General features: G+C 43.3%; 952 protein-coding genes, 1 other RNA gene, 5 pseudogenes and 7 riboswitches (2 of these 965 only partly in view). Of the genes and pseudogenes, 485 read left to right on the top strand and 473 right to left on the bottom strand.

Features of this window, described 5'->3' with window-relative positions:
- The 11 genes from ACXACN_RS07820 to ACXACN_RS07770 all read left to right on the top strand — a co-directional run.
- A protein-coding gene (locus tag ACXACN_RS07820; RefSeq protein ID WP_474963583.1) for a GNAT family N-acetyltransferase crosses the window boundary here: on the top strand, positions 1–90 show its final stretch. It extends 387 nt beyond the left edge of the window; only the last 90 of its 477 coding nucleotides appear in the window; its start codon lies off the left edge, out of view; its stop codon occupies positions 88–90.
- Positions 91–101: 11 nt separating this feature from the next.
- Positions 102–737 (top strand): putative glycolipid-binding domain-containing protein, encoded by a 636-nt coding sequence (locus ACXACN_RS07815; protein WP_474963581.1) that lies wholly within the window; start codon positions 102–104, stop codon positions 735–737.
- A gap of 196 nt (positions 738–933) precedes the next feature.
- A complete protein-coding gene (locus tag ACXACN_RS07810; RefSeq protein WP_474963580.1) occupies positions 934–1398 on the top strand; it encodes a ferritin-like domain-containing protein in 465 nt (154 codons plus the stop codon).
- A gap of 363 nt (positions 1399–1761) precedes the next feature.
- On the top strand, positions 1762–2751 hold the full coding sequence (bioB, locus tag ACXACN_RS07805) for a biotin synthase BioB (RefSeq protein WP_474963578.1): 990 nt from the start codon (positions 1762–1764) through the stop codon (positions 2749–2751).
- Between the two features lie 151 nt (positions 2752–2902).
- Positions 2903–4477 carry a long-chain-fatty-acid--CoA ligase gene (locus ACXACN_RS07800; RefSeq protein ID WP_474963577.1) on the top strand — a complete coding sequence of 525 codons (1575 nt, stop codon included), beginning with the start codon at positions 2903–2905 and terminating at the stop codon, positions 4475–4477.
- 165 nt (positions 4478–4642) lie between these two features.
- Positions 4643–5026 carry a hypothetical protein gene (locus tag ACXACN_RS07795; RefSeq protein ID WP_474963576.1) on the top strand — a complete coding sequence of 128 codons (384 nt, stop codon included), beginning with the start codon at positions 4643–4645 and terminating at the stop codon, positions 5024–5026.
- A 222-nt stretch (positions 5027–5248) separates the two neighbouring features.
- A complete protein-coding gene (locus tag ACXACN_RS07790) occupies positions 5249–5542 on the top strand; it encodes a hypothetical protein (RefSeq protein ID WP_474963574.1) in 294 nt (97 codons plus the stop codon).
- Positions 5543–5659: 117 nt separating this feature from the next.
- A complete protein-coding gene (locus ACXACN_RS07785; protein WP_474963573.1) occupies positions 5660–6415 on the top strand; it encodes a polysaccharide deacetylase family protein in 756 nt (251 codons plus the stop codon).
- Positions 6416–6623: 208 nt separating this feature from the next.
- Positions 6624–7889, top strand: coding sequence for an ammonium transporter (locus ACXACN_RS07780; RefSeq protein ID WP_474963572.1), 1266 nt, complete (start codon positions 6624–6626; stop codon positions 7887–7889).
- Positions 7890–7915: 26 nt separating this feature from the next.
- A complete protein-coding gene (locus tag ACXACN_RS07775; RefSeq protein ID WP_474963570.1) occupies positions 7916–8881 on the top strand; it encodes a DUF294 nucleotidyltransferase-like domain-containing protein in 966 nt (321 codons plus the stop codon).
- Positions 8878–9600 (top strand): exonuclease domain-containing protein, encoded by a 723-nt coding sequence (locus ACXACN_RS07770; protein WP_474963569.1) that lies wholly within the window; start codon positions 8878–8880, stop codon positions 9598–9600. The genes ACXACN_RS07775 and ACXACN_RS07770 overlap by 4 nt, the downstream gene beginning before the upstream one ends.
- A gap of 144 nt (positions 9601–9744) precedes the next feature.
- On the opposite strand, the gene ACXACN_RS07765 is transcribed toward ACXACN_RS07770, so the two are convergent.
- Entirely contained in the window at positions 9745–9882 is a 138-nt protein-coding gene (locus tag ACXACN_RS07765) for a hypothetical protein (RefSeq protein ID WP_474963568.1), read from the bottom strand.
- Between the two features lie 122 nt (positions 9883–10004).
- Here ACXACN_RS07765 and ACXACN_RS07760 point away from each other — a divergent pair, with 122 nt between their 5' ends.
- Genes ACXACN_RS07760 through ACXACN_RS07740 form a run of 5 tightly spaced genes read left to right on the top strand, consistent with a single transcriptional unit; the run spans position 10005 to position 11588 of the window.
- A complete protein-coding gene (locus ACXACN_RS07760) occupies positions 10005–10199 on the top strand; it encodes a hypothetical protein (protein WP_474963566.1) in 195 nt (64 codons plus the stop codon).
- A gap of 21 nt (positions 10200–10220) precedes the next feature.
- The gene (locus ACXACN_RS07755; RefSeq protein ID WP_474963565.1) at positions 10221–10697 is read left to right on the top strand and encodes an HIT family protein; all 477 of its coding nucleotides are present in this window, start codon (positions 10221–10223) and stop codon (positions 10695–10697) included.
- A complete protein-coding gene (locus tag ACXACN_RS07750) occupies positions 10690–11148 on the top strand; it encodes a hypothetical protein (RefSeq protein WP_474963563.1) in 459 nt (152 codons plus the stop codon). Before ACXACN_RS07755 ends, ACXACN_RS07750 begins: the two co-directional genes overlap by 8 nt.
- A 10-nt stretch (positions 11149–11158) precedes the next feature.
- Positions 11159–11320, top strand: coding sequence for a hypothetical protein (locus ACXACN_RS07745; RefSeq protein WP_474963562.1), 162 nt, complete (start codon positions 11159–11161; stop codon positions 11318–11320).
- A gap of 22 nt (positions 11321–11342) precedes the next feature.
- The gene (locus ACXACN_RS07740; RefSeq protein ID WP_474963561.1) at positions 11343–11588 is read left to right on the top strand and encodes a hypothetical protein; all 246 of its coding nucleotides are present in this window, start codon (positions 11343–11345) and stop codon (positions 11586–11588) included.
- 50 nt (positions 11589–11638) lie between these two features.
- Here ACXACN_RS07740 and ACXACN_RS07735 read toward each other — a convergent pair whose 3' ends face one another.
- Positions 11639–12637, bottom strand: a complete 999-nt coding sequence (locus tag ACXACN_RS07735; RefSeq protein ID WP_474963559.1) for an LLM class flavin-dependent oxidoreductase — start codon at positions 12635–12637, stop codon at positions 11639–11641.
- Positions 12638–12829: 192 nt separating this feature from the next.
- Between ACXACN_RS07735 and ACXACN_RS07730 the strand changes: the two genes are divergently transcribed.
- The 6 genes from ACXACN_RS07730 to ACXACN_RS07705 all read left to right on the top strand — a co-directional run bounded on the left by ACXACN_RS07730 (position 12830) and on the right by ACXACN_RS07705 (position 16254).
- Positions 12830–12991 (top strand): hypothetical protein, encoded by a 162-nt coding sequence (locus tag ACXACN_RS07730; protein WP_474963558.1) that lies wholly within the window; start codon positions 12830–12832, stop codon positions 12989–12991.
- 115 nt (positions 12992–13106) lie between these two features.
- Entirely contained in the window at positions 13107–13799 is a 693-nt protein-coding gene (locus tag ACXACN_RS07725) for a DUF1538 domain-containing protein (protein WP_474963557.1), read from the top strand.
- Positions 13796–14566, top strand: a complete 771-nt coding sequence (locus tag ACXACN_RS07720; protein ID WP_474963555.1) for a DUF1538 domain-containing protein — start codon at positions 13796–13798, stop codon at positions 14564–14566. The genes ACXACN_RS07725 and ACXACN_RS07720 overlap by 4 nt, the downstream gene beginning before the upstream one ends.
- Positions 14520–15248 (top strand): P-II family nitrogen regulator, encoded by a 729-nt coding sequence (locus ACXACN_RS07715; protein WP_474963554.1) that lies wholly within the window; start codon positions 14520–14522, stop codon positions 15246–15248. The genes ACXACN_RS07720 and ACXACN_RS07715 overlap by 47 nt, the downstream gene beginning before the upstream one ends.
- Before the next feature lie 4 nt (positions 15249–15252).
- The gene (locus tag ACXACN_RS07710) at positions 15253–15777 is read left to right on the top strand and encodes a GNAT family N-acetyltransferase (RefSeq protein ID WP_474963552.1); all 525 of its coding nucleotides are present in this window, start codon (positions 15253–15255) and stop codon (positions 15775–15777) included.
- 78 nt (positions 15778–15855) lie between these two features.
- Positions 15856–16254 carry a hypothetical protein gene (locus ACXACN_RS07705; protein ID WP_474963550.1) on the top strand — a complete coding sequence of 133 codons (399 nt, stop codon included), beginning with the start codon at positions 15856–15858 and terminating at the stop codon, positions 16252–16254.
- Between the two features lie 35 nt (positions 16255–16289).
- Here ACXACN_RS07705 and ACXACN_RS07700 read toward each other — a convergent pair whose 3' ends face one another.
- Complete coding sequence (locus tag ACXACN_RS07700) at positions 16290–16475, bottom strand: hypothetical protein (protein ID WP_474963548.1); 186 nt, start codon at positions 16473–16475, stop codon at positions 16290–16292.
- Positions 16476–16798: 323 nt separating this feature from the next.
- On the opposite strand from ACXACN_RS07700, the gene ACXACN_RS07695 reads away from it, so the two are divergent.
- From ACXACN_RS07695 to ACXACN_RS07660, 8 genes are all read left to right on the top strand, one after another.
- A complete protein-coding gene (locus ACXACN_RS07695; protein ID WP_474963546.1) occupies positions 16799–18076 on the top strand; it encodes an ABC transporter substrate-binding protein in 1278 nt (425 codons plus the stop codon).
- Between the two features lie 111 nt (positions 18077–18187).
- Positions 18188–19096, top strand: coding sequence for a carbohydrate ABC transporter permease (locus tag ACXACN_RS07690; protein ID WP_474966829.1), 909 nt, complete (start codon positions 18188–18190; stop codon positions 19094–19096).
- A gap of 14 nt (positions 19097–19110) precedes the next feature.
- Positions 19111–19926, top strand: coding sequence for a carbohydrate ABC transporter permease (locus ACXACN_RS07685; protein WP_474966827.1), 816 nt, complete (start codon positions 19111–19113; stop codon positions 19924–19926).
- Positions 19927–20005: 79 nt separating this feature from the next.
- Positions 20006–21019, top strand: coding sequence for a LacI family DNA-binding transcriptional regulator (locus ACXACN_RS07680; RefSeq protein ID WP_474963544.1), 1014 nt, complete (start codon positions 20006–20008; stop codon positions 21017–21019).
- A 30-nt stretch (positions 21020–21049) separates the two neighbouring features.
- Positions 21050–22396 (top strand): GH1 family beta-glucosidase, encoded by a 1347-nt coding sequence (locus tag ACXACN_RS07675; RefSeq protein ID WP_474963542.1) that lies wholly within the window; start codon positions 21050–21052, stop codon positions 22394–22396.
- A gap of 187 nt (positions 22397–22583) precedes the next feature.
- Positions 22584–25541, top strand: coding sequence for a carbohydrate binding domain-containing protein (locus ACXACN_RS07670; RefSeq protein ID WP_474963540.1), 2958 nt, complete (start codon positions 22584–22586; stop codon positions 25539–25541).
- A gap of 100 nt (positions 25542–25641) precedes the next feature.
- Complete coding sequence (locus tag ACXACN_RS07665; protein ID WP_474963539.1) at positions 25642–25884, top strand: hypothetical protein; 243 nt, start codon at positions 25642–25644, stop codon at positions 25882–25884.
- A 98-nt stretch (positions 25885–25982) separates the two neighbouring features.
- Entirely contained in the window at positions 25983–26300 is a 318-nt protein-coding gene (locus ACXACN_RS07660) for a hypothetical protein (RefSeq protein WP_474963538.1), read from the top strand.
- 40 nt (positions 26301–26340) lie between these two features.
- Here the strand turns inward: ACXACN_RS07660 and ACXACN_RS07655 are convergent, their stop codons facing one another.
- Both ACXACN_RS07655 and ACXACN_RS07650 read right to left on the bottom strand, forming a co-directional pair.
- The gene (locus ACXACN_RS07655) at positions 26341–26847 is read right to left on the bottom strand and encodes a GNAT family N-acetyltransferase (protein WP_474963536.1); all 507 of its coding nucleotides are present in this window, start codon (positions 26845–26847) and stop codon (positions 26341–26343) included.
- Positions 26844–27833 carry a glutathione S-transferase family protein gene (locus ACXACN_RS07650; protein WP_474963534.1) on the bottom strand — a complete coding sequence of 330 codons (990 nt, stop codon included), beginning with the start codon at positions 27831–27833 and terminating at the stop codon, positions 26844–26846. The genes ACXACN_RS07655 and ACXACN_RS07650 overlap by 4 nt, the downstream gene beginning before the upstream one ends.
- Before the next feature lie 203 nt (positions 27834–28036).
- On the opposite strand from ACXACN_RS07650, the gene ACXACN_RS07645 reads away from it, so the two are divergent.
- From ACXACN_RS07645 to ACXACN_RS07635, 3 genes are all read left to right on the top strand, one after another.
- Positions 28037–28603, top strand: coding sequence for an RNA polymerase sigma factor (locus tag ACXACN_RS07645; RefSeq protein ID WP_474963533.1), 567 nt, complete (start codon positions 28037–28039; stop codon positions 28601–28603).
- Positions 28596–29396 carry an anti-sigma factor gene (locus tag ACXACN_RS07640; protein WP_474963532.1) on the top strand — a complete coding sequence of 267 codons (801 nt, stop codon included), beginning with the start codon at positions 28596–28598 and terminating at the stop codon, positions 29394–29396. The genes ACXACN_RS07645 and ACXACN_RS07640 overlap by 8 nt, the downstream gene beginning before the upstream one ends.
- Positions 29397–29634: 238 nt before the next feature.
- The gene (locus ACXACN_RS07635) at positions 29635–30093 is read left to right on the top strand and encodes a nucleoside deaminase (RefSeq protein WP_474963530.1); all 459 of its coding nucleotides are present in this window, start codon (positions 29635–29637) and stop codon (positions 30091–30093) included.
- Between the two features lie 471 nt (positions 30094–30564).
- Here the strand turns inward: ACXACN_RS07635 and ACXACN_RS07630 are convergent, their stop codons facing one another.
- Together ACXACN_RS07630 and ACXACN_RS07625 are read right to left on the bottom strand one after the other, a co-directional pair.
- Positions 30565–31569: a FecCD family ABC transporter permease gene (locus ACXACN_RS07630; RefSeq protein ID WP_474963529.1), complete on the bottom strand. Its 1005-nt coding sequence runs from the start codon at positions 31567–31569 to the stop codon at positions 30565–30567.
- Positions 31566–32600, bottom strand: coding sequence for a FecCD family ABC transporter permease (locus ACXACN_RS07625; protein ID WP_474963528.1), 1035 nt, complete (start codon positions 32598–32600; stop codon positions 31566–31568). The genes ACXACN_RS07630 and ACXACN_RS07625 overlap by 4 nt, the downstream gene beginning before the upstream one ends.
- A gap of 196 nt (positions 32601–32796) precedes the next feature.
- On the opposite strand from ACXACN_RS07625, the gene ACXACN_RS07620 reads away from it, so the two are divergent.
- From ACXACN_RS07620 to ACXACN_RS07595, 6 genes are all read left to right on the top strand, one after another.
- Entirely contained in the window at positions 32797–33786 is a 990-nt protein-coding gene (locus ACXACN_RS07620) for an ABC transporter substrate-binding protein (RefSeq protein WP_474963526.1), read from the top strand.
- Positions 33787–34509: 723 nt separating this feature from the next.
- Positions 34510–35334 (top strand): DUF4037 domain-containing protein, encoded by an 825-nt coding sequence (locus tag ACXACN_RS07615; protein ID WP_474963525.1) that lies wholly within the window; start codon positions 34510–34512, stop codon positions 35332–35334.
- Between the two features lie 125 nt (positions 35335–35459).
- On the top strand, positions 35460–35888 hold the full coding sequence (locus tag ACXACN_RS07610) for a hypothetical protein (protein ID WP_474963524.1): 429 nt from the start codon (positions 35460–35462) through the stop codon (positions 35886–35888).
- A 201-nt stretch (positions 35889–36089) separates the two neighbouring features.
- Positions 36090–37190 (top strand): NADH:flavin oxidoreductase, encoded by a 1101-nt coding sequence (locus ACXACN_RS07605; RefSeq protein WP_474963522.1) that lies wholly within the window; start codon positions 36090–36092, stop codon positions 37188–37190.
- 200 nt (positions 37191–37390) lie between these two features.
- Entirely contained in the window at positions 37391–37699 is a 309-nt protein-coding gene (locus ACXACN_RS07600; protein ID WP_474963521.1) for an ArsR/SmtB family transcription factor, read from the top strand.
- 73 nt (positions 37700–37772) lie between these two features.
- Positions 37773–38552: an SDR family NAD(P)-dependent oxidoreductase gene (locus ACXACN_RS07595; protein WP_474963520.1), complete on the top strand. Its 780-nt coding sequence runs from the start codon at positions 37773–37775 to the stop codon at positions 38550–38552.
- Positions 38553–38969: 417 nt separating this feature from the next.
- Here ACXACN_RS07595 and ACXACN_RS07590 read toward each other — a convergent pair whose 3' ends face one another.
- Genes ACXACN_RS07590 through ACXACN_RS07570 form a run of 5 tightly spaced genes read right to left on the bottom strand, consistent with a single transcriptional unit; the run spans position 38970 to position 42746 of the window.
- Positions 38970–39224: a hypothetical protein gene (locus tag ACXACN_RS07590; RefSeq protein ID WP_474963518.1), complete on the bottom strand. Its 255-nt coding sequence runs from the start codon at positions 39222–39224 to the stop codon at positions 38970–38972.
- 18 nt (positions 39225–39242) lie between these two features.
- Positions 39243–39815: an HMA2 domain-containing protein gene (locus ACXACN_RS07585; RefSeq protein ID WP_474963516.1), complete on the bottom strand. Its 573-nt coding sequence runs from the start codon at positions 39813–39815 to the stop codon at positions 39243–39245.
- 5 nt (positions 39816–39820) lie between these two features.
- Positions 39821–41890, bottom strand: a complete 2070-nt coding sequence (locus ACXACN_RS07580; RefSeq protein WP_474809367.1) for a heavy metal translocating P-type ATPase — start codon at positions 41888–41890, stop codon at positions 39821–39823.
- A complete protein-coding gene (locus tag ACXACN_RS07575; RefSeq protein WP_474809365.1) occupies positions 41887–42420 on the bottom strand; it encodes an HMA2 domain-containing protein in 534 nt (177 codons plus the stop codon). The genes ACXACN_RS07580 and ACXACN_RS07575 overlap by 4 nt, the downstream gene beginning before the upstream one ends.
- Positions 42417–42746: an HMA2 domain-containing protein gene (locus ACXACN_RS07570; protein ID WP_474809363.1), complete on the bottom strand. Its 330-nt coding sequence runs from the start codon at positions 42744–42746 to the stop codon at positions 42417–42419. The genes ACXACN_RS07575 and ACXACN_RS07570 overlap by 4 nt, the downstream gene beginning before the upstream one ends.
- A gap of 358 nt (positions 42747–43104) precedes the next feature.
- On the opposite strand from ACXACN_RS07570, the gene merR reads away from it, so the two are divergent.
- From merR to merA, 3 genes are read left to right on the top strand one after another with little or no spacing between them, the layout of a single operon-like run.
- A complete protein-coding gene (gene merR, locus ACXACN_RS07565; RefSeq protein ID WP_474963515.1) occupies positions 43105–43527 on the top strand; it encodes an Hg(II)-responsive transcriptional regulator in 423 nt (140 codons plus the stop codon).
- Entirely contained in the window at positions 43499–43741 is a 243-nt protein-coding gene (gene merF, locus ACXACN_RS07560) for a mercury resistance system transport protein MerF (protein ID WP_474963513.1), read from the top strand. Before merR ends, merF begins: the two co-directional genes overlap by 29 nt.
- Positions 43742–43758: 17 nt before the next feature.
- Complete coding sequence (merA, locus tag ACXACN_RS07555) at positions 43759–45402, top strand: mercury(II) reductase (protein ID WP_474963512.1); 1644 nt, start codon at positions 43759–43761, stop codon at positions 45400–45402.
- A gap of 261 nt (positions 45403–45663) precedes the next feature.
- On the opposite strand, the gene ACXACN_RS07550 is transcribed toward merA, so the two are convergent.
- The 3 genes from ACXACN_RS07550 to ACXACN_RS07540 form a co-directional block, all read right to left on the bottom strand.
- Complete coding sequence (locus ACXACN_RS07550) at positions 45664–45855, bottom strand: hypothetical protein (protein WP_474963510.1); 192 nt, start codon at positions 45853–45855, stop codon at positions 45664–45666.
- A gap of 327 nt (positions 45856–46182) precedes the next feature.
- Entirely contained in the window at positions 46183–47496 is a 1314-nt protein-coding gene (locus tag ACXACN_RS07545) for a voltage-gated chloride channel family protein (protein ID WP_474963509.1), read from the bottom strand.
- 425 nt (positions 47497–47921) lie between these two features.
- Positions 47922–49604, bottom strand: coding sequence for a M20/M25/M40 family metallo-hydrolase (locus tag ACXACN_RS07540; protein WP_474963507.1), 1683 nt, complete (start codon positions 49602–49604; stop codon positions 47922–47924).
- Between the two features lie 227 nt (positions 49605–49831).
- Between ACXACN_RS07540 and ACXACN_RS07535 the strand changes: the two genes are divergently transcribed.
- Together ACXACN_RS07535 and ACXACN_RS07530 are read left to right on the top strand one after the other, a co-directional pair.
- The gene (locus ACXACN_RS07535) at positions 49832–50509 is read left to right on the top strand and encodes a GntR family transcriptional regulator (protein ID WP_474963505.1); all 678 of its coding nucleotides are present in this window, start codon (positions 49832–49834) and stop codon (positions 50507–50509) included.
- A 159-nt stretch (positions 50510–50668) separates the two neighbouring features.
- The gene (locus tag ACXACN_RS07530; RefSeq protein WP_474963503.1) at positions 50669–50845 is read left to right on the top strand and encodes a hypothetical protein; all 177 of its coding nucleotides are present in this window, start codon (positions 50669–50671) and stop codon (positions 50843–50845) included.
- Between the two features lie 15 nt (positions 50846–50860).
- Here the strand turns inward: ACXACN_RS07530 and ACXACN_RS07525 are convergent, their stop codons facing one another.
- Complete coding sequence (locus ACXACN_RS07525; RefSeq protein WP_474963501.1) at positions 50861–52819, bottom strand: alkyl/aryl-sulfatase; 1959 nt, start codon at positions 52817–52819, stop codon at positions 50861–50863.
- Between the two features lie 239 nt (positions 52820–53058).
- Positions 53059–53235, bottom strand: coding sequence for a hypothetical protein (locus ACXACN_RS07520; protein WP_474963500.1), 177 nt, complete (start codon positions 53233–53235; stop codon positions 53059–53061).
- 211 nt (positions 53236–53446) lie between these two features.
- Here ACXACN_RS07520 and ACXACN_RS07515 point away from each other — a divergent pair, with 211 nt between their 5' ends.
- Positions 53447–54028, top strand: coding sequence for a Crp/Fnr family transcriptional regulator (locus tag ACXACN_RS07515; RefSeq protein WP_474963499.1), 582 nt, complete (start codon positions 53447–53449; stop codon positions 54026–54028).
- Here ACXACN_RS07515 and ACXACN_RS07510 read toward each other — a convergent pair.
- Positions 54011–54739 (bottom strand): DUF4386 domain-containing protein, encoded by a 729-nt coding sequence (locus ACXACN_RS07510; protein ID WP_474963497.1) that lies wholly within the window; start codon positions 54737–54739, stop codon positions 54011–54013. The two genes, ACXACN_RS07515 and ACXACN_RS07510, sit on opposite strands and share 18 nt — an antisense overlap.
- A gap of 252 nt (positions 54740–54991) precedes the next feature.
- Between ACXACN_RS07510 and ACXACN_RS07505 the strand changes: the two genes are divergently transcribed.
- From ACXACN_RS07505 to ACXACN_RS07420, 18 genes are all read left to right on the top strand, one after another.
- Positions 54992–55489: a GyrI-like domain-containing protein gene (locus ACXACN_RS07505; protein ID WP_474963496.1), complete on the top strand. Its 498-nt coding sequence runs from the start codon at positions 54992–54994 to the stop codon at positions 55487–55489.
- Between the two features lie 29 nt (positions 55490–55518).
- On the top strand, positions 55519–56061 hold the full coding sequence (locus ACXACN_RS07500) for a P-loop NTPase family protein (RefSeq protein ID WP_474963494.1): 543 nt from the start codon (positions 55519–55521) through the stop codon (positions 56059–56061).
- A 198-nt stretch (positions 56062–56259) separates the two neighbouring features.
- Positions 56260–57621: a copper amine oxidase gene (locus ACXACN_RS07495; protein WP_474966826.1), complete on the top strand. Its 1362-nt coding sequence runs from the start codon at positions 56260–56262 to the stop codon at positions 57619–57621.
- A 79-nt stretch (positions 57622–57700) separates the two neighbouring features.
- The gene (locus ACXACN_RS07490) at positions 57701–58363 is read left to right on the top strand and encodes a class F sortase (RefSeq protein ID WP_474963493.1); all 663 of its coding nucleotides are present in this window, start codon (positions 57701–57703) and stop codon (positions 58361–58363) included.
- A 237-nt stretch (positions 58364–58600) separates the two neighbouring features.
- Entirely contained in the window at positions 58601–59254 is a 654-nt protein-coding gene (locus ACXACN_RS07485; RefSeq protein ID WP_474963492.1) for a DUF429 domain-containing protein, read from the top strand.
- 186 nt (positions 59255–59440) lie between these two features.
- Positions 59441–61237, top strand: coding sequence for a glycoside hydrolase family 2 protein (locus tag ACXACN_RS07480; RefSeq protein WP_474963491.1), 1797 nt, complete (start codon positions 59441–59443; stop codon positions 61235–61237).
- 18 nt (positions 61238–61255) lie between these two features.
- The gene (locus ACXACN_RS07475) at positions 61256–62641 is read left to right on the top strand and encodes an MFS transporter (RefSeq protein ID WP_474963489.1); all 1386 of its coding nucleotides are present in this window, start codon (positions 61256–61258) and stop codon (positions 62639–62641) included.
- A gap of 106 nt (positions 62642–62747) precedes the next feature.
- On the top strand, positions 62748–63689 hold the full coding sequence (locus ACXACN_RS07470) for an ArsR/SmtB family transcription factor (protein ID WP_474963488.1): 942 nt from the start codon (positions 62748–62750) through the stop codon (positions 63687–63689).
- Positions 63686–64456 (top strand): putative hydro-lyase, encoded by a 771-nt coding sequence (locus ACXACN_RS07465; RefSeq protein WP_474963487.1) that lies wholly within the window; start codon positions 63686–63688, stop codon positions 64454–64456. The genes ACXACN_RS07470 and ACXACN_RS07465 overlap by 4 nt, the downstream gene beginning before the upstream one ends.
- 91 nt (positions 64457–64547) lie before the next feature.
- Positions 64548–65492, top strand: coding sequence for a ribose-phosphate diphosphokinase (locus ACXACN_RS07460; RefSeq protein WP_474963485.1), 945 nt, complete (start codon positions 64548–64550; stop codon positions 65490–65492).
- Between the two features lie 155 nt (positions 65493–65647).
- The gene (locus tag ACXACN_RS07455; protein WP_474963484.1) at positions 65648–65992 is read left to right on the top strand and encodes a PadR family transcriptional regulator; all 345 of its coding nucleotides are present in this window, start codon (positions 65648–65650) and stop codon (positions 65990–65992) included.
- Positions 65979–67013 carry an HAAS signaling domain-containing protein gene (locus tag ACXACN_RS07450; RefSeq protein WP_474963483.1) on the top strand — a complete coding sequence of 345 codons (1035 nt, stop codon included), beginning with the start codon at positions 65979–65981 and terminating at the stop codon, positions 67011–67013. The genes ACXACN_RS07455 and ACXACN_RS07450 overlap by 14 nt, the downstream gene beginning before the upstream one ends.
- Before the next feature lie 150 nt (positions 67014–67163).
- Positions 67164–67376, top strand: coding sequence for a hypothetical protein (locus ACXACN_RS07445; RefSeq protein WP_474963481.1), 213 nt, complete (start codon positions 67164–67166; stop codon positions 67374–67376).
- A gap of 339 nt (positions 67377–67715) precedes the next feature.
- On the top strand, positions 67716–69293 hold the full coding sequence (locus ACXACN_RS07440) for a BCCT family transporter (protein ID WP_474963480.1): 1578 nt from the start codon (positions 67716–67718) through the stop codon (positions 69291–69293).
- A 255-nt stretch (positions 69294–69548) separates the two neighbouring features.
- Positions 69549–69893 carry a hypothetical protein gene (locus tag ACXACN_RS07435; protein ID WP_474963479.1) on the top strand — a complete coding sequence of 115 codons (345 nt, stop codon included), beginning with the start codon at positions 69549–69551 and terminating at the stop codon, positions 69891–69893.
- A gap of 158 nt (positions 69894–70051) precedes the next feature.
- Positions 70052–70720, top strand: coding sequence for a type 1 glutamine amidotransferase domain-containing protein (locus ACXACN_RS07430; RefSeq protein ID WP_474963477.1), 669 nt, complete (start codon positions 70052–70054; stop codon positions 70718–70720).
- A gap of 68 nt (positions 70721–70788) precedes the next feature.
- Positions 70789–71070 (top strand): putative quinol monooxygenase, encoded by a 282-nt coding sequence (locus tag ACXACN_RS07425; protein ID WP_474963476.1) that lies wholly within the window; start codon positions 70789–70791, stop codon positions 71068–71070.
- Between the two features lie 12 nt (positions 71071–71082).
- On the top strand, positions 71083–71949 hold the full coding sequence (locus ACXACN_RS07420) for a LysR family transcriptional regulator (protein WP_474963474.1): 867 nt from the start codon (positions 71083–71085) through the stop codon (positions 71947–71949).
- 41 nt (positions 71950–71990) lie between these two features.
- On the opposite strand, the gene ACXACN_RS07415 is transcribed toward ACXACN_RS07420, so the two are convergent.
- Entirely contained in the window at positions 71991–72560 is a 570-nt protein-coding gene (locus tag ACXACN_RS07415) for a DJ-1/PfpI family protein (protein ID WP_474963473.1), read from the bottom strand.
- Between the two features lie 258 nt (positions 72561–72818).
- Between ACXACN_RS07415 and ACXACN_RS07410 the strand changes: the two genes are divergently transcribed.
- The 9 genes from ACXACN_RS07410 to ACXACN_RS07370 all read left to right on the top strand — a co-directional run bounded on the left by ACXACN_RS07410 (position 72819) and on the right by ACXACN_RS07370 (position 78678).
- Positions 72819–73679 carry an AraC family transcriptional regulator gene (locus ACXACN_RS07410; RefSeq protein WP_474963471.1) on the top strand — a complete coding sequence of 287 codons (861 nt, stop codon included), beginning with the start codon at positions 72819–72821 and terminating at the stop codon, positions 73677–73679.
- A 113-nt stretch (positions 73680–73792) separates the two neighbouring features.
- A complete protein-coding gene (locus ACXACN_RS07405) occupies positions 73793–74167 on the top strand; it encodes a YhfM domain-containing protein (RefSeq protein ID WP_474963470.1) in 375 nt (124 codons plus the stop codon).
- Positions 74168–74279: 112 nt separating this feature from the next.
- Positions 74280–74774, top strand: a complete 495-nt coding sequence (locus ACXACN_RS07400; protein WP_474966825.1) for an NUDIX hydrolase — start codon at positions 74280–74282, stop codon at positions 74772–74774.
- Entirely contained in the window at positions 74758–75267 is a 510-nt protein-coding gene (locus ACXACN_RS07395; RefSeq protein ID WP_474963468.1) for a GNAT family N-acetyltransferase, read from the top strand. The genes ACXACN_RS07400 and ACXACN_RS07395 overlap by 17 nt, the downstream gene beginning before the upstream one ends.
- On the top strand, positions 75260–75685 hold the full coding sequence (locus tag ACXACN_RS07390) for an NUDIX hydrolase (protein ID WP_474963466.1): 426 nt from the start codon (positions 75260–75262) through the stop codon (positions 75683–75685). Before ACXACN_RS07395 ends, ACXACN_RS07390 begins: the two co-directional genes overlap by 8 nt.
- Positions 75682–76686, top strand: a complete 1005-nt coding sequence (locus ACXACN_RS07385; protein WP_474963465.1) for an SDR family oxidoreductase — start codon at positions 75682–75684, stop codon at positions 76684–76686. The genes ACXACN_RS07390 and ACXACN_RS07385 overlap by 4 nt, the downstream gene beginning before the upstream one ends.
- A 102-nt stretch (positions 76687–76788) precedes the next feature.
- Positions 76789–77586, top strand: coding sequence for an SDR family oxidoreductase (locus tag ACXACN_RS07380; protein ID WP_474963463.1), 798 nt, complete (start codon positions 76789–76791; stop codon positions 77584–77586).
- 19 nt (positions 77587–77605) lie between these two features.
- Positions 77606–77959 (top strand): VOC family protein, encoded by a 354-nt coding sequence (locus ACXACN_RS07375; RefSeq protein ID WP_474963462.1) that lies wholly within the window; start codon positions 77606–77608, stop codon positions 77957–77959.
- An 11-nt stretch (positions 77960–77970) separates the two neighbouring features.
- Positions 77971–78678 carry an alpha/beta fold hydrolase gene (locus ACXACN_RS07370; protein ID WP_474963460.1) on the top strand — a complete coding sequence of 236 codons (708 nt, stop codon included), beginning with the start codon at positions 77971–77973 and terminating at the stop codon, positions 78676–78678.
- Between the two features lie 64 nt (positions 78679–78742).
- Here the strand turns inward: ACXACN_RS07370 and ACXACN_RS07365 are convergent, their stop codons facing one another.
- On the bottom strand, positions 78743–78934 hold the full coding sequence (locus tag ACXACN_RS07365) for a hypothetical protein (protein ID WP_474963459.1): 192 nt from the start codon (positions 78932–78934) through the stop codon (positions 78743–78745).
- A 112-nt stretch (positions 78935–79046) separates the two neighbouring features.
- Here ACXACN_RS07365 and ACXACN_RS07360 point away from each other — a divergent pair, with 112 nt between their 5' ends.
- Both ACXACN_RS07360 and ACXACN_RS07355 read left to right on the top strand, forming a co-directional pair.
- The gene (locus ACXACN_RS07360; RefSeq protein WP_474963457.1) at positions 79047–79841 is read left to right on the top strand and encodes a metallophosphoesterase family protein; all 795 of its coding nucleotides are present in this window, start codon (positions 79047–79049) and stop codon (positions 79839–79841) included.
- The gene (locus tag ACXACN_RS07355) at positions 79792–80199 is read left to right on the top strand and encodes an NUDIX hydrolase (RefSeq protein WP_474963456.1); all 408 of its coding nucleotides are present in this window, start codon (positions 79792–79794) and stop codon (positions 80197–80199) included. The genes ACXACN_RS07360 and ACXACN_RS07355 overlap by 50 nt, the downstream gene beginning before the upstream one ends.
- Before the next feature lie 43 nt (positions 80200–80242).
- Here the strand turns inward: ACXACN_RS07355 and ACXACN_RS07350 are convergent, their stop codons facing one another.
- From ACXACN_RS07350 to ACXACN_RS07340, 3 genes are all read right to left on the bottom strand, one after another.
- Positions 80243–80917, bottom strand: a complete 675-nt coding sequence (locus ACXACN_RS07350) for an NAD(P)H-dependent oxidoreductase (RefSeq protein ID WP_474963455.1) — start codon at positions 80915–80917, stop codon at positions 80243–80245.
- Between the two features lie 73 nt (positions 80918–80990).
- Positions 80991–81629 carry a YczE/YyaS/YitT family protein gene (locus ACXACN_RS07345; RefSeq protein ID WP_474963454.1) on the bottom strand — a complete coding sequence of 213 codons (639 nt, stop codon included), beginning with the start codon at positions 81627–81629 and terminating at the stop codon, positions 80991–80993.
- Positions 81630–81775: 146 nt separating this feature from the next.
- On the bottom strand, positions 81776–83332 hold the full coding sequence (locus tag ACXACN_RS07340; protein WP_474963452.1) for an ABC-F family ATP-binding cassette domain-containing protein: 1557 nt from the start codon (positions 83330–83332) through the stop codon (positions 81776–81778).
- Positions 83333–83442: 110 nt separating this feature from the next.
- Between ACXACN_RS07340 and ACXACN_RS07335 the strand changes: the two genes are divergently transcribed.
- The 5 genes from ACXACN_RS07335 to ACXACN_RS07315 all read left to right on the top strand — a co-directional run bounded on the left by ACXACN_RS07335 (position 83443) and on the right by ACXACN_RS07315 (position 88103).
- A complete protein-coding gene (locus tag ACXACN_RS07335) occupies positions 83443–84327 on the top strand; it encodes an NAD(P)/FAD-dependent oxidoreductase (protein ID WP_474963451.1) in 885 nt (294 codons plus the stop codon).
- Between the two features lie 172 nt (positions 84328–84499).
- Positions 84500–86014 carry a potassium/proton antiporter gene (locus ACXACN_RS07330; protein WP_474963450.1) on the top strand — a complete coding sequence of 505 codons (1515 nt, stop codon included), beginning with the start codon at positions 84500–84502 and terminating at the stop codon, positions 86012–86014.
- 458 nt (positions 86015–86472) lie between these two features.
- Entirely contained in the window at positions 86473–86898 is a 426-nt protein-coding gene (locus ACXACN_RS07325; RefSeq protein WP_474963448.1) for a DMT family transporter, read from the top strand.
- Between the two features lie 15 nt (positions 86899–86913).
- Positions 86914–87609: a Crp/Fnr family transcriptional regulator gene (locus ACXACN_RS07320; protein ID WP_474963447.1), complete on the top strand. Its 696-nt coding sequence runs from the start codon at positions 86914–86916 to the stop codon at positions 87607–87609.
- Between the two features lie 11 nt (positions 87610–87620).
- Complete coding sequence (locus ACXACN_RS07315) at positions 87621–88103, top strand: DMT family transporter (RefSeq protein WP_474963446.1); 483 nt, start codon at positions 87621–87623, stop codon at positions 88101–88103.
- A gap of 33 nt (positions 88104–88136) precedes the next feature.
- Here the strand turns inward: ACXACN_RS07315 and ACXACN_RS07310 are convergent, their stop codons facing one another.
- From ACXACN_RS07310 to ACXACN_RS07295, 4 genes are all read right to left on the bottom strand, one after another.
- The gene (locus ACXACN_RS07310; RefSeq protein ID WP_474963444.1) at positions 88137–89027 is read right to left on the bottom strand and encodes a manganese catalase family protein; all 891 of its coding nucleotides are present in this window, start codon (positions 89025–89027) and stop codon (positions 88137–88139) included.
- A 12-nt stretch (positions 89028–89039) separates the two neighbouring features.
- On the bottom strand, positions 89040–89267 hold the full coding sequence (locus tag ACXACN_RS07305; RefSeq protein ID WP_474963443.1) for a YuzF family protein: 228 nt from the start codon (positions 89265–89267) through the stop codon (positions 89040–89042).
- 157 nt (positions 89268–89424) lie between these two features.
- On the bottom strand, positions 89425–91266 hold the full coding sequence (locus ACXACN_RS07300) for a terpene cyclase/mutase family protein (RefSeq protein WP_474963441.1): 1842 nt from the start codon (positions 91264–91266) through the stop codon (positions 89425–89427).
- A gap of 115 nt (positions 91267–91381) precedes the next feature.
- Positions 91382–91882 (bottom strand): peroxiredoxin family protein, encoded by a 501-nt coding sequence (locus ACXACN_RS07295; RefSeq protein WP_474963439.1) that lies wholly within the window; start codon positions 91880–91882, stop codon positions 91382–91384.
- Positions 91883–92253: 371 nt separating this feature from the next.
- Here ACXACN_RS07295 and ACXACN_RS07290 point away from each other — a divergent pair, with 371 nt between their 5' ends.
- Genes ACXACN_RS07290 through ACXACN_RS07265 form a run of 6 tightly spaced genes read left to right on the top strand, consistent with a single transcriptional unit; the run spans position 92254 to position 94591 of the window.
- Positions 92254–92868, top strand: a complete 615-nt coding sequence (locus ACXACN_RS07290; protein ID WP_474963437.1) for a hypothetical protein — start codon at positions 92254–92256, stop codon at positions 92866–92868.
- A gap of 20 nt (positions 92869–92888) precedes the next feature.
- Entirely contained in the window at positions 92889–93314 is a 426-nt protein-coding gene (locus tag ACXACN_RS07285; protein ID WP_474963436.1) for a DUF4871 domain-containing protein, read from the top strand.
- Between the two features lie 12 nt (positions 93315–93326).
- Positions 93327–93506 carry a hypothetical protein gene (locus tag ACXACN_RS07280; protein ID WP_474963435.1) on the top strand — a complete coding sequence of 60 codons (180 nt, stop codon included), beginning with the start codon at positions 93327–93329 and terminating at the stop codon, positions 93504–93506.
- A 25-nt stretch (positions 93507–93531) separates the two neighbouring features.
- Positions 93532–93831 (top strand): hypothetical protein, encoded by a 300-nt coding sequence (locus tag ACXACN_RS07275; RefSeq protein ID WP_474963434.1) that lies wholly within the window; start codon positions 93532–93534, stop codon positions 93829–93831.
- 17 nt (positions 93832–93848) lie between these two features.
- Positions 93849–94298 carry a GNAT family N-acetyltransferase gene (locus ACXACN_RS07270; protein WP_474963432.1) on the top strand — a complete coding sequence of 150 codons (450 nt, stop codon included), beginning with the start codon at positions 93849–93851 and terminating at the stop codon, positions 94296–94298.
- Positions 94299–94351: 53 nt separating this feature from the next.
- Positions 94352–94591, top strand: coding sequence for a hypothetical protein (locus tag ACXACN_RS07265; protein ID WP_474963431.1), 240 nt, complete (start codon positions 94352–94354; stop codon positions 94589–94591).
- Positions 94592–94597: 6 nt separating this feature from the next.
- Here the strand turns inward: ACXACN_RS07265 and ACXACN_RS07260 are convergent, their stop codons facing one another.
- Entirely contained in the window at positions 94598–94960 is a 363-nt protein-coding gene (locus ACXACN_RS07260; protein WP_474963430.1) for a VOC family protein, read from the bottom strand.
- A gap of 58 nt (positions 94961–95018) precedes the next feature.
- Between ACXACN_RS07260 and ACXACN_RS07255 the strand changes: the two genes are divergently transcribed.
- The 11 genes from ACXACN_RS07255 to ACXACN_RS07205 all read left to right on the top strand — a co-directional run bounded on the left by ACXACN_RS07255 (position 95019) and on the right by ACXACN_RS07205 (position 104583).
- Positions 95019–95468, top strand: coding sequence for a GyrI-like domain-containing protein (locus ACXACN_RS07255; RefSeq protein ID WP_474963428.1), 450 nt, complete (start codon positions 95019–95021; stop codon positions 95466–95468).
- A 48-nt stretch (positions 95469–95516) separates the two neighbouring features.
- On the top strand, positions 95517–95861 hold the full coding sequence (locus ACXACN_RS07250; RefSeq protein WP_474963427.1) for a MerR family transcriptional regulator: 345 nt from the start codon (positions 95517–95519) through the stop codon (positions 95859–95861).
- Positions 95858–96316 (top strand): SRPBCC family protein, encoded by a 459-nt coding sequence (locus ACXACN_RS07245; protein ID WP_474963425.1) that lies wholly within the window; start codon positions 95858–95860, stop codon positions 96314–96316. The genes ACXACN_RS07250 and ACXACN_RS07245 overlap by 4 nt, the downstream gene beginning before the upstream one ends.
- A 112-nt stretch (positions 96317–96428) precedes the next feature.
- On the top strand, positions 96429–97292 hold the full coding sequence (locus tag ACXACN_RS07240; protein ID WP_474963424.1) for a cupin domain-containing protein: 864 nt from the start codon (positions 96429–96431) through the stop codon (positions 97290–97292).
- A 596-nt stretch (positions 97293–97888) separates the two neighbouring features.
- Positions 97889–98869 (top strand): CobW family GTP-binding protein, encoded by a 981-nt coding sequence (locus tag ACXACN_RS07235; RefSeq protein WP_474963423.1) that lies wholly within the window; start codon positions 97889–97891, stop codon positions 98867–98869.
- A gap of 90 nt (positions 98870–98959) precedes the next feature.
- On the top strand, positions 98960–99973 hold the full coding sequence (locus tag ACXACN_RS07230) for a permease (RefSeq protein WP_474963421.1): 1014 nt from the start codon (positions 98960–98962) through the stop codon (positions 99971–99973).
- Positions 99974–99980: 7 nt separating this feature from the next.
- Entirely contained in the window at positions 99981–100853 is an 873-nt protein-coding gene (locus ACXACN_RS07225; protein ID WP_474963419.1) for a TIGR03943 family putative permease subunit, read from the top strand.
- Positions 100854–101331: 478 nt separating this feature from the next.
- Positions 101332–101709, top strand: coding sequence for a hypothetical protein (locus ACXACN_RS07220; RefSeq protein ID WP_474963417.1), 378 nt, complete (start codon positions 101332–101334; stop codon positions 101707–101709).
- A gap of 244 nt (positions 101710–101953) precedes the next feature.
- Positions 101954–102223 (top strand): 30S ribosomal protein S14, encoded by a 270-nt coding sequence (gene rpsN, locus ACXACN_RS07215; RefSeq protein WP_474963415.1) that lies wholly within the window; start codon positions 101954–101956, stop codon positions 102221–102223.
- A gap of 21 nt (positions 102224–102244) precedes the next feature.
- Positions 102245–103393, top strand: coding sequence for an FAD/NAD(P)-binding protein (locus tag ACXACN_RS07210; protein WP_474963414.1), 1149 nt, complete (start codon positions 102245–102247; stop codon positions 103391–103393).
- An 11-nt stretch (positions 103394–103404) separates the two neighbouring features.
- Positions 103405–104583, top strand: a complete 1179-nt coding sequence (locus ACXACN_RS07205) for a GTP-binding protein (protein ID WP_474963413.1) — start codon at positions 103405–103407, stop codon at positions 104581–104583.
- Positions 104584–104628: 45 nt separating this feature from the next.
- Here the strand turns inward: ACXACN_RS07205 and ACXACN_RS07200 are convergent, their stop codons facing one another.
- Both ACXACN_RS07200 and ACXACN_RS07195 read right to left on the bottom strand, forming a co-directional pair.
- Positions 104629–105555, bottom strand: a complete 927-nt coding sequence (locus ACXACN_RS07200) for a TIGR03943 family putative permease subunit (RefSeq protein ID WP_474963412.1) — start codon at positions 105553–105555, stop codon at positions 104629–104631.
- A gap of 15 nt (positions 105556–105570) precedes the next feature.
- A complete protein-coding gene (locus tag ACXACN_RS07195) occupies positions 105571–106581 on the bottom strand; it encodes a permease (protein ID WP_474963410.1) in 1011 nt (336 codons plus the stop codon).
- Between the two features lie 170 nt (positions 106582–106751).
- On the opposite strand from ACXACN_RS07195, the gene ACXACN_RS07190 reads away from it, so the two are divergent.
- The 6 genes from ACXACN_RS07190 (at position 106752) to ACXACN_RS07165 (ending at position 111102) form a co-directional block, all read left to right on the top strand.
- A complete protein-coding gene (locus tag ACXACN_RS07190) occupies positions 106752–107525 on the top strand; it encodes a metal ABC transporter ATP-binding protein (protein WP_474963409.1) in 774 nt (257 codons plus the stop codon).
- Positions 107525–108382: a metal ABC transporter permease gene (locus ACXACN_RS07185; protein WP_474963408.1), complete on the top strand. Its 858-nt coding sequence runs from the start codon at positions 107525–107527 to the stop codon at positions 108380–108382. The genes ACXACN_RS07190 and ACXACN_RS07185 overlap by 1 nt, the downstream gene beginning before the upstream one ends.
- Positions 108379–108789, top strand: coding sequence for a Fur family transcriptional regulator (locus ACXACN_RS07180; protein ID WP_474963406.1), 411 nt, complete (start codon positions 108379–108381; stop codon positions 108787–108789). The genes ACXACN_RS07185 and ACXACN_RS07180 overlap by 4 nt, the downstream gene beginning before the upstream one ends.
- A gap of 109 nt (positions 108790–108898) precedes the next feature.
- Entirely contained in the window at positions 108899–110035 is a 1137-nt protein-coding gene (locus ACXACN_RS07175) for a metal ABC transporter solute-binding protein, Zn/Mn family (protein ID WP_474963404.1), read from the top strand.
- A gap of 133 nt (positions 110036–110168) precedes the next feature.
- Positions 110169–110468 (top strand): AbrB/MazE/SpoVT family DNA-binding domain-containing protein, encoded by a 300-nt coding sequence (locus ACXACN_RS07170; protein WP_474963403.1) that lies wholly within the window; start codon positions 110169–110171, stop codon positions 110466–110468.
- Between the two features lie 163 nt (positions 110469–110631).
- The gene (locus ACXACN_RS07165; RefSeq protein WP_474963402.1) at positions 110632–111102 is read left to right on the top strand and encodes a GyrI-like domain-containing protein; all 471 of its coding nucleotides are present in this window, start codon (positions 110632–110634) and stop codon (positions 111100–111102) included.
- A gap of 33 nt (positions 111103–111135) precedes the next feature.
- Here ACXACN_RS07165 and guaC read toward each other — a convergent pair whose 3' ends face one another.
- Positions 111136–112119 (bottom strand): GMP reductase, encoded by a 984-nt coding sequence (gene guaC / locus ACXACN_RS07160; protein ID WP_474963400.1) that lies wholly within the window; start codon positions 112117–112119, stop codon positions 111136–111138.
- A 129-nt stretch (positions 112120–112248) separates the two neighbouring features.
- Between guaC and ACXACN_RS07155 the strand changes: the two genes are divergently transcribed.
- Together ACXACN_RS07155 and ACXACN_RS07150 are read left to right on the top strand one after the other, a co-directional pair.
- Positions 112249–112791 carry a GNAT family N-acetyltransferase gene (locus ACXACN_RS07155; RefSeq protein WP_474963398.1) on the top strand — a complete coding sequence of 181 codons (543 nt, stop codon included), beginning with the start codon at positions 112249–112251 and terminating at the stop codon, positions 112789–112791.
- A 40-nt stretch (positions 112792–112831) separates the two neighbouring features.
- Positions 112832–114265 carry an MDR family MFS transporter gene (locus ACXACN_RS07150; protein ID WP_474963396.1) on the top strand — a complete coding sequence of 478 codons (1434 nt, stop codon included), beginning with the start codon at positions 112832–112834 and terminating at the stop codon, positions 114263–114265.
- A 44-nt stretch (positions 114266–114309) separates the two neighbouring features.
- On the opposite strand, the gene ACXACN_RS07145 is transcribed toward ACXACN_RS07150, so the two are convergent.
- On the bottom strand, positions 114310–114948 hold the full coding sequence (locus tag ACXACN_RS07145) for a FusB/FusC family EF-G-binding protein (RefSeq protein WP_474963395.1): 639 nt from the start codon (positions 114946–114948) through the stop codon (positions 114310–114312).
- A 403-nt stretch (positions 114949–115351) separates the two neighbouring features.
- Here ACXACN_RS07145 and ACXACN_RS07140 point away from each other — a divergent pair, with 403 nt between their 5' ends.
- The 7 genes from ACXACN_RS07140 to uvsE all read left to right on the top strand — a co-directional run bounded on the left by ACXACN_RS07140 (position 115352) and on the right by uvsE (position 120089).
- Positions 115352–115636 carry a hypothetical protein gene (locus ACXACN_RS07140; protein ID WP_474963394.1) on the top strand — a complete coding sequence of 95 codons (285 nt, stop codon included), beginning with the start codon at positions 115352–115354 and terminating at the stop codon, positions 115634–115636.
- A 121-nt stretch (positions 115637–115757) separates the two neighbouring features.
- Complete coding sequence (locus tag ACXACN_RS07135) at positions 115758–116021, top strand: hypothetical protein (protein ID WP_474963392.1); 264 nt, start codon at positions 115758–115760, stop codon at positions 116019–116021.
- 135 nt (positions 116022–116156) lie between these two features.
- Positions 116157–116840 (top strand): DUF421 domain-containing protein, encoded by a 684-nt coding sequence (locus tag ACXACN_RS07130; protein WP_474963391.1) that lies wholly within the window; start codon positions 116157–116159, stop codon positions 116838–116840.
- 249 nt (positions 116841–117089) lie between these two features.
- A complete protein-coding gene (locus ACXACN_RS07125) occupies positions 117090–117998 on the top strand; it encodes a DUF6612 family protein (protein WP_474963389.1) in 909 nt (302 codons plus the stop codon).
- 58 nt (positions 117999–118056) lie between these two features.
- On the top strand, positions 118057–118695 hold the full coding sequence (locus ACXACN_RS07120; protein ID WP_474963387.1) for a class D sortase: 639 nt from the start codon (positions 118057–118059) through the stop codon (positions 118693–118695).
- 132 nt (positions 118696–118827) lie between these two features.
- Entirely contained in the window at positions 118828–118992 is a 165-nt protein-coding gene (locus tag ACXACN_RS07115) for a hypothetical protein (RefSeq protein ID WP_474963385.1), read from the top strand.
- A 122-nt stretch (positions 118993–119114) separates the two neighbouring features.
- Positions 119115–120089, top strand: a complete 975-nt coding sequence (gene uvsE / locus ACXACN_RS07110) for a UV DNA damage repair endonuclease UvsE (protein ID WP_474963384.1) — start codon at positions 119115–119117, stop codon at positions 120087–120089.
- Positions 120090–120104: 15 nt separating this feature from the next.
- Here the strand turns inward: uvsE and ACXACN_RS07105 are convergent, their stop codons facing one another.
- Both ACXACN_RS07105 and ACXACN_RS07100 read right to left on the bottom strand, forming a co-directional pair.
- A complete protein-coding gene (locus tag ACXACN_RS07105) occupies positions 120105–120308 on the bottom strand; it encodes a hypothetical protein (protein ID WP_474963383.1) in 204 nt (67 codons plus the stop codon).
- 178 nt (positions 120309–120486) lie between these two features.
- Positions 120487–120834, bottom strand: a complete 348-nt coding sequence (locus tag ACXACN_RS07100; protein ID WP_474963381.1) for a hypothetical protein — start codon at positions 120832–120834, stop codon at positions 120487–120489.
- 266 nt (positions 120835–121100) lie between these two features.
- On the opposite strand from ACXACN_RS07100, the gene ACXACN_RS07095 reads away from it, so the two are divergent.
- Together ACXACN_RS07095 and ACXACN_RS07090 are read left to right on the top strand one after the other, a co-directional pair.
- Positions 121101–121700: an HNH endonuclease gene (locus ACXACN_RS07095; protein WP_474963379.1), complete on the top strand. Its 600-nt coding sequence runs from the start codon at positions 121101–121103 to the stop codon at positions 121698–121700.
- Positions 121701–121797: 97 nt separating this feature from the next.
- A complete protein-coding gene (locus ACXACN_RS07090) occupies positions 121798–122226 on the top strand; it encodes a hypothetical protein (protein ID WP_474963378.1) in 429 nt (142 codons plus the stop codon).
- A 95-nt stretch (positions 122227–122321) separates the two neighbouring features.
- Here the strand turns inward: ACXACN_RS07090 and ACXACN_RS07085 are convergent, their stop codons facing one another.
- Positions 122322–123509 (bottom strand): acyl-CoA dehydrogenase family protein, encoded by a 1188-nt coding sequence (locus ACXACN_RS07085; RefSeq protein ID WP_474963376.1) that lies wholly within the window; start codon positions 123507–123509, stop codon positions 122322–122324.
- Positions 123510–123521: 12 nt separating this feature from the next.
- The gene (locus ACXACN_RS07080; protein WP_474963374.1) at positions 123522–124709 is read right to left on the bottom strand and encodes a CaiB/BaiF CoA transferase family protein; all 1188 of its coding nucleotides are present in this window, start codon (positions 124707–124709) and stop codon (positions 123522–123524) included.
- 235 nt (positions 124710–124944) lie between these two features.
- On the opposite strand from ACXACN_RS07080, the gene ACXACN_RS07075 reads away from it, so the two are divergent.
- The 9 genes and pseudogenes from ACXACN_RS07075 to ACXACN_RS07035 all read left to right on the top strand — a co-directional run bounded on the left by ACXACN_RS07075 (position 124945) and on the right by ACXACN_RS07035 (position 135497).
- A complete protein-coding gene (locus ACXACN_RS07075; protein ID WP_474963373.1) occupies positions 124945–126114 on the top strand; it encodes an aminotransferase class I/II-fold pyridoxal phosphate-dependent enzyme in 1170 nt (389 codons plus the stop codon).
- Positions 126115–126119: 5 nt separating this feature from the next.
- Positions 126120–127766, top strand: a complete 1647-nt coding sequence (locus tag ACXACN_RS07070) for a thiamine pyrophosphate-dependent enzyme (protein ID WP_474963372.1) — start codon at positions 126120–126122, stop codon at positions 127764–127766.
- Positions 127763–129259 carry an aldehyde dehydrogenase family protein gene (locus tag ACXACN_RS07065; protein ID WP_474963370.1) on the top strand — a complete coding sequence of 499 codons (1497 nt, stop codon included), beginning with the start codon at positions 127763–127765 and terminating at the stop codon, positions 129257–129259. The genes ACXACN_RS07070 and ACXACN_RS07065 overlap by 4 nt, the downstream gene beginning before the upstream one ends.
- A gap of 18 nt (positions 129260–129277) precedes the next feature.
- Positions 129278–130432, top strand: a complete 1155-nt coding sequence (locus ACXACN_RS07060) for a saccharopine dehydrogenase family protein (RefSeq protein WP_474963368.1) — start codon at positions 129278–129280, stop codon at positions 130430–130432.
- 390 nt (positions 130433–130822) lie between these two features.
- On the top strand, positions 130823–131113 hold the full coding sequence (locus ACXACN_RS07055; RefSeq protein WP_474963366.1) for a hypothetical protein: 291 nt from the start codon (positions 130823–130825) through the stop codon (positions 131111–131113).
- A 742-nt stretch (positions 131114–131855) separates the two neighbouring features.
- Positions 131856–133052, top strand: coding sequence for a dicarboxylate/amino acid:cation symporter (locus ACXACN_RS07050; protein ID WP_474963364.1), 1197 nt, complete (start codon positions 131856–131858; stop codon positions 133050–133052).
- A 122-nt stretch (positions 133053–133174) separates the two neighbouring features.
- Positions 133175–133606: pseudogene (locus ACXACN_RS07045) on the top strand (hypothetical protein); the annotation flags it as partial.
- A 103-nt stretch (positions 133607–133709) separates the two neighbouring features.
- On the top strand, positions 133710–134054 hold the full coding sequence (locus ACXACN_RS07040; RefSeq protein WP_474963362.1) for a hypothetical protein: 345 nt from the start codon (positions 133710–133712) through the stop codon (positions 134052–134054).
- Between the two features lie 594 nt (positions 134055–134648).
- Complete coding sequence (locus ACXACN_RS07035; RefSeq protein WP_474963360.1) at positions 134649–135497, top strand: GNAT family N-acetyltransferase; 849 nt, start codon at positions 134649–134651, stop codon at positions 135495–135497.
- A gap of 145 nt (positions 135498–135642) precedes the next feature.
- Here the strand turns inward: ACXACN_RS07035 and ACXACN_RS07030 are convergent, their stop codons facing one another.
- Entirely contained in the window at positions 135643–136500 is an 858-nt protein-coding gene (locus tag ACXACN_RS07030) for an alpha/beta fold hydrolase (protein WP_474963358.1), read from the bottom strand.
- Between the two features lie 304 nt (positions 136501–136804).
- Between ACXACN_RS07030 and ACXACN_RS07025 the strand changes: the two genes are divergently transcribed.
- Positions 136805–137065 (top strand): hypothetical protein, encoded by a 261-nt coding sequence (locus ACXACN_RS07025; protein ID WP_474963357.1) that lies wholly within the window; start codon positions 136805–136807, stop codon positions 137063–137065.
- A gap of 158 nt (positions 137066–137223) precedes the next feature.
- On the opposite strand, the gene ACXACN_RS07020 is transcribed toward ACXACN_RS07025, so the two are convergent.
- Positions 137224–138597, bottom strand: a complete 1374-nt coding sequence (locus ACXACN_RS07020; protein WP_474963355.1) for an alkaline phosphatase — start codon at positions 138595–138597, stop codon at positions 137224–137226.
- Between the two features lie 382 nt (positions 138598–138979).
- Here ACXACN_RS07020 and ACXACN_RS07015 point away from each other — a divergent pair, with 382 nt between their 5' ends.
- From ACXACN_RS07015 to ACXACN_RS06970, 10 genes are all read left to right on the top strand, one after another.
- A complete protein-coding gene (locus ACXACN_RS07015; RefSeq protein WP_474963354.1) occupies positions 138980–139309 on the top strand; it encodes a hypothetical protein in 330 nt (109 codons plus the stop codon).
- Positions 139310–139392: 83 nt separating this feature from the next.
- Positions 139393–139653: a hypothetical protein gene (locus tag ACXACN_RS07010; protein ID WP_474963353.1), complete on the top strand. Its 261-nt coding sequence runs from the start codon at positions 139393–139395 to the stop codon at positions 139651–139653.
- A 148-nt stretch (positions 139654–139801) separates the two neighbouring features.
- Positions 139802–140110 carry a hypothetical protein gene (locus ACXACN_RS07005; RefSeq protein WP_474963351.1) on the top strand — a complete coding sequence of 103 codons (309 nt, stop codon included), beginning with the start codon at positions 139802–139804 and terminating at the stop codon, positions 140108–140110.
- Between the two features lie 74 nt (positions 140111–140184).
- Positions 140185–140508, top strand: coding sequence for a hypothetical protein (locus tag ACXACN_RS07000; RefSeq protein WP_474963350.1), 324 nt, complete (start codon positions 140185–140187; stop codon positions 140506–140508).
- Positions 140509–140745: 237 nt separating this feature from the next.
- Complete coding sequence (locus ACXACN_RS06995) at positions 140746–142554, top strand: M3 family oligoendopeptidase (protein WP_474963349.1); 1809 nt, start codon at positions 140746–140748, stop codon at positions 142552–142554.
- 124 nt (positions 142555–142678) lie between these two features.
- Positions 142679–143026, top strand: coding sequence for a nuclear transport factor 2 family protein (locus tag ACXACN_RS06990; RefSeq protein ID WP_474966823.1), 348 nt, complete (start codon positions 142679–142681; stop codon positions 143024–143026).
- 268 nt (positions 143027–143294) lie between these two features.
- Entirely contained in the window at positions 143295–143579 is a 285-nt protein-coding gene (locus ACXACN_RS06985) for a hypothetical protein (RefSeq protein ID WP_474963347.1), read from the top strand.
- Positions 143580–144034: 455 nt separating this feature from the next.
- Complete coding sequence (locus ACXACN_RS06980; protein ID WP_474963346.1) at positions 144035–144310, top strand: hypothetical protein; 276 nt, start codon at positions 144035–144037, stop codon at positions 144308–144310.
- 192 nt (positions 144311–144502) lie between these two features.
- Entirely contained in the window at positions 144503–144898 is a 396-nt protein-coding gene (locus ACXACN_RS06975) for an IolE/MocC family protein (protein ID WP_474963345.1), read from the top strand.
- A 229-nt stretch (positions 144899–145127) separates the two neighbouring features.
- Positions 145128–145685, top strand: coding sequence for a GNAT family N-acetyltransferase (locus tag ACXACN_RS06970; protein WP_474963343.1), 558 nt, complete (start codon positions 145128–145130; stop codon positions 145683–145685).
- 142 nt (positions 145686–145827) lie between these two features.
- Here ACXACN_RS06970 and ACXACN_RS06965 read toward each other — a convergent pair whose 3' ends face one another.
- Positions 145828–146040: a hypothetical protein gene (locus tag ACXACN_RS06965; protein WP_474963342.1), complete on the bottom strand. Its 213-nt coding sequence runs from the start codon at positions 146038–146040 to the stop codon at positions 145828–145830.
- Positions 146041–146319: 279 nt separating this feature from the next.
- Between ACXACN_RS06965 and ACXACN_RS06960 the strand changes: the two genes are divergently transcribed.
- From ACXACN_RS06960 to ACXACN_RS06920, 9 genes are all read left to right on the top strand, one after another.
- On the top strand, positions 146320–146823 hold the full coding sequence (locus ACXACN_RS06960; RefSeq protein WP_474963341.1) for a hypothetical protein: 504 nt from the start codon (positions 146320–146322) through the stop codon (positions 146821–146823).
- Positions 146824–147544: 721 nt separating this feature from the next.
- The gene (locus tag ACXACN_RS06955; RefSeq protein ID WP_474963339.1) at positions 147545–148381 is read left to right on the top strand and encodes a MerR family transcriptional regulator; all 837 of its coding nucleotides are present in this window, start codon (positions 147545–147547) and stop codon (positions 148379–148381) included.
- Positions 148382–148441: 60 nt separating this feature from the next.
- Positions 148442–149767: an MATE family efflux transporter gene (locus ACXACN_RS06950; RefSeq protein WP_474963338.1), complete on the top strand. Its 1326-nt coding sequence runs from the start codon at positions 148442–148444 to the stop codon at positions 149765–149767.
- A gap of 394 nt (positions 149768–150161) precedes the next feature.
- Positions 150162–150332, top strand: a complete 171-nt coding sequence (locus ACXACN_RS06945) for a PF20097 family protein (protein ID WP_474963336.1) — start codon at positions 150162–150164, stop codon at positions 150330–150332.
- Positions 150307–150741 (top strand): DUF4181 domain-containing protein, encoded by a 435-nt coding sequence (locus ACXACN_RS06940; RefSeq protein ID WP_474963335.1) that lies wholly within the window; start codon positions 150307–150309, stop codon positions 150739–150741. The genes ACXACN_RS06945 and ACXACN_RS06940 overlap by 26 nt, the downstream gene beginning before the upstream one ends.
- A gap of 378 nt (positions 150742–151119) precedes the next feature.
- The gene (locus ACXACN_RS06935) at positions 151120–151659 is read left to right on the top strand and encodes a TetR/AcrR family transcriptional regulator (RefSeq protein ID WP_474963334.1); all 540 of its coding nucleotides are present in this window, start codon (positions 151120–151122) and stop codon (positions 151657–151659) included.
- Complete coding sequence (locus ACXACN_RS06930) at positions 151656–152267, top strand: SAM-dependent methyltransferase (RefSeq protein WP_474963332.1); 612 nt, start codon at positions 151656–151658, stop codon at positions 152265–152267. Before ACXACN_RS06935 ends, ACXACN_RS06930 begins: the two co-directional genes overlap by 4 nt.
- A complete protein-coding gene (locus tag ACXACN_RS06925; protein ID WP_474963331.1) occupies positions 152254–153171 on the top strand; it encodes an NAD(P)/FAD-dependent oxidoreductase in 918 nt (305 codons plus the stop codon). Before ACXACN_RS06930 ends, ACXACN_RS06925 begins: the two co-directional genes overlap by 14 nt.
- On the top strand, positions 153168–153722 hold the full coding sequence (locus ACXACN_RS06920; protein ID WP_474963329.1) for a class I SAM-dependent methyltransferase: 555 nt from the start codon (positions 153168–153170) through the stop codon (positions 153720–153722). Before ACXACN_RS06925 ends, ACXACN_RS06920 begins: the two co-directional genes overlap by 4 nt.
- Positions 153723–153937: 215 nt before the next feature.
- Here the strand turns inward: ACXACN_RS06920 and ACXACN_RS06915 are convergent, their stop codons facing one another.
- On the bottom strand, positions 153938–154987 hold the full coding sequence (locus ACXACN_RS06915; protein WP_474963328.1) for a homocysteine S-methyltransferase family protein: 1050 nt from the start codon (positions 154985–154987) through the stop codon (positions 153938–153940).
- Positions 154988–155186: 199 nt separating this feature from the next.
- Positions 155187–155288: riboswitch (SAM riboswitch) on the bottom strand.
- Positions 155289–156073: 785 nt separating this feature from the next.
- Between ACXACN_RS06915 and ACXACN_RS06910 the strand changes: the two genes are divergently transcribed.
- Positions 156074–156625, top strand: coding sequence for an alpha/beta fold hydrolase (locus ACXACN_RS06910; protein WP_474963327.1), 552 nt, complete (start codon positions 156074–156076; stop codon positions 156623–156625).
- Between the two features lie 141 nt (positions 156626–156766).
- Here ACXACN_RS06910 and ACXACN_RS06905 read toward each other — a convergent pair whose 3' ends face one another.
- Both ACXACN_RS06905 and ACXACN_RS06900 read right to left on the bottom strand, forming a co-directional pair.
- Complete coding sequence (locus ACXACN_RS06905) at positions 156767–156937, bottom strand: aspartyl-phosphate phosphatase Spo0E family protein (protein ID WP_474963325.1); 171 nt, start codon at positions 156935–156937, stop codon at positions 156767–156769.
- A gap of 276 nt (positions 156938–157213) precedes the next feature.
- Positions 157214–158164: a nucleoside hydrolase gene (locus tag ACXACN_RS06900; protein WP_474963324.1), complete on the bottom strand. Its 951-nt coding sequence runs from the start codon at positions 158162–158164 to the stop codon at positions 157214–157216.
- A 365-nt stretch (positions 158165–158529) separates the two neighbouring features.
- On the opposite strand from ACXACN_RS06900, the gene ACXACN_RS06895 reads away from it, so the two are divergent.
- From ACXACN_RS06895 to ACXACN_RS06835, 13 genes are all read left to right on the top strand, one after another.
- A complete protein-coding gene (locus tag ACXACN_RS06895) occupies positions 158530–159471 on the top strand; it encodes a phosphotransferase family protein (RefSeq protein ID WP_474966822.1) in 942 nt (313 codons plus the stop codon).
- Between the two features lie 283 nt (positions 159472–159754).
- A complete protein-coding gene (locus tag ACXACN_RS06890) occupies positions 159755–160504 on the top strand; it encodes a LysE family translocator (RefSeq protein WP_474963323.1) in 750 nt (249 codons plus the stop codon).
- A gap of 304 nt (positions 160505–160808) precedes the next feature.
- Positions 160809–161894 (top strand): polysaccharide deacetylase family protein, encoded by a 1086-nt coding sequence (locus ACXACN_RS06885; RefSeq protein ID WP_474963321.1) that lies wholly within the window; start codon positions 160809–160811, stop codon positions 161892–161894.
- A 335-nt stretch (positions 161895–162229) separates the two neighbouring features.
- Positions 162230–163018, top strand: coding sequence for a hypothetical protein (locus tag ACXACN_RS06880; RefSeq protein WP_474963319.1), 789 nt, complete (start codon positions 162230–162232; stop codon positions 163016–163018).
- Positions 163019–163152: 134 nt separating this feature from the next.
- Complete coding sequence (locus ACXACN_RS06875; RefSeq protein WP_474963317.1) at positions 163153–164061, top strand: S66 peptidase family protein; 909 nt, start codon at positions 163153–163155, stop codon at positions 164059–164061.
- A gap of 828 nt (positions 164062–164889) precedes the next feature.
- The gene (locus ACXACN_RS06870) at positions 164890–165153 is read left to right on the top strand and encodes a hypothetical protein (RefSeq protein WP_474963316.1); all 264 of its coding nucleotides are present in this window, start codon (positions 164890–164892) and stop codon (positions 165151–165153) included.
- Positions 165154–165499: 346 nt separating this feature from the next.
- Entirely contained in the window at positions 165500–165694 is a 195-nt protein-coding gene (locus ACXACN_RS06865; RefSeq protein ID WP_474963315.1) for a hypothetical protein, read from the top strand.
- 341 nt (positions 165695–166035) lie between these two features.
- A complete protein-coding gene (locus tag ACXACN_RS06860; RefSeq protein ID WP_474963313.1) occupies positions 166036–166407 on the top strand; it encodes a SecDF P1 head subdomain-containing protein in 372 nt (123 codons plus the stop codon).
- Positions 166408–166553: 146 nt separating this feature from the next.
- Entirely contained in the window at positions 166554–166964 is a 411-nt protein-coding gene (locus ACXACN_RS06855; RefSeq protein ID WP_474963311.1) for an NUDIX hydrolase, read from the top strand.
- A 497-nt stretch (positions 166965–167461) separates the two neighbouring features.
- Entirely contained in the window at positions 167462–168292 is an 831-nt protein-coding gene (locus ACXACN_RS06850) for a GNAT family N-acetyltransferase (RefSeq protein ID WP_474963310.1), read from the top strand.
- Between the two features lie 85 nt (positions 168293–168377).
- Positions 168378–168812, top strand: coding sequence for an aminoglycoside 6'-N-acetyltransferase (gene aac(6') / locus ACXACN_RS06845; RefSeq protein ID WP_474963309.1), 435 nt, complete (start codon positions 168378–168380; stop codon positions 168810–168812).
- An 868-nt stretch (positions 168813–169680) separates the two neighbouring features.
- Positions 169681–169959 carry an AbrB/MazE/SpoVT family DNA-binding domain-containing protein gene (locus ACXACN_RS06840; protein ID WP_474963307.1) on the top strand — a complete coding sequence of 93 codons (279 nt, stop codon included), beginning with the start codon at positions 169681–169683 and terminating at the stop codon, positions 169957–169959.
- A gap of 565 nt (positions 169960–170524) precedes the next feature.
- The gene (locus ACXACN_RS06835) at positions 170525–171229 is read left to right on the top strand and encodes a DUF459 domain-containing protein (RefSeq protein WP_474963306.1); all 705 of its coding nucleotides are present in this window, start codon (positions 170525–170527) and stop codon (positions 171227–171229) included.
- Between the two features lie 53 nt (positions 171230–171282).
- On the opposite strand, the gene crcB (ACXACN_RS06830) is transcribed toward ACXACN_RS06835, so the two are convergent.
- Both crcB (ACXACN_RS06830) and crcB (ACXACN_RS06825) read right to left on the bottom strand, forming a co-directional pair.
- Complete coding sequence (gene crcB, locus ACXACN_RS06830; protein WP_474963304.1) at positions 171283–171645, bottom strand: fluoride efflux transporter CrcB; 363 nt, start codon at positions 171643–171645, stop codon at positions 171283–171285.
- Positions 171645–172019, bottom strand: a complete 375-nt coding sequence (gene crcB, locus ACXACN_RS06825) for a fluoride efflux transporter CrcB (RefSeq protein WP_474963303.1) — start codon at positions 172017–172019, stop codon at positions 171645–171647. The genes crcB (ACXACN_RS06830) and crcB (ACXACN_RS06825) overlap by 1 nt, the downstream gene beginning before the upstream one ends.
- A 128-nt stretch (positions 172020–172147) precedes the next feature.
- Between crcB (ACXACN_RS06825) and ACXACN_RS06820 the strand changes: the two genes are divergently transcribed.
- The 5 genes from ACXACN_RS06820 to ACXACN_RS06800 all read left to right on the top strand — a co-directional run bounded on the left by ACXACN_RS06820 (position 172148) and on the right by ACXACN_RS06800 (position 177973).
- Positions 172148–173287 (top strand): FtsW/RodA/SpoVE family cell cycle protein, encoded by a 1140-nt coding sequence (locus tag ACXACN_RS06820; protein WP_474963302.1) that lies wholly within the window; start codon positions 172148–172150, stop codon positions 173285–173287.
- Between the two features lie 156 nt (positions 173288–173443).
- A complete protein-coding gene (locus tag ACXACN_RS06815; RefSeq protein ID WP_474963300.1) occupies positions 173444–173737 on the top strand; it encodes a hypothetical protein in 294 nt (97 codons plus the stop codon).
- Between the two features lie 655 nt (positions 173738–174392).
- Entirely contained in the window at positions 174393–175829 is a 1437-nt protein-coding gene (locus tag ACXACN_RS06810) for a CDP-glycerol glycerophosphotransferase family protein (protein WP_474963299.1), read from the top strand.
- Positions 175830–175854: 25 nt separating this feature from the next.
- On the top strand, positions 175855–177258 hold the full coding sequence (locus tag ACXACN_RS06805) for a glycosyltransferase family protein (protein ID WP_474963298.1): 1404 nt from the start codon (positions 175855–175857) through the stop codon (positions 177256–177258).
- A gap of 124 nt (positions 177259–177382) precedes the next feature.
- Positions 177383–177973: a class I SAM-dependent methyltransferase gene (locus ACXACN_RS06800; RefSeq protein ID WP_474963296.1), complete on the top strand. Its 591-nt coding sequence runs from the start codon at positions 177383–177385 to the stop codon at positions 177971–177973.
- A gap of 518 nt (positions 177974–178491) precedes the next feature.
- Here ACXACN_RS06800 and ACXACN_RS06795 read toward each other — a convergent pair.
- On the bottom strand, positions 178492–178671 hold the full coding sequence (locus ACXACN_RS06795) for a hypothetical protein (protein ID WP_474963295.1): 180 nt from the start codon (positions 178669–178671) through the stop codon (positions 178492–178494).
- A 48-nt stretch (positions 178672–178719) separates the two neighbouring features.
- A complete protein-coding gene (locus ACXACN_RS06790; protein WP_474963293.1) occupies positions 178720–178887 on the bottom strand; it encodes a sporulation protein in 168 nt (55 codons plus the stop codon).
- 219 nt (positions 178888–179106) lie between these two features.
- On the opposite strand from ACXACN_RS06790, the gene ACXACN_RS06785 reads away from it, so the two are divergent.
- Both ACXACN_RS06785 and ACXACN_RS06780 read left to right on the top strand, forming a co-directional pair.
- Entirely contained in the window at positions 179107–179361 is a 255-nt protein-coding gene (locus tag ACXACN_RS06785) for a hypothetical protein (RefSeq protein WP_474963291.1), read from the top strand.
- An 11-nt stretch (positions 179362–179372) separates the two neighbouring features.
- A complete protein-coding gene (locus ACXACN_RS06780) occupies positions 179373–179627 on the top strand; it encodes a hypothetical protein (RefSeq protein WP_474963289.1) in 255 nt (84 codons plus the stop codon).
- Positions 179628–179658: 31 nt separating this feature from the next.
- Here ACXACN_RS06780 and ACXACN_RS06775 read toward each other — a convergent pair whose 3' ends face one another.
- On the bottom strand, positions 179659–180276 hold the full coding sequence (locus ACXACN_RS06775; RefSeq protein ID WP_474963287.1) for an acetate uptake transporter: 618 nt from the start codon (positions 180274–180276) through the stop codon (positions 179659–179661).
- A 120-nt stretch (positions 180277–180396) separates the two neighbouring features.
- Here ACXACN_RS06775 and ACXACN_RS06770 point away from each other — a divergent pair, with 120 nt between their 5' ends.
- The 8 genes from ACXACN_RS06770 to ACXACN_RS06735 all read left to right on the top strand — a co-directional run bounded on the left by ACXACN_RS06770 (position 180397) and on the right by ACXACN_RS06735 (position 184244).
- The gene (locus tag ACXACN_RS06770; protein ID WP_474963286.1) at positions 180397–181020 is read left to right on the top strand and encodes a pyridoxamine 5'-phosphate oxidase family protein; all 624 of its coding nucleotides are present in this window, start codon (positions 180397–180399) and stop codon (positions 181018–181020) included.
- 13 nt (positions 181021–181033) lie between these two features.
- The gene (locus ACXACN_RS06765) at positions 181034–181585 is read left to right on the top strand and encodes a GNAT family N-acetyltransferase (RefSeq protein ID WP_474963284.1); all 552 of its coding nucleotides are present in this window, start codon (positions 181034–181036) and stop codon (positions 181583–181585) included.
- A 107-nt stretch (positions 181586–181692) separates the two neighbouring features.
- Entirely contained in the window at positions 181693–182124 is a 432-nt protein-coding gene (locus ACXACN_RS06760) for a hypothetical protein (RefSeq protein WP_474963283.1), read from the top strand.
- Position 182125: 1 nt separating this feature from the next.
- Positions 182126–182362 (top strand): hypothetical protein, encoded by a 237-nt coding sequence (locus tag ACXACN_RS06755; protein ID WP_474963281.1) that lies wholly within the window; start codon positions 182126–182128, stop codon positions 182360–182362.
- A gap of 17 nt (positions 182363–182379) precedes the next feature.
- Positions 182380–182637 carry a hypothetical protein gene (locus tag ACXACN_RS06750; protein ID WP_474963280.1) on the top strand — a complete coding sequence of 86 codons (258 nt, stop codon included), beginning with the start codon at positions 182380–182382 and terminating at the stop codon, positions 182635–182637.
- Positions 182638–182844: 207 nt separating this feature from the next.
- Complete coding sequence (locus tag ACXACN_RS06745; protein WP_474963278.1) at positions 182845–183087, top strand: hypothetical protein; 243 nt, start codon at positions 182845–182847, stop codon at positions 183085–183087.
- A gap of 43 nt (positions 183088–183130) precedes the next feature.
- Complete coding sequence (locus tag ACXACN_RS06740) at positions 183131–183670, top strand: GNAT family N-acetyltransferase (RefSeq protein ID WP_474963276.1); 540 nt, start codon at positions 183131–183133, stop codon at positions 183668–183670.
- A 397-nt stretch (positions 183671–184067) separates the two neighbouring features.
- Positions 184068–184244, top strand: coding sequence for a hypothetical protein (locus ACXACN_RS06735; protein ID WP_474963274.1), 177 nt, complete (start codon positions 184068–184070; stop codon positions 184242–184244).
- Positions 184245–184435: 191 nt separating this feature from the next.
- Here the strand turns inward: ACXACN_RS06735 and ACXACN_RS06730 are convergent, their stop codons facing one another.
- From ACXACN_RS06730 to ACXACN_RS06715, 4 genes are all read right to left on the bottom strand, one after another.
- Positions 184436–185047 (bottom strand): class I SAM-dependent methyltransferase, encoded by a 612-nt coding sequence (locus tag ACXACN_RS06730; protein WP_474963272.1) that lies wholly within the window; start codon positions 185045–185047, stop codon positions 184436–184438.
- Positions 185048–185115: 68 nt separating this feature from the next.
- The gene (locus tag ACXACN_RS06725; protein ID WP_474963271.1) at positions 185116–185538 is read right to left on the bottom strand and encodes a universal stress protein; all 423 of its coding nucleotides are present in this window, start codon (positions 185536–185538) and stop codon (positions 185116–185118) included.
- 20 nt (positions 185539–185558) lie between these two features.
- Positions 185559–187013, bottom strand: coding sequence for a SulP family inorganic anion transporter (locus ACXACN_RS06720; protein ID WP_474963269.1), 1455 nt, complete (start codon positions 187011–187013; stop codon positions 185559–185561).
- Positions 187014–187149: 136 nt separating this feature from the next.
- Positions 187150–187662, bottom strand: a complete 513-nt coding sequence (locus ACXACN_RS06715; protein WP_474963268.1) for a peroxiredoxin family protein — start codon at positions 187660–187662, stop codon at positions 187150–187152.
- A gap of 215 nt (positions 187663–187877) precedes the next feature.
- On the opposite strand from ACXACN_RS06715, the gene ACXACN_RS06710 reads away from it, so the two are divergent.
- The 9 genes from ACXACN_RS06710 to ACXACN_RS06670 all read left to right on the top strand — a co-directional run bounded on the left by ACXACN_RS06710 (position 187878) and on the right by ACXACN_RS06670 (position 193346).
- On the top strand, positions 187878–188288 hold the full coding sequence (locus ACXACN_RS06710) for a cytidine deaminase (protein WP_474966821.1): 411 nt from the start codon (positions 187878–187880) through the stop codon (positions 188286–188288).
- Positions 188285–188800, top strand: coding sequence for a hypothetical protein (locus ACXACN_RS06705; RefSeq protein ID WP_474963266.1), 516 nt, complete (start codon positions 188285–188287; stop codon positions 188798–188800). The genes ACXACN_RS06710 and ACXACN_RS06705 overlap by 4 nt, the downstream gene beginning before the upstream one ends.
- Before the next feature lie 562 nt (positions 188801–189362).
- Positions 189363–189734, top strand: a complete 372-nt coding sequence (locus tag ACXACN_RS06700) for a hypothetical protein (RefSeq protein ID WP_474963265.1) — start codon at positions 189363–189365, stop codon at positions 189732–189734.
- A 31-nt stretch (positions 189735–189765) separates the two neighbouring features.
- Positions 189766–190173 (top strand): hypothetical protein, encoded by a 408-nt coding sequence (locus ACXACN_RS06695; protein WP_474963263.1) that lies wholly within the window; start codon positions 189766–189768, stop codon positions 190171–190173.
- A gap of 2 nt (positions 190174–190175) precedes the next feature.
- Positions 190176–190514 carry a hypothetical protein gene (locus tag ACXACN_RS06690; protein WP_474963261.1) on the top strand — a complete coding sequence of 113 codons (339 nt, stop codon included), beginning with the start codon at positions 190176–190178 and terminating at the stop codon, positions 190512–190514.
- A 14-nt stretch (positions 190515–190528) separates the two neighbouring features.
- On the top strand, positions 190529–191278 hold the full coding sequence (locus tag ACXACN_RS06685; protein WP_474963260.1) for an SDR family NAD(P)-dependent oxidoreductase: 750 nt from the start codon (positions 190529–190531) through the stop codon (positions 191276–191278).
- A gap of 17 nt (positions 191279–191295) precedes the next feature.
- On the top strand, positions 191296–192237 hold the full coding sequence (locus tag ACXACN_RS06680; protein ID WP_474963259.1) for a hypothetical protein: 942 nt from the start codon (positions 191296–191298) through the stop codon (positions 192235–192237).
- 43 nt (positions 192238–192280) lie between these two features.
- Positions 192281–192754 carry a GNAT family N-acetyltransferase gene (locus ACXACN_RS06675; RefSeq protein WP_474963258.1) on the top strand — a complete coding sequence of 158 codons (474 nt, stop codon included), beginning with the start codon at positions 192281–192283 and terminating at the stop codon, positions 192752–192754.
- Positions 192755–192854: 100 nt separating this feature from the next.
- The gene (locus tag ACXACN_RS06670; RefSeq protein ID WP_474966819.1) at positions 192855–193346 is read left to right on the top strand and encodes a GNAT family N-acetyltransferase; all 492 of its coding nucleotides are present in this window, start codon (positions 192855–192857) and stop codon (positions 193344–193346) included.
- A gap of 568 nt (positions 193347–193914) precedes the next feature.
- Here ACXACN_RS06670 and ACXACN_RS06665 read toward each other — a convergent pair.
- The gene (locus tag ACXACN_RS06665; RefSeq protein ID WP_474963256.1) at positions 193915–194454 is read right to left on the bottom strand and encodes a hypothetical protein; all 540 of its coding nucleotides are present in this window, start codon (positions 194452–194454) and stop codon (positions 193915–193917) included.
- A gap of 253 nt (positions 194455–194707) precedes the next feature.
- Here ACXACN_RS06665 and ACXACN_RS06660 point away from each other — a divergent pair, with 253 nt between their 5' ends.
- Complete coding sequence (locus tag ACXACN_RS06660; protein WP_474963254.1) at positions 194708–195064, top strand: ASCH domain-containing protein; 357 nt, start codon at positions 194708–194710, stop codon at positions 195062–195064.
- Positions 195065–195105: 41 nt separating this feature from the next.
- Here the strand turns inward: ACXACN_RS06660 and ACXACN_RS06655 are convergent, their stop codons facing one another.
- Positions 195106–196878: an ABC transporter substrate-binding protein gene (locus ACXACN_RS06655; protein WP_474963253.1), complete on the bottom strand. Its 1773-nt coding sequence runs from the start codon at positions 196876–196878 to the stop codon at positions 195106–195108.
- A 97-nt stretch (positions 196879–196975) separates the two neighbouring features.
- Between ACXACN_RS06655 and ACXACN_RS06650 the strand changes: the two genes are divergently transcribed.
- Positions 196976–198241: an MDR family MFS transporter gene (locus tag ACXACN_RS06650; RefSeq protein WP_474963251.1), complete on the top strand. Its 1266-nt coding sequence runs from the start codon at positions 196976–196978 to the stop codon at positions 198239–198241.
- A gap of 129 nt (positions 198242–198370) precedes the next feature.
- Positions 198371–198901 (top strand): hypothetical protein, encoded by a 531-nt coding sequence (locus ACXACN_RS06645; RefSeq protein ID WP_474963249.1) that lies wholly within the window; start codon positions 198371–198373, stop codon positions 198899–198901.
- A gap of 66 nt (positions 198902–198967) precedes the next feature.
- Here the strand turns inward: ACXACN_RS06645 and ACXACN_RS06640 are convergent, their stop codons facing one another.
- The 6 genes from ACXACN_RS06640 to ACXACN_RS06615 form a co-directional block, all read right to left on the bottom strand.
- Complete coding sequence (locus ACXACN_RS06640) at positions 198968–199747, bottom strand: energy-coupling factor transporter transmembrane component T family protein (RefSeq protein WP_474963247.1); 780 nt, start codon at positions 199745–199747, stop codon at positions 198968–198970.
- Entirely contained in the window at positions 199734–201359 is a 1626-nt protein-coding gene (locus ACXACN_RS06635) for an ABC transporter ATP-binding protein (protein ID WP_474963245.1), read from the bottom strand. Before ACXACN_RS06635 ends, ACXACN_RS06640 begins: the two co-directional genes overlap by 14 nt.
- Positions 201356–201934, bottom strand: a complete 579-nt coding sequence (locus ACXACN_RS06630) for an ECF transporter S component (protein ID WP_474963243.1) — start codon at positions 201932–201934, stop codon at positions 201356–201358. Before ACXACN_RS06630 ends, ACXACN_RS06635 begins: the two co-directional genes overlap by 4 nt.
- Positions 201931–202536: a YkoF family thiamine/hydroxymethylpyrimidine-binding protein gene (locus ACXACN_RS06625; protein WP_474963241.1), complete on the bottom strand. Its 606-nt coding sequence runs from the start codon at positions 202534–202536 to the stop codon at positions 201931–201933. The genes ACXACN_RS06630 and ACXACN_RS06625 overlap by 4 nt, the downstream gene beginning before the upstream one ends.
- A gap of 93 nt (positions 202537–202629) precedes the next feature.
- Positions 202630–202733, bottom strand: a riboswitch (TPP riboswitch).
- Between the two features lie 117 nt (positions 202734–202850).
- Positions 202851–203081, bottom strand: coding sequence for a hypothetical protein (locus ACXACN_RS06620; protein WP_474963240.1), 231 nt, complete (start codon positions 203079–203081; stop codon positions 202851–202853).
- A 190-nt stretch (positions 203082–203271) separates the two neighbouring features.
- Positions 203272–203793, bottom strand: a complete 522-nt coding sequence (locus ACXACN_RS06615; RefSeq protein ID WP_474963239.1) for a DUF420 domain-containing protein — start codon at positions 203791–203793, stop codon at positions 203272–203274.
- A 282-nt stretch (positions 203794–204075) separates the two neighbouring features.
- Between ACXACN_RS06615 and ACXACN_RS06610 the strand changes: the two genes are divergently transcribed.
- Entirely contained in the window at positions 204076–204501 is a 426-nt protein-coding gene (locus tag ACXACN_RS06610; protein WP_474963237.1) for an RDD family protein, read from the top strand.
- A gap of 6 nt (positions 204502–204507) precedes the next feature.
- On the opposite strand, the gene ACXACN_RS06605 is transcribed toward ACXACN_RS06610, so the two are convergent.
- Entirely contained in the window at positions 204508–204804 is a 297-nt protein-coding gene (locus ACXACN_RS06605; RefSeq protein WP_474963236.1) for a hypothetical protein, read from the bottom strand.
- A gap of 275 nt (positions 204805–205079) precedes the next feature.
- On the opposite strand from ACXACN_RS06605, the gene ACXACN_RS06600 reads away from it, so the two are divergent.
- Positions 205080–205739: a carboxymuconolactone decarboxylase family protein gene (locus tag ACXACN_RS06600; RefSeq protein ID WP_474963234.1), complete on the top strand. Its 660-nt coding sequence runs from the start codon at positions 205080–205082 to the stop codon at positions 205737–205739.
- Between the two features lie 228 nt (positions 205740–205967).
- The gene (locus ACXACN_RS06595) at positions 205968–207326 is read left to right on the top strand and encodes a glucoamylase family protein (protein ID WP_474963233.1); all 1359 of its coding nucleotides are present in this window, start codon (positions 205968–205970) and stop codon (positions 207324–207326) included.
- 42 nt (positions 207327–207368) lie between these two features.
- On the opposite strand, the gene ACXACN_RS06590 is transcribed toward ACXACN_RS06595, so the two are convergent.
- The 4 genes from ACXACN_RS06590 to ACXACN_RS06575 all read right to left on the bottom strand — a co-directional run bounded on the left by ACXACN_RS06590 (position 207369) and on the right by ACXACN_RS06575 (position 211464).
- Positions 207369–208358, bottom strand: a complete 990-nt coding sequence (locus ACXACN_RS06590) for a LacI family DNA-binding transcriptional regulator (protein ID WP_474963232.1) — start codon at positions 208356–208358, stop codon at positions 207369–207371.
- Positions 208359–208419: 61 nt separating this feature from the next.
- The gene (locus ACXACN_RS06585; RefSeq protein WP_474963230.1) at positions 208420–209250 is read right to left on the bottom strand and encodes a carbohydrate ABC transporter permease; all 831 of its coding nucleotides are present in this window, start codon (positions 209248–209250) and stop codon (positions 208420–208422) included.
- A gap of 21 nt (positions 209251–209271) precedes the next feature.
- Positions 209272–210153: a carbohydrate ABC transporter permease gene (locus ACXACN_RS06580; protein WP_474963229.1), complete on the bottom strand. Its 882-nt coding sequence runs from the start codon at positions 210151–210153 to the stop codon at positions 209272–209274.
- Positions 210154–210231: 78 nt separating this feature from the next.
- Positions 210232–211464, bottom strand: coding sequence for a sugar ABC transporter substrate-binding protein (locus tag ACXACN_RS06575; RefSeq protein ID WP_474963227.1), 1233 nt, complete (start codon positions 211462–211464; stop codon positions 210232–210234).
- Between the two features lie 226 nt (positions 211465–211690).
- Here ACXACN_RS06575 and ACXACN_RS06570 point away from each other — a divergent pair, with 226 nt between their 5' ends.
- A complete protein-coding gene (locus ACXACN_RS06570) occupies positions 211691–213856 on the top strand; it encodes a glycoside hydrolase family 3 N-terminal domain-containing protein (protein ID WP_474963225.1) in 2166 nt (721 codons plus the stop codon).
- Positions 213857–214302: 446 nt separating this feature from the next.
- Here the strand turns inward: ACXACN_RS06570 and ACXACN_RS06565 are convergent, their stop codons facing one another.
- From ACXACN_RS06565 to ACXACN_RS06555, 3 genes are read right to left on the bottom strand one after another with little or no spacing between them, the layout of a single operon-like run.
- Positions 214303–215118 (bottom strand): ABC transporter ATP-binding protein, encoded by an 816-nt coding sequence (locus tag ACXACN_RS06565; protein ID WP_474963223.1) that lies wholly within the window; start codon positions 215116–215118, stop codon positions 214303–214305.
- Between the two features lie 12 nt (positions 215119–215130).
- The gene (locus ACXACN_RS06560; protein ID WP_474966818.1) at positions 215131–216141 is read right to left on the bottom strand and encodes a FecCD family ABC transporter permease; all 1011 of its coding nucleotides are present in this window, start codon (positions 216139–216141) and stop codon (positions 215131–215133) included.
- A gap of 8 nt (positions 216142–216149) precedes the next feature.
- Positions 216150–217211 (bottom strand): FecCD family ABC transporter permease, encoded by a 1062-nt coding sequence (locus tag ACXACN_RS06555; protein ID WP_474963221.1) that lies wholly within the window; start codon positions 217209–217211, stop codon positions 216150–216152.
- Between the two features lie 127 nt (positions 217212–217338).
- Here ACXACN_RS06555 and ACXACN_RS06550 point away from each other — a divergent pair, with 127 nt between their 5' ends.
- Complete coding sequence (locus ACXACN_RS06550; protein ID WP_474963219.1) at positions 217339–218100, top strand: hypothetical protein; 762 nt, start codon at positions 217339–217341, stop codon at positions 218098–218100.
- Between the two features lie 30 nt (positions 218101–218130).
- On the opposite strand, the gene ACXACN_RS06545 is transcribed toward ACXACN_RS06550, so the two are convergent.
- Positions 218131–219117 (bottom strand): ABC transporter substrate-binding protein, encoded by a 987-nt coding sequence (locus tag ACXACN_RS06545; protein ID WP_474963217.1) that lies wholly within the window; start codon positions 219115–219117, stop codon positions 218131–218133.
- A gap of 411 nt (positions 219118–219528) precedes the next feature.
- Here ACXACN_RS06545 and ACXACN_RS06540 point away from each other — a divergent pair, with 411 nt between their 5' ends.
- The 23 genes and pseudogenes from ACXACN_RS06540 to ACXACN_RS06430 all read left to right on the top strand — a co-directional run bounded on the left by ACXACN_RS06540 (position 219529) and on the right by ACXACN_RS06430 (position 244639).
- Entirely contained in the window at positions 219529–219825 is a 297-nt protein-coding gene (locus tag ACXACN_RS06540; protein WP_474963215.1) for a hypothetical protein, read from the top strand.
- Positions 219826–220098: 273 nt separating this feature from the next.
- Complete coding sequence (locus ACXACN_RS06535) at positions 220099–220824, top strand: DnaD domain protein (protein ID WP_474963213.1); 726 nt, start codon at positions 220099–220101, stop codon at positions 220822–220824.
- A complete protein-coding gene (locus tag ACXACN_RS06530; RefSeq protein ID WP_474963212.1) occupies positions 220821–221153 on the top strand; it encodes a hypothetical protein in 333 nt (110 codons plus the stop codon). Before ACXACN_RS06535 ends, ACXACN_RS06530 begins: the two co-directional genes overlap by 4 nt.
- The gene (locus ACXACN_RS06525) at positions 221143–221541 is read left to right on the top strand and encodes a DnaB-like helicase N-terminal domain-containing protein (RefSeq protein ID WP_474963210.1); all 399 of its coding nucleotides are present in this window, start codon (positions 221143–221145) and stop codon (positions 221539–221541) included. Before ACXACN_RS06530 ends, ACXACN_RS06525 begins: the two co-directional genes overlap by 11 nt.
- Before the next feature lie 24 nt (positions 221542–221565).
- Positions 221566–222384 carry a replicative DNA helicase gene (locus ACXACN_RS06520; protein ID WP_474963209.1) on the top strand — a complete coding sequence of 273 codons (819 nt, stop codon included), beginning with the start codon at positions 221566–221568 and terminating at the stop codon, positions 222382–222384.
- A gap of 274 nt (positions 222385–222658) precedes the next feature.
- Positions 222659–222838 (top strand): hypothetical protein, encoded by a 180-nt coding sequence (locus ACXACN_RS06515; RefSeq protein WP_474963208.1) that lies wholly within the window; start codon positions 222659–222661, stop codon positions 222836–222838.
- Positions 222825–223115, top strand: a pseudogene (locus tag ACXACN_RS06510) (ArdC-like ssDNA-binding domain-containing protein); the annotation flags it as partial. The gene ACXACN_RS06515 and the pseudogene ACXACN_RS06510, both read left to right, overlap by 14 nt.
- A gap of 38 nt (positions 223116–223153) precedes the next feature.
- Complete coding sequence (locus ACXACN_RS06505) at positions 223154–223357, top strand: hypothetical protein (protein ID WP_474966931.1); 204 nt, start codon at positions 223154–223156, stop codon at positions 223355–223357.
- Positions 223358–223360: 3 nt separating this feature from the next.
- Positions 223361–223882, top strand: coding sequence for an ImmA/IrrE family metallo-endopeptidase (locus ACXACN_RS06500; RefSeq protein ID WP_474963206.1), 522 nt, complete (start codon positions 223361–223363; stop codon positions 223880–223882).
- Between the two features lie 437 nt (positions 223883–224319).
- Positions 224320–224463 carry a hypothetical protein gene (locus ACXACN_RS06495; RefSeq protein ID WP_474966817.1) on the top strand — a complete coding sequence of 48 codons (144 nt, stop codon included), beginning with the start codon at positions 224320–224322 and terminating at the stop codon, positions 224461–224463.
- Positions 224464–224889, top strand: a complete 426-nt coding sequence (locus ACXACN_RS06490) for a toprim domain-containing protein (RefSeq protein ID WP_474963205.1) — start codon at positions 224464–224466, stop codon at positions 224887–224889.
- A gap of 100 nt (positions 224890–224989) precedes the next feature.
- Complete coding sequence (locus ACXACN_RS06485; RefSeq protein WP_474963204.1) at positions 224990–225238, top strand: TIGR04540 family protein; 249 nt, start codon at positions 224990–224992, stop codon at positions 225236–225238.
- A gap of 18 nt (positions 225239–225256) precedes the next feature.
- Complete coding sequence (locus ACXACN_RS06480) at positions 225257–225868, top strand: DUF1819 family protein (RefSeq protein WP_474963202.1); 612 nt, start codon at positions 225257–225259, stop codon at positions 225866–225868.
- On the top strand, positions 225865–226431 hold the full coding sequence (locus ACXACN_RS06475) for a DUF1788 domain-containing protein (RefSeq protein WP_474963201.1): 567 nt from the start codon (positions 225865–225867) through the stop codon (positions 226429–226431). The genes ACXACN_RS06480 and ACXACN_RS06475 overlap by 4 nt, the downstream gene beginning before the upstream one ends.
- Positions 226432–226452: 21 nt before the next feature.
- On the top strand, positions 226453–230004 hold the full coding sequence (gene brxC / locus ACXACN_RS06470) for a BREX system P-loop protein BrxC (RefSeq protein ID WP_474963200.1): 3552 nt from the start codon (positions 226453–226455) through the stop codon (positions 230002–230004).
- Between the two features lie 17 nt (positions 230005–230021).
- Positions 230022–233504, top strand: coding sequence for a BREX-1 system adenine-specific DNA-methyltransferase PglX (pglX, locus tag ACXACN_RS06465; RefSeq protein ID WP_474963198.1), 3483 nt, complete (start codon positions 230022–230024; stop codon positions 233502–233504).
- 83 nt (positions 233505–233587) lie between these two features.
- A complete protein-coding gene (gene pglZ / locus ACXACN_RS06460) occupies positions 233588–236140 on the top strand; it encodes a BREX-1 system phosphatase PglZ type A (RefSeq protein WP_474963197.1) in 2553 nt (850 codons plus the stop codon).
- Positions 236141–236157: 17 nt separating this feature from the next.
- Entirely contained in the window at positions 236158–238212 is a 2055-nt protein-coding gene (brxL, locus tag ACXACN_RS06455) for a protease Lon-related BREX system protein BrxL (protein WP_474963196.1), read from the top strand.
- A gap of 106 nt (positions 238213–238318) precedes the next feature.
- Positions 238319–238963 (top strand): hypothetical protein, encoded by a 645-nt coding sequence (locus ACXACN_RS06450; protein ID WP_474963194.1) that lies wholly within the window; start codon positions 238319–238321, stop codon positions 238961–238963.
- A gap of 403 nt (positions 238964–239366) precedes the next feature.
- Positions 239367–240164 (top strand): hypothetical protein, encoded by a 798-nt coding sequence (locus ACXACN_RS06445; RefSeq protein WP_474963193.1) that lies wholly within the window; start codon positions 239367–239369, stop codon positions 240162–240164.
- 240 nt (positions 240165–240404) lie between these two features.
- Positions 240405–242336, top strand: a complete 1932-nt coding sequence (locus ACXACN_RS06440) for an AAA family ATPase (RefSeq protein WP_474963192.1) — start codon at positions 240405–240407, stop codon at positions 242334–242336.
- Positions 242329–243483 carry a hypothetical protein gene (locus ACXACN_RS06435; RefSeq protein WP_474963190.1) on the top strand — a complete coding sequence of 385 codons (1155 nt, stop codon included), beginning with the start codon at positions 242329–242331 and terminating at the stop codon, positions 243481–243483. Before ACXACN_RS06440 ends, ACXACN_RS06435 begins: the two co-directional genes overlap by 8 nt.
- Positions 243484–243613: 130 nt before the next feature.
- A complete protein-coding gene (locus ACXACN_RS06430) occupies positions 243614–244639 on the top strand; it encodes a restriction endonuclease (protein WP_474963189.1) in 1026 nt (341 codons plus the stop codon).
- Positions 244640–245427: 788 nt separating this feature from the next.
- Here the strand turns inward: ACXACN_RS06430 and ACXACN_RS06425 are convergent.
- Complete coding sequence (locus ACXACN_RS06425; protein ID WP_474966815.1) at positions 245428–245529, bottom strand: helix-turn-helix domain-containing protein; 102 nt, start codon at positions 245527–245529, stop codon at positions 245428–245430.
- A 150-nt stretch (positions 245530–245679) separates the two neighbouring features.
- On the opposite strand from ACXACN_RS06425, the gene istA reads away from it, so the two are divergent.
- Positions 245680–247233, top strand: coding sequence for an IS21 family transposase (gene istA / locus ACXACN_RS06420; RefSeq protein ID WP_474963187.1), 1554 nt, complete (start codon positions 245680–245682; stop codon positions 247231–247233).
- Position 247234: 1 nt separating this feature from the next.
- Entirely contained in the window at positions 247235–248002 is a 768-nt protein-coding gene (istB, locus tag ACXACN_RS06415) for an IS21-like element helper ATPase IstB (protein ID WP_474963185.1), read from the top strand.
- Positions 248003–248786: 784 nt separating this feature from the next.
- Here the strand turns inward: istB and ACXACN_RS06410 are convergent.
- Positions 248787–251282, bottom strand: a complete 2496-nt coding sequence (locus ACXACN_RS06410; RefSeq protein WP_474963184.1) for a DUF2357 domain-containing protein — start codon at positions 251280–251282, stop codon at positions 248787–248789.
- 13 nt (positions 251283–251295) lie between these two features.
- Positions 251296–253686: an McrB family protein gene (locus ACXACN_RS06405; RefSeq protein WP_474963183.1), complete on the bottom strand. Its 2391-nt coding sequence runs from the start codon at positions 253684–253686 to the stop codon at positions 251296–251298.
- Positions 253687–254101: 415 nt separating this feature from the next.
- Between ACXACN_RS06405 and ACXACN_RS06400 the strand changes: the two genes are divergently transcribed.
- The 4 genes and pseudogenes from ACXACN_RS06400 (at position 254102) to ACXACN_RS06385 (ending at position 258212) form a co-directional block, all read left to right on the top strand.
- Positions 254102–254734 (top strand): GIY-YIG nuclease family protein, encoded by a 633-nt coding sequence (locus ACXACN_RS06400; protein WP_474963181.1) that lies wholly within the window; start codon positions 254102–254104, stop codon positions 254732–254734.
- A gap of 149 nt (positions 254735–254883) precedes the next feature.
- The gene (locus ACXACN_RS06395) at positions 254884–255222 is read left to right on the top strand and encodes a hypothetical protein (RefSeq protein ID WP_474963180.1); all 339 of its coding nucleotides are present in this window, start codon (positions 254884–254886) and stop codon (positions 255220–255222) included.
- Between the two features lie 304 nt (positions 255223–255526).
- The gene (locus tag ACXACN_RS06390) at positions 255527–256594 is read left to right on the top strand and encodes a PQQ-dependent sugar dehydrogenase (RefSeq protein ID WP_474963178.1); all 1068 of its coding nucleotides are present in this window, start codon (positions 255527–255529) and stop codon (positions 256592–256594) included.
- A gap of 283 nt (positions 256595–256877) precedes the next feature.
- Positions 256878–258212 (top strand): annotated as a pseudogene (locus ACXACN_RS06385) (D-serine ammonia-lyase).
- 198 nt (positions 258213–258410) lie between these two features.
- Here ACXACN_RS06385 and ACXACN_RS06380 read toward each other — a convergent pair.
- Complete coding sequence (locus ACXACN_RS06380; RefSeq protein WP_474963177.1) at positions 258411–259262, bottom strand: hypothetical protein; 852 nt, start codon at positions 259260–259262, stop codon at positions 258411–258413.
- Positions 259263–259655: 393 nt separating this feature from the next.
- Between ACXACN_RS06380 and ACXACN_RS06375 the strand changes: the two genes are divergently transcribed.
- From ACXACN_RS06375 to ACXACN_RS06365, 3 genes are all read left to right on the top strand, one after another.
- Entirely contained in the window at positions 259656–261392 is a 1737-nt protein-coding gene (locus tag ACXACN_RS06375; protein ID WP_474963175.1) for a DUF262 domain-containing protein, read from the top strand.
- The gene (locus ACXACN_RS06370) at positions 261393–263513 is read left to right on the top strand and encodes a DUF262 domain-containing protein (protein WP_474963174.1); all 2121 of its coding nucleotides are present in this window, start codon (positions 261393–261395) and stop codon (positions 263511–263513) included. It begins immediately after the preceding gene.
- A 150-nt stretch (positions 263514–263663) separates the two neighbouring features.
- Positions 263664–265508 carry a hypothetical protein gene (locus ACXACN_RS06365; protein ID WP_474963173.1) on the top strand — a complete coding sequence of 615 codons (1845 nt, stop codon included), beginning with the start codon at positions 263664–263666 and terminating at the stop codon, positions 265506–265508.
- Positions 265509–265970: 462 nt separating this feature from the next.
- Here the strand turns inward: ACXACN_RS06365 and ACXACN_RS06360 are convergent, their stop codons facing one another.
- Both ACXACN_RS06360 and ACXACN_RS06355 read right to left on the bottom strand, forming a co-directional pair.
- Positions 265971–267098 carry a toxic anion resistance protein gene (locus ACXACN_RS06360; protein ID WP_474963171.1) on the bottom strand — a complete coding sequence of 376 codons (1128 nt, stop codon included), beginning with the start codon at positions 267096–267098 and terminating at the stop codon, positions 265971–265973.
- 53 nt (positions 267099–267151) lie between these two features.
- The gene (locus ACXACN_RS06355) at positions 267152–268006 is read right to left on the bottom strand and encodes a hypothetical protein (protein ID WP_474963170.1); all 855 of its coding nucleotides are present in this window, start codon (positions 268004–268006) and stop codon (positions 267152–267154) included.
- Between the two features lie 500 nt (positions 268007–268506).
- Here ACXACN_RS06355 and ACXACN_RS06350 point away from each other — a divergent pair, with 500 nt between their 5' ends.
- The 3 genes from ACXACN_RS06350 to ACXACN_RS06340 all read left to right on the top strand — a co-directional run bounded on the left by ACXACN_RS06350 (position 268507) and on the right by ACXACN_RS06340 (position 270100).
- A complete protein-coding gene (locus ACXACN_RS06350) occupies positions 268507–268854 on the top strand; it encodes a DUF4260 domain-containing protein (RefSeq protein ID WP_474963169.1) in 348 nt (115 codons plus the stop codon).
- Positions 268855–268866: 12 nt separating this feature from the next.
- Entirely contained in the window at positions 268867–269646 is a 780-nt protein-coding gene (locus ACXACN_RS06345) for an aminoglycoside adenylyltransferase domain-containing protein (RefSeq protein WP_474963167.1), read from the top strand.
- A 187-nt stretch (positions 269647–269833) separates the two neighbouring features.
- The gene (locus ACXACN_RS06340) at positions 269834–270100 is read left to right on the top strand and encodes a hypothetical protein (protein ID WP_474963166.1); all 267 of its coding nucleotides are present in this window, start codon (positions 269834–269836) and stop codon (positions 270098–270100) included.
- Between the two features lie 220 nt (positions 270101–270320).
- Here the strand turns inward: ACXACN_RS06340 and ACXACN_RS06335 are convergent, their stop codons facing one another.
- Positions 270321–271319 carry a tRNA dihydrouridine synthase gene (locus ACXACN_RS06335; protein ID WP_474963165.1) on the bottom strand — a complete coding sequence of 333 codons (999 nt, stop codon included), beginning with the start codon at positions 271317–271319 and terminating at the stop codon, positions 270321–270323.
- Positions 271320–271619: 300 nt separating this feature from the next.
- Complete coding sequence (locus ACXACN_RS06330) at positions 271620–273323, bottom strand: N-acetylmuramoyl-L-alanine amidase (RefSeq protein WP_474963163.1); 1704 nt, start codon at positions 273321–273323, stop codon at positions 271620–271622.
- A 213-nt stretch (positions 273324–273536) separates the two neighbouring features.
- Between ACXACN_RS06330 and ACXACN_RS06325 the strand changes: the two genes are divergently transcribed.
- The 8 genes from ACXACN_RS06325 (at position 273537) to ACXACN_RS06290 (ending at position 278315) form a co-directional block, all read left to right on the top strand.
- Positions 273537–274751: an EAL domain-containing protein gene (locus ACXACN_RS06325; RefSeq protein ID WP_474963162.1), complete on the top strand. Its 1215-nt coding sequence runs from the start codon at positions 273537–273539 to the stop codon at positions 274749–274751.
- A gap of 121 nt (positions 274752–274872) precedes the next feature.
- Entirely contained in the window at positions 274873–275136 is a 264-nt protein-coding gene (locus ACXACN_RS06320) for a hypothetical protein (RefSeq protein WP_474963161.1), read from the top strand.
- 15 nt (positions 275137–275151) lie between these two features.
- Positions 275152–275622, top strand: coding sequence for a GNAT family N-acetyltransferase (locus tag ACXACN_RS06315; protein WP_474963159.1), 471 nt, complete (start codon positions 275152–275154; stop codon positions 275620–275622).
- Between the two features lie 217 nt (positions 275623–275839).
- Positions 275840–276655, top strand: a complete 816-nt coding sequence (locus ACXACN_RS06310; protein ID WP_474963158.1) for a GGDEF domain-containing protein — start codon at positions 275840–275842, stop codon at positions 276653–276655.
- Between the two features lie 233 nt (positions 276656–276888).
- Entirely contained in the window at positions 276889–277275 is a 387-nt protein-coding gene (locus ACXACN_RS06305) for an ectoine synthase (RefSeq protein ID WP_474963156.1), read from the top strand.
- A gap of 91 nt (positions 277276–277366) precedes the next feature.
- Entirely contained in the window at positions 277367–277612 is a 246-nt protein-coding gene (locus ACXACN_RS06300) for a hypothetical protein (protein WP_474963154.1), read from the top strand.
- A 23-nt stretch (positions 277613–277635) separates the two neighbouring features.
- Positions 277636–278094, top strand: a complete 459-nt coding sequence (locus tag ACXACN_RS06295) for a hypothetical protein (protein ID WP_474963153.1) — start codon at positions 277636–277638, stop codon at positions 278092–278094.
- Positions 278091–278315 (top strand): hypothetical protein, encoded by a 225-nt coding sequence (locus ACXACN_RS06290; protein WP_474963152.1) that lies wholly within the window; start codon positions 278091–278093, stop codon positions 278313–278315. The genes ACXACN_RS06295 and ACXACN_RS06290 overlap by 4 nt, the downstream gene beginning before the upstream one ends.
- A 15-nt stretch (positions 278316–278330) precedes the next feature.
- Here ACXACN_RS06290 and ACXACN_RS06285 read toward each other — a convergent pair whose 3' ends face one another.
- Positions 278331–278906: a hypothetical protein gene (locus tag ACXACN_RS06285; RefSeq protein WP_474963150.1), complete on the bottom strand. Its 576-nt coding sequence runs from the start codon at positions 278904–278906 to the stop codon at positions 278331–278333.
- Positions 278907–279293: 387 nt separating this feature from the next.
- Between ACXACN_RS06285 and ACXACN_RS06280 the strand changes: the two genes are divergently transcribed.
- Complete coding sequence (locus ACXACN_RS06280; RefSeq protein ID WP_474963149.1) at positions 279294–280193, top strand: hypothetical protein; 900 nt, start codon at positions 279294–279296, stop codon at positions 280191–280193.
- Complete coding sequence (locus tag ACXACN_RS06275; protein ID WP_474963147.1) at positions 280190–280753, top strand: hypothetical protein; 564 nt, start codon at positions 280190–280192, stop codon at positions 280751–280753. Before ACXACN_RS06280 ends, ACXACN_RS06275 begins: the two co-directional genes overlap by 4 nt.
- Positions 280754–280783: 30 nt before the next feature.
- Here ACXACN_RS06275 and ACXACN_RS06270 read toward each other — a convergent pair whose 3' ends face one another.
- Positions 280784–281095 (bottom strand): hypothetical protein, encoded by a 312-nt coding sequence (locus tag ACXACN_RS06270; protein ID WP_474963146.1) that lies wholly within the window; start codon positions 281093–281095, stop codon positions 280784–280786.
- Positions 281096–281310: 215 nt separating this feature from the next.
- Here ACXACN_RS06270 and ACXACN_RS06265 point away from each other — a divergent pair, with 215 nt between their 5' ends.
- Entirely contained in the window at positions 281311–284034 is a 2724-nt protein-coding gene (locus ACXACN_RS06265; RefSeq protein ID WP_474966814.1) for a pullulanase, read from the top strand.
- Positions 284035–284249: 215 nt separating this feature from the next.
- Here the strand turns inward: ACXACN_RS06265 and ACXACN_RS06260 are convergent, their stop codons facing one another.
- Positions 284250–285158, bottom strand: coding sequence for a DMT family transporter (locus ACXACN_RS06260; protein ID WP_474963144.1), 909 nt, complete (start codon positions 285156–285158; stop codon positions 284250–284252).
- Positions 285159–285295: 137 nt separating this feature from the next.
- Here ACXACN_RS06260 and ACXACN_RS06255 point away from each other — a divergent pair, with 137 nt between their 5' ends.
- Together ACXACN_RS06255 and ACXACN_RS06250 are read left to right on the top strand one after the other, a co-directional pair.
- Positions 285296–285868: a GNAT family N-acetyltransferase gene (locus ACXACN_RS06255; protein WP_474963143.1), complete on the top strand. Its 573-nt coding sequence runs from the start codon at positions 285296–285298 to the stop codon at positions 285866–285868.
- A 4-nt stretch (positions 285869–285872) separates the two neighbouring features.
- A complete protein-coding gene (locus tag ACXACN_RS06250) occupies positions 285873–287204 on the top strand; it encodes an FAD-binding oxidoreductase/lyase (protein ID WP_474963142.1) in 1332 nt (443 codons plus the stop codon).
- A gap of 4 nt (positions 287205–287208) precedes the next feature.
- Here the strand turns inward: ACXACN_RS06250 and ACXACN_RS06245 are convergent, their stop codons facing one another.
- Positions 287209–288279: an iron-containing alcohol dehydrogenase family protein gene (locus ACXACN_RS06245; protein WP_474963140.1), complete on the bottom strand. Its 1071-nt coding sequence runs from the start codon at positions 288277–288279 to the stop codon at positions 287209–287211.
- Between the two features lie 144 nt (positions 288280–288423).
- Positions 288424–288528, top strand: a riboswitch (SAM riboswitch).
- Between the two features lie 93 nt (positions 288529–288621).
- Here ACXACN_RS06245 and ACXACN_RS06240 point away from each other — a divergent pair.
- Genes ACXACN_RS06240 through ACXACN_RS06230 form a run of 3 tightly spaced genes read left to right on the top strand, consistent with a single transcriptional unit; the run spans position 288622 to position 291132 of the window.
- A complete protein-coding gene (locus tag ACXACN_RS06240) occupies positions 288622–289665 on the top strand; it encodes a methionine ABC transporter ATP-binding protein (protein WP_474963138.1) in 1044 nt (347 codons plus the stop codon).
- Positions 289625–290287: a methionine ABC transporter permease gene (locus ACXACN_RS06235; RefSeq protein WP_474963136.1), complete on the top strand. Its 663-nt coding sequence runs from the start codon at positions 289625–289627 to the stop codon at positions 290285–290287. Before ACXACN_RS06240 ends, ACXACN_RS06235 begins: the two co-directional genes overlap by 41 nt.
- A gap of 20 nt (positions 290288–290307) precedes the next feature.
- The gene (locus tag ACXACN_RS06230) at positions 290308–291132 is read left to right on the top strand and encodes a MetQ/NlpA family ABC transporter substrate-binding protein (protein ID WP_474963134.1); all 825 of its coding nucleotides are present in this window, start codon (positions 290308–290310) and stop codon (positions 291130–291132) included.
- A 186-nt stretch (positions 291133–291318) separates the two neighbouring features.
- Here the strand turns inward: ACXACN_RS06230 and ACXACN_RS06225 are convergent, their stop codons facing one another.
- On the bottom strand, positions 291319–292041 hold the full coding sequence (locus tag ACXACN_RS06225) for a 3-ketoacyl-ACP reductase (protein ID WP_474963133.1): 723 nt from the start codon (positions 292039–292041) through the stop codon (positions 291319–291321).
- Positions 292042–292127: 86 nt separating this feature from the next.
- Between ACXACN_RS06225 and ACXACN_RS06220 the strand changes: the two are divergent.
- Together ACXACN_RS06220 and ACXACN_RS06215 are read left to right on the top strand one after the other, a co-directional pair.
- A pseudogene (locus tag ACXACN_RS06220) lies at positions 292128–292259 on the top strand (serine hydrolase); the annotation flags it as partial.
- Complete coding sequence (locus ACXACN_RS06215; RefSeq protein WP_474966813.1) at positions 292205–292678, top strand: serine hydrolase; 474 nt, start codon at positions 292205–292207, stop codon at positions 292676–292678. The pseudogene ACXACN_RS06220 and the gene ACXACN_RS06215, both read left to right, overlap by 55 nt.
- A gap of 24 nt (positions 292679–292702) precedes the next feature.
- On the opposite strand, the gene ACXACN_RS06210 is transcribed toward ACXACN_RS06215, so the two are convergent.
- From ACXACN_RS06210 to sppA, 5 genes are all read right to left on the bottom strand, one after another.
- Positions 292703–293851: a Ger(x)C family spore germination protein gene (locus ACXACN_RS06210; protein ID WP_474963131.1), complete on the bottom strand. Its 1149-nt coding sequence runs from the start codon at positions 293849–293851 to the stop codon at positions 292703–292705.
- Entirely contained in the window at positions 293841–294935 is a 1095-nt protein-coding gene (locus tag ACXACN_RS06205; protein WP_474963130.1) for a GerAB/ArcD/ProY family transporter, read from the bottom strand. The genes ACXACN_RS06210 and ACXACN_RS06205 overlap by 11 nt, the downstream gene beginning before the upstream one ends.
- Positions 294928–296307: a spore germination protein gene (locus ACXACN_RS06200; protein ID WP_474963128.1), complete on the bottom strand. Its 1380-nt coding sequence runs from the start codon at positions 296305–296307 to the stop codon at positions 294928–294930. Before ACXACN_RS06200 ends, ACXACN_RS06205 begins: the two co-directional genes overlap by 8 nt.
- 300 nt (positions 296308–296607) lie before the next feature.
- A complete protein-coding gene (locus ACXACN_RS06195; protein ID WP_474963127.1) occupies positions 296608–297147 on the bottom strand; it encodes an RDD family protein in 540 nt (179 codons plus the stop codon).
- 12 nt (positions 297148–297159) lie between these two features.
- Positions 297160–298158: a signal peptide peptidase SppA gene (gene sppA, locus ACXACN_RS06190; protein WP_474963125.1), complete on the bottom strand. Its 999-nt coding sequence runs from the start codon at positions 298156–298158 to the stop codon at positions 297160–297162.
- 255 nt (positions 298159–298413) lie between these two features.
- On the opposite strand from sppA, the gene ACXACN_RS06185 reads away from it, so the two are divergent.
- A complete protein-coding gene (locus ACXACN_RS06185; RefSeq protein WP_474963123.1) occupies positions 298414–298614 on the top strand; it encodes a hypothetical protein in 201 nt (66 codons plus the stop codon).
- Here the strand turns inward: ACXACN_RS06185 and ACXACN_RS06180 are convergent.
- Positions 298551–299000, bottom strand: a complete 450-nt coding sequence (locus ACXACN_RS06180; RefSeq protein WP_474963122.1) for an ASCH domain-containing protein — start codon at positions 298998–299000, stop codon at positions 298551–298553. The genes ACXACN_RS06185 and ACXACN_RS06180 overlap by 64 nt on opposite strands.
- 346 nt (positions 299001–299346) lie before the next feature.
- Here ACXACN_RS06180 and ACXACN_RS06175 point away from each other — a divergent pair, with 346 nt between their 5' ends.
- The 3 genes from ACXACN_RS06175 to ACXACN_RS06165 all read left to right on the top strand — a co-directional run bounded on the left by ACXACN_RS06175 (position 299347) and on the right by ACXACN_RS06165 (position 302512).
- The gene (locus ACXACN_RS06175; protein WP_474963120.1) at positions 299347–300816 is read left to right on the top strand and encodes a UDP-N-acetylmuramoyl-L-alanyl-D-glutamate--2,6-diaminopimelate ligase; all 1470 of its coding nucleotides are present in this window, start codon (positions 299347–299349) and stop codon (positions 300814–300816) included.
- 167 nt (positions 300817–300983) lie between these two features.
- Positions 300984–301733: an SDR family NAD(P)-dependent oxidoreductase gene (locus tag ACXACN_RS06170; RefSeq protein ID WP_474963118.1), complete on the top strand. Its 750-nt coding sequence runs from the start codon at positions 300984–300986 to the stop codon at positions 301731–301733.
- 236 nt (positions 301734–301969) lie between these two features.
- A complete protein-coding gene (locus ACXACN_RS06165) occupies positions 301970–302512 on the top strand; it encodes a cysteine hydrolase family protein (RefSeq protein WP_474963117.1) in 543 nt (180 codons plus the stop codon).
- Between the two features lie 97 nt (positions 302513–302609).
- Here the strand turns inward: ACXACN_RS06165 and ACXACN_RS06160 are convergent, their stop codons facing one another.
- Positions 302610–302798 (bottom strand): hypothetical protein, encoded by a 189-nt coding sequence (locus ACXACN_RS06160; protein ID WP_474963115.1) that lies wholly within the window; start codon positions 302796–302798, stop codon positions 302610–302612.
- A gap of 108 nt (positions 302799–302906) precedes the next feature.
- Here ACXACN_RS06160 and ACXACN_RS06155 point away from each other — a divergent pair, with 108 nt between their 5' ends.
- From ACXACN_RS06155 to ACXACN_RS06145, 3 genes are all read left to right on the top strand, one after another.
- Positions 302907–303392 carry a DinB family protein gene (locus ACXACN_RS06155; protein ID WP_474963114.1) on the top strand — a complete coding sequence of 162 codons (486 nt, stop codon included), beginning with the start codon at positions 302907–302909 and terminating at the stop codon, positions 303390–303392.
- 729 nt (positions 303393–304121) lie between these two features.
- Positions 304122–305444 (top strand): cytochrome P450, encoded by a 1323-nt coding sequence (locus ACXACN_RS06150; protein ID WP_474963112.1) that lies wholly within the window; start codon positions 304122–304124, stop codon positions 305442–305444.
- Positions 305445–305523: 79 nt separating this feature from the next.
- Positions 305524–306630: an NAD(P)/FAD-dependent oxidoreductase gene (locus tag ACXACN_RS06145; protein ID WP_474963111.1), complete on the top strand. Its 1107-nt coding sequence runs from the start codon at positions 305524–305526 to the stop codon at positions 306628–306630.
- Positions 306631–306723: 93 nt separating this feature from the next.
- On the opposite strand, the gene ACXACN_RS06140 is transcribed toward ACXACN_RS06145, so the two are convergent.
- The 3 genes from ACXACN_RS06140 to ACXACN_RS06130 all read right to left on the bottom strand — a co-directional run bounded on the left by ACXACN_RS06140 (position 306724) and on the right by ACXACN_RS06130 (position 310993).
- The gene (locus ACXACN_RS06140; RefSeq protein ID WP_474963109.1) at positions 306724–308172 is read right to left on the bottom strand and encodes a DHA2 family efflux MFS transporter permease subunit; all 1449 of its coding nucleotides are present in this window, start codon (positions 308170–308172) and stop codon (positions 306724–306726) included.
- Between the two features lie 310 nt (positions 308173–308482).
- Positions 308483–309832, bottom strand: a complete 1350-nt coding sequence (locus tag ACXACN_RS06135; protein WP_474963107.1) for a UDP-glucose dehydrogenase family protein — start codon at positions 309830–309832, stop codon at positions 308483–308485.
- Positions 309833–309850: 18 nt separating this feature from the next.
- Positions 309851–310993, bottom strand: a complete 1143-nt coding sequence (locus ACXACN_RS06130; protein WP_474963105.1) for a glycosyltransferase family 4 protein — start codon at positions 310991–310993, stop codon at positions 309851–309853.
- Between the two features lie 609 nt (positions 310994–311602).
- On the opposite strand from ACXACN_RS06130, the gene ACXACN_RS06125 reads away from it, so the two are divergent.
- Entirely contained in the window at positions 311603–312127 is a 525-nt protein-coding gene (locus ACXACN_RS06125; RefSeq protein WP_474963104.1) for a DinB family protein, read from the top strand.
- A gap of 239 nt (positions 312128–312366) precedes the next feature.
- Here ACXACN_RS06125 and ACXACN_RS06120 read toward each other — a convergent pair whose 3' ends face one another.
- A complete protein-coding gene (locus ACXACN_RS06120) occupies positions 312367–314148 on the bottom strand; it encodes a M3 family oligoendopeptidase (protein ID WP_474963102.1) in 1782 nt (593 codons plus the stop codon).
- Positions 314149–314909: 761 nt separating this feature from the next.
- On the opposite strand from ACXACN_RS06120, the gene ACXACN_RS06115 reads away from it, so the two are divergent.
- Entirely contained in the window at positions 314910–315965 is a 1056-nt protein-coding gene (locus tag ACXACN_RS06115; RefSeq protein ID WP_474963101.1) for a dipeptidase, read from the top strand.
- A 65-nt stretch (positions 315966–316030) separates the two neighbouring features.
- On the opposite strand, the gene ACXACN_RS06110 is transcribed toward ACXACN_RS06115, so the two are convergent.
- Positions 316031–316957, bottom strand: coding sequence for an aldo/keto reductase (locus ACXACN_RS06110; RefSeq protein WP_474963099.1), 927 nt, complete (start codon positions 316955–316957; stop codon positions 316031–316033).
- 778 nt (positions 316958–317735) lie between these two features.
- Between ACXACN_RS06110 and ACXACN_RS06105 the strand changes: the two genes are divergently transcribed.
- The 25 genes from ACXACN_RS06105 (at position 317736) to ACXACN_RS05985 (ending at position 337331) form a co-directional block, all read left to right on the top strand.
- The gene (locus tag ACXACN_RS06105; protein ID WP_474963098.1) at positions 317736–318281 is read left to right on the top strand and encodes an NUDIX hydrolase; all 546 of its coding nucleotides are present in this window, start codon (positions 317736–317738) and stop codon (positions 318279–318281) included.
- Positions 318278–319438 (top strand): endonuclease Q family protein, encoded by a 1161-nt coding sequence (locus tag ACXACN_RS06100; protein ID WP_474963096.1) that lies wholly within the window; start codon positions 318278–318280, stop codon positions 319436–319438. Before ACXACN_RS06105 ends, ACXACN_RS06100 begins: the two co-directional genes overlap by 4 nt.
- 81 nt (positions 319439–319519) lie before the next feature.
- Entirely contained in the window at positions 319520–320158 is a 639-nt protein-coding gene (spoIIM, locus tag ACXACN_RS06095) for a stage II sporulation protein M (protein ID WP_474963095.1), read from the top strand.
- A gap of 111 nt (positions 320159–320269) precedes the next feature.
- Positions 320270–320746 (top strand): ferric iron uptake transcriptional regulator, encoded by a 477-nt coding sequence (gene fur / locus ACXACN_RS06090; RefSeq protein ID WP_474963094.1) that lies wholly within the window; start codon positions 320270–320272, stop codon positions 320744–320746.
- Positions 320747–321037: 291 nt separating this feature from the next.
- Positions 321038–321256 carry a DUF4227 family protein gene (locus ACXACN_RS06085; RefSeq protein ID WP_474963092.1) on the top strand — a complete coding sequence of 73 codons (219 nt, stop codon included), beginning with the start codon at positions 321038–321040 and terminating at the stop codon, positions 321254–321256.
- A gap of 7 nt (positions 321257–321263) precedes the next feature.
- Positions 321264–322151, top strand: coding sequence for a site-specific tyrosine recombinase XerD (gene xerD, locus ACXACN_RS06080; protein WP_474963091.1), 888 nt, complete (start codon positions 321264–321266; stop codon positions 322149–322151).
- Positions 322152–322248: 97 nt separating this feature from the next.
- On the top strand, positions 322249–323427 hold the full coding sequence (gene deoB, locus ACXACN_RS06075; RefSeq protein ID WP_474963090.1) for a phosphopentomutase: 1179 nt from the start codon (positions 322249–322251) through the stop codon (positions 323425–323427).
- Between the two features lie 15 nt (positions 323428–323442).
- On the top strand, positions 323443–324264 hold the full coding sequence (locus ACXACN_RS06070) for a purine-nucleoside phosphorylase (RefSeq protein WP_474963088.1): 822 nt from the start codon (positions 323443–323445) through the stop codon (positions 324262–324264).
- Positions 324265–324326: 62 nt separating this feature from the next.
- Complete coding sequence (locus ACXACN_RS06065) at positions 324327–325628, top strand: pyrimidine-nucleoside phosphorylase (protein WP_474963087.1); 1302 nt, start codon at positions 324327–324329, stop codon at positions 325626–325628.
- A 147-nt stretch (positions 325629–325775) separates the two neighbouring features.
- Positions 325776–326012: a hypothetical protein gene (locus tag ACXACN_RS06060; RefSeq protein WP_474963085.1), complete on the top strand. Its 237-nt coding sequence runs from the start codon at positions 325776–325778 to the stop codon at positions 326010–326012.
- A 12-nt stretch (positions 326013–326024) separates the two neighbouring features.
- A complete protein-coding gene (locus tag ACXACN_RS06055; RefSeq protein WP_474963084.1) occupies positions 326025–326411 on the top strand; it encodes an HIT family protein in 387 nt (128 codons plus the stop codon).
- Positions 326412–327016: 605 nt separating this feature from the next.
- Positions 327017–328192, top strand: a complete 1176-nt coding sequence (locus ACXACN_RS06050) for a D-alanyl-D-alanine carboxypeptidase family protein (RefSeq protein WP_474963083.1) — start codon at positions 327017–327019, stop codon at positions 328190–328192.
- Positions 328193–328286: 94 nt separating this feature from the next.
- Positions 328287–328652 carry an anti-sigma F factor antagonist gene (gene spoIIAA / locus ACXACN_RS06045; RefSeq protein WP_474963081.1) on the top strand — a complete coding sequence of 122 codons (366 nt, stop codon included), beginning with the start codon at positions 328287–328289 and terminating at the stop codon, positions 328650–328652.
- Complete coding sequence (gene spoIIAB, locus ACXACN_RS06040; RefSeq protein ID WP_146817827.1) at positions 328637–329077, top strand: anti-sigma F factor; 441 nt, start codon at positions 328637–328639, stop codon at positions 329075–329077. The genes spoIIAA and spoIIAB overlap by 16 nt, the downstream gene beginning before the upstream one ends.
- 10 nt (positions 329078–329087) lie before the next feature.
- A complete protein-coding gene (sigF, locus tag ACXACN_RS06035) occupies positions 329088–329834 on the top strand; it encodes an RNA polymerase sporulation sigma factor SigF (protein ID WP_474963080.1) in 747 nt (248 codons plus the stop codon).
- Positions 329835–329994: 160 nt separating this feature from the next.
- Entirely contained in the window at positions 329995–330612 is a 618-nt protein-coding gene (locus tag ACXACN_RS06030) for a stage V sporulation protein AA (RefSeq protein WP_474963079.1), read from the top strand.
- Complete coding sequence (locus tag ACXACN_RS06025) at positions 330599–331009, top strand: stage V sporulation protein AB (RefSeq protein ID WP_474963077.1); 411 nt, start codon at positions 330599–330601, stop codon at positions 331007–331009. Before ACXACN_RS06030 ends, ACXACN_RS06025 begins: the two co-directional genes overlap by 14 nt.
- A gap of 41 nt (positions 331010–331050) precedes the next feature.
- Positions 331051–331494 carry a stage V sporulation protein AC gene (gene spoVAC / locus ACXACN_RS06020; RefSeq protein ID WP_474966811.1) on the top strand — a complete coding sequence of 148 codons (444 nt, stop codon included), beginning with the start codon at positions 331051–331053 and terminating at the stop codon, positions 331492–331494.
- A gap of 12 nt (positions 331495–331506) precedes the next feature.
- On the top strand, positions 331507–332523 hold the full coding sequence (spoVAD, locus tag ACXACN_RS06015) for a stage V sporulation protein AD (RefSeq protein WP_474963076.1): 1017 nt from the start codon (positions 331507–331509) through the stop codon (positions 332521–332523).
- A complete protein-coding gene (spoVAE, locus tag ACXACN_RS06010; protein WP_474963074.1) occupies positions 332520–332870 on the top strand; it encodes a stage V sporulation protein AE in 351 nt (116 codons plus the stop codon). Before spoVAD ends, spoVAE begins: the two co-directional genes overlap by 4 nt.
- A 24-nt stretch (positions 332871–332894) precedes the next feature.
- Complete coding sequence (locus ACXACN_RS06005) at positions 332895–334364, top strand: spore germination protein (RefSeq protein WP_474963073.1); 1470 nt, start codon at positions 332895–332897, stop codon at positions 334362–334364.
- Positions 334365–334478: 114 nt separating this feature from the next.
- Positions 334479–335774, top strand: coding sequence for a diaminopimelate decarboxylase (lysA, locus tag ACXACN_RS06000; protein ID WP_474963071.1), 1296 nt, complete (start codon positions 334479–334481; stop codon positions 335772–335774).
- Positions 335775–335788: 14 nt separating this feature from the next.
- Positions 335789–336223 (top strand): peptidylprolyl isomerase, encoded by a 435-nt coding sequence (locus ACXACN_RS05995; RefSeq protein WP_474963069.1) that lies wholly within the window; start codon positions 335789–335791, stop codon positions 336221–336223.
- Positions 336224–336241: 18 nt separating this feature from the next.
- Positions 336242–336706, top strand: coding sequence for a site-2 protease family protein (locus ACXACN_RS05990; protein ID WP_474963067.1), 465 nt, complete (start codon positions 336242–336244; stop codon positions 336704–336706).
- Between the two features lie 259 nt (positions 336707–336965).
- Positions 336966–337331 carry a GNAT family N-acetyltransferase gene (locus ACXACN_RS05985; protein WP_474963065.1) on the top strand — a complete coding sequence of 122 codons (366 nt, stop codon included), beginning with the start codon at positions 336966–336968 and terminating at the stop codon, positions 337329–337331.
- A gap of 53 nt (positions 337332–337384) precedes the next feature.
- On the opposite strand, the gene ACXACN_RS05980 is transcribed toward ACXACN_RS05985, so the two are convergent.
- A complete protein-coding gene (locus tag ACXACN_RS05980) occupies positions 337385–337858 on the bottom strand; it encodes a DUF309 domain-containing protein (protein ID WP_474963063.1) in 474 nt (157 codons plus the stop codon).
- A gap of 198 nt (positions 337859–338056) precedes the next feature.
- Between ACXACN_RS05980 and ACXACN_RS05975 the strand changes: the two genes are divergently transcribed.
- From ACXACN_RS05975 to ACXACN_RS05900, 16 genes are all read left to right on the top strand, one after another.
- On the top strand, positions 338057–338812 hold the full coding sequence (locus ACXACN_RS05975) for a segregation/condensation protein A (protein WP_474963061.1): 756 nt from the start codon (positions 338057–338059) through the stop codon (positions 338810–338812).
- Positions 338803–339396 carry an SMC-Scp complex subunit ScpB gene (gene scpB, locus ACXACN_RS05970; protein WP_474963059.1) on the top strand — a complete coding sequence of 198 codons (594 nt, stop codon included), beginning with the start codon at positions 338803–338805 and terminating at the stop codon, positions 339394–339396. Before ACXACN_RS05975 ends, scpB begins: the two co-directional genes overlap by 10 nt.
- Positions 339397–340034: 638 nt before the next feature.
- Positions 340035–341126, top strand: coding sequence for a D-alanyl-D-alanine carboxypeptidase family protein (locus ACXACN_RS05965; RefSeq protein WP_474963057.1), 1092 nt, complete (start codon positions 340035–340037; stop codon positions 341124–341126).
- Positions 341114–341704 (top strand): nucleoside recognition domain-containing protein, encoded by a 591-nt coding sequence (locus ACXACN_RS05960; protein ID WP_474963055.1) that lies wholly within the window; start codon positions 341114–341116, stop codon positions 341702–341704. Before ACXACN_RS05965 ends, ACXACN_RS05960 begins: the two co-directional genes overlap by 13 nt.
- Complete coding sequence (locus ACXACN_RS05955; RefSeq protein WP_474963053.1) at positions 341701–342216, top strand: spore maturation protein; 516 nt, start codon at positions 341701–341703, stop codon at positions 342214–342216. Before ACXACN_RS05960 ends, ACXACN_RS05955 begins: the two co-directional genes overlap by 4 nt.
- Positions 342217–342352: 136 nt before the next feature.
- Positions 342353–343081 carry a pseudouridine synthase gene (locus ACXACN_RS05950; protein WP_474966810.1) on the top strand — a complete coding sequence of 243 codons (729 nt, stop codon included), beginning with the start codon at positions 342353–342355 and terminating at the stop codon, positions 343079–343081.
- Positions 343082–343135: 54 nt separating this feature from the next.
- Positions 343136–343687: a thiol-disulfide oxidoreductase ResA gene (resA, locus tag ACXACN_RS05945; protein ID WP_474963051.1), complete on the top strand. Its 552-nt coding sequence runs from the start codon at positions 343136–343138 to the stop codon at positions 343685–343687.
- A 28-nt stretch (positions 343688–343715) separates the two neighbouring features.
- Positions 343716–345347 carry a cytochrome c biogenesis protein ResB gene (resB, locus tag ACXACN_RS05940; protein ID WP_474963049.1) on the top strand — a complete coding sequence of 544 codons (1632 nt, stop codon included), beginning with the start codon at positions 343716–343718 and terminating at the stop codon, positions 345345–345347.
- Between the two features lie 17 nt (positions 345348–345364).
- Positions 345365–346555 (top strand): c-type cytochrome biogenesis protein CcsB, encoded by a 1191-nt coding sequence (gene ccsB / locus ACXACN_RS05935; RefSeq protein WP_474963047.1) that lies wholly within the window; start codon positions 345365–345367, stop codon positions 346553–346555.
- Positions 346556–346652: 97 nt separating this feature from the next.
- On the top strand, positions 346653–347369 hold the full coding sequence (locus ACXACN_RS05930) for a response regulator transcription factor (RefSeq protein WP_474963046.1): 717 nt from the start codon (positions 346653–346655) through the stop codon (positions 347367–347369).
- Positions 347369–349153, top strand: a complete 1785-nt coding sequence (locus ACXACN_RS05925) for an ATP-binding protein (protein ID WP_474963044.1) — start codon at positions 347369–347371, stop codon at positions 349151–349153. The genes ACXACN_RS05930 and ACXACN_RS05925 overlap by 1 nt, the downstream gene beginning before the upstream one ends.
- Positions 349154–349198: 45 nt before the next feature.
- Positions 349199–349380, top strand: a riboswitch (cobalamin riboswitch).
- A 214-nt stretch (positions 349381–349594) separates the two neighbouring features.
- The gene (locus ACXACN_RS05920; protein ID WP_474963043.1) at positions 349595–349996 is read left to right on the top strand and encodes a DUF4430 domain-containing protein; all 402 of its coding nucleotides are present in this window, start codon (positions 349595–349597) and stop codon (positions 349994–349996) included.
- A 6-nt stretch (positions 349997–350002) separates the two neighbouring features.
- The gene (locus ACXACN_RS05915; protein ID WP_474963041.1) at positions 350003–350515 is read left to right on the top strand and encodes an ECF transporter S component; all 513 of its coding nucleotides are present in this window, start codon (positions 350003–350005) and stop codon (positions 350513–350515) included.
- 737 nt (positions 350516–351252) lie between these two features.
- Positions 351253–351795, top strand: coding sequence for an RNA polymerase sigma factor SigX (gene sigX / locus ACXACN_RS05910; RefSeq protein WP_474963039.1), 543 nt, complete (start codon positions 351253–351255; stop codon positions 351793–351795).
- Complete coding sequence (locus ACXACN_RS05905; protein WP_474963037.1) at positions 351782–353011, top strand: hypothetical protein; 1230 nt, start codon at positions 351782–351784, stop codon at positions 353009–353011. The genes sigX and ACXACN_RS05905 overlap by 14 nt, the downstream gene beginning before the upstream one ends.
- A 146-nt stretch (positions 353012–353157) precedes the next feature.
- On the top strand, positions 353158–353607 hold the full coding sequence (locus ACXACN_RS05900) for a helix-turn-helix transcriptional regulator (protein ID WP_474963035.1): 450 nt from the start codon (positions 353158–353160) through the stop codon (positions 353605–353607).
- 38 nt (positions 353608–353645) lie between these two features.
- On the opposite strand, the gene ACXACN_RS05895 is transcribed toward ACXACN_RS05900, so the two are convergent.
- The gene (locus ACXACN_RS05895) at positions 353646–353897 is read right to left on the bottom strand and encodes a ferredoxin (protein ID WP_474963033.1); all 252 of its coding nucleotides are present in this window, start codon (positions 353895–353897) and stop codon (positions 353646–353648) included.
- 134 nt (positions 353898–354031) lie between these two features.
- On the opposite strand from ACXACN_RS05895, the gene ACXACN_RS05890 reads away from it, so the two are divergent.
- Genes ACXACN_RS05890 through ACXACN_RS05875 form a run of 4 tightly spaced genes read left to right on the top strand, consistent with a single transcriptional unit; the run spans position 354032 to position 357500 of the window.
- A complete protein-coding gene (locus tag ACXACN_RS05890; RefSeq protein WP_474963032.1) occupies positions 354032–355102 on the top strand; it encodes a YpbB family protein in 1071 nt (356 codons plus the stop codon).
- On the top strand, positions 355092–356603 hold the full coding sequence (locus ACXACN_RS05885; protein WP_474963030.1) for a RecQ family ATP-dependent DNA helicase: 1512 nt from the start codon (positions 355092–355094) through the stop codon (positions 356601–356603). Before ACXACN_RS05890 ends, ACXACN_RS05885 begins: the two co-directional genes overlap by 11 nt.
- On the top strand, positions 356600–357196 hold the full coding sequence (locus ACXACN_RS05880; protein WP_474963029.1) for a lysostaphin resistance A-like protein: 597 nt from the start codon (positions 356600–356602) through the stop codon (positions 357194–357196). Before ACXACN_RS05885 ends, ACXACN_RS05880 begins: the two co-directional genes overlap by 4 nt.
- The gene (locus ACXACN_RS05875; protein ID WP_474963027.1) at positions 357189–357500 is read left to right on the top strand and encodes a hypothetical protein; all 312 of its coding nucleotides are present in this window, start codon (positions 357189–357191) and stop codon (positions 357498–357500) included. The genes ACXACN_RS05880 and ACXACN_RS05875 overlap by 8 nt, the downstream gene beginning before the upstream one ends.
- 2 nt (positions 357501–357502) lie before the next feature.
- Here ACXACN_RS05875 and ACXACN_RS05870 read toward each other — a convergent pair whose 3' ends face one another.
- From ACXACN_RS05870 to ACXACN_RS05860, 3 genes are read right to left on the bottom strand one after another with little or no spacing between them, the layout of a single operon-like run.
- Positions 357503–358072: a manganese catalase family protein gene (locus ACXACN_RS05870; RefSeq protein WP_474963025.1), complete on the bottom strand. Its 570-nt coding sequence runs from the start codon at positions 358070–358072 to the stop codon at positions 357503–357505.
- A gap of 33 nt (positions 358073–358105) precedes the next feature.
- Positions 358106–358375, bottom strand: coding sequence for a spore coat protein CotJB (locus ACXACN_RS05865; protein WP_474963023.1), 270 nt, complete (start codon positions 358373–358375; stop codon positions 358106–358108).
- Positions 358372–358593: a spore coat associated protein CotJA gene (locus ACXACN_RS05860; RefSeq protein ID WP_474963022.1), complete on the bottom strand. Its 222-nt coding sequence runs from the start codon at positions 358591–358593 to the stop codon at positions 358372–358374. Before ACXACN_RS05860 ends, ACXACN_RS05865 begins: the two co-directional genes overlap by 4 nt.
- Positions 358594–358717: 124 nt before the next feature.
- On the opposite strand from ACXACN_RS05860, the gene ACXACN_RS05855 reads away from it, so the two are divergent.
- The 7 genes from ACXACN_RS05855 (at position 358718) to ACXACN_RS05825 (ending at position 366509) form a co-directional block, all read left to right on the top strand.
- Positions 358718–359356 (top strand): CBS domain-containing protein, encoded by a 639-nt coding sequence (locus ACXACN_RS05855; protein WP_474963020.1) that lies wholly within the window; start codon positions 358718–358720, stop codon positions 359354–359356.
- Between the two features lie 246 nt (positions 359357–359602).
- Positions 359603–360373 carry a metallophosphoesterase gene (locus ACXACN_RS05850; RefSeq protein WP_474963019.1) on the top strand — a complete coding sequence of 257 codons (771 nt, stop codon included), beginning with the start codon at positions 359603–359605 and terminating at the stop codon, positions 360371–360373.
- A gap of 91 nt (positions 360374–360464) precedes the next feature.
- Positions 360465–361364 (top strand): MerR family transcriptional regulator, encoded by a 900-nt coding sequence (locus tag ACXACN_RS05845; RefSeq protein ID WP_474963017.1) that lies wholly within the window; start codon positions 360465–360467, stop codon positions 361362–361364.
- A gap of 252 nt (positions 361365–361616) precedes the next feature.
- Positions 361617–362198: a genetic competence negative regulator gene (locus tag ACXACN_RS05840; RefSeq protein WP_474963015.1), complete on the top strand. Its 582-nt coding sequence runs from the start codon at positions 361617–361619 to the stop codon at positions 362196–362198.
- 729 nt (positions 362199–362927) lie between these two features.
- The gene (locus ACXACN_RS05835) at positions 362928–363848 is read left to right on the top strand and encodes a D-alanine--D-alanine ligase (RefSeq protein ID WP_474963014.1); all 921 of its coding nucleotides are present in this window, start codon (positions 362928–362930) and stop codon (positions 363846–363848) included.
- Between the two features lie 149 nt (positions 363849–363997).
- A complete protein-coding gene (locus ACXACN_RS05830; RefSeq protein WP_474963012.1) occupies positions 363998–365278 on the top strand; it encodes a Glu/Leu/Phe/Val family dehydrogenase in 1281 nt (426 codons plus the stop codon).
- A 256-nt stretch (positions 365279–365534) separates the two neighbouring features.
- A complete protein-coding gene (locus tag ACXACN_RS05825) occupies positions 365535–366509 on the top strand; it encodes a YpdA family putative bacillithiol disulfide reductase (RefSeq protein ID WP_474963011.1) in 975 nt (324 codons plus the stop codon).
- A 55-nt stretch (positions 366510–366564) separates the two neighbouring features.
- Here the strand turns inward: ACXACN_RS05825 and ACXACN_RS05820 are convergent, their stop codons facing one another.
- Positions 366565–367533, bottom strand: coding sequence for an asparaginase (locus ACXACN_RS05820; protein WP_474963009.1), 969 nt, complete (start codon positions 367531–367533; stop codon positions 366565–366567).
- A gap of 91 nt (positions 367534–367624) precedes the next feature.
- Here ACXACN_RS05820 and prsW point away from each other — a divergent pair, with 91 nt between their 5' ends.
- From prsW to ACXACN_RS05620, 40 genes are all read left to right on the top strand, one after another.
- On the top strand, positions 367625–368284 hold the full coding sequence (prsW, locus tag ACXACN_RS05815; protein ID WP_474963007.1) for a glutamic-type intramembrane protease PrsW: 660 nt from the start codon (positions 367625–367627) through the stop codon (positions 368282–368284).
- Positions 368285–369302: 1018 nt separating this feature from the next.
- Positions 369303–370166: a spore cortex-lytic enzyme gene (sleB, locus tag ACXACN_RS05810; RefSeq protein WP_474963005.1), complete on the top strand. Its 864-nt coding sequence runs from the start codon at positions 369303–369305 to the stop codon at positions 370164–370166.
- Between the two features lie 11 nt (positions 370167–370177).
- A complete protein-coding gene (gene ypeB / locus ACXACN_RS05805) occupies positions 370178–371518 on the top strand; it encodes a germination protein YpeB (RefSeq protein ID WP_474963003.1) in 1341 nt (446 codons plus the stop codon).
- Between the two features lie 108 nt (positions 371519–371626).
- Positions 371627–372295, top strand: coding sequence for a flagellar brake protein (locus ACXACN_RS05800; RefSeq protein WP_474963001.1), 669 nt, complete (start codon positions 371627–371629; stop codon positions 372293–372295).
- Between the two features lie 121 nt (positions 372296–372416).
- A complete protein-coding gene (gene cmk, locus ACXACN_RS05795) occupies positions 372417–373097 on the top strand; it encodes a (d)CMP kinase (RefSeq protein WP_474962999.1) in 681 nt (226 codons plus the stop codon).
- Between the two features lie 2 nt (positions 373098–373099).
- A complete protein-coding gene (locus tag ACXACN_RS05790) occupies positions 373100–373681 on the top strand; it encodes a lysophospholipid acyltransferase family protein (protein ID WP_474962998.1) in 582 nt (193 codons plus the stop codon).
- A gap of 103 nt (positions 373682–373784) precedes the next feature.
- Positions 373785–374927 (top strand): 30S ribosomal protein S1, encoded by a 1143-nt coding sequence (gene rpsA, locus ACXACN_RS05785; protein WP_474962996.1) that lies wholly within the window; start codon positions 373785–373787, stop codon positions 374925–374927.
- A 71-nt stretch (positions 374928–374998) separates the two neighbouring features.
- Positions 374999–376021, top strand: a complete 1023-nt coding sequence (gene fni, locus ACXACN_RS05780; protein WP_474962994.1) for a type 2 isopentenyl-diphosphate Delta-isomerase — start codon at positions 374999–375001, stop codon at positions 376019–376021.
- A gap of 926 nt (positions 376022–376947) precedes the next feature.
- Positions 376948–377541 carry a YphA family membrane protein gene (locus ACXACN_RS05775; RefSeq protein ID WP_474962993.1) on the top strand — a complete coding sequence of 198 codons (594 nt, stop codon included), beginning with the start codon at positions 376948–376950 and terminating at the stop codon, positions 377539–377541.
- Positions 377538–378407 (top strand): YIEGIA family protein, encoded by an 870-nt coding sequence (locus ACXACN_RS05770; RefSeq protein ID WP_474962991.1) that lies wholly within the window; start codon positions 377538–377540, stop codon positions 378405–378407. The genes ACXACN_RS05775 and ACXACN_RS05770 overlap by 4 nt, the downstream gene beginning before the upstream one ends.
- 12 nt (positions 378408–378419) lie before the next feature.
- Positions 378420–378605, top strand: coding sequence for a capping complex subunit for YIEGIA (locus tag ACXACN_RS05765; RefSeq protein WP_474962989.1), 186 nt, complete (start codon positions 378420–378422; stop codon positions 378603–378605).
- Between the two features lie 177 nt (positions 378606–378782).
- Positions 378783–380093: a ribosome biogenesis GTPase Der gene (gene der, locus ACXACN_RS05760; protein WP_474962987.1), complete on the top strand. Its 1311-nt coding sequence runs from the start codon at positions 378783–378785 to the stop codon at positions 380091–380093.
- 25 nt (positions 380094–380118) lie between these two features.
- Entirely contained in the window at positions 380119–381159 is a 1041-nt protein-coding gene (locus ACXACN_RS05755) for an NAD(P)H-dependent glycerol-3-phosphate dehydrogenase (RefSeq protein WP_474962985.1), read from the top strand.
- 61 nt (positions 381160–381220) lie between these two features.
- Entirely contained in the window at positions 381221–381478 is a 258-nt protein-coding gene (locus ACXACN_RS05750; RefSeq protein WP_474962983.1) for a stage VI sporulation protein F, read from the top strand.
- Positions 381479–382741: 1263 nt separating this feature from the next.
- Positions 382742–382939 carry a DUF2768 domain-containing protein gene (locus ACXACN_RS05745; RefSeq protein ID WP_474962982.1) on the top strand — a complete coding sequence of 66 codons (198 nt, stop codon included), beginning with the start codon at positions 382742–382744 and terminating at the stop codon, positions 382937–382939.
- A gap of 16 nt (positions 382940–382955) precedes the next feature.
- On the top strand, positions 382956–383684 hold the full coding sequence (locus ACXACN_RS05740) for a hypothetical protein (RefSeq protein ID WP_474962980.1): 729 nt from the start codon (positions 382956–382958) through the stop codon (positions 383682–383684).
- Positions 383685–383928: 244 nt separating this feature from the next.
- Entirely contained in the window at positions 383929–385407 is a 1479-nt protein-coding gene (gene spoIVA / locus ACXACN_RS05735; protein ID WP_474962979.1) for a stage IV sporulation protein A, read from the top strand.
- A gap of 519 nt (positions 385408–385926) precedes the next feature.
- A complete protein-coding gene (locus ACXACN_RS05730; protein WP_008638574.1) occupies positions 385927–386199 on the top strand; it encodes an HU family DNA-binding protein in 273 nt (90 codons plus the stop codon).
- 184 nt (positions 386200–386383) lie between these two features.
- The gene (gene mtrB, locus ACXACN_RS05725) at positions 386384–386608 is read left to right on the top strand and encodes a trp RNA-binding attenuation protein MtrB (protein WP_474962977.1); all 225 of its coding nucleotides are present in this window, start codon (positions 386384–386386) and stop codon (positions 386606–386608) included.
- 92 nt (positions 386609–386700) lie between these two features.
- The gene (locus ACXACN_RS05720) at positions 386701–387504 is read left to right on the top strand and encodes a heptaprenyl diphosphate synthase component 1 (RefSeq protein ID WP_474962976.1); all 804 of its coding nucleotides are present in this window, start codon (positions 386701–386703) and stop codon (positions 387502–387504) included.
- A 3-nt stretch (positions 387505–387507) separates the two neighbouring features.
- Positions 387508–388215, top strand: coding sequence for a demethylmenaquinone methyltransferase (gene menG, locus ACXACN_RS05715; RefSeq protein WP_474962974.1), 708 nt, complete (start codon positions 387508–387510; stop codon positions 388213–388215).
- A 16-nt stretch (positions 388216–388231) separates the two neighbouring features.
- A complete protein-coding gene (gene hepT / locus ACXACN_RS05710; RefSeq protein WP_474962972.1) occupies positions 388232–389203 on the top strand; it encodes a heptaprenyl diphosphate synthase component II in 972 nt (323 codons plus the stop codon).
- 91 nt (positions 389204–389294) lie between these two features.
- Positions 389295–389741 (top strand): nucleoside-diphosphate kinase, encoded by a 447-nt coding sequence (ndk, locus tag ACXACN_RS05705; protein WP_474962970.1) that lies wholly within the window; start codon positions 389295–389297, stop codon positions 389739–389741.
- Positions 389742–390305: 564 nt separating this feature from the next.
- Entirely contained in the window at positions 390306–391085 is a 780-nt protein-coding gene (locus ACXACN_RS05700) for a CheR family methyltransferase (RefSeq protein ID WP_474962968.1), read from the top strand.
- Positions 391086–391224: 139 nt separating this feature from the next.
- Positions 391225–392394, top strand: coding sequence for a chorismate synthase (gene aroC / locus ACXACN_RS05695; protein ID WP_474962966.1), 1170 nt, complete (start codon positions 391225–391227; stop codon positions 392392–392394).
- Positions 392394–393473 carry a 3-dehydroquinate synthase gene (aroB, locus tag ACXACN_RS05690; RefSeq protein WP_474962964.1) on the top strand — a complete coding sequence of 360 codons (1080 nt, stop codon included), beginning with the start codon at positions 392394–392396 and terminating at the stop codon, positions 393471–393473. The genes aroC and aroB overlap by 1 nt, the downstream gene beginning before the upstream one ends.
- On the top strand, positions 393473–393835 hold the full coding sequence (gene aroH, locus ACXACN_RS05685; protein WP_474966808.1) for a chorismate mutase: 363 nt from the start codon (positions 393473–393475) through the stop codon (positions 393833–393835). The genes aroB and aroH overlap by 1 nt, the downstream gene beginning before the upstream one ends.
- A gap of 13 nt (positions 393836–393848) precedes the next feature.
- Complete coding sequence (hisC, locus tag ACXACN_RS05680) at positions 393849–394946, top strand: histidinol-phosphate transaminase (RefSeq protein WP_474962963.1); 1098 nt, start codon at positions 393849–393851, stop codon at positions 394944–394946.
- On the top strand, positions 394943–396043 hold the full coding sequence (locus tag ACXACN_RS05675) for a prephenate dehydrogenase (protein ID WP_474962961.1): 1101 nt from the start codon (positions 394943–394945) through the stop codon (positions 396041–396043). The genes hisC and ACXACN_RS05675 overlap by 4 nt, the downstream gene beginning before the upstream one ends.
- Positions 396044–396055: 12 nt before the next feature.
- Positions 396056–397345: a 3-phosphoshikimate 1-carboxyvinyltransferase gene (gene aroA / locus ACXACN_RS05670; protein WP_474962959.1), complete on the top strand. Its 1290-nt coding sequence runs from the start codon at positions 396056–396058 to the stop codon at positions 397343–397345.
- A 65-nt stretch (positions 397346–397410) separates the two neighbouring features.
- Positions 397411–398283, top strand: a complete 873-nt coding sequence (locus ACXACN_RS05665; RefSeq protein WP_474962957.1) for a hypothetical protein — start codon at positions 397411–397413, stop codon at positions 398281–398283.
- Between the two features lie 17 nt (positions 398284–398300).
- Positions 398301–399554, top strand: coding sequence for a tetratricopeptide repeat protein (locus tag ACXACN_RS05660; RefSeq protein ID WP_474962955.1), 1254 nt, complete (start codon positions 398301–398303; stop codon positions 399552–399554).
- Positions 399555–399586: 32 nt separating this feature from the next.
- On the top strand, positions 399587–400147 hold the full coding sequence (locus tag ACXACN_RS05655; RefSeq protein WP_474962953.1) for a ReoY family proteolytic degradation factor: 561 nt from the start codon (positions 399587–399589) through the stop codon (positions 400145–400147).
- A gap of 102 nt (positions 400148–400249) precedes the next feature.
- Positions 400250–400705, top strand: coding sequence for a YpiF family protein (locus ACXACN_RS05650; RefSeq protein WP_474962951.1), 456 nt, complete (start codon positions 400250–400252; stop codon positions 400703–400705).
- A 133-nt stretch (positions 400706–400838) separates the two neighbouring features.
- Positions 400839–401348 carry a QcrA and Rieske domain-containing protein gene (locus ACXACN_RS05645; RefSeq protein WP_474962949.1) on the top strand — a complete coding sequence of 170 codons (510 nt, stop codon included), beginning with the start codon at positions 400839–400841 and terminating at the stop codon, positions 401346–401348.
- 3 nt (positions 401349–401351) lie between these two features.
- On the top strand, positions 401352–402026 hold the full coding sequence (gene qcrB, locus ACXACN_RS05640) for a menaquinol-cytochrome c reductase cytochrome b subunit (RefSeq protein WP_474962948.1): 675 nt from the start codon (positions 401352–401354) through the stop codon (positions 402024–402026).
- A gap of 28 nt (positions 402027–402054) precedes the next feature.
- Complete coding sequence (locus ACXACN_RS05635) at positions 402055–403017, top strand: c-type cytochrome (protein ID WP_474962947.1); 963 nt, start codon at positions 402055–402057, stop codon at positions 403015–403017.
- An 81-nt stretch (positions 403018–403098) separates the two neighbouring features.
- Positions 403099–403674: a lipoprotein heptaprenylglyceryl N-acetyltransferase LhaT gene (gene lhaT / locus ACXACN_RS05630; protein ID WP_474966807.1), complete on the top strand. Its 576-nt coding sequence runs from the start codon at positions 403099–403101 to the stop codon at positions 403672–403674.
- Between the two features lie 54 nt (positions 403675–403728).
- The gene (locus ACXACN_RS05625) at positions 403729–404430 is read left to right on the top strand and encodes a hypothetical protein (RefSeq protein ID WP_474962945.1); all 702 of its coding nucleotides are present in this window, start codon (positions 403729–403731) and stop codon (positions 404428–404430) included.
- Positions 404431–404493: 63 nt separating this feature from the next.
- Positions 404494–405168, top strand: coding sequence for a zinc metallopeptidase (locus tag ACXACN_RS05620; RefSeq protein ID WP_474962944.1), 675 nt, complete (start codon positions 404494–404496; stop codon positions 405166–405168).
- A gap of 164 nt (positions 405169–405332) precedes the next feature.
- Here ACXACN_RS05620 and ACXACN_RS05615 read toward each other — a convergent pair whose 3' ends face one another.
- Positions 405333–406205: a YitT family protein gene (locus ACXACN_RS05615; RefSeq protein ID WP_474962942.1), complete on the bottom strand. Its 873-nt coding sequence runs from the start codon at positions 406203–406205 to the stop codon at positions 405333–405335.
- Positions 406206–406540: 335 nt separating this feature from the next.
- Here ACXACN_RS05615 and ACXACN_RS05610 point away from each other — a divergent pair, with 335 nt between their 5' ends.
- The 16 genes from ACXACN_RS05610 to nth all read left to right on the top strand — a co-directional run bounded on the left by ACXACN_RS05610 (position 406541) and on the right by nth (position 421092).
- Positions 406541–406882: a nucleotide pyrophosphohydrolase gene (locus ACXACN_RS05610; RefSeq protein ID WP_474962941.1), complete on the top strand. Its 342-nt coding sequence runs from the start codon at positions 406541–406543 to the stop codon at positions 406880–406882.
- Entirely contained in the window at positions 406875–407675 is an 801-nt protein-coding gene (gene dapB, locus ACXACN_RS05605) for a 4-hydroxy-tetrahydrodipicolinate reductase (RefSeq protein WP_474962940.1), read from the top strand. Before ACXACN_RS05610 ends, dapB begins: the two co-directional genes overlap by 8 nt.
- A 16-nt stretch (positions 407676–407691) precedes the next feature.
- The gene (mgsA, locus tag ACXACN_RS05600) at positions 407692–408096 is read left to right on the top strand and encodes a methylglyoxal synthase (protein ID WP_474962938.1); all 405 of its coding nucleotides are present in this window, start codon (positions 407692–407694) and stop codon (positions 408094–408096) included.
- Between the two features lie 12 nt (positions 408097–408108).
- Positions 408109–409239, top strand: a complete 1131-nt coding sequence (bshA, locus tag ACXACN_RS05595) for an N-acetyl-alpha-D-glucosaminyl L-malate synthase BshA (RefSeq protein WP_474966806.1) — start codon at positions 408109–408111, stop codon at positions 409237–409239.
- Positions 409232–410443, top strand: a complete 1212-nt coding sequence (locus ACXACN_RS05590) for a CCA tRNA nucleotidyltransferase (protein WP_474962937.1) — start codon at positions 409232–409234, stop codon at positions 410441–410443. Before bshA ends, ACXACN_RS05590 begins: the two co-directional genes overlap by 8 nt.
- The gene (locus tag ACXACN_RS05585; RefSeq protein ID WP_474962936.1) at positions 410416–411408 is read left to right on the top strand and encodes a biotin--[acetyl-CoA-carboxylase] ligase; all 993 of its coding nucleotides are present in this window, start codon (positions 410416–410418) and stop codon (positions 411406–411408) included. Before ACXACN_RS05590 ends, ACXACN_RS05585 begins: the two co-directional genes overlap by 28 nt.
- On the top strand, positions 411401–412222 hold the full coding sequence (panB, locus tag ACXACN_RS05580; protein ID WP_474962934.1) for a 3-methyl-2-oxobutanoate hydroxymethyltransferase: 822 nt from the start codon (positions 411401–411403) through the stop codon (positions 412220–412222). The genes ACXACN_RS05585 and panB overlap by 8 nt, the downstream gene beginning before the upstream one ends.
- A gap of 8 nt (positions 412223–412230) precedes the next feature.
- On the top strand, positions 412231–413097 hold the full coding sequence (panC, locus tag ACXACN_RS05575) for a pantoate--beta-alanine ligase (RefSeq protein ID WP_474962932.1): 867 nt from the start codon (positions 412231–412233) through the stop codon (positions 413095–413097).
- Positions 413098–413118: 21 nt separating this feature from the next.
- A complete protein-coding gene (panD, locus tag ACXACN_RS05570; RefSeq protein WP_474962930.1) occupies positions 413119–413508 on the top strand; it encodes an aspartate 1-decarboxylase in 390 nt (129 codons plus the stop codon).
- A gap of 83 nt (positions 413509–413591) precedes the next feature.
- Positions 413592–416393 (top strand): ATP-dependent DNA helicase DinG, encoded by a 2802-nt coding sequence (gene dinG, locus ACXACN_RS05565; protein WP_474962928.1) that lies wholly within the window; start codon positions 413592–413594, stop codon positions 416391–416393.
- 70 nt (positions 416394–416463) lie between these two features.
- Positions 416464–416634 carry a YpmA family protein gene (locus ACXACN_RS05560; protein WP_089652552.1) on the top strand — a complete coding sequence of 57 codons (171 nt, stop codon included), beginning with the start codon at positions 416464–416466 and terminating at the stop codon, positions 416632–416634.
- On the top strand, positions 416597–417124 hold the full coding sequence (locus ACXACN_RS05555) for a cell wall elongation regulator TseB-like domain-containing protein (RefSeq protein WP_474962926.1): 528 nt from the start codon (positions 416597–416599) through the stop codon (positions 417122–417124). Before ACXACN_RS05560 ends, ACXACN_RS05555 begins: the two co-directional genes overlap by 38 nt.
- Before the next feature lie 15 nt (positions 417125–417139).
- Entirely contained in the window at positions 417140–418324 is a 1185-nt protein-coding gene (locus ACXACN_RS05550; protein ID WP_474962924.1) for a pyridoxal phosphate-dependent aminotransferase, read from the top strand.
- A gap of 19 nt (positions 418325–418343) precedes the next feature.
- Complete coding sequence (gene asnS, locus ACXACN_RS05545; RefSeq protein WP_474962922.1) at positions 418344–419636, top strand: asparagine--tRNA ligase; 1293 nt, start codon at positions 418344–418346, stop codon at positions 419634–419636.
- Positions 419637–419728: 92 nt separating this feature from the next.
- Entirely contained in the window at positions 419729–420424 is a 696-nt protein-coding gene (locus ACXACN_RS05540) for a DnaD domain protein (protein WP_474962920.1), read from the top strand.
- Positions 420425–420432: 8 nt separating this feature from the next.
- Positions 420433–421092, top strand: a complete 660-nt coding sequence (nth, locus tag ACXACN_RS05535) for an endonuclease III (protein ID WP_474962919.1) — start codon at positions 420433–420435, stop codon at positions 421090–421092.
- Between the two features lie 39 nt (positions 421093–421131).
- On the opposite strand, the gene ACXACN_RS05530 is transcribed toward nth, so the two are convergent.
- Together ACXACN_RS05530 and recU are read right to left on the bottom strand one after the other, a co-directional pair.
- Positions 421132–423759, bottom strand: a complete 2628-nt coding sequence (locus ACXACN_RS05530; protein ID WP_474962918.1) for a PBP1A family penicillin-binding protein — start codon at positions 423757–423759, stop codon at positions 421132–421134.
- Positions 423760–423775: 16 nt separating this feature from the next.
- Positions 423776–424366, bottom strand: coding sequence for a Holliday junction resolvase RecU (recU, locus tag ACXACN_RS05525; RefSeq protein ID WP_474962916.1), 591 nt, complete (start codon positions 424364–424366; stop codon positions 423776–423778).
- Between the two features lie 550 nt (positions 424367–424916).
- Between recU and ACXACN_RS05520 the strand changes: the two genes are divergently transcribed.
- Both ACXACN_RS05520 and ACXACN_RS05515 read left to right on the top strand, forming a co-directional pair.
- Positions 424917–425183 (top strand): hypothetical protein, encoded by a 267-nt coding sequence (locus tag ACXACN_RS05520; protein WP_474962915.1) that lies wholly within the window; start codon positions 424917–424919, stop codon positions 425181–425183.
- Between the two features lie 56 nt (positions 425184–425239).
- Entirely contained in the window at positions 425240–425611 is a 372-nt protein-coding gene (locus ACXACN_RS05515) for a YppE family protein (RefSeq protein WP_474962914.1), read from the top strand.
- 226 nt (positions 425612–425837) lie between these two features.
- Here ACXACN_RS05515 and ACXACN_RS05510 read toward each other — a convergent pair whose 3' ends face one another.
- The gene (locus ACXACN_RS05510; protein ID WP_474962912.1) at positions 425838–428885 is read right to left on the bottom strand and encodes an efflux RND transporter permease subunit; all 3048 of its coding nucleotides are present in this window, start codon (positions 428883–428885) and stop codon (positions 425838–425840) included.
- Between the two features lie 172 nt (positions 428886–429057).
- On the opposite strand from ACXACN_RS05510, the gene ACXACN_RS05505 reads away from it, so the two are divergent.
- The 7 genes from ACXACN_RS05505 to ACXACN_RS05475 all read left to right on the top strand — a co-directional run bounded on the left by ACXACN_RS05505 (position 429058) and on the right by ACXACN_RS05475 (position 434692).
- On the top strand, positions 429058–429465 hold the full coding sequence (locus ACXACN_RS05505) for a cytidine deaminase (protein WP_474962910.1): 408 nt from the start codon (positions 429058–429060) through the stop codon (positions 429463–429465).
- Positions 429466–429718: 253 nt separating this feature from the next.
- On the top strand, positions 429719–430333 hold the full coding sequence (locus tag ACXACN_RS05500; protein WP_474962908.1) for a CotD family spore coat protein: 615 nt from the start codon (positions 429719–429721) through the stop codon (positions 430331–430333).
- Between the two features lie 84 nt (positions 430334–430417).
- Complete coding sequence (locus tag ACXACN_RS05495) at positions 430418–430981, top strand: SLOG family protein (protein WP_474962907.1); 564 nt, start codon at positions 430418–430420, stop codon at positions 430979–430981.
- Between the two features lie 81 nt (positions 430982–431062).
- Positions 431063–431371: a cell division regulator GpsB gene (gpsB, locus tag ACXACN_RS05490; protein ID WP_474962905.1), complete on the top strand. Its 309-nt coding sequence runs from the start codon at positions 431063–431065 to the stop codon at positions 431369–431371.
- A gap of 96 nt (positions 431372–431467) precedes the next feature.
- An RNA gene (rnpB, locus tag ACXACN_RS05485) (RNase P RNA component class B) lies at positions 431468–431842 on the top strand.
- A gap of 141 nt (positions 431843–431983) precedes the next feature.
- Positions 431984–433153, top strand: coding sequence for a THUMP domain-containing class I SAM-dependent RNA methyltransferase (locus tag ACXACN_RS05480; protein WP_474962904.1), 1170 nt, complete (start codon positions 431984–431986; stop codon positions 433151–433153).
- A gap of 72 nt (positions 433154–433225) precedes the next feature.
- Positions 433226–434692 (top strand): carboxypeptidase M32, encoded by a 1467-nt coding sequence (locus ACXACN_RS05475; RefSeq protein WP_474966804.1) that lies wholly within the window; start codon positions 433226–433228, stop codon positions 434690–434692.
- Positions 434693–434734: 42 nt separating this feature from the next.
- Here the strand turns inward: ACXACN_RS05475 and ACXACN_RS05470 are convergent, their stop codons facing one another.
- Positions 434735–435289, bottom strand: coding sequence for a hypothetical protein (locus tag ACXACN_RS05470; RefSeq protein ID WP_474962902.1), 555 nt, complete (start codon positions 435287–435289; stop codon positions 434735–434737).
- A gap of 123 nt (positions 435290–435412) precedes the next feature.
- Between ACXACN_RS05470 and ACXACN_RS05465 the strand changes: the two genes are divergently transcribed.
- On the top strand, positions 435413–436180 hold the full coding sequence (locus ACXACN_RS05465; RefSeq protein WP_474962901.1) for an SDR family NAD(P)-dependent oxidoreductase: 768 nt from the start codon (positions 435413–435415) through the stop codon (positions 436178–436180).
- A 55-nt stretch (positions 436181–436235) separates the two neighbouring features.
- On the opposite strand, the gene ACXACN_RS05460 is transcribed toward ACXACN_RS05465, so the two are convergent.
- Positions 436236–436703, bottom strand: coding sequence for a chemotaxis protein CheX (locus ACXACN_RS05460; protein WP_474962899.1), 468 nt, complete (start codon positions 436701–436703; stop codon positions 436236–436238).
- Positions 436704–436817: 114 nt separating this feature from the next.
- Here ACXACN_RS05460 and ACXACN_RS05455 point away from each other — a divergent pair, with 114 nt between their 5' ends.
- From ACXACN_RS05455 to ACXACN_RS05440, 4 genes are all read left to right on the top strand, one after another.
- Positions 436818–437900, top strand: coding sequence for a type III polyketide synthase (locus tag ACXACN_RS05455; protein WP_474962898.1), 1083 nt, complete (start codon positions 436818–436820; stop codon positions 437898–437900).
- Position 437901: 1 nt separating this feature from the next.
- Positions 437902–438411, top strand: a complete 510-nt coding sequence (locus ACXACN_RS05450; protein WP_474962897.1) for an isoprenylcysteine carboxyl methyltransferase family protein — start codon at positions 437902–437904, stop codon at positions 438409–438411.
- Between the two features lie 90 nt (positions 438412–438501).
- Positions 438502–438675: a hypothetical protein gene (locus ACXACN_RS05445; RefSeq protein ID WP_474962895.1), complete on the top strand. Its 174-nt coding sequence runs from the start codon at positions 438502–438504 to the stop codon at positions 438673–438675.
- Positions 438676–438824: 149 nt separating this feature from the next.
- Entirely contained in the window at positions 438825–439112 is a 288-nt protein-coding gene (locus ACXACN_RS05440; protein WP_474962893.1) for a DUF6123 family protein, read from the top strand.
- Between the two features lie 15 nt (positions 439113–439127).
- Here the strand turns inward: ACXACN_RS05440 and ACXACN_RS05435 are convergent, their stop codons facing one another.
- The 3 genes from ACXACN_RS05435 to ACXACN_RS05425 all read right to left on the bottom strand — a co-directional run bounded on the left by ACXACN_RS05435 (position 439128) and on the right by ACXACN_RS05425 (position 441193).
- Positions 439128–439532: a ribonuclease HI family protein gene (locus tag ACXACN_RS05435; RefSeq protein WP_474962892.1), complete on the bottom strand. Its 405-nt coding sequence runs from the start codon at positions 439530–439532 to the stop codon at positions 439128–439130.
- Between the two features lie 14 nt (positions 439533–439546).
- A complete protein-coding gene (locus ACXACN_RS05430) occupies positions 439547–440224 on the bottom strand; it encodes a queuosine precursor transporter (RefSeq protein ID WP_474962891.1) in 678 nt (225 codons plus the stop codon).
- Positions 440225–440992: 768 nt separating this feature from the next.
- On the bottom strand, positions 440993–441193 hold the full coding sequence (locus ACXACN_RS05425; RefSeq protein ID WP_474962889.1) for a cold-shock protein: 201 nt from the start codon (positions 441191–441193) through the stop codon (positions 440993–440995).
- Between the two features lie 302 nt (positions 441194–441495).
- Between ACXACN_RS05425 and ACXACN_RS05420 the strand changes: the two genes are divergently transcribed.
- The 23 genes from ACXACN_RS05420 (at position 441496) to ACXACN_RS05310 (ending at position 461934) form a co-directional block, all read left to right on the top strand.
- On the top strand, positions 441496–443166 hold the full coding sequence (locus tag ACXACN_RS05420) for a formate--tetrahydrofolate ligase (protein WP_474962887.1): 1671 nt from the start codon (positions 441496–441498) through the stop codon (positions 443164–443166).
- Between the two features lie 88 nt (positions 443167–443254).
- Positions 443255–444109, top strand: a complete 855-nt coding sequence (locus ACXACN_RS05415; RefSeq protein WP_474962886.1) for a DUF72 domain-containing protein — start codon at positions 443255–443257, stop codon at positions 444107–444109.
- Positions 444110–444118: 9 nt separating this feature from the next.
- Positions 444119–444736, top strand: coding sequence for an HD domain-containing protein (locus ACXACN_RS05410; protein WP_474962885.1), 618 nt, complete (start codon positions 444119–444121; stop codon positions 444734–444736).
- Entirely contained in the window at positions 444723–445682 is a 960-nt protein-coding gene (locus ACXACN_RS05405; RefSeq protein WP_474962883.1) for a thymidylate synthase, read from the top strand. Before ACXACN_RS05410 ends, ACXACN_RS05405 begins: the two co-directional genes overlap by 14 nt.
- Positions 445683–445777: 95 nt before the next feature.
- The gene (locus ACXACN_RS05400) at positions 445778–446272 is read left to right on the top strand and encodes a dihydrofolate reductase (protein ID WP_474962881.1); all 495 of its coding nucleotides are present in this window, start codon (positions 445778–445780) and stop codon (positions 446270–446272) included.
- The gene (gene mobA / locus ACXACN_RS05395) at positions 446272–446868 is read left to right on the top strand and encodes a molybdenum cofactor guanylyltransferase (RefSeq protein ID WP_474962880.1); all 597 of its coding nucleotides are present in this window, start codon (positions 446272–446274) and stop codon (positions 446866–446868) included. Before ACXACN_RS05400 ends, mobA begins: the two co-directional genes overlap by 1 nt.
- Positions 446869–447000: 132 nt before the next feature.
- The gene (locus tag ACXACN_RS05390) at positions 447001–447177 is read left to right on the top strand and encodes a twin-arginine translocase TatA/TatE family subunit (protein ID WP_089652603.1); all 177 of its coding nucleotides are present in this window, start codon (positions 447001–447003) and stop codon (positions 447175–447177) included.
- 48 nt (positions 447178–447225) lie between these two features.
- Positions 447226–447414 (top strand): twin-arginine translocase TatA/TatE family subunit, encoded by a 189-nt coding sequence (gene tatA / locus ACXACN_RS05385; protein WP_089652525.1) that lies wholly within the window; start codon positions 447226–447228, stop codon positions 447412–447414.
- Positions 447415–447525: 111 nt separating this feature from the next.
- Positions 447526–448248, top strand: a complete 723-nt coding sequence (gene tatC, locus ACXACN_RS05380; RefSeq protein ID WP_474966803.1) for a twin-arginine translocase subunit TatC — start codon at positions 447526–447528, stop codon at positions 448246–448248.
- 183 nt (positions 448249–448431) lie between these two features.
- Complete coding sequence (locus tag ACXACN_RS05375; protein ID WP_474962878.1) at positions 448432–448650, top strand: YozE family protein; 219 nt, start codon at positions 448432–448434, stop codon at positions 448648–448650.
- A gap of 15 nt (positions 448651–448665) precedes the next feature.
- A complete protein-coding gene (locus ACXACN_RS05370) occupies positions 448666–449820 on the top strand; it encodes an exonuclease SbcCD subunit D (RefSeq protein ID WP_474962877.1) in 1155 nt (384 codons plus the stop codon).
- A gap of 1 nt (position 449821) precedes the next feature.
- The gene (locus tag ACXACN_RS05365) at positions 449822–452935 is read left to right on the top strand and encodes an AAA family ATPase (RefSeq protein WP_474962875.1); all 3114 of its coding nucleotides are present in this window, start codon (positions 449822–449824) and stop codon (positions 452933–452935) included.
- 177 nt (positions 452936–453112) lie between these two features.
- Positions 453113–453790 (top strand): uracil-DNA glycosylase, encoded by a 678-nt coding sequence (locus ACXACN_RS05360; RefSeq protein ID WP_474962873.1) that lies wholly within the window; start codon positions 453113–453115, stop codon positions 453788–453790.
- Between the two features lie 70 nt (positions 453791–453860).
- Positions 453861–454412 (top strand): VrrA/YqfQ family protein, encoded by a 552-nt coding sequence (gene vrrA / locus ACXACN_RS05355; protein ID WP_474962872.1) that lies wholly within the window; start codon positions 453861–453863, stop codon positions 454410–454412.
- Positions 454413–454508: 96 nt separating this feature from the next.
- Positions 454509–455468, top strand: coding sequence for a peptide-methionine (R)-S-oxide reductase MsrB (msrB, locus tag ACXACN_RS05350; RefSeq protein ID WP_474962870.1), 960 nt, complete (start codon positions 454509–454511; stop codon positions 455466–455468).
- 65 nt (positions 455469–455533) lie between these two features.
- Positions 455534–456106 (top strand): TetR/AcrR family transcriptional regulator, encoded by a 573-nt coding sequence (locus ACXACN_RS05345; protein ID WP_474962868.1) that lies wholly within the window; start codon positions 455534–455536, stop codon positions 456104–456106.
- A gap of 80 nt (positions 456107–456186) precedes the next feature.
- Positions 456187–457215, top strand: a complete 1029-nt coding sequence (locus ACXACN_RS05340; RefSeq protein ID WP_474962866.1) for an AbrB family transcriptional regulator — start codon at positions 456187–456189, stop codon at positions 457213–457215.
- A 105-nt stretch (positions 457216–457320) separates the two neighbouring features.
- The gene (locus tag ACXACN_RS05335) at positions 457321–457920 is read left to right on the top strand and encodes an alpha/beta hydrolase (protein ID WP_474962865.1); all 600 of its coding nucleotides are present in this window, start codon (positions 457321–457323) and stop codon (positions 457918–457920) included.
- Between the two features lie 69 nt (positions 457921–457989).
- Positions 457990–458193, top strand: coding sequence for a DUF6501 family protein (locus ACXACN_RS05330; protein WP_474962864.1), 204 nt, complete (start codon positions 457990–457992; stop codon positions 458191–458193).
- A 167-nt stretch (positions 458194–458360) separates the two neighbouring features.
- On the top strand, positions 458361–459956 hold the full coding sequence (locus tag ACXACN_RS05325; RefSeq protein WP_474962862.1) for an amidohydrolase: 1596 nt from the start codon (positions 458361–458363) through the stop codon (positions 459954–459956).
- An 82-nt stretch (positions 459957–460038) separates the two neighbouring features.
- Positions 460039–460587 carry a histidine phosphatase family protein gene (locus ACXACN_RS05320; protein WP_474962860.1) on the top strand — a complete coding sequence of 183 codons (549 nt, stop codon included), beginning with the start codon at positions 460039–460041 and terminating at the stop codon, positions 460585–460587.
- Positions 460588–460758: 171 nt separating this feature from the next.
- Positions 460759–460998 carry an indolepyruvate ferredoxin oxidoreductase subunit alpha gene (locus ACXACN_RS05315; RefSeq protein WP_089652514.1) on the top strand — a complete coding sequence of 80 codons (240 nt, stop codon included), beginning with the start codon at positions 460759–460761 and terminating at the stop codon, positions 460996–460998.
- A 195-nt stretch (positions 460999–461193) separates the two neighbouring features.
- On the top strand, positions 461194–461934 hold the full coding sequence (locus ACXACN_RS05310; protein ID WP_474962859.1) for an SDR family oxidoreductase: 741 nt from the start codon (positions 461194–461196) through the stop codon (positions 461932–461934).
- A 34-nt stretch (positions 461935–461968) separates the two neighbouring features.
- Here ACXACN_RS05310 and ACXACN_RS05305 read toward each other — a convergent pair whose 3' ends face one another.
- On the bottom strand, positions 461969–462244 hold the full coding sequence (locus tag ACXACN_RS05305) for an acylphosphatase (protein ID WP_474962857.1): 276 nt from the start codon (positions 462242–462244) through the stop codon (positions 461969–461971).
- A 73-nt stretch (positions 462245–462317) separates the two neighbouring features.
- Here ACXACN_RS05305 and ACXACN_RS05300 point away from each other — a divergent pair, with 73 nt between their 5' ends.
- The 16 genes from ACXACN_RS05300 to ACXACN_RS05225 all read left to right on the top strand — a co-directional run bounded on the left by ACXACN_RS05300 (position 462318) and on the right by ACXACN_RS05225 (position 479782).
- A complete protein-coding gene (locus ACXACN_RS05300) occupies positions 462318–463292 on the top strand; it encodes a P1 family peptidase (protein WP_474962856.1) in 975 nt (324 codons plus the stop codon).
- Between the two features lies 1 nt (position 463293).
- Complete coding sequence (locus tag ACXACN_RS05295; RefSeq protein WP_474962854.1) at positions 463294–464175, top strand: gamma-glutamylcyclotransferase family protein; 882 nt, start codon at positions 463294–463296, stop codon at positions 464173–464175.
- Positions 464172–464996, top strand: coding sequence for an alpha/beta hydrolase (locus tag ACXACN_RS05290; protein WP_474962853.1), 825 nt, complete (start codon positions 464172–464174; stop codon positions 464994–464996). The genes ACXACN_RS05295 and ACXACN_RS05290 overlap by 4 nt, the downstream gene beginning before the upstream one ends.
- A complete protein-coding gene (locus ACXACN_RS05285; protein WP_474962851.1) occupies positions 464993–465874 on the top strand; it encodes a C45 family autoproteolytic acyltransferase/hydolase in 882 nt (293 codons plus the stop codon). Before ACXACN_RS05290 ends, ACXACN_RS05285 begins: the two co-directional genes overlap by 4 nt.
- Positions 465875–466109: 235 nt before the next feature.
- Positions 466110–469697, top strand: a complete 3588-nt coding sequence (locus ACXACN_RS05280) for a dynamin family protein (RefSeq protein WP_474962850.1) — start codon at positions 466110–466112, stop codon at positions 469695–469697.
- A 155-nt stretch (positions 469698–469852) separates the two neighbouring features.
- Positions 469853–470350, top strand: a complete 498-nt coding sequence (locus tag ACXACN_RS05275; RefSeq protein WP_474962849.1) for a superoxide dismutase family protein — start codon at positions 469853–469855, stop codon at positions 470348–470350.
- A 252-nt stretch (positions 470351–470602) separates the two neighbouring features.
- A complete protein-coding gene (locus ACXACN_RS05270) occupies positions 470603–470803 on the top strand; it encodes a cold-shock protein (RefSeq protein WP_027954344.1) in 201 nt (66 codons plus the stop codon).
- A gap of 76 nt (positions 470804–470879) precedes the next feature.
- Positions 470880–471092 (top strand): cold-shock protein, encoded by a 213-nt coding sequence (locus tag ACXACN_RS05265; protein ID WP_220583143.1) that lies wholly within the window; start codon positions 470880–470882, stop codon positions 471090–471092.
- A gap of 66 nt (positions 471093–471158) precedes the next feature.
- A complete protein-coding gene (locus ACXACN_RS05260) occupies positions 471159–472499 on the top strand; it encodes a DUF2252 domain-containing protein (protein WP_474962847.1) in 1341 nt (446 codons plus the stop codon).
- An 81-nt stretch (positions 472500–472580) separates the two neighbouring features.
- Positions 472581–474197: an ABC-F family ATP-binding cassette domain-containing protein gene (locus ACXACN_RS05255; protein WP_474962845.1), complete on the top strand. Its 1617-nt coding sequence runs from the start codon at positions 472581–472583 to the stop codon at positions 474195–474197.
- A gap of 329 nt (positions 474198–474526) precedes the next feature.
- Entirely contained in the window at positions 474527–475333 is an 807-nt protein-coding gene (locus tag ACXACN_RS05250; RefSeq protein ID WP_474962843.1) for a 3D domain-containing protein, read from the top strand.
- 123 nt (positions 475334–475456) lie between these two features.
- On the top strand, positions 475457–476449 hold the full coding sequence (locus ACXACN_RS05245) for a zinc-binding dehydrogenase (RefSeq protein ID WP_474962842.1): 993 nt from the start codon (positions 475457–475459) through the stop codon (positions 476447–476449).
- A gap of 139 nt (positions 476450–476588) precedes the next feature.
- Positions 476589–476975, top strand: a complete 387-nt coding sequence (locus ACXACN_RS05240; protein ID WP_474962840.1) for a hypothetical protein — start codon at positions 476589–476591, stop codon at positions 476973–476975.
- 17 nt (positions 476976–476992) lie between these two features.
- Entirely contained in the window at positions 476993–477985 is a 993-nt protein-coding gene (locus ACXACN_RS05235) for an LLM class flavin-dependent oxidoreductase (RefSeq protein WP_474962839.1), read from the top strand.
- A gap of 720 nt (positions 477986–478705) precedes the next feature.
- Entirely contained in the window at positions 478706–478792 is an 87-nt protein-coding gene (locus ACXACN_RS05230) for a YjcZ family sporulation protein (protein ID WP_008640034.1), read from the top strand.
- A 117-nt stretch (positions 478793–478909) separates the two neighbouring features.
- Positions 478910–479782, top strand: coding sequence for a CvfB family protein (locus ACXACN_RS05225; RefSeq protein WP_474962837.1), 873 nt, complete (start codon positions 478910–478912; stop codon positions 479780–479782).
- Positions 479783–479870: 88 nt separating this feature from the next.
- Here ACXACN_RS05225 and ACXACN_RS05220 read toward each other — a convergent pair whose 3' ends face one another.
- Positions 479871–480362, bottom strand: a complete 492-nt coding sequence (locus ACXACN_RS05220) for a YusW family protein (RefSeq protein ID WP_474962836.1) — start codon at positions 480360–480362, stop codon at positions 479871–479873.
- A 153-nt stretch (positions 480363–480515) separates the two neighbouring features.
- Here ACXACN_RS05220 and msrB (ACXACN_RS05215) point away from each other — a divergent pair, with 153 nt between their 5' ends.
- From msrB (ACXACN_RS05215) to ACXACN_RS05205, 3 genes are all read left to right on the top strand, one after another.
- The gene (msrB, locus tag ACXACN_RS05215) at positions 480516–481100 is read left to right on the top strand and encodes a peptide-methionine (R)-S-oxide reductase MsrB (RefSeq protein ID WP_474962835.1); all 585 of its coding nucleotides are present in this window, start codon (positions 480516–480518) and stop codon (positions 481098–481100) included.
- A 190-nt stretch (positions 481101–481290) separates the two neighbouring features.
- Complete coding sequence (locus ACXACN_RS05210) at positions 481291–481845, top strand: nitroreductase family protein (protein WP_474962833.1); 555 nt, start codon at positions 481291–481293, stop codon at positions 481843–481845.
- Positions 481846–482195: 350 nt separating this feature from the next.
- The gene (locus tag ACXACN_RS05205; protein ID WP_474962831.1) at positions 482196–483128 is read left to right on the top strand and encodes an exonuclease domain-containing protein; all 933 of its coding nucleotides are present in this window, start codon (positions 482196–482198) and stop codon (positions 483126–483128) included.
- A 16-nt stretch (positions 483129–483144) separates the two neighbouring features.
- Here the strand turns inward: ACXACN_RS05205 and ACXACN_RS05200 are convergent, their stop codons facing one another.
- The gene (locus ACXACN_RS05200; RefSeq protein WP_474962829.1) at positions 483145–483684 is read right to left on the bottom strand and encodes a hypothetical protein; all 540 of its coding nucleotides are present in this window, start codon (positions 483682–483684) and stop codon (positions 483145–483147) included.
- Between the two features lie 136 nt (positions 483685–483820).
- On the opposite strand from ACXACN_RS05200, the gene ACXACN_RS05195 reads away from it, so the two are divergent.
- The gene (locus ACXACN_RS05195) at positions 483821–484459 is read left to right on the top strand and encodes an LAGLIDADG family homing endonuclease (protein WP_474962827.1); all 639 of its coding nucleotides are present in this window, start codon (positions 483821–483823) and stop codon (positions 484457–484459) included.
- 989 nt (positions 484460–485448) lie between these two features.
- Here ACXACN_RS05195 and ACXACN_RS05190 read toward each other — a convergent pair.
- The 3 genes from ACXACN_RS05190 to ACXACN_RS05180 all read right to left on the bottom strand — a co-directional run bounded on the left by ACXACN_RS05190 (position 485449) and on the right by ACXACN_RS05180 (position 489563).
- Positions 485449–486612, bottom strand: coding sequence for a glycosyltransferase family 4 protein (locus tag ACXACN_RS05190; RefSeq protein WP_474962825.1), 1164 nt, complete (start codon positions 486610–486612; stop codon positions 485449–485451).
- A gap of 13 nt (positions 486613–486625) precedes the next feature.
- On the bottom strand, positions 486626–487774 hold the full coding sequence (locus tag ACXACN_RS05185; RefSeq protein WP_474962823.1) for an NAD-dependent epimerase/dehydratase family protein: 1149 nt from the start codon (positions 487772–487774) through the stop codon (positions 486626–486628).
- A 295-nt stretch (positions 487775–488069) separates the two neighbouring features.
- Positions 488070–489563: a flotillin family protein gene (locus ACXACN_RS05180; RefSeq protein WP_474962821.1), complete on the bottom strand. Its 1494-nt coding sequence runs from the start codon at positions 489561–489563 to the stop codon at positions 488070–488072.
- A 195-nt stretch (positions 489564–489758) separates the two neighbouring features.
- On the opposite strand from ACXACN_RS05180, the gene ACXACN_RS05175 reads away from it, so the two are divergent.
- The gene (locus ACXACN_RS05175; protein ID WP_474962819.1) at positions 489759–491714 is read left to right on the top strand and encodes an AMP-binding protein; all 1956 of its coding nucleotides are present in this window, start codon (positions 489759–489761) and stop codon (positions 491712–491714) included.
- A gap of 95 nt (positions 491715–491809) precedes the next feature.
- On the opposite strand, the gene ACXACN_RS05170 is transcribed toward ACXACN_RS05175, so the two are convergent.
- The 13 genes from ACXACN_RS05170 to ACXACN_RS05110 form a co-directional block, all read right to left on the bottom strand.
- Positions 491810–493339, bottom strand: coding sequence for an acyl-CoA carboxylase subunit beta (locus tag ACXACN_RS05170; protein ID WP_474962817.1), 1530 nt, complete (start codon positions 493337–493339; stop codon positions 491810–491812).
- Positions 493340–493354: 15 nt separating this feature from the next.
- Positions 493355–494137 (bottom strand): enoyl-CoA hydratase, encoded by a 783-nt coding sequence (locus tag ACXACN_RS05165; protein WP_474962815.1) that lies wholly within the window; start codon positions 494135–494137, stop codon positions 493355–493357.
- A gap of 3 nt (positions 494138–494140) precedes the next feature.
- Positions 494141–495049, bottom strand: a complete 909-nt coding sequence (locus ACXACN_RS05160; RefSeq protein ID WP_474962814.1) for a hydroxymethylglutaryl-CoA lyase — start codon at positions 495047–495049, stop codon at positions 494141–494143.
- A gap of 13 nt (positions 495050–495062) precedes the next feature.
- On the bottom strand, positions 495063–495275 hold the full coding sequence (locus ACXACN_RS05155) for an acetyl-CoA carboxylase biotin carboxyl carrier protein subunit (protein WP_474962813.1): 213 nt from the start codon (positions 495273–495275) through the stop codon (positions 495063–495065).
- 12 nt (positions 495276–495287) lie between these two features.
- Positions 495288–496643 (bottom strand): acetyl-CoA carboxylase biotin carboxylase subunit, encoded by a 1356-nt coding sequence (locus tag ACXACN_RS05150; RefSeq protein WP_474962811.1) that lies wholly within the window; start codon positions 496641–496643, stop codon positions 495288–495290.
- 17 nt (positions 496644–496660) lie between these two features.
- On the bottom strand, positions 496661–498301 hold the full coding sequence (locus ACXACN_RS05145) for an AMP-binding protein (protein WP_474962810.1): 1641 nt from the start codon (positions 498299–498301) through the stop codon (positions 496661–496663).
- A gap of 24 nt (positions 498302–498325) precedes the next feature.
- On the bottom strand, positions 498326–499468 hold the full coding sequence (locus ACXACN_RS05140) for an acyl-CoA dehydrogenase (RefSeq protein ID WP_474962808.1): 1143 nt from the start codon (positions 499466–499468) through the stop codon (positions 498326–498328).
- A gap of 70 nt (positions 499469–499538) precedes the next feature.
- Positions 499539–500171: a TetR/AcrR family transcriptional regulator gene (locus tag ACXACN_RS05135; protein ID WP_474962807.1), complete on the bottom strand. Its 633-nt coding sequence runs from the start codon at positions 500169–500171 to the stop codon at positions 499539–499541.
- Positions 500172–500440: 269 nt separating this feature from the next.
- Positions 500441–502894 (bottom strand): DNA topoisomerase IV subunit A, encoded by a 2454-nt coding sequence (parC, locus tag ACXACN_RS05130; RefSeq protein ID WP_474962805.1) that lies wholly within the window; start codon positions 502892–502894, stop codon positions 500441–500443.
- A gap of 15 nt (positions 502895–502909) precedes the next feature.
- The gene (gene parE / locus ACXACN_RS05125) at positions 502910–504892 is read right to left on the bottom strand and encodes a DNA topoisomerase IV subunit B (protein WP_474962803.1); all 1983 of its coding nucleotides are present in this window, start codon (positions 504890–504892) and stop codon (positions 502910–502912) included.
- 434 nt (positions 504893–505326) lie between these two features.
- On the bottom strand, positions 505327–505740 hold the full coding sequence (locus tag ACXACN_RS05120) for a CoA-binding protein (protein ID WP_474962802.1): 414 nt from the start codon (positions 505738–505740) through the stop codon (positions 505327–505329).
- 11 nt (positions 505741–505751) lie between these two features.
- Positions 505752–507278, bottom strand: coding sequence for an ABC transporter permease/substrate-binding protein (locus ACXACN_RS05115; RefSeq protein WP_474962800.1), 1527 nt, complete (start codon positions 507276–507278; stop codon positions 505752–505754).
- Positions 507275–508345, bottom strand: a complete 1071-nt coding sequence (locus ACXACN_RS05110) for an ABC transporter ATP-binding protein (protein WP_474962798.1) — start codon at positions 508343–508345, stop codon at positions 507275–507277. The genes ACXACN_RS05115 and ACXACN_RS05110 overlap by 4 nt, the downstream gene beginning before the upstream one ends.
- 261 nt (positions 508346–508606) lie before the next feature.
- Here ACXACN_RS05110 and plsY point away from each other — a divergent pair, with 261 nt between their 5' ends.
- The 4 genes from plsY to ACXACN_RS05090 all read left to right on the top strand — a co-directional run bounded on the left by plsY (position 508607) and on the right by ACXACN_RS05090 (position 510912).
- Positions 508607–509188: a glycerol-3-phosphate 1-O-acyltransferase PlsY gene (gene plsY / locus ACXACN_RS05105; RefSeq protein ID WP_474962796.1), complete on the top strand. Its 582-nt coding sequence runs from the start codon at positions 508607–508609 to the stop codon at positions 509186–509188.
- Between the two features lie 175 nt (positions 509189–509363).
- Positions 509364–510296 (top strand): GTP cyclohydrolase FolE2, encoded by a 933-nt coding sequence (folE2, locus tag ACXACN_RS05100; RefSeq protein ID WP_474962794.1) that lies wholly within the window; start codon positions 509364–509366, stop codon positions 510294–510296.
- An 8-nt stretch (positions 510297–510304) separates the two neighbouring features.
- Positions 510305–510559, top strand: a complete 255-nt coding sequence (yidD, locus tag ACXACN_RS05095; protein WP_474962792.1) for a membrane protein insertion efficiency factor YidD — start codon at positions 510305–510307, stop codon at positions 510557–510559.
- A 62-nt stretch (positions 510560–510621) separates the two neighbouring features.
- Positions 510622–510912, top strand: a complete 291-nt coding sequence (locus ACXACN_RS05090; RefSeq protein ID WP_474962791.1) for a HesB/YadR/YfhF family protein — start codon at positions 510622–510624, stop codon at positions 510910–510912.
- Positions 510913–510929: 17 nt separating this feature from the next.
- Here ACXACN_RS05090 and ACXACN_RS05085 read toward each other — a convergent pair whose 3' ends face one another.
- The 7 genes from ACXACN_RS05085 to acnA form a co-directional block, all read right to left on the bottom strand.
- Entirely contained in the window at positions 510930–511238 is a 309-nt protein-coding gene (locus ACXACN_RS05085) for a hypothetical protein (RefSeq protein WP_474962789.1), read from the bottom strand.
- Entirely contained in the window at positions 511238–511663 is a 426-nt protein-coding gene (locus tag ACXACN_RS05080; protein WP_474962788.1) for an acyl-CoA thioesterase, read from the bottom strand. The genes ACXACN_RS05085 and ACXACN_RS05080 overlap by 1 nt, the downstream gene beginning before the upstream one ends.
- A gap of 1 nt (position 511664) precedes the next feature.
- A complete protein-coding gene (locus ACXACN_RS05075) occupies positions 511665–513926 on the bottom strand; it encodes an AAA family ATPase (RefSeq protein WP_474962787.1) in 2262 nt (753 codons plus the stop codon).
- A 132-nt stretch (positions 513927–514058) separates the two neighbouring features.
- Positions 514059–514304: a small acid-soluble spore protein Tlp gene (tlp, locus tag ACXACN_RS05070; RefSeq protein WP_474962785.1), complete on the bottom strand. Its 246-nt coding sequence runs from the start codon at positions 514302–514304 to the stop codon at positions 514059–514061.
- A 144-nt stretch (positions 514305–514448) separates the two neighbouring features.
- A complete protein-coding gene (locus ACXACN_RS05065; RefSeq protein WP_160912244.1) occupies positions 514449–514592 on the bottom strand; it encodes an FbpB family small basic protein in 144 nt (47 codons plus the stop codon).
- A gap of 51 nt (positions 514593–514643) precedes the next feature.
- Positions 514644–515213: a TlpA family protein disulfide reductase gene (locus ACXACN_RS05060; RefSeq protein WP_474962783.1), complete on the bottom strand. Its 570-nt coding sequence runs from the start codon at positions 515211–515213 to the stop codon at positions 514644–514646.
- 279 nt (positions 515214–515492) lie between these two features.
- Positions 515493–518198 carry an aconitate hydratase AcnA gene (acnA, locus tag ACXACN_RS05055; RefSeq protein WP_474962782.1) on the bottom strand — a complete coding sequence of 902 codons (2706 nt, stop codon included), beginning with the start codon at positions 518196–518198 and terminating at the stop codon, positions 515493–515495.
- A 279-nt stretch (positions 518199–518477) separates the two neighbouring features.
- Between acnA and ACXACN_RS05050 the strand changes: the two genes are divergently transcribed.
- Complete coding sequence (locus ACXACN_RS05050) at positions 518478–518906, top strand: DUF2621 domain-containing protein (protein WP_474962781.1); 429 nt, start codon at positions 518478–518480, stop codon at positions 518904–518906.
- 12 nt (positions 518907–518918) lie between these two features.
- On the opposite strand, the gene ACXACN_RS05045 is transcribed toward ACXACN_RS05050, so the two are convergent.
- The 7 genes from ACXACN_RS05045 to ACXACN_RS05015 form a co-directional block, all read right to left on the bottom strand.
- Positions 518919–519401 (bottom strand): CcdC family protein, encoded by a 483-nt coding sequence (locus ACXACN_RS05045; protein ID WP_474962779.1) that lies wholly within the window; start codon positions 519399–519401, stop codon positions 518919–518921.
- Positions 519402–519683: 282 nt separating this feature from the next.
- On the bottom strand, positions 519684–520112 hold the full coding sequence (locus ACXACN_RS05040; protein WP_474962778.1) for a Na(+)/H(+) antiporter subunit B: 429 nt from the start codon (positions 520110–520112) through the stop codon (positions 519684–519686).
- 70 nt (positions 520113–520182) lie between these two features.
- Positions 520183–520884, bottom strand: coding sequence for a cytochrome c biogenesis CcdA family protein (locus tag ACXACN_RS05035; protein WP_474962777.1), 702 nt, complete (start codon positions 520882–520884; stop codon positions 520183–520185).
- A gap of 137 nt (positions 520885–521021) precedes the next feature.
- Positions 521022–521246 (bottom strand): YneF family protein, encoded by a 225-nt coding sequence (locus ACXACN_RS05030; protein WP_035505139.1) that lies wholly within the window; start codon positions 521244–521246, stop codon positions 521022–521024.
- Between the two features lie 337 nt (positions 521247–521583).
- A complete protein-coding gene (tkt, locus tag ACXACN_RS05025) occupies positions 521584–523587 on the bottom strand; it encodes a transketolase (protein WP_474962775.1) in 2004 nt (667 codons plus the stop codon).
- A 177-nt stretch (positions 523588–523764) separates the two neighbouring features.
- Complete coding sequence (locus ACXACN_RS05020) at positions 523765–523998, bottom strand: DUF896 domain-containing protein (protein ID WP_474962774.1); 234 nt, start codon at positions 523996–523998, stop codon at positions 523765–523767.
- Positions 523999–524079: 81 nt separating this feature from the next.
- Positions 524080–524739, bottom strand: a complete 660-nt coding sequence (locus ACXACN_RS05015; protein ID WP_474962772.1) for a YneB family resolvase-like protein — start codon at positions 524737–524739, stop codon at positions 524080–524082.
- Positions 524740–525039: 300 nt separating this feature from the next.
- On the opposite strand from ACXACN_RS05015, the gene lexA reads away from it, so the two are divergent.
- Entirely contained in the window at positions 525040–525663 is a 624-nt protein-coding gene (gene lexA, locus ACXACN_RS05010) for a transcriptional repressor LexA (RefSeq protein WP_146816304.1), read from the top strand.
- Between the two features lie 46 nt (positions 525664–525709).
- Here the strand turns inward: lexA and ACXACN_RS05005 are convergent, their stop codons facing one another.
- The 8 genes from ACXACN_RS05005 to miaA form a co-directional block, all read right to left on the bottom strand.
- Entirely contained in the window at positions 525710–525934 is a 225-nt protein-coding gene (locus ACXACN_RS05005) for a hypothetical protein (RefSeq protein ID WP_474962771.1), read from the bottom strand.
- A 161-nt stretch (positions 525935–526095) separates the two neighbouring features.
- Positions 526096–527427, bottom strand: coding sequence for a type I glutamate--ammonia ligase (gene glnA, locus ACXACN_RS05000; RefSeq protein WP_474962770.1), 1332 nt, complete (start codon positions 527425–527427; stop codon positions 526096–526098).
- Positions 527428–527451: 24 nt separating this feature from the next.
- On the bottom strand, positions 527452–527856 hold the full coding sequence (locus ACXACN_RS04995; RefSeq protein WP_474962768.1) for a MerR family transcriptional regulator: 405 nt from the start codon (positions 527854–527856) through the stop codon (positions 527452–527454).
- 126 nt (positions 527857–527982) lie between these two features.
- Positions 527983–529230: a methionine gamma-lyase family protein gene (locus ACXACN_RS04990; protein ID WP_474962767.1), complete on the bottom strand. Its 1248-nt coding sequence runs from the start codon at positions 529228–529230 to the stop codon at positions 527983–527985.
- 90 nt (positions 529231–529320) lie between these two features.
- A complete protein-coding gene (gene hflX, locus ACXACN_RS04985) occupies positions 529321–530553 on the bottom strand; it encodes a GTPase HflX (protein WP_474962765.1) in 1233 nt (410 codons plus the stop codon).
- Between the two features lie 80 nt (positions 530554–530633).
- Positions 530634–531578 (bottom strand): AAA family ATPase, encoded by a 945-nt coding sequence (locus ACXACN_RS04980; protein ID WP_474962764.1) that lies wholly within the window; start codon positions 531576–531578, stop codon positions 530634–530636.
- 157 nt (positions 531579–531735) lie between these two features.
- Complete coding sequence (gene hfq, locus ACXACN_RS04975; protein WP_089652336.1) at positions 531736–531960, bottom strand: RNA chaperone Hfq; 225 nt, start codon at positions 531958–531960, stop codon at positions 531736–531738.
- 45 nt (positions 531961–532005) lie between these two features.
- On the bottom strand, positions 532006–532935 hold the full coding sequence (miaA, locus tag ACXACN_RS04970; RefSeq protein ID WP_474962762.1) for a tRNA (adenosine(37)-N6)-dimethylallyltransferase MiaA: 930 nt from the start codon (positions 532933–532935) through the stop codon (positions 532006–532008).
- A 185-nt stretch (positions 532936–533120) separates the two neighbouring features.
- Between miaA and ACXACN_RS04965 the strand changes: the two genes are divergently transcribed.
- Entirely contained in the window at positions 533121–533480 is a 360-nt protein-coding gene (locus ACXACN_RS04965) for a helix-turn-helix domain-containing protein (RefSeq protein WP_474962761.1), read from the top strand.
- A 107-nt stretch (positions 533481–533587) separates the two neighbouring features.
- On the opposite strand, the gene mutL is transcribed toward ACXACN_RS04965, so the two are convergent.
- The 111 genes from mutL to smc all read right to left on the bottom strand — a co-directional run bounded on the left by mutL (position 533588) and on the right by smc (position 649739).
- On the bottom strand, positions 533588–535450 hold the full coding sequence (gene mutL, locus ACXACN_RS04960) for a DNA mismatch repair endonuclease MutL (RefSeq protein WP_474962759.1): 1863 nt from the start codon (positions 535448–535450) through the stop codon (positions 533588–533590).
- 13 nt (positions 535451–535463) lie between these two features.
- Positions 535464–538046, bottom strand: a complete 2583-nt coding sequence (mutS, locus tag ACXACN_RS04955; protein WP_474962758.1) for a DNA mismatch repair protein MutS — start codon at positions 538044–538046, stop codon at positions 535464–535466.
- 641 nt (positions 538047–538687) lie between these two features.
- On the bottom strand, positions 538688–539260 hold the full coding sequence (gene cotE, locus ACXACN_RS04950) for an outer spore coat protein CotE (RefSeq protein ID WP_474962756.1): 573 nt from the start codon (positions 539258–539260) through the stop codon (positions 538688–538690).
- A 169-nt stretch (positions 539261–539429) separates the two neighbouring features.
- Positions 539430–539855, bottom strand: coding sequence for a YlbF/YmcA family competence regulator (locus ACXACN_RS04945; protein WP_474962755.1), 426 nt, complete (start codon positions 539853–539855; stop codon positions 539430–539432).
- On the bottom strand, positions 539856–541427 hold the full coding sequence (miaB, locus tag ACXACN_RS04940) for a tRNA (N6-isopentenyl adenosine(37)-C2)-methylthiotransferase MiaB (RefSeq protein ID WP_474962753.1): 1572 nt from the start codon (positions 541425–541427) through the stop codon (positions 539856–539858).
- A 457-nt stretch (positions 541428–541884) separates the two neighbouring features.
- Positions 541885–543060, bottom strand: a complete 1176-nt coding sequence (locus ACXACN_RS04935) for a glycine C-acetyltransferase (protein WP_474962751.1) — start codon at positions 543058–543060, stop codon at positions 541885–541887.
- 18 nt (positions 543061–543078) lie between these two features.
- The gene (gene tdh, locus ACXACN_RS04930) at positions 543079–544119 is read right to left on the bottom strand and encodes an L-threonine 3-dehydrogenase (RefSeq protein WP_474962749.1); all 1041 of its coding nucleotides are present in this window, start codon (positions 544117–544119) and stop codon (positions 543079–543081) included.
- A 532-nt stretch (positions 544120–544651) separates the two neighbouring features.
- Positions 544652–544912 (bottom strand): stage V sporulation protein S, encoded by a 261-nt coding sequence (locus tag ACXACN_RS04925; protein WP_008640081.1) that lies wholly within the window; start codon positions 544910–544912, stop codon positions 544652–544654.
- A gap of 108 nt (positions 544913–545020) precedes the next feature.
- The gene (locus ACXACN_RS04920; protein ID WP_474962747.1) at positions 545021–545818 is read right to left on the bottom strand and encodes a TIGR00282 family metallophosphoesterase; all 798 of its coding nucleotides are present in this window, start codon (positions 545816–545818) and stop codon (positions 545021–545023) included.
- A gap of 87 nt (positions 545819–545905) precedes the next feature.
- Entirely contained in the window at positions 545906–547468 is a 1563-nt protein-coding gene (rny, locus tag ACXACN_RS04915) for a ribonuclease Y (RefSeq protein ID WP_474962746.1), read from the bottom strand.
- A 340-nt stretch (positions 547469–547808) separates the two neighbouring features.
- Positions 547809–548852 (bottom strand): recombinase RecA, encoded by a 1044-nt coding sequence (gene recA, locus ACXACN_RS04910; protein ID WP_220583194.1) that lies wholly within the window; start codon positions 548850–548852, stop codon positions 547809–547811.
- A 165-nt stretch (positions 548853–549017) separates the two neighbouring features.
- Complete coding sequence (locus ACXACN_RS04905) at positions 549018–550256, bottom strand: competence/damage-inducible protein A (RefSeq protein ID WP_474962745.1); 1239 nt, start codon at positions 550254–550256, stop codon at positions 549018–549020.
- Positions 550253–550831, bottom strand: a complete 579-nt coding sequence (gene pgsA / locus ACXACN_RS04900; RefSeq protein ID WP_474962743.1) for a CDP-diacylglycerol--glycerol-3-phosphate 3-phosphatidyltransferase — start codon at positions 550829–550831, stop codon at positions 550253–550255. The genes ACXACN_RS04905 and pgsA overlap by 4 nt, the downstream gene beginning before the upstream one ends.
- 117 nt (positions 550832–550948) lie before the next feature.
- Positions 550949–551860, bottom strand: a complete 912-nt coding sequence (locus tag ACXACN_RS04895; protein WP_474962742.1) for a helix-turn-helix domain-containing protein — start codon at positions 551858–551860, stop codon at positions 550949–550951.
- An 18-nt stretch (positions 551861–551878) separates the two neighbouring features.
- Positions 551879–552670 carry a DUF3388 domain-containing protein gene (locus ACXACN_RS04890; RefSeq protein ID WP_146816339.1) on the bottom strand — a complete coding sequence of 264 codons (792 nt, stop codon included), beginning with the start codon at positions 552668–552670 and terminating at the stop codon, positions 551879–551881.
- 193 nt (positions 552671–552863) lie between these two features.
- On the bottom strand, positions 552864–553124 hold the full coding sequence (locus ACXACN_RS04885) for a DUF3243 domain-containing protein (protein ID WP_115893179.1): 261 nt from the start codon (positions 553122–553124) through the stop codon (positions 552864–552866).
- A 67-nt stretch (positions 553125–553191) separates the two neighbouring features.
- A complete protein-coding gene (gene ymfI, locus ACXACN_RS04880) occupies positions 553192–553911 on the bottom strand; it encodes an elongation factor P 5-aminopentanone reductase (protein ID WP_474962740.1) in 720 nt (239 codons plus the stop codon).
- Positions 553904–555196: an EF-P 5-aminopentanol modification-associated protein YfmH gene (gene yfmH, locus ACXACN_RS04875; protein ID WP_474962739.1), complete on the bottom strand. Its 1293-nt coding sequence runs from the start codon at positions 555194–555196 to the stop codon at positions 553904–553906. The genes ymfI and yfmH overlap by 8 nt, the downstream gene beginning before the upstream one ends.
- Positions 555196–556482: an EF-P 5-aminopentanol modification-associated protein YfmF gene (gene yfmF / locus ACXACN_RS04870; protein WP_474962738.1), complete on the bottom strand. Its 1287-nt coding sequence runs from the start codon at positions 556480–556482 to the stop codon at positions 555196–555198. The genes yfmH and yfmF overlap by 1 nt, the downstream gene beginning before the upstream one ends.
- Before the next feature lie 140 nt (positions 556483–556622).
- Complete coding sequence (locus tag ACXACN_RS04865; protein WP_474962736.1) at positions 556623–557582, bottom strand: ABC transporter permease; 960 nt, start codon at positions 557580–557582, stop codon at positions 556623–556625.
- Positions 557583–558629 carry an ABC transporter permease gene (locus ACXACN_RS04860; RefSeq protein ID WP_474962735.1) on the bottom strand — a complete coding sequence of 349 codons (1047 nt, stop codon included), beginning with the start codon at positions 558627–558629 and terminating at the stop codon, positions 557583–557585.
- A complete protein-coding gene (locus ACXACN_RS04855) occupies positions 558629–560155 on the bottom strand; it encodes an ABC transporter ATP-binding protein (RefSeq protein WP_474962733.1) in 1527 nt (508 codons plus the stop codon). Before ACXACN_RS04855 ends, ACXACN_RS04860 begins: the two co-directional genes overlap by 1 nt.
- Before the next feature lie 142 nt (positions 560156–560297).
- Positions 560298–561419, bottom strand: a complete 1122-nt coding sequence (locus ACXACN_RS04850; protein WP_474962732.1) for a BMP family lipoprotein — start codon at positions 561417–561419, stop codon at positions 560298–560300.
- Positions 561420–561532: 113 nt separating this feature from the next.
- Complete coding sequence (locus ACXACN_RS04845) at positions 561533–562258, bottom strand: GntR family transcriptional regulator (RefSeq protein WP_474962731.1); 726 nt, start codon at positions 562256–562258, stop codon at positions 561533–561535.
- 835 nt (positions 562259–563093) lie between these two features.
- Positions 563094–565394: a DNA translocase FtsK gene (locus ACXACN_RS04840; RefSeq protein WP_474962730.1), complete on the bottom strand. Its 2301-nt coding sequence runs from the start codon at positions 565392–565394 to the stop codon at positions 563094–563096.
- Between the two features lie 129 nt (positions 565395–565523).
- A complete protein-coding gene (locus ACXACN_RS04835; protein WP_474962728.1) occupies positions 565524–565730 on the bottom strand; it encodes a YlzJ-like family protein in 207 nt (68 codons plus the stop codon).
- Positions 565727–566452: a ClpP family protease gene (locus ACXACN_RS04830; RefSeq protein ID WP_474962727.1), complete on the bottom strand. Its 726-nt coding sequence runs from the start codon at positions 566450–566452 to the stop codon at positions 565727–565729. The genes ACXACN_RS04835 and ACXACN_RS04830 overlap by 4 nt, the downstream gene beginning before the upstream one ends.
- A gap of 244 nt (positions 566453–566696) precedes the next feature.
- The gene (gene dapA, locus ACXACN_RS04825; RefSeq protein ID WP_474962725.1) at positions 566697–567569 is read right to left on the bottom strand and encodes a 4-hydroxy-tetrahydrodipicolinate synthase; all 873 of its coding nucleotides are present in this window, start codon (positions 567567–567569) and stop codon (positions 566697–566699) included.
- The gene (gene dapG, locus ACXACN_RS04820) at positions 567566–568807 is read right to left on the bottom strand and encodes an aspartate kinase (RefSeq protein WP_474962724.1); all 1242 of its coding nucleotides are present in this window, start codon (positions 568805–568807) and stop codon (positions 567566–567568) included. Before dapG ends, dapA begins: the two co-directional genes overlap by 4 nt.
- Positions 568808–568832: 25 nt before the next feature.
- A complete protein-coding gene (gene asd, locus ACXACN_RS04815) occupies positions 568833–569879 on the bottom strand; it encodes an aspartate-semialdehyde dehydrogenase (protein WP_474962722.1) in 1047 nt (348 codons plus the stop codon).
- A 103-nt stretch (positions 569880–569982) separates the two neighbouring features.
- Positions 569983–570579 carry a dipicolinate synthase subunit B gene (locus ACXACN_RS04810; RefSeq protein WP_474962721.1) on the bottom strand — a complete coding sequence of 199 codons (597 nt, stop codon included), beginning with the start codon at positions 570577–570579 and terminating at the stop codon, positions 569983–569985.
- Positions 570579–571472, bottom strand: coding sequence for a dipicolinic acid synthetase subunit A (gene dpaA, locus ACXACN_RS04805; RefSeq protein ID WP_474962720.1), 894 nt, complete (start codon positions 571470–571472; stop codon positions 570579–570581). Before dpaA ends, ACXACN_RS04810 begins: the two co-directional genes overlap by 1 nt.
- A 110-nt stretch (positions 571473–571582) precedes the next feature.
- Positions 571583–571810, bottom strand: a complete 228-nt coding sequence (locus tag ACXACN_RS04800) for a YlmC/YmxH family sporulation protein (RefSeq protein ID WP_474966801.1) — start codon at positions 571808–571810, stop codon at positions 571583–571585.
- Between the two features lie 26 nt (positions 571811–571836).
- Complete coding sequence (locus ACXACN_RS04795) at positions 571837–572757, bottom strand: polysaccharide deacetylase family protein (protein WP_474962718.1); 921 nt, start codon at positions 572755–572757, stop codon at positions 571837–571839.
- Between the two features lie 352 nt (positions 572758–573109).
- Entirely contained in the window at positions 573110–575236 is a 2127-nt protein-coding gene (gene pnp / locus ACXACN_RS04790; protein ID WP_474962717.1) for a polyribonucleotide nucleotidyltransferase, read from the bottom strand.
- Positions 575237–575358: 122 nt separating this feature from the next.
- Positions 575359–575628 (bottom strand): 30S ribosomal protein S15, encoded by a 270-nt coding sequence (gene rpsO, locus ACXACN_RS04785; protein ID WP_474962715.1) that lies wholly within the window; start codon positions 575626–575628, stop codon positions 575359–575361.
- 202 nt (positions 575629–575830) lie between these two features.
- On the bottom strand, positions 575831–576727 hold the full coding sequence (gene truB / locus ACXACN_RS04780) for a tRNA pseudouridine(55) synthase TruB (protein WP_474962714.1): 897 nt from the start codon (positions 576725–576727) through the stop codon (positions 575831–575833).
- A 66-nt stretch (positions 576728–576793) separates the two neighbouring features.
- Positions 576794–577144 (bottom strand): 30S ribosome-binding factor RbfA, encoded by a 351-nt coding sequence (gene rbfA, locus ACXACN_RS04775; protein ID WP_089652372.1) that lies wholly within the window; start codon positions 577142–577144, stop codon positions 576794–576796.
- A gap of 27 nt (positions 577145–577171) precedes the next feature.
- Positions 577172–577450: a DUF503 domain-containing protein gene (locus ACXACN_RS04770; RefSeq protein WP_474962713.1), complete on the bottom strand. Its 279-nt coding sequence runs from the start codon at positions 577448–577450 to the stop codon at positions 577172–577174.
- The gene (gene infB, locus ACXACN_RS04765) at positions 577447–579504 is read right to left on the bottom strand and encodes a translation initiation factor IF-2 (protein WP_474962711.1); all 2058 of its coding nucleotides are present in this window, start codon (positions 579502–579504) and stop codon (positions 577447–577449) included. Before infB ends, ACXACN_RS04770 begins: the two co-directional genes overlap by 4 nt.
- 7 nt (positions 579505–579511) lie before the next feature.
- Complete coding sequence (locus ACXACN_RS04760) at positions 579512–579826, bottom strand: YlxQ family RNA-binding protein (RefSeq protein ID WP_474962710.1); 315 nt, start codon at positions 579824–579826, stop codon at positions 579512–579514.
- Positions 579823–580098, bottom strand: a complete 276-nt coding sequence (gene rnpM, locus ACXACN_RS04755) for an RNase P modulator RnpM (protein ID WP_474962708.1) — start codon at positions 580096–580098, stop codon at positions 579823–579825. The genes ACXACN_RS04760 and rnpM overlap by 4 nt, the downstream gene beginning before the upstream one ends.
- Positions 580099–580113: 15 nt before the next feature.
- Positions 580114–581223, bottom strand: a complete 1110-nt coding sequence (nusA, locus tag ACXACN_RS04750) for a transcription termination factor NusA (RefSeq protein ID WP_474962706.1) — start codon at positions 581221–581223, stop codon at positions 580114–580116.
- 14 nt (positions 581224–581237) lie between these two features.
- The gene (rimP, locus tag ACXACN_RS04745; RefSeq protein ID WP_474962705.1) at positions 581238–581711 is read right to left on the bottom strand and encodes a ribosome maturation factor RimP; all 474 of its coding nucleotides are present in this window, start codon (positions 581709–581711) and stop codon (positions 581238–581240) included.
- A 636-nt stretch (positions 581712–582347) separates the two neighbouring features.
- Positions 582348–586640, bottom strand: coding sequence for a PolC-type DNA polymerase III (locus ACXACN_RS04740; protein WP_474962703.1), 4293 nt, complete (start codon positions 586638–586640; stop codon positions 582348–582350).
- 91 nt (positions 586641–586731) lie between these two features.
- Positions 586732–588435 (bottom strand): proline--tRNA ligase, encoded by a 1704-nt coding sequence (locus ACXACN_RS04735; RefSeq protein ID WP_474962701.1) that lies wholly within the window; start codon positions 588433–588435, stop codon positions 586732–586734.
- Between the two features lie 144 nt (positions 588436–588579).
- On the bottom strand, positions 588580–589836 hold the full coding sequence (gene rseP / locus ACXACN_RS04730; protein ID WP_474962699.1) for an RIP metalloprotease RseP: 1257 nt from the start codon (positions 589834–589836) through the stop codon (positions 588580–588582).
- Between the two features lie 111 nt (positions 589837–589947).
- Positions 589948–591093: a 1-deoxy-D-xylulose-5-phosphate reductoisomerase gene (gene dxr / locus ACXACN_RS04725; RefSeq protein WP_474962698.1), complete on the bottom strand. Its 1146-nt coding sequence runs from the start codon at positions 591091–591093 to the stop codon at positions 589948–589950.
- A 20-nt stretch (positions 591094–591113) separates the two neighbouring features.
- Positions 591114–591911, bottom strand: a complete 798-nt coding sequence (locus ACXACN_RS04720) for a phosphatidate cytidylyltransferase (protein ID WP_474962696.1) — start codon at positions 591909–591911, stop codon at positions 591114–591116.
- 17 nt (positions 591912–591928) lie between these two features.
- Entirely contained in the window at positions 591929–592696 is a 768-nt protein-coding gene (locus ACXACN_RS04715) for an isoprenyl transferase (protein ID WP_474962694.1), read from the bottom strand.
- 322 nt (positions 592697–593018) lie between these two features.
- Positions 593019–593576 (bottom strand): ribosome recycling factor, encoded by a 558-nt coding sequence (gene frr, locus ACXACN_RS04710; protein ID WP_089652385.1) that lies wholly within the window; start codon positions 593574–593576, stop codon positions 593019–593021.
- 2 nt (positions 593577–593578) lie between these two features.
- Complete coding sequence (gene pyrH, locus ACXACN_RS04705; protein WP_146816405.1) at positions 593579–594301, bottom strand: UMP kinase; 723 nt, start codon at positions 594299–594301, stop codon at positions 593579–593581.
- A 117-nt stretch (positions 594302–594418) separates the two neighbouring features.
- A complete protein-coding gene (tsf, locus tag ACXACN_RS04700) occupies positions 594419–595303 on the bottom strand; it encodes a translation elongation factor Ts (RefSeq protein ID WP_474962693.1) in 885 nt (294 codons plus the stop codon).
- Between the two features lie 121 nt (positions 595304–595424).
- Positions 595425–596162 carry a 30S ribosomal protein S2 gene (gene rpsB / locus ACXACN_RS04695; RefSeq protein WP_074734064.1) on the bottom strand — a complete coding sequence of 246 codons (738 nt, stop codon included), beginning with the start codon at positions 596160–596162 and terminating at the stop codon, positions 595425–595427.
- A 146-nt stretch (positions 596163–596308) separates the two neighbouring features.
- Entirely contained in the window at positions 596309–596797 is a 489-nt protein-coding gene (locus ACXACN_RS04690; RefSeq protein WP_474962691.1) for a hypothetical protein, read from the bottom strand.
- A gap of 107 nt (positions 596798–596904) precedes the next feature.
- Positions 596905–597681, bottom strand: coding sequence for a FliA/WhiG family RNA polymerase sigma factor (locus ACXACN_RS04685; protein WP_474962689.1), 777 nt, complete (start codon positions 597679–597681; stop codon positions 596905–596907).
- A 44-nt stretch (positions 597682–597725) separates the two neighbouring features.
- Positions 597726–598019 carry a hypothetical protein gene (locus tag ACXACN_RS04680; protein ID WP_474962688.1) on the bottom strand — a complete coding sequence of 98 codons (294 nt, stop codon included), beginning with the start codon at positions 598017–598019 and terminating at the stop codon, positions 597726–597728.
- Complete coding sequence (locus tag ACXACN_RS04675) at positions 598016–598513, bottom strand: chemotaxis protein CheD (RefSeq protein WP_474962687.1); 498 nt, start codon at positions 598511–598513, stop codon at positions 598016–598018. Before ACXACN_RS04675 ends, ACXACN_RS04680 begins: the two co-directional genes overlap by 4 nt.
- Positions 598506–599150 carry a chemotaxis protein CheC gene (locus ACXACN_RS04670; protein WP_474962685.1) on the bottom strand — a complete coding sequence of 215 codons (645 nt, stop codon included), beginning with the start codon at positions 599148–599150 and terminating at the stop codon, positions 598506–598508. Before ACXACN_RS04670 ends, ACXACN_RS04675 begins: the two co-directional genes overlap by 8 nt.
- Positions 599143–599610, bottom strand: a complete 468-nt coding sequence (locus tag ACXACN_RS04665) for a chemotaxis protein CheW (RefSeq protein ID WP_474962684.1) — start codon at positions 599608–599610, stop codon at positions 599143–599145. Before ACXACN_RS04665 ends, ACXACN_RS04670 begins: the two co-directional genes overlap by 8 nt.
- An 18-nt stretch (positions 599611–599628) precedes the next feature.
- Positions 599629–601629, bottom strand: a complete 2001-nt coding sequence (locus ACXACN_RS04660; RefSeq protein WP_474962682.1) for a chemotaxis protein CheW — start codon at positions 601627–601629, stop codon at positions 599629–599631.
- Between the two features lie 4 nt (positions 601630–601633).
- Positions 601634–602683: a protein-glutamate methylesterase/protein-glutamine glutaminase gene (locus ACXACN_RS04655; protein ID WP_474962680.1), complete on the bottom strand. Its 1050-nt coding sequence runs from the start codon at positions 602681–602683 to the stop codon at positions 601634–601636.
- Positions 602684–602687: 4 nt separating this feature from the next.
- Complete coding sequence (locus tag ACXACN_RS04650; RefSeq protein WP_474962678.1) at positions 602688–603545, bottom strand: MinD/ParA family protein; 858 nt, start codon at positions 603543–603545, stop codon at positions 602688–602690.
- Positions 603529–604644, bottom strand: coding sequence for a flagellar biosynthesis protein FlhF (gene flhF / locus ACXACN_RS04645; RefSeq protein WP_474962676.1), 1116 nt, complete (start codon positions 604642–604644; stop codon positions 603529–603531). Before flhF ends, ACXACN_RS04650 begins: the two co-directional genes overlap by 17 nt.
- A complete protein-coding gene (gene flhA, locus ACXACN_RS04640; protein WP_474962675.1) occupies positions 604641–606671 on the bottom strand; it encodes a flagellar biosynthesis protein FlhA in 2031 nt (676 codons plus the stop codon). Before flhA ends, flhF begins: the two co-directional genes overlap by 4 nt.
- Positions 606672–606688: 17 nt before the next feature.
- A complete protein-coding gene (gene flhB / locus ACXACN_RS04635) occupies positions 606689–607774 on the bottom strand; it encodes a flagellar biosynthesis protein FlhB (protein WP_474962674.1) in 1086 nt (361 codons plus the stop codon).
- A 5-nt stretch (positions 607775–607779) separates the two neighbouring features.
- A complete protein-coding gene (fliR, locus tag ACXACN_RS04630) occupies positions 607780–608556 on the bottom strand; it encodes a flagellar biosynthetic protein FliR (RefSeq protein WP_474962672.1) in 777 nt (258 codons plus the stop codon).
- Position 608557: 1 nt separating this feature from the next.
- Positions 608558–608827 carry a flagellar biosynthesis protein FliQ gene (fliQ, locus tag ACXACN_RS04625; protein ID WP_089652403.1) on the bottom strand — a complete coding sequence of 90 codons (270 nt, stop codon included), beginning with the start codon at positions 608825–608827 and terminating at the stop codon, positions 608558–608560.
- Positions 608828–608844: 17 nt separating this feature from the next.
- Positions 608845–609510: a flagellar type III secretion system pore protein FliP gene (gene fliP, locus ACXACN_RS04620; RefSeq protein ID WP_474962671.1), complete on the bottom strand. Its 666-nt coding sequence runs from the start codon at positions 609508–609510 to the stop codon at positions 608845–608847.
- A complete protein-coding gene (locus ACXACN_RS04615) occupies positions 609503–610159 on the bottom strand; it encodes a flagellar biosynthetic protein FliO (protein WP_474962670.1) in 657 nt (218 codons plus the stop codon). Before ACXACN_RS04615 ends, fliP begins: the two co-directional genes overlap by 8 nt.
- 13 nt (positions 610160–610172) lie before the next feature.
- Entirely contained in the window at positions 610173–610535 is a 363-nt protein-coding gene (locus ACXACN_RS04610) for a response regulator (protein ID WP_474962668.1), read from the bottom strand.
- 26 nt (positions 610536–610561) lie between these two features.
- Entirely contained in the window at positions 610562–611785 is a 1224-nt protein-coding gene (fliY, locus tag ACXACN_RS04605; protein WP_474966799.1) for a flagellar motor switch phosphatase FliY, read from the bottom strand.
- A complete protein-coding gene (gene fliM, locus ACXACN_RS04600; protein ID WP_474962667.1) occupies positions 611775–612776 on the bottom strand; it encodes a flagellar motor switch protein FliM in 1002 nt (333 codons plus the stop codon). The genes fliY and fliM overlap by 11 nt, the downstream gene beginning before the upstream one ends.
- 27 nt (positions 612777–612803) lie before the next feature.
- Positions 612804–613220 (bottom strand): flagellar basal body-associated protein FliL, encoded by a 417-nt coding sequence (gene fliL / locus ACXACN_RS04595; protein ID WP_474962665.1) that lies wholly within the window; start codon positions 613218–613220, stop codon positions 612804–612806.
- Positions 613217–613432 carry a flagellar FlbD family protein gene (locus tag ACXACN_RS04590; protein WP_474962664.1) on the bottom strand — a complete coding sequence of 72 codons (216 nt, stop codon included), beginning with the start codon at positions 613430–613432 and terminating at the stop codon, positions 613217–613219. The genes fliL and ACXACN_RS04590 overlap by 4 nt, the downstream gene beginning before the upstream one ends.
- Positions 613433–613475: 43 nt before the next feature.
- On the bottom strand, positions 613476–614417 hold the full coding sequence (flgG, locus tag ACXACN_RS04585; RefSeq protein ID WP_474962663.1) for a flagellar basal body rod protein FlgG: 942 nt from the start codon (positions 614415–614417) through the stop codon (positions 613476–613478).
- A gap of 83 nt (positions 614418–614500) precedes the next feature.
- The gene (locus tag ACXACN_RS04580; protein ID WP_474962661.1) at positions 614501–614866 is read right to left on the bottom strand and encodes a TIGR02530 family flagellar biosynthesis protein; all 366 of its coding nucleotides are present in this window, start codon (positions 614864–614866) and stop codon (positions 614501–614503) included.
- A 1-nt stretch (position 614867) separates the two neighbouring features.
- Positions 614868–615335, bottom strand: coding sequence for a flagellar hook assembly protein FlgD (gene flgD / locus ACXACN_RS04575; RefSeq protein ID WP_474962660.1), 468 nt, complete (start codon positions 615333–615335; stop codon positions 614868–614870).
- A gap of 8 nt (positions 615336–615343) precedes the next feature.
- Positions 615344–616783 carry a flagellar hook-length control protein FliK gene (locus tag ACXACN_RS04570; RefSeq protein ID WP_474962658.1) on the bottom strand — a complete coding sequence of 480 codons (1440 nt, stop codon included), beginning with the start codon at positions 616781–616783 and terminating at the stop codon, positions 615344–615346.
- A 25-nt stretch (positions 616784–616808) separates the two neighbouring features.
- Entirely contained in the window at positions 616809–617387 is a 579-nt protein-coding gene (locus tag ACXACN_RS04565; RefSeq protein WP_474962657.1) for a MotE family protein, read from the bottom strand.
- A 4-nt stretch (positions 617388–617391) separates the two neighbouring features.
- The gene (gene fliJ, locus ACXACN_RS04560; protein WP_474962656.1) at positions 617392–617841 is read right to left on the bottom strand and encodes a flagellar export protein FliJ; all 450 of its coding nucleotides are present in this window, start codon (positions 617839–617841) and stop codon (positions 617392–617394) included.
- Between the two features lie 14 nt (positions 617842–617855).
- Positions 617856–619163: a flagellar protein export ATPase FliI gene (gene fliI / locus ACXACN_RS04555; RefSeq protein WP_474962654.1), complete on the bottom strand. Its 1308-nt coding sequence runs from the start codon at positions 619161–619163 to the stop codon at positions 617856–617858.
- Positions 619156–619908 carry a flagellar assembly protein FliH gene (fliH, locus tag ACXACN_RS04550; RefSeq protein ID WP_474962653.1) on the bottom strand — a complete coding sequence of 251 codons (753 nt, stop codon included), beginning with the start codon at positions 619906–619908 and terminating at the stop codon, positions 619156–619158. Before fliH ends, fliI begins: the two co-directional genes overlap by 8 nt.
- Positions 619901–620914, bottom strand: a complete 1014-nt coding sequence (gene fliG / locus ACXACN_RS04545) for a flagellar motor switch protein FliG (RefSeq protein ID WP_474962652.1) — start codon at positions 620912–620914, stop codon at positions 619901–619903. Before fliG ends, fliH begins: the two co-directional genes overlap by 8 nt.
- 12 nt (positions 620915–620926) lie before the next feature.
- Positions 620927–622531: a flagellar basal-body MS-ring/collar protein FliF gene (gene fliF, locus ACXACN_RS04540; RefSeq protein ID WP_474962650.1), complete on the bottom strand. Its 1605-nt coding sequence runs from the start codon at positions 622529–622531 to the stop codon at positions 620927–620929.
- A 62-nt stretch (positions 622532–622593) separates the two neighbouring features.
- Positions 622594–622899 (bottom strand): flagellar hook-basal body complex protein FliE, encoded by a 306-nt coding sequence (gene fliE, locus ACXACN_RS04535; protein WP_474962649.1) that lies wholly within the window; start codon positions 622897–622899, stop codon positions 622594–622596.
- 17 nt (positions 622900–622916) lie between these two features.
- Entirely contained in the window at positions 622917–623369 is a 453-nt protein-coding gene (gene flgC / locus ACXACN_RS04530) for a flagellar basal body rod protein FlgC (RefSeq protein WP_474962648.1), read from the bottom strand.
- A 3-nt stretch (positions 623370–623372) separates the two neighbouring features.
- Complete coding sequence (flgB, locus tag ACXACN_RS04525; RefSeq protein ID WP_474962646.1) at positions 623373–623765, bottom strand: flagellar basal body rod protein FlgB; 393 nt, start codon at positions 623763–623765, stop codon at positions 623373–623375.
- A 538-nt stretch (positions 623766–624303) separates the two neighbouring features.
- Positions 624304–625083, bottom strand: a complete 780-nt coding sequence (gene codY, locus ACXACN_RS04520) for a GTP-sensing pleiotropic transcriptional regulator CodY (RefSeq protein ID WP_160913181.1) — start codon at positions 625081–625083, stop codon at positions 624304–624306.
- A gap of 25 nt (positions 625084–625108) precedes the next feature.
- Positions 625109–626506, bottom strand: coding sequence for an HslU--HslV peptidase ATPase subunit (hslU, locus tag ACXACN_RS04515; protein ID WP_474962644.1), 1398 nt, complete (start codon positions 626504–626506; stop codon positions 625109–625111).
- Positions 626507–626518: 12 nt separating this feature from the next.
- Entirely contained in the window at positions 626519–627064 is a 546-nt protein-coding gene (gene hslV, locus ACXACN_RS04510) for an ATP-dependent protease subunit HslV (protein WP_474962643.1), read from the bottom strand.
- Between the two features lie 5 nt (positions 627065–627069).
- Positions 627070–627969 carry a tyrosine recombinase XerC gene (gene xerC, locus ACXACN_RS04505; RefSeq protein ID WP_474962641.1) on the bottom strand — a complete coding sequence of 300 codons (900 nt, stop codon included), beginning with the start codon at positions 627967–627969 and terminating at the stop codon, positions 627070–627072.
- 831 nt (positions 627970–628800) lie between these two features.
- Positions 628801–630876, bottom strand: a complete 2076-nt coding sequence (gene topA, locus ACXACN_RS04500; protein ID WP_474962640.1) for a type I DNA topoisomerase — start codon at positions 630874–630876, stop codon at positions 628801–628803.
- A 300-nt stretch (positions 630877–631176) separates the two neighbouring features.
- Positions 631177–631860 (bottom strand): DNA-processing protein DprA, encoded by a 684-nt coding sequence (dprA, locus tag ACXACN_RS04495; RefSeq protein ID WP_474962638.1) that lies wholly within the window; start codon positions 631858–631860, stop codon positions 631177–631179.
- A gap of 265 nt (positions 631861–632125) precedes the next feature.
- Complete coding sequence (sucD, locus tag ACXACN_RS04490) at positions 632126–633028, bottom strand: succinate--CoA ligase subunit alpha (protein WP_474962637.1); 903 nt, start codon at positions 633026–633028, stop codon at positions 632126–632128.
- 18 nt (positions 633029–633046) lie between these two features.
- Positions 633047–634207, bottom strand: coding sequence for an ADP-forming succinate--CoA ligase subunit beta (gene sucC, locus ACXACN_RS04485; RefSeq protein WP_474962635.1), 1161 nt, complete (start codon positions 634205–634207; stop codon positions 633047–633049).
- Positions 634208–634897: 690 nt separating this feature from the next.
- Complete coding sequence (locus ACXACN_RS04480; RefSeq protein WP_474962634.1) at positions 634898–635167, bottom strand: EscU/YscU/HrcU family type III secretion system export apparatus switch protein; 270 nt, start codon at positions 635165–635167, stop codon at positions 634898–634900.
- Positions 635164–637020 (bottom strand): hypothetical protein, encoded by a 1857-nt coding sequence (locus ACXACN_RS04475; protein WP_474962632.1) that lies wholly within the window; start codon positions 637018–637020, stop codon positions 635164–635166. Before ACXACN_RS04475 ends, ACXACN_RS04480 begins: the two co-directional genes overlap by 4 nt.
- Before the next feature lie 18 nt (positions 637021–637038).
- Positions 637039–637803, bottom strand: a complete 765-nt coding sequence (locus ACXACN_RS04470) for a ribonuclease HII (RefSeq protein ID WP_474962631.1) — start codon at positions 637801–637803, stop codon at positions 637039–637041.
- A gap of 233 nt (positions 637804–638036) precedes the next feature.
- On the bottom strand, positions 638037–638882 hold the full coding sequence (ylqF, locus tag ACXACN_RS04465) for a ribosome biogenesis GTPase YlqF (RefSeq protein WP_474962630.1): 846 nt from the start codon (positions 638880–638882) through the stop codon (positions 638037–638039).
- A 10-nt stretch (positions 638883–638892) separates the two neighbouring features.
- Positions 638893–639441: a signal peptidase I gene (lepB, locus tag ACXACN_RS04460; RefSeq protein ID WP_474962628.1), complete on the bottom strand. Its 549-nt coding sequence runs from the start codon at positions 639439–639441 to the stop codon at positions 638893–638895.
- Positions 639442–640294: 853 nt separating this feature from the next.
- Complete coding sequence (gene rplS / locus ACXACN_RS04455) at positions 640295–640639, bottom strand: 50S ribosomal protein L19 (protein ID WP_160912444.1); 345 nt, start codon at positions 640637–640639, stop codon at positions 640295–640297.
- A 127-nt stretch (positions 640640–640766) separates the two neighbouring features.
- On the bottom strand, positions 640767–641498 hold the full coding sequence (gene trmD / locus ACXACN_RS04450) for a tRNA (guanosine(37)-N1)-methyltransferase TrmD (protein ID WP_474962627.1): 732 nt from the start codon (positions 641496–641498) through the stop codon (positions 640767–640769).
- The gene (gene rimM / locus ACXACN_RS04445; protein ID WP_474962625.1) at positions 641498–642013 is read right to left on the bottom strand and encodes a ribosome maturation factor RimM; all 516 of its coding nucleotides are present in this window, start codon (positions 642011–642013) and stop codon (positions 641498–641500) included. The genes trmD and rimM overlap by 1 nt, the downstream gene beginning before the upstream one ends.
- An 8-nt stretch (positions 642014–642021) precedes the next feature.
- Positions 642022–642408, bottom strand: coding sequence for a YlqD family protein (locus ACXACN_RS04440; RefSeq protein WP_474962624.1), 387 nt, complete (start codon positions 642406–642408; stop codon positions 642022–642024).
- A gap of 93 nt (positions 642409–642501) precedes the next feature.
- Positions 642502–642729, bottom strand: a complete 228-nt coding sequence (locus ACXACN_RS04435) for a KH domain-containing protein (RefSeq protein ID WP_146816518.1) — start codon at positions 642727–642729, stop codon at positions 642502–642504.
- A gap of 22 nt (positions 642730–642751) precedes the next feature.
- Positions 642752–643021: a 30S ribosomal protein S16 gene (gene rpsP, locus ACXACN_RS04430; protein ID WP_474962622.1), complete on the bottom strand. Its 270-nt coding sequence runs from the start codon at positions 643019–643021 to the stop codon at positions 642752–642754.
- A gap of 89 nt (positions 643022–643110) precedes the next feature.
- Positions 643111–644451 (bottom strand): signal recognition particle protein, encoded by a 1341-nt coding sequence (ffh, locus tag ACXACN_RS04425; protein WP_160912454.1) that lies wholly within the window; start codon positions 644449–644451, stop codon positions 643111–643113.
- 13 nt (positions 644452–644464) lie between these two features.
- Positions 644465–644794, bottom strand: a complete 330-nt coding sequence (locus ACXACN_RS04420) for a putative DNA-binding protein (RefSeq protein WP_474962621.1) — start codon at positions 644792–644794, stop codon at positions 644465–644467.
- Positions 644795–644869: 75 nt separating this feature from the next.
- Entirely contained in the window at positions 644870–645880 is a 1011-nt protein-coding gene (gene ftsY, locus ACXACN_RS04415; RefSeq protein WP_474966798.1) for a signal recognition particle-docking protein FtsY, read from the bottom strand.
- Positions 645881–646178: 298 nt separating this feature from the next.
- Positions 646179–649739 (bottom strand): chromosome segregation protein SMC, encoded by a 3561-nt coding sequence (smc, locus tag ACXACN_RS04410; protein WP_474962619.1) that lies wholly within the window; start codon positions 649737–649739, stop codon positions 646179–646181.
- A gap of 771 nt (positions 649740–650510) precedes the next feature.
- Here smc and ACXACN_RS04405 point away from each other — a divergent pair.
- On the top strand, positions 650511–650732 hold the full coding sequence (locus ACXACN_RS04405) for a DUF1128 domain-containing protein (RefSeq protein ID WP_474962618.1): 222 nt from the start codon (positions 650511–650513) through the stop codon (positions 650730–650732).
- Between the two features lie 83 nt (positions 650733–650815).
- Here the strand turns inward: ACXACN_RS04405 and rnc are convergent, their stop codons facing one another.
- From rnc to sdaAB, 10 genes are all read right to left on the bottom strand, one after another.
- The gene (gene rnc, locus ACXACN_RS04400) at positions 650816–651508 is read right to left on the bottom strand and encodes a ribonuclease III (RefSeq protein WP_474962617.1); all 693 of its coding nucleotides are present in this window, start codon (positions 651506–651508) and stop codon (positions 650816–650818) included.
- Between the two features lie 75 nt (positions 651509–651583).
- Positions 651584–651817: an acyl carrier protein gene (acpP, locus tag ACXACN_RS04395; protein WP_474962615.1), complete on the bottom strand. Its 234-nt coding sequence runs from the start codon at positions 651815–651817 to the stop codon at positions 651584–651586.
- 133 nt (positions 651818–651950) lie between these two features.
- Positions 651951–652691, bottom strand: a complete 741-nt coding sequence (fabG, locus tag ACXACN_RS04390; protein ID WP_474962614.1) for a 3-oxoacyl-[acyl-carrier-protein] reductase — start codon at positions 652689–652691, stop codon at positions 651951–651953.
- Positions 652691–653632: an ACP S-malonyltransferase gene (gene fabD, locus ACXACN_RS04385; RefSeq protein WP_474962613.1), complete on the bottom strand. Its 942-nt coding sequence runs from the start codon at positions 653630–653632 to the stop codon at positions 652691–652693. Before fabD ends, fabG begins: the two co-directional genes overlap by 1 nt.
- Positions 653629–654633, bottom strand: coding sequence for a phosphate acyltransferase PlsX (gene plsX / locus ACXACN_RS04380; RefSeq protein ID WP_474962611.1), 1005 nt, complete (start codon positions 654631–654633; stop codon positions 653629–653631). Before plsX ends, fabD begins: the two co-directional genes overlap by 4 nt.
- Positions 654630–655211, bottom strand: coding sequence for a transcription factor FapR (fapR, locus tag ACXACN_RS04375; protein ID WP_474962610.1), 582 nt, complete (start codon positions 655209–655211; stop codon positions 654630–654632). Before fapR ends, plsX begins: the two co-directional genes overlap by 4 nt.
- A gap of 648 nt (positions 655212–655859) precedes the next feature.
- Positions 655860–657208, bottom strand: a protein-coding gene (locus tag ACXACN_RS04370) for an IS3 family transposase (RefSeq protein ID WP_474962608.1) whose coding sequence is annotated in 2 segments (ribosomal slippage) — positions 655860–656717 and positions 656720–657208 — 1347 coding nt in all. Because the reading frame shifts where the segments join, the coding sequence is not laid out codon by codon here.
- 242 nt (positions 657209–657450) lie between these two features.
- Positions 657451–659487: an ATP-dependent DNA helicase RecG gene (recG, locus tag ACXACN_RS04365; protein ID WP_474962607.1), complete on the bottom strand. Its 2037-nt coding sequence runs from the start codon at positions 659485–659487 to the stop codon at positions 657451–657453.
- Positions 659488–659492: 5 nt separating this feature from the next.
- Entirely contained in the window at positions 659493–660377 is an 885-nt protein-coding gene (gene sdaAA, locus ACXACN_RS04360) for an L-serine ammonia-lyase, iron-sulfur-dependent, subunit alpha (protein WP_474962605.1), read from the bottom strand.
- 20 nt (positions 660378–660397) lie between these two features.
- Complete coding sequence (gene sdaAB, locus ACXACN_RS04355) at positions 660398–661060, bottom strand: L-serine ammonia-lyase, iron-sulfur-dependent subunit beta (protein ID WP_474962604.1); 663 nt, start codon at positions 661058–661060, stop codon at positions 660398–660400.
- Positions 661061–661281: 221 nt separating this feature from the next.
- Here sdaAB and ACXACN_RS04350 point away from each other — a divergent pair, with 221 nt between their 5' ends.
- Positions 661282–662550: an NCS2 family permease gene (locus ACXACN_RS04350; RefSeq protein ID WP_474962603.1), complete on the top strand. Its 1269-nt coding sequence runs from the start codon at positions 661282–661284 to the stop codon at positions 662548–662550.
- 81 nt (positions 662551–662631) lie between these two features.
- Here the strand turns inward: ACXACN_RS04350 and ACXACN_RS04345 are convergent, their stop codons facing one another.
- The 11 genes from ACXACN_RS04345 to ACXACN_RS04295 all read right to left on the bottom strand — a co-directional run bounded on the left by ACXACN_RS04345 (position 662632) and on the right by ACXACN_RS04295 (position 673388).
- Positions 662632–663018, bottom strand: coding sequence for a YuzC family spore coat inner layer protein (locus ACXACN_RS04345; RefSeq protein ID WP_474962601.1), 387 nt, complete (start codon positions 663016–663018; stop codon positions 662632–662634).
- Between the two features lie 830 nt (positions 663019–663848).
- Entirely contained in the window at positions 663849–664298 is a 450-nt protein-coding gene (locus ACXACN_RS04340) for an Hsp20/alpha crystallin family protein (RefSeq protein WP_474962600.1), read from the bottom strand.
- 67 nt (positions 664299–664365) lie between these two features.
- Positions 664366–666078 (bottom strand): assimilatory sulfite reductase (NADPH) hemoprotein subunit, encoded by a 1713-nt coding sequence (gene cysI, locus ACXACN_RS04335; protein ID WP_474962599.1) that lies wholly within the window; start codon positions 666076–666078, stop codon positions 664366–664368.
- A gap of 21 nt (positions 666079–666099) precedes the next feature.
- Positions 666100–667896: an assimilatory sulfite reductase (NADPH) flavoprotein subunit gene (locus ACXACN_RS04330; protein ID WP_474962597.1), complete on the bottom strand. Its 1797-nt coding sequence runs from the start codon at positions 667894–667896 to the stop codon at positions 666100–666102.
- 23 nt (positions 667897–667919) lie between these two features.
- Positions 667920–668732, bottom strand: a complete 813-nt coding sequence (locus tag ACXACN_RS04325) for a uroporphyrinogen-III synthase (RefSeq protein WP_474962596.1) — start codon at positions 668730–668732, stop codon at positions 667920–667922.
- Complete coding sequence (locus tag ACXACN_RS04320) at positions 668692–669345, bottom strand: NAD(P)-binding protein (protein ID WP_474962595.1); 654 nt, start codon at positions 669343–669345, stop codon at positions 668692–668694. Before ACXACN_RS04320 ends, ACXACN_RS04325 begins: the two co-directional genes overlap by 41 nt.
- A complete protein-coding gene (locus tag ACXACN_RS04315) occupies positions 669342–670091 on the bottom strand; it encodes a sirohydrochlorin chelatase (RefSeq protein WP_474962593.1) in 750 nt (249 codons plus the stop codon). Before ACXACN_RS04315 ends, ACXACN_RS04320 begins: the two co-directional genes overlap by 4 nt.
- A 14-nt stretch (positions 670092–670105) precedes the next feature.
- Positions 670106–670882 carry a uroporphyrinogen-III C-methyltransferase gene (cobA, locus tag ACXACN_RS04310; protein ID WP_474962592.1) on the bottom strand — a complete coding sequence of 259 codons (777 nt, stop codon included), beginning with the start codon at positions 670880–670882 and terminating at the stop codon, positions 670106–670108.
- A 16-nt stretch (positions 670883–670898) separates the two neighbouring features.
- Positions 670899–671492: an adenylyl-sulfate kinase gene (gene cysC, locus ACXACN_RS04305; RefSeq protein ID WP_474962591.1), complete on the bottom strand. Its 594-nt coding sequence runs from the start codon at positions 671490–671492 to the stop codon at positions 670899–670901.
- Positions 671493–671497: 5 nt separating this feature from the next.
- The gene (sat, locus tag ACXACN_RS04300; protein ID WP_474962589.1) at positions 671498–672643 is read right to left on the bottom strand and encodes a sulfate adenylyltransferase; all 1146 of its coding nucleotides are present in this window, start codon (positions 672641–672643) and stop codon (positions 671498–671500) included.
- Between the two features lie 19 nt (positions 672644–672662).
- Positions 672663–673388 (bottom strand): phosphoadenylyl-sulfate reductase, encoded by a 726-nt coding sequence (locus ACXACN_RS04295; RefSeq protein WP_474962588.1) that lies wholly within the window; start codon positions 673386–673388, stop codon positions 672663–672665.
- An 82-nt stretch (positions 673389–673470) separates the two neighbouring features.
- A riboswitch (SAM riboswitch) is annotated at positions 673471–673585 on the bottom strand.
- 170 nt (positions 673586–673755) lie between these two features.
- Positions 673756–673853, top strand: a riboswitch (SAM riboswitch).
- A 128-nt stretch (positions 673854–673981) separates the two neighbouring features.
- On the opposite strand from ACXACN_RS04295, the gene ACXACN_RS04290 reads away from it, so the two are divergent.
- The gene (locus tag ACXACN_RS04290) at positions 673982–674869 is read left to right on the top strand and encodes a sulfite exporter TauE/SafE family protein (protein WP_474962587.1); all 888 of its coding nucleotides are present in this window, start codon (positions 673982–673984) and stop codon (positions 674867–674869) included.
- A 38-nt stretch (positions 674870–674907) separates the two neighbouring features.
- Here ACXACN_RS04290 and ACXACN_RS04285 read toward each other — a convergent pair whose 3' ends face one another.
- Entirely contained in the window at positions 674908–676575 is a 1668-nt protein-coding gene (locus ACXACN_RS04285) for a DAK2 domain-containing protein (RefSeq protein ID WP_474962585.1), read from the bottom strand.
- A gap of 31 nt (positions 676576–676606) precedes the next feature.
- Entirely contained in the window at positions 676607–676969 is a 363-nt protein-coding gene (locus tag ACXACN_RS04280; RefSeq protein WP_160913106.1) for an Asp23/Gls24 family envelope stress response protein, read from the bottom strand.
- A 242-nt stretch (positions 676970–677211) separates the two neighbouring features.
- Here ACXACN_RS04280 and rpmB point away from each other — a divergent pair, with 242 nt between their 5' ends.
- Complete coding sequence (gene rpmB / locus ACXACN_RS04275) at positions 677212–677400, top strand: 50S ribosomal protein L28 (protein ID WP_035505437.1); 189 nt, start codon at positions 677212–677214, stop codon at positions 677398–677400.
- A 141-nt stretch (positions 677401–677541) separates the two neighbouring features.
- On the opposite strand, the gene spoVM is transcribed toward rpmB, so the two are convergent.
- The 14 genes from spoVM to ACXACN_RS04205 all read right to left on the bottom strand — a co-directional run bounded on the left by spoVM (position 677542) and on the right by ACXACN_RS04205 (position 691783).
- Entirely contained in the window at positions 677542–677622 is an 81-nt protein-coding gene (spoVM, locus tag ACXACN_RS04270; RefSeq protein ID WP_035505439.1) for a stage V sporulation protein SpoVM, read from the bottom strand.
- Positions 677623–677670: 48 nt separating this feature from the next.
- Positions 677671–678324, bottom strand: coding sequence for a thiamine diphosphokinase (locus ACXACN_RS04265; protein ID WP_474962584.1), 654 nt, complete (start codon positions 678322–678324; stop codon positions 677671–677673).
- Between the two features lie 716 nt (positions 678325–679040).
- Positions 679041–679694, bottom strand: a complete 654-nt coding sequence (rpe, locus tag ACXACN_RS04260) for a ribulose-phosphate 3-epimerase (protein ID WP_474962583.1) — start codon at positions 679692–679694, stop codon at positions 679041–679043.
- Between the two features lie 2 nt (positions 679695–679696).
- Entirely contained in the window at positions 679697–680578 is an 882-nt protein-coding gene (rsgA, locus tag ACXACN_RS04255) for a ribosome small subunit-dependent GTPase A (protein ID WP_474962582.1), read from the bottom strand.
- 11 nt (positions 680579–680589) lie between these two features.
- Positions 680590–682644, bottom strand: coding sequence for a Stk1 family PASTA domain-containing Ser/Thr kinase (gene pknB / locus ACXACN_RS04250; RefSeq protein WP_474962580.1), 2055 nt, complete (start codon positions 682642–682644; stop codon positions 680590–680592).
- Positions 682644–683405 (bottom strand): Stp1/IreP family PP2C-type Ser/Thr phosphatase, encoded by a 762-nt coding sequence (locus tag ACXACN_RS04245; protein ID WP_474962579.1) that lies wholly within the window; start codon positions 683403–683405, stop codon positions 682644–682646. The genes pknB and ACXACN_RS04245 overlap by 1 nt, the downstream gene beginning before the upstream one ends.
- 154 nt (positions 683406–683559) lie before the next feature.
- Complete coding sequence (gene rsmB, locus ACXACN_RS04240; RefSeq protein ID WP_474962577.1) at positions 683560–684906, bottom strand: 16S rRNA (cytosine(967)-C(5))-methyltransferase RsmB; 1347 nt, start codon at positions 684904–684906, stop codon at positions 683560–683562.
- Positions 684899–685846, bottom strand: coding sequence for a methionyl-tRNA formyltransferase (gene fmt, locus ACXACN_RS04235; RefSeq protein ID WP_474962576.1), 948 nt, complete (start codon positions 685844–685846; stop codon positions 684899–684901). The genes rsmB and fmt overlap by 8 nt, the downstream gene beginning before the upstream one ends.
- 22 nt (positions 685847–685868) lie before the next feature.
- Positions 685869–688277 (bottom strand): primosomal protein N', encoded by a 2409-nt coding sequence (gene priA / locus ACXACN_RS04230; protein ID WP_474962574.1) that lies wholly within the window; start codon positions 688275–688277, stop codon positions 685869–685871.
- Positions 688274–689479 (bottom strand): bifunctional phosphopantothenoylcysteine decarboxylase/phosphopantothenate--cysteine ligase CoaBC, encoded by a 1206-nt coding sequence (coaBC, locus tag ACXACN_RS04225; protein ID WP_474962572.1) that lies wholly within the window; start codon positions 689477–689479, stop codon positions 688274–688276. Before coaBC ends, priA begins: the two co-directional genes overlap by 4 nt.
- Positions 689480–689582: 103 nt before the next feature.
- Positions 689583–689810 (bottom strand): DNA-directed RNA polymerase subunit omega, encoded by a 228-nt coding sequence (rpoZ, locus tag ACXACN_RS04220; RefSeq protein WP_474962571.1) that lies wholly within the window; start codon positions 689808–689810, stop codon positions 689583–689585.
- A 2-nt stretch (positions 689811–689812) separates the two neighbouring features.
- Positions 689813–690427: a guanylate kinase gene (gene gmk / locus ACXACN_RS04215; RefSeq protein ID WP_089654637.1), complete on the bottom strand. Its 615-nt coding sequence runs from the start codon at positions 690425–690427 to the stop codon at positions 689813–689815.
- A gap of 14 nt (positions 690428–690441) precedes the next feature.
- On the bottom strand, positions 690442–690705 hold the full coding sequence (gene remA / locus ACXACN_RS04210; protein WP_027954142.1) for an extracellular matrix/biofilm regulator RemA: 264 nt from the start codon (positions 690703–690705) through the stop codon (positions 690442–690444).
- Positions 690706–690784: 79 nt separating this feature from the next.
- Positions 690785–691783 (bottom strand): YicC/YloC family endoribonuclease, encoded by a 999-nt coding sequence (locus ACXACN_RS04205; protein WP_474962569.1) that lies wholly within the window; start codon positions 691781–691783, stop codon positions 690785–690787.
- 32 nt (positions 691784–691815) lie between these two features.
- Here ACXACN_RS04205 and ACXACN_RS04200 point away from each other — a divergent pair, with 32 nt between their 5' ends.
- Both ACXACN_RS04200 and ACXACN_RS04195 read left to right on the top strand, forming a co-directional pair.
- The gene (locus ACXACN_RS04200; protein ID WP_474962567.1) at positions 691816–693531 is read left to right on the top strand and encodes an Rqc2 family fibronectin-binding protein; all 1716 of its coding nucleotides are present in this window, start codon (positions 691816–691818) and stop codon (positions 693529–693531) included.
- A gap of 106 nt (positions 693532–693637) precedes the next feature.
- Complete coding sequence (locus ACXACN_RS04195) at positions 693638–693763, top strand: hypothetical protein (RefSeq protein WP_474962565.1); 126 nt, start codon at positions 693638–693640, stop codon at positions 693761–693763.
- 37 nt (positions 693764–693800) lie between these two features.
- On the opposite strand, the gene ACXACN_RS04190 is transcribed toward ACXACN_RS04195, so the two are convergent.
- The 42 genes from ACXACN_RS04190 to ACXACN_RS03985 form a co-directional block, all read right to left on the bottom strand.
- Entirely contained in the window at positions 693801–695975 is a 2175-nt protein-coding gene (locus ACXACN_RS04190) for an FUSC family protein (RefSeq protein WP_474962563.1), read from the bottom strand.
- Between the two features lie 1185 nt (positions 695976–697160).
- On the bottom strand, positions 697161–697787 hold the full coding sequence (gene pyrE / locus ACXACN_RS04185) for an orotate phosphoribosyltransferase (RefSeq protein ID WP_474962561.1): 627 nt from the start codon (positions 697785–697787) through the stop codon (positions 697161–697163).
- The gene (pyrF, locus tag ACXACN_RS04180) at positions 697762–698484 is read right to left on the bottom strand and encodes an orotidine-5'-phosphate decarboxylase (protein ID WP_474962559.1); all 723 of its coding nucleotides are present in this window, start codon (positions 698482–698484) and stop codon (positions 697762–697764) included. The genes pyrE and pyrF overlap by 26 nt, the downstream gene beginning before the upstream one ends.
- A complete protein-coding gene (locus ACXACN_RS04175) occupies positions 698450–699382 on the bottom strand; it encodes a dihydroorotate dehydrogenase (protein ID WP_474962557.1) in 933 nt (310 codons plus the stop codon). The genes pyrF and ACXACN_RS04175 overlap by 35 nt, the downstream gene beginning before the upstream one ends.
- Positions 699379–700137, bottom strand: a complete 759-nt coding sequence (locus ACXACN_RS04170; protein ID WP_474962555.1) for a dihydroorotate dehydrogenase electron transfer subunit — start codon at positions 700135–700137, stop codon at positions 699379–699381. The genes ACXACN_RS04175 and ACXACN_RS04170 overlap by 4 nt, the downstream gene beginning before the upstream one ends.
- The gene (gene carB / locus ACXACN_RS04165) at positions 700134–703337 is read right to left on the bottom strand and encodes a carbamoyl-phosphate synthase large subunit (protein ID WP_474962553.1); all 3204 of its coding nucleotides are present in this window, start codon (positions 703335–703337) and stop codon (positions 700134–700136) included. Before carB ends, ACXACN_RS04170 begins: the two co-directional genes overlap by 4 nt.
- Positions 703316–704425, bottom strand: coding sequence for a carbamoyl phosphate synthase small subunit (locus ACXACN_RS04160; protein ID WP_474962552.1), 1110 nt, complete (start codon positions 704423–704425; stop codon positions 703316–703318). Before ACXACN_RS04160 ends, carB begins: the two co-directional genes overlap by 22 nt.
- Positions 704406–705695, bottom strand: coding sequence for a dihydroorotase (locus ACXACN_RS04155; protein WP_474962550.1), 1290 nt, complete (start codon positions 705693–705695; stop codon positions 704406–704408). The genes ACXACN_RS04160 and ACXACN_RS04155 overlap by 20 nt, the downstream gene beginning before the upstream one ends.
- Positions 705696–706592, bottom strand: coding sequence for an aspartate carbamoyltransferase catalytic subunit (locus tag ACXACN_RS04150; protein ID WP_474962548.1), 897 nt, complete (start codon positions 706590–706592; stop codon positions 705696–705698).
- Positions 706593–706755: 163 nt separating this feature from the next.
- Positions 706756–708144, bottom strand: coding sequence for a solute carrier family 23 protein (locus ACXACN_RS04145; protein WP_474962546.1), 1389 nt, complete (start codon positions 708142–708144; stop codon positions 706756–706758).
- A 182-nt stretch (positions 708145–708326) separates the two neighbouring features.
- Positions 708327–708869 (bottom strand): bifunctional pyr operon transcriptional regulator/uracil phosphoribosyltransferase PyrR, encoded by a 543-nt coding sequence (gene pyrR, locus ACXACN_RS04140; RefSeq protein WP_474962544.1) that lies wholly within the window; start codon positions 708867–708869, stop codon positions 708327–708329.
- Between the two features lie 191 nt (positions 708870–709060).
- Positions 709061–709972 (bottom strand): RluA family pseudouridine synthase, encoded by a 912-nt coding sequence (locus ACXACN_RS04135; protein WP_474962542.1) that lies wholly within the window; start codon positions 709970–709972, stop codon positions 709061–709063.
- A complete protein-coding gene (gene lspA, locus ACXACN_RS04130; protein WP_474962540.1) occupies positions 709969–710442 on the bottom strand; it encodes a signal peptidase II in 474 nt (157 codons plus the stop codon). Before lspA ends, ACXACN_RS04135 begins: the two co-directional genes overlap by 4 nt.
- Before the next feature lie 717 nt (positions 710443–711159).
- Positions 711160–711684, bottom strand: coding sequence for a DivIVA domain-containing protein (locus ACXACN_RS04125; protein WP_160912555.1), 525 nt, complete (start codon positions 711682–711684; stop codon positions 711160–711162).
- 75 nt (positions 711685–711759) lie between these two features.
- Entirely contained in the window at positions 711760–712533 is a 774-nt protein-coding gene (locus ACXACN_RS04120; RefSeq protein ID WP_474962538.1) for a YlmH family RNA-binding protein, read from the bottom strand.
- Positions 712534–712604: 71 nt separating this feature from the next.
- Complete coding sequence (locus tag ACXACN_RS04115) at positions 712605–712874, bottom strand: YggT family protein (protein WP_089652828.1); 270 nt, start codon at positions 712872–712874, stop codon at positions 712605–712607.
- 3 nt (positions 712875–712877) lie between these two features.
- Complete coding sequence (locus tag ACXACN_RS04110) at positions 712878–713327, bottom strand: cell division protein SepF (RefSeq protein ID WP_474962536.1); 450 nt, start codon at positions 713325–713327, stop codon at positions 712878–712880.
- Positions 713328–713348: 21 nt separating this feature from the next.
- Positions 713349–714020 (bottom strand): YggS family pyridoxal phosphate-dependent enzyme, encoded by a 672-nt coding sequence (locus ACXACN_RS04105; protein WP_474962534.1) that lies wholly within the window; start codon positions 714018–714020, stop codon positions 713349–713351.
- A gap of 21 nt (positions 714021–714041) precedes the next feature.
- A complete protein-coding gene (gene pgeF, locus ACXACN_RS04100; RefSeq protein WP_474962532.1) occupies positions 714042–714839 on the bottom strand; it encodes a peptidoglycan editing factor PgeF in 798 nt (265 codons plus the stop codon).
- 57 nt (positions 714840–714896) lie between these two features.
- Positions 714897–715172: a YlmC/YmxH family sporulation protein gene (locus ACXACN_RS04095; RefSeq protein ID WP_474962530.1), complete on the bottom strand. Its 276-nt coding sequence runs from the start codon at positions 715170–715172 to the stop codon at positions 714897–714899.
- A gap of 779 nt (positions 715173–715951) precedes the next feature.
- Entirely contained in the window at positions 715952–716731 is a 780-nt protein-coding gene (gene sigG, locus ACXACN_RS04090; RefSeq protein ID WP_226589198.1) for an RNA polymerase sporulation sigma factor SigG, read from the bottom strand.
- 82 nt (positions 716732–716813) lie between these two features.
- Complete coding sequence (sigE, locus tag ACXACN_RS04085; RefSeq protein WP_474962529.1) at positions 716814–717533, bottom strand: RNA polymerase sporulation sigma factor SigE; 720 nt, start codon at positions 717531–717533, stop codon at positions 716814–716816.
- Between the two features lie 18 nt (positions 717534–717551).
- The gene (gene spoIIGA, locus ACXACN_RS04080) at positions 717552–718616 is read right to left on the bottom strand and encodes a sigma-E processing peptidase SpoIIGA (protein ID WP_474962527.1); all 1065 of its coding nucleotides are present in this window, start codon (positions 718614–718616) and stop codon (positions 717552–717554) included.
- 783 nt (positions 718617–719399) lie between these two features.
- Positions 719400–720554, bottom strand: coding sequence for a cell division protein FtsZ (gene ftsZ, locus ACXACN_RS04075; protein WP_474962526.1), 1155 nt, complete (start codon positions 720552–720554; stop codon positions 719400–719402).
- Positions 720555–720629: 75 nt separating this feature from the next.
- Positions 720630–721925 (bottom strand): cell division protein FtsA, encoded by a 1296-nt coding sequence (gene ftsA, locus ACXACN_RS04070; RefSeq protein WP_474962525.1) that lies wholly within the window; start codon positions 721923–721925, stop codon positions 720630–720632.
- A 193-nt stretch (positions 721926–722118) separates the two neighbouring features.
- Positions 722119–722475 (bottom strand): small basic family protein, encoded by a 357-nt coding sequence (locus ACXACN_RS04065; RefSeq protein ID WP_474966796.1) that lies wholly within the window; start codon positions 722473–722475, stop codon positions 722119–722121.
- Position 722476: 1 nt separating this feature from the next.
- Positions 722477–723181 carry a DUF881 domain-containing protein gene (locus ACXACN_RS04060; RefSeq protein ID WP_474962523.1) on the bottom strand — a complete coding sequence of 235 codons (705 nt, stop codon included), beginning with the start codon at positions 723179–723181 and terminating at the stop codon, positions 722477–722479.
- 5 nt (positions 723182–723186) lie between these two features.
- Positions 723187–723891: a DUF881 domain-containing protein gene (locus ACXACN_RS04055; protein ID WP_474962522.1), complete on the bottom strand. Its 705-nt coding sequence runs from the start codon at positions 723889–723891 to the stop codon at positions 723187–723189.
- Positions 723878–724693, bottom strand: a complete 816-nt coding sequence (locus ACXACN_RS04050; RefSeq protein ID WP_474962521.1) for a cell division protein FtsQ/DivIB — start codon at positions 724691–724693, stop codon at positions 723878–723880. The genes ACXACN_RS04055 and ACXACN_RS04050 overlap by 14 nt, the downstream gene beginning before the upstream one ends.
- A gap of 536 nt (positions 724694–725229) precedes the next feature.
- Positions 725230–726324 (bottom strand): stage V sporulation protein E, encoded by a 1095-nt coding sequence (spoVE, locus tag ACXACN_RS04045; RefSeq protein ID WP_474962519.1) that lies wholly within the window; start codon positions 726322–726324, stop codon positions 725230–725232.
- Between the two features lie 64 nt (positions 726325–726388).
- Entirely contained in the window at positions 726389–727732 is a 1344-nt protein-coding gene (gene murD / locus ACXACN_RS04040) for a UDP-N-acetylmuramoyl-L-alanine--D-glutamate ligase (RefSeq protein ID WP_474962518.1), read from the bottom strand.
- On the bottom strand, positions 727729–728715 hold the full coding sequence (gene mraY / locus ACXACN_RS04035) for a phospho-N-acetylmuramoyl-pentapeptide-transferase (RefSeq protein WP_474962517.1): 987 nt from the start codon (positions 728713–728715) through the stop codon (positions 727729–727731). Before mraY ends, murD begins: the two co-directional genes overlap by 4 nt.
- Before the next feature lie 39 nt (positions 728716–728754).
- Positions 728755–730113, bottom strand: a complete 1359-nt coding sequence (locus ACXACN_RS04030) for a UDP-N-acetylmuramoyl-tripeptide--D-alanyl-D-alanine ligase (RefSeq protein WP_474962515.1) — start codon at positions 730111–730113, stop codon at positions 728755–728757.
- A complete protein-coding gene (locus ACXACN_RS04025) occupies positions 730110–731585 on the bottom strand; it encodes a UDP-N-acetylmuramoyl-L-alanyl-D-glutamate--2,6-diaminopimelate ligase (RefSeq protein ID WP_474962514.1) in 1476 nt (491 codons plus the stop codon). The genes ACXACN_RS04030 and ACXACN_RS04025 overlap by 4 nt, the downstream gene beginning before the upstream one ends.
- 48 nt (positions 731586–731633) lie before the next feature.
- Positions 731634–733556: a stage V sporulation protein D gene (locus ACXACN_RS04020; RefSeq protein WP_474962512.1), complete on the bottom strand. Its 1923-nt coding sequence runs from the start codon at positions 733554–733556 to the stop codon at positions 731634–731636.
- Positions 733557–733643: 87 nt separating this feature from the next.
- A complete protein-coding gene (locus tag ACXACN_RS04015) occupies positions 733644–735782 on the bottom strand; it encodes a penicillin-binding protein (RefSeq protein WP_474962511.1) in 2139 nt (712 codons plus the stop codon).
- 17 nt (positions 735783–735799) lie between these two features.
- Positions 735800–736171 carry a cell division protein FtsL gene (ftsL, locus tag ACXACN_RS04010; RefSeq protein ID WP_474962509.1) on the bottom strand — a complete coding sequence of 124 codons (372 nt, stop codon included), beginning with the start codon at positions 736169–736171 and terminating at the stop codon, positions 735800–735802.
- Positions 736168–737148: a 16S rRNA (cytosine(1402)-N(4))-methyltransferase RsmH gene (rsmH, locus tag ACXACN_RS04005; RefSeq protein WP_474962507.1), complete on the bottom strand. Its 981-nt coding sequence runs from the start codon at positions 737146–737148 to the stop codon at positions 736168–736170. The genes ftsL and rsmH overlap by 4 nt, the downstream gene beginning before the upstream one ends.
- A 22-nt stretch (positions 737149–737170) precedes the next feature.
- Positions 737171–737602, bottom strand: coding sequence for a division/cell wall cluster transcriptional repressor MraZ (gene mraZ, locus ACXACN_RS04000; RefSeq protein WP_089652804.1), 432 nt, complete (start codon positions 737600–737602; stop codon positions 737171–737173).
- Positions 737603–737763: 161 nt separating this feature from the next.
- On the bottom strand, positions 737764–739389 hold the full coding sequence (gene bshC / locus ACXACN_RS03995; protein ID WP_474962505.1) for a bacillithiol biosynthesis cysteine-adding enzyme BshC: 1626 nt from the start codon (positions 739387–739389) through the stop codon (positions 737764–737766).
- Positions 739390–740345: 956 nt separating this feature from the next.
- Positions 740346–740729: a DUF3397 domain-containing protein gene (locus ACXACN_RS03990; protein WP_474962503.1), complete on the bottom strand. Its 384-nt coding sequence runs from the start codon at positions 740727–740729 to the stop codon at positions 740346–740348.
- Complete coding sequence (locus ACXACN_RS03985; RefSeq protein ID WP_474962502.1) at positions 740726–741607, bottom strand: 2-dehydropantoate 2-reductase; 882 nt, start codon at positions 741605–741607, stop codon at positions 740726–740728. Before ACXACN_RS03985 ends, ACXACN_RS03990 begins: the two co-directional genes overlap by 4 nt.
- A gap of 158 nt (positions 741608–741765) precedes the next feature.
- Here ACXACN_RS03985 and ACXACN_RS03980 point away from each other — a divergent pair, with 158 nt between their 5' ends.
- Entirely contained in the window at positions 741766–742251 is a 486-nt protein-coding gene (locus tag ACXACN_RS03980) for an N-acetyltransferase (RefSeq protein WP_474962500.1), read from the top strand.
- Between the two features lie 82 nt (positions 742252–742333).
- Here ACXACN_RS03980 and ACXACN_RS03975 read toward each other — a convergent pair whose 3' ends face one another.
- From ACXACN_RS03975 to ACXACN_RS03960, 4 genes are all read right to left on the bottom strand, one after another.
- Positions 742334–742816, bottom strand: a complete 483-nt coding sequence (locus ACXACN_RS03975) for an RsfA family transcriptional regulator (RefSeq protein ID WP_474962499.1) — start codon at positions 742814–742816, stop codon at positions 742334–742336.
- A gap of 64 nt (positions 742817–742880) precedes the next feature.
- A complete protein-coding gene (locus ACXACN_RS03970) occupies positions 742881–743636 on the bottom strand; it encodes an enoyl-CoA hydratase/isomerase family protein (protein ID WP_474962498.1) in 756 nt (251 codons plus the stop codon).
- A 787-nt stretch (positions 743637–744423) separates the two neighbouring features.
- Positions 744424–744597: a 50S ribosomal protein L32 gene (gene rpmF / locus ACXACN_RS03965; RefSeq protein ID WP_035505553.1), complete on the bottom strand. Its 174-nt coding sequence runs from the start codon at positions 744595–744597 to the stop codon at positions 744424–744426.
- Between the two features lie 47 nt (positions 744598–744644).
- Complete coding sequence (locus ACXACN_RS03960; RefSeq protein ID WP_474962496.1) at positions 744645–745166, bottom strand: YceD family protein; 522 nt, start codon at positions 745164–745166, stop codon at positions 744645–744647.
- A 205-nt stretch (positions 745167–745371) separates the two neighbouring features.
- On the opposite strand from ACXACN_RS03960, the gene ACXACN_RS03955 reads away from it, so the two are divergent.
- A complete protein-coding gene (locus ACXACN_RS03955) occupies positions 745372–746586 on the top strand; it encodes a nucleotidyltransferase (RefSeq protein WP_474962495.1) in 1215 nt (404 codons plus the stop codon).
- A gap of 61 nt (positions 746587–746647) precedes the next feature.
- On the opposite strand, the gene ACXACN_RS03950 is transcribed toward ACXACN_RS03955, so the two are convergent.
- Together ACXACN_RS03950 and ACXACN_RS03945 are read right to left on the bottom strand one after the other, a co-directional pair.
- Positions 746648–747679 (bottom strand): SepM family pheromone-processing serine protease, encoded by a 1032-nt coding sequence (locus tag ACXACN_RS03950; protein WP_474962494.1) that lies wholly within the window; start codon positions 747677–747679, stop codon positions 746648–746650.
- Positions 747676–748473 (bottom strand): patatin-like phospholipase family protein, encoded by a 798-nt coding sequence (locus ACXACN_RS03945; protein ID WP_474962493.1) that lies wholly within the window; start codon positions 748471–748473, stop codon positions 747676–747678. Before ACXACN_RS03945 ends, ACXACN_RS03950 begins: the two co-directional genes overlap by 4 nt.
- A gap of 149 nt (positions 748474–748622) precedes the next feature.
- On the opposite strand from ACXACN_RS03945, the gene ylbJ reads away from it, so the two are divergent.
- The gene (gene ylbJ, locus ACXACN_RS03940; protein WP_474962491.1) at positions 748623–749834 is read left to right on the top strand and encodes a sporulation integral membrane protein YlbJ; all 1212 of its coding nucleotides are present in this window, start codon (positions 748623–748625) and stop codon (positions 749832–749834) included.
- Between the two features lie 30 nt (positions 749835–749864).
- On the opposite strand, the gene coaD is transcribed toward ylbJ, so the two are convergent.
- The 3 genes from coaD to ACXACN_RS03925 form a co-directional block, all read right to left on the bottom strand.
- Positions 749865–750341 (bottom strand): pantetheine-phosphate adenylyltransferase, encoded by a 477-nt coding sequence (gene coaD, locus ACXACN_RS03935; RefSeq protein WP_474962490.1) that lies wholly within the window; start codon positions 750339–750341, stop codon positions 749865–749867.
- A 12-nt stretch (positions 750342–750353) separates the two neighbouring features.
- Positions 750354–750926 carry a 16S rRNA (guanine(966)-N(2))-methyltransferase RsmD gene (rsmD, locus tag ACXACN_RS03930; RefSeq protein ID WP_474962488.1) on the bottom strand — a complete coding sequence of 191 codons (573 nt, stop codon included), beginning with the start codon at positions 750924–750926 and terminating at the stop codon, positions 750354–750356.
- A gap of 471 nt (positions 750927–751397) precedes the next feature.
- On the bottom strand, positions 751398–752744 hold the full coding sequence (locus ACXACN_RS03925) for a hypothetical protein (protein WP_474962486.1): 1347 nt from the start codon (positions 752742–752744) through the stop codon (positions 751398–751400).
- 706 nt (positions 752745–753450) lie between these two features.
- On the opposite strand from ACXACN_RS03925, the gene ACXACN_RS03920 reads away from it, so the two are divergent.
- The gene (locus ACXACN_RS03920) at positions 753451–753840 is read left to right on the top strand and encodes a DUF7147 family protein (RefSeq protein WP_474962485.1); all 390 of its coding nucleotides are present in this window, start codon (positions 753451–753453) and stop codon (positions 753838–753840) included.
- 71 nt (positions 753841–753911) lie between these two features.
- On the opposite strand, the gene ACXACN_RS03915 is transcribed toward ACXACN_RS03920, so the two are convergent.
- Positions 753912–754190, bottom strand: coding sequence for a YlbG family protein (locus ACXACN_RS03915; RefSeq protein WP_474962483.1), 279 nt, complete (start codon positions 754188–754190; stop codon positions 753912–753914).
- A gap of 87 nt (positions 754191–754277) precedes the next feature.
- Here ACXACN_RS03915 and ACXACN_RS03910 point away from each other — a divergent pair, with 87 nt between their 5' ends.
- Entirely contained in the window at positions 754278–754607 is a 330-nt protein-coding gene (locus ACXACN_RS03910; protein WP_474962482.1) for a hypothetical protein, read from the top strand.
- Here ACXACN_RS03910 and ACXACN_RS03905 read toward each other — a convergent pair.
- The 4 genes from ACXACN_RS03905 to ACXACN_RS03890 form a co-directional block, all read right to left on the bottom strand.
- The gene (locus ACXACN_RS03905) at positions 754604–755047 is read right to left on the bottom strand and encodes a YlbF/YmcA family competence regulator (protein ID WP_474962480.1); all 444 of its coding nucleotides are present in this window, start codon (positions 755045–755047) and stop codon (positions 754604–754606) included. The two genes, ACXACN_RS03910 and ACXACN_RS03905, sit on opposite strands and share 4 nt — an antisense overlap.
- A 77-nt stretch (positions 755048–755124) precedes the next feature.
- Entirely contained in the window at positions 755125–755490 is a 366-nt protein-coding gene (gene ylbD / locus ACXACN_RS03900) for a spore coat protein YlbD (RefSeq protein ID WP_474962478.1), read from the bottom strand.
- A 59-nt stretch (positions 755491–755549) separates the two neighbouring features.
- On the bottom strand, positions 755550–756566 hold the full coding sequence (locus ACXACN_RS03895; protein WP_474962477.1) for a CAP domain-containing protein: 1017 nt from the start codon (positions 756564–756566) through the stop codon (positions 755550–755552).
- A 131-nt stretch (positions 756567–756697) separates the two neighbouring features.
- Positions 756698–757126, bottom strand: a complete 429-nt coding sequence (locus tag ACXACN_RS03890) for a CBS domain-containing protein (RefSeq protein WP_115824840.1) — start codon at positions 757124–757126, stop codon at positions 756698–756700.
- 208 nt (positions 757127–757334) lie between these two features.
- Between ACXACN_RS03890 and ACXACN_RS03885 the strand changes: the two genes are divergently transcribed.
- Together ACXACN_RS03885 and ytvI are read left to right on the top strand one after the other, a co-directional pair.
- The gene (locus ACXACN_RS03885; protein ID WP_474962475.1) at positions 757335–757814 is read left to right on the top strand and encodes a YugN family protein; all 480 of its coding nucleotides are present in this window, start codon (positions 757335–757337) and stop codon (positions 757812–757814) included.
- A gap of 121 nt (positions 757815–757935) precedes the next feature.
- Positions 757936–758994 carry a sporulation integral membrane protein YtvI gene (gene ytvI / locus ACXACN_RS03880; protein WP_474962474.1) on the top strand — a complete coding sequence of 353 codons (1059 nt, stop codon included), beginning with the start codon at positions 757936–757938 and terminating at the stop codon, positions 758992–758994.
- A gap of 35 nt (positions 758995–759029) precedes the next feature.
- On the opposite strand, the gene ACXACN_RS03875 is transcribed toward ytvI, so the two are convergent.
- The 11 genes from ACXACN_RS03875 to glsA all read right to left on the bottom strand — a co-directional run bounded on the left by ACXACN_RS03875 (position 759030) and on the right by glsA (position 771554).
- On the bottom strand, positions 759030–759569 hold the full coding sequence (locus ACXACN_RS03875; protein ID WP_474962472.1) for a GNAT family N-acetyltransferase: 540 nt from the start codon (positions 759567–759569) through the stop codon (positions 759030–759032).
- Between the two features lie 118 nt (positions 759570–759687).
- The gene (locus ACXACN_RS03870) at positions 759688–760143 is read right to left on the bottom strand and encodes a DUF420 domain-containing protein (protein ID WP_474962471.1); all 456 of its coding nucleotides are present in this window, start codon (positions 760141–760143) and stop codon (positions 759688–759690) included.
- 29 nt (positions 760144–760172) lie between these two features.
- Positions 760173–761072 carry a cytochrome c oxidase assembly factor CtaG gene (ctaG, locus tag ACXACN_RS03865; protein ID WP_474962469.1) on the bottom strand — a complete coding sequence of 300 codons (900 nt, stop codon included), beginning with the start codon at positions 761070–761072 and terminating at the stop codon, positions 760173–760175.
- A 172-nt stretch (positions 761073–761244) separates the two neighbouring features.
- The gene (gene ctaF, locus ACXACN_RS03860) at positions 761245–761571 is read right to left on the bottom strand and encodes a cytochrome c oxidase subunit IVB (RefSeq protein WP_474962468.1); all 327 of its coding nucleotides are present in this window, start codon (positions 761569–761571) and stop codon (positions 761245–761247) included.
- Between the two features lie 3 nt (positions 761572–761574).
- Positions 761575–762198 (bottom strand): cytochrome (ubi)quinol oxidase subunit III, encoded by a 624-nt coding sequence (locus tag ACXACN_RS03855; protein WP_474962467.1) that lies wholly within the window; start codon positions 762196–762198, stop codon positions 761575–761577.
- A complete protein-coding gene (gene ctaD, locus ACXACN_RS03850; protein WP_474962465.1) occupies positions 762198–764069 on the bottom strand; it encodes a cytochrome c oxidase subunit I in 1872 nt (623 codons plus the stop codon). Before ctaD ends, ACXACN_RS03855 begins: the two co-directional genes overlap by 1 nt.
- Before the next feature lie 37 nt (positions 764070–764106).
- Complete coding sequence (gene coxB / locus ACXACN_RS03845; protein ID WP_474962463.1) at positions 764107–765171, bottom strand: cytochrome c oxidase subunit II; 1065 nt, start codon at positions 765169–765171, stop codon at positions 764107–764109.
- A gap of 74 nt (positions 765172–765245) precedes the next feature.
- Positions 765246–766181, bottom strand: a complete 936-nt coding sequence (gene cyoE, locus ACXACN_RS03840) for a heme o synthase (protein ID WP_474962461.1) — start codon at positions 766179–766181, stop codon at positions 765246–765248.
- A gap of 443 nt (positions 766182–766624) precedes the next feature.
- Complete coding sequence (pyc, locus tag ACXACN_RS03835; RefSeq protein ID WP_474962459.1) at positions 766625–770068, bottom strand: pyruvate carboxylase; 3444 nt, start codon at positions 770066–770068, stop codon at positions 766625–766627.
- Between the two features lie 193 nt (positions 770069–770261).
- A complete protein-coding gene (locus ACXACN_RS03830) occupies positions 770262–770543 on the bottom strand; it encodes an Fpa/YlaN family protein (RefSeq protein WP_075036512.1) in 282 nt (93 codons plus the stop codon).
- 81 nt (positions 770544–770624) lie between these two features.
- Positions 770625–771554 (bottom strand): glutaminase A, encoded by a 930-nt coding sequence (glsA, locus tag ACXACN_RS03825; RefSeq protein WP_474962458.1) that lies wholly within the window; start codon positions 771552–771554, stop codon positions 770625–770627.
- Positions 771555–771644: 90 nt separating this feature from the next.
- Here glsA and ACXACN_RS03820 point away from each other — a divergent pair, with 90 nt between their 5' ends.
- Complete coding sequence (locus tag ACXACN_RS03820) at positions 771645–772139, top strand: hypothetical protein (protein ID WP_474962456.1); 495 nt, start codon at positions 771645–771647, stop codon at positions 772137–772139.
- 77 nt (positions 772140–772216) lie between these two features.
- A complete protein-coding gene (locus tag ACXACN_RS03815; protein WP_474962455.1) occupies positions 772217–772804 on the top strand; it encodes a YhcN/YlaJ family sporulation lipoprotein in 588 nt (195 codons plus the stop codon).
- A gap of 34 nt (positions 772805–772838) precedes the next feature.
- Here ACXACN_RS03815 and ACXACN_RS03810 read toward each other — a convergent pair whose 3' ends face one another.
- Positions 772839–773132: a hypothetical protein gene (locus ACXACN_RS03810; RefSeq protein WP_474966794.1), complete on the bottom strand. Its 294-nt coding sequence runs from the start codon at positions 773130–773132 to the stop codon at positions 772839–772841.
- A gap of 129 nt (positions 773133–773261) precedes the next feature.
- Here ACXACN_RS03810 and ACXACN_RS03805 point away from each other — a divergent pair, with 129 nt between their 5' ends.
- The gene (locus ACXACN_RS03805) at positions 773262–773465 is read left to right on the top strand and encodes a YlaI family protein (RefSeq protein ID WP_474962454.1); all 204 of its coding nucleotides are present in this window, start codon (positions 773262–773264) and stop codon (positions 773463–773465) included.
- 694 nt (positions 773466–774159) lie between these two features.
- On the opposite strand, the gene ACXACN_RS03800 is transcribed toward ACXACN_RS03805, so the two are convergent.
- Complete coding sequence (locus tag ACXACN_RS03800; RefSeq protein WP_474962453.1) at positions 774160–774540, bottom strand: YlaH-like family protein; 381 nt, start codon at positions 774538–774540, stop codon at positions 774160–774162.
- 121 nt (positions 774541–774661) lie between these two features.
- On the opposite strand from ACXACN_RS03800, the gene ACXACN_RS03795 reads away from it, so the two are divergent.
- Positions 774662–774850, top strand: coding sequence for a DUF5325 family protein (locus ACXACN_RS03795; RefSeq protein ID WP_474962451.1), 189 nt, complete (start codon positions 774662–774664; stop codon positions 774848–774850).
- A 38-nt stretch (positions 774851–774888) separates the two neighbouring features.
- Here the strand turns inward: ACXACN_RS03795 and ACXACN_RS03790 are convergent, their stop codons facing one another.
- Together ACXACN_RS03790 and ACXACN_RS03785 are read right to left on the bottom strand one after the other, a co-directional pair.
- Positions 774889–775698 (bottom strand): inositol monophosphatase family protein, encoded by an 810-nt coding sequence (locus ACXACN_RS03790; protein WP_474962450.1) that lies wholly within the window; start codon positions 775696–775698, stop codon positions 774889–774891.
- Positions 775699–776403: 705 nt separating this feature from the next.
- Positions 776404–776592, bottom strand: coding sequence for a hypothetical protein (locus tag ACXACN_RS03785; protein ID WP_160912958.1), 189 nt, complete (start codon positions 776590–776592; stop codon positions 776404–776406).
- A gap of 180 nt (positions 776593–776772) precedes the next feature.
- Here ACXACN_RS03785 and ACXACN_RS03780 point away from each other — a divergent pair, with 180 nt between their 5' ends.
- Entirely contained in the window at positions 776773–777411 is a 639-nt protein-coding gene (locus ACXACN_RS03780) for a YktB family protein (protein ID WP_474962448.1), read from the top strand.
- A gap of 36 nt (positions 777412–777447) precedes the next feature.
- Here the strand turns inward: ACXACN_RS03780 and ACXACN_RS03775 are convergent, their stop codons facing one another.
- Positions 777448–777720, bottom strand: a complete 273-nt coding sequence (locus ACXACN_RS03775) for a UPF0223 family protein (protein ID WP_474962446.1) — start codon at positions 777718–777720, stop codon at positions 777448–777450.
- A gap of 12 nt (positions 777721–777732) precedes the next feature.
- Positions 777733–778691, bottom strand: a pseudogene (locus ACXACN_RS03770) (NAD(P)H-dependent flavin oxidoreductase).
- A 124-nt stretch (positions 778692–778815) separates the two neighbouring features.
- Between ACXACN_RS03770 and ACXACN_RS03765 the strand changes: the two are divergent.
- Complete coding sequence (locus ACXACN_RS03765) at positions 778816–780285, top strand: aminotransferase class I/II-fold pyridoxal phosphate-dependent enzyme (RefSeq protein ID WP_474962444.1); 1470 nt, start codon at positions 778816–778818, stop codon at positions 780283–780285.
- Positions 780242–780781, top strand: coding sequence for a hypothetical protein (locus tag ACXACN_RS03760; RefSeq protein ID WP_474962442.1), 540 nt, complete (start codon positions 780242–780244; stop codon positions 780779–780781). The genes ACXACN_RS03765 and ACXACN_RS03760 overlap by 44 nt, the downstream gene beginning before the upstream one ends.
- A gap of 13 nt (positions 780782–780794) precedes the next feature.
- On the opposite strand, the gene ACXACN_RS03755 is transcribed toward ACXACN_RS03760, so the two are convergent.
- The gene (locus tag ACXACN_RS03755) at positions 780795–780908 is read right to left on the bottom strand and encodes a GapA-binding peptide SR1P (protein WP_089652758.1); all 114 of its coding nucleotides are present in this window, start codon (positions 780906–780908) and stop codon (positions 780795–780797) included.
- Between the two features lie 192 nt (positions 780909–781100).
- Positions 781101–781943, bottom strand: a complete 843-nt coding sequence (locus tag ACXACN_RS03750; protein WP_474962440.1) for a polysaccharide deacetylase family protein — start codon at positions 781941–781943, stop codon at positions 781101–781103.
- A gap of 138 nt (positions 781944–782081) precedes the next feature.
- On the opposite strand from ACXACN_RS03750, the gene ACXACN_RS03745 reads away from it, so the two are divergent.
- The 3 genes from ACXACN_RS03745 (at position 782082) to ACXACN_RS03735 (ending at position 785414) form a co-directional block, all read left to right on the top strand.
- Entirely contained in the window at positions 782082–783158 is a 1077-nt protein-coding gene (locus ACXACN_RS03745) for an FUSC family protein (protein ID WP_474962438.1), read from the top strand.
- A 38-nt stretch (positions 783159–783196) separates the two neighbouring features.
- Positions 783197–784732, top strand: a complete 1536-nt coding sequence (locus tag ACXACN_RS03740) for a glycine betaine uptake BCCT transporter (protein WP_474962436.1) — start codon at positions 783197–783199, stop codon at positions 784730–784732.
- Between the two features lie 307 nt (positions 784733–785039).
- The gene (locus ACXACN_RS03735; RefSeq protein ID WP_474962435.1) at positions 785040–785414 is read left to right on the top strand and encodes a hypothetical protein; all 375 of its coding nucleotides are present in this window, start codon (positions 785040–785042) and stop codon (positions 785412–785414) included.
- A 223-nt stretch (positions 785415–785637) separates the two neighbouring features.
- Here the strand turns inward: ACXACN_RS03735 and lpdA are convergent, their stop codons facing one another.
- From lpdA to ACXACN_RS03710, 5 genes are all read right to left on the bottom strand, one after another.
- Positions 785638–787047 (bottom strand): dihydrolipoyl dehydrogenase, encoded by a 1410-nt coding sequence (lpdA, locus tag ACXACN_RS03730; protein ID WP_474962433.1) that lies wholly within the window; start codon positions 787045–787047, stop codon positions 785638–785640.
- Between the two features lie 3 nt (positions 787048–787050).
- Positions 787051–788349, bottom strand: a complete 1299-nt coding sequence (locus ACXACN_RS03725) for a dihydrolipoamide acetyltransferase family protein (protein ID WP_474962432.1) — start codon at positions 788347–788349, stop codon at positions 787051–787053.
- A gap of 28 nt (positions 788350–788377) precedes the next feature.
- Positions 788378–789355: an alpha-ketoacid dehydrogenase subunit beta gene (locus tag ACXACN_RS03720; RefSeq protein ID WP_474962430.1), complete on the bottom strand. Its 978-nt coding sequence runs from the start codon at positions 789353–789355 to the stop codon at positions 788378–788380.
- A gap of 3 nt (positions 789356–789358) precedes the next feature.
- Complete coding sequence (pdhA, locus tag ACXACN_RS03715; RefSeq protein ID WP_474966792.1) at positions 789359–790441, bottom strand: pyruvate dehydrogenase (acetyl-transferring) E1 component subunit alpha; 1083 nt, start codon at positions 790439–790441, stop codon at positions 789359–789361.
- Positions 790442–791046: 605 nt separating this feature from the next.
- Positions 791047–791733 (bottom strand): YkyA family protein, encoded by a 687-nt coding sequence (locus ACXACN_RS03710; protein WP_474962429.1) that lies wholly within the window; start codon positions 791731–791733, stop codon positions 791047–791049.
- A 216-nt stretch (positions 791734–791949) separates the two neighbouring features.
- Here ACXACN_RS03710 and def point away from each other — a divergent pair, with 216 nt between their 5' ends.
- Complete coding sequence (gene def, locus ACXACN_RS03705) at positions 791950–792504, top strand: peptide deformylase (RefSeq protein ID WP_474962427.1); 555 nt, start codon at positions 791950–791952, stop codon at positions 792502–792504.
- Positions 792505–793220: 716 nt separating this feature from the next.
- Here def and ACXACN_RS03700 read toward each other — a convergent pair.
- Positions 793221–793997, bottom strand: coding sequence for a Cof-type HAD-IIB family hydrolase (locus ACXACN_RS03700; RefSeq protein WP_474962426.1), 777 nt, complete (start codon positions 793995–793997; stop codon positions 793221–793223).
- Positions 793998–794436: 439 nt separating this feature from the next.
- Between ACXACN_RS03700 and ACXACN_RS03695 the strand changes: the two genes are divergently transcribed.
- Together ACXACN_RS03695 and rnjA are read left to right on the top strand one after the other, a co-directional pair.
- Positions 794437–794646, top strand: coding sequence for a DNA-dependent RNA polymerase subunit epsilon (locus tag ACXACN_RS03695; RefSeq protein ID WP_474962425.1), 210 nt, complete (start codon positions 794437–794439; stop codon positions 794644–794646).
- Between the two features lie 3 nt (positions 794647–794649).
- Complete coding sequence (gene rnjA / locus ACXACN_RS03690) at positions 794650–796320, top strand: ribonuclease J1 (protein ID WP_474962424.1); 1671 nt, start codon at positions 794650–794652, stop codon at positions 796318–796320.
- A 39-nt stretch (positions 796321–796359) separates the two neighbouring features.
- On the opposite strand, the gene ACXACN_RS03685 is transcribed toward rnjA, so the two are convergent.
- The 5 genes from ACXACN_RS03685 to ACXACN_RS03665 form a co-directional block, all read right to left on the bottom strand.
- Positions 796360–798081 (bottom strand): pyruvate oxidase, encoded by a 1722-nt coding sequence (locus ACXACN_RS03685; protein ID WP_474962423.1) that lies wholly within the window; start codon positions 798079–798081, stop codon positions 796360–796362.
- Between the two features lie 217 nt (positions 798082–798298).
- Entirely contained in the window at positions 798299–799681 is a 1383-nt protein-coding gene (locus ACXACN_RS03680) for a hypothetical protein (protein ID WP_474962421.1), read from the bottom strand.
- Positions 799682–799709: 28 nt separating this feature from the next.
- Positions 799710–799982 (bottom strand): hypothetical protein, encoded by a 273-nt coding sequence (locus ACXACN_RS03675; protein WP_474962420.1) that lies wholly within the window; start codon positions 799980–799982, stop codon positions 799710–799712.
- Positions 799975–800532: a hypothetical protein gene (locus tag ACXACN_RS03670; protein ID WP_474962418.1), complete on the bottom strand. Its 558-nt coding sequence runs from the start codon at positions 800530–800532 to the stop codon at positions 799975–799977. The genes ACXACN_RS03675 and ACXACN_RS03670 overlap by 8 nt, the downstream gene beginning before the upstream one ends.
- A 121-nt stretch (positions 800533–800653) precedes the next feature.
- Positions 800654–801337 (bottom strand): BMQ_0737 family morphogenetic spore coat protein, encoded by a 684-nt coding sequence (locus tag ACXACN_RS03665; protein ID WP_474962417.1) that lies wholly within the window; start codon positions 801335–801337, stop codon positions 800654–800656.
- 310 nt (positions 801338–801647) lie between these two features.
- Here ACXACN_RS03665 and ACXACN_RS03660 point away from each other — a divergent pair, with 310 nt between their 5' ends.
- Entirely contained in the window at positions 801648–802676 is a 1029-nt protein-coding gene (locus tag ACXACN_RS03660) for a hypothetical protein (protein WP_474962415.1), read from the top strand.
- A gap of 1 nt (position 802677) precedes the next feature.
- Complete coding sequence (locus ACXACN_RS03655) at positions 802678–803073, top strand: M67 family metallopeptidase (RefSeq protein ID WP_474962413.1); 396 nt, start codon at positions 802678–802680, stop codon at positions 803071–803073.
- Between the two features lie 396 nt (positions 803074–803469).
- Here ACXACN_RS03655 and ACXACN_RS03650 read toward each other — a convergent pair whose 3' ends face one another.
- The 5 genes from ACXACN_RS03650 to ACXACN_RS03630 form a co-directional block, all read right to left on the bottom strand.
- The gene (locus ACXACN_RS03650; RefSeq protein WP_474962411.1) at positions 803470–804135 is read right to left on the bottom strand and encodes a potassium channel family protein; all 666 of its coding nucleotides are present in this window, start codon (positions 804133–804135) and stop codon (positions 803470–803472) included.
- A 722-nt stretch (positions 804136–804857) separates the two neighbouring features.
- Positions 804858–805871, bottom strand: a complete 1014-nt coding sequence (locus ACXACN_RS03645; RefSeq protein WP_474962409.1) for a cytochrome d ubiquinol oxidase subunit II — start codon at positions 805869–805871, stop codon at positions 804858–804860.
- Positions 805868–807229 (bottom strand): cytochrome ubiquinol oxidase subunit I, encoded by a 1362-nt coding sequence (locus tag ACXACN_RS03640; protein ID WP_474962408.1) that lies wholly within the window; start codon positions 807227–807229, stop codon positions 805868–805870. Before ACXACN_RS03640 ends, ACXACN_RS03645 begins: the two co-directional genes overlap by 4 nt.
- Positions 807230–808141: 912 nt before the next feature.
- Positions 808142–809974, bottom strand: a complete 1833-nt coding sequence (locus ACXACN_RS03635; protein WP_474962406.1) for an ABC transporter ATP-binding protein — start codon at positions 809972–809974, stop codon at positions 808142–808144.
- A 13-nt stretch (positions 809975–809987) separates the two neighbouring features.
- Positions 809988–811745 carry an ABC transporter ATP-binding protein gene (locus ACXACN_RS03630; RefSeq protein WP_474962404.1) on the bottom strand — a complete coding sequence of 586 codons (1758 nt, stop codon included), beginning with the start codon at positions 811743–811745 and terminating at the stop codon, positions 809988–809990.
- A 423-nt stretch (positions 811746–812168) separates the two neighbouring features.
- Between ACXACN_RS03630 and ACXACN_RS03625 the strand changes: the two genes are divergently transcribed.
- Positions 812169–813008, top strand: coding sequence for a mechanosensitive ion channel family protein (locus ACXACN_RS03625; RefSeq protein WP_474962402.1), 840 nt, complete (start codon positions 812169–812171; stop codon positions 813006–813008).
- Between the two features lie 34 nt (positions 813009–813042).
- Here the strand turns inward: ACXACN_RS03625 and ACXACN_RS03620 are convergent, their stop codons facing one another.
- The 5 genes from ACXACN_RS03620 to cbpB form a co-directional block, all read right to left on the bottom strand.
- Positions 813043–814335: a hemolysin family protein gene (locus tag ACXACN_RS03620; RefSeq protein ID WP_474962400.1), complete on the bottom strand. Its 1293-nt coding sequence runs from the start codon at positions 814333–814335 to the stop codon at positions 813043–813045.
- Between the two features lie 92 nt (positions 814336–814427).
- Positions 814428–815543 carry an N-acetyldiaminopimelate deacetylase gene (locus ACXACN_RS03615; protein WP_474962398.1) on the bottom strand — a complete coding sequence of 372 codons (1116 nt, stop codon included), beginning with the start codon at positions 815541–815543 and terminating at the stop codon, positions 814428–814430.
- 83 nt (positions 815544–815626) lie between these two features.
- On the bottom strand, positions 815627–816346 hold the full coding sequence (dapD, locus tag ACXACN_RS03610; protein ID WP_474962396.1) for a 2,3,4,5-tetrahydropyridine-2,6-dicarboxylate N-acetyltransferase: 720 nt from the start codon (positions 816344–816346) through the stop codon (positions 815627–815629).
- A gap of 60 nt (positions 816347–816406) precedes the next feature.
- Positions 816407–817879, bottom strand: a complete 1473-nt coding sequence (locus ACXACN_RS03605) for an MDR family MFS transporter (RefSeq protein ID WP_474962395.1) — start codon at positions 817877–817879, stop codon at positions 816407–816409.
- Between the two features lie 66 nt (positions 817880–817945).
- Complete coding sequence (gene cbpB / locus ACXACN_RS03600) at positions 817946–818413, bottom strand: cyclic-di-AMP-binding protein CbpB (protein WP_474962393.1); 468 nt, start codon at positions 818411–818413, stop codon at positions 817946–817948.
- A 253-nt stretch (positions 818414–818666) separates the two neighbouring features.
- Here cbpB and trhA point away from each other — a divergent pair, with 253 nt between their 5' ends.
- Positions 818667–819305 (top strand): PAQR family membrane homeostasis protein TrhA, encoded by a 639-nt coding sequence (gene trhA / locus ACXACN_RS03595; RefSeq protein ID WP_474962391.1) that lies wholly within the window; start codon positions 818667–818669, stop codon positions 819303–819305.
- A 111-nt stretch (positions 819306–819416) separates the two neighbouring features.
- Here the strand turns inward: trhA and ACXACN_RS03590 are convergent, their stop codons facing one another.
- The 4 genes from ACXACN_RS03590 to ACXACN_RS03575 all read right to left on the bottom strand — a co-directional run bounded on the left by ACXACN_RS03590 (position 819417) and on the right by ACXACN_RS03575 (position 823390).
- Positions 819417–820361: a F510_1955 family glycosylhydrolase gene (locus ACXACN_RS03590; protein WP_474962390.1), complete on the bottom strand. Its 945-nt coding sequence runs from the start codon at positions 820359–820361 to the stop codon at positions 819417–819419.
- 61 nt (positions 820362–820422) lie between these two features.
- A complete protein-coding gene (gene copZ, locus ACXACN_RS03585; protein WP_474962388.1) occupies positions 820423–820623 on the bottom strand; it encodes a copper chaperone CopZ in 201 nt (66 codons plus the stop codon).
- Positions 820624–820657: 34 nt separating this feature from the next.
- Positions 820658–823060, bottom strand: coding sequence for a heavy metal translocating P-type ATPase (locus tag ACXACN_RS03580; protein WP_474962387.1), 2403 nt, complete (start codon positions 823058–823060; stop codon positions 820658–820660).
- Positions 823061–823072: 12 nt separating this feature from the next.
- Positions 823073–823390: a metal-sensing transcriptional repressor gene (locus tag ACXACN_RS03575; protein ID WP_474962386.1), complete on the bottom strand. Its 318-nt coding sequence runs from the start codon at positions 823388–823390 to the stop codon at positions 823073–823075.
- A 119-nt stretch (positions 823391–823509) separates the two neighbouring features.
- Here ACXACN_RS03575 and ACXACN_RS03570 point away from each other — a divergent pair, with 119 nt between their 5' ends.
- Complete coding sequence (locus ACXACN_RS03570; RefSeq protein WP_474962384.1) at positions 823510–824196, top strand: DUF4396 domain-containing protein; 687 nt, start codon at positions 823510–823512, stop codon at positions 824194–824196.
- A gap of 149 nt (positions 824197–824345) precedes the next feature.
- Here ACXACN_RS03570 and ACXACN_RS03565 read toward each other — a convergent pair whose 3' ends face one another.
- A complete protein-coding gene (locus tag ACXACN_RS03565) occupies positions 824346–824690 on the bottom strand; it encodes a hypothetical protein (protein WP_474962383.1) in 345 nt (114 codons plus the stop codon).
- A gap of 239 nt (positions 824691–824929) precedes the next feature.
- Here ACXACN_RS03565 and ACXACN_RS03560 point away from each other — a divergent pair, with 239 nt between their 5' ends.
- Positions 824930–826393 carry a flavin monoamine oxidase family protein gene (locus ACXACN_RS03560; RefSeq protein WP_474962382.1) on the top strand — a complete coding sequence of 488 codons (1464 nt, stop codon included), beginning with the start codon at positions 824930–824932 and terminating at the stop codon, positions 826391–826393.
- Positions 826394–826513: 120 nt separating this feature from the next.
- On the opposite strand, the gene ACXACN_RS03555 is transcribed toward ACXACN_RS03560, so the two are convergent.
- Both ACXACN_RS03555 and fadH read right to left on the bottom strand, forming a co-directional pair.
- A complete protein-coding gene (locus ACXACN_RS03555; protein WP_474962381.1) occupies positions 826514–826708 on the bottom strand; it encodes a DUF2197 domain-containing protein in 195 nt (64 codons plus the stop codon).
- A gap of 15 nt (positions 826709–826723) precedes the next feature.
- Positions 826724–827491 (bottom strand): 2,4-dienoyl-CoA reductase, encoded by a 768-nt coding sequence (gene fadH, locus ACXACN_RS03550; protein ID WP_474962379.1) that lies wholly within the window; start codon positions 827489–827491, stop codon positions 826724–826726.
- 149 nt (positions 827492–827640) lie between these two features.
- On the opposite strand from fadH, the gene ACXACN_RS03545 reads away from it, so the two are divergent.
- The 4 genes from ACXACN_RS03545 to ACXACN_RS03530 all read left to right on the top strand — a co-directional run bounded on the left by ACXACN_RS03545 (position 827641) and on the right by ACXACN_RS03530 (position 829956).
- Complete coding sequence (locus tag ACXACN_RS03545) at positions 827641–828498, top strand: metallophosphoesterase (RefSeq protein WP_474962378.1); 858 nt, start codon at positions 827641–827643, stop codon at positions 828496–828498.
- 92 nt (positions 828499–828590) lie between these two features.
- Positions 828591–829151: an SCO family protein gene (locus tag ACXACN_RS03540; protein WP_474962377.1), complete on the top strand. Its 561-nt coding sequence runs from the start codon at positions 828591–828593 to the stop codon at positions 829149–829151.
- A 62-nt stretch (positions 829152–829213) separates the two neighbouring features.
- Entirely contained in the window at positions 829214–829684 is a 471-nt protein-coding gene (locus ACXACN_RS03535; protein ID WP_474962375.1) for a YkyB family protein, read from the top strand.
- A gap of 62 nt (positions 829685–829746) precedes the next feature.
- On the top strand, positions 829747–829956 hold the full coding sequence (locus tag ACXACN_RS03530; protein ID WP_474962374.1) for a hypothetical protein: 210 nt from the start codon (positions 829747–829749) through the stop codon (positions 829954–829956).
- 502 nt (positions 829957–830458) lie between these two features.
- Here ACXACN_RS03530 and ACXACN_RS03525 read toward each other — a convergent pair.
- The 7 genes from ACXACN_RS03525 to ACXACN_RS03495 form a co-directional block, all read right to left on the bottom strand.
- Entirely contained in the window at positions 830459–831364 is a 906-nt protein-coding gene (locus tag ACXACN_RS03525) for a chemotaxis protein (RefSeq protein WP_474962373.1), read from the bottom strand.
- Positions 831365–831911: 547 nt separating this feature from the next.
- The gene (locus ACXACN_RS03520) at positions 831912–832112 is read right to left on the bottom strand and encodes a PLDc N-terminal domain-containing protein (protein WP_474962371.1); all 201 of its coding nucleotides are present in this window, start codon (positions 832110–832112) and stop codon (positions 831912–831914) included.
- 64 nt (positions 832113–832176) lie between these two features.
- Positions 832177–832584, bottom strand: coding sequence for a hypothetical protein (locus ACXACN_RS03515; protein ID WP_474962369.1), 408 nt, complete (start codon positions 832582–832584; stop codon positions 832177–832179).
- A gap of 59 nt (positions 832585–832643) precedes the next feature.
- On the bottom strand, positions 832644–833348 hold the full coding sequence (locus tag ACXACN_RS03510; protein ID WP_474962367.1) for a DNA alkylation repair protein: 705 nt from the start codon (positions 833346–833348) through the stop codon (positions 832644–832646).
- 153 nt (positions 833349–833501) lie between these two features.
- A complete protein-coding gene (locus ACXACN_RS03505) occupies positions 833502–833669 on the bottom strand; it encodes a hypothetical protein (RefSeq protein ID WP_474962366.1) in 168 nt (55 codons plus the stop codon).
- 2 nt (positions 833670–833671) lie between these two features.
- The gene (locus tag ACXACN_RS03500) at positions 833672–834532 is read right to left on the bottom strand and encodes a patatin-like phospholipase family protein (RefSeq protein ID WP_474962364.1); all 861 of its coding nucleotides are present in this window, start codon (positions 834530–834532) and stop codon (positions 833672–833674) included.
- A 115-nt stretch (positions 834533–834647) separates the two neighbouring features.
- Entirely contained in the window at positions 834648–834797 is a 150-nt protein-coding gene (locus ACXACN_RS03495) for an FbpB family small basic protein (protein ID WP_474962362.1), read from the bottom strand.
- A gap of 111 nt (positions 834798–834908) precedes the next feature.
- Between ACXACN_RS03495 and ACXACN_RS03490 the strand changes: the two genes are divergently transcribed.
- Positions 834909–836072, top strand: coding sequence for an aminotransferase A (locus ACXACN_RS03490; RefSeq protein ID WP_474962360.1), 1164 nt, complete (start codon positions 834909–834911; stop codon positions 836070–836072).
- A gap of 77 nt (positions 836073–836149) precedes the next feature.
- Here ACXACN_RS03490 and ACXACN_RS03485 read toward each other — a convergent pair whose 3' ends face one another.
- On the bottom strand, positions 836150–836308 hold the full coding sequence (locus tag ACXACN_RS03485) for an aspartyl-phosphate phosphatase Spo0E family protein (protein WP_474966790.1): 159 nt from the start codon (positions 836306–836308) through the stop codon (positions 836150–836152).
- A gap of 304 nt (positions 836309–836612) precedes the next feature.
- Here ACXACN_RS03485 and lepB (ACXACN_RS03480) point away from each other — a divergent pair, with 304 nt between their 5' ends.
- Positions 836613–837134, top strand: coding sequence for a signal peptidase I (gene lepB / locus ACXACN_RS03480; RefSeq protein WP_474962358.1), 522 nt, complete (start codon positions 836613–836615; stop codon positions 837132–837134).
- Positions 837135–837208: 74 nt separating this feature from the next.
- Here lepB (ACXACN_RS03480) and ACXACN_RS03475 read toward each other — a convergent pair whose 3' ends face one another.
- The 3 genes from ACXACN_RS03475 to ACXACN_RS03465 all read right to left on the bottom strand — a co-directional run bounded on the left by ACXACN_RS03475 (position 837209) and on the right by ACXACN_RS03465 (position 838541).
- The gene (locus tag ACXACN_RS03475; RefSeq protein ID WP_474966789.1) at positions 837209–837352 is read right to left on the bottom strand and encodes a YvrJ family protein; all 144 of its coding nucleotides are present in this window, start codon (positions 837350–837352) and stop codon (positions 837209–837211) included.
- A gap of 728 nt (positions 837353–838080) precedes the next feature.
- Entirely contained in the window at positions 838081–838293 is a 213-nt protein-coding gene (locus tag ACXACN_RS03470; RefSeq protein WP_474962356.1) for a DUF2922 domain-containing protein, read from the bottom strand.
- Positions 838294–838316: 23 nt separating this feature from the next.
- Positions 838317–838541, bottom strand: a complete 225-nt coding sequence (locus ACXACN_RS03465; protein ID WP_474962354.1) for a DUF1659 domain-containing protein — start codon at positions 838539–838541, stop codon at positions 838317–838319.
- A 1036-nt stretch (positions 838542–839577) separates the two neighbouring features.
- On the opposite strand from ACXACN_RS03465, the gene ACXACN_RS03460 reads away from it, so the two are divergent.
- The 6 genes from ACXACN_RS03460 (at position 839578) to ACXACN_RS03435 (ending at position 844426) form a co-directional block, all read left to right on the top strand.
- Complete coding sequence (locus ACXACN_RS03460; protein WP_474962352.1) at positions 839578–840087, top strand: DoxX family protein; 510 nt, start codon at positions 839578–839580, stop codon at positions 840085–840087.
- A 113-nt stretch (positions 840088–840200) separates the two neighbouring features.
- Positions 840201–840974 carry a carotenoid biosynthesis protein gene (locus tag ACXACN_RS03455; protein WP_474962350.1) on the top strand — a complete coding sequence of 258 codons (774 nt, stop codon included), beginning with the start codon at positions 840201–840203 and terminating at the stop codon, positions 840972–840974.
- Complete coding sequence (locus tag ACXACN_RS03450; protein ID WP_474962348.1) at positions 840955–841617, top strand: lysophospholipid acyltransferase family protein; 663 nt, start codon at positions 840955–840957, stop codon at positions 841615–841617. Before ACXACN_RS03455 ends, ACXACN_RS03450 begins: the two co-directional genes overlap by 20 nt.
- Before the next feature lie 18 nt (positions 841618–841635).
- Positions 841636–842745: a glycosyltransferase family 2 protein gene (locus ACXACN_RS03445; RefSeq protein ID WP_474962346.1), complete on the top strand. Its 1110-nt coding sequence runs from the start codon at positions 841636–841638 to the stop codon at positions 842743–842745.
- Complete coding sequence (locus tag ACXACN_RS03440; protein ID WP_474962344.1) at positions 842742–844214, top strand: phytoene desaturase family protein; 1473 nt, start codon at positions 842742–842744, stop codon at positions 844212–844214. The genes ACXACN_RS03445 and ACXACN_RS03440 overlap by 4 nt, the downstream gene beginning before the upstream one ends.
- A 53-nt stretch (positions 844215–844267) precedes the next feature.
- The gene (locus tag ACXACN_RS03435; RefSeq protein ID WP_474962342.1) at positions 844268–844426 is read left to right on the top strand and encodes a DUF4021 domain-containing protein; all 159 of its coding nucleotides are present in this window, start codon (positions 844268–844270) and stop codon (positions 844424–844426) included.
- 43 nt (positions 844427–844469) lie between these two features.
- Here the strand turns inward: ACXACN_RS03435 and ACXACN_RS03430 are convergent, their stop codons facing one another.
- The 6 genes from ACXACN_RS03430 to ACXACN_RS03405 all read right to left on the bottom strand — a co-directional run bounded on the left by ACXACN_RS03430 (position 844470) and on the right by ACXACN_RS03405 (position 851782).
- The gene (locus ACXACN_RS03430) at positions 844470–845699 is read right to left on the bottom strand and encodes an MFS transporter (protein WP_474962340.1); all 1230 of its coding nucleotides are present in this window, start codon (positions 845697–845699) and stop codon (positions 844470–844472) included.
- 117 nt (positions 845700–845816) lie between these two features.
- Positions 845817–847319, bottom strand: coding sequence for a UDP-N-acetylmuramoyl-L-alanyl-D-glutamate--2,6-diaminopimelate ligase (locus ACXACN_RS03425; protein WP_474962338.1), 1503 nt, complete (start codon positions 847317–847319; stop codon positions 845817–845819).
- 165 nt (positions 847320–847484) lie between these two features.
- The gene (locus ACXACN_RS03420) at positions 847485–847631 is read right to left on the bottom strand and encodes a hypothetical protein (protein WP_474962336.1); all 147 of its coding nucleotides are present in this window, start codon (positions 847629–847631) and stop codon (positions 847485–847487) included.
- A 355-nt stretch (positions 847632–847986) separates the two neighbouring features.
- Positions 847987–848823 (bottom strand): phytoene/squalene synthase family protein, encoded by an 837-nt coding sequence (locus tag ACXACN_RS03415; RefSeq protein WP_474962335.1) that lies wholly within the window; start codon positions 848821–848823, stop codon positions 847987–847989.
- A gap of 2 nt (positions 848824–848825) precedes the next feature.
- Entirely contained in the window at positions 848826–850301 is a 1476-nt protein-coding gene (locus ACXACN_RS03410) for a phytoene desaturase family protein (protein WP_474962333.1), read from the bottom strand.
- The gene (locus ACXACN_RS03405; RefSeq protein WP_474966787.1) at positions 850298–851782 is read right to left on the bottom strand and encodes a phytoene desaturase family protein; all 1485 of its coding nucleotides are present in this window, start codon (positions 851780–851782) and stop codon (positions 850298–850300) included. Before ACXACN_RS03405 ends, ACXACN_RS03410 begins: the two co-directional genes overlap by 4 nt.
- A 354-nt stretch (positions 851783–852136) precedes the next feature.
- Between ACXACN_RS03405 and ACXACN_RS03400 the strand changes: the two genes are divergently transcribed.
- Positions 852137–852340: a hypothetical protein gene (locus ACXACN_RS03400; RefSeq protein WP_474962331.1), complete on the top strand. Its 204-nt coding sequence runs from the start codon at positions 852137–852139 to the stop codon at positions 852338–852340.
- A gap of 75 nt (positions 852341–852415) precedes the next feature.
- Entirely contained in the window at positions 852416–852541 is a 126-nt protein-coding gene (locus tag ACXACN_RS03395; RefSeq protein WP_160912810.1) for a YjcZ family sporulation protein, read from the top strand.
- Between the two features lie 223 nt (positions 852542–852764).
- On the opposite strand, the gene ACXACN_RS03390 is transcribed toward ACXACN_RS03395, so the two are convergent.
- From ACXACN_RS03390 to ACXACN_RS03355, 8 genes are all read right to left on the bottom strand, one after another.
- The gene (locus ACXACN_RS03390) at positions 852765–854126 is read right to left on the bottom strand and encodes a TrkH family potassium uptake protein (protein ID WP_474962329.1); all 1362 of its coding nucleotides are present in this window, start codon (positions 854124–854126) and stop codon (positions 852765–852767) included.
- 164 nt (positions 854127–854290) lie between these two features.
- The gene (locus tag ACXACN_RS03385) at positions 854291–854716 is read right to left on the bottom strand and encodes a YwpF-like family protein (RefSeq protein WP_474962327.1); all 426 of its coding nucleotides are present in this window, start codon (positions 854714–854716) and stop codon (positions 854291–854293) included.
- A gap of 81 nt (positions 854717–854797) precedes the next feature.
- Positions 854798–855811 carry a GTP 3',8-cyclase MoaA gene (gene moaA / locus ACXACN_RS03380; protein ID WP_474966786.1) on the bottom strand — a complete coding sequence of 338 codons (1014 nt, stop codon included), beginning with the start codon at positions 855809–855811 and terminating at the stop codon, positions 854798–854800.
- Positions 855812–855815: 4 nt separating this feature from the next.
- Positions 855816–857087 (bottom strand): molybdopterin molybdotransferase MoeA, encoded by a 1272-nt coding sequence (locus ACXACN_RS03375; RefSeq protein ID WP_474962326.1) that lies wholly within the window; start codon positions 857085–857087, stop codon positions 855816–855818.
- 225 nt (positions 857088–857312) lie between these two features.
- Positions 857313–857441: a hypothetical protein gene (locus ACXACN_RS03370; RefSeq protein ID WP_474962324.1), complete on the bottom strand. Its 129-nt coding sequence runs from the start codon at positions 857439–857441 to the stop codon at positions 857313–857315.
- A gap of 87 nt (positions 857442–857528) precedes the next feature.
- The gene (locus ACXACN_RS03365; RefSeq protein ID WP_474962322.1) at positions 857529–857663 is read right to left on the bottom strand and encodes a hypothetical protein; all 135 of its coding nucleotides are present in this window, start codon (positions 857661–857663) and stop codon (positions 857529–857531) included.
- A 119-nt stretch (positions 857664–857782) separates the two neighbouring features.
- Complete coding sequence (locus tag ACXACN_RS03360) at positions 857783–857917, bottom strand: hypothetical protein (RefSeq protein ID WP_474962320.1); 135 nt, start codon at positions 857915–857917, stop codon at positions 857783–857785.
- A 433-nt stretch (positions 857918–858350) separates the two neighbouring features.
- Positions 858351–858884 (bottom strand): HD domain-containing protein, encoded by a 534-nt coding sequence (locus ACXACN_RS03355; RefSeq protein ID WP_474962319.1) that lies wholly within the window; start codon positions 858882–858884, stop codon positions 858351–858353.
- 182 nt (positions 858885–859066) lie between these two features.
- Here ACXACN_RS03355 and ACXACN_RS03350 point away from each other — a divergent pair, with 182 nt between their 5' ends.
- Together ACXACN_RS03350 and ACXACN_RS03345 are read left to right on the top strand one after the other, a co-directional pair.
- On the top strand, positions 859067–859792 hold the full coding sequence (locus ACXACN_RS03350) for an SDR family NAD(P)-dependent oxidoreductase (protein WP_474962317.1): 726 nt from the start codon (positions 859067–859069) through the stop codon (positions 859790–859792).
- A gap of 73 nt (positions 859793–859865) precedes the next feature.
- Complete coding sequence (locus ACXACN_RS03345) at positions 859866–860198, top strand: hypothetical protein (protein WP_474962315.1); 333 nt, start codon at positions 859866–859868, stop codon at positions 860196–860198.
- A 128-nt stretch (positions 860199–860326) separates the two neighbouring features.
- Here the strand turns inward: ACXACN_RS03345 and ACXACN_RS03340 are convergent, their stop codons facing one another.
- The gene (locus ACXACN_RS03340) at positions 860327–861712 is read right to left on the bottom strand and encodes an MFS transporter (RefSeq protein ID WP_474962314.1); all 1386 of its coding nucleotides are present in this window, start codon (positions 861710–861712) and stop codon (positions 860327–860329) included.
- Between the two features lie 983 nt (positions 861713–862695).
- Here ACXACN_RS03340 and ACXACN_RS03335 point away from each other — a divergent pair.
- A complete protein-coding gene (locus ACXACN_RS03335; protein WP_474962312.1) occupies positions 862696–863259 on the top strand; it encodes an FAD-dependent oxidoreductase in 564 nt (187 codons plus the stop codon).
- A gap of 54 nt (positions 863260–863313) precedes the next feature.
- Here ACXACN_RS03335 and ACXACN_RS03330 read toward each other — a convergent pair whose 3' ends face one another.
- The gene (locus tag ACXACN_RS03330) at positions 863314–864837 is read right to left on the bottom strand and encodes a glycine betaine uptake BCCT transporter (protein WP_474966785.1); all 1524 of its coding nucleotides are present in this window, start codon (positions 864835–864837) and stop codon (positions 863314–863316) included.
- Positions 864838–865038: 201 nt separating this feature from the next.
- Here ACXACN_RS03330 and ACXACN_RS03325 point away from each other — a divergent pair, with 201 nt between their 5' ends.
- On the top strand, positions 865039–865428 hold the full coding sequence (locus ACXACN_RS03325; RefSeq protein ID WP_160912837.1) for an SET domain-containing protein: 390 nt from the start codon (positions 865039–865041) through the stop codon (positions 865426–865428).
- Between the two features lie 476 nt (positions 865429–865904).
- Here the strand turns inward: ACXACN_RS03325 and corA are convergent, their stop codons facing one another.
- Complete coding sequence (corA, locus tag ACXACN_RS03320; protein ID WP_474962311.1) at positions 865905–866855, bottom strand: magnesium/cobalt transporter CorA; 951 nt, start codon at positions 866853–866855, stop codon at positions 865905–865907.
- 113 nt (positions 866856–866968) lie between these two features.
- Between corA and ACXACN_RS03315 the strand changes: the two genes are divergently transcribed.
- On the top strand, positions 866969–867550 hold the full coding sequence (locus ACXACN_RS03315) for a GNAT family N-acetyltransferase (RefSeq protein ID WP_474962309.1): 582 nt from the start codon (positions 866969–866971) through the stop codon (positions 867548–867550).
- Between the two features lie 69 nt (positions 867551–867619).
- On the opposite strand, the gene ACXACN_RS03310 is transcribed toward ACXACN_RS03315, so the two are convergent.
- The 3 genes from ACXACN_RS03310 to ACXACN_RS03300 all read right to left on the bottom strand — a co-directional run bounded on the left by ACXACN_RS03310 (position 867620) and on the right by ACXACN_RS03300 (position 870371).
- Positions 867620–868636: a DUF1835 domain-containing protein gene (locus ACXACN_RS03310; RefSeq protein WP_474962308.1), complete on the bottom strand. Its 1017-nt coding sequence runs from the start codon at positions 868634–868636 to the stop codon at positions 867620–867622.
- A 107-nt stretch (positions 868637–868743) separates the two neighbouring features.
- Positions 868744–869814, bottom strand: a complete 1071-nt coding sequence (locus ACXACN_RS03305) for a copper resistance D family protein (protein WP_474962306.1) — start codon at positions 869812–869814, stop codon at positions 868744–868746.
- Entirely contained in the window at positions 869811–870371 is a 561-nt protein-coding gene (locus tag ACXACN_RS03300) for a copper resistance CopC family protein (RefSeq protein ID WP_474962304.1), read from the bottom strand. Before ACXACN_RS03300 ends, ACXACN_RS03305 begins: the two co-directional genes overlap by 4 nt.
- Positions 870372–870657: 286 nt before the next feature.
- Here ACXACN_RS03300 and ACXACN_RS03295 point away from each other — a divergent pair, with 286 nt between their 5' ends.
- On the top strand, positions 870658–871188 hold the full coding sequence (locus ACXACN_RS03295; RefSeq protein ID WP_474962302.1) for a hypothetical protein: 531 nt from the start codon (positions 870658–870660) through the stop codon (positions 871186–871188).
- A gap of 696 nt (positions 871189–871884) precedes the next feature.
- On the opposite strand, the gene ACXACN_RS03290 is transcribed toward ACXACN_RS03295, so the two are convergent.
- Together ACXACN_RS03290 and ACXACN_RS03285 are read right to left on the bottom strand one after the other, a co-directional pair.
- Entirely contained in the window at positions 871885–872811 is a 927-nt protein-coding gene (locus tag ACXACN_RS03290) for a manganese-dependent inorganic pyrophosphatase (RefSeq protein WP_474962301.1), read from the bottom strand.
- A gap of 116 nt (positions 872812–872927) precedes the next feature.
- A complete protein-coding gene (locus ACXACN_RS03285) occupies positions 872928–873320 on the bottom strand; it encodes a hypothetical protein (protein WP_474962299.1) in 393 nt (130 codons plus the stop codon).
- Between the two features lie 223 nt (positions 873321–873543).
- Between ACXACN_RS03285 and ACXACN_RS03280 the strand changes: the two genes are divergently transcribed.
- Entirely contained in the window at positions 873544–874854 is a 1311-nt protein-coding gene (locus tag ACXACN_RS03280) for a glutamine synthetase family protein (RefSeq protein WP_474962298.1), read from the top strand.
- A gap of 181 nt (positions 874855–875035) precedes the next feature.
- Here the strand turns inward: ACXACN_RS03280 and ACXACN_RS03275 are convergent, their stop codons facing one another.
- The 5 genes from ACXACN_RS03275 to ACXACN_RS03255 form a co-directional block, all read right to left on the bottom strand.
- Positions 875036–876799 (bottom strand): beta/alpha barrel domain-containing protein, encoded by a 1764-nt coding sequence (locus ACXACN_RS03275; RefSeq protein WP_474962296.1) that lies wholly within the window; start codon positions 876797–876799, stop codon positions 875036–875038.
- Between the two features lie 45 nt (positions 876800–876844).
- Complete coding sequence (locus tag ACXACN_RS03270; RefSeq protein ID WP_474962295.1) at positions 876845–877363, bottom strand: RDD family protein; 519 nt, start codon at positions 877361–877363, stop codon at positions 876845–876847.
- A gap of 80 nt (positions 877364–877443) precedes the next feature.
- Positions 877444–878469, bottom strand: coding sequence for a ribosome small subunit-dependent GTPase A (rsgA, locus tag ACXACN_RS03265; RefSeq protein ID WP_474962293.1), 1026 nt, complete (start codon positions 878467–878469; stop codon positions 877444–877446).
- 155 nt (positions 878470–878624) lie between these two features.
- Positions 878625–879404, bottom strand: a complete 780-nt coding sequence (locus tag ACXACN_RS03260) for an ABC transporter permease (protein WP_474962292.1) — start codon at positions 879402–879404, stop codon at positions 878625–878627.
- Positions 879394–880368, bottom strand: a complete 975-nt coding sequence (locus tag ACXACN_RS03255) for an ATP-binding cassette domain-containing protein (protein ID WP_474962290.1) — start codon at positions 880366–880368, stop codon at positions 879394–879396. The genes ACXACN_RS03260 and ACXACN_RS03255 overlap by 11 nt, the downstream gene beginning before the upstream one ends.
- A gap of 425 nt (positions 880369–880793) precedes the next feature.
- On the opposite strand from ACXACN_RS03255, the gene ACXACN_RS03250 reads away from it, so the two are divergent.
- A complete protein-coding gene (locus ACXACN_RS03250) occupies positions 880794–881042 on the top strand; it encodes a hypothetical protein (protein WP_474962289.1) in 249 nt (82 codons plus the stop codon).
- 12 nt (positions 881043–881054) lie between these two features.
- Here the strand turns inward: ACXACN_RS03250 and ACXACN_RS03245 are convergent, their stop codons facing one another.
- A complete protein-coding gene (locus ACXACN_RS03245) occupies positions 881055–881399 on the bottom strand; it encodes a hypothetical protein (RefSeq protein WP_474962287.1) in 345 nt (114 codons plus the stop codon).
- Between the two features lie 160 nt (positions 881400–881559).
- Here ACXACN_RS03245 and ACXACN_RS03240 point away from each other — a divergent pair, with 160 nt between their 5' ends.
- Genes ACXACN_RS03240 through ACXACN_RS03230 form a run of 3 tightly spaced genes read left to right on the top strand, consistent with a single transcriptional unit; the run spans position 881560 to position 883728 of the window.
- A complete protein-coding gene (locus ACXACN_RS03240; protein WP_474962286.1) occupies positions 881560–882234 on the top strand; it encodes a hypothetical protein in 675 nt (224 codons plus the stop codon).
- A 12-nt stretch (positions 882235–882246) separates the two neighbouring features.
- Positions 882247–882987 carry an oxygen-insensitive NADPH nitroreductase gene (gene nfsA / locus ACXACN_RS03235; protein ID WP_474962284.1) on the top strand — a complete coding sequence of 247 codons (741 nt, stop codon included), beginning with the start codon at positions 882247–882249 and terminating at the stop codon, positions 882985–882987.
- 15 nt (positions 882988–883002) lie between these two features.
- A complete protein-coding gene (locus tag ACXACN_RS03230) occupies positions 883003–883728 on the top strand; it encodes an NAD-dependent protein deacylase (RefSeq protein ID WP_474962282.1) in 726 nt (241 codons plus the stop codon).
- A gap of 102 nt (positions 883729–883830) precedes the next feature.
- Here the strand turns inward: ACXACN_RS03230 and ACXACN_RS03225 are convergent, their stop codons facing one another.
- Both ACXACN_RS03225 and dacB read right to left on the bottom strand, forming a co-directional pair.
- On the bottom strand, positions 883831–885042 hold the full coding sequence (locus ACXACN_RS03225; protein ID WP_474962280.1) for a cation:proton antiporter: 1212 nt from the start codon (positions 885040–885042) through the stop codon (positions 883831–883833).
- A gap of 86 nt (positions 885043–885128) precedes the next feature.
- Positions 885129–886613: a D-alanyl-D-alanine carboxypeptidase/D-alanyl-D-alanine endopeptidase gene (gene dacB, locus ACXACN_RS03220; RefSeq protein ID WP_474962279.1), complete on the bottom strand. Its 1485-nt coding sequence runs from the start codon at positions 886611–886613 to the stop codon at positions 885129–885131.
- 515 nt (positions 886614–887128) lie between these two features.
- Here dacB and ACXACN_RS03215 point away from each other — a divergent pair.
- Positions 887129–887863 carry a poly-gamma-glutamate hydrolase family protein gene (locus ACXACN_RS03215; protein ID WP_474962277.1) on the top strand — a complete coding sequence of 245 codons (735 nt, stop codon included), beginning with the start codon at positions 887129–887131 and terminating at the stop codon, positions 887861–887863.
- A gap of 68 nt (positions 887864–887931) precedes the next feature.
- Here the strand turns inward: ACXACN_RS03215 and ACXACN_RS03210 are convergent, their stop codons facing one another.
- The 4 genes from ACXACN_RS03210 to ACXACN_RS03195 all read right to left on the bottom strand — a co-directional run bounded on the left by ACXACN_RS03210 (position 887932) and on the right by ACXACN_RS03195 (position 891257).
- Entirely contained in the window at positions 887932–888384 is a 453-nt protein-coding gene (locus ACXACN_RS03210; RefSeq protein ID WP_474962275.1) for a hypothetical protein, read from the bottom strand.
- A gap of 108 nt (positions 888385–888492) precedes the next feature.
- Positions 888493–889902 carry a HAMP domain-containing sensor histidine kinase gene (locus tag ACXACN_RS03205; RefSeq protein ID WP_474962273.1) on the bottom strand — a complete coding sequence of 470 codons (1410 nt, stop codon included), beginning with the start codon at positions 889900–889902 and terminating at the stop codon, positions 888493–888495.
- The gene (locus tag ACXACN_RS03200; protein ID WP_474962271.1) at positions 889880–890569 is read right to left on the bottom strand and encodes a response regulator transcription factor; all 690 of its coding nucleotides are present in this window, start codon (positions 890567–890569) and stop codon (positions 889880–889882) included. Before ACXACN_RS03200 ends, ACXACN_RS03205 begins: the two co-directional genes overlap by 23 nt.
- A gap of 103 nt (positions 890570–890672) precedes the next feature.
- Complete coding sequence (locus ACXACN_RS03195; protein WP_474962269.1) at positions 890673–891257, bottom strand: hypothetical protein; 585 nt, start codon at positions 891255–891257, stop codon at positions 890673–890675.
- A gap of 184 nt (positions 891258–891441) precedes the next feature.
- Here ACXACN_RS03195 and ACXACN_RS03190 point away from each other — a divergent pair, with 184 nt between their 5' ends.
- The gene (locus ACXACN_RS03190; protein WP_474962268.1) at positions 891442–892347 is read left to right on the top strand and encodes a VanW family protein; all 906 of its coding nucleotides are present in this window, start codon (positions 891442–891444) and stop codon (positions 892345–892347) included.
- Positions 892348–892422: 75 nt separating this feature from the next.
- Here ACXACN_RS03190 and ACXACN_RS03185 read toward each other — a convergent pair whose 3' ends face one another.
- The 12 genes from ACXACN_RS03185 to ACXACN_RS03130 form a co-directional block, all read right to left on the bottom strand.
- A complete protein-coding gene (locus tag ACXACN_RS03185) occupies positions 892423–892989 on the bottom strand; it encodes a DUF4256 domain-containing protein (RefSeq protein WP_474962266.1) in 567 nt (188 codons plus the stop codon).
- A complete protein-coding gene (locus tag ACXACN_RS03180) occupies positions 892989–893480 on the bottom strand; it encodes a hypothetical protein (protein ID WP_474962264.1) in 492 nt (163 codons plus the stop codon). The genes ACXACN_RS03185 and ACXACN_RS03180 overlap by 1 nt, the downstream gene beginning before the upstream one ends.
- Positions 893481–893727: 247 nt before the next feature.
- Positions 893728–895020 (bottom strand): NCS2 family permease, encoded by a 1293-nt coding sequence (locus ACXACN_RS03175; protein ID WP_474962262.1) that lies wholly within the window; start codon positions 895018–895020, stop codon positions 893728–893730.
- Positions 895021–895087: 67 nt separating this feature from the next.
- A riboswitch (purine riboswitch) is annotated at positions 895088–895188 on the bottom strand.
- Positions 895189–895463: 275 nt separating this feature from the next.
- The gene (locus ACXACN_RS03170) at positions 895464–895622 is read right to left on the bottom strand and encodes a hypothetical protein (protein ID WP_474962260.1); all 159 of its coding nucleotides are present in this window, start codon (positions 895620–895622) and stop codon (positions 895464–895466) included.
- 258 nt (positions 895623–895880) lie between these two features.
- Positions 895881–897434, bottom strand: a complete 1554-nt coding sequence (locus ACXACN_RS03165; RefSeq protein ID WP_474962259.1) for a SagB/ThcOx family dehydrogenase — start codon at positions 897432–897434, stop codon at positions 895881–895883.
- Between the two features lie 19 nt (positions 897435–897453).
- Entirely contained in the window at positions 897454–899400 is a 1947-nt protein-coding gene (locus ACXACN_RS03160) for a TOMM precursor leader peptide-binding protein (protein WP_474962257.1), read from the bottom strand.
- Positions 899397–901328, bottom strand: coding sequence for a bacteriocin maturation protein (locus ACXACN_RS03155; RefSeq protein WP_474962256.1), 1932 nt, complete (start codon positions 901326–901328; stop codon positions 899397–899399). Before ACXACN_RS03155 ends, ACXACN_RS03160 begins: the two co-directional genes overlap by 4 nt.
- 150 nt (positions 901329–901478) lie before the next feature.
- Positions 901479–901775 (bottom strand): hypothetical protein, encoded by a 297-nt coding sequence (locus ACXACN_RS03150; RefSeq protein ID WP_474962254.1) that lies wholly within the window; start codon positions 901773–901775, stop codon positions 901479–901481.
- Between the two features lie 807 nt (positions 901776–902582).
- Positions 902583–903620, bottom strand: a complete 1038-nt coding sequence (locus tag ACXACN_RS03145; RefSeq protein WP_474962252.1) for a DUF2332 domain-containing protein — start codon at positions 903618–903620, stop codon at positions 902583–902585.
- A gap of 39 nt (positions 903621–903659) precedes the next feature.
- Entirely contained in the window at positions 903660–904208 is a 549-nt protein-coding gene (locus tag ACXACN_RS03140; RefSeq protein WP_474962251.1) for a hypothetical protein, read from the bottom strand.
- A gap of 209 nt (positions 904209–904417) precedes the next feature.
- Positions 904418–905419 carry a DUF3231 family protein gene (locus tag ACXACN_RS03135; RefSeq protein WP_474962250.1) on the bottom strand — a complete coding sequence of 334 codons (1002 nt, stop codon included), beginning with the start codon at positions 905417–905419 and terminating at the stop codon, positions 904418–904420.
- Positions 905420–905433: 14 nt separating this feature from the next.
- Positions 905434–905649 (bottom strand): hypothetical protein, encoded by a 216-nt coding sequence (locus ACXACN_RS03130; protein WP_474962248.1) that lies wholly within the window; start codon positions 905647–905649, stop codon positions 905434–905436.
- A 494-nt stretch (positions 905650–906143) separates the two neighbouring features.
- On the opposite strand from ACXACN_RS03130, the gene ACXACN_RS03125 reads away from it, so the two are divergent.
- A complete protein-coding gene (locus ACXACN_RS03125) occupies positions 906144–906623 on the top strand; it encodes an SRPBCC family protein (RefSeq protein ID WP_474962247.1) in 480 nt (159 codons plus the stop codon).
- A 4-nt stretch (positions 906624–906627) separates the two neighbouring features.
- On the opposite strand, the gene ACXACN_RS03120 is transcribed toward ACXACN_RS03125, so the two are convergent.
- Positions 906628–908982 (bottom strand): penicillin acylase family protein, encoded by a 2355-nt coding sequence (locus tag ACXACN_RS03120; protein ID WP_474962246.1) that lies wholly within the window; start codon positions 908980–908982, stop codon positions 906628–906630.
- A gap of 110 nt (positions 908983–909092) precedes the next feature.
- Between ACXACN_RS03120 and ACXACN_RS03115 the strand changes: the two genes are divergently transcribed.
- Both ACXACN_RS03115 and ACXACN_RS03110 read left to right on the top strand, forming a co-directional pair.
- On the top strand, positions 909093–910097 hold the full coding sequence (locus tag ACXACN_RS03115) for an aldo/keto reductase (RefSeq protein WP_474962244.1): 1005 nt from the start codon (positions 909093–909095) through the stop codon (positions 910095–910097).
- A gap of 253 nt (positions 910098–910350) precedes the next feature.
- The gene (locus ACXACN_RS03110; protein WP_474962242.1) at positions 910351–910827 is read left to right on the top strand and encodes a DUF456 domain-containing protein; all 477 of its coding nucleotides are present in this window, start codon (positions 910351–910353) and stop codon (positions 910825–910827) included.
- A gap of 100 nt (positions 910828–910927) precedes the next feature.
- Here the strand turns inward: ACXACN_RS03110 and ACXACN_RS03105 are convergent, their stop codons facing one another.
- From ACXACN_RS03105 to ACXACN_RS03035, 15 genes are all read right to left on the bottom strand, one after another.
- Positions 910928–911368 carry an RDD family protein gene (locus ACXACN_RS03105; RefSeq protein ID WP_474962241.1) on the bottom strand — a complete coding sequence of 147 codons (441 nt, stop codon included), beginning with the start codon at positions 911366–911368 and terminating at the stop codon, positions 910928–910930.
- Between the two features lie 263 nt (positions 911369–911631).
- Positions 911632–912420 (bottom strand): TerC family protein, encoded by a 789-nt coding sequence (locus ACXACN_RS03100; protein ID WP_474962239.1) that lies wholly within the window; start codon positions 912418–912420, stop codon positions 911632–911634.
- A 27-nt stretch (positions 912421–912447) separates the two neighbouring features.
- The gene (locus tag ACXACN_RS03095) at positions 912448–912828 is read right to left on the bottom strand and encodes a sporulation protein (RefSeq protein ID WP_474962237.1); all 381 of its coding nucleotides are present in this window, start codon (positions 912826–912828) and stop codon (positions 912448–912450) included.
- Positions 912829–913477: 649 nt separating this feature from the next.
- On the bottom strand, positions 913478–914749 hold the full coding sequence (locus ACXACN_RS03090; RefSeq protein WP_474962235.1) for an L-lactate MFS transporter: 1272 nt from the start codon (positions 914747–914749) through the stop codon (positions 913478–913480).
- A 535-nt stretch (positions 914750–915284) separates the two neighbouring features.
- Positions 915285–915794: a GNAT family N-acetyltransferase gene (locus ACXACN_RS03085; RefSeq protein ID WP_474962233.1), complete on the bottom strand. Its 510-nt coding sequence runs from the start codon at positions 915792–915794 to the stop codon at positions 915285–915287.
- Between the two features lie 174 nt (positions 915795–915968).
- Positions 915969–916349, bottom strand: a complete 381-nt coding sequence (locus ACXACN_RS03080; protein WP_474962231.1) for a hypothetical protein — start codon at positions 916347–916349, stop codon at positions 915969–915971.
- Between the two features lie 134 nt (positions 916350–916483).
- Positions 916484–917119 (bottom strand): DJ-1/PfpI family protein, encoded by a 636-nt coding sequence (locus ACXACN_RS03075; protein ID WP_474962229.1) that lies wholly within the window; start codon positions 917117–917119, stop codon positions 916484–916486.
- Between the two features lie 374 nt (positions 917120–917493).
- Positions 917494–917904: a GNAT family N-acetyltransferase gene (locus ACXACN_RS03070; RefSeq protein ID WP_474962228.1), complete on the bottom strand. Its 411-nt coding sequence runs from the start codon at positions 917902–917904 to the stop codon at positions 917494–917496.
- A gap of 156 nt (positions 917905–918060) precedes the next feature.
- Positions 918061–918336 carry a hypothetical protein gene (locus tag ACXACN_RS03065; RefSeq protein ID WP_474962226.1) on the bottom strand — a complete coding sequence of 92 codons (276 nt, stop codon included), beginning with the start codon at positions 918334–918336 and terminating at the stop codon, positions 918061–918063.
- A 312-nt stretch (positions 918337–918648) separates the two neighbouring features.
- Positions 918649–919050, bottom strand: coding sequence for a hypothetical protein (locus ACXACN_RS03060; RefSeq protein ID WP_474962224.1), 402 nt, complete (start codon positions 919048–919050; stop codon positions 918649–918651).
- Positions 919051–919238: 188 nt separating this feature from the next.
- Positions 919239–919733: a GNAT family N-acetyltransferase gene (locus ACXACN_RS03055; RefSeq protein ID WP_474962222.1), complete on the bottom strand. Its 495-nt coding sequence runs from the start codon at positions 919731–919733 to the stop codon at positions 919239–919241.
- 155 nt (positions 919734–919888) lie between these two features.
- A complete protein-coding gene (locus tag ACXACN_RS03050) occupies positions 919889–920338 on the bottom strand; it encodes an NUDIX domain-containing protein (RefSeq protein WP_474962220.1) in 450 nt (149 codons plus the stop codon).
- Between the two features lie 165 nt (positions 920339–920503).
- Entirely contained in the window at positions 920504–920911 is a 408-nt protein-coding gene (locus ACXACN_RS03045) for an NUDIX hydrolase (protein WP_474962219.1), read from the bottom strand.
- A 24-nt stretch (positions 920912–920935) separates the two neighbouring features.
- Complete coding sequence (locus ACXACN_RS03040) at positions 920936–921937, bottom strand: serine hydrolase domain-containing protein (protein WP_474966783.1); 1002 nt, start codon at positions 921935–921937, stop codon at positions 920936–920938.
- Positions 921938–922156: 219 nt separating this feature from the next.
- Positions 922157–922746, bottom strand: the 3' portion of a protein-coding gene (locus ACXACN_RS03035) for a hypothetical protein (protein ID WP_474962217.1). The gene runs 16 nt beyond the window's last position; the window shows 590 of its 606 coding nt (coding positions 17–606); its start codon lies beyond the right edge, outside the window; the stop codon is at positions 922157–922159.

Genomic DNA, 922746 nt, shown 5'->3' with positions numbered 1-922746 from the left:
TTCTATGAAAAGGCAGGTATGAAGGCAATCGGTCCTGAACTTGATGGAAAAGTCATTCGGATGAAAGGGTCTGTCACAAAATCCATTTAGGAGGGAATTATATGGAACAACGTGTGATATGGGATCATTTGGAGTCAGCTGGGGCAGAACATGTAACCTTAAAAAAGTTAACCACCCATATGGATGTGCGTGGTACAGTATTGCTTGTGGATCGGGGAGTGCCCCATCATTTAACTTATGATATGAAGCTCGGCCTTGATTGGAAGACAAAAAAAGTGAAGATTTATCAAGAGCAGGAGACAGAGCCTTTTGTCGTCCAGGCGGAAAATCAGGACAAGTGGTGGATCAATGGAAAATACGATGAGAATCTCGATGGGGCTACAAATGTCGACTTGACGATTACTCCTTTTTCAAACACACTGCCGATCAATCGTGTGACCTGGCATATAGGAGAACGACGGACGTTCAAAATGGTGTATATTGATGTCTTGAAGAAGGAAGTCATTCCACTTCTTCAAGTGTACACGTATCTAGGCGATACTGACGGCCATAGGATTTTCCAATACCGCTGCAGAGATTACGAGACCGCTCTTGTCATTGATAAAGAAGGATGGGTGGTCGAATATCCAGGAGCCTTTTACAGGAGAGCTCTATTGACAACAGGAGACCAGTGGATAGAAAAGCAACCACAGCCTCTTCTAGCCAATGCTCCATCCTCATCCGAAAAGTTTTATTAAGGGGATGGACTCCTTACTAATCTAGAGTTGGAAAAGCGTGATGAAGAGAATGCCTTCATCACGCTTTTTTAATGGAAAGGTCCACGCTTATTTTTTGGTGTAATGGTAAAGAAGGCGCAAGAAATCCGACTTACGACACAAAACCGCCCAATTTTTCATACGATAGGTAAATGACCGTAAAAGGAGGTTGGATCTCATGTATCGGAATCAGTATGGATATACATTCAACCCTTATGGATATGATGGTTACTTCCGCATCCAAAATGACCAATCCCTTGTAAAAGATGTGGAAAAAGCAATCAACGGTGAGTACAGTGCGATTGCTTGCTACAACAAGTTGGCCGATTTAGCTCCGACCCAGCAGGCTAGGCAGCAAATTTATGAAATTCGTCAAGATGAAATCCGTCATTATGAGGCTTTTACAAACATCTATAAACAACTGACAGGAAAACAACCTTCTCCAAAAATCACGGAACCTTGCCCTGATCAATACAAGGATGGAATAGAAGCTGCCTTTGTAGATGAGCAGAAGACCACCGACTTCTATTATAAAATCGAGCGGAAAGCTCAGGATCTTTCCATCCAGGAAACGTTTCGTCAAGCGGCTGCTGACGAACAAAACCATGCCGTTTGGTTTCTTTATTTTCTTTCATTATCTTAGGAGGATTCTTAAGGTGAGGCAGTTGAATTATGAAGTGAGTGCTTTCCAGTTGATGTAGGAGGTCTGTCTTGAACCTTCGACCAGACACTCAAGTATAAAAAAGAGCAACGGAATGTAAAAGACTTGCCGCTGCTCTTTTTTTGCCCATCGTCTCCACAAAAGCGAATCTACCTTTCATGTAGAAGTGAAGGAAAAGGATTCCTGTACCCTGGCTATGAAGGATACTTTCAACCATAGAGAACTTAGGTGAGAGATTCGTTCAAAGGAAGAAGGTGATTTTTTTGAAAGGTTATGGTATTCTGATTCTAAATGTTAACCGTCATTTTAAATGGTTAACTAATAGCATCAGAAAGGGGAATCTGTATGTGGGGTCGTCTAGCGGAAAAGTCGTTGAATGGGGAAGGAATCACAGATCAGGAAGCTTTCGAAGTTTTGAATTGTCCTGAAGATGAACTTCTAAACTTATTACATCATGCCTTCCAAGTAAGGAAAGAGCACTATGGCAACAAAGTGAAATTGAATATGATCGTCAATACGAAGTCCGGATTTTGTCCGGAAAACTGTGGGTATTGTTCACAGTCGAGAGATTCCAGTGCGCCCATCCAAAAATACAGGATGATGGATAAGGATACGATCGTGAAAGGTGCCGAGAAGGCCTTTAAAATGGGATCCGGGACGTACTGTATCGTCGCAAGTGGTCGTGGTCCGTCGAAGCGGGAGCTTGATATCGTCACATCAGCAGTTAAAGAAATCAAGCAAGCGTATGATATGAGGGTTTGTGCGTGTCTTGGTTTACTGAAAGCGGAACAGGCGGAACAATTGAAAGAAGCAGGGGTAGATCGTTACAACCATAATATTAATACGTCGGAGAGTCATCATGATGAAATAACGACGAGTCATACATACCAGGACCGTGTGGGGACGGTTAATCATGCCAAAGAGGCTGGCATTTCTCCTTGTTCAGGCGTCATCGTAGGGATGAAAGAGACGAAGCAGGACGTCATTGATATGGCACGTGCTTTGAAATTGCTTGATGCAGACTCCATTCCCGTAAATTTCTTACATGCGATTGATGGAACGGCTTTAGAGGGGACGGATGAACTGACGCCATCCTATTGTTTGAAAGTGCTTTGCTTGTTTCGTTTCATCAATCCAACGAAAGAAATACGTGTGTCAGGTGGCCGTGAGGTGAATTTAAGAAGCCTTCAGCCTTTCAGTCTCTATCCCGCGAATTCTATATTCATCGGAGATTACTTAACAACGGATGGGCAGGAGAGTACGGAAGATCATCGGATGATCGAGGACCTGGGATTTGAAATCGACGTCGTAAATGCAGATAAGGTGATGATGTGAGAAAACTGCTGACCCGCAGTTTTCTTTTTTTTTAAGATCATTCACCTGTTCGTGTACACAATATCCATTCATCTGTTGATATAGAACAGCATTGCAATTAGAATAATATGTAAGCGCTTAATCATTTCAATGAAAAGGGAGAGGGTAGCCGATGCATGTTCCATTGATTTTGACAGAGTTTTTGGATAGAGCGGTACAGTTGTATGGAGAAAAACCGGCGATCATAGATGATAAGTGGACACTGACTTATCGGGAATTGAACGCAAGGGTCAACCAGCTGTCGAGAGGACTTGAATCTTTGGGTGTTAAAAAAGGGGACAAGGTAGCTTATCTTGCTCCCAATTCTACAGAAATGCTTGAGGGGTTCTATGGTGTCTTTCAACTGGGGGCGGTCATGACGCCGTTGAATACAAGACTGAAACCGGCGGATTACCAATTCATTTTAGAGCACAGTGAAAGTAAAGTCCTTCTCGTGGACCATACCCTTCTCCCGCTCGTACAGGAAGTTGTGCACGATGTTCCTTCCTTGGAAAAAATCATTGTCCATGGAGATCCTTCCGATGAGGGGTATGAGGCATGGTTATCGACATTTTCAATGGATCGGTTTGAACGGGAGCTTTTAGAGGAAACGGACATCGCTTCTTTACTTTATACGAGTGGAACGACAGGCAATCCCAAGGGGGTACTGCTGAGTCATCGGTCCAATTACCTCCACGCCTTATCATCTATGCATCACTTGAAGGTGTCAGATCAGGATACTCTCCTCCATGTTCTGCCCATGTTCCATGTGAACGGATGGGGATCTCCTTTTTATTACACGGCAAATGGTGCGACACAAGTGATGCTTCGGAAAACAGATCCACAATTGATTGTAGAGCGAGTAGAGAAACATAACGTATCCGTGCTACATATGGCGCCGACTGTATTGAACATGGTCATCGGAGCGTATGAAGAGAAGAGGCCATCCATTGACCAAGATGTAAGGGTGGTCATTGCTGGTTCAGCCCCTCCGCCGGCGTTCGTCCGGAAAGTGGAAGAAGATTTGAAATGGAAGTTCGTTCAGGTCTACGGCATGACAGAAATTTCGCCATTGATTACGACATCGGAACTTAGGTCTATGGATGTGGTACGACCAGCGGAAGAACGTTATCGTTTAAAAGCAAAAGCTGGCTATAGCATGATTGGGAGTCAGGTGAAGGTTGTAGATGAGTTGGGAGAAGAAGTTCCCAACGATGGAACTTCCATCGGGGAAATCGTAACGAAATCGAACAATGTCATGGAAGGGTATTATAAAAATGTAGAAGCGACCAATGAAGCCATTAGAGATGGGTGGCTTCATACAGGGGATATGGCCGTAGTGGATGATGATGGGAATATCGAAATCGTCGACCGTAAAAAAGATGTCATTATTAGCGGTGGAGAAAACATATCATCCATCGAAATAGAGGCGGCCTTATATGAACATCCGTCGATTCTTGAAGCGGCTGTCGTTGCCGTTCCGGATGACACGTGGGGAGAGGTACCCCATGCCGTAGTGGTAGTGAAAGAAGGAGAAACCCTCTCAGAAGAAGAAGTGATCCTGTTTTGCCGGGAGAAGCTGGCTCATTTCAAAGCGCCAAAAAGCGTTTCATTTATCGAAGAGCTACCGAAGACAGCTTCTGGAAAGATACAGAAAGTCGTCATACGGAAAAAGTTTTGGAAAGACCAAAGCCGGATGATTAATTGAATGTTTATAAACCAGAGCCTAAAGCACATGTGCTTTAGGCTTTTTTTCTGGAAAACTGTCTCGTTCTCTGCTTAAATATTCATTGGATAGAGAAAGCAAACGTGTTGACATATATACCTACAAGGGTATAAAATGTTTTTAGTTCAAGATAAAAGGAGGAACATCATGTCATTCGTGATCATCGTAACGATATTCTTGGGAACAGTGCTTTTTATTCTTCACCGATATTTCCCTGTCGCTCACGTGAAAAAGATGAATATGTCTGAGATCGCCGCAACAAATGATGGCATGGTCGTTCCTGTGGATACGAGGGATTATCAAACGTCATCCCAAGAAAAAGTCGAGCATGCTGTTTGCTTGCCGCTTGCTTATTTAGAAAGACATCATAAGGATATACCGAATCATCCAGTAGTCTTGATTAGTTCAGATGTCGTGGAGAAGAATTTGGCGGCGCGTCTGCTTAGAAGAAAAGGACATCAAGTCGTTGGGTATACCATTCCGGCAAGGGACCAGAAGTGCAGAGCTTTGCCTTGCATGTTAGAAAAATAGGAGAGGAATTCATGAAAATCTTCTCCGTGGAATCAATCGGATGACTATGTAAAGGAAGTATGTAGTAAAGTCTTAGAAAAATAAACCACCGATATAAAGCAATAACCGCAGGGCTTGTATGCCGCCCTTTTAGGAAAAAGATAAGTCGAATCTGGTCTTTTTTTATTTTCCTGAAACCTGTCCAGCATCCTGTACGTACTTCTAGTAAACAGGAGGGATACGATGATATGGGTGTATTTATTGACAGGAGCTGCGGGTATCGGCTTGTTCATTCTCTTTAATTGGCTGATGGGTTACCGTAAAGGGCATATACAAATTGATTTTGATGAACGATATATGGACCATCAGGAGTATGTTCAAGCGATTAAGAAAGAGTTGGTGGAAAGAGGACATAAAGTGGACTATAAAGGCGACCATGTATTCATCGTGGACGGGAAAACCTATCTCTTTTATGAGAGGAATGTTCCTATGGGAGGGGTTCCTTTACAGCGAACGATCTTAAAACCTCAAAAATAATGAGCCAGTTCCTGCAGAGGACTGGTTTTTTTGCGCGCAATTTTCCGTATTTTAGCTGGGATAAGAGAGGAAATGGAACCACAAACTATATGAAAAAGGAAAGGGGTGCCATGGGATTTGAAGAAAATGCTCCTCTATTTTTCACTTCTAATCATTGTTTTTCACGCGAATATTGTAAGCGTTTACTCCGCGAACCACCCTAGAGATTATTACGAGGAACAAGGGACGGCGATTTGGGATGTGCCGATCTCATCAAAGTATATTGCCCTGACCTTTGATGACGGTCCAAGTTCAGAATACACACCAGAAATTTTGGAGATTTTAGAGGAACATAACGCGAAAGCCACCTTTTTTGTTGTAGGATCAAGAGCCCAGGAGAATCCTTCGATTATCAAGTCGATGGTGAAAAGTGGTCATGAGATTGCCAACCACAGTTTTCATCACCCTGATTTTACAGGGATTACGAAAGAGGAATTGATCCATGAAATGGACAACACATCAGAAGTTCTTGAAAGTTTGACGGGAGCGCCGCCCCGATTGTTTCGGCCACCCGGAGGGGTATACAACGACATTATAGTCAATACAGCCAATGAGGAAGGGTACATGGTGGTCATGTGGTCCTGGCACCAGGATACAAGAGACTGGAAAAGTCCAGGAGTCGGAAAGATCGTTCGAACCGTTTTAGACAACACGAGAAATGGGGATATTGTTCTCTTTCACGATTTTGGAGGAGATCGTTCACAAACGATTGAGGCATTAAAACAGATTCTCCCGAAGTTGAAGGAGGAAGGGTATCAATTGATTACCGTCTCAGAATTGCTTCAGAAACATGCGAAATATAACCTCCTGCATGGAGTCAATGGCGTAGAATAATGGTACAATCCCAATCTTTTGGGATCTTTTTTTTGCTTTCATACTTAATGAAAAGCCTATTAGAATGGGGTTTTATGCAACTTAGAGAATTTCCATCATACCTTATGTTAAGAAACCTGACATTTATAGTTGTGTAAATATTGCGACTTTGATACAATGCTTAATAACATAAGATGTTATAAAATCTGACATAAGGGGAGTTAAGAGAATGGACGCTACTTTTTTAATGAACAATCTTTGGATCATCGTCTGTACGATCCTGGTTTTATTGATGCAAGGGGGATTTATCCTACTTGAAGCAGGGTCGACACGAATGAAGAATGCAGGCCATATTGCAGGGAAAACAGTATTTACAGTAGGAATTGTTTCTGTAGTATTTTGGGCTTTAGGGTATGGACTGATTTATGGTGAAGGTAATGGATTCATAGGATTTTCTAATTTCTTTTACGGCGATGCAACGACGATGGGGGAAGGTCTTGCGGGATCCACTGACTTTTTGTTTCAGTTGGCGTTTGCAGCCATCGCCATGACAATTGCTTTCGGTGGCTTTGCTGAGAGGGCTAAACTTGTCGCCTACGTCATTTTCGCAGTATTGTTCTCTATTCTCATTTACCCTGTGATTGCTCACTGGATCTGGGGTGGCGGCTGGTTAGGAGCGCATGGGAAGCAGGACTTTGCCGGCTCAACGGTCGTTCACCTTACAGGTGCTATGGCAGCATTAGCGGCAACGATCATTTTGAAACCCCGGATTGGAAAATACAACAAAGATGGTTCTTCCAATGAGATTGCGGGACACAACCAGGTGTTTACAGCATTAGGCGTCCTCCTTTTATGGGTGGGATGGTTCGGATTTAATGCAGGAAGTACGTTTGGGGTAGCGGATGCATTCTTTGGCTATGTAGCACTTAATACTCAATTGGCTGCAGGTGCGGGTGCCATCGGTGCGATGCTTATGGTTTGGATAGTCACAGGGAAAGCTGATGTGCCGACAACGTTGAATGGCGCCCTGGCTGGTCTTGTTGCCATTACAGCCTCCTGTGCTTTCGTTGAGCCTTGGGCTGCTGTCCTTATCGGATTGATCGGTGGAGGAATTGTATTCTTCAGTATGCGTTTCTTCGATAAAAGAAGAATCGATGATCCAATTTTCGCTCTCTCTGTACACGGTGTTGTGGGTGTGTGGGGAACTTTGTCCAATGGATTATTCGCAACCCAGGAACTCGCTACGGTAGGTCGTCCCGGTCTATTTTATGGTGGTGGATTCGAGCAGCTTTGGGTGCAGACCCTCGGAGTTGTAAGTAGCGGATTGTATGCATTCATCGTTTCTTTCATCATACTGAAGATCATGGATAAAGCGATGGGAGGTCTTCGTGTATCTGAAGAGGAAGAGATCATGGGTCTAGACTTGAGTGAACATGGCGGATATGGATACCCGGAGAATTTGACACCTCCTCAAAAAACAAAATCGGGAGCGTAAAGACATAATCATAAAGGATGGAATGAATGTTCAAGACATATGAAGAAATCAAGCGATGGCGAGAAGATATGATTGAATCTGTAAGGGATGATCATTTTCAGTTGAACGCTTTTCACGATCAATTGATTCACCATACTTTCCATCTGGCAAAAGAAAAGGTTGAAAGCGAGCAGGGGCCGACTCCTGCTCCTTTTGCATTTTTTTTGATGGGTAGTGCGGGAAGATACGAGCAATCATTATGGAGTGACCAAGATCACGGAATTCTATTTGATGGGGATGAGAAGGACCAGGGCTATTTTTTATCCTTGGGAAAAGAAATAGAAGATGGGATGGCTACTGTCGGTTATGAACGCTGTGAGGGGAAGGTGATGGCTTCCAACCCTTTGTGGTGTCAATCGTTGAATTTGTTCACACATCAAATAACAGACTGGCTGAAAGACGCGGAGTGGCAGTCGCTCCGTCACTTTCTTATTTTCTTCGACTCAAGAGTGTTGGTAGGCAACTCAGACCTGCTGCTCAACGTCAAAGAGGCTTCATTCACTGTTATAGATGAAAACCCAGCACTTATGACAAGGTTGATGGATAATGCCAACTATGTAAAAAAAGGTGTAGGCGTGTTCGGGCAGCTGCTGCCGGATTACAGTGGGGAGAAAAAAGGTCAATTTAATTTGAAACAGACGGTTTATTTCCCATACATTAATGCGTTGAGGATCCTGTCACTTTTTCAACAGGTGAAAGAATCTTCAACGTTGTCCAGGTTTGAAGCTCTACGTTCAACGTATCCTTCGCTAACTGAATATGAACATGGATTCCGTCAGTTTCTCAAGCAGCGATTGGAGTTGAAAAAAGACGCTGGAAATTATCAAGATGTCCATAAGATCAGGGTGGAACAGTTATCGAAAGAGGAAAAACAGCAGCTGAAAAAGCAGGTCAAGATCGCACAAAAACTGTACCAAACGGCCAAATCCATCATCAATGAGGAACGTTTATGAACCCTTTTGTGCAATTCGTCAAAGATTTGTCCGGAAAACTAGGCGGTGGAATTTCCTCATTGAATCAAAATAATCCATCCAATATGGCCTATCTGAGGAACTTAGAGAGAGAAATGAAAAATGAGAATACGCTTGAACTTCCTTTTGACGACTTGAATGTTACAGTTTTTGATTTGGAAACGACCGGTTTCTTTCCATACAATGGCGATCAGATTCTATCCATAGGGGCCGTAAAAGTGAAAGAGAATCGTATCGTGGATACCCAAACGTTTTACACGTTGGTAGAGACAGATGCGGTTCCTTCCCAGGAAGTCACGCAATTGACAGCCATCACTAGAGACATGATTGAAGTGGCGCCGCCTCTTCGAGATGCTTTGAAGAGTTTTTATGATTACGTGAAAGCGGATGTGCTTGTCGCTCATCATGCAAGTCATGAGAAGCAATTTATGAATCATGCCACATGGATCGCCTTGAAAAAAAGATTTCAGCATCGAATTGTAGATACAGCCTTTTTGACAAGGATTCTTCATGGACAGCAAGGGATGACAACTCTGGACGAATGTTGTGAGCACTATGGAATCGAGATAAAAAAGCGTCACCATGCACTTTATGATAGCCTGGCGACCGCGGAATTGTGGGTTGTCTGTATCGAAGCATTGAAAAAAGAAGGGTTTGCAAATTTGAGTGATATCTATGCCCAAATTGCAACAATGGATTAGAGGTCCAATAATCTTATGGTGATATGGGTGATTTAACGGCAAGGAATATGAGAGTACTGCTTTGTGGAGCAAGTGATTCATGCATAATAAAAAAATTTTCATGATAGAAAAATCCTGAGGGGGAAACCTCAGGATTTTGTTCGTTTAGGCATTTGCTCCTGGTCCTTGCTTAGGGCGATTCCGGTTGGTGCGGTGACCAACTTCTTCTTCAATCGGCAAACTTTCTTTCGGTGTTTTATTGTTCGTTTTTGCTGCGTTCATCTGTGATGTTCGTTTTCCCATCTTCATCAACCTCCTCTTAGGAGTAGTTTGTATAGAAGGAGAAAAGCTCAGACGAGGAAATTTTTTCTTCCATGAAACCTTCCATTAAAAAGAAACGTAGGAATAGATGGGAGGTGGGCAGAATGACACAATGGTTAAAAAGGAGGAAATCCGTATGGAAACGGCGTAGAAGAAAAGTTGACAAGCGCGGCGTTTTTGATTTTCTGCTCGAACTATTGTTTTGGATACCTGAGCTAATCATTTTCCCGATCCGGGTGGTTGCCTGGTTATTAAAAGAGATCTTCAAATGGATCGGTCTCATTTCCGATGTCACATAAAAACAAAAAAGGAGGGATGATATGCGTACAATCACATTTTCGAATGGAGAAACAGTGGATGTCGACTGTCTTAGTTGTGCATTGACCAGTGGCAAGATTGAACCGGAAGGGGGAGTCATTGCTGAAACTGAACATTTCCACGCTCACCAGGATGTCGCCTACCCAATTCGAGGGTTAGTCATTGTAGCATCCAAACGGCACATCAAAGGGCTTGATGAATTGACGGAAAAAGAACAACTGGATTACATTACGTTCATCACGAAAATCAGGAAAGCACAAAGAGATGTCTTAGGGATAGAAAGCGTGTACTATTTTTATAATGAAGACACGACCCATCACTTCCATTTATGGATGGTTCCCCGCTACGACTGGATGTATGAATTCGGACGTTCAGTGGAATCGGTTCGTCCTGTCTTACTTCATGCACGAAAAAACGTAGTGGATCATACACAAGTCAAGGAAGGAATTCATTTATTAACAGAGGCACTGAATGAGTAGAGTGATCCTCATCTTCGGTTTCTTGCTTCTTGTCCTAAGCATGACGGTTCACGCTTCTGAAACATTTGTGATCAGCGAGGGAGCAGCCGGCGGATATTATTATCAAGTGACCAAAGATGAAGGTACATACACCTGGTTGATTGAAGGAAAAGACCGGATGCAGACGGTCATAGAAACAGAAGGAAATGAAAAAGAATTAGAATCCTTCCGGTCCGCTGTACAAAATGCGGACAGTCATCTCACTACTCTCTGGATTGCAGGTATGTTCTTATTCATTGTTTCAACAGTCACTGTTCTTCTATTTAAGAATCAAAAGCACGTGGTTATAGAGTCTTCACCTGTCATCATCCTGACCCTGTGCGTATCGATCTACATAGTGTTTACGGCTTCCTTTGAACTCAATCAGACGTTACATGAAGCGGAGGATATCTTCCAATTACTGATCAAATAGGAGGGGTTGGATGTACACCATTTCTATGGTGCTTTTTACATTTTTGGTTTGTTTTGCGATCAGTTCCGCCCTTAATCTTTTATTAAAGACGACGAGAAAAATGGACTGGGCCGTTTCCGTATTGCTGAGTGCCGTCCTTGCTCTGTTTCTTGTAGGTTTTATGGGAGGCTGAAGTGAAAAAGGGGGTGAATACAGTGGCGCGTTTACGGACATTAACGATTGTACGATGGATTGTTGGTATGCTTGTATTAATCTTGAGCGGCTATGGATTATGGACAGATGATTATAGGGTTCTTCCTTTCATGCTATTGATGCTTGGGGTTTTGATGTTTGTGTTAGGGATGATAAAGATTGAAAAACACAAAGGTGCTCAATCGATTCTTCCTTTTCTCACGGCTACAGTTGTCTTTGTCTTTCTTTTTTACTCTTATGTCATTTAATCATAAAGCCCCCTGGGGTACAGAGGGCTCTAAGAGCAAGTCTTTCGTAATCAGCTATTGATCAGTTCTGCCACAATTTCGTAGGAGCGCAGACGAGCATTGTGGTCGTATATTTGTGAAATGACCATCATTTCGTCCGCTTGCGTCTCCTCCTGGAATTTCTCCAACTGTTCTCTTACCGTCTCTTTACTTCCGATAATAGAAGCACCAAGTTGCTGTCTGAGTGCAGCTTTTTCCTGTGCCGTCCATACTTCATCCATGTCATCTACAGGTGGCTGCAGCAGGTGGTTCGTGTTCCGGACGAGATTCAGAAATTGTTGCTGTAGAGACGTTGCCAGTCTTTCTGCTTCTTCATCTGTATCTGCAGCGATGACATTGACGCCTACCATGACGTAAGGTTCCTCAAGAATTTCAGATGGCTGGAAACTGGAACGATACAAATTCAAAGCTCCACGCGTGTTGTTCGGTGAGAAATGGCTGGCAAAAGAAAACGGCAGTCCAAGCTGCCCTGCGAGCTGGGCGCTGAATCCACTAGAGCCGAGAAGCCAAATTGGAACATCCAGCCCTTCACCTGGGATTGCCCGAATTTGGTGGTCGCCGGAGAAGTAACCTCGTAACTCATCCAACATGGCAGGAAACTCATTCGGATCAGAGTCCAGGTTTCTTCGTAACGCTCTTGCAGTCATACCATCTGTTCCTGGTGCACGTCCAAGTCCTAAGTCCACACGTCCCGGAAACAATGTTTCAAGTGTACCGAACTGTTCTGCAATGATGAGAGGAGCGTGATTCGGAAGCATCACACCACCAGACCCAACGCGGATCGAATCAGTGTGGTGCAACACATGACTGATGGCTAAGGATGTTGCGGAACTTGCGATAAAAGGCATATTGTGATGCTCAGCCATCCAATACCTTGTAAATCCCCATTTCTCTACATGCTGGGCAAGGTCCACCGTATTTTGGAACGCATCCGCTGGTGTGCCTCCCTCAATGACAGGGGCAAGGTCGAGGACCGAGAATTTTATATGTTCTAAACCTTTTACAGACATCGAATAACCTCTTTTCTATTACACTTTATGTTGAGCGGGTGCTAAACCCTTTACTACACTTAACATCACTTATCATATCAGCTGTATTTCGTGTCTCAAAATAATTTGTTTGAAACTTATTCCAGATACAAGCGTCTATTTTCAAAAGGATGTAGCTTGATGTTTGTCTAATGATGAGAAGGAGGGGGTCTTTTGTTTAAACGGTTGAAGTCCTTATTTTCACGAAAATCTTGTGCGATCTGTAAGAAAAAACCTGTGGATCCGAAGGGTTATGAAAATGACCAGGGGGAATCGGTTCTCGTCTGCAGACATTGTGTCCCTTATGCTGAACGGCGAGCCATGAGAAAAAGGTAAGTCACTGATCTCTATCATGATTGCCCGTTTTTGATGATATAATGGATACAGAAAAACTTTTAGAAACCCAACATCTATTTACAAGCTCCTCAACTTTTTAAGAAGGAGGCTTTAGATGGACAATATAAAAGAAACGTTTCTTGAAGTCGTCCTATCCATCCTTCCCATCACCATCGTTATAACCATTCTTCAATTCACCTTAGTCTGGCTTCCTTTGGACATGTTCTTCCAATTTCTCATCGGGGTCGTGATGGTCGGGGCAGGTCTTGTGCTGTTTTTGCTTGGTGTCCATATTGGATTGTTACCGATAGGAGAAATGATTGGTTCTGCCTTGTCTAAAACGAAAAGGGTGTGGCTGATCGTTTTTTTTGGTTTTCTCCTCGGGCTCGTGGTAACCATAGCAGAGCCTGATGTCCGGGTGCTTTCCTCTCAGGTGGATCAAGTATCAGGGGGCCAGATTCCTATGGATATCCTTATTCTTTCTGTTGCGATCGGAGTAGGTGTGTTTGTTGCTCTCGCGATGTTTCGAATCATCTTCAGTATCAACATCGTATATATGCTTGCCGGAGGATACGCGCTCGTTTTTCTATTGGCAGCCTTTACCCCGGCGGTCTTCGTCCCGATCTCCTTTGATGCTGGTGGTGTGACCACTGGACCATTGACAGTACCGTTTATCCTTTCGCTCGGTGTCGGCGTGGCTGCAGTCATGCGTGGGAAATCATCATCGGCGGATGGATTTGGACTAGTTGCCCTGGCATCGATCGGCCCGATTTTATCCGTCCTCCTATTAGGGGTGATTTATGGGTGAATATTAAAATCTTCGACGGGTTTTGGCATGTCCTGTTTGATGTTGCGACAGCGCTTATCCCTTTATTCTTCTTATTTCTTCTATTTCAATTCGCATTCCTTAAGCTCCCTTGGAAAAAATTGCAGGATATCTTGATCGGCTTCCTGTTGACGTATGTAGGTCTGGCTCTTTTTCTACAAGGGGTTCATATCGGTTTCCTCCCGGTTGGGGGCATGATGGGAGAAAAGCTGGGAGCCATGGAACACACTTGGCTGCTGGTGCCTATCGGTTTTGTCCTCGGCTTTGTGGCCATTTACGCAGAGCCTGCGGTCAGTGTACTGACCCACCAGGTTGAAAAAGTTTCTGGAGGATATATCCCGCAAAAATTGCTTCTTTATACACTTTCGTTTGGTGTCGGTCTATCCATCGCTCTTTCTATGGTGCGGATTATCATCGGGATCCCCATTTGGTATTTTGTGGTCCCTGGCTATTTGTTCGCGTTGATCATCGTTCGGTTTTCCAATAAAACATTCACATCGGTCGCCTTTGATTCTGGTGGAGTAGCAACAGGCCCGATGACGGCCACATTTATATTGAGTTTATTCGTAGGCATTGCCTCTGTCACAGAAGGGCGAGATCCTTTGTTGGACGGGTTCGGAATGGTTGCTCTCGTCGCTTTGGCCCCGATCATTTCTGTCCTTACTCTAGGTGTGATCTACAGAAGAAAGGAGCAGGAGCAGTATGAAAAAGACCAAATCCGCACAAAAGCTCATAGTAACGATCGTTAAAAAAGAAAAAGCTAAAAAAGTTGTCCATGCCTCTACGCTCGCAGGTGCCCAAGGGGGAACAACCTTCTTTGGCAAAGGATTCAGAATGGATGAAAAGAAGCGGTTTCTCGGCATACCTGTAGAAAGGGAACGAGAAGTCATCTTAACTCTTGTCTCTGATTCTATATATCCGTCGGTCATGGATGCCATTATTCAAGCAGCAAAATTGAACCGTCCACGCCACGGCATCGGATTTGTCATCGATACGAAAAATATCAGCGGCATCAATCATATGATCGGCCTGGGACTTGAACCGGAAGAATACGCAAGTGAGGATGTGAGGCAGGTGGAGAAGCAGAAAATGTCCTATGATCTGATTGTGACCATCGTCAACAAAGGGGATGCAGAAAAAGTCGTGGATGCTTCAAAAGAAGCCGGGGCAGAAGGTGGGACCATCATCACTGGACGAGGAACAGGGATCCATGAAAAGGCGAAGCTTTTCAACATTTTGATTGAACCTGAAAAAGAAGTGGTGCTGACATTAATTGTGAAAGAAAAGTGTGATGGTGTTCTACGTGCGATTGAGCGAGGAGCCAGACTGGATGAGCCGGGCAGGGGAATTGCCTTTGTGCTGGATGTCGAACGTACCGTAGGAATCAACCATCTATTAAACCAACAATGGAGTCAAGACATGAAGGAGTGAACGCATGCAAATCAGAGCAGAGAGAAAAGAAGACTTTCAAACCATCGAACAAGTCATTGTAAGAGCTTTTAAAAAAGAAGAAATGAGTGATCAAACCGAACATCAACTCGTAGGAAGGTTGAGGGATGCAGACGCCTATATCCCTGAACTTTCCCTCGTAGCTATAGAAAAAGGTGAAATTTTAGGTCACATCATGCTGACGAGAATAACGATAGGGGAAAGAGATTCTGTGAAATCTCTGGCCCTCGCCCCTGTTTCTGTACTTCCTTCCTATCAAAATCAAGGAATAGGAAGAGCGTTGATGAAGCACTCTCTAGAAAAAGCTAAGGAATTAGGGTTTGAATCTGTCATCGTCCTTGGGCATCCAGGGTACTATTCTACATTTGGTTTTCAACCAGCTTCCCACTACGGGATCAATGCGCCTTTCGAAGTTCCTGATGAAGCGTTTATGGCTTTAGAGTTGAAAAGAGGGGCGTTAGAAAAGGTATCAGGTCCTGTCCATTATTCACCGGAATTTTTACAAGCATAAAAAGCCGTCCTAAAAAATCAGGTGGCCTATGTCTGCGCGCGGGTCATCGATAGGATTAGGGGATAAGGGGGAAAGAAGTTGAGGAAGTTTCTCATTTCTATAATGGGGTTGTTTGTTCTCCTTACCGGATGCAGTTCAGAAAAAGAGAAACTGGTGAATGAAATAAAGTCCGAGGTAGAAGGGCGGTATAGTGTTCTCGCTTTCAAAAGTGAGGAGGATTCTGCAGAAGAGTTTCAGCAGGAGATCAACCAGATGTTTCATGATCCTGAAGTTTGGGAGAAGAGGCTCTATTCATTTAACATCCTCACAAGCATCCCCGATGAACCCTATGACTATAAGAAACTCTTAGAAATTGAAGAGTTGCCGCAATTTATCGTGTTGGATACAGAAGGAGTCATTTTTCGGACTCCATTCATAGAGGACTTGGAAATTTTCCTGTTAGGGGATGAACAACACTCCTCCCATGGGCATGAATAAGCGGAAGCTTGAGAGCTTCCGCTTTTGTTGTGCTTCTAAAAAGGTTTGGAATGTTTCGGGTCTGATGATTTTTTTGCAGCTCCATGGTCATAATACATTTCTTCATAGGTTTCTTTATTTTGATGCGCCATATTGACATGAGGCTGGCTTCTTCTCTTGCGCTCGAAATAAATGGAAAGACCAATCAACACGATCGGGATCAACAGCAAGAGCCATAACATATTTCGTTCCTCCTCAATGTTTTTGGCTTACAGTAACCCTATTCCCCTTTCGTAGAGTTTCATGCTCACTATGACAAGAAATGCGACGAACGGACTGCTTCTCGTAATAAATAAACCCTATAGATCCTGTATATGGAAATTAAGGAAACCGGTTTACTAAAAATCGCATTTATTTATGAAAAAATCTGAAAAAAGCATTGAAAACGGATTCATATGTCGTTATAATCAAGCTAACCTAATAAATCAATTGATTTTTTTTAAACATTAACGAAACCGGTTTCGTTAATGAGGGGGAAGTAAAATAACGGAGGAATTTGAAAGGAATGGTGAAAGTGAAAAAGCATGTATCCGTCGTTCTATTGTTGGTCTTATCGATGTTTCTTTATGCGTGTAGTAGCGATGAAGAATCTGCTTCAGGCGAAGGCAAAGTCACTCTTGATTTTTGGGTGTTTGGAGCGACCAACTATGAGGCATTAGCAGAAGAATACGAAAAAGAAAACCCAGATGTTACCATCAATATCAAAAACTCTGAGTTGGGTGATCACCACGATAGTTTGTTCACATCCATTTCAGCAGGTACGGGTGCACCGGATTTGACGATGATCGAGGTCGATCAGCTGGATCGTTACCGCGAAGCGCAAGATCGTTTTGTTAACTTGTACGATTTAGGCGCGGAAGAAGTACAAGATCAATACTTAGATTGGAAATGGAAAATGGCTGAAAATGGAGAAGGCGATTTCTTGTTCGGTTTACCTACAGACATAGGTCCAAAAGCAATGTACTTCCACACAGAAGTTTTCGAAGAAGCTGGACTACCGACAGATCCTGATCAAGTTAGTGAAATGATTTCCACTCCTGAACAATTCGCAGATGCTGCGACATCTGTATTGGATAAAACAGGCAAGCCAATGGTCGACAGTATGGAAATGGCCTTCCGTGCAAACATGGATGCTCTTCAAGTCAGCTATTTCAACCGTGATGGTGAACTATTGCTTGGTGAAGCAGACAATGGTGTGAAAGAAGCTTATGATTACGCTGTTGAACTCAATGAAAAAGGCGTTGTAGGATCATTCGAAATGTGGACACCAGAATGGGCGAATGCATTGAACCAAGGTGGATTTGCTGTAGAAATGGCGCCTGCATGGTTGAAAGGTTACATGACTGAAAATGCACCAGAAGGCGCAGGTAAGTGGAGAGTAACGACACTTCCAACAGACTTTGCCGGAAACTGGGGAGGTTCTTATGTAGCGATTCCTTCTGAAACGAAACATAGTGAAGAAGCGTACAAATTCGCTAAATGGATGCTATCTCCTGAGAACCAATTAGAGTCCTTCGTTGAAAGTGGATTGTTCCCATCTGCTCCAGAAGTGTACGAAATGGAAGAATTCGTAAACAACTCTGATGAGTACTTCGGTGGGCAAAACACTGCGGCATACTTTGCAGAAGCAGCACAAGAAATTCCTGAAGTGTACAAAGGACCGAAATACGTAACAGTGAACAATGAAGTGTTGACGGCTCTTAGAAATGTCCAAGAAGGCGCAGATCCTGAAGAAGAATGGGAAGCGGCTGTCAAACGAATTGAAGGTCTAGTAAGTCGTTAGAACGTTTTCGGGGCTGGATGGATACATCCGGCCCTCCTACATAAAGGAGGGAATCGAGTGGAGAGTGTACAAAAACGTCAGCATGCCTCAAAAGTGAAATCCACTACCCAAATGTCTGAAAAGAAAAAAGATATGCTGTCTGGATATTTATATATTGCACCCTTTTTCATCATTTTTGGAATCATTGGTCTTTATCCAGCTGTTTTCAGTATCGTATTGGCCTTCCAGGATTGGAATGGACTTGGAGAGATGGACTTCGTAGGATTAAGTAACTTTGCGATCGTCCTTCAGGATCCTTTGTTCTGGAAATCCTTATATAACACAGTCATTATCGGATTGATGGGGACAGCCCCGCAATTAATCGTCGGTATTATATTAGCTTACTTCCTGAACATGGCTGTCATTCGTTTCACGAACTTTTTCCGTGTGACGATTTTTATGCCATACATCACATCGATGGTAGCCGTTGCTTTGGTATTCGGGGTGTTTTTCAGTAGTAGTGAAACAGCTCTTGCAAACTATGTGATTGGTCTTTTCGGTGTTGATCCAGTCAGTTGGAAAACATCCGAATGGGGAGCGAAAATTGCTATCTCATTAATGGTTTTCTGGAGATGGGTCGGATATAACACCATCATCTACCTGGCAGGTCTGCAAAGTATTCCAAAAGACTTGTATGAAGCGGCAACTATTGATGGAGCTGGGAAAGTTCAACAATTCCTTCATATTACCATTCCAATGTTGAAACCATTCATTATCTTAACAGTGTTCATGTCTACGGTAGGTGCCTTGCAGTTGTTCGCAGAACCAGCAGTATTCTTAGGTTCATCCGCTTTCAACCGTGATGAAGCCATGACCGTCGTTATGTATCTGTATCGTGATGCGTTCAATCTAGGATCATTCGGAACAGCTTCAGCGACAGCGGTATTGCTATTGATCATCATTGTAAGTGCAGCAGCAATCAATACATGGTTGACTTCTGGAGTCGGTCGTAAGCAGAAAAGGAGGGCGTTTAAGAAGTGAGAAAAGCTAAAGGAATGAAAAAAGGGACGCTTCCCGTTTACATCATCTTATGGATCGCCTCCATTTTATCCATCTTCCCATTTTATTGGATGTTTGTCATGGCGACCAGGCCGAGTGCCGCTTACAACTCGATCCCTCCGACACTATTGCCGGGAGATCAACTGGTACAAAACTTCATGAAAGTCCTGGATACGATTCCATTCTTCCAGGCGATGTGGAATACGATTCTATTATGTACGACAGTAACCATTGCAGTGCTATTGATCAGCTCATTGGCAGGATTCGCTTTTGCGAAGTTCCAGTTCCCAGGTAAAAACTTTTTCTTCATCTTGATCCTGTTGACGATGGTTATTCCTCCTCAGCTGGGATTGATACCACAATTTTATCTCGTTTCCCAATTAGGATGGTTGGATACGTTACTTGGAGCAGGGGTGTTGTTCTTACTAAATCCATTAGGCATCTTCTTAATGCGTCAATACATCAGTGAGTCCGTACCGGACGAGTTGATGGAAGCAGCGAAACTTGATGGATGTTCGAACTTCAGGATTTTCCGGAGCATTGTCCTTCCGATTATCAAACCAGCCTTTGCGACCTTAGGCATCATCGTTTTTACGCTCGTATGGGGAGAGTTCTTATGGCAGTTCACCGTCTTGCGTGACCCGGCGTCTTACACCTTGCAGGTAGCCCTTGCTTCATTGAACAATGCGTTCCGTGTCGACTTTGGAATGCTGCTTTCAGGCGTATTCTGGGCTACGGTTCCATTGATCATCATCTTCTTGATCTTCAATCGCTGGTTCATTTCAAGCATCACTGAAGGGTCGATTAAGTAAATCTATGCCATCCCCTCTAAATTGTTGATACAATAGATGGTAACCACATAACGGCTAGCTTTGAAGGAGAGAACAAGATATGGACTTAACAATACGTGACATAGCTAAAATGGCCGGTGTGTCTCCAGCCACTGTTTCTAAAATCATCAACAATTATGGAGGCATCAGTGAATCGACCAGAAAGAAAGTCTATAAGATTATCGAAGATACAAAATATCAACCTACGTTTTCAGCCAAGTCTCTGGCTACGAAGAAATCAAACCTGATCGGGCTGATCTATGCCGGTAAGATCAATGTAGACTTTACCCACCCTTTTTTCAATGAAGTCGTCAATTCATTCAAAAGGGCGGTCGGGTCGTTAGGTTATGACCTGTTGCTATTTTCAAATGAAAAATTTTATAAAGGCGAAAGCAAATACCTGGAAAGGTGTAAGCATTTCCATGTCGATGGATGCCTTGTCATCGCCGGTGATGAAATTGAAGAGGCTGTTCATGATATTGCGAAAAGCGATATTCCTTGTATCGGGATTGATTTGAAGCTGGAAGGTCCGAGATCCAGCTACATTATGACAGACAATGCAAAAATCGGAGCGAAGGTCGTGGAGTATCTTTATTTAAACAAAGTCCGTAACATCGCCTACATTGGCGGGAAACAAAACTCCCTTGTATCAAGCATCCGGAACATCGGATTCATCGATTCTATGAACCAATTTGGACTGACGATTCATAAAGACTGGATCTATTATGGCGACTTTTTCGAAAACAGTGGATATGAAGGTATGAAACAGATTCTGAAGGGAGACCGTCTTCCAGAAGCTGTCTTCGCAGCTTCCGATATGATGGCTCTTGGAGCATTGAAGGCCATCAAGGAAGTGGGATTGTCTGTCCCTGAAGATATCCAACTGATCGGGTGTGACGACATTGAAGCCTGTCGATATAGTGATCCACCACTGACAACTGTGAAACAAGACAAACAAAAACTAGGAAAGCTAGCGGCGTACATGCTCGAAGATTTGATGAAAGACGAGCATGACATTCAGGATGTCAAAGTGGACCCGGAGCTGGTGCCACGAGCATCTACCATAGAACGCTAGACTCCTAAAGATTAACTGGAGGTAAAGGCAATGACAACGATACAATTTCCTGACCAATTAAAATGGGGAGCAGCGACTGCATCCTATCAAATTGAAGGAGCGGCGAATGAAGGAGGACGTACACCGTCAATTTGGGATGTGTTCTCCCACACCCCTGGAAATGTGAAAAACGGTGATCACGGGGATCACGCGTGCAACAGTTACCATATGTACAAAGAAGACGTGCAGCACTTGAAGGAGCTCGGAGTTGACTTGTATCGCTTCTCGATTTCCTGGTCCCGTGTCATTCCTGACGGGACAGGGGAATTGAACCCGGAGGGCGTCGCGTACTACCGCAACTTGATTCAGGAACTTTTAGATAACGGAATTGAGCCGATGATTACACTCTACCACTGGGATCTCCCTCAAGTATTGCAGGAAAAAGGCGGGTGGGAAAGCCGTGAGACGACAGATGCGTTCTTATCGTACGCCAATGCAATGTTCAAAGAGTTCGGCGGCCAAGTTAAAAAATGGTTGACGATCAATGAACCATGGTGCGCTTCTTTCCTATCTAACTATCTAGGCATCCACGCACCAGGGAAAACGAGTTTGCAAGCAGGTGTTGATGTCGCCCATCACCTATTGCTCGCCCACGGTAAAGCCGTCCAATCTTTCCGCACCCTCGTGCCGGATGGAGAAATCGGTTATGCCCCGAACGTAGGTTGGCTTGAGCCGTACAGCCCGAATCAAGAAGATGTTGATGCATGTAAACGCGGGATGATGTGGCAGAAAGAATGGTTCATGGATCCAGTGTTCAAAGGTACATACCCGGATACGTTAGTCAAACTCTTTGCTGAAAACGGCGCGACCTTAAACATGGAAGACGGAGACCTTGAAATCATCTCTCAACCGATTGATATGATGGGAATCAACTATTATACAGGCAGTCTTGGGCGTTACAAGGAAGACGGAGGATTGTTTCAAGTGGAAGAAATCGCTTTGGACGAACGCCGTACAGACATCGGCTGGCCGATCTATGGTGAAGGCTTCTACTACACATTGAAAGATCTTCATGAGACGTACGGAGATGTTCCGATTTACATCACGGAAAATGGAGCCTGCTATAACCATGGTGTAGAGGAAGATGGTAAGGTACATGACACAGAGCGTGTTGAGTATCTCAAGCAGCACTTGACTTCCCTAAACCGTGCTATGGAAACTGGCGTACCGATCGTCGGGTATATCGTCTGGTCACTCTTAGATAACTTTGAGTGGGCGGAAGGGTATGATAAGAGATTCGGCATCATCCATGTAAACTTTGAAACATACGAGCGTACAAGAAAAGACAGTTACTACTGGTACAAAGAGACAGTAGAAAATCACAAATTTGAAGTATAAATTTTTTTGACCTTGAGGGAAACCGGTTTCGTTCTATTTCAAATAGGAAGATGCTCGTTTCCCTTTTTTTTATCCCAACCATTCATAAAAATTTCTTCCATTTAATTTAAGGAGGAAATCATTTGATAGATGACCCAAACCTCTTAGATGGATGACACCCAGTTTATAAATTAAAGGAGGAAACAGATTGAAAAAAATCGTTTATGGTTTGATTGTGCTGTTTATGGTTTTAGGAAGTGTTACACCTGTTCATGCTAAAAAGTCAGAAGGGAAACAAGAAGATGGAATCGATTGGTATGACGAAGGACTATTTGATGGGTTGAACAACAAGAAAAATGAAAGCGCATCCATGAAACGCGGAGAGTATGCTGTTGTTCTTAGTCATCTGTTTGGTGTACAGAAGAAAGAAGTGGTTCAGAAGCTACAAGAAGCAACGGGTTCAAAAGGGAAGCTCCGGTCTGTAATTAAACAAGAAGAAGCAGTGAAAGTGTTAACAGAATTTCTACCCTACCCAGTTGAAGGCGCGCTTAATTCCTGGGATGATTCGAATAAACCAGTGAAGCGTAAGCATGTCTTCTCCTTCGTGGACCGTTACATCGATGCCTATTATAACGAGCAAGGAGAATACATAGGGCAAGACATCAAGGGGAATGGATGGATCAATGCTTCCGGTGTCACGCTACGTGATTCTACAATTCATGGCGACTTATTCATTGTTAGTGGGGAAGACATCCTTTTAGACAAGATCACGGTATCTGGAACGGTTTATATTCATGAAGACATTCAAAATGAAGTGGCTACTGTGAATGCTGAGCTTAACAAAGTTTTTGTATATGATGGGTCTGAAAAAGCTTCGGACTGGTCACTTGTCTGGAACGATGAATTTTTATCAGAAGAAATCGATACAGACAAATGGAGCTACGATATTGGGAACTGGCTCGTGGACGACCAAGGGTCACCTGTTGCTCCTGGTTGGGGGAACAATGAACTGGAATACTATACGGATTCCGGTGAGAATTCTTTTATTGAAGATGGAAATCTAGTTATCAAAGCTGAAAAAGAAGAAGAACCAATCACGGACGAATTTGGATCTTATGACTACACATCCGCCAAGTTGAAGACAAAAGGTCTCTTCAGTAAGAAATACGGAAAATTCGAAGCGAAAATGAAACTTCCAGAAGGTAAAGGGTACTGGCCGGCGTTTTGGATGATGCCGGAAGATGATTTGTATGGACCTTGGCCGACTTCAGGTGAAATTGACATTATGGAAGCAGCTGGAGACGATCCGAGCACAATCGGAGGTACAATTCACTATGGAGAAGAGTACCCGAACAATACGTACAAAGGAAAAGAGTACCATTTTTCTGAAGGGGAAGACTTTACAGGATATCATACGTACTCTGTCGAGTGGGAACCAGGGGAAATCCGCTGGTATGTAGACGGAAAACTATATCAAACATTGAATGACTGGTTCAGTAAAGGGAAAAACCAGGCGGATCAATATGCTTTCCCTGCACCTTTTGATCAGGAATTCTACTTGATTCTGAATCTCGCTGTCGGTGGCTGGTACGGAGGGAATCCAGATGCAACGACCGAATTCCCTGGTCAAATGGAAGTGGATTACGTACGTGTCTATGAATTAACAGGAAGAGAATATAAAGAACCGGTAGAGCCTGTCGTTGAAAAAGAAACGCTTCCTGAAGATGCGAAACAGCCTCTAGAAGATGGCAACTTCATTTACGATCAGAACTATGAAAAAGAGATCACGCTAGTCGATGAGCCTCAAGATGCGCCACATCCGACAGACTGGAATTTCTATAAGCTTCCAGATTTCGGTGGGGAAGGAACACTCACGATTGATGATGTAAACGGTCAACCGTTTGCTAAGACAGAAATCAGCAATCCCGGAAATGCTTTGTGGTCCCTGCAGCAAATCCAGCATCTGCCGGTTATAGAAGGGCAAACGTACAAAGTGACGTTTGATGCGAAATCCGACACTAACCGGAAATTAATGACGAAGGTTTCCGGAGGCGCTGAGAGAGGGTATGCGAATTATTCTGGTGAAAAAACGGTGGATTTGAGTGAAAGTGTTCAATCCTACGAGTATACCTTCACCATGAATCAAGACACGGACTTAGCTGCGCGTCTCGAATTCAATATGGGTGGCGGTACAGCACCAGTCTGGATTGGGAATGTGCGTGTAGCAGACATTACAGATGAAATCGCAGAGGATTCTTCAAAACCTGCCCTGGGCGATGGGAATCTCATTTACAATGGTACCTTTGACCAAGGGGATATGAGTCGCCTCAACTATTGGAATCTGAGTTTGCAAAATGGTGCTGAAGCTGATGACGTTGTTCCAGAAGCGACACGTGAAGCTGAAATCGTCACCGAGAATAAAGGGGGACAACCGGAAGACATTCTTTTCACGCAGGCAGGAATCCCTCTTGTTGGAGGACAGGAATATAAAGTGACATTCCAAGCAAAAGCCTCCCAAACACGAGACATTCAACTAGACGTTGTGAATGAAGACGGTTCTGTGGAGTATTTCAAAAAAGAAGCTGTTTCCCTGACCACAGATATGAAGGATCATACATTAACATTCCAGATGCCTGAGAATATTGCAGATGAAAATGGACAATTAAGATTTTTACTCGGTGGGGAAGCTGGAGATGTTTCCTTTGATCACGTCCGCATGATTCACATCAAACCTGTCGACCCTTCTCCTTTAAAAAATGGTGATTTCGCGAAAGGGTTGGACTCCTGGTCATCATACATCCACTTTGATGCTCAAGCTCAGGTTTCCATTATCAATGAATCTCTCTCTGTGGATATTGTAAATGGAGGAAATGAAGCATGGAGTGTTTTGGTGGAGCAGCCAGGTCTTTCCTTAAGTAAAGATGTCACGTACTCTTTATCTTTTGATGCCGCTTCCACTGTTGAGCGGGACATTGAAGTAACTTTAGAAAACGCGGGATATTACCGTTACCTAAGTGAAAAAGTTTCGTTAACGAAAGAGATGCAAAGCTATACATTCGAACTTGTCATGCCAGCGGATGACTCGACCTCTCTGAAGTTACTAATGGGGCAGGTTGCTGATGCTCATGAGATTACCTTTGACAATGTCGTCCTTAAAGTGAAATAAGTAGAAGCACGCTCCTTCCTCGAAGGGGCGTGTTTTTTGCCCATCCCTTTCCTAGATAGGCACATATGATAAATAGAACATTTGGAAAGGGGCGGTTGATTTGGATCGAGTCTATCATCACGGCCACGGCACGTATATCCCCGGATATGGGTACCATCATGGCCACGGCACGTACATCCCTGGATACGGCTATCATCATGGTCAAGGGACCTATGCACCAGGACATGGCTATGAGCACGGGCACAGCACCTATGTGCCGGGGTATGGATATCATCAAGGACATGGAAGTTATCAGCCATGGTACGGTGGGTATCACCATAGTCATGGGGGATTTTACGGATAAATGGATAGAAAAAAGGAACTTTCCATACGGGAAGGTTCCTTTTTTTAATGGCCGATGCATAAGATGCTTGTACATAGACTTATAGAAAGGGCGATAAGATGAAAAAAGTTTATCCCTTCTTACTGCTCGCTGCTGTTTTTGGTTTGGTGGGGTACATGGAGTCACCAAGAATGAATCCGGAAGATCATTTCCAATCCCCTGTAAGTACAGAAGAGAGTGAAAAAGAAGCTGTGGCTGATCAAGGGCCAGACGAACCATCAACAACGATGGAGTTGGAGCTCGTCCATGAGGGGACGAAAGTGGTGGAAGGAGCAAAAGTGGAGGCCTACCGTGAATATGAAATCTACAAAGATTCTGATGGGAACATTATTAAGAAGGTACCTACTGAACACTACAACTATTTAAGGTATGAATGATGAAAAGGGTCACTCTAATGCAGAGTGACCCTTTAATATCCTATATTGAGCGACGGAAAGCTTTCACGATGATCCCATCGTCTGCAGGCTCAAAATCGTGTTCCGGCAGCCGCTCGAATCCGTAGTGCTCATACAAGGCAATGGCGTCTTTCATAAAATCACCGGTGTGCAGACCGATCTCCGCATACCCTTTCGCTTTCGCTCTATGGATGCATTCTTCTATCAAAGCCGAAGCGATTCCTTTCCCGCGTGCTTGGGGGATGACAGCGAGTACTCGGATTTCAGGATAATCGAGTGCATCCACGAACCCTTCATACGCGTCTGTCTGGGCTGGAAAAAGAGCAACACTTCCTAGGATGTCTCCATTTACTTCCGCCACGATTAAATCGACGCCTGGCTGTTGATCAGCTTCAGAGGATATCGCTTTTTTCAGTGCCTTCCAATGTTCTTCCGGAATAGAACCGATATGGTCTTCGTAAGCAGCGATTCTCAGCTTCCGGATTTCAAGTATTTCTTCTTTCTTTGCATTCCGAATCATTATAGTCATGTCGTTCTCCTTTTTTCATAAAACTTTTGTTCCGACTTACTTAATTTCTCACGATGGTGAGGGGACTCCCACACATCGAGTTCCGGACCTTTCGGCAGAATCTTTTCCTCTGTGTGTTCAGGGTCGATGGTAATGGATAAATGATAATGCTGTTTGATCGCATGAAAATCAGTCGTTTCCCCAAATCCTTCAGTCTGGTAGAGATCCCGGGCATAGCCCCAAAGATTTGGGAATTCACGGATCAGGTTCCGATTTGTATTAAATCCGTTGTAATAGGCCACATCAAAACGAGCAAGGGTCGTATAAAGCCTCACGTCAGCATCTGTGATGAAGTCTCCCATCAGAAAACGGTTTTCAGACAAATGCTTTTCAACCTCATCGAGGCGGGTGAAGAGCCGATCATACGCTTGTTCATACGCCTCCTGGGACTGCGCGAAGCCACATTTATAGACTCCATTGTTGATGTCATGGAAAATGACGTCGCTCCATCGATCGATTTCTTTTCTGTGTTCTTCAGGGTAAAGATCAGGAGCCTCTTCTTTATGAAAAGGAGCCCAGGCCGTCTCGAAGTCTGTGGTCAAGTTGAAATAATCATTGTTCACGGCTTTTTTCTCATCAATATCAACCATCACGGGTACAGTTGGGCGACCTTTATAGTCTGGATCAGCATGAAAGTAGATTTCACTTACATATTGTATGCCAAGTTCAGGGTCTTTGCAGTTTTCATCCAGGGAGAATTCCCAATCGACACGGTCGATTTGCGGGCGAAGAGGACTTGCCGTTCCAAGACTGATCGCGGAGTCCAGTCCGAGAATTTTCCGGACAATGACGGCACGATGAGCCCAGGGACAAGCGGGAGACCAGAGGAGACGATATTTGCCAGATTGAACGGGGAGTTCTTCACCGAACGATGCCGTGAAGCGGTTTGTCTGGCGTTTGAAAGAACCGTCCTGATTAATTTCTGCAGGTTTATTTTTAGAACTCATAAAATATCCCTCACTTTCAAGATAATCGTTACTTTGTTTATCGCATGTTCTTAATCAAGGGTCAACAAAAAAGCATCGGTCGGAAGAAATTTTCACGAAAAATGATCCGACACTCGTTTTCTTTCGTATGCTTTGTGAAACGTGAAAAATCTCCTTTTAAAAGATATACTAGAGAGACTATGGCTGAAAAAAGGGGAATTGGAATGAGCAAAACGACGGACGATGAGCTATACGACCGAATACGCAATAAAGACAAAGCGGCTCTCGAAACCCTCTACAACCGGTATGAAAAATTATTGTATTCTTTTGCCTATCGAATGATGAAAGACCAGCAACAAGCAGAAGAAGTGATGCAGGATGTTTTCATCAAATTGTGGAGAGGCAAGGGAGCCGGTCAATACGTGAAAGAGCGCGGCAAGTTTTCAAGCTGGCTGTTGACGATAACGAGAAATGCCTCCATCGACTTGATCAGAAAAAAGAAAGTCCAGGAAGTGGAGTGGGATCAAAGGGATTCCTTGAATGAAGAAATGCCCGGTGTTGAAGAAATCGTCACAGATAGAGAAGAACGTGATCAATTAAGAAAAGCGATCGACACCTTACCTGATGAACAGCAACGGATGATTTGCCTTTTTTATTTCCAGGGATTATCTCAAAGAGAAATCGCTGAGAAATGTGACATTCCCCTTGGCACAATCAAAGGACGGGTCCGGCTCGCATTGAAAAAACTGCGCGAGCATTTGGATGAGAAAGGGGGGACCACCGATGAATAACAAACAATGCGAGAATGTCCTTGATTACTTGAATGACCAGCTGACAGATAAAGAAAAAGAAGCATTCGAACAGCACTTACGGGAGTGTCCGGACTGTCAAGAAGAAGTGCAGGAATTGGAAGATATCATGGGCGATTTCTCGTCTTATATCAAAGAATCCACACCTCCAGCTGGGATGAGGGAGCGCGTTCTTGATGGCGTCTTCAATAGTGAAGAAGAAGCACTTGAACCGACTCCATCACAAACGAACGTGACCCAACCGAAAAAAGCGAACCGCTGGAAAGTTTGGGCTGGGGCGCTTGCTGCGGGTCTCCTCTTATCCGTTGGTGGAAATATATTTGCGGGGTTACAGCTTCAACAGCTATCTTCGCAAAATGAAAACCTGGAGTCGAATCTCTCTGATCTTCAAGTCGCCCTATCGGAACTGGAAGATCGTGAAAGTGAGAATGATGATACGATGACCCCAACACAACGGACACAACTTGCCACAACAGGTGAAACCGGATCTGGAGTAGCTACTTTTGTGGATCGCAGCATAGGATCTGAGCTTCTTGTCCAAGTGGAGGAATTGAGTCAGCTTGAAGGAAACCAGGTTTATCAAGTATGGCTGATTGAAGGAGAAAAACCAGAACCTGCCGGCGCATTTACGACGGATGGTAAAGGAAACGGAGCGGTGACATTCCGAATCGTTGAAGATAATCAAAAGTCCTGGGATGCGATCGCCATCACGAAAGAACCACAGCCGAATAACCAGCTTCCTGAAGGAGACGTCGTTTTACAGGCAGAGCTTTAGAGTATTTATTGGAGGTCGACTTATCGAGTCGGCCTCTTATTATTAAGGGATGCAAATTTGATAGAAGGAAGGTTTTATCCTGCTTTCAATACGAGGTGAATCTTCCTTTCAAAAATTTAAAGGGATGTTCGTTTCAAAGATCGGGTATTCTATGGTCTGTAAGAGTAGGTAACCGGATAGCATGAGAACTGCTGATCCTATATAATGGAGGAGAATTCAACAGGAATGGAGTGCTTCTATGACGTACAACGACGAATATTTCATGAAAATAGCGATTGAACAAGCATCAAAATCGAGAGCAGAAGGAAATGAACCGTTTGGTGCCATCCTGGTTAAAGGCAATGAGATTGTAAAAATCGCTGAGAACAAAGTACATACTCACTCAGACCCTACCTACCACGCAGAAATAGGGCTGATCAGAGATTTTTGTTCAGAGAACCAGCTATTTGATTTGAAGGATTATACCCTTTACACCAGCTGTGAACCTTGTGTAATGTGTTCAGGTGCAATGGTATGGTCTAATCTTGGTAAAATGGTATATAGCGTTACCCATGATCAGTTAGCAGATATCGCAGGGGACAACATCATGATTCCTTGTAAAGAGGTTTTCGCGAAGAGCCCAATGAAGCCTACAGTAGTAGGAGAAGTATTGAATGACGAAGGCTTGAAAGTATTTGATGGATACACATTTGGATAAAAAAGTTGAATATGAAGATTACCCCAGATGAAATTTCTTTAGTCTGGGGTTTTTGGTGATTCACCAATTAAATGGTGTCTAGAATCCGCATAGATAAATGTATCTGTATTGGACATTACAAGCTGGTATTTTCTGAGAGAATGTCTCAAGTCTTAAATTACATAACAAGAATGGTTTTCGTAAAGTTAGACGAAGAGAACGTATAGGTGGAATGGCTGGCGTGAGGTTATTGTTATCTTGTTAGAAAAAGCGTAGTAATGAAGTAGGAGTTTAGTAGACGAATAGCGATGTAAAAGCATCGATTTCTTGTATTGAAATAAAGAAGTTAAGAAAGATTGTAGGAAATAACAGGATTTTAGTTTAGATCCGGTTTTTTATAAAGTGTAAATTATTGCAGTATGAGGTCCAGGATCAGTTACTTACAAATGAAAAAGCTGCCGGACCAACCGGCAGCTTCGGGGTAGTTATGGTTCATGATTTCAATAACAAGTAGATGAAGTAGGTCCCTCCGACGACGGAAACGACCAGCCCTACAGGTATTTCAGATGGAGCGAGCAGGTTTCTTCCGATGGTATCGGCAAGGAGTAGGAGCAGAGAGCCCATCAGCATCGTGATTGGCAGCAAAGCTCCATGCATAGGTCCGACCAATCTTCTTGCCAGGTGCGGAACGACGAGACCGATGAAGGCGATCCCTCCTCCTACGGAAACAGAAGCCCCGGCAAGGGCGACCGCAATGAACAAGAGGATGCGGCGTTCTTTTTCAACATTCGTTCCAAGACCAGCCGCCATGGAATCCCCTAAGTGGAGGGAATTCAACGTTCCCGCTTTCAACATGACGATTGGAAGGAGTATTACGAGCCAAGGTAGAAGAGCAAGCACATATGTCCAGTCCGTGCCTGAAATATTTCCTGACAGCCAAACGGTCGCACGCATGAAATCGTTCGGATCCATCTTTAATTGAAATACGATGATTAATGCTGAAAACGCACTATTTATCCCGATACCGACAAGAACCAGCCGCATTGGGGAGATCCCGTCACGCCATGAAATGGTATAAATCAAAATCGCGGCAACTGATGAACCGATCAAGGAAGCAAGCGGCATGAGAAAGACGGAAAAATCAGAGACTGCACCAGCGCTTCCCTGGAATAGGAAGATGTACAACACAATGGAGAACCCTGCTCCTGCATTGATTCCGATGATGCCAGGATCAGCGAGGTCATTTTGAGTGACACTCTGAAGGATCGCTCCTGAAACGGCCATTCCGGCTCCAATCAAAATGGCAATGACCATACGTGGCAGCCGGAAGGAAAATAGGACGAGTTCGTTTTGACCGTCTCCATTGCCGAGAAGGGTCCGGATGACCTCTCCGGGAGAAATATTCATAACACCTAAGTTCAAACTGATGAACAGCGTTGTGATGATGGCAAGCAGCAGAAAGCCGGCCAACATCCAGTTTTTTTTATCATTACTCATAGTCCACTCCTCCCATCATGTCGAGCTAGATAGAGGAAAAATGGCACACCGATCAAGGCTGTCACCGTTCCAACCGGTGTTTCAAAAGGTGGGTTAATCATGCGTGACGCGGTGTCGGCTACGACCAAGAGCAGGCCACCTAGAATAGCGGAACATGGGAGAATCGCCCGGTAATCAGATCCGACGAGAAAACGGGTGATATGGGGGATGACAAGTCCAATGAACCCGATGGTCCCGGCCACAGATACGGCTGCTCCTGTCAGAATAAGAACAACAAGCGTCCCGATTAGTTTTGTGATCCAGGTCTTCTGGCCAAGACCTGTCGCCACATCTTCTCCAAGGCTCAAGGTTGAAATTGACCGGCTCAGTAGCAAGGCAAGGATGATGCCAATGATGGTGACCGGAGCCAACAGTTGGACGTGCACCCATTGGATACTGGATAGCCCTCCGGCATACCAGAAACTAATATCTTTCGCGATATTGAAATGAATGGTGATGGCTGAAGAAACTGAAGTGAATAAAGCAGTCACCGCCGTTCCTGCAAGGGCGAGTTTGACAGGGGTGAGTCCGGTTTTAGAAATCGATCCGATGAAAAAGACGATCAACGTACCTAGTCCAGCTCCAGCGAAAGCCCACAGCATCATGATGACATTTGATGCAGAAGGCATAATGGCAAGCGCAATGGCCATTGTGAACATAGCGCCTGCTGTAACTCCCATAATGGAAGGAGAGGCGAGGGCGTTCCGTGTCATCCCTTGCATGATCGCTCCCGACATAGCAAGGCCTGCACCGATCAAGGCCGCTGCCAGAGCTCTGGGAATTCGAAGGTTCGCAATGATTTGATGGGACGAAATGGACCCGTCATATTCGGTTAAACTTTTCCAAATGGTATGTAGATCGATATCTGCTGCTCCATACATGATGGAAAGAATCATGGTCAAAATTAAAACGAGCAGACCGATGGTTAATATACCAACCGTCATAAAAGTCCGTCTATTCACTAGGGATGATTTCGTTGAACCGAGCGCCATTGCAGTCCCCTCCTTTATCTGTATATAGTAGAAAAATAGATTCATAGCTATAAATGAAAAACATTACCATTGTATTATACATCCGTCCATTGAGCAATAGAGTGGGCAATCGTCGTCACCTGGAATGAAAAAACAGTTGTCAACGATAATGATAATTGTTATCATTTAAAAGATAAAAGTACATAGGAGGAGTAGCATGAAAGGATACAAATGGTTTTACATAGCGATTGCTGTGTCAGCCCTGTTGTTTACAGCGGCATGCGGCAGTAGCGATGAAAATACAGATGCAGAAAAGGAAGATCAAACGGAAGAAACCAAGAGTGATAGTTCCAACGCAGAAAACGGCGAACGTACACTGACTGATGCTATGGGAAATGAAGTGACCATTCCAGAAAATCCAGAACGGGTCATCGCTTCTTATCTAGAAGACTATCTGGTCGCTCTAGATATTGAACCTGTCGCTCAGTGGTCTGTAAGTGATGGAGCATCCGTTCAAGGCTATCTGCAGGACTCTTTGAGAGACGTGCCGACGCTGCCTCATGATCTTCCACTTGAAACTGTCGCAAGTTTTGAGCCGGATTTATTATTGATGGACTCAGCCGGCATGGTTGAGGGGAACAAATACGAGCAATATTCTAAGATCGCACCGACGTATGTCGTTGGCGAAGCGGAAAACAATGACTGGAGAGAAGAGTTGAAGCGTGTAGGTGAAGTCTTTGGTAAAGAAGATGAAGCTGCCCAAGTGCTTGAAGATTATGAAGCCAAAGTAGAAGAAACAAAGGGACAAGTCCAGGAATCTATCGGTGACGATTCTGTAGCAGCGATCTGGCTGGTTGCGAATACTTTTTATGTAGTCAATGATCAACTGTCTGCAGGAGACGTCCTTTACAACGACTTGGAAGTTACAAAACCAAATGTTGTGAAGGAAATCGCTGATAAATCCACAGCCAACTGGTCTGAAATTTCTCTTGAAAAACTTGCAGAACTGGACGCTGACCACATCTTCCTCATCAACAGTGATGGAGAAGGCGCGGAGAAGCTTCAGGATGATATTTGGCAGAACATTCCTGCAGTCCAGGAAGGAAACATCTACGAATATAAGGCAGATGACACCAGCTGGTTGTACACAGGACCTATTGCAAACACGAAGATGATTGAAGATATTAATGAGCAGTTGGTGGAGTAACCCAACGGTTTGGATACTTCATTCATATAGTTCGGATGGATTGAGGTTCAGTACATTACCTTAAAGGAATGGCATAAGCCATTCCTTTATTTTCATCAAATTAAAAAATTGCGTTTCATCTGAATTTCGAAGAAACCTATCGTACAGCTCAAGACCTTAACGTTTTTTACCATCAATACTATAGATTAAGATTGAAAGAAGCCTGGGGCGTGTAGGTACACTCCAGGCTTCTTTTATTGATATTTTCATTTGGCTTCTCAGTTTTTCAGCTTGTGCCGCTGTTTCCTTAGGACGTTTGCGACTATGGAACATTGATGGTAAAGGATGAAAAAGGTTTACTGTCTTCGTTTTCAAAGGTTGGAAACGATTGGCCCCACTGCCGTAGAAAAGATAGTAAACGAATATCCTTTTGAAATTACAGAAATAACAGAGAGGCTGTTCAGTACACAGTTGGTACAAAGAAGAATGTCTTTAAAGAAATACTTGATCCTAGCTCGCTAGAATCGTTTGAAAAAATCAAATCATGTGACAAAAAGGTTTATTTCCATTACTTTTCAGATGGAGATGGTGCTAGAATTGTATGGTGGGATGGAGAGTTTAAAAGAAATCTTACCTATTTACAACCTCCTGAATACTAGACAGAGAAGAATCTAAAAGAATCCTAAGAAGATTGTATGAACAAATTGAAAAATGATAATCAAACGTTAATTTTGGAGGGCAAAAATGGATTTATTTCAACAATCAAAAGATATGGCGGCTGTGTACAAGCAAAACCCAAAAATCAAAGCTATTCTTCTTGCTGGTTCTGTATCTAAAAACCTTCAAGATGAACATTCAGACATTGAATTACATATTTTATGGTCGAGTACCCCAACGGATCAAGAGCGACAGGGTCCCATACAGCAAATCAATGGCACCATCCTTTCTTATCATCCTTACGAAGATGAAGAGTGGTCGGAGGCATATCTAACTCAGGATGGCGTTAAATTTGAGATCAGCAGCTTTTTAGTTGAAACCGTAGATCGGTTCATTTCCGATGTGGTTGAGAAACACAAAATAGATTATTACAAACAATGTATCTTGTCTTCTATTCATGATGGTGTCTCTTTGTTCGGGGAAGAGAAGGTGGCCGAATTGAAAAATAGGGTGGCTACCTACCCTTTAGAACTTTCTCATCACATGATTACTGAAAATCTTTGGTTGAGCAATCGTTGGAATAACCGTAAAGCACTATTAAAACGTCAGGATTGGTTGATGCTCTATGATGTCATTTGTGGAGTGCAAAAGAAATTGCTTGGAGTTTTATTTGGCATAAACCGTATGTACATCCATCACCCTGTATTTAAATGGATGCAGGATAGTATTGAACATATGGAGATTAAACCAGAAAATTTCCATCGTCGAATGAGTCATCTATTGCTTGGCGATCCGGAAAAAGGTGTCAAAGAGTTAGAGGGATTAATTGAAGAGATTATGAGGTTGGTTGAACAATACCACCCTGAAGTGGACATCACTGAACAGAAGAAAAATATAGGATATGTTAAATAACTGGGGACCAGGATAACCCTTTTGAAATCAAGTGGAAGCGATTGTTCGAGGAGGACAACGCTTTTTTGTTTGACTCGTAACGTTTACGCTTGTAAATACGACCCATTGAATAAAGGGGGAGGAAGATGAAGAAATATCTTTTTGTATTCCTCGTACTTTTAAGCGTTACGTTGATGAGTTGTTCACAAAATAAGATGCCTGGAGAAAAGCCTCCGAAAGTAAATATACTCACGGAATATGGAAATGATGAGGCCGTCCTGGGTACGTATTGTTGGAATGGGACTTGTGTGGACACAGCCGGTACGCTTGAACTTTTGAGTGGAACAGAACCGATCCGAGTGCACCCTGGTGAAAAAATATCTCTAGAGATGAATGAGGAACCAAAGCCGAATAAATTTCATCTCATCCAGGTTAGTGAAGGCCAGGAAAAGGAAGTCCTGCTCGAGAAAAACAGCTTTATTGCACCGACAGAAAAAGGCACCTATTATTATTCGTATGGTGTATGGTGGTTGGATGAAAAAGAGGAGAACATATCTCACGGAGATGCCTTTTAAGCTTTTGCTTTAGAAGTCATGTAGTCTTTTATTGCACTAACGCCAAAAGGGCATTAGTTAAAGGATATGTTCAAAAATATCCTGCATCCAAGTTTTAAACAAACACGGCGATGATTCAATGTGTTGGATCGAAACAGATTTCTTTCGTTTCCTTCTTTCATCTGTGATAATGACATACATCGTTGAAAAGGAGGCAGAACAATGACAAACCAAACAACAACGAAACCTTTATTTAAAACCTTTACTAGTGACAAATTAAATCTTCCGAACCGTACCGTCATGGCACCGATGACACGTGGGTTCTCACCTGGAAATATTCCGAATGAGGAAGTGGCGGCTTATTACCGTAGACGTGCTGAGAATGAAGTCGGGTTGATGATTACAGAAGGAACAGGGATTGATCATCCAGCTTCTGTATCTGGTGCGAATATTCCTGTGTTTCATGGAGAGAAGGCGTTGAATGGCTGGGCTAATGTCGTAAAAGAAGTCCACGAGGCCGGCGGTAAAATAGCCCCTCAGCTATGGCATGTAGGAATGACTCGCAGCAAAGGGGATCTTCCGAATGAAGAGGCAAGCCCAGTGGGCCCATCAGGCCTTAGCCTGGATGGGGAGAAAGTGAACGAACCATTATCTACAGAAGAAGTCGAGGCGTTGGTGGAATCCTATGCCAAAGCAGCAAGTGATGCGAAGCGGCTCGGCTTTGATGCGATTGAAATCCACGGAGCTCATGGCTACTTGATCGACCAGTTTTTCTGGGAAAACACGAATAAACGTACCGACCGTTATGGCGGCGATTTCGTTCAGCGTACACAGTTTGCTGTAGAGATCGTTGAAGCATGCCGTCGTGAAGTTGGGGAAGACTTTCCAATCATCTTCCGTTTCTCGCAATGGAAGATGAATGATTTCGAAGCGAAATTGGTCAACACTCCTGATGAGTTGGAACGCTTCATTCAGCCGCTTGTTGAAGCCGGCGTAGACCTTTTCCACTGCTCCACGCGCAGGTTCTGGGAGCCAGAGTTTGAGGGTTCTGAGTTAAACCTTGCTGGCTGGACGAAGAAGTTGTCTGGCAAGCCTGTAATTTCTGTTGGTTCTGTCGGTCTTGATGGGGTCTTTACGGACTTCTCTGGTGCCGGTACAACAAGTCTTGACGGTTTAGTGGAAAAATTGGATCAAGAAGAGTTCGACCTCGTTGCTATCGGCCGTTCGTTGTTAATGGATCCTGAATGGGTGAAGAAAGTCCATGAAGGTAGAGCGGATGACTTGTTAGCGTTTAATAAAGAAGCGCTGCAAAAATTGTATTAATAGTAATTTTCCAATACAGACGCCCTTCGATCAGGGCGTCTTTTTTGTCTTCCATTATAAAAACTTGCTAAAGGAAAGTATCGATCAGATGTGAATTCTTACTTTTCCTCTATCGCCACAATGAGTTGACAGGTATCCTTTGTTCGTTTATGATTCTGTTAGTTTAAACATTTAAACATAGTAGAAAGAAGGAAACGGTTATGGATAATACAAAGGCTCTAGCGTTACTAAATGAATGTACACCGCTTTTTTATGCGCTTGGCGATCAGGCTCGGCAAGAAATCATTATGACGTTAGCTCAAGAGGACCGACTAACCACGAACGAAATCAGTGACCGATCCCATCTTTCCAGACCTGCCATCTCTCATCATTTGAAAATATTAAGAGAGCAGCAGATCGTCACTTTTGAGAAGATTGGAACGAAACGCTATTATTCATTATCAATAAAAGATAGCATTGAACTGTTGAAAGCATTGACGAAAGAAGTAGAAAAAGTTTGCGATCTTTGAGGAGATCGTTTCTTTTATATTCAATATGTTTAAAAGTTTAAACTAATAAACCTATAATGTGAGGAAGATGGAAATGAAACAAACTGTTTTAATTACGGGAGCATCATCTGGTATTGGAAAAGAGTACGCATATGCCTATGCAGCGAAAGGGTACGATGTGATTTTAGTAGCTCGATCCTTAGATAAACTCCAGAAGATCCAGCATGAAATCAGGCATGACTACAAGGTTGAGGCGCATGTGTTCGGAAAGGATTTGAGTGAAGAATGGGCAGCTGAGGATGTGTACAGACAGATCAAATCCAATGGGCAGGAGGTGGATGTTCTCATTAACAACGCAGGAATGGGGACAACCGGGAGGCTGCATGAACAAACTAAGGAACGGAATCATCAACAGGTCATGCTGAATGTAAATGCTGTCGTTAATTTAACACAACTGGTTCTACAGGATATGGTTCAAAAAAATAAAGGAACGATTATCAATGTCGCTTCGATGGCGTCGTTTCAACCGATTCCGTACATGTCGATTTACGCAGCGTCTAAAGCGTTTTTACTTTCTTTCACAGAGGGGTTGCATGAAGAGTATAAGGATCTGGGAATTCACATCATGGCCGTCTGTCCAGGGAATACGCAAACGAGCTTTTTTGAAAATGCACCAGATTCGATCAAGGTAGGGAACATGCGAACGTCGAAGCAAGTCGTGTACACAAGCATGAAAGGGATCAAGAAGGGGAGAAGCTACGTTATTGACGGTACATCCAACATCATAACTTCGTTGCTGCCACGATTTCTTCCCCGTGGTTTAGTAGCCAAGATCAGTAAAAACCTAATGAAAAAGAGTATGTTTTCCAGTTAGGATTGCAGCATGTGAATATGGTACAGGGTTGAGATTGGGATTATAGGGTGGAAGGTACAAGGATAATTATTCTTGTACTGATCAAAGGATTTATAACAGATATCGTTTTTTTCGTTATAGTTTTGTTCATAAAGCTGCCCTTCATTTATCTCGATTAAAATTCTTCCTTTAAAGGGGGCGGTTCTCAAATAGAGGAATCGCTTTCTTTTTTATGTGTTGAGCAGGATTCAGGAAGGATTTGTTTCTAGAAAATACGACTATCATTTAGTGGAGATAAATGGACACATCATCTTTTGAGCCTGAGAGGTACAATCGTATGGGCATCTTTACAATAGGAAAAGCATCCATCACATAAAAAAAAGAGTATCAAATGAAAATGCAATTTGATACTCAACATGATCTAAGGATTACTTAGGGTTACATATTACCATTCACTTTTTTCTCAGCGATCAGGTCTTCCAGACGTTCTTTTTGTGCTATGAGGTCTTCTACTGTTAGGTCCTGTTTTGGTAGAGATTGTTGCAGAGATTGTAAACCATTAGCAACTGGCGCAACTGGGTTTTGTATTAACTGTGCTAGCTGCCCTTGATTTTGCTCATAGATGCGATAACCAACAGCACCAACAACTGTTCCTGAAACAAATCCATATAAGAAATCTCTGTTCATAACCATTTTCACTCCTCCAATTTTTTATAAAAGTGCTCTGCTTTTATTCGCGTCATTAATTAATTCCAGTATGTTTACAGCCCATGTTAACGTGGCTACATGTAGAATGTTTCCAGAGCCTAAAGAGAGCATACTGGCGATGCCAGTAATGACATCCGGGTGTCTGAGTTTGTTCTGACCGTGAGAAAGAACCGTATACGCAGTAGATATGACGACGGCATAATCAAGTAAACCTGGAACTTTTAATGATGATTTGCGTAAGTAAGCAGCTAATAAGAGAAAGCCAGTTACTAAAGAACGCAAGAAATTCTTTCTGAGATCAGGTGTGATGTTCATCATGATGTTATCCCATGGATCAAATGTCGTTTGCTTAAAAAACAAATTGATAAACCTAAGGATGTTCTTACGGTTTATGTGCTCTTGATCATAGTTTACAACCATGGATTGAATAAATGGTTCGATACGAACGGATTGAATTCCTTTAATCGATGTGAAAAGCTGTTTGATTTCTTGATAATCCTTCTTATCATATAGGGCGGGTATGATTAAGCGGAGTCGACCAGGGATTTCATGGGCGATGGAGAAGGTGGCTTCCATTGAACTCACTCCTCTTTTAAAAGTAGTTTCGTACTGTTTAACAACACGCCGATCGTAGCTGCATTGTGAATCGCTGCACCTGCAATGGGAGCAATCACCCCGAAGGCTCCAAGCAGAATCGCCAAGCTGTTCACGGCAATCGTAATAGAGAAATTTTGATGGATGGTTTTCATGGTATTTCTGGATAATTCAACGACTTCAGTAAGGATCATTGGGTTGTCGGATGTGATGACTAAATCGCTTGCTTCAACCGCAATATCCGTGCGTTTTCCTCCCATGGTTGCACCTAAGGCTGCATAAGCAAGTGCAGGGGCATCATTAATACCATCACCTACCATCATGACCGTGTTCCCGGCTGCTTTGTAATCTCTCACGTACTTTGCTTTCTCATGAGGGAGGACTTCAGCGTAATAGTTATCAAGTTGAAGCTTCTCATAAACCTCATGGGCTACTTGTTCTTTATCGCCTGTAATCATGACCACTTCATCAACCCCCAGTCTACGAAGCTGGTTGATGGTGTGCTTCATGCCTTCCCGAATCGCATCCTCAATCACAATAACTCCCGCCATTTGACCATCGATTGCGACGTAAACCACATTGCTTGTGTTTGGTAGCTGATCGATGCAATTCAGCCCTTCGGTTTCCACATTATGACTTAGTATCAGCTTCATGTTTCCAATCAATACATCTTTCGTTTCTATGGTCGCTTTAACACCATGACCAACGATTTGTTCAATTTTGTCATGATCGTGTTCAGGGAGCTGGAGGTTCCAATCATTTGCTAACGTCACCATAGCTTCAGCAATAGGGTGAGAGGAATGTTCTTCAGCAGAGGCTACATATCTGAGTAATTCGCTTTCTGAATATCCGTTGTAAGGAATGATTTGTTTTACAACGGGCTGCCCCTTTGTAATCGTGCCTGTCTTATCTAATATTACAGTATTAATCTTGGATAGTGTTTCGACGTACTCTCCGCCTTTAATGAGTGCACCTTTCTTTGCAGCACTCCCAATAGATGCAGAAATGGCAGTTGCTGTAGAAAGTTTAATGCCACATACGAAATCGATCACGAGCATGTTTAAGACGCGATCCCAGCTTCTGGTTGTCAAATAGATGAAAGCTGCAAGCACGAACGAAACGGGTACAAGACGTTCTGATAGTTGGTCTGCGTAAGACTGGATAGGTGCTTTTTTCTGCTGGGCATCTTCAATTAATCGAACGATACGTGAGACAGCTGTTTCATTGCCTACATGTTCGACTTTTATATGAAGATTCCCTGAATGAACAATTGATCCGGCAAACACATTTTGATGCCGGCCGAGGTCTTTTGGAATGTACTCACCAGTAATAGAAGATTCATCGACGCTTGCACAACCACTCATGACGGTTCCATCTGCACAAATTTTTTCACCTTCAAAGACAACAATTTGATCGCCTTTGTTGATATCATGAATGGATACTTTCTTCTCTACTCCCTGACGATCAACTTTCCAAACGTATGAGACATCCAAATTCATCATGTCTCGAACATAATTCTTCGTTCGATTCGCTGTCATTTCCGTAATCATTTCACTAAAGGTGGACATGAACAAAATGACAAGTGCTGATCGCGGATTTCCTTTGAGTAATGAAGCGAAAATGGCCGCTGTACTTAATGTATCAGCATTGGGCTTTCTAAATTCAAACAATGGTTTTGTGCCATTTGCAATAATATTTCTAGAAGCATACAAACTGAGCAGAGTCCCTGGCCGTAATAATAGATTCAGACCGCTGAAATACTTAGTGGGAAATAAAAAATCAACCAGGAAGGCTGTTAAACTAATCCCCAGCTCTCGTTTATAATTGACCTTCGCTTCATCCCTCTGTTTCATATCATGAAGCATACGAACGATGTCACGGGCGGAAATAGTTAATTCATGATGAATGAGGACAGTATTTATTTTTGGTGTACATACCGCAGAATACACGCCGGGAATGGAACGGATCATAGCTTCTAAGTAGCTTGATTTTTGTTCGTCGTCAAGATGAAGACGAGTTCTTCCAGGGGTGTTATGAAGAATTTGGATGTTGCTCACAACCTGTCATCGCCCTCCTTTGTCAAGATTGCATATGCCCAGTAAAGCAGGCTGCTAGCAAATGCTGGATTCGTTGTGAATGTGGTTGCCCCTTTAAAAACTAATCCGACAATCATCAACGATTCGAAATCAGCCTTCCCACCCGTTTGTTTTTTTATTAGATGATTAATGGAATTGACTCCCTTTCGCATCGATTTTTTCATTTTTGCATCTAAATAAGGGTACGTTTCCGTAGATGTTGTCACGGCTGATTGAACGATTTCATCAAATTGTTCAGAGGTAAGAGATTCAACAGTAAATTCAAGGAGTAAGCTCCCGGTTATGCCTGAGGCACTTACGTGGCGTACGATAGGATATTTGGAAAAATTCTCTTCAAGAGCTCTTGCGATTTGTTCTTCCTGCCAGTTCGGACTCCGTAGTCGTACTCTCCCAGGCATGGCGTGTACGACTTGTACCTGTTGATCCTTTAACTGCTTCATCAAACGAGGTGCAACAAGAGAAGCGCTTAAACCAATCATTGACTGAATCATAACTTTGTAACCTCTTTTGAAATGACATCATTATGAATTTGCTGAACCGTATGAAACCAATCTTCCATTTGTTCTTCCGTAACGTTTGGATCGCTATGATACTCGACTAAAAGTGTACCGGTTTCGGGTGTGTGCTTGACGGATTGAATGTGCACTTCCGTTTGCAGGATTGGCATTAACTGATTGATAATCTTCGAGTTTCCTGCCCAGTAGGGGGATGACAGCCTAACGCGACCTGGGATAAAATGGATGACTTTAATTTGATAACGAGACAACATTTTTTTAATGCGTCTTAGAAAGATGGCTTGTTTCACTTTTGACAGCATGGCAAACTCCTTTACATAAAACGGACATCCTCAACAATAGATGAAAATGCACCTCTATAAAAACACAGTCTATCCTAATTAACTACATTTTATTTGTAGAAAAATGGAAAACTTAAAGTGTTTATTCCATATATCACTTAATCAGTACATTGAAATCAAGTCTTTTTGTGGGACGGTCTCAAACAGAGGTATGGTTTCCTAATGTGTAGGGAAGGATTACCGGGAGTTTTTCGTCTGAATAATACGACCAATAATGAAGGGAGATGGATCTTGGGATCCTAAAAATAGATGACACCATTACTAATACTTGACCCTGTACCATGGTATAGGGTTTATAGTATGGATAGAGGTGATTCCCTTGGAGATAAAAATAAGCGAACTTGCTGAAATCTGTAACGTGAACAAAGAAACCATCCGCTACTATGAACGAAAATCATTAATGCCTAAACCAGATCGGAACAAATCAGGGTACCGCGTATATGGAGTGTCCACAGTAAAGCGCATCACTTTCATTAAGAAAATGCAGGATCTGGGCTTTTCATTAAGTGAAATCCACAAACTTTTAGGAGTCGTAGATAAGGATTCCGATCGATGTCAGGATATGTATCAATTTATTTCAGAAAAGCAGCAGGATGTAGAAAAGAAAATAAATGACTTGCAACACATACAAAAAGTTTTGAATGAATTAAAAACTTGCTGCCCCAATGAAAGAGATTTGTATTCTTGTCCAATTATAGAGAAGGTGCTTGAAGATGGAGGGGAGGAAAATCAGAAAAAATAAGTGGTTTATCGGGAGTGTTATTGGATTCTTCGTAACCCTCCTTTGCTGTACAACACCAATATTAGTTATCTTGTTAGGTTTGCTTGGGCTGGGAGCATGGGCAGGGTACTTGGATTACGTTTTAATTCCATTATTACTTGTATTTTTGATGCTTGCGTTAAGTACTTATAGGAAAAGAAAACGAACATCAACCGGTAAGGACTGCTGTTCTTAATGAAGGAGGAGATCTACATGAGAAAGATTCAGTTGAGTATTAAAGGAATGACATGTTCAAAATGTGAAGATCAAGTCCGACATATGCTAAAAAAAAGTGGTGCTGAGAACATTCATGCGAGTTACCAAAAAGGAAATGCTGTATTTCAAATACCGGAGGGTTATAAGGAAGGTCATATACAGGAAGCTCTGCAAAATACACCTTATCAACCAGGGGCACTGGTCCGGATACCTTCGGAAGATGAAGGAGAATCATTGGATGATGCCTATGATTACGACTTCTTAATTATCGGTTCCGGTGGAGCGGCCTTTTCTGCAGCCATCCAAGCATCTGGAAATGGATTACGAGTAGGGATGGTAGAAAAGGGGGAAGTCGGAGGCACCTGTGTAAATATTGGCTGTGTGCCCTCAAAAACTCTTCTTCAGGCTGGACACGTTCAATTTCAAACCGAGAATCAGCCATTCCAAGGTTTGAGGACTGCAGCAACTCAACCTAATATGGAGAAGCTGCAATATCAAAAAGAGAAGTTGGTCAATCAATTACGTAAAGAGAAGTATGAAGACCTGATTGAAGAATACGGACTTGATCTGATTCATGGAGAAGCTTACTTCCTTGATTCACACACGCTATCCATACAAGGAAGAAGGCTAACAGCCGCATCCTTTTTAATTGCAACTGGGGCTTCTCCTTACGTACCAGATATTCCTGGGCTGAAGGATGTACCCTACTTAACAAGTACATCTGCTCTAGAACTGAAGGAATTACCCAAACAGCTCGTTATTATTGGATCTGGATACATCGCTTTGGAATTAGGCCAAATGTATCGCCATCTTGGAGCTGAGGTTACGATTTTGCAACGGAGCTCAAGGTTATTGAAACGTTATGATCCAGAGATCTCTGAGGTTGTTGAAGACATGTTAAAAGAAGAAGGCATCACCGTAATGAAAGAGGTCCGATATCAAAGAATCGAAGAAAAAAACGGTCGGAAATTTGTTCATTTGGAAGTGGGAGGGAATAAAAAGATCATGGAAGGTGATCAGCTTCTAGTTGCAGCAGGACGGAAGCCGAATTCCGAAAAGCTCCAAGCAAAGAACATCGGTTTAACATTGGGGGATTATGGTGAAGTCCTCACCAATGAGTATTTGGAGACAAACCTCCCTCATATCTATGCAGCTGGTGATGTAACCCTCAGCCCACAATTCGTCTATGTGGCTGCTCACCAAGGGGGCATCGTAGGAAATAACGTATCTAAATCATTCAAAAAAACGCAAAACTTGGAACATGTTCCTTCGGTGACATTTACAACACCATCCATTGCTTCTATTGGATGGACAGAAGACGAAGCCAAGCAAGCCGGTTATGATGTGAAGACGTCTGTGCTTCCATTGGAATCGGTTCCGAGAGCATTCGTTAACCATCATACCCAAGGTGTGTTCAAACTGATCATGGACACAAAAAACAATCAAATCATTGGGGCTCATGTGGTCTCTGAAAATGCTGGCGATGTCATATACGCAGCGACGTTAGCTGTGAAATTCAAATTAACTGCTGAAGATCTTCAGGAAACTATGGCTCCTTACCTAACGATGGCGGAAGGGTTGAAATTAGCCAGTTTGACGTTTGATAAAGATGTCTCAAAATTGTCCTGTTGTGCTGGTTAGATCAATGTTCACCGGAGCTTACGATGAATACCATGGTAAAGAACGTGGTTGGATATTTAAAAGAAAGTGAAGTCCTGTATAAAGACCGTTAGAAGACCATTACTTTGGCGATGATTTACGATCGTCCAAAGGGGAGGAACTGGCGCTTAGCGAGGTTGTGACCCGGTAAAGTGTCACAGGAAGCTGGTATTAGGGAGGGTGGATTGTACGGCTCCCTATTTGTTTCAACTAGTTCATTGAGAATCATTTGATTATTGAAATTTATGTAGGGACAGGAGTGATTGAATAGTATTTTTCAACCTTCCATTTATACTCATCTTTTGGAATAATACTGTTCAGTTTTTCTGCCGTATTTTCAGCTTTATTTAAAGTTGTGAAGACCTTATCTCTTAGGTCAATACTATCTTTAAGAACTTCTGTTTTACCATTGATTTCCCTCGTTAATCTGTACATTTTATACCCCTTTCTATATTGGTTGTATAATTTTTGTATAATATATTTATAATATTATCCTACTCTTTTATCAATAGGGTTTTTTTGAGTGTTTTTGTCAGTTGTTCATAGCGAAGTGTGACGAAAATTCATCCTATAGGGGGGGGGAGAAAAGAGAGAATCTGAAATCTTGAGGTGCAATCCCCATCATGAAAGAACAACAACACAATAACCAGCTTTCTGATGAGAACGTTGTTCTATGATCGGAGCTTTAAAATAGTTAAAAGAGGTGGATTGTCAGAGTCCACCTCTTTCTCTACGTTCTAATGAATGGACATTACCATTCCTCTAACTCTTGGTTTTTTTTCTCTTTTTTTCAACCTGTTCAATGGTATTCCCGATAACGATAGTATATAAATGACTTTTAGGTTGATAAATTTTTTGAGAAGGCCATAATCCATGGTGACCCGAGAAAATATAACTCACAATACACGCAATAAATAAGTACTCTGCTCCTTTTCCGTCAAACATCTCCATAGCCAAAAGGAATGCTGCTATAGGAGTATTCGCACCAGCACTAAAAGCAGCAATCATTCCCAGGGCAGCGAGAAACGAAAGGGGTAAACCCATGAAGTCATGTAAAGAGTTGCCTAATGTTGCTCCCATGAAGAATAGAGGAATCGCTTCTCCACCTACAAAGCCAGTGCCAAGCGTAATAGCTGTAAAAATAAGCTTTGCAAGAAAGGCAAAGGGAGGGACATCTTCTTTAAAGGACTGTTCAAGCATTTCTAATCCTCGACCGTTGTAGTCTTGGGAACCTAGGATCAGGGTTAAAATGACAATGATTACTCCTCCAACAAAGGCTCTTTTCATATGGTTTTTCTTGAAAACTTTTTCAGATAAGGTTTGTATGCTGTGTCTTAATTGGCAATATAAAATACTTAACAGGCTGAAAAGAATAGCGGCTAGGATTACTTTCGCGAATGTAGCTGGAGAAGCCTTAGGGATCGTTTGAATGATGAAATCTACGTGTTCAGCTCCTAAAGCGGATGTTGTTGTGTAATAGCCGATGAAACTAGCAACGAGGCAAGGGACAAGCGCTTCAAATTTCATTTTTCCTAAAACGGCCATTTCCATTCCGAAGATCGCGCCTGTTATGGGTGCTCCGAAAGCTGCACCAAACCCTGCGCTTATTCCACTCATCAAAAGGATTTTAGTGTCTGATTTATTCATCTTGAAAAACTCGTTAATGGCTTGAGCTACGCTGCTGCCCATTTGGATAGCTGCACCTTCTCTTCCTGTAGATCCCCCAAAGAAGACGGTCAAAAAAGTTCCAAAATAGACGATGGGGCCCATTCGCAACAAAACTTTTTTCTTTCCATGAACGCCTTCAATGACTAAATCATCTAATTCAGCCGCGTCATGCAGGGTGTGATTTACATAGGCTTTTCCGTAATGCATGTATAGATACCCGAGAATAATTCCGCCCAAGGGAAGAAAGAGGATGAGCCATCCGTTTTCTTCTCTTATTTCGCCTAAAAAGTCGTTCGTTTCTAGTAGGAAAGCCGTGCAGGCACCTACCATAAGTCCAATCAGACTTCCGAAAAATATCCAACGACTAAGGATTATAAAGAAGTTTCTATTTTTTAAGTGTTTCACCATTTCGCATTCCTCATTTTACACTTCCCGGTGTTTTATCATGCGTATCCACCGAAAGTTTAGAAACTGAAATCCAGCTCCCCTAAAAAAACTCTTCCAAAACGCCATGTATTGAAAGGAAGGTTTCATTGGAAACTTGTTTTCGTATTCACTCTATTTAGCTTGTCGAAGATATATAAATCCATGCATAGTCACCCATGATGATTAGAAATGTAAAGAATGGAGGCCACTCAATGGCAAAGTTATGTCATTGAACGGCCTCCAGTTTTTTTGTATGATCCCCTAACTGGTATAATTTTGCTGTAACTGGGTTGTTAGGCACAGTAGCAAAATCTTCATTGTAGCTTGCAGGTAAGGGTGAAATAGATTATTTCTTTTGTGCCCTGAGGAAAGTCATCATCATTTTTCATTGATTGCTTCGTTCATATTTAATGCGCTACCTGACATTTCTTTTCGTAGAGACTAAGTAATTCCAAACTGGTCTGGCGGATGAGCATGGGCAGCGTATCGAATGAATAAGGCTTGTGAACGCGCTCCGTCCATTTATGACCATCTTTCCCGTAAACACCCATATTCACAGAAGGAATGTTCAAGTTGCGGATTTCCTTAATCGGCAGGGAGAATGTATTTTTATAATCCGGGAAATTTTTCAGCAACGTTGAAATCTCTTCATCAGATTCATGAAGGGATAAAAAGCTTCCATCACTCAAATAAGGAAAGAAGCGTTTCAAAGAAAATGATTCGTTGGTCTCTTCCTGACATTTGGATAAATTCCGTTGAATGACGTCCATAAGCATTTGATCTCTGGAACTTTCAGGCTGCAAGTAATTGTGTGGAAGATAGGGAGGAGCGAAAAACAGAATCACTCTTGGTTTCTTATCGGGATCAACAAGTTGTAATGATTCTACAATTTTAAAACACTTGATTCTCTCCTCTAAATGCTTGTGTTGCCTTTCAGCCTCGTGAATGACCGTATCCACATCGATCTCTTTTGATCTTAAGTATTCCGTGTACTCTTCAAGCGTTTGAACATCGATCTTCCAGGACTGATTCTTATTAGGAATGTCCGCACGATTGGTAAATGTGTCATAGGAGATGGCAAGCTTGTGCTCTACTTCTTCACAAGCTTCTTCGGTTATATTCTTCAACTGATCCATGACATCTTTTGCCGAGAGTTCATAAATAAAGTAATTAAAATATAGCCGGCTGCTCTTGGCTGTTTGAACATTGTAGTGCTCTTTTTCATCTTTCGCATACAAGCAGGAAGGAGGCAGGATGTGTTCCCCTCTAATGTCCTCGGTTAAGTCTAAATTATTGTTGATACGACGGTTAATTTCAGCAGAAACAAGCGTAGAATCTATGCCGGACAGTGTATCTCCTACGTGAGTCTCTCTTCCGTAAATGTAAAAGCAAGGGAGTAGTTTTCCAGCAGAGCCGGTGTAAATGTAACGGTTCGGATCTTGATCATATTGAGGGGAGATAAAATCTGTATTCACAGCCATCATGTATTCAAGGTCTTCTTCAGCCTTTATTCTATTTAATACAGGAATGGATGAGATCACACCACTATGCTGGCTTTCTTCATCAGGGTTAACCATTAGTAACAAGTTTCCGGGCAGTTCTTCTAAGTGTTCTGAAAAATAGAGGAGGTTAGCCATGTGAACAGCGATGCCGCTTTTCATATCCAATGCTCCTCTTCCAAATAGCCACTCTCCAGACTGAGCATCTTCTTTAACTGATGAATCAAAGGCATAGTTTTTAAAGAAATTTTCGAGTGAGGTAGGATCACAGGCACTTGGTTTTAAGGACCCATAATCATCTGTTCCTACTGTGTCCATATGAGCGTGGTACAAGATGGTTTGTTTGTGACGCTTCGGGCTTTTTATTAAAGCGAATACATTTTTTCTATTGTACTTATCATCGGGGACAGGGGCCTCGAATACATAGGCTGGATGTTTAGAGAAGTAAGGAAATGACAGCAATATATCTTTAATGATATTTGCGATGTTCGCTTCTCCACTTGAGCCATTTATGCTTTCAACTTCGATCAGTTTACGAGAAATGGTCTCTACTTGTTTAGCTAGAGGCAAATCCTTGATTTGATTGTACATCTGTTCTCCACCTTTCATTATTCGTCCATCGTAATATTGACGTTCTATATTGTGCTACAATTTTGTTCTTCAATAATGTCATTATAGTCTCATCTCTTTCGCTTGTGAACCCGAGAGGTGTATTTTTCATCCAGAACATTTCTCAGCTGCTCCAACGTTTTGTTTTTACTTAAAAAAACTTATACTATGGATAACGATTTTTATCTATAGATGGGGGAGTTCTTCCTGTGGGGACTAAAAAAACGGTGGAGCAAGTGATTATTGATAAACTAAAGCAAGCCATTTTGGAAAGGGAACTGGCTCCAGGAACACAGTTAAGGGAGTCAGTTATTGCTAAAAAGCTGAAAACAAGTCGTACGCCGATACGCAATGCTTATCGCAAGTTAGAAGAAGAGGGATATGTATCCATCAAGCCCAATCGTGGAGCCTACGTCATTCAACCAGACATCCATGATCTCCTTCAAGCATTTGAATTAAGAATCGAACTGGAGTGTGTAGCTGCTAAGTTTGGTTTGCATAAGGTGACACAAGAGGACATAACGTATTTGGAGAACCTGGTAAAGGACGAGATTAAGGCCTATAAAGCCAAGGACCTTGCTCAATATATTGAGTTAAACAAGAGGTTCCATCTTCTTCTTGCTGAAAAAAGCGAAAATAAATTTACTATTGAATTCTTAGATAAAGTGATCGATCAAATTGATATCTATTTGAGGATCTATGATGTCATTGATTATAAGAGTGAAGAGGACAACCAAAGCTTGCGGGAGCACGAGGAAATCATCCATGCGATTGAGCAAAAAGACCTTTCTGTTGTTCACGAAGTATTAACGAAACACTTACGGAACACGTTAACCACTTTGAAAGGAACAGCGGAAGGGTATAAGTCTCTGGAGGATCTGTTGTAGCTGTAAAGATGCCATAGGTAGTACATAAGGTTTACATGAAACACCACTCCATGACTAATTGTTGCCAGGACGTACATTGGCACAACATCCCAAACATCCTTATTGAAGAAACAGAAAATCTTCGTTTATTTTTCTTAATTTTAATGGGGTGGGAAGTAAGTGCTTATGGAAGAAGGATCGAAGAAAGAAATAATGGCAAACGTAAAAGGAGTCACTGGATTCAGTGACTCCTTAATTGATGGGATACAGGCTGTTCATTACATTCGATTCCGTTATGTGTGTATCATTTCATTTAGAGATCTGTTAGAAGCAACATCTTTATGGGCCTTCTCATGATGCGCAAATTTTTTATTAGAAATCATGGTCTCTCTTTTTTTCCAAAGGTGTCATGATAGGGAAGTCGGTGTCGATTTGATCGAGCGCCCATAAAAATTGATGCCATTTTTGAAGATCTCCAATGACTTTGATAGCGGAAGGGGAAGGGCGGTTGTTGGTGGTGGCTAACTCGTATAAGGTGTCTTTGCTCATAATGACCTTCACTACATCCTTTTCTAATTCACTGGATAAGTAACGGAAGATGCCTCGTTTGACTTCCGTTAAGGCTTTTTCCTTCCGGTCCGGGATGATGAAGTTTATTTTGAAATCATACGCCCCAGCAATCAACCCGTTGATTCGGATACTTAACATGTTCAACACTTGTTCCAGTGTCATGATATCAAGAACATCTGTCGTGATGGTAGACTGTTGGATCGGAATAATGCCATACCGAAGCTCCTGTGCTCCCATTAAATATTCATTGCGCCAAGGGCCGGATTCTGCGATGTAGCCGAGCTGCTCCAGAGCGTCTGCACAAAGGTATTTGGCTTTCTTATTGGATGGGTTTGCGAAGATGACGTGTTTGGTGACTTCCGCGACCCATTGATAATCACCTTCCCGATAGCTTTCTTTGGCTTTCTTGATCACTTCTTCCTCTCCACCCATAAAATCCACATATTTTTTTGATGACTCTTCCGGGAGGAGCTTGTTTAAATCGACAGGGTTTCCGTTGTACCAGCCCATATACTTTTGATAAACCGCTTTAGAGTTATGGTTGACGGTGCCGTAAAAAGAACTGTTGAACCACTCGTCTTTTAAACTTTCAGGGAAGGTTACCATTCTTCCAACTTGATCGATGGTGTAGCCTTGATTGATCAACCTGAGTGTCTGGTCATTAATATATTGGTACAGATCCCGTTGTTTTTCCATATAATCGATGCAGTATTCCCTTCCATGCCTCGGCCAGTTATGCACTTCGAAAACAGAGGTCAATTCACAACCGAACAGATCAATCGCCTGTTGGATATATTTCGCCCACGCCACGGGGTCCCGTACTTCAGCTCCGCGTAATGTGTAGATATTATGAAGCGAAGCTGTACAGTTCTCTGCAATACAAAGGCTCTTTTCTTCAGGGACAAACATATTCATTTCAGCAGGAGCTTCAGTATCTGGTGTGATTTGAAATTTCATTCGGACCCCATCGATGACTTTCTCGACATAGGATTGATCACTGGATGGTGAAATTTCTTCCGCAGAATTGACTAAAGTCACCACACCAGTGGAGACGTATTTCCCTATCCCGCTGTCTACCTGACCCTTCTCACCACGGGGCAGCACTTCCCCATACATGTAAAATCCCCGCCTCGACATGGCGACACCTGCAGTCACATTCTCTTCCAGAGCGGCACTTAAAAATCCGCTTGGGGCATAAATTTTCACATCCTCTGTCGTACCACTATTCAGAACGCCTTCAACACCGCCATAATGATCGACGTGGGAATGGGAGAAGATGATGGCACTGACCGGAATTTTGCCAAAATAGCTGTCGATCAATTCAAATGCGGCTTCTGCCGTTTCTTTACTTGTGAGACAGTCGATAACAATCCAACCTGTCTTTCCGCGAATGATGCTCAAATTCGCAAGGTCGTATCCTCTGACCTGGTAAATGTTTTCGGTCACTTGAAACAGCCCGGCATTCAAATTCAGTTTTCCCTGATACCATAGTTTCGGGTTAACGGAAGATGGGAGTTTGTCTTGCAAGAGGAATTCATAGCGTTTTAAATTCCAGACAGGAAGGTGCGAATCATCGGGTTTGATCACGGGAAGGGGCACGCTTTTCAGCACATTTCGTGTTGCCCACTCCTGTTCAATCTTCAGTTTTGCAAAGGGCAGGTCCTTCTTTATAGATTCGTTGATTTTCTGGGTTTTCTTCGTGGCATCTTTCCGCAGAGGGGTGAATGCGGCCTCCATAATCTCCTTATCGTTTGGTTCCATGGGAAGTCACCTCCATGAACTATCGTATTCAGGTGAAAATCCCTTCATTCGAGGTAGAGTTCATAAATCATGAGCTGCAGGTGCATTTCCAAATACAAATTCAAACATTTTGGCTCGTGCTGCAGCCCAGATCGGTTAAAGGTTTTTCGTTCGATCCCAATTATCGATCGTCGACTTACAGGACCATTGCTCTCAGCAGCATAACCAGGGAGTTACAAATCCCTTAACGTTTAACGTCTTTATACATTTTGCTTTTCTTCAAGACCTTTTTCGTTGAGTTCTAATTTTCTCTTATCCAACTCCAGCTTTATTTCTTCCAGCACTATTTTTTTCTTTTTTAAGTCATAGTGGATGACAAAATATAAAAAAATGTATGTCAAACCTACGATGACTGATATAAATAAAAACAGGTCCATACTATATCCCCCTTCTTATTCCAATAGATTCACTACGTCAATCTTTCACCTTCCAACCGTTCTATATACGAAAATCATGTTCATCCCTGCACTACTCGTGGAATAAGAAAGAATGGTTGCGGTGCTTTAAAAAATGTTTCTTCCTAATGATGTCTAATCTTGCTATCTTTGTAGTAAGGACGTGACACAAATGAAGGAGAGGAAAGGTTTTATGAAACAGATCCTCATTAATTATATGAAAAAGTTTTCTGATCTCAGTGAAATGCAACTGAATAAAATTGCGTCTGATGTCCCCATCACCTCTTTCAGTAAAGGGACCGTGTTGTTGCAGCAAGGAGAAATTCCGAAACAATGTTATTTCATTTTAAAAGGATGTATCCGTAAATTTGCAGTAAACGAAGTGGGGAAAGAAACGACCGTCAATTTTTATACAGAGGAACAGAGTGTGACGATCTTCAATCAACATGCCGTCGATCAAGCATCCAAATATTCATTGGTTTGCGTAGAAGATTGTGTTTTGGTCGTTGGTGACTTATCTTTCGAACAGAAAGCGTACGAAACCACACCAGGTCTTGAAGCTATGGTTCTGAAAATGGTAGAAGGGGATTTGGGTCAAATGCATGATGATTACGCTGCATTCATATCCTCCACACCAGAAGAGCGGTACGCATCCCTACTTGAAAAAAGGCCAGATTTATTAAAAAGGGTCCCTCAACATCAGTTGGCCAGCTACCTGGGCATAACCCCTGAATCCTTGAGTAGAATCAAAAAGCGATTAGGAAGCCTCCAATGAAGATGACCTGCCGGGTTTACCTTTGATTCCTTTGACTAAAAGCCACATCCCGAATCCTAATTCACCCATCATCATGGGCAGGCTGAGAATGGTCTCGAGGGAGGTTGTCAGTGACTTATACTGAGGAAGCCCATTGTACATTGCGTGGACCAACAGATAGCTCACACCAGCGATCATCAACAAAAGACTCATCCACTTCGGAATGTAGGGAGCTTTGAACGCGACAAACCCCACCATGATTAAGTGACATCCAAATACAATTAATCCTAAAGACCAGATCGTTTCAAAACCAATAAGGTTTCCCATCACTTGTGATGCTGATTCTTCATTTGAAGCAGTGGTCTGTTGAATGATTTGGCTGGCCATCCATAAACGGAATACAGCTGCGGTAAGAATGATGGTATAGAGGAATCGAAGCCCACCAGCCCATAATGCATACGTGGGATGGACTGGTTTCAATACTTTGTAAAAAGCCCAGGATACTATGAGATCTGTTAAGATGATCACCGCCCAACCAGCTATTTCTAAATGAAATAAAGGAAGAGAGGACTCCAAGTGAAGGTAGGTTGCAGCTGTGTCTTCGTAGAACACCAGGGAGTTATGAGCGTATCCATAAGAGAATAATGCAGCAAAGGTCATGACAAGTAAACTCACTCCGGCAACCATGGCTGGTCGTCGTTGAAACTCATCATGTTTATTCAGATTTTTCATCATAAGCCTCCTCTTTTGTTTCTATGTAGTTTATCCTCTCTTTTGGAAGATCGCATTGATTTAAATCAATACTTTCAAAATTAGAGATGAAAAACAAAAAGTGATGAAGGTTGAAAGGCTGGTCCAAGAAGATTATAAAGAAGCGGGATTACCATACTGGGTGAAGAATGAGAGCATAAGAGGAAGTGGTTCTTGTGTCTTTCCCCATGTTTTCCTATAAAATAAAGAAAAGAACGTTAGGAAGGTGAAGAAATGGAGCCGAAAATCATAGCTTTAGAGGAAAAGAAGTTGATTGGTAAATCGATGAGGATGTCTTTGGAAGACGACTTTACCAAGGAACTTTGGAAAAGTTTTATGCCCCACCGTCATTCCATTCCATACCGTGTTGATGAGATGCTGTACAATCTCAAAATTTTTGACCAGGGTTTGAATTCTAGTGGATTTCAATCGTCTACCCCTTTTGTGAAGTGGGCGGGTGTGGAGGTTGAACGGAACGATGTTGAAGAAATGCAGGGGATGGAAACGCTCGAAATGAGTGGAGGGCTTTATGCGGTTTTCTTTCATCATGGTCCCGCAAGTGAATTCATCCAGACGTTACAATACATATTCAACGAGTGGCTGCCGTCGTCTTCTTATGTTCTGGATAACCGGGAGCACTTTGAACGATTTACGGAAGACTATCACCCAGGTGATCCTGAAGCTCTAGAGGAAGTATGGATACCAGTTCTATATAAAGGACCAGGAGAATGATAGGGTGATATAGGGTAAGGGGGAGTGTAGTGAGTGGTCCAAGGAAAATACATATCATTGGTTCGGTAGCTAGTGGGAAAACGACCCTCGCCAGGAAGCTGTCCCACGAATGGCACATCCCTTATTATGAGTTGGATAACGTCGTGTGGGAGAGACATAAAACTGGGGATATTCGACGAACAGAAGAGGAACGGGCGGAATACTTGAAACAGATTGTCGGGACGGAAGGCTGGATCGTTGAAGGGGTTCACAACGAGCCGTGGGTGGAAGAAAGCTTTCTTCGTGCGGACCTTATCATTTTCCTTGATACGAAATATTCTGTACGAACGTATCGCATCATCAAACGCTTCCTTTCACAAAAGCTCCGGATGGAAGAGTCCCATTACCAACCTACCTTTCGCATCTTTTTCAAAATGTTCAAGTGGAACAAATATTTTGAGCGGAACGGAAAGCCTCACTTTTTTCAAACATATAAGGAAATTCAAGATAAAGTGATGACGGTGCGAACAGGTAAAGAATTGAAACAGAAACTATCTGCCATGCCCAAAGATGCCCAAGCAGATTATATGTAAAGAATTGGTTCGAAATCACCTATGGAAAACCACTTTCCATAGGTGGTTTTCTTTTTTTTAGAAGAAATATAAGTTGATATAACAAGGTTTTTTGTGTTTTTTTGAACTTTTTCTGTTTTTTTGTGATCCAAAATGCATCTCCTCTCGTTAGCTTAGTGAAATCAAAAATAAGAGGAGTGGTTGGAAATGAAAAAACAAATCAATTGGAAAAAGTCTTTGATCGCTTTGCCGATGTCCGCAGCACTGATGCTGCCGACGGCCACGGTTACGTTTGCAGATGACCATGGGGATCATAGTGAAAAAATGTCAGATGTAACGGTTTCTACACCGGCTGCTGATTTACGAGCGACACTTGATCAGTCCCTTTCCGAGCACGCCTATCTTGCCGTTGTAACGATGCAAAAGGGGATCGAGGGTGCCGAGGATTTTGATGAAGCAGCGGCAGCCCTTGAAGGAAATACACAAGATCTAACCGCAGCGATTGCTTCCGTATACGGAGATGAAGCAGGAAAGCAATTCGAATCCATGTGGTCTGAACATATCGGATACTTCGTCGATTACGTGAAAGCGACAGCGGAAGAAGACGAAGCTGGTCGTGAAGAAGCCTTAGGCAATTTGGACAACTATCGTGAAGATTTCTCCGAGTTCCTGGAAACAGCTACAGATGAACGCTTGGAAGCTTCTGCGCTGGCTGAAGGTCTGCAAATGCACGTGAACCAGCTAGTCGGAGCTTTTGACAATTACGAAGAAGGCGACTTCGATGAAGCCTATCAAAAGCTTCGTACAAGTATCGATCACATGTACGGAGTCGGAAAAGGTCTATCTACTGCGATTACTGACCAATTCCCAGAGAAATTCGAAAACACGAACCCAGCGACACCAGCTGCTGACCTTCGTGCAGACTTGAACCATTTGCTATCTGAGCACGCAGCCCTTGCCGTCCTTGCGATGCAAAAAGGGGGCGATGGTGCGGAAGACTTTGAAAATGCCGCAGCTGCGCTCAGCAACAATACAGAAGATCTAACAGCAGCCATCACTTCTGTCTACGGTAAAGAAGCCGGCCAGCAGTTTGAGGACATGTGGTCTGAGCACATTGGTTACTTTGTCGATTATGTAGAAGCGACCGGTGCAGGAGATGAAGAAGCGAAAGAACAGGCACTGACCGCTTTAGACGGATACCGCGCGGACTTCTCCCAGTTCCTTGATACAGCAACAGAAGGTGGACTGGAAGCAGAAGCAACAGCGGAAGGTCTGCAAATGCACATCAACCAGCTGACAGGATCGTTCGACAGCTATGTCAATGGTGATTTTGATGCAGCTTATGACCAGCTTCGTGAAGCTTATGCTCACATGTATGGAGTAGGCGAGGGACTATCAGGTGCGATCGTAGCCCAAAACCCTGAGATGTTCGCATCCAACATGCCTTCTGAAATGCCAAAAACAGGACTCGGTGGTACAGCTGATGACGGAATGAATGCATGGATGATTGCGTTCGCCAGCATGGCAGCCGTCCTATTTGCAACAGCCATCGGCGTACGCAAAAGCAAAAATAATGCATAAGTAAATTCCCAAAAATTTCTACCCCTGGTCATACAGATATTTCCAGGGGTAGTTCATTATAGATGGTAGGTGAATGGATATGTTCAAATGGATTTCTTTGCTCTTTATAAGCTTCTTGTTTGCTTGTTCCAGTGCTCAGGATCCGGAAGCTAGTATGGAAGATGGGCAGCATGCAGTGGATTCTGCTCAGCAGGTGGAAGGGAAAGAAAGTAATTTAAGAGAAACGTATGATTCTCAAAGGATCAATGCATCCGCAACGGCTGACACGAGTGAGAAGACAGCGATCACACCACAGACAGTTTCTATACCCGCCATTGATGTGGAAGCGGATATCGAAAATGTCGGACGTTATGCCAATGGACAGATGGGTGAGCCGGAAAGTGTGGAAGGCGTAGCCTGGTACAAAGACGGTTATCAACCAGGAGCGAAGGGAAGTGCTGTCCTTGCTGGTCACGTCGACAGCCGTACAGGCCCTGCAGTATTCTATGATCTCGAAGATTTGCAGGAAGGCGATGAAATCATCGTCACAGATGAAGAAGGCACAGAACAAACTTTCATCGTCCAAAAATCAGAAGCGTATGACCGGAAAAATGCTCCATTGAACAAGATTTTCGGTTTCTCTTACCGTAGACAACTGAACCTCATTACATGCACAGGGGAATTCAATACAGAAGCGGGAACGCACGATGAACGGCTGGTCGTCTATGCCGTCCATGAAGATGATGTGAACGCTAATGGGTAAACAGGTATCTATTAAAATATAGATGCCTGTTTTTTTGTGTAGATGGATCATTTCGTTTAAAATGCTCATAACCTAAACGGTTGATCCATGCTGATCCTTTTCTAGGAATCATGGTACTATGGTCGAAATACGATTGAACTCAAGTCTGTCAATTGTAGACTATGTAAACATAGGACTTTCATTTGGCTGAAAACTAGTAAGCTGCCATGAAAAAAGGGGACAGAAGGAGGTACACAGATGCAATACATAGGGATCGATTTATCAGGCCCAAGCAACACTAAAGATACTGTGCTCGTTCATTTTCAAATGGAGGAGGACAAGCTTCGTTACATACAACATGAAACACCGATGAACGACCATGCTTTGATGACATATATCGAGTCGCTAGCGAATAAAGACGCCGTTACCATCGGTGTGGATGCCCCTCTTTCTTATGAAGATGAGGGAGGAGATCGGGAAAGTGACCGAGCCTTAAGATCATTTGTAACGGAGCTTGGGATGAAAGGTGCATCCATCATGCCTCCTACAATGATGCGCATGGTGTACTTAACATTGAGAGGCATTCGGATCACGAGGGAGATCGAACGTCTTCCCACGAGATACGACATCCACCTCGTTGAAGTCCATCCGGGTGGGGCTCTTGGAGCGAGGATGGAGTCCATTGAGGCTGTACTCCACTATAAACAAGACCTTTCCGTTCGCAAAAAAGTCCGAAAATGGTTTGAAACACAACAGTTATTCGGTATTCCGGAAACAATGGCCAAAGAGTCTCACACGATTGATGCTTGTGCCGCTGCACTTGCTGCCTGGTATTGGCAGGATCCTATACATGAGCCTGCCTGGTTGTACAAAGCATCTAGCCCTCTTCATCCTTATGATTTTTGTTGTTAAAAAAAATCCTCCGAACTCCTTCATTGGCAGGGCGGGGGATTTTTCTATGAAAAAATTTATTTTTTATTACAAAATAACTTGTAATAAAACCTATTTACATGTAATAATAGAACTCATAGATGAAAGCCTTTTCATATAGTCTTAAGAATCGTAGAACTACTTGTAATGAAAGAAGGGGACGCATGTATGGTGGATACAGAACTGCTTTTACCGAAAAAGAACAATCGTACTTCCGATTATCCAAGGCCTCAGTTTAAAAGGGACCATTGGTACGACTTGAATGGAAGGTGGGCTTTCCATTTCGATGATGAAAACAATGGAGAGCGGGAGCAATGGTTTCAAGGAGGGAAGCTGGAAGGATCGATTGAAGTACCCTACGCCTATCAATCGGAAAAATCCGGCATCCATTCGAATGAGCAACACTCTATTGTCTGGTATGAACGCACCTTTGATTGGGAGACGACGGATCAGCATGTGCTCCTACACTTTGAAGCGGTCGATTACCATACCAAAGTGTGGCTCAATGGAGAGTGGATCGGAGAGCACGAAGGAGGGCACACACCGTTCAGTTTTGAATTGTCTTCTGCACTAAAGGACGGAAGCAACACGTTGACCGTCCGTGTGGAGGACACCAACAGTGTTGAACAGCCGATTGGCAAGCAATCTTGGAAAGAAGAAAACTTCCTATGCTGGTACACACGGACGACAGGCATCTGGCAACCTGTTTGGCTGGAAGAAGTCCATCCTTATCATGTGGAACATGTGAAACTGACACCGAACGTGGAGGAAGCTTCGATTCAACTGGATGCCTCTTTAAACAAACATGAAGAACCCTTGTATCTCGAAGCCGATGTGTATTTTAAAGAGAAGTGGATCACGACAGCAGGAACCTGGGTGAAGCCAGGGAAACGAGCAGAAATGATGGTCGATGTGGAATCGGACTGCGCGGACTTTCGGATCCACTACTGGTCGCCGGATGATCCAAATCTATATGATGTTCGTTTTACCTTGAAAGATCATAACGGATTGTATGATGTCGTAGACAGCTATTTCGGCATGCGTCAAGTTGAAGTGCAGGAAGGAAGAGTATTGCTGAACAGGGAGACGTTTTATCAAAAGCTAATCCTGGATCAGGGATACTACCCGGAATCTCTCATGACTGCCGATACGGAAACGATGGAAGCGGATTTGAAAAAAGTGAAGGAAATGGGCTTTAACGGGGTGCGCCGCCATCAGACGATTGCTGACCGTCGTTATCTGTATTTGTGTGATCGACTTGGACTAGTCATGTGGGCAGAGATGCCGAGTTTCTTCCATTTCACCGATCGTTCCATGCAGCGCATGTTCACAGAAACAAGGGAAATGATTGAAAAACACTACAACCACCCATCGGTCATTGTATATACGCTGATGAATGAGTCCTGGGGCGTCAACGAGATCTTCCACCAAACTGCCCAGCAAAACTTTGTAAACGCTTTATACTACCAAACGAAGGCGTATGACCCTACGAGATTGGTAGTCGGAAATGACGGGTGGGAGCATACGCTGACTGATATTCTTACCATTCATGATTATACGAGCGACCCTTCACTGATGAAAAAGAATTACAAAGATCAGAAGGAGTTCGTGGACGGCAGTCCTTCCTCTACGAGTAGCAAGCAAAATTATGCCAGAGGCTACCGCTATCAGGGTGAACCGATCATGATCAGTGAATACGGAGGGATCGCTTATGGATCTAACAGCCAGGGGGACTGGGGATATGGGGCTAGACCTGATGACGCAGACGAAGTGATCCGACGTTTGGAAAGTTTGACTTCTGTCATCCTGGAGACCGGGTACATTCAAGGATTTTGTTATACGCAGTTGACAGATGTAGAACAAGAGGTGAACGGATTACTGGATGAGAACCATGAGTATAAGTTCGACCCAGGGAAGATCCGCTCCATTGTATCTAAAGAGACAAGCGGTTTTGTTTTTGAATAACCTTTAGGAGGAGAAGCGATGGAAACAGCGAAGCAATATCCTGTAGACGTAAAGGAAACCGAGAAAAAAGAGGAGATCAAAACGAAAGAGTTTGCTTCTTATTTCGGTTATGGTTTTGGACAATGCATCAGTTTTGGGCTGGTCGGGTCGTACATCTTGTTCTTTTATACGGACATTCTCGGAATATCTGCAGCAGCCGCCAGTTTGATTTTTGTTATCGCAAGAACGTGGGATGCAATCAATGATCCGTTGATGGCTTCATTCATGGATACGCTGCATTCTAAACACGGCAAGTTCCGTCCTTATTTGAAATACATGCCTTTCTTCATCGTGCTCATTACAGTTGTCTGTTTCTTACCACTAGATGGATTGAGTTATACGGCAAAAGTATTGTTCGCAGGTGGATCGTATATTCTTTGGGGAATGATCTATACGGTTTCAGACGTCCCATTTTGGTCGTTATCTACTGTCATGAGTCAGGATTCTCAACAGCGGACCAAGCTGATTACGTTTGCGAACATGGGGGTCTTCGCCGGCATCGGTTTGTCTCCAGTCGTTTTCATCCCTCTGGCTGAATGGATCGGAGGAGATGACCTAGGGAAAGGCTACTTCTTCGCCACACTCATTCTTATGCTCTTTGCATTGCCGATCATGTTGAATGGTTTCAAAAACACAAAAGAGAGAGTAAAACCTCCGAAGACCAAAGTGAAACTCTCTGACGCTTTCCGAGCGGTCAAGGCCAATAAACCAATGTTTGCTGTGTTAGTCGTCTTCTTCTGCAACATTTTCATGAACATCACCCAGGCGTTGAACGTGTTCTTTTTCACATACAATCTTGGAAACGCTTCCTTGATGTCCCTGTTCGGGATCATCAGCCTGGCGAGCTGTGTCGGATTTTTCATCATTCCATCCCTTGCCCGCAGGTTCAAGAAGAAGCACTTGTTGATGACAATTGTCGCAGCGGATATCGTCGTCCGGATCATCTGGTTCTCTGTCGGATATTCCAGTGTCGTCGTATCGTTTGTGTTCATCGCCATCACGATGCTGCTTTACACAGCGACTGGTCCATTGATTTCTTCCATGCTTGCGGAAACGATCGAATATACGGAATACAAGACGGGCAAACGGAATGAAGCCGTCACCTTTTCCGGGCAGACGTTTACAGGAAAGCTCTCGGTTGCTATCGCCGGTGGTTTGACGGGTGTGATTCTCACCTGGATCAATTATGCTCCGAATCAGGGTCAGACAGCAGCCACCATGGATGCCTTGTTCTTTGTCGTCGCATTGCTACCTGCCCTTGGTTCATTGATTCGTTTGATCGTCATGTACTTCTACTCCTATACAGAAGACGAATACTACGAGATTGTTGAAAAACTCGACCAAAGAAAAAGAGAAGCGGTTTAACTCTATTCCAACATCCCTCTGCCAATAGCAGGGGGATTCGTTTTGTTTCTTTCCTAACACGTGCACTCTGGTATAATCAGGGTAACAATACGTAGGTGGTGTCGGTTTGAAACGTTTACAACTATCCTTTGATGATATGCTCTCCACGAGCAAAGCACTTGCGAATCAGACGAGGATCCAGATTTTAAAAATACTTAGTGAAAAACCTCATAACGTGAACGAGTTGACCGAAAAGCTGGATGTGCCTTTTTCAACAGCGGCCTCTCATGTGAAAAAGTTGGAGGAGGTCGGTCTCATCGTAACAGAACTCGTCCCAGGCCGGGGGACGCAAAAGGTGAGTGCCATCAATTACGATCAAGTCGTCATCGATCTGTTTACAGAGGACCAGCAAGAAGATGCTGTCCTTCATTTTGATATGCCGATCGGAGACTATTTGGATTGCCATGTCGAACCGCACTGCGGGCTCGTAAGTGAAAACGGTTATATCGGACTGCAGGATGATCCACGCTCGTTCTATGAACCGGAACGCAAACATGCGCAGCTGCTGTTTTTCAGAGACGGCTATGTGGAGTACCGTTTCCCGAACCGAATTCCGGATGATCACATCGCGAAAGAAATCGAGTTCAGCGCAGAAGTTTGCTCAGAAGCGCCCAATTACAAGTTGGATTGGCCATCTGACCTTACCGCATGGCTGAATGGAAAAGACATTGGTACGTGGACTTCACCTAGTGATTTCGGAGGCGAACGAGGTCAGTTGACGCCTTCCTGGTGGCGGACGAATTTTACCCAGTACGGACTTTTAAAGCATTGGAAAGTGACGGAAGACGGTTGTTTCATTGACGGGGAAAAAGTGAATGGTGATCTTACGTTGGATCAATTTTCCTTATATGATCAACCATATATCTCCTTCCGTATAGGCGTTAAGGAAGATGCTGTCCATGCAGGCGGAATGAATTTGTTCGGTCCGAAGTTTGGAAACCATGAGCAAGGGATCCATATGCAAATTAAGTATGAACCACAATCTCAGGAAGGAGTGAGGGAACAATGAACCCGAAGGAAGCAAGACTGCAATACAGAAGCGAAGATAAGCATGGCACGACTTCCGGCCTTTGTGAAAAATATACCCAGACGAACCTTGTTACATTGCCGAAAGAATACGCCTTCGATTTCTTATTGTTCTGCATGAGGAATCCGAAGCCGTGCCCGCTCGTGGAAGTGTTGGAAGCAGGGCAGTACGTACCTAAAGTGGCTGATGCCGATATCCGGACAGACCTTCCCCGGTACAGGATTTACCGGAACGGGAAGTTCTCTGAAGAAGTCTTGAACATCCGGGAAGTGTGGCAGGAAGATTTCGTAACCTTCCTGATCGGATGCAGTTTTACGTTTGAAAAAGCGCTCCTGGATGGCGGAATTCCGTTGTTTCACCAGGAACAGAAAAAAGTGGTTCCGATGTTTGATACGACCATCCCTTTAGAACCTGCAGGAATCTTCAAAGGCAACATGGTCGTCAGTATGCGTGCGGTTCCCAACCATTTGGTTGATCAGGCCCTTGCCATATCGGACCGTTTTGAACAGTCCCACGGGAGTCCTGTCCACATCGGAGCACCGGAGGAAATCGGCATCAAGGATTTGCAGCATCCCGATTACGGGGAAGCGGTTGATTTTGATTCTGCCGAAGCAACGCCAGTGTTCTGGGCGTGTGGAGTGACGCCGCAGAATGCTGCTCTGAAAGCGAAGCCATCCATCATGATCACCCATGCCCCTGGTCACATGCTGATTACCGATCAGTTGGATTCCAATTACGAAAATGGGTAACTCTTACCAATAAAGGTTCCTAACTTGCAACAAAGCCCCTGGAGTGATAAGTTTTTCTTAACAAAACCTTTACAAAACAGGAGCGATACATATGGATACACAATCACAGATGAAGCTTTTTACATTAAACTCCAATGAACCATTGGCTGAGGAGATAGCAAAAATCCTTGAGGTCCCAATTGGGAAAAGCAAAGTCGTCCGTTTCAGCGATGGAGAAGTCCAAATCAACATCGAGGAAAGTGTCCGTGGCGATGATATTTATCTCGTCCAGTCCACTTCCCAGCCCGTCAATGAGCATGTGATGGAAATGTTGATCATGGTCGACGCCTTGAAGAGGGCTTCTGCCAAAACAATCAATGTCGTCATTCCATATTACGGGTATGCCCGTCAGGACCGGAAAGCCCGCTCACGTGAACCGATTACAGCGAAATTAATCGCCAATTTACTGGAAAAGGCAGGCGCGGACAGAGTCATTTCTCTGGACCTGCACGCACCTCAAATCCAAGGCTTCTTCAATATTCCCGTTGACCAGCTGCAAGGCATTCCAATCCTCGGAGAATATTTCAATACGAAAGACATTAAAGACCTTGTTGTTGTCGCTCCGAATACAAGCGGTTTGAATCGTGTTAGGAAAATGGCCAACATCCTCGATGCCCCTCTTGCGTTCATCGATAAGCGGAAAGCAGAGCCTGGGGAGCCGGAAATCCGTGACGTCGTAGGGGATGTGGAAGGTAAAAACGTCCTGATCGTGGACGATATGATGGATACAGCCAATACGGTAACCGTGGCAGCTGATATTCTCAATGAAAATGGAGTCAACGATATCTATGCTTGTGGAACACACGCGGTCCTTTCTGATCCGGCCGTCATCAAAATTGAGCAGTCGCCGATCAAAGAACTTGTCATCACAAATTCCATCTTCCAGCCGGAAGAGAAACAGATCAGTAAGATGACGATCCTTTCTGTCGCGCCTTTATTGGCGGATGCACTGCTGCGCGTACAGCACGAAGATTCTGTCAGTGTATTGTTTGATTAATCGCATCTAATTTGAAGCACCTCTTCGCGAAGAGGTGCTTTTTTTTGTGAAAAATATAGTTGGTTTTATGAAAATACAATTGCACATACAATAGTGTATGACATATACTATATGTAGATAGTGTTTGTCGTACAGTATGTAGAGGAGTGAAGATGTTGAGTCAATTAGTGAACTCATTGCTGACCGAACAGCGGAGGGGGAATTTGACGTTAGCGGTATTGAGTCAGCTGCGTACGCCTCAATACGGGTATTCGCTCGTGAAACGATTAGAAGATTCCGGCATCACCATCGACCAAAGCACTTTATACCCCTTGCTTCGCCGGTTGGAAAAGAAGGATTTGGTCACGAGCAGTTGGGATACGTCAGAGTCAAGACCCCGCAAGTATTATGTAGTCAGTGAGTATGGGGAAGAAGTTTTTCAAACGTTGAAGGAAGAATGGAAAAAAGCGACGAATGAATTGTTCCGCTTATTAGAGGAGGAGAACAATGAAATGGATTGATGTCTACTTACAAGAAGTAGAGCGACGACTTCCGGAAAAGAACCGGGAAGACATCTTACTTGAAATCCAATCCATCATCGAGGATATGCTACCTGAAGATCCAACGGAGGAAGAGATCAAAGAAGTTCTACAGGAATTGGGCGATCCAGCAAAACTTGCCCAGGGATACAGTGAAAAACCGATGCACCTGATTGGTCCACGTTACTACGATACCTACATCTCGCTCGTCAAAATGATCGTGCCGATTGCCATTACGATATCGTTAATCACGCTTGTCGCGGAGAATATCCTGGGTTCCGTCGAGGAAGGGAACTTGATTGCGATGATCCTTACCATCTTGGGTGAGGGTGTCTGGCGAGTGGTTTCTGTTGGTATGCAGGTCTTCTTCTGGATAACGATTATTTTCGCTATCATCGAACGAGTAGACACCGGCATCGATGAAGAAAACCTACCGCCTCAGCGGAAGAAGTGGGCACCGGAAGATTTGAAAAAAGTCGCCCATGTCTCTAAGAAACGTGCGATCTCTCAATGGGAAGTGTATGGTGCTTTTCTTTGGACAGCGATTTGGGGTACCGTCTATTTTCACGCCGACCAGTTGCTTGGAATCTATGAAAACCAGGGCGAAGGACTTACGTTCATCACCCCGGCTCTGAATCAGGATGTTCTACTCAGTTTTTGGCCTGGAGTCATCCTTGTTGTTGGACTGGAAATCGCCTTGGGGCTCTTTAAGTTATTGAGAAAAGAATGGACTAGAGGGATTGTTTGGTTCCATACGCTTCAGGAGGTCGTTGCGGTAGGTGTTTTCGTATGGATTATTACGGATGAACGGTTGTTTCAATCAGCGTTCATTCAATATGTTTCCAATTTGTTCGGGGTGAGTGCATCACAAGTTGAGAACGGCTTGGCTTGGAGGCTTGCCGTCATTTTTATCATCTTTGCTGCTTGGAGCATCATTGATGGATGGATCAAGTACAAAAAAGGCGTAAAGAAGACAAAATTAAGACATGAATGGGTTCAATAACATCGAGCTAAAAGATGATTCCTTACGTTGGGATCATCTTTTTTATATGTGGGTTAAAATAATTCCTTTTTTTGGTACAATAAGAAGGACTATAGTGAACGGAAAAAATATTCTAAGAGAAAGAATAATGATGGAAGGGAGTCAGTAGGCGTGAATAATAAAACCAAGTGGGTGGTAGCAATGCTATGTACGCTAACGCTTGTTATGGGGATCTTCTTATTCGCCACCCAATCCTATTTTAATATCAAAGAAATCGAGAATGCCAGTGATCAATGTTACGAGATTGGCGGAACTCCAGAAGTGGAAGCAGATTTCTTTGCCCTCCATTATACTTTTGATTGTGATATTGAAAAAAATAAATAAGCTCACCCAAACCAACAGCTCCTGTCTGACATGAGCTGTTTTTTTTGCCTGGAAAACAGCAAATGGATCAATGGATAGCAGTAACATTATAGATTTGTTGCTCTCAGGCAAATAGGAAACCTCAGCGATCAAATGCTTCAACATCCTATTCATCCTTCCCTCGCTTCCATTTGACGAGTTGTACGAACATCTCTATAATTAGCAACTATGTGTAAAAAACGTCTGAGAATAAGAGGAGTATCCGTCTTCTAAACGTCCAAAGAACAAAGCCATTGTAAATTCGTCATCGATATAAAAATATCTTAACTATCACAGGTTAAAAAACCTAGGAGGAAAATAATGAACGAAAAAACGAATAGGAGAACGAGAATTGACTGGATCACATTCAGCATCAGCGGAGGCTTTCTCGTCTTATTTTTACTCTTGTCTCTCTTGAAAAAAGACCTGATGGGAGAATGGATCTCAAGCTCGTTCGACTTTTCTGTTACATTCTTTGGAGCTTTTTGGCAATTGCTGCTGCTGGCAACATTCGTCGTCGGAGTTGTGCTTGCCTTATCGAAATATGGAAAAGTAAAATTAGGAAAAAAAGATCAACCGGAAAATAGTTGGTTCCGTTGGGTCTCTATGATTCTTTGTACTTTGCTAGCGAGTGGAGGGGTTTTCTGGGCCGCCGGAGAACCAATCTATCATTTCTTAACGACGCCACCGTTGTTTGCAGATGAAGGGATGACGAGTGCTGAAGCGGTTGTCCCAGGATTAGCGCAAAGCTTTTTCCACTGGGGATTCACCGGATGGGCGTGTTTAGGTACGGTCGCTACGATTGTACTCATGTATGCTCACTATCATAAAGGATATCCTTTAAAGCCACGGACCATTTTGTATCCGATGGTTGGAGAAAGAATCTTCAATAAAAAAAGTGTCATCGGAGCGACAGCAGATATCGTTTCTGTCATTGCTGTGGCCGCAGGAACGATCGGACCGATTGGCTTCCTAGGCTTACAAGTCGGTTATGCATTGAATTATTTATTCGGTATTCCGGATACCATTTTCACTCAGTCTCTCGTCATTATATTCTTAGTTACGATTGCTGCCGTGTCTGCGGCTTCTGGAGTAGATAAAGGAATTCAACTGCTCAGCCGTCTGAACGTAGGGTTTGCGATCATCTTGATGGTTGCGATGCTCATTTTAGGACCAACCATGTTCATCATCGATTCATTTATCGCTGCTGAAGCGTTTCAAATCCAGAACTTCCTACGCATGAGTCTCTATCGCGGGGATAGTGGCTGGCTCGGATATTGGACCGTGTTCTTCTGGGGCTGGTTCCTCGGATTTGGTCCTGCGATGGCGATGTTCATCAGCCGTATATCCCGAGGCCGTACCATTCGTGAGTTGATCCTTGCGGTTGCAATCATCGCTCCGATTGTAAGTAATTTCTGGTTTGCCGTAGTCGGAGGTTCTGGTTTGTTTTACGAACTCGAATCACCAGGAGCAATCTCGACAGCCTTGAATGAAACAGGCATGCCTGCCGCCGTTATGGCGATCATGGAACAAGTACCTTTTGGCATGGTCATGGCCGCTGGATTCCTGATCGTTACCATCATTTTCGTCGCAACCACAGCTGACTCGATGTCATACTCTGTGGCCGTCACTATCACAGGGGACACCCATCCGCCACGAGCTCTTCGTGTTTTTTGGGCGCTGCTGTTCGGAGGAATCGCTGCAACCCTTCTTGGTATCGGAGAGAGCAGTATTCAAACGCTGCAGAACTTTATCGTTGTGACCGCTGTTCCGGTTTCCTTATTGTTGCTGCCACCTGTCTGGTTAGCGCCGAAAGTGGCTAAGCTGATGGCTAAGGAACAAGGGATTATTAGTGAGAAGAAAGTTATGTCAGTTGAAGAAGAACGTAAAACATCATAAATGAAGTGAAGCCGCTATTCTATTTTTTCTTTCGATAGAATAGCGGCTTCTCTTATTATTCTAATTAGATGATTAATTTCATAAAACAAGTAAATTCATTCTGGAGATCACTCAGCTAATCGACTGATTCTCTGACAGTGATACTGACGTTTTAAATAAAGACGTTTATGTTTAGTAGAATATTATTTTTGTTGTTTCTACACAACTTTTTGAGGGAATGGGGTAGTTATATTTAGTTACCCAGGAGGAATCCCAATGTCTAACGAAACCAAGCAAACCTTCCACATCACTGACGCCAACGATTTCAACCGCGTCTGTGTAGAAAACGACGGATTAGCATTCCCTGAACTCAAAAAAATGATGGAAGACTACATATTAAGTCAACCCAGCATGGAGTTCAAAGAATGTTTAATCCAGGATGAACAGGTAGAAGAAGGAGAGGTCAGAACCGTCCAGGTCAACTTCCTTGATACGAACACGAACAACTTCATCCGTCTGTGGGGTTCGAAAAACAATGAAACAGATGAAGTGTTGAAAATGAAAGTGGATGCGATTGACTTGAATACGAAAGAGCTCGTTTATGAGCGTCAATTGGTATGACCAACAGAGAAGGCCGTGATTTAGGGTCTTCTCTATTTTTAGAATCTAGTTATAAATATATTTATACATAATCCCATATTTACTAATTTGTATTATACCAACTGCCGTTCTACAATAAGACTCGTAAACAAATTCACTTTCTCAGGAGGAATGAAATCATGAGTAAACATATATTAATGGTCGTTACGACGTCAGATAAAATGAATGAAGAGTTGGATACGGGTCTTTGGCTTTCTGAATTCGGGGAAGCTTATGTAGAATTTGCGAATAAAGGGTATGATATGACTGTTGCAAGCCCAAAAGGCGGGAAAGCACCGGTGGATGATCGTAGTCTGGAAGGTGGCGAAACGCCTCAGGAAATTCTGGATACGGCGAAGTATTTGGAAGACACCGTGAAAATCGACGACATTGAAGATCTTTCTAAGTTCGATGCCATCTTCTTACCAGGTGGGCATGGAACGATGTTCGACCTACCCGATAACAAGAAGCTTCAAGATGTGATCCGTGACCTTTATGAAGCGGACAAAGTGGTGGCAGCGGTTTGTCACGGTCCGGCTGGACTTGTCGGTGTCACACTTTCCGATGGTTCTCCGATTGTAAAAGGCAAAGCTGTTACCGCGTTCACAGATGAAGAGGAGCGTGCAACGACATTGGATGCGTACATGCCTTTCTTATTGGAAACGCGTCTGCGTGAGCTGGGAGCGGATTTCGTCGCTGCTGAGAATTGGGCGGATCACGTTCAGGTAGCGGATGGTTTGATAACCGGACAGAATCCTCAGTCTACCATTAGTGTTGCAAAAGAAGTCATCAGCAAGCTTGAAAAATAAAGGATTGGGGAGGAGCCTGTGAGAGGAAGTTCTTACAGGTTCTTTCCTTCTTTAAAGGAGGAATGATGATGGTTACGATAAATGCGATCATTACAGCAAAACAAGGGCAGGAAGAGGCTCTTTTTGAAGAATTGAAAAAAGTGGTGGAGCCCTCGAGATCCGAATCGGGTTGTGTGGAATATACCCTGCACCGATCGTCGGATGATGAAGGAACTTTCGTTTTTTATGAAACGTGGGAAGATGAAACAGCGTTGCAAGCACATGTTGAGTCGGACCATTACCAAGCTTATCGAGAAGCGACAGCTGACTTGACCGATTCCAGAACGGTTCACAAGCTTCAAAAAGTATAGAGGATTTAAATCATGATTGATTTTGAATGGTACCGTAGTTTTATCAGCATTTACAAGCATGGGTCGGTATCGGCTGCTGCCAAAGCGCGCTTCATGACACAACCGGCGATGAGCCAGCATTTGGCTGCCTTGGAGTCAGAGGTCGGTGAATCTTTGTTTCGACGGGCACCTAGGAAAATGGTTCCGACAGACAAGGGAAAGGAATTGTACACGAAGCTCGTACCTCTGATTGAAAAATTGGAAAGCACAACGCAGGAAATCAAACAGACGTCCAACCACCCCTCTGAAATGCCGCTCGTCAAACTCGGTTCCCCTGTAGAATTTTTCACAGGAAGGGTTCTGGATAACGTGCGTGCTCTGGATATCCGGTTTCTCGTCCAGTTCGGTACGGCTCCTGCGCTGTTGGAACAATTGATCAACGAAGAAGTTGACTTGATGATAACACCAAAGAAGCAGACGGTGACGGGGATTGAGTATAGGCTCTTGGAAAAGGAAACGTTCGTTGTTGTGGCCCCTGCACATATGAAGGTGGGGGATGTAGGGGAAGAGGTGGAAGCTTGGCTCAAGGAGCAAGCCTGGTTGAGTTATGGGCTCGACCTTCCGATTATCCGGAGGTATTGGCGTGAACATTTCAATAAACGCCCGGATGTGAAGGCGAAACATATCATTCCGAATCTGCAGTCAATATTGAAGGCGATTGAAAAAGGGATGGGCCTCAGTGTGCTGCCGTTGTATTTGATTGAAGAGGCTGTTGAAAGTGGGAAAGTCCAGGTCCTTTTTCCGGATCTGTCGGTTGAAAATGACCTCTTTGCTGCTTACCGGATCGACCAACGTGATGAGCCGAACATGAAAACCGTGATTCAACAGTGGAAAAAATGAGACCGTGCTCTCCCGAATTCAGGGAAGGCACGGTCTTATTTTTATGAGTGAACGGATGTACCTTTTACTTGCTTCACAAATTCTTTCATGATGGAAGGCAGGTCCGGCCAGGCGTGACCAGAAACGAGGTTACCATCGACGTAATTCATTTCATCCATGTACTCCGCACCAGTGCTCTCTACTTCAGGACGACACGCATGATAAGCGGTCATTTTGCGTCCTTTCACGACATCGGCGATCGTTGTCAAAACAAGGCTGCCGTGACACATGACGGCGATCGGTTTTTCTGCAATGAAGAAATGGCTGACGATCCCCGGCAGATCGTCGTGCATGCGAATATGTTCAGGGGCACGACCGCCCGGGATGATGAGGGCATCATAATCATTCGGGTCAACCTGTTCAAAAGTGATGTTGGCATCAATCATGTAGCCTTTTTTCTCCGTATAGGTTTCCCAGTCTTCAAAATCGTGGATGACTGTATTCAATTTCTTCTGATGAGGGGCGGCGATATCGACTTCAAAACCTTCTTCCAGACAGCGGAAATATGGATAATACACTTCCAAAGCCTCAACAGCATCTCCAGTCACGATCAACACTTTCTTTGCACTCATCTTTCACCCTCCTAAAGTAGAATTACATAGGGTGTAGTACCCTAATTCCCACTAAAGCTAACCACATTTTTATATTGTTTTTTAATGTATTGGAAAACCATAAAACGGTTCCTTTTAGTTATTACAGTTAAATACGGAAGATGGCAGTCGTCATGAGGAGCGTTCATTTTTTTGAGGAACAACATGACACCTTGTAGCATTTCCGGTCAGGTTTCCGTGATATGATAATGGTAGATTGAACGTACGGGAGGGGACGCCATGACTTGGATACAATCGATGCAGAAAGCGATCGACTTCATGGAACAACATTTGTTGGAAGACATCTCTATAGAAGAAATCGCGAAGGCTGCTCATACATCGCCTTTTCATTTTCAGCGCTTATTCAGTCTTCTTACGGATATGACAGTGGCGGGATATGTAAGGAGACGAAGATTGTCTCTCGCCGCGCAGGAATTGAGAAAAGGGGAGCAGAAAATCATCGATGTAGCCTACACCTATGGCTATGAAACTCCCGAGTCTTTTTCCCGGGCGTTCCGGAAGCAGCATGGCCTATCACCACGGGAAGCACGGAGTTACAGCGGGAAGATGACCGCCTATAACCGCCTGGTCATCCAGGTGAATCTAAAAGGAGCTGATCCGATGAAGTATGAAGTGGTGGAGAAGGAAGCGTTTCAAGCGGTGGGTATGAAAGAAGAGTTTTCCTATGTAGATGGCGAAAATTTTAAAGGGATTCCTCAAATGTGGGGGAAAGTGAATGGGGATGGCACCGATCAGAAATTGTTGAAAGAGAATAATGGTTCGGTGAAAGGTCTGTTAGGTATCTGCGTCGACAAGTCCGCTGAGAAAGAGAACCATATGGATTACTGGATCGCAGCTGCTCATGAGGGTGGAGAGGTTGAAGGATTGGAAACGCTTGAGGTTCCAAAAGCGAAGTGGGCCATCTTCGGTGTTCATGGCAGCATGCCTCATGCGATGCAGGAGACGTGGAAAAAGATATATTCCGAATGGTTTCCTTCAAGTGGTTATGAAAATGCCGGGGGTCCTGAACTCGAAGTCTATCACGAGGGAAATCCGAACAGCGAAGATTATTACTCTGAAATATGGATCCCAGTCAAGTAGGCAGAAAAAGCGCAGTCCTTTGTCGGACTGTGCTTTTTCTTATGGAATAAAGGATTTTATTGCCAAAATGTAGAAGGTAATGAGTACCAACGAACACCACCAGGAGGGAAGTCGTGCGATCGATCTTTCTGATTTTCACTGTTTTTCTAATTTCCTGCTCCCCTCTTACTCCACTCATCCCTGAGGGAGTGACGATCCAAGGGATGGAAAGCTTTGAAGAAGAGGAAGCAGAAGAAGCCATCATCCTAACAGATAAAAAGGAGATCCGAACCTTTCAAGCGGGAGTCTGGGGCGCAGACAGACAACCAGGAGTTGCTGACGTTGTAGATCCTGATTTTTCTTTCACGTTAGGACAAGCGTCTTATTTTTTATGGTGGGATGCTGAACTACTCATGAATCAAAAGAATACACATATCCTTTATACGTTGAAGAAGCGCGATCATGAAAACATGAAAAGGGTCATAGAGGAGAAGATGGAAAGACCGTGAACGCTTTTTTTAGTTGAAGGATTTTTAGAACCATCTTCTAGAACTGTATACGTCTGGTTTTTAGGTTGGAGAACGTTAATTTTCTATCGATGAGGAGGGGAGCGATTTGGATATGACCTATACCATCTGTTTCATCAAACGAGGCGAACAATTGCTGCTGTTGAATAGGAACTCTGCTCCGGTTCGCGGATTGTGGAACGGTGTCGGCGGAAAGATCGAGGGAGGGGAAGCACCGCTTGCCAGCGTGCAGCGTGAAGTAGCAGAAGAAACGCAACTTTTTCTCGATGAAGATCGATTCGAATATAAGGGAACAATCTCTTGGGTAGTTGATGGGAAAAAAACAGGTGGAATGGAAGCCTACTTGGTGAACGTAAACGATGAATCCCTGTACCCAACGCCTATGGAAACGGAGGAGGGCATTTTGACTTGGAAAGACGTGTCCTGGATTCTGGCTGAAGACAATGATGGAGTCAGTCCAATGATTCCTTATTACCTCCATACTTTATTGCATGAAAAGCAAGAAGTTCATCATCATTTTATTGTACATAACAGAAGAATTATACAATACGTCAAGGGAGAGGGGAAAAGTCATGTTGTTGTTCCGTGATCTGAAACAAGAAGACTGGAAGAAGATCCATACCTATGCTTCAAAATCGGAGGTCTCGAAATACCAGCCTTGGGGGCCGAACACTGAAAAGGAGACACAGGACTATGTCCAGCATTTGATCCATGAAATCAGACAGACTGAACCTCGGAAACACGCATGGGCCATTTTACGTGAACATGATGGGGACCTCATCGGTGTGGCGGAACTGACGATTTTGGACGCTTATCATCAGACGGGGGAAATGGCTTACATCTTACATCCGGATGAATGGGGACAGGGCTTGGGTACACATGTGGCTAAGAAATTGATCCGTGATGGTTTCAAGTCGTTCCAACTCAAGCGAATCCAGGCAACGTGCCACCCTGATAACAAAGGATCGATACGGGTGCTCGAGAAAAGTGGCATGGAGCTGGAAGGTCGATTGCGTGGTCATTTGAAGTTGAAAGAAGGTAGGCGGGATTCGCTTCTTTTCAGTGTACTGAACGATGGATAAGTGGCGGGGAGCAGCTGCCGTCTGCATCAATGAAAAGAATGAACTTCTTATGGTCCTTCAGGGGAAAACGGGCGAAATGAAGACGTGGTCCGTGCCTTCTGGAGGGATGTTAACAGGGGAAACCCTTGAACAATGCTGTGTGAGAGAAACGTTTGAAGAAACAGGATACATCATTCAAGTCGACGGGCGCTTGCATACAAAAAGGGAAAGGATAGGGAAAACGGATATCCATGTGGACTACTTTTCTTCTACCGTTACGGGTGGGTGTATGCAAATCCAAGACCCTGATCATTTGATCCATGAGGTTCGCTGGATTACACAACATGAACGGATGGACATGCACCTCTCTTTTCCAGAAGACCAATCTTTATTAATGGATCTATTGATAAAAAATAGAGAAGGAGTGAGTCGCACATGAAGCTGCTTGTTATTGGCGGAACGAAATTTGTTGGGCGGCACATCGTTGAATCAGCCTTGAGCGAGGGTCATGAGGTGACGTTGTTTCATAGAGGGAAGACGAATCCGGGTTTGTTTGAAAATGTAACCAATATTTACGGGGACAGGGAAAATCAAGAGGACTTGAAAAAGTTGTGCAGACATAACTGGGACGCAGTCATCGATACGTGTGGGTATAAACCGTCTACCGTATCTAAGAGTTTGAAGGCCCTGACCAACTGTACAAGAAAGTACGTGTTCATTTCCACCATATCCGTCTATCCAGATTTTACGGCTGTTCATAATCTGAAAGAAACGGCTGAGCCAGTGACACTCTCAGAGAATGAACTGGAACAGGCGGAAAGGAAAGAAGCCTTCGATCCATCTCTATACGGACCGTTGAAGGCTCACTGTGAGCAGGAAGTCCAAAAACATATGAACGATACTAGCATCATCATCCGCCCGGGGTTGATTGTAGGTCCTCATGACCCGACCGATCGTTTTACGTATTGGCCTTCAAGAATGGCCGAGGGAGGAGAAGTGCTAGCTCCGGGGAGGAAAGACCAACAAATACAGTTCATTGATGTCAGAGATTTAGCGGAGTGGATTGTCCGTTTGTCTGCTACAGAAGAAACGGGGGTCTTCAATGCCAATGGTCCTGAAGAGAAGCTGACGATGCAAACCTTTTTGGAAACGTGTGCATCGACGTTGAATAAAGAGGTGGCGTTGACGTGGGTAGACGCATCGTTTTTAGCAGAGGAAGGGGTCCAACCTTGGAAAGATCTCCCCGTATGGATTCCGACAGAGGAAGATTTCAGTCAGGATAACAGGAAAGCGATAGGGAGTGGATTGAACTTCCGTCCGTTAAAAGAAACCATTATGGACACATACGAATGGGACCAACAGAGAGAGAATGAAGAGAGACTTGCGGGGCTGACGAGGGAGCATGAAGCCGTCGTTTTGGAAAAGTGGCATAGGAAGTGAAAACTAAATTCGTGGATGCTCCGTGTACGTCTCCTATGATGCACGGGGACCATCCGGAAATGATCATCCGATACATCAGAAACCACTGGAGTTGAATTAGACATGACAGAAGCGAATCAAACGCAGTCATTAATAGGGAGAACCGCCATCGTCACAGGTGTCAGCCGTGAGAGTGGTATCGGTACAAGTATATGTAGAAAGCTCGCAGAAGCGGGGGCAAACATCTTTTTTACTCACTACCGGCCTTATGATCAAACAGAGGGTGAGGGAGTAGAAGAACATTGGCCAAGAACGCTCACCAAACAGTTGGAAGAGCATGGAGGGCAAGTTGCTCATATGGAAGCGGATTTGCGTGAAGACGATCTGTCGCAGCGCTTATTAGAGCGTGTCGTGAAAGACATAGGTGTGCCTTCCATCTTGGTCCATAACGCGACATTCAGTGTGAACTCAAACTATAAGGATTTGACTTCAGAACTTCTGGACAATCATTATTCGATCAATAACAGGGGACCGATTTTGTTAAGCCAGGCTTTCGCCAAGCTGTTTGAACAAACCTTTCATCCAGAAGAAGGAGGAAGTATCGTATTTCTTGTCTCTGGAGGCCCGGACCCGAACAACCTTGCCTATATTGCTACAAAAGGTGCGTTGAAGGCACTCACACCGCCTTTAGCCACAGGGCTTGCCCCCATAGGAATTAACGTAAATGCCGTCGATCCTGGACCGACGGATACAGGTTGGATGGATCAGGAGACGAAGGAGAGTCTTTTGCCCTTGTTTCCTAAAGGGCGGTTGGGAACGGCGGATGATGCAGCCAAATTGATCCGATTTCTTGTGAGCCCGGATGCCTCATGGGTGACCGGGCAGGTCATCCATTCAGATGGTGGATTTCTAGGTCGATAATAAAAAGGAGGACGATCCAATGAAAAGCCCGATTCAAAACGAAGTAGGAGCCATTTTTGTTCCTGTCAAAGACATTGAAAAAGCACGTGACTGGTATTGCGATTTACTTGGAGTTGAGTCCTATGATGATTTTCCGGGTGGCCATCTTTACGTTTTACCTATGAAACATACAAGGGTTGTGCTGGATAGTAAGATCTTTTCAGAAGAAGCTCTCTTCGGCGCACCGGCCTTTCATTTCAATACCGATGACATCGAGGGAGCTTACACATACATGAAAGAAAAAGGAATCGAGTTGGTCTCTGACATTCAGTTCGGTCACTTTTTCAATTTCAAGGACCCGGATGGGAATCTGTTGATGATCTGTCAATGCTAGGAGGAAAATAATTGATTTTACATACAGAAGTAGCAGGAGACGGCGAGCCCCTCGTATTCCTACACACCGGTCTACAAGTAGGGAAAACGGATTTTATTCAACAGCGGGAGTACTTCTCATCGAACTACAAGGTGATTGCGCCTGACCTAAGAGGTCATGGGAAATCTCCAGCTGATGATGTAGATGACTATTTCAATCAAGCGGCTGATGATCTCGCGGAGACACTGAAATCTCTGGACCTATCCTCGGCCCATATCGCTGGCTGTTCATTTGGAGCCATCACAGCGATTTTCTTTGCAAAAAGACACCCTGATTTCGTCCGTTCCATGACGATTTCTGGTGTGACACCTACCAAGCCTGAGCATTGGAAAACGATTAACGAAGAAGAATCAAAATTTCAGATGAACCTTTTAAACGATGAAGAAACGTGTGCGTACTTCGATTCTCTTCACGGAGAAGGATGGCAGAGATTCATTCGCATGGGGCAGGACGAAGGATGGTATCCATTTGAAACCACTGGCTCCTTAGAGTCATTGAAGATTCCTATCCTCTATTTGATCGGAGAGGGCCAGAAACATGAACTTGAAGGTGTGACGACTTACAAAGAACAATCTGATTCTATTCATGTTGCTGTACTTCCGTTTGCGTCTCACTTGGTTCATGAAGAACAACCCGATTTATACAATAAGACTATGGATATGTTCCTTTCAAAACAGTGAATGGTCGAGTTTCGAACGGCATAAAATGAAGAAAAACCGAACAGAGTTCGGTTTCAAAAAGGGTTTAGGTGATCTTGCGGATATTAATCGTACTAATATCCGTCATATGAGTGGACTGATCTTTATCATCCACCCACAACAGAAAATTGTTCGTAAGGTTCAGAGCGGCGTCATCGGAAGTGAACTGGATAAAGACGCCTGTGCCGATCGAATTTCCGGCAGAATACACTTCAATGCGGTCTCCCGTATGAAACATAGCAATCACCTCCTTCCATCATAGAGGGATAGTCTATTCTATGAAACTAGTAGAAGGATAGCTTGGACGCATATAATCACAAGAGAGTAAAAAAATGGAAGGGGGTCCCCGTATGAAACGGTTGGCTGTCATGACAGATGTGCATGGAAACATCTATGCTCTTCAAGAGGTCCTTCGTGATCTGAAGAACCAGCAGGTGGATCGCGTCTATTGTATGGGAGACTTGATAGGGATCGGTCCTTTTTCGAATCAAGTATGCGAGCGGTTATATTCTTTTGGTAGAATGGAAATCGTCAGAGGGAATCATGACGAGGCGGTGCTAGCGCTGATCAACGGCGAGGCTTATCCTGAAAGTCGATGGAATGTGAAGGAGCATCATCAATGGGTGGCCGATCGTTTGTATAAGAGATACATCAAGTGGATGGATCGTATGCCGCGCCAGCTCGATGCAGAGATTGAAGGGCACACCTTTCATTTTACGCATTACCCAATGGATCGCCAGTCGAGTCTCCTGCCCATTAGTGAAGATCCATTCGACCAGCTTGGCCCTCCAAATGGAGATAACTTTTCAAAGGTGGATGAATTAGATACGTCTGCGATTATCTGTTTCGGCCATGACCACGAGGAGCATCATTTTTCCATCAACGAAAGGGTATTTTACAATCCTGGCTCTTTGGGGTGTCATAACAAACCTTTTGCCCGTTACGGAATCATAGAAATAGAAGGGAAAAATGTTCAATTCATCACCCGTCGAGTTCCTTACCCCATGGATACATATTTAGAACATTTGGATCGTATTGACTTTCCTCGGAAGGAAGTCATCATGAAAATTTTTGATAAAAATAGGAGGAACCATCGTGACACCACCGAAACACATAGTATCAGCAGCAACCATTATCATGAATGAAGCAGAAGAAGTGTTATTGATCAAGGGACCGAAACGGGGGTGGGAGATGCCGGGAGGTCAGGTGGAAGAAGGCGAATCATTGAAAGAAGCCGCCATCAGAGAAACGAAAGAGGAATGCGGGTTGGATATTGAAGTCACGAGGTTTTGTGGAGTTTTTCAAAATGTTGATCGTTCGATTTGTAACACGTTGTTTCTAGGGAAAGTGGTCGGCGGTACGATGCAGACGACAGAGGAAGCGTTGGAGGTCGGCTTTTTCCCAATGAGTGAAGCGAGAAAAATGGTCACATGGGGAAATTTCAAGGAACGGATTGAGCTTTGTTTGGATGCAAGCAGGCAGCCGTTCTTAGTCGATTTTTAATAGAAAAAAAGGAGCTTTCTTGAGAGAAAGCTCCTTTTTTGTGTTACACCCACTTTACGACATCATCGAAAGAACGGCGGGATTTTTCCGGTTGTTCATTGGCGCGGTATCCGAATGCACACATCACCGATACACCGAAACTTCCGTTTTCGAGAAGACCTTCCTGTTCCAATAGGTCATTCATCTTCTGCCTGTTGAATCCTTCAATCGGGCACGAATCGATGCCGATTTCGGCGGCAGCTGTCATCATGTTCGCTAATGCGATGTACGTTTGTTTGGAAGCCCAGTCGTAAAGAGGGCGATCGCCTTCAAGAAGGTCAAAGTCTTCTTTTTGGAATTCTTCAATTCGGCTCAGGTACTTTTCCATAAAGTCTTCTGGCAGTTGTTTGACGTTCTTGAAGTGGTCTTGCAAGTATTCAGAATCATACTGAGTATCTTTCCTCGTCCTTGCGAGAAAAATGACGAAGTGACTTGCGTCAGGAAGCTTGCCGTAAGCACCCCACGCGGTGTCTTTAATTTTTTGTTGGAGTTCAGGGCTCTGAACGACGACAAACCGCCAAGGCTCGAATCCGAACGAGCTTGGAGATAATCGTCCGACTTCCAGAATGAAGTTGAAATCCTCTTCGGAAATCGTTTGATCTGGGTCGAATTGCTTTGTGGCATGCCTGAACTTGGCTGCTTCTAGTATTTCCTGCTTCTTCGTTTCTTTGTCACTCATCTTTTTCCCCTCCTGCGGTAAAATTACAAAAGTAATATACCACAGAAGATAGGGATGATTCATGAGTTATGCTCTAGTAAGCTTCCTGGTACGCGGCTTCTCCGCCAGGGTGGAAGCGGTAATAGAGCGGGTAGAACCGTGTATAGACAAACTGAATAACCGGACCAAGGAAAAGCATCGGTGCAAGGGTACCGAGTCCAACTGGTCCACCTATGGCAAGGGCAAGGCTTGTCATGATGACCGCAACCAACGTTTGACCCGTTTGGAGACTCAATTGGAACCTGGAACTTACCGCAAGGAACAGCTGGTCGACCGGAGCTCTAGGGAATTGAGGCAGAATATAGATCGCGACCCCCAATCCGATGAATCCGACGCCTGCAAGCAGGGTCATGATTTGTAAGGCGAAGGGCGCGGACGATAAGTTAACATGAACAAATACGACCTCCAGCCAAAAGTCCAAAATCAAGCTTTCTAAGAGTACAGGGACGACCGCCCTTGTTTCCGGGAGGGCGTTCATCAATTTGGCGTTGATGAAGATGATGATCAACTGAAAAGCTCCGTACCAAAAACCGACGGTATAACCGAAGTGATCGGACACCCCGATGAAGAATGAGGTCCAGAAACCAGCTCCGAGTGTCGCATTGATGAGCAGGGCTACACCGAAGAAATTGATGAACATGCCGACAAGGTAAACCGTGGCACGATAAAGCATGACAAATGCCTCCTTTCCATAAAAAAAGTGGTCACGAGTAGAGTTTTTCTCTAAATCGTGACCACATTTTATTAGCGATTGATTTATAGGTCAATCAAAAAATTTTGGAAAGGGAGTGGAATCCCGGAATGGAGGGTTTCACTCGCTTAAAAAACTTTTGTCGTCCAGTCTTCGCAGTTCCATACATCTGTTACAATATCCTGGTAAAATTCAGGTTCGTGTGAGATGAGCAGGACACTTCCTTTGTATTCTTTCAAAGCGCGCTTCAACTCAGCTTTTGCGTCCACATCCAGGTGGTTGGTGGGCTCATCAAGTACGAGAAGGTTGGTCTCTTTATTGATTAATTTACAAAGTCGGACCTTCGCTTTTTCGCCACCGCTCAACACTTGGACCTTACTCTCGATGTGTTTCCGAGTTAGTCCGCATTTCGCCAGAGCGGCACGCACCTCGTACTGGGTGAAGTGACGGAACTCTTCCCATACTTCTTCAATACATGTGTTGTCTCCGATTTCCTTCAACTCTTGTTCAAAGTAGCCGATGTGCAAATGCTCTCCAAGCTCGACGGAGCCTGAAACGGGCTGAATTTCACCGAGGATACTTTTCAGCAACGTCGTTTTTCCGATGCCGTTTGCCCCGGACAAGGCGATTTTTTGACCTCTCTCCATAGAAAGGTCGAGAGGACGGGACAGGGGCTCATCATAACCGATCACGAGATCTTTTGTTTCAAACAAGTATTTCCCAGGAGTACGAGCTTGCTTGAAGTTGAATTGCGGTTTCGGCTTTTCGGCATCGAGTTCGATAACGTCCATCTTATCAAGTTTTTTCTGCCGGCTCATCGCCATTTTACTTGTCGCTGCATTCGCTTTGTTCCGTGCGACGAAATCCTTCAAGTTGGCGATTTCTTTCTGCTGCTTTTTATAAGCGGCTTCCAATTGCTGCTTTTTCATATCATACACACGCAAAAATTCATCATAGTCGCCAGGGTAGCGGGTCAGCTCCTGGTTTTCCATATGATAGATCAAGTTGACCACACTGTTTAAGAACGGAATGTCGTGGGAAATGAGAATGAAGGCATTCTCATATTCCTGAAGATACGTCCTCAGCCATTCGATGTGCTCAACGTCCAAGTAGTTGGTCGGCTCGTCAAGAAGCAGAATTTCCGGTTTTTCCAGTAAAAGCTTCGCAAGCAGAACTTTCGTACGCTGACCACCACTGAGGTCATGCACATCCCGCTCAAGGCCGATTTCGTTCAGCCCGAGTCCATTGGCCACTTCCTCCACTTTGGCGTCGATGGTGTAAAAGTCATTGTTCGTCAGCATATCCTGAAGGACACCTGTCTCTTCCAGTAAATCCTGAAGTTCATCGGGATCTACTTCGCCCATTTTGCCAAAAAGGTCATTCATCTCCTGTTCCATATCGAACAAGTATTGAAAAGCCGTGCGCAAAACATCACGGATGGTCATGCCTTGTTTTAAATCGGCATGCTGATCGAGGTAGCCAATACGGATGCGCTTTGACCAGGTGATCTTGCCGGCATCCGGCTCAAGCTTTCCTGTAATGATATTCATAAATGTCGACTTGCCTTCACCATTCGCTCCGATCAAGCCGATGTGTTCTCCTTTTAACAAACGAAAAGACACGTCATCAAAGATCGCACGATCCCCGAAGCCGTGGCTCAAGTTTTTCACTGTGAGTAAGCTCATTGTCGTTAACACCTTTTCTATCGTAAGATTCGTCCTTCTATATTATAAAGGGGAATGACAGGAAACGATAGGGGAAAAGTAGGTAGAGTAGAGGAAAGGGGTCGTTAGGCATGTCTTATGATTGCATCATCATGGGTGGAGGCATAGCTGGTTTGCAGGCGGGAATCATGCTTGGAAGGTACCGACACCGGGTTTTGTTGATCGATAGCGGAAGAGGCCGCTCCAGTCTTTGTCACAGGTATAACAATATCATCGGTTTTCCTGATGGCGTAAGCGGTCAAGAACTGCGCCACCATGGGTTCAACCAAGCGGAATCTTTTGGAGTGGAAACGCTGAAAGATAAGGTCGTCGATGTTCGTGAAAACTTCCTGGTCGAAACACAAAGTGGGGAATCACATCAGACAAGGACGCTATTGTTTGCCACAGGGATTGAAGAAAAATTCCCACCGATTCCAGGCATCAAAGAATGCCTCGGCTTATCTGTGTATGTCTGCCCTGATTGTGATGGCTATGAAATCGTCGGTGAAAAGACGGCTGTTGTTGGGAGTGGAGAAAAGGGAGCACAGCTGGCGCTCATTTTACAAGACTGGAGCGAGGAAATCATTTTCTTCAATCATGGTGGGGAGGCGCTATCTCTTGACATGCAAGGAAAACTTCGTGAGCACCGGATTCTCGTCCAACAAGTGGAAGTGGATCAGTTCGAACATGATGGAGGTGTACTGAAAGCCATTCATACAAAAGGAGGTCATCGCTGGGATGTAGGAAAAGCTTTTCTGGCTTTTGGTGGGAACCAGGTTCAATCCGATTTAGCGATTAAACTTGGGGCTGAAGCAACGGAGAAAGGTCACCTCATTGTGGATCCCAGGACGAAAATGACCACTGTGGAAGGAGTATGGGCAGCAGGTGACATCGTGGATCATTCGCAATTCGTGACCACAGCGATGGGGGATGGAGCCCAGGCCAGCGTATGGATTCACAAATGGCTGAAAAGGTGATTTCTTTGATTTCAACCGATGGATATAGGATAATGGAAAATATATCATTTATTATCTCTGACACCAGACATCCTGCCTTGATTCATCAATCCACGCTCCATCTTCTTTTTACAAGTTACACACCTGAATCATTCAAATCAAATGGAGTGTATAAGGAGAATTAAAAACCTACATGTTTTTTGACGCTTTTGGGACGGATTCATTTTTATTACTTACCGCATTATTATTGTTCAGCGGCGTGCTGGTAGCGAAGTTCTCCAGCCGCTGGGGAATCCCGGCATTGATTTTGTTCATTATGGTAGGCATGGCTTTTGGAAGCGAAGGGCTTGGAATCGTTTATTTCAGTGATGCCGGCACGGCCCAGGTCATCGGTGTCTTTGCTCTCGTCATCATTCTGTTCGAAGGTGGTCTACATACGAAGTGGGGGACGGTCCGCTCTGTGGCTGTACCTTCCTTATCACTCGCTACGTTAGGCGTGTTGATCACCTCCCTCATTGTTGGACTTGCCGCTTATCTACTGTTTGAACTCAGCTGGTTGGAATCGTTCTTATTCGGTGCCATCGTCGGTTCGACCGATGCGGCAGCCGTTTTCGCCGCATTGAAAGAAAGAAACATCAAAGCTAAAATGGGGGCGACGCTTGAGGCAGAGTCTGGGACGAACGACCCGATGGCCGTCTTTCTGACATTGTCTCTGATTGAATTGATCACCTCAGAACAAGCATCGTTCTGGATGCTGATTCCGACTTTCTTTATTCAGATGGGACTCGGTCTCATCATAGGTCTAGCCTTAGGAAAGTTGGCATCAGCCTCGATCAACCGGATCAAACTGGATTCAAGCGCCTTGTATCCGATCTTTTCCGTAGCTTTTGCATTGGCCACCTACAGCATCACCGCGTTTAGCGGAGGAAGTGGTTTCTTAGGCGTTTATGTAGCTGCCCTTGTGATTGGCAATAGCGAACTGACCTATCGTTACTCCATCTTTCAGTTCAATGAAGGATTCGCATGGATGGCTCAGATTCTCATGTTCGTCATTCTCGGTCTTTATGTATTTCCGAGCGAGTTGTTCACTTCAACCATCATGTTGAATGGACTTTTGTTATCGATTGTTCTCATTTTGATTGCAAGGCCCGTTGCCGTTTTCTTGTCGATGATCAAGATGAACTACTCGACGAAAGAGAAATTGTTCATCTCATGGGCCGGCTTGCGCGGGGCTGTACCGATCGTCCTCGCCACATTTCCAATTGTGGAAGGATTGCAGAACAGCCAGAGCCTATTTAATCTCGTCTTCTTCGTCGTGCTGACCTCAGCACTCGTCCAAGGTTCGACCATTTCGCTCGTCGCGAAAAAAATGAACCTCGTCGGACCGAAAAAAGACATCCCGCACCACAGCATTGAATTGATTTCCATGGGTAAAGCCAAAGCGGAAATGATTCAATACCAAACCAATGCCGAATCAGCCGTCGTTGGGAAAAAGCTTCACGAAGTCAGCTTTCCGAACCGCGCCAACATCAGCGCCATTATTCGGAACAATGAAGTCATCACACCTTATGGTGAAACAGAGATCAAAGCCGGAGACTTCCTTTACATTCTCGTGGAAGATAAGTACAAGGAACAGCTGAAGAAGACTTTGGAACAACGTGTTCAAAGAAGTGAGCAGCTCATGAAAGAAAAAGACGCTTCCTCCTGAAGCGTCTTTTTCTTATGAATCCATCTTCCTCACTAAAACTCTCAATTTTTGAAAACACCGTTTCGAGATGATTGTGAGAGGATTTAGGGGCTCCTGGAAAAGGTTCGCTTTCCATGGGGTGCTCAAACGACTCACCTCAATGAAGTCGAACTTGACTTGTTTCCAGAAATGGTTTCGAGACACTGATAGGGCAAAGGGCGGAGGGGAATGGCGAGACTCCTGCGGGAAGAGAGTGCTTGGTGAGACCCCACAGGACGCAGTCCGAGGAGGCTCACCGCGCTCCCGCGGAAAGCGAGTCATTCCCCGCAGCCCCATCCACTTAAAAAACATCTCGAAACGAGCCTGCCACAATCATGCCAAATAACTGGAGATGTGATAAATTTAAGGCTTTAGGACATATGTCCTTTTCGAAATCATCGTTATCCTTTTTAATGGATTTCAGAATAGGAGGATGAACGATGAAAGGTGCTTTATTTTCACTACTAGGAGGCTTGTGCATCACGATGCAGGGCATCTTTAACGCGAGGATGAGTGATTCCATAGGCGGCTGGCATACCACTTCGATGGTCCACCTCGTCGCCTTCACGATATCCATTCTCGTTTATTTTTATGTCAGAGACGGAAAAGGGAAAAGCTTTAAACGAGTGCCGTTCCTTTATTTGATCGGAGGGACGTTCGGAGTTGTCGTCGTCTTTGCAGAATTGACCGCAATCAAGATGATCGGACCAGCGAGTGCGATCGCCATTTTACTCGTGGCCCAAATCGGCACGGCTTTTGTCATCGAATCGAAAGGCTGGTTCGGCGAGAATAAAATCCCTGTAACGAAAAGACAGGGAATTGGAATTGCTATGATGCTTGCCGGTGTCATTCTGTTTCAATTGTAAAAAGGAGTACGTTTTATGAAAGAAACGAAAACCATTCAACCAGGTCCGTTTATCGAGAAATATGCCTTAGAGCACATATTTCCTGAAGCATTCACTTCAAAAATTAAGGTGTGCACGTTTTCAAAAGGAGACGTTCTTTTCGCACCGGGGGAAAGATTGAATGAAATGTACCTCCTTGTAGAGGGGAAAATCAAGATTTTCACGCTCACACCGGAAGGGAAGTCTTTGATCAACCGGTTTAAAAGGCCGCTCGGAGTGATTGGCGATGTGGAATATGTAAAAGGAAGCACGGTCATCAATTCTGTAGAAGCTGTTTCCGATGGATTGATGCTTGCGGCATCTTTTGATGACTTGAAGGAACTTGAAAAGAATCATCCGCCTTTCATCCGTTTTTTACTGGAAACGGTAGCGCACAAGTTTTATACCGAGTCCCAAGCGACGAGTCTGCATATGCTTTATCCGGTCGAAGTGCGGCTCGCGAGCTACTTCTTGTCGATTTCTTCAGATGGAGAAGGGACGCTTTTTCATCAGGAGATGAGGACAGCAAATCTTACAGAGCTTGCCGAGTGGGTTGGAACAAGTTATCGTCATTTGAACCGGGTGTTGAAGAAAATGGTTTCTGATGAAATCATTGAGCGCACGAATGGCTCCATAAAAATCAAAAATCTCGAGAAACTCCGGGACCTTGCGAACGGAAACATCTATGAATAAGGAGGGATACCGTGATCGGAGTATTATTTTCAATCGTAGCGGGCATATTGATCAGCCTGCAAAATGTGTTCAATGCGCGTGTCAGTGAAAAGACAGGGGCATGGGCGACCACATCACTCGTGCTGGGATTAGGACTGGTTTGTTCTCTCCCTGTGTTCTTTGCCATGGAACAGAGGAGCTTGTTTGATTTCGGAGATGTGAACAAAATCTTTCTGTTCAGTGGCGTTTTCGGAGTAGGGATCGTGTTCTGTCTCATGCGCGGCGTGACACTGATCGGTCCTGCCTATGCGATTTCCATTGCCCTCATCTCACAAATTGTCATCGCTTTTGTCATCAATACGGGAGGATGGTTCGGCTTCGATGCTTCTCCACTTTCTGTCTCAAAGCTTGTAGGAATTGCATTGTTGATCGGCGGTGTGCTTGTGTACAAATTGGAAAAACCACCGGTGGAAGAAGAGGAAGAACAACAGGAACTAGAACAAATGAGAGCGTGACCTCAACGAGAGGGGCACGCTCTTTTTTGTGTTTTACATATTTTCCATCAGTTTTTTGGCAATTCGTTCGTAGTCATCCCGGTCGATCCCAGGTGCAAATTCTTCGGGCAGATCATCGAGATCTGGAATCGGGGCTCCTTTTGGTGTCCCTTGAATGACTTTCAGTGGCTGTCCGTTTTCAGGATTCGTCCCTTTCCATATTTTCTTGATATCCTGATAGTCCCCATCACTCCACGTGTATAAGATGTTATCCAATCCTTGGTCAATATAGGGACGCGCATAATCGAATTTTGAATTGTCGAGGTCAGGAACCGGAAGCATTTTTTTCACATCGACACCAGTTGCGATTTCCAGGGCTTTGGCATAGGCGAGTGCATGGGTTCCACCACGTACGAGTAAGTATCCGATCATTTCCCGTGCCGTCGGATGGTCTGTCATCTCATAAACACGCATCTTGTGAGTGCGTGCTCCAAGTTCGAGAAAAAAGTTGTGTAACAGATCAAGGACCAGATTTCCACTTGAAAAAACGTTGTCCCCCGTCCAGGCACGGCCCATCGAATCACCGGGAAGAGCTGTTTGAGCGGTGGCGATGAATTGATACGTATTCCTTTTGTTCAAGCCATTTTGAAGAGGGGTAAGGTTTGGATCCCCGGTAAACGTGATTCCGCGCGTGAGAAGGTTGATTGAATTGTTTACGAGTTCCACATGCCCGAATTCTTCAGCTGTAATGCTTGCGACTAGATCATAGAAGGGACGGTGTTTTTTCTTTTGGCGAAAAGCGAAGGACTGGAACATGTAGTTATTCAATGTAGACATTTCGCCGAACTTTCCACCTAAAAGCTCCTGAACGGCAGCCGCAGCATTCGCGTCGCCGTGTTCAGGAATGGTCAGAGCAATCTGCATCCGGTCGAGTCGTTTAAACATAGGATCCTCCTTCTACTTGTAGGGTTGATCAGGAAACACCCACACGATCTGCTGGGTCCGGACGAAAAAAGGGGTTCCACTCACTTCCACGACAATATGATCCGGCATAACCGTCTTCAACCCGCCTCGTACAGATCCTTGTGTCGTCTGTACGACTACGAGGCTGCCTTGGATCGACATCAGCGTCTGGTATACATAGGGGTCGATGGCAGAATTCATTGATACGTTTTGAGAATTCATTTGTTCTGCTCCCTTCACAGGTAGTCTCACTTAAAGATGTATATGTACAATCCTTCCATTTAGGCATCATGAGCTGGAAAAAAGGTGGTTTGCATAGAGAATGCGCATGCCTTTCCTCCAGCTTTGAGATTTATTAGCAACTTCTTAAAAAGACTGCCTACGCGCCGAGCGATAGGTATTTCTTTAACACAAGAAGAGGCCAAATATAGTTGTAGCTGTGATAGTAGATGTAAAAGTTGCCGGGAAGTCCTGCTCCCGTCGGGTATTCGAACGTCCAGTCGTTCGCTTCCAATTTTCTGAGCACACATGCAATTCCTTTTTCAATGATCGGTGTTCGTCTTTCGTAAACAGCCATCAAGGCATCCAATGCCCAGGAAGTTTGCGAAAGAGTACTATCGCCTAAGGGGATGTATTTCTTCTTTTGGTCACTTTCGCATGACTCTCCCCATCCACCGTCTTCGTTCTGGGTGTTTTCTAAAAATTGAACGCCTTTTTCGATGTACCGATCATCCCTGCCAACGCCTACGGCTCGCATGCCAGTTAGAGCGGCCCACGTTCCGTAAATGTACGTGACTCCCCAGCGTCCATACCAGGATCCGTCTTTTTCCTGATGAGAACGGAGCCAGTTCACAGCTTTTTGAATGCGAGGATCTGTCAGAGGGAAACGAGCATCTGTACCAAGAAATTCGAGTGTCCGGCCGGTCAAGTCCGCTGTGGAAGGGTCGGTGCCTGCTGCTTCGGCCCCGTCCATAGGAACATATTTCATAAGGGAATTTGTCTTGCCTTTCTCAAAGGCAGGCCACCCGCCGTCATCGTTTTGCATCGCGAGCACCCACGCTAAGCCTCTTGTGTAGTGGCTTTGGAGGGAAGGGTCTGTACGAATGGCCCGTAAAGCGGCTGTTGTATCATCGATATCTGGATGAATGGTGTTGCTTTTAGAAAATCCCCATCCCCCTGGTTCGGTATGGCTGGTCGTTACCATCCAGTCTCCGAATTTGGTGTGTTGGTGTTTCAAAAGAAATTGTTCTGCTTCATTTAAAGGGACATCGGATGCTGGATGCGCTTGTAGAGCATAGGTGAGCAGGGCTGTATCCCATATGTCCGAAGGTGAGTTCTGGATATGGAGGCCCCGTTCTGTTTTGTAGGCATGGTGAATCAGTCCCTGGATCGCTTTTTTGATGATCGGGTCATGCTTTTGATAACCACAACTCACCAAAGCAAAGATCATATAAAAAGTGGAAGAGAAGTAGCTGTATAGGGTCCCATCGGATTCGATGCGCTGCAGCATATAGGTGAGCAGGCGCTGCCTTGAGAGCAGATAGAGTTTATGAGGAAGCCCAGCCAGGGATTTGACCGCACCTTGGACATTTGTTAATAACGAACGGCTTTCCTCAGGAAGCATGTTTTCATCTTCTCTAAAAAGGCAGTCGCTCATATCGGGTATTTGTTTGTTTTTCAGTACAAAAGGTTGATCGGAAAGCAGGAGAATCGGTGCCATGTGCACACGAGCGTAACTGCTGAAATCGAAAAAAGAAATAGGAGAAGACGGGGGAAGTAAAATGACATGCACAGGCAAATGGAAGAGGTGCGGCCATGGATACTGCCCGTGGATCGCCAGTGTGATTTTGGTCATGGAATGAGCTCGATTGAGCCCGCCATGCTTTCGAATATAGGCTTTGGCTTTCTTGATCGGGAGGTCATCTTTTGAATAGTAACCTGCATAAAGAAGAGCGAAGACCGCTTCAATCGTTGCGGATAGGCTTCCTTCATCGTCAGCATAGAGTTTCCAGTAACCCTCTTCGGTTTGAAGGGAAGAGAGCCGCTCACATATGAGCTTAATGAGCTCTTTTTCTTTCGTGAACGATTGGAGTAAAAGAATCATATTGGCATCGGTCATCAAACTGTTTTCGAAACAGAAATGGAAATTCCCATCGCTTGTCTGCCTTGATTGAATACGATCTGCAAGCGCGTCAATCGCCTGATGGATTTGTTCTTCCACAGTCATTCACCCTCTTTTATTCAATCCTTCTTATTTGTATGAAGAGGGAGAGGGATTCAGAAGGAGCTCACTGCAACTAAAAAACGAGCTTCCTGGTTGGAAGCTCGTTTTCTCTTTATTTCATGTTTTTTCTGATGTACTTGATGATCTTTCTGATCTCATCCGGATGAGGACGACCGAATGGACTTGTCTGCCTCTGCTGATACAGCACGCGTCCTTGTTCATCTGTTAAAAAGTATGCCGGTTCCCCATGTGTTCCATGGTCTTCATATGGCGCATGTTCATCATGGTAATGAACATGGTAATGGGAAAGGAAATCAAGGTTTTCATCAATCAGGATTGGGAAAGTGAAGTCGTGCTCACTCACCATCTTTTCCAGACTATCCTTTCCTTCATGGGTAATGGCTGCGAATTTGATATTATGTTCTTCAAAATAACTCAACGTGTTTTGGAACTCATCCAGCTCACTCATGCAGACAGGGCACCATGATCCGCGGAAATACACGAATAAGTACCACTGATCATTTCCTTTTAAATCCTCGGAAAAATGGAATTCTTCTCCCTGGACTGAGGATAGTTTGAAGTCCGGGGCATGTTGATATAACTTGAAACTCATGGAATGACACTCCCTTTTCTAATTTATCTCTCACATAGACTCATACCCTTTTCTAGTGGAAAGTAATGATTCTTTTCGGTAAAAGAGAACATTCAAGGGCAGGTGCTCGTTCATTAAGCTAGTTACCATGTTCCAGAATGGTTTCGTCCTTCCTAAAGGATTTTAACGTGTGATATTGAATTCATAAGATAAGGGAGTTTTCCTAGGGTTCCTATCGAATTTCCTATTCGCTTCAGCCATCGGTGCGAATATCAAACACTCTTGAAAATGGTGGAATAGCTCAACTTATGAATCTCTTGATAGACCAGCCGTTCAAATGTAGAGAGAGATTACATATCCATATTTTGGTATAATGAGGTGGGGGTGAAGCAATGGTGAGAGTATTTCTTTGGGTAATTGGAAGTATAGGAGTGATCATCGTCGCTATGATTGTTCTTTTCATTTTTGAAATGACCCCGAATTCAAGGATGGAAACGAAGGCGGAAGACTTGGGAGAAGCGTATATCCTTAAGCATTTTGATGGGCGGGCGGAAGTCTATGATGTGCTCTATGACAATATGGGGAATTTTGAATTCGAATACGCAGCCAAAGCAACCCACAAGACAACAGGAGTTAACTTTTTAATCTATGAAGCTGCCGATTCTCAGAGTGTAAAGGATACGTACGCCGAAAGTTATTTTGAACATCAAATAGAGAAGGATCTTCGACCGTTTATAGACGGGATCCAAGGTGTGGTTACACATATGGTCCATATTTCTAATGTTCCTCTGAAGTATCAACGGGAGGTAGATCTCCCTGAGTATAAAGACGTGAGCCTTGATTTTAACGTCATCATAGATTTGGATCGTGGTGCGTTGGGGGATGATCGAGAAACGATGGAAGAACTTTTTGTCTATATGAAAGAGAATCTGCAGATGGAACATGGGGCTGGTCGTTTTGTATATGAACCATCTTCTGGGGATGAGATGCTCCAGATGAGCTACTGACTAAAAGGCAGGAGGATGTTATGAAGAAAATCGTATGGCTTGTCTTATTACTCGTGGTTGCTGGGTGTCAACAAACAGAAGAAGCAAAGTCCACGATAGCCGATGAGACCGAGGAGTTTGAAGTGGGGTCCTACACGATGAGAGGGATTCCTGATCAAATCGCGTTCATTGATGCCCCATGGATTGCAGGTGAACCACAAAAGTACATGTGGCATTTTTGGGGAAGTGAAGAAGAGCTGACAGGGCCGTTTAAAGTCAAAGGTACCCATACAGAAACTGGGGAAACCGTCACCGTTTTGGAAGCTTCAGAAATCTCGGGACCGTTAAATGGCGCAGATGCTTCTCTTCCTTCGAATATGTCTTTACCAAAGAGCGGAGCGTGGTCATTGGAAACGAGTATTGATGGTGAGGGGTTCGGGACAATCACTGTTCAGGTAAACGAATAAGGGGGGATCCCATTGGAAACAGCAGGCGTCTTGATCCTTTTAGCTCTCGCCATTCTTCTCGATTATTTCTGGTTCGATCATGATCGTAAGCGGTGGGGGTGGATGAAACATTGGACGCGGGTACAAAAGGGTTTATTTCTGACCAGTTTTTTAGCAGCGGCCTTATGCATCTACATCAGCATGAGTCTTTAATTTTTCTAAGGAAGGTTTTCATAGGATGAGAGTTTTATCAGAGTTGTTGCGGATCGTATTGCTATTCATTTTCGTCGGTGCGTTGGTTTGGTCCATTCTTGGTCCATCATATAACGCTTTCCCATTATCTGGAGAGTACCAATGGCTTGGAGTCCTCGGAGTATTTGGGGTGCTCTTTGTTTTATACAGGAATACATGGCAGTTTTCTGGATGGTACAAAGGAGAAGAAAGGAAGAATTTGCCTAGACTGATGACCTGGACGCTCACGTTTGGGTCGTTATTGCTCATCGTATCTCCATGGGTTATTGAAATCATCAATCATTGAGGAGGGGACCTTCTATAATGGAGAATCAAATTTTGGAATTGAAAACCGAAGAGGAATGGAAATCTGCGTTTCCGATCATGAAACAATTGAGGTCACATGTAAGTGAAGAAAGGTATGTAGAATTGGTGCAGGAGGCGATGGAGGTAGACCGGTACCACTTGTTCGGGTTATATGCGGGTGATGAATTGGTTGCTGTTACAGGGTTCAAAGAAATGACGACGCTGTATTACGGGCGTTTTCTTTGGGTTTGTGATCTAGTCACAGCCAAGAATCATCGTTCTCGAGGATACGGAGAAGCGTTGCTCACATTTGTTGAGGATTGGGCTAGAGAACATGGCCTGGAAAGCGTAGCTCTATCGTCTGGGGTCAGTCGTCTGATGGCTCATCGATTTTATGAAGAAAAAATGGACTATGATCGGGCCAGTTACGTTTTCAGGAAGTCCTTTTCTGAAAGTGGAGAGAGTTGAAGGGCAAGCCGTTTGATCGTAAATGGCGGTGGCAAAGAATAAGAGAAAATGGAATGTGGATATTTTTGTTGTGTGGTTTGATCATCAATTATCCGCTGTTATACAGCATTGGAAACTTATGGGAAATGAAGGTGCCGCTGGTGCTCATGGTACTGTGGCTGTTGTTGCTCTGTACACCTGTAGTCATCTTCATAAGAAGAGCCGCGAAGTACGGCCGGACGATCGTCGTTTTTTCCTTAGCTACATTCTTATTATCTTTGTTCTTCGGATCGCTTCAATATGTTTACGGATAAGTAGTTTTATCCTGTGCAAACCATTACGATATTCCCATCCGGGTCTTGAATGTTAAAAAAAGAAATGTCGTCGAACCTTTGAATATCACTCTTGATGGTGTATCCAAGCTGTTGGACGAAGCGGTAAGATGCATCGATATCATCCGTATGAAAATTGAAAAGCGGGTGAGGCGATGGTTCAACATGTTCTGCCCCTCCATCAAGGATGACACCTGTATGCGTCGTCATCGGAAGATTATATACCGAGGAATGGATATCCTCCTCCGTATAAGGTTCCCCGATCAATTCGCTGTACCATCGAACGGAGCGTTTGATGTCAGTGACTGGGATGAATGTCGTATTGAGCCGGTTGCTAATAGGACTTTTCAAATCGTTTCCTCCTTTTAAATCTTATATTTCTACCATAACATGAAAGGATGTAAATATTTTGAAAATAAATAACAATGTCCAAGAAAAAGAGGCTTTTACACTCGTAGGTTATCGAGTCGTTTGTGATGGAGAAGATTACATAGTAGAAATACCCAAAGCATCTAAAAAACTTCAGCAGCGCTTTCCAGAATCGAATGTTCAATTAGGAGCTTTCATCCCGGGGGAGTGTCCGGAAGAAAAGGAAGGGTACTGGATCGGCGTACCAATGAGTCGCGACACAACGATCACGGAAGATATGACCCATTTAACAATTGAGAAGCAAACGTATGTGGTTTCTACCTATAATGGTTCAAATAAAAATATTCGAAAAGCCTATCTCACCTTGCACGATTGGATGGATCAGGAGGGTTACTCTCGTGATATGGAGTCCTGGCATGTGGAAGTCTACCATTCATGGGAGGACAAGGAAAATCTCCACATGGAACTTTGGGAAACCGTATGGACTTGACTCTGTGGTGCACCCCACGGTTTACTATAGGTAGTGGGAGGACACCGTGTGTATAAAATCAGCGAATTTTCAAATCTGACCGGACTCAGTAAAGAGACGCTCCGGTACTATGCAGAGGTCGGGCTGCTTGAGCCTGCGTACATTCATCCAGATAACCACTACAGGTATTATGATGATGGCAGTTACTTTTTAGCACTTATGCTCGGGAAACTCCGAGCGCTTGGATTTTCCATTCAGGAAATGAAAAAAGTGATGGAGGATGAATCCTTTTTACAACTGGAAGAATTACTACTCGAAAAACGGAAAAAGATTCATGATGAGATGCAAGTCCTGAAAGAGAGGCTTGCGGATATCGATGCATTTTTAGAATCTGGCAGGGAGGAAGACGAATGATCCAATGGGAAAATGATCGAGTCATACAGGCACCAATTGATGAAGTGTGGGAACTTTTCAGAGACTACAACATCAAACGAATCATGCCCAAAGTAGAAGAGCATGAATTGATTGAGAAGACAGAGAAGGAAGTAGGGGCCAAGCACCGCCAAACGTACCGGGAGGGTAAGCGCCTGGAAACTTATACAGTGGAGACGCTTGCGTATGAAGAATCTCCTGGGCGGAAGCATAAAAAAATCGCGTTCGTCATCGGAAAAGCCTTCGAAGTAACCGCATCCTTTCTTTTGGAGAAAGTGGATGAGGACCATACAAGACTCACTTATTCCGGACAAAACAAAGGGGTAAACTTCGTAGGAAAAGCGATGATGAAACTGGCCAACAAAAAAGGGAATGATCGTGTGGTGGAAGAATTCCTCGATCGTGTTGAACAAGAAGCGACGCATACGAACGTATAAGAACCCGTCTTAGGCGGGTTCTTTTCTTTTCCAAGATGGGAGAGGTGTACACGTATGATTCTCTCTTGCTCTGCATAGAAATGTGGAGAGTTTGGAGAGGGGGATAAGTCGGATGAATTACAATCCATATGGGTATGGATACCCTGGTGCTGGGGCGTTCCGAAGTGCTGAACAAAACACCGAAGACATTTTAGAAGGGATCAAGAAAAAGGATGCTGCCGTTCAAATCTTCAGTCAATTGGTTGATGCAGCCCCAGACGAATTCTATAAAAATGAAATCCGTCAAGCCAGAGAAAATGAGCAGAGGCACTTAAACCATTTCAAGAAGGTATATACATCTCTCACTGGCGAGCAGCCGGAGTATGAAAGAGAAGAAGCGAGCTTCCAGACGTTTGAAGAAGGTTTGAGGGCCGGCTATGATCGAGGCATCGAAGAATTTGAAAATTATCAAAAAGCGTATGTAGAAAACCAGGGAAATCAGCTTGGTGATGTGTTCTACAGAGCCTGCCATGACAAAGTCGTTACGACCAACCGAATCGTTGCCCTCTCACGGGGGGAGGGGCGTATGGTGATTAAAGATTATGGAGGGAAGCCGTTCGCCTTAGATATCGAAGAAGCGACGACTCAAAACCGTACCTTCCGCACAGCTTTATGGACAGGGGATCATTTACAGGTCACTTTGATGAGCATCGCTGTCGGGGATGATATCGGTTTAGAAGTCCATCCAGACGTCGATCAGTTTCTAAGGATTGAAGAAGGGCAGGGAATCGTTCAAATGGGGGATTCCAAAAATCAATTGAATTTCCAACAACAAGTCTCCGACGACTATGCCATCATGGTCCCTGCGGGCAAATGGCATAACCTAACCAACACAGGGCAGCAGCCATTAAAGCTCTATTCGATTTACGCCCCGCCTGAGCATCCTTTTGGCACAGTCCATAAAACAAAAGCTGACGCGATGGCTGATGAAGAATAGAAAGGACACGTGCTAGTCCAGAAACATACGAAAGAGACCAAAGGTCATAGGATTTGGTCTCTTTCTTTTTTTATTGAGGTGCTTTATTTTTATGAGTATTCTATTTTTGACATTCGACTCTTTAATTAATAATAGAAGATTCTTTCTTGACGTCACTTAGCATCTTTTTTAAATCAAAGTGATCAAGATTTTCACCAATAAGCCATTTATTTTCTAAGTTTTGAGGGGAGGGGGTAAATCACGACATGCCATAAGCCACTTTCATTATGATAGACGACGTAAAGAATGTAGGCATTTCTGCTTAGTGAAGGTACACCAAGCAGAAATGCTTATTTTAGAGATAAGGAAGTTATAGACTGTAAAGAGAGCGAACCACTTTGTTGTGGTTCGCTCTTTTCGTTAAAAGAGTTCTATACGCTTCATCAAGCATAATTAAATGTTCAAGTGATTTGTATGAACCATTACGAATATGGAGGACTCCAATCGAATGATTTTTTGGGAAAACAACGGTCATCAGGTATATTTTTTCTTTTCAAATAGTAGAGTGAAGTAAATAGTATCGATTACTATTAAATGATAAGAGGAGGATGTTAAGGATGGCCATACCCACTTATACCATTAGTGGATTCTTAGGAAGTGGAAAAACTACGGTTCTATTGAAGATGATAGAGGATTGTGAAAAGAATAATCTTCGGGTGGGCGTGATTTTAAACGAACTGGGAGAAGTAAATATAGAAAAGCCTCTATTTAAGGGACAAAACGTGAAAGAACTATTAAATGGTTGCATATGCTGTACTATCAAAGAGGATTTAAAGACAACATTAGATGAATTGATTACGGAGATGCAATGGAATAGATTGGACCTGCTATTAATAGAAGGAACAGGCGTTTCCAACCCTTTGGAAGTGAAGAAAGTATTAGAAGATCCTATTTACGCTTCTCACTTCAATTTATACTCTATGATTAGCTTGATTGACTCGAGTACCTTTCTGGAGTATCAAAGTATTTTTTCAAGCACAGCCGACATGCGGAAACTGTTGGAAGAACAGATTACAAGTGCCACGATCATTCTGTTAAATAAACTGGACCTCACTAAAGGGAAAATGTTAAGTAAATCCATCAAGAAAATCAAAGGGCTACTTGGAGAATCCGTTCCCATCTTTCAGACGTCCTATGGAAATGTCCCACTGTCAGAGTTATTCAAGAGAAGAATCGATCATCTTCCTACTTCGATCCATTCAGAAATTATAGAAGAGACTCCACATTCTCATCATCATCATCATCATCATCATCACCATCCTGGGCTGCATGCATTGAAGATTGATCCGGTTCCAATTATGAAGAAACGAGATCTGGAAAATTGGTTGAGCGATTTACCTAAAGCGATAGTAAGAGGAAAAGGGGTCGTGAATCTTGATGGCCATGAAGGGTTTTATTCCTTTCAACTTTCCTCCAACACGGTTACGTTTGAAAAAATTCAACATCCGGCCGGGTTGCGTCCTGCGATCATCCTGATTGGTAATCAGCTTCAGAAAACTGAACTGTTGAATAGTTTCAATCGGTTAGTAAAGACATGAAATTTTTTTAAATAGCTTAATCTTATAGGATTCTTTATGAACCTTTGACGTTGTTGGGTACAGAGGGGAAGAACAGGATAGGAGGGAGCTATGACTTTTAGGCTTTACAACACATTGTTGGATGTTACAGCCGTTTTGGCTTTTGTCATTGTTGCTTACTTTGTTATGTATAGTCAACGGGTTGGAGAAAGTACGTTGATGATCCTTCCCGATTCTTTCAAACAGCTGAATACGATCTTTCTCAGTTTAATCATTGAGGCCATTCCTTTTGTACTTATTGGCGTCCTCATTGCAGGGTGTATCCAAATATTTGTTACGGAAGAACATGTGAAGCGATGGATCCCACATAATAAGTATCGGGCCATCATGATGGGGTGTCTCGTAGGAGCTGTCTTCCCTGCCTGTGAATGCGGAATTGTACCAATCGTCCGGCGATTAGTTGCAAAGGGAGTGCCGTTGCATGCGAGTATTGGGTTTCTTCTGACAGGACCATTAATTAACCCTATTGTTATTTTATCGACGTATATGGCATTTGGAAATGATATAAGAATGGCAGGTTTACGAATGGGGGTAGGGTTTGTTGCGGCGCTCTTGATCTCCCTCTTGATCAGCTCTTTTTTTAAATCAAACCAGCTCAAACACTCCGTTTCCGATTTGTATGGGTCTGAAAGGGTGCCACAAGTAGAGGTGCCCTTCATGCAAAAGCTTAAGGGTATGTGTGTCCATTCGATTGATGAATTCTTTGATATGGGGAAGTACTTAATTATTGGTGCTTTCGTTGCTGCCTTTGTTCAAACCTATGTACAAGCCCAGTCGCTCTTTTTGTTTGGGGAAGGGTTAATGGGGGCAACCGTTGTCATGATGGGAATGGCTTTCTTTTTATCCTTATGTTCGGAAGCAGACGCTTTTATCGGAGCTTCCTTTAGTAGTTTGTTTCCTTCCGGAGCTGTTTTAGCCTTTTTAATTTATGGACCTATGATTGATTTGAAAAATACCATCATGCTGTTGAGTGTGTTTAAATCCAGGTTTGTGTTGGCATTATTCTTGTCAATCACTGTCATTGTGTTCTTATGTACGATCACTATATCTCTGGTGGGCAGGTGAGTGGGTGGTGCGCTTTCACTTTTATCAATTTTTGAAGCTGATCCTGTTGGCCGCCTTTGCTTTTTATATTATACAATTGCATCACACCGGGGATATAGAGAAGTTAATCAACCCTAAATATGTCCTGATGAGTCAGGTAGCCGCTGGGGTTATCGTTCTCCTGTTTTTCGTCCAATTGGGTAGAGTATGGCGGGAGGATTCTGAAGAACATGCATTCTGCCCTCCCGGCTGTACGGAAGACCATGATAACAAGCAATCGTATGTAAAGAGGTCCGTGAGCTATTTGGTTCTTCTTCTCCCTTTACTTACAGGATTCGGGCTGAACCTCACATCTCTTGATGCAACAATCGCCAAAAATAAAGGCTCCCTTCTGCCTCAAGAAGAAAATTCTTATCAAGGGGATCAATCATCCAATCCACCGACTCTTGATGAGAACAAGCCGATTCCAAATACCAACTATTTAACAGATGAAGAATACGAACAAAGGATGGATCGTTTAAACAATGATGTGATTCAGATGAACGAGGATATTTACGCTTCTTATTATCAAGAAATACAGGCCAACCCCCATAAGTTCATCGGAAAAACGATTCAAATCAAAGGCTTTGTGTACAAGGAGGAAGGGTTGGAATCTAATCAGCTAGTAGTAGCAAGGTTTCTGATCACCCATTGTGTTGCCGATGCCAGTGTCATTGGATTGTTGAGTGAGACGAACCAGGCGAGCAATCTTAGTGAAAATACGTGGGTGGAAGTAACCGGAATGATCGATGTACAAACCTATAACGGTGTAGAAATGCCATTCATCCAGATAAAAGAAATCAATCAAATTCCTGAACCAACCAACCCCTACATCTTTCCTATATTAACGAAGGTCCTTTAAACAAAAGCACTTGCCCCACTCTGTAGCACGATTGCAAAAGAGGATCTGAGAGTGGGCAAAGGGTGTTTCTGCAAAAGGATCCTCTCTCAAGGAGGCAAAGATCCATCCACTTAATATAGAGAACAAAACCAGCTGCACATGAAAATACTTACGTGATTTGTAATCATTTTTTCTATTATGAAAAAATTGCAGATACTTCCGGAACTGAAATACAGAAGATCAAGAGCTGCCACGGTTTATTGAGGTGGATTTCCAGATGGTTTATGTGAATATCTTTTAAAGAATGGCTACCGTAGGGATTGCAAAGGAATAGAATATGTGGTTTAATATCACTACCCTTGATTAAAACGTAATGATTACTATTAGGTTTTTCTACATTCACTTTTTAAGAGGTGAATAGGGGGAGTGTGGTGTGAAGTGGTAAAATGGTAGTAATGATCTGTCTTACTGAAATGGCCCGGAATATAGAGGTGAAACCATGAGTGAATATCTACTTAAAATCCTAACAGATAACATTGTTCGTACGCTGCCCGAGCAACAGAAAGAAATCTATCATTATGTCATGAAGATGGAAGATGATCTAGCAGAGGAAGTTGGTTCTCAAGCAGAGTTTATGAATTATCTTAGAGATGTTTCGCCGCATAAGCATGCAGCCGAACACTTTAATATGACGTTGTTTGAACTTTTGCAAATGATGAAGCAGGTAGAGGAAGAGGTTAGTCGCCAGCTTATACAGATGATGGAAGCTGTTAAATGGAAAGATTGCACGGAATTCGTTCGTTCCAGGTCGCAATTAAAAGAAAATCAACGGGTATTTTTTGTATTCATTCCTGGTGTTGATCGTTTGCAGGAATAATTTTTTTGTTTAAAATAAAATCGTAATGATTACATTTTAAATGGGGGATTATCATTTATCTGATTCCGTTTACGGTTTTAAATAACAATCACTAATCATAGGAGTGGAATAATGTTACATAGTTTATAAAGGCAAATATCTGGTCAACCGAGTACAAAGGCGAGTGCCATCTATGAAGATAAAGAGAATCATTTTTTACATTTTTAAATCGTAATTATTACTTATAAAGAAAAGGTGACTACAAATGGCTAAAAAATCAAAAGTAGCAAAAGAAAAAAAGAGACAAGAAATGGTGGCGAAATACGCGGACCTGAGAAGAGAACTAAAAGCAAAAGGAGATTATGAAGCACTTAGAAAGCTCCCGCGCGACTCTTCTCCCACTCGTTTAACCGGGAGATGTGAAGTAACAGGGAGACCGCGTGGATATATGAGAAAGTTCAAAATGTCTCGGATTGCTTTTAGAGAATATGCCCATAAAGGCCAAATTCCAGGTGTAAAAAAATCTAGCTGGTAAGGAAAAAGGGGACCTGTATCTATGTATAAGTGGATCATCATTGGTGGTGGAATTCAAGGGTGCTGTGTAGCAAGAAGGCTTCTTGAAGAAAAAGTGGATGTAGAGGAGCTTTTGGTCATTGATCCCTATCCAGAACCTATGAAAATGTGGCGAACATTAACTGAAAAAATCGGTATGCCTTATTTAAGGTCTCCTTCCGTTCATCATCTGGATACGGATCCTTATAGTTTAAGGAAGTACTCAAAAATAAAGGACTACGCTCAGCCTTTTAAAGGCAGGTATGATCGGCCGCATTTGGAAATGTTTAATCAACATAGCTTAGACGCAATGGAACGTGCTGGAGTGGGCCAATGTTGGAGACAGGGGACTGTGAATGGGATAGGCAGAAGTCAAGGCGTTTGGAATCTATCCACCTCTGATGGTCGCAGGGTTCAAGGGGAAAGAGTAGTGCTAGCAATGGGTGTAAATCAAACACCACTCTACCCTGAATGGGCCAGCAAGGAGATCATCGGTATGAGTCATGTGTTTAATATGGAAGAACCTCTCCCTGTTGAAGGAAATGTGGTCATTGTAGGAGGAGGGATGACAGCTGCTCATCTGGCTAATACGCTGTCGAACACAAACTCCGTTGAATCAACGACCTTAGTGAAGCGTCATCCTTTTAGAATCGATGATTTTGACAGTGATCCTGGGTGGCTGGGTCCGAAATACTTAACGAGCTACGACCAGGTGGACGGTTATGAAAAACGACGTTCACTTATCAAACAGGCAAGGCATAAAGGATCAATAACGAGGGATCTCCATGTGAAATTAAACCAACAGGTGAGTGCAGGAAAACTAACGATCTATACAGACGATATCATTAAAGCTCAAAGTATAGAGGGATTAACTGAACTTCAAATGAAAAATGGATATACAGTTTCCGGGGAGTCTCTCGTGCTGGCGACAGGATCAGAATCAACCATGCCCGGAAGTGAATGGATTCAGCCCATGATTGATCAACTCGATCTACCTTGTGCCCCTTGCGGTTTCCCAATTGTTCAATCTTCCCTGGAATGGAAGGATGGGTTATTTGTCGCTGGGGCTCTCGCTGAATTAGAAATTGGGCCGGTAGCAAGAAACATTGCAGGAGCTAGAAAAGCTGCGGAACGAATTGTACAATCCGCTTAGGAGGAGTAATTTTGTCAGATAAGATACCAGTAACCGTTTTGAGCGGCTATTTAGGATCCGGAAAAACAACGTTATTAAATCACTTGTTACACAACAGAGAGGATCGTAAAATTGCTGTTATTGTAAACGATATGAGTGAAGTCAACATCGATGCAGACATGGTAAAGCAAGGCGGATTCAGCCGGACAGAAGAAAAATTGGTTGAATTACAGAATGGCTGTATTTGCTGTACTCTGAGAGAAGATTTAATTAAAGAGGTAGAAAAGCTCTCAGAACTGGACATCGATTATATCGTTATTGAGTCAACGGGGATCTCAGAACCCATCCCGGTTGCCCAGAGCTTCACTTATGAAGATGAAGAACTTGGAATCAATCTTGGAAATCACTGCCGATTGGACACGATGGTAACCGTAGTAGACACCAATCGTTTTTGGGATGATTATGGATCAGGAGAAAACCTGCTCGACCGTAATCAAGGGGCAGACGATAACGATGCTAGAGAAATTATTGATCTATTAATCGACCAGATTGAATTTGCGAACGTTATTCTTTTAAACAAGATCGATTTAGTGGAAGAAATCGATCGAGAGGAATTAAAGGGAGTCTTAAAACAATTAAATCCTGATGCTAAAGTGATCGATACGAGCTACAGTGAAGTGCCTCTCGATGAAGTTTTGAATACGGGTTTATTTAACTTTGAACAAGCAAGTCAGGGAGCTGGATGGATGAAAGAACTAAATGAAGAACATGTCCCGGAAAGTGAAGAATATGGGATCGGCTCTTTTGTTTATCGGAGAAAGAAGCCGTTCCATCCTGAGCGATGGATGAACTGGTTAGAGGATTGGCCGGCAGGGATTGTTCGAGCTAAAGGATTCTTTTGGCTGGCTTCGAGAAATGACATGTCTGGGTTATTATCCCAAGCTGGAACTTCTCTTGCGATCCAAGGAGTCGGAGAGTGGATCGCTACGTACCCGGAACAAGAACGGGAAGAGATTTTGAAAGAAGAACCAGAGTTAGCTGAGCGATGGGATGATACGCACGGTGATCGTATGACGGAATTGGTATTTATCGGTATAGAAATGAATAAAGAGGAAATCATAAAGGGGCTCGATCAGTGTTTGCTGACGTCTGAAGAGATGGAAACGGACTGGAATAAATTCCATGATCCATTGCCAGCCTTTTCGGAGTGAGACCATAAAAAAGTCATAGCCAATGGGAGGCTATGACTTTTTGCTTTACCCAGCGAATTCCAACTCTTCATACACATAGGGTTCTTCCGGTACTTCTATGGACTCTATTGATTGGGGTTCAATTAAGGGAAGCTCCCATCCATTATACTCTACTTTTTTTAGTGTTCCTGTCACTTCAATCCAGGTGTCATTCTTATATTGTCCTAGACTTTCTCCCTGCACGATGATTCCATATATGCCTGCATCGGCGACGCAGCAGCTGATCCCGAACCGCCCGACGACGATTTGATTGTTAGGAAGATTATCCTCCCGAAAAACAAATCCATGAGTTGTGATTTTTTTCCCGACATGGGCATCCATTTCATCTTCCATTAACGTTATGGTGCCAATATAGTTATCCTTATTCATGTATATTTCGTCCGTTTGCTGTAATTCTTCATATAACTCAGGGTGTCTTTTTTGTGGTGTTAGAATACCTGGATTCTCCATCTGTATATCATCAGTATTTGAGTCATCCAATGTTGTTTGACCCGCTAGTTCTAACTCTTCTTCATTGGTTTCTTTGCCAGGGGCAGGGGGATCGTTAATGTCCGACTGCGTAGAAGCCGAGCGCATTTCATATTTGAAACCTTTATTAGAAGCAGCAGAACTTCCAATGACATGGTCAGAAAACATCATTCCCGTCATGACGGGTACGATGAATAAGAGATAGATCAACACGGATCGTAACTTAGAACTGGAATAATCATGATCGTGCCCGCACCCACAATCATGGGAATCTTCCTCAAATCCGCTCCTGAAATATTGGATACCTCCAAGGATAACAAGGACAACCAGGGTGAAATACATGTAGGGCATCATCCTTGGAGCAATGAACTTTTGGATGTCTCCTGAAACAATAAGCTTGATCAGGAAGAGTACAAATCCGAATAAAATAATACTTCTAAGGAATTGGTGTGACGGTCGATTCAACTCTTCCATCCTCCTTTATAAATAGAATAGGTCGTACAAGAGGGTCACCGTGTAAACGACGATGGTTACAATGACGATAAACACTAAAACGAATCGTTTTCTGAAGTAAGCCATCATCAAAACGGTATTCTTTAAATCAGTCATCGGTCCATAGACGAGAAAAGCGAGAATGGAGCTTGAAGAAAACAGACCTTTAAATGAAGACGCAACGAAGGCATCAGCTTCTGAACATAAAGATAAGATGTAAGAAAGCCCCATCATGACTGCAGGTCCAGCTAATAATCCAGTGCCAATGTCCAGTAACGTTTCTCTGGGTACGTAGGTTTGTACAACACTAGCAAACAAAGCTCCTAATATGAGGAATTTCCCCATATCAAAAAATTCATCGCTGGCATGTTGAAAGGTTTCTGCAATCTTTCCTCCGCGGTCGTCGTCATGGTCATGGTTATGGTTGTGGGTCATGCCGTTCGTCGCTTTCTTATTTAATTGCCAGCTGTTACCAAAAAACAGATAAATGAAACCACCGATGATGAGTGAAACAACAAAAGCAAGTTCCATCCTCATCCATGCAATCGTAAGATCGGTTTGGAACGCGTAGAATGTCGACAAAAATACAATCGGATTAAGTACGGGTGCCGACACGAGGATGACTATACCCACGTGGAGGGGCATTCCTTTTTGAATTAATCTTCTAACAATCGGTACAATCGCACATTCACACACAGGAAAAATGGCACCGATCCCGACAGCAGGAAACAGGGCGAGGATAGGGTTTTGGGGTATGTACTTTTTTAATGTCTCTTCTTTCAAGAATGTTTGAATGACGGCTGAAATGAAAACGCCAAGCAGGACAAAAGGAATGGCTTCTAATACAATACTGATGAACATCGTGTTTAAATCTAAAAGAGAAGAAGGGATCGAAAGCATATTTTCAAAGGGAAGTGTATCTCCAAATATAAAAAGTGCCAAAAAAATGATCAATAAAAGGTAGCTCATTCTAGATGATGAATAATGTTCTTGATTCAATTGGAATCCTCCTTTACAATTAAGATGGAGTAAATCGTAATGACTTTGGATTTCTGACAATTTCTATTAACTAGGATTTACTAGTGGTTGTCAATAGAAAAATTGGAATTCAATATAAACTTGTGACGTAATGTTATTCGTAATGATTTTTATTTTGTGAGGGATATAGCATGAATGATGGAAAAATTATAGAAATGGAAAATGTCTCTTTTAGATATGATAAAGAGTGGGTCGTAGAAAATGTGAATTTTTCTATTCATAAGGGACAGTTTCTCGGATTAGTCGGACCGAATGGTTCGGGGAAATCGACGTTAATCAAATTGCTTCTCGGTCTCGTGAAGCCTAATAAGGGGAAGATCCACGTATTTAACCAGCCGATTAAACAGTTTAATAATTGGAAAGAAATCGGGTACGTTTCCCAAAAATCCAACAGCTTTAACTCGGGGTTTCCCGCGAATGTTTTAGAAGTAGTGAAGTCAGGGCTTGTTTCCAGATTGGGAGCCTTCCGGTTCTTCAAACGTGAACACACTCAAAAAGCTTTGGAAGCTTTAAAAGTTGTTGAAATGGAAGACTATGCAACTTCCAATATCGGAGAGTTGTCAGGCGGCCAGCAACAGCGTGTATTCATTGCCAGGGCTCTTGTTAGTGAACCATCGCTCCTTATCCTGGATGAGCCGACAGTCGGAGTTGATGCCAAGCATGTCACAGAGTTTTATGATCTTTTAGGGAAGCTAAATAAGGCAAATGGTATTACTTTGCTTATGATTTCTCATGATATAGGAACGATCACCGAGCATGCGACACATGTAGCTTGCATGAATAAAACCATTCATTTTCATGGTGATTCCGATGAATACGATCAGTTTAGTGACCAGGATTTAAATCGCCTGTATGGACATTCGGTCCAACAGCTGACCCATAACCATGGGGAGGTGACCTACTAATGTTCGAAAGCTTTTTTCAGTATGAATTTTTACAAAATGCAGCGATTACTGGTCTACTAATCGGCCTGGTTGCCCCATTACTTGGTGTCTTTATAGTTGTCCGCAGGCTTTCCTTAATTGCCGATGCACTTTCTCATATTACATTAACAGGGATTGCTGCAAGCCTGTTGTTAGAAAAAAGAGTATCCGGGATCAATGATTGGAACCCGGTTTATATGGGGATGGCCTTCTCTGTGATCGGGGCTGTATTAATTGAACGGTTAAGAAAAGTGTACAAGCATTATGAAGAGTTAGCGATTCCTATTATCCTCTCCGGTGGGATTGGACTAGGAGTGATCTTAATCTCTCTAGCAGATGGGTTTAATACAGACTTGTTCAGTTATCTATTCGGCAGCGTAACAGCCGTGAGTCGTTCAAATATGTGGACCGTTCTCATCATAACTACTATTGTCATCTTAATCGTCTTTCTGTTTTACAAAGAATTATTTGTTTTATCATTTGATGAGGAACACGCCTCTATTTCAGGGGTCAATGGGCGATGGATTCATTTATTGTTTATATTAATGGTAGCCCTGGTTATTGCTTCTTCGATGCAAGTAGTAGGAATCTTGCTCGTTTCAGCTTTGATGACATTACCTGTAGCTTCAGCTTTACGGATCTCAACGAGTTTTAAACAAACGATTGGACTATCGGTCTTGTTTGGTGAAACTTCTGTTATTATCGGTTTGTTCTCTGCTTATCACTTAAGCGTACCCCCGGGTGGAACGATTGTTATGACAGCGATTGTCATTCTGATCCTGACTATTGCTTATAAAAAGGTGAGCACACAATTCTGGATAAGGGGTGAAGCATTATGAATTTGAATACAGCTATCCAATTGTTAAAAGAAAAAGGATATAAACACACAAAGCAAAGAGAACGTATGCTGGAAATTTTCGTGAATCAGGATCAATATATTGCGGCAAAAGAAATTTTAAGAATGATTCAAGAGGATTTTCCAAGTGTGAGTTACGATACAATTTATCGAAACTTATATCTTTTAGCGGATGAAGAAATTTTAGAAGCGACCGTGCTTCATGGAGAAAAACACTTCAGGCTGGCATGCAATTCGAACGGCCATCACCACCATTTCATTTGTACCATTTGCGGAAGTACTAAAGCGGTGGAATTCTGTCCAATGAATACCATGGATGACAAACTGGAAGGTTATCAAATAGAAAATCATAAATTTGAAATATACGGAGCATGCCCTCAATGTCATTAAGCCGGTTTAAATAAACCGGCTTATCTCTTGAGAAGGGAGAGTAATGATTACTATTTACAATAAGTAATCATTACGATAGAATGGTTTATGGGAATAAGGAGGAATAGAAATGTTTAAAAAAATAGTAGGCGTTCTTAGTCTATTTGCTTTAATTTTTGTAGTAACAGCTTGTGGGGAAGAACAGTCAAGCAACAGTGAAGAAGGGAAAGAATCAGAGAGTTCCAAGGAAGAATTGAAAATCTATACAACGGTTTATCCTCTTCAGTTTTTTGCAAAACAGATTGCAGGAGATCACGCGACTGTAGAATCCATTCTGCCTCCAGGATCAGACCCTCACACATATGAACCCACTTCAAAAGAAATGGTAGAAATTGCAGAAGCTGATGCTTTCATCTATAACGGAGCTGGCTTAGAATCCTATGCCAAGCAAATCTCAGAATCTATTCAATCTGAAGATGTCAAAATACTAGAAGCATCAAAAGGGATCAATTTAAAAGAGCACGTCCATAATCATGAGGGAGAAGAAGGAACGCATGAAGATGAACATGCTCAAGAAGGAAAAGAAGGAACGCATGAGGATGAACATGCTCATGAGGGAGAAGAAGGAACGCATGAAGATGAACATGCTCATGAAGGAGAAGAAGGAACCCATGAGGATGAACATGCTCATGAGGGAGAAGAAGACTCACATGAAGATGGACATGCTGGACATGATCACGGTGACCAGGACCCACACGTCTGGCTGGACCCTATCCAGTCTATGCAGTTAGCTGAGAACGTTAAAGATACACTCATTGAGCTTAATCCTGAGCAAGAAAAAGCGTTTAATGAGAACTTCGAAGAATTAAAAGGTAAGCTTGAGAGTTTAGATCAGGAATTCCACGAACAATTGGAAAATGCACCAAAGAATAAATTCATTGTTTCTCATGCCGCTTATGGATACTGGGAACAAGCCTACGGGGTTGAACAAATTTCTGTTTCTGGATTAAGCCCTACCAATGAACCGTCACAAAAAGAATTGGAAACAATCATTGAGACGGCTGAACAGAATAATATAAATCATGTATTTTTCGAACAAAATGTTACTCCTAAAGTTGCTGATGTCGTCAGAAAAGAAATTGGGGCAGAAGCTCTACGCCTTCACAATTTATCGGTATTGACAGAAGAAGATCTTGAAAATGAAGAAGATTACTTCACTCTCATGCAGCACAATTTAGAAACATTGACTAAAGGTTTGACAGAGTAAGAGATGAAGCAACGGGTAGATCATCCGTTGCTTTTTTTTATAAGAGGAAGTATGAATCCTGAAATTATGGGGGATAAAAAAATGTTTCCGTCCTATGAAATTGGGATCCAACAAGGAAAAAAGAGGTGTAACCATGATACCAACCCAAAAAACAATTAATATCGAGCTCAAAAGTGATTTTACGATTCCAATGGAATGGAAAAGAAAGTTAAACATAAATGAAGGAATTACTGTGATACTTAAAGTGGAAGATCATAAAGTTTTCATTAAAAAATCATGGAGCCATACGCATGAGGTGGTTAGTACAGTTGGTAGAAAAGAAACCATTTATATTCCTAAAGAAATCCGGGATAATTTTAAGAGAAAAGAGATCAACCAGTTCCAAATCTATATTGATGAACGTGAGCAGGCGATTATCTTAATACCTTCTTAACTAGACAACTCTCCGTGAGTATTGTGCATCACTGCTAAGCCACAACTTCAACTTTTTTTCTTCTAAGCAGGTTTAATGGAGGTACCTTTATAAAGAATTCATCGCTTGTTTAGAGGGAAAACCTTCAATGATGGAGAACCATAGAGAAAAAGGAGGTGAGGTTATGGATGTAACCATTCTTACTCTACCCGCGTTCAAAGTAAGAGGTCGGAAATGGGCAGGAACGTATGAACAAGTACCTCAATTAAAAGAAATGATTCAAGAGGTGGAGAACGAACAAATGAAAATCAAAGCAGCAGACCCTGCGTACCAATGGGGGCTCTCTTTTCATTTGATAGAAAATGGGTTCGTGCATTACAGCGGTTTTGAAGTGGAAGATGAGAAGAACGGTGAGGAATACGAAGAAATCACCATTCCCAAACATACGTATATGAAAGTCCATCATCCGAGTGGAAAAGACATTGGTGAGACGTATACCTTCATTTATCGATGGTTTCAGGAAGGCAATGGAGAGCCTTACTTAGAAGAGGATACGGAATATTTCGATGGGCTGCCTTTGAAGTTCGAAAAGTATCCGCTGGACAGGGATTTTGATGATCCTCATTTGGATATCTACATTCCGATTAAAACATAGAATACAAAAAAGAGCCCTGGGAGGGGCTCTTTTTTAATAGACTTTATCTCCGTTAAAGATGGAGTTTTTCACAATGACATAGTCGACGTGACGGATACTATCGAGTTCGGTACCGCCTGCGTAACTGATGGCAGATTGCAGGTCCTGCTCCATTTCCGTCAACGTATCTTGAAGGGCACCTTTATGCTCCACGAACATTTTCTTGCCTTCGACGTTTTTCTTTTCGCCTTTTTGGAACTCTGACGCAGAACCAAAGTATTCTTTGTAGAGTTTGCCGTCTCTTTCAACCGTGTCACCAGGGGACTCTTCGTGACCGGCGAAAAGAGAGCCGATCATGACCATCGTCGCTCCAAAACGGATCGACTTGGCAATGTCGCCATGGGTGCGGATGCCTCCGTCTGCAATGACAGGTTTACTTGCGGCTTTGGCGCACCAACGTAACGCGGCTAACTGCCAGCCTCCTGTACCGAAGCCGGTTTTAATCTTCGTAATGCAAACTTTTCCTGGTCCGATTCCGACCTTCGTGGCATCGGCTCCTGCATTTTCAAGTTCACGAACCGCTTCGGGTGTTCCGACATTCCCGGCGATGACAAACGTTTCAGGCAGCTGTTGTTTGATGTGCTGGATCATTTCAATGACTGCCGTTGAGTGTCCGTGGGCGATATCGATCGTGATGTATTCAGGTGTGATTTCCTTTGCAGCGAGCATCTGGACAAACTCGTATTCCTCTGGCTTCACACCGACACTGATGGAAGCGATCAACCCTCTGGCCTGCATTTTTTCTACGAAAGACAAACGCGTTTCAGGCTCAAAACGGTGCATCACATAAAAGTAGCCTTCTTCTGCTAGTTTCGTAGCAATCGTTTCATCAATGATCGTCTGCATGTTGGCAGGTACGACAGGAAGTTTGAATGTATGGTTGCCGAGCTTGACGGATGGGTCACAAGCAGAGCGGCTATTTACGACGCATTTTGCGGGAATAAGCTGAACATCTTCATAATCAAATACATTTTCCATGGGTTACACTCCTAAAAACCGAATATTTTTATCATTAGTTTAATTAATTGTTCGTACATTTGTAATTTACCTTATCTTTGCTCTATTGTCAAAGGTTCATGGTAAAATGATGAAAAAGGGGGAGAAAGTATGTTTGTACATAAGATTGATCAAGAACTTTCACTGAAACTGGCAGGTGTCGAAGATGCGGAAGAGTTCTTTCATCTGACAGATAAATCTCGCATGTATTTACGAGAGTGGCTGCCTTGGCTGGATGCTACGAAGACCGTGGACGATACGAAATCATTTATAGAATCTGGAAGACGGAACTTTTCAGAAAACAAAAGCCTGACCACTATGGTACTCTTTAAAGGGGAAATTGCCGGGACCGCGGGCTTCAATGAGATCGACCACACCAATAAAATCGTTAAAATCGACTATTGGCTCGGTCAGGATTTCCAGGGGAAAGGGATCATGACACGAGTCACGGAAGCATTGACGGATTATGCCCTCATGGAATGGAACATGAACCGGGTGGAAATCCGTGTGGCTGATGGAAACGAAAAAAGCGCGGCAATCCCAGAACGTCTTGGATTCAAGGAGGAAGGCACAATCAGGTGTGCCGAATGGTTGTACGACCATTATGTCGATCACACCATTTATGGGATGTTAGCGGAGGAGTGGAAGAAATAGCACGTTCGAATTTTCATTAAAGAGAAGTAGAGGGATAGATATGGAAAAGCAATACAATAGAAAAATCATACTCGTTACATTTATGATCGGCGCCTTTTTCGCTGTTCTGAATGAAACGTTGCTTAACATAGCTCTGACCGAATTGATGGAGGTCTTCGGTTTGGATGCACCTACGGTTCAGTGGATGGCCACGGGATTCATGCTTGTCATGGGGGTCTTGATGCCGATTTCTGCCTTATTGATCCAATGGTTCACGACGAGACAGATGTTCATCGGTGTCATGACCGTTTTCTTAGCGGGAACGATCATTGCAGCCGCTGCCTTTAATTTTCCAATGTTATTGACAGGTCGGATGATCCAGGCGGTAGGAACGGGATTATTGATTCCTGTCATCATGAACGCCTTGCTGTTGCTCTATGAACCAGAGGTGCGTGGTCGGATCATGGGCACGTTCGGTCTTGTGATCATGTTTGCGCCAGCGATTGGGCCGACGCTCTCAGGCGTCATCGTAGATTTCCTCGGCTGGAGATGGCTGTTTATTACGGTGATTCCGTTTGCCGTGTTTTCGATCTTGTTTGCGGTCAAATATTTGGAAAATGTCGGAGAAGTGACACGTCCGAAAGCGGATATCCTTTCAATCGTATTGTCATCCATTGGCATTGGCGGCATCGTTTATGGGTTCAGCGCTGCAGGAGAAAGTGGAGTAGGGTTCGCTTCGATCCAGATTCTCATCATCTTAAGCGTCGCTTTTCTCAGCATTATTCTTTTTGTTCGGAGACAGTTGAAATTAGAAGAACCGTTACTCGATGTCCGTGTGTTCACGTATAAAAGCTATGCAAGAGGAATTACCATCTTCGTCGTCGTCATTATGGCGATGTTTGCATCAGAGATCGTCATGCCGATGTATCTTCAGGGACCCTTAGGGTTATCAGCGAAAACGGCCGGGTTGCTGCTGCTACCCGGAGCCCTGTTGAATGGCTTGATGTCTCCGGTGATGGGGACACTTTTTGATAAATTCGGACCAAGAAAACTGATCATTCCAGGCACACTCGTCCTCGTAGGCGTCATGGTTTTCTTCAGCATGATCGATCCATCGATTCCGATTTGGTCCTTTATTCTTGCCTATGTGTTCCTCATGTTAGCCGTCTCTGCGGTGCTTATGCCTTCTCAAACCAATGCGTTGAATGAGCTTCCGAAGCATTTGTACCCTCACGGAACAGCGATTGCCAACACATTGCAGCCGGTCGGCGGTGCGCTTGGGGTTTCCATATTCGTAAGCATCATGAGTCAGGGGGAGAGAAACTATTTGAACAATGAATCAGGCGAAGTTACAGGAGAGGTCATGGATCAAGCCATGACCGCAGGGGTCCATCAGGCGTATTGGTTCGCTTTGGGCCTTGCGATTATCACCTTTGTCATTGCCTTGTTTATACGAAAAGCCGTAGCACCGGATTACAAACCAGAACAAAAATAAAAAAAGCAGGACCTTTCCCAAGAGGAAAGGTCCTGCTTTTTTTGTTAGGCTTTCATCCGTCGAATGAAGGTCTCAAGGGGAGTGCGGGACTGGATGTTTTCATTGCACTTTTTGCTGTCATGGCATATATAGTTCCCTCGGCTGATCGTTTCTTCATCGGATTTGCCTTTGATGGTAGCGGTGAACATGCCTACTTTTTCATGTTCGTGGCAGATCGAGCAGATGCTCTTTTGCTGCAGCGGTTTGTAATGCCCATACAAACCGGTAAGCTCTCCATCCAGTGTGGTTATGATGTATTTTCTTTTGGCTGCGGGATCATTCCATCCAATATAAGAAAGCTCTGTCCATTCTTCATCAGGGATGGCAGGCACTCTCAGCTTCTTTACTTTTGGAAACAACTGTTGGATGTCGGCTTCTGATCGTTTAGGAAAAGGCACGACATACTGTTTCAGCCTGGAGAAGTAAAGAATGGCATCGGTTTCGTCTTTGACATCACTCGCCTGGGCAATCAATTGCTCCTGCTCGGGTGAAAGATCGGTAAACAATTCCAAAACCTTCTCATTCGTGATCGATTGAAGGGCCTGGGTGACCGAGGCATCGTTCGATGTCATATGACCATTCAGCAGGTTGTGAGCCTGGTTCTTTATATAATGATACTGATCGGAGCGGATAAATCGTTCCATAAAGTAACCCCCGTTCCATGGTTTTCTTCTTATTATTTCAGAGCATGTCTGTTCTATCAAACGTTTTGTCTTCCATGTGATGTGCTGAACAGGAAACCCGGCACCTCGGTGTCTTTTTTTGGTTCCAGGTACGTGATTTTCGTGTTTAGTTCCGGGTACGTGGCCATCGTTTTTGGGTACCAGGTACGTGATATTCATTTTCGGGTTCCAGGTATACTGTCCTCACCATGCTGTACCGGGTATGTCCACGTGAAAGTCGGAGTTCCATCAAAGCAATCACTACCCACATCTCGAAGAGGAGCAAAAGTTCAAACAAGTGATCAGGGGCTACTTTGACTAGCATAATCAGGAAGTGGTAAAGTTACTGATGATGACAGGGTTTTAATATGGAAGGAGTTTGCGGATGCAGCAGGATAAACAACAAAGAAGAAGTGACTTTACGAAGTTCAAAGAACTTTGGTTCCTTTTGTTCATGCTACTGTTCACCCTTTTTCATAACACGATGGTCATCCTCATCGGAGAGGGCTGGAGTTTTGTCGGTTATAGTCTCCTGTTCCTTGTCATGTATGCTTTATTCCGCTGGTTGCGGAAAGTCGTCGTGTTCATGAGAAAACCATTGTCCTGGGGATCGTTGATTGGCTTTTATATTGCCGGCGTCTTTGTACTTGGTGCGCTGTTAATCCCCTAATGGAAAAGGGAGAGGGGACATATGGGGATGTATACCTAAGTATGCAATACATAGATGTTTATGATCAGAATTTAGTGGTTTCATCTGGGATTAGAAAAAACATAAACAATGGGGAGATGTCATGCTGGAATTATTTCTACTCATCATTACTGTTCTTTTAGTAGCTTTTTATATTTATGTCGTGTATAAGAAAAGAAAGAATTTGAAGAAGAGGTATGGTTGGAAAAGTTATGTTACCCCGGGTGCTTTTGTTGTAGCCCCTGTAGTAGCTCTGCTTTTCTATATATTTGGGTTTACAGGCATATTCACCTGGTTCACGTTAGGGGTATGCTTTATCACCGGAGCTATTTTCACAAAATATATGCCTGCACCAGAACAAAGCTGATACATACAGAACAGTAACCAATCAAGGGTTACTGTTTTTTTATTTTCAAAAAGATTGAGGCAAGAACGAAGTTTTCCAGTTCAACATAAATATGACTGGATAAGAAACAATAAGGAGGGAGAAGGAGGGTATCTTATGGATCAGTGGCTGGAGTTTGTTGGGAGTGCCATCACCGTCTTTATTGTCTTATATGTATTAGCGAGAATTCTAAGCAAAAAGCTGATTTCCCAAATGACGCTTTTCGACTTTATTGCAGGGATTACGATGGGGTCGATGACAGCGACGACTGTTCTTTCCCCAAGTGTCCCGCTTTCTAAGGGAGCGCTTGGTTTATCTACATTTGCTCTGCTTGTCCTTCTCATTGACTTTCTCACAATGAAGAGTTTGACGGTCAGGAAACTTGTAAACAGTAAGCCCACCATTCTCATGGATAATGGGAAAATTATCGTGAAAAATATGAAGAAAGTGCGGTTCAATGTCGACGAACTCATCGCTGAACTTAGGAAAGCGGGTGTCTTCCAATTCAGTGATGTTCAGACAGCTATTTTAGAAACAGATGGAACGGTAAGCGTGTTGAGAAAGTCCGATGTTTCTCCAGTCACTCCTCATGGGATGAAACTTGAGATCAATCCGGTCACCTTTTCTCATGTCGTAATGGTTCAGGGAAAGGTCCTTCGCAGTCAATTGAATGATAGCGGCTATAGTGAAAGATGGTTGAAGGATCAATTGCATGCCCATGGAATATCCGACCATAGAGATGTTCTCGTTGCACAAGTCAATACGGATGGGACGTTATATGTTGAACTGATGGAATCATAGAAAACAAACATGGCATCCAAAGGAAAATGAAGCATAAGAAAGCAGAGAGTGTGTGGGGTTCTGCTTTTTTCGTATGGGAAAATAGTGAGGGATTTTCCATTCTTTTGATATCATTTGGAAAAATGTGTTTAATTTTGTGGGTGAAAGGATATAGAAGTTTAGGTGGAAAATAGTGGGATGTATAAGTCAGCCTCAGTCTCTACATAAACAAGCCTCTTTTTTTACCGAATAATTTTCGGGAGTGTTTGGATGTTGAAAAAGTGTTATCTTTTGTTTTTAAGTATTTTGGTGTTAGTTCTGTCTCCACTGCAAGTGTTCGCGGCGGATATGTCGGCAGAAGACGTATTGAAGAAATCCAATGAAGCGATGATGAATCTCGACAGCTATTCGATCAAGCAGGTATCTAAAGCTCAAATGCCGATGATGAATGAAGGCGAGGGAATGGAAACAAAGACAATGGCCGATGTTACTTTTGATCCTTTCGCTTTTTATTTGAAGACAGAGTTGGCGGGAGAGACGACAGAGTCTTATTTAACGAGTGAAGGCTATTATAGCGAGCTTCCTGGTCAAGGATGGGTACAGCTCGCAGATGATTCAAGCCAGGAAATGATGAAGTCCATGCTTGCAGAAGGGCAGTTGGCGCAAGCTCTTCCACTAGCAGAAGATATGAGTGTAGAAGAAAGCGAAGAGGCTTATGTCCTTCATTATGAGGGAGATGGAGAAAAACTACTGGAAGCATCCATGAACATGCTTCAGCAAGGTATGGGCTCTGGTGAAGGAGAAAACCCTTTTAAAGAATTAGGGGAAGAATTCCTTGAGAAAGTTACAATTAATGATGTGAAATATAAAGTAACCATAGACAAAGAGAATCATTACCTAACGTCCAGTTCCATCCATTTGGAAATGGAACTGGAAACAGAAGAAGGACAACCCCTACCTGTCACTCAAGAGACAGAAGTGACCCTTGAAAACTTTAATGGTGTGGGTGAAATCCAGATCCCTCAAGAGGTATTGGACAACGCTCAACCGATTGATGAAGCCGTCGGAGGCGAACTTCCTGATACAGCAAGTCCGAATCTGATGTACACCTTGTTTGGGGTGACACTGATGGTGCTCGCCGGAAGTGTTTTATTCGTACGAAAGAAATCTATGCAATGAAATAAGAGCTGGGCTTAGGCCTGGCTCTTTCCATCTTTGAAAGATGAGGGGGGCCATGATGCTGAACAAATTTTTACTCGTGCTAGTCGTTGTAGGGTTTTCGTGCACCGCTTACTTTTCTTTTCAATGGTGGGATTCAACAAAAGCGGTCGAAAAAGTGACTGAAACGGAAATCAATGAATGGCAATCCGAAGAACAGGTGAAGAAAACCGATCGAATCGTGGTGAGAAAGGATCCTGAACCTGAGGAACCTACGTATTCTGATGAACTTCAACAATACGAAAAAGGAGAAAAAGTGGGGCGGCTGATAATCCCACACTTGAATAAAGGCTATGCCACGTATTGGGGCACAGACGAACAATCGCTTCATCAGGGAGTAGGGATGTTTGTAAGTCAATGGACGACAACACCTGATGAGAAACGCCACACAGTCTTGAGCGGCCACCGGGAAACGGTTTTTACTGAACTGGGAGAAATTGAGGAAGGAGCTCCGCTTTATTATGAATATGAGGGGCAGCGTTATCAGTATGAAGTTGAAAAAACGTGGGTCACAGACGAAGATGACCGTTCAGTCATCGTTGATCATGAGGATCCGAGGCTTACTTTGACTACTTGTTATCCTTTCGATTTTATTGGGAGTGCTCCGGAAAGGTTTATTATCCAAGCGACATTAGTGGATGTACAGGAGATGGATTAACGGTTGAAATAAAGAAACTTGCATACTTTTTTGTGAATACTCATGGACCAGACTTCCCTTTGGAATTTTCCTTTTTGTGTGAGCTACATGGGTAGAAAACTTCACCAAAGGCTGGAGAAAGAGGGTTCTTCAATGTCTGTCATATTTCTTTTCATAGGGATCCTTGGGTTGATTATCTATGTTTATATCACTAAGGACACGTTCTTTTCTGATGAGCGGAATATGAAATTATGGGTCATGCTGTTTGTGTTTTTACCTTTATTTGTCATGGGGTTATGTATTTCCTTATCCTTTTAACGGATTTGTTATTTTTCCGGAAGAGATGAGGAACCTGATGCGATTTATGGAGAGGTGTATGAACTACATAAGAGCGATGTTTTTCGCACAAGCTAAGCGAAAACAGGGAGTAGGTGGAAACCATGACGTTATACAGGCTCGGTTATGTGGCAATGAGCGTACATTTGCAGAATGCATCTCCATCTCAAACGATGACCTACAAGCGATTTTCCGAGATTCGTGATACAGAGGCAGCGAAACGGAAACTTGAGCGGATTGCGAAGTCAAACCTTCATAACTGTCTCAGACTATTGAAGCATAACAAGGCCCATGACATCCATTTTTTTAGACTGAGTTCCCGCCTCGTTCCATTAGCGACGCATGAGGAGTTGCAAGGATGGGACTATTTGGGTCCAATTAAAGAGGACCTTAAGGAATTGGGAGCTTTCGCTATGGAAAACAAGATGCGGTTGGATTTTCACCCCGATCACTTCGTTGTCATCAATTCTCCGGATCAAGGAATTTTCAAAACCTCGATGGGCGTCCTCAAATATCATTACCTGCTTCTGCATCATATGGGAATCGACCCTACACACCGGTGTGTCTTTCACCTTGGAGGCAGGTATAAGGATAAAGAAAAGTCGCTGGAGCGGTTCATCGAAAATTGGGCACAGGTCCCGACAGGCATACAAAAGACCGTCATGATAGAAAATGATGATACTTCCTACTCGTTAGCGGATGGTCTTTATGTCTGTGAAAAATTGAACATCCCCCTCGTCTTTGATCTGCACCATCATTATGCGAACAACGATGGAGAAAAATGGGAGGAACATTGGCCGCGTGTCGTACAGACGTGGAGCCACTCCTCTCTGCCTGTGAAAATGCATATCTCCAGTCCAAAGAGTGAGAAGGATTTTAAAAGTCATGCCGATTTCGTCGATCTTGATATGTTCCTGGAGTTCGTCAGCAAAACGAACGGTTCTGCGGAACAAATCGATTGCATGATTGAAGCGAAACAAAAAGATGAAGCGCTTTTTCGTCTCGTAGAAGAATTGAAGCAGCATCCGGATGTAGACATGCAGGATGAGAGTTCATTCATTTGGACAGGGCAGGTGTGATGAATGGGAGGAGTCTCATTTTTGATAACCTTCCCTTTTCGCACGTTCCAACCCTTTTTTTATCAATTTCTTCAGACGACGTTTGATTCTTAGAAAAGGGATGAGCCTGTCTTCATTCATTAGTTCATATGTTAATTGAGCGAATTCCTCTCTTTCTTCAGGCGTCAGCACGATGACTTCTGCAGGCTCTCTTTTTGGAAAAGGAATCAAATCCCCCATACTCCTCGCCTCCTTCTTAAACGTTTATGCAGAAGGATGTATAAAATGCTTCAGGACAACGATTTGATTTTGCCATACTAAGCAAAGCCTATGAAACATAGAAGAAGGATTTCAATGAAAAAACACGTACAAAAGCTCAGAGCCGAATTGACTCTGAGCTTTTATTTGTGGAAAGGACTCAGGAAAGTTTCCAAGCCGGGATTAAAGAATGGAAATGAAAAAAATAGCTCATCGGTATATGGATCACAGTGTAGATGGTGAGGGTGAGCAGATAGGTCAAAAACCATAACAGGGTGGTTACACTTAGAAAGGAGTAAAGCAATAACATGCCTACGGGGAAAGGGACGAGCACGATCAACCACATCGGACTCCCGGAGGCTTCCGTAAGCGCCCCGAGGGAAACTACGGAAAAGCCAATGATCAGGGCCTGCCAAAAGGTTAAGCCGTGACTAAGAAACAAACTGGCGATATAGTAGGAAAAACCATTCAAAGATACAGCCAGCGTAAAATCGAACAAATATTTCATATCGATCCTTCCCACTTTTCCTATGTAAGATTCATAAGGTTTTTAATTATCTTAACATAAATTTCCTTTTTCATAGGTTGAAAGTTTGTAATGCACGTTTATCTTTAAATAGAGGAGAAGGGGTATAAGAAATCAGGGGGTTTTCATGCCTGCTCGTTTTCTATCGTTCCATCTCCTTGGTGAACGGGGGCCAGAGTGATATATTGGAAAGGATTGGTCTATTCCATTGGGTCGTAGTCAAAACAACGAATGGGAGAGAGGCTCACATGACGGAGTATACGTTGAGCATAGAGATCCGAAAGCCTTTCTATGCACAGAATAAGACAGTGAGGGATGCCATCCCGCGTTCTTTATGGAATTCCGTTCGGCATCAGGTCCTTGAAAAAAGTGAGTACAAATGCCAGATATGCGGCTTCTATGATGAAAAGAAACTCCACGCCCTCGAAGTGTGGGAATATGATGAAGAGAAGTTTCTTTTGATCCTTCGGGATATCCAGTCCTTGTGCAGATCCTGCCATGATTTAAAACATATCCATCACGTGGGGCATCGGATGAATGATGGGATCAAACGAAAGGCTGTCATGAAGCGATTGAAGGAACACTTCATCAAAGTCAATGAATGCACGGAAAAAGATTTTATCACTCATTATCAGAACCAAGTAGCAAGGAATGCTGCAGAACCTGTGAAGCGGTCGATGGAGGACTTGATCGAATCTAGAGAACGGCAGGAGCGGGAAGCGTTTCTCAACGAACAGACCTGGAAGTTTGTGATCGGAAAAGGGATTCCATTCACAAGCGAGATTGAGAGGGCGCTTCTTCATAAAGGTCTGCTATATGAAGGAGAAGATCCTGTTTCCTCATTTTAATCATTCACTCTTTAGGAAACCCTAACGAAGGAATGTTTACAGCGATCCTAAAGATATGAGAACCTTTATGAAGGCGTAAAAATGGAGGTTCTTTTGTTTGAAGAAGAAATATGTGATCTATGTAATCCTTGCGATTTTAATTGTAACTGTGACACTCTACGGTTCTTATTCTTATTACGAAAATAAATCGAAAGAAGAGGTCCTCTACAACTTAAGAATTCATCGTGAATCTGTAGAAGAGATACAGAGCCGTCTTCTACGGTTGGAAGAGGATGGACTTGTACCGGAAGAGAAAGAAGTTGTTTTTCTTGCGCATACATTGTTAGCCAAACAGTCCTATATGATTGGTACGAAGCTATTAAATGATCACGAGGATCATCACCAACGTTTCCAGGATTCTTTCGTTGAGTTTAACGAGCAGTTACATTCTTCCGTCTCAAATGGAGACACGGAAGAGGTGTATGCTCTGATCGCGGACTATAAAAGAGAGATCAATGAATTTCGAGAAGATATCAAATCTTCATGAAGCCAGCATCCAGGGTGCTGGTTTTTTTATGTTTTTGATAGGGGGGATGATAAAAGTGAAAAAGAACCGTGCGTAGGTGACCTACGCACGTTCGTTTACCCTTTCCAAGCGGGCAGCATATGGTTGAGCGGTTTATCTTTCCGGTACCCGAGCACATACTCTGCCTGCATGATCGTGTGGATTTCCCGTGTCCCTTCATAGATGACCGGAGCTTTGGAATTCCTTAAATACCTCTCTACCGGATATTCATTGGAATACCCGTACGCCCCATGAATCTGCACCGCATCATCTGCGGCCTGGTTGGCAAAATCACATGCCTGCCACTTGGCGAGCGAAGTTTCTCTCGTGTTTCTCACACCTTTGTTTTTCAGTTCCCCTGCACGGTAAACGAGGAGACGGCTCATATGCAGTCCTGCTTCCATTTTGGCAATCATCTGTTGGACGAGCTGATGCTTGCCGATTTCTTTCCCAAACGTTTCTCGCTCATGGCAATAGGTCACACTCGACTCAAGGCATGCCATGATTTGCCCGCATGCCCCAGCAGCAACGGTGAATCTGCCACTATCCAGTGCGGACATCGCAATCTTGAAGCCATCCCCTTCATTGCCGAGCAGGTTTTCTTTCGGCACCTTCATCTGTTCAAAAAATAATTCACCGGTGTTGCCCGCACGGATGCCTAGTTTTCCTTTGGTCGCTTTGGAAGAGAACCCTTCGAACGTCCGCTCCACGATAAAGCAGGAGATTCCGTGGTGTTTCTTGTTTTTATCGGTATAAGCGAACACTAAGAAATGATCGGCGACATCACATAAGGAGATCCAGGTTTTCTGTCCGTTCAGTACATAATGGTCTCCATCAAGGGTCGCAGTTGTCTGTAAGGCAGCGACGTCGGATCCTGCTGCGGGTTCGGTCAAACCGAAGGCTCCGATTTTTTCTCCTTTCGCCTGTGGGACGAGGTATTTCTGCTTTTGTAATTCGGTGGCCCACTGCAGGAGGGTCATGCTGTTCAAGCCGGTGTGGACGGACACGGCTGTGCGAAAAGCGGTGTCTCCACGCTCGAGTTCTTCACAAACAATCGCAAGCGAATTGTAATCCATCCCGCTTCCGCCATACGTTTCCGGAATGCAAACGCCCATCAGCCCAAGCTCGGCCAGCTTTTTTAGTGTTTGATGATCAAAATGTCCGTTTGCATCCCATTCCCCGATGTAGGGCATGATTTCCTGGTCGACGAAACTTCTGACCGCTTTCCTTAACATTACCTGTTCATCACTGAACTCGAAGTTCATATCGTTCACTCCTTACACCTTGTTGTCCTTTTTCCATTGAAGGATCGTGTTTCTGTCGTACCCGAGCTTTTCAAGGATTTCTTCTGTATGTTCACCCGCTTCCGGTGGGTGCTGCTTGTAATTCACCGGTGTGCGGGATAGTTTTAAAGGACTCCCGATCATCTCTACATCTCCTGCTTTTGGATGCTCACAAGTGAGGAACATCTCCCGGGCTTTAAGCTGCTCATCTCCCCGTACGTCTTCGAGCGATTGGATCGGGCCGAAAGGAATGTTTTTTTCCTGACACCGGCTTTTCCAGTAGGATGTATCTTCCTTTACGAAAAGATCCTGTAAAATCTTCGAAAGCTCCTCTCTGTTTTCCACTCTTTTTGCGTTCGTTGAGAACAAAGGATTACGAGCGAGAGAAGGTTGTCCGACGATGTTGCACAGTTGAAAGAATTGCCGGTCGTTACCGACAGCGATGACGAGTTCACCGTCTCTGGAGCGGAAGGTCTGGTACGGCACGATATTGGCGTGCTGGTTTCCGAGTCGCTGCGGGATCTTTCCAGTCATTAAAAAATTGCTCCCGATGTTGATGAGGGAACTGACGGCAGAATCGTAGAGGGATAGATCAATTTTCTGACCTCTCCCGGACTGTTGTCGTTCTAAGAGAGCGGTTTGGATGCCGATGCAGGCATACAAGCCAGTAAGAATGTCTGTGATCGCAACACCCAATTTCTGTGGTCCGGAATTTTCATCTCCCGTGATGCTCATCAGTCCGCTCATCGCCTGGATGATGAAGTCATACCCGGGAAGGTGCCGGTATGGGCCTGTCTCTCCGAACCCTGTAATCGAACAATAGATGATTTCCGGATTGATTTCTTTTACATGGTCATAGCCAAATCCGAGCCGGTCCATCGTTCCGGTCTTGAAGTTGTTTAGGATCACATCACTGTTTTTGATGAGTTTCTTCATCACTTCTTTTCCTACAGAGGATTTAAGATCAAGGGTCAAACTCTTTTTATTCCGGTTGGCACATAAGTAATAGGCACTCACCCCTTCTTTGAAGGGAGGTCCCCACGTTCGGGTTTCATCACTGCCTCCGGGCGCTTCGACTTTGATGATGTCAGCTCCGAGATCACCAAGGATCATCGAACAATAAGGCCCGGCGAGAACGCGGGTCAAATCAAGGACCCGCAGGCCTTCCAATGCGGCGGTCACCACTCATCACACCCTTTCACGATAGAAAAAGCCAGAAGAACCCATACGACGTATGAATCCAACTGGCTTGGGAAACACGGATCAATTCAGATAGGGGAGTTGTCCTTGACGGGCTATATCACACTATATGCAGGTATCTTTCAAACATGACCAGAAAACTTTGTTTCATAGAAGCTCAAGTCCATTAATAGGCTAGAACGATGGGACAACCAGAACGCTTGAAGGGGGTCTTTCTGTGATCCAAAGCTCGAAGCAGGTGCGAAGCCTGCCACCATATCTGTTTTCCATTTTTCATAAAAAGAAAGTCGCGCTGACCGCTCAAGGGGTCGATGTCATCGATCTTGGCATCGGGGCGCCGGATCTGCCGACACCACCGTTCATCATCGACCGTTTGACAGAAGAATCCCGGAAACCGAAAAATCACAAATATTCGCCGTATAGCGGCTGCCAGGAGTTCAGAGCAGCCGTAGCGGATTTCTATAGATCTCACTATGACGTGGATGTGGATCCGGAAACGGAAGTCTTAACCCTAATCGGCTCAAAAGAAGGCATCGCCCATTTGATTAGTGCTGTCCTTGACCCGGGCGATGGGGTTCTTGCTCCTGATCCGGGCTATCCAGTCTATCAATCCGCCATTCACCTCGCTCACGGAGTCACGGTCCCTTTTCCCCTGGATGAAGAAAAGAGCTATGCTCCGATGTTCGATCAGATCTCTTCTATAGATGTTTCCAGGTCGAAAATGATGCTGCTCAACTACCCGAATAATCCAACGGGCGGAACCGTCGACCTGGATGTATTCGAAGAAGCAGTCCGATTTGGGAAAGAACATCAGCTTTCTCTTATTCACGATGCAGCGTATGACCTTGTGACCTTCGGAGACTATAAAGCTCCGAGTCTCCTTCAAGTCCCTGGTGCGAAAGAGATCGGAGTTGAATTCGGTTCGCTGTCGAAATCGTTCAACATGTCCGGCTGGCGGCTTGGTTACATTGTCGGCAATAAGGATTTGATCCGATCTCTCAGTGTGTACAAGAGCAACATGGATACCAGCCAGTTTTTACCGATCCAATTAGCAGGTGTCACGGCGCTGCGCAGCGATTTTTCATCGGTGCGAGCGAATAACCGGACGTATGAACAGCGGCTCGATCTTATGATGAATGCTCTAAGCGGGATGAATATTCACGCTGCAAAACCGAAGGGTACCTTCTTTATTTGGGCAAGCGTGCCTGATGGCTATACATCGCAAGGATTCTCTGAAAAAATGCTCGACGAAGCAGGGATCATTCTGACGCCGGGGACAGCTTTCGGACAAAAAGGGGAGGGCTTTTTCCGGATGAGCCTTTCTGTTCCGATCGAACGGCTGCATGAAGCGTCGGTCCGCATGAAAAAAGCGATGAAAGGAGGATGAAGTCCATGGACGAACGCCGAATGACAAGCGCGGAAGCCATCGTCTCCTGTTTGCAGAGACAAGGCATTTCCAAAGTGTTCTGTGTACCCGGCGAGAGCTATCTTCCTGTGATGGATGCGATCTTGAAAAAGCCTGGCATCGACCTCATCTCCGCGAGACACGAAGGCGGGGCTGCTTTCATGGCGGAAGGCTATGCCAAAGCGAGTGGCATTCCTGGCGTTGTCATGGCGACTAGAGGCGTCGGTGCGAGCAACCTCGCTATCGGTGTTCATACCGCTTACCAGGACTCAACACCCATGGTCGTTCTCCTCGGTCAAGTGCATACGAACTTCAGTGGGCGAGAGGGATTTCAGGAAGTCGACCTTGAAGCTTTTTTTCGACCGATTGCGAAATGGGTGGCAGAAATCCGCGAACCGCCCCGGGTTCCGGAACTTATCCAGCGGGCTCTCCGGATCGCCATGACAGGCAGGCCTGGCCCTGTCGTTCTCTCCTTGCCGGAAGATGTCCTGAAAAAAGAAGCCCTCATGTCTTTCGGCCCTATCGTGAAAAAACCGATGCCAAAGCCATCGGATCATGAGGTCATCGAGGTCGTGGACCGCCTCCGATTTGCAGAACGTCCGGTGATTTTAGCGGGTGGGGGAGTAAAACTCGCAGGAGCAGAAATGGCTCTGAAGCGGCTCGCTTATAAATGGGGGGCTCCAATTGTGAGTGCCTTCAGACGTCACGATGTTTTTCCGAACGATGATGTCCACTATTGCGGTCACTTAGGGTTGGGAACCCACCCGAACATTCTCCAAACGATCACGGATGCGGATGTGGTGTTTGCTGTCGGGACAAGGCTCTCTGAAGTCACCACCCAGGACTATACGCTTCTGAAGGGGCAGACACTGATCCACTGTGATATTGACGAAAGCGTCCTTGGCAAAGTCTATTCCCCGGATGTAGGCATTGTCGCAGATGCTAAAGAAATGCTCGAAGCACTTGCTGCAGCCGCTTACGGAAGAGATTTGACTTCATGGACGAGCGAACGAAGAAAAGCCTATGAAGCGACTCTCGTGACATCAGGACGTAAAACGCTAAACGGGGAAGTGGTTGCCCTTCTTCAGGAGAACCTGCCGGAAGACAGCACCTTGACCAATGATGCCGGGAACTTCGCCGGCTGGCTGCACACCTATTTTCAATTTAAGCAGCACCGGTATATCGGACCGACCTCAGGTGCGATGGGGTATGGCATGCCAGCCGCCCTGGGAGCGAAACTTGCGACCCCTGATAAGACTGTCGTGTCACTCTCAGGTGATGGGGGATTCATGATGACGGTTCAAGAGCTGGAAACAGCCGTCCGATACGACATACCCGTCATCAGCATCGTTTTCAACAACCGGATGTACGGAACGATCCGCATGCATCAGGAAATGCATTTTCCAATGAAAGTCATAGGGACGGATTTAGGGGAGGTCAACTTTGCCAGAGTCGCAGAAAATGTAGGAGCTGCAGGCTTTCGTGTGAAAACGGCAGAAGAGTTCAGGCGTGCCCTGGATCAGGCTCTGGTACTGGACAAGCCTGTAGTGATCGAAGTGGAAACCGATCCCGAGCAAATTTCACTATCCAAAACGATCAGCCAATTAAGAAAAAAAGGGGGAGAATCAAAGTGACATTGATTCATGAGGAGCAGTTAAGGAATTTTATAGATGGAAGATGGATCGATCCTTCTTCTGGAAAGACGACAACCGTCATCAACCCGGCGACATCTGAAACGTTGGTCCACGTCCCGTTATCCGCCGCTTCTGATGTAGAGGGTGCGACAAGGGCTGCGAAGAAAGCACAGAAAAGCTGGGCGCTCGTTCCTGCACCTCAGCGAGCGGAAGTGTTGTACAGAGTCGGGTTAATTATGAAAGAAAGAAAAGAACGCCTTTCCCAACTGTTGACGATGGAAAACGGAAAAGTCATAGAAGAAGCGCGTGGAGAAGTCCAGGAAGGCATCGACATGGCCTTTTATATGGCAGGCGAAGGTCGCCGGCTGTTCGGGCAGACGACCCCTTCAGAGCTGAAGGATAAATTTGCGATGAGCGTCCGCGCACCCGTTGGTGTTGTCGGAATCATCACTCCGTGGAATTTTCCGATCGCAATTGCGACGTGGAAATCCTTCCCGGCAATCGTTGCCGGAAACGCCGTCGTTTGGAAGCCTGCTACTGAAACTCCGATCATGGCGTATGAGCTGGCGAAAATCTTTGAAGAAGCCGGTTTACCAAAAGGGGTCATCAACGTCGTGTTCGGCTCGGGATCGACGGTAGGAGAAGCGATGATCGACCAGGAAGATATCCGCGTCATTTCTTTTACAGGATCCAATGAAGTCGGCCGCGGCATCGCAGCGAAATGCGGCCAGCGCCTCAAAAAAGTTTCCCTCGAAATGGGCGGGAAAAACGGAGTCATCGTTATGGACGATGCCGATTTGTCTCTGGCCCTCGAGGGCATTCTCTGGAGTGCGTACGGAACTAGCGGCCAGCGTTGCACTGCCTGCAGCCGGGTGATGGTCCATGAAAAGGTTAAAGATGAATTGGAAGAGCGACTTCAGAGGGAAATCGCCAAGCTTTCGATTGGAAATGGTCTTGATGAATCAATCAAAGTCGGACCGATCATCAATCGTGCCGGTCTTGAAAAAGTGAAAAGCTACATCGGCATAGGAAAAGAAGAAGGAGCCAAACTGCTGACCGGCGGCTATATCATGGAAAACGGTGACCATAAAAAAGGGAACTACTTCGCACCGACTCTGTTCACAGATGTGAAACCTGATATGCGCATCGCCCAGGAAGAGATTTTCGGGCCGGTCGTCTCTTTGATTCCAGTGAAAACCTTTGAGGAAGCTGTTGAAATCAACAACAGTGTGGAATTCGGCTTGTCGAGTTCGATTTTCACACAAAATGTCAATCAAGTTTTCGCCGCCCAGCGGGATTTGGATACCGGCATCGTGTACGTGAATGCAGGAACGACTGGGGCTGAGATCCACCTTCCATTTGGAGGCACGAAGGGAACCGGGAATGGCCACAGAGATTCTGGAGTGGCCGCTCTCGATGTGTTCACTGAATGGAAAGCGGTGTACGTCGATTTCAGCGGGAAACTGCAGCGTGCCCAAATCGATGTCGAGTAATTTTATAGAGAAAAAGGAGTGCGGACTATGAAAGTAGCTGTTCTAGGGTCTGGTTTGATGGGAAAAGAAGCAGCGCGCGATCTTGTCCACAGTGCAGGGGTAGAGAAAGTCGGGCTCGCCGATATTGATATCGACCGTGCGCAGCGGGTTTCTGATTCATTGAATTCTTCTAAAATCCAAGGATTCAAAGTGGATGCCAGCAACCAGACCGAACTTGCTGAATTCATTCAACAATACGATGTGGTCATCAATGCACTTTTTTATTCGTTCAATGAAATCGTCGCCAAAACAGCGATTGAAGTCGGCGTTCATTCGGTCGATCTTGGAGGCCACATCGGTCACATCACTGATAAAGTGTTGGAGCTCGATGCACAGGCGAAAGCAGCGGGAGTGACGGTCATTCCGGATCTCGGAGTCGCCCCGGGGATGATCAACATTTTATCTGGGTACGGTGCAGGAAAACTGGATAAACTCGAATCGATTCGCCTGTTTGTCGGCGGCATTCCCGTAAGGCCAGATCCTCCACTAGAGTACAATCATGTGTTCTCAATGGAAGGGTTGCTTGATCATTACTCGGATCCTTCCATGATCATTAGAGATGGAAAGCAGCGCGAAGTCGAGTCGTTAACAGAGATCGAGAACATTTACTTTGAACGATTCGGTCCGCTGGAAGCTTTCCATACATCGGGAGGAACATCGACCCTGTTGAAATCCTATCCGGATATCGACAGTCTGGAATATAAAACGATCCGTTATCCCGGTCACGCAGAGAAAATGAAACTGCTTGTCGATCTCAACCTGACAGGTGCCAATCAAACGGTGACCATAGGGGGGATAGAAATCAAGACGAGGGACGTGCTGCTGAAGAGCATCGATCCGCTCCTTGAACTGAAGGACAAAGACGATGCCGTTCTGCTCCGCGTCATCGTCGGGGGAGAAAAAGAAGGAAAGCAGAAAACTTGTGAATACGAGATGGTCACATATAAAGACAGGGCAACGAACGTGACGGCGATGGCCCGCGCCACCGCAAACACGATCTCTGTCGTCGCACAAATGATCGGCAGAGGAGCGATCAAAAAACGTGGCGTATGTCCACCCGAAACGATTGTTCCCGGCGATGTCTATATCGATGAAATGATGCGGCGTGGGGTTGTGATAAAAGAGCAGATGTAGGGTTGGTGGGTTGTGGTGTCAGGCACAAATCGGAATACTTATGGTGTCAGACATTCCGTGAAGGTGATCACATGGAAAAGACCGGGCGTATGCTCGGTCTTTTTCATGTATTTTGATGGATGCTGATTTTGGGGTACCAGGTACAGAAGATAACTTTTCCGTACCTGGTACGAAAATACGAGAGTTTGGTGCCAGGTTTGATGCTCAAATGTTCACATATCAGAATAAATTTTTACATGGAGTTTAGGAATAAAGAAATGAAAACGGTTATTCTAGGTGTAGGATAGACGCTTTGTTAAACCTTTGTGAAGAAGTCAACAAACGACAGATAACGGGTTTAAAAAGACGTATGATTAGGTATGTATAATGAAAAACGGGGAGTGCGTAAATGTGCATATTAAAGGGATACAACATCTAAAGTTTCATAGTCAGTTGAGCTTGAAACAAGTAGAGGATCGTCTGATCATAACGGCAGACTTTCCGAAAGAATTACGAGTAGAGCTTGGCATGAGAGAACCGTTTTTATACGTCACTCTTTATGTAAGAGGTGGCGAACGAATTAAAATCATCGATGAAGACAATGCTTCGCTGCACATTCCATCCAAAAAAGATTTTGAACAGCAAACTTACAACAAAATTATCCAATTCGCTAAGGAACATGCCAAGCAATTTCGTTCTTAATTATCAAAAGCTCAGCGGAATAAGCAATTTTAAGCAGTGAAAGTAAAAAAAAGTTTTCCAATTAATATTTAAATATGAAACCAGTAATGTATCCCCCTTAAAGAAAAGAAAACATTACTGGTCATTTTTATTATCTCGAAATTGAGTCTTCCACTATCGTGCAGGTTAGTGGAAGACTCAATTTCGAGATGTTTTTGTGAAAAGGATACGTTGACCTTGTATATTTACTCTAAAGGAATCTAATCACGAACGCTTTCAACAGGAATTGACCTTCGTGCCAACCCAAATCAAAAAGTAATTGCTGTTGATATCTATGAGATTCGCTGTTTTTTGATCGATACGTAGAGCAGCTTTCTTTTGCGTTGTTTTATTATCAACTTCTGCAGCTAAGTAGAGGATTTGGTTGAGATATAGATTCAATTATTCCAATAATTAAATGCAAGGAATATAACAGTCTTTTAGTACCATGAACAATACATTTTCGGCTATCTTTCTGTACATATTGATTACATGAAAAATAGGAAATCAGACACCGTAAGCAACACCCTGAATTCCAATTAATGGTGAGAATGTATGGGGAAGTAGTAACACAAGACATTAGCTGTAATCCATAAATATCCACTATTTTTATCGTTTTTTTGTACTTCACAAACCATCAAAAAAAGGTTATTGTATAAACCATGAATTATTCTATAACACATTAACACGTTAAAATTTTACAACTAGAGAGAGGGAGAGGGAGATGAAAAGAATACCATTATTAGTAAGGATTGTTCTAGCGATTGCGCTGGGGATCGTTATAGGGCAATTTGCACCAGAATTCTTTATTGAAATTGCCGCAACATTTACAGGTTTATTCGGAAACTTCCTGAGCTTTATCATCCCGTTAATCATTCTTGGTTTTATTGCGCCAGGGATTGCGTCAATGGGAAGAGGAGCAGGAAAGATGCTGGGTCTAACGACTGGACTAGCCTATGCCTCTACGGTATTGGCAGGTACGGTGGCTTTCTTATTTGCTCAGAACCTGTACCCATCCTTTTTACAAGGGGAAAGTGGAGGGTCTTTTGCTAATCCGGAGGAATCCCTGGTGGAAGCACCTTTTTCAGTTGAAATGACTCCAATTTTGGGCGTAATGGCCGCACTTATATTATCATTCTTACTAGGAGTTGGAATCACTGCTGTTAAAGGCGATTCTTTATTAAATGTAATGAATGAATTTCGTTCGATTATCCAAAAAGTAATAGAGAATATTATTATCCCTCTATTACCGTTTCATATATTTGGAATCTTTGTGAATATGACGTATGCAGGACAAGTAGGTACGATCTTGAATGTATTCGCCAAAGTGTTCTTAATGATTATAGCGTTGCACATGCTTTACCTTGTAGTTATGTATGGTATTTCAGGCAGTTTGCAGGGCAAGAATCCATTTAGCTTATTGAAGAAAATGATGCCTGCCTACTTTACAGCACTTGGCACGCAGTCTTCTGCGGCTACGATTCCAGTTACATTAAAGCATGTGAAGAAAATTGGAGTGCGAGAACGTGTAGCAGACTTTGCTGTACCGTTACTTGCGAATGTCCATTTAGCAGGAAGTACGATCACGATTACCAGCTGTGCCATGGCGGTTATGTATATGCAAGGACAAGCAACAACATTTGCAGAGGTATTTCCATTCATTCTAATGGTAGGAATTACAATGATTGCAGCCCCAGGTGTACCTGGCGGAGCGGTTATGGCAGCGATTGGCCTTCTCGAATCCATGTTAGGATTTAATTCCACAATGGTTTCCTTAATAATTGCTCTCTACTTAGCTCAAGACAGCTTTGGTACAGCAACGAACGTTACTGGCGATGGAGCTATTACTATGATTGCTAATAAGCTTATGAAAAAAAATAAACAAGAGGATGTTCCAGGATCTGATCAGAAGGTTGGATAAGGAAGTTCGCTTATAGTGAAAGTCCGCTACTTAGTTAGCGGCTTTTTTTTCTACTTATCAATGAGACGTACCTTTTCTCTTCCTACGGCAACCTGAAGGACGGGAGGACTTTCTTTTTGGGATTGACAAAAGACCAGTTAGACAAAGCCATCGGGCATGAACATTCGAGTGAGAATGTGTTATGCACCGATGCTTGCCGACTTTTAAAACCTATGCGTTTGAAAACCGGATGGACACCTATCAGTTCAAATCAGACGGTGAAACCCGCACCAAGGGTTTTATCACATACAGAACGTCAATAACTACCACCGAAGGGTGAAAGGCTGGATACAGCACTTTGAGGGCGTAGTAACGAAGTATCTCAATCATTACCTGACCTGGTTTCAGGTCTTAGAAAGGATCCATCATCAACGGAATGAAGTGACGATAAATGATATAATGATTAAAGGGAATAACTTCCAATTCCCGAAACCTATGATACCCTTAGATTATCTACTTTCACGATGCAACCCTTGTATCTTGTTCCCGGGTGGGTATATTTATCCGGAAACTGAGTCTTCGTGTAAAGGGCAGAGATTGTGGAATAAATTAAACGGAAATTCTTTAAGTGTGATATTGAAATTACTCGTTGTTAAATGGGGAAGGCGGAACAACAGTATGGAACAACTATTTTTTATTCTTTTCTTGTGTGGTATTTTAATTGCTATCCTTGCTTGGTATCTAGGACGTGGGGTATTAAACAAACATTATACTTGGCTTAGTTATCTTTCTTTAGGGCTTTCAGTGCTATTAATCATAGTGATGTACATTATTCCTAAAGATTCAATATTAATATTTTCAATACCTATTGGTACTCCAATTGCATTTATATTAAGCTTATTTACATTATTTAAAAGAAACGAAAAAAATACCCTTGCTGTAATTGGTTTATTTCTTTCGTTAATATTGCTTGGAATAATGATAATTTCTGGGATATTTTTATTTACACCTCTTGAACCTTGATAAAAGTGTATTTATGCCATTAAAGAGAGCATTAGTTGAAGAAGGTAAATATAAAATAACTTCTATAAAATTGGAAGTTATTTTTGTTAGTAATATCAACACTAAACTCTAATAGAGTCAATTTAAACGAATATATCTCGATGTCAAGTCTTTAACTTACGGAAGCGATCGATCAATTAGACATGGGGAGGTAAAAGCAGTTGTTAAAGGCTGAGTTAACCATTAGAGTAATAGTGTCCAGTTGTTAGTCACCAAGAAGTCATATCAAATGCAAAATTTGAAGTTGAAGTACACACTTTACCTACATATGTGATCAATTGGACGAATGAGTCAATTATAGGAAACTTATACTCCACTTCCAACGGGGCAAAACGGTTCTTGGGCAGTAGAGTTGAGGAGTTTGAAAAAGAGGTCAAAGAAGTATTGAGGGGTTTTTCTGACTCTAATGAGCTTAAAGAAACATTAAATGTATCTGTGAAGCTCGGTATAAAGTAGTACGCTTTGATATTTATCTTGATTTCAAACCTTCATGTAATGGGAGCAATTCCAATAAAAAGCTAATTATATTTGTTCAATAAAGTGAGGGGATTAGAAATGAATAATTATCTGTTTACTAATAGAGTGGAGAGAATATTTAAAATAGCTAATCAAGCTAGTATAGATGGCGTTATTAACCCAACAGATTTGTTTATAGCAGCTTGTAAAGAAGCAACAGGTGTTTGTGGCGAACTCTATTTGTACTTATATAATAAACTGGGCAAAGATTTCGATGATGAAATACTAAGAAGTTGTAGAAATCACTCACATGGTCATTCCCGAAAATTCGGTCATTATAAAATTTCTAGTGATACAGGTATTATATTGAGTAAAGCAAATCAAATGAGAATAAGTTATGGCCAAACGCTTATAAATGAAGGACATATTATCCATAGCATTATTCAGACTGAAGGTAAATTACGTTCTATGCTAACTGAAGATGTTATAGGTGGGATTGTTAATATCGCATGTGTTCCAAGAGACTTATTTGTTAAATTAAATAATTACATAGAAAATGATATCCAGGATTCAAATAATTGTATCAGGAGAGCAACTAATTCAGAACTGAATAGGTTAAAATCATTTGTTACGAATGAATTTGGCAAGCGTTGGCTTAAACATATAGATTGTATTGAAGAAAAAGAAGAACTGCCAATTTTTATTGCTTATTATAATGATGAAATAATTGGATTTGCTTGTTATGATATAGTGCGAAATAAAAAAGGACTGTTTGGTCCTATGGGGACTTCACATAAGAAGCGATTAAATTCTGTTGGAAAAGAATTATTATATAAATGTTTAAATGAAATGGCTAAAAAAGGCTACGAATATGCTGTGATTGGTGAAGCAGGGCCAATTGAATTTTATGAAAAAGCTTGTGATGCTAAACTAATTCAATCATTTTAAATTTAGAATGGATTCATGTATCGGGGGCATTCTTAAGAGGAATTGTCTCAGTTTTTGATTTACATATCATAATAACAAGCAGCGTCTATGGGACGCTGCTTGTTTACTGTATCCTAGCTTTTCAATCACGATTTTCAATTCTGAACTATACGAATTTCTTAATCTCTGCGGCAAATTCTTTTGGAGTTTCCTCAGGAACCCAATGAGAGGCATTGTTAAACCTTATCAATGTGCTATTAGGCAAATCGTTTACCAGCCTCTCAGCGGTTTCGACGGGCTGCCAAGTATCTTTCGCTCCCCATAAAAGAAGCACCGGGTGTTGGATAGTGGAAAGCTTTGGAGTGAGAGTGGTGGTATCGTTTGTGTTCAACGCCGCAGCATTACGGACAAGACTTAATTTACCTTCTTCATGTAAATATGGTGCCATGATTCCATTTAAAAAGGTCTCTGTTAGCTGATCCTTTTGGGAGAACCCCTCTTTGTATGCTTTTGTTAGAAAAGCCTCTAATTCTTGAACAGAATCGTTCTTTTTCGAGGGGTGGCCCATCATTAGCATATCTTCGATTGGCCAGGAGTCGTAGGCGATGATATTAGAAAAAATCAGCTTATTTATTCGCTCTGGTTCATTAAGAGCAAGGATTAAACCAATCCCTCCAGCTATATCATGACCTACTAGATTTACTTGATCTAATCCTAGTTCGTCCATGAGTTTGACTACCATGCGGGCCTGTACATGAAGAGAGCGATCAAAACGATCACGTTGATCGGACCATCCGTAACCGAGAAGGTCAGGAGCAATGACCCGGTACTCTGCTTCTAACTCAGAAATGACGCTTTGATACAAATAGGACCATGTTGGGATCCCGTGCAATAGCATGATAGGCGGACCTGATCCTACGTCTGTATAGTTAATTTTTACTGGCTCTTCTATAACACCTTCCAACGTGATTGATTGTTGTCTCTGTTTAAAAGATTCGCCGTTGATCGTTGTATTATTTTTCATTTTTTACCTCCTCACGCAAATCTAACCATTAAATTAACAGTTAGTGGTTATAATGGTAAGTTATGATAAAATAAGTGTCAACTGATTCACATATAATCATACTAATTGGGTTTTGGGTGTTAATGGAGGGAATTTTATTTATAAATCCCTTTTTTAAGTAAAGCAGCATAGGGATTCAAGCCTTTCAACAACAATTTTGTGTAATTTTGGTATGATTTGAAACGGTTCTCTTTAATGAACGTATGCATAGATAAGATCAGTGAAGTTGTTAGTTATTTCTATATGTATTTAGGAGGGGTGAGAAATGAAAATAATTGAAGTGTTATTGCTAATAGTAGCAATGGCTGCAGTTTGTACATATCTATTTTATGAGGCCGACTATTTTATTTACATGGCTTTAGCTGGAGGGATTGGTTATTCGATATTACATGTAGTAAGAACATATGATAAAAGAAAGGGAGAAGTATTAGGTAACCCTGACGCTAAGTACTACAATACATTTAATACTTATCACGACGATTTTTCCAATGATGATAGTTTTACCAATGATAGCGATAATCAATAACCATCCTGGATAAAGAGTATGTTTAGATTACCTCAATTTCGTGTCTTACATAAACGGTGGCAATATTGGAGTAAAGAAAAAATCGAAAAAAACGGCAGCCATAAGACTGCCGTTTGTCCTGCTTATTAATCTTCTTCACCGAAACGGCTCTTTTTATTTTACTTATCCCCTAAATCTACTTTCATTGCTTTTGCCATAATTTTGGGAAGGTCAGTGTTATCAATCAGGCCACTGAAAGAATCCGATTGAGGGCCGTAGGAATAAACTGGAATGTCTACACCTGTATGTCCAGAGCTTGTCCATCCGACAAGAGCTTCATTACTGACATATTGGTTAATTGCAAGTTTTGGATCTTCAGCTTCCTGGATTTCTTGAATATCTTCTTCTGTCAGGTCAAATGGTGTATGACTCTCTACTACTTCTTCAACATTGGAACGGTTTTCGTTTAATTCTTCGGCCATAGCTGCACCCGTTGCTGTAACATCTTTTACAAGCTCAGGCTTTGTGTCATACTCGCCATTAGATCCAACGGTCATACCGCCAGTTTCATGGTCACCAGCTACAACTACAAGGGTGTTTCCATCTTCTTCAGCAAATTCAATGGCTTTTTCCACTGCTTGTTCAAAAGCTTCTGTATCCTTTAATGCCCATGTTGGATCATTATCGTGGCCTGCCCAGTCAATTTGACTGCCTTCGACCATTAAGAAGAATCCGTCTTTGTCCTGCTCAAGGACGTCTATAGAACGTTCGGTCATTTCTGAAAGACTTGGCTGTTCTGTATCTTCGCGCTCCATTTCAGGTTTTAATGGGCCATCTGCAAATAAACCAAGCAGTTTTTCCCCTTCTTCTACATCAATATCATCAGATTCCATTAAGTCATCACGCGTTTCCACATTTTTATATCCTGCTTCTTCAGCTTGCTCTATTAGATTCTCATCTTGTTGTTTCCCACCCTCAGACTCTGGTAGAAAGAAATCTTTACCTCCTCCAAGCAAAACATCGACCTCGTTATCTAGCATTTGCTTGGCAATTTCAGGCTGATTATCACGTGATTTCACATGGGAAGCAAATGCAGCAGGTGTAGCATGGGTAATCGTAGATGTGGCAACAAGCCCAGTAGATTTTCCTTTGGCTTTTGAGGCTTCTAGGATTGTTTCCACTTCACTTCCTTCGTCATCTAACCCTACCGTACCATTGTTCGTTTTAACACCAGATGCCATTGCTGTTCCGGCAGCTGCGGAGTCGGTTACTCTAGAATCCTCAGAATAAGTTTTGTGCAGCCCTTTTAAATGTTCGTCCCAAACTGCATCTTCTCCCTTATACCAGCGGTAGCTTGTAGCATAATCCGTATTGAAACCATCAGGAATCATATAGATCACGTTTTCAACTTTTTCTTGGGGAGAACCTGCATGGTCAGGCTTTCCTTTTCCAGCCGAATCCGTCTTTTCGGCCTCAGACTGTTGAACACATCCTGCTCCTGCGCCCAAAATCAAACCAGCACTTATTGTAATGACCCCTAATTTTTTTAACATATGTATTCTCCCTTCAATATTTTGGTTCATCGAGAGTGTACCAAGCACATAATTTGGTGATTTTAATGAAAAGTTAAGAATAGTTAAAGATTGTAAATATCAAACAGGTCTTGAAGAACGATAAAGCCACTTTTTTTATTGAAGAAAAGAAGCCATTAGTATGAAACGAGATAGTGCCTTCTTTCGTAGATCTATTAGAAATGAAATAAAATGTAGAAGCTATTGATAACGAGTATTCTTGTGAAAATTAGAGGTGATGTTGACATTATTGAGATCTCTTTTTTTTACTACATTTATTAAATGGCTATATGAGATGTCTTTTGAAGGATCAGAGGGTACTGAAAAAACTTAAATTGAGGTCATAACAGGAGATGGAAACAATATGAGATGTCTATGTAAACAAGAAATAAATGAGTTAAAAGTTGAGGGAGATGTGGGAGCGGATCCTATCTGGTGTAATCACTGTAATTGTAATCTAGACATAGAAGAGGTTCCCATTGAACTCCATTTGAAAATGGAATTAATGAAATGGATTGGAGAGTATGGTAATTGGATTGATTGGGATAACAATGGAATAGTTTCTAATGGATTTGAACTTGAAGAAGAGCATAATAAAAAAGGATTAAAGTTAACAGAACAATTAATGAAAGAACTTGAAGGGAAATATAAAGTCTTATTTTCACCTTCGACATTTGCGTATAAATTTAAATAGAGATACTTCAAAGCAAAACTTGGTAGCTTATCTGGTTCACATGAATGAAGCACGATGAACTTGCGGTGAAGGGGGAGGGCTCTATGAACAATGAAAAACTTTTTAAATTAATGGCTTTATCAAGTGTGATCATATGTATAACAGTTTGGATCCCTAACATAGTATTTCAAATCTCTAGCCCGTTATGGATGCTAACATTTATTATAGCTCCAGTTGGTATTGTGTTCGCGTGCTTAATTAAAAATGCTTGGCTCATAGTTTCTAATATTGCTATGCTTTTTAGTTTTTTTATCTTAATGTTTGCTGGGTATTTTATTAATTACATAACTGGTGGAAGACCATAAAGTCTGACATCGGTATTAAATTACGATAAATACTAGTCATACGGAAACCGGTGCTATTGGTTAAAAGGCTGCTCACCCGAATAGAGGTTATCATGGATGTAACTTTTAAATTGACAAAGCTAATAAAGTTTAACCAAGGAGGAATTTTTTGAAGAGGTTAGACTGGAAACATTTGAGTTGGAGTTTGCTCTTCTGCATTTTTATACCCTGTTTTATACCCAGTAATTATTCTAATGAAGGAATAGGAAACTACACTTTTGGATTCCCATTAAAGTATATAACGATACACCAAAAAGAACCTTACAGTGTCTGGTTTTTTGATAACTTCTTTAGTGGTAATGATGGTTGTGCAATTAATCCTGCAACTTTTATGTTTAATGTACTTATAATTTACTTAATAGTTAGATTCGCAGTAAATAAAATGAAAAAAAGAGACCTTGATTTGAAGGTTCAATAACAAATTATTTACATAAGGAAGGTTTTCTGGAAACGGTTATATGGAATGTTAGTCGATATGAAAGGGTTTTTTTATTGTTAAAAAAAGTATTATTCTTGGTTTGTATAGCGATGGTTGTGTTGGTTTTTGGAATGGTGGTAACTACACCATCCGAAGCAGCCTTTAACAGATTTGTATCAGAAAAACACAATATAAACTGTGAAGGAGATGGAATTTGTTTTAATGGGAAAAGCCAAATAAGGTTTAGTTCCTCTCATTATAAAAACGCAGGCCTATTTACTTCGCAGGAACAAAAATTTGAAGATCCTGATGGAGGGGAAACAATAGTTAGAACTTTAGGTGTATACGGTCAGCTAATTGAGATGGAGAACAGCAACCTATGGAAGGTACTCAATTAGGTTTTATCTAACTGATGTGGAAATTTATCTCGAATTTGAGTCTTTAAGTAATGGGGCGTTAGTTGAATAAGCCTAATATAAAAAAGAGGAACTTCCATGAAAATGGAAGCTCCTCTTTGTTGTTAGTAATACCATTATTAAACTTTAACAGAGCCAAAGTCTAAAATAACCTGGGACGAGAACGTATATTCTGTTATTCTGAATTATATGGAAATATTTATAAGCGGAGGAGATTGGATGGAGGAATTCAGGTATCCAGAAAGATGGGAAATTAACTCAATTTTTAACGTGTCTTCAGATTCAAATGTTATACATAATCATTTAAATGAAATAGATCAGGCAGTAACAAAGTTAGAGGCTCTTATTGTAAATCCAGAAGAATCTGAAAGTGGGTTTTATTCAGTTCAACTAATGAAAACTATCCAAATAGTTGAAAAAACAAAAGCTAATATATCACAACTTTCTTCTTTCTTAACTTGTCGAAGTGCAGAAAATACCCAAGATCAAAATGTCTTTGGCTGGAAAGAAAAGTTTTCTAAGATAAGTGTAAAGTTTAATTCTTTAGTCCGTAAAGTGCAAAAATGGATTGCTAATTTGAGTGATGATTCATGGAAAGAAATAGTGAAAAATGACGATTTAAAACAGTATCAATTTATTCTTAAAGAATGGCGCCGGCAAGAACAAACGGGATTAACTGAAAGTGAAGAAAAGACCATTGAATTATTGCTTGAGGATGGATACCACGCCTGGGGAGATTTGTACCAATCTTTAATAGCTGAAATAAGGCTTAAGATAAACGTGAATGGAAATAGCGAAAAACTATCTATTGCCCAAACCAGAAATTTACGTTCTCATCCTAAAGCAGAACTCCGTAAGGACTCATACTTTGAGCTTAAAAACGCCTGGAAAAACAATTCAACAGTTATTTCTACTATTATTAACCGAATTAATGGAGTTCGGACAACCATTGGTAATCTGAGAGGGGAAAGCGAATTAAATAAATCTCTAAGGGATAACAGAATAAAAAAGAAAACATTAGATGCTATGTGGAATGTAGTTACTCAGAATAAACAGCCTTTTGTTCGATACTTAAACCAAAAAGCAAAAATGCTAGGTAATAATTCTATGCAAGCCTATGATTTTTGGGCCCCAATAAATAAAGATGTTCAGTCAATCAATTATCAGGATGGTATAGAATTCATTTTAAATCATATTCGAACGCATAGTCCTGAATTTGAAAAGTTCTCTCGAAAAGCATTCCATCAAAATTGGATAGAAGCAGAAGATCGTTCAAATAAGGCTTCCTATGCTTTTTGTGCTGGTTTCCCATTGTCGGGAGAATCTAGGATTTTCATGACCTATGGTGGTCGTATTACTGATACGCTTACTTTAGCTCATGAGTTAGGGCATGCATTCCATAATCATGCCTTGGGAGCTGTTAACCAGTTGAACAGAGAATATCCTATGTGTTTAGCTGAGACAGCTTCGACTTATTCAGAAATGATTGTTTTAAACGCTGCATTAAAAGAATCAAAATTACAGGCTCAAAAGTTATTTTTGTTAGATGAAAAACTTAAGCGAAGTGTTATGAACTTTATGGAGATTCATTCAAGATTTTTATTTGAAAAAAATCTATACCAGGAGAAACAACACGGCTTTGTTCCTGTAGGTCAGTTAAATAAAATGATGGGAGAGTCTTTAGAGGAAGGTTATCGTGGATCCATGGATGACTTATCGGTATATTCCTGGGCATCCACCCCTCACTTTTATCTTACAAGAAATCCTTTTTATAATTTCCCTTACACATTCGGGTATTTGCTAGCTATGGCAATCTATGAAGAAGTTGAACAAGAAGGACCAGATTTTGAAACTAAGTACGTATCTCTTCTTAGAGATTCAGGACGAATGAATGTTGAAGACTTAATCATGAAGCATTTGGGTGAAGATATTACAAAAGAAGACTTCTGGGAGAAAGGTATGCAGCGATGTGTTCAGGATGTTGAAGATTTCATAAAACTAAGTGAACAATTGTTTACTCATTCATAAAATCTTATCTGTGACGTTATTTTGCAAGTGAGGTGTTTGATCAGCTTAATTAATTTTCTCGACTTCATGCCTTAAAAAAAGGGGGTCTTATGTGAGAAGAGTTATAAAAGAAAGGAGACAAAAAATGTCCAATGATTTAAAAGCACAATTAAGAGAGTTAGAAGAAACACATATAAATCTCCAGGTAAGGGCATCTTCAGAAGAACTTGATAAAATATTGGCTGATGATTTTTGGGAAATCGGTAGTTCAGGTGTTAAATACGAAAAAAAGGAATGCATTGAACTTGGTGTAGTATTATCAGAAATGACCATACATAATTACGAGATACAACCATTAGCTTCTGATGTCGTACTTGCCACTTACTTTATTGAAGATAAAACTAGGAAAAGAAATACGCTTAGAAGCTCTATATGGAAGTATATAGACAGTAGGTGGCAACTGTATTTTCATCAAGGAACAATTACTAAATGAGTGAGAAAGTATCATAATTCCATTAGATTATTAATTTACTTATCTCGACATCAAGTCTTCAAGTAAAGAAGACGATTGTTCCATAAGAATAGTCGCTTTTCTTTTGCATAGAATTATACGTCTTATTGAGTACATAACTTCTAGTAAACAGATTATCTGAAGGTTGACTATATGAGAGGGGTAAGTTGATTGTCATTAAGTTGCACTCTTTCCAGCAGCATTGCCTTATCAATATAATACAAACTAACATGGGATTGGAGATATAGTTATGTGGATAATTTTAGGGGTCATTGCTATAGTAGCAACTTTTATAAATCTTTATATGTATAAAGTAGGAAAGGATTATAGGCTTGCTATGGCGATGGGATTATCATTTACAGCATTAACGCTTTGTGGAGAATACAGCCTTGTCTCTGATTGGGTAGAAGTGGAAGATTGGGCTGCTTTAATGGATGTAGTACCTGGTATGGAAAAGGCATTATGGTTTTTGACAATCGTTTCTATCTTCCTAAATATGGGACCTATACTGTTAGAACAAAAAGGTAAGAAGTAATTACTTATTGAAACATGCGATTATTGTGTAGATATTTATTTTAGCCTAGTTATCTTAGAATCTGGTCTTACTTAAACGAGGACGAATGTTAAACAACACCATTTATTGGTGCTAGTTTAGATATATAAAGAGGGTATTTATGACCGTCTGGAGGTTTCATGTAGGAGGTGTTCTCATGGGATTTTGGGTATCTATATTTGTCGGTGTTGTTTCAATTATTGGTTGGATAAGTATTTCCTATTTCCAATTAAAAACTGAAGAATATGATAAGAAGTATACTAAAGATGGACAGTAAGGATTTTTTAAGTTAGATCCATCATCTTACTTCATCGAAGTTTGAAGGATGTATGGAGGGTAATTAACTGAGTCTTCCTGTTTCGGGACTGTTGGTTCATAAAGAATATCGTATTCACTTTTAGAACAGGAGAGAGATTTTGTTTGGAGGAAATTTTTCAATGAAAAGAATTGTCATTGGCGGATTTATAATGTTAGGTGGATTATTAATAACACTAACAATTATATTGTCAGGTACTATTTATGCAACTCAGATTACGTCATGGTCTGGTAAGTCAAAGTTATGGCATGCAATTTTTGGTGATAAACAATATGGTGATGAAGTTGTAGAATCATTATTCTTAGGGTTTCCATTCGTATTAGGAGTAATAATTACAGTCTTGGGTCTAGGTATCTTAGGTATAGAATATTACAAAACTATGGAAAAGCAAGATTAAGTGAATCTTATGTTCAACTCAAGCGTGAGTTAGTGTGAGATCTACTTCAAGATACCTAAATTTCACTTTTTCAACAATCGAGGGTGATTGCTGAATAGAGCGCTCGCCTCTATTACATTTGCTTAGACTTTGTCTCATGAACTGGATAAGTATTTTTTAAAAATCTGAAAGTGAGAATATCAGAAGTTGGTGATGCCTTATGAAAGAGTATTATTGTTGCATGCCTATTTTGTTGGTTTATTGCTTTTGACAGTTGCTTGTAATCAGCAGCCAGAAGGAGATATTTCTAAATCAATGGGAATGACAGAAGATTATTTTAGAGGATTAGACGAAATAACGACAACCGCAGCTTCATTAAGCGAAAGTGAGAATCAAGTGAAATTTAGGCTTATGGTTGAAAAGCATCCATCACAAGAAGAAGCATCTGCTATGTTTAACAACATATTAAATAAATTTGAACAAGTCTCCAACTCACCAGAGTTTTGGGGTCAATATAATGGTTTCTTTGATATTAAATCTCATGATAACGGTGTGATTTATGAAGCAACGAAAGCTAGAGGAGAAGATCTGAAAGTTACTCCCAAATAACATGATCTGGTGCATTAACATGTATGTACGTTGAAATTTGCAAACAAAATTTCTTGATTTAGAGTCTTCAAGAAGCGGGGGCGATTATTCAATTAGAGTAATCGTCCTCTTTTTTTGGACAGAAGGAGGGGGAATGATTAATCGGAAAGTATTGAAAATTTTGTAAAATAGCGATATGATGTCATAATATTTATTTAAGAAGTTAATGTGATGTATGGAGTGTGGTCGTATGGAAGTGGAAGACTATTTAAGAGACATGCCGGAGTTTAATACTGAAAGATTAACACTAAGAAAGCTGGCTTTTTCAGATTTAGAAGATGTGTTTAGTTTCTGTTCTAATCCTAACGTAGCACGGCCTATGACATGGGAAGTAAATGAGTCGAAAGATGTAACCGAAGAGTTTCTAGGTATGGTAATTAGAGGATACGAAAAAGGTGAAGCTGGTGAATGGGCAATTGAATGGAATGAAACAGGCGAAGTGATTGGTGTGGCAGCCTTTATTGATTGGAGTAATAAACATAAGTGTGTAGAATTGGGATATTTTTTATCAGAAGAGTATTGGGGAAGAGGGATTGCTCCAGAAGCACTTCAGGAGCTTGTTCGCTATGGTTTTAACGATCTAAAACTTAACAGAATTGAGGGTAGGTCCGATACAGATAATTACGGTTCTCAAAAGGTAATGAAAAAGTTAGGTATGAAATATGAAGGCACTTTAAGAAAGAATGAGCTTATAAAGGGAGAGTTTAGTGATACAGAGATTTATTCTATATTGGAAAGTGAGTATTGATCCTTTTAAGAGTTTATTATTTTCTTGGTTTCAAGTCTTTAACTAACGGTGCCCAATGCTTCACACAGTTCGAATCATGTCTTCCATAGAAGGGGCGATTGTTCAAAAAAGTAATTGCATCATTTATATAAGTTTCTGTGAATTAGCTTTTTTCACTAAGGTCGTTCATTTCTCTTTCAATGAGAAACACAGAAATTTCAAAGGCTTCTATCCGCCTTTTAGCTAGAGTGATTTGAGATTTATATCTATCAGGATTTTCTTTAGCTTCAAAAGTTTTTACTGTCTCTCTAAGTTTGTTTAATGTTGAGTCAATTTGACGTTTTGCTTCAACTAAATCAGAAATTTTAACATCCATTTAAGTACCTCCTCTTTTCTCGATTAATGATTACAAATTATTTTACTCCCGACAAACAGGTGATTAGTATATAGGATCTAAAAAAGACTGTCAAAAACTATTGTCTAGTTCTTGTGCTCTTAACATCGATTCTTCAACGATCTTCTTTTTTCGTAAGAGTAATCTTCTTCATTACTGCATGACTTTCTTTTTTGGCATATGTATTTCTAGTCTGGACTTTAAAAAAGAAACAGTTACTATGAAACGGATGACCATATTTTGAATGAAGTGGAGTGGTGTATGGTTATGAACAAAACTCTGAAATTATTGGCAGGATTGCTTTTCATTTTGGCACTGGCGGGATGTATTGGTGAAGATTATGATGTTGGAGTTCCAACTGCTCATTTACATATAGATGCTCACATACTTAGTCAATCAGTACAATTAACAGAAGCGAATATCAGTTGGTATTCATCAAGCGGGGAAGTAGAAGAAAAAATAGATGATATAGAAGAATATGGATTATCACAAGATGAAATAAAGGTTTTCCCACATCAGGATGCTTCTTTAGATTTTCAAGAGAATAAAGAAAATGGTGGAGATATTTGGACAGATCCAACGATCACAGCTGTTCTATGGAAAGATGGAGAAAAAATCGAACTCGATTTGAATAAGTATAGAGAGTTTCGGTTCCCGACTGAAGAAGGGAGTTATATTTTAGATGCTACATTTAAGGATGGGAGTAACGTGGCTCAATATGTAGGAAATATTGTTATTAACGATGATACACATACTTCTCGTTAAGCTAAAGAATTAAACTAGTAGAATGGTTAAGCGACAATTCATTTTTACAGTGGAGTAAAAGCTATACCGCATCAATAGTGATAATAAATAGAAATCCTTATAATTTTTGGAGAGGATGATTTAATGTTATTTGATAAACCTAAATGCACGTATTGCGAGAATGAAATAAAAGAAGATGATGTCGTTTTTGTGAAGATGCGTTACCCTAAGCAAAAAGGTTTTACAGAAATTAAGGCATATTTAAGAAATGAAGGTAAATTTATTTGTGAAGAATGCTTTAATAGTAAAGTCATGTAATGATATGAAATTACCGTGAGTGTTTAAGATAGACAAATAATAATCTCGGTACTGAGTCTTAAAGTATAGGGGGCGATTGTTCAATGAGAGCAATCGCTTATTTAATTTCTTTCAGCTTAGTTGAAGGATCTGTTTTGCTCATTTTTCTATTTTCAACCAAAAGTACTTATGGATAAGTCTATAAATCTAGTGACGCATTATCTCGAAGACCTTTTTGTTGAGAACAATTCTTGTCGCTTGTCTTTTGGGAAAGCATATGGCTTGAGATGGCTTGTTATTGGTGGATGGACAGGGCTATTCCGTTTGAAGAATAAAAAATAAGTGTTTTAATGATATAGAATAAAGTCGGTTACATATAGCCCTTTACCTGCGCATAAGAGTTTGTGTTATTTACAATTTTTAAAATGATAAAGGTGGAAATCAAATGAAAGAAAGGTTCCGTGTCGGAGAGGTGGCTAAATTATTTCAGATCTCCCCTTCGACCCTTCGTTACTATGATGAGATTGGGCTTTTTCAGCCAGAATATGTAGATGCTGATACAAGCTATCGTTACTATACCATGAAACAATTTGTCGTACTGGATACCATCATTTTCTTGAAGAAAAATGGATTCTCCATAAAAGATATTCAGCAGCAACTAGAGCATCGAACTCCTGAGAATACAAAAGCTCTACTCGAACGAAAGCTTGGAGAAGTGGAGGAAGAAATGGAGCGGTTGAAGAAGGTTTCTGAGAAAATAAACAATAAGATTAATACAATCGAGGAGGGGCTTTCTCTAAGGGAAACTCCATCATTGGTGTATCGCTCGTTTCCAAAACGGGCTATTTCTTATTTGTATAATGATGCGCCGATTGATTTGATGAAAGAATTAGATTCCTTATATTTAAAGGACTTGGAGGGGCTTTCTTCAGCTGGACATGGTTATGATGGATTTTTCACAGGTGATTTTGGAGCTGTTGTGGAAATAGAAAGTCTAAAAGAAGGGGCTGTGAAATATCGAGCTGTCTTTGAATTGCTTCACCAGGAGAAGGAAACTTTACAGACATCCTATTTGAAGCCAGGGTTGTACGCTTGTTATCCACATCGAGGACCATATGAAACGGTTCAATCCACTCTTTCCTTTGTTATAGAACGTCTTCAGGAAGATGGTTATCGAATGAACGGAGCCCCCGTTGAAATAGCGATGCTTGATGAGTCCGTTATTCAAGACAAGGAAGCCTATGTAACCTTGATTCAAATTCCGGTTGATAAAAAAGATTGACCTTCAAGCCACTTGAAGGTTTATACTTTCTCATGTAAGAAATTGCAGGAGGAATTATAAATGAATGGAACACATGAATTTTTAAAACACCAACCCGTTAAAAAAGTATTTTTACAATATTTTTTTCCATCATTATTAGGGATGATGCTGATGTCTGTGAACATCCTGATTGATGGGATTTTTGTTGGTAACGGTGTAGGATCGGAAGGGCTTGCTGGCGTGAATCTTGCTATGCCAGTGTTCTCTCTTATTTTCTCAATCGCATTATGGATTGGAATTGGTGGGGGCACGATCTATTCCATCCATATAGGGGAGGAAAATAGGGAGAAGGCGAGAAGTGTATTTTCACTAGCTGTTGCCAGTTCATCGGTTCTATTGCTCGCTATCGGAGTGGTCGGTTACATGAACGTAGAGGTGATTGCGAATGTGCTTGGAGCAAATGTCTCTACCCTTTCTCATACCATCGACTACTTAACGGTTCTATTTCTGTTTGGGTGGTTGATCGCAGTACAGCAGCTCCTCAGCATATTCGTGCGTAATGATGGCAGTCCGACTTTGGCGATGGTCGCTCTTGGCTTGACGGCCATTATAAATATTGGCTTGAACTATTATATGATTTTTATCTTAAAGCTGGGTGTTTTTGGCGCAGCGCTTGCCACTGTCCTCGCAAGTTTCTTCGGGGTACTCGTCCTTTTGCTTCACTTCTTTAAAAAGCATTCAAATTTGAGGAAGCTTTCCTTCCAGTGGTCATGGCATGCGCTTAAAACCATCTTCATCATTGGGTTCCCGAGCTTCCTTGCAGAAGCCGGAGCTCTTGTCTTTGTTGCAGGTTATAACCTGGCAATGGTCGGCTTACTGGGCACAGAAGGAGTCGCAGCTTTTTCTGTCGTGAATTATTTGCACGGCTTCATGTTTCTATCGTTCTTTGGGATTGAGGCAGCGCTGCAACCGATGATCAGCTACTATCACGGGGCAAAAGAAAAAGGCCGTATCAAAGAGAGTGTGAAGATTGGTGAGAAGTCAGCTTTCATGCTTGGGGCCATCCTCCTTATTACTGGTCTGCTTGCCGCACCATTGCTCGTTTCACTTTTTGGACTGGAATCAGAAGAAGTTCGTAAATTAGCTGTTCAAGGAATTCGGTTGTTTTTTATCGGTTATCTCTTTTTAGGTATAAATTTCGTTTACATGACTTATTTTCAGTCTATCGGTGAGATCCGTCCATCGATCATCATTATTCTGTTAAGAAGTTTTCTTTTCATTTTGGTCCTGCTGTGGGTGCTTCCAAAAATTATTGGCATCGCTGGTGTTTGGCTCGCCTTACCGCTTGCAGAAATGATGGTTGCTTTGCTGCTTTTCTTTTTCACAAGGAAACATGTGGTGCGATAAATGTAAATAGACATTTGCTTCGCACAGGATTCTTCTGCAGGGATTATCCTTTTCCTGTTCAAGGGGCGATTATTCAATAAGAATAGTCGCCTTTTGTGTAATTAAAAATAGGACAGGTTAGTGGAAGAGTCATTTTCGAGATAATAGCCAGTTATGAAACGATATCTGTACTCATTCGTATATGAATGAAAGTGTTTTTCAGGCGTGGTAGTTATTTTAGACCTTGTGATATTTGGTGTAGTTGCTGTTGGAGGTGAAATCATCACTTTCATTGAGTTTTTGTCATATTAGAGAGAAAAACTGCTGAACCCAATAAAGAAATAAAGCAAAATGTTGAGCCTTGAAAAGAAGTAAAAACTCAATAAGAAAAACGAAATAGAAGGAGGGGTAAAACATGGACGGTGTTGTCAGTTGCTCTGAATGTGGGAACGAGTTTAAGCGAGGATATATTTTCTCACCTCGAAGAATCTGCTGGTCAGATTCCCCTGATTCAATTTTTGCTGATTTTGGAAGTGAAACATTAATTAAGGAGGCACTGTATGTTAGGTTATGGTCTGGATTTTGATTTTTGGTTGGGGTTATTGCTTTTGTTAAGCATAGTAAGTGTATTGTTGATTTCTTTTAACACAATAACGAGAAGATGGTTAAAGGTGGAGAAAAAGAAGATACTTTCCTACAACCACGTTAATGAAAAACATAAAAGGATCGATTGGATCATAAGAATCATTGCAGCAATCAGTCTGTTTTTTGGATATAGCATTAACATGATGAGCTATCCAACTAATACATATTGGTTTTTACAACCGTGGTATTTAATTATTGCATTTCTTGTTGCATCTGAAATAGGAAGAGCTGTGATGGAACGAAAGTATGCACAAAATCCTAATGCGTATAAAGCAACCATTTTGGAGATAATCTTTATCCTTTTGATATACATATCGTTATTAAGCACTGATTTTTGGGGAATGGTATAAGTCACACCATAGAGGGGGATTTGTTCAAGTAATGAATGCTTCCTATAATACTAGAATAGAAAAAAGAATGCTTGGATTCAATCTCCGGGCGTTCTTTAGTTAATGGGTAACCGGATCCACTTGATCTTGGAAATTTCTGATTCACCTTTTAAAAACAATATCGCTTTTATTTCATAAGTCTAGGAGATATGAGAAAGGTATTAGGTAAGTCTAAAAGTGAATACCTATGTGCAATAGGATCTTGTAATCAAGATAGATCTTAGAAAATCCTTTCTATAAAAGCAGGCATTCTGAATGAATGGCTGCTTTTATATTGACGAAAATGTTACTTTGTTGTACATTATGTTACATAGTTGTAACGTTTAGGGGTGAGAGAAAATGAACAAAACACAAACCAATATTGTGAATGTCGCAATCGATGTACTCTCTAAAGACGAAAGCGCATCGATGGAGTCGATCGCTGAACAGGCGAGCGTCAGTCGGATGACGATTCACCGTTATTTTAAGAACCGCGAGCGGTTGTTTTCTACGATCCATGAAGTGCTGATTGAAAGGACGTTAGCTATCTTTAACGAATCGATGGACAGGTGTGAGGATCCGCTGGAACAGATGGAAATGATCATCAGGACGAATGCAGGTCAGCGTGGGTTTCATCTTTTATTCCGTGAGCATGGGCATCATGAGGAGCACGATCCGGAGACGTGCAAGTTTTCTAAGGTTAACAAGGAGCTTTATGCCTTGATCGGACGGTTGAGGGACGCTGGGCATATCAATTCTTCTATTCCGGATTCCTGGGTTTTCCATATGTATGACGGGGTGTTGTTAACGGCTTGGGAGACGTTGCAGAACGGGACGGTCGCTCCGAAAGAGATTCCGGAGCTTGCATGGAGAACGTTTGAGAAGGGGCTGTTGTCATGAGTTTTGACGAGGAGTATCAACAAAACCGTAAGCGTTGGACCAGACCGGATGAGCAGATTGTCGATTGGTTGAAGGCTGTGCCGGCAGGCCGTGCGCTTGATCTCGGTGCAGGGGAAGGTGGCAATAGTTTTTGGCTGGCCAAGCAGGGGTGGAACGTGACGAGTGTCGATTTTGTCCCTTCGGCTGTCCAGTTTATTAGAGAATATTCTAAGAAACGAGGATATCCTATCGAAGCAGAAGTAGCTGATGCACGTACGTACACGAGCGAAGCTCCATTTGATTTGATTCTTCTCTCGTTCGTCCATTTTTTGGAAAAAGAACGGGCGCTTCTTTTCGCCAGGTTAGAAAAGCAACTGGCGGAAGGCGGGCTGCTCGTTTACCTTGGATTGATCAAAACAGAGCATGAGCTTCCACCTGGTGGTCTGTTGGAGGAGTTTCCATCATCTGAGGAAGTGGCGCAGGAAATGAAGGCTGTACCTTCACTTACCATTCTAGATTATAAAGACCTGGTGAGAGAACTTCCGATTGGGGTTGCGGAAGGGATGTATCAAGCGAAAACAGCGCGTGTGAAGGCAAGAAAGGGGATCGTTATGAATGGAAAATTATGAAGTAATTGTAATCGGAGGTGGCGCTGCCGGGTTGAGTGCAGCACTTGTGTTGGGACGTTCGAAACGTAAGGTACTCGTACTCGATGCTAACGCCGCTCGGAACCGTGTAACGCAGGCATCACACGGCTATCTGACACGGGACGGGGTAAAGCCTGATGAGTTCAAGTCAATCGGGCTGCGAGAAATCATGTTTTATCCTACGGTCAGCTATGTTGAAACGAAGGTGACGGCACTCGAGAAGGAGGAGGGTGTTTTTACCGTTCAGACAGATAGCGGGGAAAGTTATACAAGTTACCGGGTCGTTGTGGCAGCAGGGATGAAAGAGGAGCTTCCTCCCATCAAAGGACTTCAGGATGTTTATGGCTCCACTGTTTTTCCTTGTCCGTATTGTGACGGCTGGGAACGGAGAGATGAGCCCTTGGCGATTTTCGGTAACGAACCGTGGCTTATGCATTACGTGAAATTGATTTATAACTGGAGCAAGGATCTGATCGTTTTTACAAACGGAGCGGCAGTGCTTTCGAATGAAAACGTAGAAGATTTACGAGAGCATGGTGTGGAGCTGGTGGAAGCCCCGATTGATGAGCTTGTTTCAACGGATGGTCAGCTTCAGCAGGTCGTGATGGCGTCTGGGGAGGCGTACCATAGATCAGGCGGATTTATCATGGACACCGGCGAATTCCAGGCGTTTTCTCTCGATCATTTTGGGATTGGCTATACGGACATGGGTGGAGTCAAGACGGAAGAAGGAGCGGAAACAGCTGTGAAGGGCTTATATGTCATCGGTGACACGAAGAATGGATTCTCCGGATTGCTGAAGGCTGCGAGCGAAGGGTATGAAGTTGCCGCTGAAATGAACCATGAGATGGCAATGGAAGATTGGGAAAACGGTGGAGCATCTTGAAAAAACCAGCCTACGATAAATATTACCAAGAACAGGCGTATTTCGGAAACCCCTACCCTGGACTCGTGGAATTCTTTGACGCGTATGAACCGAAAGCGCATGTCCTTGATTTAGGATGTGGACAAGGCAGAGATTCATTAAGCCTAGGAAGGTTGGGGTACAAGGTGACAGGCGTCGATATCTCTACTGTCGGGCTTGATCAAATGAACCAAACGTCCCGTGACGAGCAGTTGAACGTAACCGGGAAAGTAGGAGATATTTACACGTATCCGGTTGAAGAGGAACACGATATTGTTCTGTTGGATTCGATGCTGCATTTTTATAAAAAGGATATCAAGAACGAAACGAAGCTCGTCCAGCGTATTGCTTCAGAGTTGAAATACGGCGGGATGTTGGCTGTTTTTATGATGCAAGGGGAAAAGAGAGAGGCATACTTGAAGCGGGTGTTGGATGAGATGGAGGTCGAGTGGAAAGTACTTGCTGACCGCTATACAGACTACCCGGAATTCAACGCGCGCTATCATATGTATATCCTGAAAAAAGACAGTTGAGTATTCGTATTGTTACGATCATAAAAATATTTGGCCACGACTGAAGCTATTCAATAACCTGCTTACTCCAAGTGGTTTACAGAAGGTAGTAACCTTGAATTCGAGTTTTAAAGTATAGGGAAGCGAATCTTGACTAAGAAGATTCATAACCGTCCACAGACAAAAAGGTGAATGTTTGAAAACGCCTGTCTGAATTACAGGACAGGCGTTATTCCTTATGCTTTCGTCTTATAAGATGTGATGTGATCCTGCAGCGTGTCGTCACTGCCGAACAGGAAGTGTTTCTCCATATCCGGGGAATACGTGGAGTTGACGGCTGTACGGCCGACGGTTTCTGCTACTTCACGTAGCATAGCCGGAGATGCTCCACAGCAGAGTCCCAGGTAGTTCACACCAATGCTGTACGCTTCTTTGGCCCACTCAGCAAGCTCATATCGGTTCGTGTATAGCGGGTCCAGGGACGTTGGGAACGTTGTTTCCGTTGGAAGAGTACAGGCACAGCCACCGTCCGGCAGATTGAAGAAGGTCGGGTGTTCTTCCGTCGTGCGGTAAGGAATTGGAAGGGCACCTACATAACCGTCCACCGTGTTACGGATTTTCTCTACATACGGCTGCATCGTTGCTGGTCCTCGGAAGCAGTTCATCCCTACAACAAGTGCGCCTTTTTCTTCTAATAAGCGGCAGGCTTCTTCTACTTCGTAGCCGTCACGCAAAATGTTTTCTCCCATCAGACCGAAGGTGATCACCGCAGGGAGGTCTTGTTTTTGAATTTCTTCCAGTGCGATCAGCGCCTCTTCGTAATAATAGAAGGTTTCGCCGTTCACAAAATCTACCCCTTCATCCTTACACCAGCCGACCATCTCAGCAAACATGCTTCTTGTTTTTTCAACAGCTTCAGGGTCATCCGGGTTGAACAGGTTAGTGTTGGAAATGTTCCCGGCTACGAGTGCTTCTTCCTCAGGGTGCTCCTCTGCAACTTCTTTGGCTAGACGGATGGCCTGACGGTTAAGCGGCTCTAATAAATCCTCTTTGCCGATGATTCTCATTTTCTCCCGATGGCCGTTATAGGTGAAGGCTAGGACGACGTCGGAGCCAGCGAGCATATAGTCACGATACGTCTGTTTTAGTGCCTGTGGATTATCGAGGGCTACTTCAGGGACAAAGGATCCGGCCTGTAAATAACCGCGGCGCTCCAATTCAAATAAGTATCCTTCTCCACAAATCACCGGTCCATCCTGTAATCTTTGTTCTAATGTTCGTTTCATTTCATTCCACAACCTTTCATTTTGTAAGAATAGTTTATTAGAAAGCTCATGCCTTTTTTCAGGTACAAGCTGACTTTCTGAGACTTTCTGTCTGATAGGGGCATAACCGATTCAATCCTGTTCCCCTCCACATTGATCCAGTCCATTGAAATAAAAAAAGGACCTCCTTGGATAAGGGGTCCTTTATGTATCAAGAGTCTCCTTATCTTCAAGGTATCACTACCTTCTGGATTTAGCACCGTGCCTATGGCTGGTTGCTGAGGTATCAAAGGGCCAGTCCCTACACCTCTCTGGATAAGTTTTATTCTTATGTGGTTTTTGGAAAAACAGTTTAACACATTACGTAAGACGTTTAAATCAAGAATCAAAGCGAACATTTGATGTTAATTATTTCGCTTGCGATTTACAATACATGAAAATAAATGAAGAATCAATGGAATTTTCAGAAAAAGTTTTTGGTGGTATGGTTCTATTTGAAAATACCTGCACTACCTTATGATGTTCAGGCGATTTTAATATACATAACGATTCTTGGAGTGGATGGTTTGAGCTAATCTCAATCGCTTTGTTAAAGTTTGTTGTTCATATTTAACTCCTCGAAACGAAGCCTGCATGAGAAGGGCAGTTTCGTTGAATACTTGAATGCGAGATAAATACATATTGTAAGTGCCTCGCTTTTTTCTGGTAGTATTTGGAGTTATGATGTTAATAGCTAAAAGACTTACAGAATGTGGAGGTGTGGACTTTGTTGAAAAAATATTTAGGATCGATCTCTTTATTATTCATGATCATTTTTATACTTATATTTTTTGTTCCACAACTATTGAATCCGTTACCTGAGTCTTTATTAATAGGTTATTTATACCAATCACTATTGTTATTTCTTTTATTGAGTTCTTTTGTTACTGCACTCTTTAGTGCGAAAGGGCGTGTGAAAACAGTTGCTTTATCCATTTCTTCTCTTGGGATGTTAGGTTTGGTGATCCTATTGATATATATTATGGGAATGATAGGGTTCGGTAATTTCGGGACATAAAACTTATGGATAATATACATCTACACTAATGGGTACAAGGAGGGGATTTATTGAAGAAGCAAGTCCTATTTATTCACAGTGCAGGTCCACAGGAAGGAAAGCAAGGAAGCAGCCATCTAGTTTCTTATTTACAAAATTCATTAAGTGAGGATTACCATTTATCCTGTCCGGCCATGCCAAATCCTGAAAATCCGAGTTATGCTGCTTGGAAGGCTATCCTAAACGAGAAACTTTTGGAGATGGAGGGTCGAGTTGTTCTGATCGGCCATTCACTGGGTGGCTCAGTCCTTTTGAAATATCTCTCGGAAGAAGCTTGTGACTTAGCTATCTCCGGCGTATTTGTGATGGGATCACCATACTGGGGCCTGGATAAAGATTGGTTTAACCGAGAATTTGAACTCTCGAATAATTTTGCTTCAAGAGTTTCACAAATCTCAAAAATCTATCTTTATCATAGCCGAAATGATGAGGTCGTTCCTTTTCGTCATTTCGAGTACTACGCGTATAAGCTTCCACACGCGAAAACTAGGGTCTTTGAGAATTATGGACATGTATTTCAGGGTGACCTCCATGAACTTGTTCATGATATTGAGTCTGCATGATGAGGGTGTATCTTAGAAAAAGGTTCACATTAAAAAGAGGGGAGAACAGGGATAGTAATGTGTAAAATCGAGTCTTCGGTTTCGGGGGAGTTAGCTAAGATATGACACTGGATTTGATATAAAGAAAGCCCTAAGGATCACTCAGGGCACTTTACAGTTTCGATCATTTATTTTATCAAGTTGATTCAATAAGTTATCCAATTGTTGAGATATCTGTAATAATTCAGAGTAGTCAGCGGAGTTATTGTAAGCTTCATACATTTCTAATCTAACGGTTTCGATCTGCTTATGTAAACCATCTACAGTCTGCAAAAAATCTTCCTTTCATCAAAATTCAACCACTTTGTTTCATATTATAATTCCAAATCTTATATACCCAAAAAAGCAATTGTAAAAACCAGTGTGTTGAATAGTGGAAGATGCGACTGTCACAAACAGCATACATCATATCTTGTGTTCCATTAATGAATCGAATGAGGGTCAATGAAAATACTTCATGCAGGTCTGGGAGTGATTGGGATTCTTATCTTTAAATGAGCTCTTGGTTCCTCTGGTTCGAGTCACAGTAGTTGAATCAAAATTAAAAGGTCATAGATATCGAGTAGACATTACAGTAGTGAAATCTCTTACAAACGCATCGTATTTGAATGATATGGCGATATGATCAGTATTTTCTGTCACCTGCTCGCTTGATTTGGCTCTAAAGTCGGCTATGCTTTCTCCTTTAGTATCGTCAAAATTGATAGATACAGAAGCCTGACGATTGATATATTGAACTTGCTCTGGGTTTACTAAAGCAAATAAAGTGAATAGATCGTGTAAAGGACTACCTGCATGGGTAAGGTTAAGTTTTTTATAGGCTTTGTTGTAGTAATCAAAAATCGGTTTTATAAGATGGGTGAAAGCATTAAAACGATAAGAGGTAACTGCTTGAATGGTTTCAGGTGTGATGATTGCGTGGTTCGTTACGTTTAATGGAGTGATAAAGACATTTTTTAGTTTGTTCAAAACGAGGTTAGCAGCGATCGCATCACCATGAAAGTTAGCTTCTGCAACGGGAGTGACGTTTCCTGGAACTAGAAAAGCCCCTCCCATACAATAAACAGCCTCAACCTTCCGTAAATACTCTTCTCCGCCCAGTAAATAAGCGATGGCAAGGGAAGTGGATCTTCCCAAATCTACAATAACAAGGTCATTAGCGTAGGCATCCATAATTTTAAATATTTCATCGAAATTTACTACCTCACGCTGAAAATCCTCTGGAGGCCGTATTGGCCCTAAACCCTCTTCACCATGAATTTCTGGATAATAGATAGCTATTTCACCACTAAGTGGACTCTTTGCTCCAGAGATGATCGAAACATCATCCCTGCCTGATAGATGTAAGAGGTATGCTACATTCTGGGTTGCCTGTTGTTGGGGCACATTCCCATACCCTGTAACGATTCCGACCACATTGATTTTTGGATTTAGCAGTGCGTACATGAGTGCTAGAGAGTCGTCAATTCCTGGGTCGCAGAACAGTAAAACATTGTACATCGAACTCCCCCTATCTATGTAGACGAGTTATTTTATGAATGATATTCAAATTAAATAACAACTGTCTTTCAAAAGAATGCACGGAAGCGTGCATGTAATGAGTGGAACCAATCCCGAGGGGGAATTTTGAACTAACAAAGGGGATGATCCCTTGTTGGAAGAAGTGGATAAGAGTATCGTGTTCAATAGATAGAAAGTTGTGAGTAGGAATTATAACTTCATTGTTATTACTTGCTTCTTTTTGCAATCTTGAAAAAGTAAATAGAGTTTAAGATGAAAATACGAAGGGGAGACGGGATGATGAAAGCAGGGTGGGAAAGATCGAATACATGGATAACACCAAGTCTTGATACTATAAGAGATCTATTAAGTCCTTTTTAGAGGAGCAAAATGTCGCCGGTTATGAATTGTTAAGCGGGGGTTTGAATAATACAAACATCAAGATCACAACCAGTTCAACCCAACAATTTGTTCTCCGCATCTATAACAGCAATGATGAAAGGATGGAGATTGAAAGACAGATATTAAATCTCCTTAAAGACCAAGCTCAAGTACCTCATGTGCTATATTCCGGTTCTTCTCGCTCAGTTTTAGATCATCCCTTTTTACTTTTAAGTTGGGTTGAGGGAGAACAGCTATCAGAAAGGATCGTTAAAGATAATAGATCGGAATTAGAAAGTGTGGCCCGGGAAGTTGGCCGTTCATTAGCTGAAATTCATAAGATTGAATTCCCTGATTCGGGTTTCTTTGATCGCTCGCTCCATATTAAAGAGTCTATTATACTTAATGAAGACATGTTCTTGATGTTTATAGAGGAAAGTCTCATAAAAGGTTATGCCAGATTCCATTTAGAAGGAGATCTTTGCAAAAAAGTTTTAAGTTTTTCGCGGAAGCATGCATATCTAATCGACGATCTAAAAGATCAGAATTTTTTAGTTCATGGAGATTTCAACCCGTTGAATATACTCGTGGAAGAAAGAGAAAGTAAATTCTTTATTCATGCAATATTGGATTGGGAGTTTGCTTTCAGTGGCTCGTCGCTGTTTGATATTGGAAACATGATAAGGTATGAAAATTTTATAAACTCCAAGATATTTGATCCATTCATTTCCAATTACCAGGCACATGGGGGCCATTTGCCTGATCAGTGGTTACAAAAAGCGAAGTTATTAGATCTGATTGCTTTGTGTGATTTATTGAATAGAAAAGAATGCGGAGAAACAAGAGTGAAAGATATCAAACACTTGATTCAGAAAACAATGGAGGAATGGGATATGTTTGATACTATCCAATCTAATTTTAGATGAAAATTGCAGCTTAACTCTGTTTGGGATAGGAATATTTGCTCTTACCCATTTAAAGCAGCATAAAATAGTCTTCACAGTACTTGCAGTTTTTTTGTTTTTTGCATATACCTGTGAACTAGTCCAAGTTCCTCTGCCGTAGTTTAAGCATCAAAAGAAGACAAGTCATTCACTGATTCAAATCTCCAAGACACAGGTCGATGGAAAAAAAGTCCTATATTTATTTTTAGTACTAGGGAATGCAGCATTTCTTTGTATGTTTTCTTCATTTGGAAGAGGAGGAGGAGTGGTTTTTATTAAACGGGAACACGTCTACGCATCAATTTTCTTATTGCTGTCTGCATCATCACTAATGATTCTGAACCGTTTTGACATTGATTTTAACAACTTAGTTCTCGGGATTCGCTGGGCTTCTCTTATTCCTGCAGCATTTTTAATGGCTTCCGTGCCCGGTGCGAATCAGATCCTTTCCCTGAGGAATGGACTCAGAAAAGGAGCAAAAATAGCTATCATAGCGGTCACAGGAAGGTTCACAGCTTTTGCATTCATGATTATTGCCGTTTCTTTAGGACTGAATGCCATTCTCCAAGCGTCCACCTTTGTCTTTAATACTATTAAATGGGTTGGCGTCATTTACTTAGGGTGGTTAGGTGTAAAAACTATTCGCTCGAGTAGTAGAGCTTATGAAGATGAACATATAAAGGGGCATGAAGCAAAGGAAGATTCTTTAGCCGCCTGGCATTATGCGAAGCAGGAGTTTATGGTAGCGGCAGCTAATCCTAAGGCATTATTATTGTTTACGGTTTTTCTTCCTCAATTCATTTCCTCCAGTACAGGGGATGTTGGAGGACAAATCCTGGTTGTTGGCGCGGTATATATATTGATCGAATTCATTTGTGCTACTGTCTATGCGACCGTTGGAGGACAACTTAAAAATATTGGGTTGAGTGGTAGCGTGAAAAGGAATTTAGACCGAATAACCGGAGGAATCATGATTGTCTTGGCCGCTTGGTTAGCTACAGAAAAGAGCAAGTAAAGAAATGAACTTAGAGCAGCTTATGTGTTGTCTCTTGTCCTCTCAAATGCTGTGAAAACTAGAATGAAGAGTTGGGCTTAAAGAAGCTTGAAACTAAACCGGTAGGACACGTATGATTAACATTCTTTGTTTGGATCTTGAACGAATGTTTCTTCTTATTATAAATAGGATCTGATTAACTCTTGTATAGTTCTCTCTTTTTATTACCACTAATTAACTGTGTTTTTATTTAGTATTTACTGATAAACTTTACTTTGTAATATTTTTGTAATAATAGATAAAGAGAGAGGGTTATAAAGTCACAATGAACAAATTATATAAAATGGGGAAAAAGCTTTCATTTTTAACCATTATTTTAATGTCACTTATGATTACAGGGTTTGTTGGCGCAACGCCTGCAAAAGCTTCAACCGTTTCTAATGCTTATTTTTCTGTAGATGGTAAACTGATTAAGACGAGCTACTATATGCAAAATGGCCGTGTCATGGTACCCGATCTATTTTTCAAACACACCGGTGCCACTGTTGATAAGAATGCAAAATACAATTCGATTGCTGTTGAGAGAAATAATATTGTAGCCCTTCCTTTAGAAAAATCCTATATGGATTATTACGTGAAGGATAAAAACAAATGGATTCGTGAGTACCTGGCTACTACAACAACGGTCATCAATGATCGTCCCTATATTCCTTTATTGGTAACAGCGAAAAAATTAGGGATGGACGTTAGCTACAACGCTAAAATTAATCGGACGTATATTCAAACAAACACTCCAGAAGCAAGTAAACCAATGGCGTACAATAAGGCTGATATGACCGAAAAGAAGATCGCGTTGACTTTTGATGATGGTCCAGACAAATTGATTACACCTCAACTACTCGATATTCTTAAAGAGAAAGAGGTTCCTGCTACATTTTTTGTTGTTGGACAGCAAGTTTCCTATTTTCCGCAGTTGACTAAAAGAATGGTAGAGGAAGGGCATACCATTGCCAATCATACATGGGACCATCCTCAATTATCCAAACTCTATACGGATGATGTCGTCCAACAGTTAAGGACAACAAATGAAATCATTGAAGAAGTAACTGGAGTAAAGGCAACTTTATTTAGACCTCCTTATGGTGATTATACGCTAGCAGATTCTTTTACATTTGATAGGCATGGATTTAAAAACATTATGTGGTCCGTAGATACCGTCGATTGGAGCGGAAAATCAGCGGAGGAAATTCTCTCTATCGTACACAGAGATAAATCTCCAGGAGGCATTGTCCTTCAACACAATTTCCAAAGTTCCAAATTACAAGGTACCGTTGATGCGCTGCCACAGATGATTGATCAGTTAAGAGCAGAAGGCTATGAGTTTGTAACCATCGACGGATTATTAAAATAAGAAATTATGTATCTAAATAAGTAGTATGGTTCGTATCTTGAATGATACCAACTTAATAAATATGTGCATGATGAGTAAGAGCCCTCGTTAACTAAGTAGTTGCGAGGGTTATTTTATTACATAAGAGTTGTATTTCACTCTAATATCTGTCCAATCTTTCAAAAATTATGATACTCTGATGTTACCGTTTTCTTCCTAATTAAATGAATATAAACAACATACGTTTGTTACTTGGAAGGGACTATCGTGGCCATTATATTGAAAGATGGAAAAAAACAATTGTTCGAACTTATGAAAAGAATAATTTTATTGATTAATATTTTGAGGTGGAGTAGATGGAATATGCAGTTTCAGTTACAGATACGTCTTATGCATTAGAAATTGAAAGGAACGGACAACTCCTTTTAGAAAAACTTAACCAATTCTCACGTTCTCTAGAGTCTATCACTACGTTTAAATCCCCCAGGGGAATCATCTTTCATGATTTGAAATCGGCTACAGAGCTTTATTCAACGATACCCCTCCCAGCCTATACATCAAGAGAATTGATACATATCAACCCGCTGATCGACACATGGAAGGACATATTTTTATCAACGACAAAAGGTCTTATGAAGGCTGATCAGTACTACAAGAATCTTTCGATAGATGATATTGCTGTTATTGCTGCACATGAGTTAACTCACCATGCTGATTTCTTCCATTCCGAGTTTGAAGGATGGGATGAAGAAGAGAACATGTGGTTTGAAGAAGCAATGTGTTTTTACATACCCCGTAAAATGATTCTATCTAAGAACAAATTCAATGGGATTATGGATGTTGAGCTGCGTTTAATTGAGTTATATAAGGCTGACTTTGGAGAGTACACGATCGACCGCTTTGGTGAATCCGGATATCGGGGTGGAAATGACCTTGGTTATGCATCTGCTTTTTATGATTATTGGAGAAGTACTCATATCGTTCATAAATTGATTGAGAAGTATTGTAATGGTGAAATGAATACGTTAATTGAATCTTATGTGGATTGGGTAGATCATTCTTCTGAGATTAACATCCAAAGGTTCTTTATTGATAAGTTTCAACTATCTACGCATGAAGCAAAAGAATTATGGCTATCTGCTTGATTAGCTAAATGCTTTCAATTTATTTGAATTTAAGTCTACAAGTAAAAGGTAATTATTATTTCATAAAGTATATCACGCGGAAATCGTTCAATAATCAATACAACTATTAGAATTAAGGGAATTGAGGTAAACCTATGATTAAACCAAATGCTTTACAGCAGGGGGATCGGGTAGCAGTTATTGCCCCGGCTGGAGCACCAGATAGAGAACAATTGGTCCAAGGAAAACGTTTATTAGAAGGAATGGGCCTTGAGGTTGTCCTTGGACGCCATGTGTTCGATGAGGAGGAAGACCTTAAAGCTCTCAAACAAAAGCGAGTTACTGACATACATGAGGCTTTTTGCGATCCTGATATCCGAGGTGTTTTTTGCGCAACTGGAGGATTCGGTACAGCAAAAATTGCTCCTATGATCGATTATCAAAAGATACAAAGCAATCCTAAGATATTCTGGGGGTACAGTGACATTACATATCTACTTAATGCCATTCAAAAATGGGGTGACCTGGTTACTTTTCATGGTCCAATGGTGGCTTCCGATCTGAATGACGAGCAAAGAACAAAGGAGACAGAATCCTCGTTTTTATCTTTGTTCACTAAAGAAATGATGATCTATGATGATCACAAATCTGATCTAAACACGCTGATTCATGGTACAGGAGAAGGATATTTAGTGGGAGGGAATTTAACGCTACTAACTAGTGGATTGGGCACACCTTATCAAGTAGATACGAATGGAGCAATTCTGCTCATAGAGGAAGTTGGAGAACCTGCGTTTCTTATTGATTTGAAGCTTACACACCTAGAACAGGCAGGGGTGTTTGAAGAAGTTCAAGGTATCGTCTTAGGTAACTTTCAAGTGGAAGAAGACGAAGAGGTGAAACTAAGAAAAGTACTTGAAAGCTTCTTCGCAAGTGCTCCTTTTCCTGTTGTTGAAAATTTTCACTTTGGTCATTGCCAGCCCAATTATGGTGTGCCACTTGGAGTAAATGCGAAACTCACAACATCTCCTCCTCAATTGGTCGTTGATTCGGGGGTAATGTAACTCTTTTTTAGTTGAAGGGGGAGGTCTAATGAATAGAAAATTGCGGTCTACATATCTTTTTTGAACGGTGAATTTCAACTAACTTCAAATGAATGGCATTAGATGGGTTTTCAATTGGCTAAAGACATGAACCTTAAAGAACTATTCGGTTGGACGGAAGCATAGAAGGAAGGCCTGATCTAGAGTATTGAGCTGAAGAAAATAACTCCACAATACTTAGCAAAGTATTTTATGGTGGTCCACGACTTGCTGAATCAACTTGTGAAAGAAAGTAATTTTTTTAATGTGAAAACAGTATATGATTACATTAAAGTATGACTGATGTTAGTTAAATAAATGGAGTTTTTGTTCTAGTTACATCAATAAACACAGTGCCTAATTAATGAAGGAGGCAGATTTATAAATGGATAAATATGAATGGCGGAAACAAGCGAAGGAACTCTATTTACCGAAAAAAGAGCCAAGCATTCTGCTTAGAAAATAACCTGAAGCGGGCTGAAAAAACACACAAAGAAATATATATTTCAGATGCCAGAAGAACGCCGCCAGAAAAATTGAAGACTGTCTTGAGATTTAGAGTGAAAGAACATTAAGTAGGCCCTGACCCCGGTACATAGAAGTGTATCGGGGTCTGCCATTTCCAGGTTACCAATTGGTTCGTAAATCTTACCATGGCGTACTTCTTTTGATTGAAATACTAAATTTAGTGTTAACAAATCCTTTTTGAATACCGGCTCATGGGACTGGTCAGAAGGTTGAGTCCTTTCTGACCAAGCGTTTATAATGAAGCCTTTTGGAATAAACTATCGCTATAAAGGAGCTGGTAGCGTGGATGTTAATGGGAAAATCATACGAGGAAAGTTTGATCATAGCAACGACGAATTTGTTTTAAATCAAGTGAAGCACTTTACGACTCAATCCACTCTTAATAAAGACCAATTGGATATCATTTACGACTATTTGTACAACCATAAAGATGAAGGAGATGGTCAAATCCTTACTTTGAATGAACAGATGCTTGTTCGATTGAGTCAAGAAGAGTCGAGTCAGTTTATAGAAGACTTAAATCAGATTCGTGAACTATACGAATAAGTACGTCAAAGGGTTGTTTCTCCTGAAGAATTAATACATTAATCAGGCATTTTCTCCAGTAACTTGATGGAAAAGAATATGTCTATGAAAATATTTAAATTATATCTCGAACTTTAGACTTCAACAAACGGTGGCTTATCCTTAAAAGGATGAGCCTTTTAGGTGTGGATGGTTCGACCTTGGTATAAATTGAATTAGCTCTTGTAGTCCTAATTAAGTATATGGCTTATTTCATTAACGCTTCTTGTTCTGATCGATTTGTATCATTTTTTTCTACTACCTTGTTTAGCTGTTTTATCTATATTAGGTTATATAATGAATTTCAAGATAAGGAGGGACGAGACAAATGAAGAAAAAGATGATCACACTATTGTTAACAGGACTGTTTTTTGTAAGTGCAACCTCTACTGTCTCTGCAAATGATTTCAAGACAGGTAAGGCAGGTTATGATCTAGGCTGTACGATTTGGAATGAAACCCAGGATCATGAGATTTGTGTTGGAGACGACAAGTCTTGGTGGGAAAATTTATTTGGCATTTAAGCTATGACTTCGAGGGGGAGCATACATAACCTCTGATATCTTAGCCACTTAGGGTGAAACATTATCTAAGTACATAAAAGTAATCGCAGGTCAGACCTATTACGTTTAAAGATTAAGACAGGCCCATCTTTCCTACAGGTAGATGGGCCTGTCTTTTCTATAACTAAACCATAGTTTTTTTATGATGGAAATGAATAATCATATGCCCAAAGCAAAGGAGAGATTATGAAAAAACCAATCACTGCTTAAAGTGTATTGCAGAATATTTGAAACTTTCTCCATACTTGTTCGTAGAGACAACTACTATCCAAGAGCTATTCTAAAATGAAGGGAGGGTTAGAATGAGGTTAGTCGCGTCAACATTAGGAGCGCTTTTTATACTCATTGGGTGTCAGCAGGATATCAATCATGAGTATAGTGATGTTTCGATTAAAGATCAGGATGACAATGTCCTGGTGACGGCAGCGGATTTTGAGGATGCAAGTGTTCAAGAGGAACAAGGTCGTCTTCTAGTGACGGTCAACTTCAAAGACAGTGCTGAAATCACAGAAATTTCGGAGGAATATTTGAATGAAGAGGTTCATGTTTATTTAGGAGATGAGGAACTAGCTTCTCCATCAATTCGAACGGTCATCAATAGTGATTCCATACAAATGGATGGAGATTATACGAAAGCAGAAGCAGAAAGATTTGTAGATGCGATTAATCACTAGTCTCACTCTAGAAGAGATGGAAGGTCCTACATGTGACCTTCCATTTTCACATGGATATCAAATCTTTCGAAATAGGGACTTTCTTAATTTATATAATCATTTATTGGAAGGAAGCAAATGAAACCACTAAGTAGGAGTGATTTTAGTTGGATCGAGTTGATGTAGCTTACGCGTTTATCTTTAATGAAGCGGAAGAGAAAGTGTTGATGGTGAAGAATAAAGATAGTGGATGGTCTCTTCCTGGAGGAGCTGTTGAAGAAGGTGAAACTTTTGAGCAAGCAGCAGTGCGAGAATGTAAAGAAGAAACAAATGTATCGATAGCAATTGAACACATCGTTGCTGTCAATGAGGCATTTTTTGAAGATAAGGGTCATCATGCTCTGTTCATTACATACAAAGCTAAGATTGTAGAAGGGGCTATACAAATCTTACATGAAGAAGAGATTGTTGACGTGGACTGGGTAGATATTCATACCGCAAACAAACGAATGCCTTACCATGCTGATGGGGTAGGAAGATTACTGGAATCGTCTGCTCCCTATACCTTCCAAGGTTAAGAGTACTGACAGAGTCCCTTAAGTTAAGTATTGGAACAGAGATAGTATCTCGTTTTTTGAAGGGAATTTTTTAAATTGATGGATCCAATCTATTTAGTGTAAAAGATTTCATTCAATTTTATGAGAGGGTATGCTTCGTACGTGGGATGTCAACATGTGGTGCACAAGATATAAAAGACAACTTAGTTTAGAGTCTTAATAATGGGGTGACTTTTTGAAGGGAAAAGAGGCCATTTTGGAAAAAAGACTACAAATTTCACGATCCATTGATATCGTGATTCTTTCAGCAGGAGCTATTTACTTGTTAATGGTGGGGTTTACTGAGCTAACCCTTTCCACTAAGGTCCTTTTGACTATTTTCTTATTAAACGCCTTAATTAGAGGGATTGAATCGCAGTGGAACGGCAGAAAAATTGCTAGTTTATGCATTTATGGTTTCAGTCTATTTATCATAGTAGTCTTAATTATATGAGTGAACTTCCTATAGGAGGATTAAAATGATTCGAGAACTTAATAAATCTGATTTCTATAAATGTGAAAAGTTGATAAATGAAGGAGGTCATTTAGAAGTAAAAGCGGTAATAGAAGGGAATAACCCAGGTCGTATTTTTGTAGATTCATTCGATTCACCACATTCTGGGCTGATCTGGTTGGGGAATCATGATGGTTTTTTCTTTATTGGTGATGAAGAAAATGAGAGGTTTAACAACCAGATCAAAGGTTTTATTGATAAGGTTATTTTTCCTGAAGCCAAGAAGCTGAACTTAAATACCTTCATAGCTATTGGTAATCACTCAAAATGGGATAAAACCATAGAAAAGATCTTTAAGAATCATCACATGCAGAAATCGAATCAAAAGGTTTACACATTAGAAAAAGGACAGGATAAAGCTACTCATGAACCTTCCATTAATCAAGATTATAACGTATTGAAAATCAAAAAGGAGCTTTTTGAGGATAGGAACCATTCTCTTGAAAACATAGGCTTTTTACGATCGAAAATCGCAGAATTTTGGTCTTCTCCTGAGGAATTCTTTCAAAAAGGTATTGGCTACTGCATTGTCCACGAGAATAAGGTTGTAAGTTTATGTTTTTCAAGCTTAATAGCTCAAAATGTTCACGGTTTAGATATAGAAACAAAAGAGGATCATCAAGAGAAAAAATTAGGTCAGAAGGCAGCCCATTGTGTTGTGAAGGATAGTGCACGTAAGGATATGATTCCATACTGGGACTGTGAGGAGGCAAATAAGCCTTCTAATATAATAGCTGAAAAAATTGGTTTACAGCAATATTTCAATTATTCTGTGTACTTATTTCCAATCGGTTAAGGATAACATAAACAATGATTCAGCTGATAGAAGAAAGAACAATAGAAGCATTGCAACAAATTTTAAAAAATATCCGGAGGTTTTTATGCTGAAACAAGCGACCTTACAACAAACAGAAGAAGTTGCTCGCTTAGCTTTAGAACTTTGGCCAGGTTCTTCGTTAGAGGAATTTGTTCAAGAAATGTCACACCTTATAGAACAGCCTGATGCAACCATAATTTTAGCTTATCATGGAAACGAAGCCATTGGCTTTGCACAATGTCAACTCCGATATGATTATGTTGAAGGCACAAGTACACGGCCAGTGGGCTATTTGGAGGGGCTGTATGTAAAAAGTGACTTTCGTAAGCAGGGTTTTGCAAGGAAATTAGTAGATGCATGTGAGAAATGGGCAGTGGAACAAGGTTGTCAGGAATTTGCAAGTGATTGTGAATTAGAAAACGAGGATAGCTTACGCATGCACCTTCAATTGGGGTTTAAGGAAGTTAATCGGATCATTTGTTTTAGAAAAGATTTATAAGGAATGAACCCGTTTAATTAGGAATTCCAATGTTAACCTTCTTAAAACCTTATTTTTTTCTTGAAACGAAGTCTTCGAAGGGGAAACAAGATTTGCACTGAAAAATTCATATGTTACCGATAGCGGTAGAATCTTATCATTCTTTACCTAAAATAAACGATCCCCTTGATGCTCATCCATGATCTTTCCATAAAGAGTTTCCTTAACATAATCTCAGGATCCCCCGTGCCCTTTCATGACACCATCTTTTCCTATAGGTTAGGCGGTTTCCTTCATAGGTGTGCGGAAGTGGATTGTAAAACTCATTTTTCCAAAGTTCCAATGACTTATATGTTACATATAAATGCAAATATAGTAATTATTACCTGTAAGATATTACCTCACACATCCTTAAGACCTAGAACATACATTTAAAGTAATAAGTAGTAGGCCAATAACCTTACCATCCTTACTTTTACAAAACTGGATGTCTTCTTACTTGTAATCATTTTAAGAAGCAATGGTTTAAGAAACGGAAGACTGAAGGGAAACAGAAAATCTTTAAAAGAGTTTGAAAAACGGTACAAAAATGCGTCCTGCAGAGCACATATCTTTCACAAATCTTACTTCCATTTCCGTATCTGTAATCTTTGTTAGTGCCTGACTTGAATAACAACGTCATCAAAGGAAGTTGAGGTGGTTCCTTTTGTGTAGGGGATGATCGTTTGTTATGGCAACTTTACTGATTTTATGCTGACGCTTTTGCCATTACCCTTTTCGTACCAAAGTGCACCGAAGTTGGGTTAGGTATCCGATTGGCGATATTTTCACCTGGAGCTTTAGTGGCCAGTGGTAACACGATAAAATTATTGGAAAGGGAGCATGTGTGATGAAAAGTACCGGCATTGTGCGGAAAGTAGATGAATTGGGAAGAGTGGTCCTTCCTATGGAATTACGCAGGACTTTAAATATTGACAAACGAGATCCATTAGAGATATTCGTTCATAATAATCAAATCATCATGCAGAAATACACGGTAGACAAAAGTTGTTTTATCACGGGTGAAATAAGCGAAGATAATTTGGAATTGCCTGGTGGGCTATATCTAAGTTCAGAAGGTAAAGAAATTCTAATAAACTATTTATCTGATTTTGATGCTCAAGAATAAACATTCAAGCAGTGACTGGGTGTCAGGGCAGTTCATGTTCAATCAAGGGATGTGGCAGTTAGAATGCTTAACGAGATACCTGGACCCAAAATAAAAGACGATTATTCTTAAGAATAGTCGTTTTTATTTTGGAGTTAGTCGGTAGGTTTTCAGGAAAAATTGGAGGGATAAATCATTAAGATCAGATATTTCCTGGTTTTTATTATAGGGTTTTGTTTGAGTTACCTCATCCCGAGTGAGGGTCTCTTTGACCAAAGTAGTGTATTCTTAAATACTTTATTCAGGAGTGGCTGGGCGCTCTTCTTTACAGTTTCCATTTGGCTTATTCAACCTAAGAAAGCTGATGGTGATAAAAGACAGAAGTAAGTATACATAAACGGAGACGTTCGTGGCATATGCGATTTAGCTGGTGTATGTTGCTTTCATTAGCCTTGACTTGTAAATTGGGCATGATGTTCTCCCTACAACAAGTATGCCTATTCATCGTGCTTTCGTTCTATTTATCGTGACGATGTTTCGTCCTTACACCTTGAGGGAATTTAGGGCGTATTCGGAGGTGCAGCTTATGAAAAAACATCGGACATGGTGGATCGGACTGCTCGTAATCGTAGCGATTGGCCTCGGGGTTTTTGGTTTCCAATCCTCGATGTCCCATCAAGAAGAGGAAAGAATCGTCGCTCTCGGTGATTCATTGACCTACGGAGTGGGGGATGAGAGTGGGCATGGGTATGTCGAGAACCTTCAACAGTGGTTCGATCGAAATCACGAAGACCCCGTCACCGTTGATAATTATGCCATTCCCGGTCAGCAGAGTGATGGAATGCTCGGCCAAATGAATGAAGCCAACGTACGGAAGTCGATAGAACAGGCGGATTATATTTTATTTTTTATCGGAATGAACGATATCATCAAGAGTAATGGAGGAGACCTTTCTCCGCTATATAAGGAAAAAATCGCGCTTGGGAAAAAGGATTATGAGAAGAATGTGAAAAGGATTCTGAATGAGATTCGAAAGGAGAATCCGGAGGCACCGATTTTGTTTCTCGGGTTGTATAATCCTTTTCCGGACAAACCTGAGATTGGTCAGATCATCAATGACTGGAATTCGTCAAGTCAGTCCATGGTATCGTCTTATGAGAACGTCACGTTTATCGAAACGAATGATTTGTTTGAGGAAAAGTCATCACGCTATTTCAGTGATGCTCTCCATTTGAATGAACAAGGGTACGAGAAGCTGACGATGCGGATCATCCAGGCGTATGATTTCTAATGGTGTAGGGTGAAAAAAGACTTCCCTTTGAGGAAGTCTTTTTGGTTTCAGCCCTAAAATAAGCCTCCCAAGACGTAGCCGGCCCATGCTAAAGAGATGCCCAGCGTGTAGCTGAGAACTGTATAAAGGGCGAAGGGTTTCCATTTCTTTTTCAAGCGAAGCTGCACCGCCTCAAGTTTGAAGGTAGAAAAGGTGGTGAAAGCGCCGAGGATCCCTGTTCCCCAAAAAAGGACCCAGACCTTTGCGAGGTCAAATCCTGTGAGCAGGCCGAGGAGAAAAGAACCCAGGATGTTGACGAACAAGGTGGCGATGGGAAGGTCGGATGACGTCCGTTTGCTCATCCATTGGCTGACTCCATAGCGGAGAATCGCACCGATGAATCCACCCGCTCCAACGAGTAACAGGTTCGTGAGCATCAGGAATCCCTCCTTCTGCCCAGCATAAAACCGAGCATGGAAAACGCAAGCCCACCGAAGATGCTTATGGCTATGTAAAGGAGGCTGAGGAATAGATCTCCGCGTTCGTAGAGGGAAACGGCATCCATGCTCAGGGTGGAGAAAGTCGTGTACGACCCGACAAGACCTGTACCAAGAGCCGCTTTCCATTTTGCAGAGAGGGAGAACTTCTCGACGATCCCCATCGTGAACCAGGCCAGAGCGAAGCTTCCGGTCAAATTGACGGCCAAGGTGGAATAGGGGAACCACTGATCCGGGTTCTTCAGCCACTCGCCAATCAGGAACCGAAGGGATGCGCCGATCAGCCCACCAATTCCGACATAAAAATAAATCATTCCACAAACCTCCTACAAATCTAATCGTTATTATATAGACTTTCGAAGTAATTTGAAAGGAATGCTTTTTTTACAAGGCGAGAAGCCTTATAATTTACATAATAGTACCAAACGAAAGAGGGTTACGCATGATACGGAGAATATTGAAGAACGTAGATTTTACCATCCTATTCGCTGTATTGGCTTTGTCTGCATTCGGGACAGTGATGGTGTACAGTGCCAGTATGGTCAGTGGTGTCATGGTTTATGAAGTAACCCCGGATTACTTTTTCAAAAGGCAGCTGGTGTCATGGGGGCTGGGGCTCGCCGCCCTCTTCCTTGGGATCATCTTCCCTTACAAAAACTACCGGCGCTTATTCAAGCTGATCCTGCTTGGTACCGTCATCCTGCTTGCGATGGTTTTTGTATTCGGACATACGTCCAACAACGCCCAGTCGTGGCTGCCGGTTCCTGGTCTTGGCAAATTCCAGCCGGCTGAATTGGCGAAGATGTCTCTGATCATTTACATGGCGACGATTTTTACGAAAAAGAGCGGGTATATTGAAGACTTCACGAGAGCGTTACTGCCGCCAATCATTTTGATGATGCTCGTCGTTGCGATGATTTTGAAACAGCCGGATTTAGGGACAGCCCTTATTGCCCTTGCGGTATCCGGACTGATCATCATGTCGAGTGGATTAAGGAAAGTTCACCTGTTTTCTATGATTGGACTTGCCCTCGCGGGTGCTCTCGTCATGTACAATTTCGGTCTGAGTGAAGAACAGCTTTCCCGTTTTGACGGGGCCTATCAGCCTTTTGAATACGCAGACGATGCCGGGTACCAGCTGATCAACTCATACCTTGCGATCCACAATGGAGGATTGTTCGGTACAGGACTTGGCGCGGGTGTGCAGAAGCTTGGTTACTTACCTGAAGCGCATACTGACTTCATCATGGCCGTCATTGCTGAAGAATTGGGTGTGATCGGTGTCGGAGTGGTCTTGCTGCTGCTTGGGTTGATTGTTCTCCGCGGTTTCTATGTGAGTATGGAGAGCCATGACACGTTCGGCCGCCTGCTTGCGATCGGAGTATCCGGATTAATCGGCATTCAGGCCATCATCAACCTCGGTGGTTTGACAGGACTCCTGCCACTTACAGGTGTGCCACTCCCATTTGTCAGTTACGGAGGCACGTCGTTACTCATGATGATGTTCTCTGCCGGCATGCTGATCAACATTCATGCCATATCAAAAATTAAAAAAGGGCAGGAAGAACGAGCCGCCGCCTAAGCGAAAAACGTCACCGATATCAGGTGGCGTTTTTTTATTTTTTTACATTCATAACTCAAGAGCAACGCGCATAAGGGCAGAGTTAGAATAATTAGCGTGCAAGGCAAGTTACCCATGGGTCAAACATTAGTAAATCTAATAAAGGACGAGTTTACATTGACTGAAGGAAAGAATAATTATTCTCCAGAGTTTCGAAAATTTGTAGCCAAACAGGTAGTTTTGGATGGTCATAAAATTTGTGATACAACACGCAAAATTAATATCCCATACCACACACTTCGAAGTATAAAGATCATTATGGAAAAAGCTAAAGAGAAAGTAGAAATCAAAGAAGAGAATGGAGTTATAGAAAAGTCGATGAACACCTTCACGCAAGATCAAAGCAGAAATTTGAATTTATTCATTATCATAGAGATTAGCACACTATTACGAAGATGTGCGATGCTCTAGGTGTGTCGTCTTCTGGCTATTATACTTACGTGGAACGATTCATCCGTAAGAGACAGAAAGAGAAAAGTTGAATCGTAAAATAGATGAGTGTATTGTCTTTCATTATTAAGATGTTCAAATTAATGACGATATGGAAAAATGTTATTGCTTGTGGCGAGAGCCTTGTAGCTTCCTTGAAGAAAAGTTTATTGTTATATGCATGTGTTTCCAACAAAGGCTGAAGCAACCGCTAGGGGAGACTTCTAAACTAAAACTATATAATCAGAAACGGAAGTACTCATCGCTGGATTATGACATTTCTATAGAGATAAAAACTGATTAATAATGAAACCCAGGAGCACAAGGTCAGTAATAACCAAAAGACATCAGCGTAAAAGCAGATATCAATGATGGAATTAATGTGTCAAAAATGAGGTGTTCGATAATTTCATAGGAAAGAACTGAGTGAAAAAGTGAGTAACTTGCACACCAAAACCGTGACCACTTTATTGACATAACTCCACGTTTGCATTTATTTCTTGAGCATATAAAGACATATTAGACTTTCCTTTGGAGCGATGAATGGATGGCTAGGTGAAATCCTACACAAATGTAAAAGGTTAGTATATATATAGATATAGAGAATTTTATTATAAATAACAAAAGGAGAGATGTAATGAATATTTCCTCACGTAACTATTGGTCCCTTTATGTTGAATTTTTAGAAACTTTCAAACATTTAAAATATAAAGGTTTCTCTGTTCCTTATTTGTGTCACTTTCGAAGCTTACTTCATGATAATGCTTATGTATGGGAGAACCTACCCTCGGAGAAATTTGTAAATTCCTTGTCTCATAAAGTGAATGATAAGCAAGAATTGCAGAAAAAGTTCAGTTCGTATAAACAATACCATATTAATAAGAAAAGTAGTAAACTGTCCAAGAAAGCACATGGTAAAGGTAAAGTCGTCTTATATAATGCAGCAAATTTATTGCGATTTCCGAAGGAAATTATAGAAGAGCATTTTCCATCCACACAGACGGTCTTACTTCAAGACATCAAATCGAATAAAAAACCTAAGGTTATTAAAGGTATTCCAGTAGAAGGAGTTCCATCCCATTATTTAAGTCATTATAGGGCAAATGTCAGTTCAAATATTAATATTCTTAAAGGCATAGCTGATCAAATCATATCCAAACATACTAACCATCCTATGTTTAATGATCCATCCTTTAAACCTATTTTCTTTAAACAGCTGGAGGGAATCTTGAATCGTATTGAAGAAGCCAACAGGTATTTTAGCAAGAACCCAGTATCTTGCATCATATTAGCGTCCACACATTATTATCAGAGTCGAACCATCGCTATGGTTGCTGCAGAAGTGGGCATTCCTACTATTTGCATGCAGCACGGGATTATTGGAGACGAAATTGGCTATATGCCTCAAATTGCAGATGTAGATGCTGTTTATGGAAATTTTGAAGTAGACTGGTTCAAGCAAATAGGCATAACAAAACCAGGAGTAGAGGTAATTGGACATCCAAGATTTGATACTATTCGTAAGAACCCTTCTATCTCTAAAATTGAGATGGAAAAGCAATTAGGATTAAAGCCAGGTAAGAAAATGATCTTAATGATTGTCAGAGATGAAAAACAGCTTGAGAAATGGGAAAACCTTCTTAGCCACCTTAGTAATAATGGAAAATACAACATCGTTATAAAAGACTATCCTTTCCTTACTCCTCATCAATTAACAACTAAATCTCCAGATGCTTACTCTTCTAATAATTTCCATTTATATGACTTGATTCATCATAGTGATGTAGTATTGACTTATTTATCTACGGTAGGTTTGGAAGCAATGATCAGTAATAAACCAGTTTTCATACTCTCCACAACGTTCCCAACCTATACGGGGTATTTTGACTCTTATGGTGAATTCGTACAAACAGATCCTTTGATACTATCTAAAATGATTAAAGAGTATCTAGAGAATGGTAAAAATAAAAAACTAATGGAACTAAAGCGGAAAGAGTTTTTATCTTACGCTTACCCATCCGCAAAGCCTTCAGGACAAAGATTGTTTGACTTGATAAAAAGGCTGGAGAAATAAGTGGAATAAGGAAGGAGGAAAGTACATGAATAGTTTTGAACATCGTTATTGGGCTTCATATATGGATTTTCTTAATAACTTTAAGTCCCTCACCTATCTGGGTATACCTATTTCTCTTGTCATTCCTTATTATTATCTCATTATGGATCAAGCTATAAAAAAGTTGCATAATCCTTCTATTATGAAAGACATAAAAACGCAATTAACTCAGGAGAAAGATCTTCAACCCCTTTTTGAAAAACATCTCCATTTATATAAGAAAACGACGTTGAAACATCAAGGGAAAGTAGTCGTGTATGATTCAGTGACAAGAATTCCTTACCAGATGTTAAAGGAGAATTTTACACCAAGTGATACTTTAATTCTCATGCAAAAGAAGATTAACAAGAAAAATACCCCGGGTTTTCAAACGGTTACTTTTATTAATCTTCAAAATGTGACTGATCAAACAATCGTCGCTTTTCAAAAAAATGCACGTCAACACTTAGCTAAGTTTAAGTCCCATCCGATTTTTGGAGATAGCATATTTCAAGATAAATTTATTACTTTGATCCCTGGTATTATGAAACAGATTGCTGCAGCAAAAAAATTCTTCTCTACTACCGAAGTATCTTGCATGATTTTAGGTACGACTAATAGTAGCGATACAAGAATTTTAGCTCTAGAAGCATCTTCAAAAGGCATTCCAACTATTTGCCTGCAGCATGGGATACCCATGCTTGAGTTCGGGTATTTGCCTAAGGTCGCAACTTATCTAGCTGTCTATGGAAAGTCTGATGTTGAATGGTATGCAAAAAGAGGAATACCATTAAGTGCTTTAAAGATACTCGGACATCCTCGAATGGATGAAATAACTAGACGCAAGCCTATGCAAAAAAAATTGTTTTACAATCGTTTAAAATTGGATCCGAATAAGAAATCAGTACTCCTCATTTTGCATCATGAAGAGACTGAAATTCCTCAAGCTGTTATTCAGCATCTTAAAGGGCAGGGGAAGGTTAATATTGTAATAAAAAGGAGAAATGGAAAACAAACCACTTCTGCCAAAACTCTTTTCCTCCAGAAGCAGCACCCAGATCTTATCTTGGGGGATGATTTACATTTGTATGATCTTCTTCATAATACGGATGCAGTAGTGAGTTATGAATCAACTACAGTTTTGGAAGCTATACTAGCCAACAAGCCAGTTTTCATGTGGAAGTTAAACAGTCTACTACCTAGTACGACGGATTATTATAGTCTGCTAAATAACTATGTCTTTACCGACCATATCAAACTGGTAGAAAGCTTAATGAATACGTTAGAAGAAAAAAAAGTTAATAAGAAATGGACTAAGTTGAAGAATGCTTTTGTTGCTCATAAATACCCTGATCTTTCAGGGGTGTCTACAAAACTCTTAAGTGCATTTATTCAGTCAATTATAAAATAATCATATATGATGGTGATTTGATATGATATATATGATCTTAGAATTGGACTCAGGCATTTATCATTACAAATCATCTACCTATTGCATACTATATTGTATCTTTGTACAAATTAGGGGGCATACGATGACAGAGCCGAAAAAGCTGAAAGAAATTCATGATCATTGGATTAACAATAGTACTCCTGAGCTATATTTAAAAAGAGTTGAGAGAAGCTTGTTTTTAGGGGATTATGTGAGAAAGTATGTTAGTAAAAAAGGAAAAGTGCTTGAAATCGGTTGTAATGTGGGACGAAATTTAAATTATCTATACGAAAATGGATACAAAATGGTGACAGGGATAGAAATTAGTCAGAAAGCAGTAGAATCTCTACAGATTCATCATCCGTCACTAGTTAATAATGGACAAATTATTCATTCTCCCGTAGAAGACATCATAAAAAAGTTTCTACCAAATTCATTTCAACTAGTATTCTCTATGGCAGTACTCGAACATATCCATCCAGATAGTGAATGGATTTTTGAGGAGATAGCAAGAATATCTGGGGGATATATTATAACGGTCGAAGCAGAAAATGCGTCCCATTGGCACATTTATCCTAGAAACTATAAAGACATTTTTGAAAGTTATGGTTTTAAGCAGATAGAGGAAACGAATTGTAAAGCAGCTGGTCTGGAACAATATACGCTCCGGGTTTTGAAGAAAGTAAAAAAATAAAGATTATGCATAGTAATTTAACTCGATAGCTTAAAACTAAAACCTTTATTGTTGTCTAAATAATTCTTAAGAGGTTATGATGAAAATCATCATGTAAACTAACATTACCAGCTAAGGTCATCCCAGGATGACCTTAGCTGGTTTCAGTGAAGAAGACTTTTGTTCCATTCAGGCATGATGTAATCGATTTAAATATTAAGAACACATCTTAATAAAAGTGGAGTATGAATATATGAAAAAAGTAAACATATGCGCTTATGTTTACTTTATAGGGATCGCCGCCTAATCAAACTTTTACTAGAAATTTTTTTATTTTTATATAAGGCAAGTAGTTAGGAACACAAACGCGTTCTTCGCTAAACGTACCGAGGATTTTTTGCTGATGCTTGTTTGAAGTTATTCATAGCGTAGACTTAAATTCACCCATATTATTATTATGTAAACACAGACCTTTTATTAAAAACTAGGTTCATAGGTTACCAATAAAGAAGTGGTAGGTGACCCACTTCTTTATTGGTTTACCGATTAACAATATTAATTTCATCACTATCCGAAGTTTTCGCATCATTCTTCAATACCAATTTCGTTTGAAGGTGATAGGTCGTTTCCGGATCTTCCAAATCAAGCGTTTCTGCTTCGGGAAGCACGAAATGAAAGGGATATCCACTTTCTTCTTTAGGTTCCAGAACACGGTTCATTAAAACCGTCGTTACCGGCTGTAAAAGGCTTGTTTTTTCCCCTGCTCGTTATTTCATCAAGTCACATTCCAGTCGTTGGATGATCTGCTGGTTCAATCCGCCTATTAAATGGAAAGATCCGGTCACTTTTTCTCCGGGCGCGTATTCTGTTTTGGATAGAACCAAATCGACCTTAGGCATGCCCGGCCCTAACCAATTGAATAGCTTCGCTAACATCATCAAAGCCTCCTTCTCTCCATCATTCAAGTCACTGGATGGTCTACCTCCGTATTTCTAAACCCTGAACTCTATCATTTCAATTTATAGTTGTATCATATTCGAGCATGTACAACACGTCAATCATTTTTAGAAAATTCAGCACACGACCATACAATCGCTTTCAAAGAGGTTAATCTTGGAAGGAATGTATGGTAAATTGTTGTAAGGAGGAATCTTATGGATGCCATCGTTAATGTGATCCAATACATTTTTTCAAATAAAAAAGCACTCATTTATACGACATTTATACAAGAGGAGTATTACAGAATCGCCTCGAAATTGTCTGCAGGAGGTATAAAGTACAGGGTCGCTACGGTCAGCCATACGTCATCCGTAGGTGCACCCGCGTACAGGAGTGACTTCGGAGCAGAATATAAATTTTATGTGAGAAAAAGCGATCGTCACAAAGCAGAAGAGGCGATTCATCGTTAGGAGAAGATAGAATGGTGAAAAAAGACTGGGTGGGCATTTTGTTTTTTATCAGCGGCGTGATCCTTTACGGTTTTACTTTAGTCGGAGCGGTTTTATTCATGCCCCAGTTAGAAGGGTGGAACAACCCACCAGGGAAGTATTGGAGTGCGGTCCAACAGGGCTTCCTCTTAGTTCCGATGATTTTAAGCTGGGTGCTTATAGGAGTAGGATTTCTCTTAATTTTCTGGGATGAACTAAAGAACATGTACAAAAGGTGGAGCCATTAAAAAAGACCGGGAAAGAATCCCGGCCTTCATTTTATTTAAAAATGCCAAACGGTTTGCCGACGGGCAGGGTGACTTTTCCGAAATGGACATTCAATACGCTTGCAGCTGAACCATAAAAGCTCATAATCGCAATAAGTAATTCAGCTACGGCTGCGATCATGTGTGTCGTGTGCGGGGCAATTCCGAGTGTAGACAGGGAAAGTCCGATGAACAAGAAGTCGATCAAAACAAAAATGATGAACAAAACTTTGTGCGTCTCCATCGCACCTACTGTCATGAACACGGAAAAGATCAGATAACCGATGTAGGCAATTCCCAGTTGATGTGGATCCACCGCTTGTGCAGCTGCTTCTCCGAAGACACCAAAGTCAATCAGCCAGGAAGTCCCGACACCGAACCAGAAGAGACCGAAAGCGGCAAAGGCTGTCGTCCCGAATGTGTTGTTATGTTTCGCATCCTGAACGGCTGCGAATAGCTGGGCAAGGCCACCAAGGAAAATCGCCCATGGAAGAACGAATGAAACCCCGTCCGTCCATCCGAGTTTAGCTGAAGAAGCCACGAGTGTAACCATGGCGAGTCCGAATAGTCCAATTGCAGAAGGGTCTGCGGTTGCCATTTGTACCCTTTGCGTCGTCGTTGATTGATTCATAGATGATCCCTCCTAAAAACATACTTGTCTAATTTACATAAAAAATAGAGCCTATGCAATGAGTTTTTTCATGTAAGCGAAACTTTCATAGATTTTAAAAGGATGGAGGGGGAGTGGGAGATGTTCCAGCATGTCATCAAAGATGAAAAGGAGCTACGTTCATTCATTGGGGAGCCGAGTGAACTCGTAAACAACAAGGTGATCCACCATTTGGATGAAAACTGCCAACAGTTCATCAGACAATCGCCGTTTCTGACGCTTGCGACTTCCGATTCGAACGGGAAGTGTGACGTGTCTCCAAGAGGAGATGAGAAAGGATTTGTTCATATCCTGAATGATCACTGTCTCATTATTCCTGAAAGGCCTGGAAATAAGCGCGTCGATTCTATGAGAAATCTATTATCCAACCCCCATGCAGGCTTGATCTTCTTCATTCCAGGCCTTGGAGAGACCTTAAGGATCAATGGCAGGGCGAGCATCATGGCTGATGAGGACCTTCTTGAAAAAATGGCGCACAAGGGAAAAGTGCCAGCCCTCGGGATCGCGGTAGAAGTTCAGGAATGTTTCATCCATTGTGCCAAAGCATTCAAACGGTCAGGTTTATGGGACCCGGACACCTGGTTGGAAAAAGAAGAACGTCCATCCGCTGCTAAAATGCTCGCCGAGCACGCCAAGCTTCCCGACTTGGATGAGGAAGCGGTCAATAAGGATTTGAATGAAAGTTATATAAACCGACTTTACTGAGAGGGGCAGTCCCATGGATTTTCCAGAATTAGAAACCGAACGCTTGAAGCTGGTTGAAATGACAGATGACTATATTGAACGCTACTATGCCATCATGTCGAAGGATGAAGTCACCAAATATTATGGCATGCCTTCACTCACAGAACGGGAACAAGCGGAAAACATCATCCGCTCGTTCAGGGACAACTTCGCAGTGAAAAAAAGCATCCGCTGGGGAATCCTTTGGAAAGAGACGAATGCCTTTATCGGAACGGCTGGACTGAACAACTGGAGTCCGTATAGCCGAAAAGCCGAGGTGGGATACGAACTCGATCCCTCGTTCTGGCGGAAAGGTATCACCTCAGAAGCTGTCTCTGCTGTCATGAACTATGCATTTTATGAATTAAGTCTTTACAGATTAGGCGCAGTGACTTTCCCTGAGAATGATGCTTCCTCCGGGTTGTTGAGGAGCCTTGGATTCAAAGAAGAAGGCGTGTTGAGAGGGTATCTGTTCCAGGACGAGCAGAATCATGATGCGCTCATGTTTTCCCGTTTGCGTCACGAGTTTTTGACAGAAGAATCTTGAAGGAAATCATGCTAGTTACGACTATGACACTAATGATTGATACTGTTCTCTTCATTTAATGATGAAGGTCTGAGTTGACGGATTGGATTGAAAAAAGGGGGATTCCTATGTGGAAATTGATTTTTTGGCTTCTAGGCATCGGTGTCGTCTTCGGAGGTGGGTATCTCGTTGGTGTCATCACATCCGACGAACCTTCTTATAAGATCACGATTCAGCAAGAAGGAGAGAGTCAGCCGCCGAATGGCGTGGTAGTGACTGACGTTGACCATCCAGCAAAAATGGATTCGATGCTTGGCATTCTTTTAAATAAACAATTCGTGGAAGGGAATCCTGTGAATATTGATGAACCGGATGCATCCCTGAAGCTCCTGAGTCCGAAGCGTTCAATCGGACTGGAGAACCACAGGATTTGGTTCACAGAAGATGGGGGTTACTTGGCCGAAGAACGAAACGGCACATGGCAGGATGCTGCTTTTTTCAAGATTAGAAAAAGAGACGCAGCCTATATCCAATCCTTGTTGAACGGGGAGGAGGATTGAGGTGGAAATTGAAAAGCTGCGAGGCCCTCTTTATTTCCTAGGCCTCTGTATCCTGTTTGCAGGCTGTGCCGTTGCAAACGGAAATGAGGGTCCTTCCATTCAACAACAAGATTATTCTTATGAACTGGAAGGTATACAGCAGGAACTACAGATGCTGAGGCAGGAAGTCGAGGGATGGAACGAACAACAGTCGGATCTTGATTCTAGCGACCGGACGGGCACGAAGCGAAGCTATTAAAAATGGAGGGAATGGGTATGAAGGACGAATTCAAGCGTTATTTCTGGAAGCGGTTCTGGTTGATTTTTGTTCCTCTTTTTCTCGTGGCGGTTGGAAATGAAAGCTTCATTGTCGAGAACTCCCTTTCCGGAGTAGAGGATTATGGTTCATTTCTGTTTTTCCTCGCTTTTTATTTCATCGGTTATGGAGCCATCTCAGCTGGGATTGTTCACCTTCTGTGGCGAGCCGGCAAAGGAATGGGTGTCATCCAATATGAAAAGAAAGTTAGAGAGTAAATGAAAAGAATTGATGTCCTAGCAGAGGTCTTATTTACACCACTGTCTTTATTCAGTTTTTTTATTCTTGAATAGATTTTACTCCAATGGACATTTTACCGGTTTCTCAAGTGGAAAAGGATTGCCCATAAGAGAAAGACGGTACTCGAGGATTCTCATTATCTATGGTTCAGTCTACTGAAAAAGAGCAATTGAATCCTAATCACAATGGCTGCGGGGTTATGGCTGCTTCAAGGGGTTCTAATCTATTCATGGAACGGGTGGGCGGTGTTTTTACTTGTGTTTGCTGCGGGTGAGCAGATCAACGACTATCACATCTGCTTGCCTTACCAAACCCAGGCGGAATGGAAAGAGTGGAAAAGGCGAGGCTGGCAGCGTTCGGTCCTCGCTCGTGAATTGGATAATTACCAAAGGTCTGTCCAAGACAGCAAGTTGGAACAGCTGCCATAGACGAGAACCATACATAACGATGTGAAGAAAAGGAGGGGAAGGTTTGTATTTTCCGACGATAGAAACAGAGCGCCTACATCTGGTCAATGTAAGCCACAAACATACGAATTTCATTTTGAAACACTTCAGTGACACCCAGGTGAATCAATATCTATATGATGAAGAAGACCTTGAGAATTATGACCAGGCACAGGCTCTCGTAGACTGGTACGCAAACCCGGAAGAAAAAGGGTACAACCGCTGGATCCTTGAGAGCAAGGAAAGGGGAGGCGTCCCTGTTGGTACATGCGGGTTCCATTTGTGGGATCGCCGGAATCGGATGGCTGAAATCGGCTATGACCTGTTTCCGGAATACTGGGGGAAAGGGTTGATGAGAGAAGCGCTGGTGGCCTGTATCAACAGTGGTTTTCAACACATGCATTTGAACCGGATTCATGCCTTTGTAGCCGTTGAAAATGACCGTTCATTCCAATTGCTCGAGCGTCTAGGTTTTACACGTGAAGGGGTCTTCCGTGATAAACACTATTATCAAGGGAATTTTTATGATCACTATATGTATTCGTTGCTGCATAGGGAGTGGTAGGTTCGGTAACAAAAAGGGACTCCGATAAGAATTATGTCTTTCCGTTTTCGGGGAAAACATTGTCAATAGCATAAGAATGAGCATGTCTTTTAGCACAGTAATCCCCATGGTTGTTTTTTGGTTGGTATAACAACCTTTTATAAGATGTTAACAATAAAATAGCTTAGCAAATAGTATACAAAATAACGACTACACAATATCTAATGTGCAGTCGTTATTTTGTGTGCTATTTTACTTGTTATTTGAAAAGTGGTTTTAATCTGTTTAAGAAATTCAAGGACATAAACCATCATGTGGTAAAATTGTGGTGAAGAACTAAATAGATATTCAACTACGAATAAATAAGCGGGTATAAATAATATTCCATTGATAATTAACGAACGGGAGGGGGGAAGTCATGTTGGAATGGCTCTGGTTACCGTTAATTGTTGCATTTTCTCTAACTTATTATGCTCATAAGAATAAATTGAATCATGAACAAAAATTAAGAGAAATTGACTTGAAAGAGAAACAAATTGAGTTAGAAATGATGAAAGAAAGAAACGGCTCAAACACAGATGAAAAAAGTGATTAACTATACGTTTAGAGGGATTGAATAAGATCATCACATTCAAAGGCAGAAAGCTTGGGGTAACCCAAGCTTTTTGTGTGTTAATCGTATTGTTGTTAAGTAGTTTGTTATATATGCTACAAAAGCATATGGTATTTAATCTGCATTTTATAGTTTTCTCCACGTCATCGGAATACTTAGTTAAAATGGAGTCCCTACTTTTTACAAACCGCGACACCTAAAGGATAATAGACTCCTTTTCTTGGCGGTTCGATCGTGACGCCGCGCTGATTATAGATTTCTTTTTCAGAAAAGCCTTCGAACAAATCCTCGAATTCCTCCGGGGTCAACTGAAAGTAATGGAAAGGTTGCCCGGACGAGTAATCCCTTCCTTCGCCGAATGGAGTGGAGAGAATAAGGGTGCCGCCTGGCTTCAATAAATCGTACATCCGCTTGACGAACAAACGATCATCTTCCACATGCTCAATCGTTTCAAAACTGAGGATCGTATCAAATGTCCCGATCTCCTGGGGGAGTGTATCGTTCATGGCATCTCCTTGTTTGAAAGTGAGCAAAGGATGATAGTAGTTATGGACCGCATATTGTACCGTTTCCTCACAAATATCCATGCCGATGATTTCGTCGATGTTCTCTTTCGTGTCTTTCGCTATTTTTAGACTGCCATAGCCCGTGCCACAGGCAAGATCCAGTACCCTGCCGTTTACATAGGGCGTGGAAAACATGTAGCGTGCAATGTGCTCAAGAAGCATGTTGTTCATCGGGTCCATTTTTTTCGGTATGACCCGTTCGCCCGTGTCTTCTAACATATCCAGTTCACCGCTTTTGTCTGATTTTTCTTACTTCGATCAGTATAACACAGGTGGGAGGGGCGTACCTATTTGACGACCATGACCGGGACCTGCACATACTTTACGATCTTGTGGCTGACACTTCCTAAGATGAACGTTTGGAATTTATTGCGTCCCCGGCTTCCGATGATGACACAATCATAATCGTTTTCGTTGGCATAATCGGTGATTTTTTCAGCCGGTTCTCCATGGAGGATGATGACATCGGCTTGCACCCCTTTTTCCTCTATATAAGAGAGCGTATCCAAAAACTTCTCTTTCCGTTTGATCGTTGCTGTTTGAGGATCGCCGTATTTCAGCACATCTCCTTTGGATGCATTCCAATCAACAACATAAATCAAGTGAAGTGTCAGCTGGTCATTGTACGGTGCCGTCATTTTCAAGGCTTGATCGATCGCACGGGAAGAATGCTCGGATCCATCCGTTGCCAGTAAAATTTTTTTATACATGCCGTTCCCTCCTCAGACCTTTAATGTCCTGATTGATTCGTCATGCCACCGAGCCGCTGAAGAAGCCGGTTGCTTTCCCCGTTCAACCCTATGAACTTCACACTGGTCCCTTTAACTTTGAATTTGGTTTCAATATGATCGAGGGCGCCAATGGCCGAATCGTCCCACAAGTGCGATTCCGTCAAATCAATGATCACTTCTTCCAGGTCATCCGAAAAATCGATGCCCTCGAGAAATTCCGTTACAGAAGCGAAGAAGAGTTGTCCTTGAATGTAATAGATCTTCCTTGTTCCTTCATCCATGTACAGGCCGAGCACGCGTACTTTCGATATTTTCACGGCAAAAACAATCATGCTCAAAAGAACGCCGGTTAATACTCCGTATGCCAAGTTATGGGTGATGACGACGGTCAGGACCGTGACAATCATGATGGCCGCATCTGTGATCGGCACTTTGTGGATGTTCCATAGCGAATACCAGTTGAATGTACCGATCGAAACCATGATCATCACGCCTGCTAAAGCTGCCATCGGGATTTGGACGACCACTCCGCCAAGCACGATAATCAAAAACATGAGTACGACGCCTGCAGTGAGGGAAGAGAGCCGTCTCGATCCGCCTGATTTTACGTTGATCACCGATTGCCCGATCATCGCACATCCGGCCATCCCGCCGAAAAATCCGGTGACGACATTGGCGATTCCTTGTCCGCGGCTTTCTTTGTTTTTATCACTTTCGGTATCGGTCATATCATCGACAATCGATGCTGTAAGGAGAGACTCCAATAGGCCGACGATCGTCAAGGCGAGGGCATAGGGGAAAATAATCGTAAGAGTATCCAGATTCAATGGAATGTCAGGCAGTGCAAACACAGGGAGCGTTCTCGTTAGCTCCCCCATGTTACCGACATTGCGGACGTCGATATTCATTGAGATCGCGATGACCGACACAACGATAATGGCCACTAACGTCGAAGGGACGACTTTCGTCAGCAAAGGAAATAGATAAATGATGGCTAGCGTCAGTCCGGCTAATACGTAGATCATCGACGACTCGTTTTGAAAGTGTTCGAGTTGAGACATGAAAATCAGGATCGCCAGGGCGTTGACGAATCCGATCATCACAGACCGGGGGATGAATTTCATAAAGCGGGCCAGGCGGAAGATTCCGAACAGAATCTGCAACACCCCTGTCAGTAGGGTAGTCGCTAATAAGTACTGCAGACCATACTGGGCGACGAGTGTGGTCATGAGGAGCGCCATGGCCCCTGTAGCTCCTGAAATCATTCCCGGTCGTCCACCGACAAAAGCAATCACGACAGCGATACAAAAGGATGCATAGAGGCCTACCATAGGATCGACCCCTGCGATGATGGAAAAAGCGATCGCTTCAGGGATGAGAGCTAAGGCGACAACGATTCCGGACAAAACGTCCCCTTTGATATTTCCGAACCATTCCTCTTTCACAGTTTCCATGGTTGGGCTCCTTTCTTCGGTTTTGTCTCTATTGTCTGCCTAACCTTCAGAAAGCATGCAAAAAAGCGTGTCGCATGGGAATCGGCACGCTAGGAATTTAGCGATGTGTGGTGGCAGGTTGTCTACCCTATGATCGCTAGGAAGCACTGTTTCTGGTTTGTGGCTGGCCTTTGAGATGATGGACTGTCTGCATGAGATCATTCGCACAAGGTCTGCCGAAGGGGCCGGTCTGTTTTTGTTGATAAAGCAACCTTCCGGTGTGATCGATCAGGAAGTAGGCAGGTTCTCCGAAAGTGGTGAGGTTTTCACCGTATTCTGTAAAAACTCCAAAAGCTTCGACAATGGAGAGAAATTCATCCGCTAAGATAGGAAATGTGAGGTTCTCCTTCTGGGCCATCCACTTCAATTCCTTCGCGTTTTCTGCGGCAATCGCCATGACCGTCACGTTCTCGTTCGTAAACGTTGTGAGATGGTTTTCAATTTCTTTCAGGGCACGTAAGCATTCTGGTGACCAGGATCCTCGGAAGAAAACAATCAAGTGCCAGCACTCGTTATGATTCTCCTGATGAGTTTCTAATAGAAACGGTTCTCCGTCGACGCCGTGCAAAATAAAGTTCGGAACGTGCTCCCCAAGCCTCAACTCAGACATAGCTGTTCCTCCTTTCCTGAAGATTCTTCTTCAAGACCATCCATTTGATCAATGCTACCTTATGACTCCATTATACCTTTTTAGAGCAAAGAAGAACGGCCTTTTGCATTAGGTTAACCAAATTTTAAGATTATTATAATAATGGGGCGAATGCTGATGAAACTTTTTCCCATTCGCAGCCGTATAAAATGATAGACGGTCAAGGGAAGAGGAGGATCAACATGGAAAAACAACAATTATATGAAGAAGCAGTCAAGCTGATCCAACATCGGTATCCGAGTGGATGGGGCGGTGCGGCAGCGATGAGGTTAGAGGATGGGACGATCCTTACAAGTGTGGCTCCGGATGTCATCAATGACGCTGTGAATCTGTGCATGGAAACGGGGGCGATCCTGGAAGCTCATAAAAGGAACCAACGAGTCACTCATTCGCTTTGCATCGCTCGTGACGATGAGAACGCCCCGTTTCAAGTGTTATCGCCGTGCGGGGTCTGTCAGGAGCGTTTGTTTTTCTGGGGAGATGATGTGGAAGTCGCTGTGACACATGAAGGGGAAGAGTTGATGTTCAAGACTCTGGCTCAGGTTCAGCCGTATCACTGGTCTAGAGCTTATGAGGATATAGAGTGAAACACCAGATCGGTGAAAAAGAGTCGTGGATGTTAAAGAGATGGACAGGTGAATCTGTTATTGCGATGCAGTCCGACTTCTTCAACATGTATTTGCATGAGTTCAAGAATGGATGTTTTTCGACAAGTGAAACACTGGTATTGATGAGTACACCGGAACGTTACCTTGTATTCGAACTGGAAGCGGATCACGGACCTGATTTTGAGGACGTTTATGAAATTACGATCAATGAAAAGCAAACACCAAACACGCTATCCTACGAGGTTATGTCAGGAGGGGCACACGCTACTCGGTCTTCAGGTTTAACGCTGTTCAGTACAATTGAGAGTATTGAGATCTATCAAAAGTGTTTAGAATCTTTTAGTTTCGACTATGCTTTAGTTTTTACTATGGGGAATGGGGAACGGTTCTGCCTGTCAGGAGACGGCCATGGTTTTTGGGTTAGTTTTAATCAAGATCGTATCACTGAAAAGGTTGCTGATTGTTCCATCCGTTTAAAGTTCGAAGCTTGAACGTTTATTCCAAAGAGGTTAGCCGAATACATAGAGGTGGGGAATGCTGATGATTGTTGCTCTTATTTTCATAGGATTGCTGATCGGACTCAGTCTCAAATACGGAGTGTTGTCGGTTGGTCGGGCAAAAGGTGGATTCAAAGGGATGGTGTCCCCTGACTCCTCTGTAATCACCTGCCACCATTGTGGCCATAAGATGAAAAGGGGAAAAAATCACACGGTCTGCTCCAAGTGTTATCACCCCCTGTAATCCGGGGACTTTTGTCGTTCTTGTTATCCAGCTTCTCGTTGAATTGCAAAGTTTAACTAATGTCATAGCTCGTCCATTATATACCCAGGTTTTCAACATTTATTAGCTACTTTTGCCGTTTTATTAGTAACTTCGCTTTTTTTCATTGAGAAGGTTGATCAAGGAAATCCATGATCCTGAAATTATTAACAATATATGACTAAAATCCCATGTCAGTATTTTCAATTTATTCCAATCGTGGTACGCTTGAATTATCAAAGCAACGGAGAGCGCTGCTGTAGTGTGCTCGATTTGGCAGAAAGGTGAGACATCGTGAAGAAATTACTTGTCGTTCTTTTACTCTTAGTCGTGGGTTGCAGTGTTGCAGGGAAAGACGTCAATGCGTTCGAAGGACATGTGACAGCAGTCAAAGTCGGTGGTCTCGAAGTGGATTGCTCATCGGCTGTGAAAAATGGAGAAGATGATGCTGAAACGGAAGAAGGATGGCCTTGCCTCGTTCTCGTTCCGAACGATACTCCGGTCCGAACGTTTGAAGGAGAGGACTTGGAAATGGGCGTGTTCCGAGATCGGGCGAGCGAGGAAGAACTTCTCAAAATCAAAGTGACGCTGAGAGAGAGTACGGAAATCACGGAAGATCCAGAAAGCAGGAAAGTGACGGCGAAGGAAATCACAGTTCTTGAGTGACTTGCATACATAGTGTTGAGGTGTTCGTATGATGAGATTATGGTTTTATTTAGGTGTTGCGGTACTACTCATTGCCTCTATGATGGGGCTGATGAGTATTCGTGGGGGGCTTGCAGATCTAGCTGAAACGGAATACGAGCTCCTGCCCCTTATGATTTTTGATATGTCTTTCCCCATCCTTTTCGGCATGTTGTTCGCTCTTCCATTCCTTTGGCGTAGATATAGGGGAAATCGGCTGAAAGGTTTTGTGTGGCAGGAGTTCATTGGTATCGGTTTGCCTAGCCTATTCATATCGGTATCGCATTGGTTGGTCTATTCGAACTTCCTGATGAACCCGGTCACGAAATTTTTTGCCATGCATGCGGTCAATGGTCCGATTCTTTTCGGTTTCATTTTCGGTTTTACCTTGATTCATAGTATTAGAAAAAGGGAAGGGTAGGAATGAAGGGATCCATTGCAGGAGTGCTCGTTGTCCTTATTCTTCTTGGCTGCTCTCCAGGTGCAGGTGAAGGAGGACGTTTGAATCTTCGACAAGTGCTCAGCAAAAATCCTGAGGCCGATTTTGTAGAATTGGAAAACGGAAGTGTCTATACCCATGGCGCAGATTGGGTAAATGATAAAGACCTCACAAAGGGTGAAAAAATCGCAGTCGTGGAAAAGGGGATGGCCAGTGATCTTCCTGTTGGCAGCATCCTCTATGAAACGAAAGAGATGCCAGCGATTTTGATTGCCGTGTATAATGGCAAGAAGAAGCGTTATCATCTGGCTGTGGGGGAATAAGAGGAGGAGAAACAATGGCTATGGAAGAGAAAGTCGCCCTTGTGACAGGGGCATCCAAAGGACTGGGAAAGGGCATAGCCCAAAATCTTGCAGCCTCTGGTTTGACCGTAATCGTGAACTATCACCGGGACCAAGCCTCGGCAGATGAGGTTGTCGATTCGATTCGTGCCCAAGGTGGACAAGCCTTTGCCATTCAGGCTGATGTGACGAATGAGGAAGAAGTGGATCGCCTTGTGAGCGAAGCGGAAAACCAAGCCGGCCGTCCGGTCTCGGTTGTTGTCAACAATGCGACAGGTCCGCAACCGGAATTGTCCCTCGAAGACGTGAGCTGGGATGACTATCTCAATCAATTGTTGTTTACGACAAAAGCTCCATTGCTGCTGACGAAAGCCGTCATTCCTTCTATGAAAGAAGAAAAATGGGGCAGGATCATCAACATCGGCAGTGAAGTCGTCGAGCTCGGAAATGCTCATTTTTCCAATTATGTCACCGCGAAGTCAGCGGTAGTTGGCATGACACGCTCATGGGCCAACGAACTTGGGGAACATGGCATTACCGTAAATGCCGTCCATCCTGGGTTTATCCCGGTGGAACGTCATGGTGAGGTTACAGAAGAGACGAAAGAATCTTATCTGAAGGATGTTCCTGTGAAAAGAATGGGCGAGCCTGAGGATATTGCGAACACTGTCCGCTTCTTATGCAGTGAGGACGCAGGATTCATTACAGGTCAGAACATCAGCGTCAATGGAGGGAAAACATTTTAGAAGGGTGTGTGATTGGGATGAGGATGGGTAAAGAGACGATGACACGCACGAGTAAATGGATCAAAAGGAACGCACGACCATTGGAAGCGGCCCGTTGGCATGCTTTGATGGAGGGCGGTTTGAAAAGTGATGTCATCCATTACATAAGGGCCTTCCAGAACGAGGACGGAGGCTTCGGACATGGGATCGAACCGGACTTTTGGAATCCTGCCTCTTCGCCGATGGCAACATGGGCGGCCGGTCAGTATTTGATCGAATTGGATGTTGCTTCTAAAGAACGCGTCGTCCTCGATATGATGGCTTACCTCTTAAAGTCGTATGATCCAGAGACAGGGATGTGGCCATCGGTCCTTCCTGAAAACAACGATCACCCGCATGCTCCGTGGTGGCAATGGAAAGAGGGCATCCAACAAAATTGGATGTTCAATCCCGGTGCGGAACTCGCAGGTTTTCTCATTCACTGGTCGTATGAAGGCAGTGAAGCCGCAAACGTCGGCTGGGCCAGTGTAGAAAAAGCCGTCTCCTATTTGATGGAACTTGATTTGATGGACTTTCACGAAGTCAACTGTTTCCAGCATCTGATGGATGTTCTTTTCCGTCATAAGGACAAAGTTTCAACCCACACTCCTTACACATTCGAAGAAGTGAATGCGAAAACGGTCCTGCTTGCTGAAAGATGCATCGACAAAGACACGCAGAACTGGGGAAGCAGCTACAAGCCACTCCCGCTCGATCTCATCCACTCGCCGAAACATATCCTTGCAGAAAAGCACCCGCAGCTGCTGAAGGATAACCTTGATTTCTATTTGGAAACGATGGATGAAGATGGCGTATGGGATCTGACATGGGATTGGGGAGATGGATCCGAAGCCTTTGCCGTCAGTAAAAGACAGTGGCAGGGAATTTTGGCCGTGGATCGGTATCAGAAATTGAAAGCCTTTGACCGTCTGCCGGAATGACAGACGTTCAATCTTCAGAGGGGCTTTTTTAAGGAGAAAAGAAATGAAGATCATAGACTTGAACCACCTATCCACCGATAAAAAGGTGGATTTTTTTCATACGCATTGGGGTGGAACACAGATGGTCATCTCAAGCGGGGTGTACGACTGCCCGGAGCTTGAAGGCTATGCATGGCTTGAAGATGATGAGATCCAAGGGCTGATTACTTATATGAAAAAGGAGAGGGTATGTGAAATCATCTCTCTCGATAGTTTGATAGAAAACAAAGGCATCGGGAGCAGGCTCATTCAGGTGGTGGAAGAAGAAGCAGGAAAGCTTGGATGTCGTACACTGCATGTGATTACGACGAATGATAACTTAAGAGCCATCGCTTTTTACCAAAGAAGAGGGTTTCGCATTCATGAAATCTATCCTGATGCCGTCCAACGAGCTCGGGAGATCAAGCCGGAAATTCCGATGACCGGTAATCACGGTATCCCAATTGTAGATGAACTTTTATTGAAAAAGGAGATTTGATGGGAGGTTTATAAGAGGCTTTCCGTCATAGTCTTTCAACTTCGTAACGTTAGGAAGAGGAGGCGCTTGTGTGCATACATTGAAAATAGTTGAACCTACCATGGAATTAGAAGAATCCTACCTCCGCTTTTATGAGGAATGGAAAGGTAGTGGAGAACCACTGATCCCATGGGTGATTGGAAAAGATCCTTCCGACTTTCAAGCCATGGTCCAGTTTTTACATAACCACGCAAATGGAATCAACTTACCTGAAGGATTCGTACCAGACTCGACCTATTGGCTGATCGATCAAGAGAACGAGCTCATAGGTGCTGTCAATATCCGCCATGCCCTGACGGAACCGCTGCGAAATGCCGGCGGTCACATCGGCTATGGCATCCGCCCGTCAGAACGCAGGAAAGGGTATGCGACAGAATTGCTGCGTTTGTCACTGTTGAAATCCAGGGAGCTGAGCATTACGAATGCGCTTGTCGTCTGCGATGAAGTCAACATGGGATCGATGAAGACCATTTTGAACAATGGCGGTGTGGAAGACGAAGATTTCGTTGAGGAAGATGGGAATGTCGTCAAAAGGTATTGGATTGAGACGTGAAATCAGTCGGTAGTTAAGGGTGATTGATGTCGAAGGTTTGGAGAAGGAGAAGTTGACGAATTGATGTAATTGTAAATAAGGAAACACTTGATACCCTTATATTATCTAAATTCTCCATTAAAATGGGGAGATTTAGAGTTGAAACAAGAAGTTTTATACTTATATGGAGGACATAAGTATATGGAGAATAGATTTATTTTAATCGTTGTTTTATTTTTTGTTTTAGGTTCTGCAACGGTAAGTAGTATACATTCGCTTAGCCACACTTTTAAGTCATTTTTTTATGGTATAGCTTTGACTATTCTGATTGTAATAGGATTAGTAAGGTTATATAGACATTTAAAATAAGCTAACTCCTGATTGATTCTTTAACTATCATTAGTTCATTAAGGCAAAAAACAAAAAAGAACTTTTACTTATATGGAAGTACTTTTTCTCTGTACATTACAACATTAAACATCAACAGAGTCTCAATAATAAAGAGGTAAATGCCTAAAAAGGAACTCCCAGCATGCATGGGAGTTCCTTTTACAACTGTCTAAGAAAATGCCTATATGAGCTCCGAATGTTAACGAATGTATTCGACTGATTTTGATGGCAGGTAATCAAAATGATCTTCAGGATTTTCTCTCATTTCAGTAAAGTGAATCCAGTACTTCACTTCCACAGAATAGTCATCCGTCAGTTCCTGGGTCAGTTGAATAAGCTTGGCATGTTCTCCTAAAACTTTTACTCCTTTTACGTCCGGATCATCCTCGAGTACAACAGTCACAAAAGGAGCGTTCTCATCTTCGCCTGCATAACCGAAAGAGGCCGTATTTCCGATGGCTTGTTCACCCATCAACCACTGGATGGAATCAGGGGTATGCTTAAGAAGGGCTATGCTTAAGCCATTCAGTTGAGAATGCATGAAAACATAAAAATAATCCTCTTTTATCTCGTAATCTATGATATTTTCCGGAGGGAAGAAGTCATTTTGTTTCAACACGTCAATGATCTGATCTTCCAATGATTTGTTGTTTTCATCAGAAGTGGCATCTACATTTTCGTCATTCGAACAACCGGCAATAAAGAGCAATACGACAGCAGTCATGATAAATTTCTTCAACCTACATCCTCCCTTTTGAATGTGCAAAAAATGGAAATGGCATCCAATAGTCATTCCTTTCCCCTAAATGATTTAGGTCTAACCGCCCATTTGGGAATAGTGGATGATTAGCGTATAATCTCCTCACCTACAGGTGGAAGAAAGAAGGAATCATTTCTAGATAGGGAAACCGACGGATCAGGTGCAGTCCATGAAGTCTTGAAAACAATCATAGAATTCTTCGGTACGTACATAGGAAAAAGGAGTTGGGAAAATGAAAGGTTTAGTAGTGAAAGAACCATGGATCGATCTGATATTAAGTGGCGTAAAGACATGGGAAATCCGTGGGACGAACACGAAGCAGCGAGGAACCATCGCCTTGATTAAGAGTGGAAGTGGGCATGTCTTCGGAACAGTGGAAGTCTCGGATAGCATAGAATTGACCACAGATGAGTATGAGAAAAACACACATTTGCATGGCATCCCAGAAGAGGATTGTCAGCACATGCCATCCAAGCGTACCTATGCCTGGGTGCTTTCAAATCCAGTCCTTTATGAAAAACCAGTTCCCTATACTCATCCTCGTGGCGCGGTCATTTGGGTCGACTTGGATAAATCGATGTCTACATGACAATAAAGCTCATCTCTACCCAGGAGGGATGGGCTTTTCGATTATCTTGGAATCCATATTTTTGAAAAGTCGAAGTGGCCGAACGATTGAAACCGGACGTCCTGGATCATTGGGTGGAACGTGCGCACTTTGACAGGGTGGTATTGGAAAATCAACAAATGCTGTTTCCGTATGTACGTTTCGATCTCATCCATGACTCTTTCACGTCCTTCAGCCGTAGCCTCACGTTTGAAAACCTCCAGTCGATTATGGATCCACTGCAATCCCCAGTGCGGGAAAAACCGACGGAAGAATAAGTTCTTATTATAAAAGGCTCCTAAAAAAGAGAGGTGGGGATCGAGCGATGATACTTCCCCCATGAAGATCAAATCGACGTCTTTGTCCATCTCTTCTGTATAGAAGTTGGAGAAGTTGAAAGGGTGGCATTCGATTTGGAGGCCATATTCCGCTGCTTCTTTCTCCAGCCACTCCGCTTCTTTCACAGCACTTGGGAATTCAAGGTGAAACAGCTTTAAGGTTTCTCCTTTATAGCCGGACTTCTTCAAGAGCTCTGGGATCCTTTCGCTTTGTTTCTCCAAGTGGAAGGACCGTTTCGGAACGAAGCTGCTGGCTTCCACGTAGTGATCCGAACCAGGCGAATCGGCTATTTCCATATCGTCACCCAAACGGCGCCAACCGAACGAAGCGGCCATCTCTTGGATATCGAGAAGATGATAAATCGCTTCCCGGAAATGAGGGTCCTGTACGATGTTCTCTTTATGAAAATTGAAGGTAAGGAAACGGAATCCGGTTTCGACTTCATGTTTTTGTACAGGATTTGCGTCTTCTCCGTCTTCTACTGTGAAATTGATGATCTTAGCTGCTTCCTGGGAAACTTTGAAAAATTGCACCTCATCAAGGAGTGGACGTTCTTTGAAATAGCCATCGAAAGCGGCGAGTACGAGCTTGTGCTCTGTGCGCTCCTTCAAATAAAACGGACCTGTCCCGATCCACTCGTATTCATCGAAGGGCGTACCCGTTGGCAGGATACACAAGTTCGATGCTGCCATATACCTCGGGAAAAATGGATTCGGTTCGTCCAGTACGATGATGACTTTATAACGGCTCGGACACTGGATACTCCGGATCCCATCTGTCAGCCATGAAGTGGACGACTCTGTGTTCATCGCTCTTGTTAAGGTGGACTGGACATCTTCACTCGTCAGCTCTTCGTCATTATGGAAGCGGACCCCTTTTCGTAAATGGAAGGTCCAGGTCTGTGACGATTCGTCTGCGTCTACATGATGGGCAATGTGGGGGAGCACTTCATCAGTTTCGGCATCATACTTGAGCAGCGGATCCCCGAGCTGTTCGATCAAATGAGATTCGAACGTGATGGAAACTTCCAAAGGGTCGAGCGTCGTCAGCGGCCGAGCGATGAAAGAATGAAGGATGTCTTTCGGATTTCCCTGCTCTCTGTAGCTGAACATCTTGCGAATATCATAGGACACCTTGGCGATCCAGGACTTCGGGATGGGCAGGCGCAGGAGGTGGGCGGCTTCATCCAGCTCGTCCCGCTCTACACAAGCGGTGACGAAATCTTCCACTTCCTTTTGGAACGACTGCGGGAACCGGAGCGTGGACGGTTTGCCGCGCCCTCTGCCGGGTATGTAAGAAAGCTTTCCGCTGCTTTCCAAGTCTTTTAGTATTCGTTTTGCATTTTTTTGTGAGCAGTACCAAATGTTTTCAAGCTCCTGCAATTTGAAAACGATCGTTTGCGCTTCTTCCCGCTCATATAAATGGGCCCGCAATGTAAAGTAGCGTTCGACCTGCATGGGATGACCTCCTAAAAGGGGACAGATTTTTCTAAATTGTACCCTTTTTACCCCTTTTTGGAAAGACCATAATAGAGGGAACGAAGGAGGAGGTACCATGTTCAAAGAATTGCACCCGAACATCCGGATTCGTATTTATACATCTTTCCTAAGCCGGGTCGTAGGAGCGGCTGTGTTTCCTTTTATGGCCATCTATTTTACAAAAGAAATCAATGCGACGGTCGCAGGCATTCTCTTGCTGATCCAAGTCGGGGCCCAGTTCCTGACAGGCCTCTATGGCGGGTACTTGGCGGATATCATTGGCAGGAAACGCTTGATGGTAACAGGGGAAGTGCTGAAACTTGTGGCCTTCATCGGCATGTTCTTCGCAAACTCGCCTTGGTTCCAATCGGCGTGGGTGACGTTTTTCATGCTGCTGCTCGTCGGAATAGCTGGAGGACTGGTGAATCCGGCCGCTGAAGCGATGCTCATCGATGTCAGCACAAAAGACTCACGGGCGTTTATGTATGCGATCAACTACTGGGCGATCAACATGTCGATGATGATCGGACTCATGATCGGCGGCTGGTTTTTCGAGCGGAACCTCTTCGAGTTGATCGCCGTCCTCTTAGGCATCAGCTTGCTGACACTCTGGATGACGAGTACGAAAATCACGGATACATACGTAGTAAGTGAAGAAAAAGTGAGAGATGGGTACGGGCTTAAGCCAGTATTGAAAAATTACAGCCTCGTCATGAAAGACATCCCGTTTCTGGCTTTTACCATTGGCGGCATCGCCATCCTGGGCATCGAATTCCAGCGCAACAATTTCATCTCGGTTCGTTTGGAACAGGACATCGCTTCCAACATGATGGATCTCTTCGGTCTGATTTCTTTTGAACTGGACGGCATCCGGCTGCTCAGTCTGCTGACGGTCGCGAACACATTGTTCATCGTGCTGTTCACATCGCTTTTCTCTAAATGGATCAAAGGGAAGAGAGAAGAACCGATCATGTATGCCGGTTTCGCCTTATTCGGGCTCGGTTATGCGTTCCTTGCCTTCAGTAACCACATCCCGGGGCTGTTTATCGCTGTCATCGTCCTATCCATCGGAGAACTGATGTATGTCCCTACGAGGCAGTCGATCCTTGCTGAAATCGTCGATGATACAAGGCGGGGCGCTTACATGGCCTTCAACGGACTCGTTTTTCAGTTCGGGAAAATCCTCGGAGCCTTGGGTATCATTGTCGGCCATGTGATCGGTGGGTACGGAATGGCGGTATTATATGCCGGGCTAGTATTTGTAGGCATCCACTTTTCCCGGATGGCCATTATAAGAAGGAAACATCCAGAGGAAATGGTGTATGAGGTGAGTGGTTCTTGATGAAAGAAGACAGGAGAAGGTGAGTCTCTCCTGTCTTTTTTGGTACATGGGAATATTTTGAAACGGATGACCTGGCTCTTTCGTATGGAAGGATTAAGAAGAAGTGGCGAATGAGGAGGAAATTGACTCATGAAAAACTATTTGAAACCAGTTTTGTTGGTAGTTATTTTCTTAATAGTTGCAGGGTGCACAAATACAGAGGACACAGGGATCGAAGCAGAAGAATCTGAAAGTGAGCAAAACATTCAGACCGTTCTGCAACATATGTTCACAGGTCCCACCGAGGAGCAGGAGAAGGTCATCAACAGCTATGATGGAGGCATCCAAAAGTTAGCCAAGACGTTAAGTGATTATAACATGGAACATTTCGCACCCTATATGAGTGAACGTTTTTTCGAAGATTATATTGTAAATGCCAATATGGGGTTATGGTTCGTGCGTTTAGCGCACCCAGACTATAAAGTGAAAGTCGATGATATAGAGATAGAAGAAAAAGACAACTATTACACCTTCACTGTCAACTTGTCCTATACGAATAACCTAACCAAAGAAACGAACACGATGGTTGTAAAAGGGAACGCACAAACGAATGAGGACGATCACGTCACAAGTATCCAATACAGTAGTGATTTGGAAGATATACGTAGCGCCTTAGAATGAGAAAAAAAGCGTAGGAAAACCGCCCCTGATGGTAACGGGGGCGGTTTTCTATAGCATTTCCTCTTTTTAAAGCTGTCCATCATACCAGGAAAAATATCCGAGATAGATGGAGACGGCAATCGTCGCTCCGAGCATTCCGAACATCATCACGGGAAAAAGCCAGTCCTTCCGGTGCACTTTCATCGGCCGGTAAAACGTGCGCTCTTTCTCCCCAGTGAAGCCTTTCGATTCCATCGCAATCGCTGTCCGCTCCGCTTTCCGGATCGCACCAGCCAGGAGCGGAATGGCAAACCGTTGATACTGCAAGAGTCTTTCTTTCCACGAATCCGGTCGGTTGACGCCACGGATGCGATGCGCGGCACGGATTTGTTGGAACTCTGTCTTCAACATCGGCAAGAACCGGTAACCCGCCAACACCCCGTAAGCGATTTTCGGGGGAAGCTTCAACTGTTGGATCAAACTCAAGATGAAATGGACCATGTTTGTCGTGAACAGGAACAACAGCGACAGACTGGCGAACGCAAGGACCCTTAAGCCTAGAGATGCAGCGGTCCAAATGTCTTCGGAAGGGATATCCATCCCAAAGACCGTAAATGCATCGGCATCAACCGCCGGTTTGTCGGAAAAGACGATTGTCGTCCAAAACATCCCGAAGGCGAACAGCGTGAACGGCAGGAAGTAATACAGATAATACCTTTTCTTAAACGTTCCGAACACGAATGTGACAATGATCGTCCATACGATGTAGATCAAAGGCGTGACAGGATCGAACACGAAGGCCAACAGGAAGACCGCCCCGATGATCGTCAATGCCTTGACCGTTGGATTCAAGTCATGAAGAAACATAGTGACGCTCCTTCCGCTCGGCTAGGGCACGCTTCCACAGTTCTCTTGGAGGCAGCTCCAGGTGATGGTCAGACAAATCTGATCGTGACCAGAGTTTTTCCGGCTGACCGTCAAAGGTGATTTCGCCATCTTTCATGACAAGCACCCTTGTCGCATAGTTGTCCACGAGCTCCATATCATGCGTAATCATCACAACTGTCGTTCCATTTTCGTGCTTCTGTTTTAAGAGGGACATCAAGTCAGCGGTCGACTTTTCATCCTGTCCGAACGTCGGTTCATCGAGGAACAGTATTCGCTGGTCCTCGACGATCATCGTTGCAACACTCAACCGTCTTTTCTGTCCTTGACTTAGAAGGAAAGGATGCTGATTTGCGAGTCCTTCCAAACGGCAGAACGCTAACGTTTCTTCGACAATTTTGGTCCACTCATCTTCCTTCATCCCGGCATGACGGAGACTGAAGGCAACTTCGTCATAGACGCGATCGGTAATGAACTCGTGTTCCGGGTTTTGGAACACATAGCCGATCTCTGTTCGAAGGTCCTGTTCTTTCCATTTCTTCATGGGACGGCCATGCAGGGTAACGGTTCCTGTGCTCGATGACCCGATGCCTGCAAGGATTCTCGACAACGAAGACTTTCCACTCCCGTTTTCACCGACGATCGCAATCCATTCCCCTTCATGGATGGTGACATCGATGTTCCGCAAAATCGACTTCCAATGCACATCCTCTGCTTGCAACCATGCGTCACCCGTCTGTGCGGATGGGGCAGGGGCTTTGAATGTTTCTTTTGACGGCATTTCTTCGATGTGAAGCGGGTAGGGGGCAGGCCAGCCTTGTTCCAGAGCTGTCCTTGTCGCGTAAGGAAGCTGGATGCCCATCTCATGGATTTCACGAGCATACGTTTTCAAATGGTCGTGAAGCGGACCATCGTAGGCGAGCTTCCCATCTTCATCGATGACAAGAACTCGTTCCAACAAGTTCAACCAGCCGTCCAACTTATGCTCGATGACAAGCAGAGTGAATGAGAGTTCCTCTTTCAATGTTGTCAAAAGCTGAATGAATTCCTTCCTTGCGATCGGGTCCAGATTGGCTGTCGGTTCATCGAGGATCAAAACATCAGGCTCCATCGCGAGGATGCAGGCAAGGGCAACTTTCTGCTTCTGTCCCCCGGAGAGGGAGGAGATGTCCGCTGTTTTGTATTCTTCCATCCCGACCTGACGCAGGGCCTTGTCCACTTTTCCCACCATCGACGTATGAGGCGTATTCAAGTTTTCCAACCCGAAAGCCACTTCGTCTTCGACCGTGATCATGCAGAATTGCGTCTCAGGATCTTGGAAAACGACGCCGACGTTCTGCGCCATGGCCCCCGCACGGTAAGAATCTGTCCGTCTTCCTTTTACGAGAATCTCACCTTTCATGGAACCATCCAGTTCGCGTGGATAGAGTCCGTTCAAACTATGGGTGAGCGAGCTTTTCCCGGACCCACTCGGACCGAGGAGGAGGACGCTTTCTCCTTCTTCGATGGAAAAGTCGAGGCTTGACAGCACAGGTTCCTGTCTTTCCTCATAAAAGAGGGTGAGGCCTTCGACGCGTATCACTTCATGCTTCATGCGGCTCGCTTCCTTCGGTATTCTTTTCCTAACGCAAAGCTTGAAAGGACGCCGGTCTTCGCTAAGGCATCACTGAGCGCTTTTCCAGCGACACCTGAGATGAGCGCCCCACTGATGACGCGGGCGATGAACATGGCAACGACGTACCCTTTGCTGAGCGCTGCGAATCCTGAGAGGAAGTAGCCCCAGACGAAGCTGAACACGGCCGCCATCACACCGGCAAGCATGAGGGTGAACAGGTCATACCGCTTGTACCTCGTCATCGCGAAGGCGGATTCTGCCCCGAGCCCCTGGATCATCCCTGAAACAAGCAGCATCGGACCGACCGCATTGCCGAGCAGCACTTCGACCGCTGCGGCAATCGTTTCGGATAAAAACGCGGCGCCGGGTTTGCGGATGATATAGGCCGCAATGATCGAGACGATGAACCAGATGCCGAAGATGAGGTCATAGCCGATCGGTCCGAAGAAACCGACGAGGATTTTTCCGACCGGCAGGAACGCGAGATATACGACGGCGAAGACGACAGAAAGGACGGACATGACGACGATTTCTTTTAACTTCCAACTGTTCATGCGCGCTCATCCTTATGGGAAGGGCTGTTGGCCGAGACCGTCACGGTCATCACTGTATGAGAAGAACCGCTCGCTTCCGTCTCTCTGAATACATCCTCAAGTCCTGTGAAAATGTCGCGCGTATCTCCGTCCAGGCGGGTCGAGTAGTGAGCGGGCGTAACTTCGACGCCTTTTTCTTTCATCGCTTCGATCTGTCTGTAGATGGTGTCCATATAATCGCCGCCACCCATTGGGTAGAGGGAGAATTTTGCTGCGATCCGCTGTTCGATTTCTTTGGACTGCGGCTTGTTCAAGCGTTCCTCTGATTCATCCATAGGCACGTCCCCGGACGAATCTCCCGGACAGCCGATGGAAAAGGTGCCTTGGAATGCGACATGCACACCCGTTTTCGCGATATGTAAAAGAATCGCTTCCGTAACATCGAAGACATGCTCCATCCGGCCACGAACCGTCGTCGTAACGTCATCCGTCTTCATCCACACTTTTGAGCTGTCCACTTCTTTCAAACTGTCCTTGATGTACTCCACGAATTGGTCTGACATCGGGTGGACCGAGAAGGAGCACCCCGCGATTCTTGACGTTCCACAATTGTTGTTATCCATTTCTATTCCTCCTTTTTTTGAGCACAAAAAAACTGCATCCGCCGGGAATGCAGTCTACCCATTCTAGTAAGGAAATTCTGAAAAAGGTCCTTGTGAATGACGACCGCACTTCCCCACGCTAGTATTATCTAGTTCGGGTTCCAAGGGTCGGAATCCATTCCTCTCAGCCGCTTCGTGCAGCTCCCCTAGTGCCTGATGCGTATGCAGTTGTTGTCCTTTGAATCCATCCTAGCGGAGAGTCGTAGATTTGTAAACCACCATTTTCGTAAAAAAACAGAAAGCTCCGGTCAACCGCAGTCGACCGGAGCGTAGGATCATGCTTTGGATAAACGCAGCTTCAATACGTTGTGATCTATGAAACAATCGAAATAAGGGACACGTTCATAGGGGTAATACGAGACGGAGGTCGGCGTCGCTTCCATCAATCGATACAGGTCTTCCGTGGAGGTCACATCATCCAAAATCAATTGGACATCATCACCAGTCAACGAGGAGAACTTGGCAGCTGTGAAACCTTCATTTTTCATAAATTGGAGTAAGTCCATGATTGTCTCCTTAAATTTTGACCTAAATGGTATATTTTCCCCGGATAGGAAAAATGAAACGTGACGAGCAAAAAAATAAAGGAAAACCTTTTCAATGTCTATCTAACTATTATCTTACAATAATATCCTCCAATAAGAAAGGAAAGACTTTCGACAAAAAGACAGGCGCTTTGCCGCTTCTTGTCGTTCATCAATAATAAGGGGAGATCATCAAGTATACGATGACGCCCGTCAAACTGACATACAGCCAAAGCGGCATTGTCCATCTCGCAATCTTCCTGTGCTTATCCACCTTCATCGCAAGCCCGCGGAACAACGTGAGCAGGGCGAGGGGAACGATGAGCGCCGCCAGTACGATATGGGTGATCAAAATGAAATAATAGATCGTCGCAACGATTCCTTCACCGCCGAAGGACGTCGACTCCGCCATCGAATGGTACGTCAAGTACGAAATGAGGAAAAGAGCCGTCGATGTGAACGCCGCGAAAATGAAGCGCTTGTGCCACTTTACATTTTTCCTGATGATCATGAACAACGCAGCCAACAGGAACACAAACGTAAAGGAATTGAGGACCGCATTCAAGAGGGGCAGGAGCTTGATGTTGAATCCGAGATCCCCATCGATTTTCGGTAAGAACAATAAGGCCACAACGATCAGGTTGATAGCGATGGAAAGTCCCACGACCCATGGGACGTAATTGAATTTCTTCATGGTATCGATCCTTTCATAATAACTTTATAGAATCCTAATCCAGTATAAAGAAAGTGAGGGGAGAATGCTATGACAGAAAACGCACAATTTGTCGAAGGAGCACATTCCGATTGAAATTTAGTGTGAAACAGGACATAAAAAGGGCTTCGAAAGCTGAAAAAAGGATAGTCATTGAAAAAGAGATGGGGCAAAAGCTCCATCTCTTTTCCTTCGTTCTGGGTGAATGGGCAAACCGATGACTACAAAAACCCATAGAATACAACACAGAAAGGAGGGACACTTATGTCCGAAAGAAACTTGTTCCTCAGATTCATAGGCACAGGACTTGAACTCTTAGTATCCGGCTTCCTCGCGATCCTCTATACAGCAACACAGGACACAGGGCGCGGCTTCGATCCCAACCCCGTCTTTTGGAAAGCCTTCATCATCATCCATGTCGCACTGCTCCTTCTGATCCCGCTGCTTGCGAAAGGGAGGACAATCGGCATGCTCCTGACGAATCTCACCATCCACTCCAATTCAGGCAAGCCGCCGAACTTCCTCCAGACCTTCCTGCGTGCCGTCTTAGGATTCGGTCCGGTCATCCTTACCCAGGGCATGTGGTACTGGGTATCATTCATCAGCGGGTTGATGGACTCGAAGGGAAGAGGGTGGGGGGAACTCATCTCTTACACGACGGTAAAAAGAAAAGAGCCCCCACTGGAGTGAAGGGGCTCAGGCAACCGCTGCTTTCCGGTGCCGGAACAGGCTTGCACTTATAAAAATGAATGTGATCAACACGAGGATCCACATCGCATCCCTGTAAGTAGAAAAGGATAGGGGTTGGATCCAGTCATGATAAAGTTCGATCGCGAGCCAGCCGATGGGGAAGACCGGTGCGGCGCTTGCGTAAGAAGCATTCAGGGCAGCCTTTCCTTCCTCCGTTTTTCCTTTTTTGCCCCAAGTAAAGCGTAAAAGGTAAACGAGCGCTATTAAAAAGATCGGGGTTAAAATAAGTCCTACAAACATCATAGTTGTTCCACCTTCCTTGCATTTTAGTTAATGATTTGATCTAAGTACTCATCCTGAGGATCACTTTGTCCAACATTTTTTTCGTTTCCGATGAAGTAGCCCGCTAAGGCAAGTTATCTTCTCTATTCTATACGTTTAGGAAAGAATAAGGTTTCAGCGCTGAGCACTCTTTTTCATAAGAAGACAGAAAATTCCCTCTCTTCATTTACGAAGCAAACTTGAAATGGTAAAATTTATCATAATAATGAACGAATGAAAACAAAGGAGAGAGGACTATGGGAAACGATCTACTCTATGCAAAATCATATTTTGAGAGGCTGCCGGAACTTGGGGATTTGGCACCAGAAGCGTTCAAAGCTTTCGTAGCGTTCGATAAAAAAGCGCTCGCCCCAGGAAAGCTGAATGGAAAATTAAAAGAATTGATGGCTGTAGCTGTTGCTCATGTGACAGGATGCCCGTATTGTATCGATGTGCATGTGAAAAATGTGAAGAAACAGGAAGCAACAAAAGAAGAAGTTTCAGAAGCAATCCTTGTAGCAACAGCGCTAAAAGCTGGGTCATCAATCGCACACAGTGTGAATGCGTTGAATACATACGATGAAAAAGGCGACGATGCCTTATACAAAGCCTCTTACTTCAGCCGTCTTAAAGAACTCTCCAACCTTAGTGAAGGTGCGTTTCATACTTTTGTCGATTTTGATCAACAATCCATGAAAGAGGGAGCGATTTCCGCTAAAGATAAAGAGCTCATTGCCGTAGCGGTCGCCCATACGACAGGTTGTCCTTACTGCATCGATGTGCATACGAAAGGCGCGAAACAGCAGGGAGCTTCTAAAGAGGAAGTGGCCGAAGCGATTTTTGTTGCCACGGCATTAAAAGCAGGGTCGGCTATTGCTCACAGTGTGAATGCGCTAAATTCTTATGACGATGAATAAGAGAATGATGAATGAGTAAATAAACGTTTCCTGAGGCGATTCCTTGACTAAGGGATCGCCTTTTTTACATCTTAGCAAGTTTCCTGTTAGAAAAATTAACCATTACTTTATTCCTGGTAACTATCTGAAATTTACGACAATTAATACTATTATCGCATTTACCAATGGGTCATAGTTTTGTACACTTTAATCGAAACGTTTCACCAAACTTTGAAAGGAAGTGTTTTTTTGAAAAAGAAGGTGGCTCTTTTATTTTTGGCACTCATTCTGATCATGAGTGTAACCGTACCAACAACTTCTCTGGCTAAGCAGGCACCGAAAGGTAAAGAGGTTGCTTTATCCAAACAATTGGAAGCGATTTCAAAGAAAACGTACCGGTATTTTGAAGATTTTACAGTGGAAGAAACAGGACTCACTTATGATGCTGTCAGATATGATGAAAACGGGGAGATGACGGCGCAGAAACACACTTCACCAACCAACATTGGAATCTATATGATGAGCACGATTGCTGCAGAAGAAGCGGGGCACATTTCACGTGATTCAGCCGTTGATAATATCAAGACGACTCTAACAACACTTGAAGAAATGGAAAAATGGAATGGTCTGTTTTATAACTGGTACAATACATCAGATGGGTCTCTCTATACGGACTGGGGGGAGTTCATTTCAACGGTAGACAACGGCTGGTTGTCTGCGGGTTTGATCGTCGTCGGACAAGCGTACCCGGAGCTCTATGATCAGTCCAACGAAATCGTACAGGATATGGATTATTCCACGCTCTATACGCCTGAAGTAGGGCAGATGAGAGGCGGGTATGATGTCGCCGCAGAAAGCTACACGTCCCACCACTATGGAGCATTCTACACGGAACCTCGTGTGGCCAGCTACATCGCGATCGGTAAGGGGGATGTTCCAAAAGAACACTGGTGGAAGATGTACCGCACGATGCCTGACAGTTGGGATTGGCAAGCCCAGAAGCCTGAAGGATATATGACGACGTATGATGGTGTGGACGTGTTTGAAGGCCACTATTCTTACAACGGCAAAAAGTACGTACCAAGCTGGGGCGGAAGCATGTTTGAAGCTCTCATGCCACCTCTTGTATTAAAAGAAAAAGAACTAGGTAAAGATGCACTAGGACTGAACAATCAACGACATGCTGACATACAAATCGAATATGCCAAAGAGGAAGGATACGCAGCCTGGGGAATGTCTCCTGCCGCTACGCCTGAGGATTATTCTGAATTCGCCGCTACACCGCTTGGCATGGATGGGTATAAGTCAGATGGTACGGTAACCCCTCACGCTACATTCCTAGCACTTGAATATGCACCTATGGAAGTATTCGAAAACATCCAGCAATTGAAACGTTTCGATACTTATAGTAAGTATGGCTTCTTAGATTCCGTCAATGTAGAAACAGGGGAAGTAACCAACGCTTATCTCGCTCTCGACCAGGGCATGACGATGGTTTCAATCATCAATTATCTCAAGGATGGGGTAATCAGAGATTATTTCCATGAATCAGACATTGGTCACGGTCCTGAAGATCTATTGATCAAAGAAGAATTCTCCATTAAATAATAAATAACCCGGTGACTCTCAAGAGAGAATCACCGGGTTATTTTATTTGCTTTTTACAGAAGAGCGTTTTACAAACTCTGTGGAAAGATCAAACGACTGATCCACCTGCTCTCCTGCGAGCATTTGAAAAATGGTATGGACCGCTAAAGCTCCTGCTTCATACTTGGGTTGCTTGACGGTCGTCAAAGGCGGGTTTACATACTCAGATAACTGGATGTCATCAAACCCGACGACAGAAACGTCATCCGGGATCGCAATGCCTTTTTCTGAGAAAGCCTGAAGGCCACCGATGGCCATCTCATCATTGGCATAAAACACAGCATCTGGCAATTGCTGCTGGGCAATAAGCATCTTTGTCGCCCGGTAACCACCTTCACGAGTGAAATTGCCACTTATTTTAAAGCGAGATTGAAAAGGGATGTCATAGTCTTTCAAGGCATCTGAAAATCCTTTGAACCGTTCCTTGTTGTCGTGGGAATCGTTGGGACCACTGATGTACCCGATGGATCGATGTCCATTCTCAATCAAATGCTTTGTGGCTTGATAGGCTCCATGGCGGTTATCGACTTTCACATGGATAGCAAACGGGTTATTTACTTCACGATCCAACACAATGATCGGGAAGTCTTCACGTGCTGATTCCTCAATTAACTGGGTACTTATATTATTGGCGAGTATAATCGCTCCATCCACTCGCTTCTCCCGAAGGAATTTCGTGGCGGTTGATCGGTCGTCTCCTAAAGAGCTACAGGCGATCAAATCATATTGATGGCTTGCCGTTACTTCCTGAACCCCTTTAATCAATTCAGAATAGTATGGACCTGACATATCGCTTAAGATTAAGGCGATGGTATTTGTTCTGGTTCGCTTCAGATCGGAAGCGAACCCGTTTTTTTGATAATTCAACTCTCTAGCGGCTTTAAGCACTTTTTCGATTGTCGATGCACTCACTTTTTGATTGCCATTCAACGCATAGGAAGCTGTCGAAAGAGCTACCCCTGCTCGCTTAGCCACATCTTTTATTGTAGCCATATTAAGTCCTCCATCTGTCTATTCATATATTTTATTATAACAGTTATCTAAAACATCCTGTTTATTTGATACCTGACATGGTAAAACCTTCCACAATGTATTTCTGGAAAAACGAAAAGATAATGATTATTGGTACCACCATGAAAGCAGCCCCTGCCATTTGGAGGGCAAAATTATTCGCATACTGCCCCTGCAGTAAAGAGAGGCCGACGGATAAGGTGTAAAGACTTTCATCATTGGCGATGATCAACGGCCAGAGGAAGCTGTTCCACCCTGCGATAAAGGTTAAAATCCCCTGCACAGCGAAAATCGGTTTCGCAATAGGCATGACCAGCTTGAAAAAGATATAGAATTCCCCAGCGCCATCCAGCCTTGCCGCTTCAATCAAGTCATCGGGGATCGTCGTCATGAACTGCCGGAATAAAAAGATGCTGAAGGCGACAGCTAATCCCGGTAAGATAATACCTGTCATCGTGTTCGTTAGACCCATCGCATTCAACAAGAGATACACAGGGATCATGGTGACTTGACCAGGGATCATCATCGTTGCTAATACGATATAAAAAACCTTTTCCCGGCCTTTGAAATCATATTTAGCGAAGCCATAACCGGCCATCGCGTTGAACAATAACCCTAAGAAAGAGAAGAGTACAATAACCAGGGTATTTCTTAGATACACGGCAAAATTCATATTGGTGAACAGGTTGATGTAATTATCAAGTGTCGGGTTATCAGGGATGATGGTGGGAGGGATGGACAACACTTCACTTTCAGGTTTGAAAGAGCTTGAGATCATCCATATGAATGGAATTGAAACGAGTATTCCTCCCGTTACCATAATCAAGATGACAAGCGCTTGTTCCCACTTGTTTTTCTTAGTCGCTCGTGCCATAACTTCTGGAACTCCCTTCTATTAATAATCTGTATCCGATTTTCTGAACTTGAATTGGAGCATCGTTACAACGATAATCATGGCAAATAGAACAAAGGATGCAGCGGCTGCATAGCCGAATTCACTGAATTGGAATCCTTCTTTGTAAATGAAGAGAGCAATGGAAATTGTTCCATCCAAAGGTCCGCCATCTGTCATGACAAACGGTTCCTCGAAGAATTGCATCCAGCCGATAAGGGTGGTAACGGTAACGAAAAAAGTGGCATATCGCAACAATGGTAACGTCACATGAAAAAGTACCTGTAAACGGTTCGCACCATCCATTTCGGCTGCTTCATAATACGATTTTGGAATTCCTTGCAACGCCGCGAGGAAAATAATCATATTAATTCCGATTCCTTTCCAAACCGCTAAGATAATCAGTGAGATTTTAGCGATGGTCGGTTCCTGCAACCACGGAATGTTTTCAACCGTAAGTAATGAGAGTAAATAATTAAATAAGCCGTATTCCGTATTGTATAAATATCCCCAAATCACGGCGACAGCAATAATATTCGTGATTGAAGGCATATAGTACACGGCCCTGAACATCGTGAAAAGTTTGCTTGTTCCGTAGTTCAGCAGCAAAGCAATGGACAAAGAACAGATAATTACTAAAGGAACACCAATGACTACATAAAAGATGGTGTTGAAAATGGATTTGATAAATTTATCGTCAGCGAATAAGGATTGATAATTTTCAAAACCGATGAATGAGACCGAAGACCAATCAGCCAGACCTTTCAAGTTCATATCCGTGAAACTGATGAAAAAGGCAATAAGAATCGGGATCAAACTGAATAGGGATAACAATAGAACAGCCGGAGATATGAACATGAAAGGGTGTCTATTTTTAAAATTCATGAAAACCCACCTACCTTGTCGTGACATGGATAAAAGAAGATGGAATGGGGGTTCCATTCCATCCTTCCATGTTATGTTTTATTCCTCGATCAAGCTTTGAGCTTCCTGATTGAACTCCTCAAGCTCTTTTTCTACATCAGCTCCACCTACAGTAATGCGTTCGATATGAGCCAGTAGTTCCTGTGCAATCCTTTCAAACTTTTCTGTTTGCAAACCAGGTTTTGTATTTTCCATCTGTTCCCCAAATGTTGCATACAACGGATTCTCCTGCATTACAGGATCTTCCCAGGCTTCTGTGCGAGAAGGGAGGGTATTGGACTCTTCCAACCAGCTTAACTGTGTATCCACGTCCGTCATATAGGAAATGAACTTCAACGCGCCTTCGACATTGTCGGAGCTTTCAAAAATAGATAAGTTGGCCCCACCCATGCTAGAAGTGTTCGTTTCTTTTGTAGGCATGACGGCTGTGGCCCATTTCCCTTCAAGGTCCGGAGCTTGGTCATTGATGATATTGATCATCCAAGGACCGCTGAAGAACATCGGTTTAGAACCATCTTTGAATGCTTCCACGATGTCTTTTCCTTCTTGTTTCTGGCTGATTCCCTCTTCAAAATAACTCGTATAGTATTGGATTGCTTCTTTAAATTCCGGAGAATCAAAATTCAATTTTCCTTCTTCAAGGTTCGCTTCATAACCATTCTGCCACGCGAAAATGAACGGAGTGATCTGATCATTGCGATCAATGTCAAGACCGTAGGAATCTTCCCCGCGGTCAGCTAACTTCTGAGCAGCATCCTTAAGTTCATCCCACGTTTTAGGCGCTTCTTCGTACCCAGCTTCTTTTAAAATATCTTTCCGGTAGTAAATAACCCGTGTATCTGCATACCAAGGAATTCCTACGACTTGGTCCTCATGTTCCATCGTCGTTACAGAACCATCGAAGAAATTTTCTTTTGCGAAATTAGGATAATCCTCCATATATTCCGATAAGTCCAGTAGTGCTCCTGCTTCTGCAAATTCCGGAACCCAAGTGGTGCCTAGTTGAACAACATCCGGTCCATTCCCTGAGGCTACAGCTGTCAACAATTTGTCATGAGCTGTATCCCATGGAATAGCTTGGACATCAACCGTCAGATCTTCATTCTTTTCCTCGAAATCTTTACTGAACTCCTTAAGTTTCTTACCTTCTTCTCCCATCGCCCACACTGTTACCGTATTTTCATCCCCTTTTGAGGATGAACTATCCGAGCATCCTGCCAACATCAATGAAGTCATAACAACAGCGACCAACAACCATAGTTTCCCTTTCACTAAAAGCACCCCTTTAAAAGTTTTAAGTTTATTGAAACGTTTCGATGACTGTATTATAATTTACTTTGTATCCGCTTTCAACTACTTATTTAATTTTTCAAATAAAAATAACTGAAGTTTACTTAATAGCATTTTATGGAGGTTGACGGGTAGGGTTAGGCGGATTATACTGCAATTACATTTATTCGAAACGTTTCACTAATTACTCAATAGAGGGGGAACATTCATGGCGGAACATCAACTGAAAAACTTATTGCACCAAATGACAGTAGAAGAAAAAATAGGGCAGCTCGTCCAATTAGCCACACCATTCTTTAAAGGAGCTTCCGATCGAGGGGAAATTACAGGTCCGATGGTTCACATGAACATAGATGAAGAAGATATCAAACGTACAGGTTCAGTGCTAGGAGCTTCCGGAGCTAAAGAAACGATCAATATTCAAAAGGTTCATATGGAAGAGAACCGGTTAGGGATTCCTTTGTTATTCATGTCGGACATCGTTCACGGGTTCAAGACCATTTTCCCCGTACCCTTAGCGATCGGCTGCTCCTGGGATTTGGAGTTGGCTGAAAAGAGTGCTTCGATTGCAGCAAAGGAAGCGGCTGTAGCCGGCGTCCACGTCACTTTCGCTCCCATGGTGGATTTATCAAGGGAACCGAGGTGGGGGCGTGTCATGGAAAGTACAGGGGAGGATACCTTCCTCAATAGCCAATTTGCCCGTTCATTCGTAAGGGGTTTTCAAGGAGATTTGGAAAATGATCCTCATAAAGTAGCTTCTTGTGTCAAACACTTCGCTGCCTACGGGGCCCCGGAGGGCGGTCGTGATTACAATACCGTCGATATGTCCGAATGGCAGTTGCGTGAAAACTATCTTCCTGCCTACAAAGCTGCGTTAGATGAAGGTGCTCAGATGGTGATGACAGCCTTCAACATCTTAAATGGCATGCCATCGACAGGAAATGAACCGTTAATGAGAGGACTTCTCCGCGGTGAATGGAACTTTGATGGCGTGCTCATTTCTGATTGGGGAGCGGTGAAGGAATTGATCCCTCACGGAGTCGCTGAAAATGAAAAGCAGGCAGCAGAAAAAGCGATGAAAGCAGGCGTCGATGTTGAAATGATGACGTCCTGTTACGTCAATCATGTAGAAGAACTGATTGAGGAGGGGACATTGGAAGCAAGCATCCTCGATGAAGCCGTGCTGCGCATCCTGCAATTGAAACAGAAACTCGGACTGTTCGATAACCCTTACCGGGGAGCGAGTGAACAAGAGGAAGAAACCCATATCCTCTCCGCTGAAAACAGAAAAGTATCCCGTGAACTGGCCTCCAAATCGATGGTGCTCCTGAAAAACGAAGGGACCCTGCCACTTCAGCAGGATCAGAAAGTCGCACTGATCGGTCCGTTCGCCGACAATACCGATATACTCGGGCCGTGGTCATGGGGAGGTTCAGCTGATGATACCGTTACCGTAGCTTCCGGCCTCTCCCGATACTTAAATGAAAATCAGCTCCTAACATCAGCCGGAAGCGGCATTGAAACAGGAACGGACGAACAAATGGAAGTCGCATTGAAAAAAGCAGAACAGGCGGAATCCGTCGTTGTAGCACTTGGGGAGCATTCCGATATGAGCGGGGAGGCTGGCTGCCGGGCTGACATCCGCATTCCTGAGATCCAGTTAGAGCTTTTGAAAAAAATCAAATCATTAGGAAAACCTGTCACAGCCGTCCTTTTCAATGGTCGTCCCCTTGATCTACGCGAAGTCATTGAAAACGCCGATGCCGTCATTGAAGCCTGGTATCCAGGAACCGAAGGTGGGAACGCGCTGGCAGATATCCTATTCGGAGAAGTGAACCCATCAGCTAAACTGACCATGTCCATGCCTTACTCCGTTGGACAAGTGCCGATCTACTACAACCGTTACAATACAGGCCGTCCTAAAGGAGCGCCAGATGCGCAGGAGCGCTATGTATCTCAATATCTCGATATCCCGAACGAACCATTATTTCCATTCGGCTTCGGAATGAGCTACAGCCGATTTGAATATGACGAACTTACGATCTCCTCGAAGCGGATCCAACAAGATGAATTACTGGCTGTCTCTATTCAAGTGACTAACACAGGCGATTATTCCGGAGAAGAAATCGTTCAACTATATGTAAGAGATCTAGTTGGAGAAGTTGTCCGCCCGCTGAAGGAGCTGAAGGATTTTGAAAAGGTTTATCTACATCCTGGTGAAAAGAAAGTCGTCCATTTCACTCTTACAGAAGAGCAGCTTAGGTATTATCATGCGAACATGGAACATAAGAGTGATGCCGGGGAGTTTGAAGTTTTTGTAGGGCCGAACAGTCGGGATGTTAAGAGTGCGAGATTTGTGCTTGAACAGCAATAATATTGTTCTAAAGTCACAGGGGAATATTCCCTGTGACTTTTTTGCTTAAGTATAAAGACTGAAAGAACTCAAAGGAAAAGTGTTCATAAAAATAGGGGAAGGTTTTCACATGAAAAATATTGGAGACCAAAACTCTCAATCACAGTTCTTGTTTCATTATTTTAATAGAATTGATCGAATTTCAATAGATAAATTAAGGGATTTTGTAGGCTTTTGTAGAACGTCAAAAGGTAATATTTTGAAATAACAAACGACTCTATGTATAATTCCCTCTACAATTATCACTATGTAGCTAACATTCTTTAAGAGAAAAAAAGAGCCTGCCTCCACTTTACTTAAGAGAATTGTAGTGGGGCAGGTACTTTTTTTAGGTACTTTCAATACCATTACATGTAACCTACAAGGGCAGTTTCAAACTCTCTGCATTGCTCTTCCAGTGAAGCTCGTCAAACAGAAACATGTGGTCTGACTACAGCATCCTTTAGAAGGTTGTAAGTTAAAAGGGCCGGGCGTCCGGTTTGAGGGTCCTTAGCAATATGGGCATCAATTTGGAAAACCTCGGCTAATACTTTTTTCGTCATCACATCTTTAGAAGCGCCCTCTTGAACGACTTTGCCGTTTTTGATCGCTACCATATGATCAGCAAAGCGGGCGGCGTGATTTAAATCATGGAGCACCATGACGATGGTGCGATTTTCCTCTCGATTTAATCGATCAAGTAATTGTAAAACTTCAAGTTGGTGAGTCAGGTCCAAATAAGTAGTCGGCTCATCAAGAAGCAGCAAATCGGTCTCCTGCGCCAGTGCCATGGCAATCCAGACCTTCTGCCGCTGTCCGCCTGATAGGGAATCGATGGCACGTTCCGCAAAGTCCGATATTCCTGTGACCTCAAGCGCCCACTCAATAAGGTCCTGATCTTCATCTGTTAAGCGTCCGAATCCTCTTTGGTGAGGGAAGCGGCCATACGAAACCAATTCATAGACTGTCAGACCGCTTGGAGCTTCTGGTGTTTGAGGAAGGACGGCCATTTTTGTTGCGATTTCTCTTGTTGACGCTCTATGAATCTCTTTTCCATCTAAGTAGACGGATCCATTTTTGGGTTGGATCAGTCGTGACATCGTTTGTAGAATCGTAGATTTCCCACATCCATTCGGGCCGATAATCGTGGTTATTTTTCCTTCAGGTAAATGAAGGTTCAAATCATCTACGACAGTTACTTCTCCATATCCGATTCTCAACTGCTCCGTTGATAAAGAAGTCATATACGTTCCTCCTTAGTTTGTTTTCATTAGCAGGTAGATAAAGTAAGGGGCGCCGAGAGCTGAAACAACAATACCGACAGGAATCTCGGACGGGGCCAGTAAGTTGCGCCCGATCATATCGGCTACCAGCAGAAGCAGTGCGCCAATAAGTGCGGATGAGGGAATTAACAGCTCATGCCGGGGTCCGATCAGCCTTCTCGCCAAATGCGGAGCCACTAGCCCTAGGAAAGCGATGCTTCCGGCAACCGCTACGCTTACGCCTGCTAAGCCAACGGCCACGAGGAGCAGGATTCGTCGCTCCCATTCCACTCTTGTACCCAGTCCTGTTGCCAGCTTGTCACCCAGGGTTAAAACATTTAAGAACCTGGCTTTGAATAGAGCAAAAGGAATCAATAGCAAGATCCACGGTAAAATCGCTAGAACATACTTCCAATTCGTCCCCCATATACTTCCTGACAGCCAGATGGTCGCTTGCATGAAATCACGTGGATTCATTTTCAATTGGAAAATGATGAGTACTGCCCCAAAGGCAGCGTTTACGCCGATTCCAACCAGAATCAGTCGAACGGGTGTCACGCCTTTTTTCCAGGCTAATACATAAATAAGAAAAGCCGCTGCAGCTGCCCCGATCAATGCCATGAACGGCAGGATGAAAATAGATAAGGTCCCAAGCGAGGCGCTTGCCCCTTGGGTAAAATAAATATAAAGGACAACAGCAAAACCAGCGCCTGCATTAATCCCAAGAATACCCGGGTCTGCTAAACCATTTTGCGAAACGCTCTGTAAAATCGCTCCGGATACGGCCAGGCCTGCTCCTACTAAAATGGCAATGACGAGCCTTGGAAGCCTGAAGTCAAATAAGACAAGCTCCTGCCGCTCTGAACCTAATCCCAGCATGGTTCTGAACACATCTAAAGGGCCGATTTGAATGACGCCTGTATGCAGACTGACTAACAAGGTGATCACAATTAATCCAGCGAGCAGCCCCATCGTCAGTAAGGATTTCTTGTTTCTTCTTTTCATCCCATCCATTAAAAACCTCTCCCTTCACGTCGTGCTAAATAGAGGAAGAATGGAACGCCAACCATGGCCGTGATCGCCCCGATCGGCGTCTCATAGGGCGGATTCACCATACGTGCCCCAATATCAGCAAGGACGAGTAATAAACTTCCTAATACGGCTGAACAGGGTAGAATCCATTTATAATCAAGTCCTACAAGAAAACGGGTAATATGAGGAATAACCAATCCTACAAACCCCACATTTCCTGCCACGGACACGGCTGCTCCTGTCATGAGGAGAACGACAATGGTCCCAAGAACTTTCACCACGTTCGTCCTTTGGCCGAGTCCTTTCGCTACCCTTTCTCCAAGGCTCAATACGGTGACCGATCGTGCAATGAGGATCGCGATCAACCCACCAATGATGACAACCGGGAGAACAAATTGAACTTGGATCCACTGCGTCCCCGCGACTCCACCTGCGTACCAAAAGCTCATGTCCTGGGCGACTTCAAAATGAATAGCGATCCCTGAAGAATAGGCACTCAATAACGCTCCCACAGCCGTACCGGCAAGCGCCAATTTCACTGGAGAGAGGCCGCCTTTGGCGAACGAGCCAATAAGAAACACGACCCCCGCAGCAAGACCCGCTCCGATAAAAGAAAAAAACATGAGTCCAATAGGAGAAGTGCCGGGAAAGAATGCGAACGCGATCGCAATCATTAAAGCTGAGCCGTCTGTTACCCCCATAATAGAAGGGGAGGCGAGTGGGTTACGGGTCATTCCTTGCATAATCGCACCGGAGACCGCCAGAAAGGCACCAATAATGGCGGCTACGATTGCTCTTGGCATCCGCAGTTCCTGGATGATCTGGTGAGAAGTAAGGTCCGGATTGTAATGGAACACACCATTCCAGACGGTTGTTAAGCTGATATCTGCTGCTCCCAGCATGACAGAAAAACCGACACTTAAGATCATCAGCGCCGTTCCTACGATTAGAATGAGTGTAGCTATAAGAGGCCGGCTTTTATGTTTTTTTTTATTTCCTTTTTGTTTTGGAACGTTCGACCGATCTTCCTTAGATCTTTCCATGTTTCTCTCCACCTTTATTTCTTGCCACGTTTAGCGGAACCTTTATTTGTTTTTTTCGCTCCTCGCATTTATAATTGATAATGATTATCAGGATCATTAATTCATAAACGGAGTTCGGAGGTTTATTATGATTGCAGAAGACAGAAAACAACTTTACGATTTCTTAGCCCAGAAGGCATTTATACATATTGGTTCGGATTTTGACGATCACATCGATTTTAGGGTGAGTGACGTCATTCAAAGTGAGAGAAAAGCCAACGAATTTATTGAAAGGCAAAAAGCTCATCGAGGAACAGAAGTTTCGACGATTGTAGGGACACTGTTCGGAAAGCGATACTCCGTATTAGGTATGGGGATCTTCTCGCTTCTTATAAGAAGAGGAATCATGATTGATACAGCGCCACACCTTATCGGAATCAAGCTTGAAGAAGGAAAACCGAACCGGTACTTTATTGAAGAAAAAGCGGTGAAAGAAGTCTCTGATTTAACCACTGACGAGGTTCATCGACTTATTCGCACGTTCTTGAAAGGTCACTTAGAACCCCTTTTCCAAGCTGTAGCTAAGGCTTCCCGCTGCAAAGCAGAGCACCTTCATTCTCTTGTCGCTCATAACCTGTTTCAGCGCAGTCTATTAATGAAGCGTCAGGAGCAGGCGGATGAGCAGACGATTGATCTTTACTTGAATCTCTTCACAACAAATGAGTTATTTGGAGTGGGAGAAAGCAACCCATTAGCCTACACATTCCCATTGCATACCCCTGAGGAAGGCGAGCCTTTTTACATTCGTGAGCACTGCTGTCTTTCTTACTTATTACATGACCGGGACCTCTCTCATTGTTGTGGTACATGCCCGCACCTTTTCAAAGCGCCAACAAAAAGAGAAGGCTAAACTTAACGGAGAAGTTTAGCCTTTCTTTCTTTACTCGTTTACATACTCCATGGCTTCTTCAACCATTTGTGTCCGTCCAATGGCTCCCCATGCCTTGTAAATCCAGAAGTCCGTCTTCAATACGTTTTCATTTTCAACGGCTTCTAAGTCTTTCCACAAATTACTGTCTTGAATGGAAGAGTAGTTTTCAGGTCCTCCAGAAGAGTCCACTTGCAGGAAAATATGGTCGGCGCCAAGTTCTGGAATCACTTCCATCGATAGATCCCCGCGTTCTTTCTCATCTGTTAGATCAGCCGGTTCAAAGCCCAGGTCATGGTATAACATGGACACCATCGGGTGGGTGGTTTCCGGGTAGATTTGAATCACTTTTTCACGAATACGCAGGTAAGCCATTTTGTTATTTTCCATGTTTGTGATCGTTTCATTCGCTTTTGCTACTTTTTCTTCAAGCTCAGCGATTTTTTCTTTGGCCACCTCTTCTTTATCAAAGATTTTTGCGATTTTCATCAAGTCCTGCTGCCAAAAGTCCGGATCATTCCGTTCTTCATCAGAGGATGCCCCCAAAACGAGAGTGGGTGCGATTTTCTCTAAATCTTCATACACTTCAGATGCTGTATAGTCATCGACCAGAATAAGATCCGGGTCGAGTTCCAGGATTTTTTCCAAGTTGACTTCCGCAGCTGAACCTACAATTTCAGCACCTTCCAGCTGATCTGCAAGGTACGGGATATAGTCACCACCATATTGAGGTTGAGCTGTAACTCCCACAGGTTTAACCCCAATCGTTAACAGGTGGTCAAAATAACTAGGACGAAGAGCCACGACTCTCTCAACGTTTTCTGGTATTTCGGTTTCCCCTTTTAAATGCGAAATGGTTTTCGCTTCCGTTTCGGTCGTTTGTTCTGTCTTCTCTGTGTCTTCCTCTTGTGCGTCTGTGGACCCTTCAGTGTCCGAGCAGCCAACAAGCAGGAGAGCACTAATCAGCAATACGAACATCGTATATGTACGCAATTTCATTGTTCAATCTCCTCATTTCTCTATTTTATTTTAATGAAAATCATTATCATTAACCAACGATAATGATAACCATTTTCAATTAATAAATCAAGGAATATTAGGATATTAGTCTTTGTTTTTTGCATTTTCTTTCAGATGAGTGGCTGACCCATCTTCTATAGAGAATTGAAAGTGAAGGGACCAAACAGTGGAATAAGTATACAGCGATTCTGCGGCAGTGGAGAAGAGAGCTGAAATAAAACGTTTATATCTAATCAGAAGGAAAAGCTTAAAGCTATTTACAGCCTTAAGCTTTTTCTTGTGAACGTGCCTATCCTAATCACTCCAAAGGAATATACGACTTTTTCCATAACAGGAGCATTTTATCATGGCTTTTTGCAAATATTAGAGGTTGAAACAGGAGGTGAAGGAATGAACATAAAAGGACCGATTTTATTAGGCATATTCATTGCGGCTGTATTGAACGGCTGCGCTGGGAACGAACAAAATGAACCGGAAGATGTGAATTATCAACCCACACGCTATGACCAGGACGAGCAAAGAAATCGTTTGGACAATGACAATGGCGAGGATACGAGACCTGATGTTGATTACCCGATCATCGATCGAGAGGAACAGGAGATCGAGTTTGGTGACCGGGAAATTGATCTTGAACGACCTTTTGACAGAAGCAACAATCATGACAATAACCGGGAAATGGATGAATGACTGATACAAAGTGTACCTCTGAAAAGACCCTGGCCTGTGCCAGGGAAAATCTTGTTCTGTTCCATTTTATAGAAGTAAAATCCGTGTGGCTTCAAGTGAGGGCGTTCTTATAGAGCAAGTGCTTATTACAGATGCATCAGCAAGCGGAATCTTTTTTTAAAAAAACTTTTAAATTCATAGACACCTAACACACACTTCCATCGATTATAGAATTGAGGAAGTGTTTTTCTATTCACAAATCCTCCATCTTTCCATAAGAATAGGAGAATCCAAATGAACTATATCAAAGCAATCAACGCCTTCTACGATCACCAGGAATTCAACCCTCTAACTTCTGCCGCTATCAACCTTTGGCATAGCCTCATGCATGTGAATAACAAATCCCGTTGGAAAAAAGAATTTACGGCTTCAATGACTGTCCTTTGTCTGAAATCCAACTTGAGCGAAAGCAGCATTCGGAAAGCACGCAAGGAACTCGTGGAGAAAGGGTATGTGACGTTCACTTCGAGACCAGGCAACCAGGCTCCCATCTATCGGATCATCCCTTTATATGAAGAAATGGACAGCGAGAACGACAGTGTGGAGGAGAACAGTGTCGGCAAGTCGAACGGCAGTGATACCGGCAAGTCGAACACATTAAGTAAACAAAACGAAACGAAAGAAAAAGAAGCAGTAGTAGAAACGCCAGCTGAGAACCCCCACCATTTTTACGAAAACAACATCGGGACGTTGTCGCCGTTCATCGCAGAAAAAATTACTCAGTGGTGTGAAGAGTTGTCTGATGAGCTCGTCATCCAATCGATGAAGCTTGCGGTCGAGAGCAACAAGCCTTTCTTCAGCTATTGTGAAGGCATTCTGAAACAGTGGCAGCAAACGGGCGTCCGCACTCTGAGAGGGGCGGAACGAGCACAGCAGGATCACAAGAAAAAGAGGACCACTTCAAAGAATGACAAAAACAAATCCGTGTTCGATAAGTTGAGAGAGGAGGTGCAGGTATGAAGAGAGAAGAAGCCATCGAGGTGCTTGAGACGATCAGTGAATTGTATCCTCAGAAATTCGATATTACCGAACGTGTCGCGAATATGCTGATTCCGAAGCTTTTGGAAATGGATTATAGAGGGGTGATAGCCAAGCTTTCCGATTTTGCCGTCCGCAGTCCGTTCCCGCCGACCATCGGAGAAATCGCTGTCTATGAACCTGAAGAAAATCGTCACTTGGAGCAGATGAGAGTGTGGGAGGCGGAAGCAGCGGAAGTATCTGATGAAATCCGCCAGCGGTTCATGGACAAGCTCCGTTCGCTGGCAGAGGAGAAGTCCCATGAGTCATAATCTACAGACGGAACAGGCCGTGTTAGGTATCTTACTTGTAGAGGGGGAGAAAATCAAGCAGACGACGCTCTCCCCTGAGCATTTCTCCAGACACGACCATCGACGTATTTTCCTAGCAATGCAGCAGGTGGACAACAACGGAACGCCGGTGGATATGGTGACGGTAACCACGAGCCTCGGAGATGAGATCGCCCAGGTGGGAGGAGTGAGTTACTTGCTCGGGCTCACTGAATCCGTCCCGACGACTGAGAACTTCCACTTCTATGAAAAACTCCTCGTCGAATCCTACACGAACCAGCAAATGAGACAGTCGGCAATCAAGTACATCGAGAATCCGAGTGCTGATGCGCTGCTCGGCTTGAAGCAGCAGCTTCATCTGATGGATTAGGACACGGAAGCGGATGAGCAGACGGTGAAAGAGCAACTCAGTGACATTGCCATGGAGATGATCTCCTCACCCGTACAAACGGGTTTAGCTACAGGATTCGAAGACTATGACAAAATGACCGGAGGAGCGCAGCGTGGCGATTTGATTATAGTCGCTGCCAGGCCTTCGATGGGGAAGACCGCCTTCGCCTTGAATATCGCCATGAACCATTGCAAGAACGGAGGAGCCGTCGACCTGTTCAGTCTGGAAATGGGATCCAAACAGCTCCTGCAGCGGATGATTTCATCAGAAGCACGCATCGACGGTCAGAAGTGGCGCACGATGTGTTTCTCCGCCGAAGACTACAAACGTTCCTTCCACGCCATCGGGGAAATCGCCGAGTGGAACCTGTCCATCCATGAGCGTCAACAAACCGTCCAGGACATCACCTCAAAAATCAGATCCTCCGTAGCTGCAGGTCCCGATCATGATCACCTCATCATCATCGATTACTTGCAGCTGATGAACGTCAAAGGCCGCTATGAACGCCGCGATCTCGAAGTCGGCGCCATCACCCGCGAATTGAAACTCCTTGCCCGTGAACTCAACATCCCGATCATCCTCCTCTCACAACTCTCCCGAAGCGTCGAACAACGCCAAGACAAACGACCGATGATGTCGGACTTGAGGGAATCCGGAAACATCGAACAGGACGCTGATGTCATCAGCTTCTTATACCGCGATGATTACTATACGCAGGAAGGTAGTGATGTGGTGGAGGTGATTTTGAGAAAGCAGAGAAATGGTCCGGTGGGGACGGTGATGTTGCACTTCTGGAAGGAGTATGGGAGTTTTGGTGGTTAATACCCTTCCAAGTATATGTGACGACACTAATATTTGATAGTCAAGAGATGTAGGATGCGTAACAAGCGGTGGAGGAAAGGATCAGTCATCAGCGTCAAAAGAGAATAAGTGCCGGAGAGACACAAACAGCATCAAGCTAATGGTATCAATGAGTAATTATCCAACTAGGGAGTGGAAGGAATGCTTATGTTCAATAACAATTATAAAGTAGGTGTGTTTAAGTGAAAATAATGAGCTCGTGTTGGAGGTGGGACAGGAGGAATATACCTTAACGTTGAGTGATCAGGAAATGGTTGATCTTGAACAGTATTTAGTGAATCAAGAGAACTTACTCATTCCTTTTCATAAGAAAACAAAGAAACTGATATTAAATACAGAATCTAATTACGATGAGGAAGAAATGGAAGAACTCATGAACATTAGTGAGGGAGCTGAGGATCATGGTGAAGACTAAACAATCTTATAGAGAGAAATCACCAGAAAAGGTCAAAGAGGATATCAATCGACTGACAGAGGGAATGGAAAAGAGTATTACGAATCACTTTCATTCTCCAGAACAAATGAAAGAGTACCTAGACTTTATGGGGAAGTTCCATCGGTATTCTCCACGTAATACAGCACTCATTGTTTCCCAGTTTCCAGGAGCAGAAGCTGTAGGTTCCTACGCCTTCTGGAAAGACAAAGGGTTTTCCGTAAACAAGGGAGAGAAAAGTCTAAAGGTACTCGTACCTAACCGGCTAGGTCAACAGTTTCAAAATGAAGAAGGCGAATGGAAACCTTTAAATATGCGACGAAAACAGAAAAGCAACAAGTCAAAGCCGGCCAACTCGATAAAAGAGATGGCCGGCTTGTTTATTCTACCGGGAGTGTGTTTGATGTTTCTCAGACAACAGCCACTCAAAAAGACCTGCCTCAAATCTTTCCTAACAAATGGATCGATGGGGAGGTTCAAAATTACACTCAGCTTCGATAAGGGATGGAGGCTATAGCAGATAAAAACAACATACAAATTGTAGAGCCTTATGAAGAATTAGGAGCAGCTAAAGGTGTAAGTTACACCGGGCGAGATGAAGTCGCTCTTAATCCGCGTAACTCTGAGCGACAAGATACAAAAACTCTGTTACATGAACTGACTCATTCCAAGCTTCATACAAAAGAAAACATGAATGACTACACCAAACCGGAGAAAGAATTTCAGGAGGAAATGACAGCTTATACCGTTGCTTCTTATTTCAATATTGATACCAGTGATTATTCATTGGATTATCTGCATCACTGGACCAAGGAGCATGAATTTAAAGACCATAAAAAGCTATTACAAGAAGTTCAGTCAACAGCTAAAGAATTTATTACAACCATTGAAGAATCTATGGGCCAAGAAAAGGAAGGAGAGAAAGATATGAGTGTTAAAGAACAAAAGCATGAAATGGAAGAGGAGAAACAAGAAAGAGAGATATACCTTCAGAAAAGCTTCGGGAGATATACAGAAGCCAGGTGAGCAAGGCTGAGAAGGATAGCAGGCCGTTTGTTAAGGATGAAGAGGCCGAAGAGGAATATACTCATCAAGCCTTCAAAGATGCTTATGAAAAAGAGCTCATGAACTTTTATTAAACCAACTGTCGGAAAAGAATTAGATAAGGAAGAAAACAATGACCTGCAAGAACGTTTAAATGAGATGCGTGCTTTTCAGGAGACTCATAGTAAAGAAGAGTCTACCAGCTTAAGAAAGAATCTCTTCAAGAATTAAAAGAGCTGCCTTTAACGGATAGTTTTCCGGAGGCTGTTCTGGATCTAAATGCGCAAGGTTATAATGTGAAAGACAATGTCCAAGAGAAAATCCAAGAGAAAAAGCCTAAGGAACCTTATCAATATCCTTTTCGTTATGAAGTGAATGATAGGACAAAGGCTAAAGATTATCTTACGAATTAACGGAGGATTCATCCCAAGATTGTTACTTGGCTTGATGATAAAGATTTAATGGCGCAGGATAAGCTCCGGAATGTAGTGTTTAAGTGGAAGCAGCAGGGAGAGATTGTAGGAGCAGATCGCCAAGGAACTTCTCCAATGAAAGACGGGTGAATGTTCAAAGGCATTGCTAGGAACAGCCATGGTTCGGCAGGGTTTTCGGTGGGTATAGGTAAACCTAGTTCCATCCACCTTTTTGAAAGCCCGATCGATGCGCTGTCTTATTGGAGTATTAAGAAGGAAAAGTTGCAGAACACTCGACTAGTTTCCATGTCTGGGCTTAAGCGGCAGACCATGATTGATGAAATTAAACGGATGGGTAAGGAAGGTCATAAAGTAGATCAGATAACTTTTTGTACTGATAATGATAAGGCTGGACGAGAGTTTGCAAATAAATACTCAACCATGATAGATAGACGTCTTAGCAAAATAAATATACCTCCTGCTAAGGATTGGAATGAAGAGTTAAAGAGTGTTAAGAAAACTGAATCATCGAACCTAAAGCAGAATGCTAAAGTTTTTGGGAGAAGTTATGCCTAAGGTCTCTTTTCACCAAACCCTTATAACTTCATTGTTATAAGGGTTTCATAAGAGTATAATAATACTAGAGTAAAAAACGAATAAGTATGAGGTGAAACGGGTGGAAGTAAAACTCTTCTATAAAACTCAGCGAGAATTAGCGATAGCTATTAATACAATAATTGATGCTTACTGGAAAGAAGATATTAAAGAAGAAGAACTTATAAAAAAAATAAATGTTCTTTATATAAACAACCAAAATAAAATGATGAAAAACCAAAGTTATACAACTGTCATTAAACAGCAATGTGGGAAAAGAAGATTGGAGATTGTGGATCGAGTTATACATATGCAACAAGAGATGCAGTGAGTGAGAAGAGGTGTATGCATGAAAAAAGAGTTAGAATATAGTGCTAATCTGACAGGTGTTTCATTCTTGCTATACGAATTGAAGCAAGTGATAAAACTTGAAGCAGATGGCTTAAATATTTTCGAAATAAAAGAGGAAGTTATCCAGGAAAACATCTTTGAATATAAGTTCACTTCAAGCTTGAAGCGAATAGCACCTACCATTGTTAAAAGAATGGAGGTATTAGACGAGACATTAAAAGAAATGGTCTTGAAAGAACCTCTGGAGACAGGTAAAGCAATCAACTTATATGCAATTATGAAAACGGATAGGTTATTTTTCGAATTCATGGATGAAGTCATCAAAGAGAAGTTGGAAGTTAATGATTTCGTAATTGATAAAAAGGACATTAATATGTTTTTTTCATCAAAAGCAGAGCAAGAAACAAAGATAGCTGGATGGTCAGAAAACACTTATAACAAACTGAGACAAGTATATTTTAAATTATTGTTCGAATCTGGAATTTTGATTGATAAGAAACGCGGTAAGATAAGACAACTTCTTATAGATGAAAACTTGCGTGACCATTTGAGAAATATAGCTGACATCGCTTATTTAAAAGCGATGGGAGATGATGAGGTAATAATATGAGCAATATATACAAAAGGTTGGACAAAATCATACCGAAGATAAAAGAAGAGAAGTTCATAAAAGGAAGAGGATTGGGTAATGAGATAAGTTTTTATGTTTTTGATTACGATCCAGAACATGAATTGGTGGTACGAGATTACATTTTACATATCAAAAAAGAATTCAGCCATGAGAATTCAAACCGAAAAGTTATTGAATTTGATCTATACAGAATGATGGTTGAGATTGCACAAGAAAAGGGCATCTTTGAACGAGTCTTCCAAATGGAAGAGAAGCAGGGAAAGGATGCCCTGTTTAAGGCTATGAGAAACTTTACAAAGCCCGATATATTTTTAAGTAAGATTGATGAGCAAATAAAAGACCATAATGTTGTGCTGATCACAGGGGTAGGTAAAGTTTACCCATTTGTTCGTTCACATAATATTTTGAACAACCTTCAGGAAGTATTGGATAATACGCCAGTTATATTGTTCTTCCCAGGGAAGTATGACGGGGCTTCATTACAGTTATTCGGTAAGTTTAAAGATGATAATTATTACCGAGCATTTCGGTTAGTGGATTAATAAAAGGAGGAGGAATTTAAAATGCAAATACGTGAAATGTTTGAAAAGAATATAGAAAGACCATTGAAAGGTGTCATTAAAGTAGCTCAAACGGATGAAGATAATATCTATCAGGAATTAGAGGAGTATGTAGTAACAAAAGAGCTACAAAAACACTTCTCTAAATTCTACGACAAATATCAAGAAGGGATCGATGGTTATACAGATAAAATGGGGGCGTGGATCTCGGGTTTCTTTGGATCGGGTAAATCACATTATCTAAAGATACTCTCTTACCTTCTTGAAAACAAAGAAGTAAAAGGAAAAAGAGCGTTAGATTACTTCGAAAATAAGATTCAAGATCCCATGGTATTAGGAAATATGAAACGTACAGCTGATGTGGAAACAGAAGTAATTCTTTTTAACATTGATTCCAAGAGTTCACTTGATGGAAAGTCCAAAGAAGATGCCATATTGAAAGTATTCATGAAAGTGTTTTATGAACATAGAGGCTATTATGGAGACATTCCAGGCGTGGCTGAGATGGAGAAATACCTGGATCAAAAAGGTGTATACGAAGACTTCAAAGATGAATTTGAAGAGCTGGCAGGAGAAGAATGGGTGGATCGTCGAAATACCTTTTATTTCGATGCAGACTTTGTTATTGGAGCGTTGACAAAAGTAACGGATATGTCAGAGGAATCTGCTCGTAACTGGTTTGAGAACGGTGTGAATAACTATGAAATCAGTATTGAGAAGTTTGCCAAGGATGTAAAGGAATATACCGAACAAAAAGGTGACAACTTCCATTTGGTTTTCCTTGTGGATGAAATCGGTCAGTACATAGGTGATAGCCGTAAATTAATGTTGAACCTTCAGACAGTAACAGAGGACATAGGGACGTACTGTAATGGTAAGGTGTGGATTATTGTAACAGCACAAGAAAGTATTGATAGCTTGCTGAAAGTTAAGGGAGATGATTTTTCCCGTATCCAAGGCCGTTTTGATACAAGACTATCTTTATCTTCCATTTCAGTTGATGAAGTCATTAAAAAACGTATATTAGCTAAAAAAGAATTTGTAAATCAGAAGTTGAAACAAATCTATCTTGAAGATAATAACAATGCAAAACTGAAAAATTTAGTATCGTTTAAGGAAAGCACAGCTGATTTGAGAGGTTACGATGGTGCCAATGAATTTGCAGACGTGTACCCATTTGTCCCTTATCATTTCAAACTGCTTCAAAAAGTATTTGAACAAGTACGTAAACATGGATCCTCTGGAAAGCATTTATCAGAGGGAGAGCGTTCTATGCTTTCAGCTTTCCAAGAGTCAGCTCTACAATTTAAAAATCTTGAAGAAGGTACATTAATACCGCTATACGCTTTCTACGAGACAATTCGTGAATTTTTAACACCATCTGTAGCAAGAGTCATAGAAGGAGCCTATGAAAATCCAGCACTAAAAGATGTTGATTTTAACATGGATGTACTTAAAGTATTATTCATGATTAAGTATATCGATGATTTGCCTGCTAACTTGGATAACATTGCGACCTTAATGGTTACGAATATAGATGAAGATAAGCTGGAACTTAAAGAACGTATCAAGGTGTCACTACGAAAACTGATATCTCAAAACCTTATTCAAAAAAATGGAGATGTTTATATCTTTTTGACAGATGATGAACAGGATATAAACCGAGATATTAAATCAACCAAGGTTGAAGAGGAAATTGTGAAGCGTGAAACCGCCAACTATATCTACCAAGATCTATTCGATGATCGAAAGTTTAGATATAAAAATAAACATTCGTTTAGCTTCAATCGGAAAATGGACGAAAAAAATTACGGGAATCAAACAGCACCAATAGGTATTAACTTCATCTCTCCTTTGTCCGACTACTACCGATTATCCGATCAGGAGCTATTGATGCAAACCTCTGGAAATGATGAGCTTTGGATTCGCCTTCAAGGTAATGAAGGATATGTAGAAGAGATGGAAGAAGCTTTAAAAATTGAAGAATACCGTAAGCAGAAGAATATTCAGCAGTTGCCTGAAAATATGCAGAATATCCTAAATAATAAACGGTTAGAAGCGGCTCAACGAAAGAGAAGGGTAAAAGGATTGATTTCAGATGCGATTAAGTCAGCTCAATTCTTTATCAACGGGGAGCAAGTTGATGTAAAAGGGTCTACAGTAAAAGAAAAGATTGTTGGTGGTATGAATCAATTAGTAGAAAACGTCTATACAAAGCTGGAATATATCAAGGTGCATGTGGAAAACGACAATGAACTACTGGCACTTGCTCGAAGTGGTGATGAACAAATGGCATTAGATGTTGAAGTAAGGTCTAATGAACTTGCTCTTCAAGAGTTAAAAGATTTCATCAATTTACAACATGAATTCAGTAGACAAGTTCGTACTAAAATCTTGTTAGAGCATTTCAATGCAAAGCCTTATGGTTGGCGTGAATATGATGTTGCTGGATTGATTGCAACCTTACTGAAAAAACAATTTATACGTATTACGTATAATGGTGAATATGTAGAACCAGAAAGTAAAAATATTTTAAATGCTTTGATTAAATCTTCAGATGTAGATAGAGCAATTATTACAAAACGAGTCAGGGTTGATGATGGTTTACTGAGAAAAGCTCGAAACATTGCAAAGAATGTATTTAATAAAACAGACTTACCTGATGATGAAGATGGTTTGGTTCATGAAATCAAACATTTGATAGAAGATCAGAAGAAAAAGATCTGTTCCTATAAAGAACGTTACGAAGTTAGAAAGTATCCAGGGGAAAGTTTATTGGATAAAGGTTTGGAGTATTTCAATCAATTTACTAACCGAATGGATAATGCATCTTTCTTTATTAAATTAAATGAGATGGAAGACGAATTGTTAGATTGGGAAGAAGACGTTTCTTTAGTTCTCAGCTTCTTTGAAAATCAAAAGGAAATTTTTGATCAGGGTTTGGAAGCATTTTCAAAATATGAAGAAAACCAATCTTACCTTGAGGATGATAGTACCCAAGAAACAGTTCTTCAGTTGAAAAATATTGTGAATGATCCTATTCCTTACAAAAAAATCAAAGATATACCCGAGCTTGCACATAAGATTGACGAAGCAATACAAAATGTACTTACTAAGAAAAAAGTAATGGCAAAAGAAGAAGTACAACTTACCTATGATAATTTGATGCTTAAAACTAATACAGATGGTGTTACTGAGGAAACCACATTAAAAATAAAACGCACGTTTGATGACCTCTTAGATAGAATTGATGGATTTGTCAATATATATAAAGTGGATGCAGCCATCACTCAAAGTAACTCTTTGAAGAGTCGTTTCGAACGCATATTAGTTGAAGATATTAGGAAGAAAAGTGAGAAGGATAATGAAGATGATTCTGGTGGGGAGGGGACAATACCAGCACGTCATAAGCCATCTACCAAGCAGGTAAGAATTAAGGACTTGGTTAGTGTTACAAAACTAACTTCAGAGGCGGATGTAGATAGGTATTTGAATTCACTAACTAATGAATTAAAACAACTTATCAGAGAAAATCACATTGAGTTTATTGATTGATATACGGAGGCTATAAGATGAATAAAACTGCGTTACGCTCGTTTGCTACGAACGCTCGAAGAGAGCTTCTTGATAAAGTAAAAGCGAAGGCTATGAAAATTGGTATTACAGAAGAAAATGTGAAAAAAGCTGATATTGAAAGCTCAGATGCCGTATTTATTGAAGGTAGACAGCTTTCAAGTGAAGAAAAAAAGCAAAGAAAAAACTTAATTAAGAGAATAGAACAGAAAGACTTTAATCAAGTAATGGAAGAGGTAGCATACACATGGTTTAACAGGTTTACAGCTTTAAGGTTCATGGAAGTGAATGAATATTTACCATCAAATATACGTGTATTGTCTTCGTCAAGTCCAGGAGATCCAATTCCTGAAATTATCAAGGAAGCTATGTCATTAGATTTTGATATTGATAAAGAATGGGTTTATGAGCGAAAAGTCAAAAACGAAAACGATAAGCTCTTCCAATATTTGATAATAAAGCAATGTAATGATTTGTATGATTATATGCCATTTATGTTTGAAAAGATTGATGACTATACTGAGATTTTGTTTCCTGAGGGATTATTATCAAAAGATTCGTTTTTGAGAAATATGACGAATACAGAATCAATACCAGAGAGAGATTGGGAAAACGTCCAAATAATCGGATGGTTATATCAATTTTACATTGCTGAAGAAAAAAATCGAGTAATTCATGCGAAAAAGAAATATAAAACTGATGAGATTCCTTTTGCGACACAATTATTTACTCCTGACTGGATTGTGCGATATATGGTTCAAAATTCATTAGGCCGATATTGGGTTGAAAACCATCCCAAGGATCGGGATTTAATAGATAAATGGGATTATTACCTTGACAGTCCTAATACAGAACCAGAATTTGAAGAAAAAATAATTCCATATCTAAAAAGAGATTTGAAAGTTGAAGAGATAAAATGCTTTGATCCTGCTATGGGAAGTGGGCATATTCTTGTTTATTTGTTTGATGTTTTATATGAGTTATATAGCAAATGTGGGTATTTGGAAAGAGATATCCCAAGATTAATTATCGAAAACAATTTATTTGGATTGGATATTGACGATCGAGCATATCAATTAGCTTGTTTCTCTGTAGTGATGAAGGCTATGCAACGTAATATACGTTTTTTAAGAAGTATAAAGAGGCATGGATTGGTGCTTAATTTATACTCGATCCAAGAAACTAATACTTTAGATGAGGAAGATTTCACATTTATTGCAGGTGAGAATGACGGGGAGAACTATGAGAAGGTAAAAAAATTCTTAAAACAATTTTATAATGCTAAAATGCTTGGTTCAATAATTAAAGTTGATGAGTCTGATAAAAGTTTAATTGAAGACCAAATAAAAAACATTCAGGATAAGCCTGCAGAAAATATCTTTGAAGCAGAAATTAGGGAAAAGGTATTAGGTATATTACCTTCAGTACTAAAACAGGCAACTATTATGTCGCAAATGTTCGATATTGTGGTTACTAACCCGCCATATTTTGGTGGTAAATATATGGAGCATTCTTTGTCAGAATATGTGAGTCTTTATTATCCAGATTCTAAGTCAGATATGTTTGCTGTATTTGTGGATTTTTGTAGAAGTAAAGTAATAGCAGAAGGACATATTGGTATGTTAACACCTTTGGTATGGATGTTTATATCATCGTATGAGAAATTGAGGAAAAAAATTATTGATAATAATAGCATAACCACGCTGATTCAGTTGGAATACAATGCTTTTCCAGAGGCAACTGTGCCAGTTTGTACATTTACTTTAAGAGGTTCTAATACCAATGACCTTGGACAGTTTATAAGCCTTTCTAAGTTCACAGGACCAGAAAATCAACCAACCAAAACACTGGAAGCTATAGAAAACCCAGAAGTTCCATATAGATATAAATGTTTCCCTGATCAATTCAAAAAAATCAGTGGAAATCCAATAGTTTATTGGGCAAGTACTGGTGTATTTTCTGCATTTGAAAATAAAGATAAAGTGTCAGACTATGGCAAGCTATTTGAAGGTGTTAAAACAAGAGACAATAAAAGATTCCTTAGGTTATGGTTTGAAATAGATAATAAAAATAAATTTAATAAATGGAAACCTTATAGTAAAGGTGGAGGGTTTAAAAAGTGGTATGGGAACAATCTGTACGTTATAAATTGGGAGAATGAAGGCGAAGAAATTAGGAAATTTAGAAAATCAAGCGGAGCAAACTTTAAACATTTTTTTGAAGAGTCTTTGACTTGGTCGGCGATAAGTAGTTATAAGTTTTCTGTAAGGTATATTAATAACTCTCTTTTTGGGGGAGGTGGCTCCGCTGTTACGGATATTAAGGAGGACTATTTATATATATTACTTGGATTTTTAAATTCAAAGGTCTCCAATGAATTGATGAATATGTTAAGTTCCACTCTAAATTATGAGGTAGGAAATGTTTCTGACCTTCCTGTAATAATAAATGATGGTAATGTTGAAGAAATTAATCAGTTAGTTAGAGAGGCTATACAAATCTCTAAAGACGACTGGGACAGTTATGAAACTTCTACAGAATTCGAAACACATCCCTTAATAAAGCATAGGGATGATACCAACCTAATTGAAAATATTTTTAATAAATGGGAATTTGTATCTGATTCAAGATTCAATAGGTTGAAGATAATAGAGGAACGACTTAATGAAATCTTTATTCAGAGTTATAATGTAGATGATTATTTCATCTCCCCTAATGTTGAGGATCGGGATATAACGATTAATAAAGTAGAAAAAGAAGATACCATTAAGTCATTTATTTCTTATGCTGTAGGATGTATGTTAGGTAGATTCTCTCTTGATATACCAGGTGTTATTTGTACTAATCAAAGTTTTGATAAAGAAAAGTATAATTCCTTTAAAGCTGACGAGGATAATATCTTACCTATTTTATCTGGTTCTTATTTTAATGATGATATTGCCTCTCGTTTGGAAAAATTTATCGAAATTACTTTTGGTAAAGAAACATTAAAATTAAATTTAAATTATGTAGCAAATGTTCTTGGAAAGAAAAAGAACGAGACTGCTATAGAAACTATAAGAAGATACTTTACAAATTCATTCTATGAAGATCATATAGGCATTTACAGTGCAAGAGGAAGGAAAGCTCCGATTTATTGGATGTTTACTTCAGGTAAGCAAAAGGCTTTTAATTGCTTAATATATCTGCATCGTTATGATTCTACAACGTTAGGTAGAATACGCACTGATTACCTACATGAACTGCAATTACGTATGGATGCTGAAAAAGAGTCATTATTGAACATCATTGATGGAGATTCAACTTCAAGAGAAATCGCCCAAGCAAAAAAAGAATTAAAATCTTTGGAAAAGAAAATCGGAGAACTGAAAGACTATGATGAAGTGCTACACCATCTGGCAGATCAGCAAATTGAAATAGATTTAGACGATGGTGTAGAAATTAATTATAAGAAATTTATAAATCTGTTGGCTAAGAAGTAAAGGAATAAGAGCAGTAAGAAGGATATGCCATATTAACTTGGTATATCCTTGTACATAGCAAGACTATATAAGGTGGCATATCTATGGAAATAAATGAAATAATCCAAACACTTCATAAAACCTATTCAAAACCTCTTGGGGATCATCAATCCAGAAGAATAGTCTTTTGGATGGATAAAGATAAGGAATTTGCTGATGTGATAGATGACATAGAAATTTCTAATGTGAAAGTTCACAAATTAACTGATAATAACAGCTTTCAGACTAAATATTTGTTGGAAGAAGAAGACAAATTATCCCACTACTTGATTTATACGACAGATGACCTTTCTTCAGAAGATAATTGGTTAATCGATATGCACCTCTATTCACAGAGTTTCTATGCAGACAAAGTCTCCATTATCATGAAGGAAATTGGTATTGACACTTCTTTGAGAGCCTTAGTGAAAAAGTATAGAAAGTTCTTTAATAGCAGTAAAAGAGTAAATAAATTTAAAGCATTGGGTATCTCAAAATATACAGAAGAAACATTCGAAGTTACTCTTATGAGTGTACTATGCAATGTGAAATCTCCAACTTTTGAAGAAGTAATGAAAGCTGTATTGATGGATACATTGGAAGATGATGAGAATAGATTCATTATTGAAATGGAAAAATTCTTTGATGTAAATACCTTTTGGAAGTATGCCAAAAAGCATTATGGATTTGAACAACCCCATCCATCACTGAAAAAGCTGATGACACATCTTTCTGTAACAGCTATTAGTCAAACAGTTAATGAGGAATATTTGTTAAATGTGAAAGATTACATTGCTTCTAACAATAAAACAAACTCTCTTATATTTATTGATCGATGGATGCACCATGCAGAAGATTCAAAAATATATGATCAATATGTTCGGGAAATTGAAAGAGACATTAATATTGAATACATTGTCCAACCAATGAAAATTGATGAGTGTAAGAAGACAGACATCTTTCCTTACCTGGATCAAGCAATCATCCAATATATTTTCAAGGGGATTAAAGCTCAACTTGAAGATTATGAAGAATATAAAAGTCTTATTCGTGTACGTCGCGCCAAACATTTCTATCCAGAAAATAAGGCAATTTATGAGGCGTTGTTCAACACAGTCGAAATGTATGAGTTCAAAAAGCAATATCCAATGGGTATTCCAAAACAGTCGATGAAGGATATGCACAATTCTTATCTTGAGGATTATTTCCAAATGGATACCTATTATCGGAAATTCTACAATGCATTTGATGAAGCAGAAACAAGCGAATCCATGGAAGAACTACAGAGAATGGTCGAATATGTATATACGAATTGGTATATGAGTGGATTGAACAATAACTGGACAAGTTCCATTATGGAAGAGATAGAAGATGAGTGGGCAATAGATGGCATAATGAAACAGCAGAATTTCTATCAGCAATACGTGGCTCCTAAAGTGAAGAATGGAGACAGGGTCTTCGTTATCATATCTGATGCACTTCGATATGATATTGGGGTTGAAGTTGCAAAGTATCTAAATGCAGAAACCAGGGGTAGTAGTCAAATAGAATCCATGTTAAGCGTTCTTCCTTCTGTGACAAAATTAGGGATGGCATCTCTTTTACCACATCGTACTTTAGAGTTTGATTCAAACCAAAATGTAATGGTTGATGGCAAAGCATCACAAGGAACCACAGAACGTAAAAAGATCTTACAGGATACAGTTGAAGAAAGCACTGCTCTCAGTTTTAATGAATTAAATGCCATGAGCAAGAATGATAGGAGACAACAATTTAAAGGGAAGAAAGTAAATTACATTTATCATAACGCTATTGATGCTACAGGAGATCATGCATCAACCGAAAGAAGCACCTTTAATGCTGTAAAAAAAGCAATTGAGGAAATATACAAGATTGTAAAAATTATTCGTGATGAACTGAGCGGTACGAACATTTATATTACTGCCGATCATGGTTTCATCTATCAAAGAAATCCTCTCGAAGAAAGCGATAAAATTGAGAAGGTTAATTTTACTATTAATGAAATGAAACGTCGCTATATATTATCTGATGATAAAGAGAATGTTGATGGATTGTTACGAATCCCTCTTAAAGGAATCATAGCGAATGAACAAGAATGCTATGTTCCGAAGTCGACAATCCGTTTCAAGATGAAAGGACAAGGGGTTAATTTTGTTCATGGAGGAGCCAGTTTGCAAGAAGTAGTTGTTCCTCTCATCACGTTTAAAAATGCAAGAAAAGGTCAAGCTCGTAGTAGAGAAACGCAACAAGTGGACATCAAACTAACGAACACTGCACGAAAGCTTACAAATAGCATCTTTCAGCTTAATTTTTTCCAGACAGAAAAAGTGGTAGGGAAGATGACTCCAAGAACTGCTAATATTTTCATGGTCGATGAACAAGAGCAAAAAATATCTAATGAAGAAGTTGTCATTGCAGATAAAATGACAGATAAACCAGAAGAACGTATGTTTAAATTGCAATTTGTCCTTAAAACGAAGGATTATGATAAAAACAAGACATATTATTTAATTGTGAAAGACATGAATACAGGAGTAGTTTTAGAACGCATTCCATTTACTATTAGCTTAGGCATCAGCAATGAATTCGACTTTTAAGGGAGTGGAGTGAAGCAATGGAGAATCAGGGGTTGTCAGATGCAATATCGTTAGATAGAAAACTGAATGACGTTTTTGGAGGAAGAGTGGTCAGGAAGGATTTAACTAAGCTGATTAAAGAGGGAGCCAATGTTCCTGTTCATGTGTTGGAATATCTTCTTGGCATGTATGCGGCTACTGATGATGAAGAAAGTATTGATGAAGGAGTTAAGCGTGTTAAGAAGATCCTATCTGAAAACTTTGTTCGACCTGATGAAGCTGAAAAGATAAAGTCTAGAATACGTGAAGTAGGACAGTACTCAATTATTGATAAGATAACAGTGAAGTTGAATTCTAAAAAAGACTATTATGAGGCTGAATTTTCAAATCTTGGTTTAAAAGGTGTACCGATTTCTTCCAACTATATCAAAGAGTTCGATAAGCTCCTAGCAGGCGGAATTTGGTGTATGTTAAAGATGGACTATTTTTACGATGAAGAACAACGTGATATGAACCCATTCAGCATCAGTAACTTGAAGCCCATTCAGATGCCTAACATGGATGTAAATGAAATATTTGAAGGGCGTAAACACTTTACTAAAGAAGAATGGATAGATGTATTAATTCGTTCAACTGGTATGGAGCCGACCCAAATAGATGACCGAGTTAAGTGGCATTTGTTGCTTCGACTCGTACCATTGGTTGAAAACAACTATAACATGTGTGAATTAGGCCCAAGGGGAACAGGTAAGTCCCATGTTTATAAAGAAATTTCTCCTAACTCTGTCCTGGTTTCAGGCGGGCAAACTACAGTCGCTAATCTATTTTATAACATGTCTTCTCGACAGGTCGGTTTAGTGGGGATGTGGGATACTGTAGCATTTGACGAAGTGGCAGGTATTAAGTTTAAAGATAAAGATGGTATTCAGATCATGAAGGACTTTATGGCCTCTGGATCTTTCTCCAGAGGAAAAGAAGAAAAGACAGCCTCTGCATCCATGGTTTTTGTAGGTAATATCAATCAAAGTGTAGATTCTTTAATCAAAACGTCCCACCTCTTTGCTCCTTTCCCTGAAGAAATGGCGAATGACTCTGCTTTCTTTGATCGTATGCATTACTATCTTCCAGGATGGGAGATCCCTAAGATGAGACCTGACTTTTTTACTGACAAATATGGGTTCATTGTAGACTACATGGCAGAATATTTCAGGGAAATGCGAAAGAGATCTTTTGGTGATTCAATCGATCGATTCTTTAAGTTAGGAAATAATCTAAATCAACGTGATGTAATTGGGGTAAGAAAAACGGTATCAGGCTTAGTTAAACTATTATATCCAAATGATGAGTACACGAAAGAAGATATTGAAGAGATTTTACAATATGCTCTTGAAGGTCGCCGTAGAGTTAAAGAACAGCTTAAAAAGATTGGTGGCATGGAATTTTATGATGTGATGTTCTCTTATATACAAAAGGACACCTTGGAAGAAGAATATGTATCTGTGCCAGAACAAGGTGGAGGTAAGTTAATCCCTGAAGGTCTTGGAAAACCAGGGCATGTTTATACGGTTGGTTATGGCGAATCTGACATGATTGGTGTATTTAAGCTTGAAAACCAAGTCGTATCAGGATCGGGCAAGTTTGAAAAGTCTGGTGTTGGATCGAATAGAGATGTAAAAGAGAGCCTAGATACAGCTTTTCGTTACTTCACTTCAAATAGTAAAAGTATAAGTGGCACGATTAGTATAAAAACCAAAGATTATTTAATGCATGCCACTGATTTGCAAGGAATAGGTTTGACTAATCAATTAGCCATTGCGGAACTAATCGGACTATCTTCAGGAGCAATGGAGAAGCCTGTACAGGAGAGTTTAGTTGTATTAGGAAACATGACTGTCGGTGGAACAATTAGTAAAGTAGAGAATCTTGCCAACGTCCTTCAAGTATGTGTGGACTCTGGTGCAAAACGTGTCTTAATTCCTGCTGCTTCTGTTGCTGACTTGCAAACTGTTCCTTCTGATTTACTGATAAAAGTAACGCCTATGTTTTATTCAGATCCTATTGATGCTGTTTTTAAAGCTTTAGGTGTGGGATGACCAATAATTTTTATGAAGGTTAAGCTTATTAAATCAATAAAAAATAAACTTTTTAACTCTAGAACATAATTATAGATCAAACTTGATTATAAGAAAGAGGTACCATATGGATAGTAAATGGGGATGGGGAACAGTAATCATTTCTATTATGGCAATTTCTTTTGCAATTCTTCTTTTTGTTTTTCCTTGGAAATTCGGTGAGTTTAACAAGAATTTGCAAGAAGTAAATTATATCATCTCTTACACTAGTTTAATTTTTTCTGCAGGAGCTTTACTTGTTGCGAGTTTAGCTTTTAAAGCTTCTGTCACCGGTCCAAAATTAAAGTTGGAGATAGTTCCTTATGATTCTGAAAAAATGGGGCCAACCTTGAGACTAGACGCAGATGGTAAAATCGATCTGTCTCGCCCTTATAATGAATGGAACTTAAATTTGGTCAATATTGGAAAAGTTTCAGCGATTAACCCTTTAGTGAAGATAGAGTTTTTAAATATTTTTTTTGGAGAGAACGATTTAGAAGGGTGGATGCCAATAGATCATGCTCATGCAATGGGGTGGTATGCATTTCAGTGGATTCCAGGTCAAAGTCATAGTTCAATGATACATGTGGGATTTAAAACGAAGTTACCTACCTTTTTCTTTAACGGTCAATACGTAGGAAACCCAAAAGATCCAAAACTAAAAATTACGATTGCTGCAGACAAAATGAAAACCACATCATATACATTACCAATTAAAATAGTTTCTTTTTAATAAGGGATTTTAGAAACTAACTAGTTTGGGTTCAATTAAATGACTGGATTTTGACTGGATGATGTATATAAATAATGAGATAGTATTTATCATAAAAACTCTGCGAGCGACTTAAAAGTCAGAGCATTAAAGGTTTTTAAATCTTATTTGCTGAAATTTAAGGTATTAAGAGTATGGGCGGCATGATGTAAGCTGTCTTCAAACCCTTTGCTAGATAAGGATTAGAATCCCGATAAACGAAAATTGACTGGATTTTTAGGATTTACCTAAAATTTTAAGAACCTCTCATGAGTAATATGGACTCTTGAGGTTCTTTTTTAGAATTTGGAGAATACATCATGTAGACATCTAAATAAAATGAAGTTATTTTAAAATTTAATTTAATAGAATGAGGAGGATGGAGTTGGATCAAGAAAAAACACGGACATATTTAATTGGAAAACAAGAGTTTGTGGAACTTTCACAGTATAACAACGAATATAATATTTATAACAATAATATGAACAAATCTAAAGGTATATGGCGGTACATGGATTTTTCTAAGTTTGTAAATTTATTAGATAGCAGCTCTATTTTTTTTAGTAAGCCCACATCTTTTAAAGATCCTTATGAGGGAGCTTACTCAGAAGTTGATTTTAAGCGCATAATTGGTGAACCAGTTTCATACATACCAGATATTAAGTATGATTATGATGTTAGAAGGCAAGGTTTAATAGAAAAGTCAAAATTGCTATTAGATCAAGTAGGTGTATCCTGCTGGCATATAAATGATAATGAGTCAGCTGCAATGTGGGACTTATACTTACGGGCTGGTGATGGTATTGCTATAAAAAGCAATGTGAATAATATGATCAGTAGTATGGAAAGTGATGATATTTTTTATGGCCAGGTTCAATATATTGATTATGATAATGAAATGGCAAGTAACAATACTTATGAAAGTTTATTTTATAAAAGGCGTTCTTTTAGCCATGAAAATGAATTTAGATTATTATGTTTTGAGTCAGTGGATGACCCTTATTTCGAAAAATATGGGACAGCACTGAAATGTAATATAGATACATTAATCGATGAAGTTTATGTGTCACCTCTTGCTCCAAAGTGGTTTGCTGATACAGTTCAATCCATTACTCATAAGTACGATTTAAATAAGCCAGTTATCCAGTCATCATTATATAATGCACCTAGAACGTTTTTTTAATAACTGAATGAATAATGGTAGTGTCTAAAAATAACGAGCTACATAAGTTGTCTTCTTTTTTATATAGTTAGTAGGCGCTCGAATATATATTTTATTTCATCTTGTATATTCGGGCTATACACACCTTCTGATTTATTTTCAATAGAATACTATGTTCAAAAATAGGGGACGTTTTGGCGTTTTTAAAATAAGATAAAGTTGTTTTGATAGTTTAGTGTTTTTCGGAAGGGGTCTAAAGAAATGTTTCCTCAACTTTTGTATGTTTATATTAAAGACTTAAGAAAGTGTTTTACTCAACAGGAGTTTCATTTTACCAATGACTTTATTGTGAATTTTAACGGTAGTAAATTAATTATATCTAAGAAGTACAACCCTTTTGATGATTTATGGGGGGAGAAAATAAGTAATATTAACTTAATAGTGGGTAAGAATGGTTCTGGGAAAACCACCTTATTAGATCTTTTAGGATCTACAAAGGGTAGAAGATCAAATTTGATTACAAAGCCACCACAAAGTGAAAGAAATGGAAGGCACTTTGAAGAGTGGTTTGCTTTGTACCACATAGTTGATGATGTGTTTGTGATAGAAGGTAATAATTCAAATCTAATTCAAAATTTAGGTAATGTTCCAGCTGGCACAAGTGATGAATACAGTATCTGTATTAAATATAATTTTTTTGAACAAGCAGCCACTTACTTTGATTATATACAAGGTAAGGAATATTCGAGAGAGAATAACACTTATACATTAGATAGTAGTATGATCTCTCTTTACATGTCTAACAATAGAGAGAGAGACTGGTTTTTAGGTGATCAGATAATTGAAGAACAAGATTATTATGTGGGTTTTAAACGTCTCTATTTAAATAGGCCACAATATTCAAATATATATTCTTTTATGAGTGAAGAACATAAAGCGCTTGAGGAAAATTTCTCAGCAAAAAATGCCTTGTGTGAGATAGAAAGAGAGGAAGTTTTTAAAGAGGAACTAAATTCAGAGTCATTAGGGTTATTTTTATATCAAGGTAATGGCGATATATTACTTTTTAATAATGATTTTGACTTAGGTTTTTTAAGAGATGAAGAAGAAAAAACTGATCAGTGGACTGTTAAGGAAAAGTTTATTATTAAGTTTCTTGAGCACATGGTAATTGGATATTGGGACAAAAGGGGTGAAAAAGAGTTATCTGATGATGAAAAAGAAGATTGTATTAATGCCATCAATAATATAAATTTTAAGAAAGATAATTTTATAAACAGAGTTAAATACTTGCTACAAGTATTACATGAAGTATTTTTAGCTTTGAATAAAAAAACATTATTGTACTTTAATTTTGAAATAATTGAGAAATTTATTAGAGGTTTAATAGGAGTCCAGGATATCTATTTCATTTCTGATAGAGTATTGCGTGTTAGGTTAAGTGAAGAATTTAATGACAGCATTTATCATTTACTTTCTCTTTGCGATGAGTTAAACGTGAATCAAATATATTACCCCTTCGAAGTTAAGTTTAAAAATATGAGCTCCGGAGAATTAGAATTTATTAATGTGTTTTCAAATATGTACACTGCAGTTCAAGCAGCAATATCAAATAAAAATATAGGTAGTATATTACTACTCTTAGATGAACCCGATGCTTCATTTCATCCAGAATGGTCTAGAAGATTTATTAACAATTTATTTATTTTTTTAAACAATGTTAATTATCGCAAGGAAATAAAATTTCAAGTACTAATAACCACTCATTCACCTTTTATAGTTTCAGATGTTCCAAAAGAACATATCACCTGTATTGACATTATCGAAGACAGAGGTGAGGGTACTAAAAGAGTCGCAAAACAAGCCAATTTTGGATTAATGAGTAACTTTTATGACATAATTCAAAATGATTTCTTTATTACTTCTCCTATGGGAGAACATGCAATGAGTATCTTCAAAGACGTCGTTGAGAGGATTAATTCATTAGAGATGAACGAGGTTGAAGAAATTAAAAAGGTGAAAGCTATTATTTCGTCTATAGGCGATGAGGTGATTCGTATGAAACTAGAAGAACTATTTAATGATAAAAAAATAGATTTTTTACCGGAAAAAGAAAAGCTCAAAAGAATTAACGAAATTGAAAAAGAGCTCAGGGAATTAAAAGAAACATTGGGAGAAGAACAGAATGATTAAATTGAACCCTAAGCTTTTGCTTCGTATAAAAGATAAGTATTATAAACAAATGGTTAAGAAAATAGAAAATCGATACAACCATGAAAATAGTTCAAAGCCAATAATAGGAAATCCCTTTACCTGTAAACCTTATACCTCTTTATTTGAAGATGGGCTAACGGAAAGCTTGAACTTTCCGTTAGTTGAAGATTTGTTGACGAAACCATTTGATTACATTCGCGACAGATATGCTGATTTAAATAATTATTTTTTAACTTGTGAGTTAGTTCACTATAGTTCATTTCAAATAGACAAACAGTTAGAAAGATATAACATCAATATCACAAAAAAAGAACGACATGAATTTCGTGAAAAGTATGTATCATTATATATGAATGACTGGATTAATGAAGTGATTCTGTCTCATCCTTATTATTATAAGAATAACGAAAATTTTTCAGCCTTTATTTCTGATGTAGAAAGAAGATTGTATAAATTAAATAGTGCAATCAGTAGTATAGTAGACTATAGTATTTTGGATGCTGAACTGAGACATGAACTGTTAACAGGAATAGCTATTGAAGTTTGTCCATATTGTAATAGGCAATACATAACTAAATATCAAAAAGATTCAAAAGAGAGGTCTACTGCTGATCTGGATCACTTTTTACCTAAATCTGTTTTCCAATTATTATCATTATCATTATTTAATTTTGTTCCTTCATGTCAAATATGTAACTCAAGATTTAAAATGGCTAAAAGCGTTGAGATCTTATATCCCTATCATAAAGGATTTGATAATGAAGCTAAGTTTGAAGTCAAATTAAATCCTGAAAGTACTATAGATTCAATAATAGGAAACAATTTAAAGTTTGATTTAAATATAAACGTAAGTACTACAGATGACTGGGAAAAAATCGAAAACAGTATTAATCTTTTTCATCTTAGAGAAATTTATAAAAACCATAAAGATTACGTACGAGAGCTTTTATATAAAAAACATGCATATGCAAATACTTATAAGAGTCAACTTACTCAACTATTCTATGACTTAGATCTTGGTCCCACGGAAATCAATTTATTTTTATATGGAAGTAATTTAAAACCATCCTATTTTGGGAGAAGGCCATTATCAAAACTTGCATACGATATTATTTATCATAATTAGAATTAAGAAGGTTAAATAAAAACGCATTATTAAATGATTAGGGGGGACGCTTTTTAACCCCGCTTTGGACGAACGATGTATATTAAGCTGTGATAAAATGGGGGAAAACTATAAAAAAGGGGAGAAACAGATGAGTGTTTGGTTGTTTCGTGCTGGAAGGCAGGGGGAGTACGAGAATAAATTTTTGCAGGATAAGCGGGTGTATTTGACTTGGGATGATCTCAATACAGATTTATCCACGATCAACAAAAAGGAAGAGCTTTATAAGACACTCATTAAACTATATGATCTTGAAAAGGAAAAGACTGCGGTAAACTGGGCCTCACAGATCTGGCCGATTGCTCACAGGATGAAAATTGGAGACTGGGTCGTTCTTCCGTCGAAAATGAACAGAACGATACATATTGGAGAGATTATTAGTGAGTATCAATACGAAGAATCAAACGGGAGCCCTTATTACCATTATCGTGATGTAAAATGGTTCGCGACGGATATTCCACGGGATCGTTTTGACCAGGACTTGCTTTATTCATTGGGCGCTTTTATGACAGTTTGTAAGATTAGACGAAACGATGCGGAGAAAAGAATACGTGAGATGTATCGAAATAATTGGCATGCCAAAAAAGACAAAACGATCGAAGATCTGGTTTACGAAAATGAGGAACAGGTTACGTTTGATTTAGATGAGTACATATATGATCAAATCTCCAAGCGCATCATTCAGCGATTTAAAGGACACAACATGGAGACTTTAATCGAAGAATTGCTTAAGGCTAAGGGGTTTACCACTTATCGAAGCCCTGAAGGGGCAGACCACGGCGTTGATATCCTAGCTGCCTCTGATACGCTCGGATTCGGCCATCCAAGAATTTGTGTGCAGGTGAAATCGTCTGATACACCTCTTGACCGACCTACATTAGACCAGTTAATTGGTACGATGAGTAACTTCAGTGCTGATTTTGGTTTACTGGTTTCATGGAGTGGTTTTAAAAACTCTGTGATGAGAGAAGTTCCAAAGCAGTTTTTTAAAGTGCGTTTATGGGATTCGAAAATGGTAATCAAAGAAATCTTCAAAAATTATGAGAATTTAAGTGACGAAATTAAAAAGGAGATTCCAATCAAGAGAGTCTGGATGTTGGATGAGGGTGATGGCTAAAGAATTTAGGCATTGAAATATCAGCCTTTAATTGGGGTGACATACTTTTTGACATACTCCTACTCATTTGTGAATATATTCTTCTAGATATCCTAGTGGGCTAAGGCCTATAAAAAATAATCAAATTCCGATATTTTGGTGACTATTATCCAATATTTATATACATGAATACATGGGCGGCATTACGTGATAGCGCCCTCCCTCTTGATATATGATTAGGTTATATTACAAAAAGTTATTGATTACAGCTACTGGATCTTACCACCCTTGCCATCTACGCCACGGATTCTAATCATATTGATTTCCCAATCTTAATCATCATTTCTACACTCCAAGTCTTTATCTAGTATAGAAATGATTATCAGTTATTATTGGGGAATTTGAAAACGTTGATATTAGGGTTTTTAGCACCGTTGTTCACAGATAACAAAAGGTTTCGGACTTTATATACAAAGCGAGAGAGAAGGATTTCATTCCTTCTCTTTTTTGAGTGTGGAATACCACAGATGGTGGAGGGAATGCTCAGCTTCAGATGGAATAGTCTTCTTTTATGAAACTTAAGACTTCGTTTACTGCATAAGATTTGCAGGGAGACTCTGCTTTGTAGTTGATGGAATTGAAGTTGCACGTCGCTATATAAAGATCGGCTTTCATTATTTCAATAGTGACCTTATGTCCGCTCAGCGGAAAATATATGATTTCAATTTTACCGAGTAAGATACCTGTCCCCCCTTTGTAAGATTGTTTTGTTGGAGTAGAGTTATCCCGCGCCGGATTCTGCTTTGTCATCAGTCTCTGAAAAATGAATCCGTATTGACATCCAGCGCATCTGCGAGTGTTTCAATGGTGATTAACGAGGGGTTCTTTTGTCCCCGTTCAATTCTACTAATATACGTTCTGTCGAAGCTGGCTTGGAAATGTAACTGCTAGACTAAATTCAACAGTTTCCGCTTGATAGAATAGAACACTTTTTCATCAATTAAACAATCTAATCAGTTAAACTTATCGAGTACATAAGTTTCTGATTGGAGGTTCAAGGAGTGGAAAGGTTGGAAAAGCATGTTTACGTTCATCAGTTAAAAAGAGAAGGGTTCAGCATAGCGGCGATTGCCAGGAAATGCGACCTTTCGAGAAACACAGTTTATACGTACCTAGAGATGGATTTTCAAGAAGCAAACGTATGGGTTGGTGGATTAAGTACAAGGAAACGGAAGCTTGATACTTATCAATCTCAAATTTTGAATTGGCTTCAGGAACATCCAGATCTATCAGCCTCTCAAATATCAGATTGGCTGGCGGAACGCTGTTCCTTCACAGATGTTGGAGAAAGTACGGTTCGTACTTATGTAAGAGAACTTCGGGAGAAGTACCATATTCCCAAAGTGCTTCATACCAGAACTTACGAAGCTCTAAAAGAATTACCCATGGGCAAACAAATGCAAGTTGACTTTGGAGAATTGAAAGTGAAGAACTCTGAAGGAAAATTCATTAAGCTGTATGCTATCGCATTTGTTCTCTCCCACTCCCGGTTCAAATATATAGAATGGCAGATTCATCCTTTTACTACTAGAGATGTATTAAGGTGTCATGAAAAGGCTTTTGAATATTATGGTGGAATCACTGAAGAAATTGTCTATGACCAGGATAAGTTAATTGCGGTAAGTGAAAATGGAGGGGACGTTATATTCACGGAGGAGTTCCAAGCTTATAAAGCAAACCGTAACTTCCGCGTGTACCTATGTAAGAAAGCAGATCCTGAATCCAAAGGGAAGATCGAAAGCGTTGTGAAATTTACGAAACGAAACTTTGGAAAGAACAGGGTCTTTCACAACATTGAAACATGGAATGAACAATGCCTTGCCTGGTTAAAACGAAAAGGAAATTACCAGGTACATAACAATACAAAAAAGAGACCTGTCGAAGTGTTCGCCCTGGAAAAGCCACACTTACGAAAAGTCTCCTTACCGCTCTCTTTCGAGAGCAACCTTGATACAAGTATAGCAAGAATGGTTCATAAGGACAATGTCATTAAGTATAAGTCAAACCGATACTCCGTTCCGTTAGGAACCTACCAATCAGGAGAAAGCAACATCGTCTATGTCCAAGAAGAGAATGGAAAGCTGGTCATTAAGAAAACAAAAAATGGAACTCCTCTAGCTATTCATGCGATTAATCCTGGAAGAGGAAAGCTTATTAAGAAAACAGATCATTCAAGAGATCGTTCCAAAGGAATCATTGCATATTTGGAGACCATCAAGAAACCCTTTGAAAATGATGATAAGATTGACGCCTTTCTAAGTGAAATCCATCAGCGGTATCCAAGGTACATTAGAGATCAGCTCCAAATTCTACAACGTGCAGTAAAAAGTTATGAACCCTTTATCAATCAGGCTATAAACGTGTGTGTCCAAGAGAATTTATGGAGTGCCAATGACTTTCACGATGTAGCCAAGCACCTTTCAAGAATTGAGCGAAAAACTGATTCCATCTCGGAATATGAAGGTATTCCTTCCCAAGTTCCTACGGAACTAATAAAACAAAAAGCAGCTTTAAGAGAAATGGATGGATACCTTAAAATTCTAGGAGGTGCTTAATATGGGAGGATCAGTCGAACGGCTACAAGATCAATTTCATCAATTAAGAATGTCAGAGACATCTAAGGAGCTCCCTGCTTTCCTCAGGAAAGCAGAAGCTCACTCCTGGACTTACCAAGAGTTGCTTCATGAACTACTCACTTATGAAGAAAAACGTAGAGAAGAAAAGATGATTCAAAAACACTTGAAGTGGGCGAAGTTTCCTTATGAGAAAAGTTTGTCGGAGTTTAAGCATGATGAACAGCCTTCACTTAGCGAGCGTCAGCTTAGACAATTACAAGAACTTTCGTGGTTGGAACAGTTATTTAATTTGATATTTCTTGGGCCTCCCGGTGTAGGTAAAACTCATTTGGCCATTGGATTAGGGTTAGAGGCGATTCAACGAGGACATCGAGTTGCCTTCATATCTATGGGAGAGTTAGTCCCTTTATTAAAGACAGAAGAATACATCCGCAAAGCGCAGCTACGCCTCAAGCGTATAAGAGAATCCGATCTGGTCATTGTTGACGACCTGATGTATATGGCAATGGATCAGCATGAAGCCAATTTGTTTTTTCATTTAATCAATCACTTATATGAACGAAGTTCAATCATATTGACATCTAATAAAGGACCTGAGGAGTGGGGAGAGTTACTAGGTGACCAGGGAATTACTACAGCCATTTTGGATCGGTTATTGCATCGATCTCAGGTAATTCACCTAAATGGAGATAGCCATCGAATAAAACATCGGCAATCTCTATTTGAATCGAAAAGTGTTCAAAATTAATGAGCAAAAAGTGTTCAAAACAACTTGACGGTTACAGGAAAGCCAATTCCTCCTGGGACATTCCTTTTTCTAAACGAATATTCCTTAAACGCTGGCCGAATATCTGTTTGACTTCTTCTTCTCTTTTTTTGTCCATACTGAAATCATCGTATGAACATAATTGTTGCACCACGGACTGACATTCACTATTTTCCATTTTATTACAGATTATCGATGGATATAAGAAAACAATTATGAAAGTGACTGAAATTACTAAAAATGTTAATGCGACGGAGGAGGCAGTCATCGTCAAATGCCATTTCCTGAATGCCGTTGTGCAAGGCTTATAGCCGGCAGTTTATGATAAGAGGAAGGGGAAGCTGCATGGCAGTCATGGAGTCAAACCCACATTGGTGAGATCATTGGATTTTATGGAGCGATCGCTGTAAGAGTGCCTCCATTGACACATCCGGGCCAGAGTACAGCGTCAGACACCATGGATTGCGGGTTGTACGTGCATTCAGGTCCAACATATTTACTTGTTAACTCGGTGTGGTCTTTCCGTGAAAAGAGCGTTTGAAAGGAAGTGCCTGATCCCCACTTCGCTAAATTGTTAACGCGGCAGAGGTCAGGCACCATCATATCCTATATCTTAGTACCAAATTGAATCGTTCAATAATGGCTATTAAATGGGGAGTGGGTTGTTCAATAAGTTATTAGTGCCAGGACCTAGTCTAGTTTTAGTTAGAAAAGAAAAAGAGATACTTCTTCTAGGTCCCGACAAACTTCTGTAGATTATTAAGTCTTAGTTGCTTAACACCTTTTGGATTTTCTTATAAATAGGTACAGGAGTCCGTTTGAAATCTTTTAATGACTCCACAGTTTGGTTACCATGTGAGTCATGAATCACAAGACGGTTATGACTTTCATCCAATTTGATAACGTTATGACCAATACCAAAGGATTTTACCCCTGTAGAATTATCTAAATGCGTATGATCGAGTATGGTCTGTACCTTATTGAAATACCTGCGTAGGAACCGCCACAATTTCAGTTCGGTATTTGATTTCATAAATAACTCTGGTAGATCTTTTGCATGCTGCAACATTGTTAATGTCGTTAAAGTATAGACTTGTATCCCGTATCCAACAGGACGGATGGTCTTCGGTAAAGAGTCCCATTCTTTTACAGTGAATTTCACATAGAGTTCTTGAGACCGACTTGGAACCTCTTTCAGTTCGAAACGTTTTACTATATCTACATTTGTTATTTCCCCGTAATAGGTAATGCCGTTGGGTGACCCACTTTCTGCGGCCTTTTGTGTAATATAGAGAGCAATGTGTTTGGCTTCTTGCCACCCTTTTTTTAATTGCTTTAAGGGGATATGGTAGAAACGATGTTGCAAATGCGCCGTCAACCTCTTGTGGTCGTTAACTACTCCGACCAAAACTTTTTCATCGAGAGAGGACTCCCAGTATTCAAGCGATCCTTTTGGTAAGATGCCTTGGGTTTGTAAGTCTTCCGGACTGCTTTCAATTAAGTGTTCCAGAAACTCTTCAACTAACCGATTTGTATTTGGTAAAAATGGGAGGCCACCAATATTGACTTCATCAATGCTCTTATAAAATGGGTGGGATTCATAATTCTCTTCATCCATCCACGGAAATAGCACATAAGCACCGAAGGCATAGCGTTCGTAGGGGCCGTCATTTTTATAAACCCAGGCGTCACGGTATCGGTGCATCGTATTAATATCCTCTTCCATCGGACTAGGGGTAGACACCTCGTTTTCACTCTGGCCAAAATCGATCCGGTATTTCGCATCAAAAATATACTGGTAAGCATAAGGATGACCTTTCTTTTCTACGGTCAACATAATATCGGGTTTTTGTCGTACTGTAGGAGATGAAGGATGTCTTTCCTGAAAGCTAAGTATAATTTGTTCTTCTGTAAAAGGATGCTTGAACCTTCGTTTGGCGGATTTGCTTTGATCAAGGTCCACAAAAAGTCCGTTTCGTTTAATTTTTATTATGTCTTGGTCGATCGCTTCGTACTTTTTATGCAAGATTTGACCCATCTTTAAATACGTCCAATATTCATACAGGGTCGCAACATCCTTTACGGACATCTTGAAAACCTCACCTTGGAGGGAGAGACCTTGCGATAACACTAAGTAAATCATATAAGCATCACGATATCCTTGCTTCATTTGCATGACTAGTGTGAGTACGGATCGGTCTAGACGACTGATTTGTCGCCAAAAGGGGGACTTTTCAATAACATACAGTTTCCCTTGCATGAAGGTTAATGTATTCAATATAGAACGATCAGCAGAGGGGGAATTGTTCAGATAACGCTCCACCTGATAGCTTAAGGATTTTATTTTCTCCTGCAGTCGGATCATCATGAATTTCACAAAACGATTTTCTAACGTATCGAAAGAAAGAAACTTTTTAGCATTCAATCCACGTTCAGGCATCATTTGTTTTCCATTAATAGCAACTCCACGGCTAATTTCTTTGAATAGATAAGGCCTCTTCCGTAAATATTTTCGAGACTGACTGTCCGTTCGCCTTATTTGATCGCCTCTTACTTTGTGATATTCAGTGATCAATTGATGGTGTGGTTGCCTCTCAATGAGTTGAATAGCGTTTACAAATTGATCGAAATAATGATGAAGCAGTTTGTGAAATTCTGCTTGAGAAGGGGACTTTGAGGAAATCTTTGATGCCCCGATAAACGTCTTTTTCATAAAATGAAAAGCCAAATTATACACTTCTTCGCTTACTTCCTCTAATAGACGCTTATAATCCTCTTTGTAATCAAGTTTTGTTGGAAATAGTTCTATCGTTATATCAGCTAGCTGATCCTTACCATCTAGAATACTAAATTGCGTTAAGCCGACCTCATTCATAAATTGAAGTTGCCCCATTAAAAAGGTAATATCTCCGACTTTTTCATTACTTACAGATCTTCGAACTAAAGGATGTTCATGGTAGAAAGAAAGTTCTTTCCCAGTTTTAGAAACGACCACAAGCTGATACACTTCATTCTCAAAAAAGATAGGTGGAAATTGTCCATCGGATAGGTCTACCATTCTTTCTAGAACAGGATGGAAGACATGAACATCTGTCCCTTCTAACGCATGCACCTTTAATGACATTGCTTGTTCTTCTACATTGACCTTTTGCTTGTAGCTTTTTAAATTTTCAAAGCGACTGTTAAATGGCCTGCCCTTCAAATGCACGGAAAACTCTTCATGTTCAATGACCAGTAGATTCGTATCATTAGCGTGAGACATGTTTACTTACCTCCTAACCTAGCCAAAATGAAGTAAAGCCATGTTGTTCTTGATTCTTATACATAGTGGCTAACTTTTCAGCCGATTTTGGGAAGTGTGCATGTTCGATAGCTTGCTCATAGTGGGCCATATCAAGGGATTGACCCGTACAGTAAGTAAACAATTCCTCGATAATCTCAGCTGTAGAAAAATCACTTCCATTTATTTTAGGCAAGACTTTCTGTAATAATTGTCGGTCAAATGCTTCTTTAGGTGTCATTAATTGTCCTAGTTGGTTGTAAATCATATAGAAGCAAATTTCGTCACGAATACGATATCCGAAATGAGTTTTATTCTTTTTTAAGATAGTGTTGATTTCTATCAGGCGCTTAGTGGTGTGCTCAATGATTGACTGATGATCAGCTAATGCATCCTTTAATGTTAAATACTTTGTTTTAAGGACGTCGTTTGTCACAGGATAATCCTCAACTTCTTGATGATCCTGTAGAGTTGGAAAGAAGCTAAGGTCTACTTCATTAAATTCCATAGTATTCGCACGGTCTAACACTTTTGAGCTAAAAGGGTGTGTCGTCTCATCCATATTGACAGTTCCAATCATATAAACATTATCAGGAATAATTACGCGTTTATTAGAGCCTTCCGGCGTAGGTATCTGAGAGGTTACGATCCGATCTCCTAACCATTTCCGACTTTCCATTACACTTAATAAATCACTGAAGTAATATTCTACTCTGGCTAAATTCATTTCATCTAATAGAACAAAGTAAGGAAGCTCAGGGTTCTTTTCTGCTTCAAGCAGCACCTTAGTTAAAGGACCAGGTTTGAAATCTCCTTTAATATCTTCAAAACCAATCAATTCTGAACCATCACTCCAATCCGGACGCACAGGAATGAGGTGAAACTGTCCATTTTCTTCGGTTGCCCCGATACTATTGGCAAACTTTTCAACGATTTTTGTTTTTCCAGTCCCTGAGATACCTGAAAGGATCACAAACGGTTTAGTTCGTAAGGAGAGGTAAAGACTTTTCACTTCTTCTTCTTTATAGTAAAAGCCTTCATTCTTAATATAATTGTAGATATGATTGACCAATCTTTTCTCTGAGAGATTGGTTGCTTTGCGTGTTGACCCTTCAAGTTTGAAAGTTGCTGGAAAGCTGTCTTGAAACGAACTTAGGAGATATTCAGCAAATTCATTGGATACCGAATAAAAATAACCTTGCTTCACATTTCCGTTCACATCAAAAGGTCCAACTTCCTTTTTTCGTTTATCCTCTGGAATAGAAACCTTTTTTAACTTAGGTGATAGTGGGAAATATTGTACGCGGAGAAGGTTGCCATCTTCTTCCCACAGATCTGTAGCAAACGTAGAAGGCTTCTTACTAGTGACAGCACTCTCCGTGACTTCACAGATGGAATGGATAGCTCCTTGAGAATAAGCGAATACAACATCTCCCGAATTAGCTTTAAGAAGATCCGTATGATGGGTGAGAGGGGTGCCTTGTTTGTTTCTCTTAGGAGCCCATAGGAAACCGCCTTCTACTTCATCTTTTGCTGTTTGACCTTGGTTCACCCACCAGTAATTCCGGTTTTTATTTACCTTTTCAGACATCTCTATCACATTCCCATCTCCATCTATTAACTCCGCGTGCTTTAGCCAGTTGAAAATGTTTCTAATTCCTTTCTCAGCAACAGATTCTTTAATGGTTGTTTGATCTGTTGAACTTACAACAGTTAAGTAAGTTATTTCTTTCAATATTTCTAGCTTTTCCTTGTAGTGATACATGGACATAAACTTTAGTGATTCATAAACCATTTCTATAAATGGACTTTGAAGTATTCTTTTTCTAACTTCTTGTATGGAGTTATCTTTATTCTCTAATTTATAGTCTTTATTTAAGTACCCAAGTAATTGTAAGTTTTGACGAGCATGAGACTTAAGCCGTTTTATGTTGTCATTCTTAAATGTTTGGGTTATAGAATCTGCTGTATATTCGCCATCAATCAACTCTTGAAGCATTGTCATGGTTTGGTCAACAGTACTAAAAGGAATGTCTAGTGTGGTGAATGTTTTAAGCTGAACTTGGTTATTTTTATGTTTTTCTACGAAGGGAACGGAAGACAAAAAAGCGAGTATAAAAGAATGCCTTCTTCCTAAATCCACAAAATCCTGATCAATAACGGTTCTTTTATCTATTAAGATTCCTAACGCTTGTTCCAGCCAGTCGTTACGAATAAGTACGTAAGGGACTTCCTTTTTACCCTCATTAAATTTATTGCGTGAAGATTTGGTTTCTACATGGATACCTTTTTCACTAGATGAGACTATGTAATTGGGTGCATTTGTACTTAAGGTATAAACAACCTCTGATTGCTTAGCAAAATCTAAAATAAATCTATTAAGCATGGAAATCCTCCGGTCAGTGATATTTTCCTTTTATGGTATCACAAATGGAAGTGGCTTCTAATGTTTGTCTTTCTATACACCGATGGAATTAGGCGAAAAGGAGGGATATATATAATTGTGCAGCTAATGTAAAAAACAGGATACCTAGTTAAAGTTGGACTGGTTTATTTTTGTGAAGGTGCCTGATTCCAACTTCGCTAAAGTGTCCGTGTGACGTCATTTCGTCTGCTCGTATTCAAAACCTGAAAAATCTTATATGTTCTTGTGTCTATAATGCTCTTCAGTAAGTACCACAATCATTTGCTCCAAAGTATAGAGCGGGTGTTTTTAGTTCTATTGATGGGGTGAAAGCTCGACTAATTTGATAAATATTGGTAATATCAACCTAATATTACTGTTAGGTGGGGTTATATCATTGAGCGAAGAACTATTAGATAGAGGAATTTATGCAATTATAAACAAACCTAAAAAATTAGTTTACGTTGGCGAAACTCAAAGAAATTTTCTTATTCGATGGATTGAACACTTGAACAATATTAGTAACCATTATGGTAATGCAGATAGAACGAAATTATTTTTACATAAACACACTAAATTCATTGTACTCAAAACAATGAATGATGAAACATACATAAAACATGATTTCTTTAGATACGAACAAGAAGCTTATGAATTTTATAAAAAGAAGGGATGGGGGGTTGCTTCTACGCACAACTATAATATAGAAAGTAATTACAAGGATCATGACTCCGATGATAAGATATTGCTGGAAAGGAACAGGAAGGCTAATAACCAAATAGCATTAGTGTTATCAACAATAAATTCTAAACACACAAACGGCTCAATAATTTTAAAAAGTCTATATAAGCGATTGGAAAAGGAATTTGGAACAAACATAGATAAAATTGAAGGTAAGAGCGTTTTGAGTAGGCTCAACAAAGAGGAGTTGGAATTTATATTAGTGGATCTCTATCCGAGATTTTATATAAAAAAATTAGAATTGGTTCGTACTGAATACAAAAAGAGGGACCGACAATTAAGTTTCTAATTAGGTTAATTGTTAAAGAGAATGGAGGAGAGATGCTTGAAGTTAAAGAAACGCCTTAGCACTTTAGCGAAGCGCAGGTAAGACTGCTTTTGAAATTGTTATTTAGATATGCACTATGAATAACTAAGAATAGTTAGGAGTTATAATCAATGGAGCAGGAAATTTTGATGGTTAAGATACATAACGCAATTAAAGAAGGTAAAAGCCTTTATGAATCTACCAATGGAAACTGGAAGATAAATAGAAAAAAATTAAAGCATATCAAGTATGTACTTGGGATAAATAATGGTGAAGTTGTTTGTGGGTACCAGCCTTCAAAATGGTATCAGGTTGAAGAAGGAGCAGAATCCGGTCGAAGCTTTTTTGAAGGACCTCACATTGATGAAGGAATGTTTTCTAAAATTCAAGCATCTAATGAAATCTTTAAAAATAAATTCGGAACAGGTTCTGCTATCGGATATGCATATGTTTCAGAATTATATATTTAACCAAAAGTTTATTTGTCAGCAATTATATACTCCCTATGAAAAAGGCCTACTAAAAATTTAATGCATTAGATTAATGTGCTGATACTCCGTCCGTTAAAAACTTAATAGAAGCGGGGAACAGGTATCATAGCCTAACAAGCGCTGGGACGGTTCATGCGCTTCTATTCTCGATTTATGAACAAAGAAAATATAGCGTTTTTTCAAATAGAACACTCTCAATCATGTAGACGGGCGTGACTGAAATAAGGAAGCACTAAAACGGTGGTTCATTTAGAGGAGATAGAAGAGGGAGGAGTATATAAAGTTGAAAAAACTCTTAGCGTTATCAATTACTGTCTTCTTTTTAATAACAGGTTGCTCTGATAATTCGGGCGATAATAAACTGGAAGAATCGCCACTACCTGCTAAGGATTTAGAAGTTATTGCAGAAAATTTGGAGGTCCCGTGGTCCATCGAAAAAATGGAAGATACATTTTATTTAACAGAAAGAGCAGGAAACATTGTCAAAATAGAAGAGGGTGAAGTAGAACGACAGAGAATAGAGCTTGAAGAAGAGGTATCCACAGCTTCAGAAGCTGGAGGGCTTGGGTTTGTTCTTGCCTCTGACTTTTCCGAATCGAACCTTGCCTACGCTTATTACACGTATGAAGATGGGGAAGAACAATTCAATCGTATCGTAAGGCTTCGGTTGGAAGATCGTGTATGGAGAGAAGAGGGACTGCTTCTTGATCAAATCCCCAGCGGTACTTACCATCATGGAGGAAGACTTAAAATCGGTCCTGATGAAAAACTTTACGCAACGACAGGAGATGCTTCTGATCCTGACATAGCACAAGACCTAGATTCATTAGGTGGAAAAATTTTAAGAATGAACGTAGATGGATCAATACCGGATGATAATCCATTTGAGGATTCCTATGTTTATAGCCGTGGACATCGCAACCCTCAAGGGATGACTTGGTTATCAGATGGTACGATGTATGCAAGTGAACATGGAGATAATGCAAACGATGAGATTAATTTGATTGAAGCTGGTCAAAATTACGGGTGGCCGATTATAGAAGGTTCAGAGGAACAAGATGGAATGGTTTCACCTGGATTCACTTCTGGAGATAACTCCACTTGGGCACCATCTGGAATGGACAATTATGAAGATAAATTGTTTGTAGCAGCATTAAGAGGGTCTGCCGTTTTAGAATTTAATCCTGACTCTGGTGTAAGCCATGAAGTGATCACTGGTCTAGGTAGGGTTCGAGATGTACTGTTAGACGATAGTGATCTTTATTTCATTAGTAACAATACAGATGGACGTGGTGATCCACAAGAAAATGATGACAGGCTTTATAAAATTTCGCTTTCAGAACAGGATTAACTACTCGAGTGTAAACGGTCGTTCTTATATATGATTCATTCATATATAGTGTGAGCATCTTAACTGAATCATATAGGGTAACTCTATAGCATGGAGGGTTTCCTAAATTCTCGATCAAAATTCCAATCTCACCTGTAAACTACTATATGCTCCAATTTTAACGTGCCTGCCCCTCGCTGCGATAAGCGATGAAATGTTAAAGCGGAAGGGGCCAGGCACTTTATTAGTATCCGCCTCATTAAATTCATGTTACCTTATGTACAAAACACTTAAGGAGGATATGATGGTTTCTAAACGTTATCATAGCAGCGAGGAAGAATTGATTGAGCAGTTAAAAAACAAGAGAGAAACGTTTTGGTCTAATGAATCACTTGAACATTATCACACGCTTGAAAAAAATCTGCCTATTCCTACCGAAGACCTTCATGAAGCAGAAATGCTTCTCCACAGGTTTACTCCATATTTAGCTAAAGCATTTCCAGAAACCAAGAAAATGAACGGAATCATTGAATCTCCCATTCGCGGCATACCTTCTATGCAACAGGAATTGGAAAAGCGATATCAGCAATCCATTCCTGGCTATTTGTATGTAAAGTGTGATCATGAACTTCCGATCGCTGGGTCCATTAAAGCGCGAGGAGGTATTTATGAAGTATTAAAATACGCGGAAGGGCTGGCCATAAAACATGGAAAGCTTACAAAAGGTGACGATTACTCCAAATTAGCCAATCCCGAATTCAAGCAGTTCTTTTCCAACTTTTCGATAGCTGTAGGATCCACAGGTAATCTGGCTCTAAGTATAGGCATCATGAGTGCTGCTTTAGGTTTTCAGGTAACGGTTCATATGTCCGTGGACGCCAAAGAATGGAAGAAAGAGTTACTCAGGGATAAAGGTGTAGTGGTAGTAGAGCATGATAAGGATTTTTCTTTTGCCGTGAACGAAGGACGGAGACAATGTCAGGAGCAAGAGAACTGTTATTTCGTTGATGACGAAAATTCCAAGGATTTGTTTTTAGGTTATGCCGTAGCTGCTTTGCGACTTAAGGAGCAATTGAAACAGGAGAAGATCACGTTTGATGCGGAGCACCCTCTCGTGGTTTATTTACCTTGTGGCGTAGGTGGAGGACTTGCGGGGATCACTTATGGACTGAAGTATGTGTTTGGGGATCATGTGCACTGTTATTTTGCAGAGCCGACCAGCTCTCCGTGCATGATGCTTGGACTTGCCACAGGAAAACATGAGGACATTTCTGTTCAAGATATCGGGCTTGATAATAAGACGGAAGCTGATGGATTAGCTGTGGGGCGACCATCCGCTTTGGCTGGACGGCTGGTAGAAAATATGGTGAACGGCATTTATACGATCAACGACGAAAACTTGTACAAGCTATAAGCCCTCTTGCATGATTCAGAAGGTATTTCCCTCGAGCCATCGGCACTTGCAGGCATGTCCGGTCCTATTTCCGTTGACATTCAACAACAGTTAAACAGCATGTATGGCTCCCGATTAAGTCAAGCTACGCATTTAGTCTGGGCAACTGGAGGAAGTTTGGTGCCAAGAGACATTATGGAAGGTTTTGTTTCTAAAGGGACATCATTTCTTCGTGAAGAGAGATAGAGAAACTGGTAGGAAGAGCTGGGACGGCTCGTGCGCTTCCTTATTAAAAAAGCTCCAGCTGTCCCCAGTGCTTTAACACTTTTATCTCTGTGCCTGATCACTGCAGCGTAAAGTGTTAACTTGGTGGGCGCAGGCACTTTCACTGGATTGTTTTTAAAGTGATAAGCATGTAAACGACGAAGATTTACATCCATAACCTCAAAGCTTCTTCATGAGCATGACATCTTCGGAGATCTTTACAAAGCCTGCTTCTTTCCGCGCATTGTCTGGTAAGGAACTCTCATGTATGCCTACTACCTCTGCCCCTAGCTCTCGAAGTTTTGCCACTGTTGATTGGAGACAGGCGATGAAATCCTCTTCTTCATCTACAACAGAAGCGATTATTTCAGCGTATTTATTATCTTCACGGAATGTGACACCAAAATATCCCGATAGTTCTTCATCTTCATAACATGCCACGGAAAAATCAAAATCTACGGATTGATAATACTCCTGAAGCATAGCTAATTCTTCTTGTTGAAATGTTTGTTTTTTTACCGCTGCTTGTAAAAATGAGTCAAAATGAAATTCATTTTCCACTTTGACCTCTTTATGTAAGATTTGAAGTGTAAGCCGTTTCTTAACATCCAATCCATAAATGGAAGACCGCCCAGTGATTTCGAAACCTTTACCTACAAAGAAATCAATCTGATCCTTCCACTGCGAACGGAAGCGCTGGGCAAACATTTTACCCCCATATTCATTGCTGGCAAATGTATAAATTTTATCAAACATTTCATCTTGAATATCCCCTTGATACCCATCTAGCACCCATGGATATCCCAGGGAAATGAACTCCTCACTTCCTGAAAACCCCATATGGCCCACAAGCTCTTCTCCGTCAAATACGAAACATCTTGACCTTGGATCAAATGTCGGCTGCTCATGAAAAATCAGTGGTGACCTTGTCGGTTTCCATGCCCAAGGCAGATCTCTTGTCACCTTCCTCCAAAAATCGTACTGGAGTTTCATATCATCAGGTCCTTGGTAAAACCTCATCGTTAAATTCATATCCTTCCCCCTCCTCAAAAGAAAATCTACTTTATTAATTCTATCATGGTTTATACATACAATTCCCTTATCTGGAAAAAAGGGTGATTTTAAAAAGTACCTGACCCCCAATGCGCTAAAGTGTTAACGGGACGGGGATCAGGCTCCTTTAATATTATTTTTTAGTGTAATGGCAAGGAGTTAATAATTAGAGTTACATCTTCCTATTCAAAATGATCAACAAACAATTGGTAAATACTACAATTTTAAAGGGTTTTAGGCTTTTGTAACGAAACTATAAAAAATAGTGGATAGATTGATATGTTAATAGTATGTCATGTTGCTTATGAATTATTTACACACTTTAAGAAAAACAAACATGATGGAGCTGTATAAAAGGGAGGACTTTTAGTTTTGACAAAATTAGATTCAAAGAGTATTGGAGAGATTATGAATGAAGGTATTAATTTTTGGATTCCCGGTTATCAACGCGGTTATCGGTGGACATCCTTACAAATTAAAGAGCTGCTTGAGGATATCTTGGAGTTTCATAACATGGATCCGAAAAAAGATGATGTTTACTGGCTACAGCCAATCGTCGTTAAACAGCATGAAAAAGGAATAGAAGTGATAGATGGACAGCAGCGACTGACGACTGTATTATTGATTGTCAAATTTATTCAGTCAATTATTCCTTTTTATGAAGGTACTGGGTATAAATTGCGTTATGAGACACGGAACGACAGTGAAACATTTATTAACGATATTAAAAACGGAGAAGGTAGTAGGAATGATAATATTGATTTTTATCATATGTATGATGCCTATGAAACTATCAAAAAATGGTTCAAGCATCAATCAGATAAAAATGTTCCCATTCATATCTGGCAACGTTTAACTGATCAAGTGAAGGTACTTTGGTATGAACTGGATCATCAATATGATGGTATTGATATATTTACAAGAATTAATGTCGGGAAAATTCCTTTAACAAATGCCGAACTAATTAAAGCCTTATTTTTAAGTAAAAATAACCTGGGTCAGGATAAGGGGCAGCATGATTATCTCAAAATGAAACAGATTGAGCTGGCAACACAGTGGGATACGATGGAGACGAGATTACAGGATCCTGACTTTTGGTATTTCCTTCAGCCTGCAAGAGACAAATACGAAAATCATATTGAGTGGCTATTTGAATTAATAACTGCTAAATTTCCACATTATCTAGATATACACACTTCATATCGCACCTTCCACGCGTTTCACGAAGAAATTGAGCGTCAAACCGAGCTGGGAAAGCCTCGACATCAAGTAGTCGAGGATCTTTGGTCTGAAATTCATAAGCTATATTATCAGTTTAATGAATGGTTTGATAATCGGGAGCTTTATCATCTGATTGGTTACTTATTAGCAAGTGAACATCCTATCTCTGTGCAGTCTCTTCTTAAAAATGCTAGATCAATGAAGAAAGATGAATTTATTGAGTCATTATATATCAGCATCAGGAATCGTTTGCATGATTGGGATATTATGGAGCTTAGCTATGATTCTGATCGTAGACAGATTAAGGACGTTTTGCTTTTGTTTAATATTTTGACGTTGCAGCATGATAAGCATTCGAAACAACGCTTTGATTTTGATCAATATAAAAATGAGCGTTGGGATATAGAGCATATTCATGCTCTACAAAGCGAAGTTCTTACTAACCAGGATGAACAGCTTACCTTTGTGCAAGATGCTTTAGCCTATGTGGATAATCTAGATTTCTGTACCGAACTTGAGGAGAACAAAAAAGAAATTTTGTTTGAAGCTATGGAAGTGGAGCGATTTGAAATTATACAACAGAAAATTGTTGATTACTTCGGTCAAGGTTATTCAAACCATATATCCAATTGTACGTTACTTGATGCCAAAACGAATCGTGCGTATAAAAATGCTATTTTCCCAAAGAAACGGGAGGAGATTATTTCTCGAGATCAAACAGGTGTATATATTCCGATTGCCACAAAAAATGTCTTTTTAATGTATTACAGCAAAAAAACGAAGCAAATTCATCATTGGAATCAGGAAGATCGTGTAGCTTATATGCAAAATATTCTTGAGGTTCTGGATCCAGTCATCACTAATCAATTAAAAAGGGAGGTGGGGTAAATGGCGGAATCAAAAGTATTTAGTTTTTGGGAGCTACTGAAAAATTACCATATTACCATTCCGATAATTCAGCGAGATTATGCTCAAGGTAGGAAGGATAAAGACGTTCAGCATGTACGACATGAATTTTTGCGAGTGTTGTTTAAAGCCCTGCAAACTTGTGAGCCAATAGAATTAGATTTCATTTACGGCACGGTAAACGAAGCTAAGCACTTTGCTCCACTTGATGGACAACAACGATTAACGACGTTATTTTTAATGCACTGGTATTTCGCTGCGAAGGAAGGAGAGCTTCATGGTGATCAAGAAGCATTTCAGCATTTTTCCTATGAAACACGACCAAGTAGTAAACAGTTTTGTAAGCTTCTTATTCAGTTGACCAATCTAGATTTTAGTAAGGATTCTTTATCGGAGCAAATCTATAATGAGTCTGATTTTTACTATAGATGGGCTTATGATCCAACAGTTGCCTCTATGCTGACAATGTTAGATGAGATTCATACCTATTCGAATGAATACGATTTACCTGATCAATTATATGACATTCTCAAAGTGAGTGCACCTATTACTTTTCAGTTTATTGACTTAGATTCCTTTCAACTAGAGGATACGCTATATATTAAAATGAATGCCCGTGGAAAACCGTTGACACCGTTTGAGAACTTTAAGGCACGCTTTCAGCAATACTTGGAGGGTGTGGATAGGGTCGATGAAAAGGAAATTTTATTAAAGACAGATACTGTCTGGTCTGATTTTTTCTGGAAACACCAAAAAGAGAATTATGACGAATCATTTTTACAATTTTTCTATGCTTTACTTTACAATCAGCTAGCACGTCAACAGCAAAATCGTAATCAGCTGTTTGCTGCCATTAATCGTGGAGATGTGATTCGTTTTGATGACTTGGCAAACCTGCATATTAATAATGATCAGTGGGTCAAGGATATAGAAATAACTCTAGACTTGCTTTATGAGGGAAACCTAGATAGCCAACAATCTGTAATAAATCTAAAAAGAGTGTTTGATCAGGCGATGACCAAAGGTATCAATTATGAAGATCGTGTTCAGCTTTATGGGATAGTAGCTTATATTCGTCAATTTGATGATTTTTCAGCTTTTAGCCGTTGGATACGGTTAGTTCGTAATGTTACCGTAAATACAATTTACAACCGAATCGAGGATTATATTCAATCCATCCAAGCGTTGGATAGACTCGTTCCTCATGCTGAAAATCTTGATAAGTATCTAGCAGATCCAAATGTTAAGATGTCAGGCTTTTTTGGCTCCCAGCTATCCCAGGAAAAATTAAAAGCTAATCTAGTTTTAGCCGATAGCGACTGGGAAAAACATATTCATACGGCGGAGGACTATCGTTATTTTGAAGGAGAGATTGGCTTTTTGCTATCCTTTATCGGTGCTGATGGTTTCGAAAAGTGGACTGACTATGAGCATAAACAAAAACAAGCTTCCTTTATTTCATATTATGAGAAAGCTATTGCTATCTTCGGAAGAACGAAACTGAACGTATCTAATAATTTACTTTCAAGAGCACTACTAACATTTGGTGATTATTTAATTAATACTGGTCAAAATTATAGCTTCCTCATTGAAGGGTTTGATCGTGATATAAGCTGGAAGCGTTTCTTGCGTCATAATAATGCAAGATATTTAAAGAAACTTCTAGATAAAGTAACTCCAAATACAGTGGAGGAAAGTTTAAAGTGGATCATTAAAAACTCTAAAGTAACGGACTGGCGAAAATACTTTATTAAGTACCCGCTTATTTTACAGGAGCGGTGTGGAAGCAAACGCCTGATCCGTTTCCATGATGAGAACAATATTTTGTTGCTTGATACGACCATGACGAGCGGTTATTGTCAGGAATATTTTAGTTATGCCATTTATGCCGCACTGCAACAAAAAGGAATCGCTTGCACTTATAAGGATTCTGTGGGTGCGTCGAATGAAAAATATGTGGATCTTAGTCATGGAGGCTATACCCTTTACTTCGATGGAGAACTATTTACTGTCTACAATAAAGATAAAAACATCATTGCCCAACTAGAAAATTTTGAAGATACACAGACAAAAATGTATGAACTAGCAAGGGTTGATGTGTAATTATAAACTTAGCAGACTTAATGAACTAAAAGCATTTTTTTAAGATAAAGAATCAGAAAGATATATTGCTAATAACATATAAACAAATTCCATATAGATATGACTCCCTATTTTAAAATCAATGGGAGAAAATAAGTGAGGAGGATTTTTTTGAACTTTAAAATAACAGATGAAGTTTTAAAAATAGTAGAGTCCCACTGGACTAATGGAGAAATAGAGAAGGCTATTGATACTTTAAAACCAGGGTTAGAATATGGACTTCGTAAGTTAGGGAAGGACAATGAAAATAATGGACAACTATTTTTAGAATGGGTACAGGTTAAAAGTGATTATAATAAGTTTGATGCTCCTATAGAAGAAATGATGAATTTTATTTATCAACAAATAAAATTCGAAGAACACTCAAATATTGTGAACTTAATTGAAATAGTTAATTATGCCAATTTTATAGATAAGTCTTTCGCATTGAATTATTTTTTTAACAATACCATTACCGAAGTTCAGCAGAGGTTTACATATAAAGAAGTTCAAAGCCATATCAAAAGATTAATTGAGTATTACAATAAAGATTTATTGTCTTTTATTAAATTAATTTCACCAGATAATTCGTTTAAAGAGTTTGATGATTCTAAAGACCAGAATTTATCATTTGCTGTTGAATTAGTTATTCGTTGGGGTGGTTCAGATTTTAAATGGATTGGCTCACAATTATTTTATATTGTTGACAGTTTGATTAAAAGCAAAAAATTTAAGGAAGCTTATGAAATTATTGCAGGAAGGTTCGACTATCCGATTCCACATAAAATAGCTTTTCTAAGGATTATTGGTAAGAATTTAAATGTCAATGAAGCAGATGTATTGTGGGATTGTGCAGCTCGTTTAGAAGCTTTTAGAAATCAACTAGAAAATAGAGAAGAAACAATTAATATGATTAAGCCGAGAGTTAGTTTTCTTACTAAAGAATTGTTTGATGATCCATCTATAAACCAATATCTTAAGGATGGACTTATTAGAAAGGAACATAAAGGCAAAATTGAAAATTTGGATGCTATAGAATTAATTGGTTTCATTGACAAGTTATTAGATTTATTGAAAGAACAATTTAATGATAGTTATAGTGAAAAAATAAATCAGTTAGAAGAATTATATAAAACTTGTAAGGCATATGTTCCAGACTTACATTTTAGAAATGAAAATATATTTAATGTTTATAAATTATACCAGGATTCAGAAATCATAAAACAGAAGGCTTTAACAGGTTATCTAAGAGAGATTAGGAGTAATTACACTCAACAGTTGAAAAGTTCAAGTTTATCCGAAGTAGAAAAAGAAATTTTATATGAAGACATACTAACTGAAATGAACCAAATGCTGATAACGCGTAATGAATTGACAAACTATAGTCAGGAAAAAATAAAGAAAATTGAGGAGTGGTATAAAGAGGAACAACGGTTTGGTATGGATGGTTGGCAGAAATTAAACAATAAATCAAAAGAACTGTTAATAACTTCCGAGTTAGTCTTTAACTCAATCAAAGATTATAAGGATTATGTTGACTACTCGCCTGCGATATTACCATTAACCGTTGCTTTTGAAATAGAACTAAAAAAATATTTTTATGAGGGTATAATTAATTTTAATTCACCCGTACAAAGTGCCATGAAAAAACCTTTCACATTGGGGTCTGTTGACTGTTATTTATTAGATGATGATTATCATGAGATAGCTGAGGTTTATTTTCCAACAGTCTTTAAAACAATAAAACCATATAAGGTATTAAAACCAGAAAGAGTTCGATATGATAATAAAATTAAAAAAAGAGTTATGGTAAAACAACAATCAGGTTTTGGATGTAATGTTGAAAAGATACGAAAAAATTACAGAAATATCGCTGCACATGAAGGAGGAATTGATAAAGATAAAGCTACTGAGTGTAGGGATTTAATGTTGTTTGCTACACAAGTATTTGTGAAATATATTAGAGATATAAAATGAATAAAAATGTTACTCAATATATATAAATGAATTTTTTTAATAATCAATCGTATTATTTAATTAATTGTTCATGATTTTTGTAGTAACAATACAAATCTTTTCGCTTTCATAGTGAGCGTCGAATATGGAAACGCAAGTAAGCAGGGGGGTTTTAAAGCTTCGTCTAAGTCGCTCGATAACTCTTCCATTTCTAAGTTGAAGAAATCGTACAAAAGTGAGGTAGTTACTTACCACGCTTTATTCCAAAAAAACTCCTCCACAGTGAAGTACCTTTTACAAAGGCATAAACAGCGTTTGATAAACGTGAATAACTGTTGGTTTTTTCCTCCTAGAATTATTATTGATCTTTTGAAAGATGAAGGTACTAACATCTCTAGAAATCTAACAGGCTAAGTTCTAACCAATCAGGGTTGTAACACTAATATAAGAGTGTTGTATAAATTGAAACACACAAAGAGCGCTTTATTCACGAAGCGCTCTTTGTGTGTGTTTACCAGTCTGGGACAATCTCATCCGAACATTTTCATTCAAAGCATCCATCTCTTCAATAAACTGCTCACTCGAAGCAATAATCCGCTCCGATGACTGCTCCGTCGTTTTCAGCGCATCAAAAACATTATCAAAAGACTCCTGAAGAGCTTCCATACTGATCGCAGGATTCTCCATCATCTCAGTCGTCTCTTCCGCATTCTGCTTCAGTTTTCTGGAGTTCGAAAGCAGCATCTCCTCGGTCGCTTTATTGACGCCGTTCACCGTGTCGATCACTTTCCGCTGATTATTCAAAGCGAGCTGAATCGAAGCGGAGACGGTAATGATGTTTTTCGTCAGCGTCACTGCATTACGGATCGATTCTTTCAGCTTTTCATTGTTTTTCTTGATGATGTCCACGGAAGAAATGCTCTGGTGCAGGACACTCTTCATCTGTGTCATGTTTCTCGTACGCGTAATGATTTTCTCTTTTCCTTCGGTAAGCAGGGCCAGATCGTATTCGCCGGTCGCTTCTTTTTCTTTCAAAAGCTCGAACAGCTTCTTCCCGAGGTAGATCTGCTTGTCCAGGTCATAAATACGCTTTTGGGCATTTTCTTTGATGAGCTGTAATTCGACGCTGTCTTCTTCCAGGCGGTCTTTCCCGGCTAAGAGACTGCGGACGACCATATCAATCTTCGAGTCGACCGTTTCATATTTCTTCATATACCGGTCGATGGGCTGCTTTTTGCTTAGTTTATACAAGAACTTCTGCACGCCGTTGCCTTCGGTGCGTTTCGGATCAAGGTCCGAAACGATCGTTTCGAGTTCTCTCAGCGAATCGGGGATGTCGTTGTTGCCTTTGGTCATGAGGTCGTTGACCGGGCGTTTCAATGTTTCCATCGTCTCCCCGGCAACGCGCTGCTCTTTTTCTCCGAGGTCTCCGAGCTCTCTCATCACATCGGAAAGGGAATCGTCTCTGGATGAGTCGAACCTTCCTGCGTAGGCTTCGGCTTCTTCGTTCAGGCGGTCGATATCTTCCTTTTCAATAAGCGTCATCGCTTCTCTCAGGTCCTGTTGATTCATTTCCGCTTCTTTATCTTTATAGGGAGAATGTTTACTCATGTCCATACCTCCTGTATGTCATTCGTTGGTTTTAAGAAAAACAAAACGGCCGTTTACTTTCGCGAAAGGAAGTTTTCGTCTTCCTTATTATATTTGGAAGCAATGATTCCTTTGCTTCTCGCAAAGCTCTGTGTGTGGCTTTCTTCTTCTTTTCGCTCCAATGCTTCAATGAATTTCTGCAAATCATACATCGTCTCCACCAGTTCATGTTTACGGTTTTCCTTGTTTTCATCAGACAATCGCTGAAACGATGCGATGAATTCAGGGACGTCTTTGTCCATCATCGTTTCAAGGGTGTATTGTTCTTCGATGTCGAGTTCTGCCATCCGTCTGAACTGTTTCTCTGTCCGTTCTTTCAAAGACGTCCACTCCTGTTGAAGGTCGGGATGGTTATCAAGAAACGGGAAGTCCCAGTCTTCGAAGATCGGTTCCTCAGGATGTTCAAACGTTGTACTCTCCACGGATACTGCCATGTGCTCGACATAGGTGTTCACATGTTTGAACAATACCTCTGAAAAATCTCTCAGCGTGCCTCCGAGTCCTTTTTTTCTCGTGAATTCTTCTTTCAGAAAAGTAGGGAGGAAGGCGTTTTCTTCTTCGATCCATTCAAAGCGGCCCAGTAGCATTTTCGGCGGCTTGCCGTAAAACTCGAGGGTCCCCCTGAATGTGTTGGACTTCGGTATCACGACGGAGAATAAGACACCGTTCCAAAATCCATCCATAATATATCGCTTCTTCATCTCTACCAGTTCTTCTATTTCCAGATCGAAATAAACAGGGCGTTTCCCTTTGATCACCTGCTTCATATCTCTCATCGTTTGAAAATCGATGTAGCGCTGATATTCGGAGGTATGTGGCATGAATGCTCTTTCCAAATTCTCAAGCATAAAAGAGTTGAGGTTTTCCATGCTTCGTCAGCCCCTTTTCCGTCTTTCCTTTTTCCACGACTAAATGAATCTATGATACTTCAAGAATACCACAAAATGGGGTTTCAGACTAAGATAGGCCTACGTCACCTCCCATGAGAAGGAGGGAGAGGAGTCATCGTCTGTGGGAAAACTATCTTCCATTTACTATGAATATACGTACAAATGGGCTTCAATGTTTCACAATTTTACATAGTACTCTTCAAAGATACGAATGGGAGGTGGGGATGACTGTTTTTTCCTTCAAAGGGAATTAGAACGAATGTATGCTGGCACTAGCCATATAACAGACTACAAAGTATGGGAAGCGTGTAGTTAAACATCGTGTTTCTAGCCCGCCTGACGATCTACCTAAACATTTTGTTAAAGTTAATATAAATTTGAACTTTTATCCAATGAAAAATGATAGTCTATTCATACAAGTACTCAATAAAAAATGCAGATAGACGGTTGGATCGGTGTCGTAATCAGGAGGGGTTAAAGTGACGAGGGTTTTGCTTCATTTGGAAGGTGCGTTAGTATTCATCGCAAGTCTATTTTTCTACCAGCAGAATGATTTCAGCTGGCTCGCATTTGTGTTTCTTTTATTGATCTTCGACATTTCCATGCTCGGATACCTCGTTAACGTAAGAGTAGGGGCGGCTGTTTATAACCTTTCCCATAGTTATGTTCTACCGTTATTGTTCATAATGGCTGCTGTTGTTGCATCCTTGGATTGGCTCTTGATGATCAGTTTGATCTGGATGGCGCATAACGGGATGGACAGGATGTTCGGGTATGGGTTGAAATATCCGACCGGTTTCAAGGACACTCATCTTCAAAGAATCTAGGAGGGTAAATCAATGGTCGATTCTTTTCTCGTCGGGTGTACGGAGAAGTTCTATGAAATTTTCGGTGACAACTTAACAGGTGTTTATCTGCACGGTTCGCTCGTATTAGGCGGGTTTGTGCCTGAGAAAAGTGATGTCGATTTGATCGTCGTGACGGAACGCCCGCTGTCCAAGCTGGACGCCGTCAAGCTGACAGATTTCCTGCTCGAGCGGTCGGGGACTCCTTATCCGATTGAAATCTCTGTATTGAACCGTCGTCAGCTGGAAAAATGGCAGCATCCTTGCCCGTTCGACTACCACTATAGCGAGGACTGGAGAAATCGTTTCCTCGCGGGCGGATCTTCCTATTCAGAAGGGGAAACACGGAAAGACGTGGACTTGGCCGCTCATCTGACCATCATCCATCACAGTGGATGTGTGTTGTTTGGAAAGCCGGTCGAAGAAGTGTTTCCTCCCGTTCCGAAGAAGGACTACGTGGATTCGATTTTGAGCGACTATGAGGATTGTTTGAGAAATGTGGAGAAGGATCCGGTTTATGGTGTGTTAAACATCCTCAGGGTCTATTATTATTTGGAAGACGAACGCATCTACTCGAAGGATGAGGCTGGGCAGTGGGCATTGAAGTCTCCTTTTTCCAAAACGGTGGAGAAAGCATTGAAGCGGAGGCGGGGGGATGACGTTGCCTTTTCCAATGAAGAACTTGCATCGTTCAAACGGCATTATCAAGAAAAAATAGAGGCCTCTCTTCAAGAGAAGAAGGGGAGGGCAAAAATGACCTCCAAAAATACTTAATGGATGCTCTTTCGGTGTCAGCCTCTACAGGGATGGCACTTTTAGAGATGGCACATGAAGTCGTCTATGGATAACTTCCTATAATAGGTCAAAACCTACTATCTTCCTTCCTCTAAATCATGTATAGTAGGAAAGGCATGCTTTGGCTTCTTAAGCAAAAGATAAATTATTATTAGAGGTGAAACCTATGGACTACAATCAAATTAAACAAAAAATAGAAGACATTGGTGGAAACTATATAACGATCTCTTACTTGCAGGCGACCGAGGAAGATGACACGTTATATGACGTATTCGTAAATGTATGGCCGAATAAAAGTATGAAGAAAAACTTCGAAACGATTGTCGTTAAAACCGATACGTCGATGGAAAAAGCGGAGAGTATCTCTAGACGTCTACACACATCATTGGGGCGTGTTTTTGGAGATGTCCATTACACAGGGCTCGAAGCTTAATATTGTAGCAAAAAAGCATGGATTGAATCTATGCTTTTTTTTATAATCCTTACTCCAGTCATCTCTTTTGAGGGTCATTCGCTGTGTGAAAAACGAGTCATCAGCAACGGTTAAGGATGTGTGCTGTTCGCTGGAGGACGTGTCAACCTTTTACCAAAGCCAAATGAAAAAGAGAGAAAAGCACCGCTGGCTTTTCTCTCTAGAAATTGGTTGAAATATATTAAGAAATGGAAAAACTCTGTTCTTCCTTCACTCCTGAATTCTCCGTAAACTCATCAAGCAAAGCACGGACCTCGTCCGTCGATTCTGTGCTCATCAGCTGATTTCTAAGCTCACTCGCACCGCGGAATCCGCGTACATAAATCTTGAAGAAACGGCGGAGCGGTTTGAAGAGACGCGGCTCGAGCTCTGCTGAATACTTATCATGCAGATCGAGCTGTAAACGCAGGAGATCGAGCAGTTCTTCACTCGTATGCTCTTTCTTCTCTGTTTCAAAGCAGAACGGGTTGTGGAAGACTCCACGTCCGATCATGACTCCGTCTACGCCATACTTCTCAACAAGTTCCAGTCCTTTTTGACGATCTGGGATGTCTCCGTTGATCGTCAGAAGTGTGTGTGGAGCTACTTCGTCACGGAGTTTCTTGATCTCCGGGATCAGCTCCCAGTGCGCATCGACGTTACTCATTTCTTTTTTCGTACGGAGGTGGATCGATAGGTTGACGATATCCTGTTCAAGGAGATGCTTCAACCATGTGCGCCATTCGTCTACCTCTGTATAACCGAGGCGCGTCTTCACGCTGACAGGAAGTCCTCCGGCTTTCGATTCCTGAATGATCTCAGCAGCGACACCCGGACGACGGATCAGCCCGCAGCCTTTTCCTTTCGTCGCGACGTTCGGAGCCGGACACCCCATGTTGATATCGATTCCTTTGTAACCCATTTCGGCCATTCCGATACTCATTTCACGGAAGTATTCCGGTTTGTCTCCCCAAATGTGGGCGACGATCGGCTGTTCATCTTCTGTGAACGTGAGACGCCCGCGTACGCTGCTTTTTCCTTCCGGATGGCAGTAGCTTTCCGTATTCGTAAACTCTGTAAAAAACACGTCAGGTCTCGCCGCTTCACTGACGACATGACGGAACACGACGTCCGTCACGGCTTCCATCGGTGCCAGTACAAAAAACGGTTTCGGCAAGTCATGCCAGAAATTTTCTTTCATATCTATCTGAACCCTTTCTTTATAGAAAATATCTTTGTTGAATATATATTGCTTACTTTTTTATTAACCATAACCATTTTGGTTGGATTTGAACCATTATATACTTTAATAGTAACGGGCGAAAAGTGCAAGGGGAAGAGCCCTATTGTTTGGAGATGGGGCTTCCATGGTCGGCTCAACACTCAAATGAGATGTGGCTGGTGAAAAGAGGAGCTGTCATCCTTTTCTTCTATTATAAAGAGGTTTGGAATGGGACACAAAAAAGCCAGTGTTCCTTAAATAGGAAACTGGCTTCATTCATTAAATCTCTTTCAGCACGTCATTCAACTGCTTGCGCTGCTTTTCCATCTCTTTAAGCGCATGCGTGATGTTCTTCTCATGCAGTTCCAAAATCAGTTGGCCATACCTTTCTCCGGGAATGGCCCATCTGCCGTTCAAGCGGGTCCACGTAATTGCGATGCCGCGGGTGACGAGGTCGAAGCGAGGGTCGACCTTTTTTAATCCGGCAGGGATCGGTTTGGTGGACGCATAGGCATAAAGGTGCTGGATGTGGGCATGGACGCCTTCTTCTGGAGTGCCGAACGTGGCTCCTTGAACACCGCCACCTGTCGCGCCGATGCCTGCGTAGTTGTTCTGATGCGAGTGTACATCTCCAGTGAACCGGAAAAAGTTGGTTTCGTTGAGTGCTTGGGCATAAGCGACGTCTCCTCTGATGCCGTATAGCTCCCCGTACCGGAGGTAGAAGCGGCCGAGTGCTGGTGCGCCAGGGTTGACGGTTTTCGCGTAAGCGTCGAGCTGACTCGCAGTCAAATACATGGGGCCGAAAATGGAGTAGCCGCCATCATCGACCGGTGGTTCCGGCTCTGGCTCAGGTTCTGGCTCCGGCTCTGGGCTCGGCGGTGTTGCTCCGCCTCCGATGATGAAAGCACCTGTGATGCCGATCGCTTTGAGTCGTTCTACTTGGGCTTCAGCGTTTTCTTTATCGGTGTAGGCACCGGTCTGGACGCGGTAATAGGTCACACCGTCGATCTCAGTCGGGACGATGAAGCCGTCGATACCTGCTTTCGATAAGAATGCAATTCGCTCATCGGCGTTTTCACGGTTTCGGAAGGATCCTGCGACCACACGGTACAGGTCATCTTCGGGTTCTTCCGGTTCAGGCTGTGGCGGGGAAGGGGCATCTTCTCCGCGTACGATGAAGGCACTTGTAATGCCGATACGCTTTAGCCTCTCAACTTGCTCTTTCGCGTTTTCTTCATCAGCAAAAGCTCCGGTTTGAACGCGGTAATACGTTGTGCCTGAAATCGTGGTCGGTACAACAAAGCCAGAGAACCCTTGGCGGGAGAGCGTTTCGATCCGCTCTTCGGCATTCTCGCGGTTTCGGAACGATCCTGCGATCACCCGGTACAACGTGTCATCTCCAGGTGGGGTCGGTTTTGGGGCAGGCGGCGGTGTCATTTTCGGCAGGTTGAGGGCGTCTGCCACGCCTTCTGCGATTCCGCGGCTTGCATCGTTGATGAAGGCGGAATTCCTCAACAGGGCGAGGTCGCCGGGGTTGTCAACGAACAGCACTTCAACGAGCAGTGAGCTCATGTCTGTTTCCCGCGTTACAAAAAGGTTGGCCCGTTTTTTCCCACGGTCGCGAACATTGTACTTTCGGATTGCACGAAATGTGGAATCGTGGATGATGTTCTGATAGGTGCGCGTGTTCGAACTTACCGAGCCGTTATAAATAAACGTTTCGAATCCGCTCCCTCCGGCAGCATTGTTGTGGATGGACAGGAAAAAATCGGCTTTCACACGGTTGGCAAGGCTCGTGCGGGCGCCGAGGGATAACGTAACGTCTGTTGTTCGTGTCATAAGAATTCTCACTTTGTAATTTTGAGAAAGGATGCGTTGGACATTCATCGCGATCGACAAATTGAAGGTCTTCTCCTGATACCCTTGATAGGTTGCACCCGGATCCGACCCTCCGTGACCAGCATCTATGACAACTGTTTTCATAGTAGTCAGTCTCCTTTCTAGACTTCCCCGTATTATATGAATCTATCAGACAAACCGTATGGTCGGATATAAGTATTTCAGGAAAAATATGGTACGAATGGAATGTTGGTCCACGCTTGGATTGTCTTCTTTTCCCTGCGTGCCTATCATTTATTCATAGAAAGCGGAATCATGTATAATGGATACAGATAAAGAAAAGCAGGAGGGGGACATATGGATCCACTCGATATCTTAGGCAACTTACATAAAATCAAACCGGTCTTCCAGCCGATTGTCAGCGCGATCAATCAAGACGTCATCGGCCACGAAGTTCTGGCTCGCTACGAAGAGGATGGAAGGTGGCACAGCTTGGGCCCGTTTTTCCTTGATCCTGACGTTCCGGAAGAATTCAAAGTGGAAGTCGACCAGCATGTGTTGCGTCTTGCGGTCGAACAGATCTTGGAAAAAGGGACGAAAGGGCTGTTGTTCATCAACCGCAATGCGAAACAGCTGATGATCAACGATGGAGAAGACCTGTTGCAATCGCTGCTTGATTATGAACAAAAAGGACTGGATATGAAGCGGATTGTCATTGAAGTCACCGAGCATGATTTCGATGAAGAATTCGAGACGTTGAATCATCTGCTTCTCTATTATAAAACTTATGGCATCCAAATTGCCGTCGATCATGTCGGAGCGAAGAGCTCGAACATCGACCGCATCCGGCAGCTGGAGCCGAATATTTTGAAGATCGATTCGCGGATTATCCGCCAGCAGAACGGTGACACGTTCCATGACATCATGTTCTCGATGTCGATGCTTGCCCATAGGATCGGGGCGGCGCTTCTTTTTGAAAACATTGAAGACGACTATCAGCTCTATTTCGCATGGAAACACGGCAGCCGTTTTTATCAAGGCTTCTATCTCGGTTATCCAGCCTTCCAGCCGGTCGACCGGGAGTCGCTTGCCATCGATCTCGGGCAAAAGATGGCAGGTTATGTGCAGCGTGAGAAAAGCCTGCTGCAGCAGCGCCTCGATCTTATTAAAGCGTGGGAGAAGAAAGTGAAGCAACTGCTGCCCAAATGGGAAGGTCCCAAGAAGGCGGATGTTTTCATTGATGGGGTGACCCAGGAATTCAATGAGGAGAGCTTCCGGATGTTCGTCTGCCATATCGATGGGCAGCAAGTCTCCTCGAACTTCAGAAAAAAGACGGATGTATGGGAACTCGAACCGCACAAGCGCGGATCCAACTGGGCGTTTCGTCCGTACTTCCTCGAAAATGTCATGCAGATGAAAGCTCTCAATACCGGACTGCTGTCAGGCCTTTATTCAGATATCGAAACGAAGGAGATGGTGCGGACGTTCAGTTTTCCGCTGACGGATCAACACTTCCTTTTCATCGATTTGAGGTATGCGTATCTCTATGAACATGAGTGTCTGCTTGCTTGATGGATATTGGGGGGATGATCGTGAAGAGAGCCACGCCATTTGATACGTTCCTGTAGGGAGAGAGTTCCTTGAGCCTCCTTGCGGGATCGTGTCAAATCTCGAGGAACAGGACGTGGATTGCATGAAGAACAGAAGTGCGGATGATTATCGCCATCACAGGGAGCGCATCATACAGAAGCAATTGGACATCTTGCTGAACGTGAGGCATTACGGGGAAGGTGGGGGAACCCATCCATGGCTCGAAAACCCTGGGAAACTGGCGAAAGCGCACCGCAAAGGCGCGTATCGGTACGAAAAGAAACATAAAATCAAAAAAGCGCCTGAAAAGTCCCGGCTGCGCATGATGCATGCGGAGATGGAACAGTATAAAGAGGACGGGTGCTGAACGAGGGGGAGAAGGATGAATCTTTCTGTCCAAGCCATGACAGAAGCCTATGCCACGGAATCACTCCGGTGGACCTATGAGGCACCTTATGATTTTTACAACGTCGAACTGACGGAAGAGTCGCTATCCGAACGGATGGACGGGAGTTACCGGACAATCTTCAATGAAGAGGGATCATTCGTCGGCTTCTTTTGTACGGGAGCGAGTGCCAAAGTCCCTGCTGGTGAAAAAGCAGGCGTTTATGAAACAGACGCCGTCGATATGGGGCTCGGCATGAACCCCGCGCTTACCGGGCAGGGCCATGGCTCTCTGTTCGGGAAAAAGGTGTTATCCCAGATTGAGCAAGAACAGGGAGGGACGCCTGTCCGCCTCTCAGTCGCCACTTTCAACGAGCGTGCGATCCGCTTGTATGAAAACATGGGTTTTGTAGAGCAGGATACGTTTCATACGGATGCTTGTGAATTCATTACGATGTTGAAAAAGTGAATGGAACCCCGGGACTTCTGTTCCGGGGTTTTTTATGCATGCTGGATCCTTCTCTAGGTTTAATGAAAGAACGGGAGACTTGATACGCTATCATTTGAACATTGCCACGTTTCAAACGGACAGGGTGGGGTATTTCAAACATAGGGTACATTTATTCAGGTCGAAATGACCATGCAAGGGATGTTTCCTCATACCCTTTTGGAAAGGTCGTCATGTTATGAAATTGAATTACTTACAGTGGATGCTCGTCATCTATCTCCTGATCGGTGTCCTTATGGGAGTCGGTTTTTCCCTTGTGCTAAGCCAGATCATTCCGATTCCGGAACCGCTGTTTTTATTCTTCATCCTCGCTTCCGTCTTTGCGGGTTCCCTGTTAGGATTGATGAACTATATGGTCTTTTTTTCATTTACGAAAAGGTTTATCCATCATGTGAATCACGTTTTGGGTTCGGTCAGGAACGGGGACTTATCCGCGAGAACAGCGTTCCGTTCCGGCGGCATCGTTGGAGAATTGAACCAGAACATCAATAAGACGATCGCTAATCTCGAGCGTTCCCGTAACACCATCTTCCATGATGACTTGACCCGTATTCCGAATCGCTATGCGCTCGAGCAGTTCTTCTTGAACGAGGAAGAAGAGGGAGAGTACGCCCTGTTGTTCTTGGATGTGAATGAATTTAAAAAGATCAATGATACATATGGGCACATCACAGGGGATGTGGCTCTCACATCGATCGCGGAGATCTTGCGGGAAGCAGCGAAAGGCACAGCCCAGGTGTACCGGCTGAGTGGTGATGAATTTGTCATGCTGCAAAAACTCAACGATGATGAAAGCGTTGATGATTTATGTGCACGCATCCACCACGCGTTTGAAGTGCCGCTCCTTCTCGATAGCCATCACATCCATGTCAGTCTCAGCATCGGCGTGTGCGAGTTCGCATTCGGGAAGCAGGATTTCACAAGTGTTCTCGATGAAGCGGATCAGAAAATGTATGAAGCGAAAAATTCGCGTAAACTCAAACTGGGATTGTAAGGGTTTGTTTAGAAGTCTTGAATGGATCGATCGACGATAGAAATCATACAAAACAGCCGCTTGGATGGATCCCAAGCGGCTATCTTATTATTATAACGGGGGTTCCGTCTATTTTCAGTGGCTGCGGGTGTATTTCTTCATAAGTCTGCAGACGTATTTTTTACGAGGGATCGAATCGGTGGCGTTCTACTCTTTCGAATAGGGAATAGATTGGAAAAGAAGGAGGAGATGGGATGAAAGTCGTTGCTTTGAAAGATGTGATTGGGACGAGTCAGGATGTCGATGGAGGGACGTGGAACAGCCGTCGTCTCATCGTCAAAAAGGACGGAATGGGGTACTCGGTCCACGACACGATCATCCGCGCCGGGACAGAAACGCACATATGGTACAAGCATCACCTGGAATCGGTCTATTGTATTGAAGGGAAAGGAGAAGTGGTGACGCTCAAAGATCAAAAGGTATGGCCGATTGAAAATGGTGTCCTTTATGCGCTCGATGAACATGACGAACATGTGGTGCGGGCGAAAACGGATATGCGGATGATCTGTGTGTTCAATCCTCCCATCAGCGGGGATGAAGTCCATGATGAGGATGGGGTGTATCCGGTTGACGAATCATAGCCTTTCCTGGCCAGGGAAGGGTTATTTTTTTCCAAAAGAAAGGAAAATTCTGTTACAATGGGACCCGTGATCCATTGAATGGGGGTTACCTATGAGCAAAAAATGGAGTTGGCTTGGTCACATTCTATTGATTTGTGCCGTTCTCGCCCTAGTTCTGCCACTGTTCACCAACCTTCCTTTTCACTGGGAGTGGGGATGGGTTTTCTTAGCACCTTCGATCATCATCTTACGGGTAGAGGAAATCCTGGAAAGAGGGAAGAAAGTAGAACCTATTCTTACGATTACACTATGCCTGTTCATGTTTTGCCTATGTTTGTACGGCATATGGATGCATTGATCACTTGAGGCAGGGGGGTCCTTATGGAAGAAGCATTAGAAAAAGAAAGCGTCGATCAAGTGATGATCAGAAATAAAGCCCGCAAGTCTGTCTGGCACTTGTTCTTGATCATGGCTCTATGTATCGGGCTCGGGCAGATTTTGTTTGATTTTGTCCCTGGCTTGTTTTATTTAGGAGCCGTCGTTTTTTATGGATTTTTCCTTTATGAAACGTATATGAGCAGAAAGACGAATGAGGAGTTGTGGCAGATTTGGGATGCACGCTGGCGAGATCGGCGTACCCTTTTTCAACTGCGTTCTTCTGTCTCGAATAGCCTGGGCCATTTACTGCCGGCGATTCTTGGCGCTAATCTGTCATGGTTTTTTTTCTTCGTTCCTTTATCGTTTGCGCTCGTGACAGGGTTCAGAGATGGGAAGAAAAAATGGGAAGCGAAAGAGCATTATTATGAGGAATACATAGAGGAGAGGGGCATGGCCGCATGAAAGTGTTCAACATCCTTTACGGATGCTTTGCTCTTCTCTGGATGATTGCAAACGTCCTTCTGGAAGGGTTCGATCCTTCTCCCGAGATCAATGCTTTCATCATCGGAGGTCTCTTGCTTTCCTTAGGAATAGACGAATGGATGGATGATCGGAAAAAATTCGCCGCGTTATATCTTTTCCTTGGAGCTGTTTGGATCGTTCCCGTGATCATTGGGAAATAGAGCCTTAGTTAGGCTCTATTTTTGGTGATACGTGATATCAATCATCAACGCTGTACATAGCAAAAGTATCACTTCTTCCTCCGTCCATTCATGACCTCTCACATGGTAGAGGTCTCCAGAAAGCCAAGCCTCTTTGGTCGACGGAACTGGGATTGACCGCTTTTGTATGATAGCGATGGATCGATCTATCGTTTTCGCTTCAAAATCTGACGCCATATTTTTTCCTGTGATTTCAAAAAGCGTCTTTCCAGCAGAAGACTCGGCCAGGATTGTCTGTTTTACGGCTCCTTTGAAACGCAGGTAGAAAGTAGAGTCACCCGTTAGAATGGTAACATCGCTTGAGAGACCTTTTTTTCTATGAATATCGGCGATCACTTCGTTTGATGGTGACAAAAGCTTCATATGTAGCCCTGCCATTTGATCAAGGTTAAATGTTTTCAGTAGCTGGTTCCATCCATTACGGGAACTGGAAGAATCCTCTTCAAAAGAGGCGACTCTATCATTCTCGCTATTTGTGATGCTGTATTGCTTGCTTTGATGAGCCATGATGGTTTCGGTCTGCATTGTGTAAAAGGTAGAATGATGTAACATAATCGTCTCGCTTTCTGTAAGGGAATTCCTATACTATACGGTGGATTTGGTTTGTTGGTTTCATTTTCTATAAGTACGAGTCGCGCGCAAGAGTGGGACATCTCGCGTAATAGTCGGAGGAACGCGCGCAAGAGTCGTAGCATCGCGCGCAAGAGTCGTAGCATCGCGCACAAGAGTCGGATTATCGCGCACAAGAGTTGGAGTTCCGCGCACAAGAGTGGGCATCGCGCGTAAGAGTCGGATTATCGCGCACAAGAGTGGAGCATCGCGCACAAGAGTCGGAGCATCACGCACAAGAGTGGAGCATCGCGCGCAAGAGTCGAAGAAACGCACACAGAGTGCGAAACAACACGTGAAACAAAAAGAATTAGAGTTAGGAAGATACATATGAAAGGAAGAACATTGATTCTCTTCCTCCTGATCATCGCGATCAGTTGGGGAGGCAACCTATGGTTCAATCACTCCAAACAATTGGAGGATCCGATTTTTCTTAAGCATTTTCACAGCGGTGCCGGGATGTTTGAACTGTATTACTTAACGAACAGAACGGACCCGGCAACGGTTGTAAGTATCGAATTCAGTAATGGTGAGTTATTACATACGGAGCACAGCTTTCAGCGTCATCCAGATAGTGACCCTGCTTACGGTCCTCAGGTACGAAGCCGATCGACCCACTATTTGTTGAAAACATCGCGCTTTGATGACCAACGAATGCGTGAGTTGGACGTTGATCATGAAGGGGAAGCGACGATTCACTTGAGTGATGGAAAAACAATCATCGCGGACATCGGTAAAATTAACTTCACTGGTCAGAGGGATGTGAACTCTATTTTTCATTCTCAAATGAGCTCGAGCAGCAGCAATGGTCGATCCTTCCGTGCCTATACAGTCGAGACTGATATAGAAGTAGAGTCGATGACATCGCCATTTCCTAAGGCGCAGGAAGATTTCAAGATGAAGTTATACACACCTTCTATCGGCACCACGGGCACTCCGGATGGGGGAGGTCCGATGTCCAACTCCAAAGAAATGAATCAAACGTGGAGCAAGGTAGCAGGTGCTCCGTTGGAAGACGTCCAATTTCCTGTTGAAATGAAGCGGGGAGATCGAATCAGGCTCACGATTCAGGAAAGACTAGATACGGTCCACGCCTATACTTATGAGATGTTCTTGGAAGGAACGACGACTAGCGGCGAAGCGGTCACCGAGTCCTTTCTCATCTCGAATGATCCTAGATTCGATCCTGAGCAGATGGAACGCCTCATCGAACGGAGGGGAAGCCAATGAATCCATTTCAACGAATGTTCTCAGGTTTGCTTCTCGTCATGATCGACATCCATTTCGGTGTGATTGAAGTCCTGCCCGATTTTGTCGGGTTCTTACTCGTACTGAGTGCCTTGAATGGATTAGAGGGGAGTTTGAAAGGAATGAAGGGAGCGAGGGTGACGGCTTTGGTCATTAGTTTGGCTGCCATCCCCCAACTCTTTCTCGGACAGCCTGCAGGAACGGTACAAGGGGTGACTATGGCCTCCGACCCGGTTACGATCTACCACCAGTCGATCGGTTTGATCAAATTGGTGCTGTCCTTTTACCTTTTCCAAGTACTCATTAAATGGGCTGAGAAAAACGAAAAGGACGATTTAACAGCAAGAGCGAAGCGTCTTTTCCGTGTTTATCTAACGGCTCATCTCATCTACTATGCCATCATGCCATTTTCATTGAATATCCCTGAGAACTGGGTGATTCCGATCCTTGTCATCGGTTTGGTGGGTGTCATCATTCTCGAAATCGCCCTTCTTCTATTGTTGAGGGCTTTCCAAAAGGAACAAAGTAATATCTCACTCTAAAAAAAGGCGCCTCGGCAGGAGGCGCCTTTTCTATGCGGGTTGCTTTTCTACTTCTGGATCCGTTTCTGCAGCATCAATGAACAAAAAGATCGCGGTCAAAATGTGCATGACCATACCGACGAACGGTACCCAACCAATGCATGACGTAACGATTCCGAGGATGCTTCCTCTCGTCTCCCTTCCTTTTTTCTGGGCGAGCACAAGGGTGATGATATGAAGGATCAGCATAACGGCTAAAGGAGTCCATAATAAAGAGATGACAAACGTACCACCAAGAAAAGGGATCCCAAGACAAGCTTCCAGAGCAGCGGTGACCCACATGAGAATGCGAGCGGCTGACATACAAACACCTCCCGTTTTACCTTCTTCAATGTATTCCGGAAACGCAGCTTTAGAACTTGGGACTAATGAAACAGGCCAAAGGTTTCTTTTTCAATTATTTTCAGAATAATCACTATAGAAGTGGAAGAGTATGGTATATTCGTTTGTGGAAGCGGTTGCACTGAACGTCTTTTTATAGACGTAGAAAATAAGATGAGGAGGAAGAGAATTTGAGAATGAGATTCCCAGGTTTGAAAGTGTCTGTCAGCGTCATGCTTGTGTTTATGCTTGCGATTCCGACGTCTTTTGCTTGGTTGAGTAAAACAGAAACGTATGCGGAAACAAATGAAACCGTTACCATTCACTATAAACGGCTGGATGGAAATTATGAAGGGTGGGGGCTGCACCTTTGGAATAATGACGGTGCGAATCCAGCGATTGAACAAGAGACTGATTGGTCGGACCCTGTCACATTTACGAAAAAGACCGATTATGGAGTATCTGTCGAGATCCCGGTCATCGACATCAAGAACGGATTGAATTTCATCATACATAAGGGGGACATGAAAGATACCCTGAATGATCGTAGCTTTCCAGCTACAGGTGAAAAGGAATTCTGGCTTGTCCAAGGCAAGGAGGACGTCTATTTAGAAGAACCTGTCTTGACCACATACGTCGAGTCGGCGAAAATCAAGGACGACAAGCTTCTGACGGCGAAGATGAGCCAGGTCATTGACTCTGCGGATCGTTCTGAATTCGCTTTGAAGGGAGCGGATGGAGAGCTTGTCGCGATTGAGTCTGTGGCTGTAGACGGACAAGACGTACGCCTTCAGACAACCGAACCTTTGGATCTGACCCAGACCTACACGATTCAATACGAAGAAGAAGAAACGAATGTCATTGTAGACTGGAAGCTGATGGATGAGCGATTTGCTTATGACGGAGACGATCTCGGCGCGACGCTGCGCGAGGACGGCACCGCTGAACTGAAGCTCTGGTCTCCGATTGCGACAGAAGTTTCCGTGGTTCTATACGATGAAGACGATCAGTATGAAGTTGTGAAGGATCACATCCCGATGGAAAGAGGGGACAACGGCGTCTGGTCGGTGACGTTGGATGAGAGCAATACAGGACTTGATGAATTGGAGAACTATTATTACCAGTACCGGATCAAAGCCTATGGTGAAGAGAAGCTGGCTCTTGATCCTTACGCCAAATCCATGGCAGCATCAAACAATGATGATAACGATACTGTTGGAAAAGCAGCGATCGTCAATCCATCAGAGATCGGTCCAAAGCTTCATTTTGCCAAAATCAAAGGCTATGAAAAGCGTGAAGATGCGATCATTTGGGAAGCGCACGTGCGCGATTTCACATCTGATCCGAGCATCGATGATGAATTGGATTCCCAGTTTGGCACGTTCAATGCGTTTGTAGAAAAACTGGATTATGTAAAAGAACTTGGTGTGACTCACATCCAACTGTTGCCTGTGATGAAGTATTATTTCGGGGATGAATTCGACAGTAGCACACGTGAGCGTGAGTATTCCTCTTCAGGGAACAATTACAACTGGGGCTATGATCCTCACAGCTATTTCGCTCTTTCCGGCATGTATTCAGAGGACCCTGAAGACCCGGAAGAAAGAATTGAAGAGTTCAAGAATCTGATTGACGAGATTCACAAACGGAAGATGGGCGTCATATTGGATGTCGTGTATAACCACACAGCCAAAGTGAGCATCCTTGAAGACCTTGTCCCGAATTATTATCATTTCATGGATGAAGAAGGGAACTCAAAAGTCGGTTATGGCGGCGGAAAAGTGGGAACGACGCACGAAATGTCCCGCAAGCTCATGGTCGATTCAATCAAATACTGGGTCGATGAATTCAAAGTGGACGGCTTCCGTTTCGACTTGATGGGCGATCTTGATGCTGAGAGTGTCCAAGCGGCCTACGATGCAGCGGAAGCTTTGAACCCTGACATTCTCATGCTCGGTGAAGGATGGAGAACTTATGCCGGAGATAGTGGAGAATCCGATGTACAGCCGGCGGATCAGGATTGGATGAACGAAACCGATGGAGCCGCTGTCTTCTCGGATGAAATCAGGAATGAATTGAAATCAGGTTTCGGTAGTGAAGGAGAGCCCCGGTTCATTACTGGAGGCGCTCGTAACATCGATACGATTTTCAACAACATCAAAGGCAAGCCTGGAAATGTAAATGAAGATGATCCGGGTGATATCGTGCAGTACATCGCTGCCCATGATAACCTGCCGCTTCATGATGTCATCGCCCAGTCCATCAAGAAGGACCCGGCGAAGCACGAAAAAGAAATCCAAAAACGCATACGCCTTGGGAATTCGATGATTCTGACAAGTCAGGGCATTTCTTTCCTTCATGCCGGTCAGGAATACGGCCGTACGAAGCAGTGGAAAGGGGAAGATGAACCAGAAGCTAAGGGAACGGAAATGTTCGATGAAGACGGGAATCCGTTTGATTATCCTTTCTTCATTCACGATTCCTATGATTCTACTGATGTGATCAACCAGTTCGACTGGCAGGCGGTATCAGAGCCGAGCATCCAGCAGGAAACGATGGAATATACGAAAGGTTTGATTGAGCTGAGACGCTGGACAGATGCCTTCCGTCTTGGTTCAGAGGAACTCGTCAATGAGCACGTCACACTCATTGACGCACCAGAAATTCAGGAGACGGACTTGATGATTGCATACAAAGCCGTCGATCCTGGCAAGAAAGCGAAAGGAAACTACTACGTGTTCATTAACGCTGATGACAAAGCGCGTACGTTGACGATTGATGAGAACTTGAAAAAAGGGAAAGTACTGGTCGATGATGACGAAGCTGGACGTAAGAAAGTGAAAGATCCATCCGGATTTAAGCTAGGCAAAGGCGAAATTACCATCGATCCATTGACGACTGTTGTCATACGTACTAAATAATAAAAACCAGCTCCTTCTTTGGGGGCTGGTTTTTTGTAAGTGTTTGAAAGTGCCCTGACAGTGGGGCAAAGTGACTTAATGAAGATGGAAAGTGTCCTAACGCTAGACCAAAGTGACCTAATGAGGATCGAAAGTGACTTAACGAGGAAAAAGCGCCCCACTTAGTAAAAAGAGATGAAAAGCGAACCTGAAATTCCCTCTGCATAGGCTCATAGTCAGGAAGCTGATCTTCTTCTTCGGTGCAAGGGCTGCTTTTTCGATTCCTGCACAATGATGACAGATAAGAGTACAAGCAGTACTCCGGCATACTGGTAAATCGTCATCACTTCTGCGTAGACGAAATAACCGATGAGGGTCGCAACGACCGGTTCGATGGTGGCGACGATCGAAGCCCGGCTCGATTCCACGTGCTCTAGTCCTTTCGTGTAAAGCAGGAATGGTAAAACGGTCGAGATGAGGCCGAGCCCGATCATCAACAACCAGATGCGAAGATCAGTCAGAAAGGACAAATCCTTCCATAGGCTGCTGAAAGGAACGACCGCAAGCGATGCAAATAAAAACGTATAAAAGGTGACGGTCAGCGAGCGGTACTTTTTTAAGATCACCTTGCCGAAAATGCTGTACAAGGCATAAAACAACCCGGATCCTAGTCCGAACAGTAAGCCGGCAAGCGACAGAGAAGCCTCCAATTCCGGGAGGAGCCCGATGACGAACGTACAACCGATAAAGGTCGTAAAGAGAGCGGTCAGTTTTCTTCCTGTCCACGCTTCTTTGAAGAAAATTCTTGAAAAAATAGTCACGAAAACAGGTGCTGTGTAAAGGAGTACAAAGGCGATCGACATGGACGTCGTTTCTATTGCGCTGAACAGACACCAGTTGAACAGGGCGATGCTGATGACCCCTGTGCCGAAGAAATAGCCTGAGTCTGCAGGCTTTATTTTTAACAGCCGGATGTTTATAATCGCAAGGTAGCAAAACAAAAGCAGCATCGCTGATGTGACTCTTAACGCGACGACTTGAATGGGCGAAAATCCATATTCGTACAATTCGTTCACAAACAGCCCGATGATGCCCCATAGTGATGCACCTAGAAAAATCATCAAAAATGCGCGATTCCTCGTCATGAGATCCCTCCTTCATGAGACAATTTCCATCTATTATACAAAAATTTAGAAAGCTTTGAATATAGCTGTTGCAAAAAAATCGGAATTCTTGTTTGATAGAGAATAAGGATGAAATCGAAACACAAGGGGATGAAATGATGAATCCAGTTTTACGAGACGTCAAAACACACATAGAAACAGATAGGCTTCTATTGAAAATGCCGGAACCCGGCGACGGATCGGCCATCAATGCAGCTATCCAACGATCCGTGAATGAACTGAAACCATGGCTTGGATTCGTCCAGGAGACCCCGACAGTTGAAGATACAGAATCAAACACAAGGGAAGCGCATGCCAAGTTTCTGCTGCGTCAGAACTTACGGTATCTCATATACTTGAAAGAGGATCTGACGTTCATTGGTTCTACGGGTTTTCATCGAATGGACTGGGACGTGCCAAAGTTTGAAATTGGCTATTGGATGGATACCGCTCATAGTGGAAAGGGATATATGAGGGAAGCCGTAGACGGATTGACGACTTATGCCTTGGATGAATTAGGCGCTGCTCGTGTGGAAATCCGCTGCGAATCAGAGAATAAGAGAAGCCGTACGATACCCGAGTCACTCGGTTTCGACCTGGAAGGAATCCTCCGCAACGAAGACCTCTCTGTCGATGGAAAACGGTTGACCGATACATGTATTTACGCCAAAGTCCGTGAAAAAAATGAGTGATCGTATGTATGATGTGACGATCATCGGCGCAGGGGTCAGTGGCGTCTTTCTTGCTTACACGTTAGCAACCGAGCACCCGGGATGGGACATTCATGTGGTGGATAAAGGAAAGCCAATCGTTGAACGGACGTGTGGGTTAGATGGAGAGGGTTGCACGTGTGAGGGGCCGTGTGATCGCTACATAGGATTTGCAGGGTTAGGAAAATCAGAAGGGAAGTTCAATTATACGAATGACTTCGGAGGACAGCTGAATGGAAAAATCGGTGAAAAGGAAGCGCTGGAGCTCATGGAAGAAGTCGATGAACTCTTATGTTCTTATGGTGGAGACGTTGTAAAGAGATACAGTACAAAAAATGAGAAGCTCTCCATGAAAGCAGCACAACATTCCCTGCGTGTTTTCTCGACAGAGGTGCGCCATTTAGGGACGAAGCGCGCTCGGAAGATTTTTCAAAGCCTGTATGAAGAAATGTCTGAACAGATGACATTTACCTTCGAAGCGGATGTCACGAGCGTCACAAAAGATGACGGACTATTCTCTCTATCTACCAATCAGGGGTGCTTTCAAAGTAAGCAGGTCGTTTTCGCTACAGGCATGAGCGGGAGTGATTGGATGAAATCAAGGTTGGCAGAGTTAGGATTGAAGCCCGGACCAACCCGGTTGGATTTAGGTGTGCGCGTGGAGATGCGCGGAGATCAGCTCGATGCCATCCTTCAGGAAACCTTTGAAACGAAGCTTCATTACAAGAACGACCGATTTTCAGCCACGACCTATTGTATGAATCCCCGTGGCAGAGTCGTACGCAAATACCAGCATGACCTGGTGATGGCAGATGGGCAGAACCAAAATGAGGAGGGTCCGAGCAGGAATTTGAATTTCACCCTTTTCGTTCCGCGATTTTTTGAAAATCAGGAAGAAGCGATGAGAGAGGCTCGCGATACGATCGGGAAAATCAATCAAGGACGGGGGAGAATTGTATCCCAAAAGCTGGGCGATTTACGCGAAGGAAGAATTTCCGGAGATCTTTCTTCCGGTCCAATCGTTCCTTCGATAGAAGCAGAAGCAGGGGATCTCCGTCTGGAAGTTCCGCCTCTTTATATCGACGCCTTGCTGGAGTTTTTTGAGGCATTGGAAGGGCTCCTGGAAGAAGAAATCGATCGCGACACCATCCTTTATGGGATCGACAGCAAATTTTATGAACCCAAAATTTTCACAGATGCCCATTTTGAAACGGAAATCCCTGGCTTGTATTTGATCGGGGACTGTTCAGGAGATACGCACTCCCTTTCTCAAGCGGCGGCAAGCGGAATCTATTTGGCCCGCAAACTAAAAGCTTAGCCTTCTACCGGGAGGCTAAGCTTTCTTCCACTATATAGATGGCATCTTTCACATCTGATTGATCGTGGATCCTCATGAGGTGAATGGATTCGCCTTGCCGGGTGGAATAGTGAGAAATCGTTTCCACATCTTCTAGTGAAGACGCGTGAAGGTCACTCAATGATAAAGGCAGCTGCATGGATTGGTAAAAAGGAACGAGTTTCTTGATTTGTTCTATTTTCCCTTCGAGGGCCAGCTGGACAAGGATTCCATAGGCTACTTTCTCACCATGTAAAAACCTTTTCGTCGCTGGTACTTTTGTTAACCCGTTATGAATGGAATGGGCACCAGAGATCCTTCCGTAACCATCTCCAAAACCTCCCACCATACCACCAGCGAGGATGATCGTTTCTGTCACACGTGTAAAAGCCGTATTCGGTTCAAGATTTTCAAGAGCACGAACAGCCTCGGTCCCCTCCTCAAAAAGGACGTCCCGACACATCTTTGCTGCGTGAAGAGCGATCTCCAGAGGAAGTGGTTTTTTATCTATATGTCTCGTCAAAACGTCTGCTTCATACCATTTGGCAATCGTGTCACCGATCCCTGCACGAAGGTATTCTACGGGTGAATGGACGAGCATATCGGGGTCAACCACGACCATGTATGTACTTCTTTTGAAAATGGTGTATTCAAGGAAATTCCCATGTTCATCATAGAACACACTTAAAGGTGTCCAAGCGGCACAATTGGATACTAATGTGGGGATCAGGATGACCGGAAGATCAAGCGATTCTCCGCACGCCTTCGTGAGGTCAAGAATTTTTCCGCCTCCGACCCCAATGAGGACATCCGTGGAATTCATCTCTTTCCCGATTCTCTCTACTTCTTGATGCGTGCATTCTCCACCATACAAAATGGTGTCGACAGCAAATGGAAAGTCAGGCATGTACGATTCCGCCATCGCCCATGAATTTTCCCCGTGGATGATGGTTCCATGCTTGAATTTCTCTCCCTGAAGTAGTTCTGGTAATTGTTTCAAAATGCCCGGTTCACAGCGATAGATATTCGGTGCTCCCTGAACATTGATCGGCTCCATCGGAATCCCTCCTACACAGATATGCCCATCATTATCCATTTAATAAAATGAGATGTCAATGATAATATTCTATAATTTAAAAGATTGAGAAAATTATTTACAAACCCTCTCACATGCGTTAAAGTGTAAAACCATAAACAAAAAATCTTATCGAGAGTGATTGAGGGTATGGCCCGTAGACATCACAGCAACCTTCCGCAAGGAGTGGTGCTAATTCCTACAGAATGAATCGATTCTGGGAGATAAGAGTTTGGCTATTACACGCGAAACTCTCTCCCGCAAAGGGGGAGAGTTTTTTGTAGGTCAATCATTTATGGATACATAGGAAAAGGAGGGAAGCCCATGATTTCATTGGAACAACTGAGTAAAGTTTATCCTTCCAAAGAAGGGAACGTCATTGGCGTCGACAACGTTTCATTGGATATCGAACAAGGGGAGATCTTTGGTGTCGTCGGTTATAGTGGGGCAGGAAAAAGTACCCTGTTACGCTGCATGAACATCTTGGAACGCCCGACGAGTGGGAGAGTCCTTGTTGATGGAATCGATCTCATGACATTAAAAAACAAGGAGTTGAGAAAGGCGAGACAGTCGATCGGGATGATCTTTCAGGGATTTCACCTGGCCATGGCGAAAACGGTTTTAGACAACGTCGCTTTCGCTCTTAAAGCTTCAGGTGTGAATCGGAAGGAAAGAAAGAGGAAGGCGCACGAATTGCTGGACCTCGTCGGTTTGTCAGATAAAGCTGAAGCGTACCCTGCTCAATTGAGTGGCGGTCAAAAGCAACGCGTGAGCATCGCCCGAGCTCTCGCCAACGATCCGAAAGTGCTCCTGTGTGATGAAGCTACGTCAGCTCTCGATCCTAACACAACACAGTCCATTTTGAGCTTACTGAAAAAGATCAACCGCGAACTTGGACTGACCATTGTGTTGATCACCCATGAGATGGAGGTTGTAAAAGAAATCTGCCATCGCTGTGCGGTCATGGAAGATGGGAAGATCGTAGAGCAGGGGGCGACATACGACATCTTTGCAGCTCCTGAAAACGAACTCACCAAGCGTTTTATAAAAACGGTCATCGACTTTAAGATCCCCGAACACATCATTTCCAGAAGTAAAGGCACCATTGTACATATGAGGTTCAAGGGTGATTCTGCGAATGAATCGATCGTTTCAGATTTACTGAAAGGATCAAGCGTACGGGCGAACATCCTCCATGGAAAGATCGATTATATCCAGGAGCAAGCTCTAGGCACCTTTGTGATGGAATTAACAGGAGGGCAACCCGTCGTAAAGGAAGCCATTGAAGAACTGAAACAAAAGCTCGGAGAAGTGGAGGTGTTGCACAATGATGGAACAGCTGATCAACTTATGGCCAGAGCTGAATAAATCGTTTTTGGAAACATTGATCATGGTAGGGATCGGATTGGTGGTCGCTCTGATTGCAGGTCTTCCGCTTGGGTTGCTCCTGTTTGTGACCGACCGTGATTTGTTCCTGGAGAATAGAACCGTCAAAAGCATTGTTGGCGTTGTCGTGAACTTGATCCGGTCGGTTCCCTTCATTATCTTGCTTGTGTTCTTATTTCCTTTTACCAACTTTTTAATCGGAACAACGACGGGCCCTGTAGCAGCGTCTGTAGCTCTTTCTGTAGCTGCGATTCCGTTTTATGCAAGAATTGTGGAATCATCCGCCCGCGATATTGATCGAGGAGTGATCGAATCGGCCATCGCCTGTGGAGCCTCCCCATGGCTGATCATCAAGGATATCATTTTCCCAGAAATTAAACCGGGACTGATTAGTGGCTTGACGATCACTGCCATCAGTTTGATCGGGTATTCCGCAATGGCAGGGGCCATTGGAGGTGGAGGAATCGGAGACTTGGCGATTCGTTATGGGTATTACAGATACGATAACTTCGTCATGTTTACGACCGTCATCCTGCTGATCGTCCTCGTCCAAATCGTCCAATACGCAGGCGACTATATTGCTAAGACTGTGAAGAAGAACTAAAAAATAGGAGGAACTCTCTCATGAAAAAAACCATCTTGTTATGTGCCACGCTATTAACCATCGCGTTTCTCGCTGCTTGCGGAGAAGAGGAAGGAAGTGCAGATGCTTCTGGTAAAGATACCATCCGTTTTGGCGCGACTTCTGGGCCCTATAGCGATATGGTCACACAGGCGATTGCGCCGTTATTAGAAGAAAAAGGGTACGAAGTGACGAACAAAGAATTCACGGATTATGTACAACCGAACAAGGCGCTTGCAAATGGGGATTTGGACGCCAACCTTTTTCAGCATAAAATTTACTTAGAGTCATTCGCGAAGGAAAACGACTTGGACTTGTCTGAAGTCATCATCGTCCCTACAGCTCCTATGGGGATCTATTCCAATACATATGAAGATATTCAAAGTATTGAAGATGGAAGCACGATGGGGGTACCCAACGATCCGACCAACCTTGCACGCGCTCTCATTGTGCTGGAAGATGAAGGACTGGTGGAAGTGGACGACAATGTTGACCCGCTGCGCGCCTCTTTAAAAGATATTACGAACAATAAAAAAGACATTCAGTTTGTTGAAGTAGAAGCAGGACAATTGCCACGTCTTGTTGATAGCGAGGATTTGTCGATGGTTCCAGGAAATTATGCACTGGCTGCGGGGATGGACCTTCTGAATGCACTAGCATTGGAGGACATGCCTGATGATTACCGTAACCGTGTTGCCGTCAAGACGGAGGACCTCGATGCTCAGTTTGTGAAGGATATCAAAGAGGTTGTAGAGTCAGACGAATTTGAGAAAATTATCGATGAGGAATTCAAAGGTTTCGGTAAGCCACAATGGATGAAAGAATAAAGGAAAAGGCTGACGTGCTTGCGTCAGTCTTTTTTTATGTCTTCCTTTAACTAAGGGATTAAAAGGATAGGTTGATCGCTTCCTCGTGATATACATGCCTGAAGCACAGATTGAAACGCACGGGTAGGCTTGCGAGCACATGACGTAAAAAAGTGAACCTGAAGACAGGCTCACTTCGTTTGATGATTAAAAAGGATTTGTCGCCCACTGAAGCGACTGCTTGATGAAGATACGCGGATGCAACTTCAATTGCGCGACCATATATTCAGCGAGATCTTCCGGCTGCATGTACTTCTCTTTATCCTGACCTTCCATATCTTCACCTAACGCAAGTTCTGTAGCGACGAGGCTCGGATTCAAGGTGAAGACGCGGATGTTTTCCCTTCTCAATTCCTGCATGAGTGCTTCCATCATGCCTTGCAGGGCGAACTTGGAACCACTGTAAGCGGTGGACCCAGCTGTGCCTTTGAGGCCGCTGCTTGAAGAGATGTTGATGATGTCTGCGTTGTCCTTTTCCATCATCATCGGGAGGACCGCTCTTGTGACGTGGTATGTACCGAAAACATTCACTTCAAACGTTCGTTTCCACTCGTCAGGCTCAAGTTCAAGGAACTTTCCATGCACACCGATGCCTGCGTTGTTGATGAGGATATCTGCATCTCCAAGCTCTTCCTGCAGGTGTTGGATAGCCCTTTCAACTTGATCGAGTTCAGATATATCAGCAGTAGCGACAGAAGCCTTTACCCCAAAAGAACGTGCTTCCTCGGCCACTTCATGAAGACGGCTTTCAGTCCGGGCAATCAGTCCGACATGAACCCCTTCTTGCGCCAGTTGCAAAGCCGTAGCTCGGCCAATGCCTCGTCCAGCACCAGTTACATAAGCGATTTTTCCATTGATTTCTTGTGCCATGCTCCTCACTCCTTTACGTGTTTTCCATTTAAAGTTTACGGGTTTCCGTTTTTGAAAGCAAAAGTTAGCGTTTACCTCCCGGACTTTCCTTTTGGTACAATAATGCAGGGTTCATCGTTTTAGGATTGGTTGTGGAAGCAGTCACGGACCAAACCTTTACAGAATATGTGACAGAACACATCTTCAAGGCTGCAGGAATGGAGCATTCGGGTTACTAACGTCTGGACCAGCTGTCAGCCAACACCGCTATGGGTACATCGAAAAAGATGGTTCGTTTAAGACGAACGTGTATGCTGTTGCGGTCGTAGGAGGTGCTGATGGGGGAGCGTTTGTGACAGCGGAGGATATGATGATTTTCTGGGAGGCGTTATTGAATGGGAGACTGGTAGGGGAAGAACATACCAAACGGATGCTCACAAAACATGTCAACGTTAAAGAGGGCATTTCATACGGATACGGGCTTTGGTTGGATGATGTGAACGATCAGATCGTTTATCATGTCATGGGATATGATCCAGGGGTCCGATTCCATTCCTGCGTATACCCGGATGATCAGCTGATGGTGACGGTTGTTTCCAATCATGGTTCAGGAGCGTTTGAGATCGTCAGAGGTGTCGAAGAGCTTTTTATGTCATAAATAAAGTGGAGGGAGACCTCCACTTTATTCTGAATTGAAGTTTTGAGTGCCGAAGTCTGTGATTTCAATCGCTACTTCCACTTTGAAATTCACGTCAGGAAAGATTTCATTCCAGTCTTTTTCGTGTTTCTCCCAATACTTCGGTTCGTGTATGTTTACCCATTTCGATACATCGAGAAAATCAATTTGATATTCCTGCTGGGCGAGTTCTAGCATGCGCTCTACTTTTCCTTGGATGACTTTTTTTGCAGCCTCTTCAATCTCTTTTTTCCAACCGGTACTATAAACATCTCTTCCGGAACCCCAGTCTTCAGCTAGTACCGTGGATGTATCAATTTGAATTGTCATATCCAATTGATCTCCGCTCACCTTTGTCTTATATTTTGTATTTGACCCTTTAATTTCAAGGATGATTGGGCCGTCTTCAACAGCTTCCTCGTCTAAATATAAAAATCCGCCTTGGACTGTATTGTCCAAATACCGAGTGCCTTCGATATCTTCAACATTAATCCAGCCTACATATTTAGAACTCTCCGCTTCGATGATTCCTGCTCCTGATGATTTGATTTTTCCATCGTGTAATGTAATGCCTGGAATCAAGAAGCTTTTTTTCACTGAAATCGATTGGGAAAAGTCACCAATGGTCAGGCTTTGGGGAAAGGTATTGATTTTGTTGAAATTCTCACTGAGAGATTTAATTTGTATCGCTGGAAAAAGTTCCTTCGTTGGATTGGTACTGAGAACGTCAATGACAGGTTCTCTCGTAAGAAACACGGGTGTCGTTCTTCTGAATTCATGATCGCGGATGAATAGGTCAATGACTTTATCCGCCCGTTCTTTTTCAAATAACTTTGTAGATGTCAAAATGGTTTTTAAATGTGTGTAATTGGGAGGTCTGTTGCTTTCCAATGAGTTCTTCCTGATGATTTCAAAGAATGTCTTTCCTGATAAGGTAATGTTTTGATAAGGAACATTTTGTTGGGAGGTGCTTTGTTGTGTCGGGATTTTATCAGGGACGACATACTGATTGACCATTGTCAGTTCATCTTTTTCTTCATCGAAATCAAGACCTATTCCCGTAATGATTCCAACATCTTCGATTTCTTTAATGTCCCAACATCCAGTCAATAAAAAGAGCATCACTAAACCTACAACGGTGTTTTTAAGTGGCATGTGTACTCCTCCTGATTAAGGATACAATCAATAGAAGCGCAGGTAAGGCGACGATCGCCATGACCGAAATCAATTGGATGTGTGTCGAGTAGTGGAAGACTTCCGTAAGACCTTCAGGAAATAAGGTCAATGAATAAATCAGCAAACCCGCGATAAGTAGAAACCATGGACTTGGCGTAAACAAATTTTTCAATCCAAGAGTCAACGCATACATATAAGCTGTGAAGGAAGTGAAAGCGGTCGTCAGCCAGCCGAAAAGAAAGATCAATTCAAAACGTTCAAAAAAGAACCCCTGGAATTCGATGCTTTTCGCCATCTCAATCGTAGGGAATGTGATTTCTTTCAGTTCTTCCACTCCAAGCACTCCGATCGATATGATGTGGAAGACTACATAGATGAGTGCGGTGAATCCAATGCTCGTCCACATCGTAAATAGGAGTTGTTTGGCTTTCCTCTTTTTAATCAATTTGGCGAAGATTAACAAAAGCTCCATGCCTAAAAAAGAAAAGAACGTGATTTTAGCTGCACTGATCGTCGCCCATAGGTTGTTTTGCAGGACCGGGCGCACTTGGTTTAGGTCAAGGTTCTTGATACTCAATAAACAAAGGATGAGGAACATCGCCATCATAATCGGAAAGTAAAGTTGGAAAAATCGTACAATGTCACCCGCTCCGTTATAGATGAGGTACATACTTACAAGAATGAAAGAGCCGACCACTACATAGAGGGGCGTTGTGTCGAGCAGATAGTTTTTAATGATCCCACCGGTCACTCTTAATATATAGGCAGCAACGATGAGGCTGTAAATAGCAAATAAAAAGTTGAAGACGAACCCCACGAATTTCCCCATGATCTTAGAGCTCATTTCGAAAAAGGTGAGACCAGGATAACGGACTGCCAATGCTACATAAATACAGGAAATGACGGAAACAGCAATCGCTCCGAAAATGATGCTCAGCCACAGGTCCTGTGAATCTACAGCTTTAGCTAGGTCGCGCGGCATGAGGATGATCCCGATTCCAATCATCGACGATATGAATACGACGACGAGCTGAAGCATAGTCAGTTGTTTCAAATCACTCAATCCGTCCGCCTCCTTTTTTCAACTTGAATCGGATCAAGGAATCTTTCCAACGTTTCACGTAAAAAGGTGCAAAAGGTTCCAAATAGGGAACAGAGAAGCTCTTCAGGTGAACAAGGTGAATACTGACGATGAAGACCGCTAGAATCAACCCATATATCCCTAGAAATGTTGCAGCAAACAGCATGACGAAACTAATAGTTCTCAGCGCTAAACTTAAGGCGTAATCCGCAATCGTGAAGGAACAGATCGCCGCGAACGAAACGACGATGACCATCAGGGGACTAACGATACCAGCGGTAACAGCCGCTTCCCCGAGGACAATCGCTCCTACAATGCTGACGGCAGGTCCGATCGGTTTCGGTAATCGGATCCCCGCTTCCCTTAATGTTTCAATGGTTAGCTGCATAATGAGGGCTTCCATGAACGAGGGAATGGGTACCCCTTCACGCGTTTTTGCGATCGATATGGCCAGGTCCGTGGGGATTAAGCCATGGTGATACGAAATTAAAGAGATATAGATGGAAGGGAGCATGACAGATAAAAAAGCAGCCATGTATCGCATCAAACGTATGAGTGAAGCTGGAATCCACTTGAAGTTGTAGTCATCCGCTTGCTGAAATAAACTGTTCAATGTCGTCGGAGCAAGCAATACAGAAGGAGAACCCTCTACAAATATGGCGACCTTTCCTTCCACAAGCGCACTGGCTACTTTGGTCGGCCTTTCTGTTTCCTGAATCTCAGGAAAAAGCGAATAGTTGTTCCTTTCAATCAATTGGTCCATGACCCCACCATCCGGAATGTAATCGGCCTCTACGGCAAGAATCCGGGTCCGGACCTCCTTCAATAACTCCTCGTTGACGGCACGATCGAGGTAAGCCATGGACACATTCGTGAACGACCGCTTGCCGACGGTGAACTCTTCAAAAGTCAAATCCGTTGACCGTAAATGAACACGCAGCAAAGCGATATTTTGTTCGAGTGATTCGATAAATCCATCCCGTGATCCACGCAGCGTCATTTCTGAAACAGGTTCCTGAATGGACCGATACGCAAACTGGGCTGTTTCGATCGCATAAACCGTATTTTGTTCAATCAACAAAGTGAAACCATCCAGCAGGTATTGATCGACATCGTTTTTATTTTCCAGTTGCAAGAGAGGTTCCGCAGAAAAGGCGTGGGGAAGAGGACTCTCCTTATGATTCCACTCCTGAAGGGGAAGGAGAATCGCGTCTTGAATCTGCTTTGTATCTGTAATCACAGGTATGTAGAGGACGTGGACGGGGTGATCATCAAGTTCCAGTTTCTTGATGGTCACATGGTGGTTTTTCTGTTTTTCACGAAGGATCTGCTCTATATCCAAGGATTGATTCATACACTCACCCCGAATCCCATGTGTTTTCTCTTTAGTATGCTCACTTTCAAGGCAAATACACGGAAGGGATCAAGGTTCGTCTGGTCTCCTATTTCATTACATGGAATCTCCTTTATCTTCACAAAATAGGGGAGAAGGGAGGTCTTCAGATATGGGCAAGAAAGCAAAAAACAAAAGTAAAAAAGATTTGAACGCGCTACGTCGTGAAAAAGGGGAAACGAACGGTACGGGCAAACAAGATCCATACCGTTAAGGGCAAATAAAAACGCCTGCATCCAATGGGAGGCAGGCGTTCCTTGTTTATACCGTTTGTGGTTGTTCTATCGTGTCGTTCAGCTTCCTGAATTTATTTTTGATGACGGAGGTATCTGCAAAAAGATCATGAATCCCTTGATGTCGTTTCGTAAATGCGACGACAAGGTAAGGGAGTCCGAGGATCGCCATGCTGATGTAACGGCCGATGCATTCACGGAATATGATTTGACCGTTCGACAGCGTCTCTCCTTTTAATGAGACAACGGATAAGCCGAGCACCATTTTTCCTAATGTCGCACGGAAAAATTTCGTCATCAGTATGAAGTAAGCAAAAAAGATGATCGATGTCGTAATATTCGCTGCGCTGAACATAGGCACCCAAAGCTCTGCGTCTTCCAGGTTCACAAGCCGCAGCAAAGGCCGGGTGACAATGCTATTGACACTCCAAATGACGATCAAGTCGATGATGTAGGCAAGGAACCTTGAACCGAACCCTGCGTACAACAGTCTTTGGAGGTCGTTTTTCTGATGATGGATCAACGATGAGAGTTGACCATCGTTTTCGTTATGATTGGTGTAATCCATACCGTTCCCTCCTTAATCTGTGTACATATACATCATGCGTGGTCCTTGACGCTGGCTGATCAATTCTTCGATGTAGCGGATTTCACTGTTTGGCATCAAACTTTCAGCGAGCGGCAGGTTGAAAAAGGACCCCATTGTATTTTTGTATTGGAACACTTGTGGGTCGCCACCGATTTCTTCTTTCAGCGCCTTCAGCGTGTCTTCACGGAATCCGATATCGTCCACTAGTCCGTTTTCCACCGCTTGTTTTCCGGAGTAGATCCGGCCGTCTGCCAATTCTTTCACACGGCTTTCAGACATCTCCCGTCCCTCTACGATGACATCGACGAACTGCTGGTACGATTCATCGACAAGGGTTTGAAGGATCTCTCTGTCCGCTTCGGTCATTTCTTTCGTCGGGCTCATGATATCTTTGAATTCGCCACTTTTGATGGTGTTGAATTTCACGCCATATTCATTGGCAAGTTCTTGATAGTTGATGCTTTCCATGATGACTCCAAGAGATCCTGTGAAGGTATCGTTGCTCGCGAAGATGCGGTCAGCGGGAGCAGAAACGTAGTACCCTCCAGAAGCCGCCATGTTCCCCATGGATACATAAATCTTTTTGCCGGCTTCTTTTACTTCAAGCAGTTTGTCATGGATTTCGGCACTTTCATAGACGCCGCCACCTGGGGAGTTGACGTAAAGGTGAACCCCTTTGATCGAGGCATCTTCCTTGATCGCCTCTAATTTTTTCATGAAACGATCATGCTGATAGCCGCCGCCCCCGAAAGGGTTCGGATTCGTACTCGGGTTATCGATGATCGCTCCTTCCAAATTCAATTCTACAATCCGCTTGCTCCCTGAACCCCGTTCAACGACTTTTTCTTCTAATTTTTCACTGCCAGCGAACAATCCCATCGCTTCGTTCTCCGTTTCTTCGCCAGTGAAGACCGTTCCGATCAGCTGGAAGACAAGAGCTAGAATCAAGAGGGTAGCGGCAATGATGCTTGCAGTTATTCTTTTGCTCATATGTAAACTCCTTTCTATCTGTTGCTCAGAATTCAACCATACCATAAGGCGATGTCCAAATGATATGAAATGAAACTTGTCATGTTTCTGAACACCTTTACTACGATTGAAGATTTGGAAGGTTTCATATTTGGTTCATTTTTGTTTCGAATAATTTTTTGTTTTGCTTCTTGTCCTATATAAGAAGCGGATCTCTGTATTCTTAAGCATAGGAGCTATACTTAACGGGTAGAGGAGGGCAGGAGGGATGAGACGTTGAGTCAAAATAAATTAAGAATCCTAATTATTACCATCATCGTCGTATTTTTAATCGGTCTTGTCGGGCTGTCCATTCGAATGGCTCTTGAGCCGAAGTCTGCAAACGGAAAAAGGACGGAAGTGTTTTCCGTCCTTCAATCCGGGTTCACATGGACAAGTTGGAATCTCTCGCAAACGAGGTCCATGTCTTCACTGTAGTCATAACCGACTTCTTCTGCTTCCTTTTTGAAAAATTTCTTATGCACGTCTAACCAGTGTTTATAAGAAAGATCGCCTTCACCTTCTGCTCGTGCAAACGCTTCGGTGACTTCGTTAAAAGGGACGACTTCCACTTCGGTCGTACGGATGATCGCTGCAGGTTCGTCCTCGCCGTTAAGGATGATGTTATATTCTCCAACCTCAGGGAGCGGTTCGTTTTCAATCTCATACGCCTGCCGGGCCGAACAAGTAGCTGTTTTGAGCCCGTCCATTACAAGTCGTGCCATACGGTCAGGGGCGGTGCCGAAAGACCATGCTTTGACGTCATCAGGTTTTTCTTTGCCTTTCCAATAGGAATCCCAGTACTCTTTTGCCTGTTGGTTCATGAGTGAACACTCCTTTTTCAAACATGGGTGATTGATCCTTTACTCTCATTATGGGATGTAATCCTGAATTCCATGCGCTTTTTCCATTTTCAGGAGTGTGAATTTGTTGAAACGATGGAAGTGTTGTCTACACGTTGTCGTATAGAGATGAATGAATCGCAGATCTCATGCGTCTATTTTCTCCCTATTAGGAGGATGCTAAAAAGATTCCATCCTGAAGATATACATAATCGTGACGGATATATTAAGATTCATTTACATCTCATCGATCCCCCGACTACACACGTGTATTTTCCATTAGAATAGGGCATGGAACACGTAACATACACCAAAGGAGATACCGACGATGAACGTTGAACAACTGCTAGAACTACTCAACCAAAGCACGAAAAAGAATATAGATCTCAAACAGCGCATCACCGGTGTCACGGATGACTCTCGGAATGTTGAGGAAGGTTTTGTCTTCGTGGCCGTAAGAGGCTATCAGGTCGATGGCCATGACTTTATTGAAGAAGCCGTTCGAAGAGGAGCAACAGTCCTCATCACAGAAAAAAAGGTGCACCATACAGATGTCGTATGTCTGCAAACTGAAAACAGCAGGAAAGCGCTCGGTCAGATCGCATCTGCTTTTTATGGAAATCCATCCAAGGATAAGATCGTCATCGGGGTGACAGGTACGAACGGCAAAACGACGACCTCCCATATGATTAAACACTTGTGTGAGAAGCAGGGCTATTCATGCGGAATGTTCGGAACGATCGATTATGTGGTCAATGACAAAGTCGTTCCCGGCATACAGACAACCCCGAGCGCCCCTTTGCTGCAAAAGCTTCTATTTGAGAGCAAAGATGACGTTGTCGTGATGGAAGTGTCGTCTCATGGACTCGCTCAGCACCGACTGGAAGGGGTTCAATTCGATTACGCAGTTTTCACGAATTTATACAAAGACCATCTGGATTATCATGATACAATGGAATCTTATTTCGAAGCCAAATCAAAGCTCTTCCATCTGTTGAAACCAGAAGGGACGTCTGTCATTAATGTGGATGATCCATGGGGAGAGAAACTGGCGGATCTTTTAGAAGAAAAAGGAACGCCTGTCTGTAAGATCGGGCATCAACTGGAGAATGAAATCATTTTGAAGGATATCGATATCGAAGACTTTTCCGCACGTGTTCAATACAAAAGAGAAGACAGAAAAGTAACATCTCCTCTCAAAGGGACGCACAACGTATACAACACGACAGAGGCAATCGCCGTAGGTCTACAACTCGGCTTTTCCTTTTCTGAAATGGACAAGGCGCTGCAGTCTTTGCCTGGCATCCGTGGGCGTTTTGAACTTTACGAACTCGAAAACGGGCCGACCGTCGTCATCGATTATGCCCATACCGCAGACGGCGTTGAGCATGTGCTGGATACAGCGAGACAACAAGGAGCATCTTCACTCACGCATGTGTTCGGCTTCCGCGGGGATCGGGACGTAACAAAAAGAGGAGAAATGATCGGAGCTTCTGCAATCAGAGCCGATGCCTACATTCTCACGCTCGATGATTTGAATTCTTCTACCTATGATGAGATGACTGCCACATTGGAAGACCTTCAGAAGGAATACGGCGACTCCAAAGGCAGGATCATTCCAGACCGGACGCTTGCGATTGAAGAGGCAATCGTCAGTAGTGGAGAGAACGACTGGGTGGTCATCACGGGTAAAGGACATGAGAGCTATCAGCAGAACTATCATTATCCGGTGAGTTCAGATAAGGAAATGGTGGATGAAATGAAATCCAGATCGCTTAAGAAAGACATCTTGGCATGAACCTGCTTTTCTAGCAGGTTCTTTTTTTTGAGGTATTTTAAAACCATCGTACAAAGGATTTCTTCCCTGTAATGTGAGTGATGCTTCTACCTGGTTATGAAATTCGTTTTATTTTCGTTACCCGGGGAAAACTACAGATGAGAATGAGACTAGGAGGGGAACGATCCATGAGTAAAACAGCCATTATTACAGGGGGTGGCAGTGGTTTAGGAAAAGCCACTGCGCTTCGCTTAGCAGAAGAAAACATAAACATCTCTGTTGTGGATATTGACGAAGAGGGCGGAAATGAAACGGTCGACCTGGTGAAAAAAGCGGGAGCAGATGCGGTTTTTATAAAAGCTGATGTCTCAAAAGCCAATGAAGTGAAGAACTACGTAGATCAGACGCTTGATGCTTTTGGAACCATCGATTATTTCTTTAACAACGCTGGAATTTCCGGGAGCGGGGAATATTATCTGGATACGGAAATCAAAGAAATTGAGAAGATTGTAGGCATCAATTTATTGGGTGCCCTATACGGTGTTCGTTATGTAGCGGAAGTGATGTTGAAACAAGGCGGAGGTTCGATTGTCAATACGGCATCAAGTGCAGGTGTCATCGGGCAGGATTCCGTGGTCACCTATTCAGCTACCAAGCATGGGATCATCGGATTGACGAAAAGCATGGTCGCTGAGTACGGAAAAGATGGCCTTCGTGTGAATGCGATCGCTCCAGGACCGACAGAAACAAAAATGGTCAAAGAATTCTATGAGAACAATCCCAAAATGAAAGAAAACGCAGAAGCAGGCATCCCACAACGACGATTGGGCACTCCTGAAGAAGTTGCCGAACTCGTGGCCTTCCTTCTCACATCTAAAGCACAGTACATCAACGGTGATGTCATCCGCATTGATGGCGGATTCACGAATACGAAGTAAGAAGAAGAGGGGCAAACACATCTAAAATGTTTGCTCTTTTTTTATGTCTATTAGACAGCTGAGACCTAACTCCTTTCATTCTAAAGGCGTACAGAATCACTTGTGTACTTCTCGAGTGGGATTTAGTTGCGAAAGAAGGGGAGACCTTGCACCTTAACTGCACCTTACATTTCATGAAGGAACTCTGAACTCTTGTGGAGAAAGGTACAAGGGACAACGAATAAGGATGTGAGCGAATGGGGAAAGAAGTGTTGATTGTCATTGATGTTCAGAAGGCCGTCATGGAAAATGCGTATCAGTGTGTAGAGAAGATCACCAATATGAATCGAGCAATTCAGCGGGCGAGAGAAAAGCAGATTCCAGTGGTATACGTTCAACACGAATACCCTGAAGGACCGATGAAGCGGGGAGCGGAAGGATGGCAGCTTCATCCTGATCTTGAGAAGCCATTCGAACAAGATGCGCTGATTTTTAAATCCATTCCGAATGCTTTTGTGAATACATCCCTCCATGTAGTCCTTCAGAAAGTCGATGCGGAGCATCTCTTTATTTGCGGGGCACAGACGGATTATTGTGTAGATAGTACGGCTAGAGGCGCTTTTGATCGCGGCTACCATGTGACTTTGATTTCAGATGCTCATACCACCTGTTCGAACAATGTTTTATCAGCAGCTCAAATTATCGAACATACCCAACATACGTTAACGAACTTTTGGAGTGAATCGGCTGTGATTGATTTGAATACCTCTCGTGAACTTGATTGGGAAAAGGTAAAATAAGAACTAAAAAGACGGTCACCATTCACACGGTGACCGTCTTTCCTTTTATGTTTAGAATTGCATAGAAAACATACATTCGTTCAAGAGACTATAGCGTTCATTTATTTTCCCGCTTTTTCCACTTCCACCCGTTTGTTATCACCCCGACCAAGCCTGAGATCGTCAGTATGTATGCAACAAAAAGCGGTACGTCTGCAAGCTCCGCTGTAAATAACCGAAATAAACCAACCATGAGGATAAGGAAACTGCCAATCAATGCCATTCCTATCTTCATCTCCTGATTCATAGGATCTCCTCCTTTTCTTCCATTACTAGATTAACATAGATGATCTTCCTTCTTCATGCTATAGTAAATGTGATTGATTTTTCTGACTATACACAGGTGGTGATTCTAATGAAAGAAGAAAGTTTATTTCAACAAATGCGTTTTGTTAGGAAACGGAGCCTTGCAGCTCTTGATGCAACGACAGAAGAGGTAGCGGATACGAAACCGGAGGGTTTTCTGAATACGATCCGTTGGAACTTTGGCCATATCTTCGTTTCACAGGAAAATTTGTTAGCAAGGTTCGCCGGGGAAGAAGCTCAGATCCCAGAAGGGTATGTCCGTTTATTTGGCGGAGGAACTTCCCCAGACGAATGGCCGGAAGAAGTTCCAAGTTTGTCTGAACTTAGAGAAGAGCTGGAATCTCAAACCGAGCGCTTGATCCAAACGTATGAAGGACGCTTATCCGAAGAAGGAGAAAAGCCGTTTGAACTCGGCGGGGGCGTCGTTTTCCGTACGCTCGATGAAGTACTGAACTTCTCCATCTGGCACGAAGGACTTCATCAAGGAACCATAACCGCGTTGAAAAGAGCTCAAGGTGTCGAAAATTTATTCTAAGAGTCGATCAAGTACTTGAGAATTTAACCCGGACAGGAAATGGTGTCGTCCTGGGTGTATTCGTTGTTTCATTGTTTTCTAAAAAAGCATTTGAATTGTCCTTTGTTTTTTATTTTCTCATCGGCTATTTTATTATAGAAATCATCAGAATGCTTCCTGATGGGAAGGGTGAGGATTAATGAAACAAGCTGGATTCAGAGTCATTTATTTGCTTTGATTTCGGACGGACTTATCATAACTCTCTATGAATTTTATGTGGTCCATACATTTAGGAGAAGTATGGTTTAGGCAGTTCAAAAGCAGGCGGTCGTCTGTCTTCATACTTTAGATAAATATAACCTTAAAAGTCGGTGGATTTTTCCATCGACTTTTCTTATCCATTCAAATTCCCAACTAGAACCTTCAACTATTCCCAGATTAATGCAAAGCGGTTATTCTCACTGAATTTTGTAGTTTTTTAACTGAGATTTCGAGAACCAATTTTGGTAAAGGGGCAGAGGGGAACGGTGAGACTCCTATGGGGTGTGCGGGACAGCTGAGACCTCACAGGACGTAGTCCGAGGAGGCTCAACGCCAGCCCCATGGAAAGCGAACCTTTTCACGTAGCCCCTAATCTCTGTCAAACATCTCGGAATCAGTCTTCCATGAAAGTTAATATGTTTCATAAAGAAACGAATAAAAATAAGTGGACTCTAGTACTCTCTAATAGAAGGTGGAAGGGGGTACGTCATGCATAAATGGAAGAGTCGTTCACCACTTGGACAACTGCCAGCATTCAAGAAAGATCCACTCGCATTCCTCATGGAGATGGAAGAAACACAAAAGCCCGTGACAAAAATCAGGTTTGCCCATCGACCTGTTTTCATGTTGATGCATCCAGCATTGATCCAGGAAGTACTCGTAAGAAAGGCAGACGCTTTTTACAAGTCCAAACCTTTCCAGGAGTTGGAACCACTGCTCGGGAAAGGGCTGTTATTAAGTGAAGGACAGCTTCATAAACAGCAGCGCAAAAAAATACAACCGTTCTTCACTCCAAAGCATATCCAGCGCTATTGTGAAACGATGGGACGAGTGGTAAGGGAACATACATCTCTCTGGGAGGACGGAGAACGGTTGATCTCTGAGGATATCCGAAGTCTTACCCTGCAGGTGATTACGGAGACGATGTTTGGTACCGAGATGAAAACGGGGCATGACCATGTAGGTCAACAGCTGGATACCGCAATGGAGATCGCCACTCAAAGGATCCGCAGTGTGTTCAAATCGCCTCGTTCTTTGAAAACGGTTCGGAACCGGCTTTTCGATGAGGCCGTTGAAAAGTTGGACAGAGTGGTCTATTCCTTCATCGATGAGCCAGGTGAAGAGGGCGATCACCTCCTCAGTGTCATGAAGAAGGCGGAGGATTCCGAGGGGAACAAAATGGATGCTCAACTTCTGCGTGATGAAGTGATGACGGTTTTTCTCGCCGGCCATGAGACGACAGCGGCGGCCTTGACGTGGACGTTACAGTTACTGATGGAGCATCCCGATTGTTATCAAAAAGTAGAAGCTGAAATCGACCAGGTTCTGTCACATGACATTCCATCAATCGAGGAGACGGGGGACCTTTTGTACACGAAAAAAGTGATCTTAGAAAGTATGCGCTTGTACCCTCCAGCATGGATGTTTGGGCGGCGGGCTATAGAAGACGTGAACATTGGCTCGACGTTCATAAAAAAAGGGGCGACGGTCATGATCAGTCCTTACCTGATGCATCGCCACCGCAGGTATATCGATTACCCGGAGGAGTTCCTGCCTGAACGATTTGAAGATGGACGTCTTCAAGGGGTGTCTGATTATTTGTATCTGCCTTTTGGTGGCGGGCACCGGGTTTGTATTGGCCAACATTTCGCCATGCTTGAGATGCTTGTCCTTCTGTCCTCTCTTATGAAATCGTTCAAGTTTAAACCTTCTTCAGAGGCTTTCCCCGTCAAAGTGGAGCCTTTAGTGACGCTGAGGATGAAGCATGGCTTGAAACTTCAATTGTCCAAAAAACGTACAGAACTCGGGTGAATGAATCTTTTTTTGTACCCTGTCTCTTCATTCATGTACAATAGCAACAGACGATCGGACAGGGATGGAAGGTGTAAGGATGAAAACAATCATAATCGGTGCAGGGATTTTAGGGGCGTCAACCGCCTACCACCTTGCTAAAAAAGGGGAAGAAGTCGTCGTCATTGACCGGAATGACCCCCAACAGGCGACGCGGAATGCGGCGGGTATTGTATGCCCATGGCTTACGAACCGAAGCAATAAAGTGTGGTACCCTCTCGTCACCGGTGGAGCGAAGTATTACCCTCAATTGATGGAAGAGCTTGCAGAAGCCGGGGAAACACAGACGGGCTATAATCAGGTAGGGGCCATCAATATATTCGATACCGAAGAAAAATTGGAAAAGAAACGGAAGGTTGCTCTTGATAGGAAAGAGCAGGCGCCGGAAATGGGGGAGATCTCCTGCCTTTCTAAAGAAGAAACGAAAGCGATGTTCCCGCCTGTAGCGGAACACTACCAAGCGCTTCACATCTCAGGTGGAGCTCGAGTGAACGGTGCGGAAGTGACGGCTTCCTTATTAAGGGCGGCGAAGAGAAACGGAGCGACACTGATCCGTGGAGAAGCTTCATTTGTTCATGAAAATAAACGGATCCAAGGCGTTAGTGTGAATGGGGAAAAGGTTTTTTCAGACCGGATTGTGGTTGCGAACGGTGCCTGGTCGAAGCCGTTGTTCGAGCCGGTCGGGATGAAACCGAAAGTCACCTTTGAAAAAGCGCAAATCGTTCATGTAGATATGCCAGACTATGACACGGAGCATTGGCCCGTGATGCTTCCCCCGTTCAACCATTATATTCTCACGTTCGGTAAGGGACGAATCGTCATTGGAGCGACCAAAGAAAAAGCCACTGACTCCAGGGTCACAGCAGGTTCTGTGCATCAGCTGATGGATAAAGCGCTGCGTGTAGCCCCAGGACTTGCAGATGCCACTTATGTCAAAACGAACGTCGGGTTCCGTCCGTTCACTCCAGGATCGACGCCCGTTATAGGAAAAGTACCCGGGCATGAAAACGTCGTGGTGGCTAATGGTTTAGGAGCTTCTGGTTTGACGAGCGGTCCTTATATTGGTGCAGAGCTTTCGAAATACTTGTTAGAAGAACATACCGAGCTGGATTTTGCCAACTATAAAGCGGATCATTTATTTGAATAAACAAAGAAAAAGGTTCCCTCATAGAATGAGGGAACCTTTTTCTTTCATTAGCTTTCCTCAAGGGATGGAGGAAAGGTTTAGTACCATGGATGACTAGTAGTTTTCTGCCTCTTTATAGTTACTCGCTGCCTCTGGCTCCGTTGCTTTTTCTTCATCAGGAGGATAGGTCCGTCTGACGAAGAAGGCGAGTACCAATCCGGCAAGCGATAGAGCCGTGACGATAAAGAACGCGATATTCACGCCATAAATCGAAGGATGATCGATCGTCGGGTTGCTTTGTGCGGATTGAGCGGTTGTCGTCATAACCGTGACAAGAATCGCTGTTCCTACTGATGCGGCTACCATTCGCATCGTGTTGCTCATGGCGGCCCCGTGTGGAATCAGTTTCTTTGGCAATTGATTCAGGCCAGCCGTCGTTACAGGCATCATCACCATCGATAAACCGAACATCCGGATCGCGTATAAGACGGTAATCGTGGTGAATGTCGTTTCGATATTCAAGAATGAGAAGGCGAGAGAAGCCCCGGTGATGATCGTAAGACCAACAACGGCAAGCAGTCGGGCTCCGATTTTATCGAAAATCCGGCCGGTGATCGGTGACATGAATGCGGTGATGACTGCTCCTGGGAGCAGAGCTAGACCGGATTCAAATGCCGAAAACTCACGCATGTCCTGCATGTATAAAGGAATTAAGGTTTCTGCGCCGATCAAACCTAAGAAGGTGATCATAGCAATGACCGTTGTAATCGCAAAGACGGGGTACTTGAAGACACGAAATTCGAGCATCGGGTGGTGCATACGCAATTGTCTCAAGATAAATAAGGTCAATGTCACAGCACCGATGATCAGTACGGTAACGGTGTCGATGCTTGTCCATCCCTGGTTACCAGCCAGAGTAAACCCATATAATAGGCCTCCGAACCCTATGGAAGAAAGGATGATGGAGATCGGATCGACCTTCGGATAGGATAATTCCGTTACATTTTTTAAAATGAAATACGCGAGTACAATGATCAAGATCGCCAATGGTAAGATCATCCAGAATAAATATCTCCACGAATAGGCAGATGTAATGTAGCCGCTGAGCGCGGGTCCGATCGCAGGTGCAAACGAAATGACGAGTCCGATGTACCCCATGGCCGCCCCGCGTTTACTAACGGGAAAAATCATGAGAAAGACGGTCTGCATCAAAGGAAGCATCACACCCGCTCCAGCAGACTGGACGACCCTGCCTAACAGGAGGAGGGGGAAGTTTAGAGCCAATCCGCCAAGGACCGTACCGAACGCGAAGATACTCATGGCAGAGATGAACAGCTGCCGTGTTGTGAATCGTTCGATCAGGAAAGCACTGACAGGAATCATCACGCCGTTCACGAGCATGAAAACGGTGGTTAGCCATTGAGCTGAGTTCGCTGTCACATTCATTTCATCCATAATCGGTGGGATAGCTGTGATCATAAGCGTCTGGTTTAGTATCGTAATAAAGGAACCAGCCAGTAAAAGGGCTGCCATCAGCACTTTGTTGGTGCCTTTGGATGTCATAATGTCGTCCTCCTATGAATCAACTAACTACACATTATACGCCTCGCCAGGATCGGAGGACAACTCTTATCACTCAGTTTACTAGTTTATTATTATGTAAACTTAATAATAGTAATTATACTAGATTTCCTCAAAAGCAACGAGGGTAACGCTTTTTGGAGGAAGTGACTTACGATCTTGAAGAGCATTATGGAAAAAAGACCATCCAGGAGAGGATGCCTACCCTGGATGGTCTTTTTTCCTATGTTGTTGGCTTGATCGATCCTGCATGACTCACCGCACCCATTTCTTCGTATTCGTGGAGAATGATTCATCCCTGATTATTGTTTAAAATAGATTCGAGATTGTAAGAGAATGTCCGCATATGTGGACGGAGTCCTTCATAAGTTTTTCGTCCAACCGAATGGTATTCGATCCTATGTCCTTCTAAGTCCTCCCGTGCATAACAATTACGCCCATCAAAGATGACAGCTTCCTTCATTGTATTTTGATAAACGTGTAAAGGTAAGTCACTGATGGAAGACCACTCCGTGCAGATCATAGCCATGTCTGTACCCGATAAGACCTCATCAATGGAATGGCTGACAGGACAGGAAGGGAGGCTTTTAACGACAGGGTCGTAAGCGAGCGGTAAAGCTTCGAGCTCTTGGAGGCGTTCAACTAGCGACACAGCCGGAGATTCACGGATATCATCGGTATTCGGTTTAAAAGCGACTCCGAGGACAGCCACGCGCTTGCCTTTCAAGCTCCCATAACGTTTGAGAGCTTTATCGATCAACAGATTTTTCTGCCTTTCATTCACATCTATGACCGTTGATAGAAGGTTGAATGGATGGCCGCTTTCCTTCGCGACCTGGACCAAAGCTTTCGTATCTTTTGGAAAACATGATCCTCCAAACCCGATGCCAGCTCGCAGAAATTGTTCCCCGATGCGTCGGTCCATCCCCATTCCTTCGGCTACTTGATCGATATCTGCTCCGAGCTTCTCACAAACCGAAGAGATTTCATTGATGAAACTGATCTTCGTCGCCAAAAACGCATTGGAAGCATATTTGATCATTTCAGCACTCAGTGGATCTGTCTGCAATCGTGGAGTTTTGATCTTGCTGTAGATGTCTTCAAGGAACTGTCCTGCTTTTCGGTCTGTCGATCCAATGACAATGCGATCTCCATAATAGAAATCATGAAGAGCAGAGCCTTCTCGAAGAAACTCTGGATTGGACACCACATGGAACGTCTTTTCAGAACGGGATCGGATCCATGCATGGACCTTATGATTGGTTCCAGGGGGGACCGTGCTTTTGATGATCACGAGCGTCCCGTCATTCATATAGAGGGATAGGTGATTGACAGCATCTTGTAGATAAGTAAGGTTGGCTGATCCATCTTTGTTCTCTGGTGTTCCGACTGCAATGAAAATGGCTTCTGCATGGGGCACGGCCTCTTTCAGGCTTGTGGTAAAATGCAATCGTTTCTCAAGCAGACTGGACTGCATCAACGGGGCAAGACCTGGCTCATGAAGCGGGCACTGCCCCTCTTGAAGGGCGGATATTCTCTCTTCATTGATATCGACACAAGTGACGTCATGACCAAGGCTCGCAAGGCAGGTCCCCGTGACCAATCCGACGTATCCTGTACCGATGACTGCAATTTTTCTCATGTTCATCTTCTCCTGTCCCTAAGCGAAAGAGGCGAGAGTTACTCCGCCGATCGCATCTTTGTAATCGTTGAGCAGTCCTTCAAAAATTTCATCCCAGGATCTCTTGAGTGCCTCTTGCCGCGCTTGTTTCCTCATTAATTCCAGTTGTTCTGGTTGAGAGAGTAGATCTATGATTCCTTGCGTGAAAGAGAGGGGGGCATGCGGTTTACACAACACACCCGTCTTTCCATGGGTCACGATTTCTGTTACACCGCCTGCGTTTGCAGCAACGACGGGTGTTCCTGAGGATAAGGACTCGAGAACGACGTTACCGAACGTTTCAGTGGCAGAAGGAAAGACGAATAACGTTGACGATGCATAGATGCGAGCGAGCATTTCTCCGTCCTGGAAACCTGCGAACGTCATGTTCTGGGGGGCAACGGATTGTAGGTGATTCCTTAAGGGACCATCGCCTACGATGAGCCAGTGGATGTTTTTATTCACGTCATGGGGAAGGCTTTGGGCCACATGGAGCAGGGTGTCGAGTCCCTTTTCTGGTGCCAGTCGTCCGACATAGCTTAATAGAATAGGGGCGTCGATCTTAAAATGATTTCTCACCCTGTCATCCTTATGAACGGGGGAAAAGAGTTGATGGTCCACCCCTCTTTGCCAGAGTCCAAGGTTTCGGAGACCGTGCACCTCCAGTTCTCTTTTCGTATGAAGGGAAGGGACAAGCGTTTTCTTGAAGGGCTGATGAAACCAATGCATGTATTTCCAGACAAAGGGGGAGAGGAAAGATAATTTATAATAGTCTAAATATTGGTCGAAGTGCGTATGATAAGAACCCACGAGCGGAATCCCCATCTTCTTTCCAAAATGTAGACCCAGAAGTCCGAGATTAAAGGGAGTGGCAATGTGGATCAAATCGGGCTGGAAAACATCAAGGTCTTTCTTGATTTTGACCACATTCGGAAGGGCCAAACGACATTCTGGATATAACCAAAAGGGAATACTGCTACATCTATGGATAGCATCCATGTACTCTTCATTATTTTTCACATCAGGAGCATACACCCTGTATGGGATGCGTTTTCTATCAAGGTATCCAGTCCACCGTTTTAATGTACGAGCGACTCCGTTGACTTGTGGTACATACGTATCTGTGAAAATAGCCACTTTCATGTTCTCTTCCCCCTTTATTACCGAAGATGGTTGCATCCTTGTCCTTCGGTACTTATCTATTCGGTGGAAAAAAGGTTTATGCAGGAGAGGGAAGAATGGAACAGATCTTTACAAGAGATTCACAAAAGGGAGAGAACGACAAAAAAACCTGCCTATGCAGGTTTTGTCAGAAGATTATAGGGGCCGCTTTCAGGTTGGGATTGAAAGTATGGCGATAGTAAGAAGAGATTTTCGTGGAAGGCTGTGTATAATTACGCTGATTTTTTTGTAAGAGAGTGTTGGCTCACGGCTTTTAATAGGGTCATCTTGTCTTGGTTTGTCAACTTGTTCCATATGCCCACTTTAATGTTCATCTTTTGTATCCTCCTCAGCCTTTAATGGGGGTTGCATATTTTTGACGAACAGACATCACCGCTTTGTTCATACTTAGCATATACCGTCATTTTTGCATGTTTAAACAACAAAAATATCTACAAAATTCGAGGGTGTCGCCGTTTTAAAGAAGGTAAAGGCATGAACGTGTCGAATATGTTTAAAGAGCCTGTAACAAAACAAAGAATCCGGGCTCAAAACCTGAGAAATTGTAAAAAAGAATAGGAGGAAGTTTTCATGATTTCTTATCAAGTTCAATCAGAAAAAGGTTTTTCTGAGAAGATCGGCGAACTCGTATGCATGCTTGAACACGCACGTGCGGTGACGATCCAAGAAGTAGCGGACCTCACGCAGGCAGAACTTGATGAGTGCGAAACTGGTGGAAACTCCATTGGTATGCTTCTCTCCCATATGGCGGCGATTGAATTCGTCCATCAGGTCATCAGTTTTGAAGGTAGGGATTTGAGTACAGAAGAAAAGGAAGAGTGGGGAGCGGCTCTTGAATTAGGTTCCAACGCCCGTGAAAAATTCCGTTCATTTACGGTGGACGACTATTTGGATCTCCTTGAAACGACGAGAGATGCTACACTCGAACTCTTGAAAGAAAAGGACGATGACTGGCTCTTCGAGGAACGCTCGTGGCCGAATGGAGTGAAATACAATCCTTATTACCTCTGGTTTCACGTCATGGAAGATGAAATCAGCCACCGTGGGCAGATCCGTGCCATGATTCGTTCGAAGAAACACAAGATAACACTATGAAAATGATACAGTGAGATGATTAACATAATAAATGAAGAAGCGAACCGGGGACACTTTCACCCAGTTCGCTTCTTTTTCGTTTTGAGTAATGAGCGTGGATATCCTATCCGTTGGTTTTAAGCTTTTATCGGTAGGTTTCAGTATTTTATCGGCGACTTTCGGACGTTTATCGGTGGCTTTTGCACTTTTATCAGTGACTTTTATCATTTTATCAGTATCAGAGTAGTGGAACATCATTCTTATGATACGTAGCTTTCTGTTTTCGTGATGTATTCTTCAACAGCCTCCGTTAAGGGACGGAAAGAAGCATTCCAGAACGTCTGCTCGTTAAGGTCCTGACCAAGAAAATCTGCACAAAGCTCATCCATCGGAAGATCTCCCGAGTGACTTAATAGTCTATCGTACGTTTCAGGAAATGATGTCGGATTTTCTTTGTATTGAGAGTAAATCCCGTTACTGAATAGATAGCCAATCGTGTAGGGAAGGTTGTAAAAAGCTTTTTTGGTATCATAAAAATGAGGGATGCTCATCCAATGATAAGCATTCACATGCTCCAGATGGTCTCCGAACCAGTCACGTTCTTTTGTTTCCATTAAATCGACGATCTCTGATGAGGTGAGCTTTCCTTGTTTCCGATTCTCATAAAAACCTTTTTCAAATTCGAATTTTGCTGGAATAAACGTGGTGTATTTGAGGCCGTTGATGATTTTCATCTCCAGCAGGGATAAGGCATCTTCTTCTGTTTCTGCCAGATCAATGGCCGCGTCCAACACCAGATTCTCAGCAAACGTAGAGGCCGTTTCTGCAAGCCCTGTCCCTGCATGCTGAGCGAAACCAGGTTGTTCATGAAGCAACGTATTGTGATAGGCATGTCCAAGTTCGTGAGCCATGGTCACGACATCCTGATACGTTCCTTGGAAGGAGAGGAGGATCCGACTTTCTTTTGCGTTCGGAAAGGATGCACAAAAAGCGCCTTGACGCTTGTTTTCATGAGGTTCCGAATCTACCCATCCATCATGAAAGGCCTGTTTGGCAAAGTCTCCGAGCTTTTGACTATAGTGGGAGAACTGTTGGATGATAATGTCCGTGGCCTCTTCGTATGTAAGTGTTGTCTTACTCGTGAAGGAAGGTGCATATAAATCATACCAGTCCGGTTTTGAGATGTTATCCAGCTGGGCTTTTCTTTTCAAGAATCGATGCAAAAGGTTTTTATGTTCGTGTAATGCTTTCATCATGCTATTGACCGAGGATTCAGAGATTCTATTTTGTTCATACATTTCTTTTAGCGGATTCGACCATCCTCTAAGTTCATATAAATCATTCCTGAAACCGGAGAAATGATTGAAAATCGTGGCAAACCGGTCCTGGTTCTGTTTGCAAACCTCAATGATTGAAGTTGCAATAGAAGCGCGGACAGTACGATCCTCAGATAACAATGCCTTCATGAAAGCCATATTGAACGACCATTCTTTTAGCTCCCCATCTTCCTCCACAGGTACACGAAGTCGGGCGAATTCCTGTTCATAAAGGTCTTCCCATCCTTCAAATCCGTTCATGGACAATGTTTGGATGGCTTGTTCCAATTTAGGCGCTAACCGGTCTTTGATTTGTTTTCTACGCTCTGTTAAAGAGGCACGGATTCCATTCAGCTCTTCGGATTGAATCCATATGTGCCACGTTTGGTCGTCGATCTCTGCGACATAATGGCTGAATGCCATCAAGAGAGTTTCCATTTTCGTCTTTAACCTTTGACTCTGATCCATATAGTAGCGGCCCTGATCATCCTGGACATCCTGTGAGGATAGGCAGATGGCGTATTCATCGATGGCGAAAACATCAGAGTAGAGCTGCTGAACTTCTTCTACGACCGCTAGGAAATTTTTCAGGTTTTCAGGAGGTTTCGCGGTGTTGACCTGATCTTGGAGTGATTCGATTTGTTCTTTTTTTAATCGCAGTTCTTCTTCAAGATCGTTTGAACAGAGTCGGTCCAAATTCCAATGTTTTGTTTTCGTTTTCTTCAATATGATTCCTCCTAAGGTTTTGATAATATGAGTGTAATAGACTTTGGAAAATTCTTCATCATCCTAGAGGCGGACTCTTACTCCTATTCTCGCCGCATAGGAAGGTTTGTGGAAGAATAAATTTCGAGATGTTTGTTGAGGGATGGGGCTACGGGGAATGACTCGCTTTCCGCGGGAGCGCGGTGAGCCTCCTCGGACGTCGTCCTGTGGGGTCTCACTAAGCACTCTCTTCCTCTTAGATATCCGGTTCCGGCGCCAAGCGGCTAGTGAGACTTCCCTCGCTTCTGTACGATAAGTCAACATCGAATCACTACGTTCTTCGTGTTTCCTTTATCTCCGCCAGCTCAGTCCAGTCCATACGCCGCTGATCGAGGCGCCTCCACACTTAGGATAGGAGTCTCCCCATTCCCCTCCGCCCTTTGGCTAATAAGTTTCTCGAAACCACATCTGCAAGAAACCAGCCTGTATGAATGCGAGAAGTGGAGAATACCAACTTCTCCACTTCTCGCATTCAGAACCTCATAGATAAAGCAGCTTATCCAGGGAATAGTTTCGAAATCCTCTTATGGTCGAGGGGCGGAGGGAAACGGTGAGACTCCTATGGGACGTGTGGGACAGGTGAGACCCCGGAAGGCGTAGCCTGAGGAGGCTCACCGCCCGCCCCATGGAAAGCGAACTGTTTCCCGGAGCCCCCTAACCCACACAAAAAATCGAAACGAAGTATTCAAGATTAGAGAATGATACTTAAGGAGGAAGAGTAGATGAAAGTACCTTTTATAGATGGACATAATGACACGTTGATGAACTTTGAAGATGGAGTGGAACCGTTTTTTACAGGAACGAAAGCTGGTCATATCGATTGGCCGAGAGGAACCCGTTCTGGACTGGCAGGAGGATTCTATGCCGTCTTCTGCCCGAACCCGGCCACCGATCCAACACCTGTTGCCTACAAAACAGCAAAAGGTTACGAAAAGCCCCTTCCACGCCCGTTAGCCTATGGTTACGCTTGTACGTACACCAATAAGATGGTCGCACGGTTCTTGAAAATGGAAGAAGAATCGAACGGGAAATTCAAAATGGCACGTACGGTTGAAGATTTAGAACGCGCCATCCATGGAGATTACATGGCAGGAATTTTACATATCGAAGGAGCTGAAGGCATCGATGAGGATTTGCATGCCCTGCCTGTTTTATATGAAGCAGGGTTACGTTCTGTAGGTCCTGTGTGGAGCAGAGCAAACGCCTTCGGGGAGGGCGTGCCGTATCGGTTTCCTTCTTCTCCGGATACGGGACCAGGTCTTACAGAAAATGGTAAAAAACTTGTGCGTGAGTGCAATCGTCTAGGAATCATGATTGACCTTTCTCATTTGAATGAAAAAGGGTTTTGGGACGTCGCCTCCATTAGTGACGCTCCGCTTGTAGCGACTCATTCCAACGCCCACCAGATTTGCCCGGTAACAAGGAATCTGACAGACAAGCAGATCGATGCGATCGGGAAATCGCACGGGTTGATTGGGGTCACATACAGCATTAATCCCAATATGGTGACGGAGGACGGTGAGAATAATGAAGGGGCGGCTTTATCAGACATTACGAAGCATATCCAATACATCATCAATCGCATCGGGGTCGACCATGTCGCTTTAGGTTCAGATTTTGATGGAACGCGGGTACCAACCGCTTTGAAAGATGTAACAGGTGTACCGAAATTGTTTGATCTATTGAAAAGAGAAGGCTTGAGCAGGGGGGATATTGAAAAGATCGCCTATAAAAATTGGCTTCGTGTCCTTAGAGAGACATGGAAGGACGATACATGAGAAGCGCTCTAAAAAAAGAGGATGGCCCGTGAAAGGCCATCCTCTTTTTTCTATTTTATAGAATCTTATTTGGTTCGGTGTTTCTGGTAAGTGATGGCTTTTGTCAATGCCTGCAGCTCACTGTACACTTGGCCGGTCAATCGAGGTGCCTCTAGGTAACGGAGGTTGTCGTTCAGCTGTTCGACGGAGCTTGCTCCGAAAACAGCGGTCGCTACCGTAGGGTTTTGGAGAACGTATTGAAGCGCAAGTGTTTCCGCCGTCCGTTCGTCCGTTGTGTACCCCTGCCATTTCTCAGCGATTTCTATCACTTCTTCTTGGCTGTACTCTAAAAATCCATTGGCTGCTTTGTCCTGAGCTTTCTCTTGTCCTTTGGAAGATAACATACCTTTTGCTAATGGACCTCTCGCTAAGACGCTGATCTCGTTGTCAGCGAGCAGGTTGAGGATTTCTTCTTCAGGCCTCCGATCGAGGGCATTGTACTGCATCATGACACTTACGATGTTGGATTTTTCGACATATTCTTTGATAACATTCGGCCGAATGGAAGATATGCCGTATTCGCGGATCAATCCCTCTTGTTTGAGATCCTCAAAAGCTTCGATGCTTTCTTCGATCGGATCATCGATGGTACCGCCGTGCAGCTGGTAAAGGTCGATATAATCGATTCCGAGTCGTTTCAGGCTGTCCTTTACACCTTCTTTGATGTGCTTTTTGGATGGATCCCAGTGCCAGTCTTTCTCATCAGGATTGAAATTGTTGCCGACCTTCGTACCGATCAATAGGTCGTCTCTTTTACCTTTGACCGCTTCTCCTACGATTTTTTCGTTCTCTCCGAAATCGTATAAGTCGGCCGTATCTAAGTAATTGATGCCAGCATCGATCGCCCGGTCGATGATGTCCTTGGCTTTGTTATGATCGGTCCCGAGCGACATGCACCCAAGACTGATTTCTGACACGTATAAATCTGAAGATCCTAATTGACGTTTGTTCATGTAATCATCCTTTCATCTTGGCTCTTATAAAAAGTTAAAATGTAAATACTATCGAAAAAAAGAACTTCCAATAATGTGAAGGTACTATTGGCTTATTAAACAAACGCTCCCGATTGTGGAAGACTCAGTTTTGAGATAACCGGGGTTCGTTTGCCGTGTTGGGCGTCAGGGGTGGTTGGGAATCAACTCGCTTTCCTGTGGGGGAGTGGCGAGCTTCCTCGGGCTAACCGCCCTGCGGGATCTCGCCGATCTCCTTTCTCCCACGGGAGTCTCGCAGCTTCCCAACCACCCCATTCGATCATGTGAGAAACGAACCCCTATACCAGGAAGGAGCATCTTTCACCATCACTACCTATAGTAAGAAAACGCTCTATAACAAGGGGTTATGAGCACTATTCATACGATGGAGATATGTGTTATAGATCCCATTACATATAGGAAGCGCCTAATTCTGGAAGTGGTTTCGAGACACTTTCATAGTAAAGGGGCGGAGGGGAATGGCGAGACTCCTGCGGGAAAAAAAGTGCAGGGTGAGACCCCACAGGACGAAGTCCGAGGAGGCTCACCGCGCTCCCGCGGAAAGCGAGTCATTCCCCGCAGCCCCCATCCACTCAACAAAAGTCTCGAAATCAAGTCTTCCACAATCCTACCAGTTTGTTTAACAAGTAAATTAATAATAGTTTTTAACGGAACCTTCATCTTAAGTGTAGCGGATTGTTCCGGTTCCATGCCACTCCTGTGATAAAATGACGATAGTAACAAGAGAGGATGAATGTTTGTGAAAAAATTCGAAGAAAAAACCTATGAAACCGAAACGATTTATAAAGGGAAAATTGTTCAATTGGATATCGACAGTGTTACTTTACCCGATGGGAATACATCTAAACGGGAACTGATCCGTCACCCAGGTGCTGTAGCCGTCATTGCCGTCACTGATGAAGGGAAATTGGTTTGTGTGGAGCAGTACAGAAAACCGATGGAGAAAAGCATCATCGAAATCCCTGCCGGCAAGCTTGAACCAGGAGAAGAACCGAAAACATGTGCCCTTCGTGAACTGGAAGAGGAGACGGGATACACGTCGGATGACCTTGAATTCGTTACATCGTTCTACACTTCTCCAGGGTTTGCAGACGAAATCGTCCACCTTTACTTCACCGATGAAATCAAACGGATGGAAGAGCAGCCGGATGGCGATGAGGACGAGTTCGTTGAACAGATGGAACTGACGGTGGAGGAAGCAGAGGCTCTTGAAAAAGAGGAGCGGATCCATGATGCGAAAACAGCTTATGCGATCCTTTATATGAAATTGAGACATGCGAGATGATGGGTGAGTTTTTCATCGATCTACATATTCACATCGGCAGAGATTGGAATGGGAAGCCTGTCAAAATTACCGGATCCAAATCGTTGACGCTCTCGAATATACTCGAGGAAGCTGCAAATAGGAAGGGTCTGGATATGGTCGGCGTCATCGATGCTCAAGCTCCTGCTGTGCAAGAAGAGATGGTGGACTTGATCCATCGTGGAAAAGCGACAGAATTGAAGCAGGGGGGAATTCGTTATCAAGATACGGTCCTCCTGCTAGGTTCAGAAATTGAAGTGTATGATGCGGCCTGTTCCGGTCCCATCCATATGCTCTGTTATTTTCCGACGATGAAGAAAATGAGGACGTTCACAACGTGGCTTTCTCAAAAGATGAAAAATGTGAATTTAAGTTCCCAGCGTTTTTATGGAACCGCCCGGGAACTTCAACAGTATGTGAAAGAACAAGACGGGATCTTCATTCCTGCTCACATCTTCACTCCTTTTAAAAGCCTTTATGGAAAAGGGGTGAAAAAGACCTTAAGGGAAGTTCTTGATCCTGACAGCATCGATGCCGTAGAACTGGGGCTGAGTGCAGATACGGCGATGGCAGATGCGATCAAGGAGCTGGAACCTTATACCTATGTGACCAATTCTGACGCCCACTCCTTAGGCAAGCTTGCCCGGGAGTATCAGCGTGTCGCTTTGAAGGAATTGAATTTTGAAGAATTGAGACGGGCATTGCACAACGAACAGGGGAGAAAAGTCCTTGAGAATTATGGAATGAGTCCCGCCATGGGAAAATATCACCAGACCGTTTGTGCCAAATGTCTGTCCTCTGTACCGTTGTCCGCTTCCCAATGTGACTCGTGTGGGTCCAAGAAAATCGTCAAAGGCGTGAAAGACCGTATTGAGGAGTTGACATCTAGTCCTCAGACAGTCGAGAGACCGCCCTATGTCTATCAAGTGCCTCTATCATCTCTCCCTGGGGTCGGACCACGTACGTACGAAAAATTGATAGAGACGTTTGGGACAGAAATGGCTGTTATCCATGATGTTTCTCATGAAGAATTGATTACGGTCATTCCTGAACGAGTGGCTGAGCAGATCCAGGCCCTTAGAAAAGGTTCGCTCACCATTCAGGCAGGTGGTGGCGGACGTTATGGAAGAGTCCAGTAGAAACTGAGTTGGAATTGGTCTACTTTTTCCACCTATCTCATAGATTGGTCATAGACCGGTGAAGAGAAAGGTGGATGAAAAATGCAGCAGGGTATGCGAATGGTTAAAAACGACGTTCAAACACATATGAATATTTTCGTGTTCATTTTTGTTCTATTTATTATGGGAATGATTTTCGGTGCCGTCATCGTAAACAGTATGAACTTCGTCCAGAAGCAGGATCTCTTTTTCTATCTGAAACAATTTTTTGAACAGCAGACCACGATCGGCGGAACAGGAAAAGCAACGTTATGGAAAGATAGTGTTCTTTATCATCTAAAGTACATGCTTCTCCTTTTTTTGTTAGGCATCTCTGTCATTGGGATGCCGATCATTACCGTTTTACTTTTCATTAAAGGACTCGTCATCGGGTTTTCCGTCGGTTTTCTTGTTAATCAAATGGGGTGGTACGGGTTGTTGATTTCCTCCGTTTCCATCGCCCCTCAAAATGTCATAATTATTCCTGTCTATCTGATCGCAGGTTCCCTTGCATTGATTTTTTCTCTTACCCTATGTAAGCAGCTTTTCATTCGCAGGGTTCACCAGCCGATTTTGAAAGGCTTTGTCCGATATAGTGCATTGTTTGGTGCACTCATTGCGATTCTGATGGTTTCCTCGGTCGTCGAAGTCTTTATCAGCAACACGTTTTTGGAACTTGTATTGAATTGGATTTACAAGTAAGTGGTATTAGATAATAATGATTATCGTTAACAGATTAAAATAATTATAATTTGACACTCGTTCTGTCTCTGATTATAATGAAGTTGGTATTACGAGGGAGGGACGAACGATATGGAACATCGTATAGATAAAATAAAAAAACAGCTGCATTCCCAGAGTTATAAGCTGACCCCGCAACGAGAAGCTACGGTCCGGGTACTATTGGAAAATGAAGAAGACCACTTAAGTGCGGAAGATGTTTACCTCCTCGTAAAAGAGAAAGCACCAGAAATTGGACTAGCAACTGTCTATCGAACGTTAGAATTACTATCAGAACTTAAAGTCGTCGATAAAATTAACTTTGGAGATGGCGTCTCCCGATATGACTTGAGAAAAGAGGGTGCCGAACACTTTCACCATCACCTCGTATGTATTGAGTGTGGATCTGTGGAAGAAATCGATGAAGATCTCTTAGGGGATGTAGAAAAGATTGTCGAGGGCCAATGGGGATTTGAAGTCAAAGATCACCGTTTGACGTTCCATGGCGTTTGCCGTGTCTGCCAGAAACAGGCCGTAACGACATCGTCAGCAAAATCAAATGAAGAATAAAAAGGCCGCCGCTATGAAGAGACATAGTGGCTTTTATTTTGCCCAGCCGGTGATCCCATACTTAAGTGGCAGGCAGAAAACAGGTTAAGCCTTTCGTGTGTGTTTTCTAAAATCTCTGACTCTTGCATTTTTATTTACAAATGAGTGAAAATCGTGTAGGTTAAACCTAGACGGGACATGGACTCTCGATAAGCGGTCAGAACATAGGATTCTCTCATCTTCCTACGTATATTTGTAAGGATTTTAGGCATATCCTTTACAAAAGGGTACGGAAGAGAGGGGAGAAGTGTCATGAGCCGTTTAAAGAGCAGTTTCAGAGATTTGATCAAAGTCCTGATTGTATTCACTGTTTGTACTTGCGTTTTCTATATGGCTTTACGAATGGTGCATGAAGAATACGAGCGTCAACATCGATACGATCCACCGGGAGGTACAGCGATTAAAGTCTATCATCCTCTGGACCAACCATGGACGGATCGACTGTCGATATTTTTTCGGTTAGGAGAGTAGAGGGACGATGCAGCATGCGCTGGAAGATTTTTTTCACTATTTGACCGTAGAGCGCGGTTTATCACCTAACACGATTCAATCTTACAAGCGGGACCTCACCCAGTACGATCGTTTTTTACAGCAGGAATTGGGCATAAAAAGCTGGGAGGAAATGACCCGGTCCCATATTATGAAATACTTGCATCACCTCAATGACCAAGGGCGTTCTTCAGCAACCATCGCACGATTGTTGTCATCCATTCGTCTGTTTCACCAGTTTCTGATCCGGGAGAAAGTGACCGAACAGGATCCGAGCTTACATATAGAGACACCGAAGAAAGAACGGAAGCTCCCGAAAGTGCTCTCTTCAGACGATGTGGACAAGCTGTTGAACATCCATGCCAAAGATCCGCTTTCTGCAAGGAATAAAGCAATGTTCGAAATGCTCTATGCCACTGGTTTGAGAGTGACGGAGCTTGTCTCGCTGAAAGTGACGGACCTGCACTTGACGATGGGTTTTGTCCGCTGCCTGGGAAAAGGATCGAAAGAGAGGATCATCCCTCTCGGTGACATGGCCAAAGAGGCGGTTGAAAATTATTTGCAAGTCGGTCGCGATGCGCTCGTGAAGCAAAAGCAGACCGAGGAGCTCTTTGTTAACCACCATGGGAATGCCTTATCACGGCAAGGTTTTTGGAAGATATTGAAAGCGGTTGCTAGAGAGATGGGCGTGAATAAAGAGTTGACCCCTCATACGTTGCGGCATTCCTTTGCGACACACCTGCTTGAAAACGGAGCCGACCTTAGGGCTGTTCAGGAAATGCTTGGTCATGCAGACATCTCGACAACACAAATCTATACCCATGTCTCCAAGACAAGGTTAAAAGACGTTTATCGCTCGTATCATCCGCGGGCATAAACTCTTTTGCGTTTTAAGTTGTCTGACATCCTACATCTCATAAATGTGGGGTAGTTTTTCACGATATTGGGAAATTAAACATTAGGAGGGATTTTTGATGAATTCATTCAAACGTGTATTTTTAGTAGTTATGGACTCTGTAGGAATAGGAGAAGCTCCTGATGCAGAAAAGTTTGATGACAAAGGGGCAGACACGCTCGGGCATATCGCAGAACATATGAACGGCTTGGATATGCCGCATATGGGATCGCTTGGACTTAGCAACATTCGCGAGATTCAAGGAATTGAAAAAGCAGAAAATCCGAAAGCACATTACACAACGATGGTGGAAGCGTCGAACGGTAAAGATACGATGACGGGTCACTGGGAAATCATGGGCCTCTATATCGATCAGCCTTTCCGTACATTCCCGGATGGATTTCCGGATGAGCTGCTGGATCAGATCAAAGAAAAGACCGGCAGAGGCATCGTCGGGAATAAACCAGCCTCAGGGACGGAGATTCTTACGGAACTAGGAGAACATCACATGGAAACGGGAGATTTAATCATCTACACGTCTGCCGATTCAGTCTTGCAGATTGCTGCCCATGAAGATGTTATCCCACCGGAAGAGCTCTATGAAATTTGTGAGTTCTGTCGTGAAATTACAAAAGATGAGAAATATATGGTTGGCCGTGTCATCGCCCGCCCGTTCATCGGTGAACCGGGTGCATTTGAGCGCACATCCAATCGCCATGACTATGCATTGAAGCCATTTGGCCGCACCGTTATGAACGAGATGGCCGATGAAGGTCTGGATGTTGTCGCGATCGGAAAAATTTCCGATATTTATGATGGAGAAGGGGTTACAGAAGCCATCCGTACGAAGGACAATATGGATGGGATGGATCAACTGGTGAAGTCACTGGATAAAGATTTCACTGGCATGAGCTTCTTGAACCTTGTCGATTTTGATGCGAAATTCGGGCACCGTCGTGACCCTCAAGGCTACGGCGAAGCGTTACAGGAATATGATGCACGTCTGCCGGAAGTGTTGGAAAAAATGGATGAGGACGATTTGTTGATCATCACAGCAGACCATGGCAATGACCCTGTTCATCATGGCACAGACCACACACGTGAGCTTGTTCCACTGATTGTCTACCATAAAGGCATTAAGGAGGGGCAGGAGCTCGACCAGCGTCAAACGTTTGCAGACATCGGTGCAACCGTTTCTGAAAACTTCTCAATTAAGATGCCAGAACACGGCAAGAGCTTTTTGAAAGATATTCAATAAGGGAGGAGAAACAAAATGAACCAAACACAAGTAAAAGAAGCATCTCAATTTATCCAAGGAAAACTAACTAACGAACCGAGTGTAGGGTTGATTCTAGGATCTGGACTAGGCGTACTTGCGGAGGAAATTCAAAATCCGACGACCATTCCTTATACGGAAATTCCTCACTTTCCTGAATCTACGGTCTCCGGCCATAAAGGCCAGCTGGTCGTTGGTGAATTAGAAGGACGCCAGGTTATCGCGATGCAAGGGCGTTTCCACTATTATGAAGGCTATGATATGAAGCAGGTGACTTTCCCTGTACGAGTTATGAAAGCCCTAGGTGTGGAAACACTTTTCGTTACCAACGCTGCTGGTGGCATCAATGAAACGTTCAAGCCAGGCAACTTGATGATCATTACCGATCATATCAACAACATGGGTGACAGCCCGTTGATCGGACCGAATGATGACGACCTTGGAGCGCGTTTCCCTGATATGTCAGAAGCGTATGATCGTCATTTGATCGATCACGCGAAACAATCGGCCGAGCGTTTGAACCTGCAAGTGCAGGAAGGTGTCTACGTAGGAAACACAGGGCCTGCTTATGAGACAGGAGCGGAAGTACGTATGCTGCGTACACTCGGCGGAGATGCCGTCGGAATGTCGACGGTTCCAGAAGTGATGGTGGCCAACCACGCAGGCATTCGTGTGCTTGGAATCTCTTGTATTTCCAACATGGCTGCAGGAATCCTGGATCAGCCGCTTACTCATGATGAAGTCATTGAAACGACTGCTCAAGTGCGTGAAGATTTCCTAGGGTTCGTAAAAGAGCTTCTAAAAACATTGCCAGCATAAAAAATCGAAAGCGTCTATTCTAGGCGCTTTCGTAATTAAATTTTAAGTAAAGGGTGATCGAGATGAGAATGTACGACATTATTGTAAAGAAACGTGATGGCGGGGAATTGACAAAGGAAGAAATTGAATTCTTCGTTGAAGGCTATACAAAAGGTGAGATCCCTGATTATCAGGCGTCTGCGTTCACGATGGCGATTTATTTTCAGGGCATGACGGCTGAAGAAACAGCCACATTGACTCAAGCGATGGTAGATTCAGGAGAAACGATCGACCTCTCAGCGATTGAAGGAAAGAAAGTCGATAAGCACTCCACGGGTGGTGTAGGCGATAAAGTAACATTCATCGTCGGTCCATTGGTCGCATCCGTCGGCATCCCTGTCGCTAAAATGTCCGGACGTGGTCTAGGCCATACAGGTGGAACACTTGATAAACTAGAGTCTGTCAAAGGCCTGGAAATTGAGATGACGAAAGAGAAATTCATCGAGAATGTCAATACACATAAACTTGCCGTGGCGGGTCAAACAGGAAACCTGGCCCCTGCAGACAAGAAACTATACGCTCTAAGAGACGTAACAGGGACCGTCAATTCACTTCCTCTGATTGCCGGCTCGATTATGAGTAAGAAAATTGCATCTGGAGCAGACAGTATCGTCCTCGATGTAAAAACTGGATCTGGAGCATTTATGAAAACGCTTGAAGATTCTGAAGCTCTCGCTCGTGAGATGGTTAACATCGGAAATAACCTGGGACGGAATACGGTAGCAGTCATCAGTGACATGAACCAGCCGCTTGGTTATGAAGTCGGAAATGCGAATGAAATCAAAGAAGCAGCAGAAATTCTTCAAGGGAAAAACGTGGAAGATTTACGTTTGCTTTCCCTTGAAATCGCTTCCCACATGGCGGTTCTTGCTGAGAAATTCTCTACTTATGAAGAAGCGTACGAAGCGATCGAAGCAAATATCGAAAACGGGAAGGCTTTCCAATCCCTTCGTACACTGATTGAATCCCAGGGTGGAGATGTATCCATGATTGATGATCTCGATCGCTTGCCAAAAGCGGCCCATGAAATTGAAGTGACTGCAGATCAAGATGGTTTCGTATCAGCAATTGATGCAGAATCCATCGGCATAGCTGCCATGTACCTTGGTGCCGGCCGTGCGACGAAAGATGATGAAATCAATCACGGAGTCGGAATCAGCCTGAAGAAGAAAATCGGCGATCCTGTCAAAGCAGGCGAAGCTCTAGTCGTACTGATCAGTGATGACGAGCAACCGGATGACTCCATTCAGAAGGTCAAAGAAGCGTACACCATTTCTGATGAAAAAGTCGAAAAACCGACACTGATTCACAACATCATTAAATAAACAAGTGCAACAACGAAAAGAAGCGGACCTGTCTTGTAGACAGGTCCGCTTTTTTATTTGGACTTGGAACTTTAGAGGTGAAAAGGATGGGTAATGATTCATATGAGTGGCTGTTCATGATATGATTTTCGTAGAAGGGGGTAAAGGATGTTACGGGTTTTCGAGGTGCTTGTTGCAGCGGCCGGGCTTATCTTAGTCTTGTCGAACTGGACGTTTTCTTTGAACCTGAGCTTTGATGTCGTAGCCCTCATCTCAGCATTTTTGTTTTTATTTATGGGCATCCGTTGTTTGAAAGACGATCACATATTGGGTGGAGCTTTCATTCTCCTGGTGTCTACGATGATGGCCTTTATTTGTATTGAGAGTTTTATACCCATTACATAGGGAGGGGAAGACATGAACCAATGTGTGCTGTGCTCACCTGAAATGGATGAGAATCAGAAAATCATTTTTGAAAATGACTCCTGCTTCTTTGTTCAGAAAGACCAACGTATTTTAAAGGGATCAGGCTTGATCGTTCCAAAAACTCATAAAACCACCGTTTTTGACTTATCGAAAGAAGAGTGGATGGATACTCAGGAAATGATCCAACAAGTGAAAAACTGGCTTGACGAAACCCTGCAACCGGACGGATACAACATCGGGTACAATTGCTACAAAACCGGCGGACAGCATATTTTCCACGCTCACATGCACATCATTCCCCGTTTCCAAGACGAACCCCACGCAGGAAAAGGCATCCGTCACTGGCTCAAACAAGAAGAAAACAAACGCCACATCTAAAACACAACCTCCCCAGGTTGTGTTTTTTGTTTTTCCAATAACGCAGTCGTTTGTGGAAGACCAGTTTCGAGACTCTTGTTGAGTGGGTGCGGGGCTGCGGGGAATAGCTCGCTTTCCGCGGGAGCGCGGTGAGCCTCCTCGGACTGCGTCCTGTGGGGTCTCACCCTGCACTTTTTTCCCGCAGGAGTCTCGCCATTCCCCTCCGCCCCTTGACCAAAGGGGTATCTCGAAACTACTTCCAGAATAAGCAGCTTACCTGCGTTATAGAAGGTGGTGGATTCAACTTTAAGACAAGCAGTCATTAGTATTCTAACGCTTGCTATAGAGCGCTCCTCAGCTAGGAGGCAGTGATTTGAGAAGACGCACCATTCATGTATGTGGGTTCGTTTGGGTGGTCGGGAAGCTGCGAGACTCCCGCGGGAATGGCTTGCCGTCATCCCCGCAGGAAAGCGAGTGGCTTCCCGACCACCCCAAATGCTCAACTTAGCAACGAACCCCCGAAGTTACATTGTTGTTGAATACCTAGTGGTGCTGTTTTGGATTATGTATAGAAGATGATGGTAAGGGAAAGCTAGGGGCACTTAAAGCAATGGGAGGTTTAGGTTATGAAAAAAATGATGGGTGTGTGTCTCGCTCTTTGTTTAGTTGTCTCACTTTTTCCGTTAAACATGACTCTTGCAGAAGAAAGGGATTCAACAGAGATCGTCAATTCAGCGAAATCCGCGATATTGATGGAAAAGAACAGCGGGATGACGCTTTATGATAAGGATTCAAATAAAAAGCTGCCCCCTGCGAGTATGACGAAGGTCATGACGCTGTTGTTAATCATGGAAGAACTTGATAAAGGCGGCATCAAACTGGATGAAAGCGTCCGGATCAGTGAGCACGCGGCTTCTATGGGCGGGTCCCAAATTTTCCTTGAAGCAGGCGAAGAGATGTCCATTGAAGATTTATTGAAAGGCATCGCTGTCGCATCTGGGAATGATGCAAGTGTTGCTATGGCTGAACGGATTGCCGGGAGTGAAAAAGAGTTTGTGGCTCAAATGAACCAAAAAGCGAAGGATCTCGGTTTGAAGAATACCCAATTCCAAAACCCGACCGGTCTTCCGGCTGAAGGTCATTACAGCACGGCTCATGATATGGCTGTCATGGCAAGAGAGTTGCTGCTGCATGATGAAGTGACCAAGTACACGAAAATCTATGATGATTATTTGCGTAAAGGGCAGGACAATGAATTCTGGTTAGTGAACACGAACAAGTTGATCAAAAACTATCCAGGCATGGACGGACTGAAAACAGGCTATACGAGTGAGGCTAAATACTGCCTGACCGCCTCTGCAAAACGGGATGATATGCACATGATTGCTGTTGTCATGGGTGCTGAAAATCCGAAGATGAGGAATTCGGATGTGACCAGTCTCTTAGATTATGGTTTCAGTCAATATGAGGGTGTCAAACTCTATTCTAAAGATGACACGATGAAATCCATGAAGGTGACGCGAGGGAATCCTCTGGAATTGAAGCTTTCACCGGAAAAAGATGTGGTCGTTCTCAAGAAGAAAAATGACAAGAAGAGTAAGTATGACACGGTGTTGAAAGTAGCCGAGAAATCAGACCTTCCATTAGAAAAAGGGGCCCACATGGGTTGGGTGATCGTGAAAAATGGAGAACAGGAAGTAGCTAAAGTCCGGTTGGAAACGGTCGAAACCGTGGATAAAGCAGGTTTTCCTGCTCTCTGGCAGCGCTCATGGAAGAATTTGACGAGCTTTCAGAGGTTTTAGCACTTTCCCACTAGTTGTGTATTTGAGCAGGAAATGACAGCAAAAAGTACGAAAAGACATAGTGACTCTTATAAAGTCAGAGGAGGGAGTTCACTTGAGTCTTCAAGTCAATTTTGCAGTCAGAGAAAATGTTTTGCTCGTCCGATTAAATGGGGAGCTGGATCATCATGAAGCTACGAGACTTCGGGAAGCTTGGCAGAAAGAGCTAGCGAACAATGGTGTCGAACATGTGATTGTCAATTTAAAAAAATTGTCCTTCATGGATAGTTCAGGCCTTGGTGTGATGCTCGGTCGTTATAAAGAGGTACAAGCGAAAGGGAACGAAATGGTGTTGTGTTCCATTTCACCTGAAGTTCGGAGATTGTTCGATATGTCAGGGATGTTCAAAATCATGCAACTCGTGGATGATGAGGCATCCGCGCTTGAGATGTTGGGGGTGGCATCATGCGAAATGAAATGACGCTTGAGTTTACGAGTGTGAGTGAAAATGAATCCCTTGCCCGTGTATCTGTTGCCGCATTTGTCAGTCAAATCAATCCGACGATGGAAGAGTTGACGGATATTAAAACGGTCGTCTCTGAAGCCGTTACGAATGCGATCATCCATGGTTATGAAGAGAAGAGCGATGAAAAAGTCATGCTGACGTGTGCCATTGATGACGGAGAAATCGAACTGATCATTCAGGACCGCGGTCAGGGCATTGAAAATATCGAGATTGCCAAAGAGCCGCTTTACACGTCGAAACCGGAATGGGAACGCTCGGGAATGGGTTTTACAATCATGGAAAATTTCATGGATCGTGTAGACATTACTTCAGAGCCCGGGGTCGGAACGACGATCCGAATGACGAAGCAGTTGACGTCAACCCGCGCTTTGTGTAATTGAGGCGCCGCCTATGAGCGATACGACAAAAGAACGTCTGTCCGACAAAGATGTCAAAGAGCTGATCAAAAAGAGTCAGGCGGGCGATCAAGAGGCGAGAGACTTTTTGGTAGAAAAGAACACCCGTCTCGTGTGGTCGGTCGTGCAACGATATCTCAGACGTGGATACGATCAGGATGATCTGTATCAAATCGGCTGTATCGGCCTGCTCAAATCGATCGACAAATTTGATTTGAGTTATGATGTGCGTTTCTCAACGTATGCCGTACCGATGATCATCGGTGAAATCCAGCGGTTCATCCGGGATGATGGAAGTGTGAAAGTCAGCCGCAGTTTGAAAGAGCTGAATCACAAAGTCCGTGCCAAGAAAGAAGAGCTTTTAAAGGAGTATGGGCGCTCTCCAACAGTGAATGAGCTGGCAGATGCCTTGGGTCTTACGAGGGAGGAAATCGTCCAGGCGGAGGAAGTTGGACGAACCCCTCAATCGATTTACGAAACGGTGTATGAAAACGAAGGCGACCCGATCACCCTTGTCGACCAGATTGCAGAAGAAGATAGCAATTGGTTCGATCATCTGACCCTCCAGGATGTGATGAGCAAACTGGACAAACGGGAGCGGTTGATCATTTACTTGCGGTATTACAAGGATCAAACCCAAACGGAAGTGGCGGAGCGTTTAGGCATATCGCAAGTACAAGTCTCGCGACTGGAGAAGAAAATTCTTGCTGATATGAAAGAAACGATGAATGATACAAGCTGAGGGCTGTACCTGATGAGGTACAGCTTTTTTTGTTGTGGAAAGTTTTTTTCAGCTAGTCTACGACTTATTCAAGTATCCAATAACTCTCGACTCTTCGTATGATTTTTTCGATCTCACACATAATAAGTCTAAGAAAATTTACACAGGGGAGGCGGAAGTATTGGCGACTCCTGTCTATATACGTACAAAACAATCCATATATGTTCAACCTCTGGCAAAAATACGTTTGCAGGATGTGGCTCGTGTTACGGGCCAGAAGCGGCACAAACCTGTGCTGGAGCAGATGGTCTTGCATCAAGTCACGGAAGAAGATCGAAACATTGTAGTCATTGATTCTTTCATGATTATTGAACAAGTGATCGAGAAATTTCCGGAGCTTGAAATCGAACTCATCGGACCGAATCAGTGCGTGGTGCATGTGGAGAAACACCAACGAGAGCCGTCCCCTTTACTAATTAGCGCGATATGGATCCTGCTTTTTATTGGAGCGGCGATGGCGATCATGAACTTCCACTATGATGTGAGCATGCAGGCTGTTCAACAGAAATTGCATTTCATGTTGACAGGGGAGGAAGTGGAACATCCGTTATGGATCCAGGTCCCGTATTCCATCGGCCTTGGAATAGGAATGATCTTGTTTTTTAACCACTGGTTCCAGAAGCGGTTCAACGAAGAACCGAGTCCGATGGAAGTGGAGATATTCAATTACCAGGAAGACCTCGACCATTACGTAGCCATTAAGGAGAATAAGGTGGAAAAACAGGATGTGGATCGTTGAAGCACTGATTGGAATTGCTGCTGGCATTGCTGTCGGAACAGGCTTCGTCGCTTTTCTGACCGTCCTCGGTATCGTCCCAAGGCTTATGCAGTTGAGCCATTCGGAGTCGAAGCTCCGGAGTTATGAAATGGCCGTGATCCTCGGTGTTTTTGCAGGCATTTACCTTTCATTTGGGGATGGACCTGTGAAGATGACGGTGATCGGCCTTGTCATTTGGGGACTCTTTCATGGGATCTTCATAGGAATGCTTGCCGCTGCGCTCACAGAGGTCCTGAATGTGTTTCCGCTCTTATTCAAACGCATCGGAGTCGATGGCTTTTTGTTCACTCTATTGATGGCGCTCGTCCTTGGGAAAATCGCGGGTTCATTGTTTCAATGGCTCATTTTTGTCAGATGAACGATCTGTAATTAGGAGGAAGTAGTGTGGGTAAACAACCGCTGAATGAAAAAAACTTTGATAAGGCCAGAAAATCGTATCAGCCCAAACCGCCATACGTCATGAATTGTTTGAAAGCCTTCGTTGTGGGTGGATTGATTTGTGTATTTGGCGAACTTTTGACTCAAATGTATATTCACTGGTTCGACTATAGTGAGAAAAATGCCATCAACCCGACGGTAGCGACTTTGATTCTTCTCTCGGCCTTAGCTACAGGTTTTGGTGTTTATGATAAGCTCGGCCAGTTTGCGGGTGCGGGTTCTGCAGTTCCGGTCACTGGATTTGCGAATTCCATTACCTCAGCGGCATTGGAGCATAAATCCGAAGGGCTCGTTCTTGGGGTTGCCACGAATTTATTCAAGTTAGCAGGATCTGTCATTGTCTTCGGTGTCGTTGCTGCTTATGTATTAGGTATTATTCGATACGTGTGGTCGCTTATATTTTAGGAGGAAAAGCAAATGGCTAAAACTGGAACACATTCATGGACGTTTACTGATCCGGTCTACTTACAATCCACAGGTACAGCTGTTGGTCCCATGGAAGGCGAAGGTCCACTTAAAGAAACGTATGACGTCGTACACGAAGAGCTTCATTGCGGGGAAGCCAATTGGGAACTTGCCGAGCGTAAATTAATGACCGATGCGGTGAACGCTTGTTTGCAAAAAGTAGGCACAGACAAATCCAATATCGATTTGTTTTTAGCAGGTGACCTTTTGAACCAAAACGTTACAGGAAACTATGTGGCAAGGCAGTTGGGAATTCCTGTTTTAGGGATGTTCGGTGCCTGTTCAACTAGTATGGAGACGTTAGCTACAGGTGCTGCGCTCGTCTCTTCAGGGTATGCCACCCAAGCTCTGGTTGCTGTCAGTTCTCATAACTGTACAGCTGAGCGCCAATTCCGTTACCCGACCGAGTACGGTGGACAAAAGCCAGGGACCGCCACCTATACCGTTACAGGCAGCGGTGCTGCGCTGCTCTCTAAAACACCTTCTGATATTCAAGTGGAAGCGGCAACGATTGGGAAGGTCATGGATTATAGTGTCAAGGATCCATTTGATATGGGATCTGCAATGGCACCTGCTGCCTGGGATACCATTAAAACGCACTTGGAAGACATGGGACGAGTACCGGGGGATTATGACGTGATTGCCACCGGCGATTTATCAGCCGTTGGTACCCCTATTCTCAAGGACTTGATGAAACAGGATGGCTACGACATCAGTGATGTGCACAAAGATTGCGGGCTGCTTGTCTATCACAGCGATCAACCTGTGTTTGCAGGGGGAAGCGGGTGCGCATGTTCAGCGGTCGTCACTTATGGGAAAATCGTGCAGGATTTGATCAGTGGAAAATACAAGCGTGTCTTAATCGTTGCGACAGGTGCACTTATGAGTCCGATGATGCTTCAACAGAAGGAATCGATTCCAGGTATCGCTCATGCCGTCGTCCTCACTAGAGGGGAGGGAGGATCATGACCTTTTTATGGGCGTTTTTCGTCGGTGGAGGGATCTGCGTGGTCGGACAGATCCTAATGGATGTATTCAAATTGACTCCTGCTCATGTTATGTCCTCCTTTGTTGTAGCCGGGGCGGTTCTGGATGCATTCGACCTTTACGATAACCTGATTGAATTTGCTGGTGCAGGCGCGACTGTCCCAATAACAAGTTTTGGGCATTCTCTCTTGCATGGAGCTATGGAACAGGCGGATGAGCATGGTTTTATCGGGGTGGCCATTGGAATCTTTGAACTGACATCTGCAGGTATTGCATCAGCAATTCTATTTGGTTTTATCGTTGCTGTTATATTTAAGCCTAAAGGGTAAATCGAAATCAAGGAGTGGAGGTTTATGCCTAAGAAGAAAAAAGAAACACCGATCGTCATGAAGCTCGATCAAAACCGAAAGACGATGAATGAACGAATTGGCGTAGACCAATCATTTGATGCTGGTTTCCGTACGCTGACCCTGCTGGGTGTGGAAGTGAACTTTTATTATGTCACTGGTCTTGTAGAGACGCCGATCGTCGTAGAAGTGATGCGCCAATTGATGGAAATGAATGATTCCGAGGACCATGTGGACTCTGTCTTTAAATCCATCAAAGATGAGATCCCTCATCAACAAGTAGAGACGACCTCAGACCTCGATACGTGTATTACCCAGATGCTTTCCGGGTTGATGGTCATTTTCGTGGATGGAGAAACAGAGGCCTTCATCGTTGATGTGCGGACGTATCCGGGGAGGACTCCAGAGGAACCGGACACAGAAAAAGTCATTCGTGGTTCAAGGGACGGATACACTGAGAATATCATTGAAAACACGGCTTTAACACGCCGCCGGATCAGGGATGAGCGTCTGAGAAATGAAATCATGCAGGTCGGAAATCGTTCGAAAACGGATGTGTGTATTTCTTACATCAAAGACGTAGCCGATCCTGGACTTGTAGAACTGTTGAAAAAAGAGATTCAGAAAATCGATATCGACGGGTTGTCGATGGCAGATAAAAGTCTTGAAGAATACATTGTCAAACAGGGAAGGAACCCATTTCCGCTCGTAAGATACACGGAACGTCCAGATGTCGTTGCTTCACATTTATTTGAAGGACACGTGGTGATCATGACCGATACGTCACCAAGTACGATTATTACTCCCACGACGTATTTCCACCATGTGCAACATGCGGAGGAATTCCGACAGTCCCCTCCTGTTGGGACATTTGTGAGATGGGTACGTTTTTTCGGGATTTTTGCTTCTGTTTTTCTTTTGCCGTTGTGGATGTTGTTCGTCATGCAGCCGGATCTGCTTCCAGAGCCGTTTGCTTTTATCGGACCCAATGAAGAAAGCACGATTCCGATCATCTTCCAAATATTAATTGCTGATTTAGGTCTGGAGATGCTCAGAATTGCAGCCATTCATACGCCGACGCCATTATCGACAGCCATGGGACTGATTGCAGCTGTTCTTATAGGACAAATCGCTATCGACGTAGGTATGTTCGTGCCTGAAGTCATTCTTTACGTAGCCGTTGCAGCGATCGGCTCTTATTCTACCCCGAGTTATGAATTGTCTGTCGCAAATAAAATGGCTCGCGTTTTGTTCGTCATTCTTGTCGCTTTATTCGGAATCAAAGGGCTCATGGGCGGATTCTTAGCTTATATTCTGCTTTTAGCGAATACGAAGTCGTTGAACACTCCGTATTTATGGCCATTTCTCCCGTTCAACGGAAAAGCGGCCATCCAGATTATCCTGCGTCTCAGTATGCCATCTTTAAAAGTGAGGCCGAGTGTCGTTCACCCTCAAAACAATAACCGTCAGAAATAATCGTATTGCCCGTTCTTTAGCAATGTGATAAATTAAAATAAATCCAGATGTCCTTTGATTTCCAAAGGGCATTTTCTTTTATCATTTCTTCGTTTTTAGAAAAGGTGGGTTATGATGAATCATAATGTTAATGAACAAGGGCAGCTGTTGATCGGACAAGTCCCAGCCTCAGAACTTGCCGAACAATATGGCACGCCTCTATATGTATATGATGTAGATAAAATCAGACAAAAAGCACGGGCGTTCGTGCAGACATTCAGAGAGAACGAAGTAGCTGCGCAGGTCGCTTATGCGAGTAAAGCTTTTTCTTCAGTAGCTATGCTTCAGGTGGCAAAACAGGAAGGACTCAGTTTGGATGTTGTATCTGAAGGAGAACTACATACGGCCCTTGAAGCAGGCTTTCCTGTAGAAAAAATTCACATGCACGGAAACAATAAAAGTATTCGGGAACTGGAAATGGCTGTTGAACATGAAATCGGATGTATCGTCGTCGATAACTTTTATGAAATTGAACTTCTGCACGCCATCCTAAAAGAGCAGCAGAAACAGATGGATGTATTGTTGAGGGTGACACCGGGGATCGAGGCCCATACTCATGATTACATATTGACGGGGCAGGAAGACTCGAAATTCGGCTTTGATTTGAGCAGTGGCCAGGCGGAGGAGGCATTTTTGAAGGTCCAGGAGGATTCCAACATTCGAATGACCGGCCTTCATTGTCACATTGGTTCACAAATTTTCGAGACGAGCGGTTTTGAGATGGCTACGAGGAAGCTCTTCACGACTTTGAAAGAATGGCGTGATCGCTACGATTATGAAGCGAGCGTCCTGAATTTAGGCGGCGGTTTCGGGATTCAATATACAAAACAGGACGAACCTCTTGAGCTAGATCAATATGCGCATGCGTTGATCGGTGAAGTGAAGAACCTTTCCTCACAGTACGACTATCCTATGCCGGAAATTTGGATAGAGCCTGGTCGTGCGATTGTCGGGGAAGCAGGTGTGACGATCTACACGGTCGGTTCCATCAAAGAAGTTCCTGATGTAAGGACCTATGTATCTGTCGACGGTGGAATGACGGACAATATCCGTCCGGCTCTCTATCAGGCGAAATACGAGGCCGCTCTGGTAGAAAAAATGGATCAAAAGCCGGAAAAAGAGTATTCGATAGCTGGTAAGTGCTGTGAGTCCGGAGATATGCTAATATGGGATGTGGCGCTTCCGACAGTTGAACATGGAGATCGACTTGCAGTTTTCAGCACAGGAGCGTATGGTTATGCTATGGCTAACAATTACAACCGCTTTCAAAAAGCGGCCGTCGTGTTCGTCGAAAACGGAAAGCATCAGCTTGTCGTCAGAAGAGAGAGCTATCAAGAGATGACACGACTCGATTTATCGTATGAAAAATGAGAGGGGTATGAGAAATGAAACAAGGAACAATTGAGTTTGAAAATGGAGAAAAAATGGTGATTGAACTTTACGAAGAAGCGGCACCGAACACAGTGGCGAATTTTGAGAAACTGGCCAACGATGAATTTTATGATGGTCTGACATTCCACCGTGTTATTCCTGATTTCGTCATTCAAGGCGGATGCCCGGATGGACGAGGAACAGGTGGCCCAGGGTACACGATCAAGTGTGAAACGGAAGGCAATCCTCACAAGCACGAAAGAGGATCCCTATCCATGGCTCACGCTGGAAAAGATACAGGCGGAAGTCAATTCTTCGTGTGTCATTCTCCACAGCCACACTTAGACGGCCGTCACACGGTATTCGGCAAAGTGATTGAAGGCGTGGATACGGTCGATCGTGTACGTGTCGGAGATGTGATGCAAAAGGTTCGCGTTGAGGACAAGTAATCACTAATCGAGCCCTTCATGATTGGTACACTACTGGTATTGATATTTTTAGTGGCACCTATAAGTCTGTTCATCCATGAGCTTGGTCACCTGATCCCTGGCCTGTATTTTGGGGCTGATCACACCGCCCTCCATCTAGGCCGGGGAAAAGTGATAGGGCGATGGAAAAAAGGTGGCACCCGCATCTACATCCACCTTTTTTTCTTCCAGGGAGCTTACTCGGTGAATGAACGGAAAATTCCGTTCAAGGACTTCGAGAAGGCATGGATCAGTATGGGCGGTCCTATATTGAATGCGGTAACGGCTTTCGTTTTATTTTTATGGTATAAGGGCCTGGAGGATGATCTCCTCCGTCTCTCTTTTCTTTTCAATTCTTACCTTGCCCTGATGAACCTTGTTCCATTTTCTATCAAGGGAAATTGTTCGGACGGTCATCGGCTTTGGTCGATCGTGAAACGCCGGTTTTTAAACAGGCTTGAATAATCACGGGTTATGCTATATTCTATGTAGCGGGGCAAATCACGAAAAACCGGGGGCAACGTATAATGAAAATGAAAAATTGGGTGCTGTTTACACTTTTATCGTTGTTCAGCATCGGTTGGGGCTTATACTATTGGTTCGTCATCGTCATGTAAGCTTGACAGATAGGAAGAATTAGACAATGATTGAAAGTAACCATTTTCTTTTTTCGGTCGATCATCTGGAAGTCTAGGAAAGTTATTTTCATAATTGAGGGGTTATTATGTTAATTCGATATAAAAAATCATTTGAAAAGATTGCGATGGGATTGCTTTCTTTCATGCCTGAGGTCTCCGATGTGAAGACACTTCAGGAAATTATAAAGGAATACGATTCCAATCCGGATTGGAATCTATTCTTGTGGAAAGAGGAAGACATCCTCGGAGCGGTCGGAGTACGCCTGGAAGATGGCAAAGCCGTCATCCAACACGTATCCGTCAATCCTTCCCATCGTAACACTGGGATTGGTAGACAGATGATCCACCGTGTCCGTGATCACTTCAAAGATGCATGTGAAGTCTGCGCTGATGTGGCTACAGAATCATTCATCGAGAAATGTGATGAAGAAAGTGCCTCTTCACAACTATAAAGAAAAAGGAGGTGTCGATTCACGACACCTCCTTTGTTTCGTTTCGTTAGCTTTTACAGTGTTTTTTTTCTCATTTTGTGTTTGAATACAAGGAATTCATCGGACAGATCACTCGGAGAACCGTAAGCGACGTTCCATTCCTGACAAAGAAGGTGGACTTCTTTGCTTAGTTCCTGATCTATGATGGACATGTTCCAGCTGCGGTAGGGGCTGCCTGCCTCCAAGCGAGCGCGGAATTCATTCAAGTGTTGCTCTAAACGCTCACCATCTAAACCGAGTTGATGGAGTTCATTCTCATGTTCTCCCAGCTTTTTTATACAACGGTTGACGAGAGTTTTTGCGCCGTTTTGGTTGCCTCTGCGGTCATGATACATGGCGACAGCGACTTGGATGAGCCATACCCAAACGGAGGACCGGTTGTTAGGATCTTCTTTCTTCCAGTGTTCTTCAAGCACCTCGTGACATTCAAAATAATCTCGTGTCCCGTGAAAATGGGCGAGGAATTCAATATAAGCTTTCGGATACATACGATTCATCCATTCCTTTTTTACAACCTTCAGAATCAAGGTTGTTCAATATACAAATCATTGCATTTGTATATTCATTATAACGTAATAGAGCACAAATAACTAAAAAACTATTGAAGCCGGCATGAAATACGTGCTGTCAGAGCAAGGTGTTTTTTGATACCATAATAGAACAATGGACCGTAAAGGAAGAATGATATGAAAAAAAGCTACCAAGTGAAAGTGGAAGGTTTTGAAGGACCTCTTGATCTTCTTTTACATTTAATCAACCGATACGAAATCGACATCTATAATATACCTGTGTCTCAAATTACCGATCAGTACATGAACTATATCCATACGATGCAGGAGCTTGAGTTGGATCTCGCGAGTGAGTATCTGGTCATGGCTGCTACTTTACTTGCTATGAAAAGTCAGATGCTCCTGCCGAATCAGAACATGGAGGATGAATTCGAAGATGGCGAGATGGAGGACGATCCACGTGAAGATTTGATGCGCCGTCTGATTGAATACCGGAAATACAAACAGGCAGCAGAAGAACTAAAGGAAAAAGAACTCGACGCGAACCGCATCTATACCCGCCCACCGCTCAATATGGAAGGATGGGAAGAGGAAATGCCGGAAGTACGCCCGGGGGAAGCTTCTGTTTACGATATGATTCAAGCGATGGGCAATCTATTAAAGCGGGCCAAAACGGAAAAACCTCAGGAAGCGAAAGTCCGAAGAGATGAGATCCCCATCCAGATGAGAATGGAAGAAATTCTAGGTAAAATCGATGTACAAGCAGGTGGTACGCCGTTTCATCAGTTATTTGAAAAGCGTACACGACCGCATATCGTCGTTACCTTCATCGCCTTACTTGAATTGATGAAGAGCAATGACATCGTGTGTGTCCAACAACAACATTTTGATGAACTAATCGTATATAAGACGGAGGATGCACCATGGAGTTAGAAGACTACAAAGCGATAACCGAAGGCCTGCTTTTTGCGGCCGGAGAAGAAGGGATCACAAAAAAGAAACTGACCGATCTACTAGAATTGGATGCAAAAACGTTCAAAACACTGTTAGAAGATATGGTGAAAGACTATCAATCGAAAAACAGAGGTCTGACCATCATGGATTCACAAGGAACTTTGCATTTGACCACGAAGCCGGAACATGCTTCGTATTATAAGCGCTTATTGGATTCACCAGGATCGACCAGACTGTCTCAAGCAGCACTGGAAACACTAGCAATCATCGCCTATCAACAACCGATAACAAGAATTGAAGTCGATGATTTGAGAGGTGTCAAAAGTGATCGTGCCATTCAGACTCTTGTCAACCGCAGCCTGATTGAAGAAAAAGGCCGGAAAGATGCGATCGGACGTCCAATCCTCTACGGAACGACCAAAAATTTCCTTATCTACTTTGGATTGACATCCATTGACGAGCTCCCACCTCTTTCTGAACTCAAGCAGGGGGAAGGGGAGGAAGAAGGAGAAGCTGATCTCTTCTTCGAAAAATTCAATGAAGACCCCTTCGCCGAAGACTAAAAAGCTGTTCCCACCAGGAACAGCTTTTTTCTATACAGGCTTCCTTTTATGAAGACTCAGTTTCGAGACTTTTGTTGAGTGGATGGGGGCTGCGGGGAATAGCTCGCTTTCCGCGGGAGCGCGGTGAGCCTCCTCGGACTGCGTCCTGTGGGGTCTCACCCTGCACTTTTTTCCCGCAGGAGTCTCACCATTCCCCTCCGCCCCTTTGCCATATAAATATCTCGAAACCACTTCCAGAATAAGCAGACTTCCTGTGTTAAATAAGGTGGTGGGTTTAATTTTAAGAAAAGAGCCAATTGTATTTAACGCTTGCTATAGAGGGCTTATCAGCTAGGAAGTAGTGATTTTGGGAGACGCTCCATGCTTGTGCGTGGGTTCGTTTCTCTAATGTTTTGAATGGGGTGGTTGGGAAGCTGCGAGACTCCCGCGGGAATGGATTGGCTGGCGAGACCCCGCAGTGCGAAGCACGAGGAGGCTTGCCGTAATCCCCGCAGGAAAGCGAGTGGCTTCCCAACCACCCCTGACGCTCAACTCAGCAACGAACCCCGAAACATCTCGAAATCAAGTCCTCTATGACTCATAAGCTTGTACGCTTTTGCATAAGTTGAAGCAAATGATGTGAATAGGAGGAAGTCCTCTTGAGAAGGTTCTTATATGTGGTTATCGCACTGATTTTACTAGTTCCAAACTTAATGGTGGATCGCGTTCAGGCGGAACCTAATCTATCCGTATCTGCAGAGCGAGCTGTCTTGATGGATGCAGAATCGGGACGGGTGTTGTATGAGAAGAATGCTTATGACCCTACATTGATTGCCAGCACCACAAAGATCATGACCGCTATCATAGCCATTGAATCAGGAATGATGGAAGAGAAAGTGAAAGTAAGTAAAAGGGCCGTTTATACAGAAGGGTCTTCCATTTATTTAACCGAAAACGAAAAAATCCCTTTAAAAGATTTAGTGTATGGATTGATGCTAAGGTCCGGAAATGATTCGGCTGTAGCCATTGCGGAACACGTAGGTGGGAGTGTGGAAGGTTTTGTGCAGCTGATGAATGAAAAAGCGGCCTGGCTTGGAATGAATAACAGCCATTTTGAAAATCCCCATGGCTTGGATGGAGAAACCCACTACTCCAGTGCGTATGATTTAGGTCTACTCATGGCGTATTCCATGAAAAATGATACATTCCGTAAGGTGACAGGCAGTGAGTTGTACCGTTCGGAGAACCGCGATTACTCTTGGATGAATAAAAATAAAATGCTCACCCAATATTACGAACCGACGAACGGCGGGAAAACTGGATTCACTAAAGCCGCAGGACGAACGCTGGTGACAAGTGCTCAAAAAGATGGAATGGAACTGATCGCTGTCACTTTGAATGCTCCTGATGATTGGACGGATCATACACGGATGTTCGAGTGGGGGTTCAGTCATTTTGAAAGTGTGAAATTGCAAAGTGAGGGAACCGCCCGAGTGAACGGACGATCTCTATACATCCCGAGAGATCTCTATTATCCTCTCACTTTATCTGAAAAGGATGAGTTACAGGCGACCTTTTATCGCTATGAACAAGAAGCCGATTCGAATTTGGCAGGGGTGACGTACTTTATGGTCGGAACCACTCCTTTAGTCGAGGCGCCTGTATGGAATGAGCGTCCTTCTCAATCTTTCTTTAGAGAAGTGAAAAACTTCTTGAACAGGATGATGGGAGTAGCCCCATGGTCAACTTGATTTGGGCGTTCCTAGCGGTTACGGGAATCATTTATGCAGCATTCAATGGAACGATGGAAGACGTGAACAAAGCGATTTTTTCGACGTTAGATGAGGCGATTATGATTACTGTAAGCCTTGCAGGTGTCCTCATCTTTTGGCTCGGACTTATGAAAATTGCTGAAGAGGCAGGGCTTTTGGCCGGCCTTGCGAAAATCTTCCGCCCGTTTGTGAAACGCATCTTTCCTGACATACCCGCGGATCACCCGGCGCTCGGATACATTTTGTCCAATATGACGGCTAATATGTTCGGTCTTGGCAATGCTGCCACACCGATGGGGTTGAAAGCGATGAAGGAATTGAAGAAGCTGTCGGGTTCCGATAAAGCGAGCCGCTCGATGATCACCCTGCTTGCCATTAACACATCATCTCTGACGCTTGTTCCGACAACGGTGATCGCCATTCGGATGAAATATGATTCCGAGGATCCGACTTCTATCGTAGGGGCAACCATTTTAGCGACTATTATTTCTACCATCGCCGCCTTAATGATTGATCGTTATTTTCATTATAAAAGGGAGAGGGCGATGCGTTTATGATCAGCATATGGCTCATCCCATCCATTATTCTTCTTGTGCTGGTGACCGCGACGATAAAAAAGGTGCCTTCTTATGAGGTATTCGTGGAAGGCAGTAAAGAGGGAATTCAAATCGCCATCAGTCTTCTTCCTTTTTTACTAGGGATGATGGTGTCGATTGCTGTTTTTCAAGCGTCCGGGGCAATGGGGGCGATCGTGAAACTGTTTGAACCTCTGATGTCAATGTTCGGAGCGCCCCCTGAAATCGTCCCTTTGGCTTTTGTCCGTCCTATATCGGGAACGGCTGCACTCAGTATGACGACAGAGTTGATCCGTACGTTCGGACCTGATTCATTCATCGGTCAACTCGCATCCGTGATGCAGGGGAGTACCGATACGACTCTATATATCATTACGGTCTATTTTGGAGCCGTAGGAATCAAAAGAATGGGGGATGCTTTGAAAGTTGGACTGATGGCCGATCTGGTTGGTATAATAGCATCAATTGTCATTGTCATCATCCTATTTGGTTAATAGGATGATTTTTTGTTCAAATCTTTATAGAATGTGTATAATGTAGATGAACAGAAGAGCCGCGCTGTGTGAGCGTGGCTTCGTTTCATGAATAAAAGTGATTTTAAAGAAAGTTGGTGACGGTCGTATGGCAGATATGGAACGACTACAAAAGGTGATCGCCCACGCAGGTGTCGCATCACGAAGAAAAGCAGAAAAGTTGATTGTCGATGGCAAGGTGACGGTCAATGGAGAAGTAGTAACAGAATTAGGAACAAAAGTTGGTAAAAATGATGATGTTGAAGTAGAAGGAGTACCGATTGATAAAGAAGAGCCTGTCTACTATTTGTTATATAAACCACGTGGTGTCATTTCAAGTGTCAGTGATGACAAGGGGCGAAAAGTTGTTACGGACTATTTGCCTGAAGTCAAGGAACGAATCTTCCCTATTGGCCGGTTAGATTATGATACGTCTGGGTTAATTTTGTTAACGAATGATGGGGAATTTGCGAACTTACTGATGCATCCGAGTCATGAAGTGGACAAAGTGTATATCGCAAAAACGAAAGGCATTCCAACGAAAGAGCAACTGAAACAGTTGAAGAAAGGGATGACCGTCGACGGGGAGTATTTGAAAGCAGTCCATGCTAAAATCAACTCCACGGATTCGAAGAAGAATACAGCGATTGTTCAAATTATTCTTCATGAAGGAAAAAACCGTCAAGTCCGCCGTATGTTTGAATCGCTTGGATATCCACTCGACAAATTGAAGCGTGAACGGTACGGAACCCTAGATTTACATGGTATGAACGCAGGGGATTCTCGTCCATTGAAACCATTTGAAGTGAAGCAGCTCCGTGCGATGGCTGAGAAAACTGTTGAATAACGTTCAAATTTATAGCATGGATTCAATGTTATAATGGTTTGGGAGTGAGTCAAAATGAAGGAAGAAACCATTCGAAAAAAAAGAAAGCGCCTGATCTTCAGAACAGCTATGCTTGCCGTGATGGTCGGGCTTGTCGTGTTCGCTCTTGTCGCCAACGGCAAGGATGAACAATCGGTGATCGCCAAAGGCGAGCATGCTCCAGACTTTCAATTGAAAAAATTCGGTACAGATGAGACCGTTCAATTGAGTGATCTCGAAGGAAAAGGTGTTATGGTCAACTTTTGGGCGACGTATTGTAAGCCGTGTAAAGATGAAATGCCATATATGGAAGAGTTGTATCCGGAGTATAAAGAAAAAGGTGTCGAAATTCTAGCTGTCAATTTGGATTCAACCGAACTTGTGGTGGAGAATTTTGTGAACGAATACAACCTGAGCTTTCCCATTCTCCAAGATAAAAATGGAGACGTGATGGATCTTTATAACATCGGTCCGATTCCTTCCACGCTATTCATCAATCCTGAAGGTGAAATCGAAGAGCAAGTGATTGGTCCACTCACGTTAGACAAACTGGAAGGCCACTTGCAAAACATTGCACCGGAGGAATAGAGTCTACTTGACATTGTGAGGTTTTACTATGAAAGAGATTACCTGTGAATGTGGTCATGTCAATCCTGAAGGCACGGTCCTTTGTGAAGCATGCGGGAAACCTGTCGAGCAAAACCAGCACATCGATGGAAACGAAGACAAGAAGCTGCTCAACATGCGCTACGACGGCAGTGCCCGCCGATCACAAACGTATAATCGGACGCTTGTTGATAAAATATGGAATTTCTTTTCCTCCGTGAAAGTGGGGGTCACCCTTATTTTCATCACTGTCGTCGCATCTGCGATCGGTACAATTTTCCCTCAGGCCGTTTTTATCGGCGGTGCAGATCCTGCGACCCATTACAAGGACCAATACGGCTTAGCCGGTCAGATTTATTATCAACTTGGATTTCATGACCTTTTCAGCTCATGGTGGTATATGCTGTTAATCGCAATGATTGGGGTATCCATCGTCATTGCCTCCGTTGACCGCTTTTTCCCGCTTTATAAGACGTTAAAAAAACAGAAACCGAAGCGTCATGAACTGTTTATGAAAAAGCAGCGGGTATTCGGGGAGACGAAATCAGAGTCCATCGATTATGAAACATTCAAATCCAACTTGAAGAAGAGACGATTCAAAGTCTATGAACAAGATGGTCACTTGCTCGCAGAGAAGAACCGTTTTGCTAGGTGGGGACCTTATGTGAATCATATCGGTCTTATTATTTTCCTGCTAGGCGCGTTGCTCCGGTTTTTGCCAGCCTTCTACGTCGATGAACACGTGTGGGTGAGAGAAGGGGAGACAACCCTGATCCCTGGCACAGAAGGTCAATACTTTATCAAAAATGAGGCATTTACTCTAGAAACCTATGATAAAGACAACCCGGAAGATGCGAAATTTAAAGAAGCCATTGAAAACCAGGATGGAGCGATCCCGAAAACGTTCCGAACGGACGCTGTCATTTATGAGCGGACCAATCAAGGGGTCGCAGGCGCGGATCCTGAGCTTGAGACGATCAAAGAAGCGGCAGCAACATTGAATAACCCAATTAAGTTTGATGACTTTGCCCTCTATCAGGCTAGTTATCAATTGGACGAGTTCAGCGAAATGTCTTTCAAAATCCATGACAAGGATGATGAAGATACCAACCATGGCGAGTTTACAGTCGATTTAGCGGACCCCCAATCTACATATGAGCTGGACGGCGGGTTCCGGGTAGAAGTCGTCAACTACTTCCCAGAGTATGAAATGCAGGATGGTCAGCCTGCTTCAGTATCCAAATATCCGAAGAACCCGGCTTTTGTCTTCAATTTGTACCCACCAGGGGAAGAAACGCCGGAAACTAGTTTCCTAGGGATCGGGGCAAATATTGATGCAGGAGAAAATAACCAATATAAACTTGGTCTGACAGGGTTCGATGTACGAGATGTGACCGGTTTGACCGTGAAGAAAGATCATACGCTTGGAATCATTTCTCTAGGAGGCGCGATCTTCATGATCGGCGTAATCCAGGGAATGTATTGGAACCATCGTCGAATCTGGCTGCAACCAAGATCAGACGGAGCCTGGATTGCAGGCCATACGAATAAAAACTGGTACGCCTTGAGAATGGAGATTGAAAAATCAATTGAAGGCACGAACATTGAGGCCCCTCAGGACCAGTATGAAATGAAATCATAGAGTCAGGAGGATGAAGAATGGGAGATTGGACAGCCATAAGCGGCAATCTGCTCTATGCTGCTTTTTTCATCTATTTAATAGCGACCTTTTTCTTTGCAGGAACCATTCGGGATAAAAAGAAAGGGAAGAGCCGAGTAGCAGGAAATATAGGAATCACCATTGCGATCATCGGCTTCATTACTCAAATAGGGTATTTTATTACAAGATGGATCGCAAGTGGTCACGCCCCTATTAGTAACTTGTTTGAATACACAACCTTTTTTGGAATGATGCTTGTTTTCGCATTCATTGTTCTTTACTTTATTTACAGAGTCGATCTTCTGGGGTTGTTTGCTTTGCCGATTGCGTTGCTGCTGATCGCTTTTGCAAGCATGTTCCCGACGGAAATCTCTCCACTCGTCCCATCTTTGCAGTCGCACTGGTTATATATCCATGTGACTACAGCATCCCTTGGTCAAGGGATTTTGTCGGTTAGCTTTGTCGCAGGGTTGATTTTCTTAATCAGCCAAGTGGATCAAAGCAAGCGTTCCAAACATACGGTGTGGCTCGAGTTTGTAATTTACGTCATTGCCGTAACACTCGCTTTCATTATCGTTTCATCATCATTCAGTGCAATGAATTATGAAGCGACTTTCACGGCTCCGATTGAAGGGCAAGAGGCAGAAATTACGTATAACATGCCAGCGATTGCCGGACCTTATCAAGGAGAGGTGGCAGGTGATGATGCCATGTCGCCGTTGTTTCAAGCACCTGAGTGGATGCGCGGGGAGGATGCAGCTAAGAAATTGAACACCTTCCTCTGGGCACTTCTTGGTGGACTGGTCCTATACTGGGGCGCTCGATTGATCTTAAGGAAGCGGGTAGCAGCAGCAATTCAACCTTTCCTTAATAAAAAAGTGAATCCTGAACTTGTCGATGAAGTTTCCTACCGTGCCGTGGCCATCGGGTTCCCTGTGTTTACATTGGGAGCACTCATTTTTGCCATGATATGGGCTCAGCAGGCGTGGGATAGGTTTTGGGGCTGGGATCCAAAAGAAGTATGGGCGCTCATCACTTTCTTCTTTTATGCCGCCTATCTACACCTGCGTCTGTCCCGCGGCTGGCAGGGAATGAAATCCGCCTGGCTTGCTGTCGGTGGATTTGGTATCATCATGTTCAATTTGATTGCGGTTAACTTAATTATTTCAGGCTTACATTCTTATGCTTAAAAACAAAAGGCAGGCGAGATTTTTTATGAACTCCGCCTGCCCTTTGTGTAATGAATGAAGCTATAGGAGAATATTTTTATGAGTTGGAGGTTTTTGTATGGACCAAGAAGCCAAGGTTTTAGTCGTGGATGATGAAGAGCGCATTCGACGACTGATTCGCATGTACCTTGAGAGAGAGGATTATGTCATAGATGAAGCAGAAGACGGGGAAGAAGCCTTGCAAAAAGCGCTTCAAAATGAATATGATGTGATTCTGCTGGATTTGATGCTTCCAGGAAAAGACGGGATTGAAGTTTGTAAAGAATTGCGCGAAAAGAAAGCGACTCCTGTCATCATGCTTACAGCAAAAGGGGAAGAGGCCAATCGCGTTCAAGGGTTTGAAGTGGGAACAGACGATTATATCGTTAAACCGTTCAGTCCGAGAGAAGTCGTCCTAAGAGTGAAGGCGCTTTTACGCCGTTCTTCTACAACGAAGTTTTTAGAGACGGAAACGTCCGCTCGTAATGTACTTGTTTTCCCTCACATGACAATCGATAATGATGCTCACCGTGTGACTGCTGACGGAAAAGAAGTTTCGTTGACTCCGAAAGAGTACGAACTTCTTCACTATATGGCTCAGTCTCCGGATAAAGTTTTTGACAGAGAACAACTGCTTAAAGAGGTATGGCAGTATGAGTTCTTCGGAGATTTACGGACGGTCGATACCCACGTCAAACGTCTTCGCGAAAAATTGAGCAAAGTTTCTGCAGAAGCAGCAGGAATGATTGTGACCGTATGGGGCATCGGTTATAAATTCGAGGTGTCTGGTGACTGATGTTCTGGCGTAGTGTTGTCGGGAAATTATGGTTCACCATCTTACTATTGGTTTGCTTTGTCCTCTTTATCTTGACTGTTCTACTCCTCGAGTTCTTTCAAAATTACCATGTCTTAGAAGCAGAAAGGCATTTGCTTCAAACGGCTGACCGGATTTCAGGCGTGGTGGAACGGTATGAGGGAGAAGAAGAACTTCTGCTTTCAACAACGGCTCTTGTCAAGGATCCGGCTAGTCGTGCCTTAATCGTCAGGGGAGAGGATGAGCCGCTTGTTTCTGAGAGCGAGTCAGAATCTCTTCCTGTACTTGATTACGCCTGGTTCACAAAGGACCAGGATTTAGCCACCGTCTTGAATGAAGGGGCGGATGTTAAAAAAGAAGCCGATCTTGGCAATGACGAGACGGGCGTCATGGTTGTCGGAACGCCTCTTAAAGATCAGGATGGGGCTGTTTTCGTCTACCAATCCCTCGATACGATCGAAGAAACATCCGAGCAGACGACTAAAATCATATTCTTAGGAGCGGGGATTGCCATCGTATTGACGACCATCTTCGCCTTTTTCCTCTCGACGCGAATCACAGCTCCTTTAATTAAAATGAGAGAAGGGGCTCTGGAGCTTGCCAAGGGAGAGTTTAACACGAAGATTCCCATTCGTACCCATGATGAAATCGGTGAATTGGCGATGGCCTTCAACCGGATGGGGCGCGAATTAAAGTTCCATATCAATGCATTGAATCAGGAAAAAGAACAACTTTCAGGAATTTTGAGATCGATGGCCGATGGCGTCATTACATTTAACCGTCAAGGACATGTGCTCGTCTCGAATCCTCCTGCACAGCAATATTTAGAAGCTTATGAGTTTGAAAAAAGCGGTTCATCGAGTTCTTCTGACGAACCATTACTTCCAGAACCGCTGAGAGAATTGTTTGACAATGTCATCACAGATGAGAATGAATCAATGATCGAGATGACATTGCAGGGCAGATCCTGGGTCATCATTATGACTCCTTTATATGATAAAGAAAAAGTACGTGGAGCCGTCGCTGTTCTTAGGGATATGACGGAAGAAAGACGCTTGAACAAGCTCCGCAAAGACTTCATTGCCAATGTCTCTCATGAACTGCGAACTCCTATCTCTATGCTCCAGGGGTATAGTGAAGCAATCGTGGATGATATTGCCGAGTCAAAAGAGGATAAAAACGAACTCGCACAAATCATTCATGACGAATCATTGCGGATTGGTCGTTTAGTTAATGAGCTGTTGGATCTCGCACGGATGGAAGCGGGGCACATTCAACTGAACGAAGAATCCGTTGAAATTGAACCCTATTTGAACAGGATCATTCGTAAGTTCAGTGGGATCGCCAACGAAAAGTCCGTAGACCTTCAATTGAAAATAGTAGGGGAGTTCGGAAACCTGAATTTCGATCCGGACCGTATTGAGCAGGTTTTTACCAATTTGATTGATAATGCCATTCGTCATTCCGACCCTGGCAGTGAGGTGCAGGTGATTCTTGAAAAAGATGAGAAGGAATGGATGGCAAGTGTCAAAGACTCCGGATATGGAATCGCCGAGGAAGACCTTCCATTTGTATTTGAGCGTTTCTATAAAGCTGATAAATCAAGAAAACGTGAAAATAAAAACTATAAAAAAGGCACAGGTTTAGGGCTTGCGATCGCGAAAAATATCATAGATGCTCATGAAGGAACCATCAGTGCCCATAGCAAGTTGAAAGAAGGGACAACCTTCACGTTTAAGATTCCTTTTTCTCATAAGGAAAAATAATGTTGCTATTTTCGGAATATTATTGTAATCTAGTTTATGGAAACTTCATATGAAGAGGATTCGGGTGTCTGAATAAGACTTGATAGGGAATCTGGTGCGAAACCAGAACTGTCCTCGCAACTGTAAGTGTAGACGAAAAGGAAATTCCACTGTGCCGTTGGGTATGGGAAGGATCCTGATTAGGATGACGCACAAGTCAGTAGACCTGCCTGATCCAATGTTTCAAAGCTTCGGGGATTGAGCATTTGAGACAACCGATCGGTATGACGTGAAACGTAGATCTTATCCTTTCGTTTGTCCAAAGCTTACCCTTTTAGAAGGGTAAGCTTTTTTTTGTGATAAGAATATGTTTCCTCTGAATGTTTACATACAAGTCATTTGGTTGTCTTCACTCTCCTCTCCTCCTGGCCACGGAACACAAAGAAAAAGGGAGAGATGGTAATGAAAAAGTGGTATTCCGTTTTAACAGCTATGATTCTGGCCGTTGTTGTGCTGGCAGGATGTGGCACACAAGAGTCTAAGGAAACATCGGCAACTCAGGAAGAACAAGTACAAGAAGTCACGGTGCAAGTCCAGCTATCTAAAAACGATGGCGAAGAAATGATGGCAGAAGATGAAATCACGGTAGAAAAAGGAACCACCCTCATGGAAGTTATGGAAGATAACTATGAAGTGGAACAGTCCGAAGGGTTCATTAACAGCATTGAAGGAATTGCTGGGAACCAAGAAGAAAAAATGGCTTGGATGTATACCATTAACGGAGATGAAGCCATGGTCGGAGCCAATGAGTACGAAGTAGAGGATGGAGACGAAATCGTTTTTGATTATCAATCTTGGGAATGATCAACCATGAACACGTACAAACTCACACTGATCGCCATGCTTGCATCCCTGGCCGTTGCGGGAAGGATGGCCTTGGCTCATTTACCCAATATCCAGCCAGTGACAGCGATCATTATTATTGCAGGGTTTTGGCTGGGGCCTAGTGCAGGGATTCTTATTGCACTGCTCACGACCTTTGTGTCCAATGTGATATTGGGGATGGGGATATGGACCATTTGGCAGATCATCGCCTGGTCAATCATAGGAATCCTAGCAGGTTTGCTCGGGAAATACTGGTCCAAAATGCCATTCTGGGGTCTTGCGATCTATGGATTTATCAGCGGGCTCTTCTTCGGAGTCATTCTTTCTCTGACTATGAGAGCAGCGGGACAACCATTCTGGGCGTATTACCTGGCAGGTCTCCCGATGGATATCAATCACGCGATTTCGAATACCGTGTTCATATTGGCTTTATCTCCAATTCTCGGAACACTTTTCCAACGCTACGAAAAAAGGAACGCCATATCAAAAGTCACTTAGCTACCCAACCAAGGGTAGCTTTTTTGTGCTCTTACCCCTTATGTTTATTGAAGATTATGGCAGAATTCTGTAAGTCTCGATTTCGAGACTTTTCGGGGTTCGTTTGCCGTGGGAGGCGTCAGGGGTGGCTGGGAAGCAACTCGCTTTCCTACGGGGATGACGGCAAGCCTCCTCGGACTCCGTCCTGTGGGGTCTCGCCAGCCAATCCATTCCCGTGGGAGTCTCGCAGCTTCCCAACCACCCCATTCGTTATAGGGAAAACGAACCCACGTACACGAGTGGAGCGTCTTCCATTATCACTGCTTACCAGTTGTCAAAGCGCTTCATAGCAAGCGTTATAGTACAGATGACTGCTTGTTTGTAGTTGGATTCACGAACTTCCATTACTCTGGAAAGTTGCTTGTACTGAAAGTCGTTTCGAGATACTTATATGGCAAGGGGCGGAGGGGAATGGCGAGACTCCTGCGGGAAAAAAGTGCAGGGTGAGACCCCACAGGACGCAGTCCGAGGAGGCTCACCGCGCTCCCGCGGAAAGCGAGTCATTCCCCGCAGCCCTATCCACTCAACAAACGTCTCGAAACTGAGTCTTCAAGAAAAAGGAGCTTTAGTTGGAGTAGGGATGGAGGTGATTTTCTTTTAAAAACGCGGTTCCTTTTTCTTTTTTTGCATATTAAGATAAGAAGTGTAACTTTCTTCATACATAAACGACTATTAAAGTGACCCAGGAGGTACCACCATTGCGAACGTTCTTTGATGAACTATACGATAACTACCACCATGACCTGTTTCAGTTTCTCATCTATATGGTCAAGGACAGAAGTCTTGCCGAAGACTTGGTTCAGGATGTGTATGTGAGGGTCATGAATTCATATGAATCATTCAGCGGAAGAAGCTCTGAGAAAACATGGTTGTTTTCCATAGCCAGGCACGTAGCCATTGATCATTTCCGCAAACAAAAAAGAAAAAGAAACCGGATCATGGAGTTCTTTGATTGGACGGAAAAAGGAGAACAAATCAAAGACCGAGATAAGATGCCTGAAGAAATTGCAGTGCAGAACGATGAGATCCAACAAGTGTACCAAGCGTTGGACAAATGTACGATCGATCAGCGTAGTGTGTTGATTTTTCGTTTTATACAAGGCATGTCGATTAAAGAAACAGCAGAAGTTTTACGTTGGAGTGAGAGTAAAGTGAAGACGACTCAACATCGAGCTATGAAAGCTCTGAAGGCGATTCTTGAAGAAATGGATGAAGGGAGGGGAGACCGTGAAGAAGCGTAATGACGAAGACATCAAAAAAGCATTAGGAAAACTGCCTTCTATGGAAGACCACCAATCAAAAGAGATGCTCTATCAAAAGGTTTCATCGCGGGTAAATACACCGAAAAGGAAAGCGGCTCCCTGGCTGTTCCCTGGAATTGCTACCCTTGCTGTTTTAGTGGTGCTTGCGGTATTCATCCCTGTTTTATTGAGTAACAATGGAATGATGACTGTGGAAGATTCCACTGATCGTATGAACGAGAATGCAGAATCTTCCACAGCGACTGAAGAAACGTCTCCTTCTTTTGATTCATTCATCTCAGAGAGTGAAGAAGAACAATCTGAACTAAAGGAATCCCAACCTTCTCCTGAGGAAGGAAGGCCTGCTCCTGAAGAAAAAGAAGAGGGAGATTCACAAGAGAATGAATCAAACCTTGCAGAAAAACAGGAAGTGGCTGAACCGGAGCTTGAATCACTGGTTCTTAGAGGGGATGAGGAAGGACTCTATACGGTTTCCTATCCAGGAAAGAATGCGGAAGTCATTCTGCCCACGGTACAAATGGAACAGGGATCCCAAGCCTTTTCACCAGAAAACTATGGTTTAGCTGAGAGGGCTGTAGAAGGATTGGAATATGAGGTGGATGAGACTGAGAATTCTGCTATTGTTACATTCCCGGATGGTTTCAGCGTCAGTGGCTCTGCGTGGGCAAGCGCGATTATTGAAAGCATTCGTTGGGACTTGGAAAACTATCCATTGCAAGAGATTCATGTCCAAACCGAATCAGGCAATCCTGTTTCCATTGGAAGCTATGGAGAAGTATCCGAAATTCCAGTCATTCAAAAGGGAGAATACATCTTTCAACTGTATCAATTCGAGGATTCAGCGGAACGGTTACTCGTTCCCGTATCTACGAATGGTCCGTCGACCATTCAGGATGCTCTTTCTTTGATGAAGGAAAACGGGAGAGGTCTCTTTGTGAGCCCGGCTGTGCCAGAACATGTGCAGTTTCCTTCCATTACCGTCGATGAAGCGCTGGTAGAGGTAAATATTCAACATCAATCATGGGCGAGTGAGCAACAGCTGCTTACGATGATTGAAGCGATCCTTGCGACAGCCGGACAGTTCGGTTATGAAAAAGTCAAATTCAATGGAATAAACGTACGTGAGTTTTCCACTTATAATCTCGCCGAACCTATTGATGTTCCAAAGAGAATCAATCCTGTTTTTAAACAATAACAAAGAACCCTCTGCGTGATTGGCAGAGGGTTTTTGAGCAGGTAGGAAATGATGGAGATTCGACCCGTTTGGTAAAAGCTTTGTTCTAGGATTGTCCCTTGCGCTCATGTTAATATAAAGGAACGTAGAAAAGGGGACGATAGGTGATGGATAAACAGGAAGTAAGGAAGCGAATTTCTGAAAAAATGAAATTAATCCGTGTTGAGCATGGGTATACACAAGATAAAATGGCGGATATTCTCGGCTTATCCAAAAAGACGCTTGTTCAAATTGAAAAGCAAAGAACGTTGGCAGGGTGGACGACGGTTGTCGCGGTGTGTGCACTTTTTCAAGAAAGCGATGTTTTAAAAGGCGTCTTGGGTGATGCACCTATAGAAATTGTGGAAACCATTGCTCATCAGCATGTGGAACCTCAAGGAAGGAAGACGCTTGGCGGAAAAGTATGGTGGCAGACAATTGCAGAGGAGGAGGACTACATCCTTCAGCAAAATCTGATCAGTCAGCACTATCGAATTATTGATTCCGAAGATTACCGGATGTTCTCCACAATCAATCGGACAGAGGCAGAAATTCGTTTTCAGGAACTGGTCAAATAAAAAACCCCTTTCTTCAAGGGGTTTTTGTCCGGTCATCATCATTCTTCGAATTTCAGAGGATCTCCTTCAAATGGAGACGTCGAGATCTTTATGGAATCTGTCGGACAGCCTTCGAAAGCATCTTCCATGTCCTCTTCATACAATTCTGGAACTTCCTCTGTACCTTCGTTTTCATCAAGGACGACATAAGCGATTCCTTCGTCGTCGTAATCGTATAGATCAGGGGCTGCAGCACCGCAGGCACCGCAAGCAATGCAGGTCTCTTTATCTACGATTGTATACTTGGCCATGAAAACGACCTCCTTCATTGAGACTTTCTATATGATGCAGGCATTGAATACATAAGTACACCGTTTATTGTAAATCCCAGTTGAAAGGTTTTCAACTAAACCATTTGAAGCTAGTAGGGAAAAGGGGGGAGAAGATGTTCGAACCATTGGTTTTGCGTTGTGTCGATCGATTCAGAGGAGAGCGAACAGTGTCGGGGATTTATCATTTACTGACAGGGAAACGATCTTCTCAAACCATGCAGGATGCTAAAGGGTATGAGCTTGATGCGTTTTTCGGTATCTATCCATCTCTGAAACGTGAACAACTGAAAAAGCAGATCGATGCATTGATTTCTGCAGGTCTTGTCCAAATAAATCAGCATTCTTTCCCTTCCATCACTTCAAAAGGGGCCGAGCGTTTGTATACGTTCCCTTCTCATGATCTTCAATTCTTTGAGGGCATGGTTTGGCATGATGTAATCCCTGCTTTCGTTAAAAGAATCAACCTTTTGTCTCAGATGATGACAAACTCCAATGCAGGTATTCACCATTATGTACCAATCGAGGATGACTTTGCCACACAAAAATGGGTGCGTACCGTCTACCGTCAATTTCAAGATAAATTACCAAAAATGGCGGATTCAATGTATGAGGAGATGTATGCCCTATTAAAAATGCATTCTTCTGTGCAAGCGGATTTGTTCGTCCATCGTTTGACAGGGGGAGGCGTCATCGGTATGACCATTGAACAGCTCACACGGGAGTTCGAATTGGACCGAGAAGATGTAGAGCTAATGCTGCAGCACACTCATTATTATCTGTTTCTTGAATCCAAGATGAAAAGAGATCATTACCCTGTGTTGCATTTATGTACAAAAGGGCTCGATGCCTCCCATCTGATCACTCAGTCGGCAAGGAAGACGTACCAATATATTCAACAAGGCATGGGTTTGCAAGAAATTATGACTATAAGAAGGTTGAAAAAGAGCACCATTCAAGATCATATTGTAGAATCTGCCCTAATCATGCCGGATTTTTCGATCACTTCTTTCCTGAGTGAAGAAAACGTGAGAGAAATCAATGCTATGGGAGAGCGATTGAATACAAAAAAGCTGAAACAAATTCATGAAGCTCTCGATGGGCAGTATGATTATTTCGAATTGCGCCTTGCATTAGCGAAAGGCCAGCACGCGATAAAGAAAGGTATGAAGCAGGATGAGGGATGATTTAGTTTCAGTATTGAAAGAGCATTTCGGTTTTGATGAATTCCGAGAAGGACAAAGAGAGGTGATTACAGATGTGCTCAAAGGGGAAGATGTATTAGGCATTTTACCTACTGGGACAGGCAAATCGCTTTGTTACCAACTGCCCTCCAAAATTCTTGGTGGAACCACACTTGTCGTTTCCCCACTCATATCTTTAATGGTGGATCAGGTGAAGCAATTAAAGGCATCTGGATATAAAGCAGTCACGGCTCTGAACAGTTTTATGGATCAGCCAGAGAGAAGTGCTGTGTTAAAAAACCTCCATCAATACTCCCTCGTATATATTTCACCAGAAATGTTGCAGAACGAATGGTTGCAGCAACGGTTGAATCGTATGTATGTCCATCTTTTTGTCATTGATGAAGCTCACTGCATCTCTCAATGGGGGCATGAATTTCGAACGGATTACCTTAAGCTTCATCAAACGATCGAAAACCTGGGAAATCCGACGGTGATGGCCTTGAGTGCAACAGCTACACCTGAAGTCCAACAGGACATCATGGAAAAATTAAAGCGTCCACATATGAAAAAACGAATCTATCCAATGGATAAACAAAACATTAGTTTTGCAGTTGAAGAATGCACAAGTGCAGAAGAGAAGACGGAACGAATTGTACAAGTGCTCAATAATAATCAAGCTCCGACAATGATTTATTTTTCAAGCCGGCAGTGGGCGGAAAAAGTGAGTTTTGAACTGAGGGATCGCTTAGATCAAAATGTCGCCTTTTATCATGGGGGCATGGAGCAAACCGATCGAATGTTAGTTCAGCAGCAATTTATGAGCAATCAATTAGACGTCATTTGTTGTACAAGTGCCTTTGGAATGGGCGTAGACAAAAAGAATATCCGGATTGTGATCCACTTCCACTTGCCACCTCAACTAGAATCTTTTATCCAGGAGGTGGGGAGAGCAGGACGAGATGGGGGAGCTGCCGTCAGTCTATTGCTCTTTACGCGTCAGGACCATTACCTTCCTCAAAGGCTCATTCAGAGTGAACTTCCTGAAAAAACGGATCTGCAACGAGTCTTTTCCTTTTTGAGGAAGAAGCAGGGAGAAGACATTCCAGAAGATGAGGGGATGATTGAACGGTTTGAATTATCAGAATCACAATGGAACTTCATCAAGTTTCAATTAGAGGAAGAAGGGGCAATAACGAATGGTAGACTATTAGAAGTGACGCCTGACCTCATTCAGAAAATATCTCGTGTTCTGGAAGAAAGGTGGATCTATAAGCATAACAAGCTGAATGAAATGTTAAAGTGGATCCACGCAACGGATTGTCGTAGAAAAGCGTTGTATCACCCATTTCAGGACACGGTCCGAAAGCCAACCGTCCCCTGTTGTGATGTCTGTGATTTCCTTATCGACGACCTTACTTTACAAGAGGAGAGGCAAACCTATCGAAAACATAGCTGGGAAGATCGGCTAAAGCTGATTTTCAAACAAGGAGCCGATTTATGAAACGAAAGAGTCAATCAGAACTGATCATGGAAATGAACGACAGGGAAATCACTTTACAATTGGTACTCACTCAATTGATCATCCTGATTCTCGCTCTCATTGGCAGTGCATTCCTTTTTGATGCCTTTTGGGACGATTGGCGTAGACAATTCGATTTCCAACCAGGTGAGCTGCTGGTTTATGGTTTGATTCCGGGACTTATGGTGCTTCTCATCGACCTTTTTCTCGTGTATCGTTTACCTCAAAGGATGTACGATGATGGTGGCATCAATGTCAAAGTATTTAAGAATCGTTCCAACATTAGCATTATCGGTATCACTTTATTGGTAGCTTTTAGTGAGGAGATGTTGTTCCGAGGCGTCCTGCATGCAGAGTTTGGTTATGTTGTGGCCAGTGTCCTCTTTGCTGTCATGCATATCCGGTACTTAACGAAAGTCGTGTTATTGGTTTCGGTTTTATTCGTCAGTTTTTTTATTGGTTATATGTATGAGGTGACTGGTAACTTACTCGTTACTATCGTTGCGCATTTTCTTATTGATGTCGTATTAGCCTTTTGGATACGTTACGGAAAATGGGGTGAAGCCGATGAGTGATCAGCATTCATCAGAAGATCAAGCAGAAAAGTTGAAGGGGAATGCAGAGGATGGCGAATTCGAAAAAGAAGCGTTAGATGTCCTCGATCTACCTCCAAGAAAGGATGTTCATGAAGGGAAACAAGAAAAGATGAGGTGGAAGTTGAATGCCATTTGGATGCGATTTCTCTTCGTGCTCCTACTCATCTTAATGATTGTGATTCTTTCCTATCCTTACTGGGATGTCTGGTTCGGACAGACTTTTCCAAAACCCGCTCTCCTAGAAGAATCGCCCTACCATGAATCAATCACGGTAGAGCGATAACGTTAGAAAAACTGCTTTCGATCCTTTTCAAACTTAAGGATTTCCACCGCTTCCCTGAATCTTTGGGAATGGACAACTTCACGCTCACGCAAGAATTTTAAACTGTCATTCAAGCATGGGTCATCTGACATGTTAATGATCCACTGATAGGTAGCCCTAGCTTTCTCCTCGGCAGCAATATCCTCATAAAGGTCAGCAATTGGATCTCCCTTCGCTTGGATATAAGTGGCCGTCCATGGGCTTCCTGCCGCGTTATTGTAATACAAGGCATGATCGTGGTTAGCATAATGCGCCCCAAGTCCAGCTGCCTTCATTTGTTCTGGTGTAGCATCTTTCGTAAGTTTATAGATCATTGTGGCAATCATTTCTAAATGAGCGAATTCCTCTGTCCCGATATCTGTCAAAAGCCCGATAACTTTATCAGGTATGGTGTACCGCTGGTTTAAGTATCGAAGGGCTGCAGATAACTCGCCGTCTGCTCCTCCATATTGTTCAATCAAATATTTCGCTAGTCTTGGATTGCATTCTGTTACTTTAACTGGATATTGTAATTTCTTTTCGTAATACCACATAAGCGCCCTCCTGTATCCTTCATGAACGAAGGGTTATAATTGCCATGGCCACGGACTGTCTCCCCAATTCCAAGGGTACCCTGAAAAACTACTCCCGTATTGCCTTAACGGCCCAAATCGCTGCTCATAGGCCGATTTCAGGTCTCGACTTTCAACCGCAAGCTGGTTGAATTGTTGGATTGCCTGGGTGTCCTGGGGGTGGGTATCCAGATAAAGCGTAAGTTCCACCAAAGCGAAATCAACCATCTGGATTTTTTCCATTAAAGCATAGCGCTCTTTAGCAGAATCGGCCGCTTGTTTCATTTTTTAGCTCCTTTCTCTAACGGTGTAGGATATGGATCAAACAATGCAGGCCAAAGCGTCCCTTTATACAACGCTTCTTGAATAGGGAACTGTTGCAAATTCGGAGGCTGAAACCCCATGTAAAGATTCGGTGGGGTTTGATAACAAACCGTCCCTCTTGGCGGACAAGGGTCAAAAGGGCCGTGATAAGGCTGGTAACATTTAATTGGTGTGAACATCTTAAATCACATCCTTTTCCTTGGGATTTTATGTGAACATTTCTTGTCCTATTCGACCAAGGGAGGATATTCGTATGCAGATGGCGAAATAATAACCGTGCAAATTAAAAGAAGAGGTGAGTGTATGTTTGTTAAAGGAATTATGAAACCCGCCCACAAATCCTTCACGGCGGAATCAACCGAATCCCTTTCAGGTGTTTTGAAAGTACTTGATGATAAAGATGTAGAGGCCATGCCTGTCTTGAAGGCAGGTCAATTCACAGGAATGATTTCTAAAGAAATCATTTTTCGAGCCTATTTTAATTCGGACGAAGGCATAGATCGAAAAAGTTTTCTTAGCGAGACGACGGCTGGTGACGTTGCTATGCATGAAGACTATCATATTCATAATGAAGAAGTTTTCGAACGGACGCTGCCTATGTTCAAGGGTTTTTCTGTACTGGCTGTCGTGGACCAATCCAAAAAGTTTCTCGGCCTTGTGACGAGATACGATGTCATTGAACAGTTTGAAAGTGCCTTCGGCGTCAACAAAAAAGGAGTAAGAATCGCTTTCACTTCTGAAGAGTCATCTGGAAGGATCGAGAGACTTGGGGATATTATAAAGAGTTATCATGAAAACGTCATTTCACTGGCTACGTTTGATGAAACCGACAAACTTGCCAGAAGAATTGTGTTGAAGATTGAAGACAACGATAATATTGAAGCATTCACGAAAAAACTTGAGAAGACGGGCTTTAGGATCTTGAGCGTAAAGAATGTGTGATTGTGTTTGACATTCCTTTGGTATGGCATAGGAACATAATGAAACCGCTCATCGTGCGATTATGAGCGGTTTTGTTATGTTCAATGTGGAACGAACAGGTATGGATTGTAGTCAAGGGTACTGACTGAATGGTATGAACATTTCCCTTTGATCATGAAACGCATGATTTTAGTGTATGAATGTTTTAAAACGAGGGGGCGGTTGTGATAATATATAGGTTCTACTCTAATGAAGAGGGGGGTCCATATGGTTTGGTTGGTGCTACTCGGTATTTTAGGTGGTCTGTCTCTATTGGGTTACATGTATTTTTTATCCGAAAAGGATCACCTCCGACAGAAACAATTGACTTGTCGTGAGTTGGGCGCGAAACAAAGCGTACAACTATTATTCATCAGCGATATACATAACCGGAAATTGAAGGTAAAGACGTTCAATCAAATAAGCTCCGTGGACCTAGTGATCATTGGAGGAGATTTTGTAGATAAAAGAACTTCGAAGGAGCGGTTCAAACACAACCTTTCCATATTGAAAAAGTGGGGTGCTCCGGTTTACTTCATACCTGGGAACAATGATCACGAATGGAATTTTGGATCTTTTTTAGATGAGTTGGTCAGAGAAGGAGTCGTTCCCCTTTCGAATGAAGATGAATGTATAGAGTTTTCCAATGGTTTACCTGTGGTATTAAGCGCTTTGGATCCTTATTTCATGAAACCGATTCGTAACGCGTCTTACATAGAGGATAAAAAATATCTGCAGATCCTTTGTGTGCATGATCCGTATGTTTTTAAGCAAATGAACGATGAGTCCAAAGAGAGATTTGATCTGGTTATAAGCGGCCATACACATGGAGGTCAAATACGGATCTTTGGTTTCGGGCCTTATGAAAGGGGTGGATGGTCAATGAATGACCATCAGTCTTTGCTCGTGAGCGAGGGATATGGGACATCATTATTGCCTCTCCGTCTGGGTACAAGAGCAGAATGTCATTGGATAGAGCTGGTCCCGGAAATTGAATAAACTTCCAAAACATATAGGAGAATATTGAAATTTTACACACAATCTAGACATCCTATATAATAAGGGAAAATGGACGGGTGGAGGCAGACTTATGGCTACAACAAAAGCGAAATACAATATTAAAGCTGTGTCACAGTTATTAGGAATACAGCCGGGTACGCTCCGTGCCTGGGAAAGAAGATACAAAATGATACGCCCATCTAGAAATGAGGCTGGCCATCGTCTGTACACGGATGATCATGTCCGAATTCTAAAATGGTTGATGGAAAAAGTGAACAAAGGATTCACCATATCACAAGCTGTTTCTTTGTTAGAAAGCAACGAAGAAGTGCTGTCAAGTTCTAATGAATCTGAACATAAAACCGAACTCGATAAAATAGGGGACGAGCTGCTGAACAGCCTGCTCTCATTTAATGAAAACGATGCCCAGCGTCATCTGGATCATGCGTTTAGTTTATTTACACCAGAGACGGTCGCCATCGATATCATCGGCCCCATTTTGGTGAAAGTCGGTGATTTATGGGAGGAAAACCGGATTACGAGTGCCCACGAGCACTTCGCCAGCCAGTTCATCCGTTCAAGGATCGGCATGATGCTTTTGTCTATTCCTGTAGAAGGAATGCTGCCAAAAGCTCTGCTTGTGTGTGGTCCTAATGAACGTCATGAATTAGGATTGCTCATCTTTGCTCTTTTCTTGAAACGAAAAGGGTATGATGTCATATATCTCGGTCAAAGCATTGCAGGGGGAGACATTGATGTTGTCATCGATGAAATTGACCCCACGTACATGTTCATGTCATGCACCCTCAAAAAAAATATCCCAATCACTGTAAGGCTGGCAGAATCGTTGCAAAAACAGTACCCCGAATTGAAAATCGGCCTCGGCGGCTATGCGTATGATCGTCTTTCTGAACTTGATAAAAAACGGATCCAGCCATTTATTGTAGGAAACTCTAAAAAAGCATGGGAACGCTGGCTGCAAACCACCTAGCGTTTAACACGGATCATTTAACCTAAAGGTATCTAAAAGAATGGAACGGACCTTCTTGTGACGGGGGCCGTTCCATTCTTTTGATGGAATCCACTTCTCTTTGATCAGTCGATTCATCTACATACCCTTTTAGTTACGATTGAAAAATGTTTGCCCATGCCCAATTCGTTAGATATAATTTGAAAAAAGGTGCCATAATCGCATCAGTCATCATAAGATATAGATAACACATCGTGACAGGGGGGCGATCATGTGCGAGTGGAAAGAATGACAAATGAGAAGTTTAAAATCTTCCTTACGTTTGATGATCTAATGGATCGAGGTTTGTCTCGTGAGGAGCTTTGGAGTGATTTACCGAGAGTGCATCGTATTTTCAGTGATATGATGTATGATGCTGGAATCGAACTGGGTGTCGAACTGTCTGGTGTCCTGTTGGTACAGGTGTATCTCCTGCAGGCGCAAGGCATGTTAGTCGTCGTAACAAAAACAGAGCCCGCCGATATCGAAGACGATGAAGATTACATTGAAATGAAAGTCACTTTGGATGAAAGTAAAGAGATGATGTTCTCGTTTGAAGACTTCGAACATGTCATCCAGGCAGGGCATCAGCTATATCAGCTTGATGTAACCGGAGGCCGTGTGTTCTTCTATCATGAATCCTATTATATGCTTCTAGAAGATGAAGATATCTTTCATTTAGATCAAGACCAAGTGATTGCGTTATTGTCTGAGTATGCATCCGCTACAGCAGCGACATCGCACCGCTTGATTGAATATGGAAAACAAATCATGGACAAAGATGCATGCCGAACCATCTATAAACATTTTTCATAAACTGCAAGAGCGACACTTCACAAGAGTCGTTCTTTTTTTATGACATGAAGATGAAGATCAAACTGGATAGTTATTCAACAAACTGGGTGGATTGTGGAAGACTCAGTTTCGAGAATTTTGTGTTGTGGGTAGGACTGCGGGGAATGACTCGCTTTCCGCGGGAGCGCGGTGAGCCTCCTCGGACTGCGTCCTGTGGGGTCTCACCCTGCACTTTTTTCCCGCAGGAGTCTCGCCATTCCCCTCCGCCCTTTGCCATAAGAATGTCTCGAAACTACTTCCATGAAAAGGTGCTTTACTCATAAGGAAAGAGGCATGTGCTATCTTCCACAGAAGCTATTCTAATATGAAAGCTTGGAATAGAGCGTTTTATGTCTGCATCGCCGAGATAGTGGAAGACACACTCACGTGTTAAAGGGGTTCGTTTTATCCATGCATCGAATGGGGGAAGCTGCGATATCCCACAGGACGAAGTCCGAAGAAGCTCGGCGCTCTCCCGCATGAAAACGAGTGGTTTCCCCCCTTGCTCCCATGTGGCAAACGAATCCCGATGACATCTCGAAACTGCGCCTTCAAGAAAAGGGAGTATAGTTTTGAGATGGATATTTACAGAGAATTTTTTGAATAATCCTGAGCGCGATTTTTAAATAGATGCTTGAAAGGGAACATGTTAAGATAAGAGTTGGTATAAGTTAATTAATATTTTGCGGTCTATGGAATGGAGTGTAACAAATGAAGATTGCGGTTTTATATGGTGGTACATCAGGGGAACGAGAAGTTTCTCTCTCAACTGGAAAGGGAATCATAAAAGCGTTGGAGAACAAAGGACACGACGTTACAGCGATTGATTTTTCTCCTGATAAACTGGAGGAAGTACTGAATTTAGACGTGGACCTAGTGTTCATCGGGTTGCATGGGCGTTTCGGTGAAGATGGAAAGATCCAAGGTCTCTTAGATATGCTTGGCATTCCATACGTCGGTTCAGGCGTTTTAGCTTCAGCCCTGGCTATGGATAAAGCGAAATCCAAACAAATCTTCTCTTTGAACGGTTTACACACAGCGAAAAGTGAAGTGTTTGATGTAACAGATCAAAGTCAATTTTCTGTAATCGAGGATGAAGTCAAACAAACGTTTACTCTTCCATTCGTCATAAAACCGAATCAGGAAGGTTCTACTTTAGGTCTAACCATCGTCAAGAAAGATGAGGACATACGTCAAGCCATTGAAACGGCTGCACAATCGGACTCTATGATTCTAGTAGAAGACTATGTCAAAGGTAGAGAAGTGACGGTACCTGTCATGGGACGCAAAGGGAAAGAACAGGCACTGCCTGTCATAGAGATTATTCCTAAGAATGATTATTATGATTTTGATTCAAAATATAAACCTGGAGGCAGTGAACATATCGTACCAGCCAAAGTGAGTGACAAGATGACAGCACAACTGCAGCAAGACGCCGTTTTGGCACATCAACTTCTTGGGTGTGATGTTTATTCACGCGTTGACTTCATTATCAATGAACAGGATGAACCCATCATTTTGGAAGTGAACACATTGCCAGGGATGACACCGACAAGCCTTTTCCCTGATTCGGCTCAGGCAATCGGGTTAAGTTATGACGACCTTATCCAAAAATTCGTAGAGCTATCGTAAATAACGACACACAAGTGTAAACGTTTACAATTTTTCTTTGAAAACGGTTAGAAAAAGCCGCATTCAGCTTTCCTAATTGGTAGTGAACGTGTATACTAATCACTGAAGAACGAGCCCTAATCGAATGGATTGATATAGGAGGTAAATGGATGGTAGCCGATAAGCCAACAGATTCTGCAAACCAAAATAATGACAAACTCGATGTGTTGAAGTCCACTCAGACGGTGGTCAAAAAAGCACTTGATAAATTAGGTTATCCAAATGAAGTATATGAATTGATGAAAGAACCTGTAAGGATGATGACGGTACGAATTCCGGTTCGTATGGATAATGATCAGATCAAAATCTTCACAGGCTACCGCTCCCAGCACAATGATGCGGTCGGTCCAACAAAGGGAGGCGTCCGCTTCCACCCGAACGTTTCTGAAAAAGAAGTCAAGGCGCTCTCTATTTGGATGAGTTTGAAAGCAGGAATTGTCGACCTTCCATACGGTGGAGGTAAAGGGGGGATCGTATGTGATCCTCGTGAAATGTCCTTCCGTGAACTAGAAGGAGTCAGCCGCGGATACGTGCGAGCCATCAGTCAAATTGTAGGACCAACGAAAGATATCCCTGCTCCTGACGTATTTACAAACTCTCAAATAATGGCCTGGATGATGGATGAATACAGCCGGATTGATGAATTCAATAATCCTGGTTTTATTACAGGAAAGCCTCTTGTGCTTGGTGGTTCCCACGGCCGGGAAACAGCGACGGCTAAAGGTGTGACCATATGTATAGAAGAAGCAGCCAAGAAAAAGGGAATCAACGTAGAAGGTGCAAGAGTTGTTGTTCAGGGTTTCGGTAATGCCGGAAGCTTTCTGGCGAAATTCATGCATGACCGTGGTGCTAAAGTGATTGGTATTTCGGATGCCTACGGTGGACTTCATGACCCTGATGGACTTGATATTGACTACTTATTAGATCGTCGTGACAGCTTTGGGACCGTTACAAACTTATTCAAGAATACCATTACGAATGAGCAGCTGTTAGAGCTTGATTGTGACATCCTCGTACCTGCAGCGATCGAGAATCAAATTACGGAAGATAATGCCCATAACATAAAAGCAAGCATCGTCGTTGAAGCAGCGAATGGTCCAACGACATTGGATGCTACGAGGATTCTATCTGAACGTGGCATTCTCCTTGTCCCTGACGTGTTGGCTTCTTCAGGAGGCGTGACAGTATCTTATTTCGAATGGGTACAGAACAACCAGGGGTATTACTGGACGGAAGAAGAAGTGGATGAAAAGCTTCACAAAGTCATTGTCAAAGGGTTTGACAACGTTTATCGAACGTCTGAAACACGTCGTGTAGATATGCGATTGGCGGCTTATATGGTCGGTGTTAGAAAAATGGCGGAAGCATCGAGATTCCGTGGATGGATCTGACTTGATTCTAAGAATGCAATCTCCTATCATGGGTATGATAGGAGATTCATTTTTTTGTTTGAAAGAAACATACCTGTGACTCTTTAAAGTTCGTAAATAAATGGGGTCCTAATTATCGAATACCGCTCTAATGTGCCAGAATGTTTTGTTCCCTGGTGTACTAGAGCCCAAACTGCCGCATGAACAGTGTGTATGGAAACCTTACCATATTGAAAAAGGTATGACCTTTATTGGGAAAGAAAGAGGAGTGTTGGTCTTGCAACAAGAACATGTCATTATCATCGGTGGTGGACCTTGTGGAATGAGTGCAGCCATCGAATTGCAAAAAGAAGGGTTCGAACCCCTAATTATAGAAAAAGGGAACATCGTCAATTCGATTTACCATTACCCGACGCATCAGACGTTTTTCAGTTCGAGTGAAAAGCTGGAAATAGGAAACATCCCTTTCATTTCAGAGCGCCAGAAACCTGTGCGAAATGAAGCACTGGCCTATTATCGAGCCGTGTCGGGACGGGAAGATCTTCGAGTAAACACTTATGAAAAGGTGACGCAGGTGGAGCGGGGTGATCAAGGGTTTACCCTCCATACAGAAAAAGAAGACGGTTCCGAAAAAACATATCTTGCCGACCAAATCGTCGTCGCGACTGGCTACTATGATCAACCGAACTATATGAATGTAAAAGGTGAAGGTCTGCCGAAAGTGATGCACTATTTTAAAGAAGGCCATCCCTATTACAAAAAGAACGTGGTGATTATAGGAGGGAAGAATTCCGCTGCCGATGCTGCATTGGAATTGGAAAAATCAGGAGCTCACATCACCGTTCTTTATCGTGGTGAAGATTATTCAAAAAGCATTAAGCCATGGATTCTGCCTCAATTTGAAGCACTCGTTAGAAAAGGAATCATTGATATGGAATTTTGTGCGAACGTGAAAGAAATCACCAGGGACGAGGTTGTCTATGAGTGTAAAGGTGAGGAAAAGCGTATAGACAATGACTTTGTCTTTGCTATGACAGGGTATCGTCCTGACCATGCGTTTTTGACAAAAATGGGTGTAGAAATGGATGAAGAAACAGGAAGGCCCGCATTTGATGAGGATACGATGGAAACGAACGTTTCTGGAATCTATATCGCAGGAGTCATTGCTGCCGGCTACAACAACAATGAAATTTTCATTGAGAATGGAAGACACCATGGATCCAAGATAGCTAAAGCTATCCCTGCTAAATAAAAAATAAGCCTGAAGTCACTTGGACTCCAGGCTTATTTTTTTGCTCTTGATACGCTTAGCTGAACATATGTTCCAGTTCAGTCAGGTTCGACGTCATCTCGAGCGCAACCATAAGTTTAATTCGTGCCTTCGGTCCAGTTAGACCATTAGCAAAAATGATTCCCATTTCTTTTAACTGGCGCCCTCCACCTGGATAACCGTATGTATCCTGAACAATTCCCTGGTAACAACGGGAAACCAAGACGACCGGAATGGACTCATCTAACGTCCGCTTTAGAGCATCCAAGGTTTCAGGAGGCAGATTTCCTTGACCTAGAGCTTCAATGACAAGTCCGTTCACACCGCTCTCTCGTACAGCATCAATTAATGAACCATCCATTCCAGCATAAGCTTTTATGAGTGACACATGTTTTCCGATCTTTTGAATCGGATAAGAATCATGCCTTGTCATTTTGTGGTGGAAAAATACTTCCGTCTTCGTTGTGATCCCGATCGGACCGTATTGGGGACTTTGGAAGGTTGCTACATTACTCGTGCTCGTTTTTGTTACATTTCTTGCCGTGTGAATTTCATCGTTCATGACTACAAGGACACCTTTGTCCTGTGCTTCATCACAATTGGCTACTCGAATCGCGCTAAGCAGATTGTACAACCCATCTGAACCGATTTCATTACTAGACCGCATAGCTCCGGTTACAACCACGGGTTTTCTCGTCTGCAAAAACAAGTCCAAAAAATAAGCGGTTTCTTCTAATGTGTCCGTCCCGTGCGTAATGACGATGCCATCATAGTTTTTTTTGGACATTTTTTCGTGGATGGATCTTCCTAACTTCAGCATGTGATCCGGTCGGATATGCGGGGAAGGGAGGTGAAATAAAATTTCGTCTTCAATAACTGTGTTCCCTTTAAGCATGGTAGAGAATTCATCCAAAGGGTGCTTGGATGAAGTATTCACTTCACCTGTGTCTTTGTTTTCCTGCATGGATATTGTGCCACCTGTGTGAATGACTAGTATACGCTTCATAATTACACCATCTTCCATTCTAATGTTCCTTTTCTCATACCTTCATGATACGATGAATCTTAGGTGAATGAAAGAGAGAGGGTTGAGAAACATGGCCATATTGACTGCCGCTATATCTCCTGCTGTGGCCATTATGACATTTATATACTTGAGTAAACGAATTGAATTAGAACCCCTTCCTTTAATTATACGAATGTTTATCATAGGCGTCATTATGGTGTTTCCTATTATGTTCGTACAATATGCTTTCGAAGCCGAAAATGTTTTTCATTCGTCATTTTTGAAATCTTTTTTTCTCGCTGGATTACTTGAAGAATTCTTCAAATGGTTCTTTTTGCTTTTTGTAGCCTACCGCCATGCAGATTTTGACCATCATTACGACGGGATCATTTACGGTGTGGCTGTGAGTTTAGGTTTTGCAACGATAGAAAATATTATCTACCTTTTTCAAAATGGGATTGAAATTGCCATTTTACGGGCTGTGTTCCCTGTTTCTTCTCATGCCCTTTTCGGAATTATCATGGGCTATTATATAGGGAAAGCGAAGTTCAGAACAAATCGGTCCACCTTGTGTTTAGCTTTAGCGCTAATCATTCCCGTAGGGTTTCACGTCATTTATGATTACATCATTACTGTAAAGGAAATGACATGGATGTATTGGATCACACCTTTCATGATTGTCTTGTGGCTGATCGGTCTTCGTAAAATTAAGCTAGCCAATCAGCATCATGAAAAATTATTAAAACTATGAAGAACAGCTTCCGAGCTGTTCTTTTTTTATTTAATGTTCAGCATAGTTATTGAACAATATGTCAGGATTGTGTAAGGCTTGATTTCGAGTCTGTAGTGGGAGTTAAGGGTCGGAGGGAAAAGGTTCGTCTTGCTCCATCGTCCAGACACTCGCGTCATAAGCAGAACAGCAAAGGAATGAAAAGGCACATTCCGTTGCTGTTCTGCTTATGCCAGTCGTGTCTACCAGAACGATTCCGCATTTGAACACTTTCCGTGGGCGAGTGATGAGCCTCCTCGAGCTAACGCTCTGCGGGGTCTCATCTACCACGCAGTTCTTCGTAGATATCCAGTTCCGGCGCCTAGCGGCTAGTGAGACTTCCCTCGCTTCTGTACGATAAGTCAACATCGAATCACTCCGTTCTTCGTGTTTCCTTTATCTCCGCCAGCTCAGTCCAGTCCATACGCCGCTGTTCAAGGCGCCTCCACACTTAAGATAGGAGTCTCACCGTTTCCCTCCGACCCTTTGCCATGGGTAGATTCTCGAAACCACGGCTAAAAGATCAGCTTTTATCATAAACGATATTAGATTAAATAAACCGTTCTACAGGACGTAAAACCTTGATGCAGAGCGCTTTATACTTCTAACAGGGGATAGTGGAAGACATTCCAACTTGGTAAAGGGGGTCGTTTCTCTCCTACATCGAATGGGGTGGTTGGGAAGCTGCGAGACTCCCGCGGGAATGGATTGGCTGGCGAGACCCCACAGGACGAAGTCCGAGGAGGCTTGCCGTCATCCCCGCAGGAAAGCGAGTTGCTTTCCAGCCACCCCTGACGCTCAACCAGGCAACGAGCCCCGGGAACATCTCGAAACTGAGTCTTCCACTATAGGACGCTTATGTAGATTCCAGAGTCATAACAGGGATCATTATTTACTCTTTCTTAGTTAACAGAGCTCAGGAATGAAATTATGCATAATCTTTTGGTTCTGTTAAAAACTACCCCTATAACAAAACTATTGGGTCAGGGGTGGATATTGGATGTTATGGAAGAAGACGATGGTCGTTTTTTTGGGTATAACCTTGTTGGTTTTCCCTCTATCAGAGTTGACCTATGTCAAACCTGTCCTAGGTTTTTCAAATCAGGTCATTCAGCAAGGGGCAACAGGGGATGATGTTATTGAACTTCAATCCAGGCTGCAGTACTTAGGTTTCTACAACGGAGAGATTGATGGTGTTTTCGGTTGGGGTACCTACTGGGCCGTACGGAATTTCCAGTATGAATTTGGTCTGGAGATCGATGGTCTTGTGGGGCAGGAAGTGAAAAATAAGCTGAATAAAGCGAGTAACTATGATGAGGGTTATGTCAAAGAACAAATCAGGCAGGGGAAAGACTTCACACATTATGGAGGCGTTCCTAAATCTCAACAAACCAAACAAGGGAACAAACAACAAACTCAACAAAACCAACAACAAAATCAGCAACAAAATCAGCAACAACAGCAACAACAACCACAAGAACCGACAGCTGTTAACGTTCCAAGTGGATATTCTCAAAACGATATTCAATTGATGGCAAACGCTGTGTACGGAGAAGCTCGCGGAGAGCCTTATGTAGGTCAAGTTGCCGTAGCAGCTGTCATCCTGAACAGGATCAAGAGTGCTTCATTTCCGAATAATGCATCTGGTGTCATCTTTGAACCTCGTGCTTTTACAGCGGTAGCAGATGGTCAAATTTGGCTTGAACCTAATGATCAGGCAAAAGATGCGGTTATGGATGCGATTAATGGATGGGACCCTTCTGGTCAGGCCTTGTATTACTTCAACCCGGTCACAGCTACATCGGATTGGATTTGGTCAAGGCCACAAATCAAACAAATCGGCAAACATATTTTCTGTAAATAGGAGGTGGGCGCATGGGAAAATGGATCGCCATCATATTATTGAGTATAACTACGATCGGAGCAGGCGTTTGGGGATATAAAGAGAATCAGGATAAAAATGCCATCTTAATCCAGGCGGAGAACAGTTATCAACGGGCCTTTCATGAACTGACTTACAATGTCGACCTTCTTCATGACAAAATCGGTTCAAGCTTAGCGATGAACTCTCGAAACCGGCTATCGCCTCAACTCGCTGAAATATGGAAAATTTCGTCTGAGGCTAGTACAGATGTGGGTCAACTGCCTTTGACTCTTCTCCCTTTTAATAAGACAGAAGAATTCTTATATGATATCGGTGAGTTTGCTTACCGGACAGCTGTTCGGGACCTGGAAAAGAAACCCCTCAGTGAAGAGGAAGTTCAGATGTTGGAAAAGCTTCACCAGAAGTCAGGTGAAATTGAAGGCGAACTCAGAAAGGTACAAAATGTTGTCCTGAGTGATAACCTTAGATGGATGGATGTTGAGCTTGCCTTAGCTACGAACGATGAAGTCGGGGATAATACGATCGTCAATGGATTTAAAACCGTAGAAAAATCTGTCGATGGATTCGAAGACTCGGTGACGCAAACAGGACTCGGTACCTCAGGCCCTGAAAAAAGCTACCGACACCTAAAAGGTGAAAAAATTAATGAAAATCAAGCAAAGAAAATAGCCAGTCAGTGGCTGGAAAAAGTATCTACTGATAAGTTGACGATGACCAGATCAGGAAAAGGTGCGGATGTACCCATGTACACGGCTTCCTTCCAAAACGGGGATAAGAATGGGTACATCGATTTAACGGAAAAAGGGGGGCACCCTTTGACCATTATGATCAGCCGTGAAGTACAGGATCCTAAAATTTCTCTTTATGAAGCTTCTGAAAAGGCAAAGGAATATGTCAAGGGTTTGAAAATATCAAACCTTGAACTCGTTGAAAGCAATCAGTACGATAAGATGGGTGTTTTCCGTTTTCTATACACTCAAAATGATGTCAGGTTCTTCCCTGATTCTGTTGTCGTAAAAGTAGCCCTTGATAACGGGGAAGTACTAGGTATGAGTGCCCGTGATTATTACAATTTCCATAGTGAGCGAGAGCTTAATGAACCGGAAATTTCGGTGGAAGAAGCAAGGGAGAAAGTGAATCCAAATGTTGAAATTCAGGAGCACCATCTTTCTGTAATTGAAAATGATGTCAAAGAACAAGTTCTCTGTTATGAATTCCTAGCTACGATGGAAAACACAACCTACCGTATATTTATCAATGCCAGCAATGGCCAAGAAGAAAAAGTGGAAACACTGAAAAAAGCAGAGATCAAATTTAACCAGGAAGTCTGAAAAAGGACCCTTTCATCAGGGTCCTTTTTCTCTGCCTTTAGACCTACCATCTTCCTTTTTATAAAGAGACGTGAGATAATAGAACCATATACATGGAGGGGGAGCAGGATGCAGAACTTGAAGGTAGGAACACCTCTCACACTGGAGTTAAAAAAGCCAGATGGGGATGAAGTCGATCAATATAGGTGTAAGTTGGTGGATTTCGAGGGTAATAAAATTTACATTGATTACCCTGTACATACTGAAACAGGCCGAACCGGTTTTTTTCTGGATGGCACACAGTTTCAAGCAAGCTTCGTCGGTCAAGACCAATCGGTTTATTGGTTTAAGACGGAGGTGTTTGCAAGAGAAAAAAGGAATATTCCAGTCATAGGATTACTCTTTCCTGGTTCGGAAGCTTTAAACAGGATCCAGAGACGGAAATATGTCCGTGTGGATGCAAGTGTAGATGTGGCTGTATGTGTAGCAGGAACAACAAGTTCTTTTCCTACCATTACGAACGATATTAGTGGAGGAGGCGTGATGGTCTTACAATCGCCGTCTGAAAAATTATCGGAAGAGGAAAAGCTCGACTTGACTCTTGTCCTCCCGATGAATACGGGAGAGACGCATTATGTGTTCGCAGGAGGCGAGGTCATCCGCGTCATTTCCGCTAAAGATCACCAGCCTGAAAAGGTTTCTATTGAATTTAACGATATTCATGAAAAAGATAGACAGCTGATTATCAAGTATTGTTTTGAACAACAAATGCAGGCGCGGAAAAGGGCACTCAAATAAATGGATTTTTGTGGTCCAATTATGTTATTCTTGACTTTGATCATGAAGCAAAAATTTTAGAGAAAACGCGCTGTGACAGTGCGTTTTCTCTTTGATAAGACAGATGGAGGATACGGATCGTATGAACACAATGACAATTGCCATTGACGGCCCAGCGGCAGCCGGAAAAAGTACTGTAGCAAAAAAAGTCGCAGAAAAGCTCTCTTTCATTTATGTGGATACGGGGGCTATGTACCGTGCATTGACATGGAAAGCTTTAAAACAAAATGTTTCACTAGAAGACGAAAATGGACTCGCTCACCTTCTGAGTCAATCGGATTTGAACCTGGTTCAGAGTGACGTTGGACAAAGGGTCATCCTGGACCAACGTGACGTTTCAGACGAAATCAGGACATCAGAAGTGACCAATCAAGTGTCGCTCGTCGCAAAACACAAAAAAGTTCGGGAAGAGATGGTTCAAAGACAACAGGAGCTTGTAAAAGACAAAGGTGTCGTTATGGATGGCCGAGATATCGGAACCCATGTGCTTCCAGATGCGGAAGTGAAGGTCTTCATGATCGCTTCTGTGGAAGAAAGAGCAGAAAGGCGTCATAAAGAAAATCTTGAAAAAGGCTTCCCGTCCGATTTGAATCAATTGAAAGAAGAAATCCGAAAACGTGATGAAATTGACTCCAACCGGGAAATCGCACCGTTGGTAAAAGCAGAAGATGCCATTGAAATTGATACGACGTCAATGAATATTGATGATGTGGTAGACGCCATTTTAACCATCGTGCAAGAGAGTAAGGAGAAAGGGGAGTAGGGATGAATTTATACAAACTAGGAAAAGCCTTGTGCAGCATCATCTTATATCCGATGTACCGAATACAAACCGTCGGAAAAAAGAACATCCCTGCTGAGGGTCCTGTAATTATTTGCTCCAATCATATTTCAAACCTGGACCCACCTGTTGTAGGTATAACGAGCAGTCGGAACATTTACTTCCTTGCAAAAGAAGAGTTGTTTAAAAACCCAGTCATTGGGGGTATATTGAAAAAAGTCCATGCTTTTCCGATCAAACGTGGCATGAGGGATAGGAACGCCTTAAGAAAAGGTCTGGATGTATTAAAAGAAGGCCACGCACTTGGTCTTTTTCCTGAAGGAACAAGGCAAAAAAACGGTGAAGTCGGTAAGGGCCTCGCTGGGGCCGGATTCTTTGCTTTGAGATCCGAAGCTACGATCGTACCTTGTGCGATCATCGGACCCTACAAAAAGTTCAAGAAATTGAAAGTGGTTTACGGAGAACCGATTGATATGTCGGAATATCGTGAGCAGAAGGCTTCAGCCCAAGTTGTCACAGATCGAATCATGGAAGAAATCAGACAATTGCATAAAATTCATCAATGATGAGGCGTAATCACTTGACAAAATGCTCTAAATATTAGAAGTTAGACAAAAGGGCATTTCTGTATTATTAGGTTGTGTCGGAATTTGAAGGAGGTAGCTTGGTATGGATGAAATGAATCAAGAAGTATCTGGAATGAAAGAATTCTCTGCAGGGGACATCGTGACTGGTAAAGTCGTGAAGATTGAAGAAAAACAGGTCCTTGTAGATGTTGGATATAAAGTCGAAGGTATTGTACCTATCAGTGAATTATCCAGCCTTCATGTTGAAAAAGCTTCTGATGCAGTGAGTGAAGGAGACGAACTCACTCTACAAGTGAAGAAAGTGGAAGATGATGAAATCGTACTTTCTAAACGTGCCGTCGATGCTGACAAGGCATGGGAAGATTTAGAAGCTAAATTTGAAAGCGGAGAAATCTTTGAAGCTGAAGTCAAGGATGTTGTCAAAGGTGGGCTTGTTGTCGATATCGGCCTGCGTGGATTCATTCCAGCTTCTTTGGTTGAAACGTATTACGTTGAAGATTTTGAAGACTATAAAGGAAAGACACTTTCCCTTAAAGTCGTGGAATTGGATCGTGAGCAAAACCGTGTAATCCTTTCCCACCGTGCAGTCGTTGAGCAAGAAGAGTCAGCGAAAAAGCATGAAGTGCTACAATCTCTAGAAGAAGGACAAGTAATCGAAGGTACAGTACAACGTTTGACTGACTTTGGTGCTTTTGTAAACCTTGGAGGTATTGACGGACTTGTACATATCTCCCAGCTATCCCACCAACATGTGGAAAAAGCATCTGACGTTGTTGAAGAAGGTCAAGAAGTCAAAGTCAAAGTACTTTCCGTCGATCGTGACAATGAGAGAATCTCTCTTTCATTGAAAGCTACTCAGCCAGGACCTTGGCATGACATCACTTCAAAAGTGAACACAGGTGAAACCCTTGAAGGAACGGTTCGTCGTCTCGTAAGCTTCGGAGCTTTCGTTGAAGTGTTCCCAGGAGTCGAAGGTCTTGTCCACATTTCACAAATATCCAACCGTCACATCGGTACACCTGATGAAGTTCTAGAAGAAGGACAAACGGTTGAGGTGAAAGTGCTGGATGTTGACGAGAACGCTAAACGCCTTTCATTGAGCATGAAAGAGTTGGAGCGTGACGAGACTCGTGCAGAAATTCAACAGTATGAGAGAGAAGAGGACAATTCAGGGTTCTCTTTGAGTGACATGATTGGCGACAAGCTTGATAAATACAAAAAATAAGCTCTAAACGAACCGATGCTGTTCATATAATCAGTATCGTTGCTAAAGAGTTGAAAAAAGTAGGGATGGATATGAGCAGGTCTAAAAGAAAGATTGACCATATCCGCCATGCCATCAGTCACGAACGGGAGTTTCATAATCACTTTGATGATATTGAAATAGTTCATCAAAGTCTTGCCCGTCTCAATTTTGAGGATATACAAATGAATATAAAAGTAGGGGAACTTTACTTAAGTTCCCCTCTTTTTGTTAATGCGATGACTGGCGGCGGCGGAGAAGAGACGATGTCGATCAACCGAAATTTGGCTATAGTAGCCAAAGAGACCGGAATCGGGATGGCTGTCGGTTCTCAAATGTCAGCATTGAAAAATGCCGAAGAAAGAAAAACGTATGAAATTGTTCGGGAAGTGAATCCTGATGGGGTGATCTTTGCTAATGTTGGCAGTGAAGCCACTTTAGAACAAGCGAAGGAAGCGGTTGATATGCTTCAAGCCAATGCGCTGCAAATTCATATCAACACCCTTCAGGAAATGATTATGCCTGAAGGGGATCGCGATTTCACGCAACGGATGCAAAGGATTCAGGACATCGTTGATCATATGCACGTTCCAGTCATAATAAAAGAAGTGGGATATGGAATGTCTAAAGAAACCGCCGATACACTCTATGAAATGGGTGTTCGTTACCTTGATGTTGGAGGCAGAGGGGGCACAAACTTCTCGAAAGTAGAAAACATGAGGCGTGAACGTGCATACACTTCATTTAACAACTGGGGCATCCCGACACCAGTATCTGTATTAGAGGCGTCGATACATGATGATCTTCATATTTTTGCATCAGGGGGAGTTCGTAATGGACTTGATGGAGCAAAAGCAATGGTACTTGGTGCACAAGGGTTCGGAATGGCCGGCTCATTGCTCAAGGTGCTGGTGAATGAAGGAAGAGACGCATTAATTGAAGAAGTCCAACATATCTTACATGAATTCAAAATAGCCATGATGCTACAAAATGCTCATCAACCTCAAGAGTTGAATGGAAAAGCACATGTTAAGTTCGGTTATACCAAACAATGGTATGACCAAAGGATGAATTAGCCTATGACAAACTTGTCATAGGCTTTTTTACGTATCTTCCTATATGCCTTATTTAACATAAGTTCCCTATTCTTGAAGACTCAGTTTCGAGAAGTTTGTGTGAGTTTAGGGGCTCCGGGTAAAGGTTCGTCCAGGTCCATCGTCCAGACACTCGCGTCATAATCAGAACAGCAACAGAAAGAAAAATCGCATTCCGTTGCTGTTTTGCTTATGCCAGTCGTGTCTACCAGGGCGATTCCACATTTGAACACTTTCCATGGGGCGGGCGGTGAGCCTCCTCAGGCTACGCCTTCCGGGGTCTCACCTGTCCCACACGTCCCATAGGAGTCTCACCTTTTCCCTCCGCCCCTTGACCATAAGAGGATCTCGAAACTACTTCTGGGATAAGCTGCTTTACCTACAAGGAGTGGAGGATGTTAACTTCCGTGGATACTATTCTGAATACGAAGCATGGTTTATATCTCATTTTGCCTGCAACACCAATGTAATAGAGGCACTCTTCCCTCCTACGCAGGCATGAAGCGCTATGTATTGAGCTTTTACTTCCTGAATACCCAACGTGGAGAGGTTAATATTCTCCTCTTTATTCAATCATCAAGCTGAGTGTTCCAGAAGTGATTTCGAGATTCTCACATTGCAAAGGGGCGGAGGGGAATGGCGAGACTCCTGCAGGAAAAAAGTGCTTGGTGAGACCCCGCAAGGCGTTAGCCTGAGGAGGCTCACCGCGCTCCCGCGGAAAGCGAGTCATTCCCCGCAGCCCCGATCCACTCAACAAAAGTCTCAAAATCAAGCCTTATAGAATCCTGCCATATTACATAATAACTAAGTCACAAACGACGGCTAACGGCCTGCTTTCTTGATTCGACATGTTTAAAGCTTTGGTGAACCACACATAATAAAGGGTGAAGCTAGGGAGGTGTGGGGTTTTGGAGGCAACATTTTATTGGTTTGCTTGGTCCATGACGGTGATTGTCGTCTTTTTTATTCATCGGCGGAAATTGAAATTTGATCTGTTATTGACATTGGGAGTCATTATGGTTACATATGACATGCTTTCTTGGAGTCAGAAAGGACAATTTTACCTACATGTCCTTATTCTCCTCGTATTTGGAACTTATCTCTTTATATCTCACAAAAGGCCCATGTTTGACTATTTCTGGCCTTTCATTCTTAGCGCCGGGTACTCAGCTGTTTGGATGTTTATCATTGTTCATCCTGTGTGGGTGAACTTTCCGGGGATTTCTCTATTCCTTTTCATGCTTGTAGGTGTCCTTCGAATGTTTATTAGGGATGTAGATGGCCAGATGGGGCTGTGGTTGTTAATAAATGCCGGAGGTTCCTTGTTTTCCTTCTTTATCTTTGCGGTCTACCAAAACGAAGGTCTCGTTGATACTCACGTGATGCTGTCTTTCTCGATAAAAGGGATGTTTGTGCTGCTCCTTCTTCATGGGGTGGATCAATTGAAGAGATTTGTACGTAAAAAAAGAAAATCCATATCCAAAGGAGCTGCTTTTGTGTGAATGAATACACTTATCCCATTATCTTCGGAATCCTTGTCGGTACAGCTCTTCGAGTTTTTATGCTGCGTACGGATTATAGGCAATACCCGACTTATCTACATGGCAAGATCATTCACTTGTCCTTAGGGTTTATTGCGGCTGGACTTGGTACGATTGCAATTCCATCCATCATGGAAAAAGAATTTACTGCGGTAACTTTTTTGACGTTAGCGGCTTCCCAGTTCCGGGAAGTACGTAATATGGAAAGGAATACATTGACGGAAATGGACGCCTATGAACTGGTTCCTCGTGGCAATACGTACATTGAAGGGATAGCAGTTGCCTTTGAGAGCAGGAATTACCTCGTGATTTTCACTTCTTTTGTAGTGACCCTTTGTTACTTAGCCCTCAATGTTTGGGTGGCTTTAGGGGCAGCTGTTGTATGCTTTATTCTATCGGGCATGTTAATGAGTGGTTCGAAGCTGTCGGATATCGTAACCGTTGAAGAGAAGTCCATATCTTTTGACGGAGCAGGATTGTACGTGGATAACATTTACATCATGAACATTGGACTGCCCGAGAGGCAGGAAGAGATTTTAAAATATGGCATGGGGTTCGTATTGACACCTAAAGAATTCAGCGTACGATCGACCATTGCAAACCTTGGACAAAGGCAGGCGATCTTACATGATGTATCTGTAACCCTTGGCGTTTTTCGAGATTCGGGAACTCCCGCTCTTGTACCATTAATTAAGAGAGACCTGAATGATGGTAGGATTGGCGTATTCATTCTCCCTCAAGAGAAGAACTCGAAGCGTGCAAAAGAGATTATTGAACATGTACCCGTACTTGAAAATGCAATTCAAATGCCTTCGAAAAAAAGGTAGGAGGAATCACTCATGAAAATGGAGAAGACCATACTGGCATCTGTTACGACGGAGGAAAATCGTGTCCATGGGAGTGCAGCTGTGTTTAAATGTGATTCGAAGGAAGAAATGGAAGCGATCGCTGCAAACTTAGAAGCTATATTAGATGGAATCGCTCATGCATTAAGTGATCAACTCTATATTATAGTCAAGCATTGAGAAAGAATTGTTTCTTTTTCTAAAGTTTGCTAAGATAGTAAAGTTAATGGCTTCCTGCTGTTCTTCGGAAGATGGGCTGTTTAACCATCCCCCGGGGGAGAGCAGTATTTTTTTGCTTTTCACTACTGAGGAAACATGGAATAATGAAAATAGAAATAAAGAAAGGATGATCCTTTCATGAGAAAATCAGTAATTGCTATTGTAGGACGACCAAACGTCGGGAAATCAACAATTTTCAACCGACTGGTCGGTGAAAGAATCTCTATTGTAGAAGATACGCCGGGTGTTACAAGAGACCGGATTTATGCCGAAGCCGAATGGCTCACAACACGGTTCAATGTCATTGATACCGGTGGAATTGAAATCGGAGACGAGCCGTTGCTCGTACAAATGAGAGCACAGGCGCAGGTAGCGATTGATGAAGCGGATGTCATCGTGTTCATGGTCAACGGCCGGGATGGAATTACCGGTGCTGACGAAGAAGTGGCAAAACTTCTATTCAAATCGAATAAACCTGTGGTTCTTGCCGTAAATAAGGTAGACAACCCTGAAATGAGAGAAAACATTTATGAATTTTACTCTCTCGGGTTTGGTGAACCTTTCCCAATTTCGGGTACACACGGTTTGGGACTAGGAGACATGCTCGATGAAGTTGTAAAACATTTCCCTGAAAAAATTCAGGAAGAAATCGATGACGATACGATTCGTTTCAGCTTGATCGGCCGACCGAATGTAGGGAAATCATCGCTCGTAAACAGCCTCCTTGGTCAGGAGCGAGTCATTGTAAGTGACATCGCGGGTACGACAAGGGATGCCATCGATAGTCCTTTTTCAAAAGATGATCGGGACTATGTGATCATTGATACAGCTGGAATGAGGAAACGAGGCAAGGTTTATGAGAACACTGAAAAATACAGCATCATGAGGGCGTTGAAGGCAATTGAACGCTCTGATGTTGTCCTGACATTGATTGATGCAGATGCCGGCATTCATGAGCAGGATAAAAAGATTGCAGGTTATGCGCACGAAGCTGGAAAAGCTGTCATTATTGTCGTCAATAAATGGGATACCATAGAATCTAAAGAAAAAACAATGAAGGAATTTGAGGATAAGGTCCGGGATCAATTCCGTTTCCTCGACTATGCTCCCATTGTTTTTCTATCTGCAAAAACGAAAAAGCGGATTCACACGTTGATTCCTAAAGTTCTGGAAGCAAGTGAGAACCATGCGAAGCGTGTCCAGACCAATCTGCTGAACGAAGTGATTATGGACGCCTTAGCTATGAATCCTTCTCCATCCATTAAGGGACAAAAGCTGAAGATCTTTTATGCTACACAAGTTTCTGTTAAACCGCCGAGTTTTGTAGTGTTCGTCAATGAACCTGAATTGATGCACTTCACATATGAGCGATTTTTGGAAAATAGAATCCGTGAAGCTTTCGGTTTCGAAGGAACTCCAATCAAGATTTTTGCAAGAAAACGTAGCTGATTTATTCAGGAAGGGAGTAGGTAGCATGGAGAAAGTAGCTGTACTTGGTGCGGGGAGCTGGGGCACAGCTCTTGCCCTCGTTCTTGCTGATAATGGGCACGAGGTTCATCTCTGGACACACCGGGAGAATCTTGCTGAAGAAATCAATCGGACTCACAAGAACGAAAAATATTTAAAGGATATTGATCTTCCACATTCGATTACCGCAAGTCATGACTTAGAATCGGTTGTTGAGAATGCGAAACATGTCATCTTAGTCGTTCCTACGAAGGCCATGAGAGAAGTCTGTGGCCAATTGAAACAGGTATTGAAAGATGAAGTGATCCTTACGCACGCTTCAAAAGGGATTGAGCCTGGCACTTATAAACGAGTATCTGAGGTGATTTCAGAGGAGATCCCTAAAGATATGTATGAGGATATTGTTGTGCTTTCTGGTCCCAGTCATGCCGAAGAAGTTAGTTTGAGGCAGCCCACAACCGTTACCGTTTCTGCGAAGCAATTGGAAGTTGCAGAGAAAGTCCAGGATCTTTTCATAAATCGACAATTCCGGGTGTACACATCACCTGATTTAGTGGGTGTGGAACTAGGAGGCGCGTTGAAAAATATCATCGCCCTTGGTGCCGGGATTTCTGATGGTCTTGGTTACGGAGATAATGCAAAAGCGGCTCTGATCACTAGAGGACTTGCTGAAATCGCTCGTTTAGGAACCTCCAAAGGAGCGAATCCGCTTACCTTCTCTGGCTTAACAGGAATTGGGGATCTGATTGTTACTTGTACGAGCTCTCACAGTCGAAATTGGAAGGCTGGGAATAAGCTTGGACAAGGGCATCCGTTGGACGATGTTTTGGATCAAATGGGGATGGTCGTAGAAGGAGTCAGAACGACAAAAGCCGCTTTCCAACTCGCCCAGGAGCAAGGAGTGGAAATGCCGATAACTTCAGGGATCTACAGAATTCTATTTGATTCCGCTGATCCAAGAGATGTCGTCGACGAATTGATGACTAGAATACGTCGTCATGAGATGGAAGATTTGACAAATATTCTTGATGAAAAGATGAATGACTGACACATATTGACTCCCGTGCATATACTACACAGAACCTAACGCACGAGGAGGTCAATTGTTCATGAATGATTTTCAAAAGAATATTTTTGATCATCTGAAGAAAAAGGCAAACATCGACCCAGAAGATGTTTTCAAAGTGGCGAATTCTGTACAGAATGCTGATTTCAGTGATGAAAAGACGGTTAGACGTCTTGTTCGCCAGCTCGCAAAGGTTGCTAACAAGAACGTATCAAAATCCAAGGAAGATAAAATCGTTGAAGCAATCACGAAGCAGAACATGCCTTTAGATATGAATACTTTAGGCAAGTTTATAAAATGATTACGAAACCATAGGCGCCTGAGGAGGCGGTCCTTCATTCGTATGCATAAGATATTACGCAGCAATCATTACACATGAGCTGGTCAGGGAATTGTTTAGTCAACCGGGGCAAACCATTTGCCCCGGCTTTTTTATGCCCTTATTCTAAACCGATCGATCGGTACAACTCTATGTTTATTACATATAAGTTCCTGATTGTGGAAGAATCAGTTTCGAGATGTTTGTGGAAGGTTCTTTGTGCTCCGGAAAAAGGTTCGTCTAGCTCCATCGTCCAGACACTCGCGTCATAAGCAAAACAGCAAAGGAATGAAAAATCGCATTCCGTTGCTGTTTTGCTTATGCCAGTCGTGTCTACCAGGACGATTCCGCATTTGAACACTTTCCATGGGGCGGGCGGTGAGCCTCCTCAGGCTACGCCTTCCGGGGTATCACCTGTCCCACACGTCCCATAGGAGTCTCATCTTTTCCCTCCGCCCCTTTGCCAAAAGAGTGTCTCGAAACTACTTCAAGTGTAATATGCTTCACCTAAAGGAAAGTGGATGTTAACTTTCATTGCCACTAATCTTAATACGAAAGCATGGTATATAGCGTATTGCGCATGCAACACCGAGTTAGTGGGAGGCACTCTCACATTATTCCCTCCTAGGCAGGTATGGAAGCGTCTTGTATCAAACTTTTACTTTTCTGAAAGACTGACGGAGGTTTATATTTTCCACTTCTCACAACAGAAACGCTGATTTTTCAAAAGTGATTTCTAGAATATTCCATGGAAAAGGGGGCGGAGGGGAATGGCGAGACTCCTATTTTAAGTGTGCAGGCGCCTTGGTCAGCGGCGTATGGACTGGACTGAGCTGGCGGAGATAAAGGAAACACGAAGAACGGAGTGATTCGATGTTGACTTATCGTACAGAAGCGAGGGAAGTCTCACTAGCCGCTTGGCGCCGGAACCGGATATCTACGAGGAAAAAGTGCAGGGTGAGACCCCACAGGACGAAGTCCGAGGAGGCTCACCGCGCTCCCGCGGAAAGCGAGTCATTCCCTGCAGCTCCATTCGCTCAATAAACATCTCTGAGTCTTTCGCAATCCTGCACACTATATTAATAACTAATCATCCACACAAATGTTTAACAGACAACAGACCCGTGTAACAAAGGTGGCAAGTAGGAATTGAAAGACTGCTAGACTCTGTTTTCTCATCTGTCCGTTTATAGAGACTTATGGTATAATACCATAAGCAAAGTGTGCTTGAAGGAGGAAAGAGCTGTGTCAGAATCAATGCTCAAGATGTACATATCCTTCGCAGGGATTATCTCGTTGTTCCTCGCTGTTGGTTTAATTTACTTAAGCAGATATAAACTGAAGGGCTTTTTATCAGGATTGATCGCTATTTTCGCATATTTATTTATGATTTTCGGTGGAATCATCATTCTATATATTGTCCTGAGCGGACCAACGGCCTAACAGGAGGGAGACCAACATGAACCGCTATTTACTCATATTATTGCCTTTGACGGCATTGTTGCTTTCCGGATGTCTATATCCGCAGAACAAGTTGGCGAAAAACCAGGTGCCGAATGACCAACAATTGGAGATGGTCCAAAACGCGGTAGATACCTATCAGGAGAAGAAGAACGGTCTTCTCCCCATCAAGACAAAAGATCAAGACACCCCGATCTTTCAAAAGTACCCGATTGAGTTTAGTAAATTGAAAGAAATGAATCTTCTCAATGATCTACCAGGTACGTCCTTTGAAAACGGAGGCCATTATCAATACGTCATTATTCATCCTGAAACAGATCCAACCGTCAAAGTGCTCGACCTCCGTACCACTGAAGAGGTTCGTTCTCTACAAGTCAAAGTGAAGTTTTATAGAGATAATAATAAGTATCCACCCTTCGGCGATTTCGTAGCACCTGGGGTCTATGAACTGGATCACGAGAAAATTGGAATGGACGAGCCTCCGATGGTTAACAGTCCATATTCCGAACAAAAATTACCTGTTTTCCTGGATGAGCAGGGGAAAGTGTATATTGATTATCGGAAAGATTTGTACACTTATCTGAGAAATGAAGAGCACAGTTACGAACAAGGAGAGGACATCCGATATTTATTGACGGATCATACTCCTTTTGTCCCTGCGTATTCGACAACTTATACAGTAGAAAATGGGGAGCCTGTGTTTTCCAGAGCTCAGCCATCTACATGATTGTGAACCGTTCCTGCATAGAGGGACGGTTTTTTTCATAGATTTTTAGTGAGCATAAACGATACTTGCATATCTCATCCCTATCCAGTGTTTCTCTCCTTTTGTTTATGCGTATCATCTATGATTGTTCGTCCGGTATGGGTTTCCGTACTTATAATTTCTTGCATATTTCACTAGGACAACGTCATAGAATTAGATTGTCTAGGCTTGTATGAAGGTGAAATTTTATTTGGGAGGGGATCCTTTGGAAAAGGTTGATATCTTCAGTGATATTTCCAAACGGACAAATGGAGATATTTATTTAGGAGTCGTCGGGGCTGTTCGTACTGGAAAATCTACATTCATAAAAAAATTCATGGAGCTTGTGGTTTTACCAAATATGGAGGAAGAATCAGAGCGTGAGCGTGCGTTAGATGAGCTGCCTCAGAGCGCAGCAGGAAAGACGATCATGACGACAGAACCTAAGTTTGTCCCTAACCAGGCGGCAAACATCAATATTGATGATCACCTCGATATTCGCGTCCGGATGGTTGACTGTGTCGGTTATGCCGTTAATGGTGCCGTCGGTTATGAAGATGAACACGGACCAAGAATGATCCATACCCCTTGGTATGAAGAGGCGATCCCTTTTCATGAAGCGGCTGAAATTGGTACACAAAAAGTAATTCAAGAGCATTCCACCATTGGCATCGTCGTGACTACGGACGGCACGATCGGTGAAATTGCCAGGTCCGATTATGTGGAAGCTGAAGAAAAAATCGTAGAAGAGTTGAGGGAAGTCGGAAAACCGTTCATTATGATTGTCAACTCCGCACAACCTCATCATCCGAACACGGAAAAGTTGAGAGCGAACCTGTCAGAAAAGTACGATATTCCCGTCCTTGCGTTATCCGTTGAAAGCATGCGGGAGAACGATGTTCAAAATGTCTTGCGTGAAGCTTTATTCGAGTTCCCTGTACTTGAAGTGAACGTGAATTTACCGAGTTGGGTCATGGTTCTTGATTCCCGGCACTGGTTAAGAAACAACCTTCAAGAAGCGATCGAAGACACGGTCAAGGATATTAAACGTTTACGGGATGTCGATACGGTCGTAGGGAACTTTGATCAATATGAGTATATAACAGGGGCACACATATCTGGTATGGACCTTGGGGAAGGGATTGCTGAAATCGATCTTCAAGCACCAGAACATTTGTATGATCATGTGCTGAAAGAAATTGTCGGGGAAGAGATCCGAGGGAAGGATCATTTACTCGAGATCATGCAGGACTTTGCTCATGCAAAGAGAGAGTATGACCAAGTAGCGGACGCCATGCAGATGGTGAAGCAGACGGGTTATGGAATCGCTGCACCGACCTTGGAGGATATGACTCTTGATGAACCTGAAATCATCAGGCAAGGATCAAGATTCGGGGTCAGGTTGAAAGCCGTAGCGCCATCGATCCATATGGTCAAAGTGGATGTCCAATCTGAATTTTCACCGATCATTGGAACAGAAAAGCAAAGTGAAGAACTCGTGAGGTATCTCATGCAGGACTTTGAGGAAGACCCATTATCCATTTGGAATTCAGATATCTTCGGCAGATCCTTGAGTTCGATCGTCCGTGAAGGTATTCAAGCGAAACTGGCTCTCATGCCGGAAAATGCAAGGTACAAACTACAAGAAACGCTCGAGCGTATCATCAATGAAGGATCTGGTGGTATGATCGCAATTATATTATAACGGCTCCGTGTGAGCCGTTTTTAATTTTGCCATTTTTCCAGAGGGTAGGACGAAACCAATCCCTGATCTGGTATATTTTTGATGGTCCATCCTACATAAAAGCCTAAGAATCCTGGTATTAAATATCAGGCCGTGTGCACGTCGTTACACACTGCTCATACACCAGAAATGCTTATTTTTCAGTAGTTTTAAGAAAAAAATTACGAAGTTTAAAGGATTTTTTAAGGTAGATGTCGTAATTACCTATGTGAAGAGCAATAAAATTACGATAAATGCCGTCATATCAAGGTTTTAGAGGGTTTGCCACTTGAAGAAGATAATGGCAAGCTATACTTGAAATGAAGCGTAATTCAGCTTGAAAGTCGCGTTGTTACGCGTTTTTTACAGGATTGTCTATTGAATTTCGTTTTAAACTCGTTTATTATAAGGCTTGTCATCAAAAGATGGCACCTAAATAAACATTTAAAGTGGATGTGACCACTTGAATGAGTTAAACCTTCTTGGGAGGAGGTGAATGGCATGAATAAAACAGATCTAATCAACGCTGTATCTGAAAAAGCTGATCTTTCTAAGAAAGATGCAACACAAGCTGTAGATTCTGTATTCGAATCTATCATGGATTCACTAAAAGACGGTGATAAAGTCCAACTTATTGGATTCGGTAACTTCGAAGTACGTGAGCGCGCGGCACGTAAAGGCCGTAACCCACAAACTGGAGAAGAAATCGAAATCTCCGCAAGCAAAGTACCAGCGTTCAAACCTGGTAAAGCCCTTAAAGATGCGGTAAAATAATAGCTACATAGGGCTTAGAAAAAGGGTGCATGTGCACCCTTTTTCTTTTTATTTTTATTAAAAATGGCTAAAAGAGTCCATAATGATGAAAAGGCCATTCGTTGGCCGTGTTCAACAAGGTGGATGCTTTGACAAAAGTCCCCTAGATAAGAGATAGTAAACATACGAGAAGGAGGCGTTCCTTATGACTACATCTAACAATGATTTCTTCGTCATAAAAGCACTTGAAGATGGCGTAAATGTCATCGGTTTGACCCGCGGTACGGATACGCGCTTCCACCATTCCGAAAAGCTTGACAGTGGAGAAGTCATGATAGCTCAGTTCACTGAGCACACTTCTGCCGTAAAAGTACGTGGGAAAGCCGTCATTCAAACGAGCCACGGAGAAATGACGAACGAAGCAGAGTGATTATTCGCTCTGCGAACGTATACATAGTAAACAGTAAAAGGTTTAATATGCTATAATAAGAATGGTTTTTATAGTGTTCAGGAAGGGACAAGGTGATCAAGTTGAATTCTTCAGATAATGACATCAAACAACTCAAGCGGAAAATCGCATCGAAAGTTCGCCACCCTTATTTGGTACGTTTTATCCCTGAGCCGACGATTGATGAAGACAAACTTGTGATTCTGTCTTCAATTATGGATCACACGAACTTGTCAAATGTGAAAAAAGAGCAATATATCATTACCACCATGCTTGTTCAGATTGCTCTTGATACTCATGATCTCGTTACACTATCTGATGAAGACGATGATCGTGAAACCGTTCGCAGCCGTCAGTTGACGGTCCTTGCCGGCGACTATTACAGTGGCTTGTATTATTATCTGCTCTCTCAACTTGATGACATCCCAATGATTCATACGCTTGCGGGCGCCATAAAGGAAATCAATGAATTGAAAATGGAACTTTATTATAAGGACGTGGAGTCATTCCAGGAATTCTTAGAAGGATTGAAAAAAATCGAATCCCTTCTTATTCAAAGGGTTGCTTCCTATGTCCAGAAGACTGCCATTAATGATATGGCGGGTGAATGGCTTTTAGCTAAAAAACTGATGGAGGAAAAGCGCAGCTATCAGGAAGGCAATTTCTCTCCTCTTATTGATGTATTGATCAAACGACCGGCCCTGCTTGGAAATAGCGGACAAGTATTGGTGAACATCGAACAAATGTTGCAAAGTCATCTTCACCGGCTGGAAACAACAATCACCCAGCTTCCTGTCCATTTTAACTGGCTGAAATCTTACATGCATGCGGCCATCCATCATCAATTCAACCATAGACAGATCGCGGAAGAAGGGTGAACCATGGAACCACAATCAAAAGAAGAAAGAGTCCATCACGTATTTGAAAAAATTTATGAGCGTTATGATAGTATGAATTCAATCATATCTTTTCAGCAACATCGATTATGGCGTAAAGACGTCATGAAACGAATGAATGTTAAAGAGGGCGACAAAGCGCTGGATGTCTGCTGTGGTACGGGTGATTGGACGATGACATTAGCAAAAGAAGTTGGTCCAGGTGGAAAAGTTGTGGGCCTTGATTTCAGTGAAAATATGTTATCCGTCGGAATTAAGAAAAAGCTTTCTGGTAGAGTGAAGCAGGTAGAGTTTCAGCACGGAAATGCCATGAACTTGCCTTATGAAGATCATCAATTCGACTTTGTCACCATCGGCTTTGGTTTAAGGAATGTACCCGATTATAAACAAGTCTTAAAAGAGATGCATCGAGTCGTAAAGCCTGGAGGAAAAGTCGTCTGTTTGGAAACATCACAACCGACCAATCCAGTCTTCAGAAAGCTCTATTATTTCTATTTCGGTAAGATTATGCCTGTATTCGGGAAGCTTTTTGCAAAAAGTTATCAGGAATATAGCTGGTTACACGAATCAGCGAAAGACTTTCCTGGCAAGAGTGAACTGAAAGCAATGTTTGAAGAAGTCGGATTCAAAAATGTAACAGTAAAATCCTATACGGGCGGCGTTGCAGCCATGCATATGGGCGAAAAGCAATAACTAAGGATGAAATGCCATGAAACTAGCTATGATCTACTCTTTTCTTAAAAATGATCTATCGGTAATTGAAGAGGCTGTCAATGACACAATCAAATCTGACAATCCAGTACTCAGAGAAGCATCCAGTCAGTTGCTGCAAGCAGGAGGGAAACGGATCCGTCCTGTCTTTGTGTTGCTTGGTGGCAAATTCGGAGAGTATGATATCGAAAGAATGAAAGCCGTCGCTGTATCTCTGGAACTTATACATACTGCTTCCCTCGTTCATGATGATGTCATCGACGAAGCTGAACTGAGGCGGGGAGAACCGACAATCAAATCACGGTGGGATAATCGGATCGCTATGTACACGGGTGACTACATATTCGCTCGGTCCCTTGAAAATATGTCCCTGCTAGAGAACCCGCATGCTCACCAAATCCTTGCTGGAACGATGGTGGAATTGTGTTTAGGAGAAATTGAACAAATCAGGGATAAATACAACATCGATCAAAATCTTCGTACATATTTACGCAGGATTAAGAGGAAAACCGCCCTGCTCATTGCCGCTAGCTGCCGTCTCGGTGCTATAGCCTCAAATGCAGATCCTGCACATGAGCGAGCCCTCTATCAATATGGCTACTATGTCGGGATGTCCTACCAAATCATCGATGATGTACTGGATTTTACTGCTTCTGAGGAAGAGCTTGGGAAACCGGCTGGCAGTGATCTTCTGCAAGGGAATATTACTCTACCTGTTCTTTATTCCATGGAAGATCAAACGTTTAAGCGTGACTTGGAACGAGCCTTTCAAAAGAAGGAAGATCTGACAGCGGATCAACTTCAATCGTTGATTGAGAGAGTACAAACCAATGGTTCGATTGAGCGCGCGCTTGAACTGAGCGATCGTTATTTGAAAAAAGCTTATCAATCGTTGAACAAGTTACCTGCCAACCGTGCTAAACAGACGCTTAAAGGAATTGCCAAGTATATTGGTAAAAGAAGGGCATAAATCTGTTGCCTTTCTTGCCTTTGTTTGATAGACTTTTTTATGGCACTTATTAAAAGCGCTTTCACACTATACATAAGATGAGGTGTTTGTCATGGAAAAGACTTTTTTGATGGTTAAGCCAGATGGTGTACAACGCAATTTGATCGGTGACATTACAGCAAGATTTGAACGCAAAGGGTTTAAACTCGCAGGGGCCAAGTTGATGGCTATTCCTACAGAACTTGCAGAAGAGCATTATGGTGAACATAAGGAAAAGCCATTCTTCGGTGAGCTGGTAGACTTCATCACATCAGGTCCAGTCTTCGCAATGGTTTGGGAAGGCGAAGATGTAATCGCAACGGCGCGTACAATGATGGGAGCTACAAAGCCAGCAGAGGCTGCTCCAGGAACCATCCGTGGTGATTTTGGCGTAACAGTAGGGAAAAACGTCATCCATGGCTCTGATTCGAAAGAAAGTGCTGAAAGAGAAATCGGTTTGTTCTTTGATACAAAAGAACTTGTCGATTACAAAAAAGATTCACTCAACTGGATCTACTAATGAAAAAAAGCCACCTCCTAAAGGTGGCTTTTTTTCATGCCAGCTCAGCCCAGTCAATACTCTGCTGACCAAGGCGCCTCCAAACTTAAGGTAGGAGTCTCACCATCCTCCTTTGCCATGAAAATTCTTGCAACCACTTCTAGAATATCAGCTTGTATTATTAACGATAGTAGATCATATAACCCACTCCACAAATCGTAAAAGTTAGATGCAGAGCGTTCTGTGTTTCTTACAATTGGAAAGTGAAAGACAATCCAACTTGGTAAAAGGGTTCGTTTCTAACCTATATCGAATGAGGTGGTTGGGAAGCTGCGAGACTCCCGTGGGAGAAGGAGATAGGCGAGATCCCGCAGGACGCAGTCCGAGGAAGCTCGACGCTCCCCCACTGGAAAGCGAGTGGCTCCCCGGCCACCCCTGACGCTCAAAATCAGTTAACGAACCCGGAAAAATCTCAAAACGGAGTCTTCAAAAACGGTGGCTCCTGTTGAATCAAGATGATTACTCGTTTACAACCTGACGATGCTGGAGTACGCTTAAATGGAATAAGCTGAGGGAGTTTTGGGGATGAGTCAGGATTACATACAATTCATAGAGAAGGTTCATAGAAAAACAGGGGTTGATTTAGCACAGTACAAAGAAGCTCAAATGAAGCGGCGATTAACCTCCCTGAGGGAGAAGCGCGGCCATCACAATTTCAAAAGTTATTACGATGCCCTTGCAAAGGATTCACTTTTACTGGATGAATTGTTAGACCGTATGACAATCAATGTGTCTGAATTCTACCGAAATAGAAAGAGATTCGAAGTACTGGAACATAAAGTCATTCCGTATTTGCTTCAGAAAAAAAAGAAGTTACGGATATGGAGTGCCGCATGCTCCACAGGGGAGGAACCCTATACGCTCGCCATGATATTAAGTCGATACATCCCTCTTAAACAAGTGGAAATCCTTGCGACAGATTTGGATGTCAATGCCTTAAGGAAAGCTGAACAAGCGCTCTACCACGAGAGATCGTTGAAGGAAGTAGCGCCTGATATCCTTAGGAAATATTTTAAACAAGAAGGAAGTTCTTATCGAGTGAGTGATGAAATTAGAAAATGTGTCACTTTCTTAAAACACAATTTGTTAGCGGATCGTTACCAAGAGGGTTTTGATCTCATCGTCTGCCGTAACGTGATGATTTATTTTACGGAAGATGCGAAGAAAGTCATTTATAAAAAATTTAACCGATCACTCGTAGATGGCGGGATCTTTTTTGTTGGAAGCACGGAACAAATTTTTTCTCCACAAACCCACGGATTTGAAGTTTACGATTCGTTTTTTTATAAAAAGAGGGAAAAGTAAGTGTTCGGAAACGCTTTCTAATTGCATTTTATAAAAATTCCGATATTTTGACGTCACAAATTTGCATCCATATGATATAGTAGTATCTAAAATTTAGAACACCCCCTTTCAAGGGGATGAATACATAGGAGGTACGTTTATGCGCTACTTGACCGCTGGTGAATCACATGGCAAGCAACTAACTACAATTATCGAAGGAATTCCTTCTCATCTACCCTTATTGAGAGAACAAATAAATGAATCATTAATTAGACGCCAAGGCGGATACGGTCGCGGGAAACGTATGCAGATCGAAAAGGACTTAGTGGAAATTACAAGTGGTGTCCGTCATGGCTACACACTTGGGTCTCCGATCACGCTGGTCGTGAATAATGATGACTTTAAACATTGGACAGACATCATGGGAGAAGATCCTTTACCAGAAGAAACGCAAAAGATTCGCCGGACGGTGACGAAACCCCGTCCAGGTCACGCCGATCTAAATGGTGGAATGAAATACGGCCATAGAGATATGAGGAACGTACTTGAACGTTCTTCAGCGCGGGAGACGGCAGCACGTGTCGGAGCAGGAGCTGTTGCGAAAGTGCTTCTAAAAGAGCTCGGCATTGAAGTGACCGGTTATGTGCGTGAAATCGCAGGCATCGTGTCAGATGTGGATGAAAACCTGACTTTACAACAACGAAGAGAAATATCCGAGGCATCACCTGTCCGTACTTTTGACGAAGAAGCTGCACAGAAAATGATGAAGGCGATTGATGAAGCGAAAAAAGAAGGAGATTCTATTGGTGGAGTAACCGAGGTGTATGTAACTGGGATGCCACCAGGGATCGGTTCTTATGTTCAATATGATCGGAAACTGGATTCGAAGATTGCTGGATCTGTGATGAGCATCAACGCGTATAAAGGAGTAGAGTTCGGCATTGGATTTGAAGCTGCCCGTAGAAACGGAAGCGAAGTTCATGATGAGATCTTATGGAGCGAGGAGCGGGGATATTACCGTCGTACCAATCGCCTTGGAGGATTTGAAGGTGGAATGACGACAGGAATGCCAATCGTTGTTAAAGGGGTTATGAAGCCAATCCCTACCTTGTACAAACCGTTACAAAGTGTGGATATCGATACAAAGGAACCATTTAACGCAAGTATTGAGCGTTCCGATTCTTGTGCAGTCCCTGCTGCGTCTGTAGTTATGGAACATATCGTTGCATTTGAGTTGGCTAAAGCCATTACTGATGAATTCCCATCCGATTACTTCCCACGTTTAAAACGTGCTGTCGATGATTACCGCAAGGAAGTGCGTGAATTTTAATGGCTTCAGTTACAGTCAGGTCAAGCAGTCATGACTATGAAGTTTTGATTGAAAAAGGGATCCGTCATAGACTGAGTGCATTCATTTCAGAAGAATATTCTTCCATCCTAGTCATAACGGACAGCACGGTAGAGGATCTTTATTTACAGGATGTAATAAAGAGCTTATCAGAAACAGCTGCTGTATTTACTGCGGTCGTACCGGCGGGAGAGTCTTCGAAAAGCATGACCAGATATGAAGAGCTCCTTGACCGTTGTATAGATGTGAAATTGGATCGGAAATCCCTTATTGTCGCCTTAGGCGGGGGAATGATCGGAGATTTGGCTGGGTTCGTAGCCTCCACGTATTTACGTGGAATTGATTACATCCAAATGCCTACGACGATTCTCGCGCATGACAGCAGTGTTGGTGGTAAAGTAGCCATCAATCACTCTCAAGGAAAAAATTTGATCGGATCCTTTTATCATCCAGTGAAAGTCATCTATGACATTGAAACGATTCAATCCCTGCCGGAAAGTGAAATACGTTCCGGCTACGGGGAAGTGATCAAACATGCTTTTCTTAGTGATGAAAAATGGGCTCAGCGCCTGTTAAAAGGGAAACTTTCCGAACTTTCTGAGCAACAGTTGGAAAGTGATTTAATGAAGGGGATCCAAGTAAAGGCTTCGATTGTAGAGAAGGACGAAAGAGAAGCCGGGATCAGGAAGTATTTGAATCTAGGTCATACCCTGGCTCATGCAATTGAAGCGGAGTTAGGGTATGGAGAAATCACCCATGGTGAAGCTGTTGCCGTGGGCCTCCTCTATATGATGAAGTTGAGTAATCAATTGAAAGAAGCTCAGCTTCCGATCGAAGACTATAAAGAATGGCTGGCTAGAAATCATTACCCAGTTTCTGTATTAACACGTGTACGTCCAGAACGAATGTTGGAGAAAATGATGTTAGACAAGAAAACCCTCCGGCAAAAGATTAATTTTGTCCTTCTCAACGAACTGAGTGACCCTTGTGTTGAGGAGATTGACGAGGAGCAACTATTAGAACAGATGTCTCTTTTAATGAATGAGGTGAGTGGAGAATGATGATTCGAGGTGTAAGGGGAGCAACAACCGTTGAAAGAAATGAACATGGTGAGATCGTAGAGCAATCCTATCAATTGCTCCAAGATATCATAGCTTCTAATCACATAGAACCATCCGATGTTGTTTCGGTTTATTTTACAGTGACAGAGGATTTGAATGATGCATTTCCTGCAAAGTCCCTGAGGAAGCTGGATGGTTGGACGTATGTGCCGGTCATGTGCATGCGGGAAATCCCTGTACCGGGCAGCCTTGAAAAGTGTATCCGGATCATGGTGACCGTACAGACGGAAATAGCACAAAAAGATATCCAGCATATCTATCATAATGATGCTAAGCAACTGAGACCAGACTTAAAGAGTTGAGAGGAGTATCCCAATGAAAGCAAAAGACATTCTTAAAAATATGAAGCCATACAAGCCGGGAAAGGGCATTGAGGAAGTGAAGAAGGAATTCGGTTTGGATCGAATCGTAAAGCTCGCTTCAAATGAAAATCCATACGGTTTTTCTCCTGTAGTAGAGAAAGAACTGCCAAAACTGATTTCCAACTTAGAAATCTATCCCGATGGTTACAGCGCAGAAATCAGAAAGAAAGTCGCCCGTTTTATTGGTGTTGAAGAGAATCAGTTGATTTTCGGAAATGGTTCAGATGAAGTGGTCCAAATCATTTGTCGCACTTTTCTTGAACCTGGTGCGAATACAGTCATGGCAACACCAACGTTCCCGCAGTATCGCCACAATGCGTTGATTGAAGGGGCAGAAGTCAGAGAAGTCCCTCTGATCAATGGACACCATGATTTAGAAGGCATGCTTCAAAGCATCGACGAACAAACACGGGTCTTATGGATTTGCACACCGAATAATCCGACAGGTGTCCATATCGATCAAGCGACGTTACAATCAGTACTCGAAAAGACGCCTGATCATGTTCTGGTCGTTATTGATGAAGCGTATTACGAATATTTGGAGGCAGACGATGCCTTTGATGCTATAGAAGCCTTAAACCAATATCCTAACCTAATGGTTCTTCGAACGTTCTCTAAAGCTTATGGACTAGCCGGGTTACGGATTGGTTATGGAGTCGGTCACCCTGAGGTCGTTCAAATTCTTGAACCTTCCCGAGAGCCATTCAACACGTCCACGGTTGCACAGGCGGCTGCTCTATTAGCATTGGATGACCAGAAATTCATAAAAGAAACGGTCGAGGAAAACCAGAAAAATAAAAAAGACTTGATGAAATTCTGTGATGATCAGGGGCTGCATTACTTTGACACCCAGGCGAACTTCCTATTGATCCATTTGCCATGCAGTGGGGATGAGATGTTCGAATTCCTGTTGACAAAAGGTTTCATCGTCCGCTCTGGGGAAGCGCTTGGTTTACCGAATACCATCCGCTTGACTATTGGAAAGAAAGAAGACATGCAGGAAATTCAGGAAGCGATGAAACAGAAGCTCGCTTCTGTCGGTGACCAATGAAGAAGAAAATACTGATCGTTGGTTTAGGACTCATCGGTGGTTCCATAGCTATGAACGTTTCAAAAAAAGAGGATGTTTTTATCGTTGGAATGGACGGGGATGAAGATACACTCCACATGGCTTTGAAACAAGGGGTGATCGATCAGGCCTCTTTCAATTTTGAAACGTCTGCGAAGGAAGCCGACGTCTGCATTTTGGCCACGCCCATATCCATTACCATCGATTATATCCAAAAACTCGAGTCGATGGATTTTGAAAAGCCACTGTTAGTCACAGACGTTTCTTCTGTGAAAAACCAAGTGCTTGATGCGGCGGATCGTTTATCCCATCCTCTTCTCTCCTTCGTAGGAGGGCATCCGATGGCGGGTTCGCACAAACATGGGTACACGGCAGCTAAACCTCACTTGTTTGAAAATGCGATTTATGTGCTGACCCCGTCCGTTCATGCAGATGAGAAAGAAGCAGATGTGATAAAAGAGTTGCTTTCGGAAACAAAGGCTCGTTTTGTGACATTGACAACCAAGGAACATGATGAGATGACCGCGGTTATCTCTCATTTTCCTCATTTGATTGCTTCTTCTCTCGTCCACCAGGCAAAAGATTGGGAAGAAACACATCCATACATTAAGCAAATGGCAGCAGGAGGATTCAAAGACATTACTAGAATTGCTTCCAGTAATCCTAAGTTATGGCAGGATATTTTCTTTCAAAATAAAAAACTCCTCATTTCCATGCTGGACGATTGGATCGGGGAAATGGAGAGGGTAAAAAACTATCTTTTCCAAGATGAAAAAGAAAAGACTTACAAGTATCTATCTGATGCAAAACTATATAGAGACGGACTCCCTACGAAAGACAGGGGTGCCATCCCTTCCTTCTATGACATCTATGTTGATATCCATGACCAACCAGGTGCTATACGCGATGTGATCGGAATTCTAGCAGAAGAGGCCATCAGCATTAAAAACATCCAAATCCTTGAAATACGAGAAGGAATTACCGGGGTGCTAAGAATAAGCTTTGCTTCGAGTGAAGAACAATGGAAGAGTAAAGAAATATTAGATCATTACCAATACGAAGTAATGATCCAACAGTGAAGGAGGATTCCTATGTCAAGTATTGAGTTGAAACCAACAGATAAACCACTGAAAGGGGACTTGTCTGTTCCTGGCGATAAGTCCATTTCTCACAGATCCATCATATTCTCAGCTCTGGCTCAAGGAACTTCTGTCATTACGAATTTTCTTACTGGTGAAGACTGCTTGAGAACTGTAGAAGCTTTCCGCCAAATGGGCGTGGATATTGAACGAGAAGGTGACAAAATCACGGTTCATGGAAATGGGATTTCCCATTTAAAAGAACCATCTCAGCCGATCAATTTCGGTAATTCAGGGACAACGGCGCGGTTGATGAGTGGAGTCCTTGCTGGGCTGCCTTTATTCACGACCGCATTTGGTGATGAGTCATTGTCTAAGCGCCCCATGGATCGTGTCATACAGCCACTACGCATGATGGGCGCGGACATTAAAGGACGAGAAGATGATTCCTTGCTTCCGCTTGCCTTCCACGGCAAAAAGCTACAAGGAACACGTCATGAATTGACAGTGAAAAGCGCTCAAGTAAAGTCTGCTTTGTTGTTAGCAGGCATGTTGTCAGAAGGAGAAACAGAAGTGATAGAGCTTGGCGAAACCAGAAATCATACAGAAATGCTCCTTCCAGAATTCGGTGTAGATGTTGAGGTGGAAGGCAAATCTATTAGAATTAAGGGTGGACAGCAGCCTTTAGCTTCTGATATTAAGGTTCCAGGTGATATCTCTTCCGCAGCCTTCTTTCTAGTCGCCGCCTCAATCGTTCCTGATAGTGAATTAGTGATTCGGGATGTCGGACTCAACCCGACCCGTGACGGTATTGTAAGAGCTCTAAGAGAAATGGGAGCAAACATAGACGTACACGTACATACGCATATCGGAAGTGAACCTGTGGGAGACGTCGTTGTTCGTCATAGCCAACTAAAAGGAATGACGTTAGAAGGAGATCTCATACCGAATGTGATTGATGAAATTCCAATTCTTGCTCTTGCAGCTACGCAGGCAGAGGGAGTAACAGTTATTAAAGATGCTGAGGAACTGCGCTATAAAGAGACGGATCGAATACAGGCGGTCGTAGAGACGCTTACTTCTCTAGGGGCGAATGTTGAAGCGCGAGAAGATGGAATGGTTATCAAAGGAGGTACACCTTTAAAAGGAGGGATCATTGACTCTTATGGGGATCACCGCATAGGGATGATGGGAGCGATCGCTTCCTTAATTTGTAAGGGTGGAGTCACCGTAAATGATAAAGATTGTATCAATATCTCTTATCCTTCATTTTTCACAGACTTAAATCAAGTCTTACACTAAATTAACTTCATAGTTTATGTAAAGCTCTCATACGATATAAAAAGCCTACTTGGAGGTTTCGTCGTATGGGAGCTTATTGGTTTCAAGGATATGTTGAAAATGACGAAGGTCCCTGTTTTAGTGAATGCACTGTAAAGGATGAAAGATTTGTCAGAGATCGAACAGGAAAAGAACCTTTCAGGTTGATGGTCGTTGATGGTTTTCACGTCAGTCCAGGGCATGTGATGATTGATCATAAAGAGCCGCTCGCTTTCTCACCCTCAGTAACAGACACAGGGAATAACTACATAAAAAGAGGGTGTACCTTATTACTCACACAACACCTAGTGACTAGTTTACGTCACTACCGGAGTCAATATGACCAATATTTGGATCGATGTAAATCACTGCCTCTCGATTTTATGGTCATACCCGTTGTGCCGGTAAAGATGCTTCGGCCAGAAATGGTCCGCTACTTTGCCAGAAAAGGAAGCCCCTTTTTATGTGTGGAAGTGCAGTCTGTGAAAGAACTAACTGAAATTTGTTGGGAATGGGTCGCTCAGTCGCAGGCGTATAAGCGAATGCCGTTGACGATGTTCGTCAAAGATACAGAGAATACGTCGAACAACTATGCAGAATTGTGGTCTTCACTTTGCAAGCAGTATGGTATCATTAAGTTAACAGATGTACAGGATGATGAAGTACTCTCATTAAAGAATTTAAAAGACAGCGGAATCTACCCTCATAAAGGTGGTATGATCCCTGGAGGGCATGCGGATTATAATCTTTATCGCATTTCAGAAGGCCGAACGTTTGAAGATGATGAGAATTTTAGATATCATAATTCTGTTCCGAATGTAACGGTTATGAATGGACAGGTGAAACAGGTGAACCAAAAGGTCATCGATAAAAAGCCTGGCTCCCACATACAAGTGAAGATTCACAAGCATTTTGTTTAAGCGGAAAGGATGTCATCATGGAGGAAATTCAAAAAGCCATCCGTCAAATGGAAGCCCACAAGACGGAAGATGCAATAAAAACTCTAACACAATATTTGCCAGAAGCGGATGAAGAAGAGAGATTCACGATTGCTGAACTCTACATGCAATGGGGAATGCTCGAAGAAGCTAAAATGGTGTTACACGAACTGATTCAACGCTATCCTAAAGAACAGGAATTGAAAGTCATGATGGCAGAGATCCACATTGATCTTGATGAGGATGACGAAGCCATTGAACTGCTCGATCAATTTGGACCAGAAGATGAAGATTATTTGCAAGCGCTCGTGCAGCTTGCTGATCTTTATCAGGCTCAAGGACTTTTTGAAGTGGCTGAACAGAAACTACTGATGGCTAAACAAGTGGAACCAAATTCCGCGATTATTGATTTTGCATTAGGTGAGCTTGCTTTCTCTAATGGGGAATATTCAAAGAGTATCCCTTATTATGAAAATGCGATGCATCACCAGCCTGTCATTGGTGATATCGAAGTGGCCACTAGACTAGCTGAAGCTAATGCCGCGAATGGCGAATTCGAACAAGCGCTTGAGTATTTCCAAAAAGTCGAAGAAGATAATCCTGATGTGATGTTTCGCTATGGTTTCGTAGCTTACCAAGCCAATCGTAATGATATTGCCATTCATGTTTGGGAAGAGTTGATTGAAAAAGACCCTTACTTCCAATCGGTTTATCCACACTTGGCTCAAGCTTATGATTCGGAAGGTATGCCAAAGGAAGCACTGGAAATGGCTGAAAAAGGTCTTGCAAAAGATGAATTCAACAAGGAACTCTACCATCTTGCAGGTACATTGGCTCATCGCCAGGGAAATAAGGAAAAAGGTTATGAATGGATGAGAGAAGCGGTTGCTTTGGATCCAGGTTATAAGGAAGCGATTCTCTTCTTGATTGAGAATTATAAATCAGATGATATGAATGAGAAGATCATCGATTTGATCAACGAATTGATCTCCCTTGGGGAGGAAGACCCGAATTACTTGTGGGAACTTGCTCAAGCTTATGAAGAAGAAGAGAAGTTCAGCGAGGCTTATGAGCAATACCAACAAGCATATCCATCCTTGAAGGAAGACACAGACTTCTTGAAATCTTACGGTTATTTCCTTGTAGAAGAAGGAAAAATGTCTGAAGCGCGACAGATTTTTGAAGAATACCTGAAGATCGACCCTACAGATACAGAAATTGAGGACTTCGTTGAGCGGCTGAAAGAACAATGAGCTGATAATTAAAGCGCAGGAGGGGCGCCCATATGCAAACACCAATCTCTGTGGATGAGAAAAAAGACTTTGTCCGCTGGTTTTTGAATCACTTTCAGTTGAAAAAGCGAGAGAGTGTTTGGATTTTGAATTATTTGATGAACCATGAATCTCTTTTATCAAGTGTCCATTTTGTCCAGGAAGTGAAATTTTGTCCTCGCGGCATGGAAATTAGTGCCCAGGGAGTGTCTGACCCACCTTTCCGTTTCTACAAAGGCCAAGTGATGACGAATGATGCTGAGAAATCGTTTCATGATTTAAGGATGAATCAAGGGGAACCCGTCTATATTCAAATGAATTTTGAGAATGCACAGCAATGCTCGAAGTACGCTCTCGTACTTGAAGAGAATCCTTATCTTCCTAAGGATTATTACTTAAATGACAGAGATAAAAATGAAGCCGAACGCCTTTTATCTGTCAGTCTCCTGCAACATCGCCAGAAGAGCATAGAGGATCGAATCGATAAAGCTCTGATTAATGGAGAACGGGATGAATTCAAGACATTATGTGGAAAGCTTGAAAAAGTCAAACAAGATCTAAATGCATTCTTATGAAATAGAAAAGCCGGAACCTTAAAAAAGAGGTCCCGGCTTTCATTTTTGTTCAAATATAGTAAAATAAAGAAAATGATACATAGATAAAGGATGAAATGAATTATGAGATGGACGAAAGCAGATACTACCCAATACATACCAGAAAAACAGTACATTGATACCGTAATCATTCCTTTGATCCCTTTTGACCCCGGGAGCGACCAACACATGGTAAAGCAAGCATTCCAGCGTGAGTTGAATCAAGTGTTTACGAACCTGATTGAAAAAGAGTACAAGGGAAGGATCTTCCTTGCGCCTGATTATCATTACCTTGAAGGGGCACAAGCGAATGAAAAAGAGAGGGTTAATAAATGGATTCATAAGTTCAAAGAACAACCATTCCATCATATTTTCCTTTTTACTTTCGACAGCAAATGGAAAAAGCACGAAGGAGATTTAGATGGTCATGTCCTCTGGGTCCCTGGCATGGGTTCTGGAGATATTCAGTCTACAGAAACACAGGCCTTCGTTCGGGAACAAGCTCATCAAATCAGTGAATTAATTCAGGCCTATTGGTAACTGGATAAAAGTTCCGACAAGGTTTGATAATTTATTGACCGCGCCTTGAGATTGCGCTATCATGGTAATGTCCTAGTAAACTGTGTGTAATCAATCCATGTCGCATGGATTACAGCATAGAGGGGGGAAAACAATGAGCGATAAAAAACGAGTATCCCGACGCCAATTTTTAAACTACACACTCACTGGTGTAGGCGGTTTCATGGCAGCTGGAATGCTTGCACCGATGGTTCGTTTTGCAATCGATCCTGTATTGAAAACGAAAGAAGGTGGAGATTTCGTCTCCGTAGCTTCCGTTGATGAAATTACGAATGAACCGCAGCGTTTTGAATGGACGATCGATCAAGTGGATGCTTGGTATGAATCAGAAGTTCAAAAAACGGCTTGGGTGTACAGAAACGACAATGATGAAATTGTAGCACTATCACCGATTTGTACTCACTTGGGATGTACGGTCGACTGGGCTTCCAATGAGGAGTACCCGAACCAGTTCTTCTGTCCTTGTCACGCTGGCCGCTACACGAAAGACGGTAACAACGTACCAGGAACTCCACCGACGGCACCTCTGCCAAAGTTCGAGTTCAAAGTAGAAGAAGGTATGCTATACCTAGGTGAAACGAAAGATTCAGGAGGGGGGGTATAATACATGCTACAGAAAATTTACGACTGGGTGGACGAGCGTGTAGATATCACCCCGCTATGGCGTGATATCGCTGATCACGAAGTGCCTGAACACGTGAACCCAGCACACCACTTTTCAGCATTTGTCTATTGTTTTGGTGGATTGACTTTCTTTGTAACGGTCATTCAAATCTTGTCGGGGATGTTCCTGACCATGTATTATGTGCCGGACATCGAAAACGCTTGGAAATCTGTTTATTATTTGCAACGAGAGGTTGCTTACGGTCAAATCGTACGTGGTATGCACCACTGGGGAGCGAGTCTCGTCATCGTCATGTTATTCTTACATACGCTACGGGTATTCTTCCAGGGAGCTTACAAAAAGCCTCGTGAGTTGAACTGGGTGATTGGTGTACTCTTGTTCTTCGTCATGTTAGGACTTGGCTTCACAGGATACCTGCTACCTTGGGATAACAAGGCTTACTTTGCGACTCAGGTCGGTCTTGAAATCGCTGCAGCAACACCATTTATCGGCGACCAAATTCGGACACTACTCGCCGGAGACCCATCGATCGTTGGTGCTCAAACGCTTACACGTTTCTTTGCTATTCACGTATTCTTCTTGCCGGCTGCATTGTTCGGATTAATGGCGTTCCACTTTGTTCTAATCCGTAAACAAGGAATTTCCGGACCACTATAAAATGTATCGTTAAAAAGGAGGGAAAGCTGTGCATAGGGGAAAAGGGATGAAGTTTGTCGGTGATTCACGAATCACGGCCGAACGAAAAGCCAACTTACCAAAAGACTATTCAGAATACCCAGGTCGTACAGAAGCCTTCTGGCCTAACTTCCTATTGAAGGAATGGCTCGTAGGATCTGTCTTCTTGATTGGATTTCTCATCTTAACTGCTGCTCACCCATCACCATTAGAGCAACAGGCGGATCCGAACAACGCAAGTTATATTCCATTGCCTGACTGGTATTTCTTATTCTTGTATCAATTCCTTAAATATCAATTCGCAGGTGGAGATTACATCGTCCTAGGTGCCATCGTTATGCCTGGCTTAGCTTTCGGTGCTTTGCTGCTGGCGCCATTCTTGGATCGTGGTCCAGAACGACGCCCTCACAAGCGTCCGGTAGCTGTCGGATTGATGATCTTAGGCTTTATTGCAACATTTTGGTTGACTTACGAATCTGTTTCTCATGCTGACTATGAAATGCGTGCGGAGAAATACGGTGTCAATGTGGAAGCGGTTGAATCCACAATCAATAAAGATCATCCAGGATATGCTGTTTATGAAGCGAACTGCTTGAGTTGTCACGGGGATGCTCTTCAAGGACAAGGAAATTATCCATCCTTGATCGATGCTGAATTGACTGTTGACCAAGTCAAAGATATTGCCGTTAATGGTGTAGGAGAAATGCCTGCCGGTATCTTTGGTGGAAGTGATGAAGAGCTTCAGCAACTTGCTGAATTCGTCGTTGAAGCTGGCGGCGGTGAAGGCGGAGAATCTTCCGGAGAAGGATCTGAAGGTGGATCTGAGGAAGGCTCTTCTGAAGAAGGATCTGAAGGTGAATCCGAGGAAGGCTCTTCTGAGGAAGGATCTGAAGGTGGATCCGAAGAAGGTTCCTCTGAAGAAGGATCTGAAGAAGGCTCCAGTGATTCAGAAGGTTCTGGATCTGAAGAATAATTAGATACTTAATTCATTGTAGCCGCGCTTTCTAAAAGCGCGGCTACATTTGTATTGGAGGAAAACATTAACATGAAACAAATGATTGCCTACCTATTGAAAAACCGATCATTTCTAATCATGCTCTTCTTCATCAATTTGTTTGGAACGATATACGGATACATATGGTATGAATCTCAGCTTTCTGTGACCGAACCTGTTTTTCTGTTGTTCGTGCCTGATAGCCCAACAGCGAGTTTGTTTTTTACCATTTTTCTCGGGTTTTATATTTTTGGCAAAAATGTCCCTTACATAGAAGCTCTAGCTGTCATCACCCTTCTTAAATATGGAGTATGGGCAGTCGTTATGAACGGTTTGACATTACTAGAATATGGATCCCTGCCTTGGACGGGGTATATGTTAGTTTTTTCACATGGGGCTATGGCTGTACAAGGGCTTTTATATACGCCTTTTTATAAAATTGAAAGAAAGCATATTTTTGTTGCCGCCATTTGGACGCTTCACAATGATGTGATTGATTATGTTTTCGGCCAAATGCCTGTATACCCAGCCATTGTTGAATATATGGATGAAATTGGTTATTTTACATTTTGGCTAAGTATTGGATGTATCCTTTGCACGTACCTCTTGACCGTAAGAGGAAAAGCCCGGGTCTAAATTTCTTTGCCTTCTCATAAGATGAAATAATACTTGTGAGAGGGGAGAAGTGAAATGGGACGTGTCTTGTTGTTGTTCATTTGTTCCCTTATTTTCACACTCATTCCATCTGGCCTGGTCCAATCATGGTCGGAGGGACCTCCTGACTGGGGAGCTTTTGCATCCCAATACCGGAAATTAGCGGCCGACGGAAAGTCGGAGCTTGCTGAACGGCTTTGGAATAGTAGGTACCCGGAAATGGAACAATATGTACAATCCCTTTCGGATCAACAGAAAACAACTTGGATATATCTGGATAGATTTGGTTCAATAGATGAAGTTGAAGGAAACACATGGGAAGAGGGGATCCTTACTTTTTTAGAAGTTACTACTTCTGACAACCCGTATCCCATCATAGCAGAGAAGCTTGAGCGTTTATCTGACCGATCACTTGCTTCAGTCTCTCTTGAAGACTTGGAGGAAGAGTGGAACGTGATTCGTCCTGTTGTGTTGCCTTACGTAGATATGTCTAAAGTGAATGAAGCCGATCACGCACTTCAAGAATTGTTCATATCAGATTCTATGATTGGTCGGGAAGGTTTCAGTGTAAAGATTACAGAGCTTGCCAAATGGAAGTCCCAGGAAGATTGGAGTGCTTTCTTTTTGACAGCCATTTTTATAGGCGGAGCAATACTAGTGACATTGCTTTATGTTGGAGCGGTCAATTATAAAAAAAGTTCGAAAAATAGACACAGAATGATGAGAGGTTCTAGTTGATTTTTCATGCATTTTTGACTAAAATTGACCTATATACTCACATCCAAGATGGAGGAATGAAAGATGAGTTTTCTTATTTACTTTGCGTTGATTTTGATTATACCATTATGGGCGCAATCGAAGGTTAAAAGCACTTACAAAAAATATTCAAAAGTCCCTACATCCTCAGCCATGTCAGGAGCCGAGGTAGCTAGGAAAATTCTTGATGACAATGGTTTATATAATGTTGCTGTTGAAGAAGTTCGTGGTCACCTAACCGATCATTATGATCCTCGATCCAAAGTGATACGTCTTTCAACAGATATCTACCATGGTCGGTCCACAGCAGGAGCAGCTGTAGCCGCACACGAAGTCGGTCACGCGATTCAAGATGCACAAGATTATGCGTTTTTACGCTTCCGAAGTGCGCTTGTTCCCGTAGCAAGCTTTGGTTCTAACATTTCCATCTTCCTAATTATCGGTGGTTTTCTTCTTGGGATGACGGGACTTGCTCTCGCAGGAATTGTATTTTTTGCGGCTGCCGTGTTGTTCCAATTGATCACTCTGCCTGTTGAATTCGATGCCTCAAACCGCGCGATGAGTCAGCTCGTTTCAACTGGAGTTATTCGTAACGATGAAGAACGCAAAACGAAGAAAGTATTGAATGCTGCTGCGATGACATACGTCGCTGCTGCTCTCGTTGCCCTTGCTGAATTGCTGCGGTTTGTATTCATGTTCGTAGGTATGAATGAAGAATAAATAATAAAAACCGATCCTGTTTACAGGATCGGTTTTTTCATTCCTTGTTCTTATTGCTTCAAGTCAAGTACATCTAATGAAATGGTTCTCATCAACGATCAGTACAATCTTTTCACGTTCATGTATTTACCAGATCTGACGCTGCCAACACTTTTTAAATGGTTTTAATCGATAGGGTTTTTGTTCTCATCAAGAGTAAAACCTTCCCCCATCACATCATGTACATGGCTGACGGCAACAAAAGCATGAGGATCAATGTGATCAATAATGGACTTGAGCCGGACAATTTCATTCTTACCGATGACACAGTAAAGGACATCTCTTTTTGAACCAGAAAAAGAACCTCTTCCTTCGAGTACGGTTACGCCTCTATCCATCTCTTCCATTACGCGCCTCGAGATTTCTTTACTCTTCTCAGAGATGATCGTCGTACCTCTCGCAGCATAAGCGCCTTCCTGTATGAAGTCAATGACTCTTGCTCCGACAAAGACAGCGACTAATGTGTACATACCTCTCGTGTACTCCAGGTACGTGATAATGGATACGAATATAACAAGGGCATCGAAGAGAAACATAGCTCTCCCCATACTCCATCCGAGATATTTATTAACGAGACGCGCGATAATGTCGACCCCGCCTGTGGTCCCGCCATACCGAAAGATGATACCCAGTCCTACACCTATGAAAACTCCAGCAAAAAGGGCAGCCAGGGTTAGATCGTCGGCCAGATTAAATTCAATCATGTAGATTTGAGAAATTGAGATGAAAATGGACACAGCAATGATGCCGATGAGTGAATAAAAGAAAGTGGTTCGTCCAAGAATCTTCCATCCAATGATGAGGACGGGAATATTGAGCACAATATTCATAATGGCAGGATCCCATTCAAATAAATAAAGAAGTAGTAAAGTAATCCCAGTGAACCCGCCTTCTCCAAGTTCATTCTGAATGTTGAAATGGACGAGCCCGAATGAAAAGATGCCCGATCCGATTAAAATCCATATGATATTTTTCAAGCGTAGTCCGAAGATTTTCATATGTACACCTCCATTAGTTGTTTCACACGACTTCAATTATAGATAATTCAAACAAAGACGGCAATAACATTCGTTTTAATATCGTGGGACAGGTGAGACCCCGCATGGCGAAGTACGAGGAGACTCACCGCCCGCCCCATGGAATGCGAACCTTTTCCCGCAGCCCCTAAACTCTCGCTATCATCTCGAAACGGAGTCTTCCATAAAAGGGAGCATATATAAGATTAACATGTTTAAACGAAGTCAAAATTTAAGGATTTGAACTAAAAAATTTGTCAAATGACGCCCTTTTGGCTAACATTTAGAGAGAGTCCTTAGAGAAGAGAGGGTTTTTCTTGAACTATTCGACAAAAGAAATCCAACAAAGAGTGGATGATTACATATCACAATTCAAAGAAGGCTACTTTTCACCTCTTAGTCTTCAGGCAAGATTGACGGAAGAAGTGGGAGAAATGGCAAGAGAAATTAACCATCGATATGGTGAGAAACCCAAAAAGCATACGGAAGAAGACAAAGCTCTTGAAGAGGAGCTTGGTGACGTCATATTCGTACTTACCTGTTTTGCCAATTCACTTGACATCGACCTATCTGATGCTTTTGAACAATCCATGAGTAAAATCGAGACGAGAGATAAAGATCGTTGGACACGTAAAGAAGGAGGAACGAAGGGTGAGTAATATTAAAGTGATTGTCGCAGGCCCGCGTGGTAAAATGGGCAAAGAAGCATTAAAAATGATTCACAATTCATCAAATCTTACCTTAGTCGCTTGTATGGATCGAATGCATGAGGGAATGACTGTGAAAGAAATTGATGACCTTCCTGATATGGATGCAGTGATTTATACGGATGCTGAGAAATGCCTAAGTGAAGTGGAAGCTGATGTTTTGATTGATTTGACGACGCCTGAGAACTGCTACAAGCATACCAAGCTTGCTATTGAAAACGGAATTAGACCAGTCGTAGGGACAACAGGGTTTACGGAAGATGAACTATCCGAATTGACCGAGCTTGCATCAGCAAGAGGGATTGGAACGATCATCGCCCCTAACTTTGCTATTGGGGCTGTTCTCATGATGCAGTTTTCAAAATGGGCAGCTAAGCATTTTCCGAATGTGGAGATTATTGAAAAGCACCATGATCAAAAGCTTGATGCTCCATCAGGAACTGCACTTAAAACCGCTGAGTTAATTAAAGAAGTACGCGACCCTCACAAACAAGGGCACGAATCAGAAACAGAGACATTGGAAGGGGCACGCGGAGCAGATGTCGATGGTATGAAGATCCACAGTATGCGGCTTCCGGGGCTTGTAGCTCACCAGGAAGTCATCTTCGGTGGACACGGTGAAACCCTCACCGTAAAACATGACTCCATTCACCGTGAATCATTCATGAGTGGCGTGAAACTTGCGGCAGAACGTGTGATGGAACTCGATGTCCTTGTATATGGTCTTGAACACATACTTGACTGATAAGGAGAGGTTTACATTGAATATTGCATTGATCGCGCACGATAAAAAGAAAGAAGATATTATTCGTTTTGCAAAAAAATACCATTCTATATTGTCAAAGCATGAACTCTTTGCTACAGGTACAACAGGTATGAGAATTGCGGACGAAGCAGATTTGAAGGTGACGAGGTTTCAATCAGGGCCCCTCGGCGGCGATCAACAAATCGGAGCTAAAATTGCAAGTGAAGAGATGCATATGGTTGTCTTTTTCCGTGACCCTCTCACAGCGCAGCCGCATGAGCCTGATATTAGTGCATTGCTGAGGTTGTGTGATGTTCATCAAATCCCTGTAGCTACAAACCTAGCCATGGCAGATATCATGATTCAAGCCTTGGATCATGAAGATTTTGATTGGAAAGGCATCATTGAAATGAACAGATAACAGGAGTGATTGATTATGGCTAAAATAGGTATCACTTGTTACCCCACAGTAGGGGGATCAGGTGTCATTGCTACGGAGCTTGGGAAGTTGCTGGCAGAGAAAGGGCATGAAATCCATTTCGTTGCGTCTCAAGTTCCCTTTCGTCTGAACCGGGTATACCCGAATATTTATTATCATGAAGTGGAAGTCAGCAATTATCCAGTATTCCAGCATCCTCCTTATGACTTGGCTCTCGCGGCCAAGATGGCAGATGTGATCAATAGGGAGGAATTGGATATTCTCCATGTTCATTATGCGATGCCGCATGCCATTTGTGCAATTTTAGCCAAGCAAATGTGTGAACGTGATGTGAAGATTATTACGACCCTTCACGGTACAGATATTACTGTCCTGGGTATAGATTCAAGCCTCAAACAAATGATTCGGTTTGGCATCGAACAGTCGGATAGAGTCACAGCTGTCTCCCAGAGCCTTGTTGACCAGACGAAAGAAATGTTACATACAGACCGGTCCATTGACGTCATCTATAACTTTGTGGATGAAAGAGAGTATTATCGTAGAGATGATCAGCGTTTAAAAGAACATTACGGAATTAGTGAGGAAGATGTGGTGCTCATCCACATTTCGAATTTCCGAAGAGTAAAGAGAGTGACAGATGTCATCAAGACCTTTGCAGCTGTCGCAGAAGAGATGCCGGCTAAGTTGCTTCTCGTGGGAGACGGCCCGGAATACTCTGAATGTCACCAGCTTGTTCAGCAACTGGGGTTAGAGGACCGTGTCCTTTTCTTAGGAAAACAAGAAAATGTAAGTGAACTGCTTTCCATATCAGATCTAAAACTATTGTTATCGGAAAAAGAAAGCTTTGGACTTGTTCTTCTCGAAGCCATGGCTTGTGGTGTGCCTTGTATCGGAACAAATATAGGAGGAATCCCAGAAGTCATCGATCATGGAGAAACTGGTTTTATCGCAGAACTTGGTAATGTTGAACAAATCTCTCACTTTGCTAGAAGAGTATTAGAAGACAAGGATTTGCATCAAACGATGGCGGAACAGTCGAAAAGAGTCGTTCATGACAAATTCGCAACCAGTACCATCCTGAGTCAGTACGAAGATCTTTACGAACAGGTTTTGGATCATGAGTAACTTTGAAGTGTTCAAATATGCGTCTGAAGTGATTCAAGTGATTGAAAATGCTGGAGGAGAAGCGTACATCGTAGGTGGTGCTGTCCGGGACTATTTAAGTGGGATGCCTGTCAATGATATTGATATTGCTACATCTGAAAAGCCAGAACGAATCCAGGAAATTTTTGAAAAAGTCATCCCTGTAGGAATTGAGCATGGCACTGTAATTGTACGGCACCGTTCCGTCTCCTATGAAGTAACGACCTATCGTGTTGAAGAAGGTTATGAAGACTACCGTCACCCGGATGAGGTGGCATTCGTCCGCGATATCAACCTCGATTTGGCACGAAGAGACTTTACGATTAATGCGATCGCTTTGAGCAGAAATGGCGAGCTTATTGATCCATACCACGGTCATGAAGCGATTAAGAATAAAAGGATCGAAGCTGTTGGTCATCCGGTTGAGCGTTTTCAAGAAGATCCGTTACGAATGATGAGAGCTGTCCGGTTTGCCAGCCAACTTTCATTCCAGATTGAAGATTCGACAGAAGAAGCATTAAATCAGTTGTCCCACCTGCTTGAACATATATCCATAGAGAGGATTGCTGTGGAAACGGAGAAAATATTTAGAGGGTCGGATTTTGCCCTGGGCTTACAGCTTTTATATTCCACTGGTCTCAAGAATCATTTGCCAATCTTTAAAGAATTGGACATTCACTTGTATTTACCGAAATCACCGTTACATGAGTGGCATGAGATCATCGCTTTCTACGTTGTACAATACCCACAGTTTTCTGTAGAAGATTTTGTCAAATCATGGAAACTCTCTAAGGCTTCAAGGAGAAAGACCGAGCAGCTATTGCTTGCCTTAAACAGGTATGAAAGAGAAAAACATATGACAGCCTGGCTTGTTTATCAATTGGATGAAAACCTCTTTTCATCCTTCTGTAGGATGGTCTCCGCTTTAGACTCAGACCAAGAAGCAGAGGAGTTGTATGAAGCTTTGACTGAAATGGTGGAACACCTTCCTATGCATAACATGAAGGAGCTCTCCTTCCAGGCAAAAGATCTCCTACAACTATTCTCTGATCTACCTAAAGGACCTTGGATCTCAGAATGTATGAGTACGATTGAATACCATGTGGTCACAGGGAAAATGGAAAACGATTATGAAAAAATAAAGGAGTGGGTGAGGGGATGGAATCCACCCGCAAGGAACTCATAGAGTTATTGAATAAGGAAAAAGGTCATATCTCAGGCCAAGAGCTTTCCGACCAACTCGGAATATCAAGGACAGCCGTTTGGAAGCATATGAACGAGTTGAAAAAGGACGGCTATGAAATAGAAGCCGTCCAGCGGAAAGGGTATAAAATAATATCCTATCCTGATAAGATCAGTGAGAATACATTGAGGTGGGGATTGGATACAAAATGGATGGGTCACGAATTGCATCATTATGACCAGGTAGAATCCACACAGGAAATCGTTCACCAGCTCGCCAAGCAGGGAAAACCTCACGGAACTGTAGTGATTGCAGATGAACAAGTGAAAGGCAAAGGTCGAATGTCTAGAAATTGGGATTCACCAAAAGGAAAGGGGATATGGATGAGTATCCTCTTACGCCCGAATCTCCCTCCAGTGCAAGCACCTCAAATCACTCTCCTGGCAGCAACCGTTTTAGCAAGGATGATTGCAGAAAGGTCTTCTCTGGTTCCACAAATCAAGTGGCCGAACGATCTTCTGATCAATCATAAGAAAGTATCAGGCATTCTTACGGAAATGCAGGCAGAACACGATACGATTCAATACATCGTCCTTGGTATGGGCATGAACGTAAACCAAGAAGATCATGAAATCCCTGAAGATATAAAATATAAAGCATCTTCACTTAAAATTGAATCGAGACAGCAATGGAATATTCAACAGACGGTCCAGCACATCCTTCGACTTTTCGAAGAAACGTATGAACGTTTTGAGACCCAGGGGTTCGCTTCTATTAAAAAAGATTGGGAGCACTTTGGTTACAAAATCGGCGAAGAAGTAACCATATCTACGATGAAAAAAACGTGGAAAGCGACGCTTATGGGAATTGAGCCTGATGGAGCTTTACGTGCGAAAAGCCAAGATGGAGAAGATGAGAAGTTATATTCAGCGGAAATTCACTGGGGAGAGGGAGGATATCATGCGTAATAAAGCACAGTTCCTTCGTATGAAGCATGATGGAGATAAAATCGTCATGATCACGAGCTATGATTATCCATCAGCGAAAATGTCAGAGTCTGCGGATGTCGATATGATTCTAATCGGTGACAGCTTGGGAATGACTGTACTCGGTTATGACTCAACGATTCCAGTCACCATGGAAGATATGATTCATCATGGGAAAGCGGTCCAACGCGGTGCACCTGACACATTCAAGGTTATTGATATGCCTTTTATGTCCTATCATATTTCTACAGAGGACACCCTGAAAAATGCTCGAAGACTCTATCAGGAAACAGGAGCCCAGGCGTTGAAGCTTGAAGGGAGCGGTGAGGTCTCTGAAGGGATGAAGAAGCTCGTTCATGCAGGGATCCCAGTAGTTGGCCATATTGGTTTAACTCCCCAATCGGTCAATGTTCTCGGGGGTTACAAAGTGCAGGGGAAAGACCAGGGATCAGCCGAACGACTCATAGAAGAAGCGCTTGAAATTGAAGAGGCAGGTGCAATGGCTTTAGTTCTTGAGTGTGTTCCGCGGCAATTAGCAGAAAAAATTACAAGCAGGCTATCTATTCCTACGATCGGAATTGGCGCTGGTGCCGAATGTGATGGTCAGGTTCTCGTCTACCATGATATTTTAAAATATGGGGTTGATCGATTACCTAAGTTCGTGAAGCCCTATATCGATAGCAACCACCTTCTAGGAGAAGCCGTTCAATCTTATGTTAAAGAAGTAAAGACAAAGGCTTTTCCAGAAGAATCCCATACATTTACTATGAACCTGAGTGAACTGCCAGAGGAGTAAGGTGAAAAATGAAAGTATTAAGAGAAATTGATCAAGTGAATACATTGGTGTCCGAGTGGACGAAAAGTGGTGAGAGCATTGGTTTCGTTCCTACCATGGGCTATCTTCATGAAGGACATATCCGTCTTATTGAAAAAGCCAGGAATGACAATGATCGAGTGATTTTGAGCATCTTTGTAAACCCGCTGCAGTTTGGAGCAGGGGAAGATTTGGATACTTATCCTCGTGACGAGGAACATGACCTTAAGGTAGCAATAGAATATGGCGTCGACCTTGTTTTTCTTCCTACCAATGAAACGATGTATCCGCAGTCATTATCCGTGAATATGACGGTTTCGAGCCGTACGAACGTGCTGTGTGGAAAGAGCCGGCCGGGGCACTTTGACGGTGTCGTTACCGTCCTTACGAAGCTTTTCAATATTACAAGACCTGACAACGTCTATTTCGGTATGAAGGATGCCCAACAAGTAGCTGTCGTCGATGCTTTGATCGAGGACTATAATATGCCTGTCGACCTCATCCCTGTCCCTACAGTGAGGGAGGATGACGGTCTTGCCAAAAGCAGCAGGAATGTACGACTTTCTGTTGAGGAACGAAAAGAGGCTCCTGCCATACAGGAAGCTCTGCAGTATGGCAGGAAACTCGTTATGGAAGGGCAGATGTCTAAAGAATTCGTGATTGAGGCGACACAGAAGTTTCTTGAACAGAAAACTCGTGGTAAGATAGATTATATTGAATTATTGTCTTATCCTGAGTTAGAATTTATAGAGAAGATCGATCGTCCAGTGATTCTCGCTGCGGCTGTTTTTTATGACAATGTGAGATTGATTGACAATGTCGTTTTCGATAGCGAAGGACATGTTATATACGGGTGATCGTCAAGGAGGCCATTTCATATGTTACGTACAATGATGAAAGCTAAAATACACCGGGCACGCGTAACGGAAGCGAACCTGAATTATGTTGGAAGTGTGACGATTGATCAGGATTTGCTTGATCAAGTGGGTATACTTCCCCATGAAAAGGTGCAGATTGTTAACAATAATAATGGAGAACGATTAGAGACCTATGTGATTGCTGGTGAGCGTGGAAGCGGTGTGGTCTGTTTGAATGGTGCAGCGGCGAGACGTGTCCAGCCGGACGATATTGTCATCATCGTTTCCTATGCGATGCTACATGAAGAAGAGCTTGATGATTTTCGTCCGAAGATTGCCCTGATGGATGTGAATAACAGGGTTGAGCAAATCATCGAAGAAGAACCACCTTTAAAAGCATTGCCATTATAAGAAGTGACTAGCGAGTGAAGAAAGGATCTATGCCACGGTCTTAGGCAAGGTCCTTCCTTTTTGTTGTGAAAGTAGGGATGAACATGAAGAGATTTGCAATTGTGGACTTAGAGACAACCGGAAATGCGGCTTCTAAAGGGGATCGCATCATTGAGATTGGTGTCGTTGTAATGGAGGAAGATGGGGCGATCGTGGAAGAGTTTTCTTCCCTTGTTTATCCAGAAAAAGAGATTCCATCGTTTGTCCGTTCCTTAACGGGAATTGAAAATGACGATGTGCTCGATGCACCGCTTTTTTCTGAAATTGTAGAGGATGTTTATCCTCTATTTCAACATGCCTACATCGTGGCCCATAACATCGAATTCGATCTTGGATTCCTTAATGATGAATTGGAGCGCTGCGGATATCAGCCCTTACATAACCCGATTATTGATACCGTTGAATTCGCACGCATTCTAATGCCGACGTCTCCTACTTTCAAACTGGGGCAGCTTGCAGAACGGTTGGAGATGGGGCACGATCGACCGCACCGTGCTTTGTCAGACGCTCAAGTAACAGCTGATCTTCTCCTTTATTTATTAAAAGAACTTCAGCGTCTTCCTGAACGCACCATCGAACATCTTCTGAAGATCGAGGGGAAATTGAAAAGTGATTTCAGGGAGTTTTTCATTAAGTACAGCGAGGAAAAACGGTACGGGAACCATACTGAATCTGATGTCATGATGAAGCACGGAATCGCGGTCCGCAAACAAGTGCCGGATCGTCCGTCAAAAAACGTGCAACTTCCTTCGTTCGACGTGTGGAAAACGCAGGTTTTTGAGGGGGAAAACGGCCTTGAACGTCTGCTGCCTTTGTATGAGACCCGTAAAGGCCAGCAGGATATGACAGCTACAGTGAAGCAAGCTCTCGAGACTGACAAACATGCGATCGTAGAAGCTGGTGCCGGCACGGGCAAGTCAGTCGCTTACCTGCTATCCGCAGCTTTTCAGGCTATGGAAAGTGGGAAACGAGTCGTGATCTCCACACATACGACGAGTCTGCAAAAACAATTGCTTGAAGAAGAAATACCAAAGGTCGAGCGGATGTTTCCCCGTCCGATCAAAGCTGTATTATATAAAGGTAAATCTCACTATATCAGTTTGATCCATTTCCATTATGAACTTGAGAGATCCTATCAAGATAATTATGATATAGCTCTAACCAAAGCAATGATTCTAGTATGGTTGACGAAAACGAGAACCGGTGATGTGGATGAGATCCAACTTCCATCTAATGGAAGACAGTTTTGGCATAAAGTATCATCGGAACAATCAAGCAAAACCGTACGGCTGGGGTTCACTGATGACAGTTTCTTTCAATGGGCCCAGGAGAAAGCCGCTCAAGCGGACCTCGTCATAACCAATCATGCACTTCTTTGTATGGATATTATGAAAGAGGAGTCGGTGCTACCGGATTATGAGCATGTCATTATTGATGAAGCCCATCATTTAGAAGCCGTAGCTAGTCGGTACTTTGGTGTCCGAATGAATTACCGAGAACTTCAAAGGCATTTGACTCAATTTGGGGAGATCTTTCATAAGAGCCTCTATAAGGAGTGGTCCTTACAGGATGATTTTTATACGAATCTTTCCAAAGGCCAACAATCCATCGATGAGGCAAAGGAAGAGTTGAGCCATTTTTCCCGTTATATCTATCAGAACGTTAAAAAACAGAAGAAGTTAGGAAAAGGAAAGAGTGATCTTGGTCGGACCCAACTTTTATTGAAACCTGGGGAAATGCCGTCGTTTATTGACACAGCCAAAGAAATGTCCCATCGTTTCTTATCCATGATAAAAAAATTGATTGTTCAAATGGGAAGAATGGAAGAACAATTAAGAATGCAACTGTCGGTCAGAGAAGACTATAGCATTCCTATTCTTCTCTCCCGTCTGAACAATCAAATCGATGTCTGTCATCAAATTCGCTCCCAGCTCATTCACTATTTTGATTTTACAAGAGAAGAAGAAGTGAAATGGGTGGAAATTGAAGGAGAAGGGGCCGTTAACGCGATCTACTTGTTCAGTGAACCCTATGATGTAGCGAGCCTGCTGGAACAACGGCTATTCAATAGAAAGAGCAGTGTGATCTTGACGAGTGCGACCTTATCTACGGATGGTTCTTTTGATTATATTCGAAAGTCGTTGGGGTTAATGAATCAAGCTTCCTTGATTGAAGCAGTCATTCCTTCCCCTTATCAGTTTAAGGAGCAGGTGCAGCTTATGGTTCCGAATGATTTCCCGAACATAAAGGATGATCCTGACTCATTTGTTGAAGCACTGAGTGAAGCGATATATTCCGTTGCTGAAGTGACGAGAGGAAGAATGCTTGTACTATTCACCTCTTATGAAATGCTCCGTCAGACCTACACACTTCTTAAAGAGTTTATCGACCCAGAGGAGTTTATGGTTTTCGCACAAGGCGTGTCAAGTGGAAGTAGAGACCGATTGAAAAAAAACTTTCAAGCCTTCGATCAAGCCATTCTTCTAGGGACGAGTTCTTTTTGGGAAGGTGTAGATATTCCGGGAGAGGACCTTTCCTGTCTAATGATGGTCCGTTTACCTTTTCAGCCTCCAGACCAGCCGATCCAATCGGTGAGGAACGAACGAATGCAAAAGGAAGGACGGAATTCCTTCATGGAGAAATCACTGCCTCATGCCATCATTCGCTTCAAACAAGGATTTGGGCGATTGATCAGGAGCAGCTCGGATAGAGGGGTCGTCTTTATTTGCGATCAACGGTTGATGGAAGCTAGATATGGGAAATACTTCTTAAATTCTCTACCAGAAGTACCTGTTTCTTATGAGTCTACCCGTCAGTTGATCAATAAGATTGAGAAATGGCTTTGAATCGAAAGCATTGGAACAGATGAACCTGTTATAATAATAAGCGGACCCCGCATAATGGAGGTTTTTAACGATGGAAAATAAGATCGAAACATTGTCGACAGTCAGAATCCAAAAGTCTGACGATCTTTATAAAATTGTCGATACATTAAACCGTACATTGAAAGAAAATAATCTGATGTTTGGGTTGGCACTGGATGATGACGATGCTGAGACCGCAGTCTTCACCATATACCGCACCTAGTTGGTTGAAATGGAGTCTTGCTATTGTAGGTACGATCTTTATCTTAGCTTTTATCCTTTTCTTATGGATCTATATTGATGTGAATCAGGACCGTAAAAAAGGTCACCCTCAAGCAGAATCGATCGCTCTAAAACAGGGGAACCTGACCAGGATTGATGATGTTGCTTCCTATCACGGCGAAAGAGAGTTTCATATCGTCCAAGGGAAGAGCGAATCGGGAAAAACATCTATATTGTTCATGGATATAAAGGAACAGAAAGTCATGGATAAAGTGCCAGGAGAAGAAGCGCTGCCATTAGAGGAGATGCGTTCGCAATGGGAAAATACCTGCTCCAATTGTACATTCAAGGATATTCAGTATGGTTATGAGGAAAACGAACCGGTCATACAGTTGACTTATATTGATGATCAAAACCGTTATGTATTGGATTATTTCACATTACAAGGTAAGGCGTTTGATCAGCGTTTTGCATTCAGACAGAATGAGTAGAAGGAGTGAACGTTTATGGAATTAGCACAACGTGTGCAAGCTTTAACACCATCGACAACATTGGCAATCACAGCTAAGGCGAAAGCATTGAAGGCTGAGGGCCATGATGTGATTGGATTGGGAGCTGGTGAGCCAGACTTCAATACACCATCTTATATTTTGGAAGCTGCAAAACGGGCAATGGATGAAGGGATGACGAAATACACACCTGCTGGCGGAGTTCCTGAGCTTAAAAACAGCATTTCAGCAAAACTGAATCGAGATCAAGGTTTAACATACACAAATGAACAAATCATCGTGACTACAGGTGCTAAGCATGCCTTGTTCACTTTGTTCCAGGTCCTTTTAAATGAGGGGGACGAAGTCATTGTCCCAGCTCCATACTGGGTTAGTTATCCTGAGCAGATTAAACTTGCAGAAGGTACACCTGTGATCGTATCTGCAGAAGAATCCAATGACTTCAAGCTCACACCAGAGCAACTGAAAGAAGCCATCACTCCTAAAACGAAAGCGGTGATTATTAATTCACCAAGTAACCCGACAGGAATGATGTATTCAGAAGCAGAATTAGAGGCGCTGGGAGAAGTATGTCTTGAGCATGATATCCTTATTGTGTCTGATGAAATTTATGAAAAATTGATCTACACAGAAGAGGAACATGTCTCTATAGCTCAGCTTTCCAAAGAACTTTACGATCAAACGATCCTGATCAATGGGGTTTCCAAATCCCATTCCATGACAGGGTGGAGAATCGGTTTTGCGGCAGGAAATAAAGCCGTGATCAAAGCGATGTCCAATATGGCTTCTCATTCGACATCAAACCCGACAACCATTGCCCAGTACGCGGCACTTGCAGCTTATACGGCTTCTGAAGAAGAAGTAGACGAAATGAAAGAGGCTTTCAAAGAGAGACTGGATGTCCTTCATGAACGTCTGGTTCAAATTCCTGGTGTGAAGTGTGCCAAACCATCCGGTGCTTTTTACCTTTTCCCAAATGTCAAAGAAGCCGCTGAACAGGGTGGATTTGAAGACGTGGATGCATGGGTGAAAGCTCTATTAGATGAAGAAAAAGTGGCTCTCGTCCCAGGTTCAGGTTTTGGAAGCCCGGATAATGTGCGCCTATCTTATGCAACATCTCTCGATCAGCTCGAAGAAGCAGCTGATCGAATCGAACGTTTTGTAAACAAACATCAATCATAAGCTTTTGGAGGTTTTTAGTGTGAAAACAACTATTTCTGAAGTATCAAAATATGTAGGCGAAGAAGTGACGTTAGGAGCATGGCTGAGTAACAAGCGCTCCAGCGGTAAAATTGCCTTTTTGCAACTACGCGATGGAACGGGCTTTATGCAAGGAATCGTCGTTAAAGCTGAAATCGGAGAAGATAAGTTCCAAGAGGCTAAAGCTTTAACACAGGAATCTTCCCTTTTTGTGACGGGAGTCATTGTTGAAGATACTCGTTCTCCGCTCGGCTACGAAATGCAAGTGAAAGACTTCGAAATCATTCATGAAGCGGTCGACTATCCAATTACACCAAAGGAGCATGGTCCAGAGTTCCTGATGGATCACCGCCATTTGTGGTTGCGCTCGAAGCGTCAACACGCCGTGATGAAAGTAAGGAATGAAATCATTCGATCCACGTATGAGTTCTTCAATGATAATGGTTACGTCAAAATTGATCCTCCTATACTAACGGGATCATCAGCAGAAGGAACGACAGAACTCTTCCATACTAAATATTTTGATGAAGATGCCTACTTGTCTCAAAGTGGACAACTGTACATGGAAGCAGCTGCGATGGCTTTCGGACGTGTCTTTAGTTTCGGACCGACCTTCCGTGCTGAGAAATCAAAAACCCGCCGCCACTTGATTGAATTCTGGATGATTGAGCCTGAGATGGCTTTCATGGACCACGAAGACAGCCTTCAAGTACAGGAACAGTACGTTTCTCATGTCGTACAATCCGTTCTTAAGAACTGTAAGATTGAACTTGACGCGCTCGGTCGTGATACGAAGAAACTGGAAAACATCCAAGCGCCATTCCCGCGCATTAGTTATGACGATGCTATCCAACTCTTGAAAGATAAAGGCTTTGATGATATTGAATGGGGAGAAGATTTTGGAGCTCCGCATGAAACAGCGATTGCTGAAAGCTATGATAAGCCTGTTTTCATCACCAACTATCCTGCTGAAATCAAAGCGTTCTATATGAAGCCAGATCCTGAGCGTCCAGAAGTGGTACTTTGTGCTGACTTGATTGCTCCTGAAGGATACGGTGAAATCATCGGTGGTTCTCAACGAATCGATGATTTGGAATTGATGCAGCAGAGATATGAGGAGCATGACCTCACAGGGGATGCATACAAGTGGTATTTACAACTACGTGAATACGGCAGCGTTCCGCACTCTGGATTCGGGTTAGGGCTCGAACGTACGGTTGCTTGGATCTCCGGAGTTGAGCACGTCCGTGAAACGATTCCATTCCCTCGTCTACTAAACAGACTTTACCCGTGATCACTAATCATGCGGATGAACGAACACCGATTTTTCGCCCTTGGCGTATCGGTGTTTTTCATTCCTTGAAGATTAAGAATGGAGGGATTGATTTGGCTAAATACCAAAGCTTTCAAAACATCATGGATAACCAAATGGTCGTTCCAACGAAACTTCTCGAGAATTTTCATCACTTGAAGTTAAATGAAACCGAATTGGTCGTTCTTTTACAGATTCATCGTTTCCGCACAGAAGGCAATGGCTTTCCTACACCTGAACAATTGGCAGCTCATTTATCCATTTCAGCTCAGGAATGCTCACGAGTCCTTAGAAGCCTCATACAAAAAAGAATGATGACCATTGAACAAAATCAAAATGAAGATCGCGTCCTGAACGAGTATTACTCTTTGGAGCCTTTATGGGAGAAATTGTTTGCAGCTGTACCGAAGCCACAAACGAATGATCGTTCCTATGATGAGAACATTTTCCCGTTGTTTGAACAGGAATTCGGCAGGCCCTTGTCTCCCTTTGAAATAGAAACCATCAACATATGGATTGATGAGGAAGAGCAGTCTCCTGCATTGATCAAGGCTGCACTACGCGAAGCTGTTTTAATGAGTAAATTGAATTTCAAGTACATCGACCGCATTCTGAGGGAGTGGAAGCGGAAGGGAGTACAAACGGTGGAACAGGCCCGTGAACAAGGAAAACAGTTCCGCCAAGGACAGCACTCCATGAAGACACAAAAACAGGAAAATAAAAAGCGGGATATCTCTCTTTACTATAACTGGTTAGAGGAGGATTCTTAAAAGAAACGATGTTAAACAAACAACAGATCCGTCAATGCTTAGATGCATTCGAAGAAATGTTTCCTGAGGCGGAGTGTGAATTGACGCACAGCAACCCTTTTGAGCTCCTCGTTGCTGTCGTTTTATCTGCACAAGCAACAGATGCACTCGTAAACAAAGTGACGCCTCAACTTTTTGAGAAATACAAGAAGCCCGAGGATTATATGGCTGTTCCTTTGGAAGAGCTTCAAAACGATATTAAACGTATCGGTCTATATAGGAACAAAGCAAAAAACATTAAAAAGCTTTCTCAAACACTTGTTGAGAAATTTAATGGGGAAGTTCCCCCGACAAAAAAAGAGCTTGAAAGCTTAGCTGGAGTAGGGAGGAAAACGGCAAACGTGGTGGCTTCTGTTGCCTTTGATGAACCAGCCATAGCCGTGGATACACACGTGGAGCGCGTTTCTAAACGTCTGGCCTTTTGTCGATGGAAAGATTCCGTATTGGAAGTCGAAAAGACGTTAATGAGGAAAATACCGGAGGAGGAATGGAGTGTTACCCACCACCGGATGATTTTCTTCGGCCGCTATCACTGTAAAGCCCAGCGCCCCAATTGCGAAGAATGTCCGTTATTATATTTGTGTAGAGAAGGACAAAAAAGAATGAAAAAGAAAGAGAAAACATCATAAAAAATACCCTCTCTATTTAAATAGAGAGGGTATTTTTGTTTAGGCCGCATCTTCTTGATCATCCTGTTCATCTTCAGCTGGAGGTTGTTCTTCATCAGAACCGCTGTTCCCACCTGAACCAGAATCATCACCTTGATTTTGGCCTTCATTTTCACTGTCTTCATTGTTTCCATTGCCCTGATCGTTTCCTTGACCATTTCCATTGCTGTTACCATTGCCGTTACCGTTTCCATCAGTATTTCCTTGTTCATCTCCATCGTTGTTTTCTTCGGAAGAATCTTCGTCCTCCGTGTTTTCTTCTTCGTCTTCCTGATTTTCTTCTTCTGATTCTTCAGAAGGTTCTTCCTCAAGAGAACCTGGAGCTTGAACCGTAACGGTCGCAGGTTCACTATTTGCAGTATTATCGTCATCGCTAATGGCTACGACAGCAAATTCATAGGAGGCTCCTGGATCGACATTGGTAATCTCGACACTTGTTTCTTTGGTAGTCGTCAGTTCTCTCATCTCACCACCGTCGATGGAGGCGGCAATTCGGAAGCTGATTCCATCTGTATTTCCGTAAGACCAGGAGAGATCTATACTGGATGTTTCTTCGTTGAAGTTTCCAGCCAACGATTGAACAGGGTCCAGTTTCTGATACGTTTGTGATACTTTAGAAGGTTGATTATCTACATGAAACAGTTCTGTCACTATTCGGGCCGAAGGTGTATATTCACTAGGTAAACGTGCGGGTCTTGACCCTTTTTCCACATCAACCCAGGCAACGGAATCCGGTTTAGTAAAGTCAGCTGTTTCTATTCCTTGCGATAATTGACTCATTAGAGGCTTGTAAATCTGTTTTGGTATATTTTTCGCCGCCTGAGACATTGGGTCTTCTTCATCGTAACCTGCCCAAATGGAAATGGAATAGTTGGTTGTGTATCCATTAAACCAAGAGTCTGATGCATAATCTCCACGGTTCGTCGTTCCGGTTTTACCTGCATCAGGTACACCAGGTACATTGGCAGCCGTCCCTGTACCTTCACTCATGGTTGTTTGCAGCATGTTAGAGATCATAAAGGCTGTGTAGCTGTTCATGGCAGACTTAGGCTCTGGAGTAAGATCAATCGTTCCTTCTCCAGGCACTTCAACTTTTGTTACGGTATGTGGTTCATTATATACGCCTTCATTCCCGAAAGCAGCGTACGCGGCAGCCATTTCTTTAGGATTGGTTCCAACTCCACCTCCAATGGCATCTGAGAGCATAAAACCTTTGTCAGGTACTTTGAAGCCGAGTCCTTTTGCAAATTCTTCAGCTTTATCGATCCCTACTTCTTCCATTAATTTTATTGTAGGAATATTTAATGAACGGCTTAAAGCGTATCTAGCTGATACCCATCCTCTGAATTTATTATCAAAGTTATTAGGTGTCCATCCGTCATTGACGTCAAATTCAGTTTTTTCATCATTAATTTGATGATAGGTGGACATCTTATTATATTGAATTGCCGGACCATAGGCTGTGATTGGTTTGAACGTCGATCCTGGCTGGCGGTTGATTTGAGTCGCCGTATTAAATTGACCTTTTTGGTAGTTTCGACCTCCACCAATCGCTCGAATGGCACCTGTTTGTGTATCTGTGACAGTAACTCCGGCCATTAATTTCTCATCAGGCCAAGGCGTAGGACCTTCATTGCTCAAGAGCTGCTGCACTTGTTCCTGAGCTTTAGGGTCTAGGGTAGTGTAAATTTTCAACCCGTCTTTATAAATATCTGAGCCATCCATTTTCTCTTTGATTTCTCGTTCCACTTCATCAACGAATGCTTGAAAAGGTGCTTCCTTTTCGGGTTGTCTTTCAATCAACATGTCTTCGATCTGCACTTGTCGCGCTTCTTCAGCTTCAGCTTCTGTGATTTTTCCGTGTTGCACCATCAAACTTAGGACCGTACTCATGCGATCCTTCGCTAAATCAGGGTTTTCAAATGGCATGTAGCCACTCGGCCTTTGAGGTAGACCTGCCAAGAGAGCGGACTCAGGCAAAGTAAGCTCACTGAGGTCTTTCTTTCCGAAATAGGTTTCTGCAGCTTCCGCAACCCCATAAGCCCCAGCACCATAGTAAATCTTATTCAGGTACATTTCTAAAATCTTTTCTTTGGAATACTCTTGATCTAATTTAATTGCCAGATACTGCTCTTGTACTTTACGCTTTATGGTTTTATCTTTCGTCAAAAATGATTCTTTGACGACTTGTTGTGTAATTGTACTAGCACCTTCAGCACCGAACCCGCCCGTAATATTGGCAAGGATCGCGCCTCCGATTCTTCGAAAATCAATTCCAATATGATCATAAAACCGTACATCTTCTGTAGCTAAGACAGCGTCTTCAAGTACGGGAGGGATGTCGTTGTACGTGATTTTCGTCCGGCGTTCGTCTCCGGCTAAATCTGCAAACAAATCTCCATTCTTGTCGTATACTTTGGAAGAAAAGGGATCGGATAATTTCGATTCATCTAAGCTTGGAGCTGTCGCAACATAATAGGCAAATAGAGCGCCGACCCCTAACATCAATACGACGCCGATGGTTAAGAGGGTCATAAAAATCTTTTTGAATTTGGACGTGCTTTTTCCTTTTTTTGATGATTTCATTTGTTTTCTTCTAGCTGTTCGTGACTGGCTATCGTTGGCCATTTACATTTCCTCCGTTTCAGAAATAAAGCTTATCGATGGCAGTGGCATAGTGAACCCTTGCCTGATAATGAAAAGGGATTTTGATTCCTTCTTTTGCAACATAAGAGTAAGGAATCGATTTCCTTCCACCATTCCACTGATTTTCCCAGAAAGAAAAGATCGAAGGGGATGGAAGGAGGAACGTCTCATCTAAAGGGGTAAACTTTATAATCATAAAGCTTATTCCACCGTGTGCTTGAACAGCCCTCATGTGATCAATCTGGTGTTGGTGGACATTATTTAAAGGAAAGGACGTTTTGTTTTTGGTTTCTTTCGCTTCAAAATCGATGTGCTTTCCACGATAAACACCATTGAAGTCTGTCGTGGACGCTTGTTTGAAATACGCTTCTTTAATAACAGCTGCACTGCGTTTCGGGTAATCCACTTGTACAATTTGAACAGGTGTCGGTTTTTTATGGACGACTGCAATTCCTGCTTGCAAATAATATTCGTTCGTTACATTAATGTCTTCTTCCAGTGACATTCCTCGATTACTGAAATCTGGTTTTGTTTTTCCTTTGGGAGCTAAGTTTGTCTTCGAACCACGCCTCCCATTGGGATAATTCACAACCAATCCCTCCCTATAGCCATGAGAGTATCATACCAAATTTTTAAGTCCAAGAATATATACATGCGACTCATTTTATATAGACGTATGAAAAAAAGGAAAGTTTCACCTGTTCACAAGATTGACACATTCGAGAGAAGCACCGTGAGTATCTTCCCTTCCATAATCCCTTCAAAACCCTAATCATATTCTTTCGAGAAAAAAGGGAGATTTTTGTCCCGTTATACTCATTGGAACGTTTTCCTTTACATCGCAAAAGAAGAGGGAAGGTTTTATAAAAAAAGCTGCTGCTATAAAAAATAGCAACAGCTTCTCTCCCTTACGTAGCAGGACGGTTTTCACCAGCTAATTTTGGATTGTCCGTTTTCGCCGGTGTCGGTTTCTTATTTTTCTTTTCTTTTTTCTTAGCCATATGATTTTCTCCTTCTATGTCGAAGATTAAAGTCTGATTTGACTTGTTTTGTTGCTTTAGTTCTAGTCTTGTCATCCGTAAAGGAGTTATGCATGCAATAGAGAATTTGTAAAAGACCAATAAAAGGGGGAGTAGTGTATGAAGAAAAATAGTGTCATCACACCGCATGAATTTGAGGAGCAGCTCTCACACTTACAGGAGAAATTTTCTTTACTTGAGCGCAGGTTGTCCATCAAAACAGATGAAATCGTGTTTAATATGACTGTCTCCCACCGTAAAGAAATGGATGAATTGAAAAATGAAGTTTTCGGACTCCGCGATGAATTAAGGAAGATAAAAAGGGAACGTCGGTTTGAATATATGGGGAAGGTTGCCGAGCAGGCCAGACGTCGTTCCGTAGGTTGATTTTGATGCCCTTTGTTCCCTCATGGTAAAATGAAGGAGGAAAGGTGTGGGATGAAATGAATTTAAAAGCCAATACGAATGAATTGAAGCGTCTAATTGATGATCGCCATCAACGCTTTTTGAATACGGAAGGTCCTGTAGATAAAAAGAATTATGATTTTTTTAATCAAGTGAAAGAAGAAACGGCTCCAATGTTCCGATTGACGAATGATTGGCTTCAGGAAGCTGAAGCTTTTGTGAAAGACCGAAAGACAAACGTACACCCAAATCAAGTGAAATCAACGCATGAAAATATAGAAATGATTATCCTTCATAGTTATTATTTGGATGTACAGCTGAAGAGGTTCAAAGAATTGTACCAGTCCGTTCATTATGTTTTGGATATGGTCCTTAACGATATAAAACAAAATGAAAAAAGCTCCCTATAACGGGAGCTTTTTTCATTTCATATAAACACGAATATTTCTTAACATAAGCTTCCTTTTTGACTTATTTTCGTGAGAATTGTGGTGTATAAGGGCTGCGGGGAATGAGGAGACTCCTGCGAGAAAAGAGTCATTCCCCGCAGCCTCATCCACTTAAAAAACATCTCGGAATCGAGTATTCAAGAAACCTGCCATATTCTCAAATAACGACTGATCATTTTAAAAACGTTTATTTTTTAGACAGGATCAAATAAAACGATGGAACAAGTAAAAGGGTGAGTACGGTTGAAAAAGCGAGTCCTGAGACGATGGAAACGGCCAAAGGCTTGAACAACACATCCCCTGTATAAATGATTGGAGCCAAGGCTGCAATCGATGTTAAGGAAGTCAGGACGATCGGACGTATTCTAGCCCGGCCTGCTTCAATGACGGCTTCAACCGTACTATGGTAACGTTCACGGTTTTGCTCAATAAATTCTACGAGGATTACGGAATTCCTTACAACGATCCCTGAAAGCGAGACGATGCCTAATACAGCTAAGAAACTGAGCGGTTCTCCTGATACGAACAGTCCAACAATGGCACCTGTCACAGCTAGAAATACGGTTCCTGTAATCAGTAAAGGCATGAGCAAGGAATTAAATTGTATAGCAATGGTCAAATAGATCAAGAACAAAACGATGACGAAAAGTTTCGTTACTTCTACAAAAAATTCGGAACGTGCATCCGATTCTCCACTTTCAACAAGCGAATACCCTTCAGGAAGGTCATTTTTTATGTCATCCACAACTTCTGACGCTTGTTTGGAGAATGTACTTTCCATTCCTTCTTCAGGGTAGGCTTCCACTGTGATGGTTCGATCGCCATCCAAGTGTGGAATGACCCCAATTCGTTCGGTTGAATTTGTCGTGATGACTTCGTTAAGGGTAAGGGTTTCTGGCGGCTGAGCGTTTGGACTGGTTGGTTGACTCACAACGCTTAGTTCAGAAAGAGCTACTCCATTCTCAACACCGTCGTCGAGTTTCACCTCGATTGGCAATCGTTCTACCCCGTTGTCGAACGTACCTAAGGGTGCCCCGATATTCGCTAGTTGTAGTTGAGAGGTGACTTGATTGATCGGAATGTTATTTTCTGCAAGCCGTTCACGATCTGCGGTGTATTCAGTAAAAGGTTGTGACTTGGCATTGAGCGTTGTTATTTCTGAACCTTCTATTTCACTTAACCGATTTTTGGCTTCCTGTGCCTCTGAAATCAATGTTTCAATTTCAGGTCCTTGTATTTGTAATTGGACGGGTGGGGAAGGCGGTGGACCTGAAACAATGGTTTCAAGGAAAATTTCACTCTCTGGAAATTCTTCTCTCAACGGCTCTTCCCACTCTTGTATAAACTCACTGGCGCTCGTCTGATCTCTGTCTACTCGAACAAGGACTTGGCCTGTGTTCTCACCTGACCGTTGTAATCCTGAACTGAATAAACTTGGTAGTCCACTACCTGAATAAACCGCTGTTTCTGTAATGTTGTCATCCGAATTTTCCAGAAAGTCCGCTAATTCCTGTAATCTTTGTTCGGTGTCCTCAATCGTTGTGCCTTGAGGATTCTCTACAGAAATCGTTACCTCCGGACGATCAGCGGCAGGGAAAAATTCGAACGGAATCCGGATGGCCAGTGTGGCTAAAAGGGCACAAACAACAAGACCTATAAGGGAAGTGACCAAAGGTTTCTTCGTAGTCTTGGGAAGAATCCGATCCGCATACACCTGTTCCAATCGGTCAAACCAACCACCCAGGAGTCCAGATTTTGCTTTTGCAGATTTTTTCTTCTGCTTTTTCCTAGCATATTGAACCGTAGGGATGAAAGTCAGGGCAATGATGGTGGAAGCAAGGACTGTGAAGATTAAGACAGATGGTAAAGCTCTGATAAAATCTCCATTCGTTCCTGATAAAAACGTTAAAGGTAAGAAGCTGAAAATGATCATAAGTGTTGAAGTTATGATGGATTTTCCGACTTCCTTCACACCCCGAATGGTACCCTCCAAAGGACCATCACCGAGTTGGAACCTTCTTTGAATGTTGTCATTCACGACAATCGCGTCGTCCACCAGGATTCCGATGGCTATAATCATTCCAATGACTGAGATTTGGTTTAAATCGACCCCGACATATGGGAGGGGGATTAAACCGATGAGGATGGATATAGGAATGGATAAAGCAACAAGAATCGCTGATGACAAAGGAAGACCCAAAACCATAATGATGATGACAGCAAGAAACGATATGGCAAAGGATGTGATCAGGTTCGTAAAGACTTCATCAATGACTGTACTTTGTGTGTAAAATCGGTCGACTTGAATTTCTGCAGGTAATTGTTCAGACAAAACCGTAATCTTATCAGTCAATTCTTCTTGCAGGGCACTGATGTTTACTCCTTCTTCCGTAAGTATGGTGACGGATAAAGCAGGCTGGTCTTTATAAGTTATAAGGTCCTCAACGTCTTGGTTCGTGAGGGCGATGGAACCTATCTCTGCGAGAGTGACAGGTTCTCCTGCTGAGTTATTTCCGACATATAAGCTCTCCAACTCTTCAATATCTCCATATTTTTCAAAAATTAATTGATGGATGCTGCCATCTCTCTGTTCCGTTCCAATGGGGGAGGGGCCTAATTCTTCACTCAATGAACGAATCACAGAAGAAGGAGAAATTTGCAGCTCATTCAATTGGTCATTATCTAAACTGACAGCTACTTTTTGATCAGGTAAACCTTTAATTAGAATGGAATCGACACCAGGAGTTCTGGTCAACTCTGCCTTCCACTCTTTCAATTCTTCCCGTAAGTTATACAGTTCTGTTCGTTTATCACTGTAGAGGTGATAGGAAGCAACAGCTGACATCATCGTGTCCGTATTCACATCAGGGGCTTGAACTTCTTCAGGAAAAGACCTGGATACATCTGATACAGCTTGCCGGATCTTGGCGTTTGTTGTATCCGTATCTACATTGCCCGAAAGTGTGGCTGTCACTGTACCAAAACCTGTAGTGGAAGCAGAAGTGACTTCTTCAATTCCTGCGGTGTTCAAAAGCTTTTCTTCAAGAGGATTGACGATCGTCCGCTCCACTTCTTGAGGAGTAGCTCCTGGATAAACAGTGGAAATGGATGAGACATTTACGTTGATTTCAGGAATCTCCCTTTTGGGCAATTGCAAATAGGTGAAAATCCCTGTGAAAATTAATAACAAAATAAAAATCCAAATGATTTTGTTGTAATTTAAAATTGACTTCATTTTGTTCCTCCTACCCATATGATTTTAATGCTCTTTCAGTATAAACTTTTTTCCGACACATGTGTCAATTAAATGCTCTTTCGATGTGTTGAGGGAAAGCACACGTGAAACCGCTTTACATTTTACTTATATTCATATATAATTACTTTCCCATGAGTAGGGAGGGATATAGATGGAATCCAAACAACTAATCAATGAAGCTAAAAAGATGAGGGAAAAAGCCTATGTACCATATTCAAAATTCCCCGTAGGCGCCGCTCTAGTCACAGAGGATGGTACCCTTTATACAGGGTGCAATATTGAGAATGCCGCCTATCCAGTTACTTGTTGTGCTGAACGAGTAGCTATTTTTAAGGCCGTTTCCGATGGCCATAACAAATTTAAGGAACTAGCGGTTGTCGCTGACACGAAAAGACCAGTTCCACCGTGTGGGTCTTGTCGTCAAGTGATGAGCGAGTTTTTCCAGTCTAATGTTCAAATCCATACAACAAATCTGCATGGAGATACAAAAACATTTACAATGGAAGAGATACTTCCATTTTCGTTTTCCTCAGCTGATTTAACAGAAGAAGATAAGTAGGTAATAAAGGATGAGATTCTCATCCTTTTTTTATTTGAATTATTTCTATCGCTCAAATGAAACCATCTTTTTCATGTCAAGTAAATCATAGGGTGTGAAAAAGACATATGATAGAGACGATTTCGCATGGTGTAAGGAAATCGATGGGTATCTGTTTATAAGAAAGTATGGGATATGATGATATCGCCTAGTACGTTCATGCTCTTTGTGACATACGCTGATAAGGAATAACAGAACAAGGAGTGAAAGCACGATGCATCAACATTCTATGCAGGACTCTTGCGGCTGTGGACCTATGTCCCCGATGTCGTCTCCAGCCGGAAACCGTAGGCCGATCGTCTGTCCTGTCCAAAATTGTGTAGTAGATAACTACTTTTGTGAAAATCAAGACTACATTCACCCTACTCACATTCTCGTACGAAACAATCACACACTGAACAACAACCACTATTTCCCATACATGGTTTCTGAGCAAAACAACTTCCGAACTCAAGACTTCGCTTTTCCTCAAGGGTCTTCACCAGACTATAATTGGATGGAATATATGAACCCTCAAGACATGGGTCAAGGTCAAATGCCAATGAACGAAGACGATATGGATGATATGGAAGGCATGATGGGTCAAGGGGGCCAAATGCCGATGATGGGTCAAGGTCAAATGCCTATGATGGGCCAAGAGGGCCAAATGCCGATGTCGGGTAACGGTCAAATGCCAATGATGGGCCAAGGGGGCCAAATGCCGATGTCGGGTAACGGTCAAATGCCTATGATGGGCCAAGGGGGCCAAATGCCGATGATGGGTAACGGTCAGATGCCAATGATGGGCCAGGGCCAAATGCCAATGATGGGTACAGGACCTAATAGCTAAAGATAGATAAGCCACGTTACTGTGGCTTATTTTCATTTTTTAAGGAATCATAATAGAATGAATGTAGAGTAAGGAGGGAGAACAATGAAAACCCTTGTTGTTACTGGTTATAAACCGATGGAGATGGGTATTTTTAAGCAAAATGACCCCAAAGTCGAATTCGTAAAAGAAACCATAAAAAAAAGATTACTTAGCTACATAGATGAAGGTTTGCAATGGGTGCTCATTTCAGGGCAGATGGGAGTCGAGTTATGGACGGGTGAAGTCGTACTTGATCTCAAAGAAGAGTATGAAGTGAAATTAGGGGTTCTTCCGCCTTTTGAAAATCAGGAAGAGCGCTGGCCTGAAGATTTGAAGCTTGTTTATGAGGAAATAACAATGATGGCCGATTTCTATCAACCCATTTATAATAAAGGGTATGAAGGACCTTATCAATTCAGAGCGAGAGATCAATTTCTAATCGACCATTCAGAAGGGTGTCTCGTTTTATTCGATGAAGATACAGAAGGAAGTCCTCAATATTTCTTAAAAGGAGCAAAGAAGGCTCAAGAACAAGGGAAATATGAAATTGTTTATATCACTCCATTAGACCTTGATGAGACAGTCGAAGAGCTGCGGATGGCCGATCCGGATTTCTGGAGTCAGTAAAAATTCTTCTTTGGTTGGAAATTGACATTTTGGTGACCTTTTGAAAAAATGGATATAATGTGTGAAACAGAGGTGAAAAAAATGAACTTAGAAGAGTATCATTTAAGCGGTAAGGATATACTTGAGAAAGACTTTAAAACGTCTATGAGAGGGTATAACCAAGAAGAAGTGGATGAGTATTTGGATTTGATCATTCAGGATTATGACCGTTTTCAACAAGAAATTGAACGTTTGCAGCAGGAAAATGATCGGTTGAAAAAAATGTCAACACGGGAATCATCACAGAGACAAAGACAACCATCAACAAACAATCATCAAGTGAATTATGACATCTTGAAGCGTGTTTCAAACTTAGAGAAGGCTGTTTTTGGCAACAAATACGCCGATTAGTTTTTCATTTTTTACCAATGACAAGCGAGTTTGTGTCTGTTATAATGGTTTAGCACGTCGAAAGAGACGTAAAGACAATTAATAATGCTCATTTGAATACTCAGGTAATCGCTGTATAGGTTTCTATACAGAGGAAAGTCCATGCTCGCACAAGCTGCGATGCTTGTAGTGTTCGTGCTTGACGAAACCATAAGTCAAGGGAGTTCATTAGAACTTACGGCAGGGAAAGTTCCTAAGTCTTTGATATGGAATGACTACCTTGAAAGTGCCACAGTGACGGAGCCGGAGTAGAAATACTTCGGGTGGAACGAGGTAAACCCCACGAGCGAGCAACCCAAATATAGGTAGGGGCACTCTTTAATGGGAAATGAACCAGAGAAGAGGCCGTTTGACGGCAGATAGATGATTGCCACCGGAGTACGAGGTTGACCACCGCTTGCAGTACAATGGCACAGAACATGGCTTACAGAGTATTCAAAGGTCGCTAATGATACAGATGACACCCTTCTGGAAAGCCTTATGCTTTTTAGAAGGGTTTTTTCTTTTTCAATACGTTTTGTAGTGAAGAAAATCGTTTTAGTTTGCTCATGATACATATGAAGGAGGTTCATCATGTCGAAAAAAGTTACATTAATTGCAACGGCAGCTATGGGACTGGAAGCCATAGTGGGAAAAGAAGTGAAAGCTTTAGGGTATGAAAACATTCAGGTTGAAAATGGAAGAGTTGTATTTGAAGCGGACGTTTCAGCGATACCAAGAGCCAATCTTTGGCTGCGAACGGCTGATCGAGTCAAATTGCTGGTAGGGAAATTCAAAGCTACATCTTTTGATGAACTTTTCGAAAACACGAAAGCATTGCCTTGGGAAACCTTTATCGAGGAAGACGGGGAATTCCCTGTCATCGGTAAGTCGGTAAAATCTAAGCTTTACAGTGTTCCGGATTGTCAGTCGATTGTTAAAAAAGCGATCGTTGAACGTTTGAAAGTGAAGCATGGCATTGATTCATGGTTGAAAGAAACAGGAGCCTTTTACAGAGTGGAAGTAGCCATTCATAAGGACGAAGCGTTACTGACGATAGATACTTCTGGTAGCGGACTGCATAAACGAGGGTATCGTGTAGGTCAAGGGGAAGCCCCATTAAAAGAAACATTAGCCGCAGCACTCGTACAAATGACGAACTGGACACCTGATCAACCGTTTGTTGATCCTTTTTGTGGTTCCGGAACGATTGCGATCGAAGCGGCCTTAATCGGCCAGAATATTGCACCTGGTTTTAATAGGGAATTCGCTTCTGAGAATTGGGGTTTCATTCCACAAAAGGCTTGGGATGATGCGTTTCAAGAAGCGGAAGATGCTGCGAATTATGATCAGCCGCTTCAAATTTTCGGATCTGACATTGATCCTGAATTGATTGATATCGCGAAGAAGAACGCGATGGAAGCAGGACTGGGAGAACTGATCACTTGGAAACAAATGCAGATGAGCGATTTCAAACCAAAGCAGGAAAATGGGTACCTTGTGTCTAATCCTCCTTATGGAGAGCGTATGGGTGAACGGGAAGAAGTGGAAGAGATGTATCGTAACCTCGGGACGATTATGCGTGACCATCAATCCTGGAGTGTGTACATTCTTACTTCTCATGAAGGCTTTGAGAAACTTTACGGAAAGCCTTCCACTAAAAAACGGAAGCTCTTCAATGGCTTTATCAAAACGGATTATTATCAGTATTTCGGTAGAAAACCAAAATCAAAGCCATCCAATGGTAAAGGGTTCGGTTTTTGATCCGTTTGATCAAGCGATTCACTTAGATGAAGGGGAGAGATAGTTTTGAGTAAAACTACAGAACAGAAGTTTATGGACTTGCTGAAAGAACAATCATCTTACGGGGAAGCGATCGGTCTGATGGCATGGGATATGCGGACAAAAGCTCCTCGTAAAGGAATGGATGGCCGTTCTGAAGTGATCGGTGTTTTGTCTCAGAAAGTCCATGAAATCCAGACATCAGAAGAAATGCGCCGTTATCTGGATGAACTGAAGGATAAGGCCAAGGATCCTATGCTGAAACGAGCGGTGGAAGAAGCGGAGGAAACCTACAATAAAACAGCTAAAATACCTACGGACGAATATAGAGCTTATGTGACGCTGCAAACGAAAGCGGAATCCATGTGGGGAGAAGCGAAGAGCAACAATGATTTTGAAAGTTTCCGCCCCTACCTGGAAGAATTGGTGGAATACAACCGAAAATTTGCCGATTACTGGGGTTATGAAAAGCATCGTTATGACGCTCTTTTAAATAATTATGAGCCTGGGGTTACTGTGGAGGTCCTTGATGAAGTATTCCCTAAAGTGAGGAAAGCTCTAACAGACCTTTTAAAACAAATCAAAGAAGCCCCGAATCAACCTGATCCTTCGGTCCTGCAAGGTCATTTTCCGAAAGATCGTCAGGCTGAGTTCAGTGAAGTCATCTTAGAACGCATGGGTTATGATTTTGATGCCGGCCGTTTAGATGAAACCGTCCACCCTTTTGCCATCGGACTGAACACCAATGACGTACGAGTAACAACGAAGTATGATGAGAAAGATTTCCGCACAGCTGTCTTTGGAACGATTCATGAGGGAGGACATGCCCTCTATGAACAGAACATCGATCCAAAGCTTGCTTTCACCCCCTTAGCTGACGGAACGAGTATGGGAATACATGAATCTCAATCTTTATTCTGGGAGAATTTCATTGCCAGAAGTGAAGGTTTTTGGAGAAATCATTTTGAGTTGTTCAAAACTTATGCTCCAGAGCATTTCCAACACGTCCCTCTCGAGGAATTTTATCCAGCTGTCAATGAAGTGAAACGTTCATTGATTCGAATTGAAGCGGACGAATTGACGTATTGTTTGCATATTATGGTTCGTTACGAATTGGAAAAGGCATTGATCGCTGGTGAAATTGAAGTGAAGGACCTTCCTGAACTGTGGAATCAAAAGATGGAAGAATACCTTGGTGTCACTCCTGAAAACGATGCTGAAGGGGTCCTTCAGGATATTCATTGGTCAGGTGGGGATTTCGGCTACTTTCCTTCCTATGCATTGGGGTATATGTATGCAGCCCAGCTGAATGCCAAGATGAGAGATGAGATTGATGTAGATCGTTTCATTGAAGAAGGAGACTTCCAAAAAATTAAGGAATGGCTGACGGAGAATGTCCATCAGTATGGAAAAATGAAAAAACCTTTGCAGATTTTAAATGATATTACAGGAGAAGGTCTGAACCCTGATGATCTCATCGATTATTTAACCGCTAAATATAAAAAAATCTATCAATTTTAAACAAAAAAAGCCCGGCTTTATTCAGCCGGGCTTTCATGTTTTTTAGGACATTTCCTCCATTAAGTTTGGAGTTGCTGGGAAACCCGCTTCTTTAAGGATTTCATTGTATTGATCGTTGAATTCTGTGAATTTTTCTTCAGCTGTCGTAAAGTCAGCATTTTCCATGTTTTCATTCAACGCTTTTTCTACCCCTTCATAATAAGCTTGAAGAGAAGGCAGAGTTTCTTCAAATTTTGTCATGACATCATCAGGTAACTCGGCTTCAATGGTATAACCATCCACCATACTAGCCGCTTCGCTTGCAGCTTTTTTAGCTTCTTCAGCTGCAGATTGAATCGTTTCTGCATCCGGTTCTTCCGCTGAAACAGCAGATTTGTAAGCAGAAATTTTCTGCTGATATGGTTTGAACGTGTTCGTCAAAGCCATTTGAGCACTGAGCAATTCTTTCTTCACCTTTTGTTCATCGTTCTCTTGGTTTTCTGTTGTGTCTTCTGTTTGGTTTTCTGTGTCTGCGTCTGAGCCTTCTTCAGGATCACCGTTACACCCTGCTAGAACAAGTGCAGCGGAAAGACCTAAAGCTACTAACCATTTTTTCATACAGACAACCCCCTTTTCTCTATTTACGACTTTCATTCTATGTCAGGCAGTGTCTTATGTAAAGAAATTGCAAAAATGTTATACTATACTGAAAATTCAATGATATGGATGGGGGACAGAGCAATGTATTTACCAGACTTTACGTTAGAAAAGAAACTGGCCGTAATTACAGGAGGAACGAAAGGAATTGGAAAAGCCATCACCCTTGCTTTTGCAGAATCTGGTGCTGATGTGATTGTCATCGCTAGAAACATGACAGAGCTGGAACATACAAAGAAAGAAGTGGAGGATCTGGGGCAGCACGCTTCGATCATTTGTAAGGATATTAACGATTATAAGGATATCATCGAAGACGTTGAGCGGATTCGTGAGGGGAGAAAGCTAGATATATGGGTCAATAATGCGGGGATGAACATTAGGAGTGAAGCAGAAAGTGTAACAGAGGAAGAATGGGATCAAATCATTTCGACGAATATGCGTAGTGCATTTTTCCTTTCCCAATATGCTGGCCAAGTGATGAAATCTTCCAAGGAGGGAAAGATCATCAATATCTCTTCCGTGGGAGGTCATACAGCACTGCGTACAGGAGTTGTTTACGCCATGACTAAAAGTGCGCTGATTCAAATGACAAAAAACCTAGCCCTTGAGTGGGGGAAATATAATATTAATGTCAATGCAATCGGCCCGTGGTACTTTCCAACAGCTCTCACGGAACAACTACTTCAGGATGAGACGTATGTCCAGGAAATCCTTGAACGCACACCACTGAAAAGGATCGGTAAATTAGAAGAATTAAGTGGAGCTGCTGTTTTCTTAGCTTCAGATGCGGGGAATTACATGACCGGTCAGACGTTATTCGTTGACGGAGGCATGACCATTTATGGATTTTAAACCAACCTCAAGGTGACAATCCTTAGTTTAAGCGCCATCATAGGATGGCGCTATTCTATGTAATCAACAGTTTTTCTTCAATCATTAAGATAAGTGAAAGGCGATGGTTCTGTTCGATGCTCAATGGAATATGAAATCCTTTCATGGAATCTTGCACCTTATTTTTGCCGGCAATAACTGTCGGAGACGTGATATCGATGGTTAAATCGTGATCGGAAACATGGGTGGCAAGATTACCTGCTATCATATTTCCAAGCTCTCCTGTAAAAGAGGAAAGCAGTTCACCTTCTAAAGGAATTCCGTACATTTTCTCACAAACGAAGCTGAAACTTGCTTCATCCCCCATAATCAATAGATTCCCTGTAAGGTCACCAGTCATCCCGATCAATACTCCCAGGTCACCACTGTAGTAGGTATGATTGAAAAGAGCGGGCTGATCAGTCGTCAATTCGAAAGGCATAATCTTGTGAACGGTATGAATACTTCCATTGAGAACGGCGGTAATGGAATGATTTAAAGACATTCAGATTCCTCCAAAATAGATCCATTTGACTTAGGTCTATCATACCATAAAACTCCTCGTGGAACGTCATAATTTCTTCCTTTTTGGTACATAGTAAAGAAAAGGAGGATGAATATGCCATACATACTATCTTCAGGAATTCAATGTGCCGACTATTCCTGCAATCAATCCGATGTTCAAGAGCTTGTTTATGAATTGTTCCCTCTGAAAGACCACGAGAAAAAAAGGCTGATGCCTATTTTTGAGCATGCCAACATCCAAACACGACAATTCGCTGCCCCACTGGAGTGGTTCAAAGAGGATCATGGATTAGCAGAAAGAAATGATTTATACCATACCAAGGCATTAGCCTATAGTACACATGCCATCAAATCCTGTTTAAGTAATCTACCAGGGGATGGTGAGATATCACCGGAAGACATTGATCACCTTATCTTTGTTTCGTCCACAGGCATCTGTACCCCAACCCTTGATGCTTACCTTATGAATGAGCTTGGATTCCGGGAGGACACGAAACGCACACCTTTGTTTGGACTTGGGTGTGCAGGTGGCACGAGCGGGGTTGCTAAAGCTTATGAATGGCTTTTAGGCCATCCCGATAAAAATGTGCTGGTCATCTGTGCAGAGCTTTGCAGTTTAACCTTTCAAGTAGAAGATGCAAGTGTAAGTAATTTCGTGGGAACAGCTTTATTTGGTGATGGAGCTTCTGCTGTATTGGTTGTCGGTGATCAATCTCCATTAATGAGTAAGAAGCAGCGTCCGATTCCCAAAATAATGAATGCAAGTGCCAAAACAAAACGCCACAGTACAGATGTCATGGGATGGAGGGTGGTTGATACAGGCTTTGAAGTCATTTTCAATAAAAGCATTCCAAGGTTAGTGAAAGATTTCTGGAGTGGGCATGCCGAAGAAGTGATACGTGCCAACGGATGGGACATCAAAGAACTACCTTTCCTTGTTGCTCACCCTGGTGGTAGAAAAGTATTGGAAGCTTATCAAGAAGTTTTTGATCTGGAAGATGGGGTTCTGGACATTCCAAAAAAAGTGTTGTCAGCTCATGGGAATATGTCATCCCCAACGGTCCATTTCGTATTGCATGAAGTTTTAAAAACTGAGCATGAAAATGGAACGAGATCGATCATGACTTCTCTCGGACCTGGCTTTAGCTCAGAAATCGTCAGTTTGGAGTGGGAATAAGATGGAACTATTTTTATGGATGATTTTGGCTTTTTTAATCTTTCAGCGGCTGGGCGAACTAGCTTTAGCGAATCGAAATCGAAAGTGGATGGTAGAAAGAGGCGCAAAAGAGTGGGGGCAAGGTCACTATTTCCTATTCATTCTTTTGCACAGCTTATTTTTTGTATGTATTATTGCAGAATTCGTTTGGACTCCATATGTTCAACAACCATTTTTCTATGTGGCGCTCGCAGGATTTTTCGTGTTACAAATTCTTAGAATGGCCTGCATACGAACGTTAGGAAAACGCTGGAATACTAGAATCCTTGTATTGCCGGATGAAGAACCTATTCGCAAGGGGATCTACCGATTTGTGAAACATCCAAATTATGTGATCGTCTTTCTTGAACTGATGGTCATCCCTGTACTGTTTCATGCCTACTTAACGGCACTGATTTTCCCTTTTCTCCACTTGCTTGTTCTAACAGTAAGAATTCCAGCGGAGGAAAAGGCGTTGCAAGAACGGATATGAATGTGCAGAAAACGTTGCTGATTTTTTGATTGTCTGATAAAATTCTAATTAGAAATGAAATTCATTTTCAATTAGAAGGGTGAGAACAACATGGTGTTATTCGTATTGTTTACGGTCGCCGTTTACAGTAGCTTGATGATTTTCCTCTTAGCCAGGTTAGGAAGTGCTCCTGCTCAAACAGTCATGAGTGTTTTCAAAATGAAAAACCAACGTTCTCATTTTAACCACAAAAAGAAATATGAACGGACCCTATCAGCCAGGTGAATCCACCTGGCATTTTTTGTGATTTTGAAAAGAAACGTAAAATATCTTGAAAATCTCAGATGGGTTTGCCAGTGGCCGCTATTTTTTTGTTATGATAAAGAAAAATGTCGAACATACATACCTAAGTCGAATAAGGTTAGGAGAGCATTATGGATAGAGACACATTAGCTTATTTCTTAGAAGATCTTTGGAGTAAGGGCTTCAAATTAAGTGATGAAGATGTACAATTCATATATTTTGGAAATAACTCCTCGAACGGTCCGGAGTGGAAAACCATTGTAGCTGTTAACATGACGTTGAAAATTCAACAGTCTTTTGATCCGAGTTTTTTCATTAGTATACTAGAACATATCTCACATCCGTCCATTACTAGCAAAAGAAAGGCCTATGAATCCATTGAAGAACAACTTTCCCTTGCAAGGACAACATCTAAATAAACAAAACCCAGATCATTATTGATCTGGGTTTTGTTGCTTTTGCAGACATGCTCTTGCAAGCCGGTCTGCATTTTTGTTTTGTTTATCAGGAATCCATTTATAAAAAACATAGGAAAAATTGTCTTCAAGGCTCATGATCTTTTCAAACATGGGAAGGAACTTCTCATTTTTCGTGTACCGCCTGTCCATGGTATCTACGGCAATTTTTGAATCAGACCTGATCGAAATGATTTCACCTGAATAGTTTTCCTTACAAATCTGCAAAGCATGGACGATGGCCAGGAACTCTGCTTCATGGTTTGTCCATGTTCCTAAATAAACTTGATATTCTTCAGTCTTTTGGTTTCGTTTAATAACCACCCCAGCAGCACTTGGTCCTGGGTCTCCACTGCAAGCAGCGTCTGTATAGACTTCTAACATGACTCATGACCTCCTCATTCAGGATGCGACATTTTTTTGGCCATATAAAAGAATGGAGTATCCAAAGCTGCCACAATGAATTTAATGATATATGTGGTGATGAAGATCTCCAGCCAAATCTCGAAAGGATACAAGCCGAAGAAAGCGATGAAACAAAAAATGCTTGTGTCTAACAATTGGCTGATCATCGTACTTCCGTTGTTTCTGATCCAAAGCTTGCCATCAGAAGGGAACAGCTTTTTCAATTTGGCGTATAACCACACATCAAAGTATTGGCTGACTATATAGGCAAGCATGCTTCCAAGTGCAATTCTCGGAACAAGACCGAATAACGATTGCAAGGCTGGTTGAGCGATGTCGTTTTCTCCAGGATTAAAAAGAATGGCAAACTGCATGATGATGGTCATAATGATTAACGTGGAAAACCCCATCCACACAGCTTTTCTGGCATCTTTTTTTCCATATTTTTCGTTGAGAATGTCTGTAGCTAGAAAGGCGGTTCCATATACAATATTCCCAAGAGTCGCATTCAAGCCAAACATCTCTACGGTTTTAACTACCTGGATATTAGCAAGGACGGTAGACATGCCGATCCAAACAAACAAGCCCGGTTTTCCGAACATCCGGTAAATGGCTAGTAATAATCCAAAATTGATAAGTGCAAATAAGATCCAAAGGATTTCGTTACTCATCGTATTTTCCTCCTTAGTTTTGGTATCGCGGGAGTTCCCGAACCGCGGGTAAATAGAACCAACAGCGATCCATTATACGATGGTACGAGTCATTTGACAAGAACGATTTCCCTTATTCAATATTATGGCAGGATTCTTGAAGACTCGATTTCGAGACTTTTGTTGAGTGGGTAGGGGCTCCGGGGAATGACTCGCTTTCCGCGGGAGCGCGGTGAGCCTCCTCGGACTGCGTCCTGTGGGGTCTCACCCTGCACTTTTTTCCCGCAGGAGTCTCGCCATTCCCCTCCGCCCCTTTGCCATATTAGTGTCTCGAAACCACTTTCTGAATTAGGCGCTTATAGTACGTATTGGAAGCTATAAAACATATCTCCATCGTATGGATATTGCTCATAACCTCTTGTTATAAAGCGCTTTCTTACTTTGGTTAGTGATGGTGGAAGGTAGCTCCTTCTTGGTATAGGGGTTCGTTTCATACATGATTGAATGGGGTGGTTGGGAAGCTGCGAGACTCCCGTGGGAGAAAGGAGGTCGGCGAGATCCCGCAGGGCGGTAGCCCGAGGAAGCTCGCCACTCCCCCACAGGAAAGCGAGTTGCTTCCCAACCACCCCTGACGCTCAACCAGGCAACGAACCCCGGGAACATCTCGAAACTGAGTCTTCCACAAAAGGGAGCTAATCTTGAATATCGATTGGGAGAGTTTTGAGGCTTGTTAGTCGTTAGAGGAAAAGAAAAAGCAATCTCCGGGGAGATTGCTTTTTGATGATACATTTATTCTTTCTCAACGTTCGCAGCTTGTGGGCCACGGTCGCCTTCTACGATTTCGAAAGTAACAGCTTGACCTTCTTCTAGAGATTTGAATCCTTCTTCTTGGATTGCAGAGAAGTGTACGAATACGTCGTTTCCACCTTCAACTTGAATGAAGCCGTAACCTTTTTCTGCATTAAACCATTTTACTGTACCATTTTGCATGACTTGTTCCTCCTAAATCTTGCACGTAAAACGTGGAAATTACAAATATCAGACCGAAAAAAACCTCATAGAAGGACGGAACAATAAATTCCGAAGCACTTCTATGAGGAGTTACCTGTCATTTATCTTTCCGATCCTGTTATTTGCTTACCTCAAATATATCGTATGAAAAAAGGAGCGTCAACAACCTGACTCTAAGAAATTTCAACAACTTGTAATCGCTTCCCGGGGTGGAATACTATAACTCGTAACTAGAGTCAGGTACAATGATGAAAGATACATACGGAAAGGAAAGGTCTTTTATGAAATCCGATATAGAAATTGCATTGGAAGCAAAAATGAAACCGATCCATCAGATAGCGGAACAGTTGGAATTATCCGAGGAGGACTGGGAACCTTACGGGCATTATAAGGCGAAATTGTCGGATCACCTGTTAAAAAAACTCTCTAATCGAAAAAGAGGGAAGATCATTTTGACGACATCGATCAACCCGACACCTGCAGGAGAGGGGAAATCCACTGTCACAGTTGGGTTGGGACAAGCATTGAACAAGTTGAATCAACGGGCCGTGATTGCACTAAGAGAGCCTTCCCTCGGTCCCACGATGGGCATTAAAGGTGGAGCAGCGGGAGGTGGATACTCTCAAGTCGTTCCGATGCAAGATATCAATCTGCATTTTACAGGGGATATCCATGCTATAACGTCAGCAAACAACGCGCTTTCCGCTTTTATTGACAATCATATTCATCAAGGGAATGAGCTCAACATTGATCCGCGGAGAATATCATGGAAACGCGTGATGGATTTAAATGATAGAGCTTTAAGGGAAGTGATTGTCGGTCTTGGTGGCCCTGTCAAAGGTGTGCCAAGAGAAGATGGGTTTAACATTACGGTTGCATCTGAAATCATGGCCATTCTTTGCTTGGCGAAAGACCTGGTTGATATGAAGAAGAGACTAGCTGAAATTGTCATTGGTTACACGTATGACAAAAAGCCTGTTCAAGTTAAACAATTAGGAGTGGAAGGGGCTTTGACACTTCTGTTGAAAGATGCAATCAAACCAAACCTCGTCCAGACCATTGAAAATACACCGGCGGTCATTCATGGGGGTCCTTTTGCAAATATTGCTCATGGGTGTAACAGTGTAATGGCCACAAACTTAGCTGCAAAACTTGGAGATTATGTAGTAACAGAAGCGGGTTTCGGAGCTGACCTTGGAGCTGAGAAGTTTTTGGATATTAAAACGAGAGCAGGTGACCTTGAACCTGATGCCGTCGTCATTGTTGCAACAATTAGAGCTTTGAAAATGCATGGCGGAGTGGAGAAAGGTTTACTGGATAATGAAGATGTAGACGCACTAAGAAAAGGGATAGGAAATCTGAAGAAGCATATGGAAACCATCCAGCATTTTGGACTTCCTTTTGTAGTAGCGATCAACCAATTCCCTTCAGATACAGATCAGGAAATTGAGTTTCTTACTCGTTGGTGTGAAGATCAAGGGGTAGAAGTTTCTCTTACAAACGTATTTGCCGAGGGTGGTCAAGGTGGATTGGACCTGGCTGAAAAAGTCATGAGGATTAGTGAAAAGAAAACCGCTCCAATGAAACCTATGTACCAGTTGGAAGACTCGATAGAAGAAAAGATTAACAAAATTGTGACGAACGTGTATGGAGCGGAAGGTGTTGATTTTTCATCAAAAGCTGAAAAACAAATCCTTCAACTGAAAGAACTTGGTTTTGGAGATCTGCCTATTTGTATGGCTAAAACCCAATATTCCCTTTCTGATGATCCAAAAAAGCTTGGTCGTCCGGAAAACTTCAGAGTAAACGTCAGAGAAATCTATCCTTCTGTTGGAGCTGGTTTCCTTGTCGCGCTAACAGGGGATGTCATGACCATGCCTGGTTTGCCGAAACAGCCAGCTGCTTTACGGATGGATGTAGATGACAAGGGTGTCATCCATGGTTTATTCTGATACAAGTATCCATTTTGTTCTGCTTAAGTGGAGCAAGTTTGGAATTGGAAAAGGAAAGAGTATTAAATGAAGGAAAGGGGGTCTTAAGGTGACCATACGCATTGGTTTGACAGGGTGGGGCGATCATCCGTCACTGTATTCGGATCGGACGAGAGCTGAAGAGAAATTATCCGCATACGCTTCACACTTTCCTGTCGTTGAAGTGGATACAGCCTTTTATGCCATCCAACCCGTTTCCCGTTATGAAAAATGGTTGAGAGAAACGCCGGATTCCTTTCGCTTTGTTATAAAAGCCTTCCAACAGTTGACAGGTCATGACAGAGAATCCAGGACGGTGCAGGAAGCGAAGGATTTGATGATGCGATACGAAGAATCCATTCAGCCTGTATGGGAAAAAGGACAAGTGAACGCTCTTTTATTTCAATTTCCACCATGGTTTGATGTGCGAAAAGAACACATAAGAAAACTTCGTTATATCCGAGAGTGGATGGAAGATTATCCGCTTGCCCTAGAGTTTAGAAACCGTACATGGTTCGAGCCTTCCTATTATGAACAAACCCTGTCTTTCATGAAAGATCAGCAATGGATTCATAGCATTTGCGATGAGCCTCAAGCAGGAGAAGGCTCTGTCCCACGTGTTCTTGTACCTACCCATCCTGAAAAGACTTTGGTCCGTTTTCATGGCCGGAACATTCATGGATGGAACAAAAATGGTCGAAAAGACTGGCGCAGCGTCCGCTTTTTGTATAGATACAATGAGGAAGAATTAGAGGAGTGGAAAAAGCAGGTGTTAAAACTTGAGCAAACGACACCCGAGGTCACTCTTCTGTTTAACAACAATTCAGGCGGGGATGCAGCAGATAATGCTAAACAAATGCAGGAGATTCTTGATATCAAGTATGAGGACCTTAATCCACGTCAAATGGACCTTTTCAATTTCTAGGAGGAAATCATGGACAAAAGAGCTGCACTGGAAAGAATCACGCATTTCGTTATTGAGTTATTCAGAGATGATCCAAGCGGTCACGATGACGCTCACATGAAACGGGTGGCATCATGGGCAATAAAGATCGCGATACAAGAAGGAGAAGATCCATTTTTATGTGAGGTGGCAGCCCTCCTTCATGATGTGGGAGATCATAAGTTATTCTCCGATCCCGATCAGGCGATCTTACAAAGGGATCAATTGCTTTTAGGCGTCGGGTTTTCACAAAATGAAGTCGATATGATTGCGGACGCTATTGGTACGGTATCCTTTTCAAAAGGTGCTGACCCGAATTCGAAAATCGGAGAAATTGTCCAGGATGCTGACAGGTTAGATGCCTTAGGAGCGACTGGCATTGCACGTGTCTTTACATTCGGAGGGACGATAAATCAGCCGATCTACAGGGAACATGGGGCGGATGCCATTGATCACTTTTACGAAAAACTCTTGAAACTTAGAGGATTCATGCATACCGAAAGTGGAAAACAAGAAGCGGAAAGGCGTCATCAATTTATGCTTCAATACTTAGAAGAGTTTTACCGTGAACAAGAATGCAGAGAGGAGATCAGTCATGTCACAGAATGAGCAAGCTTATTTAACGATGTGTGAACACGTAATGGAACAAGGAAATGCAAAAGGGGACCGAACAGGAACAGGCACCCTTTCAGTTTTTGGATATCAGATGCGGTTTGATCTTCAAGAAGGTTTTCCGCTCATGACGACGAAACGTGTTCCCTTCAAGCTGATTGCTAGTGAACTGTTGTGGTTCATAAAAGGAGATACGAACATCCGTTATCTATTGGAACACAAGAATAACATTTGGAATGAGTGGGCCTTTCAAAAGTGGGTGGAGAGTGAAAACTATCATGGTCCTGATATGACTGACTTTGGACGACGCAGCCAGGAGGATGAAGAGTTCAAAAATCAATACCAAGATCAGATGGACCTATTCAAAGAAAAGATTCTTCACAACGATGCTTTCGCCAAAAAGTTTGGGGATCTCGGCGCGGTTTACGGAAAGCAATGGAGGGAATGGAAAACAAGCAGAGGAGAAACCATCGATCAGCTTAAAAATGTGGTTGAAAGCATTAAGAATAACCCAGATTCCAGAAGACATATCGTAACCGCATGGAATCCGGAGGATGTGCCTTCCAATATGGCCCTGCCCCCTTGTCATGCCCTTTTTCAGTTTTATGTCGCAGATGGAAAATTATCATGTCAGTTGTATCAAAGGAGTGGGGACATTTTCTTAGGTGTGCCCTTCAATATAGCCAGTTACGCCCTGCTTACCCACCTGATCGCTCATGAATGTGGATTGGAAGTCGGTGAATTCATTCACACGCTTGGAGACGCTCATATATACAGCAATCATAGAAAGCAGATCCTTGAACAATTATCAAGAGAACCCAGGGTCTTACCTTCTCTGTCCTTGAACAAGGAGAAAGAAAGTATATTTGATTTTGAACTGGAAGATATCACGATTGAAGGGTATGATCCCCACCCAAGCATTAAAGCTCCAGTCGCTGTTTAACAAGAGGGAACTTTTTTCATAGGAGCTATCAAATGTAATCGTTCCATATAAAGATCAGCGTTTAAAAACACATTTCATAAAAAGAGGTGTTCATGATGATTTCATTCATATTTGCAATGGATAAAAACAGATTGATCGGAAAAGATAATGACTTACCTTGGCATATTCCGAACGACTTTAAATTCTTCAAGGACACTACTTGGGGGAAAACGATCATTATGGGAAGGAAGACGTTCGAGTCTTTCCCGCAACCCCTTCCTGAGAGAGAGCACATCGTGATTACTAGAAATGAAAATTATGACCGGGAAGGATGTACAGTCATCCATTCTATTGATGAAATTCTCCAATTGGAAAAAAATAATCCGGAAAAGGAATGGTTCGTGATCGGTGGGGGTGTGCTTTTTGAAAAAATGCTCCCTTATGCGGATCGGATGTATTTGACATACATTAATGCAAGTTTTGAAGGGGATGCTTATTTTCCTGAGTATGACGAATCACAGTGGGCGCTTGTTTCTGAGACGAAAGGTTTGAAAGATGAAAAAAACCCTTATGATTATTATTTCCGTACCTACGACCGGAAGAAGTCCTGATGCAGCAAGAGGATTTGTGCGGAGTCGTTCTCAATGGGGGCGGATCGACGAGGATGGGGACGGCTAAATCGGCTTTGACTTTCGGTTCGATGACCTCATTGGAGTTAATAGCTTCGACTCTTTCAAAGGTGACCGATACTATTATCGTAAATCAGAAGGGGAAAAACGGGCGATACCCGGTTGTTTCGGACATTTATGAAGAGGCGGGTCCTTTAGCTGGTTTGCATGCGGTCATGAAGGAAAGACCGGCCACCTGGTATGTCATGGCTGCATGTGATACGCCCTTTGTCAGTGAACAGGTGTATCGTCTTTTGTTTCAAGAGGCGGAAGAATCAGTGGATGCAGTGATTCCTTTTTATGATGGTCGGTTTCAGCCCATCTCAGGAGTATATCATTGCAGAATCCTAAACAAACTGGAGTGTTACCTCTCGCAAGGTGGAAGAAAAGTGAGCGGCCTTTTTGATGATCTAAAGATCAAAAAATTGGCCACCTATCCTGGCATCGAAGAGGAGAAGCTTTCTCTGCACTTTTTTAATATGAACACACCGGACGATTACGCCCGGGCCAGAGACTTGTTTAAAAAATGGAAGAGGTAGAGACAATAGAATACAGAGCATGATATGATAGAAAAGATAATGAAGCTAAGAAAATTCAGATGAAGCTGTTTCTTTTCTTTGTCTACTCTTGTAAAATAGATGTAAAGTACGTATTGAAGGCGGTGAATGGACATGCTGTCAAGTATCGGAATACCAGGTCTGATTTTGATTTTGACGATTGCGTTAGTCATTTTCGGCCCGAAAAAATTGCCTGAAATCGGGAAGGCTGCTGGAGAAACGTTGAAAGAATTTAAGAACTCTGCCCGTGATCTAACAAGTGACTCTAGTGAAGAAAAGACGAATAAATAACATTAGCAAAACAGTATTCTTAAGACATAACTAATGGAGTGATTGACCATGTTATCAAGCATTGGTGTCCCAGGTCTCATTCTGATCTTAATCATCGCACTGGTCGTTTTTGGCCCTTCCAAACTTCCTGAAATCGGGAAGGCGTTCGGAAGTTCCCTTAAAGAATTTAAAAAAGCAACAGGCGACATTATGTCTGATGATGAAAGCAGTAAGACAGAGAAGAAAACCAAAGAATAAAATGAATAAAGAAGGTGTAAGGGGCTTTCCCTTACATCTTCTTTTTGTCAGGCTTTGATCAGCCTGGAGGTGAGCGTAGTGTCAGAACAAAAAATAACTCAGGATATCGAAATGAATGTCACGGATCACTTGAGTGAATTGCGAAAACGCGTCTTGTGGACGTTGGCATTTTTTATTACTTTCTTCATCATAGGTTTTATCTATGTTGAAAAAATTCAGACCTTCTTTATTAAAGATTTACCATTTGAATTGAATATGACAAGCCCAGGTGAAATCATTTGGATCATATTCACAATTGCAAGCTTAGTAGCCATCGTAGGGACATTACCTATTTTATCGCTGCAAATATGGCTATTTGTCAAACCCGCGTTAACACCGAAGGAGCGGAGGGTTTCCCTATCTTATGTGCCCGCGATCTTTCTTTTGTTCCTTGCAGGGCTCACGTTTGGCTACATCGTGTTTGTCCAGCTGATCCTGCCTTTTCTTTTGTCGTTGAACAATGGAATGTTTAATGAAATTTATACCGTAGAACGGTATTTCCGATTTCTTTTCAGAGTAACGATCCCGTTTGCTGTTCTATTTGAAATACCGATCATCATCATGTTCTTGACGAGCCTTGGGATTGTTAATCCCGTCTTTCTTGTGAAAGTAAGAAAGTATGCGTATTTCATCTTGATCATAATCGGGACCATTATTTCGCCGCCGGACTTTATCCTGCAGTTGGTGGTTGCGGTTCCTCTGATCCTGTTATATGAAGTAAGCATCATCCTATCGAGAATCGTCTATCGAAAGAAACTCAAAAATCATAGGGAATTCATGGAATCTGAAGATTAAATATCATTTTCATGAAAGGCAGGCATTTGAAGTGGCCCAGAGATCCATATCTCTGGGCCTTTTCATTGAATTTTTCTAATCCATTCTGAATAAGTCTTGGTTGCGGTTTTACCATGATATCTTTTGCTGAACGGGCTGGAACATGATAAAAATAATGTAGGAATACTCGAGGAGGAAGAACTCATGAGATCTTTTTACCACTATATGATGAGATACAGAGGAAACAAAAAAAATAACGAGGAAAAACAACTCGCAGAATGGATGTTCGATGACCACAGCTTTCCGAAGCAGGCGAAATCATATGACGAAATTAGTTCTTATTTAGAATGGAATGCGCCCTTTCCTGCTGCATTATCCGTGTTTGATCAATTATATGAACAATACAAAATAGAAGAAGAATAAAAGAGAGGTGAATCCATGAAAATTTTACACACGGCTGACTGGCATTTGGGGAAGATTGTGAACTACGTACATATGACGGAAGACCAAAGGTATATTCTCCAGCAATTCGTTAAAATTGTTGAAAAAGAGAAGCCGGACGTCATCATCATTGCTGGAGATCTTTACGATCGCTCCATCCCTCCAAAACAGGCGGTGGAATTATTGAATGAAACGTTGACGACGCTCATTAATGATTTTCAAGTTCCTGTTCTTGCGATCTCAGGGAACCATGACAGTCCCGACCGGTTGAACTTCGGCAGTCAAATGTTCAGGAAACAAGGGCTTTTCTTAGATACGAAATTGCAAAAGGATAGAGAACCAGTGACGTTGTACGATCAAGACGGACCTGTTCATTTTCATCTCATTCCTTATGTAGAGCCTGCTGAAGTGGCGTATGTGTTTGAAGATGAAGCAATTAAAACCCATCAACAGGCAGCAGAAGTTCTGACCAAAGATATTGAGCAGCGTTTTGACATGAGTGATCGTCATATCTGGATCGGACACTCTTTTTTAGCTGGAGGAATGGAATCGGAATCGGAAGAGCGCCTGTCTATGATTGGTGGAAGTCCTTATGTAGATGCTCGTTTATATAAACCTTTTTCTTATGTCGCCCTTGGTCACCTCCATCAACCTCAAAGAGTCACGGAAGATTATATCAGATACAGCGGATCGATTTTGAAATATTCATTTTCTGAGGTGAATCATGCGAAATCTGTGACGATGATTGATATGGACCAGGATGGATGTTGTGAACTGGAAAAAATTCCTCTCACGCCGATCAGAGACTTCCAAGTCATTGAAGGGTATTTTGAAGACTTGCTTGCTGGAGAATCAACTGAAAATTCAGAAAACTACTTGCATGTCCGCCTCTTAGATGATGGCCAGCTAGTGGATCCGATGGGTAAATTGCGAAAGGTGTATCCGAATATTCTACACCTGGAGAGACGAAGGTCAAAAACGAACCTGCAATTGGAAGAACTTCAGGAAGTCAAAAAGCGTCAAAAGCTTTCACATGCAGATCTTTTCGCTTCTTTTTATGAAGACATTAAAGGGGAAACGATCCCCACGAAACGAAAAGAATTGATCGAACAAGCCATAGATAAACTGAGAAAAGAAGAGAGGGGGAAATAAGATGAAAGCACTCAACCTAACGATGGCGGCATTTGGTCCCTATCGCCATAAGCAGGTGGTGGATTTTACGACATTGGGAGAGGAATCGATTTTCCTCATCACAGGTCCTACAGGCGCTGGAAAAACAACGATCTTCGATGCGATGTGCTTTGCCCTTTATGGCCGTGCTAGTGGAAGCGATCGGGATCAGGACTCGATGCGCAGTCATTTTGCAAATGCAGGGGAGCCGACCTATGTGGAATTCACTTTTGAATTGCGAGGCAAAACGTATCGCATTGTGCGGATGCCTAAACAAATGAAGAAAAAGGAACGGGGGGAAGGGTGGAAAGAAGACCCGGCCCGTGCCGATTTCTATATGATTCAAGGTGAAGAAGAGAAATTAGTAGCTTCAAAGATCAAAGAAGTAAATGAATACATCGAAGAAATCTTAGGACTTGATTATGAGCAATTCCGGAAAATGATCATGATCCCTCAAGGGGAATTCCGAAAGTTAATCTCCGAAAACAGTAAAGAGCGGGAAGAAATCCTACAACGTATTTTCAAGACAGAATTTTTTGAGGAAGTTACTCATTACTTTAAGAAAGAATCGAAGGTATTGGAAGCGGAAATCAATCAATTTGAATGGAAAATTTCGCAAGAGAAGGAAAGAATCGTTTGGGGGGAAGAAGCAGACGATGAAATAGAAAATGAGGAACTTTCAAAAGTCCGCGAGCGTTTGGATCAACGGATCGATCATCAAAAACAAATGATATCGGAAGAAAAATCCCATGTAAATCAACTTCAGCAAAATACGGAACACTTACAGAACGAGTATTACGAATCGAAGCAGCTGCTGGATCTTTTTGAGGAAAGGGACAGGCTCTCCATGGAGAGTGGAAAACTGGAAGAACGTTCTGAGGTTATTAAAGATCTAGAGAAAGAGCATGCTCAAGCGAAGCAGGCTGCGGAAGTCCGTCCTTATGAGAAGCAGTATGAAGAACGAAAAAGAGAACTGGAAGGACTTCGTTCGAGTCAATATGAGCGTGAAGAAACTTACAAACGTGTAAAAGCAGAGTTCGATAAGGTGCAAGAAGAATATAGGAAACAAGCGGATCAACAAGAAGAACGTGACAAATTAAAAGAAGCCTGGCAACAAAAAGTAAGAGAAAAAGGCCTATTGGAAGAGTTTTTGAAAAAGAGTAAAAGCCTAGATAGCCTTGAAAGGAAACTGGAAGACCACAGGCGGTCCCTTTCAGAATTACAGGTGACAGAGCAGAAGAATCTTGAAGACACAAAACGGATGAGAGAACAAATGAAGGGGGAGCGATCGCTAAGAGAATCTGCTTATGAGACGAAACAATCTTATCAATCCTTGAAGATAAGAAAGGAAACCCTCGAACGTTTATCCAAAGAGTGGGGGCAACTGGCGAGACTGCGTGCAAGGTACCAGACCGTTTCTAAAGACTATCAAGGCAAAAAACAGGCATTACAATCATCAAAAGAGACCTATGAAAAAGCGTTGGATGACATTAGAAAACACCATGCCTACACCCTTTCCCTACATTTGAGTGAGGGAACCCCTTGTCCTGTTTGCGGTTCATCCTCACATCCAGACGTGGCAGGGAAGCCGGAGGATGTGATGAGTGAAGAACAGGTGGACCGGCTCAGGGAGCGTTACAAAGAAGCGGAACGATCCTTTGATAAGGCGCAAGATGAATTGATTCAGGTGAAATCTGAAGGGGAGGCCCAACGTCAGCTGACAGAAAACCTCTGGAGCGATTTACAAGTGGACGGTGGCCTCACTGAAGAGTCAATCGAAAAAGAAAAGCAGATCTGTTCTGATGAGATGGGGAAAATTTCAAAACAATATAACCACCTTAAACAAAAAATAGAAGAGATTCAATCGATTGAGAAGAAAATCGAACAGATGGATCAACGGTTGACATCACTACAAAAAGAAAAAGACTCGCTCCAGCACCAGATCAATGAACAACAGCAGGAGCGAACGAAACGAAAAACAGAATTGGAATCGTTGAAAGAAAACTTGCCCTCTACCGACGAACAGCCGGCTGAACTAATAGAAGAGGCATCAAGACTTGAAAACTTATATAAAGACGCAGATCAGAAATGGCAAGATATCCAGAAATTCTATCAAAAAAAGCGGGATGAATGGCAGAAAATCCAAACAGCTGTCGAAGAAGGAAAGAACTACTTGGATCAAGGAAAAAAAGCTTTAGAACAACGTAAAAACGAATTTGATCAAACGCTTGTTCAATTTTCGTTTGATTCGGTTGAGGATTACCATTCCGCCATTCGAACGCCTCAAAAGATGGAACAAATGATCAATGAAATTCAACAGTACAAACAACGGGTTCACGCTGTAAACGAACGACTGCTGGAGTTGAATCAAAAATTAAAAGATAAAGAAAGGCCTGAGTTAAAAGTTGTTCAAGAGAAGTTGGATCAGATGCAGGAAAAACTGAACAAACAGCGGGAAATCGTCAACCACATACATGTGTCTCTACAACAAAATGAATCCATTCGAGAAAACATCCAAACGCTTGTAGATGAACAAGGGGAACTGGCTGCGAAATATTATGATATTGCGGAGTTAGCTCAGATTGCGAACGGGGATAATCATTTACGCCTCTCTTTAGAGCGGTATGTGCTGGCTTCTTATTTGGATGAAATTCTGATACAGGCCAATTTGCGCCTCGACCAGATGACAGATCACCGTTACCAACTTATCCGAAGCGATGCTATAGCTAAGCGAGGAGCTCAAAGCGGGCTCGACCTTGAGGTTATTGATCATCATACAGGGCAACAGCGTTCAGTGAGGACTTTATCTGGTGGGGAAGGCTTTAAAACATCCTTAAGTTTAGCTCTTGGAATGGCAGATGTCGTTCAAGCTCACGCAGGAGGTGTTCAGCTGGATACATTGTTCATCGATGAGGGATTTGGGACCCTTGACGATCTGTCGTTAGAACAAGCCATTGGTTGCCTAAGAAGTTTGCAGGACGGCAACCGGATGCTCGGCATTATTTCCCACGTTCAGCAATTGAAAGAGGAAATCCCTGCGAAATTACAGATAGATGCCGGACCTGAAGGATCAAAAGTCGAATTTGTCTTCCAGTAATACACGATTATTTCCTAATGTCCGATTTATTTTCCCTGAAAAGCGCCAGTAAACAACAGGAGTCTCCATAATATATGCTATTGTCGAGAAACAAAGAAAGATATGTGTCTGATTTTGCGCTTACCCGGGAAATATCTGAATCATTCAGCGGGAAATGTTCATAAAGGATGTGTTCAGATGCCACAACTAACCAATGATTGGGCCGATCGCCTAAATGAAGAGTTTACAAAAGACTATTATAAAGAACTACAGAAAATCATAGAGACAGAATACAAAACCAAAGCCATCCATCCTGCTTATGAGAATGTTTTTACAGCATTACAATACACACCGTATGCGTCAACGAAAGTGGTCATTCTCGGTCAAGACCCCTATCATGGGAAGAATCAGGCCCATGGGCTCAGTTTTTCTGTCCGACCCGGGAACCGCATCCCCCCATCCCTTCGTAATATTTACAAAGAATTAGCAGAGGATGTCGGTGTTCAGCCTCCAGATCATGGGTCTCTTCTTTCTTGGGCAAAGCAAGGGGTTCTGCTGTTAAATGATGTGTTAACTGTAAGGGAAGGGGAAGCCAATTCACACAGAGGATTGGGATGGGAAACATTCACAGATGCAGTCATTCAATCATTGAATGAAAGAAAGAAGCCGGTTGTCTTCTTTTTGTGGGGGAAACATGCACAAAAGAAGGGAGCTTTTATCAATCGAGAAAAGCATTTGGTTGTTACGTCTTCTCATCCCAGTCCATTTGCCGCACATAGAGGCTTTTTCGGCAGTCGGCCTTTTTCTCAGGCGAATACGTTTTTATCCAATCATGGGATGAAACCAGTGGATTGGTCGTTACCCCTGAGAACCTAGAGACAGGAGCCCATACCAGTTGGAAAAAAAGGCATATGCTAGAGTATTCTAACGTTTCGGAGGGGTTTTAATGTTTCCGACAGGTCAACCGCCATTCCCTCCTATGGGCCAATTCCCAGGGTTTCAGCAAGCTGCGCCGCAGATGATGCGTTCGATGGCTCCGTATATCAATGCGGGCAGCCGGGGCTTCGGAGGCTTTGGAGGCTTCGGAGCTCCAGGTTTTTTAGGTAATGCAGGTTTAGGTTCTGGGTTCCCGGGATTTCTTGGTGGAGGGGGAGGTACTGGTTTTGGGGCGCAAGCTCTTGGTGCTGCAGGGACAGCTGCAAAAACAGGAGGAGCTGGGTGGCTTGGCCACATGCAGACGGCATTGAAAGCTATGCAATCAGCAGCACCTATGATGCAGCAGTACGGTCCGATGCTGAAAAATATCCCAGCGATGATCAATATGATGAAGATCATGAATGAACCAGACGATGATGATGATGAGAGTTTGGTATCATTAGACGAAAGCAGTAAGAAACCATCTGTTTCTCAGGATTGGGAATCTACGAGTGTTCTTGATAAGAAAGAGAAAAGAAAGAAACAATCTCAAGGTGCATCACAGCCTAAATTATTCATTTAGGCTGTGCGTGTAGCTTGATTTTTTTTGTAGAGTTAGCAAGAATAGGAACATACCCAATAATTGAAGAAAAAACCTATCCCTTTAGGAGGTTATATTTTGAATAGACAATTAGAACAGGCAACATTCGCAGGGGGATGCTTCTGGTGTATGGTTGAACCTTTCGATGAACGCCCTGGAATCGAATCCATTGTTTCAGGCTATACGGGCGGACATACAGAAAACCCGACATACATGCAAGTGGTGACGGAAACGACAGGACACAGGGAAGCGGTTCAGATCACTTTCGATCCATCCATTTTTCCTTATGAGCGGCTGGTTGAGCTTTTTTGGCAGCAAATCGACCCGACAGATGCAGGGGGGCAATTCGCCGACAGAGGACACTCTTATACGACAGCCATTTATTACCACAACGAGAAACAGAAACAAGTGGCTGAGAAGAGCAAACAGGAGCTTGCAGCCTCTGGGAAATTTAAGGACCCGATTGTGACGGAAATTTTACCAGCTGAAACGTTTTATTCTGCAGAAGATAAGCATCAGGATTATTATAAGAAGAACCGCTTTCATTACAAACGGTACAAAAAAGGATCGGGACGGGCGGATTTTATTAAAAATCGTTGGAGTTATGAAAAAGATCAGGAAGAACTTAAACAACGCTTAACCGACATCCAGTATAAAGTCACACAGGAAAATGCGACCGAGCGTCCATTTCAAAACGAGTTTTATGATCATGAAGAAGAAGGCATTTATGTCGACATTGTATCGGGCGAACCATTGTTCAGTTCTAAAGATAAATATGACGCGGGCTGTGGATGGCCAAGCTTTACTAAGCCTATCGAAAAGCAGCAAGTAAAGGAAGAAGTCGACACGTCTCATGGCATGTTCCGAACAGAAATTCGAAGTGATCGAGCAGACTCCCACCTCGGTCATGTGTTTGATGATGGACCAAAAGATCAAGGAGGAATGCGGTATTGCATCAATTCCGCAGCCTTGAAGTTTATCCCTGAAGGAGATATGGAAGAAAAAGGATACGGTTATTTGACGTATCTGTTTCGATGAGTGACTCCTGATGCCCCTCTCACCTTCTTGATGATATAATGAAGGTAGCTTGAGGAGGTACTGAATTGGGAAGAAAACGAATTCTTACAAAAGAAGAAATTTTAAAAGAGACGGGCGCTTTGCTCAGGAAAGAAGGAATCCATGGGGTTCATTTTAAAAAACTTTCCACAGAGCTCCAGGTAAGTAGAAGTACCCTCTACGAATATTTTAAAAATAAAGAAGAACTCATTCTCTCCTACATGAAAAACATGATGGAGGAGATGACAGAAAAGATCGAAGCGATTCCAGAAGAGGCAACGCCAAACAACAAACTATATCAGCTTCTATACATTTTTCTCGACCATGCGGAGACCCATCATATCGATCAGATGATCCGGGAGTTGCAAAGCAGTGACCATACCCTGGCATTATTTTATCGCACGAAAATTCATGAAGATCTTATGGGGACGTATGACCAAATGTTGCATTGGATCAATGACGCAAAAAAATCTGGTATTTGGAAAGATGATATAGAGAGTGAAATGGTGGCTGATCTCATATTCCACTCCATATTATTTCCCACCAGGCACAAATATGGAGTCAATGAAATGACCGATCAACTGTTCAGGATGATCGAGTATGGTGTAAAAAATGAATAGGTGAACCGCTTCCGAACTGGGGAGCGGTTTCTTGTATTTCTCTTTTTTCTTTTTATATTTCCCGAAAGGAACGGTGCTCAATGAGAGGTTCGAAGCATATAAAGACATATTTGATCGCCTGGCCAGGCGGTCTTTTGTTCAGTGTCTTGAACATCCCGATCCCATGGATTTTAGGGCCGGTCGTGTTCGTAGTACTCGCTAAATACTTCACGCGATTGGAATCTGATACTCGACCGGCAGCAAAAAACATCGCTTTTGTTCTGCTAGGCATTCAAATCGGTCTTACCTTTAGTGCGGAAACGTTTCGATCTATCGGCCCCTATCTCTTCCCATATACCCTTCTTACATCAGTGATGATCGCCCTTAGCTTATTAGCTGGTTTGTACATAGCCAAGTATGGGAATTTAGACAAAACGACTGCACTTGTAGGAAGTTCTCCAGGCGGACTTTCTGCGATGATTGCGGTCAGCGACTCTTTGAAAGGGAACAGCGGTCTCGTAACGATTTTCCATACGCTACGCTTAATGAGCGTTCTTTTTATCATTCCTTTTTACGTCACTCATGGAAACTTTGCTGTTTCTACAACGGCCGTTGCGGGTTTGACGGGAGAGTTTAGCGAATACTCTTTCTATACCATTCCTCTATACTTGGTCGCCGCTTTCATCGGCTGGAAAGGGAGAAACTGGATTCCTGCTTCACTCGTCATCTTACCTATGCTTTTTATCGGTTCCCTTCAAACGTCAGGACTCCCATTTTACCCATTGCCAGGAATATTTTTCACTCTTGCTCAATTCCTAATCGGTACATATTTAGGACATACGGTATCTTTAAGAGAGATTATTTCAGCTGGAAAGAGCTGCGCTGCTTTTTTCATCTTGGCTGTTTCCATGATTGGTGTAGGGATTGTCATGGCCTTTCTATTAAGCTGGTGGACAACCATGGACATAAAGACAGCTGTCTTGGCTCTCGCGCCTGGTGGTCTGGTAGAAATGGCGATCACTGCTGAGCAAACAGGTAGTGAACCTGCCATTGTAAGTTCTTTGCAAACCATTCGACTATTAATGATCGTACTTTTTCTTCCCTGGTTGTTTAAGAAACTGGGAACATGAGTTTTGACATTATCTCGAATTAAAGATAAAATAAAAAGAGAATCAAATTAGATTACGATAAAAATATTATGTAAACTGAAACGGAAAGGATGAAGGATGTTGAACATGAAACACATCTTCCAAAAAGGAAATTCAGAGCGGACCTTGTTGCTTCTTCATGGCACAGGGGGGACAGAACAAGATTTGCTACCTCTAGCGAAAATGATTGATCCGGATGCTTCTGTCCTTTCTGTCAGAGGAAATGTATCGGAGAATGGTATGCCGAGGTTTTTCAAACGTCTAAGAGAAGGAGTTTTTGATGAAGAAGATTTGATTGCAAGAACGGATGAATTGAATGCTTTTCTAGATGAGGCAAGTAAAGAATACGGGTTCGAACGTAACCATGTTATTGCAGCCGGCTATTCTAATGGAGCGAATATCGCAGGAAGCCTACTCTTTCATTACACGAAAAGCTTACATGGCGCTTTACTGTTTCATCCAATGGTGCCGCGCAGAGGGATTGAACTTCCTGAACAAACAGGCCTTCCCGTATTTATCGGAGCGGGTGAAAATGATCCGATCTGTCCAGCTCAAGAAACAAAAGATTTAGAAAAGCTGTTAACCGATGCCGGAGCGGATGTGACCGTCCATTGGGAGCGGATGGGTCATCAATTGACGGAGAATGAAGTGAATACAGCGGCAGACTGGTATAAAAGCCAATTTTAATCGCTTGTCATATTGAGTCATCCCTTTGTTCATTGTATGATAGGAACACAGATACAAGGAGGATGTCTTATGATTCATAAAAATTGGGAAAACAATGAAACCTTGAAACAAATCGAATGCGTTCACAACGATGCAAAAAAATTCGTCGTGAATAATGTCCTAACTCCAGGCAAAGTGTACGATGTGAAAAACGAAAGTGAAGAGTTTTACTTTGTCATTGATAATTCCGGCCGTATGGGCGGTTTTTATAAGGAGTATTTTAAAGAAGTGTAAAAGACTGAAAAACCAGGGACTCGATCCCTGGTTTTTTTTAATGGCTGCATCTCTTCCTTCGACCTTCATAAAAAGTCATGCCACCCATAGGAATTTATTCTCATGTTTATATAAAAGATGATGTCGGGTAAGGGTAATTAACATGTTGATGAAAGGAAGAGTATGCCATGATTTTGGATAACATCAGAATCTACCAGCCCTATCCGACCTATGATTGCGACCGCACCTATGCGGTTAAAATAGAAGGAGAGAAGATTGAGGCGGTCTATGACTCCCCTTATAAAGGAGAGGGGGATATCGTGGATGGAAGAGGACGGGTCCTTTCGCCATCATTCAATGACAGCCATATGCACCTGCTCCGTTATGGACTATTAAAAAAAGAATTAGACCTGACCAAGGTGACCAGTTGGGAAGAAATGAAAGCTGTGGTTGAGAATCATTATGAAGAACTCCAACAATACGACTGGATTTTTGGAAAAGGGTTCAACGATGGAAACTTTGACGATATCGACCACCTGTTAACAGCAAAGGATCTAGAAGAAATACAAGTGAATGCCTATATGTATTTCATGCACCAGGATGGCCATGAATGTGTCATTAGTGAACAAGCGATGGAATTGCTGAAAAATGAAGAGGATTTTAAGAAAGAGCCGGAGGAATTTAAAGAGAAAGATGAACACGGCAATTGGAATGGCCGTTTCAAAGATACAGCGGTCCATTATATTAAGCACCATTTCTGGGGACGTTCAGCAGAAGATGCCAAAGAAGCATTAAAAAAAGCGTTGCCTTATCTTAGCGAAAATGGCTTGACGTCCGTTCATACAGATGATATTAATTTCATCGGGTCTTATCAGCGGTTGTGGAAAGCTTACACAGAATTAGAGCAAGAAAAAGCTTTGCCGATCGATGCCCAGCTCCATCATTATGTGTTCAATATCGATGATATGAAAACGTATTGTAACGAAAATGATCTTCGCACAGGACAAGGAACACCTCAAGTGAAAGTTGGATCATTCAAGATCTTCCTTGACGGTACCCAGCGACTTTATACAGCTGCCATGAGGAACCCTTATCCTCATGAACCGAATGCAGACGGTCGTTTGATCTATACTCAGGAACAGCTGGATGATATGGTCAAATATGCAAGTGACAATGATATGCAAGTGGCGATGCATGCCATCGGTGATCGCGCCGTTGAACAGGCGGTTACAGCTCTAGAGAAATCCCATGAGGCTACGAAACGATTGAGACATCGGATCATTCATGCCCAAACGCTTGCTCCTGATTTGATCTCAAGGTTAAGCGAGTTGAAGCCTTACATTGAAACACAACCTTCGTTCCTATTGGATGAATGGGAGGAAAAAGGGAAATGGACACCTGAAAGCCTTCTGCCTTATTGTGATGCTTATGAGAGCCTCTTAAAAGAGCACATCCCTATTACATTGAGCTCTGACCTTCCGATCGGTGCGCTGAATCCATTTACAACGATCTTTACGGCTGTCAATCGTACCGATCTTAGTGGGGATCCTGATGGCGGATGGATGCCGCAGGAAAAATTAAGCGTAAAGGACTCCTTCATAGGTTTTACAAAAACTCCAGCTGAGCTCGAATATAGAGAAGGAGAAAAGGGTAAAATAGAACCTGGTTATCAAGCCGATTTTGTAATCCTGGACAAGCATCCAGAAGAAATAGAATCCGAACAGTTGAAGGATATTAAAGTACTTGAAACATGGCATAGAGGAAAGTGTGTGTACCGGAAGTAATGTCTTCCACAACTTTCCTTGTCAACACTCGTTCCATCAGCCATAATGGAAATAAGTGATGGAAAGGGGAGGATGGGTAGCAATGGAGAAATTATTTTTAGTGCGTCACAGTGAAACAGAAGGTCAACATGAAGATTCCCCACTAACTAAGACAGGCATCAGGCAGGCTCAAGTGCTTTCGAACTTTTTAGAGAATTACGGTCATAAAATCGACAGAATCCTATCGAGTCCTTATTTGCGAGCCATTGAAACGATCAAGCCTTTTGCTAGAAAAAATAAGGTGACCATCGAAATGGATGACCGTTTAGAGGAACGAGTACTTAGTCGTGAACCTCTGGATGACTGGGAAGAAGTCCTTCATGATACGTTTGTCGACCCTGAACTGAAACTAACAGGAGGAGAATCCTCCACAGAAGCGAAAAAGCGTATCCTTTCTCTCATTGACGAACTTGAAAATGAAGATTGTGGGAACGTTCTCCTTGTTACTCATGGGAACTTGCTAGCTTTATTGCTTCAAAAATATAACCGTGAAATCGGTTTTTATGAATGGAAACGTCTCTCCCGTCCAGATGTATTCCTTGTGCAAAAACAAGGTGGAGAATATACAGTTGAACGAATTTGGGAAGACTGAGTTTCCATCTTCCCATTTCTTTTTCCATTCCATGCGAAATTAGTCGAATGACTACGGGAATTGCGATTTTTTATCAAAATCGTTATAGTATATTGTGGTGTTTATCTTAGCCAGTAAGGGTGAATAGTCATTATAAGCCCACGAAATTCTAAAGAAGGAGGAGAAATAGATATGGCATTTGTAATCACATCCCCTTGTAAAGATGAAAAAGCTGGAGAATGCGTAGATGTGTGCCCAGTTGATTGTATCGAGGAAGGGAAAGATATGTTCTATATCGACCCTGCGATTTGCATAGATTGTGGTGCGTGTGAAGCGGTGTGTCCAGTTGAAGCGATTTATATCGAAGACGAGGTACCAGAAGAAGAAACTCCATACATCGAGATTAACCGTAAGTTCTTTGAAGAACAGTAAGTATCATAACCAGACCGTCTCTTCCCCGAAGAGGCGGTCTTTTTCATATCCTCTTCCCGTAACAAGAGCTGGTGTCATAACCTCTAGTCTCTTCTTAATCGCCTGACCTTCTTCTGGTGGAGTTGTTCTTGTGTGAATAATTCTCCTTTATGGAGGGTAGATAGAAAAGGAATGACAATAAGGGAGGACTCGATTATGACAAAATTAAAAAATCAGACAGCGATCATAACAGGTGCAAGTAGTGGAATCGGCAAAGCGATTGCCCACCATTTGGCAAATGAAGGGGCGAATGTTGTCTTAGCAGCTAGAAGAGCTGAAAAACTGAATGAACTGGCTGATGAAATCACCGAACAATACAATGTGGAAGCAAAAGTGATCGAGACAGATGTAACGAAGCGAGAAGATGTAGAGAAGCTCGTTGCAGAAACGAAATCCGCGTTCAAAACGGTGGATCTTTTCATAAATAATGCTGGCGTCATGCTTCTTTCTTTCTTAAAGAATGATCACGTGGATGAATGGGAACAGATGGTTGATGTCAATATCAAAGGAGTCTTATACGGCATCCATGCTAGCTTACCGACCATGATCGAACAGGAGTCCGGTCATATCGTCAATGTATCTTCGGTAGCAGGGCATGAAGTCTTTCCTTCGAGTACGGTATATAGTGCAACGAAATATGCAGTAAAGGCTCTTTCCATGGGGATGGAAAAAGAACTTTCTAAATCCGGAGTCCGAGTGACGAATGTGTCACCTGGAGCCGTGGATACCGAGCTTACGGACCATATTACAGACGGTGATGTGATTGAAATGTTTAAAAATCGTAGTATGGATCCATTAGAAGCTGATGACATTGCACGTGCGGTCTCTTACGCCGTGACTCAGCCCTCTTATGTCAATGTGAATGAAGTCATCGTGCGTCCTATGCATCAAAAGTAAAGGAAAAAAGATGACCGCAGGGGTGCGGTCATCTTCATTGTACAACTTTAAATTTTTTATAATCGTTGATCTTCTCATTATTTTTAACGTCGAGATCTTCCACTTTACTAAAAGGTGTGGGACCCTCGTCAATTTTTTTTATGAACTCCTGCAATTTTCCATGCTCCCCTTCCGCTTCAATCAGAACGGTTCCATCGGGCTGGTTTTTTACCCACCCGGAAATACCGACCTGTTCTGCGATCTGTTTGGTAGCAGCACGGAAACCGACCCCTTGCACACGGCCGTGTACGGTAATTTGATTGTTTTCCATTCTTCCACCTCCTCATCTATCCCCTGTTTCCCCAAAAAAAGAAGACGGCAAACCTTTAGAAGGAGTGAAGAGTATGAAAGAGATTGATATTACGGATATTGAGGGCTATGTTTTTGGGCAAAAAGAAAGTGAAGATCATCACACAGGGTGTACAGTGATACTCAGTCAAGATGGAGCTACAGCAGGTGTGGATGTCCGCGGAGGGGCTCCTGGAACGAGAGAGACCGATGCGTTGAAGTCCGAAAACCTGGTTCAGGAAATACACGGGCTCTTTTTGTCTGGAGGCAGTGCTTTTGGATTGGAAGTCGGTGCCGGAGTGATGAAGTATTTGGAAGAACAAGGGGTTGGATTTGATGTAGGGGTGACTCGAGTTCCTGTCGTTCCCGGGGCGATTTTGTTTGACTTAAAAGAAAACGATCAAGACATGCGCCCAGATGCAATCATGGGATATCAATCGGCAGCTTCCGCCAATAAGCATTCTCACTTGAAACAGGGGAATTATGGTGCTGGAGCAGGGGCCACCGTTGGAAAAGGGAAAGGACCTTCTTATAGTATGAAAGGCGGATTGGGGCACTACGCCATCCAAATTGGAGACGTGAAAGTAGGAGCGGTCGTCGCTGTCAATTGCTTTGGTGATGTCGTAAACCCTAAAACGGGCCAGATCCTGGCCGGTATGCAGAAAGAGGGGAAGTTTTTAAATAGTGAAGATGTGATGATGGATGAGATTAGGAGTGGTCATACCAATCGCTTTCGCGGGAATACAACGATAGGGGCTGTAGTCACAAATGCGAAAATAGAAAAATCAGCAGCCAATAAACTAGCGAGCCTATCGCATAATGGCCTCGCCCGTACAATTCGTCCTTCACACACGTTCGTAGATGGAGACACGTTGTTTTTCACAGGGTCCGGTAAAATCACTTGTGACTACAACAGCCTCGGAGTCATGGCTGTACGTGTGGTTGAAAAAGCGGTTCAAAATGCTGTGGAGCATGCAGAATCAACAGATCAATATTTATCAGCTAAAGACATACAGGGGGAGGAACAATGAAATGAACGTTTTTGTTTACGGTTCTCTTTGCAAAAATCAAGAAAATCATCATTATATAAAAAAAGCCTCATGTCTTTCTGAACAAGCTTTTGTGAAAGGAAAACTATTTACAGGCCACTCCTATTATCCCTTGTTAGTAAAGGATGAAGAAGAAGTCACCTATGGTGAGTTGTACGACATTCCATCATCTTTACTCGGGGAGTTGGATGAGTTAGAAGGTTACTCTGAACAGATGAAAAACCCCTATTTCGTTAGGGAGAGGTGTGAAGTTTACACACATCAAGGCGTAACAGAAGCGGTTGTCTATTATTGGCCTCGGGAAGTTGAAGGGGAAAGGGTCCACAATCACGATTGGAAAGTCCATCGATATATTCAAAGAGACCACCTTTCCTATTTTGCCTATGGATCCTGTATGGACAATTACAGGTTATGTGATCATGGCGTTGACCATTTATTTTCTACCGTTAAGGGGAAGGGGGAGCTCAAGGATTACAGGCTTGCTTTTTCAACTCATTTTGAAGACGGTTCGAGAGCTGATATCACAGAAAAACCTGGAGAATATCTGGAAGGGGTCGTGTATGAAATCGAAAAGCAAGCGCTTGATTATTTATACGTTCGGGAAGGTGTAGAAACGAAAGTGTATCGACCAACGATCGTAGATATTATCGTGGAAGGTGGAGCCATCATCCAAGCTCTCTCGTTTACAGTGATTGATAAGAAATATGACATCGCTCCCCCCTTTCACTATGCCGTTGAGATTCATCGCGGAGGTTCGAAATACCTTTCTGACCATTACATGAAATCTATCGAACATACATTTGTAGATGTATGGCAAGTGCCTGATTTTAAAGACTACTTGCAAAGAAAGGGTTGGAGAGAATGACGGTGGAGAAGTGGTTCAGTTATATAGCCAGGGATTTTACTCGTTTGCAATACGCGATTCTTAAGAAAAGAACCTCTCCCAAGGAAGCCATTATAATGGTTCACGGGATCACGGCAGAGTTTCACCATCACGAAGCTTTTGCTGAAGAATGTGTAAGAGACGCTGATATATATTTTCCTGTATTGAGAGGTTACGATCAAAGTCCTAAACGAGGGGACATTGACTATATGGGGCAATATGATGACGATTTGTTTGATTTCATTCATTTCATAGAAAAGGCTGGGTATGAAAAAATCACTCTTGCTGGCCATTCCATGGGCTGTGCTAACCTATTGAGGTTGATTCAAAAAAACAGGGAAGCGGCGAGTGAATACTTGTTTATCGCTCCTTTCTTCCACCCTACATTGCCGGTGTACCATGAAGATGCAACCGAGCAGTCCTCAGATCGTACGGATGTGGATTACACGGTTTTTGACAAAAAGGTGATGCTTCTCATGACGTTGTATAAGATGAGGATTCATCGGTTCAATGACAGAACGGTTGCTGAAATCCCGGATGAATTCAACAAAAGTGAAAAACTAACCTTGAGTTTCCGGCTCTTAGCATCAAGATTTCTGGAAAAAATACCTTCGGATTTGCTGTATGATATCAATGATCGAGTGTCCATTTATGTCGGAACTGAAGATGAGGTATTGATGCATAATGAGTTCAAACGCTATGTGGAAGAGCATTGGAAAGTGGCTGTCCACATCATTGGAGGTACCGATCATAACCATATACTGCATCAACCTCAATTTCACAAGGAATGGGCAGAAAAATGAAACCTGTTTATTCCGAGGTTATCTCGTTTCGTGGTCGTTATGACGACTTCGGCTACGAACAAGGAGAGCGTTTAAAACGTACGCGGTTGTATCAACACCATGAACGTAGAAGGGAACGCTCGAGGCTTCGATACGATGTGGACGTGCAAGTTGTCAAAGAGCAGATGGATCTTTATTCCAAGGGCCTCTTCGACGAACTTAAAGGTCTGTCAGAGGGTTTACAATGGTCACTTGAAGAAGTTATTCATGAATACAGCGGCTATCAGCAGGACTGGGAAGGTTCGGGTTGTTCGATATTAACGGGTAATGGCTACTTTGCAAGGAATTACGATTACCATCCGAAAACATACGAGGGGCGTTTCGTGTTGTTTCAGCCCAAAGATGGCTATGCGAGCATCGGACCTTCGCAGCGCATCATCGGTCGAACAGATGGGATGAATGAACACGGGCTTTGTATCGGGTATAATTTCGTGAATCGCATTCATCCGGAAGATGGATTCATCTGCTGTTTGCTGACAAGGATGGTCTTAGAAACGTGCAAAACGACGAGGGAAGCGGTTCACCTATTGAAAAAGCTTCCCCATAGACATTCATTTAACTATGTCGTCTTTGATGCAGAAGGGATAACGAAAATTGTAGAGGGCTCTCCACGTGGGGTATACGTAAAAGATGGACTCGCTTGTACCAATCACTTCACAGAAATTGCAGAAGAAAACCGCAGGCACCTCTCTGATTCACAGGAAAGACTGGATGATTTGAAAAGTCGTCAAGCTTACATCCTTCATGGATCAGAGGCTTTTCACTTATTGAATGACTCTTATGGTCCGATCTTTTCTCATGGATATAAACAGTGGACAGGCACGATTCATACAGCCTGATACAGTCCTCAGTCATTACACGTCCTATTTGGACTTGGTGGAGATACGGTCCCTACGAGTATTTCCTTTCAGGACTGGGTGGATGGAAAAGCGTCCCTTCCTCATAAGATCTATGGGGAATTGGACACAGAAGAAAGGATCCCTTATATCGATGACTAAGGTTCTTGCCCCTTGAGGAAACACAGCTCTTAAGAGTAGAATGAGGGAGGACATTGTACGGCAAAGGAGACTAGACATGAGCCAATTGACAGATATTAGCATCGGTAAAATTCAGAATTTATACTCATTTTTAAAAGCTCAAGGGGATGAAGGACAAAAGGAGAAAGTGTTGGATATCTATGAAAAGTTGCTAGATGAAGAAATGATCATCGGCTTTGCTGGTCATTTTTCAGCTGGTAAGTCAACATTAATTAACACGCTTTTAGACAATGACCTTCTCCCTTCAAGTCCTATACCTACGAGTGCAAACATCGTTCGTTTGAAGACGGGCGATCCTTATTCGATTGTGCACTTTCAGGATGGAACGGTCGTCCGTTATGATGCGGATATCGATTTGGAAACAATTCAAGCGCTCTGTAAAGATGGCGAAAAAATCACAGGGCTCGAAATTTCACAACCTGGACAGTCTTTGCCGCCACATGCATCGATTGTAGATACACCAGGGGTAGATTCAACGAATGATGCCGATCGGTTGATCACTGAATCGTCCCTTCACTTGATGGATTACATGTACTATGTCATGGATTACAACCATGTACAGTCCGAAGTAAACCTTATGTTTTTATTGGAAATGCAGCGTCGAAAGACACCTTTTTCAGTAGTCATCAACCAAGTGGATAAGCATGTAGAAAGAGAGCTTTCTTTTGAGTCCTATCAACAAACGGTAACAAACGCTTTTGAAAAGTGGGGCATTGCCCCCGAAAAAATCTACTTTACTTCTATGAGGGATTACTCTCTTCCTTTTAACGAGTTTCAAACGTTAAAAGAAGACTTCCGGTCTCTTTTTTCAAAATACCATCTTGAAAAGCAGTCAGAAACACAAGTGGAATGGATTGCAGAAGAAGCGGTCATGCATTACGCGGATGAAATGGAAGATCAGATGGCACCACTTCGAGAAGAAAAAGAGGGATGGGAGGCAAAGATCAATCAGAGCCCATTCCAAATATATGAACTCGAAAACCAACAAGGTCTAAAAGAGAAAGCAGAAGCAGAATTTCAGGAGAGGGTCAGTCAATTCATTTCGAACGCATACCTTATGCCGAGCGCACTTCGGGAATATGCGGAGGCTTACTTAGAGTCTGTACAGCCGGACTTCAAGGTCGGTCTTCTTTTTACACAAAAGAAAACTGAAGAAGAGCGTGCAGCAAGAGGGCAGGCGTTTTACGAAAAACTCACACACTCTGCGGAGAAAAACTTGTACTGGCCGCTTCGTGAACGCATGCTCCAGCTGATGGATGACTATGCTGTCAGTGACCAGGACTTGCTTGAACAGGTGCAGAAAAAGACCTTCCATTATCCTAAGGATCGGTTAAGTGCTCTTGTGGAACGTGGAGCATCAGTCACAGGTTCTTATGTTTTACGTTATACGGATGACGTAGCCAAAGATATACAAAAAGAAGCGCGGCGCTTCATACAAGGTTGGAAGGACTCATTCCTTCAGGCGATATCTGCTAGTCAACAGGAAATGGTTGAAAAGCATAAGGAAGTTTTTGAAGCGGTTGATAAAAAACAAGAATTGGACAGAAAACTAGACGTGTTGAATGAACAAATCAAAGACTATCGCCGCCAATTAGAAGTACATTTGGAGCAGGAGATTTCAGATGAAAACACCTTAGAAATCAGACGTGCGTGGCAGCAGCGAAAAGATGAAATCGTACATCGAAGTGCTGGGGAGATCCTTGCAGAAAAATCGGTCGTAGAGGAAGAAGCGGTTGATTCTCATCCTGAGCCACCTGAAAAGAATAGCTCTTCCATCGAACAGGCACTGCTCAGGGCTGATGAAACATTAGTAAACATCCAATCTCTAGAAGGAACAAAGCGCCTCTATCGTCAATTAGAGAAAAAACGAAACCGTTTGGATGACAGACATTATACGATCGCACTGTTCGGAGCATTCAGTGCCGGAAAATCCAGTTTTGCTAATGCTTTACTTGGAGATTTGGTGCTGCCTGTGTCGCCTAATCCCACTACCGCGACTATTAATAAAATCTCACCATCCAATCCAGAAAAGACGAACCGTTCGATTGACGCCTATGTAAAGACAGAAGCGGAAATGCTTGAAGATTTATCTCCTATTCTTAAAGACCTTGATCTCAACAGTCAAACCCTGGAGGCTGTTTACACGAAAGTAGAAAATTTAAAAGAAAAAGACTGGGAGAAGCTTGGTCATAAGCAACATTCTTTTTTACGTGCCTTCATCGACGGTTATCCAACCATGAAGCCCTATTTAGGAAAATGCATCGATGTGTCTTGGGAGGATTTCTCTTCATACGTATCGAAAGAAGAGAAATCCTGTTTCATTGAGTCTATGGAACTATTCTATGACTGCCCGTGGACGGAAGCGGGAGTCACTCTTGTTGATACACCTGGAGCTGATTCCGTGAACGCGCGTCATACAGACGTGAGCTTTGAGTACATCAAAGATTCTGATGCCGTTTTATTTGTTACCTATTACAACCACCCCTTCTCCCATGCTGATCAAACGTTCCTAAAACAGCTTGGACGTGTAAAAGATAGCTTCAGCCTTGATAAAATGTTCTTTCTCATTAATGCTGCTGACTTAGCCTCATCAGAGGAAGAACGAAAGCAAGTGGAGAGGTATGTGAGAGGGCAATTGAATGAATTCCAAATCCGTCATCCTAAACTTTTCTCCATTTCCAGCTTGCACGCACTGAAGGAGAAAATGGATGGCAAAGATATGGATTCTGGCATACAATCGTTTGAAGCAAGCTTCCGCTCTTTCCTTGAAGAAGATCTCGCCGAGATGATGATTCATGCAATTGATGAGGACATAAAAAGTATAAGGAAAGTTCTTGAGCACTTCATTGCAGCAAGTCAACTCAGTGAACAAGAGCGACATGAAGAAATTAGAAAAAATAAAGAAGAACAACATCACATCCAACACACCCTTGAAAAGGACTTTGATCAAGGGGCTGAAGACGCTATTCATAACAAAGCAAATAAACAAATTCACTTCGTTCATGAACGTATGATGCTGAATTTCAATGATCTATTCAAGCGACATTACAATCCAGCCACCATTCAAAATCAAGGTGATACAAAAGAGTCATTGAAAGTGGCACAAGATCAATTGTTGGATGAGTTGAGTTTTGAAATGCTTCAGGAAGTTAAAGCGGTGTGTGTCCGAATGGAGCGTTACATGGACCAGTTGGTGAATCAGACGAGAGAACGGATCGAGAGCGATATTTATAAAATCCGTCCCACTCTGCAATTATCTTTACAAGAAGAAGGAACCTATCCTCTTCCCCTGCTCAGTGGCCATGTGCACATGGAAGAAAAAGAAAAAGCCAATCTTCGGAAATGGTTCAGAAGCCCGAAAGCGTTCTTCGAAAGAAATGAGAAAGAAGATATGAAGGATGCAATGTCAGCCGTCATTTCTCAAGAATTGAAGGCTCAATTGAAGATGCTTGAAACACTCGTGATTGATCATTATAAAGAGCTGTGGCGGGAAAGGTATACGGAATGTATGAATGTCTGGAAAGAAGATGCCGAGGATCATTTCACGCAGCTGCAATCTCACCTTGAGCGACCAGAAAACACACAGGATCTTGAACAGACCCTTTCTAAAATTCCGCAGTTCTAATTCTTTGAAACAACACATAAAATCATATATCAGCATCCCCCTCTTCTAAGGATCACTTCCTCCTCCTCGGAAAAGGGGGATTTGTTTTGCGCTGAATGGATAGGGTTAGAGGAAGCAGAAGTCATACTCATAGAAAGAAAGGAGGATGTTGCTCGGTGTATATTCAAAACAGTCCTTATCGACAAACGTATGCCTCAGAGACGGCGCAGGCGAAATTTTTAAGCTGTCCACTTGCTCCCAACTTGAAAGGAACCATCCAATTTTACCAAATGCCGTATGGGGTTGAGGTTTTTGTACAAGTGGAAGGGCTGCCTAAGTTTAAAAAGCCGAAAACCGGGAAGCAAGTGGGACCTCACGGATTTCACATCCATGAAAAAGGGGTTTGCGAAATCGGGGATGGGAAGGAACCTTTTGTCTCTGCCGGGGAACATTGGAATCCAGATAAGCAGCCGCACGGCAATCACGCGGGAGATTTCCCTGTGTTGTTTTCCAATCAGGGAAGAGCGCGGATGATTTTTTTCACAGATCGGTTTAAGGTTCAAGACATCATTGGAAAATCGGTTATTATCCATGAAGGACCTGATGACTATCAGTCCCAACCTAGTGGTGATTCAGGCAAAAGAATCGCTTGTGCCATTATAGAAAGATCTTGATGAAATGGAATATTTGGTCTCTTCTCTGTATATACTAGTCGTGAAACGTTCATAGCAAGCTCTGCTTGACTTCACCGGTGAGGCATAGTATAGTATATAAAAGGATAAAATTTACCAATATTCTGAAGTTCGCACTTCCAATCACCTATTATAAAGAGTGATCAATCCATTATTGGTACTTTTTATAATATGTGATTTTTTCATTATTGCAAAACGCATATTAATTTTTGAAACATTGGAGGATCCATCCCTATGAAAACAGGTACAGTGAAGTGGTTTAACGCGGAAAAAGGTTTTGGTTTTATCGAGGTTGAAGGTGAAGATGATGTATTTGTACACTTCAGCGCGATCAACGAAGAAGGCTTCAAGTCTCTAGAGGAAGGTCAAGCTGTAGAGTTTGAAGTGACAGAAGGAAATCGCGGACCACAAGCTGCAAACGTCACGAAACTATAATAAAAAATAGAAAGAGACTGGCTTTTGTAGGTCAGTCTCTTTTATATCATGACATTCTAAAGGGGGGGCTACGCCGATGGCTTTCGGAAAGAAAAATCAGGCTGAAATCAAAGAGGAAGATACTAAGATTTGGGTTTGTACATCTGATGACTGCAACTGTTGGATGAGAGACAACTTCAGAACCAATGATAACAAGAAGTGTCCAATGTGTGGAAGTGATATGGAAGAAGAAAACAAAGTGCTTCAAGTCGTAGAAAACAATAGTTTATACTATAAATCAGAATCATAAGACATAAAGCGGTTGCTTCTCAGGCAACCGCTTTTTCTTATTCTTAGATCCCAGGGAGGAGAGACGATGAACCAAAAAGTAAAGCAGATGCTTGAAACAAAACAAATGTTAAGAAAGAATTCGCTTTCGACTGTTTTGGACAAGTTTGATGGGGAGATCATGGCACTAACAGAGAAAGAGCGAAAAAAGAAATACAACAAAATGAAAGCCGATCCATATAGCTTTTTCAGAGGAAGTGCCTACTTGTTCTTTCATGATACAACAGATCTGCCGTTTACCTTTCATACACGTAAAGATCGACCGACATGGATCATGGGGGATTTACATTTCAACAATTTCAGTGTCTTTCAAAACGAGAACAAGCAAATTGTCTTTGATGTAGACGATTTCGATGAAGGATACCTTGGTTCTTATCTTTTTGACGTTTTACGCATGGTCGTTAGTATTCGTTTAATGATGCATTCCCTTTCGTATGACGAAGAAGCTAAGGAGCAAATGGTTCATCGTTACTTGAAAACATATGTGAAGCAAATGCAGGCCTACCATGAGCGAGACATCAGTCCGGAAAACGTTCAGTTTACAAAAGAGTCTGCGAAAGGCCCTGTAAAGAAGGCGATAAAAAAAGCGGAGGAAAGAAGCTTGTCGCACGAACTCGAAAAGCAGACCATCATCAACCATGATTCTATTCGGTCCTTTGATATCGGCAAGGACAAACTGTCTTCTGTCCCTAAACACGAAAAAAGATTGTTGGAACGAGCGTGGGACGATTATTATCATTCTCTGGATGATAAGAAGAAGAAACCGAAGGACTATTACCGAATGAAAGATGTCGTCAAAAAGACAGGAGCAGGCATTGGATCGACCGGTTTACAGAGGTATTACATTCTTATAGAAGGAGAGAGTCATGCCGAACATGAGGATGATATTATCCTTGAAGCGAAAGAGGCACGGACCCCTGTACCGGCTTACTTTTTCCCTTACGATGAGGCCTTCTGGAACGATCATAAGCATCAGGGAAGAAGAGTCATTCACACGCAACAGGCCATGCACCATCTCTCTGATCCATTTCTCGGGTATTTCACAATGGACGGGAAAGACTTTTACGTGCGGGAACGATCGCCTTTTTCCAAGGATGTGAAGGAAAAGCATTTAACGGATCTGAAGTCAGTTAAACAAACGGTGAAGACCATGGCTAAAGTGAGTGCGAAAATCCATGCAAGAGCGGACGTGGACATTGATGAGGGAATCCTCGACTATCATAGTGAGGATAGCATCATGGAAGCGGTGGGGACGGAGAAAAAGAGGTTCCGACAGCAACTCAGCTTATGGGCGGACCATTATGAGAAAAAGGTGTATGAAGATTATGATCTGTTTCTTGAGTGGGGATCTGAGCGTGGATATTTTTAATATCTGTGACGGCTATCATCCGAAGCTCAAGAATGATATAATTTCTATGTTATAGAAACGAGAGTACTGGAGGATTATCAAATGTTAACAGTAAACAATGTCAGTCTTCGATTCGGCGACCAAAAGTTGTTTGAAGACGTAAATATAAAATTCACCCCTGGCAACTGCTATGGATTGATCGGTGCGAACGGAGCAGGAAAATCTACATTCCTAAAGATTTTGAGCGGTGAGATTGAAGCTCAAACGGGTGATGTAAGCTTGAAGAAAGACCAGCGTTTAGCTGTCTTGAAACAAAACCACTTCGAATATGATGAATACCAAGTACTTGAAACCGTCATTATGGGTCATACACGTCTGTATGAGGTCATGAAAGAAAAAGATGCCATCTATATGAAAGGCGACTTCTCAGAGGAAGATGGGATGCGCGCAGCAGAACTCGAAGGAGAGTTCGCTGAAATGAACGGATGGGAAGCGGATTCTGATGCCGCCCGCCTTTTGAAAGGATTAGGCATTGGCGAAGAGCTTCATGATAAGAAAATGAGTGAATTACAAGGATCAGAAAAAGTGAAGATTCTTCTCGCTCAAGCCTTGTTCGGTAACCCGGATGTTCTTCTTCTCGATGAGCCGACCAACCACCTGGATATCAAAGCGATTCAATGGTTGGAAGACTTTTTGATTGATTTTGAAAATACAGTTATTGTCGTTTCACACGACCGTCACTTCTTGAACAATGTCTGTACACATATCGCAGACCTTGACTTTGGAAAAATCCAAGTGTACGTCGGAAACTATGATTTCTGGTATGAATCCAGTCAATTGGCACAGAAAATGGCTGCTGAACAGAATAAGAAAAAAGAAGAGAAAATTAATGATTTGAAAGAGTTCATTGCGCGTTTCAGTGCCAATGCTTCCAAATCCAAACAAGCGACTTCCCGTAAAAAATTACTTGATAAAATTACACTGGATGACATACAACCATCTTCCAGAAAGTATCCTTACATCGCTTTCAATGCGGAACGCGAAATCGGGAATGATTTGCTAACGGTTGAAAACCTTTCTAAAACGGTCGATGGCGAAAAAGTATTGGACAATGTCAGCTTTACGCTTAATAAGGATGACAAAGTAGCTCTTGTTGGAGCGAATGAAGTGGCAAAAACGACACTATTCCAAATCCTTATGGGCGAAGTAGAACCGGATGAAGGCACGTATAAATGGGGGGTAACAACCTCTCAAAGTTACTTCCCTAAAGACAACTCGGAATTCTTCGAAGAATCGAACCTGAATCTTGTCGAGTGGCTGCGTCAGTACTCCCCAGAAGATGAAACAGAAACGTTTTTACGCAGCTTCCTTGGAAGGATGTTATTCTCCGGAGAAGAAGCGCTTAAGAAAGCGAATGTCCTTTCTGGTGGCGAAAAAGTACGCTGTATGCTGTCTAAAATGATGCTTTCAGGTGCAAACGTTCTTCTTCTAGATGAACCGACCAACCACCTGGATCTAGAATCCATCACTTCCTTGAACAAAGGACTGATCAATTTCAAAGGTTCCGTGATTTTTGCATCTCACGACCATGAGTTCATTCAGACTATTGCTAATCGAATCATTGAAATAACACCAAGTGGTAAGATTGTTGATAAAGAAATGACGTATGATGAGTTTTTGAATGATCCGGAAGTTCAAAAACAAGTGACAGCCAAATAAGAAAGAGAGAGAAGCACAGGTCCCTCGTGGATCTGTGCTTTTTTTCGATCAAATATGTTTTTTTCTATCATTTTCGGGTAAAAAAATCTATGAAAAGTCAATCCTTCACTTTGTAGAAAAATGACGAACGATAGAATAACGTGGGCATTTTTGACCGTTTCGCGGTGCAAATGCTCCTTTTGTAATGGCTATGAAATATGGATGTTATGTTTGCAAACAAACTGTTGCTTGTTTGTTCTTCATTTATTCTGAGATTCTGTTAATCTTGTAATTGTCAACGGATCACCTAAATACATAGGGATCGATCAATCAAGAGGAGGCAGAATTTCATGAAAAAAACTGTATTTTCTGTTGTAGCAACTGTCGCATTAACGGGAGCATTCGCCACTACGGTAAGTGCCCACGAAACGGAATATAAAATCAATAAAGGGGATACTCTTTGGGGAATCTCTCAAAAATATGACGTCAGCGTTCAAGATTTGAAAGCATGGAATGGACTCAATTCCAACCTAATTTATACAAACCAAACATTGAAAGTAGCACACGACTCTAAATCCGGCACACCTTCATCTACTACGTCTTCCAACACATCCACTTACACAGTGAAGTCTGGAGACACGTTGTACGCCATTTCTCAAAAATTCAATATTTCAGTCGATCAGCTGATGGCGTGGAACAACCTGACTTCCACCCTCATCTATCCTGGTGAACAGTTCAAAGTTGATGGACAGGCTGTACAAACGTCTGCTCCAAGTTCAAATAGCAGCTCAAACAGTAGTTCTAGCAACAGCACGTCAACAGCAACACAAACGAGCACAAATCAGGATACAAGCAACGATGTAGTAAAAGAATTTACAGCTGAAGCTACGGCTTATACGGCTTATTGCACAGGATGCAGCGGTGTAACTGCCATAGGAATCGATTTGCGTGCAAACCCTAACCAAAAAGTAATCGCTGTAGACCCGAACGTCATTCCACTTGGATCTAAAGTTTATGTAGAAGGTTACGGAACTGCGATTGCTGGTGATACTGGAGGCGCGATCAATGGCAACCGAATTGATATTTTCATGCCATCCCGTGAAGATGCGCTTGACTTCGGTAGACGCTCAGTCAAAGTTCAAGTTCTAGCCGACTAATCCCATAGAGTGTAAAACTCCTTTCTGTGAATTGCAGAAAGGAGTTTTTTTATGCGGTTTATTTTGAGTTCTGGGGACTTATTGGTAGACTGTAGACAATTGTTAAAGAAGGGAGAGGTATAGATGAGAGCGATTGTACACGAAGGAAAAGAAGGGTTTGAGGGTTTAAAAGTAAAAGAAATGCCAGAGCGTCCACTCAGTGAGAACGAAGTGAGAGTGAAAGTACATACAGCAGGACTGAACCGGAGGGATGTGGCAGTAGTAACGAAGCGGCATAAAGCGGAAGATCCTGCTTTGATTCCTGGTTCAGATGCTTCTGGCATTGTAGAAGCTGTAGGAGCAGGTGTCACTAAATTTCAACCGGGTGACGAAGTTATTGTCAATCCTGGACTAGGCTGGCAGAATAACAGCGAGGCTCCTCCGGAAGGATTTGAAATTGTCGGTCTTCCCGATCACGGGACGTTCGCTGAGTACTACACGTGTACAGAGGACCATGTGGAACGAAAACCTGAGCATTTGTCTTTTGAAGAAGCTGGAGTGCTTCCATTAGCAGCACTGACTGCATATAGGGCCTTGTTTACAAGAGGGAATCTTGAAGCGGGTCAAACGGTCATGCTGCCGGGGATCGGAAGTGGGGTCCTCACCTTCTGCCTGAAGTTTGCAAAAGCGATCGGGGCAAGAGTCATCGTAACTTCCCGTTCAGTAAGCAAACAAAAAGAGGCTTTGAAACTTGGAGCAGACGTAGCAATTTCCACAGAGGAAAACTGGGAGGAGGCACTAGCATCAGAGCAAGTGGATTTACTCATCGAAAGCATCGGAAATGCTACATTCAACAAGTCATTGGATATTGTACGGAAGGGTGGAACGATTGTCACGTTCGGTTCGACTACAGAAGATGAAGTGACCATCAATATCCGCCAATTCTTTTACGGACAGTACAATCTGCTAGGCTCCACCATGGGGAGTGCAGAAGAATTGCGTGAGATGCTTGGCTTTATCAGCGAACACAAGATTAAACCTCAATTGGATAAGGTTTTTTCGATGGATCAGTACGAGGAAGCGTTTGAATACATCCAAAACACTAAAAATTTTGGTAAAATAGCCATTAAGCTGTAAACAAATTCCCATTCATACTTAGTAGTAACTCCGAATACTAAAACAAAAAACAATGACTAAGCGAACGAATGTGCGTATAATTGGACAATTCATCCATCTTTTGTTGTAGAATGATAGAAAGACTTATGACAAGGGGTGGATGATTTTGTCTCATAAAAACAATCCGAAAAGATTCGCTTTAAACATGAGTGCTGCGCAATTTACGAAGTTCTATATCATGCACCTGTTACAAGTTCGTCAACCGATGATCAGTGAACATTTCAAAGCAGAGTTCAAGAAACTTACGAAGAACTGGATTCCCGCACCTTCCACATTACTAGATACCCTGCATGAAATGACAGAGCAAGGACTATTATACCGCAAAGAAGATTACAAATCCTATGATAAAAAAAGGCAAAAGGTTTACTGGTATTACCTTACCAATGAGGGAAAAGAAGAATTCGATGTGTTAAAGAAACGTTATAAGCTCTTATTTGAAGAGCAGATGCAAATACTAAAACAAATCATGGACGATGTGTACAAGTAAAGAAAGGTGAGCTTGCATTGAAACTAAGTGTGCTTGATCAAAGCCCTATATCCGAAGGGGACTCAGCTCAGACAGCGCTGCAACATTCAGTTGAATTGGCTAAATATACAGAAAGTATCGGATTTCACAGGTATTGGGTTGCCGAGCATCACAATACTAATGGTCTGGCTAGTACGTCTCCGGAGATACTTATATCCATGATTGCTCAATCCACGTGGAAGATTCGTGTTGGATCTGGAGGCGTTTTACTCCCACAATACAGTCCACTTAAAGTAGCCGAGAACTTCCGAATGTTAGAAGCTTTCTTCCCTGGAAGAATAGACCTTGGCCTAGGCCGATCACCAGGAGGCGGACCAAAGACAAGACTCGCCCTTACCGATGGGTATGAGAAGCCTCTCAGTTCTTTTTCAAGACAAGTGAAAGAACTGAAACAGTTTTTACAACAAACTACTCCAAAAGAGGATCCATTTTATGGAGTCAAAGCACGGCCGGAAACGAAGGAGCAGCCTGAACTGTGGGTTCTCGGCTTGACAGAGAGAGGCGCAAAACATGCAGCGCTGAACGGGACAGGGTTTACATTTGGTCATTTCATCAATCCTGATCATGGAAAGGCAGCGATCGGAACCTACAGAGAGCGCTTTAAAGACTTTGATATGAATGAATCAAAGGTGAATGTTTGTATTTTCGTCGTTTGCGGGGAAACTGAAGCACAGGCTGAGGAGTTGGCCACAAGTCAGGACCTGTGGTTGCTCCGTGTGGAAAAAGGTTTGGATACGCGAGTACCATCTATAGAAGTAGCTAAAGAATATCCTTATACAATAGAAGAGTTGGAGAAAGTTAGAAAAAACCGTAGACGCTGCATCATCGGCAATCCCGATCAAGTCAAAGCTCAATTAGAAGATCTCTCTGAAACCTACGGTACTGATGAGTTTTTGATCATTACGAATATCTTCGATTTCGAAGAAAAGAAAAAATCCTATCTCAGAATCGCTCAGGTTTTCAAAAAATAATCAAACTCCTTTATAGATAAGTTTCCTTTAGTGGAAGACTCTGCTTCGAGATGTTTGTGTGCCTTTAGGGGCTCCGGGAAACAGTTCGCTTTCTATCGGCGGTCAGACTCCTTAGGCTACGCTTCCGGGGTCTAACCGTTTCCCTACGCCCCTTGGCATAAGAGGATATCGAAACTACATCTTGGATAAGCTGCTTTACCTACAAGGCGTGGAGTATGCAAATTTCTATGGATACTATTCTAAATACGAAGCATGGTATAGAGATCATTATGTGTTACACCCATGTAGAAGAGGACGCTCTTTCATCCTACTCAGGCATGAAGCGTTATGCATCGAACTTTTAGGTCCTCAATACCCGACGTCGGGTGATTAATATTCTCCTCTTTATTTAATCATACAAGCTGATTCTTACAGAGGTGCTTTCGAGAGTCTCCCATAGCAAAGGGGCGGAGGGGAATGGCAAGACGCCTGCGGGAAGAGAGTGCTTGGTGAGACCCCACAGGACGAAGTCCGAGGAGGCTCGGGCGCGCTCCCGCGGAAAGCGAGCTATTCCCCGGATCCCCGATCCACTCACATAAACATCTCGAAATCAAGTCTTCAGGAATACTGCCAGATCTTTTGCTATAAGGCTCATATCCGCCTAATCATTACAGAGCTAAGTCTTTTACCCATACCGATTCCTGCCAGATTTCATATAAAGAAGTAAAGGGGGGAATTGGAATGAGTAAAGGATATGGTGGAGGCTTTGCGCTAATCGTTGTTTTGTTTATTCTCCTAATTATTGTAGGAGCTTCTTGGTGGTATTAAGCAAATCAAAGCGTGGCATGTGCCGCGCTTTTTCAGTTATAAATAAATCATTATTTTAAAATGGATCGATGTAAGCTATAATAAGTACCATTACGTCACGAAAAAGGATGAAATTACATGAAAGATGTCAATATATTGGGAACGGTCCAAAAAGGAAAAATGAAAAAGAAAATTACTGAAGGTTTCGTTGTTCAAATTCAAAATGAAGAACTAGTCTTACCAAATGAAAATGTATCCGAAGAAATTGAGCTGGATGAAAGCAAAGACATGTTTATTTATGAAAATAAAAAGGGACAAGCTTCTGTTACTCTGGAAGTCCCGGAAGTGACTAGAGACACGTATGGTTGGGCAGAAGTGGTGGAAGTTGTCCCAAATATGGGAGTATTCGTTGATATTGGTTTAAATGATAAAGATATTCTTGTTTCCTCCGATCATCTCCCGCTCCTTAAATCTGTCTGGCCAATAGAAGAAGACCACTTATTTGTCAGCCTGGAAATAGACAAAAAGGGACGTCTATTTGCAGAACCGATCTCTGAACAAGAAGTCATGGATGATCTGGAACCAGCACCTAAAGAAATGTTAGGACAAGAAGTGACCGCTCGTGTATACCGTGCAACGAAAGCAGGTTCCACTGTATTGACTGGAGAAGGGTACAGAGGGTTCGTTCACCCAAGTGAAAGGAAAGAAGAACCACGACTTGGACAGACCATCACAGCTAGAATCATTGATGTGAAAGACGATGGAACCATCAATTTATCTCTGCGCCCTCTAAAACAAGAAGGGATGAAGGAAGATGCAGAGATCATCTATGAATATTTACAAGAAAACGATGGCGTCATGTTCCTACATGATAAAAGTGATCCAGAAGACATCCGAAAAACCTTCAAAATCAGTAAATCAGCATTCAAGCGCGCCCTCGGACAATTGATGAAAGAAAGAAAAATTCTTCAAGAGAATGGAAAAACAGTAATCAATCACGATCGCACTTAAAACTTAGTAGTAACTCCGAAACCAAATAAAAAATAAAAACAAGCATCTAAGTCGTTTAGACAAAGGTGCTTGTTTTTATTTACACTCATTAATCTTCGTATTCCGCCTCTAAACCATGGCTATAAACCACTCTCAACTTAAATTCTTTATAGGTCTCATCAAGTCCAAAAACCCGCAAAACATCTTCAATCACTTCTTGTTCAGGTGAATCCTCATCAAAGCTAAGTTCCATGAAGTGAGGGGTGAGTTGATCCAACGCCTTTTCTCCTGAGATTTTTTCTTCACCGATTTCATGGATGACCGCTCGTATTTGAGAACCATTTGACTCATATTGTATTTCATAGGAAAGCGTATCTACATAATCAATTTCCAGGTTAAATGTTTGAAACGGAAGAGCTCTTCTTGCTTTATCCACCTTTTCACTTGTTTCAGCATTCATATCATTGATTGAATCGGTGGGGGGAGCCGTAGATAATGGCTGTTGTTCATAGTCCATCATCATTTGTTCTTCATTATTTTCAGCCGCACATCCACTTATGAAAATAAGGGTGATCGCTAGTACTGAGGTTACTGTTTTCATTCATGATCCCTCCATTCATTTCCTTTTCTTAGGATGGACGAATTTCACTGTTTTCATAACTTGTTTTCCATTTTATGAGCATTGTAATTTTTGAAAGATCGGACACATGGTAAAATGAAGATAATAACCCATGACAGCTAGGGAGGAGCAGGAATGAAAAAGATGACAGCAGCAACGATTAGCCTTCTGTTACTATTGAGTGTCGGTATGTTTTTCATTTTCAATAAAAATTCTGGAGCTTCTACAACCAGTGATTCTGGAGATGGCAAGAGAGTAGAGTTATATAACGGGGATATAGTTGAGTTTTCTGAGCAAGATTTAAAAAACAAACTGTCTGAGATTCAGTATGAGGTAACCCAACAGGATGGCACTGAAAAGCCGTTTGATAATGCGTTCTGGGACAATAAAGAAGAAGGTATCTATGTAGATCTACTTTCAGGGGAGCCTTTGTTCAGTTCTACAGATAAATATAAATCAGGCACAGGGTGGCCAAGTTTCACAAAACCGCTTGTTGAGAAAAACATCACCACTAAAGATGACCCAGGAATTTTCGGTATGAGAACAGAAGTACGAAGCACAGAAGGAGACAACCACCTCGGTCACGTTTTTGAAGATGGTCCGGAACCAACTGGTTTGAGATACTGTATGAATAGTGCTGCCATGGAGTTTATTCCTAAGCAGGAAATGAAGAGTCGTGGATATGATGAGTTTTTACACTTGTTTAAAGAAGAAGGGTGATTGTCCCTTCTTCTTTTTTATTGAAAATAAATCATATCAACCCTTACTAGACAACTACAATAATAATATTTATCAATTGATCGAAAGGAAGTATGTTCGAAGAGGGAGGATAAAGGGAAGAACCTTGACAAAAATACTGAGAACGATTATCATTTCCATATACAAAACTATTGAGACGTAGGTGAGAGGTATGGAACAGACAAAAACAGAATTAGCAAGAATCATTAGGGAACGTCGCTCCGTGAAGAGTGGTTATTTAGACAAAGATGTGCCAACAGAACTTGTAACTGAACTGTTGGACGACGCAAGATGGGCACCAACACACGGTCTACGTGAACCTTGGAGATTCATTTTCATTCCATCCCAAGAAAAAGAAGAATTCGTGGAATCCCTTGTTCAAACATTTCCTCGCGACATGCAAGAAAACCGCAGAAATTATTTCAGCCAACCGGCTGCATTTCTGATTGCGATTATGGATGAAGATCCGCGGCAAAAGCAGTGGGAAGAAAACTTCGGAGCAATCAGCAGCATGCTTCAAAACTTCCAGCTACTAGCCTGGGAACGCGAACTAGGGGTATGCTGGAAGACAAACCCACAAATCCACGAACCGAAAGTACGTGAACTCTTAGGCGTTCAACCTGGAGAAAAAATTGTTGGCTTTATCCATATGGGATTCTTTGAACAACAGCCAAAGCAAAAAACTCGTACTCCAATTGAAGAGAAGTTAACCATTTATAAAAATTAAAGCAAAGCACACCTTTCCCGCAAGGAAGGTGTGCTTTCTTTTATTGTAGAAAAACAAAAAGACGCCGATCCTGGCGCCTTTTCATCAATCTTTATACTTCATATCGTAGGCGATTAAAACGACATTCAGTTGATCTTCCAGCTCTTTTATTCGCTGCAGCTGATCTTTGGGTAATTCAGCATAATCAAAAGCCATCTCCAACGCCTCCTTCGTTTTATCCTCTGCTGATTCGTGTAGGAATATTCTAAAATGCGATGTAAATCTATCCTTTGTGGCAGACCTTAACAATAGACGAACACTTCATTATCCATTTATGATAAGAGTACGACCAAAAAGCAAAGGAGATCGTTATGGATTTTGTAGCTCTTGATTTTGAAACAGCTAATTCCTCAAGAGCTTCTGTCTGTTCCATCGGTATTGTGGAATATGAACAGGGCTCTATAAAAAGAGAATACTACAAGTTAGTGAAACCGAAGAAAAATTATTTTGCTCCCATCAATATCCGCGTGCATGGAATAACGAAAGGCGACGTGGTTGATGCTGAAGCGTTTGATGTGCTATGGGAGCGCGAAATCAGGTCATTGTTAGAAGGGAAATTTGTCGTTGCTCACAATGCTCAGTTTGATATGGGGGTGCTGCGTGCTGTACTAGATGAATACAACCTAAGTTACCCGATGCTTGCGTATAATTGCACCGTAAATATATCCAAAAAAACGTGGCAACTTCCTAAATACAATTTGAATATCGTTTCTAACCACCTCGGATTTTCGTTTAGTCACCACCATGCATTAGAGGATGCTAAAGCTTCTGCACATATCCTGATGTCCGCTAAAGAAGAACTAGGTGCATCAGATGCTAAGGACCTTGTAGACAAAACGGGGACTACGAACGGAATGATGTTCGATGGTGGTTATGAACCTGCGCGGATAAATAAAAAGAAACGTGCGAAAAAAGCACCTTCAGCTTCATATGTAGCCGCAACTGATCAGTTCGATTCATCTCACCCTTTTTATAACGCTGCTTTTGTCTTTACTGGCAAGTTAAAAGAGATGAGAAGGGATGAAGCGAGTCAAAAAGTGGTCGACTTAGGTGGAAAACTTCATACAAACATCGAATCAACGACAAGCTTTGTTGTGGTTGGCGAACAAACGTTCGAGTACTACAAAAATGGCACTAAAACGATCAAACTTGAGAGAGCAGAAACGTTACTAAGCCAGGGTTATCCAATCGAAATCATCCCAGAATCGCAATTTCTTGAATACTTAACACGTTCCTCCGTTTAATTAGGAGGAACGTGTTTTATTTTTTATATAAATGCCTTCGATCTTTTAATCGCTCAGGGTGTACCGACTTTGAATGCGGGGCTATCTTACCCAAATTCACACCTGCACCAAAATAATAAGATTGCCACACGATTTTTGTGCAATATTGTTCCTCATTCTTCTTACACAGAGGTGTCCATATCTTGTAGCTGGCTTGAGGGTGCTGTACTTGTAGGGTCTCCGCATAAGCAGCAGCAGCTTCACCAATGGTTCTGTTCTTAGCTGAAAAGATACGGATGCCGTTGAATTTGTTAAAATAGGCCTCCATTTGGTCTTGAACAACTCCAGATGGAATGGAGTGAATGACTTTATAGTTTTTAGCAACAATCCCTATATGACCTATATACCGCGATTCTTTTCTACCTATTGGAGAAAACAGCAAATCCCCAGGTGAAATGGGTATTTTTGTACCAGGATATAGGTGCTCACGCTCTTGAATCACTGGAGCCATGACCTTTTTCGGTTTTATGATCAATGCCAAAAAGAAAGTACTCAAAAAGAGGAGCAATTTTTTCATAAACATCTTCCTTTGTGTTCTTTTACCTTTATCCTAGCTAAAATCATTCCAAATAACAAAGAGGAAGTGCTAAATATTACCCATCAGAACATACGTTCGGTATAATGATAAAAAACGAACAGTGGGAGGGTTTTTGTTGAGTAGACCATTACGAAAAAGAACGATGTCTAAGACGGAAATAGGGGAAATGTATAAGTCTGGTGCAAGTACGACCAATATTGCTAAAAGAGCGAATGTATCCCCGGATTATATTCGCATTGTGTTAAAGGAAATAGGGGTTCCATTAAGGCCAAGAGGCAGCTGGAAAAGGAAATTCAAGGTGAACGAAGACTATTTTAAAACGTGGTCTAACAACATGGCCTATATCTTAGGGTTTATTGCAGCAGATGGAATGATCTCAGGTCACGCGCAATTAATTAGCATAGCCCAAAAAGAAAAAGAGATATTGCTCGATATTAAGAGTGAATTGGAGTCTAGTCATCCCATTACAAGAAATGAACGGACAGGTGTTCATATGTTGAATATTGGGAGTAAAATACTTAAAGATGATCTGATTCATTTACATGGAATCACACCTAAAAAATCTTTGTCTTTGAAATATCCAAAGGTACCAAGCGAATACCAGTCGCATTTTGTAAGAGGTTTTTTTGATGGTGATGGATGTGTTTACAAAGACAAATACTTTATCAATATTGTAGGTGGTTCTGAACCATTTATGATGGGATTAGTCAATGTGCTTGGAGCAAATGAAAACGCTAAAAACAAAACCATGTGATGAAACGGTGAGGCTTTATGTAAGTGGTAAAGAAAATGTAGAAAAGTTCTTTAATTGGGTTTATAACGAAAAAGATCTGCATTTACAACGAAAATATAGAACATTTTTAAAAGTTACTAAGCTAACTGAAAAAGAAGGGGCATTGAAAACCCCTTCTTTTTGTTTTTAAAATTCTAGTCGACATAATATTTATTATACTAAGTCGTTTTAGAAACCTTTATTATGTCTCATTACAAAAGTATACTCATGATAGTGAGACAGAATAGAATTCATTCCTGCACAAATTATTTGATCTCTTGTAATTCCAATTATGTATAGTTTTACATGATTAATAAATTTTCCACTTTAGCAATCATCGTCCAGCTACCATTCTTTGTTTTATCCTCAATCATCACTTTCCGTAGCTTTGATCACCTTAGTAATAAATTTAAGTACCATTAGTATTTCAAATGCTGCTTCTTTGTTTTTTTGACCATCTTCATACTATCGAACTTCAACTGGGCATTTATTTATGTTTGCATTTCAAATTTGTCCTTTATGTATATCCATCACCAGTGATACATTACATTTCACTGGACTCACTAAGTAATTCTGATAATTTCTTTGCATGAACGCCCTTACATTGTTCATTGGATTAGAACTTCGATGATTACGTTCTTTAAATGGATACTTATAAGTTTCAAAGCTCATTTTTAAAATTTTTTCCATTACTTATGTTGCACATCCTTCGTTATCCCTCTACCCCTGAGTAAATGGATCATCGTCTTTGCACTTTATCTTGTGCCGCCTATTTAAAATGGTATTTTGACTTATTGATTGTTTTTTCAGAATATTTCGGAGTTGCTACTAAGTATGAATAGAAATTATTAATCAAGTGCGGATTTTACGGGGGTCGGAACGTATGTTCTGTTATTGATTGTGGGTCCTTGTATTTGGAGTTACTACTAAGTCTTCAATTGGATTGAAGCAAAAGAAAAGTCACAGAGCGTTTACTCTGTGACTTTAACCTTTGATTTCTTTGACGTTGTCGCCGCTTGCTCTTCATACACCTTTAACGTCTTGTAATAATACTCAAGGATCTGCTCAGAGGGTTTTTGCCAACTATACTTTTCCGCCTCTTTACGGGCATTCTTACAAAGCCTTTGATATAAATCCTCATCTTCCAGCCTTTGGATTGCTTGAATCATACTTTCTGTATTCTCATTTTCAAACAATAGCCCAGTCTCCCCATCTTCTACTTGTTCCATCGTCGGGCCGCTCTTTGCAGCAATTACAGGCAGCCCGGATGCCATAGATTCCAAGATGACAAGGCCCAGGGTCTCTGTCACTGATGGGAAAATCAATGCATCAGAAGAAGCGAAAGCTTGAGCAAGCTCATCTCCGTGCATAAGTCCAGTAAACACCGTATTGGTCCCTTCGAACGTTTCCTCTAGTTCATCTTTCACAGGTCCATCTCCTACGATGGCAAGAGAAATATCGTCTCTCTTTTCCAACAACGGCTTAATTTTATGAATTTCTTTTTCCGGAGCCAGTCTACCGACGAAGACAAGCAGTTTGTTCTCCTTTTTGCCCCCGGACAATCGCTCCCTCATCTCTTCGCTTTTATGTCGAGGATGGTAGTGATCGACAGCGACTCCACGGTCCCAGACACTTACATTATGGAAGTTCTTATCATCCAGCTCCCTCTTAATGGCTCTTGAAGTACACAAGTTTACATCGGCATAGTTGTGTAATTTTCTAAAATACCACCAAACCAGGGGCTTGAACGGGTATAACCGGTAGTAATCCAAGTATTTAGGAACGTGAGTATGATAAGAAGCAATTAACGGGTAATTCAGTTTATCAGCATAATAGACACCTGAGACCCCTACAAGAGCAGGGTTAACCACATGGACGAGGTCAGGGTCATGCTTTTGAAGCAAATCCTTCACTCGTCGCTGTGGTAAACTGAATTCTCTATACCTGTAAAAAGGCATTTTTGTCGTTTTAACCCCTTCGACGATCGCCCCTTCATATTCCGTCACACCAAAGTCTGGAGCAATGACGACGACCTCATGATCTTGGTTTCGCAAGTATTTGATGGACTCTTTCAATCGTGTGACGACTCCATCTGTTGATGGTAGGAATGTTTCTGTAATGATGGCGATTTTCAAAGCGGAAAACTCCTTACTTCCAAGTGATTGACGGCAATACGTTCTCTTCGATGATACGGTTTTTATTTTCGATTGCAGTACGAAGAATGTCACGGATGACATCATCAGTTAATAAGTGAGGCTCAAGACCAAGATCACGCAGTTTTGTATTCACGGCGTTGTAATAGTGGTCTTCATTCTCGATACGTGGGTTTTCAATCTTCTTCACTTGTGCATCGAGACCTTCTTCATTCGCAATTTTTTGAACGCGGTCGGCAAGATCCTGAACAGAGAACCACTCGGTAAATTGGTTAAACACACGGAATTCACCTTTGTCTGCAGGGTTTTCTGCGGCGATCTCCACACATCTTACTGTGTCTTCAATATTCAAGAACGCGCGTGTCTGTCCTCCTGAACCATAAACCGTAATATCATGACCAATTGCAGCCTGGTTGACGAAACGGTTCAGAGCCGTCCCGAATACTCCATCGTAATCCACACGGTTCACGAGCATCGGGTCAAGACGAGTCTCCTCTGTATGTAAACCGTATACGATTCCCTGGTTCAAATCAGTGGCACGGATGCCCCAAATTTTACATGCAAACATAATATTATGGCTGTCATGTACTTTGGAAAGGTGATAGAAAGAACCTGGTTGTTTAGGATACGGAACGGTGTCCTTCCGTCCTTTATGTTCGATTTCAATATATCCTTCTTCGATGTCAATGTTAGGTGTGCCATATTCGCCCATCGTACCAAGCTTGATCAGGTGGCATTCTGGAGCAAATTCTTTAATTGCGTAAAGAACATTCAAGTTCCCCATAACATTGTTCGTTTGTGTATAAATCGCATGCTCACGGTCGATCATTGAATATGGTGCTGAACGTTGTTCAGCGAAGTGAACGAATGCTTCAGGTTCCGTTTGACGGAATACTTCGCTAAGAAAATCATAATGGTTCAAGTCACCAATGAATGTTTTAATTTCTTTCCCGGATACTTCTTTCCATTTCGCTACCCGATCTTCTAAGGATGCAATCGGTGTAACTGAATTTGAACGAAGTTCATCATCATACTTTCTGCGTACTAAGTTATCTACGATGGTTACATCATGTCCTTGTTTGGATAGGTATAATGCCGTTGGCCAACCGCAAAAACCGTCTCCCCCTGCTACAATTATTCTCATAATCTACCTCCTAGTTACGTCTTGCATACTCGTATTCCATTATAGAATGACTCTTTTGACTATTTATGGTCTTACCGATCGCCCTTCATACAAAGACGGTCCAAAGTCAAGGTCTCTACGTTTTTGACTTTACCATTAATTTAATTTTGAAACAATTAATTCTTTGTTAAACCATCGATTCTATGTAGAGATATGCATGTGTGAGACCTGAAACCTATGTACCCCAAATAAAGAACGCTTCAAACCTACTTTACAATAAAAGCCTGCAGAACAACAAGTTCTGCAGGCTTAACGATCATCTTTCGTCTTGTTGACTCTCTGGAGCAGAGGTATCTTCTTCCTCAACCTCTTGATCTTCTTTGGTAGCAGCCGCTTCGTCCATCTCATCACCAGAAGCAGAGCCAAATTCATGCACAGCTCCTCTTGATACGTAACTTTCAAGCATCGCTTTCAAATCCATGCCTGTCGTTTCTTTCAGTGATTCCTGAATACCAAGCATGGTTGATGTCACGCTGTTCGCTACCTTCGCAGAACCTCCACGTGAATCACTTCCGCCCATATCGATGACCTTCATGTCTTTAATCTGACTGATCGGAGCCGATACTTTCTCTGCATAATCCGGCAAGACTTTAATGAGCATTTCCATGATAGCCGCTTCACCGTAATGTTCCATAGCTTTTGCCATACGTTCTTTCGATTCCGCTTCAGCGATTCCTCGTTGACGAATGACTTCCGCTTCAGATTCCCCTTTAATCCGTTCATTATCCGCTTCAGCCTGGGCACGTTTGGTTACTTCATAAGCTTCAGCATCAGCAATAGAACGACGGCGTTTGTTTTCTTCTTCTTCCAATTCGACCGCTCTCTGTTTTTCAATGTACTGTACTTTCAACTCTTCTTCCTTGATTTGCTGGGCAAGCTTCTGCCTTTCCAATTCCCCTGATTGGTCTGCATTCGCTTTCGCGCGGTTCGTCTCTTTCTGGAATTCTGCTTCCTTGATGTCTTTTTCCTTTGTCGATGCCGCAACCGCAGTCAAACGGCGGTTTTCTTCATCCTGTGCTTCCTGGTCGTTTTTCGCCTGATAAATGCGAGTTTCTTTCGTTGCATCCGATTCTGCCATGTTTGCTTTCTTCTGTACCTCGGCAATATGAGGACGACCCAGTGCATCGATGTATCCATTCTCGACATCCACATCCTCAACATCATTCAAAGCAAAAGAAGTGATTTCAAAACCCATGCCTTTCAAGTCGGATTCAGCAATCTTTTTCACTTGAGTGTTGACTTCTTTGAAATCGTTATAAATTTTTTCAATTGGAAGCGATGCAATGATCGAACGCAAGTGACCATTGAGTACATCTTTCAACTCCGATTCTCTTTCGTTCTGCTTCTTTCCTAGGAACTTCTCTGCAAAATTGGCCATAATCTCAAGCTCACTGCCAATGCTGATGACAGCCGTACTTGCCACTCGGACCGGGATGCCTTCCTTCGTGTATGCTTTGTCTGAATTGACTTGTAGCTGAAAAGAAGTCAAATCGATCGGTGTTGCTGTCTGGAACATTCGCAGGCGGTACCCTCCACCACGAATGATTTTTACTGACCGTCCATTATCGTCTTCGAATACATTCTTTTCTTTTTCCGGATCTCCAAGTTTCGGACCTGTCACAATCAACGCTTCATTGGAACTGGCTGTCTTGTACCGCATACGGAAGATAATAAAGGTAATGATTCCTCCAATAAGAACAACCGCTCCAATAATACCTAGAATTAACAAAAATAATGCTCCTTCAAACAAATGACCACTCCTCTTCATTTCTCCCTAATTATGTAACAAAAGGGGTTATATTACATAACGATTACACTCTATTAAAGTTTCAGGAAATTTTCAATGTTCGACAAATATTTTTATGGAAAAAATATCTCCACATTCAATCACTTCGATCATTCCGTTATAATAGTAGTGAGAACATTCAGAAAAGGAGGAACATCCATGACTACATACTCCAATGCATGGACACCTACAGCAGAACAGAAAGAAACGACCCGCTTATACCAATGGATGAACAAGCACGGCTACAGCGATTATGATGCCTTTCATTCGAAATCCATCGAGGATATTGAATGGTTATGGGAAGAAGCGGCTCAAGAGCTCGGAATTGAATGGTACACCCCGTACAAAAGGGTACTGAATCTCTCCCGGGGATCTATGTATCCTGAATGGTTTGAAGGCGGGGAACTGAATGTCGCTCATTTAGCCCTTGATCACTGGGCGACCAATCCGTCTAAAAAGAATGACATCGCTCTTTACTGGGAGGGAGATAACGGACAAACAGCTTCCTACTCCTTCAGAGATTTACAAAAAGAAGTGGACACGGTCGCTCACGGACTCGAGAGCTATGGGATCACAGAAGACGATATCGTAACATTATACATGCCGATGCTTCCTGAAACACTCATTGCTATGCTAGCCATATCAAAAGTAGGTGCCATATTCTCCCCTGCCTTCTCTGGTTACAAAGCAGACGCTGTCGCTACAAGGATTCAGGCAAGTAAATCAAAAGCACTCATTACAGCGGATGGCTTTTACCGAAGAGGAAAAACCATACCTATGAAAGAGGAAGCCGACCTTGTAGCTGAGCAGTGCCCATCATTAGAACATGTTTTTGTCGTTGAACGAATAGGTGCAACAGAAAGCTGGGATGAACATCGAGACGTTTGCTGGAATGATTTAAGGAAAAAAGAAAGCGATTACAAAGCTAAGATAAAAAAAGCGAATGACCCTTTTATGCTCATTTACACCTCAGGCACGACAGGAACACCAAAAGGAGCTGTTCATACTCATGCAGGATTTCCAATAAAGGCTGCCTTTGATGCGGGCATTTGCATGGACGTCACGAAAGAAGATACATTGTTCTGGTACACGGATATGGGATGGATGATGGGGCCTTTCCTCGTGTACGGGGGATTGGTCAACGGTGCATCGATCGTCATGTTTGAAGGTACACCTGATTACCCTGCCCCCGACCGTCTATGGGAGCTTGTAGAAAAGTACAAGGTGAGCCATTTAGGGATATCCCCTACCCTTGTCCGCTTAATGATGAAGCATGGGGAAAAATGGATCGAAAAACATGATCTAAAGTCATTAAAACTTATCGGATCTACAGGAGAACCTTGGAACCCTGAACCGTGGCATTGGCTATTCAAGCATGCAGGGCATTCCCGTATACCCATCTTCAATTATTCAGGCGGTACTGAAATTTCTGGTGGAATCCTCGGAAATGTACTCGTCAAACCCATTCAACCAGTAACCTTCAATGCTGCTCTTCCTGGTATGAATGTCGATGTCTACAATGAAAAAGGGCAGCCTCTTGTCAATAAAGTTGGCGAACTCGTTATCAAATCCCCATGGGTTGGGATGACGAAGAGCTTTTTTGGAGATGACGAACGGTATGTAGATACCTATTGGAGTCGTTTCCGTAATACATGGGTCCATGGGGATTGGGTAACGAAAGATGAGGAAGGTTACTATACCATTACCGGACGATCAGATGATGTCTTAAACGTGGCTGGTAAACGACTGGGCCCTGCGGAAGTGGAGTCCGTCCTTGTTGAACATTCAGCCGTTCTAGAGGCAGGAGTGATTGGAGTGCCGCATGAGGTAAAGGGAGAAGAGCCCATCGCCTTTGTCGTCCTGCATAATCATCATAACCCTGATGATGTAAAGGAAGAATTAACGATGCTCTTGAATCAAAAACTAGGCAAATCTCTCGCACCAAAAAAGATCTATGTCGTCGATGACCTTCCAAAGACAAGGAACGCCAAAGTGATGAGACGCGCCATCAAATCTGCGTACTTAAATAAGTCCAGCGGTGATTTGAGTGCACTTGAAAATCCGAAAAGCGTCCATCAAATCCGGAACATCGGTCATAACGTTTCATCATCATGATTAAAAATGTCATGAGGTTCTGTCACACATCCTTTAGTCTGAATCTTAATCCTAAAAAAAGGTTCCCGGACGATTAAAGTCCGGGAACCTTTTGGTTACACGGGATATACGCCGTGTTTTCTTTCAGTAAACAAAACACCTTTTGTTTCGTAGGCATCATACCGAGTAGAAAGCTCTTCGCGCAGTTTATTCGGCTGAACGATGTCATCGATGACCATCTCTGAAGCGAGACGATAGATGTCGATGTTTTCTTTGTATTCATCATGTTTTTCTTTAATGAAAGCTGGCCGCTCTTCTTCAGGTAGAGCGGCAATTTTATTGGCATACACAGCATTCACAGCCGCTTCCGGCCCCATGACAGCGATTTGTGCAGTAGGTAGGGCGAGACATGCATCGGGCTCAAACGCCGGTCCTGCCATCGCATAAAGCCCTGCTCCGTAGGCTTTCCGAACAACGACAGAAATTTTAGGAACGGTCGCTTCACTCATTGCAGAAAGCATCTTCGCCCCATGGCGGATGATCCCTGCCCGTTCGACTTTAGTACCGATCATGAATCCCGGGATATCCGCAAGGAAAAGAAGCGGAATATTGAAAGCATCACAAAGCTGGATAAACTTCGCCGCTTTATCTGCAGAGTCTGGGAAAAGGACACCACCTTTGGCTCTCGGTTGGTTGGCAATGATTCCGACAGGTCGTCCTTCTATTCTCGAAAGACCAGTAATGAGCTCAGGAGCAAACTTTTTCTTGATTTCACAAAAAGAGTCATCATCAATGAGACGGTCGATCAACTGATACATATCAAACGGAGCATTTTGGTTTTTCGGAATCAGTTCTTCTACGCTTTTTTCAAATGGCGCAGGTTCTCTCGACTCTGACTTTTTCGGGAGTTCTCTGTAGGACTGTGGGAAATAGGTTAAATATTTTCTAGCAAATGCAATCGCATCACTTTCATCTTTTGCCAAAACGTCCCCACAACCAGATACCGAACAGTGCATATTCGCTCCGCCCATTTCTTCAAGCGTCACTTTTTCACCAATCACTTTCTCTGCCATACGCGGAGAACCTAAATACATCGAGGCATTGCCATCCACCATAACGACGATATCGCAGAAGGCAGGTATGTAAGCCCCGCCCGCTGCGGAAGGTCCGAAGAGCAAGCAGACTTGCGGCACACGGCCGGATAATTTGATCTGATTATGGAAAATGCGCCCTGCACCGCGACGGTTAGGAAACATTTCTACCTGATCGGTGATCCTTGCACCTGCTGAGTCGACGAGGTACAGCATCGGTAGATTCAGTTTTAACGCGGTTTCCTGGATGCGTATGATTTTCTCAACCGTCCTCGCTCCCCACGACCCCGCTTTTACCGTTGAATCGTTGGCCATCACACATACTTTTTCACCGTTGATCCGACCGATCCCTGTAACGACGCCATCGGCAGGAAGAGTCCCGTCCTGGCAATTAGCAAAAAAAGCGTCCTCAATATCGATGTTGTCATCAAACAAAAGCTGGAGACGTTCGCGAACGAACATTTTCCCTTTTTCTGCGTTTTTGCTATGATATTTTTCAGCACCACCAGAAGCTATTTTCTTTGCGCGTTCTTCTAACGTTTCATTTGTAGGCATCGTCTTTTCCACCTTCTATTCTCCTTTATATTCCGGCTTCCTTTTTTCCTTAAACGCTTGGAGACCTTCTACCCGGTCCTCGGTTGGAATGGTTTGTTCATAACAGGCACGCTCGATCTCAAGACCTGACGATAAATCCGTATCATATCCTTGATTGATCGCTTTTTTCGCCTGTTTCATAGCGATTGGACCATTACGTGCGATGCACGCAGCTAAATCCTTCGCTTCCTCCATAAGAAACTGAGGTTCATAACTATATTCGACAAGACCTAGAGAATAAGCACGGTTTGCTTCTACCGGCTTAGCAGAATAGATCATTGCTTTAGCCTGACCGATTCCGATAAGTCTTGATAGACGCTGGGTACCACCCGCTCCAGGAATAATAGCGAGAGATGTTTCTGTCAGTCCTACTTTCGTCGACGTGCTCATCATCCGTAAATCGCAGGCAAGCGCAAGCTCTAATCCTCCACCAAACGCAACACCATTGATAACAGCGACGGTTGGCACATGGATGTCTTCAATCATCCGTACCGTATCCCCAATTTTTCTTACCGTCTGGATGACTTCTTGTTCACCCATTCCCCGGCGCTCTTTTAAATCCGCACCTGCACAAAAGGCTTTGTTTCCTTCTCCCGTTATTAGGACGACCCGGATTTCCTGACGGCGATTAATTTCATGCGTTTTCTCTTGAAGTTGATCTAGCAACTCAGTAGACAACGCATTAGCTGCATCGGGCCGATTCAACTTCAGCAAAAATACGTGTGGGGAGAGTTCTTCTAACGTGACCAATTCCTCCATCCGTTACACCCTTTCTTTATTCACCACCTGCATTTGATGACTCGGCAGCGACTTGTTCAATATCTGCTGGATATAAACAGCCGCTTCCTTGAGTTTCTTTTCATCTAGTCCTGTTTCGATGCCCATTTGATGGAGCATGTGCACAAGATCATCTGTGGCTAAGTTTCCGGAAGCGCCTTTAGCATACGGACAGCCACCAAGCCCTCCAAGAGAAGCATCAAACGTCGTGATGTTATGCTGCATAGAGACGAGGACGTTGGATAAGGCCATCCCTCTCGTATTATGAAAATGCATAGCAAGCTTATCGAACGGGAGCCACTGCTTCCATTCGTGCAGCGCTTGATCAACTTGTTTTGGATTAGCCACACCAATGGTATCTCCAAGCGACAGTTCATCAATGCCCATATCTAGCAAGCGTTCACTGACCCTTGCGACCTGGTCTGTAGCAATAGTCCCTTCATAAGGGCACCCGAAAACTGTAGAGACGTACCCTCTGACGCTTTTCCCTTCCAATTTCGCTTCCTGAACGACTTCTTTAAGAACCGGATAGGTTTCTTCAATCGACTTGTTGATGTTTTTTTTGTTGTGCGTGTCTGAAGCAGACATGAATACAGAGACTTCATCCACGTTTGTCTCAATCGCCGCTTCCAGTCCTTTACGGTTTGGGACAAGTGCAGCATAGGTGATTCCTTGTTTCCTTGATATCCTCGTGGCCACTTCTTTGGCATCTTTTAACTGCGGGATCCACTTCGGATGAACAAATGAACTGAATTCAATATATGAATAACCTGCTTCAGACAAAAGATTGATCCAGGCAACCTTATCTTGAAGCGGTACTTCTACAGATTCATTCTGTAACCCATCCCGCGGACCGACTTCTTTGATAGTGACTTTTTCAGGCCATTCCAACATAAGAACCTCCTGTTTATTCGATAATGGCGATGACGTCTCCTTCGTTGACGAAATCCCCTTCACTCACTTTCAATTCTTTGACTGTCCCTGATGTTTCTGCTGGAATCGGAATCTCCATTTTCATAGATTCCAGGATGGCGATGTCCTCCCCATCATTCACCTGATCCCCTTCGTTTGCTACTAATTTCCATACACTACCTGCCATGGATGCTTTGATTTCTGTCATGATTGTTCCTCCTTAATGATTCGTCAATGTTGGTAGATAATAGTTTTCTACAAATGTGGTTTTCGTTTCGCCTTCTTTGAACTTCTCATGCGTGATAACACGCTTCAGCATCATCAAGTTGCATTTGATGCCTTCGATCTCATATTCATGAAGAGCCTTTGTTAATCGTTCAATGGCTTGTTCACGGTTCTCTCCATGAACGACGAGTTTTGCAATCATAGGGTCGTAGAATGGCGTCACTTGTGAATCGCCTTCTACGGCTAATTCATGCCGTACGCCTGGGCCATCGGGCAGCACCATTTTCGTCAATTTTCCTGGTGAAGGATAAAAGGTATTCGGATCTTCTGCATAGATTCTAACTTCAATCGCGTGTCCGTCGATGAACAAATCTTTTTGTTTGATGGATAACTTTTCTCCATCCGCTACGCGCAGCTGTTGTTCGACAAGGTCAATTCCGGTGATTTGTTCCGTAACGGGGTGCTCGACTTGTAAACGTGTATTCATTTCAAGGAAATAGAAGTTCTCTTCATCATCCACAAGAAATTCGATTGTACCGGCATTGGAATATCCAAGAGAAGCTACGGCCTTAAGGGCACTTTCTCCCATTTTTTCTCGCGTTTCCTCAGATAGAACCGGTGATGGAGCTTCTTCGACGACTTTTTGGTGCCTGCGTTGGATGGAACATTCTCTCTCAAACAAATGAACGGCATTTCCATGACGATCAGCAAGCACTTGAATTTCAATATGACGCGGATGCTCAATCAATTTTTCAATGAACATTTTCCCGTCACCAAAAAAGGCCTGCGCCCGTTTAGAGTTGCCTTCAAAAGCTTTTTCAAGCTCGTCATCGTTGTAGACCGCCTGCATGCCGATGCCCCCGCCTCCGGCAGCTGCTTTCAGCATGACGGGATAGCCGAATTCACCCGCGATTTTCTTGGCATCGTCTGTGTTCTCCACCGCGTCTTGTGTTCCTGGGATGATCGGAACTCCGGCCGCTTTCATTTCCGCACGAGCCGCAATCTTATCTCCCATCTTTGCAATAACATCCGCATCCGGTCCGATAAACGTAAGGCCGGATTCTACTGTTCTTTTCGCGAACTCAGCATTTTCACTCAATAGACCGTATCCCGGGTGAATCGCTTCTGCTCCGGAATCTTTGGCTACTTGTAAAATTTTGTCCACGTTTAAATATGATTCATTGACGCGCGGCTTACCGATCAGATAACTTTCGTCGGCCATTTGTACGTATGGAGCGTGTTGGTCGGCTTCCGAATAGACAGCGACCGTTTGAATGTTCAATCGTTGACACGTCCGAATGATACGGGAAGCAATCTCTCCACGGTTGGCAATAAGAATTTTTTGAAACATCAAGGATCACCTCTGTTTTAGGATTTTAAGTTCATCATTTCAAGCGCATGTTCCCGAAGTCTGAACTTCTGAATTTTTCCGCTCGCTGTCATCGGGTATTCGTCCGTGAAACTTATATAACGGGGGATTTTATGCTTCGATATTTTCCCTTCACTGAATCCTCTGATATCACTTTCAGTTAGTTGTTTGCCTTCTTTTGGAATGATCCATGCCATGATTTCTTCCCCGTACTTTTCATCAGGAACTCCGACCACTTGGACGTCAAGAATATCCGGGTGCTGATACAAGAATTCTTCAATTTCTCTCGGATAAACGTTTTCGCCACCGCGAATGATCATATCCTTCATTCTGCCTGTGATTTCGATGTATCCGTTTTCATCCATGACCGCAATATCTCCTGTATGAAGCCACCCATCCGGATCAATCGCAGTCACCGTGGCTTCTTCATTTTTGTAGTAACCTTCCATGACAAGGTATCCCCTCGTACAAAGTTCACCAGGAATCCCCGTCTCGACTTCTTCGCCTGTCGCCGGTTCGATGATTTTCACCTCGACGTTCGGATGAGCTCGACCGACGCTGCTTACGCGTAAATCAATCGGATCATCCGCTTTCGTTTGTGTAATCACAGGGGAGGATTCCGTCTGTCCGTATGCGATCGTGATTTCCTCCGCTCCCATATCCTCAATCACACTCTTCATCACTTCCATCGGACATGTGGATCCCGCCATAATTCCCGTTCGTAATGTTGTAGGCTTCAAGTCTTCATATTCCGGATGATTCAATTCAGCGATGAACATGGTAGGTACGCCATGGAGAGCGGTGCAGTTTTCCGCTTTCACAGCCTGCAGTACTTTTTTCGGATCGAATTGCTCCAGAATGACCATCGTTGAACCTTTGGAGACCGCTGCCATCGTTCCTAACACACATCCGAAACAGTGGAAAAATGGAACAGGGATACAAAGACGATCGTCTTCTGTAAGGCGCATGCAATCGGCGACCTGGTTTCCATTGTTTACGATATTGTAGTGACTCAACATGACCCCTTTGGGAAACCCTGTCGTCCCGGACGTGTACTGCATGTTGATTACGTCACGATGATGGAGGGAATCTTTTCGCTCTCTCAGTTCCTCGTCATTCACAGTCATCCCCATATCAAGGATATCCTGCCATGAATAACACCCACGGTACGATTTGTCACTCAATACGACGACATTTTTTAAAAACGGGAGGCGATCGCTTTGAAGATCTCCTTTTTCAGAAGTCTCAAGTTCCGGACAGATTTCTTTCAAAATATCAATATAAGACGTTCCTTTGAAGTCTTCAGCCAGGATCAAGGTCGACGCATCGGATTGCTTCAACAGATATTCAAGTTCTTGTGCACGATAGTTCGTATTGACAGTGACAAGTACGCCTCCCATTTTTCCGGATGCGAACTGAGATTGAAGCCATTCCGGCTTGTTGTCAGACCAAATGGCCACATGTTCCCCTTTTTCAATGCCGAGAGCCATAAACCCTTTGGCTACTTCATCGGTCATTTCATTAAATTCACGATAGGTTCTTCTCAGTCCTTGCTCTGGATAAACGAATGCTTCATGGTCAGGATAAGCTTCTGCCTGATGCTCTAACAATTCACCAACCGTCTGCTCTAGTAGGGACATATCATTTCCTCCTTGTTTAATTCTTTAACAACCTAACTGACGAGCAATGACCAAGCGCTGGATTTCCGATGTTCCTTCACCGATCTCGAGGAGTTTCGCATCACGCAGAAAACGCTCGACTTCGTATTCTCTCATGTATCCGTAACCGCCATGAATTTGAATGGCCTGGTTCGCCGAGCGGAAAGCCGTCTCTGAGGCAAACAGTTTGGCATACGCTGATTCTTTCGTGAAATTCCTTCCTTGATCTTTCAGCCAGGCCGCTTTTAGAACCATATTACGAGCGAGTTCCACTTCCATAGCCATATCAGCAAGCTTGAACTGAATCGCCTGGAATTTCGTAATCGGCTGACCAAACTGCTTCCGTTCTTTCGCATAAGCGAGCGCTCGATCCAATGAGGCCTGAGCAATCCCTACAGCAAGGGCAGCGATGGATATCCGACCTCCATCCAACGTATAAAGGAATTGCTTGAATCCTTTTTCAGGATCGCCAAGAATGTTTTCTTTCGGAACTTTTACATCTTCTAAAATAATTTCAGATGTGTTCGACCCGCGGACGCCCATTTTGTCGTACGGACTCGTAATCTTCATCCCAGGGGTATCTTTTGGAACGATAAAAGCGGAAATGATGTTCTTTCCGTCGTCGCGTTTTCCCGAAACAGCCGTAACGGTGATGGACCTCGCATATTCAGCATTTGTAATCCAGCACTTTTCGCCATTGATGACATAGTGGTCACCTTTCAATTCGGCACGCGTCTTCGTTCCTCCTGCATCGGAACCAGCATTCGGCTCTGTCAATCCAAAAGAAGCCAATCCTTCTCCTTTAGCGAGTGGTGTTAAGAACTCACGTTTCTGTTCTTCGGTCCCGAAATAATAGAGGGGACTCGCTCCTAATGAAACAGCAGCGGCGTAACTGAGACCTGTGGAACCACAAACCCGTCCGATCTCTTCAACAGCAAGAGCATAAGTGATCGTATCTCCTCCAGATCCGCCATACTCTTCCGGGAATGGGATGCCAAGGAGTCCGAGCTTACCCATTTCATCGAAAATATCCTTAGGGAATTCACTGTTGATGTCAATTTCCACAGCTCTTGGGGCGATCACATTTTCTGCAAAATCACGGACCATCTTCCTTGTCATTTCCTGTTCTTTCGTTAAATCGAAATTCATATGATTCCTCCTTAGGGAAATAAAGACCGACTGGTTGGTCTGTTGTCATGATAAAAATAAATGAAAGCGGTTACTTACTTTCATAAAAAAAAGGAACTTTCAACATATGATCGAAGTATTCACTGTCTGCTTTCCCTGGTAGCAAAAAGTGCAGAACCAGGTCAGTAAAAACTTCTGCAATTTGATCGATGGTGTAAGTCCCATCCCTGCGGTACCACTTATAGATCCAGTTGACCATGCCTAATATCGCCATTCCTGTGATCTCAAGCGGCAGTTCTTTACGAAAGTGACCGGATTGTTGACCCTCTTCAATGACGTTGAATACCATACGCTTAAATTCATCGCGCTTTCCTTTGATCTCTTCCTCGTACGCAGGTTTTAGATAAAGGCTTTCCTGATAAAACACGGAGATATGTGGCTTATACAAGTCAAACACATGAACAAAGGATTGAATGATCGCCTGGACTTTCGGTATAGGTGAAGAGTGAGTCACGTTAGCGGCCTGTGCTTCTTTCAATACATATGTAATAAATGTGTCGTGAATGACGAATAGCAGTTCATCCTTTGACTGAAAGTGATGATAGAAGCCGCCCTTGGATGTATTGGTTTGCTGGACAATCTGTTTAACCGTGACGCCGTGAAAGCCATGGCGGTCGAACAACTCTAGTGATGTCTGGATAATCTTCTCTCTCAAATCGCTCATACATCATCTCCCATCTGCTGAATATACACTCATTTTATCACATTTTTCTGAAAATACAACGGTTTAAAGAATGACATCAACCTTATACCTTTCTCCTTGGGCAAGATCTATGAAGGCATTCGGTCGATCATCGGATTTGCTATCAGGTGCTTTCTTTAACAGGGAGAGTAGAAATTACCATTCGTTTTGGAGTTCTTCCTGAGAAAAAAGACTGGCTCCCTTCTAAACAAAAAGCCCTCTGAAATCAGAGGGCTTTTCATGATTATTGATTATTGATCGGATTCTGTTTCAAACGGAACACGGTAGACCGGCTTGATCCACGCTTCTTCCGCTTGTCCTTTTTCTTCCGTATCCAGCACATAAGAACCGTTGCTGTATCGATCGTTCGCTTTAAAGTCCATCGTGTTGACGACGATAGTTTGCTGTTTTTCAGTCATAATCATCACTTGATCATCCCTGTTAACAAGATGCACATCCACCAATTGATGCGGGTTCTTTTTCAACTCTCTTAACATAAGGACTCCGCGCTTGGCTCGGGATGTTCGTTCAAACTCTTTCAACCTCATCCGCTTCACCGCAGCACGGTGGGTGGTGAGGAGGATGGAAGGATCTTCGGATGCCTTGAACAATTGTCCAGATACAACCTCATCGTCTTCTTTCAAGTTGATTGCTTTTACACCTGCCGCTCTTTGACCGACCGTGTTGACATCCTCTTCATGATACCAAAGACCATAAGCTTTCTTCGTAGCAATAAACAAATCAGAGTGTCCATCTGTTTTGTGGACATCCACCACTTCATCATCATTTTTCAGATTAACGGCAACGAGCGCCTTGGAATGACGCTGAGCCTGATAGAGCTGCAACTCACTCTTCTTCACCATTCCATTTTTCGTGAAGAAGATGAGATACTCCTCTGATTTGAAGTCCCGGACAGGGATGGCCTCCACAATGTATTCGTCCTTCTCCACCTGCACGATATTTGAAATGTACTGACCGAGGTCTTTCCACCGGATATCCGGCAGCTTGTGAACAGGTAAGAACAAATATTTTCCGAGGTTCGTGAAGAGTAAAATGGTATCTGTCGTATTGATTTCAAACAGACCTAACAGGTGATCGCCGTCTTTCAATGCGAAATCTTCTCCGTTTGACGCCGCATAGGAGCGGAGGCTTGTCCGTTTGATATACCCGTTTTTCGTCACGGAGACGAGGACATCTTCACTCGCTACCGTCACTTCAAGGTCTACTTTCAATTCTTCTACCTTTTCCTCAATTTTCGTCAAACGATTATCGTTGTATTGTTTTTTCATGGAACGTAGGTCCGCTTTGATGACTTTCATCATTTCATTCTCACTCGATAACAGCTTTTCTAAGTACTCGATCTGTTTTTTCAGTTCTTCCGCTTCTTTTTGCAACGCTGTAATATCCGTATTCGTCAAACGGTACAGCTGCAAGGTAACAATCGCTTCTGATTGTTCTTCTGTGAAGTCGTAGCTTGCGATTAGCTGTTTTTTTGCATCTGCTTTGTCTTTGGAGCTGCGGATCGTTGCAATGACATCATCCAATATGGAAATCGCTTTGATCAGGCCTTCCACAATGTGAGCGCGAGCCTTCGCTTTATTCAAATCATAAATGGATTGCCTTGTGACTACTTCCTTTTGGTGCTTGATATAAGCATCCAGCATCATTGGAAGACTCATTAGGCTCGGTGTTCGTTCATGAATGGCGACCATATTGAAGTTGTAAGAGATCTGAAGGTCGGTATGTTTGTAAAGGTAATTGAGAACTCCTTCACTGTTTGCATCTTTCTTCAGATCAATCACGACCCGGAGTCCGGTACGATCTGTTTCATCACGGACTTCAGCGATTCCTTCGACTTTTTTATCGATTCTCAGTTCATCCATCCGTTTGACCATGCTTGCTTTGTTCACTTCAAAAGGAATTTCGTCAATGACGATTTGTTCCCGTCCCCCGCGCTGTTCTTGAATTTCAGCGAGTCCGCGCAAGACGATTTTCCCTCTTCCCGTTTCGTAAGCTTTCTGGATGCCGTCGACTCCTTGAATGATTCCGCCTGTTGGAAAATCAGGCCCTTTTAACTTGGTCATCAGCTCAGGAACAGTGGCACCAGGTTTATCAATCTTCATGATTACCGCATCAATCACTTCCCCGAGGTTGTGGGAAGGAATCTCAGTCGCATAACCCGCGGATATCCCTGTAGAGCCATTGACAAGAAGATTAGGAAACTTTGCAGGAAGAACGGTCGGTTCATCAATGGTATCGTCAAAGTTCGGAATAAACTCTACCGTCTGTTTCTCTATATCCCTTAGCAGTTCAGAGGAAATAGCAGAAAGTCTAGCTTCTGTATAACGCATAGCTGCAGGCGGATCCCCATCAACGCTTCCGTTATTTCCGTGCATTTCCACTAAGGACTTTCTCACTTTCCATGTTTGACTTAAACGGACCATCGCATCGTACACGGATGTATCTCCGTGAGGGTGGTAATTACCAATGACGGTACCGACTGTTTTTGCGGACTTCCGGTATGCTTTGTCGTGGGTATTCTTTTCCTGGTGCATCGCATAGAGGATACGCCGTTGTACAGGCTTCAGCCCGTCCCTGGCATCAGGGAGGGCACGTTCCTGGATGATGTATTTACTATATCTCCCGAAGCGGTCTCCGAGAACTTCTTCTAATGGTAAATCTAAAAACTTCTCTGCCTCTGCCAACAGAAGGTCCCCCTTTTACGTCTGTATTTTATCGTTCTCTAGTATGCTCGCTTCATCTTCAAGACCAAAAGCGACATGGGATTCAATCCATTTTCGGCGAGGTTCTACCTTGTCTCCCATCAACGTCGTCACCCTGCGTTCGGCACGGGCGATATCGTCAATCGTTACACGAATCAATGTACGTGATTCTGGATTCATCGTCGTTTCCCAAAGCTGATCGGCATTCATTTCACCTAAACCTTTGTAGCGTTGGATCGAATAACCGTTTTTGAATTCCTTCAATATCTTCTGCATGCCATCTTCATCCCAGGCATACTCAACCTTCTCTTTCTTCCCTTTACCTTTTGAAACTTTATAAAGCGGCGGAAGAGCGATGAATACTTTTCCGGCTTCTACAAGTGGTCTCATGTAACGATAAAAGAAGGTTAATAAAAGCACTTGAATGTGTGCCCCGTCAGTATCGGCATCCGTCATAATCACGATTTTATCGTAATTACAGTCTTCAAGCGTAAAGTCACCACCGACTCCAGCACCGATCGTATGAATGATCGTTGAGATTTCCTCATTTTTGAAGATATCAGCAATCTTCGCTTTCTCTGTATTGATGACTTTCCCTCGCAAAGGAAGGACAGCTTGGAATTTGCGATCCCTTCCCTGCTTAGCAGATCCACCCGCAGAGTCCCCCTCCACGAGGTATAACTCATTCTTTTTGGCGTTTTTGGATTGTGCCGGCGTTAATTTCCCACTTAAGAGGGTATCCTTCCGCTTTTTCTTCTTGCCGGAACGAGCATCGTCTCTTGCTTTTCTGGCAGCTTCTCTTGCTTCCTTTGCTTTGATTGCTTTTTTGATGAGCATGGAAGAGACGTCCGGATTTTCTTCAAGGAAATACGATAGCTGTTCAGCAACGATGCCATCGACAGCGGAGCGGGCTTCTGATGTCCCAAGCTTGCTCTTGGTTTGGCCTTCGAATTGAAGAAGTTCTTCGGGAATTCTCACCGAGATCACGGCTGTGAAGCCTTCCCTGATATCGTTTCCTTCCAGATTCTTATCTTTTTCTTTCAGAAGTTGTGCTCGTCTTGCATAGTCATTGAAGACTCTTGTAATGGCCGTCTTAGCTCCGGATTCATGCGTACCTCCATCCTTTGTGCGTACATTATTAACAAAGGATAAGATGTTTTCTGCGAACCCGTCATTGAATTGAAAGGCGAAATCCGCTTCAATTCCACTATGACTGCCCTCAAAAGAAACGACCGAATGCAGGGCATCTTTTTCTTCATTTAAATATTCTACGAAGGATACGAGTCCGTCATCGTATTGATATTCTTCTTTCACTGTTTCTTTTCTTTCATCTACAAGGATAATGCGGAACCCTTTCAACAGAAAGGCCGCTTCGCGTAAACGTTCAGATAAAGTTTCAAAATTAAACTTCGTGATTGAAAAGATGGAAGCATCCGGTTTGAATCGGATTGTCGTTCCTGTTTTTCGTGTGGTCCCTTTATTTTCTAGTGAAGTGACAGGGACGCCTCCGTTCTCAAATCTTTGATAAAATTTCTCGCCATCTCTGCATATGTGCACTTCTAACCATTCGGATAGTGCATTGACTACAGACGCACCGACGCCATGCAAGCCTCCAGAGGATTTATAGCCTCCTTGTCCGAACTTTCCTCCAGCATGAAGGACGGTCAAAATGACTTCAGGTGTCGGTTTTCCTGTTTTATGCATCCCGGTAGGCATCCCTCGCGCTTCGTCCTGTACCGATACACTACCGTCTTTATGGAGCGTGACAGTCATTTTATCGCCGAATCCAGATAACGCCTCATCGATCGCGTTATCTACAATTTCGTGAACGAGATGGTGCAGACCTCTATGATCCGTGGATCCAATATACATCCCCGGTCTTTTCCGTACGGCCTCCAATCCCTCCAGCACTTGAATAGAATCATCTGAATACGTTTGATTTTGACTCGACAATTTACCATCGGCTCCTTTCTCTAACACCATACTACTCCAATAATAGAACAAACGTTCGATTATGTAAACGATGAGCGCGACATAAGGACATTCAACACTCACGACATAAGTCAATCAACGGTGTGGAGGCTTTTCCACTCCATTGATTGGCTTATGATCTAGAAAAAGGCTGAAGACCTCTGCACAAGTGAGGGGATCCATATAAGGATCCACTCTGATATCGTTTACACTTATTATTTCTTCTCAGACAACCGTTCTGTTAAACCTTAGCTCTTCAATTAAGAAAACTCTTTTATAATAAAAGGAACTTTTCTGTAATTTAAGCTACTCCATAACCTTAACAAAAAACGTCGCTTGTTATATTGTAGCGATTTTATAAGGTTTCGCAAACATAATTCTTCCAAAAAACATGAAAAAACCCCTGAAAGTCCAGGGATTTTTTCATTTTCAATAGTATTTTTTTAACGGTAAATCGCATGAGCGACTTTAATGCAAGAGTCCATAATGACAAGCTTTGAATCGTTTTTCAAGAGACGAGCCGCTTCATCGGAAAACACCCCTTGCTGAGCCCAAAAGGCTTTCGCTTCAATATTTTTCGCTTCTTCTGCGATTTTGGGCAAATGTTCAGAACGTCGGAAGACATTGATAATATCTACAGGCTCTTCGACGTCAGACAAGCTTGCCACAGCTTTTTCCCCAAGAGACTCAGTAATTTGAGGGTTCACAGGGATGATTTTATACCCAGCCTTCTGCATCGCCTCACTCACTTGATAGGATGTTCGGTGCGGTTTATCCGAAAGACCTACGACAGCAATGGTTTTTGATTGTGCCAAAAGGTCCTTGATCTCTGCATTGGACGGATTTTCAAAAGTCATCTATTAACCTCCTATTCTTCAATTAATCCTTCGTTGACTAAATACTCTCTGGCTACTTCTTCAGGAGCGCGGTCCTCAAAATCAACCTGGTAATTCAATTCCCTCATTTTATCACCCGTAATCTTGCCCCCCAATTGGTTCAGGACATCTTCAAGTTCTGGATAACGATCCAAAGTTTCCTGTCTCATTAATGGTGCGCCCTGGTAAGGTGGGAACAGGTTTTTCGGATCCTCTAATACTTTCAAGTCCAGTTCTACCATGTAACTATCTGTCGCGTAAGCGTCGATGATGTCGACCTCTCCACTTTCAATAGCTCCCTGCCTTAAGCCGGCGTCCATCGTCCGAACTTCACCAAGATCCAAGTTGTACAATTCTTTCATGCCTTGGTAACCATCCTGGCGGTCATTAAATTCGAGAGTGAACCCAGCTGTAATTTGATCTTCGACAGTCTTCAGGTCCGCAATCGACTCCAGGTCGTATTGTTCTGCAAGCTCCTGGGTCGTCGCTACAGCGTAAGTGTTGTTAAATTGCATCGGTTGTAGGAAGGCCATATCATAAGTTTCTGCCATGCCTTCTTTTGCCTGTTCATATACTTCTTGTGGTTCATTGCTGTTTGCTTCCTCTCCTAAAAGAGAAACGATCGCTGTCCCTGTAAATTCAGGATAAATATCAATGCTTCCTTCCTGCAATGCACTGAAAACCAAATCTGTTTTTCCTAAGTTCGGTTGAAGTCCAACACTCAAGTCGGTTTCCTCTTCTATTAGAAGCTTATACATGTTGATGAGAATGGCAGGTTCCGCTCCAAGCTTAGCTCCAAGTGTCAAATCATTTTTCACTTTACCACTGAAAGCTAAAGGACCTACGGCAATTAAAGCAGCAATAACTAATAAGCTGACCAATGAACGGAAGCCGGATTTGGCTGAAGTTCGTTCAAACAGACGCAAAATTAGGTCTAAGATAATCGCGAGCAATGCAGCTGGAATTGCCCCTAACAGGATAAGATTGACGTCTCCACCCCTGTCCAAGCCAAGAAGGATTAAGTCACCGAGACCTCCTGCACCAATCAATGCAGCAATGGTTGTCGTCCCGACGATCAAGACCATTGAAGTACGTATTCCCGCCATAATGACAGGCATGGCGATCGGTAATTCAATCTTAGACAGACGTCTGAAAGATTTCATCCCCATCCCCGTGGCTGCTTCCTTCAAAGCCGGATCGACTTCTTTGATGCCTGTATAAGTATTTCTTAATATAGGAAGAAGCCCATAAGCTGCGAGTGCGATAATCGCAGGCGTTTGTCCGATTCCGAAAAAAGGAATAAGAAAAGCCAGAACGGCAAGGCTTGGTATGGTCTGCAATACGGCCGTCGTGCCAATGATCGGCTCAGCTATCCTCTGCTTTCTCGTCAGCCATAAACCAAGCGGTACTGAAATCAAAGTGGCGATGACAAGAGCAATGATCGATATTTGAAGGTGTTCCCAAATTTTCTCTAATAAAATTCCCTGACGTTGGTTAAAAACATCGATGAATCCGTTCATTTATTTTCCACCTCCTCTTCCTTTTTCCGTGACTGTTCTCGAAGGTAGAGGACGATATCCCTATAAGATAATGTACCTATCAGTTGATCACCTTTGACGATTGGAAGAATGGACGAATGACCTTCTTCAAACACCCGGACAGCATCTCTCAAAATCATATCATTGGATAATGGGGGAGCTTGCACCTGTTTTCCATCCTCGACCATCCCCTGATACGTTCCGTCATCACCTTTAATGGCAGACGGCCCATCCAGAACGACATGCCCTTCCTTGTATTCTTTTTCGGATACGACACGTTTTTCTGCATGATTCATGATGACATCAACAGCTGTCTGCCATGGAGTTTTTCGACCGCCAATAAAATCTTCAACAAACTCATTGGATGGATTTAGAATGAGGTTTTGCGGGGTATCCAGTTGGACGATTTCTCCTGCTTTCATAAGGCAGACACGATCCCCAAGTGCAAGGGCTTCGTCCATATCATGGGTAACGAAGACGATCGTTTTTTTGATTTCCTTTTGCAATTGACGGATGTCTTTTTGCAACTGTTCTCTGCTGATTGGATCGAGGGCACTGAATGGCTCATCCATTAAGATAATATCTGGGTCTGCCGCTAACGCTCGGATAACGCCGACGCGCTGTTGCTGGCCCCCGGAGAGTTCACTCGGTTTTCTTTTGCGGTGTTTTTCAGGATCGAGACCAACCATTTCCATCAACTCATTGATCCGGTTAGATAGATCCTTTTTCTTCCATTTTTTCATTTCCGGTACAACCGAGATGTTCTCTTCGACCGTCATATGTGGAAAAAGAGCAATTTCCTGTAACACATAACCAATATTCCACCTTAATTCATGGATGTTGTATTCTCTGATATCCTTGTTATGTATCGTTATAGTCCCTTCCGTTGGCTGTATCAAACGGTTAATCATTTTCATTGTGGTTGTTTTCCCACAGCCACTGGGACCAATCAGCGCGAGCAATTCGCCTTCTTGAACTTTTAAGTTGATGTTCTTCAACGCTGTCGTCCCATCCGGGTAAGTCTTCGTTACATCAGTGAACGTGATCATCGTTTTCCCCCTAAACTAAAATAAAAGACTTCTTTCTATATCCACATTTCCATAAGTTGAAACATTTTGCAATTCTCACGCATTTTCACCATGCCCCATTTGATGGAGCACCATTCTGTTTCCATTCCAGGAGTGGTTTTACAAAACAACTTGATACCTGGTACTAAATTGATATAATAGAGGAGTTGCCTTATGAAATAGAGTTCTTTATCTATCAAGCCCATGATAAAATAGTAGAAAGTGCAGAAGGAGTTGAACTTATTGGAATATGTACTCTATATCCTCATCGCCTATCTCCTTGGGTCCATCCCTTCAGGGTTAATTGTAGGTAAAATTGGTTATGGAACGGATATACGCGAACATGGAAGCGGAAATCTCGGAGGGACGAATACATTTCGAGTGTTAGGGATCAAAGCAGGAATGATCGTAACAATTGCTGACATTTTAAAAGGGACATTAGCCGCAGCCCTCCCTTTCTATATGGGAGCAGATGTTATTCCTCTCCTTATCGGAATCTTTGCGGTAGTCGGTCATATGTATCCGGTATTTGCAGGCTTTAAAGGTGGAAAAGCTGTCGCAACATCAGGTGGCGTGATTTTAGGTGTCAATCCAATCATATTCGCCGTTCTTTTATTGTCCTTTTTCATTGTCCTCTATTTAAGTAAATACGTTTCCTTATCATCCATGTTAAGTGGGATTGTCGGTATTGTCGCGACATTGATTGTGAATGATTACGGTTTGACGATCATCATTTCACTGTTTACCATCTTTGTCATCTACCGGCACCGTGCCAACATTAAGAGAATCATCAATAAAACGGAACCAAAAATCACTTGGATGTAGAATTGATGATGCTTAAGAAGGCGAACGAACGCAAAGATAGTCTATCCCATATAAGGATAGGCTTTCTTTTATGGTGTATTCTATAAATGCACACTCTTCAAGCAATCCATTGTATATTCAGAAATACATAATGTATACTTTGACATAGAAAGAAGGCCTGAAAGGAGTCTTTATTATGAACAAAACTGAATTGAACCAAAATAAGCAGTTACCATCCAAAAAAGAACGCCATAAATTATTTGGCTCAGTTGAGCCAGGTCCTCGAACAAAGCCAAGTGAGAAAGATCAGATGGCTGACCTTCAAAACTCAAAAAAGGACTTTTTATTTGATATCGATATGGTTGGAATATCCAGTGTCAAACATCCTATATCTATTCCCAGTACAATGACACCTGAAATCCAAACAACGATCGGAACTTTTGCCTTCGGATCGTCGATTGCAAAAGGAAGCAAGGGAACGAACATGAGCCGCTTCACAGAGCAGCTTGATAAATACCACAATGAAGGATTCGCTGTTGATATCAGTACGCTTAAACAATTTACAGAGGAGCTTGCCGGTCGTCTTAAGCAATCAGATGCTGAAGTGGAAGTGACATTCCCGTGGTTTTTCGAAAGAAAAGGCCCTTATTCCGGCCTTGCAGGAATGAACCATGCTGATGCCACCATTCGCGTCGAGTATGACAAGGAAACAGGACATGATGTGACTGTAACGCTCACAGGGAAAATTACGACTCTCTGCCCTTGTTCCAAGGAAATCAGTGAATATAGCGCTCACAATCAACGCGGAAACGTGACGATGAGTGTAAAACTGACCGATGATTTTGACGAGCAGGAGATCGATTGGAAAGCAGCGCTTCTAGAAGCGGCAGAAAGCAATGCAAGTGCCCGCATCCACCCCGTATTAAAGCGGCCGGATGAAAAGATGGTGACCGAACAAGCCTATGAAAATCCTCGGTTTGTTGAAGATATCGTACGATTAGTCGCTGCCGATCTTTATGAGTACTCATTTGTAGAATCGTTCACAGTGAAGTGCCGCAATGAAGAGTCCATTCACCTGCATGATGCAGTGGCTACTCTCAGCTATGATAAGAAAAAGGAAGCTGAGTAATAAAACGAATGAAGCAAATCATGATTGCGTTGATTCAATTTTACCGCAAAGGCATCAGTCCTTTTTTTCCACCCTCATGCAGGTTCCAGCCGACATGTTCGGAATACGGTTTAGAGGCTTTTCGCCGTTTTGGTTTTTTTAAAGGGAGCTATTTGACTGTCAAAAGGATTCTCAAGTGCCACCCTTTCCACCGGGGAGGATTCGACCCTGTACCAACCAATCCATCCAATCATAGCTCTGATCGGTCGTCTCCTGAAAAATAGGTTTATAAAACGACCACAGAGGAAAGAGACAAACACAGGACCCCATTACAGGAGTTGATCAAATGAACTTAACCGTAACAGAAGAAGCAGCAAAATGGTACGAAGAAGAACTGGATATCGAAGGAAACGTCGACTTACGATTTTACGTCCGTTATGGTGGCGTCGGTGGTCTTCAGCCTGGTTTTTCACTTGCCATCAAACTGGAAGAGCCTGACGAACCGATTGCAGAAACAACAACAGGGCCGATCCATTTCTATATTGAAGCGGATGATGAATGGTATTTTGATCAACATTCATTAGAAGTTTCTCTAGATGAAAAATGGAATGAGCCATCCTTTGAATATAAAAAATAAGACGCCGCGAAGGCGTCTTATTTTTTGGTCAATTGGAAACGTTGGATGTGTTCCCAATACCCTTCTTCTCTTAAAATGTGCAGCTGCCGGTCTCCAAATAGATCAAAATGCGGATAACGGGGATCTCTATGAATCCACTCCGGTTCTAAACCGTATTGTTTTCCCCATGCCTGCAATTTATTGAGATCACTGCAACCGACTTTTGTGACTGTATCACAACCAGGAAAACGATCATCCAGCCAAAAATGAGTCAAAAAAGCAATCTCTCCCTGCTTCACTTTCGCTTTCCAATCCATCAGTTCTGATCTTTTCACACCAAATGCCATTAGGCTTCAGCCTCCATGGCAGACAAATAAGCTTCGTGCCACGCTGGAAAACTACGCCTGATCGATACAGGTTTGAAGTTCTCTTTTTTTACAATGACGTGCTTTGTTACTCCAGTGACAGCTACATCACCGTTACCGAATGCCACTTCATACCCGTAGGAAACACGCAGGCCGTCATAACTTTCCACCCATGTCCTTACATAGACCTCATCACCATAGCGCACAGGCTGTTTGAAACTGACTTGAGCATCGATGACAGGAGAAACAACGCCCTGTTTTTCAATTTCAGAATACATAAATCCAAGGCTCTCTATGAAGGCTGTACGTCCAATCTCAAACCACACTAAATAGTTCGCATGGTAAACGACACCCATCATATCTGTTTCCTGATACCTGACTTGAATTGGTGTTTCAACCACTTTCATTTTAAGACTCCCTCCGCACCATATGCCATGCTTTTTCTAAATCGACGAGTTCTAGTTCATTCATATCTTCCGCTTCATTTTCCATGATCCGAATCGCCTGGAATTGAATGGCTTCGTTGACGAGATTATTGATGAAGCGGCCATTCCCCCGGACTTTGTGATCGGTGTATTTTTCTAAAAGAAATGACTCTGCCCACTCATTGAAATGATACCCGTATTGGTCTGCTTGGTAATGGGTCATGGCAATCAGCTCGTTCTCTGTATAATCCGGGAAGTGGAAATATTTCTTGAACCTTGAAGACAGACCTGGATTGCTTTCGACCAACTGCTCCATCTCGTGCTGATAACCGGCAAGGACGACAACGAGGTTTTCATTATGTTTGGTCATCTCATCCACCAGCGTTTCAATGGCTTCTTTACCGAAGTCATCTCTGCCTCCGTTGTATAGGGAATAGGCTTCATCAATGAACAAGACACCTCCGAGAGCTTCTCGGATCTTCCGTTTTGTTTTGATGGCCGTCTGTCCTACATATCCAGCCACAAGATCGCTTCTTGAAACAACCACGGTATGTCCTCTTTTTAACAACCCGCATTCTTTCAGAACATCTGCATAGATTTCTGCTACTGTGGTTTTTCCGGTCCCAGGATTTCCGGAGAACACGGAATGCAATTGGATAGGGACGACAGGGTAGCCTTTTTCCTTTCTCTTTTGCTGGGCTTGTACGAAGGATGACAGTTTTTTTACTTCTTCTTTAACATTGGACAATCCAATCAATTCATCCAATCGTTGCATGGGAGATCGTTCATCTTCGTCTGTTTCCCTGTCCCAAGCAAGGTCTTCGACTGAAATCCTCATGTGATCCAACCAATGATGTTTATCCTGTTCCGCTTCCTTGGCCCCTTTTTGGAAGACGGTCTTCAAGACTAAGTTTTTTACCGTCCGTGCATTCCCGAAAGAATCATCGACACGCTCTCTGTCAATAAGTGAGGTGAATTCGTTCAGCGCTGCTGTTGTAAAAAAGAAATCATTGTCCGTTGCCGTTTGCTCAGCAATCGTCAACAATTCATCCATATGATAATCTGGAAGTTCGATATGATTTTGTTCCGGGAAACGACTGCGCAGGCCGGGATTTGACCATAAAAATTGCCGCATTTCCTCTGGGTAACCAGCAAGAATGACAGCGAATTTCCCTCCATACTCTTTGCTCGTCATCGCAGAAACAAGAGTATCAATGACCGCTTGACCATAATCGTTTCCTGTTTGACCTTCCCTTTTCAGGCTGTATGCTTCGTCGATGAACAACACACCACCGATCGCCTGTTTGACGTAATTCATCGTATTCTCTTCACTTTGCCCAACATAAGAACCGACAAGGTGTGAGCGGTTCACTTCCACGACTTCTTTTGTATCCAAAATCCCAAGCTCATGATAAATATTTGCGAGCAGACGTGCAATCGTCGTTTTTCCTGTCCCAGGGTTACCAGTGATAATCATATGTAAACCAGGTTCATCTACCATGGAAAAACCATAATTCTTTCTTTGCTGCTGGTACCTTAAGAAGTGATAATACCGCCGTATATACGTTTTCACATCATGTAATCCAACCATCTGATCAAATGCTTCAAGTGGGTTTGTAATCGACTGATCAGTTAAGAAACTTGGCAATCGTTTATAGATCTCATCCTGATTATCCGAAAGTCTTCTTGTACGCTCGTTGATTTCTTTTACAGGGACTCTGATCCGTCTATTTTCAATAGAATTGATGGCTTCTTGCAACATTTGTTCCAAATCCGACAATTCCTCATAAACATCCCGATACAAAGTCAACCGGCTGGATGCATCGATGATTGTTTTATTGGCAAGATCTTCATCCCACTGCTCCTTTAAATCACAAACATCAGCGTAGATGGCTTTTGCTTTCTTAGCTTTTGCTGAGTCATGATCGGTTTCATGAAGAATCCACTGATCGAGTGGCGTTTTTTTCAATAATGTATAGGCCTGCATCAATTGTTGAGACTCATACAATTCCGCTACTAAGGGATGAGAAGGTTGGAGAACCCTTGCCTCGTCTATGAATTGCTCTGCAAGAGGGTCATCTCCCGGGTGCCTCTTGATCCGGTGGTAGGCAAGAGTAACATAAAGCAGCGTTTTGGCTTCTTTCTCACGCTCCCCATCAGTTTGGTCCATGTATCGCAAAGCCTCCACTTCGGAAATGGGAGGCTGTTGTTCTAAACTGTTCCACTGTTTCAGTTGTTCTAACATCTACATCACTTCCTTTTCTATCGCCGATATCCATTTTATCATAGTGTAGATTTGATGTAGATGATGAGGCCTTAAGATTACACAGGATAGACAAAAAACCGCTCCTCTGATGAGAAGCGGTGGATCAGAACTCTAATATTGTTGATGACGAGCTTCGTCTTTGATTTCATCACGCATAGCTTCTAACGATTGGTTTCTTCGCTTGTTCTTCTTCTCGATGTTTCTCTTTTCTTCCTCTGATGCAAACTGCATGGCATCATGGGAAGCTTCGATGTTTTCAATAGTGTTCGTCACTTTCTCTTGGAGACGATCGACGTTATCTGCGCGATTGTCAGGATTTGGTTTTTGGTTCGCCATGTGCTGTTGTTTATGGGACATGTTCGTACCCCTCCTGTAAAATTCGATGGACCCTTGATGAGTCATCCCTTACTTTTCCCAGGAACGACACGAATTATGAATAGAAAAAGGAAGGAGACAGCTCCTTCCTTCATAGCTTTTGCTAAGTAAAAAAACAAATCCCAATTACGAAGGGATTTGCTTCATACGCTCATTGTGACGTTTCTCAATACGTTCATCGATTTGATCCAACAGCTTTTGGTCAGCTTTGATGGAGCGAATATTTTCTTTTACACGTTCTTCAAAAGATATGCTTTTGTGTTTTCTCATGGATATCTCTCCTTTTATAGGTATGATTTCCATGATTTGATGAAAATATTCCTAATTAAGGGCATCTTTCTTCTTTTCCATCATTTCATACGTCATTGGTCCAACGATTCTCGGTTCTTGAATGATGCCATCTGTACCGATGAAATAAGTGGTTGGAATGGATAATATCTGATACGTCTGGTTGATTTTTAGCTCCTCGTCCATGAGGATCGGGAATGAATAACCTCCGTCCTTGACAAACCGATCCACGTCTTCCTTATTTTTTTCAGTTCCGGTACCGTTAACAGCCAGAATGGCGACATCATCTCCAAACTCTTCATGAAATCTCTGCATTTCAGGCATTTCTTCACGACAAGGAGGACACCATGTGGCCCAATAATTGAGAAAAACTTTTTTTCCATGATAGTCAGAAAGCGTAACGGTCTCTCCGTTCAACGTTTCTAATGTGAAATCTGGAGCCCGCTCCCCTACTTGCAGACCATCAGGAGCATTAGGTGCAACCATCCCTGGTTCCTCAGATGCAGAAGATTGATTTTCCGCCTCCTCTTCTCCAGAAAAAGTTGTAATAATAACGAGACCTAAAAGTAGTATCAGGAAAGCCGATGCTAACCATTGTTTCATAGGAATAGCCTCCGTCCATCATCTTAATCGCTTCTATTTTATGTATAAGAATAAATAAAACCATTTATGTTTGTAAAGCTTCAATGGGAAGTGTGTAGCAATCTTATGGATGTTTTTTGTTTTTTTTATCATTTCGGAGTTGCTACTAAGTTTCAAGAGAGAGTAAGTAGAATGTTCAAACACTTCTTTCATCCTGGATCTATGTACCTTAGCGATGAAATTCAAAATTTATGAAGAATAAAAAGATCGCCCTCGAAAGGGCGATCTTCAGAAAGAAATTTAGTTCAATTTGTTACGTAGAACCATTTGTAGAATACCACCGTGGCGGTAGTAATCAACTTCTACATCACTGTCGAAACGAGCGATGACTTCAAATTCTTTCTTGTTGCCTTCTTCATCAGTTGCTGTCACCTTAACAAGGTCACGTGGTTTAACATCTTCTCCGACTTCGACATCAAAGGTTTCGCGACCTGTCAGACCAAGGGACTCGATGCTGTCTTCCTGCTTAAACTGCAGAGGAAGTACACCCATCATAACAAGGTTTGAACGGTGAATACGTTCGAAGCTCTCAGCGATTACCGTCTTGATTCCAAGAAGATCTGTACCCTTCGCTGCCCAGTCACGGGAACTTCCCATTCCGTAGTCATTGCCGGCAATGACCATCAATGGTGTTTGGTCTTGTTGATATTTCATTGCTGCTGTATAAATTGGCATCACTTCTTCTGTCGGCCAGTACGTAGTGAAACCACCTTCTGTACCTGGAGCTAACTGGTTACGGATACGGATATTCGCAAACGTACCGCGCATCATCACTTCATGGTTACCACGACGAGAGCCGTAGGAGTTGAAGTTACGAGGGCTTACTCCATTTTCTTGCAAGTACTCACCGGCAGGCATATCTTTTGGAATCGCACCTGCTGGAGAGATGTGGTCGGTTGTTACGGAATCACCGAACTTACCGATCACACGCATGCCTTCCAATGGCTTGACCGTTTCAGGCTCACTGGAAAGTCCTTCGAAGAACGGAGGATTCTGAATGTATGTGGATTGATCGTTCCAATCATACAATGGTTCATCCGTTGTTTCGATTTCGTTCCATTTTTCATTCGAATTGAATACATTTTCATATTCTTTACGGAAAATTTCAGGAGTAACGACACGGGAGATTTCAGATTTGATCTCTTCTTGAGAAGGCCAAATATCATCGAAATAAACGTCGTTTCCTTCGCTGTCTTTTCCGATCGGGTCGTTTTTAAGGTCAATATCTACAGTTCCTGCAAGAGCATACGCAACTACTAGTGGCGGTGAAGCCAGGTAGTTAGCTTTTACTAGAGGGTGAATACGACCTTCAAAGTTCCGGTTACCAGAAAGTACAGAAGAAGCTGTCAAATCACTGTCAGCAATCGCTTTTTCGATTTCTGGCAGCAATGGTCCGGAGTTACCGATACATGTTGTACATCCATATCCAACGAGGTTGAATCCTAAATCGTTTAAGTAAGTCATCAGACCTGAGTCTTCAAGGTAGCGAGTAACAACTTTGGACCCTGGTGCCAATGATGTTTTCACGTACTCAGGAACTTGCAACCCTTTTTCAATCGCTTTTTTAGCGACAAGGCCAGCGCCAAGCATTACATGAGGGTTGGATGTGTTCGTACAAGAAGTGATGGCAGCAATCGCAAGAGCACCTGTCTTCATGACAGATTTGTCTCCATTATTGAACTTCACTTCCACTTCCTTATCGAACTCTGATTTGTCCAGTCCAAAACCATGGTTTCCTGCTGGACCTGTGATCGCCTTTTCAAAAGACTCCTTCATTTGAGAAAGAGGAATCAAGTCTTGAGGACGTTTTGGTCCGGATAGGTTCGGCTCCAATTCACCGAGATCGATTTCAACCAGTGAAGTAAATTCCGGATCCTCAAAGGACGGATCATACCACAGGCTGTTTTTCTTGCAGTATTCTTCTACAAGCTTGATTTGCTCTTCTGTACGACCCGTCAGGCGTAGGTATTCAAGAGACTCCCCATCAACCGGGAAGAAACCACAAGTTGCACCATATTCAGGAGCCATGTTGGAGATCGTCGCACGATCAGCAAGTGGCATTTCCTGTAGTCCTGGGCCGAAGAATTCAACAAATTTACCAACTACATTTTGCTCACGAAGTTTTTGAGTAACTTTGAGCGCCAAGTCAGTAGCCGTTGTTCCTTGAGGGAAACTTCCATTCAGCTTCACGCCGATAACCTCTGGAGCTGGGAAGTAAGACGGTTGGCCGAGCATTCCAGCCTCTGCTTCAATACCGCCAACACCCCAACCAAGGACACCAAGACCATTGATCATCGTTGTATGTGAGTCGGTTCCGACAAGTGTATCAGGATAAGTATCATAAGAGCCGTTCTCATTTTCTTTTGCGTGAACGACGTTTGCGATGTATTCAAGGTTTACCTGGTGTACGATCCCTGTTGCAGGTGGGACAGCACGATAGTTATCAAACGCTTTTTGAGCCCAGTGTAAGAACTCATAACGCTCTTCGTTTCGTTCAAATTCAAGTTCCATATTCACATTCAGGGCATCTGGAGTCCCATACTTGTCTACCTGAACAGAGTGGTCAATAACAAGATCAACAGGTACTTCCGGGTTGATTTTGTCAGGGCTTCCTCCCATATCTACCATCGCTTTTCGAAGAGATGCAAGGTCCACCACAGCAGGTACGCCGGTGAAGTCCTGCAAAATTACGCGGGAAGGTTTAAATGGAACATCTTCCCCTTTAGATTTCTCAGTACCCCAATTTGCCAGACTCTCGACATGGTCATCGTTGATGACGCGTCCGTCATGTTGACGTAATAGAGATTCCAGTAGGATACGGATGGAGAAAGGTAGACGGGAAACCTTACCATGTCCCGCATCTTCTAAGGCTTTCAAATCGTAATAGTTGTACGTTTGGCCATTGAGTTCAAATTGTTTGCGAGCATTAAATGCATTGCTAGCCATATTCCTTTTACCCCCTCATCAATATTCAACAGTGAACCTTTTAAAAGGTTTCACCATTCCCCAAATTTCTTTCATTTGTTCCCTTTGTATAAACCAAGTTCACAAATCTGCAATCCTTATTGTAAATGAAAACGATTTATAAGTAAAATGAATGACCACAAATTTTTCTGAATTCGATAAATTTTATACAAAAATCAACAAAAACGCAGCCTTGTTTTTAGAAGAGCAACCTTTTATAATGAAATTAGCGAAGTCTAAGACAATGAAACAGGTGATAATATGTCAGGTGGATTTGCCCTATTTATCGTCGGGTGGATTGTCATCATGATTGGTCTGATGAGTATCGGCGGTTTCTTTATGTTCCGCAAATTCCTAAAGCGCCTTCCTAAAGAAGACGGAAAGTCAATCATTGATTGGGAAGAGTATTATGTCGATAAAACCAAACACATGTGGTCAGCAGAACAAAAAGCTTTACTAGAAGAATTGATTTCTCCCGTTCCAGAGCTTTTCCGGGACGTAGCAAGACAGAAAATTGCTGGTCGCATTGGGGAAATTGCTCTTCAGAAAAAAAAGAAGAGAATTACCCAAGATATTTTGATTGAGGGCTACATACGTGCAACGCCGAAGCGTGATCACAAATTCCTTATTAAAAAATTGGAAGAGAAAAAAATAGACATGAGCCCTTACGCCCCACTCATTGAACGATAAAAAGGACCCGGCTTACGCCAGGTCCTTTTTTAGTTCCAACTTCTTCTCCAAATGTAAGTATTGTCTTAACATGGCGATCCGCCATGTCATGATCATCCCGAAGGCAAGCAAAAAGAACATTCCACTCGTTTCCCCGAAGGAAACATGCTGCCCTATAATGAGCTTAAATACCACTCTCAAAATAAGAAGCCCGAAGAGAATGAAAACAAAGGCCCTTGAAGGTTTCAAATAAATATCTCCATCCCTCACTTCAAACTTTGAAGTCTTAATGAGGAATATAGAAAAAATGACACCTATGAGAACAGCTTCAAACACCTGGGTCCACTCCACTCTGAACACCGGAAATACAAACATGAGAGCTCCTGTGCTCATCATGAAAGGTGGCAGTATGATTTTTTTTACACTTGCCGGTTTTTTTGCTGCCCGCAATCGGACGAAAATCATAGCTGTAGCCATACCAGCAGCCACAATGGTACTTGCGATTAACCAAAACATACCGATTCACTCTTTCTGTCCTTACTATCAATTCAACACATAATCAATGGCATTCCATGGCCTCTTTGACTTTTTCTGTTGTTCCTCAATAAGCAAATGATGACTTTGTTTCTTCTGTAACCTGTTGGACCTTCTAAAGGACTTCGATGCCGCTCATTTCAGACATCGTAATTTCTATTGTAACCAAGCTGGGGTAAGCGAACCCTATGGCCACCTTTTCATTTCCTATCCACAGGAATCATGATCCATCATAAAATCAGGAGCCATGGTGCCCTCCCCGTCTTATTCCCTGTCGTAAGCAATAGTCAAAATGATGGTCATCGTTACTCCTACAACAGCAAGATAAACCCCAAGGTCAAACAAAAGGGCCGTAGCAAGCTCTGTCTTACCAAGGATCGGCAGTTGAAAGTATGCAAACGTTTGGGTGAGGAAAGGTGCGTTAAAAACCATTCCACCAATCCCTGTTGCCGCTGCTACTATCAATCCCACAGGAATCATGAAACGGAAATTAATCGGCAAAATCTTTTCCATCGCCTTGCTTCCATAGGCCATGTACATGAGAATGATTGCTGCAGCAGTCATTAGACCACCGATAAACCCTCCCCCTGGAGCATTATGGCCTGCAAAGAATAAATAAACAGAAAACCCTAGTAGAATAAAGGCAATTAGTGTTGTTGTGGTTCTTAATATAATATCGTTGGTCTGGGTCATATGACATACATACTCCTTTATTTTTTTCTCTAGTATCATCTTAATATAAATTCATACGAAAATCCACGCCTTAGAATCCTTGGAAATCAAAGAGGCCGGCAAGGTAGGATGTAAGCATGGTCATCCAGTCGAAATAAAGAGCGATCCCAACCAGAATCATTACATACCCGCCTCCCTTAACGATTTTCGAACTATGGCTTCTGATCCAACTCAATTTGCCAATGAAGAACGACAAGACTAAGAAAGGAATGGAAAAACCAAGAGAATAAGACAGCATCATCACCAGGAATAGTTCAGGAGAATCTGCAGCTAAAGAAAGAACAGAAGCTAGTATTGGACCTGTACATGGCGTCCAGCCGAGTGAAAATGTAAGTCCGATAAGGAACGTTCCTATGTAACCAGACGGTCGATTCTTGAACGTTATCTTTCTGTCTTTCATTAAAAAATTGAAATTGAATACACCAATAATGACAAATCCGAAAAAGATAATCAAAATCGAACCCAATCGACGAATGATGGATTCATACTGTATGAAAAACTGAGCAAAATACGAACCTGAAAATCCTAAAATCAGAAAAATTGTCGTAAATCCTAACAAAAACAGTACGGTATGGATCAGGCTTGCTCTTTTCAGCATCCCATTGTCCTCTTTTAATTCATGTACACTCATCCCTGTAATATAAGAAAGGAACGCAGGGTACAAAGGAAAAACACAAGGGGATATAAACGATAAAAAACCTGCGCCGAACGCAAGGAAAAGATTCACATCCATTCATTTATCACACCTTCATTCATAGTCGACTCCTATTGTATCAGAGCTTCAAGTGTAAGACGATGGTTTCCTATGAACATCTAAAGAACATCACATAGAGAAAGCCTCCTTTCATTTAAGAAAGAAGGCTTTTTTCATTATTTCATTTGATTGTTCATTGAACGCATCATCTGATTGATCTTCTTCTGCGATGGTTTCTGACCCATCTGCATCATCAGTGTACGTAACATTTGTTCGTTAATTGGCGGGTTCTTTTTCAAATAGTTCATCATGTACTTTCTTGCGATGAAGAAGCCTAGAGCTGCACCACCGACAAGAGTCAATAAAGCAATGATAATGACCCAAACGATCCCCAATGTCATGACTACGTCTTCCTCCTTCGTGTTGTCTCCCATAACAGTATAGTAAAACGTTCTCGATAATACAATAGCCGTTTTCATACGAACGGATCGAGGCGCTACTCATTTAAACAACCGTCGTACACTAAGCAAAACTAAAAATACCCCACATAAATATAGGGAATTAGAAATTACTTGAATGGTGACCGGTATAGAGACAACAATCATTCTTATGCCTATTATATCATATTCTGCAGGTAAACCGAAAATGGTTATCCTCCTATTTACCCCGATCCTTCCAATAGTTTTTCATACTTCCCAAAAAAAAAGCTGCCCTGTGAACGGGCAGCTTTTCCCTTGTTTATTTCATCAAGTTTTCCGCATGCTTCACTACGTTTTCTACTGTGAATCCGTAGTTTTCAATGACAGTATTTCCTGGAGCAGAAGCACCGAACTTGTCAATTCCAATCACAGAGCCATCTAAACCTACATAACGGTCCCAACCAAACGATGCACCCATCTCAACGGCCAAACGTTTGCGAACAGAAGAAGGCAAGATTTGTTCTTTGTATTCTTTAGGCTGAGCTTCAAAACGATCGAAAGAAGGAACACTTACAACGCGGACGTCGTACCCGTTCTTTTTCAATTCCGCTTGAGCTTCTACAATCAATTGTACTTCAGAACCTGAAGCAAGAAGGATTGCATCCGGTTCATCTTTATCAGAATCGCTAAGGATGTATGCCCCTTTCTTCATTCCTTCGTAGGCAAGTTCTTCTGTACCTTGAAGAGTCGGTAATCCTTGACGTGTAAGCACAAGCGCTGTCGGAGTAGATTCAGACTCTACAGCAAGTCTCCACGCAGCATTGGTTTCGTTCCCATCTGCAGGACGGAGAACAGAAAGGTTAGGCATGGCTCGAAGAGAAGCCAATTGTTCTACAGGTTCGTGCGTTGGGCCGTCTTCTCCAACCGCAACAGAATCATGAGTGAACACATAGTTCACGTTCAAGTTTTGCAGTGCAGATAGACGTACAGCCGGGCGCAGGTAGTCACTGAAGACAAAGAACGTACCCGCATAGACTTTCAGTCCACCATGAAGCCCCATACCATTTAAGGCAGATGCCATAGCGAATTCACGAACTCCGAACCAGATGTTCCGACCTGCATAGTTGTTACGGGAAAAGTCTTCTTCATCTTTAACGGTCGTTTTGTTGGATCCAGCAAGGTCAGCACTACCTCCGAAGAAGTTAGGAATAGCTTTAGACAATGCATTGATCGCATCTCCTGAAGCTGCACGCGTAGCAGGGCTATCTTCACCAACCTGGTAAGTAGGAAGGTTTTGTTCCCAACCTTCAGGAAGCTCTCCGCGGATCGCTCGTTCGAACTCTTCTGCAAGCTCTGGATATTCTTCTTTATACTGAGCCAATAGGTTGTTCCAGGATTCTTCTTTATCCTGACCATTCTGCTGAACCTTTTCTTTGAAGTCCTGATAAACTTCCTCAGGCACGTGGAAAGGCTCGTGCTCCCACTCGTAGAACTGCTTCGCTGCTGTGACTTCATCTTCTCCAAGAGGAGCACCATGAGAAGCCGACTTACCAGATTTATTAGGAGAACCATACCCGATCACTGTTTTTACTTCGATCATAGTCGGTTGCTCAGTATTCGCTTTTGCTTCTTCGATAGCTTTAGCAACAGCTTCTGTGTTTGTTCCATCTTCTACGCGGATCACTTGCCATCCATAAGCTTCATAGCGCTTTTCTACGCTTTCGCTAAAGGAACGATCAAGATCACCATCAAGAGAAATGTCATTGGAATCATAAAGGACAATCAACTTACCAAGGCCTAGGTGACCAGCTAGAGAGGCAGATTCTTGTGATACCCCTTCCATCAAATCACCATCACCACAAATCGTATACGTGTAATGATCGACAACGTTAAACCCTTCGCGGTTATATTTCGCTCCTAGATGAGCTTCCGCCATCGCCATTCCAGTCGCCATTGCAATACCTTGTCCAAGGGGGCCTGTCGTTGCTTCTACTCCGTCTGTGTGACCAAATTCCGGGTGTCCTGGAGTTTTGGAATCCCATTGACGGAAGGACTTAAGATCATCCATTGTCACGTTATAACCAGATAGGTGGAGCAAGCTGTAAAGAAGCATTGATCCATGCCCTGCGGATAGGACGAAACGATCGCGGTCGAACCAGTTCGAATTTTTTGGATTGTGATCCATGAACTGAGTCCAAAGCGTATAGGCCATCGGTGCTGCACCCATTGGCATTCCTGGGTGTCCGGAGTTTGCTTTTTCTACTGCATCGATTGTTAAAGTTCTAATCGTATTAATTGATGTTTGTTCAAGGCTGTTTGCCATGTTCAACATTCCCCTTTCTTTTCAGGTATATGTACCATGTATTATCCTATAATGAAATTCATTTTGAAACAAGCTTTGTGCAAAATTTCGCACAGCCTCAAAACTAATTTCCCCCTTATCCAAGGAATTAAACAAAAAAATCCGCATTCGAAAAGATCGAATACGGAGGATTTGGCATTAATTCTTTTTTTCATTCTTTTGCATTTGACGAAGCTTCTCCGGAGTGACGTCTTTCCCTTCAGGGTCTATGACGGTTACACCTTTCAGCTGATTTTTAAAAGATTGACGCGCATTTTTCAAATATTCTTGGCGCAATTTCTGCTGTTCTGCTTTTTCTTCTTTCGAAAGGTCTTCCTTTTTGGATTTATTCGCTAATTCATTTATACGATTAATCTTTTCTTTTGATAACATAGATCCTTCTCCTTTACTCATAGTCTGGATCGTAAACACACGAAAAAGACAAGAAATACAAAATTCTTGTCTTTAAATATACTACCTTGATTCTTCATCTTTTTCAAGAGATAGGTATTCCTTGTACCTACGATGAACCGTAGCCTTTGATACATTATACCCAAGTCCTCTTAGGGTCGCTGCAATATCTTTGAATGGCAAATCACTTTTCCTTAAACGGACCACTTCTTCAATAGGAAAATCGATTCTTTCACGACCTGGAGCCTGATCCCGATTTGACAAATTGTTTGAAGGATCATAACCCTCTTCCACGGCTTTTCTCATCCCCCGACGTATTTTCATATTATGTATTTTTCTTTGGTATTCCTCTACGATTCCTACAATCTGCAAAACCATCGAATCAGACTCAGATAACTGCAATTCTCCCTGGTTTGAGAGTGAGTACACCTTGACCTTCAGCCGGTTCATTTGATGAAACAAAGCAATCTTCGTATTCCCCCGCCCTAAACGTGTTTCATCTTGAATTAACAAGGCTTCCGCACGCCCGGAAGAAAAACATTCCAACATGCGGAAGACCCCTTCGCGTTCGATATCGTAACCACTCGCTTGCTCTTCAATACATTCAACAACTTCAAAACCATGACTCTCTGCCATTGAAGTCAATTCAGCTCGTTGTCGTTTTAATGAAGTCACTTGCGCTTCCTTTTCCGTACTTACCCTGCAATATAAAATCACTTTCACTTGAATGTTCCTCTCTCTTTCTCTATTAAACAGCAGTGACCATAGAATAATAGAGAATGATAAAACTAACAATAAAAAGAATAATGTAGGTGTAATCCAGCTTAGATAATTTGTTAAACATTGATAACCCCTCCGCATTCGTAGAACGAACGTTCTTAAGAACCTGTGTTCGCTTTTGTTACTTTCATTATATACGAACACAGGTTCTTGTCAATGGTATTTTTCGAACGCTTGTTTGTATTTTTCAAATATAAGTGGTACAATGTGGTTACTATAATCCTATGTACGAGGTGCTAATCTATGAGTAAACTTTCAAAGCGGCAGCAGGAAATACTAGATTTTATTAAAGAGCAGGTTTTATCAAAAGGATATCCACCATCTGTAAGGGAGATCGGTCAATCTGTCGGCCTCGCTTCAAGTTCGACTGTGCACGGTCACTTATCCAGATTGGAGAAAAAAGGATACATTAGACGCGACCCGACCAAACCTCGTGCCATTGAAGTGATCGAGTTAGAAGAAGATCACAGCATCCCGAGAAGTGAAGCTTCTTACGCTCCAGTAATCGGTAAAGTCACGGCAGGTTCGCCGATTACAGCTGTAGAAAATATCGAAGAATATGTTCCCCTACCAGATACACTTGCAGGATCCGATGACAACACGTTCGTCCTCATTGTTCAAGGGGAAAGTATGATTGAAGCAGGAATTCTCGATGGGGACATGGTCATCGTCAGACAACAACAGACGGCCCAGAACGGCGATATCGTTGTTGCAATGACAGAAGACGAAGAAGCTACAGTGAAACGGTTTTTCAAGGAGAGAAATCACGTTCGTCTCCAGCCTGAAAACGCAACTATGGAGCCGATTCTACTTCAGGATGTGTCCATTTTAGGAAAAGTCGTAGGTCTATATCGAACGGTACATTAAAAGAAAGAGACGAGTTTAGAAAACTCGTCTCTTTCTATATTTCTGCTTATGCTCCATGTTTCTTTTTATTAGGCGCAAAAGGCAAGACGGCTAACATACGACTTTTTGTAAACCTCCTGACCTTTTTCCGCTCAAAGCAATACGCAATGACATAGTCCTCCCTGATGTCCACCACTCTCATTACCCTTTGAGACATGACACCCTCATGGTCGATATAGATTAATTCCAGTTTCATTTTTTCACGTTTTGAGCGGTGAAATAAAGAATCCATTGGCGATCCCTCCATATAACACGAACGTTTGTTCTTATTATATGCCTTTACCCACCTCAGGTATACGACCAAAATTTAGAAATTTATTCTGTAAACCCTATGTAGCCTGCATTTATAAAAAAAGAAAACCCTTGAAGCCATCAGCCTCAAGGGTTTGGATATTAATAGGTCTGTAAGTATTGTTCGCGTTCCCATGGGTGAACCTGAGTTCTGAACATATCCCACTCAATTTCCTTTGCTTCAATGAAGTGTTCAAACAGGTGTTCACCGAGAGCTTCCACCATAATTGGATCTTGATGCAGCTCTTCCAATGCATCATACAAAGTGGCTGGAAGGTCTTTCACTCCGTGCGCCTCACGCTCTTTCTTATCCATCACGTAGATGTTTCGATCCACAGGAGCCGGTGCTTCCAGTTTGTTTTCCACACCATCTAGTCCAGCAGCAAGAAGGACAGCCATCGCCATGTACGGGTTCGCTGATGGATCCACACTACGTACTTCAATTCTTGTGCTCAAACCACGGGAAGTTGGAACACGCACGAGTGGACTACGGTTTTGACCAGACCATGCCACATAACATGGAGCCTCATACCCTGGTACAAGTCGCTTGTAAGAGTTGACTGTAGGGTTTGTCACGGCTGTAAAGTTCGTTGCATGCTTGATGATGCCTGCTGTGAACTGGTAAGCCACTTCTGAGAGTTGCTCTTTTCCTTTTTCATCAAAGAATGCATTGCCCTTCTCATTGAAGAGAGACATGTTGGCATGCATACCGGATCCGTTTACACCGAACAATGGTTTAGGCATGAACGTTGCATGCAGACCATGTTGACGTGCAATGGTTTTGACAACAAGTTTGAATGTTTGGATATCATCACAATGTTTCACGGCATCTGCATATTTGAAGTCAATTTCGTGCTGACCTGGAGCTACCTCGTGGTGAGAAGCTTCTATTTCAAATCCCATTTCCTCTAGCTCTAGAACGATGTCACGACGGCAGTTTTCACCAAGGTCGGTTGGTGCCAGGTCGAAGTATCCACCTTTGTCATTCAACTCCATCGTTGGATCGCCTTTTTCGTCTAATTTGAATAGGAAAAATTCAGGCTCTGTACCAATGTTGAAAGCAGAAAATCCGAGTTTCTCCATTTTTTTGATGTTACGCTTCAAGTTGTAGCGCGGGCACCCTTCAAAAGGAGTTTGGTCTGGGTTGTAGATGTCACAGATGAAACGTGCGACCTTCCCTTTTTCTGATGTCCAAGGGAAAACGACAAACGTATCCAAGTCTGGTACCAAATACATGTCAGACTCCTCGATACGGACGAACCCTTCAATGGAGGATCCATCGAACATCATCATGCCATCAATGGCTTTATCCAACTGGCTTAATGGGATTTCTACATTTTTGATTGTACCAAGCATATCCGTAAACTGAAGTCGGATAAACTTGACGTTTTCCTCATCGATTTTTTTGTAAATTTCTTCTTTTGTTAAACCCATTGAATATCTCCTCTCAACACAATATTAATGGAAGAACCTTGACATTTCTCCCTGTCTGATCGCTAATTTACCTTGTCTTCCCGCTGTGAATAGTTCTCGTTGCAGCATACGACGAAGTTCTTTTTCGGTAAGTTCATTGTGCACTTCCTTCACTTGATCCTCATCATATCCTTCATTTTCTGGCTGATCATTCAGCTTCAGAACTTTTTTGATCCCGGCCATGTTCACTCCTTGATCGATCAGGTCTTTAATTTCAAGCAACCGATCAACATCATTGAAAGAGAACATGCGACGGTTCCCTTCTGAACGGGCCGGCTGAACAAGCTCATGCTGTTCGTAATACCGGATCTGCCGCGCAGTAAGGTCTGTCAATGATTGAACAATCCCCATCGGGAATAACGGCATAGAACGACGAATTTCATCACTCATCGATGTGCCACCTCCCCATAAGAATGATACTTTAATTATACGTCACGCAAGGGATATGTCAACATATGTGAGGAATGTTCACACAATTTGGGCCGTTTTTTTGAAAGGGTTACCATTCCCTTCGAGTCAAGCTTTGACCATACCCTCTTCTAACAACTGTTCCACAGCTTGGACAACGGCGATCTTCACATGTGCATAGGTCAAACCACCTTGAACGAACGCCGTATAAGGAGGACGAATAGGACCATCAGCCGTTAACTCGAGACTTGCTCCTTGAATGAAAGTACCGGCAGCCATAATCACTTCATCCTCATATCCCGGCATGGCACTGGGTTCTGGCTTGAAATGGGAATTTACCGGAGATGCTTGTTGGATGGATTGACAGAACCGAATCATTTGTTCAGCCGTATCGAAGTTTACGGATTGAATCAAGTCGGTCCGTTTCACATCATAAGCGGGGTTTGTGTCGAAACCCCATTCACTTAAATATTTCGAAGTGAAAATGGCTCCTTTCAAAGCTTCTCCCACGACATGAGGGGCGAGAAAGATCCCTTGATACATCTCTTGCAGGCTATTCAAACTCGGCCCTGTTTCTTTCCCTAAGCCCGGGGCAGTCAATCGATAACTACATTTTTCTATGAGGGATTTTCCTCCAGCAATGTAACCACCGACCCTGGCAATCCCGCCCCCAGGGTTTTTAATTAATGAACCGGCAATCAAGTCAGCGCCTACTTCAAGAGGCTCTTTCATTTCCACAAATTCACCATAACAATTATCTACAAAGATAATCACATCATCCTTCACTCCACGTACGAATTGAATGATGGATTGTAACTCTTCAATGGTGAAAGAAGGGCGATCCTCGTAACCTTTGGATCTTTGGATGGCTACCACCATCGTATGTCCATGGATAGCTTCTCGAATTCTTTCATGGGAAAAACTCCCGTCTCTTTCTAATGGAACGGTTTGATAGCTGATACCAAAATTACGCAAAGATCCTGTATCCTTATCGTCTTCAGAACCAATCACATCTCTTAGGGTGTCATAAGGTTCTCCAGATATGTATAGCAGTTCATCACCCGGGCGGAGCACTCCGAATAAGGCCGTAGTGATCGCATGTGTCCCCGAAATGAGCTGTGGTCTGACGAGGGCATCTTCCGCTTTGAAGATTTCGGCATACAATGCTTCCAAAGTGTCTCGCCCGAAGTCATCGTAACCGTAGCCCGTGGTCGGATTAAAGTGAGAATCACTGACCCTCAGTTTATGGAATGCTTTCAAAACTTTTTCTTGATTGTACTCGACAATCTCGGCCACTTTTTGATGTTCATTCTTGATCTCTTTTTCTACACGTTGTTTTACTTCTTGAATATTCATGATGGGTCCTCTTCCTATCTTGCATTATTTCGTTGTATCAACGGATGAATTAGAATTTATGGATCTAATGGTTTCAGATAGATAACATTGTTATAATATTTGATGTTTCAATGGGTGCTCAGGATGGATAAAACCGTGCAGGGCATACCCTTCTTTCTCTTCATAAAAATGAATGCTCGTAATCATACTGTAGGCCTTGAACTGCTGCAGCCGTTTCCCATCAGAAGCGGGAACGAATACGTCATACTCATCCCACTCTTCTTTTAAAACTTCTTCAATTTTATGAAGGACACGCTTTCGATCAATTGGATCATGCACACTTACTGTCAACGACGGGAAAGAGTGCGGGATGAAATCACCTTGTAGTAAGTCTTTTTTATTGTAAACGGTGAGAACCGGCAATTGACCAGCTCCGAGTTCGTCCAATAACCTCAGTACAGTCTTTTCCTGCTGGATGTGATCAGGGTGGGAGGCATCAACCATATGAACGATGAAATCCGCTTCTGTCACTTCCTCTAACGTAGACCGGAATGCCGCAATTAGCGTTGTTGGCAAATCTTGAATGAATCCTACCGTATCAGATATAAGAGCCAAAAAACCAGAAGGAAGGCTCATTTGCCTTGTCAAAGGATCGAGTGTAGCAAACAATAGATCCTCTTCAAACGATTGACTATCAGTCACTCGATTAAAAAACGTCGATTTACCAGCATTCGTATAGCCGACGATGGCAACTTGAAAGGCGCGGTTCTCCTTTCTTCGTTTACGGTACTGTTCGCGTTGTTTTACGACCGTATCCAACCGCTTTTTAATATCATCAATTCTTCTTTGGATGTGACGACGGTCGGTTTCCAATTTGGTTTCACCCGGTCCGCGTGTTCCAATTCCCCCACCTAAGCGGGACAGTGCGGTCCCTTGTCCGGAAAGCCTTGGCAGTAAATATTGCAGTTGAGCAAGTTCTACCTGCAATTTTCCTTCCTTTGTACGCGCCCGTCCTGCAAAGATATCCAGGATCAGCTGACTTCGATCAATCACGCGCACCCCGACCCTGTCTGCTATATTTCTAAGCTGACCAGGTGATAATTCATCATTGAATATGACAAGTTCAGCTCCAGATTCTTCTGCTGCTTCTTTGATCTCTTCCAGTTTCCCTTCACCTACATATGTAGCCGGGTGAACCCGGTCACGCTTCTGAGTAATAATTTTGCTGACTTCTCCATCCGCGGTTTCTGTCAGTGACTGAAGTTCTTCTAAAGAAGACTGAAACCGTTCTTCCTGCTCAAATGGATCAATTCTTGCAACCAACACGACCAATTCTTTTGACATCTTTCTCTCACCTACTCTTTTCGTCTGCCTGTATCTTTCTCATCATAACAGAAAAACGTTTCTTATGAATATGCAAGCGTTTAGATCAAGTCTGTTTCCTGTAAAGGAATATCAAAATCTTCAGCTTGCAATGTCATTAAGGTTTTTTTCTTCGGATTCGGGGTGCTGATGACTCTCCAAGCATGTTTTCGAATCGCTTCCTCAATAAGGTTCCTAACATAACGGGCATTAGAAAAATTCTCTTCACGTTTTTTGTAAACGAGTGCCAAATGATGAAATAGCTTTCTTTCTGCCTCTTTCGTTAAACAATATTCCCTATCTTCAATCATCCCAAAAGCAATCTGCGTAAGTTCCTTAGCAGAATAGTCCTTGAAGGAAAGCTGGATCGGGAACCGAGAAGCGAGACCTGGATTTAAGGTTAGAAAATCTTCCATTTCTTCTGGATAACCTGCAAGGATAATGATGCACTCATTATGATGATCTTCCATGCACTTCACTAATGTATCAATGGCTTCTTTTCCGAAATCCTTTTCTCCGCCTCTGGCCAAAGAATAGGCTTCATCAATAAAAAGAACGCCCCCTAAGGATTTATGGATCAGATCCTTCGTCTTTTGTGCTGTATGACCAATGTACTCACCTACCAAGTCACTCCGATCCGCTTCGATGAACTGCCCCTTTTCAAGCACACCTACATCTCGGAACAAAGCAGCAACCATTCTTGCAATCGTCGTTTTTCCTGTACCGGGATTTCCATGAAAAACCATGTGAAGGACTTGTGCATTCGACTTCAGCCCGGCTTCTTCTCTTTTCTTTGAAACAAGCACTTGTGCATAGATCTCTTTTATCCTCGTCTTTAAATCTTCCATCCCAATGATGGAATTAAAGAATTCTTCAATTTTCACAAAAGGGGCACCTGTTTGTTTCATTGTGGATGCTTTCCGTTCAGGAATCGCTTTTTCTTTCGATTCATTCAACACAATATTTATTGTGCTGTTTGGTCTCGCCATTCTCGCTTGGGGTTGCACATCGATCCCTCCTCATTCTCTTTCATCATACGCGTAGGTGCGGTTTCCTGTGACAAACACCCAAGGTTGATGAGGAAACTCCTTCCCTCATCCATAAAAAGAAGCGGATGCCATAAAGGCACCCGCTTCTTCTGTCTTTTCTTGACCACCACTCACACTATTCTTTATCCAATGAAACATTTTTTACAGGAGCAAATGTCGAAATCGCATGTTTGAAGATCAATTGTTGCTTGCCTTCTGTCTCTAACAAGACAGTGAAATTATCAAAGGCTTTGACGATCCCTCTCAATTGAAAACCATTGAGCAGAAAGACAGTCACCTGCATGCGTTCTTTCCTTAATTGATTCAAATAATTGTCCTGGATATTTACCGATTGGGCCATGGATCTTCCTCCTCTTTTCTATCTGTAATAATACGATTCTACGTATTAGTCTATCTTTCCTGCTAAATCGCCTAAAATTGTTTCAAATTTCTCCTCGTAGTTTGAAGGAGTGACTTCATACCAATTGATATCCATTTTGTTCTTGAAATACGTGTACTGACGCTTTGCATAGCGCCTGGAATTGCGTTTCAGCAAATCGACAGCTTCAATCAGTGTACACGATCCTTCGAAGTATGGAATCAATTCCTTATAGCCAATCGCCTGCATCGATTGAGCGTCCTTCAACCCCTGATCATAGAGATCCTTCACTTCTTTCACCAGACCTTGCTCAATCATTTGATCGACCCTCTGATTGATACGATCATACAGCAATTCACGGTCCATCTCCAGTCCAATCAACCATGGATTAAAAGGAGATTCTTTCTTTTGTTGATGATGGCGGTCACTCATCACCTGGCCGGTTGTTTCATATACTTCAAGCGCTCGCAGTACTCGCCTCTCATTATTTGGATGGATCTTTTCTGCTTGTTCGGGGTCTATTTCAACAAGGCGTTTGTACATATACTCGCCGCCATATTCTTTCCATTCCTTTTCAAGCTTTTGAATGATGGCCGGATCTTTTTTCTGTTTTGAAAAATGGAAATCAAATAGTGTTGCTTGTATGTATAAACCTGTCCCCCCGACCAAAACCGGCAGTTTCCCACGATCCTGGATGTCCCAAATTAAGGCTTGCACACTCTCCTGAAACTCAGCGACTGAAAAAGGCTCAGCCGGATCTTTGTAATCAATCATGTGATGTGGGATGCCTTGCATCTCTTCTTTTGTAACCTTCGCAGTACCGATATCCATCGTCCGGTAAATCTGCATTGAATCCCCGCTGATCACTTCCCCATCAAAACGCTTAGCGATCCGGATCCCTAAATTCGACTTTCCGACTGCCGTAGGACCGACCACTGAGATCACCAATGGTTTCACCTGCGCACCTCCTTTACACGTATCTATTATACATGAATGGCTCTACAATCATACCTCAGCAGTCGAACTAACGCAATCCGTTGGTACAACTAACGGTTTCCGTTACAAATATTCAAAATATTCGTTAGTTGTACTATCGCATTTCGTTAGTCTGTGTTATAGTATAGAAAAGGAGGCGTCTTAAAGTGGTTCATGAAAGAATTCGTTCACTTAGAAAAGAGAGGCGTTTAACACAATCGATGTTGGCTGAAAAAGTCGGTGTGTCCCCACAAGTCGTTTCGAATTGGGAACGGAGTTATACTTCCCCGGATCTTGAAGATCTTACGAAGATTGCTCATGCTCTTCATACCACCGCAGATTATCTCCTCGGTTTAAGTGATGAACTGGAAGATGAAATGCGCGAAATTAAACAGCTCCTGGAAACAAAGGGATACACAAAGCCCGTGTTCTTCGACAAAAAAGCTTGGTTTGGAATTCAGCCAGAGGACATTAAACAGATCGATAATTATTTTAAATTCCTACTCCAGCAGAAGAATATTTCCTGACCCCTACTCTGACATACGCAATTATAAATAAGTTGATTATAAAAATATTATGTAAACATTAGAGAAACAAAAAAAAGAGAGACTCCAAAGTTGGAGTCTCTCTTTTTTTACATGACACGTTTAAACATCTTCTCCATCTCATATTCAGAAAAGAAAACGATGATGGGCCGTCCATGAGGACAGGTAAATGGATCCGTCGACTTTCTCAAATCTTCCAAGAGTTGAAACATATCGGTTTGGTTCAAGTAGTGGTTTGCTTTGATTGACCGTTTACAAGACATGAGAATCGCCGCTTCTTCTCTTAGTTTTAAAATATCGATACGATCTTCTTCCATCAACTGCTGGATCATTTCATCAATCACTTCTTCTTCAAAACCTTTTGGAAACCACTGAGGGTGGCTGCGTACAATGTAGGTCGTATCGCCAAAAGGTTCAAAGAACAACCCTACTTTTTCAAATTCTTCTTTGTACTCTTCGATCCTTAACGATTCTGCTTTTGAAAAGTCAAAGGTCATTGGGACCAGCAATTCCTGTACTTCATGATTAACTTCTGACAATTTGTCTCTAAAGAATTCATATTTAATTCTTTCTTGGGCTGCATGCTGGTCGACGATATACATTCCTTCTTCATTTTGAGCAAGAATGTATGTTCCATGGAGTTGACCAATCGGGTGCATCGTCGGTACCCTTTTTTGTTCATAAGCAGGAGCCTCTTCTTCAACTGCCTCATTTTGAGGTTGGCTCTCCTCTGCTGCGACCGCATCCGTTTCAAATGTCGGAGCCATCTCTTTAATTAACTCGTCCTGATTTTTTTGAAAACCATCCTCATGCGGAAGTCCTGGCTCGTTTTTCACTAAATGGTCCACAGTGGATTCCCGCTCGCGATGAGCATCCTCTTCCCTCGTATGGTAGAGGTTGAAGGATTCCTGTGTGGTTTTCTCTCTAACGGGCTTTGGTTCTTGGTGGGACACGTCAGGAATGAGAGTTTGTTTACGAAAGGCCTGGCGGACGGCCTCTTCTAAAAGATCGTACAATTCCTTCTCCTTACTAAAACGCACTTCCATTTTTGATGGATGAACGTTGACATCGACGAGAATCGGATCCATATCTATATTTAATACGACAATCGGACTTTTTCCGATCGGTAACAACGTGTGGTAGCCTTGCAAGACAGCTTTATTCAATGGAATACTCCGGATGAAACGACCATTGATAATTGTTGACATATAGTTTCTTGACGCACGGTAAACTTCCGGCTTCGCAATATAACCATTGACCTTGAAGTCCGCTGTTTCCATCTCGATTGGGATCATTTTTCTAGCGACATTCATACCATAAATGTTCGCTATCACTTGGAGGAGATCTCCACGCCCATTCGTCTTAAAGATCTGCTTTTCATTATGAGTACAGACGAATTGTATTTCCGGGTGGGCTAAAGCCATACGGTTTAATACATCCGTCACATGACCGAGCTCTGTATGAATGGTTTTCATATACTTCAACCGGGCTGGCGTATTGAAGAACAACTCCTCAACCGAAATGTCGGTCCCTTTTCTTGCATCACTTTTTCCTCTGGAGACAAGATGTCCACCTTCTAAATTCATTTTTGTCCCGGCACTCTCTCCTGTAGAGGTCTGGATACTCAAGCGGCTTACAGCGGCGATACTTGCTAATGCTTCCCCGCGGAAACCGAGGGAACGGACATGGAAAAGATCGTTTTCATCAAGAATTTTACTGGTTGCATGGCGATGAAAAGCGATTTCACAATCCTCTTCTTCCATTCCCGCACCATCATCGATGATACGGATGCGCTGCAGTCCGGCCTCCATTAAATCGATCTTCACCCATGTGGCACCTGCATCAATACTGTTTTCTACCAGCTCTTTGACGACAGAGGCTGGGCGTTCAACAACTTCTCCTGCCGCTATTTTGTTAGCTAAGTGGTCTGGCATCAGTCGGATCCGCGCCATCTCTGTTCCTCCTTTATGATTTCAATCGCTTTTGCAATTGGTACAATTCGTTCATAGCGTCCATCGGTGTCATTTCCATGAGATCTAACGATTGCAGACGCTTTTCTATATGCGAAGACTGAGGCTCTGTAGCCTTCTTTTTCTCTGTTTTTGGTTCTTCTATAAACAAGCTTAGCTGTTCCTCTTCATCTGCGGAGTCTGTAGGTTCTTTTTTGACAGACCCACTTTCCAGCTGATCCAGAAGAGCCGTTGCTCTGTCGATCAGTGGATCAGGCAAGTGAGCAAGCTTCGCCACGTGAATGCCGTAACTTTCATCTGCAGGCCCCTCTTTGATCTGGTGAAGAAAGACAACATTGCCTTCATATTCTTCCGCACGAACATGGACATTCTTTAAACGCTCGAGCTGGTCTTCCAATGATGTCAATTCATGATAATGGGTAGAGAATAGTGTTTTCGCTTTAATCTCCCCATGAATATATTCCACAATGGCCTGTGCCAATGCCATACCATCATACGTACTCGTCCCTCTTCCTATCTCATCAAGAAGGATCAAGCTGTTTTCCGTCGCGTGAGTTAGGGCATGGTTTGCTTCTAGCATCTCGACCATGAACGTACTATGACCGGAAACGAGATCATCGGCAGCACCAATTCTTGTGAAGATTTGATCGAAGACTGGTAAACTTGCAGACTGGCACGGAACAAAAGAGCCCATTTGTCCAAGGATCGCCGTAAGGGCAAGCTGACGCATGTACGTACTCTTACCGGACATGTTCGGTCCAGTGATCAGTAACACATCGGTCTCTTCATTCATGTAAATATCATTTGGGACGAAGGTTCCTTCCTGCATTACTTTTTCCACAACCGGGTGACGCCCTTGCCGGATGTCCACCACACGTTGTTCACGATATTCTGGTCGCACATATTGATAGGATTCTGCGACTTGAGCAAAACCTTGGAGTACATCAATGCGACTGATTTGGTCCGCCAGCTGTTGAAGTCTTTTGACGTACGCCTTCACCTTTTCACGGACTTCGAGGAAAAGTTCATACTCAAGTTCCACACTTTTCTCCTGGGCTTCAAGGATCATCGATTCTCTTTCTTTCAGCTCAGGAGTAATAAAACGCTCGGCATTTGTAAGCGTCTGCTTCCGCTCATATCTACCTTCAGGCAAATGCTTCAAGTTTGCTTTAGTAACTTCGATATAATAGCCGAACACACGATTATAGCCGACTTTTAAAGATCTGATTCCTGTTTCTGCTCGTTCTCTTTGTTCAAGTTCTGCAATCCACTGCTTCCCGTTCTTAGAAGCGTACCTATAGTCATCTAGCTGTTTGTGGAAGCCGTCCTGAATCAAGCCTCCCTCTTTTACAGAAATCGGAGGGTCATCAGCGATACTCTCCTCCAAGAGACCTTTTAACTCATGCAGTGGGTCGACCCTTTCATAAAGCTTCTCTATCGATGGGTGGTCGAATTTAGCAAGCGTCGTTAATATATCAGGAATATGACTCAATGAATTCCTTAACTGGATCATATCTCTAGCGTTCACATTGCCAAAAGCCACTCTCCCTGCTAAACGTTCCAAATCATACACATGCGAGAGCTCATCTCTCAATGTCTCTCGTTCAAAAAACTGATCAAGAAAGCCTTCGACCTGATCGTGTCTCATAGCTATGGCATCCGCTGACAACAATGGACGCTCCATCCATTTCTTGAGCATACGGGCCCCCATTGAGGTGACCGTTTTATCAATGACAGAAAGTAAGCTCCCCGCTTTCCCTTTTTTTCTAAGGGTTTCCAACAATTCTAAGTTCCTCTTGGAGTACATATCCAGGGTCATGAACTGTTTCAATTCGATTACTTTCACGGGTTGAAGATGATCGAGCGACCTTTTTTGTGTATGTTGAATATAATTGAGCAACCTTCCAAACCCGACTAAAAGCTTGTCTTGATGAACATCCTCAATAAGCGGTTGGAACTCACGTGCAATTTCTGTATCATCCTGGTGGGATACCGTGTAATCCAAACGATCGATCAACATTTGTTTATGCTCGACGTCAAAGTCACCGGATACAACCACCTCTTTCACAGGCCTGCTGTACAGTTCGCTCATGGCAGCATCGAAGCCCCCCGGAATTAGAGCCACACTGTTTTCACCAGTCGTAAGGTCATTGTAACTGACAACGTACGAGCCATCTTCAAATGCGCTTAGTGAGGCCAGGTAGTTGTTTTCTTTCTCATCCAGCATGCTGCCTTCCATTACTGTACCTGGGGTGATCAATTGGACGACTTCCCGTTTCACAACACCTTTCGTCGTTTTCGGGTCCTCGACCTGCTCACAAATCGCAACCTTGTACCCCTTTTCAATCAACTGCTTTATGTAATTGTCCGCAGAGTGATAAGGAACCCCACACATAGGGATCCGACCGTTTTCACCTCCATCCCTGCTTGTCAATGTAATTTCAAGTTCCTGCGATGCTTTCGTTGCATCATCGAAAAACAATTCATAAAAATCGCCTAACCGGAAAAACAGAAAGGCATCTTTTTGGTCTGCTTTAATTTTTAAGTACTGCTGCATCATGGGTGTGTATTGTGCCATAAGGGTAAACCTCCAAAACGTACATAAGATTCTCCACCCATTATAGCATACAAGGCAAATAACCTTACACGAAAGAACATGACATTATTAAAGTATCTGGCAGGATTGTTGAAGTCTTGCTTTCGAGATGCTTCGGGGTTCGTTGCTGAGTTGAGCGTCAGGGGTGGTTGGGAAGCTACTCGCTTATGTGAGAAACGAACCCCTGTACCAGGAAAGAGCACCTTCCACCATCATTACCTATAGCTAGAAAAAGCTCTATAACAAGCGGTTATGACCTCTATCCATACAATGGAAGCTTGGTGTTACAGCTCCTAATACGTATAGAACGCTCCTAATTCTGGAAGTAGTTTCGAGATCCTCTTATGTCCAAGGGGCGGAGGGGAATGGTGAGACTCCTACCTTAAGTGTGGAGGCGCCTAAACCGGATATCTAAGAGGGAAAAAAGTGCAGAGAGAGACCCACAGGACGTAGTCCGAGGAGGCTCACCGCCCGCCCCATGGAAAGCGAACGGTTCCCCGGAGCCTCTAAACGCACACAAACATCTCGAAACGGAGTCATCCACAATCGGGAGATATCGATTAACATAAAAAGATTTAAAAGAAAAAAAAGAAATCCTCGCTGAGGCAGCAAGGAAATCATCATTAATCGTGTTTATCATGATCGTCTGAAGAAGATGGAAGGAAGTCCGTTTCAATGGCTGAAAAATCATCAGATGACAAGTCATAATCGTAATCATCATCATGACCGCATCCGTGAGGATTCACTTTCACACACAATTTCGTTTCACCTATGACATCGACAACAAATTCTCTTTCTACTTCTACAACGATCTTTTGCCCATTTCCTGATATGTTCGCTTCTAAACAGTTCGGTTGCTGTACGACCTTAGCGATAACCTCAAAGTCATCATGTACACAATTATCATCTTTGACTGCCAACTTGACGTGATCACAATAGTTCACACGCTCCGTAACGACTTCTGTTTTTGTATTGTCGTTATACGAATACCAGACGTTCACATCGTAACTGCCAGAGACTTCTACGTGATCTCCTTTCTTCTTGGCATTGTAGATGTGATTGATGACCCAACAACCTAGGATACTTGTCGGACGGTGCGAAGGGCTGATGGTGTGTGTGGATTCTGTAAACTTTTTACCTTTACCGATTACAGCTTTTGTAATAATTTCTCTGTAATCTCGTTCAAAAAAAGACATAGGGTTTCACTCCTCCTTATTCTACCACCCATCCTATGTTTGGTTGGGCGAATGTGACTAGTGGGAAAATGGCCTAAGGACGTGTTTAATTCATTCTATGCAATAGCCTATAAAATTGTACGAAAAAAATCCGCCAGAGGGGGAAAACCCTCTGACGGAAGTGTATGCATCAATGGCTGCAACCATGACTCTGTTTATTTGAACCCGTTTCTCCTTGTAGGATATCTCCCCCTGTAGAACGGATAACTTCATTAGTAACTTCACGGGAAATCGTGTTCGAAACCATTTGAAGGATATCATTAATAACCGTTTGAGATTCTTTGAATTCTGCGACAACCGGGATCTCATCCAGCTCATCTTGAAGACGATCGATTTCTTTTTCAATCTTTTGAAGAGCTTCCGTTTTCCCGTATGCTTGAAAGTTAACCGCCTGCTTTTGCAAAGCTTTTATTTTCTTAATATGAGATTGAACCTTTTGGTTGTCATTCAATTTTGATTCCAATTGTTTAAAACGGTCGATTTCTTCAATATCCGCCATCATTTTAGCTAATTTTTTTGCTTCTTCTACTACTTCTTTTCTTGTATATTGTGCCATTTATTTCACCTCTGCGTTGATTTCTACTAACTCTCCATCTAGTGACCACGTTTTTGCTTTGGTCACTCTTACAGGTACAATTTGTCCGATTGTGGACTCAGGTGCTCGGAAGTTGACCAACTTGTTCCTCTTGGTGTAACCAGCTAGCACATCCGGATTATTCTTACTTTCACCTTCCACAAGGACATCTACAATTTCCCCTTCATATGCTTTCATGGCATCAGCAGATTGCTGATTGACAATTTTATTCAAGCGCTGCAATCGATCCTTCTTCTCTTCCATGGATACATTATCTTTCATTTTGGCCGCGGGTGTGTTTTCTCTTGGAGAATAAATGAATGTATAAGCCGCTTCAAAGCCAACTTCTTCCACTAGAGATAATGTATCCTGGAACTGTTCTTCCGTTTCATTTGGAAACCCAACGATGATATCCGTCGTCAGTGTGGCATCTGGCATTGCTAAACGAATTTTACGAACAAGCTCCAAATACTCTTCTCTCGAGTACTTACGCCCCATGATTTTCAAAATATCGCTATTGCCTGACTGGACAGGAAGGTGGATGTGGTCGAGCATATTGCCACCTTTTGCAAGGACTTCAACCAAACGATCATCAAAGTCTCTTGGATGAGATGTGGTAAAGCGAACCCTTGGAATATCAATGCTTCTCAGTTCATCCATTAGATCACCTAGGCCATAACTCATATCCAAATCTTTTCCATAGGCATTGACGTTTTGTCCAAGGAGAGTGATTTCTTTATACCCTTGAGCTGCCAAATGCCGTACCTCCTGAATGATGTCCTGAGGTAAGCGGCTTCTTTCTTTTCCTCTTGTATATGGAACGATACAGTAGGTGCAGAATTTGTCACAGCCATACATGATGTTAACCCATGCCTTGATTTTCCCTTTTCGGGATCTTGGTAGGTTTTCAATGATGTCTCCTTCTTTGGACCACACATCAATAACCATCTCTTTCCCGAACATCGCTTCCTTCACAAGCTGTGGAATTCTATGAATATTATGTGTACCGAAAATTAAATCGATAAATGGATGTTTTTTTAGAATCCGGTTAACAACGGACTCTTCTTGTGACATACATCCGCAGATTCCGATAATAAGATTTGGGTTTTCCATTTTCAAAGGCTTCAAGTGTCCAATTTCACCGAACACTTTATTTTCCGCATTTTCACGGATCGCACATGTGTTCAATAGAATAATGTCCGCTTCTTTCGTATCCTTCGTAGCTTCATAACCCATCTCTTCGAAAATTCCAGCCATCACTTCTGTATCATGTTCGTTCATCTGGCACCCGTATGTACGGATCATATACTTTTTACCTTTGCCTGCTTGATCCATATCTTCAGGAATTTCAAAGTCATAGTGGACATCGGTTTCTTTCCGCTTCCGACGCTGTGCATCTCTCATGTTCGGAGGTTGGTATGTTGTTTCAAAATATTTGACAAAATCTTCACTAGTTTTTTGTTTCAATCGGTTTAAGTTATCTTGTCCCGCTTTGTCATCCCCCTTGGAAGGCTGATGAATTTGTGACATTTCCTTGCGTTGCTGTTCGTTCATAATGATCTCCTTTCAAGCCGAACCTTCTAACTGTACCATTATATCAAGTTTTACATGATAAATTAAGCGTAAACATGAATTCCACCTTTTTTCATCCATTTCCCAACCATTTCATTCAACAAATTGGCAGGATTCTGTAAGATTTGACTTTGAGATGTTTCGGGGTTCGTTTGCCATAGGAGGCGTCAGGGATGGCTGGGAAGCTACTCGCTTTCCTGCGGGGATGACGGCAAGCCTCCTGCGGGAAAAAAGTGCATGGAGAGACCCCACAGGACGCAGTCCGAGAAGGCTCACCGCGTTCCCGCTGAAAGCGAGCTATTCCCCGCAGCCCCATCCACTCAACAAACGCCTCGAAACTGAGTCTTCAAGAAAAGGGAGCGTTTGTGGAAGAGAGGTAATACTTATTTGTTAATAAAAAGAAGCCAGCTATGATATTTCATAGCTGGCTTCTTAACCATTACAAGATCCCTAATTTTTTACCAACTTTTTCGAAGGCATCAAGAGCTTCTTGAAGTTCTTCTTTGGAATGTTCTGCTGTAACGATTGTGCGCACGCGTCCTTTTCCGCGTTGGACTGTTGGGAAGACGATTCCTTGAGCGAATACCCCTTCTTCGAACAATTCATCGGAGAATTTGTGCGTGAGCGCATCATCCCCAATCATGACAGGTGTTACAGGGGTTTCACTGATTCCCGTGTCAAATCCAAGAGCGTTCAAGCCATCTTTGAAGAATTTTGTATTGTCCCAAAGTTTTTCAATCAGTTCTGACTCCTCTAACAATACATCGATCGCTGCATCATTCGCTGCTGTTACTGCCGGCGGGTGGGATGTACTGAACAAGAAAGGACGTCCTTTGTGAATCAAATAATCTCGAAGGGTTTTAGTACTTGCCACATACCCTCCAAGTACTCCAATTGCTTTACTTAATGTACCCACTTGAATGTGGACACGACCATCAAGGTTGAAATGATTGACCGTACCACGGCCGTTGTCCCCGAGAACTCCACTCGCATGAGCATCATCCACCATGATAAGCGCATCATACTTTTCAGCAAGTTCAACGATTTCTGGTAATGGTGCGATATTTCCATCCATGGAAAATACGCCATCGGTAACGATTAATCGTGTGCGATAATCGCCACTTTCTTTCAACGCTGACTCTAATGAGTCCATGTCGACATGCTTATAAATTTTACGATCCGCTTTTGTTAAACGAATGCCATCGATGATTGAAGCATGGTTTAATTCATCAGAGATGACGACATCTTCTTTTCCTAAGATGGAAGACAAAACACCCTGGTTTGTTGTGAAGCCGGATTGAAATACAAGTGCAGCTTCGGTATGTTTGAACTTCGCTAATTTCTCTTCAAAGTCCTCATGCATTTTTAATGTACCAGCAATCGTACGAACTGAGCCTGTACCGACACCATATTCTTCGTTCGCTTTTTCCGCTGCTTCTTTCATTTTAGGGTGTGAAGTAAGCCCTAGATAGTTGTTGGAAGAAAGCTGAATGACTTCTTTCCCTTTAATTTTCACTTTGGATCCTTGTGCAGACTCCAGAGGGATCAACGTACGGAACGTCCCTTCTTCCTGCATCTCGTTTAGTTCTTTTTGTAAGTATTCAAAGCCTTTCATAAAACATCCTCCTTACCATTATGGGTGTAAAACTACTTTTCCACATTGACCTTGATTCATCAAGTCAAAGCCTTTTTCAAATTCTTCAAGCTTTAAATGGTGCGTGATCAGTGGTGTGACATCCACCTGTTTGGATTGAAGAAGGCGTGAAACCTGCTGCCATGTTTCGTACATCTTTCTACCAGTAATCCCTTGTACCTCTACGCCTTTAAAAACGATGTCATTCGTAACATCAAGGCTCACTCGTTTCGTAGGTAAACTAAGAATGGAAACACGGCCCCCATTCGTAACCATCTTAAATCCTTGATCCATCGCAACAGGATGCCCACTCATTTCGCAAACAACGTCTACTCCATGACCATCCGTTAGCTCTTTTGCTTTTTCAACAGGATCGATTTCACCGGAGTGGATCACGGTTGTAGCTCCCATTTTTTCAGCCAGTTCAAGACGATACGGATTCAAATCAAAGGCAAGTACTTGCGATGCTCCAGCTGCCTTAGCTACACCCACCGCCATCAAACCAATGGGTCCGCAACCGATGATGGCCACTGACTTTCCTGCTACATCGCCATTTAGAACCGTATGTACAGCATTCCCCATCGGCTCTTGGATGGAAGCGATGTCTGTAGGCATATCATCTGGGTTTTTCCATAGGTTATCTGCTGGAAGAGCCACATATTCTGCAAAGCACCCTTGCGTATCCACACCAATAATTTTAGTGTTTTCACAAATATGGAATTTACCCGTCAAGCATTGCGGACAATGACCGCAAATAAGGTGAGTCTCTGCGCTGACATAATCTCCTGTTCGGAAATTATGAACTTTACTTCCTACTTCTACAATTTCTCCTGAAAATTCATGTCCGAAAGCGTACGGTGGTTTGACACGGCTTTCAGACCATTCATCCCAATTATATATATGGACGTCCGTCCCACAAATCGATGTTGCTTTCACACGAATCAATACTTCATCATCACGGATTTCCGGAATCGAAACTTCTTGCATTTGCGCTCCTGGACCTCGGTGATGCTTAACGATCGCTTTCATCGTTCCATTCACAGTGAACACTCCCAACCTCAATAAATCATTTTTAAACCTCTTATATTAACAATAGTAACATGTAATGAGAAAAACGCAAACTCGCCTGTCCACTGTGAAAATACATTCGCTCATGCCTTATAATATTCTACTACCTGTTTCTATTCAGTAGATTCCCCAATCTATTTATGAGCTCTTGATTTTGAGAGGTTTAGGGGAGGGACAAACCTTCATAGTTAACAGTGCTTCGTTCAAGAAAATCACCCCTTAACTATCGGCACGTGATTTGGAAACCGGCTTAGAAACAATATTACATGGAACAACTCCCTAAGGGAGGTCGTGATTCATTCTTCCTCCTGAGACTTTCCATCCTGGAAAAATTCCACAATCCACAAAAACTCACTAATTAATGAGCATAAAAAAAAGAGCGTGCTCGGTATCGAGTACGCTCTTTTTTGCTCCATTCTATTTTCGTTGCATCCTTAAGGACAAGGTAATTGCTAGCAAACATCATAAGTACATGAAAAGATTACAAAACTTGTAATCTTTTCAATCAACGCGGCTCAACGATTAACTTAATCGCCGTGCGCTCTTCTTCGTCGATCATGATATCCGTAAATGCCGGAATGCAAATCAAGTCCATGCCACTTGGGGCGACAAACCCTCTTGCGATGGCTACGGCTTTGACTGCCTGGTTCAATGCTCCTGCTCCGATCGCTTGAATTTCGGCCGTCCCACGCTCTCGTACTACGTTGGCCAAGGCTCCTGCTACTGAATTAGGTACGGATTTGGCTGATACTTTTAAGACTTCCATTACTAGCTCCTCCTTCAATCACTATAGTTGTTCCATAACTACTATATTCTTGGAGATGTAGGATATTACCTTTTCATTATGAATGAATTTGTCGCAAAATTCAAATAATCAATTAAAGAATGGATGGTCATCGTTAATTAATATACGTTGGACTTTTGTAGATTTACCTGTCTTTTCATCTACATCCACCAAGAAGGCACTCAGTTGTGCTCTTCCCTTTTTTGGAACTTCAAAACGTACGGGTAAGTTTGTAAGGAAACGCTTCAAAACCGCTTCACGTTCCATGCCTAGAATGCCGTCGTAAGGGCCCGTCATTCCTACGTCAGAAATATAACCTGTTCCTCCTGGAAGGATTCTTTCATCTGCGGTTTGGATATGAGTGTGTGTCCCTACATTTACGCTAACTCTACCATCTACATACCAGCCCATTGCCTGCTTTTCACTTGTTGCTTCTGCATGAAAATCTAAAAAAATGATAGATGTGCGTTTTTTTGCTTCTTTTATCAATTCATCGACCTTTCTAAATGGGTCATCATTCGGAGACAAGAACGTACGCCCTTGCAAATTAATGACAGCAACCTCACCCTTAGGAGTTTTAACAAAAGTCAACCCTTTCCCTGGCGTCCCCTCAGGAAAGTTGGCAGGTCGGACAAGGTACTCTGCCTCATCGATAAATTCAAAGATCTCTTTTTTATCCCACGCATGGTTGCCAAGTGTTACCGCCTGCGCTCCTTTTTCAAGAAAACGACGATAAATTTTTTCGGTAATGCCTTTACCTGACGCTGCATTTTCTCCGTTAACAATCGTCACAGCAGGCTGATATTTCTGTTTAAGTTTCGGTAAGTATTCGTCAACCATTTCCCGTCCTGGTGAGCCTACGACATCACCTATAAATAATATTCTCATTGTTCAAAAACCTTCCTTCCACAATCGTTTATTTATTTTACCCGTAAAAACAGAAATGAAGCGACCAAGAAGGCCGCTTCATTCATTTTATTTCGCATACTCCACAGAACGTGTTTCACGAATAACGGTAACTTTAATATGACCTGGATAATCGAGTTCTCCCTCGATTCGATTTCGAATATCTCGTGCTAATCTTGTTGCTTCAAGATCATCAATTTCATCAGGACGAACCATGATGCGAACTTCGCGTCCAGCTTGGATTGCGAAAGACTTCTCTACGCCATCATAAGACTCTGAAATCTCTTCCAGTTTTTCAAGACGTTTGATGTAATTCTCTAAGGTTTCACTTCTAGCTCCAGGACGTGCGGCAGATAAAGCATCGGCTGCAGCAACAAGTACAGAAATGATTGAAGTCGGCTCTTCATCCCCGTGGTGGGATGCCACAGCATTAATGACTGTTTCATTCTCTTTGTACTTCATCGCCAGTTCTTTCCCGATTTCTACGTGGCTTCCTTCTACTTCATGGTCAATGGCTTTACCAATGTCATGAAGCAGTCCTGCACGACGAGCCAGGGTTTCATCTTCTCCAAGTTCGGCAGCTAACAAACCAGAAAGGTATGCGACTTCCATTGAGTGTTTCAAGACGTTTTGACCGTAACTTGTACGGTACTTCAGACGTCCTAAGATCTTAATCAGATCAGGGTGGAGACCATGAACACCTACTTCAAAAGTCGTCTGTTCACCAACTTCTCTGATGTAATCATCAACTTCTCGTCTGGACTTGTCCACCATCTCTTCAATGCGAGCTGGGTGAATTCGACCATCCTGCACTAACTTCTCTAGGGCCATTCTTGCTGTTTCTCGTCGAATTGGATCAAAACCTGATAGGATGACTGCCTCAGGAGTATCATCAATAATCAAGTCAATACCTGTCAGCGTCTCCAACGTACGAATGTTTCGGCCTTCTCGTCCGATGATGCGGCCTTTCATTTCGTCATTTGGAAGGTTGACAACGGAAACTGTCGTTTCAGCCACATGATCGGCTGCACAACGCTGAAGGGCAAGCGAAAGGATGCTTTTCGCCTTCTTATCCGCTTCTTCCTTCGCTCTGTTTTCCGCTTCTTTAATCATAAGAGCTGACTCGTGTGATACTTCTTGTTCGACGCGTTCTAAAATCATCTGCTTCGCCTGGTCTGATGTTAAGCTTGAAATGCGTTCAAGCTCTGTTTGTTGTTCTTGAAGCATAGCTTTCACTTTGCTTTCCATTTCTTCAATTTGTTGTTGTCTCTCGGCAAGAGTCCCTTCTTTCTTCTCGAGTGAAAGATCACGTTGGTCAAGCGTTCCACTCTTACGATCAAGATTCTCTTCTTTCTGAGTTAAACGATTTTCAGTTTTCTGCAGTTCCATGCGGCGCTCACGGATTTCGTTCTCCGCGTCCTGGCGAAATTTCTGGTTCTCTTCTTTCGCTTCAAGAAGAGCTTCCTTCTTGGCTGATTCAGCATTACGATGACCTTCTTCCACTATCTGTTTCGCAAGGTCCTCAGCACTGGAAATTTTCGCTTCCGCAATCGATTTCCGAATAAGATAACCAACAACAGAACCGATGATAAGGGCAAGCAAAATGAAGATGAGCGAGGATATTATATCCATAATTTCACCTCCTCTTGCTATGAACTTGGTCCGTTTGTCGGCAATTACAAACGTTTCATTTTCAGTTTCATTTGTTTAAGATAAGGGTATAAAGATGAAAATGATACACATTCATTTTATGCTTGACTATAAGGAATGTCAAGGAAACGCGCTATGTATCTGCTAACATATTCAAATATTTAAAAATATCAGTCTATTTTTTAGTATTTTCAGACCGAACCACACAAGAATTGACCCGATCCAAGGACCCTCTATAATACTTTATTTAAATGCAATCCATAGATTAAAAAAATCGAGTATGAAACAGCTGTTTCATACTCGATTTTTCTTAGTAGAACGATTAAACGTCTAATGTTTCCTGACTCTCTTTATTATTAGCATCTGCCGCTTCCTCATCAGCTTCCATGCCATAGTGATCTCGAATCAATTTTTTCACTTCTTCATAGACCTCTACATTCTCTTTAAGGAATTGCTTAGCATTCTCACGACCTTGGCCGAGTCTATCATCTTTATATGAATACCATGACCCGCTCTTCTGGATGAGATCGAGGTCTGTTCCGATATCAAGCAGTTCCCCTTCTCGGGAAATACCTTCGCCGTACATAATATCCACTTCTGCCTGTCTGAAAGGAGGGGCCACTTTGTTTTTGACCACTTTCAAACGGGTCTTGTTTCCGACCATTTCGTTTCCTTGTTTCAAAGTTTCCGCGCGACGGACTTCCAGACGAACAGAAGAATAGAACTTCAACGCACGCCCACCAGGAGTTGTTTCTGGATTACCGAACATAACCCCTACTTTTTCACGAATCTGGTTAATGAAAATGGCTGTTGTTTTTGATTTATTGATGGCTCCAGAGAGTTTACGAAGCGCTTGAGACATCAAACGTGCTTGCAAACCGACGTGAGCGTCACCCATTTCCCCTTCAATCTCAGCTTTTGGTACAAGTGCTGCAACGGAGTCAATGACAACCATATCGACTGCTCCACTACGTACAAGGGCCTCAGCAATTTCAAGCGCCTGTTCTCCTGTATCTGGTTGAGAGAGTAAAAGTTCTTCAATGTCTACACCCAAAGCTCTCGCATAAACAGGATCAAGAGCATGCTCCGCATCGATAAAGGCTGCCTGACCACCTTTTCGTTGAGCTTCTGCAATCGCATGGAGTGCGACTGTTGTTTTACCTGAAGATTCTGGTCCATAAATTTCTACAATTCGACCACGTGGGTAGCCGCCGACACCAAGGGCCACGTCAAGAGCAAGGGATCCACTTGGAACCGTGTTCACTTTCTGCTCCGCGCTTTCTCCCAGCTTCATAATGGAACCTTTTCCGAACTGCTTTTCTATTTGACGTAATGCCATATCTAATGCTTGTTTACGATCGCTCATTATATACCGCCTTTCAATATTTCTATCCCTATCATAACTTGTTTTTCATCGTTTGCCAACTAAAAAGCGAATAAATGTTCCCGTTTTTTATAAAGAATAGAAGGTGTGATATTTGTATTTCCTCTACGTGAAATTAACAAAATCACACCTTCCCAGCAATGAAAATTACTTTTTTAATTTATGGAAAATCATTTCGTACGCTTTTTTCACAGCTCTGACTCTCACTTGTTCCCGTCCTCCGTCGAAATGGAATTTATGAACTTCCGGTTTTCTCTCTCCTATTTGAAGACCGATAAAGACGGTACCTGGTTCATGTCCTTCGCTGGCATCGGGACCTGCCACACCTGTGAAACTGACAGCAAGATCAACATTTAAGTTCGCTTGAGCGTTCAAAGCCATTATTTCTGCACATTCATGACTGATGGTCCCATATTGTTCTATTAGGAATTTAGGGACCTGCAGAATTTTTTCTTTCATTTCCCCCGTATAAACGGTATATCCGCCCTGACAGACGGATGAAGCACCAGGCAAGGCTATGAGACGCTCCAAAAATCTTCCTCCGGTAAAGCTTTCCGCTGAGCCGATTTTGAATCCTTTTTCTTTAAGAAGATCTCTTACTTTCTCCTCGATGGTAATCGCATCACTGCCGTAATAATACTTTCCGACACGAGCAAGGATTTCAGTTTTAAGCGCTAAGATCTTTTCCTTCGCCTGTTCTGTTGATTCTCCTGTGGCTGTCAACCTTAAACCCACTTCCCCTTCTGAAGCGAGAGGGGCAATGGTCGGGTTGGACTGGGCTTGAATCAAGGACTGAAGTCTTGTCTCCAAATCCGATTCGCCGATCCCGATAAAACGCATCATTTCTGAGACGATTTGTGATTCAATATGATGATTGTTCTCTAGGTACGGAATGACGTATTCATCCATGATATGCTTCATTTCTCTAGGAACTCCTGGAAGGAAGACCCATAGGGTATCCTCATGCTTTACCAATTGACCAGGCGCCATCCCTTCTGAATTTTGAAAGACAGAGGCACTCTCAAACACACGCGCCTGTTTACGATTATTTTCTGACATAGACTTTTGATTTCTTTGATAATAGCCCTTGATCTTTTCCATGGAATCTTCGTGTTCAACCAGTTCCTCACCAAAAACGAGTTGAGCGGCATCCAGTGTCAAGTCATCTTCAGTCGGACCGAGTCCACCTGTGACAATAACAAGGTCAGCCCTTGTTTCGGCCAGGGCAAAAGAATCTGTCACCCTTTTCAGGTTATCTCCGACCACGGTGTGATGATAAACGGAATGTCCAAGGGTGGCAAGTCGACTTGAGATCCACTGGGCATTTGTATTCGCAATTTGACCTAAAAGCAATTCTGTACCAACACCTATGATTTCTGCTCTCATTTGGAATCTCTCATTACATGCCAATTTTTCTTGAAGTAATCATAACCGGAATACACAGTAATGAACAATGCCAAGTAAAGAGCGAACATTCCAAGAGGGAAGCCGATAAATGCAAATGGCCAATTATGCAATAGGAGAAGGGAAATGGCGATAATTTGGATCCATGTCTTCAGTTTTCCCATTTGACTTGCTGCAAGGACACTACCTTCCCCTGCAGCTACTAATCGAAGTCCCGTAACAGCGAATTCACGGCTGATGATCAATATGACGATCCATGCTGGGGCGAGCCCGATTTCGACAAGCAAGATCAGGGCTGCGCTGACTAAAAGCTTGTCAGCTAGTGGATCGAGAAATTTCCCTAAATTGGTGACTAGGTTATATTTCCTCGCAATATACCCGTCGATCCAGTCGGTTGTAGAAGCTACAATAAACAGCAGTGCACCTGCTAAATGGGCGACAGGTAACTCACGGTCTCCCATTTGAAACGTGCCCCATTCAAATGGAACGCTCATAAGGATAATGAAAATCGGAATAAGAAAAATTCTGGATAATGTAATTTTATTTGGTAAATTCATACGCTCACTCTCCTAACAGTCATTTCAATACATGAAAGGCTGCCCGTCCACAAAGAGTGGCCTTGCACTCTTTCAATGAAACGCTGGGGCAGCCTAATCATGATTATATTCAGTTTCTTAGTTGAATTGCAACAATAACTTCTGAGTGGATACTTCTGGATTAGGGTAAGGGATTGCCTTTTCACCAATCTTAACGGTCGTTCCTGGTGCATTCCCAGTCTTAATGTACAATTCAGCTTTATCCCCTAAATCAAGGGAGATTGGCGAATCCTCTGCGGTGTATTCTTTTGCTGTTACAAGGTCTTCACCATTTTTAGGAGCTTGTACTTCCATGTAGGCTCTTCCTGTCAACTCAATGACAACAGATTGTTCCGTTGCGCCGCTCACCTCATAGGTGTGTTCTGGAAAAGAACCTGTCCCTTCCTGAACGAGTTGAATGTCCAACTCTTCAGCATTCTCAGCAGGGGGTTCCTCTTCTTCCACTGGTGCTTCTTCTTCTGAAGCTGTTTCTTCAGAATCATTTTCATTTTCTCCTGCTTCTCCCTGATCGCTGGAGGTCTCGTCTTCAGAATTCTCAGGCACACTAATTTCATTGTTGGATTCATTGTCTGGTGTTGTATTGCCACCTTCTGCTCCGCTCATATTCTGCCATACGACCCATACGACAAAGATCAGGCCGATGATCAATCCAACGGTTAAAATGGTTGGGAGCGCCTTGGATGACCGTCCACTTGTTTGTGTCGCTTCTTTTTTGGTTCTTTGGACACGGCTGTACTGTACTGTGCTTTCCTCATCGAAGGTCGGGAGTTCCCCTTTATGTTCTTCCATGACAAGTTCAGGGTCTAAACCGACCGCAGAGGCGTATTCCCTGATAAACGCACGCGTGTAAAATTTTCCAGGCAAAACTTGAAATTCATTCTTTTCAATGGCCTGAAGGTAGCGCTTTTGTATTTTCGTCGTCTCTTGCAACGATTCTAAAGAAAGCCCCTTGGACTCCCGGGCTTCCTTCAGTCTTTCTCCAATCTCCATGTTAACACCATCCAATTTCTAAAAATCGAACATGGAAAAACCTTCATTCATAGACATTTCTTGTTTTTCCACAGGTTCATAAGTAATTTCTTCATCTTCGTTATTCCGAAGTTCGATTATATAATCAAAATCATCCATTGTATATTCCGTTTCCTGAACAAAAATGTCAGGGTGTTCAATGACTTTCGTTGCAGGAAGTCTCATGATCTCACGGACAAGTTGCCAATGTTTTTCATTGGCACGTTTCGCAGAGACAATCCCATCAATGATATAGAGATTGTCCTCACTGTACTCTTCATCGATCAGTTGATTGCGTACGGTCTGCTTTAAGAGCGTACTGGATACGAACAGCCATCTTTTGTTCGCACATACACTCGCTGCTACGACAGACTCCGTTTTACCAACCCGAGGCATCCCGCGGATTCCGATCAGTTTATGCCCATCCTTCATAAAGAGTTCAGCCATAAAATCGACAAGTAACCCAAGGTCCTCCCGATTGAAGCGGAACGTTTTACGATCATCCACATCACTATGTATATATCGTCCATGCCTTACTGCCAAACGATCCCTCAGTTTCGGCCGGCGCAGTTTCGTCACTTTTATTGTATCCATGGTATTTAATATCGATCTCAACCGAGTGATTTGTTCTTCGTCTTTGCACAAAAGAAGCATGCCACGGTGTGAATTTTCCACACCATTGATGGTAACAATGTTTATCGCCATCATTCCTAACAATGAGGAGATGTCCCCAAGTAGTCCTGGGCGGTTATATTGGATTTCATATTCTAAGTACCATTCTTTTTTTTCCATAATACAACTCCTCTGAAAAATTGTCGTTATTTGTCAAAGTCGAGTGATTTATGGAATTTTTCACTCTCTATCTATCATAAAGGATTTTTTCTAAATAGGAAAGGTTCGATCCTATATAAACATACAAAAATTGAAAAACCTTCGTTACACCAGAAAAAATCCGCACAGACGTCTGTGCGGATTGATGACGAGGTTAACCTTGATTTCCTTCGTTTTGAACCATTTTCACCATCATATTGGCAATGGCGTGTTGTTCTTTTTCATCTGCTACATTCCAAAGATCACGCAAGACAGCTTCCTGCTCGTTCTTAGCATCAACGGAGTTCGCTAAGTAACCACCAATCTCATAAGCAAGTTCAGAAACCGCTTGTTCTTGCATGCCTTGACCTTTCGCCTGGTGTAAGCGATCGCCCAAGAAATCTTTCCAAGAATCGAAATTATCGAGAACAGACATGATGTAACCTCCTCTGAATTTTTTCATGCTTAGTATGAGAAGGAAACACAGATCTTATGCAACAGAATTAAGACCAACCGCCATTGACTTGAATCACTTGCCCAGTTATGTAGCTTGATTCTTCACTCAACAAAAAACCGGCCGTCTGTGCGACTTCTTCAGGTGTCCCGGACCTCCCAAGTGGAATTTCATCCTCTAGAAAATTCCGTTCTTCCTCGTCGAGATGAGCGTTCATTTTAGTATCAATCAAGCCAGGTGCAATGCTGTTGACTCTTATTCCACTCGGAGCGACTTCTTTGGCAAGCCCTTTGACAAAGCTGTTCTGTGCGCCTTTTACAGAACTATAGACAACCTCCATGCTCGCGCCTTCCACCCCGAAAATAGAACTGATGACAACAACATTGCCACTTTTCTTTCGGATCATATAGGGCAGGACCTTATGGGAAATCATCCATAAAGATTTGACGTGGACGAAATGAAGCTGGTCCATCTCACCCTCTGTCATATCCTGGAATAAACCACTATACATATGCCCGCCAGCAAAAATCACAGCATCCCACTCTTCATGGATCTGATTCAAAAAGGAATGAATGCCACTTAATGTAGAAAGGTCCGCCTGATAGGCATCAATCCATTGAGAATCAGGAATCTCTTTTCTCAATTCTTTAATGGTTTGCTCATTTTTATGAAAATGAAGGCCAACGGAGAATCCTTGACCGACGACACGCTTGACGACCGCCTGACCAATACCTCCGCTGGACCCTATAATCAAACACTTTTTATGCATTGGCTTGAGGCTTAATTTGGAAGACAGTAATGGCGTCTTCTTTCAACCAGTGCTGCAAGTACTCTTCTGCATCATCAGCGGTCAAGGATTCAATGATCGGCAGCACTTCAAACAAGTCTGTCCCGAGAGTGTGGTAGTGGGTGAATTGATTAGCGATAAACTCCAATGAGTTCATGGCTCTCATAAATTGACCGATCTTCTTCCTTTTCATCCTCGTGAAATCTTCATCGGAAATCCGCTGTTCCTTTAATTCATGAAGCATTTCTTTAATACGGGAAGCCATTTCGTCTGGTTTTCTAGAGTCTCCTCCGAGAATCGTAAAACCAAATTGACGATCGAGTTCCGTTTCAAATTGGAAGCTGTCATCGATGAGATCGTTCTTGTAGAGCTCTTCATAGAAAACGCCGCTTCTTGAGAAATAGTAATCCAGGATCATTCCTGAGAGAAGCTCGCCTCTGACCAACTCTTCTCCTGTCAGTCCCTCGACATTTTCTTTGACTCCGACCATCGCTTTTGCGGTCGTCACGGGCATAGTAATTGAATGTTCTTTTTTAGCAGCAGAAGCCGGCTCTTCAGGATATGACCGGTTGATTTCAGGTGCATCAGGGAATTCTTTTTTCGCTTGGTTGTCTCTGATCATGGTCATCATGGACTCAGGATCGATATTTCCAGCAACGAATAAGACCATGTTCGAAGGATGATAAAACGTCTCGTAACAAGTATAGAGGTCATCTTTCGTAATTTTTTGTATGCTGTCAACCGTACCTGCAATGTCCACCTTCACAGGGTGGTGGTGGTACAAGCTTTGAATCGTTCCGAAAAAGGACCGCCAATCAGGCTGATCATCATACATGCGAATTTCTTGCGCGATGATCCCTTTTTCTTTTTCCACCGATTCTTCTGAGAAATAAGGATCCTGGACAAAATCAAGTAGTGTTTGTACATTTTTATCGATTTGACTGGTTGCAGAAAACAAATAAGCCGTTTTCGTAAAGGATGTAAAGGCATTCGCAGAGGCACCGAGCCTTGTGAAATCCTGAAACACATCACGGTCTTCTTTTTCAAATAGTTTGTGTTCAAGAAAGTGTGCAATCCCTTCAGGAACGGTCACCTTCTCATCTTTTCCGATCGGCGTGAACGTTTGGTCGATGGATCCGTAATTTGTCGTGAAAATACCAAAAGTCTTGGCCATTTCCGGTTTTGAAAGCAAAAATACTTTCAACCCATTATCCAAAGTCTCCTGATAAACCGTTTCGTTCAACTGTGTATAGACCAGTTCTTCCATTAGGATTCCCCTCCTTCTTTACTCGTTAAAAAGTAAATCGTATCCAGTTCAATTTTCTTAGCCATTTGGACGACTTGCTCTTTAGTTACTTTTCGAATATTGTTGATGAGCTCATTTGCAGGCATCTCAGCGCCTGATAACATTTGATGGTAAAGGACTTCGATCATGCCGTTTGCATTATCCATCGTTTCTTGAAGTTGATGGATGACCTGTTCTTTCGTCTCCTCCACTTGTTCTTCGGTGAAATCCCCATTCTTCATTGCATCCATCTGCTCCAAAATAATCGATTTCGCCTGATCATAGTCTTTAGGGTCAACGCCACTGAAAACTAGCAGAAGACCTTTGTGACTTTCGAACCTTGAAGCGGCATAATAAGCCAAACTGTGTTTTTCACGAACATTCATAAACAATTTGGAACTAGGGAACCCTCCAAATATGCCATTAAAAATTTGCAATGCATAATAATCGTCATCACCAAACTTCGTATACGTACGATAACCAAGATGAAGTTTACCCTGGTTCACTTCTTCTCTTTCAACAATCTCTTTCGCCTCTTTGACCTCTTTTGTGACAGACAATTGATCGTCGTCTGCATTGGTGCTTCCTTTTCTAGAGAAATATTGATCCGTCAGCTTCTCAATCGCTTTTTGATCCATATCACCAATGACGTACACATCAAGCATATCTTTTGAGATCATCTCTTTATAGTAAGCATAAAGCTTTTCTGATGTAATCGCTTCTAGATCATCCAAGTATCCATGAACATGAAGAGCATAAGGTTCATCTTTACACATATGATCCATGAGTCTCATATTGGCGTAGCTCATTTTATCGTCTTTAATGCTTGTGATTTTTTGTTCAAGGGTTTGTTTTTCACGGGAGACAATGGAAGGATCGAACCCTTCCCCTTCTGTCTTCGGATCAAACAGCACTTCATTGAAAAGTTGAACCGCTTCTTCAAGGATCGGTTCCTGATCATTCAAGTAAGTTTCATTGACCACTTCCATACGGAAACTGATGACGTGGTTCTCCCCTTTTTTGGACCCGTCGCTAGAAAGGGCGGTTCCATAAAGGTTTTCAAACGCAGACTGCAACGACCGTACGTTCGGGTGTTTGTTCGTCGCTTTTTGCAGGACATGAGGCAACAGCGCACGTTCTGTTATTCCTTCTCTTTTTAAAGGTGCCTTAAATTTGGCAACGATTGTAATGGTTTTGTATTTTTTGCTTGGTAAAATATGTAGACGGTACCCTTCTTTTTCGAGTAACGTTTCTTCAGTTATTTTCATATTCATCCTCCTTATCAGTCTCTTCTATTATAGACCTACATGTCCATATTCATCCATTCAAACTAAGTCCTATGCTAAGGTATATGTGGGAAAAAGTAAAAAAATTAAGTCCGGCACATCCGCACCGGACTTAAAATCGCTTATCGATTCCCTTTTACATAAGCTTCTCCCAATGACTTTGGTGCTTCCGCTCTTCCAATAAACCCTGCGAGAGCAAGGATCGTCAATACGTAAGGAGCGATGAGCATAAAGACAGAAGGTACGTTTTCCAAAAAGGCGATATCCGATGAAACGATACTTAAACTTTGGGCGAACCCGAAGAAAATGGCCGCGCCGAGGGCTCCAAGTGGATGCCATTTTCCGAAAATTACGGCTGCAAGTGCGATGAACCCTTGGCCCACAATTGTACCATGGGAAAAGTTATGGGTTACTGTCAACGCATAGACAGCGCCACCCAGACCACCGAAAGCACCCGAAAGCATCACTCCGATGTACCTCATCTTATAGACGTTAATCCCATTGGTATCCGCAGCCATCGGATGTTCACCAACTGACCGTAGACGAAGCCCAAATGGCGTTTTAAAAATGATGAACCATACTAAGAATGCCAATGCAATCGCTAAATAAGAAGTCCAGTACCACCCAGTGAAAAACATGTCCCCAAGAATCGGGATCTTATTGAGAAGTGGAACATTGGAAGAATAAATCGGACTTTCAATGAAATCCGTCTGACCTTTGTCATACCACTGTTTGGTCAGAAACAATCCAATTCCTAAAGCCAGGAAGTTAATAGCGACCCCACTGACAACTTGATCCGCCCGAAAAGTAATGGAGGCGACGGCGTGAACGAGTGCAAATATAGCAGATACGGCCATTGCGATGATCAGGGATACGACTGGAGTCGCTGCGCCGAAAACACTATGAAATGTCAAGTTGGAAACGATGGCTACGAAAGCCCCCATGATCATTAAGCCTTCAAGACCGATGTTGATGACTCCCGATCGTTCACTGAACACTCCCCCTAAAGCGGTAAAAATAAGAGGGGTAGCAAATACTACTGATGCGCCGAGAATACGGCTGATTAGTTCAATAATCTCCATTTATTTCCCCTCCTTTTTAAACCGAAGCATGACCCAACGAATCATATAGCTTGAAGCGACGAAGAAGATGATCAGTGCAATAATGATCTCTACAAGTTCGGTTGGAACTCCTGCAGCCGTCGGCATATTCAACGCCCCGATTTTCAAAATTCCAAAAAGAAAGGCGGCAAGAATGACACCAAATGCTGTATTCGCACCTAATAGGGCGACAGCAATTCCATCAAATCCAATATTGGTAAACCCAGATTTAATCGAAATGAAACCAAAAGTTCCGAGTCCTTCCATCGCACCTGCAAGACCTGCAAAAGCACCGGAAATGACCATGGCAAGAATGATGTTCTTACTAACATTCATTCCTGCGTATTTGGATGCATTTTGGTTAAAACCTACAGACCTCAATTCAAATCCAGTCGTCGTCCGGTTAATAATAAACCACATGACGAATGCCATTAATATAGCGACAATAAAACCATAGTGAACTCTTGAATAAAACGTTATATCCGCAAGCCACGCCGATTGTAATGACGCCGTTTCTGCTACTTCTTCTGTTCGATCCGCTCCATCGCTCAACAAGTTACGGACGATGGAATTACTTAAATACAGGGCAATATAGTTCATCATGATTGTAACAATAACTTCATGAACGCCTAGTTTCGCTTTCAGAAGACCAGGAATAAAGCCCCACAAGGCACCTGCAATGGCGGCAGCCAAGATCGCTAAAGGCAAGTGCAGGATCATTGGCAATTCAAAAGAAATACCAATCCAAACAGAGGCAAGCCATCCCATAAACACTTGACCTTCAACTCCGATGTTCAACAGCCCTGACCTTAGGGCAAATGCCACCGCAAGTCCTGAGAGGATGTAAGGAGTCACCTGTCTGATTGTCTCCCCTAAGAAGTATGCATCACCGAAGGCCCCATTCCATAAAGCAGCAAACCCCGCGATCGGATTGTAACCGAAAATCAGCATGATGATGGCACCAGAAATTAGGCCGAGCACTACGGATATGATTGGTACTAGGATATTGAATAGGCGATTGGAAAACATTACTGCTCACCTGCTTTCTCTGTTGAATTCCCAGCCATGAGCAACCCAAGCTTTTGCTCAGTCGTTTCTTCTGGCTTGACATCAGCAATGATCTGTCCATCGAACATGACGGCAATCCGGTCACTCAAGTTCATAATCTCATCCAGTTCGAAGGATAGAAGAAGCACAGCGCGACCTTTGTCTCTCTCTTCGATTAATTTTTTATGGATAAATTCAATTGCTCCTACATCTAGCCCACGCGTCGGCTGAGCAGCAATAATCAAATCCGGGGACCTGTCCACTTCCCGCCCAATGATTGCCTTTTGCTGGTTCCCACCTGAAAGAGCCCTCGCCGGTGTGTAAGCATCCGGCGTGCGGACATCATACTCTTCAATCAATGCTTTCGCTTTTTTGTAGATGTTCTTAAAGTTCATGACCCCTTTTTTGGAATACGGTTGCTGGTGATAGCTTTGCAGCACCATATTTTCACCAATAGGAAAATCGAGTACAAGACCGAATTTATGGCGATCCTGTGGAATGTGAGAAACCCCAGATTGAGTCACTTTACGAGGCGTCAAGTTCGTAATTTCTTTATCATGAAGGCGGATGGTTCCAGATTCACTTTTTCTTAAGCCTGTGATAGCTTCAATTAGCTCTGATTGTCCATTCCCATCAACACCAGCGATTCCGACAATTTCACCTGCCCGAACTTCCATGTTCAGTCCTTTAACCATTTCGACACCACGGACATCTTTCACCCTCAAATCTTCAACTGAAAGATAGGCTTCTTTTGGATCGGCTTTTGTTTTCTCCGTAGAAAAGTTGACATCGCGACCCACCATCAAAGAAGCAAGCTCTGTAGGGTTGGTTTCACTCACATCAACCGTTCCGATCCCCTGTCCTTTCCGTATCACTGTACACCTGTCACAGACCTCCATAATCTCCTTCAATTTATGTGTGATCAGGATGATTGATTTTCCTTCTTTTACAAGGCTTTGCATAATATCAATCAACTCTTTGATTTCCTGAGGCGTAAGTACAGCTGTTGGTTCGTCAAAAATTAAGATTTCCGCTCCTCGATACAGTGTTTTCAATATCTCGACACGCTGTTGCATCCCTACGGATATATCACGAATTTTTGCTTTAGGATCGACATTTAGACCGTATCTTTCGGAAAGCTCCCTCACCTGTTCTTCCGCATGTTTCAAGTTCACCGTTCCAGCTTTCTTAGGTTCACTTCCTAAAACGATATTCTCAGTTACCGTAAACGTATCTACGAGCATGAAATGTTGGTGAACCATCCCGATTCCTTGTGCATTTGCTACGTTAGGATCCGTAATGTTGACCTTCTCTCCACGCACTCTGATTTCTCCTCTTTCCGGCTGATAGAGGCCGAACAAAACGTTCATAAGTGTAGATTTACCCGCTCCATTTTCCCCAAGAAGAGCGTGGATTTCACCTTTTTTCACTTGCAAATTAATATTGTCATTCGCTACAATACCCGGAAATTCTTTTCTAATGTTTAACATTTCAATGATATAGTCCATTCGTCTCTCTCCCTCCCCCATGCACCTTAAAAAATCACCAAAGGAAAAGGGCCGGAACAATCTTTTCATTTGATGATTTTCTTTGACAGAAGAAAAGGCCGGCTCTCACCAGCCCTTTCAAAAAGTTTTTTACATTGAATTTTTACATTGAATCTAAGAATGTTTGAAGATCATCACGTGTGCTTGGAACCTCAACATCGCCGTTGACGATTTTCTCTTTCCACTCTTCCACAGCAGAAACGATTTCTTCTGTCATCGCTTCTTCGTTTGTGCGAGCAATGCTGATCGCATCGTCAGCAAGACCAAATTCAAGGACTTCCCCTCCAGGGAATTCTCCATTCATGCCTTGGTTTGCTACGTTTTGAACAGCGATGTCTACACGTTTAACCATGGAAGTAAGCGTGACGTTGGAATCACCGATTTGACCTTCTTCGTGCTGGTCACGGTCAACACCAATCACCCATACTTCTGCATCAGGGTTGCTGTTTTTGATGTCTTTTGCCTGTGCGAATACGCCGTTCCCCGTTCCACCGGAAGCATGGTAAATCACATCGATATCTTTGGAGTACATGTTGGAAGCAATCGCTTGTCCTTTTTGAGAGTCATTGAAGCTTTCAGCATACTGTACTTCTACTTCAATCTCTGGGTTTACAGATTTAGCACCCGCAACGAATCCTGCTTCGAACTTGTTGATCAAGTTTCCATCTACCCCGCCAATGAATCCGACTTTATCTGTGTTTGTTTTGTTTGCAGCAGCTACACCTGCAAGGAAAGAACCTTGGTGTTCTTTAAACACGATGCTCGCTATGTTATCACCTTCTTGAACAGCGTCAACAAGGGCGAAATTCGTATCTGGATATTGCTCAGCAACTTCAGCGATTGCCGGTTGAAGAAGGTATCCGATACCATAGATCAATTCATAATCCTGACGAACAAGGCGGTTTAAGTTTGTTGCGTAATCGGCATCACTCTCAGATTGAGCGTAGTCGATTCCCTCACCTTTACTCATGCCATGTTCTTCACCGAAAGCCTGCAAGCCTTCCCAAGCGGATTGGTTGAAAGACTTATCGTCAACCCCGCCGACATCTGTAACCATCGCTACAGAGTAGTCACTGTTACCTTCTTCAGAAGATTCTTCACTGCCAGAATCATCACTGCTGCTTCCACTTGCTTCTTCATCTCCACCAGAAGAACCACAAGCAGCCAGGAACACACCAAAAGTTAATAGAAATACTAGAACCATAAGAAAACGACTTTTAAACAAAACCATTACCCCCTAATTGTTTAGTATGACGTGAATCAGTATCCAGCAGATTACAAGTATCTATTACCGGCCTCACCTCCCTAAAATGAATCCGTCATACTTTTTGTAAGCCCTTACACTCTTTTTCTTAAAACATGGAAACTAAACTTGTCAGCCCGAAAGTAGTTGGAGGAAAGTAACATAGGAACATCGTCCTGAGAGTAGTGCATTTGCCTCAAAAGCAAAAGAGCCTGGTCGGGTTCACAGTTTAAAATCGGAGAAATTCTTTCATGAAAGCCGATCGGTTCGATATGTGTAACGGCATAACCAATCGTTTTTCCTGTGTAGCGCTCTAGAACATTAAACAAGGAATCCGCTTCTCTTATTTGCTCGATAGGAAGTAGACCTTCCGGAATTTTGTCTGTACAATAAACCACCGGCTGATCGTCAGCGGTTCGAACACGTTCGACCTTTGCAATGCTATGTACATCCAGCGGTGAGAATCGCTTCCGATCTTCTTCCGTCGGTTCAATTAGCTCTGCAGACAAATACTGAGACCCCGGAGTCATCCCTGACTTTGCAATCATGCCTGTTACACTATCTAATTCCTCAATGCCGGATGTGAACAGGGGCTTTGGATTAACAAACGTACCTACACCGTGCCTCCGAGTAACCACACCTTCTTCTTCTAAAATCCTCAACGCTTCCCTCAATGTAGCTCTTGAAACTCCAAGAGATTTTGAAAGCTGGAATTCGGATGGTAGTTTTTGTTTTTCTACAAAGATACCGTTTTCAATATCGCGTTTAATCTGCTCGATCACCTGTAAATAAAGATGTCGAGTATCTTGTCTGATGGACATCACTTTCACCCCAAGTCTATTGAACTATATGTCTAGAGATCTGACCTCTGACGTTCGACACATCACATTTTGACAATAATATAACACTATTCGATAAATAAATAAATAGAATTAGGACATTTTTATGAATTTTGACTCATTTCCATAGATTGCGTTTGATAGATTTCGACAAACACTTCATCCACGTAAAATCTCAAAACATATTGCAAAAAAGCCCCCTTTTCTCGAAGACTCAGTTTCGAGATGTTTTTGTGCGTTTAGGGGCTACGGGGAATGACTCGCTTTCCGCGGGAGCGCGGTGAGCCTCCTCGGACTGCGTCCTGTGGGGTCTCACCCTGCACTCTATTCCCGCAGGAGTCTCGCCATTCCCCTCCGCCCCTTTGCCATTTAAGTGTCTCGAAACCACTTCCAGAATTAGGCGATTCCTTCACGAATTGCGAGCAATAACACAAATCTCCACCGTATGGATGAAGCTCAAAACCTCTTGTTATAGAGCGTTTTCTTACTATAGGTAGTGATGGCGGAAGATGCTCCTTCCTGGTATAGGGGTTCGTTTCTCACAATATTGAATGGGGTGGTTAGGAAGTTGCAAGACTCCCGTGGGAGAAAGGAGATCGGCGAGATCCCTTAGTGCGGCAGACCGCCCGAGGAAGCTCGCCACTCCCCCACAGGAAAGCGAGTAGCTTCCCAGCCACCCCTGACGCCTCCCATAGCAAACGAACCCCGAAAAGTCTCGAAACTGAGTCTTCAAGAATCCTGCCAGTTCGTTTAATAAGGTGGATCCTATCTTGGCAGTAAAAAAGGATCCACCTGGTTAGGCTGGATCCTTTTTGGGTTAGGATGTGTGTTGTTCTTCTGTTTGTTGTGATACAAGGACTGCTCGTGGTTTACTGCCTTCATAAGGGCCGACGATACCATTGTCCTCCATGGCATCGATCAAGCGGGCTGCTCTCGTATATCCGACGCGGAAACGTCTTTGAATCATAGAAACACTGGCACTTTGCATTTCGATGACCATTTGAACCGCTTCTGGATAGAGATCATCATCCACTTCTTGTTTCACTTCACTTTCCTCTTCTGGGATCATCTCTTCTTGATACTGAGCTTTTTGTTGTTCGACACAGAAGTTTACGATTCTTTCTACTTCTTCATCCGATAAGAAAGCGCCTTGGACCCTCGTCGGCTTGTTGGACCCGACTGGTGTAAAGAGCATGTCTCCTCTACCCAACAACTTCTCTGCTCCCCCAGAGTCTAAAATCGTTCGTGAATCGGTCTGGGAAGATACACTGAAAGCAATTCTTGATGGGATATTGGCCTTGATCACACCAGTGATGACATCCACGGAAGGACGCTGGGTTGCGATAATCAAATGAATGCCGGCTGCCCGGGCCATTTGTGCAAGGCGTGTGATCGCATCTTCCACTTCGTTGGAAGCCACCATCATTAAGTCTGCCAATTCATCAACGAGGACAACGATGTACGGAAGCTGTGGCTGTTCGTCTTCATTTTCCGCGTTGTGCTTTTTGATGTATTCATTGTAGCTTTCAATATTTCTTGTGCCTGAATCTGAGAAAAGATCATATCTTCGTTCCATTTCAGATACAACTTTCTTTAGCGCACGTGAAGCTTTCTTAGGGTCTGTGACAACCGGAGCCAACAGATGGGGAATTCCATTATAGACATTCAATTCCACCTTCTTAGGGTCGATCATCATCATTTTCACTTCATGCGGCTTGGCTCTCATCAAAATACTCGTAATGATTCCATTGATACAGACACTTTTACCACTACCGGTAGCACCTGCGACAAGCAAGTGAGGCATTTTATTTAATTCTGACATGACAGCCTCACCTGAGATATCTCTACCTAACGCAAAGCTTAATTTGGCATCTGAGCTTGATCTGCCCGTTTCTAATACTTCACGTAAAGAAACCATAGACACTTCCTGATTCGGCACTTCGATTCCGACTGCTGACTTACCTGGAATAGGTGCTTCAATCCGGATGTCTTTTGCGGCTAAGGCTAAGGCAAGATCATCATTCAAATTTACAATTTTGCTGACTTTCACTCCTACATCAGGGTAAACTTCATACTTCGTTACAGAAGGACCCACATGGACTTTCGTTACTTTCGCTTTTACACCAAAACTTTGGAAAGTCTTTTCTAGTTTCCTTACAGTGGCTTGGATATGAGTACGCCCTTGACTTTGTGGGCTTGATGTAGGTTCATCCAACAATTCTAAGCTTGGCAGCTTGTAATCCATGTTTTCAAGTTCTGCTGTCGGCATCGACTTTTCTATATTGACCTCATCCGAATCTTGCTGTTCTTCCTTCCCAGCTTCTTTCGGCTTACTCGTTTTATCACTAGCATAAGCCGTATCAGTAAAGTCTTGGATGATTGGCTCTTGGTCCTGCTCTTCTTCATGATCGTTGGATGATTCGTTCATTTCATAAACCACTGTATCTTCTTCGTGTTCTTCCAAGGCGTGCTTTTTCTTCTCTGCTTTTTGCTCTTTTTGATCCTTCAACCTTTGCACCTGCTCTGCGCTCATCTCTTTCACTTTACGCCCGAGCTTAGCAAACAGCTCACCAATGGATTTTTCACTGACGAAAATGACGCCGATGATGAAAAGGAAAAATGATAAAATGGCTGCTCCAGCTTTTGCAAAAAGATAATACGTGATGGAAAGAAGAATGGCACCCGTCAGCCCTCCACCGATGCTGTAAAATGGAAGTTCTCCTCTCATCATTCCGGTGATCCTGTCCCACGTCATTCCAAGAATAGAACCTTCTCCTGTCCCAAGTTCAGCCGAAAGTGTTTCAAGATGTGTGAACAAGAGTAAAGCCGTAACAATGGTGTACACGCCTAATAATCGTTTATGTAAAAAAGAAGGCCATTTTCTTTTTACCATCAAATAGACACCAACAATTAAAAAGAACAGGGAGGCGATAAAGTACCAAACTCCAAATAAGAACTGCCAGAACCTCTCCAAACCTCCCGGAACCGCTCCATCACTAATAGCAGAAGCCCCGCTACCTATGACAGCAATGAAGAGGAAGAACAGCCCCAATAGTTCAAACTTCAAATGGCTTTTCATACTCGATTGCTTTTTCTTCTTTTTTCTTTTCCTAGCCATGGTCTTTCCTCCCCCATATGTATAACTAAAACGAGAAAAATGCCGATGGTTCCTTCAATAGGTATGAAGAAATACAGCACCGGCATCCAGTCACTCATTTATTCTATTATACCACAGCCATCTACAATGTTACGAGTCCAACCATGTACCTGGTTGAAGATCAGGATCCATGTAATGAGATGGATCGGTGGAAAGGACTTGCATAATCTGCTTTTTCCCGTCTGCAGATTGACGACACATTAATGGACAGTCATTATGTTCATGATAGACAACAGACATTTCTTCTTCCATTGGAAAAATGTCATGTTCACTTAATGGGGTGTATAGAATGGTCATTGAACCACCTGCTGCTCAGATCCTTTATTCTGCTCAATAAGCTCATTCAATTTTGACATTGCTTCTTTCACGCCGCCTACAGCATCAATGAGCCCATGATCGACCGCCTGTTGACCAACGACGTTCGTACCAATATCCCGGGTTAAATTCCCCTTATCAAACATGAGTTCCTTGAATTTATCTTCAGCAACGTTGGAATGCCTCGTTACAAAGCTGATGACGCGATCCTGCATCTTATCCATGTATTCGAACGTTTGGGGGACACCGATGACAAGTCCTGTCATACGGATCGGGTGAATCGTCATCGTTGCTGTTTCGACGATAAATGAGTAGTCCGCAGAGACAGCAATCGGAACACCGATGGAGTGTCCACCTCCTAAAACGATAGATACAGTCGGTTTGGATAACGAAGAGATCATTTCAGAAATCGCAAGGCCCGCTTCGACATCTCCTCCAACTGTATTTAACAGGACGACCAAGCCTTCAATTTTAGGATTCTGTTCGATCGCAATCAATTGAGGAATCAAATGTTCATACTTCGTTGTCTTATTTTGTGATGGCAACTGAACATGACCTTCCACTTGTCCGATGATCGGCAATACATGAATATTGGAATCAGCTGGCTGGGGGACATTGCTTTGTCCGAGCTGCTGAATCTTATCAACGAGAGAGGATTGCGATTTGGATTGATCTTTTTCTTTGTCTTTGGAATCGTCTTTCATGGATCGTTCTCCTTTCGCTCTTTTCCCGTAGTATGACTCAAACGATATGAATCATACTTTCAACATCCTGCTCCCGTTTGCTTTTTTTTCAAAATACCATCCGATTCTTGCCTTACGACTTAGAATTTATCAGACCGTGTTGGGAAATCACTTCGTAACGGAGTATCTTCCACAATTGAAAGCTTATTTCCCCCCTGTGGTTTTACCCTTGTCATGCAAAAAACCAGGGCTCTACACCCTGGTTTCAATTGATATTTTGCAAACAATTGGCAATGGCTTCTTCTTCGCTTTGGGTTAATGGCACCAAAGGCAGTCTGACTCCACCCGTTTCAATACCTTGTAATTTCAAAGCTGCTTTTACAGGAGATGGTGAGGGAGCCATAAACATGCCATTGAACACGGGCAACAGTTTTCTGTGGAGGTCTCCAGCTTCTTTCCATTTCCCGTCTTCAAATATGGAAAGCATTTTTTGCATCTGATTTCCTAAGATATGAGAGGATACGGATATGATCCCGGTTGCACCGATTGCGTAGGCAGGAAGAGTTAAATGATCATCTCCACTGTAAATGGAAAAGTGTTCATCAGTGAGTGCCCGAATTTTTGCCATCCCTTCCAAATCCCCTGTCGCTTCCTTTAAAGAGACAATATTCTCGATTTTAGAAAGTTCTATGATGGTTTCAGGCTGGATTCGAACGACCGACCTTCCTGGAACATTATAAATCATTACAGGTAGTTTTACGGATCCTGCAATCGTTCTAAAATGTTGATAAAGCCCCTCTTGATTCGGTTTATTGTAATAAGGTGCGACAAGCATGATGGCATCCACGCCTGTGGCTTCGGCTCTTTTGGATAGTTTCATGGAAGTTTCTGTGCTGTTGCTTCCCGTTCCCGCTATAACAGGCACCCGACCTGCGACGGTTGTGACGACATGTTTCCATAAGCTTACTTTTTCATCCGATGTCAGAGTTGGCGATTCTCCTGTCGTTCCAGCTACGACGAGTCCGTCGGTACCGTTCGCTAATAAATAGTCGACCAGCTCCGTCGTTTTCTTAAAATCAATTTCACCATGTCGATCAAAAGGAGTCACCATAGCCGTCAATACCTTCCCGAAATTCATGTCAGTTTTTCCCCTTTCTTAGGTGCCTTGCTCAATCGGAAGGTTTTGTGAAGGGCGTTAACCGCTTCGATGAGATCCTCTTCTTTGACCAGTACCCATATGGTCGTATGGGAATCGGCTGATTGGAGAATTTGGATTCCTCGATCGGTCAATGTTTGCACGATTTGCGCCGTTACACCAGGAATGCCTGTTATGCCCGCTCCGACGGTCGACACTTTGGCACAGCCTCTTCTCACTTCTGGTTCATAGCCTAGTGCTTCAAGGATTTGGATAGCTTTGTCTGTAAAGATGTGGTTGATGGTGTAAAGAACACCACTTGGAGATATGTTGATGAAGTCTACGGAAATATTAGCGGAAGCCATTGATTTGAAAACATCGGATTGTAGTTTGGAAGGGTCTTCTTTCGATTGAACTTTAATTTGTGTGAGGCCATCCATATGAGCGATTCCTGTTACAGTACGTTCTGATATATCTCTCCCTGTTCGATCCTCTTTCGTTCCTGTTACGAGAGTGCCGGGAAGATCTGAATAGGTGGATCGTACTCGGATGGGAACTTTGGCATACATGGCAATTTCTACTGCCCTAGGATGGATAACTTTTGCTCCTTGGTAGGCCAGGTTGCAGATTTCGTTGTACGTGATCGTGTTCAGAGGTCTCGCTTCCTGTACGAGCCTTGGATCCGCGGTCATGATCCCTTCTACATCTGTGAAAATATCGATGTACTCAGAGCGCAATGCCGCCCCTAATGCAGCAGCTGTTGTGTCACTGCCACCGCGTCCTATGGTTGTTGTTTCACCTTGAACCGTCTGACCTTGGAATCCTGCGATAACTACGACTTCATGTTTTTTGAGCTCTTCTAAGATTCTTCCAGGGTTAACTTGAGTGATTTTCGCCTTGGTAAAATCCCCATTGGTGGTAATTCCGGCTTGCGCACCTGTTAATGATACTGCATTTACACCAGCCAAATTCAATTCATGAGCAAAAACAATCGAAGAAATCGTCTCTCCACAAGACATCATCAAATCCTGTTCTCTTGGCGAAACGTTCGTTTTAGGAAAGTCGATTAATCCAAGCAATGTATCTGTGGCATATGGACTACCTTTTCTGCCCATTGCTGAAACGGTAACAACGACTTTAAATCCTTGATCCAAGCCGTTTTTTACATGGTGGATGGCCCGGGACCGACTTTCCTGGTCCCGGACGGAAGTTCCACCGAACTTTTGTACAAGTAGCTTCATTTGGCCACCTCAACTCAATAAAAGTTTACAGCCACTCATTTGCAATCAAGCGTTCTGCAATTTGCACGGAATTCCATGCTGCACCTTTTAACAAGTTATCGGATACAACCCATAAATGGAATCCTTTTTCATGATCGAGATCTTTTCTAATTCTACCGACAAACACTTCTCGTTTCTCTGCCGCGCTTAATGGTGTCGGGTATGTCTGGGTAGCAGGATCATCTTCGAGAACGATTCCAGGCGCTGCATCTATCAGTTGTTTCACTTCTTCAACAGTAACGCCTTCTTTTTCTATTTCAATATATACACTTTCTGCGTGCGATGTGAAAAATGGAAGGCGTACACAAGTCGCTGCAACAGAAAGATCAGGTGCATGCATGATTTTCTTTGTTTCATTGATCATTTTCATTTCTTCAAATGTATAACCATTATCCTGAAAGACATCAATTTGAGGCAGTGCGTTAAATGCGATAGGATAGTGTTTTTTATCTCCCTTTACCGGAAGAAGATTAGCTTCCAGTTCTTCTCCATTTAAGAAGGACTGTGATTGTTCTCTCAGTTCTTCTGCTGCTTCATTTCCAGCTCCGGAAACGGCTTGGTACGTAGAAACAATGACACGGTTCATGCCTAACGCTTTACGAACAGGCTCAAGAGCAGCCACCATTTGGATTGTTGAACAGTTCGGATTGGCAATGATCCCTTTATGTTCCTTTATATCTGCCTCATTTACTTCAGGTACGACAAGCGGTACCCCTTCTGCCATACGGAAGGCACTTGTATTATCAATCACGACGGCTCCACGTTTGACGGCTTCTGGAGCTAGTTTCTTAGATACAGAACCTCCAGCAGAGAACAAAGCAATATCAACACCTTCAAAGCTTTCTGGGGTAGCCTCTTCCAGCGTGTATTCTTCATCATTGAACACCATTTTCGATCCTGCTGATCGACTTGATGAGAGAAGCTTTAAATTTTCAACGGGGAACTTCCGATCTTCCAACGTCTCCAGCATCTTTTGTCCGACGGCACCGGTCGCCCCGACGACAGCTACATTATATTTTTTCGATTCACTCATTTTCGGCATCCTCTCTTGTATATCATTTGTAAGAATAGTAAGACATGTCACTATTTTTGTTATTTTATCATATTTACAAGAACACCTGGTATGAAAAAAAGAATTAATTCGGATACCTTTCAATTAAAACGGGTTGATGCTGCTTTCCTTCGAGCGCTGCCTCAATCGTTTCTGGTATTAATGTCATATCCGCTACCAATGAATTTGGTTTTTTGAAGGGATGATCCTGACCTAGTGGTACAAAGTAAATGTTCTTCGTTGCCATCAGACGCATAATGTTTACACCATTTAATCCAAGTGCATCATTTGTTGACACGGCCACGACTACAGGACTTTCGTTCCTTAAGGTCGCCTTAGCAGCCATCAATACAGGTGAATCCGTCAGGGCATTTGCAAACTTACTTGTCGAATTTCCCGTAAGAGGCGCAATGAGCATGCAGTCTAAAGGACGTTTAGGTCCGAGAGGTTCTGCATCAGGAATCGTCAATATTGGTTCTTCCCCTGTGATTTCTTTTATTTTTTCTAAATGCTCAGAAGCGTCCCCAAAACGGGTATCTGTTTTTTGAACCGTGTAAGATAATACAGGAATAACCGTAGCACCAAGGTCGACAAGTTCCTGCATGACAGGAAAGACCTCATGGTACGTACAATGGGATCCCGTTAAGCCGAATCCAATCACTTTCCCTTTTAAATTAGACATCAATCATTCTCCTTTCGTGAACCTTCCTGAACGATTCGAGACACAACGTCCGCTATGATTCTTCCTGCCGTTTTTGGAGCTACAATTCCTGGCAGACCTGGTGCGAGTAATGCTTTAATCCCACGTTTATCTGCATAACGAAAATCGGTTCCTCCTGGTTTTGATGCAAGATCCAAAATCATCGCATGAGAGGGGAGTTGTTTAATTACAGAAGCATCAACGACGAGGTGCGGGACGGTATTCAGTAATAGATCACAGGACATATCTGCATTCTCTATATCATTCATATCAATGGGTTCCAGTCCCATTTCATAAACTCTTGCCGCTGCTTTTGAAGAACGTACACCAACAGATACTTTCGCCCCAAGGTGATCAAACGTACGCGCAAGACTCATTCCTACCCTACCAAGACCGAGAACGATGACTTTCGATCCATGGATCGTGAAATCTGTGTGTTGAATGATCAACATCAACGCACCTTCTACCGTAGGAATGGAATTATAAATAGCAACATCATCCCTATCCATTAAAGGAATGAGTGTACGATTCGTTTTAGCTGCTAATTCTTTTAAATGGTCATTCGCAATTCCCGAAAACACTTGACAATGGTCTGGTGTCCTTTTCAGCCATTCTTCTGAGAAATGGATCAGTTGATTAGAAAAAATCCCTTCAATCTTCCCCTCCGCATCCGTCCCCGGTACAGGAAGGATGATGGCATCCAATTTCTCCACTTGCTCGCTGTCGAAGTCAAGGTCGATGGCTTCTCTAAAGCTTTCATTCAGTTGGTCGAACCCAGCCAAATAGACGGTGGCATCCCACTCATTCAACCTCCGAATAAGCTCGATCTGCCGGGCATCGCCCCCTATGACCGCTACATGATATCCTGTTAGCATCCCGGATGTCTCCTTTATCTAGTATCTTATCTCCTTGTATCCTATGCCGGAATGCCGAGTTAGTGATTTGGATTAACAAACAAAAAACACTGCAGCTCAAGCTGCAGTGTTTATCGTTTTTTTAGGAGGATCGTTTCCTCACCAATGGTCTCAATTTGATTCCAATCAATCGTCATTTCCTTTTTTGATGAACCAAACCCGATGAATCCGTGATTCATAATCACCAATGACTTGATCACCCCTGAGTCGGGATCAATAATCAAGTCCGCTTTTCCTAAGATTCCCAATTTCACGCCTTTCTCTACATCAATCACTTCTTTTTGAGCTAGAGATTTCATTCTCACTGTACGACTCTCCTTCTCCCCTATCTCTCTTCACTCAATAATTTATGCAGGGATACGACCTTATACCCTTTATCTTTCAATTGTTCAATCAGTTTTGGCAGGCTGTTTACAGTCACCTGGGTTGGATGCATAAGGATGGTAGCCCCATTATGAACCTTACCCATGACCCTTGTGATCAGCACATCTGATGTTGGTTTCTGCCAATCAATCGTATCCACTGTCCATAAAATGGTTTCCATATCCATTTCATCAGCCGCTTCAACGGTGGACATATTATAACTCCCGGATGGTGGAGCGAAATACTTCACTTTTTGCTTGGTCAGGGCGAACAAAAGCTCGTCCGCTTGTTCCAGATTCTCTTTCGCCTGTTCCTTCGTCATTTGTCCCATATCCTTATGACGATACCCATGGCTCCCGATCGTATGCCCTTCTTCTTCAATCATTTGCACGAGGTGTGTAAAATCATTCGCAAAAGCTCCATCAATAAAAAATGTAGCTTTCACTTGGTGCTCATGTAAAATCCCAATCATGTCCGGGATGTATTCTTCCCCCCAGGAAACATTGATTAAAAAGGACACAGCTTCTTTTTCCGGATGACCTCTATAGATAGGAGAAGCAGGCAAATCCTCCAGAGAAACCTTAGGCTTAATCAATTTATAAACATATAATTCAGGGTTGTATTTTCCATGTTTTTGCATTTTTTTGTAGGATGCTTCGACATCGACTTTGCGACCGACGATTCCAGGTGTCTTTTTCCATACAGAATCGATCTTCGCATCCTGTGCTTCCCATTCAAATTCTTTTTTTTCGTCCTGGATTCTTTGGTAGATGGTATCTTCTTTGTTGACGGTCACGACATGGTCTGCTGTTAAAAAAGCCATACCAAACCCAATGAAGAAACAGAGATTGACACAGAATAATATGATTAATCGAAAGCTCATGGACCATCACCCCTATCACCATTCTATGGGGCATGTCCTTCGTCTAGACCAATATTACGAACGATTATTAGAGGCCCGTGATCAGAATGGTCGGAACGAGGTAAAAAAAGAAGAGGTGACCACTTTCTGCACTTTTCATCAAACCATAGTTACATTTGTGACATTTCCGGGGAAAGACCATAACAAGGGAGATCGCGAACATCTTTCTCTTTGAAATCCGAGCGCAGACAGAAAGAGAGCGATTGATTTTCATGATACTTTATCCAAGGGAAACGGAAGATCATTTCAATCAGGTGTTTTTACGCAAAAAAAAGAGACTGGCAAGCCAGTATCTCTTCTTTACGTAAACCTATTAGGATTGTTGTTCAACATTTTCTTGTTTCTTCTTCTCATCAAGAAGAATCGCTTTTCTGGAAAGGTTGATTCTTCCCTGGTTATCAATTTCTTTAACTTTCACTTTAATTGTATCACCTAGGGAAACGATGTCTTCCACTTTTCCGATACGCTCTTCAGCCATTTCAGAAATGTGGACAAGGCCTTCTTTTCCTTTGAATAGTTCAACGAAGGCACCGAACTTCTCGATACGCTTCACTTTACCATCGTAAACTTCACCGACTTCTACTTCACGGACGATATCCTCAATGATTTTTTGAGCTGTTGCATTCATGCTGGCATCCGTTGAGGAAATGAACACCGTACCATCTTGTTCAATATCAATCTTCACACCCGTATCATCAATGATCTGGTTGATTTGTTTACCGCTCGGTCCAATGACGTCACGAATTTTGTCTGGATTGATTTTCATCGTCATGATCTTAGGAGCATGTGCGGAAAGTTCTTTGCGAGTTTCCGGAATCGTCTCAAGCATGTGTCCAAGGATTTCCATGCGTCCTTTTTTCGCTTGAGCCAATGCTTCTTCAAGGATTTCTCTAGAAAGACCATCAATCTTGATATCCATTTGAAGAGCCGTTATTCCTTTTTCTGTTCCGGCAACTTTAAAGTCCATGTCTCCAAGAGCATCTTCCATGCCTTGAATATCTGTGAGAATCGTGTAATCATCGCCTGATTTTACAAGACCCATTGCAATTCCAGCCACAGGTGCTTTAATCGGCACACCTGCATCCATCATAGCAAGCGTACTCGCACAAATACTTGCTTGGGATGTAGAACCGTTGGATTCTAGAACCTCTGAAACAAGTCGGATGGTGTAAGGGAACTCATTCTCAGAAGGAATGACGACTTCAAGTGCACGTTCACCAAGAGCACCATGCCCAATTTCGCGACGTCCAGGTCCACGGATAGGACCCGTTTCTCCAACTGAGAACTTAGGGAAGTTGTAATGGTGCATAAAGCGCTTAGACTCTTCAAGATCTAGACCATCTAGAATTTGCACATCTCCTAATGCCCCGAGAGTACAAACACTTAGCGCCTGGGTTTGGCCACGAGTGAAAAGACCGGATCCGTGTGTTCTCGGAAGCAATCCTACACGGGAAGTAAGGGAACGAATTACGTCAACGCCACGACCATCTGGACGAATTTTATCTTTCGTAATGAGACGACGCACTTCCGTTTTCACGATATCTTCTAAGATGGACCCCACTTGTTTGAGTGTCTCTTCGTCTGCTTCCTGCTCTTCATAAGAAGCAGTAACATCAGCTTTCACTTGTGCAATAGCTTCTTCACGTGCTTTCTTTTCTTCTGTTTTGATGGCCTGAACAATGGCGTCAGTAGCTTCTGCTTCGACTTTCTCCTTCAGTTCAGCGTCCAGATCAAACAACTGCACTTCCATCTTCTCGCGACCTACAGCTTCTACGATTTCTTCCTGGAAGGCAACTAGGCGTTTGATTTCTTCATGTCCGAACATGATCGCTTCAAGCATGTCCTCTTCAGAAACCTCATTAGCACCTGCTTCAACCATATTGATGGCATCCTTCGTACCCGCTACAGTCAGATCGATATCACTTTTCTCCTGTTGTTCAACAGTAGGATTGATGACAAATTCACCATTTACTCGTCCTACGATGACGCCTGCGATCGGTCCTTCAAATGGGATATCAGAAACGCCTAATGAAATGGAAGACCCTAGCATAGCGGCCATTTCAGATGAACAATCCTGATCAACACTCATTACAGAGCTGATCACTTGCACATCGTTACGGTACCCATCAGGGAACAACGGACGGATCGGACGGTCAATCAGACGGGAAGCAAGAACAGCTTTGTCACTCGGTCGACCTTCACGTTTGATGAATCCTCCTGGAATTTTACCTACTGCGTAAAGACGCTCTTCATAATTTACAGTCAATGGGAAAAACGGCAGGTCCTTCGGCTCTTTACTACCGGTAGCTGTGGATAGGACAGTCGTATCTCCGTAATGGATGAGTGCTGCACCATTCGCTTGTTTAGCCAATTCGCCAATTTCTACAGAAAAAGTACGACCGGCAACGTCAATGGAAAACACTTGTTTTTCTTCTGCCATAAAGAACTTAACTCCTCTCGATAACTCTTCTTATTTCATTATAAGGGTTTATTGTCAGTTTACACCCTTCTGTATGTAAACATACAGAAAAAGCGGGAATAACTCCCGCTTTTTCCCATACATTAGCGACGCAAGCCAAGGCTCTTGATTAGCTCACGGTAACGTGTAATGTCCTTATTACGAAGGTAGTTCAATAGGTTACGACGCTTACCTACCATTTTAAGCAATCCACGACGAGAGTGGTGGTCCTGCTTGTGTGTACGCAGGTGCTCGTTCAAAGTAGTGATCTGCTCCGTTAGTACAGCGATTTGTACTTCTGGAGAACCTGTGTCGTTATCATGAGTTTTGTACTCATTGATTAGTTGTTGTTTACGTTCTTGTGTGATAGCCATATTAGCTACACCTCCTGAAAAAATTTAGAATTCCCTTTCCCCGAGCGGACGTCGGAGTTACGTACCGCCAAGCGAAGGTTCCATATTAAAGGGTACATTTTTTTTGCCTGAAATGCAAGGAAAACCAACAATCTCTGATAAAAAACTATGCGTATGTCCTACGATGAGGATCTTTTTTCACCATCATTAAACATAGAGTGCATTAAAATACACGTACCGGTTTGATGAGACCGGTTTTTCGGGGATGATCCTGGTATATCGCCAAGACCTCTCCAGCGTTCACCACTACAAATTGTTCTGCATGGATATGGGCCGGCTTTTCAAACACTTGCCCGTGTTTGATCTTATCAACCTGCTCTTCATCGACCTTCCAGGAATCCAAATGGGCAAGACCTCTGGATATGGGAAGGAGCAATGGTTCAGGAGAACCTTCATCCACGACTTTTTGGATTTCATCAAACGTATAGCAGTCTTCCTTCATGATATCCGCTGTTTCCGTCCTAACGAGCGTAGACATGTGGGCGGCATATCCCAGAGCTCGACCAATGTCTGCACATAAGGTGCGCACGTAGGTACCTTTGGAACAGACCACCCGGAAGGAAAAAGTAAATGTGTCTCCTTCTTTTTCAGGGGGAGGGGTCATCATTTCGATACTCTTGATGTGTACTTCGCGTGTCGGTCTTTCCACTTCTAGTCCTTCTCGAGCATATTCATACAATTTCTTCCCGTTGACTTTTACCGCAGAGTACATAGGAGGAGTTTGCGTAATCCAGCCTTCAAATGCCTCAAGGACACCTTTAATGGTATCTGTAGGAATGGATGCGGTTACCGGGGTCGTTTCAACCGTCTCACCTGTTGCATCTTCAGTGGCTGTCGCATACCCAAGCGTAACAGAAGCTTCATACACTTTTTCTGTCTCAGTTAAAAAAGGCACGATTTTCGTGGCCTTCCCTACACAAAGGGGCAGCACCCCTTCAACATCCGGGTCAAGGGTTCCTGTATGACCGATCTTTTTTGTTCTCAACATTCCACGGGCCTTACTGACACAATCATGGGATGTGAAACCTTTTGGCTTCCACAATGGAAGAATCCCGTCCATTTGCCGCTCACCTCGAAACTTTTTTATCCTATATAAAATCCGTGCTGAAGCAGCACGGATTTTCTGTCAATCTTCCGTATCGTTTAAATCACGAAGGATCGTTTCAATACGATTTCCTCTTTCAATCGCTTCGTCAAACTCGAACATGATTTCAGGCGTCTTACGAAGACGGATTCGTTGCCCGATTTCAGACCGAATGAACCCTTTCGCTTTCGCAAGACCTACGAGTGTATCATGTTTCTGTTTGTCATCACCCAATACAGATATATAAACTTTCGCTTGTTGCAAATCTCCTGTCACTTTCACTTCTGTGACGGTGACGAACCCTACGCGTGGATCTTTAATTTTTTTGCTGATGATGTCACTCATCTCTTTTTTCATTTGTTCTCCAACGCGGTTCGCTCTTAAATCGTTCATGTTATATTCACCTCTTCTAACCAGACATCAAAGCCATTCCTGATGGGTTTCTGTCCGTTCAATTTCAGGAAATGAATCGATGAAAGCCAAAGCTTGCTGCATCGTCTGTTCCGCAATCACCTTATCACTAGCGATCGTGACGAGGCCGATCCGAGTCCGTTGCCATAAGTCTTGGTACTCAAGTTCACTTACAGCAACGTTGAACTCGTTTCTGAGCCTTGTCATGACACGTTTCAATACCGCACGCTTGTTTTTCAGCGATTGCGCATCATAGATGATACCATCCACTTCTGCGCTTATAATCATTTACGCTCGATTTCCTGCATCTCAAATGGTTCGATGATGTCGCCTACTTTAATGTCGTTGAAGTTCTTGATTGTAATTCCACATTCGTAACCTTGTTGAACTTCTTTCGCATCATCTTTATAACGTTTCAAAGCATCGATCTCACCTTCATAAATGACGACACCGTCTCGGATGACACGAATACCGGAATTGCGGCCGATTTTACCATCTGTAACGTAAGAGCCGGCAATCGTACCGATCTTAGACACTTTGAAGATTTCACGTACTTCCACCTGACCGATGATTTTCTCTTCGTACTCTGGATCGAGCATCCCTTTCATAGCAGATTCGATCTCTTCCATCACTTTATAAATGATGTTATGAAGGCGGATTTCTACATCTTCCGCTTCAGCTGCTTTTCTAGCGTTCCCGTCTGGACGAACGTTGAAACCAATAACGATTGCGTTGGAAGCAGATGCGAGTGCAATATCAGATTCCGTAATGGCTCCGACACCTGTGTGAATGATCTTCACTTTCACACCTTCGACTTCAATTTTCTCAAGTGAACCAGCAAGAGCTTCTACAGATCCCTGCACATCACCTTTTACAATCAAGTTGATTTCTTTGACATCCCCTTGTTTAATTTGATCAAACAAATCGTCAAGGCTTACTTTCGCTGTAGAACCGCGATTTTCTTCCAATTGTTTCTGAGCACGGGTTTCACCTACAGAACGTGCTTTCTTCTCATCGTTAAAGACTAGGAAACGATCGCCTGCCTGAGGAACATTATTTAATCCGGTAATTTCTACTGGTGTAGAAGGACCGGCAACTTTTACTCGGCGTCCAATATCGTTCACCATGGCACGTACACGTCCCCAAGTATTTCCGACTACAATGGCGTCACTGACATTCAAAGTACCGTTTTGAACCAACAATGTAGCCACAGGGCCTCGTCCTTTATCTAGTTCCGCTTCAATTACCGTACCATAGGCAGGACGATCTGGGTTAGCTTTCAATTCTTCCATCTCTGATACAAGACCGATCATTTCAACGAGATCATCGATCCCTTCACCGTTGACGGCGGACATTTTGACAAAAATCGTTTCTCCACCAAAGTCTTCAGCAATCAGCTCATATTCCATAAGCTCCTGCATGACTCGGTCAGGATTGGCACCTTCTTTGTCCATCTTATTTACAGCAACAATAATAGGTACCTCTGCTGCTTTCGCGTGACTGATCGCTTCTTTCGTTTGCGGCATAACGCCATCATCAGCAGCAACTACAAGAATAGCGATATCCGTTACTTGAGCACCACGGGAACGCATGCTTGTGAAAGCTGCGTGGCCAGGCGTATCAAGGAAAGTGATCTTCTTCCCGTTATCTTCGATTTGGTAGGCACCAATATGCTGGGTAATTCCACCCGCTTCGCCTTCTGTTACTTTTGTGTTACGGATCTGGTCAAGAAGGGTCGTTTTTCCGTGGTCGACGTGTCCCATGATCGTAACGACAGCAGGACGGTCCTGTAGATCTTCCGGATCGTCATCAAACGTAAAGTTCTCGATGTCCGTCTCGTCCACAACGACCTCTTCTTCTACTTCTACGCCAAACTCATCACAGATCAATTCGATGGAATCAGCGTCCAGTTCCTGGTTAATGGTAGCCATTGTGCCTAGGAACATAAGTTTTTTGATGATTTCAGAAGAATCCTTGTTTAATTTTTCGGCCAACTCACCGACCGTTAAGCTTCCTGAATAAGTAATTTTATCAGGTGTCTGCTTTTTCGACTTTTTAGGTGCCTGCTGAGCAGGTTTGTGGTTCTTCTGGCTGTTATTTTTTTGTTTATTATTTGCTGGTTTTTTGTTGTTTTTCGGTTTTTGGGACTTGGCTTTGTCCTGACTTTGAGGTTTAGAACCCTGACCTTTTCCGAATGCTTGATCCAGCTTTTTCGCTGCGTCCTCTTCTAAAGTGGACATGTGATTGTTCACTTCGATATTCAGATTTTGCAGTTTTTGAATGACTTGTTTACTTGAAAGTTCATTTTTCTTGGCATATTCATATACGCGCATTTTACTCATAAAATCTTCACCCCCGTATAGATTCATCGAGTAGCGATTGCATCTTTTTCGCAAATCCTTGGTCAAGAACTGCGATCGCAACTCTCCCTGCCTTTCCGATAGCCTGTGACAATGTGTCTCGATCATCGACTTCATAGCAAGGTATTTCATAGAAGCTGCATTTATCTGTCAGCTTCTTCTTTGTTTGTTTCCCTGTATCATTGGCTATGAGAACGAGCTTTGCTCTACGTTTTTGAATGTCTCGTACAATCGATTCTTCACCGAGCGTACACTTACCAGCTCTAATAGCCAGTCCTAATAGATTCAAGTAACTGCCGCTCATGATTGGCCAGCCTTTACTTTCGCTCTCAATTCCTCATAAATGTTGTCATCCACCTTAGCTTTGAGGTGACGGTTCAACACCTGCTGTTTTTCAGCCTGCTCAATGACTTTAAGGTCTTTCATGAGATAGGCTCCACGCCCATTCTTTTTTCCAGTGTCGTCCACAAAAATCTCTCCCTCTTTATTGCGCACAACACGGATCAATTGTTGCTTAGGAACCATCTCTTGTGTAACGACACATTTTCTTAATGGTTGTTTTTTGGAACGGGTCATGTTTCTTCCCCCTCCTTAATCTTCAGACAGTTCGTCGTCAAAGACGTCTTCTTCTTCAACATCCGCTTCTTCTGTTGATAGAAGCCCTTGTTCCCGTGCTTCACTTTCACTCTTAATGTCGATCTTCCAGCCTGTCAACTTAGCTGCAAGACGAGCATTTTGACCGCGTTTACCGATCGCAAGGGACAGCTGGTAGTCAGGAACGATTACGGTTGTCGCTTTATCTTCCTCATCGACAAGCACCTCAACGACCTTAGAAGGACTCAAGGCATTGGACACGTATTCAACAGGATCTTCGGACCATTGAACGATATCGATTTTTTCACCCTTCAATTCATTAACAATCGCTTGTACACGTTGACCTCTTTGACCTACACAGGAGCCTACAGGATCGATTTCCTGATCTTCTGCGTAAACCGAGATTTTCGAACGGTCCCCTGCTTCACGGGCTACGGAAATGACTTCAACAGTACCGTCATATATTTCAGGAACTTCCATCTCAAACAAACGCTTTAAAAGACCCGGGTGTGTACGGGAAACATAGATGTGTGGACCTTTGTTGCTATTTTCAACCTTCGTCACAAACACTTTGAGACGATCGTGGACTTCATAGGTCTCTGTCGGCATTTGCTCCCCTTCTGGGAGGCGTGCTTCAATTTTACCCAGGTTTACATAGACGAAACGAGGATCTTTCCGTTGAATGATCCCTGTCATGACATCTTCTTCACGATCAACATACTCACCGTAAATGATGCCTCGCTCAGCTTCACGTACACGCTGAGTGACGACTTGCTTAGCCGCCTGTGCTGCGATACGGCCGAAATCCATAGGAGTTACTTCTACTTCGATCACATCTTCAACCTCATAGTTTGGATCGATCCCTTTGGCTTCTTCTAATGAAATCTCCTGCTGCGGATCCATGACCTCTTCTACGATTTCTTTTCGAGCAAGGACCTTCATGGCACTCTCTTCTTCATTTATATCCACGCGTACGTTCGTCGCGGAATTGAAGTTTTTCTTATAAGCAGAAATCAAAGCAGCTTCAAGTGCTTCCAATAAAAGATTTTTGTCGATGCCTTTTTCCTTCTCTAAATAATTCATGGCATCAAATAGTTCGCTACTCAACAGTTTTCTCCCCCTTAATTAAACGTAACAGCTAAGTTGGCTTTAGCTATTTTTTGATATGGTACTTCCAGTTGTTTCTTTCGCGTTTTTATACGAATTTCAACGGTTGCAACGGAATTTTCAAAGGACTTCAGGGTCCCTTCAAACTCTTTTTCCCCATCAATCGGCTCGTATAGCTTCATATATACGTATTCACCGACGAACTTTTCAAAGTCTGCTTCTGTTTTCAAAGGACGTTCTGCCCCTGGAGATGCAACTTCAAGGAAATATGGAATTTCAATAGGATCTTCTTCGTCTAATTTTTCACTCAGTTGTTCAGATACTTGGCCGCATTCTTCTATATCCACACCGCCTTCTTTATCTATGAAGACGCGAAGGTACCAGTTCTGACCTTCTTTTTTGTACTCAATATCCACGAGTTCGAGGTTCATATCCTCAAGGATCGGCTGGACTAGACGTTCTGTAACGGATGCAACATGATTGCTCATGCTCTTCCCTCCTTCGAACACAATGTAATGGTTAGTACTTATTATTATGGGATGTATTCGCTTATTTCATTAAGTAACGGGGCCATTTATGCAAGTACCATGAGAAACCGCTATGACATTAATCATAGCGGTTCATCTCGCGGGTACTAAAACCCCTCATGCATCGAAGTTTCTCCACAAGCAAGAGGCTAGAATATGACGAAAGAGTGGGTTGCCCCACTCTTTCGTCGTCCGTATCGCTCTTCTCACCATAAAAAATATATCATAGATGCGTATTCTATGCAACAAAGGAAGAAATCAACAGCCTTTCCTCCACCCCTCAATCGAAGTTGTTTCATAAAAGCTGCCGATTGTCAGTTTCGAGATGTTTGTGTAAGTTTAGGGCTGCGGGGAATGACTCGCTTTCCGCGGGAGCGCGGTGAGCCTCCTCGGACTGCGTCCTGTGGGGTCTCACCCTGCACTTTTTTCCCGCAGGAGTCTCGCCACTCCCCCCGCCGGAAAGCGAGTGGCATCCCAACCACCCATGACTCCTCATATGGCTAACGAACCCCTAAAAGTCTCGAACCTGATTCTTCCACAACTCTCCCATATACTTTAATAATGAATCAGCCTTTTGTCTGTCGTGGAGCTGAGAAATTAGAAAAGGGACAGTTGGTTTTCATCCGGCATTCCTTCTAAGCATCCGAAGTTATCCAAGTATTCAAGAACCGTTTTGGAAATACGGCTCCGTTCTCTTAAATCCTGTTTGGATAGGAATTCCCCTTCTTCTCTTGCATTGACGATATTGATCGCTGCGTTTGTTCCCAGGCCATCGACGGCATTGAATGGTGGGATCAACTCATTACCTTCAACAAGGAAGTCCGTAGCACTGGAACGATAAAGGTCCACATTTTTGAACCCGTATCCTCTTTCACACATTTCAAGAGAAAGCTCAAGAACGGTCATTAAACTCTTTTCCTTCGGTGTGGCATCGAAGCCTTTATCCTGTATCTCTTTCATGCGTTTACGGATGGCTTCGGATCCTTTTATCATCGTTTCCAGTTCAAAATCGCTTGCCCTGACAGTGAAATAGGCAGCATAGAAATAGATGGGGTAGTGAACTTTGAAATAGGCGATCCTTACAGCCATTAGAACATAGGCTGCTGCGTGTGCTTTCGGGAACATATATTTAATCTTCTTACAAGAATCAATATACCAGTCCGGGACACCATGTTTTTTCATTTCCTCGATCCATTCATCTTGGAGGCCGCGGCCTTTACGGACGAACTCCATGATCTTAAAGGCTAGAGAAGGATCGAGACCTTTATGCATGAGATACACCATGATATCGTCACGACAGCCGATAACTTCTGGAAGTGTACAGATCCCATCATTGATCAACTGTTCAGCATTTCCAAGCCATACGTCCGTTCCGTGTGACAGCCCTGAGATGATAACGAGTTCTGCGAATGTTTTCGGCTTTGTATCTTCAAGCATCTGCCTTACAAACCTTGTACCGAATTCCGGAACGCCCAGGGTTCCTGTTTTACACATGATCTGATCTGCCGTTACTCCGAGTGCTTCAGGACCGCTGAAGATCTTCATCACTTCCGGGTCATCGACAGGGATTTCCTTTTGATCGATGCCACTTAAGTCCTGCAGCATACGGATGACGGTGGGGTCATCGTGTCCGAGAATATCCAGTTTCAACAGATTATCGTGAATAGAGTGGAAATCGAAGTGAGTCGTCTTCCACTCTGCTTTCGTATCATCCGCTGGAAATTGGATTGGAGAGAAGTCGTAAATTTCCATATCATCAGGTACGACGATAATTCCTCCAGGGTGCTGACCGCTTGTCCTTTTTACACCTGTACATCCTTGAACAAGACGATCAATTTCGGCGTTCTTATAAATCAGCTGATGATCTCCGGCATAACCCTTTACATAACCATAAGCCGTCTTTTCCGCTATCGTACCGATTGTACCTGCTCGGAATACACTATCTTCACCGAACAACTCTTTTGTGTAGTTGTGCGCATGAGGCTGATATTCTCCTGAGAAGTTCAAGTCGATATCTGGAACCTTATCTCCTTTGAATCCGAGGAACGTTTCGAAAGGAATGTCTTGACCGTCTTTCGTTAGAGATGTGCCGCATTCTGGACAATCTTTTTCTTCGAGGTCGAATCCGCTTCCGACCGATCCGTCGGTGAAAAATTCATTATATTGACAAGATGGACAAACATAATGCGGTGGAAGAGGGTTTACTTCTGTAATATCCGTCATCGTAGCAACAAATGATGAACCGACTGAACCACGCGACCCAACAAGGTAACCATCTTCAAGAGATTTGGTTACGAGTTTCTGCGATATGAGATAGATGACCGCAAATCCATTTCCTATGATACTGTCGAGTTCTTTCTCCAAACGTTTGACAATTAGATCCGGAATTGGCTCTCCGTAAATGCTCCTTGCTTTGTTGTAGGACATTTCACGGATTTCCTGGTCGGCTCCCTCGATGTTAGGCGTATACAAATCATCCTTCACAGGAGAAACTTCACCAATCTGTCCTGAAATCTTATGAGTGTTCGTTACAACTAACTCCGTGGCTTTGTCTTTTCCTAAGAAAGCAAGCTCCTCTATCATTTCATTCGTCGTCTTAAAGTGGACCTCCGGAAGTGTCTGCCTGTTCAGCGGGTTTCCGTTTTGGGATGAAATGAGAATTTGACGATACTGTTTTTCATGAGGTTCCACGTAATGAGTATTTCCAGTAGCAACGACGGTTTTACCCATGCGCTCTGCCATAGCGACAAGCCTTTTTAAAATATCGAGGATCTGTGCTTCCGTCTGGACAAGGTCTTTTTCAAGCAAGTGATAATAATTTCCAGGTGGTTGAATTTCGATGTAATCGTAGAATTCAGCTACTTTCTCCGCCTCTTCCTCCGATTTCTGCATCATCGTTTCAAATACTTCACCCTTGTCACAACCAGAACCTACGAGAATCCCCTCTCTGTTTTTAGCTAAAAGAGAACGAGGAACACGTGGAACACGGTAGAAATAATTCACATGCGCTTCTGATACGAGACGGTAAATGTTTTTTAACCCTGTGCTGTTTGTGGCAAGCAGCGTACAATGAGAGGGTCTGGAACGTTGATACGCTTTCCCTTCCCCCATATAATCGTTCAGGTTTTTATGGTTTGTGATCTCTTTTTCCATGGCTCGTTTCACTAGTTTCCATAATAAATAACCAGTGGCTTCGGCATCGTAAATCGCCCGGTGGTGCTGGGTCAATTCTATGTCGAATTTCTTACATAATGTATTTAAACGGTGGTTCTTTAATTCTGGCACTAGAAAACGAGCGAGTTCCAACGTATCGATGACGGGATTCGTAGACTTTTCCAATCCAATATTTTGATAACCAGCGTTTAAAAAGCCCATATCAAAACTAGCGTTGTGAGCGACAAGAATGTCATCTCCTGACCAAGCGTGGAAATCTTTGAGTACATGTTCGATTTCCGGGGCATCCTTGACCATATCGTCTGTAATCCCTGTAAGGTCAATCGTCGTTTGGGACAAAGGTTGATGGGGGTTTGCGAAGGATTCAAATCGATCGATGATTTCTCCTCCCTGCACTTTCACCGCAGCAAGTTCTATAATTTTATCGTAAACCGCGGATAGTCCTGTTGTCTCCACGTCAAATACAACGTACACAGCCTCCTCAAGCTCACGGTCCTGTTCTTCATACGCAATAGGAACGCCATCATCGACCAAGTTCGCTTCCACACCATAAATGATTTTCACACCATTTTTCTGACCAGCAGCATGGGCATCCGGGTAAGCTTGGACGACCGCATGGTCTGTGATCGCTATCGCTTCGTGGCCCCAATCGGCTGCTTGCTTAATCAAACGTGAAGGGGATACAGGGGCATCCATCGCACTCATCGTGGTATGGGCGTGCAATTCTATCCTCTTCTCTCCTTCTGGTGCATCATCTTCTCTCAACTTCGGTTTCACTTCATTGATATCATTAGCCATCATCGTCAATTCGTTTGTGAAATTATCTGTTTGGATGCCCCCACGCGCTTTGATCCACATGCCTTCTTTCACGTGCTTAAACAATTCGGCATGATCGTCTCCACGAGAGAACATTTTGATAGAGAAAGAATCGGTATAATCGGTCACTTTCAAAAGTAGCAAATGACGCCCAGAGCGGAGTTCTTTAATTTCGACATCGAAAATATATCCCTGGACAGCAATCTTTTTCTCTTCTTCTTGGATCTCTTCCATCGGGATAATATCATCTTGAATTTTGTAACCAATTTCAAGCGGTCCTTTTGGTTTAGAGTCATCCTTATCCTTGGCTCTTTCCTCTTGTTCTTTCACCGCTTGCTGGACGAGGATTTTATCCTCTTTTTGACGTTCTTCCTGAAAACGTTTGATTTGCTCGGTCTCTTCTTTTACTCGGGTAGAAAGCATGAAAGAAGGGAGACCGCATTGAAGACAAAAGTTCTTTAATGGTTCTTCCAAATTTTTTTGTATGGCATGGCTTTCTGCTAAGTTCCTGCAGGTTAACATCACTTTATTTCCGTTCACTTCTGGTTGCTGTTCCATCAACAAATCTTTGTAACTTGGCGTTAGATTCGTCAATGTTTTGATAAAGCTTTGCCAGTAGTCCAGCACATCTTGAACAGACAGTTCTTTTGCGGTTGTTTCAATTGTCCAAGTCACATCTGCAATTGAACGGAAAGTCGCTACAAGTTTACTTGTAAATAGATCATAGACAGAGGGTGGCAGCGGTTTTGGCATAAGAAAATGAAAATGCCACTGTTTTTGTTCGCGGTAAACCACCAGCTTTTGCATACTGCTGTCTTTAAAGTGAGGCTCTATTAGATCATGCGGGAATTGAATCTGCTCCAGCAAATAGTGCATTTTTTCTTTATTGCTCACACTCAAACGGTATTCCTCCTCTTTCCTCACCCAACACCTGACATGGAAAAACCCTTGCTCTTTCCTTCAGCAAGGGTATAGTTTTCCAAAAAAGATATTAGGCTTTGTACCAGTTCTTAATATATTCTAAAACTTCACTTGTTTCTAACTCATCTTGATCGCCAGTCGCACGTTCCTTCACTTCAACGACACCTTCACCTGCACGCTTTCCTACTGTAATTCTAACAGGCACACCGAAAAGGTCGCTATCTGCAAATTTCACGCCGGCACGTTCTTTACGATCATCATATAAGACATCGATCCCAGCATCAAGCAGTGTCTCATATAATTGATCTGCCAATTCTTTCTGTTCTTCTTTTTTAGGATTCAATGAAAGCAAATGCACTTGATAAGGAGCGATATTTTTCGGCCATGTGATGCCTCTTTCATCATGGTATTGTTCTACGATCGCAGCTAGTGTACGAGAGACACCGATCCCGTAGGAACCCATGATCATCGTCTTCGCCTTTCCTTGATCATTAAGGAATGTGGCATTCATTCGTTCGGAGTAGAATTCTCCCAATTTGAATACGTGCCCCACCTCAATGCCTCTGGCGAATTTGATAATGCCTTCCCCATCAGGTGAAGGATCCCCTTCTTCAATAAACCGTAGATCAGCATATGTCTTAACGGTAAAGTCTCTGCCAGGTGTGGCATTCTTATAATGAAAGCCTTCTTCATTGGCGCCACATGAAACGTTCACCATAGCTTTTACGGCATGGTCGGCTACAACGTCTACTTCTTCCGGGACATCGAGCGGTCCAAGAGAACCGAATCCTGAACCAAGCAGGCGTTTTGTGTCTTCTTCTGAAGCGAGTTCAACCATATCCGCATCATAAAGATTCTTAAGTTTGACATCATTCACTTCATGATCTCCACGGGTTAGAGTAAGAACAAATTGATCATCAACCTGGAAAAGGAGCGACTTGATTCCTTCTTGTAAATCATGACCAAGGAATTCTGCTACATCCTTCATTGTCTTCTGCCCTGGTGTTTCCACTTTCTCCAAATTTTGAGGAGTGGCTGTGGATTTTTCATACGTCGCTGTAACGGGTGCCATTTCAATATTTGCGGCATAACGAGAGGTATCTGAATAAGCAATGACATCTTCTCCAACTTCAGACAGAACCATAAACTCATGGGTGTCTTTTCCGCCCATAGCTCCGGAATCCGCGATGACCGCACGGAAGTTCAACCCGCAGCGTCTGAATACATTCGAGTAAGCTTCGAACATCTTGTTATAGGTCTCATCAAGGCTTTCATAGGATTCATTGAAAGAGTAGGCATCTTTCATCAAAAACTCTCTTCCACGCAAAAGACCAAAACGAGGTCTCGCTTCATCACGGAATTTATTTTGAATTTGGAAAACGGTCAAAGGAAGCTGTTTGTAACTTTTCACTTCATGACGAACAAGGCTGGTAATGACCTCCTCGTGTGTCGCACCAAGGGCAAACTCGCGATTATGTCGATCGTTTAGGCGCATCAATTCAGAACCGAATGTTGTCCAACGCCCAGTTTCCTTCCAAAGTTCTGAAGGTTCAAGGGCAGGCATCGCCATTTCATGAGCGCCGATTTTTTCCATTTCTTCGCGGACAATATTCTCGACCTTGCTTAATACACGGCGTCCAATTGGCAGAAAGCTGTAGATGCCGGATGCAATCTGGCGTATGTAACCAGCACGAACGAGGAGCTGGTGGCTCTTGATTTCAGCATCAGCTGGATTTTCTTTTAGGGTAGGTATTAACATATGACTTTGTCTCATAACATGCACCTCAGTTCTATATATTCGAAGTTACTAAAAGGAGAAAAAAACTAGTCTCCAAGATTCCCCTTCTTAATACGTTCAATTAAAAGAAGCCGGAAGCCTAGGAATCACCGATCACCTCAGGACTTCCAGCTATAAAAATCACAAGAATAAGCGTTGAATATCGTTCCACGTGACGACTAGCATTAATAACATGAGCAAAGCAAATCCGATGAAGTGAACAATTCCTTCTTTTTGAGGATCAATGGGTTTCCCTCTAAGTCCCTCAAGACCTACGAATAAGAGACGTCCTCCATCCAGAGCAGGAAGCGGAAGTAAGTTTACAATCCCAAGATTGATACTCAGGATAGATGTCCACATGACGAAATTGGTAAAACCGGTGCGGACGACTTGGTCTGTGGCATCATAAATACCGACCGGCCCCGAAAGCATATCTAAAGAAAATTGTCCGGTTACCAATTTACCGAGGTTCGTTAAAATCAAGGTGGACCACTCATATGTTTGCGTAAACCCGAATGTTAATTTTTTCGCAAAAGATTCTTCAAACGCACGGGCGACACCTACTTGGCCGATCGTCATCTCTCTGCTTTCAACGGCTGCAGGTGTGACATTCAGCTGTTGAGTGTTTCCTTCACGATTGATCGTCAACGTCACTTCTTCGTCTGGGTGTGCTCGAACGATGGTTGTGAACTCTTCCCACGTACTGACGGATTCGCCGTCCACTGCAACGACTTCATCACCTGCCTGAAGGCCTGCTTGTGAGGCTGGGGAGTTTTCCTGAATCTCTCCAAGTTTTGCTTCGTTTGAAGGAACCCCTTGAATAAAGCCGAGAATCATGAAGAGAACGATCGCAAGGACGAAGTTCATCAGTGGCCCTGCAAAAAGCTGCATGGCACGCTGCGGTACAGATTTAGAGGCAAATTGACGATTGTAAGGAGCGATCTGTGTTTCTTTCTCATCCATGACGAACATCGCTTTCGGGTCGACTTCAAAGAAGAGCTTTTCATCTTCATCAATTTCGTAACCTTCAATGACGAGTCGATGATCGAGATCCGCTCGTTCAACTTCAATGACACGCGCATGGGGATGTTTGTCTTTGTTGTTTACAATGATTTTGTTTGCTCTTCCAGCATCATTAAATTCAAGGCCGATGTGGTGACCAGCTTTCAATTCTACGATTTCTGGATCTTCACCGGCAACTCGAACATAGCCGCCAATGGGAAGAAGACGGATCGTATAAAGAGTTTCATTCCGAGTGAATGCAAAAATCTTAGGTCCAAATCCTATTGCAAATTCCCTTGCGAGCATTCCCGCCCGTTTGGCAAATATGAGATGCCCCCACTCATGTACGAACACCAAAAGTCCGAACATAAGAATAAATGCAACCACTGTAGTCAAATGAAGCACCTTCCTTTTTTAGCTCTCGGTCGTTCTATGGCTGATGTGATTAGCGGAAGAAACCATCATTAGTTTGACGGTCGCATAAACTTTTTTCAACAACCAGAGCTCTTAATTTATTTGGAAACGAACCCTTTCTCTTGTTTCCTTATCAATAGAAATTATGGTAGACAAGTCCGGGTTATGAATCTTGTCATGGTTTTCTAGTGCCTGACCGATGTATTTTTCAATATCAAGAAAAGAAATTTTCCCTTCAAGGAACTGCTGGACAGCCTCTTCGTTTGCCGCATTCAAGACTGTCGGCATCGATCCTCCAGCCTTTCCTGCTTCAAAGGCCATTTTCAAACAAGGAAAACGCTCCATATCCATCTTTTGAAAGTTCAGCGTAGCAATCTCTTCCAAGTTCAAGTTTTTCGTAATCGGAAGCTCCTTACGCTCAGGGTAAGTCAGTGCGTATTGGATCGGCACTTTCATATCAGGCGTTCCAAGCTGGGCAATGACATTACGGTCCACATATTCAACCATAGAATGGATCACACTTTCTCTATGAAGAATAACATGAATTTGGTCATAAGGTACATCAAAAAGCCAATGCGCCTCAATCACTTCTAAGCCTTTGTTCATCATTGAAGCAGAATCGATAGTGATTTTCGCCCCCATCTTCCAATTCGGATGATTCAAGGCATCGTCCACCGTTACTCCCACAAGTTCTTCCCTTGTTTGATCACGGAAGCTTCCGCCGGATGCAGTAATGATGAGCTTGTTAATGTCTTTTCTCTGCTCCCCATTCAAAGCTTGAAAAATTGCCGAATGCTCACTGTCTACAGGGAGAAGGTTGACCTCATGCTTTTTCGCTTCTTCCATAACTAGATGACCTGCTGTTACAAGTGTTTCTTTGTTAGCGATCGCTATTTGCTTTTTTGCTTGAATCGCTTTGAGGGTAGCTGGTAATCCAATGCTCCCCATGACTGCGTTCACAACCACATCTACAGGTTCGGCTACACTCGCCTCAATTAAACCTTCTCCACCACAAAGAATCTGTGGGTTAGTCAATTCCCTTTCAAGTTTCCTCTTCGTTTCATCATCTTGAACAACAATCATAGAGGGTTCGAATTCTCGGATTAGAGGAAGTGCTTTTTCCACATTCCTGCCAAACCCCATGGCATATAATGAAAACTGATCCGGGTGCAACCGAAGGACATCAAGGGTTTGAATCCCAATCGACCCTGTTGCCCCAAGTAAGGATACTTGCTTCATCGTTCAATCGCCCCTCTCTCTTAAGAAATAAAGTTAATCAAATGCAGGATCGGTAAAATGAAAATCAAACTGTCGAACCGATCCAATACACCTCCATGCCCAGGCAGAATCTTACCAGAATCTTTGACAGCGTAGTGTCGTTTGAATGCAGATTCCACAAGGTCCCCGATCTGACCAGTAATGGATACAAGTACGGTGACAAATATAACAATAAATAAGGAATGATCTAGTGGGTGTACCAACTGGAAAACTATAGCGACTACACAAGCAAGAATGATCCCTCCAACGGAACCTTCGATTGTTTTTTTCGGGCTGATCTGCGGCCAAAGTTTATGTTTACCAAAAGCACGCCCGAAAAGGTAAGCTCCTGTATCCGTTGCCCAGACAATAAACAACGCAAAGAATATATATTCGAGTCCCTCTTGCCGTGTCTCCATCAGATAATTGAATCCCATGCCTACATAGATGGCAGATAATAAAAGGAAACCAGCATCATCAAATGTGAAACGGTTTTTCACGAGCACAGTGTAACTCAACAGTACAAGGACCGCGAGCAGCGTAATTTCGGATTTTGTGATGATATCCTCAGAAGTAATGGATTTATCAAACACCTCATAAGGAAACATCAGGGCCCACATGAGAAGCAAGCCGAGCCCCGCGGCTACCGAGTAGCGGGCGATTTTTTTCATACGGATCAATTCAAGTAGAGCAATGCTTGCTATGATATACACAAAAGCCTTAAAAGGCCATCCACCCAACATGACGATCGGGAGAAAAATAAGAGCTGCTACGATGGCTGTAATTGTTCTTTGTTTCATAAGTCTTTTTTCACACCTTATACTCCGCCGAAACGACGTTTACGATTTTGGAAGTCATAAAGAGCCTTCTCGAAATGACTTTCATCAAAGTCCGGCCAATATACTTCGGTAAACCAAAATTCTGCATAGGCCAGCTGCCATAATAAGAAGTTGCTCAACCTTTGTTCTCCACTCGTCCGGATAAGCAGATCAGGTTCGATCAACTCTGACGTGTACAATTCCTGAGTGAACATCGATTCATCAATTTCAGATATGTCCACTTCACCCTCTTGTACTTTAGAAGCAATTTGCTTGACTGCATGCACCATCTCAAATCGACTTCCATAATTCAGCGCAAAATTGAGGATCAGCCCATCGTTGTCCTTCGTTTTTTCCATGGCTTCTTTGACAGCCTTTTGGGTATGGGCAGGCAGAACATCAAAATCCCCAATGGTCCGGACTTGGACATTTCGCTCGATCAGTTCAGGCAAATATGTACTTAAAAAATCGACCGGCAGCTTCATAAGGAAGTCTACCTCATTTTTAGGACGTTTCCAATTTTCCGTAGAAAAAGCATAGAGGGTAAGAACTTTCACTCCGACATCTGAAGCATATCTTACGATTCTCTTCACAACGCCCATGCCCTCTTTATGACCGGCTATCCGAGGCATTCCCCTATTCTTCGCCCATCGTCCATTTCCGTCCATGATGATCGCCACATGTTTTGGAATATGGTTTTCTTCAAGAGCCAATGGCTCGGTGCTGGGCTGCTTTTTATCTTTTTTGAATGGAAACTTGATAGGCATGTTTAATCCTCCAGTCCAATTGTTCCATCTGTTTATTATATACCAAATCTAATAAAAATGCTGAAATCCTATAAAGCCCTTGGACAAATCGTAGGCTTAGGGTTCACCATCACCGACAATATACACAGATGTCACCAATAAAGATCCATTTATTTTCCCTTGGATGAATCAGAGATATTGAGTATTTCAGAACGTTGAAGCCTGTTGTCACACGTTTGTCCATAGAACAAATTCTTAACATTTCCTAAACTAAAAGAAAAGCCGCGCTGCCAAACATCTACAGCGCGGCTTGATACACCTTAAGGCATATAGAATTGGAGAATCAAACTTCCATGATTTCCTCTTCTTTTGTTTTTGCAAGTTGATCGATTTTCTCGACGTGTTGGTCTGTGACCTTCTGAACGTCATCCTGATAGGAACGAAGATCATCTTCCGTTAGTTCCCCGTCTTTTTCTAGCTTCTTCAGACGGTCGTTGGAATCACGACGAATGTTACGAATTTGAACTTTCGCTTCTTCTGAGTACTTTCCTACTACTTTAGCAAGGTCTTTACGACGTTCTTCTGTCAACGCAGGAATGTTGATTCGTACAACATTCCCATCACTAGATGGAGACAAACCAAGGTCCGCTTTCTGAATCGCTTTTTCAATTTCTGCAATCGCACTCTTGTCATACGGAGTAATGACGAGCAGGCGAGGTTCAGGCGCAGAGACTTGTGCCAGTTGATTCAACGGAGTCGCGGCTCCGTAGTAATCCACATAGACGTTATCTAGGATAGATGGATTCGCACGACCTGCGCGAACTGTCGCAAGCTGACGTGAGAAAGCTTGTGTCGCTTGTTCCATTTGTTGCTTCGTTTCATTAATTACAGCATCTGACATGATTATTTCCCCCTCACAATGGTTCCAATATTTTCGCCCATTACGGCTTTCTTGATGTTTCCGTCTTCTGTTATTGAGAATACCAATAAATCGATATCGTTGTCCATACATAATGATGAAGCTGTAGAATCCATGACACCGAGACCTTCGTTTAATACGTCCATGTAAGAAAGCTGATCGTATTTCACAGCATCTTCATTGACTTTAGGGTCGTCTGTGTACACGCCATCTACATTATTCTTCGCCATTAAGATCACATCCGCTTCCACTTCAGCGGCTCTTAAAGCAGCTGTCGTGTCAGTAGAGAAGTATGGGTTTCCTGTGCCAGCCGCAAAAATGACGACACGTTTCTTTTCAAGATGACGAATCGCTTTTCTGCGGATGTACGGTTCCGCTACTTGTCTCATTTCAATGGAAGTTTGGACACGGGTCGGAATCCCTAAGTTTTCCAGACTATCCTGAAGGGCAAGTGAGTTCATGACTGTTGCAAGCATACCCATATAATCAGCGTTTGCTCGATCCATTCCCATCTCGGCTCCTACTTTACCGCGCCAGATGTTTCCACCCCCGACAACGACAGCGACTTCTACACCGAGTTCAGCCACTTCTTTGACCTGGCGGGAGACTGATTTGATGATGCTAGGTTCTAGTCCAAACCCTGCTTCTCCACTTAAAGCCTCTCCACTTAGTTTTAATACAATACGACGATAGCGAGCAGTAGTCATAGTTACCTCCCGTGTTTTTAACTGTATTCCTCTACATTTTCTTGCACATCGATCTGCAATTATGTAGCCTGTTTGAAAATAGGGAACACCGGCAGTGTCCCCTATTTTTCATGTTCATTATTTTTTAACTTGGTTCATCACTTCGTCAGCAAAGTTTTCTTCGCGTTTTTCCATACCTTCACCAACTTCGAAGCGGTCGAAACCAGTGATTTGACCACCAGTTGTAGCTACGAATTGTTTTACTTTCTGGTCTGGATCTTTAACGAAGCTTTGGTCAAGCAGGCAGATCTCTTCAAAGAACTTGTTCAAACGGCCTTCGACCATTTTCTCTACGATGTTTTCAGGCTTGCCTTCGTTCATCGCTTGAGTTTTAAGCATTTCACGCTCTTTATCTGCTTCTTCTGCTGGGATTTCGTCACGGGAAACATAACGAGGGTTTACCGCCGCAACGTGCATCGCAACATCTTTCGCTGCAGACTCATCTGTAGAACCTTCAAGGACAGTCAAAACACCGATGTTTCCGCCCATGTGAAGGTAAGCACCGAATGCATCGTTATCTGTTTTTTCTTTAATAACGAAACGACGAAGGGAAATCTTTTCACCGATTTTCGCTACGCGTTCTGTAATATAGCTGCTTAGTACTTCTCCATCACCGTGTAGCTTCTGCTCTAGAGCTTCTTCAACCGTCGCAGGCTTCTGAGAAAGTAGGTGCTGACCTAGGTCTTTAAGCAAATCTTTGAACTGATCGTTCTTTGTAACGAAGTCCGTTTCACAGTTCACTTCGAAAAGTACAGCCGTGTTTCCGGAAATTTCAATTGCAGCAGAACCTTCTGCAGCGATACGGTCAGCTTTTTTAGCTGCCTTGGAAATGCCCTTCTCACGCAACCATTCCATTGCTTTATCCATGTCACCATCAGTTTCAGTGAGTGCTTTTTTACAGTCCATCATTCCAGCACCCGTTTTTTCACGAAGTTCTTTTACCATTTTAGCGTTTACAGCCATTGTAAAGCCTCCTTATTAGTCACATATAAGTATAGCTCGAGCGTATAGGAACGCTTGAGCTGTTACGGATTCTTTAAAAAAGGTGATAAAGGTATACCCCCTTATCACCTTTTGACCCTTCTTACTCTTGAGCAGCTTCTACAGCAGCTTCAGTTTCTTCCGTTGTTTCTGTTTCTTCCCCTTGTTTCGCTTCAAGGACAGCGTCTGCCATCTTAGAAGTCAACAATTTAACGGCACGGATTGCATCATCGTTCGCAGGGATGACATAATCGATTTCGTCTGGGTCACAGTTCGTATCAACGATACCTACAACTGGAATATTCAATTTGTGAGCTTCAGCAATCGCGATGCGCTCTTTACGAGGATCGATCACGAACATAGCGTCCGGAAGGCTCTTCATTTCTTTAATACCGCCTAGGAATTTAACAAGACGATCTTTTTCTTTAAGCATGTCGACTACTTCTTTTTTAGGAAGTACATCGAACGTACCGTCTTCTTCCATGCGCTCAATGTCTTTCAGACGATTGATACGCTTACGGATGGTTTCAAAGTTCGTCAGGGTACCACCCAACCAACGCTGGTTGATGTAATACATGCCACAACGAGTCGCCTCGTCACGAACTGTATCCTGAGCTTGTTTTTTAGTACCTACGAAAAGAATGTTACCGCCGTCAGCAGCGACCTCTTTTACATAGTTGAATGCTTCATCAACTTTCTTGACCGTTTTTTGTAGGTCGATGATGTAGATCCCGTTACGCTCCGTGAAGATGTATTTTTTCATCTTTGGATTCCAGCGACGGGTTTGGTGTCCAAAGTGAACACCAGCTTCAAGTAGCTGTTTCATAGAAATTACAGACATGATAGTTCCTCCTGTTTGGTTTTTTTAGTATCCTCCGCCTTTTTCATCTTCTCTAGTGAACTCTAGTAAAAGAGCAACCTCACTTGAGAATCCAAAGGCGTGCGTATTGACACCGTCAGTAAATATATCATAACACGCAAGGCCATTCAAGTTTTTTTCATTGGTTTTTGATGAAATTTGAAGAGTAATTCGATTTCTGTCTTCCCTTTGTCCAATTCTTTCGCAATTTCTTCAATACTATAACCTTTTTCCTTCAAATCATATACCTGTGAATGAAAAGATGGCTGGTAACTCTCCTTTTCATTCAGCTCAGGAGGGGTGTAGTCGGGAGAAGCATCTGACTCTGCCAAGACACCCTTTTTAGAGCTGCTGCTTTTCCCTTCCTCTCTGCTTTTTGTTCGATCATTTTCCTGATCCGACGAGTCCTTACTTTTCTGTACGAGGGTTTCCATTCGCTTATTTTCTTCTTTTATTTCCATTAAATAAGAGGCGAAAAGATCCTCAATTTCTGATGCCACTTGTTTTTGTCTAAGTTCTAATTCCTCTGTCTTGCGTACTTTTTTTATCATAATCAGTAGTGCAAAGAGCAGTACTCCATCAATGATAAAACTTAGAATCAATAAAAACACGATCATTTTTATCCTCACCATTCATTACTGAACGTAGTTTCTTCTTACTGTTCAAAACTTTCATTACTGCAGTGCATATTTCACCTAGGTCGAGAACGGTATACACATCTCCCCTACCCCGTTACGATTTCTTTCAAAGCACCTTTCAGCTTGTAGATTGCTTTTGCATGAATTTGGGAAATCCGAGAAGTTGTTAATTCCAGAACCTGACCAATTTCTGTTAGAGTCAGCTCCTCATGGTAGAAAAGGCTGATAACAAGTTGCTCTTTCTCATTTAATCGGCCGATTTCTGTCGCTAATTCTTCATAATTTTCCTTTTTGATTACGGATTCCGAAGGGGTAAACGTTTGATTATCTGGAATGGAATATCCGATCCCTTCTTTATGATCCTCGTTACCATCATTCGATTTTTCTTCCATAGACAAGACATTTGAAAAAAGAGAATCTTTGACGGTTTCCTCCACTTCTTCAGGAGAAAGGTCTAGAGCTTTGGCTATTTCATTGGAAGTTACTGGACGCTGCAATTCCTGTTCCAGTTTTTCTGTCATTTGTTCAATTTTTTTTGATCGGTCTCTGACTGACCTCGGTAGCCAGTCTTCTTTTCGTAATCCATCCATAATCGAACCTCTGATCCTAAAGGAAGCATAGGTATCAAACTTCAAATCTCTCGTTCGATCAAATTTCTTGAGCGCATCATACAGTCCTAACATCCCTAAACTTCTGACATCATCTTTACTTACACTCTTAGGTAAATGAGCGGAGATCCGCTGGACATGGTAGCTCACTAAATAGTCGTATTGTTGGACCAATTGATTTGCGGCCTCTCCATCCTGTTCATGTGTCCATAGATTCCACCACTGTTGTTCTTGAGGAGATAAACAGCTGGCCATTCCAATCCTCCCCGTCCTTTTGTTGGTTATTTTCTCTAAGCCCATTACGAGTCTTCATTCAATAATCTTCGCACCATTTTCGAAGTTTCTTCTGCATCCACTTTCAACTTAGACTCTGATTGATTCGAGTCATGATCGCCTTCTTTTGGGAAGCTTGACACTGTGATCATGCGGCACAGACCCCGAAGCATATAGGAGAGTATGAAAAAACTAAAAAATCCTATGGCACCCCTGAATATGGCTGTTTCAAATGTCGTCACTTGAGCACTGATCACAGATACGAATAGAAACCCGAACACAGCCGCACATAAATTCCAGAGTATTGTTCCATTCATCAAATCACACGTTCCCCTTGATTCACTTTTCTTATATACAGATCTGAGGTTTCAGGATTAAATTCAATCGTTCGTCCGCTCCTGCCGCCAACATCTTCAGCCAATATCGGTATTCCAAGTGCTTTTAGGTTCCCTTTAACCGCCTCTACATTCCTCGGACCAATACGCATCATGTCATTAGAAGAACTGAATTGAAACATTTGTGCTCCGCCTGCCAGTTTCGCTTTTAATCGATAGGAAGAAGCTCCCGCCCCCTTTAAAGCCGCTAATAAATCTTCAATGGCTGTGTCTGCATACTTCGCTCTTTTCAGTCCCTGTTTTTTGGCAAGGGCTGCATCAGGCAGCATGATATGAGCCATACCGGCCATTTTTTTCACTTCATCAAAGAGAACGATTCCGACACAGGAGCCGAGGCCCGAGGTTTTGATCACATCGGGAGAATGAACGATTCCCATGTCCCCGATTCCAATTTTCATAATCTGTCCATTCTTAATCATTTTCAAGCACTCCTAAGGAAGCAAAAATCTTCTGATAGGAGGGTGGATCGGGGAAAAGGAAGAAATGCCCTTCCATGACTTCATCTTTCCCGCTTACTCCGTCTGATAGAGAAGTCTTGATGACGATGGCTACATCACTCACTTGGGAAAGCTCAATTAACCCCATGCTTAAAATAGCACCTGCCATGTCTTGAGATATGGATGGGACGGTGGAATAAAGTTCCAAATCTGTGAAATCGCCGAGCGCGGTAAGGTACGCACCAGATAGGATATTCCCGAGTTCCTGCAGCGTGGATAAGGCCATTTCCGAACCGTTCTCCAATCCATCAGAGGAATGTGTCATAAGCTTTACCAAATGCTGCGCTTGAGAAGGTGCCACGATAAAGAACATGGCGCCTGGAGCCTCTCCTTCAATTCTTTGGAAAACGCTGACCACTTCTTTATCTGCTCCACCCGCAAGCTCCATCACTTGGTCAAAGTCCACGATTTCTACGCCTGGAACATGCATCTCTACTCTCTTATGAAGCAGTTTGGATAGAGATGTAGCCGCATGACCTGATCCGATATTTCCAATTTCTCTCAAGACGTCCAATTGAATAGGACCAAATCCTTCACTAAAATTCATTTGTTTAGACATGAAGTTCATTCAACTCATGAACATCTTCTTTAGCGAGGACCTTTTCTAGATTTAATAAAATGAATAGACGCTGATCCATTTTGGATACCCCTTGGATATATTCCTCTTCAACCGTCCCTACCACTTCTGGTGGAGGTTCAATACTATCTCCATCAAGATCCAGAACATCGTTTGCTGAGTCCACGATCAAACCCACATTCATCTCATGGATTTCCACTGTAATGATCCTTGTGGCATCGGTATCGTGCACTTCTTCTATTCCAAATCTTTCTCTCAAGTCAATCACAGGTGTGACAACCCCTCTGAGATTCAAAACCCCTTTTACAAATGGTTTCGTACCTGGTACACGGGTGATCGGCATCATCCGCTCAATGGATCCTACAAGATCAACCGGCACGGTGTATTCTTCATCATGAATTTGAAATACGATTACTTTCAGTTTTTTGTTTGCTTCTGCCACTTTCTATTCCCTCCTTTATTACTTGACTAAAGCATTGCTGTCGAGAATTAATGCCACTTGTCCATCTCCTAAAATGGTCGCACCCGAAATGGCGAATGCCCCGGATAAGTAATCACCAAGAGACTTTAGAACGACTTCTTGCTGCCCAATAAATGAATTGACGACAAGAGCGGCCGTTTTTTCTCCTTTTCTAACGATTACTACTGAATAGTAATCGTCCTCTGCCAATTCTTCCGGTACATTCAACACATCTTTCAAAAAGACAAGAGGAACGACTCTTCCTCTGAAGTCGATGACTTTTTTGTTGTGGGCGTGCATGATCTCTTCTTTTTTCACAATGGCCGTTTCAATAATCGAAGAAAGGGGAATGGCGTATTTTTCTTTTTGCACTTCTACAAGCATGACGGAAATGATCGATAGAGTGAGTGGCAATTGAATGGAAAATACACTGCCTTGATCTGGTACGGAATCAACAGAAATGTTCCCTCCAAGAGACTCGATCGTACTTTTCACGACATCTAATCCAACTCCTCTTCCTGACACATCTGAAATTGTGTCAGCTGTAGAAAATCCGCTTTCCATAATCAAGTCATACACTTGAGAGTCCGTCATTGTCGCTGCCTGATCCTCTGTTACCACACGATTACTTACCGCTTTTTGAACCACTTTTTCACGGGCTATTCCGCCGCCATCATCAGAGATTTCAATGAAAACATGGTTTCCGGAATGATAGGCTTTCAGTTCTAGCTTTCCTGTGGCCAGCTTTCCTTTTGCCTCTCTTTCAACTGGACCTTCTATGCCGTGATCGATCGCGTTCCGAATAAGGTGGACGAGCGGATCTCCGATTTCATCGATGACCGTACGATCAAGTTCTGTTTCTGCCCCGACAACACTCAAATCAATTTTCTTATTTAAATCTTTCGAGAGCTGACGAACCATTCTAGGAAATCGATTGAACACTTGCTCAACGGGCACCATACGCATGTTCAAAATAATGCTTTGCAGGTCTCCGGAGATTCTAGACATTCTTTCGACGGTTTCACGGAGTTCATTGTGCTTCAGATCCTCTGAAATTTGTTCAAGGCGCCCACGGTCGATGACAAGTTCCTCAAACAAGTTCATCAGTGCATCCAGTCGATCAATATTGATTCGAATGGTTTTGTTCCCTACCTGCTTTCCATCTTTCTCTTCTTTTTGAACAGGCGCTTGTTCTTGTGCAGTCCTTTCTTGCTGTAAAGGCTTCGTTTCTTCTTTTGTTTCTTCAGGAATTTGATAAACGGTGACTTGAACCGTCTCAATTTCTGATACTTTTTTAATTTTGCTTTCGATAGCCTCTGCTGAATCATCGGTTACAAGTAAAACATGGAAAGTCGTTTCGAATTCTTCGTTTTCCAATTCTTCGACAGAAGGGGAAGAATTGATGACATCTCCAGCTTGCTCAAGGATCTCAAAAACCATGTAGACGCGTGCAGCTTTCAGCAGGCAATCTTCTCTCAATATCACCGCAACTTGGAAATTGTTCTTTCCTAGTTCACTAGATTGTTCTAAAGCTGCTTTTGTATAGTCATCAATGGAGAGGGATGGGACTGTTTCAACATTCTGTGGCGCAGCTGTCCCCGAAGCCACGGCTGTACTTCCCCCACCGTTCTCAATATTTTTTAAGAGCTCAACGACCCTTTCTACATTTCTTTCTCCAGAGCCGCCTTCCGATATATCGATGACCATAGCCTCTAAATCATCAACAGAATCAAAGACGACATCTAAAATACCTTCATCCACAGACACTTTTTCATTCCGTACGGCATCCAAAACATTTTCCATTTTGTGAGTCAAATTTGAAAGATCTTGATAGCCCATCGTTGCAGACATCCCCTTTAATGTATGGGCAGACCTGAAAATTTCATTAACGATCGAAAGGTCCTGGGGATTCTTTTCCAAATGTAGCAATTGGTCGTTGATGGATTGCAAATGCTCCTTACTTTCATCAATAAAAACTTCCAAGTATTGATTGGTTTCCATAGGACTACCTCCTTATATTTTGAAGAGACTTTACGATACTGCTACTGATTTCACTTAATTTCTTTACGTCATCAGCAAGACCCGATTTAATGACTGCCTTTGGCATTCCGTAAACGACACAGGTACTTTCATCTTCTGCAATCGTAAAGACTTTTCTCCCTTGCTCTTTCATGGCAAGAATTCCTTGTAAACCATCCGCACCCATACCCGTCATAATCACCGACGTGGTGGAGATCCCTGGGAGTTTAGCAATGGAAGAAAACATCACATTCACAGAAGGTCTATGGCCATGAAGTGGGCTGGATTCATTTAAATGAATCACGAGGCGCTGGTTGTGTTCAGCAACTTCCATGTGATAACCACCCGGAGCGATATAAGCAACACCATTATGTATATCTTCCATATGTTCAGCTTCTTTCACTGAAATTTCAGACAGTCGATGAAGACGTGAAGCCAACGACTTGGTAAATCCTTTCGGCATGTGTTGAACAACTAGGATTGGAGCAGGAAGGTTGCTCGGAAGTGACGTCAATACTTCCTGCAAAGCTCTAGGTCCCCCGGTAGAGGTACCCATTGCGATGACATGCCCCTCTTCTTTTACATGGTCAGGGATAGTCACTTTTTCACCAGAGCTTTTTGACGGTGGATGGACATTCGCATCCCCCGCAGTCAGAACTTTACGTATGACATCTTTATCTACGGTTGCCATATCAAGAGAAATGGATCCAGACGGCTTTTGTATGAAGTCCACGGCTCCAAGACTCATGGCTTTCAAGGTGCTCTCCGCCCCTTCTTTCGTCAAACTTGAAACCATGACTACCGGAAGAGGGGAACGTTCCATAATGGTTTTTAATGCCTCTAATCCATTCATCACGGGCATCTCTATATCCATCGTAACGACATCAGGACATAAGAGATCCAATTTTTTAAGGCAATCTTTGCCGTTCCTCGCTGTGCCAACCACATGAATCCGATGGTCTTTTTTTAACATGTCCGTCAATATTTTCCTCATGAAGGCGGAATCATCGACAATTAATACCCGAATCTTTTTCATATCTCTACCTCTCAAAAACAAATCTCTTTAATTTATCTACAAACGAAAGGGTAATCTCCTCTGGTTGGCTCTCGCTCAAATAATGACTCACCAACTGCTTGAGGGATCGGCTTACTTTGCTATTTGGACGATCGATTACAAAGGGTCTCTGTTTATTGACAGCTTCGAGTACAGACCTGTCATCGGGCAAAACACCTATCAGAGTGACTTCCGCATCTAAGAATCTTTTAACGACGAGCGATAGCCGATGGAATGTTGCCCTTCCGTTCTTTTCGTCTAGCGAGCGATTCACGAGAATTTTAATCGGAGCCGTATTGTCTTTACGTATGAGATGCTTGATCATCGCATACCCGTCTGTAATCGAAGTCGGTTCAGGAGTAATCACGACGATCGTCTCATCTGCAGAGCTGATTAAATGCAGGCTGTCTTCAGAGGCACCAGCTCCCATGTCGAAAAGGATGAAGTCGTAAGACCTGGTCAGCTTTTCGAAAGCACTTTGAAAATAGGCAAACTTCGTTTGATCCAGTTCAAAAATATGGGACAGTCCTGAGCCCCCAGCTATGTAAGATAAGGATTCTGGTCCTAGTTCAATAATATCACGAACGGAGAAATCTTCTCGAAATAAGTCGATAAATGTGCGCTTTGGTGATTTCCCCATCAAAATATCGATGTTTCCCATTCCGATATCCAAATCAAAGATCAAAACTTTCTTGCCATTTTTCATGAGCTGCAACGCAAAGTTGAGGCAGAAATTCGATTTTCCCACCCCACCTTTTCCACTGGCTATGGCTATGGTCCTGGCATGTTTTTTTTCATCCGTTTCCAGCATACGCCTGCGAAGGATTTCAGCTTGATCTTTCATTTGCAAACCCCTCCGTAATCTCTCTGGCCATACCCATTGCCGAAGCAGGCTTAATGTCATCTGGGACATTTTGACCATTCGTCAAATAGGCAATTCCTATTCCATGGGTAAGCACCATGTTAACTGCATTGCCCATGTGTGCTGTTTCATCCGCTTTGGTGAAAATCAACTGATGGATAGGAATGTCATTGAATTGTTGAAGAATTTCATTCATATCCGTAAGTTTGCTCGTCATCCCTAAAACAAGGAAATTATCCGATTCCTCGTTAAAATCGATCATTTTTTGAAGTTCAAGGACGAAAGATGGATCTCTGAAATTCCTTCCTGCCGTATCGACAAGGACGAGATCGAATTTTTGAAAACGTTCTTTCGCCTTTTTGTAGTCCTCCATGTTATAAGCAACTTCAAGCGGGATATCTAAAATCTTTGCATAGGTCTTCAACTGATCGATGGCGGCAATCCGATACGTGTCCGTTGTGATAAAACCTACATTCAAGTGGTGGTTCAAAGATGCATCAGCAGCTAGTTTTGCAAGTGTCGTCGTCTTTCCCACACCCGTCGGTCCGACTAAATGGATGAATTTCTTATCAAAAGTCGTTTTTCCAAATCTTTTTTCTTTCATAGATTCATACAGTTCCAGCCTGAGTTGGTTTTCAATCTTGGCTGGATCATCCAGAGGGCCACCCTTTTCTAACAAACGTTGGATCGTATCTTTAGCGACACCTTCAGAGACTTCTTGTTCTAAAAGGAACTGATAAGCCATTTCCAGCTTTCCAGGATAGGTTTCTTTGGGATTTTGAATAAGGGATCTAAGATGCTTCAATTCTTCCATGATTTCACGGTTAGGGTTGACCGGATTGACCGGTGGTATCAATTCTTCCTTTTTATCAACGCCCCTTGCTGCCCCGTTTTTCGTTTGGTGCTCATCAGACGGGTCAATGGCAGCGATGACTTCTGTTATTTCTTTCTTAAACAGACCTAGAAAACCACCGGATTTCTTCACTTTGGAATTCAGGATCACAGCCTCTGTCCCCAATTCGGTTCGCACTTTTTTCATGGCTTCCGGCATTGTTGCAGCCTCGAATTTTTTCACTCTCACGCTACATTCACCACCCCTACACTCTGGACTTCTACGGTTGGATCTAATTCGTTATAAGATAAAACAACGACTTGTGGTAAGAAACGATCCAGCAGTTGTTTTACATACATTCTTACCGCTGGGGAGCATAAAAGAATGGCTGTTTCTTCCTGTAAGGACATTTGCTCCACTTGTTCCGCAATGGCCGTAATGATGGTTTGCTGATTCTCAGGATCAAGAGCCAGAAAACTTCCATGCTCTGTCTGCTGAATATGATCAGCAATGATCTTTTCCACTTTTCCGGAAACGGTAATAACTTTCACTAATTGGTTGTCTTTTTTATACTGGTTCGTGATCTGAGCAGATAAAGATTGTCGCGCATATTCTGCCAAGAGTTCTGTATCATTCGTCATTTTCGCAAAATCAGCGAGTGTTTCAAAAATGACAGGCAAATTCTTCACAGAGACATTTTCACGTAGTAGTTTTGCAAGGACTTTTTGTACATCTCCTACACGAAGAGGATCCGGCGTCACTTCTTCTACGAGGATCGGATAAGATTCTTTTAAATGGTCGATTAATTGCTGGGTCTCCTGTCTTCCCAGCAGCGCATGAGCCTGCTGTTTAATGACTTCAGTAATATGTGTCGATACTACAGAAGGTGGGTCGACAACCGTATAACCGGAAAGTTCTGCTTCGTCTTTCTGATCTTCCGTGATCCACTTAGCAGGTAGACCAAATGCAGGTTCCTGTGTATCGATTCCATCAATTCCATCATCATCCCCTGGACTCATCGCTAAGTAATGGTCCAATAAAAGCTCGCCTTGGGCCACTTCATTCCCTTTCACTTTGAGACGGTACTCATTCGGGCTCAGCTGTATATTATCCCTGATCCTAACGACAGGAATAACGATGCCAAGCTCAATCGCCAACTGTCTACGAATCATGACGATGCGGTCAAGAAGATCGCCACCCTGGTTCGTATCCGCAATCGGAATTAAAGCGTATCCGAATTCAAACTCAATTGGATCCATGCTAATCAAATTCACGACACTTTCTGGCGATTTCATTTGATCGCTCTCCGCTTCATCCATCTCCTCAGGTTCGTCAAATTCCGGTTCTTTCTCCTGCCTCGATAACCAATATCCCCCAAACACAAGGACGGCTGAAATCAAAGTCGTTAAGAAGATTGGGATTGGTGTCAATCCGAGAAGGAAAATGGTAGCCGCTGCAATGTAAAGCAACTTCGGATACCGTAGCAGCTGACCTGTGACATCCGTACTCAAGTTCCCTTCAGAAGCCACCCTCGTTACAACGATCCCCGTCGCTGTCGATATGAGAAGAGCCGGGATTTGACTGACAAGACCGTCACCCACCGTCAGACGCATGTAAGTATCAATCGCTTCACTAAAAGACATCCCCATCTGAACCATTCCAATAATCAATCCGAAGATAATGTTGATCAAGACGATGATGATCCCTGCAATGGCATCCCCTTTAACGAACTTACTCGCTCCGTCCATCGCTCCATAGAAATCGGATTCATTTTCGATCTTTTCCCGGCGTTCTTTCGCTTGATGTTCATTGATCATTCCTGCATTGAGATCGGCATCAATGCTCATCTGTTTACCAGGCATGGCATCCAATGTAAAACGGGCCGCTACTTCCGAGACCCTTTCGGCGCCTTTCGTAATGACAAGAAACTGAATAATAACCAGGATCACGAAAACCACAAACCCGACAAGAGGGTTTCCCCCAATGACAAACGTTCCAAATGTTGCAACCACTCCCCCTGCTTCTGCTTCAGAGAGAATGGAACGAGTGGTTGAAACATTCAATCCTAATCGAAATAAAGTGAGTAATAATAGCAAAGTCGGAAAGACAGCAAACTGCAGGGGTTCATCCATGTTCATAGAAACGAGGATGACAATCAGAGCAAGGGTAATATTGATCAGTATAAAAAAGCTAAGGAGCCACCCCGGTAATGGTATGACAAGCATGACAATAATCAAAATCACGCCTATAAGTACAGATAAATCTCTAGCTGACATGAGGGTCTACTCCTTTCTTACATTTTTCTTTCTAATTGGTAGACATAAGCCAATACTTCAGCAACAGCTTTATAGAATTGCTCATCGATCGGTTGATCTATTTCTGAATGCTGGTACAAGGCTCTGGCCAGCGGTCTGTTTTCCACTGTGATTACATCATTCGATTTCGCCACTTCCTTGATTTTAAGAGCGATAAAATCCACACCCATCGCTACGACATAAGGAGCCGATGACATTGCTTCGTCATATTTGATGGCGATGGCGTAGTGGGTTGGATTGGTGATGACCACATCAGCATCCGGCACCTCACTCATCATCCTCGCAGCAGACATCTGGCGCTGCTTCTCCTTAATTTTAGCTTTGATTTGAGGATCCCCTTCCATGTTTTTATGTTCATCTTTGATGTCTTTCTTGGACATCCGGATGTTTTTTTCATGGTCATATTTTTGATAGGTATAATCAAGAACGGATAAAATCAACAACGCGAACGCAGATGCTAATCCCATGATGGTCGTAACTGTTCCAAAGAAAGCAAGCGCAGCTTCTACAGATTTTTGCGACATCATCATCATTTGGTCTTTATTCACCCAAATGATGGCAAACGTAATGACACCCACCATACTGATTTTCAACAAGGATTTCAGGAGCTCGACTAATGCCCGTGCTGAAAAAATCCTTTTCGCTCCTTTGATGGGATCCAATTTCTTCAAATCCATCTTCAAAGGTTCAGCCGTAAACATGATCCCCACCTGCAGGAGATTCGATGCAATACCAGCAACAACCGCTACACCCATGATCGGCGCGATAATCTTGGAAATCTCCATGGTCATTTCTACGAACACAGCATGGGTCTGTGCTTCTGTCAGGTCTTTATGTATGTACTCATTAAAAGCAACTTTGTACATGCCTGTCAGTGTCCCTTCCATATATCCTCCAAGAAGGAAGAGCGTGCCAAATATGAGGAGCAGCAAGAAACCCGTATTCACATCCTGACTCTTCGGCACCTGTCCTTTTTTCCTTGTATCTTCCCGCTTTTTTGGCGTCGCTTTCTCCGTTTTCTCATCCGCAGCAAAATACTGGAGATCAAGTTTTAACCAAATCATTATTCTCAACCTCCAAATAATTGCATAAGGTCACGCATCGTCGTCAGCATCGTGTCAAACAAATTCCTAATGAGCATCATGTAAAACGTCATCGCTATGACAAGCACAGAAAGGGATACAAAAATTTTCAAAGGTAAACCAACGACAAAAACATTGAGCTGAGGTACAGTTCTCGCTACGATACCGAGAGCGATATCGACTAAAAACAGACACCCTACAATTGGAATAGCCATGAGAAAGGCGATGACGAACATTTGGTTAAAAGATTGGATGACGAAGATAATCCATCCTTCTTCCCTTAATGGTAGAAATTGATCAATCGCAATCACTCCATAGCTGTAAAACACGCCGTCAATCATTAAATGGTGACCATCGACAGCTAAAATGAATAAAAGAGTGATAATATATAAGTACTGTCCAATCAATGGACTTTGGGCGCCTGTCTGAGGGTCAATCACGTTAGCAATGGCAAACCCCATCTGAAAATCTATGAATCCGCCTGCGATTTGTATCGCGGAAAGAATGATGTAGGCTATAAGACCGACACCGATCCCTACGGCCATTTCTTTGAAAAGCAAAAGAAAATACTCCCCATTTATGATTAAATCAGGGGCAGGGACCGTGAAATACATGATGGCAGCCAGGAAAAAGCTGAACGCGACTTTATGTCTTGTTGGAACTGTCCGATATGAAAAGAGAGGCAACGTGACGAAAAAAGATGTCACCCTCACTAAAATGAGCAAAAACGCTGGCACATTGGCCCAATCAATCGTATCCAGCATGTTATCCCACCAGGATATTCAAGTTGTTAAATATATTGGCTGTGAATTCAACCATATTGGTGAGCATCCAAGGTCCAAAGACAATGAGACCAATCATGACCGCTACGATTTTTGGAATGAAGGCAAGCGTCTGTTCCTGAATCTGCGTTGTTGCCTGAAAAATACTGACTAGTAATCCGATGGCAAGTGCCAAAATCAAGAGTGGGCCAGATATGAGGAGGACGGTATAAATGCCTTCTTTTGCAAACGAAATTACCATGTTGCTGTTCATTCTTTAAACCTCCGATCTTAAAAGCCTTCTAATAATGATTTTGATATTAAATACCATCCATCTACTAAAACAAAGAGTAGAATTTTAAATGGCAGGGAGATCATGACTGGTGGAAGCATCATCATTCCCATGGACATAAGGACACTCGCTACAGCCATATCAATCACGAGAAAAGGAACAAAAATCATGAAACCCATCTGAAAAGCCGTTTTTAATTCACTGATGGCAAAAGCAGGAACAAGGGTTGTCAGCGGAACGTCTTGTATACTTTCAGGCGCTTCCAATCCTGAATAATTCATAAACAAAGCCAGATCCTTTTGCCTCGTATGTTTTCCCATAAATTCTTTCATTGGTTCACTGGCTTCCTCATAAGCTTCATCCAACGTAATTTCTTCATTGAAAAGCGGTGTCAACGCTTCTTCATTCACTTCTTGAAACGTAGGAGCCATAATGAAAAATGTGAGGAATAACGCTATACCGATGAGGACTTGATTGGGGGGCATGGACTGTGTAGCCAACGAAGTCCTTACAAAAGACAACACGATCAGAATCCTTGTAAAACTTGTCATTAAGATTAAAATCCCCGGCGCCAAGGAGAGAACCGTCAGCAGCAGAAGCAACTTGACAGAAGTTGCCACACTTTCCGGGTCGGAATTTGAGAAGATATCAATGAATTCATTCATGCTCGGAATCCCTCCTCTTCCCATCCATCACTTTCTTTCGTTTCTCTTTCATGTCATTCAATTGATTTTCAAAAAGCTGCTGAAATTGTGTGGAAGACTGGCTTCCAGCTTCTTGCTTGCCTTTCCAGATGTCTGCCCATTTTTTAATATTAAATTGGGGAGATGCCCCACTCACATCGGGTTGCATCAATGTCTTCTTCGTCTCTTCTTCTGTGATTTCTGTAATGATTTGTACCGTTTCTCCAACTCCAAGGATAAACACCTGTCCTCCAATACGGACGGCCTGGATCGATCGATTCGGCCCCAGATTCATGCCACCCAGATTTTCCATCGTTCGGTTTTGGTTGAACATTTTATTTTTTTGATTAAAAAATTTCAGTAATCCATAGAGGAGAGCCACTACAAAAATCAAGGCAAAGATGAGTTTAACCACATTCCATATAAGACTGTCCCCGTTATTCATTTCTGCAGGAGAATTGGATGTTTGATCATTTTCTCCCTGTACACCTTCAGATGAAGGACAACCCTCTAACTGAGGGTTCTCCAAACATTCAAAGGCCGTGGGCTGAGCAAATCCATGTGTAGGAAAAACACTGGCCAGCACCATGAACAGAATGGCTGCAATTGTCACTCTTGTTGTAAAAATCATCTGCATCCCTTCTTTAACTCAATGCTTTTTGGATAGCCTCGATCACTCGATCAGCCTGGAATGGTTTGACAATGAAATCTTTCGCTCCTGCTTGAATCGCATCCACAACCATCGCCTGCTGTCCCATAGCTGAACACATAATTACTTTGGCATCCGGGTATTGGCCTTTAATTTCTTTCAACGCTGAAATTCCGTCCATCTCAGGCATCGTAATATCCATCGTGACCAAATCCGGTTGTTCCTCTTTATAAAGCTCGACGGCTTTCTTCCCGTCTTCCGCCTCTCCTGCAATTTCGTAACCATTTTTCGTTAAGATATCTTTCACCATCATTCTCATAAATGCTGCATCGTCTACAATCAATATTCTTTCTGCCATGTTAAATCCTCCCTAGTCTTATTCGATTATTTTAATTTTGTTAAACGCTCTTTCGGACTCAATATATCTGTCACCCGTACGCCGAAGTTCTCATCAATAACGACAACTTCTCCTTTAGCCATCAACTTTTCATTCACATGGATATCTACGGGCTCCCCGGCTAGTTTATCTAGTTCCAGGACAGAACCTGAGGAAAGATCCAGTATTTCCCTGACGGAACGTTTCGTACGTCCAAGTTCTACTGTGACCTTCAATGGAATGTCCATCAGCATATCGAGATTTTTCTGTTCAGACCCATTCAATTGAACAGGACTAAAACTTTGAAATTCCGCTGTTTGTACATTTGCATCTTCAGCGGTTTTTCCTGCCGGCCCTCCTACATACTGAGGGGAATGAGGAGCCTCTTTCTTTGTAGAAGATTCATAGAATGTGTCATCCATCTCGCTGTGCGACTGTTCTTCTTGTTTCTGTGCAGAAGGCTGTTCTTTCACCGGTTCGGGTTCCTTTTTTGAAAAGTTTTCCTGAGGGGGATCCAAGCTCTCTTCTACAGCCGGCTCGTCTTGTTGTGGATTCATTAATTCTTCCACTAGCTGTTTAGCAAAACTCACTGGAATGAGCTGCATGATATTCGAATCAATTAAATTCCCAACCTGGAGCTGGAAGGACACTTTGACGAGCACTTCCTCATCAGGGATCTTCTTCGTTCCTTGTTCCACCTCCAAATCAAGCACGTGGATGGCCGGCGGAGAAATATCGACTTTTTTGTTAAAAATCGTCGACATACTCGTCGCTGCAGATCCCATCATCTGATTCATCGCTTCCTGCACGGCACTTAATGCAATTTCATTCAAGTGATCATCAGGGTCCGTACCATCTCCTCCCAACATCAAATCGGCGATGATCGCCGCATCCTTCGTTCGAATGACGAGAACATTCTCTCCAGAAAAGCCATGGGTATATGTAACGCCGATCGCTACGTGCGGCTTCGGAAATTCATCTGGTAAATCTTTTCTTTCCAAAACAGAAATCTGTGGCGTCGTAATTTCTACCTTTTGATTCAAAAGGGATGACAGGGCGGTCGCTGAACTTCCGAAGGAAATGTTTCCGATTTCCCCTAAGGCATCTTCCTCCAATGAAGAAATCGTTTCATCTCCCATGAAATTTGAGGGTCCCTCTTCGTTGTCATTGTCACCCCCGCCGTTCAAAAGCGCATCAATTTCGTCTTGGGATAACATATCATCACTCACTATCTCCGGCACCCCCTTGATATTCCTCTAACACCTGAACAGCCAGCTTATTTTTGGATTTACCTGGCTGTATATAAAATTTGACTTCATCATCCACTTTCATTTTTAGCGGTTGGTCAATGGGTTGATCGAGTCGGATGACATCCTCTTTACCCATTCCTAAAAATTGCTCTATGCTCATATCCGCTTCTCCAAGGATTGCCCGAACATCCAATTCTGCTTCCTTAATGGCACGACTAATCGCTTGGACTTCTTCGGGGTCCCGCTCTTTCGGTTTTTCTTTCTGCATCCAATAGTGGACCGATAACCTCGGAATGATGGGCTCTAATACGACATGAGGAATACAAATATTGATCATCCCGCTAGTCTCTCCAATTGTCGTGTTCAACGATACAACGACCACCGTTTCATTTGGTGAGACCATCTGCAGGAATTGTGGATTCACTTCAAACTCTTCAAGTAAAGGATCAATATCAACAATGGACCCCCAGGCTTCTTGATAGTTTTCCAAGGACCTCTCGAAAAGGTGAGACATGATCGTCGTTTCAATTTCTGTCAAATTCTCTACTTTGTTGACGCCGCTCCCTTTTCCTCCGAGCACACGATCCATCATGGCATAAGAGACATTCGGATTCGCTTCTAATAGAATTCGTCCTTCAAGGGGAGGCACGCTGAATATATTCAGGATCGTCATCGTTGGAATCGAACGGATGAATTCCTCATATGGCAATTGATCTACTGATGCCACTTCAATGTTTACATATGTCCTCAACTGCGCTGAAAAATAGGTCGTCAACAACCGGGAAAAGTTCTCATGTATTCTAGTTAAGCTTCTAATTTGATCTTTAGAAAAGCGGAGGGCCCGCTTAAAATCATAGACCTTTACCTTCTTCTCCTTTTTTTCTTTCTTCAGCTCTTCTGCATTCATCTCCCCTGTAGACAGGGCAGAAAGCAATGAATCGATTTCGTTCTGCGATAGAACCTCTTCTGCCAAGACCTCACCCCCCTTTCTTTTTCTCTATCATTGAAGGACTTTGTTTACAGTGTAAACGTCTGTGACTTCTCCTTCAGACATGAATTCGTTCAGTTTCAATTTGACCCTCGTCTCAAGGTCAGATAACCCGGATTGAAACGTCTCAGAATCCATCGTGGATAATTCTTTCAACAAGACATTCTGCATTTGGAAGTCTCTTTTTTTCAATTCTTCCATAGAATCCTTGCTGTCTGTGACGACACGAAAGCTTATACGGACAAAATCCCCGTTTTGCAAGTCCGTGGTAATTTCCTCTGTTAAAAAGGAAGATTCCCGAATGTCATCAATGGATCTTTCTCCACTAGCATCGCTTTCTCCATTAAAATTGAGCACTAGCACAAGTGCTACGACACCGATGACAGTCAAAGCACTCAGTGTGATCACCATCACTTTAAATCCATTCATTTGTCTTCACCTGCCTTATCTGACGCCCTGACGATACCGATTTCTTTATAGAACCTGGTGATCTTATCCACGACCTCTTCTTCACTTTCTCTCACAAGGAATGTCCGGCCGGTTGTTGTCATCACGGTAGTATCAGGGTTTGATTGGATTTGCTCGATGTAAATGGCGTTGAAAGTAAAAGGCTGGCCGTTAAGTTTCGTTAGTTTAATCATCGTTTAACAAGGAGGGGCGGTCATTCAGGCCCCTCTCCCCCTTTTATCGTTTCAGATTGACGAGCTCTTGTAAGATTTCATCAGACGTCGTAATGATTCTTGTGTTTGCCTGAAACCCACGTTGGGCAGAGATCATTTCAGTAAAGGATTCAGCAAGATCCACGTTGGACATCTCCAGAGCTCCCGATACCATCTGTCCCGTTCCGTCTTGTCCAGCAATTAGAAGGTCATTAAACGCAGCGATCGGGTCTCCAGCATTTTGAGTATATTGGAACGAGTTGCCTCCGAGCTTTTCTAAACCACTTGGGTTCGGAAAGTTCGCCAATAGAACCCGTCCGGCAATTTGTGGGCTCCCGTTTCCATCCACGTAATTCACCGTACCATCGGTTTGGATGCTGAAACTTTGAGCACTATCAGGGATCGTGATAATCCCTGCAGATTCTTGATTTGCAGCGTTTAGTAACGGCTGAGAAGTTGTTGTACCATTATTATCAATAACCGCTTCATAAGGCTGTCCAATCAGATACTTTCCTTCGTTGTTTACAATTGCTCCATCAGAATCTAAGTAGAAATTACCTGCCCGTGTATAACTCTGATTGACAGAGCCAAGATCAACCGTTTTCACATCAGGGTCAATCAAATCATCCCCTGCTTCAGCAAGGACGAACATGCCATCTCCTTCAAGGGAAAGATCCAGAGGTCGATTCGTGGTTTGACGGTTTCCCTGGGTGTGGATTGTATCGACCGAACCCACTTGAGAACCTAGTCCAACTTGTGAAGGATTTAATCCACCTCTTACGTTCCCATTACCTCCTGCGATCGGTCCCTGAGCGGCAGACATCGTCTGGCTCATCATATCCTGAAACGTGACCCTTCCTTTTTTATACCCATACGTATTGACATTTGCGATGTTGTTCCCGATCGTGTCGAGCTTTGTCTGAAAACCTTTCATCCCAGAAATCCCTGAATACATTGAACGTAGCATAGTAACGACATTCCTTTCCTTCGGTAGATTCATCCGCATCAGTCGGTCAGCAGATGGTCGAGGCCTCCCAAACAGGGTCCAGCCTATTGATTTAAAAAAATCACTCCATTGATATTTGTGAAAATTTGAGATTCGGTCTCCTTATGATCCATGGCTGTCACGACCGTTCGGTTTTTTGAGCTGACCACAAGGGCCGCCTCATTGAGCACGACCAAGGATTGGTCCACCCCTTTTTTATTCGCTTCGGTCATTTTTTCTCCAATTTTGGACCAGGTTTGGTCACTGATTGCAATCTTTCGGTCTTTCATCCGCTCCATCGCATGTTTACTCACTTTGACCTCTCTTGCTTCCTGAAGGAACTGTTGAAAAGGGACATTAGATTTCTTGTATAGTGGACCTTTCTTCGGTATGGGTAACGGCTGATGTATGGATTGAATGCGCGGGTCCATGTTACCCCTCTTCGACAGGGGTCTCAGAGCTTTCGTCCCCATCACTTACTTTGGTAATGTCTCCAACTGAAATTTTCACTCCCGATTTCAGTTCCAAGAAAGTGTCTCCCCCGTTTTGATTGACGGCTTGAACAACATCTGTTTCGGTACGATCCAATAAACCCGTGTCCTGATCATAGACAGGATATGAGACTTCTTTTCCAATCAATCCACTGTATTGAATAAGCGGAGGGAGATTCTGGCTGTCCATGAATCTCTGAAAAGACTGCGACATGTTGGTCATCTGCTCCAGACTTGAGAATTCTGTCATTTGAGAAATGAATTCTTTGTCTTTCATAGGGTCCAAAGGATTCTGGTTCTTAATTTGTGCCATGAGGATTTTCAAAAAGTCATCTTTTCCGAGCGTGCTACTACCAGTCCCCCGAACCTGCTGACTTTTCAAATATAGAGAAGGATCAATACGTGTCATACCATCACCTATACTTTCTCATTCATTAATATTTCGTGGAAAGAGAGCTCTTCATCTTCTGTCTCTTCCTTTTGGTCTTGTTTCCCACCATGATCGTGCCTTTGGTGTTGTTCATGGTCGTGATCGCGGCTATCCAACTGATCATGGAGCTGTTGTTGTAAAGTGGATGCTTCGACCTTCTCAATTACCACTTGCTGCGGAGAGAACATATGCCTCAATTGTGATTTGTTTCCTTCAAGCATCTCCCTAGCAGCTTGACTCGTTACTAGTATTTTCACAGCCATTTCACCATTGATTTGAGCAAATTTGACGGTTAGATCTCCGAGGTTCCCAGGTTTTAACTTGATCAGTATTTCCATGCTGCCTTTAGGATTTGTGAACATGCGACTGGACTGGATGATTCTATCCAACTCATGGATCAACTGTTTCTGGGAAGAATCTCCTTGATTCTGGTTCTGATTTTGATTCATGTAAATCACGTGCTGCTCCACTTTAGTCATGGGGATCGTAAATGCATTGGATAATGGCTGTTGCTGGGGTGGTTGAAGCTTAGCATCCTGCTTCCCTCCCTCTCCCAATGCTTGTTTCACCCATTTGACGATGTCACTTCCTGTCACCGGCGTTTGTTGGTGATAAGATTTAGGGACATCCATTCGCTTTTGAAACATAAGCATCAGTTTATCTAACACCTGTTTTTCTTGAAGGGAAGTTTCTTTAGTCACACGTTCCATTACGCTCTGTCCCCGTCCCTTTTCTTTATTCGGTATTGATTCAACAAGTTGCATGAACGTTTGCAGCAACTCTTTCATCTTTTTACCTGTGCGATGAGAACCTTGAGCCGAAGAATCAATTTGAGATATTGTCTGAAGGATCTTTCTCATTTCCTGCCATGATTTATGTAAGTTATTCTCTGTGAGGTCATGGTCCGGATCCGAAGAAACTTCATTCTCGGTGAATGGTAATGATGGAAGGTTCAACACTGAGCTTTCATTCTTCCCCATGTCTTCTTCCACCAATGAGGTTAGTTCCTTGAATGTCATGGCCAGTTCCTGTTTCTCAGCGGATAAGTGGAAACTAGGACCTTCAGGTATGAACCGTTGTTCGAACTCTTGCAAGTGTGAAGTCATCTTAAAGAATAGTCCATCAGAAGCTGTTTCTTTAACTTTTTGAATGATTTCCTTCCCATCAGCGACCTCGACATCTGGCCGTCCACCTTGCTCAAGTAGGTTTAAGAGCATATTCTCCAACTTTCCAATCATCTTTATAACTTTCTCTTTGCTATCCTCTGTATCGACTTCTTTATCAATTTTCATAGATGACAGCCTCTGAAAATCGATGAGAAGAGACCCAAAGAATGCTCCTTGCGGCTTCTCGTCGCCTTTTGGTTTCATGTTAGGATGGGTCACCATTTTTTGCGATTTCCCAAAAATCATGATACCTGTATTCATTTTCACACCCCCTTTCAAAGAAGGCTTACTCTTCGATAATCATACTCGTGATGTTTGCTGCTGTTTCCGGATTCATCTGACCCAGGATTTCTCCTCTTTCCTCACTAGCTACGTCGTTTAAGACTTGGACTGCTAAATTTTGGTTCATGTTCTCTATAATTGGGGCCGCTTTTTCAGGATCCATTTCCTGAAAGGATCGAGCCATCTCTGCCGCTTTTGACTTCCCATTGTTCTCTTCTTTTGAATTTGCATCTTCCAAATCGGCCTTCAATTGAACCACTTGTTGTTCCAATTCACTGATTTGATTCTGCTTTCTATCAGATTCTGCTTGCAGATCTTCCATTTCAGCTTCTTTGTTGGCAATGACTGCCTGTAACCGGTCCGCCTCGACGTCTTGCGTTTCTCCACTTTCAGCGGATGAAGCGGAGTTGGATAATCCCGGAATGCGACTTGTGTATTTCTCAGCTTCTTCAAAAACGTTGACCCCACTTAACGTGAGAACAATTAATGAAAGTGTAATAAGGAAGATGAGGGGAAACAAAATGGCAACGATGATTTTAGAAACGGATTTCTTGTTTTTTTGTGTATGTCCATTCTTTGCCATCTCATCACCTATTCTGAAAATTTAAGTATTGTTGCATGGAGAGCTCATCCATCTGTTTGTTTTCTTCACTTTTCATAAGATGCCATTGCTCATCCTGCTTGTGCTCGATAATTTTTTCAAACTTCTTCACCTCTATGTGAGCTGCAGAAAGTTTGGTTTGTTTTTGCTGCATATGAACTCTGGCTTCTTGGACAGAAGGCTGAAGAAAATCAATCGTCTCTTGTAAACCTTGTATGTAACGTTGATGTCGGACGATGTCATCCGCTCTTACTGTATGATTGTTCATTTTCTCTCCGAACATTTCTTCCGCTATTTCTTTCTTTTTCAAAAATTCATAGAGTTTTTCTGCTTGTTTTTCAAACTTATCTACAGCATCCTGATACACTTTCTGAGTCTTTTGCTTTTCTCGATCTCTTAGATCTCTGATTCTTTGAAACGTTTGAATATCAGCCACGTCTAAAGGGCCTCCTATACGAACAGATTTCTTAAATCCTCTACTGATTTCTCAAAACTGGACGGTTCGTGAATCCCTTGTTGCAAAAATTGAATGATGGCCGAGTGATAAGAAATCGCTTGGTCGATGTCCTTACTTGACCCTTTTTTATAAGCTCCAATTTGTATTAATTCACTATTCTCTTCGTAAGTAGCTAATAGGGCCCTCAATTTCTCCGCAGATTCCTTATGTTCAGAAGAAGCGATTTGTTTCATCACTCTGCTGATAGACCTTAAAATATTGATCGCTGGAAAGTGTCCTTGCTCTGCCAGTTTACGATCAAGAACAAAATGACCATCGAGAATTCCCCGAACAGTATCAGAAATTGGTTCATTCAAGTCATCGCCATCAACTAATACGGTATAAAAAGCAGTAATCGTTCCATTCGTACTCGACCCTGTTCGTTCTAATAGTTTAGGTAATAGAGCAAAAACAGAAGGCGTATAGCCTTTGGTTGTAGGAGGCTCACCCGTAGCCAGGCCAATTTCGCGTTGTGCCATAGCAAAACGAGTGACTGAATCCATCATCAAATTGACGTTATACCCTTGGTCACGAAAATACTCACTGATGGCAGTAGCTGTGTATGCTCCCTTTACCCTCATCAAGGCTGGCTGATCGGAAGTGGCAACAACGAGGATCGAGTTTTTCAATCCTTCTTCACCCAGGTCATTCTCAATAAACTCTCTTACTTCCCGCCCTCGTTCACCAATCAGAGCGATTACATTCAAATCCGCCGAACTGTTTCTTGCAATCATCCCCATCAAAGTACTTTTACCAACTCCGCTCCCTGCGAAAATGCCGACTCTTTGTCCTTTTCCGACCGTCAACATCGTATCGACAGCCCTCACGCCGACTTGAATCGGTTCATGAATCGGTGGACGCATAAGTGGATTGGGAGGACTTTGATCTGTCGGATACCCCTTTAAACCTAAAGGCATGGCTCCTCCATCCAACGGGTGTCCAGTAGCATCTAAAATCTTACCGACAAGCCCCATGCCGACTTTGATTCGCATCGGTTCTCCGGTTGCTTCCACGATGCTTCCCGGACGCACTTCCTTCACTTCCCGAAAAGGCATTAAGAGAATGTTTTCATGGTTGAAACCGACAACTTCCGCTGCGATCTTTTCTTTATGATCAGACGTGTGAATATAACACAGATCACCGACAGAGGCTTCCGGCCCTTTGGATTCAATCATGAGTCCCACAACTCTATGGATCTTCCCATACCTTTTCATAGAATCCGTATTGACGATTGTCTCAAAATAACGGTGACTATTATTCATTTCCCATCTCCTCGTTCGCAACAGCGAGCAGTTGATACCTGAGTTCTGATAACTGGGTATCTATACTTCCGTCAAGCTTTCCAAACTGCGACTCCACAATACAAGCATGTGGGTCTAGCGCTTCTTCTACATAAATACTCAGGTGCGAGGAGGGTGCGATTAACCGTTCAAGCTCTTCAAATTGCTTGTGAACGAATTCATATTTTTCTGGATGGACATACAAAGCGACTTCGGGTTGACCTTTGACCTCCTCCATCACCTTTTGAACCACTGGCAAAAACACTGAAGGATCTGCTTCCAGTTTTGCGTTTAGAATCTTCTCTGCTGTTTTCATAGCCACTTCCACGATTGTTCTTTCACTGCTTGCAACCATACGGTCATGTGATGCTTTCGCTTGCTGGATGATTTCATTAGCCTGGGTTAGTCTGGATTGCAAAGCGTCATAGCCTTCTTTATGTCCTTGCCTGAAACCTTGGTCCATCCCTTTTTGATAAGCTTCATTTTCAATCACTTTTTTCTCTTCTTCCCAAGTAGCTCGAAGGGAATCGATTTCTTGTTCAGTGGATTGAATGGACTGTTTTCTATGAAGCCTTGCTTGCTCTAGATCTTTATGGGCTTGTTCTAACTCCTGGATGATTTGCCGTTTTTTCTCCTCCAGGTCATTTTCCTGAACAGTTCTTTCTTGAACTTGTACGGGTCTTAATCCAATCACCCGACCATTTGATGAAGGTCTGTACTTAGACAATGATGTCATCTCCTCCACCTCTTGCTATGACAATTTCACCAACATCTTCTAAACGGCGAATCGTAGAGACCACTCTCGTTTGTGCCTCTTCCACATCACGAAGTCTGACAGGCCCCATGAACTCCATCTCTTCTTTGAAAGTCGTCGCCATCCGTTCAGACATGTTACTGAAAACAATGTCTTTGACTTCTTCACTGGATACTTTTAGAGACAGACGCAGATCATCATTTTCAACATCACGGATGATTCTCTGAATCGCCCGATTATCAAGGGCAACGATATCTTCAAAGACGAACATCCGCTTCTTGATTTCTTCCGCTAATTCCGGATCTTGTATTTCCAGGGAGTCAAGGATCGTTCTTTCTGTACTTCGATCCACCCCATTCAATACTTCCACAACGGCTTGAATTCCACCGGTTTCTGTATAATCCTGTGTCACGGTCGTTGATAACTTTTTCTCCAAAATCTGCTCCACTTGATTGATCACTTCTGGAGATGTTGAATCCATCGTAGCAATTCTCCTCGCCACGTCCGCCTGAAGTTCTTGTGGAAGCTCAGACAAGATTTGTCCGGATTGCTCAGGGTCTAGATAAGACAAAACGAGCGCAATGGTTTGCGGGTGCTCGTTTTGTATAAAGTTAAGGATTTGATGAGGATCCGCTTTTCTTGCAAAATCAAACGGCTTCACTTGTAAAGATGAAGTTAGACGCCCAATAATATTGGATGCTTCATCTGAGCCTAACGCCTTTTCAAGAATCGTTTTTGCATAGCCGATTCCACCTTGTGATATGTAATCTTGAGCTAATGCAATTTGATGGAACTGATCCAGAATTTCTTCTTTTTCTTTACTATCTACTTTTTGTACAGAAGAGATTTCCAACGTCAATTGTTCAATCTCTTCTTCATCTAAATGTTTATACACTTGAGCGGCTACATCAGGCCCAAGAGAAATCAATAGGACAGCGGCTTTCTGCTTTCCTGTTAATTCCGACTTTCTAAAGGCCATACAAAGACCTCCTTAATCTTCCGCAATCCATGATCGCAATAGTTTCGCAAAATCTTCCGGTTTTTCCTTGGCCATTTTTTCCAGTTGCTTACGTTTTCGAGTCCCTTCATCTTCTCGTTCTTCTATTGAAGGGATTTCCTGAGGCTTCGTTTCAGGGACCTCTTCTTCAAACATTAGGTACTCTTCCTCTTCTTCCTTCTCTCTCTTCTTTCGAGTAAGAACAATGAGAAGTACGATAATTGTAAATAGTAATAGACCACCTACAATGTAAACCCAAAGAGGAATGCCCTCACCCGGATCAGGAAACTCAGGTTCTCCATTGAACTCCTGAAATACAATCGATACTTTTTCTTGTGTATCCACTTCGCCGTATTCACCATTAATGGATGTTGTAATCATGGAATCAACAATGGACTGAACGCTCTCCTGTACCGTTTGTTGCTCAGCAGCAGTCAGGTATTCAACCTCGCCCTCGGGACCGACACTTTTGGTATTATCAATGGCCACTTGAATACCTAAGTCTCTTACCTTATAAGGACTTTCTTCGATATTTTTTTTAATTCGGTTGAACTCGTTATTAATGGTCTCGCGACTCATCTCGTAATCGCCACCCGATCCCTCCGACCCAGCAGGATACTCAGGAATGTCCCCTTCCTCGGTGCCTACGGGTCCACCTTCAGGGATCCCACCTTCGTAAGTCTCTTCAATTTTTTCTACACTTACAGGCAGGCCCTCCATCGTTTCAGGATCGACAGGTTCTACAAGTTCTTCTACACGGTTTTCTTTCGTGAAATCGATGTCTGCTGTAACAGTAGCGATCACTTTTTGCTGACCAATCATCATGCCGAGCATGCGCTGCAATCGTTGTTTAATGTCTCTTTCAATGTCTTTCTTTACATTCTGTTGATATGTATAAGCATTCTCAGAGCCACCCACCGGTGAATTATTTATGTCAAAATAGTTAAAATTTTGATCCATGATGACGATATTATCTTTAGGTAGGTTGGGTACAGACTTTGAGGCCAAATTATAGAGAGCCTCAATCTGACTATTTTCAATTTGATACCCGGGCTGAACATTAAGGACGATTGAGGCCGAAGCCGGTTGTGCCGACTCAGAAACGAAGACCTGCTCTTTAGGCATGTTAATCATGACTTGAGCATCCTGAATACCTGTGATGCCTTTCATTAAATTTGCAAGTTCGGTTTGCATCGCATCCAGTTTGATGACATCAAACTCATTATCTGTCATCCCCCAAGAAGTGTTGCCACTGAAGAAACCATAATCGATCGTTCCACTATTGGGCAGTCCGGCGGCAGCAAGGTCGACAAGCAACCCCTCTGCCTGCGTATCCGGAACAAGTATGGTTGAACCTCCCTGATCAAGTTCATAGGTAACGCCTCTTGTTTCAAGTTCGGTTTTTATTTGACCAATTTCCTGTAAGGTCAAGTCTCTGTATAAAGGAACCATACTCGTCCGGGAGGCGAAAACACTTGTAAGGGTAAGGATAAGAATGATGACAGCGATCCCACCAATCATCCACCCCTTTTGAGATTTGTTCCGTTCTTTCCAAAAGGTTGTCAGTCTCTCTTGATATTTTTTCATCTTTTCTTTCATAGTTGCCCCCAAAAAAAGCACGACCTAAGCGAATGGTTTAGTGCGAATTAAAAATAGAAGAGTCACACCTGCATACGCATGACTTCTTTATATGCTTCTACGACTTTACTCTGCATCTCGACGGCCGTTTTCATAGTAATGCTCGCCTTTTGTGATGTAATCATCACATCATGCAAATCATTGATCTCCCCCCGAGCAAGAGCTTTTGTCTTTTCGTCAGACAGAATTTGAGCTTCGTTCACCCCTGATATTGCATTTTTCAACTGATTGGCAAAGGTCGCATGAGCTTCCCCAGGAGATACATTTTTCTTCCATTGCGTTTGAGAAGGTTGGCTTAAGGGGATAGAATTTACAATAGGGTTGGACATGGTGAATTCTCCTTACTTTATCTTCCGATTTCCAAAGCTTTCATTAACATACTTTTTGATGCATTAACGGCTGTAACATTTGCCTCATAAGAACGAGTTGCGCTCATCATATCGATCATTTCCTTCAGAGGGTCAACATTAGGCAGTTCTACATAACCATCCTGATTAGCATCGGGATGATTGGGATTGTATACCATTTTGAATGGTTCATCGTCTTCTATGATTTCTGTTGCTTTCACACCACTTGCTTGTGAAGAATTTCCGCCTGCTTTATGTAAGAAACTTCTAAAGTTGTTTTCAGACGGCTCGAATACGACCATCTTACGACGATAAGGCTGCCATTCTCCATTTTCACCAACTTTAGCTCTCGTTGTGTTTGCATTCGCCATATTTGATGAGGCCACATCCATCCGCAAGCGTTGCGCTGTCAGTGCACTTGCACTATTATTCATTGCATGAAAAATACTCATCTATTAATTCCCTCCCCTTATAACGGATTCCAGGCTGCGGAATTTCCCACTCATCCGATCTACAAGGGCCTGGTATTGAATTTGATTTTGTGCGAGTTCATTCATTTCTTTATCAATGTCCACGTTATTTCCGTTATGATTGTACTTCGTATTTGTTTTAGTAAATGTCTGATAAGATTTCCCAGCGTCGCTAGTAAAGGGTATGTGGCGCTCATTCGTTCTTTTCGCTTCCAGAATCGAATGTTCTTGATTCAAGACATCCTTAAAAGCGACTCCTTTTGCTTTATATCCCGGTGTATCCACGTTCGCAATATTATTTGAGATTGCTCTATTTTTAGCTGATGTATAGTCCAAAGCATTCTCCAGACTAGTGATCGTGCTACTGAAAAAAGCCATAATTTCACCTCTATTCGACATTTTTCCATCCTCACAGACACAATTGTAAAAAAATTCACGTACTTATGTCTATACAAAAAACCCTTTTTTTACGAGAGTATTACAAACGCGCCAAAAGAATCAGGGATAATCTCCCCACTATTTGGTTTTTGTTCCCATGCGTCGAAATCTTTTCCATCATGACCATTATTACATAATTTTTTGTCGAATAGTGAATATATTATGCATCTTTTTAAAACATGACATAAGATAGTGAAAATAGGTTAAATCTGTTAAAAAAACCGTCCTATCAATGGTGGGTAATGGTTATTTGTTTCCAAATAACAAGCAAGTAATCTAAGTTGCCGTCAAAGATAACTGAAGTTCCTCGCCATTAAAAACATCCTACTCTTTGAGAATCCCTCCGCATGTCTGAGGCACAAGGACCTGTTCATTTAAAGCTTTCCTGAAGAGGCTACTCTCTACCATACCGTTCTCTTAAAAGCAAATTCACCCATAATAAAACCGCCACTCTATATAGAGTGGCGGTTCTTTTTACTTAATTGGTACGAAGCTTTTGAAGCTCCAGTAAGAAATTGTTATTCAATACTTTGATATACGTCCCTTTCATTCCTAATGAACGGGATTCAATGACTCCAGCGCTTTCCAATTTTCTAAGCGCATTGACGATCACTGATCTAGTGATTCCGACACGGTCGGCAATTTTACTTGCTACGAGAAGGCCTTCGTTTCCTTCCAGTTCTTCGAAAATATGCTCAATCGCCTCTAGTTCACTGTAAGATAGTGAACTGATCGCCATTTGTACGACGGCTTTGCTACGTGCTTCCTGTTCGATTTCTTCTGTTTTTTCATGAAGAATCTCCATACCTACTACTGTCGCACCGTATTCGGCAAGCAGTAGATCATCTTCATTGAAATTACTGTTCAGACGGCTCAGAATAAGCGTACCTAGACGCTGTCCACCACCAATGATTGGAACGATCGTTGTCAGTCCATTTTCAAACAGCTCACGGTTTTCAACAGGGAAAGCTGTATACTCACTGTTGATATCGATATCCGGAGTTGTTTCTTCAATTTTGAATAAATTTTGCGTGTACTCTTCCGGAAATTGACGTTCTGAGAGCATCGCTTTCATTCGCTCATTCTCAATCTCCTGATTGATGGCAAAGCCTAAAAGCTTACCTCTACGGCTCAAGACGAATGTATTCGCCTCAATCACATCACGCATTGTTGCGGACATGTCATTGAAGTCCACGGATTTACCAGTTGTCTTTTGCAGCATTGCATTGATTTTACGTGCTCGGTCTAATAGTTTCATGTTCATTTCCTCCTTGTTGTTCACCCTATAAAATAAAACGACTCAAATCTTTGTTTTTTACGATTGATGATAGTTTGCTGTCTACATACTGAGGTGTAATCTCAATGGTTTCCATCGTTACGTCAGGAGCTTCAAAAGATAAATCCTCAAGCAATTTTTCTAAGATTGTGTGCAACCTCCGCGCTCCGATGTTATCTGTTTCCTGATTCACTTCATGAGCGATTTCTGCGAGTCTAGTAATAGCATCGTCAGAAAATTCAACCTTTATACCTTCAATTTCAAGTAATGCCTTATATTGTTTCAAAAGAGCATTTGAAGGCTCTGTCAAAATGTTCTTGAAGTCTGATACACTGAGTTTATTCAACTCGACCCGAATCGGAAACCTTCCTTGCAATTCCGGGATTAGATCTGAAGGCTTTGCCATATGAAACGCTCCAGCAGCAACAAATAGAATGTGGTCAGTCGCTACGGGTCCATATTTAGTGACGACTGTCGATCCTTCAACGATCGGAAGAATGTCTCTTTGAACACCTTCACGGGATACATTCGCCTGGTTGTCGCCCTTCGCCGCCACTTTGTCGATCTCATCGATGAAAATCATTCCCGCCTGTTCAACTTTGGCTACGGCATCTTGACCGACTTCGTCCATATCGACCAGTTTCCCTGCCTCTTCTTGTGTGAGCACTTTTCGAGCCTCAGATACAGGAAGCTTTCGTTTCTTTTTCTTCTTCGGCATGAATTGACTGAAGGCATCCTGCATGTTCATGCCCATTTGCTCCATCCCGGATCCCTGCAGCATATCAAACATGGAAGATTGAGATTCTTCCACTTCTATGGTTACCATTCGATCTTCCAACTCACCGAGGTCCAATTGGTGACGAATGCGGCTTCTTTTAGTCTCTATTTCCGCTTCTTCACTCTTTTCATCTGAGTCTACTTCTTGCTGGTTGCCCTGATTAAATATCATCTCAAAAGGATTTTTAAAATTATTGGACTGTTTTTTCTTGGAAGGAACGAGCAGTTTCACGAGGCGTTTGTTCGCCTGCTCCTCTGCTCTGTCTTTCACAGCCTCCATTTTTTCTTCCTTCACCATACGTACGGCCATTTCCACCAAGTCACGCACCATGGATTCAACATCACGACCAACGTAACCAACTTCAGTGAATTTTGTGGCTTCCACTTTGACAAATGGAGCTCCTACTAATTTCGCCAAACGCCGGGCAATTTCAGTTTTCCCTACCCCTGTAGGTCCCATCATCAAGATGTTTTTCGGTACGATTTCATCCTTTAAATCGTCCGTTAGCTGCATGCGGCGATACCTGTTACGAAGAGCAATCGCTACTGACCGCTTTGCGCTTTCCTGGCCAATAATGTATTGATCGAGCTTTTCAACAATTTGTTTAGGAGTCAAGTTTAATGACATTCATGGTCCCCCTTAATCGAGAACTTCCAGGATTATTTGATCATTTGTAAACACGCAGATTTCTCCTGCAATTTCCAGAGCTGCTTTAGCAATTTGAGAAGCCGATTGTTCCGGTGAGTAACGTTTCAACGCTCGCCCTGCACTTAAGGCGAAGTTTCCACCCGAACCTATGGCAAGAATACCATCGTCCGGTTCTATTACTTCCCCTGTACCCGATACGAGAAACATGTTTTCTTTATCCATGACAATCAACATCGCCTCTAACTTCCTCAGAACACGATCACTCCGCCACTCTTTTGCAAGTTCAACGGAAGCTCTTGCTAAGTTACCATCATAGCTTTCTAACTTTCCTTCAAACTTCTCAAAAAGAGTAAAAGCATCAGCGACTGAACCTGCGAACCCTGCTAATACTTGATCATTGAACAAACGACGCACTTTCTTTGCCTTATGTTTCATTACCACTTGGTTACCTAATGTTACCTGGCCATCTCCGCTCATCGCGCACTCTCCTTCGTGCTGGACGGCAAAGATCGTTGTTGCATGAAATTGCTGCTCCATCATTTTCACCTCTTATTCGCTCGGGGATGACTGTTCATATAAACATTTTTCAAACGATCTTTCGATACATGCGTATAAATCTGAGTTGAAGAAAGTCGTTCATGCCCTAATAATTCCTGTACTGAGCGCAAATCTGCACCTTCGTTCAGCAAGTGGGTAGCAAACGAATGTCTCAATTTATGTGGATGAATATCCACCGTTAACGCTGCGTTTTCCACCATCTTTTTCAAGATGAGCCTGATTCCATCAGCTGTCAAAGGCCCACCCTTGGCATTTAAAAACACTCGTTTACTCGACTCATTTTTCTTGGAAGCCAACTGTTTTCTGCCATCATTAATATATGTCTGAAGTGCTTTTGCAGCAAATTGCCCGTAAGGAACGTAACGATCTTTACTCCCTTTTCCATGAACAAGAGCTGTGTTTAATGAAAAATCCAGATCTGAAAGTTCCATTTTCACACATTCACTGACACGCACACCCGTTCCATAGAGAAGTTCGATAAGAGCCTGATTTCTCTGTCCCAGTGGCGTATGCAAATCACTCACTGTAAATAGTTTCTCTATCTCCTCTTCATAAAAGAAGTTGGGAATAGGGCTTTCCTTCTTAGGTAATACCACATTCAAAAATGGGTTATGGACGACAATTTCCTCTCGTTCTAGAAATCGGAAATAGCTTCTCAAACTTGATATTTTTCTGGAAACTGTCCTTCTTGAATATTTCGCTTCATACTGCCTGGATAAATAGATTCGAATCGAAGGATATTCACATTCCTGGATCGTCAACCCTTCAGATGTGAGAAAGGATTCAAACTCGTCTAAATCCCTTCCATAATGCTTCAAAGTAAGAGGCGAAGCGTTTTTCTCAATTTGAAGGTATTCCATAAAAAGCTCTTTGTAAGACTGCATAATTCCTTCCACCTCTCAAAGGCGTCTAAATTTTATCACATCATCCATTGACATAACAATGGATTTAATTAAAATGTAACAAAATTCTGAATTGTTTCCAACTCTAATGAATCAACGATACAAAGAAACCGTACTATATTGTGGATACGTGTCAAGTATGTATACTTACCAAAGCGTAATTATAGCGTCCCACATAACCACTGTCAATCAAAAAATACCCTTCCATAAAAACCCATCGCCCATTCTCACAAACGCTACCTTAAGTTGAAGACTCAGTTTCGATACTTTTGCTGTGTGGATCGGGGCTGCGGGGAATAGCTCGCTTTCCGCGGGAGTCTCCCCATTCCCTTCCGCCCCTTGACCTTATGAGTATTTCGAAACTACTTCCAGAATAAACAGCTTCCCGACGAAATGGAAGTTCGCAAATCCAACTACATACAAGAAGTCATCTGTACTATAACGCACGCTATGAAGCGCTTTTTCAACTGGAAAGCAGTGTTAATGGAAGACGCTACATCCTTGTAAGTGGGGTTGTTTGTCTGTCTCGAATGGGGTGGTTGGGAAGCTGCGAGACTCCCGTGGAATGGATTGACTGGCGAGACCCCGCAGTGCGAAGTAGGCTTGCCTCAATCACCAAAGAAAAGCGAGTAGCTTCCTAGCCACCCCTAACGCCTCCTATGGCAAACGAACCCCGAAACATCTCGAAATCGAGTCTTACAGAATTCTGCCAGATCCTTTAATACATATTGATTATGACAATATTTCATAAGTACAAACAAAAAGAGTCTACAACTAAAAGGATAGTCATAGACTCTTGGTTTTATAACTAAATCATGATTGAGGCTCTTCTTTGTAGTCGCATTCTGTACACTGAATTTGCGTGCCTTTTTTGGACTTCTTCTCCACAAGCAGAGATTCACACTTCGGACAAGGTCTGCTGATTGGCTTATCCCAGGATATGAAGTCACACTCAGGATAGTTTTCGCAGCCAAAGAATTTGCGGTTTTTCTTGCTCTTCCGCTCGACGACCTCTCCATCTTTACATTTTGGACAAGTGACTCCGACTTTCTTGAGGATCGGCTTTGTATTGCGGCAATCAGGGAAATTTGAGCAGGCAAGGAATTTTCCGTATCTGCCCATTTTATACACCATTTCATGCCCACACTTTTCACAGTCAATCCCTGCAGGTTCGTCTTTGATTTCAATTTCTTCCATTTCTTTCTCAGCTTTTTCCAACCGCGGCTGGAAGCCATGATAGAACTCACTGATGATATTTACCCATTCTTCTTTCCCATCCTCAATGGCATCAAGGTCATCTTCCATGCCCTTCGTGAAATCAACATCGATGATTTCAGGGAAATACTCTCTCAGTTGTTCTAAGACAATCTCGCCAAGTTCCGTCGGGACGAAGCGCTTATTATCGAGGGCGACATAACCCCGTCGTTGAATGGTATCAAGTGTTGGAGCATAAGTGGAAGGTCGACCGATTCCAAGTTCCTCAAGCGTTTTAACAAGACGGGCTTCCGTGTAGCGCGGAGGAGGCTGTGTAAAGTGTTGGTTCGGCTTAATTTCCTCCGCTTTTACTGTCATCCCTTCTTCAAGATGAGGAAGTAGCTTGTCTTTCTCTTTTTTGTTATCATCACGGCCTTCTATATAGACCTTCATAAACCCTTTGAATTTCACCTCAGAACCTGTAGCTCTGAATTCAACCCCTTCATTGTAAAGGTGGACGGTCATGGTATCCAAGACTGCAGGTGCCATTTGACTCGCGATGAATCGATCCCAAATCAACTTATAAAGTCGATACTGATCCCTGGATAAAATACTCTTCATTGCTTTTGGATCACGGTCTGCTCCCGTCGGCCTGATCGCCTCGTGGGCATCCTGTGCCCCTTCTTGCTTTTTGGATCCTTTACTTTGTCCTAGAAATTCTTTGCCGAAATTACCTTCGATGTATTGCTTTGCATCCTCTTTTGCTGAATTCGACAACCTTGTGGAATCTGTACGCATATACGTAATCAAACCTGTGGTTCCTTGCTTTCCACCAAGGTCAATTCCTTCATAAAGCTGTTGAGCAATCATCATTGTTTTCTTTGCTCGGAAGTTTAATTTCCGTGCAGCTTCTTGTTGCAGTGAGGATGTAGTGAAAGGTAGAGACGGATTTCTTTTTCTTTCTCTTTTGTTCACTTTATCTACAGAGAAATCTTTCCCTTTCATCCGCTTTTGGATCTGTTCTACATCATCCTGTGTTTTCAAATCCTTTTTCTTACCATCGACACCATAAAAGGAACCTTCAAATGCCTCTTTATCTTTTAAGAAATCCGCTTCTATGGACCAATATTCTTCAGGCTCGAACTTTTTAATCTCATTTTCACGATCAATGATAATTTTGACAGCTACGGATTGGACACGGCCGGCACTTAATCCCTTCTTCACTTTCTTCCATAGAATTGGGCTGATGTTATATCCGACAAGTCGATCAAGGATCCGTCGGGCCTGTTGAGCATCAACCAGATCTGAATCGATGGACCTTGGTTGTTTGAAGGAATCTTTAATCGCTTCTTTTGTGATCTCATTGAATACGACTCGACATTTAGAGGTGTCATCAATATCCAAACTGTGGGCCAAATGCCAAGCAATGGCTTCCCCTTCTCTATCGGGGTCGGCTGCGAGATAAACTTTCTTTGCCTTTTTAGCAGCTGTCTTTAGTTCTTTCAGTACGGGCCCTTTTCCCCGGATGGTTATATATTTCGGATTGAATTCATTCTCAACATCCACGCCCATTTGACTTTTAGGCAAGTCACGCACATGTCCAAGAGATGCTTTCACTTTGTATTTCTTTCCAAGATATCGTTCAATTGTTTTCGCTTTTGCAGGTGATTCTACAATTACCAGATAATCTGCCATATATGTTCCTCCCATAGAGGTGTTTTCTCTTTGTGTTTCATACACTCTGTTTATATTTTCGTTTTTGATTTACCTTTTAATGTATAACTTAAGCAGAATGGAAAAGGAAAACTACAGCTCCCGTCCATAGACAAAAAGTCATTCTACCCATTATTCTTCCATGTCATTGCTTGAGAAGCTTTTATAAAATAAATCTTCCCTATTATTAAATACAATGAAACCGTTTGTCAAACATATATTTTTCAAAAAAGTCTCAAATCGGTTTAATTCTACCCTTGAATGTAACACCTTTGTAATGAATTATTCAAATTTTTCTAACCAATCTTCAAGAATGTCATGATACGTATGGACCAATTTTGCACCATCATTGATCATTTTATGACAACCTTCACTCGTTACCCTACCCACAGGCCCCGGGAGTGCATAGACATCTCTGCCTTGTTCTAAGGCTTGGTCCACGGTGATCAATGTTCCACTTTTCAGTCGAGCCTCGATGACGAAGGTGCTTGGGGTCAACCCAGCGATCAGTCGGTTACGCTCAGGGAAGTGGTATTTTTTCGGTGGACAATCCGGAGGGTATTCACTTACGACCAAGTGATTTCTTGCCAATGTGTGATAAAGAAAAAGGTTGTTCCTAGGATAAATATGCTCGAATCCTGAACCGAGAACAGCGATTGTTTTTCCCTTGGATTCATCAGCCAACGTATGAGCAAGCTGATCAACACCTTTAGCCATACCACTAACGATCGTAAAACCAGCATGTATTATTGGGATAAGAACAGATTTCATTGCAGGTAAAGCATAGGAAGAAGGTCTTCGCGTACCAACAACGCTCAAGGATAAGGGGGAGTGTAACAGCGAAACATCCCCTTCTGTGTACAAAACATAAGGAGGGTCCGGAATCGTCTTTAAAAGTTTAGGATATAAGGGGTCGAATACGGTGACAATCGTATATTTCTTGTCCTGCATGTCGAGTTTCTTCATTATATTATGGTCTGTTATATGGCGTAGGATGTATTGAGCTTTTGTGAGAGGGATAGAAAGAGACACGGAAAGCTGGGTGGGTGTACTAGAGAAGGGGTATAAAAAAGAAGCGTCTTTCTGCTCTATTTTTCTAAGTAAGGGTCTTGTCATGTGAGGGGAGTCGTGTAGGAGGAGTAGACGTGTTCTTCGGTCTTTCATGAGGCACCTCGTTTCCATAAGTTAGAGGCCGTACCTGTTTATCGATACGACCTCTATCAACATTTATTTAGTGTGTTTTACATTTTTCAAATAGATCCTGGTCTCTTAACACTTGAATCAGTGTTTCACCCATAACCGAAGGGGTTTCAGCGACTTGAATTCCACATTCGTTCATAACGCGGATCTTTTCATCTGCAGTACCTTTACCACCGGAAATGATGGCACCCGCGTGACCCATGCGTTTTCCTGGAGGGGCTGTACGGCCACCAATGAAACCGACTACTGGTTTATTCATATTGGCTTTCACCCACTCAGCGGCTTCTTCCTCGGCGGTTCCACCAATTTCACCGATCATGATGACAGCTTCTGTGTCAGGGTCTTCATTGAAAGCTTTCAATACATCAATGAAATCGGTCCCATTTACAGGATCTCCCCCGATTCCGACCGCTGTGGATTGACCAATTCCAGCTTCTGAAAGCTGATGAACAGCTTCATAGGTTAATGTACCAGAACGAGAAACGACGCCTACATGGCCTTTTTTATGAATATAGCCAGGCATGATTCCAATTTTACATTCATCTGGTGTGATGACTCCAGGACAGTTTGGTCCAACAAGTCGTGTTTTCTTTCCTTCCATATACCGTTTCACTTTAATCATATCTAATACAGGAATATGTTCCGTAATACAAATAGCAAGATCCATATCTGCATCTGTCGCTTCCATGATGGCATCCGCTGCAAACGGTGCAGGGACGTAAATGACGGAAGCATTTGCTCCTGTTTTCTCGACAGCTTCAGCAACTGTATTGAATACAGGAATGCCTTCAACCTCAGTACCGCCTTTACCTGGCGTTACACCACCAACGATTTGTGTCCCATACTCAACCATTTGTTTCGTATGGAAAAGTGCTGTCGATCCTGTAATACCTTGAACAATGACTTTTGTGTTCTTATCAATATATACACTCATCTGATTTCCCCGCCTTTCTTACTTGACTAGTTCAACGATTTTTTGTGCGCCTTCTGCCATAGAATCTGCAGAAGTGATGTTCAAGCCTGATTCATCAAGAATTTTCTTCCCAGCGTCTACGTTCGTACCCTCTAAACGGACAACAAGAGGCAATGTCAGTCCAATTTGTTTTGTCGCTTCTACAACACCTTCAGCGATGACATCACACTTCATAATTCCCCCGAAAATGTTCACAAAGATTCCTTTAACATTTTCATCAGAAAGAATGATTTTGAAAGCTTCGGTTACTTTTTCTGTTGTAGCGCCGCCTCCGACATCAAGGAAGTTGGCAGGATCTCCATTGTAGTGTTTGATTGTATCCATAGTTGCCATCGCAAGACCTGCACCATTGACCATACAGCCAATGTTACCATCAAGGGCGATGTAACTAAGATCGTATTTGGATGCTTCCACTTCTTTTGGATCTTCTTCTTCAAGATCGCGAAGTTCAGCAATGTCTTTTTGACGGAATAGCGCGTTATCGTCAAAGTTTAACTTGGAGTCAAGAGCCAGCACATCGCCGTCACCTGTTGTAACAAGTGGATTAATTTCTGCAACGGAGCAATCCTTTTGTACAAAAACGTCATAAAGGCCAAGCATAAACTTAACCGCTTTTCCTAGAGATTCTTTCGGAATATTAATATTGAATGCAAGTCGACGCGCCTGGAACGGTGTAAGACCTGTCACAGGATCGATGACTTCTTTAAAGATTTTCTCAGGAGTCTTTTCTGCGACTTCCTCAATCTCTGTACCGCCTTCTTCAGAAGCCATCATCGTTACACGGCTTGTCGCGCGATCGAGAACTAGACCGACATAGTATTCGCTCTTAATATCGCAACCCTCTTCGATAAGTAAGCGCTTTACTTCTTTGCCTTCTGGTCCAGTCTGATGGGTTACAAGTGTTTTTCCTAGTATTTCGTCAGCGTATGTACGCACCTCGTCAAGATTTTTAGCAATTTTGACTCCGCCCGCTTTTCCGCGGCCACCTGCGTGGATCTGTGCTTTGACGACTGTAACATCGCTACCTAATTTCTTCGCTGCTTCGACAGCTTCATCTACGGTATATGCGACGTGTCCATTTGGCACAGATACGCCAAAATCACGCATAATTTCTTTTCCTTGATACTCGTGAATGTTCATGTTTCATCCTCCCATCAAATTTCACTGCATGTTCATTGTATAAAAAAACGCTATCAATTGTCCATACTAAGCTAGATTTCTGTCGAAAAATTCAATAGATTCACTAGTATATTATTATGTAAACTAGATTTGAAATGTCGAATTCCCCGCTAGATCGTCTCTCCATAAACGCTCCCTTTTCTTGAAGACTCAGTTTCGAGACTTTTGTTGAGTGGATGGGGGCTGCGGGGAATGACTCGCTTTCCGCGGGAGCGCGGTGAGCCCCCTCGGACTGCGTCCTGTGGGGTCTCACCCTGCACTTTTTTCCCGCAGGAGTCTCGCCATTCCCCTCCGCCCCTCTGCCATATAAGTATCTCGAAACTACTTCCAGAATTAGGCGATTTATACGTATTTGGAGCAATAACACAAAACCTCCATCGTATGAATAGAGCTTATAACCGCTTGTTATAGAGCCCTTTCTTACTGTAGGTAGTAGGGGGTGGAAGATGCTCCTTCATGGTAAAGGGGTTCGTTTCTCACATAATCGAATGGGGTGGTTGGGAAGCTGCGACACTCCCGCGGGAATGGCTTGCCGCCATCCCCGCAGGAAAGCGAGTAGCTTCCCAGCCACCCCTGACGCTCAACTCAGCAACGAACCCCGAAATATCTCGAAACTGAGTCTTCCACAATCCTGCCAAATACTTTAAGATACTATTTCTTTTGTTGTTGATCAACGTTATAGATGAAGGCGAAAATTTCAGCGACGGCGTGGTACAGATCTTCTGGGATTTGTTCATTGATATTCAATTCTGAAAGTAATTCGACAAGTGTGGCATCTTCTTGTACGGGTATTTGGTGATCTTCTGCGGCTTTTAAGATATTCTCAGCAATGATACCCTTCCCTTTAGCCACAACCTCTGGAGCAGCTGCTTTTTCAGATTGATAGGTTAAAGCAATGGCTTCTTTTCTTTTTTTATTCATATTCTGATATCCAGCCCTTCTTCCTCTTCCACTGCTTTCTTAGATTCAAAGGTTTTTGAAACTGGCCCCGTTGTGCGTGCCTGAATGGAGTTTAATTCATAACCCGCCATCTTTAAACCCACTTCTAACTTCTCCTGGTGCGGTTTAAAAAGCATTTCAACCTCTGGGTTTTCGTTGTATACAACGACTGATACACGTCTTTCAACAATTGTCAGGTCTATAATGGTCTCTTCTAGTTGAGCTAGATGCAGGTAGAACATCACGTGACAATAGTCAGAATCAATCTGACCTTCATCATTTTTTCGACCTTCCATATTCATATGCACATCCTTCAAAGCTCCAATAAAATCACCAGGGAACTGAAGCGCTATTTGTAGGGTTTGTGGGTTCTCCGAGTGCGAGGCGAGTTGAGTCCCATTGATTAAGTGGATCAGGCGATGGGCTGTTTCAGCTTTCACTTCTGATCCTTCAGTTAGTCCCATTAATAGCAATGTTTTTAATGAACTTTCTGAAGACGCAACTGCATCGGGATGTTGCGAAGCCTTCGCAAGTAAATGTTCATCATTGAATCCGACCCCATTCATCATCGCTTTCATTTGCAGCCACATTCGATCATGATCAGAAAGCTGGATACTCTGGCTCAATGACTGCAGAGATTGAACGAGAAGCTTTTGTTGGTCAACAGACATTTGTTTGCCAAGCACATGTTGGATATCAGAAAGAAAGGATTTAAACTCACTTTTAGTAAATGGGTACCTCTCACTACTGGACTGTTTTAATTGTGTTACGGCTTTATTCATAAAAACCTCTGTCGATTCTTGTAGGTGCGGGGTTAGTCGTTCCATTATTTTTTGATCCATTACCTTTTTAAAAGTTGCTGTCCATTGTTTACGTGTTTGTTGAGACAGCATTGGGAAGTCAAAATTTGAAGGTTGTTGATTCCATAGAGACAGCAGTTTTTCCGATGAGCGCGCCCATTGTGTGACCGTTTGACTTTCTGATGAGGATAACGGAAGTTGATGTTGCAACAGCTGTTGTAAAGAGCGAGCGACTCGTTCTTTTGTAAAAGGGAATTGTTCCAAACTGGGATTCTGACGCACCCAATTTTGTTTGAACGCTGAATAGGATAGCTTGTTCTCTATAATTTCCGCTTTTTTAAATAGATCAAAAGTCATTTTCGATCCATTCGCTAACTCAGACCTCAATTTGGTAAGAGTCGAGTTTTCAGCGTTAGGCTTTTGTTCTGCTCGTAATGCATGGACCATTCCTCTGATTTTTTCATCGGAAGCAGAGATAGTTTTTCCACCCAATTGTTGTTCAACCTCTGATAAAACTTGAGAATATTGAGATGTGTATTTCGTTATGAGCGCCGAAAACACGGAAGGTTGAATTGGCATTTTTCTGCTAAGCATATATAAAGATAGATCCCGTGCTAATTGTTGATTCTCAGAGGATTGTATCCATCGGAACACCTTTGCTAAATCATTCTTATGTAAAGGCACGTTCAAATCAACCATTTGTTTCAACAATGATCGATTCTTTCTGTTCTCCTTCACTCCTAGCTGCTTTAAAAGAGAGGAAAGATCCATTTGTCCCGGATGATTTTCTGAAAGCGATACAGGACGTAATACAAGAGCAGGATTAACTTGTTTGACTTGGAACAAATATGACGAACCTTTGATTAACGGTTGATTTACTATGGCTTGCACACTTTTCTTGCCAATGTTGACCACAACTTTGTTTTCTTGTAGAGATTGAGTGACTTTCCCTTTTATTAGTTGTCCATATTTAGGTTCAACAGGCAAGGCTGCATGTGTAGATAGATGTGTAAGACCGTTAATCAAATGGTTCATCTCTATTCCATCCCTTTCTTAGAGCAAATCTTTTACTGGGGCAAACGTTTTTCTATGAACGGGAGAAGGCCCATAAGCTTTTAAGGCTTCCACGTGTGGCTTGGTTCCGTATCCCTGATTGTTACGAAATTCATACATCGGATATTGTTCATCCAATTCAGCCATCATTCTGTCCCTTGTCACTTTTGCGATGACGCTAGCGGCAGCAATGGAAACACTTCTCTCGTCCCCTTTAATCAGTTTTGTTTGAGAACTTGATACCTTATCCACTTCCATCGCATCAACCAGCAAATGTTCCGGTTGAAAAGAAAGTTCTTCGACAGCTCGCTTCATAGCAAGTTTTGTTGCTTGATAGATGTTGATCTGATCAATCTCTTCATTTGTGACAATCCCTACACCCCAATCGGCATCTGTCTTGATCCGATCAAAATATGCCTCACGACTCTTTAAGGAAAGTTTCTTCGAATCGTTCAGTCCTTCTAAGTAATAATCACGAGGCAAAATGACAGCACCTGCAACGACTGGGCCGGCGATGGGTCCTCGCCCTGCTTCGTCTATACCTGCTACATAGGTGAATCCTCGATGGAAAAGATTTTTTTCAAACATCATCATCTGATCATACTGTTTTCTCAACTTTTGTTTTTGCTGCACTTCTTTTTCATAGCGCTTAATGAGTTGCTGGACACCTTTTCTCGTATCTTCTCTAAACACCGCTAATTCATCAGCGCTCAATTCATCTTCATTAAGTCTTGCTTTCACCTGGGCTACAGTCAATTGGGGCATGAAACATAAATCCTCCATTTCTTATCATATCGGACGTTTTCTACCATTGTATAATCCAATGGTAAATTGTTGTATTATTATCTTTTTTACTTTTCATCGTGTTTCTATTGGACGATATTAGAGCAAAGGATAGCCGGTTGCTTTTTCCTTTCCGTTCAAACGTAATCAAAGGTAATAAGATGTAAACTTCATAAAGAAAGCGCAAGGGGCGTGAGCCTCTTTGCGCTTTTTTTTTACGAGTCAGGGCGCTCTAGGGTGATCAAACCAAGCTTCCCTGTTCGCAAGTCTTGTAAAATAATGTCAGAAACTTTTTCGAAATTAATCCGGCCTCCACTTTCAAGGCAGCCGCGTTTCTTCCCGATACTCTCAAAAGCCTCCATCATGTCATCCACATTTTCGAGGCTAAACCTCTCCTCGAGCTTCTCTGGATAAAATTGTTGTAGGAAATTAAGCACATACGCAGCTACATCTTCTTTCGGCAGAATTTGATCTTTAATTGTACCGATAGCAGCTAAGCGGTACCCCACTTCCTCTTCTTCAAATTTCGGCCACAGAATTCCAGGAGTATCAAGCAGTTCGAATTCTTTCTTCACCTTGATCCATTGTTGCTTCGTAGTCACGCCTGGTTTATCTCCCGTTTTTGCCATTTTCTTATTAGCCAGTCTATTGATCAATGTAGACTTCCCAACGTTTGGAATACCTATGATCATCGCACGGGAAGCTCTGGGGCGGATGCCTTTGGCTTTGAGCTTGTCCATTTTCTCTTTGCCTAACTCTTTCGCTTGTTGGACAACTTTTTGTACATCCTGTTTTTCGTTCGCTTCAATAGCAACAGCTGGAATTCCCTTATCTTTAAAGTGTTCAATCCACTCACTCGTAATTTGGGTGTCAGCGAGATCTTTTTTCATCAACACCATCATTTTTGGCTTTTCTTGTAAGGTGTTATGGAGCATTGGATTTTGAGATGATAAGGGTGCACGTGCGTCAACAAGTTCAATGACGAAATCCACGAGCTTAAGCTTTTCAGCGACTTCCCTTTTTGCTTTGGCCATGTGGCCTGGAAACCATTGAATGGTCATGTAGATCCTCCTAGTTCACAAGCTGGATGCGATTTAATGGCCAGTAGGAAACGACGGCTTCCCCGACCATCTGGTCTTGATCAATCATGCCGAGCATCCGGCTGTCTGTCGAGTTGTTGCGGTTATCGCCGAGTACGAATAAATGCCCTTCCGGCACTACTTCATACTCACCTGGTAATTTTTCCATTGTAAAATCATCGGTCAACGGGCGACTTCCGTTTAATTGTTGTTTCCGTTCATTGAGAAATGGTTCTTTTACAGGCTCACCATTCACATAGAGTTGATCATCTTCATAGGCGATATGATCCCCTGGAAGGCCAATCACCCGTTTGATATAGTCTTTACGTTCTGTTGCATGAAATACAACGACATCAAAACGATCAGGCGTTCCAAGTTTATAATTGAGCTTACTTACGATCAAATGATCCCCGCTATGTAAGGTGGTTAACATGGAAGGCCCTTCTACGACTACCGGAGCAAACAAGAATACTCTGACGATCACAGCCAATACGCCGGCGATTAAAAATGCTTTCAACCAGTCCAACCATTGTTGTTTCATCAATATCCCTTCTTCCTTGAATGAAGGAGTCTGGAGCGGCAATACCATAGGATACCGGTTGTCATTCCAACCTTTTCATCATACATGGTTGCTGCTGAACGGCTCACTTTTTTTTCATTATTAAGTCTTACAAATCATATCATAACATGCTTAAATCCTTTGCTATTCCAGTTATGCTCCCTTTAGCGGAAGACTCAGTTTCGAGATGTTCGTGTGCGTTTAGGGGCTCCGGGAAACAGTTCGCTTTCCATGGGGCGGGCGGTGAGCCTCCTCAGGCTACGCCTTCCGGGGTCTCACCTGTCCCACACGTCCCATAGGAGTCTCACCGTTTCCCTCCGCCCCTTGACCATAAGAAGATCTCGAAACTACTTCCGGGGTAAGCTGCTTTACCTACAAGGAGAGGAGGTTGTTAATCATTGTGCCTAACACCAATGTAGTAGAGGACACTCTCCCCTCCTACGCAGGCATGAAGCGCTGTGGATCGAGCTTTTACTTCCTGAATACCCAACGTGGAGAGGTTAAAATTCACGTCTTTATTCAATCATACAAGCTGATTCTTCCAGAAGTGATTTCGAGATTCTGCCATGGCAAAGGGGCGGAGGGGAATGGCGAGACTCCTGCGGAAAAAAAGTGCAGGGTGAGACCCCACAGGACGCAGTCCGAGGAGGCTCACCGCGCTCCCGCGGAAAGCGAGCTATTCCCCGCAGCCCCTATCCACAGCACAAAAGTCTCGAAATCAAGTCTTATAGAAACCTGCCATATACTTCAACAACTTCCACATAAAATATACTTAATAAACCTATAGTTAAGTAGAAAAAAGGAGCTTGGCATCGCAAGCTCCTTTTTACTGAAATTAGATGATTTCTTTAATACGTGCAGCTTTACCGCGTAGGTTACGCAAGTAGTAAAGTTTCGCACGACGTACTTTACCACGACGAGTACGCTCAATCTTAGCGATACGTGGAGAATGAACTGGGAATGTACGCTCAACACCTGTACCGTAAGTAATCTTACGAACAGTGAATGTTTCGCTGATTCCGCCGTTCTGACGCTTGATGACAACACCTTCGAATACCTGGATACGTTCACGTGTGCCTTCGACAACTTTCACGTGTACTTTTACAGTATCACCAGGACGGAAATCTGGGTGATCCGAACGAAGTTGTTCTTTTGTAATGTCATGAATCAATTGTTGCATGATTTTCACTCCTTTTTAACTAATGCTCTTGTCTTCTATGAGGCAGCGGAACATCGTTTTCCACTTAAACCGAACGTTTAAGCACAAAGATTAATATACCATAGATACTGACAAACATCAACAGTACTCAGCTATTTTTCCACTCTTCCAGCCATGATTGTTCTTTAGCCGACAGCTCTTTTTCTTCGAGCAAGTCCGGCCTTCTATCAAATGTCCGTTTCAATGACTGATAGTGACGCCACTCATCGATTTTGGCATGGTTGCCTGACAATAGAACGTCCGGCACTTTGTGCCCGCGAAAGTCTGCTGGTCTTGTATAGTGCGGATGTTCAAGTAAGCCGCTTGAGAATGAGTCCATAGGAGCCGACTGCTCATTTCCTAGAACCCCAGGAAGCAGGCGGACAACAGAATCGATGACGACCATTGCTCCTAGTTCTCCTCCTGTAAGGACATAATCACCGATGGAAATTTCGTCAGTGACCAATTCTTGCCGGATACGCTCATCGTACCCTTCGTAATGTCCGCAAATGAAGACAAGGTGATCTTCTTTGGCTAGTTCCTCCGCTTTTTTCTGGGAGTATGGTTCTCCTTGCGGGCACAGAAGGACGACACGCGGTGGTGTTTCCGCTGAATCTTCTATGGACTGAATGCTATCAAATATGGGTTGTGGGGATAGAACAAGTCCCGCACCTCCCCCGTATGGGTAGTCATCCACTTTGTTGTGTTTGTTTTCTGTGTAATCACGAAAATTGACATACTGATAGGAAAAGGCGTTTTGTTCCTGAGCACGCTTCATGATCGAATTCTGCAGGACACCATCAAACATTTCTGGAAAAAGTGTCAAAATATCGATGTGCATTAGTCTAGCAGCCCCTCTATTGGATCGATGATGATTTTCTTCTGCTTCGTATCCACTTCTTTAACGACAGGTTCGATGTACGGAATGAGAACATCCGGCTGCTTCTTCCGCTTCACAACCCAAACGTCATTCGCACCAGGGGTAAGAATTTCTTTCACTTCACCTAATTCTTCACCTGACTCTAAAAATACGGTACATCCAATGATTTCATAAAAATAAAATTCATGTTCATCAAGTTCTTCCTGATCGTCTTCTGATACCATCAGCTTTCCATTCTTGTATCCTTCGACATCATTAATCGAAGAGTGATCCTCGAAGCTTACAAGGTCGAAACCTTTGTGAACCCGGTGTGTACTAACTACCAATGGTTTCGGATCGTTTTTATCACTTACCCAATACAAAAGCTGGCCTGGTTCGAATCGCTCATCAAAATCAGTGACACGATGAACTTTCACTTCTCCTTTGATGCCATGTGTGTTGATAATCTTACCGACATTGAATAACTGTTTTTCCATGAGTGCTATTACCTCGCTCGTATGACTTTTCCGTCTTTCACGACGATTTGGCGATCCTGTATGACCTCTTCCCACTGATCGCCTTCTTCAACTTCAATCAGCGCTTCTACTTCGTCTGTCTCCAATTCACTTCCATCAGGCAGGATATCCAATTGCTTGCGCTGGTATTCCAACCACTTCAGTTGATCTTTCCTACGTCCAATTTCCTTTGAAAACCGTCGCTCTACTTCCTGTCTGGAAACACCAGGCTTGCGTTCTAATTTTTTTTGTTCAAATGAAAGCTGTCTGCATTCCCGGTCTAGACGTTGATATCGTTCGTCGAACTTTTCCTTGATTTGTGCACGACTGACTTCTGTTAATATTTGTTTAACAGGCACTGTTCGGATGATCTGCATCTTTTCGCCCGCCCCTCTGCATCATTCCATGTGAATAGTAAAAAAGGGAAAAGGTTTCCCTTCTCCCTTCTCACACCAATAAAATTAGTTCTCTTACATGATATCCAAATAGATTCGTTTTTCAGAATCTGATCCTGCCGCATAAACGACAGTCCGAATCGCTTTCGCAATCCGCCCGTTCTTACCAATCACTTTCCCAACATCATCCGGGTGAACGGTGAGATGATAAACCACTTTGTGATTTTCCTCCTTCTCATCCACGATGATGTCATCAGGATGATCGACAAGCGGAGTTACGATCGTTTCGATTAAGGTTTTCATGGGATCACCACTACTTTATGATTTATTGGTTTTTCTTTTCGTGGAACTGCTTCATGATGCCTTCTTTAGAGAAAAGGTTACGAACAGTGTCGCTTGGCTTCGCGCCGTTTGACATCCAGTCCATTGCTTTCTCAGCATCAAGCTTAACCTCTACAGGGTTAGCAACTGGGTTATATGTTCCGATTTGCTCGATGATACGTCCATCACGAGGAGAACGAGAATCAGCAACTACTACACGATAAAATGGGTTACGCTTAGATCCCATACGTTTTAGGCGAATTTTTACTGCCATTTTTAACAACCTCCAAATTTCTTTTCTTTAATGTTTCACACAGATTTAGATTTTAGCAGAACTTCAAGGGTGTGTAAAGGATTTTTCCATTACATAAAAGGAAATTTCATTCCTTTGCCTTTTTTCCCTTTTGTATTGCTCATTTGTTTCATCATTTTTTTCATTTCTTCAAACTGCTTTAACAGTCTGTTGACCTCTGACACAGAAGTCCCGGAACCTTTGGCAATCCGCTTCTTACGGCTGGCATTCATCACGGAAGGATCCTGTCGTTCATTTTTCGTCATCGACTGTATGATAGCTTCCACATGAACGATCTGCTTGTCATCGAACGACACATTCTGAAGACCTTTCATCTTGTTGGCCCCTGGGATCATGTTTAAAATTTCATCCAGTGGTCCCATGTTTTTCACTTGCTCCATCTGTTCAAGGAAATCCTCGAAAGTAAAGGAAGCGTTACGCATTTTCGATTCCAGCTCTTTGGCCTGCTTTTCATCGACTTGCGTTTGCGCTTTTTCAATCAATGTAAGCATGTCGCCCATGCCAAGAATCCTTGAAGCCATACGCTCAGGGTGGAAGGTCTCAAGCTGGTCGAGCTTTTCCCCCATACCAGCGAATTTGATCGGTTTGCCAGTCACTGCTTTGATGGACAATGCGGCACCACCGCGTGTATCTCCATCCAGTTTCGTGAGTAGCACGCCTGTGACATCAAGCTGCTCATCGAAGCTTTCTGCAACATTCACAGCATCCTGACCTGTCATAGCATCGACAACAAGGAAGATTTCATCCGGATTGACCGCTTCCTTGATCTCCTGCAATTCACCCATCAGATCGCCATCAATATGCAGACGTCCAGCAGTATCGATAAGCACATAATCGTGGTGCTCCTCTTTCGCTTTAGCGATCGCATTTTTGGCTATGTCTACAGGATTTGCTTCGGTACCTTCCTCATGGACTGGCATATCCAGTTGTTTTCCGAGTGTCTGCAATTGCTGTATCGCAGCTGGACGGTAGACGTCAGCTCCTACAAGTAACGGCTTCCTGTTGTAACTTTTACGCAACAGGTTCGCAAGCTTTCCGGTCGTGGTTGTTTTACCTGCACCCTGCAAACCGACCATCATGATGACTGTCGGAGGACGCTTGGCAACCGCGATTTTACTTTCATCGCCGCCCATCAGCTCTGTGAGCTCTTCTTTTACAACTTTGATGACTTGCTGTCCAGGAGTCAGGCTTTCCATGACCTCCTGACCGACGGCGCGTTCACGTACACGCTTAACAAAATCTTTAACGACTTTAAAGTTAACATCGGCCTCGAGGAGGGCGAGACGGACCTCCCTGGTCATCTCTTTTACGTCTTGTTCGTTTACCTTCCCTTTGCCTTTGATTTTCTTGATCGTTTCCTGCAAACGGTCGGATAAACCCTCAAATGCCATCGAAGATCCCCTCCTATTCTAATTCTTGTAATTCGTGCAGCCATGATTCATAAGGGGCCGGCAGCTCGTCTTTTTTAAACTGAGCTTCCATTTCCTTAATCACTTTCTGCCGTTTTTCGAACTTCTCATATAGATGAAGCTTTTTTTCATATTCTTCAAGCATTTTCTCTGTTCGGCGAATATTATCATACACCGCTTGACGCGAGACATCAAAGGTTTCCGATATTTCCCCAAGAGAGTAATCTTCGAGATAGTACAACTCCATGTAGTTCCTCTGTTTTGGAGTCAACAACGATTGATAGAAATCAAAAAGATAATTAATCCGTGTCGTTTTTTCAAGCATGCTTTAAGCACTCCTTGTTAAGTGAAATGCCTTTACACATAAATACTAAAGGAACATGTACCTTCATGTCAAGGCTTATGAAAGTTCTTCTTCTTCCTCATATTCGTCAATCATATCTGCAAACAGTCCATAAACGAAAGCATGAGCATCAAATGTCTCAAGGTCGGTCACTTTTTCTCCAAGGCCGACAAGCTTCACCGGAATGTCCAATTCATTTCGAATAGCCAGCACGATTCCGCCTTTCGCTGTTCCATCCAGTTTCGATAGGACAATTCCTGAAACATCTGTCGCTTCAGCAAATGTTTTCGCCTGGCTCATGGCATTTTGTCCTGTGGTAGCATCGAGCACAAGCAGCACTTCATGAGGGGCTCCAGGCACTTCACGTTCAATAACTCGTTTTACCTTGGATAGCTCATTCATTAAGTTCACTTTATTTTGAAGTCGGCCCGCCGTATCACAAATAAGAACATCGGCATTCTTCGATTTTGCGGATTGAATGCCATCGTAAATGACAGCAGCTGGGTCGCTGCCCTCACTGTGCTTGGTTACATTCACTCCTACACGCTTGCCCCACTCTTCGAGTTGTTCAATAGCACCTGCACGGAATGTATCTCCGGCAGCAAGCGTAACATTCTTCCCTTCACTTTTCAGTCGGTGGGCAAGCTTACCAATCGTCGTTGTTTTTCCTACCCCATTCACACCGACGAACAGGTAAATCGTCAAGCCGTCTGGATTTTCATTCAATCCTTCGATTTCTTCTGCTCGATCATCACCATAGTAGATCTCGACCAACTTTTCAGAAATGATTTCTTTCACTTTTTGAGGGTCTTGAACATTTCTACGTTTCACTTCCATCTCAAGTTCCTCAATCATTTCCATCACGGTCGTAACCCCGACATCAGCAGAAATCAATACTTCTTCAAGTTCCTCAAAGAAATCTTCATCGACCGTGCGGTAACGTGCGACAAGGTCATTGATTTTACCGGAGAATGAATCCCTCGTCTTAGCGAGCCCCATCTTGAATTTGGAAGCAATAGATGCTTTTTCATCTTCTTCGGAGCTCTCTTTTTCTTCGCTTTCTGCCAGTGGATCTTCAAGTTCAGCGACTCCTTGGTCGTCTTCTTTATCCGGTTCTGGATCTACAGAATCCTCCTCTTGATCAACGGAAGGTTCCTCAACTTCTGATATTTCGGTTTCCCCTTGAAGCTCAGTACCGTCTGAAGCATTGGTATCCGCAGAATCTGTACCTGTTTCAGGTAAATGATCCTCTTGATCGGATGCCTCTGTTTCGTTCACTTGTTGTTCCTTCTTTTCTTCTTCAGCTTCAGGAGCTTTCACAAACTTTTCTTTCAGCTTCTTAAAAAAACTCATCGACTCATCCTTCCTAAGCTTCCAATAATTCCGGTGTTTCTTCTAATCTGACAGATACCAGTTTAGAAACACCTGATTCTTGCATGGTGACCCCATAAAGAACATCCGACTCTTCCATCGTTCCTTTTCTATGGGTAATGACAATGAACTGTGTCTTTGCACTGAATTCTTTCAAAAACTTAGCAAATCGATCCACATTCGCTTCATCCAATGCCGCTTCTACCTCATCCAGGACACAGAATGGGACAGGGCGTACACGCAGAATTGAGAATAACAGAGCGATCGCCGTCAATGCACGTTCTCCTCCGGATAGCAAACTCATGTTTTGCAGCTTCTTACCTGGAGGCTGGGCAACAATATCGACCCCCGTTTCCAACATATCTGTAGGATCTGTGAGCTGCAAATCGGCTCTCCCTCCACCGAACAAGGTACGGAAAACCTCACCAAATTCCGCCCGGATCTTCGTAAATGTATCTTCGAATTTCCGCTTCATTTCACCATCCATCTCATTGATCACGGTATGAAGGGTCTGTTTGGCTTCTAGTAAGTCTTCTTGCTGCCCTTTCAGAAATTCATAGCGTTCTTTAATCCGATCATACTCTTCAATAGCTCCTAAATTCACGGTTCCAAGCTCTTCGATGGCGCGTTTGATCAGTTTAACCTTTGTTGATGCTTCATCGACATCATCGACACCTGGATAGTCTCTCTTCGCTTTTTCAAACGTCATCACATACTCTTCCTGCAAATATTGAAGCATATTCTCAAGTTCTACATCCAGACGGTTGGCTTTGACTTCTTTTTGCTGCATATCTTGAATAAAGTTTTGATGTCTCCGCTTTAATTCTTTCAGCATCTGTTCTGCTTGTTGAATATCTCCAGCGAGTGCCTGGCGCTCTTTTCTCTTCATTTCGATAGACGAAACCGTTTCTTCTTTTTCTGTTCTCATTTTTTCTATTTGAGCCTGAATTTCATCTTCCGTTTGATTTGATTCTTTCACTTCCATCAGTTGTTGATAGGAGGCACGATTCCCTCGCAATTCCTGCTGTATCAAATCTTTTTCCTGCTGATACCGATCAGCTTTTTCTTTTTGGTTATTGACCGCTGACTCTTGCTCAGCTAGTTGAATTTGAAGCGTCTGCCTGCGTTCCTGCAAGTTAGCCTCATCTTCTTTCTGACGCTCTTTCGTTTTCGTAAGCTCTTCAATCTTCGTATTGGTAGAAACAAGTTCTCCCTCCAGGGTCTGAAGGGTTTCGTCAAGGTCTTTCAACTGTTGATCAGCGTGATGAGAATCTTGATCGTACTGGGCTTGATCTTGGTCGAACAATTGAAGCTGATCATTTAAATGATTGAGTTTCAATTGCACTTCCCGTTGATCAGACTGTTTTTCATATTCTTCTTTCTTTAATTCAGAAAGTCTCTCATTCCATTGTTCTTTTTCTTCTTCTTGTTCTGATAAGGTCGCCTTCAGTTTTTTCACTTTACTCTCCACATCCAACGCCTTTGCATCGTAAGCTACGATTTTCTCACTCAGTTCCTGCAGTTCCTTCTCTCTTGTGAACAAGGATTGTTTGGACTGTTTTTTCGCCCCTCCGGCCATCGAGCCTCCTGGATTGACGACGTCACCATCAAGCGTTACGATCCGATACTTTCGGTTTAACAAACGAGCGATTTGGTTCGCCTGCTCTAAGCCTTCAGCAATGACGATATGACCAAGAAGGTGCTGGACCGGTTTTGCATGAGCCTGATCATACTGGATAAGGTCAGCGGCTACGCCTACATAACCTTCCTGCTGAGCAAGCGAGGCACTGCCATGGACGGAACGAGGCTGGATCGATGTCAGGGGCAGAAAGGTAGCCCTTCCTTTATTGTTCGTTTTCAACCAGTGTATGGCCTGTCTTCCGGCTTGTTCGTCCTCAACGACAATGTGTTGGGCCTGCGCACCAAGTGCCGTTTCTATAGCTGTCAGAAGTTTCGTAGGGATATCGATCAATTCGAGTACAGCTCCATGTATTCCTTGCAGCTGACCTTTTTGAGAGGCTTTCAACACTTCACGAACACCATGGAAATAACCTAAAAAATCTTCCTTCATATCTTCAAGCATTTCTTTCTTCGAACGCATATTTTCCAAGTATTGATAGCCTTTATACAGCTTGTCCTGCCATTCCTGGTATGTCTGTTTATTTTTTTCGTATTTTTCATTCAATTGTTGGACTTGTTTTTCAAGTTCTTCCCGTTGCTTGGTCAGGCTTTCCAACTCGCTTGTCATACTTGTCAATTTTTCTTCAAGTTTTGTTCGCTCGCTTCTAAGATCTTTAAATTTATCGATTTGACTTCCTTTTTTGGAGTGAATTTGATCCAGTTGTTTTTCTAAAAGCTGTTTTTCGTTTCGTTTTGCTGCCTGCTTATTCAGCAATTCGATATAGTCACTCTTCAAGTCTTCTATCTCATCTTCAATAAGATGAAGATCCTGTTTTAATGCTTGAGTGGTTTGATTTAATTCTTGTTTCGTTTTTTCCCTTGTTTCTGTGATCTCTTTTAACTTTTGAGCTTCTTCTTCAGCAATTGCTTTTAAGTTCACCAATTTTTCAGAAAGATCCTCATAAGCTTCTTCCAATTTCGATTTGTTTTCTTCAAAGTGTTTATGCCGTTCTTTCATTAGTTGCTTTTTCCCCTCAAGATTTTCGAGGTCTCTCGTTAATTCAAGCAACTGAGCCTGCATGTTCTCAATAGAGGCATCAAGTCTTTCTATATGATCCCTCTGTTCTTTTAATGAAGACTCCTTCGTCTCGATCTTGTCACCCAAGTCTTTTTCCTGGCTTTTCACTTCTTCGAGTTCTTTGAGAATGCTTTCCCATTCCCCGTGGACCTGCTCAATTTGCGTGATCAATAGGGAGATCTCAACATTCTTCAGTTCGTCTTTTTTCTCTAAGTAATCTTTGGCAACAGCCGCTTGTTCTTTTAATGGTTCAAGCTGACCATCAATTTCCCATATGATATCTTCCACACGGTTTAGGTTTTCCTGTGTTTCCGATAATTTATATTCCGCTTTTTTCTTCCGCTGTTTATACTTCAGGACTCCTGCTGCTTCTTCAAAAATGGAGCGGCGATCTTCTGCTTTGGAGCTGAGAATCTCTTCTACTTTACCCTGGCTGATGATTGAGAAAGCTTCCCTGCCAAGACCAGAGTCCATGAATAGGTCTACGATGTCTTTTAAACGGCACGTCTGATTATTTATATAGAACTCACTCTCACCTGAGCGGTAAACGCGTCTTGTCACACTAACTTCCTGATAATCCAAAGGCAGTGCTTGGTTTGTATTATCAAGGGTCAAAGTCACTTCTGCCATATTTAGTGGAGCTCTACTCTCACTGCCAGCAAAAATGATATCTTCCATTTTACTGCCTCGGAGCGACCGGGCGGATTGTTCACCTAATACCCAACGAATCGCATCCGTTATATTACTTTTTCCACTACCGTTCGGTCCGACGACAGATGTTACTCCAGAAACAAAATCGACGGTCACCCGTTCGGCAAATGATTTAAATCCTATCGTATCTAATTGTTTGAGGAACATATTCATCCTCCTGTATTTTCACAAATCTTTCATTCACTCAACTTATATATTTTATCATAAAGAACGCCCCTACGGTAGGAACCGAAAGCTTCTTTTATCACACCCTGCTAAAATCTCATCACTCAACATAAGCTCCCGATTGTGGAAGACTCAGGTTCGAGATGTTCCCGGGGTTCGTTGCCTGGTTAAGCGTAAGGGGTGGCTGGGAAGCAACTCGCTTTCCTGTGGGGGAGTGGCGAGCTTCCTCGGGCTAATGCCCTGCGGGATCTCGCCGATCTCCTTTCTCCCACGGGAGTCTCGCAGCTTCCCAACTACCCCATTCGATGTAGGAGAGAACGAACCCCTTTACCATGTCGGATTGTCTTCCACTATCCCACTGTTAGAAGTATAAAGCGCTATGCATCAAGGTTTTACGTTTTGTGGAGCGGTTTATATAATCCACTATCGTTGATGATAAAAGCTAAACTTTTAGGTATGGTTTCGAGAGTCTTCCATTGCCGAGGGGCGGAGGGAAACGGTGAGACTCCTGTGGGAAGTGCGTGGTAGATGAGACCCCGCAGAGCGTTAGCTCGAGGAGGCTCATCACTCGCCCACGGAAAGCGAACCTTTTCCCGGAGCCCCTAAACCCCACAAAAGTCTCGAACCTGAGTCTTACAGAATCCTGCCATTTACTTTAATAAGTCATAATAGTAGCGAAGGGTTTCAAAAATCGTTAAAGTCCTTTATCATATGTAATATCGTAAATAACGAGCCTTAAAGGAGGATTCAATTTTGAGTTTACAAGAACCGAAGCAAGAAAACTTAGAAGTTATCATCAACGACATGGCAGAAAAACTACAGGTCGTGAACCGTTCCCTTATGGATCCAGAAGATTACGACCTCAATAAATACGAAGAAATTAAATCCCTTCATGATATCATCGAAATGAAAGGGCAATTGAGTGTTTCTGAAATTCAGGCATTTGTTCAGGAACTTGGTCAGTACAGAAAATAAATAACCTCTATTAAAAAAGACCGTTTTTCGAAGATTCTCTTCGGAAAACGGTCTTTCTTTCGTTGAATCATTAAAGAGTCAGATTATAAATGGGCTCCTTGATTCTGTAATGCTTGTTGAGCCGCTTTTTGTTCTGCTTCTTTCTTGGTTCGGCCTACACCGATTCCGCCGATGTCATCTTGTATGAGTACATGAGCGATAAACTCCCGGCTGTGTGCAGGTCCTCTCTCTTCAACGATTTCATATTCAATTTTACTGTTTTTATCCCGTTGAATGAATTCTTGTAGCTGACTTTTGAAATCCATCGCATGAGAAAAAGCACCTTTTTTCACTTTTGGATACACATACGTCCGTAAGAACTGTATGACTGCATCGTAACCCTGGTCTAAATAAAGAGCTCCAATGAACGCTTCAAAAACATCAGCAAGTAAGGCTGGTCGATTGCGTCCTCCTGTCAGCTCTTCTCCTTTACCAAGTAAAATCAGGTCTTGGAAATTCAGCTCATTTGCAAACTCTACCAATGAGACTTCACACACAATCGAGGCTCTAAACTTAGTAAGCTCTCCTTCAGCCATGTCCGGGAATTCCCGGTACAAATACTGAGAGACTCCTAGTTCAAGAACAGCATCTCCCAAGAATTCCAGCCGTTCATTATCCTCTCGATCGGTTTTCCGATGCTCATTCACATATGATGAATGTGTAAAAGCCTGTTCCAGTAACGAGATATTATTGAATTGTATATTTATCTTTTTCTGGAAACTGGAAAAATCATCCATAAATCACCTTGTCCTTTGCTATGAATTTCTTGAAAAATATAGGAAAGGCTGCCCGAAAAACGGACAGCGATCCTATTACGACTGGCTGCTTATGTAATTCACAGCGTCGCCTACTGTATTGATTTTCTCAGCTTCTTCATCAGAAATTTCCATATCAAACTCGTCTTCAAGCTCCATTACAAGCTCAACGACATCAAGAGAGTCTGCTTCTAGATCTTCTTTGAAGGAAGCTTCCATAGTCACTTTGGACTCATCTACATCAAGACGATCGATGATGATTTGTTTTACACGATCAAATGTTTCTGCCATTGGAACCTCACCTCCCTTCAGTAATTATAGTAATGTGTTCCCAAAAGCGCAAGAGGCTGTTTTTGCTCCGAACTCCACGGAAATCGTAAGCTCTTTGCATGAGATCGACTCGCGCTTAAGAACATCAACGTTCTTACATAACCATACCGCCATCGACATGGAGCGTTTGCCCTGTCATGTAGGCTGCATCTTCAGAAGCAAGGAAACGGACAACTCGTGCCACATCTTTTCCTTCCCCTAGTCGTTTTAGAGGTATCAAAGCAAGCATTTGTTCGCGCTGCTCCTCTGTAAGGGCATCTGTCATATCTGTAGCGATGTACCCAGGAGCTACGGCGTTCACTTGAATATTTCTAGCTGCTAATTCTTTTGCATTTGATTTGGTCATTCCGATGACACCAGCTTTAGCAGCGACGTAATTCGCCTGCCCAGGATTCCCTGAAACGCCTACAATCGAAGCAACGTTAATGATCCGACCATACTTTTGCTTCATCATCTGACGTGTCACTCCTTTTGTACAAAGGAAAACGCCTTTCAAGTTCGTATCAATGACAGAATCAAACTCTTCCTCTTTCATTCTCATTAACAGATTATCTTTCGTAATCCCTGCATTGTTAACAAGGATATCCAGACGGCCGAATTCATCGACGACTGTTTTCACCATTCGTTTGACATCTTCATCATTGGATACGTTGGCTTGTATCTTAATGGCAACGCCGCCTTGTTCTTGGATTTCCTGAACAACAGCTTGAGCTTTATCTTCGCTTCCTGCATAATTGACAGCCACTTTAGCGCCTTGTGCAGCAAGTTCAAGAGCAATAGCCTTTCCAATTCCTCTGGATGCCCCTGTAACAAGAGCCACCTGGTCTTGTAACATTACGATTCCTCCTTATACCAATCGATGAAGGCTTGCAGTGATTCTGGGTCCTGCACACTGAATGTCTTCATTCGACGTTTTACTTTACGGACTAACCCACTCAACACTTTCCCTTGTCCAACTTCTACGATAGCATCGACATCTTCTTCGACGAACGCCTCGAGAATCTGCTGAAACCTTACAGGTGAATAAAGTTGCTCTACTAGAAGTTTTTCAATCTCTTCCGCATCTGTCACCGGCGAAGCGGTTACGTTGGCATATACCGGGACGTTTGAGTCTTGAATCGACGTTTCAGATAAGTGATCAGCAAAATCATCACTCGCAGACTTCATAAGACGGGAATGAAACGGACCACTGACATTGAGCGGAAGCACACGCTTCGCCCCAGCCTCAGATAATTGTTGAGAAGCTTGTTCCACGCCTTCTTTCGTCCCGGAAATAACAATCTGCCCGGGACAATTGATGTTTGCAAGGTCCACAGCGAACTCCCCGTCAAAGTTACGTAAGACTTCTTCAATTTCCTCTTGAGAAAGACCAAGGACTGCTGCCATTGTTCCCATCCCTGTCGGATAAGCTTCTTCCATTAATTTTCCACGTACATGTACGAGTCGAACGGCCTCCATAGGATCCAGTGCGCCCGCTGAGACCAAGGCACTATATTCCCCAAGGCTATGACCAGCCGTCATAGCAGGAGCTACTCCCTCTTGTTGTAGAACTCGTTGAATGGCTATACTATTTAAAAGCAATGCCGGTTGGGCGTTTTCTGTTTTCGTCAATTCTTCCGAAGGACCTTCGAACATTAAACGAGTTAACGAATATCCAAGAGCTTCATCCGCTTCATCAAACAATTGTTTCACAGCAGGATAAGCCTCATACATCGTTTTCCCCATTCCTACTTCCTGGGACCCTTGTCCCGGAAAAACACATGCGATTCGTTTCATGATTCATCCTCCTCTTTCTCCATTTTAGAAAGTGTGGCCGATATTGTGTTTGTCACATCAAGCTCGATCATCTGACAAGCTTGACGGATCGCATTCAAAATAGCTCGGTCGTTGGAAGATCCGTGAGCCTTAATGACAGGGGCAGACAAACCGAACAAACCCGCTCCGCCATATTCACTATAATCCAGCTGATCTTTTAATTTCCGCAAATCATTTTTTGCTAAGCCAGCTGCAATCTTTGTTTTGAAATTACTCATGAACGTTTGCTTCATCATTGAAAACATCGTCATGGCTGTTCCTTCGATTGTCTTCAAAGCTACATTCCCAGTAAATCCATCTGTTACGACTACGTCAGCTACACCTTCCAGTAAGTCACGTGCCTCTACGTTACCAACAAAATGGATGGGTGCTTCCTTCATCAAGTCAAAGGCTTTCTTGGTCAAGTCACTACCTTTACCATCTTCTGTTCCGACGTTCAAAAGACCGACCCTTGGCCGTTCCATGTTGCGCACGTTTTCAGCATAGATACTTCCAATGACTGCATATTGCAGCAAGTGGTCAGGCTTCGCGTCCACGTTCGCTCCTACATCGAGCATAAGGAAACCTTTTCCGTCTGACGTTGGAAGGGTTGGGCTAAGTGCAGGCCTGTCCACACCTTTCATACGCCCGACGACAAACAACCCCGCACTCATCAAGGCTCCAGTATTGCCGGCGGATATGCAACCATCTGCTCGCCCTTCCTTTACTTCATTGGCCGTTAAAACCATGGAGGATTGCTTCTTTTTCCTTACGGCTCTCACCGGTTCGTCCTCCGATGTAATGACTTCTGTTGTATGTAATACGGACACGTTGGACTGTCCTTTTAAAAAAGGCTTGATTTGAGTTTCATCACCCACAAGTGTGATTTCCAACCCGTCAATGGTGTCCGCGGCCAGGACAGCCCCTTTTACGATCGCTTCAGGTGCGTTGTCACCGCCCATAGCATCAATGGCTAGCTTCATTCTCGATCCATCTCCTTCTGTTGGTTCGAACGATACATTTCAAACGTTCCTGCAAATACTTCTTCGTTTTCAACGTAACTATGCACACTCACGAGCGTCCGACCTTTTTCATCTTCCCCTTTGACCGTTGCTTTAGCTACCACACGTTCACCCAGCTTCACCGGACGTGTGAATGAGATCTCCGACTGTGCCGTAAGCGCAAGTTCATCATTGATTAATGCAACGGCGAGGGAGTTCGCCTGCGCAAATAAGTAATGCCCTCTTGCAATATGGTTTCTAGAGAAAACATGTTCCGGACGAATATCCAAAATGGAAATGGCACGATCATCCAGTTCTAAGTCCACGACTTCTCCGATGATTTCTTCGACCGGCAAAGCTTTCACCGTTTCGTTCCATTCTTGCGTTGCGACTGACTTGATCCTTTGCCGCAATTCCGGAATTCCAAGTTCCATCCGATCGAGCCGAATCGTCTGTATGCTGACCCCAAATGTCTTTGCTAGTTCTTCGTCTGTAATGAAGGGGGTCTGGTCTATTTTCGATTTCAATTCTTCCTGACGTACTTTTTTAGACTTCTTCATACGAATTCCACCGTTCATTTAGCCATAATATATCCACCTTATGACTAGGTACTAATAGTAATATATAATACCAAGTTCAATTACGCAAGGATTTGATTATGATTCCCTATTTTCTTCTACATAGTAATATCACACGCCATATCTTCGGTACCACAATCACGATACGCAACAAACTAGCAGGATTGTGGAAGACTCGATTTCGAGATGTTTGTGTGAGTGGATGGGGCTGCGGGGAATGACTCGCTTTCCGCGGGAGCGCGGTGAGCCTCCTCGGACTGCGTCCTGTGGGGTCTCACCAAGCACTCTCTTCCCGCAGGAGTCTCGGCATTCCCCTCCGCCCCTCTGCCATGGAAGATTCTCGAAATCACTTCTGGAACAATCAGCTTGAATGACTGAGGAGATTGAGGGAAGTGGATCATATAACCCCTCCACAAGCAGACATTCAGAATCTATAAGCTTGAATACAGAGCGCTTTATGCCTGCCTTAGGAGGGGAAGTGGGAGACACTCCCTCTAGGTAAAGGGGTTCGTTTCTCCTTACTATGAAAGGGGGGGTTGGGAAGCTGCGAGACTCCCGCGGGAATGGATTGGCTGGCGAGACCCCGCAGTGCGAAGCTGAACTGACCCCCTATTTCTGGACACTATGTAATTAAACAGCTTTCGCAAATTTTTCACGGTATTGAACTGGACTCATACGAAGTTTTGACTTAATCCTTTCGTGGTTGTATTCATCCATGAACACAGTCAGTTCTTTCTTAAAGTGATCAATACTCTCAAAGTCTTTATAATACAGGAGCTCTGATTTCATGATTCCAAAAAAGTTTTCAATTACCGCATTGTCGTGACAGTTGCCCTTCCGGGACATACTCTGCGTAACCCCAGTTTCCTTGAGTCGTTGACGGTATTGGGGCATTTGGTAATGCCAACCCTGATCGGAATGCATCAATAGGTTGTGATCCTCATCCAAGTGTTTGAGGCCCTTTTCTAACATTTCTTCGACAAGGGCATAGGTCGGACGGGTGCCAAGCGTATAAGAGATGATTTCACCATTAAAAAGATCAAGAATAGGAGAAAGGTATAGTTTCTCACCAAAGAGCTTGAATTCCGTAATGTCTGTGACCCATTTATGATTTGGTTTTTCAGCCTTGAATTCCCGGTTCAACAAGTTTTCAGCGACCTTACCGATTTTTCCTTTGTAGGATTTGTATTTTTTCATTCTTACTTGACTTTGAAGACCTAACTCTTTCATAAGGCGATATACCTTCTTGTGATTGACGAGAATGCCTTTATTTTGAAGTTCATTTTGAATACGGCGGTAGCCATATTTCATGTCCTTTTTATAATAGAGCTTTGTGATTTTGTCTTTTAAGTTCTGGTCGGGGTCTGGTTCGTGCATTCGCTTGATCTGATCATAATACGTGCTGCGGGAGATTCCGGCCACTTCCACTAGTTTTTTCACAGGGAAGGTATGCCTTAGTTCGAAGACCGCTTGGACTTTTTGCCTTTCGATTGACGGTTGTCTTCTTCTTCGACCAAGGCTCTCAACTTTTTTAAATAGGCGTTCTCCATTCGTAGGTACTCCAGTTCTTCCTCCATGGAATTGAATTTGGAAGGTTTTTCGTTTTTATTATTCTTACGGTGTGGCATAGGTTGATTCCCCTTTCGTTCAGACTCAAGGGCTTCCATACCACCATTTTCCCACTTGCGTTTCCACCTTCGGACCATGGAAAAGTCGGGAATGTGAAAGAGGGCGGAGACCTCACGAATGGAATACCCTTTCTCCTCGATAAACTGAATTACCCTCAGTTTAAAGGCCGAGGAATAGTTTGTATAGGGAAAGACAAACGCTTGGTCTCCATGGTATTCCACTAGTTTAACCCAATACCTTAAGGCAGAGGCGTCCACGTTGAGTTGGTTCGCAAGTTGATCATAGCTAATCGAATTTTTTAAGTATTGACGCACAGCCTGATGTTTTTCATCATTCGTAAATCTTTTCAAAATAAATACCCCCTTCAGGTTGGATATGTGTCCAACTATTGGGGGGCACTTCAAGCACGAGGAGGCTTGCCGTCATCCCCGCAGGAAAGCGAGTGGCTTCCCAACCACCCCTGACGCTCAACCAGGCAACGAACCCCGGGAACGTCTCGAAACTGAGTCTTCAAGAAAAGGGAGCGATACTTCATTAATTCTATCAGGAAATGAAAACACTCGGCTTTTGGGCCGAGTGTTTGTTTGGTTGGTTAGTCCAACACGTTACCGAGAAGGTGTTGGTCACTATAGACGTACTCTTTTAGAGCTTTGTAGCGTTCGTCTTTATCCAGGGTGTCATCCATAATCATTTCTGTCGCATCTTTTCTTGCGGTTTCAAGAGCGCGGTAATCATGAACCATGTCGCCAACCTTAAATTCAGGAAGACCACTTTGTTTTTTTCCGAAAAAATCACCAGGACCACGGAGCTTCAAATCTTGTTCTGATAATTCAAACCCATCGTTCGTTTCGGTCATGATCCTCATGCGTTCTTTCCCAACATCCCCTTTGGGGTCCGCGAGAAGGATACAGTAACTTTGATCGGCTCCACGTCCTACACGCCCTCTCAACTGGTGAAGTTGGGAGAGGCCGAACCGCTGTGCATCATAAATGACCATGACCGTGGCATTCGGTACGTTCACCCCTACTTCTACAACCGTTGTAGAGACGAGAATCTTTAACTCGTTAGTTGCAAACTGCTGCATGACGCTCTCTTTTTCTTCGTTATGAAGACGACCGTGCATCAAGCCAACGGATGTGTCCGGCTCAAAAACAGCACTAAGCTGATCATAGAGGTCAATAGCATTTTGAATATCAAGTTGGTCCGATTCTTCTATCAATGGACAAATGACGTAAGCCTGGTGCCCTTGGTCAATCTCTTTCTGAATGAAGCTCAACACGCGGTTAGTCATTTCTCCCTTGACCCAATACGTATCTACAGGTTTTCTACCTGCAGGCATTTCATCAATGACACTGACATCCATATCCCCGAATGCTGTAATCGCAAGTGTTCTTGGGATAGGTGTTGCTGTCATGAATAAAACATCAGGGGAAAGACCTTTATCCCTCAATGACCTTCGCTGTTCGACTCCAAAACGGTGCTGCTCATCGACGATCACGAACCCAAGGTTTTTGAAAACCACCTCATCCTGGATGAGCGCATGGGTCCCTACCAGAATGTCGATTTCCTCCTGCTCAACGGCATCTAAAATTTCTCTTCTCCGCTTTCCTTTAATAGACCCGGTCAACAAGGCAACCTTGGCACGACCTTCAAACATCTCTGTCAGCGAATGGTAATGCTGTTCCGCAAGAATTTCAGTCGGAACCATCAATGCTCCCTGGTGACCGGCTGTAATCGATGCGTAAAGAGCGATCGCCGCAACAGCTGTCTTCCCTGACCCAACATCCCCTTGAAGCAATCGATTCATTCTGTGAGGACTTTTCATGTCGTTTAGGATTTCAGCCAGCGATCGTTTCTGCGCAGAAGTCAATTCAAAAGGCAACGATTGAACAAATGACGTTAAGTGATCATTGTCATACGTTTGAACAATGCCTGATGTCGATTCACGGTTATGTTTTCTTAACAACTGCATTTTCAATTGAAATACGAGAAACTCTTCGTAAATAAATCGACGTTTTGCATGCTTCAGCATGACCCTTGTTTCCGGATAGTGCATTTGATTCAAAGCCTGCGGACGTTCAGGAAGTTTATACGCAAGAGCCAAATCCGGTGGAAGGATATCAGGAATATCATCACTGTAATCATCCAGGGCATTTTTAATCACTTTCCTCAAGGTGTTGAGGTTGACCCCTTCTTTCAACGTGTAGACCGGCTGAATAGGTTCCTGACTTTTGGACTCTCCTTTTTTAAACTGGCTGACCGTGATTTGGAGTCTCTGTTGATCCCATTTCCCTGTAACGGTTACCGTGTCCCCCTGATTCAACTGCTTTTTTGCAAAAGCACGATTGAACATGACGGCTTTCACGGCAAATTGATCAACTTGAAGGGTGAAGGTCAGCCTTGATTTCTTCCTTCCATAAAAACTCAATGCAGGTTCAGATACAATTTCACCTTCGATAGTTGCCTTCTCATTGTGCGTCAATTCGGTAAGAGGCTTCACTTCATAAGAGTCGTAACGGTGCGGAAAGTAGAATAATAAATCTTCCACTGTAAAGAGTCCCAGTTCGTTTAACTGTAATTGTAGTTTGTCTCCTACTCCTTTAACTTCACTGATCGATTGGTGCAGCACATCATTCACTCTTTCTTCAACGATATTCCGTACACTTTAGCTTCTAATTCACGCCCGGTTGGAGTAGCGGCAAGTCCACCCTGAGCCGTTTCCCTAAAGGCTGAAGGCATGCGCTGTCCAACTTTGTACATCGCATCAATAACCTCATCACAAGGAATTCGACTGGTTACACCTGCAAGAGCCATATCCGCAGCTACAACCGCATTAGAGGATCCCATCGCATTCCTCTTTACACATGGTACTTCTACCAGGCCTGCAACCGGATCACAAATGAGTCCAAGCATGTTTTTCAAAGTAATCGCCATGGCTTCAGCAGATTGTGAAGGGGTTCCTCCTGCCATTTCAACGATCGCAGCAGCTGCCATTCCTGCAGCCGAACCTACTTCTGCCTGACAGCCTCCAGCTGCTCCAGAAATGGATGCATTATTCGCGACCACAAAACCGAAAGCACCGGAAGTGAACAAATAACGCACCATTTGTTCACGCGTCGGGTTCAATTGGTTCTTCACAGCAAAAAGAGTTCCCGGCACACACCCAGCGCTTCCTGCTGTCGGTGTAGCACAGATCGTACCCATAGCTGCATTCACCTCATTCGTGGCAACAGCTTTACTGACTGCATCCATAAGAAGATGACCGGATAGCGGGGTATGGTTTTTCATGTAGTTTTGGATGAGTACCGCATCTCCTCCTGTTAATCCACTGTGAGATTTAACACCTTTCAAGCCATCTTCCACCGCTTTTTCCATGACATCAAGGTTTCTTTCCATTTGAGAGAACACTTGCTCCCTCGTCAGTTGTTTGACTTCCATCTCCTGACGAATCATTACTTCAGAGATTTGAATATTTTCACTTTCAGCTAATTCTACGAGTTCAGCTACATTTCTAAACATGTGACCTCTCCTTTCTTATTTTAATCCGAAATTTTAGCTACTTGTGTAATGTGATCCGCTCGTTCTAGTTCATCAAGGATCGCATTGTCAATGTTCTGGTCCACTTCAATGACCATCAATGCTTGTTCTCCCTGACCTTTACGGGACACTTCCATGCGTCCGATATTGATTTCATTTTTCGCTAGAATGGCTGTTGCCGAGGCAATCGCACCATAACGGTCATTGTGAATAAGGAGGATAGCTGGATGACTTCCAGATAAACGGAGTTCAAAACCGTTCAATTCTGTAATTTCTGCTTTTCCTCCACCGATGGAAATGCCGACTAATTCGAGCTCTCCATCGTCATCACCAATTTTGACTCTCGCAGTGTTTGGATGATCTGTATGAGCATCCTCTTCATGAAATCTTATCTTCATTCCATTGGCCCTTGCCGTAACGAGAGAGTGACTGATTCGTTCATCATACGTTTCGTAATCGAGCAACCCACCTATGATAGCTACATCGGTACCGTGACCTTTATACGTTTTCGCGAAAGATCCATATAAATGGATATGAGCATATTTAGGCTCCCTTCCAAACAGGTGGCGTGCTGCACGCCCAATCCTGGCTGCCCCTGCCGTATGGGAACTGGATGGCCCAATCATAACGGGGCCGATAATATCGAATACAGAACGGAATTTCATGAGAATCACCTTCCCTTTTCATCTATATATAAAGAAAGAAAACGCTTTCTACTATATTATAATCCTTTTACATCTTAACACAAACTGTTGTTCTACACCTCCTTTTTTACAAAAAACGAACATATGAGGTTGATAGATTTATCATTTGCGAGTAAAATAAACGTTTGTGGGTTACTCGGTAACCGGGCGGGAGAGGGATAAATTTCATAGAGGAGATTCCAATGCTCAATCAGCATCATCAAAAAGTGAGCTGGAAGAAAGAAGGATTGGCTGGACTGATTGGTTATTTCACTACCGTATACATTGTAGCTGTAAACAGCCAAATTCTTCATAGTGCAGGATTGCCGCTTGAAAGCGGAATGATTGCAACGATTCTTGCCAGTGCACTCGGCTGTTTGATCATGGCCATATACGCCAATGCGCCTATGGTTCTCATTCCAGGAATGGGTGTCAACGCACTGTTTGCCTACTCCATTGTTGAAGGTTCAGGATTGACTTTCCAAGAAGGGCTCGCTGTTGTATTCATCGCTTCCCTCATCTTTCTAATCACGGCCTTTACGAAACTTGGAGATTGGTTGAAACATGCGATTCCCGCTTCCTTAAAGCATGCGATTACTGTTGGTCTTGGATTGTTTTTGACTTTGATCGGTTTAGAGAAAGGTGGCCTTGTTGTCAGAGGGGAGCACTCTTTGATTACTCTCGGAAACCCTTCTTCTGCGATTGTCATTACAAGTATCCTCACATTGTTTATCGGGATTTTTCTTTTCACTAGAAATGTTCCTGGTAACTTCCTGGTGACAATGATTGCAGGAACGATCATCGCTCACTTCACAGGAATCTTAGGTGAACGAGGGGATACTCTCGCACTGAGCGAACAATCCTGGATCTTCATGCCGGACTTCACGAGCGTGACTCAATTTGGGTTTTGGATGGCTGTTTTCCCACTTGCGATCGTTCTCATCTTTGAGAACATGGGACTCATCCACGGACAGTTGGATATGCTTGATCAACAAAGCAAATTCAAAAAGTCCTACCAAGCCTCTGCCTTTTCAGCGTTAAGTACTGGATTCCTCGGTACATCACCGACGGTATCTTCAGCTGAAAGTGCAGCTGTCATTGCATCTGGAGGAAAATCAGGTCGAGCTGCACTTACTATGGCCGTCCTTTTCATAGGTACAATCTTTTTGATTCCTTGGATTTCAATGGTTCCATCTACCGCCATCGCGCCTATTCTTATCATCGTCGGTGCGCTGATGGTACAGAACATCAAAGAAATTCCATTGGATCAATTATCCGAAGCCATGCCAGCTTTCCTGATCATCGTGATGATTCCATTCACCTACTCCATCGCTGATGGAATGGCTTTCGGTTTTATCGCGTATCCAATTGTAAAGTTCGCAATCGGTAAGCAAAGAGAACTATCGACGCCTGTCGTACTCATCGCCATGGTCTTTCTCATTGAATTTATCATGCGCTCGCTTGGTCATTGATTTGGCTACAGCGCACTTACGCTGTTAACGTACAATCAATGGAAATACCATAAATCCCGTACATCAATGATGTACGGGATTTTATTGTACCTTCCACCTCAAAATAATGGTTAACTGACAACATTCCACCTGTTGATTACTCGCATACAAAAGGATTTTCAACCGGTCTGGATTATACTCTGCCCGAAACGGGGATTTCACACCAGAACTACGAATCAATGTATCTACTTTGGATTGATCCGATTCCTGAGCAGCCCCCATCACTTCATTGGCATATTCATTGGAATGGCTTATTTTCCTGACTAGATTACCAGCATCATCCATTAATGCTTCCATTTTAGAGGCGGACTGCACAAAAACGTCCTCGTTCACTTCAGGAAACACACGAGGATACGGTTGATAAAAAAATGGATGATAATGGGTCGGATATACAACGGGAACATAACAAGGCACCCACACGACATACATACAAAAACCTCCCGGCTCCATCCTTCAGTACCTTTCCTGCTTCACGACAAATCATTATTAAATATATGTACCTCCCAAAATTTCAGAAGCCTCAACCTCTCTCCCCCCTCTTTCACAAAAGCTCCCTTTTCTTGAAGACTCAGTTTCGATTCCTTTGTTATGCGTTTAGGGGCTCCGGGAAACAGTTCGCTTTCCATGGGGCGGGCGGTGAGCCTCCTCAGGCTACGCCTTCCGGGGTCTCACCTGTCCCACACGTCCCATAGGAGTCTCACCGTTTCCCTCCGCCCCTTTACCATAAGAGAATCTCGAAACTATTTCCTGGATAAGCTGCTTTACTTACAAGAAAAGAGGAGGAAGTTAACTTCTATGGCCTCTAATCTGAACACAAAGCATGGTATTAAGCTCATTATGCCTACAACACTAAGGTAGTAGAGGAAACCCCTCCCTTTACGCAGGCATGAAAGGCTATTTATCGATCTTTTATGCCCTGAACCCCCGATGTGAAGAAGTTTTTATTCTCCTTCTAATCATGAATAAAAGCTGATTGTTCCAGAAGTGATTTCGAGAACCTTCCCTGGCAAAGGGGCGGAGGGGAATGGCGAGACTCCTGCGGGAAAAGAGTGCAGGGTGAGACCCCACAGGACGCAGTCCGAGGAGGCTCACCGCGCTCCCGCGGAAAGCGAGTCATCCCCTGAAGCCCCTACTCACAGCACAAAAGTCTCGAAATTGAGTCTTCAACAATCCTGCCATTTAGTTGAAAAATTACATCCGAAGGGGGCCCAATAAAAAAAGCGTCCAGAAAAAATTCTGGACGCTTTTTTTGAGGTGAATTATTGATCATCAACTTCTATAACCTTGATGGTCGAATTGTTCTTCGGAAATACGATCGTAAGAACGCCACCTTTAAACGATGCACTGCTTGCTGCGTCAGCGACTTCAAACGGGAGGGTGACCACTCGTTCTTTTTGACTGAAAGACTGTGAGCGGTTGTAATAGACAGCATCTTCATCTTTCACTTCCCTGAGCTGACGTTCGTCAACACGGATTCGAAGTTGTCTCCCGGAGCGATCAATGCGTATTTGCTCGCGTTGCACATTCGGAAGATAGGCTTCCACAGCGACATCCCGATCTGTTTCAAATAATTCGACCGGAATGGTGGATTGTTGAAAGAAATCATGCACATGTTTGATGGATTCATCAAAAAATGAATCGAACGCTTTCACGATGTCACGAAAGCTTTGGTCAAATAAATCCGGCAATTGTTTATGTTTATCATCCATAATTTTGCACCTCTTTAGCATAAAGTCTCCACTACACCTTATGCTACGTGCCTAGTTTGGTGACAAATCACGAATGGAAATCCAGACCGGAGTCTACGGCTTTTACGTAGCCTTTACGGATAACAAAATCTCCGAATCTTTCATTCTCTTCCCTTTCCCGAGCGTAATGGAAGAGAAGCGGTCTTAATTCCTTTAATATTTCCTCCTCTCCTATATTTTCACGGTACAACTTATTCAATCGTTCTCCTGCAAACCCTGCCCCTAAATACAGGTTGTATTTACCCGGCGCTTTTCCGATAAAACCGATTTCTCCGAGTGCCGGCCGGGAACACCCATTCGGACACCCGGACATACGGATGACGATTTCTTCATCCTTCAAACCAGCTTCATCGAGAACCACTTCTAGATGGTCTATCAAACTCGGCAAATACCTTTCTGATTCAGCCATGGCCAGCCCACAAGTAGGCATAGCTACACAGGCCATAGAATTTCTTCTTAGCGCTGAGTTATGATTCCCATCAGACAGCCCGAACTGTTGAATGATCGCTTCCACATCCGGTTTATTTTCCTCGTCCACCATAGAAAGGGTAACGTTCTGGTTGGGAGTCAGCCTGAACTCTCCATAGTTCTGTTCAGCAATCCTTCGCAGTCCTTCTTTTAATCGATAATCCCCTTCATCTTTGATTCTCCCATTTTGAATGAAAAAGGTATGATGCCAGCTTCCATCCTCTCCTTTCATCCAACCATAACGATCGCCATTATGATCAAATGTGTACGGTTCAGCATTCTGTAATTCCCATCCTAGTCTTTGGTTCAACTCTTTACGGATCCCGTCCACACCTAAACGATCAACCGTGTATTTGAAACGGGCATTTTTTCTGTTGGATCGATTTCCGTAATCCCGCTGAATGGTCACAATTTTTTCGGCTACTTCTACTCCTTTTTCTGGTGGACAAAAGCCCAGGACGCGCCCTAATTGAGGATAGGTGTTCTCATCTCCGTGGGTCATCCCCATACCTCCGCCTACCACGACATTAAAACCGAGGAGTTCTCCGTTTTTTTCAATCGCTATGAACCCGAGGTCCTGAGAGAAGACATCTACGTCATTGGAAGGAGGAACGGCGACTCCGATCTTAAATTTACGGGGCAGGTAGAAGGGCCCGTAAATCGGCTCTTCTTCCGCTTTCCCATCCAGAACCTTTTCTTCATCAAGCCAAATCTCATGATAGGCTCTCGTCTTCGGCAGTAGATGTTCGCTTATTTGTTTTGCAAACTGATAGACATCAGCATGGTAGGCCGACTGCTCTAGATTTACGTTTGCCATAACATTACGATTGACATCCCCACATGCGGCGATAGAGTCAAGCAATGCTTCATGCATCGTCTGAATGCTTTTTTTCATGTTCCATTTCAAGATCCCGTGCAGCTGAAACGTTTGTCTTGTTGTCAGTTTCATCGTTCCATTCCCATATTCGTCCGCCAATGCATCCATTGTCAGCCATTGATCCGACGTGGCTACACCTCCAGGAAGACGGACACGGACCATAAATTGGTAGGCAGGCTCTAGCTTTTGCTTTTTCCGTTCTATCCTAAGATCTCGATCATCCTGCATGTAACTTCCGTGAAACTTCAGCAGTTTCGTATCATCCTCTGGAATACTTGCACTGATTGGGTCTTGAAAACTCTCCACAAGACTCCCCCGCAAAAAACGACTGTCTTCTTTGATCCTTTCCATATCATCAAGAGGACCTTCAGGCTTTACGTTATTAGTATCAGTCACTATATTTCCGCTCCCTTCCTTTTAGTACACATCCCTTTGGTATCGTTTCGCTTTTCTCATATCTTTCAAGTAATCTTCCGCTTCCTGTTCGCTATGATCTCCTTCTTCTCTTATGATTTGCAGGATTGTCTGATGAACATCTTTGGCCATATGTTTTTCATCGCCACAAACATAAACATAAGCACCGGATTCTAACCATTCATAGATTTCTTTCTTATTCTCAAGCAGCCGGTGCTGAACGTACACTTTTTCTGGTGAGTCGCGGGAGAAAGCGACATCCATTTTCGTCAACACCCCTTCTTTCAACCACCGCTGCCACTCCACTTGGTATAAGAAATCTGTGACAAAGTGCTGTTCCCCAAAGAATAACCACGATTTCCCCGGGGCTTCCATCTCCTCTCTGTCTTCTAAAAATGAACGGTACGGGGCAATACCTGTGCCCGCTCCAATCATGATGATCGGAACATCTGGGTCAACAGGCAGTTTGAAATTTTTGTTCTTTTGAACGTATATAGACAGACGATCACCAACTTCTGTCCTTTCCGCACATTGTCCTGAGCAGACCCCCGTTCGCTTCCGGCCATTGGAATCGTATCTTACTGTACCGATCGTGAGGTGAACTTCATCAGGATTGGCTTTTACACTACTTGCGATCGAATATAGTCTTGCTGGTATTTTCCTTAAGATGCTGATAAATTCTTCCGCCCCTGCTTTCCATGGACCATAATCTCTGACAACGTCCAAAAGATCACGCCCATACACATAAGCACTGCTCTCCTCACTCGAAGCGACCAGTTGTTTAAAGCCTTCGTGATCGGTCAAGTCCGCTAATTTTTCCAGTAAAGGCTTCGTTAGTTCCGTTATCTCATAATGGGTAATTAACGCTTCCCGTAATGCCCGGACTTCCCCGTCCTTGTTTACGACCACAGACAATTCCGGATCCCAATCCATTTCTTTGATCAGCTCATCCACAAGTGTTTCATCATTTTCAGGGTAAATCCCGAGACTATCCCCTGGTTCGTAGTGAAGATTCGATCCTTCAAGGTCGAGCTCCAAATGGCGCGTCTCTTTATTCGAACCGCGTCCGTTCAAATTGATATTCTCCAATACTTCCGCTTGAAATGGTAGTTTCTTAGAAAAAGCAGGGCGATCTGTTTCAATCGATCGATCTTCTACGGTTTGTATACCCTTTTCTGCTTGATCACCTAGTTTTTCTTGAACTCCCCTCCACCATGATTCAGCAGCTTCATCATAATCGAGGTCGCAATCAACACGGGGGTGGAACCGCTCAGCCCCTAGTTCCTGCAGCCGTTCATCGAACTCCTTTCCAGTCTGACAAAAGAACTCATAAGAGCGGTCACCGAGAGCAAGGACAGAATATCGAACTCCTTCCAACTTTGGTGCTCGCTTACTGAAAAGAAACTCATGGAAAGAGAGCGCATTGTCCGGAGGATCCCCATCTCCGTGTGTGCTTGTTATGACGAGCAGATCTTGCTCGTTTTTTATGTTCTTCGCTTTGTAATCATCCATATCCAAACATTTAGCTTCAAAGCCTCTCTCTTTTAAAGTTGCTGTAAAATCTTCTGCCAGGGCCTGACAGTTTCCTGTATGTGATCCATATAAGAGTGTCACCTGCCGGGTAGTCACAGAGCTCTCATTTCCTTGTTGCTGCTTCGGGGACTGAATGGGCGACGTTTGTGCTGCCGCTAAAAATCCGCTCAACCATATTTTCTGTCTGTCGTCCATGGTTAACAGCAGACGGTTCAACTGATCTGCTTGTTCTTGATCAAAAGGACTGTTCTTAACTTCAAGATTCAACTTTGACACCTCCATATAAGTCACTAGTGGTCCACCAACTGCCGATGAAAATACCGGTCAAGTTCTACAACCATCGCCCCCATTTTTGGTCGTGCTGGTTCAACGACCGATGAAATTCCACGGTCATATAAAGCTTTGGCTGTAATCTTTCCAACAGCTACTGCCTGGACATGCTCACGGAAAGCTCGCAATAAATGGTCCGTGCTTTCATTTGCCTCCCATAAATTTTTCACCTGTGTTTTACTAGTGAAGACCACCGCATCCAACCGGCCGGTTGAAATGTGGTCGGTGATCTCTTCAACCACATTCCGATCAGGCGGCAGGAACCTGTATGGGTTAGCCTGGTAAACGTTGTATCCTTTAGCTTCTAACTGTTGGATCAACATTTTTTCATCTTCATTATAGGTTTGAAGGAAGATCGTGAAGTTTTCCTTTTCCTTTACGACAGGGACCTGTGACAACAGATCATTCATCGTTCCATCTGCAGCCAAGACATCAGGAGTAAGTGAATGTTCTTTTAACCAATCCATCGTTTTCGAGCCACGGATGGCCAGGGATTCTGCTTGAAGTTTTTGAATAAATGGTGTGTCCAGGCTTCCTTTTTCCGCTGCATCAGCTAGCGTCCGCACTCCTATTCCCGTCGTTAAAATGACCCACCTGAATGACTGAGCGAGGTAGTCTTCGACATGGGTGAAGGAGGCTTCTTCATCCAATACCTGCTCCCCTTGAAGCGGAAAAACCAAAGGTTGACCTCCCAGGTTTGTAATTAATTTTGCAATTGCGTCCGATCGGCGGTCAGCTGCTATCCCGATCTTTTTCCCTTTCAACCCTGCCAAACCATTCCACCCCTTTGTTATGTAAATCTGCTTTAATTCTCCTCTGTTCTTTTCGTTCTGAATAAGAAAGGTTCAGTATTTTTTCTAAATATACATCTTTGTCTTCTTTAGATAACGATGATCTCTTCAATGATTGTCTGCATTCATATAAAAAATCTATATATTCCTCAAAGGATGGCGGAAACCGCTTTTCCCATTCTCCCAACAATCGGGCCGCAAGTTTCGGACTTGCCCCTTGTGTGGTGACAGAAACATTGAGTTTCCCTCTCGAAAATTGTGCAGGAAAGTGAAAATTCCCACCGTCTCTTCCATCTGCTCGGTTTACAAGGGGGACCTCCTTTGCAAGAAGTGCAATGCTGTCGTTTGTCTCTTTTTGATCTGTAGCAATGACCAAAAGAAAAACACCCGTGAGATCTCCAGTCTGAAAACAACGGTTCACCCATCGGATCTCCCCCTTTTCGAGCACCTTCTTCAAATGACTCGTAAGTGTAGGACTGACAATCGTTATCCTGGCCTTTTCGTTCTCCAGTACTTCTGCCCTTTTCTCCGCTACTTTACCGCCTCCAATGATCAGGACATTTTTTTGTTTCAAATCCATGGATAGAGATATCACAGCCTGCGCTCCTCCTTCGTACAGAAAGCTTCCTCCACACGATCGACGACTGCCTGCACCATGTTTGGATGATCATACAAATAACCCGTAAGGTAGACGCTGTCTCCTTTCTTCCTTGCGGTTTGTATACTTTCTAACAATGAATCATAAAGCAGCCCTGTAAACCACAAGTATGGAACAACAACCGTTTTAGGGAATGTAGCCAATGATGTCTCAAACGCTTCTGTGAAACGCGGAGTGAGAGCAGCAAGGTAGCAGGTTTGGATTTGTTGGATCCCATAAATCTCCTTTAATTCCGAAGCAATCGTTTCCATGGATCTTTTGGTATCTGGATGCCTGCTTCCCCTTCCAACAAGCAGAACATTTGTAGTTTCATCAAGCTCCGTCGGCAGTTCTTTCAAGCGATCCACCAATACATCGGTGACGCGTTTCTGCACGCCGAGGGTTTGGCCATAGACGATGGAAATATCCGGATAAATCTCCTCAGCTCTCGCAATTTCATTAGGAATATCTTTGAAATAGTGCCCTGCACTCAATAACAAGACAGGAATGATGACGATTTCTTCTGCCCCTTTTTCTACAAGTGTCTGAATGCCTTCCAACATATCAGGATCAGCCAGCTCGAGAAAACAAATATGATAGAGTTCCACATTTACTTGGCTCTGTACTTGGGTCAAAAAATGGATCGCTTCATTTTTTGTTTCTTTTTTTCTACTACCATGACTGACATAGAGGATCGCTTTCATCTTCCCTCTCCTTTCTACCCAACTATTGAGGCCACTTCCTTCAATCCTTCTTCTCGTGAACGTTCGAACCATTTCAGTCGTTCTCTTAATTGGACTACATCACCGACGACAATCATGGCTGGATTTTCTATGTGTTTTGATTTAACAACGATGTCTTTAATTGTCCCTGTCACCGTTTTCTGCTCCTCTGTTGTTCCCCACTGCACCAAAGCCACAGGTGTATGGAGAGGTCTTCCGTACTTCAACAGCCGCTCACAGATCTCAGGAAGCTTCTTTACTCCCATATAAATACACAAAGTATCCATACTCTTAACGACTCGCTCCCAATACGCCTCTTCATCGCTTCCGGTTTTATTGACTCCCGATATGAAAGCGACTGAAGAACTATACTCCCTGTGGGTCACAGGGATGCCTGCATAAGCAGGCGCGGCAATACCAGAAGTGATGCCTGGAACGATTTCATAAGGAATATTCCGTTTGGCAAGCTCTTCTGCTTCTTCTCCTCCGCGCCCAAATACGAAGGGGTCCCCTCCTTTCAATCGTGTAACGACTTTCCCTTTCAAAGCATACTTACATAAGAGATGATTGATGGACGTTTGGCTAAGGGCGTGATGATCGGGACGTTTTCCGCAAAAAACAAGTTCCGCATCCTCCCTCGCCTCATTCAGGAGCTCTTGATTGATCAAGCGATCATAAAGTATGACATCTGCTTTTTGTATCGCCTTTAGTCCTTTTACTGTAATAAGGTCGTAATCCCCTGGTCCCGCTCCTACGATATACACGTTTGTCATCTTCCGGCCCCTTTCGTTACACCCAATTTTTATCTTGTAAAAGTTTCCACACTTGTTCGGCACAGCTTTTCACATCGTACGCTTTAGAATCTAGCACCAGTTCCGGTTGCAAAGGTTTCTCATAAGGGGCATCCACACCTGTAAACCCTTTGATCTCTCCATCCCTGGCTTTTTTATAAAGTCCTTTAGGGTCACGGTTTTCGCACTCTTCAATTGGACAGTCCACATAGATTTCTATAAAGTCCCCGGCTTGCATCGAAGCTCTCACACGATCCCTGTCTTTTTGATAGGGTGAAATGAATGCTGTTAAAACAATCGTTCCACTATCTGCAAAAAGCTTCGCAACTTCACCGATCCGTCGAATGTTCTCTTCCCTGTCTTCTTCTGAAAATCCAAGATCCGAGTTTAGCCCCTGCCTGACGTTATCTCCATCCAGCAAATAACTCTGCAATCCCTTTTCGTGGAGAACCTTATTTAATTGATTGGCAATGCTTGATTTGCCTGATCCTGATAGACCTGTAAACCAAAGGACCCCGCTGTGATGGCCGTTTTTCTTGCGATAACCTTCTTTACTGATGGATGCTTCGTGCCAGGTAAGGTTTGTCGTCACTTTCTTCATCCTTTCACTTCGGCTGTCTTCTGTAAGCCTTCGATCAGTACATCCACGACTTCTGGACGACTGAACGCTTTTGGTGGTTTCTCACCATTTCTCAAAAGCTCCCTTACTTTCGTACCGGACAAAATCAGATGATTCTCTTTATCGTGTGGACATGTTTTATTAGACGCCATCGACTCACACGCTTTGCAATAAAAACTATGCTCAAAGAAAAGCGGAGTGATGCCAAGTTCTCCTTTCTCGTAGTGACTGAAAATCTTCTGTGCATCATACGTTCCGTAGTAATCACCGACTCCTGCATGATCACGCCCAACAATGAAATGAGAGCACCCGAAATTTTTTCTTACAATTGCATGGAAAATCGCTTCCCGGGGTCCTGCGTATCTCATAGCCGCATTAAAAACAGCTAAAATCACTCGATCTTTTGGATAATAATTTTCCAATAACACTTGGTAACTCTTCATGCGGACATCGCTCGGAATATCATCGCTTTTCGTCTCCCCGACAAGAGGGTTGAGAAACAATCCATCCACGGTCTCGAGCGCTGCCTTTTGGATATATTCGTGAGCCCTGTGCACAGGGTTTCTTGTCTGAAATCCAACTACTTTTTCCCAACCCAGTTGCTCAAATCGTTTCCTTGATTCTGCAGGGTCCAAATAAAAGGATTCTCCGTGTTCATAAGGAGGTTTTTGAAACACCTCAATATCTCCTGCCACATACCAATCGGGGCGCTCGAATAATTTTTTGACACCTGGATGGGCATCATCAGAGGTTGCGTACACGTTTTCTGCTTCTTTTTCTTTATCCGGTTTGAAAAGATCGGTAATGGTTATAACCCCATACACCACTCCGTCCTTGATGAGCTGTGCTTTTCTTCCGAGATTCTCTGCTTGTTTTTCTGTCACCGGAAGTGTGATTGGAATACTCCACGGCTCTCCATCGCTCAGCCGCATGGTATTCACAACGGATGTATAAGTCTTTTCATCCATAAATCCACGTAAAGGGCTATATGCACCATTAGCAATTAAACCGAGATCACTAAGCGCCATGGAGTCAAGCTCGATGAGATCTTCCGGTAGCTCCTCTGGTCTTTTTTCCTTCCACCTGTTTATCAGCACTCCACCGTGCGGGGGGATGATTGACATATCCATTCCTCCTTCAAGGTTATTCATCTTGACTGTTTTCTGTTGTATGCAAGCCGCATTCCGTTTTATTGAACCCTTTCCACCGGCCTGACCTACCGTCATCCGCCGCCTGGGCTGTACATGGAATGCATCCGACACTAGGATAATTTTGATCGTGCAATTCATTGTAATCCAAGCTATTTAGTCGGATATACTGCCATACGTCATCCCATGTCCAGTGAATCAATGGGCATACTTTTACCGATTTGAATCGTTCATCTTTATTAACAAAGTTTGTTTTTTTCCGGCTCGGAGATTGCTCTCTCCTCAACCCGGATAGCCATGCATTTCTTCCATGGAGAGCGTCCTCAAGCGGTTTGATCTTACGGATGTAGCAACATTGATTCGGTTTCCGTTTCCAAAGAGCTGATCCGTATTGCTCGGCTTGTTCATCCAGGCTCATCTCAGGTTGTTTCATCGTTATGTTTAAATCTGGATATCTCTGTTTTACTTTTTCAATCAGCTGGTAGGTTTCCTGAAAATGGATGCCCGTATCAAGAAACACGACTTCGGCATCCGGTTTTTCTTTAGAAATTAAATCAATGAGAACGATTCCTTCTGCGCCGAAACTGCAAGCATAAACAATGTCTTCATACTCCTTGTAGGCCCAGCGAACAATTTCCGATGCTCCTTTCGTATCTTCTTTCGGTGGATCATCGGTAAATGGATTCTCAAAAGATTGATAGGTGATGTGTGGTTGTGTCATGTCCTCCTCCTCTCTTAAATAGAAAAATGCCTTTCTTCCCGATAAGAAGAAAGGCATTTACAATGTCATGTAAACTGCATTCTCCCTATCTTCTCAAGCGCTTAACGCCTGCTGGAATTGGCACAGTATCTGTTTACATTCCTAGACCCGTTGCCGAGGCTTCAAAGGGCCAGTCCCTCCACCTCTCTAGATAAGAAAAGCTTATGAAATTTTCTGAAAAACAAGTTGATACAAATCTTATGCTCCTTTTCATCATATGTCAATGCTTTTTAGAAAAATTACAACTTTTCTGTTTTTTTATTAACATTGGATTGACAAATGAAAAGATGTTCGTTAATTTTATAATTATTCTAAAAACTACATACAATCCTTATGAAGAGCCGGGGGAGGAATCTGGTCTGAAGATCCCGCAGCAACCTTTAACCAGGTGCTCATTCCAGCAGCCATCCGGCTGAAAGATAAGGTGTGGACGATCCCCCTTCTTTCAGATGGGGGATTTTGTTTGTTTCAATTTTTTTAAACATAAAACCTAGTAAGTGCATAGGAATAGTAAAAATGACGATGACCTATGTATAATTAAGGAGTGGTACACATTGCAAAAACTGACCATTTTCGCCTTCATCGGTTTTATAGCACAGCTGATGGATGGAGCGCTCGGCATGGGGTTTGGCCTTAGCTCTTCGACGATCCTCCTGTCCTATGGACTGGCGCCTGCTGTCGCTTCTGCATCCATCCACATGTCGCAGATTGCCACAACGGCTGTTTCAGGTTTTTCTCACTATAAGTTTGGCAACGTTGATAAGCGGCTTGTGATGATCATTTCTATTCCAGGTGCAGTCAGCGCTTTTTTTGGAGCTGCTTTTTTAAGCCGAATTCCAGGAGATTATATTAGGCCTTACATATCCATGTTTCTCCTGCTATTAGGCATTTACATCGTCATTCGTTTTCTATTCCTTTCGAAGAAAACGGACAGAAGACCAAAAAAAGCCGTAAAAAAACGATTTCTTCTGCCTCTTGGAATAGCAGGAGGATTCCTGGATAGTGTCGGAGGTGGCGGATGGGGTCCGGTCAACACCCCTGCTCTGCTTACCCGATCAGGAATTGCTCCAAGGAAAGTCATCGGAACGGTAGATACAAGTGAATTCCTGGTAACGATTTCAGCTACAGTAGGTTTTTTGATTTTTTTAGGTCATGACCAATTCAGTTGGCTCCTCATCACCTCATTCGTTCTCGGAGGGGTCGTTGCAGCCCCTATCGCCGCTTGGCTTGTAAAGATTCTCCCCTCTTCTGTTCTTGGAGTACTAGCCGGTGGCTTTATCATTCTTACAAACGCAAGGACTTTATTAACTTCCGTTCCTCTACACACGCATTTACTAACATTCGTGTACACGCTCCTTGTTTCCAGTTATCTTTTCATCGTGCTTTCTTCCATCAGAAATCATTTGAAATTGAAAAGAGCGATCATCCGGGAACAAGCATAAAAAACGCAGCTCTATGAAGAGCTGCGTTGTTGTATCTATTATTCAATGGAGAAGATATAAGAATAGATCGGTTGACCGCCTTTGTGGATCTCCACTTCTAAATCTTCAAATGTTTCTTCTATGAAGGATTCAAGTGCTGCCACATCTTTTTCGTCGACTTCTTCACCAGTCAAGATCGTGAGGATTTCATCTTCATCTTCATCAATCATTTGGTTCAGCAACGTTTTAGCCGTCGTTAAAGCACTTTTATCTGTAGCAGAGATTTTGCCATCAGCGATTCCCATAAAGTGATCTTTGGAAATGTCCAACCCATCAATTTGAGTATCTCTGACTGCGTACGTAATTTGACCTGTTTTCACTTCAGACATGAGGCTGAGCATTTCCTCTTTATTGGATTCAAGGTCAGCTTCCGGGTTGAACCCTAGAAGAGCACTCATCCCTTGAGGAATGGTTTTCGATGGAATGACAGCAACCTCAACATCCGCTAATTCAGCAGCTTGTTCAGCAGCCATGACGATATTCTTGTTATTCGGCAGGACAAGCACACGTTTCGCATGCGCTTCCTTGATCGCTTCTGAAAGATCTTGAGTACTCGGGTTCATCGTTTGGCCGCCTTGAATGACGACAGTAGCTCCAAGACTCTCAAACAGTTTCTTGATCCCGTCTCCCATGCTTACTGTAACGATTCCATACTCTGCTTTTTGATCGGACTTAGGCTTGGCTTTCTTTTTGTCACCGACGATCGAGGTATGCTGTTCACGCATGTTCTCAATCTTCATGTTGACAAGACTGCCGTACCTTTGTCCTAAGGTCATCGCTTCTCCTGGATACTCCACGTGTACATGGACTTTGATCAACTCTTCATCAGAGACGACAAGGAGTGAATCCCCCATTTCACTGAGCTCGTTACGAAATGCTTCTTCATCATAAGGATGCTCAGCAAGCTTGTCTTCTTCAAATTTGACCATGAATTCTGTACAATAGCCAAATTCGATATCTTCTGTATTCATGAAGTCTTGATTCAACTTGTGGTGTTCCGCATTAACCATCTCGTCCATGGATACCGTTTCTTCAAGATCTGGAAGTTCTTCTCCTTTCAAATTCGCAAGAAAGCCTTCGTAGATCGTGACAAGGCCTTGACCACCACTATCCACGACACCTACTTCTTTCAAAACTGGAAGTAGTTCAGGCGTGCGCTTCAATGATTTCCTAGCTGCTTGAACGACACCTTCGATGAATGGAATGAAGTCTGTTTCTTTTTCAGCGATTTCGACTGAAGCTTCGGCAGCCTCTCTTGCTACGGTAAGGATGGTTCCTTCCACTGGTTTCATAACGGCTTTATATGCAGTCGTGACACCACCTTGAAGAGCGTCTGAGAAGTCTTTGGTTGTTATGACTTCTTTGTCTTCAATCGCCTTGGAAAAACCACGGAAAATTTGCGAGAGAATAACACCGGAGTTTCCACGCGCACCCATCAGGAGACCTTTGGAGAGGGACTGGGCTACGGTTCCTACATGATTCTGGTCCACATTCCGCACTTCTTCAGCTCCAGAAGTCATGGACAGATTCATATTTGTTCCCGTATCGCCATCCGGTACAGGGAAAACATTCAAAGCATCGATCATTTGAGAGTTCTGTTTCAAATGATGAGCTCCTTGCAAGATCATTTCGGCAAGCGTCTTGCCGTCTAACTTTTGTAACGTCACACTTACTTCCTCCTTTGACTACAACCGCGATCTATTCAGTTGTCACACGGACTCCCTGAATGAAAATATTCACAGAATCCACGGACAAACCAACTGTTTTGTTTAGTGTGTATTTTACTTGTGATTGGACATTATTAGCGACTTCGGAAATCTTAGTTCCGTAACTCACGATAATATACATGTCTATATGGAGGCGATCTTCATCCTGTCTGACAACGACTCCTCTGGAAAAATTCTCTTTGCGGAGCATTTCAGATAAACCGTCACGGATCTGATTTTTTGATGCCATTCCGACGATCCCATAGCACTCAACAGCGGCTCCTCCAGCAATCGTTGAAATGACTTCATTGCTAATAGTAATATGACCATATTGGTTATTTAAATCAACAGACATAATAGATCCTCCTTTATAATCCTCATCAATCCTACCCTATTATAACACAAAAATGGGAAATGAATTTCTGTTCAATGGTAAGAAAATGACCTGGATATCCCTATTATACTGTGTAACAATTCATAAGTTCTGTCAAGAAAAAATTCTTGATATAATTCTGACTAGATTATTGCAAACACCTTATCTATATGATAAAGTTACTAAGTATCTGATGATTTATGTATGTAACAGGAGGGATTTTCATGGCACGCAGAAGTGTTCTATCTGGTAAAGGTACACGTTCAGGTAACCACCGTTCACACGCGATGAACGCTAATAAACGTAAATTTAAAGCTAATGTTCAAAAAGTTCGCATCCTTGTGGATGGCAAGCCTCAAAAGGTTTACGTAACAGCACGTGAACTTAAGTCCGGCAAAGTACAACGCGTATAATTGCTGAGGCAGAGCTTTAAAGCTCACAAAAAAAGCACCCTTTCCGGGTGCTTTTTTTATTTGTCTCAGATAAATAAACGGGCGCTTTTGGTGCTCTCCGGAGCTCAGCCCATGTGTACCCCGGAGCTTTCTGTTTTGGTCCTAATCTTTTTTAAATGTACTTATGACTGCGCGCACTAAACCCCCGACGAACCGTGGGAGTTTGATCGTATAAAATTTCAAAAGAGCCCCCTCCTCCTATATGAACTAATGCGAACTCCCTTATTCCCCTCAAGTAGGCAAGTCTGTACTTCTTATTACTAAGAGTATGCCTGACTCAAATGAAAAAGTACCTGTATCTTCAATCAGTCGATTTGAGATGCAAAGGGTGGATCCAAATGGCAGATACGCTTGATCCAAAGGGTAGTAGAACCCTTTGAGCGTAATGTTTTTCACTTCAAGTGTGACCGGTAAGAAGGAAACATACGGATAACATTCATCCTCTTCTATCCTATGCTCACCAGCTGGGACTAATTCCACCCGATTCTGTCGGTCGATAATCGTACTCTTTACATTTTCCTTCATGAGAGGGTATAGAAGTTGCAAGTTCGCTTGAGAATGATCGATCCGACCACCGGTCACTCCGAATAATAGAATATGCTCCGGACGTAAACGAAGTGCTTCATTTATGGCTAACTCCAAATCGGTTTCGTCTTTTTCATCCGGGTAAACCAACACCTGTTTGGATTTTTTTTTGATTGCTGATAGTGACTGTTCCGATACAGAATCAAAATCTCCGATGGATAGATCAGGTTCTAAGCCATGCTCAATAAGGACCTCCGCTCCTTGATCTGCCCCGATCCAAAAACATTCATCGCATGTGTATTCTTTTAAATCCGGTATGTAAGACTTGGGGCCACCACCCACAACGATTACTCTCTTCATATCCTTAACATCCTTTCATTTTCACTCACCATTAAAAACTCTACTCCACTCTTCGGTATAGCTCACAATTGTCGAAGACTCAGTTCGGGATTCGTTTGCCATAAAGGAGCTAGGGGTGGCTGGGAAGCTACTCGCTTTCCTGTGGAGTAGCGCCGAGCTTCCTCGGGCGGTCTGCCGCACTAAGGGATCTCGCCGATCTCCTTCTCCCACGGGAGTCTCGCAGCTTCCCAATCACCCCATTCTTAGTAAGGGATAAACGAACACCTATACTAAAGGAAGTGTCTCCCACTTCCCCGTCCTAAGCAGGCATAAAGCGCTCTGTATCAAGCTAATTAATTCTGAATGCCCACTGCGGAGAGGTTCTATGCTCCACTTTCCTCATTCATTCAAGCTGATTTTCCCAGAAATGATTTCGAGAGTCTTCCATGGCAAAGGGGCGGAGGGGAATGGCGAGACTCCTGCGGGAAGAGAGTGCTTGGTGAGACCCCGCAAGGCGTTAGCCTGAGGAGGCTCAACGCGCTCCCGCGGAAAGCGAGCTAATACCCGCAGCCCCGATCCACTCAAAAACATCTCGAAATCAACTCATCAAGAATCCTGCCATTATCTTCAATGTGAAGATTTCTCTTAATGTAAAATGTAACTTATTTTTGTACTGGTTGCCAATAATACAAGAGAATGAAAAAGCTCAAAGGACTGGGATCCTTTGAGCTTTCTTATCATGAGGATGATTTTCTGATTTCTTCGATTGCCTTTTTACGGTCTTCCTGATTGAAGATGGCACTGCCGGCGACGAGAACGTCTGCTCCTGCTGAGGTGCAAAGGTGGGCCGTTTCGGCTTTTACTCCACCATCGACTTCAATCTCAAAGGACAATCCTTCTTCTTCTCTCCACTGAGCGATCTGTTCGATTTTTGGTACAACCGAATGGATAAACGATTGACCTCCAAATCCTGGGTTGACCGTCATTAAGAGAACAAGATCGACATCTTGAAGGATCGGGCGAATCGTCTCTGCTGGAGTGGCCGGGTTAATAACGACACCTGGTTTTACGCCATGGCTTTTGATCAATTGAATCGTTCGATGGAGATGCGGACACGCTTCCTGATGAACGGTAATGATATCCGCCCCTGCTTTTGCAAATGCTTCGATGTACTGATCTGGGTTCTCAATCATTAGGTGCACATCAAGTGGCAAGTCAGTCACTGGACGTATATGGTCGACAATCAATGGACCAATTGTAATATTAGGAACAAAGTGTCCATCCATGACATCCACATGGATATAATCGGCTCCTCCACGTTCGACATCCATGATTTCTTCCCCAAGTTTAGCAAAATCAGAAGCTAGAATGGATGGTGCAATTTTGGTCATGATTAATACCTCGGCTTTCTATTCTGTATTTCGTTCAAAAATTGTAGGTAATGCTCATAGCGCTGCGCGGAAATCTCATTAGCCTTTACGGCAGACTTTACGGCGCACTTTGGTTCTTTATTGTGCAGGCACCCTCGGAATTTACAGTCGTTCTGTACCTCCACGAACTCTGGGAAACACTCAGGCAGTTGATCCATTTCCAACTCTCCGAATTCCAGTGAACTGAAACCAGGTGTATCTGCGACAAGACCCTCAGCTATTTCATAAAGTTCTACGTGACGAGTCGTGTGTTTTCCGCGACCTAAACTCTCTGAAATTTCATCCGTATCAATGGAGAGTCTAGGGTCGATGGAGTTAAGCAAAGATGATTTGCCGACGCCCGACTGTCCGGCAATAACTGTTGTACGACCAGCCAGGTGAGATTGGACTTGTTCCATGGATTCATGATCATCAACTGCAGATAAAATGACGGGATACCCGATTTTTTCATAAAGCGTCTTATAACTCTCCATCACTTCCATTTGTTCTTCATCCAGTTGATCCATCTTGGAAATCACAATAAAAGGTTCAATTCTCTTTTCTTCTACAAGGACGAGAAAGCGATCCAGTAACAAAGCATTGAAATCCGGGTGAACAGCAGAAGTGACGATCAACGCCTGATCAACATTTGAAATTGGAGGCCTTACCAACTCATTCTTCCTGTTTTCGATGGATAGAATATACCCTTCTTCCTTATTTTCCGCCTTAAATTCTACGAGATCACCTACTAGAGGGGTGACTTTCTTTTTACGGAAATTCCCCCTGCCCCTGCATTGATAGACCTCTCCTTCACATAGGACATAATAGAACCCGCTCAATGATTTAATAATTTTTCCTACTGGCATTTTTTCACCTCTTAATACGGTACTTCCACTTCTTCTTGATAGACTTGTCCATTTCTCATCACCCAGTATTTCGCTACTTCTCCAGGTTCAATGGTTAAGGTTATTTCAAACGTCTTTGTTTCTGTAATCATTTCACTGATCACCGGTGTACTGCCATTTCGGCTGGCATCGTTCACATATATCAACACTTCCTGACCCTCGGGTTCAGGCTGCTCCCCTTCTTGCTCGCCATCAGTCTGCCCTTCTTCCTCAATCGTTTCCGGTTCATATAGAATCTCAATTGAAACTGATTCATTTCTAGGAGGTTTTGGTTTAGGTCCTTTAGAAATAACTAAGTTTACGGTAGATCCTTGTTCTACCTCCGTTGAAGCATCTGGGGTCTGCCTGATTACAATACCTTCTGGCACTTGTTCTGAGTATTCAGAAGTGACATTGGATTCGAGATTATTACTTTTCAAGTATCTCACTGCGAAATCTTTATTAGCACCTACTAATTCTTCTAAGTCTATCGTTTCTTCACCGGAACTTACACTGAATGAAACCGTTGTATCCTCTGGAATGACACTACTTCCTGGACTAGGACTCAGATGTGCGATAATTTTACCTTTCGATACCTCACTACTCGTCTGTTCGTATGAATTAACTTTCTCATAGCCTTTCTCTTCCAACTCTTCTTTCACACGATCAAAATCCTGTCCTGTATAATCCGGGAACTCTACTCTCTCTTTTCCATTGCTAATATAAACGGTAACATCTGAACCCTCTTTTACCGTCATCCCTGCTTCAGGATCTGTTTCAATGACATCGCCCTCTTCCACATCATCAGAAAAACGGGTTTCTCTAGTCACAGTAAGATTCAAGTCGCTCAATTGACTATAAGCCGCCTCATACTCTTCTCCTGCAAAATCAGGAATTTCCACATCTGCAGGCTGGATGATCCCGGGAATCGTGAATAAAGCCACAAGCCCCCCAATCATCAACAACAGGATAACGGTTAAAATCCAAGGCCATACTTTCCGCTTCTTTTTCTGCTTATTTTCAGCAGGTGGCGGATCTGCAGCTGTTTCCTTATATGTCTTTGTCGGCGATGTGGGGGCAGGATTGACAGGTTGGTGGTCACTCGTATTGATGATCGTATCTTCATTAGGGGAATCCCCATAGGCTTCGTTTGTGATGACAGGAATTGCTTTGGTTTTTTCATCATCCCCGTCATCAGGTCGTGTGAAAACCGGCTCATCTGCACGGTGGGGTTCCAGGGAAGTTTCAATATCCTGTTCCATTTCCAATACGGATTCATAGCGGTGAAAAGGGTCTTTGGCCGTTGACTTCAAGACAACATTCTCAACACTTTGAGGCAAGTCGGCATTCCATCTTTTCAATGAAGGCGTTTCATGCTGCAAATGTTTCAATGCGATCGAGACGGGGGATTCCCCTGAAAAAGGGAGCCTTCCCGTCAGTAATTCGAAAAAAACGATGCCCAGCGAATAAACGTCGGACTTTTTGGTCGCCATTCCCCCTCTTGCCTGTTCTGGAGAAAGGTAATGAACAGAACCAAGAACAGAGTTTGTCTGAGTCAACGCCGTCGCACTAAGAGCCATGGCAATTCCGAAATCCGTCACTTTTACGTGACCGTAATGATCAATGAGTATATTCTGGGGTTTGATATCCCTATGAACGATCTCATTGTCATGTGCGTGAGCGATTGCAGATGTGATCTGCTTCATGATGTCTACAGCTTCAGACACGTCAATTGGGCTGTGTTTTTGAATATACTGTTTTAACGTCAAGCCGTCGACGTATTCCATGACCATAAAATAAATGTCTTCCTCTTCTCCGACATCATAGATGTTGACGATATTCGGATGGGAAAGACTAGTAGCCGATTGGGCCTCTCTATGAAAACGAGCGATGAATTCTTCATCATTCCCATGCTCAAGTCGCAATACTTTAATGGCAACGTCCCTGTTTAGAATGGTATCGTAAGCAAGGTAGACATTTGCCATACCGCCGCCACCGATCATCTCTTGTACACGATAACGGTCATTAAGGAGACGGTTAATCAACATTATTCCGCACCTTCTTTCTGGTCGGAAGAAGGTTGGTGGTGTACGATGGCGAGCGTGATATTGTCTTCCCCGCCTCGTTCATTGGCAAGGTCAATCATTTGCTGCGTAAACGACGACCAGTCTCCTTCAAAGGTTTTCAATTCACTTAATTCCTCATCACTAACTTTATTCGTCAGGCCGTCTGTGCATAAAAGAAGACGGTCATCTTCTTCGAATTCCATCGTTTTCACATCAGCTGTCAAATCAAATTCTGTTCCAAGCGCTTTTAATAATACATTTTTCCGGGGATGATGCTCGGCTTGCTCTTCGGTAATCTGTCCTGAACGCACGAGTTCGTTGACGAGAGAGTGATCCTCTGTAATGGCGTTGAAACCATAAGAATTAGCAAAATAACAACGGCTGTCTCCGATGTGACCAATACTTGCAAATTCATCTGTACAAAGGGCCACAACTACAGTGGTTCCCATCCCCGCACACTCTTCATGTTCATTCGCATAGGATTTGATTTCATTGTTAGCTGAACGGACCGCTTCTTTGATCCATTCTTCTGCTTCACCAGGGTTCTCAATGACCTTTGCTTCCTGCCATTTATTATGTAAGTGGGAGGTCGTCATCTGGCTGGCTACATCACCTGCCTGGTGTCCACCCATACCATCAGCTACGATGGCAAGAATCTGGCCTGCATCGTTTTTGAAAACTCCGCCGGCATCTTCGTTATGAACCCTGACTTTTCCCTGATCTGTTTCGTAATAACCTATCATGGTCTCACCTGCCTCATATTTATAACATCGATAAAACATGGGTGCTGATTCTTAGGTGGTTTTCCTCACTTTGTCTCAAACGGAAGGGAACAAACGGTTGCAACATTTCTATTATTGCAACCGTATATTCATGGTTTTTTGTTGCTCGTGTATCTTACTTTTTCAACAAACGAGTCAAGAAAAATCCATCTGTATCCCATTCTTGAGGGAAAAGCTGAAGTCCTAATTCAGAGAGGCCCTTTGCCTGCTTAAGGCCTTCTGGAAGCTCCTCGAAGAAAGCAGGATCCACTTCAAAATCCGGGTGCTCGTTTAGGAAATGCTGAACGGCCTCCTCATTTTCGTGACGATCTACCGTACACGTACTATAGACAAGCTTTCCGCCAGATGTAAGTAGTGGCGCGACTTCTTTCAATAAGTCATCCTGAATTTTTCTTAAAGAGAAGATGTCTTCTTCTTTTTTATGGTATTTAATATCTGGTTTCCCACGCAATACCCCAAGTCCCGAACAAGGCGCATCCAATAAGATTCGCTCAAATGCACCGGGGGCATGTTTCTCTCCCAAGTTCCTTGAGTCTGCCTGACTGGCGGTAATGGATGTGAGCTGCAGTTGTTCGGCTTTTTTGCTAACAAGCTTCGCTTTCTTCTCATGCAGGTCATAGGCAACAACTTGCCCTTGGTCTTCCATTTTTTCAGCAATGTGAGTGGTTTTACCTCCAGGCGCGCTGCAAGCATCAAGCACCTTCATTCCCTTTTGAAGATCCATCATTTCCGCGACAAGCATGGAACTCTGGTCTTGAACCGTAACAAACCCTTCTTGAAATAGTGAATGGGATAGAATCGCTCCTTCAAGAACAAGAAAACCTTGAGGGGAGAGGCTGCTCTCTTCGACTTTGAAGCCATCGCTTCGGAGTTGATCCATCGCCTCTTCACGCGAAATCCTAAGTGGCTGAACCCTTAGAGACATGGGAAGGTGTTGATTGTTCGCCTCGCACATCGCTTTCGTCGTTTCAAATCCGTACTGCTCAACCCATCGATTAACGAGCCATTGAGGGTGACTGGTTTCAGTAGCCATCCGCTCCACAGGATCTTCAATTTTTTCTACACTCTGTACTCCCTTACGCTGGACGTTCCGAAGCACACCGTTCATAAAGGAAGAGATTCCTTTATGTCCCCGTTTCTTCGAAATTTCAACAGCCTCATGGATAATGGCATGATCCGGAACTCGTTCAAGAAAGACCATTTGGTATACAGACATGTAAAGGAGCCAGCGAACCCATGGCTTGATTTTCTTTTGGTTGGCGATATACGGCTGGATGGAATAGTGGATCAAATCCCTGCGTTGGAGGGTTCCGTATACAATTTCTGTTAAAAGAGCTCCATCCTGGCGGGAGAGTTTTTGTTTAGAAATTTCCCGATCTAATAAAACGTGACTAAACCCACCCTGCTCACCTATTCGAGTGAGCAGATCGAGGGCTGATTCTCTTAGTGCATATTTAGTCATGCGTCTCACCCAGACGTTCTCCGACCTTCAACGACTGACCAGCTCCATTAATAAATGCTTGGCCGTCCATTTTCTTTTTACCAGATGGCTGCAGTGAAACGACCTTCACAGCTTTGTTCCCACCTGTCGTGACAAGGAATCCATCTTCATCGATTCTCACGACGGTCCCTGGTACTTCGTCAAATGCACCTTCCATTTTTTCTATCCACCAGACTTTCATTGGTTTCTCGTTCCAATAAGTATAAGCGACAGGCCAAGGGTGAAGTCCACGGACATGGTTATAGACGGTCTGTTGATCCTTATTCCAATCGATGAGTTCCTGCTCCCTTTTGATATTGGAAGCAAAAGTCACTTTGGACTCATCCTGTTCTTCCGGGGTGATCTCACCATTCAACAACTTAGGAAGCGTATCCGCCAATAAGTCCGCTCCGGCTATGGAAAGTTTGTCATGCAACGTTCCCACATGGTCACGGTCTTCAATCGGGACAGTAACTTTCGACAGCATGTCTCCGGCATCGAGGCGTTTAACCATATACATGATGGTGACTCCTGTCTCTTTTTTTCCTTCGAGAATGCTGTAATGGATCGGGGCGCCACCTCTGAATTCAGGCAGCAGGGATGCATGGACATTGATACACCCATGTTTCGGCTCCTGTAGTAAAGCTTCCGGTAAAATTTGACCGAAGGCAGCAGTTACGATCAAGTCGGGATCGTAAGCAAGAACTTCTTTGTATTCGTCTTTGATTTTTTCTGGTTGAAACACAGGAATTCCGTGCTTTTCCGCTGCTATCTTTACAGGTGGAGGGGTCATCGTTTTCTTTCTCCCTTTTGGACGGTCCGGTTGTGTGATCACAAGGACAACCTCATGCCCCTCTTCAATAATGCGGTCAAGGACAGGTACGGCGAAATCCGGTGTCCCCATAAATGCGATTCGTGTCATGATTTTGTTGCTCCCTTCTTGCTTACATCAGCTGATACGGTTGGAAATCCACCGTAATCTGCAAACCATTTTCCTGTTTCATTTCATCTTCATAATAATGCAATATCCGTTCAACGAATTTTCGCTGCTCAGGTTCCTTCTTGTATTTTATCATGCATTGATAGCGATATCTATTATTGATCCTAGTAAGCGCAGATGGAGTCGGACCTAGAACATAAGATTGATCAGAAAGCTTCTGCTGCATGAACATGGTGATTTTTTGTGTCACTTCCTGCACTTTCAATTGATTGGGATGTGAGATTGTAAATAGAGTCAAGAAGAAGTAAGGAGGATAGTTGAAAGCTTTCCTCAGTTTCATTTCTTCTTGGAAAAATTGTTCATAATCGTATTGACTCGCAAGTTCGATGCTGTAATGTTCCGGTGTGTATGTTTGTACGACGACTTCTCCTGGCTTTTCGTGTCTGCCTGCCCTACCGCTTACTTGAGTAAGGAGCTGGAATGTCTTTTCCGAGGCCCGGAAGTCGGGAAGGTTGAGAAGTGCATCCGCTGCAAGGACACCGACAAGGGTAACATTTCCAAAATCCAGTCCTTTGGCGATCATTTGCGTGCCCAGTAATATATCGGCCTGTCCTTCTCCGAACTTTTTCAGTAACCGTTCATGTGCCCCTTTTCTTCTTGTGGTGTCGACGTCCATGCGGATCACACGTGCTTCTGGAATCAATTCTTGAAGCGCCTCTTCCACTTTTTGTGTCCCAGTTCCGAAATAACGGATGGTTTTGCTCTCACACTCCGGACACTCCGCAGGCATAGGTTCCTCATGTGAACAATAGTGGCATTTCAAGCGATTCTGCTTTTTATGGTACGTAAGAGCAATGTCACAATGAGGACACTCACTGACATGGCCGCAGTCCCTACACATAACGAAGGTGGAATATCCACGTCTATTCAGGAAGAGCACGACCTGCTCTCCTCGTTCGATTCGTTCTTCGATTTTCTCTTTCAATGTGATGGAAAACATCGAACGGTTTCCACGATGAAGTTCGTCTCTCATGTCTACAAGATCGACAGCAGGCATGATAGACTCATTCATCCGCTTCTTCATTGTCAACAACTGATAATTGCCTTTGACAGCCCTGGCGTAACTTTCAAGGGCTGGTGTAGCACTCCCTAAAACGACCGGACATTGATGCGTCTTTCCCCTTTCTATGGCGACATCTCTCGCATGGTACCGCGTTCTGTCTTCCTGCTTATAACTCGTTTCGTGTTCTTCATCGATAATGATCAAGCCGATGTTCGTAAATGGAGCAAAAATGGCAGACCTCGCTCCCACCACGACTTGGACCTCTTTGCGCTGAATCTTTCGCCATTCATCATACTTTTCTCCCGCTGACAAGGCACTGTGAAGGACAGCGACTTTTGAACCGAACCTTCCTTTGAAACGTTCGACCATCTGAGGTGTTAAAGCAATTTCAGGCACAAGCATGATGGCCTCTTCACCTTTATCGATGACTTCTTGAATGGACTGCAAATAGACTTCCGTTTTCCCGCTTCCCGTCACACCATGAAGCAGAAATACTTCATGAGCGTTCTCTTCGATCGTTTTCAGGATCGGTCGGATCGATGTCTCCTGTTCCTCTGTCAACGGGAAAGGATGCGTGCGTTCGAACTCGCGATTACCGTATGGATCCCTGAGTACTTCCTGCTTGAATTCGCGGATCAACCCCTGTGCGAGAAGCGGCTTCAATGAGGCTGGAGTAGTTGATAGTGCATCCAATAGACGCTTTTTCTCGACTGCATCCGGATACTCCAAAAAGTACTCGACAATGGTGCGCTGTTTTTTAGCTTGCGGCGAAAGGTCTTCAAGCTTTTCCTCTAATTCCATCGGACTTAAATCAGGCTCGACCATCGTCATCGTTTTCTTCGTTTCCCGGCTTTTCACTTCATAATGGACATCAACTTCTCCATCATTCATGTGTTTACGAAGTGTGTGGTACCCAATGCCTGATTTCTCGAATTCTTCAAAATCCACTACCGCTCGTCCATCAAATAGTGTGTCTAGATCAGAATCGAGGGAATCCTCGGTCAGCTTCCACAACTCTTTCCGATATTTGGCTTTCATCACTTGAGGGAGCATGACCTGGAGACAGGAGATGTAATAACTCAACGTGTTCTTTGATAACCATTTCCCAAGTTGCAGGAGTTCTTCGGTCAGCGTTGGGATGACATCAAGCACATCAGTAATTTTTTTCACGGAGGAAAATGAACTTGTTTCTGAAAGAGCCACGACATACCCTAAAATTTTCCGTGGGCCGAAGGGCACGATCACACGTACCCCGGGCTGAACGATCCCTTCGAACGTTTCCGGTATTTCATAATCGAAAGGACGATTGGTGTTTTGAGAGGGTACATCGACAATGACATTTGCAATCAAAGGGTTTCACTCTCCATCTCACCACTAGCTACCATGAGAATGTTTTCGGCGAGCTCGTCTTTGCTCATTAACGGGTACGTCATTTCTTCCCCTCTTTTGGTAATAAAGAGCGAAGCATTGGTATCTGTACCGAACCCTGATCCTTCTTCGGATACATTATTGATGACAATTGCATCAAGGTTCTTCTTAACCAGCTTCTGCCTGCCATACATTTCCACATCGGTCGTCTCTGCAGCAAATCCAATTAAGTATTGATGTTCTTTGCGTTCTCCAAGCTCCATGAGAATATCTTTCGTCCGCTCCATCTCAACGATATAGTCCCCTTGTTTCTTCTTCATCTTTTGATCGTAGGTGATTTTCGGACGATAATCAGCAACGGCCGCAGACTTGATGACAAGGTCTTGGTCAGGATAGGCTTTTAAAACTTCTTCATACATTTCCTGTGCTGTTGTAATTGGAATCACATCCACTCCTGATGGAGGATCGAGGGCTACTTGACCTGAGATAAGTGTCACATTCGCTCCGAGTTGTTTAGCTTTTTGTGCCAGGGCATACCCCATCTTACCTGTCGATGGATTCGTGAAATAACGTACGGGATCGATCTGCTCACGGGTTGGCCCTGCCGTTATAAGTACTTTTTTGCCCTTGAGCGGTTGAGGTCGTTGATATTCTTTCTGAAGAACTTCGACTATCGATTCAGGCTCTTCCAAACGCCCTTTTCCAACATAGCCACACGCTAGGTAGCCTTCTCCAGGTTCGATAAACCGGAAACCCCAGGCGTCGAGCTGTTTTAAATTTTTCATAACAGCGGGATGGCTGTACATATGGACATTCATTGCCGGTGCAATATAAACAGGTGCCTCGGTCGCAAGTAAGGTCGTCGAAAGCATATCATCGGCTAAACCATTGGCGAGCTTTCCAATGACATTGGCAGTCGCGGGGGCGATTAAGAAGAGGTCCGCCCAGTCAGCGACATCGATGTGCTGGATTTGGGAAGAATCTTGCTCATCAAAGGTGTCCGTATAAACAGGCTGTCTGGATAATGCCTGAAAAGTCGTGGGTGCTACAAATTTTTGAGCGCTGTTTGTCATGATCACTTTTACAACCGCCCCTGCTTGAACGAGCTTGCTAGTTAATGCGGCTGCTTTATAGGCGGCGATTCCACCTGATACTCCTAAGACGATCTTTTTTCCGTTCAACATTTGAGAGACCCCTTTACTAAAAAATGTTGTCACTAAAACACGTAGGAAAAGCCGCGCTGTTTCAATGAAGAAGCGCGGCTTTTCCTACGTTGTTTCGATGTTCTTATGTGGTTTCCGTTCGTTCCTGGATTTCATCCGCTTCGATATAGTTCAATTTTCCATCGCGGATCTCTTCAAGTGCGACACCGACTTGTTGGTGGGAAGTCGGATGCTCGACCATCGGTGCACTTCCTTGTTTCAATTCACGCGCTCTTCTAGCAGATAGCGTTACGAGTGTATACTTGGATTTGATTTGTTTCTGTAGGGAATCAATGGACGGTTCTAACATCATGATTATTCATCCTCCAATGCTTTTTTATATTGATGGGCGACACGTTCACGTTTGCAGTGTTCACTGGCAACGATCGATTTCACTTTCGTTACAGCATTGTCAATCTGATCGTTAACGACGACATAATCATACGCATCCATCATATCAATTTCTTCTTTTGCTGCCTTTAGGCGGTTTTTCACTTTGTCTTCGGTTTCTGTCCCGCGGTTGACAATCCGGTCTTTCAACTCTTCTAAAGAAGGTGGAATCAAAAAGACGAACACGCCTTCAGGGAAGTTTTCCCTTACTTTGAGTGCTCCCTGGACTTCAATTTCCAAAAAGACATCTTTGCCTTCGTTCAATGTCTGCTCGACGTATTGACGGGGGGTTCCATAATAGTTTCCCACATATTCCGCATGTTCAATCAATTGGCCTTCGCTGATCAATTTCTCAAACTCATCTCTTGATTTAAAGAAATAATCGACTCCGTCCACTTCACCTTCCCGTGGATCACGAGTCGTCATGGAAATGGAATAGCGCAAATCCGTCGATTGTTCAAATAATGCTTTACGTACGGTTCCTTTTCCAACACCTGAGGGGCCGGAAAGGATGAATAAAATACCTTTCTGATCAATCACTGCAAAAAGTCCTCCTAGTTTTCATCTGAGATCTCGTCGTTACTGATGACGCGCTGTCCGACGGTTTCCGGCTGGACGGCTGAAAGGACGACATGATCACTATCTGTAATGATGACCGCTCGCGTACGGCGGCCATATGTAGCGTCTACTAATTTATTATTGTCACGGGCGACCGTGATGATACGTTTGATCGGAGCGGATTCAGGCGAAACAATAGAAATAATACGATTCGCAGATACGACGTTTCCAAAACCGATATTGATTAATTTCAAGCTCAAAGCTGACTCCTCCTTCTTCTGACCAAGCACTTTCATGACTACCTCTATTATATGAAAAAACTAGGCATAAACACAATTGTTATTCCACATTTTGTACTTGTTCTTTCACCTTTTCAATTTCGCTCTTCAAATGAACGACCATTTCCGTCATTTTGCCGTCATTGGATTTCGACCCAATCGTATTCACTTCACGGTGCATTTCCTGCACAATGAAATCGAGTCTCCTTCCAACAGGCTCATCAATGGAAAGTGTGTCTTCAAATTGGATAAAGTGGGACTGGAGTCTTGTCAACTCTTCTGTCACGTCCCCTTTCTCTGCAAGCAAAGCGACTTCCTGGAGGATTTTTGTTTCATCGGGCCGGATGTATTCTTGCGTGTATTCTTCCACACGGGACCGAATTCTCTCTTTATATTCTTTGATTACCATCGGCCGCCTTTCGTCCAGGCTGCTGAGCCAAGACCGGATTTTCCCGATACGTGTTTGAAGATCTTCGTAGAGCTCGTAACCTTCTTTCTTCCGCATCTGTACCAATTGGATGACAGCATCGTCCATGGCCTCTAATAAAGCCATTTTCAACTCATCAGAATCGTTTTCCATCTCTTTTTCTAAAAAAACATGGTCTAACTTGGTTACCATATCAATAGAAATATCCCCCGTCAAATCATAACGGCGCTGAATCTCTTTCAATCGGGCGACATATTGATCGACCATTTCCCAATGGACATCGATTTTCTTATCCCATAACTCTTCCCCTTCAACCGTTACAAAAATATCGACCCGGCCCCGGTCCAAACGACCTTTGACGACTTGTTTCAGTCGCTCTTCCAAAAACAACAAAGTGCGGGGAATTTTGGTTGTGATATCTAAAAACCGATGATTCACCGACCGGATCTCTACATGAATTTTGGTTTCTCCAACTTCAACTGTACGTTTTCCATATCCTGTCATACTTTTCACTTTTTGATCATCACCTATATGTAAAATGAATTCCTCCCCTATTTTATCAAAAGGTTGGATGGTGGTGCGAATCTTTGGCTTTGCCTGATGAAAAATCTTAGAACAACGCGCTTTACTCATGCTATACTTCTAACAGTAGAGAGGTGAAGACGATGTCTTTTGACGGAATTGTAACCCGGGCGATCACGAACGAATTGAATGAAACGATCCAGTCCGGACGTATTATGAAAATTTATCAGCCAACCGAAACGGAACTTGTCTTTACAGTCCGTTCCAATCGAAAAAAACACACGCTATTGTTGTCCGCACACCCAAGCTATGCCCGCTTCCATTTGACGGACGATCAATACCACAACCCTAAAGAACCACCGATGCTGTGTATGCTTCTTAGAAAGCATTTGGTCGGAGGTTTTATTGAACGCATCGAACAGGTGGATATGGAACGAATTGTGAAGTTCCATATCCGGACACGCAACGAAGTCGGAGACGAAACAATGAAAACGCTCATCATTGAAGTGATGGGGAAACACTCCAACATTCTGCTCGTCGACGAAGAAGAAGGACATATGCTCGACAGTATCAAGCATTTGCCTCCTTCTCAAAACCGGCACCGGACGATTATGCCCGGCCAGCCTTATAAACTCCCGCCAGAACAAGGGAAAATCAACCCATTAGATCTAGAACCAGAAGCATTTATCAGAAAATTGGATTTTAACTCTGGTAAAATGGATAAACAAATCTTGAGTGTGGTGATGGGTTTCTCACCGATGGTCACGAAGGAAATTGTTTACCGCGCAGGCCTTGGTGGTGCCGAAGCTTTGAAGGAAGCTTACCGCGAAATTCGAGAGGCGATCCTCAAACACCAGTATGAACCACAAATTCACCGGGCGGATAAAGAACAATTTTACGTGATCCCACTACACGCTTTTTCAGGTGAAGTGGAAAACTTCGATCGCGTCAGTGCAATGCTGGATGATTACTATTCAGGCAAAGCTGAGCGTGACCGTGTCAAACAGCAGGCAGGAGATCTGCACCGCTTCTTGAAAAATGAACGCGATAAAAACAAGCGGAAAATTAAGAAACACGAAACGACAATGAAGAAATCAGAATCCGCGGAAGAGTATCAAAAGCTCGGAGAACTTTTGACGGCCCATATGCATTTGGTCAAAACAGGAGACGTATCCGTGACGGTCGTTGATTATTATGACCCTGACCAATCAGAGATGACCATTGAGCTCAACCCTAACAAAACACCGAGTGAAAATGCCCAAAGCTATTTCCAAACGTATGGGAAACTGAAGAAATCCAAAGAAGTGGTACAAAAGGAAATACAGAAAGCTGAAGATGAAATTCTTTATTTCGATCGTCTCATTCAACAAGTGGAAGCAGCCAGAGAAGAAGACATCGAAGAAATTCGTGAAGAACTGCGTGAGCAGGGGTACTTGAAGAAGAAGCCGGCTACAAAAGGGAACCGTAAAAACAAACCCCAAAAACCGAAGCCGGAAAGCTTTGAATCAACAGATGGCACCTTGATTTACGTTGGAAGGAACAACAAGCAGAATGAATACTTGACGAACCGGTTGGCCAACAAAATGGACATTTGGCTTCATGCCAAAGACATTCCAGGCTCCCATGTCGTCATCCGTGATGAAGACCCGAGTGAAGATACATTATTTGAAGCCGCCCAGTTGGCTGCAAATTTCAGTAAATCCAGTAGATCCTCTTCGGTTCCGGTCGACTACACGCGGATCCGCCACGTGAAAAAGCCATCAGGAGCGAAGCCGGGTTTTGTCACTTATGACCAGCAACAGACGTTGTTCGTCACACCGGATGCCACCTTCATCAAACGATTAAAGAAAAAAGACTGAACCACAAGTCCCTGTGCCTAAAAATGGAACAGGGATTTTCACATACCTTGATGGTCATAAACCAATAATAAAAAGGCAACTAGATCTGATGTAGGAGGTTGCTGTTATGCCAAAGAATTCTAAATCGAAACGTAACCCGAAGAAGAGCAGAGATGCGGTTCAACCAGCTACTGGAGAAGAACGCATTACGATCTCGAAAGCTGGAGAAAGCCCTTACGATCGGAATAGATAAACAAAAAGCAGCGCGTGCACTTTCGCACGCGCTGCTTTTATTCTTCCAACTGTTCCTCTATCGGCAATCCCATTCTTTCTCCTACGACAAGCAAAGCTTGATTGATTTTCCATATATAAAACAGGTGATGAACAATATCTCCTTCTCCGTCTTTATGTCCTGGAGCAAACCGTTCAATCACTTCCCGCTCCTGATGCAGACGGTACAGTTGTCCATCCCATTCTTGTCCACTCATAACCGCCCCCATCGTGCGAATGTTATGCCTGAACACCTTTTCTATTCGATGTAAGGTTTGATGGATCTCCTCAGAATGGTGAAAATTCTTCTGATACGTGGATGCCACTAACTGTTTCGCATAAAAATTGATAGCTGTAAACGACATGAGCAGGCGGGGAATCCCGGAATATTTATTGGCCCATGGTCTTTGCATCGCAGGTTTCGCCTCTTCTTCAAGCAACTGGATCTTTTCATCCATTTGAAAAGCGAGATCCGCCAGTCCCTTCATGCTTTCTGAACGGCGGAAATTCCGGATGTAGGAAAGGACATACTCCTCGAGCTCCTCTAAGTATTGCACCAGATGTTCCTTCATTTTATCCCATGTTCTTGTAGGGAAAATGAAGGCAGCAGCCCCTAGAGCAATGCCTGCACCTATGATCGTATCGACCACTCGGGCAAGCAACAATTCATAACTGATTCCGCCCAATATGAGATCGTACATGAAAGCGATGAGCATTGTGATAAATAAACTCGTCACCGTGTAGGACACAGGAAGCAAATAGAAAGCAAAAAAGATGACCGCAAAGATGAGTCCTACTTCAATTTCCGATTGCCCTGACACAGATTTCGCAAAAAAGAAACCAATAATGGCTCCTGCTACCGTCCCCACCGACCTTTCCAATCCCTTCAAGTAGGTCCGGCCGACGGTGGGTGTCCCTAATTGGACGATAAACGTCGTTAACAACACCCAGTATGGTTGAATAGGAGAGATCAAATGACCTACAACTACAGCGATTGATCCTGCAATCACCGACTGAATCGCTTTTTTGGTAGAAGGCTCCATCCCCTTCTTTTCATCATCTTCTTCTGCTTCTTCCTTTTCCTCAGACGAATCAACATCTGCATCGAGTGCGCCCCCATATTTAATGGTGAACGCTCCTTCGGTCACATGCGTAGCAATCGCTTCGATCCGTCGCAGCAGATAGAGCCATCCCTCAGGTCTCGTTTCATGCTCACCGAACCTTTGGTCAATCATCCTCCTTAAAGCCAGAACCACTCGTTCTGCTTCATCAAGGTGCTTCTCTTCTTGTTCAATCTTTAGGACGTCTGCCTTTTGCAACGTTCTTAGGAGGCGGAGAAGTATGATACGGAGTTCTTTTGACTGAAAAGCTCCGCTTTCTTTCAATTTCTCCAAACTGTCAGAGAGGGTCATGATGAACATGGCCGTATCAAAGACATACAACCTCATCTGTTCCTTCCGAATGCCCGGCCAGATTTCTCTAATATCCTGCGTGTTCAAATCTGTGGAGACATGATTAGCATAGTCCCTCAACTTTTTTACATTTTCCATCAACTTTTTCGATCGCATCTGATTTGTTTCTGGGTCTTCAATGACTTCTGTCAGCAGTTCGAAGGTCAGATTTGCCTGCCTATGAAACGATTGAACACTACGCCTTAGCTGCTGTACAGTATCCCGGAAAATGATGAAGTTATAGAGAAATGCATAACTGACCCCGATACAAATGGCACCGTAAAACCAGGGGAACTGTTCTGGAGGAAGCTTCAAAAAGGATGAAAAATAAACCGTTATAAAACCAATCATACCTAAGGAAAAATAACGACTGCCGAATTTAGAAAAGTAAAAACTGCAAAAAATGATAACAATCATAAATGCTGAGACGAGTACGGCACTCCAGGACAGCAAAGACCCAAGCGTCACTCCAAAAATGGCAGAAACTGGTAGTAGAAGGGTTGTCACCTGCTTTTCCTCTTTTGTATCATCCATGACCGCCATGATACCAAGCAGTCCACATACTCCTGAGATAATAGCTGGAAGCAGCGGGTCCTGCCCGAGCAGATTTAAGATAAGTAAAGTTGTAAATACAGCCGAAATTACACTGAGCGTCGCTTTTCCTGCCTGTTGCAGTCGTTTATGTCCAGGATCTGATGCCAGCATTCTCTTAAACCAATACGATTGTTTCCCTATTTCATACATCGGAACATTCCTCCTCTCCTATCTTTTATGTAGTGAATCGATACCATTCAACTATCCTGTATAGGAAACAAGACCAGAACAGTCTAGAGCTTCTATGGTTAGTCTTCCTTGTTATGAAATGATGGATAAACATAAATTATAGGTCGCCCTATCACATCTGTCAAAAAGGAAATCTTCCTATCCTTAGTCATTATTCAATTGTCTATATTAAACAATTACTTATTTAAGAATATGGCAGGATTGTGGAAGACTTGATTTCGAGACTTTTGTTGAGTGGATGGGGGCTGCGGGGAATGACTCGCTTTCCGCGGGAGCGCGGTGAGCCTCCTCGGACTGCGTCCTGTGGGGTCTCACCCTGCACTTTTGTCCCGCAGGAGTCTCGCCATTCCCCTCCGCCCCTTTGCCATGTAAGATTCTCCAAATCACTTCTGGAACAATCAGCCTGAATGACTGAGGAAAGTGGATCATATAACCTCTCCACAGCAGGCATTCAGAATTTATAAGCTTGATACAGAGCGCTTTATGCCAACCTTAGTAGGGGAAATGGGAGACACTTCCCCTAGATAGGGGTTCGTTTCTCCTTACTATGAAAGGGGTGGTTGGGAAGCTGCGAGACTCCCGTGGGAGAAAGGAGATCGGCGAGATCCCGCAGGGCATTAGCCCGAGGAAGCTCGCCACTCCCCCACAGGAAAGCAAGTTGCTTCCCAACCACCCCTGACGCGGACTTTGGCAAACGAACCCCCGGAACATCTCGAAACTGAGTCTTCAAGAAAAGGGAGCTATCCTATAATAAATCATGAGTTGCAACTATATCATTGGATTAAAAAAACCACGATTGGATCGTGGTTTCAGGTTAGGAAATATGCAAATACCGCTATAGATGCAAGATAAGAAAAAATAGCCTGGGCCCAGTACCTTTTGCTTTCCCGCTTCAGCATATAAACATTCCACAATATGAATAAAGCCAGAGAAGCGAATAAACTCAATAAAGGTTCCAAAGACCACATAGACTCCATGAATGCGAATGCCACCCAAGTGTATAAATAAACAAAACAGGTCAATAAACCGAGCGAGGCATTCATCAGTATGAAAAAAGAGTGTTTTTTTGATTTCATTGTCATCACCAATACGCTTTGATGATTTCATCGTACTAGGAGAGTAGAGAAATAGCAACTCCTCTACCCGTTAAGAGTTCGTAAAAACATAAGGATTCTGCCGCCAATTCATCAACAGCTGTTCTTGCTCTTTTTCTATTTGATGATCTGAACGTAAATGCTTGAGAAGCTGTTCATAACTGGTTAAAGACTGATAGGCATACGACTTACTTGCGAATGCTTCTTCTGCTGCCTCCAGGTTATAGGTGAAGATGGACAGTACTTCTACGACTTCGACCCCTTCTTTTTGGAGCGCCTCTGCAGCCTCGATCGACGATTGACCTGTTGAAATTAAATCTTCGATAATTATCGCTTTTTGTCCTTCTTCGATGTATCCTTCGATTTGATTTCCTTTTCCATGTTTTTTCGCCGAAGACCTGACATAAACCATAGGAAGGTTTAGAAGGTCCGCGACCCAGGCCGCGTGAGGAATTCCAGCTGTCGCACATCCTGCAATGACATCGATGGGTCCAAGTGTTTCGATCTTTTCCACAAATTCTCTTGCTATCCTTCTTCTAATGTCAGGGTAGGACATCGTTAAACGGTTGTCACAATAGATAGGGGACTTTATTCCGGACGTCCATGTGAAGTAGTTCTCGGTTTCAATTTTAACGGCTCCTATATGAAGCAGGTCATGAATGAGGGTTGCTTGATTCATATTGAAAGGCCTCCTTAATTTTTTCATACATGGCTTTAGGGTTTTCCGCGTCTCTAATCGCTCTTCCCACAACCATTGCGTCACTCCCTTTCTCACGAGCCACTCCAGGCGAAGCCACGCGCTTCTGATCATGATGATCTCCACCTAAAAGACGGATGCCCGGCGTTAAAGCAGCGAGTGACGTATGCTTCTTAATGATTTCGACCTCTTCTACAGAGCATACGACACCGTCCACACCACATCTTTCCGCAGATTCTCCATAGTGCCTGACGACATCATGCAATGGCTGGTCAATCATCAACTCTTCTTTCAGCATCTGCTGGTCGGATGAAGTAAGCACAGTGACTGCTAACAAAAGAGGCACATCACCTAAGGATCCTTCTTCCAAACCTTTTTTGGCGGCCTTCATCATTTCTGCTCCACCTTGGGCATGGACGTTCACGACATCGATTTGCATACCAGCAAGGCCTCTCATCGCACGACGGACCGTTTCAGGAATGTCATGGAGTTTTAAGTCCAGAAAGATTTCATGCCCCTGCTCTTTCAATTGATGGAGGATGGCGGGGCCTTCCCTGTAAAAAAGCTCCATGCCTACTTTAACCGGGATTCCTGTGAGGTGATTCTGTTCCAAAAAGCCCACAGCCTCTTTTCCCGTTTGGAAATCAAGAGCGAAGTATAGAGGTTTCAACTTTTTCATCATGAGCACCTCCAATCGCTTCTTCTACACTTGAGAAACCATAGCGTGAAAGCGTATCAGGCAATTCTTCAATCACTTCTTTGCAGATGAAAGGATTTTTGAAATTTGCGCTTCCGATCGCCACTGCACTCGCCCCTGCCAGGAGGTATTCCAGTACATCTTCAGCCGATTCAATTCCACCCATGCCGATGATTGGGATAGTTACCGCCTGATAAACCTGATGGATCATACGGATGCTGATCGGTTTGATCGCCGCTCCGGAAAGCCCGCCGGTTCCATTGGCAATGACAGGTCTCCGGGTTTTAGCATCAATCCTCATCCCTGTCAGCGTATTAATCATCGAAAGACCTGATGCCCCCGCTTCCTCTGCCGCAAGTGCCATCGAGACGATGTCGGTTACATTGGGGGAAAGCTTCACATACACAGGCACATCGCTCACTTCGACAACATGGCGGGTCACTTCTTCTGCCAAGACCGGATCCGTGCCGAACTGCACCCCTCCCTCTTTGACATTTGGACAGGAGATGTTCAACTCAATGGCGTTCACGTGGGAAGAAATTTGTTCGGCAACTTCCACATATTCTCCCACTGTGCTTCCAGCAACATTGGCAATGATGGGAAGGTGATGGTTTTTCAAAAAAGGAATTTCATCGGAGATAATGCTTTCCACGCCAGGGTTTTGCAATCCGATCGCATTCAGCATGCCGCTGGCCGTCTCTGCTACTCGCGGCGTCCCATTTCCAAAGCGCCGTTCTCTCGTAGCTGCTTTCATGATGACTGCTCCAAGGGTAGAAAGGTCGTAAAATTGGGCGAATTCCTTTCCGAAGGCAAAACATCCAGACGCAGGTATCACAGGATTTTTCAAATACAAACCAGGAAGTCTCACGGCAAGATTCATGATAAGACGACCTCCTCGGCTTTGAATACAGGGCCATCACAACAGATGCGCTTGTACCCTTTTTCGTCTTTGGACTCAACGACACAGGCAAAACAAGCACCGATTCCACACCCCATTCGTTCTTCCATCGACAAGTACCCTGGAGTGTCGGGTAAATGGTCAGAGACTGCTTTTAACATTACTGTCGGGCCGCAGGATAAGTAGACTTGATAATTTTCTTTCACATGAGGAAGAGCGTCCGTCACGCGTCCGCTCCTCCCTAATGATCCATCCTCTGTCGTCACAAGAACTTCTCCGAGGTCACGGAACTGTTCCAGTAAAAAAGCATCTCCCTTGGACCTGAATCCGAGAATACTCGTGACTGCTACTCCGCTTGCTTTCAGTTTCTTCGCTGTGCTGTAGAGCGGGGGCACGCCAATCCCTCCGCCGATCATCAGGGCATGATCCGCCTGCATTTGTGCTGTCGGAAATCCTTGACCACCAGGGCCTAGAACATCCAAACACGCGCCGATTTGACAACGGGTCAACGCTTTTGTCCCATCCCCCATGACTTTATAAATAAGTGTCACCGTTTTATTCAGCCTGTCATAATCAGCGATTGATATCGGACGTCGCAGGTAGAAGCCATCAATCCTTACGTGGACAAATTGACCAGGTTCTACAATATCCTGAACAAGATCGCCTTCCAGCATGAGGAGGTAAGTCTCTCTTGCAACCTTCTCATGTCTAAGAACTGTCATCGATTCCTTTTTCATCCCGTCACCCCTTCCATCGGTGTAATTGCACGGGCTGAGAAGGACATTGCATTGATCACATCGACAATGGTTTTCGCCGTGTCCAGGCTTGTTAAGCAAGCGAGGCCTTGTTCGACGGCTTCCCGGCGGATTCTGAACCCATCTGATCTTGCACGCATGCCTTTGTTGAGTGTATTGATGACAAATTGAACTTCTCCTTGTCGAATCAAGTCAATAACGTCACGTTGATCCGAACCTACTTTCCCTACCGCTTCCACCGGGATCCTGGCTTCTTCTATGACAGAAGCCGTTCCTTCTGTAGCGAACAAGCGGAAACCTAATTCAAAGAATGTCTTCGCAATGTCCAGCATCTCTTTTTTGTCCTTGTCTGCAACGGTCAGCAAAACAGACCCCTGTGTCGGTATTTTCAATCCAGCTGATATCATTCCTTTGTAAAGGGCTTTTTCCAATGTCTGATCATATCCGATGACTTCACCGGTGGATTTCATCTCAGGCCCAAGAGTCGTATCGACACTTCTCAGTTTCTCAAAGGAAAACACCGGCACTTTGACATACACTCCATTCGGTTTCGCGGCGACTCCTGATGTGTATCCTTCCGCTTTCAATGTTTGGCCGAGGAGGACCTTTGTCGCAAGGCGGGCCATCGGGACACCGGTAATCTTACTCAGGAAAGGCACCGTACGGCTTGCTCTTGGATTCACTTCAAGGACGTAGGCAGTCCCTTTATAAGCGACGAACTGAATATTAATCAGTCCTTTCATATTCAGCTCCCGGGCGATCTTCGTTGTTGCATCGATGCACTGTTGTTCGAGGTCCTGGGTTAACCGTTGGGTCGGATAAACCGCCATGGAATCTCCAGAGTGCACACCCGCGCGCTCAATGTGTTCCATGATTCCGGGGATGAACACATCATAGCCGTCCGAGATAGCATCCACTTCAATCTCCATTCCGGTCAAATACTTATCGATTAAAATCGGGTGGCCATTATGCACAGAAATATTATTCTCCAAGTAAGAAGAGAGTTCCTCATAGGAATAGACGATGGCCATCGCCCGGCCGCCAAGGACATAGGAAGGCCTGACGACCAGTGGGTAGCCGATCTTTTCAGCAGCAAGAAATGCTCCTTCTGCACTTGTCACACTTTCGCCGCCTGGTTTAGGAATGTTCAAATCATTGAGCAGCTGTTCGAACAAGTCCCTGTCTTCCGTTTTATCAATCGATTCCATCGTGGTCCCTAAAATTTTGACGCCTTCTTTCGTCAGTCCGTCCACGAGATTGATGGCTGTCTGCCCACCAAACTGGACAATGACACCTTCCGGTTGTTCGAGGTCAATGACATTCATCACATCTTCAAGTGATAACGGCTCAAAGTAGAGCTTGTCAGAAACACTAAAGTCTGTGGAAACCGTTTCTGGATTGTTGTTCATAATGATGGCTTCATAGCCCATTTCTTTCAGCGCAAGGACAGAATGAACGGTCGCATAATCAAATTCGACCCCCTGGCCGATCCGGATCGGACCAGAACCAATAACAAGCACTTTTTTATTTCCACTCGGAATGGCTTCGTTTTCATCTTCATAACTGCTGTAAAAATAAGGCGTTTCGGATTCGAATTCTCCTGCACATGTATCAACCATTTTGTACACCGGGCGGATGCCGTGACTTCTTCTCCATTCTCGCACTTCTTTTTCCTTACGCTTTGTCAGGCGTGCGATTTGAGCATCAGAAAAGCCCATTTTCTTCACCTTTTGAAGCAGAAAGGCATCCAATTCTCCTTGTGCCACCTGCTTTTCAAACTGGATGATGCGCTGCAATTTATAGAGGAAGAACAAATCGATCCCTCCTGTTGTTTCATGCAGGGCTTCAATGGAATAGTTTCTTCTTAAAGCTTCAGCAATCAAAAAGATGCGTTCATCATCCGCTTTTCTCAACCTTCTCATAAGTTCGTCATGCGTCATTCTTTCGGCATAAGAGAGATATAACTCTTCTGTATCACCTTCCAAAGATCGTATGCCTTTCAGTAGAGATTCTTCGAAGCTTCTGCCGATACTCATGACTTCTCCAGTGGCTTTCATCTGTGTGCCAAGTGTGCGATTGCCTTTAGCGAATTTGTCGAACGGCCAGCGTGGAATTTTCGTTACGACATAGTCAAGCGCCGGTTCAAAGCAGGCATAAGTCGTACCCGTAACTGGATTTTTAATTTCGTCCAACGTCATTCCTACGGCAATTTTGGCGGCCAGCTTGGCAATCGGGTAGCCGGTAGCCTTAGAGGCGAGAGCAGAAGAACGACTCACTCTCGGGTTCACTTCGATGATGTAATATTGGAAGCTGTCTGGATCGAGAGCAAGCTGAACGTTACATCCCCCTTCAATTTGAAGCGCCTGGATAATCTCCAAAGAAGCATTTCTAAGCATTTGGTATTCCCGGTCACTAAGCGTTTGTGATGGAGCGACAACGATGGAATCACCAGTGTGAATGCCTACAGGATCGAAGTTTTCCATGTTACAAACAACGATTTTATTGTCGGCACCATCGCGCATCACTTCATACTCTACTTCTTTAAATCCGGCGATGTTTTTCTCTATCAAACACTGACTGACCGGAGAAGCGGCCAGCCCGCTTCTAGCAATCTCTTTCAATTGAGCCGCGTCGTCACACATGCCTCCGCCGGCTCCACCCATCGTGTAAGCCGGACGGACGATGACCGGAAAGCCGATCGTCTCCGCAAAATCCAGTGCTTCACCTACCGTGCTGACAATTTCACTTTCCGGGACAGGCTGGTTCATCTCATGCATCAATGCCCGGAATTTCTCACGGTCTTCTGCTTGTTGGATCGCATCGAGAGGGGTCCCTAACAGTTCCACATCAAATTCTTCAAGAATGCCAGATTCACTTAACTCGACCGCCATATTCAGACCCGTCTGACCACCAAGTGTCGGTAGAATCGCATCCGGGGTTTCTTTTCGGATGATTTTCTGCAAAAACTCAAGCGTCAGGGGTTCCATATAGACTTGATCGGCAAAGGTATGATCAGTCATGATTGTTGCCGGATTCGAATTGGCAAGGATGACTTCATATCCTTCTTCCTTCAAAGATTGACAAGCTTGTGTGCCGGAATAATCGAATTCAGCCGCCTGGCCGATTACGATCGGACCGGATCCGATGACGAGAATTTTCGTTAAATCTGTACGCTTAGGCATGTAGAGTCCTCCTTTGTTGTCTTCTGGTGGAGATCGATCATGTTCAAAAATTCATCAAATAAGTGGGCCGTATCTTCCGGTCCCGGTGAACTTTCCGGATGGTATTGGACAGAGAAGACTGGGTGGTTCTTGTGTTTCAGTCCTTCCACGGAGTTGTCATTTAGAGAAACTTGAGAAAGGCTCAGTTCGGTCTGCTCTAGTGAATGAAGATTGACGGCGTAGCCATGGTTTTGGGAAGTGATATAGGTTCTTCCTGTATCCAAGTCCTTCACAGGCTGATTGATTCCTCGATGTCCGAACTTCATTTTAGACGTGTCTGCACCAGAGGCGAGAGCGATCAGCTGGTGTCCGAGACAGATTCCGAATAAAGGTACATGACCGATCAATTCCCGGATCGTTTGGATCGCTTCTGGAACATCTTTCGGGTCTCCTGGGCCGTTGGAGAGCATGACACCGTCAGGCTTAAGCCTTAGGATCTCTTCTGCTGAGGTATGGTATGGAACGACCGTCACATGACAATGCCGCTTCGTGAATTCTCGTAAAATGCCGTGCTTCATTCCAAAATCCATCAGTACAATCCGCTCGCCACGTCCTGGAACGACATAAGGCTTCACAGTCGATACCTGTTTTACTTGATCATTTAATAGAGGAGTAGTTTCCAGCTTGTGAAGTACTTCCGAAACCGGACGTTCGGACGATGTGATCATGGCCTTCATCGTCCCATGCTGGCGTATGATTTTTGTCAGCTTTCTCGTATCGATGCCGCTGATCCCTGGGATATGTTTTGCTTTTAAAAATTCATCGATCGTTTCTTCATTACGGAAATTCGAAGGGAAATCGCAGTGTTCTTTCACAATGACACCAAATACTCCCGGGTTGACGGTTTCAAAATCATCCCGGTTAATGCCATAGTTTCCGATGAGCGGGTAAGTGAAAGTAATCAACTGTCCATAATAAGAAGGATCGGAAATCACTTCCTGATAGCCGCTCATCCCAGTATTGAAAACGACCTCACCGATCGTTTCACGGTCACTTCCGAATCCCTCTCCTACAAATACCGTTCCATCTTCAAGCACGAGTTGTTTCATGCGTTTTCCCCTCCCATACAATATTTCCGTCTACCATCGTAAGCTGTGGCCATCCTTTTGCACTCCAGCCGTGAAAAGGCGTGTTCTTTCCTTTAGACGCAAAGCTGTGACGATCGATCATCACTTCATGATTCACATCGACAATGGTTACATCCGCTCGTTCACCTTTTTCCAACGTTCCATAAGGAATTCCGAAAGTCTCCGCCGGCTTTCTCGTTAGCCATTCCACGAGACGCTCAAGCGGAACACCATGCTTTTCTACGAAGTGAGTGAACAAGAGAGGAAAAGCCGTTTCCAATCCTGTGATGCCAAACGGGGAACCTAGGAAACCTTCCTGCTTATCCTCTTCTGTGTGAGGAGCGTGATCAGTGGCAATGAAATCGATGGTACCGTCTAACAGCCCTTCCATGAGCGCTTTCTGATCTTCTTTCGACCGAAGCGGCGGATTCATTTTGAAAAACGCATCATCTTCTTGGATATCCGTTTCGTTGAGAATCAAATGATGCGGGGTCACCTCAGCCGTCACATGGATGCCTGCTTTCTTCGCATCCCGGATGACCCTTACCGATTCTTTCGTCGATACATGACACACGTGATAATGGCAGCCGGTCGCCTCTGAAAGCAGGACGTCTCTTGCAATTTGAACAGATTCTGCGATGTTTGCGATTCCAGGGAGACCGAGCCTTTCACTCACTTCCCCTTTATGAGCGACCCCTTTATATACGAGCGAATTATCTTCGCAGTGTGCAACAATCGCTTTATTCAGGCGACTTGCTTCTTTCATCGCTTCATACATCATGCCAGCCGTTTGGACACCGACGCCATCATCGGTAAACGCAAAAGCTCCCATTTGGGTTAAGGTTTGCATATCAACAAGCTCTCTTCCGAGCTGCCGAGTCGTGATCGAAGCGTAAGGAAGCACCCTCACCGATGCATCCTGCTTGATCTTCTCCATTAATTGCTGCATGTTCTCTTCGGAATCAGGCACAGGCTTTGTGTTCGGCATGGCACATACCGTGGTGAAGCCTCCTCGAGCTGCAGCTTCTGTCCCTGAGCGAATGGTTTCTTTTTGTTCATCCCCAGGTTCACGCAAATGGATATGGACATCGACAAAACCAGGAAGAACCAGACCCTCTTTTGCATCGATGATCTCATCTGCCTTACCGACAGATGGAGCTATTTCAACAACCGTACCGTCCTCGATTAAAATTTCATGTTTTTGAAAGCGATGATCTGTAAACACCTGACCGTTGATGATTTTCTTCTTCATTTAAAGCTCCCCTTTCATGAGTGCTTGGATGATGGCCATCCGCATCGTCACTCCATTCGTCATTTGCCTGAAAATCTTTGACTTCCCGCATTCCACAAGTCTCTCATCAATTTCCACCCCGCGATTCACCGGCGCTGGATGAAGGATGATGCTGTGATTCATCATCCGTGCCTCCCTTTCGACTGTCAGACCATAGTGCTCGAGATAACTTCCTGTTTCTCCAAGGTTTCTATGACGTTCATGTTGAATGCGAAGCAGCATCAGGACATCACACGTTTCCACGGCTTCATCCATGGTGATGTAATCCTGCGACATGGTAGAATCCTTCCATTCAGGTTTACTGACAAAAGATACGTTTGCCCCTAGTTGTTTTAATGCGTAGGCATTAGACCTTGCTACCCGGCTATGTTTCAGGTCTCCCGCAATGCATATACGCAAGTCTCTGAAACTTTGAAAATGTTCATAGATCGTGTACAAGTCCAAGAGTGATTGTGTTGGGTGCTCCCCACAACCATCTCCAGCATTGATAAGAGGCATATCCAAACCTTCCATACAGGTCGTTAAGCCGCCGACTTCAGATTGCCGGACGACAGCTAGATCCACACCGATCGACTCTAATGTCTTCAACGTGTCATACAAGCTCTCGCCTTTCGTTAAACTCGAGTCCGCTCCATCCAATTCAACGACATCGAAACCCAGTTTCCTTTCAGCTATGTGAAAACTTGTTTTCGTGCGTGTGCTTGGTTCTAAAAAAAGGTTGGCTGCAAAATGTCCGGAAAAAGACGGTCGGCTTGCAGGATCTTTCAGACTCTCTGCTAAATGGAGCAAGTGAAAAATCTGTTCATTTCTTAGCTGTTTAATGGAAAGCAAATTTCTCTTGGATCGAATAGCGGTCATGTTCATCTCTCCGTTCCTATTATTAATGTAACGGGGACTAAGGAGAAAAAAAGCACCCCCAGGTGTCTGGAGGTGCTGAACTCGTCGCATGTCAAACGAGCCCATCCCTAGTACACCTTTTCGAGCCTCTCGGGACTCAATTAAAACGTGGAGCTAGTGTTGGTTATGCTACATGATGCTTCTTCTCTTGTTGTTCATCTTCAGGAACTGCAAACATCTGGCCATTTCCGTGTCCTTTTTCTTTACCTGGAAGGATTAAGTTAAGACCGACACCAATAATTGCTGCAAGTGCCATTCCTGCGATTTGCACTTCCTCTGTCACTTGGACAAAGGCTCCGCCTACTCCGATGACAAGAATGACAGAGGCGATGATCAAGTTTCTCTTTTCACCAAAGTCGATCTGATTATCGATCAGCATACGCAAACCGCTGGAAGCGATAATTCCGAAGAGCAGGATGGATACCCCACCCATGACGGCTGTCGGGATCGAACTGATCACTGCAGTCACCATGCCGATGAAACCGAAGACGATGGCAATCACAGCGGCTCCTCCGATGACGAACACGCTGTATACTCGTGTGATCGCCAGCACCCCGATATTTTCTCCATACGTCGTATTCGGAGGTCCACCAAGGCAGGAAGCGATAAATGTGGCTACACCGTCGCCGAGGATCGATTTGTCCAGTCCTGGATTTTTCAAAAAGTTTTTGCCTACTACTTTCGATAAGACCATTTGATCTCCTGTATGTTCCGTGATTGTGACAAGTGCAAAGGGAATCATCAGAAAAGCAATTTCCCAGCTGATCACTTCCAGCGGTGAAAAATCAATGAATGGCACAACGAAATCAGGAGCTTGAAAGAGAGCTGCCAGGGCACCTGTAAACGAACCAGCTGTGGTTATTGCCGTCCATTCTTCTTGAATACCGCTCGTATCGACAATCCCTTGCGTCATAGCAAAGGTATACCCACCGACAATTCCGAAGAGGATCGGCAGCAGGGAAAAGAACCCTTTAAAATAGATGGATGCAATAATCGTAATCGCCAGTGTAACAAGAGCAACCATCAAGTGGGTGCCGCTGTAGATGTTTTCTTCCTGCCCCGGCACGTACATTGCCATGTCCACCGCTGTTGAAGCTAACCCGAGACCAATGACAATGATAACCGGCCCGACAACAATCGGAGGAAGCAGGTTCATGAGCCACTTCGTTCCAAAAACGGATATGAGCAGGGCGACCAATCCATAGACGAGACCGGCAAGAAAACTTCCGACCATCGCGCCTGCCACTCCGCTCGATTTCGAAACTTCAATGATTGGGGCAATGAAGGCGAAGCTCGAACCCAGGTAAGCGGGTACCTTCCCTCTAGTAATGAGCAGATAGGCAAGTGTTCCAAATCCACTTGAAACAAGAGCGACCGATGGGGATAACCCGGTTAGAAAAGGAACGAGAATGGTTGCTCCGAACATCGCGAACAGATGCTGAAGGCTTAGAACGAGCCATTTATTTAGTGCTGGTACTTCGTTAACGTCAAGTGCTGCTTTCTGTTGTTTCATATCGAATTCCTCCTTGTTGTCTCTTCGTATGAGGCTAACTCACTGGGTTATGCTTTCGAATTTTTACATAAAAAAACCTCTTTGCGCTTAAAACGTACGCAAAGAGGTAGACGTGTAGAGATACACGTATCCTTACGAACCTTTTAAGCCTCACGGGACTTCCTTTAAAGGTTACTCTTCATTCATTTTTCATAAATTTTCACTTCGTCCGCTTCATCGGTTTCAGACAAAGTGACGGTAATAATTTCTTCCTGGGAGGTCGGAACATTTTTCCCGACATAATCAGCTCGGATCGGCAGCTCCCGGTGACCCCGGTCGACTAGAACCGCTAGTTGAATTTCTTTCGGACGTCCATGGTCGATTAGTGCATCCATTGCGGCACGCACCGTTCGGCCTGTATAAAGAACATCATCGACGAGGATGACTTTCTTTCCATCGATATCCGTTGAGATGTTCGTACCTTTCAATTGAGGTTCGGCTTTGTTTTCCTGAGGAGTCAAATCATCGCGGTAAAGCGTGATATCCAGCTCCCCGTCTGGAAGGTCTGCCCCTTCAATCTCCTGAATTTTATTCTTCAGACGCTGAGCGATTGGAACGCCACGGGTTTTTATTCCTACAAGGACGAGATCCTCAATTCCTTTATTTTTTTCTATGATTTCATGTGAGATCCGGGTCAATGCCCGACGGATCGCTGCATCGTCGAGTACAGTCGCTTTTGCATTCATGAATGAGCCCTCCTTGTTTCTATGGATTCAGGTACAAAAAAACCCCTTTTCCGCATAAGGGCAGAAAAGGGGTTTTCATACACGTTTCCTGTGTATAACCGTCACCTTTTCAGCCTCACGGGACTGTCTTTAAAGGTCTTTATATTCTATATGGAAGTATGACACTCCCTATACGGTTTGTCAATGCCTTTTTATCCTTCTCTTGTTTCCAAGAACTTCAGCGTCTCTTTGAAATCTGCTGGAGGTTCAACTTCGAACTTCTTCCATTCCCCTGTTCTCGGATGCTCAAAGCCTAAGGATTTCGCATGCAGGGCTTGACCATTCAAATCCAACGTTTTACGAGGACCGTACTTTGGGTCACCCGCAAGAGGATGATCAATGTAGCGCATATGCACACGAATTTGGTGTGTGCGCCCTGTTTCCAGTTTACATTCGACCAGGGTGAAATCAGTGAAATGACGGAGTACACGGAAATGGGTGACCGCATCCCGACCATCTTCAACGACAGCCATCCTTTGACGATCTTTAGAATCCCGTCCAATCGGAGCATCAATCGTGCCATATTCATGATGAATTTCTCCATGAACAATGGCTTCATACTTACGCTCGACCGTTTTCTTGGACAGTTGCTCGGCCAGAGATTGATGAGCGAGATCATTCTTTGCCACCATCAACAGCCCACTCGTGTCTTTATCAATACGGTGGACGATTCCAGGACGCTCGACCCCATTAATTCCAGACAAATCTTTCACATGGAACAACAAAGCATTCACGAGGGTTCCAGAATAGTGGCCAGCAGCCGGGTGGATGACCATACCGGATGGTTTATTTACGACAATAACATCTTCATCTTCATATACAATCTCAATTGGAATGTCCTCTGGAAGGATATCCATCGGTTCAGGCTCAGGCACATGCCAAGTGATGGTTTCACCTGCCTGAACTTTATAGTTGCTTTTTACAGCCTTACCTTCAACAGTGACGATATCATCTTTCAGCCACCCCTGAATTTGGGACCGTGAGGCTTCTTCAATAACTTCTGTTAATAATTTATCAATTCTTTTCGACTGATCGTTCTCTGTAACCTTATAGTGTTCACTCAAGATTTCAAACTTCCTTTCTTTCTGCGCTCATCAACAAAAGTGGCAATCATGACGAAAATCACTCCGACGACAAGAGCAGAGTCCGCTACATTAAAAATCGGAAAGTCATAAGTAAAGATATACGTATTGGCGAAATCAACGACTTCCTTGCGAAAAAGTCGATCAATGAAATTTCCAATCGCCCCTGCAAGAATAAGTGCGAGAGCGATACCTACAAAACGACTTTCTTTTCCATATTGATGTAAATAATAAATAACAAAGCCAATGACAATTACCGTTATGATATAAAAGAACCACATTTGTCCTTGTAGTATTCCCCAGGCAGCTCCCTGGTTACGGTGAGAGGTCAAATAAAAAAAGTTTTCGATGATCGTTATGCTTTGGCCGATATCCATTTTGGTGACCACGAGCCACTTCGTCCACTGATCGAGGATGATGAGACCAATGGCAATGATATAATACAAAATCATAAGCTTCCCCCAAGATTCTTATTCCTTGCATATTGTACCACAAAACTCCCTCTACAAAGAACAACTTCTCATTTACGTTTAAGCTAGCGATTGTGTAAGACTCAGTTTGGAGATGTTCCCGGGTTTCGTTTGCCGTGTTGGGCGCCAGGGGTGGTTGGGAAGCCACTCGCTTTCCTGCGGGGATGACGGCAAGCCTCCTCGGACTTCGTCCTGTGGGGTCTCGCCAGCCAATCCATTCCCGCGGGAGTCTCGCAGCTTCCCAACCACCCCTTTCATAGTAAGGAGGAACGAACCCCTTTACCATGTTGGATTGTCTTCCACTATCCCACTGTTAGAAGGATCAAGCGCTCTGCATCAAGTTTTTACGTTCTGAGGAGCGGTTTATATAATCCACTATCGTTAATGATAAAAGCTGATCTTTCAGGTGTGGTTTCGAGAATCTTCCATGGCCGAGGGGCGGAGGGAAACGGTGAGACTCCTGTGGGAAGTGCGTGGTAGATGAGACCCCGCAGAGCGTTAGCTCGAGGAGGCTCATCACTCGCCCACGGAAAGCGAACCTTTTCTCGGAGCCCCTTAACTCCCGCAAAAGTCTCGAAATCAAGTCTTACACAATCCTGCCAGTTTGCTTAATAAGGGACAAAATAGAAAAGGTGCCGTTCTTGTAGGAACGGCACCTTGGTTTGTATGAAAGGATCATTTCCGTATGTACGGGTGGAATTAAGGCTGGGAGCTGTATTCCTCTTCCATTTTACGCTCTACTTCTTTCTCATCATCAAGCTCTGTATCGAATAGATGATCCCAGTCATCATTATCGATCATATCAATTTGAGCTTCAACAAGCATACGCAGTCTTGTTTTGAAAACTTTCGCCTGCTTTTTCATATCCTCTACTTCAATATTAATGCGGCGTGACTTTTCGAGTGCCTCATTAATGATACGATCCGCATTCTTTTCTGCTTCTTTGACAATCAATTTTGATTCTTTGTTCGCACTGTTTTTTACGCCTTCGGCGGTTTCTTGAGCTACAAGGATTGATTTGTTGAGTGTTGTCTCAATGTCATTGAAGTGTCCCAGTCGCTCGTTCAGTTGACTGACTTCTCGTTCAAGCTCTTTTTTCTGACGTATGACAATCTCATAATCTTTGATGACTTGATCGAGAAATTCATTGACTTCATCTTCGTCATAGCCTCTGAAACCGCGAGTAAATTCTTTGTTATGAATATCCAGTGGTGTTAATGGCACACCATCCACCTCCCCAAAACATCTATCTATTAATTAATTCGACAAGAAGCTACGCTTTCCTTCTTTACTCGTGCATTAATTTAATTTTGAAGTGATTACTTTATATTTTTCCTTCTTCGTTTCGCCCAGCACTTCATCAAGGCGGCTCCTTCCTTTCCCGCGAAGAGAGATGAGGTCACCTTCCTCTAATGGGAAAGAAGCATCTTCCACAGTCCGAAAATTGACCTTCACCTGGCCGGCTTCAATGAACATAGATGCTTTACTACGTGACATTCCGTAAATTTCCTTTACCATAACGTCCAGACGTAGGGACGATACTGTCGTTTGTTTCGTTGCCCATGTGTCATTGCTTTCTACACGCGCAGATAATGGTTTTTCCTCAAATTGCACGTTCGAACGTTTGATGCCGTTTAGGTTCATTTTTATGTAGTCACTGATCTCAGAAGCTGCTGTAATTTGAATCAAGCCTTCCTGAACAACAAGGTCCCCCATTTTTTCCCGACGAATGCCTAACGACATGAAAGCCCCTAGAACATCACGATGTTCCAGCGTAACAAATTTCTGAGGGTAGGAAGCTTCCAATAATGTGAGTTGATAGTCATCTTTTTCAATGACCTCGTACTCCGGAGCGATGATCGCACGTTTTCGCTCACTAGCTTCTGCTCCACCTTCTAATCCGTAAATAAGATCAGAATCATTCCCCATAATGGCTTTCATGATCATCTGCTCCCTCGGGTCAAGGAAATCTGTCAGCTTCCGCTGATATTTAATTGCCACATCTTCGCGGAAAGATAAGACTTGATCAATAAATGGTTTTTCTTCTTTTCGAAAGTGCTGATAGATATCCACCTAAAAACCTCCATAACTACCAAAAGGAACAGATGGGAGAACATGATGTGCTCTCTGATCTGTTCCTCGACTTATAATCCCATAATGATGTAATATAATTCGCCTAACCCTGCTCGCGCAAAGTTCAGAACGAGAATAGCCACAATCGGTGAAATGTCAATCATACCTAGTGGAGGAATGATTTTTCGAAAAGGTTCCAAAAAAGGTTCTGCCAAACGGGAGAGAACTTCACCGAAACTAGATTCGCGTGCCCCTGGGAACCAGGACATTAGAATGTAGATTATAAGAATCCAACTGTAAATTTGTAATGCAGTCATTAAAATCTGAAACAAAAACGCCATGTCTTACCACCTTCTGTTTATATCATCGTCTTCTTGAGCAATCATTTCCGAAATTGACCCTGAAATCTCAACGTTATCAGGTGTGCAAAGAAATGTTTGTGTTCCGAGCTTTTGGATATCTCCACCTATAGCATATACTGTTCCGCTTAAAAAATCTACAATCCGTTTTGCCTGATGATGATCAACACGCTGCAAGTTAATCACAACGGCTCGGCGATTCACCAGCTGATCGGCAATATCTTGGGCTTCGTTGTAGCTGCTCGGCTCACTCAGTACCATTTTTGATGAAGATTTAGCACTCTTCAAACTTACTACATTGCCCTGCTCCTGCTTTTTTGTTGCGCGTTGCCGCTGCGCAGGGTCATCTTCATAATCATCTTCCACTTCTTCCTCAATGTACTCGTATTCATCATCCAACGTGAAAAACGAACGAAATTTATTCTTCATGCTCATTTTCATCACCTCTGATTTTATTTATTCACCGACAAGGCTGGAGCCAAGGCGGATATGTGTCGCTCCTTCTTCGATCGCCAGTGCATAGTCGTTGCTCATCCCCATGGATAAATACTCACAAGGGGCATGTCGATAACCTTTATCCCTTATTCGATCTCGAAGTGCTCTCAGTTGGCGGAATACGCCACGCAATTTCTCTTCGTCATCTGTATGTGGGGCCATCGTCATCAGTCCAAACACTTTAACATTTTCGTAGTGACTCAACACTTCTATAAAAGATTCAACTTCTGAAGCAGCTAACCCATGCTTGGATTCCTCTTCACTAATGTTGACCTGAATAAAACACGGAACTGGAGACGTGGCTCTTTTGTTTATTTCTTTAGCAAGTGATTTCCTGTCGAGGGAGTGAATCATGGAAACTTGTCCAATAATGTCCTTCACTTTTCTCGATTGCAATGTTCCAATAAAGTGCCAGGTTGCGTCATCGCCAATTTCTTCGTATTTTTCCAGGAGCCCTTCTTTCCGGTTTTCACCCAGATGTTTAATCCCTGCCTGTAGTGCTTCTTGTGCTCGTTCAGTGGAGACGTATTTCGTAACAGCTATCAGGGTGATTTCACTTTTTGAGCGTCCGCAATTTTTACAAGCTTGTTCAATTTGATTCTCGACTTTTGCTAAGTTATCTTCAACCGACATGTTAGAACTCCTTCCCGCTCATCAGTTTCGAAGCGCAATATACCCAAGCATACGCCCCGTACTTCCCTGATCGCGTCGGTGGGAATAAAACGTTTGGTCTTCCTCGTATGTACATAAATCAGTCATTTGTATATTGTCTTCCTTCAAGCCTTCTTCTATCATCATTCTACGATGAAGAACTTTCAGGTCTAATTGGTATTTCCCTTTTCCTTTAGTCATCACACATTCTTTTCTATAGTTATCAGGAATAAAACGGATGACATTGTCATCCACTTCATAATGTCTCATACCAATGGATGGACCGATGATGGCTTGTATGTTCCCGAGCTTACACCCTTTATCTTGCAGTGCCCGAATCATCTTTCCTGCCATCCCGTTTACGGTTCCCTTCCATCCAGCATGGGCAATTCCTACCCACCCTGATTCAGAATCAGAAAAATACAACGGGACACAGTCTGCATAAAATGCGCCAAGCACCATATTTTTTTCATTCGTGATCAATCCATCGACGTTCTGGATTGCTGTTTGTAAAGAAGTTGTACCAGCACCGGCATTCTCGAGATCCACAGAAGCGACCTCGGTACCATGAACCTGCTCGCCGATCACCCACCTGGAAAGTGGAATGCCGATTTCCTCAGCGAGCGCACGTCTATTTTTCAACACATCTTCCTTTTTATCGGATACATGGAGCCCCATGTTCAGCGTATCGAAAGGGGCTTCACTATGTCCGCCCTGACGTGTTGTCAATCCTGCAGTCACATTCTGGTGGGAATGAAAACAAGTCATCTGTCTAATGGAATGTGATTGGAAAGGTTCCATTTGAACACCACCTCAATTTCACTCCATTTTAACACATTTTTCATCCAATTTCTTCTCTTATTCCTCTGAATCTGTCTTTTGTACCGTAGATATGCTTTTATAGCCATTTTTTTTCACTAAAATGACATCAGCACCGATGTTGACAATTTGATCCCATGGAATTGTCATCTCTTCTTCTTTGCCGAAAAGTCCCATGGCTTTCCCTTTCATAGTGAGGACAAGTCCCTTAAGCCTTCCTCTTTGTGTATCGATATCAAGGTCACTTATATAGCCCAGGCGTTCTCCTGTTTCCATCGCAATGACGTCTTTCAATTGTAGTTCAGTGATTTTCATTTTCTCCTCACTCTCCTTACTCCCACTATATGCATAGAATCAACAAATTAGAAAACAGACAAAAAGGATTCCAGCCATTTATTATAACCATGTAAAAGGATCTGGGAGGATTCTGTAAGACTGGATTTCGAGACTTTTGTGCGTGTGGATTGGGGCTGCGGGGAATGACTCGCTTTCCGCGGGAGCGCGGTGAGCCTCCTCGGACTTCGTCCTGTGGGGTCTCACCATGCACTTTTTTCCCGCAGGAGTCTCCCCATTCCCCTCCGCCCCTTTGCCATGGAAGATTCTCGAAATCACTTCTGGAACAATCAGCTTGTATGATTGAAGAAAGTGGATCATATAACCTGTACCATGGAGACATTCAGAACGTAAAAACTCGGTTCAGGGCGCTCATGCCTGATGAGAAGGAAAGAGTGTATTCCAATACCTCGTCGTTGAAGGCCCATTGCGCTCTAATACCATGCATGCGTATTCGGATTAGAGACATCCTCCACTTTACTTGTAGATAAAACAGCTTCTCCTGGAAGTAGTTTCGAGATCCTCTTATGGTCAAGGGGCGGAGGGAAACGGTGAGACTCCTATGGGACGTGTGGGACAGGTGAGACCCCGGAGGGCGTAGCCTGAGGAGGCTCACCGCCCGCCCCATGGAAAGCGAACCTTTTCCCGGAGCCCCTAAACTCACCAAAACATCTCGAAACTGTGTCTTCCACAATCGGGAGCGTTTATGGGAGACTGTTAAGGAATTAAAAAAAGCTTCTGCGTGGGCAGAAGCTTAGGGTTCATTGGAACATGGATGAATTCATTTCTTTAATGGCCGCTTTTTCTAGACGCGACACTTGAGCTTGGGAAATTCCGATTTCTTCAGCAACTTCCATTTGTGTTTTCCCTTGGAAGAAGCGCTTCGTCAAAATCATTTTCTCCCGATCGTTCAGTTTCTTCATACCTTCTCGGAGCGATAGTTCATCAAGCCAGACTGAATCTTTTTCCCTGTCATCTTTCAACTGATCGACAACGAAAATCGGATCACCACCGTCATTGTAAATCGGTTCAAAAAGGGATACGGGATCTTGTATGGCATCCATCGCAAAGACTACATCTTCGTGCGGGACTCCCATTCGTTCTGCAATTTCATGAGGAGCCGGATCTTTACTCGTCTCACTGATCATTTTCTCTCGCATCTGCAAGGCTTTATAAGCAGTATCTCGTAAAGACCTCGAAACACGTATCGGGTTGTTGTCTCTTAAGTACCTGCGAATTTCACCAATGATCATGGGTACAGCGTAAGTAGAAAATTTAACATTGTGGCTTAAATCAAAATTATCAATGGATTTCATGAGACCGATGCATCCAACCTGGAATAGATCGTCTCCATACTCTCCGCGATTGTTAAAACGCTGGATAACAGATAGGACTAGGCGAAGGTTGCCGTTTACCAACTGCTCTCTTGCCTCTAACTCTCCACTTTGCAAGCGTTCAAACAGGTCTCTCATTTCTGCATTTTTCAGTACCGGAAGTTTTGATGTATCTACGCCGCATATCTCTACTTTATGTCGTGTCAATGTAAGACCCTCCCAGGAAGCTGTAATCAGTCCTCAGTATCTCCCTGGGTAGGAAAATTATGCATCAATGGGTCTTCGGCTTCTATACCATTTTGTCGAATTCACGTTGCAGACGTCGGATGATTTTCTTCTCAAGCCTTGATATATATGACTGGGAGATCCCCATCATGTCCGCTACATCTTTTTGCGTTTTTTCTTTTTTTCCGATCAATCCGAAACGGAGTTCCATGATTTGCTTTTCGCGATCATTCAACTGTTCAAGGGCTGATTTCAATAGCTTTTTATCAATTTTCTTTTCGATGCCCTTCGTAATCAAATCTTCGTCTGTACCTAAAATATCAGATAGTAAAAGTTCGTTGCCATCCCAGTCCACATTCAACGGTTCATCAAAAGATACTTCTGTTTTCAACTTATTGCTCTTCCTGAGGTGCATGAGTATTTCATTCTCTATACAACGGGAAGCGTAAGTCGCCAGTTTGATTTTCTTTTCAGGATCGAACGTGTTTACGGCCTTGATTAGTCCGATTGTTCCGATACTAATTAAATCTTCTATGTTTAACCCCGTGTTTTCAAACTTCCTGGCGATATAAACGACAAGTCTTAAGTTCCGCTCAATGAGCATCGCACGTGCCGCCTTATCCCCTTTTGGAAGAAGTTCAAGCAATTCTCTCTCTTCTTCTCTCGATAACGGTGGCGGCAGAGCTTCACTCCCACCAATGTAATAAATCTCGTCCTGTTTGATTCCGAGTTTCATGAGTAATCGATAATACCACAGCCGCGCTTTAAAGAACCATCTAAACATGGAATCCTCCTCCTGAAATCACGCTGATTTGCCTTTGACCATTAAATGCGGATGGATGAGCAGTTGGTAGAGTCGATCGTGTGTTAAATCCTGTTGCTGCACCCCCAAGAGGGGAGCTTTCATTTCCAAATCTCCATTTTCCGTTTTAACCGTAATTTTATCTACCATTAACGTCACAAGTAACTGTCCTGTAACACCTGCGGCCTGGTAAGGAACAAGCCTTACAGAGGACTGAATATCTTCAGGTAAATCAGCTAAAGCTGTAACCACATGATCCACTTCTAACTGCTGAAACTGCTCTTTTGAAAAGAATTGTTCCCATAAAAAAGAATCGGCGAGAAACACCATTTTCCTGCTGACGGGATCTACAAGCTGGTTTCCGCTATCCACTAAACCCTTGCAATGAGCGCTTTTGCCATTCCATTCAACTGTCACATCATAAATATCCTCAAGCTTCATCTTGTGGACACTGACTTGATTCAAACGCCATTTTGTAAATATAAAAGAGCAGGGAAAACCTATGACTACAAACAACCAACTGACCGGGTCTCCATAACCACCACTAAATGTAACGATTGATCCCCCTTGTAAGCTGATCTCTGTCGCTAGAAAATAATGAACCCCCATCATGCTTCCACCGATGGCGAAGGTAATAAAATAAAAACTGATCCACTGGACAAAAAATGCACGGAGAGAGGTGTAAGAAAAGGCCACCCAGATGATGAACATCGAAAAGAAGATTTTCCCGAAGCTACCTACTATCCAGGCGTCTGGCATATAAATGGTAATCGGGACGATCGTAGAGGCGACAAATGCCCCAGAGATCATTCTGATTTTCGATGATTTCGCTCTCGTTATCCCCTGCGTAAGCGATAAGATCATGCCATCCATCAAAAGGTTGAGCAACCAGACAGCATCAAGATAAATAATCCTCTCTCCCCTCCTCTTTATCTGCTGTACTGAAAAGTATAAGCCCGTCCGGATGAAAAGTCTGTCACAATCTGAACCACTCGCTAGCAAGTTTTGTAGAAGGATGGAAAGCTCCCCCTTCTCCTTTAACGCTCCCTTTAGTTGAAGACTCAATTTCGAGATGTTCCCGGGGTTCGTTGCCTGGTTGAGCGTCAGGGGTGGCTGGGAAGCAACTCGCTTTCCTGTGGGGGAGTGGCGAGCTTCCTCGGACTGCGTCCTGCGGGATCTCGCCTATCTCCTTCTCCCACGGGAGTCTCGCAGCTTCCCAACCACCCCTTTCATAGTAAGGAGAAACGAACCCCTATACCTAGAGGGAGTGTCTCCCATTACCCCTCCTAAGGCAGGCATAAAGCGCTCTGTATCAAGCTTATAGATTCTGAATGCCTGTTTGTGGAGAGGTTATATGATCCACTTTCCTCAGTCTCTCAGTCATTCAAGCTGATTGTTCCAGAAGTGATTTCGAGAATCTTCCATGGCAAAGGTGCGGAGGGAATGGCGAGACTCCTATCTTAAGTGTGCAGGCGCCTCGATCAGCGGCGTATGGACTGGACTGAGCTGGCGGAGATAAAGGTAAACACGAGGAACGGCGTGATTTGATGTTGACTTATCGTACAGAAGCGAGGGGAGTCTCACTAGCCGCTAGGCGCCGGAACCGGATCTAAGAGGAAGAGAGTGCTTGGTGAGACGCCACAGGACGCAGTCCGAGGAGGCTCACCGCGCTCCCGCGAAAAGCGAGCTATTCCCCGCAGCCCCGATCCACTTACACATACATCTCGAAATCAAGTCTTCAACAATCCTGCCATAATCTTGAATAATTATTGAGGAGAAGAGGGAAATGGTGGTCTGAGGAAAGAAAAACCCGCCACACGGGATGTGTGGCGGGTTGGGAAGGCTGTTTTACCTGCGACGGTTGCGGTTACGCAAGAACGTCGGGATATCAAGAGTGTCTTCTTCTTGATTCGGTTTGTTTTGTGGTTGCGGTGGAGCTTGACGACGAGGAGGCTGTTCTTCCCGTACGTTACGCTCTGGCTGTTGTTGCTCTACTGGTTTTTGCTGGTTCACAGTTGGGCGTTTTTTCTGCTGCCCTTGAGCAATTTGTGCTTCATCGAAACCTGTTGCGATCACGGTAACAACAATTTCGTCTTTCAGGTTTTCGTTGATTACAGAACCGAAGATGACGTTTACTTCCTGGTCGGCTGCAGACGTTACAATATCAGCGGCTTCCTGAACTTCGTATAGGCTCAAGTTGGCACCACCACTGATATTCATGAGAACGCCGTGTGCGCCGTCGATGGACGTTTCAAGTAATGGTGAGGAGATCGCTTTCTTAGCAGCTTCAGCTGCACGATTTTCTCCTGTCGCAATACCGATTCCCATGAGGGCGGATCCTTTGTCGACCATGATTGTTTTTACGTCGGCAAAGTCAACGTTAATCAATCCTGGTACGGCAATTAGATCAGAAATTCCTTGTACACCTTGACGAAGGACGTTATCCGCTTCGCGGAACGCTTCAAGCATTGGTGTATTCTTATCTACAATTTCAAGCAAACGGTCGTTCGGAATGACGATCAGTGTATCAACTGCGCCTTTAAGGCTTTCAGTACCACCGCTCGCTTGTGTAGAACGCTTACGTCCTTCAAATGTGAATGGACGAGTAACCACACCTACCGTAAGAGCGCCTAGCTCTTTGGCGACTTGGGCGATAACAGGAGCTGCTCCCGTACCTGTTCCGCCTCCCATTCCAGCTGTTACGAAGACCATATCTGCGCCTTGGAGGGCTTCTTCGATTTGTTCTTTGCTTTCTTCCGCGGCTTTACGACCGACTTCCGGATTTGCACCTGCACCAAGTCCGCGCGTCAATTTTCCACCGATTTGCATCTTCACTTCTGCTTTTGAAAGATTAAGCGCTTGTGCATCCGTATTGACGGCGATAAATTCGACGCCTTGGACACCGTGCTCAATCATACGGTTAACGGCGTTGCTTCCGCCGCCACCTACTCCGATTACTTTAATCGTTGCTAGTTGGTCCATGCTTGTATCAAAATCTAACATCTTACGTTCCTCCTAATACACGAGATTACAAGATTTATTGGTTCGTCTGTCCCTTGACCGACTCAAACTTGTTCATTAATCAAAGAAATACTTCAAGAGATTACTGAAACCTGATTCTTTTTTCTTCTCTGGTTTCTCTGTTTCTTCTTTCGGTTGTTGCTTTGTCGCACGTTTTTGCTTTTTAGGTTGAGGCTTTTCTTGAATTTCTTCAGTTACAGATGGAAAGATCTCTTTTCCTTGTATTTTCGCATTACGATAGGCGAATTGCAAGATACCCACTCCACTCGTGAACTGCGGTTCTCTTACTCCGATGTAATCCGGAATCGCCAGTCTTACATTTGCGTGGAACACATCCTGCGCTAACTCAAGAACGCCAGGCATGTTCATCGTACCTCCGGTCAGTACAAACCCTCCTGGAAGTTCACGGACACCCATGCGCTGAATTTCCTGGGCAGCAAAGACAAAAATTTCTTCTAGTCTAGCTTCAATCATATCAGAGATTTGCAATTGATTGAATGCCTGTTGACGATTACTTCCAATAATCGTCACAGAAAAATTTTCCTCTTCATTCGCGTCATCAAAAAATGCATGACCGTGTTCCATTTTCACCTGCTCTGCTTCTTCTGTAGAAGTCCTCAAGCCGATCGACAAATCTTTTGTTAAATTGTCTCCACCAAATGGAATCATGCTCGTTCCTTTTAAGTGGCCTTCCTCGAATACCGAAATCGTCGTAGATCCTCCGCCGACATCGATAAGCGCTACGCCTAGATTCGTTTCATCACCGGATAACGAGACAGTCCCAGAAGCTAGCGGTTGCAGACAAACATCCAACACTTCCAACCCTGCTCGTTCTACACACTTCAATGTATTATGTAAAACGGTTTTGGCACAGGTAATAATCATACCTTCCATTTCAAGACGTACCCCAATCATTCCTCTTGGGTCAGTGATTTCATCCTGACCATCTACGATGAACTGACGAGGAATCACATCAATGATCTCTCTTTCTGGTGGTACAGAAACCACCTGAGCAGCATCGATTACGCGGGTAATGTCTTCGTTGCCAATTTCCCTGCTCTCACTGGAAACGGCAACAACACCATGACACGGCTGCAATTGAATGTGGTTTCCATTCACACCAACCACGACACGGTCAATTTTCATATCCACCATGCGCTCGGCCTGTTCAACCGCTGAACGGATGGAATGGACGGTTTGGTCAATATCTACAATCGCGCCTTTCTTCATGCCGTTCGATTTTGCTGTACCTACCCCAATAATATTGAGGTTATCATTCATAATTTCTCCTATGATCACTTTGATTCGACTTGTGCCTATATCTAAACTTACTAAAATTTCATTTTGATTCACCAGTGACGCACCTCCTGTAGCAAGCCATATAAGTAGTTCAAAGCATATCGAATTCACGCTTGAAATACAATCTTTGAAATACAAACGTAAATGAAATGATATATTCCAAGGGGGGTTCCCTAGAAATGAGAGAGGAAAAACTCGTTCCTATGTTGTTTTCCACAGTGTTTCGTGAATTTCCTCTTAATTACGCTTATTTTTTTCTGAATTTCGTTAGCAATTTCTGGTCGATGACGATTCTTCTGACGATCGCCAGGTTTCTGAACAACCGGACACCAAAGGCAAAAACAGCTGCAAGATAGAGATCCACGCCTAATTGAACTCCGAGAAAGGCTAGTAATGCAGCGAGTGTAATGTTGAAAAAGAAACCTGTCATAAAGACGGTATCATCGAACGTCTTCTCTAACTGTGCCCGGATCCCGCCAAGAAGCGTATCAAAAGCGGCGAGCACAGCAATGGATAAATAATCGGAATAAGCATCAGGGATACGAATATCCGTTAAGATGCCCAGGGTCACACCGATGATCAGAAATAAAAGGGGTAACCACAAATTAACCACCAGCTTCTTCTAAAATTTCTAAATGGAGCGGATCATCGTACATGGGAAGGACCAATTGTTCTTTCACTTCAAAAGCGATCTCCATATTATCGATGTTAAATATATCCTGGGTAGGACTTGCTTTCATGTAGTCCTGTAATCGTTCAGGATCATCAGCCAGCACCTTGATTGTCAGCGGAAGCGAACCGATCGGCCGGTTATTCACATAAGTCGATCCATTGACATCCCTTACTGGAGAAAGGTTGGTGAATCGTTCATTTCCTATGCTTATATCTTCGGCTCCGTATGTGTTCAGTTCATTTAAAAGCCGACTGAGTAGATGGGGGGAGACGCTCGGATACTCCTGACCGACCGCCCCTTCATCAAAAATAGGACGGATGGTCATTTCCACCCCTGCCCCCTTCTTTTTCTGGAGTCCTATTTTTTTCTCCAATGCCTCAATCGATTTTTTTAATGTCTCCACTTGTTCGCGTGAGGATTGCTTATCATAATTCTCAATCGTCTGATCCGCCGAAGCAATCTTCTCCAGGAGATCCTGTTGATGTTCCTGCTGAGTCTTAAGGTCTTCCCGCACTTCCCATACGTCTCTTGTATCCCTTATCGAAGTTTCATGGGAAGTGGTCTGAAACTGTACCGCGACCATAAATCCAATCAATAGAAAAATGGTGGATAGCAGCCACTGTGTTTTTCGCTTCATGTTGATCACCCTTCGGAGGATAGCCTGGCCTTCATTTCCAACTGATTCATTTTCGAAAACTCCACATCAACATTTTCAATGAGAAGCTGATCGACGACCCCTCTGGTCAAGTTGAGGCTTGAATAGAGAACCTCCGGGTCCCCGATGGCAGAAATGACGAATGGAGCCGGATGTTGTATACCGTCCACGGTGATGACCGGACCTGTACAGGCAATATAACTATCCCTCATATACCGCTGTCCATTGATAGCAATGGCTTTAGCACCAGCACTGAGCAACTCATTGATGACGCTGTGTATATGACTTTCATGAACAATGTAGTCATTCACCTGATCTTCATCAGGAATATATTCCGAATCACTCAGAACAACTTCTACGCCTTTGCCCTCAATCGGCACCTCACCATTTAGCATCTGGAGCTTCTTTTTACGTTGTACAAAGTCCGCTACCACCTGTTCACGATCTGCCATCTCATTCTCGAAGTCTTGAATGGTATGACGTTTTTCTTTTAACTCATCCCGCAGCTGTTTGTTCCTTTTTTCCATGTCCAATAGTTGTTGTTGGTAAAAATATTCTTTCTCCCATTGTGAATCATTTAGTTGCACCATCTGTGGAGAGCTCTTTGTCATTTGATAACTATAGCTGACAAGGAAACCCGAAATGAGAAGAACAAGAGATAAGATAATCGATTTTCCTTTAAGTCTCTTCATCCGTGTTCTCCTCTTCTTCACCCGCTCCTGCTTCATCCGGGGACTCTTCTTCTCCCGATTCAGGATACTCTTCAAAATAGGCCCCTACATCGATATGTATGATCCCTTCAGCTCCTTCATCAAGCTGTGCAACGATGGAAGGGTAAGCCGGCATTTTTTCGGCAAAGCTGCGGATCGAGGCCTGCACCTGATACCCATCATTCATGTAAAGCAGGATTTGGTATGGATTCCCGTCACGAGGGTCCCAATGGATTTCCGAAATAAGACTGCTTACACTGGAAGGCAAATCCTTCAATTCTTGGGAAATTTCCTTCAAGTATGTTGCCTTATTGAATCCGGCAAGGATGGGAGCATCTCCTCCTGGAAGAGCGGTTTGTCCATCCAAACGGGATCCATCTTCTAAAATGGCATGAAAGGCACCATCCTGTTTGACGTAACCAATTCTTTCCGCTTCCTCCACTTCAATCTGAACATTGTTTGGGAAGGACCGGTCGATGGAAGCAAAGGTGATTTCTTGATGCGACTCGATCTGCTGTTTCATCTCTTCTTCATCGACTCTCCAATAATTCGTGGATGTTGTGACTCCGGCAAGCTCGATAATTTCTTCCTCAGATACGTGGTACTCACCTTCCACAACTATATGACGAACATTACTGAGTGGCGACTGGAGATAGATGACCGTCGCAATCAGCAAAAATAGAATAGTCAAATACAGAATCAACCGACGATTGGCTTTCTTGCGTCTCGTCTGTTTCAATTTAGGTATGCGATCTTCTATGGAAACCACTTTTCTCTCTTCCATAACGGGCATTTCTCCTTATTGCTAGACACCCTTTTTCGCTGTTTGTCCTAGCTGTTTGAAAGAATGATGTTCCTCTGATAGATGCAGATTTTCCTCTACAACTATATACTTCCCATTATATCACAAAAAGAGGGTGAGAAATTGATAGAGTTTTACTAGTTTCCTATCAATTTTATTACAGGAAAAACCGCATTTCGATGGGGTCCAAGTGAATTCGCTAAAATCGTTTACCCATTCTTCATCCAAGGTAAACTTCTCTTAAGAATTTCTTCATTATTTGCAGGCCTTCAACACCCGCTCCGTATTTTTGAAGACTTATTTTCTAGACTTTTTCTATAGGTGGTTCCGTGCGGCAAAGGGGGACTCCCTTTCGGCAGACCTCTTCATATGATAAACGAGACAGTCCTGGGGCTCATTCCAGCCTCGACGAAGGATGCTAAATGCTGAATCGTCCTGATCGACCAGAATGATCTATAGGTAAAAAAATAAACCAGGATAAATAGGCAAAACAAAAAGACCATGGAATCCATGGCCTTTTATTTTGTAGAGAATCGGCTGACGCTGAGCAGCAATCCGAGAGATGCGAGTGTCAAAGTCAGCGATGATCCTCCGTAGCTGACTAGCGGAAGAGTAATCCCTGTGACTGGAATCAGCCCTGTGACTACACTGATATTAATCATAACTTGAATACTAATCATCCCCACAATACCAAGAGCGAGCAATGACCCGAAGAGGTCCGGTGCAAGCAAACTGGCTCGGATCCCGCGCCACAAAAGGATAAAGAAGAGGCTGAGAACGAGTAATCCCCCAAGGAATCCTAATTCTTCTGCAAGGACGGCAAATATAAAGTCCGTCTGAGGCTCAGGCAAGTAGAAGAATTTTTGCATACTGTTCCCGAGTCCTAACCCCATTAAGCCACCAGGACCGATTGCATATAAGGACTGAATGATCTGAAATCCTGCTCCTAATGGATCTTCCCAAGGATGCAGGAACGCGGTGATCCTTTTTATCCGATAAGGAGCAGAAGCAATCAATCCAACCATGCCCGCTGCTCCAGCGCCGGCAATCCACATAAAGTGACTGATACGCGCACCGGCTGTAAACAACATGACAAGGCATGTCCCTACCATGACGACGCCTGTCCCTAAATCGGGCTGAAGCATAATGAGAGCGAATGGGAACAAAATCAGTGCCAGAGCTGGCAGGAAGCCTTGCTGGAAGGAGTTCATGAATTTTTGGCGTTCGGATAAAAAGCGCGCAAGGAATAAGATCAAACCAAGTTTCATAAATTCGGAAGGCTGGATGCTGAACATCCCTACCCCTATCCAGCTTCGTGCTCCTCCACGGACCATACCGACACCTGGAATGAGCACGAGCACGAGAAATACTAGGCAGATAATCATAATCATCTTGGAATGTCCATGCCATACATAGTACGGGATTCTTGATAATACAACCATCGCAATCAGACCAGCGGTAGCAAAAAGAATCTGTCTTTTAGCATAAAACCACGGATCATCAAATTTATATTCGGACCAGATGCTTGATGAACTGTAGACCATGACGATCCCAATGATCAAGATCCCGAGTATGGCAGCAACCAACCATAGATCCGGCTTTTTTTCATCCATAAAAAAAGCCCTACCTCCCATCTAAGTGGAAAACAGGGCTTAAGCTTGTCGCACTAAGCCCTTATTAGAGCTTATGCACAGCTTGGATAAACATGTGGCCTCTTTCTTCAAAAGTACGATACTGATCCCAGCTCGCACAAGCTGGTGAAAGCAGGATAACATCATCTTCCTCAGAGTATTGATACGCCTGATCAACCGCTTCCTGCATCGTTTCTACTTTGCTGACTTCCTGGATACCAGCTTTCTGAGCAGTTTCATTCAACTGATCAGCCGTTTCTCCGAACACGACCATGGCTTTGACGCCTTTCATGTAAGGGATCAGTGATTCAAAACTCGTCCCCCGGTCGAGACCGCCTGCGAGGAGGATGACTGGATTTTCGAATGATTTCAATGCATAGGATGTGGCTAAAATGTTAGTTGCTTTAGAATCATTGTAAAATAAACGGTCATTCTTTTTCGTCACAAACTGCAGACGGTGTTCAACTCCGGCAAAGGTTGTCAATACATTGACAATCGCTTCGTTCCGGATTCCGTTCACTTTCACTGCTGCCACGGCAGCCAGGATGTTCTGCAGGTTTTGTTCTCCTACTAAAACGATGTCCTGCTTTTTCATAATCGGTTCATCTTCAAAATAAATGAACGTATCATCAGCCCAGGCGCCCTCGCCTTCTTTTTGAATGGAGAAGGGAACACGTTTCGCTTTCACATCGGGTAAAAACTTGGCGATCCTTTCATCATCCGCATTGTAGACCAACGTATCATCAGCCGTTTGATTCGCGGTTATTTTTGCTTTGGCCTGATGATAGTTTTCCAATGTGTGGTGATAATCAAGGTGGGCTTCATATAGATTGAGCCATACTGCGATTTCCGGATGGAATTTTTCTGTTCCCAGCAGCTGGAAAGAGGACAGTTCAGTCACCATCGTTTCATCCGCCTCCGTACTTCTTGCCACTTCACAAGAGACATGTCCGATATTTCCAGCTAGTGAAACCTTTTGATGATCGGCTTGAATCATTTCATGAATCAATGTCGTCGTTGTCGTCTTTCCGTTTGAACCAGTAACCGCTACGAGTGGCCCCTCATGAAGAAAACTAGCCAGTTCCACTTCGGTAACAACCGGAATCCTGCGTTTTTCTGCTTCAGCTACAATGGGGTTCTCATAAGGGATGCCTGGATTTTTGACGAGATATTCAACGTCATCCAATACAGAAAGCGGGTGTCCTCCTGTTATGACCTCCGCCCCTTTTTCCACCAGCTTACGCACGCCTGGATCATTTTGATCGGCTTTCAGATCATTGATTCGCACATGGATGCCACTGTCTAAGAATAGCTCAGCAGCTGCTGTGCCGCTTTTGGCAAGTCCAAGGACAAGGACTTGTTTGTATGGAAAGTTTGTTAATGTTTTCATCCGAACATCACCTCAATATAAATACCGATCACAGCAAAGACAAGTCCTACAGCCCAGAATGTCGTCACGACACGCCATTCAGACCAGCCCTTCAATTCATAATGGTGATGAAGTGGACTCATTTTAAATACGCGTTTTCCTGTCGTTTTGAAAGAGATGACCTGAATGATGACAGACAGGGTCTCAAGGACGAACACACCACCGATAATGACAAGAATAAGTTCAAGTTTCGTTAAGATGGCGATGATGGCGATCGCTCCACCTAGCGCCAGCGATCCAGTATCTCCCATGAAGACTTTCGCGGGGTGAGCGTTGAACACAAGAAAACCGAGCAAGGCTCCGACAATAGCCAGAGAGAAGATGGTAATTTCAACGTTCATCTGGCCTGTCCACGCTAAAATAGCGAAAGCACCAAATGCGATGGCCGCAGTACCAGCAAGCAGTCCATCAAGTCCATCGGTCAGATTCACTGCATTGGAAGCACCGACGAGCATAAACAAGATGAGTAAAGCGTAACCCCAGCCAAGATCGATTTCAAAGGTTGTGCCAGGAATACTGATATACGTCGGGAAATCCGAATTTCTAAGAATAAAATAAACGACGAGGGCAATGACAATCTGCCCGAGCATTTTCTGCTTCGACGTGAGCCCCAGGTTTCTTTTCATAGCTACTTTAATGTAATCATCTAGGAACCCTAGCAGTCCATAGCCGACTAAAACAAATAACACGAGGAACAGTTGTGTGTTCCCAGTGTCCGGGGTGAACCAAATGGATGCAAGGATGGTAGTGATGACCACAGCTACAATGATCATCACCCCTCCCATCGTTGGGGTTCCGGATTTTTTCTGGTGGGATTCAGGGCCCTCATCCCTAATAGCCTGACCGAACTTCAACCTTCTCAAAAAAGGGATGATCATCGGCGAGATCACAACAGTGATTGCGAATGAAATAGCCATAGTGATTAGTAGTATGTATTCGTTCATGTATAGTTCTCCTCCTTCTCCATCGTCATCGCCTATCGATCAATCCACGAGATTTTCAAGTAATTCTTCTAGTTTCATTCCTCTGGAAGCTTTGATAAGTACGACGGTGTCCGCTGTTAACTCTTGACGGACGTGATGGCTTAACGTTTGTTTGCTTGTAAAATGATGCGTTTCAATGGAAGGGTTTTGTTTATCTACAGCATCCGATATAGCCTTGGAATGCTCACCGATCGTATAAACCGCATGGATCTTCTCATCGATCGCATCGGCTACGGTACTGTGCAGCATTTCGGATTGTTCCCCTAACTCAAACATATCACCTAATATTAACACTTTCCTGCTTTTGGATGTCAATTGACTGACAACTTCAATGATGGCTTTCATAGAAGTCGGTGATGCATTGTAGGCATCATTAATGATCAAGGAACCATTGTGTCCTTCATGTTTTTCAAAACGCATGGCAGACATTTGCAATTGCTGGAATCCTTGTTGGATCTCTTGCTGAGATAGGCCTAAACGTTCCGCAAGAGCAATGACGTATGTAGCATTTTTCACATTATGTTTCCCGGCCATTGGCAATTCAAAGAACTGCCCATCGACTTTAAACGTACTGCTCTCGTCTGTCAATTGCAGGACCTCCGCCCGATAGTCCAGCTGGTCTCCAAACCCACAAGTGACCGTCCAGTCCTTAGACTTTTGTTCTTGGAGTAGAGGCTCATCTCCATCAAGGATCAAGGCCCCTTCTTCAGAAAGACCTTCTGTAATTTCAAGCTTCGCCCCGGCAATCCCTTCTCTGGAACCGAAGTTCTCGATATGGGATTCTCCGATATTGGTTATGATGGCATAACTTGGTTCGGCAAGTTTTGATAAAACAGAAATTTCCCCCGCGCGATCCATTCCCATCTCCAGAACGACAGCTTCTGTTGCTGGATCCATGGAAAGGACTGTGAGAGGGAGTCCAATATGATTATTGAAATTACCCGCTGTCTTATGTGTTTTATATTTGACTTGAAGAACCGATGCCGTCAAATCTTTCGTTGTCGTTTTTCCATTTGATCCAGTAACGCCGACGACGACAGGCTTTACCTTTTTCAAATAATACGTAGCCAACTGTTGAAGAGCTTTCGTCGTGTCTTTAACAAAAAAGACAGGGAAGTCTGTAGGTGTCAACTTCGGCAACGGCTGATCTTCCTGCCACAACGTTGCGACCGCTCCCTGCTTAATGGCGTCTCCAAGAAAATCGTGCGCATTGAAATTCTCTCCTACGATTGGGACAAATAAGCTTTGTTTGGCTGTTTTACGGGTATCAGTCATTACCGATCCAAGTGGAATCTGATCCGTTGCTGCTCCTTGTTTTTTCGAAAAAAGTTGTGATAGTTCATGGACTTCTAAATTCATGATGGATGCTCCTTCATTTCTCTTAATATCGTACGGGCCACTTCACAATCATCAAAATGATGACGGATGCCTTTAATCTCTTGATAGGTTTCGTGTCCTTTTCCTGCAATGAGGACAACATCTCCTGTCTTTGCATAGTCAAGCGCGTACTTGATGGCTTCTTTTCGATCCTCGATCAGTTTATATCGGCCTTTGACGTGAGCCGTCATATCTCTGAATATCTGCTTAGGGTCTTCCGTACGGGGGTTGTCATTGGTGAAAATGACCCGATCCGCATAGTCGACACTTACTTTTGCCATTTGAGGACGTTTGCTGCGGTCCCGGTCCCCGCCACAGCCGACCACGACTGTGATGGTTCCTTTGCACAAATCGCGAAGCGTCTGCAGCACGTTTTTCAGCGAATCCGGGGTATGAGCATAGTCTACGACAACACCAAATCCCTGGCCTTCTCTTACGGGCTCGAATCTTCCTTTCACACCTTTGGTCTGTTGAAAGGATCGCTGGATCGTTTCTAAGGGGACGCCTGACAAAATCGCTGCGCTCGCAGCAGCCAGCATGTTGTAAATACTGAACAAACCCATCAAAGGACTCTCAATGGAAACGGCACCGATCGGAGTGGTCATAATGAAGGTTGTACCCGTTTCTGTCATCGTGTATTCCTCTGCTTTAACATCCCCTTGTTCGAAAATGCCATAAGTCAGCAATCCTTGAGAGGTCGAACGGATAAATTTCTTTGCAAGCGGAGAATCATTATTAATCACAGCGAATTTCTCACGTTCCTTATTATACCCATTCCCTAATTGCGCGAACAATAGGGACTTTGCACGAAGATAATCATCGAAATTTTCATGATAATCCAGATGGTCCTGAGTCAAATTCGTAAATACAGCGATATCAAAATCACAACCGTACACCCTGCCTTGATCAAGCGCATGAGAAGACACCTCCATAATCGCATGATCGACGTCTGCTACATGCATTTTATGAAAATAGCGCTGTAAGGTCAGGGCATCCGGTGTGGTATTTTTCACAGGGAACGTCTCTCCTGCAATATTTACTTGAATGGTCCCGATGATTCCTGTCTTTTTTTTATGCTGCTGAAAAATTTCCTCCAGCAGATAGGTGATCGTCGTTTTACCGTTCGTTCCAGTGACACCGATGACGTGGAGGGACTCTGAGGGGCATCCGTAAAAAGCGGCGGACGCCATGGCAAGCGCTCTTGATGTATCGTTTACGAGGACGGTAGGAACAGGGACGGCTACCTCTTCCTCGGCAATGACTGCTACAGCCCCTCGTTCCACAGCCCCCTTCGCAAACCGGTGTCCATCAACATCCACACCGCGCAGACAGACAAACACATCCCCAGGCTCCGTCGTCCTAGAATCCATAGAAAGGCCTTTAACCTGGAGGTCTGCCACTGATTTCGTCACTTTATAAAATGGAATATACCGCAAGAGTTTCTTCATTTTCATATGTGTCACCCTTACCTGATCACAAGTTTTATTATACCAAACGTAGGATTAATTCCCTAGATACACTCGAATGGTCGAACCACTTGGAACTTTGACACCTGCTTCAGGAGCCTGCGTAATCACTTTAGAACCACTTCCACTGACTTCCACTTCTAGGTTCATCAGCATTTGGCTTAATTCTTTCTTCTCCATCCCTGTGACATCAGGAATCTCTACTAAGGGCTCATCCGGCCAGGCGTATTCTTTTTCCAAACCGTCTTTTCTAGGTTCAACCCCTAAAGCGCGCAGGCTGTCCCCCATGATGTTCCCGACGATCGGGGCAGCGACGACACCACCGAACTGAACCGTATTCTTTGGGTTGTCGATAGCTAAATAAACGACAAGTTCAGGATCATCCGCTGGGGCAAACCCGATAAAAGACACAATGTGGTTATTTTCCATGTACCTACCGTCCGGGCCGACTTTTTGGGCGGTACCGGTTTTCCCGCCTACACGAAACCCTTCCACGTACGCCCCTCTCCCTGTTCCTTTAGCGACAACACTTTCGAGAGCACGCCGGATCTCTGCAGATGTTTCTTCAGAGATCACCCGTTCTTTGAGTGTTGGTTCATTTTTTTCCAATGTTTCACCACTGACCGGATCGAGCCATGCTTCCTGGATATACGGCTCATAATAATAGCCTCCGTTCACCGCTGCCGCGACAGCCATGACCTGTTGTATCGGAGTCACGGATACACCTTGACCAAACGCTGTTGTCGCTTGTTCTACTGGTCCAACGTTCTCCGGTTTGAAGAGAATCCCTTTTCCCTCCCCTTCAAGGTCAATGCCAGTCTTTTCACCGAATCCGAACCGATCGATGTACTCAAAAAGCCTCTCTGTTCCCAGTCGTTGACCGAGGGTGACGAATCCAGGGTTACAGGAGTTTTGGACGACTTCAAGGAAAGTCTGATCCCCATGCCCGCCACGCTTCCAACAGCGGAGGTTGGCTCCGTCTACTTTAATCGATCCGGAGTCATGAAAATGTTCGTCATCCAGATCCACAAGATCTTCTTCAAGAGCGGCTGCTAGGGTAATAATTTTAAAGGTGGAACCAGGCTCATACGTACTCCACACAGGTAAATTCCTATTATAGACCTCAGGCTTGACTTGTTGATAATTGGCAGGATCAAAATTAGGGCGCGTTGACATCCCTACGACCTTGCCTGTATCTGGATCAACCGCCAAAGCGACAGCTCCATCAGGGTTGTATCTCGCTTGGGCAATGTCAAGCTCCCGTTCGATGATGGCTTGGACTTTATAGTCGATGGTCAATTGAAGGTCTTTCCCATCCACGGGCGGTTTATAAATATCCGCCATGTCAGGCATGCGTTTCCCTTTGGCGTCAGAGAAAAAAGACAACGCTCCTTTTTCACCCCTCAATTCCTCGTCGTAGTACGCCTCTAATCCGAGCAATCCCTGGTTATCGATTCCACTGAACCCCAAAACGTGTGATAAAAAAGATCCATGAGGGTAGTACCTCTCCGAATCCTCGGCAATATAGACACCGGGCATTTGCAAAGACTGGATGGCTTCCGCCTGTTCCTCACTGATCTTACGCCCTTCTGGGTGAATTCTCTCAATAGAAGTCACTTTCGTTACGTGAGAATAGGCTTTTTCTACACTCATGTCCAAAATCTGTGCGAGGTTTTGGGCTGTCTGATCCGCATCTTTCACTTGTCTCGGGACGACCATGACCGTCGGTGCAGACTGGTTTCCAACAAGCACTTCCCCATTGGTATCAAGGATCTTCCCCCGTTCGGGTTCGAAGGTAATATCCCGGCTCCAGGATTCCTCCGCCTTGGATATAAGGAAATCACTTAAGAAGAATTGGACATACCCAAGCCTCCCTGCGATGACAAAAAAAATAACCATTCCAACAAGAAAGACAGCGACTAATCGTTTCTTTACGACCACTTGTGATACTCGTCTCATCGTAATAACTCCTTTTTGAAGTCAATAGAGTCAGCTTGTATCACTATATGCAATCTAGAAACGATTAGAACACTGCCTGGAATGGTGTCACCCCTCTCTCGGAGGAGCTAATTCAACGACTAAATAACCGCCTTCTTTTATGCTGGATCCTTCAGGTATGCTCTGTTTTTCAACGAAGCCGTTCCCCATCGTCTCGATATTCAAGTTGAAATGCTTCACAATTCTGTGCACATCCCTCGCTGAATATCCGCTCAAATCAGGCATCGTCGGTTTGTCTGTTATGATCATCATCCTTTGATTCTCCACGACTTTCGTTCCCGGTTGTGGAAGGACTGCAGTCACTTCGCCACCGTTACCGATGACTTCTACATTGGAAAACATTTGTTTCAGCTCATCTTCTGCTTTCGAAGTGCTTTTACCGATCACATCTGGAATGGTTAGTGGAGAAACCGATTCTTCCACTTCTTTATCCGGTTGGATATCCATATAATGGAGGCTGTTTTCTAGTACTGTCCTTGAGATATAAGAAACAGGCTCAGAACCTAGTTCTGTCACTTCGAGATCCGGCTGCTGAACAGCGACGTAAATAAGAAGTTCCGGATCTTCTTTCGGAGCCATGCCCATGAAGGAGAAGATGTAGTTGTTCCGACCAGTCAAATATCTACCATTTTCAATCATTTGAGCTGTACCCGTTTTACCAGCGAGCGTGTAATCATCCAACTTGAATGATTGTGCGGTCCCTTGTTCTGATGTGACGACGGTCCCCATCAGATCGCGAATCTGCTTGGCTGTGCTTTCTGAAATCGGCTGACTCATCTCTTCCGGCTCATTTTCTTTTAGCACTTCACCTGTTTCACTTGAAGTGATCTTAGACAACATGTAAGGGCGCATCATCTGGCCGTCATTCGCAACAGATGTGGCTGCTGTCATCAATTGGATAGCCGTGAAAGTGGAGCCTTGTCCGAAAGATGTCGTCGCCTGTTCTGAAGGCTTCTCAAAAACAAAACGGCCATTTTTCTCATTCGGAAGATCAATCCCTGTCTTCTCGTCAAAATTAAAATCAGTCATATATTCTCGTAATTTCGTAGGACCTAGTACCTCAAGGGCGATTTTAGACGAGGCTACGTTAGAGGATCGTTGAAAACCTTCATCATAGGAAATCGGTCCCCAGCCTTCCCCATTGTTATGGTCCCCAATCGTATGACCTGGCACTTTGTATGTTCCGGACTTAAACATATCGCTCCCTTTATAAACCCCTTCTTCCATTGCAGCTGCCCAAGTGAAAATCTTCATCGTTGAGCCGGGTTCGAAGGTATAGGAAACAATGTCGTTGTACCAATTATCCACTTCTCCAATATCGTTGGGGTTGTAACTCGGCCGGTTACTCATCGCTAAAATTTCACCTGTATCCGGGTCCATGACAGCTGCCATGATCTTTTCCGGGCTGTACTGTTCATCCACCTGTGAGAGTGCATCTTCCAAGAAGGTCTGAATCTTTTGGTCGATGGTCAAATGGACATCATTCCCGTTTTCAGGCTCTGTCATCACTTCGTTCGGATCTAACAGTTTCGTTCCGTACTTATCCCGTTCATAACTGATTTTCCCTTTTTCTTCTTGAAGGTGTTCTTCCATCTGCTTCTCGACTCCTGTTACACCATTAATGTTTCCATCCTGGCTACGGGCAAAGCCGATGACATGGGAAGCAAATTGGCCGTTTGGATAATAGCGCTTCGACTCCTGCTTAAATTCAATGCCGTTCAATTCAAGCTCTTCAATCTTTTCTTTCGTCTCTTGTGAAATGGATCGCCCACTGGACCCGAATTCCACTTGAAAGCGTTCATTCTCCTGACCTTCTTCAATCGTTTCTCTGATCTCACTTGCTTCCATATCAAGCAGTGGAGACAACTTTTCAGCTGCCTCACTTGGATCTGTAACATGTCGAGGCGGGTCAAGGTTCACCGAATACTCCGGATCTACGATGGCATAAATTCTATATGTCGGACGGTCATAGGCAAGGACCATGCCGTTTTTATCATAGATTTTCCCTCGGTCTGCATCGATTTCGTAAGAACTCGTACGAATATCTTCTGCCCATTTTTGCAAATCGACACCTTCTACGGTCTCTGCGGTCTCAATGTAAATGAAACGCCCCGCAATGATGAAGAATACAATCGCAAAGGCGACCATCAAAAATGCGGAGCTTTTATTATGGTTTCGACTTTTCATGATGAAATCACCAGCCGTTACTCGTTATTTATTTTACCGGCTTGCTTCACTTTGGCATTCTGGATATTCAATCCATTTTCTTTGGCAATGCTTAAGATTCGATCCGGGTTACTAAGTTCTTTCACCTGGTAAGCAAGGTTTTCATTTTTAGACTCCTGCTGTTGGATCTCTTGCTCCAGTCCGCGGATATCACGATTGATCCCATCGGTCTGAGCGGATGTCTGTACAAGAAACACGGAAGCTGCGAGCACAGCCGTCGTTGCAAATGAATAGAGGAACTTCTCCCCTGTACTGATCCATTTCTTCTTTTTATGTACCTTTACTTTAACCTGTTTCTGTCTATCAGGCTGTTGTAAAGGCTGCTGTTTTCTAATCTGTTCAGCACTCATGTTTGTTTCCACCCTTCATTAAATTCAAATTCCTTATTCCAAGGTTTGACTTTCTCGATAATCCTCAATTTAGCAGAACGTGAACGACGATTCTCCTCAAGCTCTGATTCATCGGCTACAATAGGCTTTCGGCTGACCAATCGAAAAGGTGGCTGTTTATCTTCTGGGATCATCGGGATGTTTTTCGGCAATGGAGGGTTTGTGCTCCATTTTTTGAATGCCTGCTTACATAACCGATCTTCTAATGAGTGGAAGGTAATGACGGCGATACGCCCACCGATTCCCACAACTCTTGCTGCTTGATGAAGGCTGTCTTGAAAAGCACCAAGTTCATCATTTACAGCAATACGAATCGCCTGGAAAACCCTTTTCCCAGGGTGGCCGCCCTTCCTTCTGGCAGGAGCAGGAATTCCCTCTTTGATGAGTTCAACCAACTCTCCAGTCGTTTCAATGGTCTTCTCTTCTCTTGCGGCTTCAATTTTTCTTGCAATTTGTTTCGAAAACTTTTCCTCTCCATATTTAAAGAAAATACGAACGAGGTCCTCATAGGGCCACTCATTGACCACTTCTTTTGCACTGAGTGAGGCATCCTGGTTCATCCGCATATCCAGCGGAGCATCCTGATGGTAGCTGAACCCTCTCTCTTCCACATCCAATTGAGGACTGGAAACACCCAGGTCATAAATAATACCATCGACTTCCGTTACCTCTAGCTCTGCTAATTTCTCTTCCAATTGACGGAAGTTGGCACGAACAAAAGTCACACGGTCCTGGTAATCTTTCAGACGATCTTTTGCGGCATTTAAGGCAATTTCATCCTGATCAAAAGATATTAATCGGCCTCTTCCCTTCAGTGCTTTGGCAATCGCTTCTGAGTGCCCGCCACCTCCTAGGGTACAATCGACATAGATGCCTTCTGGGTCCAAATCTAAATGTTGTATGGTTTCACTTTTCAATACACTATAATGTTCAAACATGGTTTCACTCGTTTCTATCGAATCAGATATCAAAATCCAACATATTTTCTGCAATCTCAGAGAAGGACTCTTCCGAAGCCTCGAAATAACTTTCCCATTCATCATGACTCCAAAACTCGATCCTATTGGATACGCCGATGACGACACATTCTTTTTCTAATGATGCATATTTTCTAAGGGGTTGTGGAATGTTGATTCTTCCTTGCTTGTCTACTTCACATTCAACAGCGCCAGAGAAGAAAAAGCGGGTAAAAGCGCGGGCATCTTTTTTTGTTAAGGGGAGTTTTTTAAGCTTCTCTTCAAGCAGCTTCCACTCGTTCATAGGATAAGCAAACAGACACTGATCTAAACCTCTGGTGAGGACAAAGCTGTCACCAAGGTCCGGGCGGAATTTCGATGGCACGATGATCCGTCCTTTTGTATCAATGTTGTGTTGAAATTCACCCATGAACATAGAGTCTCCCCACCTTCTAAATTCACCTTACCACATCGCCCCACTTTTCTCCACTTACTTTTTAATCATTCTCCCCCCATGAAAAAAATCCTGCCTGGAAAGGCAAGATTTTAAAGGGTTTTTCACTATTTTTTGAGGTGGGGAATGGTGGAGGACACTCCCTACAAATATACGACATAATGATCGTTTTCAAAGCTCAAATGGTGTCTGTTCATCTGCTGAAACAGCGTCATTCCATACCCGTTCACCCATGGGACGATGCTCCACATTCTCTCCTGCAATCCTCCCCCAGGATGAAGGGTGCATTCCATGTTATTAAACTGATCTATTTCATGCTTGTGACGGGCTTCGATAGAATGGTGGATTCGTTTTTCGAGAAAATCAATGTTCTCTAAAAGGTATTCCAGGTTTTTTTCAGCCAGTTGGCCGAGATCCGCACTTAAAGCCGCCGACTTATCACGAAGGGGTGCATGAACAGTCTCTATTTCTTTCTTCACCTGCTCCGTAAGATGGTGAACCTGAGGTGTGCTTTGAGAAGCGATCCAATTCATTTTCTTCCCCTTCACTCCAGAGCGGATGGCTTCATCTGTTGGAATATGAAATCTATCCAGCTGTTGGCCTGTCTTCCTGTCAATCATCGTAAAGGATAGACGCGGAAGGACAGGCGGCATACATAATTCCGCCGCTTCAAAAGCAGGTTTTAATACAGACCAGTAGTTGATTTCCCCAGGTCCGCCGATAAAGGCGAGAACAGGGAATAGGGCTTCCTGCATCAACGGCCTTGTCACTACATTATTACTGAGAAGTTCAGGTGTTTCTTCCGCGACCTTTAACAGCTCCGCTTTCGTTAGGACGACTTCGTTATTTTTCCCCCTGAAGTTACCTTCTTCGTCTCGCATAAGGAGAACTCTCTCTCCTTCGAGGTTGTAAAACAAATGGGCATCGTCAAGCTCACTATCCAGGAGTGTTTCATACCCTTCCTGGCGGTTCTTCTGCAAGACCGCGTACACACCACTGGCAATTTCTCTGTTCTTCTCAATCATCGTATGAAAATACTTCGTCTCAAGACGGCGGACTTCCGGCGCATGAGCATCGATTAACACCAGACCTTCGTCAGGGAAAAGATGATAAACCACTTTGGCAAAAAAGTCACTGTAAGAGTTGGATTCTCTCAACAACCTCTCCACGGCTTTGTAAAAATCCTGCGTGTGCTCTGTTTCCTGAACCATTCCAAATACGTCCTTCAACCAGGCCGAAGCTTTTTGTTGATCCATGCTGATCTCAGAGACGGAAGATTTTGTCTCGGGGGTATGATCAATGGTCAACTTTTTCATCTCATTTCCCTGCTTCATCATGATATGGTGAATTTCATCAAAATCATGATCTTCACCGGCAATCCAAAAAACAGGGATGACCGGTTTCCCAAGGGTTCTTTCCTTTTCTTTCGCAAGCTGCAAAACGGAGATGATTTTATGCACAGAATAAAGCGGTCCCGTAAGCAATCCAGCTTGTTGGCCTGCAATGACGACGACACTTTCTTCATCCTTCAGCTTCTCAATATTTTCAAGCGTTCCTTCAGGTGCCTCCCAGCGTTTATTCATACGATTCAGGACATGAGAAAGCTCATTTCTTTGATAGGTTTGATTTCTTAATTCAGATAACCGACGTTCCCAAGTAGATTCTTCAAACGGGTGGTGGTTAAACCGATCAGCTATTTTTTCAAAATCGTTTTTATAATCACGAAACAATGTTTGTTTCGGTTCCAGTTTAATCGGTTCGATACGCATCTCTATACGACTCCTTTATAGGCAATTGTTACATGGGTTTAATATGTATCCTATTGTATTGTACAAAAAACCACCACAGACTTCACATTATCTGTTTGCATCCTTCAAATTTTATATAAACTCACTTTTCATGAAGACCCAGTTTCGACGCTTTTGTTGAGTGGATGGGACTGCGGGGAATAGCTCGCTTTCCGCGGGAGCGCGGTGAGCCTCCTCGGACTGCGTCCTGTGGGGTCTCACCCTGCACCTTTTTCCCGCAGGAGTCTCGCCATTCCCCTCCGTCCCTTTGTCATATAAATATCTCGAAACCACTCCAAAAAAGGTGCGTTCTATATATATTAGAAGCTGTAACACAAAGCTTCCATGGTATGGATAGAGTTCATAAACGCTTGTTATAGAACGGTTTTTTACTATAGGTAGTGATGATGGAAGTTGCTCCTTCTTGGTACACGGGTTCGTTTCTCAAAGATCGCGAATGGGGTGGTTGGGAGGCTGCGAGACTCCCGTAGGAAAAAGGAGATCGGCGAGATCCCTTAGTGCGTCAGACCGCCCGAGGAAGCTCGCCACTCCCCCACAGGAAAGTGTTCAAATGCGGAATCGCCCTGGTAGACACGACTGGCATAAGCAGAACAGCAACGGAATGTGTCCTTTCATTCCTTTGCTGTTCTGCTTATGACGCGAGTGTCTGGGCGATGGAGCTAGACGAGTTGCTTCCCAACCACCCCTAACGCTCAATTCAGCAACGAACCCCAAATATCTCGATACTAAATCTTCCATAATCCTGCCATATGCTTTAATAACTAATAAGGACTTTAACCAGTGAATAAGCACACAGAAAGATCCAGGGGGATTTTTGCATGGATAAGCACAGCCTTTTTGGTTTGGGCTGTGCTTATCTTTTGCTTCCATTATTTTATGTCAGACGGTCGAATTCATGTAAAAATGCTGGTCATACCTCAACTGAAGAAGACCCTTGTAACAAGACCAAACGTGCTCAAACCCATATAGAAAAGGATGAACAAAAGGAAACTTACCCGCCAAAACCCTTTGAGCGCTCGGAAAAGGCGGACTTCTTCATTTAGTTTATATTGTGCAATCATAGACATGCCCAGGAGAACTAGAAGGAAGACGATGATGAACGGTAAAAAACTGCGTTCAAACAAGACGACAAGCAGCACATGGACCGACATGATAAATACGGGCGCAGTATAGTTCGCAGTACGGTGCAGGGCTTTCAATTTATGCTTGCTCCATTTTCTGGCACATAGATAGAAAACGACTAAGAAAGGAAGTGGTAATGTAATAAGGAAAGCAATCGTGTAAATGATCAGATCACTCATCTTTTTCGAACTCCCCTTTCATATTCGATTGCATGAATCGCATGGACAACGAAGCGATGATAAGGAAGTGGTTTTTTTCCATGATTGAGGATGTACCCACTGATGCTGTCCACTTCTGTCAGCCTGTTTTCTGTGATGTCCTTCAACATCGAAGAATGGTTATCTCCAGTTGCTTCAGCTATCTCTTTCACTCGCTCCCATTCTTCAGAAAAGGAAAGACCTAGAACGGAACAAGCTTCCTTGCACAACAAGCACGCCAGTTCATTTATGGATGGGTTCGTGAGGATGGAACGATTCGGTTGAGAGAATAATGCTGTAAGAGGGTTGATGACCGTGTTTATAATTAATTTACTTTTTAACATAGGTTCATATTGTTCTTTAAAGAAAACTGGAAAATCTGCTGTATGTAATTCCTTTGAAAGGGATTGCACATCTCCGGGGTCCAGGTTCTCATAGACGGCAATCTGTATGTTTCCCTTTCCTTTATGAACGACTCTGTTTGGGCCTTTAGCGAGCGCCCCGTGTTCAATAACGCCGACACAGCTTTTCAAACCGGATCGTGTTATTTTCTCCAAATGTCCCATTCCGTTTTGAAGGAACAAGTATGGGCTGTCACTGGGAAGGTCTTGTTGGAGAAAGTCATCCATCGCATATTGTTTGATGGTAACCACCCACAAGTCGTATCCTTCGCTCATCTCTGAACCAAGATGCGCATAAACAGGTACAGGTTCTGTCAGCGGCTCGCAGATAATCCCTTCTGATGAAAGGGCATTTCTTTGTTCTTCATTTTTAACAAACATATGTACCTCGTGGTGTCTACCTAAATAGGCCCCTGCCAATAAACCTATGGAACCCGCTCCTATGATTCCTATTTTCATGATCTCTCCTCATTTCGTACTAATCTGCTTCACCATTGTAGCAGATTCCTAAACGATATTGCAGTCGATTCTTGTCCAATGTATTATTATTCATTTCATTCTGAAAATTTTTATATTATAATATAGGTAGATACAGATATTTGAAAGGGGATTCTTTCATGATGACGAAAACAAGAGTTCAACCTTTATTAGTCAATTACAAAACACTCGAGGAATTTAAACGGTTCAAAGAATACGGGAACCAGGAACTTGCGATGCTCGAAGACTTAGAGAGCAATATTGTGGAGAACGACAGCGAGTCGCCATTTTATGGGGTTTATTATGGTAGCGCTTTAGTAGCCCGTATGAGTTTATACCGGGTGAAAGCGAAATACGATCACTACTTTGATCCTTCTCAGGACTACCTGGAGCTTTGGAAGCTCGAAGTCCTACCGGATTACCGTGGGTTAGGCTATGGGCAAGCACTCGTAGAATTCGCTAAAAGCTTTGAATTGCCAATTAAAACGAATCCTAGAATCAATTCACATGGGTTTTGGGAGAAGATGGGCTTTCAGAAAGCTCATTATGACGTAGAGCGTGACCTTGGAGAAAATCCACTGATCTGGATGCCTTCAGGCGTGGAAGAAAGAGACGTAAACGCATAAATATGAATGAGGCCGCTACACATGGTTGTAGGGGCCTTTATTTATGATGGGAAATGATATCAATGGCTGGTGAAACAATCGTTCAAACACCACTCTCGCTTTTTCTTTTTTCTCTTACCCAGTGGACGAGTTTATCCATTTCATTCCAAGCCGCTTCCCACTGTTTCAATTCTTCTCGGAGTTTCTCGTTATCTTCGTTGAGCTTTTTCAATTGGGTTTCTAAGTTTTCCTTCCCATAATCTTCAAACTGCTTTGTTCTCATTTCTTTCAAAAACGAGATGGCGGCATCCAAAGACATGGGAGTATCATCAGATGACTTTGAGGATGAATAAATTGTCCGTGTTGCTTTGCGGCTATTTTTAGCTTCCTGGATCTCTTTCTGATATTCTTTCCGCACGGTCGCATTCCACCTGAATCCGCATGCAGCCGGCGTTCTGTGCAGTTGTTCAGCCACTTCCTGGAAGGCTTCCAGCTGAGTCTTTCCTTCACGAATGTGCTTCAAAACCGTTGTCGCCAATAACAGATCTTCCTCATCCTTCCAGGCGTCTTGTCTCGGGGCATCCATAGCATCCCTCCTCTATCGTTTGCTTATAGTTATGCAAGAGGGGTGATTGATAGAATCCCATTTCTTATCTTTTTCTCTTAGCTTCAAAGTTCCGAACCGCATTTTTATGCTCATCCGATTCCCACAAAAGGGAACATTGTCTGACCTCACAATCCATACGTTCAGAGAGTCTTTCGAAATCGATGTGCTCTAAATACTGCCGCTTAAATATTCTCATTTGTTCAGGTGTTTTATTTAGAAAAGAACGAAAGATTTCCTCTCCCCAGTTTACCGTAATCATCTTATGTAACCATCCGATTCGATAGACCTGCTCCCCTGTGTACATGTCTGCATCCATTAACCAATGGGCAGCTACATCGTTTTTTACCCGCTGATAAAGGAGCGCACCGCCTCCCCAACCGGGTGTGATTCCTAGATTCGCCTGAACGAAACCGTAAGAATTGCTTTCGATCCCATATCTGAAATCACAAGCAGTAGCAATTTCACAACCCCCACCCCTTGCCTGGCCGTTTAATACCGCGATTGTCGGGACAGGAAAAGTAGCCAGTTCATATAGCACTTCTTTCATTGGATGCAGAATCTCATAGGCTTGTTCGGCATTCATATCCCCATGAAGTTCACGTAAGTCTCCTCCTGCACAAAAAGCACGATCCCCTGCTCCTGTAACGACAAGGAATTTCAAGTTTTCTTTCTTCAACTCTAAAATCGCTTGATAAAATTCTTTCGTCATCTGTTTGGATATGGCATTCAACTTTTCCGGTCGGTTCAGTGTTAAAACGGCATACCCTTCTCTCTTTTCTACCAAAATGAATTGTGACACTCTCTCCACCCCTTTCAATACTAATGTACCAAAAATCCCCACCTTTTGTTCAACAATCTGTCAGGAGTTCTGTATGACTCGATTTCGATACTTTTGTTGAGTGGATGGGGGCTGCGGGGAATGACTCGCTTTCCGCGGGAGCGCGGTGAGCCTCCTCGGACTGCGTCCTGTGGGGTCTCACCCTGCACTTTTTTCCCGCAGGAGTCTCGCCATTCCCCTCCGCCCCTTTGCCATGGAAGATTCTCGAAATCACTTCTAGAGAAATCTGCTTGTCAGATTGAATAAATAAGTAGCGCTTTATACCTGCGTAGGAAGGAAGAGTGCCCTTTACTACATTGATGTAGCAGGCATATAGAAATTAACATCCTCAGCTCCTTCTAGGTAAAGTAGCTTATCCAGAAGTAGTTTCGAGATCCTCTTATGGTCTAGGGGCGGAGGGAAACGGTGAGACTCCTATGGGACGTGTGGGACAGGTGAGACCCCGGAAGGCGTAGCCTGAGGAGGCTCACCGCCCGCCCCATGGAAAGTGTTCAAATGCAGAATCGTCCTGGTAGACACGACTGGCATAAGCAAAACAGCAACGGAATGCGATTTTTCATTCCTTTGCTGTTTTGCTTATGACGCGAGTGTCTGGACGATGGAGCTAGACGAACTGTTTCCCGGAGCCCCTAAACTCCAACAAACATCTCGAAACTGAATCTTCCACAAACGGGAGCGTTAGTGAGGCAATTGAATGAAAGAGCATAAAAAAAGACCTGACGGTTGTCAGGTCTTTTTTCTTATGAACTTAGTCGTTCACCACTTGTTTTCCATTATATTGTCCACAAGATTTGCAAACATGGTGTGGTTTTGAGTACTCGCCACAGTTATCACACTGAACCATTCCTGGTGCGTGAAGTTTCTTGTGAGTACGACGTTGGTTTTTGACTTTTTTAGACGTTTTACGCTTAGGTACTGCCATGTTGTACACCTCCTTTAAGGGATTTCTGAGAACCATAACATAGTGTTTTACTCGTTCTCTTCTTCATTTAATAATGATTGCAGTTTAGCCATTCGAGGATCCACTTTCTTTTCCTCAGGTTCCTCTGTAACCACCTGCCAGCCTTTCCCTTCCTGGGGGGCTGCTTCATGAGCCTCATCATCATGGGAAAAAACGCGAGTCGGAATCTCCAACTGTACATTTTCCTTGATATAAGGCGTTAAGTCAAGCACTTCTCCATTCACGGAATGAACTTCAGAGTCATCTTCTTCTGTATGGTAAGGTGACAGATTAAATGCCTCCAGAGCATCAATGTGAAATGGATAAGTCACATCAACTAACGTTCGGGCACAAGGCAACACCATTTCTCCATCAATCGAAAAAGTTACCGTTATATCATTTCCTCGAGTCATTGCTTGACCTTTGACATGAACAGGGGAAATCCTGCGAATGTCATTGTTCAGTTGTTCTAATTCGCGAATATCTACGTCATCCTCAAAGAAGAACGGCTCATCGCCTGTCTGCTTGAGTTTTTGTAGAGGAAATTTCATAGTTATCACCTCATGGCAACAAGAGTTATTGTAAAAGGATTTCGCTGATTTGTCAATATTTTTTCTTTACAGCATATCCTTATTCTCGTGCGGTTCTTATAAGTTTCTCATATTTCACAGTTAGGAATGCGAATTTTCCATAGTATCATGATAAAATAAACCAAACACTTGTTCAATAGTAAAGAATCGGATGGGAGGATCCTTTGTGAAATCTTGTGGAGTTGTTGTTGAATATAATCCTTTTCATAATGGACATCTTTATCATTTGGAAGAATCGAAAAAACATGCAGAAGCTGATTGCATGATCGCCATTATGAGCGGGAACTTTTTACAGCGTGGAGAGCCTGCGATTATCGATAAGTGGCACCGGACAGAAGCCGCTCTTCATGGAGGGGCGGATTTAGTCCTTGAACTTCCTTTTCTGTATGCCGTTCAACATAGTGATTATTTCAGTAAAGGAGCGATCCAGACGCTTGCGGAAGTCGGAGTGGACAGCATTTGTTTCGGCAGTGAAAACGGACAAATCACTGCATTTACTGAGGCATTTGAGCACATGAACAAACACCAGGAAGAGTACGATGTGACGGTGAGAAGGTATTTGAACGAAGGTTATGCGTATCCTGAAGCTTCACGCCTTGGTTATGAGGCGATTGCATTCCCCTCTGGGTCTATTGACCTCACCCAGCCGAATAATATCCTTGGTTACAGTTACGTGAAACAGCTTCTTACTTATGCGCCTGACATCGAGCCGCTGACAGTTTTACGAAAAAACAACCACTACCATGATAAGGAAATTAGCGGACAAATTGCAAGCGCGACAAGTATCCGGAAAGAATTGTTTGAGGATGGAGTCATGACAGAAAAAGCTGAACAATCGTTCCCTCCTTCGACGGCCGAGATCCTGAATAAGTACAAAGATAGCCATGGGATTTGGCACGAATGGGAAGCGTACTTTCACTTGCTTCAATATAAGATCATGACGATGGAAGAAAGTACCCTCCGCTGTTTCCATGGGGTCGATGAAGGACTGGAATACCGTTTGAAAAGGACAGTCAAAGAGGCGACAACGTTTCATCAGTTTGTATCTGCCTTGAAAACGAAGCGATATACATGGACACGCCTTCAACGAACACTTGCGCATATTCTCGTAGGTACGGACAAACAAGAGGCCCGTGTAATGTTACGAGAGACACCGCCCCCATACGCAAGGATCCTTGGCATGTCGGAAACCGGAAAAAAATACTTACGATCTGTGAAAAAAGAAGCCGATGTTCCACTCATTACCCAACCCCAGCAGTTGGAACATGAAATGTTGGACTTGGAAGCTAGAGCCGCTGCTGCCTACTACAGTGTCCTGGATCCTGAGGAAAGAGTACACCAACTGAAGCGGGAATTCGGACCGCCGGTGGTCCATTCCTAGAGGGTCATGCTTGGAATTTCATTAAAAAACAGCCGCTCCCCTTTTGGAACGGCTGTTTTTCTTATGCTTCCTGCTTCGTTTTTAGGTTTTGTAAATAATCAATGGCATCTTGAAATGTATCAACAGGAACGATTTTCATGTCTGTGTCGATTTGTTCCGCAGTTTCTTTGGCGATTTGATAATTGGAGCCTTCTCGGCCCTCTTCATTAGGAGCAAAGAAAACCTCAGCACCATGATCCGAAGCGGCCACCACTTTCTTATCGATGCCTCCGATTCTGCCGACTTGCCCTTCATAGTTGATTTCACCGGTTCCAGCTATTTCATAACCTTTTGTGATATCAGTCTCTGTCAATTGATCATAAATTTCAAGAGAGAACATCAACCCGGCACTCGGGCCTCCAATTTCCCCACTTTTCACATTCACCTTGGGGTTGACATCTACTGTCCGGTCGGTAACAAGTGAAATGCCGACCCCTACTTTGTCAGGGTTATCAGGGAAAGGAGCCAATTCAAGCTCCCGTTCAATCGTCTCTTCATCTCTCACAAGGGTAAGCATCACGGACTCTCCATCACCTTTATTGCTTACATAGTCAATCAGGTCGCTTGTCTCTTGAATGTCTTGACCATCGACTTTCACTATTTGATCGCCCGTTTCTAAGACCTCTTCTGCCGGCATGCCTTCAATGACGTTCATGACATAAACCCCTTCATAGTTGATGTCAATCTCTTTGCCTGCTGCTTGATAGGCTACGACTTTAGAGGCTTCCTGGGACGATTCCATCATTTGAAGCTGGGCATGGAAGTACTCCTCCTCTGACACCCCTTCCGGCCGGATGTCTTCAATCGGGTAGATTTGATGGTACGGCCGGACCTGGGCAAGGGCCCATTGAATCGGTGTCGCTTGTCCACCGCGTACGGTTACAAGGTGCATGTCCCCAACACTGGAGAATCCTCCTTCAACTTCAACGATATCATTCAATGCATCCGCAGTTCCGGGCTTATAAATATAATAAGGGAGGCGGAAGGCCCCCAGGAATGCGACGATAAGTATAGTTATGATTCCGGTTATGATTAATCTTCGGTTTGCTTTCATTCGTCTTTTGACTCCTTCCACGCAGCGAGCTTTTTCTTTATATCTTCGATCACATCTTCCGCTGCTTTCTCACCCGCCTCTACAATCTCCTGGATGTTCGTAAACGCACGAGAGCTGAATTTTGATACATCCGGCTTGATCATCACATCCGTATCAGAAGAAACACCGATGGCTGTCACTAATTGATCCTGCATAATATCGATGCTCTGTGTGATGACATCATAGATGGAATTAATATTTGGATCGGAATCAAAATGAGCACAATCGACAGCGATAATGAATGCGGCCCCCATTTCCTTGACGACTGAGACAGGCACACGATCAATGACCCCCCCATCAATATAAAGGCGGTCCTCGATTTTTTCAGGAACAAAGATTCCCGGAATGGCAATGCTTGCTCTTACCGCTTCGCTTGCAGGACCGGTCGTGAAAATCTTCTTCTCTCCAGCATACAAATCAGTCGCGATGATCGACATAGGCGTTTGAAAATCCTCGATGTTTTTCCCGAACGTAAAGAGCCTGATGTATTCTTTTATTCTTTTCCCTTGCACAAACCCCATTTTTGGGACAGTGAAATCCAAATAATACTTCCGTTTAAACGTAAAGGCTAGTTTATACATATCTTCAATTCTTTGTCCAGCAGCAAAAAAAGCGCCAACGAGCGCCCCCATGCTGCTTCCTGCAACGAAATCGACGGGAATATCATGTTCTCGAAGGACCTTCAGAACACCCAAGTGGGCAAAACCACGCGCCCCACCAGAACCTAAAGCCAATCCGATCTTTGGTCTCGCCACTCGCCATTCCTCCTTCATCCATGTGGTTTATTTTATGGAATAAACCGTTCCCTTATGAGCGTACACATGGAATATAGACAACCTGTGGACACGCGTCGAAATCTACCCCCATTCTACTATTCCTATGATGAGAAGTACAGAAAACAGCCATGTCTAAGGAGGCGTTCTCGATTTCCAAATTGAAAACCATCGCATTGACGCTGCTCGCTTCAGCGCTTGCGGTTTCCTTGATCATATATCCACGCGATGCCCTATCTGCTAGTCTACGGGGACTTGATCTATGGTGGGAAATCGTCTTCCCATCCCTTCTCCCTTTTTTCATAACCGCTGAATTTTTGATCGGGTTCGGTGTCGTCCACGGCCTGGGTGCCCTGAGTGAACGGTTCATGAGACCATTGTTTAACGTCCCCGGCTGCGGGGGGTTTGTTTGGGTGATGGGAATGGCAAGTGGCTATCCATCCGGGGCGAAATGGACAGCTGATCTGCGCAAGAAGGGCCAAGTAACACGAGTAGAAGCGGAGAGGCTTGTCGCATTCACAAACGCTTCCAGTCCACTTTTCATTTTTGGTGCAATCGCCGTAGGATTCTTCCACGATGCAAGTCTTGGTATTCTTATTGCCATTGCCCATTACGGAGGAAATTTTTTAGTAGGCATCGGGATGCGCTTTTATAAGAGAAATGATCCTGAACAAAGCATGGACCGAGCGTCTGCTTCATGGAAAGTGGCTTTCAGTAAAATGCACCAATCCCGCATAGAGGATGGACGGACGCTTGGAAAATTGATGGGGGATGCCGTCACCCGCTCGGTGGACACGCTTCTCATGGTCGGAGGATTTATCATGCTTTTTTCCGTTCTCACAGAGTTACTGAAGCAAACAGGAGCCATTCATATTTTTTCACACCTCCTCTTCTATACAGGCCTGCCGGAAAGTTTTCACGTCCCTTTCACAGCAGGCCTGCTGGAGTTGACAACAGGCATTGGGGCTATTACCGAAACGCATGAATCATTGCTCGCCCAGCTATTAATCGTCAGTTTCATCCTTGGGTTTCATGGGTTTTCAATCCAGGCTCAAATCGCAAGCATTCTTGCTGAAACAGACATCCGTTTTAAACCCTATGCACTGGCTAGGATTGCCCATGGGATCGTTGCTGCATGTCTGATTTATGTGTTGTATTTTGTTTACCGGCCTTTTCAACAACAAAGTCTGCCGATATGGAACCCGAATGAAAACTTTACCGCTCCCATTCTCGAATTTTTCAATCATTATGGACCTCCGATCACACTGCTTATGATTATGCTCATGATTGCGGTTAAATGGAACAGTGAGCGGAAAACAAAAAAACGATCCCTACGTGTTTAACTTGTAGGAATCGTCTTTTTGTTTTCAATCTTAAAATTTTTCCGAAAGAGCTTTTTCTACCGGCGGAGGAACGAGGTCACTAATGTTCGCTCGGTATTTGGCTACCTCTTTAACGATGCTTGAACTTAAGAACGAGTATTGATTGTTTGTCATTACGAAAAACGTCTCAATATCTTCATTCAATTTGCGGTTCATCGATGTGATCTGCATTTCATATTCAAAATCACTGACAGCCCTTAACCCTCGAATGATCGCATGCGCTCCTTTTTCCTCGGCATAGTCCATCAACAGGCCACTGCAGGCGTCCACCGAAACATTGTCCATATCTTTCGTTACTTCTTCCAACAATTTTTTCCGTTCGTTGACGTCAAAAAGAGGAGATTTACTCTGATTGTTAAATACAGCCACGATGACGTGATCAAAAACTTTGGCCCCTCTTCGGATAATATCTAAATGACCATATGTAACCGGATCGAAACTTCCGGGGCAAATCGCAATACGTGTCATACCCTTCTCTCCTTACTCAAAAATCGATACACCAATATTACTCCCATAATGATCGGTTTTCATTCGTTTCAGACGCCCCACTTCTTCCGGGATTTCTTCTGAAGCATCGTGTTCACAAACAATAGTCGCATGTTCTCCGACCAGCTCAAACTCTAAAAGCGCTTCCATTAAGTCCTGATAAGAAAACTTCTTATAGGGTGGATCCAGGAAAATATAATCGAACGTCAACCCCCGTTTTCCAGCCGCCTTAATCGCGCGCATGGCATCGGTTTTAAAAACTTCTGTACGCTCATTGATGTTGAGCGTTTTTATATTTTCATAAATGGTCTGGATCGCTTTTTGCTGTTGATCGACGAACACACAAGAATCCACACCGCGGCTCAAAGCTTCGATTCCAAGACCGCCGCTCCCAGCAAACAGATCCAGCGCTTTACCGCCCTCGAAAAAAGGACCAATTCCATGAAAGACCGCTTCCTTGACCTTATCTGTCGTCGGTCTGGTTTTATGTGTAGGGACCGATTTCAACGGACGTCCCTTAAATTCACCAGCAATCACTCGCATCCTGTACACCTCACTTGTCAGCATTCCCCATAATCCTACCACAAAACAGACGTGTCAGGGAAGTATATGGTGTGGAAGTGCCTTGATCAAAGGATGTTCAGCTAAGTGCGCGACGTCATGTCGCAACGCTGAACGACCCCACTTCCTGTGGGGCCAAGCATAAGCCAATCTGCGGAGTGGCGGTCTTTGCCACAGAGCAGAGTTGCTTATGTCTCGAGGGTCTGGGCATTGGAACCGGATTGCTATGGTGTGAAGTGCCCTATGAGACCGGAACATCATAAATCTTGGACATTTTTTTAAAACCAGTGAATAATCAAGATCAGCTACGTACATACTAGCACTTGAAGCGGATGATACTGCTTCTGAAAACGGAGAAGGCTTACATCCCCATAAGCTCTTCCTCCGGTTTCTCCTCTCCCTTTACTTTTTTGTTTCATCTTAGATGATTCAAAAAAGCGGGGTCGCCCGGAATGGGCGACCCTATTTTTTTTGTGATTATTTTGAACTGTACGTAAGGTTTACGTTCAACAGCTCCTGGAGATCCTGCTTTCTCATGAATGGTGAAGAATCTAGCATAATCAATAGATCCTCTCCCACCCCGAAACTCTCATTATTGACAATAAACGTTGGTTGGTCGATGTAAAACCGATACTCCTTCCCGGGTATCTTAATGTTATAGACAGCATCTTGCTCGATTTCCGTATATTCATAATCCATGGCACGACTGATGTCCCTTATGGAAAGGTAAGACTCTCCATGGTAATGAACGATGCGATCGGTAATCGGTTGCTTTTTGTGGAACACGTCCCTTTCCTCAATGAAGTACAGATGGTCTTCTGACGGAGCTTGATAGTTTTGGAAATAGGATGTTTTTACGCCATAGATGTTTGATAATGTTTGATCCAGGAATATACCTAAATCATTGATCTGTTCATCTTGTAACAGCTTTTCTCTCAACATCCTCAGCTCGTCTTCCGTAAAAGCCGATGCTACTTCGTTTGCCATAGAGGTCTTCCTCTTTGTAAATATATCTTTGACAATCTGCAACTCCCAAGGATTACTCTCTGAGGTGACATTTCTCAGATGCTCTTCCAGATACTCTCCTTGCAATCCCTTCACGTCTCTACCTTCCACCTTCATAAAGTGATCAGATACTTTGGTTTCGGATTGATCGAGTTGGATCAGAACAGGACTTTTCAAATCCAAAAAATCTTGTATATCCTGTTTATCCTCCGTCGAAAGCTTTCTTGCTGCATCGTATGTAATGATACTCTTTCCGTTATGCCATATAGAAGCGTCCCCTTTTCTAGCGAGTGGAAGCGGCTCATCCATGGACGGAAACGAATAAAATCGAAGGTTCTCCATTTGAAAGTCACTCTTTTTAACGGAAGGAACTAACCACGAGTCTTTCACCTCATCAAAGTCCTGAATTGTGAGCGAAAAAGGTGGCTGCACGACACGACCCTCTTTTTTCAACTCAAGCATCCAATCATGGATCACCTCATCCGCAGGCATGGATAGAGTATAATTCACAACAACTTTCCCGGGCTTTTCTATAATCATTTCGGGGTTTTCTTGATTGGTTACCCGACATGGCGACTCTTTCTGTGAACACATGATTTCTGATATTCCATCCGCAGTTTGGAGTGTGTAAATACCTGCTTTTAACTGTTCATATGTATAGCCGAATTGCAGTTGATTCTCTTTAACTGTTATGGAAACGTCAAGCTCCGGAGATTTACTGACCTTTCCGCTTCCCATTTCTGATTGGTCCCACTGATAAAGGAGCATGAGAGTGGACACACTGAGAAGTAGTGTGAGCGGAATCCATAAGAACTTCATCTTGCTCCCTCCTTTTCCAATTTACATGCACAAGGTTTCGTGCTACCTTTAATTTGATTGTTTACTAGAAAGCTCTGTTACATATCCATGTTTAGTCCAGATAAACTCTCTTTTCTTGAAGACTTAGTTTCGAGACTTTTGTTGAGTGGATGGGGGCTGCGGGGAATGACTCGCTTTCCGCGGGAGCGCGGTGAGCCTCCTCGGACTGCGTCCTGTGGGGTCTCACCCTGCACTTTTTTCCCGCAGGAGTCTCGCCATTCCCCTCCGCCCCTTGAACATAGGAGGATCTCGAAACTACTTCCAGCGTTAGGTGCCTTCTATACGTATTGTGAGTTGTAACACAAAACCTCCATCGTATGGATAGAGCTCATGACCGCTTGGTATAGAGCTTTTTTTACTATTGGTAGTACTGGTGGAAGTTACTCCTTCTTGGTACAGGGGTTCGTTTCTCACATTATTGAAAGGGGTGGTTGGGAAGCTGCGAGACTCCCGCGGGAATGGATTGACTGGCGAGACCCCGCAGAGCTTTAGCTGGCTTGCCTCAATCACCAAAGGAAAGCGAGTGGCTTCCCAATCACCCCTGACGCTCAACTCAGCAACGAACCCCGAAAAGTCTCGAAACTGAGTCTTCCAAAATCCTGTCATATACTTTATTAACAAATAATCAACAGTTAGCAGAGCCCATTAGAAAGGATGCACATATCTTATGATACAAAAATTCATCGAACTTGGCGAAGGCTATGCGGATATTTATGAACTGGTCGATTTAGGAACACGGATGCCGGAACGTATTCAGCATGCCATCGCTTTTTACAGTGAAAAAAACGGAAAGCCGGTAGCCTCCTTGTCTTTGGTGATGAAACCGGCGCACAACGATAAATTCCAACCCATCTACATTTGCAGGGAAGGCATCCCTAACCCTCACGAAAAGCCGAATCAACGCTTTGATTTGTATAAAGCTATGGTTGATCAGGCAGGAAAAGAAATAACGGAATTCACCATCAAACCTTCCAACCTTTTTCCTGAAACGGAGCTTTTTTACCAGCATTTAATTGGAATTCTTCGAATGAACAAGTTTATCGCTCCATTAAGCTGAAGCATAACCCTGATAAAAGTAACGAATTAAAAAAGCGTCCGCTAAAGAAGCGGACGCTTTTTTTGGTACAATCAGATGCCCATCTTATAATCATACTGTTTAGCTTTGTCAGGCTTGGCCCCTTCGTATTCTGTGCGAACATCCGGTTTATAGGAGGGCACAACGCGGGAAACGAATGGTAAGCGTTCGAGTTTTTCCATTTTAAACTCAACATCTTCCTGATTCACATAGACTAAGGCATACTTCATTTTCTTTGATGCGTGAATGAGGTGACCATGTTTTTTGATCTGCCTGATGTTTTTCATATGTTGAAAATATACAATTAGACCTTGTCGTTTTGTTCGGATCATTGTTTGACTCTACTCCCCATCGAACATAATAGATTAACGTTAGTTTACCAAATATCCCCGCTTACAGCAATGAGGAGGTTGGTGTTCATGCTCACCGATCATGAACGGGCATCCCTTGTATTTGAAGAGCTTTTACAGAAATCAGAGAGAATCCATACGGTGATGTTCAAAAAGATCGCAGGAATCCCTTTCGTCTATTTGCAACCGGAAAATGGTACAGCGAGGAAAGATGTAGAAGAAACGTTAAAATGGTGTGCATCGAAAGCGATGAAAGGAAAACGCCTGACCCTTGCGATGAGTTATGTCCGCAAGAATCAGGCGCTCTATGTTTATCGTGTCCGCTTTTTGGTTCCACAGCGGAAAATGTTCTGTTGTGGGAACTTATGCGACGATTGTATTCGATTCACAGATCCTTAAGAAGCGCAGCCACAGCTTCCGCCGCTTCCACAGCCACCACTGCAACCTGTGTCGGTAAGGGCCATTCCGTTTTTTGGCACTTTGATTTGTTCGCTTACACTGAACGCTACACTCTCGCTGATTTCATCCAAGAGCTTTTGGATATTTCGTTCAGCTCTTTTGAAATGAGCGACGGTCTCGTGCATATCCATCTCTCTTTTGACGGAGCGGACTTTTTTCATGATGGTATTATAATCGGGATGATAGCGTCCGAAACGCTGCACGTCCTCATAGTGTTCTTTCATATCAGCAAAGTTTTTAATGAGCCTTTGCGCCTCTTTATCATTTTCAAGAGCGTTCTTAGCCTCCTGGTATTCTTCCATGGTATCTGAATGCATGACCATCTGCCCAATCGATTCAGAGTGGTCTAGCAGATCGACAATCTCCATTGTAGCTAGCATAGTACATGTCCACCTCCATCTTCTATCTTATCAAATAGGAAAGCAGATGGAAATGAAAGTTTCCACCTGCCTTAGGTTTAATAATAAGGGTATTCCATTTCTTTCTGGTTTTTGCCGGAATCTTTCTTGACGTTCGTGATCAGCTGCTGAAATTGACCGATGGCTCCGTTCAGTTCATCGATTTGCCTTGAAACTTCTTCCCAATTGATATCTTCCATCATGACACCCAGCTGTTTGATCCAGTCCATCTTCGCAGAAGCACTTTCCTTCTTCACCGATGGCAGGGATTCCCAAAAAGGGTCATCTTCGCCGAGGATCATATACTTCTCATAATAGCTTTGGATCAATTTATGATTTTTCCTCAACTGTCCCTTCACTTTTGGGTGTTTGTTGACAAAGGCTTTGAACTGCTGGACGCTCGGGTGCAATTCATTTGTACTCATACCTTTTACACCTCACTGTAAGAACTACAGTATAGCCTATGCAGAAAAGAAACAGGCGTTCATGGGACAGTCAAGAAATTCTGTGTATAATATCGTTGATGTACCCCGACACCGAGGTGTGTATAATGAGGATCCAACAGTGCTTTCCTGTGCCCTGGACTGTTCAGCCAACCATGGACAGCTGCAGTGGCGTCCACGTATTGAGATGCAATGTTTTCACCAGCTCTGACATATAAAATGTTACCCAGCCGTTCTTTCAAACCGTCTCCATTCTGAGAATAATGGGAAAAATAATTGTTCTCATCCATATCCCTGCTATGTCCATAAGCAACAAAAGAGGCTTCTTCATGTTCCATAAGAGAACCGGCATCATGGACAGCACGGACACGGTTCGTAATGGAGAAGATTTGTGCTTCCATTCCATCTTCAACCTTCCCCCACGCCTTCTTATCCAAAACCTCTTGATGAGGAAGGGTGCCCCGATAAACAACTTTGTAGGGCTGGTGCTTGAGAAGAATATCATTCCTTATCATCCGTACCGCAAAGACTTCATTCGTTACCTGGTCAAAATATAATTGGGCCGTCCAACGATCTCCTATAGAAATGACGGGTTTTTCAGCGATATCCTTTTCTGTCAGCTTCAGCGTATAAGCTCCTTCACTATCCAAACGATAGGACGATTCAAAAGGGAAGGATTCAGACACGTCTTTGTAAGAATCGTGAATGCGAACAGGCCCTATCCCCTCTTTGAAAAGAACCCCTGTGACGACTTCTCTATCCTGAATACCAAACTGCATCTCGATGGATTCTTGTGATCCATACACCCACCAGTCATACCCATATTCACTAGGATCTTTTCTCAGTGGCTCTCCCATTTCATGCAATAATTCGTTGGAGGACAACCCACGGTAAGAAAAAAACTCCGTTTCATTTTCATCCTGCAGTTTCCCCGCCGTTTCTATCGTAGGGTCTGAAAACTTTTCGACCACCGGTTCGTCTATAGGAGGATTCAAGAGGAAAAACAAACCGACGATTAAAAAAATGAATAAACATAGGACCACGGATTTTTTTAACATGTCTGACTCCTCATCAAAGAGCATTTTATTTTATGTATAAGCGATTCGGTTGAAGGCTATGATTAGAATGAAATAATCATGCGCTAAAACCATACGAAAAGGCCTGCTCCTATAGAAGCAGACCCATGAAATTAGTGAAGCTCAGGACGCTCGGAGATATCCTGCAAGGCGACTCCTGCTGCATGGTCGGACATTTCTTCTGTCGACAAGTCACCAAGAGAAATGATGCCAGACAGTTTTCCGTTTTCGACAACAGGAAGACGACGGACTTGGTGCTCGGCCATGATTCTACTCGCCTCTTCTAAGGAACAATCCGGTGTACAGCTGTACATGCGATCGCTCATCACTTGTTGAATTGGTGTAGAATCAGGTTTTTTCGCTGCATACCCACGAATGACTAAGTCACGGTCTGTTACCATACCCATGACGTTGCCTTGGTCATCACAGACAGGAATAGCGCCGACATTCTTTTCTTTCATCATAGAAGCTGCGTCACTCAACTGGTCATTCGTATGACAGATGGAGACATCGCTTGTCATGATATCTTTTACACTTTTCATGAAAGATCCTCCTCTTAAATCATGATCAATGTTTATTGTCCCCTCTTTGCAGAATTTATTACATGCATCCGGTTTCCTTTTATAGTATAATGATAACGTAATCACAGATATTAAACCTGTGGCAGGACGTATGTCATGCCAAAATTGCAAGCATTACCTTTTCATACTAAAATAAGGTAAGATACATAACAATTGCGAGGTGGAACAAATGAAATTAGAAGGCACTGGGATTGAAGGTCTCGTTGTTGACTACAAGCCATTGACAGAAATCATGGAAAGTAATGGATTCATCCTCGGAGGATCCTGGGATTATGAGCGTGTCACGTACGATTATAAACTGCCCGCTCCCGAAAAAAACATTACTTATTACATCCGAATCCAAGGATTTGCACTTGAAGGCGATGTCGATAAGGGAGATGCTGTTGTCCGTTTGATGAAACCGCTTCTAGGCCGCCACTATTACCCTCACGGCGTCGAATATGGCCACCAGGAAGGGTTTACAGACAGCATTATTTCCAAAGCGAAATCATTGGTGTCCAAAGTGGAGCAGCCAGCGAAGAAATACCACAGTCAAGTTCCAGAGCATGTTGTCTTGGACAAGCTGAAAAAATGGGCAGAAGAGAATGAGAACGAAGAAGTTCTTAAGAAAGTGGAAGAACTATCTTCAGATTCCGATCGCCGTATATAATCATTCACTCCCTAAGGGTGAACAACAGTCGCACATCATTGTATGGTGAGCGACTTTTTTAAAAGGAAGCAAAGAGTGAACTCATGATCGGTTTATGGGGGAAAGGAGACTTATACATAAATTGTTCCGTTATCTAACAAAAAAACAGTGGATATTAATCTTATTATCCGTCCTACTCATCATCGCAGGCTATTTCATCTTACCTGTCTCTATTCCATTGATATTAGCTTTCGTTACGGCCCTGTTTTTAAACCCTGCTGTAAGGCTGATTCAATTCAGGTTTCGCATCAACCGGAAAATGTCCGTGACGATTGTTTTTTTACTGTTCCTGGTCTTCCTTGGACTCTTAGGAACATTCGCTGTGACCCGTGCCGTCACACAAATTGTACAATTGGCAGACAATGCCCCGCAGTACATCAACCAAATCAACAATGTGCTATTGGATTGGGAAGATCACATGGCCAGTTTTTCACAATCCATGCCGAAAGAATTCGTGGATAAAGTAACGGCAGAAATCATGAATGCCATTGACCGGACGACGACAGCGATCACTGAGAAGCTTCAGTTGTCCAACATCGCTGCTGTGGCAGCGAAAATACCCGAGCTGCTCGTCAGTTTTCTCGTTTATTTAATTGCATTGTTTTTATTTATGCTTGAACTTCCACGTTTGCGAGATAAGATGCACGACCAGTTCACAGAAGCAACATCCGAAAAAGTGAAATTCATGAACGCTCGTCTTTCCTACGTCGTGTTCGGGTTCTTAAAAGCACAGTTTCTCGTCAGTATCATCATTTTTGTCGTATCGTTGATCGGTTTGTTATGGATAGCGCCAGATGTTGCATTAATCATGTCGCTCATTATTTGGGGGATCGATTTCATCCCGATCATTGGCTCCATCGTTATTTTGGGACCATGGTCTTTGTATATGCTCATTGCCGGAGATATTGCCATGGGTACAAAACTGGGGTTATTAGCCATACTACTTCTCGCCATTCGCAGGACCGTCGAACCGAAGGTTATGGGACGACACATTGGATTGTCCCCGCTCGCCACATTAATTGCTATGTATTTAGGCTTACAACTGATTGGACTTCTCGGATTCATCCTCGGTCCTCTCGTCGTAATTGCCTTCAACTCAGCAAAAGAAGCAGGTATTATTCGATGGAATTACAAATTATGAGAAATAAAAAACCTGAAGCCATGGCTTCAGGTTTTTTATAATTCTTTATTTGCCGTATTTTCCTGTTGGTGAATCTTTTTCTCTTTTTTAAAGACAAGGATATCCATGCTTCTCCCTGTATGGTTGAATCCATTATTGATCAGCACTTTTTGAGAAGCAAAATTTTCTTTATCACATTGTGCTTCAATGCCCTTGACACCCGGATGCTTGAAAGCCCAGTCACAGAGAGTTTGAACGGCTTCTGAAGCATAGCCGTAATTTCGTTCGGAGGCAACTACATGATAACCAATTTCTATATTGCCTTCACTGTCTGGTTTGCCTTTGAATCCGATATCACCGATCACGTGCTCCCCTGCGGAATCAATCATGACCCATGGCCCAAACCCCAATTCATCAGCATTGTTTTCTAACCGTTCTGCATACATAGGCATCAGTGCTTTCAGGCCGTCGTGCGGCCAGTTTTTATTCCATGGTAGTTGGAACTTGTAGTAGAAGGCGAGCGAATTCTTCATTAGGGTCTGTGCAAGGTCTAACGTAATCGGGAACAGCTGTAATCTCTCTGTCTTCAATTCCATTGTAGGTCATCCCTTTCCTATTATGTATACGGAAACATACGCATCCATACACTCGTTCCCCATACCATTCCAATGTAAACCAAAAACAACGAATCGCATCCCGATTCGTTGTTTTTATTTACGTGCCTAAGATCGCTTTTATCATGCTTGTCGTCGTACCGCCATCGTATATAATGTATAACAGCATATAAACCGCAACTCCTGTAACAGCGGTACAAAACCAGATGATACTTGTGACTGGTCCGATTTTACGGTGTTTTTTTATTCTACGCTTAAACGCGTATGTTAAAGTCACTAACCCGAAAACCGCTCCGACCGTTGCAAGTAAGATATGAAAAATCAGGAAGATCGTATAAAAAATCTTCACATCATCCGGTCCTCCAAAACTTGTGTTCCCGACAAAAATGGTACGACTCAGATAAATGATGAAAAAAGTCAAAGCACTAATGGCAGCTGCAATCATCACATTCCGATGAGAACTTCTTTTATTTTTCACAATCAGTACCCATCCAATTGCGACGAGTACAGCGCTTAAAACTATGAAAAATGTACTAAGTGTAGGCAATAACGGCATACTTCCACCTCTTCCCCTCTAACAACTCTCTAAGATTCTGTCTGTATTTGACTTGGCAGCGGATCAATCGTATCTCTTTCTCTGTTGAACCAACTAAAGAAAATATAGGCGATGATCGCACCGAAAATCACTTCCTGCGCAATCTTCATGATAATTCCACCTAACTGTTGATCTTCAACCAAAGGCATAGGTGTAAAATAATTGGGACCATTCAAGTTGGATGCGAGGCCGCTCAGAACATCTGCCGGGACACACAAGCTCATTGCCTGCATCCATGCTCCTGCTTCCGAATATGTTTCATAAAGCGGTGCACCAGCAAAGATAATCAGACCACAGGCAGGTGTAATTAATACACCATTGGCGAAAATGAACCCAATTTTTAATATCGGGCTTAGCCTATCCAAACGCTCCAATGGTGGAAAAACAGAAATCCACATGCAAAAAGCGACAAACAAAATGATGGTTGTGATCACAGTATGTGCCAGGTCACTAGATTTTGCATAATCGAAAACGACGGGCATGTGATACATGGAAAACAGCCCGTTAAAAACGAGCAAAGAAATCAATGGCCGTGTAAGAAGACGCAGCACGGACTTAATTCCTCTCGCAGCGAAAACTTTTTCCCATATCCATACCGGAAGACCTTTGATAACCAGGATCGGAAAAAGCAAATAGTAAATGGCCATTTGACTCATGTGGGCTGTAAACATGATATGACCAAGCAAATCTACAGGAGAGCCTTTGACGATGTATAAAAGCAACATCCCACTATAAAACATGAATTGCTGAAACGCACTCGGAGGCTCCGTCCCTTTTTTACGCCCAGGCCCTGTTATGTAAAAATACAGCGCTGATAATAACAGAACGAACACGAAAAAATACGGACTCCATAAAGCGCGGAAACCAAAAATTTGAAGTTCTAACCACATTGGTGTCTCACCCCAGATTGTTTTACTTGTACTTCTCCATTTTACCTAATTATCGACGAAAAAACGAGCGCGCATAAGGAATTCATCTATTGTTCATAATTTAGTCATATCTCGCACGGAAAAAAACAAAAAAGACCGGAAGGCCCGGTCTTTTTTGTTGAATCTTATAGACTTACCACCAGATGATGGATGTGAACGTAATGATCGTCAATGCAGCTACAGCCGCACCTCCGTACATCATGACAGCAACCATGTCATGGCCTTTATTCTTCATGTGCATGAAGTAATAAAGTTGAAAGGCTACCTGAACAACAGCAAGGATAATCAATGTCGGAATGATGAAATAGGAATTCACTTCCATTATGACCATTCCGAAAGCAATAAACGTGAACAAGATCATCAAGGCAAAAGTAAGGACCTGTTGCTTCATTTCTTCACGATGCTGCTTCTTCTCATACTCCCGGTGATGAACGGGTTTAGAATGTGATTGATCGGCCATGGATTAACCCACCTTTCCCATAAGATACACAACTGTAAAGATGAATACCCATACAACGTCGATGAAGTGCCAATAGAGGCTTGCAATATAAAACTTCGGCGCGTTATATAAGTTCAATCCACGCTTCTGGTTACGGATCATAAGCGCTACAATCCAGCTTAGCCCAAAGAGAACGTGTCCTCCGTGGAAACCGACAAGCGTGTAAAACGCTGATCCAAAGGCGGAAGAACGGAACGTGAATCCATATTCATGGATATAATGATAAAACTCATAGATCTCCATGCCAAGGAATCCAAGTCCCAAAACAACCGTTATCCCCAACCACATTTGCATTTTTTGAAAGTCATGATTTTTCATGTGGTACATGGCATAGACACTTGTTAACGAGCTAGTCAGAAGGAGCATCGTCATAATGAACACAAGCTCCAACCCGAACAGATGCTCTGGTGTGTTTTCCCCTTGCGTCGAACCATTCAACGCAAGGTACGTACCGAATAGACTGGCAAACAATACAGTTTCTCCACCAAGGAAAAACCAGAAGCCAAGGAATTTGTTTCTACCTTCAAGGGTGGCTTTTTCCGGATCGTGCGGCATTCGTTTAGGATTGAGTACGTCTTCTGAACTCATTATTTGCCAACCCCCTTCTTAATATCTTCTTCAAGTTCTTCTTTATGAATATGGTGTCCCAGATCATCTTTCAGTGAACGGGTCAGCATAGAACCAAGTGTTAGTCCCATACCGGCAAAGACAGCAATCAACCACATCGGGTCATCGACTTGGTAAATAAAACCAAAACCAGCGATGAATGTACCAAGAGAGATCGTAAATGGCAGAATGGAAGCATTCGGCATGTGAATATCACCCAGTGGTTCTGCAGGTGTCATCCCTTCTTTTCCATCCATCTTCTCAACCCAAAGTGGGTCAAGGCCACGTACAAGTGGTGTTTGAACAAAGTTGTAGTGTGGAGGTGGAGATGGAATCGACCACTCTAGAGTACGGCCATGCTCCCAAGGATCTGCATCCGCTTTCTTCTCTTTGACTGACGTGTAAACGACGTTGATTAAGAAAATGATCGTACCGATCGCCATGAAGAAGGCACCGATTGTACTGATCAAGTTCCCTGTAGCAAGCCCTTGTCCTTCAAGGAAAACCCAGTAACGACGAGGCATTCCCATAAGACCAAGGAAGTGCTGGATAAAGAAAGTCAAATGGAAACCGATAAAGAACGGCCAGAATGCCAATTTACCAAGTTTCTCATTAAGAACTTTACCGAACATCTTCGGCCACCAGTAGTGTAGAGCAGCAAATAGTCCAAAGGCTACCCCACCAACGATGACGTAGTGGAAGTGTCCGACAACGAAATACGTATCGTGATACTGGAAGTCAGCAGCAGCTGCAGCAAGCATAACCCCAGTCATTCCCCCGATCGTAAACGATGGAATAAAGGCGATGGACCACAGCATCGCAGCCGTCATGCGAATTTGTCCGCCCCACATCGTAAACAACCAGTTGAAGATCTTAATCCCTGTAGGTACGGCAATCGCCATTGTAGCAACAGCAAAGATTGAGTTGGCAATTGGTCCCATACCAACGGTGAACATGTGGTGAGCCCATACCATGAATCCTAAGAAACCGATCAATACGGTTGCAAATACCATGGCGGAATAACCGAAAAGACGTTTCTTAGAGAATGTCGAAAAGATGTCACTGAAAGCTCCGAACAACGGAAGAATCAATATGTAAACTTCCGGGTGACCGAAGATCCAGAACAAGTGCTCCCAGATGATGGCATTACCACCGAGACCAACATCAAAGAATGCAGATCCGAACATACGGTCAAACATCATTAGGAATAGTCCTACTGTCAAAGCAGGGAAAGCGAATAAAATCAACGTACTTGTTACGAACACAGACCATGTGAACAAAGGCATACGCATATACGTCATACCTGGTGCTCTCATGTTTACAATCGTTACAAGGAAGTTAATACCACCAATTAACGTACCCGCACCGGATATTTGCAGACCCATGACATAGTAGTCTACCCCGTGCCCGGGTGAGGTCGTCGATAATGGTGCATAGTTGGTCCAACCGGCATCCGGTGCACCACCAGTAAACCAGGATACGTTCAGTAAAAGTCCTCCAAATAGGAACAACCAAAATCCTAAGGAGTTCAAGAATGGAAAAGCAACGTCCCTTGCCCCGATCTGTAAGGGGACAACGGCGTTCATAATGGCAAAGATGAGCGGCATGGCCGCTAAGAAAATCATGGTCGTACCGTGCATCGTGATCATTTCATTGTAAAGTCCAGCAGAAATGAAATCATTGTCTGGTTTCATCAACTGGATACGAATTATCATGGCTTCGAGCCCACCGATTAGGAAAAACAACCCCCCAGAGACCAAGTAAAGATGTGCAATCTTCTTGTGGTCTACTGTTGTTAGGTAATCCCAAATCACAGCGCCGAGCCCACGTTTTTGTGCTACTGCAGTACTCACGCTTTAACCTCCCTTTTCAACCTCTTTCTGATAAAGCTTACTCTTCGACGCTTTGCATCTCTAGATCATTTCCAACATCCGAGTGATCCAACTCTAGAAGATAATCGGCAATTTTCGCTGCATCTTCTTCCGAAACAAGCTCTGCAGGCATTTGGTTCCCAGGCTTGATTTCATCCGGATGGACGATCCAATCCACAAGATTTTCTTTCGAAGGCTGCAGAATTCCAGCAATTTTCTCGCGGTTTGCGAAGTTGCCTAAGTTCGGTCCTACACCAGCTGACGCGCCACCAATTGCGTGACAACTCATGCAGTTATTATTGAACAACTCTTGACCCTCCTGAGCTGTTGTCGTTTCAGGCGTTGCTTCAGGATCGATGTTCTGCATGTCTTCTACCCATTGATCGAACTCATCAGGGCTGACAGCGATTACTTTGAAGTACATCAGGGAGTGGGAAGGTCCGCAAAGTTCAGCACAAAAGCCTTCGTAAACCCCTTCTTCATAAGCTTCTAAGTACATAGTGTTCATGTTCTCACCAGGAATGGTATCCATCTTACCTGCAATAGCCGGTACCCAGAAGGAGTGGATGACGTCACTGGCTTTCATGTTTAAGTATACCCTTTCATTTGTAGGGATGTAGATTTCTTGACTCGTTGAGATCTCTTGATCTGCGTAGTCAAACTGCCACCAATATTGGTTACCTGTGACATCGACCGTTATAACGCCTTCATCTCCTTGCGTTGATTGATCAGCGAGGTCGAAAGTCGCTTGTACAGTAGGGATTGCCAGCACTAGTAGCAAAATGATTGGAATGACTGTCCAAATCACTTCCAAAGCTTTGTTCCCTTCTGTTTGTTTCGGAACGATGTGTTCCTGCCCTTTCTTCTCACGGTAACGCAGAAGAACAAAAGCATAAATGGCCATAACGATTACGAAAACGAAAATCATTATCGCAATACTGATCAACATAAGATCAAATAATAATTCCGAGCCATATCCTTTGGGTTTTAGTGCACTGATGTTTTCAATCCCACACCCGGTAAGGAGCATGGTCAAAGCACCAAATAAGAATAATGAACGGAATTTTCCCATCCAACCTCTCATGCGTCATACCTCTCTTTCTCTTGAAATGCAATTTTTTATTATAGAAACTGACCTCCAAATAGGAGGTCAGTTCTTTAAAATGGGAATGGCAAAGTGACGATGACCATCATGAAAAACATGATTGTCAGATAGTTCAATGAAAAGATGAACATCCATGTCGCCCACTTGTAGTCGTCTTTCATAAAGAAGCCTGCGATCCCTAAAGCCAACCAGCCAATGGAGAGCACGTAAGCTGTAATTAGAAAAACGGTACCAAGAGAAGCCAAATAAATCGGTAATGGAAGCAAACAAGCGACATAAACGACAATCTGACGTTTTGTCATCTCGAACCCGTGAACAACTGGCAGCATAGGGATTCCTGCTGCTTTGTACTCATCTTTCTTCTTCATGGCTAATGCCAGGAAGTGCGGGGTTTGCCAGATAAACATAATAAGAAACAGAATCAAAGCTTCCAACTGCAAGCCTGGGTCCACAGCAGCCCATCCGATTAATGGCGGGACAGCTCCTGAGAAGCTTCCAACTACTGTATTAATCGTATACTTTCTTTTGGACCACATCGTGTAAAGAACAACGTAGACGAACCAACCAAATGCGCCCCACAAAGCTGCTTGCCATGTAGTGAGGAGCAAAGTGACAAATCCGAGAATGGATACGCTGATCCCCAATGTTTTTATAAATGATAAAGACATCGTTCCTGTCACGGTCGGACGATTATTCGTCCGTGACATGATTGGATCAATGTCCCTGTCATACCAATTGTTAAGAATACAACCGCCGGCAATTACGAAAGCGGTTCCGAGCATCGTCAGCAGGAAAGTGACCCACTGATCAAAAAATAATGTACCTGTATAATGGAGAGCCAGCCAAAATCCTGCAAATGTAGTGATCAAATTCGAGTTAATGATACCGACTTTGATCAAGCTCTTTATATCAGCTAACAAAGAATGGTCATTGGTTTTCGTTTGGATCATTTCTGTAGAAGCAGATTCGACTGTTCTTGGATTGTCCATCGTATTCTCTTCCTCCTTCTACCACCCTCTTCAACGGACCATGTGAATCATTATTCATCAGCTGATTCACTGAGGGCTATTTCCATACTTGCATCAAACTAGGATGACAAGAAACATCAAAATAATTGTATCATGTAATTGTTGTTCTATCTATTTAAACTCAACAATTTTATTTATTTGTGACAACTTTGTGAAACGCTAGTCACTCTTAGTATCTACCATTCTCAGCTATTTTAACGCTGCCGGACAGAAACCCTTAACAAAAGCAAAAACCCTTCCTGACGCGCACCCTTATATTTCTAGCAAACCCTGTCAAACATTGCAAGTTTTTTTCAGAACTTTCGACATTAAAATAGATATAAAACGATATGAAAAAATGAGGAAGGTCTAATGGCTAACAAAAAAAAGAAAGGAAGCATGTATAAGCTTCCTCTCTTTGAATGTTATTCAAATTCAATTAGTAAATCACCCACGTGGATGGCTTCATTGTTCTTCACATAAATGTCTTTGATGACTCCATCAAATGGGGCTTGAACGGTCGTCTCCATTTTCATGGCTTCCGTAATCATGAGATGATCGCCTTTCTTAACATCTTCCCCTTTGTTAGACAACACTTTAATGACTGTTCCCGGCATCGTTGCTCCAATATGCTTGCTGTTGGATTTATCAGCTTTCGGGCGTTGCTGAACGGAAGCTTTAACGTTTTCATCCTTCACAACGACTTCACGAGGTTGACCATTCAGCTCGAAATATACCGTCCGGGTTCCGTCAATTTGTGGCTCTCCAACTGAGACAAGCTTCACGATTAAAGTCTTTCCTTGCTCGATCTCCACTTCCATTTCTTCGCCCAGTCTCATCCCGTAGAAAAACGTCGGTGTGTCTAGAACCGACATATCACCATACTGCTCCCGAAACTTATGATGTTCCATGAACACTTTCGGGTACAGGGCATAACTGATCATATCAAAACTGGTGACTTGACGATCGAGGGAGTGGAACAGTGTCTCCTTCATATTGTTGAAATCAACCGGTTCCAGCAGCTCCCCCGGCCTAACCGTAAGGGGTTCCCTTCCTTTCAATATAATCCTTTGAAGTTCTGCCGGGAAGCCGCCATAGGGCTGTCCAAGATAACCTTGGAAGAATTCAACGACACTGTCAGGGAAATCAATCGAATCCCCTTTTTCATAGATGTCATCTTCGTTTAAATCGTTCTGGACCATATACAAGGCCATGTCACCGACGATTTTAGACGATGGTGTAACTTTGACGATATCTCCAAACATATCATTCACCCGGCGGTACATCGACTTTACTTCATCCCAGCGATGTCCTAAACCGACCGCTTTTGCTTGTTGCTGCAAGTTGCTGTATTGGCCACCTGGCATTTCGTGTTCATACACTTCTGTATGTGGAGCCATCATGCCGCTTTCGAAATCCTGGTAGTATTTTCTCGTATCCTCCCAATAATGCCCGAGCTCCTCGTAAGCGGAGATGTCCAGATTCGGTTTCCGTTCACTACCCTCGAGAGCATAATAAAGGCTGTTCGCACTTGGCTGGGAGGTCAAGCCAGCCATTGAACCAGTAGCGACATCAACAACATCCACTCCCGCTTCAATCGCTTTTGCATAGGTGAACAGACCATTCCCACTCGTATCGTGTGTATGAAGATGGATCGGGATGTCCACGGTTTCCTTCAATGAGCTGATCAACTGATAAGCAGCTTCTGGTTTAAGGAGGCCGGCCATATCTTTAATCCCAAGAATATGAGCTCCTGCTTCCTGAAGTTCGAGCGCAAGCTTTTTATAGTAGGCCAGATCATACTTCGGCCGGCTGCTATCAAGAATGTCTCCGGTATAACACATCGCCGCTTCCGCTACTTTTCCGCTCTCCCTGACAGAATCGATCGCAAGCTTCATGCCTTCCACCCAATTGAGGCTGTCGAAAATCCGGAAAACATCAATTCCTGCAGACGCACTTTTATCGACAAATTCACGAATCACATTGTCGGGATAATTTTTGTATCCGACCGCATTGGATGCTCTTAGAAGCATTTGGAAAAGGACATTCGGAGCTTTTGCTCTCAATTTAAGCAAACGCTCCCATGGGTCCTCGTTCAAAAAACGGTAAGAGACGTCAAACGTTGCCCCTCCCCACATTTCTAATGAGAACAAATCTGGTAATAGACGAGCCGTCGGTTCGGCTATATTTTCAATATCCTTTGTACGTACACGGGTAGCAAGCAATGACTGGTGGGCATCCCTAAAAGTCGTATCTGTAAGCAGCACTTCCTCCCTTTCTTTCAGCCAGGAAGCAAGACCTTCCGCCCCTCTTTCCTCAAGAATCTGTTTCGTTCCCTTTGGAATTGGTTCCGAGTGCTTGATGCTTGGAATTCTCGGCCTTGAATAGCTTGGTTTCTTGCGGTTGCCGTACCCTTCAAAACCATTGATGGTCCGATCAGCAATGTAGGACAACATCTTCGTCCCACGGTCTTTTCGTTTCGGAAAAACAAAAAGCTCTGGAGATCGATCGATGAAGGTCGTATCATATTCTCCCGATAGGAACTGCTTATGTTGAACGACATTCTCCAGAAAAGGAATATTCGTTTTGATCCCGCGAATCCGGAATTCTTTCAAGTTTCTGACCATCTTGTGGGCCGCCTGGTCAAAGCTAAGCGCCCACGTGGACAATTTGACTAGTAAAGAATCGTAATATGGAGAGATGACCGCACCCTGGAATCCATTCCCTGCGTCAAGCCTCACCCCGAAACCGCCCCCAGAACGGTAGGCCATGATTTTTCCTGTATCTGGCATGAAATTGTTCAGAGGATCCTCCGTCGTTACACGGGATTGTATGGCATAGCCATGAGTGACAATGTCTTCTTGCTGTGGAATGGAAATGCGGTCACTATGTAAACCATACCCTTCTGCGACAAGGATTTGTGTCTGGACAATATCCACACCGGTAATCATTTCCGTGATGGTATGCTCCACCTGCACACGCGGATTGACTTCGATAAAGTAAAATTCATCGCCGGTCACTAAGAATTCAACGGTTCCTGCGTTGATATACTTCACGTTGTCCATCAATTTGACAGCAGCATCACAAATCGCATCTCTGACTTCTTCTTTCAAACTGACACTCGGAGCAATCTCTACGACTTTTTGATGTCTCCGCTGGACGGAACAATCCCTTTCATATAAGTGGACGATGTTGCCATCCTGATCTCCAATAATTTGAACTTCGATGTGCTTCGGTTGTTCAATCAGTTTCTCAACATAAACTTCATCACTACCAAAAGCAGCTCGTGCTTCCGAACGAGCGCGATCATACGATTCCTCAAGGGTTGTGGCGCTTCTGACGACACGCATCCCTCGACCACCGCCGCCCATCGCAGCTTTGATCATAAGTGGATAGCCATGCGCTTCACCGAACTGTTGTATCTCTTCCAGTCCACTGACAGGACCGTCACTGCCCGGGATAACGGGAATCTCCGCTTGAACCGCCTGTTCCCTCGCTTTAACTTTATCTCCAAACATATTCAGATGGTCACTCGTCGGCCCAATAAACGTAAGCCCTTCTTCTTCACACCTTCTCGCAAACTCAATGTTTTCAGACAAGAATCCATATCCAGGGTGAATGGCATCAACACCCACACTTTTAGCGATTTCAATAATTCCTTCGATATCCAAATAGGCGTCAATCGGCTTTTTCCCCTCACCAATCAGATAGGCCTCATCCGCCTTATATCGGTGATAAGACCCTGTGTCTTCCTGCGAATAGATGGCGACGGTACGAATGTTCAATTCAGTACACGCACGAAAGACCCGTATAGCAATCTCCCCGCGGTTTGCAACTAATACTTTATTGATTTTCTTGGTCATTGCCATAATCCCACTCCCTGCTTGTCGATGATTTGAGAATTAGAACGGTTCTGTTACATAGTTTCCACTAGAGAACCGAAAATTCCTTCTAATCTGACAATTTAGCAGTGAAAATAAAAGCGACATCCCCTAAGTATGTCTAAAAATGAACATAAAAAAACTCAAATCACAACGACCAGTCGCAATTTGAGTTCTTATGTTATGACTTCTGTGCAGCCTCATGCAAAACGTTCAACTGTTTTTCAAGGTTATCCAAAAGTGCTTTTCCTTCTTCGTCGCTGATTAAATTCAAGCGAACCGCAAAATGAATTTCGCGGGATAAACCAAACATTTGTGTATCTAAAACTTCTTCGTAAAGTGGACACTGAGGCATAGTCAAATTGTCCATCTGTACTTTTATTAACCTTAATATTTTATCAGCGTCAGCTTTTAGAAGGGCATAGGCTTTTTCTCGATGATCCACAGCCACATCAGACAACATCAAAATCCCCTCCAATGTACAAGTCTTTCTTCTATTTATCTTATCGTTTAACACAATAAATTGCAACATGGGAATGAACAATTAGAAGATCGACAAATCATAACGATTGGAGAGGATTTCTAACAATTTCAAACCAACAACACTGTTTCCCTTCTCATCAAGACTGGGGCCGTAAACAGCGATTCCTCCAAATTCATTTAATGATGCGAGGACGGATCCAGACACACCACTTTTTGCAGGAATACCGACTTTGATGGCGAATGAGCCTGAAGCGTCATACATCCCACACGTGACCATGAATGTCTTGCATATTCTCGCAAGATGCCTCGGAATGATTCTGCGTCCCGATTGGATGTCCTTCCCTCCATTTGCAAGGAGTGCTCCAATCCGCGCCAGTTGACAAACGTTTACCTCGATCGCGCATTGTTTCGTATAAGCATCAAGGGTTTCTTCGACACTACCCGTAACAATTTGATGCTGCTTCATGTAGAAAAGCAGAGACCGGTTCAGAAATGCAGACTCAAATTCTGAAGTCGCAACTTCTTCGTTGTAACCGATGGAGTGGTCATCGGTTAAATCATGAATAAAGCTTAACAAGCGTCCAACTTTCTCATCAGGCGTTTCCCCATGGATCATATTTGTCACCGCAAGCGCTCCGGCATTGATCATGGGATTGAGCGGCTTGGATGGAATTTGTTCCAGACGGTAAATCGAATGAAAGGGGTCCCCTGTTGGTTCCATACCGACACGATCGAACACATAACTTTCTCCATTGTCCATAAGAGCCAAAGCAAGAGAAATGACTTTTGATATGCTTTGGAGTGTAAATCGTACTTCCGTTTCTCCAGCCTCCACTGTATCTCCATCAATATAATGAATGGCGACAGCGAGATCTTCTGGATTGCTCCGGGATAGCGCCGGGATATAATTGGCCACTTGACCGTCGTATGCATAAGGTCGTACGTTATCTAACCATTCTTGAAGTTCACTTTGTGATATATCTTTAATCAAACGATCATGCCTCCTTTAATGAAATCGAATTCATTTTTTGCTATGATTTTGGATGGATGACTTTTTATTATTCGAAAGGTGGCCAAAGCCATGATTGTTCAAATAGCAGGAAATGTTAAATTCACAATTACCCTCGACCCTACGGTCTGGATCTTCGACGATCGAAAGAAGACGTTTTCGGAAGTGTTCGAAGGCGAAGAAAAACCAACAGAATCAACAGAAGAAGACGAATTAAAGCGCCAGTCTACCCGCTTTGACAGAGAAGTCTATCAACAAAAAATCAACCCCCCTGTCAACAAAAGCATCAATCGTTATGAAAAGCAGCGGATCTTGAAAGGCACCTTCCTCATGCCACTGAAACCCTTTCTACATACCAGCGAACCAGCTGCCGATGTGAAAAAGGCGGCATTGGTTACAGATGAGGGCGAAGAAGTGATTGATGCAGATGTTTTATCTGACTCGCTTTTACTTTTCGCTGAAAACGGAAAGCCTTTGCAAGAACATGGCCCTGTTCACCTTTATTTCAAAGACGGGTCCAACCGCTCCGAGCCGATCAAAGGAATTAAAAAAATCATATTGCAATAAATCACCGGGCAGCTTTTTAAGCTGTCCTTTTTGTATATTATCTGCAAGCTGACGCAGGCTATAAATAAAAAAAAGTGGTGATTCCTTTGAAACGATTGATTTGGTTAGCAGCTCTTATAGCCTTAGTTGCGTGTCAGCAAAACGGCGGTGAAGAGTCACTGCTTCAAGAGCGACAAAATGATCCTGAGTTAAAGTATGTCACGGATTCTGATCCGGTGGAAAAGAAAAGCATGACGAGTCAGCAAGCAGCCAGACATTTAGCTAAGCTGGCCGTTCAAGTCCCGGATGTTCATGATGCAACAGCTCTTGTCCTCGGCAACTATGTAGTCGTCGGAATTGATGTGGACAAAGATCTGGACCGCTCCCGCGTAGGAGTAATCAAATACTCTGTAGCAGAGGCGTTGAAACATGACCCATACGGAAAACAAGCAGCTGTCATCGCAGATGCAGACGGCGTAGAGCGACTAAGAGGCCTTGGCCAAAAGATGGCGGAAGGCCACCCAGTGGAAGCCGTCACCGACGAGCTGAGTCAAATCGTTGGGCGTTATATGCCGAGTGGGTCGGTTGATGATCAACCGCAATCGAACTCAAACCAGGATTCTGTTCCTCAGAAAGATCAAGAACAGCTGGAAAAAATTGAAAAAGAGCAATCAAAACAAAACTAAACGGACAGAAAAACAGCTAAATCCTCGTCGGGATTTAGCTGTTGCTTTTCTCAAGGATTTCTCTTTCTTTTTCTGTTAACTCATTATAGTATTGGACTCCAAATTGAGATCCTTCTGCTACCATGTCTGAATTATCCAGAGAGGCGGTTTCAGGTTTACCAGCTTCTTCAATCGGCAAATCCTCTGTATTACTTAGATTGTTCTGGATTGATTTTGCTTTGTCTTTCACTTGCTGACGCTTGTCCTCATCTTTTAAGAAATAAGCAAGCGTTCCTCCAAGAGTGGCACCAATGGCGGTAAAAATCCAACGTTTTCTCAAACAAATCATCCTTTCCTCTACTTCTGTAATTACAGTTCCCATTCACCTTAGATGTCAAACGTGGAAATCTCATCTATTTATAAAAATCATCCTATGTTAAACTATATGTAATCGAATGGAAAAATAGAGGTGAAAAAGATGCGTGTACAATGCGTCATTTGCGATGAAATTGAAAAAATCGACAGCTACTGCCTGCAAGCGAAACGACTGCGGAATCGCCGGATTCACACGTACATGTGTCAATCCTGCCACGATCGTATTGAAGAAAACACCAATAAACGCTTAGCTACCGGAAACTTCCGTTTTAACAGAGAGCGTAAAAAAGAAAAGCATTTAAGCTAATTACCCAAAGAGAGAGGCCCTGCCTCTCTCTTTTTTATACATATTCACAGTTAAACAAAAGCTCCCTTTTCTTGAAGACTAAGTTTCGAGACTTTTGTTGAGTGGATAGGGCTGCGGGGAATAGCTCGCTTTCCGCGGGAGCGCGGTGAGCCTCCTCGGACTACGTCCTGTGGGGTCTCATCCTGCACTTTTTTCCCGCAGGAGTCTCGCCATTCCCCACCGCCCCTCGGCCTAATAAGTATCTCCAAACCACTTTCAGAATTAGGTGCGTTCTATAAGTATAGGAACTGTAACACAAAGCTTCCATTGTATGGATAAACTCATAACCACTTACAATAGAGCCTTTTCTTGCTATAGGTAGTGATGGTGGAAGATACACCTTGCTGGTATAGGGGTTCATTTCTCACATAATCGAACGGGGTCATTAGGAAGATGCGAGACTCCCCCGGGAATGGATTGGCTGGCGAGACCCCGCAGTGCGAAGCAGGCTTGCCTCAATCACCAAAGGAAAGCGAGTGGCTTCCCAACCACCCCTAACGCTCAATTCAGCAACTAACCCTGAAATATCTCTACACCGAGTCTTCCACAATCCTGCCGTTTTCTTTAGTAACGGTTTAGTGGACATTTTCTTTAATAGAGATCAGTGTAAATGAAAAACCCCCTTCCTGAGTTAATAAGGAAGGGGTTTTTTGGGTTAGGATGACTCGTTTTGCTGGCGGCCTCCGCGTTCTCTATGAAGCCTGAGCCGGTAGATACCAAGGATTAATGCTGCCACTACCAAACTTTCAGGAAGGGGTAAATTCAATCCAAGAATCAACGTTAATATAAATGTACCTATAATAAGAACGGAATAAACGACAATCGTCTTCATCAAAGGTAATTTTTTAGCGAAACCAAGTTTGAATGTAATGATAGCAAGAATAACAGTGGTTAAGTATAAAAGCATGAAAGAGCGAAAGAGCATCGTCACTTCGCTTTCATCATTTAAGTTCACTTCACTTCCGAATCCCCGGAAAAAGAAATCGGCGACAGGCCATAGGTCTGTCGGTACAGGTAATGTGGACATATCGTTCATGATGTTCCTCCTCATGGATCCCCTATTCTGTTTTCTATCATACTAGAAACGCCTGCCAGATGCTACCCGTGAAACCATTTTCATTATTTCTTCAAATCCTATATAATAAACTTGAATAGAGGTGAGCCTTTTGAAAAACTTTCATATGAACACAGCACTTTTAGCCAGTCTCGTTATTTTATCGTTTATTGCAGTCGGATTTGCTATCGGCCAAGAAATCTTCTGGCTTGCAGCCGTCCTTTTCTTTTCAGGATTTGCGCTTATGAGTGTAGGGTTGAGAAGAAAAAGAAAACAACAGCAGACGTCCTGATTCATGCAGAAAGCGACCTCGATCGAGGCCGCTTTCTTTTATTTCTTCAAACGAACGTAATCGGTGGATATCTCTTCATGAATATTCGACCGGGATGCAAGGACTGTCGTCTTATTTAACAAGTCCAACTCTTCTCGATCCGCACGGGTAACGATCCCACCAACCTCACGGACGATAATACTTCCAGCAGCGTAATCCCATGGCATTAATGTCATCGTTAAGTAACCATCCAACAGTCCTTCTGCTACAAAAGCAAATTCTAGGGCGGCCGAACCATAAGACCTCGTACTGCGTAGTTTTTTCACGAGATCTTCCATTCCTTTGTGATCCACGTGGGGATTTTCCGGTATCAACCAGGAAGTATTAAGCGCGAGGATGGACTGATCCAATGGACGCTTTTGATCAAGCTGAGGTAGCTTTTCTTCGTTTTTATAGGCGCCTTCTCCTCGTTTGGCTGTATACAACAAATCATCCATCACATTGTAAATCAAGCCGATTTCACCGACACCGTCATAGTATATTCCGATTGAAATGGCGAAATTTCTTTTCTGATGAACGAAATTCATCGTTCCATCAATGGGATCTACAATCCAGACGGTTCCGCCGAGGTCTTCTATTTCGTCACCGAACCCCTCTTCTCCTAACAGGTAATGATCCGGATACGTATCATTGATTTTCTTCGCGAAAAATTGTTCGGTTTCCTGGTCCATTTCTGTGACAAGGTCGTTCGGGTTGGATTTCGTTTCAATGGATCGTGGCGAATCAATGTTGGCTTTGATTCGTTCACCAGCTTCCAAGACCCAAGCTTTTGCGTTTTCAAAAATCTCGTTCTTTTTCTGTTGATCCATAACATCGTACCCCTTTTATAAGTATCAATCTTTATCGTACCAAAACGAACACAACATTGCATCAAATCCGCCCCCCTGTCCAACGAAAGCTCCCTATAGTAGAAGACTCAGTTTCAAGACGTTTGTTGAGTGGATGGGGGCTGCGGGGAATGACTCGCTTTCCGCGGGAGCGCGGTGAGCCTCCTCGGAATGCGTCCTGTGGGGTCTCACCCTGCACTTTTTTCCCGCAGGAGTCTCGCCATTCCCCTCCGCCCCTTTGCCTTATAGGTATCTCGAAACCACTTCCAGAATTAGGCGCTATCTATACGTATTAGGAGCTATATCACAAAGCTTCCATCGTATGGATCGTGCTCATAATCGCTTGTTATAGAGCTCTTTCTTGCTATAGATAGTGATGGTGGAAGAGGCTTCTTCCTGGTATAGGGGTTCGTTTCTCACATTAAAGAATGGGGTGGTTGGGAAGCTGCGAGACTCCCGCGGGAATGGATTGGCTGGCGAGACCCCGCAGAGCTTTAGCTCGAGGAGGCTTGCCGTCATCCCCGCAGGAAAGCGAGTTGCTTCCCAGCCACCCCTGACGCCTCCCACGGCAAACGAACCACGTAAAGTCTCGAAATCAAGTCTTCCACAATCCTGCCATTTTCTTCAATAGAACTTGGAAAATTAAAAGAAAACAAAAAAGACGAGCAACTATAGTGTTGCTCGCGCTCATAAGGACCATTCAATAAGTTGCTTACGAAGTTCAGAGAGTCTTCTTTTTGTTTTCTTTATTTGTTCGACATCTCCGGCAATCATGGCATCGTGCAAGGTCACCAATTCGTAATCAATTTCCATACGGATTACCGGGAGCTTCTCTTCAGCTTCTCTTTTACGCAATGCTTCCATGACATGTTTCACTGCTAATCCCTCCCTTTCAAATCCTTACTTTATATATATGTGACATTAGCGACAGAAGTTTCAATTAGATTACTTATATGTAACCCATTTTTACTTCATTCAAACCAAGCGAACACATCACTATAGTAACTTTTGTTACTTGTGTTAGAATAATGTCGAATGTATGGAGGAGTTGATGGAATGACAACATTTAACGGATTTACACAAGAAGACTTTGACGTTTTCTCTATTCCAGGATTAGAAAATAGAATGGAAGCTTTACGAGAGCAGATTTCTCCGAAGCTTGAAGCTGTCGCGACAGAACTAGCAGCGGACGTGACTGCGATGACAGGGGACGAAATGTTCGTTCACGTAGCCAAACACTTGCGTCGGAAAACGAACCCTCCGAATGATACCTGGGCGGCACTCGCTTCAAACAAGCGCGGATATAAGAAGCTCCCTCACTTCCAAATCGGCTTGTGGGAGTCTCACGTGTTTATTTGGTTTGCGGTGATCTATGAGAGCCCCATCAAACAGGATTTCGCCTATAAATTGGAGCAAAATAAAGAAGAAGTTCTTCAACAAATCCCCGAGGAATATGTGTGGTCGATTGATCATACAAAGCCTGACAGTATCCCTCATTCCGATGTAGGTGAGGACAAGTTCTTAAGTATGACCGAAAGACTGAAATCTGTGAAGAAAGCAGAGATTTTGTGTGGCAGGAACATTAAACGAGGAGACGCACGTTTGAAGGATCCAGAAGCTTTCCTTGAGCTTTGTAAGGAAACATTTCAAACATTAGAACCTTTATACCGCTACACCAAACAATTGGATCAATAATGAAAAGGCGCCCGGATAGGAGCGCCTTTTTTTCGTTTACATCTTTACTTTATCGCCTTTATTCAGGCCTTTCGCTTGTTTAACCGCACGGTAGCAAGAATAGCCGGATTCTTTTTCAAATTGGCCGCAGAGAGTTTTCTCTTCACTTTTAGACGGGACAATCTGTTTAAACCGTGTGTAGGCGAGCATCAACTCATCACGATCGACACCTTTTTCATAAGCTTGCTCGACCATACTGTAAAAATTGACGGCATCAATAATCTCTTCTTTTGACCAATAAACTTCATCGATTGGATACGCATAACTCATTTTATTTCCTCCTTACTTGCTCCATCGGTTCCGGATTTCTTCCGCTTCTGTCATGATTCGTTTGAACAAATCATCAACCGAGGGAACATCATGGATCCTTGAAGCCACTTGACCAGCCCAGCCAAACCCATAGGCTTGTTCTCCATCATAAATGAACTTTTTATTCGCTTCCCCGCTGATGTACGATTTCAAGCCTTCGTACCCAACTTGTTCTTCTTCCAACTCTAAAATACGCGAGGTCCATTCATTTTTCAAGGCACGTGCTGGGGCTTTCAAACTCATTTTAATGACGGTGGTCGAGGTTTCATCCGCTTCGATCAACGCATTTAAATAAGTGGGATGGGCATGAACACACTCTTTTGTAGCAATAAACCGCGTGCCCATTTCTACGCCTTCCGCTCCTAAAGCAAGCGCAGCCATTAAGCCTCTGCCATCTCCGACTCCCCCAGATGCAATGACTGGTATATTCACGGCATCTACGACCTGGGGGGTAAGACAAATGTTCCGACATCGTCCCGGCCGAGGTGTCCACCGCCTTCATGACCGACAACCATGACCGCGTCTGCACCTAACTCTTCTGCTTTAACCGCCTGTCTTCTGGCCGCTACTAGAACGAGGGTTTTGATCCCTGTTCCTTGGACAAGTTCAAGGACTGGTGCAGGATTTCCACCTGTTACAGAGATGACAGGTACCCTTTTCTCAACGGCTGTCTGTACCATTTCTTCGAACGGACGACCGTGTTGACCAATTGCAAAATTCACACCAAAAGGTTGGCTTGTTTTCTCTCTTACCGTATCAATTTCTTTTCTCAATTGATCCGGTCCTTCCATGCTCATCGCGGTTAATTGACCAAGTCCCCCGGCATTTGAGACAGCTGCCGCCAGTTCAGAATAAGCGAGATGTGCAAGTCCTCCTTGGATGATCGGGTATGTAATGCCTAAAGCTTCGGTCACGCGAGTTTTCCATTCCATAAGAACCCCTCCCTTAAGTTTCATTTTAGCATGATTGGAAAAAGGATACACAAAAGACTAGCAAGCGATCGAGGAACCTGCTATAATTCATGTGCTTTTCTATTTTAAAGAGGTGGAAACACAAATGAACCAACACGAAACTCCCCTGTTCACAGGGTTAAAAAAACATAGAGACCGCAAGCCGGTCCAATTTCATATTCCTGGTCACAAAGGTGGAAAAGGAATGGATGAAGAATTCCGATCGTTCATCGGAGAACAAGCCCTTTCCATTGATTTGATTAACATTGAACCACTGGATGACCTGCACCACCCACAAGGCATGATTAAACGGGCGCAGGACCTCGCTGCAGAAGCGTTCGGCGCAGACTACACGTTCTTTTCAGTCCAGGGGACGTCTGGTGCGATCATGACAATGATCATGAGTGTCTGTCATCCTGGTGATAAAATCATCGTTCCGAGGAATGTCCATAAATCTGTTACAACCGCAATTATTTTTTCAGGAGCAAAACCTGTCTTTATTCATCCGGAACTGGACGATCGCTTCGGAATTTCTCACGGCATCACGTCAGAAGCCGTTCAAAAAGCCTGTGAAGCACACCCCGATGCGAAGGGACTGCTCGTCATCAATCCGACCTATTTCGGAGTGTCTGCCGATTTGAAAAAGATCGTCAACATTGCTCATAATTATGATATCCCTGTCCTTGTTGATGAAGCGCACGGCGTGCACATCCACTTTCATGAGCGGCTCCCTCTTTCTGCCATGCAGGCAGGAGCAGATATGGCTGCTACGAGTGTGCATAAGCTTGGAGGATCACTGACACAAAGTTCCGTGTTGAATTTACGAGAAGGACTTGTTTCCCATGAGAGGGTTCAAGCGATTTTGTCCATGCTTCACACAACTTCGACTTCTTACCTTTTACTCGCCAGCCTTGATGCAGCAAGGAGACATCTCGCTATTCACGGACGGGAGTTGATGGAAAAAACGCTTCGCCTCGCTGACGATGCGAGAAGAAGATTGAATGAAATTCCCGGCATATATTGTCCAGGAGATGAAATATTAACAAGCAATGCCACGGTAGACTTTGACCCGACCAAATTGATCATTTCTGTGAAGAAGCTCGGGTTATCCGGGTATGACGTAGAAGTTTGGCTCCGGGAGAACGCAAACATCGAAGTGGAACTCTCCGATTTGTACAACATTTTATGTATCGTCACCCCAGGTGATATGGAAGAAGATATCGACGCATTAGTAATGGCTCTAGATAAACTTTCCCAAGAGCACTCTGACAAAGAAGCGACCGAAAACATTCGAGTGAAGGTTCCTGAGATCCCTGTGCTCGCTCTTTCTCCAAGAGAGGCCTTCTACTCTTCAACAGAGACGGTGCTACTAAAAGAAGCTGTCGGAAGAATCAGCGCCGAATTCGTCATGGTGTATCCTCCCGGTATCCCGATCTTTATACCAGGAGAAATCATCACCCAGGAGAACATTGACTATATACATGAAAATGTTGAAGCCGGCCTTCCTGTACAAGGTCCAGAGGATGACACTCTTGAAACGATCCAAGTCATTCGCGAACAACGTGCGTTCAAATAAAAAGAAGCCTGCCTTGGGCTTCTTTTTTGTTTGTCTAATCTTTGCACGTGCTTCTCTCTTCTTGCGCGCGTTTCTCTCTTCTTGCGCGCGTTTCTCTCTTCTTGCGCGCGTTTCTCTCTTCTTGCGCGCGTTTCTCTCTTCTTGCGCGCGTTTCTCTCTTCTTGCGCGCGTTTCTCTCTTCTTGCGCGCGTTTCTCTCTTCTTGCGCGCGTTTCTCTCTTCTTGCGCGCGTTTCTCTCTTCTTGCGCGCGTTTCTCTCTTCTTGCGCGCGTTTCTCTCTTCTTGCGCGCGTTTCTCTCTTCTTGCGCGCGTTTCTCTCTTCTTGCGCGCGTTTCTCTCTTCTTGCGCGCGTTTCTCTCTTCTTGCGCGCGTTTCTCTCTTCTTGCGCGCGTAGGGATTTCCTCGATTCGGAAATCCCTACACGAAAAAAGATCCAGGTCATTAACCTGGATCTTCCTCGTTTATGCTTCCTTCTCAGAAAGAATGCCCCCATTTAACAGAGCGTACGATTTATTTATCTTCTGGTTTGTTGCAAGTCGGACAGGTGCTGTAAAGAGTAGAAACCTTCTCATTTTCGTAGTGCTCAATTACCTTCTGACAGTCTTGACATACGATCGTACCCATTCACATCCACTCCCCATATTTGTAATCGTTTTCAACGTAACTTTATTCTAATATGGCACAATCGAAAAATCAAGCCCAAAAGTATAACTTTTTATAAAATGTGTCATACTAATAAATTCTCTTCCTATCAGTATATGATGATGATTGATCATTTAGCCCAAAAAAAGATCACTCCGCAGAGTGATCTTCCGATTATGGTGTTTGAATGAGTGAGGGATCTAACAGCTCATAGCCTTTTTCTCGCAAACCTTCTGCTATCGGACCGAGCGCTTCAGATGTCCATTCCCTGTCATGCATGAGCAAGTTAGCACCATCACTTAAGAGCGGTGTGTTCACCATGATATCAGCAAGAGCTTGGGCGTCCTGGTATTCACTTTCCCAATCATACCCATACGTCCAATTCATAAGGAGCATCCCTTCTTCTTCAGCCAATTGCTTAGAAAAGTCGGTATTCTGCCCAAATGGTGCACGGAAAAAAACGGGACGTTCGCCAATGACCTCTTCAATTTTATCGCTCAAACCGACGATTTCCTCTCTTTGTTCCTCTTCAGTAAGTTCTGGTAAGCTCGCGTGTGAATCTGTATGGTTCCCGATGGCAAATCCCATTGCATGAATCTTTTTCAACATTTCTTTTTCCTCTGGTGTATCAATGAAGTGCCCATTCACGAAAAAGATGGCAGGTGCATCTTTTTCTTTCAACGTCTGAGCCATTTCTACGGCATAAGTATCTGGTGCGTCATCAATGGTGAGAAGCGCGACCTTTGGATTTGCCTCTCCAATCGGCTTGAATGACCAGTTCCCCGTGATTTCATATTGGGGTTCAACATTTTTCATGACTTCTTCAGTTGGTTCTTCCGTTTCATCTTTCTCCTCAGGATCCGTTTCTTTTCCATCCTCTTCATTCTCACTCACTTCTTCTGTCGCCTCTTTTTCTTTTGCTTCCTCTCCAGTTTTTTGAACCTGTTCACTGTCCGCCCCAGAGCAGGCAGAAAGCAGGAGAATGAGTACTATCCATAGGCTTGTCCATGTTTTCATTGATGTCCCCTCCACTGTTATGTATTTCCACTTTCTCCATTATAAAAGAACATTCAACATTTTTTCTATCGTTTTCGGGTAAAATATTATATAATGTTTTATCGTGGTCTCATGACTTCATACATATGGGTGATTAAAATGCTACATTCATTGAAAAAATTCAAAGTTTTAGGTAGCCGAACACTGAAAACGGGGATTTCTGTCTTTTTGACTGCATTGATTTGCGGTTTTTTTAATTTACCCATCATATTTGCTGTCATAACAGCTATTGTAACGATTGAACACACAGCTGCAGATTCGATTAAAAAAGCTGCCGTGCGTTTTCCTGCATCAGCCATTGGAGCCTTGCTCTCTACAACGTTCTATGGGCTGTTTGGAAAAGGTGCGTTGACCTTCGCACTTGTAGCTATGGTGACGATAGCCGTCTGTCACAAATTGAAACTGGATGATGGAATTCTTGTAGCCACGATCACGGCGACAGCCATGATTCCTGAATTCCAAGACCAATACGTGGTTTCATTTTTCATAAGATTGGGTACTACCTCCATTGGGATCATCGTCTCGACAATTGTGAATTTCTTCCTTTTGCCACCGAATTATTCGCCTATGATTTACAAAAACATCAATGGTTTGTATAATCATGCTGGTCTGCTTTTGCAACGAATAATTTCTGACGTAACGGCAGAATCTAAAGAGAAAACCCGTGTTATTCAGAGGTCCTATCGACAATTGACAGCCCATCTCGAAAAGACAAACCAGCTTTCTCAATACCAGAGAGAAGAGTGGAAGTATCACCGTCACTCAGAAGAAGAAATGGTCGCTTTCCAACTCTCTCAGCGGAAACTGGCGGCATTCCAACAAATTGCGTATCATCTCGGAAACTTGCAGTATGTCCAAACAAAAGCCTCAGATTTCACCACGCATGAAAAAGAGCTTTTGCTTGAACTTACGGAAGAGTTCAATCGAGTTCTATGTGATCCGACCCACTCGATTACTGAGAAGCAGTTTGAGATGGTGAATGAATTGGACGATGCATTCTGGAAATGGAAAGAAGACCATGTCATAAAGCAGACAGGTTACCGGCACCATTTACCACCGCAGACGATCTTGATTTACGAATTGCTTTGTTTTCACGATGTTTTGGAAGAGTTGCAAAATTTGTCAAAAAGACAAGAGCAATTAGTGAAAAAATGTTACTTACCTGATCAGTCGTAAAGCGGAAAACAAAATCATACTTAGGAGGGAAGTCTCTCATGAAACAAGTAACGAAAGTATTCTACATTTCGGTAGTTGCTGCGCTCTTATTTATTGTTTGGGGAATCATTCCTGAATCGACACTACCGACATGGAACTTATCCAATGTCACTTCCACGATCCAAGGTTTCCTTACCGATAAATTTGGATGGTTCTACTTATTGTCAGCAACTGGATTCTTGATTTTTGCTATCTTTTTAGTCTTCTCGAAATACGGAAAGTTAAAGTTAGGGAAGCCGGATGATGAACCGGAATACCCTTATATCACATGGTTTGCCATGCTCTTTAGTGCGGGGATGGGGATTGGACTTGTATTCTGGGGAGCTGCAGAACCGCTTTCCCACTTCCATACGCCACCAATTCCTGGACAGGAGTCCATGAGTGAAGAAGCGGCTCAGTCCGCCATGAAGTACACGTTCTTCCACTGGGGTCTTCACCCTTGGGCGATTTATGCTGTACTTGCCCTCGCTCTTGCTTACTTTAAATTCAGAAAAGATGCACCAGGAGTCATCAGTGCCGCTTTAACACCTGTTCTAGGTGAAAAAAGGGTCAAAGGTCCACTAGGCACCCTGATTGACTTTATTGCTGTTTTCGCAACGATTTTCGGAGTAGCGACTTCCTTAGGTTTAGGTGCATTGCAGATCTCCAGTGGTCTTGCTTTCACTATCGATGGCTTAGAAGACACCTTCACGCTGCAATTAACGATCATTGGTGTTGTAACCGTCTTGTTCATGGTTTCTGCCATGACTGGACTAAACAAAGGAATTAAGTATCTCAGTAATACAAACGTTGTCCTTGCGATCGGCTTGATGGTATTCATGCTATTCGCAGGTCCGACAAACTTTATTATGGATTACTTCACGACAACATTCGGTTCTTACGTACGCGACTTGCCGTACATGAGTTTCCGTCTGACACCATTTGCTGAAGACAATTCATGGGTTCAAGGTTGGACGATTTTCTACTGGGCTTGGTGGATTTCCTGGGCTCCATTCGTAGGTACGTTTATTGCCCGTGTTTCCCGCGGTCGTACGATCCGTGAATTTATCCTTGGCGTTCTTTTAGTTCCAACGGTCTTCGGTGCCCTATGGTTCTCTGTGTTCGGTGGAACAGCAATCTCTCTCGAATACTTTGATGGTGTCGATATCTATTCTGATGTCAGTGAATTAGGTACAGAAGTTGCTCTATTCTCTATGATGGAAAACGTTCCACTAGGTGCCGTCATGTCCGTAATCGGGCTGTTGCTGATCAGTACATTCTTCGTAACCTCTGCCGATTCCGCTACATTTGTACTCGGCATGCAGACGACAAACGGAAGCTTGAATCCTAAGAACCAGGTGAAATTCACTTGGGGTATTATTCAGGCCGGCGCCGCCGCTGTATTATTGTGGCAAGGTGGGTTAGGTGCCCTGCAAACGGCAGCAATTATCGCCGCCTTCCCGTTCACCTTCATCATGATTCTGATTTGCTTCTCCTTGTTCAAGACATTCCAGGAGGAAGCGAAGAAAGTAGACTTGAAGAAGAAAACAAAATAATGTAAATCAAAAAAGAACCCAGACCGAATGGCTGGGTTCTTTTTCGTTTACAAACTACCTGAGCAATCTATTTAGCTGAAAGTCGATTTCCTTGACCACCTTCTCCCCCTCTTCACTCCTCAATGGTTACGATCGCTTATATGTCTCATGGAGCTGGCATTTAGGGTTCTCCCCCAACGGTTTTACATTCAATGTCAAAATAAAACATACGACTTTCAATTCAATGACAAAACGGTAACATCTCTATCCTCTGCTTCTTTCCTTGTTACACTTAAAATGGATCAAAGACAAGGGAGTGGGCCTAACCATGATGTATCGTATTTTCCTACCTTTCTTAGCTATATTTATACTCGCAGGATGCCTTTATAAAGGTGAAACCGTCCAAGTACTTACAGCTACACCTGAGAATTATGAAGTGTACTTATACTCCGAAGCCGACCAGGAAGAGGCCTCACAAGATTATTTAAGTGCCCTCCTCGATTGGAAAGTAAAACAGGAGGACAGTTCAAACATGCAGTTCGAACAAACGGAAAAGGACAAAAACGACTTGAATATCCCGACAGAAGACTTACCTGTCCTTATAGTGAAAGAAAAAGGGAAAACGGTCACGACCATATCAGGGGATAACCCACGAGAAGAAATCCTAATGACATTGGAAAATCATATAGCAATGGTTCAATAAATATCGAAGCCACCCATAAAAGTATGGGTGGCTTTATGCATCTACCACAACATTACTGCAGAGAATATCACAACAAGTGAAAACTTAGGGAGGACATTGTAATGTGATATGGTACTAGACGTACTTCTGAAGGGGCAAATCAGTCAGAAGGTTCTCTCCCCTACCGATCAATGCAAAAAAGCACGACAGGCCCTCATGAGCCTGTCGTGCTTTTTATTTTTCATTATTTCACGATGTGGATCGGTTGATCAATCGCTACTTCAGCTGCTTCCATCGTGATCTCACCTAGAGTCGGGTGAGCGTGGATGGTAAGGGCTAAGTCTTCTGCAGTCATGCCAGACTCGATAGCTAAGCCAAGCTCAGCGATCATGTCACTTGCATTTGCACCAGCGATTTGAGCACCGATAACAAGTCCGTCTTCTTTACGTGTAACAAGCTTCAAGAAGCCATCACTTTCGTTAAGAGACAGCGCACGTCCGTTTGCTGCAAATGGGAATTTAGAAGCTTTGACGTCGTAGCCTGCATCTTTCGCTTCTTGCTCTGTGTAACCAACAGAAGCTAGTTCTGGATCAGAGAATACGACAGCTGGAATTCCAAGATAATCGATCTCAGACTTCTCACCAGAAATCGCTTCTGCAGCGATTTTACCTTCATAAGAAGCTTTATGAGCTAGTGGTGGTCCCTCAACGATATCACCGATCGCATAGATGTTACCAATGCTAGTACGGCACTGTTTATCGATTTCGATGATGCCTTTATCAGACATCTTGACACCTAGATCTTCAAGACCGATTTCATCAGTGTTTGGACGGCGACCGACGGTTACGAGTACGTAATCAGCATCGATGGATTTCTCTTCACCTTTTACTTCATATTTAACAGTAACGCCGTTTTCCGTCTCTTCAACACCTTGAGCCATAGCTTCAGTAACTACGTCTACACCCTTCTTCTTCAGGCGCTTCTTGACGATGGAAGACATTTGCTTCTCAAATCCGCCAAGGATATCTTTCGTACCTTCAAGAATGGTTACTTCTGTACCGAAGTTTGCATACGCCGTACCAAGCTCTGTACCGATGTAACCGCCGCCGATGACGACCATCTTGTTCGGGATTTCATCCAGGTTCAAGGCACCTGTAGAATCAAGAACACGGTCAGAGAATTTGAATGAAGGAATCTCAATCGGACGGGAACCTGTTGCAATGATGCAATTGTTGAACGTGTACGTTTGAGAATTCTTTTCATCCATGACACGGACTGTGTTTTTATCTACGAAGTAAACTTCACCTTTAACGATGTCTACTTTGTTTCCTTTAAGAAGACCTTCGACACCGCCAGTCAGCTTGTTTACAACGCCGCCTTTCCACTCTTGTACTTTAGAAAAGTCGACGGTTGTGTTTTCTGACTTGATACCCATGTCTTCAGCGCCTTGGGCGTGTTCATAGCGGTGACCTGCTTGGATCAACGCTTTAGATGGAACGCAACCGACGTTCAAACAAACGCCACCAAGGTTGCCTTTGTCGACAATGGTTACATTTTGACCGGATTGTGCAGCACGGATGGCGGCAACATAACCGCCAGGACCCGCACCGACAACTAACGTATCTAGTTCAATTGGGAAATCTCCTACTACCATACTTTACGCCTCCATCATGATTAGTTGTGGATCGTTCAGTAAACGCTTGATGTTGTTCATTGCGTGCTGAGCTGTTGCACCGTCGATAATACGGTGGTCGAAGCTTAGGGAAATCGCAAGAACTGGAGCTACTACAACCTCACCATCGCGTACGACTGGCTTGTCTGCAATACGTCCGATACCAAGGATCGCCACTTCTGGGTGGTTGATGACTGGTGTGAACCACTGACCACCGGCAGATCCGATATTCGTAATTGTAGTGGAAGCACCTTTCATTTCTTCAGATGATAGTTTACCGTCACGAGCTTTCACAGCTAGTTCGTTGATTTCGCTTGAGATTGAGAACACGGACTTACGGTCTGCGTCTTTAACAACTGGAACCATTAGGCCTTTCTCTGTATCTGCAGCGATACCAATATTATAGTAGTGTTTCTGAATAATTTCATCCGTATTGTCGTCAATGGACGTATTAAGAACAGGATATTTCTTCAGAGTAGATACAAGAGACTTCACAACGTATGGAAGGTAAGTCAACTTGATCTCTTGTTCTGCTGCAACCGCTTTGAACTTCTTACGGTGAGCAACAAGCTCAGATACATCTACTTCATCCATCAACGTTACGTGAGGAGCTGTGTGCTTGGAGTTCACCATAGCTTTGGAGATCGCTTTACGGATTCCGCTCATCTTCTCACGAGTTTCAGGGTAAGCTTCGCCTGCAGCAGGAGCTGCTTGTTGAGTAGAAGCTGCTTCTTCCTGCTTCTCATCAGCTGGAGCTTCAGTAGCTGCTTCCGCTTGGCCACCGTTCATGAAGCTTTCAACGTCTTCTTTAAGCACGCGGCCGTTTTTGCCGGATCCTTGGACCTTACGGATGTCGACATCGTTTTCGCGAGCAAATTTACGTACAGAAGGCATCGCTACAACGCGGCGGTCTTCGTCAACGTCGCCATCGTTTGCTGATGCAGCTGGTTGTTCAGCTTTTTCTTCTTTGCTTTCTTCTTTTGGTGCTTCCTCTTTTTCTTCCTTCGGCTCTTCTTTAGGCTCTTCAGAAGCAGGTGCATCCTCAGATCCATCATCGATCGTGATGATGACCGTTCCGACTGTCGTTGTTTCACCTTCGTCCACATGGATGTCTTTGACCGTTCCATCTACTTGGGAAGGGATTTCTACTACAGCTTTATCGTTTTGTACTTCACAAAGTACGTCGTCTTCTTTAACTTCGTCGCCAGGCTTGACGAACCACTTCGCAATTTCACCTTCGTGGATACCTTCACCGATATCAGGCAGTTTAAATTCGAATGCCACGGTTATTACCTCCTAGAATTAGAGATGATTAAAAGTTCATAACGTCGTTGACTTTTTCAACGATCGTGTTGTGATTTGGCAACCATACTTCTTCTGCTTGTGTGAATGCATAGACAGTGTCTGGTGCAGCTACACGCAATACAGGCGCTTCAAGGTGAAGGATGGCTTTTTCTTGAATTTCAGAAACAACGTTCGCTGCGATACCCGCTTGCTTTTGAGCTTCCTGGACTACAACAGCACGGTTTGTTTTCTTGACAGATTCAAGGATTGTTTCGTAATCGACTGGAGATACAGTACGAAGGTCAATGACTTCTGCACTGATTCCGTCTTTCTCAAGTTCTTCTGCCGCTTTAAGGGAAGAGTGAACCATTGCGCCATAAGCAACAAGAGTAACATCTGTACCTTCGCGCTTAATTGCAGCTTTATCAAGATCTACTGTGTATTCTTCTTCCGGCACTTCTTCACGGAAAGAACGGTAAAGCTTCATGTGCTCAAGGAAAATTACAGGATCGTTATTACGGATGGAAGAGATCAATAGACCTTTCGCATCATATGGATTAGATGGAATGACTACACGAAGACCAGGCTGTTGAGCCATTAGACCTTCAAGGCTGTCTGCGTGAAGTTCTGGTGTGTGTACACCGCCGCCGAATGGAGAACGAACAGTAATCGGCATTGGACGTGTACCACCAGAGCGGTAACGATAGCGTGCCATTTGACCACTGATTGCATCCATAACTTCGTATACGAAACCGAAGAATTGGATTTCAGGTACTGGGCGGAAACCTGTAAGGGCAAGCCCGATGGACATACCGCCGATTCCGGATTCAGCTAGTGGTGTATCGAATACACGATCTTCGCCGAATTCTTTTTGAAGACCTTCAGTCGCACGGAAAACTCCGCCGTTCTGACCAACGTCTTCACCGAAAACAAGCACGTTGTCATCATTTTTAAGTTCTGTGCGCATCGCGTCTGTGATGGCTTGGATCATTGTCATTTGTGCCATGATTTACTTCGACTCCTTTTCCTTATATTCTTCCAACTGCTCTTTCAAGTTTGAAGGAAGTTCCTCATGCATGATACCGATCAGATCAGTAACACTTTGTTTTGGAGTATTGTCAGCTTCTTTAACCGCTGCTTTGATTTCTTCTTTTGTTTTCTCGATCAATTCGTTCTCTTCCTCTTCAGACCATAGGCCTTTCGCTTCGAGGAACTTACGGAAACGAACGATAGGATCTTTCTTTTCCCACTCGTTGTCTTCATCTTCCGTACGGTAACGAGTCGGATCATCACCGGCCATTGTATGTGGGCCATAACGATAAGTAAGTGTCTCGATCAATGTCGGACCTTCACCGCTCACAGCACGCTCACGCGCATCTTTTGTTGCAGCATATACAGCAAGAACGTCCATACCGTCAACCTGGATGCCTTCGATTCCGGCAGCAACTGCTTTTTGAGCGATCGTTTGCGCTGCAGACTGCTTTTCAACAGGTACAGAGATCGCGAAACGGTTGTTTTGTACAACGAAAATCGCTTGAGCACCGAATGCACCAGCAAAGTTGATACCTTCGTAGAAGTCACCTTGAGAGGCACCGCCATCACCAGTGTAAGTGATCGCTACAGCGTTCTCTCCGCGTTTTTTATAACCAAGACCAACACCGGCTGTCTGCGTAATTTGCGCACCGATGATGATTTGAGGGCTTACTGCGTTAACACCTTCAGGCATTTGGTTTCCTTTATAGTGTCCACGAGAGAATAGGAATGCTTGGTAAAGTGGAAGACCGTGCCAGATCAACTGTGGTACATCACGGTATCCTGGAAGAATAAAGTCTTCCTTCTCCAGTGCAAATTGGCTTCCAAGCTGAGATGCTTCCTGTCCAGCAGTTGGAGCGTAGAATCCAAGACGTCCCTGGCGGTTAAGCGCGATGGAACGCTGGTCAAGAATACGCGTATAAACCATACGGCGCATAATTTCTTTCAGATCTTCATCAGATAGGTCAGGCATAAAATCTTCGTTTACGATTTCGCCTTCTTCGTTAAGGATTTGAAACGTTTCGAACTGATTTTCAATGTTCTCAAGAGTTCGTTTCAAAGTCATTCACCCTTTCCTTTCGTATTTTAAAATGGATGCTGTGAGTAGCTTTCCCAATTATGAAAAAAAACTGTACCGATTTGCTCTTTACGTTTTACCCTGAACACTTCTTTATTAATCATGCCGGGGCGTTCATAGAAACTGTTACATTCTTCAAGTAAGATTCAATGGTACAATGTCAATCCATTATGTAGTTTAGCTCAAATCGTCATCATTCGTCAATCACTTCACTACATAATATCTATACATAGTCATAGAGGCTTCTGACAGCAGTCGAAAAATGACTAATTTTGTTATTTTCAAATGCGATACTGTATCACCACAAAATTAAGCCTGTATTAATCTTACGTTTTTTTCGTTTTACAATCAAATGAATTGTTTGCTATGAAGGCTCTCGTAAGACTTCGGAAGATTAAAACCATTGCTGCCGTGTGCCCTGAAACGATAAATGAATCCCATATGAATCTATCCATTGAAAGGAAGTGTTGGTATAAGGAAAGACAGATGGTGGTAAAATCCCTCCTTTTCTATGAGCAAGCGACTTACCAACCGTGTACTTCAAGAAAACAAAAAGCCGTCAACGGATTTCGTCAACGGCTTTTCACTTATTCTTCTGAAGATGGAGAATCTGTTTGTTCCTCATAGGTTACGTCAAGCTCCATCGCATCATATAATTCTTTTTTCAATGTATTGTACTCTTCCGTATGCTTATTGAAGGCTTCATTATGTTCCATCACTTCATTGTACTTCTGATTGACTTGATCAATTTGTTCTTGCAATTGTTCTTCAGTCAGATCCTCGTTCTGCATCAATTCGTATAGTTTTGCATCCAGCGTTAAAGCTTCGTCATAAGCTGTATATAATTTCTGATACGAATCGTACCTTGCATTCATCGTATCGACCAATTGCTGTGCTTTCTCTTTAGCATCTGCGTTTTCTTCGTCGAGATCTTCAATCAGAGGTTCGACCTTATCAAATTCCTCTTTAGCAGCGTCGATACTTTCTTTCTCTAGCTCAAGCTTTTCTTTACGCTCTTCAACAATGGAGGCTGCCTGCTTTGATTTTTCTTGAATTTCATCAAATTGATCCATGTTCAAATTGATGATCTCTTCATATAACTGTTGTTCCTCTGTTTCAAGATCTACCATTGGCTGTTGCTGTTCACGGAAAGCATCCTCTAATGAAACCGCTTTTTCTAGATGTTCATAAATCTGTTCTTCTGCTGACTGACCTGTACAGGCAGATAAAAAAGCTGCTACTGCCAGGAGCACCACGAGCTTATGTAGTCGCACACCTTTTCCCCCTCGAATTCCCTGAAACATTATTGTAATCTAAACGTATCTACAATAGTATAATAAATGATATTAAATTGAAAGTGCCTTTTTCTCATATGTTACCATTGACATAGAGAAGGAAAAGCCTATTCGAAAGAGCTCTTGATTTCATTCATTACTCTTACTTGATTGGAGCTTTTTATAAAACTGTATAGCCTGAAAGGATGTTGCTTAATGATCACAATGGACGATATTGTTCGTGAGGGTCACCCTGCTTTGCGTCAAGTGACAGATGAAGTGTCCCTCCCTCCTTCTGAGGAGGATAAAAAAACATTGGAAGAAATGGTCCAATACTTGAAAAATAGTCAGGATGAGCAAGTTTGTAACCGCTACGGACTCCGTCCTGGTGTAGGCCTAGCTGCCCCGCAGATCAATGTGAACAAACGAATGCTTGCGGTTCATTTCACAGATATGAAGGATAAGCTGTACAGCTATGGCTTATTCAATCCACGGATTGTCAGTCATTCCGTAGAAAAGACTTACCTTTCCACAGGGGAAGGATGTCTTTCTGTTGATCGCGAAGTTCCTGGGTATGTTCCACGCTATAGAAGAATCACAGTAAAAGGGACGGATCTTGAAGGAAATGATGTGAAGCTTCGTTTGAGAGATTATGCCGCCATCGTCTTCCAACATGAAATTGATCACCTTCACGGGATTATGTTTTATGACCACATCGATCAGGATAATCCTTTCAAAGAGCCAGAAAACGCCACACCTGCTGATCGCTAAAAACCAAAAGCTCCACCGTCATGGGACGGTGGAGCTTTTTATTATCTGTACACCATATAAGTACCCTATTCTTGAGGACCTCGATTCGAGATGTTTGGGTGAGTGTAGGGGCTCCGGGAAACAGCTCGCTTTCCATGGGGCGGGCGGTGAGCCTCCTCAGGCTACGCCTTCCGGGGTCTCACCTGTCCCACACGTCCCATAGGAGTCTCACCGTTTCCCTCCGCCCCTTTACCATGTAAGTGTCTCGAATGCTTCAGGTAAATATAAGAACGGAAACTCCATAGCAGTCACTTCTAGCATGAAAGCTTGATATAGAGCACATTCTACGTATACTACAAGAATGGTAGAGGCCACTCCTTCTCTGTAAAAGGGGTCGTTTCTCCTTTATTACAAATGTGGTGGTTGGGAAGCTGCGTGACTCCCGTCGGAGAAATGAGATCGGCGAGATCCCGCAGGACACAGTCCGAGGAAGCTCGCCACTCCCCCACAGGAAAGTGTTCAAATGCGGAATCGCCCTGTTAGACACGGCTGGCATAAGCAGAACAGCAACAAAATGTGCCCTTTCAATCCTTTGCTGTTCTGCTTATGATGCGAGTGTGTGGACGATGGAGATAGACGAGTGACTTCCTAACCACCCCTGACGCATCACACAGCAAAAGAACCGCTGAAAGTCACAATCGAGCCTTCCACAATCCTGCCAGTTGGGTGGAGACCGGTTACTTTAATAATCCTAATTCATAAATAGCGTGGGAGAGTCCATCTTCGGCGACGTCTTTTGTGACGAAATCGCTGACTGCTTTCGTTTCAGGGACGGCATTTCCCATTGCGACTCCTGTTCCTACCTCACGAATCATCTCGATATCGTTCAAGCCGTCGCCAAACGCATACGTATCTTCCATTTTGAGGCCGGCAGCTTCAATCATTTTTTTGATCCCTTCGGCTTTCGATCCGCCTTTTGGAAGGACATCACAGGAAACGGGATGCCAACGAATGTAATCGAAGGAATCATAACCTTCTCTGTACTCCTCAATTTCATCTCCTTCGCAGAACAAAAGCGACTGATAAATATTTCTTCCTTTGAAGAACGAAGCATCAGCACTTGGATGATCGATATACAGCGTTCCTAGGCTTTCTTCTATGTGATCATGGTCTGGAACGGAGGCTTTCATTTCTTCGTGATTCATGAAGACCATTGGATGGTCGTTGTTTTCTGCGTGCTTATGAAGTCGTGCGAGTTCTGGTTCAGACAATGGATTCGTATAAATTTCTTCGCCTTCGAAAACGACATACTGGCCGTTAAAACTGACAAAGGAATCGATTCCAAGTTCTTCTCTCAACTGCTTATACATAAATGGAGCACGCCCGGTTGCAATGGCGCAGTACACGCCTTCTTCTTTAAGCGCTTGGATCGCAGCTTTTGTTTTCTCAGGCAGTTTTTTTTCGTGATTCAGTAGTGTTCCATCAATATCAAAGAAAGCAATTTTTTTCGTCATTTGATTGTTCCTCCTCGTCGGCTTACGTTCAATTTGTTTTATGTATCATAGCATACCCATCTGTTTGGCTATACTGTAGCATGAGTGGATAGGTTTGAGAAGAAAAACACACGATATATACAAAATCTAATATGTAAATGTTTCATTCTTCCACAAACCGTATTATACTAGAGATAACAGGGATTGGGCGGTTTAACGTTTTTTGTTTTCTTCTTTTAGGATGAAAGGGGATAGATGCACATGATGAAGCGTCTACGAAGAAAGCTTAGAAAACGTTGGAAAAACTTCATGAAACGAAAAACATACGCGTAAACCATTGTTTTCAGGGTGTACCGAGCACCCGCACATACCATTATCATTCCCATACAGGAAAGAAACGTGCTATGATAATGTCAGGACAAGAATGTGGAAATTATATCTAGTTAGGAGCGATAGAGTAATGATATTTAAAGTACTTTATCAGGAACTTGCGAGCGAAGTTCCTGTCCGTGAACGTACAGACAGCTTGTACGTGGAAGCGGAAACAGAAAGACAAGTTCGTGAAAAATTAAAAAATGAAGGATTCAATATTGAATATATTCAGGTGCTTGATGAGGATCACCTTGAATATGAAAAGCAATCCGAAGATTTCAAAGTGGAGAATTTTTAACCGATGAAATTCGTAAAAAATGACCAGACAGCCGTATTCGCCCTTGGCGGACTCGGTGAAATCGGTAAAAACACGTACGGAGTACAATTCCAAGACGAAATCATCCTCATTGACGCTGGTATCAAATTCCCGGAAGACGAGCTGCTCGGTATCGACTATGTTATTCCGGATTATACGTACCTCGTCCAAAATCAAGACAAAATCAAAGGGCTATTCATTACGCACGGCCACGAAGACCACATTGGTGGAATTCCTTACTTGCTGCGTGAAATCAACATTCCAATTTATGCGGGCAAACTGGCGCTTGGCCTGATCCGTAACAAGTTGGACGAACACGGTCTATTGCGTAATGCGAAACTGAATCCGATTCAGGAAGACGATGTAATCAAATTCCGTAAAACATCGGTTTCCTTCTTCCGCACGACGCACAGTATTCCTGATTCTTATGGAGTCGTTGTTAAAACTCCACCAGGAAATGTCGTTCACACAGGAGATTTCAAATTTGATTTCACCCCTGTTGGAGAACCAGCTGACCTTGCTAAAATGGCTGAGATCGGTAAAGAAGGCGTGCTTGCCCTATTGTCCGACAGTACCAATGCAGAAGTTCCTGGTTTCACAAAATCAGAACGTGTCGTAGGACAAAGCATCGATGACATCTTCACGCGTATGGATGATGGTCGATTGATCTTTGCTACCTTCGCATCAAACATCCACCGTCTTCAACAAGTGGTGGAATCAGCAGTTAAAAACGGCCGTAAAGTAGCCGTTTTCGGACGGAGCATGGAATCTTCCATCCGAATCGGTCAAGAACTTGGATATATCCGTGCCCCTAAGGATACATTCATTGATGCCCAACAGATCAACCGACTTCCAGCAAATGAAGTCGTGATCCTTTGTACGGGCTCACAAGGTGAACCAATGGCTGCCCTGTCACGTATTGCCAACGGTACTCACCGTCAAATTCAAATTCAACCAGGCGACACCGTCGTGTTCTCTTCTTCCCCAATCCCTGGAAACACGATCAGTGTCAGCCGTACGATCAATAAACTTTACCGCGCCGGTGCCGATGTTATCCACGGCCCATTGAATGACATTCACACGTCCGGTCACGGCAGCCAGGAAGAAATGAAGCTGATGCTTCGTTTGATCCAGCCTAAATTCTTTATGCCGATCCACGGAGAATACCGTATGCTTAAAGAACACACGAAGCTGAGCCACGATTGTGGTGTTGAACCTGAGAACTGCTTCGTCATGGATAATGGTGACGTCCTGGCCCTCGGTAAAGAGGAAGCAAGTGTCGCAGGGAAGATCCCGTCCGGCTCTGTCTATGTTGACGGAAGCGGAATTGGTGACATCGGTAACATCGTCCTTCGTGATCGTAGAATTCTTTCTGAAGAAGGTCTTGTCATCGTAGTTGTAAGCATCAACATGAAAGAATTCAAGATCGCATCAGGTCCTGATATCATCTCTCGCGGATTCGTCTACATGAGAGAATCAGAAGACTTGATTAAAGAAGCACAGAACCTTGTCAGCTCCCATGTTGAAAAAGTGATGGAGCGTCGTACGACTCAATGGTCTGAGATTAAGAATGAAATCACAGATACCATTGCACCGTTCTTGTTTGAAAAAACAAAGCGTCGTCCGATGATTCTTCCAATCATTATGGAAGTATGATCATGAAAAATCCCCGCTGGAATTCCAGCGGGGATTTTTTTATGTCAGGCGTTTCAACGCTTTTTTCATATCTGGCAAGTCAAGGTTTCCGGATTCAAAAAATTCTTTCACGATATACTTCGAAAAGTTTACTGCTGACTGGTAATCAATTTTGCCAGGTAGTGGCGCCTGGTCTTCAATGACGACGTCCATGATCACTGGCTTTTCCGAGACAAAGGCCTGTTTCATTTTGGTCGAGAGCTCCTCATAGGATTCAATTCGATAACCCTCTCCCCCACAAGCTTCCGCAAATTTTGCAAAGTCGACTTCACCTAAATTCGTCGCGTAATTGAGATGTCCCATCTGTTCTTGTTCGTATTTGATCATTCCGATTTTACTATTGTTCAGGACAATCATCTTAATAGGCAGGTCATATTTGACGGCCGTTACAAAATCATGCATGACCATTGAAAAGCCACCGTCACCGGAAACTCCGATGACCTGCTTATCCGGATACGCTTTTTTCGCTGCAATCGCACCAGGCAGTCCACTTCCCATCGTTGCAAGCCATCCAGATAAAATGAACTTCTGATTCACCAAATGTAAGAAGCGAGTGAGCCACACGGTTACGTTTCCTACATCTCCGGACACGATGGCTCCGGTCTCCATGTGCTTTTCTAATTCGTACATGACTTGAGGAGCGTGTAATGGATTTTCAGTAGAGCGTTTTTCTTCCTGTACGGCGATTCTCCAATCATTCATTTTCTCCTGGTAATATTCAAGATATTCTCTCTTTTCAACGTGAGCGACAAGCTTCGTTAAAGCTTCCAGTGTTTCCTTACTGTCTCCTGCAAGGCCCATTTCGATGGGATAGTACTTGCCTAGATTCTCTGGTTTGTTGTCAATTTGAATCGCTGCTACGTTGTCAGGAAGGAAATCACGGTAAGGGAACTGAGTACCGACAAGAATTAACAGGTCCGTCTCCTTCATGGCATGATAAGCGGGCTTCGTCCCGATTTGACCATGCTGTCCAAGACAGTACGGGTGATTATCGGGAATCACTCCTTTAGCGAGTAAACTCATGATGATCGGTGCTTTGATCGCCTCTGCAAAATCAATCAATTCGTTCGGTGCATTCCTTGTCCCCTGACCAGCGAGAATGATCGGTTTTTCTGCCTTTTCAATCATTTGTCTTGCAGCATTTAGTGCGTTTTGCGAAGGGGAAATTTCCGGACGATAATAATCTCCAGAGGTGAGACGAACCTCATCTGTCTGTTTCGCTGCAAACAAATCATCCGGCACAATTAGAACGGATACCCCTTTGTGGGCGTAAGCTTCTTTGATGGCCTGATCAAGCAGGTCTGGAAGCTGGGCTTCCGTCTCGGCCCGGCGGTTAAAGACGGCTACATCATCGAACATTCTCTCCAGGTTAATCTCCTGAAACGCACCAGTACCTACTTCCTCACTGTGCACCTGCCCTACAATTGCAAGCACAGGCGCGCTGTCTGCTTTGGCATCATAAAGCCCGTTAAGTAAATGGACGGCTCCAGGTCCTGCAATCGCTGCCGTAACGCCAAGTTTGCCTGTCAATTTCGCATAGGCGGCCGCTGATAAGGCTCCTGTCTCTTCATGCCGGACTTGAATGAATTCAATTTCTTCCTGTCTCTTCCTTAAATCATCAATCAATTCGTTGATGGAATCTCCCGGCATCCCATATATGTGATCGACACCCCAATCAATCAGTTGTTGTGTCATGACTTCTCCTGTTCGTTTATTGAACATTCCAATCATCCTTTCAAGCTGCAATAATGATCCTTATAACCTTTCTTATTTCCTTTTCCAGCTTTTCTTAAACAAATCAGCCCAGGAAATGCACCAACAAACTTGATCCATATGGATGACTATAACTATTCTCAGAATTATTACTTTTGTAACCAGTTATAAATATAGAACATGAAACAATAAAAAGCGCTTCGATTTTGACGAAGCGCTTTCAAAATTACTTATCTTTGCCCTTGTTTTCTAACTCAAGTATTTCATTTCCCAACTGTTCTATTTTTCCCTCTAAGGACTTCATAAATACAATCTTCGAATCAAGTTCTTCTTCATACTCAAAGGTTTGGCCAAGGATGTTTTTCATTTGTTCGTCTAAAAAGGTTACAATATCCTTGGATGTGTCTCCAGTTTCATTCGAAAATGCCCGCAAATATCTTTGGTTTTGTTTTGTCAGATTTTCATTTTGCTGCTTTACTTGATCTAACTCTTGCTTTTTTTGTTTTAATTTTGAAAGGACGGAGGTTTGTTTATTCTCTAATTTTCCCTTCGCATCTTCCCATTCGGCCTGTTTATTTTTCCATTGTTGAACTTCTTCTTCGAATGCCTGGATGTTTAATAAGAACTGTTCTTTTTCTGATTTCAATTGGGTAAGCATTTTTTCGTTAGCTATTTTCTGATCGATTAACTTGCTTCTTTCTACCTTTAATTTTTGTATTGATTCTTGTAAAGTTGGCAACCTTGCCTCAAGTGTTAGACTCTTTGCCTCCCTTTTTCCAAGTTCTTCTTTTAAGTTGCGGAAGTCAGCTTGTAGTTTAGACTTTTCTTCTAAGGATTTTTTTAATCGTGCTGCCTGAGATTCATTTTTGGAAAGAAGTTTATTGAACTCTTCACACATTTCTTCGTATCTTGCCTTCAAGGCTAATGATTTTTCTTTGTCTTTTTCTTGTTGATTTTTCAATTGGATATAATTATCTTCTGACTGATTTAAAGACTTTTTATACACATCAATCTCTTTATCTTTTTCCACTTTTGCAGATTCTATGTTTTTGACCTTTTCATTTAAATGGTCTTTCTCTTTGGTGACGGATTGAACTTGTTCTTCCAATGCTTTGTTCTGTTTTGATAAATCCGTGATTCGACTAGCATGAGCTGTGCCTTTCTCTTCATATTCTTGAATTGTATTTTTCATTTGTACTTTCGTGTCATCCAGTTCTCTTTCCTTTTTTTGAAGCCGGTATTCGGTTTGTGATATGTCTTTTTTAGCAGAAGCCAGATGTTGAGACAACTCTGAAATATTTTTTTGGTATCTTCCTGCCTTTTCTTTCCATACAGCAACATCTTCCAGTAACGCTTCCTGCCGCTTCTGACTATTCGATAATTGAGTCTCTATCCCTTGCAACCTTCGATTAGCTTCTTCTGCAGCCACCCCTTTGTCCTTAATTAATTCTTCTTTTTCTTGTAGAAGTTCGGCATTTTGTTCTTTTAATTTACTTAATAAGGCATAATGATAATTTTCCTGATAATCTTTAACTTTTTCTTTATATTTGGCGAGCTCCGACTTAAAATGAATGATTTTCTGTTGTAACACGATAGCGTCTTTTTCCAATTTCATTCCTCCCACGGTATCTATATAATTAATTGTCCAACAACTCCAGGACTTCCTGTAATTTTTTTTCATTGTCTTCCATAAGAGACTCCCATTCTTCTGTGTGAATACCTGAAGTTGCAGGATCATCGCTAGACTGACTATAATGAACCATCAGAATCATAAGTAACAGATGTAGGATTTCGCCATCTAAAAAGACAAAACTCTGGGGCGATTTTCCTTCTTTCACTTCACTCAACTGTCGGACCATCCATTTTTTCACGTACTTTTTCAAAAGAATCTGAAGTTCCCGATCATCCACCTTCATCTTCTCCCATCTTGACATTCACTCCACTTAGACTAATTTGGTTTAAGGAAGGAATGCCTTTTTCATACCCCTTTCCATAAGTAAATCCTTTTAAGGTCTCCGTATAACTTTTTTCAGGAGACCATTTAACCTGAAAATTATTGAATGATAACGACTCCCCAGGATCAATGTGAGTGATTTCTGTAGGTCTTAACCAAAATTCATCTTTTTCCGAATGATCATTCAGCCTTTCCCAGGCACCGGGCATGCGGACCTTTTTCGTAGAATCCCTGTTAATATATTTTCCTGAGAAACGAAGAATGGAATCTTCCTTTAGTTTCAAACAAATATAAGGGTTCTGGAAGGACTCCTTTCCATTGTTTTGAATATGAAAACTTCCAATAAGCATGCTTTCGAAAGCAGGATCGTGTGAAAAATGAGTAGTGTATGTAAAATAGCTGTAAAGACATGAAGCCTCAAGCTGTTTTAATTCTTCGATTTTTTCTCTAATTGATTGAATATACTGGTCATTCTTACTCTTCCACTGTGAAATTTTGTTACCCATTTTGATCAACTCCTCCTAACGTTAATGAATTGTTCTTTTCAAACATCCCTTCTCAACACTCATTAGAATCCAAAACAAAAAAGAGAGGAATAAATCCTCTCTTTTAATGTATGCTTATTTCTTAAGCACCATCACCATTACCTTCGTCAACATTAGGGAACAAGACTGGGCATTGTGGCGGGATTGTTGGAGCAGGGCAAGGTGGGATAGGAAGAATATCACGCGGCTGACAGAATTCAGCTACGATTTCAAGTGTTACATCATAAACGGATTGAATGCTTTGGCAAAGACGTACAGAAACATCTAAATCAAGTTCGTCGATTTCGGTTCCGTTCACTACACAAGAAGCTGTGCAAACGAAGCAGCTCAAGTCAGTGTATTCAACCTCAATACGTGTACCTTCTGGTGCACAAAGGAGTACCTGCTCACAACGTGTGAATTCTACAGGATTTAGCGGATCTCCTACTTCGACTGTCCCTCCACCTAAATCAGGTATAAGTTCTACGAAGACCCTCACTGCGAAAACTTTACGGATGTTGACAAGTTGTAGAGTCAGAAGAGTTCCATCAACGACTAATTCCTGGTCTACACTACCAATTGCCTCGACAGAGACTGATTCAACTTCACATGTAACAGTATCAATAACGATGTCATCACATGTCAACTGACTTCCATCAGGACCGATTGGCAACTCAAGTCCATCGACACTCAAATCAAATGTCGCTTCGTTGATAATCCAATCATAAACTTTTTCTGTGTTGATACATAGGAGCTCCTGGCCCCCAGTTAAATTTTTTGCTTGCATGATATGCAAACACCTCCGAATAAGATTTTTCTTTCATTCGTAGCATATGAACGGATGTACCGATGGGTTTAGTACAAATGTGGAATTTCATCCATTTTTATACATTTTGTGCGAACACCTATAGTACATTCAAGGACATGTTGTTCTGTGACTGTCCTTATCATTGGAAATCAACTAAATAATTGATATTTTGAGACATACAATGATTAGTATAAGAATATATCTACATTTTTTGAAAATACCGGAACATATGTCACGTGTTGGTAACACAGAAATAGTATATTAATGTGCTTGAAAAGGGTGATGAGTGATGGGGCAAAAAAATCTGAACAACTCTACAGAACTTGAATCAAAAATGGAGAAACTTACACTGTACAAAGAAATGCTGCATTCATTAAAAAAAACAAATGTCATCGATGACTACCTTCTTACTAAAAAGGCATCTCATGAATCTAAGTATCAAACAGAAGGAGTTTTTAAGAAAATGGAAGAATACCATTACAGTGCTGAGCAGAGGACACAACAGCTCACTGCTCAACTACAATCCGTTACAGAAACGGTAAACGGATTGAAGAAAGACATCAATTTTATTAAAGAAAAAATGGATCGTATACAAGTCCATGATTTAATGGAGAAGATGAACCGTTTTATGGATCATCAAAATGTCTCTAAGAAAAATGAGGAAATGAATGAGGTAGAACGATTGAATCAGGAAATCCAACAACTGAAACAACAAATTCAAATGAGTCAACAACCTAAGGAAGTTCCTGTTTCAGATGTGCCGCATACGCCCAAAGAAAAAGCGCGATCATCGGATTATCGCAAGCTCCAAAATATGCTAAAATCATCAAGAATCTCAACACAACGAAATGACTATCACCAACCACCAGGGTATCAACCTTCTTACGCTCCATACCAACAAACTTATCCAACAACAAATCAAGGGTTTCAGAATCCTTCGCCTTCTTACTCTAAACAAACGATGGATAATAAAGGGAGATCAAGAACGTATGTCAACCCGCATTTCGACCATAATCAACCAACAACGATAAGAGCAAATTCAAAAAAAAACGATAAGAAAACCGCCCAACTCGACTTGAAAAATAATAAGTTCCTCACAAACAAAGATATTAAATTTCAATTAATGAAGCCAGAATCTTCGCAATTGGCAATCCAACATGCAGAAGTGGAGAAAAAACTAAATCAAGAAGATATGGCTGAAACTAGTCCGGCAGTTGGGATTAAAAAAAGTAATGACGAAGCTGATCACTCCAATAAAGCGGCTACAGATAAGAAAGAACGTTCTTTATTGTCTTTTCTCCAAAAGTGGAACAGCTGAAATGAGAATCTCGAAAGATCTATATGATCAAATGATTTTCTTAGGCATTAAAGCTCTTCCCTACGAAACATGTGGTTTCGTAACGGGGTCCAAGACCAACGATATTGAAGACCTGTGGCCTTTGGATAATGAATGGAAGTCGACCAATCGCTTTTATGTAAGTAAGAATACTGTCGCCGAGGCATTACAAGATATCAAAATTAAGGGTCAAAAGGTGCTTGGCATTTATCACTCTCACCCAACCACAGCACCAATCCCTTCTTTCTATGATCTGAAAAATCATCCTGATCGTGATGTCAAAATGATCATTCTCTCCTATAAATCCACCCCCCCGTCCGTAAAATGCTATACCGTCCAAGCTTTTACCTATGACGAACACCCTTTTTTCATTGAATAAAAAAAACGCCCTACCTTATTCTCAATTCCAGACTATAATACATTATCAAGGTTAAGGAGAGTTAATCGTGAAAGCTAGAAATGCCAGAAGACAAGTTAAGATTAGTGAAAGCCACAAAACATCAAGTCAACCGATTGTCATAAACACTACTAAGAGTAAGCAGGTTGTAAAACGCGGCGGATGTTGCGGCCGAAAGAGAACCTAATTCACTCACCTCCGAATGAGAGAAATGTGCGTTCTTTAATAATGGTTTGTTTCTACACTTAAGCGTTAGTTAAAACTATATAAACTGTGTCCAACTGAGACATTTGAATAATAAATATATGATCATAAAAAAGAAGAAGACACCTCCACTAGGGTGTCTTCTTCTTTTTTATAGATTGGAATACTTAATTATTAATCCTCTAACACGAGATTCTTTTCAAATCGACTAATGTCTTTGTCGGCACCAATCACAATGAGAACATCGCTTTCCTTAATTTCCTCCGTAGCCATTGGAGAAACGATGACATCTCTGTCCCGTTTGATCGCGACCACGTTACATCCGTATTCAGCACGGATATCAAGGTCCACAAGCGTTTGTCCACCCATTTTACTCCCTGCTTTCACTTCAACAACACTATGGTCATCAGAAAGTTCAATATAATCAAGGATGTTGTTGGAAATGATGTTATGAGCGATACGTTTCCCCATATCTCGTTCAGGGTGAACGACTTGATCGGCTCCGATTTTGTTCAATATTTTTTCGTGGTAATCATTTTGTGCTTTGACCGTAATCATTTTGATGCCCATTTCTTTTAAGATCAATGTCGTCAGCATACTCGCCTGGATGTTGTCTCCAATTGCCACAATCACGTGGTCGATATTTCGAAATCCAAGCTCTTTTAATACATTCTCATCTGTTGAATCAGCAATGACGGCATGGGATGCGATGTCACGGTATTCATTTACTTTATCTTCATCAAGGTCAAGGGCAAGAACTTCCATGCCCTCTCGGCTCAACTCACGGCAGATGCTGCCTCCGAACCGGCCTAGGCCGATGACGGCAAATTCTTTTTTCATACGTCAACCTCCAACTGTCTCGCAAAATCTAAGCTTATTCTATCACATATAACCCAACCCCACACAAAAAAACTCCATATATCAAATGATCTTCAACTAAAGCTCCCGTTTGTGGAAGACTAAGTTTCGAGATGTTTGTTGAGTGGATGGGGCTGCGGGGAATAGCTCGCTTTCCGCGGGAGCGCGGTGAACTTACACCGCGCCTGCTTAAAGGCATCCTTGTCCAATTGAAATAATGTATGACAATTCCTGACCATGGATACGGGGTCAGGGAAACGACGATTTGCAGTGTGTTGGATTAATCGGTAGAAAGACACACGCGTTCGTGTCTCCATTCGTTATTCATGCGGACGTTTCCCAGACCCTGTTTCCACGCTTTATTCGTGCAGGATCTTTGGGTGAAAAGACTCTATAACCGCGTGGATGAGCCTATATTCATTGCAGAACTTGTCAGGTTACGGTTAGAAGGATTTCGAGAACCTCATATAGCAAAGGGGCGGAGGGAAACGGTGAGACTCCTGTGGGAAGTGCGTGGTAGATGAGACCCCGCAGAGCGTTAGCTCGAGGAGGCTCATCACTCGCCCACGGAAAGCGAACCTTTTCCCGGAGCCCCTTAACTCTCACAAAAGTCTCGAAATCGAGTCTTCAGGAATCCTGCCAGATTCTTTAGTAACTAGAAAAAGTATAGAGTCCGTAGACTCTATACTTTTCGGGTAATGGGTTTATTTTTTACCTTTGACATAATCCGCATCGAACAGGAACAGACGCATCAGTAGAATGAGTGATGGAATCAGTAATAACAGTCCTGCGATGAATACGACGATCAATGCGATCGCCATTGATTCATTGGTCACACCACTCGTGATGGTCACGTATGGATAGAGCAAGTATGGCAGATGAGACGCCCCGTAGCCAAAGAAGGCGATGAAAAATTGAATCATGACGGCGATGAATGCCCAGCCGTAGTACTTTCCTTGATATACGAGAAAAACTGCAATCATGAAAAAGGCTACGGATATTCCGAAGACCCACCATAATTCTATCGCTCGTTGGAAGTGGTCCATATTTTGCTGACTCAGAGCAATGAATGTCGTAAGACTGGCGATGATGGTCGGCGAGCTCCAGAACAGGGCATATTTTCTAAGGATCTCTAATGCTGGCTGGTCCCCTGCCCGGTTGGCATAGTAGGTAAGGAACATAGCACTGATATAAAGGACACTAACGATCGCGAGAAAGACGACACTCCAGGAATAAGGACTGCTCAATAGTTTTCCGAAAAGCAGCTGAACTCCCTGTGAAGTCTCTTCAATATAACCACCCTCGGATATCGTAAGGGCTGTGGAAAGAGAAGCCGGGATCAGCAGTCCTGTTGCTCCATATAAAAACATGTAAAGAGAATTATCCTTCGATCCATAGTTTTCAAACGCATAGAAAGATCCTCGTATTGCTAGAAGAACGATGGCTATGCTTCCTGGAACCAATAACGTTTGTCCGAAGTAATACGCCATATCAGGGAAAAACCCGACAAGTCCGACGAAGAAGAAAACGAAAAAGACGTTGGTTACTTCCCACACAGGTGATAAATAACGGGAAATTAACTGGTTGATCAAGTGATCCTTCTTCGTCACGCGTGCATAGTAAGCGAAGAAACCAGCTCCAAAGTCAACGGAAGCGACGATCAAATACCCATAAAGAAAGAGCCATAAAACCGTGATTCCTATCAATTCATAACTCATGCGTCACCCTCCTTACTTGCTGCGGCTGTTTGAGGATAACGGTGTTCCAATTCCAATTCAGCCGGTTTTCCTTTGAAAATTTTCCTAAGTGTGATGAGACATCCGATCCCGAGCACAAGGTAGACGGCCGCGAATAGGATGAACATCCAAAAGACATACGGTGATGTGGTGGCACCTTCAGCTACCGTCATGAACCCGCGTAGAATCCATGGCTGGCGACCAACTTCTGCGTAAATCCAGCCAAACTCAATTGCGAGCATGGTCAGTGGTCCGGTAGCTACAATTCCCCACAACAGAAGCGGATTGAACTCGTTCCATTTTTTCAACTTCCAAAAGACAAGGAACAGGAAGGAAATGCCGAGCGTATAAAATCCGATGCTGACCATCAGGTCGAACATATAGTGGATCCATAAGGGTGGACGTTCCTCTTCTGGTGTTTCATTTAACCCTTCAACCTCTGCATTGAAGTCTCCGTAGGCTAGAAAACTGAGCGCATTCGGAATCCGGATGGCATTTTCCACTTCGTTGTTTTCATTCAATGTACCAAAGACGACAAGATCCGCACCTTCCTCTGTTTCAAAGTGCCACTCCCCGGCTGCTAATTTCTCCGGTTGGTGCTCAGCAAGGAATTTGGCGGATAAATCTCCGGCGACAGCGGTCAGGATCGCAAATAGAAAAGTCATCATCACGGTAAGCTTCAACGCTTTTTTATGATACTGCGAACCTTTTTTTATAAGAATAATGAAAGCTGCAATACCTGCGAGTACAGCTGCTGCTGTTAAATAAGAGGAGGAAATGACGTGAAAAACCTTCGTCGGTGTCGCAGGATTAAACATCGCTGCCAGTGGGTCAACGGCTGTAAAGCGACCATCCTCCATTTCGAACCCTTGCGGGGTGTTCATAAATGAGTTGACTGTGGTAATGAAAAAAGCAGAAAGCGTTCCACCGATTACAACTGGAATGGATAAGATCCAGTGATAGATTGGTTTCTTGAAACGATCCCACGTGTATAAATAAATCCCAAGAAAGATAGCTTCAAAGAAGAACGCGAACGTTTCCATAAACAAAGGCAAAGCGATAACGTTACCGGCTAGTTGCATGAAACTAGGCCAGATTAGTGACAACTGCAAACCAATAGCTGTACCTGTCACGACACCGACGGCTACAGTAATTGTATAGCCGCGAGTCCAACGGCGGGCAAGCAATGTATAATGTGGATCTTTTTTCTTAATTCCAATAAATTCTGCAATTGAAATGAGGACGGGAACACCGACTCCAAGCGTTGCAAAGATCGCATGGAAAAGTAGTGTCATAGCCGTAAGCGCCAGGCTCACCTCAACGGTTTCAAAACCAAACATCTTTCTTCCCCCTAACTAATTTCGGCACTCTTACCGATAGTATAAATCTTGAAAGCGATTCATGGTCAGTTGGTTGTTGACGATTTTGTGACATCCTTCACAAAGTGTCTATTTGATGAAAATCTTACCTGATCTCTTTCTTGTTGTCGAACATTATGCCTACATCTCCTCTTCCCTATTGCTCCATCAAATTAACTTAAGAATGCCACTAACCAGCACACCTCATCTTCCATTAAAGCTCCCGATTGTGGAAGATGAGGTTTCGAGACGCTTGTTATGCGTTTAGGGTCTCCGGGAAACAGTTCGCTTTCCATGGGGCGGGCGGTGAGCCTCCTCAGGCTACGCCTTCCGGGGTCTCACCTGTCCCACACGTCCCATAGGAGTCTCACCGTTTCCCTCCGCCCCTTGACCATAAGAGGATCTCGAAACTATTTCCTGGATAAGCTGCTTTACTTCAAGGAAAGAGGAGGATGTTAACTTCTATGGCCTCTAATCTGACCACGAAGCATGGTATAAAGCTCATTATGCCTACAACACTAATGTACTAGAGGAAATCCTCCCCTCCTACGCAGGCATGAAAGGCGAATTATCGATCTTTTATGTCCTGAATCCCCGATGTTAAGAGATTCTTATTCTCCTTCTTTATCATGAATAAAAGCTGATAGTTCCAGAAGTGATTTCGAGAATCTTCCAAGGCAAAGGGGCGGAGGGGAATGGCGAGACTCCTGCGGGAAAAAAGTGCAGGGTGAGACCCCACAGGACGCAGTCCGAGGAGGCTCACCGCGCTCCCGCGGAAAGCGAGTCATTCCCCGCAGCCCCTATCCCCTCACACAAACATATCGAAATTAAGTCTTCCACAATCCTTCCATTTAGTTAAAAAAAAGACACCGAATGCGGTGTCTTTTTGATAAATTATATAGCATCAAGCATTTGGAACTGGGCTTTTACAAGGTCGTAATACTCGCCTTCCTGGTCCATCAACTCATCGTGCGAACCTTGTTCCAAAATGCGTCCGTTTTCAAGGACAAAGATGTTGTCGGCTTCCCGGATCGTTGATAAGCGGTGAGCAATCATGATTGCTGTCCGTCCTTTCAACAGTTTACGAAGCGCCTGCTGGATCTGCAATTCTGTTTCTGTGTCAATACTTGCAGTTGCTTCATCTAAAATGAGGATTCTTGGATTAGCAAGGAGGGCACGGGCGAAGGACAAGAGCTGTCGTTCCCCTGCGGAAAGGATGTTCCCTCGTTCCTCGACTTCTGTCTCATAGCTGTTGTTCAATCGTTGAATAAAGTCATCAGCACCGACGACTTTCGCTGCTTCCATAACTTCTTCATCCGAAGCATCTGGACGTCCGAAGCGAATGTTTTCCATGATTGTTCCAGAGAAAATGAAGGTGTCCTGCAAGACGACACTGATTTGCTGACGAACACTGTCAATCGTGGCATCCTTCAAATCTACCCCATCAATTTTAACCGCTCCTTTGGTCGGATCGTAAAAGCGGCTGATTAAGTTTGCAATCGTCGATTTTCCGGAACCTGTATGACCGACAAGAGCGACAGTCTCCCCTTCTTTCATTTCAAGGTTAATGTTATTTAGAGCGATGCGCTTAGAGTCATACGCGAACTGGACATGGTCAAATTCAATATGGCCCTTCATTTCTTTAAGCTCTATGGCATCTTTCTTCTCTTCCACGTTTGGCTCCTCATCAAGGAATTCAAAGATTCTTTCAGAAGCAGCCATCGCCATGAGGAGCTGGTTATACATCTGTCCTAAGCGGGAGATCGGTTCCCAGAACATGCCAAGGAAGAAAGCAAAGGTAACAAATGTCCCCACTTCTATATTTCCTTGCAGGATCATGAAGGCTCCGTATGCGATCAGGATGACGGTTCCGACAGCATTGCTCATTTCTACAAAAGGTCGGAACATAGCGCTTTTTCTTGAAGCTGTATTCCAAGATTGGAAGTTATCTGTATTCACACCATCAAAGTACTCGGTATTTTCTCTCTCCTGTGAAAACGATTGTGTGATCCTAATTCCCTGCAGACTTTCGTTCAAGTGCGAGTTCAATCTGGACTGCTGGATTCTAACGTTTTGCCAGGACCTGCGGATGTTGCGGCGCAGTTTTGTCGATAAATAGAACATGATCGGCATAATGACGAGGATGGCCAGCGCCAATTTTGGACTGAGGACTAAAAGGATGACAATGATCCCTGTCAACATGACGACATCCATGAGCAGGTTGATAATTCCGTTTGTAAATAATTCCTGTAGAGAGTTAATATCATTCATAATTCGGACGAGGATCGAACCGGCAGACCTCGAGTCGAAAAATTTATGGGATAACCTTTGGACATGAGAAAACAAGTGCTGCCTCAAGTCGTATATGACATTTTGGCCAAGAATATTCACATACTTGATCCGTAAGGCGTTTCCGATATAGCTGAACAAATACATAATTGCAATTCCAACGACGAGCTTAATCAACAGGTTCGTATTTCCATCTGCAATGGCGATGTTGATCGCGACTTCACCAATTAAGACCGGAACGACAAGCCGGACGATCGTAGAAATGAGCATGGCAATGATGGCTACCGGCAGCAACGTTTTCGCATAGGGTTTCAAATACTTGAGAAGCCGCCACATCTGCGACCAGTTGAACGGTTTTTCGATCGCCTGGTCCTGCGTATATTTGAATCGGTTCAGATGCGTACTGGTTTCTGGTTTGTGTTTTGGTTTACGAGCCATGGTCTCCCTCCTTTTATGATATATTAGATGTCTTTAAAATTTTCTCTTTATCTTGATACTGAATATCATAGATACGCTGATAAGGTCCTCCATTTTGAAGAAGCTCTTCATGGACCCCGCGCTCTTTCACGGCACCATCTTCAAGAACGATGATTTCATCGGCATGTTTCAATGAAGAAATACGGTGAGCGATAATGAATGTCGTACGTCCTTTCATCACTTCCTGCAGTGCTTTTTGGATTTTAAACTCTGTCTCCATATCAACCGCAGAAGTCGCATCATCCAGGACAAGAATCGCTGGATCAATGAGGATCGCACGCGCAATAGCTATCCGTTGCTTTTGACCTCCGGAAAGCCCCATTCCACGTTCTCCTAACAACGTGTCATACCCTTCAGGCATATCCATGATGAAGTCATGGGCCTGAGCTCTTTTAGCGGCATCCATCACATCATCTAAGGTCGCATCTGGATTTCCATAAGCGATGTTTTCTTTAATCGTTGTTGAGAAAAGGAACGATTCCTGTAAAACGAAACCGATATTCTTACGAAGACTCTTCAATCCATATTCTTGAACGGGACGGCCGTCTACGAGGACTTCTCCTTTTTCTGGTTCGTAAAAACGGGTGATCAATTGAGTGATACTCGTTTTTCCTGATCCTGTAGCTCCAATCAGACCGATCGTTTTTCCAGGAGGAGCATCAAAACTAATATCTTTTAGTGCAGAATCATCGTCTTCAACATACGTGAGCGTGACATCGTTGAACGTCACATGGCCTTGCAAACGATCCTGATGAATCGCATCTTCTTTTTCACTGATTTCTTCTTCTGCTTCTAAAATTTCAAGTAAACGCTCACCGGATGCTTTCGCCTGTGAGAAAAGGTTGATGACAAAGCCTAAGTTCATCAAAGGTCCAAGGATGTACCAGACTAAACTGAAAAAGGCGACCAATTCCCCCAGCTGCATCGTGTTGTTGACGACCATCGAACCCCCGTAGGCAAGCAGGGCTACAACAGAAACGTTGCCGATGAACTCCATTAACGGGAAATAACGGGCCCATATGTTAGATGTAGTAATGAATTTGGATCGGTAATCCTCACTTCTATTAGAAAAACGTCCAATCTCGAAATTCTCTCGTGAAAGAGATTTAACGGTATTCATCCCGCTGATATTCTCCTGCACCCTTGTATTGAGCTTTCCAAACGACTTACGAATCTTACGGAAGGCCGGGTGTACTTTACGGTCAAATCGATAGATAACGATCGCAAGGAACGGCATCGCCGCCATCGTCACGAGGGCAAGCGGAACTGAAAAATAAAACATGACGCTCAAACTGATAACGATCAACAAGGTGATTCGAATGAGTTCTGAGAATCCAAAGGAAAGGAAAAAACGAAAACCTTCCACATCTGCAGTCAATCTCGACATCAAATCTCCTGTCTTCGCATTGTCATAATATCGAAAAGGCAGCCGCTGCAACTTCTTATATAACTCATCTCGAAGGGTATACACAGAGCGGATCCCGAAGTAATCCCCTAGATACTGGTGAAAATATGTAGCAAATCCTTTCACGATCATGAGTGCGATAAAGGCGATACATAAATAAGGAATCAGACTGTACTGTTCAGCAAGGACGACATCATCAATCGTCACCTTCAATACAATTGGATAAACGACCGTGATCAAGGTCACGAACAACAATGAAAAGATTGACCAGAGGAAAAATTTTCGGTAGGGCCAATAAAATGGTTTTAGCTTTTTAAACGTTTCCAAAAGGTTTCCCTCCTTCGTATTTTTTAACGTAATATTAAATATATCGGGTAACGAAATAAATATCTACCCATTTGCAATAATTTTTGAAATTTTCTATCTTGAGGATGATTTTCCCTCATACAAAAGTTGTAGAGAATTCATGGAATGTAGAGGGTAACCGAATAGTGAGTACCTGAAGATTTTCTTCCATTAGACGGTTTGATCAGGATCAGTCTTTCTACACGCAGTTTCAGGAATCGAACGAGAAAAAGCGCAACCTTATCATTTCTATGGAGGTTCTTGTCCGTATATACCTTCTTCCTTGCCCATGATTCATTGGAAGGTAAATAATTTTTTTGCGTCTTTAAATGTAAAACGTTGAATTTTCATGTCAAATTCCGCTATCCTATTAGAGGAGACGGTATGATAGAAAGGAGTTTATTGATGAATTTATTTGAAGAAGGATTAACGTTCAACTTCGATGTCCTCATTGAGTGGCTGATCACTGGAGGACTTAAAATCTTTGTCATCCTCATCGCCTTTGCCATTATTAAACCTATAGGTACGAAAGCGATCGAGGCAGCTATCCATCGAATGAGTCAACAGCGCAACATATCAGAAGGAAGAAATAAAACGTTACAGAGGATTTCTGTGAACCTGTTTTCTTATACGTTGCTTTTTGTACTAATCATGATGTTGCTCAGTGCGGTGAACATTGAAATCGGACCATTGCTTGCTGGTGCCGGTATTCTCGGTCTAGCGATCGGTTTCGGGGCGCAAGGACTTGTGTCTGATATCGTTACCGGATTCTTCTTGCTCATTGAGCGCCAAATTGAAGTCGATGATTACGTCACAGCAGGTGGTTACGATGGGGTCGTTGAAGAAGTCGGTATTCGTACAACGAAAATCCGCAGCTTTGACGGGACTTTGAACTTCGTTCCGAATCGTAACATTGTCGGTGTTGCCAACCACTCCCGCGGCAATATGCGTGCTCTTGTCGACATTGGCATTGGATATGATGAAAACATCGATGAAGCGTTGGCCGTTCTGCAAAAAGTCGCTGACCAATTCGCAGAGGACGAGCGTTTCGTTGAAGGACCGAATGTCCTTGGTGTGCAAAGTCTCGGCTCTTCTGACGTTGTCATCCGAATTCTCGGTAAAACGGAGAACATGGAACAATGGGCGGTTGAACGTGACATGAGAAAAGCTATGAAAGAAGCCTTGGATGCGGCAGATATTGAAATTCCATTCCCGCACCAAGTGTATATCCAAAAAGAATCCTAAATGAAAGAAATAACCCGGTCTCAACGAGACCGGGTTATTTTGTTTCTTCTTTCCACATCTCCACTTTCTTAATTTGCCCTTTTACCAGGTCCACAATTTTAAAATGGTACCCCTCTCCTTCAATAACTGTTCCTTCTTTGGCCTCAAAATCTTTCGTGTACATCCACCCGGATATCGTATCAATATCAATATGATCCAGTTGAATATCAAAGAAGTCATTGATGTCCTGAATGGCGGTTTTGCCTTCAATTAAAAAGTGACCGTTTTTCAGGCGTTTGATATCCCGTTCTTCTTCTGCATCAAATTCATCACGGATCTCACCGACGATTTCCTCAAGGATATCTTCTACTGTCACAATTCCAGAAGTCCCCCCGTACTCATCAATGAGCACAGCCATATGCGTATGGTCTTTCTGCATCTTGACGAGCAGATCGTGGATGGGGATATTTTCAAAAACTTTCATGACCGGACGTAAAAACGGACGAAGCGTACTCTGATTTTCGGCATCATCATACAGCAGTTCTTTCATATGAATGATGCCGATGATTTCATCTTTGTCCCGCTCAATGACGGGGTACCTTGTATAGCGGTTGTGCTTCACTTCCCTTACCGCGTTCGTCACCGACTGACGGACATCCAGGACGGCCATTTCGGTACGAGGGATCATGATTTCTTTGGCTGTCCGGTTATCAAATTCAAAGATCCGATCGACATATGTGTACTCAGATCGGTTGATTTCTCCCTTTTGATAACTTTTCGTTAAGATGTGTCTCAATTCTTCTTCTGAGTGGACTTCATCGGATTCACGTGCTGTTTGGAAACCGAGCATCCGCACGAAAATATTGGCCGATCCATTCAGAAGCCAAATGAGGGGATACATCAATTTGCTATAAAGGATGAGAGGCCTGGATAAAAGCAAGGTAATCCTCTCTGCCTTTTGGATCGCCACTGTTTTCGGTGCCAGTTCGCCAAGCACGACATGCAGAAAAGTGATGACAAAGAAGGCGATAATGAATGAAATCGTATGGGTAACGCCTTCCGGTAAGGCGACTTGATGCAAGAGCGGTCTCAAGAGCACCTCTAACGTCGGCTCCCCTAACCAACCAAGACCAAGGGCTGTAATGGTAATGCCCAACTGACAGGCACTCAAGTAATAATCGAGATCTGTGACGACGCGCATCGCTTTTTCCGCTTTTTTATTTCCTTCAGCGACCTGAGCTTCCAGTCTTGTTTTTCTAACCTTTACAATCGCAAATTCACTGGCTACAAAAAAGGCAGTAAGTAGAATCAAGATTGCCACGGCTGTCAATTTAATCGTTGTTTCCATCAGGGCCACTCCTTATAAAAAAGAAGGAGGATAGCTCCTCCTTCTCTCATCTACCTTCTATTGTTTACTGGAATGGCGAGCCTATGCGCAAACTAAAGCTCACGCAAGGTTTTTTCAACGAGATCGACTCCTACTGAAAGAGCTTCTTCCTTCGGTTTCAGGGTCGATTGATGAAGACCAGCTTCAGAATCGACCCCCAGCCAGAACATGAATCCTGGAATCTCTTTTACCATATAGCCGAAATCTTCACCGGTCATGGCCATTTTCGCTTCCTGATAGTGATAGTCCGTCTCATTCACCAACTTTTCAAAACGCTTCACCTGTTCACCATCGTTGAACACCTGATGATAATTGGCGCCATAATCGATGTGGATGGCACAATCGTTGGCGATTTCAAAACCGCGGGCCACCTTCTCAATTTCCCCTTTGACCTTTCCCATCGCTTCTGGGGATAACGTACGGATGGTACCTTCTAAGCGGGCGGCCTGAGCAATAATGTTCTGGACTGTTCCCGCTTCAATTTTTCCGATGGTTATGACCGCGCTGTCTAATGGATCGACTCTACGTGCAACGATTTGCTGCAAATGGGAAACGAAAGAACTGGCCGTGACGACCATATCATGGGTCAAATGTGGAAAGGCAGCATGCCCTCCGATGCCTTTAAAATCGATGAAAAGTTCGCTCGTGTTGGCGAACAATAATCCCGGTTTTGAAGATACCGTACCTACCGGGAGTTCTGGTGCGACGTGCAATGCGAAAATCACATCCGGCCGATGCTTTTCCATCGCTTCCGATTGCAACATCGGTTCTGCCCCACCCGGCCCCTCTTCTGCCGGTTGAAAAATGAAAACGACGTCATCTTCAGCAGGATTTTGGGAAAGGCGCGTCAAAGCACCAAGCGCGATTGTCATATGAAAGTCATGACCGCACGCATGCATGCGACCTTCATGTGTAGACTGAAAAGCATACCCCGTCTCTTCCGTCAGAGGAAGTCCGTCGATATCCGCCCGGTAGCCGATGGTCTTTTGACCGACCGTCCCTTTCACCCGGACAAGGATCCCTGTTCTCCACGTTTCCACACTTACGGCTTCTTGAGGCAGTTTGTTTATATAATCCAATAAGTACTGCTGCGTCTTATACTCCTTGAAGCCAAGTTCGGGGATTTGATGCAGCTCTCTTCTAATGGTTGATAGTGGTCCTTGTTCCATGAGATGAATCCCTCCCTATACGAAAGGCCCTGCTCTAAGGAGCAAGGCCCTTTCTTTATGGAATGAAGCTTAAAACGAAAAAATTAGTTATCTAATTTACGAAGCTCCTGCATAATTTCTGTCTTGGACTTCGTCTGGTCGTCGATTTCTTTGATCACTCTCGCAGGGGTGCCTGCGACCAGTGTGTTTGCTGGTACATCTTCGGTTACAATCGCACCGGCAGCAACGACTGCGCCTTCACCAACGGTTACGCCTTCAAGAACAACAGCGTTCGCACCGATAACGACTCCATCTTCGATGACGACAGGTTTTGCAGAAGGTGGCTCGATGACACCTGCAAGGACTGCGCCCGCTCCGATGTGGCAGTTCTTTCCGACTGTTGCACGGCCTCCGAGTACTACATTCATATCGATCATCGTTCCTTCACCGACGACAGAACCAATGTTGATCATTGCACCAAGCATGATGACTGCTCCGTCTCCAATTTCGACTTGATCACGGATGACTGCGCCCGGCTCAATGCGTGCATTGACTTTTTTCAAATCCAGCAAAGGAATCGCTGAATTACGACGATCGTTCTCTAGCACGTAATCTTCGATGTCGTTTTCATATTTTTCTAGAATTGGCTGAATGACTTTCCATTCTCCGAAAATTACACCGGAATTTCCTGTGATGAAATCTTGTACCTGTTCACCAAATTCGATGTTTTCCAAATTTTCACCTTTCAAGTAAACCTTGACCGGTGTTGACTTTTCACTATTTGATATAAATGAAATGATTTCATTGGCGTCCATTTGTTTCATAAGAAATTCCTCCTTTATGTATCTTTCCTCCTTTACTTTATCAAAGGGACCCTGACCTTTTCAATCTTCTTTTTTTGGAATTCTGAGAATTAGTAGAAAACTAAGGACAGCGAGTACGAGTAATCCCATGTAAACGAGGTGCAGTCCTGACGTCAGTCCATCCTGTAAAACGAGGAGCGCTTCCTCACTCAATTGTTCTCTCGTTTCCTGTCTCAATAGCGAATTCGCAGAGTCGACACTGAAAGAATCCGGCAGACTCGAGTTCTCAATGGCGCTTGCTACCTGGCTGTTCAAGATTCCTCCAAGCAAGGCAGCTCCAATGGCGCTCCCAATCGTACGCATGAACATATTGGTTGCTGTCGCTATGCCCCGCTTTTGCCAATCGACACTGTTTTGAATCGATACAATAAAGGATGTGGACGATAATCCCATGCCGATCCCGATGAATAAGGATCCCATCGCTGCAAACCAGGGTCCTTTCTCAGGACTCAGCAGCGAGAAGATGATCCCGCCGATGATAAGCGAAACGCCGCCAAGAATCGATGTCGGACGAAAACCAATTTTCAAAATCAGCCGTCCCGCAGCCGTTGCTGCAATCGGCCAGCCGATCGACATGGTCGTAAGCGTGAACCCCGCAACCGTCGCCGATTGCTCCATCACTCCTTGGACGAAGGCCGGTAAATAGCTGCTTACTCCGATGAGGATCATGCCGGTCGTAAGCGAAGTCAAATTCGCGTAACGGATCGAGCGAATGTGCCACAAATCCATCGGCATCATCGGATCTTCCGTTTTTCTCTCATGAAAGAAAAACGCAAGGGCTCCGGTGAGAGCGACGACGATCATGGAAGTCATCGTCCACGACATCCATTCGATCCCTGTCCCGCCTTCTACCAGGATAATCATTAATGTGCTGACCGTGACGACAACCCACATCGAGCCTGCAACATCGACACTCCTCTTTTCTTTCGAGACTTCCTCTTTAAAAAAGAAGAGGATACCCAAAAGGGCGAGCAGACCGAGGGGAACATTCATCCAGAAGACATACGGCCAGGAGAGAAGGTCCACAAAGAAACCTCCGAGCGCCGGTCCTGTTACTGCTGAAATCCCCCAGACACTTGATAAATACCCTTGAATTTTCGCCCGCTCTTCTTTTGTATAAATATCACCGACAATCGTTGTCGCAATCGGCATCAGCGCACCAGCTCCGAGTCCCTGCACGAGCCTTGCCCCGATCAGAACATTCATCGATGGTGCGAGAGCACAAAGAACAGCTCCTAACAGGAACAAACTGATGCCGAGCATAAAGATCGGTTTTCGGCCAAAAACATCCGCTAATCGGCCGAAAAGCAGGACGGTCGCTGCATTTGTCAAGAGATAGGCAGAAAACACCCAGCTGTATAAGCTGAACCCGCCTAGATCCGCTACGATACTCGGCATTGCTGTAGAAACGATGGTCGCTTCGATGGCTGCTAGGAACATCGCAAGCATAATCGAGGCGAGCACAAGTCCTCGTTTTTGATTGTCTTTCTTCATATGTAGATTCACCTTCAATACAAAAATAGATGACATCTTAGATGCCATCCATTCTATCATAATCAGTTATTCATTTGCTTCTATCATCGTATGTTTAAACGTTTCATGATAATGCTTGCTGAATTGTTTGAGGATGGTCCGACGTGTCACAATCCCGTCGAATTCCCCTTGTGGATTCGTCACGCAGACAAAAGGATAATCAATCAGCTTGTGCATCGCATCAATCATCGTATCACTAAGTTGCAGGCAAGGGACTTCATCATCCATCACTTCACTGACCGTCATTTCAGACAGCCGGTTCAATTCAAATTGTTCAATGCCCAACGTTTCTTCTAAAATTTTCGTTTTGCTGATAACTCCTTGAAATTTAAAGGTAGGATCCAGTACAGGTACAGCGGAATACCCAGACTTCACTAATACCAAAAGCGCATGCTCGAGCGGGTTACCAATTTGTACGTGGGCTACTTTCTCAGCTGGAATCATTAATTCTGAAACGAGTGGGATCCTCAATGTTTCTTTTTCTATACTTATCATGTTCTTAATTCACTCCTCTTTTTCTTGAACATTGAAGGAGCAGAAAGAGACGCTCTTAAGACCATTACATATTCTAACACAATTTCCACCTAAGCACGAACGCAATATCCGACATTTCTCTCTCTTGCTTGCTTCCGACTACCTAGTACCCCAACATCTGTTCTATTCAAACCTGTTTAAGTGTCCGGTCTTTATAAAAAAAAGAATGACGCGTATAATGAAGACAGTTCATTTACATGGGAGATGAAAAAATTTGCTCACACACACTTTTACGAAGCGTGAAGAAATCGCCAATGCCATCACTCATGGCATCGGTGCGATCTTAAGCCTCGCGATGCTCGTCCTGCTCATTGTCTTTGCAAGTATCGGCGGCAACGCCTGGCATATTACGAGTGTGACGATCTACGGGGTTACGATGCTCATCTTATACGTATCCTCGACACTCGTGCACAGTTTTCCACCCGGACGTGCAAAAGACCTGTTCGAGATCTTCGACCATTCCGCCATCTACCTTTTCATTGCCGGAACGTACACACCGATCCTGCTCGTTCCATTACGAAGCACGCTCGGATGGACGTTGTTTGGCATCGTCTGGGGAATGGCTGTTCTTGGAATTGTATTCAAAGTGTTTTTCGTTAAAAGATTCGTCGTCATGTCCACCGTTTTCTATGTATTGATGGGCTGGTTGATCGTCCTTGCGTGGGGTCCATTGACAGCGGAAGTCCCTGCTGCAGGCATCACCTATCTCGTCGTCGGAGGCGTCATGTATTCAATTGGATCGATCTTCTACGTCTGGCGCAGCTTCAAATACCACCATATGGTCTGGCATTTGTTCGTGCTCGGTGGTTCGATCCTCCACTTTTTCTCAATATTCTTCTATATCATTGGTTGATCCAAGACTCGCAGGTTGCATCTGCGAGTCTTTTTCTATCGTACAGGTCGCTATGTCTGTACAACTTCAAGAATAAAAGAACTCCAATGACTTCTCATTGGAGTTCCTTCCTTACGAAACCGTTTCCCCTTTTTCTACGACCTTTTCCCAATTCTCTCCTCCGTCTTCAGATACAAAGGCTGAACCATTAAAGGTGTAAAGCGCCATTCGTCCCTCGACTTGGGAAAAATACATGACGGCGTCTTCTTTTAATTCAGGGAGTGGAACATCCGATGTTCCAGATTCATCAATGAAATAAGATGTCATCTGTGCTTCTCCATCGTAAAGACCGTAAAAGAGTTCGTCTTCCTTGAAATAAAGGCCTCCCCCTTGTCCAGGTTCAGAAATCCTTTTAAAGCTTTCTCCCCCATTCTCGCTTAAAAAAACTCCTGAATCTGTAGCTGTAGCTACCGCGTCTCCATCTGTGGGATGGACTACCATTTGAAAAACTCCGCCCTCAAGCCCCTCAGCTTGAATAGACTCCCAAGTCGTTCCAAGGTCTGGACTTCTATAGAATCCCTGTTCCAATTCTGAATTCGGCTGTTCATTAAACACATAAACAGACTCATTGGCAAATCCTGCCCCCATGACGTGAAAATCACTTTCTCCATAAAAAGCTAGCGAATCTAAACTCTCTTCGGAAACCTTTCCTTTTTGAAGGCCGAGCGGATTTTGTAGATCACTGGAAGGGATGGGATGACCGGAAGAAAGAAATCCGTCCTCCCTTACCTGAAACCCCATATAATCATGAGGGTGGTAAACCGCTTCCTTCCACTGCCCATCCTGGTAGATCTTAATTCCTGTGTGGGCGGCGAAAGCAAACCCATCCTCCGTATGACCGAGGCCGTGGACATGCCCGAGATTTCCCTCAAAGGATTGTAAGTATTCTTGATTCTCTATTTTCTCTTCCGTGTTTTCCTGAGGGTCTGCCGCCTCCTCTTCAACTTCTTGACTGCAAGCAGCTAGAAAAACAGATGCTAAAAGAAGACTTAACGTTGTTTTTTTAACGTTTCCCATATTCTTTCACCCCTTTATAAAAATACCCCCAGGCAGTTTCTTACCTGGGGATTTGTCACCGTTACACAACGTCGTAGCCTTGGTCTTCGACGGCTTCTTCCATTTCCACTCTATGGGTGCTTTCATCATGAGAAATGTTTACGTTCCCTGTATCCAGGTCTACGTTCACTTCGCTCACACCATTGATTTCTTTCAATGCACCTTCAACAGCACTTTTACAATGCCCACACGTCATTCCTTCTACTTTCAATGTTGTTTCCATCTTCATTCTCCTTTCCATGTGATTCTTTTAGATTTTAAATCCTGGCCCGCTTCAACCGCAGTGAATTTGTAACGACACTGACAGAGCTGAAGGCCATGGCCGCACCAGCTACCCACGGGGCGAGAAGTCCAAGGGCAGCAACCGGGATCCCGGCAGAGTTATAGGCGAGGGCCCAGAATAGGTTTTGACGGATGTTACTCATCGTTTTCCTACTCAAGCGGATGGCCTGGCTCAAGTGAGCGAGGTCTCCTCCCACAAGAGTGATATCGGCTGTTTCGATGGCAACATCTGAACCGGTCCCGATCGCAATTCCGATATCGGCAGTAGCCAGTGATGGCGCATCATTAATGCCGTCCCCGACCATGGCAACTTTTTCACCCTGCTTTTGCAGTTCTTTTACTTTTTCAGCCTTCTGTTCGGGAAGGACTTCTGCAAAAACTCCATCGATACCGACTTGTTTGGCTATCGCATCCGCTGTCCGTTGGTTATCACCTGTGACCATATAAACGGTAAGACCGATCGCTTTCAAGTCTGAAATGGCTCGCTTGGATGTTTCTTTCACGGTATCTGCGACCGCGATAAAGCCTTTCAGTTCTCCTTCTACGGCAATGAACATCGCGGTTTTTCCTTGTTGTTCAAGGGCAGCCAAAGACTCTTCATGGACTTCATAGTCGGTGTTTTCGCGCTGCATCAATTTTCTAGTTCCGATACAGACACGTTCGCCGTCCACTACGGCTTTGATTCCATGGCCGGGAATCGCTTCAAACTCTTCAGCAGCTGGTTTCATAGCACCCTTTCCCTCACCGTATTGGACCATCGCCTCTGCAAGTGGATGTTCGGAGGATTTTTCTGCAGAAACGAGGAGAGCGAGCAGGGCTTCTTCGTCATCAAAGGCTACAAAGTCCGTCACTTCCGGCTTTCCTTTTGTTACCGTACCAGTTTTATCTAAGAGAATCGTTGTCAGTCGGTGGGTGCCTTCCAAATATTCACCGCCCTTAAATAAGATGCCCTGCTCCGCGCCTTTTCCTGTACCGACCATGATCGAAGTTGGGGTAGCTAGGCCAAGGGCACATGGACAAGCGATGACAAGCACAGCAATCGCAGCTTCCAAGGCAGGAGGCCATTCTCCAGGTGAGACGATGAGGAACCATACAAGGAACGTCAATACAGCAATTCCGACTACAATCGGAACAAATATTCCGGAAATCTGATCCGCCGTTCTTTGGATCGGCGCTTTCGACCCTTGCGCTTCTTCCACGATTTTGACGATACCGGATAGAGCTGTATCTTTCCCTACCTTTTCTGCTTTCATTGTAATCGTTCCGTTTTTGTTGATCGTAGAACCGATGACAGGTTCGCCTGATTGTTTATCAACAGGGATCGATTCGCCTGTAATCATCGATTCATCGACAGAAGTAACTCCGTTTATAACTACCCCGTCGACAGGGATCTTCCCCCCTGGTTTGACGAGCAGTTCGTCCCCGACCTGAACATCATCAACAGGAACTTTCTCTTCTTTTCCATCTCGGATGATGGTCGCCTCTTTTGCCTGTAGGTTCAACATTTTCGTCAGTGCCGCTGTCGTCCGTCCTTTAGCGAGCGCTTCAAATAGTTTCCCTACAAGGATGAGGGTAATCAGGACGGCACTTGTTTCAAAATATAACTCTGGCGTGTGCTCCGGATTCATCTGCCACCGGATAGCTTCAACCAAACTATAAAAATATGCCGCTGATGTTCCAAGAGCTACAAGAACATCCATGTTGGCACTTCTATTCGAAAGCGCCCGGTAGGCTCCTTTATAAAACTGTGCCCCGATGTAAAATTGAACAGGGGTTGCGAGTAAAAATTGAAACCATGGATTCATCAACCACATAGGTACAGGAAGTCCGATGTCCCAAGGTAAATGGCCGACCATTGTATAGAGCAAAGGGAGTGATAACACAGCTGAAATCCAAAGTTTCCGCTTCTTCTCTTTGATTTCTTCTTCTTTTTGTTCTTTCTGTTCTTCCCGGTTTTGTTTCGTAACCGCCTGATAACCGAGTTTCTCTACCTTACCGATAATATCTTCGACTGTCAGTGAGTTCGGGTCGTATTCAACAACACCCGCTTCTGTCGCTAAATTGATGTTTGCCTCGCTCACGCCACTCGTTTTGGACAGCACCTTTTGTATTCTTGATGAACACGCCGAACAGGTCATGCCTTGTATATCAAGCTCCACCCGCTCCTTTTGTACACCATAACCAAGTTTTTCAATCCGTGCCTGGATGTCCTCCGGCTCAACTTGTGACTCATCATAATGGACACTCGCTTTTTCCATCGCCAGATTCACGTTTGCTTCAACCCCATCCATCTTGTTAAGCACTTTTTCAATTCTCGTGGAGCAGGCAGAGCACGTCATCCCAGTGATTCCTACATTCATCTGTTTTTTATCTGCCATTCTTATGCCCCCTTATTTAGAAAACTGTTGAACGACTTTCATTAACTCATCGATCGCTTCATCACCATTCCCTTTTTGAATGGCGTCTTTGACGCAATGATGCGTATGCCTCTCCAACAAGTTGTATCCGACTTTATTCAAAGCATTGTTGATGGCTGATATTTGTACGAGGATATCTACACAGTAACGATCGTCCTCCACCATTTTCTGAATGCCGCGCACCTGGCCCTCAATTCGTTTCAATCGGTTCAATACCGCAAGTTTTTCATCTACAGTCCTAGGTTTGACCGGTTGTTTGCCACTATCTTCAGGAAGATGATTTTCTGACATCCCCACCGCCTCCTTTTTTATTATTATATACCCGGTATAGGTATAGGAGTCAATCAATTCACGTTATTAATAAAAAGAATTTTCCTTGTTTATTTTTTTACTACCTTGGGGTATAGAAATTGAAACCCAAAAATACAGAGGTGATTGTTTTGTTGTCTACCATTTCTGTGATCGCTCTTTCGATTGGTCTTTTATCTTCTCTTATTATTACCATTGATATCTTGAGACACCCGCAAATGATGAAGATCATGAATGTTGTATGGCCGATCAATGGATGGTTTATGGGGCCTTTCGCGTTATGGACCTATTTCAAGTGGGGACGTTTGAAGAGTAAGGACAATGATAAAGAGGATCATCGCGGGAGACCTGCGAAAGTCTTTGTTTCCACGAGCCACTGTTCAGCCGGGTGCACCCTTGGTGATGCTGTCGGTGTACCGATCGTTGCTTTGACAGGCATGATGATTGCTGGGTCCACCCTCTTCGCCCACTACACCGTTGAATTCATCTTGGCTTACTTATTCGGTATCCTTTTCCAGTATTATGCGATTTACCCGATGAATAAAGATCTTGGCAAAAAGGGAGCGGTCTGGGCCGCCATTAAGGCCGATTCTCTCTCATTGATTGCATTCGAGGTCGGAATGTTCGGATGGATGGCCATCGTTCATTTCTTCCTGTTCCAAGAGCCACCGAAGCCGAACGAGGCTACGTATTGGTTCATGATGCAGATTGCGATGATCCTCGGTTTCCTTACTAGTTATCCTGCAAACTGGGTATTAGTGAGGAAAGGCATTAAAGAAGAAATGTAAGAAATGAAAAACGCAAGAAAGTCCGAACATTAATGCTCGGACTTTCTTGCGTTTTCTTTTAAAAGGCTTAAGTAGAAAGTAAAACAACACGGCACATCAATCATAGTAAGGGTTGATTAACCTAACTCTAAAACTTCGACACCTTTTTTCTAGAAGCTATTAAATTCTTCGATTTGTAGATCTGCAAAGTATAGACCTATGATATACCACAGGGTGACAAAGATAATGATCCATACCTCTTTCCATACCTCTGCCCGAATTTCCCCAAATGACAACTTTCTCTGTTCAGTGCCTTCGACGGGTGTAAAAGGAATCCGAAGCAGTAAACTCATCAAAAATAAAAAGGTGTTTTTAAAGCCTTTACGGGGAGACAACATCGCTATTTTGTAAAAGACATAGAATAGTAAAAAGGTAACTGAAAATAAATAAACCATCGTAGCAATGAACGAGTAAAATTCGACTTGAGCTACATCTTTCGCTTCCGGAAACATCATGAACACAACTTTCTGAGGTAATCTCCACCTTCAATCTATAGTGCCATTTTAACAAAGAGGGACTTTGATCATAAAAAGTAATTTTATCCATACCATTGATAGTTTTTATTCTTATTTTTTTATCTCTAACATATCAATCGTGCCATTCCCTCCACGATGGTGCCCCACCCCTCAAACCAGTATATTCCATGGAATTTTATGTTTTCCTCCATCGTATGTTATACGAGAAGGGGGAGATTGTGATAAGTCAGCGAGTCGATATTCACAGTTATGGAGACTTGAGTTATCCGAAAGATATGCTTTCCATCGTAAAGAATGGACTGCCGGTTCTTGATGGTCCACCTAAAAAAATCATCATCGTCGGAGCCGGCATGGCTGGATTGGTTTCTGCTTCCCTATTAAAACAAGCGGGACATTCAGTAACAATAATCGAAGGCAGCGACCGGGTCGGTGGAAGAGTCTACACACTAAGAAAACCATTCTCAGAAGGGCAGTATCTGGATGTAGGCGCTATGCGGTTCCCGAATATTCATCAACTGACCTTCGCATACATTGACAAATTCAACTTACCCACCAACGAATTCAATAACGTGAACGATCTTTATTTCGTCAATGGAGTGCAAAGCACCTCGATTACGTACAACCAGGACCCAACGGTTTTGAAATTCCCATTAAAACCGGACGAAGAAGGAAAAACAGCAAAAGAGTTGCTCTCTATGGCGGTTCAACCCTACTTAGATCTATATCAGAACGCCTCACCAAAAGAACAGGAACGTTTAAGAGAAAAATTCGACCGCTATTCTTTTGAAGGATTCCTAAGATTTAACCCTCTAGGGGTTTCCTTATCCGAAGGGGCGATCAGGAAAGTCAAAGTTTTGATTGGTATTGAAGGCTTTCCGGAACTATCGTTTGTAGACATCCTGCTCGATATTGTCCGTACCGTTTTCAACCCAGACCTCCAGTTTTATGAAATTGCAGGCGGGAATGATTTGTTGCCGAAAGCTTTTATGCCCGAGTTAGGCTCCCAAATCATATACAAAAGAAAAGTGCAGCAGATCTTCCAGGAAGATGATGGAATCAGAGTGGTGGCCATTAATCGGAACACGTATAAATACGAAAGTTATGAAGGGGATTATGTCATCGTCACTGTCCCTTATTCCGTCCTGCAGTTCATCGATATCATTCCCTACGATTCTTTTTCCTTTGAAAAGTGGAAAGCCATCAAAGAGTTAACGTATGTGTCATCCGTAAAGATTGGACTTGAATTCAAGTCAAGGTTTTGGGAAGAGTTGGAGATTGGAAATGTCTTAACCGACATCCCTTTGAGGTATACTTACTCGCCCAATCCCGGTCGGCAAGTGATGCTTGGAAGTTATAGTTGGGGGGCGAATGCGAATTTATGGAACAGCTTGCCTGAGCGGGAAAGAATCAACGAAGCACTCTATGGATTATCAAAAGTGTACGGAAAGAGAATATACGAGGAATTCACGAAAGGAGCTTCATATAGTTGGAGTCAAAATGAATTTTCTGCCGGATGTTTCACTTTATTCGCACCAAACCAAGCGACCGACTTTTCAGATCGTCTCTATTTACCAGAGGGGCGCGTACATTTCGCAGGGGAGCACACCTCTACGTTCCATGGATGGGTCGAAGGCGCAATTCAATCTGCTATTCGAGCGGCAAATGAAGTGAACGAGCGGTGAAAGAAATTGGGTCTCATGAACGGGGGTTCCTGCGGTCAGCCAAACCTGTGGTGGGCTTTATGCAGGAACCACGTTCAATAACACCAAAAAGCCCGAAGACCAAGGGATGATGGTGAATCCCTATCGTAAAAATTTATCATGCGAATCAATCATATCCGGGTGAAGGCCGGTACTTGTCTGCGCATCCTTTTGCATCGATTGATTACAAGATTTGCACACATAGGACGCCATTGGATCCCTACTAATTTTCATATATTGAGAGTCCGAACGATCTAACTGATATACCTTTTTACAAAAGAAGCATTTCTTTTCCATTCGTCCTCTCCCCTTTTAAAAAGGAAATTTATTCAGCCATTGACCCCCATCCAGTGTAACGACTTCCCCGTTCATATAAGCCCCTTCTTCTGAGAGGATGAACTTCGCGAGGCCAGCGATTTCTTCTGGTTTCCCTAACCGTCCTAAAGGAACAGAAGCCAGTGTACGCTGAGCAGCTTTCTCGGATTGAAAGAGTTTTTCCGCGCCACCCGTCCGTTCAATTGGTCCTGGAGCAATGGCATTGGCACGAATGCCATATTTCGTCCCCCATTCCACAGCGAGCGTCCGCGTCATCGTAAGTACCCCTGATTTTGCAGAAGCGGAATGAATCACGCCTGCGCCAGCATTCCAGGCATATGTCGCAACAATGTTTAAGATCGACCCTTTGATCTCATTTTCAATCCAATACTTCCCTACAGCCTGGCTGCAATAAAACGTTCCATTCAAAACGATATTGATGACAGAATTCCACCCATTTGGAGACAACTCCTCAGCAGGTGCAATGAAATTACCAGCGGCATTATTGACAAGATGATCGATTCGACCAAAAGCTTCTACGGTCTCTGTCACCATCCGTTGTGTATCCTCCACTTCCCTCACGTCCATTTGAATCGTTAGAACATGATCTTCTTTCCCTGCGGCGATCTTTTTCTTCGCCTCTTCCAGCCGCTCTACATTCCGACCGGTGATCGCGACCCTGGCCCCTTCTTGTACAAACCTTTCAGCCATGTGCAACCCCATTCCACTCGAACCACCTGTAACGATGACGACTTGATTCTCCATATGTAAAAAACCTCCTCTTTTTGACTACTGTTGTTATTCAACAAACACAAACTGAATACCTGTTCATTTTTGAAATAAAGTATAAAAATTCGACGTAATCTTTCCTTCACCCATGTTATAATGGCTGAAGAATTCAGAGGAGAGACGTCATGAACATAACCAGAAGAACCTTCATCAAACGTACATTAGCAGGCGCGGCCGCTTTGATCGGCCTCAATGCTTTTGGCTATTCGTATGCGCGTTACATGGAACCGAATATGCTCGCCATCCGCCGCCATGAGATCGAACACGGGAAAATCCCCCCGCATTTTCATAATTTCAAAGTCCTCCAGTTTTCTGACACACACGTTGGCTTTCACTATGAATTGGATGACCTGGAGCGTCTCGTTGAAAAAATCAATGACGAGAAAGCAGACCTTATTTTGTTTACAGGAGACCTCGTGGACGAGCCACACACCTACTCTTTCCCTCCACGGCTCATCCAAATTCTGAAGAGCGTGGAAGCGGCTCAAGGGAAATATTGGATCTATGGAAATCATGACCATGGCGGTTATGGAACAGAGAAGATTCGGGACGTCATGGATCAAAGCGGCTTTCAACTCTTACAAAATGAACATACGCTCATCAAAAATGGTTCCGCCTCCCTAGCCCTTGCTGGAGTTGATGACATCATGCTCGGTCAACCTGATTTAGAGCGAACACTTGATGGGATCCCTTCGGAAGTGTTTACCTTATTGATGGTTCATGAACCGGACGTAGCGCTCGAATACCAGCATTATCCTGTGGATGTCCAATTGTCCGGACACAGCCATGGTGGACAAGTGCAAGTACCTTTCTTCGGTTACCTTGTCACCCCGCCTTTCGCTGAACATTTCGTGGAGGGACACTATCCCTTAGTGAACGGGTTCAACCTTTACGTAAGCCGCGGAATTGGTACGACCAGACTGCCCTACCGATTTTTGTGCCGTCCTGAAATTTCGGTATTCCAATTAAAGTCCAATCATTAAACTCTTACATCTTTGTGACAGATTGAAAACACAACTGTCCTTTTCCCTTTAAAGTGGTAAACTAAAGACAATTTAGAAAGTTGGAGGACCTTATGAAATTAAGATTTTGGATCAGCATCATTGTTCTTATCTCGATCACGGCTGCTTGCAGTTCCAGTGACGTCGGAGAATTATCAGCCGTGAATCAGCACGGAAAAGAAGTATCCATGCCCAAAGCATATGCCGGAGATTACTGGGTTGCGGATTTCATCTTCACCAACTGTGAAACCGTCTGCCCACCGATGACAGGGAATATGTCCAGATTACAGGCTCAATTAGAGCAGGAAGATATAGACGTGCAGCTCGTCTCGGTCAGTGTAGACCCGGAAAATGACACTCAAGAAGAACTGCTGGCTTTTGCGGAAAACTATCAGCCGAATTATAAGAATTGGGACTTCCTTACCGGGTATTCTTATCAGGAAGTGAAAGAATGGTCCATCAAATCCTTCCAATCCCCGGTAAAAAAAATGGAAGATTCCAATCAGGTCGCCCATGGAACGAGTTTTTTCCTTGTCGATCCTGATGGAAACATTGCAAAATCATACAGCGGAACAAAAGCGGAATCTGTTGCAAAAATCGTCGAAGATCTAAAAAAATATAAAAATGAATCCTAATAATGTAAAATGTTGTAAATAAACAAAAAGAGAGCTATACTTGGATGGAAAGGAGATCATAGATGAAAGACAATCACATATCCAACCGCGAATTGGCCGAATCCCTATTTATCGTCAACCGACATGCCAAAACAGCACCCGAACCGAGACATCTCTACGACATTAAGAAGCAAACGATTGACAAACTCCTAAATGAAAACCGCGCCAAAAAGGTCGGACTCCATTTCTCCGACCATCCGAAATTCAGCCAGCAGCACTCGACCCTCCTCATCGAAGTAGGTGGTTACTATTTCCACGTTCCAGCAACGAAAAAAGACTTCCAAGAACTGGAACATTTAGGGAAAGTCGATCAGTCCTACCGGAACCCAAAACCAAAATTATCACTGTCGAGAGCCAAACGTACGCTTTATCATTTTTTGAATTGGAAGCAGCCAAAAAAACCAGCCTACTCCTTCCAAGCCACATCACAACCAACCATGCTCGGCCAACCGACAGGCACCCCGTGGAACCAGCGTAGAAGAAAGCGTACGTAAACCCCTTTACAGGTTTCATTTCTGAATAAATAAGGAATGGACATGTAGAGGAGGATGATACAATGCCTGTAAGTGAAGTGGAAGACTTTCTATATCATTTGAAAAAGTATATGGAATACACAACAGAAATGCGTGCTTCTTATGAACACCTTTCAGATCATCATAAGAAAATCATCGTAGATGCATCCCCGACAAATGCTGGTCCTGAAACGTTGTCAAAACATGCGTATGACTGGCATGACGAATTGTTCGAACGTTTAAAGCAGGAATAAAAAAATCCGCCACGGAGCGGATTTTTTTATTCCTGCTTTTTTTCCATCATGATAGATCTAAATTATCTCACGTTTGTGAAGACTCCGTTTCGAGACTTTAGTTGAGTATATGGGGCTGCAGGGAATAGCTCGCTTTCCGCGGGAGCGCGGTGAGCCTCCTCGGACTGCGTCCTGTGGGGTCTCACCCTGCACTTTTTTCCCTCTTCGATATCCGGTTTCGGCGCCTAGCGGCTAGTGAGACTTCCCTCGCTTCTGTACGATAAGTCAACATCGAATCACTACGTTCTTCGTGTTTCCTTTATCTCCGCCAGCTCAGTCCAGTCCATACGCCGCTAACCAAGGCGCCTGCACACTTAAAATAGGAGTCTCGCCACTCCCCCACTGGAAAGCGAGTGGCTTCCCAACCACCCCTTTTGCTCAACTAAGGAACGAACCTCGGAAAGTCTCGAAATCGTGTCTTCCACAATCCTTCCATTATAAAAACAGGAAAAGAAGCCCTTTTTTAGAGGATGTGATGATCGATGATTTTTACGAGCTCTACGATTTCTGGTTTGGATACTTGGGCATCGGCTCCGACGATTTCCCCCTTGTGGCGAAGATCATCTGTGATTAATGAGGAGAAGATAACCACTGGGAGTTTGCTAAATTCGTTATGTTCCTTCAACAAACGAGTGAAGTGATGACCATCCATTCGTGGCATTTCAATATCCGTAATGATCAACTGATATTCTTCTTCTGCTAATTTCCCTTCCTCCACCAAATGTTCCAGATGTTCATACGCCTCTTTTCCGTCTTCGAAAGTCACTGTGTTTTCATAACCTGCTTCACTTAACGTTTCCTGAAGCATGGCGCGGAGCATACCAGAATCTTCAGCAATTAGAATCTTCTTTTGTGAACGTTCTCTTTGCCCAAGCTCACGCAACTGCTCAGCGTTAATGCTGGATTCAGGGTTGATATCTGCGACCACTTTTTCGAAATCAAGCAGCAACAGCATGTCCTCATCCATCTTGATCACACCCGTAATCTGCGTTTCCAGCCCCTGGTACATCTTGTTTGGTTTTTCTATCTGTTCCCAAGAGATCCGATGAATTTGGGTGACGGTGTGTACGTGGAACACAATTTTCGTCTTATTAAATTCGGCCAGAATAAATTTATCCTGCTTCGGGTTTTCGGATGGAGAAAATCCGAGGGCATGGGCTACATCAACGACAGGGACGACTTCCCCGCGGATTTCGATGATCCCTTCCACGGATGAATGAGAATGAGGAATTTTTGTTACCGGGTGAGGGTTCAAAATTTCTTTTACCTTTATAACATTAATGCCGAATCGGTTCGTTCCGATTCCGAATTCGACGATTTCCAATTCGTTTGTTCCACTTTCGAGTAATATGCCTTGATCCTGCTTCATGAAGCATCGTCCTTCCTTTGATAGAATCCACTCTTTATATCGTCTATGAAAGGCCAAATGTAAAGCTATTGTCCAGCTAATAGCTGATAAATTCCACTAAAGGTTCATTTGTTGAAGAACTAGTTTCGGTATGTAGTGTGGTGGATAAGGTGGTTGGGAAAACGACTCGCTTTCCCAACCACCTTACGTTCGTTAAAAGCCCGAAACTACCTTAAAGTGCTGAGAGGTTTCAAAATGAATACTATGAAACCAGGACTAGAACACATTCATCCTAAATAATTGCTATGTCCTCAGAAAAAGGATTTCAATAAGTTATTATAGTCAGGCGTTCGTGGAGTTGGAGTAACTCTACCTTAGGTTTGCAGTCGCCTTGGTAAGCGACGCATGAACTGTACTTAGCTGAAGGAGATATAAAAGGACACACAAAGAACAGAGCGCGCTTAATCGAAAAGAGAGTCATTGCCCGATCCTCGATCTACGCATACATCAAGAATTCTGCCGTACGTATGAATAACTAAAATAAAAAAAGAGCGGATTTCCGCTCTTTTTAGTCGTTTCTTATGATGAGATAAACGATCAGCCCGACAATCGGGAAGAATAAGGTGCCGATAAGGACGACAAGGCTGTAGGCGGTACTTCTGCTTTTGCGGACAGAATCGCGGTACGCCCATACACTCGTAAGAATATTTAAAACGATCAACCCGATCCCGAAGATCAGGACTATGAGAAATAAGATGCCGATTTCCATGGTGTTCCTCCTCTAATTTCTATGCTGACTTATTCTACGATCAAAAATTAGAGAAGGTTTCAAATCAGGCTGCTTTTCTTTTGCTTCTTTTCGATAAGCGTGTGTAAAGCTTCCGCACCCATCCTGCGGTTACATATACCAACCCGAAACTACTGATGGCGAGAAGGCAGACCGACCAATAGGACGCAGGCAGGGTTGAGTTCGTATCAGACATGGCGTAACGATCGACCAGTTGAAGGAACACCAGGGCTAGAAGAGTGCTTGTCACATAGCTTGATAGGGTCTTCCAGTGATTCAGCATCATCCATTCAATGACAGGTTTGACGACCCACATGAGAGAAAGCATGAATAAAAAGACGAGGGAAAATTGAACATATTCCGGCTCCAGACCAAAAACATCCAATAGATCTTGATCCAGCCAGCTGATTGTCTCATCCAGAAACGATGGATCGAACCATTCCGTTATATTCATCTTCTACCGCTCCTTGTTCTTTTTTTACCATTATGAACAAGGAGAGAAAGGAATAAACTTCACACTTCTAAAAGCTCCGGGTGTTTGTTTTTCAGCCACTTCAGCCCTTCCCGGTAGCTCAATGGCCGGACTTCCTCGCGCTTTAGATAATCAATGACCTTATAGGCGTCCGTTTTGCTATACTCTCGAAGCGCCCATCCGATCGCTTTTTCAATGAAGAATTCTCTTTCGTGCTTGAGCTTATCAATCGTTTCAAAAAGCAGAGGAGCATCCGTTTTGTCTTTGTATTTCAACTGATGGAGGACACTCGACCGTCGGACCCATAAGTGATCAGATTCTCGCCATTTTTCCGTATAAGGGCGTAGTTTGTCCTGATACCGAAGGAAGTAACCCCCGCACAGATTGGAAGCGATCATATCGACCGTGTCCCACCACGGTTTCGTCATAAGCAACTGTTTGTATGTATCAATGCTGTGTTCCGGGGCGTTCTTGACCCCTTTTTCAAGAATAGCGAGAGCTGCATAGTGACATTCTCTTTCCGGTTTTTCAAACAGCAACACCGCTGCTTCCAGGCGTTCCTCGTGTGTGATCGTTTGATATTCTTTCAGCAATGGTGCGAGGATCTTTTTCCGCTCAGGGGCTTTGATTCCGAAAAAAGGATAGTGATTTTTCATGTAATTCTCCATAGGGATCCGCTGTTCTTCATTTCTATGTTCTTCCAGGGCAGCGGTCACATGTTCACAGATCTCTTCTGAATGGTTCATCCATACTCCTCCGTTTCTTTGAAAAGGCGAATTCCGATGATCAAACAAAGGATCGAGGCACACCGTATAATGGCGGCCGTCCCTAGTTGAAAGGTCATCGCAGCTAGAGCCATAGATTGTGGTTTTTCTTCATAGGACAGGCTGGTCAGAGATTCATTCGCCTACGACCGATGCTGTGGATAAGATTAAGTGAGCCATCACATATCCATAAAGGCGCTTGTCCCTCTTCCTTTTCATGAGTAAAAGAATGATAGCACAAGCCGAGAAAGTAACAGTGGCAAGACCGATCAGCATCTTCCCTGTCTCCTGTTCAAGCCACACCGTTACCCTCCACTTACTTGTAAAAATCGTTGGAGATTAGTCGCATGTGCTTCCGCTTCTTCGTATCCTTGAGAATACAGGTCGTGCAGACGACTACGATTTCTTTCGATTCGACTTACCTTCAATGGTTTTAAAGGACGGATGACGAATGCCTCTCCGTTTCGTTCTGCTTCCTTCACTTTCTCCAACTGCTGATTGTAACGAGCGTGCCTTTCCAGTAAGGCTTTCGCGAAAAGTGGGAACTGCTTGTACTTTCGGTTAAAGTACCAGCCGCCTTTCATCCTGCTTTTGATGTATCCATCGTTGCGTGTGAGCACGACGACATGCTTTTTGTTCCCATGCTGTTTGGATGCTTGCATTGGAATCGGGTCGGCAATCCCTCCATCCATCAACTCCCGTCCATCATACTGAATACTTGGAGCGACCATCGGTAGTGAGCTCGAGGCACGTATGATTTTCAAAAGACTCTCCCTGTCCGGAAAGCGGTCGTAAAAGACCGGTTCGCCTGTATTCATATCCGTCGTTCCAACAACGAAACGTGTTTTTTGTTGAAGGAATGTGTCGTAATCGAACGGAACGAGCTGGTTCGGCAGTTTATCAAATATGAAATCCATTCCAAACAACTGACGTTTCGTTATCATCCGTTTGTACGATATGTATTCTGGATGATCCCCATACTCAACGATCACTTCGTAGTTCCTTCCGCGTTGTCTGGCGACATAAGAGCTGCCATTACATGCGCCTGCAGATGCTCCAACTACGTAAGGGATGTGAATGCCTTCATCAAGGAAAAAATCGAGCACGCCCGCTGTGTATGCGCCTCTCATCCCTCCGCCTTCAAGAACTAAGCCAACATCATTCATAGGATTGACACACCTTCCTTTTCCCATTTGCTACCTCTCCCTATATTTTGCCATGTTCCATCAGAAAAGTAAAAAAGCAACCGCTTCTATGCGGTTGCTTTGTGGTGTGATATCATCAGTTTACATAAGCATCGGAATCGTTTTTTCTTGCATGTTTTTCATCTATTTGACGTTCGATTTTTTCGATTGCTTCCTGGTCGTTCAACAGTTGTCGTTTGTTACGATCAACTAAGTCTTCAAAGGAAATTCGTTTTTGGTTTCTCATTATACAACTCCTTTCATAGGCTTATTTTAAATTATAGCAAAATTCAACATATTCCGCGCAACAATTGTTTGAACATTTTGTTAACTTTATGTAAAAGAAGGAGATGACCCATTGGAACACTTCATCAACCCAAATGTGAAACAAATTGAAATATCAGGAATCCGACGTTTTTTCAACATGGTCAGCCACTATGAAGATGTGGTTTCTTTGACGATTGGACAACCGGATTTTCCTACACCTCACAATGTGAAAGAGGCTGGAATTCAGGCGATCAAAGATAATCAAACGAGTTATACTCATAATGCTGGTATGCTGCCGCTTAGAAAGGCAATCCAGCAGCATGTGAACGATTCATACGGACTGGATTATAAAGCAGAAGATGAAATCATCGTTACCATTGGTGCTTCCCAGGCGCTTGATATTACGCTACGCACCATTATTCAGCCAGGCGATGAAGTGCTGCTGCCGGGTCCGGTCTATCCGGGATACGAACCGCTGATCCGCTTAGCCGGCGGTACCCCTGTCTTTATCGATACGAGCCGTGACGGATTCAAATTGACCGGAGATCAAATTGAAAAGCAAGTCAATCCTAAGACGAAGGCCGTCATTTTACCGTATCCATCCAACCCTACAGGTGTCTCTTTGACAGAAGAAGAGCTTCGGGATATTGCGGATGTGATCAAGAAGCATCAACTCTTTCTATTAGCGGATGAAATTTACAGTGAACTTGTTTACGATCGTCCCCACACATCGATCGCCAGCTTCCCTGATGTTCGTGACCAAGTGATCGTGATTAACGGGGTGTCCAAATCCCACAGTATGACTGGCTGGAGAATCGGATACTTGCTTGCCCCTTCCTGGCTGACTCGTCATTTGTTGAAAGTTCATCAGTACAACGTCTCTTGTGCACCTTCGATCAGCCAACACGCAGCGCTTGAAGCGTTGGCTAACGGAAAAAAAGAAGCCGAAACGATGCGTGATGCTTATATGGAAAGAAGGTCATTCGTCGTCAAACGCTTAAAGGAAATAGGAATTCCATTCGCTGAACCTGATGGAGCCTTTTATGTTTTCCTTAAACTTCCATTGAATGGGAAGACGACATTCGAACGTACGGTGCAGTTGGTTGAGGAAGCAGGAGTCGCCCTTGTTCCTGGGGACGCCTTTTCTGAATATGGAGAAGGATATATGCGCCTTTCCTATGCCTACAGCATGGAGACGCTGGAAATCGGTCTTAAGCGCCTTGAACACTTCATCGGAACAGAGGTTTCTGATTAAAAAACAAACGCACACACAAAAATCGGTAAATTCTTCTCATGAAAAAGAACTCATGGATACAGGTTCCATGAGTTCTTTTACTTGGGTTTGTTCTTTTGTACTTCATTCAAAAGCTTATCGAGTTGTTGGCTGAGCCTGATCGACTCAGGACTGGACAACCCTTTCTCAAAAGCCACTTTCGTCATTTCTTTACGCAAATCTTCCAATTCGGCAATACGAGGATCTTTGTCGGCCACTTGCAAAATCGACTACCTCCTGACGTGTTCTCATCTATTATTGTACAACTTTTGTAGTAAAAAAGAAAAGAATGTGTGTTCGTATTCATTTCTTGTACGCAAAAAATTATCTCAATTTTCTCTACTTTTGTAAACACAATCGGTAAAGGTTTTGAAATTTCGACAAAGGGTGAAAATATAAGAGAATGAAGAAGTAGAGAGTTTACAATTTCGTAAAACCCTTCCGTCTCTCCTTTTCTTTCCGACCCGATATGGTAAAATTAAGGTTAAGGTATGTGATCTTCATCTAGAAAGGAAGATGAGTTTGTCTGAACAATCTAAAAAAGAATGGTTGGAATGGTTAAAGGCCATTGCTGTTGCCATTACACTCGCATTTATATTACGAACATTTTTCTTCGCCACATCGATTGTTGAAGGGGCAAGCATGGACCCGACACTCAAAAACGGGGAACGCGTCATGTTCAATAAAATTATATACTATGTAGATGAACCCGCACGAGGGGATATCGTCATCATTGAGAGACCAGTAAAAAGTTATGTCAAACGCGTCATCGGACAGCCGGGAGATACAGTGGAAATCCGTGATCACGAACTTTATGTGAACGGTGAGGAGCAGACCCAGGAGTATTTGACAGAAGAAGCGGCGTCAGCGACGAGAGATTTCGGACCGATCGAAGTTCCAGAAGGGAAATACTTCGTCATGGGAGACAACCGTTCCATCAGTAAAGATAGCCGTAACGGCCTTGGTTTTGTTGAAGAAGAAGAGATCATCGGACGTACGGAACTGATCATTTATCCATTCAATGAATGGGGTTTAACGAAATAAGCACAAAAACGACCTGCCTGATGAATGGCGGGTCGTTTTTGGGTGATCTATGTGGTTCTACAATCGTTTTGTTTTCACTTAGTCGTGACGATTTTTTCTGGCAGCTGATGAAGCGTTTCAATCAGCTGATCCAGCTTCCCTTCTACACGATGCAGCAAGTAAAAGGTCACCGCTACAGGAAAGCCAACATCCGCTACGATTGAAATCCATGCCTCCATCTCCATCCAATCACCTCTTCTCCTAATATTAATATGCTCCTGATTGTGGAAGACTCAGTTCCGAGATGGTTGTGAGGTTCTTGGGGCTCCGGGAAAAGGTTCGCTTTCCATGGGGCGGGCGGTGAGCCTCCTCAGGCTGCGCCTTCCGGGGTCTCACCTGTCCCACACGTTCCATAGGAGTCTCACCGTTTCCCTCCGCCCCTTGACCACGTAAGTGTCTCGAAACTACTTCCCGGATAAGCTGCTTTCCTACAAGGAAAGTGGAGATCGTAACTTCTATGACCGCTATCTGAATTCATAATATTGTGAGCATTGCGCATGCAACACTGAATGCTGGAAAATAATCTTCCTCCCTAGGCAGTCATTCATTGCTGGCGTTCTGTATCAAGCTTATATACCTTGACAGCTCTGAAGAGGTTATAAGATTCACTTTTTCAATCATACTCGCTGATTTTTCTTCCAGTGATTTTGAGAATCTCCCATGGCAAAGGGGCGGAGGGGAATGGCGAGACTCCTGCGGGAAAAAAGTGCAGGGTGAGACCCCACAGAACGCAGTCCGAGGAGGCTCACCGCGCTCCCGCGGAAAGCGAGTCATTCCCCGCAGCCCTATCCACAGCACAAAAGTATCAAAATCAAGTCTTAAAGAATCCTGCCATATACTTGTAACACTCGTTAAGATTAAGTTTGATAAAAAGAGCCGCTAAGGATGGATAGCGGCTCTTTCGTTTTTAGAATTCGATATCGAAGACGTTGCGTTCGACGATGCGTGCTTCTTTCTTTTCCAAGAGGTCTCCCCCGTTGGAATAGAAGCAGCCTTGGGCTAGGATGGCATCCATCGCTGCATTCACTTGCAGTGGATCGACAGGTTCGATCGGATCATCCAGGCTGATGGTGACGGTTTTTCCTTCTACATTCAAAAATTTAAGCTCCAGCTTTTTCATTTCATTCTCCTCCTTTTTTCACCTTATGATTCAGTCAAAACTGAGCGATCATCACGAGCGATATCAACTAGAATGTGCTGCTGTAACGGGGAAAGATCTACAGCTACTTCGTGCAATTGTTCATCTGTTGCATCTGTTTTGATGTTGTTGAAGGATTTACGTTTAAGAACCATGTTTCCGTCCTCATCAGTACCTGTTGAAAAGACAAGCTGCAAGCGACTGTCTACTTTCAAAGTATTTACGGCCATGTGCTTCACCTCCTCTCACATCTATAATCGAAGGAGAAGAGAAAAAAGTGTCATTCACTTGCTAATTTTTTTAGTTCTACCTCTCTTATATGTATCCGTCAATAAAAGTTTATTAACGAAAATGACAGTATTCTTGAATACTTGATTTCGAGATGTTTGTGTGTGTGGATCGGGGCGGAGGGGAATAGCTCGCTTTCCGCGGGAGTCTCCCCATTCCCCTCCGCCCCTTTGCCATGGGAGACTCTCGAAATCACTTCTGGAAGAATCAGCTTGAATGACTGAGGAAAGTGGATCATATAACCTCTCCACAAGCAGGAATTCAGAATCTATAAGCTTGATACAGAGCGCTTTATGCCTGCCATAGGAGGGGGCACTTCCTCTAGGTATAGGGGTTCGTTTCTCCTTACTATGAAAGGGGGTGGTTGGGAAGCTGCGAGACTCCCGCGGGAATGGATTGGCTGGCAAGACCCCACAGGACGAAGTCCGAGGAAGCTTGCCGTCATCCCCGCAGGAAAGCGAGTTGCTTCCCAACCACCCCTGACGCTCAACCAGGCAACGAACCCCGGGAACATCTCGAAACTGAATCTTCCACAATATGGAGCTATGTTGCAAGAACATAAAAAGAGTCCGGGAAAGGAACCTTTTTTGGATCCTTTCACGGACTCTTTTCTTCATTAAGTATCAACCGTTATCAAAAATCGTTAATCCTATTAGACCTAATAATACAATAAGACTGACAAAAAACATGATAATTTCCATTCTTGTTCCACCCCTCTTTCCTATCTATCATAGCAAATATTTTAAGCGTTTGCTTAGCCTGTTCCATAATCATCGTATATTTTTATCCTACCCTGAAAAAGAAACAGAAACACAAACTTTTTCACAAATTTGCCATAAAAGATTGAATAGATTGTGAAATAGTGAACAAAGTATGGAATTACTTGCCTTATCCTCATATACTTGAATTGTAAGAAAGAGATCTTCTTACACACCCTCATGTGAAGTGGTGAACAAACTAAAATAAGGAGTGAGTTTCATGTTGAATGATCTGTTACGAAACAACAAGGTTGTAGCCATGATCTTGACTGTCTTTCGAGTGTATCTCGGGTATGCTTGGCTAACCGCTGGTATCGGAAAAATTACGGGTGGCTTTGAAGTGAGCGGATTCCTGAATGGAGCGATCGCTAAAGCTGAAGGTGCACACCCGGCTGTCCAGGGATGGTGGGCAGTCTTCCTTGAACAATTCGCGCTTCCAAACCATGAGTTTTTCGCATTCATCGTCATGTGGGGAGAAGTCCTCGTCGGAATTGCACTTATTCTAGGATTATTTACGAACGCAGCGGCGTTGGGTGGCATTCTCATGAACTTCGCTTTCTTATTCAGCGGAACGGTCAGCACGAATCCACAAATGGTTCTGCTCACGATCTTCCTTCTTGTAGCTGGAGCCAATGCCGGACGATACGGATTAGACCGCTGGGTCGTCCCGATGCTCAAGAAACAAGGGACCAAACTTCATGTAAGAAGAGGAAGACTTGCTCATCAATAATACATCCAGCCCTATGGGTCACCCATAGGGCTTTTTTCGTTTATTTTGCTTCTGGATGAGGTATGATGATTTTATACATAATTTTCAACACCGTAAAAAGAAAGAGGTGCTCTATGACTACTTATATTTTCCGTTTTTTTATTTTTTGGTACATATGCGGTGTTGTCTTAGTTACATTTGACTTGCTGCCCCCCTGGCTCGAATGGGCCAACAGCGTATTTTTGATTACGGCCGGTGTCGTCGCAGGGATCTATTTTTCAAAAATGTACGGTGTTTGGCGAGGGATACTCTACAGCCTGATCATCATTGTCGTCAGTATTTATGTGGAACATTTAGGAGTAGCGTACAATTTCTTATTTGGAGCCTACCATTACACGGAAAACTTCGGATTAAAAATTGCGGACACGCCAATTACGATCGGTTTCGCCTGGCTGTTGATCATCGGCTGCTCGCATGAACTGGCCCGTGTTTTATCGAGCGGGTGGAACGTTTGGGCCAGCCGGTTCATTTTTGTTGTCACGGGTGCGCTAGCCGCGGTGACGATGGATCTCATCCTCGACCCGGTTTCTTTTAAAGTGAAGGAATATTGGATTTGGGAAGATCCTGGCTTTTATTACGACATCCCGTTTTCCAACTTCTTTGGCTGGTTTGTTCTGGCTGCTCTTTTTCATTTGATTTTCTTGTTCATTCCTCGAGACAAGGAAGAAAAAAGCGTTCATCCATGGCCTCGTAGAATGGTAGTAACGTTCGGACTAATCATATTTTTGTTTCTTTGCATCGCATTCACCGGACAGTTGTATGGTGCGATTGTGTTTGTAAGCATCCTGACGCTCCTATGGTACGTCTTGTATTTCTGGAGGAGATCCTATGTTTCTACCCGCACGTAAAACATCGTGGATCCAGTGGGGATTCACCCGCTTCAACCGTCGTTTTTTAAACCATCATTTCAACAGCATTCGAATCCAACTCCCCTCATCGATTCATGATGAGAAGACCTTGTATCTGATCAATCATTCGACATGGTGGGATCCTCTTTTTATCTTTTACATCAATGATCGTCTCATAAAATCAGATGGCTATGGCATGATGCATGAAGACGGCATCCTCCGTTTCCCTTTTTTCCGGAGAATCGGAGCTTATTCAATGAACGGGAATGATCGGCGTCATTTAATGCAATCGCTGCACTACAGCAGGCAGTTGCTCGAACAGGATAAGACCGTGTGGATTTTTCCTCAAGGAGATGAACAGCCTCTTGAGAAAAGGCCACTCGAATTTTTTTCGGGAATCAGTTATCTCGCAAAGCAGTGTCCGGACATCCATGTGGTTCCGGTTTCGCTATACTATGCTTTAGAACACACGAAAAAGCCGAATGCCTACATACGAATTGGCGAAGCTCTCCCTCGTCAGAACTACCAGGATCTTAACAGAAAAGAAATGACGCGGTATTTTGAAGAGGCAGCTACTAGGCAGTTGGATGAATTACGACAAGACGTCATCCATGAAAATGATCAATCCTTTAAAAAATTGTAATGGAAAGGGGGAATCATAATGTCGCTATTTTTTATTCTTCTCCTCATCACCATCGTCTTGAACGTGTGGACGATTTTCAACAGCCTTTTCCTTTACCCTTTACACCCGAAAAAAGAGCTTGAAGATGAGCCATCCGTTTCACTGCTTGTGCCGCTTAGAAATGAAGAAAACAATGTCGAAGGGTTGATCCGGTCATTGCGGGCGCTTACCTATCCTGATTTGGAAGTGATTCTGCTTGATGATCATTCAGAAGATCAAACACTCGACAGGCTTAACGAACATGTCCAGAACGATGATCGTTTTACTGTGATTCAGGGGAAGGAGCTTCCGGAAGATTGGAACGGAAAAGTGCATGCTTGCCATCAGCTCTCACAGGCGGCCCATGGTGCGTATCTTTTGTTTCTGGATGCGGATGCACGCGTTGCTCCTGGTGTGATTCAACAAACACTCGCCATAATGCAAGAGAAAAAGGCCAGCATGCTGAGCGGTTTTCCCAATTACCCCAATGCCCATTTTCTCAGTCATATGCTTGTCCCGCTTCAGCATATAGTCGTTCTGCTTCACCTTCCTTTGTTTGTCGCAAACCGGACGACGAAGCCGATGTTCACCGCCGCGTGCGGAATATTCATCATGATCGAACAAAAAGCGTACGAAGCCATTGGAGGTCATGCATCTGTGAAAGATTCCCTCGTCGAGGATGTACATATTGCAAGAGAAGTGAAAGAACATGGATACAAGATGATCCTCGCCAACATTACAGAATCCGTGCTTTCCTATATGTACGATTCTGGAAAAGAGACATGGGAAGGATTTAAAAAGAATGCGTACACAGGGATCGGCCGTTCTTCGGGTATGGTGGTGTTCCTGACGTTATTTTATACAGTCGTTTTCTTAGCCCCTGCCGCCCTGGCTTTAGTTGGACTTTTCTCAGGAAGTTATGCCCTTCTCCTCCCCTACCTCTTGACGGTTAGTTTCAAGATGTATGTAGACGCACGGACGGGGCATCCGTTATGGCTTTCCTTTCTACTGCCAGTTGCCGTTGTAATGCTGATTGCGATTATGATGGCATCGATGTTCGTTCATAAACGAGGCGAAAAATATCAATGGAAAGGGAGGTATTATCAATGAAAGTCGCGATCATCGGGGGAGGACTCGGAGGATTATCAGCTGCGGTTACCCTCGCGAAGCACGGAGCTGACGTGAGGCTGTTCGAAAAAAACAATCACTTTGGCGGGAAAATGATGAGCGTCGATGAAGGCGGATTCCATTTCGATTTCGGTCCGAACACCATTACCATGCCCGAGGTATTTAACGATGTACTCAGGCAGGGTGGGCTTGATCCACGGGAAGAGCTTCCTTTCGCAAAAATTGTCACCCATACGAGAAATGAGTTTCAAGACGGTACTGCTTTTGATTTCTCCACCGATCAAACCTATATGAAGCAACAGTTGGAAAGGCTCGATCCTAAAGGACATGTGATGTATGAAGATTTCCTTGTAGAAATTGAACGCTTGTATCACCTTTCCCAGAAGCACTTCTTGCACAGAACTTTCAATGGGTGGAGCGATTACTTTGCCCCTTCCCTTGCGAAAAGCATGATGAACGTTCGTCCTCTGGAATCCATGGATCACTTTTTCAGAAGGTACTTTTCAAACCCGAAAATCATCCAGGCATTGAACCGGTATTCCACGTATATCGGCTCCAACCCTTATCAAGCACCTGCCACGTTCAGTATGATTGCCCACCTTGAATGGAATGATGGGGTTTATTTTGTTCGCGGGGGCAACACGAGGATTGCGGATACTTTCGTTAAAGCTGCAGAAAACGTTGGAGTCCGGCTGTATCAAGGGACGAAAGTGAAAAAGATTCATCACGAAAATCAACGTGTGACCGGAGTGGAAACAGCGGATGGCGACCACTTCGAGGCGGACCATGTCATTATGAATGGAGACCTCCTAAAGGCCGTTCCGGAATTGATTGATCCAGATGCGAGACGTACGTTGACCAACCGCAAACTAAAAGGGTACGACCCTTCCATTTCCGCCTTTGTTATTATGGCCGGACTGGATACGAAAATCAGCCGGTTGAAGCATCACCATTTAATTTTCTCTCATGACTATAAACAGGAATTTAACGTATTGAAAAACGGTCATTACGCTGAAGATCCGACGATTTACATTTGTACCTCCTCGAAATCGGATTACTCCGTTTCGGATCAAGGGGATAACTGTTTTATCCTCGTCAACGCTCCTGCTCTCAAGCAGAAAGGTGGATATGATAAACAAGCCTATAAATCCCACATTTATGATCGACTGCAAGCAGCGGGCGTTCCGATCAAAGATCATGTCCAGGTCGAACACATCTGGGATCCAGCGGATATCGAGAGACATTTCGGTGCCTATCGCGGATCTTTATACGGACCTTCCTCCAACCGACGATCACAGGCATTCATGAGGCCGTTCAACAAATCACAGGACCTTGAGGGTCTCTGGTTTTGCGGTGGAAGTACACACCCCGGAGGCGGCTCTCCGATGGTCGTGTTAAGCGGGCAGAATGTCGCTAATGAAATTCTCGGAAAACTTGTTCATGTCGAATAACCTCCTGCATACTCCTCCCCTTTTCAGCCAAGATAAAAAGGGAGGTGTCTGGAATGGAGAAAAACAAACGCAATAAACAGCGAAAAGAAGAACGCCCGTTGAATCCTGTAACCAATGACCTTGGCGTCGATCCGGATGAACAGGCAATGAACGGCGATTATGGGATGTTAGAAACGGAAGAAGAAGACCGTCTCCACGATCGGAATAAATAATAATAAAGGGAGGCATGACGTGCTGGTCATGCCTCCCTTTTTGTTATTTCTTCAATGATAAGGTTTCATCCATTTTGTAGAGGGAAAGGATCCCCGATAGGATCGGAAGCATGCCGACAATTCCAATCGCCCATGGAACGGATAGGATATCTGCAAAAACACCAGCAAGTATTGCTCCGAATGCATACCCGCTGTCCCGCCAAAAACGATAGACGCCCATGGAAGTGGCTCTCCACTCCGGTGGTGCGACATCACTGATGGAGGCTAGAATTGTTGGGTAGACCATCGCAGTAGCGATCCCTAAGAAAAGAGCTCCCGTCAGCCACATCGGATATGAATCGACGAGAAGAATAAACCATAGAGATAGTCCCTGGAGCAGCATCCCGGAAACGATTAACTTCTTCCTTCCAATTTTGTCACTCCATATGCCTGTGAACAATTGAAAGAATCCCCAGGCTGCCGGGTATAACGCGACGACTGTACCTACCTGGCCGACACTCAATCCGCCCGCACTCAAGAAGATAGGAAAGAGCCCCCACGCCATTCCATCCTTAAGGTTCGTGGTTAGACCCGCCAGGCTGCTACTGAATAAATTTTTATTTTTCCATGTCGTTTCCTTGAATACTTCTGCAGTAGAAAGCCCGGAAGTTGCAGTCTTCTTTTTCACCTGGCTTTGTACATGTTTTTTAGTATCTTCAGCGAACAAGGATAGGATAAACCCTACAACGACAAGACCGATACCGATATAAAAAGGCTCTGGTGTAAGCGAATAGCGTGAAGCCATGTAACCGGACAGCGCAGCCATGACAGCAACGCCGACGTAGCCGGCGAATTCGTTAAATCCAACAGCCAATCCCCTCTGATCAGCCTTTGCGAGATCGACTTTCATATTGACGGTCATGGACCATGTCAGAGCTTGATTTATTCCAAGAAAGATATTGGCCACGACAATCATCCACCATGCTTCAGCAAAAATCACAAGCAAAGGAACCACCAATCCTATAGCCCAACCCCCTAAGAGGACACGTCTTCTCCCCCACCGGTCTGCCATGCTACCGGCGAAAAAGTTCATGACCGCTTTTGAAAAACCAAAGCTGACGATGAATGAAAGCGCGGCACTCGTGGATGCTATCCCGTAAATCTCCTCTCCGAGAATAGGCAGGATGGTGCGTTCTAAACCAACCATGGAACCGACAAAAAAGTTAATGATCACAAGCAATGAAAAGGAAAATAGGTTGGCTTTTACACCTAAACGTATGTTGTGCTGATTCACCTTTTACCTCCTCTCTATAATAATTTTTCCATAAAGACTATAATACCACACAGGGTATATATTGAAAAACAAGTCGATTCAACAGAAAAAAGCAAAGAGAGCACTCTCTTTGCTTTTTCATACTGGTTTTTTATAGTTTTCGATCTTATAAAAGTAATCATCAATGACAGCCAGTTCGGAGTATGGAACTTTTTCATCTCCAATGATTTGATACCCGCCAAACCCGATGCCTGTCAGTAAAACAAGGTCCCCGGGTTCGGCTAACCCGAGAGATAAGTGGATGCCTTCTTCTCTGTGCAGGCGGGTATGGACATGAGAAGAGAACTTCCGTTGAAACCCTTGGCACACTTCATTCACCACAGTCTGTCGATCGGCATGTCCTGGCTGGTCGACGCTGACGACAATTTCATCCGCTATCTCTTCCACAACCTCAGCCATCTGTGGTCGTTTTTTCGGATCCCGGAGCCCAATTCCTGTAATCATTACTACAAGTTTTCTGTGAGGAATTTCAGCGACAGCCTCCAAGACATGGGAAAGGGCGTCTGGCGTGTGCGCATAGTCCAATAAAATTTGATACGGGACCTCTTTTTCAACGATTTGAAAACGCCCCTCCGGTTTCCTGATATGATCCGTGACGGTTAAAATGGTGTCTATAGAAAATCCAACATGGTGACAAGTAGCGATGGCAGCCAAGAGGTTCATTACATTGTACTCTCCGAAAACAGGGGCCTTAACCGTATACTTCATGCCGAATGCATCCAACTCGAAAGTGGTCCCTTTTCTCGTCGTACGAATATGGGAGGCTTGTATGTCAGCATGCTGATGGATCCCATACGTCGTCATTGGTCCTTGAAAGGTTTGAATTAGATCATCCGCCATCAGTGGATCATCGGCATTGATGACAGCTTGATCCGCTTGTTGAAACAACTTCATTTTCGCCTTTTTGTAGGCTTCCATCGTCTGGTGGAATTCCAAGTGCTCGGGGGTAAGATTGGTGTGGACCGCTACATTGAAATGGATGGTTTCCAAACGCTTTTGATCAAGAGCGATGGATGTGGATTCAATAACAGCTGCTTGCATCTTTTTCTTACAAAAGTGATTCAGCACACGATGAATATCAGGTGCTTCTGGAGTGGTCGGAACCGTCTGCTTAAAATCTATCTTTTGATGATCATCCCAAATCCCTGCTGTTCCAATTGATCCTGTTCGAAAAGAAAGACGGTTTAACAAAGAATGTGTGAACGCGGTCACCGTTGTTTTTCCATTTGTTCCTGTTACTCCAATCGTATGTAGAGATTCAGCAGGGGAACCACACACAACAGATGACAACACAGCAAGCGCCATTCGACTATCTCTTACACAAACAAAGCTGATGTGGGGATGCTGGGCCGCTAAAAGATTCAACACCTCCTGATCCGTACCAACGATCGTCTGTGCACCCCCTTCAATTGCCTGCTTTATGAATAAATGGCCGTCCACATGCTCTCCTTTGATACATACGAATGCATCTTGAGGTTCGACCTCCCTTGAATCATAGGTCACAGCGTGGATTTCCTGTTGGAGTGGTCCTTGAACAGATCCATTCAGTAATTCGTTCAGGATGTACGTCTTTGTCTTCATATCATCATCCTCTATATGCTAAAATCCGCTTTATTTCGTTAAAGCCACGTACGATACGCTTTTCCCAATTTCAAGACAATCGAAACCAAACATCTCGAATTCGATGTTTTTTACACAAAAAAGACAGCAGCCGAAATCGGTGCTGTCTTTTTGGAGATATCAAGATTATAAGAGACGAACATGAGTGATTTTTGCTTGCGGGTTCGACTTCAAGTGGCTTTCCCGCGCTTTTTCTTTGTGCGAAGCATAAACAGGGACTTGTTTCACAACCCCTGATTTTGCCTGGTAATAGATTAAATATTTCTCTGCCATTCTCCTCTACCTTTCTGATTTAATGTTGCTACAAGTATTCGCAGGAAGGGACAGGATTATACATGACAGGTTCTTGTGCTTGATTGAGTGGTCCTTGTGCGCGTTGAAGCGGGCTTGCGCGCGGTGAAGCGGGGCTTGCGCGTGATTGAGTGGTCCTCGCGCGCGATGGAGCGGGCTTGCGCGCGATGGAGCGGGCTTGCGCGCGGTGAAGTGGGCTTGCGCGCGATGGAGCGAGCCTTGTGCGCGGTGAAGCGGCCTTGCGCACGGTGAAGTGGTTCTTGCGCACGGTGAAGTGCTTCTTGCGCGCGCATCACGACACAGAAGGTGTGATGCGCACGAAAGAAAAAAAGCAGACTCACTGCATGTCTGCAATGATCTGCTTTTTCTCTTGATCTGTAACGAAATTGCGATGATTAAACACTTGATAGCCGTTTTTTCTTACAGTCGGAAGGATGGCCCGATACATTTTAGCGGCTCCTCCTACGGGTGCCCGTGAATATAACGGATAATCAGGTAATGTTTTGATTGCTTTATCATAATAAACTTCGGCATCAGAGGCTAAATCTTCCCACATGTTAATAAATGCAGTATTCACCTTTTTCTCTTTCAAATCAAAAAACGTGTATCCGTGGCTGTCCATCACTTCTTGCGGTAAGTAAACACGGTCGATTTCCATGTCTTCTCCTATATCGCGCAGGATGTTGGTGATCTGCATGGCATACCCGAGTTCGATCGCCCCTTGGCGCAGAGCCCCGACTTTTCCCGGCGCTATGACAGGCAGAAGCATCAAACCGACCGTGCTGGCGACATGATAACAATAATGTAATAAATCCTCTTTGTTGCGGATGGTGGTAGGATACAAATCCATCCGCTGACCCTTGATCATGTCATAATAGGGGGCGGGATCGATGGAGAAATTTCTAAAAACATCATCGAGGGCAATCCAGGAAGGGTCCTCTAGTTCCAGTTTCCCTTCCATGAACTGATCGAATTGCTGGGAAAAAGCTTCGAGTTCTGTTTTTGGGTTAAGTCCTTCATCTACGATATCATCCACACGACGGCAAAAGGCATAAATCGCCCAAACGGCTCTTTTCTGCTGTTTAGGCAGCATAGCGAATGCTTTTGAGAACGTTTTGGAATGCTTTTCGATTACTTCGCGACAATGATCGTAGGCTTGATTCAAGTCCGTCATCACTAAACACCTCGCTTGTAATTATGCCTCTCTTTGACCCCATATTGCAAATAATCTGCCAACAATTTGGCTCCCTGCATAACAATCGGAACGCCACCGCCTGGATGAATGGAAGCTCCGACGGCATACACATTGGCTAATGGATACGGCTGCAGCTGTGGCCGGAAGACCCCGGATTGGAATAGGGTCGGTGCAATTCCGAAGCTGCCTCCTGCATACAATCCCTCTCGCTCGGCATCCTCAGGCGTTCGGATATGCATCCATTCGATATGTTTTCGCAAATCAGGAAATCCGCGGACCTCCATTTCGTCGATGACGTTTTCGATTAACTGGTCTTTCTTATTCCAGTCGACCTTCTCTCCTGCAGGAACAGGAATCAATGTGTAGAGGACCCCTTTTCCTTCAGGAGCGAGAGAAGGATCCACTAAGGATGGATGAAAGGTATAAAACGACGGATCATCGGGCAATTGTTTTTCAACGAATACCTGTCTCATATGGCTGTCAAAGTCACGAGACATGAAGAACTGGTGGATGGATTCGTTTTCATAGGTGCGGTCAAGTCCCATATAGAGCAGCAGACAACCAGAAGAGGGGGTGTATTTCCGTTGAAGCTGCTTGTCGGCAGGCATGATTTTGTCCATCAGTGGAAAATCACCATTTAAAATCAGTTCATCAAAAGTAACTTTTTCTCTCCCCACCGTTATGGAAGTAGCTCTATCTTTACTTGTTTCCACACTTTCGACAGATTTTCCTTTAAAAATGTGCACGCCTCTTTTTTCCAACTCGTCTTCGATGATTTCAACAAGGTGAGCATAGCCACCTTTCATGTACCAGATTCCGTGTTCATGTTCACTGTAGGAAACGAGCGAGTACATCGCGGGTGATTGTTCGGGATGACCTCCGATATACAACGTTTGTAACGTATAGGCTTCTACAAGACGCTCATCATCGAAATAACTGCGCATCATTTTTTTCACATTCTGGTAGGCTTTTAACTTGATTAATGTTTTCAAGTTTTTACGAGAGAAAAAGGTCCTTTTGTCTACAAACGATTTTTCGAGAAACTGAGCCTTCCCCTGCAAAAAGCGTGTCCGCATATCACTTAAAAAGCGGTCAAAACGAATCTCATTGCCGGGAAATTTCTCTTTCAGTTCTGCTTTTTGTTTTTCAGCATCAGCATACTTGTTGAACGTCGTACCGTCAGGAAAATGAATATGATAAAGCGGGTCGCACGGGATCAATGGAATCCGTTGCCTTGGAATGCCACCGTCTTCTAAGATCCCGAGAAGCATTTCAGGCAGAAGAACAATCGTTGGCCCCTGATCGATTTTAAATTCTCCATGACGCTCGTAGGCAAGCCTGCCACCGAGCTCATCCTTTTTTTCATAAATGGAGATCTTCCGGTCTGGGTCTTTGGATAATAACAGCGCCGTCATAAGCCCGCCGATGCCTCCTCCGACAATCACCGTCTCTTTCATATCGGCTGCACCTCCTCTTCCCTAATCCATCCCGTGGTGATTCTTGCTGATTCGAGGATGGTCGGTAAACCGCTCCCCGGGTGGGTTCCTCCACCGACGAGCCAGCAGTGATCGAGCTCCTGGAACCTGTTGTGCGGGCGGAAGTACATCATCTGAGAAAGCTGGTGACCGAGGCTGAACGTTGCTCCCTGGTGGACAAAGTGGTCGGTCTGCCACTGCTTCGGTGTGAGTACCTTTTCTTCGACAACATGGTTTCGAATGTCTGTAAACCCTGTCTTTTTCTCGATCTCATCATAAATCAAAGATTTGAAAGTCTCTTGTTTATCATCCCAGTCAATTTCAGAATAATTGTTCGGGACAGGGGCCAAAATATAGACCGCTGAATGCCCTTCAGGTGCGAGGGTCGGATCGGTCACACTTGCGTTATGGATATAAATAGACGGCTCATCAGACAAAACGAGGTCTTTGGTCATCTCATTCACATTCTTCTGATAATCCTCGGCAAAAAGAATGGTGTGGTGAGGCATGTCGTAGATTTTATCAAGGCCGACATAGATCATGAAAGTAGAGCATGAATACTTTTTCTTCCCGAGCTTTTCTTTGGAATGGCTGCGCAGGACACCGTCATCAATGAGACGGGTCATCGCATCGGCAAAGTCCGCGTTGATGATGTATTCATCCGCCTGAACCGTCTCGCCGGAGTCCAGGACAAGTCCTGTAATCTCCTTGCCTGATACATTGATTTTCTGGACGCCTTCACTTAAATGAATGTTTCCTCCATGCTCCTCGGTCACTTTCGCCATCGCTTTTGACAGTTGATTGACCCCTCCGATCGGGTGAAACACTCCCCATTCATGTTCCATGTACGAGAGGATGGAAAAAGCTCCTGGACATTCCCACGGTGACATCCCTAAGTATTTGGCTTGAAACGTGAAAGCAATTTTCAGCCGTTCATCAGTAAAGTAATCGGAGAGCACATCATAGACCGATTTTCCGAGCGAAAGTTTTGGCAGGGCTTTTAACGCCCGTTTGCTGAGATAATCCGTCCATTTGTTATGTTTCGTTTGCAAAAGAGGCATGAGCGCCTGCATCTTCTCTCTTGTATCCTTCATGAAGCCTTCATAACCGGCCTCATTCCCCGGGAAATGCTCAGCGATCACATCAAGCATTTTATCTCGTTCACGGTACATAGGTACCCTTTTTCCGTCGAATTGAAGTTCATACATAGGAGAAAGTTCTTTCAAATCCATATAATCATGAACATTCCTTCCCGACATTTCAAAGATTTCCTCCATAATCTGAGGCATACTCAAAAATGTCGGGCCGATATCAAATGTATAATCCCCGAGCGAAAAATGACCGTTCCTCCCGCCCACATAGGATTGTTTTTCATAGACATGAACATCATAGCCTTGGGCTGCAAGAATCATTGCTGAGGCTAATCCTCCAGGTCCTGCTCCAATAATGGCGATCTTCTTCATAACCATCCACCTTCTCTCCTGAACTTCTGTTGTACAAACATTATACATAATATGTACAAAAGCGACCATTGATCCAACTTCATCAATGTGCTTTTCCAATATTTCCATATCTTTATACTCATTTTTTACCCTTCAGGCGGATGTTATAACCCTCTACTTTAGTAAAGTATTACTTTCGCTTATTTTAACGGAAAATCCTGTTGAATGTTCTTGTAAGTTTTTTTCGTTCTCAAATAATGTTCAGCTTCTACTGTTTACCTTTTTCAATGATTGTTCATTCCATGATCGATGTGAATTTTTCACAAGGATAATTAAGGGAATGGAGGGGATAATATGGTCGAAGGAGGCATGGTTATGTATTCAAATCAAAGGGTTTCCGGACCTTATTACCCTTCCCATTCGACCCACCATCCGCCACACAATCAATACAGCAATGAACAATTGAATCATTGGTGCGAAGAGCTGGATCAGTGTGAGCATCACCAGGAGCAACAGTCTGACAGCATGCATCAAAAAAGTAAAATAACAAAACTCTCTCCCCCGACCTTCATGAGTTGATGAAGCTGGGTAGATGACCATACACAGCTCCTCTCTCGTGCATAGGCTACGAATGTAACAACAGGAGGTGAGCTTATGTACGGAGGCTATCCTTACGGAGGAAGACAGTGCTACAGACCACGGCGTTGCGGCAATAACTTCGCCTTGATCGTCGTATTGTTCATCCTATTGATCATTGTTGGTGCAGCATTTTACTGCTAACCACTGATAAAAAACAACTAGCATAGGACGAGGGCCTGAACGTTGTGCTTTCCCATATCGATTCCGGCGTGGTAAACGTTGAGTGCAGCGCAGAGAAAGTATGGAAGAAAAGGCAACCTCTCCCCTCTTCCCAAAGACTCATCCTTATTCTATTCCTAAAAAAGGACACGACCCTATGAGGGTGTGTCCTTTTTTCGTGATTTTTTCATTATAAGTTAGACGGTTATCCGATAATGATTCTCTCTCTAGGATAATGGTATTTTCCTTGGGCTTTGTCATGTTTCTTGAAGGAGAATAAAAAGGTCAATAACCCGATCCGACCTAAAAACATGAGCAGCATCAGCACAACTTTTCCAAAGGAAGACAAACCTGGCGTGATGCCGAGCGATAGCCCGACAGTTCCAAACGCTGAGCAGACCTCGAAAACGAGTTCATTCAGTGTAAATGGTTCTGTAATGGTCAATGTAATGACGGCGCTGAAGCAGACGAATAAAGCGACCATCGTGACGACAACTGCCTTATTCAAATCTTCAGGGTGCACTTCTCTTCTAAACAATCGGATATTGTTTCCGCCCCTTGCAAAAGTCAGGACGAAAATGACCACCAGGGCGAACGTCGTCGTCCGGATCCCTCCTCCTACACTACTCGGGGAAGCACCGATGAACATCAAGGAAGACATGAACAACTGGGTTTGTTCTGTAAACTGATTGATATCCATGGTGGAGAGTCCACCACTTCTTGTCGTGACAGACTGAAACAAGGCGTAAAAGAAAATTTCATGCCAGGACTTGTCAGAAAAGAAATGGTTGCTTTCTAAAATGATGATCATGACCGTCCCGAGCACGACCAACGCAAAGAAAGTGAACGTCGTAAGTTTGGCAAACAAAGAGAAACGGATGGTCTTTTCTTCATGATTTTGCATCAAATATTGTTTGACCTCGATCAGAACCGGAAAACCGATCGCCCCGGCGATGATGAGGATTATGTTAATGAATTGCACAAAATAATCGTCACGGAAAGGAATCAAGGATTGGCCCGTAATGTCAAACCCACCGTTCGTCATCGCACTGATTGTTCCGAAGAACCCCTGTAAATAGGCTTCGCCTGGTTCGTAGTACTGAAGAAAATACGTACCGAGTACAAGGAAACCAATAAGTTCGATCATCAAGACGACAAGTACGATCTGTTTTACGAGGCGGACCATCCCGGCGAAGGATGTCTGGTTTTGGTCCGTCATAATCAACCGGCGTTCTTTCAAGCCGATTTTCTTCCCGAGCATCAACCAGATTAGCGTACCTAGGGTCATCACGCCGATGCCTCCGAACTGGAGGACGATCGCCAGGATGAAATACCCTGTGGTACTGAATGTTTCAGCTGTCGGCAAGGTAGTTAGACCTGTGACACTGACCGCACTGACCGCCGTGAATAAAACATCGATGAATTCAACCTTAACTCCATCTCGATGCGCCACTGGAAGGGCAATCAATATGGAAGATATGGTGACTGCGACCATATAATATAATGCGATTAATTGGAATGGCGATAAGTCATTCAGCCATCGCAGGCTCTTTCTTCTCACCCACATAACGTAAAACTCCTTTGATGTTACCAGGTCTAATCGATGTCTATTACCACTAATTAGTATAGCAGGAACTTCGACAAATTACTTCCGCATTCTCAAAAATGTAAGACATTTGAACTCCTACACACGTCGGAGGCGTCTGAATATCAGACGCCTCCACCGTATGGTTATGCTTTTGATTCCTGGCCACGTTTTTTGAATTCTTCTAAGAGGTCTTCTCCCTGATAGCCTTCATCCATCAATTGCTTTAATACCCATTCCACTTGTTCCTGCTGACGGTCCACAATCGTTCCCATGAAAATGACATTCATGCGGTCACCGATCATATTGACGTCAATCGGTTTTACGAGAAAAGTAGCTGGACGGTTGCTTTGCTTCGTAATTTTCACTTGTATGATGATTTCTTCTTCCTTTTCTTTCATCGTTTCAAAGAACTCACGATAACTCTCATCGATGAAAGCTTCGATAACCCAGCGGCCATGATCATCTTCCCTGTTGATAATCAAACCGTCTTCAAGCTTGATGCGTCTTTGAGTGATATCCTCGTGTTTTTCTTCCACGATATCCAATGAAATCAGTTTAAAGGTTTTCATTCGAATGACCTCCGAGAATGATAATTATCTCCATTATAGAACACGGAGAGGACTGGAGCAAAGACTGATTTCGACCTTTTTTTATCCTCCGATGTAAGACATTTCGATTTTGTTCGCTTTCATCGGCTTTCCGTGGGCTCTGTCGACGGAATATTGATCGTTACGCCCTGTCCAAATCGCGAGCAAATAATCGGTGATCGTTTCATCACTTTCCCCTTCACGGAGCATGGTTTTCAAGTCATAACCGGAAGATGCGAACAGACAAGTAAATAAGTTCCCGTCCGCGGACAGACGAGCTCTCGTACAGCTTGAACAAAAGGCTTCTGTTACAGATGAGATGACTCCGATCTCTCCTGAACCATCTTCATACCGATAGCGGGAGGCGACTTCTCCATAGTAATTTGGATCTAGGGCCGCGAGGGGCATCTCCTGGTGAATCTGCTCAATGATCCATTTTTTTGAAACGACGGCATCCATATTCCAGCCGTTGTGGTTGCCGACTTCCATAAATTCAATGAAGCGCAGCGTATCCCCGGTTCCTTTGAAATAACGGGCCATCGGCAGGATTTGGTCTTCATTCATTCCCTTTTTCACAACCATGTTAATTTTTATGTTCAACCCCGCGTCTCTTGCGGATTCAATTCCTTTTAAGACCGGCTTCGTTTTCACTCCACGCCCATTCGTTTCCTGAAATACGTGATCTTCGATGGCATCAAGGCTGATATTCACACGGTCCAGCCCTGCATCCTTCAGTTTTTGAGCCTGTCTTACGAGAAAGACCGCATTCGTTGTGACGGCAATATCTTCAATGCCATCAATTTGTTTTAACCGGCGTACGAGATCCGAAAGATCTTTCCTCATCAACGGTTCTCCTCCAGTCAGGCGGATTTTTTCTACTCCGAATTGAGCAAAGATCTCTGCAAGCCGAACAATTTCATCAAAACTGAGCAGCTCTTCCTTCGGTAAAAACGCATAATCCGGCCCGAAAATCTCCGCCGGCATGCAATAGGTGCAGCGGAAATTGCATTGATCGATGACTGATATTCTTAAATCTTTGATGGGACGACCGAGTTGATCAATGATGTGTGAGTCGATAAGATCACCCCTTCTCAAAATATGGTTGTCCGTCAAGATTCTCTAGAAGGATGGCTTCGACAGCATCTCCTTTTTCAAAGCCTCTCGTTCCCCCAGGAAGCACGATGAAGGCGTCTGTTCCTGCTAAGGAGGTCACGACATTCGACTTGTCCATCCCTGCAGGACATACCTCCACCCGCCCTTCCTCGTAAAGAATTTTCCCACGAACAAACCGGGTGAAAGGATTTGGCTTGGTGAAGTCCTCCCCAAGGGTCGCTTTGATCCGCGTGTGAAAAGGCTTCGGATTTCCAAGCAGCTTTTGAATGATTGGATAAGTGAAAAGTTCAAACCCGACATAACAAGCAGACGGATTGCCACTTAATCCATAAAGCAGCTGACCATTAAGCTCAGCAACCGTCGTCACACTCCCGGGGCGCATCGCGACTTTATTGAAGAGCACTTGGGCTTCAAGCTTTTCATATATGTCAGGCATGAGATCATAGTCGCCTACAGATACGCCACCAGTGGTAATCAGAAGGTCGTAATCATTCAAAGAACTGAAAACGGCTTCATAACAAGCATCAAAGTCATCCTCAAGCTTCCCTAAGAAATGCCCTTCCGCTCCTGCTCGCTCAATCTGCGATACGATCATCGGAGCGTTGGAATTCCGGATCTTTCCTGGCTGAAGCGGTTCCTCAACGTCAAGAAGTTCTGTTCCTGTAGCAAAAACACCAATTTTAGGCTTACGATAAACCTTAACCTCCGGATACCCAAAGGTTGCAAGCAATGCTTTCACACCTGGATTAATCCTAGTTCCGGCTTCTACAAGCACCGTACCTTCCTCTGTTTCTGAACCTTTTCTGATGATGTTTTGATTTTTATCCATGGGTCGCTTTAATGTCATATAGGAGGCGCCCTCAGATTTATACGTTTGGCAGATTTCAAACATTGCCACACAATCGGCACCTTCAGGAATCTCTGCCCCTGTCATGATCCGGACCGCTTCTCCCTCTTCAACCGGTTTACTCGCCAGTTGCCCGGCACCGATCGTTTCAGTTACATGAAAGTGGCCGGGATTTTCTCTCGATAATGCCGATGTATCTTCTGAGCGTAAAGCAAAACCGTCATAGGGAGATTTGTTGAAAGGGGGTACCGGGTGGGTAGCAACTAAATCTTCAGCTAACGTACGCCGATCACTTTTCTCTAATGGAACGGCTTCCATCTTCCCTTCTTTTTTATAGGTCATCACCCTGTCGACCGCCTCGGGGACTGGAAGTGGTTTTCTATGTAAATTCATCCTCGATCCTTCCTTTGCTAACATCTTTCTTTGAACATATAGGAATATTCATATTTTTTCAAAGATTTTCTAAGGATGTTTTGGTTCTTTTCCCTAAAACACCAGAAAGGTAAACGCGCGCCTTGATCATCGAGGGAGGGTTACTCGCGTAATTTCAGATGGTTTTAACCACATTTGCCTGTAAAATAAAAAAGCCTGAAGCAAATGCTCCAGGCCTTGAATTCCTTAAATAGGATCGTACACATTGACGACGTGGTTGATGGCTGTTTCATCCTGCTTTTTGCCACGTCTTTCTTCCTTACGCGCATGTTTTTTCTCATTACGCTTGGTGATCTTTTTGTTTCCTGATGCCATGTTCATTCCCTCCCCTCTCTTCTATTGTCCCAAGGAAGGAATGTTTTTATGACAAAACCTCTGCCTAACAGGCAGAGGTTTGATTGATTATATAACGGTATATTTACTTTTCACATCATTGATTTTCTGTTCGATCTGTCGGCTGTGTTGTTTTGATTTCTCAACAGAGGCGACACTCGCACGTTCAATAATGATGGTAAAAAGAATCATATGGATTCTCATTGTTTTTTCCTCCTCTTCGTAGTGAGGCTAAGCGGTATCCTTCTCCACATTCAACCAGTTCATAAAAGCCATCCTTATTAATTCTCCCATTGCCATCTCCTCCTTAAATTTTGTATTTGTTACATGTAACGGCTGAATGCGGATTTACGGTCAAGCCACTGGTCTTTAGCTGTCGGCTTGTAACCAGGGTAGGGCTGACAACTTTTTTTGTTCTTCGCAACTGTAATTGTAAAAATGAAGAATTGAATCGTCATGACAATCACCTCTTTTCAAAGTGTAATATTTATATCTAAAGAGTAAATTTACTCTTAGATAGCATAAGAAAAAGCCGCAGGGCATACTACGGCTTTGTTAGAAATTTTTCCATTAAAAAAGCCACAGGAATACATTATGCATCTCCTGCGGCTGATATGAGTGCTTTTAAATGAATCGTTGTCGTAGATCTCAGGAATGGATCTCTGCGCAGGTCGATGATATGAAGTTGTTTTGGTTTTGTGTCATCCAGTTTTTCATTTTATTCGACCTCGCTTTCTGAGAAATTTTTCTTACACTGGAAATTATATAAGACCTATGATGGAAAGTAAAGCCTAATTGCCAAAATATTCTTGACTTTTTTAGGAGGGCAGAAAAAACTCCTGCCCTACCCACGCCCCTGCTCTGATTCAATCTATGAAAGATTGTGGAAAGTTATGCCAATTCATCATCTTCTTCGTAATATTTTTCGATTTTCAAATCCAATGCATGCAATTGCTTCAAGGCTTCGCTTTTATCCATTTGTTTGTAATGGTGCAACCCCATGGGCTGCTCATCCTTTTCATCGGCTTTCGCAACGACATGTTGAAGGGGTGTCCTTTTTTCATCCAGACCAAACGGCAAATAACTGTCCGTATGGAGGAGAACAGCTACAGAAACTTCCTTCGCTACGTGACGATCTTCACCGAGGCGAATCAGCAGCTTGTGCGCCCGTTCCGCTCCCTTGATCGCATGGATGTCGGATTTCCGGTATTCATCATAATCCCACTTTCCATCCCGGTACCATTCATAATGTCCCATGTCGTGAAGCAATGCTGACTTTGTCGCAAGGTCAGGATCGACTCCCTTTTTCAGTGCCATATCAAACGCATAGCCAGCAACGGTGACCGCGTGGTTGATGCCTGAGCGCTGTAAGTACTTTTGTGTAATGCGATGTTTGAAAACGTCGACGAGTGTCACTCTATTCATACGATCACCTCCGTTTTTTAAAGAAGATCATATCATGATTCCCTCACCGGAACAAGATTCCTCCGGTGGGACTGTTGCTCATAAAAAAGATCACTTTACTATAGGCAAAGTCGTCGTCCTCACGTTTACATGCAAGTTTACCCTATAATAGAAAAAGGAAACGATTCCTTGGAGGGATGAACATGATAAAACAGAAGGAAACGGTACTCATTACCGGTGTCGCTCAAGGCATTGGACGTGGATTAGCTATAGCTTATGCCGAGAGGGGGTACCGTGTGATTGGGTGTGATGTGAATGAGGAGAAAGGACAGAAAACGATGAGAGAAGTGGACGGGTTATTCTTCCCTTGTGATGTCAGTGAGGCAAAGGACATCGAGTCTCTTTTCCACAAGATCCAAGAGCCTTTCTCCATACTGATTAACAATGCCGGGGTGAGTGAGTTCCAATCCATGTTCGATTTAGATGTGGATGAGTGGGATCGTGTGCTACATACGAACTTGCGCAGCTGTTTTCTTTTTTCAAAATATGCCGCTAAACGGTGGAAAGAGGAGAAGGTTGAAGGACGCATTGTAAACATGGCGTCCACGAGGGCATTCATGTCTGAGCCTGACTCGGAAGCTTATGCTGCCAGTAAAGGAGGTCTATTCGCTCTCACCCATGCGATGGCCGCATCTTTATCTCCTTATAACATAAGGGTCAACAGCATCAGCCCTGGATGGATTCATACAGGCGACCCGGATGAATTGAGAGAGAAAGATCATCATCAGCACTTATCCAATCGTGTAGGGACGGTTGAAGACGTTGCTAAGGCTTGCTTTTATTTGACGGATCGGGACAATTCGTTTGTGAACGGAGAAAACATGACCGTCGATGGCGGAATGACCCGAAAAATGATTTATGAACATTGAAAATGGCGAAATGTTTAGTACAAGATTTGTGCGGGTAGTCATATAGCAACAAACCATTACGGAGGTGACGACAGTGAATGAGCTGTCTTCTTACCAAATTACATTGAATCGCCCGTTAAAGACCAACCAGATTATGAAAGTGTACAAATCAATAACGAAAAATGGGTGCGACTTATACTTACATCAAGATCAGCTGATTGCTGATGCTGCACACCTTCCGAAATTATTATCATTTTTTCTATTCATGGATAAGGAAGAGTCGTTCGTCATGATCATCGACGGGGAGTGTGTCGATGATGTATACAATGAAATCAAAGGCGAATGGCAGGATCATATTGCAGAAAGTACATGCCGTAGAAAGTACAGCGACGCGATGGTAGAAAAAGAAACATCGATTTTGGTATAACTTTTGCACAATCAAAATGGAATGTTTTGTAAATGATCGAATGTGGAATCATAGCTCATTATCTTCATAGCGAAGGAGTGAGTATCCTCCTTCGCCCTTTTTTCATACATAAAAAGAACCCGCTCCTTTTACAAGGAAGCGGGTTTCTTTTGGGCATAGGTTTGTTCTTTTTTATAAAAATTCAACCGGAACTGCAGAAATCCTAAGGTGATGATGAGAGCGAACGCCAGGAAAATATTGCTGTAAACCGCTGTCGTCCCTTCAAACCCTAACCAGTTGAACGGCTGGCTCGGATTGAACACATCCAGCGCTTTCCCGATCAACGCCCCACTCAGCGCTCCGGAAACGAAGTTGAGCAGGTTAAACACTCCCATGCCAACACCGGTTTCGTTTTTGTCCAAAATGTTGGCCAGAATATCAGCGGATGAGGCCTGCACAAGCGGAAAGCTCATATAAGCAATAATGATGGCTGCACTTACAATATAAGGATGAGCTCCGACGAGTGTAGACAACACGACAAAACCGGTTCCGAGCAAAGCAAGAGCCAAATAAAGAACGAACGTGTTCCCTTTGGAATCGACGAGATTCCCACCTTTTTGCCCCATCAGAGCGGCACTCAGTGCCCCTGGGAAAAGCACGAGACCGATCATCATCGTACCGAGTCCATAAGCATCACGGAACATAATCGGCAGCATGAACATCATGCCGAACAAACAAACGACACCGAGAAAGCTTGTAATGATGGTCGCTCGGTACTGGTTACTTTTGAATAAATGCGCAGGGATAAACGGTTCGTCAATAGACTTCATCCGCCATAGATTCAAAGCAAAGAATAGTACAGTGAATACGAACAGCCATGTGATTCCAAGTGTGATCCCAAGCATAAGTGTAGAAATAACTCCGGCGATCAACGCGGCACCGACATAATCGATGTACCCTTTCTTGGATTCTTCCTGAGGTAGATTTTTACGCAAGAACGGCAACGTAATGATAATCATAGCGGACGTTAAGAACAAGTACCGCCAATCAAGAAAACCGGCAATAAATCCACCGGCAATCGGTCCTACGCCTGAAGCAAACGCCATCACCGAGGAGACGATGCCAAGCACTTTTCCTCGCTCATTCGGAAAATAACGAATCGGTGCCAGGAAAACAAGCGCCGGAATCATCGCCCCGCCTACCGCCTGTATCACCCTCGCTAACAGGACCATCCCATAGTTTTGAGCAAAGAAGCCGAACAAAGAGCCGGCACAAAAAATACTGAGTCCAAATGTAATCAACGTTCGATAAGGATAAAAGTCGGCCAGTTTCCCGTACGTGAGTGCTCCTACGGCATAGACCATAATATACCCTGTCATCACCCAGCTGACTTCTGATGGCATCAATTGATACGTTTTTGCTATATCAGGAACAGCGATGTTAAACATTGTTCCATTCATTACGGACATCATCATAACCGCACAAAGGGAGATCAATAATCCCTTTGGGTTTTTTACTTTTTGTTCTTCCTTCATGTTTTGATCTCCCTTCCTTTATTTCGTTACCCGAAATGATTCTACAAGACTTCTCCGAATAAAGCAACGGTCAAAGCTTGGATATGGGACAATTGTATTGTTTATTTTCATATAGGATCCCTTTTCTTGAAACTAAGTTTCGAGACTTTTGTTGAGTGGCTGGGGCTGCGGGGAATGACTCGCTTTCCGCGGGAGCGCGGTGAGCCTCCTCGGACTGCGTCCTGTGGGGTCTCACCAAGCACTCTCTTCCCGCAGGAGTCTCGCCATTCCCCTCCGCCCCTTTGCCTTATAGGTATCTCGAAACCACTTCCAGAATTAGGCGCTATCTATACGTATTGGGAGCTATATCACAAAGCTTCCATCGTCTGGATAGTGCTCATAACCGCTTGTTATAGAGATCTTTCTTGCTATAGGTAGTGATGGTGGAAGATGCTACTTCATGGTATAGAGGTTCGTTTATATGTCTCGAATGGGGGTGGGAAGCTGCGAGACTCCCGTGGGAGATAGGAGCTCGGCGAGTAGCTTCCCAACCACCCCATTCGATGTAGGAGAGAAACGAATCCCTTTACCAAGTTGGATTGTTGTCCACTATCCACTGTTAGAAGTATAAAGCGCTCTGCATCAAGGTTTTACGTCCTGTAGAACGATTTATATAATCCATTATCGTTTATGATAAAAGCTGATCTTTTAGAGTGGTTTCGAGAATCTATCCATGGCAAAGGGGCGGAGGGAAACGGTGAGACTCCTGTGGGAAGTGCGTGGTAGATGAGACCCCGCAGAGCGTTAGCTCGAGGAGGCTCATCACTCGCCCACGGAAAGCGAACCTTTTCCCGGAGCCCCTTAACTCCTACTACCGTCCCGAAATCAAGTCTTACACAATTCTGCGACATTGTTGAATAAGTGTTCCTAACGATAAGGTAAAAATTTAAATGGGCGGAAAATTCAGATATAATGGAGAGGAACCTTCAAAAAGGAGTGATTGGATGTATGATGTAGCGATTATTGGCGCCGGGCCGGCTGGTGCCAGTGCCGGACTTTTCACTGCGAAAGCCGGGAAAGATACCATTCTTTTTGATAATGGAAAAAGCATTACTGCAAAAGCCTGGGTTGAGAACCATTATGGTGTGGACTCGATTGAAGGTCCCAAGTTACTGGAAGAGGGACAGAAACAGGCACAGAAATTCGGGGCAGAGATTGTTCAGGATGATGTCGTTGGAATCGAGGAAAAAGGAAACCTATACATCATCCAAACATCCGAAGGCAGTTACGAAGCTTCTCACATCATTTTTGCAACAGGGATGTCTGTGAAAGCCGCAGAAGCATTCGGTATTGATGTGGTTGATGGGACTGAACCACGCGTTGCGAAAATTATTCAAACCGACGAACGCGGTCACGCATCTAAGCCGAAAGTGTGGGCTGCTGGTACCGTTGCTGGTGTGAGTGTCCATACGATTGTGACAGCTGGTGACGGAGCAAGAGTCGCCATCAATGTCATTAGTGAACTGAACGGCAAGCGATATGTCGATCATGACGTACTAGGAAAATAATGGATGGCACACAAAATGAAGCCCTCGATCTTATTGGACCGGGGGCTTCGTTTTTTATGATTTTTTGTCATCCGGGGGATTGAACCGTCCGACTCCAAGCTCTCTTCCCTCTTTATAGATCGCTTTGATAAAACTGATGGCCATCATCAACATGATGATCGAAAAGGGCAGAGCGGCGATGATCATCGTATTTTGCAACGCCTGCAGTCCGCCTGTGTATAGAAGGGCTAAAGCGGTCGCAGCTAATAACGCTCCCCAAGTGAGTTTGATGAAAGTACCTGGGGATTCGGATCCGCCCGTCGTCATCATCCCCAGTACAAAAGTCCCTGAGTCAGCAGAGGTGATGAAGAACGTGGCAATCAGCGTCATCGCAGCAATGGAGGAAATCCAGCTGAGAGGGATATTAGAAAATACCCCGAACAACGATTCTTCTGTAGCTAATGACGAGATGGCATCGATGGCATTACGCTCCAGGTGTATGGCCGTTCCACCAAAGACGGCAAACCATAAAAACCCTATAAGGGAAGGTACGACAAGCACGGTGAATACAAACTCGCGGATACTCCTTCCTCTTGAGACACGGGCAATGAAGACACCTACAAATGGTGACCAGGCAATCCACCAAGCCCAGTAAAAAATCGTCCAGGCGTTGATCCAATCCCGGGTATCCTGATTGAATGGCGCAATCCGAAAGCTCATTGTCGGCAAGTATTGAAAGTAAGCACCCAGGGAGCTTGTGAAGATGTTCAAGATGAACATCGTCGGTCCAACGATGAACACAAGGAGAAACAGGAGTGCGGCAAGGGCCATGTTCACATTACTTAAAATCTTAATTCCTTTTCCTAAACCTGACCAGGCAGAAATCATGAACAAAACGGTGACGATGGCGACGATAATGAATTGGACGACGATGCCAGTAGGGATTCCAAACAGATACGAGAGCCCTCCATTGATTTGCACGGCTCCGAATCCAAGCGTTGTGGCGACGCCGATGACCGTCGCGATGACGGCAAGGATATCGATGACTTTCCCTACCCCACCTTCTGCAGCCTTTTCCCCGATTAATGGTTTTAGAGTAGCACTGATCAGCCCAGGTTGGCCGTGTCGGAAATTGAAATAGGCGAGAACGAGCGCCACGATGCCATAAATCGCCCACGCATGAATACCCCAGTGGAAATAGGTGTAGCGCATCGCATCTTTGATCGCCTGATCCGTGCCTGTCTCTCCTGTCGGTGAACTGATCGCGTAATGACCGATCGGTTCCGCCGTTCCCCAGAACACGAGTCCGATCCCCATCCCCGCACTAAAGAGCATGGCAATCCATGTCGGACGAGAAAACTCTGGCTTCTCTCCTCTTTTTCCTAACTTGATTCTTCCAAGCGGAGTGAATAAAAAAGTGAGACAAACAAGGGTAAAGAGTGTGACGACGATCAAGTAATACCAGCCCAGTTTATTAGCCATGAAGCTCTTGATGCTCGTTGTCGACTGCTCCAATCCTTCAGGCCAGATTACACCGATAAGGACGAGCACGAGCATAATTCCAGCAGATATTTTGAAAACTGAATTGAACTTTTGCATCAGCATGCGATCCCTTCCAAAAAAGATTGTTAGAGATAGTATCTTTCCCCATGCTTTTCCTATTCTCTTTGAGAAAAACTGAAAAATAAGAAAGTTGCTTTCCATCCGGATACCTGTCAGACTTGAATAGTTAAAGATAAGAGAATATCCGTAACAACGGATCGCTTTTTATAGAAGAAGAATTTACGGAGGTGAAGACACATGATCGAAGTTCGTACGTCTACACTTGAAAATGAAGAATTGAATCGCGGCATTTTTGCCAAAAGGGATATCGCCAAAAATGAGCTCATCCATCAGGCGCCCGTCATCCCTTACCCAAATGAAGAACACGTCCACATTGAAAAAACCCGCCTCGCTGATTATGCATTTGAATATGGCGAAAACCACACGGCGTTTGTGCTCGGCTATGGAATGATGTTCAACCACTCCTACGAACCCAACGCCAACTATGTCATCAATTTTGAAACGCATACGTTTGACTTTTATGCGTATAAAGATATCAAAGCGGATGAAGAAGTGTACATCAACTACAATGGCTTTGTTGATGAGCAGGAGCTTCTTTGGTTCGACCAGGACGAAGAAGAATCTTAAAACAAACATTAAAAACGCTCGTGACTTCTGTCACGAGCGTTTTTTTAGCGAGGGCGGCGCTCCTGAATATCAATAGAGATTTCAAAGATGTTGATCATTCCGGTCATCTCCTTTGTTTTCTTGTTATCTTAAGTATAGAGCGCCTCCCTTTTCTTTCTAACGTCCGTTGGAGTGATTTTCCATCATCCTGTAGACCGAAAAAGGACGGAAGAGAAAAGACCATACCAACTCCGCCTTCCGCCTCATACATGGATACTGATCCATTCAGTAAAGCCGTTGATAAAATCTCAAAAGCCACCGATAAATAGAAGAAAGTCACTGATAAATAGCAAAAAGCCACTGATAAATCCTCATCCAAGTATAGACCGGCTCTTTTCTCTTGCTAGCGGGCGTTGGGGTGATTTACATTCAGCCTCCGGACCGAAAAAAGACGGAAGCCACCTGCCCGGGTGGCTTCCGTCTTACGTCTGATATCATCAATCAAACCAGCCTTTGTTTCTGAACCAGATGAACATCGCAACTGCAACCGCAATCATGACTCCCCAAACGACAAAATAGCCGTATTCTGTCTGCAACTCAGGCATGTTTGAAAAGTTCATGCCGTATACACCAACGATGAATGTCAGCGGCATGAAGATGACGCTGATGACCGTGAGAATCTGCATCGTCCGGTTCGTTTCGTGGGAGTTCAAGGACAAATAGCTGTCCCGGATATCCTGCGTCATTTCCCTGTTTGATGCGACCATGTCGGCCACCTTGATCAAATGGTCATGGATATCGGCAAAATATTCCCTACGATCAAACACGCCATCCAAGTGCCTCGTATTCAAGATTCGGTACAACAAATCTCTCATCGGGTGAATGGTCTGTCTCAAAGTCAGCAGTTCGCTGCGTCGATCGAACAACTCTTCAAGCAGCTTCTCCATCGACAAATCCTTCGTGTTGTCTTCGATTTCATTAATATGGTCCTCAATTTTGTAAATGATTGGAAAATAATGGTCCACGACCTTATCAAGAATCTGATGAAAGACATAATATTCGTCGACATCCTCGTGGTGTTTGTTCTTTTTGACGATTCTTTTCGCTTGTTCCAGCGGTTCATTTTTTTCTTTATGAAAAGTGACAATCGAACAGTCACCGAGAAAAACATCGATTTCTTCCCGCTCAAGCGTCTTGGGATTCACGGAATGTACAACGATGAAACTGTGGTCGTCATAATAATCGAGCTTCGGACGCTGCAGCCCGTGCAGACAGTCTTCAACCGCAAGAGGGTGGAACTCGAAGGTTTTCTCTAAGAGCGTCACTTCCCCTTCCGACGGTTGATTGAAGTCGACCCAGTACCAGTCCCAGTTTCCGCTGGACAGTTCATCGATCGAGAGGTTGTCATGCAACCCTGATTCTTTACTAAAAGCCATAACCTCAACCATGCATTTCACCTACCTATGTATGTCATATTCTTTTATAACCGTAAAAGAAAATATTCAAACAACCATTCTAACTTATGATACGATGAAAGAAAAGATGGAACGGGGGCAGGCGGATGCTGCAACGATTGAAAAGCGACGAACAATTGAAAGGGCAACGAGTGACATTACGGGCCATAACGGAAGAGGACATCCCTATCTTGTACCAATTGATCTACAATGGCGAAGATCCGGAATGGAAAAAATGGGATGCCCCCTACTATCCGCTCGAGCCTCACACTCTCGAGAGCTATCGCAGTCATGAAAAAGCACGCGTCAACAGACTCGGCCCGAACGAACCCGATTCACGGCTCATCATCGAAGTGGATGGGAAAACCATCGGAACGGTCACCTATTACTGGGAGCACAAAGCTTCTCTCTGGCTCGAAGTCGGCATCGGCATTTATGACCCTGACTATTGGGGCGGCGGATACGGATCAGATGCCCTTGAAATTTGGGTGGACTACCTTTTCAACACCCTCCCCCTTGCCCGAGTCGGTTTGACGACCTGGTCTAGAAACGAGCGGATGATGCGCGTCGGTGAAAAACTCGGCATGAAAATCGAAGGCCGCCTGAGGAAATGCCGCATTTATGAGGGACGGTTTTATGATTCCATCCGCATGGGGGTCCTTAGGGAAGAATGGATGAAACGTGCATAAAGAAGAAGGATGGAAAAAGAAAAAACGCTCAAAGCTTCTTAAGCATCTTGGAGCGTTTTTTTATATTCGTTAAGAAAGTCCTTCCCATTTCACAGCGTAATACCTCATCCCTCTCGGAACACCCTTGATCCTAAACTCCCCCTGAAAGACGAGTTCACGGACGCGGTACTCGAAGTAGCTGTCCCCGACGACTTGTGACGAATGTCCGAGCACTTCCCCTATTAATCGCGCCGCTTTTATGAATTCGCCCCTTTCACTCTCCTTCTGCAACTGAATTAAGGATTGGATGAGAGTGGGATCAAAATATTCGTCGGACGTTGATTTAATGCCATCCTCCCATACTCGGAGATTCGTATTTTCCTCGGATAACCTTTGCCATTCCATTCGAGCATTTTCTATGTTCGTTTTGGTTATGGGAACGCTGGGTGTATGATCAAGTAAATGCACAAACCGACCCGGAGAAAGTTCCCCTGTGTGGAGCGGGAATGCTGATGAACCCTCTGCTTGAATAGGATAGATTTCAATCGAATGATGATCCAATAAATGCAAAACAAATCGAAGCCCGGTTTGTTCATGGGCATTGGGACCAACCCATACCGTAACAGGCATATGGGACGGTATGGATCTTACATTTTCAATGGCATTCAAAAGATCTTCTTCCATGTGCATCCACTCCTCATCATCCATAACAAGATGATCGAACAGCCATTGTGTGCGCTTTTTCATACCTTCTTCTTTTTCCAAGTCTTTTATAGGACCGATTGAAAACATCTGAGAAAGAGCCAGTACTTTTTCACGATTTTTCTCTTTTTGTCTCAATGCAAGCTGCAATGCCCCCTTACTAGATTCACTAAAGACGATATGAGCGCGCGCTGCATTTTCCCCTTCTTCTGTGCGAAAAGGATACAGGCGATCGTCACAAACACAGTCCATGCCTCTTTTGATTTCGTTCACCTTTTTCAGCCATTCTTTTTCCGAAATCTTCCCTTCTTCTACATAAGAAAATAGAGACCACTGATGGAGCAAGATTGTACGCAACTCTTTTTCATCCAACACTTCGAGCCTTCTTTTCAAGGTAAATGTCATCTTTCCCCTCCTTCAACATCTAAACGATAATCTTTCCTGAATACGTCCCATGAAGCTTATAAGTTTCATAATCATAGAAAAAACGAACACCTGTCATAGGTGTCCGTTCAACTCATCGATACACTGCTCATAAGACCAAGATATAAACTCCACACGACCATCGCACTAACAAAGAACGTACCGGCGAGAGAGTCCCGTTTGATCATCAAGCCTGTAAACAGCAGAAAAACAAAGGCTAAGCCCAAAGAGGCGAGGCTGATCAAATTCGGTGAGAGGGTTAATGGACCTACCCCATCCACCGTCGTAAAAATACGGAAGAGCGCAGACGGTTCCTGCTGCTCCAGTGTTTGCCTGATGTTCTGTGGTGTTTCCTGTTCGGTCATGTATCCTGTGATGCTGTAGATGAAAACGACGAGAAGACTTTCCGCTTTCCACCAGCGTCTGGGTGAGAAACCGGGATCATCTGCTACGAAACGCTTCATGAGAAAGCCATTAACAAAAGCAAACAACAGAAGCACAATGAACAACAGGTGCTTCACTAACAGGGCCTGTCCATAAGGCAGCATCCACGAATCTACAATACTCTCAGATAAAGTTAAACTCATGATAACCCCCGTCAACGTAAGCCAGACGATGCAGCCGATTGCTACCTTCGTAAACCAATTGACAAAGGACTTCCACTGACGCTCCTGATTCGAAATAAAGCTGACAACGAGGAGTATGCCTGACCACACGCCGACAGCGATGAAATGAATGGTATGAAGAAGTGCTCCTTGAAAAGAGGTCGTGCCGGCGGCATGGCCGGTTGTACTCTGCGTGAGAATCATTCCTACAAGAAGGAACAAACTTAAAGAATACGCAACTTTTGACCTTTTAATCGTGTTCAATACGACCACATGAAGGACAGCTAAGGAAAAAAGAAGAAGCCAGGCTTGTCCTCCCTTTAACTGGGTAAGCACATGAATGAGACTCTCCAACAAGCTTCCTTCCCGGTATTCCTGCAGCATGACCGCGAGTTCTAAAATAGGAAAAACTGCGAACACAGGCACAGCGAGTGTAACCAGTGTCCACATTTTCCTGCGATGAGCAAGCCCTTCATCAAAGGTAGACAAAAGACTTGCCCCGATCAGAATGGAGAGACAAGCGTATAGGGCTCCATTCATTAAAGCATGAATCATGATTTCTTCCTGACTACTCCAAAGAAGACAAGCCCTGCCGTAATTAAAAGACCGAAACCAAGTACCGGTACAATCCAAACACTCGATTCATTGCTTTGGTCGGCCGCAATCGCTTGCTCATCTGCGGACCCTTCACCGGCCGTACTTTCATCTTCGTCTGAAGTGGTTACCGGATCCTCCGTTTCACTTTCAGCCGTCCCTTCCTTCGCTGTGTAAGTAAACGTCAGCTGATTTTCCATCACATGCCCGTCCTCACCGATAATGCTGTAAAAGACCTCAATGTCTCCTGTTTTCAATTCCGCTGGAAGATTGAACTCGATAACATTTTCAGGAGAATGAGTATAGGTATCTATGTCGAACCCTTCCCCGCCTTCACCTGTGACCGTTAAGGCTGTAGGCTCCTGGACTTTAGAATCAAAGGTCAGTGTAACACCAGGGTTTTCTGACGTTATCGCCCCTCCTGATTGGGGATCAGAACTTTCAAGATGCGTATGGGCACTTACCGTCACAGGCAGCGCGAATAAAAATAGTACACCAATCATGGCTATATATTTCATATCAATGACTCCTTCTCTCTTTTATAAAGACTACGAATGGAAAAGTGCAATGGATCACTCCTCCCTCTAAATTTATATCAAAGCAAAGGAAAGAATGCCAGATTTAAAAGAAGACAATTTAGTGAACAAAGGAACCTTCGTTCATGTGCTGGATATGAACCTTTTTCAATCGGACACCTGCGGCGGTCAAAAATAGCGCACAGATCGGCGATATAAGAATCAACAACTTATACCATGATCATGATACGATACGGTTAGTGATTTTAAGAAAAGGAGACCGGCACCCATGTATAAAATACTCTCAGGAATCTTCCTGCTCACAAGCATCGTGTTCGCTTACCTATGGTACGACACAACGAAACCCTCTGAAATCGACTCATTTACAAGAGACGCAGCCACATCCGTTGTAGCCGAACTCCCCTTTCGCATCGAAGACGTCACTCTATCCTTTGAAGCGTATCATAGGGAAGGTATGGAAGAAGAAAAGATTCATGTAGAGACATTGCTCACCCGCAGCCTTCAGCAACTGACTGGTAACCAAAGACTATTGAATGCAGCCGAACGATCGAGTGAACTGGAAAAAGGATGGTTCCGAGACTATTCCAATGAATTGTTCAAGCTCCGATCAGTGATTACAACGGCGTCCTTTGAAGGTGGAGAATCGGACAATGCAGAAGATATAACAGCCGCTTTAAAGCAACTTCATACCAACGTGAAAGACATCGTAGATAACGATGCTTTTACGGTGTCTAATTCAGAGAAAATGCAGGACCTGACAGAAACCCTCCGAACGTTCAATGATCAGTTTCTATCATAGAGCTTGCATGAAAACTATATGGAAGGACTCTGTAAGACTTGATTTCGGGGCTTTTGTGCTGTGGGTAGGGGCTGCGGGGAAGATTCTCGAAATCACTTCTGGAAGAATCAGCTTGTATGATTGAATAAAGAGGAGAATGTTAACCTATCCACGTTGGGTATTCAGGAAGTAAAAGCTGGATCCATAGCGCTTCATGCCTGCGTAGGAGGGAAGAGTGTCCTTTACTACATTGGTGTTAGGCAAAATGATTATCACCCACCTCTCCTTGTAGGTAAAGCAGCTTATCCCGGAAGGAGTTTCGAGATCCTCATATGGCCAAGGGGCGGAGGGAAACGGTGAGACTCCTGTTTTAAGTGTGGAGGCACCTTGATCAGCGGCGTATGGACTGGACTGAGCTGGCGGAGATAAAGGAAACACGAAGAACGAAGTGATTCGATGTTGACTTATCGTACAGAAGCGAGGGAAGTCTCACTAGCCGCTAGGTGCCGGAACCGGATATTTAAAATGGGACGTGTGGGACAGGTGAGACCCCGGAAGGCGTAGCCTGAGGAGGCTCACCGCCCGCCCCATGGAAAGCGAACGGTTTCCCGGAGCCCCTAAACGCACACAAACATCTCGAAACTGAGTCTTCCACAATCGGGAGCTTATATGTAAGAAAAAAAGCGAACGCCTCGGGATGAGGGTTCGCTTTGTTGCTTATCCGAAATAGGTGTTTAACGGAGGTACGATTTGTTTCTTACGGGAGACGACACCTTTCAGAACAGCCTGATTGCCATCAAGTTCTGTTTCGAAAGCTTTCGCAACCGCTTCTGTTTCGTTACCGACCGCAACGACAGTGGAGTCACTTTCAAGAATGTCTGTAACAACAAGCAGGAACAAGTCCAACCCTTTGTCAGAAACATTTTTGTCAATTGCTGCTTCAAGCTCGCTCTTGCGGGAAAGCACATCATCTGTATCGACCGTGTTCACTTGAGCAATTTCTACTTTCTTATCACCCATGTCAAATTCCTTCGCGTCCAGAGAGATTAATTCTTCTGCTGTCTTGTCACTGATATCTGCGCCTGCTTTCAACATCTTCAGGCCGTATTCTTCAGCGTCAACGCCAGCGATTGCCGCAAGTTCTTCAGCTGCTGTACGATCTTCATCTGTGCACGTCGGTGATTTGAATAAGAGAGAATCGGAGATGATTGCAGATAACATCAGTCCTGCCATTGGCTTCGAAACTTGCTGTCCTTTTTCCTTATACAACTTGTTCAGGATCGTTGCTGTACATCCGACAGGCTCTGCTCGATAGTAGAGAGGTCCTTTCGTTTCGAAATTGGCGATACGGTGGTGGTCGATGACCTCAAGGACCTGCACCTCATCAATATCGTTCGCACTTTGCTGGCGCTCGTTGTGATCGACAAGGATCACGTGCTCCACTTCATCTGATACACGCTCAACGAGACGAGGGGCATCGACATTGAACTGATCCAATGCGAATTGCGTTTCTCCATTTACTTCTCCAAGACGAACGGCCTCAACATCTTCACCTAGGGCTTTTTTCAAGTCAGCATATACAAGTGCTGAAGTAATCGTATCTGTGTCCGGGTTCTTGTGCCCGAAAACGAATGTTTTGCTCACAAAAATCTTCCTTTCTTTATCAAGGGTATGTAGGATGCCTTGTCCGTTTCGATTATAAAATAGATTGCAGTCATAGTCCATCTTCTCCTACCATTCCCCTTCATATTGAAAAGAAACTAGACTTTTTCAAATCCTTTCACAAGAAAATACCCACATAAAACCTGGATCACTGAACTGACAGAAGGGTTGGTAATCAGCACATCGGGAAAAAATGAATCGACATGGATGACGTAGGGAACCAATAACAAATAGAAAGAAGGAAGAAGAAAAAGCAGCCCGTATCTTTTCCTCCATTTCCACTGTCCTTCCTCCTTCCATTTTTTGATAAAATCCGGGAGTGCAAGGAGGCATCCGATGGGTACGTAGACGAATTGTGAGAAAATAATATAAAAATAAAAATTTTCTGTTAGATTGGATGTGACCTGCACTTTCATCGTTAAAAAAGATGAGAAAATCAAGTAACCAAAAACGGCGATAGACTGCATGAATACAAGGTTTTTCCCGTTCATAGAACCTCTCCCTTCCACTTATACTCTACTCTATGTGAGAGGACGATTTTTTTTACTAAATCATAGGTTTACGTAAAAAAAATGAGGGAATTTAAATAAAAGGCATTTGAGATTTGTCTACACTATGTGTTAGAATTCCTTACATAAGAAAAAGTGAGGTACATATCCAAGAATGATCCGGATACAAATCTCATAAATAAAACTGTAAAAGAGAGGGTAATGTATGACTTACACAAAAGAGCAAATTATTCAGGAAGTAAAAGAAAACAACGTTGAATTCCTACTATTAGAATTCACAGATATGTATGGGGATACGAAAAATGTAGAACTACCAGCTGAAGAACTAGAAATGGTATTAGCCAATGAGGCGATGTTCGACAGTTCTTCCATTTCTGGTTTCTCTGATATCCAAGAAAGTGACATGTATCTCGTTCCAGACCTAGATACATTCCTACTACTTCCTTCTTTGGTCGATGAAGATCGCAGCGCGCGCTTCATTTGTGATATCTACAAGCCGGATGGCACTCCATTCGAAGGAGACCCTCGTTACATCCTTAAACGTGCAATGAAAGAAGCAGAAGATATGGGGTACACAGTTAACGTCGGTCCAGAGCCTGAATTCTTCCTATTCAAGCTGGACAAAGATGGTTACCCAATTCGCGAAATGAACGACCGCGGTGGATACTTCGATGCTTCTCCTAAAGATAAAGGGGATAAAGTACGTCGTGACATCGTACGTACACTGAAAAAATTCGGTTTCGAAATGGAAGCTTCCCACCACGAAGTGGCGATGGGACAGCACGAGATCAACTTCCGTTTCGACAACATGCTGAAAACAGCTGACAACATCCAAACGTTCAAAAATGTAGTGAAAGATATCGCAACAAACCATGACTATCACGCTACATTCATGCCTAAACCAATCGCAGGTGAGAACGGTTCCGGAATGCACGCACACCTTTCCCTATTCAGAGATGGCGACAGTGCTTTCTATGATGAAGATGCGAAAGACGGCGTTTCTAAAACGATGAAACAATTCATCGCAGGAATCCTTCACCACGCTCGCGCAATTGCAGCGATTACGAACCCGAACGTGAACTCTTATAAGCGTCTCGTTCCTGGTTATGAAGCACCTGTAAGTATCGCATGGTCTCACTCCAACCGTAGCTGTATGGTTCGTGTACCAACAACACGTGGTCAAGGTACCCGCTTCGAAGTCCGTAACCCGGACCCGACAGCAAACCCTTACCTGACACTAGCGGTATTGATCCAAGCTGGTCTTGAAGGAATCCGTCACGGCTATGATGCTGGTGAAGCAGAAAGCCGTAACCTGTATGAAGTTGAAGACGACAGTGTACCAACACTTCCTACAAACTTGAAAGAAGCTCTTTCTGCTCTGAAGAAAGACGAAGTTCTTCTTAAAGCACTTGGCGATCATACAGCCAATGCTTATATCGAAGACAAAGAAGACGAGTGGACACAGTACTCCTTGCAAGTCAGCAAGTGGGAAATCGACAAATATATGAACAAGTAAAAATGAGAAAAGCAGCGCTCCAATGGGGCGCTGCTTTTTTGTATGCAATCCTGATTTCTTGTGCTCGTTCATGGCTTCTTGTGCGCGGTCCTCTCTTCTTGCGCGCGGTCCTCTCTTCTTGCGCGCGGTCCTCTCTTCTTGCGCGCGAAAGGTCATCCCCTTAAATGGGATGACCTTCGTTTCATTTTCCCATCAAATAACGATAGGACAGCACCAACCCTACCACATAGAAGACCAATGCGATGTATGCAGGCAGTAAGTGTATGAATGTCGTATAGCCAATCATGATGTGTACAAAAATTCCCGCAGCAAAAGCCGGTACTCCACCAATGAGGAACATCCACCAAAACCAGCGTTTGCCCTGATGATACCCCCAGAGGGCGCTCATGAGCACTAGGGAGCCGACACTGAAGAGTGCGCTCCCGAATCCGGCTCGGTCGTGAGCGATGACGGGGATCAGACGTTCGTTGAAGTTTTGTATGAGTTCAGGAGGCATGCACAAGTATTGGATATCCGTCGGGATGAAGACACCTGTCACACCGATATAGGAAATAATGATGCCGCCAAGGACAAAAGAGAACCCGAGAATGACGAAACAAAATTGGCCATAAACACCGAGAAGCCACGTTTTATCATTTTTCCGATTCTTTGAAGCTGGCAGTGTAGAAAGTTCCCGCGATTGGAGCCATCCCATCACGTAAAATGGAAGAAGGATGATCCAGAACAATAAGTGCAGCCAGTCAAAATAGCCATAACCAATAAAAAATAGAATGCCTAAAAAGCCGGCGATGGCAGCAAAGTCAATGGCTTGTTTCGCCCACTTTTCTCCCTTTGATACAGAAAACCTCGCGAGAAACATATAAAGCAGCCCCCCGGAGATCATTGTCCCGGCGAGGGTCATCCGGTCGTGGGCCATGAACCAGAGGATCCGTTCATTGAATAGGAGCAATTCTTCTCTCGATATTCCGAGAAAAGCTTCATCATAAGGAAGGATCACCGAGGTCAAACTGAACACCAAGGCAAGGATGCCACCTAAGAAAACCGCCAGACCAAATAAGAAATACCAGATCCAGCCCGTTTTCTCCTCATGTGCTCGCGGTTCTTCATCCAGGAGCGCTTCGTGAATCCGCTTCGGTAACCCTGGGCCGGCATCGACGTAAGCAGCAGAAAGAAATACCATGCTGGCGCCTGCGGAAAGGAGTTCAAGTGCATCTGAGGGTTCCTTCACCCCGCCGATCGTAATCACATGATAGTTATCCAGCTTTTTCAAAGCTTCTTTGTGCGCTTCTAAATGGCTTTCATCGTCACATTCTTCTAAAATGATGCCGTTCGCCCCTGCAAATCTGTCCATGTCCGATACATTCTTGCTGGGCACTCTCACAAACACAGGCTTCCATTTGGAGAGCTTTTCAACGACGAACGGATCCCAAACATGTTCCGCTACACTATAAATGCCGGAGAAAGGTTTGAGCGTTTCTGCCATTTTGATGATTTCATCCTCTGAGCCTTGCAGATGAAAAAGGTAGGGAATCTCTGTGTCTGCCTTTTCCAGACGACGAACGGTTTCTTCCAAACCGATGGACTCACCTTGTCGAGGCAGCAACACATGCCCTTCTTTCCTCTCCGGATATCGGCCAGTCTGAGGTTCCAACGTCACTGGACCTACTTCAATCATACTGAAACCCAGGTGGCTGAAAGCTTTTGTCCCTGTCAATCGCGGGTCGATCTTTCCTGATAACCCGACAGGTCCACGGACTTCTTGACCTGCAATCGAATGGGAAAGCTTTTCAGAGATCTCCTCTTTGCCTAGAAAATGGATGACATGTCTGCCTCCAGGAAAGGAAGCGATCCGGTTCATATTTTTATGTATAAATTCCCTGGAGGTCACAGGGGCCATTTTTGACAGCCACGTTTTGAACAAAACGTGATAAGACCAATCCGGCATACAATCTTCCTTTTCGTTTAGAATCATAGAGCATTCATGGGACGTTTATTTTACTAGAACCACCACTGTCCCAGCAAACCAGTCATACATATTCTTCTTCTTTCGATTCAGTAACGGAAACGTAAAAAAGGCAACAATCATGAGGTTAACCACAATCAATAACATAGACAGGAGACCCTCTGGAACATTCCCAGGCATCCTCATGTGCCATACGACAAAATGGGACACTTCCCAAGGGAAAAATTTTATAGCCGTTCGGATGATGGAACGAACCAAACTGATGCGACGCCCGCTTTCATCGGCCACCTTTATTCCTACTTTTTTCTTCCCCCATGTGCCTTGCCATTTGGATTGTTCCATGAAAATAAAATAGAGGGAAACAGGTAAGGTCATCATAAGAAACCCTGCCCCTTGGGCGATCAATGGAGATTGGGTAAAAAACGGGGTCACGTACGGTTGAAAGACAAACGCCATCGTACCCACAACGAAAACTCCGTAAGCCGCAATGATCAGATAATCCAAAACAAAAGCATAGATTCGCTGTATAAAAGGCGCATACAACATCGGATTCCCCCTTGGGTCAGCCTTAATCACCTGCTAGGATTCAATAAGAAAAGAGGTACCGGCCCCGGCACCCCTTCTCCCTACTTGATCGCATTCGGTCCGTGAAGCATCCGGTTCGTGCGGTGTGTTCCGTACCGATCCTTCAGCTCGAGCCGCTTCAGCTCCCGTTTCAACTTGTTGTAGCTTTTCAGACGGGCCGCATCGAGCTCTCCTTCTCCGATGGCTTGCTTTACGGCACATCCAGGCTCTTGCTCGTGTTTACAATCTCTGAATTTACATGATGCGCTCAAATGGTCGATATCGGAAAACGTCTGGTCGACCCCTTCCTCATCTCCACCCCAAAGCTGCAATTCGCGCATGCCAGGTGTATCAATGATATAAGTGCCGTTCGGCAATTCAAACAGCTCTCTGTGCGTCGTCGTATGACGTCCGCGCTGATCCTCTTCCCGTACGCCTTGCGTGGCTTGTTTTTCCATTCCAAGCAAGTGATTGATGAGCGTTGACTTTCCAACACCCGAAGAGCCGACAAGCGAAATCGTTTCGCCAGCACGTCGTTCAGTAACAAGCTCTTCCATTCCTGCTCCTGTCAAACTGTCAACTGCATAAACAGGAACACCAGGGGCAGCACCTTCGACTTCAGCCACGTGATCAGCAACCGTTTCGCACAAATCCCTTTTTGTCAATATAACTACCGGACTCGCGCCGCTTTCATAAACCTGCTGTACATACCGTTCGATTCTTCTAGGGTTAAATTCCTGAGTCAAGGCGGTGACGATGAACACCGTATCAATGTTCGCCGCAATGATTTGCTCCTGATGACTTCCGCCCGCCTTTTTCCTGGACAAGACCGTTTTTCGTTCTAAGACGCGGTGGATCTTGGCACGTGCTCCTGCATCATAAGGTTCAAAAACGACCCAATCCCCGACAGCCGGGTAATCCTTGTCATTCTCGACGTTATGATGAAATTTGCCGGATACTTCCCCGTTCCGCTCTTGTTCATCATCCACGACCGTGTACAGGCCGTGTGTCAGGCGTGTCACCCTTCCGATGTGTTCCCCTTCGTTACGCTGTGCTTTAAAAAATTGTGTAAAATCCGTTCGTTTCATTTCATTCCTCCTGAATTTTGGAGGACGTTACGAGTGATGTCCTCCGTGATTGGATTGGTTTGATTTGAATATATTGGTTACGTTTGACATAAAACATCACTCCTAACTTTTTGGTTAGTGTTATTATATCAGAATTTTTTGCCAGTGACTCAAGTTTATCCGCGGGAAACGGCTTTTTTCGCAGAAATAGCCGCAAATGTAATCGTAATGGTGCATACGATAATGATCGCGAATACACCCTGCATCAATTCCCAGAAGACCCATCCATCGATAAGCGCTGTGCGCATACTTTCAAAAATATAAGTCGTTGGATTGATCGTTGCTGCGATTTTCAACCACTGCGCCTCAATCAGCTCATACGGAACGAAAGTGGTGCTCAGAAAGATGAGCGGGAAGAAAATGAACGTTCCGGCTTGTGCGGCCTGGGCGTTCCCTGTACGAAGGGCAACTCCTGCGGAATAACCAGCAAAAGCAAGACCCCACCCAACAGCAATAAGCAGGACAAAAAGGATCCCTCCAAAGCCTGTCACCACATCAAGGCCAAGCAAAAAGGCGATGCCGATAATCAGCAACGTTTGCACGACGAGTTGAAGCATCCCGGCGATGATCGGTCCAAGAACGATCGCGAGTCTTGAAGCTGGTGTCAGCAACAAGCGGGAGAAAAAGCCATTTTCGATATCTTTGACGATGCTCTGCCCGGCACCACCGGCACCACCGATGGCTGCAGATACAATTGATACAGGAAGAATGAACGCCAAGTAGTTCGCTCCTTCAAAGTTAGGGAGTTGAGAGATCCCACTTAACCCGCCTTCATACACAAGGAGGAAGAAAGCAGATATGATCAAGTTTGGAATAAAAGAGAATGGATTACGTAACGTTGTTTTGATATTCCTTACAGTCATGAGCCACGTATCTTTCCAAAGGTTATTCCCCACCTGCTCTCACCCCTTCCTTTTTCTCACTCGTAATTTTCAAGAAAATATCATCCAAGGTTGGGGAGGAGAGTTGGATATCTTCAATCTCGTATCCTTCCTGATCAAATAGTCGGACCACTTCCAACAGCTGCTTCGTCCCCTCCTCAACATAAACGAGAACCTTATCCTGACGGCTGATCACATCCACGTCAGACATATGCCCGCGCAAGTACTCCACCGCCTCAGATTGCTGATCCTCATTTTTCAACGTCAGCGTAATGAGATCATTCCCGATTTGCGCTTTCAATTCTTTCGGTGTTCCCGTCGCTACAATTTCTCCGTCATTAATGATACTGATGCGATGAGCAAGCGAATCAGCTTCCTCTAAATATTGGGTCGTAAGAAAAATGGTCGTCCCGACTTCTTCATTCAACCGGCGCAGTTCCTCCCAGATCGCCATCCGGTTCGAAGGATCAAGCCCTGTCGTCGGTTCATCAAGAAACAGAATCTTCGGTTCATTGACGAGCGTCAGGGCAAGATCGAGACGTCTCCTCATTCCGCCTGAATAGTTGCCGATTCTACGTTCCGCCGATTCAGTCAGCTGCACAATCTCCAATAGTTCCTGCGCCCTCTTTTTTCCTTCTTCTTTTTGGAATCCGAAAATATACGCTTGCAGTTCCAACATCTCCCGGCCGGTCAGATCCGGATCCACCCCTGTTTCCTGAAGGGCGACGCCGATGTAGCGTCTGACTTTTTCCGGTTCCCGAATGACGTCATGCCCGGCGACTTCTGCTTTCCCGGAAGTTGCGTTGATGAGAGTCGTCAATATTTGGACCGTGGTCGATTTCCCTGCGCCGTTCGGTCCTAAAAAGGCGAAAAATTCGCCTTCCTCTACTTCGAACGAGACATCTTTCACGGCTTGGACGTTTCCTTTTTTGAACGTTTTCGTTAAATGTTCGACAACGATTTTCCCATTCACTATCATCCCTCCAGTCCTCTTTCCATATCTTAACTATATACAAAAGTCCCACCATAATCACTTTTCCAAACCCTTCTTCCCACATTGGAACTCAAGGCGGTGACCTTTTATCGGTGGGTTTTAAGCTTTTATCAGTGGGTTTCGATTGTTTATCGGTGGGTTTTGAGCTTTTATCAGTGGGTTTCGGTTGTTTAACAGTGAGTTTTGGACTTTTATCAGTGACTTCCGACCTTTTACTGGTGACTTTAGCGCATTGAATCAGGAAGTCCTCCTGAAAAGTTTGAAACTGTTTCAAGCGGGGTATCCTCATTTTTGTGTCTTAGCATAAAACCGCCAAAACTAGACGGTTTTCACGGTTGAAACCTTGTTTCAAAACGTGCTAGAATTTCCAATAATAAGAATTTACAGAATGTTACAAGGAGGTGAATCCCATGGAGCTCACTCAAATTTATCCTTGGCTGATGCCGGCTCTTTTGATCATCAGTATCGGGACTTTGTTCGGTTCATACGTAGCTTTTAAAGCAGAAAAATATATGATGTTAATTGCGATCGGGATGGTTCAGACGCTGATCAGTACCATGCTTGCGACGAGTGTCGGTCCTCTTTTGGTCGGAATCGGGCTTACACAATTTTATGTAGGCATCGTCAACACAAAAAAGGTGAAAGGCTATGAGACGTGAGAAATCATCGTCTTATGGGTCTTTCACCTTTTTTTCTATATACATACACAGATCTCCTACCGTCGGGAACCGGGCGAACACATCATGTTCACATAAATCAAGGTGGTCCTCATGAGAAATGTTCCAATGCTGACGAAGCACGGCAAGCGCTTCCGTAAATTTGGAACGGTCATGATGAAACACAGTGGCAAGGTCCACATTAGTCGTTAAGTGTTCCAGCGGATGTTCAAACGTTGCATCGATATACAAATGCACATAATAAACGACACTCTGATAAATGGCTACGATTATTCTCGGGTCATCCACCCTTTTCTCTTTTTTCAACTGAAAATCTTTGAAACTGTAGAGTTCCCCCATTGCCTGCACCTCGCTTTTTTATATATGAATATATTTCTTTTTTTCTATTCCCGAATCCTTCAAGAACGCGGTTGAACGCTAAAAAGTTTTTCCCTCATGCGTCTGCATCTCTTATGGTATCCTTGAGAAAAGAGCTTTTTTAGTGAGAGGATGGCTGATGATGTATAAAAACGTGTGGTGGGTAAGCTTGTTACTCCTATTGTTGGCCGCATGCAGCCCTGATGCCGATGCCGAAAACACGTTGAACATGAATTCATTCGAAGGCGATGACCCTTCCCTCAAGGAAGAAAAGGTTGAAAGCCGTGGAAATAAAATGCAACTCACTCTCGACGAATCTTCCTATCCATTCACAGCCAAAGACTACCCCATTCTCTTCCAATATGTGCGCAACTTTAATCAACCGGAACAACATCTGCAGGAGCTTCCTTTTTCAAAAGTAAAGGGTGATCAGTACTTGGTGGAGTTTGCCTGTCACGAACAGCGCTGCTCACATTTGATCCTCGATTTTGAAAAAAAACACTCATTCTTGATCAGTGATTTGAGCCAGTTGATTTCCACACAGGTGTCTCCAGATCAGCTGTATGCGGCCTTTCTTTTTGAACGTGGGTTTGAGGAAAAACCGAAGCACCAGCTCATCGTCATGGACCTTGCCAGCCTCGAACCGATCCAACTACAACACGCAGAAGGTCCCCTCCTACCGAAACCGAATCAGTATCAATACGCCATCCAATCTGTTACTTTTATGGAGGAAGAACGATTGCAAGTGACCAGTGAAGATCCAATGGCAGCTCCAGGTACTGGACATCCGGTCCAAACGGAATGGATCTATAAATAGGAGGAAACCTTCATGAACGAAACGATTGAAACGATTTTGAACCACCGTTCGATTCGAAAATTCAAACCGACACCTGTGACAGACGAGCAGCTGGACACCATATTATCCGCAGCCCAACAAGCATCCACTTCCAGTTATATGATGGCCTACACCATCATCGGGGTGACAGATGAAAAGAAAAAATCCCAGCTTGCCGAAATTACGGGGCAAGGATATGTGAAAGAGAACGGCCATTTGTTGATCTTTTGTGCAGATCTTTATCGTCACACCTTACACGCCTCTTCAGAACAATATGAAGAGATGGTTGCCAATCTTGAGAACAGTGAACATTTTCTCGTTTCAGCGATTGATGCAGCGCTTGCTGCTCAAAACGCCGCCGTTGCTGCAGAATCGATGGGGCTTGGCATTTGCTATATTGGCAGCATCCGCAATCAGCTCGATAAGGTAGATGAGATCCTGGGATTACCGAAACATGTCATTCCGCTCTTCGGCATGGTCATCGGAGAACCCGACCACCAACCCGATCAGAAACCGCGTCTGCCGAAACAAGCGATTTATTTTGAAAATGAATACAAGCGCGACCACACAGATGAGCTTAAAGCCTTTGACGACAAAATCGCTGCGTATTATCAGTCCCGCCAGACGAACACAAGAAACGATTCGTGGACGGACCAAATGCTGCGCCGCTTCACGAAACCGATGCGGATGGACGTCACGAGTATCGTGAAAAAGAAAGGCTTCAACAAGCAGTAAGGAGTGTAGCCGTCTATGCATGAAACGATTGCTTTGAACTTGAAAAGTGCGGAAAGGATCGCCGTCCTGACCGGTGCCGGTGTGTCGACAGCCAGCGGAATTCCTGACTTCCGTTCAAGCGAAGGATTATGGACAGAGGACTATGACCGTGAGTACTACATGTCGACCGATTACTTTTTCCATGATCCCGAGGATTTTTGGAAAAAATATAAGGCCATCTTCCGGATGAAGCTCCTGAAGAACTACCAGCCGAATCTTGTCCATCAGTTCATCAAGGATTTGGAAACAGCCGACAGGGAAGTGTCTGTAATTACCCAGAATGTCGATGGGCTTCATACGCTTGCCGGCAGTTCCAGGGTGCTTGAATATCACGGCACATTGAACCGCTCAAGCTGTCCAGATTGCGGGAGGTCCTATTCTTTGGATGAGGTTATGAAAGTGGCTGTACCTGTTTGTGAGGAATGTGGATCGGTTCTAAAACCGGATGTGCTCCTTTTTGGAGATCTGATCACCGCTCATGATGAGGCAGAAACGATCATCGAACAAGCAGACCTCCTGCTTGTCATGGGTACATCGCTTTTCGTGACGCCATTCAACCTGCTTCCGTATCTCGCCTATGAACAGGAAAACACGACGACCGTCCTGATCAACAACGAACCAACGGATAAAGATCATCTGTTTGACTATGTCCTACACGAGGATCTGTCCGAAGCCATAGCAAGAATAAAAGAAACCATGTAAAAAAGGCCTCCTTCAATGAAGGAGGCTTTTTTCCATTATTTGTATGACCTGGTACACCAAAATATGGATATCCGGATGTTAGGACGTTAGGATGTTAAGATGCTAGGCTAAACCCAGCTTCTTGATGACTGGTTTTAAGGTGAGTCCTTGGACGATTAAGGAGAAGAGGACGACGGAAAAGGTGAGCAACAGGACTTGTTCACGGCCGTCGAAATCCATGGGAAGACTCAAGGCAAGAGCAATCGAGAGGCTTCCTCTTAATCCTCCCCAGTTGATGAGCAGTCGTTCTTTGGAAGAAATCTCTTTCACCCATCCCGTTCCGATGTAAACCGCGATCGTACGTCCGACTAAGACAATGAGAATCGCTCCGACAATGTATCCCCAATTGCCAGCAAAATCGATGTTCCGTATTTCAAGTCCGACCATGAGGAAGATTAGCGCATTGGCTAGCAGAGTGATGCTATCCCAGAACGTATTGATGTTCGTCTTCGTTTCTTTGGACATGCCAATCTTCGCTCCATAATCGCCGAATACGAACCCAGCGACGACCACAGCGATAACGCCTGACGTATGAAAATGTTCAGCGATAAAGTAACTTCCGAAAAACAACAGCGCACTAAAGGCGACCTCCAGCGGATAATCATCGAAAATGCGGATCACTTGAGAGAAAACAAATCCCAGAATCAGTCCGATAAGAGCGCCACCGACGGCAAACTTCAAGAACATGAAAACCCCGCTTCCTAAACCGGCCCAGCCCATCTCGATATAGGTGAGCAAGTAGATGCTTGCGATTTTAAAGAGGACGACCGCAATGCCGTCATTGAATAGGGACTCCCCCTCCATGATCGTTGACATTTTCTGTTTCACACCGAGTGACTTGAAAATGGAGAGCACACTGATCGGATCTGTTGCACTCATGAGGGCAGCAAATGTAAAGGCAACAGCAAGTGGCAGGTCCAAAAAGAAATAAGCCGCGGCCCCGATGCTGAGTGAGGAAATGAACGTTCCTAAAAACGCCAGCCCCATCACGGTTTTCTTTTGTGAAAATAGATGGTGAAAAGGCAGCTTTAACGTTGCATCCCCAAGCAGGATAGGGAGGAAAAGCGAAATGACAGTCGCCTGGAACACTTCCGACTGTGTGATATAGCTCTCCGCTTCCTCAATGAATGGCAGCTGGGTCAGTCCGAGGACAAGACCGACAAGAACAAGTGCCACCGAATCCGGTTCCTTCAACAGTTTCGCGATGGCGATCACCGTGACGGAGATGGCGAGCAGCAGTAGAATTTGTATGAATACATCGTGAAAGCCGTGCATGAATAACCCTCCCTAGAATCAAAACCTTTCGTTAGTTTTACCCTGAATGATGAAAGCCTACCCGTAAAATCGGACAACACCTTTTTTCAATAGGTATGCTCCGCTAAAAGGACCGTGAGTTGATCTTCCAAGTCCTTGACTTCCTCAGACAAAACGTTGTTGAAGACAAAGGCAAAAATCAGCGGTTCCCCACTTTCTGATGTAACGTAGCCGGAGAGGGAAGAGACTTCTGACAGCGTCCCTGTTTTCGCTCGCACGTTGCCTTCTGCTTCTGTGCCTTTCATTCGGGAGCGTAACGTCCCACCTATGAATCGATCTGAATGGCCAGCGACAGGCAAGGACTTTAGAAAGGCTGGAAACCACTCTTTTTCCTGCACTTGAAAAAGCAACTCTGTAATTTCATGCGCAGGAATCAAGTTTGACCGTGACAAACCTGATCCATCTTTCATTTGCATCGTCTCGACATCCATACCCATCTTCTTCAGTTCATCCTCCACCACAACAAGGCCCTGATCCCAGCTTCCTTCTTCTCGGACAAGCCTGCCCATTTCTTTGACGAGTACTTCCCCATGCCCGTTGTTACTCAGTTTCATAAAAGGAAGAAGCAATTGTTTAAGCGGCATCGATTCTCTGGAAACGAGCCGTTTCGCACCTTCAGGCGTGACTGCCGTTCCTACCTCTTCCCCGTTGAATGCAATGTGGTATTTTTCAAGAGACTGTTGAAAAAGATCCATCACAAGTCCCGTTGGTTCCGAAACGGTGACCCACGAATGGGAAAAAGGATCATCCAAAGCGATTTCTCCCTTAATGATGATCTCGTTCGTGCCGTGTATCCGTTCCACTTCCAGGTCCGTACCTTCTTCAGATGGAACGGTCACCGTTCGATTGAGGATGTGCACATAATCATTATCAGGAATCACTGCGACGTTAGCCGCCTCTCCTACACGATGATTGGGAATCGTTTTTACGATAATTGTCCCTGCATCATAATCGCGATCCGGCGACACTGTCAGTGCAGAAACCTGCGCTCCGTAGTACTCCGATTCATCCGTCCATTGAACCCCATCGGATAAACGTACATCATCGTACCACGTATCATCTGCCATCAGCCTGCCTGAAATTTCACGAATGCCCGCTTCCTTCAAAGCCTTCACGAGGGCGTCCAAATCCTTCGCCGTCAACGTCGGATCCCCATTTCCCTTCACATAAAGGTTTCCATGCAGATGCCCGCGTTTCACCTCTCCATCCGTCCAAAGTTCCGTTTGGAATGTGTAGTCCGGTCCAAGGCTTTCAAGAGCAGCCGCCGCTGTGAACAGTTTTGTATTCGAAGCAGGGACGAGCCGGAGATCTGAATTTTTTTCAAAAAGCACGTCTCCCGTGTCGGCATGACGGATACTGATTCCGTAAACAGCTCCATTCAGAGGGTCATCCGCTAACACCTGTTCTATTTTTTCCGGCAGCGTCCCATCCATTCTCGCCTCCCCTTCCTTAGCTGTAAAAGGCGCGATCAAAAAGATCAACATGACAATAAGGATGAAACTTGTTCCTTTCCCCCTCCATGATTTGTTCATATGTAAGTGCTTCCCCTTTCATCGAAAATTGAACTGCCCTGTTTTTATTGGTTCCCTCTTCTATCACCCTTCATCCAAAAGACACAGGAATGGACGGGCAACTGAAGAAAAAGTATAGGATTTGAAACGGGACGGACAGGAGTTTCGTATGAAAGAGAAAGAATGGATACAACTGGAGGTGGGACGATCTTTATTTTCACAATCGTGTGTGGGCTGTGTCTTCTATTTTTTCCCTTACAAGGAATCAAAACTTTTAAAACCGAGAAAACCAGTTCTAAAGTCATGCGACTCATACTTTTTGCTTTATCTTTTTTACTCCTTACAGCAGGTGTAATCGATTTGATAGGTTTTATCGATTAACCCCCAGGAGTACTTTCAACAAGCATGAATCTTCATGTGAAAAACGAAAGGAAGCTGCAGGCAAACCGCAGCTTCCTTCTTCTATGTGCATAGCTTTACTATTTTCATTTGCACCCATCCTTGATAAAGTACTCTTAGAAGGAAGAGGTGTTGAAATGAAGATCATTCTACCCTTGGCCGTTGTCGTATCCTTTGCAGCGGTCCTATGGTTTGTCAATGATGGACGAGAAGAAAAATCACAAAAGATCGAAGATGACTGCTCGGGTGATCGGTTCTGTTCGTTTGAAGAACTGACCGAAGTGTATGAAGAAGGGGAAGACTGGGTCATCACCACAAGTACGGAAGGGAATCAACAATGGCTCGTCAGTGCGATTCATGGCGGTGGCATTGAAGAAACGACCTCATCCTTAGCCGAGGCGATTGCTGGGAAATCCTATCCTTATTACGCCTTCAAAGGAAGATTAGCCTCCGATAATTTCAGAAACTTACATATCACATCCACAAACTTTAATGAGCCCAGAGCACTTGAAATGGTCGCAAAGGCCGATTATCACATTTCCATTCACGGGGCAGGCGGAGATGAGCCGAAGACACTGATAGGCGGCCGGGATGAAGCGTTGATGAAAATGGTGAAGCGGCACTTAGAGGAAGAAGGATTCGCTGTCGAAACAGCCCCTGAACACCTGGACGGCGATCACCCCGACAATTTCGTCAACAAGACGAAGACAGAGAAAGGCGTGCAGTTGGAGATCACACGTGCGCAAAGAAAAGCGTTTTATAAGGACGGAGACATCAGTTACTCATCCAGGAAAGATTCATCCAATGAGACGGAAGACTTTGAGGCGTATGTAGAAGCGGTTCAAGGGGCCATGGAGGAATATCAGGGATAAAACATGGAGTGGAGAGGTATTCATTTCACCCCTCTCCATAAACCATGCACTTTTTGGAGACACAGATCTTATAAGTAGTGGGTCCCTTCTAATATCTTCTGGATATCATTTAAGTGTCGGAAGAGCGATAAACCAGAAACAAAGACGTACAAACAGCTGAAAACGAGTACCCTGTATAAGGATTTCCCTTTGAGCACATCCATTCCTACCCAGAAAATCGTCACCATAAGCGACGTAAAGAAAAGATGGTACTCGATATTCTGATCATTGATCCGATCGACAAGAGCACTCATCTGCCATTCATCATTTTCAGGTGGTTGAAAGGTGATTCTCTCTTCTTCCAGTCCCCAGGCGTTGTGAGACTCTACGAGAACCGAATTCTCCTTTTTTTCGAGCACTTCGTAACCGTTCGGCGCATACCCGAGTGGATACGCTAAGAAATAAGACAAAACGAAAGCAGCCATCAGAAACGCAAGGTAAACAAGGATGCGTCTGATTTTATTCAGCAACTCTTCACTCATGCTCATGCCTCCTTATCCGTTGTTTCTATTCCATTCCTCCCTTTCTATACGATTGCATCAAAGAATCGTTTCACTCGTTGTATTCATCTTGAAAGAGCTATCCAGCTTTCATTCTTTCGGTACTCTCAATGTAAAAATGGTTCCCCTTCTTGAGGAGTCACGCAGAAAAAGATCCCCACCGTGGGCACGGGCAAGCATCCGGCTCAGAGGCAGACCAAGTCCAAGCCCCCGTTCTTTCAGCTTCTTCTGTTCCCCTCTGTAAAACCGTTCAAAAATGAGCGGCTTTTCTGCTTCCGGGATGCCATTTCCAGTATCTGAAATATCGATATCGACATCGTCTTGGTGTTGATGGACAGCGATCGTAATCGTGCCACGCGACTCGTTTACAGCATGGTCGGCGTTTTGGACGATGTTCATCAACATTTGTTTTATGCGATGGTCATCCATGTTCATATAGATCCCTTCTGCCGGGCATTCCACTTTCAAAGGGGCGTGAGAAGAGTGGGATCGCCATTGCTTTGCAAAATCATGGACAACACTACAAAGGTCTTTATATTTTTTGTGGATCGAGAATGATCCTGAGGCATACGTATTGAAGTTTAACAAGTCCTGGATCATCGTTTGCAGACGTTCCATTTCTTTTAATGATAGCTCTAAATATTCTTTCGCTTCCTCTCCGTCCACGATGTCATCTTTCACCGCCTGTATCAGGCCGCTCATGGATGTGACTGGTGTCTTCAAATCATGAGTCACCCCTGCGAGCAATTCATTCCGCATCTGCTCAAGCTTTTTCAATTTTTCCGCCATCTCTGAAAAAGAGCCCATCAATTCAGCGAGCTCCCTTTCTTTCGGAATATCGGTAAGCTGGATCTCATAATTCCCTTCACTCACTTGTTTCGCTGCCTTTGCCGTATCTTGGAGTGGCTTGGATACTTTTTTCGTCATCAAGTAGATGACCACCCAGCCTAAGAGTCCCAGACCGCCGAGCATGACCGCAAGCAGACGGTATTCCTGATTGATGCTTGAAAGCACCGATTTTTCATTCACGAGAATGATATAGCCTAACGTTTCAGAACCATTTTGAATCGGTTCGCTTACGACGTAGGCTTTTTTGTTCCCTTCCAATGTGATGATCGATTCGCTTGTCTCATAAAGGGATTGTGCTAGGTAGTCTCCGCGGTTTTTGAACGTTCCTCCCCGGTTGTTCGTAAGAAGAATCTCACCTTCCGCTGATACAACGATGCCTGTAGGTGCAGCGTCCACCTGCAGTTCCTCGGACCTTTTCCTGAGGATTTCTTCAAAAAGCGGCCCAGCTAAAATCCTGCCATTCGTACTGACGACGCGATCCGCAATCTCCTCGGCGACAATATGCATCAAGTTCAGCCGGTGATCCACGGTCGTCTGACGAATCCAGACGACGGAAAGAACCGCAATGATCACGAGTCCTATGAAGAGGGTCGTCAAATATCTTCTTGACCAGTAATAGAAGATGTTTTTATGTTTCTTTTGTTTGAACACGCCACTGATACCCCAATCCGCGTAAGGTTTTAATCATATAAGGATCGTCTTTGGAGAGGCGGAGCGCTTTGCGGATCCTTTTTATCGACAGATCCACCGCCCGGTCACTGCCATCGTAATCGAATCCCCACACATGATCGAGCAGTTGGTCTCGGGAGAACGTCTGGTTCGGATGTTGAACGAGGAACAGGAAAAGGGACCGATCTTTCGGAGACATGTCCACTTCCTCTCCATTAAGCTGGATCGTGTGCGCCTTCGGATCGATCCGAAGGGGACCATACTGAAGGGTGTCCTCCTCCACCCTTGAAACGGGACGGCTCAGGACCGCTTTCACTCTGGCTACGACCTCCTCCCCGATGAAAGGCTTCGTTATGTAATCATCCGCCCCACCGTCAAACCCTTTCAAACGGTGATCGATTTCTCCGAGAGCTGTCAGCATAATGACCGGGCACGAGCTCTTTTTTCTTATGTCTGACAAAATGGTCCACCCATCCACATCGGGAAGCATCACATCAAGCAGCACAAGGTCTGGTCGATGCTGGGAAAACATCGGCATGGCTTCCCGGCCTGTGAAAACCCGTTCAACATGGAGTCCATTTTTCGTTAAATATGCCGCAAGTACGCGTGAAATGGTCGGTTCATCCTCAACAATCAATACTTTGCTCATCATCCTTGTCTCCTTTTGATTCATTATAAGGGTTGGATCAAAGAAAAGAAAAATATAAAAGAAGGCTTCCTCCTAAGAAAAAGCCTTCTTCATGGTTCCAGATTTATAAAGAATCCGTATCTTCTGCCTTGCCCTCCGACTCATGTGGACGATGCCCAGGGAAAAAGTCCAGCCCCAGTGCTTCCATTTCTGCTTTGGCCTCTTCTTTCGTCAACTCTCCGCTATTCACTTTTTCACGAATGTCTTCTAGTGCTGTCTTTTGTTCATCTGTGAGGTTATCCAACAGCTGTCTTTTGAACCCTTTCGGATGAGGACGTTCGATCCCGAGTTCTTCAAGCTGTTCCCGAGCCTCTTCTTTCGTCAATTCTTCAGCTTCCACCTGTGCTTTGATGTCTTCAAGTTTTTGCTTGGTTTCTTCGTTGATCTTTTCAAAATGGTGGTTTCCTTTATGGAAGAAGAAACGTTTTTGCTCTCTCAATTTTTCTACCACTTCATCTTCAGTAAGTTCTCCGTTTTTGTAAGACTGAAGAAGACTGCGGATCTCTGTCTCCCCCGTTTCGACCACGACCTGGTTTGCAACTGCCTCAATCTCTGTACCTGTCGTACTTGAGGCGTAGGAAATTCCCGGTATGGCAATAGCTAAAGCAATTGCACCTGTCAGAACTTTTTTTGATAAAACGTTTTTCATTGTTAGCCCTCCTGTGGGTGTCATTTTTGTGGTACACGTTCATCCTACAAAAGGAATAAGTCAGGAAGATGTCAAAAAAAGATTTCTTCTTCAACACCGGCGTTTTTACGCTTCGACACTTTCCAAAACTTCATCACATGATTCCACCAGCACCTACTCATACTAAAGTCAGGAGGAGTCAGGGATGAAAACAGCTATCTTATCACTTTGCTTACTAATTGCTGCACCGTTCATTCAGGAAGAGAATTTATCCATCACTCATAATGGAAAAGAAGTAATGACCGTGAATCGAGAGGACTTTACAGATGAAATGTTGGGCAAACCTTTCATCGATCAAAAGAAAACCGCGCAGTTCTTGAAACAGTTGGAGGGTAAAATCTATCGTGAGCCGGTTCGAGCAAGGTTCGGTGAGACAGATGAAATCATCCCCGGTAAGTTAGGATCGAACGTCGATCACAAGAGATTCACCGCACAATTTATTCATTACTTCTACGACGAAGGTGCAGCTACTTTGGAAGTTCCCACGATCCCTGTTCATCCAAGAGTCGATCGTGAGCTGCTCTTAACACTCCGCGAGAAGCAGATCGGGCAATACGTGACCTATTTTAATAAAAACAATGAAGAACGGTCCCACAATATTCGTCTGGCTTCAGAAGCCCTGGACAGCCATGTCGTCTTTCCCGGCGAGGTATTTTCTTTTAATACAGTGGTAGGAAAAAGGACGGTGGAAAAGGGGTATAAAAAAGCGCCGATCATCGTCAAAGGGGAAGTATCCGAAGGCATCGGCGGGGGCATCTGTCAGCTGTCTTCCACGCTGTTCAACTCCGTGGACAAAGCCGGCGTCAAGATTCTTGAACGCTATTCACACAGCAAACGTGTCCCCTATGTACCGGAAGGCCGGGACGCGACCGTCAGCTGGTACGGTCCTGATTTTACATTTAAAAACCCATACAATCAGCCTTTATTGATCCGGGCAAAGGTTTATGGCGGGCAGATGTTGGTGAAAGTGTATTCCACTGATGAGATTGTCACCGAACCAAGGGAAGCAACGGATGCAGGCCAACAGATGCAGGAAGAACACACCCATTAAGAAGTTAGAAAAATACACGAAAAAAGCCTGTCCTTTCTTATAACATAGGAAGGAGAGGCTTTTTTTTGGAAGAGGTTAGACAAAGAGCGCGCCGCGAAATCCCCTGGCTTTATAATAAGAGTCGGCACCGTTGTGATACACGAAGACGTGATTGAAGCGACGATCGCAAAAAAGTGCCCCGCCAAGTTCTCTAATCTCTTGAGGCGTCTGTACCCAGCTCGACGTTTTCAAATCAAATTCCCCTAGCTCCTGCAGGGTCCGGTATTGTGATTCGGTAAGGATTTCGATACCTATCGCATCAGCTAGATCCACCGCGCTCGTTTCCGGCTTGTATTTTTTTCTCGATTCTAACGCGGCACGATCGTAGCAAACACTCCTCCTGCCTTCTGGGCTTTCTTTGCAGCAATCATAAAACACGTAGCTATCCATCTCTTGATCATAGCCAACCACATCCGGTTCCCCACCGGTTCTCTCCATTTCGTTGAGCGACCACAGCTTTTCGGCATCCGCTTCCAACCTGGACGCGATCGTAGACCAGTCTAATCCTTCGTGCCGTTTCATGTGTTTTTCAAAACGCGCCTTTAATGTGCAGAGCAATTCTTCCTTCTCCTCTTTGGGAAGCTCTTTTTCATGCGCAGTCATCATGATTCCTCCTTTATTCGTTTCGTATCCTCTTGGTTTAAGTTCTTAATTCTAACCGCTTGTCCGATATTCGTGCCAATCCAGGCACCGATAAATGGAATGGCATCCAGAGGGAATTCCATTCGTGCCGCGTTCACATCCATCTTGAATAAAACGACGGTGATCCCAATGCTTAACAAGAAAAGAATCACGACCTCGACCCACTTCTTCTGCTTCCATTTTTTCTTTCCTATATGATCGATGTCAAAAGCCAGGACAAGTCGAGCCGACGTTGTCCCCACCATTTTCCTAGTGGTGACCGTGTACAATGCATGGGCCGCGAAGATCCATAAACCGGCACCACAAAAGATCAGGACACCACCTGTCGTCCCTCCGTTTTCAACATAAATGCCAAACAGAGCGAATAACAAAAGGAAGAATAAATTGGTCTGTAACAGTTGTTTTTTCTTAGCACGCTTCACTTTTTGTAGGTCCCATTCGGTTTCCTCCATGTTCTCCCCCTTTTTCATTAGGTCATTCATCTCGTCGGTGCCTCTCTCCTATACAGGTGGAAAGAGAGGGACACAGACCGACAAAACGAAGAAAAATGAATCATCTCACATGAATGCTCTTCCATTATTTCGAAAATACAAACAATTATCAACCGGACACTCCCGGAATCTTGGTGTATGGATCTAACGTATTTTATTTTTCTAAAAAAGACCCGGAACCTTTGATCGGTCCCGAGTCTTCTACGTTTTACAGGAATACAAAGTACATGATGAATAGTCCACCAAGCGTGTACATGATCGGGTGTACCTGCTTCCAATCTCTTTTTGCAATCATAGCGAAAGGATAAAGAATAAAACCAAGTGCAATACCAGTCGCTACACTGAAGGTGAGCGGCATCATGATGATCGTAACAAACGCCGGCACGACGATTTCAAAACGACTCCAGTCGATTTCTTTGACTTCCGTCGCCATTAAAGCACCAACGATAATAAGCGCAGGGGCCGTCACTTCAGGTGTGATGACACCAAGGACAGGGGAGAAGAACAAGGCGATGAAGAAACAGATCGAAATGACGACACTCGTAAATCCTGTGCGCCCGCCAACGGCAACCCCTGCAGAGGATTCCACGAACGAAGCCGTGGTCGACGTACCGAAAATGGCCCCAGCCACTCCGGATGTGGAGTCTGCAAGCAAGGCACGGCCTGCGTTTGGAATTTGGTTATCCTTCATAATTCCAGCCTGACTCGCAACCGCAATCAGTGCACCTGCTGTATCAAAAAACGCGACAAACAGGAAGGTGAAAATAACAGCTAAAACTTTTGGTGTGAAAATATCCCCTAAATGTTGAAATACTACCCCAAAAGTTGGCTCAAGACTCGGAATTTCTCCTACGACTGATGTAGGAACATCCACTAACCCAACAACCATTCCTATAATACTAGTGACAACAATGCCGTAAAAAATGCCCCCACGGATTCCGCGCACCAACATCATGAGCGTCACAATAAAACCTAAGGCGGCAAGAGCCGTTGTTGGAGATGTGAGCTGACCGATCGATACGAACGTTTCCTCACTCCCGACAACGATGCCGGCGTTTTTCAAGCCAATGAATGCAATGAAAAAGCCGATCCCTCCGGCAATCGCATGCTTCAAATCCTTTGGAATCACATTGATGATTTTCTCACGGATCTTAAGAAGACTAAGAATCATAAAGATGATCCCAGCGATAAAGACGCCGGTTAACGCAACCTGCCATTCGATTCCCATCCCGATGACGACTGAAAAAGTAAAGAATGAGTTCAACCCCATACTCGGCGCAATCCCTACAGGGAAATTTGCAAGTAGTCCGATTAACAGGGACCCCACAATCGCAGATAAAGCCGTAGCGGTAAAGAGTGCTCCTTTATCCATCCCCGCCTGACTTAGGATAATCGGGTTGACGACTAGAATATAGGCCATGGAAAGAAACGTCGTGATGCCTGCGAGCGTTTCTTTTTGAATCGTTGTTTCTCGTTCTTTGAATTGGAAAAATTCTCTCATGATGTCCCTCCTGAAACCATATAAAAAAGCACCGGCAGCGACCGGTGCTTATACATAGGGAAAAAACCATAGACGTTTCTCCCCTTGTAGACGAGCCATTTCCGGTAGCTGGTAGAAACGTTCAGGCCATATTCCTGAACTTATACAAGGTGCGTTTTCTGTTATGAATGATAAGGAGAATCATAACAACCGAAAAGAGAGGGGTCAATAACTATGGAAAATGTTCGGGAATTCACTTTTTTCTGATATTTGATAGTCAGTGACCCGTTCAGAAGATGCTCCACGAATGATTGAGCGTCTCCATCCTCTAAGAGAGAGACGATTTTTTTCATGCGCCTATCGAGCCACCTGCTCCAGTGCCAGTCCTTCATGCACCGGCAGAAAAAAGGACCCGGATCACTAAAAAAGCTGACCCGTTTATCTAATCAGCTTTCTTCGCTCATTCACTGGGCTATCTTTTCTTTAAAGGCTTTCCCTGTACCGGTAAGTACACCCTCATGATAGATCGTGAAGTTAAGAATTTCACCAACCGTGGGCAGAGATAGATAAGCTTGTGTCGCTTCATCATCCAGCTGTCCACTGAGTGCTTCCTTCAGTTTCACCCGCAGCTCTTTATGTACTTGTTTCAGCTCATCTACTGTTTAAACAGCTGTTCTTCTTTCAATTGAACATCTTTTTTCTTCTCTATAATTCAAGCTTCCTCCCCTATGGTTTACAACTATACCGCTCGGCCCCAGGACCATTTCCTTCCTACACCATACGATCTACTCAGGCTCTATGAAAAGACTAAAAAAATGGGAATCTCCCGATATTCCCTCAGGAGATTTCCCCTTCTGTTAAAAAGTGCCCTGGCCGATCGATTAGGTGTGCATGTTTCCAATTAGCGAGCTTTTCGGTCGGTAAAAGCCAATAGGAATTTGAATGAGCGTTGTTTCTCCGGATTTCTCCAACTGATAGATCCGATCACATGCCTTCCCGTCATACCCAAGCAGCGGATGACCGTTCATACCCAGTGCACTGGCGGTCAACAATAGGTTTTGAAGAAGCATACCCGCTTCCATCTGCTGAACCCGGTATCCCCTGTACCCGAGATCTTTTTTGTAGTGGGCCCGTTCTCCGACGATATGAAGACAGATCGGCACTTGATGGAGATTGACGTTATCGACCTTCATCGCCCTCTGCAACGGGAGGCGGAAGTCCCCTTGACCGACCTCAATCAATGAATGAGAGTGAGCATTATAGCGGTAAGCGCCGTCAGTCAATCCTTCCACCCCATGAAAACATCCATAGATCGACAAGGAGGAGTGGTCGTCTTCTGCATAGAGGTCCGTATGGAATGGTTTGACCGTCTCTTTCAAAAGCAAAGCGAGCTGCTTTAAAGGAATGGTTCGGTTTATAAAATTCAGTTCTGGTGAATGCCTCTTGCGGCACGCCTCGGCCAAATCGTAGACCAATGGTTCAACTTCCGGCAACGGCTGGGACGGGTCCATATTCGGATGGGGCTGTTTGTGTTTGATATGCCCGAATTGCACAGGAGAGTCAAACATGGCCTGTTGATTGATTTTTTTAATGTATGGAAAATCAAGGACATTTATCGAACGTTGATAGTGATTGGTTTTGACTTCCGGAATGTCTCGGATCCATTCTGAGGCAGGCAGGTTTTCTATGTTATTTTTTATAAACGAATGCTTTCTATCTGCAAAAGGGACAACGGCGTAGGGACTCTCCTCCCTTTCATCCAATCCCAGCAAATGGTGGATCGGACGGTCGAGAAATTGAAGAAACACCGTTGTATTGAATCGGGCATGCGAACTCACTTCCTGCCATTGACCGAGGAGCGCTCCTGCATCCAGGCCTTGCAGACGATAAGCGAAATGGTTGTATTTGAAAAAGTTTTTCCAAAACATCGTCGTCACGACTAGCACTCCCTGCGCTTCAGATAAATCGCAGCGATTTCCAAGTGCGCGAGTCAGAAAAGAATCGAAATTCCCCTCTCGAATCAGATGAAGCCGGTGGTGAGCGGCATCATAATGGTAGATGCCGTATGGGACGTCCTCCATTTTTAAATAGATGTACAATTCACTCGGATACAAGCCCCCACCCGAAGGGACACAACGGCGGAACGCATGGATGGTTTCTACACCCTCCCCTTTTGTAAGCGGCATGGTTGTTTCACTGTATCCTGTCTGTCCGTAAACATACCAGAGTAAATGACTGAGTCGCTTAAGTCCAGTCGTAGTATCCAATGACGATTCGTCTAATGAAAGCGGAATGTCACAGTCGAGCGGGATTTCCTGTAGGCACTGATAGAGTTTATAAGGGAGCGGAGCGTCCTCCCATGCGACTTTCCAATCCGCTGGAATGACCCGATCACTTTCAAATTGCAAGGAGTATAAAAAACGATCAAGATCCATGACACGCCTCCTTCAGCTATCAAGGGAATGGATGCGGAAAAGGGTTCAGTTCGCCTGGGGTAAGGGGACGGTCGGTATAACCGAGCGTCTTCGGAACGTCCAAGACTCTGTTCAATCCCTCCAGACGTCTAAGATGATGTCCGAAAGTCATCGGCAGCATCCCCGGGATCAACACTTTGACGCAGTGCAGTTCATTCCTTTCCAATTCGCCCGCGGTCTGGTCTACAACGATGACATCCAGGTTCAATTTCTGGAAAACGCTCAGAATGTCTTTTACATCCTCTGTGAGGTCTGAATGAGCACCTTTGTAATGAAAAGCTTCTTCAAACGTCTGAAGAGGGCCGTTCTGATTCAACAAAAAGCCAAGTCGTTCTTCCGCTTCCAGGAGTCCATACACCATCCCATGATCATCCATTTTTTTCACGAGCGAAGAATCGTGAAGCATCTTTGTGTAGTTCTCTTTGTTCTTCTTGAACTCTTTGTTCAATGGTGCGATCATGCCGACACTTTCAAATACCGCACTTTTTACAGCTTTGACGGGATCCAGATGGGCTCCGGCGGCACAGATCAGATTCAACTCTCCGGAGTCCGCTTTACGTTTCTTGATGACGCTCAGGATACAAGGGATGCCGTGTTCCATCGTCGCATTGTACAAAAAAAGATCATAACCTGCGATCTCTTTCATCCGCTCGATCATCAAAAGCAATTCCTGGTCACCAGAAGAGTACGGGTCTATCCGTGGCAGTGGAAGTTCTGCATACCAGGTCAAAAGAAAAGAATCACGTTCCAGCACTTCCATCATGCCGTGGAAGATTGCCTCTTCCCTGCTCCCACCGATCGCACATCCGTTGGAGGTTTCAAAAATATACCCGCCTCCACAGCCCATGCTGTAATACGCAAGCCTTTCAGGTACTAAGATCGACTTTTTCTGTAATAAGGAATACCCCCACACCCAGTTCATTTTTTTATCGGGATGATAAGGAGTGAAAGGAAAATCATTTTTTGCATACTGATCATCTGAATGAACGCCGACATCCAAAGGATTAAGCGCTGAACGGAGGTTGCTGTAACAATCATAAACACGTGTTCGTTTCCCTTTCGGATCCAACCCGCAGAAGCGTTCCAGCCCTTCCAGGATGGCAGTCCTTTCACTGGCCGCATAAGAATTTGTTCTCCCTGCCGACCCTTCATTGCCGTTCATAAGCGGAAGATTTACGATCACATCCGCAAACGGGGTTTCAAAATCCATCATTTTATGATTGAGAAGCCCTGTACGAGGATCGAGGTAATCTTTGGTGAGGAATGTGCTTAAATCCTCCAAGGGCCTTGTGCGGAAGCTGTCTTTACTTATTTTCACACTCGGCTTCAGGGGCATCTCAGCAAGGAGAGGGGAATCCTCTACAATCGTGCTGCATTGCGGACACTGGGAATCTGGCAAAAAGCGATGTCGCGTACTTTCCAATGTTCTCATGTTGACCAGGTGGACGGCCTTTTCTGTAAGGACGCGTTTTCCTTCGCTCCATCGCTGGACCTCATTTTTAATAAAATAAGTCATCTGCAGGAGCCCGTTTACAGAAACCCATTCATCCTGTCTTGCCAGTGTAACCTCCGCTAGTTTCTGTTGAATGTTCCAAAGGTCCTCGCGATCGCTTCCTGTCATCATTCTTCTCAAGTCTGCACACTGAGAACATCCCTCACCACCGGGGCGGACGAGCGGGCCGATGACACCTTCACCAAAAGCAACAAAACCTCTCAGCCAAACGATCCCATATTCCCGGGCGATCCTTTCTCCCATGATCGAGGTGGCCGGATTCCAACCGTCCTCTAACACGAGAAGCAAATCCGTGTGTTTTGGAACCGGCTTTTCAAAACTACGTAGACCGGTGACTTCATAATGAGGCTGCAGTTCCTTGACCACATGATCAAGCAGCACGCCATCTCCTACAGCCGTTATCAAAAGGCTCATCGACGGTCCTCCCTTTCCACCCATACCCCGCAAAGGTCGATCCTCCCGTCCCTCTCGAAAGGATCCATGGAGATTTTGACAAAGGAGGGGTTGTGCTGACGTTTTTCCAACTGCGTGATTGCACCATGAAGAACCTCTTTGTTGTCTCCTGCTCCCAAAGATGGAAGGTCATAAGCGGCCACCGATTCTTTTTCAAAATAAAGCTGGGAACAAGAACGGAAGGAATAAGCGGATGGAAGGTTTTTATTTTGATGCTCCAAGATGAGGAGAAATAACGCCTTGCGGACAGCCAGTGTCTCATGCAGCGAAACCGTCCCCCTCCAATTGCTGTGCTGTGTTCTCACCCACACCACAGGAAATCCGAAACCATCTTCGGAAAGGGCAAGCTCCGGATTCGTATGAATCGTCTTGAGAACCTGCCAATAATAACGGCAATACTCATCTTCGATCCGGTTTAAAGTGATCTTTCTTGCTTTCTTGATATTGTGATGGTCCTCAGTCATCCATACGTTTTCAACAGCTTTCTGCAGAGCTCTAGAGTATGCTTCGGTTTGGTTTTTTCCAGCACCGATATAGAAGTCGTCATCAGGAACCGTACAAGATGACTCAGCTTGAGAGTCTAGACTTAGTAAGATTTCACGTTTCAGCGGCTTCACATACGCCTCCACACCCATGAAACCCGCTTCCCGCCTTGCCTCTTCATGGGTTCTCCCTCCGGCAATGATCTCTGGATTCAATTGCTGTGACTTTACATGAACCACTTGAACTCTACATTGGGAAAGAGGGAGCTGTTCCAGGTCATCCTCTTCCCATTGATGAAAGATACCGAGAGGGCTCGCCGCTAACTCACCAAAATAATAGAGCCATTCCTTCTCTTCTTTTTTGTCATGCAGACCTTCCTCTCCAGGGTCTATTCTTTCCGTTGAAAATTTATTTGTAGCGAGGGGATGCGGCTTAAAAGGATGCCACCTTCCCTCAAGGGTTTCCAAGTTCATCAAATAGACGTGATTGGTCTGTTGAGACTCCTGCACTCCTGTCATCTTCTTGAACAATTCAAATACCATAATCGTTGCTAACATCGATTGAGCGGGTCTTGATGCCAGGAAGGATGGGGAGCCGCTTTTCATATGCTTGGGCAGGCTGCGCCAGGCCGATTCCCAATCGCTATTTGCAGCTTTATCGATATAGGGCCCTGCGATTCCATAAGTCCCCAAAACGGCAGACGGAATGAAGTCTCTTTTCTTTTCCACACAGCTGTTCATGATGCTCTTAAGTTCTTCCACCCTCTCTTCATGGGATACGTATAGGACCGCATCATAAGGATCGATGACCTCCGACCAGGAAAAGGGATCCCTTTCAACGAGAATGTTCACCGATACATCCTCGTCTATTTTTCTGGCTGCTGTTTCTAATTCCGATAGCCTGTGTACATTTGTCCTCCTCAAATCTGTAAGGAAGACAGATACATTCGCCAGTCCAGATTGAAGCATCGCAGATACAAGCCCCGTCACCATCGTCCCCTCGCCAATCGCTAACACTTTTTTCTTTCGAAACTGTTGGAGCTGGTAGGCAGGGGATTCTACGAAACTTTCTAAGTATTCAATTTGTGAAGCAAATGCTTCGATCACCTGATCATTTAAGTCATGAGGCCGGGCTTGACTGACATCTGAAAGGAACCCGTTCTGATACAGGGTGTCGGTGATTTCAAAAACCCGCTCACTGTAGGGTTTCGGTAAACCATTCGTCAAGCTTTCAAGAGAATGACTCCCATTCAGCATAGGGATGAGTTTTTCAATCCACTGCTGGATCATCGGGCCTTCCATCCGGAAAGAACCCGCATTGTTCTTGAAGTAAACACGATCGGTCTCCGGCATAAAGAACGTACCTTTTTTGACTTTCAAACACATGGAAGGTTGGACCTTTGTCATGACGTTCCTCCTTGCCCACTAAGGTGACTTCCTAACCGATTTTATGTACAGCGACACGTGGGTTATGCGTGGACAACACCGAAGAACCCCTGTCGGAATATCCAACAGGGGTTCTCATTCTCGTTCCTTATGTCTGCAAAGGTCGATGAATCAACGACCCCCGCATCGTCCGCAGCCTCCGCAACGGGCGCAGCCTCCACAACGAGCACAGCCTCCGCATCCTGCACAGCGGGCACAACCACCGCACCCCCCACAGCGGGCACAGCCTCCACATCCGCCACAACCGAAGCAACTGAAGCAGCCGAAACATCCTCCAAGTCCGAATCCAAGGCCGACACACAAACGCGCATCATTCGAATATGCTTCTGCCTGCTGACTCGGGACTAATTGTTGAGCATGAAATTCACCGACATCTAAGTTCTGAATTTGATTTTGAAATTCATTCAACTTTTTTCCCCTCCATCGTTCCAGTCTTTGTGCGCTGAAAACACAAAGCACTACGTTCACAACAACGTATGATGAAAGCCTATGGATTGTTACTGATGAGGGAATTGCACATTCAACGAACGCTCCCGATTGTGGAAGACTCAGTTTCGAAATGTTCCGGGGGTTCGTTTGCCATGGTGCGCGTCAGGGGTGGTTGGGAAGCAACTCGCTTTCCTGTGGGGGAGTGGCGAGCTTCCTCGGGCTAATGCCCTGCGGGATCTCGCCGATCTCCTTTCTCCCACGGGAGTCTCGCAGCTCCCCAACCACCCCTTTTATAGTATGGAGAAACGAACCCCAATACCAGGAAGGAGCATCTTTCACCATCACTACCTATAGTAAGAAAACGCTCTATAACAAGCGGTTATGATCACTATTCATACGATGGAGATAAATGTTATAGCTTCTAATACGTATAGGAAGCACCTAATTCTGAAATTAGTTTCGAGACACTTATATGGCAAAGGGGCGGAGGGGAATGGCGAGACTCCTGCGGGAAAAAAGTGCAGGGTGAGACCCCACAGGACGCAGTCCGAGGAGGCTCAGCGCGCTCCCGCGGAAAGCGAGCTATTCCCCGTAGCCCCTATCCACAGCACAAAAGTCTCGAAATAAAGTCTTATAGAAACCTGCCAGTTCTTTGAAGACATAGTTTCGAGATAATAAAATATCAACCACTAACTTTAACAAATCCTTTTTTAAAATGGATTAAATGATTTCTAATTCATCAAGCATAGAGGCTACTTTTTCACCGTTGTCCAAAACTCCAGGATCTCAATGGGACTCCAACTCCCAATCAAACCACCTCCCATGACCATCCGTTTCACCGATCGTCACCGTCTTAAAAACGCCACTCACTACAGAATCGACATGAAGCTTTCGGTCATTCATATTGTTGTAGATATGAAACACATCTCTTTGCTGTCCGATTTGACTCACTTTCTGAAGAAGGTCCCTTTTAACGGTTGGCGGCATCTGGTTGGCTACGTGGGTATGAAAGATACATAGAGTCGAGTCCTCTGGCATTTGATCTGCAAGTGAAGAAAGCATGGATACGCCATCCCCTTCCTTCAGTACCGGCGGGTTGGATCTCAGTTGTTGAACGGCTGCTTCGAAGTTTTTCCTGCGGTCCTCATGTTCGGGCCAGATCAGTGCTTTCAACCATTGAACATCGTCTTCCTGTGTCAAATCACTGACGTGCAAGTCGATGCCTACCCGTTCTTTCACAGGAGGGGTCCCTTCGAGTAAATATTGAGAAAGCGATCCCCTTCTCACCTTCGAAGCGAGATGAACATAGGAATCCCTTCTTCCGTATATGTGATGATGGTCTTCATAGGAATAGCTGTACTGATCCCACAGCAGCTGCAGCCCGGCACTTGTTCCAATTTCAATGAGCGATAGAGGCTTTTTCGTCTGTAGATGAATGAAACAAAAGACGGGATAAAGATAGGCGCACCGGCGAACCTCGTTGGTCTGTACCCGCTTTGTTTTCAGCAGAGTAAAGATTGCATCTTTCTTCTCTATACAGAAAGCCTTAAAGGCAGGAAAAGGATTTTGATTTCGTATTGGTGCGTCCGTGATGCTACGGTAAAAGTTTGCGAGCTCATGGTCAGAGTCCTGCAAGAGTAACTGGTGCACGGCAGCAAAGAGGAGGTTAGGAACCGGCTGTCCCTCGCGTGCTTCCAAACATAATCGTAAGAGTTCCTCATCTTCAGCGATTTGCACGGATAATTGCTTGTACAGTTCACTTGATCCTTCACACTCATTCCTTGCAAAATCAAGGAACATTGCAGCTATCTTTTTCGTATTCATACGGTTTCTTCCCACCTTTCGATCACGTTTTTCATTCGTTTATCTGTTTAGGACCATCGAGTCAATGACTTCTTCATCCTGTTTATGTAAAAGTTTAATTTCATTGTGCGATGTTCTCTCTTTTTCTGTGTACCAGATATACAGCCCCTCATATTGGTGCTTGACGATATCATTTCCAGAAAGCGTGGCTGTTACATCGACCATGGATGCTTTTGTATCCCCCACTTTAACGATTCGCTCGTCTCCGTTTCGAACCACACCATAAATGAGATGGTCGCCATGAACGAAAAGACGATTCAACTGATCACCCAGTCTTTCCTTATCCAAAGGGTTGAAGGACAACATTCCTGCCTCCCAGCCGAATAAACGGTCTTGAACATAAGCAGCTCCTATATGCATGTCATCCTGGATAAAAAAGAATAAAGCTTCTCCATTCATTCGTTTCCCAGGGATCAGGGTGAGCCCCTCTTTGACAGCGTGGAGCGCTTCCTGCGGCTCATCGTAAGCATCTGATTTTTCAACTGCAATCCAAACACTGATGAAAAGGAGAATGATGGTTGTGAATGAAAGGATTCCTCTAATTTTCAAAATCATCACATCCTTCTATGGTTTTTAACATGGGTGTATCCTTATTCTGGTAACGCTCTCCACCAAAACATAACATACCACTTCTCTCCTGGAAAGAAGGAAGGACAGCCACTCCTTCCCATAAAAAAAAGGCTGAAGGAATCAACCTCCAAGCCTGTATTCATTCCTACTGACCGGGTGTTGCTGGTCTATTTTAAAACAGAAATCTTTTAAGAAAGTTGATCGCGGTCAGGAGCCAACGGCGGTTGTTCGAGCCAGCCCTTTTTGATACTCAGTTCAGCTCCATCAGATGCAAACCTGGCTGTCTCCACTGCGAGACGGGCAAAAGAGAGAGATAAATCTTTTCTTGCGATTTGTGATAGAGCAGCTCCATAGTTGGATAACCCGCTCCCAGATGCCAAACCGGTATGATAGTGCATGAGACGATCGGAGAACACAGGAATGGTGGACTCCATGACCTCCGGATCCCACAACTGTGGTGCAGGGAGATCCTCATCGATCAGCTTATTGATAAAGATATCGATATGTTTATGGGAGATCTTTCTCCCCCTGACGAGATATTCTTTCAATTCCTCTGATTTTGCAGACTGGCTGAAAGCGATCATCAAGGATTTTCCGAGCATATTGGTATCCAAGTTAATGTAGAGCTCTTTGATTTCCTGAGCAGAAATCGCCCTCTGTTTCCCTCTCACTTTTCCAAGAAACGCTTTATCTTCAACAAAGGTCACCTCTGTCGGCATGGGTATACTTGGGGTTCGGATGACAATTCCTTTTTCAAGCAGCGCTTCAATGGCGTCATTAAAAACCTTTACATACTCCTCCATGTTCTTTTTAAGGAACATCCGAATGTCTCTTCGGTGAGAAGCAAATAAAGCATTGGAATAATTAATGATGGAAGAACGACTCATTTCTTTTAAGTAGAACAAATAAAACTTGTCAGAAAACATCCGGGGGGCATCCAGAAAAACATCGTGTTGCCCGAACCCATGGGGCACCTTCATGCCTTCCTGAGTGAAGATTTCTTGATAAGCTGATATCCTTTCCTTGGTCAATGCTGCGTTTTCTCCAAGTAATTTTTTAGCATCCCGGTCGATGACGTGGTTTTGAAAACCTTCCATCACTACATTTAACATCGTCTCTCCTATGTAACCGGCCCATAGTACTCCGATCTCTCCCGAAGTTAACGGGACAATCCGACCATCCTGACTCATGATTATTAACCTCCCTAGTTTCGTTGTGCTGTAGAAAAGTATTGAAACCAAAAACGGAATTCATCGAAAAATACTGCTGGTGTTAATTCGATGTTGTCGAAAAAATCCTCCAATACCTCTTCCTCCACATCATCCAACAGCCCCGTCACGTACAAAGGGGTTTGAAAACGACTGTACATCTGTTCATATCCGTAAGTTTCAAAGACATCTTTCATTTGTTCTTCCGTCATGCGCGCACACTCCTTTTCTATAGAGTGGCACGATTCCTCCATCCGTATTCTACTTTCCTAATGAATGCTTGATACAGAGCGTTTTATGCCTTCTTAGGCAGGGATTGGGGAACGCTCAGTGTAAGTCCACCCCATACGTAGTGGATCCCCCTTTTAGGTCCAGTAGAAAGGGCTATATGTCATGGTGTCACGCTAGGAATGACCGTTATAGAGGTACATTTACTGAATTACCTGTAGCAAGCATGAAAAGCTGGATATACTTTAAGAGGTTTCGAGACACTTATATGGTAAAGGGGCGGAGGGAAACAGTGAGACTCCTATGGGACGTGTGAGACAGGTGAGACCCCGGAGGACGAAGTCCGAGGAGGATCACCGCCCGCCCCATGGAAAGCGAACGGTTTCCCGGAGCCCCTAAACTCACACAAGCATATCGAACCTGAGTCATTTTGGATGGGTTATAATGGTGGAAACGTTGGTGGGAAGGAGTGGTGAAGGTGCCTGTGATTGTTCATCAGATACTGATTGAAGCACCAGCACATGTGTGTTTCGACCTTGCAAGAAATGTAGATGTCCATACTCAAACGACCAGGAAGACAAACGAAAAAGCAGTGGCCGGGGTTACGGAAGGTTGGATGGAAGAAGGCGATCAGGTGACATGGGAAGCGACACATTTCGGCATTCGCCAACGACTGACGGCACAGATAACAGAAATGGACCGCCCGCATCGCTTTGTCGATGTGATGGTGAAAGGAGCATTCCACTCGTTCACCCACACGCATGAGTTTTTCGAACAAGCCGAGGGTACGTTGATGGTGGACACATTTGACTATCGTTCCCCATTTGGTGCCCTCGGTGTAGTTGCCGACCGATTGTTCCTGGAAGAATACATGAGAGGGTTCATCGAACTTCGTGCCCATGAATTGAAAAAGATGGCAGAAGAAGAAAAAGGCCCAGAGTTAAACTCTGAGCCATGATCTCTTATGGGGTGAGCGTCAAAACCTCGCCGTCCACATCATCGGTGGAAGTCAGGTGATAGTCCCCTTCCACCCAATCGTCCAGTTGATCATGGTACCAGTCGCTTCTGAAGTGACCGGACTGCCCTGGTCCGACCACGTGGTACGCTTCGGTAGGATCGGCCATATCGATGACAAAACGCCAGGACGCTCCGTGATTGACGAGCCCTTTGCTATTGAAGCCGGCTGCGCGGACCGTGACGCGGCTGCCGCTGACTGGATGAGGATCGCCTGGATTCAGAAATCGTTCAAGATATCCGATGCTTGAGAGCGGATGGGTGAATTCCACCGCATGTGCTGCCCCCCATGTCCATTGAGAAGGATCTTCACCAAACTCCTCCTTCACCTCATTCACAGTCGCAAGAAAAGCTTCAGAAATTAAAGTTTCCATGCCTCCAGCTTTTTGGACCCAACGGGATTCTTCACCCTTTCGCAGCAGTTCGTCGGTGGTCTGCCCAGATCCCTCAAAAAATTTTTGAATACTTCTAGGAAGGTCGACATTATAAAGTTCATCCTCGATGTTCGCCATCCACCGATGGAAAATCAACGGCTGGGCGAGATCTCGATCATCTTCCCTGTTCCACTCGGTCATCAGCGCAATGATCTCTTCTTCAAGGGGTGTCACAGGTTCGACCTGCTGAATGAGGAATGGCAAAAATTCTTCTGCCTGAAGATTCTTCACATCCATCTGCATCGCTTGGAACTGCTCGATGGTCAGCTCCTTTTCTCCTTGAAGCATTTGGCTGATGCGCGCATAGCGGTACGGCTGGGCCCAATTGTGGCTGATGTGGTACGGATATTCGTCTGTAGTGATTTTATTGTTCGCAGTCGCGATGAACCCTTCTTCCGGGTTCACGTTTCGAGGCAGTTCATCAAAAGGCACGAAACCCTGCCACTCATCCTCAGACTCCCATCCCCTCATCGGAAGTAACGCATCTTCCGGCTCGTTGTAAATCGGAACCTGCCCATTCGCCTTGTAAGCAATCGTTCCATCTTTTCCGGCAAAAACAAAATTTTGTGCAGGAACGAGGAATTTCTCCAACCCTTTTTCAAACGACTCCCAATCCTCGGCCCGGTTCATTTCAAGCACCGCTTCGAGTTCTGTCGTCGCATCAAGAGCGGTCCATCGTAACGAGAGCAGCGTATCTTTTCCGGACTCGCGTGCATAATCGCTGACGACAGGACCATGCCGGGTCTCCACGACCTCAAGATCGACAGGATCTCCATCTTTCACGTGTATCGTTTCTGTAAAAACATCCGCCTCTTCCCACTCGTCTTCATATAAAAATTGGTGCGGATGCTCGGGGTTCCTTTTTTCTAAGTACAGCTGCTGCACGTCCGGGCCGACGTTGGTCACACCCCAGGCGATGTTGTCGTTATGGCCGAGGATGATGCCGGGAATCCCTGCAAAAATAACTCCAGAAACGTTGTAACCCGGAGCTTCCAAATGCATTTGATACCAGATGGAAGGGGTCGCCATCCCGAGGTGGGGGTCATCGGCGAGCATCGGCGCTCCAGATGCTGTACGTTCGCCGCTCACGACCCAGTTGTTGCTGCCGTTGAATTCATTCGGAATGATGACGTTGGCGAAACTTTTTTCAATATCCACCGCATCTGCTTCTGCAAGAACCGTCGGGGCATCTTCAGGATAGGTCGGGAAAAGTTCGTAGGCTTCCTCTTCACTGAAGTTCTGAAGCAAATAATAGTTGAACGCCTGCCGCTCCCAGTGGCCACCAAGGTCGAACGCCATGTATTTGCCGATCGTCAACGAATCGACAGGCGTCCAAGGCTCAGGATTGATGTTCATCATCGCAAACTCCGGAGGCAGCGGCTCCGTTTCCATGTACGCATTGACTCCTTCCGCAAACGCTTCAAGGCTTTGGATGGCTTCATCAGAATAAATAGCGAGGGATTTTTCGGCCGCACGCCGGAGGCCAAGTGTCCGAAAATAACGGTCCTGATCGATCGTTGCCTCCCCGACCACTTCACTCAACCTCCCGGATGCCTGTCTGCGTGCAAGCTCCATTTGAAAGAGCCGGTCCTGGGCTTGCACATACCCTTGCGCACGAAAAACATCAAGTTCATTTTCCGCCTGAATATGGGGCACTCCCTGGTCATCCCTTGTCACGGTCACGGACGCTTCCAGTCCTGCGAGTGATTTCTCCCCGTTGGTTGCAGGCAGGCTCCTCAATGTGTAAGCGTTTACAAAAATGACAGCACTAACAATCAATAACACGATGATGCCGAGTGTCATCCAAGTGACCTTTTTCCAACGTGGCCTCCTCTTTTTCTGTGGGTCTATCTGTCTTGCTGTCTCCATTCCCCCACCTCCAGAACTTTCCTCCATTATATCTCATTTTCGAGAAAAATAGATTAAGGAATTTTCGAAACGGGTATGAGACGAATGTGCTTGACTTTGGAGGTGTTAGAATGGAAAAAATTAAAATTAGCAATACAACCATGGAAGCGAGCCGCATCGGCCTTGGCACATGGGCGATTGGCGGCTGGATGTGGGGAGGCACGGATGAAGAACAATCCGTAAAAACGATCCATTCCGCGCTTGACCAGGGCATCAACTTGATCGATACCGCACCTGCTTATGGGTTCGGACGCTCAGAAGAAATCATCGGAAAAGCTGTCGAACAATACGGACGACGCGAAGACCTTCTGCTTGCGACGAAAGTAGGCATTGACTGGAACGAAGACTCCGTTTTCCGTAATGCCAGCAAAGAACGCATCCATAAAGAAGTCGAAGATTCATTGAAACGATTGAAAACCGATTACATCGATATCTATCAAGTCCATTGGCCGGATCCGATCACACCGATCCACGAAACGGCAGAAGCCCTTTCCTACCTTTACAAACAAGGAAAAATACGCGCCATCGGTGTCAGCAACTTTTCACCAGAACAAATGGACATCTTCCGGGAAGCGGCCCCACTGCACACGTTGCAGCCACCGTACAACCTGTTCGAACGGGAGATCGAATCGAAGACGCTGCCTTACACCCAGGACCATGACATCACGACCATCTCCTACGGTTCCTTATGCCGCGGGTTGTTGTCAGGAAAAATGTCCACAAACCGAGAGTTTGAAGGCGATGACTTGAGGAACAATGATCCGAAGTTCCAATCTTCACGTTTCAAGCAGTACTTGAACGCTGTAAGTGAACTCGAACAGCTGGCCGAAAACCGTTTTGGAAAAAGCGTGCTGCAGCTGGCGATCCGCTGGGTGCTTGACCAGCCAGGATCCGGCATCGCTCTTATGGGAGGACGCCGCCCGGATCAGCTTAACCCGATCGACGGTGTCGACAGCTTTACGATCGATGAAGAAACAAGACACGATATTGATGAAATCTTGCTGAAGCACGTCAACGATCCTGTAGGACCAGAATTCATGGCTCCCCCTGACCGTCAAGAATTAGGAATCAGATAATATTTGTACGAACCCTCTCGTGGGAGGGTTCGTTTTTTATGTTACAGGACATTGAAGGAGAGTTAGGGAACGTTGAGCTGGTGGTAGAGGACGTTAAAGCCGCGTTATAGGACATTGAGCTGACGGTAGAGGACGATGAGATCGCTTTACAGGACATGGAAAGATAGAACAAGAATTCCGATAAAAGTTTAGAAACTTTTATTCTCGTCAATCGTATAAAAGACAGAATCAGAAACTCAGGAGGTACATGTTTATGGATATCGTCATTTGGGTGATTATCATCGCCTGTTTCCTAGCAAGTTTTGCAAGTGTCATCTTCCCGATCATACCTGCACCGCTCGTGCTATGGATCGGATTCCTTGCTTATGCGTTTTTCATCAATGGCAGCGGTCTGTCGGTCTTCTTCTGGATCGGAGCTGTGGTCTTAACGATACTTCTCATCGTCTCAGACATCATTGCTAACAGTTATTTCGTGAAAAAGTACGGCGGGAGTAAATGGGGCGAACGGTCGGCCGCCATCGGTGTCATCATCGGATCGTTCATTATTCCGCCGTTCGGCATCATTCTCATTCCATTCGTGCTTGTCATCGTTGTAGAACTCATCCAGAAACGATCGTCGGAAGAGGCCTTCAAAGCAGCCATCGGATCACTGTTCGGATTTCTCAGTGGAACAGTGGCTAAGATTATCATTCAAGCGATTCTCATCATTTGGTTTTTCTTTGATATTTAAAAACGATAAAAAATCTCAGAGTTTATTGCTCTGAGATTTTTTATTTAGCTGATGTATGTATGAATCTTACAGATGACATCTCCACAATCGTGCCGTAAAGTTAAGCATGGATGTCATCGCTTTCGGTTTGGCCCTTCTTCGTTGGTGCATCTTTTGTAACATAAGTCCCTCCGATAAAATCATGAATCGCTCGTTTATCTTCTCTTAATCCAACCATAAAGGCACTGACGACAAGAGCGATCCCGAACGTTACAAAATACAGAACCCATCCTCCGATTTCTCGTCTAACGATCGTAATAAAGTCCACATCCGCACCATCAATTCTGACGATTCTGTTCCCTAAAGCTTTCCTGCCAAGCGTATAGCCGTGCCAGATCGGTGGTAAAAAAAGAGCATAAAAGATTGCCAGCACATCGGTGACCGTGAACCGATCAGCAGAAGTCGAAAACTCCCCAGTAATGACACCGAATATCCCCGCTAAAATAAAGCCATCCACAAACCTTGATGAAACTCTGTTCCAAAAACCAGCTGGATTTTCCAAACCTCTCTCCCCTTTGTTCTCCATCTATGCAGCCTTTTGTTTCTCCTCCATATTTATACTCATTATGATGGATGATATTGGTATGTTCAAACCATGGCTATTCACTAAAATGAGAAGAATGGCGGATAAGATGAACTAAGCTTTTTTCTTACAATCTTCATAAAAAAGAAAATCTCAGAGAATTAATTCTCTGAGATTTATTCAAACCCTATCAATACTTGCAGATGAGTAAACCATGCCTTTCTCTCCACATAGAATGGCGTTTATGAAACATCGGTTACTGGAGTATTGTTTGTCTTCTGGGTCTTTTCTTTTGATAGAAACCAACCACCAACCGCAATCAACAATAGAACGGACCAAAACGTGATTTTCCATGGAGCGCTTTTCGCAAAACCTTCGGAAAGTACGGCGATCTCCGGGTGAGCCAATGTATAAACGGCAAGTTTCACTCCTACCCAGCCGACGATCATGTAAGCCGCTGTTTCAAGACCCGGCCGAGAATCAAGCAAACCGACAAATCGACTGGCCGCAAAACGCATAATGATCAGCCCGATAATACCTCCAGCTAGAATGACAGCAAAGTGACCGCCATCCAGACCACCAACTTGCGGGAGACTTGTCAAAGGAAGGGTTACAGCTAAGGCTACCGCAGCTAAAATGGCATCCACAGCAAAAGCAATGTCAGCAAGCTCTACTTTAACAACGGTCATCCAAAATCCAGATCCCTTTTTCTCCGTGACTTCGGTTCGTTTGATCTTAGGTTTAAGCACATGCTTTTTCAACAAATGATAAGCGGCAATTCCGATAAGATACATCGCCCCGATGGCCTGAACCTGCCAGATATTGACGAGGTAAGAAATGAGGAATAATGAGCCGAATCGGAACAAAAATGCACCCGCAAGCCCGTAAAATAAGGCTTTCTTTCTCTTATTCTCAGGAAGATGTTTCACCATTGTCGCGATGACGAGCGCATTATCCGCAGCAAGAATTCCTTCGAGACCAATCAAAATCAGCAACACCCAGCCGTATTCCATAAGTAAACCAAAGTCCATTTTTCTTTACTCCTTATTTATCATGTTTTAATTAAAAATGATTTCATCATGATCAAAACTCTTAGCATTGTTCTCATAGACCAGTCTTGTCTGAAGTTTATAGGACCTCCCCTCAGATAATGGCGGAAGTTCATCAGGCATTTCGTAACGGAAAGGATACTTCCCGTACCCTCCTGCTTCTATGGTCCTAGTCATCAGCACAGTCGTAACAGGTTCTACAAGTGTCGCCTTCTTCCCGGGCTCAACAACAACTAAATCACATTCCAGGCGGTTAATCTTCTGTTTCCTAAAGCCTCCATACAGATGGAAGGTCCCAGACAGGACGTGAGGTTCCTCTTTTTTTGAATCGAGAACGAGATCCACCTTCGGGGTAATGATCCTTAAACCATTCAACCAATTTTTCAACAATGAAGATCCCTCCTATAGAATATAAAAAAACCTTTACCGACAGACGGTAAAGGTTTTTGAGCGTTCATTATTATCCCTTTACCATCATGGCAAAGGTCTCGCGAACAACGTTTTACGTTGCCAGGTATGCCGGAGGCCGAATGGGCCACGTAATGACGACATAACTGTAAGCTACTCCCCTTTGGAGTTTATATAAGCTCGTTTGAGCACAGTTTTCACTCGCTTACTGTACCTCAATCATAATGAGTTTTCTGAAAAATGTCAATTCTTTTTTTCTGCATTATGAAACTTTTTTTATTTATGAATATGGCAGGCTTGTGGAAGATTTGATTGCGATACTTTTATTTCTAAAATTATAAATACGGAAGGTTGTAGAAAAAAAACCCTCGTTTCTGGAAGACTTGCTTTCGAGACCTTATGTATAAAACACTATCTAAGACAGCCTCTAGTTTTCTAATTTCTACTCGATACATTCTATTTATGATGCAATTGCTTGCAATGGATTACGATCGAGAGGTTGTCTAGCGTAGACCCCTGAGGAAAGCGACTAGATTCCAATCCATTCAACAATCCCATTCCTAAGAAAAAAGTTGAATCTCGCCGGTAAGACGCGATCCAACTTTACAAAGCAAATGCTCTGGTTTCCTAATTAATAATTTACGACATCTTCTTCTTGTCGTTGTTTTAGATCCTTCTCAGTCTTTTTAATGTCTATTTTCATAAGAATGGAAACAACAAGCGCTAAGAGTATTAAAGCAAGAAAAACGTAAAATACAGCTGTGTAACTATCGGTTCTAGCCCGAATTTGCGAAACAATCATAGGCCCAAATACGCCACCTAGAGACCATGTTGTCAACAAATACCCATGAATGGCTCCGAGTTGTTTCGTTCCAAACAAATCACCAATAAATGCAGGGAGATTAGAGAATCCTCCGCCGTAACAAGTCACAACGAGTAAAATTAATACCTGGAATAAGATGATGTTTGTTGTAATCGGAAGCATGAAAAAAGCAACCGTTTGTATTAAGAAAAAGATCAGAAAAACATTAGGGCGGCCAATATAGTCTGAAGCTGTTGCCCAGCCAAGACGACCTCCACCATTAAACACACCCATAATTCCGACCATAGTGGCAGCTGCAGCAGCTGATAATCCCACAACTTCTTGGGCCATCGGTGAAGCAACTGAAATCATCATAATTCCTGCGGTCGTATTAATAAGCATCATCGTCCAAAGCAGCCAAAAACGCTTTGTTTTAACCGCTTCTTTTGAAGTCAATTGTTGTAAATCCTTTTTATAAACTTTATTCCCTGAGGCCATATTTTTTTTCATGGAAGCTGGCATCCAGCCTTTCGGGGGTGGGGCTATGTAAGAAGCACCTAATATAATAAAAACAAAGTAAGCTACCCCTAATACGTAAAAGGTATTAGATATTCCAATTGCAGTCATTAAAAGGGCTGCAACGGGCGCTGTAATGAGAGCTCCTGTTCCAAAACCAAGTACCGCTAATCCGGTTGCTAAACCTCTTCGGTCAGGGAACCATTTCACAAGAGTTGATACGGGTGAAATATAGCCAATGCCAAGTCCAAGTCCACTTGCTACCCCGTAGCACAATAGGAAAAATGGAAGTGAATCAATCGCGATCGCAATCCCTGAACCGGCTTGTCCTAACCCAAACAAAACACCAGCCAGAATTGCTGATTTTCGTGGACCATTTTTTTCAACAAACTTCCCAAACAATGCTGCGGATGACCCAGCCAGTGCCATCATAATGGTAAATGCAATCGTTACTTGAGTTGGGGTCCAACCCATTTGTTCACTTACGGGGGTGGTATATACGCTATATGCGTAGGCACCTCCGATGGAAAGGTGGATGGAAATAGCTGATAAAGCAATTAACCATCTGTTTTTCATTGCTTGCATATTATGTACCTCCTTCATCTCTTTGTAAGCGGATTCATAAAATAGAATACAATGAGTGAGTATAAAAATCAAACTATTTCAAATTATTTGAAATCAAAAATGAATCAATAATGGTATATGAGTAATCACAAAGTCTTGCTAAGCGATGCTTTTAGAGTGTGAATGATGGTATCCTTAGCATTTTAATTTGTATGTGAAAATTAGAGACGCAATCAAAGCTCCTATGAATATATGGGGTAAAGACGACAATATAATATAATATAATATAATACCTAACATAACTTCTTGCTACCCTCCCTCATTTAGCGCAGATATACTGACTGTTAAGGATTATAGGAGGAGCTTTAGCTAAGCATGACCAATAAACAAACCAATCGCCTTTTTAATACCAAATACATGTCTTCCTAGAACCAACTCTCCTGTTGCTAAGATCAAAGGCGTTACACTTATTGAAAATCATATCGCTTGACCCAATATACTCCCCATTTAAACACTCACCTGTTTGTTCATTTTTCTCAGGAGAGCGTAAAAATGCTTATACTATACGAGAATAGTAAGCTACATCGGCAACTCTGCCGTGTAAATGCGATTCAGGCAACACCGCTACCAACGTAAATCCTAGTTTTTCAATTAACTTTTTTGATGGCATATTTTTATTATCTATAGTAGCAAATAGGCGTTTAAGATTTAATGTGCTTTTACTATGCTCAATGACCGCGGAAACCGCTTCATACGCGAAACCGCCTCCCCAATGCTCCCTCATGAAGCGATAACCAATTTCGCCAAGATAACCTTCTGCTATTTCTGGAATCATTACATCACCGATGAACTCATCCGTATCTTTTAATGCGACCGTCCATTTTGTTTCAGTACGATTCCTAACCATTTCTAACATCGAGTGTTCATCACGAGGGGGATTAATTCCAAGAAATTCTCTTACTTCATCATTGTTAAACATTTTAAGCATATTGGGAATGTCTTTTTCCGCTCTCGGACGTAAAACCAATCGTTCTGTTTGAATTTTCGGTGCTTCTTTTTTTACCATGATTTTTTCCAGCCTTTCGTACATGATATAAATAATCTATCAATGTGAACGGTAATGAACTTCATCGTTTGTATGTTATAAAGGGCGATTGCTCTATTGAACAATCGCCCCCATTACTTGAAGACTTAAACTCGAGATATATCATCACTAATACACCCTTTAGTCTACGGTCACTTATTGTTTGCTTAGTTTAAATGTTTCAGTATTTTCATTCCACTCTACTGTAACTTCGACCTCAGTGTGTTCGGAAACTTTGGCATTCGTAGGATTAGATGTAGCGCTGTCAACAATAGTGCCGTTTTCTTTTAATGTGACGCTTCCTCTTCCGAAACTCCCAAGACTATCTACATTGTAATCAATAGGGCCAACTTCGTTTACATCATCACCTTTGTACTTTAGTACTAACTTTTGGGTTTCATAATCATCACTGGTTTGATTTACTTTTAAGTCAGCACTCCAATTTTCCGTCTCTCCAGAATAATTAAGAGTTTGCGTGCTACAAGAAGCAAGGAGCAGCAATGAAATTAGCAATACCACCAACAACTTTCTGTCCATATAATATCCCTCCTTATATTTATCAATGGCATCCTTGATTAATAAGAAAGGTACTCTCATTATTGAAGTAAAGCCCCGTTTCTTGAAGATTCGAATTCAAGATATTTTAATTTACTTTATAAACATTTGTTCATTCAGTTCATATAAGAAGGCAGTGTCTGCATTAAATCGTAGAAATATTTAGGGTCACCCGTATTGAAGTAGCTATACCACGCCTCAAGGGTCTCCTCAGAGAACACATCTAACTTAGCTAGTATAATTTGAGCGAATGGAAGCGCACCTGCAGAACTAGCTGTTATCAAGTTCTGGTCCGAAATAGCTTTAACATCTCTATAATAGGATTCTCCTTTATAACTCGGGCTTACCATCTTGAGATAATCAAGACTGTTGCTAGTATGTACACGTTTATTAAATAAACCAGCTTCGGCGAGTACAGTTGTAGCACCGCAAATTGCAGCAACAATTGCTCCACATTCTAACAGTTCAGTTGCCTTTTCTATAATCGGTTTATGTTTTGAGTCATTCCACGTATCTGCCCCTGGCAGCAACAAAACTGACGTTGGAGAAGAAACGATTTTGTCAGTGGTTATCTCTGGTATAACTCTCATCCCTCCCTTGGTTACAATTGAATCCCTGTCAGCCCCAACGATCTTAACAGAAACATTATCGCTATTTTTCTTAAAGTATTGACCTGAATTTAATTCTGACGTCACATATCCAAGCTCCCAGTCTGCTAATGTGTCCAGTGCATAAATGTAAACATTAATCATATTACCCCTCCAAAAAAATTACTCTTATTGCACTAACCTGCTCCGTGTGTTGAAATGCTAGTCTTACCTTTTTAGTGCTATAAGAAAATAGGGTAACGCATTTTTGAGCAATTGCCCCCGTTACTTGAATAAGAAAATCCAGCAATTAAGGTCCAACAGCAGTCAAGAAATACATACCTATAAGGATAATTATAAGTGCCAATATTCCTAATAGAAACTGTTTCAATGGAATACCTCCTAATATAATAAATTCCTTTGCCAAGTTGTACTATGTTCAACCCTTCTGCTCCCAGCACAATAAACGATAACCATTGTGCAGCTATGGCCCCCGTTAGTTTAAGACTCAGTTTCAAGATATTTTTAGAAAGAGGTTTTTATTCATTGATCAAAACACACCGGAACCGTTCAACTCCAGGATACTTTTCTCCTAAACTTGTTATTTCAAAACCATAATTCCTATAGAAGTTCACAGCATCACTATCAGTTTCAGCCAAAACCGTTTCGAACGCATATTTTTCTAGAATGAAGTTAATCATTTTAGTTCCTACATTATTGTTTCTGTATTTTGGCGATACTGCAATATGCTTTATCTCGCATTGCCTTGGCCTAAATAATTCAATTCCGATACATCCCACATTCTCACCTGCAAGGTAATAGCTATAAAGTTTTCTGGTTGGCAAGTTCATATACGAATTATATTCTTGGTTAATATTTTTTTCTGAGGTGGCAAATGAAAAGAGGTTCCATATATCAGGGTGTATTTCCATTGATTTTACTTCTTCCACCAAAACACTCCCTACTGAAATAAACTGATTTAAATATAGAAACGATCAGCCGTATTGGATAAACGCCCCCATTATCGTAAGACTCGGTTTCGAGATACCTCTTACTTTTCTTTTACTTTAACAGCCGTTAGTGTAGATGTTCATCAAACACATGCTTTATGTCCCGAAATTACCTGAAAAAATCATTAAAACAATATACATCACTATGCACACAAAAAATACCATAGCAATAGAAGAGATAATTAAAGCAATTATTTTTAAAAAACCTTTCTCGCTTTTCAGTGCAGTAATAAAAGAGCCCAGTAAAAGAGAACCCAATAATAAAAGTGACAAAGGTCCAAGTACCAGATTCAATATCCATACATAAACCAAAAATACAACCATTGAAGCGACTATTAATAGTAAAGAGACTAGAGCTAAATTTTTTTTCAACAAACACCACTCCTTGCTATTATTTATTATGAGGGTACAATAAACAACAATCTATTTTTCTTGTTCTATTCTGTTCTTCCGTTAGAACAAGAAACGATGTCCACTATCACCTACCACCGCTTCGTTTAACTCTACTACATATACGATAAATGACTGCAATAGTTTCAGTAACGTGTATTATCTCGAAACTGAGTATTCAACTAACCTGCCCAAAACAACATGAAGGGGGCAATTCTTCTGTTAAAGAATTGCCCCCGATACGTGAAGATTTGAAATCAAGATAATGAACAAAGAATACATAGAAACGAACAATTAATTATTATAAGTAGAACTTGAATATGGTGTTCCATCACTATAGTTTGTGATAACCATATATGAAATTCGATCACCTGTTTTGTTGTAGACTTGAAGTTGATTTACAATTTTTCCATCAAATTCTAACGCTTCTTGTAAATCATCTTTAGTAAAGCTGGTATTAATGGCAATAGCTTTTTGGTCATGATCAAAATATACATTTTTTAGTTGGGCATAATTTGAAAATTCGTCCTGTATGTAGCTAATGATATTCTCCACTTCTTCTGTATTTTTCATAGGGAAACCACTTTCAAAATTATTTTGAGCTTGATTACCCTCACCTTTGATAAGAGTGTAATGTACAAAAAAAGCGCAAATTACGAGACTAAATAAAAGAACTCCTATCCAAATTTTTCTCAATATGGACACCCCCCTCTGTTGCTAAGGTATGCCCACTCCAACTGAAATTTCACAATTATATTTATTTAACAAACCTGAGTGTTCCAAACCTCAGAATTGCCCCCTTTAGTTGAAGACTTGATTTCGAGATATTTCTTGAGGAGTACTCTCATTTAGCTCCTGTAAGTAAAAACTAAACCTTATACAATCTATGAAGGCGAATACTGGTAGAACTTTTTATCGACTTGTAATAATGGGAAGTTCTCAGGTAATTCTTTAAGATCTATACTTTTAAAACCATTCTTTTCGTAAAATCTATGTGCTGCTGCAAATTGCGGTGTGGTTCCGAGATACACTGCTTTTATTGAATTTTCTTTAACCCAGTGTATTGCATTGTCTAATAAAAGACCTGCCGTTTTAAACTTTGCACCTCTGAATTCTTGATCTACAAACATTTTCCTTAATGCAACTTGGTTATTTCCAATATCTAAAAGACTGATTGTACCAACGACTTTATGGTTATAAACAGCAATCCAAAAGTTGCCCTTCCCTTTCTGGTAAAAATCTTCTATGGTATTCAAGTCCGGTTGATCTTCCTTAGTTATAGGTATGTTATATTCTTTTTGCTGAATAGAAAGAATTAAATCTACGACGTCTGTTTGATACTCATTAGAATACTGTTTCACAATGGGACTATTACTCATAAATACACACCGCCTTCAAATTCTAAACAAAATTACTACTTTAGGTAACTCCTGTATTTCAATAATGATGTTCTCTTAGCGAAAAAGGGATCGCCTTTATTGGATAATCGCCCCCGTTAGTTTAAGACTCGATTTCAAGATATTCCAGCCATTTACTACCGTATATAATTAAAAACCTTAATATCTACTTCATCTATGTAACCAATTTCTCTCTCTAAGTCCCACAACTGTATTGCAGCTGACTCACTATTTTTCTGAAATGGTTGTAGTTTCTCAAGGGTATTAAAATAAATGGGATTATATTTAATTTCTCCAGTGGTGATATTCATTACTTTTAACAAACCTCTAAAATATAACTTCGCAACGGTTTGGCCAGTTTCTTCATAAAGCTCTCTAATTGCACATTCCATTGCTGATTCATTCTCTTCCCTCTGACCAGCTGGCAATTCCCACTGATTTCTCAAAGTGTTATAACATAAAAGGAATCTTTCATTACACTTTATCACTGCATAAGAACCAGCTAATTTTTGATAATCGTGAATTTCAGCTTCGTTGACTAAAAGGAAATCAATAAATTTAAAGCCATTACTTTTGAAGGCGTTCAATTACATCCCCCCTATAATTGAATTTGCTTATTCTGTTTTGAATCAACGTTAGTTATACTTTTCACTCTAGAAAGTTAGAGCTCGTAATAACCACTGTTCAAGTATCGGCCCCGTTTCTTTAAGACTCGAAATCTAGATAAACTTATGTAAGGAACCATTCTTTCTCTAATCCCAATATGTAGATTCATGCTTAATTTTTGGATCTTTGAACAAGTATTTGATACTTTCCAATAGCACTTCAGGGAATTCAACTTGAGCATAGTCCTTTACGAATCGAACACCTTTAATTTTACCCATCTCATTCAAGGTAGGTATTCCACTTACAGAAGTAGCTATAAAAAAGTGGCCGGTCCACTTTATTCCAGAAAAATCGTATGTTCCTTGGTGTATTTCACAAAGTTGGTTAACTCGAATGCCTACCTCTTCTTTAACTTCCCTTTTGGCACATTGTATAGGTGTTTCACCTTCTTCTCTTTTCCCACCAGGGAGATTCCATAAGTTATATCTGTCTTGAACTACTAAGAAATCTCCATCACTATCTTTGATTAATGTCCTTGAAAAAGACTTGTCCATGAAAGCTCCCCCTGTTAAACTTCTTCACTTATAAGTATCAGCTACTATGTTGCTAAATTCTTTTAGATAGTAAAGATAGTCCTCATTTCCATAGTTGTATCTCTTGTTGTACATTTTTGCGACTACAACATTGTATTTTGGAATGACTAACAAAGTTGGCCCTGTAATTCCTAAGATTTGAAAAGATCCACTTGGTACTCGCTCACCTAATTCACTAGATTCTCTAGGAATGTCCTGCACAAACCAAAACATACCATTGCGTGGATACTCCTTTGCTAGGTGATCTGGTGTATGTATGCTAATCGCTAGTTCAATTACCTCCTTAGGGACAATTTGCTTGCCGTTTATCTCCCCTTTATTTAAGAAGAGGTTCCCCCAAAGAGCAAATTCACGAGCAGAAACAAACAGGTTGGATTCCATTCCATCTTCAGTAGATCCTGTAGTATCTTCTCCACTCTTATTAGGATCAATTATTACTTTTACTAATTCATCACTGTCTTTAGATTCCCACCATGTTTCCCTCATCCCCATTGGCAAGAACACTTTTTGATACAGAAGTTCCGGAAAGGATAGACCGTATATTTTATGAATTAGTTGAGTTATCAGTTTGATATTGATTCCTCTGTAGGCCCACTTTTCTCCAGGGTTAAACTCTCTGATTATCTCTCCTTCTGAATTTTCGTCCAAACCATGTGTATGAGTAACCAAATGGCGAATTGTGGTGTCTCTAAGTATGTATGGGTCTAGGTCTTTAAAATACTCACTAGCATAATCATCAAGGCTATGTATTTTCCCTTCATATAAAGCAAAGGCGATGCACAACCCTAAATAACTCTTTCTTGCAGAAGCTACATTGAATCTAGATTTATCATTTACAGGTAGTGAGCTTTCCTTATTTGAATGAGATCCACTATAGTGTTCTAAAACAATCTCATTGTCTTTAATTACAGTTAGTGCAGCAGCTGAACTTTTATTTTTCTCTTTTATGTCTTTTACCCAAGACAGCATATTATCGTAATTTGAAATCATTTTAAGCCACTCCCTAAATCATTCCTTACAACTAATTATCACACACATTCCAGAATTGTTTTTTATTGCATAAAGTTAACTGATCCTTATTTTGGATAAGCCCCCGTTTATGTAAGACTCAGATTCGAGATATTTCTTACTGTTTTTTTACTTTAGCACCCTATACATGAAGACTCGAGTTCAAGGTATGTTGGAGAAGATATAGACTTCGCCCGTTTAGCTTTGCATGTATAAGCTATGTCTCTTCCCTTGAATTATTAAATATATAATTGTACTTACGAGCATTAGACAATATGTTGTATTTTGAGCAATCCCAACCATGTTGTTCCAGTTACTTCCCCCATTTATGATTATCTGCACCACTAACCCTATAGTTAGAATTAAGATGGTATAATGGTTCTTTTTCAATAAAAATCCTGCAATTCCACCTAACAATCCCCCAACAGCAGAAACTATGTACCACACCAAATACATGAGTGCTCTTTCTTCAAGTGAACTAGTTACTGTGTTGCTTCCATAGAACTTACTAATTACAAAGTAAAACGTTATAGCTGCTAGCGTATAGATTACTCCTACAATTACTGATCCTTTCAATTCCCTTGCAAATAAAAAACCAGCCACCATCGCTAGTGAAAACCACACTGGCAAAGAATTGATCATGACTGCTAAATAGGATACGACAAATTCAATCATCGTTATCTTTTCACCAAAGTATGGTAAATTATCTGATATAACTGAAAATATACCAACGAGCAATCCTATAGTACACGAAAAAATGGTAAAGCTTCTCCACCGAATCATGTGCT

This window comes from Halobacillus sp. AWM4_238, assembly GCF_056158265.1.
Note: the sequence above shows the minus strand (reverse complement) of the source record. Positions and strands in the feature narration are given on the sequence as shown.

Excerpts from the sequence above, each read along its gene's own strand:
- ACXACN_RS07815 (WP_474963581.1), top strand. The coding sequence starts at position 102 with ATGGAACAACGTGTGATATGGGATCATTTGGAGTCAGCTGGGGCAGAA.
- ACXACN_RS07810 (WP_474963580.1), top strand. The coding sequence starts at position 934 with ATGTATCGGAATCAGTATGGATATACATTCAACCCTTATGGATATGAT.
- bioB (WP_474963578.1), top strand. The coding sequence starts at position 1,762 with ATGTGGGGTCGTCTAGCGGAAAAGTCGTTGAATGGGGAAGGAATCACA.
- ACXACN_RS07800 (WP_474963577.1), top strand. The coding sequence starts at position 2,903 with ATGCATGTTCCATTGATTTTGACAGAGTTTTTGGATAGAGCGGTACAG.
- ACXACN_RS07795 (WP_474963576.1), top strand. The coding sequence starts at position 4,643 with ATGTCATTCGTGATCATCGTAACGATATTCTTGGGAACAGTGCTTTTT.
- ACXACN_RS07790 (WP_474963574.1), top strand. The coding sequence starts at position 5,249 with ATGATATGGGTGTATTTATTGACAGGAGCTGCGGGTATCGGCTTGTTC.
- ACXACN_RS07780 (WP_474963572.1), top strand. The coding sequence starts at position 6,624 with ATGGACGCTACTTTTTTAATGAACAATCTTTGGATCATCGTCTGTACG.
- ACXACN_RS07775 (WP_474963570.1), top strand. The coding sequence starts at position 7,916 with ATGTTCAAGACATATGAAGAAATCAAGCGATGGCGAGAAGATATGATT.
- ACXACN_RS07770 (WP_474963569.1), top strand. The coding sequence starts at position 8,878 with ATGAACCCTTTTGTGCAATTCGTCAAAGATTTGTCCGGAAAACTAGGC.
- ACXACN_RS07765 (WP_474963568.1), bottom strand. The coding sequence starts at position 9,882 with ATGGGAAAACGAACATCACAGATGAACGCAGCAAAAACGAACAATAAA.
- ACXACN_RS07760 (WP_474963566.1), top strand. The coding sequence starts at position 10,005 with ATGACACAATGGTTAAAAAGGAGGAAATCCGTATGGAAACGGCGTAGA.
- ACXACN_RS07755 (WP_474963565.1), top strand. The coding sequence starts at position 10,221 with ATGCGTACAATCACATTTTCGAATGGAGAAACAGTGGATGTCGACTGT.
- ACXACN_RS07750 (WP_474963563.1), top strand. The coding sequence starts at position 10,690 with ATGAGTAGAGTGATCCTCATCTTCGGTTTCTTGCTTCTTGTCCTAAGC.
- ACXACN_RS07745 (WP_474963562.1), top strand. The coding sequence starts at position 11,159 with ATGTACACCATTTCTATGGTGCTTTTTACATTTTTGGTTTGTTTTGCG.
- ACXACN_RS07735 (WP_474963559.1), bottom strand. The coding sequence starts at position 12,637 with ATGTCTGTAAAAGGTTTAGAACATATAAAATTCTCGGTCCTCGACCTT.
- ACXACN_RS07725 (WP_474963557.1), top strand. The coding sequence starts at position 13,107 with ATGGACAATATAAAAGAAACGTTTCTTGAAGTCGTCCTATCCATCCTT.
- ACXACN_RS07715 (WP_474963554.1), top strand. The coding sequence starts at position 14,520 with ATGAAAAAGACCAAATCCGCACAAAAGCTCATAGTAACGATCGTTAAA.
- ACXACN_RS07710 (WP_474963552.1), top strand. The coding sequence starts at position 15,253 with ATGCAAATCAGAGCAGAGAGAAAAGAAGACTTTCAAACCATCGAACAA.
- ACXACN_RS07700 (WP_474963548.1), bottom strand. The coding sequence starts at position 16,475 with ATGTTATGGCTCTTGCTGTTGATCCCGATCGTGTTGATTGGTCTTTCC.
- ACXACN_RS07695 (WP_474963546.1), top strand. The coding sequence starts at position 16,799 with ATGGTGAAAGTGAAAAAGCATGTATCCGTCGTTCTATTGTTGGTCTTA.
- ACXACN_RS07690 (WP_474966829.1), top strand. The coding sequence starts at position 18,188 with ATGTCTGAAAAGAAAAAAGATATGCTGTCTGGATATTTATATATTGCA.
- ACXACN_RS07685 (WP_474966827.1), top strand. The coding sequence starts at position 19,111 with ATGAAAAAAGGGACGCTTCCCGTTTACATCATCTTATGGATCGCCTCC.
- ACXACN_RS07680 (WP_474963544.1), top strand. The coding sequence starts at position 20,006 with ATGGACTTAACAATACGTGACATAGCTAAAATGGCCGGTGTGTCTCCA.
- ACXACN_RS07675 (WP_474963542.1), top strand. The coding sequence starts at position 21,050 with ATGACAACGATACAATTTCCTGACCAATTAAAATGGGGAGCAGCGACT.
- ACXACN_RS07660 (WP_474963538.1), top strand. The coding sequence starts at position 25,983 with ATGAAAAAAGTTTATCCCTTCTTACTGCTCGCTGCTGTTTTTGGTTTG.
- ACXACN_RS07655 (WP_474963536.1), bottom strand. The coding sequence starts at position 26,847 with ATGACTATAATGATTCGGAATGCAAAGAAAGAAGAAATACTTGAAATC.
- ACXACN_RS07650 (WP_474963534.1), bottom strand. The coding sequence starts at position 27,833 with ATGAGTTCTAAAAATAAACCTGCAGAAATTAATCAGGACGGTTCTTTC.
- ACXACN_RS07645 (WP_474963533.1), top strand. The coding sequence starts at position 28,037 with ATGAGCAAAACGACGGACGATGAGCTATACGACCGAATACGCAATAAA.
- ACXACN_RS07640 (WP_474963532.1), top strand. The coding sequence starts at position 28,596 with ATGAATAACAAACAATGCGAGAATGTCCTTGATTACTTGAATGACCAG.
- ACXACN_RS07635 (WP_474963530.1), top strand. The coding sequence starts at position 29,635 with ATGACGTACAACGACGAATATTTCATGAAAATAGCGATTGAACAAGCA.
- ACXACN_RS07630 (WP_474963529.1), bottom strand. The coding sequence starts at position 31,569 with ATGAGTAATGATAAAAAAAACTGGATGTTGGCCGGCTTTCTGCTGCTT.
- ACXACN_RS07625 (WP_474963528.1), bottom strand. The coding sequence starts at position 32,600 with ATGGCGCTCGGTTCAACGAAATCATCCCTAGTGAATAGACGGACTTTT.
- ACXACN_RS07620 (WP_474963526.1), top strand. The coding sequence starts at position 32,797 with ATGAAAGGATACAAATGGTTTTACATAGCGATTGCTGTGTCAGCCCTG.
- ACXACN_RS07615 (WP_474963525.1), top strand. The coding sequence starts at position 34,510 with ATGGATTTATTTCAACAATCAAAAGATATGGCGGCTGTGTACAAGCAA.
- ACXACN_RS07610 (WP_474963524.1), top strand. The coding sequence starts at position 35,460 with ATGAAGAAATATCTTTTTGTATTCCTCGTACTTTTAAGCGTTACGTTG.
- ACXACN_RS07605 (WP_474963522.1), top strand. The coding sequence starts at position 36,090 with ATGACAAACCAAACAACAACGAAACCTTTATTTAAAACCTTTACTAGT.
- ACXACN_RS07600 (WP_474963521.1), top strand. The coding sequence starts at position 37,391 with ATGGATAATACAAAGGCTCTAGCGTTACTAAATGAATGTACACCGCTT.
- ACXACN_RS07595 (WP_474963520.1), top strand. The coding sequence starts at position 37,773 with ATGAAACAAACTGTTTTAATTACGGGAGCATCATCTGGTATTGGAAAA.
- ACXACN_RS07590 (WP_474963518.1), bottom strand. The coding sequence starts at position 39,224 with ATGGTTATGAACAGAGATTTCTTATATGGATTTGTTTCAGGAACAGTT.
- ACXACN_RS07585 (WP_474963516.1), bottom strand. The coding sequence starts at position 39,815 with ATGGAAGCCACCTTCTCCATCGCCCATGAAATCCCTGGTCGACTCCGC.
- ACXACN_RS07575 (WP_474809365.1), bottom strand. The coding sequence starts at position 42,420 with ATGATTCAGTCAATGATTGGTTTAAGCGCTTCTCTTGTTGCACCTCGT.
- ACXACN_RS07570 (WP_474809363.1), bottom strand. The coding sequence starts at position 42,746 with ATGCTGTCAAAAGTGAAACAAGCCATCTTTCTAAGACGCATTAAAAAA.
- merF (WP_474963513.1), top strand. The coding sequence starts at position 43,499 with ATGGAGGGGAGGAAAATCAGAAAAAATAAGTGGTTTATCGGGAGTGTT.
- merA (WP_474963512.1), top strand. The coding sequence starts at position 43,759 with ATGAGAAAGATTCAGTTGAGTATTAAAGGAATGACATGTTCAAAATGT.
- ACXACN_RS07550 (WP_474963510.1), bottom strand. The coding sequence starts at position 45,855 with ATGTACAGATTAACGAGGGAAATCAATGGTAAAACAGAAGTTCTTAAA.
- ACXACN_RS07545 (WP_474963509.1), bottom strand. The coding sequence starts at position 47,496 with ATGGTGAAACACTTAAAAAATAGAAACTTCTTTATAATCCTTAGTCGT.
- ACXACN_RS07540 (WP_474963507.1), bottom strand. The coding sequence starts at position 49,604 with ATGTACAATCAAATCAAGGATTTGCCTCTAGCTAAACAAGTAGAGACC.
- ACXACN_RS07525 (WP_474963501.1), bottom strand. The coding sequence starts at position 52,819 with ATGGAACCAAACGATAAGGAGATTATGGAGGCCGCATTCACCCCTCTG.
- ACXACN_RS07520 (WP_474963500.1), bottom strand. The coding sequence starts at position 53,235 with ATGGACCTGTTTTTATTTATATCAGTCATCGTAGGTTTGACATACATT.
- ACXACN_RS07515 (WP_474963499.1), top strand. The coding sequence starts at position 53,447 with ATGAAACAGATCCTCATTAATTATATGAAAAAGTTTTCTGATCTCAGT.
- ACXACN_RS07510 (WP_474963497.1), bottom strand. The coding sequence starts at position 54,739 with ATGAAAAATCTGAATAAACATGATGAGTTTCAACGACGACCAGCCATG.
- ACXACN_RS07505 (WP_474963496.1), top strand. The coding sequence starts at position 54,992 with ATGGAGCCGAAAATCATAGCTTTAGAGGAAAAGAAGTTGATTGGTAAA.
- ACXACN_RS07490 (WP_474963493.1), top strand. The coding sequence starts at position 57,701 with ATGTTCAAATGGATTTCTTTGCTCTTTATAAGCTTCTTGTTTGCTTGT.
- ACXACN_RS07485 (WP_474963492.1), top strand. The coding sequence starts at position 58,601 with ATGCAATACATAGGGATCGATTTATCAGGCCCAAGCAACACTAAAGAT.
- ACXACN_RS07480 (WP_474963491.1), top strand. The coding sequence starts at position 59,441 with ATGGTGGATACAGAACTGCTTTTACCGAAAAAGAACAATCGTACTTCC.
- ACXACN_RS07475 (WP_474963489.1), top strand. The coding sequence starts at position 61,256 with ATGGAAACAGCGAAGCAATATCCTGTAGACGTAAAGGAAACCGAGAAA.
- ACXACN_RS07465 (WP_474963487.1), top strand. The coding sequence starts at position 63,686 with ATGAACCCGAAGGAAGCAAGACTGCAATACAGAAGCGAAGATAAGCAT.
- ACXACN_RS07460 (WP_474963485.1), top strand. The coding sequence starts at position 64,548 with ATGGATACACAATCACAGATGAAGCTTTTTACATTAAACTCCAATGAA.
- ACXACN_RS07450 (WP_474963483.1), top strand. The coding sequence starts at position 65,979 with ATGAAATGGATTGATGTCTACTTACAAGAAGTAGAGCGACGACTTCCG.
- ACXACN_RS07440 (WP_474963480.1), top strand. The coding sequence starts at position 67,716 with ATGAACGAAAAAACGAATAGGAGAACGAGAATTGACTGGATCACATTC.
- ACXACN_RS07435 (WP_474963479.1), top strand. The coding sequence starts at position 69,549 with ATGTCTAACGAAACCAAGCAAACCTTCCACATCACTGACGCCAACGAT.
- ACXACN_RS07430 (WP_474963477.1), top strand. The coding sequence starts at position 70,052 with ATGAGTAAACATATATTAATGGTCGTTACGACGTCAGATAAAATGAAT.
- ACXACN_RS07425 (WP_474963476.1), top strand. The coding sequence starts at position 70,789 with ATGGTTACGATAAATGCGATCATTACAGCAAAACAAGGGCAGGAAGAG.
- ACXACN_RS07420 (WP_474963474.1), top strand. The coding sequence starts at position 71,083 with ATGATTGATTTTGAATGGTACCGTAGTTTTATCAGCATTTACAAGCAT.
- ACXACN_RS07415 (WP_474963473.1), bottom strand. The coding sequence starts at position 72,560 with ATGAGTGCAAAGAAAGTGTTGATCGTGACTGGAGATGCTGTTGAGGCT.
- ACXACN_RS07410 (WP_474963471.1), top strand. The coding sequence starts at position 72,819 with ATGACTTGGATACAATCGATGCAGAAAGCGATCGACTTCATGGAACAA.
- ACXACN_RS07400 (WP_474966825.1), top strand. The coding sequence starts at position 74,280 with ATGACCTATACCATCTGTTTCATCAAACGAGGCGAACAATTGCTGCTG.
- ACXACN_RS07395 (WP_474963468.1), top strand. The coding sequence starts at position 74,758 with ATGTTGTTGTTCCGTGATCTGAAACAAGAAGACTGGAAGAAGATCCAT.
- ACXACN_RS07390 (WP_474963466.1), top strand. The coding sequence starts at position 75,260 with ATGGATAAGTGGCGGGGAGCAGCTGCCGTCTGCATCAATGAAAAGAAT.
- ACXACN_RS07385 (WP_474963465.1), top strand. The coding sequence starts at position 75,682 with ATGAAGCTGCTTGTTATTGGCGGAACGAAATTTGTTGGGCGGCACATC.
- ACXACN_RS07380 (WP_474963463.1), top strand. The coding sequence starts at position 76,789 with ATGACAGAAGCGAATCAAACGCAGTCATTAATAGGGAGAACCGCCATC.
- ACXACN_RS07375 (WP_474963462.1), top strand. The coding sequence starts at position 77,606 with ATGAAAAGCCCGATTCAAAACGAAGTAGGAGCCATTTTTGTTCCTGTC.
- ACXACN_RS07365 (WP_474963459.1), bottom strand. The coding sequence starts at position 78,934 with ATGTTTCATACGGGAGACCGCATTGAAGTGTATTCTGCCGGAAATTCG.
- ACXACN_RS07360 (WP_474963457.1), top strand. The coding sequence starts at position 79,047 with ATGAAACGGTTGGCTGTCATGACAGATGTGCATGGAAACATCTATGCT.
- ACXACN_RS07350 (WP_474963455.1), bottom strand. The coding sequence starts at position 80,917 with ATGAGTGACAAAGAAACGAAGAAGCAGGAAATACTAGAAGCAGCCAAG.
- ACXACN_RS07345 (WP_474963454.1), bottom strand. The coding sequence starts at position 81,629 with ATGCTTTATCGTGCCACGGTTTACCTTGTCGGCATGTTCATCAATTTC.
- ACXACN_RS07340 (WP_474963452.1), bottom strand. The coding sequence starts at position 83,332 with ATGAGCTTACTCACAGTGAAAAACTTGAGCCACGGCTTCGGGGATCGT.
- ACXACN_RS07335 (WP_474963451.1), top strand. The coding sequence starts at position 83,443 with ATGTCTTATGATTGCATCATCATGGGTGGAGGCATAGCTGGTTTGCAG.
- ACXACN_RS07330 (WP_474963450.1), top strand. The coding sequence starts at position 84,500 with ATGTTTTTTGACGCTTTTGGGACGGATTCATTTTTATTACTTACCGCA.
- ACXACN_RS07325 (WP_474963448.1), top strand. The coding sequence starts at position 86,473 with ATGAAAGGTGCTTTATTTTCACTACTAGGAGGCTTGTGCATCACGATG.
- ACXACN_RS07320 (WP_474963447.1), top strand. The coding sequence starts at position 86,914 with ATGAAAGAAACGAAAACCATTCAACCAGGTCCGTTTATCGAGAAATAT.
- ACXACN_RS07310 (WP_474963444.1), bottom strand. The coding sequence starts at position 89,027 with ATGTTTAAACGACTCGACCGGATGCAGATTGCTCTGACCATTCCTGAA.
- ACXACN_RS07305 (WP_474963443.1), bottom strand. The coding sequence starts at position 89,267 with ATGAATTCTCAAAACGTATCAATGAATTCTGCCATCGACCCCTATGTA.
- ACXACN_RS07295 (WP_474963439.1), bottom strand. The coding sequence starts at position 91,882 with ATGAGTTTCAAGTTATATCAACATGCCCCGGACTTCAAACTATCCTCA.
- ACXACN_RS07290 (WP_474963437.1), top strand. The coding sequence starts at position 92,254 with ATGGTGAGAGTATTTCTTTGGGTAATTGGAAGTATAGGAGTGATCATC.
- ACXACN_RS07285 (WP_474963436.1), top strand. The coding sequence starts at position 92,889 with ATGAAGAAAATCGTATGGCTTGTCTTATTACTCGTGGTTGCTGGGTGT.
- ACXACN_RS07275 (WP_474963434.1), top strand. The coding sequence starts at position 93,532 with ATGAGAGTTTTATCAGAGTTGTTGCGGATCGTATTGCTATTCATTTTC.
- ACXACN_RS07270 (WP_474963432.1), top strand. The coding sequence starts at position 93,849 with ATGGAGAATCAAATTTTGGAATTGAAAACCGAAGAGGAATGGAAATCT.
- ACXACN_RS07265 (WP_474963431.1), top strand. The coding sequence starts at position 94,352 with ATGTGGATATTTTTGTTGTGTGGTTTGATCATCAATTATCCGCTGTTA.
- ACXACN_RS07245 (WP_474963425.1), top strand. The coding sequence starts at position 95,858 with ATGATCCAATGGGAAAATGATCGAGTCATACAGGCACCAATTGATGAA.
- ACXACN_RS07240 (WP_474963424.1), top strand. The coding sequence starts at position 96,429 with ATGAATTACAATCCATATGGGTATGGATACCCTGGTGCTGGGGCGTTC.
- ACXACN_RS07235 (WP_474963423.1), top strand. The coding sequence starts at position 97,889 with ATGGCCATACCCACTTATACCATTAGTGGATTCTTAGGAAGTGGAAAA.
- ACXACN_RS07230 (WP_474963421.1), top strand. The coding sequence starts at position 98,960 with ATGACTTTTAGGCTTTACAACACATTGTTGGATGTTACAGCCGTTTTG.
- ACXACN_RS07220 (WP_474963417.1), top strand. The coding sequence starts at position 101,332 with ATGAGTGAATATCTACTTAAAATCCTAACAGATAACATTGTTCGTACG.
- rpsN (WP_474963415.1), top strand. The coding sequence starts at position 101,954 with ATGGCTAAAAAATCAAAAGTAGCAAAAGAAAAAAAGAGACAAGAAATG.
- ACXACN_RS07210 (WP_474963414.1), top strand. The coding sequence starts at position 102,245 with ATGTATAAGTGGATCATCATTGGTGGTGGAATTCAAGGGTGCTGTGTA.
- ACXACN_RS07190 (WP_474963409.1), top strand. The coding sequence starts at position 106,752 with ATGAATGATGGAAAAATTATAGAAATGGAAAATGTCTCTTTTAGATAT.
- ACXACN_RS07185 (WP_474963408.1), top strand. The coding sequence starts at position 107,525 with ATGTTCGAAAGCTTTTTTCAGTATGAATTTTTACAAAATGCAGCGATT.
- ACXACN_RS07180 (WP_474963406.1), top strand. The coding sequence starts at position 108,379 with ATGAATTTGAATACAGCTATCCAATTGTTAAAAGAAAAAGGATATAAA.
- ACXACN_RS07175 (WP_474963404.1), top strand. The coding sequence starts at position 108,899 with ATGTTTAAAAAAATAGTAGGCGTTCTTAGTCTATTTGCTTTAATTTTT.
- ACXACN_RS07170 (WP_474963403.1), top strand. The coding sequence starts at position 110,169 with ATGATACCAACCCAAAAAACAATTAATATCGAGCTCAAAAGTGATTTT.
- ACXACN_RS07165 (WP_474963402.1), top strand. The coding sequence starts at position 110,632 with ATGGATGTAACCATTCTTACTCTACCCGCGTTCAAAGTAAGAGGTCGG.
- guaC (WP_474963400.1), bottom strand. The coding sequence starts at position 112,119 with ATGGAAAATGTATTTGATTATGAAGATGTTCAGCTTATTCCCGCAAAA.
- ACXACN_RS07155 (WP_474963398.1), top strand. The coding sequence starts at position 112,249 with ATGTTTGTACATAAGATTGATCAAGAACTTTCACTGAAACTGGCAGGT.
- ACXACN_RS07150 (WP_474963396.1), top strand. The coding sequence starts at position 112,832 with ATGGAAAAGCAATACAATAGAAAAATCATACTCGTTACATTTATGATC.
- ACXACN_RS07145 (WP_474963395.1), bottom strand. The coding sequence starts at position 114,948 with ATGGAACGATTTATCCGCTCCGATCAGTATCATTATATAAAGAACCAG.
- ACXACN_RS07140 (WP_474963394.1), top strand. The coding sequence starts at position 115,352 with ATGCAGCAGGATAAACAACAAAGAAGAAGTGACTTTACGAAGTTCAAA.
- ACXACN_RS07135 (WP_474963392.1), top strand. The coding sequence starts at position 115,758 with ATGCTGGAATTATTTCTACTCATCATTACTGTTCTTTTAGTAGCTTTT.
- ACXACN_RS07130 (WP_474963391.1), top strand. The coding sequence starts at position 116,157 with ATGGATCAGTGGCTGGAGTTTGTTGGGAGTGCCATCACCGTCTTTATT.
- ACXACN_RS07125 (WP_474963389.1), top strand. The coding sequence starts at position 117,090 with ATGTTGAAAAAGTGTTATCTTTTGTTTTTAAGTATTTTGGTGTTAGTT.
- ACXACN_RS07120 (WP_474963387.1), top strand. The coding sequence starts at position 118,057 with ATGCTGAACAAATTTTTACTCGTGCTAGTCGTTGTAGGGTTTTCGTGC.
- ACXACN_RS07115 (WP_474963385.1), top strand. The coding sequence starts at position 118,828 with ATGTCTGTCATATTTCTTTTCATAGGGATCCTTGGGTTGATTATCTAT.
- uvsE (WP_474963384.1), top strand. The coding sequence starts at position 119,115 with ATGACGTTATACAGGCTCGGTTATGTGGCAATGAGCGTACATTTGCAG.
- ACXACN_RS07105 (WP_474963383.1), bottom strand. The coding sequence starts at position 120,308 with ATGGGGGATTTGATTCCTTTTCCAAAAAGAGAGCCTGCAGAAGTCATC.
- ACXACN_RS07100 (WP_474963381.1), bottom strand. The coding sequence starts at position 120,834 with ATGAAATATTTGTTCGATTTTACGCTGGCTGTATCTTTGAATGGTTTT.
- ACXACN_RS07095 (WP_474963379.1), top strand. The coding sequence starts at position 121,101 with ATGACGGAGTATACGTTGAGCATAGAGATCCGAAAGCCTTTCTATGCA.
- ACXACN_RS07085 (WP_474963376.1), bottom strand. The coding sequence starts at position 123,509 with ATGAACTTCGAGTTCAGTGATGAACAGGTAATGTTAAGGAAAGCGGTC.
- ACXACN_RS07070 (WP_474963372.1), top strand. The coding sequence starts at position 126,120 with ATGGACGAACGCCGAATGACAAGCGCGGAAGCCATCGTCTCCTGTTTG.
- ACXACN_RS07050 (WP_474963364.1), top strand. The coding sequence starts at position 131,856 with ATGAAAAGAATACCATTATTAGTAAGGATTGTTCTAGCGATTGCGCTG.
- ACXACN_RS07040 (WP_474963362.1), top strand. The coding sequence starts at position 133,710 with ATGGAACAACTATTTTTTATTCTTTTCTTGTGTGGTATTTTAATTGCT.
- ACXACN_RS07035 (WP_474963360.1), top strand. The coding sequence starts at position 134,649 with ATGAATAATTATCTGTTTACTAATAGAGTGGAGAGAATATTTAAAATA.
- ACXACN_RS07030 (WP_474963358.1), bottom strand. The coding sequence starts at position 136,500 with ATGAAAAATAATACAACGATCAACGGCGAATCTTTTAAACAGAGACAA.
- ACXACN_RS07025 (WP_474963357.1), top strand. The coding sequence starts at position 136,805 with ATGAAAATAATTGAAGTGTTATTGCTAATAGTAGCAATGGCTGCAGTT.
- ACXACN_RS07020 (WP_474963355.1), bottom strand. The coding sequence starts at position 138,597 with ATGTTAAAAAAATTAGGGGTCATTACAATAAGTGCTGGTTTGATTTTG.
- ACXACN_RS07015 (WP_474963354.1), top strand. The coding sequence starts at position 138,980 with ATGAGATGTCTATGTAAACAAGAAATAAATGAGTTAAAAGTTGAGGGA.
- ACXACN_RS07010 (WP_474963353.1), top strand. The coding sequence starts at position 139,393 with ATGAACAATGAAAAACTTTTTAAATTAATGGCTTTATCAAGTGTGATC.
- ACXACN_RS06995 (WP_474963349.1), top strand. The coding sequence starts at position 140,746 with ATGGAGGAATTCAGGTATCCAGAAAGATGGGAAATTAACTCAATTTTT.
- ACXACN_RS06990 (WP_474966823.1), top strand. The coding sequence starts at position 142,679 with ATGTCCAATGATTTAAAAGCACAATTAAGAGAGTTAGAAGAAACACAT.
- ACXACN_RS06985 (WP_474963347.1), top strand. The coding sequence starts at position 143,295 with ATGTGGATAATTTTAGGGGTCATTGCTATAGTAGCAACTTTTATAAAT.
- ACXACN_RS06980 (WP_474963346.1), top strand. The coding sequence starts at position 144,035 with ATGAAAAGAATTGTCATTGGCGGATTTATAATGTTAGGTGGATTATTA.
- ACXACN_RS06975 (WP_474963345.1), top strand. The coding sequence starts at position 144,503 with ATGCCTTATGAAAGAGTATTATTGTTGCATGCCTATTTTGTTGGTTTA.
- ACXACN_RS06970 (WP_474963343.1), top strand. The coding sequence starts at position 145,128 with ATGGAAGTGGAAGACTATTTAAGAGACATGCCGGAGTTTAATACTGAA.
- ACXACN_RS06965 (WP_474963342.1), bottom strand. The coding sequence starts at position 146,040 with ATGGATGTTAAAATTTCTGATTTAGTTGAAGCAAAACGTCAAATTGAC.
- ACXACN_RS06960 (WP_474963341.1), top strand. The coding sequence starts at position 146,320 with ATGGTTATGAACAAAACTCTGAAATTATTGGCAGGATTGCTTTTCATT.
- ACXACN_RS06955 (WP_474963339.1), top strand. The coding sequence starts at position 147,545 with ATGAAAGAAAGGTTCCGTGTCGGAGAGGTGGCTAAATTATTTCAGATC.
- ACXACN_RS06950 (WP_474963338.1), top strand. The coding sequence starts at position 148,442 with ATGAATGGAACACATGAATTTTTAAAACACCAACCCGTTAAAAAAGTA.
- ACXACN_RS06945 (WP_474963336.1), top strand. The coding sequence starts at position 150,162 with ATGGACGGTGTTGTCAGTTGCTCTGAATGTGGGAACGAGTTTAAGCGA.
- ACXACN_RS06940 (WP_474963335.1), top strand. The coding sequence starts at position 150,307 with ATGTTAGGTTATGGTCTGGATTTTGATTTTTGGTTGGGGTTATTGCTT.
- ACXACN_RS06935 (WP_474963334.1), top strand. The coding sequence starts at position 151,120 with ATGAACAAAACACAAACCAATATTGTGAATGTCGCAATCGATGTACTC.
- ACXACN_RS06930 (WP_474963332.1), top strand. The coding sequence starts at position 151,656 with ATGAGTTTTGACGAGGAGTATCAACAAAACCGTAAGCGTTGGACCAGA.
- ACXACN_RS06925 (WP_474963331.1), top strand. The coding sequence starts at position 152,254 with ATGGAAAATTATGAAGTAATTGTAATCGGAGGTGGCGCTGCCGGGTTG.
- ACXACN_RS06915 (WP_474963328.1), bottom strand. The coding sequence starts at position 154,987 with ATGAAACGAACATTAGAACAAAGATTACAGGATGGACCGGTGATTTGT.
- ACXACN_RS06900 (WP_474963324.1), bottom strand. The coding sequence starts at position 158,164 with ATGTACAATGTTTTACTGTTCTGCGACCCAGGAATTGACGACTCTCTA.
- ACXACN_RS06885 (WP_474963321.1), top strand. The coding sequence starts at position 160,809 with ATGAACAAATTATATAAAATGGGGAAAAAGCTTTCATTTTTAACCATT.
- ACXACN_RS06880 (WP_474963319.1), top strand. The coding sequence starts at position 162,230 with ATGGAATATGCAGTTTCAGTTACAGATACGTCTTATGCATTAGAAATT.
- ACXACN_RS06875 (WP_474963317.1), top strand. The coding sequence starts at position 163,153 with ATGATTAAACCAAATGCTTTACAGCAGGGGGATCGGGTAGCAGTTATT.
- ACXACN_RS06865 (WP_474963315.1), top strand. The coding sequence starts at position 165,500 with ATGAAGAAAAAGATGATCACACTATTGTTAACAGGACTGTTTTTTGTA.
- ACXACN_RS06860 (WP_474963313.1), top strand. The coding sequence starts at position 166,036 with ATGAGGTTAGTCGCGTCAACATTAGGAGCGCTTTTTATACTCATTGGG.
- ACXACN_RS06850 (WP_474963310.1), top strand. The coding sequence starts at position 167,462 with ATGATTCGAGAACTTAATAAATCTGATTTCTATAAATGTGAAAAGTTG.
- ACXACN_RS06840 (WP_474963307.1), top strand. The coding sequence starts at position 169,681 with ATGAAAAGTACCGGCATTGTGCGGAAAGTAGATGAATTGGGAAGAGTG.
- ACXACN_RS06835 (WP_474963306.1), top strand. The coding sequence starts at position 170,525 with ATGAAAAAACATCGGACATGGTGGATCGGACTGCTCGTAATCGTAGCG.
- crcB (WP_474963304.1), bottom strand. The coding sequence starts at position 171,645 with ATGCTCACGAACCTGTTACTCGTTGGAGCGGGTGGATTCATCGGTGCG.
- crcB (WP_474963303.1), bottom strand. The coding sequence starts at position 172,019 with ATGATTTATTTTTATGTCGGAATTGGTGGGCTGATCGGCGCATCCCTT.
- ACXACN_RS06820 (WP_474963302.1), top strand. The coding sequence starts at position 172,148 with ATGATACGGAGAATATTGAAGAACGTAGATTTTACCATCCTATTCGCT.
- ACXACN_RS06810 (WP_474963299.1), top strand. The coding sequence starts at position 174,393 with ATGAATATTTCCTCACGTAACTATTGGTCCCTTTATGTTGAATTTTTA.
- ACXACN_RS06805 (WP_474963298.1), top strand. The coding sequence starts at position 175,855 with ATGAATAGTTTTGAACATCGTTATTGGGCTTCATATATGGATTTTCTT.
- ACXACN_RS06800 (WP_474963296.1), top strand. The coding sequence starts at position 177,383 with ATGACAGAGCCGAAAAAGCTGAAAGAAATTCATGATCATTGGATTAAC.
- ACXACN_RS06795 (WP_474963295.1), bottom strand. The coding sequence starts at position 178,671 with ATGAACCGTGTTCTGGAACCTAAAGAAGAAAGTGGATATCCCTTTCAT.
- ACXACN_RS06790 (WP_474963293.1), bottom strand. The coding sequence starts at position 178,887 with ATGTTAGCGAAGCTATTCAATTGGTTAGGGCCGGGCATGCCTAAGGTC.
- ACXACN_RS06785 (WP_474963291.1), top strand. The coding sequence starts at position 179,107 with ATGGATGCCATCGTTAATGTGATCCAATACATTTTTTCAAATAAAAAA.
- ACXACN_RS06780 (WP_474963289.1), top strand. The coding sequence starts at position 179,373 with ATGGTGAAAAAAGACTGGGTGGGCATTTTGTTTTTTATCAGCGGCGTG.
- ACXACN_RS06775 (WP_474963287.1), bottom strand. The coding sequence starts at position 180,276 with ATGAATCAATCAACGACGACGCAAAGGGTACAAATGGCAACCGCAGAC.
- ACXACN_RS06770 (WP_474963286.1), top strand. The coding sequence starts at position 180,397 with ATGTTCCAGCATGTCATCAAAGATGAAAAGGAGCTACGTTCATTCATT.
- ACXACN_RS06765 (WP_474963284.1), top strand. The coding sequence starts at position 181,034 with ATGGATTTTCCAGAATTAGAAACCGAACGCTTGAAGCTGGTTGAAATG.
- ACXACN_RS06760 (WP_474963283.1), top strand. The coding sequence starts at position 181,693 with ATGTGGAAATTGATTTTTTGGCTTCTAGGCATCGGTGTCGTCTTCGGA.
- ACXACN_RS06750 (WP_474963280.1), top strand. The coding sequence starts at position 182,380 with ATGAAGGACGAATTCAAGCGTTATTTCTGGAAGCGGTTCTGGTTGATT.
- ACXACN_RS06745 (WP_474963278.1), top strand. The coding sequence starts at position 182,845 with ATGGCTGCGGGGTTATGGCTGCTTCAAGGGGTTCTAATCTATTCATGG.
- ACXACN_RS06735 (WP_474963274.1), top strand. The coding sequence starts at position 184,068 with ATGTTGGAATGGCTCTGGTTACCGTTAATTGTTGCATTTTCTCTAACT.
- ACXACN_RS06730 (WP_474963272.1), bottom strand. The coding sequence starts at position 185,047 with ATGTTAGAAGACACGGGCGAACGGGTCATACCGAAAAAAATGGACCCG.
- ACXACN_RS06725 (WP_474963271.1), bottom strand. The coding sequence starts at position 185,538 with ATGTATAAAAAAATTTTACTGGCAACGGATGGATCCGAGCATTCTTCC.
- ACXACN_RS06720 (WP_474963269.1), bottom strand. The coding sequence starts at position 187,013 with ATGGAAACTGTGAAAGAGGAATGGTTCGGAAATATCAAAGGGGACGTT.
- ACXACN_RS06715 (WP_474963268.1), bottom strand. The coding sequence starts at position 187,662 with ATGTCTGAGTTGAGGCTTGGGGAGCACGTTCCGAACTTTATTTTGCAC.
- ACXACN_RS06695 (WP_474963263.1), top strand. The coding sequence starts at position 189,766 with ATGAGATTATGGTTTTATTTAGGTGTTGCGGTACTACTCATTGCCTCT.
- ACXACN_RS06690 (WP_474963261.1), top strand. The coding sequence starts at position 190,176 with ATGAAGGGATCCATTGCAGGAGTGCTCGTTGTCCTTATTCTTCTTGGC.
- ACXACN_RS06685 (WP_474963260.1), top strand. The coding sequence starts at position 190,529 with ATGGCTATGGAAGAGAAAGTCGCCCTTGTGACAGGGGCATCCAAAGGA.
- ACXACN_RS06680 (WP_474963259.1), top strand. The coding sequence starts at position 191,296 with ATGAGGATGGGTAAAGAGACGATGACACGCACGAGTAAATGGATCAAA.
- ACXACN_RS06675 (WP_474963258.1), top strand. The coding sequence starts at position 192,281 with ATGAAGATCATAGACTTGAACCACCTATCCACCGATAAAAAGGTGGAT.
- ACXACN_RS06670 (WP_474966819.1), top strand. The coding sequence starts at position 192,855 with ATGGAATTAGAAGAATCCTACCTCCGCTTTTATGAGGAATGGAAAGGT.
- ACXACN_RS06660 (WP_474963254.1), top strand. The coding sequence starts at position 194,708 with ATGAAAGGTTTAGTAGTGAAAGAACCATGGATCGATCTGATATTAAGT.
- ACXACN_RS06655 (WP_474963253.1), bottom strand. The coding sequence starts at position 196,878 with ATGCAGGTCGAACGCTACTTTACATTGCGGGCCCATTTATATGAGCGG.
- ACXACN_RS06650 (WP_474963251.1), top strand. The coding sequence starts at position 196,976 with ATGTTCAAAGAATTGCACCCGAACATCCGGATTCGTATTTATACATCT.
- ACXACN_RS06645 (WP_474963249.1), top strand. The coding sequence starts at position 198,371 with ATGAAAAACTATTTGAAACCAGTTTTGTTGGTAGTTATTTTCTTAATA.
- ACXACN_RS06640 (WP_474963247.1), bottom strand. The coding sequence starts at position 199,747 with ATGTTTCTTCATGACTTGAATCCAACGGTCAAGGCATTGACGATCATC.
- ACXACN_RS06635 (WP_474963245.1), bottom strand. The coding sequence starts at position 201,359 with ATGAAGCATGAAGTGATACGCGTCGAAGGCCTCACCCTCTTTTATGAG.
- ACXACN_RS06630 (WP_474963243.1), bottom strand. The coding sequence starts at position 201,934 with ATGAACAGTTGGAAGTTAAAAGAAATCGTCGTCATGTCCGTCCTTTCT.
- ACXACN_RS06625 (WP_474963241.1), bottom strand. The coding sequence starts at position 202,536 with ATGGATAACAACAATTGTGGAACGTCAAGAATCGCGGGGTGCTCCTTC.
- ACXACN_RS06620 (WP_474963240.1), bottom strand. The coding sequence starts at position 203,081 with ATGGACTTACTCCAATTTATGAAAAATGAAGGTTTCACAGCTGCCAAG.
- ACXACN_RS06615 (WP_474963239.1), bottom strand. The coding sequence starts at position 203,793 with ATGAAGAAATTCAATTACGTCCCATGGGTCGTGGGACTTTCCATCGCT.
- ACXACN_RS06610 (WP_474963237.1), top strand. The coding sequence starts at position 204,076 with ATGTCCGAAAGAAACTTGTTCCTCAGATTCATAGGCACAGGACTTGAA.
- ACXACN_RS06605 (WP_474963236.1), bottom strand. The coding sequence starts at position 204,804 with ATGATGTTTGTAGGACTTATTTTAACCCCGATCTTTTTAATAGCGCTC.
- ACXACN_RS06600 (WP_474963234.1), top strand. The coding sequence starts at position 205,080 with ATGGGAAACGATCTACTCTATGCAAAATCATATTTTGAGAGGCTGCCG.
- ACXACN_RS06590 (WP_474963232.1), bottom strand. The coding sequence starts at position 208,358 with ATGGCTACAATAAAAGATGTGGCTAAGCGAGCAGGGGTAGCTCTTTCG.
- ACXACN_RS06585 (WP_474963230.1), bottom strand. The coding sequence starts at position 209,250 with ATGGCACGAGCGACTAAGAAAAACAAGTGGGAACAAGCGCTTGTCATC.
- ACXACN_RS06580 (WP_474963229.1), bottom strand. The coding sequence starts at position 210,153 with ATGAATTTTAAAAATAGACACCCTTTCATGTTCATATCTCCGGCTGTT.
- ACXACN_RS06570 (WP_474963225.1), top strand. The coding sequence starts at position 211,691 with ATGGCGGAACATCAACTGAAAAACTTATTGCACCAAATGACAGTAGAA.
- ACXACN_RS06565 (WP_474963223.1), bottom strand. The coding sequence starts at position 215,118 with ATGACTTCTTTATCAACGGAGCAGTTGAGAATCGGATATGGAGAAGTA.
- ACXACN_RS06560 (WP_474966818.1), bottom strand. The coding sequence starts at position 216,141 with ATGAAAAGAAGAAACAAGAAATCCTTACTGACGATGGGGCTGCTCGCT.
- ACXACN_RS06555 (WP_474963221.1), bottom strand. The coding sequence starts at position 217,211 with ATGGAAAGATCTAAGGAAGATCGGTCGAACGTTCCAAAACAAAAAGGA.
- ACXACN_RS06550 (WP_474963219.1), top strand. The coding sequence starts at position 217,339 with ATGATTGCAGAAGACAGAAAACAACTTTACGATTTCTTAGCCCAGAAG.
- ACXACN_RS06545 (WP_474963217.1), bottom strand. The coding sequence starts at position 219,117 with ATGAAATTGCGTACATATACGATGTTCGTATTGCTGATTAGTGCTCTC.
- ACXACN_RS06540 (WP_474963215.1), top strand. The coding sequence starts at position 219,529 with ATGAACATAAAAGGACCGATTTTATTAGGCATATTCATTGCGGCTGTA.
- ACXACN_RS06535 (WP_474963213.1), top strand. The coding sequence starts at position 220,099 with ATGAACTATATCAAAGCAATCAACGCCTTCTACGATCACCAGGAATTC.
- ACXACN_RS06530 (WP_474963212.1), top strand. The coding sequence starts at position 220,821 with ATGAAGAGAGAAGAAGCCATCGAGGTGCTTGAGACGATCAGTGAATTG.
- ACXACN_RS06525 (WP_474963210.1), top strand. The coding sequence starts at position 221,143 with ATGAGTCATAATCTACAGACGGAACAGGCCGTGTTAGGTATCTTACTT.
- ACXACN_RS06505 (WP_474966931.1), top strand. The coding sequence starts at position 223,154 with ATGGAAACCTTTAAATATGCGACGAAAACAGAAAAGCAACAAGTCAAA.
- ACXACN_RS06500 (WP_474963206.1), top strand. The coding sequence starts at position 223,361 with ATGGAGGCTATAGCAGATAAAAACAACATACAAATTGTAGAGCCTTAT.
- ACXACN_RS06490 (WP_474963205.1), top strand. The coding sequence starts at position 224,464 with ATGTTCAAAGGCATTGCTAGGAACAGCCATGGTTCGGCAGGGTTTTCG.
- ACXACN_RS06480 (WP_474963202.1), top strand. The coding sequence starts at position 225,257 with ATGAAAAAAGAGTTAGAATATAGTGCTAATCTGACAGGTGTTTCATTC.
- ACXACN_RS06475 (WP_474963201.1), top strand. The coding sequence starts at position 225,865 with ATGAGCAATATATACAAAAGGTTGGACAAAATCATACCGAAGATAAAA.
- brxC (WP_474963200.1), top strand. The coding sequence starts at position 226,453 with ATGCAAATACGTGAAATGTTTGAAAAGAATATAGAAAGACCATTGAAA.
- pglX (WP_474963198.1), top strand. The coding sequence starts at position 230,022 with ATGAATAAAACTGCGTTACGCTCGTTTGCTACGAACGCTCGAAGAGAG.
- pglZ (WP_474963197.1), top strand. The coding sequence starts at position 233,588 with ATGGAAATAAATGAAATAATCCAAACACTTCATAAAACCTATTCAAAA.
- brxL (WP_474963196.1), top strand. The coding sequence starts at position 236,158 with ATGGAGAATCAGGGGTTGTCAGATGCAATATCGTTAGATAGAAAACTG.
- ACXACN_RS06450 (WP_474963194.1), top strand. The coding sequence starts at position 238,319 with ATGGATAGTAAATGGGGATGGGGAACAGTAATCATTTCTATTATGGCA.
- ACXACN_RS06440 (WP_474963192.1), top strand. The coding sequence starts at position 240,405 with ATGTTTCCTCAACTTTTGTATGTTTATATTAAAGACTTAAGAAAGTGT.
- ACXACN_RS06435 (WP_474963190.1), top strand. The coding sequence starts at position 242,329 with ATGATTAAATTGAACCCTAAGCTTTTGCTTCGTATAAAAGATAAGTAT.
- ACXACN_RS06430 (WP_474963189.1), top strand. The coding sequence starts at position 243,614 with ATGAGTGTTTGGTTGTTTCGTGCTGGAAGGCAGGGGGAGTACGAGAAT.
- istB (WP_474963185.1), top strand. The coding sequence starts at position 247,235 with ATGGGAGGATCAGTCGAACGGCTACAAGATCAATTTCATCAATTAAGA.
- ACXACN_RS06410 (WP_474963184.1), bottom strand. The coding sequence starts at position 251,282 with ATGTCTCACGCTAATGATACGAATCTACTGGTCATTGAACATGAAGAG.
- ACXACN_RS06405 (WP_474963183.1), bottom strand. The coding sequence starts at position 253,686 with ATGCTTAATAGATTTATTTTAGATTTTGCTAAGCAATCAGAGGTTGTT.
- ACXACN_RS06395 (WP_474963180.1), top strand. The coding sequence starts at position 254,884 with ATGGAGCAGGAAATTTTGATGGTTAAGATACATAACGCAATTAAAGAA.
- ACXACN_RS06380 (WP_474963177.1), bottom strand. The coding sequence starts at position 259,262 with ATGAATTTAACGATGAGGTTTTACCAAGGACCTGATGATATGAAACTC.
- ACXACN_RS06370 (WP_474963174.1), top strand. The coding sequence starts at position 261,393 with ATGGCGGAATCAAAAGTATTTAGTTTTTGGGAGCTACTGAAAAATTAC.
- ACXACN_RS06360 (WP_474963171.1), bottom strand. The coding sequence starts at position 267,098 with ATGAGTAAACATTCTCCCTATAAAGATAAAGAAGCGGAAATGAATCAA.
- ACXACN_RS06355 (WP_474963170.1), bottom strand. The coding sequence starts at position 268,006 with ATGGAAAACCTCAACTCTTTTATGCTTGAGAATTTGGAAAGAGCATTC.
- ACXACN_RS06345 (WP_474963167.1), top strand. The coding sequence starts at position 268,867 with ATGGTCGATTCTTTTCTCGTCGGGTGTACGGAGAAGTTCTATGAAATT.
- ACXACN_RS06340 (WP_474963166.1), top strand. The coding sequence starts at position 269,834 with ATGGACTACAATCAAATTAAACAAAAAATAGAAGACATTGGTGGAAAC.
- ACXACN_RS06335 (WP_474963165.1), bottom strand. The coding sequence starts at position 271,319 with ATGAAAGAAAATTTCTGGCATGACTTGCCGAAACCGTTTTTTGTACTG.
- ACXACN_RS06330 (WP_474963163.1), bottom strand. The coding sequence starts at position 273,323 with ATGAAAACAGTTGTCATAGATGCTGGTCACGGAGGGTCGGATCCGGGT.
- ACXACN_RS06325 (WP_474963162.1), top strand. The coding sequence starts at position 273,537 with ATGGATCCACTCGATATCTTAGGCAACTTACATAAAATCAAACCGGTC.
- ACXACN_RS06320 (WP_474963161.1), top strand. The coding sequence starts at position 274,873 with ATGAAGAACAGAAGTGCGGATGATTATCGCCATCACAGGGAGCGCATC.
- ACXACN_RS06315 (WP_474963159.1), top strand. The coding sequence starts at position 275,152 with ATGAATCTTTCTGTCCAAGCCATGACAGAAGCCTATGCCACGGAATCA.
- ACXACN_RS06310 (WP_474963158.1), top strand. The coding sequence starts at position 275,840 with ATGAAATTGAATTACTTACAGTGGATGCTCGTCATCTATCTCCTGATC.
- ACXACN_RS06305 (WP_474963156.1), top strand. The coding sequence starts at position 276,889 with ATGAAAGTCGTTGCTTTGAAAGATGTGATTGGGACGAGTCAGGATGTC.
- ACXACN_RS06300 (WP_474963154.1), top strand. The coding sequence starts at position 277,367 with ATGAGCAAAAAATGGAGTTGGCTTGGTCACATTCTATTGATTTGTGCC.
- ACXACN_RS06295 (WP_474963153.1), top strand. The coding sequence starts at position 277,636 with ATGGAAGAAGCATTAGAAAAAGAAAGCGTCGATCAAGTGATGATCAGA.
- ACXACN_RS06290 (WP_474963152.1), top strand. The coding sequence starts at position 278,091 with ATGAAAGTGTTCAACATCCTTTACGGATGCTTTGCTCTTCTCTGGATG.
- ACXACN_RS06285 (WP_474963150.1), bottom strand. The coding sequence starts at position 278,906 with ATGTTACATCATTCTACCTTTTACACAATGCAGACCGAAACCATCATG.
- ACXACN_RS06280 (WP_474963149.1), top strand. The coding sequence starts at position 279,294 with ATGAAAGGAAGAACATTGATTCTCTTCCTCCTGATCATCGCGATCAGT.
- ACXACN_RS06275 (WP_474963147.1), top strand. The coding sequence starts at position 280,190 with ATGAATCCATTTCAACGAATGTTCTCAGGTTTGCTTCTCGTCATGATC.
- ACXACN_RS06270 (WP_474963146.1), bottom strand. The coding sequence starts at position 281,095 with ATGTCAGCCGCTCGCATTCTCATGTGGGTCACCGCTGCTCTGGAAGCT.
- ACXACN_RS06265 (WP_474966814.1), top strand. The coding sequence starts at position 281,311 with ATGAGATTCCCAGGTTTGAAAGTGTCTGTCAGCGTCATGCTTGTGTTT.
- ACXACN_RS06260 (WP_474963144.1), bottom strand. The coding sequence starts at position 285,158 with ATGACGAGGAATCGCGCATTTTTGATGATTTTTCTAGGTGCATCACTA.
- ACXACN_RS06255 (WP_474963143.1), top strand. The coding sequence starts at position 285,296 with ATGAATCCAGTTTTACGAGACGTCAAAACACACATAGAAACAGATAGG.
- ACXACN_RS06250 (WP_474963142.1), top strand. The coding sequence starts at position 285,873 with ATGTATGATGTGACGATCATCGGCGCAGGGGTCAGTGGCGTCTTTCTT.
- ACXACN_RS06245 (WP_474963140.1), bottom strand. The coding sequence starts at position 288,279 with ATGGAGCCGATCAATGTTCAGGGAGCACCGAATATCTATCGCTGTGAA.
- ACXACN_RS06240 (WP_474963138.1), top strand. The coding sequence starts at position 288,622 with ATGATTTCATTGGAACAACTGAGTAAAGTTTATCCTTCCAAAGAAGGG.
- ACXACN_RS06235 (WP_474963136.1), top strand. The coding sequence starts at position 289,625 with ATGATGGAACAGCTGATCAACTTATGGCCAGAGCTGAATAAATCGTTT.
- ACXACN_RS06230 (WP_474963134.1), top strand. The coding sequence starts at position 290,308 with ATGAAAAAAACCATCTTGTTATGTGCCACGCTATTAACCATCGCGTTT.
- ACXACN_RS06225 (WP_474963133.1), bottom strand. The coding sequence starts at position 292,041 with ATGGCACAAGAAATCAATGGAAAAATCGCTTATGTAACTGGTGCTGGA.
- ACXACN_RS06210 (WP_474963131.1), bottom strand. The coding sequence starts at position 293,851 with ATGCCACTTAAAAACACCGTTGTAGGTTTAGTGATGCTCTTTTTATTG.
- ACXACN_RS06200 (WP_474963128.1), bottom strand. The coding sequence starts at position 296,307 with ATGAATCAATCCTTGGATATAGAGCAGATCCTTCGTGAAAAACAGAAA.
- ACXACN_RS06195 (WP_474963127.1), bottom strand. The coding sequence starts at position 297,147 with ATGGATTACACCAATCATAACGAAAACGATGGTCAACTCTCATCGTTG.
- sppA (WP_474963125.1), bottom strand. The coding sequence starts at position 298,158 with ATGAGCAAAAGAATAACTGCAAGCATCATTGCCGCTACCCTCTTGATT.
- ACXACN_RS06180 (WP_474963122.1), bottom strand. The coding sequence starts at position 299,000 with ATGAACCAACAGGCAAAAGAGTACTGGGATTCCTATTGGAAAGGCAAA.
- ACXACN_RS06175 (WP_474963120.1), top strand. The coding sequence starts at position 299,347 with ATGAACGTTGAACAACTGCTAGAACTACTCAACCAAAGCACGAAAAAG.
- ACXACN_RS06170 (WP_474963118.1), top strand. The coding sequence starts at position 300,984 with ATGAGTAAAACAGCCATTATTACAGGGGGTGGCAGTGGTTTAGGAAAA.
- ACXACN_RS06165 (WP_474963117.1), top strand. The coding sequence starts at position 301,970 with ATGGGGAAAGAAGTGTTGATTGTCATTGATGTTCAGAAGGCCGTCATG.
- ACXACN_RS06160 (WP_474963115.1), bottom strand. The coding sequence starts at position 302,798 with ATGAATCAGGAGATGAAGATAGGAATGGCATTGATTGGCAGTTTCCTT.
- ACXACN_RS06155 (WP_474963114.1), top strand. The coding sequence starts at position 302,907 with ATGAAAGAAGAAAGTTTATTTCAACAAATGCGTTTTGTTAGGAAACGG.
- ACXACN_RS06150 (WP_474963112.1), top strand. The coding sequence starts at position 304,122 with ATGCATAAATGGAAGAGTCGTTCACCACTTGGACAACTGCCAGCATTC.
- ACXACN_RS06145 (WP_474963111.1), top strand. The coding sequence starts at position 305,524 with ATGAAAACAATCATAATCGGTGCAGGGATTTTAGGGGCGTCAACCGCC.
- ACXACN_RS06140 (WP_474963109.1), bottom strand. The coding sequence starts at position 308,172 with ATGACATCCAAAGGCACCAACAAAGTGCTGATGGCAGCCCTTTTACTG.
- ACXACN_RS06135 (WP_474963107.1), bottom strand. The coding sequence starts at position 309,832 with ATGAGAAAAATTGCAGTCATCGGTACAGGATACGTCGGATTGGTCACG.
- ACXACN_RS06130 (WP_474963105.1), bottom strand. The coding sequence starts at position 310,993 with ATGAAAGTGGCTATTTTCACAGATACGTATGTACCACAAGTCAACGGA.
- ACXACN_RS06125 (WP_474963104.1), top strand. The coding sequence starts at position 311,603 with ATGATTTCTTATCAAGTTCAATCAGAAAAAGGTTTTTCTGAGAAGATC.
- ACXACN_RS06115 (WP_474963101.1), top strand. The coding sequence starts at position 314,910 with ATGAAAGTACCTTTTATAGATGGACATAATGACACGTTGATGAACTTT.
- ACXACN_RS06110 (WP_474963099.1), bottom strand. The coding sequence starts at position 316,957 with ATGAACAAACGTCAATTAGGATCTTCAGATTTATACGTGTCAGAAATC.
- ACXACN_RS06100 (WP_474963096.1), top strand. The coding sequence starts at position 318,278 with ATGATGGGTGAGTTTTTCATCGATCTACATATTCACATCGGCAGAGAT.
- spoIIM (WP_474963095.1), top strand. The coding sequence starts at position 319,520 with ATGCAGCAGGGTATGCGAATGGTTAAAAACGACGTTCAAACACATATG.
- fur (WP_474963094.1), top strand. The coding sequence starts at position 320,270 with ATGGAACATCGTATAGATAAAATAAAAAAACAGCTGCATTCCCAGAGT.
- ACXACN_RS06085 (WP_474963092.1), top strand. The coding sequence starts at position 321,038 with ATGAGCCGTTTAAAGAGCAGTTTCAGAGATTTGATCAAAGTCCTGATT.
- xerD (WP_474963091.1), top strand. The coding sequence starts at position 321,264 with ATGCAGCATGCGCTGGAAGATTTTTTTCACTATTTGACCGTAGAGCGC.
- deoB (WP_474963090.1), top strand. The coding sequence starts at position 322,249 with ATGAATTCATTCAAACGTGTATTTTTAGTAGTTATGGACTCTGTAGGA.
- ACXACN_RS06070 (WP_474963088.1), top strand. The coding sequence starts at position 323,443 with ATGAACCAAACACAAGTAAAAGAAGCATCTCAATTTATCCAAGGAAAA.
- ACXACN_RS06065 (WP_474963087.1), top strand. The coding sequence starts at position 324,327 with ATGAGAATGTACGACATTATTGTAAAGAAACGTGATGGCGGGGAATTG.
- ACXACN_RS06060 (WP_474963085.1), top strand. The coding sequence starts at position 325,776 with ATGTTACGGGTTTTCGAGGTGCTTGTTGCAGCGGCCGGGCTTATCTTA.
- ACXACN_RS06055 (WP_474963084.1), top strand. The coding sequence starts at position 326,025 with ATGAACCAATGTGTGCTGTGCTCACCTGAAATGGATGAGAATCAGAAA.
- ACXACN_RS06050 (WP_474963083.1), top strand. The coding sequence starts at position 327,017 with ATGAAAAAAATGATGGGTGTGTGTCTCGCTCTTTGTTTAGTTGTCTCA.
- spoIIAB (WP_146817827.1), top strand. The coding sequence starts at position 328,637 with ATGCGAAATGAAATGACGCTTGAGTTTACGAGTGTGAGTGAAAATGAA.
- sigF (WP_474963080.1), top strand. The coding sequence starts at position 329,088 with ATGAGCGATACGACAAAAGAACGTCTGTCCGACAAAGATGTCAAAGAG.
- ACXACN_RS06025 (WP_474963077.1), top strand. The coding sequence starts at position 330,599 with ATGTGGATCGTTGAAGCACTGATTGGAATTGCTGCTGGCATTGCTGTC.
- spoVAD (WP_474963076.1), top strand. The coding sequence starts at position 331,507 with ATGGCTAAAACTGGAACACATTCATGGACGTTTACTGATCCGGTCTAC.
- spoVAE (WP_474963074.1), top strand. The coding sequence starts at position 332,520 with ATGACCTTTTTATGGGCGTTTTTCGTCGGTGGAGGGATCTGCGTGGTC.
- ACXACN_RS06005 (WP_474963073.1), top strand. The coding sequence starts at position 332,895 with ATGCCTAAGAAGAAAAAAGAAACACCGATCGTCATGAAGCTCGATCAA.
- lysA (WP_474963071.1), top strand. The coding sequence starts at position 334,479 with ATGAATCATAATGTTAATGAACAAGGGCAGCTGTTGATCGGACAAGTC.
- ACXACN_RS05995 (WP_474963069.1), top strand. The coding sequence starts at position 335,789 with ATGAAACAAGGAACAATTGAGTTTGAAAATGGAGAAAAAATGGTGATT.
- ACXACN_RS05990 (WP_474963067.1), top strand. The coding sequence starts at position 336,242 with ATGATTGGTACACTACTGGTATTGATATTTTTAGTGGCACCTATAAGT.
- ACXACN_RS05985 (WP_474963065.1), top strand. The coding sequence starts at position 336,966 with ATGTTAATTCGATATAAAAAATCATTTGAAAAGATTGCGATGGGATTG.
- ACXACN_RS05980 (WP_474963063.1), bottom strand. The coding sequence starts at position 337,858 with ATGTATCCGAAAGCTTATATTGAATTCCTCGCCCATTTTCACGGGACA.
- ACXACN_RS05975 (WP_474963061.1), top strand. The coding sequence starts at position 338,057 with ATGAAAAAAAGCTACCAAGTGAAAGTGGAAGGTTTTGAAGGACCTCTT.
- scpB (WP_474963059.1), top strand. The coding sequence starts at position 338,803 with ATGGAGTTAGAAGACTACAAAGCGATAACCGAAGGCCTGCTTTTTGCG.
- ACXACN_RS05960 (WP_474963055.1), top strand. The coding sequence starts at position 341,114 with ATGGTCAACTTGATTTGGGCGTTCCTAGCGGTTACGGGAATCATTTAT.
- ACXACN_RS05955 (WP_474963053.1), top strand. The coding sequence starts at position 341,701 with ATGATCAGCATATGGCTCATCCCATCCATTATTCTTCTTGTGCTGGTG.
- ACXACN_RS05950 (WP_474966810.1), top strand. The coding sequence starts at position 342,353 with ATGGAACGACTACAAAAGGTGATCGCCCACGCAGGTGTCGCATCACGA.
- resA (WP_474963051.1), top strand. The coding sequence starts at position 343,136 with ATGAAGGAAGAAACCATTCGAAAAAAAAGAAAGCGCCTGATCTTCAGA.
- resB (WP_474963049.1), top strand. The coding sequence starts at position 343,716 with ATGAAAGAGATTACCTGTGAATGTGGTCATGTCAATCCTGAAGGCACG.
- ccsB (WP_474963047.1), top strand. The coding sequence starts at position 345,365 with ATGGGAGATTGGACAGCCATAAGCGGCAATCTGCTCTATGCTGCTTTT.
- ACXACN_RS05930 (WP_474963046.1), top strand. The coding sequence starts at position 346,653 with ATGGACCAAGAAGCCAAGGTTTTAGTCGTGGATGATGAAGAGCGCATT.
- ACXACN_RS05925 (WP_474963044.1), top strand. The coding sequence starts at position 347,369 with ATGTTCTGGCGTAGTGTTGTCGGGAAATTATGGTTCACCATCTTACTA.
- ACXACN_RS05920 (WP_474963043.1), top strand. The coding sequence starts at position 349,595 with ATGAAAAAGTGGTATTCCGTTTTAACAGCTATGATTCTGGCCGTTGTT.
- ACXACN_RS05915 (WP_474963041.1), top strand. The coding sequence starts at position 350,003 with ATGAACACGTACAAACTCACACTGATCGCCATGCTTGCATCCCTGGCC.
- ACXACN_RS05900 (WP_474963035.1), top strand. The coding sequence starts at position 353,158 with ATGGATAAACAGGAAGTAAGGAAGCGAATTTCTGAAAAAATGAAATTA.
- ACXACN_RS05895 (WP_474963033.1), bottom strand. The coding sequence starts at position 353,897 with ATGGCCAAGTATACAATCGTAGATAAAGAGACCTGCATTGCTTGCGGT.
- ACXACN_RS05890 (WP_474963032.1), top strand. The coding sequence starts at position 354,032 with ATGTTCGAACCATTGGTTTTGCGTTGTGTCGATCGATTCAGAGGAGAG.
- ACXACN_RS05885 (WP_474963030.1), top strand. The coding sequence starts at position 355,092 with ATGAGGGATGATTTAGTTTCAGTATTGAAAGAGCATTTCGGTTTTGAT.
- ACXACN_RS05880 (WP_474963029.1), top strand. The coding sequence starts at position 356,600 with ATGAAACGAAAGAGTCAATCAGAACTGATCATGGAAATGAACGACAGG.
- ACXACN_RS05875 (WP_474963027.1), top strand. The coding sequence starts at position 357,189 with ATGAGTGATCAGCATTCATCAGAAGATCAAGCAGAAAAGTTGAAGGGG.
- ACXACN_RS05870 (WP_474963025.1), bottom strand. The coding sequence starts at position 358,072 with ATGTGGTATTACGAAAAGAAATTACAATATCCAGTTAAAGTAACAGAA.
- ACXACN_RS05865 (WP_474963023.1), bottom strand. The coding sequence starts at position 358,375 with ATGAAACAAGCGGCCGATTCTGCTAAAGAGCGCTATGCTTTAATGGAA.
- ACXACN_RS05860 (WP_474963022.1), bottom strand. The coding sequence starts at position 358,593 with ATGTTCACACCAATTAAATGTTACCAGCCTTATCACGGCCCTTTTGAC.
- ACXACN_RS05855 (WP_474963020.1), top strand. The coding sequence starts at position 358,718 with ATGTTTGTTAAAGGAATTATGAAACCCGCCCACAAATCCTTCACGGCG.
- ACXACN_RS05850 (WP_474963019.1), top strand. The coding sequence starts at position 359,603 with ATGGTTTGGTTGGTGCTACTCGGTATTTTAGGTGGTCTGTCTCTATTG.
- ACXACN_RS05845 (WP_474963017.1), top strand. The coding sequence starts at position 360,465 with ATGGCTACAACAAAAGCGAAATACAATATTAAAGCTGTGTCACAGTTA.
- ACXACN_RS05835 (WP_474963014.1), top strand. The coding sequence starts at position 362,928 with ATGAAGATTGCGGTTTTATATGGTGGTACATCAGGGGAACGAGAAGTT.
- ACXACN_RS05830 (WP_474963012.1), top strand. The coding sequence starts at position 363,998 with ATGGTAGCCGATAAGCCAACAGATTCTGCAAACCAAAATAATGACAAA.
- ACXACN_RS05820 (WP_474963009.1), bottom strand. The coding sequence starts at position 367,533 with ATGAAGCGTATACTAGTCATTCACACAGGTGGCACAATATCCATGCAG.
- prsW (WP_474963007.1), top strand. The coding sequence starts at position 367,625 with ATGGCCATATTGACTGCCGCTATATCTCCTGCTGTGGCCATTATGACA.
- sleB (WP_474963005.1), top strand. The coding sequence starts at position 369,303 with ATGTTATGGAAGAAGACGATGGTCGTTTTTTTGGGTATAACCTTGTTG.
- ypeB (WP_474963003.1), top strand. The coding sequence starts at position 370,178 with ATGGGAAAATGGATCGCCATCATATTATTGAGTATAACTACGATCGGA.
- ACXACN_RS05800 (WP_474963001.1), top strand. The coding sequence starts at position 371,627 with ATGCAGAACTTGAAGGTAGGAACACCTCTCACACTGGAGTTAAAAAAG.
- cmk (WP_474962999.1), top strand. The coding sequence starts at position 372,417 with ATGAACACAATGACAATTGCCATTGACGGCCCAGCGGCAGCCGGAAAA.
- ACXACN_RS05790 (WP_474962998.1), top strand. The coding sequence starts at position 373,100 with ATGAATTTATACAAACTAGGAAAAGCCTTGTGCAGCATCATCTTATAT.
- rpsA (WP_474962996.1), top strand. The coding sequence starts at position 373,785 with ATGGATGAAATGAATCAAGAAGTATCTGGAATGAAAGAATTCTCTGCA.
- fni (WP_474962994.1), top strand. The coding sequence starts at position 374,999 with ATGAGCAGGTCTAAAAGAAAGATTGACCATATCCGCCATGCCATCAGT.
- ACXACN_RS05765 (WP_474962989.1), top strand. The coding sequence starts at position 378,420 with ATGAAAATGGAGAAGACCATACTGGCATCTGTTACGACGGAGGAAAAT.
- der (WP_474962987.1), top strand. The coding sequence starts at position 378,783 with ATGAGAAAATCAGTAATTGCTATTGTAGGACGACCAAACGTCGGGAAA.
- ACXACN_RS05755 (WP_474962985.1), top strand. The coding sequence starts at position 380,119 with ATGGAGAAAGTAGCTGTACTTGGTGCGGGGAGCTGGGGCACAGCTCTT.
- ACXACN_RS05750 (WP_474962983.1), top strand. The coding sequence starts at position 381,221 with ATGAATGATTTTCAAAAGAATATTTTTGATCATCTGAAGAAAAAGGCA.
- ACXACN_RS05740 (WP_474962980.1), top strand. The coding sequence starts at position 382,956 with ATGAACCGCTATTTACTCATATTATTGCCTTTGACGGCATTGTTGCTT.
- ACXACN_RS05730 (WP_008638574.1), top strand. The coding sequence starts at position 385,927 with ATGAATAAAACAGATCTAATCAACGCTGTATCTGAAAAAGCTGATCTT.
- mtrB (WP_474962977.1), top strand. The coding sequence starts at position 386,384 with ATGACTACATCTAACAATGATTTCTTCGTCATAAAAGCACTTGAAGAT.
- menG (WP_474962974.1), top strand. The coding sequence starts at position 387,508 with ATGGAACCACAATCAAAAGAAGAAAGAGTCCATCACGTATTTGAAAAA.
- hepT (WP_474962972.1), top strand. The coding sequence starts at position 388,232 with ATGAAACTAGCTATGATCTACTCTTTTCTTAAAAATGATCTATCGGTA.
- ndk (WP_474962970.1), top strand. The coding sequence starts at position 389,295 with ATGGAAAAGACTTTTTTGATGGTTAAGCCAGATGGTGTACAACGCAAT.
- ACXACN_RS05700 (WP_474962968.1), top strand. The coding sequence starts at position 390,306 with ATGAGTCAGGATTACATACAATTCATAGAGAAGGTTCATAGAAAAACA.
- aroC (WP_474962966.1), top strand. The coding sequence starts at position 391,225 with ATGCGCTACTTGACCGCTGGTGAATCACATGGCAAGCAACTAACTACA.
- aroB (WP_474962964.1), top strand. The coding sequence starts at position 392,394 with ATGGCTTCAGTTACAGTCAGGTCAAGCAGTCATGACTATGAAGTTTTG.
- aroH (WP_474966808.1), top strand. The coding sequence starts at position 393,473 with ATGATTCGAGGTGTAAGGGGAGCAACAACCGTTGAAAGAAATGAACAT.
- hisC (WP_474962963.1), top strand. The coding sequence starts at position 393,849 with ATGAAAGCAAAAGACATTCTTAAAAATATGAAGCCATACAAGCCGGGA.
- ACXACN_RS05675 (WP_474962961.1), top strand. The coding sequence starts at position 394,943 with ATGAAGAAGAAAATACTGATCGTTGGTTTAGGACTCATCGGTGGTTCC.
- aroA (WP_474962959.1), top strand. The coding sequence starts at position 396,056 with ATGTCAAGTATTGAGTTGAAACCAACAGATAAACCACTGAAAGGGGAC.
- ACXACN_RS05665 (WP_474962957.1), top strand. The coding sequence starts at position 397,411 with ATGGGAGCTTATTGGTTTCAAGGATATGTTGAAAATGACGAAGGTCCC.
- ACXACN_RS05660 (WP_474962955.1), top strand. The coding sequence starts at position 398,301 with ATGGAGGAAATTCAAAAAGCCATCCGTCAAATGGAAGCCCACAAGACG.
- ACXACN_RS05655 (WP_474962953.1), top strand. The coding sequence starts at position 399,587 with ATGCAAACACCAATCTCTGTGGATGAGAAAAAAGACTTTGTCCGCTGG.
- ACXACN_RS05650 (WP_474962951.1), top strand. The coding sequence starts at position 400,250 with ATGAGATGGACGAAAGCAGATACTACCCAATACATACCAGAAAAACAG.
- ACXACN_RS05645 (WP_474962949.1), top strand. The coding sequence starts at position 400,839 with ATGAGCGATAAAAAACGAGTATCCCGACGCCAATTTTTAAACTACACA.
- qcrB (WP_474962948.1), top strand. The coding sequence starts at position 401,352 with ATGCTACAGAAAATTTACGACTGGGTGGACGAGCGTGTAGATATCACC.
- lhaT (WP_474966807.1), top strand. The coding sequence starts at position 403,099 with ATGATTGCCTACCTATTGAAAAACCGATCATTTCTAATCATGCTCTTC.
- ACXACN_RS05625 (WP_474962945.1), top strand. The coding sequence starts at position 403,729 with ATGGGACGTGTCTTGTTGTTGTTCATTTGTTCCCTTATTTTCACACTC.
- ACXACN_RS05620 (WP_474962944.1), top strand. The coding sequence starts at position 404,494 with ATGAGTTTTCTTATTTACTTTGCGTTGATTTTGATTATACCATTATGG.
- ACXACN_RS05615 (WP_474962942.1), bottom strand. The coding sequence starts at position 406,205 with ATGAAAATCTTCGGACTACGCTTGAAAAATATCATATGGATTTTAATC.
- ACXACN_RS05590 (WP_474962937.1), top strand. The coding sequence starts at position 409,232 with ATGAGTAACTTTGAAGTGTTCAAATATGCGTCTGAAGTGATTCAAGTG.
- ACXACN_RS05585 (WP_474962936.1), top strand. The coding sequence starts at position 410,416 with ATGGAATCCACCCGCAAGGAACTCATAGAGTTATTGAATAAGGAAAAA.
- panB (WP_474962934.1), top strand. The coding sequence starts at position 411,401 with ATGCGTAATAAAGCACAGTTCCTTCGTATGAAGCATGATGGAGATAAA.
- panC (WP_474962932.1), top strand. The coding sequence starts at position 412,231 with ATGAAAGTATTAAGAGAAATTGATCAAGTGAATACATTGGTGTCCGAG.
- panD (WP_474962930.1), top strand. The coding sequence starts at position 413,119 with ATGTTACGTACAATGATGAAAGCTAAAATACACCGGGCACGCGTAACG.
- dinG (WP_474962928.1), top strand. The coding sequence starts at position 413,592 with ATGAAGAGATTTGCAATTGTGGACTTAGAGACAACCGGAAATGCGGCT.
- ACXACN_RS05560 (WP_089652552.1), top strand. The coding sequence starts at position 416,464 with ATGGAAAATAAGATCGAAACATTGTCGACAGTCAGAATCCAAAAGTCT.
- ACXACN_RS05555 (WP_474962926.1), top strand. The coding sequence starts at position 416,597 with ATGCTGAGACCGCAGTCTTCACCATATACCGCACCTAGTTGGTTGAAA.
- ACXACN_RS05550 (WP_474962924.1), top strand. The coding sequence starts at position 417,140 with ATGGAATTAGCACAACGTGTGCAAGCTTTAACACCATCGACAACATTG.
- nth (WP_474962919.1), top strand. The coding sequence starts at position 420,433 with ATGTTAAACAAACAACAGATCCGTCAATGCTTAGATGCATTCGAAGAA.
- ACXACN_RS05530 (WP_474962918.1), bottom strand. The coding sequence starts at position 423,759 with ATGGCCAACGATAGCCAGTCACGAACAGCTAGAAGAAAACAAATGAAA.
- ACXACN_RS05520 (WP_474962915.1), top strand. The coding sequence starts at position 424,917 with ATGAAGAAAAATAGTGTCATCACACCGCATGAATTTGAGGAGCAGCTC.
- ACXACN_RS05515 (WP_474962914.1), top strand. The coding sequence starts at position 425,240 with ATGAATTTAAAAGCCAATACGAATGAATTGAAGCGTCTAATTGATGAT.
- ACXACN_RS05510 (WP_474962912.1), bottom strand. The coding sequence starts at position 428,885 with ATGAAGTCAATTTTAAATTACAACAAAATCATTTGGATTTTTATTTTG.
- ACXACN_RS05505 (WP_474962910.1), top strand. The coding sequence starts at position 429,058 with ATGGAATCCAAACAACTAATCAATGAAGCTAAAAAGATGAGGGAAAAA.
- ACXACN_RS05500 (WP_474962908.1), top strand. The coding sequence starts at position 429,719 with ATGCATCAACATTCTATGCAGGACTCTTGCGGCTGTGGACCTATGTCC.
- ACXACN_RS05495 (WP_474962907.1), top strand. The coding sequence starts at position 430,418 with ATGAAAACCCTTGTTGTTACTGGTTATAAACCGATGGAGATGGGTATT.
- gpsB (WP_474962905.1), top strand. The coding sequence starts at position 431,063 with ATGAACTTAGAAGAGTATCATTTAAGCGGTAAGGATATACTTGAGAAA.
- ACXACN_RS05480 (WP_474962904.1), top strand. The coding sequence starts at position 431,984 with ATGTCGAAAAAAGTTACATTAATTGCAACGGCAGCTATGGGACTGGAA.
- ACXACN_RS05475 (WP_474966804.1), top strand. The coding sequence starts at position 433,226 with ATGGACTTGCTGAAAGAACAATCATCTTACGGGGAAGCGATCGGTCTG.
- ACXACN_RS05470 (WP_474962902.1), bottom strand. The coding sequence starts at position 435,289 with ATGAAAAAATGGTTAGTAGCTTTAGGTCTTTCCGCTGCACTTGTTCTA.
- ACXACN_RS05465 (WP_474962901.1), top strand. The coding sequence starts at position 435,413 with ATGTATTTACCAGACTTTACGTTAGAAAAGAAACTGGCCGTAATTACA.
- ACXACN_RS05460 (WP_474962899.1), bottom strand. The coding sequence starts at position 436,703 with ATGTCTTTAAATCATTCCATTACCGCCGTTCTCAATGGAAGTATTCAT.
- ACXACN_RS05455 (WP_474962898.1), top strand. The coding sequence starts at position 436,818 with ATGCCATACATACTATCTTCAGGAATTCAATGTGCCGACTATTCCTGC.
- ACXACN_RS05450 (WP_474962897.1), top strand. The coding sequence starts at position 437,902 with ATGGAACTATTTTTATGGATGATTTTGGCTTTTTTAATCTTTCAGCGG.
- ACXACN_RS05445 (WP_474962895.1), top strand. The coding sequence starts at position 438,502 with ATGGTGTTATTCGTATTGTTTACGGTCGCCGTTTACAGTAGCTTGATG.
- ACXACN_RS05440 (WP_474962893.1), top strand. The coding sequence starts at position 438,825 with ATGGATAGAGACACATTAGCTTATTTCTTAGAAGATCTTTGGAGTAAG.
- ACXACN_RS05435 (WP_474962892.1), bottom strand. The coding sequence starts at position 439,532 with ATGTTAGAAGTCTATACAGACGCTGCTTGCAGTGGAGACCCAGGACCA.
- ACXACN_RS05430 (WP_474962891.1), bottom strand. The coding sequence starts at position 440,224 with ATGAGTAACGAAATCCTTTGGATCTTATTTGCACTTATCAATTTTGGA.
- ACXACN_RS05425 (WP_474962889.1), bottom strand. The coding sequence starts at position 441,193 with ATGCAAAATGGTACAGTAAAATGGTTTAATGCAGAAAAAGGTTACGGC.
- ACXACN_RS05420 (WP_474962887.1), top strand. The coding sequence starts at position 441,496 with ATGAAATCCGATATAGAAATTGCATTGGAAGCAAAAATGAAACCGATC.
- ACXACN_RS05410 (WP_474962885.1), top strand. The coding sequence starts at position 444,119 with ATGGACAAAAGAGCTGCACTGGAAAGAATCACGCATTTCGTTATTGAG.
- ACXACN_RS05405 (WP_474962883.1), top strand. The coding sequence starts at position 444,723 with ATGTCACAGAATGAGCAAGCTTATTTAACGATGTGTGAACACGTAATG.
- ACXACN_RS05400 (WP_474962881.1), top strand. The coding sequence starts at position 445,778 with ATGATTTCATTCATATTTGCAATGGATAAAAACAGATTGATCGGAAAA.
- mobA (WP_474962880.1), top strand. The coding sequence starts at position 446,272 with ATGCAGCAAGAGGATTTGTGCGGAGTCGTTCTCAATGGGGGCGGATCG.
- ACXACN_RS05390 (WP_089652603.1), top strand. The coding sequence starts at position 447,001 with ATGCTGTCAAGTATCGGAATACCAGGTCTGATTTTGATTTTGACGATT.
- tatA (WP_089652525.1), top strand. The coding sequence starts at position 447,226 with ATGTTATCAAGCATTGGTGTCCCAGGTCTCATTCTGATCTTAATCATC.
- tatC (WP_474966803.1), top strand. The coding sequence starts at position 447,526 with ATGAATGTCACGGATCACTTGAGTGAATTGCGAAAACGCGTCTTGTGG.
- ACXACN_RS05375 (WP_474962878.1), top strand. The coding sequence starts at position 448,432 with ATGAGATCTTTTTACCACTATATGATGAGATACAGAGGAAACAAAAAA.
- ACXACN_RS05370 (WP_474962877.1), top strand. The coding sequence starts at position 448,666 with ATGAAAATTTTACACACGGCTGACTGGCATTTGGGGAAGATTGTGAAC.
- ACXACN_RS05365 (WP_474962875.1), top strand. The coding sequence starts at position 449,822 with ATGAAAGCACTCAACCTAACGATGGCGGCATTTGGTCCCTATCGCCAT.
- ACXACN_RS05360 (WP_474962873.1), top strand. The coding sequence starts at position 453,113 with ATGCCACAACTAACCAATGATTGGGCCGATCGCCTAAATGAAGAGTTT.
- vrrA (WP_474962872.1), top strand. The coding sequence starts at position 453,861 with ATGTTTCCGACAGGTCAACCGCCATTCCCTCCTATGGGCCAATTCCCA.
- ACXACN_RS05340 (WP_474962866.1), top strand. The coding sequence starts at position 456,187 with ATGAGAGGTTCGAAGCATATAAAGACATATTTGATCGCCTGGCCAGGC.
- ACXACN_RS05335 (WP_474962865.1), top strand. The coding sequence starts at position 457,321 with ATGAAACACATCTTCCAAAAAGGAAATTCAGAGCGGACCTTGTTGCTT.
- ACXACN_RS05330 (WP_474962864.1), top strand. The coding sequence starts at position 457,990 with ATGATTCATAAAAATTGGGAAAACAATGAAACCTTGAAACAAATCGAA.
- ACXACN_RS05325 (WP_474962862.1), top strand. The coding sequence starts at position 458,361 with ATGATTTTGGATAACATCAGAATCTACCAGCCCTATCCGACCTATGAT.
- ACXACN_RS05320 (WP_474962860.1), top strand. The coding sequence starts at position 460,039 with ATGGAGAAATTATTTTTAGTGCGTCACAGTGAAACAGAAGGTCAACAT.
- ACXACN_RS05315 (WP_089652514.1), top strand. The coding sequence starts at position 460,759 with ATGGCATTTGTAATCACATCCCCTTGTAAAGATGAAAAAGCTGGAGAA.
- ACXACN_RS05310 (WP_474962859.1), top strand. The coding sequence starts at position 461,194 with ATGACAAAATTAAAAAATCAGACAGCGATCATAACAGGTGCAAGTAGT.
- ACXACN_RS05305 (WP_474962857.1), bottom strand. The coding sequence starts at position 462,244 with ATGGAAAACAATCAAATTACCGTACACGGCCGTGTGCAAGGGGTCGGT.
- ACXACN_RS05300 (WP_474962856.1), top strand. The coding sequence starts at position 462,318 with ATGAAAGAGATTGATATTACGGATATTGAGGGCTATGTTTTTGGGCAA.
- ACXACN_RS05295 (WP_474962854.1), top strand. The coding sequence starts at position 463,294 with ATGAACGTTTTTGTTTACGGTTCTCTTTGCAAAAATCAAGAAAATCAT.
- ACXACN_RS05290 (WP_474962853.1), top strand. The coding sequence starts at position 464,172 with ATGACGGTGGAGAAGTGGTTCAGTTATATAGCCAGGGATTTTACTCGT.
- ACXACN_RS05285 (WP_474962851.1), top strand. The coding sequence starts at position 464,993 with ATGAAACCTGTTTATTCCGAGGTTATCTCGTTTCGTGGTCGTTATGAC.
- ACXACN_RS05280 (WP_474962850.1), top strand. The coding sequence starts at position 466,110 with ATGAGCCAATTGACAGATATTAGCATCGGTAAAATTCAGAATTTATAC.
- ACXACN_RS05270 (WP_027954344.1), top strand. The coding sequence starts at position 470,603 with ATGAAAACAGGTACAGTGAAGTGGTTTAACGCGGAAAAAGGTTTTGGT.
- ACXACN_RS05265 (WP_220583143.1), top strand. The coding sequence starts at position 470,880 with ATGGCTTTCGGAAAGAAAAATCAGGCTGAAATCAAAGAGGAAGATACT.
- ACXACN_RS05260 (WP_474962847.1), top strand. The coding sequence starts at position 471,159 with ATGAACCAAAAAGTAAAGCAGATGCTTGAAACAAAACAAATGTTAAGA.
- ACXACN_RS05255 (WP_474962845.1), top strand. The coding sequence starts at position 472,581 with ATGTTAACAGTAAACAATGTCAGTCTTCGATTCGGCGACCAAAAGTTG.
- ACXACN_RS05250 (WP_474962843.1), top strand. The coding sequence starts at position 474,527 with ATGAAAAAAACTGTATTTTCTGTTGTAGCAACTGTCGCATTAACGGGA.
- ACXACN_RS05245 (WP_474962842.1), top strand. The coding sequence starts at position 475,457 with ATGAGAGCGATTGTACACGAAGGAAAAGAAGGGTTTGAGGGTTTAAAA.
- ACXACN_RS05240 (WP_474962840.1), top strand. The coding sequence starts at position 476,589 with ATGATTTTGTCTCATAAAAACAATCCGAAAAGATTCGCTTTAAACATG.
- ACXACN_RS05230 (WP_008640034.1), top strand. The coding sequence starts at position 478,706 with ATGAGTAAAGGATATGGTGGAGGCTTTGCGCTAATCGTTGTTTTGTTT.
- ACXACN_RS05225 (WP_474962837.1), top strand. The coding sequence starts at position 478,910 with ATGAAAGATGTCAATATATTGGGAACGGTCCAAAAAGGAAAAATGAAA.
- ACXACN_RS05220 (WP_474962836.1), bottom strand. The coding sequence starts at position 480,362 with ATGAAAACAGTAACCTCAGTACTAGCGATCACCCTTATTTTCATAAGT.
- msrB (WP_474962835.1), top strand. The coding sequence starts at position 480,516 with ATGAAAAAGATGACAGCAGCAACGATTAGCCTTCTGTTACTATTGAGT.
- ACXACN_RS05210 (WP_474962833.1), top strand. The coding sequence starts at position 481,291 with ATGGAACAGACAAAAACAGAATTAGCAAGAATCATTAGGGAACGTCGC.
- ACXACN_RS05205 (WP_474962831.1), top strand. The coding sequence starts at position 482,196 with ATGGATTTTGTAGCTCTTGATTTTGAAACAGCTAATTCCTCAAGAGCT.
- ACXACN_RS05200 (WP_474962829.1), bottom strand. The coding sequence starts at position 483,684 with ATGAAAAAATTGCTCCTCTTTTTGAGTACTTTCTTTTTGGCATTGATC.
- ACXACN_RS05185 (WP_474962823.1), bottom strand. The coding sequence starts at position 487,774 with ATGAGAATAATTGTAGCAGGGGGAGACGGTTTTTGCGGTTGGCCAACG.
- ACXACN_RS05175 (WP_474962819.1), top strand. The coding sequence starts at position 489,759 with ATGACTACATACTCCAATGCATGGACACCTACAGCAGAACAGAAAGAA.
- ACXACN_RS05170 (WP_474962817.1), bottom strand. The coding sequence starts at position 493,339 with ATGCCTACAAATGAAACGTTAGAAGAACGCGCAAAGAAAATAGCTTCT.
- ACXACN_RS05165 (WP_474962815.1), bottom strand. The coding sequence starts at position 494,137 with ATGGAGGAATTGGTCACGTTAGAAGAACTCTCCCCACACGTATTTTTG.
- ACXACN_RS05160 (WP_474962814.1), bottom strand. The coding sequence starts at position 495,049 with ATGTTGGAATGGCCTGAAAAAGTCACTATCAAAGAAGTCGGTCCGCGG.
- ACXACN_RS05155 (WP_474962813.1), bottom strand. The coding sequence starts at position 495,275 with ATGACAGAAATCAAAGCATCCATGGCAGGTAGTGTATGGAAATTAGTA.
- ACXACN_RS05150 (WP_474962811.1), bottom strand. The coding sequence starts at position 496,643 with ATGTTTCAAAAAATTCTTATTGCCAACCGTGGAGAGATTGCTTCCCGT.
- ACXACN_RS05145 (WP_474962810.1), bottom strand. The coding sequence starts at position 498,301 with ATGTCCCTACTAGAGCAGACGGTTGGTGAATTGTTAGAGCATCAGGCA.
- ACXACN_RS05140 (WP_474962808.1), bottom strand. The coding sequence starts at position 499,468 with ATGAATTTCGATTTAACGAAAGAACAGGAAATGACAAGGAAGATGGTC.
- ACXACN_RS05135 (WP_474962807.1), bottom strand. The coding sequence starts at position 500,171 with ATGAGCGATTTGAGAGAGAAGATTATCCAGACATCACTAGAGTTGTTC.
- ACXACN_RS05120 (WP_474962802.1), bottom strand. The coding sequence starts at position 505,740 with ATGACTTTTGAAAATCCGTCCAATGCAGAGATCAAGGACCTTTTGGCA.
- ACXACN_RS05115 (WP_474962800.1), bottom strand. The coding sequence starts at position 507,278 with ATGAACGGATTCATCGATGTTTTTAACCAACGTCAGGGAATTTTATTA.
- ACXACN_RS05110 (WP_474962798.1), bottom strand. The coding sequence starts at position 508,345 with ATGATCACGTTCACTGATGTAACGAAGACTTACCCGGATGGGACGACA.
- folE2 (WP_474962794.1), top strand. The coding sequence starts at position 509,364 with ATGAACAAAACTGAATTGAACCAAAATAAGCAGTTACCATCCAAAAAA.
- yidD (WP_474962792.1), top strand. The coding sequence starts at position 510,305 with ATGAAGCAAATCATGATTGCGTTGATTCAATTTTACCGCAAAGGCATC.
- ACXACN_RS05090 (WP_474962791.1), top strand. The coding sequence starts at position 510,622 with ATGAACTTAACCGTAACAGAAGAAGCAGCAAAATGGTACGAAGAAGAA.
- ACXACN_RS05085 (WP_474962789.1), bottom strand. The coding sequence starts at position 511,238 with ATGGCATTTGGTGTGAAAAGATCAGAACTGATGGATTGGAAAGCGAAA.
- ACXACN_RS05080 (WP_474962788.1), bottom strand. The coding sequence starts at position 511,663 with ATGAAAGTGGTTGAAACACCAATTCAAGTCAGGTATCAGGAAACAGAT.
- ACXACN_RS05075 (WP_474962787.1), bottom strand. The coding sequence starts at position 513,926 with ATGTTAGAACAACTGAAACAGTGGAACAGTTTAGAACAACAGCCTCCC.
- tlp (WP_474962785.1), bottom strand. The coding sequence starts at position 514,304 with ATGTCCCATAAACAACAGCACATGGCGAACCAAAAACCAAATCCTGAC.
- ACXACN_RS05065 (WP_160912244.1), bottom strand. The coding sequence starts at position 514,592 with ATGAGAAAACACAAAAGCATATCTTTTGAAGAACGTGTAAAAGAAAAT.
- ACXACN_RS05060 (WP_474962783.1), bottom strand. The coding sequence starts at position 515,213 with ATGAAACAATGGTTAGCATCGGCTTTCCTGATACTACTTTTAGGTCTC.
- acnA (WP_474962782.1), bottom strand. The coding sequence starts at position 518,198 with ATGGCTAGCAATGCATTTAATGCTCGCAAACAATTTGAACTCAATGGC.
- ACXACN_RS05050 (WP_474962781.1), top strand. The coding sequence starts at position 518,478 with ATGTCAGGTGGATTTGCCCTATTTATCGTCGGGTGGATTGTCATCATG.
- ACXACN_RS05045 (WP_474962779.1), bottom strand. The coding sequence starts at position 519,401 with ATGTTTTGGTTAATCGCAAGTACCATTGTGGCTGCTGGTATGGCTACA.
- ACXACN_RS05040 (WP_474962778.1), bottom strand. The coding sequence starts at position 520,112 with ATGACCCAGACCAACGATATTATATTAAGAACCACAACAACACTAATT.
- ACXACN_RS05035 (WP_474962777.1), bottom strand. The coding sequence starts at position 520,884 with ATGGATGTGAATCTTTTCCTTGCGTTCGGCGCAGGTTTTTTATCGTTT.
- ACXACN_RS05030 (WP_035505139.1), bottom strand. The coding sequence starts at position 521,246 with ATGACATTGGGGATCGTTTGGGTCATTATCATTGCTTTATTGACTCTT.
- tkt (WP_474962775.1), bottom strand. The coding sequence starts at position 523,587 with ATGGCAAACAGCCTTGAACAAACATCAATTAATACGATTAGAACTTTA.
- ACXACN_RS05020 (WP_474962774.1), bottom strand. The coding sequence starts at position 523,998 with ATGTTATCAAAAGAAAAGATTAATCGTATAAATGAATTAGCGAATAAA.
- lexA (WP_146816304.1), top strand. The coding sequence starts at position 525,040 with ATGAGTAAACTTTCAAAGCGGCAGCAGGAAATACTAGATTTTATTAAA.
- ACXACN_RS05005 (WP_474962771.1), bottom strand. The coding sequence starts at position 525,934 with ATGGATTCTTTATTTCACCGCTCAAAACGTGAAAAAATGAAACTGGAA.
- glnA (WP_474962770.1), bottom strand. The coding sequence starts at position 527,427 with ATGGGTTTAACAAAAGAAGAAATTTACAAAAAAATCGATGAGGAAAAC.
- ACXACN_RS04995 (WP_474962768.1), bottom strand. The coding sequence starts at position 527,856 with ATGAGTGATGAAATTCGTCGTTCTATGCCGTTATTCCCGATGGGGATT.
- ACXACN_RS04990 (WP_474962767.1), bottom strand. The coding sequence starts at position 529,230 with ATGAATATTCAAGAAGTAAAACAACGTGTAGAAAAAGAGATCAAGAAT.
- hflX (WP_474962765.1), bottom strand. The coding sequence starts at position 530,553 with ATGTCAAAAGAATTGGTCGTGTTGGTTGCAAGAATTGATCCATTTGAG.
- hfq (WP_089652336.1), bottom strand. The coding sequence starts at position 531,960 with ATGGCCCAATCGGTAAATATCCAGGACAATTATTTGAATCAATTAAGG.
- mutL (WP_474962759.1), bottom strand. The coding sequence starts at position 535,450 with ATGGCGCGGATCCGACTGATGCCAGACCACTTAGCTAACAAAATAGCG.
- mutS (WP_474962758.1), bottom strand. The coding sequence starts at position 538,046 with ATGGCACAATACACACCCATGATGCAGCAGTACTTAAAAATTAAAGCA.
- cotE (WP_474962756.1), bottom strand. The coding sequence starts at position 539,260 with ATGTCTTTTTTTGAACGAGATTACAGAGAAATTATTACAAAAGCTGTA.
- ACXACN_RS04945 (WP_474962755.1), bottom strand. The coding sequence starts at position 539,855 with ATGGCACAATATACAAGAAAAGAAGTAGTAGAAGAAGCAAAAAAATTA.
- miaB (WP_474962753.1), bottom strand. The coding sequence starts at position 541,427 with ATGAACGAACAGCAACGCAAGGAAATGTCACAAATTCATCAGCCTTCC.
- ACXACN_RS04935 (WP_474962751.1), bottom strand. The coding sequence starts at position 543,060 with ATGAAAGGCTTTGAATACTTACAAAAAGAACTAAACGAGATGCAGGAA.
- ACXACN_RS04925 (WP_008640081.1), bottom strand. The coding sequence starts at position 544,912 with ATGGAAGTCTTAAAAGTATCAGCCAAATCCGTACCTAATTCAGTAGCA.
- ACXACN_RS04920 (WP_474962747.1), bottom strand. The coding sequence starts at position 545,818 with ATGAGAATATTATTTATAGGTGATGTCGTAGGCTCACCAGGACGGGAA.
- rny (WP_474962746.1), bottom strand. The coding sequence starts at position 547,468 with ATGGATATAATATCCTCGCTCATCTTCATTTTGCTTGCCCTTATCATC.
- recA (WP_220583194.1), bottom strand. The coding sequence starts at position 548,852 with ATGAGCGATCGTAAACAAGCATTAGATATGGCATTACGTCAAATAGAA.
- ACXACN_RS04905 (WP_474962745.1), bottom strand. The coding sequence starts at position 550,256 with ATGAGAGCAGAAATCATAGGTGTTGGTACAGAATTGCTTTTAGGTCAA.
- pgsA (WP_474962743.1), bottom strand. The coding sequence starts at position 550,831 with ATGAATTTACCAAATAAAATTACATTATCCAGAATTTTTCTTATTCCG.
- ACXACN_RS04895 (WP_474962742.1), bottom strand. The coding sequence starts at position 551,860 with ATGGAGATTGGAGAAAGACTGAAGGAAGCCCGGGAGTCCAAGGGGCTT.
- ACXACN_RS04890 (WP_146816339.1), bottom strand. The coding sequence starts at position 552,670 with ATGGAAAAAAAAGAATGGTACTTAGAATATGAAATCCAATATAACCGC.
- ACXACN_RS04885 (WP_115893179.1), bottom strand. The coding sequence starts at position 553,124 with ATGTCTGTTCTCGATAATTTCGATTCTTGGAAAGATTTCTTGGGCGAT.
- ymfI (WP_474962740.1), bottom strand. The coding sequence starts at position 553,911 with ATGCATAAAAAGTGTTTGATTATAGGGTCCAGCGGAGGTATTGGTCAG.
- yfmH (WP_474962739.1), bottom strand. The coding sequence starts at position 555,196 with ATGGAAGAACTGGTCTATACACAGTTGAACGAAACGGTTTATCAGGAG.
- yfmF (WP_474962738.1), bottom strand. The coding sequence starts at position 556,482 with ATGAAAATAACTGAAGAAACGTTACTCGAAAAAGAAGGGTACCGTCTA.
- ACXACN_RS04865 (WP_474962736.1), bottom strand. The coding sequence starts at position 557,582 with ATGGAGATTATTGAACTAATCAGCCGTATTCTCGGCGCATCAGTAGTA.
- ACXACN_RS04860 (WP_474962735.1), bottom strand. The coding sequence starts at position 558,629 with ATGTTTTCCAATCGCCTATTCAATATCCTAGTACCAATCATATCCGTA.
- ACXACN_RS04855 (WP_474962733.1), bottom strand. The coding sequence starts at position 560,155 with ATGGACTATATCATTGAAATGTTAAACATTAGAAAAGAATTTCCGGGT.
- ACXACN_RS04845 (WP_474962731.1), bottom strand. The coding sequence starts at position 562,258 with ATGTCCATCAGACAAGATACTCGACATCTTTATTTACAGGTGATCGAG.
- ACXACN_RS04840 (WP_474962730.1), bottom strand. The coding sequence starts at position 565,394 with ATGGCTAGGAAAAGAAAAAAGAAGAAAAAGCAATCGAGTATGAAAAGC.
- ACXACN_RS04835 (WP_474962728.1), bottom strand. The coding sequence starts at position 565,730 with ATGACCATTCTATACACCCCATTAAGTGAACATGACATTTTTCCAATG.
- ACXACN_RS04830 (WP_474962727.1), bottom strand. The coding sequence starts at position 566,452 with ATGAAAGACGATTCCAAAGACAAAGAAAAAGATCAATCCAAATCGCAA.
- dapA (WP_474962725.1), bottom strand. The coding sequence starts at position 567,569 with ATGAATTTCGGGAAGGTATTGACGGCTATGGTGACTCCTTTTGATCGA.
- dapG (WP_474962724.1), bottom strand. The coding sequence starts at position 568,807 with ATGAAGCTACTTGTACAAAAGTTCGGTGGAACTTCCGTCCGGGACCAG.
- asd (WP_474962722.1), bottom strand. The coding sequence starts at position 569,879 with ATGAGTGAATCGAAAAAATATAATGTAGCTGTCGTCGGGGCGACCGGT.
- ACXACN_RS04810 (WP_474962721.1), bottom strand. The coding sequence starts at position 570,579 with ATGTCTAATTTAAAAGGGAAAGTGATTGGATTCGGCTTAACGGGATCC.
- dpaA (WP_474962720.1), bottom strand. The coding sequence starts at position 571,472 with ATGCTAACAGGATATCATGTAGCGGTCATAGGGGGCGATGCCCGGCAG.
- ACXACN_RS04800 (WP_474966801.1), bottom strand. The coding sequence starts at position 571,810 with ATGAAATCTCTAGCTCAAAAAGAAGTGATTGATGTAGAGAAAGGCGTG.
- ACXACN_RS04795 (WP_474962718.1), bottom strand. The coding sequence starts at position 572,757 with ATGAGCTTTCGATTAATCATATTATTCTGTGTCAATCTCTGTTTCTTC.
- pnp (WP_474962717.1), bottom strand. The coding sequence starts at position 575,236 with ATGGCAGAAGAAAAACAAGTGTTTTCCATTGACGTTGCCGGTCGTACT.
- rpsO (WP_474962715.1), bottom strand. The coding sequence starts at position 575,628 with ATGGCTATCACACAAGAACGTAAACAACAACTAATCAATGAGTACAAA.
- truB (WP_474962714.1), bottom strand. The coding sequence starts at position 576,727 with ATGGACGGGATTCTTCCATTGTGGAAGCCAAAAGGTTTCACATCCCAT.
- rbfA (WP_089652372.1), bottom strand. The coding sequence starts at position 577,144 with ATGAACGATTTAAGAGCGAACCGCGTTGGAGAACAAATGAAAAAAGAG.
- ACXACN_RS04770 (WP_474962713.1), bottom strand. The coding sequence starts at position 577,450 with ATGATTATAAGCGCAGAAGTGGATGGTATCATCTATGATGCGCAATCG.
- infB (WP_474962711.1), bottom strand. The coding sequence starts at position 579,504 with ATGAGTAAAATGCGCGTATATGAATATGCCAAGAAAAATGAACTTTCA.
- ACXACN_RS04760 (WP_474962710.1), bottom strand. The coding sequence starts at position 579,826 with ATGAGCGGCAGTTACTTGAATCTATTAGGACTGGCTATTAGAGCTGGT.
- rnpM (WP_474962708.1), bottom strand. The coding sequence starts at position 580,098 with ATGACCCGTTCCAAAAAACAACCATTAAGAAAATGTGTCGTTACACAA.
- rimP (WP_474962705.1), bottom strand. The coding sequence starts at position 581,711 with ATGAGCAATCATGTTGCATCCGTTACAGAACGTCTAGTCCAGCCGATC.
- ACXACN_RS04735 (WP_474962701.1), bottom strand. The coding sequence starts at position 588,435 with ATGAGACAAAGTCATATGTTAATACCTACCCTAAAAGAAAATCCAGCT.
- dxr (WP_474962698.1), bottom strand. The coding sequence starts at position 591,093 with ATGAAGCAAGTATCCTTACTTGGGGCAACAGGGTCGATTGGGATTCAA.
- ACXACN_RS04720 (WP_474962696.1), bottom strand. The coding sequence starts at position 591,911 with ATGAAACAAAGAACAATTACAGCCATCGTAGCAGCTCTTATTTTTCTC.
- ACXACN_RS04715 (WP_474962694.1), bottom strand. The coding sequence starts at position 592,696 with ATGCCTATCAAGTTTCCATTCAAAAAAGATAAAAAGCAGCCCAGCACC.
- frr (WP_089652385.1), bottom strand. The coding sequence starts at position 593,576 with ATGTCAGATGCTGTAATTAATGAAACGAAGCAACAAATGGAACAAGCG.
- pyrH (WP_146816405.1), bottom strand. The coding sequence starts at position 594,301 with ATGACTACTGCTCGCTATCGTCGTATTGTATTAAAACTAAGTGGAGAG.
- tsf (WP_474962693.1), bottom strand. The coding sequence starts at position 595,303 with ATGGCTGTAAACGCTAAAATGGTAAAAGAACTTCGTGAAAAAACGGGT.
- rpsB (WP_074734064.1), bottom strand. The coding sequence starts at position 596,162 with ATGTCTGTAATTTCTATGAAACAGCTACTTGAAGCTGGTGTTCACTTT.
- ACXACN_RS04690 (WP_474962691.1), bottom strand. The coding sequence starts at position 596,797 with ATGATCGTGTTTTTATTGATTCTAAGTTTTATCATTGATGGAGTACTG.
- ACXACN_RS04685 (WP_474962689.1), bottom strand. The coding sequence starts at position 597,681 with ATGGCCAGCTGTTTATCTCCTCAAGAACAACAGTGGTGGAATCTATGG.
- ACXACN_RS04675 (WP_474962687.1), bottom strand. The coding sequence starts at position 598,513 with ATGATTAAGAATGGACAGATTATGAAAATTGGAATCGGGGACATGGGA.
- ACXACN_RS04670 (WP_474962685.1), bottom strand. The coding sequence starts at position 599,150 with ATGTCTAAACAAATGAATTTTAGTGAAGGATTTGGTCCTATTCAATTG.
- ACXACN_RS04660 (WP_474962682.1), bottom strand. The coding sequence starts at position 601,629 with ATGGAAACCAATCAATACTTGGAAGTTTTTATTGATGAAAGTAAGGAG.
- ACXACN_RS04655 (WP_474962680.1), bottom strand. The coding sequence starts at position 602,683 with ATGAAAAAGATTCGGGTATTAATTGTCGATGATTCCGCCTTCATGAGG.
- ACXACN_RS04650 (WP_474962678.1), bottom strand. The coding sequence starts at position 603,545 with ATGAAAGATCAAGCTGAAATCCTTCGCAGGCGTATGCTGGAAACGGAT.
- flhA (WP_474962675.1), bottom strand. The coding sequence starts at position 606,671 with ATGTCAGCTAGAGATTTATCTGTACTTATAGGCGTGATTTTGATTATT.
- flhB (WP_474962674.1), bottom strand. The coding sequence starts at position 607,774 with ATGATTTGGTTAAAACTTGATCTCCAGTATTTTGCTGCGGATGAGAAA.
- fliR (WP_474962672.1), bottom strand. The coding sequence starts at position 608,556 with ATGCTGGATACGATTGATTGGGCCAATGTGCCAGCGTTTTTGCTCATT.
- fliQ (WP_089652403.1), bottom strand. The coding sequence starts at position 608,827 with ATGAACAGCAACATGGTAATTTCGTTTGCAAAAGAAGGCATTTATACC.
- fliP (WP_474962671.1), bottom strand. The coding sequence starts at position 609,510 with ATGAATGAATTCATTGATATCTTCTCAAATTCCGACCCGGAAAGTGTG.
- ACXACN_RS04615 (WP_474962670.1), bottom strand. The coding sequence starts at position 610,159 with ATGATTTTTACAACAAGAGTGACAATTGCAGCCATTCTGTTCATGGTG.
- ACXACN_RS04610 (WP_474962668.1), bottom strand. The coding sequence starts at position 610,535 with ATGGCAGAAAGAATATTGATTGTAGACGATGCAGCATTTATGAGAATG.
- fliL (WP_474962665.1), bottom strand. The coding sequence starts at position 613,220 with ATGAATGGATTTAAAGTGATGGTGATCACACTGAGTGCTTTGACTGTC.
- ACXACN_RS04590 (WP_474962664.1), bottom strand. The coding sequence starts at position 613,432 with ATGATTAAACTAACGAAACTTAACGGCCAGCCTTTTACTTTCAACGCC.
- flgG (WP_474962663.1), bottom strand. The coding sequence starts at position 614,417 with ATGCTACGTTCAATGTATTCAGGGATTTCTGGGATGAAAGGTTTTCAG.
- ACXACN_RS04580 (WP_474962661.1), bottom strand. The coding sequence starts at position 614,866 with ATGGACCCGCGCATTCAATCCATACATCAGCCGTTACCCATACCGAAG.
- flgD (WP_474962660.1), bottom strand. The coding sequence starts at position 615,335 with ATGACACGTATTGATCCTTCTCTATATTTGAAAAGTCAGCAGGTTCGG.
- ACXACN_RS04570 (WP_474962658.1), bottom strand. The coding sequence starts at position 616,783 with ATGAATACAGGTATCATGATTTTTGGGAAATCGCAAAAAATGGTGACC.
- ACXACN_RS04565 (WP_474962657.1), bottom strand. The coding sequence starts at position 617,387 with ATGGCAAAGAATGGACATACACAAAAAAACAAGAAATCCGTTTCTAAA.
- fliI (WP_474962654.1), bottom strand. The coding sequence starts at position 619,163 with ATGAATAATAGTCACCGTTATTTTGAGACAATCGTCAATACGGATTCT.
- fliG (WP_474962652.1), bottom strand. The coding sequence starts at position 620,914 with ATGGCCTTTAGAAAGTCGGAATTAACAGGAAAGCAGAAAGCCGCTGTC.
- fliF (WP_474962650.1), bottom strand. The coding sequence starts at position 622,531 with ATGAAAGAAAAGATGAAAAAATATCAAGAGAGACTGACAACCTTTTGG.
- fliE (WP_474962649.1), bottom strand. The coding sequence starts at position 622,899 with ATGTCCAACCCTATTGTAAATTCTATCCCCTTAAGCCAACCTTCTCAA.
- flgC (WP_474962648.1), bottom strand. The coding sequence starts at position 623,369 with ATGAGTATTTTTCATGCAATGAATAATAGTGCAAGTGCACTGACAGCG.
- flgB (WP_474962646.1), bottom strand. The coding sequence starts at position 623,765 with ATGGCTTTTTTCAGTAGCACGATCACTAGTCTGGAGAATGCTTTGGAC.
- codY (WP_160913181.1), bottom strand. The coding sequence starts at position 625,083 with ATGAAACTATTAGACCGAGCACGTAAAATCAATGCAATGCTGCAAAAG.
- hslU (WP_474962644.1), bottom strand. The coding sequence starts at position 626,506 with ATGTCATTAAACTTGACTCCTAAACAAATTGTTGAAAAGCTCGATCAA.
- hslV (WP_474962643.1), bottom strand. The coding sequence starts at position 627,064 with ATGGAGCAGCAATTTCATGCAACAACGATCTTTGCCGTCCAGCACGAA.
- xerC (WP_474962641.1), bottom strand. The coding sequence starts at position 627,969 with ATGCAGTCTTACAAAGAGCTTTTTATGGAATACCTTCAAATTGAGAAA.
- topA (WP_474962640.1), bottom strand. The coding sequence starts at position 630,876 with ATGGCAGATTATCTGGTAATTGTAGAATCACCTGCAAAAGCGAAAACA.
- dprA (WP_474962638.1), bottom strand. The coding sequence starts at position 631,860 with ATGAAGAAACTCGACATGCAGGACAAGAAATATACGATTGTCACCGTA.
- sucD (WP_474962637.1), bottom strand. The coding sequence starts at position 633,028 with ATGAGTGTATATATTGATAAGAACACAAAAGTCATTGTTCAAGGTATT.
- sucC (WP_474962635.1), bottom strand. The coding sequence starts at position 634,207 with ATGAACATTCACGAGTATCAAGGAAAAGAAATTATGCGTGATTTTGGC.
- ACXACN_RS04480 (WP_474962634.1), bottom strand. The coding sequence starts at position 635,167 with ATGAATAAAAAAAGAAAAGAAGCCATTGCTTTAACCTATCAATCTGAA.
- ACXACN_RS04475 (WP_474962632.1), bottom strand. The coding sequence starts at position 637,020 with ATGAACCATTTGATTAACGGTCTTACACATCTATCTACACATGCAGCC.
- ACXACN_RS04470 (WP_474962631.1), bottom strand. The coding sequence starts at position 637,803 with ATGCCCCAATTGACTGTAGCCCAGGTGAAAGCAAGACTTAATGAAGAT.
- ylqF (WP_474962630.1), bottom strand. The coding sequence starts at position 638,882 with ATGACCATTCAATGGTTTCCAGGCCACATGGCCAAAGCAAAAAGGGAA.
- lepB (WP_474962628.1), bottom strand. The coding sequence starts at position 639,441 with ATGAAACAACAATGGTTGGACTGGTTGAAAGCATTTTTAATCGCCGGC.
- rplS (WP_160912444.1), bottom strand. The coding sequence starts at position 640,639 with ATGCAACAATTGATTCATGACATTACAAAAGAACAACTTCGTTCGGAT.
- trmD (WP_474962627.1), bottom strand. The coding sequence starts at position 641,498 with ATGCACATCGATATTTTGACACTTTTTCCAGAAATGTTTGATGGTGTC.
- rimM (WP_474962625.1), bottom strand. The coding sequence starts at position 642,013 with ATGGAAAAACAGTTATTCAATGTCGGTAAGATTATCAACACACATGGC.
- ACXACN_RS04440 (WP_474962624.1), bottom strand. The coding sequence starts at position 642,408 with ATGCAGATCATCCGAACAGTGCCTGTTAAACAAATATTAACAGAAGTC.
- ACXACN_RS04435 (WP_146816518.1), bottom strand. The coding sequence starts at position 642,729 with ATGAAAACCTTAATCGAAACGATCGTAACTCCGCTTGTCGATCATCCT.
- rpsP (WP_474962622.1), bottom strand. The coding sequence starts at position 643,021 with ATGGCAGTAAAAATTCGCCTAAAACGTATGGGATCTAAGCGTAACCCA.
- ffh (WP_160912454.1), bottom strand. The coding sequence starts at position 644,451 with ATGGCATTTGAGGGTTTATCCGACCGTTTGCAGGAAACGATCAAGAAA.
- ACXACN_RS04420 (WP_474962621.1), bottom strand. The coding sequence starts at position 644,794 with ATGCTTGAAAAAACGACACGGATTAATTATCTTTTTGATTTCTATCAA.
- smc (WP_474962619.1), bottom strand. The coding sequence starts at position 649,739 with ATGTTCCTCAAACAATTAGATACGATAGGATTTAAATCATTTGCCGAA.
- rnc (WP_474962617.1), bottom strand. The coding sequence starts at position 651,508 with ATGGATGATTTTTCCAGTTTCCAGAAAAAGATAAATATACAATTCAAT.
- acpP (WP_474962615.1), bottom strand. The coding sequence starts at position 651,817 with ATGGCAGAAACATTTGATCGTGTAAAACAAATCATCATCGATCGTCTT.
- fabG (WP_474962614.1), bottom strand. The coding sequence starts at position 652,691 with ATGTTACAAGACCAGGTGGCTCTTGTTACAGGGGCATCCAGAGGAATT.
- fabD (WP_474962613.1), bottom strand. The coding sequence starts at position 653,632 with ATGAAACGAATCGCATGTGTTTTTCCGGGACAAGGGTCCCAGGAAGTA.
- plsX (WP_474962611.1), bottom strand. The coding sequence starts at position 654,633 with ATGAAGCTAGCCATTGATGCTATGGGCGGTGACAACGCACCTGAAGCG.
- fapR (WP_474962610.1), bottom strand. The coding sequence starts at position 655,211 with ATGAAGAAGTCTAAAAAAGTACGTCAGGAAGAATTGAAATCGAAAATA.
- sdaAA (WP_474962605.1), bottom strand. The coding sequence starts at position 660,377 with ATGTTTAGAAATGTAGCTGAACTCGTAGAATTAGCTGAAAGTGAAAAT.
- sdaAB (WP_474962604.1), bottom strand. The coding sequence starts at position 661,060 with ATGAAATTCCGTTCTGTATTCGATATTATCGGCCCCGTTATGATTGGG.
- ACXACN_RS04350 (WP_474962603.1), top strand. The coding sequence starts at position 661,282 with ATGCTCAATCAGCATCATCAAAAAGTGAGCTGGAAGAAAGAAGGATTG.
- ACXACN_RS04345 (WP_474962601.1), bottom strand. The coding sequence starts at position 663,018 with ATGTATGTCGTGTGGGTGCCTTGTTATGTTCCCGTTGTATATCCGACC.
- ACXACN_RS04340 (WP_474962600.1), bottom strand. The coding sequence starts at position 664,298 with ATGGATGATAAACATAAACAATTGCCGGATTTATTTGACCAAAGCTTT.
- ACXACN_RS04315 (WP_474962593.1), bottom strand. The coding sequence starts at position 670,091 with ATGAAAGCGATCCTCTATGTCAGTCATGGTAGTAGAAAAAAAGAAACA.
- cobA (WP_474962592.1), bottom strand. The coding sequence starts at position 670,882 with ATGACAAACGTGTATATCGTAGGAGCGGGACCAGGGGATTACGACCTT.
- sat (WP_474962589.1), bottom strand. The coding sequence starts at position 672,643 with ATGTCAATCATCCCCCCGCACGGTGGAGTGCTGATAAACAGGTGGAAG.
- ACXACN_RS04295 (WP_474962588.1), bottom strand. The coding sequence starts at position 673,388 with ATGACACAACCACACATCACCTATCAATCTTTTGAGAATCCATTTACC.
- ACXACN_RS04280 (WP_160913106.1), bottom strand. The coding sequence starts at position 676,969 with ATGTCTGTTGATTTAAATAACCAATATGGTCATATTACTATTAGCAAT.
- rpmB (WP_035505437.1), top strand. The coding sequence starts at position 677,212 with ATGGCACGCAGAAGTGTTCTATCTGGTAAAGGTACACGTTCAGGTAAC.
- ACXACN_RS04265 (WP_474962584.1), bottom strand. The coding sequence starts at position 678,324 with ATGAAGAGAGTAATCGTTGTGGGTGGTGGCCCCAAGTCTTACATACCG.
- rpe (WP_474962583.1), bottom strand. The coding sequence starts at position 679,694 with ATGACCAAAATTGCACCATCCATTCTAGCTTCTGATTTTGCTAAACTT.
- rsgA (WP_474962582.1), bottom strand. The coding sequence starts at position 680,578 with ATGCCAGTAGGAAAAATTATTAAATCATTGAGCGGGTTCTATTATGTC.
- pknB (WP_474962580.1), bottom strand. The coding sequence starts at position 682,644 with ATGTTGATTAACCGTCTCCTTAATGACCGTTATCGTGTACAAGAGATG.
- ACXACN_RS04245 (WP_474962579.1), bottom strand. The coding sequence starts at position 683,405 with ATGATAGGTTATTACGAAACAGATCAGGGAAAAGTCAGGGTTCATAAC.
- rsmB (WP_474962577.1), bottom strand. The coding sequence starts at position 684,906 with ATGACTAAATATGCACTAAGAGAATCAGCCCTCGATCTGCTCACTCGA.
- fmt (WP_474962576.1), bottom strand. The coding sequence starts at position 685,846 with ATGACACGAATCGCATTTATGGGGACACCGGATTTCGCCGTACCTGTC.
- coaBC (WP_474962572.1), bottom strand. The coding sequence starts at position 689,479 with ATGTTGAACGGAAAAAAGATCGTCTTAGGAGTATCAGGTGGAATCGCC.
- rpoZ (WP_474962571.1), bottom strand. The coding sequence starts at position 689,810 with ATGATGTTAGAACCGTCCATTGATTCCCTACAGAAACAAATCAAATCC.
- ACXACN_RS04205 (WP_474962569.1), bottom strand. The coding sequence starts at position 691,783 with ATGAGTAAAGCGCGTTGTTCTAAGATTTTTCATCAGGCAAAGCCAAAG.
- ACXACN_RS04200 (WP_474962567.1), top strand. The coding sequence starts at position 691,816 with ATGTCTTTTGACGGAATTGTAACCCGGGCGATCACGAACGAATTGAAT.
- ACXACN_RS04195 (WP_474962565.1), top strand. The coding sequence starts at position 693,638 with ATGCCAAAGAATTCTAAATCGAAACGTAACCCGAAGAAGAGCAGAGAT.
- ACXACN_RS04190 (WP_474962563.1), bottom strand. The coding sequence starts at position 695,975 with ATGTATGAAATAGGGAAACAATCGTATTGGTTTAAGAGAATGCTGGCA.
- pyrE (WP_474962561.1), bottom strand. The coding sequence starts at position 697,787 with ATGAATCAAGCAACCCTCATTCATGACCTGCTTCATATAGGAGCCGTT.
- pyrF (WP_474962559.1), bottom strand. The coding sequence starts at position 698,484 with ATGAAAAAGTTGAAACCTCTATACTTCGCTCTTGATTTCCAAACGGGA.
- ACXACN_RS04175 (WP_474962557.1), bottom strand. The coding sequence starts at position 699,382 with ATGAATCTTGCCGTGAGACTTCCTGGTTTGTATTTGAAAAATCCTGTG.
- ACXACN_RS04170 (WP_474962555.1), bottom strand. The coding sequence starts at position 700,137 with ATGAAAAAGGAATCGATGACAGTTCTTAGACATGAGAAGGTTGCAAGA.
- carB (WP_474962553.1), bottom strand. The coding sequence starts at position 703,337 with ATGCCTAAGCGTACAGATTTAACGAAAATTCTCGTCATCGGATCCGGT.
- ACXACN_RS04160 (WP_474962552.1), bottom strand. The coding sequence starts at position 704,425 with ATGAAACAACTCGTGCTTGAAGATGGAACGGTATTTGTAGGAGAGGGA.
- ACXACN_RS04155 (WP_474962550.1), bottom strand. The coding sequence starts at position 705,695 with ATGAAGAAGAAAATCATCAACGGTCAGGTGTTTACAGATCATCGCTTT.
- ACXACN_RS04150 (WP_474962548.1), bottom strand. The coding sequence starts at position 706,592 with ATGACCGCTATTCGATCCAAGAGAAATTTGCTTTCCATTAAACAGCTA.
- ACXACN_RS04145 (WP_474962546.1), bottom strand. The coding sequence starts at position 708,144 with ATGAAACAACAGAAAGCAGCACTTGACGTTAACGAAGTACCAGCACTA.
- pyrR (WP_474962544.1), bottom strand. The coding sequence starts at position 708,869 with ATGAATGCAAAAGCGACTGTACTCGACGATGCAGCGATCCGTCGGGCA.
- lspA (WP_474962540.1), bottom strand. The coding sequence starts at position 710,442 with ATGATTTTGTATTATATCATTGCCATTGGTCTCATCATCCTCGATCAG.
- ACXACN_RS04115 (WP_089652828.1), bottom strand. The coding sequence starts at position 712,874 with ATGGCGTTTTTGTTTCAGATTTTAATGACTGCATTACAAATTTACAGT.
- ACXACN_RS04110 (WP_474962536.1), bottom strand. The coding sequence starts at position 713,327 with ATGAGCATGAAGAATAAATTTCGTTCGTTTTTCACGTTGGATGATGAA.
- ACXACN_RS04105 (WP_474962534.1), bottom strand. The coding sequence starts at position 714,020 with ATGTCGGTTGAAGATAACTTAGCAAAAGTCGAGAATCAAATTGAACAA.
- pgeF (WP_474962532.1), bottom strand. The coding sequence starts at position 714,839 with ATGGAACCTTTCCAATCACATTCCATTAGACAGATGACTTGTTTTCAT.
- ACXACN_RS04095 (WP_474962530.1), bottom strand. The coding sequence starts at position 715,172 with ATGAAAATCACTGAACTACAATTGAAAGACGTCATTGCGATGGAAACA.
- sigE (WP_474962529.1), bottom strand. The coding sequence starts at position 717,533 with ATGTTTAGATGGTTCTTTAAAGCGCGGCTGTGGTATTATCGATTACTC.
- ftsZ (WP_474962526.1), bottom strand. The coding sequence starts at position 720,554 with ATGTTAGATTTTGATACAAGCATGGACCAACTAGCAACGATTAAAGTA.
- ACXACN_RS04060 (WP_474962523.1), bottom strand. The coding sequence starts at position 723,181 with ATGAAGCGAAAAACACAGTGGCTGCTATCCACCATTTTTCTATTGATT.
- ACXACN_RS04055 (WP_474962522.1), bottom strand. The coding sequence starts at position 723,891 with ATGAAGAGACTTAAAGGAAAATCGATTATCTTATCTCTTGTTCTTCTC.
- ACXACN_RS04050 (WP_474962521.1), bottom strand. The coding sequence starts at position 724,693 with ATGGAAGAGAGAAAAGTGGTTTCCATAGAAGATCGCATACCTAAATTG.
- spoVE (WP_474962519.1), bottom strand. The coding sequence starts at position 726,324 with ATGGATGAAAAAAAGCCGGATCTATGGTTGGTTGCTGCCATACTCGGG.
- murD (WP_474962518.1), bottom strand. The coding sequence starts at position 727,732 with ATGAAAACATTAACAAACTTTCCATACAAACAAGTCCTTGTCCTTGGA.
- mraY (WP_474962517.1), bottom strand. The coding sequence starts at position 728,715 with ATGAACGAATACATACTACTAATCACTATGGCTATTTCATTCGCAATC.
- ACXACN_RS04030 (WP_474962515.1), bottom strand. The coding sequence starts at position 730,113 with ATGAATTTAGAAGTCCATGAACTATCACAACTTTTTTCGAAAAAACAA.
- ACXACN_RS04025 (WP_474962514.1), bottom strand. The coding sequence starts at position 731,585 with ATGAAAATGAAGAAACTCTTGCGGTATATTCCATTTTATAAAGTGACG.
- ACXACN_RS04020 (WP_474962512.1), bottom strand. The coding sequence starts at position 733,556 with ATGAGACGAGTATCACAAGTGGTCGTAAAGAAACGATTAGTCGCTGTC.
- ACXACN_RS04015 (WP_474962511.1), bottom strand. The coding sequence starts at position 735,782 with ATGAAAAGTCGAAACCATAATAAAAGCTCCGCATTTTTGATGGTCGCC.
- ftsL (WP_474962509.1), bottom strand. The coding sequence starts at position 736,171 with ATGAGTGCTGAACAGATTAGAAAACAGCAGCCTTTACAACAGCCTGAT.
- rsmH (WP_474962507.1), bottom strand. The coding sequence starts at position 737,148 with ATGTTTGAACATTATAGTGTATTGAAAAGTGAAACCATACAACATTTA.
- mraZ (WP_089652804.1), bottom strand. The coding sequence starts at position 737,602 with ATGTTCATGGGTGAATTTCAACACAACATTGATACAAAAGGACGGATC.
- bshC (WP_474962505.1), bottom strand. The coding sequence starts at position 739,389 with ATGCGTATCGAACCGATTAAACTGGAACCGAAACAAACATTGTTTCGT.
- ACXACN_RS03990 (WP_474962503.1), bottom strand. The coding sequence starts at position 740,729 with ATGAGTGATCTGATCATTTACACGATTGCTTTCCTTATTACATTACCA.
- ACXACN_RS03985 (WP_474962502.1), bottom strand. The coding sequence starts at position 741,607 with ATGAAAATAGGAATCATAGGAGCGGGTTCCATAGGTTTATTGGCAGGG.
- ACXACN_RS03980 (WP_474962500.1), top strand. The coding sequence starts at position 741,766 with ATGATGACGAAAACAAGAGTTCAACCTTTATTAGTCAATTACAAAACA.
- ACXACN_RS03975 (WP_474962499.1), bottom strand. The coding sequence starts at position 742,816 with ATGGATGCCCCGAGACAAGACGCCTGGAAGGATGAGGAAGATCTGTTA.
- rpmF (WP_035505553.1), bottom strand. The coding sequence starts at position 744,597 with ATGGCAGTACCTAAGCGTAAAACGTCTAAAAAAGTCAAAAACCAACGT.
- ACXACN_RS03960 (WP_474962496.1), bottom strand. The coding sequence starts at position 745,166 with ATGAAATTTCCTCTACAAAAACTCAAGCAGACAGGCGATGAGCCGTTC.
- ACXACN_RS03950 (WP_474962494.1), bottom strand. The coding sequence starts at position 747,679 with ATGAAAGCAAACCGAAGATTAATCATAACCGGAATCATAACTATACTT.
- ylbJ (WP_474962491.1), top strand. The coding sequence starts at position 748,623 with ATGTCTAAGGAGGCGTTCTCGATTTCCAAATTGAAAACCATCGCATTG.
- coaD (WP_474962490.1), bottom strand. The coding sequence starts at position 750,341 with ATGACACGTATTGCGATTTGCCCCGGAAGTTTCGATCCGGTTACATAT.
- rsmD (WP_474962488.1), bottom strand. The coding sequence starts at position 750,926 with ATGCTGACAAGTGAGGTGTACAGGATGCGAGTGATTGCTGGTGAATTT.
- ACXACN_RS03925 (WP_474962486.1), bottom strand. The coding sequence starts at position 752,744 with ATGAAGTTCTTATGGATTCCGCTCACACTACTTCTCAGTGTGTCCACT.
- ACXACN_RS03920 (WP_474962485.1), top strand. The coding sequence starts at position 753,451 with ATGATACAAAAATTCATCGAACTTGGCGAAGGCTATGCGGATATTTAT.
- ACXACN_RS03915 (WP_474962483.1), bottom strand. The coding sequence starts at position 754,190 with ATGATCCGAACAAAACGACAAGGTCTAATTGTATATTTTCAACATATG.
- ACXACN_RS03910 (WP_474962482.1), top strand. The coding sequence starts at position 754,278 with ATGCTCACCGATCATGAACGGGCATCCCTTGTATTTGAAGAGCTTTTA.
- ACXACN_RS03905 (WP_474962480.1), bottom strand. The coding sequence starts at position 755,047 with ATGCTAGCTACAATGGAGATTGTCGATCTGCTAGACCACTCTGAATCG.
- ylbD (WP_474962478.1), bottom strand. The coding sequence starts at position 755,490 with ATGAGTACAAATGAATTGCACCCGAGCGTCCAGCAGTTCAAAGCCTTT.
- ACXACN_RS03895 (WP_474962477.1), bottom strand. The coding sequence starts at position 756,566 with ATGTTAAAAAAATCCGTGGTCCTATGTTTATTCATTTTTTTAATCGTC.
- ACXACN_RS03890 (WP_115824840.1), bottom strand. The coding sequence starts at position 757,126 with ATGAAAAGTGTAAAAGATATCATGACAAGCGATGTCTCCATCTGTCAT.
- ACXACN_RS03885 (WP_474962475.1), top strand. The coding sequence starts at position 757,335 with ATGAAATTAGAAGGCACTGGGATTGAAGGTCTCGTTGTTGACTACAAG.
- ACXACN_RS03875 (WP_474962472.1), bottom strand. The coding sequence starts at position 759,569 with ATGGAATTGAAGACAGAGAGATTACAGCTGTTCCCGATTACGTTAGAC.
- ACXACN_RS03870 (WP_474962471.1), bottom strand. The coding sequence starts at position 760,143 with ATGCCGTTATTGCCTACACTTAGTACATTTTTCATAGTTTTAAGCGCT.
- ctaG (WP_474962469.1), bottom strand. The coding sequence starts at position 761,072 with ATGTGGTTAGAACTTCAAATTTTTGGTTTCCGCGCTTTATGGAGTCCG.
- ctaF (WP_474962468.1), bottom strand. The coding sequence starts at position 761,571 with ATGGCCGATCAATCACATTCTAAACCCGTTCATCACCGGGAGTATGAG.
- ACXACN_RS03855 (WP_474962467.1), bottom strand. The coding sequence starts at position 762,198 with ATGAGTTCAGAAGACGTACTCAATCCTAAACGAATGCCGCACGATCCG.
- coxB (WP_474962463.1), bottom strand. The coding sequence starts at position 765,171 with ATGAGAGGTTGGATGGGAAAATTCCGTTCATTATTCTTATTTGGTGCT.
- cyoE (WP_474962461.1), bottom strand. The coding sequence starts at position 766,181 with ATGGACAATCCAAGAACAGTCGAATCTGCTTCTACAGAAATGATCCAA.
- pyc (WP_474962459.1), bottom strand. The coding sequence starts at position 770,068 with ATGGCAATGACCAAGAAAATCAATAAAGTATTAGTTGCAAACCGCGGG.
- ACXACN_RS03830 (WP_075036512.1), bottom strand. The coding sequence starts at position 770,543 with ATGTTGTCTGATGTGGCTGTGGATCATCGAGAAAAAGCCTATGCCCTT.
- ACXACN_RS03820 (WP_474962456.1), top strand. The coding sequence starts at position 771,645 with ATGATTGTTCAAATAGCAGGAAATGTTAAATTCACAATTACCCTCGAC.
- ACXACN_RS03810 (WP_474966794.1), bottom strand. The coding sequence starts at position 773,132 with ATGATTTGTTTGAGAAAACGTTGGATTTTTACCGCCATTGGTGCCACT.
- ACXACN_RS03805 (WP_474962454.1), top strand. The coding sequence starts at position 773,262 with ATGCGTGTACAATGCGTCATTTGCGATGAAATTGAAAAAATCGACAGC.
- ACXACN_RS03800 (WP_474962453.1), bottom strand. The coding sequence starts at position 774,540 with ATGAACGATATGTCCACATTACCTGTACCGACAGACCTATGGCCTGTC.
- ACXACN_RS03790 (WP_474962450.1), bottom strand. The coding sequence starts at position 775,698 with ATGGATCAACAGAAAAAGAACGAGATTTTTGAAAACGCAAAAGCTTGG.
- ACXACN_RS03780 (WP_474962448.1), top strand. The coding sequence starts at position 776,773 with ATGACAACATTTAACGGATTTACACAAGAAGACTTTGACGTTTTCTCT.
- ACXACN_RS03775 (WP_474962446.1), bottom strand. The coding sequence starts at position 777,720 with ATGAGTTATGCGTATCCAATCGATGAAGTTTATTGGTCAAAAGAAGAG.
- ACXACN_RS03765 (WP_474962444.1), top strand. The coding sequence starts at position 778,816 with ATGAACCAACACGAAACTCCCCTGTTCACAGGGTTAAAAAAACATAGA.
- ACXACN_RS03755 (WP_089652758.1), bottom strand. The coding sequence starts at position 780,908 with ATGGGTACGATCGTATGTCAAGACTGTCAGAAGGTAATTGAGCACTAC.
- ACXACN_RS03750 (WP_474962440.1), bottom strand. The coding sequence starts at position 781,943 with ATGAAAACATGGACAAGCCTATGGATAGTACTCATTCTCCTGCTTTCT.
- ACXACN_RS03745 (WP_474962438.1), top strand. The coding sequence starts at position 782,082 with ATGCTACATTCATTGAAAAAATTCAAAGTTTTAGGTAGCCGAACACTG.
- ACXACN_RS03740 (WP_474962436.1), top strand. The coding sequence starts at position 783,197 with ATGAAACAAGTAACGAAAGTATTCTACATTTCGGTAGTTGCTGCGCTC.
- ACXACN_RS03735 (WP_474962435.1), top strand. The coding sequence starts at position 785,040 with ATGATGTATCGTATTTTCCTACCTTTCTTAGCTATATTTATACTCGCA.
- lpdA (WP_474962433.1), bottom strand. The coding sequence starts at position 787,047 with ATGGTAGTAGGAGATTTCCCAATTGAACTAGATACGTTAGTTGTCGGT.
- ACXACN_RS03720 (WP_474962430.1), bottom strand. The coding sequence starts at position 789,355 with ATGGCACAAATGACAATGATCCAAGCCATCACAGACGCGATGCGCACA.
- def (WP_474962427.1), top strand. The coding sequence starts at position 791,950 with ATGATCACAATGGACGATATTGTTCGTGAGGGTCACCCTGCTTTGCGT.
- ACXACN_RS03700 (WP_474962426.1), bottom strand. The coding sequence starts at position 793,997 with ATGACGAAAAAAATTGCTTTCTTTGATATTGATGGAACACTACTGAAT.
- ACXACN_RS03695 (WP_474962425.1), top strand. The coding sequence starts at position 794,437 with ATGATATTTAAAGTACTTTATCAGGAACTTGCGAGCGAAGTTCCTGTC.
- rnjA (WP_474962424.1), top strand. The coding sequence starts at position 794,650 with ATGAAATTCGTAAAAAATGACCAGACAGCCGTATTCGCCCTTGGCGGA.
- ACXACN_RS03685 (WP_474962423.1), bottom strand. The coding sequence starts at position 798,081 with ATGTTCAATAAACGAACAGGAGAAGTCATGACACAACAACTGATTGAT.
- ACXACN_RS03670 (WP_474962418.1), bottom strand. The coding sequence starts at position 800,532 with ATGGGTAACAAAATTTCACAGTGGAAGAGTAAGAATGACCAGTATATT.
- ACXACN_RS03665 (WP_474962417.1), bottom strand. The coding sequence starts at position 801,337 with ATGCAAGCAAAAAATTTAACTGGGGGCCAGGAGCTCCTATGTATCAAC.
- ACXACN_RS03660 (WP_474962415.1), top strand. The coding sequence starts at position 801,648 with ATGGGGCAAAAAAATCTGAACAACTCTACAGAACTTGAATCAAAAATG.
- ACXACN_RS03655 (WP_474962413.1), top strand. The coding sequence starts at position 802,678 with ATGAGAATCTCGAAAGATCTATATGATCAAATGATTTTCTTAGGCATT.
- ACXACN_RS03650 (WP_474962411.1), bottom strand. The coding sequence starts at position 804,135 with ATGAAAAAAGAATTTGCCGTCATCGGCCTAGGCCGGTTCGGAGGCAGC.
- ACXACN_RS03645 (WP_474962409.1), bottom strand. The coding sequence starts at position 805,871 with ATGAGTTATGAATTGATAGGAATCACGGTTTTATGGCTCTTTCTTTAT.
- ACXACN_RS03640 (WP_474962408.1), bottom strand. The coding sequence starts at position 807,229 with ATGTTTGGTTTTGAAACCGTTGAGGTGAGCCTGGCGCTTACGGCTATG.
- ACXACN_RS03635 (WP_474962406.1), bottom strand. The coding sequence starts at position 809,974 with ATGGCTCGTAAACCAAAACACAAACCAGAAACCAGTACGCATCTGAAC.
- ACXACN_RS03625 (WP_474962402.1), top strand. The coding sequence starts at position 812,169 with ATGAATTTATTTGAAGAAGGATTAACGTTCAACTTCGATGTCCTCATT.
- ACXACN_RS03620 (WP_474962400.1), bottom strand. The coding sequence starts at position 814,335 with ATGGAAACAACGATTAAATTGACAGCCGTGGCAATCTTGATTCTACTT.
- ACXACN_RS03615 (WP_474962398.1), bottom strand. The coding sequence starts at position 815,543 with ATGGAACAAGGACCACTATCAACCATTAGAAGAGAGCTGCATCAAATC.
- dapD (WP_474962396.1), bottom strand. The coding sequence starts at position 816,346 with ATGAAACAAATGGACGCCAATGAAATCATTTCATTTATATCAAATAGT.
- ACXACN_RS03605 (WP_474962395.1), bottom strand. The coding sequence starts at position 817,879 with ATGAAGAAAGACAATCAAAAACGAGGACTTGTGCTCGCCTCGATTATG.
- cbpB (WP_474962393.1), bottom strand. The coding sequence starts at position 818,413 with ATGATAAGTATAGAAAAAGAAACATTGAGGATCCCACTCGTTTCAGAA.
- ACXACN_RS03590 (WP_474962390.1), bottom strand. The coding sequence starts at position 820,361 with ATGGGAAACGTTAAAAAAACAACGTTAAGTCTTCTTTTAGCATCTGTT.
- copZ (WP_474962388.1), bottom strand. The coding sequence starts at position 820,623 with ATGGAAACAACATTGAAAGTAGAAGGAATGACGTGTGGGCATTGTAAA.
- ACXACN_RS03580 (WP_474962387.1), bottom strand. The coding sequence starts at position 823,060 with ATGGCAGATAAAAAACAGATGAATGTAGGAATCACTGGGATGACGTGC.
- ACXACN_RS03575 (WP_474962386.1), bottom strand. The coding sequence starts at position 823,390 with ATGTCAGAAAATCATCTTCCTGAAGATAGTGGCAAACAACCGGTCAAA.
- ACXACN_RS03565 (WP_474962383.1), bottom strand. The coding sequence starts at position 824,690 with ATGATGTTTCCGGAAGCGAAAGATGTAGCTCAAGTCGAATTTTACTCG.
- ACXACN_RS03555 (WP_474962381.1), bottom strand. The coding sequence starts at position 826,708 with ATGGAAAAGAAATGCTTCTTTTGTAAAAAGGTATATCAGTTAGATCGT.
- fadH (WP_474962379.1), bottom strand. The coding sequence starts at position 827,491 with ATGGAGAATCAAGTCGTCATCGTTACAGGTGGTTCGAGTGGAATGGGG.
- ACXACN_RS03545 (WP_474962378.1), top strand. The coding sequence starts at position 827,641 with ATGAACATAACCAGAAGAACCTTCATCAAACGTACATTAGCAGGCGCG.
- ACXACN_RS03540 (WP_474962377.1), top strand. The coding sequence starts at position 828,591 with ATGAAATTAAGATTTTGGATCAGCATCATTGTTCTTATCTCGATCACG.
- ACXACN_RS03535 (WP_474962375.1), top strand. The coding sequence starts at position 829,214 with ATGAAAGACAATCACATATCCAACCGCGAATTGGCCGAATCCCTATTT.
- ACXACN_RS03530 (WP_474962374.1), top strand. The coding sequence starts at position 829,747 with ATGCCTGTAAGTGAAGTGGAAGACTTTCTATATCATTTGAAAAAGTAT.
- ACXACN_RS03525 (WP_474962373.1), bottom strand. The coding sequence starts at position 831,364 with ATGAAGCAGGATCAAGGCATATTACTCGAAAGTGGAACAAACGAATTG.
- ACXACN_RS03520 (WP_474962371.1), bottom strand. The coding sequence starts at position 832,112 with ATGGAAATCGGCATCTTATTTCTCATAGTCCTGATCTTCGGGATCGGG.
- ACXACN_RS03515 (WP_474962369.1), bottom strand. The coding sequence starts at position 832,584 with ATGAATATAACGGAATGGTTCGATCCATCGTTTCTGGATGAGACAATC.
- ACXACN_RS03510 (WP_474962367.1), bottom strand. The coding sequence starts at position 833,348 with ATGAACCATTCAGAAGAGATCTGTGAACATGTGACCGCTGCCCTGGAA.
- ACXACN_RS03500 (WP_474962364.1), bottom strand. The coding sequence starts at position 834,532 with ATGAATGATGTTGGCTTAGTTCTTGAAGGCGGAGGGATGAGAGGCGCA.
- ACXACN_RS03495 (WP_474962362.1), bottom strand. The coding sequence starts at position 834,797 with ATGAGAAACCAAAAACGAATTTCCTTTGAAGACTTAGTTGATCGTAAC.
- ACXACN_RS03475 (WP_474966789.1), bottom strand. The coding sequence starts at position 837,352 with ATGGAGGCATGGATTTCAATCGTAGCGGATGTTGGCTTTCCTGTAGCG.
- ACXACN_RS03470 (WP_474962356.1), bottom strand. The coding sequence starts at position 838,293 with ATGAAAAAGCTGGAGCTTAAATTTTTGAATGTAGAAGGAAAAACCGTC.
- ACXACN_RS03465 (WP_474962354.1), bottom strand. The coding sequence starts at position 838,541 with ATGGCCGTAAATACTTTGAAAGTAGACAGTCGCTTGCAGCTTGTCTTT.
- ACXACN_RS03460 (WP_474962352.1), top strand. The coding sequence starts at position 839,578 with ATGTTGAATGATCTGTTACGAAACAACAAGGTTGTAGCCATGATCTTG.
- ACXACN_RS03455 (WP_474962350.1), top strand. The coding sequence starts at position 840,201 with ATGACTACTTATATTTTCCGTTTTTTTATTTTTTGGTACATATGCGGT.
- ACXACN_RS03450 (WP_474962348.1), top strand. The coding sequence starts at position 840,955 with ATGTTTCTACCCGCACGTAAAACATCGTGGATCCAGTGGGGATTCACC.
- ACXACN_RS03445 (WP_474962346.1), top strand. The coding sequence starts at position 841,636 with ATGTCGCTATTTTTTATTCTTCTCCTCATCACCATCGTCTTGAACGTG.
- ACXACN_RS03440 (WP_474962344.1), top strand. The coding sequence starts at position 842,742 with ATGAAAGTCGCGATCATCGGGGGAGGACTCGGAGGATTATCAGCTGCG.
- ACXACN_RS03435 (WP_474962342.1), top strand. The coding sequence starts at position 844,268 with ATGGAGAAAAACAAACGCAATAAACAGCGAAAAGAAGAACGCCCGTTG.
- ACXACN_RS03425 (WP_474962338.1), bottom strand. The coding sequence starts at position 847,319 with ATGAAGACAAAGACGTACATCCTGAACGAATTACTGAATGGATCTGTT.
- ACXACN_RS03420 (WP_474962336.1), bottom strand. The coding sequence starts at position 847,631 with ATGGCAGAGAAATATTTAATCTATTACCAGGCAAAATCAGGGGTTGTG.
- ACXACN_RS03415 (WP_474962335.1), bottom strand. The coding sequence starts at position 848,823 with ATGACGGACTTGAATCAAGCCTACGATCATTGTCGCGAAGTAATCGAA.
- ACXACN_RS03410 (WP_474962333.1), bottom strand. The coding sequence starts at position 850,301 with ATGAAAGAGACGGTGATTGTCGGAGGAGGCATCGGCGGGCTTATGACG.
- ACXACN_RS03405 (WP_474966787.1), bottom strand. The coding sequence starts at position 851,782 with ATGAAGAAGATCGCCATTATTGGAGCAGGACCTGGAGGATTAGCCTCA.
- ACXACN_RS03400 (WP_474962331.1), top strand. The coding sequence starts at position 852,137 with ATGTATTCAAATCAAAGGGTTTCCGGACCTTATTACCCTTCCCATTCG.
- ACXACN_RS03395 (WP_160912810.1), top strand. The coding sequence starts at position 852,416 with ATGTACGGAGGCTATCCTTACGGAGGAAGACAGTGCTACAGACCACGG.
- ACXACN_RS03390 (WP_474962329.1), bottom strand. The coding sequence starts at position 854,126 with ATGTGGGTGAGAAGAAAGAGCCTGCGATGGCTGAATGACTTATCGCCA.
- ACXACN_RS03385 (WP_474962327.1), bottom strand. The coding sequence starts at position 854,716 with ATGAAAACCTTTAAACTGATTTCATTGGATATCGTGGAAGAAAAACAC.
- ACXACN_RS03375 (WP_474962326.1), bottom strand. The coding sequence starts at position 857,087 with ATGAATTTACATAGAAAACCACTTCCAGTCCCCGAGGCGGTCGACAGG.
- ACXACN_RS03370 (WP_474962324.1), bottom strand. The coding sequence starts at position 857,441 with ATGGCATCAGGAAACAAAAAGATCACCAAGCGTAATGAGAAAAAACAT.
- ACXACN_RS03365 (WP_474962322.1), bottom strand. The coding sequence starts at position 857,663 with ATGAGAATCCATATGATTCTTTTTACCATCATTATTGAACGTGCGAGT.
- ACXACN_RS03360 (WP_474962320.1), bottom strand. The coding sequence starts at position 857,917 with ATGACGATTCAATTCTTCATTTTTACAATTACAGTTGCGAAGAACAAA.
- ACXACN_RS03355 (WP_474962319.1), bottom strand. The coding sequence starts at position 858,884 with ATGAATAGAGTGACACTCGTCGACGTTTTCAAACATCGCATTACACAA.
- ACXACN_RS03350 (WP_474962317.1), top strand. The coding sequence starts at position 859,067 with ATGATAAAACAGAAGGAAACGGTACTCATTACCGGTGTCGCTCAAGGC.
- ACXACN_RS03340 (WP_474962314.1), bottom strand. The coding sequence starts at position 861,712 with ATGAAGGAAGAACAAAAAGTAAAAAACCCAAAGGGATTATTGATCTCC.
- ACXACN_RS03335 (WP_474962312.1), top strand. The coding sequence starts at position 862,696 with ATGTATGATGTAGCGATTATTGGCGCCGGGCCGGCTGGTGCCAGTGCC.
- ACXACN_RS03330 (WP_474966785.1), bottom strand. The coding sequence starts at position 864,837 with ATGCAAAAGTTCAATTCAGTTTTCAAAATATCTGCTGGAATTATGCTC.
- ACXACN_RS03325 (WP_160912837.1), top strand. The coding sequence starts at position 865,039 with ATGATCGAAGTTCGTACGTCTACACTTGAAAATGAAGAATTGAATCGC.
- corA (WP_474962311.1), bottom strand. The coding sequence starts at position 866,855 with ATGGTTGAGGTTATGGCTTTTAGTAAAGAATCAGGGTTGCATGACAAC.
- ACXACN_RS03315 (WP_474962309.1), top strand. The coding sequence starts at position 866,969 with ATGCTGCAACGATTGAAAAGCGACGAACAATTGAAAGGGCAACGAGTG.
- ACXACN_RS03310 (WP_474962308.1), bottom strand. The coding sequence starts at position 868,636 with ATGACATTTACCTTGAAAAGAAGGCTCGAAGTGTTGGATGAAAAAGAG.
- ACXACN_RS03305 (WP_474962306.1), bottom strand. The coding sequence starts at position 869,814 with ATGATTCATGCTTTAATGAATGGAGCCCTATACGCTTGTCTCTCCATT.
- ACXACN_RS03300 (WP_474962304.1), bottom strand. The coding sequence starts at position 870,371 with ATGAAATATATAGCCATGATTGGTGTACTATTTTTATTCGCGCTGCCT.
- ACXACN_RS03295 (WP_474962302.1), top strand. The coding sequence starts at position 870,658 with ATGTATAAAATACTCTCAGGAATCTTCCTGCTCACAAGCATCGTGTTC.
- ACXACN_RS03285 (WP_474962299.1), bottom strand. The coding sequence starts at position 873,320 with ATGAACGGGAAAAACCTTGTATTCATGCAGTCTATCGCCGTTTTTGGT.
- ACXACN_RS03280 (WP_474962298.1), top strand. The coding sequence starts at position 873,544 with ATGACTTACACAAAAGAGCAAATTATTCAGGAAGTAAAAGAAAACAAC.
- ACXACN_RS03275 (WP_474962296.1), bottom strand. The coding sequence starts at position 876,799 with ATGCCGGATTGGTCTTATCACGTTTTGTTCAAAACGTGGCTGTCAAAA.
- ACXACN_RS03270 (WP_474962295.1), bottom strand. The coding sequence starts at position 877,363 with ATGTTGTATGCGCCTTTTATACAGCGAATCTATGCTTTTGTTTTGGAT.
- rsgA (WP_474962293.1), bottom strand. The coding sequence starts at position 878,469 with ATGAAACGAACGGATTTTACACAATTTTTTAAAGCACAGCGTAACGAA.
- ACXACN_RS03255 (WP_474962290.1), bottom strand. The coding sequence starts at position 880,368 with ATGATAGTGAATGGGAAAATCGTTGTCGAACATTTAACGAAAACGTTC.
- ACXACN_RS03250 (WP_474962289.1), top strand. The coding sequence starts at position 880,794 with ATGGAGCTCACTCAAATTTATCCTTGGCTGATGCCGGCTCTTTTGATC.
- ACXACN_RS03245 (WP_474962287.1), bottom strand. The coding sequence starts at position 881,399 with ATGGGGGAACTCTACAGTTTCAAAGATTTTCAGTTGAAAAAAGAGAAA.
- ACXACN_RS03240 (WP_474962286.1), top strand. The coding sequence starts at position 881,560 with ATGTATAAAAACGTGTGGTGGGTAAGCTTGTTACTCCTATTGTTGGCC.
- nfsA (WP_474962284.1), top strand. The coding sequence starts at position 882,247 with ATGAACGAAACGATTGAAACGATTTTGAACCACCGTTCGATTCGAAAA.
- ACXACN_RS03230 (WP_474962282.1), top strand. The coding sequence starts at position 883,003 with ATGCATGAAACGATTGCTTTGAACTTGAAAAGTGCGGAAAGGATCGCC.
- ACXACN_RS03225 (WP_474962280.1), bottom strand. The coding sequence starts at position 885,042 with ATGCACGGCTTTCACGATGTATTCATACAAATTCTACTGCTGCTCGCC.
- dacB (WP_474962279.1), bottom strand. The coding sequence starts at position 886,613 with ATGAACAAATCATGGAGGGGGAAAGGAACAAGTTTCATCCTTATTGTC.
- ACXACN_RS03215 (WP_474962277.1), top strand. The coding sequence starts at position 887,129 with ATGAAGATCATTCTACCCTTGGCCGTTGTCGTATCCTTTGCAGCGGTC.
- ACXACN_RS03210 (WP_474962275.1), bottom strand. The coding sequence starts at position 888,384 with ATGAGTGAAGAGTTGCTGAATAAAATCAGACGCATCCTTGTTTACCTT.
- ACXACN_RS03200 (WP_474962271.1), bottom strand. The coding sequence starts at position 890,569 with ATGAGCAAAGTATTGATTGTTGAGGATGAACCGACCATTTCACGCGTA.
- ACXACN_RS03195 (WP_474962269.1), bottom strand. The coding sequence starts at position 891,257 with ATGAAAAACGTTTTATCAAAAAAAGTTCTGACAGGTGCAATTGCTTTA.
- ACXACN_RS03190 (WP_474962268.1), top strand. The coding sequence starts at position 891,442 with ATGAAAACAGCTATCTTATCACTTTGCTTACTAATTGCTGCACCGTTC.
- ACXACN_RS03185 (WP_474962266.1), bottom strand. The coding sequence starts at position 892,989 with ATGACTGCGCATGAAAAAGAGCTTCCCAAAGAGGAGAAGGAAGAATTG.
- ACXACN_RS03180 (WP_474962264.1), bottom strand. The coding sequence starts at position 893,480 with ATGGAGGAAACCGAATGGGACCTACAAAAAGTGAAGCGTGCTAAGAAA.
- ACXACN_RS03175 (WP_474962262.1), bottom strand. The coding sequence starts at position 895,020 with ATGAGAGAATTTTTCCAATTCAAAGAACGAGAAACAACGATTCAAAAA.
- ACXACN_RS03165 (WP_474962259.1), bottom strand. The coding sequence starts at position 897,434 with ATGGATCTTGATCGTTTTTTATACTCCTTGCAATTTGAAAGTGATCGG.
- ACXACN_RS03160 (WP_474962257.1), bottom strand. The coding sequence starts at position 899,400 with ATGAGCCTTTTGATAACGGCTGTAGGAGATGGCGTGCTGCTTGATCAT.
- ACXACN_RS03155 (WP_474962256.1), bottom strand. The coding sequence starts at position 901,328 with ATGACAAAGGTCCAACCTTCCATGTGTTTGAAAGTCAAAAAAGGTACG.
- ACXACN_RS03145 (WP_474962252.1), bottom strand. The coding sequence starts at position 903,620 with ATGAATACGAAAAAGATAGCTGCAATGTTCCTTGATTTTGCAAGGAAT.
- ACXACN_RS03135 (WP_474962250.1), bottom strand. The coding sequence starts at position 905,419 with ATGAGTCAGGATGGTCGGATTGTCCCGTTAACTTCGGGAGAGATCGGA.
- ACXACN_RS03130 (WP_474962248.1), bottom strand. The coding sequence starts at position 905,649 with ATGACGGAAGAACAAATGAAAGATGTCTTTGAAACTTACGGATATGAA.
- ACXACN_RS03120 (WP_474962246.1), bottom strand. The coding sequence starts at position 908,982 with ATGGAGACAGCAAGACAGATAGACCCACAGAAAAAGAGGAGGCCACGT.
- ACXACN_RS03115 (WP_474962244.1), top strand. The coding sequence starts at position 909,093 with ATGGAAAAAATTAAAATTAGCAATACAACCATGGAAGCGAGCCGCATC.
- ACXACN_RS03110 (WP_474962242.1), top strand. The coding sequence starts at position 910,351 with ATGGATATCGTCATTTGGGTGATTATCATCGCCTGTTTCCTAGCAAGT.
- ACXACN_RS03100 (WP_474962239.1), bottom strand. The coding sequence starts at position 912,420 with ATGGACTTTGGTTTACTTATGGAATACGGCTGGGTGTTGCTGATTTTG.
- ACXACN_RS03090 (WP_474962235.1), bottom strand. The coding sequence starts at position 914,749 with ATGCAAGCAATGAAAAACAGATGGTTAATTGCTTTATCAGCTATTTCC.
- ACXACN_RS03085 (WP_474962233.1), bottom strand. The coding sequence starts at position 915,794 with ATGGTAAAAAAAGAAGCACCGAAAATTCAAACAGAACGATTGGTTTTA.
- ACXACN_RS03080 (WP_474962231.1), bottom strand. The coding sequence starts at position 916,349 with ATGGACAGAAAGTTGTTGGTGGTATTGCTAATTTCATTGCTGCTCCTT.
- ACXACN_RS03075 (WP_474962229.1), bottom strand. The coding sequence starts at position 917,119 with ATGATTAATGTTTACATTTATGCACTGGACACATTAGCAGACTGGGAG.
- ACXACN_RS03055 (WP_474962222.1), bottom strand. The coding sequence starts at position 919,733 with ATGAGTAATAGTCCCATTGTGAAACAGTATTCTAATGAGTATCAAACA.
- ACXACN_RS03045 (WP_474962219.1), bottom strand. The coding sequence starts at position 920,911 with ATGGACAAGTCTTTTTCAAGGACATTAATCAAAGATAGTGATGGAGAT.